This window comes from Marinobacter nanhaiticus D15-8W (assembly GCF_036511935.1).
In the GTDB taxonomy this organism is placed as follows: domain Bacteria; phylum Pseudomonadota; class Gammaproteobacteria; order Pseudomonadales; family Oleiphilaceae; genus Marinobacter_A; species Marinobacter_A nanhaiticus.
The window spans coordinates 4,198,249-5,120,994 of sequence record NZ_AP028878.1 but is presented as its reverse complement, the minus strand read 5'-3'; the positions used below and the strand labels follow the sequence as shown (position 1 = coordinate 5,120,994).

The 922,746-nt window shown below is 59.0% G+C and carries 846 protein-coding genes, 3 tRNA genes, 2 other RNA genes, 5 pseudogenes and 1 riboswitch (2 of these 857 cut by a window edge); of the genes and pseudogenes, 412 read left to right on the top strand and 444 right to left on the bottom strand.

The annotated features are described in order from the left end of the window. The 3 genes from RE428_RS23055 to RE428_RS23045 all read left to right on the top strand — a co-directional run. On the top strand, window positions 1–450 hold the 3' portion of the coding sequence (locus RE428_RS23055) for a lysophospholipid acyltransferase family protein (protein ID WP_040882360.1). Its footprint begins 267 nt before the window's first position; the window shows 450 of its 717 coding nt (coding positions 268–717); its start codon lies beyond the left edge, outside the window; it ends in the stop codon at window positions 448–450. Window positions 451–606: 156 nt separating this feature from the next. Continuing rightward, window positions 607–852 (top strand): GlsB/YeaQ/YmgE family stress response membrane protein, encoded by a 246-nt coding sequence (locus RE428_RS23050; RefSeq protein WP_004579806.1) that lies wholly within the window; start codon window positions 607–609, stop codon window positions 850–852. A gap of 70 nt (window positions 853–922) precedes the next feature. Further along, window positions 923–1,324 carry an MAPEG family protein gene (locus RE428_RS23045; protein WP_004579807.1) on the top strand — a complete coding sequence of 134 codons (402 nt, stop codon included), beginning with the start codon at window positions 923–925 and terminating at the stop codon, window positions 1,322–1,324. Here RE428_RS23045 and RE428_RS23040 read toward each other — a convergent pair. Both RE428_RS23040 and RE428_RS23035 read right to left on the bottom strand, forming a co-directional pair. After that, a complete protein-coding gene (locus RE428_RS23040) occupies window positions 1,316–1,732 on the bottom strand; it encodes a copper resistance protein NlpE (RefSeq protein WP_004579808.1) in 417 nt (138 codons plus the stop codon). The genes RE428_RS23045 and RE428_RS23040 overlap by 9 nt on opposite strands. A 146-nt stretch (window positions 1,733–1,878) precedes the next feature. After that, window positions 1,879–2,619 (bottom strand): OmpA family protein, encoded by a 741-nt coding sequence (locus RE428_RS23035; RefSeq protein WP_004579809.1) that lies wholly within the window; start codon window positions 2,617–2,619, stop codon window positions 1,879–1,881. Window positions 2,620–2,856: 237 nt separating this feature from the next. Here RE428_RS23035 and RE428_RS23030 point away from each other — a divergent pair, with 237 nt between their 5' ends. Then, window positions 2,857–4,314, top strand: coding sequence for a rhomboid family intramembrane serine protease (locus RE428_RS23030; protein ID WP_004579810.1), 1,458 nt, complete (start codon window positions 2,857–2,859; stop codon window positions 4,312–4,314). Window positions 4,315–4,632: 318 nt separating this feature from the next. Here RE428_RS23030 and RE428_RS23025 read toward each other — a convergent pair whose 3' ends face one another. Beyond that, a complete protein-coding gene (locus RE428_RS23025; protein ID WP_040883010.1) occupies window positions 4,633–6,075 on the bottom strand; it encodes a DUF4013 domain-containing protein in 1,443 nt (480 codons plus the stop codon). A 212-nt stretch (window positions 6,076–6,287) separates the two neighbouring features. Between RE428_RS23025 and RE428_RS23020 the strand changes: the two genes are divergently transcribed. The 16 genes and pseudogenes from RE428_RS23020 to RE428_RS22945 all read left to right on the top strand — a co-directional run bounded on the left by RE428_RS23020 (window position 6,288) and on the right by RE428_RS22945 (window position 25,548). Then, window positions 6,288–8,135, top strand: a complete 1,848-nt coding sequence (locus RE428_RS23020) for an ABC transporter ATP-binding protein (protein WP_040882361.1) — start codon at window positions 6,288–6,290, stop codon at window positions 8,133–8,135. Between the two features lie 441 nt (window positions 8,136–8,576). Further along, entirely contained in the window at window positions 8,577–11,351 is a 2,775-nt protein-coding gene (acnA, locus tag RE428_RS23015; RefSeq protein ID WP_004579813.1) for an aconitate hydratase AcnA, read from the top strand. Window positions 11,352–11,530: 179 nt separating this feature from the next. Then, on the top strand, window positions 11,531–13,690 hold the full coding sequence (locus tag RE428_RS23010) for a GGDEF domain-containing response regulator (RefSeq protein ID WP_004579814.1): 2,160 nt from the start codon (window positions 11,531–11,533) through the stop codon (window positions 13,688–13,690). 315 nt (window positions 13,691–14,005) lie between these two features. After that, the gene (locus RE428_RS23005) at window positions 14,006–14,566 is read left to right on the top strand and encodes a hypothetical protein (RefSeq protein ID WP_154660733.1); all 561 of its coding nucleotides are present in this window, start codon (window positions 14,006–14,008) and stop codon (window positions 14,564–14,566) included. Between the two features lie 17 nt (window positions 14,567–14,583). Beyond that, window positions 14,584–14,898: a DUF2288 domain-containing protein gene (locus RE428_RS23000; protein ID WP_004579816.1), complete on the top strand. Its 315-nt coding sequence runs from the start codon at window positions 14,584–14,586 to the stop codon at window positions 14,896–14,898. 85 nt (window positions 14,899–14,983) lie between these two features. Next, on the top strand, window positions 14,984–15,355 hold the full coding sequence (locus RE428_RS22995) for a PA4575 family protein (protein ID WP_004579817.1): 372 nt from the start codon (window positions 14,984–14,986) through the stop codon (window positions 15,353–15,355). A gap of 114 nt (window positions 15,356–15,469) precedes the next feature. Then, window positions 15,470–16,378: a LysO family transporter gene (locus RE428_RS22990; protein WP_004579818.1), complete on the top strand. Its 909-nt coding sequence runs from the start codon at window positions 15,470–15,472 to the stop codon at window positions 16,376–16,378. Window positions 16,379–16,752: 374 nt separating this feature from the next. Beyond that, window positions 16,753–17,352 (top strand): transcriptional regulator BetI, encoded by a 600-nt coding sequence (betI, locus tag RE428_RS22985; protein WP_004579819.1) that lies wholly within the window; start codon window positions 16,753–16,755, stop codon window positions 17,350–17,352. Beyond that, window positions 17,349–18,812, top strand: a complete 1,464-nt coding sequence (gene betB, locus RE428_RS22980; RefSeq protein WP_004579820.1) for a betaine-aldehyde dehydrogenase — start codon at window positions 17,349–17,351, stop codon at window positions 18,810–18,812. Before betI ends, betB begins: the two co-directional genes overlap by 4 nt. Window positions 18,813–19,011: 199 nt before the next feature. Beyond that, window positions 19,012–20,231, top strand: a pseudogene (locus RE428_RS22975) (GMC oxidoreductase). A gap of 255 nt (window positions 20,232–20,486) precedes the next feature. After that, on the top strand, window positions 20,487–21,434 hold the full coding sequence (locus RE428_RS22970) for a choline ABC transporter substrate-binding protein (protein ID WP_004579822.1): 948 nt from the start codon (window positions 20,487–20,489) through the stop codon (window positions 21,432–21,434). Window positions 21,435–21,509: 75 nt separating this feature from the next. Beyond that, window positions 21,510–22,358 (top strand): choline ABC transporter permease subunit, encoded by an 849-nt coding sequence (choW, locus tag RE428_RS22965; protein WP_004579823.1) that lies wholly within the window; start codon window positions 21,510–21,512, stop codon window positions 22,356–22,358. After that, on the top strand, window positions 22,355–23,536 hold the full coding sequence (gene choV / locus RE428_RS22960) for a choline ABC transporter ATP-binding protein (protein ID WP_004579824.1): 1,182 nt from the start codon (window positions 22,355–22,357) through the stop codon (window positions 23,534–23,536). The genes choW and choV overlap by 4 nt, the downstream gene beginning before the upstream one ends. 84 nt (window positions 23,537–23,620) lie before the next feature. Further along, a complete protein-coding gene (locus RE428_RS22955; RefSeq protein ID WP_004579825.1) occupies window positions 23,621–24,520 on the top strand; it encodes a LysR family transcriptional regulator in 900 nt (299 codons plus the stop codon). Window positions 24,521–24,619: 99 nt separating this feature from the next. Further along, complete coding sequence (locus RE428_RS22950) at window positions 24,620–24,982, top strand: DUF7352 domain-containing protein (protein ID WP_081614553.1); 363 nt, start codon at window positions 24,620–24,622, stop codon at window positions 24,980–24,982. A 68-nt stretch (window positions 24,983–25,050) separates the two neighbouring features. Beyond that, on the top strand, window positions 25,051–25,548 hold the full coding sequence (locus RE428_RS22945; RefSeq protein WP_004579827.1) for a phosphate-starvation-inducible PsiE family protein: 498 nt from the start codon (window positions 25,051–25,053) through the stop codon (window positions 25,546–25,548). 10 nt (window positions 25,549–25,558) lie between these two features. Here the strand turns inward: RE428_RS22945 and RE428_RS22940 are convergent, their stop codons facing one another. After that, a complete protein-coding gene (locus RE428_RS22940) occupies window positions 25,559–26,767 on the bottom strand; it encodes an HD-GYP domain-containing protein (protein ID WP_004579828.1) in 1,209 nt (402 codons plus the stop codon). A 157-nt stretch (window positions 26,768–26,924) separates the two neighbouring features. Then, on the bottom strand, window positions 26,925–27,749 hold the full coding sequence (locus RE428_RS22935; protein WP_004579829.1) for a TatD family hydrolase: 825 nt from the start codon (window positions 27,747–27,749) through the stop codon (window positions 26,925–26,927). A 114-nt stretch (window positions 27,750–27,863) separates the two neighbouring features. Between RE428_RS22935 and RE428_RS22930 the strand changes: the two genes are divergently transcribed. Beyond that, entirely contained in the window at window positions 27,864–28,688 is an 825-nt protein-coding gene (locus tag RE428_RS22930) for a polyphosphate kinase 2 family protein (protein ID WP_004579830.1), read from the top strand. Between the two features lie 168 nt (window positions 28,689–28,856). Beyond that, window positions 28,857–31,355, top strand: coding sequence for an ExeM/NucH family extracellular endonuclease (locus RE428_RS22925; protein WP_004579831.1), 2,499 nt, complete (start codon window positions 28,857–28,859; stop codon window positions 31,353–31,355). A gap of 54 nt (window positions 31,356–31,409) precedes the next feature. On the opposite strand, the gene RE428_RS22920 is transcribed toward RE428_RS22925, so the two are convergent. Genes RE428_RS22920 through RE428_RS22910 form a run of 3 tightly spaced genes read right to left on the bottom strand, consistent with a single transcriptional unit; the run spans window position 31,410 to window position 34,269 of the window. Beyond that, a complete protein-coding gene (locus tag RE428_RS22920; RefSeq protein ID WP_004579832.1) occupies window positions 31,410–32,174 on the bottom strand; it encodes an ABC transporter ATP-binding protein in 765 nt (254 codons plus the stop codon). After that, complete coding sequence (locus RE428_RS22915; RefSeq protein WP_004579833.1) at window positions 32,171–33,238, bottom strand: FecCD family ABC transporter permease; 1,068 nt, start codon at window positions 33,236–33,238, stop codon at window positions 32,171–32,173. Before RE428_RS22915 ends, RE428_RS22920 begins: the two co-directional genes overlap by 4 nt. Next, a complete protein-coding gene (locus tag RE428_RS22910) occupies window positions 33,238–34,269 on the bottom strand; it encodes an ABC transporter substrate-binding protein (RefSeq protein ID WP_205624592.1) in 1,032 nt (343 codons plus the stop codon). Before RE428_RS22910 ends, RE428_RS22915 begins: the two co-directional genes overlap by 1 nt. A 230-nt stretch (window positions 34,270–34,499) precedes the next feature. After that, a riboswitch (cobalamin riboswitch) is annotated at window positions 34,500–34,690 on the bottom strand. A 303-nt stretch (window positions 34,691–34,993) separates the two neighbouring features. On the opposite strand from RE428_RS22910, the gene RE428_RS22905 reads away from it, so the two are divergent. The 3 genes from RE428_RS22905 to RE428_RS22895 all read left to right on the top strand — a co-directional run bounded on the left by RE428_RS22905 (window position 34,994) and on the right by RE428_RS22895 (window position 38,518). Continuing rightward, the gene (locus RE428_RS22905; protein ID WP_004579836.1) at window positions 34,994–36,880 is read left to right on the top strand and encodes a putative bifunctional diguanylate cyclase/phosphodiesterase; all 1,887 of its coding nucleotides are present in this window, start codon (window positions 34,994–34,996) and stop codon (window positions 36,878–36,880) included. Window positions 36,881–36,962: 82 nt separating this feature from the next. Beyond that, window positions 36,963–37,286, top strand: a complete 324-nt coding sequence (locus RE428_RS22900) for an Rdx family protein (protein WP_004579837.1) — start codon at window positions 36,963–36,965, stop codon at window positions 37,284–37,286. A 26-nt stretch (window positions 37,287–37,312) separates the two neighbouring features. Further along, the gene (locus RE428_RS22895; RefSeq protein WP_004579838.1) at window positions 37,313–38,518 is read left to right on the top strand and encodes a methyltransferase; all 1,206 of its coding nucleotides are present in this window, start codon (window positions 37,313–37,315) and stop codon (window positions 38,516–38,518) included. On the opposite strand, the gene RE428_RS22890 is transcribed toward RE428_RS22895, so the two are convergent. From RE428_RS22890 to RE428_RS22880, 3 genes are all read right to left on the bottom strand, one after another. After that, window positions 38,519–39,013 carry an outer membrane protein assembly factor BamE gene (locus tag RE428_RS22890; RefSeq protein ID WP_004579839.1) on the bottom strand — a complete coding sequence of 165 codons (495 nt, stop codon included), beginning with the start codon at window positions 39,011–39,013 and terminating at the stop codon, window positions 38,519–38,521. An 87-nt stretch (window positions 39,014–39,100) separates the two neighbouring features. Continuing rightward, on the bottom strand, window positions 39,101–40,282 hold the full coding sequence (locus RE428_RS22885; RefSeq protein ID WP_004579840.1) for an OmpA family protein: 1,182 nt from the start codon (window positions 40,280–40,282) through the stop codon (window positions 39,101–39,103). A gap of 424 nt (window positions 40,283–40,706) precedes the next feature. Then, window positions 40,707–43,001: an ATP-dependent helicase gene (locus RE428_RS22880; protein WP_040882362.1), complete on the bottom strand. Its 2,295-nt coding sequence runs from the start codon at window positions 42,999–43,001 to the stop codon at window positions 40,707–40,709. 40 nt (window positions 43,002–43,041) lie between these two features. Here RE428_RS22880 and RE428_RS22875 point away from each other — a divergent pair, with 40 nt between their 5' ends. The 3 genes from RE428_RS22875 to RE428_RS22865 all read left to right on the top strand — a co-directional run bounded on the left by RE428_RS22875 (window position 43,042) and on the right by RE428_RS22865 (window position 46,330). After that, window positions 43,042–43,425, top strand: a complete 384-nt coding sequence (locus tag RE428_RS22875) for a DUF2237 family protein (RefSeq protein WP_004579842.1) — start codon at window positions 43,042–43,044, stop codon at window positions 43,423–43,425. After that, complete coding sequence (locus RE428_RS22870) at window positions 43,426–45,555, top strand: tRNA(Met) cytidine acetyltransferase TmcA (RefSeq protein WP_004579843.1); 2,130 nt, start codon at window positions 43,426–43,428, stop codon at window positions 45,553–45,555. It begins immediately after the preceding gene. Window positions 45,556–45,655: 100 nt separating this feature from the next. Further along, a complete protein-coding gene (locus RE428_RS22865; protein ID WP_004579844.1) occupies window positions 45,656–46,330 on the top strand; it encodes an ankyrin repeat domain-containing protein in 675 nt (224 codons plus the stop codon). Window positions 46,331–46,674: 344 nt separating this feature from the next. Here RE428_RS22865 and RE428_RS22860 read toward each other — a convergent pair whose 3' ends face one another. Further along, window positions 46,675–47,778: an enoyl-CoA hydratase/isomerase family protein gene (locus RE428_RS22860; protein ID WP_004579845.1), complete on the bottom strand. Its 1,104-nt coding sequence runs from the start codon at window positions 47,776–47,778 to the stop codon at window positions 46,675–46,677. A 314-nt stretch (window positions 47,779–48,092) separates the two neighbouring features. Here RE428_RS22860 and RE428_RS22855 point away from each other — a divergent pair, with 314 nt between their 5' ends. Beyond that, window positions 48,093–48,419: a c-type cytochrome gene (locus RE428_RS22855; RefSeq protein WP_004579846.1), complete on the top strand. Its 327-nt coding sequence runs from the start codon at window positions 48,093–48,095 to the stop codon at window positions 48,417–48,419. Between the two features lie 32 nt (window positions 48,420–48,451). Here the strand turns inward: RE428_RS22855 and ppnN are convergent, their stop codons facing one another. Then, entirely contained in the window at window positions 48,452–49,843 is a 1,392-nt protein-coding gene (ppnN, locus tag RE428_RS22850; protein WP_004579847.1) for a nucleotide 5'-monophosphate nucleosidase PpnN, read from the bottom strand. Between the two features lie 237 nt (window positions 49,844–50,080). Here ppnN and thiI point away from each other — a divergent pair, with 237 nt between their 5' ends. Next, window positions 50,081–51,529 carry a tRNA uracil 4-sulfurtransferase ThiI gene (gene thiI / locus RE428_RS22845; RefSeq protein ID WP_040883019.1) on the top strand — a complete coding sequence of 483 codons (1,449 nt, stop codon included), beginning with the start codon at window positions 50,081–50,083 and terminating at the stop codon, window positions 51,527–51,529. A gap of 202 nt (window positions 51,530–51,731) precedes the next feature. Here the strand turns inward: thiI and RE428_RS22840 are convergent, their stop codons facing one another. Beyond that, window positions 51,732–51,947, bottom strand: coding sequence for a PA3496 family putative envelope integrity protein (locus RE428_RS22840; RefSeq protein WP_004579849.1), 216 nt, complete (start codon window positions 51,945–51,947; stop codon window positions 51,732–51,734). A gap of 279 nt (window positions 51,948–52,226) precedes the next feature. Then, window positions 52,227–53,252 carry a histone deacetylase family protein gene (locus tag RE428_RS22835; protein ID WP_004579850.1) on the bottom strand — a complete coding sequence of 342 codons (1,026 nt, stop codon included), beginning with the start codon at window positions 53,250–53,252 and terminating at the stop codon, window positions 52,227–52,229. A 304-nt stretch (window positions 53,253–53,556) separates the two neighbouring features. On the opposite strand from RE428_RS22835, the gene RE428_RS22830 reads away from it, so the two are divergent. Then, window positions 53,557–55,014: an NAD-dependent succinate-semialdehyde dehydrogenase gene (locus RE428_RS22830; RefSeq protein WP_004579851.1), complete on the top strand. Its 1,458-nt coding sequence runs from the start codon at window positions 53,557–53,559 to the stop codon at window positions 55,012–55,014. A 96-nt stretch (window positions 55,015–55,110) separates the two neighbouring features. On the opposite strand, the gene RE428_RS22825 is transcribed toward RE428_RS22830, so the two are convergent. From RE428_RS22825 to RE428_RS22815, 3 genes are all read right to left on the bottom strand, one after another. Then, window positions 55,111–55,524 (bottom strand): type 2 periplasmic-binding domain-containing protein, encoded by a 414-nt coding sequence (locus RE428_RS22825; RefSeq protein WP_004579852.1) that lies wholly within the window; start codon window positions 55,522–55,524, stop codon window positions 55,111–55,113. Between the two features lie 9 nt (window positions 55,525–55,533). After that, window positions 55,534–56,709, bottom strand: a complete 1,176-nt coding sequence (locus RE428_RS22820) for a hypothetical protein (protein WP_004579853.1) — start codon at window positions 56,707–56,709, stop codon at window positions 55,534–55,536. Window positions 56,710–56,796: 87 nt separating this feature from the next. Continuing rightward, window positions 56,797–58,410: a methyl-accepting chemotaxis protein gene (locus RE428_RS22815; RefSeq protein ID WP_004579854.1), complete on the bottom strand. Its 1,614-nt coding sequence runs from the start codon at window positions 58,408–58,410 to the stop codon at window positions 56,797–56,799. Between the two features lie 297 nt (window positions 58,411–58,707). Between RE428_RS22815 and uvrD the strand changes: the two genes are divergently transcribed. Further along, window positions 58,708–60,873 carry a DNA helicase II gene (uvrD, locus tag RE428_RS22810; RefSeq protein WP_004579855.1) on the top strand — a complete coding sequence of 722 codons (2,166 nt, stop codon included), beginning with the start codon at window positions 58,708–58,710 and terminating at the stop codon, window positions 60,871–60,873. A gap of 227 nt (window positions 60,874–61,100) precedes the next feature. Continuing rightward, window positions 61,101–62,273: a TRAP transporter substrate-binding protein gene (locus RE428_RS22805; protein WP_004579856.1), complete on the top strand. Its 1,173-nt coding sequence runs from the start codon at window positions 61,101–61,103 to the stop codon at window positions 62,271–62,273. An 81-nt stretch (window positions 62,274–62,354) separates the two neighbouring features. On the opposite strand, the gene RE428_RS22800 is transcribed toward RE428_RS22805, so the two are convergent. The 3 genes from RE428_RS22800 to RE428_RS22790 form a co-directional block, all read right to left on the bottom strand. Continuing rightward, complete coding sequence (locus RE428_RS22800) at window positions 62,355–62,756, bottom strand: acyl-CoA thioesterase (RefSeq protein ID WP_004579857.1); 402 nt, start codon at window positions 62,754–62,756, stop codon at window positions 62,355–62,357. A gap of 79 nt (window positions 62,757–62,835) precedes the next feature. After that, window positions 62,836–64,188: a TRAP transporter large permease gene (locus RE428_RS22795; protein WP_040883020.1), complete on the bottom strand. Its 1,353-nt coding sequence runs from the start codon at window positions 64,186–64,188 to the stop codon at window positions 62,836–62,838. A 29-nt stretch (window positions 64,189–64,217) separates the two neighbouring features. Then, window positions 64,218–64,775 (bottom strand): TRAP transporter small permease subunit, encoded by a 558-nt coding sequence (locus tag RE428_RS22790; protein ID WP_004579859.1) that lies wholly within the window; start codon window positions 64,773–64,775, stop codon window positions 64,218–64,220. Between the two features lie 388 nt (window positions 64,776–65,163). Here RE428_RS22790 and RE428_RS22785 point away from each other — a divergent pair, with 388 nt between their 5' ends. The 17 genes from RE428_RS22785 to RE428_RS22705 all read left to right on the top strand — a co-directional run bounded on the left by RE428_RS22785 (window position 65,164) and on the right by RE428_RS22705 (window position 78,692). After that, on the top strand, window positions 65,164–66,216 hold the full coding sequence (locus RE428_RS22785) for a substrate-binding domain-containing protein (RefSeq protein ID WP_004579860.1): 1,053 nt from the start codon (window positions 65,164–65,166) through the stop codon (window positions 66,214–66,216). 247 nt (window positions 66,217–66,463) lie between these two features. Beyond that, window positions 66,464–67,852 (top strand): phosphate ABC transporter permease subunit PstC, encoded by a 1,389-nt coding sequence (gene pstC, locus RE428_RS22780; RefSeq protein WP_004579861.1) that lies wholly within the window; start codon window positions 66,464–66,466, stop codon window positions 67,850–67,852. Next, window positions 67,845–69,119, top strand: a complete 1,275-nt coding sequence (pstA, locus tag RE428_RS22775; RefSeq protein ID WP_004579862.1) for a phosphate ABC transporter permease PstA — start codon at window positions 67,845–67,847, stop codon at window positions 69,117–69,119. The genes pstC and pstA overlap by 8 nt, the downstream gene beginning before the upstream one ends. 13 nt (window positions 69,120–69,132) lie before the next feature. Continuing rightward, window positions 69,133–70,017, top strand: coding sequence for a phosphate ABC transporter ATP-binding protein PstB (gene pstB, locus RE428_RS22770; RefSeq protein ID WP_004579863.1), 885 nt, complete (start codon window positions 69,133–69,135; stop codon window positions 70,015–70,017). A gap of 25 nt (window positions 70,018–70,042) precedes the next feature. Continuing rightward, window positions 70,043–70,762 (top strand): phosphate signaling complex protein PhoU, encoded by a 720-nt coding sequence (gene phoU, locus RE428_RS22765; protein ID WP_004579864.1) that lies wholly within the window; start codon window positions 70,043–70,045, stop codon window positions 70,760–70,762. Window positions 70,763–70,952: 190 nt separating this feature from the next. Next, window positions 70,953–71,822 (top strand): DUF2059 domain-containing protein, encoded by an 870-nt coding sequence (locus RE428_RS22760; protein ID WP_004579865.1) that lies wholly within the window; start codon window positions 70,953–70,955, stop codon window positions 71,820–71,822. A gap of 195 nt (window positions 71,823–72,017) precedes the next feature. After that, window positions 72,018–73,100, top strand: coding sequence for a bifunctional DNA-binding transcriptional regulator/O6-methylguanine-DNA methyltransferase Ada (gene ada, locus RE428_RS22755; RefSeq protein ID WP_004579866.1), 1,083 nt, complete (start codon window positions 72,018–72,020; stop codon window positions 73,098–73,100). A 52-nt stretch (window positions 73,101–73,152) separates the two neighbouring features. Beyond that, the gene (locus RE428_RS22750) at window positions 73,153–74,067 is read left to right on the top strand and encodes a DNA-3-methyladenine glycosylase family protein (RefSeq protein WP_004579867.1); all 915 of its coding nucleotides are present in this window, start codon (window positions 73,153–73,155) and stop codon (window positions 74,065–74,067) included. A gap of 274 nt (window positions 74,068–74,341) precedes the next feature. After that, entirely contained in the window at window positions 74,342–74,713 is a 372-nt protein-coding gene (locus RE428_RS22745) for an EF-hand domain-containing protein (protein ID WP_004579868.1), read from the top strand. A gap of 195 nt (window positions 74,714–74,908) precedes the next feature. Further along, window positions 74,909–75,262, top strand: a complete 354-nt coding sequence (locus RE428_RS22740; protein WP_004579869.1) for a DUF1428 domain-containing protein — start codon at window positions 74,909–74,911, stop codon at window positions 75,260–75,262. Window positions 75,263–75,571: 309 nt separating this feature from the next. Further along, the gene (locus RE428_RS22735) at window positions 75,572–75,910 is read left to right on the top strand and encodes an EF-hand domain-containing protein (protein ID WP_004579870.1); all 339 of its coding nucleotides are present in this window, start codon (window positions 75,572–75,574) and stop codon (window positions 75,908–75,910) included. 79 nt (window positions 75,911–75,989) lie between these two features. Further along, complete coding sequence (locus RE428_RS22730) at window positions 75,990–76,418, top strand: EF-hand domain-containing protein (protein ID WP_004579871.1); 429 nt, start codon at window positions 75,990–75,992, stop codon at window positions 76,416–76,418. Between the two features lie 12 nt (window positions 76,419–76,430). Further along, window positions 76,431–76,928: a gamma-glutamylcyclotransferase family protein gene (locus RE428_RS22725; RefSeq protein ID WP_004579872.1), complete on the top strand. Its 498-nt coding sequence runs from the start codon at window positions 76,431–76,433 to the stop codon at window positions 76,926–76,928. A 126-nt stretch (window positions 76,929–77,054) separates the two neighbouring features. Next, a complete protein-coding gene (locus RE428_RS22720; RefSeq protein ID WP_004579873.1) occupies window positions 77,055–77,456 on the top strand; it encodes a YybH family protein in 402 nt (133 codons plus the stop codon). Window positions 77,457–77,523: 67 nt separating this feature from the next. Next, on the top strand, window positions 77,524–77,766 hold the full coding sequence (locus RE428_RS22715; protein WP_004579874.1) for a hypothetical protein: 243 nt from the start codon (window positions 77,524–77,526) through the stop codon (window positions 77,764–77,766). Between the two features lie 53 nt (window positions 77,767–77,819). Continuing rightward, window positions 77,820–78,446: a LysE family translocator gene (locus RE428_RS22710; RefSeq protein WP_004579875.1), complete on the top strand. Its 627-nt coding sequence runs from the start codon at window positions 77,820–77,822 to the stop codon at window positions 78,444–78,446. A 60-nt stretch (window positions 78,447–78,506) separates the two neighbouring features. After that, window positions 78,507–78,692, top strand: a complete 186-nt coding sequence (locus tag RE428_RS22705) for a hypothetical protein (protein WP_004579876.1) — start codon at window positions 78,507–78,509, stop codon at window positions 78,690–78,692. A 54-nt stretch (window positions 78,693–78,746) separates the two neighbouring features. Here the strand turns inward: RE428_RS22705 and RE428_RS22700 are convergent, their stop codons facing one another. Next, on the bottom strand, window positions 78,747–79,340 hold the full coding sequence (locus tag RE428_RS22700; RefSeq protein WP_004579877.1) for a DNA polymerase ligase N-terminal domain-containing protein: 594 nt from the start codon (window positions 79,338–79,340) through the stop codon (window positions 78,747–78,749). Between the two features lie 216 nt (window positions 79,341–79,556). Next, window positions 79,557–80,846 (bottom strand): maltoporin, encoded by a 1,290-nt coding sequence (locus tag RE428_RS22695; RefSeq protein ID WP_004579878.1) that lies wholly within the window; start codon window positions 80,844–80,846, stop codon window positions 79,557–79,559. 390 nt (window positions 80,847–81,236) lie between these two features. Here RE428_RS22695 and RE428_RS22690 point away from each other — a divergent pair, with 390 nt between their 5' ends. Both RE428_RS22690 and RE428_RS22685 read left to right on the top strand, forming a co-directional pair. Beyond that, complete coding sequence (locus tag RE428_RS22690; RefSeq protein WP_004579879.1) at window positions 81,237–82,166, top strand: 5'-nucleotidase; 930 nt, start codon at window positions 81,237–81,239, stop codon at window positions 82,164–82,166. Between the two features lie 62 nt (window positions 82,167–82,228). Continuing rightward, window positions 82,229–82,648, top strand: a complete 420-nt coding sequence (locus tag RE428_RS22685) for a GFA family protein (protein ID WP_227500190.1) — start codon at window positions 82,229–82,231, stop codon at window positions 82,646–82,648. Window positions 82,649–82,698: 50 nt separating this feature from the next. Here RE428_RS22685 and RE428_RS22680 read toward each other — a convergent pair whose 3' ends face one another. The 5 genes from RE428_RS22680 to mnmH form a co-directional block, all read right to left on the bottom strand. Then, window positions 82,699–83,064 (bottom strand): histidine triad nucleotide-binding protein, encoded by a 366-nt coding sequence (locus RE428_RS22680; RefSeq protein ID WP_004579881.1) that lies wholly within the window; start codon window positions 83,062–83,064, stop codon window positions 82,699–82,701. Window positions 83,065–83,153: 89 nt separating this feature from the next. Then, on the bottom strand, window positions 83,154–84,440 hold the full coding sequence (locus RE428_RS22675; protein WP_004579882.1) for an FAD-dependent monooxygenase: 1,287 nt from the start codon (window positions 84,438–84,440) through the stop codon (window positions 83,154–83,156). 71 nt (window positions 84,441–84,511) lie between these two features. Next, entirely contained in the window at window positions 84,512–85,018 is a 507-nt protein-coding gene (locus RE428_RS22670; RefSeq protein WP_004579883.1) for an aminoacyl-tRNA deacylase, read from the bottom strand. A 230-nt stretch (window positions 85,019–85,248) separates the two neighbouring features. Further along, the gene (locus tag RE428_RS22665) at window positions 85,249–86,109 is read right to left on the bottom strand and encodes a mechanosensitive ion channel family protein (protein WP_004579884.1); all 861 of its coding nucleotides are present in this window, start codon (window positions 86,107–86,109) and stop codon (window positions 85,249–85,251) included. Window positions 86,110–86,442: 333 nt separating this feature from the next. Next, entirely contained in the window at window positions 86,443–87,564 is a 1,122-nt protein-coding gene (mnmH, locus tag RE428_RS22660) for a tRNA 2-selenouridine(34) synthase MnmH (RefSeq protein ID WP_040883025.1), read from the bottom strand. 91 nt (window positions 87,565–87,655) lie between these two features. On the opposite strand from mnmH, the gene RE428_RS22655 reads away from it, so the two are divergent. After that, on the top strand, window positions 87,656–88,345 hold the full coding sequence (locus tag RE428_RS22655; RefSeq protein ID WP_004579886.1) for a class I SAM-dependent methyltransferase: 690 nt from the start codon (window positions 87,656–87,658) through the stop codon (window positions 88,343–88,345). 611 nt (window positions 88,346–88,956) lie between these two features. Here the strand turns inward: RE428_RS22655 and RE428_RS22650 are convergent. Continuing rightward, window positions 88,957–89,331, bottom strand: coding sequence for a VanZ family protein (locus tag RE428_RS22650; protein ID WP_004579887.1), 375 nt, complete (start codon window positions 89,329–89,331; stop codon window positions 88,957–88,959). A gap of 210 nt (window positions 89,332–89,541) precedes the next feature. Between RE428_RS22650 and cysZ the strand changes: the two genes are divergently transcribed. From cysZ to RE428_RS22620, 6 genes are all read left to right on the top strand, one after another. After that, entirely contained in the window at window positions 89,542–90,288 is a 747-nt protein-coding gene (cysZ, locus tag RE428_RS22645) for a sulfate transporter CysZ (RefSeq protein WP_004579888.1), read from the top strand. Window positions 90,289–90,352: 64 nt separating this feature from the next. Beyond that, window positions 90,353–93,220 (top strand): RNA polymerase-associated protein RapA, encoded by a 2,868-nt coding sequence (gene rapA / locus RE428_RS22640; RefSeq protein WP_040883027.1) that lies wholly within the window; start codon window positions 90,353–90,355, stop codon window positions 93,218–93,220. Window positions 93,221–93,404: 184 nt separating this feature from the next. Further along, complete coding sequence (locus RE428_RS22635; protein ID WP_040882366.1) at window positions 93,405–95,855, top strand: acyl-CoA dehydrogenase; 2,451 nt, start codon at window positions 93,405–93,407, stop codon at window positions 95,853–95,855. A 118-nt stretch (window positions 95,856–95,973) separates the two neighbouring features. Further along, window positions 95,974–96,354 carry a fluoride efflux transporter CrcB gene (gene crcB / locus RE428_RS22630; protein ID WP_004579891.1) on the top strand — a complete coding sequence of 127 codons (381 nt, stop codon included), beginning with the start codon at window positions 95,974–95,976 and terminating at the stop codon, window positions 96,352–96,354. A gap of 362 nt (window positions 96,355–96,716) precedes the next feature. Then, complete coding sequence (locus RE428_RS22625; protein WP_004579892.1) at window positions 96,717–96,923, top strand: cold-shock protein; 207 nt, start codon at window positions 96,717–96,719, stop codon at window positions 96,921–96,923. A 248-nt stretch (window positions 96,924–97,171) separates the two neighbouring features. Further along, a complete protein-coding gene (locus RE428_RS22620) occupies window positions 97,172–98,443 on the top strand; it encodes a D-amino acid dehydrogenase (protein WP_004579893.1) in 1,272 nt (423 codons plus the stop codon). Window positions 98,444–98,596: 153 nt separating this feature from the next. Here RE428_RS22620 and RE428_RS22615 read toward each other — a convergent pair whose 3' ends face one another. Then, window positions 98,597–99,925 (bottom strand): glycerophosphodiester phosphodiesterase family protein, encoded by a 1,329-nt coding sequence (locus RE428_RS22615; protein WP_004579894.1) that lies wholly within the window; start codon window positions 99,923–99,925, stop codon window positions 98,597–98,599. Between the two features lie 188 nt (window positions 99,926–100,113). Between RE428_RS22615 and RE428_RS22610 the strand changes: the two genes are divergently transcribed. Then, window positions 100,114–100,857, top strand: coding sequence for a lysophospholipid acyltransferase family protein (locus RE428_RS22610; RefSeq protein ID WP_004579895.1), 744 nt, complete (start codon window positions 100,114–100,116; stop codon window positions 100,855–100,857). On the opposite strand, the gene pelG is transcribed toward RE428_RS22610, so the two are convergent. Genes pelG through RE428_RS22575 form a run of 7 tightly spaced genes read right to left on the bottom strand, consistent with a single transcriptional unit; the run spans window position 100,838 to window position 112,817 of the window. Further along, entirely contained in the window at window positions 100,838–102,214 is a 1,377-nt protein-coding gene (pelG, locus tag RE428_RS22605; RefSeq protein ID WP_004579896.1) for an exopolysaccharide Pel transporter PelG, read from the bottom strand. The two genes, RE428_RS22610 and pelG, sit on opposite strands and share 20 nt — an antisense overlap. Then, entirely contained in the window at window positions 102,214–103,743 is a 1,530-nt protein-coding gene (pelF, locus tag RE428_RS22600) for a GT4 family glycosyltransferase PelF (RefSeq protein WP_004579897.1), read from the bottom strand. The genes pelG and pelF overlap by 1 nt, the downstream gene beginning before the upstream one ends. A 13-nt stretch (window positions 103,744–103,756) precedes the next feature. Further along, a complete protein-coding gene (locus RE428_RS22595) occupies window positions 103,757–104,743 on the bottom strand; it encodes a HEAT repeat domain-containing protein (RefSeq protein WP_004579898.1) in 987 nt (328 codons plus the stop codon). Further along, complete coding sequence (locus RE428_RS22590; protein ID WP_004579899.1) at window positions 104,733–106,061, bottom strand: PelD GGDEF domain-containing protein; 1,329 nt, start codon at window positions 106,059–106,061, stop codon at window positions 104,733–104,735. Before RE428_RS22590 ends, RE428_RS22595 begins: the two co-directional genes overlap by 11 nt. Before the next feature lie 11 nt (window positions 106,062–106,072). Beyond that, complete coding sequence (locus tag RE428_RS22585; RefSeq protein ID WP_004579900.1) at window positions 106,073–106,612, bottom strand: hypothetical protein; 540 nt, start codon at window positions 106,610–106,612, stop codon at window positions 106,073–106,075. 10 nt (window positions 106,613–106,622) lie between these two features. Next, on the bottom strand, window positions 106,623–110,048 hold the full coding sequence (locus RE428_RS22580; protein ID WP_004579901.1) for a tetratricopeptide repeat protein: 3,426 nt from the start codon (window positions 110,046–110,048) through the stop codon (window positions 106,623–106,625). A 3-nt stretch (window positions 110,049–110,051) separates the two neighbouring features. Beyond that, complete coding sequence (locus RE428_RS22575; RefSeq protein WP_004579902.1) at window positions 110,052–112,817, bottom strand: bifunctional glycoside hydrolase/polysaccharide deacetylase family protein; 2,766 nt, start codon at window positions 112,815–112,817, stop codon at window positions 110,052–110,054. Between the two features lie 170 nt (window positions 112,818–112,987). Here RE428_RS22575 and RE428_RS22570 point away from each other — a divergent pair, with 170 nt between their 5' ends. Next, window positions 112,988–113,557 carry a glutathione S-transferase family protein gene (locus tag RE428_RS22570; RefSeq protein WP_040882369.1) on the top strand — a complete coding sequence of 190 codons (570 nt, stop codon included), beginning with the start codon at window positions 112,988–112,990 and terminating at the stop codon, window positions 113,555–113,557. Between the two features lie 189 nt (window positions 113,558–113,746). Here the strand turns inward: RE428_RS22570 and RE428_RS22565 are convergent, their stop codons facing one another. After that, window positions 113,747–114,547 (bottom strand): dienelactone hydrolase family protein, encoded by an 801-nt coding sequence (locus RE428_RS22565; protein WP_004579904.1) that lies wholly within the window; start codon window positions 114,545–114,547, stop codon window positions 113,747–113,749. 248 nt (window positions 114,548–114,795) lie between these two features. Between RE428_RS22565 and RE428_RS22560 the strand changes: the two genes are divergently transcribed. Continuing rightward, complete coding sequence (locus RE428_RS22560; RefSeq protein ID WP_004579905.1) at window positions 114,796–115,404, top strand: Yip1 family protein; 609 nt, start codon at window positions 114,796–114,798, stop codon at window positions 115,402–115,404. Window positions 115,405–115,436: 32 nt separating this feature from the next. On the opposite strand, the gene RE428_RS22555 is transcribed toward RE428_RS22560, so the two are convergent. Next, the gene (locus RE428_RS22555) at window positions 115,437–116,096 is read right to left on the bottom strand and encodes a TetR/AcrR family transcriptional regulator (protein ID WP_051079761.1); all 660 of its coding nucleotides are present in this window, start codon (window positions 116,094–116,096) and stop codon (window positions 115,437–115,439) included. 114 nt (window positions 116,097–116,210) lie between these two features. Between RE428_RS22555 and RE428_RS22550 the strand changes: the two genes are divergently transcribed. The 3 genes from RE428_RS22550 to RE428_RS22540 all read left to right on the top strand — a co-directional run bounded on the left by RE428_RS22550 (window position 116,211) and on the right by RE428_RS22540 (window position 119,641). Further along, window positions 116,211–117,038 carry an SDR family NAD(P)-dependent oxidoreductase gene (locus RE428_RS22550; RefSeq protein ID WP_264673096.1) on the top strand — a complete coding sequence of 276 codons (828 nt, stop codon included), beginning with the start codon at window positions 116,211–116,213 and terminating at the stop codon, window positions 117,036–117,038. 51 nt (window positions 117,039–117,089) lie between these two features. Beyond that, window positions 117,090–118,013: a ferritin-like domain-containing protein gene (locus tag RE428_RS22545; RefSeq protein WP_004579908.1), complete on the top strand. Its 924-nt coding sequence runs from the start codon at window positions 117,090–117,092 to the stop codon at window positions 118,011–118,013. An 86-nt stretch (window positions 118,014–118,099) separates the two neighbouring features. Further along, the gene (locus RE428_RS22540) at window positions 118,100–119,641 is read left to right on the top strand and encodes a flavin-containing monooxygenase (RefSeq protein ID WP_115840225.1); all 1,542 of its coding nucleotides are present in this window, start codon (window positions 118,100–118,102) and stop codon (window positions 119,639–119,641) included. On the opposite strand, the gene RE428_RS22535 is transcribed toward RE428_RS22540, so the two are convergent. Then, a complete protein-coding gene (locus RE428_RS22535; protein ID WP_004579910.1) occupies window positions 119,605–122,166 on the bottom strand; it encodes an EAL domain-containing protein in 2,562 nt (853 codons plus the stop codon). The genes RE428_RS22540 and RE428_RS22535 overlap by 37 nt on opposite strands. 285 nt (window positions 122,167–122,451) lie before the next feature. Between RE428_RS22535 and RE428_RS22530 the strand changes: the two genes are divergently transcribed. The 5 genes from RE428_RS22530 to RE428_RS22510 all read left to right on the top strand — a co-directional run bounded on the left by RE428_RS22530 (window position 122,452) and on the right by RE428_RS22510 (window position 126,825). Then, a complete protein-coding gene (locus tag RE428_RS22530; protein ID WP_004579911.1) occupies window positions 122,452–123,048 on the top strand; it encodes a DUF938 domain-containing protein in 597 nt (198 codons plus the stop codon). 89 nt (window positions 123,049–123,137) lie between these two features. Further along, window positions 123,138–124,814 carry a dihydroxy-acid dehydratase gene (gene ilvD / locus RE428_RS22525; protein WP_004579912.1) on the top strand — a complete coding sequence of 559 codons (1,677 nt, stop codon included), beginning with the start codon at window positions 123,138–123,140 and terminating at the stop codon, window positions 124,812–124,814. 186 nt (window positions 124,815–125,000) lie between these two features. Next, the gene (locus tag RE428_RS22520) at window positions 125,001–125,627 is read left to right on the top strand and encodes a TetR/AcrR family transcriptional regulator (RefSeq protein ID WP_004579913.1); all 627 of its coding nucleotides are present in this window, start codon (window positions 125,001–125,003) and stop codon (window positions 125,625–125,627) included. Window positions 125,628–125,756: 129 nt separating this feature from the next. Then, a complete protein-coding gene (gene trxA, locus RE428_RS22515) occupies window positions 125,757–126,083 on the top strand; it encodes a thioredoxin (protein ID WP_004579914.1) in 327 nt (108 codons plus the stop codon). Window positions 126,084–126,354: 271 nt separating this feature from the next. Continuing rightward, window positions 126,355–126,825 carry a CopD family protein gene (locus RE428_RS22510; RefSeq protein ID WP_004579915.1) on the top strand — a complete coding sequence of 157 codons (471 nt, stop codon included), beginning with the start codon at window positions 126,355–126,357 and terminating at the stop codon, window positions 126,823–126,825. Window positions 126,826–126,834: 9 nt separating this feature from the next. On the opposite strand, the gene RE428_RS22505 is transcribed toward RE428_RS22510, so the two are convergent. Beyond that, entirely contained in the window at window positions 126,835–127,434 is a 600-nt protein-coding gene (locus tag RE428_RS22505; protein WP_004579916.1) for an arylesterase, read from the bottom strand. 128 nt (window positions 127,435–127,562) lie between these two features. Between RE428_RS22505 and pbpG the strand changes: the two genes are divergently transcribed. Continuing rightward, entirely contained in the window at window positions 127,563–128,501 is a 939-nt protein-coding gene (gene pbpG, locus RE428_RS22500) for a D-alanyl-D-alanine endopeptidase (protein WP_004579917.1), read from the top strand. 24 nt (window positions 128,502–128,525) lie between these two features. Then, window positions 128,526–129,050 carry an asparaginase domain-containing protein gene (locus RE428_RS22495; RefSeq protein WP_004579918.1) on the top strand — a complete coding sequence of 175 codons (525 nt, stop codon included), beginning with the start codon at window positions 128,526–128,528 and terminating at the stop codon, window positions 129,048–129,050. Window positions 129,051–129,057: 7 nt separating this feature from the next. Here the strand turns inward: RE428_RS22495 and rsuA are convergent, their stop codons facing one another. The 5 genes from rsuA to RE428_RS22470 all read right to left on the bottom strand — a co-directional run bounded on the left by rsuA (window position 129,058) and on the right by RE428_RS22470 (window position 133,836). Continuing rightward, window positions 129,058–129,753: a 16S rRNA pseudouridine(516) synthase RsuA gene (rsuA, locus tag RE428_RS22490; protein WP_004579919.1), complete on the bottom strand. Its 696-nt coding sequence runs from the start codon at window positions 129,751–129,753 to the stop codon at window positions 129,058–129,060. Continuing rightward, window positions 129,753–130,781 (bottom strand): metal-dependent hydrolase, encoded by a 1,029-nt coding sequence (locus RE428_RS22485; RefSeq protein ID WP_004579920.1) that lies wholly within the window; start codon window positions 130,779–130,781, stop codon window positions 129,753–129,755. Before RE428_RS22485 ends, rsuA begins: the two co-directional genes overlap by 1 nt. A gap of 188 nt (window positions 130,782–130,969) precedes the next feature. Beyond that, a complete protein-coding gene (locus RE428_RS22480; RefSeq protein ID WP_040882371.1) occupies window positions 130,970–131,725 on the bottom strand; it encodes a THxN family PEP-CTERM protein in 756 nt (251 codons plus the stop codon). Window positions 131,726–132,025: 300 nt separating this feature from the next. Further along, window positions 132,026–132,580 carry an ADP compounds hydrolase NudE gene (gene nudE / locus RE428_RS22475; RefSeq protein WP_004579922.1) on the bottom strand — a complete coding sequence of 185 codons (555 nt, stop codon included), beginning with the start codon at window positions 132,578–132,580 and terminating at the stop codon, window positions 132,026–132,028. Further along, the gene (locus tag RE428_RS22470; RefSeq protein ID WP_004579923.1) at window positions 132,580–133,836 is read right to left on the bottom strand and encodes a lytic murein transglycosylase; all 1,257 of its coding nucleotides are present in this window, start codon (window positions 133,834–133,836) and stop codon (window positions 132,580–132,582) included. The genes nudE and RE428_RS22470 overlap by 1 nt, the downstream gene beginning before the upstream one ends. A gap of 200 nt (window positions 133,837–134,036) precedes the next feature. Between RE428_RS22470 and RE428_RS22465 the strand changes: the two genes are divergently transcribed. After that, a complete protein-coding gene (locus RE428_RS22465) occupies window positions 134,037–134,864 on the top strand; it encodes a response regulator (protein ID WP_004579924.1) in 828 nt (275 codons plus the stop codon). 21 nt (window positions 134,865–134,885) lie between these two features. Here RE428_RS22465 and phoR read toward each other — a convergent pair whose 3' ends face one another. The 5 genes from phoR to RE428_RS22440 form a co-directional block, all read right to left on the bottom strand. Continuing rightward, a complete protein-coding gene (gene phoR, locus RE428_RS22460; protein WP_004579925.1) occupies window positions 134,886–136,199 on the bottom strand; it encodes a phosphate regulon sensor histidine kinase PhoR in 1,314 nt (437 codons plus the stop codon). Between the two features lie 86 nt (window positions 136,200–136,285). After that, a complete protein-coding gene (gene phoB, locus RE428_RS22455; protein ID WP_004579926.1) occupies window positions 136,286–136,978 on the bottom strand; it encodes a phosphate regulon transcriptional regulator PhoB in 693 nt (230 codons plus the stop codon). Between the two features lie 177 nt (window positions 136,979–137,155). Further along, a complete protein-coding gene (gene ubiA / locus RE428_RS22450) occupies window positions 137,156–138,046 on the bottom strand; it encodes a 4-hydroxybenzoate octaprenyltransferase (RefSeq protein ID WP_004579927.1) in 891 nt (296 codons plus the stop codon). A 79-nt stretch (window positions 138,047–138,125) separates the two neighbouring features. Continuing rightward, window positions 138,126–138,662 carry a chorismate lyase gene (locus tag RE428_RS22445; RefSeq protein WP_004579928.1) on the bottom strand — a complete coding sequence of 179 codons (537 nt, stop codon included), beginning with the start codon at window positions 138,660–138,662 and terminating at the stop codon, window positions 138,126–138,128. Between the two features lie 25 nt (window positions 138,663–138,687). After that, entirely contained in the window at window positions 138,688–139,245 is a 558-nt protein-coding gene (locus RE428_RS22440; protein WP_004579929.1) for a hypoxanthine-guanine phosphoribosyltransferase, read from the bottom strand. Between the two features lie 291 nt (window positions 139,246–139,536). Here RE428_RS22440 and rd point away from each other — a divergent pair, with 291 nt between their 5' ends. Next, window positions 139,537–139,704, top strand: coding sequence for a rubredoxin (gene rd, locus RE428_RS22435; protein WP_004579930.1), 168 nt, complete (start codon window positions 139,537–139,539; stop codon window positions 139,702–139,704). A 92-nt stretch (window positions 139,705–139,796) separates the two neighbouring features. Then, complete coding sequence (locus RE428_RS22430) at window positions 139,797–140,951, top strand: FAD-dependent oxidoreductase (protein WP_004579931.1); 1,155 nt, start codon at window positions 139,797–139,799, stop codon at window positions 140,949–140,951. 9 nt (window positions 140,952–140,960) lie between these two features. Here the strand turns inward: RE428_RS22430 and RE428_RS22425 are convergent, their stop codons facing one another. Continuing rightward, a complete protein-coding gene (locus RE428_RS22425; RefSeq protein ID WP_004579932.1) occupies window positions 140,961–141,422 on the bottom strand; it encodes a hypothetical protein in 462 nt (153 codons plus the stop codon). A gap of 76 nt (window positions 141,423–141,498) precedes the next feature. On the opposite strand from RE428_RS22425, the gene tesB reads away from it, so the two are divergent. Continuing rightward, complete coding sequence (gene tesB, locus RE428_RS22420; RefSeq protein WP_004579933.1) at window positions 141,499–142,368, top strand: acyl-CoA thioesterase II; 870 nt, start codon at window positions 141,499–141,501, stop codon at window positions 142,366–142,368. A 59-nt stretch (window positions 142,369–142,427) separates the two neighbouring features. On the opposite strand, the gene RE428_RS22415 is transcribed toward tesB, so the two are convergent. Then, window positions 142,428–144,998, bottom strand: coding sequence for an EAL domain-containing protein (locus RE428_RS22415; protein ID WP_004579934.1), 2,571 nt, complete (start codon window positions 144,996–144,998; stop codon window positions 142,428–142,430). A 236-nt stretch (window positions 144,999–145,234) separates the two neighbouring features. Continuing rightward, window positions 145,235–145,690, bottom strand: a complete 456-nt coding sequence (locus RE428_RS22410; protein WP_004579935.1) for a flavodoxin — start codon at window positions 145,688–145,690, stop codon at window positions 145,235–145,237. A 277-nt stretch (window positions 145,691–145,967) separates the two neighbouring features. Between RE428_RS22410 and RE428_RS22405 the strand changes: the two genes are divergently transcribed. Both RE428_RS22405 and RE428_RS22400 read left to right on the top strand, forming a co-directional pair. Beyond that, the gene (locus RE428_RS22405) at window positions 145,968–147,530 is read left to right on the top strand and encodes an inorganic phosphate transporter (protein ID WP_004579936.1); all 1,563 of its coding nucleotides are present in this window, start codon (window positions 145,968–145,970) and stop codon (window positions 147,528–147,530) included. A gap of 96 nt (window positions 147,531–147,626) precedes the next feature. Then, entirely contained in the window at window positions 147,627–147,893 is a 267-nt protein-coding gene (locus tag RE428_RS22400; protein WP_004579937.1) for a hypothetical protein, read from the top strand. A 458-nt stretch (window positions 147,894–148,351) separates the two neighbouring features. Here RE428_RS22400 and panP read toward each other — a convergent pair whose 3' ends face one another. From panP to RE428_RS22380, 4 genes are all read right to left on the bottom strand, one after another. Continuing rightward, window positions 148,352–150,025 (bottom strand): pyridoxal-dependent aspartate 1-decarboxylase PanP, encoded by a 1,674-nt coding sequence (gene panP / locus RE428_RS22395; RefSeq protein WP_004579938.1) that lies wholly within the window; start codon window positions 150,023–150,025, stop codon window positions 148,352–148,354. A gap of 285 nt (window positions 150,026–150,310) precedes the next feature. Next, complete coding sequence (locus RE428_RS22390; RefSeq protein WP_004579939.1) at window positions 150,311–150,652, bottom strand: DUF503 domain-containing protein; 342 nt, start codon at window positions 150,650–150,652, stop codon at window positions 150,311–150,313. Window positions 150,653–150,772: 120 nt separating this feature from the next. Continuing rightward, entirely contained in the window at window positions 150,773–152,509 is a 1,737-nt protein-coding gene (locus tag RE428_RS22385; protein ID WP_004579940.1) for an isovaleryl-CoA dehydrogenase, read from the bottom strand. Beyond that, window positions 152,506–153,159 carry a TetR/AcrR family transcriptional regulator gene (locus RE428_RS22380; protein WP_004579941.1) on the bottom strand — a complete coding sequence of 218 codons (654 nt, stop codon included), beginning with the start codon at window positions 153,157–153,159 and terminating at the stop codon, window positions 152,506–152,508. Before RE428_RS22380 ends, RE428_RS22385 begins: the two co-directional genes overlap by 4 nt. 326 nt (window positions 153,160–153,485) lie before the next feature. Between RE428_RS22380 and RE428_RS22375 the strand changes: the two genes are divergently transcribed. Further along, window positions 153,486–153,710: a hypothetical protein gene (locus RE428_RS22375; RefSeq protein WP_004579942.1), complete on the top strand. Its 225-nt coding sequence runs from the start codon at window positions 153,486–153,488 to the stop codon at window positions 153,708–153,710. A gap of 153 nt (window positions 153,711–153,863) precedes the next feature. Next, window positions 153,864–154,883 carry a lipase secretion chaperone gene (locus RE428_RS22370; RefSeq protein WP_004579943.1) on the top strand — a complete coding sequence of 340 codons (1,020 nt, stop codon included), beginning with the start codon at window positions 153,864–153,866 and terminating at the stop codon, window positions 154,881–154,883. A gap of 30 nt (window positions 154,884–154,913) precedes the next feature. Here the strand turns inward: RE428_RS22370 and RE428_RS22365 are convergent, their stop codons facing one another. Continuing rightward, a complete protein-coding gene (locus RE428_RS22365) occupies window positions 154,914–157,052 on the bottom strand; it encodes an FAD-dependent oxidoreductase (protein WP_004579944.1) in 2,139 nt (712 codons plus the stop codon). A 338-nt stretch (window positions 157,053–157,390) separates the two neighbouring features. On the opposite strand from RE428_RS22365, the gene hemB reads away from it, so the two are divergent. Genes hemB through RE428_RS22345 form a run of 4 tightly spaced genes read left to right on the top strand, consistent with a single transcriptional unit; the run spans window position 157,391 to window position 162,788 of the window. After that, window positions 157,391–158,407 (top strand): porphobilinogen synthase, encoded by a 1,017-nt coding sequence (hemB, locus tag RE428_RS22360; RefSeq protein WP_004579945.1) that lies wholly within the window; start codon window positions 157,391–157,393, stop codon window positions 158,405–158,407. Between the two features lie 54 nt (window positions 158,408–158,461). Further along, window positions 158,462–160,567 (top strand): polyphosphate kinase 1, encoded by a 2,106-nt coding sequence (gene ppk1, locus RE428_RS22355; protein WP_004579946.1) that lies wholly within the window; start codon window positions 158,462–158,464, stop codon window positions 160,565–160,567. Between the two features lie 4 nt (window positions 160,568–160,571). Then, a complete protein-coding gene (locus RE428_RS22350; RefSeq protein WP_004579947.1) occupies window positions 160,572–161,477 on the top strand; it encodes a cobalamin-binding protein in 906 nt (301 codons plus the stop codon). Between the two features lie 18 nt (window positions 161,478–161,495). Continuing rightward, window positions 161,496–162,788, top strand: a complete 1,293-nt coding sequence (locus RE428_RS22345) for a DUF945 family protein (RefSeq protein WP_004579948.1) — start codon at window positions 161,496–161,498, stop codon at window positions 162,786–162,788. Between the two features lie 18 nt (window positions 162,789–162,806). On the opposite strand, the gene ggt is transcribed toward RE428_RS22345, so the two are convergent. From ggt to RE428_RS22325, 4 genes are all read right to left on the bottom strand, one after another. Further along, window positions 162,807–164,513: a gamma-glutamyltransferase gene (ggt, locus tag RE428_RS22340; protein WP_004579949.1), complete on the bottom strand. Its 1,707-nt coding sequence runs from the start codon at window positions 164,511–164,513 to the stop codon at window positions 162,807–162,809. Window positions 164,514–164,517: 4 nt separating this feature from the next. Then, window positions 164,518–164,766 carry a YfhL family 4Fe-4S dicluster ferredoxin gene (locus RE428_RS22335; RefSeq protein ID WP_004579950.1) on the bottom strand — a complete coding sequence of 83 codons (249 nt, stop codon included), beginning with the start codon at window positions 164,764–164,766 and terminating at the stop codon, window positions 164,518–164,520. A 185-nt stretch (window positions 164,767–164,951) separates the two neighbouring features. After that, complete coding sequence (coaD, locus tag RE428_RS22330) at window positions 164,952–165,440, bottom strand: pantetheine-phosphate adenylyltransferase (protein WP_004579951.1); 489 nt, start codon at window positions 165,438–165,440, stop codon at window positions 164,952–164,954. 160 nt (window positions 165,441–165,600) lie between these two features. Further along, on the bottom strand, window positions 165,601–167,046 hold the full coding sequence (locus tag RE428_RS22325; protein ID WP_004579952.1) for a coniferyl aldehyde dehydrogenase: 1,446 nt from the start codon (window positions 167,044–167,046) through the stop codon (window positions 165,601–165,603). A 318-nt stretch (window positions 167,047–167,364) separates the two neighbouring features. On the opposite strand from RE428_RS22325, the gene RE428_RS22320 reads away from it, so the two are divergent. Then, entirely contained in the window at window positions 167,365–168,081 is a 717-nt protein-coding gene (locus tag RE428_RS22320; RefSeq protein ID WP_004579953.1) for a TetR/AcrR family transcriptional regulator, read from the top strand. Window positions 168,082–168,269: 188 nt separating this feature from the next. Here the strand turns inward: RE428_RS22320 and yihA are convergent, their stop codons facing one another. Beyond that, window positions 168,270–168,944, bottom strand: a complete 675-nt coding sequence (gene yihA / locus RE428_RS22315) for a ribosome biogenesis GTP-binding protein YihA/YsxC (protein WP_004579954.1) — start codon at window positions 168,942–168,944, stop codon at window positions 168,270–168,272. Between the two features lie 280 nt (window positions 168,945–169,224). Here yihA and RE428_RS22310 point away from each other — a divergent pair, with 280 nt between their 5' ends. The 3 genes from RE428_RS22310 to RE428_RS22300 all read left to right on the top strand — a co-directional run bounded on the left by RE428_RS22310 (window position 169,225) and on the right by RE428_RS22300 (window position 171,608). Beyond that, window positions 169,225–169,833, top strand: a complete 609-nt coding sequence (locus RE428_RS22310) for a c-type cytochrome (RefSeq protein ID WP_004579955.1) — start codon at window positions 169,225–169,227, stop codon at window positions 169,831–169,833. Window positions 169,834–170,077: 244 nt separating this feature from the next. Continuing rightward, window positions 170,078–170,710, top strand: a complete 633-nt coding sequence (locus RE428_RS22305; protein ID WP_004579956.1) for a thiol:disulfide interchange protein DsbA/DsbL — start codon at window positions 170,078–170,080, stop codon at window positions 170,708–170,710. A gap of 28 nt (window positions 170,711–170,738) precedes the next feature. Then, window positions 170,739–171,608: an endonuclease/exonuclease/phosphatase family protein gene (locus tag RE428_RS22300; RefSeq protein ID WP_004579957.1), complete on the top strand. Its 870-nt coding sequence runs from the start codon at window positions 170,739–170,741 to the stop codon at window positions 171,606–171,608. Between the two features lie 451 nt (window positions 171,609–172,059). Here the strand turns inward: RE428_RS22300 and rpmG are convergent, their stop codons facing one another. The 3 genes from rpmG to radC form a co-directional block, all read right to left on the bottom strand. Next, the gene (rpmG, locus tag RE428_RS22295; protein ID WP_004579958.1) at window positions 172,060–172,215 is read right to left on the bottom strand and encodes a 50S ribosomal protein L33; all 156 of its coding nucleotides are present in this window, start codon (window positions 172,213–172,215) and stop codon (window positions 172,060–172,062) included. Between the two features lie 12 nt (window positions 172,216–172,227). Continuing rightward, complete coding sequence (rpmB, locus tag RE428_RS22290) at window positions 172,228–172,464, bottom strand: 50S ribosomal protein L28 (protein ID WP_004579959.1); 237 nt, start codon at window positions 172,462–172,464, stop codon at window positions 172,228–172,230. Between the two features lie 204 nt (window positions 172,465–172,668). After that, the gene (radC, locus tag RE428_RS22285; protein ID WP_004579960.1) at window positions 172,669–173,346 is read right to left on the bottom strand and encodes a RadC family protein; all 678 of its coding nucleotides are present in this window, start codon (window positions 173,344–173,346) and stop codon (window positions 172,669–172,671) included. A gap of 170 nt (window positions 173,347–173,516) precedes the next feature. Between radC and coaBC the strand changes: the two genes are divergently transcribed. From coaBC to argB, 4 genes are all read left to right on the top strand, one after another. Next, window positions 173,517–174,731 (top strand): bifunctional phosphopantothenoylcysteine decarboxylase/phosphopantothenate--cysteine ligase CoaBC, encoded by a 1,215-nt coding sequence (coaBC, locus tag RE428_RS22280; RefSeq protein ID WP_004579961.1) that lies wholly within the window; start codon window positions 173,517–173,519, stop codon window positions 174,729–174,731. Between the two features lie 22 nt (window positions 174,732–174,753). Further along, on the top strand, window positions 174,754–175,215 hold the full coding sequence (gene dut / locus RE428_RS22275; RefSeq protein WP_004579962.1) for a dUTP diphosphatase: 462 nt from the start codon (window positions 174,754–174,756) through the stop codon (window positions 175,213–175,215). Between the two features lie 130 nt (window positions 175,216–175,345). Then, entirely contained in the window at window positions 175,346–177,985 is a 2,640-nt protein-coding gene (locus tag RE428_RS22270; RefSeq protein ID WP_040882374.1) for a phosphomannomutase/phosphoglucomutase, read from the top strand. A 182-nt stretch (window positions 177,986–178,167) separates the two neighbouring features. Then, entirely contained in the window at window positions 178,168–179,064 is an 897-nt protein-coding gene (argB, locus tag RE428_RS22265; protein WP_004579964.1) for an acetylglutamate kinase, read from the top strand. 79 nt (window positions 179,065–179,143) lie between these two features. On the opposite strand, the gene RE428_RS22260 is transcribed toward argB, so the two are convergent. Continuing rightward, window positions 179,144–179,581 (bottom strand): PilZ domain-containing protein, encoded by a 438-nt coding sequence (locus tag RE428_RS22260; protein WP_004579965.1) that lies wholly within the window; start codon window positions 179,579–179,581, stop codon window positions 179,144–179,146. A 309-nt stretch (window positions 179,582–179,890) separates the two neighbouring features. Here RE428_RS22260 and RE428_RS22255 point away from each other — a divergent pair, with 309 nt between their 5' ends. From RE428_RS22255 to argA, 3 genes are all read left to right on the top strand, one after another. Continuing rightward, complete coding sequence (locus RE428_RS22255) at window positions 179,891–181,393, top strand: LSm family protein (protein WP_004579966.1); 1,503 nt, start codon at window positions 179,891–179,893, stop codon at window positions 181,391–181,393. 123 nt (window positions 181,394–181,516) lie between these two features. Beyond that, window positions 181,517–182,698: an acetylornithine deacetylase gene (argE, locus tag RE428_RS22250; protein WP_004579967.1), complete on the top strand. Its 1,182-nt coding sequence runs from the start codon at window positions 181,517–181,519 to the stop codon at window positions 182,696–182,698. A gap of 80 nt (window positions 182,699–182,778) precedes the next feature. Then, window positions 182,779–184,089, top strand: coding sequence for an amino-acid N-acetyltransferase (argA, locus tag RE428_RS22245; protein WP_004579968.1), 1,311 nt, complete (start codon window positions 182,779–182,781; stop codon window positions 184,087–184,089). Here the strand turns inward: argA and RE428_RS22240 are convergent. Then, on the bottom strand, window positions 184,060–185,130 hold the full coding sequence (locus tag RE428_RS22240; RefSeq protein ID WP_004579969.1) for an aminopeptidase: 1,071 nt from the start codon (window positions 185,128–185,130) through the stop codon (window positions 184,060–184,062). The genes argA and RE428_RS22240 overlap by 30 nt on opposite strands. A 281-nt stretch (window positions 185,131–185,411) precedes the next feature. Between RE428_RS22240 and RE428_RS22235 the strand changes: the two genes are divergently transcribed. Together RE428_RS22235 and RE428_RS22230 are read left to right on the top strand one after the other, a co-directional pair. Next, entirely contained in the window at window positions 185,412–189,164 is a 3,753-nt protein-coding gene (locus tag RE428_RS22235; RefSeq protein WP_004579970.1) for a DUF1631 family protein, read from the top strand. A 108-nt stretch (window positions 189,165–189,272) separates the two neighbouring features. Then, window positions 189,273–190,139, top strand: a complete 867-nt coding sequence (locus RE428_RS22230; protein ID WP_004579971.1) for a phosphoribulokinase — start codon at window positions 189,273–189,275, stop codon at window positions 190,137–190,139. A 670-nt stretch (window positions 190,140–190,809) separates the two neighbouring features. On the opposite strand, the gene RE428_RS22225 is transcribed toward RE428_RS22230, so the two are convergent. The 4 genes from RE428_RS22225 to RE428_RS22210 form a co-directional block, all read right to left on the bottom strand. After that, entirely contained in the window at window positions 190,810–191,655 is an 846-nt protein-coding gene (locus RE428_RS22225; protein ID WP_004579972.1) for a pirin family protein, read from the bottom strand. Between the two features lie 51 nt (window positions 191,656–191,706). After that, the gene (locus tag RE428_RS22220; protein WP_004579973.1) at window positions 191,707–192,309 is read right to left on the bottom strand and encodes an FMN-dependent NADH-azoreductase; all 603 of its coding nucleotides are present in this window, start codon (window positions 192,307–192,309) and stop codon (window positions 191,707–191,709) included. Window positions 192,310–192,455: 146 nt separating this feature from the next. Further along, window positions 192,456–193,247, bottom strand: coding sequence for an adenosylmethionine decarboxylase (gene speD / locus RE428_RS22215; RefSeq protein WP_004579974.1), 792 nt, complete (start codon window positions 193,245–193,247; stop codon window positions 192,456–192,458). A gap of 272 nt (window positions 193,248–193,519) precedes the next feature. Beyond that, a complete protein-coding gene (locus RE428_RS22210) occupies window positions 193,520–193,942 on the bottom strand; it encodes an OsmC family protein (protein ID WP_004579975.1) in 423 nt (140 codons plus the stop codon). 448 nt (window positions 193,943–194,390) lie between these two features. Between RE428_RS22210 and crp the strand changes: the two genes are divergently transcribed. Further along, a complete protein-coding gene (gene crp, locus RE428_RS22205; protein ID WP_004579976.1) occupies window positions 194,391–195,032 on the top strand; it encodes a cAMP-activated global transcriptional regulator CRP in 642 nt (213 codons plus the stop codon). Between the two features lie 606 nt (window positions 195,033–195,638). Here crp and RE428_RS22200 read toward each other — a convergent pair. Genes RE428_RS22200 through RE428_RS22190 form a run of 3 tightly spaced genes read right to left on the bottom strand, consistent with a single transcriptional unit; the run spans window position 195,639 to window position 197,607 of the window. Beyond that, the gene (locus RE428_RS22200) at window positions 195,639–195,920 is read right to left on the bottom strand and encodes a DUF1330 domain-containing protein (protein WP_004579977.1); all 282 of its coding nucleotides are present in this window, start codon (window positions 195,918–195,920) and stop codon (window positions 195,639–195,641) included. A 20-nt stretch (window positions 195,921–195,940) separates the two neighbouring features. Then, complete coding sequence (locus RE428_RS22195; protein ID WP_004579978.1) at window positions 195,941–197,005, bottom strand: beta-N-acetylglucosaminidase domain-containing protein; 1,065 nt, start codon at window positions 197,003–197,005, stop codon at window positions 195,941–195,943. 38 nt (window positions 197,006–197,043) lie between these two features. Beyond that, complete coding sequence (locus RE428_RS22190; protein ID WP_004579979.1) at window positions 197,044–197,607, bottom strand: helix-turn-helix domain-containing protein; 564 nt, start codon at window positions 197,605–197,607, stop codon at window positions 197,044–197,046. Window positions 197,608–197,730: 123 nt separating this feature from the next. Between RE428_RS22190 and RE428_RS22185 the strand changes: the two genes are divergently transcribed. The 3 genes from RE428_RS22185 to RE428_RS22175 all read left to right on the top strand — a co-directional run bounded on the left by RE428_RS22185 (window position 197,731) and on the right by RE428_RS22175 (window position 200,476). Next, complete coding sequence (locus RE428_RS22185; RefSeq protein ID WP_004579980.1) at window positions 197,731–198,924, top strand: benzoate/H(+) symporter BenE family transporter; 1,194 nt, start codon at window positions 197,731–197,733, stop codon at window positions 198,922–198,924. A gap of 121 nt (window positions 198,925–199,045) precedes the next feature. Next, window positions 199,046–199,765 (top strand): YebC/PmpR family DNA-binding transcriptional regulator, encoded by a 720-nt coding sequence (locus RE428_RS22180; protein WP_004579981.1) that lies wholly within the window; start codon window positions 199,046–199,048, stop codon window positions 199,763–199,765. A 135-nt stretch (window positions 199,766–199,900) separates the two neighbouring features. Next, complete coding sequence (locus tag RE428_RS22175) at window positions 199,901–200,476, top strand: NnrU family protein (RefSeq protein ID WP_004579982.1); 576 nt, start codon at window positions 199,901–199,903, stop codon at window positions 200,474–200,476. Between the two features lie 69 nt (window positions 200,477–200,545). On the opposite strand, the gene RE428_RS22170 is transcribed toward RE428_RS22175, so the two are convergent. Next, window positions 200,546–202,231 (bottom strand): methyl-accepting chemotaxis protein, encoded by a 1,686-nt coding sequence (locus RE428_RS22170; protein WP_004579983.1) that lies wholly within the window; start codon window positions 202,229–202,231, stop codon window positions 200,546–200,548. Window positions 202,232–202,494: 263 nt separating this feature from the next. On the opposite strand from RE428_RS22170, the gene RE428_RS22165 reads away from it, so the two are divergent. Further along, window positions 202,495–202,650 carry a hypothetical protein gene (locus RE428_RS22165; protein ID WP_169334054.1) on the top strand — a complete coding sequence of 52 codons (156 nt, stop codon included), beginning with the start codon at window positions 202,495–202,497 and terminating at the stop codon, window positions 202,648–202,650. Between the two features lie 84 nt (window positions 202,651–202,734). On the opposite strand, the gene RE428_RS22160 is transcribed toward RE428_RS22165, so the two are convergent. Genes RE428_RS22160 through RE428_RS22150 form a run of 3 tightly spaced genes read right to left on the bottom strand, consistent with a single transcriptional unit; the run spans window position 202,735 to window position 204,619 of the window. Next, window positions 202,735–203,367 carry a nitroreductase family protein gene (locus RE428_RS22160; RefSeq protein ID WP_004579985.1) on the bottom strand — a complete coding sequence of 211 codons (633 nt, stop codon included), beginning with the start codon at window positions 203,365–203,367 and terminating at the stop codon, window positions 202,735–202,737. 47 nt (window positions 203,368–203,414) lie between these two features. Next, entirely contained in the window at window positions 203,415–203,858 is a 444-nt protein-coding gene (locus tag RE428_RS22155; RefSeq protein WP_004579986.1) for a GNAT family N-acetyltransferase, read from the bottom strand. Between the two features lie 56 nt (window positions 203,859–203,914). Then, the gene (locus tag RE428_RS22150; RefSeq protein ID WP_227500191.1) at window positions 203,915–204,619 is read right to left on the bottom strand and encodes an ArsR/SmtB family transcription factor; all 705 of its coding nucleotides are present in this window, start codon (window positions 204,617–204,619) and stop codon (window positions 203,915–203,917) included. A 117-nt stretch (window positions 204,620–204,736) separates the two neighbouring features. Between RE428_RS22150 and RE428_RS22145 the strand changes: the two genes are divergently transcribed. The 10 genes from RE428_RS22145 (at window position 204,737) to RE428_RS22100 (ending at window position 212,134) form a co-directional block, all read left to right on the top strand. Then, a complete protein-coding gene (locus RE428_RS22145) occupies window positions 204,737–205,096 on the top strand; it encodes an NIPSNAP family protein (RefSeq protein ID WP_004579988.1) in 360 nt (119 codons plus the stop codon). Further along, on the top strand, window positions 205,093–205,473 hold the full coding sequence (locus RE428_RS22140) for an antibiotic biosynthesis monooxygenase family protein (RefSeq protein ID WP_004579989.1): 381 nt from the start codon (window positions 205,093–205,095) through the stop codon (window positions 205,471–205,473). The genes RE428_RS22145 and RE428_RS22140 overlap by 4 nt, the downstream gene beginning before the upstream one ends. A gap of 85 nt (window positions 205,474–205,558) precedes the next feature. Continuing rightward, the gene (locus tag RE428_RS22135) at window positions 205,559–206,659 is read left to right on the top strand and encodes a M14 family zinc carboxypeptidase (protein ID WP_004579990.1); all 1,101 of its coding nucleotides are present in this window, start codon (window positions 205,559–205,561) and stop codon (window positions 206,657–206,659) included. A gap of 66 nt (window positions 206,660–206,725) precedes the next feature. Beyond that, the gene (locus RE428_RS22130; protein WP_004579991.1) at window positions 206,726–207,475 is read left to right on the top strand and encodes an alpha/beta fold hydrolase; all 750 of its coding nucleotides are present in this window, start codon (window positions 206,726–206,728) and stop codon (window positions 207,473–207,475) included. Between the two features lie 129 nt (window positions 207,476–207,604). Continuing rightward, window positions 207,605–208,222: a glutathione S-transferase family protein gene (locus RE428_RS22125; protein ID WP_004579992.1), complete on the top strand. Its 618-nt coding sequence runs from the start codon at window positions 207,605–207,607 to the stop codon at window positions 208,220–208,222. A gap of 11 nt (window positions 208,223–208,233) precedes the next feature. After that, window positions 208,234–208,899 (top strand): glutathione S-transferase family protein, encoded by a 666-nt coding sequence (locus tag RE428_RS22120; protein WP_004579993.1) that lies wholly within the window; start codon window positions 208,234–208,236, stop codon window positions 208,897–208,899. 684 nt (window positions 208,900–209,583) lie between these two features. After that, window positions 209,584–209,874, top strand: coding sequence for an IS66 family insertion sequence element accessory protein TnpA (tnpA, locus tag RE428_RS22115; protein ID WP_004578761.1), 291 nt, complete (start codon window positions 209,584–209,586; stop codon window positions 209,872–209,874). Next, window positions 209,871–210,215, top strand: a complete 345-nt coding sequence (gene tnpB / locus RE428_RS22110; protein WP_004578760.1) for an IS66 family insertion sequence element accessory protein TnpB — start codon at window positions 209,871–209,873, stop codon at window positions 210,213–210,215. Before tnpA (RE428_RS22115) ends, tnpB (RE428_RS22110) begins: the two co-directional genes overlap by 4 nt. Before the next feature lie 28 nt (window positions 210,216–210,243). After that, on the top strand, window positions 210,244–211,875 hold the full coding sequence (tnpC, locus tag RE428_RS22105) for an IS66 family transposase (RefSeq protein ID WP_004578759.1): 1,632 nt from the start codon (window positions 210,244–210,246) through the stop codon (window positions 211,873–211,875). Next, window positions 211,865–212,134: a hypothetical protein gene (locus tag RE428_RS22100; RefSeq protein ID WP_004578758.1), complete on the top strand. Its 270-nt coding sequence runs from the start codon at window positions 211,865–211,867 to the stop codon at window positions 212,132–212,134. The genes tnpC (RE428_RS22105) and RE428_RS22100 overlap by 11 nt, the downstream gene beginning before the upstream one ends. Here the strand turns inward: RE428_RS22100 and RE428_RS22095 are convergent. The 15 genes and pseudogenes from RE428_RS22095 to rpe form a co-directional block, all read right to left on the bottom strand. Next, the gene (locus RE428_RS22095) at window positions 212,108–212,335 is read right to left on the bottom strand and encodes a hypothetical protein (protein ID WP_154660734.1); all 228 of its coding nucleotides are present in this window, start codon (window positions 212,333–212,335) and stop codon (window positions 212,108–212,110) included. The genes RE428_RS22100 and RE428_RS22095 overlap by 27 nt on opposite strands. 54 nt (window positions 212,336–212,389) lie before the next feature. Next, window positions 212,390–212,740, bottom strand: coding sequence for a hypothetical protein (locus RE428_RS22090; RefSeq protein WP_004579994.1), 351 nt, complete (start codon window positions 212,738–212,740; stop codon window positions 212,390–212,392). A 14-nt stretch (window positions 212,741–212,754) separates the two neighbouring features. Further along, window positions 212,755–213,081: pseudogene (locus tag RE428_RS24500) on the bottom strand (EndoU domain-containing protein); the annotation flags it as partial. Window positions 213,082–213,180: 99 nt separating this feature from the next. Then, a pseudogene (locus tag RE428_RS24495) lies at window positions 213,181–213,796 on the bottom strand (RHS repeat domain-containing protein); the annotation flags it as partial. Window positions 213,797–213,952: 156 nt separating this feature from the next. Next, on the bottom strand, window positions 213,953–214,378 hold the full coding sequence (locus tag RE428_RS22075) for a hypothetical protein (RefSeq protein WP_004579995.1): 426 nt from the start codon (window positions 214,376–214,378) through the stop codon (window positions 213,953–213,955). Continuing rightward, window positions 214,375–219,183, bottom strand: a complete 4,809-nt coding sequence (locus RE428_RS22070; RefSeq protein ID WP_004579996.1) for an RHS repeat-associated core domain-containing protein — start codon at window positions 219,181–219,183, stop codon at window positions 214,375–214,377. Before RE428_RS22070 ends, RE428_RS22075 begins: the two co-directional genes overlap by 4 nt. 14 nt (window positions 219,184–219,197) lie before the next feature. Next, window positions 219,198–219,974, bottom strand: a complete 777-nt coding sequence (locus RE428_RS22065) for a DUF4123 domain-containing protein (RefSeq protein WP_004579997.1) — start codon at window positions 219,972–219,974, stop codon at window positions 219,198–219,200. Then, entirely contained in the window at window positions 219,967–222,024 is a 2,058-nt protein-coding gene (locus tag RE428_RS22060; RefSeq protein ID WP_004579998.1) for a type VI secretion system Vgr family protein, read from the bottom strand. The genes RE428_RS22065 and RE428_RS22060 overlap by 8 nt, the downstream gene beginning before the upstream one ends. A 223-nt stretch (window positions 222,025–222,247) precedes the next feature. Further along, on the bottom strand, window positions 222,248–222,766 hold the full coding sequence (locus RE428_RS22055) for an Hcp family type VI secretion system effector (RefSeq protein WP_004578655.1): 519 nt from the start codon (window positions 222,764–222,766) through the stop codon (window positions 222,248–222,250). Window positions 222,767–223,208: 442 nt separating this feature from the next. Continuing rightward, the gene (trpC, locus tag RE428_RS22050; RefSeq protein WP_004579999.1) at window positions 223,209–224,021 is read right to left on the bottom strand and encodes an indole-3-glycerol phosphate synthase TrpC; all 813 of its coding nucleotides are present in this window, start codon (window positions 224,019–224,021) and stop codon (window positions 223,209–223,211) included. A 304-nt stretch (window positions 224,022–224,325) separates the two neighbouring features. Further along, window positions 224,326–225,354, bottom strand: a complete 1,029-nt coding sequence (trpD, locus tag RE428_RS22045; protein WP_004580000.1) for an anthranilate phosphoribosyltransferase — start codon at window positions 225,352–225,354, stop codon at window positions 224,326–224,328. A gap of 45 nt (window positions 225,355–225,399) precedes the next feature. Beyond that, window positions 225,400–226,005: an aminodeoxychorismate/anthranilate synthase component II gene (locus tag RE428_RS22040; RefSeq protein ID WP_004580001.1), complete on the bottom strand. Its 606-nt coding sequence runs from the start codon at window positions 226,003–226,005 to the stop codon at window positions 225,400–225,402. A 10-nt stretch (window positions 226,006–226,015) separates the two neighbouring features. Then, window positions 226,016–227,503, bottom strand: a complete 1,488-nt coding sequence (gene trpE, locus RE428_RS22035) for an anthranilate synthase component I (protein ID WP_004580002.1) — start codon at window positions 227,501–227,503, stop codon at window positions 226,016–226,018. A gap of 238 nt (window positions 227,504–227,741) precedes the next feature. Continuing rightward, the gene (locus RE428_RS22030) at window positions 227,742–228,425 is read right to left on the bottom strand and encodes a phosphoglycolate phosphatase (protein WP_004580003.1); all 684 of its coding nucleotides are present in this window, start codon (window positions 228,423–228,425) and stop codon (window positions 227,742–227,744) included. Further along, window positions 228,422–229,099: a ribulose-phosphate 3-epimerase gene (rpe, locus tag RE428_RS22025; RefSeq protein ID WP_004580004.1), complete on the bottom strand. Its 678-nt coding sequence runs from the start codon at window positions 229,097–229,099 to the stop codon at window positions 228,422–228,424. Before rpe ends, RE428_RS22030 begins: the two co-directional genes overlap by 4 nt. 115 nt (window positions 229,100–229,214) lie before the next feature. On the opposite strand from rpe, the gene RE428_RS22020 reads away from it, so the two are divergent. Further along, complete coding sequence (locus RE428_RS22020; protein ID WP_004580005.1) at window positions 229,215–230,234, top strand: DUF3530 family protein; 1,020 nt, start codon at window positions 229,215–229,217, stop codon at window positions 230,232–230,234. A gap of 30 nt (window positions 230,235–230,264) precedes the next feature. On the opposite strand, the gene RE428_RS22015 is transcribed toward RE428_RS22020, so the two are convergent. The 3 genes from RE428_RS22015 to RE428_RS22005 are packed head-to-tail and all read right to left on the bottom strand — an operon-like array spanning window position 230,265 to window position 232,776. Then, window positions 230,265–231,026 (bottom strand): co-chaperone DjlA, encoded by a 762-nt coding sequence (locus RE428_RS22015; RefSeq protein ID WP_004580006.1) that lies wholly within the window; start codon window positions 231,024–231,026, stop codon window positions 230,265–230,267. Beyond that, window positions 231,023–231,775, bottom strand: a complete 753-nt coding sequence (murU, locus tag RE428_RS22010; protein WP_004580007.1) for an N-acetylmuramate alpha-1-phosphate uridylyltransferase MurU — start codon at window positions 231,773–231,775, stop codon at window positions 231,023–231,025. Before murU ends, RE428_RS22015 begins: the two co-directional genes overlap by 4 nt. Before the next feature lie 2 nt (window positions 231,776–231,777). Then, window positions 231,778–232,776 (bottom strand): aminoglycoside phosphotransferase family protein, encoded by a 999-nt coding sequence (locus tag RE428_RS22005; RefSeq protein ID WP_004580008.1) that lies wholly within the window; start codon window positions 232,774–232,776, stop codon window positions 231,778–231,780. A 420-nt stretch (window positions 232,777–233,196) separates the two neighbouring features. Here RE428_RS22005 and RE428_RS22000 point away from each other — a divergent pair, with 420 nt between their 5' ends. From RE428_RS22000 to RE428_RS21955, 10 genes are all read left to right on the top strand, one after another. Next, window positions 233,197–235,485 carry an LPS-assembly protein LptD gene (locus RE428_RS22000; RefSeq protein ID WP_040883057.1) on the top strand — a complete coding sequence of 763 codons (2,289 nt, stop codon included), beginning with the start codon at window positions 233,197–233,199 and terminating at the stop codon, window positions 235,483–235,485. A 33-nt stretch (window positions 235,486–235,518) separates the two neighbouring features. Next, the gene (locus RE428_RS21995) at window positions 235,519–236,886 is read left to right on the top strand and encodes a peptidylprolyl isomerase (protein ID WP_004580010.1); all 1,368 of its coding nucleotides are present in this window, start codon (window positions 235,519–235,521) and stop codon (window positions 236,884–236,886) included. Beyond that, a complete protein-coding gene (gene pdxA / locus RE428_RS21990) occupies window positions 236,883–237,884 on the top strand; it encodes a 4-hydroxythreonine-4-phosphate dehydrogenase PdxA (protein ID WP_004580011.1) in 1,002 nt (333 codons plus the stop codon). The genes RE428_RS21995 and pdxA overlap by 4 nt, the downstream gene beginning before the upstream one ends. Next, window positions 237,877–238,749 (top strand): 16S rRNA (adenine(1518)-N(6)/adenine(1519)-N(6))-dimethyltransferase RsmA, encoded by an 873-nt coding sequence (rsmA, locus tag RE428_RS21985; protein WP_004580012.1) that lies wholly within the window; start codon window positions 237,877–237,879, stop codon window positions 238,747–238,749. Before pdxA ends, rsmA begins: the two co-directional genes overlap by 8 nt. After that, window positions 238,746–239,549, top strand: a complete 804-nt coding sequence (locus RE428_RS21980; protein ID WP_004580013.1) for a symmetrical bis(5'-nucleosyl)-tetraphosphatase — start codon at window positions 238,746–238,748, stop codon at window positions 239,547–239,549. The genes rsmA and RE428_RS21980 overlap by 4 nt, the downstream gene beginning before the upstream one ends. Before the next feature lie 55 nt (window positions 239,550–239,604). Next, window positions 239,605–239,940 carry a DUF423 domain-containing protein gene (locus RE428_RS21975; protein WP_081614639.1) on the top strand — a complete coding sequence of 112 codons (336 nt, stop codon included), beginning with the start codon at window positions 239,605–239,607 and terminating at the stop codon, window positions 239,938–239,940. Between the two features lies 1 nt (window position 239,941). Then, complete coding sequence (gene thiS, locus RE428_RS21970; RefSeq protein ID WP_004580015.1) at window positions 239,942–240,142, top strand: sulfur carrier protein ThiS; 201 nt, start codon at window positions 239,942–239,944, stop codon at window positions 240,140–240,142. Window positions 240,143–240,581: 439 nt separating this feature from the next. After that, window positions 240,582–241,376, top strand: coding sequence for a thiazole synthase (locus RE428_RS21965; protein WP_004580016.1), 795 nt, complete (start codon window positions 240,582–240,584; stop codon window positions 241,374–241,376). Window positions 241,377–241,783: 407 nt separating this feature from the next. After that, window positions 241,784–242,380 carry a nucleoid occlusion factor SlmA gene (gene slmA, locus RE428_RS21960; RefSeq protein ID WP_004580017.1) on the top strand — a complete coding sequence of 199 codons (597 nt, stop codon included), beginning with the start codon at window positions 241,784–241,786 and terminating at the stop codon, window positions 242,378–242,380. Window positions 242,381–242,693: 313 nt separating this feature from the next. After that, a complete protein-coding gene (locus RE428_RS21955) occupies window positions 242,694–243,524 on the top strand; it encodes a substrate-binding periplasmic protein (protein WP_004580018.1) in 831 nt (276 codons plus the stop codon). Here the strand turns inward: RE428_RS21955 and RE428_RS21950 are convergent. The 5 genes from RE428_RS21950 to RE428_RS21930 form a co-directional block, all read right to left on the bottom strand. Next, entirely contained in the window at window positions 243,507–244,364 is an 858-nt protein-coding gene (locus tag RE428_RS21950; RefSeq protein ID WP_004580019.1) for an inositol monophosphatase family protein, read from the bottom strand. The genes RE428_RS21955 and RE428_RS21950 overlap by 18 nt on opposite strands. Window positions 244,365–244,432: 68 nt before the next feature. Further along, entirely contained in the window at window positions 244,433–245,728 is a 1,296-nt protein-coding gene (locus RE428_RS21945; protein WP_004580020.1) for a pyridoxal phosphate-dependent aminotransferase, read from the bottom strand. 148 nt (window positions 245,729–245,876) lie between these two features. Next, on the bottom strand, window positions 245,877–247,541 hold the full coding sequence (locus tag RE428_RS21940) for an acetolactate synthase large subunit (protein WP_004580021.1): 1,665 nt from the start codon (window positions 247,539–247,541) through the stop codon (window positions 245,877–245,879). 331 nt (window positions 247,542–247,872) lie between these two features. After that, on the bottom strand, window positions 247,873–248,202 hold the full coding sequence (locus RE428_RS21935; RefSeq protein WP_004580022.1) for a DUF3301 domain-containing protein: 330 nt from the start codon (window positions 248,200–248,202) through the stop codon (window positions 247,873–247,875). A gap of 3 nt (window positions 248,203–248,205) precedes the next feature. Beyond that, entirely contained in the window at window positions 248,206–249,078 is an 873-nt protein-coding gene (locus RE428_RS21930) for a prephenate dehydratase (protein ID WP_004580023.1), read from the bottom strand. 142 nt (window positions 249,079–249,220) lie between these two features. On the opposite strand from RE428_RS21930, the gene RE428_RS21925 reads away from it, so the two are divergent. Then, window positions 249,221–249,754 carry a DnaJ domain-containing protein gene (locus RE428_RS21925; protein ID WP_004580024.1) on the top strand — a complete coding sequence of 178 codons (534 nt, stop codon included), beginning with the start codon at window positions 249,221–249,223 and terminating at the stop codon, window positions 249,752–249,754. Window positions 249,755–249,763: 9 nt separating this feature from the next. Here the strand turns inward: RE428_RS21925 and RE428_RS21920 are convergent, their stop codons facing one another. Continuing rightward, on the bottom strand, window positions 249,764–250,561 hold the full coding sequence (locus RE428_RS21920) for a secretin N-terminal domain-containing protein (protein ID WP_004580025.1): 798 nt from the start codon (window positions 250,559–250,561) through the stop codon (window positions 249,764–249,766). A gap of 516 nt (window positions 250,562–251,077) precedes the next feature. Here RE428_RS21920 and RE428_RS21915 point away from each other — a divergent pair. Beyond that, window positions 251,078–252,166, top strand: coding sequence for a 3-deoxy-7-phosphoheptulonate synthase (locus tag RE428_RS21915; RefSeq protein WP_004580026.1), 1,089 nt, complete (start codon window positions 251,078–251,080; stop codon window positions 252,164–252,166). A gap of 379 nt (window positions 252,167–252,545) precedes the next feature. Here the strand turns inward: RE428_RS21915 and RE428_RS21910 are convergent, their stop codons facing one another. Both RE428_RS21910 and RE428_RS21905 read right to left on the bottom strand, forming a co-directional pair. Beyond that, window positions 252,546–254,483, bottom strand: coding sequence for a methyl-accepting chemotaxis protein (locus RE428_RS21910; protein WP_004580027.1), 1,938 nt, complete (start codon window positions 254,481–254,483; stop codon window positions 252,546–252,548). Window positions 254,484–254,720: 237 nt separating this feature from the next. Beyond that, the gene (locus RE428_RS21905) at window positions 254,721–255,365 is read right to left on the bottom strand and encodes a LysE family translocator (protein ID WP_004580028.1); all 645 of its coding nucleotides are present in this window, start codon (window positions 255,363–255,365) and stop codon (window positions 254,721–254,723) included. A 275-nt stretch (window positions 255,366–255,640) separates the two neighbouring features. Here RE428_RS21905 and RE428_RS21900 point away from each other — a divergent pair, with 275 nt between their 5' ends. Further along, the gene (locus RE428_RS21900) at window positions 255,641–257,083 is read left to right on the top strand and encodes a dihydrolipoyl dehydrogenase (RefSeq protein ID WP_004580029.1); all 1,443 of its coding nucleotides are present in this window, start codon (window positions 255,641–255,643) and stop codon (window positions 257,081–257,083) included. A 9-nt stretch (window positions 257,084–257,092) separates the two neighbouring features. On the opposite strand, the gene RE428_RS21895 is transcribed toward RE428_RS21900, so the two are convergent. From RE428_RS21895 to RE428_RS21860, 8 genes and pseudogenes are all read right to left on the bottom strand, one after another. After that, window positions 257,093–257,869, bottom strand: a complete 777-nt coding sequence (locus RE428_RS21895; RefSeq protein ID WP_040883062.1) for a heme ABC transporter ATP-binding protein — start codon at window positions 257,867–257,869, stop codon at window positions 257,093–257,095. 52 nt (window positions 257,870–257,921) lie between these two features. After that, window positions 257,922–258,959 carry a FecCD family ABC transporter permease gene (locus RE428_RS21890; RefSeq protein ID WP_115840226.1) on the bottom strand — a complete coding sequence of 346 codons (1,038 nt, stop codon included), beginning with the start codon at window positions 258,957–258,959 and terminating at the stop codon, window positions 257,922–257,924. After that, entirely contained in the window at window positions 258,949–259,812 is an 864-nt protein-coding gene (locus tag RE428_RS21885) for a heme/hemin ABC transporter substrate-binding protein (RefSeq protein ID WP_004580032.1), read from the bottom strand. Before RE428_RS21885 ends, RE428_RS21890 begins: the two co-directional genes overlap by 11 nt. Then, window positions 259,803–260,897 (bottom strand): hemin-degrading factor, encoded by a 1,095-nt coding sequence (locus RE428_RS21880; RefSeq protein WP_004580033.1) that lies wholly within the window; start codon window positions 260,895–260,897, stop codon window positions 259,803–259,805. The genes RE428_RS21885 and RE428_RS21880 overlap by 10 nt, the downstream gene beginning before the upstream one ends. A 17-nt stretch (window positions 260,898–260,914) precedes the next feature. Beyond that, a complete protein-coding gene (locus RE428_RS21875) occupies window positions 260,915–262,060 on the bottom strand; it encodes an HmuY family protein (RefSeq protein ID WP_004580034.1) in 1,146 nt (381 codons plus the stop codon). Between the two features lie 67 nt (window positions 262,061–262,127). Then, window positions 262,128–262,475: a TonB-dependent receptor domain-containing protein gene (locus RE428_RS21870; protein ID WP_264673106.1), complete on the bottom strand. Its 348-nt coding sequence runs from the start codon at window positions 262,473–262,475 to the stop codon at window positions 262,128–262,130. Between the two features lie 76 nt (window positions 262,476–262,551). Then, window positions 262,552–264,078 (bottom strand): annotated as a pseudogene (locus RE428_RS21865) (TonB-dependent receptor plug domain-containing protein); the annotation flags it as partial. A gap of 328 nt (window positions 264,079–264,406) precedes the next feature. Then, window positions 264,407–264,700: a DUF2061 domain-containing protein gene (locus RE428_RS21860; RefSeq protein ID WP_051079764.1), complete on the bottom strand. Its 294-nt coding sequence runs from the start codon at window positions 264,698–264,700 to the stop codon at window positions 264,407–264,409. A 281-nt stretch (window positions 264,701–264,981) separates the two neighbouring features. Here RE428_RS21860 and RE428_RS21855 point away from each other — a divergent pair, with 281 nt between their 5' ends. Both RE428_RS21855 and RE428_RS21850 read left to right on the top strand, forming a co-directional pair. Next, window positions 264,982–265,455, top strand: a complete 474-nt coding sequence (locus tag RE428_RS21855) for a Dps family protein (RefSeq protein WP_004580037.1) — start codon at window positions 264,982–264,984, stop codon at window positions 265,453–265,455. Window positions 265,456–265,671: 216 nt separating this feature from the next. After that, window positions 265,672–267,396 (top strand): choice-of-anchor I family protein, encoded by a 1,725-nt coding sequence (locus RE428_RS21850; protein WP_004580038.1) that lies wholly within the window; start codon window positions 265,672–265,674, stop codon window positions 267,394–267,396. A 234-nt stretch (window positions 267,397–267,630) separates the two neighbouring features. Here the strand turns inward: RE428_RS21850 and RE428_RS21845 are convergent, their stop codons facing one another. Beyond that, window positions 267,631–268,758 carry an NAD(P)/FAD-dependent oxidoreductase gene (locus tag RE428_RS21845; RefSeq protein ID WP_004580039.1) on the bottom strand — a complete coding sequence of 376 codons (1,128 nt, stop codon included), beginning with the start codon at window positions 268,756–268,758 and terminating at the stop codon, window positions 267,631–267,633. 2 nt (window positions 268,759–268,760) lie between these two features. Beyond that, window positions 268,761–270,089: an SAM-dependent methyltransferase gene (locus tag RE428_RS21840; RefSeq protein ID WP_004580040.1), complete on the bottom strand. Its 1,329-nt coding sequence runs from the start codon at window positions 270,087–270,089 to the stop codon at window positions 268,761–268,763. Between the two features lie 249 nt (window positions 270,090–270,338). Between RE428_RS21840 and RE428_RS21835 the strand changes: the two genes are divergently transcribed. The 4 genes from RE428_RS21835 to RE428_RS21820 all read left to right on the top strand — a co-directional run bounded on the left by RE428_RS21835 (window position 270,339) and on the right by RE428_RS21820 (window position 272,632). Beyond that, window positions 270,339–270,935: an NADPH-dependent FMN reductase gene (locus RE428_RS21835; protein ID WP_004580041.1), complete on the top strand. Its 597-nt coding sequence runs from the start codon at window positions 270,339–270,341 to the stop codon at window positions 270,933–270,935. A 209-nt stretch (window positions 270,936–271,144) separates the two neighbouring features. Continuing rightward, the gene (locus tag RE428_RS21830; protein ID WP_004580042.1) at window positions 271,145–271,690 is read left to right on the top strand and encodes a hypothetical protein; all 546 of its coding nucleotides are present in this window, start codon (window positions 271,145–271,147) and stop codon (window positions 271,688–271,690) included. Between the two features lie 85 nt (window positions 271,691–271,775). Then, the gene (locus RE428_RS21825; protein ID WP_004580043.1) at window positions 271,776–272,186 is read left to right on the top strand and encodes a hypothetical protein; all 411 of its coding nucleotides are present in this window, start codon (window positions 271,776–271,778) and stop codon (window positions 272,184–272,186) included. Then, complete coding sequence (locus RE428_RS21820) at window positions 272,183–272,632, top strand: hypothetical protein (RefSeq protein ID WP_004580044.1); 450 nt, start codon at window positions 272,183–272,185, stop codon at window positions 272,630–272,632. The genes RE428_RS21825 and RE428_RS21820 overlap by 4 nt, the downstream gene beginning before the upstream one ends. Before the next feature lie 326 nt (window positions 272,633–272,958). On the opposite strand, the gene RE428_RS21815 is transcribed toward RE428_RS21820, so the two are convergent. Continuing rightward, the gene (locus tag RE428_RS21815) at window positions 272,959–273,633 is read right to left on the bottom strand and encodes a type 1 glutamine amidotransferase domain-containing protein (RefSeq protein WP_004580045.1); all 675 of its coding nucleotides are present in this window, start codon (window positions 273,631–273,633) and stop codon (window positions 272,959–272,961) included. A gap of 129 nt (window positions 273,634–273,762) precedes the next feature. On the opposite strand from RE428_RS21815, the gene RE428_RS21810 reads away from it, so the two are divergent. The 10 genes from RE428_RS21810 to RE428_RS21765 all read left to right on the top strand — a co-directional run bounded on the left by RE428_RS21810 (window position 273,763) and on the right by RE428_RS21765 (window position 281,919). Beyond that, window positions 273,763–274,644, top strand: a complete 882-nt coding sequence (locus RE428_RS21810) for a LysR family transcriptional regulator (protein ID WP_040882385.1) — start codon at window positions 273,763–273,765, stop codon at window positions 274,642–274,644. Window positions 274,645–274,763: 119 nt separating this feature from the next. After that, window positions 274,764–275,675, top strand: coding sequence for a hypothetical protein (locus tag RE428_RS21805; protein WP_040882387.1), 912 nt, complete (start codon window positions 274,764–274,766; stop codon window positions 275,673–275,675). A gap of 176 nt (window positions 275,676–275,851) precedes the next feature. Beyond that, window positions 275,852–276,289, top strand: a complete 438-nt coding sequence (locus RE428_RS21800; RefSeq protein ID WP_040882389.1) for a DUF695 domain-containing protein — start codon at window positions 275,852–275,854, stop codon at window positions 276,287–276,289. Window positions 276,290–276,357: 68 nt separating this feature from the next. Next, window positions 276,358–276,810: a hypothetical protein gene (locus RE428_RS21795; RefSeq protein ID WP_004580049.1), complete on the top strand. Its 453-nt coding sequence runs from the start codon at window positions 276,358–276,360 to the stop codon at window positions 276,808–276,810. A gap of 134 nt (window positions 276,811–276,944) precedes the next feature. Continuing rightward, window positions 276,945–277,589, top strand: a complete 645-nt coding sequence (locus RE428_RS21790; protein WP_004580050.1) for a metallophosphatase domain-containing protein — start codon at window positions 276,945–276,947, stop codon at window positions 277,587–277,589. Between the two features lie 23 nt (window positions 277,590–277,612). Then, window positions 277,613–278,227, top strand: coding sequence for a LysE family translocator (locus tag RE428_RS21785; protein ID WP_004580051.1), 615 nt, complete (start codon window positions 277,613–277,615; stop codon window positions 278,225–278,227). Between the two features lie 78 nt (window positions 278,228–278,305). Next, complete coding sequence (locus tag RE428_RS21780; RefSeq protein ID WP_040882391.1) at window positions 278,306–278,767, top strand: GNAT family N-acetyltransferase; 462 nt, start codon at window positions 278,306–278,308, stop codon at window positions 278,765–278,767. Between the two features lie 285 nt (window positions 278,768–279,052). Continuing rightward, window positions 279,053–280,624 (top strand): IS1182 family transposase, encoded by a 1,572-nt coding sequence (locus tag RE428_RS21775; RefSeq protein WP_004579270.1) that lies wholly within the window; start codon window positions 279,053–279,055, stop codon window positions 280,622–280,624. A gap of 275 nt (window positions 280,625–280,899) precedes the next feature. Beyond that, entirely contained in the window at window positions 280,900–281,496 is a 597-nt protein-coding gene (locus RE428_RS21770) for a CPBP family intramembrane glutamic endopeptidase (RefSeq protein WP_004580053.1), read from the top strand. Window positions 281,497–281,523: 27 nt separating this feature from the next. Further along, the gene (locus tag RE428_RS21765) at window positions 281,524–281,919 is read left to right on the top strand and encodes a VOC family protein (RefSeq protein WP_004580054.1); all 396 of its coding nucleotides are present in this window, start codon (window positions 281,524–281,526) and stop codon (window positions 281,917–281,919) included. Window positions 281,920–282,059: 140 nt separating this feature from the next. On the opposite strand, the gene RE428_RS21760 is transcribed toward RE428_RS21765, so the two are convergent. Beyond that, entirely contained in the window at window positions 282,060–282,956 is an 897-nt protein-coding gene (locus RE428_RS21760) for a LysR substrate-binding domain-containing protein (RefSeq protein WP_004580055.1), read from the bottom strand. Between the two features lie 101 nt (window positions 282,957–283,057). Here RE428_RS21760 and RE428_RS21755 point away from each other — a divergent pair, with 101 nt between their 5' ends. Further along, window positions 283,058–283,684 (top strand): LysE family transporter, encoded by a 627-nt coding sequence (locus tag RE428_RS21755; protein ID WP_004580056.1) that lies wholly within the window; start codon window positions 283,058–283,060, stop codon window positions 283,682–283,684. A gap of 321 nt (window positions 283,685–284,005) precedes the next feature. On the opposite strand, the gene RE428_RS21750 is transcribed toward RE428_RS21755, so the two are convergent. The 4 genes from RE428_RS21750 to RE428_RS21735 form a co-directional block, all read right to left on the bottom strand. Then, window positions 284,006–286,282 (bottom strand): phosphatase PAP2 family protein, encoded by a 2,277-nt coding sequence (locus tag RE428_RS21750; protein ID WP_004580057.1) that lies wholly within the window; start codon window positions 286,280–286,282, stop codon window positions 284,006–284,008. A 370-nt stretch (window positions 286,283–286,652) separates the two neighbouring features. Next, the gene (locus tag RE428_RS21745; RefSeq protein ID WP_004580058.1) at window positions 286,653–288,122 is read right to left on the bottom strand and encodes a sensor histidine kinase; all 1,470 of its coding nucleotides are present in this window, start codon (window positions 288,120–288,122) and stop codon (window positions 286,653–286,655) included. A 54-nt stretch (window positions 288,123–288,176) separates the two neighbouring features. Then, window positions 288,177–288,860, bottom strand: a complete 684-nt coding sequence (locus RE428_RS21740; protein ID WP_004580059.1) for a response regulator transcription factor — start codon at window positions 288,858–288,860, stop codon at window positions 288,177–288,179. Window positions 288,861–288,920: 60 nt separating this feature from the next. Further along, window positions 288,921–289,916 carry an endo alpha-1,4 polygalactosaminidase gene (locus RE428_RS21735; protein ID WP_227500193.1) on the bottom strand — a complete coding sequence of 332 codons (996 nt, stop codon included), beginning with the start codon at window positions 289,914–289,916 and terminating at the stop codon, window positions 288,921–288,923. A 231-nt stretch (window positions 289,917–290,147) separates the two neighbouring features. On the opposite strand from RE428_RS21735, the gene RE428_RS21730 reads away from it, so the two are divergent. Continuing rightward, complete coding sequence (locus RE428_RS21730) at window positions 290,148–290,378, top strand: DUF6429 family protein (protein ID WP_004580061.1); 231 nt, start codon at window positions 290,148–290,150, stop codon at window positions 290,376–290,378. A 170-nt stretch (window positions 290,379–290,548) separates the two neighbouring features. Here the strand turns inward: RE428_RS21730 and RE428_RS21725 are convergent, their stop codons facing one another. Both RE428_RS21725 and RE428_RS21720 read right to left on the bottom strand, forming a co-directional pair. Continuing rightward, a complete protein-coding gene (locus tag RE428_RS21725) occupies window positions 290,549–291,427 on the bottom strand; it encodes a carbon-nitrogen hydrolase family protein (RefSeq protein WP_004580062.1) in 879 nt (292 codons plus the stop codon). A gap of 18 nt (window positions 291,428–291,445) precedes the next feature. Beyond that, a complete protein-coding gene (locus RE428_RS21720; protein WP_004580063.1) occupies window positions 291,446–292,819 on the bottom strand; it encodes an APC family permease in 1,374 nt (457 codons plus the stop codon). A gap of 280 nt (window positions 292,820–293,099) precedes the next feature. On the opposite strand from RE428_RS21720, the gene RE428_RS21715 reads away from it, so the two are divergent. Further along, window positions 293,100–293,909 carry a helix-turn-helix transcriptional regulator gene (locus RE428_RS21715; protein ID WP_004580064.1) on the top strand — a complete coding sequence of 270 codons (810 nt, stop codon included), beginning with the start codon at window positions 293,100–293,102 and terminating at the stop codon, window positions 293,907–293,909. Window positions 293,910–294,047: 138 nt separating this feature from the next. On the opposite strand, the gene RE428_RS21710 is transcribed toward RE428_RS21715, so the two are convergent. The 5 genes from RE428_RS21710 to RE428_RS21690 form a co-directional block, all read right to left on the bottom strand. Beyond that, complete coding sequence (locus RE428_RS21710) at window positions 294,048–295,001, bottom strand: hypothetical protein (RefSeq protein ID WP_004580065.1); 954 nt, start codon at window positions 294,999–295,001, stop codon at window positions 294,048–294,050. 459 nt (window positions 295,002–295,460) lie between these two features. Beyond that, window positions 295,461–296,291, bottom strand: coding sequence for an alpha/beta fold hydrolase (locus RE428_RS21705; protein WP_004580066.1), 831 nt, complete (start codon window positions 296,289–296,291; stop codon window positions 295,461–295,463). Further along, window positions 296,285–298,069, bottom strand: coding sequence for a putative bifunctional diguanylate cyclase/phosphodiesterase (locus RE428_RS21700; protein WP_004580067.1), 1,785 nt, complete (start codon window positions 298,067–298,069; stop codon window positions 296,285–296,287). The genes RE428_RS21705 and RE428_RS21700 overlap by 7 nt, the downstream gene beginning before the upstream one ends. 149 nt (window positions 298,070–298,218) lie before the next feature. Next, a complete protein-coding gene (locus RE428_RS21695; RefSeq protein ID WP_004580068.1) occupies window positions 298,219–299,358 on the bottom strand; it encodes an MFS transporter in 1,140 nt (379 codons plus the stop codon). After that, window positions 299,355–299,882 (bottom strand): TetR/AcrR family transcriptional regulator, encoded by a 528-nt coding sequence (locus RE428_RS21690; protein WP_004580069.1) that lies wholly within the window; start codon window positions 299,880–299,882, stop codon window positions 299,355–299,357. Before RE428_RS21690 ends, RE428_RS21695 begins: the two co-directional genes overlap by 4 nt. Window positions 299,883–300,010: 128 nt before the next feature. On the opposite strand from RE428_RS21690, the gene RE428_RS21685 reads away from it, so the two are divergent. Further along, window positions 300,011–300,703 (top strand): class I SAM-dependent methyltransferase, encoded by a 693-nt coding sequence (locus tag RE428_RS21685; protein ID WP_004580070.1) that lies wholly within the window; start codon window positions 300,011–300,013, stop codon window positions 300,701–300,703. Window positions 300,704–300,707: 4 nt separating this feature from the next. Here RE428_RS21685 and RE428_RS21680 read toward each other — a convergent pair whose 3' ends face one another. Then, the gene (locus RE428_RS21680) at window positions 300,708–302,132 is read right to left on the bottom strand and encodes a sodium/glutamate symporter (protein WP_004580071.1); all 1,425 of its coding nucleotides are present in this window, start codon (window positions 302,130–302,132) and stop codon (window positions 300,708–300,710) included. A 392-nt stretch (window positions 302,133–302,524) separates the two neighbouring features. On the opposite strand from RE428_RS21680, the gene RE428_RS21675 reads away from it, so the two are divergent. The 5 genes from RE428_RS21675 (at window position 302,525) to RE428_RS21655 (ending at window position 307,460) form a co-directional block, all read left to right on the top strand. Then, on the top strand, window positions 302,525–303,613 hold the full coding sequence (locus tag RE428_RS21675; RefSeq protein ID WP_004580072.1) for a Solitary outer membrane autotransporter beta-barrel domain: 1,089 nt from the start codon (window positions 302,525–302,527) through the stop codon (window positions 303,611–303,613). A 91-nt stretch (window positions 303,614–303,704) separates the two neighbouring features. Further along, window positions 303,705–304,343 carry a glutathione S-transferase family protein gene (locus tag RE428_RS21670; protein WP_004580073.1) on the top strand — a complete coding sequence of 213 codons (639 nt, stop codon included), beginning with the start codon at window positions 303,705–303,707 and terminating at the stop codon, window positions 304,341–304,343. Window positions 304,344–304,551: 208 nt separating this feature from the next. After that, a complete protein-coding gene (locus RE428_RS21665; RefSeq protein WP_004580074.1) occupies window positions 304,552–304,965 on the top strand; it encodes a VOC family protein in 414 nt (137 codons plus the stop codon). Between the two features lie 190 nt (window positions 304,966–305,155). Beyond that, complete coding sequence (bla, locus tag RE428_RS21660) at window positions 305,156–306,052, top strand: class A beta-lactamase (protein ID WP_004580075.1); 897 nt, start codon at window positions 305,156–305,158, stop codon at window positions 306,050–306,052. A 283-nt stretch (window positions 306,053–306,335) separates the two neighbouring features. Continuing rightward, window positions 306,336–307,460, top strand: a complete 1,125-nt coding sequence (locus tag RE428_RS21655; RefSeq protein WP_004580076.1) for a fatty acid desaturase — start codon at window positions 306,336–306,338, stop codon at window positions 307,458–307,460. On the opposite strand, the gene RE428_RS21650 is transcribed toward RE428_RS21655, so the two are convergent. From RE428_RS21650 to RE428_RS21635, 4 genes are all read right to left on the bottom strand, one after another. Beyond that, window positions 307,457–307,993 carry a DUF5615 family PIN-like protein gene (locus tag RE428_RS21650; RefSeq protein ID WP_169334055.1) on the bottom strand — a complete coding sequence of 179 codons (537 nt, stop codon included), beginning with the start codon at window positions 307,991–307,993 and terminating at the stop codon, window positions 307,457–307,459. The two genes, RE428_RS21655 and RE428_RS21650, sit on opposite strands and share 4 nt — an antisense overlap. Before the next feature lie 99 nt (window positions 307,994–308,092). Then, a complete protein-coding gene (locus tag RE428_RS21645; protein ID WP_004580078.1) occupies window positions 308,093–308,899 on the bottom strand; it encodes a DUF1338 domain-containing protein in 807 nt (268 codons plus the stop codon). Continuing rightward, window positions 308,889–310,025 carry an arginine N-succinyltransferase gene (gene astA, locus RE428_RS21640; protein WP_004580079.1) on the bottom strand — a complete coding sequence of 379 codons (1,137 nt, stop codon included), beginning with the start codon at window positions 310,023–310,025 and terminating at the stop codon, window positions 308,889–308,891. Before astA (RE428_RS21640) ends, RE428_RS21645 begins: the two co-directional genes overlap by 11 nt. Window positions 310,026–310,081: 56 nt before the next feature. Then, window positions 310,082–311,293, bottom strand: coding sequence for an aspartate aminotransferase family protein (locus tag RE428_RS21635; protein WP_004580080.1), 1,212 nt, complete (start codon window positions 311,291–311,293; stop codon window positions 310,082–310,084). A gap of 176 nt (window positions 311,294–311,469) precedes the next feature. Between RE428_RS21635 and RE428_RS21630 the strand changes: the two genes are divergently transcribed. The 5 genes from RE428_RS21630 (at window position 311,470) to RE428_RS21610 (ending at window position 314,577) form a co-directional block, all read left to right on the top strand. Then, a complete protein-coding gene (locus tag RE428_RS21630; protein WP_004580081.1) occupies window positions 311,470–311,898 on the top strand; it encodes an Lrp/AsnC family transcriptional regulator in 429 nt (142 codons plus the stop codon). Between the two features lie 48 nt (window positions 311,899–311,946). Beyond that, a complete protein-coding gene (locus RE428_RS21625; RefSeq protein WP_004580082.1) occupies window positions 311,947–312,618 on the top strand; it encodes a YoaK family protein in 672 nt (223 codons plus the stop codon). Window positions 312,619–312,684: 66 nt separating this feature from the next. Next, entirely contained in the window at window positions 312,685–313,164 is a 480-nt protein-coding gene (locus tag RE428_RS21620) for a protein tyrosine phosphatase family protein (protein WP_004580083.1), read from the top strand. After that, complete coding sequence (locus tag RE428_RS21615) at window positions 313,161–313,691, top strand: HAD family hydrolase (protein ID WP_004580084.1); 531 nt, start codon at window positions 313,161–313,163, stop codon at window positions 313,689–313,691. The genes RE428_RS21620 and RE428_RS21615 overlap by 4 nt, the downstream gene beginning before the upstream one ends. A 109-nt stretch (window positions 313,692–313,800) precedes the next feature. Continuing rightward, window positions 313,801–314,577 carry a substrate-binding periplasmic protein gene (locus RE428_RS21610; protein WP_004580085.1) on the top strand — a complete coding sequence of 259 codons (777 nt, stop codon included), beginning with the start codon at window positions 313,801–313,803 and terminating at the stop codon, window positions 314,575–314,577. Between the two features lie 36 nt (window positions 314,578–314,613). On the opposite strand, the gene RE428_RS21605 is transcribed toward RE428_RS21610, so the two are convergent. The 9 genes from RE428_RS21605 to RE428_RS21565 all read right to left on the bottom strand — a co-directional run bounded on the left by RE428_RS21605 (window position 314,614) and on the right by RE428_RS21565 (window position 325,120). Beyond that, window positions 314,614–315,648: a threonine aldolase family protein gene (locus RE428_RS21605; RefSeq protein ID WP_004580086.1), complete on the bottom strand. Its 1,035-nt coding sequence runs from the start codon at window positions 315,646–315,648 to the stop codon at window positions 314,614–314,616. Window positions 315,649–315,671: 23 nt separating this feature from the next. After that, complete coding sequence (gene pepQ, locus RE428_RS21600; protein ID WP_004580087.1) at window positions 315,672–316,967, bottom strand: Xaa-Pro dipeptidase; 1,296 nt, start codon at window positions 316,965–316,967, stop codon at window positions 315,672–315,674. Then, window positions 316,960–317,874 (bottom strand): LysR family transcriptional regulator, encoded by a 915-nt coding sequence (locus tag RE428_RS21595; RefSeq protein WP_004580088.1) that lies wholly within the window; start codon window positions 317,872–317,874, stop codon window positions 316,960–316,962. Before RE428_RS21595 ends, pepQ begins: the two co-directional genes overlap by 8 nt. Before the next feature lie 70 nt (window positions 317,875–317,944). Further along, window positions 317,945–318,958 (bottom strand): ABC transporter ATP-binding protein, encoded by a 1,014-nt coding sequence (locus RE428_RS21590; protein WP_004580089.1) that lies wholly within the window; start codon window positions 318,956–318,958, stop codon window positions 317,945–317,947. After that, the gene (locus RE428_RS21585) at window positions 318,955–319,953 is read right to left on the bottom strand and encodes an ABC transporter ATP-binding protein (protein WP_004580090.1); all 999 of its coding nucleotides are present in this window, start codon (window positions 319,951–319,953) and stop codon (window positions 318,955–318,957) included. Before RE428_RS21585 ends, RE428_RS21590 begins: the two co-directional genes overlap by 4 nt. Window positions 319,954–319,956: 3 nt before the next feature. Beyond that, entirely contained in the window at window positions 319,957–320,895 is a 939-nt protein-coding gene (locus RE428_RS21580; protein ID WP_004580091.1) for an ABC transporter permease, read from the bottom strand. After that, window positions 320,892–321,941: an ABC transporter permease gene (locus RE428_RS21575; RefSeq protein ID WP_004580092.1), complete on the bottom strand. Its 1,050-nt coding sequence runs from the start codon at window positions 321,939–321,941 to the stop codon at window positions 320,892–320,894. Before RE428_RS21575 ends, RE428_RS21580 begins: the two co-directional genes overlap by 4 nt. Before the next feature lie 148 nt (window positions 321,942–322,089). Further along, window positions 322,090–323,655 (bottom strand): ABC transporter substrate-binding protein, encoded by a 1,566-nt coding sequence (locus RE428_RS21570; RefSeq protein ID WP_004580093.1) that lies wholly within the window; start codon window positions 323,653–323,655, stop codon window positions 322,090–322,092. Window positions 323,656–324,043: 388 nt separating this feature from the next. Continuing rightward, window positions 324,044–325,120 (bottom strand): PA0069 family radical SAM protein, encoded by a 1,077-nt coding sequence (locus tag RE428_RS21565; RefSeq protein ID WP_004580094.1) that lies wholly within the window; start codon window positions 325,118–325,120, stop codon window positions 324,044–324,046. Window positions 325,121–325,496: 376 nt separating this feature from the next. On the opposite strand from RE428_RS21565, the gene RE428_RS21560 reads away from it, so the two are divergent. From RE428_RS21560 to RE428_RS21540, 5 genes are all read left to right on the top strand, one after another. After that, entirely contained in the window at window positions 325,497–327,092 is a 1,596-nt protein-coding gene (locus tag RE428_RS21560; RefSeq protein WP_004580095.1) for an isocitrate lyase, read from the top strand. A 434-nt stretch (window positions 327,093–327,526) separates the two neighbouring features. After that, entirely contained in the window at window positions 327,527–328,396 is an 870-nt protein-coding gene (locus tag RE428_RS21555) for a hypothetical protein (RefSeq protein ID WP_004580096.1), read from the top strand. A gap of 55 nt (window positions 328,397–328,451) precedes the next feature. After that, window positions 328,452–328,820, top strand: coding sequence for a hypothetical protein (locus RE428_RS21550; RefSeq protein ID WP_004580097.1), 369 nt, complete (start codon window positions 328,452–328,454; stop codon window positions 328,818–328,820). 16 nt (window positions 328,821–328,836) lie between these two features. Then, entirely contained in the window at window positions 328,837–329,532 is a 696-nt protein-coding gene (locus tag RE428_RS21545; RefSeq protein ID WP_004580098.1) for a C39 family peptidase, read from the top strand. 5 nt (window positions 329,533–329,537) lie between these two features. Beyond that, on the top strand, window positions 329,538–330,101 hold the full coding sequence (locus RE428_RS21540; RefSeq protein WP_154660735.1) for a hypothetical protein: 564 nt from the start codon (window positions 329,538–329,540) through the stop codon (window positions 330,099–330,101). 32 nt (window positions 330,102–330,133) lie between these two features. Here RE428_RS21540 and RE428_RS21535 read toward each other — a convergent pair whose 3' ends face one another. After that, the gene (locus RE428_RS21535) at window positions 330,134–331,204 is read right to left on the bottom strand and encodes a transporter (protein WP_004580100.1); all 1,071 of its coding nucleotides are present in this window, start codon (window positions 331,202–331,204) and stop codon (window positions 330,134–330,136) included. Continuing rightward, complete coding sequence (locus RE428_RS21530; RefSeq protein ID WP_004580101.1) at window positions 331,201–332,601, bottom strand: sigma-54 dependent transcriptional regulator; 1,401 nt, start codon at window positions 332,599–332,601, stop codon at window positions 331,201–331,203. The genes RE428_RS21535 and RE428_RS21530 overlap by 4 nt, the downstream gene beginning before the upstream one ends. Window positions 332,602–333,090: 489 nt before the next feature. On the opposite strand from RE428_RS21530, the gene RE428_RS21525 reads away from it, so the two are divergent. The 3 genes from RE428_RS21525 to cadR are packed head-to-tail and all read left to right on the top strand — an operon-like array spanning window position 333,091 to window position 336,032. Then, window positions 333,091–335,052 (top strand): CASTOR/POLLUX-related putative ion channel, encoded by a 1,962-nt coding sequence (locus tag RE428_RS21525; protein WP_004580102.1) that lies wholly within the window; start codon window positions 333,091–333,093, stop codon window positions 335,050–335,052. An 18-nt stretch (window positions 335,053–335,070) separates the two neighbouring features. Next, the gene (ybaK, locus tag RE428_RS21520) at window positions 335,071–335,541 is read left to right on the top strand and encodes a Cys-tRNA(Pro) deacylase (RefSeq protein ID WP_004580103.1); all 471 of its coding nucleotides are present in this window, start codon (window positions 335,071–335,073) and stop codon (window positions 335,539–335,541) included. 38 nt (window positions 335,542–335,579) lie between these two features. Next, complete coding sequence (cadR, locus tag RE428_RS21515; RefSeq protein WP_004580104.1) at window positions 335,580–336,032, top strand: Cd(II)/Pb(II)-responsive transcriptional regulator; 453 nt, start codon at window positions 335,580–335,582, stop codon at window positions 336,030–336,032. Window positions 336,033–336,056: 24 nt separating this feature from the next. Here the strand turns inward: cadR and RE428_RS21510 are convergent, their stop codons facing one another. From RE428_RS21510 to RE428_RS21450, 13 genes are all read right to left on the bottom strand, one after another. Then, window positions 336,057–337,628: a cation:proton antiporter domain-containing protein gene (locus RE428_RS21510; protein WP_004580105.1), complete on the bottom strand. Its 1,572-nt coding sequence runs from the start codon at window positions 337,626–337,628 to the stop codon at window positions 336,057–336,059. Between the two features lie 108 nt (window positions 337,629–337,736). Beyond that, the gene (locus RE428_RS21505; RefSeq protein ID WP_004580106.1) at window positions 337,737–338,531 is read right to left on the bottom strand and encodes a substrate-binding periplasmic protein; all 795 of its coding nucleotides are present in this window, start codon (window positions 338,529–338,531) and stop codon (window positions 337,737–337,739) included. Window positions 338,532–338,757: 226 nt separating this feature from the next. Further along, window positions 338,758–339,717, bottom strand: coding sequence for an alpha/beta fold hydrolase (locus RE428_RS21500; protein ID WP_004580107.1), 960 nt, complete (start codon window positions 339,715–339,717; stop codon window positions 338,758–338,760). A gap of 85 nt (window positions 339,718–339,802) precedes the next feature. Continuing rightward, window positions 339,803–341,095, bottom strand: a complete 1,293-nt coding sequence (gene purD, locus RE428_RS21495; protein WP_004580108.1) for a phosphoribosylamine--glycine ligase — start codon at window positions 341,093–341,095, stop codon at window positions 339,803–339,805. Between the two features lie 139 nt (window positions 341,096–341,234). Continuing rightward, window positions 341,235–342,815, bottom strand: coding sequence for a bifunctional phosphoribosylaminoimidazolecarboxamide formyltransferase/IMP cyclohydrolase (gene purH / locus RE428_RS21490; protein ID WP_004580109.1), 1,581 nt, complete (start codon window positions 342,813–342,815; stop codon window positions 341,235–341,237). An 83-nt stretch (window positions 342,816–342,898) separates the two neighbouring features. After that, entirely contained in the window at window positions 342,899–343,216 is a 318-nt protein-coding gene (fis, locus tag RE428_RS21485) for a DNA-binding transcriptional regulator Fis (protein ID WP_004580110.1), read from the bottom strand. Then, window positions 343,213–344,211 carry a tRNA dihydrouridine synthase DusB gene (gene dusB, locus RE428_RS21480; RefSeq protein ID WP_004580111.1) on the bottom strand — a complete coding sequence of 333 codons (999 nt, stop codon included), beginning with the start codon at window positions 344,209–344,211 and terminating at the stop codon, window positions 343,213–343,215. Before dusB ends, fis begins: the two co-directional genes overlap by 4 nt. Before the next feature lie 258 nt (window positions 344,212–344,469). After that, on the bottom strand, window positions 344,470–345,741 hold the full coding sequence (locus RE428_RS21475; RefSeq protein WP_004580112.1) for a DUF3426 domain-containing protein: 1,272 nt from the start codon (window positions 345,739–345,741) through the stop codon (window positions 344,470–344,472). Between the two features lie 121 nt (window positions 345,742–345,862). Continuing rightward, window positions 345,863–346,759 (bottom strand): 50S ribosomal protein L11 methyltransferase, encoded by an 897-nt coding sequence (prmA, locus tag RE428_RS21470; RefSeq protein WP_004580113.1) that lies wholly within the window; start codon window positions 346,757–346,759, stop codon window positions 345,863–345,865. 178 nt (window positions 346,760–346,937) lie between these two features. Then, window positions 346,938–348,284: an acetyl-CoA carboxylase biotin carboxylase subunit gene (accC, locus tag RE428_RS21465; protein WP_040882396.1), complete on the bottom strand. Its 1,347-nt coding sequence runs from the start codon at window positions 348,282–348,284 to the stop codon at window positions 346,938–346,940. 17 nt (window positions 348,285–348,301) lie between these two features. Continuing rightward, window positions 348,302–348,766 carry an acetyl-CoA carboxylase biotin carboxyl carrier protein gene (gene accB, locus RE428_RS21460; protein WP_004580115.1) on the bottom strand — a complete coding sequence of 155 codons (465 nt, stop codon included), beginning with the start codon at window positions 348,764–348,766 and terminating at the stop codon, window positions 348,302–348,304. A 96-nt stretch (window positions 348,767–348,862) separates the two neighbouring features. Further along, the gene (aroQ, locus tag RE428_RS21455; protein ID WP_004580116.1) at window positions 348,863–349,303 is read right to left on the bottom strand and encodes a type II 3-dehydroquinate dehydratase; all 441 of its coding nucleotides are present in this window, start codon (window positions 349,301–349,303) and stop codon (window positions 348,863–348,865) included. A 376-nt stretch (window positions 349,304–349,679) separates the two neighbouring features. Then, window positions 349,680–351,293, bottom strand: a complete 1,614-nt coding sequence (locus RE428_RS21450; protein WP_004580117.1) for a diguanylate cyclase — start codon at window positions 351,291–351,293, stop codon at window positions 349,680–349,682. A 362-nt stretch (window positions 351,294–351,655) separates the two neighbouring features. Between RE428_RS21450 and RE428_RS21445 the strand changes: the two genes are divergently transcribed. Both RE428_RS21445 and RE428_RS21440 read left to right on the top strand, forming a co-directional pair. Continuing rightward, window positions 351,656–353,626, top strand: coding sequence for a bifunctional diguanylate cyclase/phosphodiesterase (locus RE428_RS21445; protein WP_004580118.1), 1,971 nt, complete (start codon window positions 351,656–351,658; stop codon window positions 353,624–353,626). A gap of 216 nt (window positions 353,627–353,842) precedes the next feature. Continuing rightward, a complete protein-coding gene (locus RE428_RS21440; protein WP_406564732.1) occupies window positions 353,843–354,814 on the top strand; it encodes a DUF2333 family protein in 972 nt (323 codons plus the stop codon). Between the two features lie 137 nt (window positions 354,815–354,951). On the opposite strand, the gene ppa is transcribed toward RE428_RS21440, so the two are convergent. Further along, a complete protein-coding gene (gene ppa, locus RE428_RS21435) occupies window positions 354,952–355,482 on the bottom strand; it encodes an inorganic diphosphatase (RefSeq protein ID WP_004580120.1) in 531 nt (176 codons plus the stop codon). Window positions 355,483–355,854: 372 nt separating this feature from the next. Here ppa and RE428_RS21430 point away from each other — a divergent pair, with 372 nt between their 5' ends. Both RE428_RS21430 and RE428_RS21425 read left to right on the top strand, forming a co-directional pair. Beyond that, a complete protein-coding gene (locus tag RE428_RS21430) occupies window positions 355,855–356,178 on the top strand; it encodes an ElaB/YgaM/YqjD family protein (protein ID WP_004580121.1) in 324 nt (107 codons plus the stop codon). A 2-nt stretch (window positions 356,179–356,180) separates the two neighbouring features. Continuing rightward, window positions 356,181–356,702 carry a hypothetical protein gene (locus RE428_RS21425; RefSeq protein ID WP_004580122.1) on the top strand — a complete coding sequence of 174 codons (522 nt, stop codon included), beginning with the start codon at window positions 356,181–356,183 and terminating at the stop codon, window positions 356,700–356,702. Window positions 356,703–356,821: 119 nt separating this feature from the next. Here the strand turns inward: RE428_RS21425 and RE428_RS21420 are convergent, their stop codons facing one another. After that, complete coding sequence (locus RE428_RS21420) at window positions 356,822–357,961, bottom strand: acyl-CoA dehydrogenase family protein (RefSeq protein ID WP_081614642.1); 1,140 nt, start codon at window positions 357,959–357,961, stop codon at window positions 356,822–356,824. A 400-nt stretch (window positions 357,962–358,361) separates the two neighbouring features. Between RE428_RS21420 and RE428_RS21415 the strand changes: the two genes are divergently transcribed. Together RE428_RS21415 and oadA are read left to right on the top strand one after the other, a co-directional pair. Then, entirely contained in the window at window positions 358,362–359,783 is a 1,422-nt protein-coding gene (locus RE428_RS21415) for an acetyl-CoA carboxylase biotin carboxylase subunit (RefSeq protein ID WP_004580124.1), read from the top strand. A gap of 13 nt (window positions 359,784–359,796) precedes the next feature. Next, complete coding sequence (gene oadA / locus RE428_RS21410; protein ID WP_004580125.1) at window positions 359,797–361,605, top strand: sodium-extruding oxaloacetate decarboxylase subunit alpha; 1,809 nt, start codon at window positions 359,797–359,799, stop codon at window positions 361,603–361,605. Between the two features lie 358 nt (window positions 361,606–361,963). Here oadA and rpiA read toward each other — a convergent pair whose 3' ends face one another. Beyond that, entirely contained in the window at window positions 361,964–362,635 is a 672-nt protein-coding gene (gene rpiA, locus RE428_RS21405; RefSeq protein ID WP_004580126.1) for a ribose-5-phosphate isomerase RpiA, read from the bottom strand. Between the two features lie 217 nt (window positions 362,636–362,852). Between rpiA and ilvA the strand changes: the two genes are divergently transcribed. Next, window positions 362,853–364,382 carry a threonine ammonia-lyase, biosynthetic gene (ilvA, locus tag RE428_RS21400; protein ID WP_004580127.1) on the top strand — a complete coding sequence of 510 codons (1,530 nt, stop codon included), beginning with the start codon at window positions 362,853–362,855 and terminating at the stop codon, window positions 364,380–364,382. 366 nt (window positions 364,383–364,748) lie between these two features. Beyond that, window positions 364,749–364,904, top strand: coding sequence for a hypothetical protein (locus tag RE428_RS21395; protein ID WP_004580128.1), 156 nt, complete (start codon window positions 364,749–364,751; stop codon window positions 364,902–364,904). 88 nt (window positions 364,905–364,992) lie between these two features. Here the strand turns inward: RE428_RS21395 and RE428_RS21390 are convergent, their stop codons facing one another. The 6 genes from RE428_RS21390 to RE428_RS21365 all read right to left on the bottom strand — a co-directional run bounded on the left by RE428_RS21390 (window position 364,993) and on the right by RE428_RS21365 (window position 368,757). Next, entirely contained in the window at window positions 364,993–365,715 is a 723-nt protein-coding gene (locus RE428_RS21390; RefSeq protein ID WP_004580129.1) for a 5-formyltetrahydrofolate cyclo-ligase, read from the bottom strand. 44 nt (window positions 365,716–365,759) lie between these two features. Next, window positions 365,760–365,941: non-coding RNA, 6S RNA (ssrS, locus tag RE428_RS21385), on the bottom strand. A 142-nt stretch (window positions 365,942–366,083) separates the two neighbouring features. Then, the gene (locus RE428_RS21380) at window positions 366,084–366,383 is read right to left on the bottom strand and encodes a cell division protein ZapA (protein ID WP_004580130.1); all 300 of its coding nucleotides are present in this window, start codon (window positions 366,381–366,383) and stop codon (window positions 366,084–366,086) included. Then, window positions 366,383–366,589: a TIGR02449 family protein gene (locus RE428_RS21375; RefSeq protein WP_004580131.1), complete on the bottom strand. Its 207-nt coding sequence runs from the start codon at window positions 366,587–366,589 to the stop codon at window positions 366,383–366,385. Before RE428_RS21375 ends, RE428_RS21380 begins: the two co-directional genes overlap by 1 nt. Window positions 366,590–366,787: 198 nt before the next feature. Beyond that, window positions 366,788–368,056, bottom strand: a complete 1,269-nt coding sequence (locus RE428_RS21370) for an ABC transporter permease (RefSeq protein ID WP_004580132.1) — start codon at window positions 368,054–368,056, stop codon at window positions 366,788–366,790. Continuing rightward, on the bottom strand, window positions 368,053–368,757 hold the full coding sequence (locus tag RE428_RS21365) for an ATP-binding cassette domain-containing protein (protein WP_004580133.1): 705 nt from the start codon (window positions 368,755–368,757) through the stop codon (window positions 368,053–368,055). The genes RE428_RS21370 and RE428_RS21365 overlap by 4 nt, the downstream gene beginning before the upstream one ends. A gap of 77 nt (window positions 368,758–368,834) precedes the next feature. On the opposite strand from RE428_RS21365, the gene RE428_RS21360 reads away from it, so the two are divergent. Then, complete coding sequence (locus RE428_RS21360) at window positions 368,835–369,338, top strand: DUF3299 domain-containing protein (protein ID WP_004580134.1); 504 nt, start codon at window positions 368,835–368,837, stop codon at window positions 369,336–369,338. A 9-nt stretch (window positions 369,339–369,347) separates the two neighbouring features. Here the strand turns inward: RE428_RS21360 and RE428_RS21355 are convergent, their stop codons facing one another. Continuing rightward, on the bottom strand, window positions 369,348–369,980 hold the full coding sequence (locus tag RE428_RS21355) for a ZrgA family zinc uptake protein (protein WP_338381155.1): 633 nt from the start codon (window positions 369,978–369,980) through the stop codon (window positions 369,348–369,350). A 138-nt stretch (window positions 369,981–370,118) separates the two neighbouring features. On the opposite strand from RE428_RS21355, the gene RE428_RS21350 reads away from it, so the two are divergent. From RE428_RS21350 to RE428_RS21335, 4 genes are all read left to right on the top strand, one after another. Then, entirely contained in the window at window positions 370,119–370,709 is a 591-nt protein-coding gene (locus RE428_RS21350) for a UPF0149 family protein (protein ID WP_004580136.1), read from the top strand. Window positions 370,710–370,794: 85 nt separating this feature from the next. Continuing rightward, on the top strand, window positions 370,795–372,111 hold the full coding sequence (pepP, locus tag RE428_RS21345) for a Xaa-Pro aminopeptidase (protein WP_004580137.1): 1,317 nt from the start codon (window positions 370,795–370,797) through the stop codon (window positions 372,109–372,111). Window positions 372,112–372,127: 16 nt separating this feature from the next. Next, window positions 372,128–373,390, top strand: coding sequence for a 2-octaprenyl-6-methoxyphenyl hydroxylase (gene ubiH, locus RE428_RS21340; RefSeq protein WP_004580138.1), 1,263 nt, complete (start codon window positions 372,128–372,130; stop codon window positions 373,388–373,390). Further along, window positions 373,387–374,607 (top strand): UbiH/UbiF/VisC/COQ6 family ubiquinone biosynthesis hydroxylase, encoded by a 1,221-nt coding sequence (locus tag RE428_RS21335; protein ID WP_004580139.1) that lies wholly within the window; start codon window positions 373,387–373,389, stop codon window positions 374,605–374,607. The genes ubiH and RE428_RS21335 overlap by 4 nt, the downstream gene beginning before the upstream one ends. A 242-nt stretch (window positions 374,608–374,849) precedes the next feature. Here RE428_RS21335 and RE428_RS21330 read toward each other — a convergent pair whose 3' ends face one another. From RE428_RS21330 to ubiE, 9 genes are all read right to left on the bottom strand, one after another. Then, a complete protein-coding gene (locus RE428_RS21330) occupies window positions 374,850–375,572 on the bottom strand; it encodes a 16S rRNA (uracil(1498)-N(3))-methyltransferase (protein ID WP_004580140.1) in 723 nt (240 codons plus the stop codon). Next, window positions 375,569–376,297 (bottom strand): twin-arginine translocase subunit TatC, encoded by a 729-nt coding sequence (gene tatC, locus RE428_RS21325; RefSeq protein ID WP_051079834.1) that lies wholly within the window; start codon window positions 376,295–376,297, stop codon window positions 375,569–375,571. Before tatC (RE428_RS21325) ends, RE428_RS21330 begins: the two co-directional genes overlap by 4 nt. A 104-nt stretch (window positions 376,298–376,401) precedes the next feature. After that, on the bottom strand, window positions 376,402–376,890 hold the full coding sequence (gene tatB / locus RE428_RS21320) for a Sec-independent protein translocase protein TatB (protein ID WP_338381154.1): 489 nt from the start codon (window positions 376,888–376,890) through the stop codon (window positions 376,402–376,404). A gap of 11 nt (window positions 376,891–376,901) precedes the next feature. After that, a complete protein-coding gene (gene tatA, locus RE428_RS21315; protein WP_004580143.1) occupies window positions 376,902–377,141 on the bottom strand; it encodes a Sec-independent protein translocase subunit TatA in 240 nt (79 codons plus the stop codon). Window positions 377,142–377,342: 201 nt separating this feature from the next. Beyond that, window positions 377,343–377,696: a phosphoribosyl-ATP diphosphatase gene (locus RE428_RS21310; RefSeq protein ID WP_004580144.1), complete on the bottom strand. Its 354-nt coding sequence runs from the start codon at window positions 377,694–377,696 to the stop codon at window positions 377,343–377,345. Beyond that, window positions 377,693–378,139 (bottom strand): phosphoribosyl-AMP cyclohydrolase, encoded by a 447-nt coding sequence (hisI, locus tag RE428_RS21305; protein WP_004580145.1) that lies wholly within the window; start codon window positions 378,137–378,139, stop codon window positions 377,693–377,695. The genes RE428_RS21310 and hisI overlap by 4 nt, the downstream gene beginning before the upstream one ends. Before the next feature lie 12 nt (window positions 378,140–378,151). Further along, window positions 378,152–379,807, bottom strand: coding sequence for a ubiquinone biosynthesis regulatory protein kinase UbiB (gene ubiB / locus RE428_RS21300; protein WP_004580146.1), 1,656 nt, complete (start codon window positions 379,805–379,807; stop codon window positions 378,152–378,154). Next, window positions 379,804–380,451, bottom strand: coding sequence for a ubiquinone biosynthesis accessory factor UbiJ (locus tag RE428_RS21295; RefSeq protein ID WP_004580147.1), 648 nt, complete (start codon window positions 380,449–380,451; stop codon window positions 379,804–379,806). The genes ubiB and RE428_RS21295 overlap by 4 nt, the downstream gene beginning before the upstream one ends. Then, complete coding sequence (gene ubiE / locus RE428_RS21290; protein WP_004580148.1) at window positions 380,451–381,242, bottom strand: bifunctional demethylmenaquinone methyltransferase/2-methoxy-6-polyprenyl-1,4-benzoquinol methylase UbiE; 792 nt, start codon at window positions 381,240–381,242, stop codon at window positions 380,451–380,453. The genes RE428_RS21295 and ubiE overlap by 1 nt, the downstream gene beginning before the upstream one ends. 265 nt (window positions 381,243–381,507) lie before the next feature. On the opposite strand from ubiE, the gene RE428_RS21285 reads away from it, so the two are divergent. Further along, window positions 381,508–381,789: a polyhydroxyalkanoic acid system family protein gene (locus RE428_RS21285; protein WP_040882398.1), complete on the top strand. Its 282-nt coding sequence runs from the start codon at window positions 381,508–381,510 to the stop codon at window positions 381,787–381,789. A 43-nt stretch (window positions 381,790–381,832) separates the two neighbouring features. Here the strand turns inward: RE428_RS21285 and RE428_RS21280 are convergent, their stop codons facing one another. Continuing rightward, entirely contained in the window at window positions 381,833–382,759 is a 927-nt protein-coding gene (locus RE428_RS21280; protein WP_004580150.1) for an alpha/beta fold hydrolase, read from the bottom strand. A 458-nt stretch (window positions 382,760–383,217) separates the two neighbouring features. On the opposite strand from RE428_RS21280, the gene RE428_RS21275 reads away from it, so the two are divergent. From RE428_RS21275 to RE428_RS21260, 4 genes are all read left to right on the top strand, one after another. After that, the gene (locus tag RE428_RS21275; protein WP_004580151.1) at window positions 383,218–384,612 is read left to right on the top strand and encodes a WS/DGAT domain-containing protein; all 1,395 of its coding nucleotides are present in this window, start codon (window positions 383,218–383,220) and stop codon (window positions 384,610–384,612) included. Window positions 384,613–384,801: 189 nt separating this feature from the next. Further along, entirely contained in the window at window positions 384,802–385,893 is a 1,092-nt protein-coding gene (locus RE428_RS21270) for a porin (protein ID WP_004580152.1), read from the top strand. Window positions 385,894–386,116: 223 nt separating this feature from the next. Continuing rightward, window positions 386,117–387,280, top strand: coding sequence for a nitric oxide-sensing protein NosP (nosP, locus tag RE428_RS21265; protein WP_040883083.1), 1,164 nt, complete (start codon window positions 386,117–386,119; stop codon window positions 387,278–387,280). After that, entirely contained in the window at window positions 387,213–389,840 is a 2,628-nt protein-coding gene (locus RE428_RS21260) for a hybrid sensor histidine kinase/response regulator (RefSeq protein WP_081614562.1), read from the top strand. The genes nosP and RE428_RS21260 overlap by 68 nt, the downstream gene beginning before the upstream one ends. Window positions 389,841–389,886: 46 nt before the next feature. On the opposite strand, the gene RE428_RS21255 is transcribed toward RE428_RS21260, so the two are convergent. The 10 genes from RE428_RS21255 to RE428_RS21210 all read right to left on the bottom strand — a co-directional run bounded on the left by RE428_RS21255 (window position 389,887) and on the right by RE428_RS21210 (window position 400,713). Further along, entirely contained in the window at window positions 389,887–390,561 is a 675-nt protein-coding gene (locus tag RE428_RS21255) for a response regulator (protein WP_040883085.1), read from the bottom strand. A 118-nt stretch (window positions 390,562–390,679) separates the two neighbouring features. Beyond that, complete coding sequence (locus RE428_RS21250) at window positions 390,680–391,261, bottom strand: rhodanese-like domain-containing protein (RefSeq protein WP_004580156.1); 582 nt, start codon at window positions 391,259–391,261, stop codon at window positions 390,680–390,682. A 215-nt stretch (window positions 391,262–391,476) separates the two neighbouring features. Beyond that, the gene (locus RE428_RS21245) at window positions 391,477–391,821 is read right to left on the bottom strand and encodes a YdbL family probable chaperone protein (protein ID WP_004580157.1); all 345 of its coding nucleotides are present in this window, start codon (window positions 391,819–391,821) and stop codon (window positions 391,477–391,479) included. A 22-nt stretch (window positions 391,822–391,843) separates the two neighbouring features. Further along, on the bottom strand, window positions 391,844–392,065 hold the full coding sequence (locus tag RE428_RS21240; protein WP_004580158.1) for a YnbE family lipoprotein: 222 nt from the start codon (window positions 392,063–392,065) through the stop codon (window positions 391,844–391,846). Window positions 392,066–392,127: 62 nt separating this feature from the next. Continuing rightward, window positions 392,128–394,752, bottom strand: a complete 2,625-nt coding sequence (locus RE428_RS21235; RefSeq protein WP_004580159.1) for an intermembrane phospholipid transport YdbH family protein — start codon at window positions 394,750–394,752, stop codon at window positions 392,128–392,130. A gap of 144 nt (window positions 394,753–394,896) precedes the next feature. Then, window positions 394,897–395,865: a substrate-binding domain-containing protein gene (locus tag RE428_RS21230; protein ID WP_004580160.1), complete on the bottom strand. Its 969-nt coding sequence runs from the start codon at window positions 395,863–395,865 to the stop codon at window positions 394,897–394,899. A 104-nt stretch (window positions 395,866–395,969) separates the two neighbouring features. After that, the gene (locus RE428_RS21225) at window positions 395,970–396,956 is read right to left on the bottom strand and encodes an ABC transporter permease (protein ID WP_004580161.1); all 987 of its coding nucleotides are present in this window, start codon (window positions 396,954–396,956) and stop codon (window positions 395,970–395,972) included. Continuing rightward, window positions 396,953–398,479, bottom strand: a complete 1,527-nt coding sequence (locus RE428_RS21220; RefSeq protein ID WP_004580162.1) for a sugar ABC transporter ATP-binding protein — start codon at window positions 398,477–398,479, stop codon at window positions 396,953–396,955. The genes RE428_RS21225 and RE428_RS21220 overlap by 4 nt, the downstream gene beginning before the upstream one ends. Continuing rightward, window positions 398,476–399,642 (bottom strand): Gfo/Idh/MocA family protein, encoded by a 1,167-nt coding sequence (locus RE428_RS21215; RefSeq protein WP_004580163.1) that lies wholly within the window; start codon window positions 399,640–399,642, stop codon window positions 398,476–398,478. Before RE428_RS21215 ends, RE428_RS21220 begins: the two co-directional genes overlap by 4 nt. 12 nt (window positions 399,643–399,654) lie before the next feature. After that, window positions 399,655–400,713 carry a sugar phosphate isomerase/epimerase family protein gene (locus tag RE428_RS21210; RefSeq protein WP_004580164.1) on the bottom strand — a complete coding sequence of 353 codons (1,059 nt, stop codon included), beginning with the start codon at window positions 400,711–400,713 and terminating at the stop codon, window positions 399,655–399,657. 320 nt (window positions 400,714–401,033) lie between these two features. Here RE428_RS21210 and RE428_RS21205 point away from each other — a divergent pair, with 320 nt between their 5' ends. Beyond that, entirely contained in the window at window positions 401,034–402,044 is a 1,011-nt protein-coding gene (locus RE428_RS21205; RefSeq protein ID WP_004580165.1) for a LacI family DNA-binding transcriptional regulator, read from the top strand. Window positions 402,045–402,132: 88 nt separating this feature from the next. Here the strand turns inward: RE428_RS21205 and RE428_RS21200 are convergent, their stop codons facing one another. Further along, window positions 402,133–406,695: an EAL domain-containing protein gene (locus RE428_RS21200; RefSeq protein WP_004580166.1), complete on the bottom strand. Its 4,563-nt coding sequence runs from the start codon at window positions 406,693–406,695 to the stop codon at window positions 402,133–402,135. 353 nt (window positions 406,696–407,048) lie between these two features. On the opposite strand from RE428_RS21200, the gene RE428_RS21195 reads away from it, so the two are divergent. Both RE428_RS21195 and RE428_RS21190 read left to right on the top strand, forming a co-directional pair. Then, window positions 407,049–407,828, top strand: a complete 780-nt coding sequence (locus RE428_RS21195; RefSeq protein ID WP_004580167.1) for a Gfo/Idh/MocA family protein — start codon at window positions 407,049–407,051, stop codon at window positions 407,826–407,828. Between the two features lie 18 nt (window positions 407,829–407,846). After that, complete coding sequence (locus RE428_RS21190) at window positions 407,847–408,050, top strand: histidine phosphatase family protein (protein ID WP_004580168.1); 204 nt, start codon at window positions 407,847–407,849, stop codon at window positions 408,048–408,050. An 84-nt stretch (window positions 408,051–408,134) separates the two neighbouring features. Here the strand turns inward: RE428_RS21190 and RE428_RS21185 are convergent, their stop codons facing one another. Together RE428_RS21185 and RE428_RS21180 are read right to left on the bottom strand one after the other, a co-directional pair. Next, window positions 408,135–408,647, bottom strand: a complete 513-nt coding sequence (locus RE428_RS21185) for a hypothetical protein (protein ID WP_004580169.1) — start codon at window positions 408,645–408,647, stop codon at window positions 408,135–408,137. A gap of 504 nt (window positions 408,648–409,151) precedes the next feature. Next, window positions 409,152–410,105: a choline sulfate utilization transcriptional regulator gene (locus RE428_RS21180; RefSeq protein WP_115840227.1), complete on the bottom strand. Its 954-nt coding sequence runs from the start codon at window positions 410,103–410,105 to the stop codon at window positions 409,152–409,154. A 134-nt stretch (window positions 410,106–410,239) separates the two neighbouring features. Here RE428_RS21180 and betC point away from each other — a divergent pair, with 134 nt between their 5' ends. Both betC and RE428_RS21170 read left to right on the top strand, forming a co-directional pair. After that, a complete protein-coding gene (betC, locus tag RE428_RS21175) occupies window positions 410,240–411,787 on the top strand; it encodes a choline-sulfatase (RefSeq protein ID WP_004580171.1) in 1,548 nt (515 codons plus the stop codon). A 52-nt stretch (window positions 411,788–411,839) separates the two neighbouring features. Beyond that, window positions 411,840–412,775, top strand: a complete 936-nt coding sequence (locus RE428_RS21170; protein WP_040883092.1) for a choline ABC transporter substrate-binding protein — start codon at window positions 411,840–411,842, stop codon at window positions 412,773–412,775. Window positions 412,776–412,834: 59 nt separating this feature from the next. On the opposite strand, the gene RE428_RS21165 is transcribed toward RE428_RS21170, so the two are convergent. Beyond that, window positions 412,835–414,757 (bottom strand): methyl-accepting chemotaxis protein, encoded by a 1,923-nt coding sequence (locus tag RE428_RS21165; RefSeq protein ID WP_004580173.1) that lies wholly within the window; start codon window positions 414,755–414,757, stop codon window positions 412,835–412,837. 158 nt (window positions 414,758–414,915) lie between these two features. Beyond that, window positions 414,916–415,674, bottom strand: a complete 759-nt coding sequence (locus tag RE428_RS21160) for a hypothetical protein (RefSeq protein ID WP_004580174.1) — start codon at window positions 415,672–415,674, stop codon at window positions 414,916–414,918. 234 nt (window positions 415,675–415,908) lie between these two features. Here RE428_RS21160 and RE428_RS21155 point away from each other — a divergent pair, with 234 nt between their 5' ends. Together RE428_RS21155 and RE428_RS21150 are read left to right on the top strand one after the other, a co-directional pair. Next, window positions 415,909–417,804 carry a methyl-accepting chemotaxis protein gene (locus RE428_RS21155; protein ID WP_004580175.1) on the top strand — a complete coding sequence of 632 codons (1,896 nt, stop codon included), beginning with the start codon at window positions 415,909–415,911 and terminating at the stop codon, window positions 417,802–417,804. Window positions 417,805–417,966: 162 nt separating this feature from the next. Next, window positions 417,967–419,835 (top strand): LamG-like jellyroll fold domain-containing protein, encoded by a 1,869-nt coding sequence (locus tag RE428_RS21150; protein WP_004580176.1) that lies wholly within the window; start codon window positions 417,967–417,969, stop codon window positions 419,833–419,835. A gap of 96 nt (window positions 419,836–419,931) precedes the next feature. Here the strand turns inward: RE428_RS21150 and RE428_RS21145 are convergent, their stop codons facing one another. The 9 genes from RE428_RS21145 to RE428_RS21105 all read right to left on the bottom strand — a co-directional run bounded on the left by RE428_RS21145 (window position 419,932) and on the right by RE428_RS21105 (window position 428,286). Next, window positions 419,932–420,297: a hypothetical protein gene (locus RE428_RS21145; protein ID WP_004580177.1), complete on the bottom strand. Its 366-nt coding sequence runs from the start codon at window positions 420,295–420,297 to the stop codon at window positions 419,932–419,934. Between the two features lie 32 nt (window positions 420,298–420,329). Next, window positions 420,330–420,608 carry a hypothetical protein gene (locus tag RE428_RS21140; protein WP_004580178.1) on the bottom strand — a complete coding sequence of 93 codons (279 nt, stop codon included), beginning with the start codon at window positions 420,606–420,608 and terminating at the stop codon, window positions 420,330–420,332. 52 nt (window positions 420,609–420,660) lie between these two features. After that, a complete protein-coding gene (locus RE428_RS21135) occupies window positions 420,661–421,932 on the bottom strand; it encodes an FAD-dependent oxidoreductase (protein WP_004580179.1) in 1,272 nt (423 codons plus the stop codon). A gap of 86 nt (window positions 421,933–422,018) precedes the next feature. Continuing rightward, window positions 422,019–423,605, bottom strand: coding sequence for a gamma-glutamyltransferase family protein (locus tag RE428_RS21130; protein WP_004580180.1), 1,587 nt, complete (start codon window positions 423,603–423,605; stop codon window positions 422,019–422,021). Between the two features lie 35 nt (window positions 423,606–423,640). Beyond that, the gene (locus RE428_RS21125; protein WP_004580181.1) at window positions 423,641–424,477 is read right to left on the bottom strand and encodes a sulfite exporter TauE/SafE family protein; all 837 of its coding nucleotides are present in this window, start codon (window positions 424,475–424,477) and stop codon (window positions 423,641–423,643) included. Between the two features lie 22 nt (window positions 424,478–424,499). Continuing rightward, window positions 424,500–425,825, bottom strand: coding sequence for a TRAP transporter large permease (locus tag RE428_RS21120; protein ID WP_004580182.1), 1,326 nt, complete (start codon window positions 425,823–425,825; stop codon window positions 424,500–424,502). Next, window positions 425,822–426,364, bottom strand: a complete 543-nt coding sequence (locus RE428_RS21115) for a TRAP transporter small permease subunit (RefSeq protein ID WP_004580183.1) — start codon at window positions 426,362–426,364, stop codon at window positions 425,822–425,824. Before RE428_RS21115 ends, RE428_RS21120 begins: the two co-directional genes overlap by 4 nt. Window positions 426,365–426,375: 11 nt before the next feature. Beyond that, window positions 426,376–427,467 (bottom strand): TRAP transporter substrate-binding protein, encoded by a 1,092-nt coding sequence (locus tag RE428_RS21110; protein ID WP_004580184.1) that lies wholly within the window; start codon window positions 427,465–427,467, stop codon window positions 426,376–426,378. Between the two features lie 372 nt (window positions 427,468–427,839). Then, on the bottom strand, window positions 427,840–428,286 hold the full coding sequence (locus tag RE428_RS21105; RefSeq protein ID WP_004580185.1) for an Lrp/AsnC family transcriptional regulator: 447 nt from the start codon (window positions 428,284–428,286) through the stop codon (window positions 427,840–427,842). A gap of 193 nt (window positions 428,287–428,479) precedes the next feature. Here RE428_RS21105 and RE428_RS21100 point away from each other — a divergent pair, with 193 nt between their 5' ends. After that, window positions 428,480–429,184 carry a dienelactone hydrolase family protein gene (locus RE428_RS21100; protein WP_004580186.1) on the top strand — a complete coding sequence of 235 codons (705 nt, stop codon included), beginning with the start codon at window positions 428,480–428,482 and terminating at the stop codon, window positions 429,182–429,184. Between the two features lie 42 nt (window positions 429,185–429,226). On the opposite strand, the gene RE428_RS21095 is transcribed toward RE428_RS21100, so the two are convergent. Further along, the gene (locus RE428_RS21095; RefSeq protein ID WP_004580187.1) at window positions 429,227–430,420 is read right to left on the bottom strand and encodes an AGE family epimerase/isomerase; all 1,194 of its coding nucleotides are present in this window, start codon (window positions 430,418–430,420) and stop codon (window positions 429,227–429,229) included. A gap of 517 nt (window positions 430,421–430,937) precedes the next feature. Next, window positions 430,938–431,891 carry a bile acid:sodium symporter family protein gene (locus RE428_RS21090; protein ID WP_004580188.1) on the bottom strand — a complete coding sequence of 318 codons (954 nt, stop codon included), beginning with the start codon at window positions 431,889–431,891 and terminating at the stop codon, window positions 430,938–430,940. Window positions 431,892–432,104: 213 nt separating this feature from the next. On the opposite strand from RE428_RS21090, the gene RE428_RS21085 reads away from it, so the two are divergent. Then, window positions 432,105–432,314, top strand: coding sequence for a hypothetical protein (locus tag RE428_RS21085; RefSeq protein ID WP_004580189.1), 210 nt, complete (start codon window positions 432,105–432,107; stop codon window positions 432,312–432,314). A 17-nt stretch (window positions 432,315–432,331) separates the two neighbouring features. Here RE428_RS21085 and RE428_RS21080 read toward each other — a convergent pair whose 3' ends face one another. Beyond that, on the bottom strand, window positions 432,332–433,120 hold the full coding sequence (locus RE428_RS21080; protein WP_004580190.1) for a type 2 periplasmic-binding domain-containing protein: 789 nt from the start codon (window positions 433,118–433,120) through the stop codon (window positions 432,332–432,334). A 217-nt stretch (window positions 433,121–433,337) separates the two neighbouring features. On the opposite strand from RE428_RS21080, the gene RE428_RS21075 reads away from it, so the two are divergent. Beyond that, on the top strand, window positions 433,338–434,105 hold the full coding sequence (locus RE428_RS21075) for an SDR family oxidoreductase (RefSeq protein WP_004580191.1): 768 nt from the start codon (window positions 433,338–433,340) through the stop codon (window positions 434,103–434,105). Window positions 434,106–434,295: 190 nt separating this feature from the next. Further along, on the top strand, window positions 434,296–435,147 hold the full coding sequence (locus tag RE428_RS21070) for a nidogen-like domain-containing protein (RefSeq protein ID WP_004580192.1): 852 nt from the start codon (window positions 434,296–434,298) through the stop codon (window positions 435,145–435,147). 121 nt (window positions 435,148–435,268) lie between these two features. Here the strand turns inward: RE428_RS21070 and RE428_RS21065 are convergent, their stop codons facing one another. Both RE428_RS21065 and RE428_RS21060 read right to left on the bottom strand, forming a co-directional pair. After that, on the bottom strand, window positions 435,269–437,011 hold the full coding sequence (locus tag RE428_RS21065; RefSeq protein ID WP_227500195.1) for a methyl-accepting chemotaxis protein: 1,743 nt from the start codon (window positions 437,009–437,011) through the stop codon (window positions 435,269–435,271). A gap of 288 nt (window positions 437,012–437,299) precedes the next feature. Continuing rightward, a complete protein-coding gene (locus RE428_RS21060) occupies window positions 437,300–437,644 on the bottom strand; it encodes a winged helix-turn-helix transcriptional regulator (RefSeq protein WP_004580194.1) in 345 nt (114 codons plus the stop codon). A 91-nt stretch (window positions 437,645–437,735) separates the two neighbouring features. On the opposite strand from RE428_RS21060, the gene RE428_RS21055 reads away from it, so the two are divergent. Beyond that, window positions 437,736–438,065, top strand: coding sequence for a hypothetical protein (locus RE428_RS21055; RefSeq protein ID WP_004580195.1), 330 nt, complete (start codon window positions 437,736–437,738; stop codon window positions 438,063–438,065). A 2-nt stretch (window positions 438,066–438,067) separates the two neighbouring features. Beyond that, window positions 438,068–438,841, top strand: a complete 774-nt coding sequence (locus RE428_RS21050; protein WP_004580196.1) for an SDR family oxidoreductase — start codon at window positions 438,068–438,070, stop codon at window positions 438,839–438,841. Between the two features lie 81 nt (window positions 438,842–438,922). Here the strand turns inward: RE428_RS21050 and RE428_RS21045 are convergent, their stop codons facing one another. After that, window positions 438,923–439,393 (bottom strand): MarR family winged helix-turn-helix transcriptional regulator, encoded by a 471-nt coding sequence (locus RE428_RS21045; protein ID WP_004580197.1) that lies wholly within the window; start codon window positions 439,391–439,393, stop codon window positions 438,923–438,925. A 138-nt stretch (window positions 439,394–439,531) separates the two neighbouring features. Here RE428_RS21045 and RE428_RS21040 point away from each other — a divergent pair, with 138 nt between their 5' ends. From RE428_RS21040 to RE428_RS21030, 3 genes are all read left to right on the top strand, one after another. Then, a complete protein-coding gene (locus RE428_RS21040) occupies window positions 439,532–440,314 on the top strand; it encodes an alpha/beta fold hydrolase (protein WP_004580198.1) in 783 nt (260 codons plus the stop codon). A 90-nt stretch (window positions 440,315–440,404) separates the two neighbouring features. Further along, window positions 440,405–442,036: a GMC family oxidoreductase gene (locus RE428_RS21035; RefSeq protein WP_081614565.1), complete on the top strand. Its 1,632-nt coding sequence runs from the start codon at window positions 440,405–440,407 to the stop codon at window positions 442,034–442,036. A gap of 76 nt (window positions 442,037–442,112) precedes the next feature. Beyond that, window positions 442,113–443,306, top strand: coding sequence for an FAD-dependent monooxygenase (locus RE428_RS21030; protein WP_004580200.1), 1,194 nt, complete (start codon window positions 442,113–442,115; stop codon window positions 443,304–443,306). 151 nt (window positions 443,307–443,457) lie between these two features. Here the strand turns inward: RE428_RS21030 and RE428_RS21025 are convergent, their stop codons facing one another. The 5 genes from RE428_RS21025 to RE428_RS21005 all read right to left on the bottom strand — a co-directional run bounded on the left by RE428_RS21025 (window position 443,458) and on the right by RE428_RS21005 (window position 449,094). Beyond that, the gene (locus RE428_RS21025) at window positions 443,458–443,808 is read right to left on the bottom strand and encodes a hypothetical protein (RefSeq protein ID WP_004580201.1); all 351 of its coding nucleotides are present in this window, start codon (window positions 443,806–443,808) and stop codon (window positions 443,458–443,460) included. Between the two features lie 341 nt (window positions 443,809–444,149). Beyond that, window positions 444,150–445,499, bottom strand: a complete 1,350-nt coding sequence (locus RE428_RS21020; protein WP_004580202.1) for a dicarboxylate/amino acid:cation symporter — start codon at window positions 445,497–445,499, stop codon at window positions 444,150–444,152. Window positions 445,500–445,632: 133 nt separating this feature from the next. Beyond that, the gene (locus RE428_RS21015) at window positions 445,633–447,480 is read right to left on the bottom strand and encodes a sensor domain-containing diguanylate cyclase (RefSeq protein WP_004580203.1); all 1,848 of its coding nucleotides are present in this window, start codon (window positions 447,478–447,480) and stop codon (window positions 445,633–445,635) included. Between the two features lie 198 nt (window positions 447,481–447,678). Next, window positions 447,679–447,897: a hypothetical protein gene (locus RE428_RS21010; protein WP_004580204.1), complete on the bottom strand. Its 219-nt coding sequence runs from the start codon at window positions 447,895–447,897 to the stop codon at window positions 447,679–447,681. Between the two features lie 297 nt (window positions 447,898–448,194). Next, the gene (locus RE428_RS21005) at window positions 448,195–449,094 is read right to left on the bottom strand and encodes an NAD(P)/FAD-dependent oxidoreductase (RefSeq protein ID WP_004580205.1); all 900 of its coding nucleotides are present in this window, start codon (window positions 449,092–449,094) and stop codon (window positions 448,195–448,197) included. 150 nt (window positions 449,095–449,244) lie between these two features. On the opposite strand from RE428_RS21005, the gene RE428_RS21000 reads away from it, so the two are divergent. Continuing rightward, complete coding sequence (locus tag RE428_RS21000; protein ID WP_004580206.1) at window positions 449,245–449,661, top strand: Rrf2 family transcriptional regulator; 417 nt, start codon at window positions 449,245–449,247, stop codon at window positions 449,659–449,661. 198 nt (window positions 449,662–449,859) lie between these two features. Here RE428_RS21000 and gcvA read toward each other — a convergent pair whose 3' ends face one another. After that, window positions 449,860–450,807: a transcriptional regulator GcvA gene (gene gcvA / locus RE428_RS20995; protein ID WP_004580207.1), complete on the bottom strand. Its 948-nt coding sequence runs from the start codon at window positions 450,805–450,807 to the stop codon at window positions 449,860–449,862. A 126-nt stretch (window positions 450,808–450,933) separates the two neighbouring features. On the opposite strand from gcvA, the gene RE428_RS20990 reads away from it, so the two are divergent. Beyond that, window positions 450,934–451,107 carry an RSP_7527 family protein gene (locus RE428_RS20990; protein WP_154660736.1) on the top strand — a complete coding sequence of 58 codons (174 nt, stop codon included), beginning with the start codon at window positions 450,934–450,936 and terminating at the stop codon, window positions 451,105–451,107. A 318-nt stretch (window positions 451,108–451,425) separates the two neighbouring features. Next, window positions 451,426–451,501: transfer RNA gene (locus RE428_RS20985), tRNA-Thr, on the top strand. Window positions 451,502–451,583: 82 nt separating this feature from the next. On the opposite strand, the gene RE428_RS20980 is transcribed toward RE428_RS20985, so the two are convergent. Next, a complete protein-coding gene (locus RE428_RS20980; RefSeq protein ID WP_004580208.1) occupies window positions 451,584–451,913 on the bottom strand; it encodes a hypothetical protein in 330 nt (109 codons plus the stop codon). Between the two features lie 177 nt (window positions 451,914–452,090). On the opposite strand from RE428_RS20980, the gene RE428_RS20975 reads away from it, so the two are divergent. From RE428_RS20975 to RE428_RS20945, 7 genes are all read left to right on the top strand, one after another. Beyond that, window positions 452,091–452,930 (top strand): cation efflux transmembrane domain-containing protein, encoded by an 840-nt coding sequence (locus RE428_RS20975; protein WP_004580209.1) that lies wholly within the window; start codon window positions 452,091–452,093, stop codon window positions 452,928–452,930. Next, window positions 452,923–453,264, top strand: a complete 342-nt coding sequence (locus RE428_RS20970; RefSeq protein ID WP_004580210.1) for a DUF3703 domain-containing protein — start codon at window positions 452,923–452,925, stop codon at window positions 453,262–453,264. Before RE428_RS20975 ends, RE428_RS20970 begins: the two co-directional genes overlap by 8 nt. Before the next feature lie 88 nt (window positions 453,265–453,352). Beyond that, entirely contained in the window at window positions 453,353–453,523 is a 171-nt protein-coding gene (locus RE428_RS20965; RefSeq protein ID WP_004580211.1) for a DUF2897 family protein, read from the top strand. Between the two features lie 79 nt (window positions 453,524–453,602). After that, window positions 453,603–454,250 carry a nucleotidyltransferase domain-containing protein gene (locus RE428_RS20960; protein WP_004580212.1) on the top strand — a complete coding sequence of 216 codons (648 nt, stop codon included), beginning with the start codon at window positions 453,603–453,605 and terminating at the stop codon, window positions 454,248–454,250. Further along, the gene (locus RE428_RS20955; RefSeq protein WP_040882407.1) at window positions 454,198–454,623 is read left to right on the top strand and encodes a hypothetical protein; all 426 of its coding nucleotides are present in this window, start codon (window positions 454,198–454,200) and stop codon (window positions 454,621–454,623) included. Before RE428_RS20960 ends, RE428_RS20955 begins: the two co-directional genes overlap by 53 nt. A gap of 87 nt (window positions 454,624–454,710) precedes the next feature. Continuing rightward, entirely contained in the window at window positions 454,711–455,289 is a 579-nt protein-coding gene (locus RE428_RS20950; protein WP_004580214.1) for an MSMEG_1061 family FMN-dependent PPOX-type flavoprotein, read from the top strand. Between the two features lie 53 nt (window positions 455,290–455,342). After that, complete coding sequence (locus tag RE428_RS20945; protein WP_004580215.1) at window positions 455,343–456,071, top strand: SDR family oxidoreductase; 729 nt, start codon at window positions 455,343–455,345, stop codon at window positions 456,069–456,071. 66 nt (window positions 456,072–456,137) lie between these two features. Here the strand turns inward: RE428_RS20945 and RE428_RS20940 are convergent, their stop codons facing one another. The 3 genes from RE428_RS20940 to RE428_RS20930 form a co-directional block, all read right to left on the bottom strand. Next, window positions 456,138–457,103, bottom strand: coding sequence for a zinc-binding metallopeptidase family protein (locus RE428_RS20940; RefSeq protein WP_004580216.1), 966 nt, complete (start codon window positions 457,101–457,103; stop codon window positions 456,138–456,140). Between the two features lie 112 nt (window positions 457,104–457,215). Beyond that, a complete protein-coding gene (locus tag RE428_RS20935) occupies window positions 457,216–458,886 on the bottom strand; it encodes an ATP-binding protein (RefSeq protein ID WP_004580217.1) in 1,671 nt (556 codons plus the stop codon). Window positions 458,887–458,915: 29 nt separating this feature from the next. Then, the gene (locus RE428_RS20930; RefSeq protein WP_004580218.1) at window positions 458,916–459,713 is read right to left on the bottom strand and encodes a response regulator transcription factor; all 798 of its coding nucleotides are present in this window, start codon (window positions 459,711–459,713) and stop codon (window positions 458,916–458,918) included. A gap of 232 nt (window positions 459,714–459,945) precedes the next feature. On the opposite strand from RE428_RS20930, the gene RE428_RS20925 reads away from it, so the two are divergent. The 3 genes from RE428_RS20925 (at window position 459,946) to RE428_RS20915 (ending at window position 462,636) form a co-directional block, all read left to right on the top strand. Then, window positions 459,946–461,514: a hypothetical protein gene (locus tag RE428_RS20925; protein WP_004580219.1), complete on the top strand. Its 1,569-nt coding sequence runs from the start codon at window positions 459,946–459,948 to the stop codon at window positions 461,512–461,514. 3 nt (window positions 461,515–461,517) lie between these two features. Next, window positions 461,518–462,192 carry a hypothetical protein gene (locus tag RE428_RS20920; protein ID WP_004580220.1) on the top strand — a complete coding sequence of 225 codons (675 nt, stop codon included), beginning with the start codon at window positions 461,518–461,520 and terminating at the stop codon, window positions 462,190–462,192. Between the two features lie 255 nt (window positions 462,193–462,447). Beyond that, window positions 462,448–462,636, top strand: coding sequence for a hypothetical protein (locus tag RE428_RS20915; RefSeq protein WP_154660737.1), 189 nt, complete (start codon window positions 462,448–462,450; stop codon window positions 462,634–462,636). A 46-nt stretch (window positions 462,637–462,682) separates the two neighbouring features. On the opposite strand, the gene RE428_RS20910 is transcribed toward RE428_RS20915, so the two are convergent. Both RE428_RS20910 and RE428_RS20905 read right to left on the bottom strand, forming a co-directional pair. Continuing rightward, window positions 462,683–463,384, bottom strand: coding sequence for a porin family protein (locus tag RE428_RS20910; protein WP_051079765.1), 702 nt, complete (start codon window positions 463,382–463,384; stop codon window positions 462,683–462,685). Window positions 463,385–463,650: 266 nt separating this feature from the next. Continuing rightward, on the bottom strand, window positions 463,651–464,334 hold the full coding sequence (locus tag RE428_RS20905) for a hypothetical protein (protein WP_154660738.1): 684 nt from the start codon (window positions 464,332–464,334) through the stop codon (window positions 463,651–463,653). A 553-nt stretch (window positions 464,335–464,887) separates the two neighbouring features. Here RE428_RS20905 and RE428_RS20900 point away from each other — a divergent pair. Next, complete coding sequence (locus RE428_RS20900; protein WP_004580225.1) at window positions 464,888–465,883, top strand: DctP family TRAP transporter solute-binding subunit; 996 nt, start codon at window positions 464,888–464,890, stop codon at window positions 465,881–465,883. 90 nt (window positions 465,884–465,973) lie between these two features. Here RE428_RS20900 and RE428_RS20895 read toward each other — a convergent pair whose 3' ends face one another. The 4 genes from RE428_RS20895 to pdxR form a co-directional block, all read right to left on the bottom strand. Then, window positions 465,974–467,353 (bottom strand): aminotransferase family protein, encoded by a 1,380-nt coding sequence (locus RE428_RS20895; RefSeq protein ID WP_004580226.1) that lies wholly within the window; start codon window positions 467,351–467,353, stop codon window positions 465,974–465,976. Between the two features lie 11 nt (window positions 467,354–467,364). Then, entirely contained in the window at window positions 467,365–468,132 is a 768-nt protein-coding gene (locus RE428_RS20890) for an SDR family NAD(P)-dependent oxidoreductase (protein WP_004580227.1), read from the bottom strand. Window positions 468,133–468,184: 52 nt separating this feature from the next. After that, the gene (locus RE428_RS20885) at window positions 468,185–468,952 is read right to left on the bottom strand and encodes a sulfite exporter TauE/SafE family protein (protein ID WP_004580228.1); all 768 of its coding nucleotides are present in this window, start codon (window positions 468,950–468,952) and stop codon (window positions 468,185–468,187) included. 135 nt (window positions 468,953–469,087) lie between these two features. Beyond that, window positions 469,088–470,590 (bottom strand): MocR-like pyridoxine biosynthesis transcription factor PdxR, encoded by a 1,503-nt coding sequence (gene pdxR / locus RE428_RS20880; protein ID WP_004580229.1) that lies wholly within the window; start codon window positions 470,588–470,590, stop codon window positions 469,088–469,090. Between the two features lie 262 nt (window positions 470,591–470,852). On the opposite strand from pdxR, the gene RE428_RS20875 reads away from it, so the two are divergent. The 4 genes from RE428_RS20875 to RE428_RS20860 are packed head-to-tail and all read left to right on the top strand — an operon-like array spanning window position 470,853 to window position 473,867. Beyond that, complete coding sequence (locus tag RE428_RS20875; RefSeq protein ID WP_004580230.1) at window positions 470,853–471,746, top strand: transporter substrate-binding domain-containing protein; 894 nt, start codon at window positions 470,853–470,855, stop codon at window positions 471,744–471,746. A 41-nt stretch (window positions 471,747–471,787) separates the two neighbouring features. After that, a complete protein-coding gene (locus RE428_RS20870) occupies window positions 471,788–472,429 on the top strand; it encodes an amino acid ABC transporter permease (RefSeq protein ID WP_004580231.1) in 642 nt (213 codons plus the stop codon). Between the two features lie 12 nt (window positions 472,430–472,441). Beyond that, window positions 472,442–473,107 carry an amino acid ABC transporter permease gene (locus RE428_RS20865; RefSeq protein ID WP_004580232.1) on the top strand — a complete coding sequence of 222 codons (666 nt, stop codon included), beginning with the start codon at window positions 472,442–472,444 and terminating at the stop codon, window positions 473,105–473,107. Then, complete coding sequence (locus RE428_RS20860; protein ID WP_004580233.1) at window positions 473,100–473,867, top strand: amino acid ABC transporter ATP-binding protein; 768 nt, start codon at window positions 473,100–473,102, stop codon at window positions 473,865–473,867. The genes RE428_RS20865 and RE428_RS20860 overlap by 8 nt, the downstream gene beginning before the upstream one ends. An 11-nt stretch (window positions 473,868–473,878) precedes the next feature. Here the strand turns inward: RE428_RS20860 and RE428_RS20855 are convergent, their stop codons facing one another. Next, window positions 473,879–474,424 (bottom strand): GNAT family N-acetyltransferase, encoded by a 546-nt coding sequence (locus tag RE428_RS20855; RefSeq protein WP_004580234.1) that lies wholly within the window; start codon window positions 474,422–474,424, stop codon window positions 473,879–473,881. A gap of 86 nt (window positions 474,425–474,510) precedes the next feature. After that, the gene (locus tag RE428_RS20850) at window positions 474,511–475,494 is read right to left on the bottom strand and encodes a GlxA family transcriptional regulator (RefSeq protein WP_004580235.1); all 984 of its coding nucleotides are present in this window, start codon (window positions 475,492–475,494) and stop codon (window positions 474,511–474,513) included. Window positions 475,495–475,664: 170 nt separating this feature from the next. On the opposite strand from RE428_RS20850, the gene RE428_RS20845 reads away from it, so the two are divergent. After that, the gene (locus tag RE428_RS20845) at window positions 475,665–476,774 is read left to right on the top strand and encodes an S-(hydroxymethyl)glutathione dehydrogenase/class III alcohol dehydrogenase (protein ID WP_004580236.1); all 1,110 of its coding nucleotides are present in this window, start codon (window positions 475,665–475,667) and stop codon (window positions 476,772–476,774) included. Between the two features lie 37 nt (window positions 476,775–476,811). Here the strand turns inward: RE428_RS20845 and RE428_RS20840 are convergent, their stop codons facing one another. After that, window positions 476,812–477,036: a hypervirulence associated TUDOR domain-containing protein gene (locus tag RE428_RS20840; protein WP_004580237.1), complete on the bottom strand. Its 225-nt coding sequence runs from the start codon at window positions 477,034–477,036 to the stop codon at window positions 476,812–476,814. Between the two features lie 173 nt (window positions 477,037–477,209). Between RE428_RS20840 and RE428_RS20835 the strand changes: the two genes are divergently transcribed. Continuing rightward, on the top strand, window positions 477,210–478,256 hold the full coding sequence (locus tag RE428_RS20835; protein ID WP_004580238.1) for an SDR family oxidoreductase: 1,047 nt from the start codon (window positions 477,210–477,212) through the stop codon (window positions 478,254–478,256). Window positions 478,257–478,318: 62 nt separating this feature from the next. On the opposite strand, the gene RE428_RS20830 is transcribed toward RE428_RS20835, so the two are convergent. From RE428_RS20830 to RE428_RS20815, 4 genes are all read right to left on the bottom strand, one after another. Beyond that, window positions 478,319–479,620 carry an Nramp family divalent metal transporter gene (locus RE428_RS20830; RefSeq protein WP_004580239.1) on the bottom strand — a complete coding sequence of 434 codons (1,302 nt, stop codon included), beginning with the start codon at window positions 479,618–479,620 and terminating at the stop codon, window positions 478,319–478,321. Between the two features lie 204 nt (window positions 479,621–479,824). Then, the gene (locus tag RE428_RS20825) at window positions 479,825–480,175 is read right to left on the bottom strand and encodes a hypothetical protein (protein WP_004580240.1); all 351 of its coding nucleotides are present in this window, start codon (window positions 480,173–480,175) and stop codon (window positions 479,825–479,827) included. Between the two features lie 90 nt (window positions 480,176–480,265). Further along, the gene (locus tag RE428_RS20820; RefSeq protein WP_004580241.1) at window positions 480,266–480,607 is read right to left on the bottom strand and encodes a hypothetical protein; all 342 of its coding nucleotides are present in this window, start codon (window positions 480,605–480,607) and stop codon (window positions 480,266–480,268) included. 115 nt (window positions 480,608–480,722) lie between these two features. After that, entirely contained in the window at window positions 480,723–481,271 is a 549-nt protein-coding gene (locus RE428_RS20815) for a zf-TFIIB domain-containing protein (RefSeq protein ID WP_004580242.1), read from the bottom strand. Between the two features lie 457 nt (window positions 481,272–481,728). On the opposite strand from RE428_RS20815, the gene RE428_RS20810 reads away from it, so the two are divergent. Then, complete coding sequence (locus RE428_RS20810) at window positions 481,729–483,399, top strand: methyl-accepting chemotaxis protein (RefSeq protein WP_004580243.1); 1,671 nt, start codon at window positions 481,729–481,731, stop codon at window positions 483,397–483,399. A gap of 42 nt (window positions 483,400–483,441) precedes the next feature. Here the strand turns inward: RE428_RS20810 and RE428_RS20805 are convergent, their stop codons facing one another. The 6 genes from RE428_RS20805 to RE428_RS20780 all read right to left on the bottom strand — a co-directional run bounded on the left by RE428_RS20805 (window position 483,442) and on the right by RE428_RS20780 (window position 488,801). Then, on the bottom strand, window positions 483,442–484,233 hold the full coding sequence (locus RE428_RS20805) for a dioxygenase family protein (protein ID WP_004580244.1): 792 nt from the start codon (window positions 484,231–484,233) through the stop codon (window positions 483,442–483,444). 22 nt (window positions 484,234–484,255) lie between these two features. Further along, window positions 484,256–485,002, bottom strand: a complete 747-nt coding sequence (locus RE428_RS20800) for a carbon-nitrogen hydrolase family protein (RefSeq protein ID WP_004580245.1) — start codon at window positions 485,000–485,002, stop codon at window positions 484,256–484,258. Between the two features lie 131 nt (window positions 485,003–485,133). Then, window positions 485,134–486,438 carry a TRAP transporter large permease gene (locus RE428_RS20795; protein WP_004580246.1) on the bottom strand — a complete coding sequence of 435 codons (1,305 nt, stop codon included), beginning with the start codon at window positions 486,436–486,438 and terminating at the stop codon, window positions 485,134–485,136. Then, a complete protein-coding gene (locus tag RE428_RS20790) occupies window positions 486,428–486,922 on the bottom strand; it encodes a TRAP transporter small permease (protein WP_004580247.1) in 495 nt (164 codons plus the stop codon). The genes RE428_RS20795 and RE428_RS20790 overlap by 11 nt, the downstream gene beginning before the upstream one ends. Before the next feature lie 61 nt (window positions 486,923–486,983). Next, a complete protein-coding gene (locus RE428_RS20785) occupies window positions 486,984–487,991 on the bottom strand; it encodes a DctP family TRAP transporter solute-binding subunit (RefSeq protein WP_004580248.1) in 1,008 nt (335 codons plus the stop codon). A 213-nt stretch (window positions 487,992–488,204) separates the two neighbouring features. After that, a complete protein-coding gene (locus tag RE428_RS20780; protein ID WP_004580249.1) occupies window positions 488,205–488,801 on the bottom strand; it encodes a hypothetical protein in 597 nt (198 codons plus the stop codon). A gap of 224 nt (window positions 488,802–489,025) precedes the next feature. On the opposite strand from RE428_RS20780, the gene groES reads away from it, so the two are divergent. From groES to RE428_RS20755, 5 genes are all read left to right on the top strand, one after another. After that, entirely contained in the window at window positions 489,026–489,340 is a 315-nt protein-coding gene (gene groES, locus RE428_RS20775; RefSeq protein WP_004580250.1) for a co-chaperone GroES, read from the top strand. Continuing rightward, window positions 489,337–490,968, top strand: coding sequence for a chaperonin GroEL (gene groL / locus RE428_RS20770; RefSeq protein ID WP_004580251.1), 1,632 nt, complete (start codon window positions 489,337–489,339; stop codon window positions 490,966–490,968). The genes groES and groL overlap by 4 nt, the downstream gene beginning before the upstream one ends. 189 nt (window positions 490,969–491,157) lie before the next feature. Next, window positions 491,158–491,901, top strand: a complete 744-nt coding sequence (locus RE428_RS20765) for a substrate-binding periplasmic protein (protein WP_004580252.1) — start codon at window positions 491,158–491,160, stop codon at window positions 491,899–491,901. A gap of 237 nt (window positions 491,902–492,138) precedes the next feature. Beyond that, entirely contained in the window at window positions 492,139–493,257 is a 1,119-nt protein-coding gene (locus RE428_RS20760) for a hypothetical protein (RefSeq protein ID WP_004580253.1), read from the top strand. 88 nt (window positions 493,258–493,345) lie between these two features. Continuing rightward, a complete protein-coding gene (locus RE428_RS20755) occupies window positions 493,346–495,127 on the top strand; it encodes a DUF4153 domain-containing protein (protein ID WP_169334056.1) in 1,782 nt (593 codons plus the stop codon). 155 nt (window positions 495,128–495,282) lie between these two features. Here RE428_RS20755 and RE428_RS20750 read toward each other — a convergent pair whose 3' ends face one another. Beyond that, window positions 495,283–496,110 (bottom strand): helix-turn-helix transcriptional regulator, encoded by an 828-nt coding sequence (locus RE428_RS20750; RefSeq protein ID WP_004580255.1) that lies wholly within the window; start codon window positions 496,108–496,110, stop codon window positions 495,283–495,285. 118 nt (window positions 496,111–496,228) lie between these two features. On the opposite strand from RE428_RS20750, the gene RE428_RS20745 reads away from it, so the two are divergent. From RE428_RS20745 to map, 3 genes are all read left to right on the top strand, one after another. Further along, window positions 496,229–497,158, top strand: a complete 930-nt coding sequence (locus RE428_RS20745; protein WP_004580256.1) for an alpha/beta fold hydrolase — start codon at window positions 496,229–496,231, stop codon at window positions 497,156–497,158. A 162-nt stretch (window positions 497,159–497,320) separates the two neighbouring features. Further along, window positions 497,321–497,566, top strand: coding sequence for a ParD-like family protein (locus tag RE428_RS20740; RefSeq protein ID WP_004580257.1), 246 nt, complete (start codon window positions 497,321–497,323; stop codon window positions 497,564–497,566). Next, window positions 497,563–498,360, top strand: a complete 798-nt coding sequence (map, locus tag RE428_RS20735; protein ID WP_004580258.1) for a type I methionyl aminopeptidase — start codon at window positions 497,563–497,565, stop codon at window positions 498,358–498,360. The genes RE428_RS20740 and map overlap by 4 nt, the downstream gene beginning before the upstream one ends. 97 nt (window positions 498,361–498,457) lie before the next feature. On the opposite strand, the gene RE428_RS20730 is transcribed toward map, so the two are convergent. The 3 genes from RE428_RS20730 to RE428_RS20720 all read right to left on the bottom strand — a co-directional run bounded on the left by RE428_RS20730 (window position 498,458) and on the right by RE428_RS20720 (window position 500,170). After that, on the bottom strand, window positions 498,458–498,997 hold the full coding sequence (locus tag RE428_RS20730; protein ID WP_004580259.1) for a nuclear transport factor 2 family protein: 540 nt from the start codon (window positions 498,995–498,997) through the stop codon (window positions 498,458–498,460). Continuing rightward, window positions 498,994–499,242 carry an Atu4866 domain-containing protein gene (locus RE428_RS20725; RefSeq protein ID WP_040882411.1) on the bottom strand — a complete coding sequence of 83 codons (249 nt, stop codon included), beginning with the start codon at window positions 499,240–499,242 and terminating at the stop codon, window positions 498,994–498,996. Before RE428_RS20725 ends, RE428_RS20730 begins: the two co-directional genes overlap by 4 nt. A gap of 196 nt (window positions 499,243–499,438) precedes the next feature. Continuing rightward, window positions 499,439–500,170 carry an SDR family oxidoreductase gene (locus RE428_RS20720; RefSeq protein WP_004580261.1) on the bottom strand — a complete coding sequence of 244 codons (732 nt, stop codon included), beginning with the start codon at window positions 500,168–500,170 and terminating at the stop codon, window positions 499,439–499,441. Between the two features lie 142 nt (window positions 500,171–500,312). Here RE428_RS20720 and RE428_RS20715 point away from each other — a divergent pair, with 142 nt between their 5' ends. Continuing rightward, a complete protein-coding gene (locus RE428_RS20715; protein ID WP_004580262.1) occupies window positions 500,313–501,215 on the top strand; it encodes a LysR family transcriptional regulator in 903 nt (300 codons plus the stop codon). 313 nt (window positions 501,216–501,528) lie between these two features. On the opposite strand, the gene RE428_RS20710 is transcribed toward RE428_RS20715, so the two are convergent. Next, on the bottom strand, window positions 501,529–502,458 hold the full coding sequence (locus RE428_RS20710; protein ID WP_004580264.1) for an AEC family transporter: 930 nt from the start codon (window positions 502,456–502,458) through the stop codon (window positions 501,529–501,531). 107 nt (window positions 502,459–502,565) lie between these two features. On the opposite strand from RE428_RS20710, the gene RE428_RS20705 reads away from it, so the two are divergent. Further along, window positions 502,566–503,453, top strand: a complete 888-nt coding sequence (locus RE428_RS20705; protein ID WP_004580265.1) for a LysR family transcriptional regulator — start codon at window positions 502,566–502,568, stop codon at window positions 503,451–503,453. Window positions 503,454–503,490: 37 nt separating this feature from the next. Here RE428_RS20705 and RE428_RS20700 read toward each other — a convergent pair whose 3' ends face one another. From RE428_RS20700 to RE428_RS20690, 3 genes are all read right to left on the bottom strand, one after another. Continuing rightward, the gene (locus RE428_RS20700) at window positions 503,491–504,435 is read right to left on the bottom strand and encodes a homocysteine S-methyltransferase family protein (RefSeq protein WP_004580266.1); all 945 of its coding nucleotides are present in this window, start codon (window positions 504,433–504,435) and stop codon (window positions 503,491–503,493) included. Between the two features lie 211 nt (window positions 504,436–504,646). Beyond that, a complete protein-coding gene (locus RE428_RS20695; protein ID WP_004580267.1) occupies window positions 504,647–505,315 on the bottom strand; it encodes an HAD-IA family hydrolase in 669 nt (222 codons plus the stop codon). 138 nt (window positions 505,316–505,453) lie between these two features. Beyond that, window positions 505,454–506,476, bottom strand: coding sequence for an AraC family transcriptional regulator (locus tag RE428_RS20690; RefSeq protein WP_004580268.1), 1,023 nt, complete (start codon window positions 506,474–506,476; stop codon window positions 505,454–505,456). Window positions 506,477–506,680: 204 nt separating this feature from the next. Between RE428_RS20690 and RE428_RS20685 the strand changes: the two genes are divergently transcribed. After that, window positions 506,681–508,873 carry a TonB-dependent siderophore receptor gene (locus RE428_RS20685; protein ID WP_004580269.1) on the top strand — a complete coding sequence of 731 codons (2,193 nt, stop codon included), beginning with the start codon at window positions 506,681–506,683 and terminating at the stop codon, window positions 508,871–508,873. A 107-nt stretch (window positions 508,874–508,980) separates the two neighbouring features. After that, on the top strand, window positions 508,981–509,868 hold the full coding sequence (locus RE428_RS20680) for an alpha/beta hydrolase (RefSeq protein WP_004580270.1): 888 nt from the start codon (window positions 508,981–508,983) through the stop codon (window positions 509,866–509,868). A gap of 22 nt (window positions 509,869–509,890) precedes the next feature. Here the strand turns inward: RE428_RS20680 and RE428_RS20675 are convergent, their stop codons facing one another. Further along, window positions 509,891–510,274: a DUF2750 domain-containing protein gene (locus RE428_RS20675; RefSeq protein ID WP_004580271.1), complete on the bottom strand. Its 384-nt coding sequence runs from the start codon at window positions 510,272–510,274 to the stop codon at window positions 509,891–509,893. A gap of 256 nt (window positions 510,275–510,530) precedes the next feature. Between RE428_RS20675 and RE428_RS20670 the strand changes: the two genes are divergently transcribed. Then, complete coding sequence (locus RE428_RS20670; protein ID WP_004580272.1) at window positions 510,531–511,283, top strand: Crp/Fnr family transcriptional regulator; 753 nt, start codon at window positions 510,531–510,533, stop codon at window positions 511,281–511,283. Between the two features lie 70 nt (window positions 511,284–511,353). On the opposite strand, the gene RE428_RS20665 is transcribed toward RE428_RS20670, so the two are convergent. Next, a complete protein-coding gene (locus RE428_RS20665) occupies window positions 511,354–511,554 on the bottom strand; it encodes a CsbD family protein (protein WP_004580273.1) in 201 nt (66 codons plus the stop codon). A gap of 416 nt (window positions 511,555–511,970) precedes the next feature. On the opposite strand from RE428_RS20665, the gene RE428_RS20660 reads away from it, so the two are divergent. Then, window positions 511,971–513,611: a BCCT family transporter gene (locus RE428_RS20660; protein WP_004580274.1), complete on the top strand. Its 1,641-nt coding sequence runs from the start codon at window positions 511,971–511,973 to the stop codon at window positions 513,609–513,611. A gap of 67 nt (window positions 513,612–513,678) precedes the next feature. On the opposite strand, the gene RE428_RS20655 is transcribed toward RE428_RS20660, so the two are convergent. Continuing rightward, window positions 513,679–514,731, bottom strand: coding sequence for an NAD(P)-dependent alcohol dehydrogenase (locus RE428_RS20655; RefSeq protein WP_004580275.1), 1,053 nt, complete (start codon window positions 514,729–514,731; stop codon window positions 513,679–513,681). 353 nt (window positions 514,732–515,084) lie between these two features. Here RE428_RS20655 and RE428_RS20650 point away from each other — a divergent pair, with 353 nt between their 5' ends. Further along, complete coding sequence (locus RE428_RS20650; RefSeq protein ID WP_004580276.1) at window positions 515,085–515,675, top strand: DUF502 domain-containing protein; 591 nt, start codon at window positions 515,085–515,087, stop codon at window positions 515,673–515,675. 148 nt (window positions 515,676–515,823) lie between these two features. On the opposite strand, the gene RE428_RS20645 is transcribed toward RE428_RS20650, so the two are convergent. From RE428_RS20645 to RE428_RS20635, 3 genes are all read right to left on the bottom strand, one after another. Continuing rightward, the gene (locus tag RE428_RS20645; RefSeq protein ID WP_154660739.1) at window positions 515,824–515,973 is read right to left on the bottom strand and encodes a hypothetical protein; all 150 of its coding nucleotides are present in this window, start codon (window positions 515,971–515,973) and stop codon (window positions 515,824–515,826) included. Window positions 515,974–516,172: 199 nt separating this feature from the next. After that, window positions 516,173–516,574, bottom strand: a complete 402-nt coding sequence (locus tag RE428_RS20640; RefSeq protein ID WP_004580277.1) for a VOC family protein — start codon at window positions 516,572–516,574, stop codon at window positions 516,173–516,175. A gap of 173 nt (window positions 516,575–516,747) precedes the next feature. Continuing rightward, the gene (locus tag RE428_RS20635; RefSeq protein WP_004580278.1) at window positions 516,748–517,581 is read right to left on the bottom strand and encodes an oxidoreductase; all 834 of its coding nucleotides are present in this window, start codon (window positions 517,579–517,581) and stop codon (window positions 516,748–516,750) included. Window positions 517,582–517,764: 183 nt separating this feature from the next. Here RE428_RS20635 and RE428_RS20630 point away from each other — a divergent pair, with 183 nt between their 5' ends. Next, on the top strand, window positions 517,765–518,715 hold the full coding sequence (locus tag RE428_RS20630; protein ID WP_004580279.1) for an AraC family transcriptional regulator: 951 nt from the start codon (window positions 517,765–517,767) through the stop codon (window positions 518,713–518,715). A gap of 65 nt (window positions 518,716–518,780) precedes the next feature. Here the strand turns inward: RE428_RS20630 and RE428_RS20625 are convergent, their stop codons facing one another. Next, the gene (locus RE428_RS20625; protein ID WP_004580280.1) at window positions 518,781–519,866 is read right to left on the bottom strand and encodes an aldo/keto reductase; all 1,086 of its coding nucleotides are present in this window, start codon (window positions 519,864–519,866) and stop codon (window positions 518,781–518,783) included. 186 nt (window positions 519,867–520,052) lie between these two features. On the opposite strand from RE428_RS20625, the gene RE428_RS20620 reads away from it, so the two are divergent. The 3 genes from RE428_RS20620 (at window position 520,053) to RE428_RS20610 (ending at window position 524,959) form a co-directional block, all read left to right on the top strand. Further along, complete coding sequence (locus tag RE428_RS20620) at window positions 520,053–520,985, top strand: AraC family transcriptional regulator (RefSeq protein ID WP_004580281.1); 933 nt, start codon at window positions 520,053–520,055, stop codon at window positions 520,983–520,985. A 238-nt stretch (window positions 520,986–521,223) separates the two neighbouring features. Then, window positions 521,224–523,509, top strand: a complete 2,286-nt coding sequence (locus tag RE428_RS20615; protein WP_004580282.1) for an FdhF/YdeP family oxidoreductase — start codon at window positions 521,224–521,226, stop codon at window positions 523,507–523,509. Window positions 523,510–523,684: 175 nt separating this feature from the next. Beyond that, a complete protein-coding gene (locus tag RE428_RS20610; protein WP_004580283.1) occupies window positions 523,685–524,959 on the top strand; it encodes a DUF2254 domain-containing protein in 1,275 nt (424 codons plus the stop codon). A 120-nt stretch (window positions 524,960–525,079) separates the two neighbouring features. On the opposite strand, the gene RE428_RS20605 is transcribed toward RE428_RS20610, so the two are convergent. The 4 genes from RE428_RS20605 to RE428_RS20590 all read right to left on the bottom strand — a co-directional run bounded on the left by RE428_RS20605 (window position 525,080) and on the right by RE428_RS20590 (window position 527,811). Beyond that, entirely contained in the window at window positions 525,080–525,256 is a 177-nt protein-coding gene (locus RE428_RS20605; protein WP_004580284.1) for a DUF1289 domain-containing protein, read from the bottom strand. Continuing rightward, the gene (locus RE428_RS20600; RefSeq protein ID WP_004580285.1) at window positions 525,257–525,622 is read right to left on the bottom strand and encodes a hypothetical protein; all 366 of its coding nucleotides are present in this window, start codon (window positions 525,620–525,622) and stop codon (window positions 525,257–525,259) included. Between the two features lie 173 nt (window positions 525,623–525,795). Then, window positions 525,796–526,743 carry a 2-hydroxyacid dehydrogenase gene (locus RE428_RS20595; RefSeq protein ID WP_004580286.1) on the bottom strand — a complete coding sequence of 316 codons (948 nt, stop codon included), beginning with the start codon at window positions 526,741–526,743 and terminating at the stop codon, window positions 525,796–525,798. A 165-nt stretch (window positions 526,744–526,908) separates the two neighbouring features. Continuing rightward, on the bottom strand, window positions 526,909–527,811 hold the full coding sequence (locus RE428_RS20590) for an alpha/beta fold hydrolase (RefSeq protein ID WP_004580287.1): 903 nt from the start codon (window positions 527,809–527,811) through the stop codon (window positions 526,909–526,911). 34 nt (window positions 527,812–527,845) lie between these two features. Here RE428_RS20590 and RE428_RS20585 point away from each other — a divergent pair, with 34 nt between their 5' ends. Together RE428_RS20585 and RE428_RS20580 are read left to right on the top strand one after the other, a co-directional pair. Then, the gene (locus tag RE428_RS20585; protein ID WP_205624594.1) at window positions 527,846–528,475 is read left to right on the top strand and encodes a CGNR zinc finger domain-containing protein; all 630 of its coding nucleotides are present in this window, start codon (window positions 527,846–527,848) and stop codon (window positions 528,473–528,475) included. 165 nt (window positions 528,476–528,640) lie between these two features. Continuing rightward, on the top strand, window positions 528,641–530,089 hold the full coding sequence (locus tag RE428_RS20580) for a helicase HerA-like domain-containing protein (protein ID WP_004580289.1): 1,449 nt from the start codon (window positions 528,641–528,643) through the stop codon (window positions 530,087–530,089). A 66-nt stretch (window positions 530,090–530,155) separates the two neighbouring features. On the opposite strand, the gene RE428_RS20575 is transcribed toward RE428_RS20580, so the two are convergent. From RE428_RS20575 to RE428_RS20560, 4 genes are all read right to left on the bottom strand, one after another. Then, window positions 530,156–530,908 (bottom strand): NAD(P)H-dependent oxidoreductase, encoded by a 753-nt coding sequence (locus RE428_RS20575; protein ID WP_004580290.1) that lies wholly within the window; start codon window positions 530,906–530,908, stop codon window positions 530,156–530,158. 148 nt (window positions 530,909–531,056) lie between these two features. After that, complete coding sequence (locus RE428_RS20570) at window positions 531,057–531,986, bottom strand: LysR family transcriptional regulator (RefSeq protein WP_004580291.1); 930 nt, start codon at window positions 531,984–531,986, stop codon at window positions 531,057–531,059. Between the two features lie 471 nt (window positions 531,987–532,457). Further along, window positions 532,458–532,946 carry a GNAT family N-acetyltransferase gene (locus tag RE428_RS20565; protein ID WP_004580293.1) on the bottom strand — a complete coding sequence of 163 codons (489 nt, stop codon included), beginning with the start codon at window positions 532,944–532,946 and terminating at the stop codon, window positions 532,458–532,460. Window positions 532,947–533,007: 61 nt separating this feature from the next. Beyond that, window positions 533,008–534,666, bottom strand: coding sequence for a diguanylate cyclase (locus RE428_RS20560; RefSeq protein ID WP_169334057.1), 1,659 nt, complete (start codon window positions 534,664–534,666; stop codon window positions 533,008–533,010). A 381-nt stretch (window positions 534,667–535,047) separates the two neighbouring features. On the opposite strand from RE428_RS20560, the gene RE428_RS20555 reads away from it, so the two are divergent. The 5 genes from RE428_RS20555 to RE428_RS20535 all read left to right on the top strand — a co-directional run bounded on the left by RE428_RS20555 (window position 535,048) and on the right by RE428_RS20535 (window position 537,686). Further along, window positions 535,048–535,644 carry a Crp/Fnr family transcriptional regulator gene (locus RE428_RS20555; protein WP_004580295.1) on the top strand — a complete coding sequence of 199 codons (597 nt, stop codon included), beginning with the start codon at window positions 535,048–535,050 and terminating at the stop codon, window positions 535,642–535,644. Between the two features lie 105 nt (window positions 535,645–535,749). Continuing rightward, a complete protein-coding gene (locus RE428_RS20550; protein ID WP_004580296.1) occupies window positions 535,750–535,944 on the top strand; it encodes a YgaP family membrane protein in 195 nt (64 codons plus the stop codon). Window positions 535,945–535,952: 8 nt separating this feature from the next. Next, window positions 535,953–536,513: a YeeE/YedE thiosulfate transporter family protein gene (locus RE428_RS20545; RefSeq protein WP_004580297.1), complete on the top strand. Its 561-nt coding sequence runs from the start codon at window positions 535,953–535,955 to the stop codon at window positions 536,511–536,513. Next, entirely contained in the window at window positions 536,510–537,085 is a 576-nt protein-coding gene (locus tag RE428_RS20540) for a YeeE/YedE thiosulfate transporter family protein (protein WP_004580298.1), read from the top strand. Before RE428_RS20545 ends, RE428_RS20540 begins: the two co-directional genes overlap by 4 nt. A 181-nt stretch (window positions 537,086–537,266) precedes the next feature. Continuing rightward, window positions 537,267–537,686 carry a PaaI family thioesterase gene (locus tag RE428_RS20535; RefSeq protein WP_004580299.1) on the top strand — a complete coding sequence of 140 codons (420 nt, stop codon included), beginning with the start codon at window positions 537,267–537,269 and terminating at the stop codon, window positions 537,684–537,686. A 77-nt stretch (window positions 537,687–537,763) separates the two neighbouring features. Here RE428_RS20535 and RE428_RS20530 read toward each other — a convergent pair whose 3' ends face one another. Then, the gene (locus RE428_RS20530) at window positions 537,764–538,693 is read right to left on the bottom strand and encodes a LysR family transcriptional regulator (RefSeq protein ID WP_004580300.1); all 930 of its coding nucleotides are present in this window, start codon (window positions 538,691–538,693) and stop codon (window positions 537,764–537,766) included. Between the two features lie 119 nt (window positions 538,694–538,812). On the opposite strand from RE428_RS20530, the gene RE428_RS20525 reads away from it, so the two are divergent. Together RE428_RS20525 and RE428_RS20520 are read left to right on the top strand one after the other, a co-directional pair. Then, the gene (locus RE428_RS20525; protein ID WP_004580301.1) at window positions 538,813–539,850 is read left to right on the top strand and encodes a zinc-binding alcohol dehydrogenase family protein; all 1,038 of its coding nucleotides are present in this window, start codon (window positions 538,813–538,815) and stop codon (window positions 539,848–539,850) included. A gap of 423 nt (window positions 539,851–540,273) precedes the next feature. Continuing rightward, a complete protein-coding gene (locus RE428_RS20520; protein WP_004580302.1) occupies window positions 540,274–541,359 on the top strand; it encodes a YheT family hydrolase in 1,086 nt (361 codons plus the stop codon). 95 nt (window positions 541,360–541,454) lie between these two features. Here the strand turns inward: RE428_RS20520 and RE428_RS20515 are convergent, their stop codons facing one another. Both RE428_RS20515 and RE428_RS20510 read right to left on the bottom strand, forming a co-directional pair. Then, entirely contained in the window at window positions 541,455–542,150 is a 696-nt protein-coding gene (locus tag RE428_RS20515; protein ID WP_004580303.1) for an SDR family NAD(P)-dependent oxidoreductase, read from the bottom strand. A 203-nt stretch (window positions 542,151–542,353) separates the two neighbouring features. Further along, window positions 542,354–542,713: a MerR family transcriptional regulator gene (locus tag RE428_RS20510; RefSeq protein WP_040883136.1), complete on the bottom strand. Its 360-nt coding sequence runs from the start codon at window positions 542,711–542,713 to the stop codon at window positions 542,354–542,356. 107 nt (window positions 542,714–542,820) lie between these two features. On the opposite strand from RE428_RS20510, the gene RE428_RS20505 reads away from it, so the two are divergent. Further along, window positions 542,821–543,723: an alpha/beta fold hydrolase gene (locus tag RE428_RS20505; RefSeq protein WP_004580305.1), complete on the top strand. Its 903-nt coding sequence runs from the start codon at window positions 542,821–542,823 to the stop codon at window positions 543,721–543,723. Window positions 543,724–543,754: 31 nt separating this feature from the next. Here the strand turns inward: RE428_RS20505 and RE428_RS20500 are convergent, their stop codons facing one another. From RE428_RS20500 to RE428_RS20455, 10 genes are all read right to left on the bottom strand, one after another. Then, window positions 543,755–544,156 carry a DUF7352 domain-containing protein gene (locus RE428_RS20500; RefSeq protein ID WP_004580306.1) on the bottom strand — a complete coding sequence of 134 codons (402 nt, stop codon included), beginning with the start codon at window positions 544,154–544,156 and terminating at the stop codon, window positions 543,755–543,757. A 98-nt stretch (window positions 544,157–544,254) separates the two neighbouring features. Next, window positions 544,255–544,572 carry a 2OG-Fe(II) oxygenase gene (locus RE428_RS20495; RefSeq protein WP_004580307.1) on the bottom strand — a complete coding sequence of 106 codons (318 nt, stop codon included), beginning with the start codon at window positions 544,570–544,572 and terminating at the stop codon, window positions 544,255–544,257. 185 nt (window positions 544,573–544,757) lie between these two features. Further along, complete coding sequence (locus RE428_RS20490; protein WP_004580308.1) at window positions 544,758–545,063, bottom strand: AzlD domain-containing protein; 306 nt, start codon at window positions 545,061–545,063, stop codon at window positions 544,758–544,760. After that, on the bottom strand, window positions 545,056–545,787 hold the full coding sequence (locus tag RE428_RS20485) for an AzlC family ABC transporter permease (protein WP_004580309.1): 732 nt from the start codon (window positions 545,785–545,787) through the stop codon (window positions 545,056–545,058). The genes RE428_RS20490 and RE428_RS20485 overlap by 8 nt, the downstream gene beginning before the upstream one ends. A 3-nt stretch (window positions 545,788–545,790) precedes the next feature. After that, on the bottom strand, window positions 545,791–546,519 hold the full coding sequence (locus tag RE428_RS20480; RefSeq protein ID WP_004580310.1) for a 2OG-Fe dioxygenase family protein: 729 nt from the start codon (window positions 546,517–546,519) through the stop codon (window positions 545,791–545,793). Between the two features lie 11 nt (window positions 546,520–546,530). Next, complete coding sequence (locus RE428_RS20475; protein WP_169334058.1) at window positions 546,531–548,033, bottom strand: radical SAM/SPASM domain-containing protein; 1,503 nt, start codon at window positions 548,031–548,033, stop codon at window positions 546,531–546,533. Window positions 548,034–548,092: 59 nt separating this feature from the next. Then, entirely contained in the window at window positions 548,093–548,284 is a 192-nt protein-coding gene (locus RE428_RS20470) for a hypothetical protein (protein WP_040882417.1), read from the bottom strand. Window positions 548,285–548,470: 186 nt separating this feature from the next. Beyond that, window positions 548,471–549,274 (bottom strand): helix-turn-helix domain-containing protein, encoded by an 804-nt coding sequence (locus RE428_RS20465; RefSeq protein ID WP_004580312.1) that lies wholly within the window; start codon window positions 549,272–549,274, stop codon window positions 548,471–548,473. Window positions 549,275–549,497: 223 nt separating this feature from the next. Continuing rightward, a complete protein-coding gene (locus RE428_RS20460) occupies window positions 549,498–550,145 on the bottom strand; it encodes a DUF2268 domain-containing putative Zn-dependent protease (protein WP_004580313.1) in 648 nt (215 codons plus the stop codon). A 534-nt stretch (window positions 550,146–550,679) separates the two neighbouring features. Further along, the gene (locus RE428_RS20455) at window positions 550,680–551,420 is read right to left on the bottom strand and encodes an SDR family oxidoreductase (protein WP_040882418.1); all 741 of its coding nucleotides are present in this window, start codon (window positions 551,418–551,420) and stop codon (window positions 550,680–550,682) included. Between the two features lie 101 nt (window positions 551,421–551,521). Between RE428_RS20455 and RE428_RS20450 the strand changes: the two genes are divergently transcribed. Together RE428_RS20450 and RE428_RS20445 are read left to right on the top strand one after the other, a co-directional pair. Further along, window positions 551,522–552,451 (top strand): AraC family transcriptional regulator, encoded by a 930-nt coding sequence (locus RE428_RS20450; protein WP_004580315.1) that lies wholly within the window; start codon window positions 551,522–551,524, stop codon window positions 552,449–552,451. Between the two features lie 154 nt (window positions 552,452–552,605). After that, the gene (locus tag RE428_RS20445; protein WP_004580316.1) at window positions 552,606–554,498 is read left to right on the top strand and encodes a sensor domain-containing diguanylate cyclase; all 1,893 of its coding nucleotides are present in this window, start codon (window positions 552,606–552,608) and stop codon (window positions 554,496–554,498) included. A gap of 87 nt (window positions 554,499–554,585) precedes the next feature. Here the strand turns inward: RE428_RS20445 and RE428_RS20440 are convergent, their stop codons facing one another. Then, window positions 554,586–555,647, bottom strand: coding sequence for a serine hydrolase (locus RE428_RS20440; protein ID WP_004580317.1), 1,062 nt, complete (start codon window positions 555,645–555,647; stop codon window positions 554,586–554,588). Window positions 555,648–555,837: 190 nt separating this feature from the next. Here RE428_RS20440 and RE428_RS20435 point away from each other — a divergent pair, with 190 nt between their 5' ends. Then, window positions 555,838–557,004: a DUF418 domain-containing protein gene (locus tag RE428_RS20435; protein WP_004580318.1), complete on the top strand. Its 1,167-nt coding sequence runs from the start codon at window positions 555,838–555,840 to the stop codon at window positions 557,002–557,004. 230 nt (window positions 557,005–557,234) lie between these two features. Here the strand turns inward: RE428_RS20435 and RE428_RS20430 are convergent, their stop codons facing one another. Then, entirely contained in the window at window positions 557,235–558,191 is a 957-nt protein-coding gene (locus tag RE428_RS20430) for a permease (protein WP_004580319.1), read from the bottom strand. Window positions 558,192–558,288: 97 nt separating this feature from the next. Here RE428_RS20430 and RE428_RS20425 point away from each other — a divergent pair, with 97 nt between their 5' ends. The 5 genes from RE428_RS20425 (at window position 558,289) to RE428_RS20405 (ending at window position 563,239) form a co-directional block, all read left to right on the top strand. Next, window positions 558,289–559,140, top strand: a complete 852-nt coding sequence (locus RE428_RS20425) for a LysR family transcriptional regulator (protein ID WP_004580320.1) — start codon at window positions 558,289–558,291, stop codon at window positions 559,138–559,140. Between the two features lie 169 nt (window positions 559,141–559,309). Beyond that, window positions 559,310–560,692 carry a ribonuclease J gene (locus tag RE428_RS20420; protein ID WP_004580321.1) on the top strand — a complete coding sequence of 461 codons (1,383 nt, stop codon included), beginning with the start codon at window positions 559,310–559,312 and terminating at the stop codon, window positions 560,690–560,692. A gap of 267 nt (window positions 560,693–560,959) precedes the next feature. Next, a complete protein-coding gene (abiEi, locus tag RE428_RS20415) occupies window positions 560,960–561,511 on the top strand; it encodes a type IV toxin-antitoxin system AbiEi family antitoxin (protein WP_004580322.1) in 552 nt (183 codons plus the stop codon). Then, complete coding sequence (locus RE428_RS20410; protein ID WP_004580323.1) at window positions 561,498–562,406, top strand: nucleotidyl transferase AbiEii/AbiGii toxin family protein; 909 nt, start codon at window positions 561,498–561,500, stop codon at window positions 562,404–562,406. The genes abiEi and RE428_RS20410 overlap by 14 nt, the downstream gene beginning before the upstream one ends. A 269-nt stretch (window positions 562,407–562,675) precedes the next feature. Next, window positions 562,676–563,239 carry a hypothetical protein gene (locus RE428_RS20405; RefSeq protein WP_004580324.1) on the top strand — a complete coding sequence of 188 codons (564 nt, stop codon included), beginning with the start codon at window positions 562,676–562,678 and terminating at the stop codon, window positions 563,237–563,239. A gap of 354 nt (window positions 563,240–563,593) precedes the next feature. Here RE428_RS20405 and RE428_RS20400 read toward each other — a convergent pair whose 3' ends face one another. From RE428_RS20400 to RE428_RS20365, 8 genes are all read right to left on the bottom strand, one after another. Continuing rightward, window positions 563,594–563,881, bottom strand: a complete 288-nt coding sequence (locus RE428_RS20400) for a hypothetical protein (RefSeq protein WP_004580326.1) — start codon at window positions 563,879–563,881, stop codon at window positions 563,594–563,596. Between the two features lie 79 nt (window positions 563,882–563,960). After that, a complete protein-coding gene (locus tag RE428_RS20395) occupies window positions 563,961–566,183 on the bottom strand; it encodes a P-loop ATPase, Sll1717 family (RefSeq protein ID WP_004580327.1) in 2,223 nt (740 codons plus the stop codon). A 129-nt stretch (window positions 566,184–566,312) separates the two neighbouring features. Further along, window positions 566,313–566,690 (bottom strand): hypothetical protein, encoded by a 378-nt coding sequence (locus tag RE428_RS20390; protein ID WP_154660740.1) that lies wholly within the window; start codon window positions 566,688–566,690, stop codon window positions 566,313–566,315. A gap of 101 nt (window positions 566,691–566,791) precedes the next feature. Further along, complete coding sequence (locus RE428_RS20385; protein WP_004580329.1) at window positions 566,792–567,688, bottom strand: hypothetical protein; 897 nt, start codon at window positions 567,686–567,688, stop codon at window positions 566,792–566,794. 494 nt (window positions 567,689–568,182) lie between these two features. Then, a complete protein-coding gene (locus RE428_RS20380) occupies window positions 568,183–568,986 on the bottom strand; it encodes an ABC transporter permease (protein ID WP_004580330.1) in 804 nt (267 codons plus the stop codon). A gap of 12 nt (window positions 568,987–568,998) precedes the next feature. Next, window positions 568,999–569,751, bottom strand: coding sequence for an ABC transporter ATP-binding protein (locus RE428_RS20375; protein ID WP_004580331.1), 753 nt, complete (start codon window positions 569,749–569,751; stop codon window positions 568,999–569,001). After that, the gene (locus RE428_RS20370) at window positions 569,748–570,743 is read right to left on the bottom strand and encodes a YVTN family beta-propeller repeat protein (RefSeq protein ID WP_004580332.1); all 996 of its coding nucleotides are present in this window, start codon (window positions 570,741–570,743) and stop codon (window positions 569,748–569,750) included. Before RE428_RS20370 ends, RE428_RS20375 begins: the two co-directional genes overlap by 4 nt. A 35-nt stretch (window positions 570,744–570,778) precedes the next feature. After that, window positions 570,779–571,951: an ABC transporter substrate-binding protein gene (locus RE428_RS20365; protein WP_004580333.1), complete on the bottom strand. Its 1,173-nt coding sequence runs from the start codon at window positions 571,949–571,951 to the stop codon at window positions 570,779–570,781. A 284-nt stretch (window positions 571,952–572,235) separates the two neighbouring features. Here RE428_RS20365 and pedF point away from each other — a divergent pair, with 284 nt between their 5' ends. The 6 genes from pedF (at window position 572,236) to exaC (ending at window position 579,631) form a co-directional block, all read left to right on the top strand. Further along, window positions 572,236–572,664: a cytochrome c-550 PedF gene (pedF, locus tag RE428_RS20360; protein WP_004580334.1), complete on the top strand. Its 429-nt coding sequence runs from the start codon at window positions 572,236–572,238 to the stop codon at window positions 572,662–572,664. A 53-nt stretch (window positions 572,665–572,717) separates the two neighbouring features. Then, window positions 572,718–573,653, top strand: a complete 936-nt coding sequence (locus tag RE428_RS20355; protein ID WP_004580335.1) for a substrate-binding periplasmic protein — start codon at window positions 572,718–572,720, stop codon at window positions 573,651–573,653. A gap of 38 nt (window positions 573,654–573,691) precedes the next feature. Beyond that, window positions 573,692–574,468, top strand: a complete 777-nt coding sequence (locus RE428_RS20350) for a quinoprotein dehydrogenase-associated SoxYZ-like carrier (protein ID WP_004580336.1) — start codon at window positions 573,692–573,694, stop codon at window positions 574,466–574,468. Beyond that, window positions 574,465–575,400, top strand: coding sequence for a quinoprotein relay system zinc metallohydrolase 1 (locus RE428_RS20345; protein WP_004580337.1), 936 nt, complete (start codon window positions 574,465–574,467; stop codon window positions 575,398–575,400). Before RE428_RS20350 ends, RE428_RS20345 begins: the two co-directional genes overlap by 4 nt. A 683-nt stretch (window positions 575,401–576,083) precedes the next feature. After that, window positions 576,084–577,853 carry a PQQ-dependent methanol/ethanol family dehydrogenase gene (locus RE428_RS20340; RefSeq protein ID WP_004580338.1) on the top strand — a complete coding sequence of 590 codons (1,770 nt, stop codon included), beginning with the start codon at window positions 576,084–576,086 and terminating at the stop codon, window positions 577,851–577,853. A gap of 257 nt (window positions 577,854–578,110) precedes the next feature. After that, the gene (gene exaC, locus RE428_RS20335) at window positions 578,111–579,631 is read left to right on the top strand and encodes an acetaldehyde dehydrogenase ExaC (protein WP_004580339.1); all 1,521 of its coding nucleotides are present in this window, start codon (window positions 578,111–578,113) and stop codon (window positions 579,629–579,631) included. A 580-nt stretch (window positions 579,632–580,211) separates the two neighbouring features. Here exaC and RE428_RS20330 read toward each other — a convergent pair. The 12 genes from RE428_RS20330 to kdgD form a co-directional block, all read right to left on the bottom strand. Continuing rightward, a complete protein-coding gene (locus RE428_RS20330; protein WP_004580340.1) occupies window positions 580,212–580,967 on the bottom strand; it encodes a FadR/GntR family transcriptional regulator in 756 nt (251 codons plus the stop codon). 93 nt (window positions 580,968–581,060) lie between these two features. Continuing rightward, entirely contained in the window at window positions 581,061–582,080 is a 1,020-nt protein-coding gene (locus tag RE428_RS20325) for an Ldh family oxidoreductase (RefSeq protein ID WP_004580341.1), read from the bottom strand. Between the two features lie 29 nt (window positions 582,081–582,109). Beyond that, window positions 582,110–582,910 carry an NAD-dependent epimerase/dehydratase family protein gene (locus RE428_RS20320; protein WP_004580342.1) on the bottom strand — a complete coding sequence of 267 codons (801 nt, stop codon included), beginning with the start codon at window positions 582,908–582,910 and terminating at the stop codon, window positions 582,110–582,112. A 112-nt stretch (window positions 582,911–583,022) separates the two neighbouring features. Beyond that, window positions 583,023–583,901: an amidohydrolase family protein gene (locus RE428_RS20315; RefSeq protein ID WP_004580343.1), complete on the bottom strand. Its 879-nt coding sequence runs from the start codon at window positions 583,899–583,901 to the stop codon at window positions 583,023–583,025. 2 nt (window positions 583,902–583,903) lie between these two features. Continuing rightward, window positions 583,904–584,971, bottom strand: a complete 1,068-nt coding sequence (locus RE428_RS20310; protein ID WP_319802690.1) for a mandelate racemase/muconate lactonizing enzyme family protein — start codon at window positions 584,969–584,971, stop codon at window positions 583,904–583,906. Between the two features lie 100 nt (window positions 584,972–585,071). After that, window positions 585,072–586,355, bottom strand: coding sequence for a TRAP transporter large permease (locus RE428_RS20305; protein WP_004580345.1), 1,284 nt, complete (start codon window positions 586,353–586,355; stop codon window positions 585,072–585,074). Between the two features lie 4 nt (window positions 586,356–586,359). Further along, a complete protein-coding gene (locus tag RE428_RS20300) occupies window positions 586,360–586,908 on the bottom strand; it encodes a TRAP transporter small permease (protein WP_004580346.1) in 549 nt (182 codons plus the stop codon). Window positions 586,909–586,974: 66 nt separating this feature from the next. After that, window positions 586,975–587,976, bottom strand: coding sequence for a TRAP transporter substrate-binding protein (locus RE428_RS20295; RefSeq protein WP_004580347.1), 1,002 nt, complete (start codon window positions 587,974–587,976; stop codon window positions 586,975–586,977). A gap of 117 nt (window positions 587,977–588,093) precedes the next feature. Then, entirely contained in the window at window positions 588,094–589,623 is a 1,530-nt protein-coding gene (locus RE428_RS20290; RefSeq protein WP_004580348.1) for a tripartite tricarboxylate transporter permease, read from the bottom strand. After that, window positions 589,623–590,198 carry a tripartite tricarboxylate transporter TctB family protein gene (locus RE428_RS20285; protein WP_154660741.1) on the bottom strand — a complete coding sequence of 192 codons (576 nt, stop codon included), beginning with the start codon at window positions 590,196–590,198 and terminating at the stop codon, window positions 589,623–589,625. The genes RE428_RS20290 and RE428_RS20285 overlap by 1 nt, the downstream gene beginning before the upstream one ends. A gap of 18 nt (window positions 590,199–590,216) precedes the next feature. Further along, window positions 590,217–591,197 carry a Bug family tripartite tricarboxylate transporter substrate binding protein gene (locus RE428_RS20280; protein ID WP_004580350.1) on the bottom strand — a complete coding sequence of 327 codons (981 nt, stop codon included), beginning with the start codon at window positions 591,195–591,197 and terminating at the stop codon, window positions 590,217–590,219. Window positions 591,198–591,346: 149 nt separating this feature from the next. Next, a complete protein-coding gene (gene kdgD, locus RE428_RS20275; protein WP_004580351.1) occupies window positions 591,347–592,264 on the bottom strand; it encodes a 5-dehydro-4-deoxyglucarate dehydratase in 918 nt (305 codons plus the stop codon). 611 nt (window positions 592,265–592,875) lie between these two features. Between kdgD and pqqA the strand changes: the two genes are divergently transcribed. From pqqA to RE428_RS20220, 11 genes are all read left to right on the top strand, one after another. Then, the gene (pqqA, locus tag RE428_RS20270; protein WP_004580352.1) at window positions 592,876–592,947 is read left to right on the top strand and encodes a pyrroloquinoline quinone precursor peptide PqqA; all 72 of its coding nucleotides are present in this window, start codon (window positions 592,876–592,878) and stop codon (window positions 592,945–592,947) included. 108 nt (window positions 592,948–593,055) lie between these two features. Then, complete coding sequence (pqqB, locus tag RE428_RS20265; protein ID WP_004580353.1) at window positions 593,056–593,988, top strand: pyrroloquinoline quinone biosynthesis protein PqqB; 933 nt, start codon at window positions 593,056–593,058, stop codon at window positions 593,986–593,988. Then, window positions 593,985–594,743 carry a pyrroloquinoline-quinone synthase PqqC gene (gene pqqC / locus RE428_RS20260; protein WP_004580354.1) on the top strand — a complete coding sequence of 253 codons (759 nt, stop codon included), beginning with the start codon at window positions 593,985–593,987 and terminating at the stop codon, window positions 594,741–594,743. The genes pqqB and pqqC overlap by 4 nt, the downstream gene beginning before the upstream one ends. Then, window positions 594,740–595,006, top strand: a complete 267-nt coding sequence (gene pqqD / locus RE428_RS20255; protein WP_004580355.1) for a pyrroloquinoline quinone biosynthesis peptide chaperone PqqD — start codon at window positions 594,740–594,742, stop codon at window positions 595,004–595,006. The genes pqqC and pqqD overlap by 4 nt, the downstream gene beginning before the upstream one ends. Further along, window positions 594,978–596,126 carry a pyrroloquinoline quinone biosynthesis protein PqqE gene (gene pqqE / locus RE428_RS20250; protein WP_004580356.1) on the top strand — a complete coding sequence of 383 codons (1,149 nt, stop codon included), beginning with the start codon at window positions 594,978–594,980 and terminating at the stop codon, window positions 596,124–596,126. Before pqqD ends, pqqE begins: the two co-directional genes overlap by 29 nt. 1 nt (window position 596,127) lies before the next feature. After that, the gene (locus RE428_RS20245) at window positions 596,128–597,978 is read left to right on the top strand and encodes an alpha/beta hydrolase family protein (protein WP_004580357.1); all 1,851 of its coding nucleotides are present in this window, start codon (window positions 596,128–596,130) and stop codon (window positions 597,976–597,978) included. Window positions 597,979–598,113: 135 nt separating this feature from the next. Next, entirely contained in the window at window positions 598,114–599,277 is a 1,164-nt protein-coding gene (gene ercA, locus RE428_RS20240; protein ID WP_004580358.1) for an alcohol dehydrogenase-like regulatory protein ErcA, read from the top strand. Between the two features lie 23 nt (window positions 599,278–599,300). After that, window positions 599,301–601,046 carry a PAS domain-containing hybrid sensor histidine kinase/response regulator gene (locus tag RE428_RS20235; protein WP_004580359.1) on the top strand — a complete coding sequence of 582 codons (1,746 nt, stop codon included), beginning with the start codon at window positions 599,301–599,303 and terminating at the stop codon, window positions 601,044–601,046. Window positions 601,047–601,252: 206 nt separating this feature from the next. Next, the gene (locus RE428_RS20230) at window positions 601,253–601,534 is read left to right on the top strand and encodes a hypothetical protein (RefSeq protein ID WP_004580360.1); all 282 of its coding nucleotides are present in this window, start codon (window positions 601,253–601,255) and stop codon (window positions 601,532–601,534) included. Window positions 601,535–601,758: 224 nt separating this feature from the next. Next, window positions 601,759–603,138 carry a class II fumarate hydratase gene (locus RE428_RS20225; RefSeq protein WP_004580361.1) on the top strand — a complete coding sequence of 460 codons (1,380 nt, stop codon included), beginning with the start codon at window positions 601,759–601,761 and terminating at the stop codon, window positions 603,136–603,138. A 10-nt stretch (window positions 603,139–603,148) separates the two neighbouring features. After that, complete coding sequence (locus RE428_RS20220) at window positions 603,149–603,628, top strand: CDP-archaeol synthase (protein ID WP_004580362.1); 480 nt, start codon at window positions 603,149–603,151, stop codon at window positions 603,626–603,628. Window positions 603,629–604,062: 434 nt separating this feature from the next. Here RE428_RS20220 and RE428_RS20215 read toward each other — a convergent pair whose 3' ends face one another. Next, complete coding sequence (locus tag RE428_RS20215) at window positions 604,063–605,037, bottom strand: metallophosphoesterase (RefSeq protein ID WP_004580363.1); 975 nt, start codon at window positions 605,035–605,037, stop codon at window positions 604,063–604,065. A gap of 320 nt (window positions 605,038–605,357) precedes the next feature. Between RE428_RS20215 and msrA the strand changes: the two genes are divergently transcribed. Together msrA and msrB are read left to right on the top strand one after the other, a co-directional pair. Further along, window positions 605,358–606,005, top strand: a complete 648-nt coding sequence (gene msrA, locus RE428_RS20210; protein WP_004580364.1) for a peptide-methionine (S)-S-oxide reductase MsrA — start codon at window positions 605,358–605,360, stop codon at window positions 606,003–606,005. 43 nt (window positions 606,006–606,048) lie between these two features. Further along, window positions 606,049–606,477: a peptide-methionine (R)-S-oxide reductase MsrB gene (gene msrB, locus RE428_RS20205; RefSeq protein ID WP_004580365.1), complete on the top strand. Its 429-nt coding sequence runs from the start codon at window positions 606,049–606,051 to the stop codon at window positions 606,475–606,477. A gap of 17 nt (window positions 606,478–606,494) precedes the next feature. On the opposite strand, the gene RE428_RS20200 is transcribed toward msrB, so the two are convergent. Together RE428_RS20200 and nhaD are read right to left on the bottom strand one after the other, a co-directional pair. Further along, the gene (locus tag RE428_RS20200; protein ID WP_004580366.1) at window positions 606,495–607,118 is read right to left on the bottom strand and encodes a Rossmann-fold NAD(P)-binding domain-containing protein; all 624 of its coding nucleotides are present in this window, start codon (window positions 607,116–607,118) and stop codon (window positions 606,495–606,497) included. Between the two features lie 477 nt (window positions 607,119–607,595). After that, window positions 607,596–608,843: a sodium:proton antiporter NhaD gene (gene nhaD, locus RE428_RS20195; protein ID WP_004580367.1), complete on the bottom strand. Its 1,248-nt coding sequence runs from the start codon at window positions 608,841–608,843 to the stop codon at window positions 607,596–607,598. Between the two features lie 306 nt (window positions 608,844–609,149). Here nhaD and mqo point away from each other — a divergent pair, with 306 nt between their 5' ends. Both mqo and RE428_RS20185 read left to right on the top strand, forming a co-directional pair. Then, window positions 609,150–610,652, top strand: a complete 1,503-nt coding sequence (mqo, locus tag RE428_RS20190; protein WP_004580368.1) for a malate dehydrogenase (quinone) — start codon at window positions 609,150–609,152, stop codon at window positions 610,650–610,652. 297 nt (window positions 610,653–610,949) lie between these two features. Beyond that, window positions 610,950–612,677 (top strand): carbohydrate-binding module family 20 domain-containing protein, encoded by a 1,728-nt coding sequence (locus RE428_RS20185; protein ID WP_004580369.1) that lies wholly within the window; start codon window positions 610,950–610,952, stop codon window positions 612,675–612,677. Window positions 612,678–613,248: 571 nt separating this feature from the next. Here RE428_RS20185 and RE428_RS20180 read toward each other — a convergent pair. Together RE428_RS20180 and RE428_RS20175 are read right to left on the bottom strand one after the other, a co-directional pair. After that, the gene (locus tag RE428_RS20180; protein ID WP_004580370.1) at window positions 613,249–616,323 is read right to left on the bottom strand and encodes an efflux RND transporter permease subunit; all 3,075 of its coding nucleotides are present in this window, start codon (window positions 616,321–616,323) and stop codon (window positions 613,249–613,251) included. After that, window positions 616,323–617,465 carry an efflux RND transporter periplasmic adaptor subunit gene (locus RE428_RS20175; RefSeq protein WP_004580371.1) on the bottom strand — a complete coding sequence of 381 codons (1,143 nt, stop codon included), beginning with the start codon at window positions 617,463–617,465 and terminating at the stop codon, window positions 616,323–616,325. Before RE428_RS20175 ends, RE428_RS20180 begins: the two co-directional genes overlap by 1 nt. Window positions 617,466–617,897: 432 nt before the next feature. Between RE428_RS20175 and RE428_RS20170 the strand changes: the two genes are divergently transcribed. Beyond that, a complete protein-coding gene (locus RE428_RS20170; RefSeq protein ID WP_004580372.1) occupies window positions 617,898–619,250 on the top strand; it encodes a DUF4397 domain-containing protein in 1,353 nt (450 codons plus the stop codon). Between the two features lie 84 nt (window positions 619,251–619,334). Here RE428_RS20170 and RE428_RS20165 read toward each other — a convergent pair whose 3' ends face one another. Beyond that, window positions 619,335–620,147: an ATP-grasp domain-containing protein gene (locus RE428_RS20165; protein ID WP_004580373.1), complete on the bottom strand. Its 813-nt coding sequence runs from the start codon at window positions 620,145–620,147 to the stop codon at window positions 619,335–619,337. 262 nt (window positions 620,148–620,409) lie between these two features. Here RE428_RS20165 and RE428_RS20160 point away from each other — a divergent pair, with 262 nt between their 5' ends. Continuing rightward, entirely contained in the window at window positions 620,410–620,781 is a 372-nt protein-coding gene (locus RE428_RS20160; RefSeq protein ID WP_004580374.1) for a VOC family protein, read from the top strand. 44 nt (window positions 620,782–620,825) lie between these two features. Here RE428_RS20160 and RE428_RS20155 read toward each other — a convergent pair whose 3' ends face one another. Further along, a complete protein-coding gene (locus tag RE428_RS20155; protein ID WP_004580375.1) occupies window positions 620,826–621,371 on the bottom strand; it encodes a DinB family protein in 546 nt (181 codons plus the stop codon). A 259-nt stretch (window positions 621,372–621,630) separates the two neighbouring features. Between RE428_RS20155 and RE428_RS20150 the strand changes: the two genes are divergently transcribed. The 4 genes from RE428_RS20150 to RE428_RS20135 all read left to right on the top strand — a co-directional run bounded on the left by RE428_RS20150 (window position 621,631) and on the right by RE428_RS20135 (window position 624,808). Further along, window positions 621,631–622,131, top strand: a complete 501-nt coding sequence (locus RE428_RS20150; protein WP_051079768.1) for a copper chaperone PCu(A)C — start codon at window positions 621,631–621,633, stop codon at window positions 622,129–622,131. A 352-nt stretch (window positions 622,132–622,483) separates the two neighbouring features. Beyond that, a complete protein-coding gene (gene chrA / locus RE428_RS20145; RefSeq protein WP_004580377.1) occupies window positions 622,484–623,653 on the top strand; it encodes a chromate efflux transporter in 1,170 nt (389 codons plus the stop codon). A gap of 161 nt (window positions 623,654–623,814) precedes the next feature. Next, complete coding sequence (locus tag RE428_RS20140) at window positions 623,815–624,072, top strand: hypothetical protein (protein ID WP_004580378.1); 258 nt, start codon at window positions 623,815–623,817, stop codon at window positions 624,070–624,072. Window positions 624,073–624,541: 469 nt separating this feature from the next. Beyond that, window positions 624,542–624,808: a hypothetical protein gene (locus tag RE428_RS20135; protein ID WP_004580379.1), complete on the top strand. Its 267-nt coding sequence runs from the start codon at window positions 624,542–624,544 to the stop codon at window positions 624,806–624,808. A gap of 293 nt (window positions 624,809–625,101) precedes the next feature. Here RE428_RS20135 and RE428_RS20130 read toward each other — a convergent pair whose 3' ends face one another. Beyond that, entirely contained in the window at window positions 625,102–626,679 is a 1,578-nt protein-coding gene (locus tag RE428_RS20130) for a UvrD-helicase domain-containing protein (RefSeq protein ID WP_051079769.1), read from the bottom strand. A 65-nt stretch (window positions 626,680–626,744) separates the two neighbouring features. On the opposite strand from RE428_RS20130, the gene RE428_RS20125 reads away from it, so the two are divergent. Then, window positions 626,745–627,856, top strand: a protein-coding gene (locus RE428_RS20125) for an IS3 family transposase (protein ID WP_085988666.1) whose coding sequence is annotated in 2 segments (ribosomal slippage) — window positions 626,745–627,006 and window positions 627,006–627,856 — 1,113 coding nt in all. Because the reading frame shifts where the segments join, the coding sequence is not laid out codon by codon here. 11 nt (window positions 627,857–627,867) lie between these two features. Here the strand turns inward: RE428_RS20125 and RE428_RS20120 are convergent. After that, entirely contained in the window at window positions 627,868–628,287 is a 420-nt protein-coding gene (locus RE428_RS20120) for a UvrD-helicase domain-containing protein (RefSeq protein WP_040882431.1), read from the bottom strand. A 2-nt stretch (window positions 628,288–628,289) separates the two neighbouring features. Continuing rightward, complete coding sequence (locus tag RE428_RS20115; protein ID WP_081614573.1) at window positions 628,290–629,849, bottom strand: ATP-dependent nuclease; 1,560 nt, start codon at window positions 629,847–629,849, stop codon at window positions 628,290–628,292. Window positions 629,850–629,922: 73 nt separating this feature from the next. Here RE428_RS20115 and tnpA (RE428_RS20110) point away from each other — a divergent pair, with 73 nt between their 5' ends. Genes tnpA (RE428_RS20110) through RE428_RS20095 form a run of 4 tightly spaced genes read left to right on the top strand, consistent with a single transcriptional unit; the run spans window position 629,923 to window position 632,473 of the window. Beyond that, the gene (tnpA, locus tag RE428_RS20110) at window positions 629,923–630,213 is read left to right on the top strand and encodes an IS66 family insertion sequence element accessory protein TnpA (RefSeq protein ID WP_004578761.1); all 291 of its coding nucleotides are present in this window, start codon (window positions 629,923–629,925) and stop codon (window positions 630,211–630,213) included. Next, window positions 630,210–630,554: an IS66 family insertion sequence element accessory protein TnpB gene (tnpB, locus tag RE428_RS20105; RefSeq protein ID WP_004578760.1), complete on the top strand. Its 345-nt coding sequence runs from the start codon at window positions 630,210–630,212 to the stop codon at window positions 630,552–630,554. The genes tnpA (RE428_RS20110) and tnpB (RE428_RS20105) overlap by 4 nt, the downstream gene beginning before the upstream one ends. 28 nt (window positions 630,555–630,582) lie before the next feature. After that, a complete protein-coding gene (tnpC, locus tag RE428_RS20100) occupies window positions 630,583–632,214 on the top strand; it encodes an IS66 family transposase (protein ID WP_004578759.1) in 1,632 nt (543 codons plus the stop codon). After that, a complete protein-coding gene (locus tag RE428_RS20095; protein WP_004578758.1) occupies window positions 632,204–632,473 on the top strand; it encodes a hypothetical protein in 270 nt (89 codons plus the stop codon). Before tnpC (RE428_RS20100) ends, RE428_RS20095 begins: the two co-directional genes overlap by 11 nt. A gap of 25 nt (window positions 632,474–632,498) precedes the next feature. Here RE428_RS20095 and RE428_RS20090 read toward each other — a convergent pair whose 3' ends face one another. Next, window positions 632,499–633,215, bottom strand: a complete 717-nt coding sequence (locus RE428_RS20090; RefSeq protein WP_004580385.1) for an AAA family ATPase — start codon at window positions 633,213–633,215, stop codon at window positions 632,499–632,501. Between the two features lie 339 nt (window positions 633,216–633,554). Here RE428_RS20090 and RE428_RS20085 point away from each other — a divergent pair, with 339 nt between their 5' ends. The 6 genes from RE428_RS20085 (at window position 633,555) to RE428_RS20060 (ending at window position 639,330) form a co-directional block, all read left to right on the top strand. Continuing rightward, complete coding sequence (locus tag RE428_RS20085) at window positions 633,555–633,905, top strand: hypothetical protein (protein ID WP_004580386.1); 351 nt, start codon at window positions 633,555–633,557, stop codon at window positions 633,903–633,905. A 31-nt stretch (window positions 633,906–633,936) separates the two neighbouring features. After that, on the top strand, window positions 633,937–634,899 hold the full coding sequence (locus RE428_RS20080; protein WP_004580387.1) for a DUF932 domain-containing protein: 963 nt from the start codon (window positions 633,937–633,939) through the stop codon (window positions 634,897–634,899). Between the two features lie 86 nt (window positions 634,900–634,985). Beyond that, the gene (locus tag RE428_RS20075) at window positions 634,986–635,987 is read left to right on the top strand and encodes a YqaJ viral recombinase family nuclease (RefSeq protein ID WP_205624595.1); all 1,002 of its coding nucleotides are present in this window, start codon (window positions 634,986–634,988) and stop codon (window positions 635,985–635,987) included. 63 nt (window positions 635,988–636,050) lie between these two features. Next, complete coding sequence (locus RE428_RS20070; protein WP_004580389.1) at window positions 636,051–636,941, top strand: recombination directionality factor; 891 nt, start codon at window positions 636,051–636,053, stop codon at window positions 636,939–636,941. A 317-nt stretch (window positions 636,942–637,258) separates the two neighbouring features. Then, window positions 637,259–637,825, top strand: coding sequence for a hypothetical protein (locus tag RE428_RS20065; RefSeq protein WP_004580390.1), 567 nt, complete (start codon window positions 637,259–637,261; stop codon window positions 637,823–637,825). Beyond that, window positions 637,822–639,330: a retron St85 family RNA-directed DNA polymerase gene (locus RE428_RS20060; RefSeq protein ID WP_115840231.1), complete on the top strand. Its 1,509-nt coding sequence runs from the start codon at window positions 637,822–637,824 to the stop codon at window positions 639,328–639,330. The genes RE428_RS20065 and RE428_RS20060 overlap by 4 nt, the downstream gene beginning before the upstream one ends. 399 nt (window positions 639,331–639,729) lie before the next feature. Here the strand turns inward: RE428_RS20060 and RE428_RS20055 are convergent, their stop codons facing one another. Both RE428_RS20055 and RE428_RS20050 read right to left on the bottom strand, forming a co-directional pair. Continuing rightward, entirely contained in the window at window positions 639,730–640,428 is a 699-nt protein-coding gene (locus RE428_RS20055; RefSeq protein ID WP_004580392.1) for a M48 family metallopeptidase, read from the bottom strand. After that, complete coding sequence (locus tag RE428_RS20050; protein WP_004580393.1) at window positions 640,425–643,757, bottom strand: type I restriction endonuclease subunit R; 3,333 nt, start codon at window positions 643,755–643,757, stop codon at window positions 640,425–640,427. Before RE428_RS20050 ends, RE428_RS20055 begins: the two co-directional genes overlap by 4 nt. Window positions 643,758–643,914: 157 nt before the next feature. On the opposite strand from RE428_RS20050, the gene RE428_RS20045 reads away from it, so the two are divergent. Further along, window positions 643,915–645,087 (top strand): XRE family transcriptional regulator, encoded by a 1,173-nt coding sequence (locus RE428_RS20045; RefSeq protein WP_004580394.1) that lies wholly within the window; start codon window positions 643,915–643,917, stop codon window positions 645,085–645,087. Further along, a complete protein-coding gene (locus tag RE428_RS20040) occupies window positions 645,074–645,559 on the top strand; it encodes a DUF4411 family protein (protein WP_004580395.1) in 486 nt (161 codons plus the stop codon). The genes RE428_RS20045 and RE428_RS20040 overlap by 14 nt, the downstream gene beginning before the upstream one ends. Window positions 645,560–645,597: 38 nt before the next feature. Here RE428_RS20040 and RE428_RS20035 read toward each other — a convergent pair whose 3' ends face one another. The 11 genes from RE428_RS20035 to smpB all read right to left on the bottom strand — a co-directional run bounded on the left by RE428_RS20035 (window position 645,598) and on the right by smpB (window position 658,114). After that, entirely contained in the window at window positions 645,598–646,050 is a 453-nt protein-coding gene (locus RE428_RS20035) for a macro domain-containing protein (RefSeq protein WP_040883158.1), read from the bottom strand. A gap of 110 nt (window positions 646,051–646,160) precedes the next feature. Next, window positions 646,161–647,453 carry a restriction endonuclease subunit S gene (locus RE428_RS20030; RefSeq protein ID WP_004580397.1) on the bottom strand — a complete coding sequence of 431 codons (1,293 nt, stop codon included), beginning with the start codon at window positions 647,451–647,453 and terminating at the stop codon, window positions 646,161–646,163. Then, window positions 647,446–649,851, bottom strand: a complete 2,406-nt coding sequence (locus tag RE428_RS20025; protein ID WP_004580398.1) for a type I restriction-modification system subunit M — start codon at window positions 649,849–649,851, stop codon at window positions 647,446–647,448. Before RE428_RS20025 ends, RE428_RS20030 begins: the two co-directional genes overlap by 8 nt. Before the next feature lie 173 nt (window positions 649,852–650,024). Next, window positions 650,025–650,939 (bottom strand): hypothetical protein, encoded by a 915-nt coding sequence (locus RE428_RS20020; RefSeq protein ID WP_040882435.1) that lies wholly within the window; start codon window positions 650,937–650,939, stop codon window positions 650,025–650,027. Between the two features lie 65 nt (window positions 650,940–651,004). After that, window positions 651,005–651,694 carry an inovirus Gp2 family protein gene (locus RE428_RS20015; RefSeq protein WP_004580400.1) on the bottom strand — a complete coding sequence of 230 codons (690 nt, stop codon included), beginning with the start codon at window positions 651,692–651,694 and terminating at the stop codon, window positions 651,005–651,007. 290 nt (window positions 651,695–651,984) lie between these two features. Next, window positions 651,985–652,200 carry an AlpA family transcriptional regulator gene (locus RE428_RS20010; RefSeq protein WP_040882437.1) on the bottom strand — a complete coding sequence of 72 codons (216 nt, stop codon included), beginning with the start codon at window positions 652,198–652,200 and terminating at the stop codon, window positions 651,985–651,987. A 349-nt stretch (window positions 652,201–652,549) separates the two neighbouring features. After that, a complete protein-coding gene (locus RE428_RS20005) occupies window positions 652,550–654,145 on the bottom strand; it encodes an ATP-binding protein (protein WP_081614574.1) in 1,596 nt (531 codons plus the stop codon). A gap of 24 nt (window positions 654,146–654,169) precedes the next feature. After that, window positions 654,170–655,381 carry a tyrosine-type recombinase/integrase gene (locus RE428_RS20000; RefSeq protein ID WP_004580403.1) on the bottom strand — a complete coding sequence of 404 codons (1,212 nt, stop codon included), beginning with the start codon at window positions 655,379–655,381 and terminating at the stop codon, window positions 654,170–654,172. Window positions 655,382–655,556: 175 nt separating this feature from the next. After that, window positions 655,557–655,921: a transfer-messenger RNA gene (gene ssrA, locus RE428_RS19995) on the bottom strand. Window positions 655,922–656,014: 93 nt separating this feature from the next. Next, a complete protein-coding gene (locus tag RE428_RS19990; RefSeq protein ID WP_227500196.1) occupies window positions 656,015–657,427 on the bottom strand; it encodes a wax ester/triacylglycerol synthase family O-acyltransferase in 1,413 nt (470 codons plus the stop codon). 204 nt (window positions 657,428–657,631) lie between these two features. Next, window positions 657,632–658,114 carry an SsrA-binding protein SmpB gene (smpB, locus tag RE428_RS19985; RefSeq protein WP_004580405.1) on the bottom strand — a complete coding sequence of 161 codons (483 nt, stop codon included), beginning with the start codon at window positions 658,112–658,114 and terminating at the stop codon, window positions 657,632–657,634. Between the two features lie 441 nt (window positions 658,115–658,555). Between smpB and RE428_RS19980 the strand changes: the two genes are divergently transcribed. Genes RE428_RS19980 through RE428_RS19970 form a run of 3 tightly spaced genes read left to right on the top strand, consistent with a single transcriptional unit; the run spans window position 658,556 to window position 661,023 of the window. After that, the gene (locus RE428_RS19980; RefSeq protein WP_004580406.1) at window positions 658,556–660,235 is read left to right on the top strand and encodes a sodium-dependent transporter; all 1,680 of its coding nucleotides are present in this window, start codon (window positions 658,556–658,558) and stop codon (window positions 660,233–660,235) included. Between the two features lie 57 nt (window positions 660,236–660,292). Continuing rightward, window positions 660,293–660,736 carry a type II toxin-antitoxin system RatA family toxin gene (locus RE428_RS19975; protein ID WP_004580407.1) on the top strand — a complete coding sequence of 148 codons (444 nt, stop codon included), beginning with the start codon at window positions 660,293–660,295 and terminating at the stop codon, window positions 660,734–660,736. Further along, window positions 660,733–661,023, top strand: a complete 291-nt coding sequence (locus RE428_RS19970; RefSeq protein ID WP_004580408.1) for an RnfH family protein — start codon at window positions 660,733–660,735, stop codon at window positions 661,021–661,023. Before RE428_RS19975 ends, RE428_RS19970 begins: the two co-directional genes overlap by 4 nt. 37 nt (window positions 661,024–661,060) lie before the next feature. Here the strand turns inward: RE428_RS19970 and RE428_RS19965 are convergent, their stop codons facing one another. Next, window positions 661,061–661,402 carry an outer membrane protein assembly factor BamE gene (locus RE428_RS19965; protein ID WP_004580409.1) on the bottom strand — a complete coding sequence of 114 codons (342 nt, stop codon included), beginning with the start codon at window positions 661,400–661,402 and terminating at the stop codon, window positions 661,061–661,063. Between the two features lie 121 nt (window positions 661,403–661,523). On the opposite strand from RE428_RS19965, the gene fur reads away from it, so the two are divergent. Continuing rightward, window positions 661,524–661,937 (top strand): ferric iron uptake transcriptional regulator, encoded by a 414-nt coding sequence (fur, locus tag RE428_RS19960; protein ID WP_004580410.1) that lies wholly within the window; start codon window positions 661,524–661,526, stop codon window positions 661,935–661,937. A 320-nt stretch (window positions 661,938–662,257) separates the two neighbouring features. Here the strand turns inward: fur and recN are convergent, their stop codons facing one another. Then, complete coding sequence (recN, locus tag RE428_RS19955) at window positions 662,258–663,937, bottom strand: DNA repair protein RecN (RefSeq protein WP_004580411.1); 1,680 nt, start codon at window positions 663,935–663,937, stop codon at window positions 662,258–662,260. A gap of 265 nt (window positions 663,938–664,202) precedes the next feature. On the opposite strand from recN, the gene grpE reads away from it, so the two are divergent. The 7 genes from grpE (at window position 664,203) to greA (ending at window position 674,474) form a co-directional block, all read left to right on the top strand. Next, complete coding sequence (gene grpE / locus RE428_RS19950; RefSeq protein ID WP_004580412.1) at window positions 664,203–664,913, top strand: nucleotide exchange factor GrpE; 711 nt, start codon at window positions 664,203–664,205, stop codon at window positions 664,911–664,913. A gap of 111 nt (window positions 664,914–665,024) precedes the next feature. Continuing rightward, window positions 665,025–666,950, top strand: a complete 1,926-nt coding sequence (dnaK, locus tag RE428_RS19945; protein WP_004580413.1) for a molecular chaperone DnaK — start codon at window positions 665,025–665,027, stop codon at window positions 666,948–666,950. 161 nt (window positions 666,951–667,111) lie between these two features. Further along, window positions 667,112–668,236, top strand: a complete 1,125-nt coding sequence (dnaJ, locus tag RE428_RS19940; RefSeq protein WP_004580414.1) for a molecular chaperone DnaJ — start codon at window positions 667,112–667,114, stop codon at window positions 668,234–668,236. Between the two features lie 113 nt (window positions 668,237–668,349). Further along, the gene (dapB, locus tag RE428_RS19935; RefSeq protein ID WP_004580415.1) at window positions 668,350–669,159 is read left to right on the top strand and encodes a 4-hydroxy-tetrahydrodipicolinate reductase; all 810 of its coding nucleotides are present in this window, start codon (window positions 668,350–668,352) and stop codon (window positions 669,157–669,159) included. A gap of 399 nt (window positions 669,160–669,558) precedes the next feature. Further along, the gene (gene carA, locus RE428_RS19930; protein ID WP_004580416.1) at window positions 669,559–670,701 is read left to right on the top strand and encodes a glutamine-hydrolyzing carbamoyl-phosphate synthase small subunit; all 1,143 of its coding nucleotides are present in this window, start codon (window positions 669,559–669,561) and stop codon (window positions 670,699–670,701) included. Window positions 670,702–670,773: 72 nt separating this feature from the next. Next, window positions 670,774–673,989: a carbamoyl-phosphate synthase large subunit gene (gene carB, locus RE428_RS19925; RefSeq protein ID WP_004580417.1), complete on the top strand. Its 3,216-nt coding sequence runs from the start codon at window positions 670,774–670,776 to the stop codon at window positions 673,987–673,989. A gap of 5 nt (window positions 673,990–673,994) precedes the next feature. After that, window positions 673,995–674,474 (top strand): transcription elongation factor GreA, encoded by a 480-nt coding sequence (gene greA / locus RE428_RS19920; RefSeq protein ID WP_081614575.1) that lies wholly within the window; start codon window positions 673,995–673,997, stop codon window positions 674,472–674,474. Between the two features lie 83 nt (window positions 674,475–674,557). On the opposite strand, the gene yhbY is transcribed toward greA, so the two are convergent. Continuing rightward, window positions 674,558–674,869 (bottom strand): ribosome assembly RNA-binding protein YhbY, encoded by a 312-nt coding sequence (gene yhbY / locus RE428_RS19915; RefSeq protein ID WP_004580419.1) that lies wholly within the window; start codon window positions 674,867–674,869, stop codon window positions 674,558–674,560. A gap of 204 nt (window positions 674,870–675,073) precedes the next feature. Here yhbY and rlmE point away from each other — a divergent pair, with 204 nt between their 5' ends. The 14 genes from rlmE to pnp all read left to right on the top strand — a co-directional run bounded on the left by rlmE (window position 675,074) and on the right by pnp (window position 691,038). Then, window positions 675,074–675,706 (top strand): 23S rRNA (uridine(2552)-2'-O)-methyltransferase RlmE, encoded by a 633-nt coding sequence (gene rlmE / locus RE428_RS19910; protein ID WP_264673109.1) that lies wholly within the window; start codon window positions 675,074–675,076, stop codon window positions 675,704–675,706. Window positions 675,707–675,900: 194 nt separating this feature from the next. Further along, a complete protein-coding gene (gene ftsH, locus RE428_RS19905) occupies window positions 675,901–677,844 on the top strand; it encodes an ATP-dependent zinc metalloprotease FtsH (RefSeq protein WP_004580421.1) in 1,944 nt (647 codons plus the stop codon). A gap of 137 nt (window positions 677,845–677,981) precedes the next feature. After that, window positions 677,982–678,809 carry a dihydropteroate synthase gene (gene folP, locus RE428_RS19900; protein WP_004580422.1) on the top strand — a complete coding sequence of 276 codons (828 nt, stop codon included), beginning with the start codon at window positions 677,982–677,984 and terminating at the stop codon, window positions 678,807–678,809. Beyond that, on the top strand, window positions 678,806–680,152 hold the full coding sequence (gene glmM, locus RE428_RS19895; protein ID WP_004580423.1) for a phosphoglucosamine mutase: 1,347 nt from the start codon (window positions 678,806–678,808) through the stop codon (window positions 680,150–680,152). Before folP ends, glmM begins: the two co-directional genes overlap by 4 nt. A 124-nt stretch (window positions 680,153–680,276) precedes the next feature. Then, on the top strand, window positions 680,277–681,023 hold the full coding sequence (gene tpiA / locus RE428_RS19890) for a triose-phosphate isomerase (RefSeq protein WP_004580424.1): 747 nt from the start codon (window positions 680,277–680,279) through the stop codon (window positions 681,021–681,023). Window positions 681,024–681,034: 11 nt separating this feature from the next. Beyond that, on the top strand, window positions 681,035–681,451 hold the full coding sequence (secG, locus tag RE428_RS19885) for a preprotein translocase subunit SecG (protein ID WP_004580425.1): 417 nt from the start codon (window positions 681,035–681,037) through the stop codon (window positions 681,449–681,451). A 7-nt stretch (window positions 681,452–681,458) separates the two neighbouring features. Beyond that, a tRNA-Leu gene (locus tag RE428_RS19880) sits at window positions 681,459–681,543 on the top strand. A gap of 381 nt (window positions 681,544–681,924) precedes the next feature. Beyond that, on the top strand, window positions 681,925–682,386 hold the full coding sequence (gene rimP / locus RE428_RS19875) for a ribosome maturation factor RimP (protein ID WP_004580426.1): 462 nt from the start codon (window positions 681,925–681,927) through the stop codon (window positions 682,384–682,386). A 43-nt stretch (window positions 682,387–682,429) separates the two neighbouring features. After that, on the top strand, window positions 682,430–683,923 hold the full coding sequence (gene nusA, locus RE428_RS19870; RefSeq protein WP_004580427.1) for a transcription termination factor NusA: 1,494 nt from the start codon (window positions 682,430–682,432) through the stop codon (window positions 683,921–683,923). An 18-nt stretch (window positions 683,924–683,941) separates the two neighbouring features. After that, window positions 683,942–686,491, top strand: a complete 2,550-nt coding sequence (gene infB / locus RE428_RS19865) for a translation initiation factor IF-2 (RefSeq protein WP_004580428.1) — start codon at window positions 683,942–683,944, stop codon at window positions 686,489–686,491. 143 nt (window positions 686,492–686,634) lie between these two features. Further along, window positions 686,635–687,069 (top strand): 30S ribosome-binding factor RbfA, encoded by a 435-nt coding sequence (gene rbfA, locus RE428_RS19860; protein ID WP_004580429.1) that lies wholly within the window; start codon window positions 686,635–686,637, stop codon window positions 687,067–687,069. After that, window positions 687,066–687,974: a tRNA pseudouridine(55) synthase TruB gene (gene truB, locus RE428_RS19855; protein ID WP_004580430.1), complete on the top strand. Its 909-nt coding sequence runs from the start codon at window positions 687,066–687,068 to the stop codon at window positions 687,972–687,974. Before rbfA ends, truB begins: the two co-directional genes overlap by 4 nt. Before the next feature lie 107 nt (window positions 687,975–688,081). Next, on the top strand, window positions 688,082–688,351 hold the full coding sequence (gene rpsO / locus RE428_RS19850; protein WP_004580431.1) for a 30S ribosomal protein S15: 270 nt from the start codon (window positions 688,082–688,084) through the stop codon (window positions 688,349–688,351). A 572-nt stretch (window positions 688,352–688,923) separates the two neighbouring features. Further along, window positions 688,924–691,038 (top strand): polyribonucleotide nucleotidyltransferase, encoded by a 2,115-nt coding sequence (gene pnp / locus RE428_RS19845; RefSeq protein ID WP_004580432.1) that lies wholly within the window; start codon window positions 688,924–688,926, stop codon window positions 691,036–691,038. Window positions 691,039–691,425: 387 nt separating this feature from the next. Here pnp and RE428_RS19840 read toward each other — a convergent pair whose 3' ends face one another. The 3 genes from RE428_RS19840 to RE428_RS19830 all read right to left on the bottom strand — a co-directional run bounded on the left by RE428_RS19840 (window position 691,426) and on the right by RE428_RS19830 (window position 694,699). After that, window positions 691,426–692,286 carry an alpha/beta hydrolase gene (locus RE428_RS19840; protein WP_004580433.1) on the bottom strand — a complete coding sequence of 287 codons (861 nt, stop codon included), beginning with the start codon at window positions 692,284–692,286 and terminating at the stop codon, window positions 691,426–691,428. Next, window positions 692,256–694,151: an Lnb N-terminal periplasmic domain-containing protein gene (locus tag RE428_RS19835; protein WP_051079771.1), complete on the bottom strand. Its 1,896-nt coding sequence runs from the start codon at window positions 694,149–694,151 to the stop codon at window positions 692,256–692,258. The genes RE428_RS19840 and RE428_RS19835 overlap by 31 nt, the downstream gene beginning before the upstream one ends. A gap of 86 nt (window positions 694,152–694,237) precedes the next feature. After that, window positions 694,238–694,699: a DUF3015 domain-containing protein gene (locus RE428_RS19830; protein WP_004580435.1), complete on the bottom strand. Its 462-nt coding sequence runs from the start codon at window positions 694,697–694,699 to the stop codon at window positions 694,238–694,240. A 311-nt stretch (window positions 694,700–695,010) separates the two neighbouring features. On the opposite strand from RE428_RS19830, the gene RE428_RS19825 reads away from it, so the two are divergent. After that, entirely contained in the window at window positions 695,011–695,442 is a 432-nt protein-coding gene (locus tag RE428_RS19825; RefSeq protein WP_004580436.1) for a hypothetical protein, read from the top strand. Window positions 695,443–695,542: 100 nt separating this feature from the next. Here RE428_RS19825 and RE428_RS19820 read toward each other — a convergent pair whose 3' ends face one another. The 6 genes from RE428_RS19820 to RE428_RS19795 form a co-directional block, all read right to left on the bottom strand. Then, window positions 695,543–696,244, bottom strand: a complete 702-nt coding sequence (locus RE428_RS19820; protein ID WP_004580437.1) for an ABC transporter ATP-binding protein — start codon at window positions 696,242–696,244, stop codon at window positions 695,543–695,545. Between the two features lie 11 nt (window positions 696,245–696,255). Then, complete coding sequence (gene livG, locus RE428_RS19815; protein ID WP_004580438.1) at window positions 696,256–697,011, bottom strand: high-affinity branched-chain amino acid ABC transporter ATP-binding protein LivG; 756 nt, start codon at window positions 697,009–697,011, stop codon at window positions 696,256–696,258. A gap of 6 nt (window positions 697,012–697,017) precedes the next feature. Then, the gene (locus RE428_RS19810; protein WP_004580439.1) at window positions 697,018–698,289 is read right to left on the bottom strand and encodes a high-affinity branched-chain amino acid ABC transporter permease LivM; all 1,272 of its coding nucleotides are present in this window, start codon (window positions 698,287–698,289) and stop codon (window positions 697,018–697,020) included. After that, window positions 698,289–699,215: a high-affinity branched-chain amino acid ABC transporter permease LivH gene (gene livH / locus RE428_RS19805; RefSeq protein WP_004580440.1), complete on the bottom strand. Its 927-nt coding sequence runs from the start codon at window positions 699,213–699,215 to the stop codon at window positions 698,289–698,291. Before livH ends, RE428_RS19810 begins: the two co-directional genes overlap by 1 nt. 203 nt (window positions 699,216–699,418) lie before the next feature. Then, on the bottom strand, window positions 699,419–700,531 hold the full coding sequence (locus RE428_RS19800; protein ID WP_004580441.1) for a branched-chain amino acid ABC transporter substrate-binding protein: 1,113 nt from the start codon (window positions 700,529–700,531) through the stop codon (window positions 699,419–699,421). Window positions 700,532–700,733: 202 nt separating this feature from the next. Next, window positions 700,734–701,741 (bottom strand): tetratricopeptide repeat protein, encoded by a 1,008-nt coding sequence (locus RE428_RS19795; RefSeq protein WP_004580442.1) that lies wholly within the window; start codon window positions 701,739–701,741, stop codon window positions 700,734–700,736. Window positions 701,742–702,154: 413 nt separating this feature from the next. On the opposite strand from RE428_RS19795, the gene RE428_RS19790 reads away from it, so the two are divergent. Both RE428_RS19790 and RE428_RS19785 read left to right on the top strand, forming a co-directional pair. Continuing rightward, on the top strand, window positions 702,155–702,664 hold the full coding sequence (locus tag RE428_RS19790; protein WP_004580443.1) for a MarR family winged helix-turn-helix transcriptional regulator: 510 nt from the start codon (window positions 702,155–702,157) through the stop codon (window positions 702,662–702,664). A 199-nt stretch (window positions 702,665–702,863) separates the two neighbouring features. Continuing rightward, entirely contained in the window at window positions 702,864–704,435 is a 1,572-nt protein-coding gene (locus RE428_RS19785; RefSeq protein WP_004580444.1) for a methyl-accepting chemotaxis protein, read from the top strand. A gap of 257 nt (window positions 704,436–704,692) precedes the next feature. On the opposite strand, the gene lon is transcribed toward RE428_RS19785, so the two are convergent. After that, window positions 704,693–707,122: an endopeptidase La gene (gene lon / locus RE428_RS19780; RefSeq protein WP_004580445.1), complete on the bottom strand. Its 2,430-nt coding sequence runs from the start codon at window positions 707,120–707,122 to the stop codon at window positions 704,693–704,695. A 173-nt stretch (window positions 707,123–707,295) separates the two neighbouring features. On the opposite strand from lon, the gene RE428_RS19775 reads away from it, so the two are divergent. Together RE428_RS19775 and RE428_RS19770 are read left to right on the top strand one after the other, a co-directional pair. Continuing rightward, window positions 707,296–708,159 (top strand): thioredoxin family protein, encoded by an 864-nt coding sequence (locus RE428_RS19775; RefSeq protein ID WP_004580446.1) that lies wholly within the window; start codon window positions 707,296–707,298, stop codon window positions 708,157–708,159. A gap of 33 nt (window positions 708,160–708,192) precedes the next feature. Beyond that, a complete protein-coding gene (locus tag RE428_RS19770; protein ID WP_205624638.1) occupies window positions 708,193–708,519 on the top strand; it encodes a hypothetical protein in 327 nt (108 codons plus the stop codon). A 220-nt stretch (window positions 708,520–708,739) separates the two neighbouring features. Here the strand turns inward: RE428_RS19770 and RE428_RS19765 are convergent, their stop codons facing one another. The 4 genes from RE428_RS19765 to RE428_RS19750 all read right to left on the bottom strand — a co-directional run bounded on the left by RE428_RS19765 (window position 708,740) and on the right by RE428_RS19750 (window position 713,357). Then, window positions 708,740–710,116, bottom strand: coding sequence for a KamA family radical SAM protein (locus tag RE428_RS19765; RefSeq protein WP_004580448.1), 1,377 nt, complete (start codon window positions 710,114–710,116; stop codon window positions 708,740–708,742). A 411-nt stretch (window positions 710,117–710,527) separates the two neighbouring features. Then, complete coding sequence (locus RE428_RS19760) at window positions 710,528–711,169, bottom strand: LutC/YkgG family protein (RefSeq protein ID WP_004580450.1); 642 nt, start codon at window positions 711,167–711,169, stop codon at window positions 710,528–710,530. Beyond that, window positions 711,166–712,608 carry a LutB/LldF family L-lactate oxidation iron-sulfur protein gene (locus tag RE428_RS19755; RefSeq protein WP_004580451.1) on the bottom strand — a complete coding sequence of 481 codons (1,443 nt, stop codon included), beginning with the start codon at window positions 712,606–712,608 and terminating at the stop codon, window positions 711,166–711,168. The genes RE428_RS19760 and RE428_RS19755 overlap by 4 nt, the downstream gene beginning before the upstream one ends. Beyond that, on the bottom strand, window positions 712,605–713,357 hold the full coding sequence (locus RE428_RS19750) for a (Fe-S)-binding protein (RefSeq protein ID WP_004580452.1): 753 nt from the start codon (window positions 713,355–713,357) through the stop codon (window positions 712,605–712,607). The genes RE428_RS19755 and RE428_RS19750 overlap by 4 nt, the downstream gene beginning before the upstream one ends. Before the next feature lie 678 nt (window positions 713,358–714,035). On the opposite strand from RE428_RS19750, the gene aceE reads away from it, so the two are divergent. Then, a complete protein-coding gene (gene aceE, locus RE428_RS19745) occupies window positions 714,036–716,696 on the top strand; it encodes a pyruvate dehydrogenase (acetyl-transferring), homodimeric type (protein WP_004580453.1) in 2,661 nt (886 codons plus the stop codon). 10 nt (window positions 716,697–716,706) lie between these two features. Beyond that, on the top strand, window positions 716,707–718,743 hold the full coding sequence (gene aceF, locus RE428_RS19740; RefSeq protein ID WP_004580454.1) for a dihydrolipoyllysine-residue acetyltransferase: 2,037 nt from the start codon (window positions 716,707–716,709) through the stop codon (window positions 718,741–718,743). Window positions 718,744–719,038: 295 nt separating this feature from the next. On the opposite strand, the gene RE428_RS19735 is transcribed toward aceF, so the two are convergent. Together RE428_RS19735 and RE428_RS19730 are read right to left on the bottom strand one after the other, a co-directional pair. Next, window positions 719,039–719,338: an ArsR/SmtB family transcription factor gene (locus RE428_RS19735; protein ID WP_004580455.1), complete on the bottom strand. Its 300-nt coding sequence runs from the start codon at window positions 719,336–719,338 to the stop codon at window positions 719,039–719,041. A 585-nt stretch (window positions 719,339–719,923) separates the two neighbouring features. Next, the gene (locus RE428_RS19730) at window positions 719,924–721,084 is read right to left on the bottom strand and encodes a DcaP family trimeric outer membrane transporter (protein ID WP_004580456.1); all 1,161 of its coding nucleotides are present in this window, start codon (window positions 721,082–721,084) and stop codon (window positions 719,924–719,926) included. A gap of 192 nt (window positions 721,085–721,276) precedes the next feature. On the opposite strand from RE428_RS19730, the gene RE428_RS19725 reads away from it, so the two are divergent. The 7 genes from RE428_RS19725 (at window position 721,277) to astB (ending at window position 730,653) form a co-directional block, all read left to right on the top strand. Beyond that, window positions 721,277–722,749 carry an exonuclease domain-containing protein gene (locus RE428_RS19725; RefSeq protein WP_004580457.1) on the top strand — a complete coding sequence of 491 codons (1,473 nt, stop codon included), beginning with the start codon at window positions 721,277–721,279 and terminating at the stop codon, window positions 722,747–722,749. Between the two features lie 67 nt (window positions 722,750–722,816). Next, complete coding sequence (locus tag RE428_RS19720) at window positions 722,817–723,746, top strand: GlxA family transcriptional regulator (RefSeq protein ID WP_040882444.1); 930 nt, start codon at window positions 722,817–722,819, stop codon at window positions 723,744–723,746. A 221-nt stretch (window positions 723,747–723,967) separates the two neighbouring features. Continuing rightward, window positions 723,968–725,179, top strand: coding sequence for an aspartate aminotransferase family protein (locus RE428_RS19715; RefSeq protein ID WP_004580459.1), 1,212 nt, complete (start codon window positions 723,968–723,970; stop codon window positions 725,177–725,179). 128 nt (window positions 725,180–725,307) lie between these two features. Further along, window positions 725,308–726,321 carry an arginine N-succinyltransferase gene (locus tag RE428_RS19710; protein WP_004580460.1) on the top strand — a complete coding sequence of 338 codons (1,014 nt, stop codon included), beginning with the start codon at window positions 725,308–725,310 and terminating at the stop codon, window positions 726,319–726,321. Window positions 726,322–726,333: 12 nt separating this feature from the next. Continuing rightward, entirely contained in the window at window positions 726,334–727,392 is a 1,059-nt protein-coding gene (gene astA, locus RE428_RS19705; protein WP_040882446.1) for an arginine N-succinyltransferase, read from the top strand. A gap of 18 nt (window positions 727,393–727,410) precedes the next feature. Beyond that, the gene (gene astD / locus RE428_RS19700) at window positions 727,411–728,892 is read left to right on the top strand and encodes a succinylglutamate-semialdehyde dehydrogenase (protein ID WP_004580462.1); all 1,482 of its coding nucleotides are present in this window, start codon (window positions 727,411–727,413) and stop codon (window positions 728,890–728,892) included. 417 nt (window positions 728,893–729,309) lie between these two features. After that, on the top strand, window positions 729,310–730,653 hold the full coding sequence (gene astB, locus RE428_RS19695; RefSeq protein WP_004580463.1) for an N-succinylarginine dihydrolase: 1,344 nt from the start codon (window positions 729,310–729,312) through the stop codon (window positions 730,651–730,653). 219 nt (window positions 730,654–730,872) lie between these two features. Here astB and RE428_RS19690 read toward each other — a convergent pair whose 3' ends face one another. Further along, entirely contained in the window at window positions 730,873–731,511 is a 639-nt protein-coding gene (locus RE428_RS19690) for a TetR/AcrR family transcriptional regulator (RefSeq protein ID WP_004580464.1), read from the bottom strand. Between the two features lie 245 nt (window positions 731,512–731,756). On the opposite strand from RE428_RS19690, the gene RE428_RS19685 reads away from it, so the two are divergent. From RE428_RS19685 to RE428_RS19675, 3 genes are all read left to right on the top strand, one after another. Further along, window positions 731,757–732,872, top strand: coding sequence for an efflux RND transporter periplasmic adaptor subunit (locus RE428_RS19685; RefSeq protein WP_004580465.1), 1,116 nt, complete (start codon window positions 731,757–731,759; stop codon window positions 732,870–732,872). Continuing rightward, the gene (locus RE428_RS19680; RefSeq protein ID WP_004580466.1) at window positions 732,869–735,895 is read left to right on the top strand and encodes an efflux RND transporter permease subunit; all 3,027 of its coding nucleotides are present in this window, start codon (window positions 732,869–732,871) and stop codon (window positions 735,893–735,895) included. The genes RE428_RS19685 and RE428_RS19680 overlap by 4 nt, the downstream gene beginning before the upstream one ends. Before the next feature lie 194 nt (window positions 735,896–736,089). Next, window positions 736,090–737,307, top strand: coding sequence for an integrase core domain-containing protein (locus tag RE428_RS19675; RefSeq protein WP_338381153.1), 1,218 nt, complete (start codon window positions 736,090–736,092; stop codon window positions 737,305–737,307). A gap of 384 nt (window positions 737,308–737,691) precedes the next feature. On the opposite strand, the gene astE is transcribed toward RE428_RS19675, so the two are convergent. The 5 genes from astE to RE428_RS19650 all read right to left on the bottom strand — a co-directional run bounded on the left by astE (window position 737,692) and on the right by RE428_RS19650 (window position 741,843). Continuing rightward, window positions 737,692–738,711 carry a succinylglutamate desuccinylase gene (astE, locus tag RE428_RS19670; protein WP_004580468.1) on the bottom strand — a complete coding sequence of 340 codons (1,020 nt, stop codon included), beginning with the start codon at window positions 738,709–738,711 and terminating at the stop codon, window positions 737,692–737,694. Window position 738,712: 1 nt separating this feature from the next. Beyond that, window positions 738,713–739,432, bottom strand: a complete 720-nt coding sequence (locus tag RE428_RS19665; protein ID WP_004580469.1) for an ABC transporter permease — start codon at window positions 739,430–739,432, stop codon at window positions 738,713–738,715. Window positions 739,433–739,436: 4 nt separating this feature from the next. Beyond that, a complete protein-coding gene (locus tag RE428_RS19660) occupies window positions 739,437–740,141 on the bottom strand; it encodes an ABC transporter permease (protein ID WP_004580470.1) in 705 nt (234 codons plus the stop codon). 54 nt (window positions 740,142–740,195) lie between these two features. After that, window positions 740,196–740,951 (bottom strand): transporter substrate-binding domain-containing protein, encoded by a 756-nt coding sequence (locus tag RE428_RS19655; RefSeq protein WP_004580471.1) that lies wholly within the window; start codon window positions 740,949–740,951, stop codon window positions 740,196–740,198. A gap of 121 nt (window positions 740,952–741,072) precedes the next feature. Further along, entirely contained in the window at window positions 741,073–741,843 is a 771-nt protein-coding gene (locus tag RE428_RS19650; protein ID WP_004580472.1) for an ABC transporter ATP-binding protein, read from the bottom strand. A gap of 809 nt (window positions 741,844–742,652) precedes the next feature. Between RE428_RS19650 and RE428_RS19645 the strand changes: the two genes are divergently transcribed. Continuing rightward, window positions 742,653–742,850 carry a hypothetical protein gene (locus tag RE428_RS19645; protein ID WP_004580473.1) on the top strand — a complete coding sequence of 66 codons (198 nt, stop codon included), beginning with the start codon at window positions 742,653–742,655 and terminating at the stop codon, window positions 742,848–742,850. A 20-nt stretch (window positions 742,851–742,870) separates the two neighbouring features. On the opposite strand, the gene RE428_RS19640 is transcribed toward RE428_RS19645, so the two are convergent. Continuing rightward, window positions 742,871–743,110 carry a TIGR02647 family protein gene (locus tag RE428_RS19640; RefSeq protein ID WP_004580474.1) on the bottom strand — a complete coding sequence of 80 codons (240 nt, stop codon included), beginning with the start codon at window positions 743,108–743,110 and terminating at the stop codon, window positions 742,871–742,873. 272 nt (window positions 743,111–743,382) lie between these two features. Here RE428_RS19640 and RE428_RS19635 point away from each other — a divergent pair, with 272 nt between their 5' ends. Further along, the gene (locus RE428_RS19635; RefSeq protein WP_004580475.1) at window positions 743,383–744,063 is read left to right on the top strand and encodes a DUF2959 domain-containing protein; all 681 of its coding nucleotides are present in this window, start codon (window positions 743,383–743,385) and stop codon (window positions 744,061–744,063) included. A 34-nt stretch (window positions 744,064–744,097) separates the two neighbouring features. Here RE428_RS19635 and RE428_RS19630 read toward each other — a convergent pair whose 3' ends face one another. Next, a complete protein-coding gene (locus RE428_RS19630; RefSeq protein ID WP_004580476.1) occupies window positions 744,098–744,859 on the bottom strand; it encodes a hypothetical protein in 762 nt (253 codons plus the stop codon). Window positions 744,860–744,865: 6 nt separating this feature from the next. Continuing rightward, a complete protein-coding gene (locus RE428_RS19625) occupies window positions 744,866–745,069 on the bottom strand; it encodes a hypothetical protein (RefSeq protein ID WP_004580477.1) in 204 nt (67 codons plus the stop codon). 347 nt (window positions 745,070–745,416) lie between these two features. On the opposite strand from RE428_RS19625, the gene RE428_RS19620 reads away from it, so the two are divergent. Further along, complete coding sequence (locus tag RE428_RS19620; RefSeq protein WP_004580478.1) at window positions 745,417–745,662, top strand: hypothetical protein; 246 nt, start codon at window positions 745,417–745,419, stop codon at window positions 745,660–745,662. Between the two features lie 262 nt (window positions 745,663–745,924). Here the strand turns inward: RE428_RS19620 and RE428_RS19615 are convergent, their stop codons facing one another. Both RE428_RS19615 and RE428_RS19610 read right to left on the bottom strand, forming a co-directional pair. Continuing rightward, window positions 745,925–746,722 carry a Crp/Fnr family transcriptional regulator gene (locus tag RE428_RS19615; protein WP_004580479.1) on the bottom strand — a complete coding sequence of 266 codons (798 nt, stop codon included), beginning with the start codon at window positions 746,720–746,722 and terminating at the stop codon, window positions 745,925–745,927. Between the two features lie 291 nt (window positions 746,723–747,013). Then, complete coding sequence (locus RE428_RS19610; RefSeq protein ID WP_004580480.1) at window positions 747,014–747,814, bottom strand: Crp/Fnr family transcriptional regulator; 801 nt, start codon at window positions 747,812–747,814, stop codon at window positions 747,014–747,016. A gap of 497 nt (window positions 747,815–748,311) precedes the next feature. On the opposite strand from RE428_RS19610, the gene RE428_RS19605 reads away from it, so the two are divergent. Continuing rightward, on the top strand, window positions 748,312–748,569 hold the full coding sequence (locus tag RE428_RS19605) for a hypothetical protein (protein ID WP_004580481.1): 258 nt from the start codon (window positions 748,312–748,314) through the stop codon (window positions 748,567–748,569). A gap of 458 nt (window positions 748,570–749,027) precedes the next feature. Here the strand turns inward: RE428_RS19605 and RE428_RS19600 are convergent, their stop codons facing one another. After that, on the bottom strand, window positions 749,028–749,765 hold the full coding sequence (locus tag RE428_RS19600; protein ID WP_004580482.1) for a hypothetical protein: 738 nt from the start codon (window positions 749,763–749,765) through the stop codon (window positions 749,028–749,030). A 480-nt stretch (window positions 749,766–750,245) separates the two neighbouring features. Here RE428_RS19600 and RE428_RS19595 point away from each other — a divergent pair, with 480 nt between their 5' ends. Further along, window positions 750,246–751,016, top strand: a complete 771-nt coding sequence (locus tag RE428_RS19595) for an NYN domain-containing protein (RefSeq protein ID WP_004580484.1) — start codon at window positions 750,246–750,248, stop codon at window positions 751,014–751,016. 67 nt (window positions 751,017–751,083) lie between these two features. Here RE428_RS19595 and RE428_RS19590 read toward each other — a convergent pair. From RE428_RS19590 to RE428_RS19575, 4 genes are all read right to left on the bottom strand, one after another. Then, window positions 751,084–751,159: transfer RNA gene (locus RE428_RS19590), tRNA-Phe, on the bottom strand. 137 nt (window positions 751,160–751,296) lie between these two features. Beyond that, window positions 751,297–751,572, bottom strand: a complete 276-nt coding sequence (locus RE428_RS19585) for an oxidative damage protection protein (protein WP_004580485.1) — start codon at window positions 751,570–751,572, stop codon at window positions 751,297–751,299. Window positions 751,573–751,616: 44 nt separating this feature from the next. Next, window positions 751,617–752,681 (bottom strand): A/G-specific adenine glycosylase, encoded by a 1,065-nt coding sequence (gene mutY / locus RE428_RS19580; protein WP_004580486.1) that lies wholly within the window; start codon window positions 752,679–752,681, stop codon window positions 751,617–751,619. After that, a complete protein-coding gene (locus RE428_RS19575) occupies window positions 752,678–754,897 on the bottom strand; it encodes an AsmA family protein (RefSeq protein WP_004580487.1) in 2,220 nt (739 codons plus the stop codon). The genes mutY and RE428_RS19575 overlap by 4 nt, the downstream gene beginning before the upstream one ends. 348 nt (window positions 754,898–755,245) lie before the next feature. On the opposite strand from RE428_RS19575, the gene RE428_RS19570 reads away from it, so the two are divergent. The 5 genes from RE428_RS19570 to hisF all read left to right on the top strand — a co-directional run bounded on the left by RE428_RS19570 (window position 755,246) and on the right by hisF (window position 758,733). Beyond that, entirely contained in the window at window positions 755,246–755,707 is a 462-nt protein-coding gene (locus RE428_RS19570) for an SRPBCC family protein (RefSeq protein WP_004580488.1), read from the top strand. 116 nt (window positions 755,708–755,823) lie between these two features. Continuing rightward, complete coding sequence (gene hisB, locus RE428_RS19565) at window positions 755,824–756,417, top strand: imidazoleglycerol-phosphate dehydratase HisB (RefSeq protein ID WP_004580489.1); 594 nt, start codon at window positions 755,824–755,826, stop codon at window positions 756,415–756,417. Between the two features lie 117 nt (window positions 756,418–756,534). Continuing rightward, on the top strand, window positions 756,535–757,179 hold the full coding sequence (hisH, locus tag RE428_RS19560; protein WP_004580490.1) for an imidazole glycerol phosphate synthase subunit HisH: 645 nt from the start codon (window positions 756,535–756,537) through the stop codon (window positions 757,177–757,179). 37 nt (window positions 757,180–757,216) lie between these two features. Then, the gene (gene hisA, locus RE428_RS19555; protein ID WP_004580491.1) at window positions 757,217–757,957 is read left to right on the top strand and encodes a 1-(5-phosphoribosyl)-5-[(5-phosphoribosylamino)methylideneamino]imidazole-4-carboxamide isomerase; all 741 of its coding nucleotides are present in this window, start codon (window positions 757,217–757,219) and stop codon (window positions 757,955–757,957) included. Between the two features lie 2 nt (window positions 757,958–757,959). Further along, window positions 757,960–758,733: an imidazole glycerol phosphate synthase subunit HisF gene (hisF, locus tag RE428_RS19550; protein WP_004580492.1), complete on the top strand. Its 774-nt coding sequence runs from the start codon at window positions 757,960–757,962 to the stop codon at window positions 758,731–758,733. 200 nt (window positions 758,734–758,933) lie between these two features. Here hisF and RE428_RS19545 read toward each other — a convergent pair whose 3' ends face one another. From RE428_RS19545 to gpmI, 4 genes are all read right to left on the bottom strand, one after another. Further along, on the bottom strand, window positions 758,934–759,779 hold the full coding sequence (locus tag RE428_RS19545) for a divergent polysaccharide deacetylase family protein (protein WP_004580493.1): 846 nt from the start codon (window positions 759,777–759,779) through the stop codon (window positions 758,934–758,936). Further along, on the bottom strand, window positions 759,776–761,236 hold the full coding sequence (locus RE428_RS19540; RefSeq protein WP_004580494.1) for a S41 family peptidase: 1,461 nt from the start codon (window positions 761,234–761,236) through the stop codon (window positions 759,776–759,778). The genes RE428_RS19545 and RE428_RS19540 overlap by 4 nt, the downstream gene beginning before the upstream one ends. Before the next feature lie 179 nt (window positions 761,237–761,415). Then, a complete protein-coding gene (locus tag RE428_RS19535) occupies window positions 761,416–762,618 on the bottom strand; it encodes a murein hydrolase activator EnvC family protein (RefSeq protein WP_004580495.1) in 1,203 nt (400 codons plus the stop codon). A gap of 28 nt (window positions 762,619–762,646) precedes the next feature. Beyond that, entirely contained in the window at window positions 762,647–764,194 is a 1,548-nt protein-coding gene (gene gpmI / locus RE428_RS19530) for a 2,3-bisphosphoglycerate-independent phosphoglycerate mutase (protein WP_004580496.1), read from the bottom strand. 319 nt (window positions 764,195–764,513) lie between these two features. Between gpmI and RE428_RS19525 the strand changes: the two genes are divergently transcribed. The 3 genes from RE428_RS19525 to RE428_RS19515 all read left to right on the top strand — a co-directional run bounded on the left by RE428_RS19525 (window position 764,514) and on the right by RE428_RS19515 (window position 766,179). Beyond that, a complete protein-coding gene (locus RE428_RS19525; protein WP_004580497.1) occupies window positions 764,514–764,930 on the top strand; it encodes a rhodanese-like domain-containing protein in 417 nt (138 codons plus the stop codon). 190 nt (window positions 764,931–765,120) lie between these two features. After that, window positions 765,121–765,621 carry a protein-export chaperone SecB gene (secB, locus tag RE428_RS19520; protein WP_004580498.1) on the top strand — a complete coding sequence of 167 codons (501 nt, stop codon included), beginning with the start codon at window positions 765,121–765,123 and terminating at the stop codon, window positions 765,619–765,621. Window positions 765,622–765,714: 93 nt separating this feature from the next. After that, window positions 765,715–766,179, top strand: coding sequence for a tRNA (cytidine(34)-2'-O)-methyltransferase (locus RE428_RS19515; protein ID WP_004580499.1), 465 nt, complete (start codon window positions 765,715–765,717; stop codon window positions 766,177–766,179). Between the two features lie 22 nt (window positions 766,180–766,201). Here RE428_RS19515 and pntB read toward each other — a convergent pair whose 3' ends face one another. The 6 genes from pntB to RE428_RS19485 all read right to left on the bottom strand — a co-directional run bounded on the left by pntB (window position 766,202) and on the right by RE428_RS19485 (window position 773,967). Further along, window positions 766,202–767,596 carry a Re/Si-specific NAD(P)(+) transhydrogenase subunit beta gene (gene pntB, locus RE428_RS19510; protein WP_004580500.1) on the bottom strand — a complete coding sequence of 465 codons (1,395 nt, stop codon included), beginning with the start codon at window positions 767,594–767,596 and terminating at the stop codon, window positions 766,202–766,204. 11 nt (window positions 767,597–767,607) lie between these two features. After that, window positions 767,608–769,173 carry a Re/Si-specific NAD(P)(+) transhydrogenase subunit alpha gene (locus RE428_RS19505; protein WP_004580501.1) on the bottom strand — a complete coding sequence of 522 codons (1,566 nt, stop codon included), beginning with the start codon at window positions 769,171–769,173 and terminating at the stop codon, window positions 767,608–767,610. Window positions 769,174–769,313: 140 nt separating this feature from the next. Beyond that, window positions 769,314–770,492 carry an acetyl-CoA C-acetyltransferase gene (locus tag RE428_RS19500; protein ID WP_004580502.1) on the bottom strand — a complete coding sequence of 393 codons (1,179 nt, stop codon included), beginning with the start codon at window positions 770,490–770,492 and terminating at the stop codon, window positions 769,314–769,316. 103 nt (window positions 770,493–770,595) lie between these two features. Beyond that, the gene (locus RE428_RS19495; protein ID WP_004580503.1) at window positions 770,596–771,342 is read right to left on the bottom strand and encodes a pteridine reductase; all 747 of its coding nucleotides are present in this window, start codon (window positions 771,340–771,342) and stop codon (window positions 770,596–770,598) included. Beyond that, entirely contained in the window at window positions 771,335–772,480 is a 1,146-nt protein-coding gene (locus tag RE428_RS19490; RefSeq protein ID WP_004580504.1) for a tRNA nucleotidyltransferase/poly(A) polymerase-related protein, read from the bottom strand. Before RE428_RS19490 ends, RE428_RS19495 begins: the two co-directional genes overlap by 8 nt. Before the next feature lie 254 nt (window positions 772,481–772,734). Further along, window positions 772,735–773,967, bottom strand: a complete 1,233-nt coding sequence (locus RE428_RS19485) for a conjugal transfer protein TraF (protein ID WP_004580505.1) — start codon at window positions 773,965–773,967, stop codon at window positions 772,735–772,737. Between the two features lie 322 nt (window positions 773,968–774,289). Between RE428_RS19485 and RE428_RS19480 the strand changes: the two genes are divergently transcribed. Both RE428_RS19480 and RE428_RS19475 read left to right on the top strand, forming a co-directional pair. Next, window positions 774,290–774,823 carry an LPP20 family lipoprotein gene (locus tag RE428_RS19480; protein WP_004580506.1) on the top strand — a complete coding sequence of 178 codons (534 nt, stop codon included), beginning with the start codon at window positions 774,290–774,292 and terminating at the stop codon, window positions 774,821–774,823. A 61-nt stretch (window positions 774,824–774,884) separates the two neighbouring features. Then, on the top strand, window positions 774,885–776,081 hold the full coding sequence (locus tag RE428_RS19475; protein WP_004580507.1) for a flagellar assembly protein T N-terminal domain-containing protein: 1,197 nt from the start codon (window positions 774,885–774,887) through the stop codon (window positions 776,079–776,081). 152 nt (window positions 776,082–776,233) lie between these two features. Here the strand turns inward: RE428_RS19475 and RE428_RS19470 are convergent, their stop codons facing one another. The 8 genes from RE428_RS19470 to RE428_RS19435 all read right to left on the bottom strand — a co-directional run bounded on the left by RE428_RS19470 (window position 776,234) and on the right by RE428_RS19435 (window position 783,443). Continuing rightward, window positions 776,234–776,692, bottom strand: a complete 459-nt coding sequence (locus tag RE428_RS19470; protein WP_004580508.1) for a SufE family protein — start codon at window positions 776,690–776,692, stop codon at window positions 776,234–776,236. Window positions 776,693–776,796: 104 nt separating this feature from the next. Then, window positions 776,797–777,339: a putative Fe-S cluster assembly protein SufT gene (gene sufT / locus RE428_RS19465; RefSeq protein WP_004580509.1), complete on the bottom strand. Its 543-nt coding sequence runs from the start codon at window positions 777,337–777,339 to the stop codon at window positions 776,797–776,799. A 29-nt stretch (window positions 777,340–777,368) separates the two neighbouring features. Further along, window positions 777,369–777,722 (bottom strand): HesB/IscA family protein, encoded by a 354-nt coding sequence (locus RE428_RS19460; RefSeq protein WP_004580510.1) that lies wholly within the window; start codon window positions 777,720–777,722, stop codon window positions 777,369–777,371. 51 nt (window positions 777,723–777,773) lie between these two features. Then, window positions 777,774–779,018, bottom strand: a complete 1,245-nt coding sequence (locus RE428_RS19455) for an aminotransferase class V-fold PLP-dependent enzyme (protein ID WP_040883172.1) — start codon at window positions 779,016–779,018, stop codon at window positions 777,774–777,776. 5 nt (window positions 779,019–779,023) lie between these two features. Next, window positions 779,024–780,310, bottom strand: a complete 1,287-nt coding sequence (sufD, locus tag RE428_RS19450; protein WP_040883173.1) for a Fe-S cluster assembly protein SufD — start codon at window positions 780,308–780,310, stop codon at window positions 779,024–779,026. Window positions 780,311–780,323: 13 nt separating this feature from the next. Continuing rightward, entirely contained in the window at window positions 780,324–781,091 is a 768-nt protein-coding gene (sufC, locus tag RE428_RS19445; RefSeq protein WP_004580513.1) for a Fe-S cluster assembly ATPase SufC, read from the bottom strand. 60 nt (window positions 781,092–781,151) lie between these two features. Next, on the bottom strand, window positions 781,152–782,600 hold the full coding sequence (gene sufB / locus RE428_RS19440; protein ID WP_004580514.1) for a Fe-S cluster assembly protein SufB: 1,449 nt from the start codon (window positions 782,598–782,600) through the stop codon (window positions 781,152–781,154). A 393-nt stretch (window positions 782,601–782,993) separates the two neighbouring features. After that, window positions 782,994–783,443, bottom strand: a complete 450-nt coding sequence (locus tag RE428_RS19435; protein ID WP_004580515.1) for a hypothetical protein — start codon at window positions 783,441–783,443, stop codon at window positions 782,994–782,996. Between the two features lie 110 nt (window positions 783,444–783,553). Between RE428_RS19435 and RE428_RS19430 the strand changes: the two genes are divergently transcribed. Beyond that, a complete protein-coding gene (locus RE428_RS19430) occupies window positions 783,554–784,474 on the top strand; it encodes an AEC family transporter (RefSeq protein ID WP_004580516.1) in 921 nt (306 codons plus the stop codon). On the opposite strand, the gene RE428_RS19425 is transcribed toward RE428_RS19430, so the two are convergent. Next, window positions 784,471–785,994 carry an FAD-binding domain-containing protein gene (locus tag RE428_RS19425; RefSeq protein WP_004580517.1) on the bottom strand — a complete coding sequence of 508 codons (1,524 nt, stop codon included), beginning with the start codon at window positions 785,992–785,994 and terminating at the stop codon, window positions 784,471–784,473. The genes RE428_RS19430 and RE428_RS19425 overlap by 4 nt on opposite strands. Then, window positions 785,991–786,152 (bottom strand): DUF2256 domain-containing protein, encoded by a 162-nt coding sequence (locus tag RE428_RS19420; protein WP_004580518.1) that lies wholly within the window; start codon window positions 786,150–786,152, stop codon window positions 785,991–785,993. The genes RE428_RS19425 and RE428_RS19420 overlap by 4 nt, the downstream gene beginning before the upstream one ends. Before the next feature lie 148 nt (window positions 786,153–786,300). On the opposite strand from RE428_RS19420, the gene RE428_RS19415 reads away from it, so the two are divergent. The 3 genes from RE428_RS19415 (at window position 786,301) to RE428_RS19405 (ending at window position 790,354) form a co-directional block, all read left to right on the top strand. After that, window positions 786,301–786,867, top strand: a complete 567-nt coding sequence (locus RE428_RS19415; protein WP_004580519.1) for a DUF2845 domain-containing protein — start codon at window positions 786,301–786,303, stop codon at window positions 786,865–786,867. A 109-nt stretch (window positions 786,868–786,976) separates the two neighbouring features. Further along, the gene (locus RE428_RS19410; protein ID WP_051079839.1) at window positions 786,977–788,617 is read left to right on the top strand and encodes an HAD family hydrolase; all 1,641 of its coding nucleotides are present in this window, start codon (window positions 786,977–786,979) and stop codon (window positions 788,615–788,617) included. Window positions 788,618–788,956: 339 nt separating this feature from the next. Beyond that, a complete protein-coding gene (locus RE428_RS19405) occupies window positions 788,957–790,354 on the top strand; it encodes a pectin acetylesterase-family hydrolase (protein WP_004580521.1) in 1,398 nt (465 codons plus the stop codon). 39 nt (window positions 790,355–790,393) lie between these two features. Here the strand turns inward: RE428_RS19405 and RE428_RS19400 are convergent, their stop codons facing one another. From RE428_RS19400 to RE428_RS19390, 3 genes are all read right to left on the bottom strand, one after another. Continuing rightward, window positions 790,394–791,071, bottom strand: a complete 678-nt coding sequence (locus RE428_RS19400; protein WP_004580522.1) for a hypothetical protein — start codon at window positions 791,069–791,071, stop codon at window positions 790,394–790,396. 22 nt (window positions 791,072–791,093) lie between these two features. Continuing rightward, a complete protein-coding gene (locus tag RE428_RS19395) occupies window positions 791,094–792,308 on the bottom strand; it encodes a transporter substrate-binding domain-containing protein (protein ID WP_004580523.1) in 1,215 nt (404 codons plus the stop codon). A 148-nt stretch (window positions 792,309–792,456) separates the two neighbouring features. Then, a complete protein-coding gene (locus tag RE428_RS19390) occupies window positions 792,457–793,989 on the bottom strand; it encodes a cryptochrome/photolyase family protein (protein ID WP_004580524.1) in 1,533 nt (510 codons plus the stop codon). Window positions 793,990–794,117: 128 nt separating this feature from the next. Between RE428_RS19390 and hemN the strand changes: the two genes are divergently transcribed. Beyond that, the gene (hemN, locus tag RE428_RS19385) at window positions 794,118–795,545 is read left to right on the top strand and encodes an oxygen-independent coproporphyrinogen III oxidase (protein ID WP_004580525.1); all 1,428 of its coding nucleotides are present in this window, start codon (window positions 794,118–794,120) and stop codon (window positions 795,543–795,545) included. Between the two features lie 279 nt (window positions 795,546–795,824). On the opposite strand, the gene RE428_RS19380 is transcribed toward hemN, so the two are convergent. Both RE428_RS19380 and RE428_RS19375 read right to left on the bottom strand, forming a co-directional pair. Then, window positions 795,825–796,907, bottom strand: a complete 1,083-nt coding sequence (locus RE428_RS19380) for a fatty acid desaturase family protein (RefSeq protein ID WP_004580526.1) — start codon at window positions 796,905–796,907, stop codon at window positions 795,825–795,827. A gap of 71 nt (window positions 796,908–796,978) precedes the next feature. Beyond that, window positions 796,979–798,082, bottom strand: a complete 1,104-nt coding sequence (locus RE428_RS19375; protein ID WP_004580527.1) for a ferredoxin reductase — start codon at window positions 798,080–798,082, stop codon at window positions 796,979–796,981. A 292-nt stretch (window positions 798,083–798,374) separates the two neighbouring features. Between RE428_RS19375 and RE428_RS19370 the strand changes: the two genes are divergently transcribed. Both RE428_RS19370 and RE428_RS19365 read left to right on the top strand, forming a co-directional pair. Continuing rightward, entirely contained in the window at window positions 798,375–799,034 is a 660-nt protein-coding gene (locus tag RE428_RS19370) for a TetR family transcriptional regulator (RefSeq protein WP_004580528.1), read from the top strand. After that, entirely contained in the window at window positions 799,031–799,498 is a 468-nt protein-coding gene (locus RE428_RS19365; protein ID WP_004580529.1) for a hypothetical protein, read from the top strand. Before RE428_RS19370 ends, RE428_RS19365 begins: the two co-directional genes overlap by 4 nt. Window positions 799,499–799,712: 214 nt before the next feature. Here the strand turns inward: RE428_RS19365 and RE428_RS19360 are convergent, their stop codons facing one another. The 3 genes from RE428_RS19360 to RE428_RS19350 form a co-directional block, all read right to left on the bottom strand. Next, entirely contained in the window at window positions 799,713–801,176 is a 1,464-nt protein-coding gene (locus RE428_RS19360; protein ID WP_004580530.1) for a WS/DGAT/MGAT family O-acyltransferase, read from the bottom strand. A 532-nt stretch (window positions 801,177–801,708) separates the two neighbouring features. Next, window positions 801,709–802,305 carry an HD domain-containing protein gene (locus RE428_RS19355; RefSeq protein WP_004580531.1) on the bottom strand — a complete coding sequence of 199 codons (597 nt, stop codon included), beginning with the start codon at window positions 802,303–802,305 and terminating at the stop codon, window positions 801,709–801,711. 14 nt (window positions 802,306–802,319) lie between these two features. Next, window positions 802,320–803,105: a class II aldolase/adducin family protein gene (locus RE428_RS19350; RefSeq protein WP_004580532.1), complete on the bottom strand. Its 786-nt coding sequence runs from the start codon at window positions 803,103–803,105 to the stop codon at window positions 802,320–802,322. Window positions 803,106–803,204: 99 nt separating this feature from the next. Between RE428_RS19350 and RE428_RS19345 the strand changes: the two genes are divergently transcribed. Continuing rightward, window positions 803,205–803,897, top strand: coding sequence for a Crp/Fnr family transcriptional regulator (locus RE428_RS19345; protein WP_004580533.1), 693 nt, complete (start codon window positions 803,205–803,207; stop codon window positions 803,895–803,897). A 122-nt stretch (window positions 803,898–804,019) separates the two neighbouring features. After that, complete coding sequence (locus RE428_RS19340; protein WP_004580534.1) at window positions 804,020–804,952, top strand: DMT family transporter; 933 nt, start codon at window positions 804,020–804,022, stop codon at window positions 804,950–804,952. A 40-nt stretch (window positions 804,953–804,992) separates the two neighbouring features. Here the strand turns inward: RE428_RS19340 and RE428_RS19335 are convergent, their stop codons facing one another. Then, a complete protein-coding gene (locus RE428_RS19335; RefSeq protein ID WP_040883181.1) occupies window positions 804,993–805,703 on the bottom strand; it encodes an SIMPL domain-containing protein in 711 nt (236 codons plus the stop codon). Window positions 805,704–805,887: 184 nt separating this feature from the next. Here RE428_RS19335 and RE428_RS19330 point away from each other — a divergent pair, with 184 nt between their 5' ends. The 4 genes and pseudogenes from RE428_RS19330 (at window position 805,888) to RE428_RS19315 (ending at window position 812,131) form a co-directional block, all read left to right on the top strand. Further along, window positions 805,888–806,805: a GGDEF domain-containing response regulator gene (locus RE428_RS19330; RefSeq protein WP_004580536.1), complete on the top strand. Its 918-nt coding sequence runs from the start codon at window positions 805,888–805,890 to the stop codon at window positions 806,803–806,805. 38 nt (window positions 806,806–806,843) lie between these two features. Continuing rightward, window positions 806,844–809,423, top strand: a pseudogene (locus tag RE428_RS19325) (CHASE domain-containing protein); the annotation flags it as partial. A gap of 15 nt (window positions 809,424–809,438) precedes the next feature. Next, entirely contained in the window at window positions 809,439–811,436 is a 1,998-nt protein-coding gene (locus RE428_RS19320) for a response regulator (protein WP_338381170.1), read from the top strand. Continuing rightward, window positions 811,433–812,131, top strand: a complete 699-nt coding sequence (locus RE428_RS19315) for an aspartate/glutamate racemase family protein (protein ID WP_004580539.1) — start codon at window positions 811,433–811,435, stop codon at window positions 812,129–812,131. Before RE428_RS19320 ends, RE428_RS19315 begins: the two co-directional genes overlap by 4 nt. A gap of 79 nt (window positions 812,132–812,210) precedes the next feature. Here the strand turns inward: RE428_RS19315 and tal are convergent, their stop codons facing one another. The 10 genes from tal to RE428_RS19265 all read right to left on the bottom strand — a co-directional run bounded on the left by tal (window position 812,211) and on the right by RE428_RS19265 (window position 823,084). Beyond that, the gene (gene tal, locus RE428_RS19310; RefSeq protein WP_004580540.1) at window positions 812,211–813,161 is read right to left on the bottom strand and encodes a transaldolase; all 951 of its coding nucleotides are present in this window, start codon (window positions 813,159–813,161) and stop codon (window positions 812,211–812,213) included. Between the two features lie 51 nt (window positions 813,162–813,212). Further along, window positions 813,213–814,709: a xylulokinase gene (xylB, locus tag RE428_RS19305; RefSeq protein WP_004580541.1), complete on the bottom strand. Its 1,497-nt coding sequence runs from the start codon at window positions 814,707–814,709 to the stop codon at window positions 813,213–813,215. A gap of 68 nt (window positions 814,710–814,777) precedes the next feature. Beyond that, window positions 814,778–816,253: a mannitol dehydrogenase family protein gene (locus tag RE428_RS19300; protein ID WP_004580542.1), complete on the bottom strand. Its 1,476-nt coding sequence runs from the start codon at window positions 816,251–816,253 to the stop codon at window positions 814,778–814,780. A gap of 53 nt (window positions 816,254–816,306) precedes the next feature. Next, on the bottom strand, window positions 816,307–816,945 hold the full coding sequence (locus tag RE428_RS19295; RefSeq protein ID WP_004580543.1) for a nucleoside triphosphate hydrolase: 639 nt from the start codon (window positions 816,943–816,945) through the stop codon (window positions 816,307–816,309). Then, window positions 816,942–817,637: an HAD family hydrolase gene (locus RE428_RS19290; protein WP_004580544.1), complete on the bottom strand. Its 696-nt coding sequence runs from the start codon at window positions 817,635–817,637 to the stop codon at window positions 816,942–816,944. Before RE428_RS19290 ends, RE428_RS19295 begins: the two co-directional genes overlap by 4 nt. Window positions 817,638–817,644: 7 nt before the next feature. Then, window positions 817,645–818,790: an ABC transporter ATP-binding protein gene (locus RE428_RS19285; protein ID WP_004580545.1), complete on the bottom strand. Its 1,146-nt coding sequence runs from the start codon at window positions 818,788–818,790 to the stop codon at window positions 817,645–817,647. A 40-nt stretch (window positions 818,791–818,830) separates the two neighbouring features. Beyond that, window positions 818,831–819,649 carry a carbohydrate ABC transporter permease gene (locus RE428_RS19280; RefSeq protein ID WP_004580546.1) on the bottom strand — a complete coding sequence of 273 codons (819 nt, stop codon included), beginning with the start codon at window positions 819,647–819,649 and terminating at the stop codon, window positions 818,831–818,833. 12 nt (window positions 819,650–819,661) lie between these two features. Further along, on the bottom strand, window positions 819,662–820,552 hold the full coding sequence (locus tag RE428_RS19275; protein ID WP_004580547.1) for a carbohydrate ABC transporter permease: 891 nt from the start codon (window positions 820,550–820,552) through the stop codon (window positions 819,662–819,664). 97 nt (window positions 820,553–820,649) lie between these two features. Next, on the bottom strand, window positions 820,650–821,972 hold the full coding sequence (locus tag RE428_RS19270; protein WP_004580548.1) for an ABC transporter substrate-binding protein: 1,323 nt from the start codon (window positions 821,970–821,972) through the stop codon (window positions 820,650–820,652). A gap of 152 nt (window positions 821,973–822,124) precedes the next feature. Then, window positions 822,125–823,084, bottom strand: a complete 960-nt coding sequence (locus tag RE428_RS19265) for a sugar-binding transcriptional regulator (RefSeq protein ID WP_004580549.1) — start codon at window positions 823,082–823,084, stop codon at window positions 822,125–822,127. Between the two features lie 275 nt (window positions 823,085–823,359). On the opposite strand from RE428_RS19265, the gene RE428_RS19260 reads away from it, so the two are divergent. Beyond that, window positions 823,360–824,946 carry an ABC-F family ATPase gene (locus tag RE428_RS19260; protein ID WP_004580550.1) on the top strand — a complete coding sequence of 529 codons (1,587 nt, stop codon included), beginning with the start codon at window positions 823,360–823,362 and terminating at the stop codon, window positions 824,944–824,946. A gap of 43 nt (window positions 824,947–824,989) precedes the next feature. On the opposite strand, the gene RE428_RS19255 is transcribed toward RE428_RS19260, so the two are convergent. After that, complete coding sequence (locus tag RE428_RS19255; RefSeq protein WP_227500199.1) at window positions 824,990–826,756, bottom strand: class I adenylate-forming enzyme family protein; 1,767 nt, start codon at window positions 826,754–826,756, stop codon at window positions 824,990–824,992. A 174-nt stretch (window positions 826,757–826,930) separates the two neighbouring features. Here RE428_RS19255 and sodC point away from each other — a divergent pair, with 174 nt between their 5' ends. Genes sodC through RE428_RS19240 form a run of 3 tightly spaced genes read left to right on the top strand, consistent with a single transcriptional unit; the run spans window position 826,931 to window position 829,815 of the window. Next, the gene (sodC, locus tag RE428_RS19250; protein WP_004580552.1) at window positions 826,931–827,467 is read left to right on the top strand and encodes a superoxide dismutase family protein; all 537 of its coding nucleotides are present in this window, start codon (window positions 826,931–826,933) and stop codon (window positions 827,465–827,467) included. Window positions 827,468–827,513: 46 nt separating this feature from the next. Continuing rightward, entirely contained in the window at window positions 827,514–828,110 is a 597-nt protein-coding gene (locus RE428_RS19245) for a superoxide dismutase family protein (protein WP_004580553.1), read from the top strand. Between the two features lie 52 nt (window positions 828,111–828,162). Continuing rightward, window positions 828,163–829,815: an FMN-binding glutamate synthase family protein gene (locus RE428_RS19240; protein ID WP_004580554.1), complete on the top strand. Its 1,653-nt coding sequence runs from the start codon at window positions 828,163–828,165 to the stop codon at window positions 829,813–829,815. Window position 829,816: 1 nt separating this feature from the next. Here RE428_RS19240 and gntR read toward each other — a convergent pair whose 3' ends face one another. The 17 genes from gntR to RE428_RS19155 all read right to left on the bottom strand — a co-directional run bounded on the left by gntR (window position 829,817) and on the right by RE428_RS19155 (window position 848,236). Next, window positions 829,817–830,815: a gluconate operon transcriptional repressor GntR gene (gntR, locus tag RE428_RS19235; protein WP_004580555.1), complete on the bottom strand. Its 999-nt coding sequence runs from the start codon at window positions 830,813–830,815 to the stop codon at window positions 829,817–829,819. A gap of 253 nt (window positions 830,816–831,068) precedes the next feature. After that, window positions 831,069–831,584: a gluconokinase gene (locus tag RE428_RS19230; RefSeq protein WP_004580556.1), complete on the bottom strand. Its 516-nt coding sequence runs from the start codon at window positions 831,582–831,584 to the stop codon at window positions 831,069–831,071. A 1-nt stretch (window position 831,585) separates the two neighbouring features. After that, complete coding sequence (locus RE428_RS19225; protein WP_004580557.1) at window positions 831,586–832,902, bottom strand: TRAP transporter large permease; 1,317 nt, start codon at window positions 832,900–832,902, stop codon at window positions 831,586–831,588. Next, a complete protein-coding gene (locus RE428_RS19220; RefSeq protein WP_004580558.1) occupies window positions 832,902–833,477 on the bottom strand; it encodes a TRAP transporter small permease subunit in 576 nt (191 codons plus the stop codon). Before RE428_RS19220 ends, RE428_RS19225 begins: the two co-directional genes overlap by 1 nt. Window positions 833,478–833,568: 91 nt before the next feature. Next, window positions 833,569–834,582 (bottom strand): TRAP transporter substrate-binding protein, encoded by a 1,014-nt coding sequence (locus RE428_RS19215; protein WP_004580559.1) that lies wholly within the window; start codon window positions 834,580–834,582, stop codon window positions 833,569–833,571. A 206-nt stretch (window positions 834,583–834,788) separates the two neighbouring features. After that, window positions 834,789–836,183 carry a PepSY-associated TM helix domain-containing protein gene (locus RE428_RS19210; protein WP_004580560.1) on the bottom strand — a complete coding sequence of 465 codons (1,395 nt, stop codon included), beginning with the start codon at window positions 836,181–836,183 and terminating at the stop codon, window positions 834,789–834,791. Between the two features lie 122 nt (window positions 836,184–836,305). Continuing rightward, the gene (locus RE428_RS19205; RefSeq protein WP_004580561.1) at window positions 836,306–836,698 is read right to left on the bottom strand and encodes a DUF2946 domain-containing protein; all 393 of its coding nucleotides are present in this window, start codon (window positions 836,696–836,698) and stop codon (window positions 836,306–836,308) included. A 73-nt stretch (window positions 836,699–836,771) separates the two neighbouring features. Beyond that, the gene (locus RE428_RS19200) at window positions 836,772–837,704 is read right to left on the bottom strand and encodes a cation diffusion facilitator family transporter (protein ID WP_004580562.1); all 933 of its coding nucleotides are present in this window, start codon (window positions 837,702–837,704) and stop codon (window positions 836,772–836,774) included. Between the two features lie 71 nt (window positions 837,705–837,775). Continuing rightward, a complete protein-coding gene (locus RE428_RS19195) occupies window positions 837,776–839,536 on the bottom strand; it encodes an ABC transporter transmembrane domain-containing protein (RefSeq protein ID WP_004580563.1) in 1,761 nt (586 codons plus the stop codon). Between the two features lie 74 nt (window positions 839,537–839,610). Beyond that, window positions 839,611–841,143, bottom strand: coding sequence for a DHA2 family efflux MFS transporter permease subunit (locus RE428_RS19190; protein ID WP_051079774.1), 1,533 nt, complete (start codon window positions 841,141–841,143; stop codon window positions 839,611–839,613). Continuing rightward, the gene (locus tag RE428_RS19185; RefSeq protein ID WP_004580565.1) at window positions 841,143–842,255 is read right to left on the bottom strand and encodes an HlyD family secretion protein; all 1,113 of its coding nucleotides are present in this window, start codon (window positions 842,253–842,255) and stop codon (window positions 841,143–841,145) included. Before RE428_RS19185 ends, RE428_RS19190 begins: the two co-directional genes overlap by 1 nt. A 159-nt stretch (window positions 842,256–842,414) precedes the next feature. Then, a complete protein-coding gene (locus RE428_RS19180; RefSeq protein WP_004580566.1) occupies window positions 842,415–843,281 on the bottom strand; it encodes an NAD(P)-dependent oxidoreductase in 867 nt (288 codons plus the stop codon). Window positions 843,282–843,451: 170 nt separating this feature from the next. Beyond that, window positions 843,452–844,366 carry a branched-chain amino acid ABC transporter permease gene (locus tag RE428_RS19175; protein WP_004580567.1) on the bottom strand — a complete coding sequence of 305 codons (915 nt, stop codon included), beginning with the start codon at window positions 844,364–844,366 and terminating at the stop codon, window positions 843,452–843,454. Window positions 844,367–844,373: 7 nt separating this feature from the next. Beyond that, on the bottom strand, window positions 844,374–845,252 hold the full coding sequence (locus RE428_RS19170) for a branched-chain amino acid ABC transporter permease (protein ID WP_040883185.1): 879 nt from the start codon (window positions 845,250–845,252) through the stop codon (window positions 844,374–844,376). A 78-nt stretch (window positions 845,253–845,330) separates the two neighbouring features. After that, complete coding sequence (locus RE428_RS19165; protein WP_004580569.1) at window positions 845,331–846,611, bottom strand: ABC transporter substrate-binding protein; 1,281 nt, start codon at window positions 846,609–846,611, stop codon at window positions 845,331–845,333. A 127-nt stretch (window positions 846,612–846,738) separates the two neighbouring features. Then, window positions 846,739–847,458 carry an ABC transporter ATP-binding protein gene (locus RE428_RS19160; RefSeq protein ID WP_004580570.1) on the bottom strand — a complete coding sequence of 240 codons (720 nt, stop codon included), beginning with the start codon at window positions 847,456–847,458 and terminating at the stop codon, window positions 846,739–846,741. Continuing rightward, window positions 847,448–848,236, bottom strand: a complete 789-nt coding sequence (locus RE428_RS19155; RefSeq protein ID WP_051079775.1) for an ABC transporter ATP-binding protein — start codon at window positions 848,234–848,236, stop codon at window positions 847,448–847,450. Before RE428_RS19155 ends, RE428_RS19160 begins: the two co-directional genes overlap by 11 nt. 268 nt (window positions 848,237–848,504) lie before the next feature. On the opposite strand from RE428_RS19155, the gene RE428_RS19150 reads away from it, so the two are divergent. Genes RE428_RS19150 through RE428_RS19140 form a run of 3 tightly spaced genes read left to right on the top strand, consistent with a single transcriptional unit; the run spans window position 848,505 to window position 849,924 of the window. After that, window positions 848,505–849,110 carry a DJ-1/PfpI family protein gene (locus RE428_RS19150; RefSeq protein WP_004580572.1) on the top strand — a complete coding sequence of 202 codons (606 nt, stop codon included), beginning with the start codon at window positions 848,505–848,507 and terminating at the stop codon, window positions 849,108–849,110. Continuing rightward, window positions 849,103–849,435, top strand: a complete 333-nt coding sequence (locus tag RE428_RS19145; protein ID WP_004580573.1) for an antibiotic biosynthesis monooxygenase family protein — start codon at window positions 849,103–849,105, stop codon at window positions 849,433–849,435. Before RE428_RS19150 ends, RE428_RS19145 begins: the two co-directional genes overlap by 8 nt. Window positions 849,436–849,462: 27 nt before the next feature. Continuing rightward, complete coding sequence (locus tag RE428_RS19140; protein WP_004580574.1) at window positions 849,463–849,924, top strand: EVE domain-containing protein; 462 nt, start codon at window positions 849,463–849,465, stop codon at window positions 849,922–849,924. Between the two features lie 14 nt (window positions 849,925–849,938). Here the strand turns inward: RE428_RS19140 and RE428_RS19135 are convergent, their stop codons facing one another. From RE428_RS19135 to RE428_RS19120, 4 genes are all read right to left on the bottom strand, one after another. Next, window positions 849,939–851,300 (bottom strand): flavin-containing monooxygenase, encoded by a 1,362-nt coding sequence (locus RE428_RS19135; protein WP_004580575.1) that lies wholly within the window; start codon window positions 851,298–851,300, stop codon window positions 849,939–849,941. A gap of 190 nt (window positions 851,301–851,490) precedes the next feature. Next, complete coding sequence (locus tag RE428_RS19130; RefSeq protein WP_004580576.1) at window positions 851,491–852,237, bottom strand: LrgB family protein; 747 nt, start codon at window positions 852,235–852,237, stop codon at window positions 851,491–851,493. Further along, complete coding sequence (locus RE428_RS19125; RefSeq protein ID WP_004580577.1) at window positions 852,230–852,598, bottom strand: CidA/LrgA family protein; 369 nt, start codon at window positions 852,596–852,598, stop codon at window positions 852,230–852,232. The genes RE428_RS19130 and RE428_RS19125 overlap by 8 nt, the downstream gene beginning before the upstream one ends. A gap of 217 nt (window positions 852,599–852,815) precedes the next feature. Then, the gene (locus RE428_RS19120; RefSeq protein WP_004580578.1) at window positions 852,816–853,277 is read right to left on the bottom strand and encodes a PepSY domain-containing protein; all 462 of its coding nucleotides are present in this window, start codon (window positions 853,275–853,277) and stop codon (window positions 852,816–852,818) included. A 179-nt stretch (window positions 853,278–853,456) separates the two neighbouring features. On the opposite strand from RE428_RS19120, the gene RE428_RS19115 reads away from it, so the two are divergent. Genes RE428_RS19115 through RE428_RS19105 form a run of 3 tightly spaced genes read left to right on the top strand, consistent with a single transcriptional unit; the run spans window position 853,457 to window position 855,818 of the window. Next, window positions 853,457–853,804: a PepSY domain-containing protein gene (locus tag RE428_RS19115; RefSeq protein ID WP_004580579.1), complete on the top strand. Its 348-nt coding sequence runs from the start codon at window positions 853,457–853,459 to the stop codon at window positions 853,802–853,804. Continuing rightward, window positions 853,801–854,469, top strand: coding sequence for a response regulator (locus RE428_RS19110; RefSeq protein ID WP_004580580.1), 669 nt, complete (start codon window positions 853,801–853,803; stop codon window positions 854,467–854,469). The genes RE428_RS19115 and RE428_RS19110 overlap by 4 nt, the downstream gene beginning before the upstream one ends. Further along, window positions 854,469–855,818 (top strand): sensor histidine kinase, encoded by a 1,350-nt coding sequence (locus tag RE428_RS19105; RefSeq protein ID WP_004580581.1) that lies wholly within the window; start codon window positions 854,469–854,471, stop codon window positions 855,816–855,818. Before RE428_RS19110 ends, RE428_RS19105 begins: the two co-directional genes overlap by 1 nt. Window positions 855,819–855,844: 26 nt before the next feature. Here RE428_RS19105 and RE428_RS19100 read toward each other — a convergent pair whose 3' ends face one another. The 3 genes from RE428_RS19100 to RE428_RS19090 form a co-directional block, all read right to left on the bottom strand. Beyond that, the gene (locus tag RE428_RS19100) at window positions 855,845–857,389 is read right to left on the bottom strand and encodes a SpoVR family protein (protein ID WP_004580582.1); all 1,545 of its coding nucleotides are present in this window, start codon (window positions 857,387–857,389) and stop codon (window positions 855,845–855,847) included. Next, window positions 857,386–858,678: a YeaH/YhbH family protein gene (locus RE428_RS19095; protein WP_040882463.1), complete on the bottom strand. Its 1,293-nt coding sequence runs from the start codon at window positions 858,676–858,678 to the stop codon at window positions 857,386–857,388. Before RE428_RS19095 ends, RE428_RS19100 begins: the two co-directional genes overlap by 4 nt. 248 nt (window positions 858,679–858,926) lie before the next feature. Continuing rightward, the gene (locus RE428_RS19090) at window positions 858,927–860,849 is read right to left on the bottom strand and encodes a PrkA family serine protein kinase (RefSeq protein WP_004580584.1); all 1,923 of its coding nucleotides are present in this window, start codon (window positions 860,847–860,849) and stop codon (window positions 858,927–858,929) included. 599 nt (window positions 860,850–861,448) lie between these two features. On the opposite strand from RE428_RS19090, the gene RE428_RS19085 reads away from it, so the two are divergent. The 6 genes from RE428_RS19085 to RE428_RS19060 all read left to right on the top strand — a co-directional run bounded on the left by RE428_RS19085 (window position 861,449) and on the right by RE428_RS19060 (window position 866,743). Further along, a complete protein-coding gene (locus RE428_RS19085; RefSeq protein ID WP_004580585.1) occupies window positions 861,449–862,171 on the top strand; it encodes a nitroreductase in 723 nt (240 codons plus the stop codon). A gap of 149 nt (window positions 862,172–862,320) precedes the next feature. Continuing rightward, window positions 862,321–863,244: a glycine betaine ABC transporter substrate-binding protein OsmF gene (gene osmF, locus RE428_RS19080; RefSeq protein WP_004580586.1), complete on the top strand. Its 924-nt coding sequence runs from the start codon at window positions 862,321–862,323 to the stop codon at window positions 863,242–863,244. 4 nt (window positions 863,245–863,248) lie between these two features. Next, on the top strand, window positions 863,249–864,436 hold the full coding sequence (locus RE428_RS19075) for an ABC transporter permease (RefSeq protein WP_004580587.1): 1,188 nt from the start codon (window positions 863,249–863,251) through the stop codon (window positions 864,434–864,436). 95 nt (window positions 864,437–864,531) lie between these two features. Continuing rightward, window positions 864,532–865,479, top strand: coding sequence for an ABC transporter ATP-binding protein (locus RE428_RS19070; protein WP_004580588.1), 948 nt, complete (start codon window positions 864,532–864,534; stop codon window positions 865,477–865,479). Beyond that, window positions 865,479–866,222, top strand: a complete 744-nt coding sequence (locus tag RE428_RS19065; protein WP_004580589.1) for an ABC transporter permease — start codon at window positions 865,479–865,481, stop codon at window positions 866,220–866,222. The genes RE428_RS19070 and RE428_RS19065 overlap by 1 nt, the downstream gene beginning before the upstream one ends. Next, window positions 866,219–866,743 carry a GNAT family N-acetyltransferase gene (locus RE428_RS19060; protein ID WP_004580590.1) on the top strand — a complete coding sequence of 175 codons (525 nt, stop codon included), beginning with the start codon at window positions 866,219–866,221 and terminating at the stop codon, window positions 866,741–866,743. The genes RE428_RS19065 and RE428_RS19060 overlap by 4 nt, the downstream gene beginning before the upstream one ends. A gap of 59 nt (window positions 866,744–866,802) precedes the next feature. Here RE428_RS19060 and RE428_RS19055 read toward each other — a convergent pair whose 3' ends face one another. Next, window positions 866,803–867,099, bottom strand: a complete 297-nt coding sequence (locus tag RE428_RS19055; RefSeq protein WP_115840303.1) for a site-specific integrase — start codon at window positions 867,097–867,099, stop codon at window positions 866,803–866,805. A gap of 411 nt (window positions 867,100–867,510) precedes the next feature. On the opposite strand from RE428_RS19055, the gene RE428_RS19050 reads away from it, so the two are divergent. The 5 genes from RE428_RS19050 to RE428_RS19030 all read left to right on the top strand — a co-directional run bounded on the left by RE428_RS19050 (window position 867,511) and on the right by RE428_RS19030 (window position 872,528). Further along, entirely contained in the window at window positions 867,511–867,741 is a 231-nt protein-coding gene (locus RE428_RS19050; protein WP_004580592.1) for a hypothetical protein, read from the top strand. A gap of 143 nt (window positions 867,742–867,884) precedes the next feature. After that, on the top strand, window positions 867,885–869,456 hold the full coding sequence (locus tag RE428_RS19045; protein WP_004579270.1) for an IS1182 family transposase: 1,572 nt from the start codon (window positions 867,885–867,887) through the stop codon (window positions 869,454–869,456). 209 nt (window positions 869,457–869,665) lie between these two features. Further along, a complete protein-coding gene (locus RE428_RS19040) occupies window positions 869,666–870,313 on the top strand; it encodes a hypothetical protein (RefSeq protein ID WP_004580593.1) in 648 nt (215 codons plus the stop codon). Between the two features lie 146 nt (window positions 870,314–870,459). Continuing rightward, window positions 870,460–871,833: an AAA family ATPase gene (locus tag RE428_RS19035; protein ID WP_169334059.1), complete on the top strand. Its 1,374-nt coding sequence runs from the start codon at window positions 870,460–870,462 to the stop codon at window positions 871,831–871,833. Next, on the top strand, window positions 871,833–872,528 hold the full coding sequence (locus RE428_RS19030; protein ID WP_004580595.1) for an HNH endonuclease: 696 nt from the start codon (window positions 871,833–871,835) through the stop codon (window positions 872,526–872,528). Before RE428_RS19035 ends, RE428_RS19030 begins: the two co-directional genes overlap by 1 nt. 718 nt (window positions 872,529–873,246) lie before the next feature. On the opposite strand, the gene RE428_RS19025 is transcribed toward RE428_RS19030, so the two are convergent. Then, entirely contained in the window at window positions 873,247–874,227 is a 981-nt protein-coding gene (locus tag RE428_RS19025; protein ID WP_004580596.1) for a transposase, read from the bottom strand. A gap of 193 nt (window positions 874,228–874,420) precedes the next feature. On the opposite strand from RE428_RS19025, the gene RE428_RS19020 reads away from it, so the two are divergent. The 3 genes from RE428_RS19020 to RE428_RS19010 all read left to right on the top strand — a co-directional run bounded on the left by RE428_RS19020 (window position 874,421) and on the right by RE428_RS19010 (window position 877,610). Further along, window positions 874,421–874,765 carry a hypothetical protein gene (locus RE428_RS19020; protein ID WP_154660743.1) on the top strand — a complete coding sequence of 115 codons (345 nt, stop codon included), beginning with the start codon at window positions 874,421–874,423 and terminating at the stop codon, window positions 874,763–874,765. Between the two features lie 399 nt (window positions 874,766–875,164). After that, window positions 875,165–876,031 carry a hypothetical protein gene (locus RE428_RS19015; protein WP_004580598.1) on the top strand — a complete coding sequence of 289 codons (867 nt, stop codon included), beginning with the start codon at window positions 875,165–875,167 and terminating at the stop codon, window positions 876,029–876,031. A gap of 229 nt (window positions 876,032–876,260) precedes the next feature. Beyond that, window positions 876,261–877,610: a S41 family peptidase gene (locus tag RE428_RS19010; RefSeq protein ID WP_004580599.1), complete on the top strand. Its 1,350-nt coding sequence runs from the start codon at window positions 876,261–876,263 to the stop codon at window positions 877,608–877,610. 56 nt (window positions 877,611–877,666) lie between these two features. On the opposite strand, the gene RE428_RS19005 is transcribed toward RE428_RS19010, so the two are convergent. Further along, window positions 877,667–878,569 carry an alpha/beta fold hydrolase gene (locus RE428_RS19005; RefSeq protein WP_004580600.1) on the bottom strand — a complete coding sequence of 301 codons (903 nt, stop codon included), beginning with the start codon at window positions 878,567–878,569 and terminating at the stop codon, window positions 877,667–877,669. A 120-nt stretch (window positions 878,570–878,689) separates the two neighbouring features. On the opposite strand from RE428_RS19005, the gene RE428_RS19000 reads away from it, so the two are divergent. The 3 genes from RE428_RS19000 (at window position 878,690) to RE428_RS18990 (ending at window position 882,305) form a co-directional block, all read left to right on the top strand. Then, window positions 878,690–879,718 (top strand): GlxA family transcriptional regulator, encoded by a 1,029-nt coding sequence (locus RE428_RS19000; RefSeq protein WP_004580601.1) that lies wholly within the window; start codon window positions 878,690–878,692, stop codon window positions 879,716–879,718. 248 nt (window positions 879,719–879,966) lie between these two features. After that, on the top strand, window positions 879,967–880,317 hold the full coding sequence (locus RE428_RS18995) for a hypothetical protein (protein ID WP_004580602.1): 351 nt from the start codon (window positions 879,967–879,969) through the stop codon (window positions 880,315–880,317). Continuing rightward, a complete protein-coding gene (locus tag RE428_RS18990) occupies window positions 880,314–882,305 on the top strand; it encodes a pyrroloquinoline quinone-dependent dehydrogenase (protein WP_004580603.1) in 1,992 nt (663 codons plus the stop codon). Before RE428_RS18995 ends, RE428_RS18990 begins: the two co-directional genes overlap by 4 nt. Before the next feature lie 100 nt (window positions 882,306–882,405). Here RE428_RS18990 and RE428_RS18985 read toward each other — a convergent pair whose 3' ends face one another. Further along, window positions 882,406–882,636 carry a ChaB family protein gene (locus RE428_RS18985; RefSeq protein ID WP_004580604.1) on the bottom strand — a complete coding sequence of 77 codons (231 nt, stop codon included), beginning with the start codon at window positions 882,634–882,636 and terminating at the stop codon, window positions 882,406–882,408. A gap of 238 nt (window positions 882,637–882,874) precedes the next feature. Between RE428_RS18985 and RE428_RS18980 the strand changes: the two genes are divergently transcribed. Next, window positions 882,875–884,272, top strand: coding sequence for a sensor domain-containing diguanylate cyclase (locus RE428_RS18980; protein WP_004580605.1), 1,398 nt, complete (start codon window positions 882,875–882,877; stop codon window positions 884,270–884,272). A gap of 109 nt (window positions 884,273–884,381) precedes the next feature. After that, the gene (locus RE428_RS18975; RefSeq protein WP_004580606.1) at window positions 884,382–884,693 is read left to right on the top strand and encodes an antibiotic biosynthesis monooxygenase family protein; all 312 of its coding nucleotides are present in this window, start codon (window positions 884,382–884,384) and stop codon (window positions 884,691–884,693) included. A gap of 249 nt (window positions 884,694–884,942) precedes the next feature. Here RE428_RS18975 and RE428_RS18970 read toward each other — a convergent pair whose 3' ends face one another. After that, entirely contained in the window at window positions 884,943–885,278 is a 336-nt protein-coding gene (locus tag RE428_RS18970; RefSeq protein ID WP_004580607.1) for a hypothetical protein, read from the bottom strand. A 187-nt stretch (window positions 885,279–885,465) separates the two neighbouring features. Between RE428_RS18970 and RE428_RS18965 the strand changes: the two genes are divergently transcribed. The 5 genes from RE428_RS18965 (at window position 885,466) to RE428_RS18945 (ending at window position 890,992) form a co-directional block, all read left to right on the top strand. Then, the gene (locus RE428_RS18965) at window positions 885,466–885,789 is read left to right on the top strand and encodes an antibiotic biosynthesis monooxygenase family protein (protein ID WP_004580608.1); all 324 of its coding nucleotides are present in this window, start codon (window positions 885,466–885,468) and stop codon (window positions 885,787–885,789) included. Window positions 885,790–885,805: 16 nt separating this feature from the next. After that, the gene (locus tag RE428_RS18960) at window positions 885,806–886,108 is read left to right on the top strand and encodes a hypothetical protein (protein ID WP_004580609.1); all 303 of its coding nucleotides are present in this window, start codon (window positions 885,806–885,808) and stop codon (window positions 886,106–886,108) included. A gap of 109 nt (window positions 886,109–886,217) precedes the next feature. Further along, window positions 886,218–886,676, top strand: coding sequence for a hypothetical protein (locus RE428_RS18955; RefSeq protein ID WP_004580610.1), 459 nt, complete (start codon window positions 886,218–886,220; stop codon window positions 886,674–886,676). 153 nt (window positions 886,677–886,829) lie between these two features. After that, window positions 886,830–887,948, top strand: a complete 1,119-nt coding sequence (locus tag RE428_RS18950) for an App1 family protein (protein WP_004580611.1) — start codon at window positions 886,830–886,832, stop codon at window positions 887,946–887,948. 161 nt (window positions 887,949–888,109) lie between these two features. Continuing rightward, window positions 888,110–890,992 (top strand): FAD-binding and (Fe-S)-binding domain-containing protein, encoded by a 2,883-nt coding sequence (locus tag RE428_RS18945; protein ID WP_004580612.1) that lies wholly within the window; start codon window positions 888,110–888,112, stop codon window positions 890,990–890,992. A gap of 4 nt (window positions 890,993–890,996) precedes the next feature. Here RE428_RS18945 and tmpT read toward each other — a convergent pair whose 3' ends face one another. Further along, complete coding sequence (gene tmpT / locus RE428_RS18940; RefSeq protein WP_004580613.1) at window positions 890,997–891,656, bottom strand: thiopurine S-methyltransferase; 660 nt, start codon at window positions 891,654–891,656, stop codon at window positions 890,997–890,999. 173 nt (window positions 891,657–891,829) lie between these two features. On the opposite strand from tmpT, the gene RE428_RS18935 reads away from it, so the two are divergent. The 3 genes from RE428_RS18935 to RE428_RS18925 all read left to right on the top strand — a co-directional run bounded on the left by RE428_RS18935 (window position 891,830) and on the right by RE428_RS18925 (window position 896,099). Further along, entirely contained in the window at window positions 891,830–892,792 is a 963-nt protein-coding gene (locus RE428_RS18935; protein WP_004580614.1) for a D-2-hydroxyacid dehydrogenase, read from the top strand. Window positions 892,793–893,058: 266 nt separating this feature from the next. After that, window positions 893,059–894,288, top strand: a complete 1,230-nt coding sequence (malE, locus tag RE428_RS18930; RefSeq protein WP_004580615.1) for a maltose/maltodextrin ABC transporter substrate-binding protein MalE — start codon at window positions 893,059–893,061, stop codon at window positions 894,286–894,288. Window positions 894,289–894,344: 56 nt separating this feature from the next. Continuing rightward, the gene (locus RE428_RS18925) at window positions 894,345–896,099 is read left to right on the top strand and encodes a methyl-accepting chemotaxis protein (protein ID WP_004580616.1); all 1,755 of its coding nucleotides are present in this window, start codon (window positions 894,345–894,347) and stop codon (window positions 896,097–896,099) included. A gap of 499 nt (window positions 896,100–896,598) precedes the next feature. Here the strand turns inward: RE428_RS18925 and RE428_RS18920 are convergent, their stop codons facing one another. Then, entirely contained in the window at window positions 896,599–896,877 is a 279-nt protein-coding gene (locus RE428_RS18920) for a peptidylprolyl isomerase (RefSeq protein ID WP_004580617.1), read from the bottom strand. A 176-nt stretch (window positions 896,878–897,053) separates the two neighbouring features. Here RE428_RS18920 and RE428_RS18915 point away from each other — a divergent pair, with 176 nt between their 5' ends. From RE428_RS18915 to lpoB, 3 genes are read left to right on the top strand one after another with little or no spacing between them, the layout of a single operon-like run. Beyond that, window positions 897,054–898,568 (top strand): COG3014 family protein, encoded by a 1,515-nt coding sequence (locus RE428_RS18915; RefSeq protein WP_205624597.1) that lies wholly within the window; start codon window positions 897,054–897,056, stop codon window positions 898,566–898,568. Between the two features lie 11 nt (window positions 898,569–898,579). Continuing rightward, a complete protein-coding gene (locus RE428_RS18910) occupies window positions 898,580–898,984 on the top strand; it encodes a DUF1425 domain-containing protein (RefSeq protein WP_004580619.1) in 405 nt (134 codons plus the stop codon). Further along, window positions 898,981–899,580: a penicillin-binding protein activator LpoB gene (gene lpoB / locus RE428_RS18905; protein WP_004580620.1), complete on the top strand. Its 600-nt coding sequence runs from the start codon at window positions 898,981–898,983 to the stop codon at window positions 899,578–899,580. The genes RE428_RS18910 and lpoB overlap by 4 nt, the downstream gene beginning before the upstream one ends. Before the next feature lie 12 nt (window positions 899,581–899,592). Here the strand turns inward: lpoB and RE428_RS18900 are convergent, their stop codons facing one another. Next, complete coding sequence (locus RE428_RS18900) at window positions 899,593–900,501, bottom strand: glutathione S-transferase family protein (RefSeq protein ID WP_004580621.1); 909 nt, start codon at window positions 900,499–900,501, stop codon at window positions 899,593–899,595. A 228-nt stretch (window positions 900,502–900,729) separates the two neighbouring features. Here RE428_RS18900 and hmuQ point away from each other — a divergent pair, with 228 nt between their 5' ends. Next, window positions 900,730–901,032, top strand: a complete 303-nt coding sequence (hmuQ, locus tag RE428_RS18895) for a heme-degrading protein HmuQ (RefSeq protein WP_004580622.1) — start codon at window positions 900,730–900,732, stop codon at window positions 901,030–901,032. A gap of 5 nt (window positions 901,033–901,037) precedes the next feature. On the opposite strand, the gene RE428_RS18890 is transcribed toward hmuQ, so the two are convergent. The 13 genes from RE428_RS18890 to RE428_RS18830 all read right to left on the bottom strand — a co-directional run bounded on the left by RE428_RS18890 (window position 901,038) and on the right by RE428_RS18830 (window position 913,698). Then, entirely contained in the window at window positions 901,038–902,183 is a 1,146-nt protein-coding gene (locus RE428_RS18890) for a mechanosensitive ion channel family protein (protein WP_004580623.1), read from the bottom strand. Window positions 902,184–902,351: 168 nt separating this feature from the next. Next, window positions 902,352–902,912, bottom strand: coding sequence for a PEP-CTERM sorting domain-containing protein (locus RE428_RS18885; RefSeq protein ID WP_004580624.1), 561 nt, complete (start codon window positions 902,910–902,912; stop codon window positions 902,352–902,354). A gap of 138 nt (window positions 902,913–903,050) precedes the next feature. Continuing rightward, entirely contained in the window at window positions 903,051–904,505 is a 1,455-nt protein-coding gene (locus RE428_RS18880; RefSeq protein WP_004580625.1) for an alkaline phosphatase PhoX, read from the bottom strand. Window positions 904,506–904,672: 167 nt separating this feature from the next. After that, window positions 904,673–905,464, bottom strand: coding sequence for a twin-arginine translocase subunit TatC (gene tatC, locus RE428_RS18875; RefSeq protein WP_004580626.1), 792 nt, complete (start codon window positions 905,462–905,464; stop codon window positions 904,673–904,675). Between the two features lie 6 nt (window positions 905,465–905,470). Continuing rightward, entirely contained in the window at window positions 905,471–905,884 is a 414-nt protein-coding gene (locus RE428_RS18870; RefSeq protein WP_004580627.1) for a Sec-independent protein translocase subunit TatA/TatB, read from the bottom strand. 18 nt (window positions 905,885–905,902) lie between these two features. Further along, entirely contained in the window at window positions 905,903–906,121 is a 219-nt protein-coding gene (gene tatA, locus RE428_RS18865) for a twin-arginine translocase TatA/TatE family subunit (protein ID WP_004580628.1), read from the bottom strand. A gap of 149 nt (window positions 906,122–906,270) precedes the next feature. Then, complete coding sequence (locus RE428_RS18860; RefSeq protein WP_004580629.1) at window positions 906,271–906,882, bottom strand: FMN-binding negative transcriptional regulator; 612 nt, start codon at window positions 906,880–906,882, stop codon at window positions 906,271–906,273. A 35-nt stretch (window positions 906,883–906,917) separates the two neighbouring features. Further along, window positions 906,918–907,268, bottom strand: a complete 351-nt coding sequence (locus tag RE428_RS18855) for a DMT family protein (protein WP_004580630.1) — start codon at window positions 907,266–907,268, stop codon at window positions 906,918–906,920. A 105-nt stretch (window positions 907,269–907,373) separates the two neighbouring features. After that, entirely contained in the window at window positions 907,374–907,871 is a 498-nt protein-coding gene (locus RE428_RS18850; protein WP_004580631.1) for a DUF3291 domain-containing protein, read from the bottom strand. Window positions 907,872–907,970: 99 nt separating this feature from the next. Next, entirely contained in the window at window positions 907,971–908,471 is a 501-nt protein-coding gene (locus RE428_RS18845; protein ID WP_205624598.1) for a TolC family protein, read from the bottom strand. Continuing rightward, window positions 908,452–909,240 (bottom strand): TolC family protein, encoded by a 789-nt coding sequence (locus RE428_RS18840; protein WP_205624599.1) that lies wholly within the window; start codon window positions 909,238–909,240, stop codon window positions 908,452–908,454. The genes RE428_RS18845 and RE428_RS18840 overlap by 20 nt, the downstream gene beginning before the upstream one ends. Then, window positions 909,233–912,412, bottom strand: a complete 3,180-nt coding sequence (locus RE428_RS18835) for an efflux RND transporter permease subunit (RefSeq protein WP_004580632.1) — start codon at window positions 912,410–912,412, stop codon at window positions 909,233–909,235. The genes RE428_RS18840 and RE428_RS18835 overlap by 8 nt, the downstream gene beginning before the upstream one ends. 95 nt (window positions 912,413–912,507) lie before the next feature. Continuing rightward, window positions 912,508–913,698, bottom strand: a complete 1,191-nt coding sequence (locus tag RE428_RS18830; RefSeq protein WP_004580633.1) for an efflux RND transporter periplasmic adaptor subunit — start codon at window positions 913,696–913,698, stop codon at window positions 912,508–912,510. Window positions 913,699–914,304: 606 nt separating this feature from the next. Here RE428_RS18830 and RE428_RS18825 point away from each other — a divergent pair. Beyond that, the gene (locus RE428_RS18825; RefSeq protein ID WP_004580634.1) at window positions 914,305–915,285 is read left to right on the top strand and encodes an AraC family transcriptional regulator; all 981 of its coding nucleotides are present in this window, start codon (window positions 914,305–914,307) and stop codon (window positions 915,283–915,285) included. A 127-nt stretch (window positions 915,286–915,412) separates the two neighbouring features. Here the strand turns inward: RE428_RS18825 and RE428_RS18820 are convergent, their stop codons facing one another. Then, window positions 915,413–916,075 carry a DsbA family oxidoreductase gene (locus tag RE428_RS18820; protein WP_004580635.1) on the bottom strand — a complete coding sequence of 221 codons (663 nt, stop codon included), beginning with the start codon at window positions 916,073–916,075 and terminating at the stop codon, window positions 915,413–915,415. A gap of 113 nt (window positions 916,076–916,188) precedes the next feature. Further along, window positions 916,189–916,656 carry a redox-sensitive transcriptional activator SoxR gene (soxR, locus tag RE428_RS18815; RefSeq protein WP_004580636.1) on the bottom strand — a complete coding sequence of 156 codons (468 nt, stop codon included), beginning with the start codon at window positions 916,654–916,656 and terminating at the stop codon, window positions 916,189–916,191. 101 nt (window positions 916,657–916,757) lie between these two features. Between soxR and RE428_RS18810 the strand changes: the two genes are divergently transcribed. After that, the gene (locus tag RE428_RS18810; protein WP_004580637.1) at window positions 916,758–917,327 is read left to right on the top strand and encodes an NADPH-dependent FMN reductase; all 570 of its coding nucleotides are present in this window, start codon (window positions 916,758–916,760) and stop codon (window positions 917,325–917,327) included. A gap of 61 nt (window positions 917,328–917,388) precedes the next feature. Then, a complete protein-coding gene (locus RE428_RS18805; protein WP_004580638.1) occupies window positions 917,389–917,769 on the top strand; it encodes a DUF952 domain-containing protein in 381 nt (126 codons plus the stop codon). Between the two features lie 50 nt (window positions 917,770–917,819). Here RE428_RS18805 and RE428_RS18800 read toward each other — a convergent pair whose 3' ends face one another. Further along, complete coding sequence (locus RE428_RS18800) at window positions 917,820–918,167, bottom strand: GFA family protein (RefSeq protein WP_004580639.1); 348 nt, start codon at window positions 918,165–918,167, stop codon at window positions 917,820–917,822. 317 nt (window positions 918,168–918,484) lie between these two features. Here RE428_RS18800 and RE428_RS18795 point away from each other — a divergent pair, with 317 nt between their 5' ends. Together RE428_RS18795 and RE428_RS18790 are read left to right on the top strand one after the other, a co-directional pair. Further along, entirely contained in the window at window positions 918,485–920,881 is a 2,397-nt protein-coding gene (locus RE428_RS18795) for a fatty acid cis/trans isomerase (RefSeq protein WP_004580640.1), read from the top strand. A gap of 174 nt (window positions 920,882–921,055) precedes the next feature. Beyond that, window positions 921,056–922,111, top strand: coding sequence for an NAD(P)-dependent alcohol dehydrogenase (locus RE428_RS18790; RefSeq protein WP_004580641.1), 1,056 nt, complete (start codon window positions 921,056–921,058; stop codon window positions 922,109–922,111). 44 nt (window positions 922,112–922,155) lie between these two features. On the opposite strand, the gene RE428_RS18785 is transcribed toward RE428_RS18790, so the two are convergent. Both RE428_RS18785 and RE428_RS18780 read right to left on the bottom strand, forming a co-directional pair. Continuing rightward, on the bottom strand, window positions 922,156–922,593 hold the full coding sequence (locus RE428_RS18785) for an Rrf2 family transcriptional regulator (protein WP_004580642.1): 438 nt from the start codon (window positions 922,591–922,593) through the stop codon (window positions 922,156–922,158). Between the two features lie 30 nt (window positions 922,594–922,623). Then, window positions 922,624–922,746, bottom strand: the 3' portion of a protein-coding gene (locus tag RE428_RS18780) for a YbaN family protein (RefSeq protein WP_227500201.1). The gene runs 264 nt beyond the window's last position; only the last 123 of its 387 coding nucleotides appear in the window; the start codon falls outside the window, past its right edge — the gene reads right to left on this strand; it ends in the stop codon at window positions 922,624–922,626.

Sequence of the window (922,746 nt, the reverse complement as noted above, 5' to 3'; positions counted from 1 at the left end):
ACGGTTGCTATCGGCAAGGCCTCCCTGCGCTGGATTCCCTTCTTCGGCCAGGTGTTCTGGCTGGGTGGCAACGTGCTGATCAATCGCAGCCGTTCAACCCGGGCAGTCGCCGTCATCCAGACCGCCGCCGCAGCCATGACCCGGGAGCGCAAGAGCCTGTGGATCTTCCCCGAAGGCACCCGGAGCCATGGCAAGGACCTGCAGCCCTTCAAGAAGGGAGCCTTCCACGCCGCGGTTGCTGCCGGGGTACCGGTCACCATGGTCTGCGCAGCGCCTTACCAATCCGAGACCGACGGGCCCCTGGGTCGCAGGCGACCGGTGCGCTTACGAGTGCTGCCACCTATCGAAACGGCGAACCTCACCCCTGACGACATTCCCGACCTCATGACGCGCTGCCACAATCAAATGAGGGAAGCTATCGGCGAGTTGAGCGAACCGCCAGCGGACTGACCTGGATCTCCAGTAAGACGCGTCCGAGTGCTTGACTTTACAGTGGAATTCCTTCGGTATTGCTATCGGGATGGCCGGATCCATGACCGGCCATCGGCAATGCATGGTAGCTCGTCTTTGGTAGCTCTTTTTTGGTAGCGCAAAGGAGGTGTAGCGATGAACCTGATTCTGTTCCTGATCATTGGTGGTGTAGCGGGATGGCTGGCCGGCCTGATCATGAAAGGGCGAGGCTTTGGCGTACTGGCCAATATCGGTATTGGTGTCGTCGGTTCTTTGTTGGGTGGTTTTATGTTCAGTCTGCTGGGGCTGTCATCCCACGGGACCATCGGTGCACTGGTAACGGCGACAGTGGGCGCCGTGGTCCTGTTGTGGGTTGTGGGTGTGATAAAGAAAAAGGCCTAGGGGCTGCTTGATTCCATCTGCAGCGCAAACGCCTCGCCGGCTTTACGAGAATCCTGGAGCTGTTTGATTCATGATCATTCCGGTAACTGCAGTCTTTGCTGCCGTCACGTCATTCCTGATGCTGTTCCTGGCCTGGCGGGTCACCACGTTCCGCCGCAAATACAAGACAGCGCTGGGGGATGACGGTCAGCGCGACTTCCAGGTGGCGATCCGTGCCCATGCCAACCTGGTGGAATATGCGCCGATTGCCTTGATCCTCATGGCGATCGGCGAATTGAACGGTGTCGCCGCCATGCACATCTATGGGGTGGGGATGCTGTTCATCATCGGACGTCTGCTACACGCCTGGGGGGTTATCCAGAGCCGTGGTGGTTACGCCCTTAGCCGGATGATCGGGGTGCTTTTCACCTGGCTTTCCATCCTGGTCATGGCGCTGCTGATGCTGGTTAACGTGGCGCGGGTTTCAATCTGAAACCCGCTTGCGCTCCAGGGTGTAATCGATAGTCGAACGAATCGGCTGGCCGTCCTGGTCCAGCATTTTCAGGTTGCCGCCCGGCAACCGCTGGAGTTGTTTCAGGGGCGTCTCGCCCTCTCCCTTCAGGCTGATCCTGCCCAGGTCCATGTTGTCTACGGGCGGTAGCAGAACCCATTCCCCTTCCCGAATTACGGGTTCATTGTCCCGTGCCAGGTAAGTCTGCTCCAGGCGGTAGGTATAAGGATCCTTGTAGAGCGCCAGCCGGGTCTCGATACCCGGGCAGTCGGCGCAGGGTAGTGTGCCCTCCCACACGCCGTAGGGTTCAAGGTCGCGATCACTCAGGGTACTCGCGCAGCCGGCCAACAGCACGGCGCTGAGCAGGGTGAGAAAACTCGCTGGGCGCATAGGGTCCATCTCCTTGGGCTTTTGTTCTTGCTGGAAGCGTATTCGGACCGTACAGAGAATCGCAGTATAGGGCGACAGGTGCAATCCGGCGTGCCTTGCGACACGCCGAATTGCGGGCGGGGTAACAGTAGGGGAAAAGCTGCGGATTACTGGACCTTGGCCATCTGCTCGCTCAGGTATTCCAGCTCCAGGCGGCGGTTGGCGGCGCTGTCCTCTTTGTTGGTCAGCGGCTTGCTGTTGCCCCAGCCGACCACTTCAATTCGCTTGGCATCGACACCTTCAGCCTTCAGCAATTTCGCCGCCGTGTTGGCGCGCAGGCGTGAGAGGAAGGCGTTGTACTCGTCGGTACCGTGACTGTCCGTATGACCATTGATACGTACCGTGACTTCCGGATGCGCCCGCAGGTATTCCGCGTGCTGCTTGAGGATGGCCTGATCTTCGTCGTTTAGACGGTGCTTGTCGAAACCGAAGTGGAACTTCATGCGGTGGGGCTTGCGTGGACTGTCGCCGGGATTGCCGCTCATAGTATCTACCTGCGTGCTGTTAGCTTGTGCCTGGGCCGCGCGGGCCATCAGTTCCGGGTTATCCAGGACTAACACAGTCATATCTTCATCCTCAGGCGCATTGGCGATGCGATCGTCCGTTTGGGGTTCACTATTATCGTCAGTGGCTTTCGCGGCAATTGGCGAATGGTCGACACTGGGCCGGGTTTCCATGGTCTTTTCGGGGGCTGTGGCGGTCAGATCGGTTTTTGCAGCATCCGTGCCACCGCTGGATGCGCAGCCGGTGAGCAGGCCCAGTACGACAGCGCCTGCGATCAGCCGCCATCGTCCCGCATCCGATTGAATGCCTTGACTGTTAAGGGGGTGTGACAGTGGTAACTTCATTGATCCATCTCCTGCGCTTTGCGCCGTTGAAATTTCCCGGGGAGCGCCGCTAACGCTGCGGCGGCGGTTCGCGTCTGGCTCAGGATCTATTTCAACGCGATAATCTGGCACCGCTGTGGTAAAAAGCAGACCGGATCGGATCAAATGTGATGAAATCGGGCAAAGGGCTTTGGCAGGCCCAGCGCTGGTGCGCCCGAGTGCATTTGCCCGGCAGTACCGTGAAATAATGGACGTAGTATGCTGATAATCCCCGTCGAACGCTCCGTAGACTGGCGGCGCCCGCCCTGGGCCACCCTCGGTCTGATGCTCGCCTGTCTGCTTGTCTTCCTGTTCTACCAGGGCGATGACGAGCGATTGACCCGCCTGGCGATCGAAAACTACCTGGAAGCCGACCTCGACCAGCTTGAAGCCCCAGCCTACGAGACCTACCTGCAACGCCAGATCAACCTGGAAGGCGAGACCGATCGTGCCGAATCGCTAAACGCCATGCGCGAAGCGATGGCGCAGGACGACCGTCTGTGGCTGGCGTTGCAACTTATTTCCGATCCCGGCTTCTACGATTATCTGCAGCAGAACCAGGACGTGCTCTGGGCTCCGGAACAGCGCCAGTACTGGCAGCAACACCGGACACCGATCCAGCAGGAGCTGATCAGCCGCATCTCCGCCTTCGCAGCGGGTCTGGTGCCGGCGCACCTGGAAGTCTCGGACCTGGTCTCCTACCAGTTCCTGCACGGCGGCTGGGGCCACCTGATCGGCAACATGGTCATCCTGTTCATGCTGGGCTTTACCGTCGAACGTGCGCTGGGTGGCGGCCGTTTCCTGATCGCCTACCTGCTGTGCGGCATGTTCTCGGGGCTGGTCTGGGCCGGCTTCAATTGGGGCGAGCCATTCCCACTGGTGGGCGCATCCGGCTCCATTTCGGGGCTGATGGGCATGTACGTGGCCATCTTTGGCATGCAGCGCATCCGATTCTTCTATTTCCTCGGCGTCTACTTCGATTACTTCAAGGCACCGGCGCTCGTCATGCTACCCGTCTGGCTTGTCAAGGAGGTCTACGATCACTTCTTCGCCGGCGCCACCGGGGTTGCCTATCTGGCTCACGCCGGTGGTCTGGCGGCTGGTGCCGGTATGGTCTGGTTGCTTGGAAAGAGTTGGCTGCAGGTGCAGGAGAGCTTCTTCGAGCCGGAAGACGACGAGGTAGATGAGCGTTTTCGGTCCGCCTATGCGCAGGCGATGTCACGCATCGGCGAGCTTGATTTCGAACAGGCCCGGCTGCAATTCGAAGCCTTGTGGCAACGTCACCCGGACCGGCCGATGCTGCTGGAGCACCTCTACCAGTTGGCAAAGTTGCGGCCGGACAGCGAAGCCTACCGTAATCGCGCCCGCGAGCTGATGCAGGTGACCATGGCTGGCCACCAGACCGAACGGATGCTGGAAATCTGGCAGGAATACCAAGGCAAGGGGCAGCCTCATCATCCGCTGTCGCCGGAAGATCATAACCGGGTGTTCTTTGCCAGCCTACGCAGTGGCGAGCTCAAGGTGGCGGAAAAGGTGTTCGAACGGCTACGCGCCTGTGGTAACGAGTTACTGACGCTGGAGGCTTGCCGGTTACTGGCGGAAGAATTCGAGAAGCGGGAAATGGGGCCCAAGGCGCGGCATTATCGGCAGTTGATGGATGCGCCGGCTGGGCCGTAGGAGGTTATGCGGGAGCATGTAGCGGATGCTTCAGCTTCCGAGCAGTCCACAGGCCTGCCGATAGACCCGGGGCCCTGGAGGGCCCTCCGAAGCTAAAGAGGGTATTGCAAAACTACTGCGCTCGACCATGCGGCGTTGGAAATCCGCTCGTGCGCGAGTCCGATCAAAATGCTCATTTACTACTAGTAAACTGCGCTTTTTCGCGAATTTCCGCCTTGCCTGGCCTTCGCTCGCTACGTTTTGCAACACCCTCTAAAGCGTCGGCTACATTAGAGACAAAACCTGCAATTGGGTCACGCCCTCAATTTCCGCGTCCTCTCACTCCGGCACCGAAAAACTCGCCGCCGGACCCCGCAACGGCTGCTGGTTCTGCGCCTGCTCGATGTAGGTGTCGATATTCTGGTGCAGCGGATGCTGGGCGCAGCGCTTCTTGATGAAATTCAGGAACGCCATGGCCTTTTCCCACTGTCCAAGTTGGGCCAGCGACTGGGCCACCAACAAATAGGCTGGCGCCAGGTGTTCGCTGTCCGGGAAGCGTTTATGGAAATCCTGTAGCAGCTTCAGCACGACGCGGTGTTCGCCCTGCATATTCAGGGTCCGTGCGCAGCTGACGGCCAAGGCCGGATCGTCCAGGCGAAAACCGGGTTCGAGTTTTTCCAGTAACTGGAGCATCTCCGTCAGTTCCCCGGCATCTCTCCGGTCAGCCAACCATTGCAGCAGGCGCGGATGACTCTTGTAGAGTTCGCTCTGATCGTCCATTGCCCGCAGCAGGCGATAAAGCTGCTCGAGTCGCTGGGGGTTGGTCGGCTCACGCTTCAGCGCACCCTTGATCAGCGTCAGCGCCCGCTCGTAGTTGCCGTCCTTCAGGTTCATGTCGATATCGGCATCGAGGCGACGAGTGCGGTCCGGCGCCGGCGGTGCTTCCTGATCCTGCAGGTCGCTGGCGAAGCCCAGTTCTTCCTGATACTGGAACAGCAGGTAACCCATCATGTGGAAGAAGATCAGCATGAAGGTACTGCCGATAAACCCGGATAGTGGCTGCGCCACCATCGGCGAAAAGTGGTTGAAGGCAAATTCCTGGATGGCGCCGCTGGCGAACATCAGCAACACCAGGTGACCGTAGAGCACGAAGTATGGCCAGCCAATGCGAGAGATTAGTGACATCAGGTTGGCCGGATTGACCGCCGCGCCCACCTGGTGCTCCATCGCCAGGATCATTACGCTGGCCGGCATCACCAGGATCACGAAGGCCAGGGCGGCCATCGCCAGCAGACCTCCACCGACCAAACCGGCGGACCAGACCAGTCCACCCATCAGCACGAACACCAGGAATTGCAGGATCACGATGTGGAACCCGGACCCCGTGAAAGCGGTGGCCAACGGTGGCGGCGACATGTGGCCTTCAGCGGTGTGGTTGATGACCGCGTAGGTGTATTTGAACAGAGCCAATACGAGCAGGAGGCTGACTACCAGGCCGATGAGGTCCGGGTTGAGCAGCAACGGCACAAAAGTGCAGATGCCGACCACCATCAGCGGATCGGTATGGAACGGGTAGCGGAAGAATGCCGGGATCCGGTTCCAGAAAGGCACGACCTCCGTTGCGGCGCCCAGGTAACGCATCGTCTGACCGCAATGGGGGCAAGCGCCCTGCCGCCTGCGTGTATCCGCATCGGGCATACAGGTGGTGCAGTAGTGCAATTGGCAATGGGTGCAGTGCCACTTGGCGGCAGTGCCGGGATGGTAATGACAGTGGTGTTTCACGACGAACCGCAGAATCAGTCTATGAGAGCGGTAATGATGGCAGATGGGGCGATTGGCGGCCAGCGCACAACGCACAGATCATGCGGCGAAGGCTCACCGCCAAGCACTGTAGAGTGCGACTGCGTTAGAATAAAGGGCTGACCCGCATAACCCTGCCTGCCGTATCCACGGTAGGCTAGAGTCGTTTTGAGATACCGGTGTTTGTCATCCGGATGCCGAACCGCCCTGGAGGACTTTTGACCCAGCAGCCCGAACTCCATTCCATCAGGACATCCGACAAACCCGCAGAGCAATACACCTGGCGGCAGATCCTCGCGTTTGCGTTGGAGCACAAGCCCCGGCTGGTGCGCGCCAATATCATCGCCATCCTGGCGACCTTGGTGAGCGTGCCCTTGCCGTTGTTGCTGCCGGTGCTGGTGGATGAGGTGCTGCTGGATGAGCCGGGCCCTGTGGTGCCGGTAATGAATTCGGTCCTTCCCGAAGCCTGGCAGGTGCCCGTGGCGTATATCGGGGTCATGGTCGTGGTCGCCTTCCTGATGCGTTTCATGGCGCTGGGCTTCAACGTCGCCCAATCACGTGAGTTTTCGGTGATTTCCAAAGATGTGGTCTTCCGTATCCGCGAGCGTCTGCTTGGGCGGCTGCAACGGATTGCCATGTCCGAATACGAAACTTTGGGTGCCGGCGCGGTGACCAGCCACTTCATCACCGATCTGGACACCATCGATCAGTTCTTGGGGACCACCATCAGCCGCTTCCTGGTGGCCAGCCTCACAGTGATTGGTACTGCCGGTGTCCTGCTGTGGGTGCACTGGCAACTGGGCTTGCTGATTCTGCTGCTGAACCCAGTGGTGATTTTCTGCACGATCCTGATCGGTAAGCGGGTGAAGGATCTCAAGCGCAAGGAAAACAAGGCGTACGAGGACTTCCAGGGCGACCTGACCGAGACGCTCGATGCCATTCACCAGCTCCGCGCCGCCAACCGGGAGAGCCACTACCTCAAGCATCTGGTCAACCGCGCCCGCGGGGTGCGTGATCATGCGGTGCAGTTCGAGTGGCGCAGCGACGCGGCCAATCGCGCCAGCTTCTCCCTGTTCCAGTTCGGTGTGGACAGTTTCCGGGCGGCGGCAATGGTGGCGGTGCTGCTCAGCGACCTGAGCATCGGCATGATGTTCGCCGTTTTCGGCTATTTGTGGTTCATGCTCACGCCGGTACAGGAAATGCTGAACATGCAGTACGCCTTCTATGCGGCGAATGCCGCCCTCGGGCGCATCAACCGGCTATTGCAGCTGAAAGAGGAGCCGCGCTATCCGGCACTGGAAAATCCCTTTCAGGATCGCCACACCGTCAGCCTCACCCTCAAGGATGTGCACTTTCGCTACGGCGAGGAAGATGTCCTGCGCGGCATCAACTTCCATGTGGATCCGGGCGAGAAGGTCGCGATCGTGGGCGCCAGTGGTGGCGGCAAGTCGACGCTGGTGCAGGTGATCCTCGGGATGTATACGCCCACCAGCGGCGAGATCCTGATCGACGATGTTCCGGTGCAGCGCATCGGCCTGGAGAGCCTACGCGAACATGTTGCCACCGTGCTGCAGCACCCGGCCCTGTTCAACGATACGGTACGCCAGAACCTGACCCTTGGCCGCGACCATAGCGAGGAGCGTCTTTGGGACGCGCTGAAGATTGCCCAGCTCGACCATACGGTCCGTGCGATGGAAAAAGGCCTCGACACCTTGATAGGCCGCCAGGGAGTACGTCTTTCCGGCGGTCAGCGCCAACGACTCGCCATCGCCCGCATGGTGCTGTCGGATCCCTCCGTGGTGATCCTCGACGAAGCCACCTCCGCACTGGATGCGGAAACCGAATACCAGCTGCACCAGGCGCTGGAATCCTTCCTCGAGCAGCGCACCACGCTGATCATCGCCCACCGGCTCAGCGCCGTGAAACAGGCCGACCGGGCCTATGTCTTCGAGGACGGCCAGATCATCGAAGAAGGGCACCACGACGAACTGATTGCCCGTCAGGGACTTTATGCCCAACTCTATGGGGATCGTCAGCATTAACATGGTTGGGGTGAGCCGGCCGTTCAGGCTGCTAGACTGGGGATAATGCGCCTAACCGGGGTAGTGCTCCTATCCGGTCCGGCATGATGTGGGTCAACCGGATGCACCACGGTGCCATTCACCAGCGCATGGGCTGAACTACCCGGCATGCGCCTTTGGGCTAGCGATGGTGAATACTGTTTGCCGACAGCATTCACGCAGGTTATTCAGAACATTCATGGCACCGTGGTTGAAGTCACTCCAATTGGTGCAATAGTAAGTATGGAATTCTACTTGCGGGTGGTCCGAAGCAATCTGAACTCATGATGAGAGAGTAAGGACTGGAACCTTTTGCCGTGTTTGGCGAACAAAACAGGATGATGCTGAATACTGCAGTTAGATCCAAAGGCTCCTGATTACGCCCTTTTAAATTTCGATACCGATAAGGAAAGGAGGCGTCACATGTCAAAAGAAGGTATCAGTAACGACAGTCTGAATACCCTGGCCAGCCTCGATGTGGCCGGCAACACCTTCCATTATTACAGCCTGCCGGAAGCGGGCAAGACGCTGGGCGATGTGTCCCGGCTGCCCTTCTCCCTGAAAGTGCTGCTCGAAAATCTGCTGCGCAACGAGGACGGAGAGACCGTCACCGAGGATCATCTCAAGGCCATGTACAAGTGGCTGGATGAGCGCAACTCGGATACCGAGATCCAGTACCGCCCGGCGCGGGTACTGATGCAGGACTTCACCGGGGTCCCGGCCGTGGTCGACCTGGCGGCCATGCGTGACGCCATGAACGCGGCGGGCAAGGACCCGGCGCGCATCAATCCCCTTTCCGCGGTAGACCTGGTAATCGACCACTCGGTCATGGTCGATCACTTCGCCGATGCCTCGGCGTTCAAGGACAACGTGGCCATCGAGATGGAGCGTAACGCCGAACGCTACGAATTCCTGCGTTGGGGCCAGCAGGCGTTCGACAACTTCCGTGTAGTGCCGCCGGGCACCGGTATCTGCCACCAGGTCAACCTGGAATACCTAGGCCAGACGGTCTGGACCAAGGAGCAGGACGGCAAGCACTACGCCTTCCCCGATACGCTCGTGGGCACCGATTCCCATACCACCATGATCAATGGTCTCGGCATCCTGGGTTGGGGTGTTGGTGGTATCGAGGCGGAAGCCGCGATGCTGGGTCAGCCGGTCTCCATGCTCATTCCCGAAGTGGTGGGCTTCAAGATTACCGGCAAGCTACGTGAAGGCATCACGGCGACCGACCTGGTGCTGACCGTGACCCAGATGCTGCGCGAGCGCGGCGTGGTGGGCAAGTTCGTGGAATTCTACGGCGATGGTTTGAAGGATATGCCGGTCGCCGATCGGGCCACCATTGCCAACATGGCCCCGGAATACGGTGCGACCTGCGGCTTCTTCCCGGTGGACGAACAGACCCTGAAGTACATGCAACTGACGGGGCGTGACGACAAGCAGATCGAATTGGTCGAAGCCTACGCCAAGGCACAGGGGCTGTGGCGTGAGCCCGGTCACGAGCCGGTCTACACGGATACACTGGAGCTGGATATGGGCGACGTCGAGGCTAGCCTGGCCGGCCCGAAACGTCCCCAGGACCGAGTGGCCCTCAAGAACATGAAGTCCTCGTTCGAACTGCTGATGCAGACTTCGGACAAGGACCCCGCGTCGGATACCGAGCGTGGCAAGATGCAATCCGAGGGCGGACAGATGCCGGTCGACCCGGGCGATGTGGAAGACAGCTTCGAGCACGCCTTGAGCCAGCACACCGAGTTCAATGGGGAGAAATTCCGTCTCGATCCGGGCGCCGTCGTGATCGCAGCCATCACGTCCTGCACCAATACGTCCAACCCCAGCGTGATGATGGCGGCCGGTCTTCTGGCCCGGAAAGCGCTGGAGAAGGGCCTGATGACCAAACCCTGGGTGAAGACCTCCCTGGCGCCGGGTTCGAAGGTGGTGACCGAGTACTTCGAAGCGGGCGGCTTCCAGGAAGATCTGGACAAGCTGGGTTTCAACCTGGTGGGTTACGGTTGCACCACCTGCATCGGTAACTCAGGTCCGTTGCCCGAGCCGATCGAAAAAGCCGTCGAAAACGGCGACCTGACAGTGGCGTCGGTCCTGTCCGGCAACCGAAACTTCGAAGGACGGGTGCATCCGCTGGTCAAGACCAACTGGCTGGCCTCGCCGCCGCTGGTTGTGGCCTATGCCCTGGCCGGGAACGTCCGCGTCGACCTGACCAAGGACCCCTTGGGCAAGGACAAGGACGGCAATCCGGTCTACCTGCAGGATATCTGGCCGAGCCAGGCGGAAATCGCCGAGGCGGTCGAGAAGGTCAAGACCGATATGTTCCGCAAGGAATACGCCGCCGTCTTCGACGGCGACGCCACTTGGCAATCGATCAAGGTGCCCGAGAGCAAGGTCTACGAGTGGTCCGACAAGTCCACCTACATCCAGCATCCGCCGTTCTTCGAGGGCATGGATACCGAGCCGGAGCCGGTGGAAGACGTCAAGGACGCCCGCGTCCTGGCACTTCTGGGCGATTCGGTGACCACGGACCATATCTCGCCGGCCGGTTCCATCAAGGCCGACAGCCCTGCCGGACGTTACCTGCAGGAGCATGGCGTGGAGCCGAAAGACTTCAACTCCTACGGCTCGCGCCGGGGTAACCACGAAGTCATGATGCGGGGCACCTTCGCCAACGTGCGGATCAAGAACGAAATGCTCGACGGTGTGGAAGGGGGGTATACCCGCCATGTGCCCTCGGGCGAAGAGATGGCAATCTACGACGCTGCAATGAAGTACCAGGAAGACGACACACCGCTGGTGGTCATTGCGGGCAAAGAGTATGGTACCGGCTCCAGTCGTGACTGGGCTGCCAAGGGTACGCGGCTGTTGGGCGTGAAGGCGGTGGTCGCAGAATCCTTCGAGCGGATCCACCGTTCAAACCTGATCGGTATGGGCGTGATGCCCCTGCAGTTCCCGGAAGGGGTGGACCGCAAGTCGCTGAAGCTGACGGGTGAGGAAACCATCAGCCTGTCCGGTATGGCCGGCGAACCCAAGCCCGGCCAGAAAGTCACCATGACAGTGGCCTACCCGGACGGCAAGGAAGAGACGGTCGAGCTGATCTCTCGCATCGATACGGTCAATGAAGCCAAGTACTTCATTAATGGCGGTATCCTGCATTATGTGCTGCGGGAGATGATCAAGGCGGCCTGATCGCCACGGTGAACCTGAAAGCCCCATACTGCCTGTACTGGCGGGATGGGGCTTTTTTTGTTGCTGTACTGTAATTGATCAGCCGTCCCGATGCGGATGGCGTTTGTGTACCATGAAACCGTCTATCTTCCCCATGATTTTCGCTCCCAGGCTTGTCGTTCCCAGAGAGGTGAATTGAAGTGAACGCTCCCGATGTCCATCTTCAGATCCAGGCATTGAGAGACAGCTTTGCCGAACGTGTACGGCTCGAGCTGATGGAACTGGATGACCTGTTGGCAACGCCGATGGTAGGTGTGGCAGGTTTGCAGCGTGCCCGGTCGGTACTACAGACGCTTCACAATATCGCCGGTGACTCGCGAACGTTGGGACTTTACCGCTTGCGGCAGGAGGCCCGGGTGCTGGAACAGGCGTTGCAGCCGGTCGTGGATGCCGGAAAGATCGGCGACGAAACATTCCGGGCGCAGCTCGGAAGCACCTTTGCCGAGCATGTTCGGGCGCTGGGTGGCCTGCTCGAAACCGATTTGCTCTCCCGCGTACCCAATTCCGTGCTTGAGGCCTATCACACGCCCAAAACGGTCTATCGCAGACCTCAGTCTGTTGAGCCGGAGCGCCTTGATCAACCGGAGCAACCTGAGCAAGAACCCGAAACGCCGCCCAGAGAGCGAGCTGAACCGGAAACGCTCGAAACAGACTTTAGCGAAGCAGGAACGGTCGATTCGGAGATGCTTGAGTCGGAAGCACCGGAAGCACCGGAAGCATCAGAACCCACCAGGCCTGAACCTGGAAATCCGGAGCCAGCAGAGACCGAGCCCGAAATCCTGAAGTATGACGTGTCGGACTATGATCTGGCGGCTGACCAGTTGGAAGCGGATCTTTCAGCGAATGACCTGGCGGACCATGACCAGGTAAGCCATGACTTCGCAAACCCGGACTTGCCAGATGTTGACCTGGCGGATTACGAATTACTGGCGCCCGGCATATGGGATACGGAAATGCAGGAGCTTCAGGAGCCTCAAGTATCGCCGAGCGATGAAGAATCCCGTGCGCCGGTCAGCGAGGAAAAACGGTCCCAGCCGACCATTCCGCTGGTTGAACCTTCCTGGGTGGTCTTGCTGGAGCCCGATGTTGAAACCGCGGAGCACCTGATGGCGGGTCTTCAGCGAAACGGCTATGAAGTGCTCTGGGTAACCGATATGAGTGGTCTGGAAGCGTTCGCCAACCAGGCGGGCACCGAGACGCCAGTTTCCGTCGTCGCAGATATTGTTTTTTCGCAGGCGCTGGCGGATGCACCGTTCATGCGGACGAACGCCTTCCTGCCAGTGATCTACCTGTCTGACGTGGATACCTTCCAACTGCGCTACAAATTGGCCAAGAGCCGTGCCGGCGGTTTTTTTGTACGCCCGATCGAGGTCCCGCAACTGGTTGAGCGTATCGAACGGCAGATGGCCGAAGTCGACGAGGTCCAGCACGGGCGCGTGTTGGTGATCGCAGACGAGCCGGAAGGGGCGGAGCACTGCCGGGCCGTGCTTGGGGCATCGGGTTTCCATGTCTCGGCGATCAACGACCCGGAGGAATGTTTCGCTGCGCTGGCGCAATTTCGGCCGGACCTCGTGGTCATGGATACCGATGCCGGACCCTACGCCGGCGAGATCCTGACGCGCACCCTCCGTCAGCAGCGGGAGTGGCAGGATCTACCCATTATTCAACTGGTTTCCAGCCAGACCCGCGACAATCGCCTGACGGCGCCATTGGACGGCCTCGACGAATTAGTGGCCAAGCCGGTGTCCGACCGCCAACTGGTCAATAGCGTGCGGGCGCAGTGCGCGCGAACCCGCCGCATGAATCGACTCCTTTCGCGGGACAGCCTGACCGGTGTGATGAACCATCAGTCGATCAAACAGGCGCTGAACGACGAATTGGCGCGAGTCCGCCGCAAAAGCCACAACGCCGTGGCGGCTCTTGTCGACCTCGATGACCTACAGGAGGTCAATGCCACCTATGGTCATCCCCAGGGCGATAGGGTCATACGTACGCTCGCCAACACGTTATCCCGACGACTGCGTCGTACGGATCGGGTAGGGCGCTATAACGGTCAGGAGTTTGTCGTGGTCCTGCCCGACTGCGATGAACTGGACGCCTGGAGTGTGCTAGACGATGTCCGCCGGCACTTCTCCAACCTGGTGTTCCGGTGCGATGGTGGCAGCTTCCGAGTCACGCTCAGTGTCGGTTTGGTGCAGCTGGGCGACTTCCCGTCGGCCGATGCCGTGCTGCTATCGGCGGACCGTGCGCTTCACAGCCGCAAGGCCGCAGGCAAGGACGGTGTTGCTGTCTTCAACTAGGGAGCCTCTGAATAACTCCAAATGGCCTGTGCGTGCTCTGAAGGCTGCATCCACAGCGTTATGGCTCTTGGCAAGGCCCGGTGGGCGCCTCCGGCCAGACGCCGGTTGGCTTGGCGAAACCGCCAGCATGTCTGAAGCAATCTAACGGTTCCTGTAGCCTCGTCTTGTCCACCCTTGCGATTCATGCCACGCTGATGACGCCGGAGACAGCACGGCTGTGCAGGATCCAGCAAATACGGAGTGGCCGGTTCTCGTCGGCGACTCCACACGACCGGGCTGGACGTTCCGGGTTAGTTGAATGATAAGGAGAGCAAGATGAAACGATTAATGGGTCGTTGGCTGGCCGGTCTGGGCCTCGCCATGATGGCGGTGCTGGCACAGGCTGATGCGCCTCTGACCGATGAGCGGCTGGAAAACCTGCTGGGTGCCATGGACGAACTGCAGCCGGTAATGGAACAGGTTGGCCAGCGACTGGCGACACTGCCGCCCGAGGAACAGCCGCCGCGTCTGGATCCCCGCGCAGAGGATTTTGATCCCGAAGCGATGGCCGAGGGCATGTCGGAAGCGCTGGATGAGGTCGATGCCTATGCCGACGTGCAGCGTGTGGCAGAGAATAACGGCTTCGATAGCGTGGAAGAGCTCCTCGAAGTGCAGGCCCGCGTCATGATGGGGTTTATGGCCGCCACCCAGGAAGCCATGATGAAAAATCCCAACGTTCCCGAGCAGGCCCGGGAGAAGATGAACCAGCAATTCGGTAACATTGCCGAAAAGGTGTCTGAAAACGACCGCGAAGTGCTGCAACGCAACCAGCAGAAGATCATGGAATTCATGCAGGCGCAGCAGCAGAAACAGATGCAGGCACCCGGTTCCAATTAATCGAGAATGGAGAGCCCATGTCCGCAGCCGTACCTCCGGATGACACGCGCGCCAAGTTGAACCTGGAAACCGCCTTGGTTCCCTGGTGCGACCTGCAGACCTTTTTCGCCCGTGGACAGGTGGTCTTCGTGAGCGACAAACTGGACCTGCTGGAGGTCGGCGAGGCCCTGGCTGCGGACGATAAGGCTCGCTTCGAGCAATGGATGGCCGATGGTCAGGTAGGCGAGGTTCCGCCCGAGCGGGCGCAGGCCTGGTATGACGCCGAAGCCGATCTCTGGGCCGTCGTCATTGCGCCCTGGGTGTTGGTGCAGGATCGAAATACCCGTAACTAGAGAGTTGGTTTCCCTAACTTGGGCAGGTGCAACCCTTGGCTTGAAGGTGTAACGTCCGAAGATGTAGTCGCCAGGTGCAACATTGATGAAGCTGCATTATTTCAGTGGTCGAAGTCCCCTCCGCGCGCTCGTGATGAAGCGCGACGAGCGGCGCATTGAGCTTCATGTGAAACCGGTCGGCGAGGAGGCCTGGGCCCTGGTTGCCCTCAGTGGACCGGACAACGGCCAGCCGGAACGCCATAAATGCCAGGGGCCGTACAAAAGTGCCTCCCAGGCCGAAGCCGCCTTGCGCGGTGTCGCAGGCTCCCTGCTGGCGCAGAGTTACGAACCGGCGCCCAAGGTGCACGCAGTTTGGACCGTCAGCGCCCAGCGCCATGCCCGCACCATTCGCCGCGGTCGCGACGCCAATGCCGGGGTCTACGTCTTTGACCCTGACCAGCACGAGCCGCTCTGGTAAACTACCGCTCCTCTTTTACACGGTAATAGTCTCAGCGACTGTCGCGGTCCACCGGCGCAGTCGACATATCATACTGTCACCCGTTCCACCGCTCACTGTTCCCCTAGGACCGTCATGCTTGCCAGCGCCCTCTTGATCCTTGTGCCGCTTTTCGTCGGCTTTGCCATCCACCTGCAAAACCGTCGAATGCTCACCTGGATCAACCACGGTGTGGAGGGAATGGTCTATCTCATCCTGGGTTTGCTGGGCATCAGCCTGGGGCAACTGGATGGCCTCGCTGAGCAGCTCAGCCGAATGACGGGGCAGGTGCTGCTCCTGGTGGGCGCGCTCCTGGTGGCCAATCTGTTTGGACTCTGGTTGTGGCATCGCTGGCAACCCATGAGGCTGGACGCCGACGATCAGCCGGAAGGCAGTCTCGGCTATCGCCGTCTGTTCCTGGGAGCCGTGCGACCCCTCGGCGCGGTGATTGCCGGCACGCTGCTGGGTTACGCGCTGCTGCCGGAGCTAATCTGGATTGAGGATCTGGCTAGCGCTGCGTTGATGCTGCTGCTGTTCCTGATCGGTCTGCAGCTGCGCAATGCCGGTCTTTCCCTACGCCGGCTCCTCATGAACCGACAGGGACTCGGCATTGCGCTGACCCTGGCCGGCACGTCGTTGTTGGCTGGCCTGGTGATTGCCCCGTTTTACGATCTGCCGCTGATGGACGTACTGGCGCTGGCCTCTGGCTTTGGTTGGTATTCCCTATCCGGCATCGTCGTGGGCGATGCGCTGGGCCCGGCCTGGGGCGGTGTGGCTTTCCTCAACGACGTGTTGCGCGAGATCATCGCCCTGGTAATCATCCCGCTGGTGATTGGCCAACGTCCGGCGGTGGCCATCGGCTACGGCGGCGCAACGGCCATGGATTTCACTCTACCGATCATCCGGCGCAGCGGCGGCCTGGCCTGTGTACCGGTGGCTATCGCGTCCGGCTTTGTCCTTTCGTTTATCTCGCCTGTTCTGATGGGGCTCTTCCTCGCGGGTTGAGCACGGTTTTCTCCGCATTATGTAGGTCGGGTTAGCAACGCGTAACCCAACAAATTTGCGGGTATCCCCGGATCCTTAGAGCTACTTTGACCTCAATGTCGGGTTACGCGTTGCTAGCCCGACCTACATCCATATCCCGCCTCTTTCTTCATATTTTCATTTGACCACTAATAGAAAGTTTTCGGTGCCTATATTGAGGTAATGCACTGTTCTGGAAGCGATTGCGCGAATTTGGCTGGTGCTGGCCGGAAGTCGAGGGCGCGTTCGATGTCTTGAGCCGGTTTGATATTTAGCCCTCAAATGATTAATCTGATCATATTGAATGATCGTTCAATATATTGAATATGTATTCAAAGCCTGTTCCCGAGGGTCGTATGGCAAGGGTGGATGTGGAATCGATCCGGCGTCAGCAATTGATTGACGCCACGCTGAAGGTCATCGAAGACAATGGTTTCCAGGGGGCGACCATTGGCAAGATTGCCCAGGCCTCCGGTATGTCCGTGGGGATCGTGAGTCATTATTTCGGCGGTAAGCAGGGTTTGCTGGAAGCGGCGATGCGCCACCTGTTGGCGACCCTGGGCGGCGACGTGCTCCGCAGTATGGAAGCGCGCCGAGATACCCCGCGTGATCGGTTGATGGCCATTGTCGATGCCAACTTCTCCAGCGTGCAGACCGACCCCCAATCAGCCAAGACCTGGCTGGCGTTCTGGACCCAGGCCATGCATAGCCCTGAGCTGATGCGCCTGCAGCGAGTCAATGAGCGGCGCCTGCTGTCCAACCTGCAGTACTACCTCAAGGCCCTGATACCCGCGGACCGGGTAAAGGGGATTGCTCAAACCATTGCCGCACTGATCGACGGTTTCTGGTTGCGCGCCGCCATGAGCGAAGGGCGCATCGAACCGGATGAGGCCATCGCGTTGTGTAAGACCTATATCGATCAGGCGATCCAGGCCAATAATGGAGTTCAACGATGACTCTTCCCGTATATCAATCCTTTATCGACGGTCGCTACCTGTCAAACCAGGACGGTGAAACTTTTGATGTCGTCAATCCGGCCACCGGCGCTGTGATCTACCAGGTGGAGCAGGCGGACGACTCGGTCATGGCCGCAGCGGTGCAAAGCGCCGAACGCGGTTTCCGTGAATGGGCCGCGCTGACCGGACTGGAGCGCAGCCGCATCCTCAATAAAGCGGCGCTGCTGCTGCGCGAACGCAATGACGAGCTGGCGGAAATCGAAGTGCTGGACACCGGTAAGCCCTGGCAGGAAGCCAGCGTCGTCGATGTCGTGACTGGCGCCGACGCGGTGGAGTATTTCGCCGGCCAGGCCTCCAGCATCGAGGGCATCAGCCAGCCCGTAGGGCCGGACTTCTTCTACACCCGCCGCGAGCCGCTGGGTGTCTGTGCCGGTATCGGCGCCTGGAACTACCCGCTGCAGATCGCCTGCTGGAAATCCGCGCCCGCCCTGGCCTGTGGCAACAGCATGATCTACAAGCCGTCGGAGGAAACGCCGTTGGGCGCGCTCAAGCTGGCGGAAATCTTTATCGAGGCCGGCGTTCCGGCGGGCGTCTTCAACGTCGTGCAGGGCGACTACCGTGTGGGCCAGATGCTGACGGGGCATCCGCGCATTGCCAAGGTGTCCTTCACCGGCGAGGCCCAGACGGGTCGTACGGTCATGGGTGACGCGTCGAAGACCCTCAAGTCCGTCACCATGGAGCTGGGCGGCAAGTCGCCGATGGTGATCTTCGATGACGCGGACATCGACCAGGCGGTATCCGGCGCCATGATGGGCAACTTCTACACCCAGGGCGAAGTCTGCACCAACGGCACCCGGGTGTTCGTCCAGCGCGGTGTGTACGACCAGTTCCTCGAGAAATTGGTCAACCGTACCGAGAACAACATTGTTGCCGGCGATCCCATGAATCCCGACACCAACCTTGGCGCACTGATCAGCGCCGACCACCGCGACAAAGTGATGCAGTACGTCGAAACCGGCGAACAGGAAGGTGCGCGCCTGGTGACGGGTGGCGTGGGTCTGCGTCCGGCGGGCGTCGAGAACGGCTACTTCGTCGCGCCCACGGTGTTCGCCGACTGTCGTGATGACATGACAATCGTGCGCGAGGAAATCTTCGGCCCGGTGATGGCGGTACTGCCGTTCGACGATGAGGACGAAGTGATCAAACGTGCCAACGATACCGAATACGGCCTCGCTGCCGGCGTCTTTACCCGTGACCTGTTGAAGGCCCACCGGGTCATCCATCGGCTCGAGGCTGGGATTTGCTGGATCAACAGCTGGGGCGCGTCGCCGGCGGAGATGCCGGTGGGTGGCTACAAGCTGTCCGGCTTGGGCCGGGAAAACGGCCGGGAGGCGATCGAGCATTACACCCAGACCAAGTCGGTCTATGTCGGGATGGTGCCCATCGAAGCGCCGTTCTGATTGATCAACAGGCACTGTTCTAACGGATTTCGCGTTCAGCACGCTGTTGAATAGCGAGCGGGTAAGCCGGGCCGGGGCCCTCTGAGGCCAGGGATGGCCTCAGCGGAGCGTACAGGGACGTATTCACAGCGCGTCCCGGCCCGGCTTACCCGCGAAGCCCGGCACCGTATCCAGATCTCGAACAGCAGGAGAGACTGTTTTGAAGTTTGATCGTGAGTTTGACTATGTGGTGGTAGGCACCGGCTCGGCCGGTTGCGTGCTGGCGAACCGGCTGACCGAAGACGGCCAGGATCAGATATTGGTATTGGAAGCCGGCCGCCGGGACGATACCTGGAAAATCCATATGCCCGCCGCCCTGATGTACAACCTCATGGACGACAAGTACAACTGGTACTACCACACCGAGCCGCAGAAGTTCATGGACAACCGTCGGCTCTACTGGCCGCGGGCGTGGAATATGTGCAGGATGGCAAGACGCTACGCGTTGCTGCACGCAAAGAGGTCATCGTCAGCAGCGGTGCCATCAACTCGCCTCAGCTGCTCATGCTCTCCGGTATCGGTCCAGCGGCGGATCTGGAGAAGCTCGGTATCGAGGTCAAGGCCGATCGCCCCGGCGTGGGCCAGAACTTGCAGGATCACCTGGAACTCTACGTCCAGCACGAATGCAAGGAGCCGGTCACGCTCTACAAGTACACCACCCAGCCGGGCAAGACGATTGCCGGCGTGAAGTGGTTCCTCAACCACGACTGGGGCGCTTGCCGCACCGCACACCTCGAAGCCGGCGGTTTTATCCGCACCGAGGCGGGCGTGCGTCATCCGGATATCCAGTTCCACTTCCTGCCATCCCAGGTATTGGACCACGGCCGCAAGGATGCCGAGTGCCACGGCTTCCAGGTCCATGTTGGTCCGATGCGGCCGACGAGTCGCGGCTACCTGAAACTGAAATCCGACAAGCCTGGCGACCACCCGATCATCGAACCCAACCTGCTCAGCACCGAGCGGGACCGCTGGGAAATGCGCGAGAGCGTTAAGCTGACCCGTGAGATCTTCGCCCAGAAGGCGTTCGATCCGTATCGGGGCAAGGAACTGCGGCCAGGAGAGGAGATGAACTCCGACGCGGCTATCGACGCCTTCGTCCGCCAGTACTCGGACAGCGCCTACCATCCGTCCTGCACCTGCAAGATGGGCAACGCCAACGATCCGATGGCGGTGGTGGACGAACAGGCCCGGGTCTACGGCGTGCAGAACCTGCGCGTGGTGGACGCGTCGATCATGCCCAGCGTGGTCAGCGGCAATCTAAACGGGCCGACCATCATGCTGGCGGAAAAGTGCGCGGACCATATCCGCGGACGGGAGCTGCTAAGCCCTACGCCGGTCGATGTCTGGGAGCATCCGGATTGGCAGAACAGCCAGAGGTAACCGCAGGCATTACGCCGGTAGCCGGTGTTGTAAGGGTAAAGATGATAAGCGTCGAAACAGGCGCGTTTGAACGACAACAATGATGTTTTTCCCATAACGCTTTTGCTGAGCGTTCGTTTACAGACGAAGCGATCTTTCACAAAAGAAACGGGGAGCGTCTGACAGACACTCGATGTGGCTTTCGGGTCGATGATTCCTTCTGACCCAGGCCGGGTGTTTCTCACAGGCTCCTCCAGCTGGAGAAAGGAGAAAACGATGAAGAAGTTCTTTTTGGCTCTTAATGGTCTGATGATAACGGGTGGTTTGATGTTAAGCGGTGCGGTATTGGCTGCTCCAAACCAGGAATGCAAGCCCGTACGTTTTGCCGATGTGGGCTGGACCGATATCACCGCAACTACCGCACTGACCTCCGAAGTACTGGAGGGCATGGGTTACCAGCCGGAAGCCAAGGTGTTGTCCGTGCCGGTCACCTACCGCTCCCTGAAGAATGACGATATCGACGTTTTCCTGGGCAACTGGATGCCCACGATGGAAGCCGATATCCGCCCGTACCTGGAAAGCGGCGAAGTCGAAGACGTCCGCACCAATCTCACCGGTGCGAAGTATACGCTGGCCGTCCCCCAGTATGTTTACGATGCCGGTGTTACCAGCTTTGAGGATATTGCCAAGAACGCCGATAAGTTCGATAACCGCATCTACGGTATCGAGCCGGGTAACGACGGCAACCGCCTGATCCAGGACATGATCGACCAGGACGCTTTCGGCCTGAGTGATTTCCGCGTGGTCGAATCCAGCGAAGCCGGCATGTTGTCCCAGGTGGGCCGCGCCGTGCGCCGTGACGAGTGGATTGTTTTCCTGGCGTGGGAACCGCATCCGATGAACGCCAACCACGACCTGGAATACCTGTCCGGTGGCGATGAGTTCTTCGGCCCGAACTTCGGTGGCGCCACCGTCCACACCAACGTCCGTGAAGGCTACCTGGACGAGTGCCCGAACGTGGGTCAACTGCTGGAGAACCTCGAATTCTCGCTGCAGATGGAGAACGAGGTTATGGGCGCCATCCTCAATGACGGCGAGGAGCCCCGCGACGCGGCCCACGCATGGCTCGCCAATAACCCGTCCGTTCTGGACAAGTGGCTCGAAGGCGTGACCACGATCGACGGCGAGCCTGCGCTGCCGGCGGTCAAGGCCAGCCTTAAGTAAGCCCGTCGTATCTGTGCGCCGGTCTCTGCGGGACCGGCGCCAGAATCCTTTCTGAACCTGAAAAGACACAACACCATGAGCTGGATAACCGAGCATCAATTGCCATTCGGCGACTTCATGGAAGAGGTTGTCAATTTTCTCATCGACAACGGTAGCGGGTTCTTCGATGCCATATCGGAAAACCTCGGTGGCCTGATCCACGGTCTCACCGACGGCCTGCTCTGGGTACCGCCAGGTGTGATGGTGGCGCTGTTCACTGTCGCCGCCCATCTGCGCCACCGTCGCTGGGGACTCACTGCTTTCACGTTGATCAGCTTCCTGCTGATCTGGAACCTGGGATACTGGGAAGACACCATGGCGACCCTGTCGCTGGTGCTCTACGCCACGGTCCTTTGTATTGTCATCGGGATACCGCTGGGGATTTATGCGGCGCATCACCAATGGCTGTACAAGGGTATCCAGCCGATCCTGGACCTAATGCAGACCATCCCGCCCTTCGTCTATCTGATTCCGACGCTGACCCTGTTTGGTCTCGGCGTCGTGCCGGGCGTTATTTCCACCGTGATCTTCGCGATTGCGGCGCCTGTGCGCCTGACCTACCTGGGTATTTCCCAGGTGCCCACCGAACTGGTGGAAGCGGGCAAGGCGTTCGGATGTACCGATCGCCAACTGTTGTTCAAGATCGAACTGCCCGCGGCCATGAGCTCCATCGGCGCGGGTATTACCCAGTGCATCATGCTGTCGCTGTCCATGGTGGTCATCGCCGCATTGGTCGGCGCCGATGGCCTGGGCGTACCGGTCGTACGTGCGCTGAACACGGTGGACATCGGTAAGGGCTTCGAGGCCGGTCTGGCTATCGTCCTGCTGGCGATCTGGATGGACCGTTTCTTCCGTCAGAAAAATCCCGGGGAGGCTTCCGCATGATTGAGCTGGAAAACGTCAATGTGGTGTTTGGTCGGCAACCCCGGCGAGCTCTGCCGATGATCGAGCAGGGCCTGGACCGCGAGGCCATCCGTGAAAAGACCGGCTTGGTGGTCGGTGTCCAGGGTGCCAACCTGTCCATCAAGAAAGGCGAAATCTGCGTCCTGATGGGCCTGTCCGGGTCGGGCAAGTCCAGCCTGTTGCGCTGTATCAACGGCCTGAACAACGTCACCAGCGGCGCCATTCGCATTGAACATGACGGCCAGTCGGTGGACTTCACCCAGGCCAGCGACAAGGTGCAGCGGGATATCCGCACCCGACGCGTGTCCATGGTGTTCCAGAGCTTCGCGCTGATGCCCTGGCTTACCGTCGAAGAGAACGTTGGGTTCGGACTGGAACTGCAGGGGCTCGGCAAGTCCGAGCGGCAGGAGAAGGTCCAGCGCCAACTGGAGCTGGTTGGGCTGCAGGATTGGGCCAAGTGTCGACCCGACGAGCTTTCCGGCGGCATGCGCCAGCGCGTGGGTCTGGCCCGCGCCCTGGCCACCGAGTCTGAAATCCTGTTGATGGACGAACCGTTCTCGGCGCTGGATCCGCTAATCCGCCACCAGTTGCAGGACGAGCTCCTGAGCCTGCAGGCGGAGCTGCAAAAGACCATTGTCTTCGTCAGCCACGATCTGGACGAGGCTCTCAAGTTGGGCTCTCACATAGCCATCATGAAGGACGGCCAGATTGTCCAGCACGGCAAGCCGGAATCTATCGTGCTCAAGCCGGAGAACGATTACGTCAAGAGCTTCGTGGCCAGTACCAATCCTTTGAACGTACTGGCGGCGCGCTCGCTGATGCTGCCGATCGACCAGGTGCCGGAAGACGCCGAGGGCAACCGCTGCCTCAACAAGCGCTACGATACCTGGCTGCATACACCGGAAAGCGCCGAGAAAGCGGTCGTTACCAGTCAGGGCCAGACCTACCAGACCCAACACTGGCAGGAAGGGCAGGCCATCGACAGTCTGGCAAAGCGGCCCACCTGTATCGCTCCGTCCACGCCCCTGCGTGATGCAGTGGAGATCCGCTACTTCACCGGCCACAGCCTGTTAGTGGAGGAAAACGGTGCGATTATCGGCGCCATCGGTGACCGGGAACTGTATCACGCCATGCTGGGTAAGCATCTGGACGATAGCTGAGCTGCTCGGGTCCAACGGTCCATGGCTGGAGCGTCGGCGTAAATCCCTCTAGGATGATGCCGACGCCTGCCACAGGATTCCAGGATGCTCGATACCCTGAATTTCCGTCACCTCTACTATTTTTGGGTCATCGCCCACGAGGGGTCGCTGGCTCAGGCCAGCGAACGCCTCGATCTGGCGCCCCAGACGCTTAGCGGCCAACTTGCCAGCCTGGAACAGGCGGTCGGTGGTCTGTTATTTCGACGGGAAAGCCGGCGCCTGTTCCTGACTGATCTCGGGCGCACGGTTCTGGGCTACGCCGATGAGATGTTTTCGGTTGCCGATGAATTGTGCCAGGTGGTCCAAAGTGCCCCTGAGGACCGGCCATTGAAGCTGGTGGTTGGCGTCTCTGCCTCTATCCACAAGCTGATTGCCTACCATCTGATTGAACCCGCCCTGACGTTGGATCGGGACGTGCAGCTTACATGTCGCACGGCGCGTATCGAGGACCTGCTGAGGGATCTCGCACGTCAGCAGCTGGATGTCCTGCTGACTGACCGTGTGCCGCTGACCGATGCCGGCGCACGCTGGCATCTTCACGAGCTGGGCCAGTCCGGTATCAGCCTGTTCGCGGCACCGGCATTGGCGCAGCGTCTGACGCCGGGCTATCCGGCCAGTCTCAATGGCCAGCCATTCCTGGCCAACGCCCTCGACGCGCCCTACCTGCACCAGCTGACCCGCTGGTTCAGTGAGCAGGGTGTGCGTCTCAAGGTGCGGGCGGAAATCGACGACAGCGCGCTGATCAAGGTATTCGGGCGGCAGGGACAGGGCGTATTCGCCGCGCCGACGCTCATCGCCGACGAAGTCTGCCGGCAGTATGAGGTGGCCTGTCTGGGGCATGTGGAGGGAGTGACCGACCACCTCTACGCCATCACCCGAACGCGACAAAGCACCCACCCGGCGGTGGAAGCCATCTGCCGCCAACGCATCACGGCGCGGCGTTAACCTTCGAATAAACCGAACGATAATGCTCAAATAATCTGTTTTATCCCGATCCATCCGCACCGATGATAGAGCTGTTACTCACGGTCAGAGGGCTGAACCATGAAGACTGTTCATAAGTATCGTCTTGATATATCGGGAGAACCGAAGGCATTGAACCTGCGCGAGGGTTATCGCGTCGTGCGGTGCGAATACCTGCTCGCGGAAAAGGCCGTGTACCTCTGGGTGGAAGTACCGCTGAATGTCGATATTCCGGTCCGGCAGCGCCAGTTCCGAGTGGTGTATTCCGGCGAGCCGGTGCCAGAGACCTATGAGCATGTGGACACGGCGCTGGACCCGTTCGGGCCCGAGGCCTATCACGTCTATGCACTGCCCGAACAGACAGGACACCAGCGCTACGTACCGGTAGATGCCGATTACATTCAGGCGCGTCCGTCTCCGGCACCGAGGCACCAAGCCGCCTGACAGAGCGATATCCAGCGAAGGGGCCTGAGGGCCCCTTTTTTTATGTCCCTAGTGGAAGGAAACGAGCCATGGCCGAATCGAGCACATCAGACAAAACGCCGAGCGAGTCAGAGAAGAGCGGATTGCGCAAGGGCTTCGACCCGCTTCTCCTGGACAAGCTGAACATGCTGATCCGGGGTGCATTGCGGGTACTGGCTCTGCTCATGGTTTTCGTGATCCTGATGGGCGTGGTGGACGTGGCCTGGACGCTTTACCAGAAGCTGGTTACACCGCCTCGGTATATCCTCACGATTTCGGACATGCTGGCCACTTTCGGAGCCTTCATGGCGGTACTGATCGCGATAGAGATCTTCGTCAATATCACCATCTACCTGAGGGATAATGTCTTCCACGTGAAAATTGTGATCGCGACCGCGCTCATGGCCATCTCGCGGAAGGTCATCATCCTCGACCTGGAAACGGTGGAGCCGGCCTACCTGTGGGGTATCGCGATGATCGTGATTGCCGTTGGCATCACCTACTGGATCGTCAGCCAGATCGGGGATGACGGGGCTGTCTCGCACTGAGCAAGGGAATTCAGGCCAGGAAGCGCCTGATGTCGATCTTGTAGGTCGCCGGATCGACGGCACGCACGATTCGATCCTGGGCATTGGGCTTGGTCAGGTCCAGGGTCTCCACCTTGATCGGCATACGGAATCGGGTGTGGTACATGATTCGGATGACCGGCAGGCGCTGGTCATCTTCGTTGCCCTCGATAACCACGCCAAGACGACCACTCTCCAACAACACCAATGAACCCACAGGGTAAATGCCGATGCACCGGATAAACTGGCGCACCAGTTCGGGATCGAGGTGGTCGCCGCTCCATTCCAGCAGCTTTTTCAGTCCCTGGGTCGGGGTCATGCCCACGTGGTAGACCCGGTTGGAGGTAATGGCATCGTAGACATCGGCAATAGCCACCATGCGACCGTAGACCGAAATGTCCTCGCCTTTCAGCCCGCAAGGATAGCCGCTGCCGTCCATGCGTTCGTGGTGCTGGGCGGCGGTGAGCAGGGTCAGCTCGCCAATGCCTTCCGTGCTGGCCAGGATGTCATGGGAGTGGACCGCGTGCTTTTTCATGACCGCGAACTCTTCCGGGGTCAGACGGCCGGGTTTATGCAGGATTTCGTCCGGGGTGAGGATCTTGCCGATATCGTGCAGCAGGGCACCGACCACCGTTTGGTGGAGCACATCCGGCGGGTGCGTCATGGCCTTACCAAAGATCGACATCAACACGCTCAGGTTGACTGAGTGCTCCAGCAGGTAATTGTCCTTTTCACGAATACGTCCCAGGCAGGCCATGGCGTTGGGATTGCGGAACACGGATTCCTGGATGTTGCCTGCCAGTTCGTGTACCGGCGCCAAGTCAATGGCTTTGCCCAGCTTCACGTCCTGCATCAGGTTACCGACGAGGCTCTGGGTTTCGCTATGGATGCGCCTGGCGATGATCATCTCTTCGTCGAGCGCCGCATGGGGAGCCAGGTGGGGGGCAAGCCCTCCCGCCTGCTGCAATAACGTTTCGTTCTGTTTGTCGACTTCGTGAACGGGTTCTCCGTCGATGCTATCCAAGCCCTTCGAGGGATCGATATAGATCTGGGTTACACCCAGGCGTTTGATCTTTTCGATGGTTTCGTCTGTGCGAACAATCCCCCGTCGCTTGTCATTGTTATGGGGGATCCAGTCGTTGTTCAGGTCGGTAACGTACATACCGACCTTGAGAGAACGGATAGGAATGCGCTTGATCATAGTGCACGCGGTGCCGGTTACAGATAACGAATCGTCCCGCCAAAAGCGTCATGTCGACGTGTCCCTTTGCTGTACGAAGTCTAGACGATTTCAGAGCAACCGCATGTGAAAACCGTGTGAAAAGATATCCGTTTCTTCGCACGACCGACCACAGCGGTTAGGCGGGGGCACCGTTCAAGTGATCAAAGAAGAGTTTCAGACTATTGGCGTAGGTCTGGGTGAGCACATGCTCTAGGGGCAGATCCTTGACCTCGGCGACCTTCTCGGCAACGAACGGGATGTAGAATGGCGCGTTTTCCCGACCACGGTAGGGCACCGGCGTCAGGAACGGGGAATCGGTTTCCAGCAAGAGTTGCTCGATAGGCGTCATGCGGATGATATCCCGCACGTTTTCCGCCTTGTTGAAGGTGGAGATGCCGTTGAAGCCCAGGCACCACCCTTGTTCCAGGGCGTAGCGCGCCAGTCCGGGGCCGGAGGTGAAGCTGTGGATCACGCCCCGGCGCTTGAGGGTAGCTTCGAATTCCCTGAGGATTTCTATAGTGTCCTCGTCCGCCTCGCGGCTGTGGATCACCACCGGACGATCGGTATCGCAGGCGATCTGCAGCTGGCGGCGGAACACCTCCCGCTGGATGTTGCGGTCGGCATTGTCATAGAAATAATCCAGCCCTATTTCGCCAACGGCCACCATCTTGTCACCACCGACGTGGGCGCGGATTTCTTGTTCGGCGGCGTCGGTGTAGGCCTCCGCATCGTGCGGGTGAACACCCTGGGTGCCGTAGACGAAGTCGGCCTGGCCGGTAAGATCGCGCACGGTGGCCAGGTTGTCCGGCGACACGGCAATGGTGACGATGCGCTCGATATTCACGCGCTGGGCCTCTGCGAGCGTTTCTTCCAATGGTCTATCCTTGAGATAGTCCAGGTGGCAGTGGGTCTCGATAATTGGCTGGTCGAATACCGGGATTTCGCGACGCTTCTTGCTCATGGTTCGTGTCTTGAATCGGGAAAAGAATGAAGTAGCTCGAAGTTTACCATTGCCGAACACCCAGACCCCAATCCGTGAAGTTACGGTCAATTTGCGGCGATCATCGGGAGGAACATGATCACTACACCTTTCAACGAGTCCTGGCTTTTCGATCCCGGGCGTCCGCGCATCGAGGATTATGCCCCGGACATGGAGGATACGAGTGCGCTACCGCATCTCGAGACCAGCCTGGAGCAGATCGGCGAGTACCAGCGCCGCCTATGGGCCAATCGCAAGCGCGCCGTGCTGCTGATGGTCCACGGCCTGGATGCCAGCGGCAAGGACAGTCTGATCCGCACTCTCGCCACCTATATGGACCCGGCTGGCTTTCATGCCTGGTCTTTCAGCCGGCCTCAGGGCGCGGAAGTACGGCACGACTTCCTCTGGCGCGTGGTGCCGTTGTTACCGGCTTATGGTGAGCTGGTGGCGTTCAATCGTAGTCACCATGAGGCCGTTATTGCTGAGCGGTTGTGGCCTGTCCATTCGAAGGCCCACTACGACTGGGAGGCCCGCTATAGCGCCATCCGCGCCTTCGAAACCCACCTGAGCCGGGAAGGCACCACGGTCATCAAGTGCTGGCTGCGAACGTCCGATGAAGAGCACCGCCGGCGATTGCTCAAGCGCCTGGACAAACCCCGCAAGCGCTGGAAGTTCGACCCGTCCGACGTCGAGGGCTGGCGTTTGCGCGACGAATACCAGGCCTATGCGGAGGAAGCTATCGCCGCCACGCACACCGACGATGGCCCCTGGCTGATGATCCCCGGCGATCGCAAGCCGGTGGCACGATCCATCATCGCCGCGGTGTTGGCGGAGCAGCTGCAGAAACTGGCGCCAGACTATCCGGCTGAGGACGAAGCAACCCTTAAGGCCTATCGCAAGCTGCTGGAATCCGGCGACTAGGCGGTCGGCGACTCGTTTTGGAGCAGATCAGAGAGGCTGTCTTAAAAACGCCACATACCGGTCATCTTTCCCACACTTCGACGTCATATTCCCTCGCCAGACTCGGTGATGCCCTGAAAAACCCACTCGTAATCCGAAAAATCCAGAACAACGCAAAGGGAAGGCATCATGAAAATGCGACATCTGGCGCTGGCGTCCGCCATTGCCGGCCTGTTGGCCGGACAGGCGCAGGCTGACCTGGTTATCAGCGAATACATCGAAGGCTCCAGCAACAACAAGGCGATCGAGCTGCTCAATACGGGTTCCGGGAGCGTCGACCTGACGGCCTGGGAACTGCAGGTCTATTTCAACGGCAGCAGCTCACCGGGCCTGACCCTGGACCTGCAGGGCAACGTTGCCCCGGGTGCCAATCATGTCTATGGCCACAGCTTGGCCGACCCTGCGATCCTGGCGGTTGCCGATCAGACGACCGGTGCGGGCATGTACAACGGTGACGATGCGGTCGTGTTGCTCAATGGCGGCGCTATCGTCGATAGCATCGGCCAGGTGGGCGTCGACCCGGGTAGTTACTGGGGCAACGACGATACCAGGACCCAGAACCAGACCTTGCGTCGTCGCACTGGCACGAGCCCCGATGCCGACCCGTTCAACGCGTTTGACCCGGCGGCGAATTACGACGCCTTCCCCCAGGACAGTTTCGACGACCTGGGGGCGGCCGGCGGTAACGACGACGGCGATCCCACGGATCCAGACCCGACCGCGCCGGATATGACCTGTGGCGCACCGGCGACCCTGATCTCGGCTATACAGGGCTCCGGCAACGTCAGCCCGATGGTCGATTCCAACGTAGTGGTTGAAGCCACGGTGTCCGCTTATGCTGCCGGCGACGATGGCCTGGGTGGGTTCTACATTCAGGAAGAAGCGGGCGATCAGGATGGCAACGCGGCTACATCCGAAGCGCTCTTCGTCTACGAGCCGGGTGCCGCGGCCAACGTAGGTGACCAGGTTCGCGTCGCCGGTACCGTGGTTGAATACAATGGTCTGACTGAGTTGACGTCGGTGAGTGCGCTGACCGTCTGCGGGTCCGGCCCAGCTATACAGCCTACCGTCATCAGCCTGCCCTGGACCGATGAAAGCGCACCGGAAGCCTGGGAAAATATGCTGGTTACCCTCGAACAGCCGCTCACGGTCACCGATAACTACGACCTGGGCCGCTACGGCAGTCTGACCCTGGGCAGCGGCCGTCATTTCATCCCCACCAACGTAGCTGCACCGGGTGCCGAAGCCCAACTGGTGGCGGAAATGAACGCCTTGGATAGCCTGATTCTCGACGACGGCTCCAACGCGCAAAATCCGGCCGTGGTGCCATATCCCGCCCCGCAACTGAGTGCGGTCAATACCGTTCGCGCCGGCGATGAGGTGCAGTATGTGGTGGGTGTTCTGGACTACCGGTTCGACGCCTGGCGCCTGCAGCCGACACAGCAACCGTCCTTCAACGCTGTCAACGAGCGTACCGATGCACCGGCACTCGATGCCCGCGGCAATCTGGTGGTGGCGTCTTTCAACGTACTCAACTTCTTCAATGGCGACGGCATGGGCGGCGGCTTCCCCACAGCACGGGGCGCCAATGATCCGAGTGAACTGCAGCGCCAGACCGACAAGCTGGTCAGCGCCATTCGCGCCCTGGATGCGGATATCGTTGGCCTGATGGAAATCGAGAACGACGGTTACGGTGACGAGAGTGCTGTAGCCGAGTTGGCGGATGCCCTGGGCGACGAGTGGGATTATGTCGATCCGGGCCTTGAGCAGTTGGGAGGCGACGCCATTGCCGTGGCCATCATCTACCGTAGCGACCGCGTAGAAACCGTAGGCGAGGCGGCCACGTTGACCGGGCCGAGCTTCCAGGACCTGAACCGTCAGCCCCTGGCCCAGACCTTCAGGCTGCTCGACAGCGAGGATGGCCTGACCGTCGTGGTCAACCACCTCAAGTCCAAGGGCTGCGGCGACGCCGACGGCGCCAATGCGGACCAGGGCGACGGGCAGGGTTGCTGGAACGCCGCCCGTACCCAGGCGGCCCGGGCGCTGTCGACCTGGCTGGCGAACGACGCCACCGGTTCCGGCGAAGAGGATGTCCTTATTATCGGCGACCTGAACGCCTATGCCATGGAAGACCCGATTTCAGCGCTTAAGTCATCGGGCTACGCCAACCTGGTGGATCGCTTCATCGGCGGTCAGGCATACTCCTACGTGTTCTATGGCGACGCCGGCTATCTCGATCATGCCCTGGCCAATAGCGCGCTGGCGGACAAGGTCATCGACACCACGATCTGGCATATCAATGCCGACGAACCGCGGATCCTGGACTACAACCTGGAGTACCAGACCCCGGAGCAGCAGGCCAGCTTGTACGCGCCGGATGCGTACCGCGCCTCCGATCATGATCCGGTGATCATCGCTTTGGAGATGGGCACGGCTCCTCCCAGTGCTTCACCGGACATCAACGGCGACGGCCGTATCGACGGCCGTGACCTGGCCCGCCTGACCCTGGCGCTGCTTTTCGGTCGCGGCGATGTGGAACGTTACGACATCGATGGCGACGGCAGGGTTAATGTGCGCGACCTTTTCGCGCTGCTGCAGGCGAAGCATGACGCCCGTCGTACTGTCTAGAACCTGGCTTGTTCAGGTTTCTAAAACGCCCGCAATCGCGGGCGTTTTTTTGGACTAGAGCGGATGCCGAAAACGCATGATTCGGCTGCCGTCTACCGGGTCGTCGATAATATCGGCCTGTACGCCGAAGGTGCGGCGCAGACGTTCGGTGGTAAGCACCTCCGACGGCGTTCCCAACGCTACCAGGCGCCCGCCTTCCATGGCGGCGAGCCGGTCGCAGTCCATAGCCTGGTTGAGGTCGTGCAGCGCGATCACTACCGTCATGGGCAACTGTCGGACCAGGGTCAGGATGGAGAGCTGATGGTGGACATCCAGGTGATTGGTGGGCTCGTCCAGCAGCAGGATTTTCGGTTGCTGGGCCAGGGCCCGGGCGATATGCACCCGTTGGCGTTCTCCGCCGGACAGGGTATGCCACAGCCGGTCGGCGAAGTGGAGCATGTCCACATCGGTCAGGGCCTGGGAGACGATCGATTCATCGCGATCCGACCACTGGCGTAGCGCGGACAGGAAGGGGGTGCGTCCCAACTCCACAGCCTGGCGCACGGTCAGTCGTTCGGTGGTTTCCGCCTGTTGCTCGACCAGGGCGATGGACTGGGCAATCTCGCGCTGGTGCATACCGATGAGCGATCGATCATTGAGCAGCACGCGGCCCTGCCTGGGTTTACGCAATCCGGCCAGCAACCTCAGCAGGGTGGTCTTGCCCGATCCGTTGGGGCCGATCAGGCCAAAGGTTTCCCCCGGTTCGATTGCCAGGCTGACGTCCGCCAGGAGTTTTCGGCCGTGGACGCTCCAATGCAGATGTTCGCCGACCAGTTTCATCGTGCCCCCGTACCGCGAATCAGGATCAGCGCGAAGGCCGGTGCGCCGATTAACGAGGTGATCACACCGATAGGCAGAACCTGACCGGGCACGAGGATACGCGAGAGGATGTCCGAGCCGATCAGGAACACCGCGCCCGCCAGGGCCGAGGCGGGTACCAGCCGGGCATGGCGGCTGCCGACGATAAAGCGCATGGCGTGGGGGATCACCAGTCCGACAAAGCCGATAGCACCTACCATCGACACCATGACGGCCGTGACCAGTGCCGTCGTCGCAATCAGGATGCCCCGGACCGGCCGCACCGCGATACCCAGGGACGCTGCGCTGTCGGCGCCAAAGGTGAACGCGTCCAGCGCGCGCATGTGCCATAGGCAGACCAGCAGGCCGCCCACAGCCGCTGGAACCGCAAGTACGACATCCTCCCAACGTACGCCGGAGAGATTCCCGAGCAGCCAGAACATAATGCCTCGTGCCTGCTCGGCATTGGCCGATTTGGCAATGATGAAGGCGGTCAGGGCATTGAACAGTTGCGAGCCGGCAATACCGGAGAGGATGATGGCCCCGGCCGCCTGCAGTCCCCGACCGCCACCTGCACCCCCGGTAGCGGCGTGGGCGAGCATGACCACCAGACCGAACGCCAGCGTCGCGCCGGCGAAGGCGCCCATCGACAGGGTGATCGCCCCGGCGCCGATGCCCGCCACCGTCACCGCAACGGCGCCCGTGGAAGCGCCGGCGGAAATACCCATCAGGAACGGCTCGGCCAGGGGGTTACGTAGCAGCGCCTGGAGTACCACGCCGGCGAGGGCCAGCCCGGCGCCGCAGGAGGCCGCCACGATGGCCCGACTGAGCCGGTAGCTCCAGACGATCCCCTCGTCGATACGATCCACCGGATACCCCGCACCCCAGAGCCGGTTGGCCAGCACCTTGAGCACGGTCTCGACGGGAATCCGCGTCTCGCCGATGGCCGTCCCCGCGATGAGGGCGCTAAGCAGCACCAGCGGCGTCAACCAGAGCCAGCGTAGCCTGGGGCTTGTCACGGCTTGCAGGACCAGCGCGGATTGCATCAGTCGAAGGACATCTCGCCAAGGGTCTCGGACAGTTCCTCAAGGCCGAAGATAGTACGCATGGTGGCGCTCATGGCGTGGGCGTCCATCTGCACGATACGGCCTTCCTGTACCGCGGTCATCTGGCTGGTCACTGGATCCTTGCGAAGGAACGCCAGCTTCTTCTCCACGTCGTCCGCTGGGAAGCGGCGGCGGTCCATACGAGCCACTACAATCACGTCCGGGTCCGCCTTGGCGATGGATTCCCAGCCAACGGTGGGCCATTCCTCGTTCGATTCGATCACGTTCTCGATGCCCAGCTTGTCCATCATGTAGCCTGGTGCGCCCAGGCGGCCGGCCACATAGGGATCGATTTCCAGATCGGCGGATGAGAACCAGAACACCGCTGACAGGTCGTCCGGAAGGTCGAGACTCTCGGCACGCTCGACAGCATCTGCTTCACGCGCCTTGAGGCTGTCGACCAGGTCTGCCCCGGCATTCTTTACATCATAGATGGCGGCCAGCTCGGTGATTCCCTTATAGATAGAGTCTGTAGAGAACGCGGTGACGCGGGTGCCGTCGCCGCCCGTGGAATTGTCCTTCGTGTCGCAGTCCGCCGGCATGATGTAGGTGGGAATACCCAGCTCGTGGAACTGGCCACGGGTCGCGACGCTACCAGTGGCGCCCACATGCCATTCATACTGCACGGCCACAAGGTCGGGCTTCTTGTTAACCACCGCTTCGAAGCTCGGGTCGTTGTCGGCGATCCGCTCGATGCCGGCATTGAGCGCCTTGAATTCGGGCAATGTCGGGTTGAACCATACGGAAGTACCGGAGACGGTCTCGCCTACGCCGAGGGAATAGATGATCTCGGTAGCGGACTGGCCTATCGTCACGGTGTTGTCCGGGGCGGCATCGAAGCTGACGTCTAGCCCGCAGTTCCTAATCGTCAGCGGGTAGTCTGTCGTCTCTGCTGCTACGAGTAAGGCGGGAAGTGCAGCTAGCGCAAATGCCAGCAAGCGTATGGGAGCCGTCGTGGGGGTATTTCCCACGGACTCCCGTTTGAATAACCGGGCCCGGGAGTGATGTTTATCACTGTGTCTGGAGCTGCAAAACATGGTTCAACCTCCTTGCATCGCTTCTGCGCGCGTCGACTATAAGTAAAATGTTATAACATAACAATAAGCGATCGCGACGGACGGAGAGAGGGTTCGGGAGGTTGTCTGCTGAACAGTACGGATGGGACTGTTTCCTTCCTTTCCCCGGGTCACCCCGCCCGGTGTCGTGAATGGGATTGTCGGCAGGTCTCCTGACTGACGGGTCGTCGCTCGCCCGGCCTTCCCGGGATAACATCCCAGTGGCGCGGAGGGCGTGGCTCACCGTCTACAGTTGCGGGGGCAGTTTCGGTTCGCAGCCAAGCTGCGGCGAATTCCCTATTAATTCCCGAAGGAAACCGACCGGGCGAGCATATACAGCTTCCCGGGATCGGGCAAGCTATGGGCTTAAGTGGCTCATTCACCGCAGCCGATGGCGACGTAACTGATGGTGGTATAGGTGTTTTCGTTGGGCGCCGGAGCCCCCACAATGGTCGCCATGGGACGTATGCCAGCCCATGTTCTAGACTGCAAAAAGACGCGGCTGCCTTTCCCGTTGTTCCGCGCCTGGAGGTTCCAGCTTTTATGATCGGTTTGATCCAGAGAGTCCTGATCGACCTCGTCCGTCAGCATGGTGGCGACGACGCGGTCTGTACCTTCCGTCTGCGAACGGAGTCCGCCGGTGACTGATTCGGAAAAGCGTCTGCGGCGAGAGATCAATGAGATCGCCGACCAGCTCTGCCAGGCGATCGACGGCCGTTTCGACTTCCAGGTCAATGCCGAATCTGACGACATGGATGTGCAGAAGCTGTCGGTGCTCGCGAACTTAGTACTCGAGTCCGTGCGGCGAAATATCGAGGAGCTGGAACAGGTCAAGACCGAGCTGGAAGAGCGGGTGGCGGAGCGGACGCGCCGTCTCGACCTGGTGATCGACGGTACCAATGACGGCGTCTGGGAATGGGATCCTGCGTCAGATCGACTCCAGGTGTCCCAACGCTGGCTTGATATGATTGGACGTTCGGCGCTGGAAAGGACATTGCGGCTGGATGACTGGCTGACGATGCTGTTTCCGCCGGATCGGGAGGGTTTCCGGCGCCAACTGGAAGACCACCTCGAGGGAAAGATCGATCGCTTCCGGGCGGAGTGCCGGGTATCCGATGGCGCGGGAGGCTATCGCTGGGTCGTCGCACGGGGGATCTGCGATCATGATCCGGAGACGGGCCATGTGCGTCTGGTCTCCGGCACCCAGGCGGATGTCACTCACCAACGTTTCGTGAACCCGGTGACCGGGTTGCCCAACGCGCGCTACCTCGAACTGGTCCTCAGTGAACGGCTGGAAGGGGCGCCGGTGGAGCCGATCAATCTGGTCGTTGTTTCCATGCCGAATGTAACCATGATCGGCGAGACCCTGAGCACTCACGAGACGTCATTGTTGTCACAGCAACTCCGTGAGCGGGTGGAAGCCTGCATTCATCCCGGGGAGCTGATGGCCAGTCTGGCGGATACCACACTCGCGATCCTGATCGACGCCCACGATCCCAAAGCGATTCACGCCCGCGCACGGGAAATCCAGAGTCAGTTCGACAGGATGTTCGAGATCGACGGCCGTAGCCTCTGGATCTCGGCGGTAGTGGGTGCCATTCCGGTTAACGAGACTGGCCTGGGTTCCGCCGAGGCCGTGCTTCAGGCGGCCCGAATGCTGATCCGCAAGGCACGCCAGCGCGGCAGTGGCAGTTATCTTGTCTACCAGCGGGAGATGCGGGAAGAAAACCTGAGCCGCCTGGAGACCGAGCAGCTATTGCGCAGCGCCTTGCGCGAGGGTTGGGTTGAGCCCTTCCTGCAACCGCTGGTGGACTTGCACCAAGGTTGCGTGACGGGTTTCGAGGTGCTCGCCAGGATACGTCACCCCCAACAGGGGCTGATATCCCCGGCCCTGTTTATTCCGGTGGCTGAGGAGACCGGCCTGATCCGCGAACTCAGCACACGCATTCTCGAGCTCACGATACCCCTGTTCCACGATCCGGGCCTGGTGGAGCGTTTCGGGCCTGACTTCACCTTGAGCATCAACCTGTCGCCGGTTCAACTGCATGATCCCAAGTTGGCCGTGGACCTGTTGCAGCGCCTGGAACAGGCCAACGTACCGCCGCAGCGCCTGAAGATCGAGTTGACCGAAACCGCGGTCATGGCCGATTCCCGGGTGGCGGTCAATCTCATGACGGAATTGCGTGAGCGGGGTGTCGCCGTGGCCCTGGACGACTTCGGGGCCGGCTATTCCTCGCTGGGCTATATTCGCAGCTTGCCCCTGGACCAGCTCAAAATCGACCGTTCACTCGTGTCCGGTGTGGATACTGATGGGGAGAAGCGGGTCATTCTTGAAATGATCATTACCCTTTGCGAACGGCTGGATCTGGTCGTGGTGGTGGAGGGCATCGAAAACGAACTGGAACTGAGTTGCCTGCTGGGTATGGGCGCCGTCGTCGGACAGGGCTTCCTGTTCAGCCGGCCGCTGCCTGTTGCGGAACTGTTGCAGAAGGTACCCCACCATGGGCTGCTGCAGGCTGCGCAATAGGCCTGGCCAGTGCGCCGCGGAGACTGGACAATATGCGCTGAATCCTCTGCCCGCTGAATGCCCTACCCGCAAGGAGCCCGCCATGGCTAGCCGTGTCGAAATCCATTACTGCACCCAGTGCCGTTGGCTGCTCCGCTCGGCCTGGATGGCGCAGGAGCTGTTGACCACCTTCGAGGACGAAATCGGCGAACTGACGTTGAGGCCGGGGACCGGCGGTATCTTCGAAGTCCACGCCGACGGCCGGCGGGTCTGGTCGCGCAAGGAGCAAGGGCGCTTTCCGGATATTACCGAGCTGAAACAGGTCGTGCGGGATGTGATTGCGCCGGATCGTAGCCTGGGCCATATCGACCGCGCCAGCCGCTCCGAAAATAGTGGTGGCAGGGAAAAGAAGGACCGGTCGGAGTAATCGCGACGTTGAAGACGACTGAATCCATGACCCAGCCCACTGATGGCTTCCTGCGCTGGAAGGCCTTGGACCAATGGCTCGCGGTCCACGGTGACATCTGGCGTCCGGCGCCGTTCGCCTCGCCGGAGCCCGCATGGGCCGCACGCTACCCCGAAATGGCCGATTTCCTGATGGCACTCGACGACGAGGCTGTCGCCCGATTCGAGTCGAACTCGATGGCACTGGTGAATGAACTGGCGCGCTGGCTACCTGACCTGGCTGTCCGTGATGATCTCGTGGACCTGCCGTCGTTGGGTGGCGAGCCACACCCGCTCCCTGAAACCAGAGCGGTGGATATGCCCGGGCGCAAACGGGAACAGGCGGGAGCTTTTGCCTCCGCCATCCGGCCACTGAAATACCCTGTGCTGGACTGGTGCTGTGGCAAGGGGCACCTGGCCCGCACGTTGGCACCGTTCGCCAGGTCGGCATTGGAAGGCTACGAGTGGAACCCCGAGCTGGTAGCGGATGGCAACGCGCTTGCTGAGCACTACGGTGATCCGGTAAGACTTCACACCCAGGATGTGCTCGACAAAGACTTGATCTGGCCCGTTCGGCGTCATGGTGTGGCATTGCATGCCTGCGGTGACCTGCATCGCCGGTTAATCGTCGGAGCGGCGCAGCGGCGCTGGCCACGGGTCAGTCTGTCGCCCTGTTGCTTTCATCTGACCGCAAGCACCGACTATCGGCCGCTCTCTTTGCAGGCGAAGGAGTGGAGTAGCAACGCGGGGCTATCCCGTCAGGATATCCGGCTGGCGGTGAGGGAGACGGTCACCGCACCCGCCCGGGTACGTCGGCAAACCGGGCTGAACCAGGTGTGGCGCCTGGGCTTCGATGGCTTGCAGCGCCAGGTTCGAGGCGTAAACGATTATCTGCCGGTGCCGCCGCATCCGCCGGCATTGAACCATCAAGGCTTTGAAGCTTTCTGTCGCTGGGCGGCGGCCAAGAAGCAGATTGAATTGCCCGCCGATTTGGATTTCAGTCGTTGGCTCGCTTTCGGCGAGCAACGCCAGCGGCAAGTCCGTCGTCATGAGCTGCTGCGCCATCTGTTCAGGCGCCCATTGGAAGTCTGGATGGTGCTGGACTATGTGCTCTATCTGGAGGAGCAGGGCTATGACGTTCGTCTGGGGACTTTCTGTGATCGTAAGCTGACACCGCGCAACCTGCTGCTCGATGCAATCGTGGCCAGCGACTGATCAGGGCTTGCGGTAAACCACATTTTCCACGCAGCCGTCCCGGAAGTAGACGTAGGTCAGTTCGTACATCATGCCGTAGTAATCGGTGGTGTAGACCCAGGTTTCCTGGGGGACGGGGTAGGTTTCCGGCGGACGACCGAAGGCTTTGATGACGTTTTCCCTGGTCATGCCTTTGACCACCTGTTCGCGAATGATGTAGCGGCGCAGGTCGGTGGAGGGAATGTAACGACAGGCACTGCTCTCGACAGGCGGTGTCGCGGTCCGGGATTGCTCGGGTTCGGATTCCTGCTGTTTCGGTAGGTCCGGGAGGTTACTATCGAAGCTACCGCCGATGCGGTTATCCGGGACGTTAATGCGTTCGGCAGTTTCTCCGCAGGGCGTATCTGAATAGCTGACACCGTCGGCTCCGGTACAGCGGAAGACGTCTGAACTTACCGAACGGTCTGCGCCAATCAGCATGCAGATACCGATAAGGATCAAGGCGGTACTGCGCATATCCACCTCCTCGCTTACGTACTCAGGCCTCTAAAAGAACGCCCGGCGCGAAGCCGGGCGTTGTTGGCTGGCTTGACCCACCCCGTTTTAGCGTTCGAGTTGAATGCGAGCCTCGACTCGGCGGTTGTCCGCGCGTCCGGCTTCGGTTGAGTTGTCAGCGACCGGCTCGCTTTCCCCATAGCCCATCGCACTGACCCGATCAGGATCCACGCCCAGCATGTCCGTCAGACGGTCAGCCACGGACTGGGCCCGGCGCTGCGATAGTTCCTGGTTATACGATGCAGGACCCACACTGTCGGTGTGACCGGCGACCTCGACGGTGGTTCCAGGATTCTCCTTGAGGAAGTCGGCGACACGGCGCAGCTCGCTATCGTACTTGTCACCGATGTCATCGCTATTGAACGGGAATTGTACCTCCAGCGTGAACGTCTGGACGCGCTCGGTAACACCTTCACAACCACGCTCATCGACTTCGACACCGGCCTGGGTTCCCGGGCACTGATCCTTACTGTTCACCACGCCGTCGTTGTCGCTGTCCAGCTCACAGCCGCGGCTGTTGACCTCAGCCCCGGACGGGGTGTTCGGACAGTCATCGCGGCTGTCGGCGACACCATCGTTATCGCTGTCGAGTTCGCAGCCATTGGCGTCCACCTGGGCGCCGGCTGACGTGTTCGGACACTGATCCCGCTCATCGTTGACGCCATCGTTGTCAGAATCCTGTGGCGCGGCGGGCTCGGGTTCACCGCCGCCAAAGCCGAAGGCGAAGCTGATGCCCACCGTCGCCAGGGTGTCGAAGTGCTCTTTGTCGAGACTGTAGTACTCGCGCACGTCGCCCCGGAGGGAAACGACATCACTGACGTTGTAGCGGATACCGCCGCCGAAATTCAGCCGGGTTTCGCCGTCGGTGCCACCGCCGATTTCGTCAAAGTCCGTGTGGCCGGCACCGGTGGCGACGTATGGGTTCCAGTCTTCGTCCGGGTCGGCGAAGTAGTAGAGGCCATCCAGGCGGTAGTCCTCGAAGTCGCTGTCGCCGGGTAAGTGTTGGCGATCAGCATCGCCCCGGGAGAAAACGCCCTCCACCGCCCAGCGGGGCAGGAACCGGTACTCCAGGCCCACGCCAAAAGTGGCGGTTTCACTGAGATCACAATCTTCATCGAACCACTGGAATCCCATGAAAGGATTGACGTATACCTTTTGTTCGTCCGCCAGGGCTGGCGTTGCTATGGCTGCTGCAAGCGTGGCGACAGCCAGTGAGCGGGGTAGGGTCATGTGAACCTCCTGTTCGTTTCATGTCGGTTTTTCTGCTTTCGGTTCTTGTTGTTCGGTTATGTAAGGGAAGAAGCCGTACTGCAGAGCCCAACCGGCTAAAGAGGTATCCGATAACACTTGAGATGTCGGAAGGATTAAGTGGTTTTCAGGCCCTCTCTAAGCAACCCATTACGTGCAATTTAAGTGATGAGATTCATGTTGCACAGGTTTGAGGGGGTTTATTGCAGGATTGAAATGTTTTCTTGGCTTTTGGGGACGGGGGCTGAAGCGGGTGGGAGCCGTCGCTTACGCCGTCTTGGATGGCCGTCCCTGGCCAGCCAAGACTACCGGGGACGTCCTTGTCCCCCGCTTCAGCGACAGCACCCACCCGCTTCGTTCGAGCTCTCGGCCGCCTCATTCATCAACGATCTGCTCAGTAGAGGATTTAAGACGCATCCGGCAGACGGAAGTAAAGATGGGCGCTCTTCTTGCTGAACGTCAGGGTTTCGCCGGTGTCGAAGCGGACATCGAAAGCCCCCTCCGATTCGTCGGTGACCTGACCGGGACCGAGGATCGCGTGAACCAGGCGGCTTTGGTGCCAAAGCGGTCCCCCCTGATCAGGTTCAGCGCTGGTTTCCGGAGCAATCAGTTTAACGCCGGCCCTGTCGGCGTAGCGTTGACTGATGGTTGTCAGCGGATGGTTGAGCGAGAGTTCGGAGCCGGGCTCCGGTTGGTCATCCAGTTGTTCGCCAAAGTGAGCGGAGACCGGAAAACACAGTTCATGCAGGAAGCGACTGCGGCCTTGGTCACCGTCCAGGTGAGGGGTACCGGTGTCGGGGCGGGTGATGAGGTGGAGCGCCTGTTTCGTGCGGGTGAGGGCGACGTAGAGCAGCCGACGCTCACTCTCGACCAGCGCCTTGATGTCGTCGGATTGCCGGGCGGTGTAGGGCAGGTATTTTTCCTGCAGGCCGGGAATGATCACCACTGGCCACTCCAGCCCCTTGGTGCGGTGCATCGTCGACAGCTGTATGCCACCACGACCCGGCTGGCGGGCCTGTTGGCGCAGGGTATCCAGGTGGGCCAGGGTTTCGCCGACACCCGCGTCAAGGCCGTCGATATAGGCCTGGAAACCGCGCACCGTCTCGATTCGCTCGTCGGCGGACTCGTGGGTCATAGCCAGGCTGCGGATGCCTTCGAACAGCTCGGTGTCATCGGCATAGCGCTCGATCAGGTCGCTGGCTGAGCCTGGGAAATTGTCCAGTTCCAGCAGGCAGCGGCCCAGTTTCTTGAGCTTGCGCGACGGCATCGGCCCGATGGCATCGAAATCCAGGTCAAGTAGTCTGGCGCCCCAATCCCGTTCGAAGCGGGCCAGAAACTGTGCCAGGTTCTGCAGTTCCGCTTCCTTGAGCCCCACGTGGGGAAATCGCAGCAGGCTGCGGGCGGTGTCCAGGCGGGCTTCTTCCGGCAATATCGGTAGTTGGCCGCCACAGACCCGTAACAGGTGGGTAATGGCTTCTACTTCGCGGGTGAACAGCGCGCCCTTATTGCTGTCGATGCGGTAGGGAATCTGCCGTGCCAGCAAGCGCAGTTCGATCGGCACGCTCTGACTCCAGACCCTGAACAGCACGGCGACCGATTCCAGCGGATCACCTCTATCGCGGAGGGCCTCCACCAGCCGTAGGACCACGTCGCTGTCCTGCCCGGACTCATGGAGTTCGACATGCGTGGCCGGTGTGGTCGGATGGGAATGGCAGAGGACATCCTTACGCCCGGTGTTGTGGCTGATGAGGTGGTTAGCCAACAGTGCCACCCGATGGCCGTAGCGGAAGGTGTAGCTCAGGGTCTGCTCCAGCGGGCTCTCGAACTCTTCACTGAAGCGGTTGAGGATGAATTCCGGCTGGGCACCGCGGAATTCATAGATGGTCTGGTCCGGATCACCTACCACCGTGACCCGCGCCCGTTCGCCGGCGATGTAGCGCAGCAGCAGGTGCTGGATCTCGTTGGTGTCCTGGTATTCGTCCACCATCACCAGGTCCATCTTGTTGGCCACCAGCCGTTGCAGCGGAGGGTTCTGGTGGATGGCCATCACCGGTTCATAGAGCATGTCGGCATAGCTGATGCGGGCGTTGCGCTTGCGCCATTGCTCGAAGCCGTGGAACAGGTCGATGAGGTAGCGGTGCTTGGCACCGTAGCCCATCTGCTCCCAGACGATGTCCACCGGGGAGAGGGTGGTCTTCACCATGTCGATGAAGTGGGATGCGGTTTCGACGTAGTCCTTCTTGCTGCGCTTGATTTCGTCCTGCAGGGACTCCGGCGCGAGCTGACGGGTCAGCAGCCAGACCTGGAAGTTGATTTCCTGGTCGCTGAGGATGTCGTCGACGAAATCCGGCAGGTAGCCCTCGCGCACGAAGCGTTTGTAGAGGCGAAAACCCATGGCGTGGTAGGTGCGGGTTTCCGGTAGCCCGAGGCCGGTGTCGCGCGCCACCGTTTGCAGTTTCTTTTGGAAATCGTCCCGGGCGCTGCGGTTGAACATCAGCACCAGCATGCGGTTGGGATCGTGCCCCTGTTCCAGCAGGTAGCGAATGCGCCAGGCCAGGGTGGTAGTCTTGCCACTGCCCGCAACGGCGGTGATCAGCGCATGCTCGTAGCCGGCGGTGATGATGGCGTGCTGTTCGTCGGTCAGGTGCGGGGGGAGGGCTGTCGGCATGGGCGCTATTCTGGCACGGTCGCCGGGTGTCATCCATAATGGATGCCTTCATTTCATGATCCGGAGATGCCTTGTGGCACAAGAGAAACCCGAATCCCTGAACGTACTCGGCGAAACGCTCGAAACCTGTGGCCTCGATCCCAAAACCGGCTTCTATCGCGACGGCTGTTGCAATGTTGGGCCCGATGACTACGGCGTCCATGCTGTCTGTGCCGTGGTTACCGACGAGTTCCTGGAATTCTCGAAGGCAAAGGGCAATGACCTGTCCACACCGCGGCCGGAGTTTGGCTTCGAAGGCCTGCGTGACGGCGATGCCTGGTGCCTGTGCGCCAGTCGCTGGCAGGAGGCCTTCGATGCCGGCAAGGCGCCCCGCGTGCGCTTGCGGGCGACCCATCAGGCGGCCCTGCTGCACTGCAATCTTGATGACCTGAAAAGCCGCAACGCCGATCTGAGCTAGATGGCGGAAACCTCTTTCCCAACATCCTGGCCCACGCCTGAGGCCCTGAAACGCTGGCAACAGGAGCTGCATCGTGCCGGCGAGCGTCGGCTGGTGCTCGTTGAGGCGGCGGCCGATCAGGGCCGTCGCTATGCCTCCGAAATCTTTGCCTCTCGCCCGGATGCTCGTCGGCTCTGGGTGGGGGAGCCGGACCTAAGCCCATCCGTAAAACCTCAGCGGGCGCCGGAATGGCTGGGCCGCGAACTGGATGTTGTGGTGTGGGACGGCTGGCGGGGTAATCCGCCGGACGGCATCGCCGCACTGCTTGGAACACTGGGTGCGGGCGGGCTTTTTGTCTGGTTGATGCCGCCGCTGGACGAATGGCCGGATTATCGCGATCCGGATTACCGGCGGACCGGTCTGGTCGATATCCCCGGGCACGCCTTTGCCCGGCGGCTGGCCGGCATCCTCCAGAATGATCCCCAGGTCGTGCGACTGGGATCGGACGGGCTGCGGGCTGGAACCCTGAAGTTGTCGGCTTCCGCGCCGGCGTTCACGCCGGGTGATACCGAGGATCAGCTGGCGGCCATCGATGCCATCTGCCGCACCGGACTGGGTCGGCGCCGTCGCCCACTGATCCTGCGCGCCGACCGGGGCCGCGGCAAGTCTACGGCTTTGGGGCGGGCAGCGGCTCAACTACTGCAGGATAAACGTGAGCGCATTGTGGTTACCGCGCCTTCCGCAGATGCTGTCGAACAGGTATTCACCGCGGCGCAGGCCGTATGGCCCGAGGCCGTTCGATCGGGGATGACGCTCGCTGATAACGACCATTCCCTGAAATTTGTTCCTCCAGATGTGCTGCTCCGGGAAAAACCGGAAGCGGGTCTGGTGTTGGTGGACGAGGCGGCGGGGCTGCCGTCGCCCATGCTGGAGTCGATCCTGACCGGCTGGCCGCGGGTGGTGTTTTCAACCACCGTCCACGGTTATGAGGGGAGCGGTCGCGGCTTTGACGTGCGCTTCCGGGAAGTGCTCGATCGAGTTACGCCACGTTGGCAGGGGTTGCACCTGCGGCAGCCTATCCGCTGGAGCGAGGGCGATCCGTTGGAACAGCTGACCAATCGCCTGTTCCTGCTGGATGCGGAAAGTACTTCGGACATCGACGCCAGCGCAGACGTCCGTCTTGAACACTGGCAACCTGCCGAAGCCAGTGAAGCGGAGCTATCGGAAGCCTTCGGTCTGCTGACCGATGCTCACTATCGCACTACGCCGGGGGACTTGCGCCAGTGGCTGGACGACCCAAATGCGGAAACCTGGCTGGCGCGGTCGGGCGGGGCTGTTGTCGGCGTGCTCTGGATCAGTCATGAAGGCGGTCTGCCAGCACCGTTGGCGGAGCAGGTGATGCGTGGCGAGCGTCGCATCCGCGGCCACCTCCTCGCCCAGGGCTTGGCCAGCCATGGCGGAATGGCGGAAGCAGCGAGTCTGTCTATTGCGCGGGTGGTGCGTATTGCGGTGCATCCGGACCTGCGCCGGCGTCGGGTGGGTCGCGAGCTCCTGGAGGCGGGCCGTGTGTGGGCGGTCGAGGCCGGCTGCGATCTGTTCGGTACCAGCTTCGGTGCCACGCCCGGGCTGCTCTCCTTTTGGCGTAACGCCGGTTTGAAGCCGCTCAGGCTGGGGCTTCATCAATCAGCCAGCAGTGGCGAGCACACGCTGCAGATGGCTGTTGGCTGTTCCGAGGCGGGTAGCCGGGTAGTGCATGTCCTCAAGCAGCGGTTTGCTGAACACTGGCCGCTGCTGCTTGCCGCCAATTTCCCGGACCTCGATCCTGACCTGGCTCTGGGTCTGACTGAAGATTGGTTGCGCCCGGAGCCCCTTGCACCGATGGATCATACGGAGCTCGCGGCTTTTGCAGACAGCCATCGGCTGTTCGAGCTTTCTCGGCTGCCATTGCAGAGGCTGAGTCGAATGGCGGGCGTGGCCCGCCTGATCAATGCCGTGCCTGATGGTCAGCTCTGGTGTCGCGCGGTACTGCAGGGATGGAGTTGGGCAGCGCTGCAATCCGCGGGGCTGTGTGTCGGACGACGGGATGGTGAAACCCGCTTGCGACGCCTGACCCGGAAAATTCTTGAAACAGTCGACATCTTCGGCGTTTGAGCGAATAGCGGCGTCATCTGTGATCCACTCGATTTAATCCTGGCGTGACCTTTGGGCAGAATGAGCGTTCACTGACTTCACGCCATTCGGAACCCACTTCATGCTCCTGCGTGCCGCTACCTGCCTACTTGTTTTCTCAGTCCTCTCCGCCTGCGTCAGTCCGCCGAAAAGTGCCAACATCGATACCGTGCGTAGCCAGGCGCAATCCACTCCCCTCTTGGATGCGGCTGCGGCGGGCAATATGGACCAAGTACAGGCGCTGGTGGAGGCCGACGCACCGATCAATACGGTAGCCGGGCAGGGCACGCCCCTGGTGGTTGCTGCGGCCCGGGGCCATGACCGCGTGGCCTGGTATCTTCTCAGCGAAGGCGCCGACCCCAACCTGGCGGCTCCGGATGGCCGTACACCGCTGATTGCTGCTTCTGCCGAAGGCAGTCAACGGCTGGTCAAGCTCCTGCTCTCTGCCGGGGCTCGAGTGAATATCAGTGGTGCCGGGGGCGAAACGCCGGTATCGGCCGCGGCGGAGGCGGGCAACCTTTCGGTGGTCAAGACGCTGCTGGCCGCTGGCGGTAACGTCAACATCGCGCCGGGGGGCGAATCCCTCTTGATGCGGGTGGTGCGCAACGGCGATCTGCTGATGGCCGAGGTATTGATTGCCGCCGGTGCCGATACGAATTTCCGGGCGCAGGATGGTACCACGGCCCTTTCGATCGCCCGTGAGAAGCGGCATCGGGATATTGAGATGTTGTTGGTGCAGGCGGGGGCAGGTCGATGAGGCCGCCGATCCAGGGCATGGGCGTCCTCCTGGCCCATACAGTAACTTGTGTAACCCATGCTCCCGGTTTGAGGTTGCCGGTTTGCACACATAAACTCCCTCTCCCCTCGCGGGAGAAGGCCGGGGAGAGGGGGTAGCGCCGTTAGGCGCTCATCGTCGCCGAGCCGACTTCGAGCGAGGCTCTCGCCTCGTCCCCCTATCTCCAAACCTCTCTACCGCGAGGGGAGAGGCTTAAATCCGCAAACTTTTGCGACACCCTCATCAGGTCCGGAGCAGTCCGCAGGGCTGCCCTACCGCTCAGAGTCCTCAAATTCGGTTTGCTCGTTGAAGTCGATAAACCTAGATTAGAGGTCTGCCAACGGATCGTCCGCCGGCATCCACGGCGGTATGAAGTGCATTTCCACGTGGGATTCGCCAACTTCTTCTACCGACGCAAACTGCCATTTGGGCGCATTATCCCTATCGATCAGCAGCGCCCGGATCCCTTCTCGCAGATCTGGTCCGGCACAGCAGCGCACGGCCATGACCAGTTCCATACGGAAGATCTCCTTCAGCGAGAGCTGGCGGGCCTTGCGCATCTGCTCCCACACCAGCCATGCGGTGGTCGGGCAGCCATTGCGGAGGTTATCGATCGCGCCTCGCCACCATGGATCGTCGTTGACCTCGTTGAGCAACTGATCCACCACCACCGGCAGGGATTCGCCACGGCATAGCGACGGGATGCGCTGTTCATGGGCGGCCAGGTTGCTCTCCGGCAGCGTTACGTCCTGCTCCTGGGCGAACTGGTTCAGAAGACGGTAAAGCCGGTTGTCGTCGCTGGCCACTTCTCCGGTCCAGCGGGTATCGATAATCCGGTCCAGCAACCCGTCGGGCTTTTCATCGGCGACCGCCAGGTCCGCCAGGCCAATGCGCATGCTGTCCGCCTGGTTGAGACGGGCGCCGGTCAGCCCCAGGAACAAGCCGATGCCTTCGGGCAAGCGATTGAGGAAATAGCCTGCGCCCACGTCCGGAAACAGCCCGATACTGATCTCCGGCATGGCTAACTGGATGGATGGTGTAACCAGCCGATAGCGGCTGCCGGCGAGCAGCCCCAGGCCGCCGCCCATCGTAGCGCCATGCGCCCAACACACGACCGGCTTGGGATAGGTGTGGAGGGTGTAATCGAGGCGGTATTCGGCGGAGAAATAATGGATCGCCTTGAGGTCGCCTTCTTCCCCGGTGATGGCCTGGTGCAGCTCGCGAATATCACCGCCGGCGCAGAATCCGCGATCGCCGCGGCCCCACAGCAGGATCAGGCAGATATCCGGGTCCTGGGCCCATTCGTCCAGGGCGGCCTGCATGCCGGTGATCATGTGCTCGGACAGGGCGTTGAGATTGCGGGGCGATTGGAGGGTAATCAGGCCGACCTTGCCTTCGCGGCAGGTCCGGGTTTCGGTGCGGATGGACATGAAGTTGATTTGGCTCCAGAACATTGCTGCAAAGCGACCAGCGGTGCGCTTTTCGGGGCGCGTGAACGCTTTGACGGCACGCGCTCAGTAGATCAGCGGATTAACCAGACGGGTCAATAGACTCGCATGGATACCGATGGCCGTCCATATAAGACAAACGTCGCAAGGCGACGCAAGACTTTCGGTATACGTCTGGACGAGGTTCCAGGGACGCATTTTTGACGTATGTTCCCTATGGTATAAGCAAGATAGTGGAATGGCCCACGAGTTTGGCCTCCGACAACAAAGCGAGAGAGACCATGAGGAAGACCACCATGAGAGCATTGAGCACTTTGGTACTGGCACTTGTAGCAAGCACGCCCCTGTCGGTTTCCGCCGAGGGCGATGTCGACGCCGGCAAACAGAAGTCTGCGGTCTGTGCCGCTTGTCACGGCCAGAATGGCGTGGCTCAGATTCCAACGTACCCCAACCTGGCGGGGCAGAACGAGCAGTACCTGGTCATGGCGATGAAAGCCTACAAGGGCGGGCAACGTCAGGGCGGCCAGGCTGCCATCATGCAAGGCCAGGCTGCGGCGCTGACGGATCAGGACATCGCCAACCTGGCTGCCTATTACGCCAGTCTGCCGGCCAAGGGCAAGTAGGGCCTGGCCCTACTTCAAGCGTCTTGTGAACCCTACTTCACCACCTCGGTGGGTTCGTTGACGATCCGGTAGCTGGGCTTGTAGGCGGCGCCTGGCAGCTTCATGCGATTTTGCTGGACGAATGCGGTCAGCAGGTCTTCCAGGGGGTTCAGCAGTACCGGGTCGCCGGCGATTTCGAAGGGGCCGTGCTCCTGCACCTGCTTGATACCCTGGGCCTTCACATTACCCGCGACGATGCCGCTGAATGCCTTGCGCAGGTTGGCGGCCACCAGGTGTGGTGCCTGGTTTCGGTGGAGCGCCAGGTTGCGCATGCTGGCATGGGTCGGCTCGAACGGCAGCTGGAACACCGGGTCGATCTTCAGCATCCAGTTGAAGTAATAGGCATCCTGGTTCGTGCGGCGGAACGCTTGCACTTCTTCCATGCCGTGTTTCATGGCCTGGGCCACTTTGACCGGATCATCGATGATGATCTGGTAGCGGGCGGTCGCTTCGTCCCCCAGGGCGTTGCGGATGAACTGGTCGATCATCTCGAAGTATTCCGCGTTCTCCGGCAGGCCGGTAAACACGATGGGGAAGGGTAGGTCGCGGTTCTCAGGGTGTAGCAGTACGCCAAGCAGATAGAGTATCTCCTCCGCAGTCCCGACACCGCCGGGGAAGACGATGATGCCGTGGCCGGTGCGAACGAAAGCCTCCAGGCGCTTCTCGATATCCGGCATGATCACCAGTTCGTTGACGATGGGGTTTGGGGCTTCGGCGCCGATGATGCCGGGCTCGGTGATGCCGATATAGCGACCGTTCTTGACCCGTTGCTTGGCGTGGCCGATGGTGGCGCCCTTCATCGGTCCTTTCATGGCGCCAGGGCCGCAGCCGGTGCAGATGCTCAGGCCGCGCAGGCCCAGTTCATGCCCCACTTCCTTGCTGTAGACATATTCCTCGCGGCTGATGGAATGGCCGCCCCAGCACACGACCAGATCCGGATGCCGGCCAGCCTGCATGACCCGCGCGTTGCGCAGGATGTGAAAGATCAGGTTGGTTACCGTTTCCGGATCGTCCCGCCTGAGACCTGGCGTTGTCGCCAGTACGGAATGGGCATAGATGATATCGCGCAGGACTGAAAACAGGTGTTCGCGGATACCTCGCAGCATCTGGCCATCGACGAACGCCTGGGCCGGCGCGTTGATCAACTCCAGTTTCAGGCCCCGGGGCTGGGGCACGAGTCGAATATCGAAGTCGGCGTGGATTTCCAGCAGGTCCTTACAGTCGTCGATGTCCGCGCCGATGTTCATCACCGCCAGGGCGCATTGGCGGAACAGGCTGTAAAGGCCGCCTTCGCTCTTGTCCTTGAGCCGGTTGACTTCGTGACTGGAGAGAATTTCCAGGCTGCCCTCGGGCGAGACCAGGGCGTTGACGGTTTCCTGCGTCATGGAGTGTTGGTTCCTGCTTTGGATTGGGTTTGTTGCGAGATTCATACTCTCGACACGCTGACGTATACCTTACGCATTTACTAGCCAGTGTAGCGGTTTTAGCGGCTGCTGATCAGTGACGGGTGTTGGCACCGTGGCCTTGTCCTTTTGCAACGCGTTTTTCAGCCGGATTTTTAAGTCAGGCTGTGAAGCGGTAGAATGCGTGCTTTCCCGTCAGCGTCCGATTACACCTTTACCATGAATTTCCTGATCCGTCCCAGTGCGGAAGTGGCTATCAAGAGCAAGCCCGTCCGCCGTCAGCAAATCCGTCAGCTTCGCCAGAACGTCAGCAAGATCCTGCGCCGCGTCAACCGTGACATCGTTGTCGAGGGCAGTTGGGACCGTGTCGACGTGCGCGTGCCCGACGATGTCGACAACGAAAGGTTGATTGCCCTGCTCAAGTGTATTCCCGGCATCAGCAATTTCCTGGAAGTACGCGACTATCCACTGACCGATCTGGACGATATTGCCGAGCGTGCCCTGGCGGTGTTCAAGCCGCACCTGGAGGGCAAGACCTTCGCCGTACGCGGACGACGAACCGGCGAGCACAGCTTCTCGTCGGCGGATCTTGAGCGCAAGGTGGGTGCCGTGCTCTTGTCCCAGACCGGCGCTACCGGGGTCAACCTCAAGCAACCGCACGAGCAGGTCCGTATCGAGGTGATCCATGACCGCTACCATTTAGTTGAACGTCGTTTCGAGGGGCTGGGTGGTTACCCGCTGGGCAGCGTCGAGTCGGCAGTAACGCTGATTTCCGGGGGTTACGACTCCTCTGTTGCCACCTACCTCACCATGCGCCGCGGTATCCGCACTCATTTCCTGTTCTTCAACCTGGGCGGCGCGGCCCATGAAGTGGGTGTCAAACAGGTCGCGCATCACCTGTGGGCCCGCTACGGCGCTTCGCATTCGGTGAAATTCATTTCCGTGCCTTTCGAGGGTGTGGTGGCAGAGATCATGCGCGCGGTGGACCATCGCCATATGGGCGTGATCCTCAAGCGCATGATGCTTAAGGCAGCTGCGCGCATTGCCGAGACCACGAGCGCTCGCGCCCTGGTCACCGGCGATGCGGTAGCCCAGGTCTCCAGCCAGACCCTGGCCAACCTCAATGTGGTTGACCGGGCGAGTGACGAGGTCGTGCTAAGGCCGCTGATCACCATGGACAAGGTGGAGATTATCCGTCTGGCGGGCGAGATTGGCACCGAGAGTTATGCCCGCAATATGCCTGAGTATTGTGGCGTGATTTCCCAGAAGCCGGTCACCCGCGCCAAACTCCACCGGGTGGAGGAGGAAGAGGCCAAGATGGACACGGCGGTGCTGGATCAAGCGGTCGAAGACCGTGTGGAAACACCGATCCAGAAGATCCTGGATACCATCACCACGCCGGAGGATGTGGAGTTGGTACAGACGCCGGCGGTGGGCGATGTGATCATCGATGTACGTCACCCCAGCGAAGAGGAGCGTGCGCCGCTACACCTGACCAACAACGAGATCCTGCATATTCCGTTCTACGAACTGAACCAGCGGGTCGGGGACTTGGCGCCGGATTGCCGTTACCTGCTCTATTGCGACCGGGGCACCATGAGCCGCATGCACGCAGGACATCTCAAGGCGGCGGGTCGCGAAAACATACTCGTCTACTCCCCCGCCTGATCGCGCCGGGAAGTTTCAGCGCCCTTTAATGCTCGCACATGGGGCAGTCCTGCGGACTGCTCCGAAGCTGAAGCGTCGGCTACATCCTCCGGGTAACTCGAGCATGTAGCAGAAGCTTCAGCTTCTGAGGCGCCAAAGGTGCCTTCAGTTTCGATGGCGCCTTCCGGCGCCATTCCATTCCGCTTAACCGCCGAGCAACTACCTAGTCGTCTAACCAGCCATCGCGAATGGAATCCTCCAAAGCCTTACGCTCGAAATGCTGCTCGATGGCGCGGCGCGCGGCCAGTTTGCGCTTGGCAGCGGCGCGTTCGCGATCGCGCGTTTCATCCCGCTGGAGATGGTCGAAGATGGAGAGAATTTCGGCCTGAACGGATTCAACCTGTTGCTCTGCCGGATGGGTATGGGCTGAAGATCGCACGTGTCACATCCTCCTTTGGAAAACTCAGGAGCCCAAGCACTTTCGCAGGCTCCCTGACCTCAATGCGCTGGGGGAGCTGCCCCCAGGACGAAAGCGTAATCCAAGTCTGTGACAGGACAGTGACCAGTGTATGGCGCTGTCCCGTTTGTGTGCCCGAAACCGGGCACGGACAAATCACGTTTGATCAAGCAAGCCTCATGCCGGTGAGGCGCGACCGTCATTCGAAAACAACAAACATATGCGCGATGCGCAACAGCGCCTGCCCGTGCCGCTGACTGTCTAGAGCGAGCGACCTTCCAGCCCGCTGAAGAACTGACGTACGTTCTGGGATAGCGCTTCCAGATCGTAACCGCCTTCCTGAACTACGAGGGTAGGCAGGTTTACGTCAGCGATGCGTTTGCCCAGGGTGCAAAAACCCTCGGACGAAACGGACACCTTGGCTTGCGGGTCATTCTTGTAGATGTCGAAACCCAGCGCCAACACCAGCGCATCCGGCTGGAACAGACGGATGGCCTTCACTGCTTCGTCCACCTTAGTGAAGAAATCCTCTTCGGATGAACCGTGCTGCATGGGCAGGTTGATGTTGTATCCGTAACCGCGACCTTCGCCGCGTTCGTTCTCGAAACCGCTCACGACCGGATAGAAGTTAGTGGTATCGCCATGGATCGAGATATAGAGCACATCGTCCCGGTCATAGAATATTTCCTGGATACCCTGGCCGTGGTGCATATCCGTATCCAGGATGACGATGCGCTCGAAGCGACGCTTGAGGGATTCGGCGGCGATGGCCGCGTTGTTGAGGTAGCAGAAGCCGCCGGCGGCGTCACGACGGGCGTGATGACCGGGGGGGCGGCATACGGCGTAGGCGGTGCGATCGCCGGCCATGAGTGCATCGGCGCCACCCAGGGCCGTCTGCGCCGACCAGTAGGCCGCATGCCAGGTGTTCTCGCCGATAGGACAGCTCCCATCGGCTTGATAGCGCGCGGCCTGGGCCAGCACACCTTGCAAGTGATTGGGTGAACGAACATAGATGTTGGACATGACTTCGTCGCCCCAGTCGTCTCCCATCGCGGTCCAGTCCCGATGGGCGGACTCCAGGAAACGCAGATAGCCCAGGTCATGCACCTTGGCGATTGCACCAGGCCCCTGGTCGGCTGGCTCGAGCACCGAAAAGTCCATCGAACGCAAACCTTCGAGCAACTCACCGGTACGTGCCGGAATCTCCTGGGGCTCGCGCATCTGGCCCCGGGTAAAGTAGGTTTTCGGGATGTGCAGATCCTGTGCAGGGTGGAAAAACGCTTTCATAGCAGGGCTCCGAAAGGTCTTGTCAAACCGTCAGTCGTTGGCGAATAAGCCGGGTGCATCCGGGACGTCCATCCTGCGAGTATAGGCACCCTTTCCTGCGAGGCTCAAGCGCCGACTGGTTACTGGCGGGGAGCCGTAACCTGTGTACTTGTCCATCGCCGGAACATCGGCCACTATGGTTCGGCAACTCTGATGAATGAAACAGGAGCCTACTGGACGTCCGTTTCTTCAGCCTGCCACGCTTGACGGCCGAGAGAGGGAATGGATATCCACGGGCTCGTGAGCCCAATCACAAGGAGCCGACATGATTCAGTCACCGTTACTGAAGCATTTTGATGGTTATATCGGAGGGCAGTGGGTCACGTCGTCCGGAGACACGTTCGATGTCTACAACCCGGCGACCGGTGAGGTGCTGGCCCAGGTCGCGTCGATGTCCGAAGACGATGTACAGCGCTCCATCAGCGAAGCCAAGAAGGCGCTCAAACTGACCGAGCCCTATGACCTGGAAACACGTCGCGAATGGCTTATCGGTATCCGCGATGCCCTGCTGGATAACAAGGAGGAGGTTGGTCGCATCCTGTGCCTGGAGCACGGCAAGCCGCTTAAGGAAGCACAGGGTGAAGTCGAATATGCGGCCGGTTTCTTCGACTATTGCGCCAAGAAGATCGATCACCTCAAATCCCACACTATTGAGGAAGAGCCCAAGAATTGCACCTGGACGGTGCATTATCGGCCGATCGGCGTGGCCGGTCTGATCACGCCCTGGAACTTCCCCATCGGCATGATCGCCAAGAAGCTATCCGCCTCGTTGGCAGGCGGCTGCCCGTCCGTGATCAAACCGGCCAGCGAAACGCCGCTGACCATGATCGCGTTGTTTTCCCTAATGCACGATGTGGTCAAGATGCCGCCGGGTATGGTGAGCCTGGTGATGGGCAAGTCCAGCATGATCGGCAAGGTCTTCTGCGAATCCCCGGACATGCCAATGCTCAGCTTCACGGGCTCTACCGAAGTTGGCCGCACGCTGATGGAAAACAGTACCGGCTGGGTGAAGAAGCTGGCCCTGGAATTGGGCGGCAATGCGCCGTTCATCGTCTTCGAGGACGCTGATCTGGAGTCGGCGGCGGATAACCTGATCGCCAACAAGTTCCGCGGCAGCGGTCAGACCTGTGTCTGCGCCAACCGTATCTACGTTCAGGAGAGCATCGTCGAGAGCTTCAGCGAAAAGGTCGCCGAGCGGGTGAACAAGATGACCGTAGGCGATGGTATGAAAGAGGGGGTCGACATCGGGCCGCTGATTAACAAGGCGGGGTTCGACAAGGTGCGCACGCATGTCGAGGACGCGCTGGAGAAGGGCGGCAAACTGGTCGCCGGCAAAGAGCCTTCAGCTCTCAGCGGCAACGACCTGTTCTATCCGCCGACCGTCGTCAGTGGCATCAATCGGAACATGCTGTGCACCCAGGAAGAGACCTTTGGCCCGCTGGTGCCCATGGTAACCTTCCGGGATGACGACGAGGTGATCGAGGCCGGTAACGACACCGAATTCGGTCTGGCCGCCTATGTCTTCACCGGCGACGAAGCCCGTGCCAGCCGAGTGATCAGCGGTCTGCGCTTCGGCCATGTTGGCTGGAACACCGGTACCGGTCCCACACCGGAAGCCCCGTTCGGCGGCATGAAAGCCTCCGGCGTCGGCCGCGAGGGTGGTATCGAAGGCCTGTTCGAGTTCGTCGAACCGCAGACGGTGCCGCGCGGAGATCGGCACTGACTGCGTTGCGCCTGATACCGAAAATCTGCACGTTCTCCCCAAGAAAGAGAAACGCCCGAGGTTTTGGCCTCGGGCGTTTTTCCGTCAATGCACAGTTCAGGGCTTAAGGATTACCTTGACGGAGTCATCGACCTGGGCAGCATCGATATAGCCGATGCTGCCTGGGGTAGAAGCCACAGAAGACTTCATCGCGGCTTCGGTCCCCACTTCCTGGGGCGGCTGCCCCTTACCGGTGAAGACCTGTTGTGACCAGAATGCTTTCAATTGCGCATTGGAGCGTCCAGTCACCGCTTCGTGAAAGGCATCACGCGTTGCGTTGCCTTCCGCAAGCTCGTAGGGAACTGCTCGCTGGCCACCGGGCAGCGCTTTACTTCGGTTCAGGAAAATGTCACGGACCTGATCCAGGGAGATAGTATCCGGGCCTGCCGGGTTACCGATGACTACCACTTCAGCCTGGGCCAATGAAGTTCCCAGCATCAGGGCGACAAGAAGAATACGGAAACGCTTCATGATGGCTCCTTAGAACGCTGAATCGATTTTGATGGTGTAGACGTTGGTGCTATCGATGTCTTCGGCAAATACACTTGCTGCATCCAAACCACCCGGCTCGTCGCCAAAGCCGCGGGCGTGGGTCCAGTCGAGCTTCAAGGCGACACCTGAAAGCACATCCCAACGCACACCGAGGCTGTACTCGTCACGTCGCCGGTCCAGAACGGCTGACAGGGGGCCAGCGCGTTCGTCGTCGTCCTTGGTTTCGATCCAGCCCACGGTGGCGTACGGCATGATGTTGTCGAACCGTCGACCGACGGTGAGGTAGGCGGAGTCGGTGTCATAGAACGGGCCATCGACGGCAATACGTGTCACTTCCGAGACGATCTGCCAGGTGCCATCGTCATAACCGAAACCCAAGCCATAGAAGTTGCCACGTTCTCCATCTGCAAGCGTATAGGTGTTCTGCCCGAAGAGCTGACCGAGCAGGCGGCTGTCAACGGAAACTTCGGCCGTTGCTGCAACGGCACGGACCTTCCATACGTAGTCCGTCCACTCGGTATTGATACCCACCGTGTTGCGGAATTCGACCTCATTACCACTTGTTGCGCTGGATTCATCGGTGAAGCCGGTGAACAACTGGGTGTTGATGGAAGAACCGCTCAGGTTATAGGTGTAGGTGGCGTCAGCGCCCACGTAACTGGTTACCGTGACTGGGCCGTATACAGCCTGTGGCGGGCGGGCCCAAGGCTGGGCGTAGCCCAACTCCAGGGAGTCCGAGTACATGAAGAACGGGATGCGCATCTTGCCGGCACGGAGTTGCAGTTCGTTCGTAGCCTGGTGGCTTAGATAGGCCCATTCCAGCTCGGTATCCCAGTCCTCCTCACCCCGGGAGACCAACTGCATGATCGCCTGGGTATCATCGGTCAGAGTGAAGGTGCCTTGCAGCGCCATCAGGCTGAGATCCTTGACTTCGGATTGCTCGCCAATGCCGGCGAAGCCTGCATCATTGTTCGCGGTGGCATAGCCGGTGCTGAAGAAGCCGTTGAAGCGTACGCGGTCGGCCGCCGCGGAAGTCAGCTGCTGTTGCAGTGACGAGACTTGCTGTTCCAATTGGTCCAGCCGCTCTGCGTCGGATTGGGCCAGGGCTGGGGCAGCGGCAACGCCCAGGACCAGAGGTGCGATTCTCAGTATTTTGCGTGTCATTGGTTTCTCCAGTTACGCGTGCGTGAGCCTCCCCCGGTCCCGGGGAAGGCGCAGATGTGTGAAAAGGTGATTTAGGCGCTGATCGATCTAGACTTTGAACTGGCCGGCTACTGTGCTCAGTCCGTCGCTGATCTGATGAATGTCGTTGCTGACATTGTCCAGTTCGCGGGTGCTGGCGCTGACCTGTTCAGCATTGTTGTGAATATCGGTAATGTGCTGGGTTACCGAGTTGAAGGTCGTGCTTTGCTCGTATGTTGCCGCGGCAATCTGCTCATTGATGCTGCTGATGGACTCTACGCTCTCCAGGATGCGTTTAAGCATTTCACCGGACTCGGTAGTTGCATCAACACCTTCATGGGCGCGCTGCACACTCTGCTGCATCGATTTAACCGCCGACCCTGAGGTATGGGTAAGATCGTTGATAACGGTGTGGATTTCCTCGGTGGCGCTGCGGGTTCGTACGGCGAGGCCCCTGACTTCATCGGCAACCACGGCAAAACCGCGGCCATGCTCGCCAGCCCGCGCGGCTTCAATAGCGGCATTGAGTGCCAACAGATTCGTTTGTTCTGCGACGGCCTGGATCGTATCGAGTAAGCCGCTCACCTTGTTTGAGAATTCCTCGAACCGGTTGACCAGACCAGCGGTTGCCTCGACATCGTCTGCCAGTGAACGGATCGTGTCGATGTTGGTGCTGACTGTTGCATAACCTTTCTGCGCGAAGCTTGCTGCGTCCTGGGTCTGGTCAGATGCATTGCTGGCAAAACCTGCAACTTCTTCGACACTTTTAACCAGTTCCGCAACCGCATGCCGGGCCGCTGAAATGGCTTCCGACTGATCCTGAATGCGCTCGAGGTTCTGGTTGCTGGCGACGGTCAGTTGCTGGGAAACCGAGTTGAGCCCGTCGACGTCGCGACTGATGGTGGCAAACGAACGGTGAAGTTTCTCGACGAATGCGTTGAAGTTGGTGACCACTTCTCGAAGTTCGTCCTTGCCGTCATATTCGAGGCGCGACGTCAGATCGCCTTCGCCAGAGGCCATGCTCTTCAGCGAGTTGATGATCTGGCCCAGGCTGCGGCTGATCGAGCGACCGATGACAAGGCTCAGGCCGATCAGCACGACGGTGGCGATAATCATAATGATGACGCTCAGGGTCGATGCTTCCTGCGAGGCGTCGAGGGTTTCGCTGATGGATCGGGTGAACCGATCTCGCGTCATGCTGCGCATTTCGGTCATGGCGGCCCGCAGACGCTCCAGCCGCTCTGCATTTGCAGCGGCTTCATCGCCGATACGGCTAAAGTCCGCCGTACCGTCGATAAAACTGGCAGCAATTCGCGTGGCATTGGAGTAGTAGGCTTCCACCTGTGCTGAGAGAGCTTCGGCTTCCTTCCTAATGGCAGGGTTGAGACGGCCGATTTCTTTCAGGTTATCGCGAATGGACTGATAGTCCGCCCGGGTTGCCTCCAGCTGGGTTTCGTCGCCAGTCGCGACGGCACTGTTTATCTGCAGCTCGATGAGCGACAACTGCCCGAGGTTGACGGTAGAAAGTTCGAGAGTCGGGTAGAGTTTCTGCTCTACTTCTCCCAGACGACCAGAATTCTCCCTTTCGGCCAAGATGGTCAGAGTTTCAGCAACCACGAAGGAGAGGATGGCAACAAAGACCATCAATGCCAGTTTGTGGGAGATTTTCAGGGACGAAAGCATCACAGATGACTCATGAAGGATGTGTTGCGAACCAAAGCGGTGCAATCCTACAGGGAGGCCGCGCAATATCTACTACGAAATGTGGCGAAAGGTATGAATCGCGTTTCATTTCACCAGAGTTGACAAATCGCGGTGCTTGAAGGCGTTTAAATTGAGCTCGACGATGTGGCCGAAGCCTGTCGTGAGATCGTTTGGTTCAAGAGTCCGGAATCGTGATACTCGATCAATGGTTGGGTCGCTTGCCTTGACCGGCTTGTTATAATCCCGTCTCCATTTCCCGCGAATGTATGGTTGTCCATGGACGTCTCCCCGATTATCGATTCCCTGAACGACGCCCAGCGTGAGGCGGTGACGGCGCAGAACGATCACCTGCTGGTGCTGGCCGGTGCCGGTTCGGGCAAGACCCGCGTGCTGGTGCACCGCATGGCGTGGCTCATGCAGGTGGACCAGGTGCCGGCCACTGGTCTCCTTGCCGTCACGTTTACCAACAAGGCCGCGCGGGAGATGCGCCACCGTATCGGGGAGTTGATGAACCTGCATGGCCATGGCATGTGGTTCGGTACCTTCCACAGCATTGCCCATCGCCTCTTGCGTGCTCACTACCAGGACGCCGGGCTGCCGGAGAACTTCCAGGTGCTGGATAGCGACGACCAGGTGCGGTTGATCAAGCGGGTCATGCGCGAACAGCAGATCGATGAGAGCCGCTGGCCGCCGAAACAGGTGCAGTGGTTCATCAATGGGCAGAAGGATGAGGGGCTGCGGGCGGACCATATCCAGGAGAACCCTGACGATCACTTCACCTCGGTGATGCTGAAGATCTATCGCCAGTACGAAAAGCAGTGTCAGCTTTCCGGCCTGGTGGATTTTGGCGAGCTGCTGTTGCGCTCCCATGAGCTCTGGCTACACCGGCCCGAGCTGCTGGCCCATTACCAGCGTCGCTTCCAGCACATCCTGGTGGATGAGTTCCAGGACACCAACACCATCCAGTACGCCTGGCTGCAGGTGCTGGCGGGTAACCGGGTGCCGTTGACCATCGTCGGGGACGACGACCAGTCCATCTACGGTTGGCGCGGCGCCAAGATCGAGAACATCCAGAAATTCCAGCAGGATTTTCCCAATGCCCGGATGGTGCGGCTGGAGCAGAATTATCGTTCCACCCAGACCATCCTCAAGGCGGCTAATGCGGTTATCGCCAACAACCAGGGTCGCCTGGGCAAGGAACTCTGGACCGATGGTGTCGAGGGCGAGCCGATCAGTCTCTACGCCGCCTTCAACGAGCAGGACGAAGCCAACTACATCGCCGATACCATCAGTGCCTGGGTCAATGACGGCAACCTGCGCAGCGAAGCAGCCATTCTTTATCGCTCCAATGCGCAATCCCGGGTCTTGGAAGAATCCTTGTTGCGCCAGGGTATTCCATATCGGGTCTATGGCGGGCTGCGTTTCTACGACCGTCAGGAAATCCGCAACGCCCTGGGGTATCTACGGCTGGTGCACTACCGGCACGACGATGCAGCCTTCGAACGCGTGGTTAATACGCCGCCCCGGGGTATCGGCGCCAAGAGCCTGGCGGATCTGCGGGAAATGGCCACCGGGCAGGGGATTTCCCTCTGGCAGGCGACCGAACGACTGCTTGAAGCCGGGGCCATGAAAGGTCGCGCCAAGACCGGTTTGCAGCAATTCGTTTCCATTATCGAAGGGTTGGCTGCCGACCAGGACGAACTGGATCTCAAGCAACTGACTCAACGCGCTATCCAGGACAGCGGCCTGCGCGACCACCACGCCAATGAAAAAGGCGAGAAGGCGCAGGCCCGGGTGGAAAACCTGGAAGAGCTTGTCAGCGCCATGGCGGATTTCGAGGTGGAAGACGGTATAGATCCGCTATCGGAATTTATCGCCCAGGCGGCGCTGGACGCGGGTGAATCCCAGGCGGACGACAACCAGGACAGCGTGCAGCTGATGACGCTGCACTCCGCCAAGGGCCTGGAGTTCCCGCTGGTTTTCCTGGCCGGTGTAGAGGAAGGGCTGTTCCCACACAGTATGTCCCTGGAGGAACCAGGACGCATGGAGGAGGAGCGGCGCCTGGCCTATGTCGGTATCACCCGGGCGATGAAGCGGTTGATACTGACCTACGCCGAGTCCCGTCGGCTGTATGGTCAGGAGAAGTTCCATGCCTTATCACGCTTCGTGCGTGAGATTCCTGGCGACTGCATCCAGGAAGTGCGGCTGCGCAATACGGTGACGCGACCGGCGATGGTTCAGCGGCCGAATGAGGGGCTGTTCGATTCCTCCCCGATGGAACAGGCCGGGCTGCAACTGGGCCAGCGGGTACGCCATCCCAAGTTCGGCGAGGGCGTGGTAATGAATTGCGAGGGTTCCGGCCACCATACCCGGGTCCAGGTCAACTTCGACGACGGGGCAAAATGGCTGGTTCTGGCCTATGCTCCTCTGGAGCAACTTTGATCAGCCGCGACTAGCGACAGGTTGGGATCAATGGCAAAGTTGCAATTCCTAACCTATGAAATAAAAAACTTTCATCGGTTCAGACTTTCGAATAAGAGCAAGATGAAAGAATATAAGTCACGCTAGGATCCCTTGATAGTCCCTTAGTATAGGTGTCAGCAGGATCTCCGGCGCCCTGGCTACGGCCGGGCCCGGAAGCAAACAACAATGATAAAGAAGGAGAAAACATGAAACGTCGCAACCTATTGGCGGCCCTCGTGGCCGGTGCGATGGGCCTCGGCCTGGCTGGATGCTCCCAGGAGCAGGAAAGCGCCTCGACTGAAACCGACGCCAACAACCAGGCCAACAGTGCCGAACAGGCAGCCGCTCCCGCCGAAGAAAAACAGACTTACAAGTGGAAGATGGTTACCACCTGGCCCAAGAATTTCCCGGGTCTGGGTACCGGCCCAGAGCGCTTGGCCGATAACGTTCGCGAAATGACCGATGGGCAGATCGATATCACTGTCTATGGCGCGGGCGACCTGGTGCCGGCTCTGGAAGTCTTCTCGGCGGTATCCCAGGGTACGGCTGAAATGGGCCATGGGGCCGGTTACTACTGGAAGGGCAAGATCCCGGCGGCCCAGTTTTTCTCCACGGTTCCTTTTGGTTTGACCGCGCAGGAGTACAACGGCTGGATTTTCCATGGTGGTGGCCTGGAACTCTACCGCGAGGCTTATGAACCGTTCGGCGTTATCCCCTGGCCCGGTGGCAACACCGGCGTGCAGATGGGTGGCTGGTTTAACAAGGAAATCAACAGCGTCGAGGACCTGAAGGGATTGAAGATGCGTATCCCGGGTATCGGCGGCGATGTGCTGGAAAAAGCCGGTGGCACACCGGTGAACATGCCGGGCGGTGAACTCTTCACCGCGCTGCAGACCGGTACCATCGATGCTACCGAGTGGGTCGGTCCGTATAACGATCTGGCCTTCGGTCTGCACCAGATTGCCGATTACTACTACTATCCGGGCTGGCACGAGCCGGGCACCGCGCTGGAGATGATCGTCAACGCCGATGCCTACAACAAGCTGCCCAAGCATTTGCAGGCCATTCTCGATGTCGCGATCCGAGAAATGAACGCCGATATGCTGGCGGAGTTCACCGCCCGTAACAACGAGGCACTGCGTGAACTGGTGGAAGAGAAGAACGTCGAATTACGGCGGTTCCCGGACGACGTTATCAACCGCCTGCGCGAAATGTCGGATGAAACGGTCAAGCAGTTGGCCGAGCAGGACGAGATGGCCGGCAAGGCCTACGAGTCCTACAAGTCCTTCCGTGACAAGGTGGTACCGTATACGGAAATCTCCGAGCAGACTTACGTGGAAATTCGTGAGCCTGAAGGCGAGGCGGCTCCGGCCCAGTAAATATGCGGTATAGCAAAAGCCCCGGCATGGCGACATGGCGGGGCTTTTTTGTAGCAGGTTTGTGGCAGGCAGGTCTGGTTCCTAACGCTGCTGCGGTACTTCCCGGATACGCCCGTGTTCGTCGATAGCAACGAATACGAACAAGGATTCGGTGACCTTGCGCATCCGTTCCTTGTCGCGGTCCAGGGTCCAGACCTCTACGTTGATCTTCATGGAGCTGCGGCCGATGTCCACCAGTTCGGTGTAGCAGGCCACCTGGGAACCGACCCGCAGCGGCGAGAGGAATTCCATACGGTCGATGGCGACCGTGGCGTTGCGGCCCTTGGAGATGCGTCCGGCGGTGGTCGCGGCCGCCATATCCATCTGCTTGACCAGCCAGCCGGCGAAGACATCGCCGTTGGCGTTGGTGTCCGAGGGCAGGGGTACTACCTGCAGGGCCAGCTGGCCCCGGGGGTTGGGTTTGTCGTCGTCCGTCAGGTTCATGGTTGTTTCGCCAATACTGTCTTTTTATTGAATGCTCTGTGCGAGGGGCCGTTTTACAGCGTGTCATGCGCTATGGCAGCTATCCATAGAGATAATCCGGTAGCCCGGTGGCCAGTTCTGGCCAGAAAGACAGCAACACCAGCATGAACAGCTGAATGATAATGAAAGGAATCACCCCGCGATAGATCTGTGAGGTACGAATCTCGGGCGGCGCGACCCCTCGCAGGTAGAACAGGGAGAAGCCGAACGGTGGCGTCAGGAAGGAGGTCTGCAGGTTCAGGGCAATCATGATGCCCAGCCAGACCGGGTCCAGGCCCATCTTCAGCAGCACCGGCGCGACGATCGGCACCACGACGAAGGTGATCTCGATGAAGTCCAGGATAAAACCGAGCAGGAAGATGACCACCATGACCACGATCATCGCTCCGACCACGCCACCGGGCATGCCCTCGAATAGGCCGTGGATCAGGTCGTCGCCACCGTAGCCGCGGAACACCAGCGAGAAGATCGCTGCCCCGATCAGGATCAGGAACACCATACAGGTGACCCGGGTGGTCTGCTGGCAGACGTCACGCAATACCCTGATACCCAGTTGACGGCGCAGACCGGCGAGAATCGTTGCGCCCAGGGCGCCGACACCCGCCGCTTCGGTAGGGGTGGCGATACCGGCAAGGATCGAACCAAGGACCGCAACGATCAGGATCAGCGGTGGCGTCAGGTCGTGCCACAGCCTTACTTCGCGCCGCTGCTCGTCGCCTTCGAGGCTGCCATGGGCCGGAGCGGCGGACGGTTTGATGAAGGCGACTGCTACGACGTAGATAATGTAGAGCAGCACCAGGATCAGCCCTGGAATCAGCGCACCGACAAACAGGTCGCCCACCGAAACCGTATCCGGACTGAAAATCCCCTGCATGCGCTGGGCCTGCTGGTAGGCGCTGGACATGACATCCCCCAGCAGGACCAGCGCGATCGAGGGCGGGATAATCTGACCCAGGGTGCCGGTGGCACAGATGGTCCCGGTAGCCAGTGATGGGCTATAGCCGCGCTTGAGCATGGTGGGCAGCGAGATCAGCCCCATGGTAACGACCGTGGCACCGACGATACCGGTACTTGCGGCAAGCAGCATGCCTACCAACGCGACAGAAACGCCCAGGCCACCGCGAAGCCCCTTGAATAGCTCTGCCATGCTTTCGAGCAGGTTTTCAGCGATTTTCGACTGCTGCAGCATGCAGCCCATAAAGATGAACAACGGCACGGCGATCAGGGTCTCGTTGGTCATCAGGCCATAAAGGCGGTTGGGCGTGGCCCCGAGAAAGCCGGCATCGAAGACGCCGAAGGCCATACCGCCCAATGCGAAGGCGAGGGCCGTGCCGGCCAGTGAGAAAGCCACGGGATAGCCTGCCATCAGGACCAGGCAGACGACCGCGAACATGATCAGGGGGAGAAACTCGACAACGACGTTCAAAGCTTTTCCTCCGAGGGAAGGGCGGCGGGTTCCTTGGGCAGTGCGCCACCCAGCACGGCAACGTTGCGCAACACTTCGGCAACGCCCTGGATAATCATAAGCACACACATAACCGGGATGAGCGTCTTGAGCAGGAACACCGCAGGAATTCCGCTGGTTTCCGGAGAGGTTTCGAAAATCCGCCAGGAGCGCATCACATAGTCCCAGCTCGTTACGAGGATAAAGATCACCACCGGCAGCAACAGGAACAGGGTGCCGAGCAGATCAACAAGTGCCTTACCCTTACCGGACATGCGTTGGTAGAGAATATCCACACGGACGTGTTCGTTATGTTTAAGGGTGTAGGCGCTGGCCAGCAGGAATACCGTCGCATGGGTGTAGATAACGGTTTCCTGCATAAAAATGGAGGCCTGGTCGAACACATACCGCATGACCACCACAGTAAACGTCAGCAAGACCATGGCGATATTGAGCCAGGCCAGGGTTCGGCCCGTGTTTTCGGTAAAGCGGTCGAGGATTCCGGTGAGCCGGACGAGGGGGGAATGCTGATCCATGATTTCTTATTTTGTTGGTTGGCAATAAAGGAACATGTTAGTGGCTGAGCCAGGCCCTGCAAGAAAAATGATGCAATTGCCGACGAATGGCTAAGTCTATCTGTTCACTCAATTTTACATTGGCACCTAGGTTAGCAGCCGCAAACCTGTCGTCGAAAATTGCATGCAACTCGCAACTTACCGCAGTTAAAAACGTTTTGCTTGGATTTGTAAAATCCCGGGTGTGTCATATAAGTGTCATAACGCCTGTCATCTAAGTGTAATAAATAGTGCTTAGGCTTCACACATCGGCTCACCACTGCCGGTTTCGCATACGGGCCCGACTGCCAAAAAAATCCGTTGCAGTCGGGGATTGCCCGTCAGATAAATCGCATTATGGAGGCTCAACGTGAAAAACCTGAAAGCAGCTGTCGCAAGCGTAGCGGTAGCCGGCGCCCTGGCCGCCGTATCCACCCCGACCCTGGCGCGCGACACCATCAACATCGTCGGTTCTTCCACTGTTTATCCGTTCGCGACGGTTGTGGCCGAGCGCTTTGGTCGTAACACTGATTTTCCGACTCCGAAGCTGGAATCCACCGGTTCCGGCGGCGGACTGAAGCTGTTCTGTGAAGGTGTTGGCACCGAGCATCCTGACATCACCAACGCATCTCGCCGTATGAAGCCGAGCGAGTTCGAGCGCTGCCAGAGCAACGGCGTTGAAGAGATCACCGAAGTCAAGATCGGTAGCGACGGCATCGTCATCGCCAGCTCCAACAAAGCTGAAAACCTGGACGTGACCCTCAAGCAGCTTTATATGGCACTGGCCAAAGAGGTTCCGGATCCGAAGGGCGGTGACAAACTGGTCGCCAACCCGTACAAGAACTGGAGTGACGTCGACTCCAGCCTGCCGAACAAGCCGATCCGTGTCATGGGCCCCCCGCCGACGTCCGGTACTCGCGACGCTTTCAACGAGCTGGTTATGGAAGGCGGCTGTGCCGAATTCCCGATGATCGAGGAAATGGAAGGCGACAAGAAGGACCAGGCGTGCATGAGCATGCGTGAAGACGGTGCCTTCATCGAAGCTGGCGAGAACGACAACCTTATCGTCCAGAAGCTGACCAGCGATACATCCTCCTACGGTATCTTTGGCTACAGCTTCCTGGAAGAGAATGCGGGTACCCTGCAGGCGGCAACGATCAATGGTAAAGAGCCGACCATGGAAAACATTTCCAGCGACGCTTACCCGATTGCGCGTTCACTGTGGTTCTATGTGAAGAAAGCCCACGTCGGTGTTGTACCGGGTATCCCAGAGTACGTAACCGAGTTCACCAGCGAGCAAACCTGGGGACCGAATGGCTACCTGGCAGATGTTGGCCTGATCCCGCTCGACGAGGCCTCACGCGAGCAGTGGGCCGAGCAAGCGCAAAATCTTAAGCCAATGACCGGTGACGAGCTGAAATAATACAGCTTCGGTCACTTAGGTGATTGAAAGTGCGGGGTCCTTTGGGCTCCGCACTTTTCGCGTCTCGAGGACGCATAACGTGAGCAGAAGTTGTAGTTCGAAAACGAATACTGGTTTTGAAACCGAGTTCTGTTCTGGTTTGAAGGTAAGGTCTGGCCAAGCTGTGACCTGTTTGGGGTGAAATTGTAGACTGTGCCCCGCCTGGACAGCTTCTCAGCACCAGAAAATAGACTCAAAGAGAGAAAACATGCAACCGGCCAATCTATTTCCGCTGCTTGTGGTTCTGGTGGGTATCGCGTTTGCACTGGGTTATGCCCGGTCCCGCGCGATCGCATCGCCGCTGGGCGGGATTCGTCACCTCAAGTCCCTGCCATTCTACTACGCGGCCCGCGCGGCCCTTTGGTGCGGCTTGCCCGCCCTGATTATCTTCGCTTTCTGGTTGGGTTTCGAAGATAAGGTGATTCAGACACTGGTTGTGGCCTCCTTGCCCGAGGACCTGAGGCCGGAATCGGCCGGCAGGGCGAGCCTTGTCCTCTCGCAAATCAGCAACGTGGCGTCTGGCGCGCTGAACCCTAAGTATGCGCCAGAGGGGATCGTTGAGGCTGCGAAGTTGCTCACCACACTACGCGAAGAAAGCAAGTTCATGATGACCATTCTGGTCGTTTGCGTAGCTGTTCTTGGCGCCTTTATAGCGTGGTTGCGGATTGCGCCGCACATCAATGCTCGCGAGAAGGTGGAATCCATGCTGCGCAAGATCTTCTTCATGTGCGCGGCTTTGGCGATCCTGACCACCATGGGCATCGTCTTTTCCGTCATTTTTGAGACGGTCCGCTTTTTCCAGAAGATCTCTTTCATTGAATTCTTCTTTGGTACTAACTGGAGCCCCCAGACCGCCATCCGTGCCGACCAGGTCGGCGCCGAAGGGGCTTTCGGTATGATCCCGCTGTTCGTGGGTACGCTGCTGATTTCCGGCATTGCCATGTTGGTGGCCGTACCCGTGGGACTGATGTCCGCTATCTACCTTTCGGAATATGCGTCCAAACGCATGCGCGGGATCGTCAAGCCACTGCTGGAAATGCTGGCCGGTGTTCCCACCGTGGTATACGGCTTTTTTGCAGCGTTGACGGTGGCGCCCTTTATCGCCGATGCCGCACACGCCATCGGGCTCGATGCCTCTACCGAGAGCGCCCTGGCTGCAGGTCTGGTCATGGGGATCATGATCATCCCGTTTGTGTCGTCGCTCTCTGACGACGTGATCAATGCGGTGCCCCAAACTATGCGTGACGGCTCCCTGGCTCTCGGCGCAACCCAGGCCGAGACCATGACTAAGGTAATCTTTCCGGCGGCACTGCCGGGCATCATGGGCGGTATCCTGCTAGCCGTTTCCAGGGCGATCGGCGAAACCATGATCGTCGTCATGGCAGCCGGTCTTGCCGCAAACCTGACGGCCAATCCGCTGGACGCGGTCACGACCGTCACGGTCCAGATCGTGACCCTTTTGACCGGCGACCAGGAATTCGACAGTGCCAAAACCCTGTCCGCCTTTGCCCTCGGCATGATGCTCTTCGTCGTCACCCTGGTGCTGAATATCGTTGCCCTTCACGTGGTTCGCAAATATCGGGAACAGTATGAGTAATTCACACGAACAGGCGGAGCTCGTCCGCAAATCGCTCAAGCGCCGGTATCGCAAGGAGCGGCGCTTCAGACTCTACGGCATTCTCGCAATAGCCTTGGCGATCTCGGCCCTGGTGATCCTGTTTGCCGATATTATCGGCAAGGGATATTCCGGCTTCATCAAGACAACGATGACCCTGGAGGTACGTCTGGATCCGGATACCATGGAAATCGAAGACCCCTCCGACCCGGAATCCCTGCGACGTGGGAACTATGGCAAACCGATTGTCGAAGCATTGAAACGGGCGGTGCCTAGCGCCGGCGAGGGCGACGAAAAGTCGTTGGGGCGCCTCATTAATCCGTATGCCTCCAACACCTTACGCGAGGCTGTTATCGATAGGCCGGAAATTCTGGGTTCGCCCCAGAAGATGACATTCCTGGCGAGCGATGACACCAGTGTCTACGTCAAGCATGCGGACGATCCCAATTACTCCATCAAGCTCTCCGACGAACAGCAGCGTTGGGTGGATGAGCTGGTCGAGGCTGGCGTTATCGAAGGGGCGTTCAACGACGTGTTCTTCTCCCACGGTGATAGCCGGGAACCCACAAGTGCCGGTGTTTTAGGAGCTATGGTGGGTTCTCTGCTGACGATGGCTGTCACCCTCGTGCTGTCATTTCCGATAGGCGTGGCTGCAGCCATTTATCTCGAAGAGTTTGCGCCCCAGAACAGGCTGACGGATTTTATCGAGGTCAACATCAACAACCTGGCGGCGGTACCATCCATTATCTTTGGTCTGTTGGGCCTGGCGGTATTCATCAACCTGTTCGGTCTGCCACGTTCGGTGCCGCTGGTGGGTGGTCTGGTGTTAACGCTGATGACCTTGCCAACGATCATCATTTCCAGTCGCGCGGCCATCAAGAGCGTACCGCCGTCGATCCGTGAGGCTGCCGAAGGCATTGGCGCCTCGAAAATGCAGGTCGTGCTCCATCACGTCCTGCCGCTGGCGATGCCCGGTATGTTAACCGGCTCGATCATCGGTATGGCCCAGGCGCTGGGGGAAACGGCGCCGCTGCTGTTGATCGGCATGGTCGCGTTTATCGTCGACGTACCCGACGGTTTCACCGACGCAGCGACTGTTTTGCCGGTACAGATTTTCCTTTGGGCAGGGAGCCCGGAACTCGCATTTATTGAACGGGCGTCCGCTGCCATCATGGTCCTGCTGACGTTCCTGATCGGTATGAACGCACTAGCCATCTGGATGCGCCGTCGCCTCGAGCGTCGGTGGTAACAGGAGATTTCCCATGAACACCATGAACCCCAGTCTCACAAACACCCTGGAGACACCTGAGGAAGAACAGGTTCCGCAGGCCGAGGCGACCTTTGACGATTCCAAGCTCGAGGGCAAGACAGTCGGTTCGCCGTTCGTATCCGATCCGAAATTCAGCCTGCGCAATGTTGAAGTCTTCTACGGCCAGAACCGGGCGATCAAGGGCATCAGCCTGGACATCGCCAAGAACGAGGTGATCTCCTTCATCGGTCCGTCCGGTTGCGGTAAGTCGACCTTCCTGCGTTGCCTCAACCGCATGAACGACAGCATCGATATCTGTCGCGTCAAAGGCGAACTGACACTGGATGGCAACGATATCTACGATCCCAAGCGCGATGTGGTGGAGCTGCGTGCCCGGGTAGGCATGGTTTTCCAGAAGCCGAACCCGTTTCCCAAGTCGATCTACGACAACGTGGCCTATGGCCCGCGTATCCATGGTCTGGCCAACCGGAAATCCGACCTCGACGATATCGTGGAGAAAAGCCTGCGTGGCGCCGGGCTGTGGAACGAAGTGAAGGACCGGCTCGATACCACGGGTACCGGCCTATCCGGTGGTCAGCAACAGCGCTTGTGTATCGCTCGTGCGATTGCCGTCAGCCCGGAAGTCGTATTGATGGACGAGCCGTGTTCGGCGCTCGACCCGATTGCGACAGCTCGAATCGAGGAGTTGATCTCGGAGCTGTCCGAGAGTTATACGATTATTATCGTAACCCACTCCATGCAACAGGCGGCCCGGGTGTCTCATCGCACGGCCTATTTCCACCTGGGTCATCTGGTCGAGGTCAACGAGACCAACAAGGTCTTTACCTCGCCCGAGCACGAGCTGACCGAATCCTATATCACCGGTCGTTTCGGTTAATGCCGACCGGAAACGGAGATTGAGTATGAAAAAGAAGGAAGATGTCTACGGCGACCACATTTCCCATCAGTTCAACGAGGATCTGGCGGGACTCAAGGAAGATTTCCTGCGCATGGGGGGTATGGTCGAGCAGCAGGTCGTCGATGCCATCGATGCCCTGATCGATGGTGATGGCCACCGAGCCGATGAGATCCGCGGCCGCGACAAGCAGGTGGACCGCCTGGAGCTGGAAATCGATGAGGAAGCTACCCGTATCATCGCCCGTCGTCAGCCGGCCGCCCGGGACCTGCGCCTGGTCATTTCCGTCATCAAGATGGTGTCGGATCTCGAGCGTATCGGTGACGAGGCGAAGAAAATCGCCAAGTTTGCCCTTAGCCTCTCTGAAGAAGGCAAGGCGCCCCGTGGCTACGTGGAGGTGCGTCATATCGGCAACCATGTAGGGCAGATGCTGCGCGATGCCCTGGATGCCTTTGCCCGCCTGGATTCAGAGCTGGCGCTGCGCATCATGAAGGAAGACAAGCGTGTCGACGAGGAATACCAGGCCGCCACCCGTACCCTGATTACCTTCATGATGGAAGATCCACGTAACATCTCGCGCTGCATGTCGATCATGTGGGTACTGCGCGCCCTGGAACGCATCGGCGATCATTCCTGCAACCTGGCCGAGCATGTGATTTTCATGGCCAAGGGCGAGGACGTGCGTCACACGCCCATGGAAGAGGCCGAGAAAGTCGTCGGCAACTGAACCCGTGCGGTCCCGTCACCAGGCGGGACCGCTTCTCCTTTCCCGCCGCTATCGCCTGTTTTAGCAGGCTCGCCTTTCCCATAGCGCTGCATTCTCAATAAATCGTCATCTTGTCCCGTGGCTTCGCGCTTGCTGCGACAGGTCCGGCATGGCATAACGAAGCCAACCTAACGGAGGAGCGAAAACCGCGATGCGAGTATCCCCCAAGACGAATTCGAGTTGCCTGATCCAGTTGCAGTCCCTGGGTGCGCTGCTGGTGTTCATGTTCGCGAGCCTGGCGCAGGCTCAGTCACAATCCAGCACACTCTCCGAGTCCGTGGTCCGTGTCTCGCCCCTGGGCGAGATCATCGCGCAGTATCCGGCGATGATGAGCCAGGGCATCCGTGAGGGCCTGAAACAGACCGGTCAGGTGGACCCGCTGATTGCCGATACCATTGGCGGTATTGTCGGTCGCGCCTTTAGCAGTGCGGACATTCGTCGTCAGGTGATCGTAGACCTTGACGAAGGTCTGAACGAATCGCAGTTACAGTCGGTGCTGGACTGGTACGAAACCCCGCTAGGTGAGCGCATCACCCAGGCCGAAGTGGCGGCATCCAGTCCGGCCGCCTGGCAGGAGATCGAGTCCAAGGCTTCGTCCCTGATGGAGAAGTACAAGGGTACCCAGCGGGCGGACCTGTTCGCCCATTTCGACCGCGTGTCCCGTGCCACCGAGAGCACCGTAGATACGGCGGTCGCGGTCCAGCTCGGTCTGGCGTCCGCCATGTCTGCCTTTAACAGCCAGGGGCCGACCTACGAGCAAATGAAGGCAGAGATCGAGAACCAGCGTTTCATGCTGCGAGGTGTGGTGGAGCAACAGGTGTACGCGGCTTACCTCTACACCTATGAGCAGTTCAGCATCCAGGAGTTGCAGCAGTATATCGACTTCCTGGAAACGGACGCCGGCTCGGACTACAACTGCGTGGTCACCAATAGTATCCAGCAGGCCATCCTGGAGCCGGTCGACAGCATCGGTTCGCAACTGGTGCGCTTGCTCAATCCGGGCGGTAGCAGGGCGCAGTAAACGTCGAGCCGCCCCCTCCAATCCGAAGTCCCACCCGGCGCCTCAGGCACGAATGGCGCCGGGCTATCAATACCGGGGCTGCTGACCAGCCATCAGAACCGGCTATCGAATTCAAGCGCAAGAGCCGGAGTGCGGGATCCCCACCGTCAGGTTAATTTGGCGTAGCATTGGTATGACTGAGGAGCTCGTGCCGTGATGACCCATGACGAGAAAACCTGGACCCTGAAAGACCCGCGCTGGGCTGCGTTGCAGACCCGCGATCCCGCGGCTGGCGACCGTTTTGTCTACGCCGTGCGCACCACCGGCATCTACTGCCGGCCAGATTGTCCATCCCGTCTGGCCAAGCCGGAGCATGTGGAATTTCATGATACGGCCGACGAGGCCGAGCAGGCCGGCTATCGCCCCTGCAAGCGCTGCCGCCCAAACGAGCCGCGTGCAGTGCCAGAGCGCACGCGGATCGTCATCGACCTGTGCCGCTACATCGAATGCGCCGAATCCTCGCCCAGCCTGGCTCAATTGGCCCGGCGCGCCGGCTGGAGCCCCTATCACCTGCAGCGCACCTTCAAGGCGGTGACCGGAGTCACGCCCAAGGGCTACGCAGAGGCCCACCGGACCCGTCGGGTACAGGACGGGCTGAAAGCAGGGGCAACGGTGACTGATACGCTGTATGACGCGGGATTTAACTCCAACGGCCGCTTCTACGACCAGTCCACTCGCATGCTGGGCATGACACCCAGCCAATATCGCGCGGGCGGTAGCGATACCGACATTCGCTTCGCCGTGGGTGAATGCGACCTGGGCGCTATCCTGGTGGCTCAGAGTGACAAGGGGGTTTGTGCGATCCTGATCGGCGACGATGCGGAAATCCTGGTCCAGGAACTACAGGACCAGTTCCCAGCCGCCAACCTCCTCGCTGGGGATGGTGGCTACGAAGACCTCGTTGCTCGGGTGGTGGGCTTTATCGAGGCGCCGCACACCGGTCTGGACCTGCCCCTGGATATCCGCGGCACGGCATTCCAGCGTCGGGTCTGGGAGGCGTTGCAGAAGATCCCGGCAGGGCAGACCTTGAGTTATAGTGAAGTGGCCCAACGCATCGGCTCGCCTCAGGCGGTGCGTGCGGTGGCCCGGGCCTGCGCTGCCAATCGGCTTGCGGTGGCCATTCCCTGTCACCGGGTGGTCCGTACCGATGGTGGTGTTTCAGGGTATCGTTGGGGGGTCGACCGCAAGCGTGCGCTGCTGCAACGTGAAGCCAACGATCGACCGATTCCTTCCATCTGACGGTCGTTATCATTGGTCACGACGTCACGCGTGACTATTAGGGGAGTATACCGTGCCGAAACCGGATCCGAACGCGCTGATCTGTAGTATCCCGCTGCCTGCCAATTTTCGCGCCGACGATGTCCTGGCCTTTCACCAGCGGGATACGGAGCAGATTGCCGAGCAGGTGACCGAGAGCCAACTGCACAAAGGTATCCTCTGGGACGGCAAGCCCGCCCGTTTAAGCATCGAGTTCCATGCGAACAAAGCCATCGCGTTCCTTGCTGAGGACGGGGGTACCCGCTCAGCCCAATCCTCTGAACTGGAGCAAATGGTCCGGCGCATGCTCGGCCTGACCCAGCCGGTGGAGTTATTCGAGCAAACCCTGCGCGATCATCCGCAGTTGGGACCGGTGATCGCGCGCAACGCCGGTCTGCGGGTACCCCAGACTGCTACGCCGTTCGAAGCCCTGTGTTGGGCGATTATCGGGCAGCAAATCAGCGTCGGTGCCGCAGTATCGATCCGGCGCCGTTTTATCCAGGCGGTCGGGCGCCAGCACAGCAGCGGGTTGTGGTGCTTTCCCGATGCCAGCGCAGTTGTCGACGTGGACCTGGAAATTTTGCGGGCCACGGGGCTGTCACGCACCAAGGCCGGAACCATCCTGGCCATTAGCGAACAGATCGAGCAACGATCATTGCCGCTGGACAGTTGGCTCCACGACACACCGGCCGAAACCATTGAAGAGCAGTTGCGCCAGGTTCGCGGTATCGGTCCCTGGACCATCAGCTACGCGCTGCTGCGTGGATTCGGCTGGATGGACGGTTCCCTGCATGGCGACGTGGCGGTCAGGCGTAACCTCCAGTCGCTGTTGGGGCGGGAGGAGAAGCTGACGGAGAAAGAGGCCCGGATCTGGCTGGAGGGCTTCTCCCCTTGGCGCGCGCTGGTCGCTGCTCATCTGTGGGCTCTTCAATCCGCGGGCGGTTACTGAAGCCTTGGTGTCCAGATAGCGCCCGTAGGTAAGACTTACGGCTTCCTCATAAATTTTACCGACGGTACGGTCTCTCTCCGCCTACCAGATTCCCTTTCGTGCACGCGCAAGCACGAAAAGAGCGCCGCCGAGGGAGGCTGCCGCCCGATGAGGGTGGTGTCGGCATATCACTTGCACTCTCTCGGATGTACTGCCTCATAAGGCGTACGAAAAGCGATTAAGTGCTACTGCCAGATCAGGCAGAGAATGGAATCGAGATAAAAGGAGAAGCACGATGATCAGGAAGTTGTTTGTTGTAATGACCGTTACCTCGGCACTCGCCGCCTCACCAGCGTTCGCAGGCGAGGGCAATCAAGCCCGGCACTCGGGTAATGCTGGCAATGCTGGCCAGAACCAGCAGATGGATCAGGCTGGTACCCAAAGCGGGCAAGGCAGGTCTTTTGACCAATTGGACCAGGATAATGATGGCCAGCTCAGCGAGTCCGAACTGAATGCTTACGGCGCCACGGCTGCCGGGCAGCAGACAAGTGCGAAGAACCGCGGTGAGCAGGCTATGCAACGTCTCGATGAAGATCGAAACGGCTCGGTGAGCCGGGAAGAGCTGCAGCAGGCTCAAGAGAGCCAAACCGGAGAAAGTAACTGGTAATTGCAGCTCATGCCAATGGGTCTCGCGCCTACCGGCGAGACCCTCCATTTTGAAGACGCGGTTCCTGCCGATCTCCCCTCTTATTGCTTGTCACTTTTTGAGCGCGACAGAAGATCAAATGTCGATTTCTTCCACCGCCGTTCGACTAACGAGTGAATACCGATAGTCGAAATGTTGCTGATGGGGAGAAATACCATGTCCTACGTTGATGGTTTTATAGTCGTTGTTCCCGCTGAAAAGAAGAACGCCTACATCGAGGTCGCCAAGCTCGCCGCCGGCATTTTCAAGGACCACGGCGCGCTCCAGGTCGTGGAATGCTGGGAGGACGACGTACCTGAAGGCAAAGTGACGTCCTTTCCCATGGCAGTCCAACGTCGGGAGGGGGAGAAGATCGTCTTCGCCTGGATCCTCTGGCCTTCCCGTAGTGCCCGGGATGAGGGGATGAAGAAGTCCATGGAGGACGACCGCATGCAGATGGATATGAGCCAGATGCCGTTCGATGGTAAACGGATGATCTTCGGCGGCTTTGAGATCGTCGTGGAAACGTAACCCGAACGGCCTATACGCCGGTGCCATTACGATTCCTCCATGTCTCGTTCGTCGATTTCGGTAAATTTTACCGGCGCCGCGGGCTGTGCTCTGCGGCGCCCGCATCGGGCAGTCGGTGCTACCACGTCAGCGATATGCCTAATCTGTGGTCTCCCGGGGATATAGCGTTCGCGGGATCGATTTGGCCGTTGCCCCACGTTCCGAATGGGCACTCCGGTTGTCCTTCACGCCTGCATTGCCGTCAGTACATCAAGCATCAGCATGCCGAACTGCTGCGCTATGCTAAGGGAAAGCGAACAGGAGACCGCTATGAAACGTTTATGGATGACGCTTGGCGTAACCGGTTCGATCATGGTGGCAATACCGCTATCGGCCCAGCAAACGAGTCCGGGTGGTGAGGACAGTGAGCCGATGGGTGAAGTAGGCGATTTGGAACGCCACAAGACATTCAAGCAGTTGGACCGCGACAATAACGGCTTGCTTGACCAGTCCGAACTGGATGCTTATGGGTCGCCAGCCGCAGGTGCAGCGCAGGACCGGGGTGAGAAGATCCTACGGGTGCTGGACGAGAACGATGACGGCAAGGTCGACATACGCGAATTACAGGAAGGTGGGGAAGCAGCCGGCAAGGACCAGAACTGGTGGTAGGCCTCAGCCGGAAGTGTTGCTTGCCTGAAGCACGTATCGCGGTACACCTACGACAAAAGTACGACAAAGGAGAGTCGACATGTTCAAAACGATCGCAACAGCGCTACTGATCACTGGGTTTTACGCGCCCATCGCTTGGTCACAGGACAGTTCGAGTCATCAGGTGGCCCAGGCGGACACCGCCCCCCTGCTATTGGCACAGAGCGACAATGCCTCGTCGCCGCGGGATAGCTTCCAGCATCTCGACAAGGACGGTGATGGCGAACTCAATGAGGACGAGTTGAGCGCCTTTGGCGCTCCCGCTGCAGGGTCCCAGGGTGGCGTCGAAGGAGAGGAGAGTGATCGCGGCATGCGAGTCCTCAACATGTATGACAATAACGGTGATGGCGTGGTGACGCCGGACGAATTCGATGATCCCCGGGAGGGCCAGCGTCAGTGGAAATGCACGGATTGCCCGACGGGCGTCGAAAAGCGTGAGAAAGTTCGGGAACAGACCGAAGGCTCTTAAAGTGGAGCGTGCATGCTTTGCTTTTCCTACGGTTCCAATATGTCCTTTCGCCGCCTCGCTGCCCGGGTTGAATCGGCCCGGTTTGTGGCTGTGGCGGCGTTACACGAGCACTCGTTACGATTTCACAAGGTAAGCCTCAAGGACCGTTCCGCCAAATGCGATGCAGTCCTGACCGGTGATGCCAATGACCGGGTATTCGGTGTCGTTTTCGAAATCTCGGCGGAGGATAAACGGAGACTGGACCGTATAGAAGGTCTGGGCTTTGGCTACCGTGAAAAACAGGCTGAAGTGGTCGCCGCCGACGGTGAGCGTTTCAGCGTCTGTCTTTACGTCGCACGCCATATTGATCCTTCCTGGAAACCCTACAGCTGGTATAAGCACCACGTGCTGGCCGGCGCGCGGGAAAACGGCCTGCCCGCCGACTACATTGCCTATATCGATGCCATCGAGTCGGTCCAGGACCGGAACAGGAAGCGCCGAGAACGGGAGTTGTCCATCTACCGGGAATGAGTGACCGGTCGTTGTTTTGACGGGTCACGACGATCGGGAGGACCCGTTTCCGCTGCTGGAGTAACGGAAGCTGATCGTATAGTGTTGAACCCGTTGGCGACATAGAGTGAATCACGGAGCGTGGCAATGGCCGATGACGAGCAGGCGATTCGACAATTGGTGCGGACCTGGATCGACGCGACCCGGGAGGGGGACATCGACGCCGTGCTGAGCCTGATGGCGGACGATGTGGTCTTCCTGGTCGCGGGCCAGCCGCCAATGGTTGGTAAGGAAACGTTCGCCAAGGCGGCTCGGGAACAATCCGAGGAAGGCTTGCCGGACTTCGATGGTACCAGCGAAATCGAAGAAATCCAGGTGATTGGCGATTGGGCCTACATGTGGACGACGCTCTCAGTCACTGTTACGCCGCCGGGCGATGCGCCCACCATGAAACGCGCTGGCAATACCCTGTCTGTACTGCGAAAAGAGAACGGTCGCTGGCTGCTGGCGCGGGATGCCAACATGTTGGTGCCGATCGAAGAAGACTAGACCAAAGTCACGCACGAGCGGATCCTGAACAGAAAAACGTGTACCAACGGGTAGGGGGGAACAGCTGATGAGTGATTCAAGGCAGGAGCGTGTAGGTCGTACCTTCCTGATTAGCGGCGCGTTTGGGCTGATCGCCGCGTTGGTCACCAACCTGGTCGCCGTGATGATCTTCCACAAGCCTTCCGCGGCCTTCTTCTCGCCAGACTGGTGGTCGCAATGGTTTCCTGCCTACTGTGTCTGGCCAACATTCCTCATTATCGGGTTTGCCCTTTCTTCCCGGCGAGATCCGCGAGCTGACAACCGGCGCTGAATGTCGAAAGCTCGGGCTTAGAACATGATGACATGGTTCCTCTAGGAGAGAGCATGACCCTGGAAACCTGGCTGGCCTTCGTCGCCGCATCAACCATACTCCTGGTGATCCCGGGACCAACCATACTTGCGGTGATCAGTTATGCCGTCAGTCATGGCGCACGGGCAACTCTTGCACTGGTCAGCGCGGTGGCGCTTGGTGACGCTACCGCAGTGTTCGCATCGATGGTGGGTCTGGGGGCACTGATGGCTGCCTCGGCCTTCTGGTTTACCGTGGTCAAGGTCATCGGCGGACTCTATCTGCTTTACCTCGGGGTCAAATTGCTGCGCTCGGGCGTCTCCCCGGTGACCGTTGCGGCGACATCGCAGCCAACCTCCCTCAGGCGGCTGTTCACCAGCACCTACGTGGTGACTGCTCTCAATCCCAAGGGCATCGTTTTCTTTATTGCCTTCCTGCCGCAGTTCGTTACCCCGGGGCCGGGTAGTACGGGGCAGCTCTGGCTGTTGGGGACCACATTCGTTGTATTGGGCGCCCTGAACGCGGCAGTCTACGCCCTTTTCGCGTCCTCGGCCCGGCGACTGCTCACCTCGGGCCGCGCCCAGCGGTGGTTCAATGTGACCGGCGGTTCGTTATTGACATCCGCTGGCATATGGGCCCTGTTGGCCCGTCGACCCGTATGATCTCGCGACATCTTTGCGGACTCGCGTAAGGCCCGAGTCGTTCCGCAGGCCAATGCCCAGTTGTTTCTGCGCGGCGTACTGTTCATCGCCGTCGCAGCGGTCGTCGGACCGCTCATTGTCCTGGTCGGCGCAAGACTGATCGGCGGCCTGCACAAGAGTCGCCTGCTGGCCCTGTGGATGGACCGCGGACTCGGTGCGCTCTTTATCACACTGGGCGTACGGTTGGCGATGAGTGAGCGGGGTTAGGCGCTGGCATAGAGTTGCCTATACCTTGAGAGCTTGCCCCGCCCACGATACGGGTCAGGCCTTTTCTTCATTCGCGATCGCTTTCATCTCCCGCCCGGTCTTCACCGACTTGTTCTCCGTCGACGTAGGGTTGCGGCGGGCATCGGCGCCTTCGTCGTCCATCTTGATCAGGAGCCACTGGGGTTTCTTCCCTTCGCGGAAACGCTTGAGCACATAGCCGCCATTTAACTTCTCGCCGTCCAGCCAGACTTCGATCAGCCCTTTCTCGAATGCCTGCTGCATGGTAGTGGACTTGTCACCTTCCTCACGCAGATTCCTATAGGTGCCTTGGTCCCAGACCATGACGGTGCCTCCGCCATATTCGCCTTCGGGGATAACACCCTCGAAATCAGCGTAGTCGAGGGGATGGTCTTCGACCTCGACCGCCAGACGTTTTTCCGATGGATCTAACGAAGGGCCCTTCGGCACGGCCCAGGATTTTAGGACACCGTCCATTTCCAGACGGAAGTCGTAATGGAGTTGGCTGGCGTCGTGTTTCTGGATCACGAACGTGTGTTTTCCGGACTTGCTGGCAGATTTCCCCTTGGGCTCGCCGGATTGCTTCACGTCGCGCTTGTCGCGGTATTCCTTGAGGTTGTCTCGGGCCATGTCATCACCTCCCTAGTGAAAGGCTCACAACCCCTATGATAAGGCTCTATATCGTGGGGAAAACCGTTGAAAAATTACCATCTGAAAAGGGAGGGGGTCAGTAGGGTGAGGTTATGAAAACAGGCGCAGGCTGGCTCCGATCCTTTCAGCCTGCGCCGTACTGCTCTTGCCGGTGACAGCCCCGCGGCTAGTGGCGGCTGTCACGCAGCGTGGTGTTTACCACCAGACTTCCGCCTGGGCACCGAAGGTCAGGCCGTCGCCTTCGTTATCGTCAAGTTCATTGGTGCCTCCTATCTCTTCGGCGTCATAGACGTCTTCGTCCCAGTTCGCATACGTAACGAACAGACGCAACTGCGGCCGGGCGAAGAATTGAGCGCCGGGTTGCCATTGTTGGGCAATGGTGATCTTTTGCAGGTCACGGTCGTCCTCACCGGACGCTTCTGGCGAGACCCGGTCAAAGCCCAGTTCGACAGCGGTGCTCATCAGCTCACTCCAGTAATAGGTCGGACGGACGCCCGCGGAGAGCCATCTGGCACCGGTATCATCGTCGAAGCTCGTGTCTTCATAGATACCTACGTAGAAGAGATCCAGGTTGTCGCTGAGTGGAACCAGGCCATGATCGATAACGCGGATCATGTCGCCATCGTGGAACGCGTTACTGTTAGGACGGCCCTGTCGGCTGGCGATCATCGAATCGGTGGCGTATTGGAACGTCAGTTTGTTGAGACCACCGAAGAACTCAGTTTGGTGGTGCTCAGTCGTGAACATGAAACCGTCTTGGTCGCTGAAGCCCGCGGCGTCCTGGGCGTCATTCAAGTTGGCTTGCCCATAGTCCACGCCGAATTCAAGCAGCCCACCCGGATTGACTGGGATGTCCGTCCATCGTACGTCGATGATATCGTTGGTGACGGTGGCTAGCGCGTCGTCGTCGATCTCAACGTCATCCCCTTCCTCATCGTTTGACGAGCGGGTCCAGGCCACATGCAGCAGACCAGTCCCTACATCAATATCTTCAAGCCCGGCGCCGGGACCGGAGACATCCCAGTAGTAGAAGTCGTTGATGTGCACGTCATGACGCTGATAAAAGCGCTTACCGATCCAAAGCGTGGACCCAGGTAGGGACTTGATAACGTTCTTGCCCTGGACATTGAATTGTCGGACGGCGATCTCATTATCTTCGTCACCGACTTCTTCATAATCGTTCTTCTGTTTGGTGACGTAGGCGATCATCGAATCCACGTAGAAGCTGGTGTCGCCTTCCTTGAACACCTCTTGGCCAAACTGGAGTTCTGCATAGGTTTCGCACTCGTTGCCGAGGCGATATTTGGCTCCAGCACCTTCAGCCTTGAAACAGGCCTGATCGCCACCCCCTGCAGTGGAGCCGATGCCGGATCGGAAGTAGCCTTTGAAATCGACCGCCAGTGTGGGCGTCGCGACGAGCATGGCTGCGACGGCGGCTGCGAGGTGTGTACGACGGGGAATAAACATCTTGTTGTTATCGCTCATGTTGTTCGTCCTGATTTTATTGTTGGTCAGACTTGGAGCGCCTCGGCATACCCGTACTCACCGATGGAATTCAACTACGTTGAGTCCCCGTTCAACGAGCCAATCCCGGGGCCGCTCCTCATTCTTTTACGGATCGCCTGGGGCGTACCCCGCAGGCGTACTTTTTTGCAAAAGTGGTAGTAAAACTACATACAAAATCGGTACAAATAAAGCGGTCTCGTTCAAAAAACATACTTAATTTGTAATTAAGACAACCATTTTGTCGGGCGCAGTGGGGTTGGAAACCGTTAAGCCCAGTCTTGACGGGGCCTGGCGACGAGTTCCACATAGTGGATTTATCGACCAGCTTGCTGGAAAAGTGGATCCCTTACGCATCCAGAAAGGACAACTATGCCGTTTCCGATCGACCAGAAACTCGTTATTGCGGTCTCCTCCAGCGCCCTTTTCGATCTGAGTGAATCGGACAGGGTGTTCCGTGAGCAGGGCTCCAAAGCCTATCGCCAGTACCAGGAATCGCATCTGAACGAACCCCTGGGCAAGGGCGTTGCCTTCCCCTTCGTGCGCCGGTTCCTGAGCATCAACGCTCGCTTCCCGGACGAACGCCCGGTTGAAGTCGTGCTCCTGTCCCGCAATTCCGCCATAACCGGCAAGCGGGTCTTCCGCTCCATCGATCACCATGGTCTGGATATCACCCGTGCCGCGTTCCTGGAGGGTAAGTCCCCGTATGCCTACATCCCCGCGTTCAATGCTTCGCTGTTCCTCTCGGCCAACGGTTCAGACGTGCTGGATGCCATCCGGTTCGGCTTTCCGGCCGGGAAGGTATTGCCTTCCGCCGTCGTGGACGACGAGGCGGACGCGGAGCTGCGCATCGCATTCGACTTTGATGGCGTGATTGCCGACGATGCCTCGGAGCGGATCTTTAAGGGTGGGGAGCTGGAAGCTTTTCACCGGCATGAGCGCGAGAAGTCCCATATTCCCCTGGACCCCGGACTATTGGCGAGCCTGTTTCGTAAACTGTCGTCGCTGCAGACGTTGGAGGACGAGGCGGAGGAAGCGAACCCGGACTACCGGCGCGTGCTTCGCACTGCGATCGTTACCGCGCGCAACGCGCCGGCACATGAGCGGGTTATCACGACGCTTGAGCATTGGGGCGTAAACGCCAACGAGACCTTCTTCCTGGGAGGGATGACCAAGGAACGCATCCTGACGGTGCTCAAGCCGCACATGTTCTTCGACGACCAATTGGGGCACCTGGAGTCTGCCGGCGGAGGCATACCTATGGTGCACATTCCCTTCGGCATCGCTAACGAGTCCGGTTGAGCGGCGCTTCGGCTAGCTGGCGCTATAATCCTCAGCAGGGCTCACATAAGGAGGTTTTGGACGTGGAACCACTGGATCGGATGGAAGGACAGTGCCTGTGCGGCGCTGTCAGCATACAGACGGGGCGCCGGGACCGGCTCGACGTCTGTCATTGTGGTATGTGCCGACGATGGGGCGGCGGGCCGATGTTGGCCGTACATTGCGGTAAGGATTCGCAGATCACCGGCCTGGAGCACGTCAAGGTCTATATCTCGTCGGACTGGGCGGAGCGAGGTTTCTGCGATACCTGCGGCACCCACCTGTTCTACAAACTCAAGGGTTCGGACGAGTACGTCTTTACCGCCGGGCTCTTCCAGCAAGGCGCGGACTTTGTCATGGGCAGCCAGATCTTTATCGATAAGAAACCCGAGTACTACACGTTTGCCGAGCAGACGCCGGTCATGACCGAGGCGGAGGTGTTCGAGAAGTATGGGCCGCCGTAATAGCCTATGAGATATGAAACGGGCCCGACGCTGATCGGGCCTTTTTACGTTTAGGCCTGTTTCATCTTATCGGTGTACGGCGGCCAGCCGAGGGGTTTGCCGGCCAGCAGGTGCAGGTGGATGTGGAATACAGATTGCCCGGCCTGCTCCCCGCAGTTCATCACCACCCGGTAGCCGGTTTCGTCGAAGCCCATTTCCTTTGCAAGGTCCCGTGCTACGGTGAACAGGTGACCCAGTAATTCCTTCTGGTCATCCTGGATATCGTTGATGGTGGCAATCTGTTGTTTCGGGATGATTAGCAGGTGGACCGGGGCCTGGGGATTGATGTCCTTGAATGCCAGGCTGATGTCGTCCTCGTAGACGACATCGGCGGGAATCTCGCGATTGATGATCTTGTCGAAGATGGTTTCGGCCATGTTTGGCTCCTTCAGGTGTGCTGTCGATTAAAATCCCTGATCGCTATTTCAACGTGCTTTCACTCAAGCGCCTTTCACTTAAGCGTCCTTCATTTAAGAAAGGCGGGCCGTGGTGCCCGGTCGACCAGTTGTTTGAGCAACGGCGGCAGCTGGTCGTCGATTCCCATGGCGTAGCGGGCCACCTGGTTCTTGGCAAACGGCAAATGATTGGCCAGGGCCAGTCCGGCATTGCGCGCCAGGTGCAATGGCGGGAGGCGGTTACTGAATGTGTAATAGAACAGGTCCATAGCCAGCGTCATGCGGCGGTTGGCCGGTCGACGCCGGGCTTCGTAGCGTTGCAGCCGTTCCGGCGCGGCCAGCGGCTGACCGGCACGACGGGCTTCCACCAGTTCCTCCTGCAATGCCTGGGCGTCCTGGAAGCCCAGGTTGACACCCTGACCTGCCAGCGGATTGATGGTATGGGCCGCATCCCCTACCAATACCACGCGGCCACTGGCATAGGTTTTCGCGTGTTGCCGGGCTAGCGGGAAACTGGCGCGGCCAGGAACCCGGTCTATCAAAGGCAGCTCGGCGGGAAATGCCTTCACCAGGGAGGCGATAAAATCCGCCTCGGACTGGTTCTTGAGTTCGCTGATCCGTGCTGGGTCGTCGTACCAGACCAGCGACGCCCAACTGAATTCACCATCCCGGTGTAGGGGAAGGAAGGCTCTCGGTCCGCTGGGATGGAAGGCCTGCCAGGTAATATCATGTGGCGTGCCGCGATAGCGCACGCTGGCCACCAGCGCCTGCTGGGCGTACTGGTCCCGGGTAACCCCGATGCCAGCAAGCTGGCGGATACGGGATTGGGCGCCGTCGGCACCGACCAGTAATTCAGCTGACAGGTGGCGGTCATCAGTTAGCGACACTGTGACAACGTTTTCAGCGGAGACCACATCGCGAATCTCGATGTCGGTGATTCGGGTGATGCCTTCGCATTCCCCGGCACGATCCCATAACGCGCGTTGGGTCACCCGATTCTCGACGATATGTCCGAGGTGTTCGCAACCCAGGTCGTGGGCTTCGAAGGTGGTGCGGGCCAGGTTGGGCGACACCAGCCGACTGAATGGGTGTGGCGTGGCGTCCCAGACGGAAAGCCGCCGATAGGGCGTGAGACGCATGGCACGCATGCCTGCCCAGGCGCCAAGACGCTCCAGGTAGCTCTCACTGCCAGCGCTAATGGCTGAGACCCGCAGATCCGGCTCGGCTGCGGGTTCGAAGACTGCCGGTGTTTCACGATCCAGCAGCGCTACAGATAGTCCGGCCCGGCCGAGTCCATTGGCCAGTGCGGCGCCCACCATGCCGGCGCCGACGATGATTACGTCGAAAGTTTGCGTCATATCCGCTTCCCGATTCGAATGGCCTCATATTAGAGCCCGTCACGAAGCGCCGCAAACTTGGTGCGAATACCCTACGAAACCTTACGGAGCCATGCGGGTCTGGGCGCGTCCGGTCGGCGGAAGCCCTGGCTGATCACCATCGGACTGGCCAGCTTAATAAAGTCGTCCGTCGAAATCCGGATCGACTCCTCATGGCTGCCGGATGCGAACACCAGCTGGTCCTGCTTGGTTAGCGCTTCGCAGCAATAGACGGTCATACCGTACAGGTTGCCAAAAGGTGGCATGGCCCCGACCTCGCAACTGGGGAAGCGATCCTTGAATTCTTCCTCGTCGGCGAGCTGGACAAAGTCCGTGTCGAGGATATGGGACAGACGGTCCCAACGGATGCGCCAGGTTGCGGGCATCACCAGCATGGCCATCTTGCCGTCGAGTTCGACGATGACGGTCTTGGCCACTTCGTCGCCACGAACCTGCGCATGATGGGCAAGCTCCTGGGCCGTAAAGGCAGGTGGATGGGAGAGGCAGTGGTAGGTCACGGCCTTCGCTTCGAGAAATTCCTTTAATTGCTGAACCGGCATTATCGACAACCTCCAACCAGCAACGACAGCACGCACTCCAGGAGTTGTTGAGAAGCTCCCGAAGCCACCTGTTTCACTGGCAAGCATAGACGAGGCTGTGCAGATCGCGAAAGTTGGAGAAATCGATTGAGACGGACGTCTTGATTAGAGAGGGTGGATTTGGGGCGTTTTACATACCCTGAAACAGCGAAGCCCGGCACTAACCGGGCTTCGCATGGAGCGGCTGACCGCTAGCCCGCGTTTCGGGTTTCCTGCGGGCTCTTGGTCTCGTACAGGTGCACATCCCGCTGCGGGAAGGGGATGGTGACGCCCTCTGCATCGAAGGCCTTCTTTACCTTCTCCTGCATATCCCAGATAAACGGCCACACGTCCGGCGTCTTGGTCCAGACGCGGCAGCTGATATCCACGGAGCTTTCGCCCAGGGAGCCGACGAAGATGTTCGGCGCAGGATCGGACATGGCCCGTTCATCTTCTTCCACCAGGCGCTTCAGGATCGCCTTGGCCTTATCGATGTCGTCGCCATAGCCGATGTTGAACACCATGTCTGCGCGGCGGTTCTCGTAGGCGTTCACGTTGATCATGCTGGAGTTCGAAAGTTCGCCGTTCGGGATAATGATACGGCGATTGTCGAACGTATTGATAATGGTATAGAGGATCTGAATTTCGGCGACACTGCCGAAGAAGCCTTGGGCCTCGATCACGTCGCCCACTCGAAAGGGTTTGAAGATGAGGATCAGTACGCCGCCGGCGAAGTTGGCCAGGCTGCCCTGCAGCGCCAGACCGATGGCGAGGCCGGCTGCACCGATGACCGCGATGAATGATGTGGTCGCGATACCGATCATCGAGGCCGCAGAGATCACCAGCAGAATCTTCAGGATGGCGCTAATCAAACCGCAAAGGAACTTGTTAAGCGTGGGGTCCTTCGCGCCCAGTTTCTTGTCCAGAACGTTTATAACCCGGTTGATCAGCCAGAGGCCGACCACGAGAGTGACGATCGCCAGCAGCACTTTCGGTGCATAGGCGATGACCATGCCATAGGCCATTTGCACCAGTTCAGCGACCTGTCCGTCGCCCTGAAAGAGGTTTTCCATGAGGACTCCTTGTTGCTTCTTTGTTTCCAATAATCACTTGTTGTAGAGAACCGTCTAAAGCTGGCGGCGGACAGCGCACACCCTGACGACCTGTGACGTGCTCCTGCGTCCGACTCCGACCTGGGCGCATCGGGTCTTTGCTTTCTAGCCGATAAACATTAAGGATATGCGCGGCTGGATCAAGTCACCACGACTGTCACATTGCGCCTCGTTATCCTTCTGTCTCGAACTCGATCCAATATCTGTAGAAAATCGCGTCGGTGGTGGATCATGTCGAACAAACGGTTCCGTGACGGTATACGTGTCAGCCCCGGCTTGGATGCGGCGTCTTAATTAAGATTGTGCAACGCGGTTGGCATCCGGTACTTGGGCTGCCGCCCAGTGCCGCAAGGCGGTGACGTCCCCCCGGGCAGCGATACGGCTAGCCTTCTGGCTCAACTGGTAGTCGTACATCGGGTCGTAGTAGTCCGTTAGCAACACCTCGATCCACTCGGCGTGTCGATCCGCGTTCCCGGTGCGCTGCTGTTCGTCGAGGGCCTCGGTCATGATCGCACGCAGGGTCTGGTGGCGCCCGCCCCCGAGGCGTTTACGGATGCGATCCAGGGCGCTCAGCAGGTGGTCACGGAAGTTGATCCAGCCGGCCGTCTCGCCGTCCCGGGAGAGGAAGGCGGCGAGCATGTCGGTCACGTAATCCTGGCGAATGATGTCGATACGTTCTTCGAGCGTGTTTTCCAGGATCAGCAACGGCGCTTCGGCCATGCGATCGCGCAGGTTGTGGGGCAGCGCGCAGCGGCCCACCAGGCGACTTTCATCTTCGAGGAACGCGGGTCCACCGATCTTGTGGTGAGCCTTGAGCAACGCCACGGCGATCCGGTTCTCGAAATCGATCTGGCTGGGCTGCGGGGTGAGCGTGCGACCGAAACTGGAGCCGCGGTGGTGGGCCATGCCCTCCAGGTCCACCGGGTTAGGGGTTTCCAGCAGCAACCTCGTCTTACCGGACCCGGTGCGGCCGCTGATGATGTAGATCGGCAGTTCTTTGAGAACCGCCTCCTGGCTGTCGATTAGGAAACGCCGGAGTGCCTTATAGCCGCCTTTGACCAACGGATAGTCGACACCGGCCTCGTGCATCCAGCGCTGGGTCAGTTGGGAACGAAGGCCGCCGCGGAAGCAGAACAGGTACCCCTGCGGATTGAGGCTGGCAAAGCGGACCCAGTCTTCGACGCGCCCGCGCTTGATATCGTCGCGCACCAACTGGTGGCCCAGTTCGATTGCTGCCTGTTGCCCTTTCTCCTTGTAGCAGATGCCGACCCGATGGCGCTCCTCATCGTTCATCAAAGGCGCGTTGATTGCGTTCGGGAAGGAGCCTTTCTGGAATTCCACCGGGGCGCGAACGTCCATCAGGGGGGCGTCATTGAGGAAGATGTCCAGGTAGTCTGTGGTGTCGGCTCGGGTCATACGGGTCAGGATCAACGTCGAATGGTTGGCCGCAGTATAACGGATGACCGCCGGTACTTCAGTCGGGGGTCGCCGCCAGATAGAATGCCCCATGCTCCAGACCGACGATACATCCAACCAGGCCCTCGACGAACGCATGCGACGCACCCTAAGCCGGGGCCGTGTGGCGCTGACACATCCCGCGGGCTGCCCCGCAGTACCGTTGTACCTGTTCGACCCGTTGGTGCTCGAAGGTCCGCTGACCCATGATGAGGCCCAGGCGGTGGTCGCCGAGCCGGCGTATTGGTCGTTCTGCTGGGCCAGCGGCCAGGTGCTCGCCCAATACATCCTCGACCACCCTGCGCTCGTCGCTGGCAAACGGGTGATCGATTTCGGCGCCGGTTCGGGGATCGTTGCCATCGCCGCAGCCAAAGCAGGTGCCCGTGAGGTGGTCGCTTGTGATATCGATCCTGACGCATTGGCAGCCGTTGCAGCCAATGCCCGGGTGAATGGAGTGGCGGTGAGCCTGTGCGACGACTGGACCACCCGCGGCGGCGACTTCGACCTGATTACGGCGGCCGACGTGCTGTACGATCCAGAGAACCGACCGCTGCTCGGCCATTTCAGGGAGGTAGCACCTCAGGTTCTGCTGGCAGATTCCCGGGTGCGGGATCTCGGCGACGCGCGGTATATATTGCAAACAGTTCGGGAAGGCCGAACCTGGCCCGACCTGCACGAATTCGAGGAGTTCAATCGCGTGCGAATTTATCTCGCCGGCGAAACGGCGGTGGGCCCGCAATAGACATCATTTTGAGGTAACGGCGGCGCAGCGGAAGCTGCCGTTCTTTTGACGGCGCACGGAAAAATACGCATAAAAAAAGGGCAACAAGTGTGTTGCCCTTTGTCGGAACGGGTATCGCATCCCTGTGCTTTCGACATCCTGTCGCTTTCTGATCCCTGGCCAGCTCCGTGGCGCCGGCATCCGAGCCGGCGATCCAAATAAATATCCCTTAAGCGTAAAATCCCTTTGCTCCTTGCTTCCCCTCACATCCTGTGAGGAACGACTCCCTGTGTCGTCCTTTCCTTGTCATCCTGACGAGATTCACTATACCAAGCTGCTAATGACTTTCGTGTGACAACTATCGCGCTTCAGCCTGGGCGAAAAACGAGCTCTATTTAAATTCCTTTACTTACATGAACATACGCGCCTCAAAAATTGCGATGTCAGCGACTCGCACAGTACGAATTCGCCATCTCGCACAATCCTGTAGGAAATATCTCACAATGTTGTTGGCGAATGTCCTAGGCGAAGTCCGCAAACGTCGTGTACATGGCGGAGCACGGCAAAAAAGAGATCATCTCGGGGGGCGTTTTGTCCCCAAGCGGGTCGGATAGGGCACCGGCCACGAATTTTCAGGCCGGCTGCTGTAGCTTTCTCAGGGTCAGCCACCAGATACCCAGGCCCAGGGCAATGCCGGCAGCATCGGCAACCAGGTCGAGCAGGGACGCGGAGCGGTAGGGGATCGGCGCCTGCACAATCTCGATCAGGGCGCCGAAGCCCAGGACGATCAGTGCGCTATGGATAACCGGCATGCGTGGCCACCCCAGGCGCGCCAACAGGATCAGCTCGATGAAGGCGATGGCGTGATTGGCCTTGTCCCAGGTGGATGTAGCCACCGGGTGTTCGAGCTTGCTGGTGGAGAGCCAGAGTATCAGGGCCATGGACGCGACAAGTGCGAAGCGCCAGGCGGACGTCCATTGGGTGAGGCGGCGTAGCAGGTCTGTCATGGTTTGCGGGGAGCCTTCCTTTGTCCTTTTTCGACTTATACCAAACCGAGTGACCAATCAGGTCGTTTCCGGGGGCATCCGAGGTATGGTCCGGTGGCCGGTCATGGTATGCTCTGCGCCCGAATTCTGCCAGCGGCCCGTCAGCGACGTCAGTCAGGCGTCTTCACGCGGCTCCTGCAGGCGTGCGCCAGGAAACCAGAGGATGCGGACATGCTTAAGGGCAATTTCTTTCATGGCCTGGGCTATCTTGGAGAAGGGTTCCGGTTGATCCGGCAACCGGGGCTGCGCCTGTTCGTGGTTATTCCCCTGGTCATCAACATCCTCCTGTTTGGCGTCCTGTTCTATTTCCTCGCCGAAGCCTTCAGCCTCCTGATCGCCACCGCCATGGGCTGGTTGCCGGACTGGCAGTGGTTGCAGGCCCTCGATTGGGTGTTCTGGATCCTCTATGGCGTGGTCATTCTCTTGATGCTGGCCTACGGTTTCGTGATCGTCGCCAACCTGATCGGCTCTCCCTTTTACGGCTACCTGTCCGAACTGACGGAGAAACACCTGACCGGCCAAGAGGTAGATACCGGCGGCGGGTGGGGCCAGATCCTCAAGGACATTCCCCGGGCCTTGCTGCGGGAAGTCCAGAAAATACTCTATTACCTACCTCGTGCCCTGCTGCTGCTGATCATCGGTCTGATCCCGGTAGTCAACCTGGTGGCTGCGGTACTATGGTTTCTGTTCAACAGTTGGATGATGGCCCTGCAATACGTGGATTATCCGGCGGACAACCACCGCGTCAGCTTTGGCGACCTGCGCCGTTCCCTGGGGGCAAAACGGCTGTCGGCTTTTGGTTTTGGTCTTCCTGTAGCCCTGGCGGCCATGGTGCCGGTGCTCAACCTTTTCGTGGTGCCGGCGGCGGTGTGCGGCGCCACGGCCTACTGGGTACGCGAGCGATCGTCCCAGGCGTGATCGTGGCGCGCCTCTCATCCGGTTTGTCCCGGTAACTCCCTTTCAAGTCTTAGCGTTCAAGGTGATTCGAAGCATGGAATTTGTCATTGGTCAGCGATGGGTCAGTCACAGCGATGCCAACCTCGGTTTGGGTATTGTGACTGACGTCTCCGGTCGGCGGGTTACGCTGGGATTTCCCGCAATCGATGAGGAACGCACCTACGCCACCGACAATGCGCCGCTCGCCCGTGTCCAGTATCAATTGGGCGATAAGATCGAGACCTACGATGGCGAGTCGCTTACCGTGCGCGCGGTGGAGGACATCGACGGGGTGCTGATGTACCACGCCGAAGATGAGAACGGGGAGCTGCAGCAGGTTTCCGAAGTGAAGCTGGGCAGTCACGTGCGTTTCACCGATCCACGCCAGCGCCTGTTTGCCGGCCGTTTTGATCGCAATGGCGCCTTCCGCCTGCGAATGGCAACCGTCGAGCATCAGGAACGACTGCGTCAGTCACCGGCGCGGGGGCTGATCGGTGCGCGCACCAGTCACCTACCGCACCAGATCTATATCGCCGGTGAGGTCGCCCGTCGTTACGCGCCGCGAGTGCTGCTGGCGGATGAAGTGGGGCTTGGTAAGACGATAGAGGCCGGGCTGATACTGCACTCGCAACTGCAGACCGGCCTGGCGCGCCGGGTGCTGATCGTGGTGCCGGACTCCCTGGTGCATCAATGGCTGGTGGAGATGCTGCGTCGCTTCAACTTGCGCTTCTCCATTATCGACGACAGCCATTACGAGCTTGATAACGCGGCCGACCAGATCCTGGCCATGCTCGGTGAGGAGATTGGGGGCGCGAGTGAAGAGAACCCCTTCGAGCAATCGCAGTTGGTCATCTGCAGCCTGGACTTCCTCAAGTCCAGCGACAAGGCCGGCAACGATGCGGTCAGCGCCGGCTGGGACCTGGTGGTGGTCGACGAGGCTCACCACCTGGAATGGTCGCCGGAAGCAGCCAGCCCGGAATACCAGGTCGTTGAGCGTCTTGCGGAACAGACCCGCGGCCTGTTGCTGCTGACAGCGACGCCGGAACAAATGGGCATAGCCGGTCACTTCGCTCGTCTGCGCTTGCTGGACCCGGCCCGTTACCATGACCTTGCGGCGTTCGAGCAGGAAGAAAGCCGCTACGCCGAGGTCAATACCCTGATGCAGCAGTTACAGGAGCAGGGCGGCAAGCCCGACAGCGCCCAACAGCAGCAGCTGCAAACCTGGTTAGGCGATGAGGTATCCGACTTGGTGGCCAGGGATGACAACGGCCACGCGCTGATCGATACCCTGCTGGATCGTCATGGCACCGGTCGGGTGCTATTCCGTAACACCCGTGCGGCGGTCCAGGGCTTTCCCGAACGGCGGGTGCAGCCGGCGCCATTGCCCTGCCCTCAACTCTACACGGAAGCGGGCGTGACGGCGGGCAGCGCCGGGTTGACGCCTGAAGTCGGAATGGATGAGGAAACCTGGCTGGCGGAAGATCCACGGGTGACCTGGCTGGAAAAGAAACTCTCCGCGCTGAAGCCCGCCAAGGTCGTGGTCATCTGTGCCAAGGCCGAGACCGCTACGGCACTCGAACATTACCTGCAGCTGCGTGCCGGTATTCGTAGCACCGCGTTCCACGAGGGTCTGAGCCTGCTGGAGCGCGACCGTGCCGCCGCTTATTTCACCGAAACCGAGCAGGGCGCCCAGGCGTTGATCTGCTCCGAGATCGGCAGTGAGGGGCGCAACTTCCAGTTTGCCCATCACCTGGTACTGTTCGACCTGCCGGCCAACCCGGATTTGCTGGAGCAGCGCATCGGCCGTCTCGATCGCATCGGTCAGGGCGACGTCATCGATATCCATGTGCCCTACCTTGAGAATACCGCGCAGTCGGTACTCTTCCGCTGGTATCACGAAGGGCTCGAAGCATTCGCCCAGAGCTGTGCGGTAGGTGTGGGCGTCAAGGCGGCGGTCGAGAGCGAACTGCAGAGTCGACTGGATAGTCCAACGGAATCTGCCGACGACCTTGTGGCGGCTACCCGCGCGCAGGCCCAGCAACTGCGGCAGCGCCTGCAGGAGGGGCGCGACGCGCTGATCGAAATGAACTCCTGCCGGCCGGAAGAGGCACGGGCGCTGATCGATGCGATCGAATCGGAGGAACAGTCCTCCGGCCTGGTGGACTACATGACCGAGGCCTTCGATATCTTTGGTGTCGAGACCGAAGGGCATACGGAGACCTCGGATGTCCTCAAACCGTCCGACCACATGCTGACCGGGCATTTCCCGGGGCTGTCCGAAGAGGGGCTGACCGTCACCTTCGACCGGCAACAGGCGCTGGAACGGGAAGATCTGGCCTTCCTCAGCTGGGAACACCCGATGGTGGCCGGGGTGATGGAGCTGATGACCGAGTCCGAGCTGGGCAACGCCGCCCTGGCCAGTCTCTCGGTCAAGGGGCTGCCGCCGGGCACTCTGCTGCTGGAAGCCCTATTTACATTGCATTGCCCCGCGCCTGACAGCCTGCAGTTGGCCCGCTGCCTGCCGCTGGCGCCTCTGCGCCTGCTGGTGGACGTCAACGGCAAGGACCTGTCCGCCGCATTGCCTCACGACCGACTGAACGAACTCTGTTCCAATATCCGCCGGCGTACGGCCCAGGCTGTCGTGCCACAGATCCGGGCCGAAGTGGAAACCATGATCGACCACGCAGAGGGCTTCGCCGCGGAACGGCTCGGTGAGCTACAGCAGCAGGCGGCCGAGCGGCTACGCGGTCTCATTCAGCCGGAAATCGACCGCCTCAAGGCCCTGCGTAAGGTCAATCCGGCGATCAGGAGCGAGGAAGTCGCGTTCTTTGAAAACCAGTTATCCGCTGGCGAGGATGTGATCGGCAAAGCCCGCATGGCGCTCAGCGGACTGAGGGTTATCGTGTCTTCTTAAAGGTTTTCTCACGAAAGACAGTAAGTTAGCCCAAAGACTTGTTGACAGATGGCGACTGTGTCACTGGTTTGAGACCATCCAATCAGGTAGTTTAAGCGTAACGGTTTGTTACCGCAGGGCCGGTAAAATCGAAAAAAATGATGGCCCGCTTACTTTCACACCACACGGAAGACAGAGAACGCCTATGACGACTTTGATCATTCTCTTGCTCGCAATTGCGGGCCTGTTGATAGTGTTGCGCCGGGAGGCTGGGGCCATGCCAGCCATCGGGGTGATGGCCGGTTTCGGTGTTGTATCCATGTTCTTCGGCTCCGGCTGGCTGGCGCTGGTCCTGTTTATCGGTGCTGCGCTGACCGCCATATGCGGCCTGCCGGGTATGCGTCGCTCCTGGTTGACGCCTCGGGTCTTCGACATGTTCAAGAAGGTGGCGCCCAAGGTGTCCGATACCGAGCGGGTCGCCCTGGACGCCGGTACCGTAGGCTGGGACGGTGAGATTTTCACTGGTCGCCCGGACTGGCACAAACTGCTGGTCAACCGCAACAACGGCCTGACGGACGAAGAACAGGCTTTCATCGACAACCAGTGCACCTGGGCCATTAGCCAGTGTAATTCGTGGGACGTTGCTGTCGAGCGCGCCGACCTGCCGCCCCAAGTCTGGGAATTTCTCAAGAAAGAAAAATTCTTCGGCATGATCATTCCGAAGGAATACGGCGGCCTGGGCTTCTCTGCCAAGGCCCAATCTGCAGTGCTCCAGCGGCTGGCCTCCAATGAGACCCTGATGGTGTCCGTGGGCGTTCCCAACTCGTTGGGGCCGGGTGAACTGCTGCTCAAGTACGGTACTGACGAACAGAAAAATCACTATTTGCCACGTCTGGCCGACGGCCGGGATATTCCCTGTTTTGGCCTGACCGGACCTCGCGCCGGTTCCGACGCCACCTCGCTCCCGGATACCGGTATCGTCTGCAAGGGCGAGTTCGAAGGTAAGGAAGTTCTGGGCCTGCGCCTGAACTTCGAGAAGCGCTGGATCACCCTGGCGCCGATTGCCACGGTTGTCGGTCTCGCCTTCCGCATGTTCGACCCGGATAACCTGCTGGGCGAGGAAAAAGACCTGGGCATCACCTGCGCCCTGATCCCGCGGGATACCAAGGGTATGGAGATCGGTCGTCGCCATTGTCCGATCGGTTCGCCGTTCATGAACGGTCCGATCAAGGGTAAGGACGTGTTTATCCCGCTGGACTACATCATCGGTGGTCCGGAAATGGCTGGTGAGGGCTGGCGTATGCTGGTCGAGTGCCTGTCCGTCGGTCGCTGCATCACCTTGCCCTCCGGTGCGGCTGGCGCGGCTGCGTCCGCTCTGGGTACCGCGGGCGGTTTCACTCGCGTGCGGCGTCAGTTCAATACACCCGTGGCCGAAATGGAAGGCGTTCAGGGACCGCTGGCGCGGATTGCCGGCCTGACGTACATCGCCCAGTCTTCGGTATACCAGACCGCCAACATGGTCGATAACGGCGAGAAACCAGCCGTACCGTCGGCCATACTCAAGTACCAGCTTACCGAGATGCAGCGCACCGCCTTGACCGACGCTATGGATGTCCATGGTGGCAAGACGGTTACCTTGGGGCCGCGCAACTACCTCGGTATCGGTTATAGCGGTTCAGCCGTGTCCATCACGGTCGAGGGTGCCAATATCATGACCCGGAGCCTGATGATCTTCGGTCAGGGCGCGATCCGGTGCCATCCCTACGTGCTCGAGGAGCTGGCTGCGAAGGACAAGGACGATATCGATGCGTTCGATACGGCTTTCTTCAACCACGCCGGCCTGATTTTCGGCAATGCCGCACGCGCCTTCACCCAGGCCTTGGGTATTGGCCACGCCGATGTTCCCTTCGACGCAGTGACTCGCCGCTATGCCCAGGCGGTGGCACGGTTCAGCGCAGCCTTCGGCCTGTGTTCCGACGCTGCCATGACCACGCTCGGTTCCCAGCTCAAGATGCGCGAGCTGATCTCCGCGCGTCTGGGCGACATGCTGGCCAATCTGTATATGGCGTCCATGGTGCTCAAGAATTGGAACGAGACCCAGCCGGTGGAGGGCGAGAAGGTGCTCGTGCAGTACAGTCTGCAATACCTGTTGCACCGCATCGAACATGCCCTGGATGAGCTGCTGCACAACCTGCCGAACCGGCCGGTCGCCTGGGCCTTGCGAGCCATCACCATGCCGCTGGGCCGCAAGTGGGATATGCCGCACGACGACGTCACCCGTGGCATCGCCAGGGCGATCAGTACCTCGACGCCACTGCGTGAGAAGCTCCTACGTCCGGTCTGGACGACTCACGCCGAAGACGGCGTCGCTAACCCGGTCGCCCAGTACAACGACCTGCTGGTGGACTACGAACGTGCCGAGAAGCTCTATCGTGCTGCTGGCAAGGCCTTTGCCAAGGGCGATTTGCCCATGGACGTGCTGCATCCGGAAGACCGGTTCGAAGCAGCCTACAAGGCCGGGATCTTCTCCGACGAAGATATCGAGTTCATGCGCGAATACGAGGCGAAGGTACTTGAGATGCTTACGGTCGACGATTTCCCGTTCGACGCTTTTGCCCAGCAGAAGGAAACGGTCATCCAGCACAACGCGGCATGATCGCAACCGACCCGGTCATTATTGCCCGGGTCTGGTAGACTCTGACCCGTTATGCTCCGGCATAGCGGGTTTTTTATGCCTGCTCCATTGGGTCAGCCTGGAGGGAAAGAAGTTGCCTGTGGCGTATTCCATTCTTGCGGTCAGTCTTGGGGCCGTTGTCGGCGCCAACCTGCGCTGGATGCTCAGTCTGTGGCTCAACACCGCCGGCCATGCCATTCCGATTGGCACATTGGTTGCCAACCTCTGCGGCGGCTGGCTGATTGGCTGGTTGATCAGCTACTTCAGCCAGGCGCCACACCTGGGGCCTGAATGGCGGCTGTTCGCCATTACCGGTTTATGCGGCGCGTTGACGACCTTCTCCACCTTTTCCATCGAGATGTATGGCGCGATCCAGGCTGGCAAATGGGTGGCCGCCTTCGGCGGAATCGCACTCCATGTCATAGGATCCTTGTCAATGACCGCCTTGGGGATATATTGTTTCCATACGTTACGTGGCTAAGCCCCCCGCCGATGCAGGGGGCCAAGTTTGCAGGAGAGCAGGCGGGTGGCTGTGTACGTGCGGAAACGGAAAGCGCTTGTGAACGCTGCAGTATGCTGCCGGAGCCCACGGATGGTGCTTGGGAGAGCATTCACAGGTGTTGAACCCACGTAAATGTACCTATCCCGTAAAATTTTGTTGGCAAAGGGCAACATCAGGGGTAGAGTGGGTGGCGTAGGAAAGGTTCAGCAAAGCGTTTCATAAATAAGACGGATCCCTCTGTAGTCAGGTAGTGCATCGTCCTGTTTTTGATAAAGCGAATTGCGTTTCCGAATACCGCCTTCGGGCATTTAATGATTTATTGAATACAGGAAAATAGAGTTATGTCTACAGAGACTGGCACCGTTAAGTTCTTCAATGAAACCAAGGGCTTCGGCTTTATCACCCGCGAAAACGGCCCGGACGTTTTCGTTCACTACAGCGCTATTCAGGGTTCTGGCTTCAAGACCCTGGCTGAAGGCCAGCAGGTCGAGTTCACTGTAACTCAAGGCCAGAAAGGTCCGCAGGCTGAGAACGTTAACCCGCTCTAAGCCAGTGACCGAATAGGCCGCGATCCTTCTGATCGCAGGCCATTCAAAGAAAGGCAGCCCGATCGGCTGCCTTTTTTATTGCCTGAAATATTGTCGTTTAATCGTCTCTCCGTGGCCGCGCTTTGTTGGTGCTTGATGGGGGAAACGCAACCGCTTCTGCACAAGTTCTTCGGCAATCACCCATATCGTCTTGCTTGACGTATGGCCCCCCAGCCTCTGTGATAGGGACTTAAAAGGAGGAGAGCGATATGCACATAGTGGTTATCGGTGCCGGCGTGGTCGGCGTTACGACGGCTTGGTCACTGCATAAACGGGGTCATCAGGTAACGGTGATCGAGCGCCTGGAAGGCGCCGGATTGGAAACCAGCAAGGGCAATGCCGGCCAACGGTCTTATGGGGTGGTCTCTCCCTGGGCTTCGGCTGCCATGGCGCGCAAGGCTCTAACTTACCTGATGGATCGCGACGGTCCCCTGAAGATGCGCATGCCTCCCTCTCTCGATACTCTGCGCTTTCTCGTTTCCACCTTGCGTTTTGCCTACGCCCCGGGTGTTTTCGGGCTGAACCGGCGCGCCATGCTTCGCCTGGGCATCCACAGCCGTGAAAGCTTCCTTGCGTTGGAGGATGAACTCAATCTTGTATTCGACGGCGACCACGCGGGCCTGATGCACCTGGCCAGCTCGCCCCATATGATGACCGAATATGTGGATACGGCCGAGGTACTCGATGAACTGGGTATCGAAAACCAGTTGCTGAGCCCGCAAGAGGTGCGCGAATACGAGCCCGGCATGCGCGGCAACGGACCGCTGCATGGCGGTCTGCGCTACGCGACTGATGGCACGGGCGACTGCCACCTATTCTCACGTAGCCTGGCCGAGGCCTGTGAAAAGGCAGGGATCGAATTTCGCTACAACACGCGGGTCAACCGCCTCGTGGCTGATCATCGCCGAGTTCACGGCGTCGAACTGGAGGGCAGCAACGGCATGCACGAACGTCTCGAGGCCGACGCCGTAGTGCTGTCTGCAGGCTTTGCCTCACCGTTACTGGCCAAAGAAGTCGGGTTACATCTGCCGATCTATCCGGTCAAGGGCTACTCCCTCACCGCGCCGCTACTGGATGCTGAAAAGGCGCCACGATCCACCATCCACGACGACAACTTCAAGGTGGTCTCCACGCGCCTGGGCGACCGGCTGCGAGCAACCGGTTTCGTGGAGTTGAGTGGTTTCGATCGCCAGATTCCCGAAACTCGGTTACAGACCATCCGCAAATCGGTGAATTCGCGCTTCCCGGGTGCCGCCGATCTATCGGCCGCCACGACTTGGACCGGTTTCCGCCCGATGACGCCGGATGGTCCGCCCATCATCGGTCGCGGCACGCGAGAGAATCTGTTCCTGAATACCGGGCACGGGACGTTCGGTTGGACGCTGTCCGCCGGCAGCGCAGAGTTGATTGCCCAGGTGATCGATGGCGAGACCCCGGCGCTGTCGCTGGATGCGTTCAGGCCGGGGCGGTTTGCGGAGTGAGGCCTCGGGCAACGGCCTGAGGCCAGGCAGCCCTGCGGGCTGCTCCGAAGCTGAAGCGTCGGCTACATTTACATCCGACTCAAGTGTGTAGCAGAAGCTTCAGCTCCTGAGACACCGAAAGGTGCCCACGCGCCTTGCAGGATCAACCAATCTTCAGCGCCGTCCGTTCAACATGCAGCTCGCATAGTAGGTGGTCGTTGCCGGCCAGTCCGAGAATACGCCGATCACGCCCACGTCACGGGCCAGCACATCGAGCACCGTGAACATATCGCCGTCGTTGTTAATCGCGTCAGTCACGGATTGGTAGTACCAGCCACCGCCGGTGGATAGTGGACCACTGCGTTCGAGGCTCCAGGCAATCATGTCCAGACCGGCGCGGCGGGCGTTCTCCGCGTAGTCAGACGGAACGATCTCGCCGCGGGGGCCCAGGGTCAGCATCTTCCAGATCGCCGGGGCGATGATGTTGACGCCCTGGCGCTTCAGCGAGCGCATGTACTCCAGCGAGCTGACATCCTGATCGTTGGGGCGTTCGTCCAGGAAGACCGCCTGGCGGCCATAGGCCGGGGTGTTCTTGATCCAGAACAGGACGTCGTCAAGCAGGAAGGACTGAGGCCATACATCCGATGGATCGATACCGGCTTCCTCATATTCGGCAATCAGCTGGCGCGCATAGTCCTCCTGGGTGTACTCGCCCTCATAGGGCATATCCACGACCGGGGTCTTCAGTTCCGGTGTGAATTTGACGCCCAGTTCCTGGAACAGCTCGATGCTTTCCTTGTGGGTCATCAGTGTGCCGCTGGTTTCGGTGGCGTACAGGTCGGTGCGCCAGTCAGCCGTACCCTGGACATACTCTTCCGGCGTCGTCGCCTGCGGATTGAAGGCGTCCATCTTGCCGCGCAATTGCTTGAACTCCGCCAACGTGATGTCACTGGTGCGGCACTCGGCCTGGGCTGGGGTGCCGGTGGCCGGATCGGCCGGCACGAACGGCTGGTTGCACTTGGCGTTCAGCTCGGGGATGGTGACGATATTGGTGGTGGTGTGCAGGTCGTTCTGGGCGTGACGGCAGACCAGTTCGCGATCCTTGGTGAAGGCAACATCACACTCGACGATGCCTGCGCCCATACGCGCAGCGGCAACGTAGGACTCGCGGGTGTGCTCGGGGAACTGCAATGGCGCGCCGCGATGGCCGATGGAGAATTCGGTGCGTTTGAGCGGCTTGCCTTCGCAGGACGCCAGCTTTCGCTTCAGGCGGCCATCATCCATATCATTGACCAGGTAGAACGGGCGTGGCCCCACCTGGATGGCGAAGGGGTTGCGGTCATGCTTGTGACGGTCGTGCCAGTCGCGATCGTCATGCCATCCACGGTCTTTACCATCGCGGTCCCGATTATCGTTGTTCAAGGATTCCGCAAAGAGGGGAGCGCTGCCAAAGCTGGCCACTATAAGCGTGAGGACCAGCCAACGAATTGACCCATATTTCATAGTAAGATCCTTTTACGTTCTGGTTGTTGGAAACTTCTTCGGGCGTTTCTTGAAGCGACTTCAGCCTGCCAATGATCCGTGACACCGCGGTGACGGTATGATGAAGCGTAGCGAATACAAGACGATCATGCTGCGGATACTGGTAAACAACGGTTGGACGGTGTGCGACGAGGTATGTGGTTTCATCCATGAAAGTATTGAAGTCGGTCTGGATCATTTTTTGGGCAATCGCCCTGACGCTCCTGCTTTTCCTGCCCATCGTCCTTGCTGCGTTGCTCGGCAGGCGCGGTGACGTCGCTTTCCACGGTACGCAGGTCTATGCCTGGATATTGCTGAAGGTGACGGGTATCCGCCTGACGGTGGTTGGGCTGGAGCACATCGAGCCGGGCCAGCGCTATATGATCCTGTCCAACCACGCCTCCTACCTGGATCCCCCGGCGCTGGTGCTGGCATTGGGTCTGCAATATCGCTGGGTGATCAAGAAGGAGCTGCGGCGGATTCCGCTGTTTGGCCTCGCCCTGGAAGCCTCACGCAACCTGTTTATCGACCGCTCCAAGGGCAGCGATGCGATGCGTAGCATCCGTGAAAACGTCGACCGGTTGCCGGACGGTACCGGCGTGCTGATTTTTCCCGAGGGGACCCGCAGTTGGGACGGACAACTGCTGCCCTTCAAGAAGGGCGGTTTCATCATTGCCAAGGACGGCGGTCTGCCGATCCTGCCGGTGACCATTCGCGGCTCCCACGACCGCCTGCCCAAGGGCAGCGGTGCGTTTACCTCGGGACGTATCGAAGTGGTGGTGCATCCACCGATTCCTACCGAGGACCTCACCATCGAGGAACTGATCGACGAAACGCGCGCCGAAATTGCCAGTGCCCTGCCGCTGAAGAGCCGCACGGCGTCAGTCCTTCAGTTCAGCGACCCTGCAGCATAAAGGTTTCGTACTCCAGCCGTTCGAACTTACGTGACAGCAGGAATAGCCCGGTGAGAGCGGATACCAACGTGGCGCCGGCGAATCCGTAACCGTAGAACGACGCCCCCAGCTGAAGCGTGATCAGCGTAAACACGATATTGCTGATGAAGAAAAGAAGGCACAGGGTGACGTTGATGCGCCGCGCGTCCAGGTAGAACAGCACGTTCTGGATCGCCAGCAGCAGGAGCTGCGTGCCCACCGCCACCAGGTCGATCTGGAACAGTGGCAGATAGAGTGGAGAGATGCCGATGGCCCGTAGGATGTCCTCGGCCCAGACGAACAGCAGGATGATCGTCAGCCCCTGCACCTTGAAGATCTCGTAGATACCATTTCGCGCGATCACCACCATCTCGTCGCGGAACCGGTTTATGCGTTCCAGGGTATCCCCCTCGCGTACTGCCGTGTAGAAGCGGTCATAGGCTTCGGCGAAATCCGCCTCCATCCGTACCAGGAACACGGCCATGCCCGGGATAATCGATAGGTAGGCGAGGAAGATCGGCAGGTCGTAGATGACCGACGCCCTCAGGCCGTCGATCACGCCCTGTGAGGTGTCCGGGTGGAACCAGAATATCAGCTTGTCTGCCCAGACCGCCGCGTTGAACAGCAGCCCGGTAAAGATCAGCGCCGGGAAGATCTGCTTGCGCTGCATGAAGTCGAAGCGAATAAAGCTGTTGCCCGGATACTGCCGGATAATCGTGTAGAAGAAGCTGAAAAACAGCAGGCTGTGGCCCAACAGGATACCGGTCAACAGGCCCTCTAACCCCCAGTCGGCCAGGCGCAGGGACGCGATGACCGCGGTGGTGTAGCCGAGGGCGAACAGGATCACGATGCGCCGGTAGGATTTCATACTCGACAGGAAGATGGTCACCAGCCACAGATTGCACAGCACCACAAAGTTGGCCAGCATCAACAGCCGGTAGAGCACCGAGGTATCCCAGAGCAGGAACGCAATGCCGACCCCGCCCACCAGTAGCGCCAGTACCGTTGCGACCCAGATCAAACCCATCAGGTTGGGCAGGATCAGACCATTCTCCCGGGCGTAGAGTTTGTCCGCCACCCAACGGGTGAAGACATGCTGGAAAATGCCCGACAGGATCAGCGAGAACGCCATCAGGTAGGTCACCGATACCAGGAATTGCACCACTTCCACATCGGATACCGCCAGAGTGAGGCTGAAGATACCGATCATCATTACGCCGAGCACCGACAGTACCCAGGGTCCAGAGCTGATGATACCGGCAAGGCCGTAGGCCTCGATCAGGTTGAGGAAGCTCTCGCGCCGCAGGATACGGCGAATCTCGAAACCGATACCGGCCATCAGTCCTCCAGCGCCTCGCGGTAGATGTCACGGTAGGCACCGAACATGCTGTCCAGGGTGTAGAAGGCCTCCACCCGGGCCAGCCCGGACTTCTGCGCGGCATACCAGATGTCCTCATCTTCAAGCAGACGGGTCGCCTCCCGGGCGGTGGCCTCAGGGTCGGCAATGGGGACGATCGCGCCGCTCGCCCCCAACGCGCGGTCCTCTTCGCTGGCGCCCTCCAGCAGTTCCCTGCAGGCGCCCACATCGGTGGCGAGGCAGGGAAGGCCGGCGGCGTGGGCCTCCAGGATGACCAGCGGTAGCGCCTCGGAAATCGACGTCAGCACCATCAGTCCCAGTTTGGGCAGGATGTCGTTGATGTTCTGGAAGCCGAGGAATTTCACCTTGTCCTTCAAGTCGAGACTTACCACCAGCTCCTTGCACTCGGTGACGTAGTCCACGTCCTCGTCCTCGGGGCCGACGATCCAGCCCTCGGCCTCCGGCATCTCGTCGCAGACCGTGCGCATGGCGCGGATAAAGGTCTTGATGTCCTTGATCGGCACCACCCGGCCCACCAGTCCCAGCACCCTGGGAATGTGGTCGGGGCGGGCTTCGCGCACCGCATGGAAACGGGCCGGATCGATACCGTTGGGAATGATGCTGGTGCGCTCCCGGGGGGCGCCATCCTGCCACTGGCGCTGCTGGTTGCCGCGGTAGAGTGCGACGATGGGATCGGCCTGCTGGTAGGTCAGCCGGCCCAACGCTTCGAAGAAGCGGATCCACATGCGGCGGATATAGCCGACCTCCTCGTTGAGCGTGCCGCTCACCTGGTCCGTGGGGTCATGGATCCACTGGGCCTGGGACAGGTCGATCTTGCGCTCCTTGGTATAGATACCGTGTTCCGACAAGGCAAAAGGGAGATTGCGCTGGTCGGCCGCGATGGCTCCGAGCAGGCCGGCATAGCCGGTGGAGATCGAGTGCAGCATGCGCACCCGCGGCATCTTGCGGGCAATCTCCGCGAGTTGGAACAGCGGCGCATGCATAATCCGCACGGACCAGAAGTAGTCCACGAACGACGGTTCGGTGCAGTAACGTCGGTAGTTGTCGTCGATCATCTCCCAACTGGGTTCGCTGAACAGGAAATCCTCACGGCTGATTCCACCGCGGCGGCCCAGGTCCGAGAACACCTGATGCAGGATCTCCGGCGCCACCGGCTCGCCGGACTTGAAACCCTCATGCAGCTCGTGCTGGGCGGTGAACGCGGCCCGGTTACCGCGGCGCGAGCGGGGCTGGCCGCGGGTATCGCTGTCCATCAGGTAATGGACTTCGAGGTGTTTGACGTTGTCCGGCAGGGTGTATTGCTGCTTGCCGTAGTGGCTACGTTCGCCGCCGAGGAATACCAGGGCGAAGGTGAACTCCGGCAGTCCGGTGATAATCTGGTGAACCCATGAGGAGACACCGCCGCGGATAAACGGATAGGTACCCTCGAGCAACAGCGCGATATCGGCGATGACGGGGTGCTCGGGTGACTTTTTCAGTTTCGGGCTCATCGTGTCCTCAAGTTCACAGCCAGGCTTCGACCAGCGACCGGATGCCGGGGTTTTGGGTGCTGGGCGAGCAAGCCGCCAGCTCGGTACGCACCTGCTCGAAGTTGCGCTCGTGGAATGCCACTTCCGCCAGGTATGGGCGGATCAAATCTTCCGGAGCGCCGTTCTCCAGTGCGGCTGTAAACGCATCACGGGCGGCGTCCATGTTGCCTAGCTCCAGCTCCACACGGCCCAGCAAGCGCCAGTCGTTATGCTGGGGGCGACGGGCAACCAGCCGCTGCAGCATGTCTTCGGCGTTCTTCAGGTAGTGGATACGCAGACCGCCCTGGGCCAGTCCGAGGTAGCCCATTTCCCACCAGATCTGGGCCAGGCGGCGTTGCAGGGGCATGGTCTGTTCTTCCGAAGCCTCGGTCAGGGACTGCTGGAGGCGATTGGCGCGGTGGGTCAACGTCTTTTCCTTCTGCTCCAGCATGGAGTAGGCCAGCAGGCGCACGTCATCCACCTTGTCCGTCAAGGCTTCGCGGAGAATTTCCACTGCGTCGCGGTCCTGCATCTGGCGGGTAGCCAGCAGGGCCTTCAGGCGTTTGTCGGGATCGCCTGCCTCGCGCAGGATCTGGCGCAGGCCGCCCTGGCTGTAGACCATCTGCAAGCCCATATCGATAGGCCGGTAGGGCAGTTCGGGGATGGCGATCTCCTGCCAGGGCACTTCCCGTTCCGACCGCGGCAGGTACAGCGCCAGCAGTACCCCAACGGCAACACCAATGCTGCCGATGAACGGAATCCCGAATTGCAGGCTGAACAGGAATAACGCCGCGCGCCGGGGCGAGTCGCGGTAACGCTTTGGCAACAGTCGCAACAGGACCAGCGAAAGCAGCGCGCAGGCGAGGGCATGGCCGGCGAGGTACGCCAGCAACTGTGCCTCGCCGGGCAGGGGCGACATCAGGCCCACGATGGCCGCTGTTTCCAGCGCTACAGCCTGTACAATCAGCCAGTTACCGCCCATGATCGAGCGCCTCCTGCAACCAGGTTTCGGCGGCCTGCTTTTGGGCAACCTGGAGAACCTGGAGCTCGCCTTCCGCGTCGTGCAGCGAGATGCCCAACTGTTCGCGGATACCATCTTCGAGGCGCTGGATGTAGCCGGCCCGACCCAGCTCGTCGGTAAGCGGCATCAACACGATGACCGTATGTCGGTCGTCGTCGTGGACCTCATGGATCAGGTCCAGTCCCCGACGGACACGTTTGATATGCTCAGCCACCTGCTGTGCGCGCAGTCCTGCCGGCATGTGCAGGGCGACTAGCGCTGCCGGCAGCTCGAAGTCTTCGGCGTCCCGGCCCACGCGGGCCAACTGGTGGCGCAGGTGCCGCAACTCCGGCGTGTCGGTCGGGGAGGTATCTTCCTGCTCGACCACCAGGTCCGCCATATGCCCCGCCAGGATCGCCAGGAACCGCAGGGTCTGTGGCTCGAAGCTGAAGAACGGCATCGCCTCGATGGCGCACAGGGCGTTGATGTGACCGTTGGCATCGATAAATGGGATTACCGCCAGGAATCGGGTATCCATGTCCGGCTGGCGCTGGCGGTATTCGCTCTGGATTGAAATAAGTTTGGCTTCGGCCAGGGCATGTTGGATCAATGGGTCGTTGCCGGGCAGCGGCTTGACGTTACCCACGGTCGCCAGGGGTTCGTTGCCCGCCTGGCCGTCAATAACCGGGAAGACCCCGGCAATCTGGATCTGACCGTAACGGGCCAGTAACTGCAGCATGGCGCTGGCCCGCCCTCGGGTGAGGCCGGCGGCGGTATCCTGCCCCAGCTCGCCGTAAAGGCGGCGCAGGGCCTCGCGCAGGCTGCGGGAACTGCCTGCCAGTTGTTGCTCCAGCCGATCATGGGAGACTTTCAGTAGGTAGTAGTTGCGGGTGAATTCTTCCAACCGCGCCTCGCGATAGTCGTTGGAAGCTTCGAGCTTGGCCCGCCGTCGTTCCCAGTAATCGCGGAATTCCCCCGCCAGCAGGCTGACCGCCAGGATGCCTACGGCCCAGATAAAGGGATAAGGCTCGCTGGTCGGCGCCAGGTAGCGCTGATAGACCCCCAGCCCAGCGACGATCAGGATCGAAGCCACCAGCGACAGGAAGAAGCCGTAACGCAGGCCCACCAGTAGCGGACCGAGGACGGGCCAGGGAAAGTTGCCACTGAGGTAGAAAGGGTCCTCCGGCCGGTTCCATGCGCCCAGGGCAAAGCAGATGCCGGTAATGACCAGCATCTCGAACCAGCGCAGGGTCTGGCCGACCTGGCGCGCGCGTTCGGCGGTATGCTCGAGACTATCCATGCGCGTCCGGTCTACTCCCCACCACTGACCAGCGGCATCGCGTCGGCCAGTTCATCGATCACCTTGTGGGCCGCCACGCTCAGGCTTTCCCGGCCCCAGCCGGTGCGCGCGGCGGTGCCGGACCAGACAATCCGCTGGTCGTCCGCGCTGCGGATTTCGAGGGTCACGCCCACAGCGGGCTCACCGTCCAGGCCGCTCTTGTAGCGCCATTCCTCCACGGTGCCGGAGACCAGGTAGTCGTTGTTGCCACTGCGGGCCTGGGTGATGGCCTCCTGACGCTGCTCGCTATTGTCGAACAGTAACGGGTCGCGCACCTGCGGCAGGTACAGGGTGACGTTGCCGCTGCCCTTGGCGCGCAGGATCGCTGCCAGCACGCTGGCTGCCTGTTCGCCAGCCTGGGGCGTTTGCGACAGGTTCACCAGTGGCACCACGGCGAAGGTGCTATCGTCGGGAATCGGGTTGCCCTCCTCGCTCTGCATGACGGCACAGCCGCTGAATAATGCCAGGGCCATGGCGGCGAGCAGCCAGGCGTGTCGAAATTGTCGTTTCATCGATGTCTCCTTAACGACCAGGGAAAATCGTGTAGGTCAGGTTCAGGTCCGCCCTGCCGCTGCCATCCAGACCTTCGGAGGTCCAGCGGCCGGACAGGGCCAGTTCGTCATCACCGAACAGCGTCCAGCCCACGCCAGCACCGATTCCGATTTCCGGTGTTTCCGTGGATAGCACATAACCGCCCCCGATTTCCAAGAAGGCCCGGGGCGAAGGTGCGGTACGGTATCGAGCGTGCGGCTCGCCGTGATTCCAGCGGGCAGCAATGCCGAGGCGCTCGTAGTCTTCGGTCAACAGGCTGGCAGGCTCCAGCGGCGTGTCCAGGTCGGCCTGGACACTGGCTGGCAACTGCGTGGTCAGGTCCAGGGATTGGCGTTGGTAGCCGGCGCTTAACGTGAAGGCCGGGTCTTCGCGCCACAGGGTGTAGCTGCTAGTCAGGCTGGCGCTGTGGCCGTCGCCGAGGTTATCGCCGTCTTCGCTGTGGTGGTGCAGGGCAGCCACCTCAGCGTACAGGCTCAGGCGTGACCATGGACTGTAGCTGGCCCCGAGGTACTCCCGATCGCGGCCGACCAGCCACCAGGATTCGGCGCTGTCCGGTGCGCGTTCGTTGCGGCCCAGCCCGAGACTGACCGACCAGCGATCCGCCGGTTGCCAGCGGGTCTCCAGTTGCCACGCCGTGTCGTAGCCATCTGGGCGGGCCAATTGTTCCGCGCCCACGGTTACGTCCAAACCGTTGCCGGGAATCGTGATTGCGACGCCCGCCTCGGTTGCGTGCTCGGGTTTCTGCAGCAAACGACCGGAGCCACTGGCATCCAGTGATCGGAGCTCACCCTCAAGTGTAAAATGTTCTACTGCGTAAAGACCGTTGGCGCTTGCACGATGCACGCGGAAATTGCCGAGGTCCTGCCAGTCGCTGCCCAATTGGATACTGCGGGGAAACTGCTGGTGGAGGTATACGGTATCTCTCAGTCGTTGTCGCGCGGCCTCCCCTGTCTGCGGTGATTCGAGTGTATCGAGCTGTCGGTTCAATCGCGTGGCCTGTTCCTCGCGGCTCTCCGGCGTTGCGTAGAGTGGGCTTGCATCCGTTAAGCCGGATCGCGCATACCAGGTTTCGGCCAGCAGCGCGTTGTCGTCGGTTTGCGCCTGGTTGCCGAGGGCGCGCCTTAGTTGTGCTGGATTGTCGGCATCCGCCGTAATGGGGCGAAGCAATAGCTGACGGGCCTGGCGGTCCAGGCCACGGCTGCGATAGACCGCCGCGCGGGTGTCCGGATTGCTGAAATCCTGTGGATCCAGCTCCGCCAGGAGCGCCATCGCAGCACTTGGGTTACCGGTTTGTTCGAGGATATTGGCGGTGGACCAGATCCAATCCGGCTCGTCCCGATGCCGGGGCAGGCCGCGCAGGAACCACTGGCGGGCTTGCCAGGCCTCACCCAGGGCGCTGTAACCATAGGCCAGTACCGGATAGGTTTCCGTGTCCGGCTCCTGGGACAGATGTGCCAGTAGGTGGGGAAGCGTGTCGCGGAATTGGTCTACATCGCTCATTTGTAGCCAGGCCCAACCGGTGAGCACATCGCGGTCCTCCGGCTGGAGCCGGTAGGCGCGACGATAGGCCTGGTTGGCTGCAATAATCTCGCCCTGCTGGTGATGGGCCAAGGCCCGCAGCATCCAATAGCGTGGTGACCGTTCTGTGGTTGGTTCTACCGCCAGCCACTGGTCCAGGGTATCTTCCAGCGCCGCCCAATTTTCCATGGCCGCCTGGTACTCGGCCCTATAGGCGAGGTAACGGGGCACGCCGGTTGTTTCATAGCGTAGCGTACTGAGGCGGCTGGCGGTCGCGAAATCCTCGAACACCACGGCCAGACTGAGCAATTGCTCCTGAAGTTCCGGCGAGGCGTTGTCCACATCCGCCATAAGGGCCTGGTAGTCAGCCCGAATCTGATCCACACGACCGAGATAGGTGCCTAAACGCAGGCGTAGGGCGCGCCGTTCGGCATCAATCGCGGGGTCCTCCGCATCGAAATCCAGCCGCTCAAAGGCCTGTTCCGGCCGTCGTGTGCGCCAGTAGAGGTTGGCCAGTTCCAGTTGCTGGCCGCCGCTCAAGCGTTCGCGGGCTTCGAGCACGTCTATGGCGCCCTGGAAATCACGGGTGTTGAGTAGCAGGTCCAGTTGCCGGGTCTGCAGTCGTTCCGAGTCGGGATGTTGCTGGAGGCCGCGTTCCAGGACTGCCAGGGCGTCGTCAGTGCGGCCATCCCGAATACGGGTATTGGCCAGGGTTTCATAATCCGCAGGGCTCAGCTGGCCGCGCTGTTCGGATAGGCGCAGCAGGGTTTCCGTCGCCTGGGTGTCGAACAGCGCTTGGGCCAGGGCGCGGGCACGCTCGAAAGCGAGCGCATCATCGGTTTCGCGGTAGAGCTCCAGCCAGACCGGCAGGGCCTCCTCCGGCCGGTTGTTCCATTCCAGTACCTGGGCGATGCGCTGGTGGTCCTCCCGGCTAAGCTGTCCGGGATGTCGCTGGAGTCGGCGAATCGTGGTCAACGCCTGGTCTACCCTATTGTTGGCAAGTTGTGAGGTCAGGAGTTCGCGCTGCAGTTTGAGATCGTCCGGGCGTTTTGCCGCCAGTCGCCCGAGCCAGCGGCGGCCGTCATCCGGTGCACCGGCGAATCGGGATAGACGGATGCCCTGTTCCAGCTCAGCCTCGGTCATCTCCTGGTCGGCGATGTACTTGCGGAAGGTGTCGAGGGCCTTGGCCGGATGACCGCTGGCCAGTTCCAGGCGCAAGACCTCATCCACCAGTTCACCGAGTTGTTTGTCGGAGGCAAGCGGAAGCTGCGCTTCAAGGGCCTCGGCTGCCTGGGCCGGCGCACCCTGGGCTTCGCGAAGGGTGGCCAACTGCCGGGCCAGGGCCAGCTTCTGGCGTGGCTGTTCGGCTTCGCCCTGCAACATCTGCAGGACATGGTCGGATTGTGTCGGACGCAGGGCATCCAGCAGGGGACCCAGCAGCGATATTTGGCGGTCGAAGCTGTAGGCCTGCCCAGGCACCTTGATGGCCTGGGCGAACAATGTACGCCGAGCCTCGTCCCGGGCTTCGTCAGAAGTGGCGGCGTGGACGCGTTGTTCCAGCAGCTTCAGGTACTCCTCCATGGCCAGTGAGGGAACGTCCTCCTGACCAAGCAGCGGCTCCAGGGCTTGCAAGGCCGCCTGCGGCTGGCTAGTGCGGCGAAGCATGCGGGCGAGGTTGATGCGCAACGCGGCATTGTCCGGATCGGCACGCACCAGCACGCGCAGGTAGGCAATGGAGAGGGCATCGGGATTCTCCAGATAGTTGATATCTTCAAAGGCTGCCTGACGCGGGAACAGGATGTACAGCGCCAGGCTCACCAGTACGCCAATGACCAGCAACGAGGGCAGGTTGAAGAACTTCTCCCGTTTGCGCGCCATAGCCTATCGACACTCCAGGACCATTGAGTCCACGCGTTGCGCTGCCAGCTCTACCTTCACCGAGCCCGTCTCGACCTTGAACCGAGGCTTCGGGCCAGCCAGCGAGCGACAGTTCGTAGTGCCGACCAGGGCGAACGCCACAGGCTGGTGCCCGGCAAACCCAAGTTCGATCCGCCAGCGCCCGTTTTCCAGGCGACGCGTCCAGCGGGTAATGACCGCATTGGCCTCGCGCAGGTAGGGGCCCTGGGGCGCTGTCCCGGTCAGGGCCAGCGCTGGCTGATCGCCGGCAAGGTGGACGAAACGTTTGCCGGCGGCATCGATGTAGCCGGCCACACCCTGGCTGTTCTCCAGGTCCGGATACTGGCTTTGTGGATCGACCCGCACGGTGTGGGGCTGGCCTACGCCGCGCCAGCTATAGCGTCCGGTACCGTCCTGCAGCAGCGCGGAACGATAGGCCGTGCGGCCACGTTGCGCGTACTCGCTCAGGTAGAGGGGGGTCGTGGGTTGGCTAACGGCGTAGTCGTAGACAGTTCGCAGGGCGTTGAGCGCCGCCGGTTTGGAGCCGGAATAGAAATGATAGTAGATGCTGATGGGTTTGAGCCGGCCACGCTCTTCCAGCAGCTTGAAGGTATCCACCACCGCGCGGAAACCGTAGTAGGGACCCTGCCAGAGATTGGTGTAGACGTTCTCGTTCATGACCGGCGCGTAGATCTGCAGCTCGTCTCCTACGGGCCGGGCGATAGGCCAGACGCCCGCCAGTTCCGAGTCGAAGGGCAGGGGATGGGTGTCGCCGCCATTGACGTTGGCCAGTCCCGCTTCCCGGACCTTGCGTAGGGCGGCTTCCGTAGGCAGGGCATCCCCGGACCAGAGGAACACCTCGACCGACTTGCCCGGCGGCATGAGTTTCCGATCGATATAACGCACCGAGCCGGCGATTTCCCTGTCCAGTACGGGCGTGTAGTCGGGCACACTCAAGGCGTAGCCGTACTCGGCGAAGACCGGCAGTTTCTTGCTGCTGTCTTCACCGATGATCTGCCAGAAGAAAGGATGACTGAAGGTGTGGGAGGCGCCTTCCACGTTGTCCAACCGGAAAATCTGCCGCGCCAGGTTTTCGGCCTCGGCGCTGGTCTTGGGATAGATACCTTCCGGTGAGGTTTCCGCTTCGATAACCGATACGGTGTGGGGCAGCGGATAGGGCTTGAGGATCTCGTCCATGACGACCTTTGCAGCCAGCGGCGCCCCGGCCATCTCGGCCCGGGACACGAAGCCGTCGCCGTCGATATGGGACGTCACGATACGGCGGCCGGACTCGGTAGTGACGTCGATGGCGGGAAACTCCTGGTGCGCCAACGCTTCGTCCAGGAACGCCATGGGGTTGAACAGCCAGTACTGCTGGTCGTCCGGGCCGGGCTCGAACAGGTAGGGCGCCAGTGCCACACCACCCGCGGCATGGGTATAGACCGGGTGAAAGCGATTTCCGCCGTTGTCGGTTACCGTCAGCCAGAAATTTCCTTGCTCAGGTTGCGGTAGCGCGGCTTCGGACGTTATCGGCAGGCGACGGCCTTCGAACTGGGTGACGGACGGGCGCATCTCGCTGGTGCTCAACGGCGGCGTTGGCACGGCCAGGGCGGGGGCCCGGGTGAGCGTCTGGCAGGCGCGGTCAGAAGGCAATAGGCCCATGACGACCACAGCCACGCCCTTATCCTGCTGCTGTGCCAGCCAGCGGCACAGTTTCGAGGCGCGGGCGCCGACTTCCCACCAGACCAGAAGGCCCGCATAGCGGTCGTTGACGGGTTCGTCAGGTAGAGGGTCATCCACGTGGCGATAGACCGGCACGTACCCGAGTTCCTCCAGCGGAACCGCCGCGTAGCGATGGGCGGAGCTCTGACTCATCAGACCCGGTGCATCGTGGAAGACGAGGATTTCGCGCTTGACCCGTGCCGGCTGGGTCGGGCCTAGTCGGGTCAGCTCCGGGTTACTGACGTAGGGAATAAAGCCGTCGGCCCGGAGCTGGCGGGCCACTGCCTCCGCCGTGTCTGCCCGTTCGACATAGTCAATGGCAATCAGGGGCTTGTCGGAATGTTGCTGGCGCCAGTGCTCGAGCTGCTGGTCGAGCCATTGGCGGTCCGTTTCCGGTACCTGGCGATAGCGCTTGCGGGCTGGATCGAAACCGGCGCGGTAGGACTCGAAGGCCAGAGCGTCGACAACCGAAAGGGTGCTCTCAGGGAGTTCGAACCCGCGGTTGATGACGATCCGCGCGTTAGGGTGGCGTTCGCGTATGGTCTGGATCAACTGTGCCTGTGCGGCGAGGAAGGCGTCCGGGTCCGTTCGCCCGGCTTCGGTCAACTGATAGCTGTCCAGAGTATCCAGGAAAACGCCTTGGAAGCCGGCGCCGAAGGCTGGCTCGATCAATCGATCCAGCAGAAAGCGGCGGATGTCCTCCCGGCGCAGATCCAGTACTCGGCTTTCCCAGGCCGGGTTTTCCGCCATCAGTCCTGCGCTCGGAGCGTCCCGGAAATACCGGTGACTGCGCGCAATTTCACCGATACTGACGTAGGCTAGGGTTTCGACGCCGGCATCGTGCAGCGTGGCCAGCCGCGATGCACTGACCTGTGGTGGCTGCAGGACCAGCCAGTCATAGGCCATCAGGGCGTTGACCGGCGCTTCGCTACCGTAATAGAAGCCGATATTTCGCAGTGCTCCGGCAGAGTGACTGGCGAAAAAAAGCAGCAATGTCAGGATGACCCAGTGAGGCGATCGATATCCCATCAGGCTTGTTGGACGCTTGGCGAATTGTAAGACTGGCGAACGACGAGGGCAGGAAATTTGACTGGCCCCGACTACTTTGGCTGTGGTTAACCAGAGCCAATACGGTACGGTTTACCAACCAGTTTAGATGCAATTTCAGAAACTTGGATGTCTAGAAAGGATACATGATCATGAAGCTGATTGGCTCCACGACTTCCCCCTATGTCCGTCGCATTCGTTTACTGCTTGGCGACGACGACTACGAATTCGTAAACCTGGACATCTACGGTAAGGATCGCGACGAACTGCGCCGCAGCAATCCCGCCCTGAAGATACCGATGATCCAGGACGGCGACCAGGATGTTTACGACTCCCGGGTGATTTCCCGCTATATCGCTAGCAAGCGGGGCGACGCGCCGCTGGATTGGGATCAGGAAAACCAGCTGACCCTGATCGACGCGGTCAATGATTCCTGTGTGACCCTGGTGCTGTCAAAGAAGTCGGGCATCGACGTGGATCAGGACATCACCTTCTATAACCTCCAGCGCGAGCGCATCATGATGTCCCTGCGTACCCTGGCGGCCATGGTGGACGGTGGCGAGTTCGCCGAGTGGGATTATCCCTCTATCTGCCTCTACAGCCTGGTGGATTGGCTGCAGTTCCGGGATGTGGTGGATTTTCCCGGCGTGGAGAGCCTGGTGCAGTTCAGGGATAGCAACAAGGATCGGCCAAAGGTGGCGGAGACGGATCCGCGGCAGTGATCGACAGTTACAGTTGTTACGGCGTCCAGAACCACGTCAGAGAGAAGTTGATGGATGTCGTCGCTGGAGGAGGGGCATGGACGCCCCGGACGTCCTGGCTGGCTAGAGGAGGCCAGCCAGGACAGCGGAAGCGATGATGTCCCTGCGCTTACCGCGTAAGGTGCCAGTCCTGTACTGGAACCCGCGTTGCTACTCTGCAAATATCGCCTCGTAGAACGCTTTCATGCTCTCCCAGGATTCCTTTGCAGCCTTTTCATCGTAGCCCAGTGGCATATTGAACCTCTCAGCCAGTTCATCGGCTTCGGGACTGGTAAATGAGTGCTTCACGCCGGGATAGCTGAAGAAATCCAGGTCTACTTCCGCCACCTGCATTTCCTTGACGAAGCCGGCAACCTGATCCGGAGGCACGAAGCTATCGGCGCCGCCGGTATGTACCTGAACTGCTGCTTTGATGCTACCTGGCTCGGCGGTGATGTCGCTGCCCAATGAGCCGTGGAAACTCACTACCCCGTCCAGGTCCAGCCCCAACCGGGCCATGTTCAGCACCACCCCACCGCCAAAGCAGTAACCCTGGGCTGCAATGTGGTTCCCATCGACGGTTTCGCGCGCCTTCAACAGATCCATGGCTTTGGTAAAACGGGCCCGGATCGCCCCTTCCTGCCCGGTGGCGGCCTGCATGAACTTCTTGGCGTCCTCGGGGTGTTCGGCGACTTTGCCGGCGCCATACATATCCAGGGCAAAGGCGGTGTAGCCGAGCCCAGCGAGGCGCTCCGCCTGTTTGCGTGCAAAGTCGTTGTGGCCCCACCACTCGTGGACGACGAGGATGCCTGGCCGCTCGCCCTCGAAGCTGTCGTCCCAGGCCATGTAGCCGGTAAACGGCTCGCCGTCGACGTCGTAGTTGATAGTTTCGGTCTTGAGCGCGGCTTGGGCCGCGCCGACGAGTAGCACGAACACTGCGGTCAAGGCGATCCGGAATGATTTGGTGCTCATCGATAACCCTCCATAGTCGTGTTTTTTGATCGGTTCTGACGTAAGAATCTTTCCCTCTATCAATACGACAGATCAAGACAAATCACCCATCTTTGGGGGTTCGCTATCCCGTGATAGCCCAGCTTGCAGTGATTTTACAGCCCGCCAGGCTGAAATCACGCTTATGAACTATGCTCAAAGTCAGGCCGTAACTCCGATTACGGGTAGCAAGGTATAGGTCGAAAGACACAACAAGAAAGGAGAACGCGATGCTTCTCAAACATGCCTTCGGTCTGTTCACCCATCCCGATGCCGAGTGGGCGGAAATCCGCCGAGAGCACGAGACGCCCTGGCACGTCTATGTGGCGTATGTGCTGATCCTGGCGGCCATCGGTCCGGTTTGTGCGTATATATCCACCACCTATTTCGGCTGGACGGTCGGCAGTGAACGACTTATCAAACTGTCGAATATCAGTGCGATCCAACTGAGCATTCTCACCTACATCGCTATCCTGGTGGGGGTATTTGCCCTGGGCTGGATGATCGACTGGATGGCCAGCACCTACGGCGCCAAGAGCGAGGTCGACAAGTCCAACGGGATCGCCCTGGCAGCCTACGCGGCGACGCCGCTGTTCCTCGCCGGTTTTGCACTGCTTTATCCGGTGCCCTGGTTCAACGCGCTGGTATTCCTGGCGGCAGCGGCCTACGCCGGCTATCTGGTGTACGACGGGCTGCCCATCGTCATGGGTATCCCCAAGGAACAGGCGATTGTCTATGCCGGTGCCGTCCTCACCGTGGCGCTGGTGATTTTGGTCACCACCCGGGTCGGTTCGGTGCTGATCTGGAACTACGGCTTCGCGCCCCAGTTCGTCGGTTAGGAAGGTTCAGGGGCAGCGGTTCTGCTGCCCCATTAGTCGTTGTCGACGTCCTGCCTCTCCGCTGACAACTTATCGCGGGTCATCCTGGCGATCTGGATTTCCTGCTCGGTGTAGTGCCCGACCATGCGCGCCAGCCCGTCCGCCAAGTCGTCGAAACTGATCGGCGGGTTGGGGTCGGTCAGGTGCCGCACCACCGCAAAGATACCGCCATGGATCATGATGTAGCTCATGGTCGGAATGCTACGGATCTGCAGGGTTTCCGGGTGATGCATCAGGTATTGGGTGACCAGTTCCGACAGGGTTTTCTGCAGCGGCTCCAGGTACATCTCGAAGTCCAGGGTCATGGCGTACTGGACGCAGTTCAGGTAGCGCCGATCGTTTTCCTGCAGGAATTGGCGGAAGTGATTGAGCAACTCCCTGACGGCATCGGCAATGGGCATCCGAACAAGCTCGGGGACCAGCGGCTGGATCATCGCCACCGTGTCGGCCACGAAACGTTCGGACATGACGCTGAAGATCGCTTCCTTGTTGTCGAAGTACTCGTACAGCGACCCCACGCCAACCCCTGCAATTTCAGCAATATGCCGCGTGGTCGTTGCCGCCGGTCCGCGCTCGGCCATGGCAATGAAACCGGCCTCGACGATGGCGTTGACGGTGGCCTTGGCCCGTTCCTGTTGGGGTTTTCTCGTCATATTTTTTCCGAATTGAATCCGAACAAGCATTCGCTTTAGCTTTTTATTAAGCCTCGGAGCGGTTCCGAGGCTCTTGATTACATTCAGCTTAGGTGTCTCATGTTCGGAAGTCGTTTGCCCCAGAAACCCGCAGGCGCTGTTTCTGCGGTCGTAACCGGTGCCGGCAGTGGAATCGGGCGTGCATTCGCCCTGGAAATTGCCCGTCGCGGTGGCGCGGTCCTGTGTTCGGATATCGATGAAACGTCAGCCCAGGCTACGGCGGACGAAATCACCGCATCCGGCGGCCGGGCCTGGGCCACGGCGTGTGATGTCAGCAAGCTGTCTGCCGTGCAGAAGCTCGCGACCCAGGCCGAATCGCTTCTACCTGAACCTGTCGATCTGGTGATCAACAATGCCGGTATCGGTGTCGGGGGCACGCCGGTGGGGGAGACGCCCATCACCGACTGGAAATGGACCCTGGGCATCAACCTCTGGGGCGTGATCCATGGTTGCCACGTGTTTGCCCCGCTGCTCAAAAAACAGGGTTACGGCGGGATCATCAACGTGGCCTCCACCGCCAGCTATTCGGCGGCGCCGCTCATGGGGCCCTACAACGTCAGCAAGGCGGGCGCCCTGGCCCTGAGCGAGACCCTGGCCGCCGAGTTGGCCGGTACCGGTGTGCACGTCACCGCCCTGTGCCCAACCCTGGTGAAAACCAACATCAACGCCAACGGCAGGATCGTCGGCAAATCCTCGAAACTCTTCGACCGCCTGATGGACCGCTTCGGCATGGCGCCGGAGAACGTTGTGCGCATGACTCTCGACGCCCACCAGCGCGGTGACCTGTATGTGATGCCGCAATTCGATGCACGCATGATCTGGCGCACCAAGCGTCTGTTTCCCCGCACCTACGCGCTGGGCACCGGAATGATCAATCGGTTCGCCGCCGCGCGTCTTCAATAAACGACCTGTCTTTACGACCTGTCTTGAATAAACAAATAGGAGGAATCGGCCATGGCTCAAATCGACCTCGACAAGATGCTTGCCAAGATCAAGGACAGCCAGTGGGCACTGGCGGATATCGACTGGGAAAAACCCGGGGCCGAACAGATTACGCCGGAGCAGTGGCCCAAGCTCAAGGCGTTCATGTCGGACCTGATGTGGATCGAACATGTCGGCGCCCGTGGCTTTGCCGCCATGGCCAGGAAAGCACCCAACGATACCCTTAAGGAGATCTACACTTATTTCCATGCCGAGGAGCAGCGTCACGCGAATGCGGAAATGGCCCTGATGCGCCGCTGGGGCATGCTCGACGGCGAAGAGCTGCCTGAGCCCAACATCAACCTGCGCCTGACCATCGAGTGGCTCGACCGTTACAGCGACGATATGCCGCTGGAAGTCCTCGGATCGGTGATCCCCATGCTGGAAATTGCCCTGGACGGGGCACTGCTCAAGTTCCTGCTGGACGAGGTGAATGATCCGCTCTGTCACGAGGTGTTCGAGAAGATCAACGCCGACGAGGCGCGGCATCTTGGGGTCGATTTCCACGTCATGGAAATGCTCGGCCACGGGCGGATACACCAGTTGGCAATCAAGACCGTGGGAACCGTGGCCAATCCCAAACTGATCCTTGGCGTGCTCGCCTATGCGCCCCTGCTGAACCGCATGCGCGACAATATCGTTGCCATGGGCCTGAAAGAGGAACGGCTGTACGAGGCCATGGGCAAGTACCGGCGCATCGGCGGCCGCACAAAGGAGGGGCGTCGCAACCCCTGGTACCAGATCATCAGCCAACACGGGCAGATGGTGGTCAATCGGGATCACATCTACCACAAGCCGGTGGACGCACTGGTGAAGCTGAGCAATTACATCCCGAAGCGAGCGCTGGGCCCCGTACCTACCTGGGTCAAGCAGCTGACCTGGCGCCCCACCGCCTGATCTGAAACATTTACCAAGGCTGAAGCTTGTCCGCCGTGTTACGCGCGGCGACGGCTTCGCCTGCCTGGAAATAACCTCGAGAGCGCATGATGAGTAAGGCAACCGCCCAAACCAAGAACTCCAAGGCTCCTGCTGGCGCAACGCAGCGTCGCAGGACAAGGCCGCACACTGTGTTGATCGTCGGGGCCGGCTTTGCCGGTCTAGGCGCTGCCCTGAGACTGCAGCAGGAAGGCATCCGCGACGTGGTGATCCTCGAACGGGCCGCGGATATCGGCGGAACCTGGCGGGACAATACCTATCCGGGGGCCGCCTGTGATATACCGTCCAACCTCTACTCGTTCTCTTTCGCACCGAACCCGGACTGGTCGCGCAGCTTCGCCGGTAGCCGGGAAATTCTGCGGTACATCCACCACCTTGCAGACAGCCACAAGCTGCGACAGAAGGTTCGCTTCAACCAGGATGTCAGCGAGCTGGTGTATCACGAGAAAGCCGGTGTGTGGACGGCGACCACACAGAGCGGCGAGTCCTATCAGGCCCATTCAGCGATTATGGCCCAGGGCCCGCTATCGAAATGCAGCTTTCCGGATATTCCCGGTATCGATAGCTTCAAGGGCCACAAGGTCCACAGTGCCCGCTGGGATCACGACTATGACTTTCGCGGCAAGCGGGTGGCGGTGATCGGTACTGGCGCCAGCGGCGTGCAGATCGTCCCCGAACTGGTCGGGCGGGTGGACAGGCTCAAGGTTTTCCAGCGCACACCGGGCTGGGTGCTGCCGCGGCCGGATTTCGCCACACCAGAGTGGAACAAGTTGTTGTTTCGCAAACTACCCGGCGCCCAGTCGGCCATGCGCCGCGCCCTTTACGTTACCCATGAATCCATGGCCCTGGGCATCATCTGGAATTCACCGCTGACCGGCGTGATGGAGCGGGTGGCCAAGGCCCACTTGAACCATCAGGTCAAGGATGCCTGGATGCGCCGTCAGCTTAAACCGGACTTCCGCATCGGCTGCAAACGGGTGCTGATGTCCAGCGACTACTATCCCGCGCTGCAACGGGATAACTGCGAGCTGATCACCTGGCCCATTGCGCGCATCAGCGAGGAGGGTATCCGCACCGCCGAAGGGATCGAGCATCAGTTCGACTGCATCGTGTTCGCCACCGGTTTCGACGTGTCCCACAGTGGTACACCGTTCAGGGTCGTGGGACGAAAGGGCCGGGAACTGGCGGAAGACTGGCGGTGTGGCGCCCATGCCTACAAGAGCATCAACGTTTCCGGCTATCCGAACCTGTTCATGACCTTCGGACCCAATTCCGGCCCGGGCCACAACTCGGCGTTGGTCTATATGGAATCGCAGATCGAGTACCTTGTGCGGGCGATCCGCTTGATAGAAGGGCAAAACCTCAAGAGCCTGGAGGTGCGCAAGGATGTGCAGAAACGGCACAATCGTGCGATCCAGAAGCGTCTGGCCAGGACCAACTGGAATTCCGGCTGCAAGAGCTGGTACCTCACCGAAGATGGTTTCAACGCCACCATGTTCCCGGGGTTTGCCACCCAGTATGCGCGCCAGATGAAAGGGCTAAACCTGAAAGACTACAGGATCGAGAGAGGTTCGGGCCGGCCCCAATAGTAGCCCTGCCCACAGAGGCCCGGGTAGCGTTGCAGCCAGTCGGCGACGGCCGCGGTCTCCACACCTTCCACCACGATGCGTAGGTCCAGCGCCTCGCCCAGTTCCACCGCGGTATGGAATATACGTTGGCGGATAGCGTCGGTGGGGATATCGGTCAGGAAACTGCGGTCGATCTTCAATTCGTCGAGGCTGAAGGAGGCCAGGGCGCTCAGGGAGGAATAGCCGGTGCCGAAATCGTCCAGGGCAATGCGGAAGCCTGCGCGGCTTAGCTTTTCCAGCATTTGCCGGGCCTGATCAGCGTTACGCATTACGGCGGTTTCGGTGATTTCCAGCATCACGTTATTGGGTGTCACGCCATAGCGGGACAGGATGGCCTGGGCTTCGCTATGAAAATCGCTGCGTGCCAGATCCCTGGCCGAAATGTTCACCGCCACCATAACCGGCCGTCCGGCCTTTTGCTCCAGCCTGGGCAAATCCTGCACCGCGCGCTCGATGGCCCAAAGAGTCACCCCGTGGATCGCGCCCACCTGCTCGGCGAACGGGATCCACTGATCGGGCCGGATGAGGCCATAGTCCGGGTGATTCCAGCGGATTAGCGCCTCGTAGGCGATCACCCGGTTGTCCCGCAGGCAGATCTTGGGCTGGTACGCCAGGTGAATGCCCCCGGTGCGCAGGGCGCGATCCAGATCCAGGATCAGGAAATGCTGCAGGTTCTGCTCTTCTTCCGAGCGCGGATCATAGACGTTGATGGTGGTGTCCGTGGCCAGCGAGGCAAAACCCGCCCGGGAAATCAGTTGCGAACCACTGCTGCCATGTTCAGGCGCATACGCCAAGCCAAGTCGGGACAGCCAACTGAAGGCGTAGTGGTCCTCACTGAAGGACTGCTCGAGCCACTGGCGGATGGCGTTCCAGGGAATGCTGCCGTTGTCCGTACGCAGGGCGATGACATGGTTTGCCGTATCTACAGTCCCCAACGGATGACCCTGGAACAGCACCAGTTGATCGGGGAACTGGCCCTCCAGGTAACGACAGAAGCGCGCGAGATAGACCCGTAGCAGGTTTTCCGCCTCCTGGTAACCCAGCGCGCGCTCGATCTCCCCATAGCGCTCCAGCCGCAGCAGGCCGACCACGAACGAATGCCCGGATTGGATTAGTCGGTCCAGTGCCTGCTCCATGATGGGACGGTTGGGGCGCCGGGTGATGCGATGAGACGCCATCAGTCGGTCGTAATCCTGTTCCAGGCGGGTGCGTAGGCGGCGTTCTTCGGCTACACGCTGGGTGGCGTTCATGCGTCGACGTCGTTCCTCCACCAATCGATAGCCCACCACAAGCGTCAGGAAGACCGCCGCGGACGCAGCGCCGATGTAGAAGCCGGAGGTAGTCACTGCGTTCACCGGCATCCAGCCGATGGTGCGCAGCATCGCCGTCGCGGCGCCGATGAACAGCATGACCAATGCGATGGCCAGGTAACGGGCTTCTGGATTTTCCCGAATATGAAGGATGGCGACGATAAGGACGAGCAGCAGCGCAGCGGTTGAGGCGACAAGCGTCGTTGCCTGTCCAATCCCCACTATGTGCAGGGGTGCCAGCACTGCCAGTAGCACTAGAGGGATTGAAGCGGCTCGAAAGGTCAACTGCGTTCGTCCGACCAGTCCCAGGAAGTGACGGGAAAAACCCAGCAACGCTACTGCGCTGAGCGGGATCATGGGTGTCAGCAGGTTATTTACCCCGGGCCAATGCGGCCAGAGTAGCCAGAGACCGAAGCCGTCCACGCACAGTTGGGTTAACAGGATGGTGGCCACCAGGCAGGTGAGCCAGGCGGCGGCCATGCTGCGTAGGGTCAGCAGCAGTGCCAGGTCAAACACCAAGGCAAACAGCAAGATGCCGTAGAGACCCGCCTTCCAGGCGATTTCCGTGCCTGCCTCGCTAAGCAACTGCTCGGGCCGGCTGACGGAGAACGGGAACAAGGTAGGGCCGGAATTGACCACCTCGAACAGGAAGGTGGTATAGGACGTCGGGGGCAGCACTACGGGCCAGATCAGCTCGGGCAGCTCCACCATGCGCTCACTGAAGGGAAAGCTGTCGCCCAGCACCGGCAGGCGATTGGTTTCTCCGGTTTCCAGGATGGCGACGGCGCGCACCTGGTCCAGCGATGGGGCCTGGATGCGTAGCAATAGAGACAGGGGATGAACCGATGGATTGCTGAGTTCCACCCGGAATGTAGCCGGGCCATCCAGGTAGCCCAGACCGGCGTGGGTCGTATCGAGCGGTTGCCAGTCACGGTTGTCGATCCAGCTCTGGTCCTTGAGGACCTGGTCCAGGCTGGCCGTGCGAAAGCGAATGTCCGACTGCAGGGTATCGACCCAGGCGTTGGAAACCAGGGGGGAGAGGGGTACGGGGTTGGCGGAGCCATAGGCCGGCGTCAGGTTGAGTCCCAGGCTGTACCCGCCGATGGCGAAGAACAGGGCCAGCGGCAACCAGACCCGGTAACGCAGACGCAGGACGCAACGGGGAAATTTACCCATGGCGGCCTCGCTGCGTCGATACCTGATTCCGTTCCGGCATGCTGGTCGTCCTGGTAGCCTATAGTCGGCAGTTAAAATGACGTCAGTGGTTACATTTCATTTACACGTGGAAATGTTATGTAACATATTGAATTCACGGATATTTTAGATTATTTGAAACTCTTTTGCATTTTGTTTGTGCGAAAGTTGTGCAATCCCTTGCATCGGCTGGCGACGTTGTAAGGGTCAGGATGCTAACCTGAAAGGTGGTCCTGAAATTACACCTCAACATTCAGAGAGCGCATCTTGAAACCCGTTGCCGAAGCCTGCCTGCGAAACCAACAGCCCATCGCCGAAGCCCTTGCCCCGTTACTCGAACAACCCGGCCACTGGCTTGAACTGGGCAGCGGGACCGGCCAGCATGGGGTCTTCCTGGCCCAGCGCCACCCGCACATCACCTGGCAATTGACGGATGTGGCCGAAGCCCAGCCGGGGCTGCGTGCTTGGCAAGAGGACGTCGGCCTGCCCAACCTGCCGCCGCCGCAGGAACTGGATGTCATGCAACACCGCCCGCCGGGCGAGCGTTACGACGGCGTGTTTACCGCCAACACCGTGCATTTTGTCGGCTGGCCGGTTGTTGAGGCCTTGCTGACCTGTGCGTCGAACGTGCTGGAAACCGGTGGATGGTTTGTCGTGTATGGACCATTCAATCGCGACGGCCAGTTTACCAGCGAGGGCAACGAAGCTTTGGATGCCTGGCTCAGGTCGCGGGATCCATCCAGTGGGATCAAGGATGACGCTGCGGTGATCGAGCTGGCTGCAAGCTACGGTTTGACCTTCGATAAGGATCAAGCGATGCCGGCCAACAACCGCATGCTGTTTTTTCGCAAGCAAGGAACTTGAGAGAACGCGGGATCCGCAACAGCAACGAGCCCAGATCAGCGTGAAACACAGACAAGCAAGGAACCTGAATAAGACAGTCGGGAGAGATCATGAGCGAAGACAAGCGCCGTCGCTATTCCAGCCCCGTGGTCGATGGCCTCGGGAAATCAGCCAGCCGCGCGATGCTGCGTGCCGTCGGCTTCACGGACGAGGATTTCAAGAAACCCCAGGTGGGTATCGCCTCCACCTGGAGCAACCTGACGCCCTGTAACATGCACATCAACGGCCTGGCCGAGGAAGCCAGCCGCGGTGCCGATGAGGCCGGTGGCAAGAGCCTGATTTTCAATACCATCACCGTATCCGATGGCATCGCCAACGGCACCGAAGGCATGAAATATTCCCTGGTCTCACGGGAAGTGATTGCCGACTCCATCGAAACCACCGCCGGCTGCGAGGGCTTTGACGGCCTGGTCGCCATCGGTGGTTGCGACAAGAACATGCCCGGCTGCCTGATCGGGCTGGCGCGACTGAACCGACCGGCGGTCTTCGTCTACGGCGGTACCATCCAACCCGGTGCGAACCATACTGACCTGATTTCCGTGTTCGAGGCGGTCGGTGCCCACGCCAAGGGCGACATGGACCTGATCGAAGTAAAACAGATCGAGGAAACTGCGGTGCCGGGGCCGGGATCCTGTGGCGGTATGTACACCGCCAACACCATGGCGTCCGCCATCGAGGCCATGGGCATGAGCCTGCCGGGCAGTTCGGCACAGAATGCGGTTTCCGACACCAAGCTGGCGGATTGCCGTGCGGCCGGTGCGGCAGTGCTGAACCTGCTGGAAAAGGACATCAAGCCCCGCGACATCATGACCCGCAAGGCCTTCGAGAACGCCATTACGGTGGTCATCGCCCTCGGTGGTTCCACCAACGCGGTGCTACATCTGATCGCCATGGCCAATACCGCTGGCGTCGAGCTGACCATCGATGACTTCACCGAAATAGGCAAAAGGGTCCCGGTGTTGGCGGACCTGCGGCCAAGCGGCCACTACATGATGTCGGAACTGGTAGCCATCGGCGGTATCCAGCCACTGATGAAGACGTTGGTGGAGGCGGGCCTGTTACACGGCGACTGCCTGACGGTCACCGGTCTGACCCTCGGCGAGAACCTCGCGGACGTGGCGCCCTATCCGGAAAGTCAGAAGATCGTCCATGCCCTCAAGGATCCCATCAAGAAAGACAGCCACCTGCGCATCCTGCGCGGCAACCTGGCGCCGGATGGGGCGGTGGCCAAGATCACCGGCAAGGAAGGCACCTACTTCACGGGTAAGGCGCGTGTTTTCCATTCCGAAGAGGAGGCTCAGGAACGCATCATGGACGGCACGGTGGTGGCTGGTGACGTTCTCGTCATCCGCTACGAAGGCCCAAAGGGCGGCCCTGGTATGCGAGAGATGCTCACGCCGACCTCCGCCATCATGGGGAAAGGGTTGGGCAAGGATGTGGCCCTGATTACCGACGGACGCTTCTCCGGCGGCAGCCACGGCTTCGTGGTTGGCCACATTACACCGGAAGCGGCCGAGGGCGGTCCCATTGCACTGGTTGAGACGGGCGACACGATCACCATTGACGCCGAGGCCAACACCATCAGCCTCGATGTATCCGACGATATCCTGAGCAGTCGCCGCGCGCGCTGGCAGCCCCCGAAACCGCGGTATACGCGCGGGGTCCTGGCCAAGTATGCACGTACGGTAAGCTCGGCCTCGAAAGGTGCCGTAACCGACGATTTCTAGCGTGAAGTCGAACGCGGTATCGTAGACTGCGGAAGCAGGGCAAGGCCTGGGTTGCCGGCCTTGTCCGCGTCAAATGATAGAGAACATGTAGAACTTATCGTTTCCAAATCCAGCGACTGAATGATCAAATATCGTTAGGATTGATCAATTTGACGCCAACTAGACGACTGGTCTATTATAAAAACCATGATAACCACAGCAACAAAGGCCCAGGCCAAGCCCGGCAATGAAACCCGAGCGCAGTTGATTCGCGTGGGCGGCGACATCATCGCCCATCGGGGTTTCAACAGCACCGGTATCAACGCGGTGCTGAAAGAGGCAGGCGTACCAAAGGGCTCGTTCTACTACTACTTCGCCAGCAAGGAGGATTTCGGGCTGGCGGTGATCGACGGCTTTGCTGCGGAATACAACGCCCAGCTCGACCGTACCCTGGGTAACCGCGCACTGCCCCCGCTGGAGCGGATACGCGAATACATGGATATGGGCATTGCTGACATGCAGTCCTGTGACTATTGCCGCGGTTGCCTGATCGGCAACCTGGGCCAGGAACTGGCGGGGCAGAACGAGAGTTTCCGCCTGCGGCTGGACAGCATCTTTTCCGACTGGCAGGTGCGCTTCGCGCAATGTCTCGAAGAGGCCCAGGAGCGAGGGGATATCGATGCCGGCGCCGACCCCCGGGCGCTCGCCCAGCTCCTGCAGATGGGATGGCAGGGGGCGACCCTGCGGGCAAAGGTTAGCAAGTCGGTTGAGCCGATGGCCCAGTTCGCAACCATGTATTTTGAGCAAATCCTGGGACGAGCGCCGGCCACATAGCAATAGGCGTCGATCCCCTGCAGGCGGTCCCGGGCAACCGGACCGCCAAAAAATGGCCTTGAAAACTAGTAGACCGGTCTAAATAGATTTGAATGTACCCATTTGCTTTGCGTGCCGAGGAGGTTCCGTATGAGCCAGCAACCGATCAACGTTACCGTCGACACTTTCGAGCAGGAAGTGCTCCAGTCCGACAAACCCGTCCTGGTGGATTTCTGGGCGGACTGGTGCGGCCCCTGCAAATCCATCGCACCACTGCTCGAAGATGTCGCAGACGATCAGTCCGACCGTCTGAAAGTGGCGAAAGTGGATGTGGATAACTACGGCGAACTGGCCGTTAAGTTCGGCATTCGCTCCATTCCCACGCTGATGATGTTCAAGGGTGGTGAACCGGTTGGCACCCAGATCGGTGCGGTAGGCGCCCGCGAATTGAATGGCTTTATCGAATCCCACGCTTGAGTTGCTCGTTGAGAGAGACCTATTGGCTGCCTTAGGGCGGCCTTTTTTGTGAATACGAATATCTTCCAAACCGTTCGCCACATTTGAAAGCCCGCCCAACAGCGACTTCAGGGCGTTAACTCCACCATTGCCTTCTCGCACGAACTTGCATGCTGGGGAGAATGGCCTGAAAAGCTGTCGTTGATTCGCTCGCAGCAGAGTACCCGTTGCGGGAAGTTAGCCTCAAACTGCTATAGTGCCGCTGGTTATTCGAACGGTGAGAGGGACAACGATGGGCTTTTTTGTGGCATTGCACACACTGGCAGCGGTGATCTGGGTAGGCGGCATGTTCTTCGCCTACATGGCCTTACGCCCCGCAGCGGGAGCGGTTCTGGAGCCGGCCCAGCGGGCGCCGCTATGGAGTCATACCCTGTCGATTTTCTTTCGCTGGGTCTGGGGTTCGATCATCGCTCTCTTGCTGACCGGATTCGGTATCCTGGGTATGTACTTCGACGGCTTGGGCTCGGCCGGCTGGCACGTTCACGCCATGTTGACGCTGGGCGTCGTCATGATGTTGCTGTTCGCCCATGTCTGGTTTGCGCCGTTCCGCCGCCTGAAGAAGGCGGTAGCCGACAACGATATCCCCGAAGCGGGCCGCAACATTGGTCAGATCCGTAAGTTCGTACTGATCAACCTGATCCTTGGTCTTATCGTGGTTGTAGTCGGCTCCGGCGGGCGCTACCTGGTGTTGATAAATATGTAAGTGGCGAGATCAGAGCGCCCCTTCGTCCTGCAGGCGCTGGTATAGACGCTCCGCCAGGCGCTGGTAGCCCTCGGCGTTGAAGTGGACCGAATCGGACTTCATGTTGGGATCGCGCAGTAGACTGGCGACCACGTCATCGTCAAAGGCCAGTTCGTAGCGTTCGGCCAGCTCGGCATAGAGCGGGGCAGTGTCCGAGAACAGCTTCTTCTCCGGCACGCCCACCAGCAGGACATCGATATCCCGCGACTGGGCCATTTCGACCATTCGCGCCAGGTTGTCCCGGGTGGCGGTGAGATCATGGTTGCGCAGGATGTCGTTGCCGCCTTCGAGCAGGATCATCAGGTCGGGTTGAGTGCGATCGAGGACGCTTGGCAGGCGCGCCAGGCCCTCGGCTGTGGTTTCTCCCGAGAGGCCTGCGTTGATTATCCGTACGCCTGACAGTCCAGCCAATACGGATGGGTAGCTCTCTTCCTCGGCCACGCCAACACCTTCGGTAAGGCTGTCGCCGAAGGCGAGTATGACACCGTCCTCGAATACCGGATCGAATCGGGGTTCGGTACAGGCGATCAGGAAAAGGCTTAAGAAGATCGGGATGATGCTATGCTTCATCGATAAGGTATCTCTTGCCGGTTACGCAACGGGGCTGAATTCTGCGGCTCATAAGTGTATAAAGCAGACCAATAAGCAAGTGCTTACTTGCGGCGCGTCAGTCACTGTTTTGTTGGGGTAGCTTCAGTATGCAATGGGGTCAGCGGATTCCGCTGTTTCTTTTCGTTATCTGTCTGTCCATTGGCGCCGGCCGAACCTGGGCCGCGCCGGACCCGGCCGGACTCAATCTTGCCTCGGTCAACGCGGCGGTGGCCTACCTCGACGGCGGCGACCCGATCTATGGCAAACACCTCGACCGCTCGGTTCCCATCGCTTCGGTGACCAAGCTAATGACCGCACTGGTGGTGATGGAAGCCGGCCAACCGCTCGATCAATGGCTGGAAGTCTACGAGCGTCATCGTGAAGCGGCGAATAACGCTTATTCGCGCATCCGCATCGGCTCCACCCTCAAGCGGGGTGACATGCTGCGCATCGCTTTGATGTCTTCGGAAAACCTGGCGGCGTATACGCTTGCCCGGCATTATCCGGGCGGTTTCGATGCCTTCGTCAATGCCATGAACGAGAAGGCCCGCGAGCTGGGTATGATCCAAAGCCGTTTCGTGGAACCGACCGGGCTCTCGCCCGATAATTATTCCTCCGCCGGCGATCTGGTAACGCTGGTACGCGCTGCGTTCGCCCATCCGGAACTGCGTGAATACAGCACCACCGGTTATTTCCGCGCACACTTCCGTCAGCCGCGCTACTCACTGTCATTCGGTAATACCAATGTGCTGGTGCATCGGGACAGCTGGGGCGTGGGCTTGAGCAAGACCGGCTATCTCACCGAGGCAGGGCGTTGCCTGGTTATGGTGACCGAGATCGAAGGTCGCGAGGTGGTTACCGTGCTGCTCGATTCATTCGGTACGCGTACCCCGCTTGGCGATGCCGGGCGCATCAAGCGCTGGCTTACGACCGGTGACGGCGGTTCCATTGCCAAAGCGGCCCGGGAATACGAAAATCGCCGCAACGCGTTCTATGCCGAGCGGGACGCCAGGAAAACCACCACCACTGCCGAGTTGACGCAGTAATTCGATAGTTCCGGAGATTGACTCATGGCTGAACGTTTCGTTGCAGAACAAGGGATTGAAAGCGGTATCCTGCTGCTGACCACCGGTGGAACGATCGATAAGATCTACTTCGACGCCAAGAGCGAATTCAGCATCGGCGACAGTGAGTTCCCGGCGATCGCCGAAGTGGCGCACATGCAGATCCCGTATCGGGTGCAAGGCGTCATGCGCAAGGACAGCCTCGACATGACGGATGAGGACCGGCTGGCCATCCGTGCGGCGGTGGAAGCGTCGAAGGAATCCCGGGTCCTGATTACCCATGGTACCGACACCATGGTAGATACCGCCCGCGTCCTGATGGACCTGGCCGACCGCACCATTGTCCTCACTGGTGCCATGCAGCCCTCCCGTATGCGTATCACCGACGCACCGTTCAACCTGGGCTTTGCCATTGGTGCGTTGATGAGTCTGCCGAAAGGCGTCTATATCGCCATGAGCGGCCAGATCCTCGATCCCCGCACAGCACGCAAGAATCGCGAGGCCGGGCGTTTCGAGGCGTCTTCTGATTAAAAAAGTATCAATTCCTGAAGCTATCGATCTCGGCCTGGGTTAGCTCACGGAACTCGCCCGGGGCCAGGTCGGGATCAAGCTCCACGCTTCCGATACGCTCCCTATGCAGCATCATGACACGGTTACCCACCGCAGCCAGCATGCGTTTGACCTGATGATAGCGCCCTTCTGATATTGTCAGCCGTATATGCTCACCATCGATGCGCTCCACTCGGGCGGGAGCGGTTGGTCTGGATTCGCTGCGAAGCTCAACGCCTGTTTCCAATTGCGCCAACCGTTCATCCGGGAGGGGCTCTGCAAGGCTGACTACGTAGGTTTTCGGGCAGTCGGCGCGAGGTGATGTCACGCGATGCGACCACTGTCCATCGGTCGACAGTAGCAGCAGTCCGGTGGTGTCCTTATCCAGTCGACCGGCGATGTGCAGGTTGCGACGCCAGTCCGGCGGAAGCAGTTCCAGGGCGGTAGGGTTCTCGTTGTCGGAGGTGGCGCTCACAACGCCTTCAGGTTTGTGCAGCATCAGGTAGCGCTCGCCGGGCAGGGTCACCGGTTCGTCATCGAGACAGACATGCTCGGTGCCCGACATCTGGGTGGCGGCCTTCTTGCAGATGTCGCCTTCCACACTCACCCGTGAAGCCAGGATCAGGCGGCGCGCCTCCTTGCGGGATACATTGGCACTGTTCGCAATAAAGAAATCGAGACGCACTAGCACTCTCCGGTCGAGGTTTGGGTATCCAGGCGGGCGAGGCACAGGACGGAGACATCGCCGGTTATCCTGCGCCATAGGGTGGACAGCATATCATCCTGAATCGACGGCCGTGGCGTGCGTTCACTTCGTAGTGGTTGCCACTCGCCGTTTTGCTGGCGGGCGAGCACAAAGGTAAAGGGGTGAGCGCCGGGCAATCCCAGGCGAATGTCTGTGGCGCGGAGTTCGTCGCTGGCGTTGTGGTAGGCAAGGAAGTCCCGGGTGAACCAGGCCAGTCGCTGGCCCTCCGGCAATTGGTGAGCGGCCCTGGCCAGGGTCTGGTCGCGATCGAACACTTCGACACGCGGCGCTTGGTCACCATCGAGAAAGCCTGTGACGATCTCCAGGCGCTCGTTCGGACCCAGCACCGTTACCCGCCAAAGCAACGTAGAAAAGGGCATTGGTTGGACCAGTTTAGGCGCCTCGTTAACGTTACGTTCAGCCAGGATGGGCTCGACCCGCTCCGCAACCATCTGCTGGGCGGCTACGCTCCAACCGATATAAGCGGTAGATAGAACGGCCGAAATGGCCAGCGGACGGAGGCGCGTGGGTCGCCAGAGAAAGACCAAAACCCCGATCAGCAACGGCAGCGTATAGGCCGGATCGATAATGAACAGGCTGCTGATGGCGACCGGCCCGCCAAATGGCCAGAAAATCTGGGTGCCATAGGTTGTGAAGACATCGAGCAGCGGATGGGTAACCAGGGCCAGGCCGGTGAACAGTTGCCAGCGAGTAAAGCTGATCTCCGGTCGCCATCGATGTAAGGCATACGCAAGTAGCACGGCCAGGGGGATCAGAACGAAAAGGGAGTGACTGAACCCCCGGTGCTGGGTGAAGTTGGCCACGGCGCTACCGTAATCGATCACCACATCCATGTCCGGCAGGGTGCCCAGCACGGCGCCGCCAATCAGGGCTGTGCGGCCGAGGCGTGAGCCCAGTACCAGGCCTCCAAGTGTGGCGCCGAGGGCGGCTTGGGTTATGGAATCCATACGTGTCGTGTTCCTGGTATATCGTGCTGCTACTACGCCTCGCTGTTCGTTTAGATACGAAGGACATGGCGAGAGGTTTTTCGGTTGTTGGAGGAATATGACCGCGCGGGGTTCGAGACACAATACGTGGGGCCGATCTTAAATGAAAAAGCCCCGCCTGCGCGGGGCTTATCGTATCCCGGGAAGGGTCAGGCTTTGCTGCGCCGGCGAACCAGTCCCATTCCCAGTAGGCCCATTCCCAGCAGGGCAACCGTGCCTGGCTCAGGTACGGAACGAACGTTGAGGCTTGCGATCAGGTTAATTGACGTCATTTCGTTTTCAGCGGTGTCAAGTTCATTCGCGTTGCCTTCGAAACCGAGGAGGCTTAGCGAATATATACTGTTGCCCAGCGTAAATTCTGAGCTTTCGACGGAGGTGTCGAATATAACCTTTACAATATCGTCTACCGGACCGTCATGCGTGGTATAGCTGCCCTTGTTGCCATATAACGCGGACAGAAAATAGCAGATAAAGTCCCAGTTACCACAGTGCTGTGTGACCGCTGCATTGTTCTCCGTTTCGTTATGGTCGAAAAGGAACGTGAAAGGGCCGGTGGCAACACTGCCGTCATCGTTTGAGAAACTGGCATAGATATCCAGTTCGACGCTGTCGATCGCCGAGTATTCCCCAATCGGATGGTTGCGATGGGTGAATTCCCCGAGAATGAAGGGTGAAGAATCGGTAATGCTCTGGGGCAGGCTTGAGTTGCCCACGAAGTCATAACCGCTCTGCTTTTGACCCGCCCCCCAACGGATCTGGTTGGTGCCCTCCCCACTAACGTACATGCCGCCGGAGGCATTGATCCACTGACCGCTTACCGAATCCAGATCGACTGGAAACGCTAAAGCACCTACCGAAAATATTGATGCTGCAACAGCGCTAACACATGATTTTATGATTTTCATTTTAGCTCCCTTGATTACATTCGGTTCATGTCGAGAATGAACGCGTAGCGCTAAGCTATTTCTATGCCACCGGGAAAAGATCTTATGGAACATGGAGTTAATGTGTTGCCTTGGGTATGTATGTATAAAAATCTGACACAAAGGGGCGAGAGAAAAAGTGCAGGTAGGTGCGCCAAGCCGCTTGTAACTATCTGGGCTTGGCCAAGATAAAGGAGGGTTTCGGATTACAATGGATTTCCAGATCTTGGGCTAACCTGATCTGGTACATGTTTGAAAGGGACTGCCGTGGTGGCGATGGCGTTAGGGCACACCCCGCTGCTGTAACACAGCACGCGCCATATACAGCGCCGCAATCACCCTCGCTTCGTTCATATCGTCACGCTGCACCAGCATCTCAAGTTCCGATAGCTTCCAGGTCAGCACTTCAAGCGGTTCAGGTTCGTCGCCAGGCAAACGTTCCTCGTAGAGGTCTTCAGCCAATGCAACATGGATACGGCTGCCCATATAGCCTGGGGATAGGGTCATATCCTTGAGGAGGGTCAGGTTGCGGGCACCGTAGCCGGCTTCTTCCTTGAGTTCGCGGTTAGCGGCCTCGCGCCAGTCCTCGCCGTGTTCGTAGGCGCCTTTGGGTAAGGTAAGCACGTAATCTTCCAGGCCGACACCATATTCGCGGATCAGCACCACGGTGTCGTCATCCAGCATCGGAACGCACATGACCGCGGCGATGGGCGGCGTGCGCAAGCGCTCGAATTCGCGCTCCTCGCCGTTGCTGAAGCGCAGGTGAACAGACTCGATGCCGAACAGGCGACTGCGAGCCACCAGGCGGGTGTTGAGGATTTCCGGCTTCTTTTCCATCACGTGTTACTCGCTTCGGCTTCCTTGAGCTTGATCTGCAGGGCTTCAAACAGGCCCGGGTCCGGATAGCCATCGGCAATGCGGTTCTGGTCTTTCTGGAAATCGCGGATGGCGCCACGGGTCGCCGGTCCCAGGATGCCGTCCGGTGTTCCACTTTCGTAGCCGCGTTGGTTCAGCGCGGATTGCAGGGCTTCGATATCTTCGCGGGACAGGCGGGGCAGATCCTCGGGCGGCGGATTCTGCAGACCACCCGCACCGGCAATGCGATCGGCGAGATGGCCCACCGCGATGGCGTAGAACTCGGAGCGATTCCACCCCATGATCACGTGGAAGTTGTGATAGACGAGGAAAGCCGGACCTTCGTGACCGGCCGGTACCAGCAGCGAAGCCTCGATGTCGGCGTTGGGCAGCTTGTTGCCGAAGGCATCCTTGATGTTGAGTTTGCGCCACTCCGATAGAGCCTGTTCGTTTTTCAGACCGGCGAGGCTGTAGTCGAAATTCTCAGGCAGCAGCACTTCTCGGCCCCAGCGGTAATCGCCGTTCCAGCCCAGGTTTTGCAGGAAATTGCCGGCGGACATCATGGCGTCCGGAATGCTGTGCCAGAGATCGCGCTTGCCGTCATTGTCGGCGTCGACGGCATAGCGCAGGAAGACAGAAGGCATGAACTGGACATGTCCCATGGCGCCGGCCCAGGAACCTTCCATCTGCTCCGGCGGAATGGCGCCCTCGTCGATGATGCGCAGGGCGGAGATCAGTTCGCCGGAAAAATAATCGCTGCGCCGCGGGTCGCAGGCCAGGGTGGCCAGGGCGCTGGGTACGGACATCTTGCCGAAATAACTGCCGAAGTTGGTTTCCAGACCCCAGAAAGCCACCAGGTAAGGCGCCGGGACGCCGGTTTCCCGGGTGACTTTGGCCAGCAGGTCCGCATGTTCGTCGAGAAGCTCCCGACCCTTCTCGATGCGGGCATCGTTGACCCGACGGTTCAGATAGTCGGCAAAGGTCGTGGTGAATTCGGGCTGGCGACGATCCAGTTCGATGACACGGTCAAGGAAGGTCACCTGATCCAGGACGTTCTGGGCAACCTCCGGCGTTACGCCTGCTTCCATGGCGCGGCCTTTGAGCTTGCCGATACATTGGCCGAATTCCGCCTGTGAAAGGGTTTGCGGGGTTTCCTGGGCGAGGGTGAAGGGCGAGACCAGACTGGCGGCGACGAGCCAGGGGCTCAAACGGCGAATGGCGGTAGTGCCTCTTTTCACGCTGCTTTTCCTCTTTTCACGTTATGTTCCTCGTGCAGAAGATCCCGGAGAACCGCATGGTAGCCTGTTTTTGGGGCGGGAAAACACCGCCGTTGGCGACAAGCGGTGACAATTTTTTAAGGAATAGACACAACACCTTAAGAGCGCTAACACAGGTCTGAGCTATAGTAGTGTTCAGAATTTGCTGAAAGGGCCGCAGTATGGCAACACTGAAGGCGCTGGTGGTCGATGACGCCAGCTTTGTGAGGGACCTGATCAAGCGCACCGTGCGCAATCGTTTCCCGGTGATCGAGATCACCGAAGCGCCCAATGGCAAGAAGGCCCAATTCCTGATGACCAAGACGTCGTTCGACCTTGTCTTGTGCGACTGGGAAATGCCGGAAATGTCTGGTCTCGAATTGCTGCGCTGGATGCGCCAGCAGGAGCGCTTGAAGAAGTGCCCGTTCATCATGATCACCAGCCGGGGAGATAAAACCCACGTCATCGAGGCGGTACAGGAAGGTGTTTCGGAGTACCTGGGTAAGCCGTTCAGTCCGGACGGCCTGAGCAAGAAGATCATCAAGGTCATGGGCCGCAAGCTGAATGCGGCCATGACGTCGTCCGGAAAATCCATGGACGGTCCGGCAGATGCGTTCAAGGAATCCGCTGCATTGCTGACCCAGCAACGCCCCGCCGCGGCCGACAAACCGGTGGAGAAGGACAGTGCTGCATCCCGCGTCAGGGCGGTTGCGGCGGTGCGCTTTGCCGATGCCACCCTGCGCAGCGTGGTCAAGGACATCACGCTGAACGAGATTCGCGTCATCGCCAAACGCGATCAGGATTTTCCCGGTATCCTGGATCAGGCAGTGGTGGATATCGAGGTGAGTGACGGCGAAGTGGCCCGGCTGAACGGCTATGTCCATCAGCTCCAGGCGGTGGACAAGCGCCAGGACACCGACTTCGTCAGTCTGGTCGTGCGCTTCGTCGATGAAGACCCCCAGAAGATGGAAGACCTCTCTCGCTTTATCGCCCGTTTTCGTGCCGGTTAGAGCATTGGCCACACCGGGGCGCTAGGCGGTTTCGATCGGCGCTTCCGTGATCCGCGAACGGGGGAAGTGGCAGATGAATTCGCTACCGTCCCCCGGATGGCTGTTAATCTCCAGCGTACCATCATGGTTTAGCAGCACGTGCTTGACGATGGCCAGACCGAGGCCGGTGCCGCCGGTCTGCTGGTGACGGCTGGGGTCGGCGCGGTAGAAACGTTCCGTCAGTCGCGGGATGTGGATCGGATCGATGCCGATACCGCTGTCTTTCACTGACATGTGAGCGCCTTCCCGGTCCGTGTACCACCTTACCCTGATATTGCCGCCGGCCGGCGTATACTTCACCGCATTGAAGATAATGTTGGAGAAGGCGCTGCGGAGTTGGTTCTCATCGCCGAACAGATGGTGCCGTTCGCCGATGTCCGTTTCGATCACATGCTGATTCTCGCCGCTTACGGCTCTGGCGTCGCTGCAGATCTGGCGGATCAGGGCACCGACATCCGTGACCCGGTCGTCGATGTGCTGCTCGCCGGTTTCGAGCTTGGCCAGCAGGATGAGGTCGGTGATCAGTGCCTCCATCCGCTCTGCCTGCTGGCTCATGGTGCCGATGGCGCGGCGCCATCGGGGCGGGGCATCGTCCATGTTATCCGATAGCGTTTCCAGGTAGCCGCTGATCACCGTCAGCGGTGTGCGCATTTCGTGGGACACGTTGGACACGAAATCCCGGCGCATCTGCTCGAGCTGGAACAGGCGAGTCACATCCTTGGCGACGATCAGCCGGTCGTCATCGCCGAACAGGCTGATCTGGATCTGCAGGTGAATGTGGGGCTTGGCCGGGGATTTCAGGTCCATTGGATCGCGGTAGTCCCTGGCATCGAAATAGGCCTTGAAGGCGGGACTGCGTATCAGGTTGTGAATCGGCTGACCGCGGTCGGTATCGCGGCGGAACCCCAGCAGGTATTCCGCCGACCAGTTCCACCATTCCATATTTCCCTCGGCGTCGGTCATGATGACGCCGTCCCGCATGGCATTGGTGGATTCCTGGACGCGGTTGATCCGCGTCTGTAGCAGGTCGCGCGAATGCTGATGCGCCTGATGCATCCGGTGCAGGCCATCGAAGATTTCCCCCCAGAGACCGATGCTGCCGGGAGCATCGTCATCATCATCGGGGTGCTGTAGCCAATGGTGAAGTCTACGCGCCTGGACCAGCGTCCAAACCAGGTAGACCGAGAGGCCGAGCGTCAAACCGACCAGGGGATAGCCGAACCAGAGGCCGACTAAAAAAAATCCGAGCAGGAGAGCAATAATCAGGCGCAGGTAACGCGACCAGCTGTGCTGCATGGAATCTTCCTTAAGGGTGCTGGAACGCGCCCCAGCACCGAATCAAACGTCAGAGTCTCCCATTACGCGACGCTTATTATAGGGGTTCAGGCTGCGCGCGTGGAGAAACGGTAGCCGGTACCCCGGACCGTCTGGATCAGGTGATCGTACTTCTCACCCAGCGCCTTACGCAGGCGGCGGATGTGGACGTCGACGGTACGCTCTTCCACATAGACATTGCCACCCCAGACTTGATCCAGAAGTTGCGCCCGGGTGTAGACCCGCTCCTGGTGCGTCATGAAGAACTGGAGCAGTTTATACTCCGTGGGACCCATGTCCACCGCGCCGGTTGGCGTCGTGACCCGGTGACTGGTGGGATCCAGGTGCAGGCCGTTTACTTCCACCGGGGTTTCAACCCCCGCAGGTGTGGTCCGCCGCAGTACCGCCTTGAGACGTGCAACGAGCTCCCGTGGGGAGAACGGCTTGGTGATGTAATCGTCGGCGCCGGACTCGAGGCCCTGCACCTTGTTGTCCTCTTCGACCTTTGCGGTCAGCATGATGATCGGGATTTCCGCCGTGGTTTCGTCTCTCTTCAGGCGGCGGGCCAGTTCGATGCCGCTGGTGCCGGGAAGCATCCAGTCCAGCAGGATCAGGTCCGGTTTCTTGTCCACGATCATGGCGTGCGCATCCAGCGCGTCGGCAGCCTCGAGGTAGTCGTAGTCCGCCATTTCCAGCGCTACGGCGATCATCTCGCGGATCGATGCTTCGTCATCGACTATGAGTACTGTTTTTCCCGTCATGACATCCCACCTTGTCATCACCAGCGATTCGGGTGCCCCGGTCGGATCCTGAAAGGCGTTGCAGGCTCAGGATGTCCACTAGGGCGCCGTAGTATTGCTGGGACATTACAACCTTCAATTGTTACAAGTATATGACAAGGATTCAGGTGGCCCGGAAACCTCCTTGGAGTGGGCTTCCTAGCGGACCAGCATGTCCAGGAACAAACCCAGGAATACGCTGGCGCCCGCCCATTGGTTATTAAGGAAGGCCTTGAAGCAGGCGTCACGCTGGCGGAAGCGAATCAGGTACTGCTGGTAGCCAAACAGCGAGGCCATACCCAGCAGCCCCAAGTAATAGAAAACACCCAGTTCCGCCTGGGGGCCCACCAAAACCAGGATCAGTACCGTCAGGACCTGCAGGATGCCAACGATAGCCTTGTCGGCTTCGCCGAAGAGAATGGCGGTGGATTTCACGCCGATCTTAAGGTCGTCGTCACGATCGACCATCGCATAGAGCGTGTCGTAGGCCACGGTCCAGAGCACGTTGGCCGTAAATAGTAGCCAGGCGATGCGCGTGACCTCGTTGGCCTCCGCCGCCCAGGCCATGGGGATCGCCCAGGAGAAGGCTGCGCCGAGAAAGAGTTGGGGCAGGTGGGTAAAGCGCTTCATGAATGGGTAGATGAACGCCAGTACCAGCCCGCCAAAGGACAGGTAGAGCGTCAGGGTATTGGTGAAGAACACCACCATCACGAACGAGAGCAGTGCCAGCACCAGGAACAGTATCACCGCTTCTGCTGCGCTAATCCGTCCGGTGGCGAGCGGACGCGCCCTGGTGCGCTTGACGTGGCCGTCCACCTTGCGGTCGGCGAAATCGTTAATCGCGCAGCCGGCGGCCCGCATCATGAAAACGCCCAGGGTAAAGATGATCACATTGGCCAGGCTTGGCATGCCGTCGCCTGCGGCGAGCCACAAGGCCCAGTATGTGGGCCAGAGCAGCAACAGGGTGCCGATGGGGCGGTCCAGCCGTAGCAGTTGCACGTAGGCGGTGAGTTTCGTCTGCAGCGATTCGGGCAGGAAATCGAGGGTCATGGGTGCTCGGCTCATCGGCTGAATGGCTAACTCGCTGGATTATAGCGACGGAACTGTGTCCGTTTGAAGCGGCCGGAAATTAGGGCGTGCGCGCCAATAAGTTCGGCAGGAAGTACTCGCCCACTAACAACGCATCCTTACCCCTAAAGAAACGGGAGCGTCGACCAATAGTCGGCTGACCTGGGGCGGTAGCGCGGGCGATGCCAATCTGGAAGGGCCCGCGGTGCCAGCGGCGCTGGCTGAACAGGAAGTGGCCCAGGGGACGGCGGCCCAGGTGGCGCAGGCGCCGGCCGTTGCCTTTTAGCGTATCCAGTGGAATGACGGTACGGGCCATCACCCAGGGCTGGCCGTCGCCGCACAGCTGGACTTCGCGGATCCAAGCCAGTTGGCGTGACGGGATACCAAGCGTAAGGGCTTCCTCTACGGAAGGGCGGGAATAGCCTTCCCGGAGGACGTCGACGTGGAAGCTTTCCATGCAACGCAGTTGCAACGCGCGGGTGAGGGAGCCTTCCAGCGTCAGCCAGTAGAGTTCATGAGTTAGCGGACGGCCCAGCATCAACCGGACGGCGGGCACGCCGGGGAGCCAGCGAGCCTCGGGAGCGCGGGGCAGGTCCATCGCCCCCTGGGTCAAGGCGGAAATGTCAGAGTCCCTTGACGGCATAGATGCCGGGGGCGTTGCGCCAGTACCCCTTGTAATCCATGCCGTAGCCGAACAGGAATCGGTCTTCCACGTCCAGGCCGGTGAAATCGGCCTTCAGGTCGGGACGGCATTTGCGGTCGTGCTGCTTGTCCACCAGAACGGCGGTCTGCACTTCGGCGGCGCCCTGGGCTTTGCAGTAGTCGGCAATGGCGTTGAGTGTGGTGCCCTCGTCGAGAATGTCGTCGACGATCAGGACGGTGCGCCCACGCATGTCCGCTTCCGGGCGCAGCTTCCATTCCAGGATGCCCCCGGTGGTTTCCTGCCGGTAACGGGTGGCGTGCAGGTATTCTGCCTGCAGCGGGAACTTAAGTTTCGGCAGCAACTGGCCCATCAGGATCAATCCCCCATTCATCACGCAGAACAGGAGGGGGTCGCGACCCTTGAGCTGATCGGTGATGGCGCTCGCCATCCGCTCGATGGCCTGCTGGACTTCCTGCTCGGTGCAGATGCAGTCGGCTTCGTCGAAAACCTTCTGGAGTTCGTCGTGGGACGTTGTCATGGGTGCAGATCCTGTTTCAGGGAGGCAAACCCGCAGGCGTGCTTCCAAAAGCCGGGCATTATACCGAAGCCGGGCCGGTCCGGGGAGGGGCTGGAGTAACGGTCGCGTCAATCCAGTATAGCCCCCTGGCGGTAGGGATTGGGCAACGGGCTGTCCCTGCCGGCATTGGTCATGGGGCGTACAAAGCGTATCATGACGGGCCCGATGTCTATCCGCGATTCGACCTCACTTGCATGTCGGATTGTAGAACAAATACTATTCCCGCCTTTAATGGGATCCTGGAGGAGAGTGATGAAGAAGTGGCAGTGTGTCGTCTGTGGCTTGATCTATGACGAGGCCGAAGGCTGGCCGGAAGACGGAATCGAGCCGGGCACCGCCTGGGAAGATGTGCCCGAGGACTGGGTCTGCCCGGACTGCGGCGTGGGTAAGGAAGATTTCGAGATGATCGAGATTGGCTAATCCCCCCGGCGGCGCGGGCCTTGTGACCAGGATCATGGGCCTGGTGCATGAATAGCATTTTGCATTAACCCCGTACACAGGAGAGCAGTGGCATGAGTCAGGATGCCCCCATCGTCATTATCGGCACCGGCCTTTCGGGCTATTCGCTGGTCCGGGAAATCCGCAAGCAGGACAAGGAGGTGCCTGTCCTGATGATCACTGCGGATGACGGGCATAGCTATTCGAAGCCCATGCTCTCCACCGGGTTTACCAAAGGCAAGAGCGCCGACGAGCTGGCCCAGGCGGACGCCGCCGGCATGACCGAGCAGCTCAACGTCGAATTGCGTACCCACACCACCGTGACCGGCATCGACCCCGAAGCCCATTGCGTATTGATCGGCGATGAGCGCCTGCGCTATAGCAAGCTGGTACTGGCTTGGGGCGCGGACGTGATCCGCATTCCGCTGGAGGGCGACGGCCAGGAGTTCGTCTATTCCATCAACGACCTGATGGACTACCGGGCGTTCCGAAAGGCCCTGGAGGGCCAGTCACGAGTGGCCATCATGGGCGCAGGGTTGATCGGTTGTGAGTTTGCCAACGACCTGCGCAACGGTGGTTATGAGGTGGATGTCATTGCGCCCTCCGACACCGCTATGCCGGGGCTGGTGCCGCCGGCCGCCGGTGACGCGGTGGTCGAGGCATTGACCGAGGAAGGGGTGCGCTTCCACCTGGACACCGTCGTCGACCGCATCGACCACGCCGGTGATGGCGTAAAACTGACCCTGGCCAATGGCGAAACGGTCGAGGCGGGCCGGGTTATCTCCGCCGTCGGTTTGCGCCCCCGTGTGGAGCTGGCGAGGAGCGCCGGGCTCGAGGTAGCTCGTGGCATCGTTGTCGATCGGACCCTCAAGACCAGCGCCGACGACATCTACGCCCTCGGTGACTGTGCCGAAGTGGACGGCCATGTGCTGCTCTACGTGTTGCCGCTGATGGCCTGCTCCCGGGCGCTGGCCAAGACGCTCACGGGAACGCCGACCGATGTGGCCTACGGCGTTATGCCGGTCATGGTGAAGACACCCTGCTGTCCCACCGCCGTTTGTCCGCCGCCGCCTAACGCCGAGGGTGAATGGCAGATCGAGCGCGACGGGCGCAATGTCCGGGCCTTGTTCAAGGATGCCCAAGGCAGCGTGCTCGGCTTTGCCGTCACCGGCGACTACGCGATGGAGAAGCAGGCGTTGTCCAAGGAAGTGCCGCCCATTCACGGATGACCGGCGGGTTCAAAAGCGATATTCGATACCGAATTCCACCCGGTAGTCCAACCCGCTCAAGGCATCAGGAAGATCGCCGAGGTCGCTTAGCGGCCTCGGGCTCTGAGACCTGTCTGTTTCATACTGCTGGGCTTCTGCAATGCGGGTAGCCTCTCGGTTGGGTTGGTAGGCATCGGCCCGTCCGGTGCCGAATTGCGGGTCGGTCCACTGCCACCCCCGGTCCGAATCTTCCTCATAATCTTCTGGCCACTCCGGTTGGGGAAGCACGACCGGATTGACGTCATCTCCAGACCTGGCGCATTCCGCCTGGGGCGGCGTCGGGTTGACCATCAAGCTGTCGCGCCGGGCATCATAGCGCCAGTCCAGCCCGCAGGCCTGGCACGGCAGTGCGCTCAGGCTTGCAAGCAGTGCCACCAGAATCGGTTTGTAGCAGAATGTCCGGAGATTCCCCGAGCGTTGTTGCCAGTTCATAGTGACAATATTGCCATTGCGTCGACCTGGCGGCTGGGGTAGAACAACCGGTTTTAATAGAGCAACAGGAGCAGGCATGCTTGAGGTCACACGCAAATTGGTCGAATTACTGGATCTGGCGCCCATCGGCGACGATCATTTCCAGGGCGAGAGCGAAGACCTTGGCTTTCCCGCCGTGTTCGGCGGCCAGGTGCTCGGCCAGGCGCTGATGGCGGCAAGCCGCACGGTCGAAGACCGGGCTGCGCATTCCCTGCACGCCTATTTTCTGCGGCCGGGCGACCATCGCCTGCCCATCGATTACGAAGTTCATCGTGTCCGCGATGGCGGCAGCTTTTCCGTACGCCGGGTCATCGCTCGCCAAGAGGGCAAGGAAATCCTGACCGGGTCCATGTCCTTCCAGGTCGAGGAATCCGGCTTCGAGCACCAGGACGTGATGCCGTCAGCACCGGATTTCAATACCTTGAAGTCCGAGCATACCCTCGCCCTGATGATGAAACAGTACATTCCCGAGCACATGCGCGAAAAATTTACGCGTGACCGTCCCATCGAGATTCGTCCGGTGGATCCGATGAATCCGCTCAAACCGGAACAGCGTGATCCCCACAAACAGGCCTGGTTCCGTGCCCAGGGCGACCTCCCGGACGACCCGGTACTGCACCGTTGCCTGCTGGCCTACTCGTCGGATTTCGGTTTCCTCGGGACGTCGCTCAATCCCCATGGCGTTACGTTCATGAACCGTGAGATGCAGGTGGCGAGCCTGGATCATGCTATCTGGTTCCACCGTGACTTCCGTATGGACGACTGGCTGCTATACGACACCGACAGTCCCAGCGCCTCCGCTGGCCGCGGCTTCAATCGCGGAAATATCTTCAATCGCGAGGGGGTGCTGGTCGCCTCCACCGCCCAGGAAGCCCTGATCCGCCGACGCGAGCCTAGCAGCAGCTAAAGGTTGAGCCTTCAACGGTACGTCGTTTGTTAGCCTGAGTCGGCGTTACCGCAGCCGGCTCAGGCGCGCCGCTTTTCCTGCATGACGTGGTTCGTCAGCCAGCGCATGAACTCATCCATCGGTTGCGGCGGCGTAAGTACGAAACCCTGGATCATGTCGCAGCCCATCTCCTCGAGCAATTGCAACGTTTCCCTGTCCTCTACACCTTCGGCGACCACCTTGTAGCCCAGGTCGTGGCACATGTTGATAGTGGTCTGCACAATGACCCGGTCCTCGGCCTGGAACGACAGGTCGACGATCAGTGAACGGTCGATCTTGATCTCGCTGGCCGGCAGCCGCTTGATGTAGGACAGCGACGAATAACCGGAGCCAAAATCGTCTATCGACAGTGGAATGCCGGCGAAATGCAGGGAGCGAAGGGCGCGCAGTGAATTGGCCGGATCCTGCATCATGGAGGTTTCGGTGACTTCCAGGATGATTTTGCCGGCGTGTTGGGGGTGGCCGGCCATCAGTCGCTGCACGAACAATGGGAACTCTTGCTCTCGCAGGTTATTGGGCGAAATGTTAACCGAAACACTCAGTTCTTCCTGGCCGGCTTCGATCAGTTCGTCGCGTGCTCTCAGGGCCTGCTGTAACACCCAGCGCGTGAGGGGCTTGATCAGGCCGGTCTGCTCTGCCACGGCGATGATTTCGTCGGCACCCACTGCCCGAGTGCGCCCGGGCCAGCGAATCAGCGCCTCGACCCCCACCACCCGTTCATCTGCCAGGTTGAGTTTGGGCTGGAAGAACAGTGCCAGTTCATCCAGGCGAATGGCCTCCCGGAGTTCCGAGGCCAGTGTCAGGCGATCTGCGCTGTAGGAGTCGTGTTCAGGTCGGTAGTAAGCCATTCCGCGATCGCGGGCGTCATCACTTTCCAGCGCGACATAGGCTTGCCGAATCAGTGTATTGGGATCGCTTGAGTGACTGGGATAGGTGGCCACGCCGGCCAGTGGATCCAACGGCAGCTGCATGCCCAGGTACTCCAGCGGTGACCGTAGCGACTCGAGACATTCCAGGATGCGTCGGGGCTGGCTCCGGGCTGTGTCGGCATCGATGACAAAACCGAAGGTACCGGATTCCAGCGAGGCTGCGTGATAACAACGTACATCGTTCTGTTCGATGGGGCGCACCCCCGGCAGGTTGCTACATACCTGGTTGAAACGCCTGGCGGCCAGTTCCAGCACCCGGTCGGCATTCTGGTGGCCGAGGGTCCTGGTGATAGCGGCGAGGTTGGTGAGCTGGATCACACCCACCGCATGGCGTCGATCCGGTTCGCGGATCAGCAGGTCCTGCAGGTGCAGCTCGAACGAGGTGCGATTGGGCAGCTTGGTCAACGGGTGATGGAGCGCCTGGTCCATCATCCGCAATTCCGCCTTGCGCCGGGCGGCGAGGGCGCGCAACTGAGACTCCCGGGCTTTCAATTTGTCCTGCCGCTCCTGGTAGAGCCGGGTCGCGAGCCCGATGGAGAGGAGGATGGCTTCCAGTGCCGAGCCGATCTCCATGCCGAATTCGGTGATGAAATTGGTCGGCACCCAGCCGTACTTATTGGCAGCTGTCAGTGCGCTGCCGACGGTCAATACACCCCAGGCGATAGTATATAGGATGGCCTGGCGGTTGCCGCGAGCCCACTCGACGGGGCCCAAAGCCGTCAGCAGTAAACAGCAGGGGATGGCCAGTGCCACCGACAGCCGCATGGAGGTGTTGTAGTCCAGCAGGAAGGTGCCCAGCACGGCCAGCAGGTTAACGATGACGGCAGCGCGAACGATACGGTCCCAGCCGCGGCTCCGGCTGCGCAGGTCGAGAAAGGCGCGGGCGAACAGCAACGAGAACAGCATGGCGATGGGCACCGACATCATCATCGACTGGTTCTGGAGCCATGGACTGTCCGGCCACAGCAGCGGATAGGTAATGCCGCGAAGGGAACCTAACAGGAACAGGTAGCCAAGGGTGGACAGCGCGTAGTAGAGGTAGGTGGCCTCGCGCATGGCCGCGAATACGAACAGGTTGAAGAAGACAACCGTGATCAGGATGCCGTAGTAGACGGCGTGGGCCTGATCCACCCGGGAAATGTGGTCGAAGAAGGCGTCCCGCTGCCAGATGCGAACCGGCACCTGCAGGGCACCGTTGGTCTGTACCCGCACCAGGAAGTGGTAGTCGCTACCGGGGGCGACGGTGTAGGGCAGCAGGAAGTGTGGATGCTGCATGGGCCGGGTGGACATAGGCAGCCGGTCACCCGTGGTGAGCTGCTTGACTGGTCGACCGTTCTCGAACAGGAAGATCTGCACCGAATCCAGCTGCGGGTAGCGGATTTCCAGCATCTGCTCCCGCACCCCGGATGGGGCGGGTACGTCGAACCGCAGCCACACAATGTCACGCACATAGCCGAAGTTGGGCACTTCGCCGGACAGGCTTTGCCAGCGCTCCAGTGCGTTGACCTCGACCGGGCCGGCGGAGTCGGTCTGGCCGTACGGAAAACGGATGTACTCGATGCGAGGCTCGATATACCCGTCTTCGACGAGGTCGGCCTGCACACTCGACATAGCCGTCAGCAATACGCCCAGCAGGACGAAAAACAGAACGGGTTGACGCACGGATCTGGATCTTTGTTGTGTTTATTTTGTGCGAGACTGGCAGCCTCACAAAGGCTGGCAGGCTCTGGGTCTTATGGCGTCCGCTCTGACGCGTTCTGTTTCAGTATGGTCAGAATTGATGAGGGGCTCAAGTTGAATGAAGGGGCGTTCACTTATTATTGCAATTGACCGGGCGAGCCTCTTGCCCGGTTCCCAGTGCTATTTCCGAGCACTCATTCCAAGCACTTATTCCAAGACTAGTCCCGATGCAGCGAGGCCGCCCACTCCCGGGCCCAGGGCAGTGCCACCTCTTCAGGGTTGACGGTTTCCAGGGCGTCGATGCGCAGGGTGTTGCCGACCTTTTGTCCGGCGATTTCGGCCAGGGCTTCTTCCATCAGGTCGCCCGCGCCGCAGAAGGTATCGCCGTAGGAGCTGTCGCCCAGCACGATAATGCCGAACGGGCGGCCCTGCTGTAGTGGCAGCTTGTCGCGGAGTTCCAGATAGAACGGTAGCAGGGTCTCGGGCAGCTCGCCCTGACCTGTGGTTGAGGTGCAGACCAGCAGTGCGTCGTCGTTGCCCGTGATGTCGTCCAGCGCGGGTTTTTCCGCGACCACGACCTGGTGGCCGTTCTGTTCCAGGTCCTTGCGGAGTTCACGGGCGGTGAGCAGGGCGCCGCCGAAGACGCTGCCGACCAGGATTCGGATTCGGGCCATGGATGCTTCTCTCGGTGAATGGGCTCTAAGGCCTCACGTTGTGCCGAATTGGTTGTCGAAAACGCCAACCGGAGGCTGTGTAACGGCGGGCTATAGTAGCCCGCCCGACTTCGGCGACTCAAGCTTGGGTCGTTCGCGGGCGGGATATCAACCCCATGCACGGTGGGGGCACTTCTTCAGGGCCAAGTAACTCGCATTTGTTCCGGTTGTATTTCAATTTCGTGACGAACTGCCTATAGTGGCGCCACCAAAGATTGAGCGACTGTGGTGATTCGTCATGGCCCAGAACGTGTCCTTCATGGATAGCGCCTTAACCAGTAAACGAACCGAGCGATTCCGGCTCGGCATCAGCCTCGTCTTCCTTGTAGTTGTCTGGCTCTTCGTCGGTCAACTTGGTGATGGATTACCCGGAAGTACGCTACTTATGGCCGCCGCTGTGATTGGCGGCTATATGGCCCTCAACATCGGCGCCAACGACGTGGCCAACAACGTCGGTCCGGCGGTGGGCTCCGGCGCCCTTACCCTGGGGGCCGCCATCGTGATTGCCGCGGTGTTCGAGGCTGGCGGCGCCTTGATTGCCGGTGGTGACGTGGTCTCCACTATCAAGAAAGGTATTATCAACCCCGCGAGCCTTACGGACGTCCAGGCCTTCGTTTGGCTAATGACGGCGGCCCTGCTGGCGGGCGCCTTATGGCTTAACCTGGCGACCTGGATGGGCGCGCCGGTATCGACGACGCATTCGATCGTCGGCGGTGTCCTCGGTGCCGGCATTGCTGCCGGGGGTTGGGGGATTGCAGACTGGGGTGTGATGGGCGCCATTGCGGCCAGCTGGGTGATTTCGCCGGTCCTGGGCGGGCTGATCGCTGCCTTCTTCCTCTACGTTATCAAGAAAACCGTACTCTACGAATCCAACATGATTGCCGCCGCACGCAAGGTGGTGCCATTGATCGTGGCGCTGATGGCGTGGGCGTTCGGCACCTACCTGATGCTCAAGGGCGTCAAGCATCTCATGAAGGTGGATTTTATGACGGCGGCGCTCGTGGGTGTTGCTGTTGCTGCCGCCGTATTCTTCCTTATGCGGACGCTTGTGGGGCGCAAGGCTGCGACCATGAGCAACGGTCAGGATGGGGTGAACGGCCTGTTCACCTGGCCGCTTATTTTCGCCGCTGCACTGCTCAGCTTTGCCCATGGCGCTAACGACGTCGCCAATGCCATCGGTCCGCTCGCCGCGATCAACGAGGCGCTTTCCAAAGGCGCTGTGGCCACTGCGGCTGCTATTCCGCTCTGGGTCATGATGGTCGGTGCCGTCGGCATCGCGTTGGGACTGACCCTTTTCGGGCCGCGGCTGATCAAGACGGTTGGCAGCGAGATTACCGAGCTCGACAAGACGCGGGCCTTCTGTGTCGCCTTGTCAGCAGCGATCACAGTCATCATCGCCTCACAGCTAGGGCTGCCTGTCAGCTCCACCCATATTGCCCTGGGCGGCGTATTCGGTGTGGGTTTCCTGCGCGAATACCTCAAACGCAGCTATGCCTCCCAACTTCACCGCATCGTTGAGAATCACGAGCCGGCGGAGCGTGAGCGGCTGGAAGCGTTCCTGGATAGCTTCCGCGACGCCAGCGTCGAAGAAATGGAAGCCATGCTGAAGCGGGCTAAAAAGAACAAGGTTGACGTGCCCCTGTCCAAGAAAGAGCGCAAGCGGCTGAAGAAGATCTACCAGGAAGAGCTGGTCAAGCGCTCACAACTGATCCGGATTGCGGCCGCGTGGATCATCACGGTGCCGGCATCGGCGCTGATGGCCGCGTTGCTGTTCTTTACCTTGCGTGGGCTGATGCTCTAGCCGTTCAGGTAGGGTGGCATTGCCGCTATTCCGTACTTGCCCTACGGCAAGGGCTTGGTTAGCTTATCGGGATACATCTGAGACTGGAGACACCGAATGAGCACAGCATCCGAAAGCCGTCAGGCGCGCATCATCGATGAGCTGCGTGTCTTCATCAAGAAGGTTTTGAGTGACCCGACGGTTGCGGTCAAGTGTGTGGAAATAGCCCGCCGCTACCGGGACGATCCCAATGCCAACCAGAAGATTGCCGAGGAAATCAGTGCCAATACCACGGTACGGATTCCGGAGCAGTGGAGCGAGGCAGACCGCATGTTCCTGGACATCCTGCGGGATGTGCTGGACGATGAGGCTGCGCTCTACTAAGTGCTTCGGCAACGCGAATGAATAAAAAACGGCGCCATGAATGGGCGCCGTTTTTTTTTGGAGGGGCCAGGGGAAATTTATGGTGCATCGCGCTTTAGCGGGAATCCGTGTAACGGACAGTATTCCGGGATGGCAGCCCGCCGGGCTGCTCCGAAGCTGAAGAGGGTGTTGCAAAACTACTGCGCTCGGCCATGCGGCGTTGGAAATCCGCTCGCGCGCGAGTCCGATCAAAATGCTCATTTACTACTAGTAAACTGCGCTTTTTCGCGAATTTCCGCCTTGCCTGACCTTCGCTCGCTACGTTTTGCAACACCCTCTGAAGCGTCGGCTGCATTTCCCAGGTAACACGAGCATGTAGCAGATACTTCAGCTTCTGAGGCGCCGAAGGTGTCCACAGTCTTGCGACACGTGCGGAGGACGCCCGGCTCCCTATCACGCTAACCCGCGATGAACCAAATTTATAGGGCCTCGCGGGTGTGGGTCAGCGGCGGGACCGACTGCGTCAGGTTCTCCAGCATTTCGATCTCGTCCTGCAGTTCACTTTCCTTTGCCAATTGAGTCTGCTCGTCGAGGATGTCGCGCAGGATTTCCGGCGTGGTCAGAGGGTTGGCCAGCACGACCCGGAACACCACGCAGGGGAAGTGATGATGTTTGGCGGGCTCAAGTCGGGTGCGCGAGACGAAGGCCTTACCATGCTCCCGCTGGGTTTTCTGGATGTACTTGGTGATGCGGTTCAGGGACGCATTGATGCGCTCCGACTGCAGCGTGTCGGCCCGCGACAGGGCGTCCTGGGTGGCCGCGGGGCAGTATCGATAGGTCAGGATATTCAGCTCGGGCCGCGTGACCAGCTCGAAATCCTCACGCCGGTCGATCATCTCGGCAAACAGCTTCGCCTTCTCGATACCCTGGTCGATCAACAGTTCATAACCTTCCCGCGCCAGGATCTTCAAGCCGGAATGAATCAGCATGGCCATGCCGGGGCGCGAGCCCTCCAGCGTGGTGCTGCCCAGGTCGCGGGAGCCCTTCCGGATGATGTACTGGGCGTGATGTTCGATGGCCCCCACCAGTTCCGGGTTGCGGAACACGACCAAGCCTGCCCCCATCGGTACGTAGAGCTGCTTGTGGGCATCGAAGGTCACCGAATCGGCCTGCTCGATACCTTTCAGTAATGGACCGTAGGTGCGGGAGAAGAGCGTCGGTCCGCCCCAGGCGGCATCCACATGGAAATGGGCGCCGAACTCACGTGCGATGTCCGCCATGGCATCCAGCGGGTCCACATTACCGGTCTCGGTGGTGCCGGCGATGCCGCAGATGGCGAGAATCTTGACCTTCTGTTTCTGCAGCTCCAGGCACTTGTCGCGCAGGGCGTCGGTCTGGATACGGTTTTCGTCGTCGGTATCGATAGGAATCAGCGCGTTGCGGCCCAGACCCAGTACGTCTGCAGCTTTCCGCAGGGAGTAATGCCCGCGACGGGATACCAGGATGGCTGCGCCTTCATAGCCGTAATAGCGCAGGGCTCTGAATAACCCTTCTTCGTGCAGCCCGCGGAAGCTGCCCTCGGCGGGAAATGCCTGGTTGCGCGCCACCCACAGGGCTGTCAGGTTGGCGATGGTTCCGCCCGAACACATCGCGCCCAGAGCGTAACGCGGGTCGTGCATCCACTTGCGGTAGTAGGCACTGTCCTCGTTGTACACCAGCCGGTGGATCATGCCGAGCACCTGACGCTCCAGCGGCGTGAACGCTTTGGAGGTCTCGGTCTTCACCAGGTTCTGGTTGAGGGCGATCATGATCTTGGACAGCGGCAGCATGAAGTACGGCAGCGCCGAGGTCATATGGCCGACGAAACTGGGAGACGCGGTGTGGACTGAGTTGGCAACCAGCTTGTCCAGCAGGAACTGGGTCTGCTCGGAGACGAAGATGGGTTTCTCGGGCACGGCAGATTCATTGAAGTCCCTAACGACTTCACCCAAATCCCGCTCGATGGCCACGATATGTTCCTGCAGGAACCCGGCCAGGTTGCGGGAGATGTCCTGATCGATCCGGCTCAGGGTGGAATCCGGCGCCTCTGGCACCGTGAACACTCTGTACATGGCCTCCAGGGAGGCGTGAGCGGTCTTTTTCTTACCGGTCATACGCGCCACACATCTTCTGGGAACCCTGGTTTCATGAGCGGTTCCTTAGTGGTTGATGCCATCCGGCCATCGTCCCAAGGCCGGATGCATCGGAATTCGGGGGCAAAGCCCTTCATACATACGCCAGTCTGACATATCTGCCAGCGACGTGCTTTCGCGTCCCTGAATGCGATGTTTCCCCGGTCGTGCTGGGTCGAGGCGGCACCTATCTGCAGCCCGCGCCGGGGAGATCAAGGCCGCGTAGTATAAGTTCTTGTCAAAAATGACACCAGAGAACGAAATGTCTCAAAGCATCTCTCTTTGGATATCGAGAATCGGCGCATCGATGCGCTGTTCGATGGCTTTCTCGACCTGGTCCAGGCGCTGCTGGATCAGCTGGGTCGAGGTGCCGAGGGCGGCAATCGACCAGGTGGCCCGATCCAGGGCCTCGATATCGCCGGTTTCGGCCACGGCCAGGTCAGGCTCCTTACCCCAGACAGCTTTTAGCGGTGCCATGGCCCGTCTTTTGGCCTTGATGTCCTCGCACCCGTAGAGCTGGAAGTGAAGGGTCATGACCCCCATATGCGGTGTAATGACGGGCTGATCGCCCGCCGCTTCGAGCAGCAGCCGACGCATGGCTTCAGACATAGAAAACTCCACATGGATAGTGAGCGGATGCAGGTTGCGTACAAGAGGAACCGGCAACCACTAGGCTGATAACTGCCCGGCGAGCGCCAGGCAGTCGAAACACTCGGTTTGCTGGACGCTTCAGTCTACTACAGGCGTGGCGCGTTCAATAATGCCGGCGGCATCGGTACCCGGGGGAAGGTTGCCGATGTTGAGTCCGCCGTGGCTTTCCAGTCGGCTGGCGCAGAAGGCGTCGGCAACCGCCGTTGGCGAATGACGAACCAGCAGCGATGCCTGTAGTGCGAGTGCCAGACGGTCGACCAGATTGCGGGCGCGGTACTGGATGTCCTCGGTGCGGGTGAAATCGTTCTGCAGTTGGGTCACGAACCGGTCAAGACGGGGGTCGGAGCCCCGTGCTTCGCCCACTTCGTCGAAGTAGGCTTGCAGGCTGTCCGGCGATTTTTGCAGGGCGCGTAGGGTATCCAGGCATTGCACATTGCCGGAACCCTCCCAGATGGCATTCACCGGTGATTCCCGCAGCAGACGGGGCATGATGCAGTCTTCCATGACGCCGCTGCCGCCGATACATTCCATGGCTTCGTAGGCGTGGTTTGGCGTGCGCTTGCAAATCCAGTACTTGCCTACTGGCGTCGCGAGGCGGGTGAACAGGCGCTCCTGTTGCTGGTCCTGGTTGTCCAGGGCGCGGGCAACACGCAACGTCATGGCCAGCGCGGCTTCGCTTTCCAGCGCCAGGTCCGCCAGCACATTCTGCATCAGCGGCTGCTGGTTCAGGCGGGCGCCAAAGGCTTCCCGGTGGCGGCAGTGGTGCAGGGCCTGGGCGGCGGCCTGACGCATGCCGGCTGAGCTACCGATCATGCAGTCGAAGCGGGTCATTGCGACCATCTCGATAATGGTCGGCACGCCGCGACCTTCGTCGCCCACCATCCATGCCAGGGCGCCTCGCAGCTCAGCCTCGGATGATGCGTTGGCGACGTTGCCCATCTTGTTCTTCAGGCGTTGGACTTGCCAAGGGTTCTTGCTGCCGTCCGGGCGCCAACGAGGCATCAGGAAGCAGGACAGACCGCCTGGGGCTTGGGCCAGCACCAGGAACGCATCGCACATGGGCGCAGACACGAACCATTTGTGGCCGACCAGTTCATAGGCCTCACCCGGGCCGCCCTTTCCGAGCGGATAAGCGCGGGTGCTGTTGGCGCGTACGTCAGAGCCGCCCTGTTTCTCGGTCATGGCCATGCCGATGGTAACCGCTGTTTTCTGGCTGTCCGGTACGTTGCGCGGGTCATAGGCGCGAGCCGTGATCTTCGGCGCCCAGATCTTTGCCAGTTCCGGCTGCTTCTGGATCGACGGCATGGCGGCGAAGGTCATGGTCACCGGGCAGCAGTGAGCCGCTTCCACCTGCGAGTGCATGTAGTACTTGGCCGCCCGGGCGACATGGGCGCCCTGTCCGGGGTCGGACCAGGGGCTGCTATGCAGACCATGGGTCAGGGCCATGTCCATCAACTGGTGATAGGCAGGATGGAACTTCACCAGGTCCTGGCGGTGACCAAAGCGGTCATGGGTATGGAACGCCGGCTTGTTTTCGTTAGCCAGGAAGCCCAGCTCGATAATATCGGCCCGCCCCGTCAATTCGCCGTAGGCCGTAAGCTCGCCCTGCGCCCATTCGGCACCCTCGCGGGCCGTGCCCTCGCGCAGGGCCTGGTCCTGTTCGAACAGGTTGTAGTTCTCCAGCACGGGTGGCTGGTTGAACACCTCATGGGTGGTGGCGAGGTAACGCTCTACCCCCTGGGAGGCGGTGTTGGATTGAGCGTCGTCCTGCTGGCCATCGTTCCGCGTCTGAAAGGACGGGTTTGCTGCGTTCATGACAGTTTTCTCCGTTGGCCGGTCACCCCCTGCAGACAGAAGTCGATGATCGGCTCGACCAGGGCTTTGATCTGCCTGTCGTCAAAGGCGTCGGGCCTGTCTTGTTGTGGTGTCTGTTGTGTCGGGGACAACGGGCCCACCAAACTTTCCGCAATTGCCCCGACCAGGCAGGTGGCGCTCAGGCGTGCATCCTGGGCCGGTAGCGAGCCTTCCCCGATACCTTCGCCAATAGCCTGCTCGAAATATTCGGCATAGGCTCGGCGGTAAGTCAGGCGCTCGCCTTCCACCTGCGGGTCCACCGGCTCGGCAATCAGCGCCCACGCCATCACCGGCCCATGCAGGGCGCGCTCGGCAAACTGGCGTAACGCCCGTTCCAGGCGCTCCGGGGCCGATCCATCGCCGGCAAGGGCCTCGCCCACCTTGTCCACCTCACGCTGGGTCGCGATGCGGAAGACTTCGGCAAACAGTTCTGCTTTCGACTCGAAATGCCGATAGACAGTTCCTGTGGCGACCCCGGCCATCTCGGCCACCTGATTGATCTGGGCATTGCGGAAACCGCCTTCAGCGACGCATTGGTGGGCGCAACTGAGAATACGTTGGCGCACTTCGGCTTTCCGTAGCCGCATTTTCTCCGTTTCGCGGTAGGCCATTCGTTCTCCTGTTAAGAAGTGAATCACTATTCATTTCTTGTGTCAATTTGCCGCCAGTCCATGTCGGGACCGGCCTTCCCTGCATTTTCAACACCCTGGCTTTGATGCGAACAAGCCGGTTACAAAAAGATACAAAAAGTTTCCAAAAAGTTCTTTTGCGTTAATGGTGTTTGCATCGAATCGGGATTATATAGTGCGCAAGGCACGGCAGTGACTGGCTCCCGACGCCGAGACTGGTTCGATTTTTCCCTTGAGGGACGCCGCCCATGGGCAGCGCCTCAATAAGAGCGAACCGCAGCCCTGTTTTCGCTGATGGAGGTTGGACCATGAGTGAATTCGACGAAAGCAACCTGGAAAGCTCTAGTAGTAGTTGGAGCTCTGACACAGAGGATACCCATAGCATTGCCGGCCGTGCCCGTGTGAGGGCAAAACTTGAGGCTGACATTGAAGCGTTCCTCAGTCAGGGTGGCCAGATTACAGAGCTGGATACGACGCTGCGCTCGGACGCACCCAGACGGGCAGAGCCTGGATTCAACAATCGCTCTGTCTGAAACCCCGCATCACGGCGCTCGGAATTGCACGTGGGTGCATCCAGCTGCGTGGTGCGTTGCAGGCCGGTAACGCGTTTTGTGCGGTGACCGGCCTCGCATATCCGCTGTGACTGCTAAGATGGTGCGAAGCCAGCTACAGGACCAGCGGTATCCATGCCTCCTATCCTTCGCTATCTTCTCGTTTTCGCTGCCATTATAGCTGTTATCTCCGGCGCTGCCTGGTTGCTGGATCCCGAGGTGCCCGCCGAGTCGCCGGTAGCCCCCGAGTCTTCAACTGCCAAGCTGCCAGCGAAGCGTTCTACACAGGCACCGTCTCAGCTTCTCGGCACGGTCGACAAGACCCGTCTGCCCGAGCAACTGCCGGGTTCGTTGCAAGGTACCCAAGCGCCGTCCGGATGGCTGAAGGTAGACCGGGACAATCGCCTGATGGTCACCCCGGCTCTGCGAGGAATGTTCGAGTACTACCTGGCAGCGTTGGGGGAGGAATCCCTGCCGCAACTGGTGGCTCGGATAGACCGGGCCCTCGAGGCGCTGCCGGAGCCCGCCCGCAGCGAAGCAAACGAACTACTGGGCCAATACCTGGACTACAAGCTGGCAGTGGGTGAGCTGGAAACGCGGGCCGGCGAGGCTGGGAGCTTGCAGAGCGCAGAGCAGCAACTTCAGGCCATCCGCGACCTGCGCCGCGAGTACCTGGGCGAAGTGGCTGCCGAGGCCTTCTTTGCGCGAGAGGAAGCGATCGACAGGTTCCAGGTACGCCGCAGGGAAATTATGGACAACCGGAGCTTGAGCGATGCCGAGCGTAAGGCCCAGTTGGCTGCCGCCGAGAGCGAGCTGCCGGAGTCCCTGCAAGAGGCCCGGGCCGAAAGCCGTAAATTCATGACCTACCAGGCACGCCTCGAAGCGTTGCAGGATGATCCCAATGCGACCGAAGCGGATATCAGCCGCCTGCGGGAATCGACATTCGGGGCAGAGATCGCCCAACGGCTGGAAGATGTGGAGCAGGCGCGGGAAGACTGGCAGCGCCGCTGGGCGGCGTATCGCTCTGACCTTGCAGCGCTTGAGAGCGCCGGGCTGGCGGAGCCCGAGCGCAAGGCAGAAGTTCAGCGCCTGCGCGACCAGTATTTCAGCGAGCAGGAGCAGGTTCGCGTCCAGGCGCTGGATTCCGTCAATTGAGGCTATAAACGACGGCTCACATATCTGCAGCTAGGCCCGGCGCCAAGCGTGAAACCGCTCAAGCCACCGCAGGGCACTCTCCGGCGCATGGGCCTTCTTCCAGTTGCCCGCCGCAAACTTGTTGGCTTCCGACAGGGTCGGATAGACGTGGATGGTGCCAAGGATCTTGTTCAGTCCGTAGCCATGTTTCATCGCACTGATGAATTCGGTAATCAACTCGCCCGCATGGTTGCCGACAACGGTGGCGCCAAGGATGCGATCTTTACCCGGCGGCGTCAGCACCTTCACGAAACCCTCGGTTTCGCCCTCGGCAATGGCGCGATCGAGTTCATCCAGCGAGTAGGTGGTGACTTCGAAAGCCACACCCTGTTCCTTCGCCTCCTGTTCGTTGAGTCCGACGCGCGCGACTTCTGGATCGGTAAATGTCGTCCAGGGAAGCACTCGATAATCCACCTTGAATGTCTTGAAGCTGCCGAACAGGCTGTTGACCGACGCATACCAGGCCTGATGGGCCGCGGCATGGGTGAACTGGTAGGGCCCCGCGACGTCGCCACAGGCATAGATGCCGGGAATCCGGGTCTGCAGCGTTTCATCCACCTGGAGCGTGCCATTGTCGTTGGTTTCGATACCCAACGCCTCCAGGCCAAGGCTCTCGGTATTAGCCTTGCGGCCTACGGCCAGCAGCAGGGTGTCGAACTCCACCTGTTTTTCCTCGCCATCCTGCTGGTAGATCAGGCGATAGCTATCGCCGTCCTTCTCAAAACGCTCTGCACGGGCGCCGGTCCGTAGATCGACTCCGTCGGCGACCAGGCTACCGGTCACCAGCTGCGCGGCATCGTCGTCTTCACGGGACAGGATGCGTGGCGCCTGGTCTATCTGCACCACGGGTACATCCAGTCGGGCGAAGGCCTGGGCCAGCTCGCAGCCGATCGGCCCGCCGCCGAGGATCAGCAGGTTTTTCGGTGCCTGGCGAAGTTCCCATACGGTGTCGGACGTGTAGTAGGGCACCAGGTCAATGCCCGGGATCGGCGGCACGAACGGCCGAGCGCCGGTGGCGATCACGATATTGCGGGTGGTCAGGGTTTTGCCGTCAACCTCCACTCGCCAAGGGTCCACGATGCGCGCTTCCCCGGTCACGCAGTCCACGCCAAGACTGGTGTAACGCTCGATGGAATCGTGGGGCTCGATGGTCTTGATGACCGACTGCACGCGCTCCATCACCGCGGGGAAGTCCACGTTTACCCCCAAGGTCTCAACACCGAATTGCCCGCCCCGTCGGGCGTCATGGGCAATGCGTGCGCTCTTGATCAGCGTCTTGCTGGGCACGCAGCCGGTATTCAGGCAGTCGCCGCCCATCTTGTGCTTCTCGATCAGGGTGACGCTCGCCTTGGTTGCTGCGGCGATATAGGCGGTGACCAATCCCGCGGACCCGGCACCGATAACGATCAGGTTGCGGTCGAATGCGTCGGGCCGACTATAGTTTTTCAGTAGGCGCCGACGTTTGATCAGGTTCATGATCGAGCGTGCGATAATCGGGAAAATCGCCAACAGCACGAAAGAGCCGATCAGTTGGGGTGAGAGGATACCGCCCAGACTGTCCACCTGGCCCAGCTGGGTGCCGGCGTTCACATAGACGATAGTGCCCGGGAGCATCCCGAGCTGGCTCACCCAATAGAACCGCAGCGTCTTCATGGGTGTCAGGCCCATGACCAGGTTGATCACGAAGAACGGGAAGAGGGGTACCAGCCGCAGTCCGAACAGATAGAAACTGCCATCCTGCTCCACACCCTTGTTCACGGTCCGCAGGGAGTCGCCGAAGCGTCGCTGGACCGTGTCCCGGAACAATACCCGTGAGGCAAGGAAGGCCAGCGTTGCGCCGATCGCGCTTGCAAAGGACACCAGCACGAGTCCGAAAAACAGCCCGAACAACGCGCCCCCAAGCACAGTCATTACCGCCGCTCCGGGTAGAGACAAGCCGGTGACCGCGACGTAGATCAGGAAGAAGATGATGCCGCTGATCCCAGGGTGCTGGTCCACCTCCTGCTGAAGGACGTCACGTTGCTCGACGATGTAATCGAGACTGAAGAAACGGCCCAGGTCGAAAGCGAAGAACAGGACGACCAGGAGGATAATGGCGACCAGGAGGATGACTTTCCGGGAAGCTTTCATGCGGGCGTTATTCCTTGCGCGGGTTGAGTGAGTAGTAAATCCGGGTGACGGCCGTGTTTCGGTCGTTCGTCACAGAGCTTCCGGTCCGTTATGGGACCTTTCGGCCTTAGCGTACTGACGTGGGCTGTGGGCAAAGGTTACAGTCCAGTTGTCACATTTCCATCCGGAAAACCGAAAATTGCCATCCGGATCGCCGGTTCCTGAGCGGTTGTTCATAGACTGTCACAATTCCCGGGTACGCTCGCTATAATGCGTTGAAACAGTGCGGGATACGACAGTGTTGCTTAACAGGATTCGTACCGTCTCCACTGTATCCCGCATTCTAAGGAGGTCTTGCTTTGTTTTCGTCGAGCCAACGTGTGTTCCCCGCTTCCCGTCCCCGCCGCAACCGGAAAGACGATTTCACCCGCCGCATGGTGCGCGAGAACCGCCTGACCACGGATAACCTGATCTACCCGGTGTTCGTTATCGAGGGGGAAAACGCGCGCGAGGCCGTGCCCTCGATGCCGGGCGTGGAGCGCCTGACCATCGATTTGCTGGTCGAGGAGGCTCGCGAACTGGTGCGCCTGGGTATTCCCGCCATCGCCCTGTTCCCTGTGACGCCGCCGGAAATCAAGAATCTGGACGGCTCCGCGGCCTGGGATCGTGATGGTCTGGCCCAGCGCGCCGTGAGAGCTATCAAACAGGCTTGCCCGGAACTGGGCGTGATTACCGACGTCGCATTGGATCCGTTCACTACCCACGGGCAGGACGGCATCATCGACGACGATGGCTATGTGCTCAACGACATTACCGTCGAGGCACTGGTTCGCCAGGCCCTGTCCCATGCCGATGCCGGCGCGGACATGGTGGCGCCGTCGGACATGATGGATGGCCGTGTCGGCGCCATCCGCGAGGCGCTCGAGGAGGCCGGTCACCACAATACCCGCATCCTGGCGTATTCCGCCAAATATGCCTCCAGCTATTACGGTCCCTTCCGCGATGCGGTGGGTTCGGCCGCTAACCTGGGTAAGGGCAACAAGGCGACCTACCAGATGGACCCGGGCAACAGCGACGAGGCCCTGCATGAGGTGGCCATCGACCTGGCTGAAGGCGCTGACATGGTGATGATCAAGCCCGGCATGCCGTACCTGGACATCGTTCACAGGGTCAAGCACGAACTCAAGGTGCCCACCTTTGTCTATCAGGTCAGTGGGGAGTACGCGATGCACATGGCTGCGGCCCAGAATGGCTGGCTGGACGGCGATGCCGTGATGATGGAAAGCCTGTTATGTCTGCGCCGGGCCGGTGCGGATGCCATCCTGACCTATTTTGCCAAGCGCGCCGCGCAAATCCTGGGTGGCGATCCCAGTTGAGCTGGCCCAACTGAGCGGGCGCCAAGACATCGAATCCAATAAAAGCGACAAACTATGACGACTGAAACGGAAGCCGCCACCGAAGCCCAACTGCCTATCGAGCAGCTGCCGGATATCAACGCCAGCGAGAATTACTTCAACCGCGAGCTGAGCCATCTGCAGTTCAACTACCGGGTGCTGCAGCAGGCGATGGACGAGACCCATCCGTTGATCAACCGGCTGATCTTCTGCTGCATCTTCAGTAGCAACATGGATGAGTTCTTCGAGATCCGCGTCGCCGGCCTGCGCCAGCAGATGAAGTACGGCCGCGAAAGCGTCGGGCCGGATGGCTTGCTACCGGAGCAGTTGCTCAATGAAATCAGCCGGGTCGCCCACGACTATATCTACGAACAGTACGACATCCTCAACAACGTGCTGATTCCGGCGATGGAAACGGAGAATATCCACTTCGTCCGCCGCCGCGACTGGACCGAGGCCCAGGCGGACTGGGTTCGCCGGTACTTCGAAGACGAGATCCTGCCGGTGGTCAATCCGATCGGTCTGGATCCCTCGCACCCGTTTCCACGTCTGGTCAACAAGAGCCTGAACTTTATCGTTGAGCTGGATGGCAAGGATGCGTTTGGGCGTGAAACCGGTATGGCCATCGTGCCGGCGCCGCGCTCCCTGCCGCGCCTGGTGCGCCTGCCGGACGATATCTGCAACGGCGGCGACAACCTGGTGTTCCTGTCATCGATGATCCACGCCCATGCAGACGAGCTGTTCCCGGGCATGGAGGTGAAGGGGTGCTACCAGTTCCGCCTGACCCGGAATGCCGACCTGGAGCTGGAAGACGATCTGGAAGACCTGGCCTCCGCCCTGCGCGGCGAGCTGTTGAGCCGCCGTTTCGGCGATGGCGTGCGGCTGGAAGTGGCTGACAATTGCCCACCGGACCTGATCGACTTCCTGCTGAAGGAATTCGGCCTCACCGAACGGGAACTGTACCGGGTGCACGGCCCGGTCAACCTGACGCGCCTGATGGCCGTCGGCGCCCTGGTGAACCGGCCGGACCTGATGTACAGCGGCTTCTCGCCAGCAGTACCCAAGCAGATCCGTAACAAGGAAATCATCTTCGATGCCATCCGTCAGCAGCCCATCCTGCTGCTGCACCCCTACGAGAGCTTCACGCCGGTCATCGACTTCCTGCGCCAGGCCGCCAAGGACCCGCAGGTACTGGCCATCCGCCAGACCCTGTACCGTACCGGCGCCGACTCGGAGATCGTCGAAGCCCTGATGGACGCCGCCCGGCGCGGCAAGGAAGTCACGGCGGTTATCGAGCTGCGCGCGCGCTTCGACGAAGCGGAAAACCTCGAGCTGGCCAGCCGTCTGCAGGAGGCCGGTGTGGTGGTGGTCTACGGCGTGGTGGGCTACAAGACCCACGCCAAGATGATCCTGATCGTGCGTCGCGAAGAAGGGCGGCTCAAGCGTTATGTCCACCTGGGGACGGGCAACTACCACGCCGGCAATGCGCGGCTCTATACCGACTACAGCCTGCTGTCCTGTGACGATGCCCTGGGCGACGACGTCAACAAGCTGTTCCAACAGCTCACAGGGATGGGCAAGGCACTCAAGATCAAGAAACTGTTCCATGCGCCCTTTACCCTACACAAGCGCCTGATCGAGCTGATAGACCGCGAGGCGTTGTTGGGTGAGCAGGGCCATATCATCATGAAGATCAACGCACTGACCGAGCCTGATGTGATCAAGGCGCTTTACCGGGCGTCCCGCGCCGGGGTTCGGGTGGAACTGATCATCCGCGGTATCTGTTGCCTGCGTCCCGGCGTACCCGGGCTATCGGAGAATATTCAGGTGCGATCGATTGTCGGACGCTTCCTGGAGCACACCCGGGTGTACTACTTCGGCCACGGCGGTAAGTTTGAGGTTTACTGCTCCAGTGCCGATGCCATGGTGCGCAACCTGCTTAACCGGGTGGAGGTGGCTTTTCCCGTGGAGGACCGCGAGTTGGCTGAACGCCTTCGCTCTGACCTGGAAACCTACCTGGCGGACAATTGCCAGAGTTGGGTGCTGCAGCCGGACGGCAGCTATATCCAGAACTCGCCAGCAGAAGGCGAAGACCGGCTGGCGTCCCAGTTGCTGCTGCTGGATCGGTTGACCAGCAAATAGCCGGATGCCGTTTCGATTCAGACAGGGGGTCTTTTTACTGGTGTTCTGGGGATGGGCGTCGCTGTGTGCGGCGCTCACCGTTACCGACGACACCGGCGTACAGGTCACCCTCGACCACCCGCCCCAGCGCATTGTGAGTCTTGCGCCCCATGCCACCGAGCTCCTGTTCTCCCTCGGGTTGGGTTCGCACGTGGTCGGCGTCAGCGAATACAGCGACTATCCACCACCTGCCCTCGATATCCCCCGGGTCGGTCGGCACAACAATTTCAACCTGGAAAAGATCCTCGCCCTTAAACCCGACCTGATCCTCGCATGGGCCAGCGGCAATGGACCCGATGTTATCAAGCGCCTCAGGGACTTCGGTTTTGTCGTCTTCGCGCTTGAGCCGGAGACACTGACGGCAGTGCCTGATGCGTTGGTCCGGTTGGGTCATTTGACGGGGAAGGAATTCATCGCGCGCAAGAAGGCCGCCGCCTACCGTAACCGGCTCGAACAAATAACCGAGCGCTATGCCGATCATGCTACCGTGAGGGTGTTCTATCAGGTCTGGGACGCCCCTTTGATGACGCTTGCCGGTGAGCAGTACGTCACTGATGCCATCGCCCGTTGCGGTGGGCAGAATATTTTCGCAGATATGCCCGGGAAGACCGCCACTGTGGGCGAAGAGGCGGTGCTGGCCCGGGCGCCCGAGTTGATACTCGCGGCCGGCGATAGTGGGAGCAAGTCGACTTTCAATCGATGGCGCGCCCTTGGCGGCATACCGGCAGTAGAGTACGATCAGCTCGTCCTGCTTCCGCCCGATCTCCTTGCCCGTCCAACCCTACGCCTGGTGGACGGCCTGCAGCATCTTTGCCAGGCGATCGAAGGGGCGCGCAGAGGCGGTGCAAGGGTTAACTCAGAGACTCCCTAATTCAGGAGAATGCAGTACATGAAAAAATGGATTTTGGCCGGTGCCGTGGTGCTGGTTGTCGTTGTTGCCGCGCCCTACGGTGTTGGTGTGCTGACGGAACAGTACTGGAGCCAGGCCACTCAGCAGCTCAATAGCGAGCAGCCATTCCTCCAGGTCGTCACCGAGGAATACGACCGTGGTTTCTTCGGGGGCGACATTGCCGGCGAGATCCGGGTGACGGACCCGGAGACGGGCGACACCTGGCCGATTGGGTTTGACGGTGAAGTCTCCCACGGCGTCCTTGGGAGCGAGGTCACATTGACTCCGGTTGTGGAGGACGACGAGGGCTTGCAGCGCCTGTTCCCTGAAGAGTCGCCGAAGCTCACGCTCAGTACCTGGCTTTGGGGTACCCTTGAGGCCGACCTGAATGTACCGGCGATCAATGTCGAGGACGACGACACCGGCGAAACCCTCAACGCGGCGGAAGCCTACGGTTGGGCGAAGATTAGCGACGCCGGCGATCACGTCGAGCTGCAACTGAACTGGCCGGGCGCCGTGGTACGCAGCGAAACGGTCAAGATGAGTTTCGACAACCTGCAGCTGGCACAGGAAGCGGACCGTATTTCCGGCAATCTCTGGTCCGGCGAGGGTGAAATGACCCTGGACAGCGCCGAGTTCTTGGAAACAGACCAGACCGCCGTCACCCTCGAAAACCTCAAGTTAACCGGGCAGACGACGCCCGACGACGACAGCACGCATTTGTCCTCCCACTCCGAGCTGACCCTCGACAACGTCAAGGTCAACGACGAGACCTACGGTCCCCATCGCATCGTTATGGATATTGGCAACCTGGACGTGGCGGCCTGGACGGAGTTCCAGGAAGTGGCGGCGGACATCCAGGCGATGAAGACGCAGATGGATCCGACGCTATCCGGGCAGGAAATGTACCAGCAGCAGATGATCATGATGCAGCGCTTCAGCCAGGCGGCCAAGAACGTCGCGGCGGCGGGGCTGACCATCGGTATGCCGGAGATCGACATGCAGGCGCCCAGTGGAGGGATCACCGGTCACTGGGAGCTGTCCCATCCGACCGTGCCTGAGAACGAACGGGCGCAAATGCCGCTGATCGTGCAGCAGCTCAGGGGTGAACTGGCGCTGGCGGTACCGGTGGCGTTGTTCGAAAGCCGCCCGGGCCTGGCGCAGGATATGGAAGGGCTGGTGCAGCAAGGCTTCCTGGTGCGGGATGGCGACGTCTACCGCATCGACGCCAAGCTGGCCGACATGACCCTGAAGGTGAACGAGCAGGCGTTTCCCGTTCCACCACTCATCTAATGGCTCCCGGCCCAGTCCTTAACGGGCTGAGTTAACCACAGCCTGGCCGATCCCTCGCGGATCGGCCGCAGCTGTGGTCTCTCCCGAAGCATGATCCCGCAGGATCAGTTGCATATTGCCGTACTCGCGACCCACGTTTTTCAGGCTATGGCCCATAGCCTCCAGCGCCGCCTGTTGCTCGGCGGTGAAGGTATCCGGTTCATGCTGGATCGCATCCGGCAGGTACTGGTGATGGAAGCGGGGGTCGGCTACCGTTTGTCCGGCGGATTTGCCGTTCATCACATCCAGCAGCCCCAAGTACACCATGGTAATGATCCGGCTGCCACCCGGGGTGCCGATGATGGCCATATGGTCGTCGGAGTCCATGATCGTGGGCGTCATACTCGATAGCGGCCGCTTGCCCGGTTCGACACTGTTGGCTTCGCCGCCGACCAGACCATAGGCGTTGGGTACGCCGGGTTTGATGGCGAAGTCGTCCATCTCGTTGTTCAGCAGTACCCCGGTTTGTTCCGACAGGAAGGCAGAGCCAAAGGGCAGGTTGATGCTCAGCGTCGCACTGACCTTCCGGCCCTGGGCGTCCAGTACAGACAGGTGCGTGGTATGGGTGCCGCCGCTCAGATCGCCCTCCAGACTTTGGCTGGTCGTAGCCTGGTCCGGTTCCACGGTGCTCATGCGTGTGGCCAAATACGCCGGATCGAGCAGGTGGTCGACCGGAATTTCGGTAAAGTCGGGATCGCCCAGGTGGATGGCGCGGTCACGGTAGGCGCGGCGCATGACTTCAGTAAGGTAGTGGGTGCGTGCCACTACGTCGTCTGCCGCCTTCTCGGGATAGATCTCGGTATAGGGCCGCTCGCGCATCATGCCGAACATCTGGGCTAGGGCTATGCCGCCGGAGGAGGGTGGTGGCGTGGTCCAGATGGTGGTGCCCTCGTAGTCGATGACCACCGGCTCTCGCTCTACCACGGTGTACGCCTCAAGATCCTCCAGTTGCCAGATGCCGCCGCCGGCCTGCACGTCTTCCACAATGTTGCGGGCCACCTCGCCGCCGTAGAAACCGTCCCAGCCTTCGTCAGCCAGTGTTTCCAGGGTATCTGCCAACGCTGGCTGGCGGATCAGGGCGCCTACAGCGGGGACGTTGCCATCGTCGAGAAAAGTCTGGCTCGTGGCTGGATAACGACGCATTACATCCAGGCGCCACTCGGCCCGCTCGCGATAGTGCTCGTCGACCCGGAATCCGTCGCGAGCCAGACGAATGGCGTCTTCCAGATTGGCGCGCAGCGGCCGCTCGGCGAAATGCTGGTTGATATGCACGAAGGCGCCGGGCTGGCCGGGAATACCTGCAGCAAGGGGGCCGTTGATAGAGAGCTTATCCGGATGGACTTCGCCGCTTTCGTCGAGATACATGGTTCGCGTGCTGGCGAGCGGTGCTTTTTCCCGCGCATCGACCAGGACAGTCGAATGATCCGGCTGTTGCAGGAGCCAGAAGCCGCCACCGCCCATACCGGCGCTGTAGGGTTCGACGACGGCTAACACCGCCGCGGTGGCGATGGCTGCGTCGAAAGCGTTGCCGCCTTCCTGGAGGGCTTTCAGGCCGGCCTGGGTCGCGAGGGGATGGGCGCTGGCAACGGCATGGACGCCGGTATCAGTAGACGGGGTCGCGGCACAGCCACCCAGAATAATCAGAATCGAAAGAATCAGGCTTATTCCGGGCGTCCGTGCCAGCATGTGATCAGCTCCCAGTTAAACGGTGGTATTTATCCATTAACTGAGCTTCGGTCTCTTTGTGTTCCGGGTCAAGTGGAATGCAGTCGACCGGGCATACCTGTTGGCACTGGGGCTCGTCGTAGTGACCCACGCACTCTGTGCACTTGTTGGGATCGATAATATAGATGTCGTCACCCGGCGAGATCGCCTCGTTCGGGCATTCCGGCTCACAGACGTCGCAGTTGATGCACTCGTCCGTAATCATCAAGGCCATGCAGCTAGTCCTCTGGGAGGAGATAAAAACGGGTATTCGGACCCCTGGACGAACAGGACAGCATCGTGCCGTCGGGGTTCCGCCATTCTAACGGATTTGCCTGACGACCGTCAGAGGCTGGTTGACCGCAAAAGTCCCTATATGCGGGGCCTTCCGGGGTTACAGGCCCCTGGTCCTAACGACTTCTAACTGTCGGCAGCCGTGAACTTCTTCTTCAGGGCTGCAGCCACGGGGGGCGGAACGAATTCGGTGATGTCCCCGCCCAGGGAGGCAATTTCCCGGATCAGGCTGGAGGAAATATAGGACAGGTGGTTGGCGGGCGTCAGGAAGATGCTTTCCACGCCCGGCGCCAGGCGACGGTTCATGTCGGCGAGCTGGAATTCATACTCGAAGTCGGATACGGCACGTAGGCCGCGGATCAGCGCATTGGCGCCCTGTTCCTGCACGAACTCGGCCAGCAGTTTGCTGAAGCCGACCACTTTGATGTTGGGCAGGTGACTGGCGGATTCCTCGATCAGCTGGACGCGCTCATCCAGGGTCAGCAGGGGATTCTTCTTGGTGCTGGCGGCGACCGCCACGATAACGTTGTCGAACAGGCGTGATGCCCGCGACATCAGGTCAAGGTGACCGTTGGTGACGGGATCGAAAGTGCCGGGATAGACGACGGAGTTCATTTTCTGCCCTCGCTGACGATGATGCAGCGCGATAGTAGCCTGTCTCTACAGGAGTATTCAAATCAGAAACACGAGGGTTCAAAGTTGTAGTCTTGCCCTTGCAGGTTTTTCCAGGGCGTCCCTGCCCCGGGGGAGAAGTCCTCTTCGCCTCAAAATCGATTCAACGGATAAACATCCGGTAGACCATTTTGTGGAACGGCGTCTTGTAGGGAGGATAGACGAACCGTCCACTGTTGACCTTCTGTCGTGCATAGATCCCCTTGGCATGGGAGAACGTCAAAAAGCCTTCCTTGCCGTGGTAATGGCCCATGCCGGAGGCGCCGATGCCGCCGAACGGCAGGTCATCCTGGGCGACGTGCATCAGCGTATCGTTGATACACATACCCCCCGAATGGGTGTTGTTGACCACGTAGTCCTGGGCGTCCTTATCGTAGCCGAAGTAATACAGTGCCAGGGGGCGTGGCCGGTCGTTGATGAAATCGATGGCTTCGTCCAGGTTGCCGTAGGTCACTATCGGCAGTATCGGGCCGAAGATCTCCTCCTGCATCACCAGCATGTCATCGTTGGGGTTGAGCACCAGATGCAGGGGCATCTTGCGGGTGCCGTCGTTAAGGTTCTCGGCGGCCGGGTTGATCTCGATGATTTTCGCGCCCTTGGCGCGTGCATCTTCCAGGATACGTTGCAGGCGATCGTACTGGCGTTCGTTGATGATGGCCGTGTAATCGTTATTGTCGCGCAGTGTCGGATACATCTCGGAAACCTTGCTGCGGAACTCGTCGACGAAGGTTTGCAAGCGGTCGACGGGGCATAACACGTAGTCCGGCGCTACGCAGGTTTGGCCCACGTTGACGGCCTTGCCGAAGGCCAGGCGTTCGGCGGCATCGCGCATGGGGACGTCAGAGGAAATGATGGCCGGTGACTTGCCGCCCAACTCCAGTGTGACCGGGGTCAGGTTCTCGGCGGCGGCCTTCATGACATGATGACCAACGGCGGTGGAACCGGTGAACAGCAGATGGTCGAAAGGCCGGCTGGAGAAGTCCGCTGCTACGTCCGCCTCGCCGGTTATCACGCTGACCAGGTCCTGGGGAAAGTTGTCTTCGATCAGTTCCTTGATCAGGGCGGAGAAGTGCGGAGTGAATTCGGTCATCTTGATCATCACCCGGTTGCCGGCGGCCAGGGCACCGGTCAGCGGCCCCATTGCAAGCAGCAGTGGATAGTTCCAGGGCACGATGATGCCGACCACGCCTACCGGCTGGTAGTGCACTCGGTTGCTGGCAGGCTGGAACAGCATGGACACGCCGCGTTTATCCGGCTTCATCCAGTCCCCCAGGTGTTTGAGGGTATGGTTGATGCCCTGGACGCTGGGCATCAGCTCGGCAATCTTGGTCTCGTCTGCGGAACGGCAGCTGAAATCCTTGTCGATGGCGTCGATCAGTTTGTCCTGATTCGCGAGCAGCATGCGTTTCAGGCGCTTGAGATTCTCCCGGCGCTCGGTGTAGGTGGGCGCCGGGTTGCGGCGGAACGCGCGCCGCTGTTCCTCGAAGATGCGCGACGTATGCTGGATTTGCTTCTTGCTCTCTGTCAGGTGAACCACGCTTGCAGACATGATGACTCTCCTAGCCTATAGCCCCGGATATCCCGTATGCATGCACTGCTGTCGATGCTGGCTGTTCCACGGGTCCTGTCCGTCGTGTTCGGGCAGGAAGGGGTGTCTGTTGGGTGATCAGGAGTGATCAAAAACTGTTCGATTTGTAATTTCAGCTATTATTAGAGTATATACTCTAGAGAGTCAAGGGCGCGGGCCGTGCAGCTCGGGCCAAGCGTTCCCGTTGAGAAGGCTGCCGAAGATCCGGCCTGGGGCGCTGGTTTTTCAGGCCCGGGAAGCGCCTGAGGACAACCAAATTTCCTACAACAAGCCTGCTTCATGAAAACACGCGACAAGATTCTGCTGTGCAGCCTGGAACTGTTCAACGAGCGGGGCGAACGCAACGTCACGACCAACCACATCGCAGCCCACCTGGGTATTTCGCCGGGGAACCTGTATTACCATTTCCGCAACAAGTCGGACATCATCTACGAGGTTTTCCAGGAGTACGAAAAGCTGGTGAGCTATTACCTGGAAATACCCGACGACCGGCCCCTGGGGCTGGACGATATGATGTTCTACCTGGAGTCGGTGTTCGACGGGCTCTGGAGCTACCGTTTCTTCCATCGTGACCTGGAGTTTCTGCTGGATAACGATGAACGCCTACGGGATGACTACCGCCGTTTCACGTCCCGCTGCCTGACGGCCATCAAACAGATTTTTTCGGGGCTGACCGAGGGCGGCCTGTTCCAGTACCAGCCGGATGAGCTCAAGGATGCCATGTCGCTCAATGTCTGGCTGGTGATTACCAACTGGATGGCGTTCCTTAAAACCGCACATGCCAGTCATCCCTACGACAGTATCACTCGCGACCAGCTCAAGCAGGGCATCTTCCAGGTACTGACTCTGGAAATGCCCTACCTCCAGGCGGGATACCGGGATGAGGTGATGGCAATCCGGGAGCGCTATAGGCCAGAATTGATCGGTTCGACGCCGGATTCGGTTTATGTCCCGGAGCGCCGTATGAGGCGTGACATTAAAAGCCGCATGAAATAGCGAGAATCACCTACCCAATGAAGGAACTTTTTGCAGATGTGAACGTCTTAACTAACGGACGCAGGCAGAACGGATTACTGGTTGCGTCTTCCTGAGCTTAACGGCTCAGGTTTTAGCTGAAAGCAAAACCCTGACGTTCTCCCGGCTCCTGCAAGCCGGGAGCTTTTTGTAAGGGGCTGCAGAATCCTTCAGCTCTGCATTGGACTCCCCGGAGGGCCGCTTTCCAGGCCCGCTTCGAGCCACCCTTCCAGCGCATCCCGCGCCTGCTCCAAACCCTGTTTTTTCAAGGCTGAAAACTGGATGAGATGCTCCAGGCAGCTCACGTCTTTCAGCGCCTGCCTGATCTTGGTCATGGCTTGCTTGGCCTGGCCTGATTTCAATTTGTCCGCCTTGGTGGCGAGGATCATCAGTGGCATCTGACTATGCTCGCACCACTCGATCATCATGCGGTCGAAGTCCTGAAGCGGATGACGAATGTCCATCACCAGCACCAATCCATGCAGGCATTCGCGCCGTGAAAGGTAGTCGTCCAGATGTTTCTGCCAGTCTTCCTGCATGTCCTTGGCGACCTTGGCATAGCCGTAACCGGGCAGGTCTACCAGCCGACAGCCGGGCCGGTTTAGTGAGAAGAAGTTGATCAGCCGCGTCCGGCCTGGCGTCTTGCTGGTGCGTGCCAGCTTGCTGTTTACCGTGATGGCATTGATGGCGCTGGATTTGCCGGCATTGGAGCGACCGGCAAAGGCTACTTCGCTGCCTTCATCCGGCGGACACTCCTTCACTTTTGAAGCGCTGACAAGGAAGCGCGCGCTGTTGAAGGCAATGGGTTTGGGTAGCGCGGATTCTGATTCGGGCAAATCGTGCACGATGGAGCTGTTCCTGTTGATTTTCCGCTGGTGGATCCGGGTAGGTATCAGAGTAAGGTTTGACAGGTCTGGGAAGCCTGCGTCTACTCCTGGCGCCACCCGGTTGCACCGTACCTTGATTCCGCGAGCGACGCACGCCAGAATTGCCGGGGAGTGGGGCAGCGCATCCCCGATAATTATGTATAATACCACACCAAATCAAAGGCGGGCGCCCACGACAAAGGCCCGCGGCAGCGTTAGCTGAAAAGAAAGACTTCTGATAAGAGAGAGCGGGGCGAGCATGAAGAAATTGATCGCAGGTGCAGTGTTGGGGTTTTGCCTGGCGACAACGGCGTATGGCGATGGGGATCCGGAAGCCGGTAAGGCTAACGCGACGGTTTGTGCCGGATGTCATGGCCAGGGGGGCGCCCAGCCGATCCAGCCTGTGTATCCGAAACTCTCCGGTCTCGGCGAAGCTTACCTGTTTACCCAGTTGCGCCATATCAAATCGGGGGACCGCCAGATTCCTGAAATGACCGGTCTGCTGGATAATATGTCCGAGCAGGATCTGCAGGATCTCGCTGCTTACTTTAATCAGCAGCAGATGCCTATCGGCCAGGCAAATCCAGAGTTGGTCGAGCAGGGCAAGGAGCTGTTTCGTGGCGGCAGCCTCGCCAAGGGCATTCCGGCCTGCTCCGGCTGTCATAACCCTCAGGGCATGGGCAATGAGCCGGCCGCCTTCCCCCGGTTGAGTGGCCAGCATGCGGATTACGTCGTCAAACAGCTCAAGGCCTATCGTGATGGGGAGCGCAGCACGGGTGCCATGAGTCAAATTATGATCGACATTGCCGCCAAGCTCTCCGACGACGAGATGGAAGCGGTTGCCAGTTACGTGTCTGGCCTTCACTGAGCTGGATCGCAAGACAGGAACCCTCGCCCATGGCGGGGGTTTTTTGTTTCTGTTGAAAAAGGGGTGGCGTTGCGTGGTCGAACCAGACTCGCAATAATGCCGCAACAGTCTTGGAAGGGCATGTGCGGTTTCGGGAATTTTCTGCCGGAGCCGGGGTCACAAGGCCTTGCGCTTTTGGTTTACGGGCGATAACGGTTTACCAACGGCTATCGTTTACCGAGAAAACGGATTACAGGAGTCAATAATGTCGAAGTTCTTGAAGGTCTGGGTGTGTGCTTTGATGATGTTGCCGTTGGCGATGGTAGCCCAGGCTGCCCAGTGGGAAGAAGGGACGCACTACGAAAAACTGGGCACGCCGTTGCCGACGGGCAATCCCGATAAAATCGAGGTCACTGAGGTTTTCTGGTATGGCTGCCCGCATTGCTATGATTTCAAGCCGCTGATCGAGGAATGGGAAAAGAATAAGGCGGATGATGTCGAGTTCATCCTGCTGCCCGCCGCTCTCGGCAGCTCCTGGGAAACCCATGCCCGTGCTTTCTACACCATGCAGGCCCTGGGTGTCCTGGACAAGACTCATTCCCCGATGTTCGATGCTCTCGCGCGGGACCGTAAGCCGCTCAACACACCCGAGCGCATCGCGGACTTCCTCACGGAGTACGGTGTCGATAAGGAAAAGTTCCTCAAGACCTTTGACAGTTTCGGCGTGAATGCGAAGATGCAACAGGCCCAGTCCAAAGTTCGGGCTGCGCGCATCACCGGCGTCCCGACTATTATTGTTGATGGGAAGTACAAGGTGAGTGCATCCATGGCCGGTAACCACGAGAATATGATTGAGGTTATCGACTATCTGGTTGAGAAGGAGCGGAGCGCCAAGTAAGCGTCTCCGAAGACCGGGTCGGCAGGGCATGTACGAGCGAATCCGCAAACAGCTCTCGGAAATGGTCAGCTCCCCGCAGCAGCAGGGGAGAATCAGGGGTGCGAACTCGGGGACGGAGCATGTTCCGGAGTTTGAGCCCCAGCGCCATATTCGGCTGCTGACCTATAACATCCAGGTCGGTATCAATACCTCGTCATACCACCATTACTTCACCCGCAGTTGGCAGCACGTGCTGCCTCACCGAAAGCGCATCGAGAATCTGGACAAGATTTCGGTGTTGCTGCGCAATTACGACGTTGTCGCCTTGCAGGAATGTGATGGCGGCAGTCTACGCAGTGGCTTCATCAACCAGGTGCAGTACCTGGCCGAGGCCAGCGGGATTCCCTATTGGTACCAGCAGCTCAATCGCAACCTGGGTCGTCTTGCGCAGCACAGCAACGGCCTGCTGAGCCGCTACCGGCCGCTCGATGTCACAGAGCACAAACTGCCCGCCCTGATTCCCGGCCGCGGGGCTATCGTTGCCCGCTATGGCGATCCCGAAGATCCTTTGGTGCTTGTGATGATGCACTTGTCGCTGAGCGCCCAGGCACAGAACCGGCAGCTCGGCTTTATCCGCGACCTCGTCAGCGAATACCAGCATGTGGTCCTGATGGGGGATATGAACAACCACGCCGAGCAGTTGCTAACCCGCACGCCGCTGAGTGAAACCGATCTGGTGCCCTTGCCGGACACCGCCCATAGTTTTCCCAGTTGGCGCCCGGAACGGGCGTTGGACCATATTCTCGTCAGCCCTTCCCTTGAGATTCGCAAGGCTGAGGTGGTCAATCACCCGGTTTCGGATCATCTGCCGATTGCAATGGATATCTCGTTGCCGTCGGGCTATGTGGAGAAGTTCTGAGGCGTATCTGGAGATGCTTCGCGGATTGGCGTGGTGCCAAATGTAGCGCCGAGGAGGTCGCTGAGACGCCATCGCTTTTAAGTGGCACCTTCGGCGCCTCAGAAGCTGAAGCTTCTGCTACATACTCGAGTCAGGCGCAAAATGTAGCCGACGCCTCAGAGGGTGTTGCAAAACGTAGCGAGCGAAGGTCAGGCAAGGCGGAAATTCGCGAAAAAGCGCAGTTTACTAGTAGTAAATGAGCATTTTGATCGGACTCGCGCACGAGCGGATTTCCAACGCCGCATGACCGAGCGCAGTAGTTTTGCAACACCCTCTTCAGCTTCGGAGCAGCCCGCAGGGCCGCCCTTCCTATCACTGAGTCTGGCAATCGAAATAGTCAGGCGCAAAAAAACCAGATACAAAAAAGCCGGCAACCACAAAGTGGTGCCGGCTTTTTTCGAAAGCAGACCAATTACTTGATCTTGGCTTCCTTGTAGGCAACATGCTTACGAACAACGGGATCGTACTTGCTGATCTCGATCTTCTCGGGCGTGTTACGCTTGTTCTTGTAGGTCGTGTAGAAGTGACCTGTACCTGCTGATGAAACCAATCTGATTTTCTCGCGCATGATAGCGGCTCCTTAAACTTTCTCGCCGCGGGCACGAAGGTCGGCCAGCACAGCGTCAATGCCTTTTTTGTCGATGATACGCATACCCTTGGTAGAAACGCGCAGTTTAACGAAGCGCTTTTCAGTTTCTACCCAGAAGCGGTGGTTCTGCAGGTTCGGCAGAAAACGACGCTTGGTGTGGTTCATCGCATGAGAAACGTTATTACCGGTGACCGGCCGCTTACCGGTAACCTGACAGACTCTGGACATGTTTGCCTCCGACCTGAGCTTTTAAGTCCTGAAATACGGAATTCTTTATTTCGCGCCTCTGGGTGCTCGCCAGACGCCGCCAGAAAGGGACGCTTTTATACCAGAATGACTCAGCCAACGCAAAAAATTGTTGGGAATTTGTCCAATTCTTCGGTCGATCCTTATATAAGGAAGGATAAAGCGCCGACGTAGGCGCCACATCCATCACATCAGACCCCGTTCGGCTAGCGAGGTCACCTCGCCGTGGCCCACTACCATATGATCCAGCACCCGGATATCCACCAGCTTGAGCGCTTCGGTGAGGCGCTGGGTCAGGCTGATATCCGCCTGACTGGGTTCGGCGACGCCCGAAGGGTGGTTGTGGGCGAAGATGACCGCGGCGGCATTATGTTCCAGGGCGTGGCGCACCACCTCCCGGGGGTAGACCGCTGCACCGTCGATGGTGCCGCGGAACAGTTCCTCGTAGCGAATGATGCGGTGACGGTTGTCCAGCAGCAAAGCCGCAAAGACCTCGTGTGGATAGTGCCCCAGTCGGCTGCTCAGGTAGCGTCGGGTGTCTTCCGGTGAACGGAGCGGGTCGCCCTGATTCAGCGGTTGGTCGAGGACGCGCTTGGCCATCTCCATCGCTGCCTGCAGTTGGGCGTACTTGGCGGTACCGAGTCCGTGTACCTTGCAGAAGCGTCGCGCCGAGGCGGTCATCAGTTCCCGCAGGCTGCCGAACTCCTCGATAAGATGGCGGGACAGCGCCATCACCGGTTGGCCGGCGGTGCCGGTGCGCAGGAAAATGGCGAGGAGTTCGGCATCGCTGAGGCTTTCGGCGCCATGCTTGAGCAGGCGTTCCCGGGGCCGTTCGTCCGTCGGCCAGGGGTGGGTGTGAGTCATTCCTTGTCCCTCCTTGGTATCTCGGATGGTGCGTCCTGCACCGGCGGGCAGCTTACCACAGGTCGCCCGGACTGTTGGTGGAAAGGCTGCAATGCTATCTTACAGGCCTTATCTATGATGGACGTTGCGATCGCCGCGTCCTGCCATACGCGTATGACGATGGAGCAACCATGGCGCAGAAAAACATTCTGCTGGGCGTGACCGGTGGCATCGCGGCCTACAAGAGCGCCGAACTGGTCCGTTTGCTGAAGAAGGCCGGACATCGGGTCCAGGTGGTCATGACCTCCGGGGCCGAAACCTTCATGACGGCCATGACCTTCCAGGCCCTGAGCGGCGAGCCGGTGCGGACCTCCCTGCTTGATCCCGAAGCCGAGGCGGGTATGGGGCATATCGAGCTGGCCCGCTGGGCGGATGTGATCATGGTGGCGCCGGCATCGGCGAACTTCATGGCCCGCCTGGCTAATGGCATGACGGATGACCTGCTCACCACGGTCTGTTGCGCCACGACAGCGCCGATTATCCTGGCGCCGGCCATGAACCAGGCCATGTGGGGCAATGCCCGCACCCAGCGTAACGCCCGCCTGTTGGAAGAAGACAGCCAGATCGAGCTGTGGGGCCCCGACGCCGGTGACCAGGCCTGCGGCGACGTGGGTCCCGGTCGCATGTTGGAAGCCCAAGCGCTGGCAGAGCGCCTTCTGGGGCGTCTCCAGGGCCCGCGCCTACTCGCAGGCAAGCGTGTGGTGATCACCGCGGGTCCGACGCGGGAGCCTATCGATCCGGTACGCTACATTTCCAATCATAGCTCGGGCAAGATGGGCTACGCCCTGGCCACGGCGGCCAAGGATGCCGGCGCCGAGGTGGTGCTGGTAAGCGGGCCGGTCAGCCTGGAGTCTCCCCGGGGTGTAGAGCGCTTGTCCGTGGTCACCGCCGAGGACATGCTCAAGGCGACCGAAGAGGCCGTTGGTCAGGGCTGCGATCTCTTTATAGCTACTGCTGCCGTCGCTGATTACCGTCCCGGCTCACTCGCCAGCGAGAAGATCAAGAAATCCGATGAGACCATGAACCTCTCCCTGGTGCGCAACCCCGACACCCTTGCCACGATTGCGTCACGTCCTGACAAACCATTTACCGTCGGTTTCGCCGCTGAAACCCAGGATGTCGAGCATTATGCCCGCGACAAGATGGCGCGTAAGAATCTCGACATGATCGTGGCGAATGATGTCTCCCAGCCTGGGCTGGGTTTTAACAGCGACCAGAACGCCGTGACCGTATTCTGGAAAACCGACAGCCGGACGTTCCCTCCTGCCGATAAGCGCGGACTGGCACGCGAACTGCTTAAACTGATCGCTGAACAGGCTTTCCCTGCTCCCTCATCCACTGACTGAATGACAGATTAAGGCGTACTGCATGACTCGACAGACCTTCCAGGTACGAATCCTCGATCCGCGGATCGGCCGTGAAATTCCCATGCCTACCTATGCTACCGAGGGTTCCGCTGGCCTGGACCTGCGGGCCTGCCTGGATGTGCCGCTCACCCTGAAGCCTGGCGATACTCAATTGCTCCGCACCGGTCTGTCGCTGCATATCGCCGATCCCAAACTGGCGGCGATGATCCTGCCGCGGTCCGGGCTCGGGCATAAGCATGGCATCGTGCTGGGTAACCTGGTGGGGCTGATCGATTCGGACTACCAGGGGGAGCTTATGGTGTCCTGCTGGAACCGGGGGCAGACTGCCTTCACCGTCGAGCCGGGGGAGCGAATCGCGCAGCTGGTGCTTGTGCCGGTAGTGCAGGCCGACTTCGAAATCGTTGATGCTTTCGATGCGAGCCTGCGGGGCGAAGGTGGATTTGGTTCGACGGGAAGCGCCTAATTCGATGGGGAGAGCCCAGGGAGTTGCGCAGACTCCCAAGTTTCCGGTGGCAATCTATACTGGCAAAAGTGCTCGATAAGAAGAACTGGATTCATGAAGTACGGAATTCAATAAGAATAGCGGGATATCTATGAAACTCGGCAAAAAGAAAGCGTCCGGCTCGGAGAAGCCTCAACCGGATGCCAAGGTAAAGAAGCAGCAGCGTGGCGAGACGAAGTCGAAGGGTAATGGCACCAAACTGAAAAGCCTGGCCGGTGTCGCCACGCAACAGGCGGTGGTTGTACTACTGGCGGGGCTGGCCGCTGCGGCTCTCCTTTATTACCTGGTGCTGATGCCGGCCCAGGCCCAGCGAGAGGCTGCGCGGGTTGCCCTGGTAGCTGATAGCGCCAAGGCCCGCCTGGAACAGCGGCTGACCCTGATTCGCGACGTGGTCGAGGGCTACAGCCGGCAGACGCACGTTCGCGACGCTATCGAAGAACCGACGAGTCGGGCACAATTGGTGACCGAGTTGGAAGCCATGTTGCCAGGCACACGCGCTGTGTTCGTGTTTCCCTATGGCCAGGTGGGGCGACAATCCGGACGTAACTTCGAACTGAGTTTCGTCAACCTCGATCTTGCCAAGAAAGCGGAGTCTGGCCGACAGCTGCACCCGGATGCCTTTCCCCGGGACAATGCCTGGTTCGTACAGTTTGCCGCGCCCGTGACCGACCCCGCCAGCCGGGCCGTGAAGGGCACCTTGCTGGTCGTGTTCGAACCGTCGGTGATTGCGCCTGCCTTGACCCTTGATGATACGGCCCTCGGCGGACGCCTGGCGCTGGTACAGACCGTCGCCAGCAGCAGCCAGACCGTGGTCGCATCCGGTTCCGGCAGCGGGGAGGCTGTAAACCGTAACCTGTCGGCGCCTAACTGGACCGTACAATACCAGCCCCAGCACTCCCTCGGGCCGCTGGTCAATCCCATCATGGCCTTGATTGTCGTGGTGATGCCAGCGCTGGTGGCGATGATCCTGGTGTGGATGCTCCTGAGCCGGGCACAGTCGGACCTGCGGCGCGACGTGGCCGGTCTGATTCAGTGGGCGCATAAGTCTTTTGCAGGAGAACGCCTGAAAACACCGGCCTACGCGTGGGATATGGTAGCGTCGATTGGCGAGGTTCTTCAGCGCCTGGCCCAGGCGGTGGAAAAACGAATTGCCAAGGCGGAAGACGCCACCAAGGCTGCGGCAAAGAGTGCCAAGCCGGCGGCGAAGGACAAGCGTGGGGCTCCGGCGGAGGAGCCGCTGTTCCAGGAAAACGATATGCTGGATATCGATATGCTGGACAGCGATGAGGATGTGCTCGGCTTTGGCAGCTCCGCTGGCGATGATTCCTTTGCCATGGTCGAAGAAGCGCCGCCGGCACCCTCGGTTTCTCCATCGATCTTCCGCGCCTATGACATTCGCGGCGTCGTGGGCGAGACCTTGACCGCCGAAGTGGTCCACGAAATCGGTCGGGCATTTGGTAGCGAGGCCCAAGGCAGGAATCTTACCGATATCTGTGTAGGTTACGACGGCCGCCACTCCAGTCCGGAGTTGGCCGATGCCCTGACTCGCGGCCTGATCAGCAGCGGATGCAACGTCATCAACGTCGGCGCGGTACCCACGCCGGTACTCTATTTCGCCACCCAGCATCTGGGCACCGGTTCCGGGGTCATGGTGACTGGCAGCCACAACCCGTCAAACTATAACGGGCTTAAAATGATGCTGGGCGAGGACACCCTGTCCGGCGACGCCATCCAGAAACTGCTGAGCCGCATCCAGACCGGCGACTTCACCCAGGGGCAGGGCGAATATTCCGAGCAGGATGTACGCCGGGCCTACCTGGATCGCATTATCGGTGACATTGCCGTAGCGGCACCGCTTAAGGTGGTTCTGGATGCGGGCAACGGCATCGCCGGCGAGCTTGCACCCATCCTGGTGGAAGAGCTGGGTTGCGAAGTGATCCCCTTGTTCTGCGAAGTGGACGGCAGCTTCCCCAACCATCACCCGGACCCGGGCAAACCGGAGAATCTGGCGCCGCTGATCGAGAAGGTAAAAGCAGAAAAAGCGGATATTGGCCTGGCCTTCGATGGCGACGGCGACCGCCTGGGCGTGGTCACCAACACCGGCAAGATCATCTGGCCCGATCGTCTGCTGATGCTGTTTGCCCGTGACGTGGTGTCCCGCAACCCTGGCTCCGACATTATCTATGATGTGAAGTGCAGCCGTCGTCTGGCCAATGTCGTTAACGAGGCGGGCGGCCGGCCGATCATGTGGAAGACCGGCCACTCGCTGATGAAAGCCAAGATGCGCGAAACCGGCGCGCTGCTGGCGGGCGAGATGTCCGGCCATATCTTCTTCAAGGAACGCTGGTACGGCTTCGACGACGGCCTGTATTCAGCCGCGCGTCTGCTGGAAATCCTGGGCATCGAGGATCGCGACAGTCAGGATGTATTTGCCGAGTTCCCGGAAGATATCAGCACGCCTGAACTGAATGTCGCGGTTACCGACGACAATAAGTTTGAGATCGTCGAAAAACTCAGTGCGCAGGGCGATTTTGGCGACGGCAACGTCACGACCATTGATGGCGTGCGGGTGGACTATCCTGATGGCTGGGGCCTGTGTCGTGCCTCTAACACGACGCCGGTTCTGGTGTTGCGCTTCGAGGCGGAATCCGAAGAAGCCCTGGAGCGAATCAAGGACGTTTTCCGGACTCAGCTCAGGCAGGTGGTGCCGGACATAGAACCCGGTTTCTGACAGTTGCTCCAGTGACCGTATCGGGGCCTTTCCGATCAGTGTAAATCCGTATCGGTTAAGGCCCGTTTGCAGCCCCGCGAACATTGCGTCCCGGTGGGGCTGCATTACAATGCGCCCAACGTGAACTCCTCTGTGCGGGCTGGGTATCCGGTCCACACATCTGATCTAGAAGGTTGATTTCCATGGCATTGGATCGTGAAACCGCTATGCAGGTGGCCTCAGTACTGAGCAAGGGCCTGCCTTACATCCAGCGTTTTACCGGCAAGACGGTGGTCGTGAAGTACGGCGGCAATGCCATGGAGAACGACGACCTCAAGAGCAGCTTTGCCCGGGACATGGTGCTGATGAAAACCGTCGGCCTGAACCCGATCGTCGTCCACGGCGGTGGTCCGCAGATCGGCGAGCTATTGGAGCGTCTGAATATCAACTCCCACTTCGTCAACGGTATGCGTGTCACCGATAGCGAAACCATGGACGTGGTGGAAATGGTGCTCGGCGGGCAGGTCAACAAGGAAATCGTCTCCTTGATCAACCATCATGGCGGCACGGCGATCGGCCTGACCGGTAAGGACGCGAACCTCATTCGCGCCCGCAAACTGGAAGTCGTCAACCGTTCACCGGAACTGACCCGGCCGGAGATCATCGATATCGGCCATGTGGGCGAAGTGGAAAGCGTCAATACCGAAGTGATCAACATGCTGACCCGCAGCAACGTGATCCCGGTGATCGCGCCGATCGGCGTCGGCAGGGATGGCGCGTCCTACAACATCAATGCCGATCTCGTGGCAGGCAAGGTGGCCGAGGCGCTGAATGCCGAGAAGCTGATCCTGCTGACCAACGTCTCCGGGCTGAAGAGCAAGGAAGGTAACGTGCTGACTGGCCTTAAGGCCAAGCGCGTTAACGAGTTGATCGAGGATGGCACCATTCACGGCGGCATGTTGCCCAAGATTCGCTGCGCCCTCAGTGCGGTGGAAAACGGCGTGCGGACGGCCCATATCATCGACGGTCGCGTGGCCCATGCTACCCTGCTGGAAATCTTCACCGACGAAGGTGTGGGTACGCTGATTTCCCGCGACTGAATTTCAGTCTCGCAGGATTGATCGAACGGCTGCTACGGCAGCCGTTTTTGCATCTGGTGCCGAGCCTGGGTCAGACGCTTCAATCCGACCAGCCGATCTGGGCAAACCGATCCGCGTAGCGGCTGATCCACTCCTTCGCCGCTTCTTCCTGTGAAAGCTGCCTTCGCTCCTTGCGCCACACATCCTGGCGGTACTGCTCGATCTGGCAGATCTGTTCCACCATCCGGACCTGGTACGCTTCGGCGGGCGTGTAGAAGGCAATGCCCAGCTCGTAGCCTTCCTCGCGGGCTTCACACCAGACGACCTGGCCCCGCACTTCCAGTGCGTTGGGGCAGCAGTTGATCATCAGCTTGACGTCGCTGCCGATCGGATAGGCCTGCTGTGCAGTAAAGGCGAGGCCACCGCGGCTGAGGTTACGCAGCTCGCCGGGGCAGGAAGGTTGTTGCGATTCAGGGCGGACCTCCAGCGGGATGTCGGCTGGATGTCGAATATAGGCACGTTCGTGATGAGCAATCATGCTGCCGCGCTCGTAGCCGTTGGATTTAGGGACACTGTTGGATTTAGGGACACCACAGGAGCTCCAAAATGCGAGCGTGTTGCCTCTCAGGACTGCTGCAACCTGCTAAAGTATAGGTGCTCGACATGGACGTAGGTAAGTGCAACCGATAACGTCTTGTTGAGAACGTTGTTTACCGAAAAACGTCACAGTGAGTACTAACTGCATAACGCCTGTCATTTGTCGTATCGAAACGCCGGGCCAGGACGGCACCGGACAAGATCCCAACAATAACAGGATGACCTCTTAACGGAGCAAAGAGTAGTCGGCATGAAAAAGCTGTTTTTGTCCCTGATCGGTTTCCTGCTGCTGGGTTACCTGGGCTTCAAGGGCGCCGCCTGGTACCAGGTGAATGCGGCCCTGGAAAAGGCACAGGAAGTAGTAGAGGGTGAGGGTGTCCTGAGTTGGGGCGGGATTGGCTCCAGCCTTTCGGGTCAGGTCTCGGTCTATGATCTCCAGTATCAGCATTTCTCCCTGACGCAGCCTGTGCGGGCCTCGCGTCTCACGTTCTCCACCAGCGCCCTCCCAGAGTTGCTCGATGCCCTGAGCGGTGGTGCGCTGCCGGGCGAGTGGCAGCTCGATGTGGAAAACCTGCGTATGGATCTGGCCACGCCGCTGATCCGCGACTGGGTGGCGCCGCAAAATTCGGCGGTTGAGGCAGGGCTGGTCAATATCCCTTGTGGTGATGGTCCCCTGGACCTGACGGGTCTGATGCAGATGGGCGTTACCCAAGTGGCGATGGATCTGCAGCTCGAACAGGCCGCCATGCTCGACGATACGGGCGGCCTGGGTCTTGATATCAACGCCGGTAAGCTCGGCAGCCTGGAATTGCGTGCTCCGGGCCTGCGCCTGACCAGTACGGGCGACGAGCAGGGTGAGCTTGCGGACTATGGTGGCCCAGTCGTGCTTTCGATGCGTGACGGTGGCTTTATGCGGCGGATAGCCGCATTCTGTGCCCGGGAATCCGGTGTTGAGATAGAGGACTGGGCTGCCCAGGCGACCAAGGGTTTCAGCGACCGTCTGGTCGCCCAGGGGTTGAGCCCCAGCGACCAGCTGCGGGCCCTGTACAAGGTGTGGCTGCGCGACGGCGGCGAACTCAAGGCAACCCTGGCCGCGGGCGATCCGCTTTTCGGTCTGCCCCAGCGCGACGTGCCAGGGGACGTGGGACCGCTGGATCCGGGCGTGGGCAGTTTCGATGTGTTCTACAACGGCGCCCGGGTCCAGGATCTGTTCGTGCGTTACCTGCCACGACCCGAGCCGGCGCCGGCCCTTGCCGGTACCGCGCCAGCGCCGACGACCGGGACCTCTGACGGCCTGGCCTATCGAAAAGCCGCTTCGGACCAGGCCGGGCGCTGGTTGGGCAAGGATGTCCGCATTGCCTTGAGTAGTGGTCGCGTGGTCGAGGGCCGACTCTCCGGCGTAACCGACCAGCGCCTGGAAGTCACGCGCATCGTGGATGGTGGCGAGGTGGCCTATCCACTGGCCAAATCAGCCATTACACTGTTTGAAGTGTGGCGTCGGTCCAACGATACGGGCGTCGAACCGCTGCCAGCACCGACGGTCGAACCTGAGCGGAGCCTGGCTCCGGAGGGCAGGCCGATCTCGCCAACGGATAGTGGTCCGGTGTTGGATAGCGCTCCCGAGGCGGATAGGGCTTCCGAAGAGCAGGATCGATTTGGCGATACCGGAATGGAAACCGAGGCACCTGGAACAGACGCGGTGTCGGAATCGGAGTTCCTGATGGAGCAGGCGCCAGACGAGCCCCGTCCATAGCTATTCGCCGGAGTATGTTCCGGATAGTGATCGTTGGCCGTTTACCGTGCGGCTAACGGTTTGCTCGTTCCACGAGCCGATGGCCCCACAAATTTGTCCCGAAGTCTTATCTGAGGCTTTTCCATGACGCAACAGAGCGCCGATACCCGCAGCACCCCCGACATTCGGGCGATGCTGGAGCGTTTGATCTCCCAACCGTCCATCAGCAGCGCGTCGCCGGAGTGGGACCACAGCAATGAAACCGTGGTGAATACCCTGGCCGAGTGGCTCGAGCCGATGGGGTTCGCTGTCGAGATCATGCCAGTGCCGGGCATGCCCGGCAAATTCAACCTGATTGCCACCCTCGGCAGCGGCCCTGGCGGGCTGGTCCTTTCCGGCCACACCGATACGGTGCCGTTCGACGACCAGCGCTGGCAGAGCGATCCCTTCAAGCTCACCGAACGGGACGATCGCTGGTATGGTCTGGGCACCTGCGATATGAAAGGCTTCTTCCCGCTCGCTATCGAAGCGGCGCGGGCCCACCTCGACAAGCCCTTCCAGCAACCCCTGATCATCCTTGCCACGGCGGATGAGGAAAGCTCCATGAATGGCGCGCGTGCGCTGGCGGAAGCCGGCCGCCCCAAGGGGCGCTATGCGGTAATTGGCGAACCCACGGGCCTCAAGCCGGTACGCATGCACAAGGGCATCATGATGGAGCGGCTGGTGTTCGAGGGACAGTCCGGTCATTCCTCCGACCCGTCCCTGGGTAGAAATGCGATGGAAGGCATGCATGCGGCGATCAGCGAACTGCTGAGCCTTCGCGAATACTGGCAGTCGAAGTATCACAATGACAATTTCCAGGTGCAGGTCCCGACGATGAACCTGGGCTGCATCCACGGCGGCGATAATCCAAACCGGATCTGCGCCAATTGCGAACTGCATTTCGACCTGCGTCCGCTGCCGGGTATGGACATGGAGGCACTGCGTCAGGCCATCCTCGACAAGGTCCAGCCGGTCGCCGAAAGCCGCGAGCTGGGTCTGCGGTTCGAGCCCCTGTTCGACGGCGTGCCGCCGTTCGAGACTGCCGCAGACTCGGAGCTGGTGAAGGTCTGCGAGCGCCTGACCGGCCATACTGGCCAGGCGGTGGCCTTTGCCACCGAAGCGCCCTGGCTGCAGAAGCTGGGCATGGAAACCCTGGTCATGGGGCCGGGCCATATCGACCAGGCGCACCAGCCGGACGAGTACCTGGACCTGTCCCAGGTAAAGCCGGCCGTGGACATCCTGAGCCGGTTGATCCAACATTTCTGTATCGAATCAAAGCCCTGAGAAAGCGAACCCAGCGTAAGCGAGCGCAGGGAAAAGCACCGAGACCGGCCAACCATCTTCAGCATGAGGAGACAACGCGTTTGAAATCGAATGACTGGCTGCACGGATTCCGCCATTCATCCCCGTACATCAATGCCCATCGCGGCCGAACCGTTGTCCTGACCTTGGGCGGGGAAGCGCTCGCCCACGAAAACCTGATCAATATCATCCATGACATCACGCTACTCAGCAGCCTGGGTGTGAAGCTCGTCGTGGCATTCGGGGCGCGGCCGCAGATCCAGCAGCGCTTTGACCAGGCCGGGTTGGATGCGCATTTTCATGAAGGCCTGCGCGTCACGCCCGAAGATCAGTTGCCGCTGGTCATCGAAGCCGTCGGCGCGTTGCGGGCCCACCTTGAAAGCCGTCTCTCCATGGGGTTGATCAATTCGCCCATGCACGGGGCCCGGATTCGGGTCAGCAGCGGCAATCTGGTGGCTGCACGCCCGGAGGGCGTGCTCAACGGTGTGGATTTCGGCTATACCGGTCGGGTGCGTCGCGTCGATGTGGAAGGTATCGAATCGCTTCTGAAGATGAATCACATCGTGTTGCTGCCACCGCTGGGTTACTCGCCCACCGGTGACGTGTTCAACCTGTCCTATGAAGATGTCGGTAGCCAGGTGGCCTCGGCGCTCAAGGCTGAGAAGCTGATCATCTTTACCGGCGAGGACGGTGTACTGGATGAGGACGGCCAACTGATCCGTGAGATGACCGTCCGCCAGGCAAGGGACCGCCTGGCCGACGCACCGCTGGAAAGCCACGCCGCCGACTTGCTGCGGGCGGCCTGCGAAGCCTGCGTGCGGGGTGTCCGACGTAGCCAGATCATCAGCTACATGCGCGACGGCGCCCTGCTCGAGGAACTGTTCACACGGGACGGGTCCGGTACCCTGGTCAGCGACGACAACTACGAGCAGATCCGCGGCGCGCGGGTCGAGGATATCGGCGGTATCCTGGAATTGATCCAGCCGTTGGAAGAGCAGGGCATCCTGGTGAGGCGTTCGCGGGAGCTGCTTGAAACCGAAGTGGACCGCTTCACGGTGGTGGAACGGGATGGCACGATCGTCGGGTGCGCAGCGCTCTACGAGTATCCCAGCGAGAAATCCGGCGAGTTGTCCTGTTTTGCCGTGGATCCGTCCTATCGTCGCGCCGGTCGGGGTGACGAGATCCTGGCCATGGTGGAACGTCTGGCGAGGGGCCGCGGACTGGAGAATTTGTTCGTGCTCACGACCCAGACTGAGCACTGGTTCCGCGAGCGCGGTTTCGAACCATCCACGGTACAGTCGCTGCCGGGGCCCAAGCTGGCCAGTTATAACACCCAGCGCAACTCAAAGGTCTTCGTTAAACGACTCGCCTAGCGCTTCGAGACGGCGCCGGCGCACGTCGGCCGGCGCCCGCGCAAGTTCCTTTACCTCGTCGTAGAAACGGGCAAAATCGCCATCGGTATCGGCCAGCATCTGGCGGAAGCCGGGAACATCGGCGTTGTACTGGCGGAAAAGGCCCAGCACCGCATTATTGATCTCGGCGATCACGCCGGATAGCGGTCCGGGCTGGCCCCAGGCCTCCTCCAACTGCGCATAGTCTGACTGTAGTTGGAGCAGGATGTCCGTCTTGCGTTCCCGAAGGACGCTAGCGTCCAATGCTGCCCGCTGGCCATACAGCTCGCTGAGACGATGGGCCGTCTGTTCGATCAGCTCAAGGGTGGCACCCCAGCGTTCAAGTCTCATCAGCGTCACTTGATACTTGTCGGGCTGATCGGTGAGTTCCAACCACAGCTTCAGCCCCTCGAGTTCCACCGCAGTGGCAAAGCTCTCGTTAAAACGAGTATCGTCGGCGACGTAGATCACTTTGTGCGCCAGTTCGTGGAGCATCAGCGCCACCATTTGCTCGTCTGGCAGGGTGGTGAATCCCGACTGCAGCGGGTCATCGAACCAGCCCAGTGTCGAGTAGGCGGTGACGCCACCGATAAAGGTGTCCATGTCTTCCCGGGCGTAGCACTCACGGGCCGCCCGGGCATCGTCCAGATGGAAGTAGCCGCGATAGGACTGGCAGCCGACGATGGGGTAGCACCAGGCCAGGGGTTCCAGGGAGAATTCCGGTGCAACCATGAGGTTATAGACTACGTAGGGTTGATCCAGGGCCACGAAGTCAGAGAAGGTATCGTCCACAGGTAGGGCAAGCTGTTCAGCGGCAAAGTCGCGCGCCTCCATGGCCAGCGTCAGCTTCTCGCGAAGCGCGTCGGGTGTCGTTGGATCAGCAAGTACGTCGTCGATCGGCTTTCTGTTCCAAAGCAGTGAAAGTTGTCCGTTGGCGGCCTGCTGGTAGTAATGCAGTGACTGACAACCGGTTAGACCAAAGATCAGTAGCAGTAATAGATAGATCTGGCTAAGCTGTCGCATGGAGTGCGTCCTGTCCGTAAAACGATTGACCGGCAGCGGCGAATTTGTAAAAGCTTGTCAACGGTCCGACAAGCTGGGTGCCAGCCACTATACTGGAGCGAATTAACCGAGCAGTACATTAGGTGTCGCGCCGATCATGGTCGCTGCCTGTCTCCAGATTCAATGCAAGCGAATGTTGCTGTGGCGATCGAGCAAGGTGCTATGAGTCGAATCGACAGACGCCTTGCCGATCATGGCTGCCAGGACGCCTTACGGATTTATCTTCCGAGTCAAGGGTATCGATGGAACGACGTGCCAGTCCTCGCCGACCGATAAAACTCGCTGCGCAGCTTCAACTGGGTCGAGACCAGCAGTGGCCGTGCCAGATTGCCGATTTCTGCGCGGAAGGGCTGTTTCTCCGTTTTTCCGGTGACACTGCCCGCCGCGTACGTCAGACCCTGTCCGAACAGCATCCCGAGGAGCTGGTGGTGCGCTTTCGGGGACCTGACGGCCACACGCAGCACGAGCTCTTCGTCCAGGTGGCGCGACTGATCGAAGGGGCCATGGGCGTGTCCTTTACCCGCGCCAATCCAGCGGCCCTCGACGCCATGCTGGCAGAATACGGTGCCAGCGCCCCCCAGGAACGTGCCCATCTAAAGCCGCCTACCGAGCGGGTCCAATTCGTGCTGCGCCAGTGCGCCAAAGCGGTGGTCCAGCACATAGAGCCGCTAATGGCCGAATGCCTGGCTGGTATGGTCGAAGCTTTGAAAACGTCGGCCCAGAAAGCCGGCTCCGACCAGGTGGCCAACGAAATGATCGATGCTTCGACGCAGATCAAGGCGCGCCAGCGTGCCATCTGGCATCAGATGAGTCTATTTTTGGAGTCACCGCTAAAGCCCGAACGCCAGGGCGCGCCAGGCAGCGAATTGTCGCTGGTGGACAAGAGCGAGTTCGAGGACTGGCTGACCCTCAAGGTGATGGTCACCAAGGCCGATACCCTTTACCGGGGCGAGTTGCTCCAGTTGCGGATGCGTTTGGACAAGTTAGGCGTCAGCAACGCGACTGGCCACCAGAATCCCTTGGGACCGGCGCTGGTCTGCGAGTCGTTCCATGGCAGCCTGCAGCATCTCAAGGCCAGCCGCGAGGTGGAGAAGGTCTGCCTCAAGGTGTTCGAGCAGTCGGTACTGCAGCAACTCGAACCACTCTATAAGGAACTCAACCAGATCCTGATCCGCCATGGCATCCTGCCGGACCTGGATCTGAGCCGCTACCTCAGCGATCGAGCCCCCCGGGGGGAAAGTTCCAAGCCAATGCCACCACCGGAGCCGCTGCAACCAACGGCTGCTGCGCCACAGCGCGAGGCTCAGCCCGGTTATACCGGTGTCAAATCAGGCCGGACGACGCCGGACAGCTTCCGCGGCTATTCCGAAAGTGCCCAGACCGCATTCGCCACCGTGCGCAACCTTTTGGCCACCCTGAGTGCCAGCCGGACAGAACGGGGCACCCTCAAACCGGTGGACTTTCCCGCCAATGCCCGGCCCCTCTCTGCCGGTGAATTCCAGCGGGAGCTCCAGTCGTTGCAGAGAGCCCAGGCTGAAACCACGGAAAGCGCCTCGCAGGAAGCCCTGCGCGACCGTGTAGTGGACAAGGTCAAGGCCGTAGGCGAGGTCGGACTCAACAACGCCCAACAGGAAGCGGTGGATGTCGTCGACGAATTCTTCCGCAGCGTAATCGATAGCCCGCGGCTCAACGATGTGGCTCGCCAACAGTTGCGTCGACTGGAAGTGCCGGTGCTCAAGGTGGTACTGCGCGATCGGGCATTTTTCGACGACCTTCGGAGCCCGGTCCGCGGTGTTATGAATCGTCTTGCGCTGTTGGGCGTCAAGGGCGGTCGCATCAACCCGGTGATCCAACGCCGCGTGGACGAAATGGTTCAGCGGGTAATGATCGAGTTCGAGCAGGACACCCGGGTTTTCGAGAGCGTCCAGGGCGAACTGGACAGTCTGATCGAGCGCCAGAATCTGGTGTACCGGCGCAACGTGGAGCGCGTCACCGCCGCGGCGGAGGGCGCCCAGAAAGTGGCCGATGCCAAGAAGGCTGTCGGCGACCTGCTGGACGAGCGCCTGGGCGGGCGGCGCGTGCCCCAGGCGGTTATCAGCCTGCTCAACGGCGGCTGGCGTGATCTGCTATCGTTGACGTGGATTCGCCAGGGTCCAGAGAGCCAGCTCTGGAAGGACTACCTTTCAGTCATCGATTCCCTGCTGGCCTACGGTGAGGACCCGGACGCCAGCGTTAACCTGCCCGAATTGCTGCGAGTGATCCAGGACGGGCTCGCTTCGATTTCCAGCAATCACATGCCTTCCGCCCCGATCCGGGACGAGCTCAAGGGCTTTTTGGTCAAGCGTGATCCCGCCAATACCGACTGGGTGGACGTGCCCCAGCCGGAGGCTCCGCCAAAACCACCTGCGGATACAGCCAGCGAACGTCAGAAGCGCAGCCTGCAACGCTGGATCGCCCGGGCGCAACGGCTACGGACCGGCGACTGGCTGCGTAACCAGGAAAACCCGAAAGAGCCTTACTACATGCGGTTGGTCTGGATCGCGCGGGAATTCAGCCGCTTCGTATTCGTCAACCACCAGGGCATGCGGGTGGTGGAGCAGGAGCTTGAGCCCCTGGCGCTCCAACTCCAGCAGGGTATCCTGACCCCGGATAACCAGTACGAGCGACCATTGGTGGACGAGAGCATCGACCGTATGGTGAAGCAAGTCTACGACCAGCTGTCCTGGGTCTCCACCCATGACGAGCTGACCGGCCTGCTGGCGCGTCGTGAGTTCGAGCGGGTGCTGGAGCAACACTTGACCCGGCTTGAAGAGGAAACGCTCAGCCTGGTCAAGATCGACCTGCGCCAGTTCCGTCTGCTGAAAGATACGGCAGGCCATAACGCCGGCGACGATACCCTGGCCCGCGTCGCCGAGTGCCTGCGCAAGCACATGGAGCCTGGGCGGCCGCTTTCACGTCTCGAAGGCAACGAGTTTGCCTTCCTGTGTGCGACCGAGGGCGCGGAACAGCGGGCCCAGGCGATTGTCCAGGCCATTGAGGCATTGGACCTGGATTTCGGCGGACGTCGATACTCCATCAGTGCCTGTGCCGGCATTGCGCCCGTCTTGCCGGCCCTGGTAACGGCCGACCGCTGGCTGCGGGCCGCGGACGAGGCCTGCAAGCGCGCCAAGAAGCTAGGTAATGGGCATGTTTCGACGCATATCCTCGACCCACGGATCCAGGCTCAGCAGGAGCAGGTTGCCGCCAAGGTTGCGAGCCTCGACGACCTGGATGAAGACCAGGTGCTGCTGCGCTGTCAGAAGATGATCCCGCTGCATCATGAGGCCCGAATGGGCACCCAGTATGAAATCCTGATCAGCATGTACGACGATGCCGGCCACCTGATTACCGCTGCCGAGTTCGTCCGTATGGCCGAACGTTACAACCGGATGCAGGCGGTGGACCGCTGGGTGGTGGGCCGCATGCTCGATGCCATGCGCGATACCACATCTGGCGCGAGCAAGCTGGGTGGTGTGTGCATTAACCTGTCCGGCTACTCCCTGAATGACGAGTCCCTGCTGGAATTCATCTACGAGAAGCTGAGTGAGAAGGATGCGCCTATCGAACGCCTCTGGTTCGAGATCACCGAGGCGGCGGCGATCCACAACCTGCAGGACGTCGCGGATTTCATGGCTGAGATGAAGGAATTGGGTTGTCGCTTCTGCCTGGGCAATTTCGGCAGTGGGCCGACCTCCTACGAATACATGCGCATGCTACCTGTGGACCTGATCAAGCTGGACGGCGCCTTCACCCGCCACGTCAACAAAAGCGAAGCCGACCGGGCGATGGTGCGCTCCATGGTCGACATGGCCCATTACACCAGCCGGGAAGTCATCGCCGGCCAGGTCGAAGACCGGCAAACCCTCGACACACTGCGTAGCCTGGGCGTGGACTATGCCCAGGGTTATGTGATCGAGAAGCCGCAACTGCTCAACAACATCGTGTTGAATCTCTGATTCCAAGCTGACAGATTCTCGCATCCCCGCTATGCTGCCCCCTTGCAGGTTTGATCGAGGCGAATTACCGGCGGTTGAAAGCCTCTGATATTTCAGGATTTTCCGATTATGTCCAAGCGCCACCCGATTATTGCGGTGACCGGTTCTTCCGGTGCCGGCACCACAACGACCGGTCGCATCTTCAACCAGATCTTTGCGAGCGAGCGTATCCATGCGGCGATGGTGAGCGGGGACAGCTTCCACCGCTACACCCGGGCGCAAATGGCTGTGCTCGCCGAAAAAGGCCGTTACGGACAACGCAACCATTTCGCCCTGGACGCCAACCATATCGATCGCCTCGAAGGCCTTTTCTACGACTACGGCATCAACGGCAGTGGCCAGTTCCGGGAATATGTCCACGAGGAAGACCTCGATCTTATCCGCGAGGGCTACGAGCCTGGTACCTTTACCCGTTGGGCACCGCTACCGGCGGATACCGGCTTGCTGTTCTATGAAGGGCTGCACGGTGGGGTGATCAGCGAACAGTACAATATTGCCCAGTACGTGGACCTGCTCATCGGCGTGGTTCCGATCGTCAACCTGGAATGGATGCAGAAGATCTACCGCGACACCAATGAGCGCGGCTATTCCCAGGAAGCGGTGGTCAAGACCATCATCAACCGCATGGACGACTACGTCACCGACATCGTCCCCCAGTTCGCCCACACTCACGTGAACTTCCAGCGCGTGCCCATGGTGGACACCTCCAATCCCTTCAACGTTCGGGAAGTGCCAACCGATGACGAGAGCCTGATCGTCATCCGCTTTCGGGAGCACCGGGATATCGATTTCCCGTACCTGCTGACCATGATCCCCGACAGCCACATGTCCCGGCACGACACGCTGGTAATTCCGGGGACCAAGCTGCCGCTGGCGATGGATCTGATCGTTCGCCCGATGGTGCTGGAGCTCATGGCCCATAAGCAGTTTGCGTAGCTTGTCTGCCGGTTTCCACGAGGCACATTTGGACTCGGAAATGTAGCCGACGCTTTAGCTTCGGAGTAGCCCGCAGGGCTACCCATAACATCCCGGGACCCTGACGGGTCCTCCGAAGCTAAAGAGGGTGTTGCAAAACTACTGCGCTCGACCATGCGGCGTTGGAAATCGACTCAAAATGCTCATTTACTATCTGTAAACTGCGCTTTTTCGCCGATTTCCGCCTTGCCTGGCCTTCGCTCGCTACGTTTTGCAACACCCTCTAAAGCGTCGGCTACATGGGTTGGTGGATCTGGCCTGCTCCCTGCCTTGGTTTGGGCTCAAGGCTAATACACCAACCGTATCAATATCTTCCGGTACCCGATGCCAATTGATGCGCATCGGCTTCGCCTCAGCACATCCTGCAAAGCCAAAAGTAAGCCGGTTTCCAAGAGGTAAGTTTGGGTACGGGAAATGTAGCCGACGCTTCAGCTTCGGAGTAGCCCGGAGGGCTACCGAAAATACCCGGGGACCCTGACGGGTCCTCCGAAGCTAAAGCGTCGGCTACATGGATTGGTGGAATTCGTCTGCTCTGCCTAATGTCGATAATCCAGCGCCCAAAACAAAAAAAGCGCACAGGCTCTCACCGGTGCGCAATGGGGTCACTCAAAACTCGGACGCAATCGTCCGTTCAGGCCGTCAAGCGCCCATCCCGGTAATCCTGCAGCGCCTGCTCGATTTCCTCGCGGCTGTTCATCACGAACGGGCCATACTGCACGATCGGTTCGCCGATGGGTTTGCCGGCAATGAGCAACACACGGGCCCCGGTGGGACCGGCGGAAACCATGACATGGTCGCCGTCGTCCAGAACGCTGGCGGCACTGCGCTCAAGCGGCTTCTGACGCACACTGGCGTCGCCGTCATACAAGTAAAGCAGGGCGTTGTGACCTTCCGGTACCGGCAGTTTGATGCGGGTTGCCGGCTCCAGCGCGATATCCGCATAAATCGGTTGGGTACTGCCACCCGTTACGGCACCGCGATGGGTTGTACCGTTCAATTCCAGTTCACCAGCGATTAGCTTGATAGAACCGCCGTCGATGGTGACCTCCGGAATGTCTTCCGGCTGGATATCCCGATAACCCGCATCCTTCATCTTTTCCGCCGCCGGCAGGTTCAGCCAGAGCTGGAAGCCGCGCATCATGCCTTCTTCCTGCTGAGGCATTTCCGAGTGAATGATGCCGCGCCCGGCGGTCATCCACTGCACGCCGCCGTTGCGCAGGTCCCCCCGGTTGCCCAGGTGATCCTCATGCAGCATGTGGCCTTCGATCATATAGGTGACGGTCTCGAAGCCCCGGTGCGGATGGGACGGAAAGCCGGCGATGTAGTCCGACGCCTGGGCGGACCCGAACTCATCCAGCATCAGGAAGGGATCGAGACGTACCGACGGTTGCTGGCCCAGCGTGCGCTTGATACGCACACCCGCACCATCGGATGTCTCTGCACCCGGGATCACCTGTTTGATGTTGCGTGCGGTCATATCGACCTCCTTCCCGTCTTGGGAAAAGACATGGACAAGATGACTGTCTGGTCAGGCAGTCAGGGTTTCAATGTTCTTACCGGCTTCCTCGAGTGAAGACGTCTTCTTATCCTCACCCATGTTCAGGCCTTCGGCATAGACAAAATGCACGTCCTTGAGGCCGATGAAGCCCAGGAAGGACCGGATATACGGTGTCTGCGAGTCGTTCGGGGTCCCCGCGTAAATACCGCCGCGAGCGGCGAGCACATAGACCGGACGATCCTCCAACAGACCTACCGGGCCGTTCTCGGTGTAGCGGAAGGTCACGCCTGCACGGGCGATATGGTCGAAGTAGGCCTTCAGCGCTGAGGGGATGCCGAAGTTGTACATCGGTACGCCCAACACGATTACGTCAGCGTTCTGGATCTCCTGGATCAGGGAATCTGAATAAGCGATCACGCGCTTTTGTTCATCGTCGCGTTCCTCAGAACTGGTCAGGAAGGCGCTGAAACGGGCGGCGTCCAGATGGGGAACTGGATCTGAGGCCAGATCACGGGTGACAACGTTAACGTCTCCGTGGGCCTGGTGAAGCTGGTCCAGCATGCGTTTGACCAGTTGGGATGACTGGCCGTCCTGTCCGAAAATGCTGGCGGTGATAACGAGGATGTTGGTCATGTTCAAAGCCTCCAGTGCTTGAATGAGCTGATGAGACTATTGAACTGCGGGAGGGGAAAAGATGAAAACGGAGAATTCTGGAAGGTTCGATCAGTTAATTTGAATAAGCAACGCCCCCGTGTCGGGGCGTTACTTCGAAGACCGGTTTACTCGACGTTGCGGGAGTAGAAGATCTCCAGCATTTCCCGTTGCAGACGCTCGGAAATGCCCTTGGCTTCAGCCGGGTCCAGATCACTGGCATTGACGCCGAAGACGTAGTTGTCGAGGTTGAAGTTCTTGAGCTTCATCTTCGTGTGGAACAGGTTTTCCTGATACACGTTGACGTCGATCATCTGGTACGCGTTCTGGGTATCTTCGCTCAGGTAGTTCTGGATCGAATTGATATCGTGGTCGATGTAGTGCTTCTTGCCGTCCACGTCGCGAGTGAAACCACGTACCCGGTAGTCTACCGTGACTACATCGGAATCGAAGCTGTGAATCAGGTAGTTCAACGCCTTAAGCGGCGAGATGAGGCCGCAGGTGGAGACGTCGATGTCCGCGCGGAAGGTGCTGATACCCTCGTAAGGATGGCTTTCCGGATACGTATGGACAGTGACGTGGCTCTTGTCCAGGTGAGCAACGATAGCGTCGGGTAGCGGGCCTGGTGACTCTTCGTTATCGGTGGACGGATCCCCGATCTCATGCTCGGCGATGAGCATGGTGACGGACGCGCCGTGCGGTTCGTAATCCTGGCGAGCGATGTTGAGAATGTTGGCACCGATGATCTTGACCACGTCGGACAGGATTTGGGTCAGGCGCTCGGCATTGTACATCTCGTCGATATAGTCGATGTACGCCTTGCGCTGTTCCTCGGTCCGCGCGTAACAAATGTCGTAGATATTAAAGCTCAACGACTTGGTCAGGTTATTGAAACCATGAAGCTCGAGTTTGGTTTCCATCACAGCCCCCCCGGTTAAGGAGATGAATGACAGCGGGCACAAAGCGCAACTTGTGCCGCCCAGGCCGCCACCGGTAACTGACCAGGATTGCTCACCTTTTGCGCAGACCGGCGGAGAGGGGGCGTATTATGCCTATCCACCTCAGCGTTGAATAGATAGCCCGCCCCGAATTTTGTAGCGGTTTCCCGCAGTCCAGACGCTGCCGAGGGCACGTCCTGGAAAAACTTAGCATAAATACACGTACATACTGCTCATGCCCGAGTTCACCGGGCTTATTCGGCCTCGCGGATTTCATAATCGTGGGTGATGTCCACACCGCCCTTTTCGAGCATGATCGACGCCGAGCAATACTTTTCCGCTGACAGGGCAACCGCACGTTTGACAAGATTTTCCTTCAGGTCGCGGCCGGTCACGATAAAGTGAAGGTGGATCTTGGTGAATACTGAAGGCACGGCATCGGCACGCTCGGCATCGAGTTCGCAACGACAGTCAGTCACATCCTGGCGGGACTTCTGCAGGATGCTCATGACGTCGAATGAGGAGCAGCCGCCGAGGCCCATGAGCACCATTTCCATCGGCCGGGGACCCTGGTCCTTGCCGCCGTGATCCGGTGGCCCGTCCAGTTGGACGCTGTGGCCGGAGCCGCTGGTGGCCTTGAAACTGGCATCGCCGGTCCAGTCGATGGTTGCTTTCATGGACGTCTCCTTTGTGCAAAGGCTGCATGCTACCACAAGGGGCTTTCAGGGGAACGTTCGCGCGCGGGAGTAGGCTGGGATTGGCGGGGCTTAACGCAAGTTGCGGAAAATCGGGACATTTGTTCTATACTCGAAAAGCATGGCCGCGGTTTCTCCTGATGCCGGGACCCGTACACGTCGGGTCAAGCCGTGTTGCCGGTGTCCAGGCTTCCTGATATAAGTGGCTCGCCACACGTGACAGAGTGGCCGACTGGCCGGATCGACGGAGTACTTCATTCCGATAGGGGGATCTGGGCAGCCGGTGCTCGGCGATTGAACCGCCGAGTCAGAAAAGTGTTATGCAAAAAAACGTTGAGCGGTATTCAACACTATAAAAAACAGCCCACACGGAAGCTGGGTGATTACAACAACACCGGGATTCGCCATTGAAGGAGGCACAACGAGTATTATGGCAACGATTCTCAGACCGGTTGAGCAAAAGACCAAGCACCTCGACTATTTCCTCTCACAGTGCCATCGTCGGCGCTATCCGGCCAAGAGCACCATCATCTACGCCGGCGATAAGAGTGACTCCCTGTTCTACATCGTCAAGGGTTCGGTCACTGTCATTATTGAAGACGACGACGGTCGCGAAATGATCATGGCCTACCTCAATGCCGGGGATTTCTTCGGCGAGATGGGGCTGTTCGACAACATGGATTCCCGCAGCGCCTGGGTCAAGGCCAAAACCGAGTGTGAAGTGGCGGAGATCAGCTACACCAAGTTCCGCGAGATCGCCCAGCAGGACCCGCGGGTGCTCTACTTCATTGGCGAGCAGATGGCCACGCGCCTGCGCCAGACCACCCGTAAGGTGGGCGACCTGGCGTTCCTCGACGTGACCGGCCGTGTCGCCCGCACCCTGCTGGACCTGTGCAAGGAGCCGGATGCAATGACCCATCCGGACGGCATGCAGATCAAGATCACCCGCCAGGAGATCGGCCGCATCGTGGGGTGCTCCCGCGAGATGGTCGGCCGGGTGCTCAAAACCCTGGAGGATCAGGGCCTGGTGCAGGTGAAAGGCAAGACCATGGTGGTTTACGGGACGCGGTGACAGGCGGCTTGCATCCAAACCAAAAAACGGGCTTCGGCCCGTTTTTTATTGCTCATCAGTATGTGACCGACGTCCGATTGATGCGCATCGGCTCCGCCTCAGCACATCCTACGCTATGGTCGGAGGTGCGCCGGTTGCCGCAAGACGCAGTTAGGCACGGGAAAATGTAGCCGACGCTTCAGCTTCGGAGTAGCCCGAAGGGCTACCAATAACTCTCCGGGACCCTGGCGGGTCCACCGAAGCTGAAGCGTCGGCTACATGGACGTTGCTAATGTCGGCCTCTCGAATATAACGGTAACTGGTGATCACCACATGAGCCGCCAGGACCCTGAGCCGCGTAGGATGTGGTGGGCATCGCGAACCACATCAATCCTTCAGGTATCTTCCAGCGCCAAATTGATGCGCATCGGCTTCGCCTCAGCACATCCTACGAACGCACAAATGTATGCCGGTTTGCGCGGGGTAAGTTTGGGCACGGGAAAATGTAGCCGACGCTTTAGCTTCGGAGTAGCCCGAAGGGCTACCGATAACCCTCCGGGACCCTGGCGGGTCCTCCGCAGCTAAAGCGTCGGCTACATGGACGTTGCCAATCTGGACCCTGCGAATTTATCTATAATGGGTAATCACCACATCCGCCGCCCGATCCCTGAGTGGTATCAGCTTTTGATAGCTTTCGGAGTTAAACCAGCGATCCAGTTCATTGGCATTGGCGAACTCGATAACCACGGCCCGATCGCGAGGATTCGTTCCCGCCAGGTCGCCTTGCTTCTCACCGCGAAAGAGTATGCGCGCATCGATCGATACCATGGACGCGGCCACGCCTTCCACGTACTGCTTCCACAGATCCTCGTCATGAACCTGTATTTGCCCGATCAGGTAAGCTGCCATACCACAAACCTCCGTCCCGATTATTGCGTCTGGACCTCGTCGTCCGTTGTGCGGTAGTGCCCGTCGAGCCAGGCGATGATCTCCTGCGCCACGGGGTGGGGATTCCCACCATAATGCCGGCGCAGTCGGCCTTCCCGTTCGCCCAGCCTATCGAGGCCGATATCCTGCAGCGCCATGATGTCGGCTTCCAGCAGCGTTGCCAGTTCTTCGCCCGCCACTTCCCGGGCCGCTTTGCGGAAGGCGGCCACATAGCTATAGCTGTCCTGCTGACGATAGCTGGCGGCGAGAGTGAGCGCCGGAATGCAGGTCAACGTCGGCTGCAGGGCAGGATTGATGGCATGCCCCGCCAGATATTCCCCAATGGTCGCATGCCGGCCGGTGAAGCCACGCAGGTGCAGGTGCTGGGACATACGGGGGCCGTCATTCACCGGATAGTTGTCCCACAGCAGGGGCTTGCGCTTGAGTTGCGCCGCAACATGCCTGAGATGTCCCGGCGAGATTTCTTTCGAGCAGACTTCCTCGCCGGTCCAGAAGATGTCCACGTCATCGGGCAGCGATTCGCCCAGGGTTTCCAGGTAGTCCGCTGGGCGCTGGCCGAATACCCGGTCGAGCACGGGATCGTCGGAATAGTAGGTTGGGCAAATGATCAGTCGGTCGGCGCCGGTGCGATGGCGAATCCAATCGATAATCTCAAGCTGGCGTTGGGCCAGGTCCGGTGTATCGCCGCTCATGTCGTCGAACAGGATCGCGAGATCGTCGATATCCAGGCTGTCGAGAAACGCCAGTTTTTCGGTCAGCGCCTGACGCGCCTTCTCGTCGAAGTTGCGATAGATCTCGAACGGGCTCAGCCCTACGCCGAAGCGCATGCCCTGGATCTTGCAATGCCGGGCGAAGCGGCGCAGGGCGTCGGCGGTTTCGGTGGGGTGTGGTTCATCCCAGCGTCGCCGCAGGAAGGGATCGGACTTGGGCGCATAGAGATAGAAGCTATAACCGTGATGGGCCAGCAACGAAACGAGGTGGGTCCTTGCCTCCCAACTCCAGGGCCGACCAAAGAAACCTTCAATAATACCGAGCGGGGTCTTCATGAAATGGGTCTGTTCCTGAGCTTGGTATACCTAATAGATTAGCGCGTACCTGCAGGATAGTGGATCAGGTTGTGGAATGTCGCCGGGTTGTCGCCGGTATTGCGGTACCCATGGGGCGCATCGGCGGAAAAACGGACTGCTTCGCCTGTGTCGAGCCTATGCCATCGACCCTCGATCTTCACTTCCATCCGACCTCGTGTCACCGTTACATGCTCGATCACGCCCGCCTCATGGGGCTCTGACAGGTGCTCAGTATGGGGCGGCAGTGTGAGCTCCATGAGCTCGAAGCCCAAGTGGCCATCAAAAGGAAACAGCGGGCGCACCTGCAGACGGTCATCCGGCAGGTCTGTGCCGATGGTGTTCCGCGCAAATAACGGCAGTTCCAGCGCCTGGGGTGGAGGCGTGATCAATCCGGAGAAGGCGGTGCTGAAGCCCGTGGCGATCTTCCAGAGGGTCGCCACCGTTGGGCTGGACTCGCCGCGCTCGATCTGCCCCAGCATCGCCTTGCTTACGCCCGTGGCTTCGGCGGCCCGGTCCAGGCTCCAGCCTCGCTGTTTGCGAAGTTGGCGCAGGGTCTGGGCGAGATGGGTGGTGATTTCCATGTGAGCGGGCGTCTTTTGGTGAACGGGGCTGGAAGCATTCTAGAACTTGTGCGCCATAACGCACAAATGCTAACGTTCCTGCGAATGTGCGTTATAGCGCACAAATACCCAAAGGACGATCCCGTGGCCATTCCCGATTCGATTAAAGACCTTTCGCTGTCACATGTGACCGCTGGCTTCGTGGCGGTTTTGGTGGGTTTCAGCAGTTCCGTGGTGATTATCCTCCAGGCGGCGGAGAGCGCGGGTGCCAACGCAGCGCAGGTCAGTTCGTGGATCTGGGCCTTGGGGTTGGGTATGGGGCTGACCAGTGCTGGCCTCTCGCTGTATTTCAAGGAGCCGGTATTGACCGCCTGGTCGACGCCAGGTGCGGCGCTGCTGGTAACCAGTCTGTCGGGATTCTCTCTGGAACAAGCAACCGCCGCTTTCATCTTTGCTGCGCTACTGACGATTGTCGTCGGCTGGACAGGCTGGTTCGAACGCATCCTCAAACATCTGCCCCAATCCCTCGCGGCAGCCATGCTCGCGGGCATCCTGTTCCAGTTCGGGCTCGATGCGTTCGTGGCTCTGGAGGGGAGCTTTCTGCTGGTGGGCCTGATGCTGGTGACCTATGTGATCAGCCGGCAACTGCTGCCTCGATACGCGATCCTGCTGGTGCTGGCTGTGGGAATGCTGGTTGCGGGACTGCAGGGGCGACTGCACTGGGACGGACTTGAGCTGGCGTTCGCGGAGCCGCAGTTCGTCTGGCCGGATTTCTCGCTACCGGTGCTGATCAGCGTCGGCGTACCGCTGTTCATCGTCACCATGACCTCCCAGAATGTTCCGGGCCTGGCTGTGCTGCGAGCCAACGGCTTCCGCACGCCGCTGTCGCCTGTATTGACAGTGACCGGTGTGGCCACCTTGCTCCTAGCGCCATTTGGTGGCTATGCCTTCAACCTTGCCGCAATCACCGCGGCCATCTGCATGGGCGAAGAGGCCGGGGAGAAAAAATCAGCCCGCTACCTGGCGGCCGTTTGCGCCGGTGTGGTCTATATCCTCGTAGGTTTGTTTGGCGCGACGGTCGTGGCGCTCTTTGCCGCGTTCCCGAAAGCGTTTGTCGTGGCCCTCGCCGGGCTGGCGTTGCTGGGTACTATCGGAAACAGCCTGCATGCCGCCCTGGACGATACCGAGGGGCGGGAAGCGGCACTGATTACCTTCCTCGTTACCGTGTCCGGAGTCACGCTGTGGGGCGTAGGGGCTGCTTTCTGGGGTCTGGTCGCCGGTTTACTGGTACGGCTTGTCATGAACCTCGGGTTACAGAAAACGGCCATTAAAAAATAGAACTGGCTAGCGCTCTATGTGTAAAATCGCTGCTCTTTTGAGCAGCATCGGCTGTTCCCGCAAATTCCTTGCGAATTCTTTTTTCAAGCAAGTCCTGCGTTAACAAAATCGAGGCACGGGTATGGGCAGAGCCTACCAAAACCGCAAAGATTCCATGGCCAAGACGGCCAACGCCAAAACCAAGGTCTACAGTAAGTACGGGCGTGAGATCTACGTCAGCGCCAAGCAGGGCGGTCCCGATCCGGATGGCAACCTGTCACTGCGCAGCCTGATCGACCGGGCCAAGAAAGACCAGGTGCCGACCCACGTGATCGAACGCGCGATTGAAAAGGCCAAGGGCGGCGGTGGCGAGGATTATTCCGCGGCGCGCTACGAGGGCTTCGGTCCCGGCAACTGCATGGTCATCGTCGACTGCCTGACCGACAACCCCAACCGTACCTTCGGTGATGTGCGCGTCTGCTTTACCAAGACCAAGAGCAAGATCGGCACCCCGGGTAGCGTCAGCCACATGTTTGATCACTGCGCCATCCTGGCCTTTGCCGGCGATGATGAAGAGGCTGTGCTTGAGGCGTTGATGGAATCCGATGTGGACGTGACCGACATCGAGAACGAAGAAGGCCGGATTACGGTGTTCGCCCCCAATACAGAATACGCCAAGGCCAAGCAGGCGCTGACCGAGGCCTTCGGCGACATCGATTTCGACGTGGACGAGATCCAGTTCCTGCCTCAGACCACCACGCCGGTCACCGGTGAAGACGTGGAGATGTTCGACAAGTTCCTGGACATGCTCAACGACCTCGACGACGTCCAGAACGTCTACCACAACGCCGAGGTCCAGTAAGTCCGAGCTGCCGTAAGCAAATCACCGGGCAAGCCTCTCCCGCTTGCCCGACTTCCTCCTCTCCTTGCCATTTGTCTTTGCGACGTCAAACTTCTCCGCTAAGCTCCTGAGAAAAAACGATGAGGGAGCACCGCAATGACCGTACTGATCCTGGGACTGATCATTTTCCTCGGCGTACATTCGCTGTCGATTTTCGCTGAGCCCTGGCGCGATCGCATGGTTACACGTTTGGGTGAGGGACCCTTCAAGGGCCTTTATTCATTGGTCGCGTTGGTTGGACTGGTGATGGTGATCTGGGGCTACGGTCTCGCGAGGCTGGAGCCCAGTGTGCTCTACACACCCCCCATGTGGTTGCGCCATTTGGCGATGGTGCTGCTGATCCCCGTATTCCCGTTGCTGTTTGCCACTTATTTGCCAGGCCGGATCCAGCGGGCGACGAAGCATCCGATGCTGATTGCCGTGAAACTGTGGGCGCTGGCTCATCTTCTGGCCAACGGCATGCTCGCCGATGTGTTGCTGTTTGGTGGTTTCCTGGTCTGGGCTGTCGCCGACCGGATATCGCTGAAACGGCGCGTGCCGCGCGACAAGCCAGAGCTGCCGCACAAGTCCATGAACGACATCGTCGCGATTGCGGGGGGACTGGTGGTTTACGCGTTATTCGTGGTGTGGCTACATCAGGCACTGATCGGGGTGGCGCCTGTGGCGATGTAAGAGGCCACCGACAGGGTTGGAGAAGGGGCCGCTGGCTAGGCTGCGCAGCGGCCGAACGCGCTCGAACGGTCAGACCTTGAACTGGCTGACGAGTGCCCGCAGCTGTTCACTGAGCTGGGCCAGCTCATGGCTCGCTTCGTTGGTTTGGGTTACACCCTCATCGCTGTGTTGGGCAGCCTCGACTATCCGAATGACGTTCTGGTTGATCTCCTCTGCAACCTGACTTTGCTGCTCTGCCGCAGTAGCGATCTGGGTGACCTGGTCGTGGATTTCATCCACCGAGCGTTCAATCGTATTCAGTGCGGTTGTCGCGTGGTCAATGCGCTCCACGGTGCCGTCAGACAAATCCTGTGACGCACGCATCGTTTCGACCGCACTGCGGGATTCTGCGATGAAGCCGTCAATCATCGTCCTGATTTGGCCGGCAGACTCACCGCTACGTCTTGCAAGCTGACGGACTTCATCGGCAACGACCGCAAATCCGCGACCGTGTTCGCCGGCTCGGGCGGCTTCGATCGCTGCGTTCAATGCAAGCAAATTGGTCTGGTCGGTCACTTCGTGAATGACATCGAGTACGGACTGAATCTCGTCACTACGGGCCGCCAACGCTTCGATGGCTTCGGCGCTTTTCACAATGTTTTCAGAGAGGTCGCGAACCGAACGCTGGGAGGCTGACATGGTCTGGCCGCCTTCTTTGGCCAACCTGTCTGCATCAGCGCCCGCGGACTGGACTTCATTGGCGTTCTTCGAAATCTGATGGATGGTGGCGGCCATTTCGTTGATGGCCGAGGCGATCTGGTCGGTTTCCGAACCCTGCACCTGCACCGAACGGCGCGTTTCTTCCGCAACACGGCTGAGCTCTTCGGCAGCCGATGCGACTTGGTGGGTGGTATCGCCGACGTCACGGATCGTTTTCTGGATTTTGGTGACAAAGGCGTTGAACCGTCGGCCCAGTTCAGCCAGTTCATCGTGGCCGTTGTCCGGCAGACGCTGGGTGAGGTCGCCTTCACCCTCGGCGATCTCCTGCATGGTGCGACTTACCGTTGCCAGTGGTTGGGTCACAGTACGACCGACCAATATCCCGAACACGATGGCAATGAGAACGACGATGCCGGTCACCGCGAGAATCGAGGCCAGTGCGGCATTAATATTTTTCGAAATCTGGGCTTCGGCCGCTGCGACCGTCTTATCGACACTGGTGACGTAAACACCGGTACCAATGACCCAGTTCCACTTGTCCAGGACCAGTGAATAGGAAATCTTGGGTTCGACTTCCCCTGTGGCGGGGTTCTTGCGCTCGTAAGCGTAGAAGCCGCCACCGTTACGGCCCGCGTCGAACAAGGCCTTGAGCAGGGCCTTTGTTTGCGGCGTACTGTCTTTCACATAGCCTTCGGCGCTGGGTTTAGGGCGGAAGGCGAGGTTATAGGAGTCATCCGTGTAGGCGAAGATATAGTTCTTGTCGCCGAACCCCATGGAGCGAATGGTATCGCGCACGCGGGTTTTGGCGTCCTGTTCGTCAAGCGAGGTACTGCTGTAGTCGGCATCGATCGCCGTGCGTGCGGCTTCGACGATGTGCTTGAGTCCGGTCTTGTGGGTCTCGATCAGATTTTCCCGCAGTCTCTGGATTTCAGCCTCGCCGTTGGTTTTCAATTGAATGGTAGTGATCCATGCCACCACGGCCGCCGTTAACAATACGGGAACCAGGATGGCGATGAGCAGGCGTGAACGGATACGCAATCGTTGAAAGAAACCCATGGCAGGACTCCGGTGTAAATTGAGCTTCTAAGAGCCCTGCCAGTATCCTGAAAAGAAGAAGTTTTTCCGTTCAGTTATGTAATTTAAGTTTGCAAAAGGAAATTAGGTTTCGCTTGGCGAAATAACACGGTTTTAGGTATCTATCTTGTGTTTCTTGGACGGATTCGGGCGACGGGCTTGAAGATCGGCTCCGTAGCTCTGCGGATTGCGAGCTACGCTGGATGCACCTTATCATGCGGGCTCAGACCATTGAGGAGCCCATTATGGCTAGAAAGAAGCGAACACCCACCCAACATAGTCAGGTCCAGCGCGATCTGCGCTCACCCCTTTACCGTATGCAGGTCGTCAAGGACAAAACCCGCTACAACCGCAAGCGCGACAAGACGGTCCGGTCCGAGGACTTTCGCAAGGCAGCCTGAAGGCTGTTTTACGAAAGTCCTCGACTAGGCGCCGGCCACGCAAACTCCGTGGCCACTTCTTCCGAACGAATCGGTCGAACGGTCCTAGCCGTGAGGATAGCCCAAACAGACCAGCCCAACGGGAAGATGTCCTCCCGGTAGCATGAGCGCTTCTGCAACGGCCCCGTCATCAAACGCCCCCGCCAGCACCGAACCCATTTCCAGCGCGCAGGCCTGGAGCTGGATATTCTGCGCTACTGCTCCCGCTTCGATGTAGGCGTACCGAGCGCCCCGTCCCAGCGGCGGTTGTTCGGCGAACGCCGCATCCATCCCATCGATATCCGCACTGACCGCAATCATTAGCGGCGCTTCGCCGAGCCAGGGCTGGTCTTCCAGCACGTATCCCTGCAAGGTGGAACGTAAGTCGCCCAATCCGGTGGGCGACAAACTGTGATTGCCCGGGTTGTAGCGATAGACGTCAATGGAGAGTTTGCTGACGTGGTGAGCGACGGCATGCAGCGTTAGGGGGTAGTGCTGCTTCGCCGAGGGCGCTGGGCGTTTGCGGGTCTGCGTATCGATACCCTGGCCCGCCCAAAGCAGCTGGGATAGGGCCTGAAGCGGAACGATACGCCGGTCGAACGCCCGGCAGCTGCGTCGGGAGGCCAGCGCGGTTTCCAGCGGTACCTGGCTGTCATGGGTAGGGTGGGGCAGTTTCAGGAAACGTTCCTTCGTATCCATCGTTCGATTCTCCGATCGCCACTCGTGTTAAACCTTACGGGCCAGACTCAGTGATCGGTTGGCTTGAGGGATTTGAGATAGACGTGCTGGGTCTTGCGGCGTTCGTAGCCCTGGGCCTCGTAAAAGGGGTGAGCCGCGTTGCGTTCGGTGTTCGAGCGGACCGCGATAAGATCGAGCCCCCGGCTGGCTGCCCATTTCTCCGCTGCCTTGAGCAGCGCGGCGCCCACGCCCTGGCGTGCACTCTGCTCGGTGACGATCAGCCCGACGATCTCGGCTTTCTCGCCGGATTCCAGCAGCAGACGTTTTTCCACCGCGATCCAGCCCAGTATCTTTTCATCCCCGGCATCCGCAACAGCGATGTAGCGGTCTGCGCGGCCCATCAACAGGTCCAGTCGTTCGTTGATGTCCACAGCGGTGGAACGGTAGCCCAGTTCAGTGGCCAAACGTGCGATCTGGGGGGCGTCGTGCAGCGAGGCTTTGCGGATGCGCATGGGAACACTCGTTGATTCAGGAATGAGGTCTTGATTTCATCCTGACCAATCTATGATCAATCGGCAAGCAGATAGTGGTTTCTGAAGCGCGCCAGACCCGAGGCGCTGAAGCGGACGATACGGGAATCCAGATCTTTTCGGGCCCAACCGCGGGACAGGATATCGTCCAGCAACCATTGACCGAGTGCGCCGGCCAGATGATGGCGGCGTTCGCTCCAGTCCAGACAAGCGCGACATATGGGCCGCCGATGTCGGTGCAGTTGATCGATATTGGCGCCCCTATCCCTGAAAAAAGTAGCCCCCTTTTCAGTCAGTACCGCGGTGCCATGCGCTTCAACCAGTAGTTTCTCCGAGTGCAGGGTATCGTATAGCGCAACGCTCCAGCGCCCGGCCAGGTGGTCATAGCAGATGCGCGCCTCCCGAAGCTGCGGGTCACTGGGTCCGGGGGTGATGCGCTGTGGCCCTGCACGAACAGACAGGTTGAGCAGGGATTCGAGGAGTTCCGCGACCGCTGGCCGGCTGATCTGGAAGTAGCGGTGGCGTCCCTGTTTGCGAACGTTGAGCAAGTGGCCCTCGACCAGTCTGGCCAGATGGCTGCTGGCGGTCTGCGCCGTGATATCGGCTTCCACGGCCAGCTCGCTCGCTGTCAGCGCCTGGCCGCCCATCAGGGCCATCATCATGCGGGCACGTGCCGGTTCGCCAACCAGCGCGGCGACGTCGGTGATATCCGGCTCCGGTGCCAGGGTGGGTTTCATCGTCATGCTGTTCATCATCTGGCTATCTATCTCACATCATCCCTCGTCACACTTCGGTCTCCGTCGAAGCATGCCTGGGATAAAGCCATAGACTGGCCCAGAAACCCCAGGGAGACAATGGCCATGGCTATAACCTGCTTTATCGAATACCGCCTCGATCCTTTCAAGCTGAACGACTTCCTCGCCTATGCCCAACGCTGGGGCGAGATCATTCCCGCCTGTGGAGGTGAGCTGGTGGGTTACTTCATGCCGTACGAGGGCACCAATAACATCGCCTATGGTCTGATCAGCTTTGCGTCGCTGGCCGCATATGAAGCCTATCGGGCTCGTTTGAAGACGGACGAGGCCGGTCGCGAGAATTTTCTCTTTGCCCAGGAGCAAATGTTCATTCTCGAGGAACGGCGTACCTTCCTGACACCCGTGCCCGGTACGCTGCACAAGCTGCCGGTCGGGTCCGATGTCCATCTGGAGGCGGGACAATGATTGCCGTCATCTTCGAACTGGAACCACGGGCAGGGTATGAGGACCGGTATTTCTCACTGGCAGCCGATCTGAAACCGGTGCTGGAAACCGTTGAGGGCTTTATCTCCGTCGAACGCTTCCAGAGTCTCAATGCACCTGGCCGCTACCTGTCGTTGTCGTTCTGGGAGGACGAAGCTGCCGTTCAGCGCTGGCGAAATCAGGAGGCGCACCGCGGCGCCCAACGGGCCGGCCGCGAGTCTATCTTCGCGCATTATCGGCTACGCGTAGCGCACGTGATGCGCGATTACGGTTTGACGGAGCGCGAACAGGCGCCGTCCGATAGCCGGAGCTTCCATGTCATGCCCTTTCATGCCATGAAGAGGCAGGCGAAGACCTGACGCCGCGTCGGGTTTCATCAATCTGTAGCAACGGGCCGCTAGAATGAAAGGTTGACGTCATCCGGGAGATCGGGAGAAAAGTGCAATGACAGAACTGCGGGACCTCACGCCTCACGCGGCCATTCCGTTGGAGCAATCGACCCGTGACCGTCGCCAGCGTCGGTTGTTGCGCGACTACCTGCCGGAAATGGTTTCCCTCGAGCGCATGCTGGCCGAAGCATCCGAGCGGGTACAGGCTCGGGTGATAGAGCGTGTCGCCCTGAAAGAGGTGACGTTGCCTCTTTACCGGGTGGACATCGGCAGCGAGGCGCCGGACGTGCCGGTCCTGCTACTGGTGGGTGGCGTCCATGGCCTTGAGCGTATCGGTGCCCAAGTCACCTTGGCGTGGCTGCAAAGCCTGCTCAATCGACTGACCTGGGATCGTGAGATGCAGGACCTGCTCTCGCGTATCCGCATCACCCTGCTGCCGATCCTCAATCCCGGTGGCATGTTCCTCAACCAGCGCAGTAATCCCAATGGTGTGGACCTCATGCGCAACGCGCCGATCGAGGCTCAAGGCGCCAGCACCTTCCTGCTCGGTGGGCAGCGGGTTTCGCGTCGTTTGCCCTGGTACACCGGCACGCCGGAGAAGGGGATGGAGCCGGAAAACGTCGCGCTTGAAGCGGTGATCCGTGAACTCTTGCCTGGCCGGCCGTTCAGTGTGGCGCTCGACTGCCACTCGGGATTCGGCTGGCAGGACCAGATTTGGTTTCCCTACGCCTACCGGCGCCGGCCCATGCGCCGCATCGCGTCGGTGATGGCGCTAAAGCTGCTTTGGGAGCAGGCTTACCCCAATCATACCTATGCCTTCGAGCCGCAATCCCGCCATTACCTGACCCACGGCGACCTCTGGGACTACTTCTACAAAGAGGTCAATCGCAAGGGTGAGGGCGCCTTTATCCCGCTGACGCTGGAGATGGGGTCCTGGCGCTGGATCCGCAAACGGCCGCGCCAGCTCCTGCGGTTGGAGGGGCTGTTCAACCCGATGGTCCCCCATCGTCATCAGCGGGTGCTACGCTCTCATCTGAGCTTTATCGACTTCCTGATGCGGGCGGCGGCCAATCATGAAAACTGGTTGCCAGCCAAGGCTCAGGAGCCCATGCTCAGGGAGGCGGCTATCATGCACTGGTATCGCGAACAGGGATGACGATAGGCCGTTGGTGGTCCCGGTGAATTGGAGCCGGGATGGAAGTGATGCTTTAAGGAACGCCGGATGCATTGGATCTTGTTGCGTGGCCTGACCCGCGAGCATGCGCATTGGGGTGTCTTGCCCGAACGCCTGCGCGATGCCTTTCCTCAACATAAGTTTCACGCTGTCGACCTGCCAGGTACGGGCACCCGCTTTCGGGAAACAAGTCCCTGGACCGTGCCGGCCATTCGCGAAGCGGTGCAAAAGCAGGTGGGCCACATCCCCGGTCCATTTGGTCTGATTGCCCTGTCCATGGGCGCGATGATTGCGGTGGACTGGGCTCAGCACGCCCGCTCCGGTGAAATCCAGCACCTCATCCTTATCAATACCAGCAGTGGATTCAACCGCCCCTGGCATCGCCTCAAGCCCAGGACCTGGCCCACCCTGCTGCGGCTGCTGACCCTGCGTGACCTGCGGGAGCGCGAAGCCCAGGTGGTGGCGCTCACATCGAATCGCCAACTCAATCCGGCGACGGTGCAACGCTGGTATAGCATCCAGGCCCAGCGCCCGGTTTCCGCTTCGAATGCAATGCGTCAACTCACGGCAGCCGCACGCTATCGGCCGATGAAGGAACGGCCCATGCCGGAGGCCTTGCTGTTGGCCAGCAAGGGCGACCGTATTGTCGACTGGCGCTGCAGCGAAGCGCTGGCAGAACGGTGGCAATGGACAATGCGCCTGCACCCCGACGCGGGCCATGACTTACCCCTGGACGACCCCGATTGGCTCATCGGAGAGATCACCCGTTATATCAACGGCACGCAAGTCGCCGCTTGACCGGGAACCGCCCGAGCGGCAAGCTCTGGTTTCTGAGCCTGCTAACGAACCCTTGTTCTGCAGAGTGATACGGAGTAGTAGGGCAAGGTCTGTAATAACAACAAACGACAGTTGCCAACAGGAGAGTCCATGAAGATCTACGAAACCAAGACTGCCCCGAATCCCCGTCGCGTACGCATGTTCCTGGCCGAGAAAGGACTGCTGGACGAGGTCGAGTTCGTCCAGATCGACCTGCAGAAAGGCGAGAACCTCACCCCCGAATACGCCGCCATGAACCCCATGAAGAAAGTTCCGGTGCTTCAGCTCGACGACGGCACTAGCATCGCCGAGACCATGGCCATCTGCCGCTATTTCGAGGAACTGCACCCGGATACGACACCGCTGCTGGGTGAAGACGCTATCGGCAAAGCCCACGTCGAGCAATGGCTGCGCTGGATCGAGTTCTATCTGTTCCTGCCCACGGGCATGTGCTTTCAGCACACCACCGGCTATTTCAAGGATCGCATGAATCCGATCAAGGAATGGGGTGAGGAGTGCGGCAAGAATGTCGAGAAGTTCTTCCACTTCCTGGACAAGCATCTGGCAGACCATGAATATATCTGCGGCGACACCTTCACCGCGGCGGATATCAACGCCTTCACCACGGTTGCCTTCAACAAGGTCAACGACATCCGTATCAAGCCGGAACAGACGCACTTGCAGGCCTGGTTTGACCGCATCAAAGCCCGCCCGTCCGCCCAGGTGTAAGGAGTTTCGGGATGATCGATGTTTATACCTCCCCCACGCCCAACGGGCATAAGGTAACGGTGGCGCTCGATGAAATGGGCGTCGAGTACAACCTCATTCCGGTGGACCTTTCCAAGGGCGAGCAGAAGACGCCGGACTTCCTCCGAATGAATCCCAATGGCCGCATCCCCGTCATCGTTGATCGCGACAACGACGACTTCGTGGTCTTCGAGTCCGGCGCCATCCTGATCTACCTGGGCGAGAAGTACGGCAAGCTCTACCCCAGCGATCCGAAAGTACGCTCCCGAGTGCTGCAATGGCTCATGTTCCAGATGGGCGGCGTTGGCCCCATGATGGGCCAGGCCAATGTCTTCTACCGCTACTTTCCGGAAAAGATCCAACCCGCCATCGACCGCTACCAGAACGAATGCCGCCGCCTGTTCGAAGTACTCGATTCACGGCTGGCCGAGTCCCCCTACCTCGCCTGCGACGAGTTCACCATCGCCGACATCGCCAACTGGACCTGGGTGAGAACCCATAAATGGTCGGGCGCTTCGGTGGAAGGATTGGTCCACCTGAACCGTTGGTTGGACGAGTTGGGGCAGCGGCCTGGCTGTCAGAGTGGGGTTGAGAAACCGAAGTTAGAGCGGGATAAGGAGAAGTTTATTCAGGGGGCGAGGACGATGGTGCAGCGTTAAGTTATTAATAGAAGCCTTCTAGGCTCGCAGTGGAAGTGTTGGTGACCGCTGCGAGCGTAGGAGATACGGTGGCGACTCTTCGTCATCATTTTTAGGCGTGTCTATTCTTCGAACCGCCCGCCTACATACTCTAACCAGCCCATGTTCTCTATCATTTTTAATGAAGGCATTTCCGTTTCAAAAGATTCTAAAAGGGTCAAAAAGCCTTTTCCTGCGTTCTCCGCCTCAGCTGGATCAAGCCACCCACGCTCGCATTCCTCGCAGTGAAGATAGAGTCTTAGGTTTGTTACGTCGTAGACGATTATCAACCGCCCTTGATGGCAAAATGAGCACTCTTTGAACCAATAGATAGTCATTGTTCAATGGGGTTCGCCGGCATTTAGCCAATTACTCTACCTGCACTATCAATGCTAGGAGCTCGATTCTGTCTCTTGGTTACTACTAAACCGATTAGTTCTTCAGTTACATCATCTGAATAGATTTTTGCCGAGTATTCGGACGCTTTGAAGGCGACAAATTTTACAAAGTCACCCGCTTCTGCGAGCTTTTCGCTACCCTGTTTGAAACCCCAGTTTTCGATGTTGGATTGCTCCACGGTTGTAAGCGTTCATTCCGCGACGTTCTGCCACCCCGCTGAGATTCGCTCTACAGTAACCTCACATTTCCCGATACGAGGTTACCCCCATGAGAAAGCACCGTACTCCAGAACAGTGGCAGACCCTGGTTGATCAGCAGCGCGCCAGCGGCTTGTCAGCACCGCAGTTTTGTAAACAGGAGAAGATCGGTTACGCCAGCTTCTGTAACTGGCGCAAGCGCCTGTCCGACCCGTCGACTGATGAGTCGTCAGGTCCCGGTGAAGCCGATTTTCTGGATCTCTCGTCGTTGATGGGCAACTCTCCATCCTCCGGCCCCGGCTGGAACATTGTGCTCAGCCTGGGCAACGGCGTGGAACTGCGGCTGAGCCAGAACGGATGATCGGGCTCGATAGTCAGGCCCGGATCTGGCTGTGCACTGAGCCCACCGATATGCGCAAATCGTTCCGGGGCCTGAGCGCCCTGGTCCGGAATCAGTTGAAGCACGACCCGCTCAGCGGCCAGTATTTCGTCTTCGTCAATCGCCGTAAAACTCAGATGAAGATGCTGTATTTTACGACCACTGGTTACTGCCTGTGGGCCAAACGCCTGGAGCAGGGACAGTTCCGGGTGCCTTTATCTGCCTCCGGTCAGCGAGCCCTGACGCTGACGGATCTGCAACTGCTGATCGATGGCATTGAGGTGCAGAAATACCGCCAGTTCAAGCGTTTTCGAGGGGTATAGAAGGCCGGGTTCCGGTATAATATCGGTCATGAATTCAACGGCTTCTGCTCCTTCTCCCAATGCATCGTCCTCCTCGGCTCTGGCCGAGGAGAATGCACTGCTGCGTGAGCAGGTCCAGACCCTTCAGCGCCAGCTGGACTGGTTCAAGAAGCAGCTGTTCGGCCCCAAATCCGAGAAGCAGGCATTTGACCTGCCGGGCCAGAACAGCCTGTTCCAGGAAGGCGATGCACCGGTTCCGGAGAACCCACCGGAAGAGAAAAAGCGCACGGTTAAAGCCTATCAGCGTGGTACCGGTAAGAAGCAGCGGGACGACGACTGCCTGAACGACACCGGCCTGCGCTTCACCGCCGATGTGCCGGTGGAGGTCATTGAACACCTGCCACCGGAACTGACCGGGCCGGAGGCTGACCAGTACGAAGTGATCGGCAGCAAGACCACCTACCGGCTGGCCCAGCGGGCCTCCAGCTATGTGGTGCTTAAGTGCGAACGCCCGGTGTTCCGGCGCAAGGGCACCGAGAAGCTCATCACGACACCGGCTCCGTTCAACGTGCTGGACAACAGCCTGGCCGATGTCAGCCTGCTGGCCGGGTTGCTGGTGGACAAATTCCAGTTCCATCTGCCGCTGTATCGCCAGCACCAGCGTATCCAACAGGCCGGTATCACCGTCAGTCGCAGCACTCTGACCAATCTGGTCAAGCGTGCCATCGACCTGCTGCGCCCCATTGTGGATGCCCAGACCGACAACGTACTGCGCAGTCGGGTACTGGCCATGGACGAAACGCCCATCAAGGCCGGTCATCAGGGCCGGGCCGGCCCGCAAAAGGGCAAGATGAAATCCGGCTGGTTCTGGCCGCTGTATGGCGATGCCGACGAGGTGGTGTTCACTTACTCTAACAGCCGTGGGCGTGCCCATATCGAAGAAGTACTCAGCGAATCGTTCAGCGGCACCCTGATCAGTGACGGCTACGCGGCCTATGCCCGTTATGCCGCCGCCCAGGAAAACGTCACCCATGCCCAATGCTGGGTGCACAGTCGCCGTTACTTTATCGAGGCGCAGAAGGATCATCCGGAGATAGTCACCGACGCGCTGCAACAGATCGCCACGGTGTACCGGAATGAAGAGGCCATCAAAACCCAGGGGCTGACTGGCGAGAAGAAACGCCAGTACCGGTTGGATCACTCGAAACCGGTGGTCAGCGACTTCTTCCAGTGGTGCCGGGATCAGTTGGCGCAAGGCGGCCTCGTGCCCAGCGATTCGCTGACCAAAGCCCTGAACTACGTGCTCAGCCGTGAAGCGAGCCTGACCGTGTTCCTGGAAGACCCGGATGTGCAGCCAGACACCAACCACCTGGAACGAGCACTACGCCCCATTCCAATGGGCAAGAAAAACTGGATGTTCTGCTGGACCGAACTGGGCGCGGAACACCTGGGCGTCATCCAGAGCCTGATCAGCACCTGCAAGCTGCACGATATTACCCCGTACACGTATCTGGTGGACGTGCTGCAACGTATCAGCCAGCACCCGGCCCGTGAAGTCAGCGACCTGACGCCCCGACTCTGGAAACCCCGGTTCGCCGACAATCCGCTACGGGCGCTGATCGACCCACGCCACCCTGACCGACAGAACAAACAGCCGGAGGCCAACGTCCGTGCGCATTGAGGACATGACCATCGACCAGTTGCTGGAACTGAACCAGACCATCTGCCAGCGAATTGATGAACTGCAAGAACAAGAAACCCTGCATGCCTTGAGTCAATTGCGGGTTGGCCTGAAAGTGACCTTCGAAGGCCGGGAAGGACCGGTGTTGGGGATCGTCACCAAAATCAATCGCAAGAGTGTGATCGTGCTGGGTGAGGATGGCAGGAAACAGTACAAGGTCTCGCCGGAGTTATTAAGGCCTCTCCGTGACGTGAAGTAGGTCAACTACGTCGTGGAATGAACGCTTACCCACGGTTTCACTATGGATATTGAGGTGCATGAGCTCTGTGCTGGTATCGACTCGAACTGGTTGCTCAATTACCCACTTATAATCCTTTGCTTCCACAAGGTCTTGAATTTTAGGTATTTTCTTCACGATTTGCAGTTCGGCGAGCAAAGATAAAATTTGCTCTTTGGTCATGATAATACGTTTCCGACCGAGGTTCGGCAGTGCGTGAAGAAAACCTCCATTCGATCAGGAAACCGTACCACTCGGGTTTCGCCTCCATTCATGCTCCAGGAAATTGACCCAATCGTTGAATAGGCTCCGAAAATCGGCGAGTGAAGTTATTTCGCTTCCTCCCTCGTTATCGCCTTCGAAGAAATCTAGTTCTACCATTTTATCTGGTCTAAAAGTTAAAACAGCATCGGTCCGTTCAACTTCCAATTCTTCTTTAAGCCCAACTTGCGTCCTTTTAATGGCCGATTCAAGCTCTTCTAGTCTGCGAGGCACGAATTCGAAAGATAAAAAATGACCAAATGCTTTGGCGTCGTCAACCACACATACAGGATAATTTGATTGGTTGACAAAGAATCGATAGTTCATGGATCTAATAGCCTTTACTCGAGTACGGGCCAAGCCGTACGTATTTCAAATGGACGGTTCGAGTCATCAGCGTAGCCCTCTATATTTAGTCCGGAAGAAGATTGGCCAACCCACTTTCCAGATGGCGGTGCCCCTGCCTGTTGATAAGCCTGCTGAATCTCGCTAACGATACGATCCTCGTTCCAATCATCTGGGAACATGGTTGATTTTCCCGAATTCCCTTTCGGGTTTAACTTTGGCACCCAATTTTGTGACTTTGGATCGAAAACTTCGACCCTAGCTTCATAAACGCCAGCGGGGTTTCGGGGGGTGAGTTCCTCTAAAATTCGTAGGTTAGGGTTCTTATAATGGCCACCTGTCGCGCTGGGCATTCGGGTTTTTAGTTTGGGAATCCATTTAGATGGATTGATTTCGCCACGTATGTGGTCGAGATCAACCCTTGGCAGTGGTGGCCGCTTTCCTCCAGGACAATTCCCCTTCTCACAAGCCAACCCCAAAGGATCCACCCACCCGGTCGGATTCGGCACGTACTGATAGTTGTTCAAACCACCCGCCAACCCAATGGGGTCCGGCGTTATAAACCGTCCCGTAGCCGGATTGTAGTACCGATGGCGGTTGTAGTGGAGGCCGGTTTCGGGGTCGTAGTACTGGCCCTGGAATCGTAGTGGATTCTGGACCTCGGCTATCTCTTTTTTGACCACGCTGCCATAGGCGCGGTAGGTGGCGGACCAGACGATGTGTCCGGTAGCGTCCGTCATTTCCTGGGGGGGTGCCCAGGTGGTCCAGATGGTAATAGTAGACGCGGCTGTTTTCTGCGCCATAGCCATCGGCCAGGGCAAGCGGGCGGAAGCTGTCCGGCTCGTAGAGGTAGGTGCGGTAGTCGTCGCCGCTTTCCTCGGCGATCAGGCGGTCGCCCTGCCAGATAAATTCGGTGCGTTGGTGGTCGTCTTCCTTGGCGATGCGTCGGCCAAAGGCATCGTAGGCGTAGCGGAAGCTGCGGCCGTCGGGGCGGATCACTTCCACCAGGCGGTGTTCGCAGTCGTAGCGATAGGTGGTGCGGCGCCGCAGGTCTAGACGAACGTCAGCGGCCGTTGTGGACGGAAGATAGGCTGCTTCGTTTGCTATGCAGGCTCTTCACTTTGGGTCACATAAGACTCAGCTGTATTTTATTAAGCACTTTCCGTTTCCCTTTAGTTGCAAAACAATAAGCTACTATATGGCTAATATCCCGATTGAGTAAGTGGATATAGATTGATCTGGGTGGTGTTGAAGTCGAAGTGCCATTTTTTTTGCCAGCTCAGGAAAATGTAGTGCTGCTTGCTCTAATGCTGTTGAAAGCACACTTTCACTCGCATCTGTTGAAGCAATATATAGGATGGTTTTTTTGAGTTTGTTATCGCTAGATATTTCGCAAAGCGCTGATAGGGCGGCTTCGCGGATTTCTTCATCTTCATTTGAAATCGTAGTCTTGGCGAGGGCGGCCAGAGCTTCATCGTTTTCTTCTCTTGCTGCTTTCAAGTTTTCGATAGCCGCTAATCGCGCATAGTGCTCCTCAAGGTATACTGGAACCACGTTCGCCTTTCCTTCTGATGGGGGCTCTATACCCAAAAGGATATTAATGTCGTTTTGAGTCGTCATTCAAAGTGTGCCCGTCGTAACAAATCGATTTGATGCTCGGTGGCATTGCCATTTCGCCAAGCGCGAGTGGCATCGCGAAATTCGCGCTCTGGGATCCAAAATTGCGTGCCATTGTCTCCCTGTGCCAGCTCGAAGACCTCTTTGCGCATTCGCCCATCAGGTGTTCCGGACAGCGTTTTAGTGACACGCCAGTTTGGTAACGTCCCCTCTGGTGCGTTGGGTGTGGGCTCATGCCATCGAACCTCGAAGCGATTTATCCTACCTTCAACTTCTTCAGTCCACTTGTAAGAGACTTGTCTGTAGCCCGCACTTTTCGCCACCGGTCCGTTTACAGTAGCGTTTTTAGGTATTTGAATGGGAGACTCATTCGCAAGTTCCCAAGGATTTTCTGGATTGTTTCCTTTACCAGGGCAACAGTTTGAGCCAGCAATCAACCCCAATGGATCCACCCACCCGGTCGGATTCGGCACATACTGGTAGTTGTTCAAACCACCCGCCAAGCCAATTGGATCAGGCGTTATAAACCGTCCCGTAGCCGGATTGTAGTACCGATGGCGGTTATAGTGGAGGCCGGTTTCGGGGTCGTAGTACTGGCCCTGGAATCTCAGCGGATTCTGGACCTGGGCGATTTCCTTTTTGACCACGCTGCCATAGGCGCGGTAGGTGGCGGACCAGACGATGTGTCCGGTAGCGTCCGTCATTTCCTGGGGAGTGCCCAGATGGTCCAGATGGTAATAGTAGACGCGGCTGTTTTCTGCACCATAGCCGTCCGCTAAGGCAAGCGGGCGGAAGCTGTCAGGCTCGTAAAGGTAGGTGCGATAGTCGTCGCCGCTTTCCTCCGCGATCAGGCGGTCGCCCTGCCAGATAAATTCGATGCGTTGGTGTTCGTCTTCCTTGGCGATGCGGCGGCCAAAGGCATCGTAGGCGTAGCGGAAGCTTCGGCCGTCGGGGCGGGTAACTTCCACCAGGCGGTGTTCGCAGTCGTAGCGGTAGGTGGTGACCAGTTTCTGGTCCTTGCCACGCCGCTCGGCGACCAGGTTACCGAAGTCGTCGTACTCGTAATGACAGTCACCATGCAGGGTCAGGCGGTTGCCCTGGACGTTGGCATTGATCGTGGGCGACGCGTTTTGCGCCTGCTCCAGCAGGTTGCCGGCGGGATCGTGGATCAGTTGTTCGTAGACGTCGCCCCGTACGCCCACCAGACGGTCACGCGGATCGTAGACGTATTCCCGTAGACCTTTGCGGCTGTCGTTGACGGACCTGAGGTTGCCTGTGGTGTCGTACTGGTAGTCGCGCTGGTAGAAGATGTCCTTGACGCGTTGCTGGTGCAGGCGATGCTGGGTAAGCCGCCCTTCGTCGTCGTAGACGTAGGCGCTCAGGAGATCGCCCTGGGTGCGCTCCAGCTCCTCGCCGGTTGCCGCCATGCGGTGGCGGGTCAGCGCGCTTCCGTTGAGATCGATGCCTGCCAGTAGGCCGGAAGCATCGCGTTGGTAGTCGATGCGCTGGCTGTCGGGCAGGGTCATGCCGTTAAGGCGATCAAACGCATCATAGTGATAGTGCAATGACGCCCAGCCTTGGTGCTCCGTGCGCAGCAAACCCTGCTCGTCATAGTGGAACGCGAGCGGCCAATGGCCATCGTCGACGGCGACCAACTGGCCATCACGGTTGTAGCGATACTGGACTTCACGACCATCCGGCAGAACCTTTTTGGTCAACTGGCCGACGACATCGCGTTCGTATTGGGTGACCTGAAGCGCGTCCTCGCCGGTGCCGTACTCGGTCTTCTCCAGCAGGCGACCGTTGAGGTCGTAGCTGTAGCCTGTACGCCGTCCATCGAAGGCGGTTTCCTCGCGAACCAGACCGTTCGGGTAGTAGTCGATGCGGTAGCTTTCGCCACGCTCGTTCTCGATCTGGGTCAGGAGGAAGCGGTGGTGATCGTAGCGGTACTTGAGCTCGCTGCCATCCGGATTGATGCGGCGGCTGAGCAGGTGCAGGTTGCGGTCGTACTCGTAGCGAGTTTCACGGCCCTGTTCGTCGGTGAAGCGGGTGACCTTGCCAAAACTGTTGTAGGCGTAGCGGCGCGAGCGATTGCCGGACAGACGTTCCTCGATCACCCGCCCCAGCGGATCGTGCACGTATTGGGTGATCGCACCCCGGGCGTCCTTGCGGGCGAGCAATCGGCCGAAGGCATCGTAGCGGTATTTCTCGATGGCGCCGGTGGGGGCGCGCTCTTCCAGCAACTGGCCCTTGTCGTTCCACTGCCAGGTATGGCGACGGCCGTCGGGCAGATCCGCCCGCGTGAGTTGGCCCTGCCTGTTGTAGCTGTAGGCTGTAACGCGGCCTTTGGGGTCGATTTCCCGGGCGAGGTCGCCGTGAGCGGTATAGGCAAAGGTCCAGACCTGGCCGCTGCGGTGAATCTCCGCAATGCGACCCTGACGGTAGGTGAAGAGAATGGGCTTTTCGTCAGGCCCCACTTTGCTGACCAGCCGGCCCGTCTCGTCGTAGCTGTAGGTTGTTTTGGCACCGAGGGGATCGACGCTGGTGACTAACCGGCCCTGGTCGTCATACTCGTTAATATGTTTGGCGCCGTCCGGATCGATCTTGGTCTGGAGCTGGGCGGCGCCGTCGTATTGCCAGTGTTCCTCGCTGCCATCGACATAGGTGATGGTGCAGGTGTGTTTCTCGTCGTCCCAGGCGAAGTGGGTGTCGGTTTCCGGGCTATCGCCCCACTGGCGGATACAGCGGCCTTGCGGCGCGGCTTCGTCCCAGGCCAGGTAGAAGCTATAGCCACTGGCCAGTGTGCGTTGGACCAGCATGTGGTTATCGAACGCATAGCGCTCGGTTTCACCGGCGGCATTGGTGGCTTCGACCAGATCACCGCCGTCGTAATTGTAGGTGTGGGCGGTTTGCAGTTGTTCCCAGGTGGGGCCGTTGTCGGTCAGCCGGCGGTGAAGAAGTGTGACTGCGACAAGACGATCGTCACGGTATTCGAAAGCCAGGGCCCGGTTAGCGTCGTTGACGAGACGATGCATACGCCCGTGCAGGTCGTAACCGAGATGCAGTTCGTTGCCATAGCGATCGCTGATGCGGACCAGCCGGCCTTCATTGCCGTGGCGTTCGAAATGGTAGCGAGGTTGTTTTTCACCAGCGCAGGTGACGATCTGAGTGCCGTCCCGCCAGGCGGCCATGCCGGACTGTGAATTGCGACCGAAAGGCGCGCTGTCGAGTGAAGGCAGACGCGTGTTCTTGCCCTCGTGGTCGTGCCAGGTGATGCCGTCTTCAGTAAAAGCCAGGCTGTGATTCAGGCTATGACGCCAGCCATAACCCATATCCAGTTGACGGTCACTGGAGCCAGAACGGTAGATCCGTCTGAATTCGAACGGTAGGGGGCCCTCCAGACGGGCATCCACCAGTTCCAGAATTTCCTCGCCGGTAACCGTGCTAACCGGATCGCCGCAGGTTTCTGTGGATGCATTGTCCTGGGTTGCGCGGCCCTGGTCAGTGGTGGAGGGTGACGGTTCGTCCGGCCCGTCGCTGCGGGCACGCTCGCTGACTGCTGCGCTGTCGTGTCGCTGGGCCTGCAGGGGTAACGCTTTTTCGTCGGCTCCCAAGGCGTTGTACGCCGGATGCTGGGTCTGCATGTCCGCGCCGCGTGCGGCCGAGGAAGGAGACAGGTTGCTTTCGCCTGCGGTCTGGATCCTTCGGTGATTGGTGCCGATATCGTCCATGTAATGCTGGAAGCCGTCGGATAGTTTCACCAGGAACGGCCCCAGGTCCACACCATCGTGAACGTCATCACCTGCCCGGCCGACGGCCTTGGCCACCGCCTTGGTGCCGATCCGGGCGCCGTACTTGGCGGCCAGTCCCGCGCCGCCGGTAATAATCAGACCCACGACCACATCGAACAGCACCTGGCCGAGGAGCTCACCGGCCATATCCGCAAGCTGGGTGGGCGACTGCATGCGGAAGTACTGCCGCAGCGTGTACATCACGATGAAAAGGAAGATTTCGTCGTTGGCCACCAGACAGGCTTTCAGGTAGGCGTCGTCCGCTTCCTTGAGTTTCTCCATCTGCTCGGCCATGTCTTCCGGCATGTCGGAGAAGTCGTAGTCCAGCAGCCCGCAGATGATGTCGTAGATGCGTTTGAGGTCGTCGAGGATGCCGGTGAAGCCATCGGCAAGTCCGCTGATGGCGCTGGCGTAGACGGCATCGTCGCGTCGATCGGCGGGCAGGGCGAGGTAGCTGTCCCATTGCTGGCTGGCCCCGTTGTTCCAGGCCTCGTCGAGAACACTGCAGCAGGATTCGATGAAGCCAACGTAGCTGGCGTAGAGTGCATCCATATCGGCTTTGGAGATATCCGGCGCCAGGATAACGCGGTATTCCTTGCCCGGCGTTACGGTCACTTCGGCCAGCCCGTTGGCATCGGTGATGCCGCTGGTCACGGTTTCCCAATCGTCACCAAGCCAGCCGCCCTTGTTTTCCTGCACCTCGAACGGCGTTTCAGGAATAGGCGTCTTTTTGATGTTCTCGTGGAAGTGGGCGATCTTGAGCTTGCGCAGTTCCTCACACGGGGCGACGGTAGATGAGACCACTTCGTCTTCGTCGGCTCCGCTGCTAGTGCTGGCGCCATTCACCTCGAGGACCTGTTCGTGGCCCAGGAATACGGACTTGAACCAGTCGTCCTTCCATTCGTCGTAGTTCTTGACGACCGCTTCCCTCAACTCGCGGGTGAGGGCAGTGATGTCCGGCTTGAACGTGTCTTCCTGGGTGGAAGCGCTTTGTCCCATCGTTGGCGCAATGGTCATGGGTGATCCTTACCTCAAATTGAACGCCCAGCGTCCTGCTGGAGGCGATACTGCAATGCGTGGAATGTGGTGGCATCGAGCTCGGTAACGGGTGTTGGCCCGATCAGTTTGCGCAGGTGGCGCTGAACTTTCTGCCGTGCAACCGGGGCCGGGTAGAAGCCGATCGGTGAAGGCTCCAGTTGGTGGAGGGCCGCTAGGGTGTTGTCGACCAGTTGGTCCCAGCAGACCGATGCCAGCGCGTCCTCAACGGAACGTGGCAGTGAGAACCACGGGAAAGGCTTCTCTTCGCTATCGATGGCTGGCCGGGGATTGGTTCGCAAGCTTTGGTCGGGAGCAATCCAACGTTCAATAGGGCCCAGCAGTCGCGCTTGCTGGTCTGAGTCCAGCGAGTCGTGGATTACGCCGAGAAAGCGGGCATCCCAATGACGAAAGAAGACGGTTTTGCCGTTGCTCAGTGTGATCTGTGTGAGGCTGCGCAAATGTGCGAACACGGTATCCATAGGTGCGCTGGAAACGGCCGCCCAGCCCCAGTCTGGAGCAGAAGTCTCGTCAATCCAATCCAGAAAGCCGCTCTCAGGTGATACGGCGGCGAGGTAGGGCATAACCTCCTGCCAGCCGGCGTAGGCTGTACCCATGTAAAGTGGTTGCGCGCTCAGCCCATCTCGGTCGAAGAAGTGACGTACGGGTTGGCTGTCGCTAGTGCCGCTCAGCACAAGGTAGATGTTTGGTGTTTGTGGACACTCATCGGCAGCTTGCTTGAGGCGTTGCCGAAATGAAGTCTGGTCAGACATCGCAGACGCCCTCACGGCATTTCACGCACTCCTCGCAGAAAGGCGCGGCAGATTTGAGGTTGTTCGCCTGGGGGCGGGTCAGTGGGACTTCCGCAAGCTGTGCCGGCTCGATGGCCTGGTGCAGGTTCTTTTCCATATCTTGTGGAAGGGCAGGCCCCAAGGCGCCTTGTCCTGAACCGCTGCCCGGCGCCCCGCCGGAATTGATCTTGAGTGTCGGGCCGGAAAGGGTCACGCCACTGGCGTCCAGTTTCAGGAAGCTGCCGCCTGCGGCAATGGTCAACTCGGCACCAGCGTCCAGCACCACTTTGGCACCGGCTTTGTAATGGGCTTCGCTACCCGCTTCGGTGAGGGTGGAGGTGGCGGATTTCTGATGCAGCGTGCCACCGACCGACAGGCTCATGTCCTTGCCCACCTTCTCTCGCTTCTCCCCATCCACGGTGCTGTGGTCGTTGGCCTTGATGTGGCTGTAGCGGTCATTGTCGACGGTCAGGTGGCTGTTGTTGCGGATGACCTCGGTGCGGTCGTTCTCGGTCAGCAGGTCCAGGTCCTTCTGGGCATGGACGTAGATCTGTTCCTGGTTGGCTTCGTCCTCGAAGCGCAGTTCGTTGGAACCTTCACCCTTGTGGGTCTGGGTCTTCAGGGTGGTCCGGGTCTTGTGCTCTGGCAGCGCATAGGGCGGCGTGTTGGTGGCATGGTAGGTCTGCCCGGTGATGATCGGCTGGTCCGGGTCGCCATCGAGGAAGGAGACGATGACTTCATGGCCGATTCTGGGGATGGCCATAAACCCGTAACTGCCCCCGGCCCAGCCCTGGGAGACCCTTAGCCAGGCACTGCTGTGTTCGTTATTTTCCGAGTAACGATCCCAGGGAAATCTTACTTTGACGCGTCCATGGGCATCGCAGTGGATCTCTTCACCCTCCGGCCCAGTGACGATCGCCATCTGCGGGCCGTCCATGGTCAGGCGCTTGGGCGGTTTCGGGCGCCAGGTCTTGTCCCCGGGAATGGCCTGGAAGGTGTTGCTGTAGGTGGTGGCGCCACTGCCCCCTTCCTCTTCCAACGCCTGGGGCTGTTTGCCGGTGTGGGTCAGTTCGGTCAGCAGCCAGTCGCGGTTGAGGCTGTCGCTGGTGTGGCCTTCAAGGATGAACCGGGCCCCGGCGGTGAAGTCCGCCCGGTTGCTTGCCCCGTGGCCGACACTGGCGTCCCGTCTGAGGCTGTCCAGCCGTGCCTCGGTATACGGCTGACCGGCGGCATCGGCCTTGAACCGGCCGGGGTAGTCGTAGTGTTCGTAGTCGGTGCGTTGGTTTTCTTCAATACCGGCGGCCTGGGCCTGGTGCATCAACGCATAGGCGGGGTTCCTGAAGGTGTAGTCCTTCAGCGCCACCCCGGCCACCGAGACGGTCTCGGTGTACTGGAGCTTGAACACGCAGGGGCTCTTATGGCTGCCCCCGGCGGTGGCGTTGTAGCTCGCCTGCGGCAGTTCCGGGGCATCCCGGTGGTGATCGGCGATCACGATGGGCTGACCGGCGGTGGCGGTATCAAAGCGGTAGTGCCAGCCCTCTTCGGCGGCCAGGCGCTGGAGGAAGGCCAGGTCCGTCTCCCGGTGCTGGACACAGTATTCCCGTTCGGCCGGTGTGCGCTTGAGGTCGAAAGTCTTGTCCACCAGGCCCCGCTCGTCCAGCAGGGTGCCGAGGATGGTCTCCGGGGTCTGCTGCTGGAAGATGCGGCTGTTGTGCATCAGGCCCAACCGCCACAGGGCCGGTTGGACCTGCACCCAGTAGCGGGTGCGCCGGTGGCCGGTATCGCCCCGGCTGAAGGCGCTGACCACCCCCTGCACGGTACGGATCGCCTGGCCGTCCTGCCAGATCACCAGTTCCGCCCCCTGGTCCAGCACATCGGCCACCGCCAGGTCGGCAAAGGTGCTGGCGAGGTTCAACTTCAAATCAAAGGGCCGGGACAGGCCTTCGGTCAGCTCGAAATCCACCACCGCGAAGGTGTCGTCGGGCAAACTGCCAAGGCGGGCCGTGAACTGCAGGCCGGTGGGCTGGGACATGGGGTCTCTCTTCCTTGAGTCGTCACTGCTTCCTGCCACGGGCATACCCTGCCCGCGGACGCGTCAGAGTCTAACCGCTCTGGGCCCGCAACGCTGTAGGCGATCTCGCAGGGCCACAGCGGTTATCTCTCACGACGGCAAAACGGCCAGCAAAGGCTGGCCGTTCTGGAACACGCGGTCCAGGCTTCCATCACGACAGAAGCCCTGAACCCAACGCGAAGCCTTAGGCTTCGACCGGCGAACGCCAGTCGTCAGAGCCGGAGGTACCGGCGACGCCGTGCTCCCAGGTGACCTTGCGGTACGCCACAGACACTTCCACCAGCTGGGTGAACTCGGCCTTGGCCGGGTCCTGGCAGTGGGGCATCTTGCAGTCGATGTTGATGATGGTGGCGTCTTCCAGGATGGTGGAGAAGAAGTGCTCCTGCTTGCCTTCAACGGAGGTGCGGTACCACTTCAGCTCGACCTTGGGCAGCATCTCGCCGGAGGCCAGGGCGTTGTACATCAGCGGGGTGGACTTGTTCAGGGCCGCGGTGAACTTGAACGGCTTGTGAACGCGCTGGCCGGACGGCTGACCGGATTGGGGGTCGGTCGGTACGGTAACGATGTGGCTGAATTCCTGCACCAGCATCTCGTCTTCGTGACCTTCGACGTAGATGTTACCGACGGAGTCGGCGGTGAAGGCGCCGGCGGTGATGTTGCCCTGGGTCTTGCCTTCGATACTGATATAACACGGCGTTGGCATAGTCTGCTCCTTGACGGAAAAATGAGGAGCCAAAAAGGGGCTCCGGTTGAGTCCATTCAGTGTGAGGACGCCAAAGAGAGAACAAGTCTTGTGCCAGGAATGGGAAAGGCAATAAAAACAGACGACTAGCTAAAAATCACACGTCGCCCTCCAAGCCCGCCAAGCAAACTCTTGCGCTGACTGAGCCAGATCTTGCTGGGTGGGCGAAATATTGCCTGCGACTTCCAGAGGAAAGTGAAAGGACGGAAAAGCAGACGAGTCAGACTGGATACTCGAGCGGGAAGCGAAGGCTGACCTTCGCCTGCGCCGCCCTGTAGGGCCGTCCCTGGCCCCCCAAGACGGATCGGGGCGTCCGTGCCCCTACTTCGGCGAAGGTCAGCCTCCGCTTCGTTTGGACTCGCGATATCGTGTCGCTAAGAGGTTGCGGCTGGGGTTTACGGTTTTAAAAGAAAAGCTCTTGCAGCTTTTCTCCCGGATCTGGTGCGCGCATGAACGATTCGCCTACCAGGAAGCCGTAGATACCCTGCTCGGTCATGGCCGTTACGTCGTCGCGGGTGAGGATGCCGCTTTCGGTGATGGTCAGGCGATCCTCGGGAATACGGCGATGGAGTTCGAAGGTGGTATCCAGGGACACCTCGAAGGTATGCAGGTCGCGGTTGTTGATGCCTACCAGCGGTGTTTCGAGGGTCAGGGCATCGTCCATCTCTTCGCCGTTGTGGACCTCCACCAAGACATCCAGTCCGATTTCTCCGGCGATGCCGGCCAGTTCCTGCATCTGGTCGCGGGTCAGGCAGGCGGCGATCAGCAGAATGCAGTCCGCCTCAATCATCTTGCTTTCGTAGATCTGGTAAGGCGCGACCATGAAGTCCTTCCGGATCACCGGCAGACCGCAGGCTTTGCGCGCTGCGGCAAGGTAGTCTTCGTGTCCCTGGAAGAAATCCTTGTCGGTGAGTACGGACAGACAAGCTGCGCCACCGGCCTCGTAACTTTCGGCGATCTCGGCCGGTTCGAACGGATCGCGCAGAACGCCCTTGCTGGGCGACGCTTTCTTCACTTCCGCGATCACCGCCGGGGACTGTTTCTCGATGCGCGTCCGCAGCGCATTGGCAAAGCCCCGTGCCGCCAGCGTATCCGTTGCCCGGGCGCGGACATCGGCCAATGGCTGGCGACGCTGGCGATAGTCGATTTCCTCCCACTTGCGTTCGACGATGCGGCGCAGGATGGTCGGGGTACGGTCGGGGCCGGAGCGGGTCATCGGTTTAATCCTATGGAATTCGGTTCAGGTGCTGTTCGTAAAATGTAGCCGATGCTTCAGAGGGCGTTGCAAAAGTACCCGTATCTCAAAATACCGGCATAAACTCCCTCTCCCCTCGCGGGAGAGGGCCGGGGAGAGGGGGATAGCGCCGTCAGGCGCTCATTGTTGCCAGAGCCGACTTCGAGCGAGGCTTTCGCCTCGTCCCCCTCTCTTCAAACCTCTCTCCCGCAAGGGGAGAGAGACTTAAAGGGTGCAAACTTTTGCAACACCCTCTGAAGCATCGGCTACATTTGCACATCGCGATTCAGAAACAGTGGGAGAAGTCGGCCAGCTCGGTCATCTTGCCCATGGCCAAACCGCTGCCGATGGCATCATGTGCCCGTTCAACGCCTTCGCCAATGGAGTTGGCGAGGCCCGCAACATAGATAGCTGCACCCGCATTCAGGGCAATCAGGTCCCGCGCCTTATCGACGTTCTCGGTATGCCCGCGACCCAGGGCGGCCTTGATCAGTTCCAGGGATTCCTCGGAGCTGTCGACGGTCAAGCCCACCAGGCTTTGGCTCTTGATGCCGAAATCTTCCGGTGCGATATCGTACTCGGTGATCTGCCCGTCTTTCAGTTCGGCCACGTGCGTCTTGTTGGCCAGACTGATTTCATCCAGCCCGTCCTTGGAATGCACCACCATGATGTGCTCGCTGCCCAGACGTTGTAGTACTTCCGCCATGGGGCGACACAGCCGCTCCGTGAACACACCGATCAGCTGGCGCTTAACGTCTGCCGGATTGGTCATCGGGCCAAGGATATTGAAGAGGGTGCGCATGCCCAGTTCCTTGCGTGGGCCGATGGCGTACTTCATGGCACCGTGATGGGACGGGGCGAACATGAAGCCGACGCCGATTTCCTCGATGCAGCGGGCAACCTGTTCCGGCGTCATGTTGAGGTTGATACCTGCTTGTTCGAGCAGGTCAGCGCTACCGCTCTTTGATGAGACAGAGCGATTGCCGTGCTTGGCGACCGCGCCGCCTGCGGCGGCCACGACGAAGGAGGCTGCGGAGGAGACGTTGAACAGGTTAGCGCCATCACCCCCAGTGCCTACGATATCCACCAGGTTGTCGGCCTTGACGGTCACGCCTGTGACCAGCTCGCGCATGACTTCCGTGGCGCCGGTGATCTCGTCGATGGTCTCGCTCTTCATGCGCAGGCCCATCAGCAGGGCGCCGATCTGGGCATCGGTGGCCTCGCCGTTCATCACCAGGCGCATGACCGCCTTCATCTCTTCCGTCGATAGGTCCAGGTTTTCGACGATACGGTTCAGTGCAGCTTTGATATCCATTGCAATCTCTCTATGTCCGTGATGCCTGATTCTGTTGAACAGGAATTAGGCAGCCTGATCCGGGGCGGAGGACGGCATGCGCAGGAAGTTGCGCAGCAGCTCGTGGCCCTGTTCGGTCATGATGGATTCCGGGTGGAACTGGACGCCTTCGATCGGCAACGTCTTGTGACGAACCCCCATGATTTCCTCGACAGAGCCGTCGCTGTTGCGGGTCCAGGCGGTGACTTCCAGGCAGTCCGGCAAGTGGTCCTTGTCGATCACCAGGCTATGGTAACGGGTGGCTTCCAGCGGATTGTTCAGTCCGCGGAACACGCCTTTATCGGCGTGGAACACCGGAGATGTCTTGCCGTGCATTACCTGGCCGGCGCGAATGACCTTGCCGCCGTAGACCTGACCAATGGCCTGGTGGCCCAGGCAGACGCCGAGAATGGGCAGGCGGCCGGCGAAATGGCGGATGGCTTCCATCGAAATGCCAGCTTCGTTAGGCGTGCACGGGCCGGGAGAGATGACCAGGCGTTCGGGGTTGAGCGCCTCGATCTGCTCGACGGTGATCTCGTCGTTGCGATTAACCTGAACATCGGCGCCCAGTTCGGCAAGGTACTGGACCACGTTGTAGGTAAACGAATCGTAGTTGTCGATCATCAGTAACATGGTGGTTCCCCTATCGATCAAACGCGTTCAGTGCCATGGCCACCGCGCGGAAAATCGCTCGGCCCTTGTTCATCGTCTCCTTCCACTCGAGACGGGGCACCGAGTCGGCGACGATGCCAGCGCCGGCCTGGATGTGCAGGGTGTCGTCCTTGATGACGGCCGTACGGATGGCGATCGCCGTATCCATATTACCGTTCCACGACAGGTAGCCGACAGCACCGCCGTAGACGCCGCGTTTGACCGGTTCGAGCTCGTCGATGATCTCCATGGCGCGGATTTTGGGCGCGCCACTCAAGGTGCCGGCGGGTAAGGTGGCGCGTAGGACATCGATACAGGAGGTGCCAGGCTTCAGGCGGCCGGTGACGTTGGAGACGATGTGCATGACGTGGGAGTAGCGCTCCACCGCCATCTTCTCAGTCAACCTTATAGTGCCAGTCTCGGAGACTCGGCCAGCGTCGTTGCGGCCCAGGTCGATCAGCATCAGGTGTTCGGCGATTTCCTTCGGGTCTGCGACCAGTTCCGCCTCCAACGCCCGGTCCTCGGCTTCGGTGGCGCCGCGTTTGCGGGTTCCGGCGATGGGGCGAACCGTGACCTGTTCGTCTTCTACGCGCGCGAGGATTTCCGGCGACGAGCCGACAATATGGAAATCCTCGAGATCGAGGAAATACATGTACGGCGACGGATTCAGCACCCGCAGCGAGCGGTACAGGTTCAGCGGCGGCGCGGCGAATGGAATCGACATGCGCTGTGAAATCACCGTCTGCATGACGTCGCCGTCGAGCACGTAGTTCTTGATGGTATCGACGGCCTCTTTGAACTTGTCTTCGGTAAAGCCGGAGACGAAATCGGTCTCGTCCACCTGGGTGCCGCGCAGGCCTTCCGGCGTGACCGGGGCATCGGCGGTCTGGCGGTGGAGCCGATCTTCCAACGCATCGAGGCGGCTTTCGGCATCGGCCAGGGCGTTATCATCCGCAGGATTGACGTGCACGATCAGGTGTAGCTTGCCGCGCAGGTTGTCGAACACCACCACCTCATCGGACACCATCAACAGGATATCCGGCGTGCCCAGCTTGTCCGGCGGGCAGGTGTTGGCCAGGCGCTTTTCGATAAAGCGCACGGTGTCATAGCCGAAATAGCCCACCAGACCGCCGTTGAACAGCGGCAGGTCCGGTAGATCCGGTGACTTGAAGCGCGCCTGGTATTCCTCGACGAAGTCCAGCGGATCACTACTGGTGTGGGTTTCGATGACGTCGCCGTCGCGGGTAAGGGTAATCTGGTCGCCCTGGACGCGCAGGATTTCGCGGCAGGGTAGGCCGATGATCGAGTAGCGGCCCCACTTCTCGCCGCCGGTGACGGATTCAAACAGGTAGGTGTAGGGGCCATTCGCCAGCTTGAGGTAGGTGCTCAGCGGCGTGTCCAGGTCGGCCAGTACTTCACGTTGGACAGGAATGCGGTTATAGCCGGCGTCAGTCAGCTCGGCGAACTGTTCGGGAGTCATGAATCGGTTTCCTGAAATCTGATCTGCTCAAGCCACACAGCGGTCCACACGGACGGGCACTGCAGGGCCGGTTTCAGGCAAGTGCAGAACGGGACGCACTCGCCGGGCTGTCAATCAGCCGGTGCGCCATCGCCACCATCGGGTTGCGCGTGAGGTCAGCACGCTACGCGCGTTTGCAGTCAGTTTCAGTCCCCGCACGAGGATACTCCGAGAAAGGTCGTTCAAATCAGCAATGAGGTTACAAAAGCTCCACGAGCGAATCAACCACAATATCGGCCCCGGCTTCATCGATGTTGCCGCCGTAGTTGTAGCCATAGCGTACGGCAACCACAGGTACACCTGCGCGTTGGGCGGCCTGGATGTCGTTGACCGAGTCGCCCACCATTAGCGTGCGGGCCATGTCTCCGCCCAATTCTTCGACGGCGTAATAGAGCTGTTCGGGGTCGGGTTTTTTGACGGGCAGGGTATCGCCACAGACGGAAATCCTGAACCAGTGCGCGAGTCCCATTTTTTCCAGCAGCGGGCCGGTAAAGGCCGTGGGTTTGTTGGTCACCACGCCGAGCCGCACGTTTTCTGCGGCTAGTGCGCGCAGGAAAGGTTCCACGCCGTCATAAACGGTGGCGAGTCGACCATTGAGATCGCCGTAGGTGTCGAAGAACAGGTCCAGGGCGTGCTTGAAGTCGCTCTCGCTAAACGGCTCCCCGGCTTCGTAATCGAATCCACCCGCGAGGGCACGTTTCACCAGGACCTGGGCGCCGTTGCCGACCCATTCCCGCACACGATCGATGCCGGCGGGCTGTTGGCCGATGGTCTCAAGCATGGCGTCGATGGCAGCCGCCAGGTCCGGCGCGCTGTCTACCAACGTGCCGTCCAGGTCGAAGAGTACGGTGCCAGGCCACTGGCCGTCGAATAGCTGCCTCATACCGAGCGGCTCAGCGCAATCTGTTCACGCAGGGCGGCGATGGTGGCGGCGTAATCTTCGGTATTGAAGATAGCCGATCCAGCGACGAAGGTGTCGGCGCCTGCAGCAGCGATTTCGCGGATGTTGTCGACTTTCACGCCGCCATCGATTTCCAGGCGGATCGTCCGTTTGCTGGCCTCGATGCGGCGGCGGGCTTCACGCAGCTTGTCGAGGGTGCCGGGGATGAATTTCTGACCGCCAAAGCCCGGGTTAACTGACATCAGCAGGATCATGTCGATGCGATCCATGACGTAGTCCAAATGGTGCAATGGCGTCGCCGGATTGAAGACCAGCCCCGCCTGGCAGCCGCCGTCCTTGATCAGTTGCAGGGAACGATCGATGTGCTCCGAGGCTTCCGGGTGGAAGGTAATGTAGGTGGCTCCCGCGTCGATGAACATGCGGATCAGGTCGTCCACCGGCTTGACCATCAGATGGACGTCGATCGGCGCGGTGACACCATGCTTGCGCAGGGCCTCGCATACCATGGGCCCGATGGTCAGGTTGGGCACATAGTGGTTGTCCATGACGTCGAAGTGGACGACATCGGCGCCCGCGGCCAGTACGTTGTCCACTTCCTCCCCCAGTCGGGCAAAATCGGCGGACAGGATCGAGGGCGCGATCAGGTCGGGCAACATGACGGGTTCTCTCTCATTAGGCTCGGTAGAGTCCGAAATCCTGCCGGCTGGGCAGGTTCGGGTTTCGATAATGGCCTGCTAGTCTAACAGTTTGGTCAACGATGTAAGAGGGTGGATGGTGCAGCGGATCAAGACGGCGGTGCGGGTTATCTGGATCATTTTGTCGATGGGAGCCGCCTCTGGCTTGGTCGCCCAGCCCAGTAACGTCTCGAACGCTTCAGGCGAAGCGTCCGACCAAAGCGCGCCGGATGGAGAAGCAGCCGCTGAATCGAAGGATCGCCCCTTTATCTCCACCGGGCTCAACAGTGAGGCGCTGGCAGCTCAGCGGCCTGAGCAGGCTGTTTGGCTGGACACAGGCAGCCATGGCCGCGCGCTCGGTCTGCTGGAGCGGGAGACGGTGGCGCCGGCCAAGGGTGCGGTGCTGATCCTGGCTGGTGAGGGGCAGAGCGCCGATGCCGAGCTGGCCGGTGCCTTGCGACAGCCGCTTGCGGCTGCAGGCTGGGCGACCATGTCCCTGGGGCTGGAATTGCCGCCTTATCCCATCGTTCGCGCGCGCAGTCTGCCGCCGGAATCCGACGCTCCCGAACCACCTGAGGAAGCGCCCGCCAGCGGTAACGACGACGATCCCGAAGAGCCCCCTGCCGACTCAGGGTCGATCATGATCGACGTAATGGATAAGGTCGATCTCGACCAGTTGCGGCAGGACTACCGTGAAAAGCTCGATACGCAGGTGGGTGAGGCGGTGTCCCATTTGCGCGGGCAAGGTTACCAGCGGGTGGCTTTGGTTGGGATCGGCCGGGGTGCGGCGCCGATGGCCCGGCTCGCCATGAACGGTATCGGCAAGGCTCAGGGCGAGCCCCAGGCGCTCATTTGGGTAGCACCTATTCTGGAGAGCGCGGCCCTGGAAACCCTGGGTGGAGCCGGAGCCGCCGACCTTCGTATCCTGGACCTGGAGTCCGGCCGCGTCTCCAATGCCCTGGCGGGCACGCGGCAATCGACATTGCGGCGTGCCGGGTTCCGTGGCTATGACCGGCAGCAGGTCGCCATGGCGCCGAGGCCTACGTCAATGGATGCCCGACAGGTCGCCAGCCGGATTTCCGCTTGGTTGCAGCGGCAGTTCTTCCCGGAGCCTTAGGGTTTCAGTTCGCTGCTGAGGTCAGGTGTCCTAGCTGGATCGCACTTTCTCCCGGCGCTTGATCAACTCCCAGGCCAACTGGTAGCGATGCAGGCGTTCCTTGGCCAGGGCATATTCCTTCTCGGAAAGACCGCTACCCAGTTTGTCCGGATGGCTTTCGGAGACCCGGCGCCGATAAGCCCGTTTCAGCTCGTCGAAGGGCGCACTTCGATCGACGCCGAGGAGCTTGCAGGCCTGCTCGTACGAGGTGGGTGCCGGTTTGAGCTCCGGCTGCGTGATCCAGACCTTCTGCGCATAGCTGTCGAGGATAATGTCCATCAGCTCCACGGGCAGACCGGTTCGGTCGATGGCATCTTCGCAGCGATAGCGCCGGTTCTTGCTGGGAGCGCCGTGAAGCTGCGCAGCGTGGCACAGGCAGAGCACGATCTGGATCGCGGGTCGAGGCACGGCGCGTTGGGTCATGCGCAGGCGCATTCCGCGACGACGTGAGATCGACTCGGCCTGCTTACCTTCGCGGAAGTGCTCGATGGCCAGACGGCGCTGGCGCTGAGACAGCCGCAGGGCCTTCATCAGGCTCTCAGCAAAGCGGATGTCGGTTTCGGTGACCCGACCTTCGGCCTTTGCAACGTAGCCGAGAAAGTAGAACAGGCTGCGCCTGCTCCACCCGGGTAGGCTCGTCCGCTCGAGCAGGGTAGCCGCCTGGTGGCCGCAGGCATTCAGTTCGCCCAGCAGCTCATAGAATACGCTCTCCAGGCGCGCCGGCATGGGAGTCGATGCGGCGGATGAGCTCATTGCTGTGCTCCTCTTCCTGAGACACCTTGCCCTGGGACGCCTGTTTCTGAGCTGCGTTCGGCCTGCGCCTGACCACTTGGCGACTGGCGCAGTTGCTGGTCCAACTGGGCCAGACGTTGCGGTGTGCCGATGTCTTCCCACTCCCCGCCATGATAGATCCCGGCGACGGTGTCCTTCGCCATGGCCTCGCGCAGGATCGGCGCCAGTTTGCGATGCCCCGGTTCCAGGTGTTCGAACAGGCTGCGGTGCAGCAGGCTGATACCGGTGAACGTTAGCCTGGGCTGGTCCTCGGCCCTTACCCGGTTGTGGCTGTCGAGGTGAAAGTCGCCTGCGGGGTGTTGTGCGGGATTGTCGGTCAGCACCAGTACGGCTTGGTCGTCGGTTGAAGGTTCCAGGCGAGCGAAATCGAAATCCGTCCAGATATCGCCGTTCACCACCAGGAACCAGTCACCCCCATCGACAAGCATGGGCAGGGCCTGGCGGATACCACCGGCGGTCTCCAGGGCTTCCGGTTCCGGAGAATAGCTAATGTTGACCCCATAGCGCCGACCATCGCCAAGGGCGCTTTGCAGTTTGTCGCCCAGCCAGGACGGATTGACCACCAGGTCGCGGAACCCGGCGCGTGCCAGTTTCTCGATCTGATGGACGATCAGCGGCTTGCCCCCGGCTTCGAGCAGGGGTTTGGGCGTTTCCAGGGTGAGCGGGCGCATACGCTCTCCCTTGCCGGCGGCGAGGATCATGGCCTTCACGTTCAGGATGCCTTCTTGTCCAGGGCCGGGATAATGCGGGCCTCGAGCCATTCGTTGAAATGCCGCAGGGCCGGCTGGCGTGCGCTGGCTTCGGCCAGGTAGCCAACGGTGCGCGGAATGTCCTCCAGATAGCGGCTCTTGCCGTCACGGATGGCCAGTCGGGCGAAGATGCCGGCCGCCTTGAGGTGGCGTTGCATGCCCATTAACTCGGTCCACTGGCGGAAGGTCTCCGCATCGGCTCGGTGGATGCCGGCATCCAGGGTCATCTGGCGGAAATTCTCGATCCAGCCGCTGATACGGGCTTCCGGCCAGCGGATATAGCAATCCTTGACCAGCGAAACCAGGTCGTAGGTCACCGGTCCGCGTACAGCATCCTGGAAGTCGATGATGCCGAGGTCGTCGTTCACCACCAGCAGGTTACGGGAATGGTAATCCCGGTGAACGGGCACCTCCGGCTGGGCCAGGGCGGCTTCCTTGAGCAGGGCGAAGGTGGTGTCCAGCAGGCAGTGCTCCTGGTCGCTGAGTGTCAGCCCCAACTGTTGCTCGACCAGCCAGTCACGGAACAGGGCCATCTCGCGGTCGAGAAGGGCGGCGTCGTAAGACGGTAGGGGATAGTCGTTGGGCTCGCTCGTCTGCTGGATGCCAGACAGGGCGTTCAACGCTTTGCCGTAGTAGCTGTCGACGTTGTCGTCGTTGAGTTCGCCCAGTAAAAGGGTATCGCCGAAATCATCCAGCAGAAGGAACCCCTGTTCCAGCTCCCGGGCATGAACGGCGGGCACGTTGACGCCTTCTTCACGCCAGTGTTCGGCAACGGCGATGAATGGACGTACGTCTTCCTTCTCCGGCGGCGCATCCATCACGATAAACGGCCGGCCATCGGGCCGGGTAACGCGGAAATAACGGCGGAAGCTGGCATCGCCTGAAACGGCGACCGGTTGAGCGCTTTCCAATCCCGGCTGCTGGGCGACCCAGGCCGTCAATGCTGCAAGTCTGCTATCCATGAAAGTTATCTGTATTGTGTCCTGGCTAGGCGGGCGGGGTGCTGGTCAGCTGATGTAAAGAAGATCCAGAGTCGGATGGCTTCCAGAATGTGTCGCCCCATTCACCGGAAAATATCAGAAGCCCGGTGTTGCGGCAAAAGGTCTACGGTGTAAAGCAGATGAGGGTGTTGTAACAAAACGTCCCCGACACCGTCGTAAGGCCTTGGTCGGGAAGGCGGCACTTCGATCAATAGCCGGGTTGCAAGCGCATTAACAAGGTCGGTCCGGGCGTGTAAACTACCGGCGGCCTCATCGTCAGAACGGGATTCCTCATTCGTGCCATTGCGATCTCCAATAAAAACCATCCGGACTGGAAGCAGTGGCCACTGGTGGGCCGGTGTGCTCGCCTCGACATTTTTCGCTCCGCTTACCAGCGCGCAAATGGCACCGACCGCTGCAGAAATAGATTGGCGCCCCCGGGACCAGCTGCCGGCTGAGCAGCAGGCTATGCTGCCCGCCTACTGTGACGGCGGCTACTTGCAACCGGATTTCAGCGACCGGCAATCGCCTCTCTTTGAAAGCGGCTCGGGTGGTAACACGCAGATGCCCATCGAGGCCAGCGGCCTCAATGCCCGCTATGAGGTGGACACCCAGCTAATCCTCGAAGGCGATGTTCGCCTGAGCCAGGGGACGTTCAGCGCGCAGGGCAGTCGCGCTCTCTACGACCAGGCCACAGGACAGATGTCCCTGAGCGGACCCATCGTCAGCCGTGGTCAGGGTTTCCTGTTGACCGGCGATTCGGCCGAGTACGATGCCAACACGGGCGAAATGGAAGTGAACACCGCAACCTTCCTGATCCACGCCGCCGAGATGCGTGGCCAGGCGGGTTACCTCTCCCGGCCCAGTGAGAACATCGTCAACATCGAAGACGGCCGTCTGACGACCTGCTCACCCGACAGCAACGCCTGGGCCATCGTTGCCGCCGATATCGAACTGGATCGGGCCGAAGGCTTCGGGACCGCGACCCACGTGCGGCTGGAGGTCCAGGATATCCCTGTCTTCTACTGGCCCTACGCCACCTTTCCGATCGACGATCGCCGCAAGACCGGCTTCCTCTACCCGTCGTTCGGTACATCGGATACCGGCAGTGGTCTTTTCATTTCCACGCCCTACTACCTGAATCTGGCGCCCAACTACGATGCCACTATCACGCCGCAATATATTCATGGGCGTGGGTTGTTCAACGAAGTCGAGGGGCGTCACCTCAGCGACTATGGCGAATCCGTATTGCAGCTGGGCTATATCAACGACGACCAGGCTTTTTCCGACGAATTTCCGGGCGAGGATGGTGAGCGCTGGGGGCTGGACTTTGCCAGTCGGGCGAACTTCGGCTACAACTGGACCGGCTATGCGGACTACTCGGTGGTGTCCGATGACGAGTACCTGAGCGACTTGAACCGCTCCCTGGACATCAACGAAGTCACACATCTACAGCGTCGGGGCGGGATCCGTTACGACAGCCGTCATCAATATTTCGAAGCCTATCTCAGTGGCTACCAGACGCTGAGCGATACGATTACCGATAGCCAGAAGCCCTATTCCCAACTGCCAGAGATCCTCTATGGCGCCGATTACGAATGGGGTGTGGTGGAAACGCTGGTGGAGTCCCAGTACACCTATTTCCATCGGGACAATACCGACCTCACTGGCCTGGAACGTGCCAACGGTCACCGTCTGCGGTTGGCTCCGGAGCTGGCACTCGATTTCCGTGCCATCTGGGGTTATTCCAGACCTTCGGTGACCATGGATTTTACCCAGTACCAGCTTGAGGACTACACGGTCCGCGAGGACGACACCTTCAGTCGTAGCATCCCCATCTATGAATGGGATAACGGTCTCTATTTCGACCGGCGTGATTCGATGTTCGGCATTCCCTACAACCAGACCCTCGAGCCGCGGCTCTACTACGTCTATTCGGAATTCGAGGACCAGAGCTATATCCCGGACTTCGATACCGCCCTGAAAGATTTCAGCTTCGACCAACTGTTCTCGCCCCAGCGCTTCAGTGGCGGTGACCGGATTTCCGACAACAACCGACTGACCGCAGCCGTCACCACCCGCTTCAACGATCTCAACACCGGTATCGAGCGGGCGCGCCTGAGTATCGGCCAGGTCTACTACTATGACGATCGCGAAGTGAGCCTGAACGGCCAGGGCGCCGACGACCGCAGCGACTCACCGCTGGCGGGCGAGGCCTCGTTCCGGCCGTTGGATACGATGGATATCCGCGTGTCCGGACTCTGGGACCCGCGTGACATGAAGACCGAGGAAGGGCGTAGCCAGTTGGTCTTCCATTCCGAGGACTACCGCTACCTGGCCACGCTCGGTCACACCTACGACCGGGATGATTTCGAGCAGATGGATATCGGCGCGGTTTTTCCTGTCTCAGACCACATCAGTCTGATCGGCCGCTGGCTTTACGACTCCCAGGCAGACCGGACCGCTGGCTCGCTGGCCGGTATCGAGTACACCGATTGCTGTTGGAGCCTGCAACTGGTCAGCCAGAACTACCTCACGGATGATCGCAAACTGGAGAATCGCATCCTGTTCCAGGTCCAGCTCAAGGGGCTGGGCGGCAGTGGCGGCTCCGGAGACCGTATTTCCGATGCGATCTACGGCTACGACGAACGTGAACAAAGACGATTCGGCCGGACCAATGTGCGTTACTGACGTCCGGCCCGCAATTCCTGAAATGAGGTATCTATGAAGGCATCCCTGCGCCTGTGCGCACGTGTCATGGCCCTGCTGATGTTTGCGGTGGCTGCCCAATACGCATTCGCAGAACGCAAGCCCCTGGACAGCGTGATCGCCATTGTCGACGACAGCGTGATCCTGGAGTCCGAGCTGGACAGCCGGGTACGTACCGTCAAGGCCCGACTCAATGCCCAGGGCACGCCGCTGCCGTCGGATCAGGTGCTGGAAGAACGTGTTCTGGACCAGTTGATCTCCGACGCCATCCAACTGCAGATGGCCGACAAGATGGGGATGCGGATCAGCGATAACGAGCTGAACGACACCATGCAGAACATTGCCAGTCGCAACGGCTATAACCTCGAGCAGTTCGAGCAGGCGCTGGCGAGCGAGGGCCTGTCCTACCGAGAGGCGCGGGAGCAGATTCGCCGGGAAATGCTGATCAGCCGGGTGCAGCAGCGCCGGGTCGACAACCGCGTGCGCATCACCGACCGGGAAGTACAGAACTTCCTCCAGGCCCAGGCCGGGCGTGAAGCCTCGAACGTGGAATACCAGTTGGGCCACATCCTGGTGTCCGTCGATGATTTCAACGACACCGACGAGGTCGAAGCGGCCCGCACCAAAGCGGAGAACCTGCGCCAGCGAATTCTCGATGGTTCCGATTTCCAGCAGGTGGCGGTCGCCGAGTCCGATGGTGCCAATGCCCTGGAAGGTGGTGTGCTCGGCTGGCGAACCGAGAACCAGTTGCCTTCACTGGTGGTCGACGTGGCCCCGGAACTGGAGGTTGGGGCACCGTCCGAAGTCCTCCGTAGCGGCAGCGGTTTCCACATTATTTCGGTACTGGACAAGCGTGGCGGCGACACCGGCAAGGTGATACAGCAGTCCAAGGTGCGCCATATCCTGATCCGGCCGACGGACGCCCGTCCGGATGCCGAGGCAGAAGCGCTGATCAACGACCTGGCCGATCGTCTCGAGAGCGGTGCCGATTTTGCACAACTGGCGCGGGAATATTCGGACGACAAGGTCTCCGGTTCCGACGGTGGCAACCTGGGCTGGGTCAGTCCCGGCGAGATGGTGCCGGCGTTCGAGCAGGCTATGCAGGAGGCGCAGGTGGGCGAAATCAAGGGCCCGTTCCGTTCCCGTTTCGGGTGGCACGTGCTGGAGGTGGAAGATCGCCGGCAGAAGGATATCGGCGACCAGTTAAAAGAGAACGAGGCGCGCCAGGTGCTCTACCGTCGCAAGTTCGAGGTTGAATTGCAGAACTGGCTGCGCGAAATTCGTGAAGAAGCCTATGTCGATATCAAGCTGGCCGGCATGGGTGATGAAGAAGATACTGAAAACGCCCAGGATGAAGACGAGGAGACCTCCGACGCATCATGACCCAACCGCTGACCCTGGCCCTGACCGTCGGTGAACCCGCTGGCATCGGACCCGATCTCTGTCTCCAACTGGCCGGACATGAGCGACCGGCGGGCATCGTTGTGGTGGCCGATATCGACCTGCTGGCCGAGCGCGCCCGACAACTGGGCCTGTCGGTCCGGCTGGTCGCCTGGTCGCCGGGCGATACGGCAGCGACGGCTGCAGGTGAACTGTCGGTACTCAAGGTCGACGGTATCAATAGCCGTATGGCGGGCCAACTGGATCCGGACAACAGCCGCTATGTGCTCGCCACGCTGGAAACCGCCGCTCGTGGCTGTCTCGACGGCACCTTTGACGGCATGGTCACGGCGCCGGTCCATAAGGGCGTGATCAACGAGGCCGGCATCGTCTTCAGTGGTCACACCGAATTCCTGCAGGCGCTTTGCGGTGTCGACCGGGTAGTGATGATGCTGGCGACCCAGGGTCTGCGCGTCGCGCTGGTCACCACCCACCTGCCGCTCAAGGACGTTTCCGCCGCGATTACCGAGACCCGGCTGATACAGGTTGCGCGCATCCTCAATAATGATTTGAAAGCCTTCTTTGGCATCGATGCGCCGCGCATCCTCGTGGCTGGTCTTAACCCGCACGCCGGAGAAGGGGGGCATCTCGGGATGGAGGAAATCGAGGTTATCGAGCCCGCGCTGGCGACGTTGCGCGACGAGGGTATGAACCTGACCGGCCCGCTGCCGGCAGATACGCTGTTTACGCCGCACCTGCTCGAAAAGGCTGATGCCGTGCTGGCGATGTACCACGACCAGGGCTTGCCGGTGCTCAAATACAAGGGTTTCGGCAACGCGGTGAACGTGACGCTCGGACTGCCGATCGTACGCACCTCAGTCGATCACGGCACGGCGCTGGACCTGGCGGGCAAGGGTACGGCGGATGCCGGCAGCCTGCACACGGCGATCGAAACCGCAATCCAGATGGCGCGCTGCCGCCGGGAAACGACTCATGGCTAAACCAGCCGGCCACCAGGCGCGCAAGCGCTTTGGCCAGAACTTCCTGCACGATCCGGGTGTGATCGAACGTATCGTTCGTGCGATCAATCCCAAGCCCGATGACGCGTTGGTGGAAATCGGCCCCGGGCTGGGTGCACTCACCGAAGAATTGCTGTCGGTAACGCCGTCGCTGCAGGTAATCGAGTTGGATCGCGACCTGATCCCGGTGTTGCGGACCAAGTTCTTCAACTATCCGGATTTTCGCATTCACGAAGCCGACGCCCTGCGCTTCGATTTTGCCGAACTGGCGGCCGAAAAGCCTCTGAGGATCGTCGGCAACCTGCCATACAACATCTCCACACCGCTGATCTTCCACCTGCTCGAGCAGGCTGGCGTGGTGCAGGACATGCATTTCATGCTGCAAAAGGAAGTGGTTCAGCGTTTGGCGGCTATGCCGGGTGACAACAACTACGGACGGCTCGGCATCATGGCGCAATACCATTGCCAGGTTCAGCCGTTGTTCGAGGTGGGGCCCGGGGCCTTCCGGCCGGCGCCCAAGGTGGATTCGGCGATTGTCCGTCTGGTGCCGCATAAGACGTTGCCGCACCCGGCAAGGGATCTCGGCATGCTGCAAGCAGTGGTGCGCACCGCCTTCAACGCCCGGCGCAAGACCTTGCGCAAGGCATTGGGTAGCCTGGTGAGTGTGTCGCAGTTGCGGGAACTGGGTATCGACGATGGCCTGCGCCCGGAAAACCTCACCCTGGAAGATTACGTCAGGATCGCCGACACTTTGGTTTCCCAAGATGGGAACGCTGTATCTTCAAACGGTACCGATGCGTCCCAAAGCGGGGCCGAACAGACTCAAGACAAGCACGGGGACCCATGACTGATTACGCCGTAGGCGACATCCAGGGTTGTTACGACCGCCTGCTGGATGTTCTGGAAAAAGTCGACTTTTCGCCCTCCCGCGACCGGCTATGGGTGGCGGGCGACCTGATCAACCGTGGTCCATCCTCACTGGCCACCTTGCGTTACATTGAAAGCCTGGGCGCCTCGGCCACTGTGGTACTGGGCAATCATGACCTGCATCTGCTGGCGGTAGTGCTGGGTGGTCACACGATCAAGCCCAAAGACACGCTGAACGACATCCTCGAAGCGGAAGATCGTCGCTACCTGATTGGCTGGCTGCGACAACAGCATCTTGCGGTCTACGACCCGACCCGTGACATCTTCATGAGTCATGCCGGCCTGCCGCATATCTGGAGTGTCGACGAAGCCATGTTGCACGGGAAGGATCTGGAAAACGTCCTGCAGGGCGATGACGCCGGCGCCTACTTTCAGCAGATGTACGGCAACGAACCGGCCGGCTGGGACCCGTCCCTCACGGGCATGGATCGTTGGCGGGTGATCACCAATTACTTCACCCGGATGCGCTTCATCGCCGAGGATGGCCGACTGGAGCTCGCCGCAAAAGAGTCCGCAGCCGGCGCCCCGGACGGCTTTGCACCCTGGTTCAGTTTCCCCCGGGACGATCAGGCCCGTGTGATCTTCGGCCACTGGGCGGCCCTGGAAGGTAAGACCGGTATTGACCGCTACATTGCGCTGGATACCGGCTGCGTCTGGGGTGGCGCCCTGACCCTGATGAACCTGGATACCGGAGAGCGCATTCACTGTGACTGCGCCTAGAACCCTCTTGCGCTGGGCCCTCGTGGCTGGCGCGTTGGCTGCACTTACCGGCGTCATGGCTGGCGCCTTCGGTGCCCATGGTCTGCGCCAGATCGTATCGCCCCGAGGGCTTGAAGTTTTCCAGACCGGCGTCACCTATCAGATATACCATGCGTTAGCGTTATTGGCTGTGGCGGTCCTCGCTGGCTTCGGGTTGGCCCGACGCTGGTTGATTGCCAGCGCCGTGCTCTTCGTCGTCGGCATCCTGTTGTTCAGCGGCAGCCTCTACGGACTGGTATTGATGGATCTCACGGTGCTTGGACCTGTCACACCCGTAGGCGGCCTGTGCTTTATGGCCGGTTGGGTTTGCCTGATTATTGCTGCATTCAAACGAATTCCGGAGAGTGGTTAGCGTGCACATCCAACTTAACGGCGAACGGCATGAGCTGCCCCCTGCAGCCACTGTCGCCACCCTGATCGAAGACCTTGGGCTTACCGGACGACGTCTTGCGGTCGAAGTCAACGAAGATATCGTGCCGCGCAGTCTGCACAGCGAGCACCAGCTAAATGACGGTGACCGCGTTGAGGTCGTCCACGCTATTGGGGGTGGTTGACCACCCTAGTTCCAAATCTTCACGGGTTATTGGAACGACGGCGCGTAAGATGCCTAGGCCCGGGCACCTTCGGCGCCTCAGAAGCTAAAGCATCTGCTACATGCCCGAGTTACCCGAAGAATATAGCCGACGCTTTAGAGGGTGTTGCAAAAGCTTGCGGTATTAAGCCTCTCTCCCCTGGCGGGAGAGAGGTTTGGAGAGAGGGGGACGAGGCGAAAGCCTCGCAGGAATCCGCATCTGACAAGGTTGAGCGCCTGACGGCGCTTCCCCCTCTCCCAGACCCTCTCCCGCGAGGGGAGAGGGAGTTTATGTGTGCAAACCGGCATTTTTGCAACACCCTCTTTAGCTTCGGAGCAGCCCGCAGGGCTGCCTATTTTGTATTCCATGCCATCGAATGATTGACCGGGCGGCCACTGTTGCCCGTTACAAGGATTGCGCCATGACTGAACCGAAACAGGACAAGCCGTTAATTATTGCCGGACGAACCTACCAGTCACGTTTATTGGTGGGCACGGGCAAGTACCGCGACCTGCAGCAAACCGGCGAGGCGATCGACGCCAGCGGCGCCGAGATCGTCACAGTAGCCGTGCGTCGGACCAATATCGGCCAGAATCCGGACGAGCCGAACCTGCTGGACGTCGTCTCGCCGGATCGCTACACCATCCTGCCTAACACCGCAGGCTGTTTTAACGCCAAGGATGCGGTACGCACCTGCAAATTAGCGCGGGAGCTGCTGGATGGCCACAACCTGGTCAAGCTGGAAGTGCTGGGGGAGGAGAAAACGCTCTACCCCAATATGCCCGAAACCCTGGATGCGGCGGAAACCCTCATCAACGACGGTTTCCAGGTGATGGTCTACACCAGTGACGATCCGCTGATGGCCAAACGCCTCGAGGAGATGGGCTGTATTGCGGTGATGCCCCTGGGCGCACCGATCGGGTCCGGCCTGGGTATCCAGAACCGCTACAATATCCGCATGATCGTCGAGAATGCCGAAGTGCCGATCCTGGTAGACGCCGGTGTGGGCACTGCCTCCGACGCCACCATCGCGATGGAGCTGGGCTGCGACGGGGTGTTGATGAATACCGCGATCGCCCAGGCCGGCGATCCGATCCGTATGGCGCGGGCCATGCGCCTGGCCATCGAATCCGGCCGCGAAGCCTGGCTGGCAGGCCGGATGCCGCGCAAGGCCTATGCCAGCGCTTCTTCGCCCATCGACGGGACGTTTTTCTAGCCTGCCAAGGGGCTCTCGTCGCCGGGCGGCCCCTTGTCCTGACCTCACAGAAATGCTGCCGGTGACCAGTTGAAGCCTATTGTCACCGGCCCATCCTGCCTTACTACCTGATTTATCCATTCGCTGACACTTGTGGGGCTCTGCAACACCCTTGCAAGTGTCTGAAACGAAATGGAACACACTTTTTCCCCAATATAGGGGAGACTATCCTCCCAGATAGGCTCGCTACCGCCGTGTAGTGAGTCCCCAAAGCCACGGTATAAGTGGACATAGAAGAACAGGCGGGCGTGATGGACGTGGTCACCATGGCAACGCGGTGGCCAAAGTAACGCGACCACCAAAGAACAGGGACAGCGCTGGTCCCCGAAGAGAAGAATCAAAAATCTTTCGGAGCTGGAATTACCGGAATGACAGACAAAACGCCGAGCCGCCGCGAGCGGATTCTGCATGCCCTGGCCGAAATGCTTGAGCAGGCACCTGATGCACGCATAACCACCGCGGCCCTGGCGCGCTCGGTGGGAGTGACCGAAGCCGCCCTCTATCGCCATTTCCCCAGCAAGAAGAAGATGTTCGAGGGGCTGATCGACTTCGTCGAGGAGGCGGTATTCAGCCGTTGCCAGCTTATCCTGCAGGATGAAGAGGACGCCCAGGCCCGGCTGCGCAAGCAGGCGCAACTCGTGCTGGTCTTTGCCCAGCGCAACCCCGGTCTTTGCCGGGTGCTTACCGGCGATGCCCTGGTAGGTGAAGACAAGGCTCTGCGCCAGCGCGTTTCCCACGTGTTTGAGCGTCTGGAAACCCAGGCCCGCCAGGTGATCAAGGAAGGCGAGATCCGCCAGGGATTGCGTCCCCGAACCAGCTCCTCGCGCACCGCAGAATGGTACATGAGCCTGATCGAAGGCCGTATCCAGCGTTTCACCCGATCGTCATTCCAGCATGCGCCGGACGCCCATTTCGACGAATTCTGGTCATCGCTTGCGCTTGGTATCTGGCGTACAGCAGAATAGCGCCCACAAAAAGAGATTCCATGAAACCGGAACCCGCGCCAGGACAGGGTGGGAATTTGCGTCTAGGCTTGTCTTAGGGGTTATCTGGTCAACCAATCGACCAGGCACCCAAAAGTACGCGTTTCGGCTTCAGGGACTCTGAATAAATGGGCAGACCGTTCTGTGCGGCGGAATTGTCCTTCAGGCGTGACCCAGTAGTCCGGGAAGTAGTCACCGTGTCCCTGTGCCCGAAAGCAGGACCGGTGCCGGTGAGATCGCGTGGTAGCGTAAATCAGGGAGTGATTCAGAGACTCCACTGCTCGGCGATATCAGGATGTCCTGCTACAAAACGGTTTGCTCCAGTCTGCTGGTGGCCCTGGCCAGTCTGTGCTTATCAACCCACGCCCTTGCGGAGCCCCCGACCGCAAGCACCTCGATCGTGCGAATTGCCACCGGTGATTGGCAGCCCTACGTCGATTCCTCCAAACCCGATTTCGGCCCCCTGGGGCATGTCATAAAGACGGTATTCGAGCGCGCCGGCTATAGCGTCGAGTTCAACGTCTATCCCTGGACCCGCAATGCGCAGTTCGTGGCTACCGGCGACCAGGACGCCATGATGCCGTACTACTGTTCAGAGGCCCGCTCCCTGCGATATCTCTGTAGTACGCCCATCGTCGATGGGGAGCAGGTGTTCTTCCATCGCCGGGGCCTGGACTTTTCCTGGGATGATATGACCGATCTCAAGCCCTTCACCATCGGCGCGACACTGGGCTATTTTTACGGCCAGTCGTTCGAGATGGCCGAGCAGTCCGGCAGGATCAGCGTCAAGCGTATTGCTGAGGATCGGGGCAATCTGAAACTGCTGATGCACGGCCGTATCGATCTCTACCCCCAGGACCGTGCGGTTGGCTACGGTATGGTGCGAGCGGTACTGCCTCGCAACCAGTGGCGTGAGATTACCCATCACCCGCGACCGCTGCACAGCAAGGCGCTTCATCTGCTGTTCAGCCGTGCCACCGGCCGGGGTGAAGAGTTGCTGCAGGTGTTCGATCGCGAACTGACCTCCATGCGGGAAAGCGGCGAGCTTGAGGAGTTGCTCCGTCCGATCTACGCCGACCAGCGCGCGGTGCGCGGCGAAGGTGGCGCCTCAGGCGCGATGGAGTAACTCGCGCAGTCGGTCGAACAGGGCCGGCGCACAGATCAGGATATCCTGACCCCAAAGGTCTTCCGGGTAGCCTTCCGGTACTGGGTTGAAATGCCCGCAACGGGCGCCGGCTTCCAGGGCAATCACCCGGGCCGCCGCAAAATCCCAGGGGCTGACACTCTCGTAGTACGCGTCCAGCCGGCCAGCGGCGACCCAGCAGATATCCAGCGCGGCCGAGCCGATCCTGCGTAAGTCGCGGCAAGTGTGGATCATCGCGTTGAGACGCCGCATCAGCGGTTCCAGCTTGTCCTTGGTATAGGGGAACCCGGTGGCGAACAGCGACTGGCGCAGGTCTTCCGCGCCGCTGTTCATAATGGGCTGGCCATTCAGCGTGGCCCCCTTACCGAGTATCCCTCGAAAGGTTTCCCCCGAAAATGGCGCATGCACGACACCCACCTGCACCCGGCCCTGGTCGGCGTACGCGATGGATACCGCCACTTGCGGATGGCCGTAGGCGTAATTCACCGTGCCGTCGATAGGGTCGATAATCCACAGCGGCGTATCCAGGTCCTCCGCCTGGCTGCGGTCCGGCGCCGCTTCCTCCGACAGTAGCCGATGCTCCGGGAACCTCTCGCGGATGGCCTTGGCGATATAGTCATCTGCCATGATGTCCGCATGGGTGACCAGTTCGGTCTGGTCCTTGTAATCCGTGCGCAGGGTATTTTCGTTGCGCTCGCGTACGATCAGTTCGCCGGCCTCTCGGGCCAGTTTCTCGGCAAAATCGGCAATTTCAGCGGCGGTGGCTCGGGGCACAGGCAATCCTTTGGAGGTTATGGTGGAGGGGGGTCGAATGAACAGCATGCCGGTTTGTCCGGCAATCCTCAACGCGGAAAGGCGGGCCCCGCAAGCGCGTGGGCCCGTCGGCTGGGCTAGAGGCTTTTCAGCCAATTCTCCAGTTTATCCATCGCGAGTTTCAGGCGGGGAGCGGCCTGGTCTATAAAGGCGTCGTCCAGCGGGCGATCGGCGAAGTCGCTGGCGGCCAGGGCAATGGCTTCGCCGCCATCGAAGTCGACGAAGGCCAGGCGGGCGCTGAGCTTGTCTGGGACGAAGCCGAAGTCACTTGCCGGCAGGATGGCGATGCCGGTGTCTTCCAGCAGCGCCCTGCACAGGGCCGGGCTGGTCTTGATGTCGCGTTTGGCGAGCGCTTCCTGGTAATCGCAGAAATCCGGGAACAGGTAGAAACCGCCCTGGGGGCGCTGGCTCCAGATGCTCATCGCTTCCAGTCGACGATGCAGGTATTCGCCCAGCACCTTGAGGACGCGGCGTGACTGGTGCAGATACTCATCGATATCTTCGCCCCCTTCGAAGGCCGTCACCGCAGCATGCTGGATCGGCGCACTGGTCGCCGTGAAGGTCTCGCTGGCGATGATGGCCATGGCGTCCTGCAGTGGGCGCAGCTCTTGCGGGAAGATGAAGCAGCCCAGCCGCCAGCCCCCGGCGCCGGCCCACTTGCTCAGGCCGGTGCTGATGATCGTTCCTTCCGGGTAGTAGCGGGCAATGGACTTATGCTGGCCCTCGAAGTGCACTTCACCGTAGATCTCGTCGGACAGCAGGATCAGGTTGTACTTGCGGGCCACGTTGGCGATGGCCAGCAGTTGATCGTCCGTATAGGTGCAGCCGGTTGGATTGGACGGGTAGTTCAGGATCAGGATGCGCGGACGGGTAGGGTCGTCGCGGCAAATGATGTCCAGTTCTTCGGCGGTAAGCTGCCAGTTGTTCTCCGCATGGGTCGGTAGCCAGTGTACCGAGCGTCCGATGATGCGAGCCTGGGGCGCGTAGGACACCCAGCTTGGGCGCGGGATCAGCAAGTCGCCGTAGTAGGCCAGTTGCAGGATGAACAACAGCTCCTTCGAGCCGGGACCGATCAGTACGTCTTCCCAGGTCGTGCGGGTACGCTGGGTACGATTCATATACGCGGAAATGGACTCGCGCAGCACCTTGAGCCCTTTGACCGGCAGGTAATCCTTCTGGTGGGCATGCTGCCGAAGGGCTTCGGTGACCCGCTCCGGAACCGGGAAGGGGGACTGGCCCAGGCCCAGCTTGATGATGTCTTGGCCTTCCTGGCGTAGCTGGTTGCTCAGTTCGTTGATACGGAGGGTGGCGGATGGCTGGATGCCGCGTACGTTCAGGTTAATCGCATAACGGTGGTCGGTTTGTATGTCCATGGCTCCGGTCTTTGTTGGATGGTTCCTGACGCCGCCCCGGCGAAATCGCGAGGCTGCGTCAGTCAGTATAGGAAATCGACCCTCGTGATTAAGCGGGCCACGGGTAGGTGATTGCCGAAGGCGTTGCCTGCCAGCCGGTGGCTCGCCTTTATATACTGCAGGTTATATCCCGCAGCTCCCTGTTGAAGACACGCTCGTTCTCACTGTAATCCACGGGCACGTGGACCAGGTGCACGCCGCCAGCATCCAGGGCGCTGGCCAGGGTCGGCGCAAGGTTCGCAGCAGAGGTCACGTCGTGCCCGGTCGCCCCATAGGACTCCGCATAACGCACGAAATCCGGGTTGCCATAGTCCAGGCCGAAGCTCTCGAAACCATCCAGGTTCTGTTTCCACTTGATCATCCCGTAGCCATTGTCGTTGATGATCACGACCACCAGATTCAACTTGAGGCGCACGGCCGTCTCCAGCTCCTGGCTATTCATCATGAAGCCGCCATCGCCACAGATCGCCATGATCTTCTGGTCCGGATAGAGCATGGCTGCGGCCATGGCGCTTGGTAGACCTGCGCCCATGGAGGCCAGGGCGTTGTCCAGGAGGACGGTGTTGTTGTCGTAGGCCTTGTAGTTGCGGGCGAACCAGATCTTGTACATGCCGTTATCCAGGGCGATGATCCCGTTCTCCGGCATGACCGAGCGCACATCCCCGACGATACGCTGTGGAATAATGGGAAAACGATCATCATCGACCCGCTCGGTGAGGTGCTTCTCGACCGCTTTCTTGACCCGCGAGAATTCGTCGAAGTCATGAACTTCGCAAGTTCCGCAGTGATCGGCCAGCCACTCCACGCTATTGGCGATGTCGCCCACCACTTCCAGTTGCGGGAAATACACCGGGTCGACGTCCGCCGGGCTGAAATTCACGTGAATGACCTGTTTGCCGCCAGGCTTCATGAAGAACGGGGGTTTTTCCACCACGTCGTGCCCAACGTTGACCACCAGGTCCGCGTGGTCGATGGCACAGTGCACAAAGTCGCCATCGGAGAGCGCTGCGCTGCCCAGGTAACGGGGATGGCGTTCATCCACCACGCCCTTGCCCATCTGCGTGGTAAAGAAGGGGATGCCGGTGGACTCGACGAAACGGATCAGTGCCTTGGAGATGCGCTTACGGTTCGCCCCTGCGCCGATCATGATCAGCGGATGCTTGGCCTCACGAATCAGTTGGCAGGCCTGCTCGAGGCTTTTGGTGCTGGCAGAGGGGCGACGGGCGTCGCTCGGTTTGAAGATGTGGGTATCCGCGTCCGCCATCTCGATGGCGATGTCCTCCGGTAGTTCCAGATGTACGGCACCCGGTCTTTCCTCGCTGGCTAGCCGCATCGCTTCGCGCAGTTTTGCCGGAATGGTATTGGCGTTGTTGATTTGCCGGGTGTACTTGGTCAGCGGGCGCATGAGATCGACGGTATCGATGATCTGGAACAGACCCTGCTTCGACGACTTGATCGGCTTCTGGCCCGAGATCATCAGCATCGGCATGGCCCCGAGCTGGGCATAGGCTGCTGCCGTCATCAGGTTGGTCGCTCCGGGGCCGAGCGTCGAGAGGCAAACGCCCACCTTACCGGTCAGCCGGCCGTAGGTGGCCGCCATAAAGCCGGAGGCTTGCTCGTGGCGATTGATGATCAGCGTGATACTCGATTTGCGGATGGACTCGAGTAGGTCCAGGTTTTCCTCGCCGGGTACGGCGAAAATGTATTCGACCCCTTCCTGTTCCAAAGCCTTGATGAACAGATCCGAACCCTTGATCGGTGCTTTGTCGCTCATGCGTGCTCCCTGTGTCGTCGTGTCACGTCGGGCAGGCGGGTGGCGGTGATCCGGGCCTGTCGTCGTCCGTTGCAGGCGGCGGGCCAGAATACCGGCGGTGATCGGCGTTCCCTAACTATGCTGCATCCTCAGCCTGTGGAGCAAGGGAGCCCGACGTTCTCTCTGGATCTACGCTGCGATGGGCCGAACGGACGCTTGAGACATCTGAAACACACGGCGTGTGCTGATCACATTTTGCGCGCCAGGTAATACGTAGCCCGATGATCGACGTGCCGCGACCTGACTGCTCTTAGAACGGGAGGCAGGAAGCGGAAATTCGTGTGGACAGGCACTAGTGCAGATTTGAGGGCGGCATCCGGTGCGCATCCAACTGGATATGCTCGATACGTTTGCCCAGCAGAATGGCCCGGCCGGTATAGCGCTCCTCACCGGTCGCGGTGAATTCAAACAGGAACCGGCGCCATACGCGCACGCGGCCCTCGGAATCACGCTTGAACCAGAGCCCCCGCAGATAGATGGCGTCGTCGAGCAGCAGCACGTCCATGGTCTTGCAGTATTGCTTGGCGGCCTGCAGCACCAGGTCCTTGATCTCCTTGGCGCGCCACCAGTACCAGGCGCCGAAGATAACCAGGAATAGCAGGAAGAGTTGGCCCAGCGTCACGATTCAGTCCCTGAACTGGCGGCTGGCACGGAACGGATGGGCCTCGTAGGTGCCCAAAATGCGCAGGTCCTCGGCGAAGAACTGAAGTTCCTCCAAGGCCAGTTGGAGGGGGCGCTGGTCCACATGGCCTTCGATATCCACATGGAACTGGCTGGCACTCAGGCTGCTCCCCAAAATGTAACTTTCTAGCTTTACCATGTTGACCCCGTTGGTGGCGAAGCCGCCCAGGGCCTTGTAGAGCGCGGCGGGAATGTTGCGCACGCGGAATACGATGGAGGTGATATAAGCCTGGTCAGCACGGAACTCCGGCAGGATCTCGGTGCCAGACAGGATGATGAAACGGGTGGTGTTACCCTTCACATCCTGGAACTGGTCGTCGAGGATCTCCAGCCCGTAGAGTTCGGCCGCCAGTCGCGAGGCGATGGCGCCGCGGGTTGGATCGGTGCCTTCACTCACCGCCAGGGCCGCGCCAGCGGTATCCAGCATGGCTTCCGCGTTAAGTCCCAGGGATTCGATGTGTCGGGCGCATTGAGCCAGGGCCTGGGGATGCGAGGCCACGGTCTTCAGGTCGTCGATGCGCGTGCCGGGCCGAGCCATCAGGCAATGGTCCACGGGTTCGAAATGTTCACCGACAAGGTGCAATTTGAGTTCCGGGATCAGCCGGTAGATTTCCTCGACCCGGCCCGCCGTGGAGTTCTCCAGGGGAATCATCGCCCGCGCCGCCATGCCGTTTTCCACCGCCCGCATGGCATCGATAAAGCTGGTGCAGGGTTGAACGGCGTGGTCGGGAAAGACCTTCTGGCAAGCCAGGTGGGAGTAGGCGCCTCGATGCCCCTGGAAGGCAATCGCAGCGTCGGCGGGAAGACTGTGACTCATATGAACGATCCTGGTCCGGGAAAGCCCGGCAAGCATAGCAAAGCCGAACGCACGCTGCAGACGTATTGCAGCGTCTACTCGTGGCATCATACTGCATTGATGTTATTACTGAACTGAAGTTGTTGCTGGAGATGATCGATCCATGCACTGGATCCTAGGAATTGGCCTCACCATTGCGCTGTTCTACGCCTTGCGTGCCTGGTCGCAGTTGCCCGAACCCAAGAAGAAGGCCTATCTGTTCCGTGGTCTGGCGGGTGGATTCCTGCTAATGATCCTGTTGCTCGTGCTGACCGGACGCATCCACATCCTCGTGGCCGCAGGCGCGGCCTTGTTACCGCTACTGCGGAAGCTACCGGCGCTGTTGCGCTACCTACCCCTGATCAACCGGCTTTACCGGGACTACAAAGGCCAGGGCCCGGGGCAACAGCGTCAGCAGGACGGGAGCGGTGCACAGGATGGTAACCGGCAGCACACCGGTTCCGGTGTGAGCCGGATGAGCCCGGAAGAGGCGCGCAACATCCTGGGTGTCAGTGCCCAGGCCAGCCGTGACGAGATCGTTGCCGCCCATCGCAGGCTCATGCAGAAGGTACATCCGGATCGTGGCGGCAACGACTTCCTGGCGGCCCAGATCAACGAGGCCAAAACCACGTTGTTGGGCAATCGTCGCCAGGGATAGCCAGGTCCCCTACATCACCTCGACCTTCACGTCGAAGCTCTGTGAGCGCTGACGGTTGCTGCCGATCTCGTAGGTGATGCCGGACTGGCTGCTGGCGTTCCGGGTCTCGGTAGCGCCCAGCGTGACCCATTCGCCCGGTTGCACGCGGCGAAGCGTCATCACAGCCTCCGTCTCGTAACCCGCGGGCATATTGTCCTGGGGTACGTTATCGAAAGCCATGATCTGTAATTCCACCTGTTGGTCGGAGATGACCTGCGGCGTGATCACGAAGCCGCCGCTGATATCCACCTGCTCCACGATCGCTGCCGGGTTCAGTCCGCCCTGGATGGCAATGGGCAGGGCCCGTACCTGACCGGACTTGATATGCGCGGACTGGCCGTCCTGCACCACCAGTGTCTGCAACTGGTTGCGTCGGGTGGTTGTTACCTTGCTTTCGCCCTGGATACTGACGGTGCCATTGTTGATCGATACGCCGCCGCCCTGGCGATTGACGGACCCGTTGCCGCCGCTGCGCACCGTGATCTGCAATTGTGCCGGGGCCACATCCATGGTGCCGATCAGTTCCTCGACCTCGGTCAGTATCCGGGGTTCGGCGCGCACTGTCAGGCGCTGGCCCTGGGTTGTAATCCTGAGTTCATCGTTCGGATAGAGCTGCTGTAGCTGGGCGGCAACATCCTGGGCCGGCCGCTGGCTCAGGGCAAAGGTGCGAACCTCGCTGGCGGCGAGCGCCACCTGGGCCATCAGGAGAAAAGCCAGGGTGAGCAAACCATGTGAGATCGCTCCGCTTTTGAGCCCTTTTCTGAACATCCATTCGTCTCCGGTGGTTGCAATGCAGTCTGACTGCGCTATGATCTGAGCATGAATATTTCACACGACGCCTGTCAATTTAACTCTGTAGCTGCTTCCAGCGTGCTGGTTCGCGGCGTTGCGTCTGTGTTTTCTTGGTGGTTTGCCTATGGCTTTTATTTTAGCCAGAGGTCGGGCCACGCGTAGACACCTTCACCAGATTCAGAAGGCGGCCCGGCGGAAACCCAGGCTGCCACCGGACTTGAAAAGCCCCGATCGGCAGCCAGCCATCGGGGCTTTTCGTTTTCTGAGATAAAAAAATCGGTACTGAAAAGAGTGAAAGGACACAACCATGAGTAGCGAAGCTCAACGGGACCAACAAAAGCTTCCATCCAGCCTCCGGCTCTCCGGCCTGAACGGTTGGCGATTTATCAGCGGCTGGCGTTATTGAGCGTCAGCCCCTGCGGTCACTTCGATTTCCTGTTTTCGAATTTTTGACTATCGCCATCACGTTTTCACATTTCCGGAGTACTCATGATGAACATGAACCTGACATCAGCAACAGATATCAACACCGACGAACGATCGACCGTCGTCTCGGAAAGCGCAGCCAGCACCGTCGTCAAACTGCCCACCCCGACGCAACTGCGCCAGGAACTTCCAATCAGCGCCGACCTTGCCCGCCAGATTGCCCAACACCGTGAAACCGTACGCCGCGTCCTGAACGGCACCGATCCGCGTATGCTGCTGGTGATCGGCCCCTGTTCCGTGCATGACGAGGTGGCGGCGCTGGAATACGGTGAACGCCTGGCCCGGCTGGCAGACGAGATCAGCGACCAGTGTGTTGTGGTCATGCGTGCCTACGTGGAAAAGCCGCGTACCACGGTGGGCTGGAAAGGACTGCTCTATGATCCGGAGCGCACCGGCGAAGGTGATCTGGCCCAGGGACTGGTCCGTTCCCGCCGGCTGATGTTGAACCTGGCGAAGCTGGGCCTGCCGATCGCCACCGAAGCGCTTAACCCGGTCGCCTTCAGCTACCTGGATGACTTGGTGAGCTGGACCGCCATCGGCGCCCGCACCACCGAATCACAGGTCCACCGGGAAATGGCCAGCGGCCTGGACATGCCGGTCGGCTTCAAGAACAGCACTGACGGCAGCGTCGGCATGGCCATCAACGCCATGAAATCCGCTGCCCACGGTCACCATCGTCTGGGTACCGATGCCGAAGGCTCGCCCGCGATGATCTGTACGCCAGGCAATGCGGACGTGCACCTGGTCCTTCGCGGCGGCCGTGGTATCACCAATTACGATCCCAAGAGTATTGCCGAGGCCACCAACGCTCTACGCTACGCGGGCATGAACGCTGCGGTCATGGTGGATTGCAGCCACGACAATGCCTGCAAACAGGCTGAGCGCCAATTGGATATTGCTCACCATGTGATGGCCCAGCGATGTGCGGGCAACGCGGATATCCGCGCGATCATGCTGGAGAGCTTCCTGGAAGAAGGGCGCCAGAACGATGGCGATGAGCTGGTCTACGGCCAGTCGATCACCGATCCGTGCCTGGGGTGGAAACAGACGGCGGTGTTGTTGCGCTCACTGGCGGCGACGGGGCGGAATCCTTAGTCATTACGGCGGATACGAGATGTGGTGTGTTGTTCCCGATGTGATGTAGCAGACGCTTCAGCTTCTGAGGCGCCAAAGGCGCCCGGTGCGTCCCGGAAAGGGGCAGGCCTCTGCGGCCTGCTCGGAAGCTAAAGAGGGTCTTGCAAAAGTAGCCGTATCTCGAAATTACGGCATAAACTCCCTCTCCCCTCGCGGGAGAGGGCCGGGGAGAGGGGGTAGCGCCGTCAGGTGCTCATCGTTGCCAAAGCCGACTTCTAGCGAGGCTTTGCCTCGTCCCCCTCTCTCCAAACCTCTCTCCCGCGAGGGGAGAGAGGCTTAAAGCCGCAAGTTTTTGCAACACCCTCTAAAGCGTCCGCTACATTTTGGGTGCAGCTCCGGCCTAAACCCTAAACCGCCCCACCGTCTCCGCCAATCGCTGCATCGCACTATCCAACGACCGAGCCACATCCGACGCCTGACCGACTGCCGCGCTGGCATGCTCGGCGGCCTCGCTGATATTCACCGCATTGCGGTTCACTTCGTCGGACACGGAGCTCTGCTCTTCGGCCATCGACGCGACTTCCGTGCTCATATCGAATAGCTGACCGGTAGCGGTATCGATGTTGCCCATGAGCGCATCGGATTCGGCAAAGCGCTGCTGGCCTTCCTGAGCCAGGGTCGAGGCGCTCTGGATGGCCGTGACCGCGCTCTTACTGCCTTTTTGCAGCGCCTCGATGTTATTACGGATTACTTCGGTGGATTCCTGGGTCCGGCTGGCCAGGCTGCGGACTTCGTCGGCGACAACCGCGAACCCGCGGCCACTCTCGCCGGCGCGGGCTGCCTCGATCGCGGCATTGAGCGCCAGCAGGTTGGTCTGTTCGGCGATGCCGGCGATCACGTCCAGCACGGTGCCGATCTCCTGACTCTTGCTATCCAGGTTATGGATGACTTCAGACGTGTCGGCCACTTTCTCCAGCAGGGCATTGAGCTGGGCGTTCACCTGCTGGGTGATCTCGCGGTTACGGCTCATGTCACCCTTGATGGTATCCACGTGACTATTCGAAAGCTGGATGCTTTCCGCCACCTGCTGGATCGAGGCGCCCATTTCCTGCATCGCGGAAGTCAGTTGTTCCAGCTCCGCGCGCTGACTGGAAGAGGAGCTGTCCGCATTGGACGCCGCCGTGTTCAGCTCCGTGACCCGGGAGCGGGTTTCGGCCACCGCACCATTCACTTCACGGATGGTGTCCTGCGTACGCCCGATAAAGCGGTTCAGGGCACGGGCCATATCCGTCATCTCATCCTTGCCCTGTTCCGGTACCCGGCGCGTGAGGTCACCTTCGCCATCGGCGACATTGGCGGCGGCCTCTTTGAGCAGGTTGAGGCGTCGAATCACCCGGGCGCCGATGAGCAGACCAATCACCAGGATCAGCACCAGCGCGCTGACGATAAGCACCGCCAATATGGTATTGATCAGGACCAGGGACTCTTCATGAGTCGTGTTGCGCAGGCGTTCGGTAGCCTGGGCAAACTCGGCGCTGACCGTTTCTAGGGCCGCTTCCAGCGGTTGGCTCATTTCCGACGAGGCCGAGCGGATCGCTTCTTCCGTCGCGCCGGTCGCGGATTGGGTCAATGCGGCAAAGCGGTCGGTCAGGGCCTGGGTTTCCTCGTTGATAGCGGCGTTGCTCACGCCCATCACCAGCTTGCCGATCTCCACATCCTGGGAAGTGACTGGCGCGGTGATCACCCGAGTCCCTTCGTCGTTCGGCGCGGCATCCAGGACGCTGCGCACCGAACTGCGGATCGGGCTGGCGTCGATAAGCCGCTGCACGTCGGGATCGGTGCGGTCCACATAACGGGTCAGCGGGTTGCCCTCGCGGTCAAGGTAGATGGCGAAGATCACGTTAGGATTTTCGTGGACCATCTCAACGAATCGGGTCAAGGTGGGAATGTCGTTATCCCAGATAGAGGGCGCGGCAATCTGGGCGAGGATCTGTGCCACGGTTTCGCTGGACTGCACCAGGGTGTCCTCGAAACGCTCCACCACTCGAGTCTGCTCTGATTTCAGTGCATCGGTCAGGGTTTGCCCCAATTCGGTCTGGACGTTTGACGCCATATCCGCCACCACGGTATCGATACTGGCGCGATTGTCGTCCAGGCGGTTGCTCACCACACGCTGGGTCTGGGACAGCTCATCGGTGATGGCTCCATCCAGGCTGCTGACACTCCATTGGGTGATGCCGGCAACCAGCGCTACCTGGGCAACAGCGGCCATGACAAGGGCGATAAAGATGGGCCGCGCGAGGCGGCTGTGAAGCGCATTCCTGAAGAATCCGAGCATCGATCGACAGCCTCTACTACTGACTTGATCAGAACCGCCGGCCTTAGGAGGGATTCCGGCCGGTCGAATGATTGCGAATGGCCATTGCGCGTATAGAGAGCACAATAATGCCGTATTGCGCCACTCCGTTGGCATCGACGTTCCCGGCGATCAGTACTAGATTTTAGCGTAGCTCATCGAGCCAAACAGGGCGTCGCCAGGAACCGGCAAGCAAACTCCGGTTTTGCTCCGGTACCTCTAATCAGCAGTTTCCGTGCCAGCAGCAGAGAGCATCAGGCGTCCGGCGAGAGCAATCAGTACGCCGCCCATCAGTCGGTCCAGCCAGTGGCCGAAACGGGCAAACGCTCGCCGCACCTGCGGCAGGGTGAAGAAGAGCGCCACCATCGCGAACCATCCGCCGGTGGCAACGGCCATGTAGACACCATAGAACACCTGCACGTCCACCGGCGTACCGGGGCTGATAACGACGGAGAAGAGTGACACGAAGAAGAGCGTCGCCTTGGGGTTGAGGGTGTTGGTCAAAAAGCCGAGCCTGAAGGCCTTGCCGGGCGTTTGCGCGGGGCCGTTGCTGGCGGCCACCTGAATGCCGCCCGGTTTGGCGCGCAGGCACTGGATTGCGATCCAGGTCAGGTAGAGGGCGCCCACCACTTTGAGAACGTTGAACAGCATGACCGATTGCTGGATCAACAGGCCGATACCGAGCAGCGAGTAGGTGACATGTACCAGAATGCCCAGCCCCACCCCAACGGAAGTCAGCATCGCATTGCGCCGGCTCTGGGTGATGGCTTGGCGCAGCACCACGGCAAAGTCCGGCCCTGGGCTGGCTACGGCGAGGAAATGGACAAGGGCAACGGTCAGGAATTCGGGCCAGTACTGGAGCATGAGGGGAGCCTTGGGCGGGGTTGAAAAGAGCCAGCATCGGGAAAAGGCGATATCGAGTCAAGCTACAGTTTTTGCCCTGGTTTGGTGCAAGTAATTTACTGTGCATCTTTTATGGCTTCATGGATTGGGAGTAGTTGCCGCGCGCAGGAGGTTGCATCGTTAAGTAGGTCGGCGAGGCTTGCGTCCCATCAAGTGCAAGGACGAAAAGGAAGGCATAATCTTTCACGTGACAATGATCGAAAGCTAACCGCATCGGATAGATGGAGAACGTCAGCATGGAAAAACGCAAAGTCGATGTCGCTGTAATCGGCACCGGTACGGCGGGCATGGTGGCCTACAAGGCCGCCCGCAAGCACACCGAAAACCTGGTGGTCATCGAGGGCGATCAGTATGGCACCACCTGTGCCCGGGTGGGCTGCATGCCGAGCAAGTTGCTGATTGCCGCCGCAGAAGCCGCACATAACGTGACTGGCGCGGACCTGTTCGGTATCCATGCCGAAGGTGTGAAGATTGACGGCAAGGCCGTTATGGAGCGCGTGCGCCGCGAGCGGGACCTATTCGTCGGTGGTGTGCTTGAAACCGTAGAGAGTTTTCCCCCAGAACATCGCCTGAAGGGCATGGCGCGTTTCATCGACGACCACCGACTGGTGGTGGGCGGCCAGGTCGAAATCGAGGCTCGCAGCTTCGTGATCGCCACCGGCTCGCGGTCGAATATTCCCGAATTCCTGCAGGCCGCCGGTGATCGGCTTCTGGTCAACGATACGGTGTTCGAACTCGAGGACCTGCCCGAGTCAGTGGCGGTATTCGGTCCCGGCATCATTGGTCTCGAGCTTGGTCAGGCCCTGAGCCGCCTGGGCGTGCGCATTCGCATGTTCGGGGTCAGCGGCAGCATCGGCGCGATCCGCGACGAAGCCCTTCGCGACTATGCGCAGGAGACGTTCAACCGGGAGTTTCCGTTGGATCCGTCGGCCAACGTCAGTGCTGTCGAACGCACAGCGAAGGGTGTCCGTGTGACGTTCGAGGACGAAATGAAGGGCGAAGTGAGCGAGGAGTTTGATTATCTGCTGGCGGCCACTGGACGACGCCCCAATGTGGATCGCCTGGACCTGCAAAATACCGGACTCGAGCTGGACGATCGAGGCGTGCCCATTTTCGATCACTACACCTTGCGTTGCAGCAAGAGCCATATCTTCATTGCCGGAGATGCCGATAACGAGGCCCCCGTGCTGCATGAAGCCACCGATGAGGGTCGCATAGCCGGGGATAACGCCGGGCGCTATCCGGATATGCGTGCCGGTCTGCGCCGGGTACCTCTGTCGATCGTTTTCACCGACCCGCAGATTGCTACCGTCGGGCTGACACTTGATCAGGTGCAGGAACGCTGTCGCGACAGCTATGCCACGGGTGAGCTGTCTTTCGAAGATCAGGGCCGGAGCCGAGTGATCGGTAAGGACCGTGGGATCTTGAAGGTTTACGGTGAGCATGGCAGTGGCCTGTTCCTCGGCGCCGAGATATTCGGCCCGGCAGCGGAGCACATCGGTCACCTGCTGGCCTGGGCAGCACAGAAGCACATGACGGTGAGTGAAATGCTGGACATGCCGTTCTACCATCCCGTCATCGAGGAAGGTGTGCGCTCAGCCCTGCGGGACCTCAACCGCAAACTCAATATTGGTCCGGAACTGGTCGATCGGTGCCTTGAGTGCGGTCCCGGCGCGTAATCCCGGGTATCAGGGACACTGGTCGGCGCTTGTCGGGATTACCAACGGATAGCCTTCCGGTAGCATCGTCACCCGGGCTGATAGGCCGTAGACCGCTTTCAGGATATCCGGTGTCAGCACGCTGGTGGGGGAGTCATCCGCGACAATCCGGCCGCCCTTCATCAGGACCAGCCGGTCGGCATACTGCGCCGCCAGGTTGAGGTCGTGCACAGCGACCAGTAAGCCATAGCCTGCCGATGCCAGCTGCCGCAATTGGCCGAATACCACTTGCTGGTGCGCCGGATCCAGGGCGGATGTGCATTCATCAAGCAGGAGCAGGCGAGGATCGGGCTGATCCCAGACCTGCGCCAGCACCCGCGCCAATTGGACACGTTGCTGCTCGCCGCCGGATAGCGTCGGCACCAGCCGCGTCTTCAGGTGCTCGATATCCAGTCGTTCAAGCAATGCATCGATCACCCGCCCGCGCTGCTCCGGTTTTTCCCGCGGACGGCCCAGCGCGATGACTTCTTCGACCGTCATGGGGAACTGCAGGTCGACCTTTTGCGGCATCACGGCCCGATGTCGGGCGATGGTGGACCGGCGCCACTGGCCGAGTGGCTGGTCGGCAAAGTGGATGCTATTGGCAGGCGCATGCAGCTCGCCGGCCAACGTTCGCACCAACGTGGATTTACCCGCACCGTTGGGGCCGAGCAGGGCCACCAGTTCGCCCGGATGCAGGCGTAGGTTAACGTCGGCAAGGATCGGGCGGCCCGAGAGGCGAATGTTAAGCTGATCGACCTTGAGCATGGGTTCCGAGGTCATGGCGCCAGGTTGTGAAGACAGATCGTTCATGAGTCACTCAGGCAAATCGATTACGCATCAACAGCATCAGGAAGAAAGGGCCACCCAACAGCGCCATCATCAGGCCGATGGGTAATTCCGCCGGAGCAACCACGACACGCGCCAGGCAGTCGGCCAGCACCAGCAAGGCGCCACCGCCCAGGGCGCAAGCCGGCAGCAACAGGCGATGTCCGGCACCGAAGATCTGTCGGAGCAAGTGAGGAATCACTAACCCGACAAAGCCTATCAGCCCTGTCACCGCGACTGCCGCGCCGACGCCCAGGGCCGCCAGGGCAATAGCGCCGCGCTTCACCCAGGCGGTCGAATACCCCATATGACCGGCCACTGGCTCTCCCAACAAGAAAGCATCAAGCGGGCGGGCCAGTAGCGGCGCGATGATCAGCGTGATGAGCATCCAGGGACCCGCCAGCCAGAGGTCTTCCCACCGGGCATGGGCCAGGCTGCCCATGGTCCAAAAGGTCAGGGAGCGCAGGGCGTTGTCATCCGCATAGAAGGTGAGCAGGCCCGTCCCGGCGCCGGCAATGGCGTTGATGGCGATACCGGCCAGCAGCAACAGCGCGACGCTGGTCTGGCCCTGACGGCTGGCGATGCGCCAGGCCAGCAACGTGGTGACGCTGCCGCCGATAAACGCCGCCAGGGGCAGGGACCAGCGACCGGCCAACGCCGTCCAACTCGCCAAACCACTGCCGCCCAATACAATGACCGCAACGGCAGCCAATGCGGCTCCGCTGGAAACACCGATCAAACCGGGATCGGCCAGGGGGTTACGGAACAGACCCTGCAGCAGCGCGCCGGACACCGCCAAAACGGCGCCCGTCAGTAGTCCCAACAGCAGCCGGGGCATGCGAATATCCCACAGCACCAGCTCCGCCGTTGGGTCATTCGGCGTGATGCCGGCCATCATCTTCAGCAGGTCTTCGATGGCTACGGGGTAGGCGCCGCTGGAGAGGGCCAACACAGCAGCGACCAGCAGGATGGCCAGCAACACCGCATAGCTGACCGGTGTCGGCATTCGCCGGACGTCCTCAGTGTGCATGGGCCGTATCGTTTGCCGCAGTGGATTCGGGCACGATAGCAGCGATGGTCTGCATGGCCTCGGGCAGGCGCGGACCAAAGCCTAGCAGAAGCATCGCGTTGGCGGTGACCCGATGGCCGTCCTCCCAGGCCTTGAGATGGATCAGGGCAGGCCAGTCCGCAGGCTGGAACTGGCCGGGCCGCGCCTCCGCGATGACAATGGCATCCGGATCGGCAACCAACAAGGCTTCACGGCTGGCGGGTTTGTAACCGCTCACGTCATCCAGTGCGTTGCGCAGACCCAGGGTCTCGAGCAGCGCGTCCGCGGCAGTTTCCTTGCCCGCAAGCATAACGCCATGGTCGCCGGCCGCAAGCAGGACCAGTACACGTGCGTCCGTCTTATTGGCCATAGACGTCTGGACCTTGTCGATAGCCGCCGCCATCCGGTTCGCCAGCTCATTGGCCTGGTCCTGCTGGTCGACCAAGTCACCCACGCGGCGAATGCGCTCCAGAGCGGCATCAACATCCCAGGCAACGGGCAGCTCGACTACGTCGACCCCGGCCTCGCCGAGGCCGTCCAGCGTTACATCCGGACCGGCTTCCTCCGTGGTGATCAGCCGGGTGGGCTTGAGCGAGAGTACGCCTTCCAACGGTAGGGCCCGCAGGTAGCCGATTTTGGGCAACCCGGCGATGACCTGCGGTGGATACTGGCTGGTGGTGTCCACACCGACCAGAAGGTCGGTAGCGTGCAGCGCAACAATGGTTTCCGTAATGGCGCCGTCGGCACTTACGATGCGGGGTTCGGCGGCCGCTTTGGCACCCGCCCACCCCAGTATGAGTATCGCGGCCAGGCCGATGATCTTCCTCAATTGCATACTAACGTGCTCTCCAGTGTCTGAACTTCCTGTTGCCATCGCTCGTCTTCCCGCTGGCCGGGTTTGCGCTCGCCAAACAGCGTCAGCACCAGCTCACCTTCGGCGTCGTAGCCTTCCACGGAGGTTACCACGCCATCGGTCGTCGGACGGCGCACGCGCCACCATTGGCTGATCGAACGGACGTTGGCGTGGAGGTTGAATCCCGGGTCGAGCACATTGACCCAGGGGCCGGTGGGCACGATCCTGGAAACCGGACCGGTGAAAATCTGCACGATACCCGGATTGCCGACGAACACCATAATCGGACACTGGCTGGCGCTGACCTGGCGCAGCAGCCGTTCGAGCACAGAATACCCGCTCTCGTCCGCAGCGTCTGCGTCCGGCGTGTCCAGGCGCAAGGCCTGGTCGGTACCGATCAATTCCAACGCAGTGAGGCGGTCCGTATTATGTCGCTTGAGCATGGCGTTGAAGTGGTGGGTATCCTTCAGGGCCAACCAGTCCCGCCGCAGGGCTTCGGCATCCACCGATTCGCGGTCCACCCGGTTCAGGGGAGGTCTTGGGGGTTCGAGGGACGGGGTCACGGGGGTTGCTTCCAGGAATCGGGTCAGCAGCGCCTGCCAGCCCGCGGTGTCGGTCCTGTCCGTTCGGTAGATCTTCTGCACCCCCTGGCCATGGGCGTCGAAGAACTGCAGGCTTTCCCGGTTACCCGAGCGTACCTGTTCCATTACCCGGAAACCGTGCGCCCAGTTGCGGAAGAACACCCGGACGTCAATCTGGCCGACGGCCAATCCCATCGCGCCGGAACTGGAGGTGCGGAATTCTGCGAAGACGCCGGTGACCTCATGTACCACCGACTCATTGCGGGCGAGGATCATCACTTCGCCCACCGTTTTCATCGTTTCCAGCATTGCCGGGAATTCAGGCTTGAGCGGCTGGACCTCACCGGGCTCCCGGCATAGCAGGAGTTCCAGTTCGCTAACGTTCAGTTCGCTGGCAGCCTGCCGGATGCGTAGACCTGGATTGTCGGCCCGGAGTGCAGCCCAGCGTTCGGCCAGGGGGTCCGGCATCGTTGCTTCGATTTGCATGTTCTCAGTCTCCGCGATCAGTTTGCCGGGGTCAGTTCGACGGTTTTCCAGCGAATTCGCGGGTAGCCGCTGGTTCCCGCGTCGTTGTAGTAGCCAATGACCTGAAGGCCGTAGATGGGTGAGGTATCGTCGGTGCTGTCGGTGTCGATCAGGTAGACGCGGTAGTTGGGCCAGAGTTTGTGTGTGCCCTGCAGGTTGTAGGCATACCAGGAACTGTCCACGAAGATGCCTCCAGTTGCGTCCGCATTGTATAACCGTGCGATTGACTCCCCGGCAGGCGTGAGGGTTGCACTGGTGTAGGTGTCGAGTTCAGCCCATTCGAAGGCTCCGAAGACGCCGCCATCACCGTTACCGGATGGGCCGCTGTTGCTGCGCAGGTAAAGGGTTCGGGCACCGTAGCCCAGCTTGAGGTCCCACGCTGTTGTGCTGCAGTCCGCCATTGCATTTGCATCAAAGTCAAAACAGAGTTCGCCGGAGCCACTCGGGAGCGTGCCCGTAAAGGTGGCCGATGTCGTGAACGTTGACTGGGCTGCTGGCTGGACGTCGAACTCAATCGTGTAAGTGTCCATATCGAAGGCCGTAACCTGCATTCGTGCATAGCTATCACCCTCACCTGAGCGCACCAGCCAGCCATTATTGCTATTCGCGGAGACGGTATGGGTGGCGAAATCATAGACGTACCAGTCGTCGGCGAATTGACTGGTCACCGCTTCGTCGGTCCAGTTTGAGGGTTGGGTCATCTCGGCCAGCAGATGTTCCAGCTCACTGTCAGCCGTCGCATTCAGGAAGACACTGGTGTTTGGGTTACCCTCGTCGTCATAGAAATCCGCCTGCTCCGCGCCGACAGCGCCAACCACATGCCCGAGGCCCGACGCGCCACTGTTCAACTGGATGCCCATGCGTAGAAACGCCAAGTGCCAATCCGTTGATGCCGCAGCTTCCTGGGGCGTCAGCGCCACCGTTTCGCCGGTGTCGAGATTCAGGTAAACGGGTGTGGAAGCATCGCTGGCATCGAGCTGCCGGGTGGTCACGCCGGCCTGCTGGTCATCGCCGCCCGAATTGCCGCCGTCGTCGGAGATGTCATTACTGCTGCTGCCTCCGCCACAACCTGCGAGCAGAAGGGCCGTAGCCGCCAGCGAAAGAATGGAACGTGAGTGGATCATGATGTCTTTCCTTTATGAGTGAAGGTTGTCTTGTTGTTGCACGTGGTCGGTTGGAAACTGTCTGGCGTCACAGCGGTTTGCCGAAGCCCAGGGTCACGCCGGCGTAGATGTAGCGTCCGGAGACTGGGCCGAAATCGCTGGCGTTATCGAAGTTGCGTTGTTTATCCGTGAGGTTGTTGACCCCGCCGAACAGACGCAGGCTGTCGCCGAGGTCCTGGTTCAGCTTCAGGTCGATCGTCGTGAAACCGGGGGATTCCAGATCGTTCTGGACGTCGACGAGCTCGTCGCTCTGGCTGCGAACACGGATCAGCCAGGCCAGGCCCGGTAAGGGTGTCAGGCCATCCAGCGAAAATGTGCCTTGGTGCTCGGGCCGTCGGGTGAGGGGCTCGCCGGTGTCGCGATCTTCGGCATCCAGGTAGGTGTAACCTGTAACCGGCAGAGAGCTTCCAGCCCGGGTGGAACTGCCAGCCCGCAGTCACCTCGAAACCCTGGGTCCGGGCACGTTCCACGTTGGTGTAGCGGTATACCTGCACGCTATCGGCCCGTTCCGCGGTCGCATCCCAATCCACCTCGGTCTGGATCAGTTGATCGATGTTATTGAGGTAGGCATTGACCTCGAACCAGGCGGTGTTCCGGTAGGACATACCCCAACCGAGCTGGTAACTGTCGGATTCTTCCGGTTCCAGGTCCGGATTGCCGTTGACGATGTAGCCCAGTTGGCTGTGGTCAAACAGGTAGTAGCGTTCCTTGAGGTTGGGCACGCGATACCCGACACCCCAGCCGCCCCGCAGGTACATGTTGACGTTGTCGCTTTCGAAGAGGTCATAGCGGGCATTGAGCTTGGGTGCGAAGTGATCGCCGAAATCGGAATCATGCTGGAAGCGCAGGCCAGGAACCCATTCCCATCGGGGGCCGGCAAACCAGGTATCCTGCAGCCAGAGTTCCTTGCTGTTCTGCGTGAATTCGCCCTCGTCAATCAGTTCAGATACGCCGTCCTTGTATTGTTCGAGGCTGGTGTGGCGAAGATCCGTACCCAACTGCAACTGATGATTGTCCAGCGGTTCGAATTGCGTCCAGCCAGACGCTTGGGAGCGGGTATGGGTCGCGTCCCGATTGTCGAAGCTCGCGTCGGCCGTGTACTTGTTGGTGTCGTCCTCGAGATTTTCATGCAGCAGGCTCCAGTGCCACTCGGGACCGCTCAAGGGGGTATGCTGGCCGACAAGGGCTCCGCGCCAGCGTTCGGCGAGCTCGTCCTTGGCAGCGTTGTCCGGGGCATTTCCTGGGCTTATGAGTAGATAGCGCGAGCGGGCATCTTCGCGAAAGTAGCTTACCTGGCCGTAAATGCGATGACCTTCGGCGGGCAGCCATTCCAGCCGGTTGGCGACGTAGGTTCGCTCCACGGCATCGCCGGGCTGCTCCCAGGTGTCCGGTTCGGGATCGATACCATCGGTTTCCTGCCGGGAAACCGACATCCGGTAGCGCAACTGTTCGCCGCCCAGATCGATGGTGGCCTGCCCATTGCGGCGGGCGAAGTCCCATTCCTCTCCGCTGGGGTTCTGGTCCCCATAAGTACCGCCATCGAGGATCACCTTGCCAGAAACCCCCTCGTCGATCGGCCGGGTGATGATGTTCACCACACCGCCCATGGCCGAACTGCCGTATTGGGCGGAAACAGCGCCTTTAACGATCTCGATGCGTTCGATGTCCAGGGTGTCGATTTGAGTGACGTCGACTGAGGAACCGGTGGTCGCAGTCAGGGGCAGGCCGTCGATCAGGATGCTGACGCGGTCCGCATTGAAGCCCTGCATCCAGACTTCATAGCCTGCCTTACCATGGATCTGCCGCAAGAGCACGCCGGGCGCGTAGTCCAACGCTTCCTTGATGGTATGGGCGTGCGTATTGCGGATCTCCTCTTCGGAAACAACCTCCGTGCGCACCGGCGTGTCGCTCACCTTGCGTGGTGTGCGGGTACCGGTCACGACCAGTTCGTCCAGGTAGAGGCTGCTGTCCGCGACCATTGGCGCCGACGCTTCGGCGGCAAGAACGGGGGACCCGGTGAACAACAGGCATAACAAGGCACTCCCCGCCGCCGGATGGTGCAGGCGATTCCCTCGGCACAACATGGCTTACTCCGTTATAAATAATACGAATGCAAACGATTATCATTAGAATTAATTAACGAGTCAATAAACCTGTCGTTGATCGGGACGTTTGCGGTGAACGCCGGCGAGCGTTCTCACAGGTAGGTGGGGCCGTAGGCCTTTGCAGCGAGATATAAAAAAGCCCGCTCGAAGGCGGGCAGCAGGGGAAAATTTCGGAGAAAGTGCTCAGGAATGGTCGGCCAGATTATGCCGCAGTGACCTTCGGCGTCTGCTCCACGGAGCTACCTTGGTTATGGTCCCCGGGGGTGCGACGACCTTGAGTCCGACGATTCCACAGCTTCTCGTGAAAGAAGTAGGCCACCGTATTGATCGCTGGCTCGACCATGGCGATCAGGCTGCCGATGATGATGTCGCCCGTCAGCAGATAGGCCACGGTGAAGGCGACAGTGAAGTGAGTACACGCGAAGGTGATCGTCTTGGTCAGCGAGTGATCGCCCTCCGCTCCGTGGTTATGGAAAAACAGCTTGAGTACACTCATGATCAACTCCGCTATGAACAACGTCCTGTGCTCAATTAAAACGAAACTGAGAATCATTGGTAAGTAAATTGAATTTCTTGTTTTAATAGCAGGCGACTATCAATTGGCCTTGATCTCGATCAAGGTCCTGTATCAGCTGAAATGTGAAATTTCAGTTATATAGCTTGAAAAGGCATAGCGCGACCCTATTGAAATAATACGGTCAATAAACTTTTTATCCGGCTGCGACGTAATAAGCTGTAAGCAAGCTCAAATCCAAACTGACTAGAAGGAGCTACCTGATGAGTACGAATCTGCTTGGTCTTGATACGGGAAAAACGGAACAGCTCGCCAACGACCTGAACGATCTGCTGTCCAACTACCAGATCTTCTATATGAACGTTCGTGGCTACCACTGGAACATCAAGGGCGACAACTTCTTCGAACTGCACGCCAAGTTCGAGGAGCTGTACGACGACCTGCTACTGAAGATCGACGAAGTGGCCGAGCGCATCCTGACCCTGGGCCATCGTCCGGCACACGCCTATAGCACCTACATCGAGCGTTCAGATGTTGAAGAGCGCAAGGACGTCAGTGATGGCAAGCAGGCGGTTGGCTTTATTGTGGAAAGCTTTGCCAAGCTGATCCGCAAGCAGCGCGATATCCTCAATACTGCCGGCGAAGCGGATGATGAGGGCACTGTCGCCCTGATGAGCGATTACATCTCCCAGCAAGAGAAGACAGTCTGGATGTATCGCTCCTATCTGGGCGAGTAACCCAGCTGCCTGAATAATGAGGCCGTCTGTTCGACCCCCGCACCTCGCGGGGGTTTTTGTTTTTGCTTTCCCTCGTCTTCCCGTATAGATCCGCGGGGTCCTGTCACGGAAACGTCATCGTCCTGACTTGCACCAGTCATGCAATTGTCATGTGTCGCGCATAGCGTCGGGTGGGATTTTCGTTTGCTTGCTCACTTCCCGGACGAGGCGTTTACGATGACGAATGAATGGATCACAAAAAAGAACCTGCTGGCTTGCGCAATCCTCGCGGCTACTTTGGGCCTGACAGCCTGTAGCGACGACGATGACGATGATGAGCCCTCCAATGGCAATGATGACCAGGTCACGCAGGTTTCCCTCGAACTGGAAGTAGCGGGTACCTACAATACCGGAATCTTCGATGGGGGAGCTGCAGAGATCGTTGCATACGATGCGGCCAATAAACGCCTGTTCGTCGTGAACTCCGCAGACGTCACCGTAGACGTACTGGATGCCAACGATCCCGCAATGCCCTCATTGCTCGATACCATCGACGCCTCCGCTGAGGGGGCCAGTGCCAATAGCGTAGCGGTCCATGAGGGGCTGGTTGCTGTCGCTATCGAGGCTGTCGTGAAACAGGATCCGGGCAAAGTCGTTTTCTACAACACGACAGACCTGAATAAGGTAGGAGAAGTCACTGTTGGCGCTTTGCCGGACATGCTCACCTTCACGCCTGACGGGTCGAAGATCCTTGTAGCCAACGAGGGCGAGCCGAGCGATGACTACGCCAACGATCCCGAGGGCTCTGTCAGTATTATCGACCTGACCAATGGGGTTGCTTCTGCCACGGTGGCTACCGCTGATTTCCGGGCTTATGACGGGAAGGAAGCCGAACTTCGTGAACAAGGTATCCGTATTTTTGGCCCTGGCGCATCGGCTTCACAGGACTTTGAGCCTGAGTACATCGCAGTAGCGCCCAACGGCGCGAAAGCCTGGGTGACCTTGCAGGAGAACAACGCGGTTGCGGAGGTTGACCTTGCGACCCAATCTATAAGTGCGGTTCTCCCGCTCGGATACAAGGACCACAGCGTGACGGGCAACGAGCTCGACCCCAGCAACCGGGATCTCAACGAGATCGATGACGATGGGGCCATCCGTATCGCCAACTGGCCGGTTCTGGGCATGTATCAGCCTGACTCGATCGCCAGTTATAGCGTAGGCGGGGCTGCCTATTACGTGACGGCCAATGAGGGGGATTCGCGCGACTACGGCGGATTCAGCGAAGAGGTCCGGATCAAGGATCTGACGTTGGCAGCGGGCGCCTTCGATGAGCTGCCGGATCTCCAGGAGGACCACCAACTGGGCCGGCTCAATACGAGCTGGACCATGGGCATCAGCAACAACTGTGACCCCTATTCCGCCGGCGCCGGAAACTACAAGGATGACGCGCTTGCCAACTGCGAGTTCGATACGCTTTATGCCTACGGTACGCGCTCGTTCTCCATCTGGGCGGAGGATGGCACCCTGGTTTACGACAGCGGCAGCGACTTCGAAACCATTACGGCGGAACAGCTACCGGAGTTTTTCAACGGCAATAACGACGAGAACAGCTTCGACAATCGCTCCGACGACAAGGGGCCTGAACCTGAAGGGCTGGCACTGGGCAAAATCAATGACCAGACCTTTGCGTTTATCGGCCTGGAGCGCGTTGGCGGCATCGTGGTGTACGACATCACGGACCCGCAATCTCCGAAGTTTGTACAGTACCTGAACAACCGTGATTTCTCTGTTTCGCAAACGGATCTCGAGGCTGGCATGGCAGGAGACCTGGGGCCGGAAGGACTGGTATTCATTCCTTCGGACAACAGCCCCACGGGTCAGCCTTTGTTGGCGGTCGGCAACGAAGTCAGCGGCACGACTACGCTCTATACGATCAACGTGAGTGAAGTTGCGGTGGAGTGATTGGGTGGCTGCTATAGCCTGAAAGGAGAAGAGGCCCCGCGGGGCCTCTTTATTATTTACCCCTCTCCCTAACCCTCTCCCGCAAGGGGAGAGGGGATTAACTTGAGTTCTCGACCTAAGCTCTCTTTCCAGACCCTTTCGCGAGGGAGGAGATTAACTCGAGTTCGGTCCATAAGCTCCCCTCGCCCCTTGCGGGAGAGGGGAGAGGGGGAGGCGGCAATTCCAAAGCTATTGCTAAACCGCCGCCTTAAAAACCGGCACATCCTGATGCAGGAACCACTTCTCAGTCACCACCTTCCGCGTAAACCAATGGGACCGCATTAGCCCACTGGCGACGGAGGTCTTTACCCACCCCGGTAACTGCCAGCCACCATTATCCGGCATGGCACGGCGACCAAAGCGGTCGGCGATGGCATCGCCATAGCGCTGGAGGCTCTGGGCACTCATATCCGGAGCGCGGCGGATGGTTTCGGCGGCCATCAGGGCGGATTCGATGGCCGGGCGAATGCCCTCGCCACTCTGGGTATAGGCCAGCCCCGCGGCGTCGCCGATCAGCAGGATACCGTCATCCACCAGCGGGCGTTCGGCGTGGGCATAGAGCAGGTAGGCGTGGCCCTTGAAGCGGCTGGGCAGGTCGGACGGGATGCGGCCCTGGGCCTTCATTTCATTGACGAAAGCTTCCAGGTGCTCGGTCAGCTTGTGGTTGTCTTCCCGTCCCAGGCCAATATTGAGGAAGTTCCCCTTGCGGAAGACCCACGCATAGCCTTTCAGGTCCTTGCAGAACCAGAGCTCCGGCTGCTCTCCCCGCGCGGCGCAGACTTTCTCCTGCTCTGGTGTCATCTCGAATTCCACTTCCTTGGCGGCGACGACGGTTTCATGCTTGCCGGGCCCGTCGCCCAATTCCCGGGCCACCGGGCAGAAATGACCGCCGGCGCCAACCAGCAGGGGCGCCTGCCAGCGGTCATTGATAATCCAGTTGCCTTCCTCGCGGACGATGGACTTCACCGCCGTCTTCATCTGTTTGTCGGCCGTCACGCGGTCCAGCAGGTAGGTGTCGAACTCGCACCGTCGGATACCGTAGCTCACCGGCTCGTCGCCATGATCATTGTCCACCGGCGGCTGGCCCATCATGCCGATACGGAATTCGGTGATCGGTTGCAACACGCGGGACTGGCGGTAGTCCTCCAGATCGATCCCGAGGCTATCGATAACCGCCGGAGTCACCCAGCCGGCACAGGTCTTGTCCCGCGGGAAGTCGGCCTTGTCGATCAGCAGGACCTGCTTGCCGTTGTTACGCAGGGCCCAGGCCAGGGTGGAGCCGGCCGGGCCGCCGCCGACGATAATGACGTCATAATGTTCCATGATCAGACGGACTCCGGTGCAGCCGGTGTTTCATACAGGTGCTTGCGGTTGCGCGGCACCTGGTTGTTCTCGCCGTGGGTCAGCACTACCTGGAACAGCTGCAGGGAGCTGGCCTTGAACGCAGCGATCGAGCCGGCCAGGTACATGCGCCAGGCGCGCGTGAAGTGCTCGTCGTACATTGTCGTCACTTCGTCCGCATGGGCCTCGAACCGTTCCTTCCAATGCTCCAGGGTGCGCGCGTAGTGCAGGCGCAGGTTCTCCACATCCAGCACCGAGAAACCGCCATCCTCGCATAGCCCCATGAACTCGCCGATGCTCGGGGGATAGGCGCCTGGGAAGATACGTTTCTCGATCCAGGCATTCATCTTCATGGGCCGGTTGCGACCGATACTGTGTAGCAGCGCCAAACCCTCCGGTTTGAGGGAGCGCTGGATTACCCCGCTCATATCGCCGTAATGGCTCTTGCCCACGTGTTCCAGCATACCCACGGATACGAAGGCATCATACTGGCCGCTGATGTTGCGGTAGTCGTCCTCGATATAGTCGATCAGGTGATCCAGTTCCTGGCGCTTGGCCTCTTCCCGGGCGTAGGCCAGCTGTTCCCTGGAAATGTTGTAGGCGTGTACCTTCACCCCGTAGTTCTTCGCCATGTAGCGGGCCAGACCACCCCAGCCGCAGCCGGCTTCCACCACGGTCTGGCCGGGCTTAAGTTGCAGCTTGCGGCACACGTGTTCAAGCTTGGCGAGCTGGGCCTGTTCGAGGGTCAGGTCCTCGCTCTCGTAGTAGGCACAGGTGTATTGCATCTGCGCCTTATCCAGCCAGAGGCGGTAAAAGGCGTTGCCCAGGTCGTAGTGGTGGTTGATGTTCTGCCGGGCTTCGCTGACGCCAGTGGACCGGGGCGCGTGATTGGCCCAGACTTTCTCCAGCCAGTAGGGCCATTCCTTACGGGCGCGGTTAAGTGAGCGGTAGAGCAGGGTGAGGAGTTCGGCCAGGTCTCCCTCGACTTGAAGGCGACCCGTACTGTAGAGATCGCCGAAGGCGAGGTTGGGATTGCCAAGGAGTTGGTAGAGGGCTTTCGGATCGGTCAGACCCAGAGTGAATCGGGGCGACGTCCCATCGAGCCGGATCAGCGTGTCATCCCAGAGTTCAAACTGCACAGGTGGGCCGCCGGCAAGCTTTAACAGTTTCTGCAGTAACTTGCGTTCCCAGATGTAGGGCGAACGGCGGGTCTCATACTGGGCAAGAGGAATGGAAAGGGCATTGCCCTGTCGTGAACCCGAGAGGGGTGTTTCTGCGGCCTCGTCCCGGGAACGGGTGTCCTGATAAGCCATAGTGCTCTCCCTGAACTCTAGAATCACTCAACCAGTCTAGTCACCATGCACTTTCACCATAAAGTGCAATCCTTAATCGTTAGTCAGTGTTAGTCACCTGGATCAAAAATGCACCTCTTAGTATATAAATTAGCCATTTAAAGTCACATCCCGGTGGTCGTTCTTGCAACTCTATCGTAATCATAGACAGTGCCAATAAACCCGATTTCACTGCTCAAGTAAGGGCTTACACACGCAGGAGGTAACATCATGTCTGGTTCTCTCAGAATTCTCTTTATCGCCGGAAGCACCCGCACCGGGTCCTTTAACGCCCAATTGGCGGAGCGCGCCGCCCACACCGCCGAGCAACGTGGCGACGTCACCGTTACCCTCATCAACCTCGCCGACTACGATATGCCCCTCTACAACGGCGACCTCGAAAAGGAAAAAGGCCTGCCCGAAGCGGCCAAAAAACTGAAGCAACAATTCCGCACCCACCACGGCTTCTGCCTGGCCTCCCCGGAATACAACAGCACCATCAGTCCGTTGCTGATTAACGCGCTCCACTGGATCAGTCGACCGGAAACCCAGGACGAACCTGGCCTCGTGGCGTTCAAAGGCAAAGTGGCTGGGCTGCTGGCGGCATCGCCGGGTGGCTTTGGCGGCATGCGTGGACTGGTGCCACTAAGGATGATGCTCGGGAATATTGGGGTGCATGTGATTCCGACGCAGCTGGCGGTGCCTCAGGCGAATAACGCATTTGATGAGAGCGGGGCATTTAAAGAAGAGAGCTGGCAGCAGCGGCTGGAGGTTTTGGTGGATGAGTTGGTGGCTACGGCTGAGGTTGTGGGGACGGCCGAGGGGTAGGTGCTGGAACTAGTGACATTGTTGTGAAGAAGGAAGGCTGTGTGGGGTGCTGCATGGCCTTTTCGTGGCGCTGCGTTCTTTATGTCGCAAACGTTGACGTGCTGAGGCTCTGGGGCTAGTTTGAAGCTAAATTTGGGAATGAGATATCGGTCGCCGGGGTATCGGTCTTGGGGGCTCATATACAACTGTTATGGTCTAAAGGAGTGGATTTGGAAAGCTTTAATATCTTCAATGTATTAGCAGGTATCGCTTCCATTATGGGAGCTGTAGCTGTCTATCAGTTCAAAATGTCTCAGAGCAAGAAAGCTAGGGCCGATCTTTTGGCTCAGCTGGATGAGTCAATTGCGCAGAATAAGAAGCACTCTGCTGGGGAGCTGTTTTATCTGCTACACAGATTGAGGATGAACTTTGAAGATATTGAAGCAATCTGTGGTGATAGTAGGAGTTCCAAGATTGTGTATGCACTAAGAAAAACGCCAGGAGTGGTAACTCACGTAGATGGGCGATTCAGATATAACGGTATCTTTGAGAAAGAATGGGTTCGGAAGGCCAACAAGGTTCTTATGAAAGCGCTTGCCTATGCCATGGCTGCGATTGCTCTTACCTCGATTATTTTGATGGGATTTCTGGAAGGCACACAGGCTTTGGCTCTTTTGATCGTCGTCGCGCCCCTGGCCGCTTTTTTCGGTATGCAGGTAAAAGATATCCAGCATGACAATATGGTAGAAGGCCTAGTGGGATCGGATGAACCATAACCAGTTGTTGTAGTTCGTTCCGGCCGGAGGCCTCCACCGGACGCCCCTAAACGAAAGTGTAAGAGCTCAATCACGGATTTGATGCATGAACGATAGAATCAATGAAGAAATACATCAGCCCGTGATTGTCAGCGGGTTGATTTCAGGTATGAGTATCGGGACGTGGCAGGAAGATTACCATCTCACCGGTCGAGACTATGAACATCTAAAGAATGGAAAGCCTGTCACTTTCAATTGGGCGAACTCGATTCTGTTAACCTCCATTGGTATAGGGCTGACTCTGCTCGGTAAATATATATCCCAGCAAACAAATCCATCGGTAGTAATCTATAAAGGAGAGTGGATAGGCCTTGGTGTTGGTATCGCCATTTCAATCATCTTATACGTTATTGGGCTCTGTTTGCCCGATGATAGAAAAAAGTTAATGAGAAAGCTCAAAGACCATTTCGATAACTCCCCCAAAATGCGTCAAATGATGAAGGAGGGAGAAAAATGATTACGCGAGAAAATTTGCCAAAAAGCTATGTCCCCTATGAGAGCCTTGTGATTTGTAGTAACACAATGAAAGGCGGCGGCCATATTGTCGCAGTTGGAGATGAATTGCCGTTGGTTATTGGCAGTGGAGAAAAGCCACAAATCTGGCTTCAAGCTATAAGGAATCCAGAAACCAAGGAATTTGTTTCCATAGTCGAAGCTTCAGTATCAAAGCACCCTGCAGTGGAGCTGCTTGAAAAGCACGGAAGTATAGAAATCACAATAGAAAACAAGATAGTGCTTGTGGTGCGACAGGAATCGCCAGAAAAAGGCGTGGTGACCCAGATGGATCTCAGGCCCATTGGGCTAAACCTATATGGAGATGAGTCAAGCCTGAAAGTTGGTGGGTCTAATTTTGCGAATAATACAATGTCTGGCGGCGGAGTTCTAATTGGCTTTGGTGGTTGAAAGCTCTAACAATCGCAGTCAGTCCGACGGCGTTTTCGTTCCGTTTGCGGCTCCACTACAAATCCGCGGTTGCTGCGGCCGTTATGTGTTTAAATAATGGATATAGTAGTTAGTACAATAAAGATAGTAGGGCTGATCGGCCTGCTACTGTGGTATGTGCTTTTCGCACCTAGCTGGATCCGCGAATGGTCAGAAAATGCCCTGCTATCCATTCAGACAGCTGTGTTTTGGTGTATTTACCAAAAACCGGGACGGATTTATTTTTAACGCTGTCTACCCCTCCGCAATACAAAGCTCCGACCCACAATGGGCCGGAGCCGCAGTGCTTAAACGCCAAGTTGCTTGACGATGGCTTTGCCAACGGCTTGAGCGCTGGTTGGGTTTTGGCCGGTGATCATCCGACCATCTTCAATAACGAACTCTTGCCAGGGCTTCACCTTGCTATATTGCGCAGCGTTACGGGCCAGCGACTCCTCGAGAAGGAAAGGAATGTCCTCAATAGTGCCGTAATCGATCTCTTCTTCCCGTGTAAATGCCGTCACTGTTTTTGTCGCCAGCAAAGGGTCGCCGGAGCTCAATACAATGGGGAGAAAGCCGGCTGGACCGTGACATACCGCACCCAGAATGCCGCCATTCTCGTAATGCGAGGCACTCAGCTGGGCGAACGCCTCATTCGTGGCTAAGTCTGATAGCAGCCCGAATCCGCCCGGGTAAAAGACGGCGTCGTAATCCTCGATATTGAGTTGCGACACTGGAATCGTGTTTTTGATGCGATTCTGGAACTCTTCATTACCCAGAATCAGATTGTTTATCTCATCGTCTTCGATATCTGTACCGTAGATCGGTGCCTTGCCACCTTTAATAGAGGCGATGTCGTAATCGACACCATGCTCCATAAATACATGGATGGCATGTGTCAGTTCGGGTGAATAGGTGCCATTGGCCTGATCGGTATCGCCCAGTGTGGCGTGGTTGGTTACGGGGATAAGTACCTTTTTCATGATCGCTCCTCTGTAGTCGCTGGTTCACGTCATTGACGATGGAGCTACTGTAGAGCGTTTCTTTAATGGTGATAATGCGCTATTTTCGGGAAACACTATTGCTGTTCAGCAACAATTGAGAGGTCGTGGGTGGATAGCTTTGAAGGCATCATCGAATTTATAGCTGTCGCTGAAAGTGGGGGATTTTCTACGGCGGCCAGGCAATTAGGGTGCAGCACGAGCCATGTCAGCCGGCAGGTGGCCCGCCTGGAAGAACGTTTGGGCTGTGCTTTACTGGCGCGCTCCACCCGACAGGTGAGTTTGACCGAGAATGGCACCGCTTATTATCAGCATGGCAAAGAGTTGATCATCGGTTTACAGCAGGCCAACGAGCAGGTGAGCCAGCAACAGTTTCGCTTGAATGGAACGTTGAGAGTTAGCGCCGCCGGTGGGTTTGCAGAGCACCATATCGCCCCAGCATTGATGACTTTCGCTAAGGATCATCCCGAACTGACCGTTGAGGTCGATTTCAACAGTCAGATGGCTAACTTTGTCGAAGACGGTATTGATTTCGCCATCCGCTATGGTGAATTGACGGATTCCAGCTTGGTTGCCCGTAAGTTGGTCAGCCGACCAATGATGGCTGTAGCAAGTCCAGAGTACCTGAAGCAATACGGGACCCCGAATCATCCGAGGCAACTGAAAAATCACAGCTGCATTATCTCCAATAACGACTACTGGCTTTTCAATGTTGATGGGGTTCAAGAGAGCCTCAAGGTCAGCGGACGATGGCGCAGCAACAACTCCAATGTGGTTGTTGACGCCTGTGAGCGAGGGCTTGGTGTAGCCTATATGCCTGGAAGTACCTTTAAAGATGCCGTTGAGCGGGGGCGCCTGGTTGCTGTCCTGGAGCCTTTTTGGAGCAAGGGGGCGAGCAGTTGGATCGTTTATCAGAACCGTAAATTCCTACCCTTGCGCGCGCGACAGGCAATCGATTACTTAATGGAGCACTTCGCCGATTGGGATGGTTAATCCGAGAAACCGGGACAGATCTATTTTTACTGCTTTACCTGGCGCTTCGCGGCAAGCGAAAGCCGGGTGTAAGTCGTGCCGATCTTGAGTATTAAGCGAGTTACTCAAAGGAACCTCTCTTGAAAAGACCACACCATCGTCTATCCATCATTCTTTTGATGACCTGCTCGCTCCTGGCCTGCACCGACGCCTTGCCCGAAAAGTCCACGTCAGAGAATGATCCGTTCGCTTCGTTGCCGAATAGCCCGCCTGCTGAAGGTAGATGCGGAGGTTGGCGTAGGAGCCTCGCCCAGGGGCGTCATGTTAGTGAAGTAGAAGCCTGCCTGCGCGAGAAAGCGCTGGCTGACCGGCCTCGGGCGATCGAAGAGGCCAAGGTCATGGCTGACTGGTCCGTTCTCGAGAAGGGTGACTCGGAACTCAAGGCCTTGATTATGGCTTTAGCGAAGTATCCGGAGCCTGGCAGTCTCGAACGCTATCTGGTGTCCCGGTCGCTGCTGCCCAATGAGCCCGATCAATACAACCGGCTGGACCGGGCGTTGACGGCGGCTGACTATCTGAGGGAAAGGGGCAACATCCACTGGTTCGATGTCGAAACGGGCATGTTCCCGAACTATCACGATGATCTGCTGGCAGATATTGCCGAGCTGAGCGACTTTGGTGAGGTTGCCTTTTCCGAGATTCCGCCATCGAATTTTGACGCGGATGAGGAGCCCTACCTGCTAAAGGCCTTGGTCGCCGGGAAGGCCTATCAGCAGGAAGCCGAGAACTACGGCGACTGGTATGACCTTGGCGCAGTACTGAAGCTGATGAACAGGATTGCGTTGGATCAGGATCTCGAAAGTCGCTTTGTGACCTTGGCTACCGGCGATCAGACAGCAATTGTCTGGGTGGTCGATGACCGGGAACTGACCCTGTTGGTTGATGAGGGCTTGGTGACGCTGGGGGCTGATGAGCTCGCGATGCAGAACGGAAAAGCTTTCGAGGCGGAAGTTCGGTCTTCATTCGCGCCGGAGAGCGCGTTGATCGAGTAAAGCTCGGGCAAGTTTTGCTGAGGGTATTTCACTGTGGGCAGGCAGTTATATAGGGGAAAGGCAGGACCTCGCCCTGACGTCCCACATTGTATGTAAATAGCCGGTTCACTCTATGTTGGCGGCCAAAAACGATGCGCTTCTTTTCAATACTAATTATATTGCTCGGGGTATCTTGTATGGCTTCTGCCGAAGGGACATGGTCGATTGGCCAGGCGAGAATTCAAGGCAATCCGGTCGTGTACAAATACACGAACGATCTTCCTGCTGCAGACATTCGACAAAAAATGCCTTGGCTTACCGTTGTGTCCTGGAAGTATGACGGCTCGACGAGGAATGGGATGCCGCCAACGAGTATTAATGACGCAATGATCAGGCTCGAAGACGGGCTCGAAACCATCGAAGGGCGTGAGAGCGATTATTTCGATGTCTACACGGCCACAGGTAACCATCTAAAAGAGTTCGTGTTTTATATCGCTGACCGGGAACGATTTATGGCTAGCTTCAACGATACGCTGCGTGGACATCCCGCTTACCCAATCGAAATAAACTTCTATGAAGATAAAGAATGGAGTGAGCTGATTAAGCTCCAGCGGAATTTTAGTACCGGCCGCTAAACATGGGGCACAGAGCCGCCCTTTGTTGAGGTCTCCGGGTTCATTCCTCAAACGCCAAAAAATAAAACATGAAGAAAAACTTTCACTGCACACTCGTCCTGTTCCTTCTCGTTTTGGGAGGTTGCTCTCCAACCACAGACTTCCCCGCAACTGTCTCAGGCTCGGAGCTAGAACAGCTTTTCCGTGATAAGGCTGTGGAGCTTCGTGATACACCTTTCGCGAATGGTGTGCGCTCATTTGGTCTCTTCTTTGAGCGCGAGGACGGCACCGTGCCCACGGAAAAAGGGCGCGTGCTTATATTTCAAGAGGATAACGACGCTTATGTGCTGGCCTATTACATGCCCGCTGGTGAAGATCAGTTTGAGCGCATCGACGAGCCGGTGAAAGTGACGGGCACACGCATACCTCGAGCCGGCAGTCCTAGAGGTTCAGCCAGCTGTCTGCGAGCGCCGCTGCTAGCGGGCTCTGGCGAATGGTATGGCTGTATTGAACGAGGACGTGTGGTTACAGGAATCGAGTGAGTTTGTTGGAAGGCGGCGCGACGAAGAAAGATGCATAGATCTCGCGTCTGTCCTCCGCTAAAAAGGAGCTGAACTACCCGCTATTCTGTCGGGCAGAAGGGACAGTCCAACCGACCTTGGCAAGGGCAGCCACCATGCGCATCGTAAGCATCTCAGACACACACAGTATGCATCGGCAGATCACAGACATACCTGAAGGTGATGTCCTGGTGCACGCCGGAGACTGCCTGGGGCGGGGCGCCCTGTCGGAGCTCGAAGACCTGAACGACTGGTTGGGGTCGATGCCGCACACCCACAAGTTGTTGATTGCAGGCAACCATGACTGGTGTTTCCAGACAGAACCGGAACTCGCAAGACAAGTGCTGACGAATGCCACGTACCTCGAGGGGGAGGGCATTACCCTGGAGGGTGTCAAGTTTTGGGGCAGCCCTTACACGCCGCGATTTCAGAACTGGGCGTTCCAATTGGATCGAGGGCCTGAACTCGAACGTCACTGGCAGCAAATTCCGGGCGACACCGACGTTCTGATTACCCATGGCCCGCCAGGGGGTGTCTTTGATGCCGTGATGGGTTACGGGGGCATCGAACGCGTAGGGTGTTTCGATCTGATCGAGCGAATCGAGCAGTTGTCTTTGAGAGCCCATATCTTTGGCCATATTCATGAGGGATACGGTTCGCAAACCCGGCCAAGGGATAATGTGTCCTTTGTGAACGCGAGTATTTGTGATGAGCGTTATCGACCCATCAACAGGCCGATAACTATCGATCTACCGTCTTAGTATCAAATCAGGGACTATCGATCATGTTCACCGCCGAATTCTTACTAACCTCGCTGATCGTTGTGCTGATTCCCGGTACAGGCGTCGTATTTACCGTATCCACTGGGTTGATGCATGGGCGTAAGGCCAGCTTCTATGCCTCGCTTGGTTGCACGCTTGGCATCGTGCCGCACCTGTTGGCCACCGTTCTCGGTCTAGCGGCGATCATGCATACGAGTGCGGTAGCGTTCCAGTTGCTCAAGTATGCGGGGGTTGCTTACCTGCTCTACCTGGCTGTGGCCACGTGGCGTGATCGGGGTGCTTTTTCCGTTCAAGAGATCAATCGCAAGGGCGGCGCCGTTTCGTTGGTGATCAAGGCCTTCCTGTTGAATATTCTCAATCCCAAGCTGACCATCTTTTTCCTGGCCTTCCTGCCGCAGTTCATTGCGCCCGGTGCCCAGTCTCCGATAGGCCAGTTGCTGGGCTTGAGTGGCATCTTCATGGCGATGACATTCGTAGTCTTCGTGATTTATGGACAGCTTGCCCATGCCTTTCGATCGGCTGTTATTGAGTCGCCTACTGTTCAGGGGTGGTTACGGCGTAGCTTTGCGGCTGCATTCGCGGGTCTCGGAGTGCAACTTGCGCTTTCGGAGCGGTGAGGCTTAAGGCGAGGAACACGGTGTCAGAGTAAATATCTGGTCGTCGAATTTATTGCGTTTATTTGGATATGGTAATTGATGAAACTGAATTTCAGGTGGTCTCGCTTAGAAGATATGTCGTCCCTCGAATTATTCGAAATCATTAAAGCTAGGGAAGCTGTTTTTGTGGTCGAGCAGCAGTGCGCTTACCAGGAAACGGATGATATGGATCTGCAGTCCTGGCATCTCTCTGCATCTGTCGATGGTCAGTTAGCCGCTTACGTACGAGTTGTCGATCCCGGCATTAAATACGAGCAGCCTTCAATTGGTCGGGTCATGACCGTTTCAAAATTCAGAAATTTAAGAATTGGTCGTTCGTTAATGGATGAGGCTATTCGTTTTACTGAAGAAAAATATCCCTCAACGGGTATAAAAATTGGGGCTCAGGTTTACCTGCGAAAATTTTATGAGTCGCTTGGTTTTGAGCCTGCAAGCGAATCGTACGACGAAGATGGCATTCCACATATTGATATGATCAGATCGGCTTCAAGTGCAGGTTAATGCCAGGAAAATTAAGGCAAAAAGGTGAGGCAGAAGGTGTAAGAGCAAATGCTTGGAGCAATTATTCTTAAACGGTAGATAAAGTCCACAAACGCGTGATTGCGAGCGTCGGACTGCTCGGCAAGTTTCATGGGGTATGGAGTGCTCAAAAATCACAACCTTCGCCTAGGCGCAACGCTGTGGCTCGCCGCAATGACCGGCGTTGAGGCTGTAGAAAAAGTCCCGGAATCGCCGCTCGTGCTTTGGTAGCATCGAGTCATCGCTGGCCGACAAGGACCGTCTTTCATGCCCCGCTTCAAGCACTACAACTACGACCAGGACGCGATGGTCGTTATCAACTACCAGGATCAGCTCCAGCCCGGCACCTTCGAACATGCGATCCACTACCTGATCGAACACAGGCTGGACCTATCGGTGTTTCACCCCAAGTACCGCAACGAAGACACCGGTCGGCTGGCCTACGATCCCGCCATCCTGCTGAAGATCATCCTGTTCGCCTACTCCAAGGGCATCACCTCCAGCCGCGAGATGCAGTGGTGCTGCGAGACCAACATCATCTTCAAGGCACTGTCCTGCGATACGGTGCCGCACTTCACCACACTGGCAAAGTTCGTCAGCGGCCATGCCGATGAGATCGAGGATTTGTTCGAGCAAGTGCTGCTGGTGTGTCACGAGCAGGGCCTGTTGGGCAACGAACTCTTTGCCATCGACGGTTGCAAGATGTCCTCCAACGCCAGCAAGGAGTGGTCCGGCACCTTCAAGGAGCTCGGCGAGAAGCGGGAGAAGCTGCGGCGCCTGATCCGCCACCACCTGCGTGAACACTACGCGCGGGACGAAGCGGAGACCGAAGCCGAACTGGACCGGGATATCCGCCGGGCCAAAACCATTCTCTCGCTGGATGAGGCCATGACCAAAGTGGACCGCTTCCTAAAGACGAACCGCCCACGGAGGGGCCGGGGGAAGCGGAACAAGGAAGTGAAGAGCAACCTGACCGATAAGGAGAGTGCCAAGATGACCACGGGCAAGGGCACGATCCAGGGCTACAATGGTGTCGCCACGGTGGATAAGAAACACCAGGTCATCATCGACGCCCAGGCCTTCGGCGAAGGCCAGGAGCATCACACGCTGCAACCGGTCCTGGAAACCGTCGAAGCTCGCTATAAGAAGCTGGGTATTGCCGACAGCATCTATCAACACGGTACGGTCATCACCGCCGATACCGGCTTCGCCAACGAAGCCAATATGCAGTACCTGCATGAGCGTCAGATCAACGGCTATATCCCGGACAACCAGTTCCGCAGCCGGGACCCGAAGTTCCAGCACCAGAAAGCCAAGTACGGCAAGCGCCATCAAGACCGACCGGCCACAGGGTGGAAGAAGACCATCCCCGCGAGCGAATTCCAGTTCGACCCGGTGGACCTCACCTGTATCTGTCCCGCCGGCGAATCCCTCCAATACCACGGAACCAAGGTCGATCAGAACGGCCAGCGCCGAACCTACTTCCAGGGCCGTTTACTGCAGTGCCGACACTGCCCGAAGAAGCACCGCTGCATGCAGAACCCGGAGGCGGCCAACGATCGGAAAGGCAAAGGAAGACAGGTCTCGTTCACCATCGAGACCCAGCGCCGACCGAACTACACCGACTGGATGAAGCACCGGGTGGATAGCCCCCAAGGCAAAGAAATTTACAGCCATCGAATGTCGGTGGTGGAGCCGGTGTTCGGCAATATCGGCACCACCAAACGGCTGAACCGCTTCAGTCTGCGGGGTAAACGGAAAGTGCAAGGCCAGTGGCAGCTTTACTGTCTGGTTCATAATATTGAGAAGTTGGCCAATTACGGGCAGTTGGCAGCCTGACCGAAGGGCAGGTGGGAGAGCCATGCTATAGCGCCGCTGAATGCGCTATAGCTGACTAAGCGGCAAAAAACTTGGAGTGCGCGGCTATTGTCGGAAATAAAACAACGCATCCGCCAATGGCGGGTAAACAAAAGAACAACTGAAACAGCGGGTGGAAACGACTCAGAATTGGGTTTTTCTACAGCCTCGTTGTTGTCCTCTCACTGACAGTTATTCCGAAGCTTCTGGCAACGGCGCCGCAATCCGTTCCGCTTGGCGTTGCGGTTGCTGCAAGCGTGGCACAGAGCGGTGCCCTGCTTGCGTTGGCTGTTTGGGTCGGCGTAGTGCTCTCGCGGCCTTTGGGGCTGGGGGCACCGGTTATTGAGGCGGCGCTGTCTGGCTCGGAAGCCTGGCCAGCTTTAAGGCGCCAGCTTGTTCCTGCGGGGATTGCGGGGGTCTTCGTTGGCGGCCTGCTTGTACTTTATGGGCGTGTAGCCCCTCCCGAGCTTCTCACGCTTGGTCAAACTATGGGTATCCCTGTTGCCGTGAAGCTACTCTACGGAGGCATTACGGAAGAAGTACTCATGCGCTGGGGGCTCATGACCGCGCTAGTCTGGCTGCCGTGGCGCTTCATCCAAAAGCGGGTTGGTCCTCCACGTACGTCCTGCGTCGTGGGTGCAATCGTTGTCGCCGCCCTTCTATTCGGTCTCCTGCACCTACCAGCCGCAGCGGCAATGGGTGCAAGTCTCAATCCTTCAGTCGTCGCCTATGTTATTGGCGGCAATACTGTCCCCGGAATCTTGTTCGGTGTCCTGTACTGGCGCTACGGGCTTGAGGCAGCAGTCATCGCCCATGCTCTTGGGCACGCCGTTAGCGTTCTGGTCGCGGTTTAACTCAGTCGTTAAGCACAAGGAAAGTTCATGCACGCGAATATAGCCCGCTACGGAATCATTCTGAACTCCGAAAATTTTGACGAATGCGTAGCGTTCTATCGGGATCTCTTCGGGTTGCGAGAGTTATTCAAGCGGGACGAGGATGGATTTAGACTCACCTGCCTTGAATACGGAGACGGCTACTTGATGATTGAGCAAGGAGGTAAAGCGAAGAGCGGCATCAAGTCACCTGAAGAGGGTAGCTTCAAGCTTCGTTTCAACGTTGAAGACATGGCGGAGGCCTTGGCAAAAATTAGGGCCTGGGGCATCGACGCTGTCATTACCAAGAATGCTTGGGGTAGAACTATCAATATCAGCGATCCCGACGGCAACCGAGTAGGTGTTAGAGATGAAGCCGGCTTTGCTCTGCAGATCAATGCTTAGCAATGTGGTCAACTGGACGGCAAATTCGCCGGTGCCCATTGCCATCGGCGTTGTGAGAGGCTGGCTACATGATCTTCAGAGCAAACGTTCAAATTTAATCAGCATCACGAATATTAGTGGCTTGTTTAGCCGGAAAGACTCTAGACGGTATCGAATTGCTCTAGCGGTGACGCTTGGGTGCTGAGCCAATCCATTATGCGTCGTGTCTGCCCGACTTGGTCTTGACGTCGTGGCGTCAGCAGTACGTAGTCCACGCCGGTCTGCGACATGCCTAAAGGCGCGATCAGTCGGCCAGCTTGGAGGTCATCGTACACCAACGGCAAAGGGCCAATGGCGGTACCCAGTTGGTCCAGGGCGGCCTGCAGGGTGAAATAGAAGTGGTCGAAGCTTTGCTCGCCGGCGGGGCAGTAGGGTTTATTGGCCGCTGTGCACCAATCGCTCCAAGCGGATGGACGGGTTCGGGTATGCAGCCAACGGGCCCGGCTCAGATCCTGGCCGAGTACGCCGTTCCAGCACTCCGGATGGCACACCGGTCCGGCCAGTTCCGGGCACAGCATTTCGATTGCTGCATCTTTAGGCGTCGCAAAGTCGAGTCGGCGGATAGCCAGATCGCAGCCGGTTGCGTCCAGGTCGATGGGGCCGCCGGCGGTACTTAGTTCTATCTGCAGCTCGGGGTGACTCTGCCGCAGACGACCCAGACGCGGCATCAGCCAGCGCATGGACAGCGACGGTTCACAGGAAATATGTAGCACTTGGTCGAGGCTGCCGTTTCCGCTGGTCTCTTCTACCGCGCGATCCAACTCGGCAAAGGCATTGCGCGTGGCCTCCATGAGCCGGTAACCGGCAGGCGTCAAGCTCACCCGTCTGGCGTGACGTACGAACAGTGTCGTACCGAGGTGTTCCTCCAACTGCGCTATGGCTCGGCTGATGGCGCCGTGGGTTAGGTGCAACTCCTCCGCTGCTCGTGTGAAGTTATTCAGACGCGCGGCGGCCTCGAAAGCGGGCAGACCGGGTAGAAGTCGGCGTCGGTCGCTCATCGGTGAGTTTGCCTCACAGTTCAGGTTAGAAAGTTTCGATTCTGCGCTATTCCCCGATCTCTCACAATGCTCCTTTTCAATATGAGGGGGGGAAGTCTGACATGTCATCTGTGTCGGTTGAGTTGGTTGCGGTTGCAACCGTTACCCTGCTCGCGGTTATGAGCCCGGGGCCGGATTTCGCTTTCGTAGTGCGCCAGTGTCTTACGCGCGGCCCTCGGGCTGGATATCTCGGTGCGGTGGGGATCGGGCTTGGAATCGCGGTGCACGTGAGTTACACCTTGCTGGGTTTCGGCTTGCTAATGGCACAGCACGCCTGGTTGGTGGAGGTGATTCGCTATTTGGGCGCAGCCTACCTTATCTGGCTGGGGATTGGCGCGCTCTTGCCTTCGTGCCAAAAGGCTAATTCCAGCCCCGCCGATCAGCCGCGACGGTCGAGTGACACCTGGTTGCTTTGGCAAGGCGTGCTTTGCAACGCTTTAAATCCCAAGGCGATGCTGTTTGTCGTCGCGCTTTTCAGCCAAGTGGTTTCGTCGAACACGGCGGTGTCAGTGCAGGTGGGATACGGGCTGTTCATTGCGCTGGCGCATGTCGCTTGGTTTTCGTTACTCAGCCGGCTGGTGGCGACCCAGGGAATGCAGCGTCGCTTAAAGTCATTCGGGCGTTTACTTGATAAGGTCGTCGGCGCCTGTCTTGTTGGTCTTGGGATACACATGGTCGCCAGCAATTGATTCGCTCGGAGAGCACATCGTAGCGCTCGGGCAACAGGCAAGACCTGAACCCGCACTAAGTGGGGATCTCGCGAGTACCTCTCAGCAAGCGAAAACGCACGTTTGAGGTCTCACGTCATATCGTGTGCTGATCGGTCTTTTCCTAGCGCGACCAGGCGGAGGGATTATTAAGGTAAAACGTTGGTGGGGATGCGGGTGTTTATCACTATGAAGCCATCTTTTGGTAAGCGGTGCCGGTAGCCCCCTTCGTCAGACATGTCCTGATGTCTCTTCTCAACGCGATGGCCCCAGTGGATAGGGGCCATCGTGCCCGTCGAACAATCAGGGGTTGAGTGTCGCGACAATCTTATTGTCGTCGTATTGCAATGACACGGCGTAGGCTCTTCCCTCGTTGTCCGTAGCAGCTGCGGTGCCGAATTCGCCTTCGACATGATCAGCAGCGATAACGGTGTAGCGGGTTTCACCGGACAGTCTCGGAACGGTCAGTTTCAGCGCGCCGCCATTGAGGAAGACGCTGCCTGCCGCCTGCACTTGTGCACCCCTGCCAAGATCCAGCGATAGCGTTCCCGCTTTCTGTACGTAGTCAGATACGGTCAGCGCGCCTTTTGAGCCCTTGTCCTCGATAGATACGTCGACGGTGCCTCCCTCCTGGTACAGGGTATGGTCACCGAAGGCCGTCGAAGAGCCAGCCACCAGGGTGCCACCGACCAGCAATGTTCCGCCGGTGTAGGTGTTGTCGCCCGTCAGGTGCAGTGTACCGGTGCCGTCCTTGCGTAAACGGCCCTTGCCGGAAATGTCGTTCCGCCAGTAATCGTTCGCGTTGAAGCCGTCGTTGTCGAGCCCATCCATATAGATGTCGACATCGCCGTCGAATGCACTATAGCCGTCGGCGGCGGCGACCAGATCAAGTCGTCCCCAGCCATGGGATTCAGAGATGACGGGATAATTCGATGCGATCTCGGTTGTCGCAAGGACGGCCCGGCGCTGTTGCCCGTCAAGATACGGGAAGCGGGACTTCAGCAATATTTCGGCACCCTTGGGGACTTCAGGCTCCCTGGCGGGTTCGTCGAGCTTGCTTAAGCCGTAGGTCAGGAATGCCCTGTAGCGTGCTTTCATCGCGTCGTGGGATTCGGCGTCGAAATCGCTTTGGGCCCACGCGTAGACGGAGTCGTAACCCGCCGCTTTAGCCTGCTCGGACAAGTAGGCCTCAGCTTGCGAAACGGCCGCGTCGGCGCCCTCACGATTTTCCGGGTCGTAGATCGCTGCTGCGGTTACGGCTTCAGCCATAATGCGCCCACCGATGACGTCCAGAGGGGAGTGCATGCCTGCGACGATCCGGTTGTGCCCAAGCTCTGCCGCCCGCGCAACCATCTCCGCGAATCGCTGCGGCATGGCATAGGCCATGCCCAGGCCCCGGTCATAAGCTTCAGTGGTATGGCCGCTGGGGAAGGCGCCATCCTTGGCTCGGCTGGAGACCCAAGTGCCGGTGCCATCGAAATCGCCTGAGTAGGTACCGTCGCCGTTGTCGGTGTAGGTGGCCCGGCGCACGCACTTGAGGCCGGTAATGGGCTCGACCAGGGGGTTGACGGGGTTTTCGTAGTACTTGGTTTGGGTGCTGCCGTCGGGGTTGTAGCAGGTATGTTCCTGCAGGTTGCTCTTGTCCTGTCCATTGAATGAGGCCACGGAGTAATCGTCGGCTTCGATACGCCAGGGGCGGGGAGACTGGAAGTGGTACTTGGGGGCTTCCGTGGATGCGCCGTAACCGGCGATGACGTGCAGCAGGGAGACCACGGCATCGAGGTCGTGACCCGTTTGGCCGTAGTTTGTTCCCCCTGAACCACCGTCGCTGATGGTGTTGATCAGCCGGCTCTCGTCCATGATCGAAAAGGAGGTCGAGGTGCCTGAGGCTGGGTCGTACATAATCTGGTTCACGTTGTCGCTGTCCCTCGACAACGTGGTGACCGCATTGGCGCCCTTACGGTAGGCGCTGGCCAGTGGCCCCAGGCCGGAAGTGATGCTGTAGCCTTTTTCCCGCTGGTCGTCCAGGTAGGCGAAGCGCTGGATATCCGCCTCGGCGCGGATGGTGTCTGGCGTATCCTGCCCCTGGCGGGTCAACGTTTTGACGTAATCGAAGTTTTCCTTCCAGATCTTCATGTCGAGGATTCGAGCGTTTTCGAAGGTGACCGTGCTCAGCACCTCATTGGTCTTTTTAGTGGCCCCGCCATTGACGCCGGTGTAGCTGAACGTGCCTTCCGAGCTATTGGCCTCCAGGTTCTCGGAGCCGTAGGTTGACCATGTGTCGTCCCCCAGTGTGTAGATCTTGTCGAACCCCTTCAGGATCTGAAGCATGGGGGCGTAGGTTGGACTGTAGGCGATGGCGTAATTGTTGTTATTCGTTTCGGCGAGGTAGCTATCTACAACGGCCTGTTCGCCCGCACCAAGCTGCGGTTCGCCGATCGATTGGCTGTAACCCAGGCCTTGCGGAAGGCTCGGTTCGGCGCTGGCGTCGTCATGGTGACTATCGCTGTTACAGGCTGACAATGACACCGCCAGGGCGATCACGGTGACGTTCCAGAGTTTCGCTTTACAGGGCAACATCTTCGTTCCTTTTTAAGAACGCTCAAAAGCGTGTCGGGATGGGCGGGGACTGGAGCCGATGCATAGCGAGTGGCTTTGACGTACCAGGCGAAGCCTTTGGTGGTCCGAAAGCGAGAACCGAGCGCTCCAATCTGGAGGCGAGCTTGCACGAGGAATATGACAACCGAGTTAAAAGAAAAAGTTATCTATAAACATATTTTGATAATTTAAAAGTATAACTATTTGGAAAGCGAAGTAGAAAGGCGTTCAAACAGCAGGGAGTGTCAGCGTAGGGTTTGGCCGGTCGTGATTGGAAGACGACTTGTAACGGCCGAAGGTCGATGGCCGCCTTGCAAAGGAGATCGAGCGAGATCGCCGCGCGCCGAAGGCCTTATCCCGATGACAGCGTGATGGTAAGCGTGTGCCTGTTATCCAGGTCCGCTTTCAGTGACAGGTCGAGGCTCAGGCAGGCTTCCCGTGTAATGGCGAGTCCGAGTCCATAGTGGTCGCGTTCGGAGCGCGATGCGCCTTTACGCCAGAACGGTTCGAAGAGTTGGGCCAGGTCCGCCTGCTCGAGGGACGGCGCCGGGTTGGTCAGCGTCAGGTCAAAGCTGGTCCCCGCAGGCCTCAGGCAAAGCGCGACACTCGAATACGGTGGCGCATGCGCCACTGCGTTGCCGATCAGGTTAGCCAGGATAATCGTGAGCAGCCCCTGGTCGGTCTCGGTCGTGATCTCTTCAGGTATCGTGGTGTCCAGTCGGAGACTGCGTTGTTCGGCGCGGGTGCGGAGGCTTTCGATGTGCTGTGCGACGAGCCTGTCCACTCTTACCGGTTTTCTTTCTGGCACGCTTTGCCCTGACTGGAAGCGGGCCAGCAGTAGCATGGCGTTGACCAGATCCGCCATGGAGTGGGATAGCTGGTTGGCCTGCTTAACGGCGTTGAGCAGGCGCTCGGCGCGCTGGGCGTCGATATCGTCCCACGTACTGTCCGGAAGTTGAGCCGCTCGAATGTACAGGGCGATATCTGTCGCGGTACGTAACTCGGCCAGGGGAGTCCTGAGTTCGTGGGCCACATCGGCGGTGAACCGGCGCTCCCGCTTCAAGTGCTGCTCCAGCCGATCCAGCAGGGCGTTCAGGGTCTCGACAACCGGTGAGATTTCCCGTGGCCAGGTTGCGGGCGGCGAAAGTTGTTCGCTACTGGTGCGTATCGCATCGACCTCGCCCGCCAATTGTCCCAGCGGCTGGATGCCTCGCCCAACCGTTGACCTGACCACCAGGAAGCACAAGGCAGGTAGCAAGCCGGCAATCGCCAGGCTCCAGCGCTGGAGCAGGCTCAGCGCGCTGTCCAGGGATTTGCGTTCGCGGACGACCAGCAGCTGTACTGCCGTCCTCTCCACCGAATCGTCTACGACAAGATCAGGCTGTTTCTCGACCCAGCCCCATTGGGCATCGATGCGTTGGAATACGGCTCGGGCGGGCGTTCCGTCCGGAAGGTTGAGGTTGTAGAAGTAGGGATCATGGCCGGGAGGTTTGGGCGGGTAGGAGAGCCGCTGGTTTACTTCCTCCAGCAGGGGGGACTGGTCGATGACCTTGTCTCCCGTTTCGTTCCACACCTGAAAGAGGCGAGTACCGCCGTGGTTATATTGGGTGGCGACGTCGAAATCCAGGTCAACGTAGAAGTCGCCATCCGGCCAGACCCGCGAGACGCTTGCGAGGCTCTGGAATTCCAGGCTCAGGTCCTGGTCGAACTGCTCGAGCAGGGCCTCCCGGGCAATCCAGTAGGTGGACCCGCAAAGCGCGAAGCCAAGCAGGCTGACCCCGAAGAAGGTGAGCCAGGTGGTTGTGGCGCGAATGGATTTCAATGGACGGCCTCTAAGCGAGTCGGTGGCACAGGCATATGGTCAACGGGTGTGGTCTCAGGATTGGCGGATCTGGTAGCCCCGGCCCCGCCGGGTGGTGATGAGTGACGGTCCTTCGTCATGATCGATGAGCTTGCGTAAGTTGGAGATAGCGGAGTCCACCACATTGCTCATCGGTTCAATACGCTCGTCGTAAATCTTCTGTTCGATTTCCTGGCGGGATACGATTCGGTGGCGGTTGAGCGCCAGGCACTCCAACAGCGCATATTCCCGGGGCGGCAAATTGATGGCACGTTCCCCCAGGTAAACCTGTTTCCTATGCAGGTCGATGCTGAGTTCGCCCAGTTGGAGCAGGTTGCTGGCCGTGCCGCCACGGCGACGTATCAAAGCCTCGATGCGGGCGAGTAGCTCGTCAAAGTCAAACGGTTTGGGTAGGTAGTCATCAGCGCCATTTCTCAGACCCTGAATGCGGTCGCTGGTCTCATCCCTTGCGCTGAGCATCAATACCAGTGTGTCGTTGCCGGAGGCTCGCAGGCGTTGTAACAGTTCGAAGCCGTTGAGCCCTGGCAACATGATATCGAGGATGATCAGGTCGTAGGGCTGGTTATCGGGCGAGCCTTCGGCCAGCCACAGGCCTTCCTTGCCGTCGGCGGTTGCGTCAACGACGTAGCCGCAGTCCGTGAGGCCTGTGACCAGGCTCTGGCGCAGGATATCGGCATCTTCAATAACAAGTAATCGCATGGTCTGTTTGTCCTAATCGCCAATCCAAGGCACGTCCCTGTGCCATGGCGTCATTGCTGTCTAGTTACTGCAGGCGAGGGCGCTCGTCCCGTCAAGATCGTAGCCCCGGCTCCAAAGCCCCGAGATGCCCGCATTCAGGAAGTAGGGGCAGGCGTTATTCAGGAACTCGGTGCGGGTGAGCTCGCCCTCCGAACCCTCTTCATAGTACTCCTGGTTGAACACGGCTTTGCCGGCGGCCAGGAAGGTATCTTCATAGAGTACGCACTCGTTGCCGTAGGCGTAGCATTGTTCGTTCACGGCGAAGTCGAAGTGTTCCGCCAGTGCATCCAATTGGTCGAGATCGTTCTTGAGCCCAACGCTCAATCCGCGGTCATGGGCGGCACCGGCTAGCCATGTGTTGTAGGCCAGTTGGTCGGCGGCGCTAATCAGCCCACGGGTTTCATCGTCATTCAGGTAGGCATCGACGTTATCGGGTTCAACGGCGTCGCAACCGGCGTCACGCGCCCGATCGAGTCGGGCGGCCATAATGGGCTTGATCGTCTGCTCCAATGCGCGGGCGTTGCTGATATCCAGCCAGGTTTCACCGGGCCACTGCTGCATGTCGCCGTCGGCGATGACGGAACCCTCGGCAAACTGCTCTGCGTCAGGCCGCCAATCCTCTAGGGTCCCCGCACTAAAATAGCAGATGACTTTCTTGCCGTTGTCTTTTAGTTGCCGGATCAGACTATCGGAACCACCCTCACTGCCTTCGAACAGATCGATATCGAAGGCGGTTACGTCCTGGTTGATGTCCAGGTTGTCGTAGTTCTGGAGCTGCCAGGCCCAGGTTGTACCAGGTGCCGGGAGCCAGCGACTGTCCTTTACCGGAACGGTTCCGATGTCCTCGGGTGTATCGGCTGGGCCTCCGGTTGCATCGTCCTGTGTTTTCGCCTCTGAATCGCAGGCGGATAGCCCCAGGGTAGTGACGACCACCAGGGCGCGTAGGACAGGCGAGAACGCCGGGTTTGGACGCAGCTTGGCGTCAGCGGCAACAAGGTTGGACATTCTTCTGGCCACGGTCTATCTCCAGCATGGCAAATGAGGAACCGCCATCCTATGCGGGCAAAGCTTACGGAAACATTATGCTCTGGAAGGTGGTGGCGGCGTTCTTACTTTGGTCCGAGCAAACTGGGTTGGGCGCCCGGTCTGGGACTTTGCAACAGCTGTGGGTGCGTTACCCTAGCGGTGGCGCAGCGACGGAAAAACCACGCTGTGAACATTCATACCTGATCCTGTGAGGTGACACTGGTGGAAATCGACGAGAACAAGATCGACGAAGCCGTGCTGGCTTTGTTGTACCTGACGTTGCATGACGATGCCCGGGCCTGGAAATCGTTCGACTGGGATGCCATGGGTCGGCTTCATGATAAAGGTTTTATTCATAATCCCGTCGGTAAGGCCAAGTCGGTACTGTTTACCGACGAAGGTCTCCAGGAGTCTGAGCGTCTGTTCCAGAAGCTGTTTGCCAAAGAGTCTTGATGAGGCGGGCGCGCTGATCGAGCGATAACTGCCGATGCGGGCACCGTAGCTTCGAATTGGGGAAACGTGTCTATTAAGCGGTGTGGGAATTCCAGGAAGGTGTGGGAGCAAATCAGGTCTTGGCTTTTGTCCGGCGCGAGCAGTCACCCAGCAGCCAAGACCCGAACACACTAGCTCATCTTCTTCGGATCCAACCGTCCCTCATACATCGGCAGCTCCAGCACCGGATCGTCCGCCCGGAACTGCGACCACATGCGGTTCAACCCGGCGGTGCCGAAAGTACGCACCCGCTCGACCTCTGAGAGATTCAGTACATCGGTGAGAATGCCAGCCGTCGCGCCGGGCATGGCAGTGCGCACGTGGCCTTCAGGATCGACGATGAGGCTTTGCCCCATCCCGGCTGGCTCCGCCATATTGGCGCTGACGACATAGACCTGGTTGAAGATCGAGGTCGCCCGCACCAGCACCTGCTCCTGCGTCCGGTCGCAGGTGGTGGTGGCAGCCTGGTTGATGATCACCTCGGCACCCATCCAGGCGAGCTGGCGGGATACTTCCGGGAACCAGATGTCGTAGCAGACCGCCAGGCCCACCCGCGCCACGCCGGGTACGTCGAAGACCACAAACTCGCTGCCCGGGCGGTATGGCTCGAATGGGCGCCAGGGGAAGCACTTGCGGTAAGCGGCCACTAACTCACCTTCCGGCGAGAACACCGGGGCGGTGTTGTAGAGATGGCCATCCTCTCCGCGTTCGCACACGGTGCCCGGTAGCAGCCAGATGCCCAGTTTCCTGGCGATGTACCCCAATCGCTGGATGCGCGGACCCGACATGGGTTCCGCTGCGGCCTCAAGCTGGGCGGTCCGTTCTTCCGGCGTGCCTTCGGCGCTGCACAGGTGCAGCTCCGGGTAGACCACCATCCGGGCCTGGCTGAAATCCGGGCCGAAATCGCTCAGATAGGTGGCGATCTCGTGCTCGAATCCATCCAACGCGGCGGCGTCTCCAGGCTGTCGGGCGGGGGCCTGGACCAGCAAAAGGGGCAGAAATCTGGACATGGTATTCCTCGTCAATCGTTAGACCGGCTCGGCCGCGCGGGTGTTGGTGTCGGTGTCGTCTTCACTGAAATCCACCTCCGGCGGCTGGCGTGTGAAGAAACGGGTCAGGTAGGCGAGGTGGGCCAGGCCGATGGCCAGCCAGATGAGGCCCAGCACGACGGCATGGATATCTAGCTTGGTCATGAGCCAGAGATTCACCGCCGCACCGATGGCCGGCACGACCACGGCTTTCAGTGCACTGTAGTCGGCCCGTGTCTGCGCGTTCCTGAAGTACATGACGATCACCGACACATTGACCATGGTGAAGGCGATAAACGCGCCGAAGTTGATGAACGATGCAGCGGACAACACATCGAGGAAGAGCGCCACTATACCAATCACGCCGGTAAGGACGATGCTGAAGACCGGTGTGTGGTAGCGGGGATGCAGCGAGCCGAACAGCCGGCGGGGCAGGACGGCATCACGGCCCATGGCGAACAGCAGTCTCGATGCACTGGCCTGCGCCGCAATACCGGAGGTGAACTGCGCCAGGACCATGCCGGCGAGGAAGATCGCGCCAAACAGGTCCGCGCCGATCATCGTCGCAATCTCGAAGGCGGCGGAGTCCGCATCGTTGAAGGTCGCGCCCGGATGCACGAGCTGTGTGGTATAGCCGACCAGCACATAGATGCCGCCGCCGATCAGGGCGGTCAGGATGATCGCCCGCGGAATATTGCGGCGGGGATTGATGGTCTCTTCGGTGAGTGTGGTCACGGCATCAAAACCGAGGAATGAATAGGCGGCAACGGCCGCGCCAGCCGCGATGGTGGTGAAACTGGATTCGGCATTGAAGAACGGCGTCAGGCTGAACAGGGCATCGGTACCGCCGTCGGCGAACACATGGCGCAGGGACAAGACCACGAAGAATACGATGACCAGCACCTGGAACACCATCAGCAGCGAGTTGACCTTGGCCGCCAACTTGATGCCATAGACATTAAGGATCGTGGTGATGCCGATAAAGCCCAGCAGGAAGGCCCAGCTTGGCACCTCCGGGAAGCGCGCGTTGAGGTAGGCCGCGCCGATCAGCCAGATCACCATGGGCAGGAAGAAGTAATCCAGCAGCACGCCCCAACCGACCATGAAGCCGACCTTCGAATCGATCGTCTTGCGCACGTAGGTGTAGGCCGAGCCCGAAACCGGGAAGGCACGGGACATGATGCCGTAGCTATAGGCCGTGAACAGCATGGCGATGGTGGTGATGATGTAGGCGGTGGGTACCGAACCGTTGGTCGTACTGGCCACCACGCCGAAGGTACCGAGGACGATCAGCGGCGTCATATACGCGAGGCCGAACAGCACAACGGCCCGTAACGATAAGGTTCTCTCCAGTTTTACTCTGTCTTCTGACATAACCCGTCTCCACAATAAATCGTGGCGCGCCACTGGACAGAAACCACGGCCCGGTCTTGCGCCCGTTATAGGGATGCCGTACCGGCAGGGTGGGTCCTGTCGAGAGCCACCAGCGGCACGCCTTTTCTCGTTATCGTTGACCGCAGGCCGTTTTATTGCCGGCCATGCGGCGACACAGCTAGACTGCAATACGTAGTAATCACAGTGTCTTTAAACGGTAACGAGACGACGTGGGGGCGCATATAACCCCAGTGTGGTATGTTTTTGCGAGCGGTACCCCGTGAAAGATAGCGATAACGACAGACTCCTGGCCCAGGCCATCCAATCCCTGGGAACGCCGGACTTCGCGCAGGCCTATGCGTCGCTGCTGCGAATCCATGCCGCCTTCGACAACCTCATCATCATTGCCTACAACGGCGAAAAGCGCCCCACCGTGCTGTATCGGGAATTCACCGACCCCATCGTCTACCAGCCGATGGACGACGAATACCTGGGCAGCGCCTACCTGCTGGACCCGTTCTACCACCAGCACCGCAAGGGCGATACGCACGGCATCATCCGCCTGCGGGACATCGCGCCCGACCACTTTCGCCGCACCCAGTACTATAAGACCTACTACAAGCAAACCACCCTGCTGGACGAGATTGCCGTGTTTGCCACGCTATCCGATGCCGTCACCATCACCACCTGCCTGGGCCGGGACCGCTCAAGCGGTGCTCCGTTCAGCAAGAAAGAGATCCAGACATTGCAGGGTCACGCCCGCGCCCTCAGCGTGTTGGCCGAGAAGAACTGGCAGGACTTCCAGCCCGAGGACAATCGCTCCCACGAACCGGCTCCGCTGGGTGATCGACTGAGGGAGGTGTTCAAGCGTCAGCATGACATCAAACTGAGTCCGCGGCAGGCTGAGGTGGCGCTGTTTATCCTGAGGGGACATTCATCCCTGTCGATCGGGCTGAACCTGGGCGTGAGCCCGCAAACCGTCAAAGTGTTCCGTCGTCAGCTGTATGCCAAGTGTGGGATTTCGTCCCAGGCCGAGTTGTTTTCGTTGCTGATGCCGCTGTTTGCGAGGCTGACGAACGAGGGGGAGTAACCGGGAAAAATGTGCGGCGGAATGCGTGTCGTGCCGTAGCGTCGAACTGCTCCAGGCGAGTTCTGAAGAGGGTAACGGTCAAAGCCGTGTGGAAAAGCGTGGCAATCCAAGCTGGGATTGCCACGCGCCTGATACGAGTTACTCTGCGGGAGAGAACTCGATGTCGTCACAGCTGTCGTAGCTGGCCACGAGCTGGTCGTTGAGCCAGATCGCCATCGCTTGTGCGGTACCGCTGGCGCTGGGGCCGTAGCGGAACTCGGCAACACCATCGCTCTCAAATCGCATGACCCCGTCGGTTGGACAAGTGAAGTCATCGTTTAGATAGGTGATTGGCGTCGGCGTTGATACTAGGACGTAGCCGCCGATAGCCGACCCAACCCAGCGACTTGAAACATCAACAGTGATGTCATACTCGTCGCCGTCCTGTTCACTCTTCTGGTCGACAAGGGCTACATACCGGTCGCCTAGTTGGAACTCAAAGGGCGCAATCCCGAGGACGACATGATAGCGGGCATCGGTGGCATCGGAGCTGTAGGACTCGTCCCGCTCAAACCGGCCTTTTAACGCGAAGGTTTCCCCGGTGTTCTTCACCTCGCCCGTAATGTCGTAGAGTTGATAGCCTACCCACGCGCGGTTGATGGCCTTCTCGTCTTTCAGGTTTTTGACTTCACGATAACTGCCACTGAACAGAAGCGGGCCATAACCTGCTACGTCAACAACGCAGTTGTCGAATGTAAAACTGTCATCGACGTTAGGCGTAGACGCGTTTTCAACCAGCGTCGTCGTGCCGCCTCCAGGGCATGCTCTGGTGTACGGGGCTTCGAAAATCGCATCGATTGCCTTGTCCTCAATGATGTCCATCACCTCAAAGGCTTCGTTCAGGTCGGTATTCAGTTGCGCGATGCTATCGATGTCGGTATCTGTCGAAATAGTCACGGTCTTGGACGCGTAGCCCTTGGTATCCAGGGAAAGCTTTGTACCCGGTGAGGTCTCCTCACCACCGCTATCGCTACTCCCGCTGCCTCCGCCGCCACAAGCAACCAACAACAACGTACCTGCAACGACGGCCCCTGAACGAAACAACCCTTTCATGTTTTTCTCCTGATGGGATCGGTTAAAGACCGACCGACTTCTTAACGGGGATATCCCCAGGAACAAGGCCCAAACAACCCCCTATGGAGGTGTAGAGCGAGCAACTTTTGAATCCAGACTGAACAATCTGTAGGACGGGCTTGAGGCGGGTAGTGGTGTTTCAGTTAACTGAGGGAAGTCCTTTCCCTGGCGTTATCCGTCATCCCTGACCGCTTGGTCGTGCAGATTACCGATCTGTAATGGTCGGCAACTTTATTCCAATTCCGATAATAAAAAAGACGCTTTGCGAACTATATCCGGCGGTTTAACGTTGTTTTTTGTAATGAGGTCAGGCCCAGCGATATTTCGTTGCCGGATAGCAGGGTCAGGAACTCTGTCAGGTGCATTCGCTCAACGGGTCGCGCGAATGCTTAGGCCCCTCTCCCAAAGACGCTAGGGGACGGTTGGTCCTTTTCGCCTTTACGGTTTGGGTATGGGCGAGGAGCCATCCAGATAGGCATGGATCGCGTCCAGCACGAGCGAAGGGTGCGTCATGTGGATACAGTGGCCCTGGGTGTCGAGCACGTTCAGGGTGCTGTGCGGCATTTGGGCATGCATATAGTGGCCGACGCTCTCGTTGGCCAGGGCATCGTCCTTGCTCTGCAGGATCAGCGCTGGCTTCTGGTTTTCTGCAAGCCGGTGTCGGTAATCGGAAAAGAAGGTCGCTTCGGCGAAGGTCCTGGCCACTAGCGGATCGGTGGAGCAGAAGCTGTCTGCCAGTTCGCCGATCAATTCGTCTGATGCGTCCATGCCCATCACAAGAGGCGCCAGGTAACTGGCCCAGCCGATGTAGTTCTTGTCCATGAGATCGATGAGTTCTTCCAGGTCCGAGCGTTCGAAACCGCCGTGATAGCCGGGCGGGTCGTTGAGGAAGCACGGCGACGGGCACACCATGATCTGACGGGCGAAATGTTCAGGCTCCGCGAGCGAGGCCAGTAGGCCGATGGTGCCACTGACGGAATGCCCGACGAAAGTGACGTCGGCGAGCTCAAGGACCTGGCAGATTTCGTTGACGTCCCGGGCATAACCTTCCAGCGTCCGGTAACGTGACTTCTTGAACGCCGATAGCTGTGATCGCCCGGAACCGACGTAATCGAACAGTACGAGGGTATAGCGGTCGCTGAGTCCACGGGTAATATCGCGCCACATTCGCTGGTCACAGCCAAACCCGTGGGCGAGCATCAATGTCTGGGGGCCGGACCCGATGATGTTGACGTAATTTCGGGTGACAAGCTGTTCTTTGGTCAGCAAGGTGAAGGGTCTCCGTGATGGTTTGTATCGGCATCCTGGCTGTCTGATATACCAAGCTTGTCCTGGAATGCATATCCGTACCAGGTGCGGATCCAGGGCTCGAGATCCATGGCCGGCATTGGGCGGGCGATGTAGTATCCCTGTCCCCACTCACAGCCCAGTGCAATGAGTTCAACGGCATGTTGGCGGGTTTCGACGCCTTCGGCGATCACGTTGCACTGGAAGGCCTGCGCAAGGCCAATCACGTCCTTGAGAATGGCCATGTCGCCCTCGTTCTTTGCCATATCCTTCACGAAGCTGCGATCGATCTTGAGAGTGTCGACAGACAGGTCCCGCAGATGCCCCAGCGTCGAATAGCCCGTGCCGAAGTCATCCAGGGACACCTTGATCCCCATCTGCTTACAGGCCAACAGCACGGAAGAGACGTGGTGAATATCCTCGATGGTGCTGGTTTCCAGTATTTCCAGCTCGAGGTGGTGCTTGAGTGCTGGTGGGAATGTCGAGAGTAGTTGTCCCAGGTTTCGGAGGAAATCAGGGTGCTGCAGATGGTAACCCGCGATATTGACGCTGATATCCAGTTCCAGGCCCTGCTGCAGCCATGCCTGGAGTTGCTTGAGCGCGGTGGCAAGGACCCATTCCCCCAGGCGGACGCCCACCGACGTGTCGTTGACGACGGGGAGAAAGGTGCCAGGGGCTAGCCGGCCACGGTCCGGGTGTAGCCATTGCAGGAGAGCTTCGGCACCCAGCATCTGGCCGGTCCGCATATTGACCTTGGGCTGGTAGAAGAGTTCGAACTGGTTTGCGTCGATGCCGGCCCGGATAGCAGCCAGTTCGTCATTGTGGTTACGCAGATGCCTTTCACGATCGACATTGAACAGGTGCATCTGGTTGCGGCCGCCGATCTTGGCCTGATACATCGCATGATCGGCCTGGCGGACCAACTGGTCCGGGGCCACCTCTTCCGCCTGGGGATAAAAGGTAACGCCAATGCTGGCGGAAATACCGACCGTTATAGCGTCGATCTCGAAGGGTTCGGCAAGCTTGGCGATGAGTCGAGTCAACAACGACTCGCTGGCGCGGTTTGTGAAATCGCCGTCCATAAGGAGAACGAACTCGTCACCGCCGAAGCGTGCTATCAGGTCGTCGCTGCGGAGGTTCTCGGACATCCGTCTGGCCACCTGGCGGAGGAGCTTGTCGCCCGTTGCATGACCGTAACGGTCGTTGACGTTCTTGAATCCGTCCAGGTCCAGGAAGGCCAGCGCGAATACTGCCTGCGAGGCTCTCCCGTTCTTGATTTTCTGGTCGAGATGGCGGGTCAGCGCGGCACGATTGGGCAACCCCGTCAGCTTGTCCGTGAACGACAGGGTTTGCAGCATGGCGACCTTTTCCTGCAACTGCTGCCGGGTCCGTGTGAGTTCCTGGAGCATGCTGTCCCGTTGGCTGGCGTCGGCGATGCTCCAGTAGATGGTATTTTCGGTCTTGGTGTCGAGTCGGGCGTTCACCACAACCGGTCGGTTGTCTCCGTCCGCCGTAACAAGGCCAAGCTGTATTTCGTCGCAGCGTCCCTCGCGCATCAGCAGTGGCAGCACGTAGCTTTCGTAGATGATCTGGGATGCTTTGCTTAACAGACTGAACAGATCTTTGCCGACAAGATTCGACGCGCGGTGGCCGTAGTACGCCTTAACATAGGCGTTAGCACACACAATCTTCCTTTCGAGGTTAGAGACCAGACAGCCCGCAGGAAAATCGTCGAGGGAGAAGGGTATCGGCCTGTTCATTGGGGCTCCGGACTTCACAACACGGATACCAGTTTCCAGAATGAAAGGAAATGGCAGGCGGCACCATTATGTCTATAAACACTGGGTCATGCGAGATTATCACTGTAAAGAATTATTCTGAATGTACCAATATACGCCGTGATGCGCGATTAACGCAGCTGGGCTACGACTCGGTTGGCCCGCGCAAGCCCAGCGACGAGACCCAGGCAGGCAAAGCTCACAACAGCGTAGTCTGGACCAAATTGCTCCAGGAGAAAGCCGAAGACGGGTGCTCCGACCGTCTGCCCGATAGCAATGGTCAGGAATGCGACCATCAGCCCTGTCGCCGGGCGATGGGGTAAGGCGGTCACGCCCCAGACCAGGTAGACGCCGGTCAACATGACGTAAGCCGCACCGAACAGCGCGCCTCCCCCAAGGGTTGTTACCGGTGTGGCGAAGCTGGCACCCGCCTCGAGGATGCCGGCCGCCATGGTCGCGAGGAAAACCCAATGCACCCGGTCGATTCCGAAGCGCGATACGAGTGCGCCCGCCCCGCCGCCAGTAATACCGGCGGCGCCGATGGCGACCCAGAGTGCGCCGATGCCTGTCGCTTCCCAACCCAGCCGTAAGGTGGCGAGCTTGCCCCCAAAGGACCAGAGCGCGGTGCTTGCAGCGCCCATAAGGAAGGCGGCGCCAATCAGGCGGGCGACGTTGCTGTCGATAGGCGGTATTACGCCTGCCGCTGCGCCCGATCGACCGGGTGCTGCAGGAATGCTGCGCGCGGCGGCGACAGCCAGACCCAGGGCGACGACCGCAAAGGCGACGAATGCCAGGCGCCACTGTCCACCAATGAGCAGTGCAATCGGTCCCGATAGCGCCACGCCGGCGCTGGTGCCTGCGTTGATGACGGTATTGGTGGCGTCCTGGCGGTCTCGCCGGACGGCAGCGGCAACGGCGACGGCCATGGGGGGCGAGGCAAGCCCGGTGCTCGATCCCGCAAGCATGACAGCCCCGGCGAGCGACAGCGCATCCGGTGCCAGTGCAATGCCGGCCATACCCGCTGCCGCAACCAGCGCCGCGCCCACCGAGACAGCCCGTGGGCCGACCCGTTCGGTGAGGTAGGCCGAGGCGACGATGGCGATGCAATAGCTGAGGAATGAACCCCCGGCAATCACGCCGGCAAGCGTCGACCCGAGTGCGAGATCCGAATCGATTTGCGGCAGGAACAGACCGAAGGCGAAGCGTGCGAAACCATAGCAGACCGCAATCAGGCCGAAGCCGACGGCGCCGAGCCGCAGGGCGGGACTCATCGTCGCGCCTGCTCGATGAGGATAGCTGCGGCCTCCCGCGCTGCTGTCACCGCTGAGGACCCCCGATAAACTGCGGCCGACGTTGCGCCTTCGAAGAGAACCAGGATCTGTTCGATCAGCGCCTCATCGGCGGCATGCCCAAGATCCAGGGCCAGGATGGCAGCGATACGCTCACGAAACATCGACTTGTGCGTCGTAAGGGCCGCCTTGATCTCAGGGGTGTCACCGCCGGTCTCGCCGTGGGCGCGCAGGAACAGGCAGCCCCGGGCGCCTTCAACCCGCACCCAATCTTCCAGTGCCACGAAGAGCCCGTCCACGCTCGGTACGTCGAGGCATTGCATGAAACGGCGATCACGCTCGGAGAGCACAGTCGCTATAAGCGCGGTCTTACTCCCGACGTGCTTGTATACCGTGCGGCTCGACAGGCCCGCTTCCCGCGTGAGCCGGTCCATCCCGGTGGCGGTGAAGCCGTGACGGTCGAACAGCCGCTCGGCAGCGCTGATGAGCTTTGTTCTGATATCCATGGTCGCGAGTGTAAAGTGATCGTTTTACATGGTCAATGCTCGAAAACTATACAGCCGCCACGTAAAAAGGGTTTGGGCATGGGTATCTTTCAACGTAATGTCTTCAGAGAAGCGGAGGAGAGAGCAGCGTGGATCCGTTCAGCGACGAGAAGGTCATCGATGCCTGGTCCAGGAATGCATCCCAGTGGACGGATGCTGTTCGTGGCCGGCATATAGAGAGCCGCGAGCGGGTCACCAATCGGGCGATCGTCGATGCGGTTCTGGGGTATTCACCGCAATCCGTCCTTGATGTCGGCTGCGGCGAGGGGTGGCTGGTCCGCGCCCTGTCAGAGCGCGTGAACACCGTGGTCGGGGTGGATGCCATTCCCAGCCTGATCGAACGCGCGCGGGCCGCCGGCGCGGGTGATTACCGGCAGGCCACATACGAAGAGATCGCCTTGGGGGCAGTCGATGGCACGTTTGACGTCGTCGTCTGCAACTTCTCCCTGATTGGCAGGACATCGGTTGAGCAGCTTTTCAGCGCGATACCCTCGCTGCTGTCTCCGCAGGGCGTCTTGATCGTCCAGACACTGCATCCAGCATCGTCCTGTGGCGATCTACCGTATCAGGACGGTTGGCGGGAAGGTTCGTGGGCGGGTTTTGGTGCAGGGTTTACCGACCCAGCGCCCTGGTACTTCAGGACGCTGGGCAGTTGGGTGGCCCTCTTCCGGGAAAGCAGGTTTCAGCTGTTCGACATGCGCGAACCGATCCACCCAACGACCTGCAAGCCTGCCTCGGTAATTTTCATTGCTGGGCTGGCGAGGACGTCCTTGCCTGGCTGACGCGCTACTCCTTGAGCCTGCCGAAGTAGAGTAGCCCCGATCCAATCCCCACAATCACCAGGGCCAGCATCACGCCGAACAGGGGCCAGGGCCCGAAGTTGTAGATAACGGGTAGCGCGATACCGGTAATCAAACCGCCACCGAAGAAAGGTTCGAATACCATCTGCTTGTAGCCGAACGCCTCGTAGGCCGGGGTCTTGTTGTCCGGATCGGCGATCTTCATCAGGATCAGGCCGGTAGCGGTCACACCCATGGACTGGCCGATGTCGCCGATACCGCGTTCGAACCAGTATCTCGGGATGACGCGCGGTGCAAGGAACAGGAACAGGCAGACGTTCCAGGCGATGCCCGCGACACCCAGCAGGATGAAAGGCATCAGGTTGGAGGCGATGACTGCCAGGGACAGGCTGGCGATTGCTGCGGCGATGAGGATATCGAGTGCGATGCCCTGTATCCGGACCATCGTCTGGCGATCCAGCAGATCGTTCCTGTCGATGCGTGTGAGCACTTGCTGAACGATTAGTCCGCCAATCATGGCCAAGGGGAAGAGTGGTACGGCGCCCAGCAATTCAATGCCGTCTTCGCCGGCACCCCAGGTGTGTTCCTCGATCCAGATCAACCCTTCGAGAATGCCGACGCCCACCAAAATCGCCATGGCGACGAACGCGAAATGCAGTGTCAGTGGTTCGATCGATTCCGAGCGTACGGTCATGCCGCCGGCAGACACAGGGCGTTCATCCTTGTGGATCAGGCCCCGCTGCTGGCTGTGGGGGATTTCGCCGACGTCTTTGTCCAGGACGGCGCTCTTGCCGTTACGCACCCCCCAGTTGATAAGGATGATGCCGCCGACAATGCCGGATATGACACCCACGGTCGCCATGCCGACGGCGAGGTCAGCCCCTTCGGGGAAGTCGAGGTCCGCGAACACCTCTTGCAGACCGGCGGCCGTCCCATGACCGCCCTCGAAACCGATCTCGATCAGTGCGCCGGCCATGAGCGGTAGACCGAAAACCGGTGCCAGGACCAGCGCGGCAATCAGGATACCGATGACGTACTGACCCGCGCCGAGTGTTACACCAAACGCGAGCTGGGGCCCCGCGAGGTTCCAGACGTGTTTCCATTTCGGTAGCGGGACCCCCAACAGTAAGGTGGCAAAGACCACGTTGATCAGTAGTCCCGGCAAGTCGCTCCAGATTTCGAGCATTGATTCGGGAATCGCGCCCTGGGCGAGGGGGGCTTCGGGGCCAACGGTCGTGCGCACCAGAAGGCCAAGGACGCCGGGACCGAGAATGAGCCCAATAGCGCCGGCAAGGATCGAGGCGGGGAGGAAGAGCTTCTGGGCGGGACGCCAGTTCATGCGTACCCATTTGCCGAGGAACAGCAGTACGGCAAGGATTAACAGGGCAAAACCAATCTGATCGGCGCTCATTGCCTGTCCTTTTTCGTTTTATCTGGATTCCGATTCCGCGGGCGAAAACGTAGGCGCTCGGGGTATCTCCTCTGGTGTGGTATCGGTGTTGCACTGTGCGAAGGGTCGATCGGCAATACCGCGACGGACTCATCCAGAGTCTGAACATGCCGTTAAACCCGTTACCCCCAACCTATATAAGAGCGGTTTGAAAAACTCAAGGAAGAACCGGATTCGTAAAGAAATGGCAATGTGTTCGTTTTTTCTGTTGTGTTCTGGGCGAGTCTTTAGCTCTGTTTATCGACAGTTCGCCTTCTTCTGCACTAGCCTCAGAGATGTAGGCCTCTCCCCAATTGAGGTTTCAGACTCCTTGCACCAAGTCGCTGTCTGGTGCCTACCCAGGTGACGGAACGATGGCTACGCAAGAACGCATGGAAACGCGGAATGAAGCGACCGACCGGGCCCTGTCTTCCTTTTGGGGCAGGGCGGCCCTTCGGGTCCAGGTACCGCTCATTGTATTCACTACGCTGCCAATGGCAGTGCCTGCCGCTGAATCGGGCGCCGTATCCCGGTCCGCGGGGCAGCAAATCGAGTCCGTAATCGAGACCTCCCTGATCCTGACCGATAAGGATGCCGTCAGTCTCGGCGCGTTGCAGTTCGATCCGGGATCTTTCGTGGGGCTGGACAGCGAGCAGTTCGGCTCATCGGAATCGGTGAACCGTCGGCGCAAGGTCAGGACGTTCGTGTTGCCCTGGCATTGGAAAACGGAGGAGGTCGAGCAGGGTTTCTCGAAGTACATTCGCGCCAGGCTGATGTACTTCCAGGCCGAGCAGGACGTTGTCTACCGGCCGCAAACACCACCGGAACAGTCCTCGAACGAGGCCAGTGATACCAGCAAGAGCCGTGTTTATGGCGGTTTTCTGGGTGGTGGCGTCAATTACAAATTCTCCGAGCACTGGAAAGCCTCATTCGGTGTCGGCGCGCATCTGGTGCGCTACCAGAACGATCACGACTACAACAGCATCTATTCCCAGGCTGCTGCAGCGGACGTGGACGGCCTCTTGTTCAACAGTAGCGTTACTGCACTGGTGGGTTCGGTCCGCACCGACCTGACTTACAAGAGCCAGGCGGAGTCGTTTCCCTGGCACGTGAGCAGCACCTACACCTACTACGCCGGCGATGCGGTGAGCTCGGGCCGCGCGGCAGACGAGGTTGAACCGGAGACCTGGAGCTGGGTTAACGCGGCATACATCCATGCGGACCTGCCGCAAATCTCGGATGTGGACAACCGGCTGCGCTTCTCCGCCAAGCGTATCGACGTGGGCGGTGAAGTCGCACGCACGTTGGCCACGGACAACTATTACGAGTTTGGCATTGGCTGGCTGTTCGATATGTCTGGCGGGTCGTCGTGGGTAGACAATATTGGCGCATCGGCGTCGGTCAATGTGGGCAGTGCGCTCAGCGGGGGGAGCGTGTCGATTCTGTATAACGAGGAGTGGTGACGGCGGCACGTCGAGGAATACCGTCCAATTCGGTACATCTCGTCTATGCTCTAGTTTCCGTTCCCACAGATCACGTCACAAGGAGACTCCCATGGCGCTGACTGAATCCCCCGGCTGCGACCTTGTGTTCTACACCCACCCCATGTCCCGCGGGCGAATCGTTCGCTGGATGCTGGAGGAAACCGGAGCGGATTATCGCCAGGTGCTGCTGGGCTACGACACTTCGATGAAAGAAAACGATTATCTGGCCATCAACCCGATGGGTAAGGTGCCGGCCATTACCCATAAAGGACACGTGGTGACCGAGTGCGCGGCAATTTGCGCCTACCTGGCCGATGTGTTTCCCGGGACGGGACTGGCGCCGGCATTGAACGAGCGCGCGGCCTATTATCGCTGGCTGTTCTTCGCCGCCGGTCCACTGGAGGCAGCCGTCGTTAACCAGACATTGAACGTGAGTATTAGCGAGGAACAGCAACGAATGGTCGGGTATGGCCACTACGATCTGGTGGTCGATACGCTCGCTACGGGCCTCTCCGGAACGCCCTATATTGCCGGCGACAGCTTTACCGCTGCGGACGTTTATGTGGGCGCCCACGTAATGTGGGGAATGCAGTTTGGTTCCCTTCCCAAGCGCCCCGAATTCGAAGCCTATGCGGCCCTGCTTGCCGATCGCCCGGCCTTGAAGGCGGCCCAGGCTATCGATGACCAGCTGGCGCAGACCGAAGAATGAGGGGCTGCGCTCTCCCTCTCGGATATACGTTGACGACAGCCCCTGGATAAATCAGTGAGGCGTTGAGTCGCCCATTTAACCACTACCGGCTTCGGGCGGCAGGGTCCAGAATGAAATACGCCCGCTTCGGTGCGGGTGTCTGGTGCTTCCAGGAGGACGCGGTTCCTGGGCTGTCGCGGTTCAATCCATGTTTATAGGGAGATAAGACATGAACGAACTTGTTCCGATTCCCCACCTTGTGGTTAACGATGGTGAAGCGGCCATCGCGTTCTACGCGTCGGCGTTTGGCGCCAAGCTGGAGGAAAAATACCCCGCCGAGGACGGTCGGCGGCTGATGCATGCCCACCTGAAATTCGGCACCAACGGCGACCTGTACCTGCATGATGAATTTCCGGAATATGGCGATTTCGGTGGTGCCAAGGCCCCGACGTTACTCGGGGGAGTGAGTTGTACCGTCCATTTGAACGTGCCTGACGCCGACGCCATCTGGAAGCAGGCGGTCGATGCCGGGGCCGAGATCATCATGCCGCTGGACAACCAGTTCTGGGGCGACCGCTACGGCCAATTAAAGGATCCCTTCGGGCACGTCTGGTCGATTGGCGGGCCGGTGACGGAGGAGTGACGGCCTGGCGAGTCAGCCCCTTTTAACGTACCTGTTGCTGCGCCTCCGCTGTGGAGGCGCAGGTCTTGCCACATTTGATCCATAATTCATCCCGATTCCATCCCCACTTCAGTCTGCCGTTGGGTTAACCTGCCGCTCCGATCCCGTCCGCTCATGGCCGAGACCTGCATTGGTTAAGGAGAAACCCAGCATGCAAACCCGACCGGCTCTCACTTTGGCGTCGTTTCTGGTCTTTCTTTTCGTGACCACCATGGCGGTGGCACAAACCGAGCTCTCCCGGGCTGAAGCCTTCACTCATGCCGTGGCCGACCTCGAATCAGCCAAGGGCGGCCGGCTTGGTGTGGCGGTGTGGGACACCGAGACCGGGGACCGCTTTGGCCATCGCGCCGACGAACGCTTCGCCATGACCAGTACCTTCAAGTGGGTGTTGGTGGCGGCTGTCCTGTCCCGTGTGGATGCAGGTGAAGAAACGCTGGATCGCCAGGTTCGGTATGACGACAGCGATATCCTCTCCTACGCGCCTATCGCCAAGCAGCACCTGCCGGAGGGCGAAATGACGGTTGCAGAGCTGAGCGATGCGGCCATTCGCTACAGTGACAACACCGCCGCGAATCTGCTGCTGGAAACCTTGGGTGGCCCTGAGGGCCTGACCGATTACATGCGAACATTGGGGGATGAGGTCTCCCGCCTGGACCGGTACGAGCCAGAGCTGAATGCCAACCTGCCCGGCGACGAGCGCGATACGACTACGCCGTCCGCAATGCTGAATGCCATGCAGGCGGCCCTGGTAGGTGATGCGTTGTCCCCGGCATCGAAGAAACGCTTGCACGACTGGCTGATCCGCAATACCACCGGCGACGCCAAGCTGCGTGCGGGACTTGATCCCGATTGGACGGTGGGCGACAAGACGGGTTCCGGAGCGCGGGGTGCGAGCAACGATGTGGCTATCGTCTGGCACTCGGACGGTGGGCCTATCCTGATTGCCGTGTACTACTCCGATTCTGCTCTATCCAACGAGGCCCAGAGTGCTGTCCATGCCGAAGTCGGACGGCTGGTAACCGCAACAGTGCGGCATGGAAATGACTGACGGAGCCTCGTGTCTGTCACAAATTGTTTCCCAAAACTCCAGGACTTTCGTACCAATCTGGTGCAGGGCGTGTTAGTTTGGCCTCGCGATTACCTGATAATGCAAACCGATTTCAATATCAAATGAGTGCTTGGCGACACATTTACAAAAGCATTTATTTCGTCTTTGAGCTCCGAGTGGGGTGCAGTCAGGATCCGCAGGGCTTTCGCAGGAACGGGGGCCTCGGCGTTTAGCGCCGTAAAGGAGGGATAAAAACAACAACGACGCTATGAGATGTTAGCGCATGGGTTCTATTCAAACGCTCGCCAAGGAAAAGAAGATCGTCGCCGAATTTTCCGGGAAGAGCGACGCCATCGCCCTGGGCCAGATGGCCTCCACTGTCGTTCCCTACCTTGCCGTTTGGTACCTGACGATCCAAAGCCTGTCGATATCCTATTGGCTCACCGCCGCCTGCGTTGCCGTGCTTTGCCTGTTCCTGCTGCGGGTGTTCGTGCTGATGCACGAGGCTGGGCACAATTCCCTGTTCGCTACCCGTAAATACAACCAGGTTGCGGGGTTCGTCCTTGGGGTGATCTGCGGCATGCCGCAATACGTTTGGTCCAAGAACCATGCGTTTCACCACGCCACGAATGGCAACTGGGACCAGTACCGTGGCCCGCTCGCAACCCTTTCCGTCGATGAATACAACGCCCTGTCGCCCAAGCAACAACGGATGTATCGGGCTACCCGCAACATCTTCGTGGCGCCGGTCGGCGGCTTTCTCTACCTGATCTTCAACCCCCGTTTCACCTGGATCAAAGGCAGCCTGATGCTGCTCAGCCATATCGTCAAAACCAAGTTGAAGCAGCCGACCACGCCGATCCGGACCATCGCCGGCAATTTCGAGTGCCGCTACTGGAAGACTTGGAAAGACTATCGTCACATGAGCGGCAACAATGTGGTGCTGCTGTCGATCTGGTTGATCATGTGCCTGGCGGTCGGCCAGGCCGCCTTCTTCACCATCTACCTGATCAGCCTGTCGCTGTCAGGCGCTGGCGGCATCATCCTGTTCACCGTGCAGCACAATTTCGAGGATGCCTGGGCGGCCGACGAGGCGCATTGGGACTACAACCGCGCCGCTGTGGACGGTACCAGTTTCCTGGTGGTGCCAAAGTGGCTGAACTGGTTTACCGCCAATATCGCCTACCATCACATCCACCACCTGTCCGCATCGATTCCCAACTACCGGCTGGCGGCCTGCCACGAGGCTTATAGCCACCTGTTCGAGGACGTGAGGCGCGTTTCCCTGAAAGATATCCCGGCCGCTCTGAAGAACAACCTGTGGGACGTCCGCAACCAGCGTATTACCTCCGTTGCCGCGGTCAGTGGTGTGGCGCAGCGCGGCATCGTCTCAGAGCCCTCCATCTAGGCGGACGTCGGTGTGGCATCAGGGAACCGACGCCAGCGGCCGAAACGCTGGAGCTTCTCCCGCATACGTTTCACATGACTGCCTTCCCAATAGGTTTGCTCACAGTAGGGGCAATGACAGAACACCTTTTGCCAGGCATAGGGCGGATGTTCACGGCCGGGCAGGTTGCCTGGTTCCAGTGGTGTATTGCAGCGTTTACAGCGTGAGAAGGGCGCGTGGTGCCAGTCCAGGTTGAGACGGCGGGTCAGTTCCCTGAGGTTGGCTTCCAGTCCATCGCTGGCAAGGTAGATAACGTGCTGTGGGGCGTCCCGGTGTTCGAGCAGTTCGCGGTCCCGGGTAATGAGCCACCGGTTCTCGGCGATGGCGGCGGCGAGGATATCCCGGTCCTGCGTGCCGCTGGCGGGTAAGGTGGTGTCATAACCGGCCACGCGCAGCCACTGGCCAAAGCCACGCAGCATCTCGTCGCAAAGGAATTTTGGCGTGTGCAGAGGGCATAGGGCGCCCTCTATCCACTCATTATGCGCTTGGGCCATGACAGGGTCAGCCGTTGCTGTAGACCGCATACTGGAGCCGGGAGCTCGTGCACCGGCTGTTACTTCTGACCCTAGCACAGTTCTCCGCACACGGCGGCGTTACATCCCGGCGTCGGTGCTCTCGAAGATCTTGTCCGCGGAGGCGGCGACAAAGCCTGAGTACAGATGACCGTCCGCCTTCGGATAGCGCAGGGCGAACTCATAGAAACAGCTCGGAATCGTTGCAGTCTGGTCACTGAAGCGGACTTCGACCTTGTCCGCCATGGTGGAGGACTGCTCCAGCAGTTCTTCCGGCGAGCCCTTGATCTCACCACCGGAACTGTTGAGGGTGTAGCCCTCGTCCTTCAGCAACTGGTTCACTTCTTCCAGCGTCTTGAAATTCTTTAGTTGGTTCACGCTGACAGTGAAATGGTTGGCGCGATAGCCCCAGGCTGCCATCCAGGCCGCGTATTCGCTTTCATCCAGTAATTTCTTGTAGGTGTCGTAGTCCACCTTCCAATGGGTACCGGAGTAGAGGAAGTTGTCGGCGGTGACCGCCTCCTCGCTGACCTGGTCCACCATCTCGTGAACGATCTTCTGCAGCTCCGGCGAAAATTTCTCGGTCAACAGTTCGGAAATAAAAACCTTCGGTGCGGTCGGATCTTCATGCTCGAAGTGCTTGGCGTAGAGCTTCTTGGCTTCGAAGTGGTATTCGCCGCCTTCTGTGTAGCCTAATTGGATGAAATGCTCGGCCAGCTTGCTCAGGCTGACCTTGTCGAGGTTGAAGGTGCGCAGGGCAATATGGTCGTTAACGATCTCGCTGCCCTGGGTGCCGCCGAGAATACGGTGGATCTCTTCGGCCTTGGGTGTCACCTCGCGGTAATTGTCCCAGAGGTTCTGGAAAAGGGTATCGCGATCAGAGTGCATACTTGAGCTCCTGTTGCTGACGGGGCTGCGGAACGGGTTGGGCGGCAGCGGACTCGGGCAGGCCGCTGGTCTTGGCGGTCGCCATCGGGATAAAGCGCGCGCTGGCGCCGTCGCGCAGGCCGAGGGATTCGGCTAACGATGAAGGTAGTTGTAGCAGACTGTGCTGGGCGAGGTAGGTTGCCTGATCTGTCACCGTAGCGCGAAAACCCTCCACCTCGGTGTTGGCCACCATGATCGCTTGCCCGGCACCGTCAGGCTTTGGCTTGAAGGCGGACGTGCCGTCCTTGATCACCTGCACCGTGCACTCGATGGAATCGGCGATGCTGCGGATCTGCTCCAGTTCGGCTTCCACGGTGGGGCCGGCATCAAACAGGTCCACGTAGCCCTTGTGGCGGAAACCTTCGGCCTCCAGCATGCGCAGGGCCGGGCGGGTTTTCTCGTGGACCTCACCGATCACGCCCTGGGCATCACCGCTCATAAGATGGGTATAGAGCGGGTACTTAGGCATCAGCTCGGCAATAAAGCCGTTGTTGCCGGCGCCAACCAGCTGGGTCACGGTGGCAAAATCCAGGTCGACAAAGTTGGTGCGCAGCCAGTCCCAGAACGGGGATACGCCGTCGTCACTGGAAACGCCGCGCATCTCGGCAATCACCGTGCTGGCAAAGCGCTGCGCGTTCTGCGCCATGAACAGGAAGCGCACCTTGGATAGCAGCTTGCCGGCGTTGGGCCGACGGAACTGCGGGCGCAGGAACAGTGTGCAGATCTCGCTGCAGCCAGTGTAGTGGTTACACATGTTGAGCACGTCCACCCGCTTGAACAGACCCAGCTCACGGGAGTGATGCACAACCTGACTCTTGTGGTAGTGGTAAAGCGGACTCGCCAGGCCCACGGAGGCCTCGATACCGGTGGTGCCGATCACCTCGCCGGTCTCCGGGTCTTCCAGGACGAACAGGTAGCCCTCGTCTCCGGGCTGTTCGGCGCGGCTGGCAAAGCTGTCGATTGAGTGCTGGATCTTGTTGACCAGGAATTCCCGGTCATCCACCAGTGAGGTAAAGCCCGGACCGGACTCCACGGCGATCGCCTGCAGGGCGGGCAGGTCCTTATGCGCAATCGGTCGAATGATCATGGCGCATCCTCTCTCTCGTGACATCTCTTACGTGACACTACAGCGGCGAACCGCAATTAGTCTTGGGTGCCGAACAGCTCGGCAATAGCCTTCTCGAATCGGGTCAGGCCTTCGTCGATGTCGTCGTTGGGGATGATCAGCGACGGCGTGAAGCGCACCACGTTCGGGCCGGCCACCAGGCAGAGCAGGCCCTGCCGGGTAGCGGCCTGGAGGATTTCCTTGGCGCGGCCGGCATGTTCGTCTTTCAGCTCGGCACCCACCAGCAGGCCCTTGCCGCGGATGTCCTTGAAGATCCCGTAGCGGGCGTTGATCGCGTTCAGGCCTTCGGCAAAATGCTGGTGACGCTGACGCACGCCGGCAAGCAGTTCGTCGTCGTTGACCGTATCGAATGCCGCTTCGCCGACAGCGCAGGCCATCGGGTTGCCGCCGTAGGTGGAACCATGGGTGCCCGGCGTGAAGTGCTTGGCGATTTCAGTGGTGGTCAGCATGGCGCCGATAGGGAAACCGCCGCCCAGGGCCTTGGCGCTGGTCAGGATGTCCGGTGTCACGCCGCTGTCCATGTAGGCATAGAGATGGCCGGTGCGGCCGACGCCGGTCTGGACTTCGTCGAAGATCAGCAGGGCATTGTGCTTGTTGCACAGGTCGCGTACGCCTTTAATGAACGCCGGGTCCGCATCGATAATTCCGCCTTCGCCCTGTAGGGGTTCCATGATCACCGCGCACGTGTTCTCTGAGATCAGGGCTTCGACACTGGCCAGGTCGTTGTAGATGGCGTGGTGGATCGCACCGGGCTTGGGGCCGAAACCATCGGAGTAGGCTTTCTGCCCGCCAACGGTCACGGCAAACAGGGTGCGGCCGTGGAAGCTGCGCTCGAAGGAGATGATTTCGTTCTTCTGTTCGCCATACTCGTTGAAGGCCCAGCGGCGCGCCAGCTTGAGGGCGGCTTCGTTGGCTTCGGTACCGGAGTTGGCGAAGTAGACGCGTTCGGCAAAGGTGGCGTCGGTCAGTTTCCTGGCCAGACGCAGGGCCGGCTCGTTGGTCATCACATTGGCCAGGTGCCAGACTTTTTGGCTCTGTTCCTGCACGGCCTTCACCAGAGCGGGATGGCAATGGCCCAGACAGTTCACGGCGATACCGCCGGCGAAGTCGATGTATTCGCGACCCTCTTGATCCCAGACCCGCGAACCTTCGCCGCGTACGGGTATGACCGCGGGCGGAGCATAGTTGGGGACCATGACTTCATCGAACAGGGCGCGTGTGACTTCCATACAAATGACCTTCTTTCAGAAATTTACGGACCGGCTTTCAGATGGTTAGGTATCAAAGCTCGACGGTCTTACACCTTTAATTGGGCCCATTATGCGGTTTGGTTATGTCAGATTGCAGTTTCGAAATGGCAGAAATAATGTCAAAATCTGGCGAAATGACGATTTAGACGGGCGATATGGTAACTCCACAGGACCAGAAGCTGCTTTTCCTGCTGCGCCGCAATGCCCGCACCAGTGTCTCTGACCTGGCCCGCGCCCTGGATCTTTCGCGTTCGACGGTCCAGAACCGCATTGCCCGCCTTGAGGCCAATGGGGTGATCAAAGGCTATTCGCTGGAAGTGGGCGGCGAATACACCGCGCAGCAGGTGGAAGCCCACGTATCGATCAAGGTGCACCAGAAGCTCACCGCCAAGACCAATACCGCGTTGGAACAGATCAGCCATGTGGCCCAGCTCTATTCGGTGAGTGGCGAGTACGATCTGCTTGCGATCGTGCAGGCCCAGTCGCTTGAAGAGTTGAGCGCAGTGCTGGATGAGATCGGTAACCTGGAGGGGGTGGAGCGCACCAACTCGGCGGTGGTGCTGGAGACCAAGTTCAAGCGCTGATGAGCGTTGTTTGTCGGGGCGCGGATTGCGTTCCTTGGGAGTAAAACCGTGATCACGAAACTGCCGCGCTGGGTTGAATCCGGGGCTTTCCTGCTGTCGTTCCTGGCCGGCAGCGTCAATGCCGTGGGGTTTCTCGGCTTCCAGCACCAGGCCATTTCCCACCTCTCCGGCACGGCCACGTTACTGGGGATCGAGCTGACGACGCTGAATGTCTCGTCTCTCCATCTGCTGGGTATCCTCGCGAGCTTCCTGCTCGGTGCCGCGCTCAGTGGCTGGCTGATCGAAAACACGGCATTGCGACTGGGGCGCCATTACAGCTTGGCGTTGGTGATCGAGGGTGGACTGCTCCTGGCCGCCATGGCGTCGCTTGGGAATAGCGGCATGGTGGGCCATTATCTCGCGTCCGCCGCCTGCGGGCTGCAGAATGCCATGGTGACCACGTACAGCGGTGCGATCGTGCGTACCACCCATGTCACCGGTATATTCACCGACCTGGGACTGATGCTGGGCGCCCGCCTGCGCGGTATACCGCTGGACCGTCGCAAGGCGATCCTGTTCCTGTTGATCATCTCCGGCTTCGTGATCGGCGGCACCGTCGGCGCCATGCTCTTCGAGCGCTTCCGTTTCGATGCCCTCCTGCTGCCGGCGACCATCGCGTTTGTCCTGGCGATCGGCTACGGGCTCTATTTGCGTCGGATTGCCCTGCCGGGTCAACGATAAGCCCATGACAGTGCAACAGGTGTCGATTAATCTGGCAAAGGAATCAACCGTTGCCGCAGGATCGCCATGGAAACCATCAGGAATTTTGTCCAGCTGACGGACCGGATCGGCACGGCCGGCCAACCGACGCCGGAGCAGTTTAGCCTCATCGCCGAAAACGGTTATTCCTGGGTGATCAACCTGGCGATGCCGGACCATGCCGACGCGCTGGTCAATGAAGGAGAGCTTGTTACTCGCGAGGGAATGGGCTACCTCCATATTCCCGTTCCCTTCAAATCACCGGCCCCAGTTCATGTGCGTCAATTCTGCCGGCTCCTGAAAAGCCTGCTCGATGAGGAGCCGCATCAGAAGGTCTTTGTGCACTGCATTATGAATTACCGGATTTCGGCCTTTATGTTCCACTACTTCACCAAGGTTGAAGGTCGCGATCCGGCGCTGTCGCGTTCGCCCATGTTTGAAAGCTGGACTCCCGATCCGGTCTGGTCTGATCTACTGGAGTGGGACGCGGACAAGATCGGTATGGCAAAAGCCCCGTCCGCGTCATGAGCGTAAACGCCGCTGCGCCCGGGCCGGAGGTCTACCTGTTCGACTGGGGCGACACCCTGATGGTCGATTACCCGGACGCCCCCGGGAAGATGTGCGACTGGCCCCGGGTCGAGGCTGTGTCCGGCGCTGTGGAGACCCTGCGTTGCCTTTCCCGGCACGCCCGGATCTACGTTGCGACCGGTGCCCAGGATTCTACGGAATCCGATATCTGGAAAGCGTTGGTGAGAGTGGTGCTCGATCCCTGGATCGCAGGCGTTTTCTGTCAGGCTAACCTTGGCGTGGCCAAGGGCGACCCACGTTTCCTGCAGTTAATTTTGCAAAAGTTGTCTGTTGCACCGAACCAAACCGTCATGGTTGGTGATAATCTGAGCAGAGACGTGATGCCTGCGCTGGCTTCAGGCATCACGCCGATATGGCTGCGTACAGGATCTTCAGACGCTTCTATCGAAAGCCCACTGAATAATGCCAGGGGCGACAAACTGCCTGCGGGCATACGCGTTATCCGGAACCTGTCAGAACTCCTTTGAATGCGTACTGTCAGGCGACTGCGACGGATCGCCAACACCGTTTACACCGAATGGTTGCTAACCTAACGATATCGTCGAAGCCGTTATTTGATCGGAAAGAGCCGCGAGAATGTTGTCTACCTGCTGTACCAGGCGTGGTTTGCTTGTCCTTTGCATTGTCTTCCTGATGCTGTTCGCCTCCTGGTCCTCGGCACAGACGCTGAATCTGGTGACCGAGGCCTGGCCGCCGCTGATCGTCGACACACCTCAACACGAACCCCAGGGACCGCTTTGGACTATTACCCGCTCGGTTGCGCAGCGCATGGGGGTCGACGTCTATGTACGCTTCGTCCCATGGAAACGGGCTCTGGACCAGGTGGCCCGTAGCCAGAAAGATGGAGTTATCGGTGCGGCGCGTACGCGGGGCCGTGAAAAGGTGATGCGTTTTTCGGAAGAGCCGCTGCTTTACAGCGAGACGGCGGTGTTCTCTCTCCGCAGGGCTCCCGTTCGTTTTGACGACGGTTTGTCCAGCCTGACGGGTAAACGGGTTGCGGTGTCGGCCGGGTATTCCTATAACCGAGAGGTCTGGTCGGCGCCTTATTTCGAACGCGTTGAAGTCAGGGATATCCAGTCAGGGCTGCAACTGGTCATGATGGGCCGAGTCGATGCTTTTCTGGTGAACCGGGATGTAGGCTGGTACGAAGCGCGTCAGTTGGGTATTGAGGACCAACTGGTTGCATCGGCCGGGGTCGTCAGTGGCGGTCCCGTCTACCTGGCATTCTCGCCCTCCGTATCCCCGGCGTTGATCGAGGACTTCGATCGGGCGCTGCGCGCCTTTCGCGACACCGAGGAGTACCGGCGTCTGATGCTCGACTTCAGCGCGCCGGTCGATCCTTCGGTTCCTTAGGCAGTCGGTCCCCTCGACAGTCTGCCACCACTCTGGTCAGGCCGCGCTCGCGGCTGCAATATCCTTCACCAGCTCGTCGATCCGCTCTGGCGTGCTGGACCAGGAGCAGACAAAACGCGCCGCGCCGCCGATAAAGGTATAGAAGTGCCATCCCCGGGCGCGCAGCTCGGTTTGCACCGCTTCAGGCAGGTCCACGAAGACGGCATTCGCCTGCCGCGGAAAGCACAGCTCGACGCCGTCCAGCTGTCGGATGCCCTCTTCCAGGCGGGCGGCGCAGGCATTGGCGTGCTGGGCGTTCTTCAGCCATGCATCGTTCTCCAACAGCCCGCACCAGGGGGCGGAGATGAAGCGCATCTTCGAGGCCAATTGTCCGGCCTGCTTGCAGCGCCATTCGAAATCCTCCGCCAGTTGGCGGTTGAAGAACAGGATGGCCTCGCCGACCGCCAGTCCGTTCTTGGTACCGGAGAAACACAGCACATCGACGCCGGCCTTCCAGGTAATCTCCGCTGGTGAGACGTCGAGCGCCGCCACCGCGTTGGCAAACCGGGCGCCATCCATATGGATGCGAAGGCCGTAGCGGTCGGCCACTTCGCGGATCGCCTTGAGTTCCTCCACGGTATAGAGCGTACCTACCTCGGTGGATTGGGTGAGGGTAATCACCCGCGGCTTGGGGTAATGGATGTCGGTACGCCTTGTAACCAGCCGCTCGATGCTTTCCGGGGTCAGCTTGCCGTTGGGGCCATCGCCAACCAGTAGCTTCGAGCCGTTGGAGGCGTATTCCGGGCCACCGCACTCGTCCGTCTCCACATGGGCCAGTTCGTGACAGATCACGCTGTGGAAGGACTGGCACATGGCCGCCAGGCTCAGGGAATTGGCAGCGGTGCCGTTGAAGACGAAGAACACCTCGCAGTCGGACTCGAAGGTCTCGCGCAGGCGATCCGCGGCCATTTGCGTCCAGGGATCCTCACCATAGGCGCTGGCATCCTGCGTGTTGGCGCGGGCCATGAAATCCCAGGCTTCCGGACAAATGCCGGCGTAGTTGTCGCTTGCGAACTGTTCATCGTGAGGCATGGTCGGTCTGTCCTTATGGCGTGCTATTCGGGCAGGTAGGGGCGGGTAAGGTTGCGCGAACCGGTATCGGTAACGAGCACGTTATCCTCGATCCGGATGCCGCCGCAGCCCTTGAGTTCATCGATCAGCGGCTTGTTCAGGTACTGGCTGTCGGCACCGTCGAGGATGGGCTGGAGCAGGGACGGGATAAAGTACAGCCCCGGCTCGATCGTCACCACCATGCCGGGCTCCAGGCGATGGGTCAGGCGCAGCGCCGGCGCCTTCTCCGGAGATGGGCGCGGCTTGCCGGCGACATCGTGCACCTGTACCCCCAGGAAGTGGCCCAGACCGTGGGGGAAGAAAGCACGGGTGATCTGCCGCTCCACCATGTCTTCTTCGGAAAGCTCTTTGACCAGGTCCGCCGCCCTGAGCAGGGCGGCGATACCCAGGTGAGTGCGGTAGTGCAGCTCGACATAATCCACGCCCGGGGCAACGGCATCGCACAGTCGCTGCTGCAGGGATTCGACGCCGTTGATGAGCGCCTGGAAGCGGTTCTCGCCCGGAGCAGCGGTGCTCCGAGTAATGTCCGAGCAGTAACCCCGGTAGCGGCAACCGGCATCGATCAGCAGGCTGCGGGCGCGGGCGGGTGAGGCGGTTTCGTAGTGTTGATAGTGCAGGATGCCGGCGTGGTCGTTCAGCCCGATTATGCTGTGATAGGGCGAATCCACCTCCCGTTGGGCAGTGGCCTGTTGATAGGCAAGGTTGATGCCGAACTCACTGGCACCGTTGAGGAAAGCCTCACGGGCAGCGCCATGGCCGCGTGCGGCCCTGGCGTTGGCCCGCTCGATACACTCGACTTCATAGTCCGACTTGCAGATCCGCAGGTGATCCAGCGCGGCCAGCAATGCCGGCGGGTTGGCCTGACCCTTGACGGCGTTGATCTGGGCCGGGTCGCCGATCACGGCCAGGCGTTCGGGATAGGCAATCTCCGGCGCGCCCGTTCCGGCCTGCCCCTCCACCTTGATCAGTTGGGTCCACGCCTCGGTGGGGATCTCGGCGGTGGCGTGCCAGAAGTCCACCGGTGTATGCAGCCACAGACGGACATGACCTTCGCGGTCCACCAACAGCCAGCTATGCTCGATACCAGTCAGGCCGGTCCAGTGCAGGAAATGGCCGTAGCCGTGATGGTGGTGGTACTGGTCGTCGGCATAGCGTACGGGAGCTGCACCGGAACTGATCAGCACCGCATCGTAGCCCTGCTGTTGCAGGATATCGGCGTACGCGTCTTGCAAGTGCTGGATGTGAGCCTTCTGCAGGTCGTCGAGTTGCGTGTCAGGCATATTGCTTTACCAGTTCATTCCATAGGTTCAGGGTGTCTTCCGTGCGCGGCTGGCGCAGTCGGATCAGACGGATGTCGACGTGCACGTCCCAGCGCTCGTCGCCGGCCCGCTGCAGCTGTCCGAAATGCTCGCTCTTTTCGCCCATCCGGTAAGGCAGCCAGCCCATGCCGAAACCCTGTTTGATTAGGGCCTTCACACTGGCGGAGTGTGTGTTTTCGTTCAGCGGCAGCAGATGTGCCTGGGGCTGGGTACGCCCGAGCTGCGCCAGGATGGCTGAGGCGAGGAATCCGCGTGGGTGATAGGCAATCACCGGCACCGGCTGCTCCAGCGAACCTGGCAAGGTAAAGCGCGGCGCGCCCGACTCCTGGCTGATACTGAACGGCGTTACCTGTTCGTCGGCCAGGGTCAGCCAGTCATAGCGTGATTTATCGAGCCGGTATTTCCAGGGCAGGTCGTCGTGCCAGTAGCAGAGCACCATGTCCACTTCGCCGTTATCCAGGGCATCGAGGAAATCCTCGCCAATCCAGTTGGTGGACTTGAGGTTGATCTCCAGGTGCTCCCGCAGCCCGGTCTGTTCCACCCACCCGGCAAAGAAGTGGGAGAACAGCCCCTGGGTGGAACCGACACTGATCCGCGTAGCCGCGTCGGCCTCCAGCGCCGTGATATGTTCCCGGGTATCGCGCACATCCCGGGTGATGCGCTCGCACATATCCAGGAAGACTTCCCCCGCCGGCGTTAGCGACAGAGGGAGCGTCTGGCGGTTGATCAGCGTGGCTCCCATCGTATCTTCCAGCAACTTGATGCGCCGGCTGAACGTGGGCTGGCTGACATGCTGCATTTCCGCCGCACGGGAGAAATGCCGCGTTTTGGCCAGTGCCATGAAGTCTTCTAACCAGCGTACTTCCATACTGCCGTCATGCCCCGCATTGGACGCGAATTAATAAAACCCGTCTGGCAGCATAGCGTAATCGGGGCACTTACAGACGTCCTTCTTCTACCGCGTGGCAGGCCACCTGTGCGCCGCCGTCGGTAGCAATCAACTGCGGTACTTCCTGTTTGCAACGGTCGTTGGCATAGGGGCAGCGACCGTGGAAGACACAGCCTGACGGCAGGTGCACCGGGGTCGACACCTCGCCATGCAGGCGAATGTGGTTGGGCCGGTCGTCCTCAAGTCTTGGAATCGCTGACAGCAGCGCCTGGGTGTACGGGTGGCGCGGTGTGTCGAACAGGGTCTTGGTGTCCGCCAGTTCGCAGACCGTACCCAGGTACATGACCGCCACGCGGGTACCGAAGTGCTCCACCACCGACAGGTCGTGGGTGATGAACAGGTAGGTGAGGCCGCGATCTTCCTGGGCATCCATCATCAGGTTGAGCACCTGCGCCTGAATGGAGACGTCGAGGGCCGAGATCGGCTCGTCGGCGACGATGAATTCCGGATCCACCGCCAGGGCGCGGGCAATCGCGATACGCTGACGCTGGCCGCCCGAGAATTCGTGGCCAAAGCGCGTGCCCCAGTCGGGATCGATACCCACGGAGTGCATGACCTCGTGCACCTTGTCGCGAATCTCCGTCTTCGACCAGTTAGGGTGGTGGAACTTGATCGGTTCCTCCAACGTCTGCTGGATGGTCATCCGCGGATTCAGGGATGCATAGGGATTCTGGAAAATCATCTGCATCTTCTGGCGGTAAGGCAGTACGGACTTGCCTTCCATATCGTCGATGCGCTGACCCCCGTAATGGATTTCGCCCTCGGATGGGGATAGCAGACCCATCACGGTACGTGCGACGGTGGACTTGCCACAGCCGGATTCGCCGACGACACAGAGGGCTTCGCCCTTCTGTACGTCCAGGTTGACGCCGTTGATGGCGTGGACGAATTCCTGGTGGCGTACGAAGCGACCGTTGCGGAAGCGCAACTGCTCCAGGAAGTTGCCGGACAGGTCAAAGCGCTTCTTCAGGTCCCGGATCTGGACCAGGGGTTGGGCCGTCATGATGTCATCTCCCGCTGTTGTTTCTCTTCCTCGATCAGCTTGCGTACTTCATGGCAGGCCACATCGACGTTGCCGGAGGTGACGTACTCCGGCATTTCCTGCTTGCACAGATCGGTTGCGAACTGGCAGCGGGGGTGGAAAGGACAGCCGGTGGGAATCTTGGCCAGAGACGGCATGGCCCCCGGGATCTGGAACAGGCGACGCCCCGGTTCGCCCATCTGCGGCAGGGCATTGATCAGACCCTGGGTGTAGGGATGCTGGGCATCGTTGATGATTTCCTTGGTCGGACCTTGTTCGATGATGCGTCCGGCATACATGACCAGCATGCGCTGGGTCACCTGGGAAACCACGCCCAGGTCGTGGGTGATCAGCATCAGGGCGACATTGCGTTGCTCGCACAGTTCGAGCAGCAGCGCCATGATTTCCGCCTGGATGGTGACGTCCAGGGCGGTGGTGGGTTCGTCGGCAATGATGATTTCCGGATCCAGCAGCAGGGCAATGGCGATGATTACCCGCTGGCGCATACCGCCGGACAGCTCATGCGGGTATTGATCGAGCCGCTTCTCCGGGGACGGAATCTGCACCTGCTTGAGCCGGTCCAGCGCGATATCCCGCGCCGCCTTGGTACTGATGCGTCGATGGGCCTTGATGGCCTCGACCATTTGGGTGCCGATGCTCAGTACCGGGTTCAGCGTCATCATCGGGTCCTGGAAGATCATGGCGATGCGGTTGCCGCGGATCTTGCGCAGCTCGCGGTCGCTCATGGCCGCCAGGTTCTTGCCTTCGAACAGGATCTCGCCGCCGGCGATATAACCGGGGCGGGCAATCAGGTTGAGGATGGAGAAGGCGGCCACGGATTTACCCGCACCGGATTCCCCCACCAGGCCGAGCCGCTCGCCCTTGTCCAGGGAGAAGCTGATCTTGCGCAGGGCCTGGAGATCGCCGCCACGCACGGCGAAGCGGACATCGAGGTTCTTGACTTCAAGCAGTGCCATGGCTTACCCCTTGTACAATCTCGGGTTCAATACATCACGTAGCCAGTCACCCAACAGGTTGATGACCAGCACCAGGACCACCAGCACAAGGCCGGGAATCATCGTGATCCACCAGGAACCGCTCTGGATGTAATCGAAGCCGGACTTGATCAGCGAACCCAGCGAGGGCTGGGTTTCCGGCATACCCAAACCGAGGAAGGAGAGGGCCGCCTCGGAGATGATTGCGTTGGCAATCTGCACCGTGCCGATAACGAAAATAGGCGACAGGGTATTGGGCAGGATATGGCGGAACATGATGCGCTTGGAGCGGAAGCCCATGACCTTCGCTGCGTCCACATATTCCTTCTTTTTCTCCGCCAGAACCGACGCCCGTACGGTACGGGCAATCTGGGGCCATTCCGCCACACCGATAATCAGGATCAGCATATAGATAGCGATCTCGCCAAACATCAGGTTGCCGAAACTGGCCTTGAACACGGCCCCCACGATGATCGCGACCATCAGGGTGGAGAACGACAGCTGTACGTCGGCGATACGCATCAGGATGGAATCCACCTTGCCGCCGAGGTACCCGGCCAGCAGACCGAACAGGATGCCCAGCGCCGCTTGCAGGATGACCGCGCCGAAGCCGATCAGTAGCGATACGCGGGTGCCGTAGAGAATGGTCGATAGCATGTCGCGCCCTTGGGAATCGGTACCCAGCGGGAATGAGGGGTCGGCGCCGTCGACCCAGATCGGCGGCAGTTCCGAGTTCATGATGTTGATGGTGGCCAGGTCGTACGGGTCATGCGGGGCCAGCAGCGGCGCAAAGAACGCCGCAAGGGCAATCAGCACGAAGACGATAAAGCTGGCGATGGCCACCTTGTCGCGTTTGAAGCTGTACCAGAGGAAGGATTCCCGGAAACGGCTCCAGCGGGATGCGTTTGCGGTCGCTGTGGTCATGCCTTCTTACCTGTTAGTTTGACTGTGGGGTTAACCAGTCCGTAGACCAGGTCAACCACCGTATTGGTGATCACGAAGATGAGGCCCACGATCATCAGGTAAGAGACGATCAGGGGGATGTCGCTGCGGGTGATGGCCTCGAGGAACATCAGGCCGACACCGGGCCATTGGAAAACGGTTTCCGTGAGGATGGTGTAGGCCACCATGATGCCCAGCTGCACCCCGCCGACCGTGATGACCGGCAGCATGGTGTTTTTCAGGGCGTGCAGGAAGTTGATACGACCCGGCGCAATACCTTTGGCCTGGGCGTAGCGGATGTAGTCGCTCTGCAGCACTTCCATCATTTCGGCGCGGATCAGGCGGATAAACAGCGGCAACATGATCGACGCCAGGGACACCGCCGGCAGCAACAGGTGCATCAGGCCATCCCAGGAGAAGAAATTGGAATGCCAGGTGCCGAACAGGTGGGTCAGCTCACCGCCGCGACCGTAGGAGGGCATGCCGCCCTCGGTGGAGAAGAGCTCGTTGAGCCATTGCCCCCAACCGGTATCGGACGGGAACCAGGTCACCGTTACGCCGATGGAGAACAGCTGTATCAGCACGATGGCCGTGAGGAACACGGGAATCGAGATGCCCACGGTACTCACACCCATAAAGAATTTGGACAGCCACGCCCGCGGCCGGATGGCGGCATAGACCCCGATCGGGACGGACAGCAAGCCGATGATCAGGCTGGCGGCGATGACCAGCTCAAGGGTGGCGGGCAGGTGCTCCAGGATGACATCCATGGTGGGTTCGCCATAGAAGTAGGAGTTGCCCAGATCGCCCTGGATGGCATTGCCGGCAAAGCGGACGTATTGCACCAGGAAAGGATCGTTCAGGCCCAGGTCCTCGCGGAGCTGTTCCCGTTCGGCCTCGGACACGGATTGCCCGACCATCTGTCGCAGCGGATCGCCCAGACCATCCTGGATGGCGAAGCTGATCACGCTGATCACGAACATTACCAGGATCGCCTGGCCTATCCGTTGAACCAAAAACGCTAACATGGGGTCACACCGAAAACTGGCTGGGAAGCGCCGGCAGAAGCCTCGGTTTCCCGGGTTTTATTGGTTTACTGCTTGCTCGCTTGGGCGAGCGGGTACAAAAAAGCCGGGTCCAATACCGTGTCGGACCCGGCTCTCACTTCAGGTCCCGTTATTCAATGACTAGGTCACCGAGGTAGGGGAAGTTCATCACGTTCAGGATCGGCTCGATCTGTACGTTCTTCTTGGAGGCCCAGGCCAGGTCCTGCCAGTGCAGCGGCACGAACGCGGCGTCTTCATACAAGCCTTTCTCGACCTTCTGCAGCATCTCGGTACGCTTGGCGACATCGGTCTCGACGTTGGCCTTCTCAACCAGCTTGTCCAGTTCCGGGTTGCAGTAGTTGCCTGAGTTGTACTGGCCGGCACCGGTTTCAGCGTTCGGGCACATGGTCAGGAACTCGTAGAAGTTGGCGGAGTCTTCGGTGTCCGCGTGCCAGCCGATCATCATCATGTCAGCGGCGCGATTGTCGAACTCAGGCCAGTACTGGGCCTTCGGCAGGGTCTTCAGGTCGACCTTGATGTTGATGCGAGCCAGCATGGCGGCAACCGCCTGGGCGATTTTGTCATCATTCACGTAACGGTTGTTCGGCGCCATCATGGTGATAGTGAAGCCATCTTCGTAACCGGCTTCCTTCATCAGTTCTTTAGCCTTCTCGATATCGAAACGCTTTTCCAGGCTATCCACATGGCCCTGGTAGCCTTCCGGCGACAGTTGGGCAGCCGGGGTGGCGAAGCCTTTCATGATCTTGGCGGCGATACCTTCCTGGTTGATGGCATAGGCGATGGCCTGACGCACGCGCTTGTCCTTGAACGCCTCCACCCGCTTCTGGTTCATCTGGAACACGATGATGCGGGTACCGCTCATGGTGACCAGGTTGGTCTTCGGATCGTTCTTGATCCGGTCCAGATCGGTGGGCGGTACCGGAGCGATAAAGTCCACGCCGCCGGAGAGCAGGGCGGATACGCGGGTATTGTTTTCCTTGATCGGGGTCAGGATGACATGGCCCACGTTACCCGGGGAATCCTGGTCCCAGTAGTCCTCGAATCGCTCGAATTCCACCTTGACGCCCTGCTGGCGGGAGGTGACCTTGAACGGCCCGGTGCCGGACTGGTTACGGGAGGCGAAGGTGTCTACCTGCTTGCTGATGGCGCTCTTGTCGTTACCATCCTTGTCGGTACCCGTGTAGAACGCCTTGTCCATCGGGAAAATGTAGGTAGCGGTGTTCAGGACCAGCGGGTAAGGCTCTTTGGTGACCAGGTCGAAAGTATGTTCGTCGATGATCTTGAGATCGCTGAACGGCTGGAAGATGGCCTTGTAGTCCTGGCTCTTCTTCAGGCGCTCGAAGGTGAACTTGACGTCTTCACTGGTCAGGGTGTTGCCGGAGTGGAATTTGACCCCTTCGCGCAGGTGAAAGCGCATGGTCTTGTCGTCGATACGTTCCCAGCTCTTGGCGAGGCGCGGTTCGAATTCCAGGTCCTTGGTCCAGCGGATCAGCGGATCGAAATTCATGTGCGACAGCTGAAGCATGCCGCCGGAGAGCTGCTCATGGATATCCAGGCTGATGGGGTCGGCATCGTAGGCCAGCTTGAGTTCTTTGTCGGCCTCGGCAGCGGACGCGAGGGGAGCGGCCCCCGCCAGTGCCACGCAGCTCATAAAGGCTGTGAGGAGTCGTTTCATAGGGTTGCGTATCCTGTCGCTGATGATTTATTCGAAATTCTTTTAATGCGATCTGCGGTAAGTACAGATTGCAGTGGTGTTAGAAAGTAGTGACTGATTGTTCACTGAGCAATCGAAAAAACGACATGTGGTTATTCGTGGTATGAATGAACTGAATCAGGTCAGATTGGTTTTTGTCGGACAGTAAGTAGAAAAGCTATTTAAAACAGCGGGGTGGAAGGCATGCGGAGAGGTCAAAAAGACGTCGGTGTTCCATCCTGATCCGGGGGCGCACCAGATCGGCTCGGGGCACTTCGTAATGTTTTCCGGGTTTTTCTTGCGAGATCCAGGGACGTTTTTCACTTTTTGCATCGCTTGAACGGCTCGTTTGCATTCAACGCGATCATGATCAAATGGGGGTGACGGGGATCAGACTCAACTGCTCGCCGGCCGGACGTGCAAAAAGGTCGGTACGTAACGGCTCAGCCTCGTGTAGGTTCAGGCCCAGCTTCCTGGCCTTGCGATTGAAGCGCTGGCGAATAAGGTCCGCATAGATGCCCTGACCCCGCATACGGTGGCCGAAGCGGTTGTCGTAGGCCTTGCCGCCGCGCATATCGCGGATGCGGTTCATCACATGGCGTGCCCGGTCCGGGAAGTGGCGTAGTAGCCAGTCTTCGAACAGTTCGTGAATCTCCCAGGGCAGGCGCAGCATGATCCAACTGGCACGCCGGGCACCGTTTTCCGCTGCCGCCTCCAGAATCGCTTCGATTTCAGCGTCATTAATAAAAGGAATCACGGGCCCGAGGATGATGCCGGTTGGAACGCCGGCGGCAGACAGCTCGCGGAGGATTTTCAGGCGTGTCGCCGGCGCGGCGGTGCGCGGTTCCATCTGGCGCTTCAGTTCATTATCCAGGGTGGTAAGACTTACGCGTACTGAACACAGGCCGTCTTCGGCGAGGCTGGCCAGCAGATCCAGGTCGCGCAGTATCAGCGCTCCTTTGGTGATGATTGACACCGGATGGTTGTATTCGCGCAGGACCTGTAGCAACTCCCTGGTCAGGCGGCGTTTCTTCTCCAGCGGCTGGTAGGCGTCGGTATTCACGCCCAGGGCGATGGGACTGGGCACGTAGTTGGGTTTGTCGAGGGCCTCACGCAGGCGCTGCGCGCCATTGGGTTTGGCGATCAGCTGGGTCTCGAAATCCAGGCCCGGCGACAGGTCCCAGTAGGCGTGGGTAGGGCGCGCAAAACAGTAGATGCAGCCATGCTCGCAGCCCCTGTAGGGGTTGATCGACTGGTCGAAAGGCACGTCTGGCGATTGGTTGGTACTGATGATCGAGCGCACCTGTTCATCAACCACATGGGTTGCGATCGAATCCGGGCATAGCATGTCGTCAGGATCGTGATACCAGCCGTCGTCAAGGTCCCGGTCGGACGTCAAGGGCTGATAACGGTTGTGGGGGTTATTCCCCGTGCCTCGCGTGCGCATAGCGTATACCTGGCTTGGGTGGGTCCAGATGCTTCGGATACTGTTTAAATATACAGTATTTGGGCAGAATACGCCGCACGGCAAGCCTTGGCAAGCTCAACGGGTGGCGGGAAAGCGTGGCAAATAAGAAAGGGTAAGTTGGAGAAAACCGGAATGAACAATGGGCGATATGTCGCGAACCTGATTAACCAGTGATCAATCAAACGGTTGTGTGAATGCAGGCGACATTCATGCAAAAAATATCGGGAATACACAATATAAATTTTAATTATGACTAGGCCGTTCGTAGAATACCCTCCATCGCCTGCCCGTAGCTGGGGGCTTTAATAGCTGCGTGCAGGACCTTTGGCTCACTCAATTAAAAACAGGATCGACCATGTCACAGTACAACCAAGACATCGAGGCCATCAAAGCCCTTAAGGAAAAGATGAAGGGCTGGGATGCGATCAACCCTGAGCACGCCGCTCGCATGCGCGCCCAGAACAAGTTCAAGACCGGTCTGGATATCGCCAAGTACAACGCGAAGATCATGCGCGAAGACATGGCGAACTATGACAAGGACACCTCGCAGTACACCCAGTCCCTGGGCTGCTGGCACGGCTTCATCGGTCAGCAGAAGCTGATCTCCATCAAGAAGCACTTTGGTTCCACCAAGCGTCGTTACCTGTACCTCTCCGGCTGGATGGTCGCTGCCCTGCGTTCCGAGTTCGGTCCGCTGCCTGACCAGTCCATGCACGAGAAGACGTCTGTCGCCAGCCTGATCGAAGAGCTGTATACCTTCCTGCGTCAGGCAGACGCATGGGAACTGAATCACCTGTTCCGTGGCCTGGAAGAAGCCAAGAACGCCGGCGATACCGCCAAGGCTGCCGATATCCAGGAGCAGATCGACAATCACGAAACGCACGTTGTGCCGATCATTGCCGATATCGATGCAGGCTTTGGTAACGCCGAAGCGACTTACCTGCTGTCCAAGAAGATGATCGAAGCCGGCGCCTGCTGTATCCAGATCGAGAACCAGGTTTCCGACGAGAAGCAGTGTGGCCACCAGGACGGCAAGGTGACCGTTCCCCATGCTGACTTCCTGTCCAAGATCAATGCCGTGCGTCTGGCGTTCCTCGAACTGGGTGTCGATGACGGCGTTATCGTTGCGCGCACCGACTCCCTGGGCGCAGGCCTTACCCAGAAGCTGGCCGTCACCAACGAGCCAGGTGACCTGGGCGACCAGTACAACAGCTTCCTGGATGGTGACTACATCGAGAAGCCGGAAGATATCAACAATGGCGACGTTGTGATCAAGTCCGACGGCAAGCTGATGAAGCCTAAGCGTCTGGCCTCAGGCCTGTTCCAGTTCCGTCCCGGCACCGGCGAAGACCGTGTTGTCCTGGACTGCATCACCAGCCTGCAGAACGGTGCTGACCTGCTGTGGATCGAAACCGAGAAGCCGCACGTGGGCCAGATCGCTTCTATGGTTAACCGCATCCGTGAAGTGGTGCCCGATGCCAAGCTGGTCTACAACAACAGCCCGTCCTTCAACTGGACCCTGAACTTCCGTCAGCAGGTATTCGACGCGTGGAAAGAGGAAGGCAAGGATGTGTCTGCGTACGACCGCGACGCACTGATGAGCGCCGAGTACGACGACACCGAGCTGGGCAAGCTGGCTGATGAGTGGACCCGTAACTTCCAGCGCGACGCATCGCGCGAAGCGGGTATCTTCCACCACCTGATCACCCTGCCGACGTACCACACTGCGGCCCTGTCCACCGACAACCTGGCCAAGGGCTACTTCGGCGACGAAGGCATGCTGGCCTACGTCGGCGGTGTGCAGCGTAAGGAAATCCGTCAGGGTATCGCCACCGTCAAGCACCAGGATATGGCGGGTTCCAACATCGGTGACGACCACAAGGAATTCTTTGCGGGCGATGCAGCCCTGAAGGCCGGTGGTAAAGACAACACCATGAATCAGTTCGGTTAATCGACCGATCTGGTTGCCGTCGACCGGGGCCTCGCTCCGGTTCGATGCCCTGAAAACCCCGCTTTCAAGCGGGGTTTTTTAATGCGCGATGTAGCTCTCCAGTTTTTTCTCCTGCCTGTAATGCCCTGTCAATGAGGGTTACAGGTCATTCATCAGCTAACCCGCTGAATCGAAGTCACTTTTCTTTTCGCTCCTGACGTCAGTTCCGAAACCTGTTTCAAGGTTGAAACAGGTCAATGTGACGTAGAGCACACAAAAGTCGAACGTCGCGTATCGAGTCCTGCTTTATCAAGGTATTGGCGGAATATAAAGCGATTGGCACGGGAATCGCTGAGGCTGTTCCCGCCGGTTTTCGTCAAGGGTTGACCGGCACCCACTGGAGGCGGCGAACGCGGCTCCAGCGACACTGCCAACTTTATAGAGGGAACGACATCATGAAATCACAAAAGAATCTGCTGGCACTGGCTATCGCAATGAGCTTGGGGCTGTCCGGGACGGCACTGGCACAACAGGGAGGTGACGGCGATCCGAACGTGAATGCTGACAATACGTCAAATGCCAATAACGGTTATTCCGGCAATACCGACTCTGGCAATGACAACTCCAATAACTCCGATAATTCGGACAACAGTGATAGTTCGGATAACAGCGCAACCGCTACGGATTCGTTCAAGATTGCGGATAGCGGGAACGACATGTCGGATAACTCCGACAACTCGGATAACTCTGACAGCTCCGACAATAGCACGAACGTAAACGACGCCTTCAAGATTGCCGACAGTGGCAACGATATGTCTGACAACTCAGATAATTCCGACAATTCCGACAGTTCCGACAACAGCACCAATCTTGACGTTGCCGATAGTGGCAACGATATGTCCGATAACTCGGACAACTCGGACAATTCGGACAACTCAGACAACTCCGACAGCTCCGACAACAGCACCAACGTTAACGATTCGTTCAAGATCGCTGACAGCGGGAACGATATGTCTGACAACTCAGATAACTCTGACAACTCCGACAACAGCACCACAACCACCACGCTGGAACTTGATGTCTTCCTGAACAATGCTGATCTGGACGGCACTGTCTCCGGTATCACAACCACCTACGGCGATGCCAATGCAGAGGGCGCTTACACCACGGCTTCTCATCACAACGAGATTTCCGGTGGTTCAGCTAACTTCACTGGCGTTGGCGCCTTCGCCCAGAACAATGGGACAGGTGCAGTTACCCAGGCTAACGTGAGCGTGATGTCCAACCTGAGCACCAATGGCGGCGGCAGCACTGGCACACGGTGATTGGGAGCCTGCCGCGTCTCTCCTGAGGCGCGGCTGCTTCCTGGGAGGAGCGGCCATGATTGGACGGCGTTACGCCCGGTGGACACTCTGGACCTGCTTGTTGGTTCTCTCTCGTTTAGCATCGGCTGAAAGCTCGGCAACGGCTCAAGACGTGCTTTTCGAAGATGCCTCGATACTTACGCCAGGCCAACTGGAAGAATCCAATGGGCGGCAAGGGGTTCCCTTTCAGTGGCAGGTTAACGACACGGAGCAGAATGCAATTGTGTCTGACAATGTGCTCAACGGCACGGTGGTCACCGGCAATAACACGATTTCCGACCATGCCTTCGAGAACATGAGTGGTGTCGCTACGGTTATCCAGAACACCGGGAACCACGTGGTTATACAGGACAGTACGCAAATCAACGTTCTGATCAATCAGTAACGGTGGGAGTCGGGCAATGGGTCTTAAGTTGACGGCATCGATGTTGTTGGCGCTGTTCGCCTGCGGGCCCATTGTCCAGGCCGGTACGGTGGTGCTACCCGGTTTTGGGGGCGACGTGCCGGTCAATGTAACCAGCTTCCAGGAACGCCGTTTCCTGACCGTAATACAACAGCAGTACGACTTTAGCTGTGGCTCGGCCGCAATCGCTTCGCTGCTGACCTATCACTATGACCACCCGGTATCCGAACAGACCGTGTTTTCATCGATGCTCGCCCTTGCCGATGAGGAGAAAGTTCGTCGCCAGGGTTTCTCGATGCTGGATATGAAACGCTACCTCGAAGATCAAGGGTTTGTGGCAGACGGTTTCCGCATGGCACTGGAACAGCTCCGAGAGGCTGTCCGAATCCCGCTGGTGGTATTACTGGATATGGACGGATTTCGTCACTTCGTGATCGTAAAAGGTATTTCGGACCGGGAAGTCCTGATTGGTGATCCTGCCCGCGGACTGAAGGTTTTTACCTATGCAGAGTTTATGGAGCGCTGGGACGGCATCGCTTTCGTTATCCGCAGTCATTTACCGGAAGGTCGGGCAAGGTTCAATCGTAACCGTGAGTGGGAGCAGGTGGCGCGGGCGCCCATCGATGAACAGTCAGTGGGCGAGCCTTCGGTGGGGGGCGCGACCCTTTTTGCACCTTTAGGCGTGGAGTGGTGACAATCATGAAAAACAACAGCCTTTCAGCAAGGCACCCGGTTGGCCGTCACGCGGCGACTTTACTCATCGTCCTTGGAGCCGCCTTAGCCAACCCCGTATGGAGCGCTGACTGGAGCAAAACGTCGCCGCGATTGGATGAGCCGGCACTGGATCAGCAGCGCGGTGGTTTTCGCCTGGGCCATATGGAAATCGAGATTGGTCTGGAACAGGTCGTCGCAATTGATGGTCAGATCGAAATTATCAATCGCCTGCTGATTCCGAACCTGAACCGGCCCTTGAGTGAAGGCCCTGTCGAGCAGCACATCGAGCGCGTCGAGGTCGCTCGCATAGTGACGGCTCCATCCACCGGTGGAACGCCGACCGTCACCACACCGGCGGACGTGGCTGGCGCCGTAATATCGGCGACCGAATTACGCAATGGCAGTTGGGTCACACGCATCCAGAATGACATGAACGAACGCGTCATCCAGAACATCCGTTCGCTGAACATCAAGCTCGACAACGTCGGACGGGCCGGACGTCTATCAGAGCGATTCGGCGATCAGTTCCTTCAATCGCCGAGTCGCTAGTTTCTACGTCCTCAATACCCGGCAGACGGGGGTCAGAAGGCCACGGGCAGCTTCAGGGTGAGTTCAGTCGTCGGCGCATTCTCGGTAACGCCCACGCTGACTGAGAGACTCAGGCTGGTATCCCGAGTCAGTTGTTGGGACAAGCCAAAAGCCAGCGAGCCAACCTGGATCCGGTCAAACTCGGCATTGTTCAGATCGTTATCGAATTCGACATCGGTCTTTGGAATAACGGAGTGGTCATAGCCCAGGCTGAAAGACGTGCGTTCATTAAAGGCAAAGCCCATTCCGAACCCAAAGCGCACGATGTTGCCAGGGTCGATGGTGCCCCCATTCTCGATACCTTCATCCTCCTCGATGGTGTAGGTGTAGCTGACATTGCCGAACAGGACCGCAGGGTCAGAGGGGTAAATAAAGGACAGTCCGGGTTCGACTCCCCAGTAGCCCGCCCCCGTAGGACGCTCGGCGAAGGCTACCCCAATCGGATTCCCTTCACTATCCACCAGTATCCGGCGATCCACGTCGTACGGCCCTTCTCCTGTTGGCGCCTTCACCCGCAGGGTGCCCAGAATGTAGGGCCAGCCGGCAAGGCCGTCATTGAACTGATAGCGGATGGTCGCCTCGACATCCCCGAGGCCCTCGCCGGACGACTCGGTCAGCGTGTCCACCGGAGTACCCTGGAAGGCCTGGCGCTCGCGCAGGTCTTCGTGGATATCCAGATAGGGAACACGCACCGTAGTCTCCAAACGACTGGTGATGCCGTACTTCATCGTTAGGGCGCCCACAAAGATATCCCGCTGTACTTCGGAAATGTTGATCAGCCCCACGAGCAAAGCGGGTACGACCGTGTAGCCCTCAATAGCCACCACGGTGGAGTTGCTGTTGGCGTAGGAAAACGCCGGTTCGATCACGAACCGACCCGGCCGGGTCACGATCCCCCGGTCAGTGGTGATCGAAGCGATCTCGCTGGCCTTCTCCTGGATACGCTCGGCCTCTTCCTCGTTCTCGGAGGCGGTTTCCTGACCGCCTGCGGAAAAGGAGGTTAGGCTTATACTTGTGAACGCAGAGAGCAGGGCAATACGTTTCATGACAGATCCGGAATTCATGACAGACCTCTTTTCCGCTTGAACGAGTGGGGATTGGATGCCGTGAGTGCCGGCTTGGTGCCGTGCTTCTCCATAAGTCGATACAGTGAAAGCCGCGAGATCTGCAGTAGCCGGGCGGCCGCAGACACATTGTGGTTGGAGAGGTTGAGGCAGTGAGTGATCGCTTCACGCTCGGCGCGCGCCCGGAAGCGTGCCAGGGAGAGGTGAGGCAGCGAGGCGCTGGCGGTCTCCGGTCCCGCTAGACCGAGGTCTCCGGGGCTGATCGTGTCGCCTTCCCCCAATACCATCGCCCTGCGCAAGCGGTTCTCCAATTCACGCAAGTTGCCCGGCCAGTAATGCAGCAACAGGCTGCGTAAGGCCTCTTCCCCCAAGCGTTTGCCGCGTTGGTTTACCGGACTGCCCGACGACGCGAGGATGGCTTCGGCCAGCAATGGCAAGTCCTCCAGACGATCGCGAAGAGGGGGTAATTGGACCTGGAGGCTGCCAAGGCGATAGTACATGTCAGAGCGGAATTCGCCGGTGTTCACCAGTTTTTCGAGGGGACGGGAACTGGTGGCAATAACCCGCACCTGCACTTTGCGTGGCCGGTGGCTGCCGAGGCGTTCGACCTGGCCTTCCTGCAAGAAGCGCAATAACGCTGATTGCTGCTCCGGGTGGAGCTCATCGATATCCCGAAAAACCAGGCTGCCCCCGTCCGCTTGCTCGACGCGGCCCGCCCGGGCGGTCAGGGCGTGGGTGAAAGCCCCTTTTTCGTGGCCGAATAACTCGCTCTGGGTCAGTGTAGGGGGCAGCGCCGCACAGTTGACGGTGATGAACGGCCCCTGACGAACTTCGGATTGATCGTGCAGGAAGCGGGCGGCGGCATTCTTGCCGGTACCACTCTCGCCGGTAATCAATACCGGGTCCAGTGTGTGGGCATAGCGTCGTAGCAGTTCTCGGGTACGGCGGATAGCCGGCGATGCGCCCTCGAGCGTTCGATGTTTAAACGGGTTCTGGCCCCCACCATTGCGCCGCACCTGGAGTTCCGCCATCCCCCAAAGGTGCCCCAGGGCATAATCCAGTCGCAGCTGGTCGTACGGCTCGGTATGGTAATCCGCACAGAAGTCGGTAACGATCTCTGCCAGGGCGCCGGTTTGTTCGGGTTTGGCGTCTAGCAGACCGATCCACTGGGTAGGCTGTAGGTGCCCCACCCAGGCTTCCAGGTAACGATAGAGTTCTACCTCGAACCGGGTCAGGTCGATGATGCCGACCCGCACCGGCGGTAGCGAGCTACGTCGTCGCCGGGGCGGATGAAGGATGTTGATGGGTATGATGGTCCATTTGGTGGCCAGATCGTTCCCGGGCGATACCAATGTGTTGCCGGGAGCAAGCCAGAGCAGATTCTTATTTGTCTGCATAGTTTGCTACCAATAGCGTTCTTTGTTGGCAAACGCGTCCACGTGCCTGTCGTGGCACGGGACTCTGTCGAAGAAAGCCCGGCGGCTGACGATTGATGGTGCCGTCGATGATCCGGACAGGGCTTTCGGGGAGACAGCGTTATCGCCTCAATCGCGAGAAATACAGGACAGCGGAGATTGGAGGGATGCTCCCTGAGTCGTCAGGCCCTTGTCATTTTGATTACCCCGTGGCCTAAAGGTGACTCCGCCGAATCCGGAGCATTTTTGATGCCATTTGCCGAAAATTCGCATTTACAACGAGTTGCGGATGTGTGGGTTTGGAATAAACCTATGTGTGTAAATCAAATTGACGTACTAAAACATGAACAACGCGCGTCTTGGCGCCGGCCACAGGCCAGGCTTGACCACTTTACGCTTTGCTAACATGATGATTTGCCGCCGTTAAACCTGCCACGACGCCGGTACCGAACACTGGGAGAAGGAATCTGCATGCTGCCGTTGTCACTGCTTGACCGTGTTAAGTACATCGTCGAACGCCAGTTCGTGAAGGGCGCGCTGTTCCAGTTGCTGGTGGTGGGTATCGGCATTGGCCTGATATCGCTGATCGGTGGCCTGCTGGTCTGGCCCGGGGCGGATTCCTTCCAGGATCTGGGAGACGCGGTGTGGTGGGCGTTCCTGCGCTTGACCGATCCCGGTTACCTGGGGGATGACGAGGGCGACTGGCGCAGGCTGGTGTCGACGATGTTGACGGTCACCGGCTACGTCGTGTTCATGGGTACCCTGGTGGCGATCCTCACCCGTTCCCTGATCGCCAAGATGACCGATCTGGAGCGGGGACTGACGCCGGTCACCCTGCGCAACCACGTGGTGGTGCTGGGCTGGACCAGCCGGACTGTGCCTATCCTGCAGGAATTGCTGGCATCTAGCGGTCGGGTCAAACGGTTCCTTGAACGTCATGCCACCAAGCGCCTCCGTCTGGTGGTCCTGTCCGACGAAGTGACCTCGGCCCAAACGCTGAGTCTGCGCAACGAACGGGATATCGGCCGGCGCGCACGCCAGATCGTATTGCGCTCCGGTACACCGCTTCAGCCGGAGGCGTTGCACCGCGTGGCCTGTCTGGACGCGGCCGCGGTGATTGTGCCTAGCTCGTCCCATGGGCCGGACAGCCTGGTGACCTCTGACGTGGGAACCGTCAAGGCGCTGCTGTCCATGACCTCCCAGGCCCAGTATCTGCACGCCAAGCTGCCGTATGTGGTGGCGGAGATCGAGGACATCCGCAAGCAGGCCGTTGTTGAGCGCGCCTACCCTGGCCCACTCGAAGTCATTGCCAGTGATGCCATGATCAGCCGTTTACTGGTCCAGACCCTGTTGCATCCTGGCCTTTCGGAGGTGCTGAACGAGTTGCTCACGGCTCGGTTCGGCAACGATATATTCGTGCGCTCCGGCGATATCGCCTCGGGTCAGACATTGGGGGAGTTTGCCCAGAACTGTCCAGACGCCGTTGTCCTGGGTTTACTTGAACGCGCTGGAAACGGCTGGAATGTGATGCTGAATGCGCCGTCCGATACTCGCATTACCGACGAGGATCGGATCATCGTCATGGCCCGTGACTATGACGATACCCACCCGATGGAGCCGGGTGAAACCAGGGGGCGGGCCCGTCTCGAACTTGTCGAGCGCCACGCCGGTAAAAGGCTGCCCGTCAGGCAGAGCGGTCCGCGGCACCGGGTGTTGATTTTGGGCTGGAACCGCCGTGTGCCCGCGCTACTGGCCGAGATGGCGCGCTACCCGAACCATACCTACGAGGTGGATCTGGTATCGATACTCCCGGTGGAGATGCGTGAAAATGAAATCGCCCGTTACCTGCCTGCGGAATCTGAAGTCAGCCATCGCCAGCTAATGGCTGACTTCGCGGTGGAAGAGGAGCTGCGCCGGGTGGATCCGGCCGGTTACGATGCGATATTCCTGCTCAGTAGCGACCGTCTCTCCACTGGCGAAGAGGCCGACGCCCGGACCATGATGGGCTATCTGCAGCTGCAGGAGGTGCTGGCCTCGGTGGAGGATCCGCCCCAGGTCGTGATGGAATTGAGCGACCCGGACAACGAAACCCTGCTGGTCACCAACCAGAACGAAACCCTGGTGAGCTCGATGATCCTCAGTCACATCCTGGCCCAGGTCGCCTTGCGGCGGGAGCTGCGGGTGGTGCTGGACGAGCTGTTCACGCCCGGTGGGGCTGAGATCATGATGCGCAGTCCGGATGAGTTCGAGCTGCCCGCTGGGGCGGATTTTGCGGCCTTCGAAAAGACGGCCGGCGCCCGCGGCGAAACAGCGCTGGGCGTATTCCGCGCGAAACAGGACGAGGATGGGCGTTGGCTGGAAATGAACCCGGGGCGCGACACCAGACTCAACCTGCAACCGGGGGACCAGTTGGTAGTCATGGGGACGGCCTGATGACAGGAGAGGAATAGGATGACGCCCGCAATCGAGCAGGCCCGCAAGGCGAAGGTTGCCTTTGAAATTCACGCGTACGAACATGATGCCAATGCCGAGAGTTACGGTGAGGAAGCGGCCAATAAGCTTGGCCTGGCGCCGGAGCGGGTCTTCAAGACCCTGGTGGTGCAGCTCGACGGCCAGGCACTGGCCGTGGGTATCGTGCCCGTTACGGGCAAGCTGAACCTGAAACAGCTGGCCAAGGCTGCCGGCGCAAAGAAAGCGGCGATGGCGGATGCCAGGGACGTGGAGCGCTCGACCGGTTACGTTTTGGGCGGCGTGAGTCCACTGGGGCAGAAGAAGCGCCTGCGTACGGTGATCGATGCCTCCGCGCAGGACTTCGATATCGTCTACGTCAGTGCCGGCCGGCGCGGGCTCGAGATCGAGCTGGCGGCGTCGGATCTGGCGCAGCTGACCGGCGGCATCTTTGCGCCCATTTCCCAGGATTGATCGGCCCCGGGCAGATTGGACGAATTGACGGAGGAGCCATGCGAATCGGCGCGTTGGCATCGGAAACCGGCTTTACCCAGGAAACCATCCGCTATTACGAGCGTATCGGGCTCATTCCCTCACCCCAGCGCAGCGATTCCAACTACCGGGATTACGGTCCCTCCTACGTTGATCGATTACGCTTCATCGCGAACTGCCGTTCGCTCGATATGACGCTGGAGGAAGTGCGCCACCTGCTGGATCTGCGAGAAAACCCGGAGGCCCGCTGCGGCGAGGCCAACCAGTTGCTGGCGGAACATCTCGAACATGTACGCCAGCGCATCAACGAACTCAACCAGTTAGCCAATCAGTTGGAGCTCATCCAGGACCAGTGCCACGAAGAGCAGGCGGCCCGGGATTGCGGCATACTCAATGAGCTGGACCGCATGGAGGCGGCAACCGACGACAGCGATAACCACGTGCCAGGTAGTCATGGTCACCGCCCGGGTTAGCCAGGTAGTCCTTGTTAACGGGCACTAGCTCTCCGTCGGGACGCCCCTGAGTGGCAGGCTCAGTTTCTGCTGTACATGGCCGGCCAGGGCAACACCGGTCTCGTTCATGGTCAGGTAGGCGTTATCGGCCCCGGCCTCCAGGATTTGCGGCACTTCATCCACATGTAGCGTGTGGGAAGCGATAAAGCCTTTGAAGCCGCGTTCCCGCAGCTTGCGAGCGGCAATCTTCTTACCCTCGATGTCATGCAGGCACAGGATCACGGCCTCCAGGTGCGGCATGTTCAGGGTCTGCCAGAAGTTGAAGTCCTCCGCGTCGGCGAAGAACACATGGCGACCTGCCTCGCGGTGGCCTTTCAGGCGTGCCGGGTCGGAATCCAGACCCATCAGGTGAGGCTCGGTATCCCGGAGCTCGTCATAGGCGGCGGTGCCGGTACGGCCCATGCCGATGATCAGTACCCGCGTGCTGCCCAGGGAAATGGGCTGTTCGTCCGGGTGGCGCTTGCTGCTTTCCAACGGGTCTATGTAGCGGCTCATGCGGGCGTAGAGCGGGTGTGCCAGACGGTTGATAGGCGCGGAAAGGATAAACGACAGCGCGACCGTCAGGGCCAGGGGCACCAGCCATTGGGGCAGTGCCACGCTTGCCAGGATCAGGCCGAATTCGCTGTAGTTGGTCAGTAGCAGGCTGGACAGGAAACTGCTGCGGGAGCGCAGTCGGAAAGCCAGCAGCAGGAAGAAGAATAGCAGGCCCTTGAGCGGCAGTAGGCAAGCGGCGACGACTGCGAACAATAGCGCGTGGTCGTCCGGCAGACCATTCATGCCGATCTGCAGGAAAAAGCCCACCAGGAAGACCTCCTTCACACTCCAGAGGGAGTTGGACAGTTCCACCGCCCGGGGATGCTTGGCAAGAAGTGCACCCACCAACAGGGCGCCCAGTTCCGAGCTCAGTCCGACCATCTCGAAGCCGATACCACCAACCGCCAGGGCCAGCATCAGACCCAGCAATACCAACAGTTCGTCATGACCGGTGGCGTCCATCAGTCGGAACAACAACGGGCGCAACAAGGGAAGGGCGAACACCAGCAGCGCATAGATGGACGGCGTATGGCCGGCCGTCAGGCTCATCACGACCAGTGCAATCAGGTCCTGGACGATGAGGATGCCGATGGCCACCCGACCGTGAAAGGCGCGCAGCTCCTGTTTCGATTCCAGTACTTTGGCGGCCAGCACTGTACTCGAGAAGGATAGGGCGATGGCGAGCATCAGTGCTTCCATACCGCCCAGGCCGAGGAACAGGTAGAGGCCGGGTACGAACACCAGGCAGGTAATGGCAAAGTGCGCGAGGCCGCCGCCGATGACTTCGGGTCGGAAAATCGAACGGAACTTCAGCTTCAGGCCGACTGTAAAGAGCAGTAACAGGACGCCCAGGTGAGCCAGGTGATCGAGCATTTCGCTGCTCTCGGCTGGCAGGCCGAACTGACTGGCGAGGCTGTTGAGCACAAAGCCGGCGATCAGGTAGCCAACCAGCGGGGGTAAGCCGGCGGAACGGGCGAGCAGGCCAAGGGTGAAGGCAAAGAAAATCCAGATGGCTTCAGTCATGAGGTCGTATAACTGTCCACTAATGCGATATTTGTTCTGGGAATGGGAAGGTTGATTGTTGCAAGTTCCCGCACACGTTGCCAATGCGTGGGATCAATAATCGATGGATCATCGGATCGGGGATGGCTTGCGCAAGGTGATACCGTACTTCTCGGCCAGGGCCATCAACTCACCAGAATCTCTTAGCAACCGCAGGCCATCATTCAGATCCTTCGCATACTGTCGGGCGTTCGTTAATGCCGGCGAGAAGGCTATGTAGATGGGCTCGCGGTAGGCGACACCGGCTTTGCGTAACGCCCTCACCGGTTGCTGGGACTGAAGGAAGTAGGCCATGACGGCTTCCTCCTCTACGAAGGCGTCGATGCGGTTAATCTCCAGCATGTCCAGGAATCGGCCAAGGACATTCTGGCCATTGAGGATCAACAGCCGTTTACGGTCGCTGCGGTTTGGGAGAATGTAGCGGATATTCAGGTCGCCGTAGGAATAGTCGTCGATCACGCCAAGCTTGATCGAGCCCAGGGACGCGTCAGTGTCGTAAGTCCAGGTACTCTGTGGCAGCGTGAAAAAGGTATGGCGGGCCATCGCCAGGGGGCGCTGGGGAAAGACGAAGTCAGGTACTTCCTGGGTGCCGGCGCCGAGCAGGCCTCCGTACTTGCCATTGCGTACGTCGTTGATGGCGCGGCTCCAGGGAAGTGTCACGTAGATTACACGATGGCCGGCCTTGCCCAGGGCCTTCTCTGCCACTTCGACAAGATAGCCGGGGGACTCGCTGCTGGGTTCGCAGTTGAACGGGCACCAGTAGTCCGCGACAAGGGTGATCGTGTCTGCCTTGAGCGGTTGCAGGAACAGGAACAGCAGAAGGCTGATGTTTGCTGAACGAATAGCTGCAGTGATCCTGTTCAATGGCGTTTTTTCCGGCAATGTACGGGCGTCGGGCGCGGCCCGCGGCGTGGACAGCGCGGCTGTTCAGAGGCGCTTCAAGTATATGCAGTAATTACCCGGTTACCTAGTCATTGCACACGCTGGCGCTTCCCTTGTGGCCGGCTTCGCTATTTAATCTATTCGCGCTTTGATGCTGGACCATCGTCTTGTACGCGACAGCGTGATGCCCGGTAGCTTTAGAGCCGGATCAGGGATTCGAAGTCGGTGGTGAGGACTCGATCCAGTCGACGACCAGGCTGGCAGTCTTTGCCGGTACTTCGATCATGGGCGCATGGCCCACGTTCTCGAGCAGTACCTTGCGGGCGCGAGGTATGCGTTCGGCAAATACGTCGGCGTTACGATAGTTGATCACCCGATCCTCCTTGCCCCAGATCACCAGTACCGGCGCCGTAATCGAGGCCAGGGCATTGCGGAATGCCGGTTGATAACCGGAGTCGCGAATCTGCAGGAAGATGTGTTCGTTGATAGCTTTGCGGGACAGGGCCTCTTCTTCCATCACGCTATACATCGGCCACGGGACGAAGGGTTTCTGTTCCAGGGCAAAGTCCACCAGACGTTCGAAATCGCCGGGTTTGCTGACAATGAGCGGGTTGTCGCCGTCCAGTACCCGTGAGACCAGTTCGCTGTCGTACTCGAAGATACCTGCCGGGTCGAGCAGGGTCGCGGTGATGATACGGTCGGGATAGGTCGCCGCATAGAGGGCGGTGATGGCGCCTCCCATCGAGTTGCCCACCATATGCACTCGTTCCAGTACCAGTGCGTCGAGGATCGCACGCACATAACCTACTTGGGCGTCGATGGAGTAGTCGCGTTCGAGGTCCCGGTTGCTCTCGCCGTGGCCGGGCAGATCAATCGCGTAGACGTTATACGACTCGGTGAGATAGCCGGCCATCCGCAGCCAGTTCTCCTTGTTGGCGGCGAAGCCATGCAGTAACACCAGGGTATCGCCGTCCCGGGGCGTCTGGTTATGCAGGTAGGCGATGGTTCGCCCATCCACATCGACAGTCGCCTCGACCAGGCCGGCGGCGTTGCGCTCGTGAGCGATGGCGGCTTCGTAGAAATCCTGCCGGGAACAGCCCGATAGCAGCATGACGATCGCGAGCATCGCTGTACTGAAACCTGTCAGACGACGATACGAACCCTGCATGGCGCGGAACATCCTTTCCAGTCAACGAACCTGTCAGTGAACCAGGCAACCAAAAAGGCCCGGTGGGTGACCGGGCCTTATGAAATTACTGCTTATCCTGCTCGCGAGCAATGGCTCGATGGGCGATGTCCTTGCGGTAGAAAGCGCCGTCCCAGTCGATCTGGCCGGCCAGTCTGTAAGCCCGCTGTTGGGCTTCGGTCACCGTGCCGCCCAGTGCGGTGGCACATAGCACCCGGCCGCCGCTCGTCACCACGTCGTCACCGTTGAGCTTAGTGCCGGCGTGGAAGACTTTCTCGCCTTCCACTTCGTCCTGCGGCAGGCCACTGATGACCTTGCCCTTCTCGTAGCTGCCAGGATAACCGCCGGCGGCCAGCACGATGCCGACAGATGCCCGCGAATCCCACTCGGATTTGCAGGTGTCCAGTTTGCCATCTATAGCCGCATCGCAGAGCGCCGTAAGATCGGACTGCATACGCAGCATGATCGGCTGCGTTTCCGGATCGCCGAAGCGACAGTTGAATTCGATGACCTTGGGTGCGCCCTGTGGATCGATCATCAGACCCGCATAGAGGAAGCCTGTGTAGGGGTGACCTTCTTTGGCCATGCCTTCAACGGTCGGGTAGATCACTTCGTCCATGATGCGCTGGTAGACCTCGTCGGTCACCACCGGTGCCGGGGAATAGGCACCCATACCGCCGGTGTTGGGGCCTGTGTCACCATCGCCCACGCGTTTGTGGTCCTGGCTGGTCGCCATGGGCAACACATTCTTGCCGTCCACCATCACGATAAAGCTGGCTTCCTCACCTTCCAGGAATTCTTCGATGACCACGCGACTGCCCGCATCGCCGAATGCGTTGCCAGCGAGCATGTCGCGGATGGCCTCTTCGGCCTCTTGCAAGGTCATGGCGACGATCACGCCCTTTCCGGCGGCCAGGCCGTCGGCCTTGACCACGATCGGTGCGCCCTGTTCACGCACGTAATCCAGGGCTTCGTCCACATTTGTGAAGTTGGCATAGGCGGCGGTCGGAATTGCCTGGCGCGCCAGGAAATCCTTGGTGAACGCCTTCGACCCCTCCAACTGGGCCGCACCCTTATCCGGGCCAAAGACACGCAAACCGCGCTCACGGAACAGGTCGACCACACCGGCCACCAGCGGTGCCTCGGGGCCCACGATGGTTAGGCCGACATTGTTGGCCGCGGCGAAATCAGCCAGCTTGTCCAGTTCCATGACATCGATGTTGACGTTTTCCAGGCGAGGCTCCCGAGCGGTGCCCGCGTTGCCCGGTGCTACGAACACGCGATCCGCGTTGGGGGATTGGGCGGCTTTCCAGGCCAGGGCGTGCTCGCGCCCGCCGGAACCAATGACGAGAATGTTCATGGCTGTATTCCTTCTTGTCGGATTATGCCTTCGGCTAATCCGACCTGCGGTTCAAGTCCGAGGCGTTTTAAGTCGGATTAGCCGAAGGCGTAATCCGACACGGTGCCTGCTTCTAACAACAGTGGAGGTCTTGTTCCGATCAATGGCGGAAGTGGCGCATACCGGTGAAGACCATGGCAATACCATGTTCATTGGCCGCGTCGATCACTTCCTGATCGCGCATGGAGCCACCCGGCTGGATCACGGCCTTGATACCGGCCTTGGCGGCTGCGTCGATACCGTCCCGGAACGGGAAAAAGGCGTCAGATGCCATGACTGAACCAGCTACTTCCAGACTCTCGTCGGCGGCCTTGATGCCCGCGATCTTGGCGCTGTAGACACGGCTCATCTGACCCGCGCCGATGCCAATGGTGCGCCCCGCCTTGGCGTAGACGATCGCATTGGACTTGACGTACTTGGCCACTTCCCAGGCGAACAGGAGGTCGTTGAGCTCCTCCTCGCTGGGCTGACGCTCGGTGACCACCTTAACGTCGTCCATGGATACCATGCCCAGGTCCCGGTCCTGTACCAGCAGGCCGCCGGTGACGCGCTTGTAGTCCATCGCCTTCTCGCGTTCGCCGGCAAACTCGCCACAGGCCAGTAGGCGCACGTTCTTCTTGGCGGCAACGATATCCACCGCCTCTGGCGCAACGGACGGGGCTATGATGACTTCCACGAACTGGCGGTCGATGATCGCCTTGGCGGTTTCAGCATCCAGTTCCCGGTTAAAGGCGATAATGCCACCAAAGGCCGAGGTGGGATCGGTGGCGAACGCCAGGTCGTACGCTTGACGGATATCGGCGCCGATAGCCACGCCGCAGGGGTTGGCATGCTTGACGATCACGCAGGCCGGGTCGGCGAAGGGTTTGACGCACTCCAGCGCGGCATCGGTGTCGGCCACGTTGTTGTAGGACAGTTCCTTGCCCTGTAACTGCCTGGCCGTCGCGACAGAGGCTTCGCCGGGGTTGCGCTCGGTATAGAAAGCAGCGCGCTGGTGCGGATTCTCGCCGTAACGCATGTCCTGCACTTTCACGAACTGGGCATTGAAGGTGCGGGGGAAGTCGGCGTTGTCGTTATCGGCCGTGCGCCCGCCCAGATAGTTGGCGATGGCGCCGTCGTAGCCGGCGGTATGCTCGAAGGCCTTGACTGCCAGATCGAAACGGATGGCGTAGCTCAGTTTGCCATCCTCGCCGTCCAGCTCGGTCAGCACCCGGTCGTAGTCCGAGGCGTTGACCACGATCGCCACGTCATCATGGTTCTTGGCCGCGGCGCGCACCATCGTCGGTCCGCCGATGTCGATATTCTCTATCGCCGTAGGCAGGTCGCAATCCGGCTTGGCCACTGCGTCCTCGAAGGGGTAGAGGTTGACCACCACCATGTCGATGGGCTTGATGCCGTGTTCGTCCATGACGGCATCGTCGGTGCCGCGACGGCCGAGGATGCCACCGTGGATCTTCGGGTGTAGGGTCTTGACGCGACCGGCCATCATTTCCGGGAAGCCGGTGTGATCGGACACTTCGGTGACGGCGATGCCGTTATCCTTGAGCAGGCGAAAGGTGCCGCCGGTGGAGAGGATTTCAACATTGCGGCCGCTCAGGGCACGGGCGAATTCAACAATGCCGGTCTTGTCGGAGACACTGATCAGTGCGCGACGAATCGGGATGGGAGCCTGGTTTGCCATGGTTTCCGAGGTTTCTGCTGGGCTAAACGAAATGAGGGCCGCGCGGTTGTTACCGGAGGCCCTCGTCGAATCGGGTTCTGCGATTATAGCAGACCGTATTGCTTCAGCTTCTTGCGCAGGGTGCCGCGATTGAGCCCCAGCATGGTGGAAGCCTTGGTCTGGTTGTTACGGGTGTAACGCATGACCTGCTCCAGCAGAGGCGCTTCCACTTCGCTCAGGACGAGCTGGTAGACGTCGGTCACGGGGGCGCCGTCGAGTTGTTCAAAGTAGTTCTTCAGCGCCACTTCCACGCTGTCGCGCAGGGTAACGGTGCTGCCGTTCTGCCCCGGGGCTTGCAGGCTCTGGTTGCCTTCACCTTTGGGGTTGAGTTGGTTGTCGTTGGCCAGTGTCTCAGCGGTCATGCTGCGAATACCTCTCCATTTCGTAAGCCTGAAAAGTACTGTTCGATGCTGTCGAGTTGCGCCTGCGCCTCTTCAATTTGATTGAAGCGGCGGCGAAACTGTTTGTCCTCGTCGTGGGTCTGGAGATACCACCCCACGTGTTTGCGGGCGATGCGCGCGCCCATGGGCTCGCCATAGAACCCGTGAAGTGCGATCAGATGTTCCCGCAGCAGGGCCTCGACCTCGTCCAGGGTCGGTGCAGCCATGCGTGTGCCCGTGCGCAGGAAATATTCGATCTCCCGGAAAATCCAGGGGCTGCCCTGTGCGGCGCGGCCGATCAGCAGGCCGTCGGCGCCGGTGTGCTGGAGCACATGCCGTGCCTTCTCCGGCGAATCGACATCGCCATTGGCAAATACCGGGATTTCGACACTCTCCTTCACTGCAGCGATGGTGTCGTATTCCGCTTCACCCTTGTAGGCATCGGCCCGGGTCCGTCCGTGAATGGCCAGTGCCTTGATGCCCGCGTCCTGAGCCATCCGCGCAATAAGTGGCGCATTCCGATGCTCGCGGTCCCAGCCGGTCCGCATCTTCAGGGTGACCGGGACGTCCACAGCGTCGACCACGGCATGCAGGATGTCCCGCACGAGTGGTTCGTCCTTCATCAACGCCGAGCCGGCGGCCTTGTTGCAGACTTTCTTGGCCGGGCACCCCATGTTGATATCGATGATCTGGGCGCCGTTCTCCACATTCAGCCGGGCGGCGTTGGCCAGCATATCGGCATCACCGCCGGCGATCTGCACCGAGCGGGGTTCCGGCTCGCCGTCGTGATCCAGCCGCAAGCGTGACTTGCGCGTGTGCCACAGCCGGCTGTCGGCAATAACCATCTCGGAGACCGCCAGACCGGCGCCCAGGCGCCGGCATAGAAGGCGAAAGGGGCGGTCCGTCACACCGGCCATCGGCGCCACGATCAACGAGTTGGGTAGTGTGTAGGGACCGATCTTCGCTTCAGGTAACATCTGCTCACACCTCGGTAACCTGGTTAAATCTCAACCAGTTCTCAAGGGGCGACAATGATACCCCCGACCCACCCATGATTGAAGGGGTAATGTCGTGAAAAAATTGATTATTTTTCGCTCTATCTGGTTGACTTTTCAGCGGTGAGGTGTAGGGCGTGTTGACGTTTCGTATGCACCCTGTTGAGCCTTGAGGGCCAATAAATGGCGCTCTGCAAGGGTGCTACGAAACGTTCATGGGCCCACGCGCCGCCGGGGCAACTATTTGCCCCGGGCGAGGAAGGTGAGATTGTAGTTGACCGCGTCCCGGCCTGGGTCGCGGATCGAGATGGAAATGTGGATCGGCGTCTGGCTAGGCATGCTTTCCATTTGCTGGGCGTCACCGGAGAGGTATTCGTCGGGCTCGAACACGCTCTGGGCCACAACGTCACCATTGAGATTGGAGAACGTCAGTCCGATGTTGGGGAACGGTTGCTCGAAACCGGCCTGGTTCGTAATCACCGCGTCCACGATCAGCGTATCCCGCGTCTGCGGGTCGGTACGCACGACCAACTTCTGGCTCTGGATATGGTCGATCGCCACCAACGGGGGCAGTTCGCAGCCGAGGATATCGCAACCCTGCTCATAGTAGGGGCGCAACTCCGGAATGCTGGACAGCCGGTCGATCTGGAAATAGACCACCTGGGAAATCAATCCACCCAGCAGTGCGAGAATGATCAGTGTCCACAGTGTCTTGCGGACCCAGGAGCGCCGTTCACCATCGACAGCGATTGGCTCGTAGCGCAGGTTGTCGTACGGTGTGGCGCCACCCACGCGCCGAGTGGCCGCCAGCGGTTCGTCCGGCTCCTCATGATGCGTCGGTGTCGCGCTTAAGGTGTCGTCAGGTGTGTCCTGATCGGTCAGTTCGAATCGGGGGGCTTCCTCGGTCGCCCTGGATCGAGACGGAGGCGTCGGAGGTTCAGGCTCGGGTTCCGGGCGGTAGGCGGGTTTCTCCGGTACCTTGGGTTTTTCTTCCGGCCTGGCTTTTTGCGGTTCGGGTGTTGGCCTTTGCGGCTCAGTTTTGGGTGCTTGGGCCGCAGCGCTACGCTTGCGGGACAGACGTTCGTCTTCGTCGAGCATGGCTTCGGCCCAGCTTTCGTCAACGTCCGACGAGATCTCGTCATCATCGTCGTCGAAACCACCTTTCTTGGTTTCGTCGAAATTGAGGAAGCTGTCGCTGAGTTCGTCTTCGCTGAAGGAGGTCTTAGTGCCTGCGTAGTTGCCTTCGGCCGCGTCCTCTTCGGGGTCGTCCTCGAAGATGAACTCTTCTTCGACCTGGAAGCGGCCGCCGCCGGACTCGGAAGATTGGGCTGTGTCGGCTTTGGCCGGCGGCGTACCAGCGGGCGCATCGGGCTCGCTGTGTTCCAGCGCGTTGAAGACCTGCATGCAGTTGCCGCAGCGCACCTTGCCGCGCGCGATACCGAGCTGCTCTTCGGTCACCCGGAACCGGGTCTCACAATGGGGGCAACGTGTCAGCGTACTGCTCTGGCTCATCCTCTGTTCCTGTCGGGTAACGGCTCAGATTCCCTGGATTATCGCTGTTAAAGTGCACACTTGAAGCATAATACGTGAGCACGGTATGAGGTCCACAGTGTAGACCGTCACCGTGTCGGCGTCATCTGTTGCGACGCTGTCCTGTGAGGCGAATCCAGTCCTCGCGCTGCACCGGTTCGTCCATGATGAACCAGGGCTCGTACGCCTCCATCACGTCGCGTGCCTGGGACGACAGGATGCCGGACAGCACGATGGCACCGCCGTCACGGACACGGCTGGCCAGTTTGGGTGCGAGGTCCATCAGTGGCTGCGCCAGGATATTGGCCAGCATGACGTCGGCTTCGGTGGTCGGCTCCTGTTCCGGCAGATAGAGATCGAGCCTGTCGTCGTCGACTTCGTTGCGCCGGGCATTGTCCCGGCTGGCTTCCAGTGCCTGCGGGTCGGTATCCACGCCGATGACATGCCGGGCGCCCAACAGTAATGCGGCGAGACCGAGAATGCCGGAACCGCAGCCGTAGTCGATCACCTGGCTGTTGGTAACGTCCTGCCCGTCGAGCCATTCAAGACAGAGGGCCGTCGTCGGGTGGGTGCCAGTGCCGAAGGCCAGCCCCGGGTCGAGCAACAGGTTGGCCGCGTTGGGATCGGGTGCATCGTGCCAACTGGGAACGATCCAGAGGCGATCGCCAAAGGAGAGGGGCTTGAAGTCGTCCATCCAGGCCCGTTCCCAGTCCTTGTCCTCGAGCAGTTCGACATCGATCTCGCCGAGTTCCTGCTGGGTCTGCTGGTGGTAGGCGTCGGCGATCATCGCCTGGATGGCTTCGATGCCGGTGTCGGCATTGAACAGGCCGGTAACCCTGGTCTGTCCCCACAGAGGGGTGCTCCCAGGGTCCGGCTCGTAGAGCGGCTGGTCGGCCGCATCCTCCATGGTGACGGCATCGGCGCCGGCTTCCATCAGGATATCTTCCAGTAATTCCGCGTATTCCGGGTCCGTCGGCACGCGCATCTGGATCCAACGCATAGTCTAGTGCTCCGTCAGTGTGAGATCTCGAATCGAGGTGAGTTCTGAATCGGTTTGGATACTGGAACCGGTTTGAACTCTGGAATAGGAACGATCCGGAACTTCAGCGAGCCCGTCGAGCGCCCTGCGGTAGGACCCGCAGGGCTCTGAAGCCGCTATCATCACGTTGACGGAGCACCTAGTCCCTGATCAGCTTCTCAAGATAGTGGATGGTAAACTCCACATTCTTGAAGCCGCCGTCAAGGATCAATCGCCGATGCAGGGGCTGGTTGGTCTTGATGCCTTCCACTACCAGCTCGTCCAGCGCGTTCTTCATGCGCTTACGGGCGGTTTCCCGGTCCTCGCCGAAAGTGATCAGCTTGCCTACCAGGGAGTCGTAGTAGGGCGGCACGGTGTAGCCGCTGTACATGTGGGAATCGACACGTACGCCGTTGCCGCCGGGAGCGTGGTAGTGCTTCACCTGGCCGGGGCTGGGAACGAAGGTCTTGGGGTCCTCGGCGTTGATCCGGCATTCGATGGCGTGACCAGCCACGCGGATCTCATCCTGACTGAAGGTAAGCGGCAGGCCGCTGGCAACCCGGAGTTGCTCCTTGACAATATCCACACCGGTGACCATTTCCGATACCGGGTGTTCCACCTGGACCCGCGTATTCATCTCGATGAAGTAGAAGTTGCCGTCCTGATACAGGAACTCGAAGGTACCGGCTCCCACGTAGCCGATTTCCTTACAGGCATCGACGCAGGCTTTCAGGGCCTGTTCGCGTGCGGCCGGGTCGATGTTCGGCGCCGGGGCTTCTTCGATAACCTTCTGGTGACGTCGCTGCATGGAGCAGTCGCGGTCGCCCAGATGGATCACGTTGCCGTGGGTGTCGGCCAGTACCTGGACTTCCACGTGACGCGGGCGTTCCAGGTACTTCTCCAGGTAACAAGTCTCGTCACCAAAGGCGTTACGTGCTTCGGACTGGGTGATCTGGATGCTCTTGAGCAGAGATGCTTCGGAGTGCACCACCTGCATGCCGCGGCCACCGCCGCCGGACGCTGCCTTGATGATCACCGGGTAGCCGATCTTGCGGGCGACGGCGAGGGTGTGCTCGTCATCATCGGTGATCGGGCCGTCGGAGCCGGGGACCGTGGGCACGCCGGCCTTGACCATCGCGTTGATGGCGGAGACCTTGTTGCCCATCAGGCGGATGGTCTCGGCGCGTGGACCGATGAAACGGAACCCGCTCTTCTCCACCTGTTCGGCGAAATCGGCGTTCTCTGCGAGGAAGCCGTAGCCGGGGTGGATGCCCACGGCGTCGGTGACTTCCGCGGCGCTGATGATGGCGGGAATGTTGAGGTAACTTTCACTCGCGCTATTGGGTCCGATACAGACGGACTCGTCGGCGAGACGGACGTGCATCAGGTCGCGGTCGACCTGGGAGTGCACGGCAACGGTGCGGATGCCCAGCTCCTTACAGGCGCGCAGGATGCGAAGCGCAATCTCGCCCCGGTTGGCTATCAGGACTTTTTCGATCATGGCCATGGGTCAGTCGTCTTCGATCAGGCGATTACAAAGAGGGGCTGGTCAAACTCAACCGGTTGCCCGTTTTCCACGAGGATATCGACGATGGTACCGCTCTTGTCGGCCTCGATCTGGTTCATCATCTTCATCGCTTCGACGATGCAGATCACGTCGCCTGCGGCAACGGTCTGACCGACTTCGACGAAGGATTTGGCGGTCGGCGACGGTGCGCGATAGAAGGTGCCGACCATGGGGGAGCGAACTTCGTGTCCCGCGGGCTTGGTTTCGGCCGGGGCATCACCTGCCGGCTCGGAAGCCTGCTGTTGCGGTGCCTGCGGCGCTGGCGCCGGAGCCGCGTACTGGGCTGGCATCATCTGGGCGTATTCCGCCTGGCCGCGGCGACGGGTGATGCGCACTGTATCCTCGCCTTCGCGGATTTCCAGTTCTTCCACGTCGGACTCTTCAATCAGTTCGATCAGTTTCTTTACTTTGCGAATATCCATGGTTGGTTCTCTTCAAGAATGTTGTTTCTTTCCAAAAACGTTTTTTCTTTTCAAGAAAATTGTTCTTGCCGAAGTTAAGTCGAGCGTTCGCTGCTTCTAGCCAGTCAGTCGTTTCATCGCGGCTTGTAGTGCCAGGTCATACCCCTGGCTGCCGAGACCGCAGATCACGCCATCCGCTACATCCGAAAAGTAGGAATGGTGGCGAAAGGGTTCGCGGGCGTGCACATTGGACAGGTGCACTTCGATAAAGGGGATCTCCGAAGCTAGCAGGGCATCGCGCAATGCGACGCTGGTATGCGTGAAGGCCGCCGGATTGATAAGGACATAGTCCACCCCTTCCTGCCGTGCCTCATGGACACGATCGATCAGTTCGTACTCTGCATTCGACTGCAGATGCAGGAGATGATGGCCCGCCGAGCTGGCCTGCTGGTGCAGGCGCTCGTTGATATCATTCAGGGTCTCGTGGCCGTAGACGTCAGGCTCCCGAACGCCAAGCATGTTCAGGTTGGGGCCGTGCAGCACGAGAATTGTGGCCATGGAGAAAACCTTGTTATCCGGTTGTTTTTGGAAGGATCGCCGAATATAGCGACATTTTCCAATCATGATGACCAGTGTAGACCATGTCTTCAACACATTTTGACAATCCGGCGGGCCGGTCTCGCCGAGTCTGGGGTCATTGTTAACAAGGTGGGAAATCACGTCCATAAGACGTTGGTTTCATAGCGGCTAGTCTAAGAGCGCCAGAAAAAGCCGGGAAACGGCGCGTAAAGGTGCTGAAAAATTTGGAAAACCGGTGAACGAAAGGCGGGGCTGGCAAGCCAATGGCCACACAAAAGAGGTGGGTGCGATTGCTCGCCCCCACCTTCTATATATAACTGTGCTGAAATCGCCGGATCGGCGCCCGGGCAACGGGTCAGCCGGCCGCCGAAACCACGTTGTTGCGACCGAGTCGCTTGGCCTCGTACAGGGCGCGGTCGGCACGCTCGCAAAGAGCCTGGGCGTTCTCGCCATTCCAGGCGGCAACGCCGCAGCTGAAAGTCACGTTGAACTCCTGGGCGCCGGCGGGCTGAAGCAGCTCGGCAAAGCGCTCACGGATCTCGTTGATCACGTTCTTGGCGTCGCTCTCGCGGGTGCCGGGCAGTATCAGGGCAAACTCCTCGCCCCCGTAGCGACCGATGTGGTCGGTCTTGCGAAGACGCTGTTTGAGGAACATGGACAGGCTGCGCAGTACCCGGTCCCCGATCGGGTGGCCGTAGGTGTCGTTGATCTTCTTGAAGTGGTCGATATCCAGCATGGCGAAGCACAGCGGCTGGTCTCTTTGCCGGGCCTTGACGATCTCCTGGTCCAGCAGGTGCAGCGTATGGGTGTGGTTGAACAGGCCCGTCAGGCTGTCACGGATCATCAAGGCCAGTAGCGACCGTGCACGACGACCCCGGTTGTGGATGGTGGCGATCAGGTGCTTCGGATCGATCGGCTTGGTCAGGAAATCGTCGCCGCCCAGACTCATGGCATGGAGCTGCTTGGAAACGTCGTCCTCGGCCGACAGGTAGATGATGGGCACGCTGTGCAGCCGGTCCTGCTGGCGAATTACCCGGGCGATCTCCATACCGGTGCAGCCGGGCATGTACATGTCCAACACGATAATCTCAGGAGAGAATTCGTCCAGCGCCCGGATGATCTGCATGGGTTCGGTGATGATATGGGCTTTCATGCCCGCACGGGTCAGTACGTTCTCCATGAACTTGGCCTGGGCACGGGAGTCGTCCAACACCAGTACGCGGTAAGGCTCCACGGTATTGCCATGGGTATAGGTTTCGATCTTCTCGATAAGCTGGCCCGGATCCACCGATGGGTAGAAGAATTCCTCGCCGCCGGAGCGCGAGGCCCGCAGTCGGGTTTCGATGCTACCGTCTTCGTCGCTCATGAAGACGATGGGGATGGGCGTGTCGTGACGCTCCTGGAGGGCTTCCACGGTGGCGATGCCGGATAGGGGCGAGCCGCCAAAATTAACGTCCATCAGGATGGTTTCCGGCTTGTGCCGGCTGCAGGCATCCATGAGGCTCTCAGCGTCTTCGAAGGCCGCGGCGCGGAAGCCGAAGAATTCCAGTTGCTTGATCAACCGGTGGGCCATTTCCATCTCGCACAGGGCGACGTAGACAGGTGTTCTCAAGTAGGTGCGCGGCGCTTCTTCCAGATCCTGATCAGTACGGCGCAGGGTGCACTGGCTGAGCTTGTCCATGGCGTTCTGCAGGTCGTCCTGCACGTCGCTGGCAAGCGGACTCTCCGGCGCCCAGCGCTTTAGGATCTCCAGCAGGCGTTCGCCGGCGGCGGCATGCTTTTCCATCTCGAAACGCTGGGCATAGCGCACCAGTTTCTCGGTGGCACTGGAGAGATCGCGGTGCAATATTTCAGCCTGGTCGGCGGATTCCCTGGCTTTCTGCCAGGTGTCGAGAACAACGCGTGCCTGGGTGGTGACCCGTCGGGCAAAATGCTGTTTCAGCTTTTCCTTCTGATTGTCTTCAGTCATTTATTCTCTGGCCTGTCACTTCCGTCCGAAATCGCGGGTGCCCGCCGGCAGTATTTCCCGGACAGTGTTATTTTTTCTTGCCTGTCGGCTTGTTGCCCCAACTGGACCTTTTTGCCCAAACTGGAAATCGAGCCCTAAAAGGCTCGCGAAGACGCTCCGTAGCTTTGTGATTGTAGAGGCATCATCAGGTTACGGAAGAGTCTATAGTGTTTTATGTTGTCGGCGTACGTCACTCTATGTAAATGTTTGTCATATCCGGACGCTGGTGCGTCGCGCAAGGGCGCTGGAAGCCTTGATGGCGGCTGACTTTCGAGGCCAGCGCGTCTTCCGTTTTACCCATCCATGCAAAGGATCGGCCAGGGATGCAGAGAAAACGTCGTGGGATCGTTTCGCTGCGGCTATTGTTGCTGCTGTTCACCGGGAGCCTGATCCTGCTCCTGCTGGTCGTCAGTCTGCTGGCGGGGATGGTGGGGTTCCGCGGCTATATCGTCGAGCAGCTCGCCGGCCATGCCAATGATGGTGCGGTGGCGGTGGGGTTGTCCCTGTCCAACGCCATCGATGGCCGCGACCCGGTCGCGTCCTCCTCGCTGATCGACGCCACGTTCGACAGCGGCCGCTACCTCTCCGTCCGCTACAACAATGTGGCCCAGGAATTCGTGATCGAACGCCAGGATGAAGCCCAGACCTATGGTGTGCCCTCATGGTTTGTCGACATGATGCATCTGCCGCTGGAGGAGTTTCGTGCCCAGGCATCGGTGATGCGTGGCTGGCAATTCCTGGGCACGGTTGAGGTCACCAGCCACCCGGGTGCGGGTTATCTCGATCTCTGGCGCATGGCCCGTCGGCTGGCCTTGGGCACGCTGGTTATCGGTGGCGGCGCCCTGTTGATGCTCTACCTGATCCTGCGGCGCACTCTCCGCCCGCTGATTGGCCTGGAGCGTCAGGCCGAAGCGATTCGCCGGCGCGATTTCCGCTTCAAGGCGCCGGACGCCGGTACGCGGGAGCTGGCGCGCGTTACCTCGGCGATGAACCAGATGGCTAACGACCTGGGCGCTCTGTTTGAAGGGCAGGCCAAGCTGATCGCCCACTTGCGGCAAATGAATAATGAAGATCGACTCACTGGCGTGGCCAGCCGTTCGGCGTTCGACCAACGACTGAGGGTAGCGGTGGAAACCCAGGAATCCCGCCGCCAGGGGGTGTTGGTCATGATGCAGTTGGCCGGGTTCGGTGAGTTCAATAACCTGCACGGTCGATCCAAGGCGGACGACATATTACAAACTGTGGCAAAGCGGCTGAAGGCGTTCGAAAGGATGCATCCCGGCTCCTTTACAGGGCGTCGTGCGGGGGCCGAGTTTGCCTTGTTTCTGCCTGGTGCGGCGATTGTCGATGCCCGTTTCTGGATGCAGTCGCTGGTGACCGAATTGGATGGCATCTACTCGGACCGGGCCGTTGGAATGGACGTGGCGGTGCATGCCGGTCTGGCTGTGGCCACTGAGCTTAGTACTGTGGAGCGCCTGTTCGAGGCCTGCGACGAGGCCCTGCGGCAAGCCCAGGTGTCGCATGAAAGTGGTTGCAAGGTGTTCGATGCCGCCCAGTCTACGCAGCACGGTGTTGAACTCTGGCGGCAACACCTGCAGACGGCGTTGGATAACGAGGCGGTCAAGTTGCTGTTCCAGCCTCTGTTTCGCACATCCGATCACCAGGTACATTATTATCAGGTGCTATCGCGCCTGGATATCGATGGTGAATGGGTGGCGGCCGGTGTCTTCGTGCCCATGGCCGAGCGTTTCCAAATGATGGCGCAGCTGGACCTATTGGTGGTTACGCGGATTTTGGCCGTACTGCAACAGCACCCGGAAGCGGAGTTTGGCATTACCCTCGGCACTTCTTCGCTTGCCGACGAGACATTCCGTAACCGGCTCAATGAAATTCTGACCGGGGGCATGGGTCTCAGGAAGCGTTTGTGGATCTGTCTCGAAGAAGATGCGGTGCACCATCACCGTAAAGAGGTCGGTCTTTGCGTGCGCATGTTGCGGCGTCTGGGGGTTCGTGTTCTGGTCGACCATTTTGGTGTCGGCGGTGTGCCATTCAGCTATCTACGCAATCTACCTTTCCAGGCCCTGCGTATGGACCCTAGCTTCATCCACAATATCGACACCCATCCAGACAATCGCTTCTATCTGGAGTCGATAGTGCCTATTGCCCACAGTCGGGGGGTCGAGGTTTTTGTGGCCGGGGTGGAAACCGCCGCGGAATGGCATGTGGTCGCCGAGGCGGGAGTCGATGGCGGGACCGGCTATCACCTGGCCCGTCCGGATGAAAACTTGCCCTGACCCCGGGCCTCGCCTCACGCGGTGCCAATTGCGGTCGTCCCGACAATCCGGCAAGGTAATGGCCGGTGGCGTGACCCTGACCGGGCAGCATGGGTCGGAGAATGGGTAATCTTGATATCACGTGAGTTTCCGATATGACACAAACTAAGGTGCGAGGCTATGTGGAATAGAACCAAACTGTTTTTCCGGGGACGGGGGGAAGATATCCGGGGCGGTATGGTCGCCAAGATCGTTATTGCCTTGCTGGTCATCTACCTGGTTGTGGTCGCGATTCTCGGTATTTACTGGAGCAGCGAACCGGATACGTTCTCGGTCAAGGAACAGTCGCGTGAGGTTGCGCGCAACCTGGATCGGGAGATGGTGCCAGGCTTTACCACCACCGCCACCCTGATCCATATGGTCGAAACGCTGTTGAACAAGCCGGGCGGGTACATCACCAACGATATAACACCCCCAGGCGTATGGATGGATAACATGCCTCGTTGGGAGTACGGCGTTCTGGTGCAGGTCAGGGATATGACGCGGGCGTTGCGCAAGGATATCAGCCGTTCCCAAAGCCAGTCAGCGGAGGATCCGGACCTGACCGTTGCCGAACCGCAAATGCATTTCGACAATAGCAGTTGGGCGCTTCCTTCGACAGAAACCGAATATCGCAGGGGCGTTGAAGCGCTCAAGCGCTACCTGGCGCGCCTATCCGATCCGCAACAGCCCAGGGCCCAGTTTTACGCCCGGGCGGACAATCTCAACAACTGGTTGGCGGACCTGGAAACCCGGCTGGGTAGTTTGTCCCGTCGCCTGAGCGAGAGTGTGGGGAAGCAGAGTGTTGCCGAAGGCTTGGCAGAACTGCCGGAGGGCGAAACCGCCGAAGGGTACAAGTCCGTGCAAACACCCTGGACACAGATTGACGATGTCTTCTACGAAGCTCGCGGCACATCGTGGGCGCTGCTGCATATCTTCCGTGCCATCGAGGTGGATTTCCGCGATGTGCTGGTTGATAAGAATGCGTTGGTCAGCGTCCGTCAGGTCATCGTCGAGTTGGAAGGCTCGCAGCAGTCCATGTGGAGTCCGGTCGTGCTGAATGGCAGCGGTTTCGGTGTGCTCGCCAATCATTCGCTGACCATGGCGTCCTATCTGGCGCGGGCGAATTCCGCCATTACGGATTTGCGGGAGCTGTTGAGCCAGGGCTGAGTTTGGCCGGCTCCGGAATACGGCTATTAAGTTGATTGGCTGCAGGTTGGGTGAACCCGACCTGCAGCCACAAAAAAGGCAGCGCCCTCAGGTCGCTGCCTTTTTGTTTCGCGCCGGCGTTTACCCGCCGAAAGTGTTTACTTTTTATAAGCCGCAACGGCAGCTTCAACAGCCTTGCGTGCAGCGGCCGCGTCGGCCCAGTGCTCGACCTTGACCCATTTGCCTTCTTCCAGATCCTTATAGTTCTCGAAGAAGTGCTGAATTTGATCACGCAGCAGTGCGGGCAGATCATGCACGTCCTGGATGTCCTTGTACTGTGCGCAGACTTTTTCGTGGGGTACGGCTACAAGCTTGGCGTCGCCGCCCGCCTCGTCTTCCATGTTCAGCACGCCAACCGGACGGCAGCGGATCACACAGCCGGGCATGATCGGGTAGGGGGTCACCACCAGCACGTCCAGCGGGTCGCCATCATCGGCCAGTGTGTTGGGGATGAAACCGTAGTTGGCCGGATAGAACATCGGTGTTGCCATGAAACGGTCAACAACAACCGCTCCCATGTCCTTGTCCACTTCGTACTTGATAGGCGACGCGGCGTTGGCCGGGATTTCAATCAGGACGTTGATGTCCTCGGGGGGATTTTTTCCGGGAGGAATGTTGTCGATGTTCATGAAGCGTCCTTCTTGGTCGTTGGATGAGGTTGTGTGGCTAGTGGGGCCGGATTATACCCGTCGTTCCGCAGCGGATGAAATATACCTTGGCCGCAAGACGGCCCCGCGAACCGTCGTATGACAGTACGGTCATGAAGCCAACACAGCGGATTCAGTGTGCTAGAGTGGAATTGTCTGTCCCCGTGCAATCAGCCGGCTTGTTGTAGGGCCCGGTTTTGCAGGATCCCCGGGGTTGGTAGTCGGACCAGACGTACGGTTTCGACAAAGGAGTTATCGGGCGCTGGATGCTGGAGTTTCCCGATTCGCCTTTCGGCCGTACTCTTCTCAGTCTGTTTTGAATGCCAGGCATGTTCCAGAGAAAGGAGGCACACCATGGAAGCGAAGAACACCCAGGACGATTACAGACACGTAAAAGAAGACCTTCAGTTGCTGCGCGAAGACCTTGCCAAGCTGAGCAAGGCAGTAGCCGATGGCCAACGGAGTAACATCAGCAGCCTGCGCGATGAAATCCGCAAAGAGAGCCGCGAGGCGCTCAAAAACGCCCGCGAGCGCGGCGACGAGGCCCTCAATCGTGCCCGTGACGCCGGTAACAAGGCGTTCCACGACGTGGAGCACAAGATCGAGGAAAGACCATTCCTCAGCGTTGTGATCATGTTCCTGATCGGTCTGGTGATCGGCAAGCTGCTTGATCGCTAGGCATGTTTTCCTCCCAGGATATTAAAGCGCTTCTGCGCAAGGCCCTGGCCGCCGCGATTGCGGCGGTACTGGGTTTCGTCCTGCTCAGCGCGCTCCTGATCGGCGGCTTCGTGATGTTGCTGGAAGCCGCTACGCTCGCCCTCGCCCCCTGGGTTGGGGACGCTGGAGCTTACGGTATAACCGGCGGCTTCTGTCTTCTGCTGCTGGGAATATTCTTCTTCCGTATGTTTCACGGTCCGGCGAGTAAGTCCAAATCGTCGTCCGAAGGGGATAAAGAGGAAGGTCCCTCACCGCTCAACGCCTTTAGCAAATTAATCACCAAGCATCCGTGGGAAGCGGTGTTGGTTGCCTTTGCCCTGGGTATCACCGAGCAAAGTGACCCGAGAATGCGTCAAATGTTGATCCAGAGCGGATTGGCCTTTCTGAAGGTTGGCAACGCGATGGATGACGGCGAGTCCGATGGGGAGTCGGGCATGTCACAGGCTTCGAACGACGAATCCGCTGACGCGGCCCCGCCTTCCTAGAAGGAGGCCCAGCTTGGCTCGGCGAAACCCGTTCCGGCAGGATTCAGCCCATGGAGCAGGGAAGTCGAAGATCGATGCCAGCCTCGGAGCAGCAGTCCACAAGCACCTACAGTGGGCCGTTACAGGCCCATCTGCTTGCCGATCATTTCCTTCATGATTTCCGTCGTCCCGCCGCCAATAGAGAGCAGTTTGCCGTCCCGGTGCAGCCGTTCGACCGTCGCTTCGCGCATGTAACCCATGCCGCCGTGCAGCTGGATGGCCTCACGGGTGACCTTTTCGCAGACCTCCGCGGCGAAGTTCTTGGCCATCGCCACCTGTTTGACCGGATTCTTGCCCGCCTGCATAAGCGCCGCACAGCGATAGGTGTATTCCCGCGCAATATCCACCTGGGTGGCCATATCCACCAGTTTGTGGCGGGTAACCTGGAAGCCGGACAGGGAGCGACCGAAGGCCTCACGGCTACGGCAGTAGGTGATCGCGGCCTCGAGTGCGATTTCCGCGGTCATGTAGCCCATAATCGCCAGCATCAGGCGCTCGGCCAGGAAGTTGGTCATGATGGCAACGAAGCCGGCGTTTTCGGCGCCAATGAGCCGATCTGCCGGGACCCGGCAGTCCTCGAAGAAAAGCTCGGCGGTGTCGCTGGCCCACCAGCCCATTTTTTTCAACTTTCGCCCGCGGACGAAACCGGGCGTATCGCGGTCGACCAGCAGCAGGCTGATGCCGTTGTGTCCGGCCTCGCCGGTACGCACAGCCACTGTGTAGTGATCGGCCCGGTGCCCGCTGGTAATAAAGGTCTTGCTGCCATTGACGACGAAATGGTCGCCATCGCGAACGGCATGGGTTTTCAGGTTGGCGACGTCGGAGCCACCGCCCGGTTCGGAGATGGCCAAGGCCATGACTTTCTCGCCCTGCAAGACAGGCGGCACGATCTGCTCGCGAATTTCCGGCCTGGCCCAGCGCACAACCGGGGGAAGAGCGATGTCCAGCGACCCGATGCCGGCGACGAAACCGCCGGACGTGGAGCGCATCAGTTCTTCGCTGATCACGACCTTCAGGAAGATATCTCCTTCGCTGTGGCCGCCCAGCGACTCAGGGTACCCGGCGCCGAGCAGTCCCGCCTTCCCGGCAAGCGGGTAGATCTCCCGGGGGAACTCGCCCGCTTCCTCCCATTCTTCAATATGGGGCAGTACGTGGGTGCTGATGAACTTGCCGGCCGTCTGGCGGACTTGGGCATGGGTTTCGGTGAAGTAGTCGGTCAGCATATAGCCCCTGTTCCTTTGCGGAATTATTGTTGAGGGATCTGAGTGTGGCCGAACAATTATCACCAAGCAAGCGCTTGGTTCGTGACCTGATTTGGATCAAGTCGTTTCTGGCCGGGGTCAGGGGCGATGTATAGAGTGTTTGCGCTGCTCTGCGCCTCGAAAAGGCTGGCCCTTTCGTAAAGAAACGGACCACTGGATGCGTTAGAGTAGTAAAGATCCCCGGCCGTCGATGGCTCTGGAAGTAGAGAAAGCCGCTGCAGGGCTTGCTGCTTTCTTCGACGCCGGGGCGGGCATCCTGCCCAAGGGCTCTGCATGCTGTTTCCGGCAGCTGCCGGAGAGGGTATGTGGTCTGGCCCCAATAAAACAACTTCCTGACGGATGACAGGGAGCACCACAGATGACGATAAAGAAAGTGCTCATCGCCAATCGCGGTGAGATTGCGGTCCGGATAGCACGCGCCTGCCAGGAACTGGGCGTCAAGGCCGTGGCGATCTATTCCGAAGCCGACCGTTATTCCCTTCATGTAAAGAAAGCGGATGAAGCGCACTGTATCAGTGAGGATCCGCTGACGGGTTATCTCAACCCCCATCACATCGTAAACCTCGCGGTGGAAACAGGCTGCGATGCACTGCATCCAGGCTATGGTTTCCTGTCCGAGAACGCCACGCTGGCCGCGGTCTGCAAGGAGCGGGGCATTCGCTTCATCGGTCCTTCTGCGGAGGTGATCGAGTCTATGGGTGACAAGACCCATGCGCGCCAGACGGCGGTCAACGCGGGCGTGCCTGTCACACCGGGCTCGGAAGGCAACCTTGAAGACGTCGAGGATGCGGTCAAGCAGGCCGAATCCATCGGCTACCCGGTGATGCTCAAGGCCACCTCCGGTGGCGGCGGGCGTGGCATCCGGCGCTGCGATGACGAGGAGAGCCTGCGGCAGAACTACAAGCGGGTGATTTCCGAGGCCAGCAAGGCATTCGGCAGTGCCGACGTCTTCCTGGAGAAGTGCATCGTCAATCCGCGTCATATCGAGGTGCAGGTGCTGGCGGACAGCTTCGGCAACGCCATCCACCTGTACGAGCGGGACTGCTCGATCCAGCGTCGCAACCAGAAGTTGATCGAGCTGGCGCCGTCTCCCCAGCTGAGCGATGAGCAACGGGAGTACATCGGCGACCTGGCGGTCCGGGTGGCGAAGGAGACCGGTTACGAGAATGCCGGCACCGTTGAGTTCCTGCTTGACGATAAGGACGATTTCTACTTCATGGAGATGAACACCCGGGTCCAGGTGGAGCACACCATCTCCGAGCAGATTACCGGCGTCGACATCGTCAAGGAACAGATCCGTATCGCTGGTGGCGCGAAACTGCGTTTCGCCCAGGAAGATATCAGCTATCGGGGCTATGCCGCGCAGTTCCGTATCAACGCTGAGGATCCCAAGAACAACTTCCTGCCGAGCTTCGGCCAGATCACCCGGTATTACTCGCCGGGCGGGCCTGGTGTGCGGACGGACGCCGCGATCTACACCGGCTACGAAATCCCGCCGTACTACGATTCCATGTGCGCCAAGCTGATCGTCTCGGCCATGGATTGGGATGAGTTGCTCGAGCGTTCCCAGCGTGCCCTCAAGGACATGGGGATCTATGGCATCAAGACCACTATCCCCTACTATCTCGAAATCCTCAGCCATCCGGAATTCAGGGCTGCTTCGTTCAATACCGGGTTCGTCGAAGGCCACCCGGAGTTGATCAACTACAGCATCAAGAAGCGTCCGGAATCGTTTGCCGCTGCCATAGCCGCCGCGATTGCCGCCCAGGCCGGAATCTGATGGGAGTCACTGTATGACCAAACGTAAAATCGAAATCACTGATGTCATTCTCCGGGACGCCCACCAGTCCCTGATTGCTACCCGCATGCGTACCGAGGACATGCTGCCGGCCTGTGACAAGCTGGACAAAGCCGGTTACTGGTCCCTGGAATGCTGGGGTGGCGCCACTTTCGATGCTTGTGTGCGCTTCCTCAAGGAAGATCCGTGGGAGCGTCTGCGTCAACTGCGCAAGGCGCTGCCGAACACCCGTCTTCAGATGCTGCTGCGCGGCCAGAACCTGCTCGGCTATCGCCACTATGCCGATGATGTGGTGGAAGCTTTCTGTCAGAAAGCGGCGGACAACGGTATCGACGTGTTCCGTATCTTCGATGCGCTGAACGACGTACGTAACCTGGAGACCAGCATCAAGGCGGTGAAGAAGGCAGGCAAGCACGCCCAGGGCACCCTGTGCTATACCGTTAGCCCGGTTCATGGGACCGATATGTTCCTGAAGCAGGCGAAAGAAATGGCCGATATGGGGGTCGATAGCATCGCCATCAAGGATATGGCTGGCCTGCTGACGCCGACCGCGACCCATGACCTGGTCAGCGCCCTGAAGAAAGAGCTGTCGCTGCCGGTATTCCTGCACTCACACTACACCTCCGGCATGGCCACTATGTGTCAGTGGGCGGCGCTCGATGCGGGTGTCGACCATATCGATACGGCCCTGTCCGCCTTTGCCGGCGGTACCAGTCATCCACCCACCGAATCTGTCGTTGCAGCGTTACGTGACGAAGGCTACCAGGTGGACCTGGATCTGGAATTGCTGGACGATTTGACCAACCACTTCCGCGAAGTGCGCAAGAAGTATCACCAGTTCGAGAGTGAGTACAACGGTGTCGATACCGCGGTTCTGCTCTCCCAGGTACCGGGTGGCATGATGTCCAACCTGGCCAACCAGCTCAAGGAGCAGGGCGCCCTGGACAAGATCCGCGATGTCTTCGCCGAGATCCCGCGGGTCCGTGAAGACCTGGGCTACCCGCCGCTGGTCACGCCGACCTCGCAGATCGTGGGCACCCAGGCGGTGATCAACGTACTTTCCGGCAAGCGCTACGAAAACATCACCAACGAGGTGAAGAAGTATCTGCAAGGCTGGTATGGCGCCGCGCCGGGCGAGGTCAACACGGATCTGCAGAAACGCGCGGTCGGCAACGAGGAGCTCATCGACGAGCGCCCGGCCAACCTGCTCAAGCGCGAATTCCACACGCTCAAGGACCAGATTGGCGACCTCGCCGAATCCGAAGAGGACGTACTGACCTTCGCCATGTTCCCGGACCAGGCACGTCAGTTCCTGGAGCAGCGGAAGGAAGGTACGCTCAAACCCGAGCCTCTGGAGCCGAAGCCGACCGCCGGCAGCACCGGTGCGATCTCAACCGAGTTCAAGGTGACGGTCCACGGCGAAACGTTCGATATCCATGTTACCGGCGTCAGCCCGAAGGGCGAAGACGAGCGCCGCTTCTACATGACCGTCGACGGCGTTCCCGAAGAGATCAGTATGGAGTCGACCGGCGACTATGACCGCGACGGCGGTGGTGGTAGTTCCAAGCGCGGTAAAGCCTCCAAGGAAGGCCACGTCACCACCAGTATGCCGGGCAACATCGTCGATGTGCTCGTCAATGAGGGCGATTCGGTCGAAGCCGGCAAGCCGGTCCTGATCATCGAAGCGATGAAGATGGAAACCGAGGTAAAAGCCCCGATTTCCGGCAAGGTGATTGAGGTTTGCATCAACAAGGGCGACCGCGTCACCCCCTCCGAGGTGCTGATGGAAATCGAGCCGGCCTGATTGGTTCGCTCACGAAAAAGCCCGGTCGTTGACCGGGCTTTTTTGTTATTGCTGCTTGGGCCTGAACACGTTTCCGTCTTGCAGGAGCATGTAGCGGATGCTTCAGCTTCCGAGCAGGCCGCAAGGCCTGCCGATAGACCCATGGGGTCCTGGCGGACCCTCCGAAGGTAAAGCGTCGGCTACACGCTCACGATAGCTTGGTTCAAGAAGCCATCGATTTCAGGCCGGCAGGAGCATGTAGCGGATGCTTCAGCTTCCGAGCAGGCCGGAGGCCTGCCGATAGACCCATGGGGTCCTGGCGGACCCTCCGAAGCTAAAGCGTCGGCTACATGCCCACGATAGTCCGATTCGAGTCGGCTTACCGCTTCAGGGCCTCAACCCCATTTGCCGTTCCCAGCAGCAAAATATCTGCCGGCCGCTGCGCAAACAGGCCATTGGTGACGACGCCGACAATCTGGTTCAGCTTGGATTCCAGGTCGATCGGGTTGTCGATGGATAGGTTATGCACATCGATGATGATGTTGCCGTTGTCCGTTTTCACGCCTTCGCGGTAAACCGGGTCGCCGCCCAGTTTGACGATCTCGCGACCCACATGGCTGCGTGCCATGGGTATGACTTCCACCGGTAGCGGGAAGGCGCCCAGGACACCGACTTTCTTGGACTCATCGGCAATGCAGATGAAAGTCTTGGCTACCGCGGCAACGATTTTTTCCCGGGTCAGCGCGGCGCCGCCGCCCTTGATCAGTTCCAGATGCTCGTTGGTCTCGTCGGCGCCGTCGATGTAGAACTCAAGGTTGGACACCGCGTTGAGGTCATAGACCGGGATGCCATGCTGCTTCAGACGTTCGGCGGTGGCTTCGGAGCTGGCCACGGCGCCGTCGAACTCGGTCTTCATGCTGGCCAGCAGGTCGATGAAGAAATTGGCGGTGCTGCCGGTGCCGACGCCGATCACGCTGTCCGTGTCCAGTTGCGGGCGAATGGTATCGATAGCGGCCTGGGCAACGGCCTGTTTGAGTTCGTCCTGGGTCATAGCGTCCTCGGGGATATCTGCGTGCGTGTGAAAAGACGGGTTGCCAGTATACCGGGCCGAAGCCGCGCCATACAGAAGAAGCACGGATCGAGCCTGGTAAACGGAATGAGTGGACGCAGAGCCCGCAAACTACTTAGACTTGAGGGTTTTCGCACGCCGAAACCTGCAGCACGATAACTCAAATTCGGAATTTTCAAACCCAGAAGGGAAACGCTCCATGCCACAGCGCTACATCAAGAAAATACTCGATGCCCGAGTCTACGATGTGGCGATCGAATCGCCGCTGACTCATGCCCGTAACCTGTCCAAGCGGTTCAATAACCACATTATTCTCAAGCGGGAGGACCTGCAGCCGGTTTTCTCGTTCAAGTGCCGTGGTGCTTACAACGCGATTTCCCATCTGACCGAAGAGCAGAAGAACAAGGGCGTGATCTGCGCCTCGGCCGGCAATCACGCCCAGGGTGTGGCGCTGGCGGCCCAGGAACTGGGCATCAAGGCGGTGATCGTCATGCCCCAGACTACGCCCGAGATCAAGGTCAAGTCAGTGCGCGACCGGGGCGCCAGGGTCGTGCTCAAGGGCGATGCCTTCGATGAAGCCGCGACACATGCCAAGGAGCTGATGGAAAAACAGGGGCTGACCTACATTCCCCCCTATGACCATCCCGATGTCATCGCCGGGCAGGGCACTGTGGCGATGGAGTTGCTTTGGCAATTCACAAAGCCACTGCATGCAGTCTTTATACCGGTCGGCGGCGGTGGCCTGATTGCCGGCATGGCGGCCTACATCAAGTATCTGCGCCCGGAAACCCGTGTCATCGGTGTCGAGCCGGAAGATTCCAATTGCCTGCAGGCGGCGCTGGAAGCCGGCGAGCGCGTCGTGCTCGACGAGGTCGGCATCTTCGCCGACGGTGTGGCGGTAAAACAGATCGGCGAAAACACCTGGGACGTCTGCAAGGAATGTGTGGACGAAGTCGTAACGGTCAGCACCGATGAAATCTGTGCCGCGATCAAGGATGTTTTCGACGATACCCGTTCCATCTGCGAGCCCGCGGGTGCGCTGGCGGTGGCGGGCATAAAGAAGTATATCCAGCGGGAGGAAGTGGTCGGCCAGAACCTGGCGGGCATTCTCAGCGGCGCCAATATGAACTTCGATCGCCTACGCTATATTTCCGAGCGCACCGAAATCGGCGAGCAGCGTGAAGCGATCCTGGCGGTGACGATTCCCGAACGCCCGGGCAGTTTCAAGTCATTCATCAACGCGCTGCACAAGCGCAACATCACCGAGTTCAACTACCGCTTCTCCGATGGTGACGAGGCCCGGATCTTCGTAGGCATCCAGATCCAGTCCGGCGGGCTGGGCCGGGATGAACTGGTGCAGGACCTGCGCGATGGTGGCTACCCGGTGATCGACCTGACCGACAGCGACATCGCCAAGCAGCATATCCGCCATATGGTGGGTGGCCATGCGCCGAGCATCCATAACGAGAAGGTCTTCCAGTTCGAGTTTCCGGAGCGCCCGGGCGCGTTGCTGAAGTTCCTTATGTCACTCGGTACCCGCTGGAACATTTCCATGTTCCATTACCGCAACCATGGTGCTGCTTATAGCCGGGTACTTATGGGTGCGCAGGTCGAAGAGCACGAGATCGGCGCCTTCACCCAGATGCTCGACAAGGTGGGCTTCCGTTACGAAGACATGACGGATAACGAGGCTTATCGCCTGTTCCTGGGTAATGGCAACGGTAAGTAGTCGCGCCCCTATCATCGAACGTAATCGTAAGTAATCACTTCCACCTCCGCCCTCGCAAACAGCGAGCGGAGGCGATTTGCTATACGGAAAAGCACAAGCTGAAACCTTCGTTTTCCCCCCGTAGCAAAAATGAACCCCCTGTAATCGACTTAAAATTGTATTACGGGGGTTAGCTGTTATTATTTACGTCAATTCTGTGAATAAAAAATAACCATCTGATTGTGAGCGGAATTTGTGACTTGTATTCATGACGTACCTGTCACGTGAGCGCGTCACATGAAAGAGGGTCAATCGCGCCAGTAGTTTGCGTAAGCACAGAAAACAATAGGCGACATCGAAGTCGCCCGCATTGGGGGATGCAATAAAATGGAACGAAAGCCTGACGTCATACGGGCGCTCGTTTTTCTTTTTGCTATGGGTCTTGCGGTGACCGGATTTACCTCGCTCCAGGCATCCGAACCGCGGTCCAAAGCCACAGCAGAGGTCATCGACTCGCCGTTGATGCCCATGCTGGAAGAATAATCGACGTGTAGAAAACAGAACGGGCTGTATCGCAAGATCCAGCCCGTTTTTTGTTGGTATCCGTCGCCCGTTTACTTGTCGATAGCATCTAGCGCATCCAGCCGGACGTACGCTGCCGACCGTGGCGCCGGTTTGCCAAACGGTAGCGACCAAAAAATACGGCTCTCGGCTGTGTCCGCTCTATAACACCTCTGGGTTTGCAGGCGAGATGTCGGGCGGGGGTGATCACCGCATCCATGGGTACGTCCCAACTCGCCATTGGCAGGCTTTCAACCTGCTGGACCTCATGGGCCAGCCCGATCAGTGCCGGTGGTCGTTGCGGCGCCAGGCGTTTGAACGCAAACGTCCGGTCGTAGAATCCACCGCCCATCCCAAGACGCCCGCCCTGGCGATCGAATCCAACCAACGGCATCAGTACTGCATCCAGGGCCCAAGGCGGCCGTTTCGGGCCATTGCGGTCAGCGGGTTCAGAGATACCAAATCGGTTGGGGCGTAGTTTGGTGTCCACGTCGAAGCGGTAGAACCAGAGCTGATTGCCAAGGATGGGGTGCAACACCGGCAGATAGACGTGTAAGTCCCTCCGGCGGGCTTCCGCGATAAACGCACGAGGGTCGATTTCACCATCGTTTGGCAGGTACAGGCCAACGTGTCGCGCCCGGGAATGGCCGAAATGGAGGATAAGCTGGCGGGTCAGGGCTCGTGCGGCAATGCGCTGCTCTGACGGCGACAGGGCTCTGCGGCGGCGTCTCAGTTCACGTCTGAGGGACTTACGGTCGGCTCTGGCCGGAAGCGGCGGCGCGATGGACTTCACGTTCGGTCGGGTCCGCTGGCTGTCTGGAATTGGAAAGGTAAGGAAAGCTTCCCGGGATGCCGTTATCGGATGTGGCCCTTGAACCCAACAGTTCAAGGTGGTGGCCGCTGTGACATATTAGGCTTTCCCCTCAGTGGGGGACATGCTCACAATGCCCTGAAGTAGCCACCTAGGTATTGCGCATCGGCTCGAGGACGTATCCGACCAGCGAACAACCCAGGAAGTAGGAGCATTATACGGGCTTAACCGGGGCTGGATGCAAACCCCTTTTCGGGAATCCACGAGATTGTTTTTTTCAATGAGCCAACGGCTGCACGCATAGCCTGGGAAGTTGCTCCTTGCAGAAGCTTGCCAGCCAGGCCAGAAGTTTAGCCGCTGTTCTGCTGGTCCCCCAATGCCTCGTCCAAGCGGCTGTCCATGCGTTTAAGGATATTGGTGGCATCGTCGGACATGTGGCTTTGCTGAAGCAGGTCGTGCGTGATGTTCAGTGCCGCCATTACGGCGATGCGCTCGGTGCCGAAGACCTTGCCGCTGGCGCGGATTTCGCGCATCTTGGTGTCCAGGTGCTGGGCAGCCTGGATAAGTGCCTGGCGGGCGTCGTAGGGGCAGGCTACCAGGTAGTCCTTGTCGAGAATGTTGACTTCGACCGTGGTCGGTTTTTCCGGCATCAGTGTTGCTCCAGTGCTCTGAGGCGGCCAATCATCGCTTCGATCTTGTTACGGGCGAGGTCGTTCTTCTGCATGAGCTGGGCGCGCTCGCGATTCCAGTCATCCTGCAATTGCCGCAAGGCGGTATTGTCCTGCTCCAGCTTCTGACAACGAGCGATGAGGCGATCCACCTTCTCGGCGAGGGCCTGCAGTTCAGACTGATCCATGGCTTTCTACATCCCGGCGAATAGTGTCTGGATTCACTGCTGGAGTCTGCCTTGGAACCGGCCGAACGGCCTTTACGTAGCGGGGGCAAACACCAATAATCCGTAACTTACCCGACCAACTATAAATGCGGCCTCAAGAGTGGTCAATTTGTCCACCTTGCGGTCCGTTCACATTCTTGAATCTTTGTGGGTAGATGCTCAGCCCGTCGCCGACAATCCCTCGTTCAAACTGCCCCGATAAGCCCGCCAGGCAGGTGCCACGGAAACCATCAGGGCGGCCACCGGTACGGCGGCCAATAGCCCCCATTCCTGACCATCCGGCCAGCGCAGGCTGAGGGCAATGCCGTAGTGGGACAGTAGCCATGGCGCCAGCGCAGTCAGCAGAAGCGCACCCAATACGAGCGCCAGTATGCAGGCCACCAGGGACAGCAGCACACATTCCACCGCATATAGCCCGGCGATCAATCCGGGCGACGCGCCAACGGCCCGGAGAATCGCAACCTCCCTGCGTCGCTGGCTCTGGATCGCCAACAGCACGGCAATCAGTCCCACCAGGCTGGTGATCACCACAAAGCCGCTAAGGATCAGCAACACCCGTTCGAACTGGCCCATCATGCGCCAGAGTTCGCTCAGCGCGACACCGGGAAGGATGGCGCTCAGTGGCTCCAGGCCGGATTCGTTGATATCCCGCTGGACCTGGAAAGTAAGCACCTTGCGGCCGATGCCGGCATAGGCGGCGGTAATGGCACCCGGCGTCAGGTCGAGTTCGCGCACCGCCTCGGGTGACGGGGTGCGTCCGGGAATCGGTACGCCGGCCTGCCAGCCCACATGGATCGCCTCCATGCCCGCCAGGCTAATATAGACGGCGCGGTCCACCGGGGTGCCGGTTGGCGCCAGGATGCCCGAAACCCTGAATGGCATATCGTCGTGCTTCATAAAGCTGACGCTGCCCGTGCCGTGTGCGAGGGTGATGCGGTCGCCCAGCCCCTGCTCAAGTTCCCGGGCCACATCCGCGCCCAGCACCACATCGAAGAGGTCGTCGAACCAGTCACCCTGGGCAAGAGCGACGGCCTGATCCCGCCCGTAGCGGAAATGGTCGGGAAACGCTTCCGACGTCCCCACCACGCGATAGCCCTGATAGCTGTCTCCCAGGGAAATCGGCACCAGCCAGTCGATTCGTTTGTCGTCAGCCAGCGCCTGGTAAGTGCTCCAGCGGATGTTGTTGGTGGCATCGCCGATGTGGAATACGGTGTAGAGCAACAGGTTCAGCTGGCCCGCGCGGGCGCCGATGATCAGGTCGGTGCCGCTGATGGTGCGGGTGAAGGTGTCCTTCACTTCGGTACGCAGGTACTGCACGCCGAGCAGCAGCGTGACGCTCAGGGTGAGTGTCAGCGTGACCAGGCTGAGCACGCCGCGCCGGTGCCAAATGCTGGCCAGGGCAAGGCCGAGGAATCGCGAGAGACTCATGCAGTGGTCTCCGTTCTTACGGTTTCACCAAGATCCAGCGTGCGGTCGAAGGCATCGGCCAAACTGGCATCGTGGCTTACGAATACCAATGCCGCCCCGCTGGCCCGGCATTGGCTTATCAGCAACTGCAGGAAACGGTCCCGATTATCCGCGTCCAGTGCGGATGTGGGTTCGTCGGCCAATACCAGTATGGGCCGACCGATCAGGGCGCGGGCACAGGCGACCCGCTGCTGCTGGCCAACGCTAAGGCGGGTTACGGGGCGCTGCCAGAGGTCTTCGGTCACATCGAGGGCGGCCAGCAAGTGACGGGCTTCCGTCTCTGGGGACGGTGTCGCCCGGCCGGCCCGGGGTTTCGAGAGCCGGCAAGGCAGGGTGACGTTATCGATCACACTAAGGTAAGGCACCAGGTTGAACTGCTGGAAGATGACCCCGAGCCGATCGGCCCGCAGACGATCACGCGCGCGACGGCTCAGTCCGGTCAGGGCCGTATCCTGTAAGCGCAACTCGCCGCGCTCGGGCAGGCTCAGGCCGGCCAGCATCGACAGCAGGGTGCTCTTGCCGCTGCCGCTGGGGCCGCGCAGGAATAGATGCTCGTTGGCGTGGAGCCGGAGATCGGGGAAATGCAGGCAATGGTCGGCACCAGGCCATTGGAAGGCCAGATCCCGTGCCTGGACGATGATTGGATCTTGACTGGCAGTCATGGCAATGAAAGCGTCACCTTGTGGTCGTGTGCTGGCGGTGTATGATCGGCCCAGTTCGATTAGCGAGGATTCTACCCATGTTTCGTGTCTCCAGGGCCCTTTTCATATTGTGCTGCCTCATCTTCAGCCTGCCGCTCGCGGCGGAGGAAGAGTGGTACGAGGTGGACTGGCTGGAACTCATGCCGGCAGAGGACCTCGCCCTGCTGGAGAATCTTCCTGAGATCGAGCACCAGGGTAGCGGCCCGGCCACCTTGCCGGACGAAATTCTGACCGGCAGGACCGTGCCCGAGTTCGATGACCGTAAAGTGCGTATTCCCGGTTTTGTCGTACCGCTCAAGGTAGGCGACGACCAGCGTATCTACGAATTCTTCCTGGTGCCGTATTTCGGCGCCTGTATCCACGTGCCGCCACCGCCCCCCAACCAGATCATTCACGTTACCTACAAACCCGGGTTCCAGGTGGACGTGCTCTACAACCCGTTCTGGGTGAACGGCACGCTACGGATCGAAGAGACAGAGAACGAGGTGGGCGCCTCCTCGTATTCCCTCGACGCCCAGGCGGTCGAGCCCTACGAGCAGTAGGGCGCGCAATCACTCAAAGGAAAAGCGGGTCTGGTCGCCGCTCAGGGTAGTGGCGCCCTGGCCTTGATCGGTCACCCATTCCACATCCAGGCGATCCAGAGATTCGAAGCGTTCGAACATCGGCGTGCTAACCTCGACGGCCAGCGGCGACTCGTTACAGGCCAGGCGCTGGCTGACTTCAAATTCCGCATGCTCGCCTTCATGCTCTCCGTGCTCGTGCTCGTGCTCGTGCTCGTGCTCGTGCTCGTGCTCGTGCTCGTGCTCGTGCTCGTTGGCCTCGTCATGATGATGTTCGTCATGTTCTTCATGCTCGTGATCATCATGCTCATCGCTATGTTCGTCGAGTGTGTGGCTGGCGCTGGCTTCCGCAAGCGTACAGCCGGCCGCGGAGAGCAGAGGCGTGGATTCCAGCCACTGCATCGTTTCGTCCACCCGGGCCGCTTGGGCGTCGTTCTGGGGGGCGTGTTCGAAACCGACCAGATTGTAGGCGGGCGATTCGAGGATCAGGTCGATGGACTGACCTTCGATGGCGGCCTGAAGGCGCGCCTGGCCATGGACGTGAGCGCCCAGGCCTTCGGCAGCCTGAGCCGTGATTGTCAGGGATAACAATGGCAGGACCAGGGCGGTTCGGAACGGATGCATAACAATCTCTCGATAGTGGCTTGTTACGTTATAACATATTCCACATTAAACGGGTGCGTCAACGGCCACTGTCGATGTGTTTGAGCTGTCCGAGTGCTACGATAGGGGCCTTCAAATGCATTCAACGATAGCGGATCAATGACTGACCACGTATCCCAAGCACCGGCCCTTGACGACTTCGAAACCTGGGCCAATTTCTTTGCCAGCTACAAAGCCTTCAGTCACCCGGCGGAACTGCACGGCGGCCTGTGTGGTCGTCTTGCGGCGGGTGGCCGTTTGAGTAAGCAGGAATGGCGCATCCTGGCCTGTGAGCAGATGGGTATTGCGCCAGAAGCGACCGAAGGCGCCGACGAACTGACGACCTTTCTCGATACCGCCTACGACGTCACGCTGGCGGCACTCCAATCCTCCGACATGAGTTTTCGCCCCTTGCTGCCGGACGACGAGTACACCCTCGAACAGCGCCTGCAGTCGTTGTCCGCCTGGGTTCGCGGCTTCCTGGAAGGCATGGCGGTGATGGCCAGTCGCGAACTGGGCGAGGCCACCGGCGAAGTGCGCGAGGTGGTGGAAGACATGGTGGCCATCAGTCAGGTGGCCCAGGGCGAGGACGACAGCGAAGAATCCGAGCAGCAGTTCAATGAGATCATGGAATACGTCCGTGTCGGCGCGCTGACCGTATTCACCGAATTCAACCCGCCCGCCCCGCCGGCGGAGACGACTCTTCATTGAAGCATAGCAACAGGCCACTAAAACGTAGCAACAGGTCACTGAAACGCAGCAACAGGCTTTCGACAGACTAACCGGAGTTCCCAGCATGCTGATGCCGATTAAAGAATTTGCGTCACGCCGCAAGGCCCTGAGCGAGCACATGGCAGACAACAGTATCGCGATCGTGCCCGCGGCGCCTGAACGGGTACGCAACCGGGACGTGCTGCATCCCTACCGTCAGGACAGCGATTTCTACTATCTGACCGGTTTTGACGAACCCGAGGCCGTATTGGTCCTCATCCCCGGGCGGGAACACGGTGAATCGGTGCTGTTCTGCAAGGAGCGCAACCCCGAGAAAGAACTCTGGGACGGCTTCCTGACCGGCCCGGAAGGCGCCATCGAGACGTTTGGTTTTGACGATGCGTTTCCGATCTCCGATATCGACGACATCCTCCCGGGTATGATCGAAGGCCGTAGCCGCGTTTACTACCCGCTCGGCAAGGACAAGGCGTTCGACAGCCAGGTAATGGAATGGGTCAAGACGATCCGCAGCAAGGTGCGCACCGGCGCCCACCCGCCGGGCGAGTTCGTCGCCCTGGAACACAGCCTGCACGACCTGCGTCTCTACAAGAGTGCGGCGGAAATCAAGGTGATGGCCAAGGCCGGTGAGATCAGTGTCGAAGCCCATCGCCGCGCCATGAAACGGGCGAAGCAGGGCGGTTTCGAATATAACCTCGAGGCGGAGTTGATCCACACGTTCATGTCCCATGGGGCCCGGTCCACGGCTTATCCATCCATCGTGGGTAGCGGGACGAACGGCTGCATCCTGCACTACATCGAGAACAGCGCGCCACTCAAGGATGGCGACCTTGTCCTGATCGATGCCGGCTGCGAACTGGAGAACTACGCCTCTGATATTACCCGCACCTTCCCCATCAACGGCCGTTTCAGCGATCCGCAGAAAGCCCTCTACGAAGTTGTGCTGGCCGCCCAGTATGCGGCCATTGATGCAGTCAAACCCGGCAATCACTGGAATCATCCGCACGAGGCCGCACTCAGGGTGTTGACCCAGGGCCTGCTGGACCTCGGGCTACTGCAGGGCAGCCTTGACGACGCGCTGGAACAGGAAGCCTACAAACCCTTTTTCATGCACCGTACCGGCCATTGGCTGGGGCTGGACGTGCACGATGTGGGCGACTACCGGGTCGGCGACGCCTGGCGGGTACTGGAACCGGGCATGGTGCTGACGGTCGAGCCCGGCCTCTATATCGCCCCGGATAATACCAGCGTGGACGAGAAGTGGCGTGGTATCGGCATTCGCATCGAGGATGATGTGGTGGTCACCAAGGACGGCTGCCGCAACCTGACGGAAGGGGCGCCCAAGACCATCGCAGAGATCGAAGCCTACATGGCGGACGCCTGAACGGAGGTCCAGCCTGATGGAGAATGCAGCCTTCGATACGGATATCCTGATTGCGGGTGGTGGCCTTGCGGGCGCGACCCTGGCGTTGGCGCTGGCCCGTAAACTGCCGCAGCTCAGGGTGACGGTGGTTGAAGCTTTTCCGCTTGCGCCTGATGCGCGGCCGGAGGATTACCAACCCAGCTATGACGCCCGCTCTACGGCACTTGCCTGGGGTTCACGATTGGTCTACGAGGACTTGGGACTTTGGGGTGAGCTGGCTCGTCACGCGGCACCAATCAAGCATATCCATGTTTCCGACCGCGGGCGTTTCGGCGCTACCCGGCTGGCGGCGGAAGAGCATGACCAGGAAGCGCTCGGCTACGTGGTGGACAACCGCTGGCTGGGTCTGAGCCTGATGAAGGCGCTAGCCGACCTGTCCCAGATCGAGTGGCAGGCCCCGGCGAAGGTGGTCGACGTTACGCCGGCGACTGAAGGTGTCTCCGTATGTCTGGATAAGGACGGCGAGGCACTGGAACTGACCGCCCAATGCCTGGTGATCGCTGACGGCGGCCGCTCGGGCCTGCGTGAGAAACTCGGTTTCCGGATTGAGCATACCGATTACGCCCAGCACGCCCTGATCGCCAACGTTTCCACATCCAATCCTCACCAGTTTACCGCCTACGAACGTTTTACGGATGCCGGACCCATGGCGCTGCTGCCTCGCGGCAATCCGCGTCGGTCTGGGCAGGACGCGGCCCTGGTCTGGACGCTGGCTCCGGAGGCCCTCGAGGACATCCTGGCACTCACTGACGAGCAGCGCTGTGAGCGCCTACAGCAGCGATTCGGCTGGCGCCTCGGGCGCTTTACCCGGATTGGCGAATGCAGCCACTACCCGCTGACCCTGACCACGGTCCAGGAATCGGTCCGTCCCGGTATCGTGCTCGTAGGGAATGCCGCGCATACGCTGCACCCGGTCGCCGGGCAGGGTTTCAACCTCGCCTTGCGTGGGCTGGTGGCGTTGGTCGAGCAGTTCGAACGGGCAGTCCGTGAGCGTCTACCGCTGGGACGGATCGACGTGCTGAATGCCTACCAGGACCGGCACCGCCAGGACTGGCAGGACACTGTGCGTTTCTCGGACTCGCTGATCCATATATTCGGTGCCCGGGTACCGGCGCTGGCTGCCGCGCGTGATGTCGGTCTCGTAGGGCTGGACTTGGTGCCGGGCGCTCGCAAATGGTTCGCCAAGCGTGCAATGGGACTGGGCCGCCGAACCGTTTCTCAGGAGGATCCGCGTCGATGAGTGATCCGCAAACCTTCGACATTGTCGTTATTGGCGGAGGAATGACCGGCGCGGCTGCGGCGCTGGGTTTGTCGCAGCAGGGCTGGAACGTTGCTCTCGTTGAAAGTGCGTCGCGGGAGGCGGTGCAGGAAACGTTGCAGCCAGCCTCGGCCATCCATGATTTCGAACCCCGGGTCAGCGCGCTCTCCATCGCCAGTCAGAAATTGTTGGATGGACTGGGCGTCTGGTCAGGAGTCGCGGCCCAACGGCATTGCGCATACGGCCATATGGCCGTTTGGGATGCCGATGGCACCGGGCGTATCCGTTTCGACGCGGCAGAGATGGCGGTACCGGCGCTTGGCGTGATCGTCGAAAACAGGATCCTGGTCAAGGCGTTGATGGACAAGGTGGTCGCCAGCGGCACCACACTTTTCGACGGCGTAACGGTATCCGGTTGGCGGGATTTGGACGGCTGGAAGGCGAGCACGCTCGACGACGGGCAAGTCCTGCAGGCGCCTCTGGTGGTGGCCGCCGATGGCGCCAACTCGCGAGTACGCCAATGGGCGGGCTTGCCTACGCGGGAATGGGATTACGATCAGCAGGGCATCGTCTGCACCGTCGAGACCGCGAAACCCCACGGCTATACCGCCTGGCAGCGTTTTTCGCCCACCGGACCCCTGGCGTTCCTGCCGTTGCTGAACGAGGAGGGCGACACCCGGTTTTGTTCCATCGTCTGGTCCCAGGACACCGCCGAGGCCCGGCGCCTGATGGCACTCGATGACGATGTATTTACCCACGAACTGGAGCAGGCCATCGAACGGCAACTGGGTGCGATTACGGGTATCTCCAAACGTTTTTCGTTTCCTCTGCGCCAACGCCATGCCAAGGACTATGTTCGCCCCGGCGTGGCATTGATCGGCGATGCAGCGCATACCATCCACCCGCTGGCCGGACAGGGTGTCAACCTGGGCTATGGCGATGTGCGGGTCTTGCTTGAGGAACTTGAACGCCTGCGCGCGTCTGGCTTCGCTCCAAACGAGCCTGCGACGCTGGCGCGGTACCAGCGTCGGCGTAAAGGGGAAAACCTGGCTATGATGGCGGCGATGGAAGGCTTCAAGCAGTTATTTGCGCGGGACGAGTTGCCCCTACGTTGGGTGCGCAACGCCGGCATGCGTTGGTTGGATGGCGCCGGTCCGTTGAAGAACCGGTTGGCGGCGCAGGCAATGGGGTTGGATTGATGGCGTTGTCATTCGTTCCGGATCCAAGTGCCTCAAAAGGGCAGCCCTGCGGGCTGCTCCGAAGCTGAAGCGTCGGCTACATTTCCCAGGCAACTCGAGCATGTAGCAGATGCTTTAGCTTCTGAGGCGCCGCAAGGTGCCCGTCTTTTAAACCTTGAAAACCGTGCCACCGCAAAGCTGCGTATCCCAACAATGCCTTCCAGGAAGTTCCCGCCTGAACCTGATCGCCGCCTCAATTCGCCCTAATACAAACACCCATCATAAAGCCGACTCACCAACACCGGCACCGCAGTTTCCACCCGTAGAATGCGTGACCCCAGATGAACCGCTTCTGCGCCCGCCGCGATGATCTTGTCCACCTCATAGGGGATAAAACCACCCTCCGGCCCAATGCAGAGCGTGGCGGGCTCGGACAAATGCGTAGGGCAGGCGTCAGGAGTGCCCGGATGGGCGATCAGGCCGCGTCGGCCCTTGATCAATCCGGGGAGTTCATCCTCGACAAACGGCTTGAACAGCTTGCGGATGTGAACGTCGGGCATCTGCGTGTCGCAGGCCTGTTCCAGGCCGAGGGCCAGGTTTTCCCGCAATTGCTCGTCCTGTAGCCAGGGCGTCTGCCAGAAGCTCTTTTCCACCTTGTAGGCGTTGATCAGCCAGATGTCCTTTACGCCGAGTGCGGCACAGGTCTGGATCACGCGGCGGAACATCTTAGGCCGGGGCATGGCCAGCACCAAGGTCAACGGGAGGGGGTTGGGCGGCTGCGTGTCCAGACGGACGGAGAGTTCGGCGTCCCGGTCGTCAAGCCGAAGGACCGTGCCGACACCCATCAGGCCGTTAACCTTACCGACCGGTACCTGATCGCCTTCGCTCACCTTGAGCACCGTTTCCAGGTGTTGGCGCCGACGACCCCTTAGCACCACGCGGTCGTCAGCGACGAAGTCCTCGTCGAACAGCAGCCCCAGGTTCATGCGTCGGCTTCGGTGTCATCCGCCGTTTGGCGATAGGCCATGCGGCCAAACAGGATGCCGAGCTCGAACAGAATCCACATCGGCACGGCCAACAGGGTCTGGGAGATAATGTCCGGCGGGGTCAGGAGCATGCCGATGATAAAGCAGCCAACCACTACATAGGGACGCTTCGCTGCCAGATCCGCTGGCGTCGTTATGCCGGCCAGGATCATCAGGATGACGGCAATGGGAATCTCGAAGGCCACACCAAAGGCGAAGAACATCTTCAGCACGAAGGTCAGGTAGCTATTGATATCCGGCATCTCAGAGATGCCTTCCGGTCCGATGGTGGTGAAGAAGCCGAACACCAGTGGGAACACGACGAAATAGGCAAACACGGCGCCCAGGTAGAACAGCACGACCGAGGAAAACAGCAGTGGGAAAGCCAGCTTCTTCTCGTGCTTGTAAAGCCCCGGCGCGATAAAGCTCCAGATCTGGAACAGGATATAGGGAATGGCTGCGAAAACCGAGAGCGTCAGCGCCAGCTTGAGCGGCGCGAAGAACGGTGAAGTGACGTCGGTGGCGATCATCATCTGACCTTCCGGCAGCAGGTCCCGCAGGGGCTGGGACAGCCAGAGATAAAGGTCGTTGGCAAACGGGTAGATCGCTGCGAAACAGATCAGGACCGCCAGGACGACCTTCAGCAGCCGGTTGCGTAACTCCAGCAGGTGATCGATCAGGGACATCTCTTCCTGGGGTTCCTCAGGATTGGGACTGTCGTTGGCCGGGCGGGCGTTTTCCAGTTTTTCCTTGTCTGCGGCGGTCACGGATTCTCCTGCGGAGCGGGACGTCATTTGCGATCTTCCGGGACAGGTTTCTCGGGCTCCGACCGGGTCGGTTCGGCGTCAGAATCCAGTTTGGGTCGTTGGTCCGGTTCGGAGGGCAGTTCGGGCTCCCGCGCAGCATCGGCCGAGCGCATAGGTGGCACGATGCCTGCCTGCTTCGGCGTTTCCTGGTGAGAGGAGGACGTCTTTGCGGACGTGCGAGACTCATTGTCGTCCACGACAAGATGCTCGTACTTACGGGCCTGATCGAGTCCCTCGCGGATGTTCCGCTGTACGCCTTCCAAGTCGATGCCGCCTTCCTTGCGCAATTTCTCTTTGAGTTCTTCTGCCTTGATCTGACGGTCCAGTTCGGTGGTGAACTGGCTGACCAGGCGACGGCTGCGACCGATCCAGCGTTCGGCGGTGCGCGCCGCGCCCGGAAGCCGTTCCGGCCCCAGGACCAGCAGCGCGATCACACCGCAGATCAGCAGCTCAAGAAAGCCAATGTCGAACATAGAGACTGGGCTCAGCTACGTGATTTTTCGTCCGAATGCTCGGTGCTGGTGGACTCGTAGACGTTGCCTTCGCGCTTCTGCTCGATGGTTTCGTTCCGATCTTTGGCTGCTTCGTCTTCGTCATTCATGGATTTCTTGAAGCCGCGAATCGCACCGCCCAGGTCGGTGCCGATGTTACGCAGTTTCTTGGTTCCGAAAAGCAGCACGACGATGCCAAGAACGATTAGAAGTTGCCAGATACTGATACCCATTCAGGGTTCCTCATTCACGTTGAAACTGTGGTTTAAAATCTGGTTATCGCCCCGCGCGGCCCACTTTCAGTCGCCGGTGCAAATAGTGTACGCCAGTTGGCCGGGGTACCCTAACCTCCGACTGTTACGAAGGTGTTGCATACCAGCAAGGCGCAGACTGAACGAACAGCGCCGTAGTTTTGCAGCATGTTCATTACGGTTTTATGACTGCGACTTTCGTGCCGCTTTTTCTTCCAGCCCAGACAGGTCGAATCGCCGCGCCAGCTCCCGGAGCACGTCATCCGGCCCCAGTCCCATATGGGACAGGGCGACCAGGCTGTGGAACCAGAGATCCGCGGTTTCGTAAACGAGTTCGTCAGCATTGCCCGTTTGTTGTGCATCCTTGGCGGCGAGCAACATTTCGGTGCATTCCTCGCCGACTTTTTCCAGGATCTTGTTCAGGCCCTTGTGATGCAGGCTGGCAACATAGGAGCTGTCCGGATCAGCAGCCTTGCGGGCCTCAAGGACGTCGGTCAGGGCGCCGAGTACATCGCGGGTGTCGATCGCCTTGCTCATGACTGGCTGTCTCCCTCACTACCGTTCGTTCTACCGCTACCGTAAATGGCGTCCGGGTCTTTCAATACCGGTTCCACACTCACCCATTCGCCATTTTCCAGGCGACTGTAGAAGCAACTGCGACGTCCAGTATGACAGGCGATGCCGCCCAGTTGTTCCACCTTGAGCAGGATCACGTCCGCGTCGCAGTCGATGCGGATTTCCGAGACCTGCTGGACATGGCCGGAGGACTCGCCCTTGCGCCAGAGCTTGCCCCGGGACCGGGACCAGTAGATGGCCCGCTGCTCATTTGCGGTCAATTCGAGGGCTTCGCGGTTCATCCAGGCCATCATCAGGATATCGCCGGTTGAGGCATCCTGCGCGATGGCCGGTACCAGGCCCTGATCGTCCCAGCGTACGGCGTCTAGCCAATTACCATTGGTTGTCGATGTAGTCTCTTGCATGTCTATCCAAGGTTATCGTGAGATTCTGGAGCGGCGGCCGACGAGCAGCCAGCCTGCCACGGCGATCAACGCCCAGCCGGGGAGTGGGACGGCTTCTAGCGACGCCCAACTGGTCGGCTGGGTGACCATCCAGGCGCCAAAAAGACAGGCGATGCCGGCTGCAATACGGCGCATACCTCGCCGATGTTCGAGTTCCGCCCGCTGCATGGCCCGTATTGTAGCGTGATCCGTGTTCTGGGTACGATCCAGGTCACGAATTCGCAGGAGCGCGTCATGCACCAGTTGCGGCATCTCCGGCGACTGCTCGAGCCAGGCGGGCAAATGCTCGCGCAGGGATTTAAGCATGCCGGGCGGGCCAATTCGGTGGCGCATCCATGATTCCAGGAAAGGCTGGGCGGTGCTCCACAGGTCCAGGTCCGGATAGAGCTGGCGGCCCAGGCCTTCCACGTTCAACAGGGTTTTTTGCAGCAGCACCAGTTGCGGCTGTACTTCCATCTCGAAGCGGCGGGCCGTCTGGAATAAGCGCAGCAGGAAGTGACCGAAGGAAATCTCTTTCAACGGACGTTCGAAGATCGGCTCGCAGACGGTGCGGATGGCCGCCTCGAATTCATTGACCCGGGTATGGGCAGGTACCCAACCGGATTGGATATGCAGTTCGGCGACCTGGCGGTAGTTACGACGGAAGAACGCCAGCAGGTTGCGCGCGAGGTAGCTTTGATCCTCCGGCGCGAGGGTGCCGACAATGCCGAAATCGATCGCAATATAGCGTGGGTCCTGCGGGTTCGATGCATCGACAAAGATGTTGCCCGGATGCATATCGGCGTGGAAGAAACTGTCACGGAAGACCTGGGTGAAGAATATCTCCACACCTTTTTCCGCCAGGACCTTCATATTAACGCCCGCTGCGTTCAATGCTTCGGTATCGGCGACCGGAATGCCCTGGATGCGCTCCATCACCAGCACCTGCTGGCTGGTGTAATCCCAGAATACGTCCGGGATGTAGATCAGCGTCGAGCCTTCGAAGTTGCGGCGCAACTGACTGGCGTTGGCCGCCTCGCGCTGCATGTCCAGCTCGTCGTAGATGGTTTGTTCATAGTCACGTACCACTTCGACTGGCCGCAGGCGACGTCCCTCGGACCAATAGCGCTCCAGCAACCTGGCCATGACCAGCATCAGGGCGATGTCCTGACGGATCACCCGCTCGATATCCGGCCGGATCACCTTGACCACCACTGCCTGGCCGCCATGCAGGGTGGCGGCGTGCACCTGGGCGACGGAAGCCGACGCCATGGGGTTGCTGTCGAAGGTCTTGAACAGTTTAGCGACGGGCTGTCCCAACGAGCTTTCGACGATACCGCGAGCCTTTTCGCCGGGGAACGGTGGAACCCGATCCTGAAGCTGCTGCAGCGCCAGGGCCATGTCATCGGGGAGAAGATCCCGACGAGTGGAGAGGATCTGGCCGAACTTCACGAAGATCGGTCCCAGTTCCTCCAGGGCCAGTCGCAGGCGTTCACCGCGAGGCTTGTCGGAAACCGGGAAGAAATGCCAGGGCGCGAACAGCAATACGAAGCGTACGGGCCAAGGCAGGTCGGTCAGGGGTAGAAATTCATCGAGTCGGTACTTGCTGAATACCCAGCCAATGCGAAAAAGACGTTGAATGCGGGTCACGACGGCTCCGACGGTTGCGATGGATCGGCTTCGAGCCGGCTTTTCAGACGTTCGATGCGGGCTTCGAGGCGGTCGGTTTGCAGGCTGAGCCGATCGATATCCTCGAAGGTGGCTGACAGTTCGTTGCGGCCGGGCAGGGCGCCGGTCTCCTCGTGGATATACTCTTCCAGACTGGCGTTGAGCGAGGCAAACGCCTGGCGCTGCCAGCTCAGGGCGCCGCGAACTCGCTGGCCGATAAAGTGTGCCGGCACATCGCCGGTATAACGGGCCAGCGCGGCTTCCCAATCCGGCTTGAGCTGATTGATCGCCCGTTGCAGGGCATGGGCTCGCCCTACGTCGCCGTTCACATTGAGTCGCCCATCGCCGAAGACACGATCATCGCCCTGGGCCAGCGCCGCGAAAGCCAGGGGGCGGCCAGTTACGGTCAAGGTCGGCTCTTCCGGGGTGGTGCTGCCGACCCGTACCTGTTCACCGATCGCCTGCAGTGAAAGGTGCAGCTTCACGCCGTCGAAGGCGAACAGCACAGGCTGATCCAGCGCTTTCAACAGTGCCACGCGTCCGACCGGGTCCAGGGCGAGAGCCCGGTTCAGCGCCTGCTCTACCACCTGGGTAACGGCGGCCTGCAGGGTAGGGCCGGGGAACATCAGGGCTTGACCCCCGCGTGCAGGGCGACGATCCCACCGGTCATGTTGTGGTAGCGGGTATTGACGAAGCCGGCCGCGTCCATCATGCCTTTGAGGGTGTCCTGGTCCGGATGCATCCGGATGGATTCCGCGAGGTACTGATAGCTGTTGCCGTCTCCGGCGACCAGTTGCCCCATCAGCGGCAGGGCATTGAACGAATACAGGTCGTAAGCCTTGCTGAGCAGTGGGTTGGCGGGCTTGGAGAACTCCAGTACCAGCAGCTTGCCACCGGGCTTGAGCACCCGGCACATGTCACGCAGTGCCCGGTCCTTGTCAGTCACGTTCCGCAGACCGAAGGCGATGCTGACCGCATTGAAGCTGTTGTCCGGGAAAGGCAGATGTTCGGCATCCGCCTGGACGTACTCGATATTGCCCACATACCCGCGGTCGGTCAGGCGACTGCGGCCGACCTGCAGCATGGAGGCGTTGATATCGGCGAGAACCACCTGACCGTCACGGCCCACCAGGTCGGAGAATTTCATCGTCAGGTCGCCAGTGCCGCCGGCGATATCCAGCACCCTGTGGCCCGGCCGCACACCGCTCAGCTCGATAGTGAATCGCTTCCAGAGCCGGTGGATGCCCATGGACATGAGGTCGTTCATCATGTCGTACTTACCGGCCACGGAGTGGAAGACCTCGGCCACCTGGCTGGCTTTCTCCTGCTTCTTCACCTGGCGATAGCCGAAGTGGGTGGTGTCCTCTGGAGCGCCGGTAGCTTGCGGGGCGGTGTTGGAGGTCTGCGGGTCAGTCATGCGCGGTGTCCTGTCCGGAAGTAAAGGAACGGCCCACTGCCGTTCCGGGCCAATCCTGTATTCTAACGGTCAGACCACAGGCTACAAGCAGCATGTGTCGCAAGGGCGGGTTAACCCAGTTGCTTGCGCCGGCAGGGTAAACGCTTAAACTCTGGGGAAATGGCGGATGCCACTGGCATCCAGACGTTCCAAGGTCGCGACTGGAGAGCACTTAAGCGTCTCGACCGAAAAGCCACTACCATTCAACCGTTATCCTGGGGTATCCATGTCCACAATTGATATCAGCCGTAGCCACGCCCTTGATCATGACCATGCGCGAGAGGCCGCAGAGACCCTGGCCAAGGACCTCTCAGAACAGTTCGACGTGGATTACACCTGGGATGGCGACACCCTGCGCTTCAAGCGCAGCGGCGTGAAAGGCCACATGGACGTATTGCCAGCGGAACTGAAGGTTCACCTGGAACTGGGCCTGATGCTTCGCCCGTTCAAGTCACGTTTCGAATCGGAAATCCATTCCCAACTGGATAAACTGACAGGCACAGCCTGACTCCAGAGTTTTCTTCCCCCATCCCTCATAGCGATTCCAGGCTTCAGGCGATGCTTGAGGCCTGGGGCAGACTCGCCAGCGACGGGATCCATTCCTTGCTATCCAGCGTGATGAAGTGACTGAGGGCCTGGGTTTCGATGATGCGCATGGTGGTCGGGCTCTGACGGGCGCTGTCTAGCATGCTGGTGCGGTCGAGGATGCGATCCACTTGTGGGATAAGGAAGGTCCCGTGCCGGATATTTTCGTAGATATCCACGTTCGTGCGCTCGGTCCACGCCATGATGTTCTCGATATTACGCACAATGGTCAGGTGGTCCCGTGTGGCGGAGAACAGGTGGCTTAGCAACTGTTTCTTGCGTGGGTTCATCTTGCCGAAAAAGGTCTGGCCGTAAGCCGATGACGGCGCGCTGTTGATGATTCGGATTAGCCAGGGCCACATGCCGTGGCTCACCGGTTCCAGCAAGGTAGTCACCAGGGCGTGGAGCTTGGCCTGGGGCAGCACCGGCGCTTCCAGGATGATCTCCACGTTTTCGTAGAGTTCGGGACGCTGGCGCACGGCTTCCAGAATGACCGCACCTCCGCGGGAGTGCCCGTGAACCCGCACGCTGTCGGTGCTGGGCAGATTGGCCAATGCCTGGTTGAGAATGCAGGCGTCATACTCGATGGTGGCTTCGAGGTGCTTTATGGGCACCTCCCAGTCCGCGCTCTCCAGGGTCACGCCGTTGACCGGGATATGGTAGTTGCTGCAGGTGAGCAGGATCAGCTCAGTGGTTGGTGATTCGTAGGCCTGGGTGAAGTAGCAATGATTTTCCAGAAAACCATGCACTCCGATGACGGTCTGTGCCGCTTCGCCGCTGTGATTGCGCACGGAGACCGCGCCCTTACCGACCCGGTAGACCCGCCCGGAAAACATCTCCGAATAGACGCTGTCGATCGGCTTTATCAGCTTGCGTACGTGACTTGCTTTCATTGGTGGCCTCCCGAATCCGGGTTTGCTTACTTTTTGTTCTACGGAAACCTTCCGTGTTTGCAAACTCCCTATGTTTATTCCTGTTTTTTAATCCTATTGAACCCGACCTTTATTGGCGCAGATTGCACCGGCATCGCTAAGTTTCGGTCACTTCATTTCATTCTATGCGAAATCAGCGACTTATCCGGAGTTTACGACCAAAGTATGAAACGGACTTTGGCCCGTAAAGCCTATTTCAGGCAGCGAGGTTACCGTTTCGAGTATAGGGATTGGCGCTTAACAGGGTGTAATTTTTTGTGATTGTTCCGGGCCTTACTCTGGCCTTTGTGTAAGTGGAGTGGGTGGTGCATGTCTGGCACAATGCTGGGCTGTCATCGGATTGCCACACACCGATCATCCGCTGTCTGTCCCACGCTCAGCGGCCACGGATAACGAGAATACCTGTAGGGAAGTCGGACTTGAGCCACGCGGAATCCAGCTTACTGTCACCGGTCGACGCCGCCTGGCTTTCCATGGAGTCCCCCGCCAATCCCATGACGATTACCGTCATGCTCCGGGTCGATGGTTTGACCGCGCCGGTGTTCAAACAGTTCCTGGAGAACCACTGGCTCCGGATCGAGCGTTTCCGCTGCCGGCCTGTGCACAAGGGTACGGCCTGGTGGTGGGAGGAAGATGAACTCTTCCGCTTGCGACACCATTTCAAAGTCGTGCCGGAGATATTCGATGAGGGCCAGTTGCAGGACTGGCTGTCAGCCCGCCTGAACCAGCCGCTGCCGGATTACCGTCCACGTTGGTGCTTCTGGCTGCTACCCCAGGCCCGGGGTGGGGCTGCGCTGCTTCTTCGATTGCACCATTGCTATGCCGACGGTCTGTCGCTGATCGACCTGTTCAACGCGCTGACGACCACGGCGCCGGATGCGATGCCCGCGCAAACGATTGGCTCCGCCAAGGCCGCCGATGCCTCACGCTGGAGGGATGCCGGCTGGCAGTGGCTACAGTCACAGGTTAAGCTGGCTGACACGGGAACCCTGGACGATGTCGACACCGACCGGCCGGACAACCCGCTCGACGCGCGACGCAAGCAGTTGGAACGGGCGGCCTGGTCCGGCCTGCGCCTGGTCAACGAGCTCAGCGAGTATGTCCTCGAGCCGGAGGATACGGCGACCCGTTTCAAACCAGGGCTGCTGGGCCGGCGCACCTGCCGCTGGTCGGCGCCGGTGCCGCTGGCGGCCTTTCGCGATATCGCCCAAAACACCAACTGCAAGATCAACGACGTCCTGCTTGCCTGTGTCGCCCAGGCCTTGCGCAAGCAGCTGGAACAGGACGACCTCGACCTGGAAGAGGTGATGCTGCACGCTGCTGTGCCGGTGGACATTCGCGCTCTGCTACCGGACTCGGTGCGCCCGCGTCCGGGTGAATTAGGCAACCTGTTCGGCACTGTGTTCGTGCCCTTACCGGTCGATGCCCAGAGTCCGCTGGAGAGCCTGTACCGGGTTAAGCACGAGACCCGCCGCCTGAAACGGTCCTGGCAGCCAGGTATTTCCTGGGGACTGATGTGCTCGGCCGGGCTGCTGCCCAAAGGCTGGCAACAGCCCATCGCCGATCTCTTCTGCCGCAAGGCCAGCGCTGTCGTGTCCAACGTGCGTGGTACGCCGGAAACCCGTTACCTGGCCGGTTGCCGGGTGCGCGAGCAGATGTTCTGGGTACCCCAGTCCGGCGATATTGGACTGGGGCTGAGTATCGTCAGTTACAACAATCAGGTGCAGTTCGGCGTCGTTGCCGACGAGGCCGTCATGCCTGATCCCCAACCCTTTCTCGACGACTGCATCGGCGCCTTGCAAGGGTGGCAATAGCACCAACGGCCGGTGCAGTCGTAGTGCCAAAGTGTGGCGCCTGTCGCTAGTTCCAATTAACCCCCAAATCAGCTCCCTTGGCGCATAGGCCGCCATCCGGCGTTCGCCGACGATGGTTGCGGGCACATGTCCTGTGCGCCCGGAGGCACCGACGTGCCTCTTCTTCTAACAAGAATTTTGGGGGCAACCATGAACAAAAAACATCTTCTCGCGCTGGCGATCGCTGGCGGCATGTCCACGCAAACCCAAGCGGCAATTGAAGTCTATAACGAGGACGGTACACAGTTCTCTGTCGACGGCTATTTCAACGCGTTCTACGTAAACCGCGACGACAAGCTCAGCGACGTGCGCCAGTCCCGGGTCAAGATGGGCTTCCTCCCCAACACCATCGGCTTCAACTTCAGCAAGGAGATGGGGGAGCTGACCCTGGGTGGCCGTTCCTCCTTCTGGACCACCATCAACGACAGCCTGGATTCGCCCACCGATACCTCCATCGATGTGCGGCAGTTCTACGCCACCGTCGACGGCAGCTTTGGTCAGGTATTGATCGGTAAGGACTTTGGACTGTATTCCCGCAACAACATCTTCCTCGACGAGATCCTGATGGGCTTCGGCTCGCCAGGTGCGCCGGGTGGTGTTTCCTTCGGCAATATTCGCACCGGTTATGCCTACCCCACGCCATCGGCGCAGATCACTTATCGCTCGCCGGACCTGGGTGGCCTGAAGATCGCTGCTGGCGTTTTAGACCCTGCAACCACCTCCGGCGCTGACGGCTACGAAGAAGCACCGCGTTTCGAATCAGAGATTACCTACGCCATGAGTCTTGGCGAGGTCGACCTGACCACCTGGGTAAACGGTCGTTATCAAAGCTCGGAAAGCGATACGACTAACACGACCGTCGATTCCACGGCAGTGGGGTATGGCATGAAGGCCTCTGTAGCCGGCCTGACACTGGCTGCATCCGGCTATACCGCCGATGGCGATGCGCCGGTACTGATCACCAACCAGGCGGTAGCTCTGGAAGAGGAGAGCGAGGATGGCTACCTGTTGCAGGGCGCCTATACGCTCGGTGCTACCAAGCTGGTGCTTTCCTACGGTGAAACCGATTCCGACGTAGGTGACTTCGAAACCGAAAACACCACCATTGGCCTGTTCCATGACGTCAACAGCAACCTCAAGGTGGTGGCGGAATACAACATGTTCGAGCAGACCACCAAGTCCACCGGCGCCGACGCCGCCGATGCGGACACTATCGCCGTGGGTGCGATCGTCCTGTTCTGAAAGGGCGGCAGGCGACCGGCGTCGGGCCCGGTTGCCTACTACCAAAGTGCCGGTTTTCCGGTCTGATCCTCATAGCCCGTTCTTTCAGCTTTGTGTTTAAGGTTTTGAATCAATGGCCTATGTCCGTTTTCGTGGCGCGGCCAGGAGCACTGAAGTTGAATTGGACCGCTGGATGAAGCGCGTAGAATCGGAGTGGAGAATTTCCGGACGCGAGCCTTCTACCATGCTGCCTGTGACTTCTGTTGCTCCGGTTCGGATTGCCAGTTCCGACGCGCGAGACCCCCAACTGGCAGCAACCAGTCTGGCCAGCCAGCTCCACCATGCTGATCTCGCCTGTGTCCTGTTCTTCTGCTCCGCCGAATACGATCTGGCCCGGTTAGGTATCGCCCTTGAACACGTCTTCCCCGCCGTTCCGCTGACTGGCTGCACCTCCGCTGGCGAAATTACCCCGTTGGGCTACGGTCGCGGATGCATTACGGCAATTGGCTTCGACCGCCGCTATTTTTCCGTGGATTGCGCCCTGATTGGCGAGCTGGAGCAATTCAGTCTGCAGGACGCCCAGGGCCTCGTCGACAACCTGCTGGCCACGTTCCGGGAAGCGTCGCTGGCGCCGGTCAAAGGGCATACTTTCGCCATAACGTTGCTGGACGGGCTGTCCAGTCGTGAAGAACTGGTACTTGCCACGCTGAATGCGGCGTTGGGCAGCATTCCGCACTTCGGTGGTTCTGCCGGCGACGATGAGCGCCTGGCTAACACGCACGTCTATTTTCAAGGGCGATTTCACAATCGTGCGGCGATCGTGCTGATGATCAATACCTCCCTTGCTTTCCGGGTTTTCTCCACGCATCACATGCTGGCGGGCGAGGACAAGTTGGTGGTGACCCGTGCCAGCAGCGAGTCGCGCACGGTCTACGAACTCAATGCGGAGCCTGCGGCCGTCGCCTACGCCCGCGCCGCAGGCGTGACCGTGGCGGAACTGGATCGCAGGGTCTTCGCCCTGCGGCCGATGGCCGTGCGCATCGGTGACCAGTACTTCGTGCGTTCGGTCCAACGGGTCAACGACGACGGCAGCCTGACGTTCTACTGTGCCGTGGAGACCGGCATCGTCCTGACCGCCATGCGGCCGGGCCCCTTACTGGCCAACCTTAAGCAGCAGCTGGAGAACGCCGAACAGGAGGTTGGCCCGCCCCTGCTGACCATTGGTTGCGACTGTTTTTTACGACGCCTGGAAGCTGAATTTTCCGGATTTGTCGAAGAGGCGTCGGATTTCCTCGTCGACCACCGGGTGATCGGTTTCAACACCTACGGCGAGCAGTTCGATGGCATGCATATCAACCAGACATTCACAGGAGTGGTCATTGGTCAGCCCGCTCACGATCAAGACTGAGGCGGATGCGCGGGATCAGCGCATCGCCGAGCTGGAAGCCGAGAATGCCCGCCTGCGGACCATCCGCGACGCTTTGATTACCCGCGTCGAGTCCAGCGGCGCCCATAAGCCCGAGCCCTATGCCGCCTTCGAACACTCAGTGGTGCTCGCTGAGCAGGTGCGCGAACGAACCGAAGCGCTCAACCTCGCCATGTCCGAACTCAAGTCCAGCAATCGCGCGTTGATTACCGCCCGCGAAGAGGCGGAAATGGCCAGCCAGCGGTTGATCGACGCCATCGAGAGCATCGGTGACGGGTTCGTGCTGTTCGACCATTGTCATCGGTTAGTTCTGACCAATAGCCGTTTTCGCAGCTACTGGAGCAAGAATGGTGACCTGATCCGACCAGGTGTAGCGATTGCAGATATGAAACGGCTGGCGGTCGAGACCGGCCTGGTGCTGGAAGAGCATCGGGACCGCCAGGCCGGCGGGGTCGTTTACCTGCTTTCCAATGGCCGCTGGGTCCAGGTCAGCGAAAGGCCGACTCGTGAAGGCGGACTGGTGATCCTTTACTCCGATATCACCGATTTGAAGAACACCGAGGACGAACGCCGCGAACGGGCGCTGGCCGAAAAGTCACAGCTGCTGCAATCCGCCGTGGATAACCTGTCCCAGGGTGTGGTGCTGGTCAATGACCGGGGCGCTCCGGAAATCTGGAATGATCGCTTTATCGAGCTGACCGGACTTTCTCCGCATCAGGTCTCGACGGAAACCTCGTTCGAGCGGCTGATGGCCTTATCGGAGACCCCGTTGCTGACGCCCGATAGTCTGTCAAATGCCCTGGAGCATCGTCGGCAGGATGGCCGGGTACTGGAAATCCGTACGCATCCCATGGCTGACGGCCGCTACGTCAACACCTATACGGATATCACCGAACGCTATCGCTATGCAGAGACCCTGCGCGAGAGCGAGCGCTGGATTCGGGTGGTGACCGATCACGTACCGGCCCTGATTGCCTACGTCGGTGCTGATCTGACTGTGCAGTTCTGCAATAAGGTCTACGAGGCCTGGTACAGCGCCGGCAACCAGTCACTGTTGGGGCGCCGCCTGGAAGAGGTTCATAACCCGGAGCTCTATGCACGCCTGTTGCCCCACGTTAGGGATGCGCTGGCGGGGCACAGCGTGACCTTCGAATTCGAAGAGACCAACGCCCGTGGCCAGCAGCGCTATATGCTGCGTTCATACGTGCCCAACCAGGGCCAGGATGGGCAGGTTATGGGTTTCTTCGTGCTGATCCGGGATATTACCGATCGTCGTCGTACCGCACTTGCCCTGCAACAGGCCTATGACAATCTTGAGCAACGCGTCAAGGAACGCACCGCTGCGCTCACCGGGCTGAACAGCAAGCTGCGCCAGGAAATCAGCGAACGCGCGTTGATCGAGGCACGCCTGCGGGACGCCAAGATGGACGCGGAACGGGCCAACCTGTCCAAGACCAAGTTCCTCGCAGCAGTGAGTCACGACCTGTTGCAGCCGCTCAATGCCGCCCGCCTGTTTACCAGCGCATTGATGGAACAATCCTTCGGGCCACGGGCAGAGGGGCTGGTGCGTTCGGTCAGCACCTCACTGGACGATGTGGAAAACCTGCTCGGCACGTTGGTGGACATCTCAAAGCTGGATGCCGGTGTGATCCAACCTGACATCAGTGCCTTCGATCTGCGGGACCTGCTCAACAACATCGCACGGGAATTCCGCCAGATGGCAATAGGCGAAGGTATCGATCTGCGTTTCGTACCGTCGTCGGCAGTGGTGAAGTCCGATTCGCAGCTCCTGGCCCGTATCCTGCGCAATTTCCTCACCAACGCTATCCGCTACACCAGGTCGGGTTCCATTTTACTGGGCTGTCGACGCCGAAAGGGCGGCATTGAACTGCAGGTGTGGGATACGGGGCCGGGTATCCCGGCGGACAAGCTCACGGAAATTTTCCAGGAATTCAAGCGTATCCGCCCAGCGGGCGCGCCCCAGGATAAAGGGCTCGGTTTGGGTCTGGCGATCGTCGACAATATCGCCCGCATGCTTGGTCACCGGATTACGGTGAAATCGGTGGAAGGCCGAGGGTCGATGTTCTCAGTGATTGTTCCGCTTGGGCAGCTAACCGTCGATCAGTACCAACCCGAAGTGCAGGGTTTCGTAGCGCCCCAGCCCCTGGACGGCAGCCGGATCTGGGTGATCGACAACGATCGGACTATCTGCGACGGCATGCGTACGCTTTTGGAAGGGTGGGGATGTGAGGTGGTCACCGCCGTTTCCCTCGACGATCTGGAGCACCAGGTCGACCTTGCGGCAACGCCGGTGGATGTGATCCTGGCGGACTACCATTTGGACAATGACGAGAATGGCGTGGATGCGGTCGCTGGTATTCACATCCAGCGGGACGATACGGTGCCGGTGGTGATGATTACCGCCAACTACACCAACGAACTCAAGCAGCATATCCGTGATCTGGGGTACCAACTGATCAACAAACCGGTGAAGCCGCTGAAGCTACGCAGTGTGCTGCACCATTTGTTATTGGCGGGTTGAGTCGGTAGGGCGGGACGGCACCTTCGGTATCGGCTTTCCAGCACCCTCAACGTTTCAGGTATTGGTTAAAGTCGATATCGCTCGCCGACAATATCGCCTGTACCCGGTTATGAACCCCCAGCTTTCGCAGGATGGCCGATACATGTGCCTTTACGGTGGTTTCGGCGATATTCAGGTTATAGGCGATCTGTTTGTTCGACTCACCCTTGGACATCCGCTCGAGTACCAGTAGCTGCCGCCGGGTCAGCGAGTTCAGCAGTTCCGGGGAGATATTGTTGTCGTCCTGGCGATGGCGGCGGGAACTCTCCTTGCCGGTGCGGATGATGTCCGAGGGCAGGTAGACGTTGCCGGCCAGGATCTGTTCGATGGCCTGGGTCATCTGGGCGCGGGGTGACGACTTGGTGATAAACCCCACCGCGCCATAGGTAATCGCCTGAAGGACAACTTGCTTGTCCTCTTCGGCGGAGACGATCACCACCGGGATGGTTGGCGCTTCGTTGCGCAGGGTAATCAAACCGTTCAGCCCATTCATGCCAGGCATATTCAGGTCCAGCAGGATCAGGTCGAAATCGTCATGCGCCTGGGTCAGGGCCAGGGCGGTGTCCAAATCCTCCGTTTCGACCACTTCACTGCCCGGGAACCCGGCTTCGACAACGCTGGTAATGGCTTCGCGGAACAGGGGGTGGTCATCGGCAATCAGGATCTTGTACGCAGGTTCCATGCAGTCGGATACTCGTTGGTTATCGCTCTGGCAAGATGGCTTTCCCATCGTTTCAGGATAGTCCATTTCGGCGACATCTTTCTCAGTCAACATCGATGGATAGGTCATCATCCTGTCCTCATGAATGCTTGGGATCGACGGGCTCTACCGTGCGCGTGGGGAGACCGGCGGCCACCCAGCTATCGATGCCGTCCCTGTACCAGTAGACGTTGTTGTAGCCCGCTTCGGTGATGCGTTTGGCGGCGTTCCAGGACAACCAGCAATCGGATTTGCAGAAGACCACCACCGGCTGCTCAGGATCGTTTGCGGTCAGGCGGGCCAGGTTGTCCATCAAGTAGTCGTGCCAAAGGGTGTCCAGACTCCCCTTGCCTGTGTTCGGCAGCCAATACGCCTGGGGAATCGTGTGATGAGGATCGTCCTGCAGGAAACGGTCGTGGCGGTATTCGACATTGATCACGTCGATCAGCACCAGGTCGGGGTTCTGCTCCAATAGCGACTGCAGCGTTTCTGTGTCGACGGTTCGGGCGCCAGGCGCCGAAGCCGGCGTGGGACTGCGGTACCGGTCCTGGCGGAAGCCTTCACTCGTAAAGAGGGTATCTTCGGCGTTGGGAGCCTGCCTGGCGGGCTCTGGTGTCGTCTCCGCCATCGCCGGAAAGGCGAAGGTGACCAGCAGCGCCAGGTTCAGTAGGGGCCTGAACATGGCTATACCTCTTGTTATTGTGTCTTTCCTATTACACGCGATCAGCGCTAGGCAATGAATGCGACCATCGCACCAAAAAACAGGCACTAAAGTAGTATTTTGCGGTTTCGTGGAAATAGAAAAGGGAAGCGAAAAAGGGAAAAGGCAGCCAAGCGCCCTGACCGGCGTTGAGGTCGGCCAGGGGAGCAGTTACAACCATTAGGAGGCGGTACTCTTTATTTCTTCCGCCACTCCCCATCAACCTTCACATACTGCCCTGCCGGTGTCTTATCGATCGCTTTCTTGCCGGCTACGGATTCGACCTTGGTCACGGCGATACCATGTTTATCGGCGATACGGGCATATTCGTCCCGGCGCGCTTCGTTGATGGCGTCGACGATTTCCTGGGCCTGGCCCTGGTTCTTTACCACGCCGAGGTAGCCCGTTGCGGTCTCACCCACAAGACCCTGGCTCTTGGCGGTATCGAGTTGGCTCTTGGCCTGGTCCAGGCTCATGGCCAGCGCAGGCAGGCTGAGGCAGAGGGCCAGTAGCAGGGCGCTGAGTCGTGCAAATACAGTCATGTCATAGTCTCCCGGATAACGATCAGAACAGGCCTTCTTCTTCGAACAACGCTTCCACGTCCTTATCCACCTTGACGTAGATCTCGTGCTGGATCTTGACGTTCAGGTTGACCGTGATGGGCTCTTTCGGCGCGGCCATCTGCACGGTAGGCGTACAGGCGGTGCCGAACACCACGACCAGCAACGCGGCCAGTGAGAGCCGCCATCGCCCGATGGAAAAGCGTCCCGGTAAGGAACTCGCCATAAACTTACACTCCTGTCAGCGGCAGCCGTGATTGGCCGCCTCGTGTTATTGCTGTGTCCGTTTTACTCGATCCCGCGCTCGATTTCGAGGTCGGGCGCGTTGCCGGACTGTTGCTGCTCAATCAGCTTCTTGACCCGTTCGGTGACCACATCGTTCACCCGGCCGCTCAGTTGCAGGCTGGTCAGCAGGGCGGGGATATCCTCCTCCAGGTTGACGTTGAGCACAATCGGCTGGCCATCGCGCACGTCGGGGTTATTGCCCTCAATGTGCAGGTCCAGGTTCAGCGTGCCGTCCCGGGCGTAGTCGATGGTGCTGTCTAGCACCGAATAGTGAAAATTCTTCACCGCCTCGACGACGATCTGCATCGCCGCGTTATCCTGGGCGAGGCCGGCCAGGCGTTCGCCGGGTAAGCGCAGGCGGCCGCCGGGCTTCTCGGCGGCGAGGATGCCCTTTTCCATATGCACGCCATCCGGACCTATCCAGACGGGAATCTCGCCATTGAGTATGCCGGTGCCGGACAGATCCTCTGCCGGATAGAGTTCCATCAGACGTGATAGCTGCAGGCGGTGGACCTGCAGTGGAACCCGGATTGGCACATCCGCTAGGTCCCAGCGCTGGGATGTCAGGTGCACTTCGCCGCCGAGGAGTTCCGCCTCCGCTGTGTCGAGTGCCAGTGTGCCCCTTGCCGGGCGATCCAGCGGTGCATCGTAGTTTGCTTCCGCGGTAACCGGCCCGATAGGAATGCCGGGGTTGAGCTGGGCAACGCGAAGATCGACGGTATGTGCCCTGAGCTGGTTTTGGTCGATATTCAACACGACCTCGCCGTCGATACCCGTCAGCGCCATACGGTTGAAGGTCACGCCGAGCGCGTCGGCATCCAGTGTGGTATCCAACGCCATCGGGCCCCCATCGGGTAAGCTAAGTCTTGCTGAAGCTTCGATAGCCCCGTCGTCGACCGACAGGGTTTTCGGCCAGGTGGTGAGCGTTTCTGCCCAAGCGCTGCCGGCCTGTTTGCCATCGATGCGCGCATCCGCCTCCAGCGTCAGGGTGTCGCCGAACGGATAGCGTAGTGTGACGTCGGCATTTGCGCCGGCGTCACTTTCGATGCGGCCGTTGAGTGCCAAACGTTTCAGATCGACAGCGATGTCGCCGTCAAAGCCGAAGGCTTGGGGTTTGAGTTGCGGGTGCTCCAGGCGCTGCGCTTTCAATTCCACAGGACCTCGGAACCACAGGCTATCGAGGCGGGCCTCTTGGAGATCGTAGGTTGCTTGCAACGGTATGTTGGCGAGATTGGCCTGAAGCGCAGACATCGACAGCGGTGTAGCTGAGTCTGGTGCATCGATCTGTCCGATCCGCAAAACGGAGCCCTGGGCCAGTTTGAGGTCGAGTGACTGGGGATCCACTTGCCCCGTCGCGGTGATATCGAAAGCGGGTTGTTCGAGACCCCAGTCAGCAACGGTATAGCGCGGCAGGCTTCCGCGTATTCGTGTCTTCCCCAGTCGGGCCAGCCAGGGCGCTTCGGTCGCCAGTGCCAGATGGCCGTCGATATCCATGCTGGCATTGCCGCGGATCTGCGCCTTGAGGGCCAGTGGCAGCAGGGGGCGCCCGGTATTGGCTAACGATTCCGCCGGCTGGATTTGCAAGGCTAGACGCTTGGGGCGAAGTGGCTCCGGTACGCTGTAGATCCAGTTTGCCGGCTCGGTGAGCTGCATATCCGTCCGGGCGGTTTGAGCTCGCCATTTTCCCGCTTCTGCACTGAGTTCGAGTCCGAGCTGACCTTGCAACGTGCCCACACCAGGCAACGGCCAGGGCTGTGGTAGTCGGGCCTCGGCCGACAAGGAGCCGGTAGCCTGTTGCAGAAAATTCGAGTCCACCGGCCATTGTAGTTGCCATTGGGCGCTAACCTCGCCGTCGTCCGGGCTTGGGGGAAGGTCCTCCACCGGGAGCGCCTGCCATTGCCGCAGCCATTCCAGAATCCACTCGTTCCGGGGCAGGTGCGGAACGTCGATCGACCCGTTCCATCGGGTTACGTCCGAGTTGCCTCCGGGTGCGAAGTCCGTCTTGAGCGATAGCGTCTCGCGGTCGTCGACCAAGACACTGCCGTTGACGGTTAGTTTTTCGTTGGTGGCGCCGCTCACCTCGACATCGGTCAGGACGCGGTGCTCCTGATGGTGGAGTATCAATTGAGCCTGGGCGGGCAATAGATTGTCCTGCCGCGAAGCCGTCATCGAGCCTTTTAGCGGACAGCGGCCGGTCAGGCACGGCAACGTGATTTCGAAGTGGTCGACCGTGAGCTGGCGTGGTAGCCACGTCGGCGATTCCCTGGGGATCACCGACGTCGGGGCGGCGGAGTCAGTCGTGGTGTCAGGTGCGGCCTGGGTCTGCACATCAAGCTGCAACTGCTCCAATGCCATTGCGGTCACCTGCGGGACCAGCCCGTTCCAGGTCCACTGCAAATGGAGCTGCCGGCCCTCGGCGTGGATCTGCCGGGCGCTACCGGCTTGCCTTACAGTAAACGTATCGACGGAAAGCGAGGACAACGACAGGTCCAGGCCCTGCCAATCCAGTTGCTGGATATGGTTTGCCTGCAGGAAATCGTACCAGGCCTGTCGTGCCCAGAAGCCTGCGGCCAGGACGACGGCGACCAATATGAGGACAAGCCAGAACCCAATGCGACGCCGTGTCATGGCGCTCCCTGTGCTAACTTCAAAGCGTATCGTGCGGTCAGTCTGACAGCATAAAGGAATGAATATACAGGGGTTTGAGGCAGGTGTTGATGTCGGAAGTTTCAGGTGCGCAGCCCGGGAGCGGGGCCCGGGCTGCATTCTGACTCAGTAGGCCGCGTCTTCCACGTAGAAGTTGTCGGCGTTCTCTTCGGTGATCAGCTCGGCATCCAGCACGATGCGGGCCGGGACGTGGTGGTACATGTCACCCAGGTTCTTGCCGCGTACGCCGGTGTTGGCCAGTGCCATGGCGGAGGCCACCATGTTCGGCGGATAGGTGACCGTGGCTTTCACCACCGCATGGTCGTCCTTGATCATGCCGATCACATCCTTGGAACCGCCACCGCCGACAACCAGTTTGATATCGTCCCGGCCGGCTTCCTCGATCGCCTGCATGACAGCCTTGAGCACATCATCGTCGCCCGCCCAAACCGCATCCACGTCACGGTGCTTGCGCAGCAGGTTTTCCATCACCCGCAGGGCTTTCTGCGGCGACCAGTCCGACGGTTGGGAATCGAGGATCTTGATATCCGGATACTGGTCCATGACCTCGTTGAAAGCGTTCACCCGCTGGCTGTTGATGGGGATCGGCATACCTTCGATGACGATTACATTGCCGCTTTCATCCATCTGTTCGGCCATGAACTTGGCGGCCTCGCGACCCATGCCCGCGTTATCGCCGGCGATGAAGACGTCCTGCGCCGGGGACTCCAGTTCGCGGTCGACGACCACGGTGTAGATGCCGTTCTCGTAGGCCTCGGAGATCACCTGCTGCAGCGTGGCCGGGTTATGGGGCAGGATCACCAACGCATCCATCTGCTTGACCATCAGGTCCTCCACATCCGCCACCTGTTTGGTGCCGGAGTTGGCGGCCACTACGAAGAACTCGGTGTCCGGGTACTTCTTGTGCAGGTCGTCGGCGGCCTTCTGGGCCCACCACAGCAGGCCGGCGGTCCAGCCGTGGTCGGCGGCCGGTACGCTGACACCGATGCGGTAATCCGCCTGGCTGGCAGCGAACGGGGCCAACACCAGTGCCCCGACGAGCAGGGTGCCCTTGATCAGTCGTTTGAGTCCCATAGTGAAGATCCTTTCTGTCTTGTTGTTGTAGACCGACACCAATGTGTCGGGGCGATCAAATGGCTTTCGCCACGGTTTTCGGTTGCCGTTTGTTTTACTACCCGCTAGTGGTTTTGCTTGTACTGCATCAGTACCGCTACCAGGATCACGCCGCCTTTCACCAGACCTTGCAGGTAGGGCGATATCCCCAGCATGTTGAGCATGTTGTTGATCACGCCCAGGATCAGCGCGCCCATCACCGTGCCCCAAATCGAGCCGCGGCCGCCGGACAGCGCGGTGCCGCCGATGACCACCGCCGCGATCGCATCGAGTTCGTAGAACACCCCCGCGTCGCTGGGGCTGATCGAGTTCAGGCGCGATGCCAGCATGATCGATGAGATACCCACGCAGGCCCCTGCAATAACGAACGTGATGAGGATGATGCGCTGCACCCGGATACCGGAATAGCGCGCCACCTGGGCATTGGAGCCGACGGCGCACAGGTGCCGCCCGAAGGGCGTGTGGGCCAGCAGGATATGGGCCAGCACCGCGATGATGAGGAAGGTCCAGACCGGGATTGGCAGTCCCAGCGCATAGCCGCCACCGATTTCCGGGAACAGTGAGTTGGTTGAGACCATCTCCCCTGCGTCAGAGAAGTACAGCGCCAGTGAGCGGTAGATCGACATCGTGGCCAGCGTTGCGATAAACGGCGTGATTTTGCCCCAGGTCACCAGTGCGCCGTTCAGCAGGCCGAACAGCGCGCCGGCGAGCACGGCCATGGCCAGGCCAATAATGACCCCCTGTACCGGGTCGGCGAACTGGTTGACGGTGTAAATCAGTACCACGCCCACCAGGGCGACCATGGAGCCCACCGACAGGTCGATCCCGGCGGCGATAATCACGAAGGTGACCCCGATGGCGATGATGCCGGTGTAGGACACCTGGCGGGTAATGTTGGTCAGGTTGCGCAGGTCGAGGAAGTACTCACTCGCAAGGGACGAAATCACCAGCAACACGATCAGCGCAACCAGTGGCGCCAGGATGCTGAAATCGAGCCCGCTGTTACGGAGGCGGTCGGAGAGCCGGGCGCCGGCAAGTCTGGCCTGGTTCATGGGGTTATTCCTTGTTGTTCTGTCGTTCCGGCGACGGTTTCCCGGGCACCGGCGGCGTAAAGCATGATGTCTTCTTCGTTGATCTGGTCGCCGGTCAGGCGCGCGGCGATACGCCCTTCACGCACCACCAGCACCGGGTCGCACAGGCCAATGATTTCCTCCAGTTCCGAGGAGATCACGATCACTGCCTTGCCCTGTTCGGCCAGGCCACGGATCAGGAAATAGATCTCGCGCTTGGTGTTGACGTCGATGCCGCGGGTGGGCTCGTCCAGGATCAGGATGTCCGGGTCGATATCCAGCAGTTTGGCCAGGTAAACCTTCTGCTGGTTACCGCCACTGAGCAGGCCGACATGGGTCTCCAGGCTGGCGGCCTTGATGGCCAGTTTCGACTGGAAATCCTGGGCCTGCCGGCGTTCCCTGGAGCGGCTGATCAGGCCCGAGGTGTACTTGCGCAGACTCAGCAGTGTGATGTTCTCGGTGAGGCTGAAGTTCATCACCAGGCCCTTGCCCTGCCGATCCTCCGACAGGTAGGCCATGCCCGCCGCATGGGCATCGTTGGGTGAACGAATATCCGGCTCGCGGCCGTTGATGACGAGCTTGTCCCGGGTATGGCGGCGCAGGCCCATCAAGGCCTCGGCGATTTCCGTGCGGCCCGAACCCACAAGGCCTGACAAACCCAGGACCTGGCCGTGATGTAGCTTCAGGTTAACGTCGTGAACCAGTCCGGGAATATTGAGGTTCTTCAGCTCCAGGGCGATGGAGGTGGGATGGTCCTGTTTCTCCGGGAAGGTCTGGGACAGTTCCCGCCCGACCATCTTGCGGGCCATGTCGTCCTCGGTGACGTCGGCCACGTCGCACAGCTCCACCTGCTCGCCATCCCGCAGGATCATTAGGTGCTGGCAGAGGTTCTTCACTTCCTTGAGCTTGTGGGAGATGAACAGGACGGCGACGCCGCGTTCCTGCATGGCGCGAACCACATCGAACAGCACCGTGACTTCGCGGTCAGTGAGCACGGTGGTGGGCTCGTCCAGGATCACCACCCGGGCGTCGTTCACCAGCACGCGGGCCACTTCCACCATCTGCTTTTCGGCGACGCTGAGCTCGCTGATGGTGGCGTTAGGATTGAGGCGAACCTTGAGGGACTCCAGCACCTTGACGGTTTCGGCGCGCATGGCGTTCTTGTCCAGCAGGCCCCTGCGACGCCGTTCCTGACCCAGGAAGACGTTTTCGTAGACCTTGAGTGTCGGCACCAGGTTGAATTCCTGAGGGATCATGGCGATGCCCTTGTGCCGGGACAGTATCGGATCCAGTTGATTGAAGGTTTCGCCCCCGATCTCGATAGTCCCGCTGGTAGGGGTGTACACGCCGCTGATGAGCTTGAGCAGGGTGGACTTGCCTGCGCCGTTCTCGCCCAGGATGCCCAGTACCTCCCCGGGCTGGATGTCCAGGGTAATGTTCCTGAGCACGCTGACCGCGCCGAAGGATTTGCACAGGTCCCGGGTGCGGATAATCGGGTCAGTCATCGCTGGTCCCCCGATGTTCGCTCCTTGCCGACCGGTGGCGGCAGGGTCGCCCAGGCCCCGTCCGCCTGGTTGGAGCGCAGGACCGCACTGATAAAATGCAGGCCGTCGACGCCGGTGTTGGCGTCCGGCAGCCAGTCGGCAGGCGCACCGTTCAGCTGATCCGCCAGGGCCTGATAAAGGTTGGCGAAGGCTTCGATATAGCCCTCGGGATGGCCGCCGGGAATACGTACACCGCGATTGATGTCGTCGCCCAGCCAGTCGTCGCGGCGGGTGATGCGCTGGCGTGGCGCGTTGAGCGGGGCAAACCAGAGTTCGTTGGGACTTTCCTGAGCCCATTCCAGCGAGGCACGCCCACCCACCACCCGAATCCGCAAGCCGTTCTCGAAACCGGGGGCGCACTGGCTGACCCATAGCATTCCCTTGGCGCCGGAGGTATAGCGCAGCATCGCATGGACGTTGTCGTCGAGCTGGCGGCCTTCGACCATGCTGCTCAAGTCCGCGCTGACCGCATCCAACGTCAGCCCGGAAATAAACGCCGACAGCTGGTAGGCGTGGGTGCCGATATCGCCCAGGCAGCCGGCTGCGCCGGCACGCTTGGGGTCGAGCCGCCAGTCCGCCTGCTTGTTGTCCGGTCCTGGCGCTTCCGCAAGCCATTCCTGCACGTATTCCACGTTGACCATGCGCAATCGGCCTAGGTCGCCGCGTTTGACCATGGCCCGGGCCTGTTGCACCAGCGGGTAGCCGACGTACGGATGCGTCAGGAGGAGGTGGCGCTGTTTCTGTTGCGCCAGTCCGGCGAGGGTCTCCGCTTCGTCGGCGGTGAGGGTCATCGGCTTCTCGCAGATGACATGCAGACCGGCCTCGAGACAGGCCTTTGCCGCGTCGAAGTGCAGGTGATTGGGCGTGACGATCGCCACCGCCTGCACGCCATCATCGCGACCCGACTCGCCGGCAATCAGTTCTGAAACATCGTCATAGCAGCGTGACGGATCGATTCTCAGTTCACTGGCCGAGGCGCGATTGACGTCCGGCCGGGCACTGAAAACGCCGGCGATCAGTTCGTAGCGATCGTCGAGCCGGGCGGCCATGCGATGTACGCCGCCGATAAAGGCGCCCTGGCCACCGCCAATCATCCCCAGCCGAATACGGTTTGTGCTTGTCATGATCACCCGCCTTTAGCCTTTCAGACCCAGCAGCCGACGGTTACCGGCGTCGTCGACGCCAGCATCGGCGAAGTCATCGAAGGCGCGGTCGGTGACGCGGATAATGTGCTCATCGACGAAGCGGGCGCCTTCGGCCGCACCCTGCTCGGGATGCTTCAACGCGCACTCCCACTCGATCACCGCCCAGCCGTCGAAGTCGTACTGGGCCAGCCGGGAGAAGATGCCCTTGAAATCCACCTGGCCGTCGCCGAGGGAACGGAAGCGGCCGGCGCGCTCGATCCAGGATTCGTAACCGCCGTAAACGCCCTGCAGGGCGGTCGGGTTAAATTCCGCGTCCTTGACGTGGAACATGCGGATGCGGTCGCGGAAGTGGTCGAGGAAGGCCAGGTAGTCCAGTTGCTGCAGCAGGAAGTGAGACGGATCGAACAGGATGCAGCAACGCGGATGATGGTTCGTCGCCTTGAGGAAGCGCTCGAAGGTGGCGCCGTCGTGCAGGTCCTCACCCGGGTGGATCTCGTAGCAGAGGTCGATGCCGGCTTCCTCGTACACATCGAGGATCGGCAGCCAGCGTTTGGCCAGTTCTTCGAACCCAGCCTCAACCAGCCCCGCCGGGCGCTGTGGCCAGGGATAAAGGAAAGGCCAAAGCAAGGCGCCCGAGAAGGTGGCAACCGCCTTGAGCCCGAGATTCCTGCTCGCCTGGGCGGCCAGCTTGACCTGGTCCACGGCCCAGGCCTGGCGGGCGTCCGGGTTACCATGCAGGTGGGTCGGCGCAAACCCGTCGAACAGGGAATCGTAGACCGGATGCACGGCAACCAGCTGGCCCTGCAGATGAGTGGAAAGTTCGGTGATGACCAGACCGTGTTCGCCCAATGTGTCCTGGATCGATCGACAGTACGCCAGGTCCTCGGCGGCCTGCTTGAGGTCGAACAGGCGCTCGTCCCAGGTGGGAATCTGGACGCCCTTGAAACCCAGGTTGGCGGCCCATTCGGCAAGGGTCGGCAATGAATCGAAAGGCGCTTCATCGCTGACGTACTGTGCCAGGAAGAGTCCTGGCCCCTGTATGGTTTTCATGAACATTGGCCTTATTGTTGTTTTGTGCATCTTGTTTTGTAATCGATTACATTGAAGCAGGGCAAAATTTGATCGTCAACCCTCTTTCATTAGAACTTTTAGTCCGAATTTCTGGAATAAATAGGGCATATTGGAATCACGCGCTACGTGTAGTGGTTAAGTCATGTAATCGATTGCATTAAGTTGGATGGCCTGCTACATAGCATAGGTTGGAAGCGGAGAGCTGGGGTTGAAAACGGAAAGTTGGGGCTGAAAACGGAGAGCCGGGGCTCGTGAAGACTGTGGTAACATCGCGCCATTCGCACAAGAAAAGCCATTCCATGCCGACGATCAAAGACGTTGCCAGGGCGGCGAATTGCTCGACTGCCACGGTGTCCCGCGCACTCGCCAATCCCGAGAAAGTCTCCGACGCGACCCGCCAGCGAGTCGCGCAGGCGGTAGCCGAAGTGGGCTACTCGCTGAACGCCGCCGCCCGGAACCTGCGTCGCAGCGAATCGCGCACCATCGTCGTGATCCTTCCCGACATTGCCAATCCGTTCTTCTCCGAGGTGATCAGCGGCCTGGAATCGGTGGCCCACCAGGCGGGCTACCAGGTGCTGTTGGGGGATGCCGGGCACAACCCTGAACGCGTTAAGTCCTACTTCAACCTGGTGCCTTCGAACCAGGCTGACGGGATTATCCTGCTCACCACGGAAGTGCCCAAGGCCCTGGTGAAGGAGCGTCAGGCGGATTCGGGATTTCCATTGGTCGTGGCCTGCGAATATTTCGATAACCTATCCCTGCCCACAATTCATATCGACAACGAACAGGCGGCCAATCGGGCGACTGAATATCTGGTTTCGTTGGGACACCGGGCCATCGCGACGCTATCCGGTCCGGGAGGCAATCCGATCTGCAAGGATCGACTGGCTGGCTACCGTCGCGGATTGGCAGACGCCGGGATCGAAACCCGGCCTGAATGGATCCTCGAAGGCGACTTCAGTTTTCATTCCGGCTACGAACAGGGCCGTATCCTGCTCCAGGGGGGCAGCCAGCGGCCGACAGCGATTTTCTGCCAGAATGATGAGATGGCGATTGGCGTGCTCAAGGCGGCGCGGGACCTCGAGATCAGGGTACCTGAGCAGTTGTCCGTGGTCGGCTTTGACGATATCGGCTTCAGTCAATACTGCGAGCCGGAGCTGACCACCGTACACCAGCCCCGCCAGGCCATTGGCCGTACCGCCATGAAGCTGTTGCTGGATATCCTCAAGGACCGCAACGTCCCGTTCGATCAGACGCTGAAGACGCAGTTGATCGTCAGGGGTAGCACGGGGCGCGCTCCCGGCGCCTGATACGAGTGCGAGTAGAGGAAAGCGTCATCAGCCTTATCAAGGCCGCCAGTTCCCGCTGTCTACCCTGATTTTTGCCCCAGTTCTTACGTTACTCGTCAACGACCGGTTGGGTGTCGTTTGCGGTTTCCTCGATCAAGCGCCCGGCACCACCGGCATCCAGTGGCGTCGACAGGTGGAAACCCTGAACGAAGTTATGGCCGGCATCATTCAGCAGTGCCAGTTGCTGTTGGGTCTCGACGCCTTCGATGACGGTCTTGTAGCCAATCTCGTCGAGCATGCGGATGATGGCGCGCATGCGCTTGAGCTTGTCCGGATCCTTCTCGATATCCTGGATCATGCTACGGTCCAGCTTGATCTGGCGGATTGACGCGAAGTCCGTAATGTAGCCGAAGTTGGAATAGCCGTTGCCGAAGTCATCGATGGCGATGGTGGTGTTCATGTCATGCAGCGACTGCAGGCCGGTCACCAGTTCTTCGGACCGGTTGATCAGCGCATTCTCGGTGATCTCAAAGGTCAAGCGGGGACGGTTCAGGTTATTGTCGAGTTCGGCCAGCAGGGCGCTGATCTGGGAGTGATTCAGCAGCGTGCTGCTCGAGGGATCGATGTTGATCGCATACTGCAGTTTTTCCGCCGCGGGGCACTGGTGGACCCAGTCAGCGTACTGTTTGAGGAACTCGTTGAAGACCCAGGTATCCAAATCCCGGCCAAAACCCGCCGAGCGTGCCAGGGGCAGGAATTCGTCCGGCTGGAGCGAGCCGAAATTCGGGTGCTCCCAGCGGATAAGCGCCTCGAATCCGTAGAGTCGATTGCCATCGGAGGCATCGAAGATCGGCTGGTAGACCAGGTACAGTCCGATGTCCTCGCCATCGATCAGCCCCTTGCGCAGCTCACCCTCAATCTGCATCTGCTGCCACAGTTCGTTGCTGCGGCCGGGTTCAACGAAGGCCACCTGGGCCTTGCCGCTTTGCTTGGCGCGGTACATCGCCATGTCGGCATTACGCAATAGCGTTTCCGGGATATAGCCGTCGGTCGGGTAGAGCGCTACGCCAATGCTGACGGACAGCAGCAGGTCGCCATCTTCGGTCCGGTACGGATGGGAAATGGCGTCGATGATGCGCTGGGAGAAATGTTGGGCATCGGTGACATCCTCGACACCATCGAGAATCAGCACGAACTCGTCACCGCTCATGCGGGCGAAGGTATCGTTCTCCCGAGTCATTTCCCGCACGGTTTCGGTGAAGTGCAGCAGCACTTCGTCGCCGATCTTGTGGCCCAGGGTATCGTTGATACGCTTGAAGTTGTCCACGTCCATGAACAGCAGGGCGAAGGTCTTGTCGGCGCGCTCGGCCCGCGCAATGGCTTCCTTCAGGCGGGTGTTGAACAGCCTGCGGTTAGGCAGTCCGGTCAACTGGTCGTAGGTGGCCAGCTTCTGCAACTGGCGCTCCTTCTGTTTCAGCAGGCTGACGTCGGTGGCCTGCAATACATACTGGTCGCCGAGGATATCCTTGCCATTGACCCGGCTGACGGAGATCAGCAGCGAGAGATCCTTATCGTCGGTAGCGCCTTCGACTTCGCCTTGCCAATGCCCGGTTTCCTCGACCTTCTTCCAGATGGCATCGAAGTCGCCGCGCTTGCTCAGTACGCTGAAGTCGGCTTTTTCAGGCTTTCCGTCAGGTCCGATGTATTGTTTCGGGATATTGAACAGCGCGCAGGCCGCCGGGTTGGCATACTGAATCTTCTGGTCTTCGTCCATCACCAGGATACTTTCCTGGGTCTGCTCGAACACGGAGCGAGCAAAGGCGCTTTCCCTCTGGGTTTCCAGGATGTCCGTGAGATCGGTCTGGATGCCCACGAAGTGGGTCAGGGTGCCGTTCTCGAAAATGGGCGAAATGCTCAGGTTGTTGTAGAACCGCGTGCCATCCTTGCGGTAATTCATGATCTGGCAGTTGTGCGGCTGGCCTTCCTTTAACGCCTTGCGCAAGGTGGCCCGGGTTGTCTCATCGGTTTCCTCGCCCTGGAGGAAACGGCAGTTGCGGCCGAAGACCTCTTCCTTGGAATACCCGGTGATTCGGGTGAAGGCCTTGTTGGTGTAGAGGATCGGCATCGAAGGCTTGATGGCGTCAACGATGACGATACCCTGTTGTGCTGCCTCAAGTGCCTTGCCCTGGACATTGGCCTGGGACACGCTCTTGTCCAGCCGGCGGTAGGTGTCCAGTAACTCGGTGTTGTTCCAGAAAACGATCACCGCACCCTTCTGGACGCCATCGGCGTCCTTGCAGGGTGTGCAGCTCATCCAATAGGACTTTTCCCCAGCAATCTGACGGTTGATCTCGCTATCGGTATTGCGCGCTTCCTCGACGATACTGACCAGGTTGGGCAGATCCGGGTTGCCGGAAAGACTGTTCAGCCGCTGCCCGCCCAGCGAGGTTTCGTACTTGAAAATTTCCTTGCAGGCGGCGTTGTGGTGGAGGATCTGGTATTGGTCGTCCACCATCAGTAATGGATGGGGGAGGCTGTTCTGCAGGTTGGTGAGGTCGTTGTTCAGCGAGGCGATTTCGTCGGTCTTGACCTCCATTTCCTGGTTGACTGTCAGCAATTCCTCGTTGGTGCTCTGCAGCTCCTCGTTTGAGGTTTCCAGCTCTTCGTTGGTGCTCTGCAGTTCCTCGTTGGAAGATTGCAGTTCCTCGTTGACCGACTGCAACTCCTCGTTTGAAGTCTCCAGTTCTTCGATCAGGGTTTGCAGGTGCTCGCGGTTGACCGCGAGTTCGTGCTGGAGTTGCGCGACCTGTTCGTTGGATTCGTCCTGGCCGTTATTCCTGGTTTCCGTGCGTTCGAACAGCTCGAAGCGCACAAAATAGAGCTTCTCCTTGGTCTGGTCCGGTGGCACCGGAATGACTTCGAAGATCACCGAACTGTGGTCGGTATGCACTGGGTTTGAGCGGGTCAGGCCCGGATTCTTGCGCGCCTTGAAGATCAGGCTCTTGAGCTCGAACTGGAATTCCGGCGCGATCAGGTTCTGGATGTTCAGGCTCGGTTTGCCCGCTTTCACCTGGGAAATGGCGCTGATATCGCCATAGATGAAGCGGATATCCAGCAGGTCGTCGATGACGAACCCGGTATTGACCAGGTAGTCGTTGACCGAAGATTTGACGCGATCATCCAGGGACCTGGGCTGCTCGGGCTCTTCCGCGGGTGGCGGTTCGGTCTTGCGCGCGGCGAAGTCCACGCGCCCGAACTCCCGGAGCACCTTCTGGCTGGATACATCCTTGCGACGAAACAGCTTTACCGTGCCGTCCACCACGTCGAAGATCTTGCTGGTGGGCAGGGATTCGGATTTACCCAGGAACAGCGTGCCCCCGGGTTTAAGCGCATAGTGGAAGGTGCCCAGAACCCGTTGCTGGAGGCGTGTGCCGAAATAGATCATGACGTTGCGGCAGGCGATCATGTCCATGTTCAGGAACGGGGGATCGGCGCTGAGGTTGTGGCGCGCGAAGATCACCATTTCACGGATGGACTTGTTTACCAGGCAGCCGTCGCTGATGGGCTGGAAGTACTTGCGGCGTACCTCCTGTGGCAGGCTGTTCAGGCTCACGTCTTCGTAGAAGCCCTTACGCGCGATATCCAGGGCACGGTTATCGATGTCCGTGGCGAAGATCTGGATCTTGTAGTGCGCGCAGTCGCTACCCAGGATCTGGTCCAGCAGGATGGCCAGGCTATAGGCTTCCTCGCCGGTCGCACAACCGGCCACCCAGAAACGGATCTCGTCGCCCTTGTTCTTGGTTTCCAGGACGCGCTGGATGTAGGGCTTAAGGCTGTCGTAGATGTCCTGGTCGCGAAAGAACCCGGTGACCGAGATCAGCAGATCCTGATAGAGCAAGGCAAGCTCTTCCGGATGATCGTCCAGGTAGCTGCGGTATTCGGCGATGGTCGACGTGTTGGTGGCGACTATACGCCGCAGGATACGGCGGTTTACCGTGCTGGGTTTGTATTCGCCGAAATTGACGCCGTATTCGCTGCGCAGCAGATTATAGATGTCCGCCGCGCTGGCGTCGGCCAGATGAGCTGGTGAGGTTTGGCTTGGGGCATCGTTTTGACGCGCTAGGCGCTCCAGTTCGGCACCGATTTCCTCCAGCTTGAGAATGCGGTCGGCCGCACCGGTTTCTATCGCGGCGGTAGGCATGCCACCGTACTTCGCGGTTTCCGGCTCCTGCACCAATACAAAGCCGTCGCGGGCCTTGATCTCGCGACAGCCCCGGGCGCCGTCGGACCCGGTGCCGGAAAGGACGACGCCGATTCCGCGATTGCCGTACTCCTCGGCGATCGAGACGAAAAGCGCGTTGGCCGAGGGCTTGGGCACGCCGTGGGAATGGGTTTCCTCAAGCAGCAGGCAGTCGTCGGCGATTACAGCGTTGTGGCCAGGCGGGATAACCAGGATCTGGCCGGCTTCAAGACGTTGGCCGTGCTCCGCGTTTTCCACCGGCACTGATGAGTTCCGGGATAACAGTGTGGCGAGCAGACTCTCATGGTCCGGAGCCAGGTGCTGGGCGATGATGATTGTCAGCGCTTCGACATTTCGCAGTCCTTTAAGGACGCCAACCAGCGCCTCCAAGCCACCTGCTGAGGCCGCCACACCAACTACCATAGGCTCCATAGTCACAACTTCCCCATATGAATAACTTTGCGCAGCCTTATCCGGAGCACGAAAGCTCTGGAAGCTAGCGGAAAGGCTCGAGACCTGCAATTACACATGACATGCCTGAGTGGATTGTAATTTGTCGTTTAAGTTGACAGTTGTCTGGCCAAGCCGGATGTTCCTATGGGATTAGTCTTCAACAGACGGCACGGCAGCTGGTTTGTAGCGGAGGGCCGCACATTGGCCATATTCCGGCGCCTGGCCGATTTCGCACTCTGGAAATTGAATATTTAATAACCGGTGCCTGCTTGCCGGACTTCGCTTCAATCAACTGTTCAGGCGTTCTCGATACGCGCAGGAGTCTCGAGCCGATGACATACGGATCCACCTTTCGCTGGGGCATCATTGCGCCCGGCCGTATTGCGCACAACTTCGCCGAGGCACTCGGCGTGGTCGAAGGTGCACGGCTGTATGCCGTGGCCAGCCGCAACCTCGCGCGAGGCGAGGAGTTCGCCCATAAACATCACGCTAGCGGGGAGCCGCCCAGGGTTTATGGGGGCTATTTCGAACTCATCAATGATCCGGGCGTGGATGCGATCTATATCGCCAACCCGCACCGTTTTCATGCCGATTGCATCCGCCATTGTCTGGAGGCAGGGAAAGCCGTGCTGTGCGAAAAGCCGTTGACCGTCAATGCTGCCCAGGCAGAGGCTCTGTTCCGATTGGCGAAGGAACGCAACGTCTTCCTGATGGAGGCGCTATGGACCCGTTTCCTGCCGGCTTGGCAGCAGGCACGGCAGTGGATCGATGACGGCGCTATTGGCCGGATCCATTCGATCAGTGCCGACTTCTGCTTCAGGGTGCCGTTCCAGCGGGACGATCGACTTTGGGATATCGAGCAGGCCGGCGGGGTGCTGCTCGATATGGGCGTTTATCCGCTGAACCTGTCCAACTTCATCTTCGGTCGCGGTCCCGATCGCATCCAGTCGAGCGTGCTCAAGGGCGAAACGGAAGTGGACGTGTGTACTGCAGCCCTGCTGGACTATGGCGCCGGGGTTAGTACCTTCACCTGCAGCTTCCTGGCCCGTCGTGAGAACATCTTCCAGATCGAGGGTGCTGGCGGTGTCATTCAGATGGAAAAGCACTACTGAGGCGCGACCACGGCCACATTGAAACCTGTCGAGGGGGAAGAGCAGGTATTCGAGCGACCACACAGGGCGAATGGCTTTGAGTACCAGATCGAAGCCTCTATGGATGATATCCGGGCGGGGCGAATCGAGAATCGTGTGATGCCCTGGTCGGAGACCTTGGCCACGCTACGGGTCATCGACCAGATCCTGGCTGACGGCGGGGTGGTTTATCCGTTTTTGTGAGTGCTGGCTGTTTCCGCGTCGTCCTTGGCAAGGCTCCGAAACTGCCGGGAGCCTTGCCTGGCTTCTTTCTGGGGCTTGAACCGTTTAAAAGTTGAAGCCAATACCCGCGCTGTACGCCCAGGCGCCGTCGTCGAAATTGTCTTCGGCATCACTGGCGCTGTCGAAGAACACCTGATATTCGATTTGCGCCGTGATAAAGGTCTTGGGTTTGACGTAGTACTTCACGCCCCCTTCAGGACCTGCAAAGAACGTCTCGTCAGTATCGTCACCGTAGATCCCGCCAATGTTGGCGCCCACAAACGGTTGCCATTGGCCATTGTCGAAGTGGTAGTCGGCAAACACGCGAGTGGCACCACTCCAACTTGAGCCTGCCTCAGTGTCGGAGAAACCGGCGCTTTGGCGCAGGCCCAGCAACACGTTTTCCGTGTAGAACTGGCCGAGGTCAAAACTGATCGCCGCGGTGTTGTTGTCGAAATCCGTGTCGCTTGAACCGGAGCCGGTCAGCGTGAAGAGTCTGTCACCCTGTGCGGGATCGGCGGACACCAGGGCCGGCGCCAGGGACAGGCAAAGTGCTGCGAATGAAGTTTTCCATTGCATGGTAGCGTCTCCTACAGAACCGGCGGACTGGTCCTACCAAGTGCCACCGGAACGGTGAGTCCTTTCCTCCCGCCACCGGCCTTCAACCGGATGCGGGGGCCTTTCTGACTGCTACTGCGTTTCAACGGCTACTACTCACTGAGCGTAAGACAGCGTTCAGGGAAAATTAATTTCGTCGCCTAACTTGTAATGCGCGGCCTCACAGAAGCGAGAGCTGTACTTCGCGGTAAGTTGCAGGTAAGGGGGCAAGGGTGTCGCGTTTCAGAGGGGTGAGACTACCTGGTCGTATCCTGCGAGCCCGTGGGAGGTTGTTTATGCATGTTGATGAATGACGGGGAAATATTCTTGTCGCTTTAAACCGTTCTCCTGCAGGTATGTCGGCTTTTTCGTCGGTTAATATCGGGTTAGATCACTGTCCGTGAACCTGGCGTGGCCTAACTGTCATCTTTTGTTGGCGTTGTGGTGCTGACCGATCGGCTGGTTGAACCTTAAGCAAAATTAATCTTAGCGCACAGGTTTTTGCTCCCCATCGCGAGTTTTGCTCCTTTCTGCGGCAGTTTGTCGTCCCTCCTCCATCAACCAGTCGACAAATTCCAGGACCAGCGGATCCACCACCTGACTGGAGGGAAAGACGATCTGGTAGCCGTTGCTCGAACGCACCGGCTCGTCGACCAGGGAGGTGAGGGCGCCGCTCTCCAGCAACGGTTCGACGAACGGCGACCAGCCGATAGCCACACCCTGGCCGGATAGCGCTGCCTGCAACAGCAGCGTGTAGTTATTGAAGATCAGCTCGGGCTCCCGTGGCGACGCGGCAATGCCCAGGGTGGCAAACAGTTCGGGCCAATCGAACCAATGGGCATCGTAATCTGCCTCCAACTGCAGCAGGGGCAGTTGGGCGATCTGATGGATGCGGGTGAAGGCACCGTAGCGTTCCAGCAGGGCGGGGCTGCAAACGGGGATCACCGCTTCCTGGAACAGCTGCCGCGTCGGCGCAGCCATGTCATAGCCGTTACCGAACAGCAGGGCGATATCCACGTCCGCCTGGTCGGGCGTGACCGGCTGCTGACCGGTCACCAGGCGGACATCCACGTTGGGATGCGCGGCGCGAAACCGCCGTAACCGAGGCAGCATCCAGTAAGTACCCAGGGCGTAGTCGGTGGCGACGTTGATGACCTCGTTGCGGGATTGGTGGCGTGCACGGTTATAGCCGTCGGTCAATTGGTCCAGCCCGTCCGCGACGGAACGATAGAAGCTTTGTCCGGCGCGGGTCAGGCGCACGCCTCGGTGGATACGGTGGAATAATTGGCTACCCAGGTCTGCTTCCAACCGTTTGATGTGCTGACTGACCGCGGATTGAGTGCTGCCCAGCTCCCGTGCAGCGGCGGTGAACGAGTGCAGTCGGGCTGCTGCCTCGAAGGCTTGCAGCATAGGCAGGGGTGGAAGTTCTACAGTGGCCATTAGTTCAGCTAATGCAACATATAAGTGGATGCTCAGTTTACAGTCATGTGATAGCCGCGCAACATGGGTGGGTTCGAATGAAGCCTATTAACAGGCTTGATAGCAATGCACCCGCCTAAAGATTGGTCTCACTTATGTCTGCTGGCTTTCCCAACTTTCCCGACGCTCCCAACATCCTCTTCATCATGGCTGACCAGATGGCCGCGCCGGTCCTTCCGTTCTACGGAGACTCCCCCGTCAAGGCGCCGCATCTGCAGTCTTTGGCGGATACCGGCGTGGTCTTCGATTCGGCGTACTGCAATAGCCCGCTGTGCGCACCGTCGCGATTCGTGCTGATGACCGGGCGCCTGCCTTCCGAGATCGGCGCCTATGACAATGCAGCCGAGTTGCGTGCAGACGTGCCGACCTATGCCCATTACTTGCGGGATCTCGGCTATCGCACGGCGCTGTCGGGCAAGATGCACTTTTGCGGCCCGGACCAGCTCCATGGCTTCGAGGACCGCCTGACCAGCGACATCTACCCGGCGGATTTTGGCTGGGCCGTGAACTGGGACGAGCCTGAGAAACGGCCCACCTGGTACCACGACATGTCCTCGGTTACCCAGGCCGGGCCCTGCGTACGCACCAACCAGCTGGATTTCGACGACGAGGTGGTCTTCCATGCCCAACGCTACCTCTATGATCATGCGCGCGGCACCGATACCCGGCCGTTCTGCCTGACCGTATCCATGACGCATCCCCACGATCCCTACGCGATTCCGGCGGAGTACTGGGAACGCTACCGCGACGAGGACATCGAACTGCCCTCGGTCACCCTGGACGAGAATCAGCGCGATCCTCATTCCAGACGTTTGCGTGCGGCCTATCAGGCGGACACCACTGACATCAGTGAGCAACAGGTTCGCAATGCGCGCCGGGCATACTATGGCGCCATCAGCTATGTCGACGACCAGGTTGGCCGGTTGCTGAAGACCCTTAAGGACACAGGGCTGGATAAAAACACCATCGTCGTCTTCTCCGGCGATCACGGCGACATGCTGGGTGAGCGCGATCTCTGGTACAAGATGAGCTGGTTCGAATGGTCCGCGCGGGTCCCAATGATCGTCAGCGCCCCGGATCGTTTCAAACCGGGCCGGGTGAAAGAGAGTGTGTCCACCCTCGACCTGCTGCCAACCTTGGTGGAAATGGGGGCAGGGGCAGGTCGTACCCATGAAAACTACGCCACGCCCCTTGAGGGGCGCAGCCTGATGTCACACCTGATGGGCAATGGGGGCCATAACGAAGTCATCGGCGAGTACATGGGCGAGGGTACGGTGACACCGGTGATGATGATCCGGCGCGGCGACTACAAGTACGTATACTGTCCGGCAGATCCTGATCAGCTCTACAACCTCGCGCAGGACCCGCAGGAGCTGGACAACCTGGCGGAACAGGAAAGTCATGCCATTATGCTCAAGGAGTTCCAGGCCGAGGCTGCCCAGCGCTGGGACATGGACCTCATCCACCAGGACGTCCTGGAAAGTCAGCGCCGCCGCCGGCTGGTGTCCAGCGCCCTGTCGAAAGGACGCATTACGCCCTGGGATCACCAACCCTGGGTGGACGCCAGTACCCAATACATGAGAAACACCCTGGACCTGGGCGATCTTGAACGTCGGGCCCGTTTCCCGCAGGTGACGGATTAGTCATTACGCATACCAATACGAGAAAAAAGGAGAGACTCACATGCAGCATCGAATGCGCGCGCTAAAACAGGTGGCGTTGGCGGTAAGCCTGGTCACGGGCGTGGCCAGCGCACAGGCCGCCGTACCGGAAGAATGCCAGACGGTACGCTTTAGTGATCCGGGCTGGACCGATATCAATGTCACCAACGCCATTACCACCACCCTGCTCGAAGGGCTGGGGTATGACACCAGCATCGATCTGCTGTCGGTCCCCATCGGTTTCCGCTCCCTGCAGAACAACGATATCGATGTCTTCATGGGCAACTGGATGCCGGCGCAGCAGAAATTCGCCGACCAGTACGAGGGCGGCTACGAGCGTATCCGGGCCAACCTGGAAGGCGCAAAGTTCACCCTGGCCGTGCCGCAGTATGTGAACGACGCGGGTGTCTCCAGCTTCGCGGACCTCGACAAGCACGCGGAGAAGTTCGACAAGCGCATCTATGGCATTGAACCGGGCGCGCCGGCCAACAACCTGATCCAGAAGATGATCGATGCCGACGACTTCGGCCTGGGTGACTGGAAGCTGATCGAGTCCAGCGAGCAGGGCATGCTCAGTCAAGTCAACCGTGCGGCGCGTCGCGACGAATTCGTCGTCTTCCTGGCCTGGGAACCCCACCCGATGAACCTGCAGCAGGATCTGGCTTACCTTTCCGGCGGTGATGAGTATTTCGGTCCGAATTACGGCGGCGCCACGGTCTACACGCTGACCCGCAACGGCTACACCGAAACCTGCCCCAACGTTGGCGAACTGCTGGAGAACCTGGAGTTCACCCTCGACATGGAAAGCGAGATCATGGGCGCGATCCTGAACGGTGGCGAAGATGCCGACGAAGCGGCCCAGCAATGGCTCAAACAGCATCCGGGGATGCTGGAAGAGTGGCTGGCTGACGTCGAAACCGTCAATGGCGAGCCAGGCCTACCTGCTGTGAAGGATGAGCTGGGACTTTAACCGGCCATGCGGGGCGCGTGCGCACGGCATACGCCCCCGAACTTTCATCATTACGATCCTCAAACGCGGTAGTTCGCCAACTGAGCCTGTAGCCGCTCGGCCAGGCCAATCAATTCCTGGCTGGCCCCACGGGTCTGGTCTGCCTGGGCGGATGTCTCCTGGGCGTTGGCGTGGATGCGGTCGAGTGTGGTGTTGATCTCATCGGACACCTGACTCTGCTCTTCGGCCGCGCTGGCGATGTCCGTGTTCCGCTCAGAGATTCGGCTGACTGCGTCGCGCACCTGGTTGATAGCGTCGCCGGATTCCTTGGCCTTGGCCGAGACCGATTGGGACAGAGCCTGGTTGGACTCCATCTGGCGAGAGGTGTCCTTTGAGCCTTTCTGCAGCCGCTCGATCTGTGCGCGGATATCGTCGATAGAGTTCTGGGTGCGAGTGGCCAGCATACGCACCTCATCGGAAACCACTGCGAATCCACGGCCATGTTCGCCCGCCCGTGCGGCCTCAATGGCGGCATTCAGGGCCAGCAGGTTAGTCTGTTCCGCGATGCCGTGAATGACATCCAGCACCCCGCTGATCGCTTCGCTGTGTGCGTCGAGCTCTGAGACCGATTTGGCGCAGTCGGCAATACTCTCCGCCTGCTGCTCGATCATCTCGATCGTTTCGTGTAGTAGTGAATGCCCGGAACGAGCCTGGGTTTCTGCGCTCTTGGCTGCCTCCTCAGCGACGGATGCACTTTCTGCCACGTTCTGTGCCGTCAGTGACATCTCATGCATCGAGGCAGCCACATGCTCGGTATCCCGGGTCTGCTGGCTGATGGACTTACTGGAGCGCTCGGCCACGCCGACCAACTCGTGGGCCGAATTCAGCAACTCCCGGGAGGATTCGCCCACCTCGCGAATCGTTGCCTGGACTTTCGCCAGGAGCTTGTCAAAGCCGTTGGCCATTTGGCCAAACTCGTCCCGGCTGCTGGAATTGAAACGCACCGTCAGATCACCCTCACCGTCGGCGATGTCATTTACCGCGGCGATCATGCGGCTCATGGGCTTGGTGATAACCGCCTTAACCAACGCCGCCACTGCAAGGATGATCAACAGGCCAACACCGGCGATCATCAGCGCCGTCTTCACCGAGGCCGAGGTGATCATGGCCGTCAACTCGTCATCAGAGTAAGCCGTCACGACTTTGTAGCCCCAGGGTTTGAAGGGAGTTTCGAAAGTCACCCATGACCCGTCATTGCTGGCCAGGGCAGCCTCCACCGCTTCCTGGGACTGGTTCGATGAGTGCATCCGGATACGGCCCCTGTTGTCCACCAACGCGGTGAACCCGTTCTCGAAGACCTGAGCTTTGGCGATCTCTTCGGCCAACACGGACATGTCAGCGGAATAGCCGACGTACCAGATGCCGACCACCTTGCCGGCGGCGTCCTGCATGGGCGCATAGCCGGTCAGATAAGGGTTGCCAAGGATATCCACCTGACCGTAGAACGCAGTGCGGTCGCTGATTGCCTGGAAGGCGGCACCGTCCGGATTGAGGATCGTACCGGTTGCGCGCTTGCCTTCCTTCTTCACATTGGTGGATACCCTCACGTAATCCTTGCCGTCGTAGACAAACAGGGTGGCGGTGCCGCCCATGTCGGCCGTCAGTGCATCCACGAGCCCGTAGCGGTTTGACTGGGATTCCTCGCCCAGAAGCAGGTCCGGCACGGACCGTTCACCAACCTGGGTCCTGCTACCGAGCCCGGGTGTCCCGACTTCGGTGCCCCGCTTGATCAGGACCTTCATGCTGCTGCGTACCCGCTCGGACATGATTGAATCGGTCACCGACAACAGGCGGATCACCCGTTCGCTCGCACTTTGGGCCTTGGCTTCCGCATCATTTGTCAGGGCATGGTCCTGGGATACGATGGTAAAGCTGGCGCCAATCACGACGAGAAGCGAGATCATCAGTGTGACGGCAAGTAGGAACTTCTTGTTCACAGACATGGATGGGCAACTCCGGTACCAGAGTTAATCGGGAGTGCTGCCTATAGAGCAGTGCATATTCTGATTAACGGCCAGAGGAGTAGTAACTAAAGTTAAGTAGTGTGTCGGAGATATACGGGTTTGTAGTCGAAAACCTGACCAAACAGGGCGGGCGTTCATCAACCTACCTGTTGAGACTGGGCGTGTGCTTGCCGGTCCAGCCCGAGTTCCTGCCGATAGAGCATATTGCCCAGACTCAGCACCACGGTTTCGACTTCGACATCGGGCGGTTTTCCTGCGCTTTCCCGGTCCAGCATCACGCGTAGCAGGTCCATGAGGCTGACCAACAGGTCCACCACACCAAAGTCGTCGGGCGGCGAAGCCATCTGTTGCCGCACGCAGGTCTTGGCGTCCTGAACAATGACCGCCTGATGCCAGTTCAGCCCGACTATGGCGATCGTCATCGCGCTATCGAAGCGTCGCTGCCGCTCCAGGCGCAGCGCTTCCATGCAGGTTTCCTCAGCGCGTTCCCCACCCATTTGGGTTCGGACGATGCCCGCCAGCCGGAAATCCACGTTGCCTTGCTGCCGACGTTTCTCGAATTCGCTCTTCAGGCATTGTCGCGCCCGGGGCAGGAACTTGTTGATCGCCCTGCGCCGCGCCCGGACCAGATCGTCGCCAGCGGCTTCGTTGATCAGCAACTGCATGAGACGTATGCAGTGGACCAGTTCTCCCCAGATGGCCGGGTCGACCTGGAGTGGGTCGTCCGGAAGTAATTGAGCGATGGATTTGACTTCGAAGTAGAGAGAGGTGATGTCCCGCTCACCCAGGTCGGAGCGAGCGATAACCTGCTTCAACCCCAGGCGTCCGATGTCGTTCAGCAGGCTGGGGATCAGCTGGAGGATGTAATGCTGCGCGCCACGTGAAAGTGCTGCCATTGCGTCTCCTCGGCTCCAGCGCGTCCTGGTTAGATACGGACGACTGTCTTTTTAACCTAGCACGTTTTTGACGAATGGGCCTGGTGCAAATCGCGGGTTATGTAAGCCAATGTCTCTTTTGTTCGACTTCGTATTGTTTTGTTTTTGCACTCAAGTTGTCGATATTTTGGCCGATATAATCCATGTGTTTCGCGTGTCCCCTTTGGGTTTGAAAACGGCGTTAAGGCTCGAACAATGATGAAAAACTGGTCTCTCCGCTCCAAGCTTCTATTGACCTCCATGCTCTGTCTCGTAGTGCTCACGACTGCCATGTTATGGCTCAGCCTCTCAAGTCTGCGGAGCAATATCGACGAGACGCTGGACCGGGATGTCGATCTCTTTGCCACGGCTTTCGCGACCAATGTCAGCAATTGGATGGAAGACCGTCGCAATTCCCTCAAACAGGTCGCCCAAGTGATTCCGCAGAATCCTGACATCGAGCCTTACAAGTTCCTCGATCTGGTGAACCAGGGACTGGCTTTCTCCATCGTCTACTACGGCACCGAAGAAGGCGAGATGCTCCGGAGCGATCCCACCATAACCGTCGAAGGGTATGACCCGCGGGTAAGGAGCTGGTACAAAGGCGCGATGGCCAACCAGGGGAGTTTCCTGACTACGCCATTCACTTCGAAAAGTACCGGTGACTACGTGGTCACTCTTGCCGAGCCCGTGCGTCGGAATGGAGATATTATCGGCGTCGTCGGGGGTAACCTTACCCTGGATACGCTTACGCAGAACGTCAATGAACTCGATGTCCCGGGAGACGGCTACGCGGTCCTGATCGATAAGAGTGATCAGCTCGTCGCACACCCTGATCCCGATTGGCAGCGTAAGCCGGGCTCTGAATTCTCCGAACTGTTCGAGCTCCAGACACTGGAGAAACTGGTGGCGGAGGATGAGCTGCATCAGGCGAAAATCAATGGCGAAGACAGTTTGCTCTTTGCCGTCGACATCCCGGGTACGAACTGGGTGCTGGTATTGATCATGGACGAGGCCACATTGATGGCGCCCGTACGGGATCAACTGTTTATCCAGTTGGGCGCTGCGACTGTGGTCGTGATTGTGGCGATCGTCATTCTCCTGATGCTGTTCAAGGTTCTGTTCCGTGGGCTGGAGGGTATTACCCGTAGTCTCGACGAAATTGCCAGCGGCGACGGCGACCTGACCAAGCGCCTGGCAGTGGATAGTCGCGACGAAATCGGTCAGCTGGCGGGTAGTTTCAACCGCTTCGTCGAGCAGCTGCATGGCATTATCTCGCGTCTGAGCAAGGCCTCGGGAGAGTTGATGGAGCAGGCCGACCAATCCGCATCGTCGGCCAATGCGCAGCACGATCGTGTCCAGCGTCATAAGAGCGAAATCGATAAGGTGGCCACGGCCGTGACCGAGATGGCATCTGCGACCCAGGAGATCGCATCCAATGCGGAACTGACTGCCGATTCCGCCCAGCAGACCGTTACCCTGAGCGACTCGGGGCGTGCGCAGGTGGAGCAGAGCCGCCACTCTATCGAAAACCTTGCGCGGGAAGTCGGTGATGCCAGCGATATCATCTCTGAGCTGAGTCAGCATGCCCAGAATATCAACTCCATCCTGTCCACTATTACCGGTATTGCGGAGCAGACCAACCTTCTGGCGCTTAACGCTGCCATCGAAGCGGCCCGGGCTGGGGAGCACGGACGCGGGTTTGCGGTGGTGGCCGATGAGGTCCGTGTTCTTTCCCGCCGTACCCACGAATCGACGAAAGAAATAGAGAATATGATCGAGGCACTCCAAAGCGCTACCGGTCGAGCCGTAACGTCGATGGAAAAAGGCGCGAAGATAGCGTCCCAAAGCGTTACGGATGCCGAAGAGGCGAGTCGCAGCCTGGTCCAGATTTCGGATGCGATCACTCACATCAACGATATGGCGGCCCAGATTGCCGCCGCGGCGGAAGAGCAGGCGTCCGTGACGGTGGAAATCAATCGAAACACCGAGACCATTCGCGAAGTTGGCGATGAAATGGCGGCAGAGAGCGAGGTCGCAAGCCGGGCCGCCAATCGTCTGCGGGACGTGGGTGGTCGAGTACACGCGGACGTCGGGCGCTTCAGACTCTAATGCGCTTCAATAGTGTGGCAGGGACGCCGCATTATGCCTGCTTGATCTATAGGTCAGTCTTGTCATAAAAATAAAAGATAAAGTACACACTTCAGTCACCCTCCAGACACTTGGCCTCTCTAACGTGATGCTCTCGTTCGTTCATTAAGGAGCAGTAGCATCATGAGTATCGGTAAACGATCCGGGTGGTGTTCTATCTGGATGGTCCTCTGTTTGACCTTTCTTCTCGCTGCCTGTGGCAGCGATAGCGATTCAGACCCGGATGAGGCCGCGCCGCCCGAGAATCCAGGCGAGGATGCCGGCAATGTCTTGCCCACCTTTACACTGGCAATTGTGCCGGATACGCAAAAGTACGCTCGTTACTCGCCAGAACGCTATACCGTGCAGACGCAATGGATAGCTGACCACTACAAAGAGCAGAACATCAAGTTTACCGTTCACCTGGGCGATGTCGTCGATCGCGCCGGAGAACCCAACGAATGGGTGGCTGCCCGCCAGGCGATGGAAATCCTCGAAGCCAGTGCTGAAACGCCATACAGCGTCCTCGCAGGTAATCATGACGTATTGAATAGCGGTCAGGCCGACGATGAGCGGGATCTTTCCAGTGAACCCTTTCTCCAGCATTTCCCGGCCTCTTTGCAGGCGGGAAACTTTACAACGTTCAGGGGCGCCGATAGCACCGGCTTCAACAGCTACCATATTTTCCAGACTGAAGGGCAGGCGTACCTCGTACTCGCCCTGGACTGGCGTGTGTCCGAGCAAACGGTGAACTGGGCGCAGTCGGTACTGGATGCGCATCCGGAACTACCGGTAATACTGACGACCCACCAACTGCTGAATATCGCCGGTGATGGCGAGACGGCGATTTTTACTGAACACGGTGCCATGCTGTGGGAGCAGCTTATTCGGTCCAACGACCAGATCTTTCTCACGTTTAACGGCCATCACCACGGCGAGGCCATGATGGTGGCGAAGAATGATTACGGTCGCGACGTGGTCATGGTCGTGGTGGACTACCAGTCAGGATTCTGGGGCGGCAATGGCATGTTGCAGCTCGTCGATTTCGACTACGCAAACGACGAACTCGACTTCCGCTCGTTCTCACCCTGGGTTGCCGCTATTCCTGAAGACCAGCGCCAACCCCAGGATGAGCTATCCCGCTGGGTGTTCAGTGTGCCACTGGACTTCAGTGCCCGTTTCAAAAGCTTTAACGAAGCGGCTACCGGTGATGCCCCGGGTAATATCGAAGGTACCGAGGCGTACTGGATCCTGGATGATGCACACCGCATTACGAGCACATCGGGCGAAGTCCGCTTCCTTGACGCTTCGGGCAAGGGCAACGACCTGACGCTTGTGCCGCACAACTCACCTGTTGGTGACCGGTCTGCCTTCTTCCGGATCGGCAGCGAAGCGCCGCCTTTCGGTTACGCCAAAGGTGCTTCAACCTTCCTGGGAAATAACGATATCGGGGGCTATTACCTGACAACGGATGCGCCCGGACTTATCTTTGAAACCAGCGATTCCGGCAATCCCGGCTACCTGCCCCAATACACCATTGAAGCGATCGTAAGATTGCCTGGAGACTGGACCCCCGCCGAGAACCAGTGGTCCGGTATCCTGAACCATCGTCCCCAGATTACCCAGGTATGTAATTACCATTCGGTGAGTTGCGCCGGTAGTGATGCTGCGTTGGGACTGAACGTTTCGTCGCTGAAGGAGTTCCAGTGGGTTAGCACCTCCCAGAATGGCAAAGGGGAGGACAACTGGTCATGGGAAGTCGCCAGTAGCTATTGGTACCACATTGCCCTGGTCAATGACGGAGAACGGGTGCAAATGTATGTGGATGGTTCTCTGGTTATGCGTACCGGTGTTGATGAGCAGCACGGGCTCCTGGTCGAGCCGGGTCAGCCCTGGTCGATTGGTATCAACAGCTGGGAGGGAAACCCGGGGAACCTGTTCGCTGGCGATATCGCGGAGATTCGGATAAATAACAGGGTACTGGAACCCGGCGAGTGGCTTTACAACCACTAACAGGCTCCGCTTGATCCAGGCCTTTTCTCCGGCCGCAAATCAGAGCACCCGCATTCGCCTACGAGGCGATGCGGGTGTCTTCGTGCGCGCTATGCCCTAACCACAGGCTTCACCCAGGCGTTCGAGCTCCCTCCTGAACGTAGGCAGCTGGATCGCATGACTCTTGTTCTCTGCTTCGAAACGCAAGGTCTTGCCCGCCCATGAGGGATGTTTTTCGATCACGGTTTCGTAAGTTCTGCTCATGCGTCCAATAGAGGGTTTTCCGCACAGACAGTTTGCAAGCTCAAGCCCGTCCTGCCGGCAGGCTGAGGCGTCTTCCATTACGGCGTCGAGACTGTTGGAGAGCTTCACGGCGTCCGGAATGTCCGCCGAAGGTATATCCAGGAACTGGGCCTCACCGTAGCTCAATGTCGAAGCGGCGAACAACGTGCCGAAAGCAATCGTCTTCATCCGTGTATTCATGACGTGGTCTCCTTGAGTGCTTCCGGAATGACTTACTTGATCCCCCAGATCCTCGCCACCGCGCCGTCACTGCCCAGCCAGCCGATCACGCCGCAAACCACACTGACGGCAAGGAAAAACAGGATCGGGATCAGAGCCCCCACGGAGCCGACCAGCAGGGCAAAGAACAGTGACGCCGCTGACAGCGTGAAGAACAGCGCGCCCATAGCCAGCAGTATCTTGCGATGGGAGGGGCGATAACCTTGAGGGATTTCCCCGGAATCGAAGAAATCGAGCAGGGGACGAAACAGTTTTCGGCAGAAATCTTTCATCGGACCGTCATTTGGAGAGTTTTATCTAATGTCGGGGAAATGAACGGACGAATCAAGCGGGCATGGCCTTGCCGGCCTTGCCGATAAGGTCCACGACGACTTGTGCGGATCGCACCGCCGATTCGAGTAAAGGCACGCCCTCGTAGGCCCAGGAGCCGCAGAAGAACACCTTGCGATCCGGCTGGCGATGCCATTGCTGGAGCTTGTCGTGTACCTGGGCGGTGCCCGCATGGACGACGGCTCGTTGTAGCGGGACCCGCGCCAGTACTTTATCGGCTTTTGGTTCGTAAAGGGGATTCCAGGTCTGGAAGACCGGAGCCTGATGCGCCATGGTCGGTTCCACTGCATTCACCCATACGGTGAACATCGGCTTTTCCAGTGCCCGGTCCATCTGGAAATTGAGTGCCGTCCAGTCGGTACGGCTCGCCGGCATGAAGCGTTTGTCGCGATGCACCCACAGTTCGCCGGAGGCGAAATGGATATCGCTCAGCACCCGTCGCTCTTCCGCAAACCGGGTGGCGTCCAGGTACTCCAGCGCGTTGGCCTGGGTTGCGAGGATGGCCCGGTCGAACAGTCCTCCGTCGCCTCGTGCATTGTGGACCCGAACGCCCCCATCCATTTCCCGAACTTCGGTAACCGGACTGCCGGCCTTGAGCGTAAGATCTTTCGCCAGTTGTTCAACCAGGGCTGATGTCCCGCCCTTGAGGCGATAGAGGTCGGCCTGGTTGAGAATACCTCCGAGCATGGGTAGGAGCTGGGCTGCGGGCCAGGCCAGCAGATGGTCTTCATCGCAGGTGCAGATGGTGGTCAGCACGGGCAGCATCAGGCCGCGCCAGAACAGCGGATCGAGTCGGTGCTGCTTCAGCGCATCCCTCAGGGTGAGCCCGTTATCCGCATCCTGCATTTTCCGGGTGAGCCGGCTCAATTGAAACAGCCCCCGGGTGAGTCGCAGGGCGCGACCGTTGAGGTAGCGCACAGAGCCCACGGAAGGCCAATCGAGAACCGGCAGCCGGCCGCTGCGAAACCAGGTCGTCCCATCGAGCCAACTGCAGGATGTCCGCGTGCTGACCCGGAAGGTCTCGACGCCGACGCTATCGGCCAAAGAGAGCATGGCCGGCCAGAAATCCGGGCTCATCACCCGTAGCGGCACATCGACGATGCCGCCATCGACCGTCATGGAGTGGGCGTCCATGCCGTGGCCGTCCTCGGCCTCGAAGACCGTTACCTCATGGCCATTCTGCCGGCAACCGTAGGCGGCCGCCAAGCCTGCCATACCGCTACCGATTACTGCGATAGTCTGTTTGCCACTGGAAGAGAGTGCCATCCCGGATCCTTGCCTGGCATGCTGAGGCTAAGCATCGCATCGACGGGAAGACCCTGTCCTTATCATAGGCGTAAGCGGTGACTGATCTAGAGTGCGGCCGCCGTACCGTCGCTACGCGGATCGGCAGCGCCTTCGATAATACCGTTGGCGCGGCGGACCAATGCGCCCGCGTGGCCCATGGTGTCGCTGAAGGCCTCTTCCAGCTCCTCGACCTCATGCCCGGCCTTGCGGAGTTTGTCCACGAGTTCGCGAGGAAAGCGGTTTTCCAGTTTCAATGTCGTGCTGGTATCGCCCCAGGTGCGGCCCAGAAGCCAGCGTGGTGCGGTGACGGCCTGTTGCAGCGGCTGGTTGTACAAACCGTAGCGGCTGAAGATCATAGCCTGCGTCTGGGGCTGACCCTCGCCACCCATGGTGCCGTAGCTCATGGTGCGGCCGTCATCGAACAGGGCAAGCGCCGGGTTCAGGGTATGGAAGGGCTTGCGGCCGGGTTCCAGGGCTTGCAGGGCGGTTGGTTCGAGCGAGAAGCTGATACCGCGGTTTTGCCAGTTGACGCCGGTATCCTTCAGGACCACGCCAGAGCCGAATTCCCAATAGATACTCTGGATAAAGCTCACGGCCCGTCCTTCACCGTCGATACACCCCATCCAGATGGTGTCGCCGGGGCTGGCGGGGTCGGGCCAGGGCTGAGCGTTAACGGTGTCTATGTTGCCAGCCATTGCGGCAAGCGCCGCGTCCGTGAGGAAGTTCTGCGGAGATTCCGGCACACGGTCCGGGTCGGTGACGACGCGGTCACGCACGCGGAAAGCCTGCTTGGTGGATTCAACGAGACCATGAACGAAGTCGAAGTCTTCGGATGCCTCGACGCCCAGTTTTTCGAACACACCAAGAATAATTAGCGAAGCCAGGCCTTGGGTGGGCGGTGGCAGGTTATAGATCTTCACACCGGGGAGCTGGACCTGCAGTGGCTGCACCAGCATGGCGCGATGCTCGTTGAGATCGGCCGCCGTAATCGGACTGCCCAGGCGCGCCAATTCCTCCCCCATGGCCCGGGCGAGTTCCCCCCGGTAGAAGTCATCGAGTCCTGCCCGGGCCAATTGCTCCAGGGTGTTTGCCAGGGCACCCTGCCGTAGCAAGGTGCCGGGTTGGGGTACCTCGCCGGCGGGCATAAAGACATCGGCGAAGCCTGGCACAGACTCGAGCTGGTCCCGTTTTGAATGGGTAAGGTTTGCCTGGCTTTCCGTGACGACGATGCCCTCCCGGGCGTGGGCGGTCGCCGGTTCGAGCAATCTCGCCAGAGGAAGGGAATGACCCCAGGCCCGGGCGACGTCCAGGGCCTGTTGCCACCCGCTGACGGTTCCCGCGCAGGTCAGGGCAGCCATGGGGCCGCGGCTGGGGATATGTTTGTGCCCAGAGTAGAAGTCGAGAGTCGCCGCTTTGGCGGCGCGCCCGCACGCGTCGATGGCAACCGGCGCCTTGCCGGGTTCATGGATTAACCAGAATCCGTCACCGCCGATGGAGTTCATGTGAGGATATACGGTGGCGATGGTTGCAGCGGCTGCTACCATTGCCTCCACTGCGTTTCCCCCTTCTCGGAGGATATCCCGTCCAGCCTGGGCCGCCAGGTGATGTGGCGCGACCATCATGCCTTTCGCGGAATAGACGGTTTTCAGCATGGATATAGTCTCCTGGAAAGTACCGGCGACTACGGCTAACTCAATAGCCCGTAGAACATCCGTAGCGATGTGAACATGAGGAACAGGGCAAAGAGTTGGCGTAGGCGGGTAGGATTGATCGCGTGAGCCATCTGCGCGCCTCGCGGGGCCATCAGGATGGTTGCCGGAACGATCAGAGCCAGGCCGACCAGGTTGACATAACCCAGTGACAGCGGGGGGCGGCCACCCTCACCCAAGCCGTTGAACATGAATGCGGCCGCACCCGGCAGGCTTATCACCAGGCCCAATGCCGCGCCGGTACCAACCGCCGTGCGCATGGGTGTATTGAAGGCGCTGAGTATTGGAACACTCAGTGTTCCGCCACCAATGCCCATCAGGGTGGAAATACCACCGATAAAGACGCCGATGATCCCGGTGCCGGTTTTACCGGGTAGCCCCTCCCGCAGGCTGAAACCATCTTTCCTGAACGCCATGTTGAGAGCGACAAGGAATGCCACCGTTGCAAATACCGCAGTCAGCGCGGTACCGGTCGCGTAAAGGCTGATGATGGAGCCGAGCACCACGCCTGTGATAACACCCGGAATGAGTTTCTCCAGCAAGCCGGCATCAAGGCTGCCCCGCTTATGGTGGGAGCGTGCGGACATGATCGAGGTGGGAATAATGGTCGCCAGCGATGTACCCACGGCGACATGCATGCGCACGGCCTCGTCGATACCCAGCAACGTGAAGAGATGGTAGAGCACGGGAACGATGACGATCCCACCGCCCACACCCAGTAAACCCGCCATAAGGCCGGCGATGATGCCGGTCACCATCAGCGAGAGGGCGAGCCCCAGTAGCCATCCGGCGGAGTAGTCAGCAAATAGTTCCATATGGTGAAATCCCTTTCAGGTGTTACCAGCCAATGGTGTCCGGCAGCCAGGTGACCAGCGCAGGGAACTGGAACAGCACCACCAGCGCCAGGGCCTGGAGTAGGACGAAAGGTATGGCACCGAGGTAGATATCTTTAGTCGTAATTCCCGGCGGCGCTACACCTTTAAGGAAGAACAGGGCCCAGCCAAACGGCGGCGTCAGGAACGACATCTGCAGGTTCATGGCGACCATGATGGCGAGCCACACCATATCGGTGCCGTAGTTCATGAAAACCGGCAGGAACATGGGCAGTGCGATATAGGAGATTTCGATCCACTCCAGGAAGAAACCCAGCACGAAAAGCAGGGCCATCAGGAATAGGATGGCGCCGAACTCGCCTCCGGGCAGCATCTCGAACAGGGTATGCACCATCTGCTCGCCCCCAAGTCCGCGAAACGAAAGCGAGAACGGCTGGGCGCACAACAGAATGAAGAAAACCATGGCGGTGATCACGAGCGTGCCGTGCAAGGTTTCCTTCATCAGGGGCCAGTTCAGTCGACGGGTTGCCAGCGCAATGATAAGCGCGCCCAGGGCACCCATTGAGGCTGCTTCGGTTGGGGCTGCGATGCCGCCAACGATCGACCCCAGTACGGCGATCACCAGCATGAGTGGCGGGAAGACATCGGCAGCCAGCTTCTTGGCCAGGGTCGTGCCGTCGATATCATCTCTTTCGCTGGCGGGAATGGCGGGCACTGTTTCTGGTTTGATCACGCCCAGGACAAGCAGGTAGGCCATATAGATCAAGGCGAGCACCAGGCCTGGAATGAAGGCAGCCGCGAACAGCGCTCCCACCGATTCGCCAACGATATCGGATAGCAGGATCAACACCAGACTGGGTGGAATGATCTGCCCCAGGGTGCCGGACGAGCAAATCACGCCGCAGGACACGCTGTTCGAATAGCCCCTGCGCATCAGGGCGGGCAGCGTAAGCAGGCCAACGGTCACCACAGTGGCGCCAACGATGCCCGTCGATGCCCCCATCAGCACGCCAACGAGGATAATCGCCAGGCCCATGCCGCCGTTAAGTCCGCCCATCGCCTTGCCGATGGTTTCCAGCATGTTCTCGGCGACTTTGGACTTCTCCAGCATCACGCCCATAAAGACGAATAGCGGAATGGCGAGCAGGGTGTAATTGGTAACCACGCCATAGAGGCGGGCCGGCATCAGGCTGAAAAGGGTTGTGCCAAAACCCAGGTAGCCGGCGACGAAACCTGAAACGGCCAGGGAAATGGCCACGGGAATACCGATCAGCATCAGTCCCAGGAAACCGGCGATCATGCCCAGGACGATCCATTCATGCGCAATCATGCAGAGGTCTCAGTCGATAGCTTGTTTTCGGGGGCGAGGTCGGTCGCCGGGTCGTGGATCCGTGCAATGGCCCGCAGCGAATCCGCAATCCCCTGAATAACCAGCAACAGGAAGCCCAAGGGAATAAACGCCTTCAACAGGTAGCGCATCGGCAGGCCGCCCGGGTCGGGCGAGCCTTCGTTGAGGTTGTAGGCCTGGTTCACGTAGGCCAACGAAAGCCAGGCGATGATAGCGCCAACGGCGACGGTCAGGAGCGCGGCGATGAGGTCGGAGGCGGCGCACAGGCGCGCTGGAAAGCGTTCATAGAGGAAGTCGATGCGCACGTCAGCCCGATGCTTCATGGAATAGGACAGGCCCAGCAACGCGATGGGCGAGACCAGGTGCCATTCCAGTTCCTGCAATGCTACCGGCCCAATGGAGAACAGGTAGCGCAGGATGACGTTGGTGGCGACCAGCAACACCAGGGCCAGGATGCACAGGCGAGCCAGGCCCCCAAGGGATTCGACCAGCCATTCCAGGCGGTGTACCACAGACTTCATGGTGGCCACCGTCACAGGTTGAGCAGCGGCTTTTCGCTTAGGGCCGCCCAGGACGCATGTTTCTTCTTGAAGGTCATATAGGAGTCGTAGACCTTCTTCATTTGCGGGTCGGCGTTGGCCATGGATGCCAGGGTGTCGTCGGTGACTTCCTTAAGGCGCGAGACGATCGGTTCCGGCAGCGGTTGCGCGATGACGCCCTCATTCTCCACCAGGTCCTTCAGGGCATCTGCGTTGTTCGCTTCCGACCATGAGAGGCTTTCCAGCACCGACGCTTGCGCGGCCATCTGGATCATCATCTGCAGATCCTTGGGTAGGCTGTCCCAGACCTCCTTGTTGATGAGCAGTTCGGTGACGTTGGTGGGCTCGTGCCAACCGGTGGTGTAGTAATACTTGGCGGCGTTGTGCAGTCCCAGTCGGCGATCCTGGAACGGTCCGACGAACTCGGCGGCATCAATGACGCCACGCTCAAGGGCGGGGAAAATCTCACCCCCCGGAAGCAGGCGCACGGAAACGCCCAGTTCGCTGTAGACCTTGCCGGCGAGACCGGGAATACGCATCTTCAGGCCGTCGAGGTCCTTCACGCTTTCAATCGGTTCGCGGAACCAGCCGGTCATCTGCACACCGGTGTTGCCCATGGGAAATGCAATCAGTCCGTGGGGCTCATACAGTTCGTGCCAGAGCTTCAGACCGTCGCCCTGGTAGAGCCAGGCCATCATGCCCTGGGTATTCATGCCGAATGGTACGGTCGTGAAGAACTGCGCCGCAGGGATATTGCCGGCCCAAAAATAGGCGTTGGCGGCGTTCATCTCGACGGTGCCCTGGGCAACGGCATTGAAACCCTCAAGCGCCGGAATGAGCTCGCCTGCAGCGAAGTGGGAGATATTCAACCGCCCGCCGGACATCGCCTTCACCTTGTTGCAGAAGTCCGTCGGACTACCCGGCCCCTGAACATAGAATGGCGAGCCCGGTGGGTAGGCATTGGTCATCTTGAAGTTGAAGCTTTTGGATTCCTGGGCCCGAACCAGGGCCGGTGCGGCCAGCGTAGCGCCAGCGGTGGTCGAAGCCAGTGCAGCCCCCAGAAACTTACGTCGATTCATGCTCATAGCAAAGACTCCTGTAGCAGGTTGCCCGACGGTGAATGATGACCGCCATGTGTAAGGGACCCTGAGCAGGCTCTGTGCCAAGCTTGAGATGTGCCATAAGAAACTGTTTTATAATGGTATTTCTGCGGTTTGTGGAGGGGCGGCAGGAATGCGTCTGTGTCTTCAAAAGAGGCACAAATTGGAAAGGATAAGGTTCACATATGGCGTTTAGGAAGGCCGATTGCATCCAGTTGTAAGCATTTGCCTTTGCATTCGGCACGACGATTTACATTCGTTAGTAAATCGACCTTTTCCGCGTCGTTTGTTTACTGTGCACTGCAACGGCGCTCTTGCCCTTGGTTGGAGCGGGTTTGAGCGCAGAAAGAGTTCACGCTAGAGACGGGCGCCGCCCCGGCGGTGTTTGACGCGTTTTAGCAATGCCGTGGATTCCACCGAAAGAATCTCCGGACGGGAGAACAGGTAGGCGTTGGCGAAGGCATTGAAGGTATCGTAGCTGTCCGTGAGGGTGTGGATATGCAGGCTCTTCAAGTCCGTCATGATGTAGAGGCTCACCACCTCGGGCCGGGCTGCAAGATCCTCCGCAATAGCGTCAATGGCCTGTGGCGCAACCTTGAGGTCTATAAAGGTGGAGATGACCTTGCCCAGCTTCTCGGGGTTGACCACCGCGGTGAACTGTTCGATCACGCCGGCATCCACCAACGCCTGGACACGGGTGCGGGCATACGCCCGGGACACATTGAGCTGGCGCGCAATGTCAGCGAATGACGTCCTGCCATCCTTGATCAGGATATTGAGTAGTGCAGTATCCAGTTTGTTCATAGGGCTTTCCTGCAATGAAATGACGATCGGTCGCTAGCAAGTTGCGTGCAATAAGCGATCCCTTCCACGATGACCTGGAGCAGCGAAGCGGATCGTCCGTTTTCAAGCTGCTTTGTTATGCTGTTTGCTTCGCAAAATCGCAGTTCAGTCATTTCACTTGGCTGGCTACCCAACCACGGACCGGAGAAACCCCATGACCCAGCAACCAGTAACCACCCAGTGGATCGACATCACCAGCGACGACGGACAGACCTATAAGGGCTATCTCGCCCTGCCACCAGCCGGTAAAGGCCCGGGGATCGTGCTGATCCAGGAGATATTCGGCGTGAACCGCCATATCCGCGCCGTGGCTGAACAGTACGCGATGGACGGGTACGTGGTGCTGGCGCCGGATGTGTTTTGGCGCCAGGAACCGGGCGTTGAGCTGACCTATGAAGGCGCCGATATGGACAAGGCCCGAAGCTTAGTAGGGGAGATCGATTTCGCAGAGGCCATAAAGGACCTGGCAATGACCACTTCAGCCCTGCGTCAGCGGCCGGAATGCGAGGGCGACGTGGCAGCTGTCGGTTATTGCATGGGCGGCATCCTGGCATACCTGGCTGCTGTGCGAGCGGGGGTTGATCGTGCCGCCAGTTTCTACCCCGGTGGTATCGCAAAGCATCTGGATAAGGCGGGCGAATTGAAAGTGCCCGTCCAGTTCCACTTCGGCGGCAACGACTCCCACATCACTGACGAGCAGGTGGAGCAGGTGCGTCAGGCTTTCGGCGACCGTAACGATGTGGAGATCAACGTCTACGACGCCGCCGAACACGGCTTCAACTGCTGGGCGCGCGGATCCTACCAGCGGCATGCCGCGGCGTTGTCCCACGGTCGGGTTTTACAGTTTCTCGAACGTTAATCCGGCCAATCCGCAAACGATAGGCGGCTTCGGAGAAGCCTCCTATCGGGATGCTCCCAAACACCGAAGCACCTCATAACAGGCCCCCATGGTGTGATAGTCCGTCTTGCCGGCGGGGCTTTTCTCATCGGAGTACTGTTGATTGTTGCGGGTGAGGATGCGGTACCAGGCGCCGTATTTATGGTCGACGAAATGGGTCCAGGCGTAGTCCCAGATGCGGTTGTACCAGTTCCAGTATTCTGATTCGCCGGTCGCCTTTGCGAGTAGGGCGGCTGCAGCGAAGGTTTCGGCCTGGACCCAGAAGTACTTGTCGCCATCGCAGATACTGCCGTCCGGCGCGAAGCCATAGACGATACCGCCGTGCTCGTCATCCCAGGCGACAGACAGGGCGCGATCGAACAGGTCCCGAGCACGCTCGATCATCCAGGGCTCCGGACGGTGGCGATGCAGGATCAGCAACAGTTTGGTCCATTCGGTCTGGTGCCCGGGCTGGAATCCCCAGGGGCGGAACAGATGGCGCGGGTTGTCGCGGTTGTAGTTCCAGTCGATCTGCCAAAGCTCGTCGTAGTGTTCCCATATCAGGCCGTCGCCCTGGGCCGCCTGCCTTTGGCAGATGTTTTGGGCTAGCATGTAGGCGCGGTCGAGGAACTTCGAATCGCCGGTGGCTTCGTACGCGGCGAGCATGGCTTCACAGGTGTGCATGTTCGCGTTCTGGCCGCGGTAGGGTGACAGGGCCGACCAGTCGGGGCTCGCCTCGTCCGCATAAAGACCGTGCTCCGGCAGCCAGAAGCGTTTTTCCATAAGGTTAAAGGCTTTATCGATACCGTCGCGGGCCTCGTCGATGCCGCACTCGAAGGCCGTCGCATAGGCCAGCAGCACAAAGGCCATGCCGTAGCAGTGGCGCGTGCTGTCCTCGGGGTGGTGTTGGTCCAATGTCCAGGCGTAGCCCTGCTGATCGGCTTCCCAATGTACGTCGGCCAGATAGGCGAGGCCGTGGCGGGCCAGGTTCAGGTAATCGGGACGGTCGAAGAAGTGGCCTGCCTTGGCGTAGTTGAAGACGAAACGGGTGGAACTGACCAGGTGGCGGTGGTGGTCATTGTAAATGTCGCCATCATTTCGGAAGTACTGGAAAAAACCTCCGCTAGGATCTTTGCAGCGTCCGTCATAGAACCCAAGGATGTCCTTGATGTGTTGCGTCAGGAATTCCGGGTTCTGAAAATCGGGAGAGGTTGTCATAGGGGCACCGTCCAAGTCTGGGCTTCTTGTGCTTTTGGCTGAACATCATAGAGGATCGCGCGGGCGGATTCAGTGCGCTCATGGTATGACGTGGTTCCCCATCAGGCATAAGACAGACATAAAAAAGCCAGGCAAGGGCCTGGCATAAGGCAGATATAGAGCTCTCTACTCTTCCCTGTAAATTCGGGGCCCTGTTAACCAGGGGTGTCATGAACCGGAATAAAAAGGCTGGCCCGGAGGGCGGGCCAGCAAGACAGGCTCATAAAACACTTCGTCAGGATGTACCCCCCAACGCCTGAAACAGATCAACCCAGGTTAGTTTTTTGTCTTTTCTTACCGAGATTTAAAGAAGAGGCGAGGCGGGCAATAAAAAAAGCTGGCGATGTAAGCCAGCTGAATTAAGGGGTAATTATCGATACAACACGGTACAGATTAGCAGGGGGATTATTAATCGCCCTTAACATGAGTAAGTCTTCGCTTTTCCTTGGCTGACCGCTTCAGGGGGCGGGCCGCTGTGTCAGGATGCGATATCGGCCTGCCCCGTGCTCTCGTTCTCCGGTAACGGTCGACGCTTCCAGTAGCCCGCCAGTAGTGAGCCCGACACGTTGTGCCAGATGGAGAACAGGGCCCCTGGCAATGCAGTGGTCGCTGTAAAGAACTGGTTCGCCAGCGCGACAGCCAGGCCGGAGTTCTGCATGCCCACCTCAATGGCGATGGTCCGCGCCACTCGCTGGCTAAAGCCCAATAATCGCCCGATCCAGTAACCGCCCGCCAGGCCGATCATGTTGTGGAGCACCACGGCAACGATCACCAGAGGCCCCAGGGTGGCCAGGCGATCGGCATTCAGGGCCACCACGATCGCAATGATGAAAACGATGGCCGCCATAGCCAGTGTCGCCAGTGCCGGTTCGATTTGCTTGATTTGCCTGCCGAGGAAGTGGTGTATCACTACCCCTGCCGCAATCGGACCGATTACCAGTTGGGCAATCGTCATGAACATGCCCATGACCGGCACGTCGACGGTCTGGCCGACAAGCAATTGGGCCAGCAAGGGGGTGGCTGCAACGGAAATCACCGTCGAGGTGAGCGTCATCGAAACCGATAGTGCAACGTGACCGTTGGCGAGCCAGGTAATCACGTTGGATGCCGTACCGCCAGCAGTTGCGCCGACCAGTACCATACCGATGGTCAGTTCCGGCGATAGCTTCAGGAACCAGGCGACGAACAGCGCCGCCAACGGCATTACGGTAAATTGCAGGATCACGCCCACGCCCACCGGTAGCGGTGCCCGCAAGACGCCCATAAAGTCATGACGCGACAGGGTCAGACCCATGGCGAACATGATGATCATCAGCAACAGCTTGATCAGGGAGGCGTAGCCGGTGAACCAGGCTGGTTGCCAGGCCGCGATGGCCGCAAACAGGATAGCCCAGACTGGAAACAGTCGGTTGATGTTTTCGAAGGCTGGCATGAAGAGTCCCAAAAGATCGTGTTGATATTGAGCGGCCTGTGGGGGCCTGTTTCTTATGGGCCTATAGCCTACGCCAAATAACTGGGGAGGTCTCGCCGTGCGCTTGGTCTGCCTCATCCGCGGAAAGATTTCGTCAAATGCATCCTATGTTTGGGTGTTTGCAACGACGAACGCGTATGGTGTCGTGATCTGCACTCAAACGAGACAGGTCCTATGGATCAATCGATAGTTGTTCACGTCACCGAGCATGATGACGTGTTTTTCCTCGAAGGCAGGGAGCAGGCTGCAACACTGCTGGATATCGGCGGTACGCCCTACGCGGTGAACGACCGGGGCGAGCGGGTCCAGCTGGAGAAACGCGACGGTCGCATCGTCGTGATTCGGCATGAGACTCTCCGGGCCGCAGCCGAAGGCCTGGGTTAGTTGCCGGCGCGGGCCGGTTACTTCATCCGCAGATCATCGTTCGATACCTGCTGCCGCAGGGGCAGGGTCATCCCGTCTACATCCAGCCGGGCCCGGAATGCGTTGTGCCGGTCTTCCAGGTAGCCGCGGTCATGGAGCCGTTGCATGATGCCGGTGACCTTGGGCACCAGCGGCGCGTGTTTGCTGTGCAGGTAGTGATAGACGGGGATCATCTTTAGCGGCTGCGCCACAATCCGCACGTCATCATAATTGTTCGACTGCACGTAGAAGGCACCCCCCAACTCCGAGGCGATAGCCACATCGATCCTGCGGCGGGCAAGCATGGCCATCAATTGTTCCGTCGTATTCACCAGCGTCGTTTCCACCTGACCGGATGTTTCAAGACCGAAGTCGATACCCCTGAGCTGACCGATCTGTAAAGGCGGATCGAGTCCCTTTGCCAGTCTGGGCAGCTTCTCAAGGGTGGAGAAGGCCACGAGTTTGATATGCGTCAAAGGCACTGGTATGCGGATGGCTTGCGGAGCTTGAAGGCTGAAGCCGTCAACACGCCCCAGGGTGCCATCAATCATCCCCTCCTGGTAAAGGGCGACTTCCCGGGGTGGTGGTGTTTCCAACACATCGATCGTTATGCCCAATTGCCGGTAAATGTCTTCCATCAGCGGTGCGCCCACCTGGTTCAGTGGATTCGCGGGAATGGCGGCCAGCCTGAGGCGATTGGGACGGTCGTAGGCCCAGGCGGACGCAGAAGCAAGCGCAGTGAGGATGAACAGGATACGGATCAGGCAAGGTATAACCGGTGCGGTCATGGCACCTCCAGCTGTCGGTGAGTATACCTTCCGTGGAGAGCGTTCTATAAAGGTTAGTACGGTGCGCCGCCAAAAACAGCACACTATTTCAGAATAGTGACAGCGGATTCTGGTGGGCTTTGACATCGCCTGCAGAACGATTTGAAGAAGATCGGTATCGTTTACGAGAACCGATTGCTTGAACGAAACGAGCTGTCTGAACGAAAGGAGCGTTCCAATGAACCAGGAACCACGTACCGTACTCATTACCGGCGGAGCCCAGGGTATCGGCAAGGGGATCGCCGCCTATCTGCTGCATAAAGGCTGGCGGGTGGTTATCTGCGATCTGGACGCCCGGGCGGGCCAGCGTTGCCTGGAAGAACTTGAGCCGACCCATCGTCTCCTTTTTATCGAGGCTGACGTGGCCGTCGAAGACGAGGTGAAGGCCGCCATCCGCCAGGCGACAGAATGGTCGGGGCAACTTGATGCCCTGGTTAATAATGCCGGTATCGCGGACCCCGAGACCGGGCCAATTGAAGAGCTTGACCTCGCCGATTGGCAGCGCCGGCTGGATGTCAATCTCACCGGGCCTTTCCTGATGAGTAAGCACGCCGTACCGCACTTGCGCAAGACCCGGGGCAGTATCGTCAATATGGCTTCATCCCGCGCTATCCAGTCCGAACCCAACACCGAGGCCTACGCTGCGACCAAGGGCGGCATCGTGGCGCTAACCCACGCGCTCGCTATCAGTCTCGGGCCGGAGATCCGGGTCAACGCCATCAGCCCCGGCTGGATAGACGTGCGCGCCTGGCAGGTCGATGCCCCAGCCGAAGTCGAGCCACTGTCCGAAACCGATCACAACCAGCACCCCGCAGGACGCGTTGGCCAACCGGAGGATATTGCTTCAATGGTGGCCTATTTGATCTCGCCGGAGGCGGGGTTCATGACCGGGCAGAATGTGGTGATCGATGGTGGAATGACGCGGAAGATGATTTACGAGGAGTGACCCGCTCAAAGGACGTGTTGCAAAAGTGAACGGTGTGTGCGTCGGTTTATTTGCCGTATCGCTTTTTAGCTCATATTTAAATCTAGAAATATCAAAGATTTGAGGTTGTGGTACTTCCTTTGCTTGTAGCGTGCCCCGGTTCGTCGGGATAGGCGGCCGGAGACGTAATATCCAAGTAAGGGAGAAGAAGATGAAGAACACGGAAAGCGCTGTGCTGAAGTTTGCGCGATTCGCCATGGCTGGCAGCATCCTGGCTGGTGTGGGTACGGCCCACGGGGCACTGGTGACGATTCCTCAATCGGCACTGAACAGTTCGCCAGGGGTATACACGGCGGGTGGCTATTACACGAACGATCTTGGACCCAATATCGTCACAACTGGCGGCGGAAACGGGGCAAATGTAGGCGCCGCCGATGGTCGAAACGACGATGGTTTCATGGCCCTGGATCTTGGTTTCGATGTCACTTTCTTTGGGACAACTTACTCCAGCCTGTATATCAACAATAACGGCAACGTCAGTTTTGGTGCAGGGATTTCCGAGTACGAGCCCGAGGGCCCTACTGGCGCGGTTGCGCCGGTTATCTCGCCGTTCTTTGGTGACGTGGATACCCGCTCCTCTGAAGGTGTCGTTCATTACAACTTGAGCGACAGCCAGCTGGTTGTGACCTGGGATCAGGTGGGCTGGTACGACAATCAAGCGGACCCCACAAACAGCTTCCAGCTCGTACTGCGCGGCGACGACTATGGCGTCCCGACGGGCGAGGGCAGTATTGGCTTCTTCTATCAGATGATGGGGTGGGAAGAAACCGAGATGACGACTATGGCCGCCGCAGGGTTTGGGGACGGCCAAGGTAACGGTCAGGTGATTGAAGGTTCGCTGTTCACTGAGTTGAACAACGCGCTGGAAGAAACCTACCTCTGGTTTGACGCCAATCTAGAGCCGGTGCCGCCAACGCAAAGCGTTCCAGAGCCGGGTACGTTTGGTCTGATGGCGTTGGGCGTTGCTGCGTTCGGGTTGATGCGTCGTCGTAAGGTCAGCTGAGACTCACGATAGGGCTTGAGGCTTCCGCTTTGTCCAGAAGGGCGACGCTTCAAGCTGAATCGAAAAAGCCGGAGGATCACCTCCGGCTTTTTTTGTGCAATCCGTCTGGGTGGATGGGGAATCAGCCCAGCTTGAACTGCGTTACCAGCCGATCCAGAGTCTGCGACAGCTGCTGCAGCTGCCCGCTGGATTCGGTAAGCTGATCTGCGATCTCTGCCGTTTCCACGGTGAGCTGGTTGATGTCGTGGATGTTCTGGTTGATCTCGCCCACTACCGCAGACTGTTCTTCCGTCGCCGTGGCCACCTGCACGTTCATATCGCTGATCTGCCCGATATGCGATGTAATCTGCTGCAGGGCCCGGTTGGCTTCGTCGGTCTGACTGACCACTGCCTTACTCTGTTCCTGGCCCTGCTGAATTGCGGATACCGTCCGTGCCGACTGCTCCTGGAGCGTATCGATCATCTTCTGGATCTCATCGGTCGAGCTTGCTGAACGGCTGGCCAGGTTACGAACTTCGTCCGCCACCACTGCAAAGCCGCGACCCTGCTCCCCAGCACGGGCGGCCTCGATAGCCGCGTTGAGTGCCAGCAGGTTGGTCTGCTCGGAAATGCCGCGAATGGTATCGAGGATGCTACCGATGGAGTTCGTCTGCTCCGCCAGGGACGTGACGTCATGGCTGACCTTGTCGATTTCCTGCGACAGGGTGGCGACACCCTGGCGGGCACGATCGACCAGTTCTGCGCCCTGGTGCGACTGGGCATCAGCTTCCTTGGCGGCGACAGCCGCCTCGGAGGCATTACCGGCAATGCTTTCCACGGTCGATCCCATCTCATTGATCGCTGTAGCGATCTGTGTGGAGCGGTCCTGCTCGTGGATACAGTTGCGGTGGGTGGACTCGGCCTTGCTGGCGACAGCGTTGGCGGTCGCGGCCAATTGGCGTGAGTTCTCGGCCACAGCTTCGATCGCCGAGCGAATCTTGCCCACAAACTGGTTGAAGTTGGTGGCGATGTCGCTGAGTTCGTCGCGACCGCTCATTTCAAGCGATGCGCCGAGGTCGAGAGTATCGCTGGCAGTGCTGATATGTCGCTGGAGCCGGTCCACCCGGCGACTGAGCCGGCGCAGGAATAGAAGCGCCAGGATAACCGACGCAGCCAGGGCAATCACGATCAGGACAATCATCTCACTGCGGCTGCTCTGGTAGTTCACCTTGCTGGCTTCGTGGCTGGCTATGCCCTGGGCCAGCAAACGGTCGAGCAACACATTAACGGACTTGCGCATCTCGCCGTAGCTGGCGGCGTATTCGTTCTGGTAGATGCGATAGGCCGTATCCATGTCGTCGCTCTCCATAGCCTTCAGCATCGGCTGCAACTGCGTGCGCTTCACCTCGGCAAAGGTGTCGATCAGATCCTGCATCTGGGCACGGATCTCCGGATTGACCTGGGCGTCAAGCGCGTCCTGCAACGCCGCATCCATTTCCGGAATATCCTCGGAGCGGGTTTCCTTTATGCGCGTGGTTACGCCTTTCTTGTCCTGCAGCTGAGGTACGGCCTGCAGCAGGATCATATCGATACCCACCCGCATGCGTGGAATACGGGAGTTTACTTCGGCCAGGGCCCGCAGCGGGGCGCTGGTATTCTCTGCCAGGCGCTCGGTCTGGTCCTGCATGCCGGACAAACCGCTCAGTCCCGCCCAACTGACAAGCAGCAGTACCAGGCAGGGCAGTGCGACAACGGCAACGAATTGGGTTTTCAGGGTCATCTTGTCGAAGATCAACGTTCGCTTCCTCGATAAAGCCGTCCGGAATGGCCGTCCGGCGAACAGATAAGGGACGTTCCCGGTCACGCCGAGAACGATGGCTGTCATGTGAAGAGAGGTATCTGGGTGGCAGTGAAGGAAGCACGGGTTATGACCCTGCCACCCCGCCTGTTATACCTGAGGAAGGTCAGGACTATTGTTAGGAATAAGCTAACGCGTTGTTGGAAAGGAATATGTAGGGGAATTGTTAAATTGTCTTTTGTTTCATTAATGACACTGGCCAAGCTTGGCCGTGTACCAGCGCACCGGCGGAACCGGTCCTCCGTCCCACAAAACAACGAGGATGTCCGGCAAGGAACTATAAGATTTCGACCCCATTAGCGTGGCTGACTGACGTCACTTGGCAACGTTCATGAGCTCTTCCCGCCGTTCCGCCCACTTAAGGAGCGAGTCCAGCGCTGGGCATAGTGCCTGCCCCCACTCCGTAAGACGATACTCCACTTTGGGCGGCACCTGCGGGTACACCTTCCTTGAAACAATGCCGTCGGACTCGAGTTTCCGTAGCTGTTGAGCCAGCATTTTCTGGGAAATTCCAGGGATCAGCTTTTCAAAATCAGAGAAACGCTGGATCTTTCCATCAAACAGATGGAACAGAATGACAAGTTTCCAGCGCCCTTCCAGCAAACCAAGGACTTCCTGGACGCCAACCGCTGCGGTCGCCGGCGTGTAAATCTTTCCCATAAGTAAGTACCTTACTTTTTCGTGCGTTCTTGTCAAAAAGTGAGGATAGGCAGAATATTTCTCTCAGGCAACATGAGCGGAGGAATGAGCCATGACGATACAGCTACCTGAACCCATCGAGAATTATCGCGTCATCAGTAATAGTGAAGACTATTCGCTTTTGCATCAGTGCTTTACCCAGAGTGCCGTGGTGCGCGACGAAGGCCGCCAGTACAGCGGGCTATCCGCTATTCAAGGCTGGTTGGAGGAAGCCAAAAAGAAGTACGAATACAGCATTGACCCTGTCAGTCTCTCCAAAGATGGGGCGTCCGTTAAGGTCGTCTTTAAAGCGACAGGCAACTTCCCTGGAAGTCCGGCGTACCTCGAAAACAGTTTCGAACTTCTCGACGACAGAATCCAATCACTGACAATCAGGGGATAGGTATGGACCTTGAACTGGAAGGCCGACGGGTTCTGGTGACTGCCGGAACCAAAGGCATTGGCGCTGCCATTGTGAAACTTTTCCGTGAACTTGGCGCTGATGTGATGACGACGGCTCGCTCCCGGCCGGATCAAGAGCCCGAAGACAGGTTCGTAACCGCTGACCTGTCAACGGCAGAAGGCTGCGAGGCGCTGGTGCATGCGGTACGGGACCGCTTCCAGGGGCTCGACATCCTCATTCACGCTCTCGGAGGATCGACGGCGCCAAGCGGCGGTTTTAGTGCTCTGGACGAGGAGGTCTGGCGCAGTGAGTTGGACCTCAATCTTCTTTCGGCGGTTCGTTTGGATCGAGCGCTCGTTCCGCTAATGGCCGATCAGGGGGCGGGCGTCGTCATCCACATTACCTCGATTCAGAATCGACTTCCTTTGCCCGAGTCAACGACAGCTTATGCGGCGGCCAAAGCGGCACTCTCGACCTACAGCAAGAGCCTTTCCAAGGAGGTTGCTCCCAAAGGCATCCGGGTCATACGGGTGTCGCCGGGTTGGACCGAAACGGAGTCTGCCGTTGCTCTCGCCGACCGGATAGCCGAACAGGCAGGTACTGACTATGAAGGTGGGAAACAGATCATTATGGACTCGCTCGGCGGTATTCCCATCGGGCGCCCGTCCAAGCCGGTCGAAGTCGCCAACCTGGTCGCCTTTCTGGCATCGCCCAAGGCAGCATCCATCACGGGCGCTGAATATCTGATTGACGGTGGCACAGTTCCCGTCAGCTGATTCAGCCACATGAAACCTGAGAATGGGGCGACCTGAAATGAACCGAGCGCTACTCAACGTTCAATGTTCTTCCCTGCTTCATCAAGCAGGAAGGGGCCATTCGCCTGCATCGGAGTACATCGCATCACGAAGCTCCCGAATGCGCCTGTTCAGCTCGGCCAGGTCGGCCGGTGACTTCCCTGAGGCTTCAAGTAGCTTATCGCCGAGACACCCTGCCATGGAACGGAGTTCCCGGCCCTGGTCTGTCAGGGCAACAACGACTTGTCGCTCATTGAGAGGATTGCGTTTCCGTCGCAGATGTCCGGCTGTTTCGAGCCGCTTTAACAGCGGGGTAAGCGTGCTGGACTCGAGCGCCAGCTTCTCGGCGATCCCGCTCACTGTTTGGCCGTCCTCCTGCCATAGCACATTGAGGACCAGGTACTGCGGATAGGTGACACCCAGCTCATCAAGCAGTGGCTTGTAGATTCGTTGAATCGCCATGTTTGCTGAATAGATCGAATAGCAAAGTTGATCGCCTAATGGCGGCGGGGCGTTATCGGTCTTCTTGGGCACGATGGATCCTTCATTCTCTAAATAGATACTTCGCAAACTAATATTGCGATAAAAATTATCGCTTGACAAGTCTAGATAGGCGGCCATAGCATTGATTATCGCGATAACTGTTATCGCGATATAACCGAGGGAGAAACGATGAAAGTAAAAAGTCTTTTGGTAGTGATGATGGCTGCTTCGAGTTTGGGGAGCGTGGCTTCGGCATACGCCACCGATCGGATTTCCGAGGATCAGGCCGTACGTAACGTCGTGTTGGTGCACGGCGCCTTTGCCGACGGTTCAGGCTGGCGCGGGGTGTACGACGAGCTGACCGGACGTGGGTATCAGGTCTCCGTCGTTCAAAACCCGCTGACCTCACTCGCCGACGATGTCGACGCGACGAAGAGAGTGCTTGATCGTCAGGCGGGCCCAACGCTACTCGTCGGTCATTCATACGGTGGAACCGTCATTACCGAAGCGGGCGCCGACCCGAAGGTCGCGGGCCTGGTCTACGTCTCTGCGTTGGCGCCTGACGCCGGTGAGTCTACCGGCTCGCAGTTTGCCGATATCCCGCCACCGCCTGAGTTCGTCATCGAGACACAGGAGGACGGTTTCGGGTTCGTCAATTATGAGAAGTTCAAGATCGGGTTTGCCGGCGATACCGCGGACGCGGACGCGGCATTCCTGCGCGATTCCCAGGTGCCCATCAATATGTCGATCTTCGATTTGCCGGTGAGCCACGCGGCATGGAAAGACAAGCCGAGCTGGGCTGTCATCGCCAAGCAGGACAATGCAATCGATCCGGAACTGCTTCGTCATACAGCCAAGCGTATCGGTGCGGAGATCGAGGAAGTGGATGGGAGCCACGTGGTCTTCCTGACTCAGCCGAAGGCCGTGGCGGACGCAATCGATCGGGCTGCTCAACAGCTTCGTGCCGAGTAGTGCAGCCACCCCGAGGGATCGCCAAACGGGAGGGCCTTTGCTAAAAGCGCCCTCCTTTTTTTGAGGTTAGACCTGCGTAGAGACATACGAATGAACTCGCTCTCTGGAAAGGCAATTCACCTACCGGTACAAAACGTTTCAAGCGGCGCTAAAACGCGCAAACTCGGGTCCAGTTACGACTTTATCGTCTGCGGTGCTGGTCCCACAGGCTGCGTGGTCGCAGCCCGGCTTGCGGAGGCGCATGGCGCTCAAGTATTGCTTATCGAGGCCGGCGGAGACGACTCGCACCCGACTATCACGGATCCGGCCCAGTGGCCTCTGAATCTGGGTAGTGAGCGCGACTGGGCTTTCGAGAGTGAGCCTAACCCGCACCTCAATGGACGGCGTCTCCCATTGAATATGGGCAAGACGCTTGGCGGTGGTTCAAGCATCAATGTCATGGTCTGGGCTCGCGGGCATAAAACGGACTGGAACCATTTTGCGGCGGAGTCCGGCGATCCCGCCTGGGGTTACGAGTCTGTCCTTGGCTATTATCGTCGGATAGAAGATTGGTACGGGGCGCCGGATAGCGGGCGTCGGGGGCGCGGTGGTCCCGTCTATGTAGCACCTCCGGCAGCACCCCAACCTCTTGCGAGCGCTACGATCGCTGCGGCCAGTGCCCTGGGCATTCCACATTATGAGAGTCCCAATGGCGAAATGATGGAAGGGGCGGGTGGTGTCGCGCTGACCGATCTGCGTATCCGCGACGGTAAACGGGAATCGGTTTATCGGTCCTACGTCTATCCACGTCTGCATCAGGAAAACCTGACCGTACTGACCAACGCACTCGTTAGCAGGCTTCTTTTTAATGGCACCAAGGCCACTGGCGTAGAGGTCATGATCGACGGCCAACTGCATAAACTGACGGCGCGCTGTGAGGTCGTACTGTCACTTGGCGCCGTCAATACGCCGAAGGTTCTCATGCAGTCGGGCATTGGCCCCCAGTCCGAGCTCAGGGCTCATGGCATAGACGTGCTCCAGCACCTCCCGGGTGTGGGGCAGAACCACCAGGACCACATAGCCTTCGGCTGCACCTGGGAATACCTGAGTCCGCAAGGCGTCAATGCAGGAGGCTGCGAATCGACCCTTTACTGGAAAAGCAGGAGCGGTCTGGACGCGCCGGATCTCTTGCATTGCCAGCTGGAGTTCGCAGTACCCTCCCCCGCAGAAGTCGGTATCGAGCCGCCGGCGCACGGGTGGACCATGTTTGCCGGTCTTGCCCGTCCATACAGTCGTGGTCGTTTGCGGTTATCCGGCCCGGGTCCGCTTGACGTCGTCAAGATCGAACCAAACTTCCTGAGCGCACCTGAGGATATGGCTGCGGCAAGGGCGACTGTCGAGCTAAGTCGCGAGGTGGGTAACCATGCGGCCTTCGACGGGTTGATCAAACGAGAAGTTGTGCCGCAAAAACGCGATGCCCGCGCAATGGACGCCTTTATCAGAAATTCAGCCGTCACTTTTTGGCATCAATCGTGTACCGCCAAGATGGGGCGCGATTCCATGTCGGTGGTGGATAGTCAGCTGCGGGTCTATGGCATCGAGAACCTGCGCATAGCGGACGCTTCCGTTTTCCCCCGCATCCCCGTCGGCAATCTTATGGCGCCCTGTGTCGTCGTCGGTGAACGTGCAGCAGACCTGTTGCTCGCGAGACAAAGACCAGCCTCCCTGACCAGGCAGCAGTAGCGACCTTTCCTGCTTTGCCTGCCCAGCCATTCTCTTCACCTCCTGAAGAGTAATCGTGCTGTCAGTTGGACGGAGGATGATGTTCCGACTGACAGCGACACCGGGAGGGGCCAAGCCTCAGTTCAAGTCTTTTTCAGCAACCAACTTCAGGATCGAAGCCAAAATGAAAATTCTCATCGTCGGGGGAGGTATCGCAGGACTCTCCCTGGCCATTGCATTGGAGCAACGGGGGTATCAGGCAGATATCGTCGAGAAATATTCCGCTCATTCGGTGTCTGGTACGGGGCTCTTCCTGCCCGGTAACGCCACGCGGGCGATAGCGCAGCTTGGCTTGCTCGACGATACGCTTGATATCGCGGTGCCCATAAAGAGCCAGCAAATTCTCGATAGCTCTGGCAAACAGCTCTCTATCACCCACACCGAGCCGTTCTGGGGGCCGTGTGGCCCTTGCCTGTCACTTCCGCGCCGCGCGCTATATAAAATCCTGCTCGGCGCGGTCCGTCACACATCGCCGAAATTCCTGACAGAGGTGCAGGCGATCAGGCAGTTTCAAAAGCGATGCGAAGTTGATTTCTCTGATGGAAGGTCAGGTATATACGACCTGGTTGTGGGAGCCGATGGTATCAACTCCGCTGTGAGACAAATGGTATTTCCTGAGGTGGCGCCGGCATACGTCGGTAATGTGTGTTGGCGTTTTATTGCGCCGACCCTACCCGGAATAGAGGGATGGACCGTCATGCTGGGGAACGGACGTACGTTGCTGGCGATTCCTGTCAGCGATACCGAAACGTACGTCTATGCCGACCGGGCTCTGAACCACCATGAGGCGGCGAATGGAAGTATGCAGATGGGTTCGCTATTCGGTGAATTCTCTGATCCTTTATCGCCGCTCGTTGAGAATCTATCCGCTGAGACACAGATTCATTTCGGCCGTATCGAAGAGATATCCATGCCGCAGTGGCGTTGTGGCCGCGTCATACTCATCGGAGACGCTGCCCACGCGTGCTCACCGAGCATGGCGCAAGGCGCAGGGTTAGCCATGGAGGATGCGCTCGTACTCGCCGATAGCATCGCTACCAGACCGAATTTGGCTGCGGCGCTGGCCAGTTATACCGATAGGCGGAGGCCCCGGGTTGAATGGGTGCAGAAACAATGCAAGGCACGAGACAAAATGCGTTCCATGCCACGTATGGCGCGCAGCAGCATCCTGAAGTTGTTTGGTAATGCGCTCTACGAAAGGAGTTACACACCGCTATTAGCTGAGATATGAGGCGCAGGCTCTAACGCGATAATTGTGGGTGCTTGTCGAGCGGCAGGAAAGACCACGCCGCTTTTTTTCTGGTGCCGCCTGGCATCAATATCACAATATCCAGGCGGTCGAGTTCATAGAGTGATAATCGTTGTAATGCATGAAGTCCGAATCACAGCTCAGCGCTGACTTGTACGTTGCTACCTGTAAAGGTAGCGGTCACCGTCATGCCATTGGTGAAGTACGTTGCGTGACTACTGCTGATGATTCGCCCATCCGGATACACCGCAGAAAATCGCATACCCGCCTCATCGTTTACCCTGAAAGTCAGGTCTTCGCCTGGGGGGAGGCGGCCAAGAACCTTGGTGTTTTCCCGCCAGGATGCGCTGGCTTCTATTGTCGCGTCAGATTGGTTGATGACGGTAAATGTCGGCGTTGCCAGGTACCGTTCAGCGACAAACAGACCTATGCCGGCACCGACTAACATTACCCCAAAGAAGCCAAGAACCAGGCGTTTAAGCATGGAAACCTACTGATGCCGTGGTGAAATTCGAGCCCAGGCCGAACGTGGGCGACTGATCCGAATTATTGTCGATTTTATAGGTCGGTGCAGCTTGTTTCTCAATTCACCAGTCAACGTGCCCGTATATTTGATCAGGGCCATCAAACTGCTCATAAGACATCCTCGCACCACCCCGGTCCCCCTGGGTAAAAGCGTGTTTGCACGAGTGGCGGCTAGGGTAAATCCTGAGCACTTTCCCGCGCCTGGGGGCTATGCTTCGAATGGCGGTTTCGCAGCAGCGATGCGCACACCGTACAGACTGCACCTGTGCTGACGACGATCATTGGCCCAGCCGGATAATGTTACGCGGTTTCGACGGCGCTTTTCGGCGCCTCGCCGGACCAGATCTCCATCAGACGACAGGTCACCAGGTCACCGGTAACATTGATAGCCGTGCGTGACATATCGAGTATGCGATCCACTCCCATAATCAGGGCAATGCCGCCGGCGGGAATACCTACGCTCTCAAGGACCATTGCGAGTATTACGATGCCCACGCCCGGTGTTGCCGGCGAACCTATGGAGGAGCCAACAGCCATCGCAACCACCAGAGCCATGCTGGCAAATCCGAGCTCCACTCCATAAACCTGCGCAAGGAACGCAGTTGCGACAGCCTGGTAGAGTGCGGTGCCATTCATGTTGATGGTCGCCCCAAGCGGAATTACGAACTGGGATATCGAGGGCCGGACATCCAGCTTGGTTTCCGCCGTGCGAATCGACAGCGGCATAACTGCCGCTGAGCTTGAGGTGGAAAACGCCAGAAGCAGAACATCGCGCACCTTTTTCAGAAACGGCCAGGGTCGCAGGCCGCCCACGAGGCTCAGCATGAAAAGATAGATCCCCAGCATCATCACCAGCCCAAGCAGGACGGTTATGACATAGGCTGCCATGCCGGCCAGGGCACTGAAGCCAACGGTCGTCGTGAGCTGCGCCATGAGCCCAAACACCGCATAGGGCGCAAGACGCATCGCCCACTTAACGACCGTCATGCAAATCTGCTGCAGGGAATCCAGTAGGTCGAGCATCGGGCGGGCCTGGGTAGGCGCCATCGTCACCAGCGCGATGCCGATAATGATTGAGAAAATGACCACCTGCAGCATCTGGCCCTGCACCATGGCGCCAAGCGGGTTGCCCGGCAGCAGACCAAGCAGAGCCTGGGGAAGCTCGCTCATGCCGGGCAGGGATGTGGTGTCCGGAGCGGGCTGGCTTTGTTCGCCGATATCGATGAGTCCAGCCATCATCTGGCCAGGTTTGATGACGCCTCCGATCCATAAGCCAATGGATGCTGCAATAGCCGTCGTTACTACGAAAAAAGCAGTAACCCGGAGCCCCAGTGTCCGTAGCTGCTCGAGATTCTCGCTGGCGGCGAGACCGCGCACGACTGACGCAACAACCAGGGGGATGACTATCATCTGGATCGTGGCCAGGAAAAGCTTGCCGGGAAAAGCGAGCCAGTTACCCAGCATCACCCCCGTTTCCCGTTCGACGATTCCGACGGAGGGACCCAGTAAGGCGCCGGTCACCAAGCCGGCGAACATGCCAATCAGTACCTTCAGCCAAAGGCGCTCCCGAACGAGACCAGTCAGATAGATACTGAGATAGCGTAATGGTCGGGGCCGTAACGCGGGTTCGTTTTGATTGTCGAATTCCATGGCTTTCCAGCATCCTTGAGGCCGCAATGAAAGCATAGCGTGTCGAAGTCCGAGATCTCAGGGGGCGAGATCAAGTTTTTGGCTTATTGCACGTTCGGGACCAGAATGGCGGTCCTACCGGGAACGCCGTCCGTTACGATTTCGTCGAGAGCGCCATCGTCAGTTCACTGGTGTCAGCACTGGAAGCCTGCACGCAGTTTCGCCCAGCTGCTTTCGCCGCGTACAGGTTCGCATCAGCGATCTCCAGCAGATTCTGCTCGATGTGAGAATGCCGCGGTGAATGGGCGACGAGGCCAACGCTGACGGTAATACTGACGGCCTGATCGTCGTAGCGTAGTGATAGATTCTCAACCTGGCTGCGAATGTTCTCGGCCACATTGAGTCCGCCTTTCAAGTCGACTTCGGGCAGCAGGACGACGAATTCTTCCCCGCCGTAGCGCGCGACCACGTCGGTTGGCCTGTTGGCACATTGGCCCAGGGTTCTGGCAACTGCCTTTAGGCACTCGTCGCCGAAGCCGTGGCCGTAGGTGTCGTTTACAGCCTTGAAATGATCAGCGTCAATCAGCAGCAGGCATAGCGAACCCCCGTTGCGTACGGCGCGCTGACACTCAAGGGTGAATTGCTCGTCGAAATAACGGCGGTTATAGACGCCGGTGAGACCGTCCGAGATGCTTAGCCGCTTTAGCTTCTGGTTGGCATCTTCCAGTTCTTCGGTCCGGGCCTGGACCATGGATTCCAATTCCTCGTTCAGTCGTTGTTGTGCCAGCAGCATTTGGCTTTGGGCGCGCAGACGTTGGCGTTTTTCCTGGTTGAGACGATCGGCGAAACCCAGCGAGAGCAGCACGACTTCCAGGCACGAACCAATTTCGACCGCATGACGTGTCAGCAAGCTCGGTTGTACAAAACCTGCCGACTCAAGAATGAACAGGCCAAGGAAGAGCAGGTACACGAACCAGGCGGCCGCAAAGATACGCGCCGCCCTAATGCCCTTGAGCGAGTATTTGATCCCCAGGTGGAAGCCTAGTAATACCGCCACGCCGGAGAAAAAGAGTCCGGTGTGGACGACCAGTGCATAGGGCAGAAAAAGGCCGGCAAGCATGATCAGTGGATAGACCACTATCAACCCGTTGACCACGCGATTGTCGAAGGTTGAGCCTGCTTTGGGCAGATCCAGGAAGCGGCGGGCGAAAAGCACCGCCGCCATCGGCATCAGCCCGGTCGCAAAAATGACCGAATAGGCGTTAAGCGACGGGATCTCGGGCCAGAGAAAGCGGAAGGCCATACCCTTCATAACCGACAGCATGAAGACCACGCTCACCAGGTAGGCGAGGTAGTAGAGATAGGCGCGGTCGCGCACCACCAGGTAGATGATCAGGTTGTACAGGAACATCACCGCCATCACGCCAAAGAAGGCCGCCGAGGCCATCATCTCGTGCTTGTCTTCCCGGTCGAAGGCCTCTCTTGTCAGCAGGTCCAGTGGAATGATGATGGCACCCGTGGTCTCGATGCCGATGTAGAGATCGACGGTGTCGACGCCGAGGGAGTCCAGCGGGAACAGGAAGACGGTTTCGGGCAGGGGGCGATCCGCGAAGCGCCGCGCGTCACCCACGGCTGTTTGCCTCAGGACGCTGTCATCTGCAACCCAGGCCAGGCGAATCCGGTCGTGGTGGGGCAGGTTCAGTCGAAGCAGCGCACTGTCACCGATCGGTTCAATGCCAGACAGGCGGATGCGGAACCAGAAGGCGTCAGGCTGGTAGCCATAGTTACGGTTGCCGTGGGTAGGCGTCCAGGCATCGTCACCGAGGTTGATGACATCGGCAAGGGGCGTTCCTGCGGGCAACCGGGTGAACTGCAGGTGAGTATTGAGAGGGATCTTACCGGCCGAGTGAAGCGCGGACACCTCCTGCACCGGTATGGATTGAGCCAGGCTGCAAACGCTGGCCAGATAGAGGCAGAGGCCAATAAGAAGCCATCGCCGCATTGCTGTTCCCCCTGAACTCGAACCCCGACTGCTGTCGTCTGGGCGGGGGTTAGCGCAATGCCGGACAGGCGGGAAGCGGCCCCCAGCCACCACATTCCTTGGACGCGCCAGACTTTATCACAAAAGGTTAAAAAGTATTCATAATCGCTGCGGGGCTGGGGTTTGGATTGCGGTTAATACGTACTCGCAGAGTACGATCTAACCGGTCCTCACACCCAGGCGATCGAGATAGACATGCAGCTCGGCCTCGGTCAGGTTCACGTACTCCACTACGCGCCCATAGAGCATGACAGTCGGCACCGACCGGCCATTCAATTCCTTCTGGGTCTCGTTGAGCACGTGCAGGATGATCCGCTCGGTGCGGGTCAGTCCGTCGCGTACGTCAGGGATGTTCTCGAGGGTGTCGCGCTGGTCCATGTCGGTACCTAATGAGAGGTGCGGGGAAAAGTATGGGCGAGCAGCGTCTAGCCGACAAATACCTTGTCCACAAATCCAGTGGATAACTTTGTGAGCAACCCAATGATAGGTGGGTGAAAGCCGCTTGAGACGGGCGTTCCGGGAAAGTGCGTTGCAAATAACCAGTGCGAAATTTGCTCTGGTCGAAGCCTGCGCAATCGGGGTTTGTCAAGCGGTAGTCGGTGCCGTTGGCGATGGGTCGCCAACGGCCGTTTTAGACGACTATCCACCGACCACGAGCTATCCTCCAACCGTCGGTTATTCACCAAACATGAGCGCACGATGGGCCGCCACGCCAGCCATTACGCCGGAGGCAGAAGCAAAGGTCGCATTGTGCATCTTGTTGGAGATATCCCCGGCCGCGAAAATACCGGTTACGCTGGTGCGCTTGAAGTCATCCACTTTCACCGCCGGTCCCATCGGTCCTTCTTCGAGTTCACAACCCAGCTGCTCCGCCAACATGCTGGCCATACGGGCTTTGGGGCCGATGTAGAGACCTTCCAATTCGACGATGCGGCCATCGGCCAACCGCACGCCTGTAATCGACGACGCCTCGCCGAGGATCTCGACGATCGCGGAATTTTCGACAGCGACACCGCGCTGGACAAGCAGGGCAACCTGCTCCTCATCAGGCATGAATTCACCCTGGGTGAAGTACGTGGTCGGACCCCAGTCCGGAATAATCGCGGCCTGGTGCGTCGAAAGCGGGCCGGTGGCCATGACGCCCAGTTTGCGGTTACGCAGCTCGAAGCCATGGCAGTAGGGGCAGTGGATCACCGTCTTGCCCCAGCGCTCGTTCACGCCGGGGATTTTCGGCAACTCATCGCGCAGGCCCGTAGCCAATATCAGCTTTGTAGCGGTGTAGGCCTCGCCCGTTTCGAGGGTAACGGAGAAACCATCGCCGTCCTGGCCGGCGCTGATCGCTCGACCGCCCACAACCCGAGCCGTGGGGTAGCTCGCCAGTTGTTCGGCGGCCCGCCGCCGGATTTCCCCCGGCGATAGTCCGTCCAGGCAAAAGAAGCCATGGGAGGCCTCGGCGAACCGGTTCCTTGGTTCACCGGCGTCGATCACGATAACTTCCCGTTGGCCTCGCGCCAGCTGCATGGCAGCCGAAAACCCGGCAAAGCTCCCGCCCACAATAATTACATCCGCGCCCATGTTCATGCCCCCCATTTGCCGTTTAGGTAACTTCAATTGTTACTTAATAGGTGTGACAGGCGCAACACATGAAACATTAAAAGTTACGTGATAGCATCAGAGCAGCCCCGATGAACGGATGTACTTTGCCCAAGCGTCCTGAGAGAACCCATGAGAAAAGACAGTCGCCTATCCCGTGTCCTTCACGTCCTGATCCACATGGATCAACTGGACGGCCCCGCCACCTCCGACACCATCGCCGGCATGCTCAACACCAATCCGGTGGTCGTACGCCGCACCATGGCGCTACTGCGGGAGCAGGGATACGTTACATCGGTAAAGGGTCACGGTGGAGGTTGGTCCCTGGCCAAGCCGCTGGCGGACATCACGCTTTACGATATCCACAAAGCGCTAGGGGATAGTTCTGTTTTCACCATCGGCCTGACGGACGAGCACTCCAACTGCGCCATCGAGGCAGCCGTCAACACGGCTATAGACGATGTGCTCGAAGAGGCGGAAGCCCTATTGTTGGCGCGTTTCAAGGCCGTGACGCTGGACCGCCTGCAGTACAAATCGCGACGAGCATAAGCGTGACCGGTCAGGGCGAGACGTTGTCCACACAATCGGTGGATAACTCTGTGAGAAACGTCATGATAGGTGGCGCAAAGCCTTACCGGGTGGGGGATCCGGCTTTCTGGCCGGCTAATAACCAGAGCATCTTTTAACCGTACAAAACCTGCCCGAAACGTCTAAAACATGATCGCCGGCGGCGTTGTGTGCCTCGGATTACTGGCCTGTGCTCTCCGTCTCGATACGCTCCATTCCGGTACTTTCCGCCTCGGCGGCGTCCGTTGCCTGCATCTCGCTCATCAGCCATTCCTTGAACGCCTTCATTCCAGCCGTTAAAGGACGGTGCTTCTGATAGACGAGGTAGAACGCCTTGTGGGTATCGAGCCGGATATCGAACGGTACGATAAGCTGCCCGGTGTTGATTTCCCGGGACGTTAGGGTGCGGTCGGCCAGGGCGACGCCCAGATTCTCTTGCGCGGCCGCCGTCGCCAGTTGGCCGCTGGAGATCTGCAGGCTGCCCTTGGGCACGATGAACTCGACGCCCGCCTGTTGTAGCCAGTTTTCCCATTCCCACTTGCGTTTGCTGACGTAGATCAGCGTGTGGTGTTTCAGGTCTTCCGGTTTTTCCAGGGGGCGGTTGCTCTCGAACAACTTCGGGCTGCATACCGGCACCAGCATCACCTTGCGCAGGAAGTGCACCTCGATATCGTCCCACTCGCCATTGCCGTAGTAGACCGCCATATCCGTACTGGTGCGGTTGAAGTCCAGCAGGCCCATGGACGCATTGATCTGCAGTTCGATCTCCGGATAGAGCTCGCGGAAGCGCGACATGCGTGGCATCAGCCAACGGGTCAGGAAGTTCGGCGCCACGCTGATCTGCACCACATTGGGCTCGTGGCTAGCGGTCAGGCGTTGGGTGGCCATCTCGATCTCGTCCAGTGCGTGCTTGACCGAGGCAAGGTATTGCTCGCCGGCCGGGGTCAGTTCCACTTTCCGCTTGGTGCGGCTGAACAGTGAAACTCCCAAATATTCCTCAAGCGTTTTTACTTGGTGACTGACCGCTGACGCAGTCACGAAAAGTTCCTCTGCGGCAGCCGCAAAGCTACTGTTTCTGGCGGATGATTCGAAAACCCGAAGGGCATTCAGTGGTGGCAGTCGACGCATAGTGGTTTCTACTAAGCATGAAATATTTTCAGCATTCTGCTTAGAAATGATCGCTTTTTCAACAGTCGCTAGGTCCCTAACATTAGCACCGTAGACATGAAGATTTCCCAGACGAGGACACACACCATGACTGACCAAAACCTGAAATTGGACGCATACGGCAACGTCGACATCGACTACTACCTTAAACTGGCCCGTGCACAACGCGCAGAATACGTCGCTCAACTGGGCGCCGCATTCGCCGCTAAAGTAAAGGCCCTGTTCCGCGTAGCGCCGACCAAGCTGTCCCCCAGTCACTGATTAGAGACTGAATGAGTACAGCATTGCCTCGTGTGGAGATTGGTTGGCGAGGCCTCAAAGCCCCGTCAGCCCATCTGCTCCGCACGGCAAGTTCCACTCCCCCGACCTGCGACCGGCTGAACACGCCCGGCCCAGGGTTCAAGCGTTCCCCGCCTTTCTACAGTATCGATAACCTTCTATTGGCAGGCCACCACGGCCCGCAGCATCACGAAGCAGAAGGTTGTTTCCCAAGCCCTTTTTACCGCCGCAAAAATCGACTAATCTGATTGGCGTCTCCAGTCCGCAAAGGCTGTTCCGTTCGTTATGGGCAGCATCTGTGCCGGGATAGCTCAGTAGGTAGAGCAGGGCATTCGTAATGCTCAGGTCGCAGGTTCGACTCCTGTTCCCGGCACCACTTCTCTTTTCAGTGGTTCGTCCTGCTATTTACCTGGCAGCGTGGGAGTTCGGGGAGAGCAAGTTGCTACGTATAGCTCAGATTAGCCAACTGGAGCATCAGCCTGGGGCCTATCCTGGCCGGGGTTGGGAACTGCTGGCTGCATTTCGTAATCGCTCATATAGAACGTCCTGCGATCCAGCAGGTCCCCATTGGGCGCGTATTGGAAATAGCCAAAAACGACGTCCGTGCCTTCCGCCAGTAACCACGTATCGTAGATTCCCGCCACGGCATCGTTCGCTTCCCTGACTTCATACATCTGTTTCTGAAAGCAGCTTGCACAATTGTCGCTGCGGAGTTTTTCGAGCTCAACGATTCTCTGGGTCGGTTTGAGGTTAAGCTTCTGTCGCAGATAGGAAGCCAGTGGTTTCATGACTTTCCTCCTTTTGGTTCCGAAGGTCGGGGACAAGGATTTGACGGTTGCGGACCCGAAAAGTTTTACGTGCCCGCTTGGGAACCGATCGCCCGTTCCGCACAACAAATGGCTTGACCCTGTAGTAGCTACAAGCTTGATCATGGTCCGTAAATAGACCATTGAGAGGAACAGCCGTTGGATAGCTGCTGCGAAAACAAAGCTGGCGAACTGGCTCAATTGCGCGCCAAGCAGGGGCGCGTACTTTACATCGTACTTGGCATCAATGCCGTGATGTTCCTGTTCGAGTTCATCAGCGGCTGGATGGCGAACTCGACGGCATTGCTGGGCGACTCGCTCGATATGTTTGGCGATGCGTCGGTGTATGCGCTGACGTTGTATACCCTCCATCGCAGTGCCCGCGCCCGGGCCGGCGCCGCCTTGGCGAAGGGCGCGTTCATGTTGCTGTTTGGCTTGGTGGTTATCGGCGATGCCGTGCGCAAGAGCCTGCTGGGCGTAGTGCCCGAGGCCAACTGGATGGGGGCGGTCGGCCTGATTGCGCTGGCGGCCAATACGGTGTGCTTCATCTTTCTCTACAGCCATCGTAGCGATGACCTGAATATGCGCTCGACGTGGTTGTGCTCCCGCAATGATCTGGTTGCTAACTCCAGCGTCATCGTTGCCGCGGTGCTCGTGGCGGTCACCGGTACGCTCTGGCCGGACGTCATCGTGGGCCTGGCAATCGCCGGATTGTTCCTGCACTCCGCCTGGCAGGTGCTGACCGAAGCCTGGGCGCAGTGGCGCCATCCGGAGATTGAGGCCGCGCAAATGTCGCCGGAGGTTGCCGGCTCGGCCGTCAATGTAGTGCCAGACTCCTGTTGTGGTCCGGCAGAAACCAAGTCTAACGATGGCTGTTGTGATGACGGAGAGAAGACAGCAACTGACGGTTGCTGTGGCGATACGGCCAAACCCGACGACAGCTGCTGCGATTCGGGCTCCAAGGACACGGGCTTCCAGGGAGAGCGCAAACATGCGTAAGGCGCTGAAGCAGGCCTATCGGCGGGAGCTATCCCTGGCCCGGAAGGCTGAAGCGGTGGCGGATTTTCCGCAGGCGTTCTCTCACTTGGAGCGTGCCCACATCCTCAGCCAGCGTTTCGCCCTGGCCCACGCGGCAACCCACCTGCGTATGCTCTGGCTGGGTTTCCGCACCGACGATAGCAGGGAAGTGCTTGGCCAACTGACGCGGGCCTTTGCCGCCCTGCTGTTCTCCCGCATTTGGGTCCCGCCGGGCAATACCGGACGTGCCAGCGTCAGTGCCTTTGCGTCCATGCCGATCCCGCAGGACCTGGCTGAAGTGCTGGCCGACGCCTGAACGTCTGACACTGATGTTGGCTCAGGACTGACAGGAAAGCCGGCCTGGTTCATCATGGAAGAACGCATCCTCAACAGGGAACATTGTTATGCCTCTCATTGGATGGATATTCCTCATCGTCACTATCGTCCTGGTGGTCGGCGGTCTCATGATCCTGCGCGACAACGCCCGCGACATGCCCATCTCCGAAGACAAGATGAAGCGCATTCGTGAGCGTAAGAAGGAACAGGAGGCCAAGGATAAGGAAGAGGAGTGGTGAGTTCGCTGTCGGGCGATTTTGCGATTTACCCAATTTGGGTATAAAGTTGCCCAAATTGGGTAGCAATCATGGCCTTGGTATGAACGCACCGCAACTCTCCCAACGCACGAGTTTGGCTGACGCTCTATTTGCGGGCACGCGCCAGAAAGTGCTTCGCATACTCTTCCTGCATCCTGAGGAGACATTTTCCATAGCGGAGCTTATTGAGCAGGCGGGTGCTGGCTCCGGTGCAGTGCAGCGGGAAATTAGCCGTCTGGTGGACAGTGGTTTGGTTGCCGTAACCATGGATCGGCGGCAGAAAAGATATACCGCCAATCAAAAGGCGCCTGTCTATCCGGAGTTGGCTTCACTCGTCGCGAAAACGCTCGGTCCGGTGCAGCAGGTCGAGAGGGCATTGGATCCCATCGAGGATCAACTGGTGTTGGCGTTGATCTATGGTTCTGTAGCCCGTAACTCGGATCATGCGGACAGCGATATCGACCTGATGATAGTCTCGGATAGCTTGACCCTGGAAGACGTGTTCAACGTTCTTGAGCCGGTCGAGGCCAGCCTGATGCGCACGATCAATCCGACACTCTACAAGTGCGACGAATTTGAAAGGCGCCGGGCTGAGGACAACCCATTTCTAAGGAAAGTATTGGGTGGGCAGTACATTTTATTGAAGGGAATCATCGATGAACAAACAGGCATTGGACAACCTGGTCAAAATTCACAAACTCCACACTGAACCAAGGGATTCTGCTGAAGTAGACGGATTGATTCGTTCAGGGACCGTAAGATTGAAAGATGCGGCGCTGGAAACGTTAAGTATCGAGAGCCGGTTTGATTTGGCTTACAACGCCGCCCACGCGTTGTCGCTTGCCGCACTACGACAACTTGGCTACCGGTCCGATAATCGCTATCTCGTGTTCCAGTGTTTACAGCACACGCTCGAATTAGCCCCTGCAAAGTGGCGAGTTATTGATCAGGCTCATCGCAAACGAAATCTGGCTGAGTACGAGGGCATTGTCGATGTGGACGAAGCCTCGGTTGAGAGTCTTTTGCGAATAGCTGAGGAGATTAGGCTGGCGGTTCTGGATCTAACTGGCCATGACGAATAACTAGAATACCCAATTTGGGTAATAATATGCCCAAATTGGGTAAGGCGCTTCTCTGGCCCGCCCGGGCTTCTGTCCTCTGAGGAAACTATGTACATCGAAACCGAGCAGCAGTTGCGGGAGATCTACGGGTTCCCGAAAGAAAAGGCGGTGCAGAAGCAGATCGGCGCGCTGGAGAAGCACAGTATCAATTTCATCAAACACGCGCCCTTTTTGGTTATTGCCACCTATGACGAGCGCGAGGCGATGGATTGTTCACCTCGTGGCGGGGAGCCCGGCTTTGTGCAGGTGGTGGACGACAACACCCTCCTTATTCCGGACGCGGCCGGCAACAAGCGTCTCGACAGTCTGGGGAATATCCTCAAGACCGGGAATATCGGCTGCATCTTCATGATCCCCGGTATCAACGAAACCCTGCGGATTAACGGCAAGGCGCGAATTTCCGTTGCCGACGATCGCCTTGAGCGGTTTCCTGAAGTGGACGGGCCGGGCTACCCGGCGAAGGCCTGCATCGAAATCACCGTGAAGGAAGTTTTCCTGCACTGCTCCCGGGCGTTCCTGAAGTCGAAGCTGTGGGACAGCGAATCGCAGGTTGACCGGGCGCTGTTTCCGAGCATGCTGGAGATGATCAATGATCAGCTGGCGGAAAGGGCTGAAGTTAGTAGTTAAAGGCTGACCGGTATTTACCGGAAAGGGTAAGCAGGAAAAGGGAGAGCAGGGAGATGCAGAACAGCCTGGAAGGAAAGGTTGCCGCCATAACCGGAAGTGCCTCCGGCATCGGGTTGGCGAGTGCCGAGGCGATGGTGGCTGCCGGCGCACGGGTGGTGCTGGTTGACCGCGACGAAGCGGCATTAACCGCCCTGGCTGAACAACATGGCGATGCGGTCGTTCCACTGGTCGTGGATCTGCTCGACCCCCAGCAGTGTGCAACGCTGATGCCTCAGGTCCTCGATGCGGTAGGCCGGCTGGATATCTTCCATGCTAACGCGGGGCTTTATATCGGTGGGGATCTGGTAGACGCCGACACCAGTGCCATCGATCGCATGATGAATCTCAACGTCAACGTGGTGATGAAGAACGTACACGACGTGTTGCCGCACATGATCGAGCGCGGCACCGGTGACATCATGGTCACCAGCTCCCTGGCGGCGCACTATCCCACGCCTTGGGAGCCGGTTTACGCATCCTCCAAGTGGGCGATCAACTGTTTCGTCCAGACCGTGAGGCGCCAAGTGTTCAAACACGGCATTCGTGTGGGTTCGGTATCGCCGGGGCCGGTTATCAGCGCGTTACTCGATGACTGGCCGGCGGAGAAACTGGCGGAGGCCAAGGCTGCCGGCAGTCTGATCGAAGCCAGCGAAGTGGCGGATGCTGTTCTCTACATGTTGACCCGGCCCCGGCACGTGAATATCCGGGATATGGTCATCATGCCTACCCATTTTGATCTTTAGGCGTCTGCGCGGTGCGACGTTCTACCGCGCAAGCGCCTGGTTTCCTGTAGATACCGTCCAGCGACATCAACGCCCCTGGGCGCCCCGGCGTAGCCAGTCATGCACGAAAGCGAGCTTACGGCGGGCCACATCCGATAGGACAAAGGGGTAGAGGTCGGAAAGCCCCATGGATCGGTTGACGTGATTGACCCCGATGGCTACTGCTGTAGCGATATGAATCAGTCGGTCTGCGTCCGTTTCAGAATACGGATCCCAGTTTGGCCCCGGCAAGTCCGGCAATGACAGACCAGCGCCTACGAAGCTATCCGTGATATCGGTCAGATGTAATAGATGGGCGGCGGTTTCGGCCCAGTCCTCGTGGGGGTGTGCGGAAGCGTAGGTCGTCAGGAAACGATCCATCCAATCCGCTGGGGGCCCCTGGTTGTAGTGCCGCTGAAGGGCCTGGCCGTAATCTTCGCGCTCATCGCCGAACATGGCGCGGAAGGCGTCGAGAAAGTCCTCACGCAAACTTAGCCGCCACCAGAGCATATGTGAGATCTCATGACGCATGTGCCCGATCATGGTCCGGTACGGCTCCTGCAGTTCTTCGCGCCGGGTCGTACGTACGACGGGATCGGCCTCGGCCACGCTAATCGTGACTACTCCGTCTGCGTGCCCCATATAGACCGGTGTACGGCCTTCGGCCAGCATCCGGAAAACGGGACGCACGCCCGGATCCTCCGGACGGAACCAGTTCCAGCGACCGAGATTGTCGAGAACCCAGCGCTTGGCTGCCTCCGTTAGTGCCCAGTTGGGTATAGCGTTTTCGATGGAGGGGTCTGGCGCCAGTGTCGTCATGGCACAGGACCGGCAAAAGGCACCTTGTTCCGGTGCAATCCAGTTGCAGCCAATAACCTCCCGATTGATGCAGAAGGGCGGCATGGGTAGAAATGACCTTGCCTGGGGATCATAGGCTACCGGGGTCCCCTCGGCGGTGGCGAGGTTGTCGAACCAGAGTGAGCCGGGGCCCACTGGATTAGTGAAGACGCGCATGGGAGTAGGCCTTCCGTGGTGAGCTGAGAGCCAGTATATGAACGGCTGGTCTCGCCCGTCGAATTAAAACGTGTCCACTCGCATGTTAAGGCGGGCTACGCATTCCTGGTCCCTATCCTAGATCCTGAGCGTGGGCCTTGAAATGGGCATCCAGCCGTTCGACCTCGGCGTCGAATTCCTCGATGCCGTCCAGTTCACTGCTCTCCAGCCGGTGCTGCGCAGTCGGTAGTCGGACCTCGAACTCGACGCCGCTGATATCCAGGGGCTCGAAGCTGAGACTGCAGGCGTTCCGTTTGGGCTGATAGGTGAAGCGCCAGCGCGGTCGTTCCGGCTGGCCCGGGTCGAAGAACTGTTGCTTGCCCCGGCTCTCGATGCCGTCCACCCGCTGGGTTCGCTCGCGGCTATCGCCGCCGGTGGTGGTGACTTCCAGGCTGACCAGGGGAGCGGCAAAGGTCCATTCCAGGCTTCTGTCCCACTCAGCACCTGGCAGCCGGCATTGGGGCTTGTCGTCCTGCAGTTCGACATCTACTCGCTCGGTGATGATTTCGCCGTTCTCCAGTTGAATCCGCACGGTGTACTGGGTTTCGGGCGTGGAAATATTGCGCACCGCTATCTGGCCTTCGTAGCCCTTCACGATCTCATTGACGAAGTACAGGCCCAGGCCGCGGCCATGGTGCTCCTGCACCCGGCGGGTGGAAAACCCGAGTTGGAACAGGTTCTGGCGATCCTCGTCCCGCAGGTGCGGCCCTCGGTTATAGACCCGCAGGCAGGCATGGCCTTGCTGCTCATAGAGCGTCAGCGCCACCGGCGCGAACGGGCTGCTGTAGCCGCGTTTGCGGGAGAAGAACTGCGCATTCTTCAGCAGGTTCTCCAGCAGCAGCACCAGGTGATTCTCGTTGCCAAGCAACTCGTGCACCGGGTCCAGGTCGACAAACCACTGATTGTCCGCGTGCCGGTAGTCGCCCTCTTCTTCCAGGGCCGGCAAGGGTTCCGGCGAGACCTGGGCCAGTGCCCGCAGGGCGGCCCGCTGGGGTGGGTAGGCGACGGCGTAGGGGTTGCCGTTGGTTTCGTTGCTGAGCACTTGCTGGTAGTAGTGTTCCTCGCACTCGCACAGCAGGTTGCCGATATGCAGGGCGAGATTGTCTGCGGTAGAGAGATCGAGCAGGTCCCACAGGTAACGCATGGACGCGAGGGCGGCTTCCATGCTTTCACGGTCGAGCATCGATTCCTCCGCTTGCGCGGCGCGCTCGGCCTGCTGCAGGGCGGTTTGCACCTTGTCGAAGCTGATCACGCCGTTGTGGCGCACTTCCGCGGCGATACTCTTGAAGTGCAGGAACTTCTCGTCGTATTCGATGTAGTCGAGCAGTTTGTCGCTGATGAAGCGCTTGAGTTTATCGGCGTGACCGGAATAGGTGTGGGCCTTACGCTGGAGCTGCTTCTTGCTGTCCCAAATCTCCCGCACGCGATTGCGCAGGCGCTGCACGTCCTCGCGCTGACGGGTCAGTTGACGCCGGTAACGGCGCAGATCTATGAAGGCCAGCACCGCCACCCAGATCAGAACAGCGCCATTGATGGCCGGGTGGAACCATTCCTCGGGTATCCGGTAGAAACCCTGGAGCAATGGATCGACCTGAAGGGTCAGGAACGCGAGTCCAATCATCCCGCCCATAATGGCCAGCCAGGGGAAGGTAATGGTCTGCACACCGTCCTCGGGGTAGTCCATCGCGTCTTCGCGGTCTGCGGTGACCGCCGTTTCGGTGGTTTTTGTTACGGTGACTGTCATGATCTGATCCGTCTACTGCTGATCGGTTTTCAGCCGATCGACTTCCAAAAATAGGCACCTTCGTCGCCAAAAGTGACGATGCCCTGTCCCTGTTTGCATAGCGTCATGAATTGCCCGTCCCCGCCCGTGGCCTGTTCGATGGAGAGACGTAGGGTCCGGATATGCTGGCGGTAGTTGGCGTAGGAGAAGCGCTCCAGGTCGGCATCCAGCCTCTCCGCGATCTGTGCTGTGCTGAGTGGCCGGGGCGATGCCTCCAGCAGGTAGCGCAGGATCTTGCGCGGGGTCGGCGGCAGCGGGCGCCTCGCGTTGCTGGGGTTCATCAGCTTGCGGCCCTGCCAGTAGGCTTCCCACGTGGTGGTATCCAGGGTCAGTTCGCCGCTACGCAGCACGTCGCTGGCTTGTCTCTGGCCATTTTGACTCAGGCTGTTCTGGCGCAGGCGCGACTTGATGCGCCAGCACAGTACCGACTCGATATTGCGCTGGTGCTTGGCGATGAAATCCTGCGCACCGGTCATTTCAAAGGCTTCCTGTTCGATGATCGTGCCGCTGTGTTCGGACAGGTAGATCACCGGCAGGTCCGGCCATTTGCGCTGAAGGGCGCGGGAGACGGAAAAGCCCGCCGCGTCGTTGCCGTTCATGTTGGCATCGAGCAGGGCGATATCGGGAGGCGTGTGGGTATCTGCCAGGCGGATATGCTGGCATGCCGCTTCGGCGAACTGGAATACCTGCACCTGCGTCGGACGCTCGTCGAACTCGGTGGCTTCCAGTACCGGCTTGAACTTCTCGATCCAGTGAGACTGGTCTTCAACCCATAGGATGGTGGCCATGCGCTGCCCTCGTCGTTCCCTGTCGAGGCTCCTCTCTCTTATTCCGCTTTTTTTGCAAGGACTGTCACCTGAAAACTACAGCGAGCATACCAAGCCGGACGCGGCAGCTCTTCGCAGAGCTACATAAAGCTACAAAAATCCTGGAACCGGCCATTTCTACTCACAGATTTTTCACCGGGCTTTCCGAGCATGGGGTCGTCCAATCACGGAAGAACATAACGAGGTGTATCCCATGTTCAATGAAATGCTCACCATCTGGTCTGATTCGCCGGCCCTTTCGCTGGCGGTCTGGCTGGCTATCGCCATCGTGCTGCTCTATGCCGGCCGTCCCCATGCCCACCAACTGCTGCGCAGCACCGGTCGCGCGGTCTACACCAGCCTGCGGCTGGCCAGTGTCAGCCTGCATCGGCTGGAAGCGCGGGTCATCGCCCGTAACCACGATGTACTGCTGGCCGCCGGCAGGGAAGCCGCCGAGAAAACCATCGAGCGCGAGTTCAATCGCGTCAACGCCATCGTCGAGCGCGACCTGAGCCAGTACCCGGTACTGCATCGCCGACTTACCGACACGCTGGAAAAGATCCAGCAGGACTACCACGACGCTATCGACAACGCCCCTATGCCGCCGGCGTGGCAGGACGTGCTCGATACCCTGTCCACCCTGCCGCGTTCGGGTGATCCTGCGGTGGCCAGCATCCTCGAGAACATCTGCGAAGTGGTGGAGGATTCCCACGAGCAGACCCTCAGGGCCTACCAGGAGAGCACCAACGAACGCCACGGTATCCTCAAGGGGATGCAGCCGGATTGGCGCACGCTGACCAACACCATGAAGAGCGTCAGCCAGACGATCACCGGGCTGGAAGACCGGGCGCGCAAGATCGACAACCAGATGGCCGACTACGAGAGCATCCGCAAGGCCGAAGACAAGGCTGTCAACGCGCTGACCTCGTCATCGCTGACCCAGTTCTTTATCGCCAGCCTGGTGCTCGCCATTGCCGTTTTCGGTGGCATCATCAACTTCCACCTGATCTCCATGCCGATGGCGGAGATGGTGGGCGGTGCCAGCTACATCGGTTCGGTGCGCACCTCGGATGTGGCCGCGCTGGTGATCATCCTGGTGGAAATCGCGATGGGGCTGTTCCTGCTGGAATGCCTGCAGATCACGCGGCTGTTCCCGGTGATTTCGAGCCTGGACGACCGGGTACGCAAGCGTATGGCCATCGTGGCCCTGACGATCCTGGTGATTTTCGCCGGTATCGAGTCGTCCCTGGCCTACATGCGCGACCTGCTGGCTCTGGATGCCGAAGCGTTGCAGCAGACCCTGGCCGGCGCACAGCCCGGTGAGCCGAAATTCCGTTGGGTGCCTTCCATCGGGCAGATGCTGCTGGGCTTCATCCTGCCGTTCGCGTTGGCCTTCGTCGGCATCCCGCTGGAGTCGTTCGTGCACTCGCTGCGCACTGTATCCGGTCTGCTGGCGCTGGGCGTGCTGCGTACGCTGCGCGTGGCCCTGCGGATGATCGGCGGTGTCACCAATCACCTGAGCAAGGTCCTGGTCAACCTGTACGACGTGTTCATCATGGTGCCGCTGAGTATCGAACGCTTGGTCATGGCTCGCCGGGACTCCCCCACCACAAACGTCCGTGCCACAGAGGCCCAGTCAAAGGTGAGTGCCGAAAGTCCGGATTATGGAGATGGGACGCTTGAAACCCGAACCACAAAAACGCCGCGCAAGACCCGCCGCAGTAAAAAAGCGGATGAGGATACGTTTGCGGATGACCTGACACTGAACCCCGGGGAGGCCTGAGCCATGAGTGCCAAAAAGTGTACCGTTGCAATGCGCCTGGTGTCGGTGCTGATGTTGAGCCTTTCCCTGGTCGGTTGCGGGCAGGCCGCCGACCACAGCCGGGCCGCCTTCGTGCTGATCGATATCTCCCGGGACTACGCGCCGGAGTTGGAGAAGGCCCAGCGCCTGAGCCACTACCTGCTGACCCAGTTGGATAGTGGCGACTCCCTGGCGATCGCCTTTATCGACAACAGCAGCTTCACCGAGCGCAATGTGATCGCGCAGGAAACCTTCGACTATCGCTCCAGCGTGGCGAATCGCCAGAAGCGGGAATTCCAGGCCAAGGTGGTGTCCTTTATCGAGAAGTTCCACCAGCCCAGCTACCACAGCGACATTACCGGAGGCGTGCTGTTGGCGACCGACTACCTGCGTGGCATCGACGCCAGGGACAAGCAGCTGTTCATCCTCTCCGACCTGCACGAGGACTTGCCGCCGCAGCTCAAGCGCGATATGGCCATGAACCTGAAGGATGTGGAAGTGGTAGCCGTCAACGTCAAGCGCCAGCTCAGCGACAACAATAACCCCGCGGCCTATTACGACCGCCTGGAGACCTGGAAGGCCCAGGTGGAGCAGGGCGGTGGTCACTGGAAGCTGGTCAACGACATGGCCCAATTGGAGCGCACCATTGCCGTCAGGTGAGTCCGCATGCGTTCACGTCTTCAGGCATACACAGAGCGACCATATGCATGCCGGCACGACTTGAGGAAATTACGGACCCGGTTGGGGCCGGCATCTAAACACAGTTGTATGCGGAGAAGCGCGTCTTCGGGTTTACTGGCGCGCTTCTTCCAACATCAAGGTTTCTGCGGTAACTCGCATGTCGCCTGCAGTAATTCGGATGGGGCCTGCAGCAAATGGGATGTGGAAAGGAAGACCACGGCTATGGGAAAGGGAATGACGAAAATATTGCTCGACTACGGCGTACTCAAGCTTATCGCGGAATGTCCCTGTACGAGTTCACCGCGGTACAGCGTGCATCTCGAAGGCGAGGGCTCGCTGCTATCCACCCGCGATTACACCATCGCATACGACTATTTCTACATGGTCGCGGGGCCGCTGACCCAGGAGAGGGATCGCTCATAGGTCTGGACGGGAAGGGAATGGGTTGGTGCGAAGCTGTAGGTACTCGCTAACGTCCGCCAAAGCGCCAGCCAAACTCGACCCGCCAGATCCCGAAATCCGGGTCGGATCCCAGACCGCTGCCGGTCATTTCATAGTGATCGACGCCGCCCTGGATGTAGTACTGGCGATCCAGGTCGTAGCGCACGCCCAGGCCGCCGCCGTAGGAGAATCGTGTGTCATCGTAGGTGTTGTAGAACTCCGAACAGACATAGCCCCACCACGGATCCCACCAGCACACGCCGGCTGGCACATCATTGGTGACGATATTCGAGTCGATATAGGTCCAGCCCAGACCGGCCCGAACGTAAGGTGTCAGCGGCCCCTGCAGGAAGTTCCAGGCGCCGTAGAGTTGACCGTTGAAGACGTCCATTTCGGCATCGATCTTCTGCCGCATGCCGCCATCCACGCCGATAGTCGCGGTGTAGTCCGGACTCAGGAACGAGAGCTCGGCGCCCAGCTTCAAGTGTTCGTTGACGTTGTAGCCACCGTCGAAACCCAGGCCGATGGAAGAGTCGATGTTCAGTCGTGAACCGTTCTTGCCCTTGCTCGATTCATGGAAGTTGCCAAGCAGGTGGACCGACATATCCCACGAGTGGGCTCGATCTGCCAGAACCGATAACGGGAAAAGCAGTCCCGTGACAACAAACAGTCTTGTAAGCCTGAAAAGCATCCTCTCGTGGACGAATGCCCTGAGCTTCTGGAATTCCACAACGCCTCCTGTCGATCATGCGGTTATCGCTCGATCCTATTCTTATATCTCGATCTTTTTTATATAGAGAGACATCGCTGGTCCTTGAGCCGAAGAGACGCAGCCTCTCTGAAAGCTGGCAAGTCCTGGTCGCTCGAAATCCTTGGCCACTCACAAGGTGTTGACAGCTTTAAAGTCTGTAAAAGCTAAAAGTCTTCCCTTCGTACCTCATTTTCCCCCTGTTCAATCGCCAATATCCCTTAAACAGATGCGCCTCTGCACTTGCATTACTCTGGCCCATCGGGGCCTTCCACGGACAGGCTGATGGCTGCGGTTTTCTGGATGACCACCTCCTGACCGACCTGGTCCTGGTTTAATTCGACATCGTCACGCACCGGGACTTCCCGGCTGGTGCCGTCCGGGAAGAGCAGGATAGCCGTGTGACTCTCAAGGTCGACGCCAGTCACCACCGCAGTCATTTCGATGACTCCGGCGGCAAAGCCCTCGGGTTTCTGACCCTCCATCGCACGTGCCGAAACCGCGCTGACCCCGTCGTCGGGAAGGTCTTCGAGCGGGCGAAGATAAACCACAGTCTCCTCGGTGTAGACCAAGGTAACGCGGTCCCCACGGTCGATTTCATCGAAGTTGATGGCTTCGGGGCCGACATTGATGGCGACTTCCCCGCCTTCGTCGTCTTCGAGCGTAACCGAGCGGGTGTCGTAGTCGATGCTCTTGACTGTGGCGTCAATACGGGCGGTGCGGATAACCACACCGCCGGGAACGCCTTCCATGGTGGATTCCGCTTCCGAGACGTCCGCCCTCAAGGGTTTTGGCGGTTCTTCGGGTTGCTGTGTTGTGCAAGCTGTCGACAGGCTGGTGATGACTACAGCGGCCAAGAGTGTGCGGATAAGGCTTCTAGCGGTCAGCACCGGTCTGGAAGCGAACACGGGAGACAAGCGATCGGTCGTCATGGGGCTGGATCCCTCTGGCCGGGTTGTGTGGTTTACGTCCTTGATCTGCTGACAGGCAAAACGACCACACACAACCGGTTCTGGGACGCCAGCGTTTGATTATAGGCTACTCCGAAATGACCTGATGCGGAACATGCCGGAAGCTCAGGGCGAGACTGATGACTCAGCCATCGATAATTTTGAGCATGACGAACCGTGCGCATGCCATGGCAGGACAGGCCAAGTGGTGGGTGGATTGCCGCCTACCAAAGCCGGGCGCTGGCCTTCGCTGGCCGAAAGGATGCTGTTGCGCCACGCCAGGCGCGGGCTCCGTGTTTTGTGTGTGATGGGTGAAAGTCGATACTGATAATGGCGTGGATGGGTGGAAATCTACCCCTTGGCCTGTAAAGTTCCGTATTTTCTGTTACTTAGCGCATTGTTTGGGTAAGTTGGCTTTTCCCGCAGTCTTATGTACCCCGGTTTTAAGGCGGCTTGGCAACGTTGGCCTTTGTCTTGCAAACCCGCTCCTTTGCTGTCCGCCGTCCAGTGACAGCAAGCCTCAAGGAGCACGTGGATGAAACTGCAGTTCAAGACGATCTTCCTATCCATTTTCGTAGGTGTATTGCCCGTGGCTGTTTCGGCCAGTCCTGAACCCCTGGTCTTTTCCCATGTGGTTAGCCCCGACACGCCCAAGGGCAAGATGGCGACCATGTTCAAAACCCTGGTCGAACGCACTCTCGGCGATAAATACACGATCGTGATTCGGCCGAATGCCGAGATGATGGACGATGATGACGCTATTGATGCGGTTGCCCGCGGTAAGATCCATTTTGCCGTTCCTTCGGTATCCAAGTTTCAGGGTTATACGGACAAGCTGAAGATCTACGACCTGCCGTTCCTGTTCCCGGATCACGAGGCTATTGAGCGCTTCCAACAGGGTTCTGCCGGTCAATCGCTTCTGACGAGCATGGATGCAAAAGGTATCCGTGGCATCGGCTACCTCTACAACGGCATGAAGCAGCTGACCGCCAACAAACCCTTTCACGAGCCGGCAGACCTTGCCGGCCTGAGCTTCCGTATCATGGACTCGGACGTGCTCGAGCAGCAGTTCCGTACCATCGATGCCATCCCCCTGCCGATGGCATTTGCGGACGTCTACCAAGGGCTTGCCACCGGCCTGATCCAGGGGCAGGAGAACACCTGGTCCAACATCTACTCGCAGAAGTTCTATGAGCACCAGCCCTACATCATGGAGTCCAACCATGGCGTCCTCGACTATATGGTGATCACCAACGCCCGTTTCTGGGGTAACCTCAGCGAAGAGGACCTCAGGCATTTCGAATACGCACTGCAAATGGCGCTGGAGTACGGCAACTCCGTGTCAAAGGCGAAAGCCATGAACGACCGTGACGAGATCCGCCGCATGAGGGACATCGAACTGTTCAAGCCCACCCCGAGTGAGCTGAGGGTCTGGCAGGATGCAATGAAACCGGTGTGGGAAGCCTACGAGGACGAGATCGGAAAGGACCTGATCGACGCGGCGCTCGCAGCAGGTCAGACCGAGACCTGAACATCGCGCACGGAGGCTGGATCTGATCGTCGACCCAGCTTCCGTGCCCCGTTACAATCGCATGTGTTGAACGCCCCCGGCGGGTGCCCTCTACATACCCTCGGTGACGTCGTGGAACGCCCGGTCCAGGCGCTCGATCACAATGTCGACCTGTTGCTCGGTAATGGTCAGCGCCGGGCTGAAATTCAGGATGTTGTTGAATCCGGTCAGGCTACGATTGGTGCGACCGATCAATAACCCGTGTTCCTTGCACTTGGCGGCGATAGCCATGGATATCCTTTCGTCCACAGGTTGTTTGCTCTGGCGATCGGTCACCAGTTCGATACCCAGGAACAGGCCCTTGCCGCGCACGTCCCCGATCAGTGCATAACGGTCAGCGAGTTCCCGGAAACCGGCGAGCAGTCGTTCACCCTGACGGGCGCTGTTTTTGACCAGTCCCTCGCGCTCAATGATGTTCAGGTTGGCGAGTGCTGCCGCCTGGGAGGCCAGACATCCGCCGAAGGTAGAGATATCGCGGAAATAGCCGAGCGTATCGCCTTCCGCCTCCTGCAACATCTCGTAGACGCGTTCGGTGGTGACCGTGCAGGAAATCGCGGCATAACCGGAAGCGACGCCCTTGGCCATGGTGACGATATCCGGCACGACATCGTAGTGCTGGTAGCCAAACCAGGCCCCTGTCCGCCCCAGTCCGCAAACCACTTCATCCATGATTAGCAGGAGGTCGTAGCGGTCGCAGATCTCGCGAACCTGCCGCAGGTAGCTCGACGGAGGCGGGATAATGCCTCCACCCGCGGTAATGGGTTCGATGATGACCGCGCCGACGGTATCGGGACCTTCCTGCAGGATCACCTCTTCCATCGCTGCGGCAGCCCGTAGGCCGTAGTCCTCGACATCACCGAACTGGCTGCGGTACTCGCAACAGTGGGGAAACTCCACGAACCCGGGCATGAACGGGCCAAATTGTTCGCGGCGCTCTGCCTGACCGCTGGCGCTTAGCGTCGCGAGTGTGGTGCCGTGGTAATCCCGGTCACGGTAGAGAATCTTGTGTTTCTTACCATCATGGAATTTGTGGGCGATCTGACGCACCATCTTGAACGCTTTCTCGTTAGCCTCGGAGCCGGAGCTGGAGTAATACACGCGGCTCATGCCCGGCATCTTGCCGAGAAGTTTTTCCGCAAAGGCGGCCGCCGGTTTACTGGCCATCGACCCGGCGAAATAGTTGAGGTCCATGAGCTGCTGGTAGACCGCATCCGCGATTTCCTTGCGGCCGTAACCGACATTAGTCACCCACACGCCCCCGGCGGAGGCATCCAGGTACTCCTTACCGTCGCTGTCCCAGAGCGTCAGGCCTTCCCCGCGCACGAACATGGGAACGCCGGCCGATGCGGCCTGCCCGGTCGTCAGGTGATGCCATACGTGGGTTCGGTCCCAGGTTCTCAGCGTGTCGATATCCTGTTCGAACGTATTCATCGGTCCGCTCCTCAATCGGGGGTGTTGTCGCGATGGACGGAAAAGGGAGACCACGCCTGGGAAACGGGCATGATCTCCATCTGGTTGACGTTCAGGTGAGCCGGCAAGTTGGCAACCCAAAAGATCGTTTCAGCGATGTCTTCGGGTTGTATGGGGTCGGCGCCCTGATAGAGCTGATCGTAGGCGGCGCGGTCGCCGCCGGTGCGCACCAGGGTGAATTCGCTTTCGGAGAGGCCGGGAGCCAGGTTGGTCACACGCACGCCCGTGCCCTTGAGATCGCAACGCAGGGCATATGAAAACTGTTCGACGAAGGCTTTCGTTCCACAATAGACGTTCCCGCCGGGATAGGGCCAGTGGCCAGCGATGGAGCCGAGGTTGATGATGCTGCTACCGCGGCCCTGGGCGATCAGGGTGGGGAGCAGGGCGTGGGTCACTCGCGTAAGACCGCTGATGTTGGTATCGATCATACGTTGCCACTGTTCGGGATCGCTATCCTGGGCGGGCGCCGTCCCGAGCGCCAACCCGGCGTTATTGATTAATACGCTAACGGCCCGGAAAGCCTCGGGCAAGTGCGCGATGCACTCGGTTACGGCCTGGGCGTCCGTCACGTCGAGAACGCGCGTCAGCACCGGGCACTTGCCGGCCAGTCGGCGTTCCAGTTCGTCGAGACGTTCCCGGCGCCGGCCGGTCAGTACCAGCGCCCACCCGGCTTCGGCAAAACGCTCCGCAGTGGCCCGGCCAAAGCCGGACGTTGCGCCGGTTATAAAGGCAATGGTCATAACAGGACTCCTCTATGCAGTCGGTTCGAGGTGGGCCACAACAGATGTCTGGCTAGTCGGCCAGCATCCACAGCTCCTTCATAAGCAGCCACGCGGCCATGGCAATGAGTAATGGCGATACGAGTTTGCGAAATGAGGCCGGAGGGAAACGGCGAAAACACCATTGGCCCAATGCCGCTCCCCCCAAAGCGAGTGGCCAGAGGAAGAGGGCGAGCCCGATAATATTCGCGGACAACGCCCCGACGCCGGTATAGCCTGTCAGCGCGACCATGCTCGCAGCAATGAAGAAGAGAATAGCAGTGGCGCGGGCTACCTGTGCATCCAGGGTCGTTTGCGCGAGATACGCCATCAGCGGAGGCCCTCCTGCGGACGCCATACTCATCGCTAGACCTGAAACACCGCCGGCCGGTACGGCAAACCTCAGATCGTGGGCCCGCTTATCGGCAGGCGTTTGATGCGATCTGGCAGGTTTGATCAGCGTGGCCAGCGCGCCCGCCAGGCAAACGAAGGCGACCAGCAAACGAGCGGGCCCGTCCGGTAGCACGTGCATCACCAGTACGCCGATGACGGAGGCGACCAGCATGGCCGGTAGCAGGCGCCGGAGGATCGCATGGTCGGCATGTTGCCAGGCGTGTCGCAGCAGGCCGAGGGCCCCCAGGATATCCAGCATCAGTACCGTCGGTACGACCTGCACTGGCGGGAGGAACCATAGCAGGCCGAGCGCCATGGTCATGGCGAAGCCGAACCCTGTATAGCCGCGCAATGCGCCCGCCACAAAGGCGATGGCCGCACCGAAAAGCCAGTATGGAGGGATGGGCATCGTGTGCTCCGCCTGTTGTGGGCCTGACGCCCCTGCATGAAGGGCTCGTTTCAGGAGGTCTGTTTCAGGGAGACTATAGAGGCAAAGGCGAAGCGGTTTTTAGGGCCAGTTATTCAGCAACCGTGTGACATCTGGCTAGTCAGCGCTGTGCATCACTGAGGCCAAGCGTTCAATACCTGGAACGATATGGCCACGCTCGATGGCGTTGAATCCCAGTCGGAAGAAGTGACGGGGTGGCGCCGTATCCTGGAAATGCTGGAACCCGGGTTCGATGAGGACGCCGCGCTGGGCGGCCATCCAGGCCAGTTGCTGGGTATCGGTTCCGGCCGGCATTTCCAGCCAGAATGCGCTGGCCCGGTCTGCACTATGGCAGCGACTTTGCGGAAGGTAGGTGTTGATGGCGGCGAGCAGCGTTTCTCGACGGCGGTCTGTATCCTCGACATGGCTGCGCAGGTAGGTTTCGTAATAGCCCTGGGCGATCAATTGGGCCATCTGGTGCTGGAGATTCGCCGGCGGGTGCCGGTACATCAGTCGGCGCAAGGCTCGCAGTTCTTCGATCAGTTCTGCGTCCGCGACGAGATAGCCCATGCGCAGCCCCGGCGAGAGCACCTTTGAAAAGCTGCCAAGATAAATGACACGGGTGCCCGCGCGACTCGCCTTCAACGCCGGTAGCGCTTCGTGATCGTTATGCAGTTCCGCATCATAGTCATCTTCGATAATGACCTGGTCATGGGCAACGGCTTGGGCCATGAGCGCGTCGCGACGGCCACGACTCATGGTTATTCCCGTTGGAACCTGATGGCTGGGCATGACATAGAGGTAGTCGCACTGCGTCGATGCCCGGGTCAGCTCGATACCCTGGCTATCCACATTATGGGGGACGAGCGAGCCGCCGAAGAACTGGAAGACGTTGACGGCTTCACGGTAACCCGGGTTCTCCAGGCCGACCCGTGTGCCGGCTTTGAACAGAAGCTGTGCCAACAGGAAAAGCGCATTCTGTGATCCCAGGGTCACGAGGATCTCATCCGGCTGGGCCAGGATGCCGCGTCTGGGTAGCAGTCGTTTGCGGATCTGCTCGATAAGCAATGCATCATCCTGGTCAATACGGTCGCGCAGCCAGTCGCGATCTCGTTTGCCTTCCAGTCGTCGCCGTGAAATCTCGCGCCAGGCCGCAATGGGGAAGTCGTCTGTTCCCGGCTGGCCGTAGATGAACGGATAAGGGTAGTCCGTCCAGTTGCTGGGTTTGAGTACGCCCTGGTACTTGCTCGGATGCCGGGCCAGTCGGCTGCGCCATGATGGTGCAGGATCGGTCGTCCTGGCTCCGATGTTTTGCCACGCCGGTGCCGCCCTATCCACTGCTTTGTCGACCAGCGGTGAGCCTTCCTTCCGGTAGTCGGCATGCAGGTAGTAGCCACTGCGAGGCCGGCTGACCAGGAAGCCGTCGTCCACCAGCTTTTCATACACGATGGCAACGGTGTTGCGGGAAATGCCGAGCCGGCGGGACAGCTTCCTGCAACTGGGCAGAGGTGCATCCGTTGGCAGACTGCCCACGCGGATGGCTTCCAGCAAGCCCTCGCGCAACTGCTCCTGAAGGCCACGCTCCGAGCTATCCTGCAAGGCAAAGCAGAGAGTGGTCATACGTTTGCTCCCTCCTATTCCAAGACAACATCCAACCTTGACCCTGAGTTCATAAACTCGAGCACAAAACATGCCACGGCGTCTGTCACACGGTGGATCCGGAACTGGCTCTAAGCGGACGCCGCAAAAGCCCATAGGGTGAAATCGAACGGCTGTTTCGGAGCGGCCTTTTCACGATCTGGAACGACTGTGTGATCTGGTACGACGCCTTCGAGACCCCCTGTCGAGGTCTCGCACTGATTGAACGTCTTGGGAGAACAAAATGAAGCACTACCACACGTCGGCATGGCGCTTGCTAAACGTTAACCAGGCCAAGCGAATTCTGTTAGCGGCCCTGGGCAGTCTCGCCCTGGGGCTGAGTACGGGGCTGCAGGCGGGAGATCTGCCGGAGGTCAAGGAACGCGGCTATATGATCGTCGCGACCGAGGACAACTATGCACCCTTCAATTTCATGCGCGGTAGCGAGCCCGATGGCTTCATGAAGGACATGATTGCGGAGCTGAAAGACTATTCCGACTTCGAGGTTCGTCAGGAAATCCTGCCGTGGACCGGCCTGCTCGCGGCGGTCGCGAGCGGTCAGTACGATGCGGCCATTACCGGTGCCTCAGTCTCTGACGAACGTTTGCGCGTGTTCAACTATGCGCCTCCCTTCGCCTCGGCCCAGCATTTCTATATCAAACGTGCGGGTGATGACCGTATCAAGAGCGTGGCCGACCTGGACGGCATGACGGTGGGTGTGCAGGCGGGCAGCGTCCTGCTCTCAAGGCTCCCCGAACTGGAGGCCATGCTGGAAGAGACCGGTGGAGAGCTGGGCGAGGTAGTGCAATACGAGGCCTATCCGGAAATCTACGCAGATTTGGCTAACGGGCGTCTGGACTACGCAATCAATTCGGCCGTTCCGGTCAATGACCTCATCAAGGAGCGGGGAGACGTTTTCGAGGCGGGTCAGGCCGTCTCCGGCCCTGGATTTGTCGGCTGGCCGGTTCCAAAGGCCAATGCCGAACTGCTCGCCTATTTGACGGATTTCCTGAACCACATGCGTGAAACCGGGCGTCTCGCCGAGTTGCAGGAAAAATGGTTCGGGCAGGCCTTCGACGATCTGCCGAAGGTGCCGATTACCAGCGTTGACGAATTTCACCAGATGGCCGGCATGTAAGTTGTCGCAGACAGACAGGGTGCAGGGGGAGACAGGGACCGATGGATTCAACCGCATGGGCGATGTTGCTGGAAGGCGCCTGGGTGACCCTCTGGATTTCGGGCGTTTCCATCGCCCTGGGGGTAACCCTGGGGCTCATCATCGCGCTCGTGCGTTCGGCCCGTATTCCCTTCGTTCATCAGTTGCTCGGGCTTTACATCAGTATTGCCCGGGCAACGCCCCTGGTGACCCTGGTGCTTTTCATCTTTCTTACGGCGCCGACGTTGGGTCTCAATATGGATCGATCCATCGCCGGTATCATCGCCCTGACCCTGAATACCACGGCGTTCAATGCAGAAATCTGGCGCTCGGCCTTCAACAATTTTTCCAACGAACAGCGGGAGGCGGCCCTGGCCGTCGGTATGACGCCCTGGGTGTATTTCCGGCGTATCATGCTTCCCCAGATCGTGATTACCAGCCTGCCGAGCCTGGTCAACGAGATGTCGTTCCTGATCAAGGGGAGCCCCGCCATCGCCGTGATTGGGGTGGTCGACCTGACGCGGGTCACCAATCGCATCTCGGCTGTAACCTACGAACCCCTGCCGCCCATCCTCGTCGCCGGCGCGCTCTACATGGTGATTATCGGCTTCCTGGTGTGGTTTCAGCGCGTGGCCGAGCGCAAAGCCAACCGGTTGGCTGTCTGATGGAGTCTGTGGATGAGTGAATGGGACATCCTTTGGGACTCGCGCGATGTCTTCGTGGACGGGTTCTTCAATACCCTGATCCTTTTCGGTGTTTCCGCGGGACTCGGTTTCCTGCTGGGTTGCGTCATCGTGTATTGCCTCGAGTGGGCGAAGGCGCCCCTGCGGATACCGTTGCGCATCTTCATCGATGGCATGCGCCTGTTGCCGTTCCTGATCCTGGCCTACCTGTTCTATTACGGTCTCCCCTCGCTGGGGCTTCGCCTGAGTTCCTGGCAGGCCGGCGTCAGCGCCCTGGTGCTCTACCACGGCGCCTACTTTGCCGAGATCCTGCGCGGAACCCGCATCACCCTGCCGCCGGGGCAGGTGGAAGCCGCCGTGGCACAAGGCTTCTCGATGCCCACCATGTTCCTGCGACTGATCCTGCCCCAGTTGGTGATGAAGTCTCGGGGTGTGCTGGGTAACCAACTGATCATCCTGCTCAAGGACACCGCTTTCCTTGTGATTATCACGGTGCGGGAATTGACGGCGGCGGCCAATGGTTTGTCCGGTACCTATTTCATCCCCATGGAAGCGTTCATCGTCGCCATCGGCTTCTACTGGCTGATCAGCATTGCGTTGGAACAGGCGGTGAACTTGATGGGCCGTACCAGCGAAAAACGAGGATTCAAGAATGCCTGAAGTACCTGAAGTCAGTATCAAGCGACTGTCGAAACAGTTCGATGGCATCGAAGTACTTCGCGATGTCGACCTGGAGGTGCAGCGTGGTGAAGTGGTCAGCATCCTGGGATCGTCCGGCTCCGGGAAATCCACGTTATTACGCTGTATCAATTGGCTGGAGCAGCCCGACCGGGGAGAAATTCGCATTGCCGGTGAACGTATCGGCTTTAACGGCGAAACCGGAAAGCCGGCCACCCAGCGGGAGCTGGCCAAGGTGCGCTCGCAGTTGGGCATGGTGTTCCAGAGTTTCAATCTCTGGCCCCACCTGAACGTCCTGCATAACGTCACCGAGGCCCTTGTCTACGTCAAGGGCATGAAAAAGGCGGAGGCCGAAGTCGTTGCCGATGAGTTGTTGGCCAAGGTAGGCATGGCCGAAAAGCGACTGAACTACCCCTACACACTGTCCGGTGGTCAAAAGCAGCGTGTCGCAATTGCCCGGGCCCTGGCGATGCAACCGCGCGTTATGCTGTTCGACGAGCCCACCTCGGCGCTGGATCCGGAACTGGTCGGGGAGGTGCTTGCGGTGATTCGCGACCTGTCACAGGAGGGCTACACGATGATCATCGTGACCCACGAGATGGAGTTCGCCCGCAACGTCTCCGATCAGGTCGTATTCCTGGAGAAAGGCAAGATCATCGAGAAATCCGCACCGGATGAATTCTTTGTCTCGCCCAGTACGCAGCGGGTTCGGCAGTTCCTGGAACTCGAAGAAAAGGTCTGATCCAGAGCCCGTCATTCCAGATGTGGTGAGACCTCCCCACCGATACCAGATTCAATCTCGAGGATGTACCGAACGTCCTCCAGTTCAGTACCGCCAATCTCGAACGTGCCACGGCTTTCTGGGTCAGGTACGAAACCCGTGCCGGTATAGAAGCGGATCGCTCGTTCGTTGCCTGCAATGACCCAGAGGCTCACAGAAGCGTATCCGGCAGCTCGGATTTGCTTCAGTGCGGCAAGCCAAAGGCAACGACCGACGCCCGATGACCACGAGGATGGTTTGACATAGATGGACCAGATTTCGGCGCGGTCGCTGGGGGCGCCGGTGTCGCGCGACGGACCGAACGCTACGAAGCCGACGATGTGTTCCGCATCGCGGGCCACCAACAGGCGACCCGGATAACGCGTAACGAACTCTCGCCAGGTTGCCGCGCGCTTCTCGGTGGAGAGCGTGGCAAGGTAGTCAGCGGGAAGAAAGTCCCTATAGGCCACCTGCCAGGATTCGACATGCACCTTGGCGATGGCGAGGCAGTCTTCCAGCGTCGCGGGTTCAACTTGCATGCTCATGCTCCACTGATTCAGGGCATCGTGCCAGTTTAGGCCTCTTCCGCTGCGCTCGACAGATCGGGATAACTTCCGGGAGTCTGTCAGTTCGGGCTCGAGAACCGTGACCGGTAATCGTTCGGCACCACCGACAGGTACTTGCGGAAGGTGCGACGGAACTGGTCATCCGACGAAAAGCCGCAGCGGAAGGCAATGCTCTTGAGAGGCAGGTCCGTATCCTGCAGCAGACGGCGTGCCTTATCGAGTCGGGCGCGTTCGACGAATTCCATGGGCGACCTCCCCGTTTCCTTCTGGAACAGGCGCGTCAGGTGACGAATGCTCAGGGACGCCTGATCGGCCATCTCACCCAGTGTAAAAGGCGTCTCCAGGTTATCCATGGCCCACCCCTGAATGCGCCTGACCGCGGAGCTTTCCGGCATCTGGCTGGCCAGGTCCGCGCTGAACTGGGACTGGCCACCCGGCCGCTTAAGGAAGATAACCAGGTCCCGGGCCACTTCCAGGGCCAGCTTATGCCCACAATCCCGCTCCACGAAGGCCAGTGACAGGTCGATGGCGGCACTGACGCCCGCCGATGTCCACAGGTTGTCCTGCTGGATAAAGATCGCGTCCACATCCACGTCGATGGCAGGATATCGGTGCTCAAGCCGGTCCGACATGCGCCAGTGCGTGGTGGCACGACGGCCATTCAGTAAACCTGTTTCAGCAAGAAAAAAGGTACCGGTACAGAGTGTGGCAAAGCGCCGGATCGATGGCGCGCTGGCCTGAACCCAGTCAATCACGCCCTGGGCGTTTGCCATGGACGTTTCGATATCGTGGGCGCCGGCGACGAGGGCAGTATCCGGTAGATCGTCCGGGTCCAGTTGCTGCGTCGGTTGCAGCGCAATGACGGTGTCCGAGGTGACAGGGGCGAGCTCGGACGCCGCAATCCGGATATCGTAGAAGGCGGACTCGCCCTGTTCTTCCAGGTGTTTGTTGGCGTAGGTAAACACCGTCAGCGGACCAACCGCTTCGAGGGACTTGAAACCGGGGTAGATGACGAGATCGACGCGGTGTTGGCCGGCGGGCATAGGGGTTCTCTCGTTGGGCCAAATGGCGCATTGTGTCGATGGGCGGCGGAGCGGTGTCCATATCTGCGGGTTATCTGTCCCTGATCCTGAGCAGATAGGCGAGCAACCGCCAGGCGCGTGGCCTATCCTAATCGAATTCAACGAACATCGAAATCGAGGAGAACCCAGAGATGAAATCCCGTGCAGCCGTAGCTTTCGGCCCCAACAAGCCGCTGGAAATTGTTGAAGTGGATGTCGAACCACCCAAGGCGGGGGAAGTCTTGGTGCGCATCGTCGCCACGGGCGTCTGTCATACCGACGCCTACACCCTGTCCGGGGCGGATCCGGAAGGCCTGTTCCCGACAATCCTGGGTCATGAAGGTGGCGGTATCGTCGAGGCCGTCGGTGAGGGCGTCACGTCAGTAGAAGTGGGCGACCATGTGATTCCGCTTTATACCGCCGAATGCGGCGAGTGCAAGTTCTGTATGTCCGGCAAGACCAACCTGTGCGGTGCCGTCCGTGCGACCCAGGGCAAGGGTGTCATGCCTGACGGCACCTCACGCTTCAGCTATAACGGCGAGCCCCTCTACCACTACATGGGCACCTCCACTTTCTCCGAATACACCGTATTGCCGGAAGTCTCGCTGGCAAAGATCCCCAAGGAAGCGCCGCTGGACAAGGTCTGCCTGCTGGGCTGTGGCGTCACTACCGGTATCGGTGCGGTGCTCAATACCGCCAAAGTGGAAGAGGGAGCCACCGTTGCGATCTTCGGCCTGGGTGGTATCGGCTTGGCGGCCATCATTGGTGCGACTATGGCAAAGGCCAGACGCATCATCGCAGTCGACATCAACCCGTCCAAGTTCAAGATTGCCGAAGAGCTGGGCGCGACGGACTTCGTCAATCCCAACGACTACGATAAGCCGATCCAGGAGGTCATCATCGAAATGACCGACGGCGGTGTGGACTATTCCTTCGAATGCGTCGGTAACGTCAAGCTGATGCGCTCGGCGCTTGAATGTGCCCACAAGGGCTGGGGCGAATCGATCATCATTGGTGTGGCCGGTGCCGGTGAGGAAATCAGTACCCGTCCGTTCCAGTTGGTCACTGGCCGCGTCTGGAAGGGCTCAGCCTTTGGCGGCGTGAAGGGACGCACCGAACTGCCGAGCTACGTCGAAAAGGCGGAAAAGGGCGAGATCCCGCTGGACGTGTTCATTACCCATAACCTCAAGCTGGATGAGATCAACGAAGCATTCGACCTGATGCATGAAGGCAAGAGCATCCGGACGGTGATCCACTACTGATCCAGCTCGCCGGGGCTACCACGACGGCCCCGGCGTTTCACTCCCCTCGCTCGTCCACTTTGCTAAGGGCAGAATCCTTGTGCATGGCAATGTGGTCCGTCTTGTCGCTCTTGATCTCGTATTGCGGCTCTTCCTTGCTGGCACGTCGATTATGTCCCTTGTACTCGGTATCGCGAGTATGCACCCGGATGATCCTGCCGCTCACGTAACCCACTTCTGAATTCCAGGTAACGTGGTCTCCGACCTTGAAGCGATGGGCCATGGAATGCCTCCTTTAACCGGTGTTCTTTTCCCTTTCGTTAACAGCCACCATAGTGCAGCTTAAGGGTGTTATGAAGTACCGGCGCGGATCGAGCCATCGTCGACCGCAGTTCCGAGTGCCCCGTATAAGGGCCTACATTCGATCGAAAGATTATCCGGTAAGGAGGGATCCTCATGGTTAAACATATGCTTGTCGCCGGTGCCAGCGGCGTAACCGGCCGTGGTACGACCGAGGCGATGGAAGCGGCAGGATGGGATGTAACGACACTGTCCCGCTCTGACCAGGGGCCGGGCAAAGGCCGCCATATATCTGGCGACCTGCTGGACAAGAGTAGTCTCAAAAGGCACGGGAGCAGCCTGGGCAAGATAAGTCACGTCTGCTATGCAGCGCTGAAACCGAACGATGATGCGGCGCTCGAAGCGGATGAGAATGCCGCCATGTTCGAGAATCTGGTCAATACCCTTATCGACGTCGGCGCGCCGCTGGAGCGGGTAATCTTTCTCCAGGGTGCGAAGGTTTATGGCGCGCACCTGGGCGTCTACAAGACGCCGGCTCGGGAGGACGATAGTCGCCATTTCCCGCCCAATCTCTATTTTCGCCATGAGGATTTCGCCAAGACTCTACCTGAGAAGGGCATCCGTTGGACCGCCTTGCGACCGGATATCGTTTTGGGCCACTCATTGGGCTCGGCTATGAATCTTGGGAACCTGATCGGCCTCTATGGTTCTTTATGCCGCGAAATGGGTGTCGCGTTCCAGTTTCCCGGACCGGCAGAGGCCTACGAGGTACTCGTCAACGCATGTGATGCGGAGGTCGTGGGTGATGCGGTGAGATGGGCGGCAGAGGACGGAAAAGATGGCGCCTACAACATAACCAACGGCGACCAGTTCCGCTGGAAACATCTCTGGCCCAGGCTGGCCGAGTGGTTCGGACTCGATGCTGGCGAACCCCAGCCTATCAACCTGCAAACCCGGTTGAACCAGCATGCCAAGACTGTCTGGCGTAACTTGGCAGAACGCGAAAAGCTCGCCGTAGCGGATATCGATCAGATTGCCCAGGGTGGCTTCGGCGATTTCATCTTTAACGTCGAGAGAGACGCCGTGCTCGATCTGACCAAAGCTCGGCAGGCCGGTTTTCAGGCGATGTGCCGGCGTACGGAGGAAAGCCTGATCCAGCACCTGAACAGCATGGTAGAGCGGGGGCTCATCCCGCGGCCGTGACCCCATGGCGGGCGACGCCCCCTGGATAGGCTTCCGGGGGCGTCGAAGGCTTCACCTGCCAATCACTTCAGGAACAGGTACCAATATGCGAGTAGCAGATTAACGCCGCCAAAGAACAGGATGCCGATCCATCCGAGGACTTTCATGCCGGTTCCCAGCCGATATTTCGCCGGTACCGTATCCAACCCCATCAGTCGATAATTCAGCCAGGCAAAGATAAACGCACTGACAAATGCCGAGACCATGGCGAATTCAAGCATGGCCAACAGCGCACCCTTGAAGAACATCACGATCAGGGCCGCAACCGCCGCCATGACAACCATCAGCGGATAGGTGAAGTGAGCGCCATGCCCGGTCGGGCCGCTACCTGTTGGTTGACCGAACTGTACGAAGCATTCGCTCAAGGCCCGGCTATAGCCATCGAGCACGGTGACGGTCGTGGAGAACATGCAGAGGAACGCCACGACAGCGATCAGCCACCGACTCCATTCGCCGATCACGCCCGCGTAGACATCGACGAACTGATGCGCAAAGCCAATGCCCGAACTGGAAAGCTCGATACCGCTGCCATGCAGTACCAGCGCACCCAGGCCCATGAAGGCGAGCGCAAGCAGCGTGGAAGTGATGTAACCGACATTGAAGTCGATCAGCGAGTCGCGGTACTGCAATTCGTCGCCCAGTACCTTCTTTTTCTGCCTCAGCCACACACTGTTCCACGACGACAATTCGATCGGCGCAGGCATCCAGCCCATCAGCGCAACGAGGAAACCCAGTGCCGCCAGGTTCCAGGGGCTTGGCGAGATGAATTCAGGCGGAGCCACGCCGCCTTCGTCCAACGCGATCACCAGGGCTGCGACGGTGCACACCGACAGCGCGGCAATGATCCACTTGGTTACCCGGTCCAGAGTCTTGTAGTGGCCGGAAATCAGGAAGACCAGTGAACCTGCCAGCACGATCATCGTAAGTTGGGTCACGTTCAGCCGATCCCCGAGGAACAGGCCGAGGATGCTGCCGCAGAGCATGGAAACGCCAGCCGTACTGACTACCGAGGCGAAAATATTCAATGCCGTGAATAGGTAGAGGTAGCCGCGGCCGATGCGATCGTAACCCTGGATCAGCGTCTCATCCGCGGCCATGGTGTAGCGCGCACCGATCTGGAAGAACGGGTACTTCAGCAGATTGACCAGGAGCACCAAGCCCGCAAGTTGCCAGCCGTAGTGTGCTCCCGCCTGGGTCGACGCGACCAGGTGGGAGCCGCCGATGGCTGCGGCAGCCCCGAGAATGCCCGGCCCCAGAATATTGAAGTAATGGCGTATTGCGCCAATGCCGGACGGGATGACCGAGGTTTCAGCGGGGTGTGGCATGGGGACTCCTTGGAGCGCGGACGGGAAAAGTCGCAGACAGGCCCACCCAACATGCTCGTTAGGCAGCTATCTAAAAAGAGGCGCCAATTCTAACCGATATGGATGCTGGGGCAATCGGGCAACGTGCTTTCGAACCCGTACAATGTGCGGACTGGCTGAGAGGCGAGCGCGTTAGGGCCGATACGGCGCGTGATGGGGCATCACTTAGTGAATCGGGCTGTCCGGCGCCTCGTCGGAAAAGTAATCCTCCATCCAGCTAAACAGCGTTGCGACGTTTACGTCGGCCATGGCCATGCGCTGGAAATCCAGGCCAATGTCCTCATCGATGGTGGAGAACTGATACAGCAATACGCCGGGATCCTCATCGTGCAATACCAGCACGATGCGCCGCCGCGTACGCAGGCAGTCGATGGTCATGGCATCGGCCGGAATACCGATATCGCGCATGCCGCGCCGCACGCCGACCACCGGATTGATGTGCTGATGGACCTGTTGGATGCGTGTATGGGCTTCGCTGGCCAGGTCGGAGAGTTTCTTGAGCGGATCTTCGGACATGATGGCTCCCGGATGACGATGCGGTGCAGGGTAACACGATAGCAGCGCGTACTTGCCGAATCTTCCCGATCCATGCGTTAACCTACGCCCCTACTGCACTTTCTCCAGGTTCTGGACAATGCCGGAGGTGTCGACCTTCATCCTGGAAGGGCTGAACTCCAGAATTTTCACCCCGAAATCGCCCATATACAGCACGTCGTTGTCCAGCCGGAACCTATCCGGAGAAAAGGCATGACCACCGCTAACCACGGTCACCTGGCTTTCTTCGAACACCCAGAGGTCTTCGCCCAGGTCACCCATCTCTTCCGAAAGCCCGTAGTCGTCGATGATCCGCCACTTGCCTTGGAGCTGGTCTGCCGTGGGACCGGCGGCATGAACGGTTGATGCAAGTGCTGTTGCCAAGAGGAGGGGAAGTAATGTCTTCTTTGCCATCTTCGAAAACGCCTAAAGCCTGTCCGGGCCGCTATTGCTTACTCCGCAGAGGCAGAAATACTTCGACGATGATATGAGGTGATCGCGCGGCTTCAACATCCCCCTCCGCCACAGGTTAGCGATCCGCAGAGTACGGGTCCGCTGCCAGGATATAGGCGCGCAGATCGGCTCTGTTTTCGTGGTTCTGGAGCCACTCGCGAACGTCCCGGGCCCGGCGGTAGTCGTCTCCACCGAATTTTTCGCGATAGATCTCCTGGAATGTTTCCTTGGCGCTTTGCGAGCGAATGGACTTCTGCCAGTGATCGGTAAAGATCTTGTTAAGAGAGCCGGCGAGGTTGGCCAGCTTGAGGTAGGTCCACTCGCCCTTGTCCATCCAGATACCGCCGACCTGGGGGCTATAGTCCAGCTTATGGTCGCTATCGTGCGACACGTGGTATTTCTGCATGATCGAGCCGGTTTGCGGGCAGATAAGCGCGTGCTTGGTATCTTCGATCTCGAAGTCCGCATGCTCGGCAATCGTGAACTCCGGGTTGCGCTCCTTCCAGGCTACGTAGTCCTCAACCAGCAGCCAATCACCCCCACACCTATTACAGGCATGGGACCGCAATTGCGGTTCCAGGAAAGCAGGCGTTAATTCGCCTTGTTTGCAGCTGGTGCATTGCATGGAAAGTTCCTTTTTATGCAGTTGGCCGTCAGTAAACGTTCTGGCGAGTTGCTTGATTGTTTTATCTGTCAGCGTATTGCCCCATGGGCTACTCTCTTCAAATGCTATATCAATGTGGCGGCGGGCTTCCGATATTACCTGTAAATATTTGTTATAGGTCGTTCAATAATAAGGTAAATCAATGGTTGGCGTGAGCTGGGCGGTAGTAGAAATACTTAATACCTTTGTCTAAAAAGTCTTAGAAATCTAAAGGTTAGGTCATTGTGCCTTTCAAAGAATTTTTCGTTTTCTCTACAAAACATTGCACTGTTTAGCTTTCAAAACTATATGGCAGAAGGTAAGTTCCCTCCATTGCCCTCTTTCGGCCTGACTGGAGGGTCGAGGGAGTGGAAGTGCTTTACGGTTCAGGATAAGCCAAACAACCAAATGTCAGGCCCGGCTTTGGAGTATAAGGCCTGTGAACCGTATTCTTAATGCACTGTCACTCAGGACGAAAATCGTCGGCACTGCCGTCCTCATCCTTCTGATTTTCTCCATCAGTTCTGGTTACACCATCTATTCCATGGTGAGCATCGGTAAAGAGCTGACTCTGGTATCAGAGAAAGACTTGCCGCTCACCCAGGTCATTTCGGAAATAACCGTACACCAGCTCGAGCAGACTATTGCTTACGAGACTGCCTTCCGTCAGGCCTATTCGGACGGGGCTAAAAGCCCTGCAGTGGCCCGCTCCATCAGCAAATTCCGCAAGCTGTCCGCCGCCGTTGACGACGAACTCAAGCATGCTCACGAGATTGCCGTGAATGTCGACGGCATATCGGATAAACGCCTCATTGAAGAGTTTGGGCGCATCGACGCGGCGATAAAAGACATTGCCGCCGACCACAAATCGTTCGAGGCAGAGGTCGAACAGGCTTTCAGCACATTAGCTACGAACGGAATTGCAGCAGCTGAATCCCAATTGGCGACCATCGATGCCCACGCCGAAGAACTGGATCATGCTCTGGAATCGTTGCAGCGGGAGATCATGAGCTTCACCCAGCGCAGCGCCGCTGTCGCCACGAGTCATGAAAAGAAAGCTCTCACGACAATCATCGTGCTGGTTATCGTGAGCGCGGTTATCGGTCTGTTGGTAAGCTGGGTGGTGGCAAGCGCCATCATCAAGGGCATCAGGAAAGCCATTGTGACCGCCTCCGGAGACCTTACCCAAGAAATCTCGATTGATAGCCAGGACGAAGTCGGCGAACTCCTGGAAGCTATGAATGGTATGCGTCAAAAGCTGATGGCGATGATCAACCAGATTTCCAACGTTACGGCACAACTGGCTACCGCGTCTGAAGAAATGTCGGTGATCACCGAGCAGACTGCCCGGACAATCGACGAACAAGGCAACGAAACGGGGCAGCTATCAGCGGCTGTTCATGAAATGTCGGCTACCGCCCAGGAGATTGCACGCAATATCAGCGATACAGCGAATGCCGTTGCCGAGGCAAACCAGCATGCTCATGAAGGGCGTACGACGGTTGAGAAAAGCATCGACGAAATCTCCCACCTGGCCGACGATATCGAGGCATCTGCGCAGGCTATCAAGCGTCTGGAAGAAACGAGCGCCACCATTGGCACCGTGCTCCAGGTTATCCAGTCTATTGCCGAGCAAACCAACCTGCTGGCGCTGAATGCGGCGATTGAAGCTGCGAGGGCTGGAGAGCATGGCCGGGGGTTTGCCGTCGTCGCTGATGAGGTTCGTGCGTTGGCCTCCCGCACGCAAACGTCGACCCAGGAAATCGACGAAATGATCGGCCAACTGAAGTCAGTCTCCCACGATGCTGTGACCTCGATGGAAAGTAACCGTAAGCAAGTCGGAAAAACCGTGGACTTCGCTGCCGGTGCCGGCAACAAGCTCGCCACCATAACTCAGGTCATGACCTCAATTAACGATATGGCGACGCAGATTGCCAGCGCGTCGGAGCAGCAGGTGGGTGTTACGGAAGAACTCAACTCCAACATCGTCCGGCTCAACACCATGACCGAGCAGACCGCCCAGGGCGCCGAAGAAACGGCAACAGCCGGCCAGGACCTGACGCGGATGGCAAACGAGCTTCAGAGTATCGTGGTTCAATTCCGGGTTTAACGGATTTTTCCTGGACATGGACACCGAGAATTAAGCGGGCAATCAAACGCCAACGACAATAGTACTCTCGTAGCCTTCGGACGGCCCGCCAGACAGCGCAAGTAGCTGTCCGGCAATGCCGTCCCTGAACAGCCAGTCCTGGCCATTTGTCGTCTCGCGAGCGTTCTGGCTGCCCCGATAATGGCTACTAGAGGCATAGACGCGATTGTTCGCGTCATCGTCGAACGCAAACTGGGTTGTTCGGCGTGTTGTCCTGAAGCTGTCGTCACTGTAGACCCGGGCATGGAAGTGAGTTGCCCGGCCGGGGTAGCGCCCCGGGTAGATCGTGGTGAATCTGGCCTGGCCGCTGGCGTCGGTGACCTGCACGCCGCGGAGAAAGGTATGGCTGGTTTGATCGTCCTGGCCCATTCCGGAATAGGCCGAGTAGTTGCCTTCGGCGTTGCAGTGCCAGAGATAGACCGCAGCGCCTACGACCGGTGCGCAGTTGTTGGCGACATCGACCACGATCATCTTGAGGGTAAACGGCACGCCAGGCTGCACATTGCTGCCATCCAGGTTTGATCGGATATCGCTGCGGAAGACGGCGGGGTCGTCAAGCACATTGGGCCCGTTGGAACCGTCGGCTTCGAATGGACCCCCGGTTTCGCTGTTGATGAGCGAGCACGACCCAGGGCTTGCCGGTGAACTGGACTGGGCATGGCTGGCCCGGCCAGGAAGAAAGGCCGTAGCGCCGGCGGCAGCCAGATAAGCCAAGGCCTTTCGGCGTGAAACCGAAGGCCGAAGTTGTTCAGTCGGGTTGAGATCAGCCCGGCTCGTTGGGCGAGAGCTGGCCATACGCGTTGTCCTTCAAAGTTCTTTAGGAACTCTCCGCCAGTTCGAAGACATGAGTAAACGCTTCACCGCTGGCCGTATCCAGTAAGACACCACCTTCTCTTCGATCATCCATTTGCACCAACAGTTCCCCTTCGCTGCTCCAGGCAGCCGATTGCCCTGCACAGACGAAATCGTCGCAAGGGCCCAAAGCGTTGGATAAGACAACCGGCATCCCATGTTCCTTTGGTATTTGCGGGTAGTGGCTCATGGCGCGAGTCATTAATTCAGCGTCCTTGGCGACACTGGCGAGGTAAATGGTTGCGCCGAGTATGGCCGCCTGGATGGCATGCTCCGGCTGCATGGATTCGTAGCAGATCGCCGGGGCCAACCGCTCTGGACCGTGCGATAACAACAGTTGTGCCTCGCCAGCAACGAAGTAGGGCCATTCATCCCTGTGTAGCCATTGTTTGGCATAGCGCCTGACCGCTTGCTTTGGGGTGAACCAGAGCATGCCGATCTGTATCGCGTTGTCGGCCTTAAGAGGCAGACCAATGCCAATTATCATCGATAGGCGACCGCTGGCATTCTGGAACGCCGCAAGACGAGGATCGTCGACGGCCATCGCCAGTTGCTCGGCGAGTCGAGGTTCGAAGCCGGTCAGGGACAGTTCCGGAAAGAAGACGAGATCGGCCCCTTTATCGTGGGCTCCCTCAATAAACTGCAGATGTCGGGCAACGTTGGCCTGGATATCACCCGTTACGGGACGGAGCTGGGCGGCAAATAGTTTCATTGATTGAGGGCCACCATGGGCGGTATTGGCAAACGGTTGGCAGATACGAACGAGGTTTAGCCCAACCTTCTAACGCCGAGATTACGGCGAAATCGCTTTGAAATAAAAGAACCAACGGGGGATCGACTGACCTACCACGGCCCCACCAGATAACCCAGTTTCTCCGGTAACCAGAGCGCAATACCCGGCACGAGCATCACCAGCAGCAGGCTGGCGGCCATGGCGGCAATGAATACCAGTGTCCAGCCGACCGTATGCTCCAGGCGGATATTGGCGATTCGCGTAGTGACCATCAGGTTGACCGCCACCGGGGGCGTGAACTGGCCGATGGCGATATTCATGGCCAGCAGGATGCCGAACCAGATCGGGTTCCAGCCAAAATGGTTCATCAGCGGTAGCACGATCGGGATCAGGATCAGGTAGATGGAGATGGCATCCAGTAGCATGCCGGCAATCAAAACCAGGACCATGACCAGTCCCAACAGTACCCAGCCGTTTTCGGAGAGCGACAGTAATGCGTCTGCCAGATGCTGGAAGGTGCCCAGTGTGGTGCCCGCCCAGGCAAAGATACCGGCCAGTGCGATGATGAACATAACCACACCGGAGGTGACGGCCGCTTCGCTCATCAGGCTCCAGAGGTTGCGGATGCTGAGGTTACGGTAGAGGACGCAGCCGACGATCACACCATAAGCAACGGCAACCACTGCAGCTTCGGTTGGGGTGAACAGGCCCGAGCGTAGTCCCCCCAGGATAATCACGGGTGCGAATAGCGCCGGAATGGCCGCCTTGAAGCTGGGCCAGAACGGTGGTCGCTCGACGGTTTCCGGATCTTCCCAGCGGTACTTCTTAGCGAAGTAAAGCGCTGGCGCCAGCAGGGAAACACCCGCGAGAATGCCGGGGAACAGTCCCGCGGCGAACAGGGCCCGCAGATCCACGCCAGGGACGACGATGGAGTAGAGGATCAGGGCAATGGACGGCGGAATCAGGATGGCCGTGGAGGACGATGCGGCGATTAGCGATGCCGAAAATGGCTTGGGATAACCGGCCTTGTGCATGCTTGGTAGCATCACCATCGCGACGGCGGCGGCATCTGCGGGTCCGGACCCGCTCATCCCACCCATAATCAGGCATACCAATACCGCAACGACCGTCAAACCACCGTGGCGGGGGCCGATAATCGCCTGGGCAAAACGGACCAGGCTGGCGGCAACACCGGCGCGCTCGAAGATCAGGCCCGTCAGGATGAACAGGGGGATCGCAATCAGCGGGTACTTGGCCACGCTGTTGTAGGTGTTGGTGCCGAAGGTGCCCAGCATGGCCGGCGGCAGTCCCGCTACGATACCCACCAGTCCGCCCAGACCCAGGGCAATCGCCACCGGCATGCCGAGCAGCAGCGCCAGCAGGAAGCTGACGATCATCAGCACGTCAGGACTCATGGATTACCTCCGGGTCGTCCTTGCCGCGCAGGCGATCGATAAGGTTTTGCGTCATTCGGATGATGATGGCGAGGGCGAGGATGGGCAGCCAGACCACGTAGATCCAGTTCGGGAATCCGAGACCCGGCGACAGCGATTCCCATTGGTATTCCTGCAGGGCGAAGGTGCTCCCGTACCAGGCCATGGTGCCCAGGACGATGACGCCTGCCAGCCATTGCAGTACGAAAACCACCTTTTGCGCCCACGTCGGCAGATGATGCTCGATCAGTTCAATGCGGATGTGCTGGTTATGGCGCGCAGCCACCGCGGCTCCGGCAAACGTGAGCAGCACCAGGCAAAACACCGAAAACTCCTCGGTAAAGGCAAAAGAGGCATCGGTCGCATAACGCACGATCACATTGCCCAGACTGATCAGGCAGATAGCGAGCAGGGCTATCGTGGCCAGCCATGAATCAGGCCGGAACTTAGGGGGACGGGGCGGCATGGGACCTCCGGGTCAGAAAGGACGCCCGCCGGGAAGAGCGGGTGCCCGGGCAACTCGCTTTTTATTGGGCGCGGTTGGCGACCGCGTCCTGTGCCTGCTTGACCAGATCCTCGCCGATGCGTGGGGCCCATTGGTCGTAGACAGACTGGGTGGCTTCTTTGAAGGCGGCGCGTTGTTCGTCCGTCAGTTCGGTCACTTCGACACCGCGGTCCTTGATGGCCGCGAGGGTATCTTCGATTTCACTGCGGGATTTCTCGATCTCCCACTGACCGGCGTCGATGGCAGCCTGCTTGAGCAGTGCCTGATCTTCGGGGTTGAACTGATCCCAGACACGATTGCTGATGGCGAATACCAATGGGTCAGCCATGTAGTGCCAGCGGGTCAGGTACTTCTGGCCGACCTGGTCGATACGCGCCACATCGAAGACTGACAATGGATTTTCCTGGCCATCGACAGCGCCGGTAGTCAACGCCGGCTTGGCGTCAGCCCAGCTCATCTGGGTCGGGTTGGCGCCCAGTGCCGTAAAGGTGTCCTGAAACAGCGGCGAACCCACAACGCGGATTTTCAGGCCATCCAGGTCGGCCGGTTCGTCGATGGTCTGCTTGGAATTGGAGAGCTCGCGGAAGCCGTTCTCGCCCCATGCCAGAGGCGTCACACCACGCTTCTTGATAGCTGCAAAAACGGCCTCGCCGGCCTCACCCTGGGTGATGGCATCAATAGCTGCATAGTCCGGCATCAGGAAGGGCAGGGAGAACAGGTTCAGTTCGGGCACCTGCGGCGACCAGTTGATGGTAGACCCCACCGCCATATCGATCAGCCCGGAACGCATGGCCGAAAATTCCTTGGTCTGGTCGCCCGAGACCAGTTGGGAGTTACTGTAGATCTTCATGTTGATGCGCCCGTCGGAGCGCTCTTTTACCAGCTCCACCCATTTATCTGCGGCCTGGCCCCAGGGGAAGGCTGACGGCAGAACGGTGGAGACGGTGTACTCATCCTTATACTGGGCGTGGGAGACAGCGCTGAACAGCAGGGAAGCCGCAGCGGCGAGAAGAGTGCAACGTTTCAACATGGTGTTTTCCTTTTTATTGGAAGTAGACGGACCGCCACGCGTTATTGGAATTGGAAGGCCCATTTGCGGCGATCGGATGCGTCCCGAAAGGCGATTATAGGAACGGGCCCTTCATGACGCAAAAGAGGAAAAAACTAACCTGTTCTTATGTCATTAAAACGGGAGCGGCGAAATGAAGGCTCTAGATCGTTATGGTGAGCAAGGCGATGTACGTTAATGCACCTGCTCGTTCCCATCCAAACTAATACCCATCATCACCAACTGATCGGCCAACTGTTCATCACCGGTCGCACACCACTGCCGATACAGTGCCAGCACATCCTCGACATGGTTGCTGCCCCTCCGGGCGCAGGCCTGTGAAATCAGGTCGAGAAAGGACGAAAAGCGCTCAGCCAGTTCCGCAAAGACGTGGCGATGGCTGGCGGCATTGTCGGCGAGGTAATCGTAGGCGCCTCCGCCCATGCCAACAAAGTAGTCCTGCTGGAAGCCCTTGCGGGCGTATAGTTCGGGGAAGAGTGCACCGATAAACAGGGCTTGGTCGCCCAGTTGCCGGAGAATCAGGCAGCGCTCGTGGTCGGCGGAGGCTTCGTGCGCGTCCTTATAGAGCAGCGCCAGCGGACGCAATCTCAATTGGCCCTCCTCATAGCTGAACAACTGGCGGCTGTCTCCCAGCCGGGCGAGGGTGGCTCCCACGTACCACAGCGTGTCTTCTTCCGGCCGCGGTTCCAATGCGTCCGCGCAGCCGTCGAGGCGTTCCCGGAAGTAATCGCCCAATGTGCGCTCAAAGGTCTGACCCGCTCGTTCCCACATGCCGACACCTCCTACCGGTTGACTTACTTTGAATATAAAACAGCCAAGGGCCAATTCAAGGCATAAACGATGATGCGTTTATAAAAAAATATTCAAAAAAATGACGGTCACGCCCTCTTGAAAGCGTCAGAACAGTACCTATTTTCGCGATCAGTGGACGGCATCATTGCCGGTCCCTGCAACGTTGTTTTCAGTGTATTGGATTTATTCAGGAGGACATCTCAATGCAGATCAAACCGCTCTATGACCGGGTGGTTGTTCGTCGACTGGAAGCGGAAACCACCACCAAAGGCGGTATCGTCATTCCCGACAAATCCGCCGAAAAGCCCACCCAGGGCGAGGTGTTGGCGATTGGTGGCGGCGCGTTGCAGGACAACGGAGAACAGCGTCCGTTGACTGTGAAAGTGGGGGATCGCGTGCTGTTTGGCCAGTACGCCGGCACCGAAATCAAACTGGACGGCGAGACCTATCTGGTCGTTCGTGAAAACGACATTCTTGCTGTGATCGAAGAAGAGCAGGCTGAGGAGAAAGCAGCATGAGCGCAAAAGAAATCACCTTTTCCCAGAGTGCCCGTAACCGCATGCTGGCGGGCGTGAATACTCTGGCGGATGCTGTGAAGGTCACCATGGGCCCTAAAGGCCGTAACGTGATCATCGACAAGAGCTTTGGCGCGCCCCGGGTCACCAAGGATGGCGTGTCCGTCGCGAAGGAAATCCAGCTCAAGGACAAATTCGAGAACATGGGCGCCCAGATGGTGAAGGAAGTGGCGTCGAAAACCGCTGACCTCGCCGGTGATGGCACCACTACCGCGACCGTGCTGGCACAGGCCATCGTGCGCGAAGGTCATAAGGCTGTCGCTGCCGGCATGAACCCGATGGACCTCAAGCGCGGTATCGACCTGGCGGCCAGCGCTGCCGTGGACGAGCTGAAGAAACTCTCCAAACCCTGCGAGGACAACAAGTCCATCGGTCAGGTCGCTACCGTCTCTGCGAACTGGGATACCAACATCGGTGACATCCTGGCCGAGGCCATGGACAAGGTCGGCCGCGACGGCGTGATCACCGTCGAAGAGGGCAAATCCCTCGAAAACGAACTGGACGTCGTCGAAGGCATGCAGTTCGACCGCGGCTACCTCTCACCGTACTTCATCACCAATCAGGAGAAGATGCAGGTCGAGCTGGATAGCCCGTACGTCCTGCTGTTCGACAAGAAGATCAGCAACATCCGTGACCTGCTGCCGGTTCTTGAAGCGGTCGCCAAAGCGGGCAAGCCCCTGATGCTGATTGCAGAAGACATCGAAGGCGAAGCCCTGGCCACGCTGGTGGTGAACAACCTGCGCGGCATCCTCAAGGCCGCTGCCGTCAAGGCGCCGGGCTTCGGTGACCGTCGCAAGGCGATGCTCCAGGATATCGCCGTGTTGACCGGTGGTGAGGTGATTTCCGAAGAACTCGGTCTGTCCCTGGACAAGGCCAGCCTGGATCAGCTCGGCTCCGCCAAGCGTGTGGTCATCACCAAGGAAAATACCATTATCGTGGGCGGCGCCGGCGATAAGGCCGACATCGATGCCCGCGTGGCCCAGATCCGCAAGGAAATCGACGCCTCCAAGTCTGACTACGACCGCGAGAAATTGCAGGAGCGGGTCGCCAAGCTCTCCGGCGGGGTTGCCGTGATCAAGGTCGGTGCCGCCACCGAACTGGAAATGAAGGAGAAGAAGGACCTGGTAGACGATGCGCTGCACGCAACCCGCGCAGCCGTCGAAGAGGGCATTGTACCGGGCGGAGGTATTGCCCTGGTCCGTGCTGCCGATGCGGTTCGCAAGGCCGAGCTCAATGCGGTCAATGATGACCAGAAAGCCGGTATCCGCATCGCCCTGCGCGCAATGGAGGAACCCTTCCGCCAGATCGTCGCTAACGCGGGCGTCGAACCCAGCGTGGTGTTGGACAAGGTCCGCAGCGACGACAGTGCGAGCCACGGCTATAACGCCCAGACCGAGGCATACGGCGACATGATCGCCATGGGTATCATCGACCCGGCCAAGGTCGCCCGCACCGCGCTGCAGAACGCCGCGTCTGTCGCCAGCTTGATGCTCACGACGGAAGCTATGGTGAGTGACGCACCGGAGGAGAAGAAAGGCGCTGCGCCGGCTATGCCGGATTATGACTTCTGATCAGGTGAGTCTTTATCGTGATTTGAGGGGGCCGTAAAGCCCCCTTTTTTCAGTTTATATAGAAATGCTTATACCTAGACTGAGTTGTACGCCCACGCTCTTCGGCAATCCCCAACTGTCCCCCCGAATACCCCTCCAATACCATACCGCGCTATCCATCCAGTTATTCAAAATGAGCGGAGCAAGTTCATGAAAGTGAAAATCGGGCTGTTGGCCAGTCTGCTGGTTGTCGCAAGCAGTGCTATGGCTACCGAGGAGCTTAGGATCTATACCGAGCAGTACCCTCCCTACAACATGACAACGAGCGGTCAGCCGTTTGCTCATTCTGAAGACGATATTACCGGCCTTTGCACCGATATCCTGAAGGCTGTGCTGGCCAATAGCGGGCTGGAATACAGCATCAAACTCCGCGACCTCGCCTATGGACTCAACCGTACCGAGCAGCATCCGAACCACGGCATCTACTGCGTATCCAAGACCGACGACCGGGAGCCGTTTTTTAACTGGGTGGGTCCGCTGGCGAGCATCAAGTGGTCGCTGTTCGCAAAGCCGGATTCTTCGATCGAACTTGATGACCTAGACGACGCCCGTGACTACCGGATCGGTGGTTACAAAGGCGACGTCATGACGAACTACCTGATCGACCAGGGCTTCGAGGTCGAGGCGATCAGCAACAACGGCCTTAACGCCCGTCGTCTGGTCGAGGACCAGATCGATCTATGGGTCACCGACGGGCTGGCGGGGCCCTACCTCGCCGCCGATGCGTCCGATGTCACGGGTCTTGAGCGTGTCCTGGTTTTCCGTGAGACGCCGATGTACCTGGCCGTCCATAAGGAAACCGATCCGGATATCCTGCGTGCGCTGAATGAGAGCTACCAGGAGCTGGTGAAGTCTGGCGAGAAAGAGACCATTTCCCGTTCCTACGGCTTCTAAGCGATAGGTGACACCGCCCCGGGACCAGCACACGCCGGTGAGTTGGCCCGGGATCCACGGCCGTGCACCCAGTCTTACTTCCGTCCTTATCTGTGCAGGAAGTAAACATTTATCTCGATTTTTTGATATTCCGCGTTATCCTTGGCATCGATCGCGTTTGCCCGGAAACGCGATATTGTTGTGGCGGGCGTTAAGGAAACGAACGCTGAAAACGGTAGTACACAAAAGGATGCTTGTGTGAAAAAACGATCTTCTCTCCTGCCTGCGTCATTCGTTGCCGCTGCCCTGGCGGGCTGTGCAGCGCCCCAAGTCGAAGACCATACCCCTCTCGCTGAAACCAGCGTCGTGAAAGCCAAATATGTGATCGCCGGCTATATCCTGCCCGACGGGCAGGGTGAGCAGGTTACCTACACCCGGCCGGATCGCAGGACCATCATCGAAGACATCGAGTATGACTCCTGGTTTACGAGCCAATTCCTTGGCAGTACCCATACCGGAGCCATTGCGCGCTTGGACAGGAACCTGCAATGGCTTGTCGACTATGACCGTGAAAGCTACCGCGAATGCCCCCTCTCCGGTTGCGCCAACAAGAGCGTTTGGGAGCTGCTGGGAGAAGGGAATGCACCGGACGATGAAGCGAGCGATGACGAGGTTTACGACCCTTCCGGCGGGGAAAGCTGCCAGTTGGTGACCTCGGACTTCAGCTTTGGGGTGGAGCCCAAAAACGTGCAGCGTACGATTAACGGCTTTGCGGCCGAGCAGTACATTGCGACGTGGAAGCTCACTTCCGAGGACGAAGATGGGAATCAGGATAAACATCTCCTGACGATGGACTTCTGGATGAGTCAGGCCGACAGCGAAATGAAGGCTGTATGGGACATCAACGGCCAGTTCCAGGAGAACTACCTCAATGCAGTATCTGATCGGAGCAACCCGCTGGCCCGCTATTTTGGCGATAACATCTATAAGGCCGTTGCGATGGTTTCCGGCGATATCGAAAAGCAGGAGCTGGACGACGACTCCGAAGTCGTCAGGTCTCTGAAGGCGATTCCGGGTTACCCGGTTTCCATCAAGCTCGAATGGTACGCCGACAGCCAGACCTGCCCCGAGCAACAGAAGAAAGAAAGCAACAGTATGGCGGGTTTTGACGTCAAGGATCCTCTTGGCTCGCTAGGCAACATGGCTGGTGATTTCATGAAGGATAAGGCAGGGGAAGAGATCGAAAATCGCCTCAAGCATGATAAGGACAAACCTGTCTTTTCTTATATCTACGATGTGACCAGCGCAACCGTACAGATGGAGCGGGGCAGCCGTTTCGATGTTCCGCAAGGTTTCGACCTGGAAGACCGTCGCTAGTGCGTTAAGAACAGGCCGGCGCTTCGCCGCTGGCCTGTGTTACGACAAGATGAGCTCAAAGGTGCGATTCAGCCAGGAGGTCGTTCCCGTGGTAAGCGAATCTCAAGGTGGCGGTGGTCAGGGCACACTCGATACGGCTACCCGATACAGCCTGATCCTGATAGCCCTGGTTCAGGGGTGGCTCCTTTACTTCCTGCATCTCAGTCTGGACAACGAGCTTTGGCCATCCACGGACAGGCCCTGGCTACTCTCGATCTACAGTGTCGTGGTGGGTGTGCCAGCCTTTCTCTATCTTGGGATGGAGCGTTTCAGGGATTGGCGGAACGTCATTGGCGTTGGGGCTCTTTCATTGGCGCTATCTGGCCTGGGCTCGCATCTGGGATGGCTGCTGGATACGCCAGGTGGCGGCAGCTCCGAAATTTTCGAGTTCGGTTGTAGCTTCCTTTTCAGTGTTGGCACCTCGCTGTTTATCCTGGCGTTTTACTTCCGCAGTTGGTCTGCCAACGACCGGCTGAAAATTCGTTACAGCCAACTCATGGAATATTCCTGGCAGCACGCGCTGACCATCGGCATGGTGGGGCTGTTTGTCGGGGTCTTCTGGCTGTTGCTTTTCCTTTGGGCACAGTTGTTCGATGTTATCGGCATCGAGTATTTCTCGCAGCTGTTCTCGGAGCCCATGTTTATCTACCCGGTTACCGCGCTGGTGGGCAGTTTGGGGCTTCTACTCGTGCGGGAGCGTATTCGGCTTATCGCAACGACCCGCGCTGTCTGCGAAGCGCTGATCAAGGCCCTGCTGCCTCTTGCGGTGTTGATAACGGTCCTTTTCCTTGCAGCGCTCCCGGTAACGGGGATGCAGGCGATATGGGCAACGGGCAAGTCGGCCTTCCTGATGATGACCCTGACGCTGATCGTTCTGTTCTTCTTCAATGCGGTACTGTCTGACGACGCTGAAAGGCCTGCCTATCCGAACTGGCTGCGGGGGTGGGTCGTATTCGGCGTCCTGTTGCTGCCGATCAACACGGGGCTCGCGGCCTGGGCGCTGGGCCTCCGTATCGAGCAGTACGGTTTGACCGTTGACCGGTTATGGGCATGCGCGCTGCTGCTCCTTATCGGCGCATTCACTTTCAGCTACGCGCTGGTGATCTTGTGGCGTCGGCTGAATGCGCTGCCCGCCATACGTCTCGCCAATGAATGGCTGGCACTTGTCGTGGTCGCGGTCCTTTTAATGGTCAATACGCCTCTGGCCGACTTTCGCGGTTGGGCGGCGGCGAACCAGGTTGACCGACTTCTGACCGGTGCTGAAGCGCCGGAGGATTTTGACTTGCGCTATCTCAGGTTCGAGCTTGGCGCCTATGGTATGGAAGCGCTTGAAAGCCTCAAGCAATCCGACTTCGTTGCAAATCGCCCCGTTCTGGCAACGCGTATCGAGGCGGTATTGAAGCAAGAGCATCGTTGGCAGGAGACCCCCACGGTCGATGCCGGTGATCTGGCAGCTGTGCGATCTGCTATTGATGTCCTTCCCGATGGCGCCAACGTGCCGGATGCGATCTTGCGGAGATTTGTCGATGATACGTCCCGCTGCCTGACTGCGGAGGCTGGGTGTGCACTGGTTCAAGTGGATGACGGCCAGTGGTGGGGGCTCTCTCATCAAAGTGAAACCTATCTTTCAGGCCGGGTCTATGAACTGAACGAAGACGCGTGGGATGAGATAGGAACCGTCTCCAACAATGGTTGTGCTACCGGCGTTATCGAGCGCAGTGCGATGGCTCAACTACGGCCGGTCGTTGGCGCTCGGTTCGTCTATTCGGATGGAGCCTGTTTCTACCAGATCAAGCCGAACGTGAGCTATCTGGAAGGTTTAGCGCGCTAGGGTAAAAGGGTTTGATTTATATCTCGCCGCACGCTAATAAATTGGGCAGAAAGGGATTGGACAGATGCCAATCTTGCCGAGTATTTATGCACGTCGCAGACGTTTGCAAGCTCGAACTGCTCAAGCTATGGCGTTTAGCTCGCTCCTTAACGTTCTCACGTAAGCTCCGCTTTCAACCACGCCCGCGGCGACATCCCTGATTGCGCCTTGAACGCCCGCGAGAGTGATGACTCACTACCATAACCGGCCTCTTCGGCAATAAGCCTGATCGGCTGCCCCTGCCTTAACCATTTCTGCACCAGCCCGATACGCCACCGTTGCAGGTAGCTCGCAGGCGGTTCGCCGACGGTGTGGTGGAACGTATTCGAAAAGACGCTGCGGGACATGCCGGCGGTTGCGGCAAGGTCTTCCACTCGCCAGTTTTTCTCCGGTGACTCGTGCATGGCTACGATGGCGCGCCTCAATTGGGGGTGCGACAGCCCGGCCAACAAACCGACCTGTGTGCTGCCTTCTTCCATCATGTGCCGGACAAGCTGGATCAGCACGACCTCGAACAGCCGGTTGAGCACGGCCTGGCGGCCACAGTTGCAGGCTTCCGCCTCGGCAAACAGGAGGTTCAGCACGGGGAGGCTGTCTGGCAGTTCGGCGAGCGGAATGCAGACGGCGGAGGGCAGCGCGTTGGCAAGGGGAGCTGCCGCGCCACCTTCGAAGGCAATGTGTGCGCATACGAACTCGGCGCCGCGTTCGCTGTCAGTCACGAACCGGTGCGCCATAGGGCGAGGGTAGAACAGCAAACTCGGTTCCTGGATATCGAATGCCAGCGTTTGCCGGTGCCAGACTTCTACGCTGCCTGCCTTGATCAGGTGCAATTGGCCATAGGGCTCTTCACCGCTTAGCGAATTGATGCCGCACAAGGGGCCCAACTGGAATGTGCGGGCACTCACCGAGAAATGATTGAGCAGGGCTTGGAGACGGTCGACCATATCGATACGATTTGTCAAAAATAAGAGACTAAATGTAGCAAATGGTATTTTAGCTTGGAAGATAATTTTTCTCGCCATCAGGCAAAACCATCGACTGCTTGAACGAGAGGAATCCGACATGAGCACATCCAACCGCGCCATCGCTGCCGCCCTGTTAACGGCCTTGCTGCCTGTCGCCACGGAGCTGGCTGCCGAGCCGGCGATCGAACGCACGGAGAGCACCATCACCACCCAGGACGGCGTCGAGCTCTACTACAAGGACTGGGGGCCGAGAGATGGAGACGTAGTGGTGTTCAGCCACGGCTGGCCGCTGAACTCCGACAGCTGGGAATCCCAGATGCAATTCCTGGCCGATAACGGCTATCGCACGATCGCGCATGATCGCCGCGGCCACGGGCGTTCCAGTCAGCCCTGGAACGGCAACGATATGGATCATTATGCTGACGATCTGGCGGCGGTGATCGATACGCTGGACGTTAAGGATGTCACCCTAGTGGGCTTCTCGACCGGTGGCGGTGAGGTTGCCCGCTACATCGGTCGCCATGGCACTGACCGGGTGAAGAAGGCCGCCCTGGTGAGCGCGGTTCCCCCGCTCATGCTTAAAACCGAAGATAACCCGGGTGGACTCCCGATCGAAGTCTTCGACGGGCTGCGTGAAGCGTCTCTGGAAAATCGCTCGCAGCTGTACCTCGATATCGCTTCCGGCCCGTTCTTCGGTTTTAACCGTCCAGAGGCGGAGCCATCCCAGGGCCTGATCCAGTCCTTCTGGCGCCAGGGCATGATGGCGGGTGCCAAGAACACCTACGACTCGATCGAGGCGTTCTCCGCGACCGACTTCCGCGACGACCTGGCCAGGTTCGACGTGCCGACGCTGGTGATTCACGGCGATGACGACCAGATCGTGCCTATCGATGCTGCAGGCAAGGCCTCGGCGGAGTTGATCGATGACGCCGAACTGATTGTTTACGAAGGCGCGCCCCATGGACTTGCCGATACCCATAAGGATCGTCTGAACCAGGATCTGCTGAACTTCCTGCGCAAGGAATGAGCGAGAGAGCGCCAGAAGCGGCCGTGGAAACACGGCCGCTTTTTTGGGCGTGCAGGTCCCTTTTAGCAGGAAGAGCGCCTTAGCTAGAACAGCGCCGCTTGCGTTTGGCTCACTCAAAAACTAATATGCCAATCGTATATGAATCATATATGGAGCATATCAATGGGCATCGTCAAGATCTCCGACCAAATGCACGAGAATCTTCGCGTCGCCAGCGGCGCCCTATGCCGTTCGATCAATGCCCAGGCCGAGCACTGGATGCGTATCGGTATGCTGGCTGAGTTGTACCCGGATATGAATCACCGGGACCTTTGCCGGATGCTGGTCAGGGCCGAGCAGAATGGCGGGCTTGAGCTGTCAGCCTTGCTGGATCATGGACGCCTTGACGCTATCGCTGCTGGAGAATGACTGTGAGTTCGAGGATTGTTATCCATACGCCCGAGGACATCGAAAAGTCCCGCGTGGCGGCCCAACTGGCCGCCGAAGTCCTGGCCATGATTACGCCTTACGTGCAGCCAGGCGTAACGACGAATGAGCTGGACCGGATCTGCCACGACTACATCGTGAACGTGCAGAAGGCGATCCCCGGCAACGTGGGCTACCAGGGCTTTCCCAAGACGGTATGCACTTCGGTCAACCATGTGGTGTGTCATGGGATTCCATCGGATAAGCGCCTGAAGGCGGGCGATATCATCAATATCGATATCGCCGTTGTTCGGGATGGCTGGTACGGCGACACCAGCCGGATGTATTTCGTCGGCGAACCCAAGCCCCACGTTCGCCGGCTTGTCGACGTGACGTATGACGCCATGTGCGCGGGAATCCGGGCTGTGCGACCGGGCGCGACTCTGGGTGATGTCGGGCACGCGATACAGGCCGTGGCGGAAGCCGCTAAATTCAGCGTCGTGCGCGAGTTCTGCGGCCACGGTATCGGCAAGGTCTATCATGACGAGCCGCAGGTCCTGCATTACGGCACGCCGGGTAACGGCCTGGTCCTCAAACCGGGCATGATCTTCACCATAGAGCCCATGGTTAACGCCGGGCGTCGTCATGTGCGCATGTTGCGCGATGAGTGGACGGTGGTGACGCGGGATCGCTCATTGTCGGCACAATGGGAGCACATGGTGGCGGTGACCGAGAGCGGTTTTGATGTGCTGTCCCAATGGCCGGATAAGCCGGATCAGAGCCTGGTAGCAGCCTGAATAGCCGGCAACTGAGGAAAGAAAGCTGAAGAGATGCCTCTCCAGCTTGTAGTAGTGCCATACCTGATGGCGTGGCGGGTGTTGAGTCCGGCGGTCGTCACTCGCTGCGTACCGGATTGTTCTCCACAACCTGCCGATAGGCCGCAAGATCGAGAAAGGCCTCGGCCCGGGTGACGACGTCGTCCTCCATCCGGAATATCCAGACGAACTGGTTTTCGTAGCGGCCCCCCGAGGTCGTGATGGCGCTGCCGTCGAAACGCACGATCACGGTGTCGCCTTCCGCCCAGATGGCGAGAACCTCGGGCTTGACCGGTGTCCGCAGGCGGGAGACGAGCGGTCGCGCCGCCTGCTCCACGAACGTTTCGCGATCAGTGTAGGTGCCGGCGACCGGATCGGAGCCGTGGATCGTCCAGACAATATCGTCGGCCAGCAGTTGGTCGAACACGCTCTCGCCCGCGGCCCATGCCTCGAATGCGCGGCGGACGGTCTCCCGGTTGCGTTCGGCTTCCGTCGTGGCGCTTAGGGTATCCGCCCCCTGTTGAGACAGCGCCGTGGACGCGACAAACAGCGGCAGCAGGATCAAGGCGGCCCGGAAGAGTTTCCCCGCGCGCCGAGAGAGTGTGGATATGAGGTTCATTGGTCAACCTCCTGGCGATACATCACCATGCCGCCGTGATAGAGCACATCGTCGACGAACTCGCCATCGGCGGTAAAACCGGTATCGTCCCAGTACTGGATTGTATTGCCGTCAACTTCATACCGACCGGTATAGGCGTTTTCCCGATCGCCACGCGCTTCGGCATAGCGGCCGTCGGTTTTCAGCTGTTGTCGGATGCGTCCGTCCCCGGTGACCCATAGGCCGATATAAGGATTGTCCTGCATTTGGTTGTCTCCCGATTGTCTCTGTTCCTCGAGCGCGGCGTTTGTCTCGCTATTGGCGACCATTAACTCCTCGCCCGGTTCATCAAACTCTGTCTCTGCCTGGGCCAAAAGTGGACCGGCTGTGGTGGCGCAAAGGACAGCGACCGCTATTGGGTGATATGGCATGGTTCTATCCCCCTAAATGTTGCGTCGCCCCCTAATAGGGCGACCTGGTCGGACGGATGGTGATCTCGCTGGTGTCCACATCCTCGGGCGCCTCGATAATCTGGCGTACGGCACGGGCAATGGCCTCCGGCTGCAGCTTGATGCGACGGAATGCCTCCATTGCCTCGGCGGCAGTCGGGTCGGTGATGGTATCCGCAAGTTCTGAATCGACGACGCCCGGGTTAACGCAGGTCACGCGGATAACGTTGCTCTCCTGCCTCATTCCGTCCGAGATCGCCCGAACCGCGAATTTCGTTGCGCAGTAGACGGCGGCTGTCGGGGATACGGCCAGCGCGCCGATAGACGCAATATTGATGATCTGGCCGGAACCCTGCTTCTCCATCTGTGGCTGGACACCGGCGATGCCCCAAAGCACGCCCTTGATATTCACATCGACCATGCGCTCCCACTCGTCGTACTTGCCGGCGGCAAGAGGTGAAAGCGGCATCACCCCGGCGTTGTTGATCAGGACGTCGATGCGACCCCATTGGTCCAGCGCCGTCTGTGCGAATCGCGCCATGGCCATGCGGTCAGTGACATCCAGTTGCTGGACCTCGACCGTTCCACCGGCTTTACGAATGTCGGCTGCAAGCGCTTCGAGGCGATCCAGCCGTCGTGCGCCCAACAGTAGTCGCGCTCCGGCTGCTCCAAGCTCCTTTGCCATTGCGGCGCCAATACCACTGCTCGCCCCTGTGATTAGGATGACTTTCTCTGCAATATTCATCGTCTGTCTCCTCTGGTTTATGGAGCGACTTCTTGGGAAACGTACCTGGGCCGCTCCGACAGGAAACACGATAAGCGCTCGATTTGTTCAGGAGAACATGCCAATCTCTTGACTCTATGGTTAGCGAAATTTGCCAATAGCTATGGATCTCAATCTCCTCACGTTGTTCACTGCGGTGGCAGAATGCGGGAATTTCCGTGCTGCTGCGGACCGGCTGGGCGTAACGCGCTCTGCCGTCAGCCAGGGTGTCCAGCGGCTCGAAGAAACGCTGGAACAGCCGCTATTTCGACGCACCACGCGCAGCGTGCGTCTGACCGAAGAAGGGGAGCGGCTGTTGCAGGCCGTCTCGAACCCGCTCGCCGAGATCAATGCAGCGCTGGAGTCTGCGCAGAGCGCAACCGGCGCGCCCCATGGACTGCTGCGGGTAACCGCAACATCGATTGCCGAGCGATTTCTCTCAGGGCCGCTTATTACCTCGTTCGTCGAGGCGTACCCCGGGATTACGTTCGATGTGACGGTGAATGACGAGGAATTCGATATCGTCGCGGCCGGCTACGACGCGGGTGTGAGGTTGGGGGAGGTGATCGAGCGGGATATGGTCGCGGTACCGCTAACCGGGGAGCAGCGCCAGGTGGCGGTCGCCACGCCAGGCTACCTGGAGCGCCACGGCGTTCCCCGGCGTCCGCGAGACCTGGCGGAGCACCGCTGCATCGGCTGGCGCCCGGCCTTCGATACGGCTCCCTACCGCTGGGAATTCGAACGTGATGGTCGCGCCTTCGATATGGCTGTCGAACCGCAGGTGACCACCAACGACATGCTTGTCATGCTCCGCACATCGCTGGCCGGCGGCGGTATCACTTTCGGTATCGAGGAAACGTTCCAGCCCTACATCGAACGGGGTGAGCTCGTTACATTACTCGACGACTGGCTGCCGCCGTTCACCGGCTTCTACCTTTATTTCCCAAGCCGCCGCTCCGTGACGCCGAAGCTAAGGGCGCTGATTGAACATGTTCGTAAGTATCGGGATATAGGGCCCCAGGCGTAGCTGGCTATTAACGTCCAGGGCCTCAAGGCGGGTACGGAGGCGGGGGGCAACGGCCTCGCTGGCTGTCTTCGACAAGCTCTGTGATATGGGACATCGCGTCTTCCATTAGGTCACTGTCCCGGGTCAGGAAAGCTGGCTGCCCCTGGCTATTGAACGCAAGCACAGCACTCGAGTGAGTGACATCGTAGTTGCCGTTTTTGTCTGGTTCGCCGCAGCTGTAGGAAACGCGGTAGCGCATCACGCGATCGCTGCAAGGCTTGGCCGGAAGCGCGGTTGGCAATGAGGTACGCAGGCATTCCGCCGTTACCGATTCCTACCCAATCCAATACAGGCAAACCGACAAGGTCACTACCGAGCCCATGGTCGACCAGAGCACGGTCTGGGCAACAACGGCGGCTTCGCGACGGTAGAACTCAGCCAGCATGAAGGGACCGGTGCCCGTAGGTAGCGCGCTCAGCAGCAGCGCAGCCTTCGCCCAAAGCGGCGGGAGCACGAAGACGTAGCTGGCCAGAACCCAGACCAGAAGCGGATGGATGATCAGCTTGATGCCCACCAGCGCAGCGGCAGCGCTGCCGTTTTTTTGCCGTTCTCGTTGCGCCAGGAATGCGCCGAGGGAAACCAGAGCGCAGGGGGTGGTTGCTGCGCCCAGCAGATCGAGGAAGCGGCCTGCCGCTTCGGGGAGTTCCGCCCCCGACGCTGCCCAGCAGCCACCCAGGATGGGCGACACCACGAGCGGGTTCTTGGCGAGCGCGACCAATACCTTGCGGATCGCGTGATAGGCCGATCGTTCGTTTTGCAGACCAACCTCCACAAACACGATGGCGACGGAGAACAGCAGGCACACGACAATCAGCGTCGCGATCAGGGCGGGTTCCAGACCATCGTCGCCCAGGACCAATACGCAGAGGGGAATGCCGATATAGCCAGTGTTTGCATAGGCGGCACTCAGGCCGTCGATACTGGCATCCGCGAGGCGCCGTTGTCGAAACCACCGATAGCCCAGGGTCAACGCATAGACCGCCATGGTGCCGATGCTCACGACCGCAATGAAGCCGGGGCGCCAGATTTCCTCCAGGGAGGCCGTCGCCGTTGCGCTGAACAGCAGGGCGGGGAGGCATAGCCAGACCACAAAGCGATTGAGTTCCGAGGCAGCGGTTTCGCCCAGGCGCCCCGTCCTGCGACAGATGTAGCCAGCCAATATCAGACCGAAAATCGGCAACAACACATTGATGACCGCGGCCATTGGCGCCCCTATCAGACCGGTGAGCAAAGCAGCCTAGCGTAAGCAGTGGCGACCGATGCCGTCTAATGCTATATGATTGCTCTATCAATACCTTTAGCGCATAAATAATGGATCTACGTCACCTTCGCAGTTTCCTGGTCCTCGCTGAAACGCTGAATTTCAGCCGTGCGGCCGAACGCCTCAACATGACCCAACCGCCCCTGAGCCGGCAAATCGCCGCGCTGGAAAAGCGCTTGGGCACGCCCCTGTTTTGGCGGCATTCCCGTTCTGTGGTCCTGACCCCTGCCGGTGAACAGTTCCGCAACGATATCAGCCGACTATTTGCTGATCTCGATCGCGCGGTCAAGTCTGCCAGGGCTGCTGCGGAGGGCGAGCGGGGCGAATTGACGGTCGCCTTTACGATGTACGCGGCCTGGAACGTACTGCCGGAGATGGTCGCTCGTTTTTCGGACAGCTTTCCCGAGGTCGCGTTGTCACTGAACGAGACGCTTCCTCGGGACCTCCACGACGCGCTCATCCAGGGCGTCGCCGACGTCGGGATCAGTTTTCCCCTGCGGTTCGATCACACGCTGCGATATCACCCGTTGTTCCAGGAGCCCCTTTGCGCGGTTTTGCCACAAACGCATCGACTTGCAAACAGCGCGGTTGTTTCCGTTGGCGAACTCGCCGCGGATGGCTTCATCACCTTCCCCAGCGCCACGGCACCGGCCCTGCATGAGGCTGTCATGGCCTGCTGTCGAAAGTACGATTTCGAACCGACCATCAAGGTGGAGGCGCATCTCCAGCAAACCATCGTCAACCTCGTGGCCAAGGGGTTGGGCGTTGCACTGGTGCCCGACTCGATGAGACGGATGCAACTGGAAGGTGCAGCATTTCTGCCGTTAGAGGATTCGCCGTTGGTGGAGCAGGGGGTGTACTGGAATGAAAACAATCCCAATCCGTGTCTGATGCGTTTTATTGAGGACGCGATCCAGGCCGGCCTTGCTGACAGGTAGGCCCGGTCTATGCGAACACATCGGCGATAGCGGATCGTCACGCCGCCAGGACGACCTTGCAGATTGCTTCTATATGCCGCTCATCAGTACCGCAGCACCCGCCAAACACGTTGAGGTTGGGCAACAGTTGGCGTACCTCGCCGTATTGCCGAGCCAACGTTTCCGGATGACCTTCGTCCAGCTCGGTAGCCTCATCCAGTTCGGCGTGGCTCTTGGTGGATGCGTTGGCACGCAGGCCATGGATCCGGTTGCGCCAGGCACCGCCGGATTCGAGGGTCGCCATGAAATGCGTCGGGTGGGCGCAGTTGATCATGTAATACACGGGCGCTGCGTTCGTGGCAGCGTCCACCTGTTCGATCGCCTCACCCAGTGACTGGCCACTGGGTAGCTTTCCGTCTGTCTCGACGGTAAACGACAGCGCCACTGGCATGCCCACGGCCCTCGCCGCCTGGGCGATACCAATTGCTTCATCGGTATAGGTCATGGTTATCGCCGTCACCAAATCCGTCCCGGCGTCGCGAAAGGTCGTCACCTGCGGCGCGTGGTAGTGCTTGGCCTCGCCTGCAGTCATGAACGTGTCGGGGTTGTAGCCATCGCCCCGTGGACCGACGCACCCACTGATAACGATCGGCGTATGTCGGGTCTCGAAGGACTGCCGGATACCGTAGAGCAGGGCGACGGCCTGACTGTTGGCATTCGCTAGGGCTTTGGCGGAATAGCCAAGCTTGTCGCCCCAGTCCGAACTGGCTCGCCAGGTCGCACTCTCCAGAACGCAGCCGACGCCATATTGCTTGGCGAGTGAGGCATAAGTCTGGAAATACCGGCGCAGGGCCTTCTTGCCTAGCTGGGTCTGAAGCAGGTCAAACGCGGCGAAATAAGGCAGATCCAGCCCGTCGTGGAAAATCAGCGTGGTTTCGATGCCGCCATCGGTCAGGAAGATGTCCCCCGAAAGCTGGGGTAAGGCATTGAGGTACTTGGCCATTGTGATCCCCGCCTCTGTCAGAGAGTGGGTTGTGGCTGGAGCGGCGAGGGCGCCCCCATTGCAGGGGGCAATGCACGCGTCAGGTGCCGCTGAGCCGTCAAGTCACTTCTGAGAGTATTGGCGAGTTACGTGGAGGGGTGAAAGAACTTGAATGTTTAAACGCGCGCCAGGTCATCGTTATACGTTCTTATGGACGTTGGGGTGGCCGAACTCACTCCGTGACTCGCCGCACGGTAACACCGTCCCCGTCATGGGAGGCATGAAGCGCATGGTAGTTTGCTATCGACGGGTAGGGTGACTTCAACGGCTGGCGGTGCAGTGCGGAAACAACGACGAGGCTGGCACCCGCGGCTACGCCCGCATCGATGCCGGCTGGCGCGTCCTCGAATACCAGGCAATTGCTGGCGTTGACCTGGAGCCGCTCAGCCGCATGCAGGTAGCCATCCGGTGCCGGCTTGCTGCGCTCGGCATCTTCGGCGGTCACCATAACGCCAGGCAGCGGCAAGCCTGCAGCAGCCATACGCGCCTCTGCCAGTGCACGCGGTGCCGATGTCACCACCGCCCAGCGATTGGGAGGCAGGCGCTCCAGGAACGCCGCGGCACCTGCGATGGCTTCGACATCCTGTACATTCTCGATTTCGGCGCGGGTGATGCGTTCCGCTTCCACCTTTGGGTCGATGCCCGGCAGCGCCAGCCGCCGAATGGTTTCAACCGCCTGGATGCCGTGGATCGTCGGTAGGAACGTATCCACGTCGAGCCCCCTCTCTCTCGCCCACATCGCCCAGACCCGCTCCGCCGATGCGATGGAACTCAGGATCGTACCGTCCATGTCGAAGAGAAGTGCGGCATAGCGCCTTGGGGGAAAGTTCGTGTCTTCCATAGGGTCAGAGCTGTCCTTCGATGGGTGGCCGTTGAAGATCGCAGCGCACCGTAGAAAAGGCAAGCCGTGGTTCTGTAGGCGTTATATGGAAACCACGAGGATTAGCCTTCCGATAGCTTGTAATCCTGGTGGATTTTTCTAAGGGCGGGGACGCCCGGGAATAGATAACCGGGCCTGCTGCGTGGCTGCCCGGCAGTCGCTGGGGGTGATGCCGAATTCCCGGCGAAAGGCCGTCGTAAAGTTCGAGGCGCTGGTATAGCCAGCCAACTCGGCAGCAATCTCGACGCTGACCCGTTCACGGACGAGGGCCTCCCGTGCTACCCCAAGCGCATGGCGGCGCAGGTAGTGCCCCAACGCTTCGCCGCACTGATCGCGAAACCGCCTTTGCAGATTGCTCAGGCTCATGCCCAGCTGCCGTGCCAATTCCGCCTGGGTCGACTTCCGAGCCTGTCCGCTGTCGATCAATGCCATCAGCTTTGCCAGCCTGGGATCCAGCCTTCGCCTGGAGGCTGCCGGTTCATCGATCGCCGACTGCTCAATGGCCTGGGTATGTTTGAGCGCCTCGCTCGCCAGCGTCAGCGCGAAGCCACTCAGGTGCAAGTGGTACAGGGGGGCGGAACGGTCCGTCGGCGAAGGGGAAAACAGACCCTGCGCAGTGGAGAGCAGGGTGTCTGAAGGCGTCCAATGGATGAGGCGGGGCGTTCCGCGATGGCCGGGCTCCAGCAACCGCCCGAGGCCACGTTGAGCCAGCCACTGGGGTGTAAGGGAGAGGGTTATCGTGCGCTCGTGGCCGTCGATCCTTCCCTGCCTGACGAAGCGGTCCGGCGTGGGCAGGATGCTGACGAGTCCGACGCTACTACCGCTCGGCCCCAGTTCAGCGTCCTGTCTGCCGTACTTAACCCGCGCATGGCCCGAAACCACCAGCGCGATCTTGACCCCCGCCGGCAACTCTGCGCGCGTTGTCAGGCCAAAGTGGTCGTGGATGTCCGCCAAACGCAGGTGCATGCCCGGCTCCAGTTCCGTGACCCGCATGTAACCCGTGAGCAGGGAAGTCTGCGGAGGGCGTGTCGCCAGTTCAAGATGGTGATGGTTAACCAGGGGCACTGAAATCGTGCGCAGTTCATGGGCGTCTATACCGTGTGTACCTAGGAATCCCGTCACATCTCCTCCCGGCGTCTACGTCTCCCGATCCAAGTCATGGGATCTGGGGTGTTCGCAAAGCTATTCGCCGCATTTGCAAAGGTCGCGTTCATGGTGGGCTGTCATAATCTGCCGCCTCAACAGCAATTGTAACGCATTCTCATTCGCAATAGTCGCGCCGAAGCCGTGCGCGAATGAACCGATGCATGGATAACGGAGTGCACTATGTCCACCCAACCCCGCGAGACCCGGCCCATCCAACCAGTTGCGCCCCAGGGCTGGCGCCTTTCCCGCCTCGCCGCCGGAGTGGCGGTGACCCTTTTCGGTATGGGGCAGAATGCCCTGGCGCAATCGACGGAAACACCGACCCGGCTTGATGTCATTACCGTGGAGGGCAACCGGTTCTACGAGATGGAGTCGTCGGAACAGGCGGGCGGTTATGGCATCGATGCAGCGACAGTCGGTACCAAGGCACCGGCCAGCCTGCGGGACATTCCGCAATCGGTGAGCGTGGTTACCCGTGAGGCCATCGAGGACCAGGGTCTGAGCACACTGGACGAGTTGGGACGTCGCACGCCCGGTATGCGTGTGCTGACCAACGACAGCGGACGTTCGTCGATCTATGCCCGGGGTTACGAGTACGACGAATTCAACATCGATGGGTTGCCAGCGCCGATGTCCAGCATCAGTGGCTCGGTGCCCTCGCTGGCGGCGTTCGACCGGGTGGAAATCATGCGTGGCCCCTCGGGGCTGTTCAACAGCACCAGCGAGATGGGCGGTATCGTAAACCTGGTGCGCAAACGCCCCACGGACGAGTTCCAGGCGCATGTACAGGGCAGCGTGGGCACCGAGGACCAGCTGGGTACCCAGGTGGACGTGGCCGGACCTTTGAACGAATCCGGCAGCGTGCGTGGTCGGGTCGTGGCCGACTATACCGAACATGCCAGCTTCGTGGACTACAACGACAACGAGCAGGGCGATGTTTACGCGGCGCTGGATATCGATATCGGTGATGCGACCACCCTCGGTCTGGGCTTCCTTCACAACAGCAGGGACATCGTCGTTAACAACGGCCAGCCAGTGGGTAGTGACGGCGAATTACTCTACGGTTCGGTATCGGAATTCTACGGCGCGAAGTGGAACGACTTCGATAGCCGTTCGAACGACTGGATTGCTGAGTTGAAGCACAGTTTTAGCGGCGGTGGTTACGGTCGACTTGCGGCGCGCTATTCCGATCGTGAGGCTGATTTCAACTACGCTTTCGGCGGCAGCGCCCTCGATAACGACCAGACGCTCAATGTGGCGGGGATCGGGAGCCAGATCGACCAACAGGCGCTGGCGGTGGACGCCAGTTACAGCAAGCCTTTCGAAGTCTTCGGCAACGTGAGTGAATTTGTCGTGGGTGCCGACTACAAGCGTTATGAAACCGACAACGAATCCGGGCGCTCCAGGGGCCTGACCTCCGATCGCGTTACCCTTGAGGAGCTGAACGACCTGGCCTTCGTCGATGTGCTCGCAACCGCACGTGCCAGCGGTCGGGGTTACTCTTATACCGAGTCCCGGCTCGAGGAGACCGGCCTCTACGCAAAACTGACGTTGCGACCGATGGCCGCATTGGCGTTGATCGCCGGTGGCAGGGTGAGTCATTACGACGCCGAGGAGACCAACAAAGTCGCCGACAACAGCCAGGATCGCGACGACAATGCCTTTACACCTTATGCCGGACTGGTGTTTGACCTTGATGCCCATCACTCGCTTTACGCTAGCTACTCGCAGGTCTTCAAGCCCCAGGCCAGCACCGATGCAGACGGCGATCTGCTGAAACCCCGCGAAGGGGAGCAGTACGAAGCCGGTATCAAAGGTAGCTACTTCGGTGGCGACCTGAACGCCCGTGTCAGCGCCTTCCGGCTCTATGACGAGAACCGCGCGGCAACGCCCGAGAGTGCCGGCGCGAGCTATTCGGTGCCGCTCGGCAAGATGCGGATACAGGGGGGCGAGTTCGAGGTCACCGGCAGCCTGACCGACCAGTGGGACCTGATTGCCGGCTATACCTATCTTGATACCGAGGTCGAGGAAGCCTCTACAGCGCGTGACGATGGTATCTTCCTGCTCATGCCGAGAAACCAGGTCAAGGTCTGGACGCAATATGGCTTTGCCGGCGGCATACTGAATGGGCTCCGTGTAGGGGGTGGCGTGACGGCGATGAGCAATTTCTCGTCCAGCAGCGATGTTGAGGCACCTGGCTATGCCGTAGTCGATGCCATGGTAGGTTACGACTTCAACGATCACCTGAGTGCGCAGCTCAATCTCAACAACATCCTGGACCGCACTTACTACAACCGGGTCGGCGGTGTGAATACGTTCAACATAGTGGGCGCGCCCGCCAACGCCGTAGCCACCTTGCGCTACGACTTCTGATGCCCGGTTGCCTGTTGAATCGGCAGTACGCGTGCCGGCGCCTCGATCTTTCGGGGCGCCCGTCTTCTCTTCTCAAGGCGCTGCACGGAGTTGTGGCGCTCGTCCTGATGGGTTTCCTACCAACCATGGCCTACTGCACACCGCCGGGTGACGTCAGCCTGCCGGACACTCAATCCTTCACGTTGGCGTCGCCGGAAACCGGCCACGATTACCTGATCCAGGTTGCGCTGCCGGAAGCTCCACCGCCGGCTGGCGGCTATCCGGTCGTCTACCTGCTGGATGGCAATGCGTACCTGCCGCTGGTGAAGGTGGCGCGGGATACCTTGACCCGTAAGGGCCCCCGGGGCCCTGGCAGCCCGCTGATGATTGTCGCTATCGGATATCCAGGTGCAGCGCGTTTCGACTTCGATCAACGGGCGCTGGATTACACGCCGCCGCACGCTGCGCGGAACAAGTCTGAAGACGTACACGGGGGTGCCGACCGCTTCCTGGCGTTTATCAACACCCGGCTCAAGCCGGAAATCGCCCGGCGTTTCGAGGTGAATCCAGATCGCGAAGCCCTGTTCGGTCACTCCTTCGGCGGGCTTTTCGCCGTGCATGTCTTGCTGACGGCGCCTGCTAGCTTCAACCGTTATATCGCCATCAGCCCTTCGCTGTGGTGGTATGGCGATAGCCCGGTGGGAGCCATAGAGGATCTACAGCGGACGCGGCCTGATCACGACGAGAGCGCCGCGCCTTATGTCCTCCTGGGTGCAGGCGGCCTGGAGCAGACGCCGGACCCGTCTGAGCGTGGTACGCCAAAAGCGCGTCAGATACGGGCCCGGGCGGTCATCGATAACGTAGGTGCGTTTGCGGATTGGCTGGAAGGCCGTCACCCAACATGGTCAGTGCAGACCACTTTATTTCCCGGGGAGGGGCACGGCAGTGTCATGTGGCCAGCAACCCGACGCGCCATCGAGTTCCTCCACGGGCAAGCGGGTAACAAGGGGCACTGAGCCGTGCCCTCGGGACGGAACATCAGATATTCGCGAGCTCGTCCTGCAGGTCATTTTTCAGGTCCGCTGCCGGCGTGATCCACAGGGTGTCGTCGGTGCCGGGAAAGACGCCGACCTCCAGCCCGTCTTTCTGCAGGCCCGGCACCCATTTCTTGAAGAACTCCGGTAGCGAAAGGTTTCTGGGTGTCAGCCCGTCCGCGCCTTCTGCGTACTTCGCGGCAAACGCCGCACTTGGCCAAACGGGCAGATACGCGATGCCATCGTCTTCCGAAACGATCTTGAGGAAGTGATTATCCTGGTTGACCAGAATCCAGATCTCCCGCTCTTCGAGCACGTTATCCAGGAAATAGTCGAAGCGCTCTTCGCCATCCAGTTCGAGGATGGTTTCCAGTGGTTCGCTGCTCATAGAAATACTCGCTGATAGGGTGCAAAGGCCAAGTGTCGATGGACGAAAAACGACTATAGCACGGTGTGGCACATTGCGTTCCATCGGTATGCCTAAGGGGCCAAAAGGATGAACGACAGGCGGGCAGGGGAGGCAGTTCGCGTGCAGTGCTGCGCGCAAACCTGACGAACAGGTTATCGGAAATTAACGCGCCTGCGCCGGCAAGCGGGTTATAAGTGTAGTAAGCCCTATGACGTTGCCAACTGCAGGAACGCGTATGCCCAGAGCCCTTTCCCCCGAAGATAACCTGCTCATCGCGGCCCTTCCCCAGGATGTCCGGGGTCGCCTGATCCCCAATCTGGAACGGGTTGACCTGCCACTGGGTAAGGTTTTGCACGAAGCCGGTGACACCGAGTACTACGCCTACTTTCCCGTCGATTGCCTCGTTTCCCTGCTCTGCCTTGTAGACAATGGCGCTTCCACGGAAATAGCGGTCGTAGGAAGGGACGGTATCGTTGGTGTTGCGGTATTCTTGGGGGGCGAAAGCATGCCCAACCGGGCGATTGTCCAAAGCGGGGGCGCTGCATTTCGGCTGCCAAGCCGTCAGCTCAAGACGGAGTTCAACCGTTACGGCGATTTTTCGCAATTGATGCTCAGATATACCCAGGCGTTGATGACGCAGATTGCGCAGACCGCCATATGCAACCGCCACCACACCATTGATCAACGGCTGTGCCGCCGTCTGTTGCTCGCCCTGGATCGCCTGGGCGGTAATGAATTGATCATGACGCAGGAACGGATCGCCAGCATACTCGGTGTGCGACGGGAAAGTGTGACGGAAGCCGCTGGTAAGCTGGACAAGCTAGGCGTCATTCTCTACAAGCGAGGTCACATTCGAGTGCTGGACCGCAATGAACTCGAGCGCCGGAGTTGCGAATGCTATGCCGTCGTCAGGAAAGAGTGCGAAAGGTTGCTTCCTGGGGCTGGTATCAGGGCAAGGCGATTGCCTGAAGCCATCACAAGCCTTTAGAAACTTGCGATGGCTTCATATGGATTACTCAAGCACCCTTTGATTCTTTGCGCTTGATTCTCCCAATCCTTTAGCGGGACGAGTCCTCAAACTCCTTGATCTGCTGCTCGGCCTCTTCCCGACCGATGCCATAGCTCTCCTGGAGTTGCCCTGCAAGCTTCTCGCGCTTGCCATCGATGACATCGAGCTGGTCGTCGGTGAGCTTGCCCCAGCGAGTTTTGACATCACCTTTCATCTGCTTCCAGTTGCCTTCGATTTTGTCCCAGTTCATAGCGTCCATCCTTTGGTTGCGTTTGGAGGTGGTTCAGTTCTATCGGGCCAATCTCGCCCCCTTGTCTGGCACACCGAGGCGAGGGTGGCCGGCGAGTGAACCGGCTCTCCTTGCTCATTACGAGGTTTGGAGGTGTGCAATTCCATAATCGGATGTAGTGCTCCCCGCGCTCTGTGCGGTGGGACACCAAAGAGGTTACGTTATTTCAATCCATATGATGGCTTTTGCATGCCCCGAATCCATTTAGGGTTGAGGTGGCCATGAGTTATCGGATTTGCCTGCTAGGCTTATTCATACTGTCAGGAATGCGCTCTTCCCCCGCGTCTGCCTGGAGCTTATCCGTAATCATCGAAAGGCTGGTTCGGTTTAGAGAGTCCCCACTATTCCACAATTTTAACGAAAAGGACCCGTAGCCCATGCGCCAAACGGAGGAACCTGAGCACACCCATGTCGATAGCGACATGAATACCGACTACCAGATTGGTCAGGACAATATCGTAGGCAAACTCGGCCCTTTCGGTTTCGACATCCACAACCGGGTCTTCGCCATTTCGGCACTGGCTTCCATTATCTTTATCGTACTTACCCTGGTTTTTCCCGAGCAGGCGGGCAGCATCTTCCAATCCGTCGTCAACTTCTCCACGGGCACCCTCGATTGGTACTTCATGATCGTGGTGGACTTCTTCATCCTGTTCTCGCTATGGCTTGTCGTATCACCCTACGGCTCGGTCAGGCTGGGTGGGGCGGATGCCCGACCGGAATACAGCTACCTCTCCTGGTTCGCCATGCTGTTCACTGCCGGTATCGGTATCGGATTGCTCTTCTTCAGCGTGCTGGAGCCGGTCTATCACGCCAACGTTTCCTTGCCACTGAGTGTGTTGCCGCCCTTTGGCGAGGATGGCGCGTTGAATCCAGATGCCATTCCCGAAGCCAGCGCCCTGGGGTTGGCGGGTACCTTCCTGCATTGGGGTATCCACGGCTGGGCGGTCTATGTGGTTATGGCTTTGGCGTTGGCATTGTTTACCTACAACAAGGGTTTGCCGTTCTCCATCCGCTCGGTTTTCTTCCCGGTCTTTGGTGACGCTGTCTGGGGCTGGCGGGGCGATATCATCGACATCCTTGCCGTGTTCTCCACGCTGTTCGGGCTGGCCACCGCCCTCGGGCTCGGCGCCCAGCAGGCGAATGCGGGCATGAACTTCGTCTTCGATCTGGCGGTCAACACCACGACGCAGGTCATCGTAATTGTGCTGGTGACGGCTGTGGCGCTGGTTTCGGTTTGGCGCGGGCTCGATGGTGGCCTGAAAAAGCTCGCCGAAATGAACATGATCCTCGCGATGTTGTTCTTCTTCTTTGTCCTCTTCGCCGGGCCCACCCTCGTTGGTCTGGACGGGTTTTGGACCGGTCTGGTGACCTATGTGAAAGAGCTGATTCCGCTGTCCGCTCCATTCGGTCGTGAGGACGATGCCTACCGCCAGAGCTGGACCATCTTCTACTGGGCCTGGTGGGTCAGTTGGGCCCCGTTCGTGGGCATGTTTATTGCCCGGGTGTCCCGTGGGCGCACGGTCAGGGAATTCGTGCTTTGCGTGCTGCTGATTCCCAGCCTGTTCATCTTTATCTGGATGGGTGTCTTTGGCGGCATCGCGCTGGATCAGCTCTATGCCGACCCCGAGAGCAGTTTGGTGAAGGATTATGTCATCGATAACTACCGGCCGGAACTGTCGGTGTTCGGTATGCTGAACGAACTACCGTTGGCAGACGTGACATCGGTGCTGGCCATCATCCTGGCCTTGATCTTCTTCGTGACGTCATCCGATTCGGGGTCCCTGGTCATCGATACCATCACCGCTGGCGGCAAGGTCGATGCGCCCCGGCCACAGCGGATGTTCTGGGCGACTGTCGAAGGCCTGGTCGCAATCGTGCTGCTTATTGGTGGTGGGCTATCGGCACTCCAGGCGGGGGTTACAGCCACCGCTATTCCATTCTCCATCGTGATGCTGGTGATGTGCTACACGATTACGAAGGCGCTGAAGGGGGAGCTGAGGCGAATACGAGGCTGATGGTGCCAGTGAAGAGCGTAGATCAGGCCTCGCAATAGTGCGGCGACCTGATCCTTTGGTGCATCGATCAGTTATCGAGTGACAGTGCGGACATATCCATTACATAACGATGGGCGATGTCGCCTTTCGCCATAACCGCAAAGGCGTCGTTGATCTGATCCGGACGGATAGTTTCACAGATTGGATGAATGTTATGTTCGGCGCAGAAGTCCAGCACTTCCTGCGTCTCCTTGATGCCGCCAATCAGTGAACCCGCAACACGGCGGCGTCCCATGATCAGAGGGGCCGATATAAATTCATTCATAGGGCCGACCTGGCCTACGATAACCAACGTGCCATTCACATCGAGAAGCGGAGCATAGACCGTTACATCGTGCTTCACCGGAACAGTATCGATGATCAGGTCCAGGGAAGACGCTGCCTTGGCCATGGCGTCTTCATCGGTTGAGGCGAGAATGCCCTGAGCGCCGATGGCCTTGGCCTCCTCTTCCTTCTTGCTTGAGCGGCTCAGTACGGTCACATCCGCGCCCATAGCCACGGCCAGCTTGACCGCCATATGCCCCAAGCCGCCCAGGCCAATAACGCCTACCCGGCTGCCTTTACCGACATTCCAGGTGCGTAGGGGGGAGAAGGTGGTAATACCTGCACACAGGATCGGAGCAGCCTTCGACAGGTCCAGCGCTTCAGGAACCCGCAGAACGAACTCCTCACGTACCACGATATGCTTGGAGTAGCCGCCCTGGGTCGTCTCGCCGTCGATACGATCCGGCGCACCGTAGGTCGGTGTCATGCCATGCCTGCAATATTGCTCTTCATGGTGATGGCACTGATCGCATTCCTGGCAGCTGTCGACCATACAGCCAACACCGACGTGATCGCCCGGCTTGTATTGTGTAACGTCCGGGCCGACCTCCAATACCCGACCGATAATTTCATGGCCGGGCACTAGCGGGTAAGGCTGCGGGCCCCAATCACCATTTACCGTGTGCAAATCGGAATGACAGACACCGCTGAACAGAATTTCAATGGATACATCATTTGCCCGTAAGGCACGACGCTCGAAATGATAGGGAACCATCTTGGCATCGGAGGAATACGCTGCATAACCAACCGTTTTCATCGAAACTCCTTTGATAATGGATCGACTAGGAACATTGTGAAAAAACCTTGGCAATGTCTTGCTAGCACTGTTGATATTATAGGCGTATGGCGCGCTGGCGGGCGGGCACGTTCCTACGCCTTATTTGTTCGTTTCTCCGAAATTTCGGTGGTTTGGTTAACATCCCTAACCGGATTGAGCTGGCATCTCAGTCCCGGCCACCTCGTTCTCCGTTGCAGTACTGGTGATGTGCTACAAGACTGTGAAGGGATACAAGGTGAGGCGATACGACTGCGGCGGTGACGCTAATGCGCAGCCGTTGCGTGCTGCCGCTCATCGCCTCGGGCGGGTCGGGCGCTGGAGGAGGAATAATCATGATATTCATCCGCACCACCATCGTCGGCGGGTTTGTTTTTCTGTTGCCGTTGGTGGTCATTATTGTTGTGCTGGGAAAGGCCTATGGGATCATGCTGCACATGGCCAAGCCTCTTGGCCGTCTGCTACCCGTCGACTCTGTGGCGGGCATCGCCGTCGCTGAGATCCTGGCATTGCTGGCGGTCCTTATCGTTTGTTTCATTGCGGGGTTGGCGGCACGCAGCAAGCTGGCCAGGCGTGCCTATCGAAGGATAGACAGCGGTCTGCTGGCCATCCCCGGCTATGCATTCGTCAAGGGATTCGCCGATCACCTGCAGATGGAGGAGGACCAAACCCACAGCCTGCAGCCGGTATTGGTGCAATTCGACGACAACGCCCAGCTTGGGTTCGAGATCGAACGGCTCGAAGGTGGCGACGTGGTGGTTTATCTACCGGGTGCGCCGGACCCCTGGTCGGGCTCGGTGGGCTATTTTGCCGAGGGTCGTATTCGTCCCCTGGCGATGACGGTACCGCAGGCAGTGGGTCATATTCGCCGGTTGGGGCGAGGCAGCGATCTTGTAGCGAAGGCGTTGAGGGAAGCGAAGATTTGAAGGAAGAAAAGCCAGCAGGTCAGGTCAGAGCTTTCTTGGTTTTATGGGCGTTGCCTGAACTACTGGTGGTCAAGCTGAGTAATAAACGGATAGTGAGAGGTGGATCAGCGCTGTCGTCCGTAAGTTGTTTTACAGCGGTTACAGTGACTTATCGGTTGTTGGAGGCTTCGCTATCGTCGACTTGTGCTGCCTCGTCTTCAAGCGAAAGAATGCCCAGCGTGTCGGCCTGTGCAGGCAAGAACAGGCCAAACTGGGAAACAACGAAAAAGATAGGTAATACAGCTTTTCGCAAAGTCATGCTCATTTCTCCTGAAGGTTGCACTATGAAACGGCCGTATCCGCCGTCATCGTATATGCCGTGAACGCCCGCAAAGGCGCACTGGGCGGTACGTAGTGTCTCACAGGAGCAATTGTTTCCTGTAACAGAATCCTCCGGGGTTCTTGCACGATCCTCCAGACGGACGCCGTTGGCGAACGGATGGAACGATGAAGCCGTGTTAGTGATCGCCTGACGGCCGTCTTGCATAGCTGACGGTCAGGATTTCCCAGATGTGGCCGTCGGGTTCGTTCCAGTAAACGTTGCGTCCCCCATGCTGGGTGTTGACCTTCATATCCGCCCGGCCATTCGGGGTGCTTCTGTAGTCGATGCCCTGGGCGGTAATCCTGCCCAGAATGTCGTCGAATTCCTGCTCGCTGACGCGAAAGCAATAGTGCAGTACCGGATAGGAACCATCGGCTTCGTCGAAGTCGAGCGTCAGGCCCTCGTTGACGTAAACCGGTGAAAACGGACCGATGTTTCCCGAGGCTTCCCAGGGCACATCCAGAAGGTAAGCGAGCAACTCGGCGGCAGCCTCTCGATTTCGAACGGGGATGATGGTGTGATCGAGTTCGATGGTCATGGTGGGTACCCTCCCTCACGCAAGGGATGACACCTGGCGTTGACGCCGGTGCGTCTATCTGTGGACCTGGTCCTGCGGTTTGCCAAGGCAGTAGGCTGGGGCAAATCGCGGGACCAGTCCCGCGGCCTTCCGAGCGGAATTACGTTAATTATCGCCGAAAACCACGTGTTGGCCTATCCATCGGTGGATACGGTGAGGGCCTCCCAGGCGTCGATTTCCCGCGCCATTTCGGAAAGCCGATTCCGCACCAACCCGAGTGCGTCACTACCGAGCAGCAAATGTGTCGGCGGTGCATCGGATTCGATGATGTCCAACATGGCCTTTGCGGCCTTGGCTGGATTGCCGAGCTGCTTTCCGCTTTTTTCCTGGCGCGCCCGGCGGACCGGCTCGAATAGTTCGTCATAATCGGAGATCTGCCGGGGAGACCGGCGCATCGACCGGCCCGCCCAATCCGTGCGGAACGAGCCCGGGGCCACAGCAGTCACCCGTATGTTGAAGGGGGCCAACTCCTTACTGAGGGTGTCGGATATCCCTTCCAGTGCGAATTTACTGCCACAGTAATAGGCGATGCCGGGCATCGTAATGAAGCCACCCATCGAGGTTATGTTGATGATGTGTCCGGAGCGGCGTTCCCGGAAGAACGGTAACAGCACCTGGATCATTTCAACCGCCCCAAAGACGTTCACTTCGAATTGCCGGCGCATTTCCTCAGTGGGTGATTCTTCCAGAATGCCTTCATGGCCATAGCCCGCGTTATTGACTAACACATCGATCGGGCCGAGCGTCTTTTCGATATCCCTGACCACCTTCGCGATGGCTGGCGTGTCTGTCAGGTCGAGCTGCCTCGCATGGGCGTTGCCGGATTCGTGGGCCTCGAACGCCGTCGCCGTACTCGCCTGCCGTACCGTACCGATGACGCGGTGTCCGGCGGCCAGGGCCGCTTCAGCCAACGCCTGACCGAATCCGCTACTGACACCGGTGATGAGGATCGTCCTGGTCCGGTTCATATCTGTAGCCTCTATCTGGATGGTCGATTGTCCCTATGGGGGAGAGAAAACCATCGTAGGGAGCATCGATCCCGAACCGAACGCGAGATTTTCTGAATTTATTGCCTATTACTATGAGTCGGGGTTACCTGTAGTGGTGGAACGTGCAAAATGAGCGCATAAAGTTATCAGGGGTGCGCATCAATGAGCATCGATTCCGTCGATATCGAACAACGCGGGCAGCGTATGGTGTCCCTGCTGGCGCAGATGGCCCCGCGCGAGGGATATAACCTCACCGCGTTACCGGACGTGCGATTCCTGCGTTCGAATCGCCCATTGAACAAAACGCCGGTGTTATACGATCCCGGCATCGTCATCGTGTGCCAGGGCCGTAAACGGGGTTATTGGGGCAGCGAAACCTACATCTACGACGCCCAGCACTACCTCGCCGTCTCCATTCCGGTTCCCTTCACGATGGAGACAGAAGCCAGCGAGACAAAACCCTTGCTGGCTATCTACCTCCATCTGGACATACCGATGGCGGCCGAATTGCTGCTCGAACTTCAGGAGCAGGACATACCCGCACCGACAGCCCCCTGCGGGATGGTGTCTTCGGTGATGGAGCCGGCCTTGGGTGCGACTGTAGAGCGTTTCCTCGATATCATGGCCGCCCCCGACGACAGTCGGATTCTCGGGCCGGCAATGGTGCGTGAAATCTATTACCGGGTGCTGACCGGGGCGCAGGGTGGCGCGATGAGGGCGGCACTGGACATGGAGGGCAATTTCGGCCGCATCTCGCGCTCCATTCGCCGTATCCACTTGGATTATGCGAAGGCGCTCGACGTGAGCCAGTTAGCGGGGGAAGCCAGCATGAGCGTGCCAAGCTTTCATGCGCATTTCAGGCAGGTGACCCAGACGTCGCCGATGCAGTACGTGAAGGCCGTCCGTTTGCACCAAGCCAGACTCCTGATGTTCCGGAACAGCATGACGGCCGCCGCTGCATCGCTACATGTAGGCTACGAGAGCACGTCACAGTTCAGCCGGGAGTTCCGGCGCCTTTTCGGACGTTCGCCCCGGGAGGAAGTCGCCTGGATGCGTTCGTCGTTCGAATTGCCGCCGCCCGCATCACCGTCGATCTTCGTGTCGTCTCATTAAAAACCGTATCGTCTGCAAAAACGCTATACGGGCTCCAACCCGCGTGGTTGGAGCCGTATGGAACATCAGTTCTTCTTCGGAGCCCGGTACCCGCCCTGGCGCTCCAGCATCCAGCCTGGATATTCGGCCGGCAGGCGGCTCACTTCATCCAAAGCTGTCAGTTCGTCGCCGGAGAACTGAACCTGTGCCGCAAGGATATTATCCCGTAGCTGGTCTACCCGCTTGGCGCCCACGATGACACTGGTAACGGCGTTCTGGTGCAGTAGCCAGGCGAGGGCGGTTTGAGCCACGCTCACGGGCTGTCCGTCGATTTCCTTGCCTGCGGCGATCTCCCTCATGACAGCGATGATCTTGCTGCCGCGTTGCCGGTCTACCGGTGGGAAATCAAACTTGGCGCGCCGGTTTTCTTCGGACACGTCCGGTCCTTCGTACTTGCCGGAGAGGTAGCCGCCGGCCAGAGGGCTCCATACCATCAGGCCGATGTTTTCGGACGCCAGCATGGGGATAACCTCTCGCTCCAGGTCCCGGCCCACGAGGGTGTAGTACGCCTGCAACGACAGAATCGGGCACAGCTGCCGGGCCCGGGCGATACCCGCCGCCTTCATCACTTGCCAGGCGGCCCAGTTCGATAGCCCGACATAGCGAACATGGCCATGATCCACCAGGGTGTTCAGTGCCTCGAGGGTTTCCTCGATGGGCGTGGCCGGGTCAAAACCGTGGATCTGATAGAGGTCGATGTAGTCGGTCTGCAAGCGCTGCAGGCTGGCCTTGCACGCGTTCATGATATGGCCGCGGGAAGCGCCGCGGCTGTTGGGCCCTTCACCCATCGGGCCCAGCACCTTGGTGGCCAGCACGATATCTTCGCGACGGACGCCCAGGTTTTTTAGCGACTGGCCGACGATGCGCTCGCTGGCGCCGCCCCCGTATACGTTTGCGGTATCGAAGAAGTTGATGCCGGCGGCCAGGGCGGTTTGCATCAGCTCATCGGCCTGCTCTTGCTGCAGTTGTCCGATCAGCCCCCACATGTCGTCACCGCCGCCGAAAGTCATGGTGCCAAGGCACAACTCCGATACGAACAGACCCGAGTTGCCCAGCGTCCGGAGACGGAGGGGAGTGTCAGTCGCGGGTTGGGTTATGTTGGGCGTTGTCATAGTCGATCACCTCGTCGTCGTGGAAGCGCCTGCCGGAACAGGACGGTGAGTTCATGCTACGGTGAAGCCGGTCGGATCGGGCTGGCGGAAACTGTCATAGTCTTGCCTGATCCTATCAGGCTGGGGTCGGATCGGATGAAGCGCTGCGTCGGACGGCCTATGATTCGTCCAGAACAGGAGGCTTCCATGACTATCCAGCCCAACATCGTTCCGGTGCAACCGGGCCCCCCATCACTGAACTTGCTGCGTGATCTTGTCGAGCGGCAATGGCTCACCTACGGCCCGGAAACCGGTATCGACGGTTTGCGCCTGACCCGGGCGCCGGAGCCCAGCGGCACCATCCGTGCCCTCTACCAGACCTCGTTTTGTGTTGTGTTGCAGGGGGCGAAAGTCAGTGCGATTGGTGATTCGACCTTTCACTATCGTCGGGGCGAGTGTTTGTTCGCGTCCGTCAATGTGCCGGTAAACTCCCGTATTGTGGAAGCCTCCCCTGATCAGCCGTACCTGGCGTTGAGCCTGTCGATCGATCCGGCAATGATTTCCGAGCTATTGCTGGCGCATCCGGAGGTAACATACCGGGGCCCCAAACCAGCGGCACTGGTCACAGCCGGGGTGCCGGACGACATGTACGATCCTGTCATTCGCCTGCTCCGGTTGCTCGACCAGCCGCAAGATCGTGATGTGCTGGAACCGCTCGTCCGCCGGGAGATCTGCTGGCGTTTATTACGCTCGCCTCTGGGGCCGCCATTGCAGGAAGTTGGCCTCAAAGACAGCGAAACCGCCCGGATTGGCCGGGTCACCGCCTGGATACAGGCAAATTACCAGCAGCCCTTCAGGGTGGCTGACCTGGCGGGAATGGCGAGCATGAGTCCCGCCTCCTTCCATCGCCATTTCAAGACCATCACCCAACTCACGCCGGTGCAGTTCCAGAAGCTGGTGCGATTGCAGGAAGCCCGGAGGCTGTTGCTGAGCGAGCAGGAAGTGGCCAGTGTCGGCTACCAGGTCGGTTATGAAAGCGCATCCCAGTTCAGTCGCGACTACCACAGACTGTTTGGCGCACCGCCGGGTAGGGATAAGGCTGTATTGCGATCAAGTGTGGCGATCGAGAGCGGCGTTTGAGACGCACTAATTATGACTCAGCCTGTGCTCATTCGCCTTTCTGTCATCGACTGGATTTAGCTCGAATCGTCCTTGCGTCCGCGATAGAACCCTCGATGTAAGCCGCGCTTACTGCATTGTGATCGTATCCGAACGGAAAAGGATGCGGCCTTGACCCGGGCAAATTCCATATCCTGTGTTTCCCCTCTGATCTCTACAGCGGTGATAGCGTATACACCGATTCAGAGGAGGGATCCCTATGAGCAAAGACGATGACGTGGTGCAGAGCAACAAACCGGCAGGCGGCTGGGGATCGCTGAAAGGCATCGCCAGCATTTCCGTGGAGGCTTCGGCCTCGCCCACAGCCTTGGATACGCTCCGGCGGATGAACAAGCCAGGCGGCTTCATGTGCAACTCATGCGCCTGGCCAAAGCCCAAGAACTACAGTGCTTTCGAGTTCTGCGAGAACGGTGCCAAGGCGGTGCTGTGGGAGTTGACGACGGACCGGTGCACGCCTGAGTTTTGGGATAGGCACACAGTGCACGGGCTGCGTTCCTGGACGGATCACGAGCTGGAAAAGACCGGGCGCCTGACCCATCCGCTGCGCTACAACGCGGAGCACGATCGTTATGAGGCGGTGGGCTGGGCTGACGCATTTAACGATATCGCGACGGAGCTGAATGCGCTCGAGCCTGAAAGCGCCGTGTTCTACTCCTCCGGCCACGCGGGCCTTGAGGCCTCTTATCTCTACGCGTTGATGGCGCGCCTCTACGGCAACAACAATCTCCCCCAAAGTTCGAATATGTGCCATGAAACCACGTCGGTAGGCCTGAAAAAGGTCATCGGGTCGCCAGTGGGCACGATTGTCTGGGAGGACCTCGAAGAGGCCGACGCGTTTTTCTTCTTTGGCCAGAATCCCGGTACCAACAGTCCCCGTTTCCTCCATCCGCTGAAAGACGCCAAAAAGCGCGGCGCCAGCATCGTGACGTTCAATCCGATCATCGAGCAGGGGCTGGTGGCCTTTGTCGATCCTCAAAGTGCGCGCGATATGGCAACCGGGCGCGAGACCAAAATTTCCGACCAGTACCACCAGTTGAGTTCCGGTGGCGATGTGGCTGCCATCATGGGGATCTGTAAACACGTCATCGAAGCCGATCAGGCCGCCCAGCGAAACGGCGAAGAGCGGATCATCGACGTTGCATTTATTGAAAAGCATACCCAGGGATTCGATCGCTTTCTCGCATCCGTCGAGGCGGCGGCATGGGAGGATATCGAAGCCGGTAGTGGCCTGACCAGGGTTGCCCTGAAAGAGGCCGCCGATACCTATATGGCGGCAGAGCGGGTTATCGGCGTCTACGGCATGGGGCTGACCCAGCATACCCATGGCTCCGTCAATATTGGCCTGCTCGTGAACCTGCTGATGCTGCGAGGCAACATAGGGCGGCCGGGTGCCGGCGTGTGCCCGGTCCGGGGTCATTCCAACGTCCAGGGCCAGCGTACGGTGGGTATTGCCGAGAAAGCCGATCTTGTTCCCATGGACAAGCTTCGTGAACTGTTTGACTTCGATCCACCGACCGAGGACGGCGTCAACATCGTTGAAATGGTCGAGGGCTTACTCGCCGGTACGGTGAAGGCCAGCATCTGTCTGGGCGGCAACCTCTTGCGAGCCGTGCCGGACCAGCATCGCATGGAAGACACCTGGACTCGCCAGAACCTCACCGTGATGATTTCCACCAAGCTCAACCGGAGCCACCTCTACCCCGGCAAGAACGCCTACATCCTACCCTGCCTGGGGCGCGCGGAAGTCGATGAACAGGCGACCGGGCCGCAGGCCATATCCACGGAAGACAGCTTCTCGATGATCAGTGGATCGACCGGCCGTCGATCACCGGCCTCGGAGCACCTTAAAAGCGAACTCGCTATCGTCGCAGGTATCGCAAAGGCGCTGTTGCCGCCTAACCCGAAGGTAAAGTGGGATGAATGGACGGCGGACTATTCGCAGGTCCGCGACCTGATCGAGCAGACCTATCCCGATGACTTCCGGGACTTCAACCAGCGCCTGTTCGAACCGGGTGGTTTCTATCGCGGCATTGGCGCCCATGAACGTATCTGGAATACGCCGGAAAAGCACGCCCTGTTCACCACGCCGGAAAAACTGACGTCCCTGGGATTTGACCCGGGCCCCGGGCGCTACAGCCTGCTGACGATGCGTTCCAACGATCAGTTCAATACCACCGTCTATGGCTATTCGGATCGCTTTCATGGCATTGAAGGTACGCGGGATGTGCTGTTGATGCATCCGGACGATATCGAACGGGCAGGGTTTGAAAAAGGCGATGTCGTCCAGCTGATCACGGACCTGGACGACGGCGTGGACAGACGCCTGGGTGGCCTTGTTGTCACCCCCTACCGGATACCGCCGGGGACGGTTGCCTCGTACTATCCCGAGTGCAACGTGCTGGTGCCGGTCACGCATCACGACGAACTCTCGAAAACGCCGGGTTCGAAATCGGTGCCGGTGCGTATTGAGCGTGAGCGTGCTTGAGGTTTTGCGCGGCTGCCCCCAAAGCCGGGCCGGGCATACCCGGCCCACCCCATACCGGCCAAACATCTTGAATGCGCTGTTTAGGGGTTAACAAGGTAAACTCCAGATTTTCGTGGAGCTGACAGGGACTTGTGCGACTGCTCAGCCACATCATACCTCCAAGGAAAATCCCCTGATGCGAATGGGTCAACTCGCCGGTGAAATGCAGTTCTACCTTAACCGGTTTGGCGAAAAACTCTGGGTGAAACCGCTGGCGGCCTGCGTGCTGTCGATCTTTGGCGCCTTGCTGGCCCGGGCGGCCAATGAAACCGGTTTAGACCAGTATGTGCCCGACATTACGGCTGAATCGGTCGAAACACTGTTATCGATCATGGCGTCCAGCATGATGGTGATCGCCACCCTGGCCGTAGGTTCCATGGTCGCGGCGTACTCTTCCGCCAGTAACACCGCTTCGCCTCGTGCGTTCCCGTTGGTATTGGCCGACGACATTTCCCAGTTTGCCTTGTCCGCTTTTATCGGCACGTTCATCTACAGCCTGGTCGGGTTGGTCGCGGCCAAGAACAGTTATTTCGACGCGGGCGGGCGTTTTGTCCTGTTCTCCCTGACCGTACTGGTGTTCTGTATCGTTATCCTGACGTTCGTGACCTGGATCGACCGGATTGCAAGGTTGGGGCGGCTCGAGATGATCATCGGCAAGGTCGCTCGGGCAACCGGTACGGCGCTGGATGGCAGGAAGGCCAAGCCCCATATGGGCGGCATGCCTGCCCATTCGGTGAAGGACGGGCGAGCGATATACACGCGCCGTGTGGGCTACTTGCAGCATATCGATATCCACGGCCTTCAGCGATTGGCCGAGGATATGGATGGGCATATTACGGTCGCTGCAATGCCGGGGATGTGCATCGCTCCCGACACACCCCTCGCGTACGTCCAGGGTGGCTCTGGTGGCCAGGGTGCGTGGAATGCCGATGACGTGATTGCCAAGTTCCAGATCGGTAAGACCCGAACCTTTGACGAGGACCCCAGGTATGGTTTCGTGGTGTTGTCGCAGATTGCCTGTCGTGCGCTATCACCGGCGGTCAATGACCCCGGCACGGCAATCGATGTCCTTACGCACAGCCTGGACCTTTTGAATCGTTTGCAGGAACCCGTTAGCGGGGAAAAGGCTGTCGAAGCAGAGTGCACGCGGGTCATGGTCCCGGCCCTGGACGTCAACGATCTGTTTGATGATGCTTTCACGGCGATCGGCCGGGATGGCGCTGGCTCGATCGAAGTGGCGACCCATTTTCAGAAGGTCCTGTGCTCGTTGCGGGCTACCGGTGACGCTGCCACCCGGACCGCTGCGGCCCACCACGCCAGGCGTGCGTTGGCGTTGAGCGATAATGAAGCTGCCCTCTTGCCGGAAGATCGTGAACGACTGCGGGCGATTTGCGAGCGTGATGATGGTTGAGGTCTGGGTGGGATTGCCGGAAGGCTTCAGTCGGTTCGGGACAGAACCGCTTCGACGCCATATATCCTCTTGAGCGGCCAGCTCAAGGGACCGTCCTCCGGATTCATCGAGCCTCGTGGATCAGTCGACGTTCAACTTTTTCAGACGCTGCTCCGCGAGCTTCACCGTTTTCATCCTTTCCGGCCGTTTCATCGATGTCCACTGTCTTATCTCGTCCTTGGTGCGCCCGCAGCCCACACAAAGACCGCCTTTGAGTTGGCAGATCGACACACACGGATTTTCTACCTTCTTCGCCATTCAATGTGTCGCCCGACGTCTATGCAGCCGGGCTTCCCAATTACCGCCGTGGGACCGCTGACAAGCTTCTTCGCTGTCCAGGTCGACGTGGCGGGATATGTCATCAATAACCACGCCGGCATCGGCCAACGCTCGTGCGGTGAGAGCGTCGATCGTTTGTCGGGCTTCGCTCTCAAGCGCGCTGAGCATGTCGGCGTGGGTATCGAACACCCACGTGACCACCAGGCTTTCGGGAAAAGATTGATAATCGACCGTGTGCGTCAGCCAGCAAAAACCGGGCAGTGCGGGTTTCGCTTCCTCACAGGCCCACGTTAGCGAAGCAACCAGCTCTCGTTCCATCCTGCGGCGTTCGCGTTTGGCAACCATAACTCTCCTGAACACGTTAAATCGAAATGGGGGCCATCCGGCCGTCCCTGATGGTCGAGGGCCACAGAAGCTTATACTCCCTCAATGAAGAGGCTGTTATAACATAACATTGCAGGGCTAGCCTAAACCGGATCCGCGAGGCAGCGCATATTGATCGAAAACCGGCAGGCGACTCAATAACCGCGGTGACGATCGACCAGGCCCCGAGGCCCTTCACCGCGGGCTATCCGCCTGATATTACCGGCAATCTGGTCGGCAGCTTCGTCAATTCGTGTCGCTGCGGCGATATGGGGTGTCAGGCGGACTTTTGGGTGGCGCCAGAACGGATGGCTTTCAGGGAGCGGCTCCGTTGCGGCCACATCGAGGAAAGCGCCTCGGATATGACCCGTATCCAAAGCATGGAGCAAATCGGCTTCGTCGATGATCGATCCGCGTGCCGCATTGATGATGGCGGCCCCTTCCGGTAGACGGGAAAGTGTGGCGCTATCCAGCATTCGAGTCGTTTCAGCGGTGTTGGGCAGCAGGCACATCAGGATGTCGACCTCACCCAGGAACGCTTCCAGTGTGTCATGGCCGGCATAGGTCGAAACGCCGTCGATGGACTTTGAGGAACGGCTCCAGCCCGAAACGTCAAAACCCACGTCAGCCAGGGCACTGGCGACGGCAGCGCCCAGCGCGCCAAGTCCCATGACACCTACACGACAATGGGCGATCCGACTGACATCGTGGGGCGCCCATTCGCCCCGGGCCTGTTGGGCACTGTAGATATCGAAGTCCCGCATGAAATGGAGGGCGGCATAAAGATGGTACTGCACCATTTGCTCGGCCATCCCGGCATCCTCAAGACGGATGATCGGTACGTTATCCGGCAGGTTACGAGCCGCCAGGAGATGCTCCACGCCAGCGCCCAGCGAGAAAATCGCTTGAAGATTGGGTAGCGTTTCGACAAGGCCCTCAGGCTGTTTCCAGAGCAGGGCGTAATCGATGGTCTCCGGCGCATAGTCTTCGTCGGCGGTAACGATAGTCGCGCCAGGCAGGCGTTCAGCCAGGGCATCTCGCCAACGGGGTTCCGAGCCCTGGGCAGCGATAAGAATGTTGGGCGCGGCTGTCTGGCTTGGCATGGGCGATCCTGAGTCGGTTAAGACGGGTCGATAAAACAGGGGCGTCGAAAATCAAGATGTGGCGAAGGATTAACCGTAATTGAACCTGATGCCTGAGAACACCTCAACAAATAACGCCCCGACAGATGGGGCGTGATTGCTCTAACTAATTTGCTGCCTAGCTTATTAAGCTTTCGTGTGCTCATCCAGGAACGCACGAATCGCCGGAACGATCACATCGCCATGGGTTTCCAGTGCGAAATGCCCTGTGTCGTAGAAGCGAATGTCCGCCTCCGGAATATCCCGCTTCCAGGCTTCCGCACCCGGTGGTAGGAAGAATGGATCGTGTTCGCCCCACACGGCGAGCAGCGGTGGTTGATGTTCGCGGAAATAGGCCTGGAATTCAGGGTATCTCTCCACATTCGAGGCGTAGTTCAACAGCAGGTCGAGTTGGATATCCGCCATGCCGGGCTTTGAAATCTGGGCCCCTTCCAACATATAAGCGTCCGGAGCAACCATACTTGTATCGCTCACACCCTCCACGTACTGCCACTTGATGGACTCCGGCGTTGGAAAGTTGCTAAGGGCATCCCGGTTCTCCTGCGACGGGTCGTTCCAATACTTCCTGATCGGGTCCCAGCCACTTGAAAGGCCTTCTTCGTAGGCGTTGCCGTTCTGCGAAATGATGGCCGTTACTTTTTCAGGATGATCCATCGCCAGTCGCCAGCCAACAGGTGCACCGTAGTCGTGGACGCCAATCGCGTAGCGGTCGAGCTTCAGCTGCTCGGTGAATTGATCAATCGTTTTCGTGAGGTTTGCGAAGGTGTACTCATACTGGCCACGCTCCGGTGCCTCCGTAAAGCCAAATGCAGGCAGATCGGGCGCCACCACATGATAACGGTCCGCTAGCCCTTCAATAACATCGCGCCACATATAGGACGAGGCCGCGAACCCGTGTAGCAGCAAAACAGTCGGTGCTGTCGGCTCACCGGCTTCGCGATAGAAGATGTTTACGTCGCCCACTTTTTCATAGCGATAGTGGACTTTTACCGCGGTATCCCTGGAGGTATTCAGATTTGCAGCTGTCATGGGTCATCTCCTAAGTAACCTTTAAAGAGTGTTTTTGAAGGTTATCCATAATGAGAGTAACCTGTCAACATTGCTATTAGGGGTTACTAAGATGTCCTCAGGAATCACACCACCGTTTGTCGCGAGCAATCTCGCGCTCGATTTCATCAACACGCAGTTTGGCGTCGGGGCCGAGCGGAAAGAGTGCCTGGATGGTGACAGCAGTGTTGTCGCCTGGCTCCGTGAGGCTGGCGTATTGACGGAAGATCTCGAGAGCTTGCCGTCAGGCCTGGTCGGACTCGCGCGGGAACTACGTGAAAATATGAGAGCTCTGGTCAACGCCGCAAAGGAGGGTCAACCGGCAGACCCGGCTGTCGTCAACCAGGTGCTGGAGCGTGGAGCTCCCATCGAAAAACTTGTATGGGATCCGACGGCTTCTGTGTTCAGAAGGGAAGAGCACAGGTGCAACCAGGAGGCTGAGAGTTTGTTGCAGCCTGTGGCTCGGGCGTTGGTCCGGTTGCTGACCGAGGAAGATCTGGAGCTCGTGAGACAATGCGAAGCTTCGGATTGCGTCCTGCTGTTCCATGATCAAACGAAGTCACACCGCCGTCGCTGGTGCAGCATGGCTTCGTGCGGTAACCGAATGAAGGCGGCGGCGCATCGGGCGAGAAAGAATGCTAAATAGCGCATTCGATGGTTGCCTGCTCCCCCGCAGCTGAGCACGGGCACCTAGCGACTTTTTCAGGGCGAACGCGGCGATTGATTAATTCCCGCCCCTGGCCTTAAATCCAAATGTTCCCTTCTTATCAATCATCGGATGCCGGTCCTCCACCGGCCAGGGATGGTGGTCATGGATAATGTTCTGATCGGTGCAGCAGACGGCCAGCAGCAATATTTGCTGGGGACCATGGCCAATCGCCATGGTTTGGTGGCGGGTGCCACCGGGACCGGCAAGACCGTGACCCTGCAAGTACTCGCAGAGGGTTTCTCCCGGCTGGGCGTTCCGGTGTTCAGCGCGGATATCAAAGGCGACCTGAGCGGTATTTCGGCGCCGGGCAGCCACAACAAGCATGTGGATAAACGGATAGAGGCCATTGGCATTAAGGATTGGGCGCCCTCCGGCTGTCCCACACGGCTGTGGGATATCTTCGGCAAGACTGGCCAAACTGTGCGAACCACAGTGGCCGACCTGGGTCCCGCGCTATTGGCCAACCTGCTGGAATTGAACGACACCCAGAGCGGCATCCTGCAACTGGCGTTCGACTATGCAGAGAAAGAGGACCTGCCCCTGCTGGACCTCAAGGACCTGGAAGCACTCCTCAACTGGATACTGGCCAACCGGAAGACGCTTGAAGCGGACTACGGCAGTCTTTCTGTCCAGAGTCTGGGCGCGATCATGCGGCGGGTGCTGGTGCTCAAGGGCGACGGTGGAGAAACGTTCTTTGGCGAACCAGCGCTGGATATCGATGACCTGATCGCGACAGATCAGGGGCAGGGCGTCATCAACCTGCTCGATGGCCACCAGCTGATGATGCAGCCGCGGGTCTATACCACCTTCCTGCTGTGGCTATTGGCCGAACTGTTCGAGCAACTGCCGGAGCGGGGCGACCAGCCCCTGCCGTTGCTTGTCTTCTTCTTCGATGAAGCTCACCTGTTGTTCGATAAGGCCCCGCCAGCCCTGTTGGAAAAGTTGGAACAGACGGTCCGCCTGATTCGCTCCAAAGGCGTGGGTATCTACTTCGTCACCCAGTCGCCATCGGATGTGCCCGACAGCGTTCTGGGCCAATTGGGTAACCGCGTCCAGCACGCATTGCGCGCCTACACGCCCAGCGACCAGAAGGCCGTCAAGGCGGCGGCCCAGACCTTCCGTCCCAATCCAGGACTGGATACCGAGCAGGTTATTACGGAACTGGGGCTGGGTGAGGCGCTGGTGTCGACGTTGGATGATCAGGGCGTGCCGTCGGTTGTGGTAAAAACGTTGATCGCCCCTCCCCGTAGCCAGATTGGCCCGGTGGATGACGGGGCGCTCGCAATCATGCGGCAGGCTTCGCCACTGGCTGCCAAGTACGCGAAATCGATCGATCGGGACAGCGCACACGAGCGCTTGCAGGCCCGTCGAAAGGCGCAGCAACAGGTCGAGTCAACGAGGACCGAACCGGAAAAGGAAGCCAGCCTCAAGCGCAGTCGCCGCCAGACCCCGACCGAGGCGTTTACCAAGAGTTTCCTGCGAAGCCTGGCAACCCAGATCAGTCGCATACTGGCCCAACTGATCAAGCAGATGATGAGGACCAAGCGGTGACTTCCGCTCGGGTCTGGAGACAATCCGTCCCGGCTTCCTTTGCCCCTTTGACGCGTTCCCTGAAACTCAGGATAAGCGCCAACGCAAGGGGTGTTCATGCTTCAAGACGCCATCATCATCCCAATCGTCCCAGGTGCTAAACGGGATAGGGGATTCGCCCGGCAAATTGGCGAGCCGTGAGGCCCAGGTTTCTTTCATGGATACGAGCCTCGCCCGAAACGCCGCCGCATCCTGGTACTGGATACCACCGCCCTGAATGCCATAGTGTACCTGGGGAGGGAGAACGTCATACCCAACGTAATACAGCGAAGAATGGATAGGCCACAGCCATTCGACCATGTTGCCCGCGCGGCCAAAGGGCATGAACGCCTGCTCGGGCGATCCTGCCGTGACTGAGCAGATCGCCCGTTTGCCCCGGAAATGGCCGCGATCATAGCGCATGCTGCCGGAATAGAGCCCGCCGTAGACAAGCACACGGTCGAACCATCCTTTCAGGATAGCCGGCTGCGAGTGCCACCATAGCGGGAACTGGAAAATCACCAGGTCCGCCCATTCCAGGCGCGCGATTTCCCGCTTCACATCGCGCGGCAACGTACCTTGTTCGTAGTTCGCACGCTGGACGGTCAACGGCGCGAAAGAGTCGTCGATCAAGCCATCTGGATAGTTTGAGGCTCGTTCGACGGGATCGAAGCCTTCCCCATAAAGATCATCCACTTCTACTGCGTGGCCGGCCCCTTCCAGCGTCGCTTTCGCCACCTCTACCAGTGCTCCGTTGAATGAGTTGCGCTCGGGGTGGGCGAGGACGATGAGGATATTCATAAGCAGTCCCTGTTAGATCCGTTTGCCAACAGCCTATGTTGTTCGTGGAGCAACAGGTATTCCCAGAAACTGATAAATGCCTTTGCAGGAACGAACAGCCGAGACTGGACCGTCAGTCGCGTTGGTGTTGCGTTTCCACTAGGGCGAGTTAATGGGGCGGAATTTTAGCCCCCGCCAGACGCCCCTCCTGTGCCCGTATGGTCTCGGTCAGGAAATCCATAAGGGCATGGATCCTGACGACGCCTCGCAGGTCGGGGTGCATCAGGAACCACAAACCATACTCCAGCTCGGGAATCGGGTCCGTCAGCTGGACAACCTCCGCGTCGCCATCGGCGAGATAACACGGCAGCACTGCCAGCCCCATCCCGGAGCGAACGGCGCTCAATATGCTGACCAGCGTATCGACGCGATAGATACAGGCGGCTTTCAACGCATTCCTGTCCATCCATTGGTCCAGTGCTGAATCCGTCAGTCGGGGGCCGGCCCCGATCCAGGGTAGGCCGGCATAGGCATCGATAGCCTCCCCAGGGGACAGGTCGAAGTCCCGGTGCCCATATACCGCCTGGCCAATGGTTGTCAGCGGCCGGCCGATCAGGTTTTCCGGTGGCCGATTGGATGGACGGATGGCGACATCGGCCTCCCGCCGTGTCAGGTTGAATAGCTGATTGGAAACGGCAACATCCAACAGGATACCGGGGTACCTGGCCCGGAACTGCGTGAACAAGGGCGCCAACAGGCCCATGAGCAGGGAATCCGTTGTCGTGGTCCAGATTTCCCCGCTGGGTTCCAGGTCGCGGCCTGCAACCTTACGCTCGGCGGCCAGGGCTGCCTCATCCATGACCTTGGCCGTTTCGGCCAGCTCTTCACCGGCGATAGTGGGTCGGTAGCCGGTACGACTCCGGTCAAACAGCGTAACGCCCAGGCGCTGTTCGACATCGCCCAGGCGGCGGAAAACGGTCGCGTGGCTGACGCCCAGCGCGCGTGCAGCGCCTGACAGAGAGCCAGTAGAGGCAATCGCCAGGACTAACTCGAAGTCGTTCCAGGCCAGGTGATTACGCGCTTTCTGTGTCGTGGGCACAGGTTGCTTCCGATTTTTGGTTGTTCGATTTTGCAAAGTTAGCACTCGTGCTTTTGGAATGTGTTGCAGTTTAGAACAACGTTAGCATCGTACCGAGTCCACAAGATAACCAACGCGTCTGCCACGCGGTGGAGGAGGTCGGAAGAAGATGATTTCAGGTGAAGCACAGTACTTTCGCAGTGCCTACCCACTGCTACCCCGCGAGCAGGTCAGGGTTGGGCATGGATATAGCGAAGCCCCGCTCAAGGCAAGCATTCCTGCCAGGTACCGGGACGGACAGGGGGGCATTGATTTGGAACAGGTGAAGCGGGACCAGCGTCGCGCGCGGAGCGATGTAATACGCACTGTGATAGGGCGGCTGAGCCGGTTAGGGGGCTCGCGGGGATAATCGACCGGGGCGGAATGCTTCCAGGTACGTCCAAAACCATTCTGTCCGGCTTTTCCCTGCTATATCGACATGCTAAGCAGGCCTTAAAGTCTCTTCCCCATGATGCTCAGGCTGTATTCATTGCCGTCCATTTCGGCGATATCGGGCAGTCGTCCCCACTCCTCGAAACCGATCGACTGCAGCAGTCGAATGCTGGCTTCGTTGTGCGAGAACACGTAACCCACCAAAGACTTGATCCCGAGTTCAGGGGCCTGTTTCAGGGCTTCCCCGAGTAATTTCGCGCCCAGTCGGCGACGCTGGTATTCCGGTGCGACATAGATGCTCAGTTCCGCTGTATGTCGGTAGGCAGGCCGTCCGTAGAAATCCTCGAAGCTGACCCAGGCCGCGACGTGACCGGCCTCTTCCCAGACCCAGAGCGGCCGCCGGTGCGCCCGGTGCTGTCGAAACCAGTCATGGCGCGCATCGGGCGTGACCGGCTCTGTATCCGCTGTGGAGCGCCTGGAAGGAATAGCCGCGTTGTAAATCTCCACGATCCTCGCCAAATCGCTTTCCGAAGCATGCCTGATCGACATGACCGCACTCCTTTCTCGTCACAGTATTTTCCGGGTGCCTACCTGTTGGTCTTTACGCACGCTAGGCTGATGCTTTCATAGCGGACAGTGGCGCATGCGGCTCCACGCGATTGCGTCCTCCGGCCTTGGCACTGTAGAGCTGCCGGTCCGCCTCGCCGAAAAGATTATCCAGCGTCTCGTCCTTCTTTCTTGAGGCAACGCCGAAGCAGACCGTCATCGTTATCTCATGGTGACCAGCCACCATCGGCGTAGAGGCAATTTTCGTGCGCAGTCTTTCGGCGAAGAAAACAGCCTCATCAATGGTGGTTTCCGGCAGCAACAACACGATTTCCTCGCCACCCCAACGCGCGACGATGTCACCATCCCGTACGTTGTCCATCAGCAGGCGGGCAAGGTGAACCAGGGCCCGGTCGCCCGTCTGGTGGCCATAGCGATCGTTGACGGCCTTGAAGTGGTCGATGTCGATAAGCACCAGGCTCATTGGACGCTGCTTGCGCACCGCGACGTGAAGCAGTTTATTCCCCACTTCAAGGAACGAGCGTCGGTTGTGGAGGTTGGTCAACGCATCGTGGGAGGACAGGTATTGGGCGTCGATGCGCTCGGTTTCGATGGCTTTCAGTTTCTTGCCCAGGATGAGGGCCAGCAGCACAGCCTCGATAACCACGCCAAACTCGGCGGCGTGGTAACCCTGATGGGTATAGGGAATAGCGCCCCAAACCGTCAGCGCGGTGGCCAACACGCCAATCATGCTGGCCAGAACCGCCGCAAGGTAGGTGTTGGCATTCGCGATGTGTTTGCGACTGAGTACCCCCAGCACAATCATCACCAGCGTCGTAAGTGACAGATACCCAAAGGCAAAGGTCGCGGCGTACAGCTGATTCCGGGCAATGATCAAGGGCACGATGACGACAAGGCCGACGGCCATATAGGCGAGCACAGCGCGTCTTACCCTTGGCAGGTTCTCCTTGACTGAAAGGAATGCCAGCGCGAACGAGAGCCCGCAAATGCCGTGCAGCACCATGAGTAGCAGTGTGAGATAGTTCTGGATCTGGGGGCTTTCCGGATAAAGCCAGTAAGAGCCATAGCCCACGTAGCCCGTGTTAAGCATGATAAAGCTACCGATATAGATGGAATAGGCCAGCGCGCTCAGTAGCTTGAAGGTCCGGTAAAGCAGCAGGTTATAGGCAATGAGCGTGAGCAGGATTCCGTAGAGCAACCCGTAGGCCATCTGGGTCAGCATATAGTGTGTGCGTGACTCGGCAGCGGACAGGAGCGCGATCGGCAGCGTCATGGGATCGAATGTTTGCCCGCGGATGTAGATCGCGCTTTGCCCGGGAGGAACGTCTACATCGAAAACGAGGCCAACGGCTGGAAGGAGATGCCTATCCCGGGGCTTTGCATCGCCTGCCTGCCAGTGGTGCAACAGGCCACCGCTGGTGACCTGGTAAACATCGACCTGATCGATCCACGTTTCGGCAGCAGTCAGTCGTCGTCGAAGCGTGACATCCGTCGGGTTATCGAGGCCGAGCCGCACCCATACCGGTTTGGAGCCAATACCAAAGGTCAGGAAGCTGTGTGCGGCTGACTGTGCGTTGCCACTTTCAAATCGTTTTCGTGCGGCCTCCAGGGATAAGGGCGTGTCCTGGGCCTCATGCAGGAAGCCGATTTCGGAAACCAATTGGGAGGCGACGACCGGACTCTGCGGACGTTCGGATGACAAAGCGGATTGCGCGATTAGAACGATGACAGCAATACAAAGAACTCGACAGAAGGTCATTTCCTGCAACCCGAGATAAGTCAATTGCCGCCATCAGAATGCAAGCACACCGATTCGGTGAGCAACAGTGCGGGTCGAAGAGTAAGCAAACTAGCTATAGCTCAAATGTTACGGAAATTTTAGTTCACTGAAAGACCTGACTTGGCGAAATTTTTCAATATATCTTTTTGTATACTATTGAGGTTGCGATCCAGCTGGCGCGCGTCATACCGGCGACGGGAAGCGCGTGCCCAGCAAGCGCTCGTCAGAACAATGCTCACTGAGCTTCCCAGCGAGTCGCGTTATTCTCTTTCTCCGGGCAACAGGAATGGAGGCGCAAACGCTTTGTCCATCACTCACTATTTCGACGGTTACCACGATATCCGGATCTCCGCCGGCCAACCGATACTGCACCAGGGTGATGAGTGCCTGAACTACTTCCTCCTGAAGTCCGGATCGGTGCGCCTGTTCACGCGCTCGCCCAGCGGGCGCGAAGTGACCCTCTACCACGTGCAGGCGAACAACATCTGTGTGTTGACCACGAGCTGCCTGCTAGGCGACCGGCGATTTCCCGCCGAGGCCGTGGCGGAAACCGACCTCATCGTGCGGCTGATGCCCAAGGCCCGTTTCGACGACCTTATGGAGACGGCCCCCGCGTTCCGCAACAGCGTGTTCCAGAGCTTCGCCAAACGCATGGACAATCTGATCCGGACGATCGAGAAACTGGCGCTCGAACCGATCGATGTACGCATTGCCAAGTACCTCCTGTCTTTCGGCAGCGACCGGGTACGAACCACCCACCAGTTGATGGCTGCCGAAGTGGGTACGGCTCGCGAGGTGGTCACCCGACACATCAAAAAACTGTCCGCTCGCGGCTTTATCGAGTCGCAGCGGGGCGCTATCCGTATTATTGATGCGAGCGCCCTGGAAAAACTGACCTGAATCAATACATTCGCGGGTTTCGCAAACCACGGTGACTTAGTTACAGACCGCCCGCCCCCGCCCCTCCAGACTGGTTCCATTACAACGGAACGGAAGGGCAATCCCATGGTTAGAAACGAGGGCAGGATCGATCGAGTCCTGCGTGTTCTGGTTGGACTGGTGCTGTTGAGTCTTACCCTGATCGGCCCACAGAGCCTGTGGGGCCTGGTCGGTCTGGTGCCGCTGATTACCGGGCTGGTGGGCTATTGCCCGCTCTATCGGGTGCTGGGTCTGAATACCTGTCCGATGGGCAATCGGTAGGGGGCTCCATGTACTGGAACTGGAAGGTCAGTGGACTGGCACTTGCCGGCACGTTCTTGCTGGCGGTGGTACTGGTCAAACCAATCGGGGTGTCCACCCAATTCGTCATCCTTGATGGGTGGGTGGGGGCCTGGATCAATCCAGAGCTGGTTGTGGAAGACGCCACGGCATCGAGTGGCTATACCAGCTCTAACGCCTACCTGGACAAATCCGGCGGTAAATATGCCAGTGAAGTGGCTAACCTGCTCAACTACAGTTTTATCTTTGTTCTCTCCATGTTGGTGGGTGGTTTTCTCGGGCGTCGCATGCAGCGCCAGGCCAGGGAGCCGATCCCGCCCTTTCACGAGGCCCGGTTCGGACAGACGCGGGGCCTGCGTCTGAGTCTGGCGTTCGGCGGTGGCTTCCTGGTGCTCTGGGGCGCCCGGCTCGCCGGTGGTTGCACCAGCGGCCACATGATGAGCGGCATGATGCAGACAGCCATCAGTGGCTATCTGTTTGCCTTGGCCGCCTTCGCCTTTGCCGTACCTACGGCATTGTTGCTCTATCGTGATGGAGGAAGTGCATCGTGAGCCTGATCTTAGCTATTTTCCTGGGCCTGCTGTTCGGTTTTGTCCTGCAGCGGATCGGTGCTGCCGATCCGCAGAAAATCGTCGGCATGCTCACGCTCACCGACATGCACCTGGCAAAAGCGATACTGCTCGGCATTGGCGTCTCGTCAGCGTTATTGTTTGCTGGTCTGTGGCTGGGTGTGATCGATGGCGGCCATCTCTCCATCAAAAGCATGTATGTCGGCGTGCCCGTTGGCGGTGCGTTGCTGGGTATCGGCTGGGCCATAGCGGGCTACTGTCCCGGGACGGGCGTAGTCGCAGCCGGCGCCGGGCGGCTGGACGCAGTGTTCTTCGTACTTGGTGGCCTGGTAGGCGCTGGCGTCTACATGGTGGGGTTCGGGGCGATAGAGCAAAGCGTATTGTTCCAGGCCCTGTTCGGCGGCAAGGCGTCCCTGGCCAGCGCCGATAGCCGACAATGGCTCGCCATCCTGATCGGCTTTGGCTTTATCGCCCTCTCGGCTGCTCTTGGAATGAGATTGCGGCCTGTCGGCAAACGCGAGTCGACGGAATCTGCGGGCCTGCCCGGTCATTAATCGGTTTATATCGCTTTCAGGAACCGGGTCTTGTGTTTTCTGTCGAGCTTCGAAAAGCCGAGACCTGCGCCTCTTTGATTGGTCTCCCTTTGGCTTACCATTTCCCTTTTATGAGTCAGGTTTGTGAAAAAAACGGAACCGGTTTGTGGTTGAAGATAAGCATCTATGGGGAAATCGATCGATGAGTGATTTATTGGAGTTCGGGAAGACGATACTGAAGAACCAGCCTTTCAGCGCGTTGCTCGGCACCGAGCTGGATGTGTTCGAACCTGGCAACGCCGTTCTGACGCTCCAGGTGAGGGAAGAGTTAAAACAGCAACACGGATTTGTCCATGGTGGCGTCGTCAGTTACCTCGCCGACAATGCACTGACCTATGCTGGCGGCTCGGTCTTGGGCGATTCGGTGACGTCCGAATACAAGATCAATTACCTCCGACCGGCGATTGGCGAGAAGCTTGTGGCAAGAGCCACTGTCCTGTCATCGGGCAAAAACCAGGCGGTCTGCCAGTGCAGCGTTTTCGTGTTGGGAGAGGGTGGCGAACGCACTGTCGCCGTTGCCCAAGGTACGATCAATAAAGTCGAACCAAAATCCGGGAGTTGACGGCCGGGGCGTGACTGGCTTCGCGTTAATCAGAACTGACCTGATCTGAAGAACACGTAGTCAGCCTCCGATACCCGTCACCCCTGGCCGTTGATATGTCCGTGCTGTGCCAACTCGTCCAGTATCCCGACACATTTCTCCCTCAGGCGGTCTCGGAGCAGACGCATGGCTGGGGTGATCGATTGGCGGCTGGGGCAGATCAACCAGAGTTCCGTCATGCGCGTCCTGTATTCCGGCATCACGCTGATAACCCGTCCGGCCAGCAGGTCCTCTGAAATGTCGAGACATGATTTGACCGCGATGCCCAAACCCGCAACGCACCAGCGGCGCACCAGGTCGCCGTCGTTGGACGAGCGGTTGCCCCGCATCCTGACCTTGAAGTGCTGGTCGCCGTGGGTGAACGTCCACACATCGTGAGGGATATTCTGGAGCTGATAGAAAAGCCCGTTGTGAGCGCCCAGATCATGCGGATGCCTGGGTGTGCCGTGTTGGTCCAGGTAGGCTTGCGTCGCGCATAGTACCCCGTAGACATCGCAGATCTTGAACCCGAACAGGTTCGCATCGTCCGGTGAGCCATAACGCAGCGCCATATCCACTGAATCCCGATAGAAGTCGATATTGCTGTCGCTAATATTCACGCGCAGGCTGAGGTCGGGGTGCTCCGCCATGATCTCGTCCAGCCAGGGCATGACCCGATTCCGACCCAGGTCGGACGAGACCGACAGGCGCAGCTCGCCCTCCACAGCCTCATGATCGTCGCGGATATTCTGACGTGCCTGCTCCAGCATCTGGAGCGCCTGCTCGCACTGCGGCAGAAACTTTTCCCCCGCGCCAGACAGACGAAGCTGTCGCGTCGAACGCACGAAAAGCTCGATGCCCAGCGCTTTTTCCACCCGCTTGACGGCTGCGCTGGCGGTGGATGTCTGCATGTCCAGGCTGGTGGCCGCTGCCGTGATGCCGCGGAACTCCGCTACCTTGAGTACAACCTGCAAGTCTTCGAGGGTCATATTGTCCAATATTTTTTGAAAATGTTTCGATGATTAGGCTGTTTTTGGAAGTCTAATCCACCGCCACACTGACAGCCATCGATTCCATGAACGTCCACGACCCAACAGGAGGTCTTCCGATGAAAGCGATTGGCTATACCCGCGCACTTCCCATTACCGAAACCGAAGCGCTGATGGACATTGAATTGCCCCAGCCGGTAGCCGAAGGCCGGGATTTGCTGGTTAAGGTGAGTGCAATTGCCGTTAACCCGGTGGATTGCAAGATCCGCAAGAAAGCACCCGCTGAAGACGGGCAGTACAAGGTTATCGGCTGGGATGCCGTTGGCGAGGTTGTCGCCACCGGACCCGAAGTGACCGGGTTCAAACCGGGCGACAAGGTGTATTACGCCGGCGACGTGACCCGCCCGGGCTGTAATGCTGAGTACCAGCTCGTTGATGAGCGTATTGTCGGCCACAAGCCGAAGAGCCTCTCGGATGCCGACGCCGCAGCCCTGCCGCTGACCACCATTACCGCCTGGGAGCTGTTGTTCGAACACCTGGAACTGGCTCAACAGGCACCCGGTTCTTCGTCAACGTCGGGCGAGGTTCTCCTGGTCGTGGGTGCGGCCGGCGGCGTGGGATCGATCCTGATCCAGCTTGCCAAGACCCTGACCGGCGCGACGGTCATTGCCACCGCGTCGCGTGAGGCGTCCCGCAATTGGGTACAGGAACTGGGGGCGGATCACGTCGTGGACCACAGTCAGCCCCTTAAACCGCAGATCGACGCCCTCGTCGAGGCCGGCACGATCGACGCTGTGACCCACGTGGCCAGCCTCAACGCCACCGACACGTACTTTGAAAACTATGTCGATATCGTGGTCCCGTTCGGTCGGATCGCCTTTATCGATGATCCCGCTTCCGTGGACATCATGAAGGTGAAGCCCAAGAGCCTGTCGGTGCATATCGAATTCATGTTTGCCCGTTCGATGCACCAGGCTCGCGACATGCAGGCCCAGCACGAATTGCTGGAGCGGGTGGCGGAACTGGTTGATCAGGGCTTTATCCGTACGACCGCGGGCAAGCACCTCGGCACCATTAATGCGGATAACCTCAAGAAGGCACACGCGGAAATCGAGTCAGGGCGCACGGTAGGTAAGATCGTGCTCGAGGGATTCTAGGCGGCGGTCCTGTGGGATATTCGAGGCACCCAGGGTAGGGTGTATACATTAGGAACTGCCGTGGTTGCCTCTTCGTCTATGCAAGTCCAAGCGGTCCCGACCGAAAAGGCTGAGGCCGCTTGGTGTATTTGTTGGCGCCAAACGGAGCCCTCGTCTATGCGTTAAGGGTTGCCGATTGCGGGCTGACAATAATTAATGCAATCTGCTCCCGTAGTTAGCCGTCTCGGCACTGACGGCCCTAAGGTTCAGCGCAAATGGCCGCTGGCTAAGCGGCCCCTGAAATGGGAAGGGTGCCCACGCCCGCGTGATTGGAACCCTTTGCCCCAGAAGGGATAGTGCGGTTACTGCTTGGACTATACGCTCTGGCGGGCGCCATGGGGTACGTTTGCCGCACGCCGAACCTCCCAGCATAAGGTGCCCGATATGAGTAACTCCGAGGCCTTGCGTCACCCGGTGACCCAGCGCCTGCTGTCCGATAGACGGCCGCACGTGCTATTCAAGCCCACGCCGAAGAACCAACAACTCATCGCCCGCCTGTCGCAACTGCAACAGCCATTCAAGCCTACGCCGTGGTTGTCCAACACCCATGCGCAGTTGGTCTTCCATGGCCTGCGAAAGACATGGCGGAAATCAGATGTCCTGTACGACCGCATCGATCGATTGACGATGGCCGATGGTGGCATCACCGCGCTGTATTGGAGTGGCTATGCCACGCCTGCCGTCACGCCCACGATTGTGGTGATGCATACGCTCACTGGCAGCCCCGAAAGCATGGCGGAATTGGTCGCTGATCTGCGCGCCGCAACCGGTTGGCGGGTAGTGCTTTGCCTGCGCCGCGGTCATGGGAATCTGCAGCTTGCCACACCGCGCTTCAATATATTGGGCTCGACGGACGACTTGCGTGAGCAGCTGCAGGTCATTCGTGAGCACCTCCCGGAATCGCCGCTCTACGGCGTCGGCTCATCGGCCGGGTCAGGACTGATCACCCGCTACCTGGGGGAGGAGGGCGGCGATGCCGTATTCCGTGCGGCCTTCGCCTATTGCCCAGGCTATGATACCGATAAAGCCTTCGATCTCGCCCATCCCTTCTATAGCCGCATGATGGGCAAAAAACTGGTCAAGAAATTCGTCCTGCCGAACCTTGATGTGATCGGCCACCTTTCCACCATACAGCAGCTGCAGGGCGTCGAAAGCCTGGCCGATTTCTACCGGCTGGGTTATGAGCTTGCCGGGCATGCCAGTTATGCGGATTACGACGACGCCAGCAACCCGATGCGGCTTTTCGAGCGGATTGAAACGCCATTTATGGTGCTAAACGCCGAGGACGATCCGGTCTGCCAGATCGACAATCTCGCGCCCTATCGGGCAAAAATGGGCGACATGCCGAACCTGATCCTGGTTACGACGGCCGACGGCAGTCACTGCGCCTACTACGAAGGGTGGAGGGCGCGTTCGTGGTCAGCGAAGCTGATGGCGGATTATTTCGCGCAAGTGCATGCTGAAGCATAGCGAGAAACGCACTGAGGCGAGCTATCGGAGACCCCGACCATCGGATTTGCATCGTTTCAGATAAATGCAATCTGCCCCCACACCTCAGGCGGCTATCAGACCGTACTTTCCACTTCCCAGTGAATGGGCACTTCCGCAATCGCGGCGCTGGGCGGTAGCTCCAGTATCAGCCTGACGACCCGCGCGACCTCCTCGGGGCGGGTAATATGGTCGCCATCCAGTCCGCCTTCGATGGCCATATCGGTCGCGACCGGGCCCGGGCAGATGGCCGTGGCACGTACTCGCGTATCGGCACTGCAGTGGCGCAGGCCATGAACAAATGCCTGGGCGGCGAACTTGCTCATGGCGTAGAGCCCGGAAGCCGCGGATTTGACGCGCTTGCCGGACAGCGACGTGATTGTAACCACCTTGCCCTGGGGCGCTTCGATGAGGTACGGCCAGGCGTGCTGGGTCAGCAGCATCGGCGCCTTGGCGTTCACCGCCATGATGCGATCGAATTCATCACCGCCGGCTTCGAGCACGGACGAACGACTGAGAATGCCCGCGTTATTGACCACGGCATCGATCCGGCCAAAGGCAGAGATAGTTGATTCGACCCAGGCGCGGCCGCTGTCGTCATCCAGTGCGTCGTAGTGAAAGACACGGCAGTGATCGTCATCGGGCGGCGAAGCGGGAGCCGTGCGACAACCGAGGCTGATCCGCCAGCCAGCAGCGTGCAATGTTTCAGCGAAGACGGCGCCCATACCGCGGTTTGCGCCACTGATCATAACGACGGGTGCATTCGTATCCATGCAGGTCTCCGGCTAGGTAAGGAATCTCCCATCGTGGACCAGCGGTGATCGCTCGGCAAGAACGGGATAACAGGTGCGCCCTAACTCCGACGGATACTCTTGGCGTGTGCCCACGCGAGGTTTTCATAGGATTCGGTTGGCGGAAACGTCTCAAAACAAGGTAACGCCGGCGTGCTCACCCCAGGCCGTTTCGAAAACCCTCATCATTTCTCAGAGATCCGCTCGCTATCTGCGATAGAACGCGTTAGCTGTGCATGAATGGCCTGCAGATCGGCAATGCGTCTCTCCACCTCCGCCAACCGCTCATGCTGTACTGCAATGGTTTCCGGGCAGAACGTCGCGCCCTCCTTGAGGCGCATGCACTCAGGAAAAGTGGCGATTTGCTCCAGATTGAACCCGTTGTCCAGCAGCCTGCGAATTTGACGAACCTGGGTGACTGCTATCTCAGGGAATACACGGTAGCCGTTGTCTGTCCGCGACGAACTTAACAGACCGCGAGCATCGTAGTGGCGGATTGATCGGATGCTTGCACCCGTCTCCCTGGCGAGCCGACCGATTCTCATAGGTAACTTGTCCACTTTCTTCCTCTGTCCAAGCGTTTTACCGGTTGACCCTGACATCAATGTCACAGTTTACGCTGGCTCCCTTCATTCACCTAGAGGAGTCGTTGATGTCGATTTTTCCAAGCTACCGTTCGCTACAAACCTTTCTGTTAGCCGCCTTGATGGTGGTGGTTCCCATGATGTCCAACGCCGACACCCGAAATTATGAGGTGACTTCCAGTGATGGTGTCTCTATCGCCGTCCAGGAATCGGGCGCTCACGACGGCCCGGCTATCGTTTTTATCCACGGCTACCTGGGGAGCCATCTCAATTGGTTGCCCCAGGTCGAGAGTCCGCTCCTGCAAAAGTATCGGCTGATCACCTACGACCTGCGGGGCCATGGCCTCTCGGGAAAGCCGAGCAATGGCGAAGCCTATCGGGACGGCCGCCGTTGGGCCGACGATCTTGCGCGGGTCATCGCTGCCAGTGACGTCCACGACGCTATTCTCGTCGGTTGGTCCTTGGGTGGTGCAGTGATTTCCAATTACCTTGATTTCTATGGCGACGGCGATATCGGCGGGGCGATCTATGTGGACGGTGTCGTTGAGCTCAAGCCGGACCAGATCGCTGCGCATCCGGACATATACCGGGATCTGGTTTCACCGGACCTGGAGACTCATTTGCAGACGGTTCGTGACTTCCTACGCCTGTGTTTCCACCAACAGCCGGACGACGAAACCTTCCAGCTACTGTTCGCCAACGCTGCGCTGGCTTCGTGGGTCATGCAAGAGAACGTTCAATCCATAAGTGTTCCTTTGGCGGGGTTGGGCAAAGCGACGAAACCGATCCTCATGCTCTACGGCAAAAAGGATGCGCTCGTGAAGGTCAGCGAGACGATCGAGCGCGCAAAGGCGATCAATCCCGAAGTGGGCACGCTGCTTTATGACAACTCGGGGCATGCCCCTTTCATTGAAGAGGCTGAGCGGTTCAACCGGGATTTGGCCGAATTTGTGGAGGGTGCCCTGCAGTAGAGCCTCGTTCTTGCCGACCACAAGCTTTCCTTTACCCCGTTTGTGGTCGGTTCATCATGCCGGGCATGGCCATAAGAGGGCCAGGCTTCGGAATGCGGCCCAAAGGCGTTTCACTGAACACGGGATACCGTGGGCTGGCGGGTTCTACATTTTCTTCGAGGGGCAGCTGGAAAACCAGGTGGGCGCGGCAGCCATAAGGATCCACCGCTGAATCGACGTAGCCGTAGTCGTCGGGCACGCTCTGTCCCGGGCGGGCGACGAGGAAATGCCCTGTAATGGCATGGTCGGGGTCGATCGGCGACTGTTCCAGCCATAGATAAATGCCGCTGGCGCCCACCAGGTATTCGCACCACACAACGCGAAAGTCCGGCATGAGTGTCAGTTCGGTGGGCCGCTGTCCAAACGAGATCAAATGCTTTTGAGTTGTTTTCATCTGCATGGCCTCTTGGTTGTGATAGCCCCATCTTCAGGGTTCGAGAGGACAAAGAGAATCAAGGTTTTTGGAGTTTATCGTTCGCTTTTCCCGAGGTGTCAGAGACACTCGCGGGCGGAACGGTTGAAAGCGAAACTCAGCAACCAGCGGCTACCCTGTTCAATCCGCGAGACCTCGTGCTGGTGCAGATCCGGTCGAAACAGAATCAGCCGGTTGGCCAGATTGAACAGGTTCTTGTCACAGATAAATTCGCCACCGACTTTGGGTTTTACCAGAACGCAGTTGAGCTTATATAGGCAGCCTTCCGACACCATGTCCAGATGGCGCCGCACACGATGACCCTCGGGGTAGCGAACGAGGTAGATATTCAGCCGTTTCGACTGCAAGAGGATGCGGGTTTTCACTTTCACTGTCATTCAGCTGATCGTCTCACAGCAAAAAATAAATCGGAACTGAACTAACCCGAAAAGTGCTGCTCCGAAAAGTCCTAGCCCCGGAAATTGCGCGAACCCCTAAAAAGCGCGGACGATTCCTTGAGCGACCTTGGCTGATCAAAATTAATTCGATCTGACCCTCAAGGCTCTCAACAGGCTCTCAACAATCAAAAGGTCGTCAACAAGTAGTAAGTCAGACAGCCTCCCAGAACGCCCATAAAGAGTCCGCCAATACTTAAATAGGCGAGGATAGCTGTGACGCCTAGCGCCGCCGTTGTAGCCAACAGCGAGATCTGCGCTTCCTGTAAAAAAATATAGGTAATGAAGTTCAGGAAAACAGCAGAAGGAAGGATGGTTTCCATCCATTTCACGAGGCTTTCGGGAAACTGGAAGTCATAGACGACCGGAAGTACCCGGACCAGTAGGCTCGTAAAGAAAAGGGCCGCAATGGCGCCAATTATACCTTCATTCATGCTTTTTCCATTTGTCCAATACGACGGCGGTCACGGCGACGCTTGGAATCCAGAAATAGGTGGGGCCTAAAAGCCAGTAAAAGGTGGCCGCCAATAAGAAGCAGGTAACCACCATCGCCGACTTCGCATGATAAATATCGGTTATTCGCACCTTTATTTGAGAGACCGAAAGGTACACGAGCACAACGCTTGCCGGGAATCCCAGGTGTATATCGGTACTTAGCCAAGCGCTGGGAATGGCTTTAGCAACCAGGGCGCCTATCACACCCGCTATTATCCAGAATGAGAATATGGTGAGCCGGATGATGAAGGTGTCTTTGGCGGTATCATCGTTTCTCTCGGTTGCGTACGCTTCATCACCAAGCATGTGTGAAGCAAACATTCTTGGGAAAATCGTCTTCGGCAACCTTCTTGTTGTCGTGAACGCAATTGGAAAGTAACGACTATTTATAGACGCGCAGATAACCAGCATTGTCAGGAAGCTGGCATTGACCTCTGCCAAAGGCAGCAACGCGAACTGGCCGCTACCTGTGAAGCCCAGGAATCCGGCGGCCAGAATTTCGAGCATGCTCCAGTCTGCCCGGTGCGCCAGCACACCGAAAAGCATGCTCACAGGGATAATCGCTATAGCAGACGGGAGAACCCTGAGGAAAGGCCGCCTGATAGACGACACCTTTCCTCGTTCTTGATCTGCCGCTATTTCAAAAGCTGGAGAGTCGCTCATAGGTCAGGCCAGGGACGCCCGTTCATGGGCAGGTCCGTATGCCCGGTTGTGCCAGCGGTTGATTTCGATCACCCATATATCCCGGTAACCCATATCGCCTTCCTCGGGCTCGATGTTCGTTGCGTAGTGGATGTAACGTTCGTCATCAATCAGGATGGCCTGGTTTTCAGCCAAGGTGGTCCGGAATAGAATTTCCCGGGTTTTTGGATCGATAACCTGGGTCTCTCCTCCGCGAACGTTGTGCCGCTTTGCTACGGCGATAACGCTGAACTCATGGCCATCTCTATGGGGGCCCTCCGGTACCGTAATGCCCTTGTAGTCCTTGTTCGCGATGACCCGGATCTGGTTGACGTTGATCTGGAACATGTCATCAAGCTGAACGGGCAACTGATCCAATACCGCTGCAATCAGCGGTGTTGGATCGCCGATAATCTGTTCGCGATGCCTGGGTACGCCACCGGCCTCAGCCAGCCTTATATAGTCGGCAGATTGCACATACTTTCTCGGTGGGAGCGTGGCGAAAAACCACTCGCCTTCTTCCCAATAGCCGATGTATTGGGTCAAGCGGATCTCCCGGAGCCTGCCCGGGCTGTGTGTGTCTCGTGGCATATAGTCGAATGAATTCAAGAGGCTCTGGGGCATTTCGGGCATATCGATCACGCAGTATCCGTTGTCCAGGTAGTCCTTGTTGGCACTGCTTTCGAAGGAGATTCGTTCGGCGCTAGCGTTCATATCGTTATCCTTCATGTGGTGGGGTCGAGATCAAAAGTGGCCACTTCGTATGGCTGTATCGCTTCGATGTGCTTTCGGGTGATGCCTCGGTAGAAATCACAGGCCGATTCTTCTACCGCCTCTACTGAACCGAACTTCTTTTCAAGAGGACCCAGGCAAAGTCCACCGCAGAACCCTTCAATTTCACAGCCGTTGCAGAACGCTGGATTCTCCCTTCGTAACTTCGCATGTTCCAGGTAGGGTTCTTCGTTGAGGATTTTGGTTTCGTCGCGGATGTCTCCCAGCAAGGTCGAACCTGCCTTACAGGAGAAGACGGACCCGTTGGGCTCGATGCTGAACTGAGCCCCCTTGGCAGAGCAGTTTTTGAACCCGCGGTGACTGACCGTGTCGAAGCCCAGCATGACCTGGAATATCTGGTGCCAATAGCCCGTCAAAACCACGCCTTTCTCACGACCGTACTGCACGACCTGCCATAGTCGATCGACGATATTTCCAGCACCGTACTCGGAATAAAACGTGGGATCGAAGTCCACGACGACGCCAATTTCCTTGGCGCCAACCTCAACGGCCAAATCGACTATTCCCTCGTTAAAGTCGTCCCATGTGGCTGACGTCAGCGCCGCATTAAGGGCAACCCTATTGTTGTGTTGCTGGAGTTTTCTTAGTCCTTTCATGACGACTGGCATGCTGTCATCGCCATTTTTAAGCGGGCGGCTAGGGCTATTCGGCGAGTCCACGCTGACGCAGACGGCTACTTCGTAGTAGCCGAAAGTCTTGGCGACCTCATCGGTGATCAAGGAACCATTGGTTACCGTCGAGTAGTGGATGACCATGTCGTCCTTTTCACCGCGGCCGAAATGCTCCAAAACCGCATTGATGGTGCGCCAGTTCAGCAAGGGTTCACCCCCAAAAAACTGGATCATGACCTCGCGGACACCTTCCGAACGCGCAACTTTTAAAGCCGATCTCACGTAAGCAATACCGTCTTCCGGTTTCATTGAACGATTCTGGGGGCTGTACTGGTGTTCGAATCGCTCTTTGGAGGCATACATCGAGTCTTCGATGTTTACCTTGATACTGTCCTTCGCGATGATTCGAGACTCTTCGACCTTATTGAACTCGTCCTCAACCGACATCTCTTTGCCCTGGACGCCTTCAAAGCAGTACGTGCAGCCAAAGTTGCAGGCGTTGGCCAAAACGAGCTGGATGATATTTACTTTTTTCTCTATTTCCGGCGTTGAGCGCTGTACTCCTGGCGTCGGGCTTTCTACCAATACGCGCCTCGCAATAAATTGCTGGATCAGCTCTTCTTTTCGATCTTTAGCCTGGCCCTGCAAAACAGAGTCCGGCACATCCCTATCCTGCTTGAAGGTTTGCAGAACCTCTTGGCCAGCATCATCCAGGAAGAACAGGCCACCCAAAAGGCGGTGGTAGGTTGCTGTTCGCGTCCCAACCCGCTGTTGGATAATGTCTTTCGATAAAGTGAACGTTCTTTTTTCTACCGCACCTATCACAAAGCAGCCCTCGTTCTTTCGGTGTATCAACGGCCACCCTTTTGGGGTGGCCGGGCAAGCTACTTGGTCAAACGAGTGGCTAACTGCACACCTTCCAGACCGAGTGTGCCGCCAACGGTCCCGCCGACTGTACCGCCCACGGTTCCACCGACCGTGCCGCCAACAGTCCCGCCAACAGTGCCACCAACGGTCCCTCCGACAGTTCCGCCAACGGTTCCAGCAACCGGCTTGATTTTGCTGTCAACTTTCATAACACGTCCTTATAGAGTGCTTTTGAGTAGGGAGCCTTCGCCTCATTGAAAAGACAGAAAGCCTCGTCATGACTCTTCTAGATTCAACCGGGTGAGCAACAATACACTCGGGCTCTTTTCCGGAGTCCCGAGTCATTTTATTGATGGAGGCAGAAGGGGGTCTTGTATGATCGTGCAGGTTTGGGGCTAGTTGCGAAGCATGAGATCCACCCACTTTCCGGGGGGCAGCCCATAAGCTTTAGAGAAATGGCGCGTCATGTGACTCTGATCGGTAAACCCGCAGGCGGCGGCGACGTCCGCCAACGTCATTCCCGCATTGATCAAATTCTTGGCTCTATCCAGGCGCCGGAGGGTCAGATAGCGATAGGGACTTGTTCCAAACAAGGCACGGAAGTCCCGGGAGAGACTCCAGCGATCTGTTTCGGAGATTTGTTCCAGACGATCCATGGTAACCACCTCGTTTGAGGCGTCCAGCAAGAACTGTCGAGCGGTTTCGGCGGCTTTGTAGTTGAGTTTTTTACGTTGTTTCTTGTTCCCGGCTACATCGTTGAGAGCCTGCGCGATATCGAAGATGCCATCATCCTCTTCCAGGCTGTCCAACTGACACTCAAGGTTGGTCAGCATATTGGATATAGCGGAGACGATGCGCTGATCGGAGGATATTCCACCCGGGATAAACGGTAGCGGCTTGCCACCCAGTATTTGCTGAATGAGCTCTGGTGGAATGTAGAGGATCTTGTAGTGAAATCCCTCGTCAGTGCCGGCTTCTCCGTCGTGCAATTCATCTGGATGTATGATGACCGCATTGCCCGGCATGCTATGACGCATGGATTTCTGGTAGCTAAAACTATGCACACCATGGAGGGTAATTCCCAGGGCGTACGTGTCATGTCTGTGGGGCGAAAACCCATAACCGGAAAAGAAAGCCTCCATTCTTTCAGTCTTTGTGGTTGGGTATGAAACCTTGGTCCAGTCCTTCTTGTACTTCATTTGATCGTTCCGGTTTCAAATCAAATCCGTAGCTTCTTCGTTTCCAGAAGAAGGTTTAACGTCCCACGTTGCGTTATAAGACGTGCCTTCCTCTGTCTGGCTATCGCATAGACCTAGAATAACTCTGCCTGTGACCGGATCAACGTTAATGTGTTCCGAGTTCTTGATTCTCTGCTGGCCGTTTCAAAATAGCTCTCGCCGCTCAGCAACTGCCCCCGACAAGTCAATCCGGTAAATGGACGTAAAAACTTGCAGCGGGCTCATGCACCAGGGATGCCGCATCTTCTCCTGTATGTTGCTTTAGGTGCCGCTCGACGAGGGCGTACCCAAGGCTATAGCCGGCCCAACGTGGGAGAGGGCCTTGGCCAAAGAACCATTCCCCGTGCCGGTAGGCGTGCTCGGACCACCGTTCTTTCGCCCGCATTGCACAATCGATCAGTTCGTTCCCGCTTAAGGCCGATTCCCATGGTTCAGGCGCTGAGCCATAGAGAAGTCTGCAAAAATGGCCCGCCAATCCCTCGGATACCAAGGCCTCACCTAAGGTTTGCCCGTATCCCGGACCTCGCCAGCGCATTACATGGTGGAGTTCATGTGCCACCATGCGTTCGAACGGTTCGCCCATGTTGCTATCGAAGTTAGCGTTACCGGGGTCGAGCGTGAGCTGCATCATGGTGCCCGTTGGCGCATATCCCACGAAGCCCATGCAATCGATGACCTGCCCAGGCCAGACCTGGACTACCACATCCAGGCTAATTGGAGCCAATACCTGCTCCGCGCGATAACGCGCTTCCGATATGGCTTCACTTACGCGTTCGGTCCAGCCATCCAGCTGCCCACAGGCGTTCGCGTAATGCACCACCCACTGCGGCATATGGGTTCCTGTTCTAGGGATAGAGGGATCCATGGTTTTTTCTCTCGCTCCTGCCGGTGATACTTCCAGGCAGCGGCTTAGCCCGCCACCGGACTAATATACACGCCTCGGTCGGTTCCCTGCGTCTACCCGAACTTGTGCACTTCGACTAGAGGTGTGAAAACTAGTTCGATCTGACCCGGTTTTTCATGCTCCCGCATAGGACTACGCACGCTTGGAAAGCCAAGCTCGGAAAGTGCGATAACTTTGCTAACAGAAACAGGGCCAAGTTTGTCGACAGCCTTGATGCCGGCTGGCTAATGGGGCCCGGTTTTCTGTGCTTAGCGCAGCGACGAGGCTGGCGCTAGTGCCTGCGGGGTAGGGGATTGGCGGCTGCGGACTGGTCAACATAAAATAACAGGGTCAGGTCTTGCCTTTTGCTATCTGAACATAAAATAACAGGGTCAGGTCTTGCCTTTTGCTATCTGTGTGGCAGGGGCAAAACGCAAGACCTGACCCCGGGCTTCGCAAGACCTGACCCCGGGCTTCGCGTTTTTAACCCGCGTCAGCCATCATAATCGCATCCTCGCCGGCGGGAATCTCAAGCTGTGACGATGGGTCGGTTGCCGCAAGCCAGACCGCTTCGGCGACGTTGGTGGCATAAGTCACCGGTCCCGAGGCTTCCCTCATGCCGGCGAGTGTATGCTGTGCGAAGTCCGCGTAGGCTTCATGATCCATTCCCGCGAAATGCGCATTGGCACCAAACTGCGTCTCTGGCGACCGACCCGGCAATACCAGGTGCGTCCGTATGCCGAACGGCGCAAGCTCCACCGCCATTGATCGTGTGAGGGCATTTACGGCCGCCTTGCTCGCACTGTACACCGAGACCAACGGCAACGCTGCCAGCGTGACGCTCGAGCTGATATTGATGATGACACCGGCTCGGCGTTCGCGGAACTGAGGCAGTACGGCCTGTGTCATCGCGATGGTTCCAAACGTGTTGGTCTCGAAGAGCGCACGTGACTGCTCCAGTGAGGTGAGCTCGAAGGGACAGGCTGCGCCGATGCCCGCATTGTTGACGAGAATGTCGATAGGGCCTGCCATTTCCAGAGCCCGGCGAATGCTGCTCGGGTCCGTAACGTCGAGAGCCATGACCCGCAGGTGATCGGATTGGGGCAGTACGTCCTCTCGCGGGACCCGCATAGTGGCGATGACCTTCCAGTTGTGGCGGAGGAAGTGACGGGCGATTGCCAGACCGAAGCCGGAGGAGCAGCCGGTGATCATTACTGTTTTCATTAGGGGACCTTGTGTCGTATGTGAGTGAGCCAACACAATAGGCGTCCTGGGCCGTACTAACGACATCTAAAAGTCCGCATTTCTTTAGCAGGAGTCCGGTTATGATCGATCCGCTTGCGGAAGTGGTCTCGCTGCTCAGACCCAACGCTCGCTTTTCCAAGGTGGTCTCCGGTGCTGGCCAGTGGCGCATAAAGCGGTCGGACCACGGGCGGCCGTTCTACTGCATCGTATTGGACGGCGGGGCCCATTTCTCGGTGAACGGGCACGAGCCTCTTGAGCTCCAGCCCGGCGATTTCGTGCTGGTGCCTGCAGCGGATCGTATCGACATGTCCAGCCTTGAATCGCCACTCCAGGACATCGAAATGCAGCCCATTGCGGTCGGTGACGGCGAATTCAGGGTTGGACTCCAGGACGCTCCGCCTGACTTGCGGATGGTGGTGGGGCACTGCGATTTCGAATCACCGGATGTGGCCTTACTGGTCTCGCTGTTACCCAAGTTTATCCATATCCGTGGCGAGCACAGGCTGGGCATGCTGGTGAAGTTGGTTGGAGATGAGTCCCGTGCACAACGGCCGGCACGGGAAGAGGTCCTCTCCCGATTGTTGGAGGTGCTGCTGATCGAAGCCCTGCGATGTACGACGGGCACCTCGGCGTCACCCGGTCTTGTCCTTGGGCTTGCCGATATCCGCATTGCCAACGCCATTCGCGCCATACATGAACGACCAGCCTATGCCTGGACTGTTGCGGAGCTTTCACAGGAAGCAGCCTTGTCCCGTTCGGCATTCTTTGAGAGGTTCGTTCGCACCGTCGGCCTCTCGCCAATGGCCTACCTGCTAGCATGGAGAATGGCTCTGGCTAAGCAGCTCTTGAAACAGAGCCAAATTCGCATAGCCGATGTGGCTGAACACGTTGGCTATAGTTCGGCCAGCACCTTCAGTGTCGCCTTCTCGCGCCATGTGGGCATGCCGCCAAGTGAATACGCACTAACGGAAGGCGGGGAACACGCCGCTGTTACTGAACCGCTTGGGTAGCGAGTGGATTCGCGCATAAGGCGTTTGTGCGCTACCTACTTTTTCACGGTGGGGCTGCGTAGATCGTTTGATGCGCGGAGGAAACGGAATTAATGTGCACGTGCTCTGACCCATTTAAGACCCTTTTAACCCCTAAACGGCCAAAGAGTAACGCATGGCAGAGTTTACTGGCTCCAAAGCTATTGTTCTTGCTTGTCTCACAGGCATCCTCTACTTCATCGGCGCCTGGGTCGGTGTCACACAAACCATCACGCCTGACGGCATCGCCATTATCTGGCCCCCCAATGCCGTCCTGTTAACGGCTCTGCTGATCACCCCCCGGAGGGAATGGTGGTTAATAGCCGTCGCCGTAATCGTTGCCGAATGCGTTGCGGATGTACCGGCCTTCCCTCTGTGGGCCGCCGTAGGGTTTGCCTTTACCAACCTGTTCGAGGCTGTGCTTGCGGCCTTTTTGATCCGCAGGTTCGCCGGTGAGGGCTTCAGTTTTCAGACGGTGCGACAGTTGTCGGTGTTTTTGGTGTCTGCGCCGCTAGTCGCATCGGCATTTGCGGCCATCATTGGCGCGGGGATTTACGTGGCGCTGGGGCGTACGGACAACTCTTTCTTCGCCCTTTGGCGGCTTTGGTGGTTCGGGGATGCTCTTGGCTTGCTTTTACTGACACCGTTGCTGCTTTCCGTGTGGCATAGCCTGAAGGGCAATTGGCGTATCGATCGGGCCAGATCCGGGGAGCTGGCGTTGGTGTGGGGCGGACTGGTCTTTACTTGTCTCTATGCCTTCAACAGCACTTCCCTGGGGGACCTCCAGTTCCATCTAACCCCGATTATCGTGCTCCCTTTCGCCATATGGATAGCCACTCGCTTTGCTACGCTGGCGACCGCCGGCACAATCGCAATCATTGCCGGGATGGCGATTGTCTATCTCGTTCGTGGCGCCCACCCTTATGCACAGGCGTCACCTCAATACGCTGTCTGGTTGACCCAGGAATACTTGGCGGTGCTCAGCACCGTTTCGATCGGGCTTTCGGTCCTCACGCAGGAGCTGAGGCGCCAGCGAAATTCCCTGCTTCTGCAGGAGCGGGCAATGCTCGCCAGTAACGACGCAATCAGTATCGCGGATATGACATCTCGCGACATGCCGCTGTCCTGGGTAAATCCGAGATTCGAAGAGCTGTTTGGCTACCGGAAAGAGGAGGTTCTTGGCCGAAATTGCCGTTTTCTCCAGGGTGGGCACCGGGATGAGGCCGCGCTCGAAACCGTCAGGTGGGCGCTGAGAGAGAGAACCGCCTGTAGAGTGCAGCTCCAGAACTATACGAAAAGCGGGCAGCCAATATGGATTGAGCTCAGCTTGGCACCGGTTCACGACGTTACCGGACAGGTCACGCATTATATTGGTATTCAGCATGACCTGACCGACCAGCGGGAAACTGAGCAACGCCTGCGGGAAGCTACGAACGCGCTGCAGCAGCAGAATGTACAGCTGGAAGAAAAAGTGGAGCAGCGCACAAGATCCGTTGAGGCGTCCAATGCAGCCTTGTGTGCCGCTAACCAGAGACTTCAGACAATGGCCTATACAGATGTGCTGACAGGCATCGCCAACCGTCGTCATTTTTACGACCTTGGGGAGCGGGAGCTGCACAGGCTGAAGCTGGATGGTCGCACCGCTGTCCTGATTTCGCTGGATCTGGACCACTTCAAGAGCATCAACGATAGCTATGGCCATGAGGCGGGGGATGAAGTGCTCCGTCAGATCGTTAAGCCGGTACTGGAAAACATGCGACCGGGCGACCTTTTCGGACGCGTTGGTGGGGAAGAGTTCCTTATATTGCTTGCAGACGTCAGCGAGAGCGAGGCTAAGTCTATCGCCGGCCGTATCCGTGCCCAGATTGCGGCAACGCCGATCGACTATGGCGGCTTGGTGCTTCACGTTACGGCGAGTTTCGGTATCGCCAAGTGGGACCAGGATTGCAGCCTCGATGCTCTGGTTCGCCGGGCGGACCTGGCGCTATACGCCGCCAAGCATGCCGGTCGGAATCGAGTCCAGACTTGATGCTACAACGATTCGATCTGACCCCGAAAACCGAGGAAGGCGAGTCGGAATTAAATCAATCAGAGCCCAAGACTCGCTCAATATTCCTCAGTCTGCATTCCCCACGAGGCCTGCCTCATCTAACGCCCTGCCGATGGCCTGGTAGGCCTTTTCCGCTTCCGACAACGCGGCGTAATTTCTCGCACAGGCGGCGACTATAACTGCTTCATCGGGCTGCTGGGAATTGAGGAGGCCGATATCACAGGAGCGAGCTACCTGGGTCCCGGTTTTGTGGGCAAAAGGGGCGCCTGAGGGCAATCCGCCTGCAATACGGCGGTCGCCAGTTGTGATTTCGGAGAGATAACCCAGTAGCCGGTCTGTGTGAGCCTCATTTAAAAGTTCACCCTGAACCAATTCTTCCAGTAAGGTCCCGAAGACTTCGAGATTGCCCGAGTTGATCCCCCGCTGGTAATAGCGTTCGAAGGCTTCGCGCACGCTACCGGCATGCGCTTCGCTGACGGAAATGTCGAGTTTTTCCAGCAGCATATCGTAACGCGCCTTGTAGGTATGGGCGGTTTTCAGATCAATAAAATCCCTATTACTCAGCCTTGAAACGCTGGGGTGAACTTCGCTGTAAGCGTCATAGCGCACCTGGAGAATGGTCGTAATCGGCCCCAGGCCTGCAGGGACCAGGCGTGCAACCTCTTCATTGAACGATTCCTCGCCAAGGAAACGGATCAACATATCCGTTGCGGTGCTGTCGCTGTCGACAATCGATCGTCTGTTGAGCTCTTCCAGACTGTAACGGGCACCGGGGTCGACCCACAGCAGGTCCCCCGTACCGTCGACATAATCAGAGGCCCGTAGCGTGAGCTTCTGCTCGAGATCCAGGTCCTCGTCCTCGGCGCGTTGCATCAATACGATGGCAAGGGGGACTTTGATGGTAGACGCCAGATACCAGTCCTGGTCGGCGTTGTGGGCAATCTCCCGACCGTTACCCAGATGTCGGATGTATACCCCTAGATCGCCAGAGAATGTCTGGTCGATGCGTTCGATCTCTTTTTGCAGAACCGGGCGCCAGTCATCGGTCTGGGCCACGGCCCCTGAGGTGAAAACCAGGAGAGCCAGCAGCGCCATACCGGTACGCGGGAAGATAGATCGCAGGTTCATGGGCCTCCCTGTTTGCATGGCTTGAGAATCCTGATGTTTATGATGCTGCTTGCTGGTTCAACCGGGTGTCAATGGAAGGACGGTTACAACATGGTAGCTATCTGGCCATCGTCGGTTAAAACAGCTAGACAGGGTATCGGGGTATAACGGTTAAGCACGGACAGAAAACCAATCGCGGGGAGCAGCGGGAATGGCGAGCGAAAGTGGACGTATTGACAGTCTGGACGCCCTTCGAGGGTTTGCCATCTTCGGGATCCTTCTCATCAACATCCAGGTATTTTCGGGTTGGGGGTTTGTCGCCTCCGAAACAAGGCAGGCGTTAGCCTGGTCAGAATGGGACGAACCCATAGCCACCTGGCTGGACATCTTGGTGCGCGCCAAGTTCTACAGCCTGTTCTCCCTGCTTTTCGGCTACAGCTTCATGATGCTGGCCGAGCGCGTGCAGCATGGGCCCGTCCGCTACCACTTGAAGCGCATGCTGGGGCTGCTGGTTATTGGCACAGCGCACTCCCTGCTATTTTCGCCGTGGGACATCCTCATGCTGTATGGGGCGATGGGGTTCTTCCTCGGCGCCTTTCTGAGCGTTCGGGCGTCCATACTGGCTGCCTGCGGTGTTGCCCTTTTGATGATAACGGGTGTGGCGCTCTGGTTTGCCCCTCGATTGGGACTAGCGGATCTGGGAGGCAGTCTGTCACTGCGCCTCCTGCAGGAGAATGTTCCTGCCTTGAGTGGGGGGAGCTACCCGGAGGTGGTCGAAGCCAATGCCTATCTGAGTGTCAGCGTGTTCCTGGACCGCATTGAACATCTGCGGCCCCTGCGGGTAATGGCCATGTTCTTATTCGGGGCTGCCGCTGCCCGCCTACACTTGGCTGAGCGCGATTCGGGCCACGTCCGGCTATTGGTTGCGGTGGCACTGGCGGGGCTGGTGTTGGGCACCGCGCTGGCCATGGCGGAGGTAAAGCTGACGGAGGATACCCTGACGAGTGAGATGGTCAAGCTTGTCGGGGAGGTAGGCGCGCCGCCAATGCTCGCCATGGGCTACGGGGCGATTCTTTTGCTGTGGTGGCGGGGGAACGGGCTATTGACCCGGGCAGTTCGCTCGGCCCTCGCCCCGACCGGCCGCATGGCTCTCACCAACTATATCCTGCAGTCGGCCATTTGCATCTGCGTGTTCTATGGCATGTGGGGCGATCGTTTCGCCTCCCTTTCCCTCGCCGCACTGATGCTGTTTTCCGGGATGTTCTTCGTCGGCCAGATGATATTCAGCGCTGTCTGGCTCCGGATATTCACCCAGGGGCCGCTGGAATGGCTCTGGCGCTGGCAGATAAAACGCAAACGTCCAAGGTTGCTTAGATAGATGAGGTGGTTGGCCCTGGAGTCTGCGGGGTAGGGGGGCTTGGCGGCTGCGGGCTGGTCAAAATTAATTCGATCTGACTCCTGCCCCTTGAATTCTCAATAGAATACTCTCAGTAGAGTTACTCCGCCTACCGGGACGAAAGCGATCTGGCTGTTTCGTCCCGGTTTACCCCTTTGAACTGAAGCAGGGTTTTTAACTCACTGATTATAGATTTATTTCTCCTCCCTCCTTTAACCAAGCCACCCCAACGAATCGATAACCCACCCAATGAACAAAGCGCCGATGAGTCCCAACGTCAGGTAGAGTGCAAAGACGACAGGTCTCACCAGGCTCCAGACTGCTATCGCAGCATAGAAGCTGATCGCCGCGCCGGAGATCAGAAACGCCATGGCTGCGCCGGGAGACAATCCGGCGTCGATGAACCCGCGGAGGAGCGGCAGCGCGGCGTAGCTCTCGATGTAGAGCGGCCCACCGACGGCAACCGCTAGAGGTACGGCCCAACGGCTGTCTGTTCCCAGCAGTGTCGCAAGCCCGGAGCCTTCCAATTGGCTTCTTAGTAGCGCCTCGATAATCAGGGCAAGGGTAAGCCATCGACTCACCAGCCAGAATGTATCCAGCGCCTCATCGAACCAACGGGTAGGTGAAGACGCTTGGCAACCGGGCCCGCTAACGGGCGATATCGTGGTGCTGCGGAGCCATCGGGTATGCGGGAAACGATTCTCGACGCATAGCGCAACAACGCCCGCGACTACTCCTAACAGGAGTGCGGCGAACAATTTCGCCACTGCAAAGCCCCACCCCAATATACCGGCGGTCAGAACGATCATCCCGGGATCGCTGATGGGCGATGATAGCCAGAAGGCCATGGCAACCCCCAAAGGAAGGCCTTGCCGCAGAAGGGCTGCAACAATGGGGGCTACGGCAATCCCGCAAACAGGTGTAATGGCGCCGATAACACTCGCGACGATGATGCCTCGCATCGGCCCTTGATCCAGCAGGGCGTTGATCTTACCGACCAACCGACCGGACGCCGCCCAGCCCGCCAGCAAGGACACGAAGAGTATCAGTGGAAGAAGCTTGATTAGCTCACTGCCGACGGCCCAGGCGAAACCCGCATCCGCCCGTGGCCAGAAAGACCCGATGAGTAGTAACAGGGCTGAGAGCAGCCAGACCCCCGACAGCCGCATGGCTCCTCCTCACGATGACTTTCGGATGGCGTCAGGATGAGGGTAGAGTGAGGATAAGAAAAACGAATTTATCTTATTCGGCGTATCAGGATATCTGATGAAAACGAACTTGCGAGGTGACTGGCTGGTGACCTTCGTTGCGGTCGTGGAGGCCGGCAGCTTCACCCTGGCGGCGCAACGCCTGCATAGAACCCAGTCAGCAGTGAGTATGCAAATCCAGCAACTCGAAACGGCGGCCAATCACCAGCTTCTGATCAGGGATCGGACGGGTGTGGTGCCGACCGCGGCTGGCGAACAGCTCCTGCGGCATGCTCGTAAGGTCAGCGAGGCCATGAGCGATGCGGCGCATGTGTTCGATAACGCTGATGTTGCCGCGGGTATCCTGCGTGTTGGTATTCCGGAAGAATACGCCGGCACCGCATTGCCGAAACTCCTCAGCCAGTTTCAGCGGCGCCAGCCGAGGGTTCAGCTACAAGTGACCTGTGCCAGCAGCGATCAACTGGCCAGGGGGCTCAAGGCCAACACGTTGGACCTGGGCGTCCTCGTTGAAGATCGTGGGTATAGGGAAGGGAAGCCGCTGCTCTATGATCCGACGCTTTGGGTCATGTCAGGCACGTTCGAATTGCCAGCCGATGGCGAGCTGCCTTTGGTGCTATTCGACCAGCAGTGTTGGTGGCGCCAGTGGGCCTTGGATCGGGTCCAGGAAACAGGTGCCCCGTGGCGTATTGCCTATACCAGTGGCAGCATTTTTGGCGTGGCTGCTGCTATCAGCGCCGGGCTGGGTATCGGCGTCTTGGGGCAGAGCACACTGCCGGGGAATGCGGTTGTTGTTCCGGCAGGCACAGGTCTCCCTACATTACCGGGATCACACCTTATTCTGCATGTCGTCAATCCGGAGGCTCCGGGTGCAAGCGAAATGGCTGATCGAATCGAAGAACATTTCAAATAGGCCCGGAAGATATTCTTACTCAGGCTTCTTTAACTTTTAATGTGCTCTGCCTCGTTTTATCTAACGCACTCCGCTCTGACCGGCTGGTTGGGTCGGCGGACCCACACGGAATCTGCGTTACACTGCACCCTTTCACCCTCCGTTCCCATCCAGCCACCCCAAGGATTCTATGACGCCCGACCACCACGACCTCTGGTTCCTGCCGCTCGGCGGCACCGGCGAAATCGGAATGAACCTCAACCTCTACGGCCACGATGGCCAGTGGCTGATGGTGGATTGCGGGGTGACCTTTCCCCGACCCGGCCGGGTGGTAGCGGACGGCACGGTACACCAGCGCGGCGAACCGCCGGTGCAGATGGCTGATCCCGCCTTTATCGCCGACCGCCGGGACCAGCTCGAGGGCCTGATCATCACCCACGCCCATGAGGACCACGTGGGCGCGGTGCCCTACCTGTGGCCGCTGTTGCAGTGCCCCGTCTACACCAGCCGCTTCACCGCCGAGATCCTGCGCCGTAAGCTGGCGGAGTTTGACCTGCTACACCGGGTGCCGATCCATGTGGTGGACGTGGAAGAGCGCCGCTCCATCGGCCCGTTCCAGGTGGAGTGGCTGGCCCTGACCCATTCCATCCCCGACCCCAACGCCCTGATGATCCGCACCCCGGCCGGCAACATCTTCCACAGCGGCGACTGGAAGCTGGACGACGAGCCCCTGGTGGGCCATGGCTACGCGCCGGGTACGTTCAAGGCGCTGGCAAAGGAGGGCGTGGCGGCTATGGTCTGCGACTCCACCAACGCCACTGTCGCCGGCCATTCCACCTCCGAATCTGCTCTGGAAAAAGGCCTGCTGGCCGCAACAAAGGACGCACCGGGCCGCGTTATCGTCGCCTGCTTCGGCAGTAACATCGCCCGCCTGCACACCCTCGCCAACGTCGCCCGGGCAACCGACCGCTACATGGGCCTGCTGGGTCGCTCCCTGGTCAACATGAGCGGCGCCGCCAAAGCCGCGGGCGTCTGGAACGCAGAGGACCACCTGATCAACCCGTCCCACCTGGGTTATCTCCCCCGGGAGGAAGTGCTGGCCGTCGCCACCGGCAGCCAGGGCGAACCCCGTACCGCCCTGCGCCGCATGGCCATGGGCACGCACCCCGACGTGGAGCTGGAACCCGGCGACCGCGTCATCTTCAGCGCCCGCGCCATACCCGGCAACGAAGAGGCCATCGACGCCCTGATCGTCAACCTCAAAGAGCTGGGCGTCGAAGTGATCACCGCCGAAGACGCCGACCTCCCCATCCACGCCTCCGGTCACCCGGCCCAGGATGAATTGCGAGCCATGTACCAGTGGGTGCAACCGGACGTGGCAATTCCGGTTCACGGCGAGGCGGAACACATGGAAGTCCATGCCAGCCTGGCGCGGGCCTGCGGCGTGCCCAAATCACTGCTGGGGCGGAATGGGGATCTGTATATGATCCGGCCTGTGCCGGGGATGCGGCGGCAAGTGGCTGAGGTTGGAAGGCTTGGATGGGAAAGAGGGGAGTTGGTGAGGGTGGTTTGAGTAAGCAGGTGATCGCCGGAATGGTGAAGCTCACGTTCCACTCGACTATCTTATTGTGGCGCACTTGCTGACCCTGATCGCGTATGAGGTCCTGCCAGAGTTGGGGAAAACTGGCTTTAGTTGTTGCTGTTTCGCCGGAAAGCTGCATGTTCTTCGGCGTAGGGTTAGTTCAATCTGCCCCTTTTTTCGCCCCTGGTATGCCTGTCCTTGATAACTTCCTGGTCAGCGTTTTGTTATACTATCCATAACAAAGCGCGGAGTAAGACCATGCAACCCCTACAACGCCTTGAGAGATGGCTCATCTCCTCCCAGTCAGAATCCGGCGGCCGGCTTTATCCTGCTGCTGCTTTCCGCTCGTTGTTTCCAGATCTGAGCCAGGGGGCGTACCGTGCACTACTCCACCGCGCCGAGCGGCGAGGACTGCTTGAAAGGGTATGCCAGGGTATCTACCAGTATCCCGGAGCCCCGGATCAAAGTGGCCTTATCCTTTTCCACGCTGCGGCCCTATTGCGTGCCCGGCATTTCAATTACATCAGCTTGGAGACGGTACTGAGCGAAGCGGGCCTCATCTCCCAGATGCCGATGTCCTGGATTACCGTGGTAAGCACCGGGCGATCGGCCAAAGTGAACTGCGGCCGGTATGGCACGATAGAGTTCATCCATACGGAGCGTCGTATGTCCGATGTGGTAGAGCACCTCCACTATGATTCCGCTCACCATCTCTACAGGGCGGATAATGAGTTGGCCCTGGACGACATGCACCGATTTAACCGCTCAACCCTCGACCTGGTACAGGATACAACCGATGGCAGTGTTTGACGCTCTGGTAGACGAAGCGCTCCGCAATCAGCAGGAGTTGAGGGCCCTACGCGCCGTAGTGGAGAAGGAAATCCTGCACCACGATATTCTCCGAGAGCTGAGCCAGGCTGATATGTTGCAGCAACTGACCTTTATTGGTGGTACCTGTCTGCGAGCCTGCTATGGCTCAAACCGACTGAGCGAAGATCTCGACTTCACCGGAGGGGCGGACTTTTCCAAGGCTGACCTGGACAAGCTCAAGGAGACCCTTGAAAGCCGTCTGCAAGAGAAGTATGAAGTACCCATTACCGTGACCGAACCCAAGGCTGAAAAGCAAGGCAACGTGGATACCTGGAAGCTCAAGGTGAACACGGCGCCGGACCGCCGGAACATGCCAGCTCAGAAAATTCACCTGGATATCTGCTCGGTGCCCAGCTACCAAGTCGAACCTCGAACGCTCCGGAACCACTATGGCATCAATCTTGGTACCGAATCCCTGATCATCAACACCCAAAGTCGTCAGGAAATCTTCGCCGATAAACTGGTGGCTTTTGCCATGCGGCCAGGGCGGCTGAAGTATCGTGACCTCTGGGATATTGCGTGGCTGACGCAAGGGGGCATTGAACCGGCGTATGAACTGATTAGGGCAAAGCTGGGCGACCACGGTGAAGATCCGCAGGCGTTCCTTCAACTGGCGGACGAACGCCTGCGCCTACTGGCTGAGGACGAGCAACAGAAAAGCGGGTTCCAGTTCGAAATGTCGCGGTTCATCCCGCCCGAACGCCTTCAAAGAACCATTCAGCAGGAGGGGTTCTGGCTCTACCTGGTCAACACCGTGACGGAAAAGGTACGCCAGGCGCAGGAGCAAGTAGAGGAAGGCCAATCTGCTGGCGCAGGTCCAGAGTTTCCGATGTAGGACGCCCCCTGTACCCCCTGGAAAGTAAGTCTGTCCCGGTCTCTTCTAGTGTCTGCGGGGTAGGAGGATTGGCGGCTGCGGCCCGGTCAAAATTAATTCAATCTGACCCCGGGCAGGAACTTGGGCCCCGGGAACTTGATGCGATTTACTTACGATTTTCTGGACGATCATCAACAAAATAGCAACTGAAGCAATGCGCGAAAAACGGCACATTCAGTGGCTACCGCTCCTCGCCTGGGGGCTTTGATCGTATTGTCGGAATCATAATAATGATAGTTGATACCAGGATTTTAAGTTTTGTTAAAAATGCGGTCCTGATTGTGGGGTCGTTCCTTGCTCTAACGAAAGCTTTTTCAGAAGAAAGTTATATTTATCGGCCGGCGCATGGCGAAACATGCTATGAGATAAAAGAGCACAAGATCGAGTGTGGCCGGTTCAATGCTTCCAGTATTATCTTGTCAAAGAAATATGGCGTTATTGCCAATGGGGCAGATGTCAGGGCGTCGTTTAGCGCTGGAACTCACCCTGGGGATTATCCTTTTCTTAGGCGGCTGGCGATAAGATTAGGCTATGTGGACTTTGTGGATTTAGATTCATACACCAATAAAACGGCCTTCTTATGGGAAGAGTATGATCTCGATTTTAAAAACAAAATAATAGATCGATATAGCATGATCGCAAATACGCCAGAAATGAAGCGTAATCTGTCAGAATATTTACGTGCATGCATTGATTACTGGGTTGACCCGAATGCTACATATAATGAGCGAAGCGAGGATCCGACGTTAGCAGAAGTTGCCGCATTATGTGTGGCGGATAGTGGCGTGTTGTGAATACCAGAAAATCTGGTAATCAGGATGGATAGGTCGAGAATGCACAGGTTCAGGTTTTGCCTCTTGCTATCTGTATGGCAGGGGCAAAACGCAAGACCTGACCCCGGGCTTGTGCACGAAAGCTTAGTGCAGGATGGAGGCGATATGATCTATGCGCTCGTATTATTGCTGCTTTTAAGAGCGGTGGATTTTCCAATATTTCGCGTCTCTACTTTTTTTGAGAAATGAGCAATGCACAGGATTGGATCTTTTCTTTGCCACGGAAGTATAGTGATGGAAAAAGGCGAGATCTGACACCAGATTTACTTCAGTCTGATCAAGATTAATGTACTCTCACCCCATTAGCTCTCAAAGTTATTGTAAAAACGCATGCACGCTGAATGTAAAAATAATAATGATTAATACCTCAAATAATATCAGATTCAGGAAGCTTCCAGATTTATCGTAAACAAAATAACCATAAGCGATCATGCTACCGCCCCAAAAATAAAAGAATACCAATTGGGTCAGGAAGCTAACGATAAAGCTTGGGACAATGTCGGGAAGCAATATATGGGAAACCAATGAGGCTACAAAAGCAACGGCAAAGCAGCCTTGAGAGACAAGCCAGTACTTTACTATCTGCTCTGATGGAGTTTTCATTCGGTTCTGTTCAGGTTTATTTTGTCTAGTGAATGGGCTATGGAGCGCGGCTGATAAAAAATGCTTCAACCTGATCCGTTTAATTCTGACCCAAGGTGAGATTGACGGGCCTAAAAATAAATCTGTCCCGGTTTTTCCGCGAAAGTTGAAAAATCTTTTTTGTAACTTCTCCTGGCTTAGACCCTTCAGCAATTAAATCTAAAACATCAGATTCATTCATCTCAGAGTTGCACCCGATAAATGAATAAAGAACATTCTCAGATTCTGGCGCAATATCCCTCAATTCGTAACCGATATCCCTGAGAAGATCCGATGCGTACGCCGACAGCCCTTTTTCAATATCAGACTCGGATATAATTTCATGATTTAAGTTAATAGCAAAGCTTTTGCAGTGATTGATCAAGTTTAACAAGAACCGCGGCCTCATTAACGATCTATCGATGAAGTACTGAGATGACTCTTCGCCTTTATAGTGACTTACGATTATCTTCAGCCAAGCTTCGACGAATTCAGTGTCCTCATCCAATCCATTAGCAATAATCCGCAATCTAACCAATTCTCTAAGCAGATCAGGATCTGTCCAATCCAACAGAACGCTTGCTTCTTTCCCTCGATCGGCCGTTTCTTTTACAAGAAGTTCATACACATCATTTCTCAAGAAAACTGCTGTTTTTATATCAAGCTCTTTTTTTCCAAATACCCTTTGAATTTTTCTTGTCGCATCAATTAAAGCCCGGATTATTAATAGATCATTATGCTCCAAACCCGACGTAGGCCATCCGTTATCGATATTGTCAAACAAAAGCCACAGTGTGCCTTTGTGCTCCATGTAACTTAGCAATTCTTTACGCAAAGCCTTTACATCATGCTTGTAAAGTAATTGCGTAAGATCAGAGGAGGAAAGGCTGACCTTTTCTTTTCCAGAGTGAATGGACTCATACTCAGAATACACCTTTTCCATAAGCTGCGACATGCGCTCAGAAAAATCACCATCTGAATCATAGTCATCCACATTATATAAATTTGCCAAAGCTCTATAACCATCATAAAGCAGATGGTCATGAATATGCCTTTTCTTATCTTTTTCCAGTATTTTGTAGCAAATCTCAAGAAGTAAGACGTACTCCCAGAAGGCTGTTATTGTATGCAGATAGGTTCCTTCTTCTAGAAACTTGAGAATTCTTTCTTTGAATTTTATTAATTTATAGCCGTCGGGCTTTAAATCTAAAACTATATTCTTGCTTCGGTTTCTATCTCTCTCAATATCTCTTATTTGCAGAAAAATCGCTGATTTTCCCGAACCCTTTCGTCCAATAACAAGATGAGCTTCCCCTCGCAATGCTTTAAGATATTGATCTGTCTCTAGATAATATGCGTTCAAATCCCGCATTTCGTTTTCGGCTGACGATGATCCTAAATTTAATTTCTTAAGAAAGGATCGTTCAGGTAGCTTTTTCTCTTCCGCTTTCTCTTGAAACGCTCTGGCGACATCGCTAGCAAAGTCAGCAATATGATCATTAACATCATCCGGATGGTAAGTTACGTTAACAAAATCCCTGTAGTCTAGGGGTACAGGTTCATCGCCATTTTGTAGTATTCGAAATGCCTTGCCCATACCCTCAGATAATCCTGCGATAAACGCGGCGCGCATATTATGAATAGCGTGTCCAGATGAGGTTTTTGATAAGAGGGGAACAACGATTCCGTAGGAAGACGAAACTTGATTAATCGCATCATACGCCGAAAGGCGTGGCTGTTCATTTGGATCAAAATTTCGGAAAATATAACCAGACTTTTTTATTCGAGAGACTATTCGCCCAGACCAATCGGTTTTATATGGCGTTTCTAGCAGGTAAACGGGTGCTTGCCGGTTGACTCGTGATGAAATCTCTAAGGGCGCTTTTTTCGAGGCTTCCAAGATAAAAGACTTCAGTTCCTGTGAGTTCTGATACTCTCTATAACCAAGAGTATCGAATATGCCAACTTTATCAGCCATTAACTCTTGGTTTTCGATACTTTTATTCTTGGTCAGCAAGACTCTCTTTGATTTTCCAATCGCATAGCCAATTTCATAAGTCACATTGAAGTTTAGCTTCGTTATATCTGCGATCAGGAAATCAGCTTCGTCAATCCCATTTAAGACTTCAGTTGAAATAAAATGACCAATTATGTCCAGTTGAACCCATGTATTGACGTGAACGTCTGACTGAGATCGATTGTACTCATCAACCGCTTTTTCGATACATTGCCCTATCTCATTTGGCTGTGATGGGTACGCATAAAATCCAGTCAATTCACTCATCTCCACTTTTCCTTATTCTGTAACGTCCACAGGCTTGGCTTGCATAGACGCTTGAAGCATGCGCGACCATGGAATGGAGCCGAAGGCGCAGTGTAATGGGCGTCGCCGTGCCTGCACTTGTTAATTTCTCTAGCAGAACTGAGGCGTAGCTCGAGAACAACCGCCATCGCTTGCGCCGCCACTAAACAAAAGACTAATAGCGCCCGCAATTAGAACAGTTACAAACGCGTATTGAGCCGCCTTGATTGCAACACCGCCGACTGTTGGTACAGCTTCGTCCTCTTTCAGCCCTTTATCCCGTGAGCCAAAAAGTATGACGAACCAGATCACATAGATAATCCCAAACCCAGGAATTGGATAGCTTGAAATCAAAATCACTGAAATCGGCACTACAAAGAGAGCTGCTATACCGATCAGGAAGCTCCACTCTTTCCATATGATCGCAGACCATAGTAGGTAAATGAGCCCCAGACCGAACACTATTTGTACAATATCCAGAAGCATCACTATCGGTACGGACCTCTTTAAAAAATTAACGCCGCCAGCATGCGCGGCTACGGAATGGAGGCGAAGCCGCAATATAGTAGACGTCGCCGTGACTGGCATTGTTAAGGATTCTTGCCGAATATCTTTGAGTACCAAGGCGGACGCTGTTGTTCCTTCTTATCAGTTTGAGTTTTGAAACCTTTTAGCCAGTCCTCATACTTTTCTTCAGCCGGGAATAGTCCTGCATCTTCGGAGCCGCTGAAATCTATGCGATAAACCTTAGGTGCCTCACCTTTGTACCGCTCCAAAAGCCTAGCCCTAATGCACTCTCCGTATTCCTGAAGGTCACGGCATAGTAACTTGCTGAAGAAAATCACATCGTCAGCGTAAAGCACAATTCCGTTCAGTGAATCTACAAATTCAGTACTCACAGAACCATCACTTAACGGATAGCCGAAGTAAAAATTTGCCTTCTCTTCTTCTGAAAACTGTTCTTGGTCTCGTACTCTCAAAATTGCCGCATCCCTGACCTCAATTGCTGCTTGCAGCGATGTCATAGCCCCATCAATGCTGGCTGCGGCAGCTATTGGCCGCCCGTTAATGTTGAGCGTCTCGTAGACTTCTCGGTTCAAAACTTCAAGCGGGGTTTTGGGCACGTATACTCTGCGGAGATCCACCACAAATTCAAAAACGTGTCCACGATTGGGGTTGGCTCGCACAGCCTTTAATTCTTCAGATTTCTCAGAAAACTGTTGATACATTCCAACAATTTGCTGTTTCTTGAGACCGAGAAAGGCATTGCAGATTAAATACGAGGCCATTATGGCCGAATTTGTGGCTCGTAATTGCTCCAAGTACGCTTCTCTTTCTTTAGCTTTTTCCGCAATCCTATGGGCTGCGGTTGCACCCGCAAAGGCTCCTGCCAACGCGCCAATCAAGGATGAAAAAAATTGAGAATTCGCAAGCGCGGCGAGCCTTTCCCATCTCAACAGTGATAAGAACGACTCAAAAACTTCCATGAGAAACTCCTTCCCTTAACAGCCAATTATACGAACGCGTTCTGATAACACCCGTCCGTATAATTCCAAGATAATTTGCAAGTAGCTCAAGTTTTCCATTAGAAAATCAAATGTTTATAGCTGCGCTCCAAAGCTCACCACGAAATTATACGCCCGCCTCCAATCCGGCGCAGGGGCGTATAACTCCGCAATCGGATATCTATACCCATTATTTGTCAGACATATACGCCAAACGGCATGGATTCTTGCGAACGCATTCGTATAACTCGGCCCTACACTCAACAAGATGAGAAGTTACGACTTCGTCCTCAGGAAGGAGAGAAAAAACAGAAAAGACCGCCACCCATCCCTCCATGAACAGCCCCAGAAGCCCAAGCAAGCTCCCAGCTACCTGCCGCCCGCAGCGTCAGATAATCAGCGCTCCCAAAAGAATAGACGACCCACCAAACCCTGCATGACGTCAATCAGAAAATTCCGTAAAACGATGTAAAAAATCAGCCCGCCTTCACCCCAATAATCCTCGTCCTCTGAGGCCGAAACCCCACCGAAGCCCCAATCGCCAGCACCCCCGTCACCCCCACCAAAACCCCAAACGCCACCGGGCTCCACTCGAGATAAAGCGCAAACCGAATCGCCTCAACAGCATGGGTAAACGGATTCACCTGGCAGATCCAATACAGCACCGGACTGGCATCCTGCATCTTCCATAGCGGATACAGCGCCGAGGAGAGGAAGAACATCGGAAAGATCACGAAGTTCATCACCCCGGCGAAGTTCTCCAGTTGCTTGATCCAGGTGGCGATGATGAGGCCGAGGGCGCCGAGCATGAGGGCGGTGAGGAGCAGGGCGGGGAAGACGGCGAGGTAGCCCATCGGCGGGGGCTCGACGTCGAAGAACCAGGCGATGAGCAGGAACACATACACCTGGGCGACGGACACCACGCCCATGGCGAGCAGTTTGGTGACCAGCAGGAAGGGGCGGGGCAGAGGGCTCATGAGCAGCACGCGCATGCTGCCCAGTTCCCGGTCGTAGACCATGGACAGTGCACCCTGCATAGAGTTGAACAGGGTGATCATGCCGCACAGGCCGGGGGCGATGTAGGTTTCGTAGGTGATGTAGGTGTCGTAGGGCGGGATGATGGACACGCCCAGTACGGCGCGGAAGCCGGCGGCGAAGACCACCAGCCAGAGCAGCGGGCGCACCAGGGCGCTGGCGAAGCGGGTGCGTTGCTGCCAGAAGCGCAGCCATTCGCGGATCTGGATGCCGACGAAGCAGTGCCAGTAGTGGGCCGGTCGCATATCAGTCTGCCCTCATGTTTGGCTGGCGGTATCCGCCCGGTGTTGGCTTTCGCCCGTGAGGGCCTGGAACGTATCCGCCAGGGTGGGCTGGCCCTGGGCCTGGCAGATGGCGTCGCCGTGGCCGTCGGCGAGGAGCTGGCCTTCGTGCAGGATGAGGATGCGGTCCTGCGGTTCCACTTCCTCGATCAGGTGGGTGGCCCAGAGCACGGTCAGGCCGTCGTCGGCGCACAGGCGGCGGACATGGGCGTTGAGGGCCTTGCGGCTGGGGACATCCAGGCCGACGGTGGGTTCGTCGAGTAACAGCAGGCTGGGGTGGTGCAGCAGGGCGCGGGCGATTTCCACCCGTCGGCGGTGGCCGCCGTTGAGCTGGCGCACGCTGTCGTTGGCCCGTTCGGTGAGGTCGAAGCGGGCCAGTTCGGCGTCGCAGCGTTGGCGGGCGGCTTTCCGGGCCATGCCGTGCAGGGCGGCGTGGTACATCAGGTTCTGACGCACGGTCAGGTCCAGGTCCAGGGCGTTCTGCTGGAACACCACGCCGATTTCCTGCATCGCGGCGGCGGGCTGTTCACGCAGGGAACGGCCCCGCAACTTGATATCGCCGGATTGCAGTGCAAGCAGCCGGGTGATGAGGCCGAACAGGGTGGACTTGCCCGCGCCGTTGGGCCCGAGCATGGCGTGGAAGGCGCCGGGGGTCAGGTCGAAACTGACCTCCCGGAGCACGGGCCGCCGCCCGTACTGGAAACTGACGCGATCGACTTCGATGGTCATGCTTCTGGGGATTTGGCCTCAGGCGTGACGACCACCCCCCAGGGGTAGCGGCCCACCTTGATGGATTTGATGACCACGAGGTCGTCCACATCGATGACGGAGACATCGCCGGTCACGCCATTGGTGGTCAGCAGCAGGGACTCATCCGCGCTGAAGTCCAGTTGCCACACGCGGCCACCCACCAGCAGGTAGTCCAGCACTTCATAGGTCTGGGCGTCCACCACCGCCACATGGTTGGCCGGGCCGAGGGCGACGAAGGCGTACTTGCCGTCCGAGGTGAGCTTGATGCCCACCGGCTGCACCTTGTCCGGGTGCACGCCGTTGATCTCGAAGGTCAGCGTCTTGAGGATCTTGCGGTCGTCCACGTTGACGATGGTGACGGTGCCGCCGATCTCGGAGGAGGCCCAGGCGATCTTGCTGTCCTTTGTGAACTCCACATGGCGCGGGCGCTGGTCGACCACGGTGTTGTCCACCAGTTCGAGGGTCTCGGTATCGATCCAGTGCAGCATGTTGGTGGTCTCGCTGGTGTTGACCGCCCACTTGCCGTCGGGGCTCACCGCCATGCCTTCGGGTTCCAGGCCCACGTCGATCTGGCCCAGTACCTCCTTGGTCTTTACATCGACGATGGTGACGATGGCGTCGTCCTCGTTGGCAATATAAAGATGGCGGTTATTGGGGTGCAGCGCAAACTGCTCCGGGTCTTCGCCGGAGGGTAGGGTGTCGACGATCCGGCGAGTGGCCAGGTCGAGCACCTGCACGGTGTCGTCGTCACTGGCGCAAATGTATAGCAGCGTATTGTCCTTCGACATCAGGATGCCCCGCGGGCGCTGGCCGACGTCGATGGTGTTCACCACCTCCAGGCTGTTCATGTCGATCACCGACAGGGTGTTGTCCTTCTCGTTGGAGACGTAGGCCAGGTCGGCGAAGGCGGGAGCCAGTAACGTGAAGGTCAGGCCGAGGGCCAGGCTGAGCGCGTGCAGGGGGTTGTTCATTGTGTTCACCTTGTTATCGGGTGCTTGTTGTCGGGTTAACCGTTGATGCGGCACTGGCTTTCCGCCGCGTCGAAGCCGAGGGTGTCCAGTTCCGTCGTTGGGTGAAGGAAGCCGTCCTGGGGGGATTGCGACACCAGAGCGCGCGGATGCACCAGGGGAATGGGCTGGCGCAGTTGCCCGTTCCAGCGGCGATAGTCGAGTTTGCGGCCCTTGAAGCCGGCGAGCTGGAAGTTGTCCGAGAAGATATAGTCGCGCAGGGTGACGTGATCGACCTGGCTGGTGCGGATGACGGCCTCGCCGATACTGCGTACCGCGGCCCAGGCGGCATAGTCGTCGCTGTTCATGGGCCGGTCGGCGAGTTCTTCGAAACGGCTTTGCAATTGTGCGGCGCCCCAGCTTTCCACCACGCGATGCCAGGCGACGGGCATCATGCCCTGGGTGCCGACCACCGGGCGCGGCAACCAGGTATTGAAGGGCACGTACTCGCCGAAATCCCCGCGCTCGTCGGCCACCACCACCGCATCGTAATCGTCGCCCTGGGTGAAGCGCGGCAACTCGCTGGAGGCGGTGCGGCGCAGGTCGCCATCGAAGGTCCAGGGCTTGTCCTCCACGATCTTTACGCCAAAGCGTTTGACCGAACGGCGGAAGGACTCGGCCCAGGCCTTGTCGCCCTCGGTACTGCCGGTAATCAGGAAGATCTCGCGCCATTGGCGTTTGGCCAGCCACTGGGCCAGGGCGTCGGTGAGCATCGCGCGGCTGGGGGCGGTGTGCAGGAGCTGGGCCTGGCAGTCGGTGGTGCGCAAGTGGTTGTCCGGCGCGCCGGCGTTGAAGACCAGGGTGTCAGGGCCGGCGGCGTCCGTCAGCTCGCGCAGCAGGTCCGCCGGCACGTTCAGCACCAACAGCTCGATACCGGCGTCGCGCATGCGTTTGAGTTCGGCTCTTGCGGCATCGGGAGACTCCGCCATGACTGCGTCGAGATGGTAGGTCTGCTTGAGAAAGCGGCCGGTGGTGTTGTTGTCCTCGATGCCCAGTTCCGCGCCGCGCAATCCGGCGTCTTCCGGTTCCGGCAGGATGTTGGAAAGGACTGGCCCTGGGTCGGGTTTCCACTGGATGTAGCCGATGCGCACGTCCAGGCTCTCAGCGGCCGGGGCGGCGATCAGGACGGTTTGCAGGATCAGGAAAGCGGCGATCCGTAAGGGTGTGCGCATGCGAATTCTCCGGCGCGTTATCGTTGTTTTCCTCCAGAGTAGAGTTCGCCTGCGTGGCCTGAAATATTCAGAAAGTACCAATCGACCGGTACGAAAGAACTAATTTCCCGCCGCTGGTCGCGCCTGCCGGGCGACGCCACTGTCAGCCTACTACCAAGGAACTAGTCCGAAGGCCCCAAAGTGGCATTCGGGCACCCCTGCCTGCTCCATACACTGGAGAAAAGTGCCGGTCACCCAATCACAATTTTTCGCCGGCACGCTGAGAGAGACAGGGGTTACACGTTATGGCATCTCGATCTTCACTGAAGGCATTCATCGCCGCGGGTCTGCTGGCCGGCTCCACGTTCGTCCTGGGCCATGGCGATGTCACGCCACAGCCTGTGGACACCGGCAAACTGCCGGATCTGGGCACGGAGCCCTTGGTGGAAAACCCGTTCCGCGAAGGTAACGAGTACGGCAATCTCAATGCCGAGGCGGTCGAGGTGGGCAAGGCCGGTTATGCCGGCAACTGCGCCGTGTGCCATGGCATCGAGGCTATGTCCGGTGGCCTGACACCGGATTTGCGCGAGCTGTCCGAGTGGGACGACGAGTACTTTATCGGCCGGGTGCTGAACGGCACCGAGCGTGGCATGCCGTCGTTCAAGCAGAACCTGGACCAGAACGCGATCTGGGCGATCAAGACCTATGTCGAGTCGGTTCCCAAGCCGGAGTGAAGGCGGGTGTTCGTGTTCGGCCGTCGGGGTGTTTCTGACAGGAGGGGCCAGGCATGCAATTGATTCGATGGGCGGTAGCTGTGCTGCTGACAGGCGTTGGCTTCGCGGCCTGGGCCGAATCGCCGCTGGACCGCCCACCCGAGCGAACCTATGACATCGTCATCGAGTCCGGCTACCTGCGGGTCGGGGTGTATGAGAACTTCCCGCCGTATTCCTTCATGAAGGACGGCGAGCCGGCCGGCGTGGATGTGGCGCTGGGCCGGAAGATTGCGGAAGGGCTTGGGGTGGACTTCCAGGTGCACTGGATCACGCCTGACGAAACCCTCGAGGACGACCTGCGCAACAATGTCTGGAAAGGTCACTACCTGGCCAAGCGCCGCATCGCCGATGTGATGATGCGCGTGCCTTACGACAAGGCCTATGCCTACATGCAGGACTCCACCGGCGAGATCATCAACGAGCAGGTGGTGATGTTCGGCCCCTACCAGGAGGAAGCCTGGCAGATCGCCTACGACCCTAACGACATCGACGACGTGCCCACCATCGCTGTATTCCAGTACAACCCTATTGGGGTGGAAATCGACAGCATGCCGGATTTCTACCTGTCCTCCACGTTCCAGGGGCGCCTGCGTGATAACACCCACCATTACCGCAACATCGGCGCGGCGTTCGACGGCATGGTGGCTAATGAGGTGGCGGCGATCATGGGGATGCGCGCGGAGGTGGACTACCTGCTGGCGACGGATCCCGACAAGCGTTTCCGGCTGGCCGGTAATGGCTTTCCGGGCATGGTGAAGCAGAGCTGGGATGTGGGCATGGCGGTCAAGCACACACACCGGCAGTTGGGCTATGCCATCGAGGCTATCGTCGACGGGCTGGTGCGTTCCGGCGGGATGGAAGCGATCTACGCGGAGTATGGGCTGCGTTACGACCGTCCGGCGTTCTATGACGCCATCCTGACGAGCCAGGAGGCGCCGGCGGCCCAGTAATCGTCCTATCCCGATAATAACAATGAGGAGACCGGCGTATGAACATGCGGCTGTGGATACTGCCGGGGCTGCTGGTGGCACCCCTGGCTTTGGCGTTCCCGAAAGACCCCTACGCCTCGCCCATGTGGGACTACAACCTCGAACGCTACCTGGGCGAGAAGGCCGAGGTGGTACTGGACGATCGCATCGACCTGCAGGTGCCGCCGTTTGCCGAGGACTCCGCCCAGGTGCCGCTGACGGTGGATCTCTCCGACTTTGACGAGCCGGTCAGGAAGGTGATGACCTGGGTCGACCTCAACCCGATTCCCCATTTGTTCACCTACGAACCCACTACCCGCGTGAGCGTGGTGTCGCTCAATTTCCGTGTGCAACAGGCAACGACGGTGCGGGCTGCGGTGCAGGACGCTAACGGTACATGGCATATCGGCAGCGCCCACGTGGATGCGGCGGGCGGGGGGTGTACCGCGCCGAGTCTGGCGTCGGCCAATCCGGATTGGGAAGACACCTTTGGCCAGATCAAGGGCGCGGCCTTCTCGCCGGCCAACCCGTCTCGGTTGAAGGTGTTCGTCCGCCACCCGATGGATTCGGGGATGGTGGGGAATATTCCCGCCTTCCACATCGAACAGCTGGAGCTGCGCGCCCGCGACGGCGAGGGTGAAGCGGTGCACAAGCTGTTGACCATGACGCTGTCCGAGTCCGCCGCTGAGAACCCCATGTTCGTGTTCGAGCTGCCCGAGGCGCCGCCGCAGTATGAAGTCTGGATGCGGGACAACAACGGCAACCAGTTCCTGCGGCATGTGGGGGAGGCGCTATGAGCCGGTTTGTCGTAGTGCTCGTCGCGCTCGTCTGGTTACCGATCATCCAGGCGGATTTGCGATACCAGCTCGAACTGGTAGAGATCGCGCCCAATACCTGGATGGTAGAGGGCAAGACCGAGAACTTCTCCACCAAGAACGGCGGCAATATCGTCAACACGGCATTTATCGTGACCGATGCCGGGGTGGTGGTGATCGATACCGGGCCGTCGCTGCGTTATGGCGATGCCTTGCATGATGCGATTCGTGGGATCACCGACCAGCCGGTGACGCTGGTGATGTTGACCCACCACCATCCGGATCATGTCTTCGGCAGCCAGGCCTTCCCGGAACAGGCGCTGGCGGCGCTGCCGGAAACCCGCGCGATGCTTGAAGCCAGTGGTGATGATTTCGCCGAGAACATGTACCGCATGGTGGGTGACTGGATGCGCGGGACCGAGGTCCGGCTGCCCACTCGGGAGCTGCAGCCCGGCCCGCTGACGGTGGGTGATCACGAATTCCAGCTTTACCGTTTCACCGGTCACACCGGGGCGGATCTGGTGGTGCTCGACAAGACCACGGGCACGTTGTTCGCCTCGGATATGGTGTTCTTCGACCGGGCGCTGACCACGCCCCAGAGTCTGGGGTTGGACGTCTGGAAAGAGGAGTTGGCGGTGTTGTCGGAGATCGAATTCGAGCGCCTGGTACCCGGGCACGGGCCGCTGGTGACCGACGGCCAGGCGTTTGCGCAGATGCGCGATTACATGACCTGGCTGGAGACGTTGTTCACCGAAAGCGCCGCGCAGGGGCTGACGCTGAACGAAGTGATGAACGCGCCGATTCCAGAGCGCTTCGCGGGTGTGGCCGAGGCGCGGTATGAGTTGATCCGGACCACGACGCACCTATATCCGCGATATGAGCGGGCGGCGTTGAGTATGTTGCCGGTGGAGTAGGGCGCGGGATGAGGTGGGTCGATGCGGTTTGCGATGTCCGCCATAGGCTGACTCACGTTGTTTTAAATGTAGCCGACGCTTTAGCTTCGGAGCCGACCGAAGGGCGGCCGAGATCCGCATCCAACAATTGGGGGCCTGGCGGCCCCTCCGAAGCTAAAGCGTCGGCTACATTCCCAGCCAACTCGAGCATGTAGCAGAAGCTTTAGCTTCTGAGGCGCCGGAGGCGCCCGTAATCCGGCACGCAGTCTCTCAACCGCGCCCACCAGGCAGCCCTGGGGGCTGCTCCGAAGCTAAAGCGTCGGCTACATTTCCCAGACAACTCGAGCATGTAGCAGAAGCTTCAGCTTCTGAGGCGCCGGAGGTGCCCATAATCCCGGACGCAATCTCTCATCCACACCCGCCAGGCAGCCCCGCGGGGGCTGCTCCGAAGCTGAAGCGACGGCTACATTCCCAGCCAACTCGAGCGTGTAGCAGAAGCTTCAGCTTCTGAGGCGCCGGAGGCGCCCCCAATCCCGGACGCAATCTCCCCCTCTAACCAACCAGGTCTTACTACCAAGTGATGAGATAACCAGCACTCGGGGTCAATTGTTGCTCTTGTCGCCAGATCCAAGAATGGCAGGAGAGGCGGGAAATCTTCCCGGTTCGCCGCTGAAACCGATAACAAGAGATTGGAGAGCGCAACCATGAGTACAAGGTTCGGTAAACAGTTTGCGGCCAGCGCCCTGGCCCTGGCTGTTTCGTTAAGCGCCCATGCGGTCACTGATGAGGACATTCTGGCTGATCAGGACACGGTGGACGACGTCGTCACTTACGGTATGGGCGTGCAGGGGCAGCGATTCAGCCCGATGAATGACCTGAACGTCGACAACGTGAAGCAGTTGCAGCCCGTCTGGGCTTTCTCGTTCGGGGGTGAAAAGCAGCGCGGCCAGGAGTCCCAGCCGCTGGTGAAGGACGGCGTGATGTACGTGACCGCCTCCTACTCCCGGGTATACGCCATCGACGCCCATACCGGCGAGGAGATCTGGCAATACGATGCACGCCTGCCGGACGGCATCATGCCCTGCTGTGACGTGATCAACCGGGGCGTGGCCATCTACGGGGACAACGTATTCTTCGGCACCCTGGACGCCAAGCTGGTCGCCCTGGACAAGAACACGGGCAAGGTGCAATGGATCAAGAAAGTAGCGGACTATCAGGAAGGCTATGCGATCACCGCCGCGCCGATCGTGGTGAAGGGGAAGCTGATTACCGGCGTCTCCGGGGGTGAGTTTGGTGTTGTCGGCAAGGTCGAGGCCTACGATCCGAACACCGGCGAGATCCTCTGGACCCGGCCGACCGTCGAAGGCCACATGGGTTACGTCTACGAGGATGGCAAGAAAGTCGAGAACGGCATCTCCGGCGGCGAAGCTGGCAAGACCTGGCCCGGCGATATGTGGAAGAACGGCGGCGCGGCGACCTGGCTGGGCGGAACTTACGATCCGGAGACCGACAGCCTGTTCTTCGGTACCGGCAACCCGGCGCCCTGGAACTCCCACCTGCGCCCCGGCGATAACCTCTTCTCGTCTTCACGCCTGGCGATCGATCCGGACGACGGCAGCATCAAGTGGCACTTCCAGACCACGCCCCACGACGGCTGGGATTACGACGGCGTCAACGAACTGATCTCCTTCGACCTCAAGGAAAACGGCAAGACGGTGAAAGCTGCCGCCACCGCCGACCGGAACGGCTTTATGTACGTTCTGAACCGCGAGGACGGTAAGTTCATCCGCGGTTTCCCGTTCGTGAACAAGATCACCTGGGCCGAAGGCCTGGACGAGAATGGCCGCCCGATCTTCGCGGAGAACGGACGCCCCGGTAACCCCGCGGAGATGGACGGCAAAAAGGGGGAAGTCGTGGTCGCCCAACCGGCGTTCCTCGGCGGCAAGAACTGGATGCCGATGGCCTATAACCCGGATACCGAACTGTTCTATGTACCGTCCAACGAGTGGTCCATGGATATCTGGAACGAGCCTGTCTCCTACAAGAAGGGCGCAGCCTTCCTCGGTGCGGGCTTCACCATCAAGCCGGCCCACGACGATTACATCGGCGTGCTGCGGGCCATGGACCCGAAGACCGGTAAGGAAGTCTGGCGCTATGAGAATACCGCGCCGCTGTGGGGTGGTGTCATGACCACCGCCGGCAACCTGGTGTTCACCGGTACGCCGGAAGGCTACCTGAAGGCGTTCGACGCCAAGACGGGTAAGGAGCTGTACAAGTTCAACACCGGTACCGGCATCGTTGGCACCCCGATCACCTGGAAGATGGGCGGCGAGCAGTATGTCTCCATCACCACCGGCTGGGGCGGCGCAGTTCCGCTTTGGGGTGGCGAAGTGGCCAAGGTGGTGAAGGACTTCAACCAGGGCGGTACGGTCTGGACCTTCAAGCTACCGGGCGAGAGTGTGGCGGCCCGGTAAGCGGCCTAAGCACGAGATGTCATGAGAAGGGTCGCGGTGCGGCCCTTTTCTTATTTGTATTCCGCGCGGATTTGGCCTACTACCAAATGACGAGATGGACGCGCCGAAGGGACCATTTTGTCGGCTGGGGGTGCTGGCTAGAGTAAAACTGTCAACGCCGTCACCGCGCCTGTCGCAGGTCGGGAACTGTTCCCGCTCACTGGTTTCAAACCCCAAGCGCGTCGATAACGCGGTTCAACAATAAAGAGGACATGGTCATGATCTACGCACAACCTGGCAAGGAAGGTTCCGTCGTCTCCTTCAAACCCCGCTATGAAAACTACATCGGCGGCGAATGGGTCGCGCCGGTGAAAGGACAGTATTTCGAGAACATCACCCCGGTGACCGGTGATGTGATCTGTGAAATTCCGCGCTCCACCGCGGAAGACATCGACGTCGCCCTGGATGCCGCCCATAAGGCTGCGCCGGCCTGGGGCAAGACCTCTGCCACCGAACGCTCCAACATCCTGCTGAAGATTGCCGATCGCATCGAGCAGAACATTGAAATGCTGGCCGTGGCTGAAACCTGGGACAACGGTAAGGCGGTCCGCGAGACCCTGAATGCCGATATCCCGCTGGCGGTGGATCACTTCCGCTACTTCGCCGGCTGTATCCGCGCCCAGGAAGGTCATCTGGGCGAGATCGATGGCAACACCATCGCCTATCACTTCCACGAGCCGCTGGGCGTTGTCGGTCAGATCATTCCCTGGAACTTCCCGATCCTGATGGCGGCGTGGAAGCTGGCGCCGTGCCTGGCGGCCGGCAACTGCACCGTACTCAAGCCAGCGGAGCAGACCCCGGCGTCCATCCTGCTGTTGATGGATCTGGTGGGCGACCTGCTGCCCCCGGGCGTGGTCAACATCGTCAACGGCTATGGCAGCGAAGCCGGCCAGGCCCTGGCCTCCAGCAAGCGGATCGCCAAGATCGCCTTCACCGGCTCCACCCCGGTCGGCTCGCACATCATGAAGTGCGCCGCCGAGAACATTATCCCGTCCACCGTCGAGCTGGGCGGCAAGTCGCCGAACATCTACTTCTCCGACATCATGCAGGCGGAGCCGGAGTTCATCGACAAGTGCGTCGAGGGCGTGGTGCTGGCGTTCTTCAACCAGGGTGAGGTCTGTACCTGCCCGTCCCGCGCGCTGGTGCAGGCGGACATCTACGACGAGTTCATGGCCAAGGTGGTCGAGCGCACCAAGAGCATCAAACGCGGCAATCCGCTGGATACCGACGTGCAGGTGGGTGCCCAGGCGAGCAAGGAACAGTTCGACAAGATCATGTCGTACCTGGAAATCGGCAAGCAGGAAGGTGCTGAAGTGCTGACCGGCGGCGGGCGCGAGGAACTGGACGTCGAGTTCAACAACGGCTTCTACATCCAGCCGACCCTGTTCAAGGGCGACAACAAGATGCGCGTGTTCCAGGAAGAAATCTTCGGCCCGGTGGTGGGTGTGACCACCTTTAAGGACGAAGAGGAAGCCCTGGCCATCGCCAACGACACCGAGTTCGGTCTCGGCGCCGGCGTGTGGACCCGCGACACCAACCGCCAGTACCGCATGGGCCGTGGCATCGAAGCCGGCCGTGTGTGGATGAACTGCTACCACGCCTACCCGGCGGGTGCGGCGTTCGGTGGCTACAAGAAGTCCGGTGTCGGCCGTGAAACCCACAAGATGGCGCTGGAGCACTACCAGCGGACCAAGAACATGCTTATCAGCTACGACACCAATCCGCTGGGCTTCTTCTGAGTCCGGACGGAAAGGAAACGAACGAGACGCTGACTTGAAAGGACTGGCTGAGAAGTCAGTAGACGAGGCGAGTAGCGACACAGGGATGTGTGACACCATCCGGGCCGCATGAGTCGGCGGCCCAGACACAGGTTGCGTCTGTGTCCTCCTGCCATTTTTCGCGGCCCCGTTTGGGGCCGCTTTTTTGTGCGTGTAGGAAAGTGCTGTAGCCGAAGGTATCCCGGAAAATGTAGCCGATGCTTCAGCTTTGGAGCAGGCGCCAGCCTGTCGGTATGCCTCGGGACTTGAGGGTGATCAGGGGCACCTGACGGCGCCTCCGAAGCTGAAGCGTCGGCTACATGCTCGAGTTGACGGCTGACTGTGCATCTCTCTGCCGGCCTTTGTGGCGCCTATGGGCCGCTTTTTATGGGTATAGGAAAGTGCCGTAGCCGAAGGTATTCCGGAAAATGTAGCCGATGCTTCAGCTTCGGAGCAGGCGCCAGCCTGCCGGCACGCCTCGGAACTTGAGGGGATCAGGGCACCTGACGGCGCCTCCGAAGCTGAAGCGTCGGCTACATGGGCGTGCCAATGTCCTCGGCCGCTACGATTCCTGATACTTTGCGTACATGTTTCTTGCCCGTTTGAGGTGCTGGTACATCGTTTCCCGGGCGGCGTCGCTGTCGCGGGCGAAGATCGCTTCGAGCACGCGGGTGTGCTCGTCTTCGACGCGGGTCAGGTATTTGTCGGTTGCGGACGTGTTGATTTCGATGCTCATCAGCTTGGCGCGCGGGATCACGCTGTGGCTGAGTTGCTCATAGAGTGACTTGAAGAAGGGGTTGTGGGTCGCTGCTGCGATGGCGCAGTGAAACTCGTAGTCTTCGGTGCGGGCCTGGGAGTGTTCCGAGCGGGCACGTATGAAGGCGTCGTGCTTTTCCTGCAGGATGCGCCGGTCATTGTCGTCATGGCGCAGGGCCGCCAGTTCGGCTGCCGCCGGCTCCAGGTTCAGGCGTAGTTCGAGCACATGCAGGATGTCCTCGACCGTGGTCGGGTTGATCTGGTTGGCGGGCATGGCCTCCAGCGCGGTATTGCGCAGTACGGTGGTGCCCACCCCCTGGCGGGTCTCCACCAGCCCCAACGACTTGAGGTGTGTCATGGCCTCACGGATGACGGTCCGGCTGACCCCGAAGGACTCGCTCAGACGATTCTCCGTGGGCAGCTTTTCGCCGACCGCAATGCCGCCGTTGCCGATCAGCGTCTCCAGCTGGTCCGCCACGTGTAGGGAGAGGCTGCCTGCCCGTTGCACCCGTTGTACGTTCAGTGTCCTCAGGTCATCCATTGCGTCACGCTTGTCTGCCATATCGGGTTCCATTGCACATCGGGTTTAAAAACGGCCCGGCGGCGCTTCGATCCTGATCAATCGAGGCTTCCGGTCGTCCTGGGTTGCATCGCCTCACGCCGCCTCCTTGAGTTTGACCAGTTCCTCGTAGAGTTCCTTCGGAATCGACACGCCTTCGGCCTGGCTGCGCGCCCTGGCTCTATGCCGACGCTGCGAGGGCAGCCGGGCACCTTGGGCCATTACGCCTTCGAACAACACCTCGGCCTGTTGCAGATGCCTGCCGGCATCGGCGCCAAGAAAGGCCTGCGGATCCAGCGCCAGGATAAATTCCCCATGCTGCGGCTTACCGTCGCCGCTGGCATTCGCCGGCTGCGTCTGGTGACCCATGCGGTCGCCGATCAGCGGGCCGGCAAGCAGTTCGATCATGAGCGAGAGGGCCGTGCCCTTATGACCCCCGAAGGGTAGCAGCGCCCCGGCCAGTGCCGCCGTCGGGTCGGTTGTCGGTTGGCCGGCATCGTCCAGAGCCCAGCCTTCGGCGAGCGAATTCCCGGCCCGGCGATGCAGTTCGATCTCGCCACGGGCGACGGCACTGGTGGCAAAATCGAACACAAACGGCAGGCCATCGGGCCTTGGCCAGGCGAAGGCGATGGGGTTGGTGCCTAGTAACGGCGAATGTCCCCCGGCCGGTGCGACATAGGCGTGGCTCGGTGTCATCGCCAGCGCCACCAGCCCTTGTTCGGCCAGGGCCTCGACTTCGGGCCACAGCGCCGAGAACTGAAAGGCATTGTTTATGGCCAGTACCGCCACGCCGTTGGCGCAGGCCTTCTCGGTCAGCGGTTGGCGTCCCTTTTCGAACGCCAGCAGCGAGTTACCGCCGCGAGCATCGACATTCACCACGCCGGGCGCCTGGTCCCTCACTTCCGGGACAGATTGGGGATCGACACCGCCAAAACGCACGGTACGCACACAATCCAGCAAGCGATACAGCCCATGTGAATGACATTCGTCACGCTGGGCGGCGACCACGCTACGGGTAATCGCCGCGGCGTGGTCGGCTGAAAAACCATGATGTTCGAGAACGTCGATGCCCAGCTGCCACGCCTCATCAAGCGACAGCCGTGTGTGTTCGGTCATGAATGCCTCCCGCTGAGTTGTGTGACGTCTCAATCGTCGTCGGGGTGCCCCGCCGCGACGAACTTGCCACCCTGGTAGACGACCTCCGGTGCCTCGGGATCGATCGTGCCGGCCTCCGCTTCGATCTCGTCACGCCAGGGTTCGGAGCTGTCCTGCGGCACCCAGCCGAGGAACGCCGATTTGCTGTTGTCCCACCACAACTCGGTGTTGGCCGAGGCGCCGTAGATCACGGTGTAACCGAGCTTGGGGGCGACGAAGGCGCGCTTCATCAGGCGCATGAAGTCCTCCACGCTCAGCCAGGTGGCCATCATCCGTGTGTCCTTCGGCTTGGGGAAACAGGAGCCGATACGCACGCTCAGGGTCTCCATGCCGAACTTGTCGTGATACAGGCTCGCCAGGTCCTCGCCGAAGCACTTGGAGACGCCATACAGCGAGTCGGGGCGGCGCGGCACTTCGGTGTCGATGCGGGTGGTGCGCGGGTAGTAGCCGATGGTGTGGTTGGAGCTGGCGAATACGATGCGCGGCTTGCCCAGGTAGCGGGCCGCTTCATACAGATTGTAGGCGCCGATGATGTTGGCCTGGAGGATGGCGTTCCAGGGTTGTTCCACCGACACGCCGCCCAAGTGGATGATGCCGTCGCAGTCCTTGACCAGCTCACGGACGGCCTGGGCGTCGCCGAGGTCGCAGGGCACGAGTTCCTCATGTCCGGCCGCCTGGCCGAGATCGGCAATATCCGACAAGCGGACCTGTTCTGCCAGGTTCTGCAGGTGTGGACGGATCGCCGTCCCCACGCCACCGGCTGCGCCGGTCACCAATAAACGTTTGAGCATGTCTGTCTCCTTACAGTGATGGTCAGCGTGCGCCGCAGACTGTTATTCGTAAATTTGGTTATTCACAAATTTTGTTATCCACGGACGTTGTTGTTGCACGGATGAAGGGCGTTTATGCCTTGACGGCTCCGAAGCCGTAGAGCTTCGCCGGGTTGTCGACCAGGATCTTCTGGCGCTGCTCCGGGGTTGCCCAGTCGAGCAGCACGTCGAGCTGTGCGGTGTCGCTGGGGTAGTCGTCCCGGGAAACGCCCACGTGGGGCCAGTTGGTGCCCCAGATGATGCGTTCGGGCGCATGGGCGATAACGCGCTTGGCAATCGCTCCGACGTCGGCGTAGTGGGGGCCGCCGGTCTGGCTGGCTTCGTAGCCGGCGCAGATCTTGAACCAGGCGTTGCCGCGATCCATCAACCGCAAGATCTCGTCGACCCGGGCATCGTCCGCCGCTACCGGCGGCATGAACTTACCGATGTGGTCGATGATGTACTCGCCTTCGATACGCTTCAGGTTGTCGAGGTACTCGTTCAGTTTGACGCCGTTGAATTGCACCATCAGGTGCCAGCCCAAGGGGCGGATGCGCTTCTCGACCGCGAGCATGTCGTCGTTGGTGACCGCGCCGAACGGCAGGTTCATGATCCGCGCCCCGCGCACGCCCTTGTCGTGCCAGACCTTCAGGTCACTGTCCGTTGTGTCCGGCGTTACTGCCGCCACGCCGCGGGCGGCGTCGGGGCCCAACTGGTCAAGCGCCACGAGCAGGGCGCTGTTGTCACGCTGGTAGGCGTTGGGTTGGGTGACCACGACACGGTCGAGCGACAGCCATTGTTGGAGCTTGCGGTAATCCTCGACCGTGGCCAGCTCGGGAATTTTGGGTCCGCCGGGCTGGGCCTCATAGCCCGGCAGGTACAGGTGAATGTGGCAGTCGGTGGCTCCGGCCGGCGTCTTGAGTCTGGGCGGCTGGCCATCGAGCGGACGGGTGTTGGCTGGAATCTCTGACACGCTTATGCCTCCTTCAAAGCGAATTGGCGCAGGGCATCGCGGTTGATCTCGATGCCCAGGCCGGGACCGTCCGGGATCTGCACCACGCCCTGGTTATGTTCGATGGGCGTTTGCACGACAGCCTGACGGAATGGATTCTTGGTGCGATCGAATTCCATGATCGGCTCGATGGGCTTGCGTCGCGGCGGGTTGGGCGGAAGTGCCGCCATGACCTGAAGACTGGCCGCGAGGCAGACCGCCGTGCCCCACACATGCGGCACCAGCCGCACCCCGAACATCGCAGCCATGTCGATGACCCGACGCATTTCCGAGAACCCGCCCACACCGCAGACATCGGGCTGGACGATATCCACCGCGCGGGTCGAGAGCGGTTCGAGCATGGCGTAGCGGCCGTGCCAGTTCTCGCCACTGGCTACCGGGATGGGCTGGCCATCGCGGACAGCGCGGTAGGTGGAAAGCTGTTCGGGCAGGACCGGCTCCTCGAACCAGTCGATGTTGTAGCGCTCGGCGCGTTTGCCCACCTCGAGCGCTTCCAGCAGGTCGTAGCCGTGATTGGCGTCGATCATCAGGCGCCGTTCGGGGCCGATAGCCTCGCGCGCGGCGGCGATCGAGCGCAGGTCTTCCTCCACGTCGAAGCCGATCTTGATCTTGACGCCGTGAAAGCCCTCGCGGGCATAACCGGCCACTTCGTCGGCGACGTCCTGGACCCGGTCGACGCCCTCGCGGCGAAACGAGCCTGTAGCGTACGCCCGGACGCTTTCGCGAAAACGTCCGCCCAACAGTTCGCTCACCGGCGCGTCATAGTACTTACCCTTGATGTCCCACAACGCGATATCGAGGCCGCTGAGGGCAGTGACGGTCAGTCCGCGCTGGCCCTGGTCGCGCAGGCGGTTGTAGAGGTCGAGCCAGAGTTTTTCGGTTTCCAGCGGATTGCGGCCGATCAGTGCGGCGGCGTAGGTATCGACGACTACCGCGTTGGCTTTCGCCGGGCCCAGGCACTCGCCCCAGCCTGTCGTGCCGTCGTCGCAGACCACTTCTACCAGGCAGTGCTGGCGCCTCTCGAAGCGCATCGACGCGCTTTCGAAGGCCTGCTCGAGTTGATAGTCGAGAATATGCGTGTGTATGCGTTCGATCTTCATGTCTGTTAGCCCATGAACGAATAGAGGAAACTCACTGCTCGAGGAAGCCGGGCAGCGTCAGCGAGATTGCCGGCACGTAGGTCACCAGCATCAGCACCGCGAACAGCGCCAGGTAGAACGGCCAGATGGTGCGTACCGCCTGCTCGATCTTGATCTTGCCGATCACGCTGCCGACGAACAGGCAGGCCCCGACCGGCGGTGTGCACAGGCCCAGCCCCAGATTCATCATCATGATGATGCCGAACTGGATCGGATCCATGCCGAACTGCGCCGCCACCGGCAGGAAGATTGGGGTACAGATCAGGATCAGCGCCGCCATGTCCATGATCATGCCCAGGGCCAGCAGTAACAGGTTGAGCATCAACAGGATGACGATGGGATTGTCGGAAATGCCCAGCAGCGCATCGGTCAGCAGTTCCGGCACGCTGTACAGCGCCAGCAGGTAGGAGAAGGCTGACGCGCAACCCACCAGGATCATCACCAGCGAGGTGGTCCGCACTGCCTGGTAGACGGCGCGCTTGAACGGCTCCCAACGTAATTCGCGGTAGACCAGTCCGGTCACGACGATGGCATAGATGGCGCCGAAGGCACCGGATTCGGTGACCGTCAGGACGCCCGAGAGTACCCCGCCGACGATGATCACCGCGGTCATCAAGCCCGGTAGCGCCGCCGCGAAGCTGATGATCAGCGCCGACCAGCCGGGGAAGGTTTCGCCTTTATAGCCCCGCTTCACCGCCACCACGTAGGCCGCTACGGCCAGTGCCAGGCACATCAGGATGCCCGGCACGATGCCGGCGATGAACAGTTGGGTGATCGAGATACCGCCCCCGGCCGCCACGGCATAGAGAATCATGTTGTGGCTGGGTGGAATCACGACGCCGGCGATGGAGGAAGTCACGGTTACGTTGACGGAGTAGTCGGCGTCGTAGCCTTTTTCCTTCATCACCGGGATGAGGATCGAACCCAGTGCCGAGGTATCGGCAACCGCTGAACCCGAGATACCCCCGAACAGCATGGACGAGCTGACGTTGACCATGCCCAGCCCTCCGCGCACGCGGCCGACTGCTGCCGAGGCCAGACGCACCAGGCGCCTGGAAATACCGCCATGCAGCATCAGTTCGCCGGCAAAAATGAAGAAGGGGATGGCCAGCAGCGAAAACACCGAAATGCCGGAAAGGATGCGCTGGAAGCCTACGAATAGCGGCAGGCCCTCGTAGAGGAATGTCCCGACCGCAGCCAGTCCGACCGCAAAGGCCACCGGCGCACCGACGACGAGGCCTAAAAAGAAGATCCCGAACAGTATGAGCAGTCCCATGGCATCAAACCTCCCTTGTCTTGAGCAGGCGCTGAACGATGTTCACGCATGAGAACAGGACCATCAGCACACCGCAGATCACCAGGAGCGCCGCGCGCCAGCTTTCGGAAAAGCCGATCATGGGGATGGGGCGGTTCAGGTTCTCCATCACCAGGTAGCCACCCTGCCACGCCATGAAGACCCCAAAGCAGGCGACGAATAGATCGGAAAGGTGGCGCATGACGGTACGCGGGAGTCGCGGCATACCTTCGCGGATGAAGTCGATGCTCAGGTGACTGTTATTGCGAACCCCGGCGGCCGCGCCGAGACAGGTGATATAGACGACGATCACCAGGGACGATTGCTCGACCCAGGTCGGCGTGTCGTTAAGGACATAACGGCCGAATACCAGCCAGCCGAAGGTGATGATCAGGAAAACCATCAGTACGCCTGCCACGATGATGCAAAGATGGGCGATACCATCCAGCGTTCTATCGAGCAGCGACTGGGGCCCGGTTTCGGACACCGGCGCCTGCGCAACCTGGTCATCGAGTTGATCGGAGTAGGAGCTCACGGTAGCTGATCCTCTCAAGAGCACCCCGGGCCATGCCGATCCGGGCGCGCTCATCGATTGACAAGGTTATTGAGCGGCCTGGATGTCCGTCACGAACGACTCCAGTTCAGGATGCTGCTTGACGAAGTCGTCGTAGATCGGCTGCATCTTTTCCTGGAAGGCCGCCTTGTCATTCACGTCGTTGATCTTTGCGCCGGCGTCGAGCACGGTCTGCTTGCTTTTCTGGACGCGTTCTTCCCAGAGTTGGCGCTGCGTCTCAGCGGCATTTTCGGCGGCTGTGCGAACGGCCTTCTGGTCTTCCTCACTGAGTTCTTCCCAGCTGGACTTGGCGATACACAGGCACTCCGGCAGGATCAGGTGCTCGGTCAGGGAGTAGTATTTGGCGACTTCGTAGTGGCCGCTGGTCTCATAGGACGGGTAGTTGTTCTCCGCACCATCGATGACGCCGGTCTTCAGCGATTGGTAGACTTCGCCGTAGGACATGGGCGTCGCATTGCCGCCCAGGTTGTCGATCATCTCCACGTACAGGTCGTTGTTCATCACCCGCACCTTGATGCCCTGGACATCAGCGGGTGTCTTGACCGGATGGTCGGTGTTGTAAAGGCTGCGCGCGCCGGAACCGAACCAGGACAATGCGATAAGGCCTTCCTCTGCCAGGGCATCGGCAAAGCGGTCGCCGATCTCGCCGTCCATGATCGTGTACATGTCATCGACGCTGTTGAAGATGAAGGGCAGCGACAATACGTTGGTGGCCGGGACGATCGGTCCCATCGGGCCCATGTTGAAGTTGGCGAAGTCCAGGGCGCCGCTGCGGGTCTGTTCGATGGCGTCCGGCTGATCCCCAAGTACCGCATTGTGATAGACCTTGGGCTCGACACGGCCGTCGGTCTTCTCGGCCACTTCCTCTGCGAAGCTTTCCAGGGCTTCGCTATTGGGGTACCCCGGCGGGTGAATGTTCCAACCACGCCATTGGTCAGCCTGGACCGGCAGGGCGGCGGCGGTCAGTGCGCCCGCCATCGCAGTGATTTTCAGACAACCGGTGACAGAAAAGCGCTTTCTTGTTTGCATGATATGGCTCCCGTTGAGTCTCTTGTGTTGTGTTTGTAGGTGGCAGTATCAATCAGTCTCTCGGGTTGGAACGCAACGATCTCTCAAGGGCCGACCGATGCGTTCTGGCTCGGTTGCTCAAGCCGGCGAAGCGCCAAGACCTCCATTTCTCGGTTTGCGAATGACCATGAAGTAGAAGAAAACACCGGTCAGTATGATAAAGAACAGACTGTCCGGGCTTGTCAGGAAAATCAGTGGATTACCATCGTTTATCGATAGCGAACGACGGCAGTACTCCTCCAGGCTGGGGCCGAGCACGAAGCCGAGCAGTAGGCAGACGGTGGGATACTTCTGCTTGCGCAGGAAATAGGCCAGCACACCGAATACAAGCGCCAGTCCCATCTGGAAAGTAGAGTAGGTGGCGACGTAGCTGCCCACGAGGGCGACCACGGCAATGCTCGAATAGAGCACGTCCCGGCGAATCGATACGATCTTCAGGAAGTACGGTCCGAGCAGATAGAGCGTCAGCGGGATCAGGATCAAAGCGCTGATGAATAGCGAGGCGAACATCGGCGCAATCATGTCGAGTTGCTGGGTCATGAACTGTGGGCCGGGCTGGAGGCCGTTGATGATGAGTACGCCGAGCACGATGGCGGTCGTTGGATCGCCGGGGATGCCAAACGTCAGCATCGGAACGAATGCACCGCCACACATGGAGTTGTTGGCGCACTCAGCGGCCGCAATGCCTTCCGGGTGGCCTTTGCCATAGCGCTCTGGCGTCTTCGAGGAGCGCATCGATTCTGCGTAGGATACGAAGGCTGCCATCGAGCCTCCGGCCCCGGGCAAAATACCGACCGAGTAGCCGATAAGCGCGCTTTTCAGGTAACGCAGGATGCCGATCTCGCGAACTTCGGAAAGCGGCGGGATGAAGTCGCGCCTCTTCACCCTGGCGCCTTGCACCTCGCTGGGATCCACAGTTCGAGTACTTCGGCTGTCGGCCTGGATCAGCAACTCACTAATGGCGAAGGTGCCAATGATCAGCGGCATCATGTCGATGCCCTGGATCAGCACGCTGGTTTCAAACGTGAAACGAGCTATGGGCTGCACCACGTCAATGCCGATCGTGGCGACCATAACCCCCAAGAGCGTGGCAATCATGCCTTTGGTGACCGATCCACGCTGGGAAATAATGATGACAATGAGTGCAAAGGCGATCAGTGAAAATTTGCCCGGGGTGCGTATCAACAGGGCAACGTCCGCGGCCAAAGGAGATATGATCATCAACAGCAGGGCACCTACTGCACCGCCGATCATCGATCCCAACGCAGCGTGACCGAGTGCCTTGGCACCTTCGCCACGTTGCTGCATCGGATAGCCTTCCATGGCGGTCATCATGGAAGAAGGCGCTCCCGGAATATTGATGGTTGTCGCCGTAATACTGCCGCTGCACATACCGGCCATGAAAATGCTGGCGCAGGCAACCAGGGCCGTGGTGACATCGAGACTGTAAGTGAGAGGTAGCAATAGGGCGATTGCGAGGACCGAAGTGAGCCCTGGAACCGCTCCAAAGAAAGTACCGATCAGGAATCCGCCCACCATATATAGCAGGGTTTCTGGATTAGCGAGGGCCGCAAAGCCGCCGAGCAGCCCATAAATCGAGTCCATCATCATTGGCTCCAAAACGTGGGCAGGCGTACCTGGAAGAAGACTTCAAATAACAGATATCCGGCGGCGGTTATAAGAAGGGTGGCAACCAATTTCATTAGCCAATTTTTCTTTATACTGCCGCTAAATAAGCCGTGTAACAGCAGCACATAAAAGAACGTAGAAACAAAATAGCCAATTAAATCAAAAGCCAATAAATACCCGGTTGTTAACAGGACAACGCCAATCGCCCCAAGCGAAATGCCTGCGTATCTTTTGCTTGTCCGGGATGCCTCAGCTGTTGCCTCCTCATCGCTACCGTTGCTAGATATACGGCCCAGCGCTTGAACCATCGCGCATACAAGGGCGATTAACATGACGACCGACGTTAGTATCGGAAAGAACGACTCGGTCATGTTGCCATCTTTCATAGGCGGGCCGAGCTGGATCGCGGAAATCAGGTAGACAACCGTGATGATGGCCAGCACTGCCGGCACATAAAACTCGCCGTCTAAAGCAAAGCGTTTGGTAGACATATGAAAACCCGTTTGAGAAGCGTTGCGCCATACGGCTTTTAATGGCGCAATCGCAATGACCACGTGAACGCGGCTAACGCTTTATTTTTTCAGCACGCCTTTTTCGACCAGAGCATCCATGGTTCCGAAAAGCCGCTGTTGGGTGTCATTCGCCCACTGCGTCACTTCGTCGGTACCTAGCCAGGCCGGCGTGACGCCGATCTGCTTCAGCCACTGCTGGAACTCGTCGCTCTCGTAGGCTTTGTGGTAGGTCGTTTCCAGCTTCTCGATGATGTCGTCCGGTGTACGTGCCGGGGCAACCATGACGATAAAGCTGCCCATTTGCAGATCGAGGCCGGTATCGGTGTCGGTCACTGGCGGGACGTCGGGGAAGCCTTCGTTCTGGGTGTCGGAGAACTCCACCAGGCCGCGGGCCTGGCCGGACTCAATCAGCGGTGCCAGGTCACCAAGACTGGTAACGACGGCGTCGACTTCACCATTGAGCAGAGCTTCCTTTTGTGAAGCTGCGCTGTTGTCGTAGGAGACGATCTTGAACTTGGCGCCCGTCTGTTCCTGGAGCTGTAGCAGTGTGAGGTGCGTCCTGGCCCCCATGTTCTGGATACCGATACGGATACTGTTGGGCTTTTCCTTTGCGGCGGCGATCAGGTCGCCCAGGGTTTGATAGGGGGCGCTTTCCGAGACGGTGATGGCGTCGGCTTCACGGGTGATGCGAGCGATCATGCGCATTTTTTCCATATTGAAACCTGGCAGCATGCCCTTCCACGGAATCGTTATGATGCTGTCATAGGTGATGGCTGCAATGGTTTGCCCGTCCGGACGGGCTTTCATGAGTTGGAGCAGGCCCGTCGCCGTCATGCCACCTTCAACGTTTTCCACATACATCGAGACTGGCAGGGACTCCTCGGCAATATTCGAGATTTTGCGCACGATCGCGTCGGTACCCCCGCCCGCGGCCGCTGGAACGATGAGGCGGACGTCGCGACTGGGGAAGTCGGCGTAAGCGACGTTGGCCGCGAGCGTGGCCACGCAAAAGAGTGTCAGGATTGTTTTTTTGAAATTCATTGTTCGCCTCTTACGAGTTGGTTATTTGTTTTTGGCCGTGTTGGAAGCGTTTTTATAACCGCCTTTTTATTTAAAGACTTTTGATTCTCAGGGACGTTTGATTTGACTGACTGAATCAGCACCCGGACCTGGCGCTGGCGTCTCTCACATCAAAGAGCCTGGGTTTTGCCGATAAGCACCTTGAGTTGTTCTACCTCGCCGGTAGTGGGCATCTGGAGCGGCGCCCTTACCGCACCCGCCGGGTGTCCGATCAGCTCGGCCCCCGCTTTGATAAGGCTGACCGCATAGCCCTTTCGGGTGTCACGCAGGTTGACGAAGGGAATGAAGAACTCGTTGGTTATCGCTTTAACGGTCTCGCTATCGCCGGCGCGTAGCGCTCGATAGAACTTGACCGCCGTCTCCGGTATGAAGTTGAAAACCGCTGAGGAGTAAGTGTTGACGCCGATCGACAGATACGCTTCGGCAAAGATTTCCGCAGTGGGGACACCGCCGATATAGGTCAGGCGGTCGCCGACCGTCTTGACGATCTTGTTGAGTAGCTGGATATCGCCCTTGCCATCCTTCAGGCCAATCAGGTTAGGGCAGGCGTCGGCGAGTTGCTCCACGGCTCCGGCTTCAAGTACGCCGTTGCCGCGGTTGTAGTAGATCACGCTGATCGATGTCGAGTCGCAGATCTGCCGGGCATAGTCCACCAGGCCGTCCTGGGGACAATCGGTCAGGTAGGGTGGCATCAGCAGGATGCCGTCTGCTCCGGCTTCTTCGGCAGCCTTGGCGAAGGCCTGCCCGGCCCGCACGCTCAGGCCGGCGCTGGCGATCACCGGCACCTTGCCGCCGACAGTCTCCACAGCGACTGAAACAACCTCGCGATACTCGTCGAGGGTCAGGTTGAAGAATTCGCCGGTTCCACCGGCCACGAATACGGCAGAGATGTCGTGACTGATGAACCATTCGAGGCGCCGACGATAGCTCTGGCTATCGAAGCTGCCGTTGGCGTCGAAGTCGGTAACCGGAAAGGACAGCAGGCCATCGCCGACGGCTTTGATTACGTCGCTTTGAGTAAAGTTCACTGGTCATCCTTGTTCAGTTTCTTGTTTTTCAAGGCTTCCACGGCATCGCTAACACGATATACATAGAAGTCAGGTCATATGCTGTATGTTGTCATACATCATACTAAGTCAGGGTAGGAGCTGGTCGCAAAATGTGCAACTCAGACAAAGGTCGAATACGGGTGGAGCTTGATTCCCTTGCAGACGGTGGCCGTTGGATCGCTCGGTTCTAGCGTATTTTTGGGGTGGAGGTGGCCTCGGGTTAGCGATGCGGTTCGCTTTGCTCACCAGCATCCTACGCGGGAATCTCAATGCCCAGAGCGTAGGATGCCGGTGAGGCTTGCCGAGCGGCATCAGTCTTGTTGCGCGAATGGCATCCCTTTGCGGAACCGCGAATCGTCACCGTTAATTGACCTGGGTTGTGTCTACCCGCATCGCCAAGACGTATATTCGGGTTAGTCTGGGAGTTACCGGTGAGGTACCGAACCGGTGAACTAATCCCGTCGTAATGCCACTAAGGAGGGTGGAACAGGAACGAAATTTGTTCCAAAGTACCATATGGATACCGTTTGGCTCCCTCTAGTATCAAAGTGTGGTTTCCATTCACCGATGCAAGACAAGAGGTAAGGGTTATGTGGACCAAGCCAGCCTACGAAGATATGCGGATCGGCTTCGAAGTCACCATGTACTTCGCCAACCGCTGAGTTGTACGTGACGGCCGGCATCTTGCCGGCCGTTGACTTTGAGAGCCTCTGAATGGGACCCGATAGCGTTGTTCTGGTCCTATCCAGAGGCTTTTTCAGGAGAACCCCATGCAGATTCATGTCCTCGGCTCGGCAGCCGGCGGGGGCTTCCCACAGTGGAACTGCAACTGTCGCAACTGCGACGGCTTGCGTAAGGGTACGCTGAACGCGACGCCCCGAACCCAATCCTCGATCGCCATCAGCGAAGATGGCGAGCGTTGGATCATTTGTAACGCATCACCGGATATCCGCGCCCAGCTGGCGGACTTCGCCCCGCTGCAACCGGCCCGCCACGTGCGCGACACTGGCATTGAGGCGGTCCTGCTGATGGACAGCCAGATCGACCATACCACCGGACTGCTGACCCTGCGCGAGGGCTGTCCACTCGATGTCTGGTGCACGGCACAGGTGCACGAGGACCTGTCCACCGGCTTTCCGCTGTTCCCCATGCTCAAGCACTGGAATGGCGGGCTGAACTGGAAGGAAATACCGGCAGCGGACAGTGAATCGTTCTGGATTCCCGCCGCGCCGTCCCTGAAGCTGACCGCGATTCCGCTGCATTCCAACGCGCCGCCTTATTCCCCGCGCCGGGGTAAGACCATCCCAGGCGACAACGTTGGCCTGTTTATCGAAGATACCCGCACCGGCACCCGTGTGCTCTACGCACCGGGGCTCGGGCAGCCAGACGACCGGCTGAAGGCCTGGATGCGCAATGCGGATGTGCTGCTGGTGGATGGCACCGTCTGGGAGGACGACGAGATGCAGCGCCAGGAAGTGGGCACCAAGACCGGTCAGGAGATGGGGCACCTCGCGCAATATGGCCCGGGGGGCATGATCGAATTGCTCGATACGATGCCGGCCAGCCGCAAGGTCCTGATCCACATCAACAATACCAACCCGATCCTCGACGAGGATTCGATGGAGCGTGCCGTCCTCAAGATCCACAACATCGAAGTGGCCTACGACGGTATGCACCTGGATTTGGGTGGAGGTGACGAATGAACGCGCCGAACCCGGCCCTTGACCGCGCTTCCTTCGAACAGGCACTACGGGACAAGGGGCGCTACTATCACATCCATCATCCCTACCATAAGGCGATGTATGCCGGGGAATGCACCCGCGAGCAGATCCAGGGCTGGGTGGCCAATCGCTACTACTACCAGGTCAATATTCCCCGCAAGGACGCGGCCATCATGGCCAACTGTCCTGATGCGGCAGTGCGCCGTCTCTGGCTGCAGCGGGTGCTGGACCACGATGGCGACGGTACAGAACCCGGCGGTATCGAAGCCTGGCTGAGCCTGGCCGAGGCCGTGGGTCTGAGCCGGGACGAGGTGATCGACCAGCGTCACGTGCTGCCCGGCGTGCGATTTGCTGTGGACGCCTATTACAACTTTGCCCGCCGGGCGAGTTGGCAGGAGGCGGCCTGCTCGTCCCTGACAGAGCTGTTCGCCCCGGAGATCCACCAATCCCGGCTGGACAGCTGGCCGCAGCACTACCCCTGGATCGAGGAATCCGGCTATAGCTACTTCCGCAAGCGCCTGGGCGAGGCCCGACGTGATGTGGAGCATGGCCTGACGATCACCCTGGATCACTTCACCACGCCGGAGCAACAGCAACGGGCGCTGGACATTTTGCAATTCAAGTTGGATATTTTATGGACAATCCTCGACGCCCTGACGATGGCCTATATGCACCGGACGCCGCCGTATCACACGGTGACCGATCAACAGGTCTGGCATCGGGGGCTCGGCCAATGATGAGCCGCATCCCGCGCCTGCGTCCCGGTTTTCGCTACCAGTGGGAGCCGGCGCAGGAAGCCCATGTGCTGCTGTATCCGGAAGGGATGGTGAAGCTGAACGCGAGCGCCGCGGCGATCCTCGGCGAGGTGGACGGTGAGACCACTGTGGGCCAGATCATCCGCAACCTGGAAGCCCGTTTCACCGAAGCCGGTGATCTTACGGACGACATTTGCCAGTTCCTGGAGGAAGCCCGTGACCAGCATTGGATCAGCCTCGAATAAGGCCCAACCGGGACCGCCCCTCTGGCTGCTGGCGGAACTGACATACCGTTGTCCGCTGCAGTGTCCCTATTGTTCGAACCCCCTCGACTTTGCCAATACCGATCAGGAGCTCGACACCGAGGCCTGGATCAATGTCCTGCGGCAGGCGCGTGAAATGGGCGCGGCCCAGTTGGGCTTTTCCGGCGGTGAGCCGCTGGTACGTCCGGATATGCCGGAGTTGATCGCCGAGGCTCGCGGCCTGGGCTACTACACCAACCTGATTACGTCGGGCATCGGCCTCACCGAAACCAAAGTCGAGCAGTTCCGAGAGGCGGGGCTGGATCATATCCAGGTCAGTTTCCAGGCATCCGATCCCGAGCTGAACAATGCGGTGGCCGGGTCGCGCAAGGCGTTCGAGAAAAAACTGGCAATGACCCGCGCAGTGCGGGAAGCCGGTTATCCGATGGTGCTTAACTTCGTTATCCACCGGCACAACATCCACCAGATGGACGACATCATCCGTTTGTGCGAGGAATTGGGGGCGGACTACGTGGAACTGGCCACCTGCCAGTACTACGGCTGGGCGTTCAAGAACCGTGAAGGGCTGATGCCGTCCAAGGCGCAGCTCGACACCGCCGAGGACCGGGTTCAGGCCCACCGCCGGCGCCTGCACGAAGCGGGGTCGGCCATGAAGCTGATCTTCGTGACGCCGGATTACTATGAGGAGCGCCCCAAGGCCTGTATGAACGGCTGGGGCAGCATCTTCCTCACCGTCGCGCCGGATGGCACGGCCCTGCCGTGCCACAGTGCGCGTATGTTGCCGATCGAATTTCCCAACGTCCGCAATCAGTCCCTGAAGTCCATCTGGTACGACAGTCCGGGATTCAATCACTACCGGGGCGATGCCTGGATGCCTGAGCCCTGTCGTTCCTGTGATGAGAAGGACAAGGATTTTGGTGGCTGCCGCTGTCAGGCATACCTGCTCACCGGCAACGCCGACAACGCCGATCCGATATGCAGCAAGTCCGACCATCACGATCGCGTCCTGGCAGCCCGTCGTGCGGCAGATCATGCCACTGCATCGTTGGCCGATCTGACTTACCGCAATGCCAGGAACTCGCGCGTGATCGCCAAGGCCTGATATGGCCGAGCCTATCGCCCCCACCCAGCCCCTGACCCCGGAAGAGGCCATTGCGGCCCACGCCCAGCGCGGCAACCTCCGGGCTGCGGATGGCCAGCTGCTATGGCTGGAAACCGAGCCCGCTACGGGTAACAACCAGTTGATCCGTTACTGCAACGGCGATACCCAGGCGCTGACGTCACCGGACGTCAGCGTGCGCAGTCAGGTCAACGGCTACGGCGGAGGCGCGTTTTGTACCCTCGGTGCGGATGTCTTCTTCGTCGACGGCACCGACCAGCACATTTATGTCCTGAACCTGGATAACGGCACCCAGCGCCAGCTCACACAGCGGGAGGAAGTCCGCTTCGGCGCGCTGGTGGCCGATCCGGTGCGTGACCGGATCCTCGCGATCTGCGAGCACCTGGACGAGGGCTATGGCGTGGGGCAGACGCTGGTGTCGATCGATGCCGAGAGTGGGGAGGAGCTGGAACTGGCCGGTGCCCGCCGCGGAGCCGTCAACCTCGGGTGTCCGACGCTGTCCTCCGACGGCCAGTGGTTGGCCTGGGTCGAATGGGAACTGCCCGCCATGCCCTGGGAAAGAACCCGGCTGCGCCGCGCAGTGGTGGACGATTGGGGTGATATCAGCGCCACGGAGGACTGCTCGACCCCGGCCCCCGCGGCGATCCAGCAACCACGCTACGTGGGCGATCAGCTCTATGCCTTGTCAGACCATGCCGGCTGGTGGCAGCCCTACCGGGTGGATGATTTCGGGCGCTGGATCGCCCAGTCACGCGATAATGCCGACTACGCCAACGCGCCCTGGCAGCTGGACGAGATCCACTATGCCTGGCTGGATTGTGAATACTGGGTGCGGGTGTGCTACTACCGTGGGCTGGCATCGCTGGTGATCATGGATGAAGGCGGGAGGCTCTCGCGCAAGCTGGCGGGAGATTACACCGGCTTCCGTTCGGTTCAGGTGATGGACCGCAAAATCTACGTGATCGCCCGGCGCACCGAGAGCCTCGACAGCATCCTGCAGATCGACCCGGATACCGGCACCCATCGGGTGTTGGCCGGTGGCGAGAGGACCGAGGCCTGTCTGCGCATGGCACCGCCGGAACCCTTTACCTTTACCGCCCGGGATAACCAGTCTGTCCATGGCTACCTGTACCGGCCAGAGAGCGCCCGGACGCTGCCCCCGGTCATCGTGCGAGTCCATGGTGGGCCTACCTCGGCGGCGTACCCGGTGTTCGATCCGCAGGTGGCCTTCTGGACCTCCAATGGATTTGCGGTGGCGGACGTAAATTACCGGGGCAGCACAGGGTACGGCCGGATCTTTCGCATGTCCCTGCAGGGGCAATGGGGGAAATTCGACTGGGAGGATGTCTGCGATTCGGTGCGCTGCCTGACGGATGAACGGCTCGTGGATGGGAAACGCGCATTCGTGATGGGACGCAGCGCTGGCGGCTTTACGGTGCTCAACGCGCTGATCAACAGTGATGTGTTCCTCGCCGGGGCCAGTCTGTTCGGGGTCAGCGACCCTGAATCCCTGCGGCACATGACCCATCGTTTCGAATCGGGCTACCTCGACTGGCTGCTGGGCGACCCCGATGCGGAACTGGAAACCTGGCAACAGCGCACCCCGCTATTCTGGGCGGACCGGATTACCTGCCCGGTGATCTTCTTCCAGGGAGGGCAGGATGCGGTGGTGGTGCCGGAGCAGACCGACAGCATGGCCCATGTGCTCGAGCGATGCGGCGTGCCGGTGGAGGTGGTGCGCTTTCCGGAGGAAGGCCATGGTTTTCGCCGGTCGGAGAACCAGGCTGCCGTGCTGCGGGATACCCTGCGTTTCTTCCGGGAACGCCTGGCCTGACCACGTACCTCAACGCCAGGCGATTGCAAACTAACGTCATCGTTGCGGCATCGGTCTACCTGATTCGCTAAAATAGCGCCATGTCCCCGAGTCTGCTGTCCGTGGGGCCAACACCACAATAATAACGAGATGACCATGGCTCACGACGTTACCAACCTGCGAAAGTTCGTCTCCCCGGAAATCGTCTTTGGCGCCGGTTCGCGCAAGGCGGTGACCAACTTCGCCAGCAACTTCGGGGCGCGCAAGGTCCTGCTGGTGTCCGACCCCGGCGTACAGGCTGCCGGCTGGGTGGCGGAAATCGAGACCCTGCTGCTCGAGGCCGGCCTGCAATACACCACGTTTACAGGCGTATCGGCGAATCCGCGGGTCGAGGAGGTGATGCAGGGCGCGGAACTCTACAAGTCCTCGAACTGCGATGTGATCGTGGCCATCGGCGGCGGCAGCCCGATGGATTGCGCCAAGGGTATCGGCATCGTCAGCGCACACGGGCGCAACATCCTGGAATTCGAGGGTGTGGACACGATTACGATTCCCTCGCCGCCGCTGATCCTGATCCCCACGACGGCGGGCACCTCGGCGGACGTCTCCCAGTTCGCAATCATTTCCGACCCCAATCGTCGCTTCAAATTCTCGATCATTTCAAAGGCGGTGGTGCCGGATGTCTCGCTGATCGATCCCGAAGTCACCCAGACCATGGATACCTACCTCACGGCGTGTACCGGTGTCGATGCCATGGTGCATGCGATCGAGGCGTTCGTCTCCACCGGCAGCGGCCCATTGACCGATGCCCATGCGCTGGAAGCTGTCAGGCTGATCAATACCCACCTGGAGCCGCTGATCGCCAACCCCAACGACGCCAACCTTCGCGAGCAGATCATGCTGGGCTCCATGCAGGCGGGGCTGGCGTTCTCCAATGCGATCCTGGGGGCGGTGCATGCCATGTCCCACAGTCTGGGCGGGTTCCTGGATCTGCCCCATGGGCTGTGCAACGCGATGCTGCTGGACCATGTGGTGGCCTATAACTACAGCGCTTGCGAAGACCGCTTCAAACGTATCGCCGAAACCATGGGTATCGACACACGGGGCATGAGCACATCGACGGTGCGGGCACGCCTGCTGGGACGAATCGGGGAACTCAAGCGCAACGTGGGGCTGGAACAGAAACTGGGGGAACTGGGCGTGCGGACCTCGGACATTCCGTCCCTGTCCGGGTTTGCGATGCAGGACCCCTGCATCCTCACCAACCCGCGCAAATCGTCCCTACGGGATGTTGAAGTGGTTTATGAAGAAGCCCTGTAAAGCTGCCGCAGGCGAACCCCGCCATGACTGATCAAACCAATGGCGATTACAACGTCGAGGACCTGCTCGGGCTGGGCAGCCACTCCGTCCGCAAGAACTATTACCCGGCACTGCTGGAGCGGCTTGCAGACATTGAGGCGGAGAAGAACCGCTACAAGTGGCTGTTCGACAACGCCCTGCACGGTATCTTCCAGGCGGACCTGCGAGGCGGGCTACTCTCCTGCAATCCGGCGATGGCTGGAATCTGCGGCTATGCGTCGGCGGACGCGTTGACCGACGCCATCATCCGGCTGCGCGAGCAGCTGTTCTGCAGCGTGAAGGACTTTGACGACATCCGGTTGCGCCTGTTGTCCGAAGGGCGGGTCCAGGCCCGGGAGACTCGTTTGATTCGACAGGGTGGAGGGGCGGTCGATGTGGCCATCACCTTGCTGCGCCGGCCGGATCTGGGGCCGGAGGTGGTCGAGGCCTTCGTGGCCGACATTACCGAACGTAAGCAGGCGCGGGAGCGGTTGGAGCGCATCAACGTCGAGCTGGAAGCCCGGGTCAACGAGCGTACCCGGGAATTGCGTAAAGCCAACGATGGCCTGCGGCGAGAGATCGGCGAGCGGGAGAAGATCGAGGCGGAGCTGGTGATCGCCATGCGCGCCGCGGAAGAGGCCAATCGCAGTAAGGACAAGTATCTCGCCGCGGCCAGTCACGACCTGCTGCAGCCGTTGAATGCGGCGCGGTTGCTGGTGTCCACCCTGCAGGACCGCGCACTCCCCCCGGATGAACATCACTTGATCGACCGGGTCCACCGTGCGCTCGAAGGCGCAGAGGATCTGCTGGCGGACTTGCTGGATATCTCCAAGCTCGACCAGCAGGCGATCCAGCCGGATTTCACCTACGTGGCTGTCGATGAGTTGATCCAGGGGCTGGCGGGGGAGTTCGAACCGGTGGCGGAGCACGCCGGCCTCAGGCTAAAAGTGCGTTCCCGGGGCGGCCAGGTGCGCACGGACGTCCGCATGATGACGCGCATCCTGCGCAACCTGCTGGCCAATGCGTTCCGCTATACCCGTGAAGGCGGGGTGTTCCTCAACGTGCGTGTGCGCGAAGGCCTGCTGCACCTGGAAGTCTGGGATAGCGGCGTCGGCATTCCCGATGACCGACTCGAGGATATCTTCCGTGAGTTCCACCAGCTCGCCGCACCCCATACTGGCGGGCGTAAGGGTGTGGGCCTGGGTCTGGCTATCGTCGACCGCATGGTACGCATGCTGGGGCACCGGATCGAGGTCAAGTCCCGGCCCGGTGTCGGCTCACGATTTTCCATCGTCCTGCCTTTGGAACAGCCGCGCCAGATGGCCAGCCCTTCGCCCGCCCGCTTTCCTGCGATGGATGCCCATGCGCTGGATGGCCGTCAGGTGCTGGTGATCGACAACGAGCCGGATATCCTGGTCAGCATGCGCGCGTTACTCGAGCAGTGGGGGTGCGAGGTGATGACCGCGGAGGGCGCGGACGAGGCGCTGGCCGAGGTGAAAGCGAGCGGCCAGTTGCCGGAAGCTATCCTCGCGGACTATCACCTGAATGACGGCCGAACAGGGTGCGAGGTCATCTACGGTCTGCGCCGGTCGCTGGGTGAGGACATTCCTGCCGCAATCATTACCGCCGATCGCAGCGATGCCTGTCGGCGTTTTCTGAAGACTCAGTATTTTCCCGTACTCAATAAGCCGGTGAAGCCGAACCGGTTGCGAGCGTTGTTGACGAGTTTATTGGGGACGGCGGTTTCCTGAGGGTGCTGTTCTTCGGGGATGAGCCGCGCGAACCGCTTGATGTGGGCGCTCGCCAAGGCCTTGGAAGACCGAAAGCGGCCCCACTTCTCCCAAGCAAACTTCCGGCCTGACGAGACCACCCAGCCCCGTCTACACTGGATGGAAACGGATCGGTCCCACCGGGTCGTTCCTGATCTGCACATCCACAACCCAAGGGGGCTGCATCCATGCAAGCCAATGAGAATGCACTGACCAACCACGAGGTGACGGTCTGTCTGAGCGGCGGGGCCGTGCTGGGCCCGTTCAATGCCACCTGGAACAAGGATTCCGGGGGCGATGTGCGTGAACTGGTCAAGGAGTACGATGCCTATCTCCAGGGCGAGTCGCAGAAGCGCTTCAAGTTCTTCCTCCACGACACCTACACCAACACGGTTCACACCCTGATCCTGAACTTTTCGCAGGTGACGGGGATCTGTGATCATGTAAGACTCAAACAGCACTCGGACTAAGCCTTGGTGTGCGTGGAAGATTCGATCCGCCCGCGCGCGACGGCTATCGGTATCGGGACTGATCCACCTCAGTATCCCGCTCGTTAGTTTGAGACAGGTCGGGTTAGGGCCAGGTTTAGTCGAGCTAGCTATTGGTTCCTGCGTCCGGGCTTGGATGCATTTCCATCTATCGGTTTTGGGCGAGAGCACCCAGGCCGGCGGCGCTTCAAGGATAGGAGGTTGAGATGAGTGATTATCGGGTCGAGAAGGACAGTCTGGGCGAAGTGAAAGTACCGGAAAACGCTCTCTGGGGCGCCCAGACCCAGCGCGCCGTCGACAATTTCCCGGTCAGCGGGCTCCCCATGCCGTCGGCGTTTATCGACGCGGTGGTCCAGATCAAACGGGCGGCGGCCCTGGCAAATTCAAAGCTGGGTTTGCTGGAAGACGGGCATCGCGATGCCATCATCAAGGCTTGCGACGACTTGCTCTGGGGCGAGCACCGCGACCAGTTCCCCATCGACATCTACCAGACCGGCTCCGGTACCAGTACCAATATGAACGTGAACGAGGTGATTGCCAGTATCGCCCGGTCCAATGGAGTTGAGGTCAATCCCAACGATCACGTCAACATGAGTCAAAGCTCCAACGATGTGATCCCTACAGCCATCCACGTCAGCGCGGTAAGCCTGATCCAGACCGATTTGCTGCCAGCGTTATCCCACCTCCAGGGCACCATCTACGAACGGGAAGGCGAGCTGGCAGAGATCGTGAAGACCGGCCGTACCCACCTGATGGACGCCATGCCGGTAACAGTTGGCCAGGAATTGCAGACGTGGCGCGAACAACTGGCGGCGATGGAGAAGCGGATCGAATGGGCCAGCGAGCAGCTACTGGCGATCCCCCAGGGCGGCACGGCGGTGGGAACGGGTGTAAACGCCCACTCGCACTTTGCCGACCGCTTTGTCACGGCGCTCAATGACAAGACCGGCTTTTTCTTCAAATCCATGGATCACAAGTTCGTGGGTCAGAGTGCGATCGATGGCCCGGTGAGTCTATCGGGGCAGTTGCGCGGTGTAGCCGTAATCCTGATGAAGATCGCCAACGACCTGCGCTGGATGAACAGCGGCCCGATCCACGGCCTGGCGGAGATTAGCCTGCCGGCTCTGCAGCCGGGCAGTTCGATCATGCCGGGCAAGGTGAACCCGGTCATCCCCGAATCCACGGCCATGGTGGCGGCCCAGGTGATGGGGTTGGACAGCGCCGTGGCCATTGCCGGTCAATCCGGCAACTTCCAGCTCAACGTGATGCTGCCGCTGGTGGGCGCCAATCTGGTGGAAATGATCAGCCTGTTGAGCAACAGCAGCCGCGTACTGGCGGACAAGGCGATCGCCGGATTCACCGTTAACGCCCAGCACCTCTCCGATGCGGTGGACAAGAACCCGGTGTTGGTCACCGCCCTGAATCCTGAGATTGGCTACAGCCGTGCCGCGGAGATTGCCAAGGAAGCCTACGCCAGCGGTCGATCGATCATCGACGTGGCGGAGGAGCGGACGGATCTATCCCGCGCCCAACTGGAGAAGATCCTTGATCCACTCAAGCTAACCCGGGGAGGCCTGGAAAGCTGAGCAGATCGCCGTGCTGATCCTCGAGCTCCTAGTCCTGTTACTCGCGGCCCATGGTTCGCCCGTGCTGGGCCGGGTGCTCTTGGGGCATCGTGGCAATAAACCGGTGGATGGCGGTCGCATCTGGCGAGATGGGGAGCGATTGCTAGGTGACAGCAAAACGTGGCGTGGTCTGATCGTTGGTGTGGCGGCGACCGCGTTATGTAGCGCATTGATGGGCATGGGCGCCTTGTTCGGCGCCCTTTTTGGTGCGCTCGGCTTACTGGGAGACCTGATCAGCAGCTTCATCAAGCGTCGCCGACATATGCGTTCCAGCGCTCGGGCCACGGGCCTCGACCAGTTGCCGGAAGCATTCCTGCCGGTGCTTTTCGGAGCCTTCTGGATTGGCTACGGGTGGGTTGTGGTCGTGGTGACCGTAGTGTCGTTCATGATCGCGAATATCGTGCTTTCGCCGTTGCTATACCGGTTGGGGATTCGGCGGCAGCCGCACTGAGTTTCCGCGGAATGCCTTGGGCACCTTCGGCGCCTCAGAAGCTGAAGCATCTGCTACATGCTCGAGTTGAATTGGGAAATGTAGCCGACGCTTTAGCTTCGGGGCAGCCTGCAAGGCTGCAGTGGTTGGGCTTGAGATTGAGGCCTGCTCCCGGAGGTTAGGGCACCTTCGGCGCCTCAGAAGCTGAAGCTTCTGCTACATGCTCGAGTTGACTGGGGAATGTAGCCGGCGCTTTAGCTTCGGGGCAGCCTGCAAGGCTGCAGTGGTTAGGCTTGAGGTTGAGGCCTGCTCCCGGAGGTTAGGGCACCTTCGGCGCCTCAGAAGCTGAAGCTTCTGCTACACGCTCGAGTTGACTGGGAAAATGTAGCCGACGCTTTAGCTTCGGAGCAGCCTGGAAGGCTGCTGATGGCGACTCCCTGGCAGCGTCGGAGCACCTAAGTCGGCCCGCGCGTCAACGTATGCATATTTACCTCGGGCGGGCAGTTCAGCCGCGCCTGAACCACCGACGTCCCCGCGCCGCAAGAGGTGTAGCCCTGCATATCCATATGCTGCCAGGGCCCTTTGCCGACGAAGCGCGGACAATCGGCATCCAGCAGGATGGGAATGCCACCCGGCAGGCAGATCTGACCGCCGTGGGTGTGGCCGCAAAGGAAAATGTCGTAACCGGTATGGGCCGCCTGGAGATAGAGCTCCGGCGTATGGCTCAATAGTACCGACGGATGGCCGGGCTCGATCCCTTCAGCCGCCCGCTGCAGGTTGTGGACCTTGTAGAAATGCCCATCATCGACACCAGCCACGTAAAGCTTCGTGCCGTTGTGATTGATTGCAGTGTTCTCGTTGACCAGCACCTTATAGCCCATATCCTCCAGACCGGGCAGCATACGAATGCTGTCGTGGTTGCCCAACACTGCGAGCGGCGTTCCCGTGATCACGTTCCGAAGGCGGCGCATGCCTTCGAGGCTGGCCTCGATCGGGCCCCAGGTGAGCTTGCGGTAATCGCCAGTGAGCACGCACAGGTCATAGTCCAGCGTGGCCACGTGATCGATGATGGCATTCAGCGCCTCCGGATCCATATCCACGTGGAGGTCGGTCAGGTGCAGGATGCGAAACCCCTCCAGCTCTTCCGGCAGGTTCTGGAGGATGAATCGGTGAGGTACGGTGCGGATACGGCGGGCGTTGTTCCGCGCCCGTCCAAGCAGCCCCATCATGCGTAGACCGCCGCGGATGATTCCGTGAATCGAATGCCATTTTTCGATATGGCAGAAGTGGCCTTCTCGATCGATCAGGCGGCCTTCGAATTCGCGCTCGATGCCCAGTCGCTGACGCGCGTGAATGGGCCCCAGTCTCAGGGACAGGCGGTATTCGAGGAGTTCGTCGTCATGTTGCGGTTCAGGGGCTACCTGCGTCATCCTCCGCTCCTTGCTTTGACTCCGGTGGCTACCGGAACCGTGACGTCGAAAAGTATCCGCTCAAGTATGAGCCTGTGCCGCGCAGCAGTAAATGTGGATGCTTGGCGTCGGCAAATTGATCCATGTGGAAGCCGTATTGGTAAATCAGGGTCATTAGGGCGAAAATGAGCGACCCGCGAGACATTAACACGTCTCATGACGGTCTGTTCACAGTCTTGAAATTCATGGTTTTCGGGTTCATTTGAGAATTCTGCAGATATCAAACCTGGAATCCAACGCAAAGGCGGCAACCCTGAAAGCCTACTCATAGTGGAGGTAGCATGAGCCAGTCCTGCGATATACCCGGCATGAATGTGCCCCGCAGCCGTTTTCCGGCACCGGACAACGACCTCGACGTACCGGCCGATGCCGGTGAACAGCGGGTCGTTTTGGGCGGCGGCTGCTTCTGGTGCACCGAGGCCGTCTACCTGGCCGTTGATGGCGTCGGTTCAGTGACGTCCGGTTACGCCGGCGGTTCGGCGGACACCGCCAATTACGAGGCCGTCTGCAGCGGAACCACCGGCCATGCCGAGGTGATCGAGGTGCGTTACGACCCGACCAAGGCCAGCTTCGGCGAACTACTGCGTATCTTCTTCTCGGTTGCCCACGATCCGACCCAGCTCAACCGGCAGGGCAACGACCGCGGCACCCAGTACCGCTCGGCGATCTTCTACGAGAACGAGCAGCAGCGTCAGGTGGCGGAAGCCTATATCCAGAAACTGAACGAATCCGGGGTCTTCGGCGACCCGGTGGTGACCACCCTGGAACCGCTGGATGCCTTCTATCCGGCTGAGGAATACCACCAGAACTTTGCGGCGCGCAATCCACATCAGCCTTATGTGATGGCGGTTGCGGCACCCAAGATGGAGAAACTGCGGGACAGTTTCGGCGACCGGCTGAAACCCGAATTCAACGACGACCAGGCATGAGCCCGGGTCCGTCATCGACAGATTTGCTTGAGGAGAGTCAGCAATGTCCACATCTGAAGCGGGTTACGATCTGACCCCGCTATCCAAGGCGGAAATCGACAAACGGGCCGCCGGCCTGAGCGAAGAGGAGCGTCGCATCCTTTTGGATCACGGCACCGAGCAGCCGTTCTGCGGCACGCTGCTGGATAACAAACAGAGCGGTGTCTACCACTGCCGGTTGTGTGAACTGCCGCTGTTCAGTTCCGAGCATAAGTTCGATTCCGGCACCGGTTGGCCGAGTTTCTTCTCGCCCTTCGATCCGGACCATATCCGCTACCTGGAAGACAACAGTATGGGGATGGCCCGCACCGAGATCCGCTGCCCCCGTTGTGACAGTCATCTGGGCCATGTCTTTCCGGATGGTCCGCCGCCCACTGGCCAGCGTTACTGTCTGAACTCCGTTGCGATGGTGTTCGAGCCAAACGCAGCTTGAGTATTGTCAGGGGGGCGTCAGATCTTTTCCGATTCGATAATCGTCAGGCCGGCGTCCCCCTGGCTGGCCTGTAGCAGGCAACTGGCGATGCGCCTTGCCGTCACCGGCCGATAGCGCGCCGGGATGAGCGGGCGCATCAAGCGGCCGGCAAAGAGACTCACCTGCTCGGCCAGGCGGCTTTCCTCACGCTGGGCGTCGATCAGTGAAGGGCGCACCAGCACCAGCCGCTCGAACCCCAACTGCTTCAATGATTCTTCGAGGTCTCCCTTGGTGCGCAAGTAGAAATTCCGGCTCTTCGGGTTGGCGCCCAGGGAGGAATTCAGCACCATCGCCGATGTGCCCTGGGACTTAGCAAGGTTGGCGCACGACAGGACCAGGTCGTGATCGATGCCGCGGAAGGCTGCACGGGTCTTGGCCTTGCCAATCGTCGTGCCCAGGCAGCTGATGAGGGCATCGGCATGCCACCAGTCCGCATCGGGCAGGCCCTTATCGAAGTCGATTATCGGGTTATGCAGTTTGTCTTGGGGGCTCAAGGCCTGCCGGGTGGGGGCGGTGATCCGCGTCACCGCCGGATCGGCCAGCGCCAGGTCCAGCACCTCGCGTCCTACGGCGCCTGTGGCGCCCAGCAGTAACAATTCCATATGTGCCTCCGCTGACATGCTTTCCGGACAGTATGCCGCGCTATATAGCGTGATGCGAAGCAAGTCGAGCGATATTCGTTGTCACAATTCTGTCACGCCGCCGGATTAACCTGTCGCTACATCGTGGTAGATACGACTGCATTGTGGCTACTCGCCAATCGCCCACAGGACGTGAACGCGCACCAGGGAAGGTGCTTTTTTCAGTTGGCTTCGCCTGGCGACGCTTGTCCTGCCTTTTTGCTGCACGTTCGAGGTTATTCTGACTAGAGGCTATTTCGACCCTTCAGGTGACTTTATTGACGTTGCCAGAGGCTTTGCCGTCAGAGTGGGCCACGGCCTCGACTTGTCCGTTCGTCAAACTCTCTCGAGGTATGAATCCCTCCAGGCCAATCAAGGTAAGCGCGCCAGCGCATAGAGCGTACGCTGGGCTGGCGCCATATCGGAAGGCCGTAGGCGCTATATGTGCCAGGGCGCTCTCTAGATGAACAGCCCCAGCACGTAAACTCCTGCGTAGCCCACGGTATAGGCCACCAGCAACCAGAGGCTGTAGCGCAGATAGCTGGCGAAGGTGAGGCCGGGGATCTTGCTCATGGCGACGATTCCGGCGGCTGAACCGATGACCAGCAAGGAGCCGCCTACACCCACCGCATAGGTCAATCCCAGCCACTCGCCTGGCGACATCTCTATGCCGGCTTTGAGAAGCGCTGCGGTCAGCGGAACGTTGTCGATGATCGCCGAGAACATCCCCATTAGGTAGTTGGCGACTAGTGGCGGCAGGACTTCGTAAATGGCAACGAAACTGCCAAGGGCCTGGATTTCCTTCAACATACCGACAATCAGCAGAATTCCGAGGAAGAACAGCAGGGTCTCGAACTCGATTGTGCGGATGTATTCGAGGATCGGGTCCAGGTCGGAATCGTGACTATAGAACCGGGAAATCAGGAACATCACCGACAGGCCGAACAGGAACATCAATACCGGCGGGACCTGGAACAGCACGTTGCAGACGATGGTGGACACAATGGTGAGCAGGAACAGGCCGGCAATGGCGATATCCACACCGCGCACTTCGTTGCGGTCGTGCACCAGCTCGACTTCGCCCTGCATGCCGCGGGACAGCAGCAGTGCCAACAGGAATACGCCGCACGCCGCGGGAACGGACAGGGCCAACAGGGTGAGGATTTCCACCTTGTCCGCCAGGAAGATCATCAGGGTGGTAACGTCGCCGGTGATCAGCGCGACCCCGCCGGAGTTTACGGCAAACACCACCAGCGTAATGAACCTGATCTGTTTTTTCCGGTCCAGATGTAAAGACAGTATCAGTGCGCAGGAGACCAGGGTGGCTGTGATATTGTCCGCCAGGGATGAGAAAATGAAACAGAACAGCCCGGTCAGCAGGAGCAGGTGGTTCTCCTTGATGCGCTTGGGCATGATCAGGTAGATCAGGTTCTCGATCATGCCCTTCTTGTTCAGGTAGGCGACGAAGGTCATCGCGGCGACCAGGAACAGCCAGAGGCCGGCAATTTCGGAAATACTCTCCGCCAGGCCCCGGGAGACGGCTTCGGTTTCAGTCGATGATCCGCTGGAGATGAACAGCAGTAACCAGGACAGGGTGCCGAAGAAGAGGGTGACCTTCGCCTTGTTGATATGGGTCACTTCCTCGAAGATAACGCCCAGCAAGGCCAGTACGGCAAAACTGATCAGGACAACATCCAACCAATGCATAAGGGACAAACCACTCAAAGGCTGTTACGAATAGGAAACGGGAGGCAGAAAAACAGCCAAGAAGTGTACTCTCGCACCTGTATTGGGGCTACAGGATTCATTGCCTCGATCACGCGAATGCCGTACCGGTTGCTCTAGATAATTTCATATTGCGTCAAAAAACCGGATAATCGGGCCCCAGCCGAGGAATCCCTGGATAAGTCCCATAATCATCGCGGTTTATCGACAGACGCGGTAATCGAATTGCAATTGGGGCGGGGATTCCCTGAACTCCGTTTTGATCACCGGATTTAAGGTAACAAGCCAATGACTGCAAGACAGGCAGATGTCGTGCTGGTCGGCGGTGGCGTCATGAGCGCCACCCTCGGCATGATGTTCAGGCAGCTTGATCCGTCGCTGGACATCGTCATGGTAGAGCGTCTCGATCACGTGGCCCATGAGAGCACAGACGGTTGGAACAATGCGGGTACCGGCCATGCCGGCTACTGTGAGCTGAACTACACCCCGGAAACCGAAGACGGCAGCATTCAGATCGACCGGGCCCTGAATATCAACGCGGCGTTTGAGATTTCGCTGCAATTCTGGTCCTACCTGGTCGAGCAGGGCATCCTGCCGGAGCCGACCAAGTTCATCAACCCCACGCCACATCAGAGCTTCGTCTGGGGCGACGACAACGTCGCGTACCTGCGCAAGCGCCATGAACTGCTGAGCAAGCATCACCTGTTCAAGGAAATGCGCTTCACGGATGAGCCTGAGACGCTTAAGGAGTGGATGCCGCTGATCATGCAGAACCGTGATCCCATGCAGGCGGTTGCGGCAACGCGCGTGGACCACGGTTCCGATGTGGATTTCGGTGCGCTGACGCGCAACATGGTCAAATGGCTGGACACCCAGCCCAACTTCGATCTGTTGCTGAGCCATTCCGTGAAGCGCCTGGCCAAGCGTGACAATGGTCGCTGGAAAGTGCGCCTGCGTGACGAGAGTACCGGCGAAACCAAGAAGATCGAGGCGGGTTTCGTGTTTATCGGTGCCGGTGGCGCTGCTCTGCCGCTGCTGCAGAAGTCTGAGATCGACGAGGCCCGAGGCTATGGCGGGTTCCCGGTCAGCGGCCAATGGCTGGTATGCCAGAACCCGGAAGTCATCAAGAAGCACTACTCCAAGGTTTATGGCAAGGCGCCGATCGGCGCGCCGCCGATGTCCGTACCCCACCTGGATACGCGCATCATTAACGGCGAGCCGGCCCTGCTGTTCGGTCCCTTCGCCGGCTTTACCACCAAGTTCCTCAAGCAGGGGTCCATCATGGACCTGTTTTCCTCGGTGAAGGGTGGCAACATCGTCCCCATGATGCAGGTGGGCAAGAGCAACATGGACCTGACCCGCTACCTGATCAAGGAAGCGTTCCAGTCCCATGAGGATCGTATGGAGGCCCTGCGCAACTTCTTCACCGATGCCAAAGCTGAAAACTGGCATCTGCGAGAAGCGGGCCAGCGGGTCCAGATCATCAAGAAATCCGCTGATGGTCGCGGCAAGCTGGAGTTCGGCACCGAGATCGTAGCGGCCAAGGATGGTTCCCTGGCGGCGCTGCTGGGCGCATCGCCGGGGGCCTCTACCGCCGTCGGTGCGATGATCAATGTCATCGAGCGCTGCTTCCCCGAGCGCATCAAGTCGCAGGAGTGGCAGGCGCGCATGCGCGAGCTGGTGCCGTCTTACGGACAGTCCCTGGTCGAAGATGCCGAGCTGCTCAACCAGGTTCGCTCCCGGACCCTGTCCACACTCCAGCTCGACAAGCTGCGCCCCCGCGAGGCGTAGTTGCTGCTGCAGCCCGTTGCACGAATCGTGTTGCGGGCTGTTTACGTTTCGTCTCCCAGCGATATCCTTCCCGGTTCGAGCACGACAATACGTGATGGTCTGTCGCGTTAGTCGCCACGCCCCCTTGCTACGCCCCTTTTAACCAAATGATGGAGGTTGTTGGTTAATCCCTGTTCAGCGCACCTTGACCGTGGACATCCAGATTCATCGGGTGATCACATTCGAGGAATCCTGCGGTTGGATGCTCCCAAAAAAATACAAGAAAGGTCTCAAGAGGAGGCCTACAAGGAGCTAACAATGAAAGCACTGAAACAGGGGCTGCCGCTGGCGGCTGCCTCCCTCCTACTGCTCGGCCCGGCTTCCCAGGCCCAGGCGGGCGCCTTCGTACATCTGTTCGAGTGGTCCTGGAATGATGTGGCCGAAGAATGCGAAAACTTCCTGGGCCCTAAGGGTTTCAGCGCGGTCCAGGTCTCGCCGCCCCAGGAGCATATCCAGGGGAGCCAGTGGTGGACCCGTTACCAGCCGGTCAGCTATCAGCTAGTCAGCCGCAGCGGCAACGCTGCCGACTTCGCCAACATGGTGTCTCGCTGTAATGCGGTGGGCGTTGATGTCTACGCCGATGCGGTGATCAATCATATGGCAGCCGGTTCCGGGACTGGTACGGCGGGCTCCGGCTACGACGCCGGCAGTCGCGCTTATCCTATCTACAGCGGCCAGGATTTTCACGGTGCCTGCGATATCAACAGTGGCGACTATGCGGGTGATGCCTGGCGGGTACGCAACTGCCAACTGGTCGGACTGCCAGACCTGAATACCGCCGACAACTACGTTCAGCAAACCATCGCCGACTACATCAACAACATGGTCAACCTGGGGGTGAAAGGCATACGCGTCGATGCTGCGAAGCACATGTCCCCGGGGGACATCGCCGGCATTCTCGGTCGCTTGAACGGAAACTTGTATACCTTCCAGGAGGTGATCGACCTGGGCGGCGAGGCGGTCAGCGCGTCGGAATACACTGGCCAGGCGGATGTCACCGAATTCCGTTACAGCGCTTCGATCGGCGACGTGTTCAAGAACCAGCAACTGAGCTACCTGAACAACTTCGGCGAAGGTTGGGGCTTCATGGGTGGAGACAGTGCCGTGGTGTTTACGGACAACCACGATAACCAGCGTGGCCACGGTGCCGGCGGCAGCAACGTGTTGACCTACAAGGACGGGGCTCTCTACAACCTGGCCAATGTCTTCATGCTGGCGTGGCCCTATGGTTATCCCAAGGTCATGTCCAGCTACGCCTTCTCCGGCGGCGATCAGGGTCCGCCTTCTACGCCGGTCTACCAGGGCGGCGAAGCCCAGTGTGGTGGCGCCTGGATCTGCGAACACCGCTGGTCCGCCATTGCCAATATGGTCGCTTTCCGCAACGAGACCGAAGGCACCGGCGTCACCCACTGGTGGGACAATGGCAACGACCAGATAGCCTTTGGGCGCGGCGACCGCGGGTTCGTGGTGATCAACCGGGAAGGTAATGCGCTGAATCGCAACTTCACCACCAGCCTGCCGGACGGCAGATACGAGAATGTGGCCGGTGACGGTTCATGTGCCACCGTGTCTGGCGGCCAGGTAAGCCTCAACGTACCCGCCATGGACGCGGCTGCGCTGCACGTCGGTGCGCCCTGCGATGGCAGCGGCGGTGACGGAGGCACGGGTGAAGATCCCGCCAGGCAGGTCACGGTGAACTTCGAATGTCAGAACGGCACTACGGTGATGGGGCAGAGCGTCTACGTGACCGGCAGTCTTGGCGAACTGGGCAACTGGGACCCCGCCTCGGCGATCCTGCTATCTGCCGACAGCTATCCGACCTGGACCGGTTCGGTCGAAGTCCCGCCGCAGACGGGAATCGAATGGAAGTGCCTTAAGCGGAGTGAGAGCGATCCCAGCCAGCAGCAGGTCTGGCAGGGCGGCGGGAACAATACGCTGGCCGGGCAGAGCGCAGGTAGCACCGTGACGGCTACGGCCAGTTTTTGAAGACCTTTGTGAATTCTACGACCCATTTGAGTGGGTCGTCGGATTTGCGGGTGCGACGCAACCGGGGCAGCCCTGTGGGCTGCTCCGAAGCTGAAGCGTCAGCTACATTTTCCAGCTAACTCGAGCATGTAGCAGAAGCTTCAGCTTCTGAGGCGCCGAAGGTGCCCGCAGTTGGTGACGGAAGCCCGTTACTGGCAACCCAGGCAGCCCTGAGGGATGCTCCGAAGCTGAAGCGTTGGCTACATTTTTCAGCCAACTCGAGCATGTAGCAGAAGCTTCAGCTTCTGAGGCGCCGAAGGTGCCGGCAGTTGGTGACGGAAGCCCGCAGTTACTGGAAACCCAGGCAGCCCTGTGGGCTGCTTCGAAGCTGAAGCGTTGGCTATATTTTTCAGCCAACTCGAGCATGTAGCAGAAGCTTCAGCTTCTGAGGCGCCGCAGGTGCCCTTAAAAGCTGCCGGTCCCGGTGCCTCGCCGTCGTAATTACCTCCATATCCTTCCGACCAACAGCAATAAAAAAGGGGCCCGCGATGGGCCCCTTTCTCGTTTAGTGGATCTTGTGCGTTCAGCGGATCTAGCTGGAAGGTTCCGGCTCCGCCGCATGGGCCTTGGCCCCTTCGTCCTTGTCGGCGTTGTGATCCTTCGCCAGCAGGACATAGAACGCCGGCAACACGAACAGCGTGAATAGCGTGCCGATGCCCAGACCTGTGGCGATCGTCAGGCCGATGGCGAAGCGGCTCTGCGCGCCCGGGCCAACCGCCATCAGCAGCGGCACCATGGCGACGATCAGCGCCAGGGAGGTCATGATGATCGGCCGCAGGCGAATCGCCGCCGCTTCGATCACCGCTTCCAGCTTATTCAGCCCCTTCTCGTGCTGGAGCTGGTTGGCGAACTCCACGATCAGGATCCCGTTCTTCGATACCACGCCGATCAGGGTGATCAGCCCCACCTGGGTGTAGATGTTCATCGTTGCCATGCCGGTCACGATAAACGCCATGGCACCCGCCACGGACATGGGCACGGATACCAGGATGATGAACGGGTCTCGCCAGCTCTCGAACTGAGCTGCCAGCACCAGGTAGATCACCAGCAGCGACAGGAAGAAGGTAACGGCCAACGCGCTGCCTTGCTGCATGAACTGGCGGGAATCCCCCTTGAAGTCATAGGTGAAGCCCTGCGGGAAGACTTCGTCTGCCACTTGGGTGACGGAGTTGATCGCCTGGCCCATAGGTACGATGGGAATGCCCTCGATGGTCAGCGAGTTCTGTTGGTTGAACTGGGTCCGCTGGGACGGCTCGACGCCCTCCTTGAAGCTGATCACGCTGGATAGCGGCACCAACTCGCCGGAGTCGGCGCGGATGTAGTACTCGTTGAGTGCATCCACATCGGCGCGGGCATAGCGCTCCACCTGTGGAATAACCTGGTAGGAACGGCCTTCCATGTTGAAGCGGTTGATATAGCCACCGCCGAGCATGCTCGACATTGCCTGACCCACATCCTGCATCGACAGCCCAAGGTCAGCGACCCGATCGCGATCCACCTTGATGGTGGTGATCGGGCGATCGATCTCGATCGACTTGCGCACGAACATGAAGTTGCCGCTCTGCATCGCCTTGCCGAGGATTTCGTCGGCTACGCTATCGAGCTGGTCGTAGCTGGCGCCGGTGGTGATAACGAACTGGAACGGCAGGCCGCCGCTCGAGCCGGGCAGGGCCGGGAGCGGAAACACCGCGGTCTGCAGCCCGACGATTCCGGCCAATGCGCCCTGCAATTGTGGCTGGACCTCGAATTGGGATACCTCGCGCTCGCTCCAGGGCTCCATCTTGAAACCGCCGAAGACCGCATTTGGACTTGTAATGCCCAGCAGCATGAAGGTCTCATCGTAGCCTGGCAGTTCTTCCATCATCTGCTGCATTTCTGCACCGTACTTCTGCAGGTAATCCAGTGTTGCCGTTTGTGGTGCAGTGCCCTGGAACAGCAGGATACCCTGGTCCTCGGTCGGCGCCAGTTCGTTCTGGCTCAGCTTGACCATGCCGTAGATGGAGACGAGTACGACCAAGGCAAAGAAGATGGTGACCGACTTGGTCTCCAGCGAGGACGACAATGCCCGGCTATAGCCGTTGGCCAGGCCGTTGAAGAAGTTCTCGACCTTGGTTTCGAACTTCGTTGGCTGCCCATGAGGCTTCAGCACCTTGCCCGACAACATAGGCGACAGGGTCAAGGCAACGATACCCGAAATGACGACCGTACCGGCCAGTGTGAAGGCGAACTCAGTGAACAGCGAACCCACCAGACCGCCCATGAAGCCTATGGGGGCGTAAACCGCAACGAGCGTGGTGGTCATGGCAATGATCGGCGTAGCCATCTCCCGCGCACCATTGATTGCGGCATCGAACTTGGGCTCGCCGGCCTCGATGTGGCGGTGAACGTTTTCCACAACGATGATCGCGTCATCCACCACCAGGCCGATGGCGAGAACCATGGACAGTAGCGTCATCAGGTTCAGCGAGTAGCCCAGCATCAGCATGATGAAGGCGCCGCCGATAATCGACAACGGTACGGCCACTGACGGTACGACGGCCGCGCGCAGTGAGCCCAGGCAGAGGAAGACCACGACGAGGACGATAACGATGGCTTCCCAAAGGGTCTGGACCACCTCATTGATCGAATCCTCGATGAACTCAGATGCGTCGTAAGGCAATTCCACGCTCAGTTCCGAGGGCAACTGGGCTTCGATCTGGGGCAACTCGTTCTTCACCAGTTCCGCCACGGTCAGCGGATTGGCGCCCGGTGAGAGCTCGATGGCGACATAGGTGGACGGTTGGCCCTTATACAGCGCCAGGTTTTCGTAGCTTTCTGAACCCAATTCCACCCGCGCGATATCCCGCAGGCGTATCAGCGAACCCTCGTATTCCTTGATAACCAGATCCTGGAATTGCTCCAGGCTGCCGACATCAGTATCGCTGGTCAGGCTGATCTGGACCAACTCGCCCTTCGTGTTACCCACGGCGGCCTGGTAGTTGTTGTTCAGCAAAACCTGGATGACTTCCGAAGAGGTCATATCCACCGCCGACAGACGCTCCGGATCCAGCCATACCCGCAGGGCAAAGGTGCGGCCCAGCAGCTCGGCCTTGCCGACACCGGAAAGGGCCTGGAGTTTGGGCTGGACCACCCGGGTCAGGTAATCGGTAATTTGCGGAACCGGCATGGTCTCGCTATAGAAGGCGATATACATCAGCGCCGTGCTGTCACCGGTGGTGGAGGTGATAACCGGGTCCTGGGCGTCCTCCGGCAGCACGTTGCGCTGACTGGCCACCTTGGCCTGGATCTCTGCCAGGGCGGCGTTGGCGTCGTAGTTCAGCTCCATATGCGCTTCGATGGTCGAAGTGCCCTGGGAACTGGTAGAGGTCAGGTAGTCGATACCACTGGCCTCGGCGATTGCCTGTTGCAAAGGCGTGGTAATAAAGCCCTTGATAAGGTCTGAGCTTGCGCCGGGATAGGCCGTCGTCACGGTGACGGTCGTGCTTTCGAGCTGCGGGTATTCGCGCACTTCCATGTCCATGGCGGCGCGGACACCCAGCAGCAGGATCAGCAGACTGACAACCGTCGACAGGACCGGACGGTGTACGAATATGTCCGTGAAACGCATTAGTTGCTGGCCTCCCCGCCACTGGATTCACCCGACTGTTGCTGGTCCGGTGAGCCGTTCTTGTTACCCTCGGACTTGATCTCCACAGGCTGTCCGGAACGCAGGCGCAGCAGACCTGTGGCGACGACTTGCTCGCCAGCTTCGAGGTTATTGGTAACCTCCACGCGGCCTGAGCGGGTGCCACCCGTTTCGACGCTGCGGCGCTCGGTGACGAGCTGGCCGTCGTCTTTCTCCTTCAGTACGTAGACGAAATCACCGTAGGTGTTAAAGGAAATCGCAGTACGCGGCAGGGTGACCACATCGCGCTCCTGCGGCCGCACGGTCTGGATCGTTGCGAACATTCCCGGGCGTAGTGCTTGCTCAGGGTTTTTTAACGTGGCGCGGATGCGCACGGTGCGCGTCTGTGGATTCACCGAGCTGTTGATGGCGCTCACTTTTCCGCGAAACTCTTCATCGGGCAGCGCTGCCACAGTGGCAACGACGTCGTGGCCCACGTCGACGTTGATCAGTTCCTTTTCGGAAATGGTGTAGTCGACATAGATCGGGTCGAGCATGTTGATTTCTACAATCGGCGTACCGACCGCCAGGTACTGGCCCTGGTCGACAAGTCTCAAACCAAGTGTGCCGTCGAACGGCGCCTTGATGATCTTCTTCTGGAGCTGCGCTTCAGCCTCATTCACCCGCGCCCGGGCCGCTTCCATATTGGCCTTGGCCTCATCGTATTGGGCTTGGGATACGGCCCGCTTGGGCAGGAGGTCGGATGTGCGGTTAAACTGCTGCACAGCCAGCTGCGCCTCGGCACGCTGCGTACGTAGTGCCGCTTCGTCGGTGGAGGTGTCCATCCTCAACAGGATGTCGCCCTTCTCGACACGGTCGCCGGAGTCGAAACCGACCGATTCCACAACGCCGGCCACTTCGTTAGCGACTTCGACACCGTTGATGGCCGTGATGCTACCGACTGCCTTGATGGCCTGTATCCAGGAGGTACGCTGGGCGGTCGTTGCTTCGATAACGGCCGGAGGCTGGGGCTGAGACATCTGCTCCTGCATTTTTCCGAACCTGTAAAAGGTGTAACCGAAAATGCCGCCGAGAACGACCACCAGTACAACGATGACAATGGCAAAGCGGGACGCGGTGCGCATGAGGGATTCCCTGTGTTTTTCTTCACTTGATGACGTATAAGCGCCAGAGTATAGCGGAAAGATTAGGCTGCTATACACCGTCGGAGGCTGTCTGGAAACGTGCGATACGTCCTGCTCTTAAGGCAGGATTTGTCCAAACTCACATCTATAGCTTTTCGATTCATTAACGTGGATACGCATAAACCCCTAGTTTGGCTGCTCTTATGAGGGGCGGGGCCGTAATCCAGGCTAATTGATGACCGTTTAAAGATGATGACCTTCGCAACGATCTCGCTTTGCGAGGACTATCTGCTGCACGGGCGGCGACCATATCACACATTCCAGTTATCAAAACGACCGGTTTAATTTCACAATAATTGACAAATTTAAGGGCCACCGACCTTTCTCCGTCGTAGCTACCCGGGCATGTCCATTCGATGGAGGAACAACAAAATGAACCATGCATTGCCGCTCTTTCTCGTCAGTCTGGCCTTCCTGGCGCTGACCGGTTGTGATGATGACGACGACTCCCCTGAAACCAGCGAACTGGTGGTGCTCCATACTTCAGCTGACGCACCGAATGTCAACGTGGTGGCGGGGAGCGATACCTTGTTTAGCGATGTGCCGTTCAAGAGCGGTGGCGAGGTCGAGCTTGAGACCGGAACCTACGCCGTTGCTGTCGACGCGCGACTACCCGGTGACCAAACCCAGACGGTTATTGGTCCTGCGGACATTATGATTGCCGATGACATTCGCTACTACGCGGCGGCTGTCGGCACCGTCGCCGGCGGCGGCCCCGAACTGTTGCTGGTGGAACAGCCAGAAAGCGATCTTGCCAGCGGCCAGGTCCGCGTCCGGGTGGCCCATCTGGCAGCGGACGCACCCGCCGTGGATGTCTATGTGACGGCGCCTGGGGCGGATCTGGTTTCTGCATCACCGATTGGTTCCTTCAGCTTCAGGGAAACACTCGATGCGGTGGATGTTCCCGCCGGCGACTACCAGATTCGTGTGACTGCCGAGGGTGGCAGTACGCCGGTATTCGACAGTGGCACTATTCAGCTTGCCGCCGACAAGTCGCTGTTTATCGGCGCTGTGGACAATACCAATTTTGGCGACTCGCCCATCAGTCTGATTGTCGAAGACGACGGCGTGGTCACTGAGATCGTCGACGCGGATGCCGGTGCTGGCATCCGTGCAGTGCACAACTCTTACGACGCACCGAATGTCGATATCTATGTCGACGGTGTCGCTGCCACCACTGACCTGGCCTTTCCCAATGCCTTCCCGGGTTCCGGGAATGATCCTGCCCTGGACTATGCATCGCTGCCAGCCGGCACTACAACAGTAGGCGTCACCGCCACAGGCAGTCCGACGGTCGTTGCCGATGCGGAACTCGATCTCGTGAACGGAAATGCATACACGGTACTGGCGTCGAATGCCGTGACAGCGCTGGAATTGCTGCCCTTCGAGGATGACAACCGCGACGTTGCCACTGCGGCAAAACTGCGGGTTATCCACGGTGCGTCCCAGGCGCCTGATGTCGACGTCTACGCCGTCGCCCAGGGTAATGCCTGCCCGGGTAATGCCGATCCGGTACTTACGGATGTGCCCTACAAGGCGAGTTCCGGATATCTGGAAGTGGAGGCTGGGGACTATACCCTGTGTGTGACTGTCGCCGGCACCGGTACGGTTGCCATCGGCCCGTTGGATGTCACTTTGGCCGCGGGCAGTGTCTACACCGTGGTCGCACGTGAGGTGGACGACGATGCCTCGCAGTTCACCGTTACCACATTGGATGAATTCTAGAGCGGGACGGAGTCACAGCGTGGCAGGGAGCGGTCCGGGATGCCGGGCCCGCTCCTTTCTTGGAGATCAAACTGTATATGGCAATCAAACCGCGATGGGAAAGATCCCCTGCGGTGGTGGTGGACCCTCTGGATCCTGGGGTGACGCTTCACGCTTGAGGTAATCGAGGATTGCATCCCGCAGGATGCCGCCCTGTAGTCCCTGGTTCCCGAAGAGCCGGTTGAACTCGAACAGGTAAGGGTGGTTGCCAACCATGGCGACGTCGAAACCGGCGTGATCCACACCCAGTTCACGCGCTACGCGCAGTGCCAGTTCGGTGGCCGCTTCAGGAATCTCGCCATACACGACGCGACCGCCGCGGGCCACGTTATTGTAGAAGCCCTGATCGGCCTGGTGACGCCAGTATGCAGTGACCACCCGATCGCCGACGATCACGATACGCAGGTCCCGGTCGATCGGCAGGTATTCCTGAGCATAGAGTACATCGGTGCACTCGCAATAACGCAGCCAGTCCCCCCGGTTCTCGATCAGCCACACGCCCTCGCCCATACTGGCACGTGGTAGCTTGGCGACGAAGGGCAGGGGCATGGCATCCCAGATCTTCTCCCGTTCCTGCGGTCCGTTGGCGTCGATCAGGGTGAAGGGCGTATTGCCGGGCACCAGCATCTGGAAGGCACGGGTCATCTCGACCTTGTTATGGCCGATCTGGTAACTGGCCAAACTCGGGAATACGCGGCACTTCAGGCCATGGACGAGGGCGTTGAGCTGCCAGTATTCCGGGAAAAGTACCCAGTCGGCACTGCGTAGCAGGTCTTTCTCGGCAAACATCTGCTCAGGCTTGAGGACGCGGGTGTCCGGGAAGCTGAGCGTACGAAAGATATCAAAGGAAATGAACATTGCAGGTACTTCTGGACCGCTGAATTGCGCGCATTTTAGCCAGTTTTGCCTGGCCGGCAAGCAAATTATTCGGCGGCTGGCCGGTTTTCGGCTGGGTGACGTATGCTGCTTGTCTGGACAGCATTCGGCCGGCCGCCTGCGTCGTCAGTCCAACTGAATTGGCTCGGGCTATTTGTACCGACACTACGGGCGTGGCAATACCCCTCACTACGCCGTTCACTTAACAACAAGTCGTTCAGTTAACAACAAAAGGAGCATTCCCATGATTGGATACGTCACCCTCGGCGTCAGCAATATGGACCGGGCGAAGTCTTTCTACAGCGACCTGCTGGGAGATATCGGAGCCAAGGTGCTAATGGACATGGGGAGGATCGCGTTCATCGGCAAGCGTATGAGTGAACCTATGTTGGCGGTGTGCACTCCGTACAACGAACAGCCCCATGAGCCCGGTAATGGCACTATGGTGGCGATCCACCCAGGGTCCAAGGAGGGGGTGGATGCCTGCTACAAGAAGGCGATCACTCTGGGCGCAACGTGCGAGGGTGAGCCCGGTCAACGCATTCCCGACCGGTTCTACGGCGCCTACATCCGTGACCTCGATGGCAACAAGGTGGCTTTCTTCCACTTTGGTTGATGGTTTGCCCCGCGTTGATGCCTTTAATCAGGGGCTCCCGGAAGTTACATCGCCTTTAGCTGATCCGGTATGCGGGGCAGCAGGTCAGTGACGCCGATGTCGACGCCCAGCTGGTTGAATAGGGCAGAAGCCTGGCCGCGATGATGGGTCTGGTGGTTGAACAGGTGCATCAGCAGGGGGCCGAAGGGTTTGGTAAACGGCATGCCCTTACTGTTGCGGTAATGTAGCGGAACGTCGTAATCCTGCTCGTCCGTTTCTTCGATGAAGCGGATGAGCAGAGCGTCCATGTTCTTGCGGCTTTCGTGCAATAACGTAAATTCGTCGAACAGCAGACGGCCGAGTGATTCCGGGTGCGGGAAGTCGGACAGGTTCTTCAGGGTGGCAAAGGCCGACGGGTGGGATTCGAAGCGCCGCAGCCAGACAATGTCGGCCACCAGGATGTGGTTCAGCGTACTTTCTATCGAGCCGAAGAATGCTCCCATATCCTGGCGCCGGGTCTCCGGGACCAGCTTGGACGCATGGGTGTAGAGCTCAATATTCATCCAGGCGTTGTAGTCCGCCATCAGGGCGAACTGCTGCTTCAGCGACATGATGCCACCCTCCTTGAATTAAACTTGAACTGGTTTGTGACGCTTCCCCATCTACTATTTCCGGCATGATAAAGCCTAAAATCCCGTTGGCCATACATGTTCAAGGGGGCTCGACCGTCACGCGCGACCGTACTGGAACGAATGAGTACTAGATCGAGTTAGCGCTAAGTCCAGATAGCGCTAATCGAATGCTACTATCTATGCAAATATTGCGAGCTATGCAGATATTGCAAGCTATGCAGATATTGCGAGGGTATTGATGAAAGCAGCAAATTGTCTTGTGCATATCGCAACGCTGGCGTGTGTCGTCTTGGCTACGTCGGCCGCGCTTGCCCAGGAATCTCCTCACCATGGGATCCAGGTCGACCATCCATGGGCCCGACCCACGCCACCGGTAAAACCGATCAACGGCGCCGCTTATTTCACGATCAAAAACCACGGCGACAAGTCGGTTGTGCTCGAAGGGGTCAGTACGCCCGTTACCGGTATGGCCAGTATCCATCGGACCCGCGAAGAGGCCGGCACCATGCGTATGGATGCGGTCGAAGGTGGCTTGGAAATTCCGGCAGGCGGGACCGTCCGGTTCGAACCCAATGGCTACCACGTCATGCTGATGGGGCTTGATGAGCCCCTGAAGGAGGGCGAGTCTTTTTCGCTGACGCTGGAATTCGTCCATCGAGACGATATCGAATTAGATGTCCAGATCGAACATGGCCCCTCCAGTGCGCCCGGGGGCGAAATGTCCGGGCATCATCGTTAGGTGATCTTTTCGTCCATTCCGAAGCCGGCTCCGTATTGTTTGGCGCGTCGCTACACGGGGCCTTTGGCTCCGTTTATTGAGCCATTCGACGCAAAGTCACTCCGACGTTGCCGGTCCGCGAGGCCGGTCTTTTTCGTGTAGTACCGTACGGCACCTGATGCGCTTCCCTGACTGTGTCACGAAACTGTCATTCCGCATTGGCTAGACTGTCCCCGTGACATCTGGAGATACGTGTCAGACTTCTGTTATCACAATGGGAAACTTCCGGCCGGCCTTTGACCGGCCATTTTTTTGCGCGATTCCATTGGGATGCTTTGCCTCAAGCCTTCCAATTGTTTTGGGGATGTGAACATTGCAGCGTTTCGCGGAAGTTTTCCGTGCCTTCCTCCTCCTGGGCCTGACATCATTTGGTGGGCCTATCGCCCATCTGGGCTACTTCCGCGCCGAATTCGTGGAACGTCGCCGCTGGCTGAGCGATGAGGCCTATGGCGACCTTGTGGCGCTATGCCAGTTCCTGCCGGGGCCGGCGAGTAGCCAAGTAGGCTTTGCATTGGGGCTCCTGCGCGGCGGCTATGCAGGCGCTGTTGCCGCTTGGCTGGCATTCACGTTGCCTTCGGCGATCCTGCTGGCTTTATTCGCCGCGATCAGCTTTGAGCTGGACAATCCCTTTGGGCAGGGTGTCCTTTCCGGTCTGAAGATTGTTGCCGTGGCGATTGTTGCCCAGGCCTTATGGGGCATGGCACGCAACCTCTGCCCGGACAGGCCCCGAGCTACGATAGCCACGCTGGCGGTACTGGTCGTCGTCGCTGTGGGCGGCCCTGGTGGGCAGGTCCTTGCAATCGTCGTTGGGGCGCTGGCGGGGTTCTGGTTCTGTCAGGATAGTGCCCCGCCGACCTCGCGGGACCTCGGGATGCGGCTAAGCCGCAACGCGGGTCTCGTTGCGTTGCTGCTGTTCTTTGCGTTGCTTTTAGGCCTGCCAATCATCGCTGCGATCGATGCAGTCCATGCGGTGACGTTGATCGATGTGTTCTACCGGGCGGGTGCCCTGGTTTTCGGTGGCGGCCATGTCGTCCTGCCGCTGTTGGAATCGGAAGTTGTGCGTTCCGGATGGATGAGCGCCGACGATTTCCTCGCGGGGTATGGCGCTGCCCAGGCTATTCCCGGTCCGTTGTTTACCTTCTCAGCATACCTGGGTGCGTTGCTGGGTGGCGTGCCCGGAGCAGCACTCGCATTGGTGGCCATCTTCCTGCCGGGCTTCCTGCTGCTGGTCGGCGTCATGCCTTTCTGGCAACAGTTGCGGCAAAACACCTGGGCACCGGCATTGATGCGCGGTACCAACGCTGCGGTCGTGGGCATTCTCGGTGCAGCGTTTTATGACCCGGTTTGGACATCAGCGATCATTGGTCCCGAGGCTTTCGTCCTCGCCCTGGTTTGTTTTGTCCTCCTCACGGTGTGGAAGGTAGCGCCTTGGCGGGTGGTGGTCGTATCGGCGTTGGGCGGCCTGTTGATGGGGCCGTTGTGAGTGGATCCTTATTTTGCAGTCCCAAAGTTGAAAAAATATGACAGTAGACAGGGAGGTTGCCGGGCTCAAAAAGTTTAATTGTTGAGCTATGGGAAATGGTTTATCGTCGCAAATCGATCAACGTTTGAGCAGAAAAACTCACGCGTTAAAAGGAGGCGATCATGATTGAGCAGCAACTCAAGAGAAGCATCCGCATCCCCGAAGGCCATCACCTGGTCCACGTCGACACCGAGTCCGATCCCGAGCGGGCCACCACCTATGACACCGAAAACTTCCAGCTCGTCGATGGCGAGGGCAATCTCGTTGCTCGTTTTAACGCCTGGGCGATGGAGGATAGCTTCTTCGGTTATTTCGAGTACGACGCTGATGGCGAACTGATCGACCGCAAGACCGTGGGCTTCTTCAGCGAAGCGCAATAGATCTTGCTGGTGCGGTACAGTTTTCCGGACGACGTCAGATTTGGTTCCCTGTACAAGCCAGGTCGGGCGAGCCGTGGCTAAATTTTTGATTTCCAAGGAGCTGGGTTTCCATACTCAGATTGACTGCCCGCATTGTAATCAACTGTAAAGCCCGTGGGCTTCTGTGTAACAGGATGTCGAGCTGCTGAGGGCGTGCCGGTCGGCATATCGATTTCCAGTGTGAACACTCCCTTACACGTCAGCTCCCACATTCGGCAATACGTCAAAATCCCTAGCCGATTATCGCCTGACGAATGAGCTCGTTGCAGGGCAAAAAGGCGGTCGATCTTTTGCGGCTTTATGTTGCGGTAAGTAGCTTTATGGCGAAATGTGAAATTCGGAAAACAATTGAATTTCAAAAGTCTACACACAGTCAGGGGGAGTGATGGCAAACTGCTAGCCTGTCAGGTCATTGATAGGGGAGCGTAGTATGCCTGCAACAGTGGTGAAGGAAATCAGCGGCTACAGGCTGATGAAGATTTCAGACGTCCGCGATAACGGGCAAGTTACACGCCAATATCACATCGTGGTCGAGCCGAACGGCGACCTCTTCCAGGTAGGTTTGACATATGCCCAGGGTCTGGCGCTGCTGGAAGTGATTACGGCTGGAATCGAGGAGGAGCTTCAGGCCCAAGGGGAGCAGGTTACCGAAGCCCCCAGTAGTGAAGACGCTTTCGCCCAGTGTGTGAATTTCTGACCGGGTGAGCTGATCCCGTTTTCTAAAGGCCGCCGATTCAGCGGCTTTTTTTGTGCCCGCGGCCTCCACCAGAGGCGACGAATAGTAGAGGGCTGAACATAAAAAAGCCCCTGAAAATCAGGGGCTTTTTAGGGAGTCTTGGTGGAGACGGCGTCATACTTATAAAGCTTCTAAGGCATTGATAGATAAAATATTAAAATTTCTTGATTTGTCTGTTACCCGCTTTGTTACCCACAAATACACATTGTGCTTTGTTTGCAAACACGTTGATCAATTTAATATGCATTTGCTATCTAATAGGTTCCTACTGGTCTCGGCAGCCAAGGCGTCGGCACCTCTTTAATTTCTTCCTCCGAAAACCAGCCGCTGTCCTTGATGCGTTTAATAGCCGCTTTGGTGTCTGAAGACCAGAGTACAAGAGCCAAGCTTTCTTGAGCTCGACTGCAAGTCACATATAAAAGCCTTAGGGTTCGATCAATCGATGTCTCTTCCTCATTTTCAATGTTTTCCAGGTCCGACTTTGACAGTTTTACGGCACCAAAGAGCCTATCGTAGGCAAATAGATTACCACCAGCCTCTAAATCATCCATGATGATCATTACATTTGGAAACTCGGAGCCTTTGACAACCTGATGTGTTGCTAAATTGGATTTCCCATGCAGATAGTTATGGTATCTGCTTAGTTCGGCCCACCTAACATCGAATAGTGCACGCCATCCCCTTTGTCTTCTTTCTTCTTTGGATTCTTTAGGACTTGCGGTTGTCGGTATGTCTTCGTTATCGCGGAACGCGTGGCGTAGTCGATCATCAACCTCGAAAAGATGGCTGCGTATCACCGGTGCTAATATTTCTTTTACAGTCGAGTCAGGATTGGACGAGACTTCGATAATTTCTTTTGCGGCTTCGTGAAATTCTTTGAGTTTATTCAGGAAATCTCGATCTGCTTTCGCAAGGTTTTCTAGGCGATTGTATCTGTTTAATAACTCGATTATAGCAAAGTCGTCTATCTCACCTTGACTGTTCTTGCATGCCGCGAGGGCGGGCAGTTCTCTTAGAAGTATTTGGACTGCAGCCGGGCCGGTATTCTCTATGTTTCCTTGGGGCCTGGTAGCTTCTTTATCGATGAGGCTCAATGCGTTATAGGCATCTAAAAAATCTCCTCGACGTGCTGCTAACTTGTGCTCAAGAGCTAGGAGCTGATAGCCATGTTGATGGTCTAGCCAACAAGAATCTCCAGAGGCTGACGACATGTCTTTTGCGCAGCTTCGCTCCATCCGTATTTTATCTTCGGCATTGATGTTCGTATCACAAACATAAATCCTGACAGTGCCCTCAGATTTTTCGGAACGCGCTTTTTGCAAAATTCCAGTTTTTGGCTGAGTTCGACCCATGATGTCAGCCTGCCAAATGTTGTTGACCAAACTAACAATTCGTTGTTGACTCCGATGATTCATCTGGAGACTTGGTGTTGCCCATCCCCCGGGCACAAGTGACGGTAGGTCTTTATGTCCGTCCAGGTAAATTCTCTGTCTATGGTCCCCAATAAGTCCCAGCGCTATCGCAGCAGAATCATCTCGGTTCAACTCCATCAACGCGCCAAGCACTCTTTTCATCGTATCTTGGGACTCGTCGATGAGAATGATTGGGTGTTTGTCCGCTAGCACTTGTCGTAACGTTGGCCGTTCGCTAAGCAGCCAAGCTGTTACCGACAGCACCTGGTCATGTTGAAGTGCGCCATCGCCATATGTATTCCGATCTGGGTTGTAAATAAAGCGAGGTATCGACTCGAGAGCCTGTGCTTTTTTTTCTAGTTCGCTGATAGTTTCATTATCTTTAGGAGTAGGCCCCCTTCTTCTTGCCTGTGTAAACACCCCCTAAAATCGGTGCATGCGTAATTAGAGTTCTCCGGCCTACAATGAGGCAAACGGAGAGCAGCATGAAGAAATCACGGTACAGCGAGTCCCAGATCGTCAAGATCCTGAAGGAGGTCGAGGGCGGTCGCCTGGTCAAGGAAGTCTGTCGGGAGTACGGCATCTCCGACGCGACCTACTACAACTGGAAAGCCAAGTACGGTGGCATGGAAGCTTCTGACGTGAAGCGCCTCAAAGAGCTTGAAGAGGAAAACCGCCGGCTCAAGCAGATGTACGCCGAGTTGAGCCTGGATCACAAACTGTTGAAGGATGTGATCGAAAAAAAGCTGTAAAGCCAGCCGTTCGACGAGAACTGGTGGATTACCTCAAGCAGGCTCACGGCATCAGCGTTCGCAGAGCCTGCCGAATCGCTGGCATCAGTGACTCTGTGTATCGGTACCAGCCCGATACCGCCCGTGATGAGCCGGTGATTGCAGCGCTTCAGAGCGCCACTGAACGCTACCCTGCCTACGGCTTCAGCAAGCTGTTCAAGGTGCTGCGTCGATGGGGGCATGCCTGGAATCACAAGCGGGTCTATCGACTGTACCGCGCGCTCAACCTGAACAAGCGACGACGAGGTAAGAAGCGGCTTCCAACCCGAAATCCCGAACCGCTGGCCGTCCCCAGCACAGCGAATCACTGCTGGTCCATGGATTTCATGAGCGACAGTCTGTTCTGTGGTCGCCGGTTCCGAACGTTCAATGTGGTGGATGACTTCAACCGGGAGATCCTTGCCATCGAGATTGACCTGAACCTGCCAGCACCGAGGGTCATCCGGGTCCTGGAGCGCATCATCGCCTGGCGAGGTTACCCGGCCAGACTACGTATGGATAACGGCCCGGAGTTCATCTCCATCGCCTTGGCAGACTGGGCAGAAAAGCACGCTATCGCGTTGGAATTTATCAAGCCCGGTAAGCCGACCCAGAACTCCTACGTGGAGCGCTTCAACCGCACTTACCGGGACGAGATCCTGAATATGTATGTCTTCCGGAATCTCACCGAAGTCCGGCAGCGGACCGAGTCGTGGATGGCCGAATACAACGATGAACGTCCCCACGATTCACTGGAAGACCTGACGCCATGGGAATATCTGGCGAGACACCAACAGACGGAAAACTCTAATCAGCGGTGCAACTAAAAGCGGGATGTTTACACCTGAGCTTTCTGTCTCGCTTTATCCAGAGCAGATTGATTAAGTGCCAGCAATGAGTCTTTTATATCCTCATCGAACCCCGCGATTAAATCCCAACAAAAACCATGGATCGTCGAGACCTTAGTGAGGGTGTTATCGCCTAATCGCCCATTGATTACAGCGGCTGCATTTCGCGTATAGGTTATTACTCGAATCGATTGACCGCGAGCAAAGAGTTGGGCTGCGAATCGAGACCCGGTTTCATGTTTCTCAATGCCCGTCAATCGGCGCAGAACTTCTACTAGTGTGCGCGTTTTGCCTGATCCAGCTCCGGCAAACAAGAAAAAACTTCGAGGAGGGTTTGAGGTAAGGTAATCGCATATTTCGTTAACTACCTTGGAGTCGCGATCATTGTCATCGGCTGGAACCAAATTCATGACTAACCCCCACCTTTTTTAGGATCTAACTCTCGTTGGAGCCAACCAAGAGCGTCAGAAATATAGGAAGGGCATGTTAAGGGCTCTCCAATACTGAGTTTTTCAAAAATAGTTGAGGCGAAGTCGCCTTTCTTGAAAGAGCCATGAAGCATTTCGTGAAGTGCTTCGTTTAGCTCATTCGGACCTTCGCACTCACGCGCTACTTCGCAGGCCTTCCCGAGCGGGCCGGTTTCGTCCATCTGCCGTTTGAACCAGTCTAAGTTTGACAGAATGAACGAATCTTCGAATGAGCTGGGCCACGGTCCGTTACTGAATATTGGCAATTGCCAGGCGAATCGCACTCTGGTTCCATTTTCGCTAACCCATGTTAGATCCTCACCTGAAAGTGCGCCAAAATCATCTAAGCAGATTTTTCTTGGGTGCCACTTCGTGAGTGTGTCGTTTCCGCATTCAAGATTTTTTGGAGAACGAATGACCGTGGCCTTTCGGACGGTTCTGTTTGCCTTTGACTTCGTAACTTCAACTGGGTCGATATCTGTGATTATGACAGTGGGTATGCCAAGCCTTTCCACAAGGGGTTTCAATCTATGGGCGTGGCTTCCCCCGATATCTAGAAATGAAAGGTATCGTCGACTCAGTTCTTCAAATTCTCCATCGATGAAAAAAGGAACTAGCATTCGTTCAGCCGTGCCCTCCACAAAAATTGCAGCGTCTGCGAATAATAAATCTGTATGCTGTACATGGAAGTATCTTTCTGCAAAAGCTAGTGTCTTAAAATCATCACCGAAGACATCTGCTAAGTTGATGACCTCAGAGTAAGGCATGGATTCAGGACTTTCCGAAGAAGCCCTTCTTACATATCGAAGGCGCGTAAAAGAGTCGGAGTGCGCCAGATGACTTGCGTGGGTGCTTAGTATCAACTGATTCGCCAGATGAGCATGATTGGAATCTGACGGTGTTATTAGTTCTAGGGCTTTTTTGGGGAAGATTCGTTGAACTTGTACGTGAAGATGGGCTTCAGGTTCCTCTAGGAGTACAAGGTGCACCGCCGCTGGTGCTCCTTCTGAGGGGTTGAGGCGAGTTTCTCGAAAGGACACTAATTGATAACTAAGTGATTGTAGGTTCTGATAACCCAGACCAATTGTGTGCTCCGGGAAATAAGTGTTGCCCTCTTGACCATCCATTCTGTACTGAACAGCAGTGTTGTGGTTGAGCAAATCTGAAGTGTGAATGCGAGTCCGAAAATCGATTTGCTGAGGGTCGTGCAGTCCTGGATAGCCAAGCTTTTCGACATCCTTTATCGTTGGAGCAAGCGCAGCACGTATTTGTGTGTCCAAGTCATTTTGCGCATTAGTGACTGCTTTAATGAGGTCGGGATGATGGCCAGGGGTAGGGGTGTCGCTGTTTAAATTTTGCCGAGCGAATTTTAGTACTTGGCTGGAAAACAGACCAATTCGGTGTGGATCTGAACCAGGACGGCCATCTGCCTCTTCTTGCCCCAACCCACGTTGTGCCGGAACAAAATCCACCCGCAATAATGGCTTTAGAGCGTAAGCGTTCATTCCGCGACGTTCTGCCACCCCGCTGAGATTCGCTCTACAGTAACCTCACATTTCCCGATACGAGGTTACCCCCATGAGAAAGCACCGTACTCCAGAACAGTGGCAGACCCTGGTTGATCAGCAGCGCGCCAGCGGCTTGTCAGCACCGCAGTTTTGTAAACAGGAGAAGATCGGTTACGCCAGCTTCTGTAACTGGCGCAAGCGCCTGTCCGACCCGTCGACTGATGAGTCGTCAGGTCCCGGTGAAGCCGATTTTCTGGATCTCTCGTCGTTGATGGGCAACTCTCCATCCTCCGGCCCCGGCTGGAACATTGTGCTCAGCCTGGGCAACGGCGTGGAACTGCGGCTGAGCCAGAACGGATGATCGGGCTCGATAGTCAGGCCCGGATCTGGCTGTGCACTGAGCCCACCGATATGCGCAAATCGTTCCGGGGCCTGAGCGCCCTGGTCCGGAATCAGTTGAAGCACGACCCGCTCAGCGGCCAGTATTTCGTCTTCGTCAATCGCCGTAAAACTCAGATGAAGATGCTGTATTTTACGACCACTGGTTACTGCCTGTGGGCCAAACGCCTGGAGCAGGGACAGTTCCGGGTGCCTTTATCTGCCTCCGGTCAGCGAGCCCTGACGCTGACGGATCTGCAACTGCTGATCGATGGCATTGAGGTGCAGAAATACCGCCAGTTCAAGCGTTTTCGAGGGGTATAGAAGGCCGGGTTCCGGTATAATATCGGTCATGAATTCAACGGCTTCTGCTCCTTCTCCCAATGCATCGTCCTCCTCGGCTCTGGCCGAGGAGAATGCACTGCTGCGTGAGCAGGTCCAGACCCTTCAGCGCCAGCTGGACTGGTTCAAGAAGCAGCTGTTCGGCCCCAAATCCGAGAAGCAGGCATTTGACCTGCCGGGCCAGAACAGCCTGTTCCAGGAAGGCGATGCACCGGTTCCGGAGAACCCACCGGAAGAGAAAAAGCGCACGGTTAAAGCCTATCAGCGTGGTACCGGTAAGAAGCAGCGGGACGACGACTGCCTGAACGACACCGGCCTGCGCTTCACCGCCGATGTGCCGGTGGAGGTCATTGAACACCTGCCACCGGAACTGACCGGGCCGGAGGCTGACCAGTACGAAGTGATCGGCAGCAAGACCACCTACCGGCTGGCCCAGCGGGCCTCCAGCTATGTGGTGCTTAAGTGCGAACGCCCGGTGTTCCGGCGCAAGGGCACCGAGAAGCTCATCACGACACCGGCTCCGTTCAACGTGCTGGACAACAGCCTGGCCGATGTCAGCCTGCTGGCCGGGTTGCTGGTGGACAAATTCCAGTTCCATCTGCCGCTGTATCGCCAGCACCAGCGTATCCAACAGGCCGGTATCACCGTCAGTCGCAGCACTCTGACCAATCTGGTCAAGCGTGCCATCGACCTGCTGCGCCCCATTGTGGATGCCCAGACCGACAACGTACTGCGCAGTCGGGTACTGGCCATGGACGAAACGCCCATCAAGGCCGGTCATCAGGGCCGGGCCGGCCCGCAAAAGGGCAAGATGAAATCCGGCTGGTTCTGGCCGCTGTATGGCGATGCCGACGAGGTGGTGTTCACTTACTCTAACAGCCGTGGGCGTGCCCATATCGAAGAAGTACTCAGCGAATCGTTCAGCGGCACCCTGATCAGTGACGGCTACGCGGCCTATGCCCGTTATGCCGCCGCCCAGGAAAACGTCACCCATGCCCAATGCTGGGTGCACAGTCGCCGTTACTTTATCGAGGCGCAGAAGGATCATCCGGAGATAGTCACCGACGCGCTGCAACAGATCGCCACGGTGTACCGGAATGAAGAGGCCATCAAAACCCAGGGGCTGACTGGCGAGAAGAAACGCCAGTACCGGTTGGATCACTCGAAACCGGTGGTCAGCGACTTCTTCCAGTGGTGCCGGGATCAGTTGGCGCAAGGCGGCCTCGTGCCCAGCGATTCGCTGACCAAAGCCCTGAACTACGTGCTCAGCCGTGAAGCGAGCCTGACCGTGTTCCTGGAAGACCCGGATGTGCAGCCAGACACCAACCACCTGGAACGAGCACTACGCCCCATTCCAATGGGCAAGAAAAACTGGATGTTCTGCTGGACCGAACTGGGCGCGGAACACCTGGGCGTCATCCAGAGCCTGATCAGCACCTGCAAGCTGCACGATATTACCCCGTACACGTATCTGGTGGACGTGCTGCAACGTATCAGCCAGCACCCGGCCCGTGAAGTCAGCGACCTGACGCCCCGACTCTGGAAACCCCGGTTCGCCGACAATCCGCTACGGGCGCTGATCGACCCACGCCACCCTGACCGACAGAACAAACAGCCGGAGGCCAACGTCCGTGCGCATTGAGGACATGACCATCGACCAGTTGCTGGAACTGAACCAGACCATCTGCCAGCGAATTGATGAACTGCAAGAACAAGAAACCCTGCATGCCTTGAGTCAATTGCGGGTTGGCCTGAAAGTGACCTTCGAAGGCCGGGAAGGACCGGTGTTGGGGATCGTCACCAAAATCAATCGCAAGAGTGTGATCGTGCTGGGTGAGGATGGCAGGAAACAGTACAAGGTCTCGCCGGAGTTATTAAGGCCTCTCCGTGACGTGAAGTAGGTCAACTACGTCGTGGAATGAACGCTTACTTTAGAGCTGAGCGATCAAGAGCTTGTGCAGTGGTCGGTAGTGCCTGAGGGCTCTCTGGCGGGTCATTTTGCAAAGGGCCCTTTTTAGGGTCGAGTTTGTATACGGAAAAGTGGCTCAGGTCTTTTGGGTATCTAAGCCAATAATCCAGCAGATCTATGGGCCAGGCTTTATTGGGCACATCTTGGTCTTTTACTGGCCGCTTAGCTTCACGGAAGCGCCATGCAATTTTTTGAAGATCATCCACCGTGGATGCGGGCTCCAGCCTGATGCGCACGCCGATGGGGCCCCCCGACCATTTAAGAGAAGGAAGAAAATGGTAAACAATGTGGAAGGCGCCGACCTGTACATCAAACCACAGGTCAAGTGTTGGCATGCAGTCGAGGAGCATTTGGAGCTGCTCATTCCAATCTGTCGAGTCAGAATTGTCTGAAGAAGGCGGTTCCTCAAGCTTCTCCCATTTTTCTCCAAGCTCCCGTAGTTTCGACCACTGATCTACACTAAGATCAAACGCACCAAAGCCGGTATTGTCTCCAAGAAACTTTCGAATAGCCGATAGAATAGAAGTTTTACCGCTATTATTTGCTCCTACAAAAATTGTAGTTCTCTCGTCTATCGTGGCTCGAATTTTTTTGAGACGCCGAAAGTGCTGAATCTCGATACACGCGAGGCGAACACGTGGGGGCGCGGGTTGCTTGTCTTTTTCGGTTGCCATTTTCGAGTTCCTTTCGTTGTTTTATTTTGCTGCCGCTGCATAAGCTTCATATTCGAAAGAGTGCGGGAGTGATCTACATGAGTTCGAGTAGAGTCTTCGGATAAACACAGAAAGCCCTCTTTGCCAGTGTCGTAATGCCATGTGTGGTTAGTTTCACTAGCGCTCAACCAAGCCTACTCATTCTTATAGTTAATGTTTAGGGGGTACACAGAACAAATCAATAGGAACCGCTATTGATTCCGCCATTACGGTATCCTGAAAAAAATTTCAAACCTATATCACCTCTGTGAACCAGGGCACTGATTGTGCCTCCCCTCCCAATTCACAGAGGTAATCCCAATGTCTGAAAAATGCCCCAACTGCCTATCTGTCCGGATCGGCAAGAACAACTACGGCAAGAAAACCGCTGGCGTGGTCGGTGCGTCTGCCGGTACCTATGGCGGTTTTGCCGCTGCAACAGCTGGTGCTAAGGCCGGTGCCGCCCTGGGAATTGTCGGCGGTCCGATAGGCGCGACTGTCGGTGGTATTGGCGGTGCTGTTATCGGTGCGTTGCTTGGCGGCGCAACCGGTGCTTCCGCTGGTGTAATCCTGGGCGACGTCCTCGATGAGCGTGTGCTCGACAACTACCGCTGCCTTGATTGCGGCTATTCCTTCAGTGTCGACTCTGACTCCCCAGACGACATCCGCTAATTCCCTTCGCGCATTTCAAAGGAGAACAACCATGGCTCATCTCATCGAGCAAATGGCCTACGTTGGCCAAACCCCCTGGCATGGTCTGGGGAATGAGCTGACTTCCAATCAACCCCTGGAGGTCTGGGCAAAGCAGGCTGGTCTGGACTGGCAGATCCAGGAAAGCCCGGTTCGCTACGTAACTAATTCCGGTGGCGCCCTTGGCGAGAATCTGTCATATCCGGATTCCAAGGTGCTTTACCGCTCGGATACGAGAGCACCGCTGTCGGTCGTCGGTAATCGCTTCAAAGTGGTCCAGCCCGAGGAGATCCTGGAGTTCTATCGGGATCTGACCGAAGTGTCTGGTTTTGAGCTGGAAACAGCCGGTGTCCTTAAAGGTGGCCGCAAGATGTGGGCTCTGGCCCGCACCGGCCAGTCGGGCATGCTCAAGGGCAACGATCAATCCAATGCCTACGTGCTGTTGGCCACCGCTTGCGACGGAACGATGGCTACGACTGCCCAGTTCACCAGCATCCGTGTGGTGTGCAACAACACCCTCGCGGTCGCCCTAAAAGGCTCCACTGCTAACGCCGTCAAGGTGAAGCACAACACGGCCTTCGATGCTGACCTGGTGAAGAAACAACTGGGCATCTCGGTATCCGCCTGGGATGACTTTATGTACCGCCTGAAGACTCTGAGTGAGCGAAAGGTGAAGACCACAGAGGCCAGGAACTACTTCCTGAAGGTATTCACCGATGACTCCGGAAGTGGTGTTGGCAAAACCAACGAGCGGTCTATGGCCAAAGCACTGTCCCTCTATGAAGGCGAGGGCATGGGGGCCACGTTGGCGTCATCGGATGGCACTGCCTACGGGTTGCTGAATGCAGTGACGGAATTCATTGATCACCAACGCCGCGCGAAAACCGTGGACCATCGACTGGATTCCGCCTGGTTCGGAACCGGTGCCGCTGTTAAGAACCGTGCATTAGAGCAGGCCATGTCACTTGTGGACTGAGCCAACCATAACAATCTCAAAACCGCCATAAAGCCCGCCGGAGCCTGATGCTCTGGCGGGCTTTTTTATGTCTGGAGGAAAACACCATGAGAATCAGTGCAAACACAATTCAGAAACAACGACCGGCATTGCGCCTGGTCTCCACCAAGGGCCTCAGCCGGGATGAATGGCTGAAAGTGCGCAAGCAGGGCATTGGCAGTAGTGATGCCGCTGCAGCCGTCGGCATGAACCCTTACCAGTCCCAACTCGAACTATGGATGGTGAAAACTGGCAGAGATGCTGGCCTACCCAAACCGGATTCGGACGATCCCGCTTCTCCGGTCTACTGGGGCCATATCCTGGAACCGATTGTAGCTGAGCAGTACAGCCAACAGACCGGCCGAAAGGTGCGCAGGGTGAATGCAGTATTGCAGCATCCAGATCCGGAGAAACACTGGATGTTGGCCAACCTGGATTACTCGGTGGTAGCTGATGACGACGTGCAGATCCTAGAGTGCAAAACAGCAGGGGAGTTCGGGTCACGTCTCTGGAAAGAGGGTGTGCCGGACTATATCCAGTGCCAGGTGCAGCACCAGTTGGCTGTCACCGGCAAACAGGCGGCGGACGTGTGCGTTCTGCTGTGTGGCCAGGAGTTGAAGATCTATCGCATTGAACGGAATGAAGAGCTCATCGACGCGCTGTACGTGTTGGAGCGCCAGTTCTGGGACTTCGTAGAAACGGACACACCACCACTGGTCGATGGAACCGATTCTGCTGAATGTGCCTTGCGCCACCTGTACCCAGTGGACAGAGGGGAGACCCTGGACTTCAGCCAAAGCAAGGAGTTGTCGGATGCGTTCGATGAGCTACTGGCAATCCGCAAGGAAATGGAAGCCCTCAGCTCTACCGAATCCCACCTGAAACAGCGAATCGAGAGCCAGATGGGCGAAGCCTCAAAGGCAACCTTTCCAAGTGGCAGCGTGAGTTGGAAACGCAGCAAGGATTCCGTTGGTCTCAACGTGAAACAGCTGCTGAAGGATCAGCCAGAGCTTCTGGAGCAGTACCCACTCACAAAGCCGGGAAGTCGGCGATTCCTCATCCAAGCATAAAAACCCCATTGGCCACGCGGGTGTGAAGAGTGCCCCGTGGTCCTTTTTCGAAGGAGAGTCATCATGATTAAAGGTTTAGCCATCACGCCTCCCGTGTTGGGGCGTATCAGCATCGGCCGGGTTGTTGAAAAGAATGGCATCCGGCTACCGCAGAAAGACGATCAATTTACCATCACCTCCCAGATCCAGGAGAAGGACACCGGGTGGGTCTTGCATCCGTTAGACGCGGAGTTAAGAAAAGAAGCTACAAACGGAAAATTGCGGACCATCCCGGTTCGCATGTTGTTCAACGAAGCGGACCTCAACCTGCGGGCTGAATACACCATGTTCGACCGCAAAAGCGGGCGGCCTATGTGTGTAGGCAATGGCGACACCTGTAAGCGTCTGACGCAGTCAGGAGTGCAGTCTTTGTCATGCCCGGGGCCAACACTCTGCGAGTTCGGCAAAGGTGGCCTGTGCAAGCCCTATGGCCGCCTGAACGTCAAGGTCGGTGACGACGATGATCTCGGCACCTTCATCTTCCGCACGACCGGTTACAACAGCATCCGGACCCTTACGGCCAGGCTGAGCTACTACCAGGCAGTCTCTGGTGGTCTATTGGCGTACATGCCGTTGGAATTGAAACTGAGAGGGAAAAGCACGACACAGAGCCATCGAGCGCCGATCTACTATGTGGATCTGGTGGTCAAGGAGGGGTTGTCACTGCAGGAAGCTGTGGCTGAAGCACGGGAAAGGTCGAGGCAGTTGAAAGAGGAGGGGGTTGACCAGACTGCGTTGGATGCGGCTGCAGCGAAGGGGTTCGGTAATGCGCTGTTTGAATACGATGAGGATGAGTTGGGCCAGGTGGTTGAAGAGTTTTATCCCTCAACAAGGGGTGAATGTTTGTCTGGCAATACCTCAATCGCTTTGAAGCTTAGAGAAGACCTGAGTCCCGCTAAGTCAGTCTCTGTGTAGCATGTGCCGGATGGCCAGGAATTGGCCATCCGGCAGGATTTAGCGTATACCCATTTTTTGGCAAAGCGTTGGCTTGGCAGCAGTGCACATCGTGGTTAAGCTTTCTTGAGAAATAGCTGTTGTCGAACACGCTACGCTGGCGCTCTGGTGCGTCGCACATCCAAGTTGATATGCGGCACAGCACAAATGTCTGTTTTCGAGAAAAAACGAACACGAATTTAAGTAAGCTGATCCCAGACTTCCGCAGTTGCAGATTTTAGACGGCATTGTGGCAGTGGCAGCCAGTTTAGAATAATTGAGTGATTTAGGACTAACTCGTGAGTGAAAAAAATAAATTAAAAAAATCAGTTGAAATATTTTCAAAAGACCTTGAAGAGGTATTTGAGAATCGGAAGTTTGTTGTCTTTCTTTGTGGGCCTACTTTAGACATTGCTGATAAGAATAATGCAGCTGCTTTGAGAAAGCGCCTAAAAGAAGAGTTAGAGGCAGAAGACTTTGATGTGGTTTTGGGTGAAGATGATGGCCTTGAGGCGTTACGTAAAAAGTTTTCAGGCATGGCCCACGAGAATGAGCTCCAATTTATTCAGGCACACGGAAATGCCGTCGTTTTAATTGCATCTAGTGTTGGGTCTTTTTGTGAGTTGGGGTTGTTTTCGCATCAGCATGTACATGCAAATGCTAGGAAGACTGACTTCATATTGATAATGGATGAAAAATTTAAAGACGATGTTTCTTATATGAATGAGGGTCCAGCAAAAGCGATTAATACTTTTGGAAAACTTATGCATTGTGACTTTTCAGATTTTGATACGTCAGCATTGATTGATCGATTAAAAACTAGGCGCCATGTGTGGTTTACAAGCGGTACTGGAGCCTTCACGTGAGCATCCAGTTCAATGATCAGTTGCTTTTATGGGGGCTGGGTGTATTACAGCCAGCGGCGCCTCAAGAGGTCTTGTCATTTTTAAAATTGGTATACCCAACCGTAGAGCAATGGCCCGATGAATTATATCTGAATGATCGTTTTTTTCATTGGGAGGAGTTGGGATATATTGTTGTTTTAAATAAGAAATATTCGATGTATTCGCTAACTGCATTGGCGAATATGCGGATGGACGTAAAGCTTCGAAGGCAGAGAGATAAGGCCAGGATTAGCTTGTTACGTGCGGCGTACGATGCTAACGTAAGTAGGCCGGGTGTAATGGATCAAGATTTGGATGGCGCTTCGCCATCTTCAGAAATTAGTTCAACATTACAAGAGGGCTCGCGACCAGTAGGTTCTGGTTCGAAGCCTTCGCGGACGGAGCCGACTCGTCTTCGAACCAGAACCTACTGGTCGCGGGTCTCAGAGCAACTTAGTGTTCAGGTTGGCCTTGATTTCCATTCACCCGGCATTCCTTCCTTCCAATATCGCTATTGTTCCTTCCCAACGTTAAAAGCAGTGCATCAAGCAAGTTTGGGTGAGTCCTCTGAAAACGATATGTCGATTAGCGAACTTGGTTTGGCGATTGGAGTATCCCCTCGTTTACTTACCTCATTCCTTCATAAGCCTGAAAATCACTATAGACATTTCAGTTTACCGAAGAAGGGCGGAGGTGAGCGTGATATTGCTGCTCCCAGATTTTTTCTTAAAACGATTCAGTATTGGATTAAGTCGTATGTTCTATGCCACTTGAAAGTTCACAATACATGTCATGCCTATACAAGTGGTAAATCAATCAATACAAATGCAAAGCCGCACGTTGGTAAGGCTTATGTGGCGAACGTAGATATCGAAAACTTTTTTGGCAACATAACCAAAGAGCATGTTTTTAGAATTCTTGAAAAGAATGGTGTCGGTCGTAAATTGGCAACAGCAGTATCAGGTATTGTCACCCTCAATAGAGTTGTTCCGCAGGGAGCGCCCACTAGTCCTGTTATTTCTAATGCCGTTCTATACGAATTTGATAAGGCGATGTCTAAAATTTCTGTGGATAAGGGTTTGGATTACAGTCGATATGCTGATGATATTACTTTTAGTGGTGAATCAAGGTCTGATATAGAATATATTGTCTCTAAATGTCGAGAGTTATTGTCGGCTGAAGGCTTTAACCTTAAGGATAAAAAAAGCCGTGTAGCTAGCAAATATGCTAGTCAGCGTGTAACCGGGTTAGTGGTCAATGAGAAAGTTCAGCCGCCAAGAGAGTATCGCCGAAAGCTTCGTGCTATTTTCAATAATGCTTTGATAAATCCACAAGAGTATGTGGATAGACTAGATGAGCTCTATGGTTATTTTGGTTACCTATCATCCTTTGACGGTGCAAGAAACGCCAGGCAGATTCGTAAAGACAGGATTGCGATCTATAGAGTTTCGAGGCTTGCTCGAATAAAAAAATCTAAAGATGAATAAGAGTTTTTGGTTGTTATACTATCGGTGCTGATTTCTGCTATATGAGGGTATTGGATAGAATTTAATAGTGAAAAGATCTTTGCGACAGTTTGATTAGTTAAATGTCCGCCATTGGACGGACGCGCACAATAGCGGATAGTAGCTGAATGCAAGGGTGATACAGCAATCGCATGTTGGTAGGCTGGCTTTCCTATCGCCTGAAACCAGCCAAAAATGTGGGTGTTGCGGTTGTAGAAAAATCTCAAGATTCCCATCCCGGCTTGGCAGGGTCAGACAAATGGACAAGGGGTTGTTGGCATGCTTCTTTTAAACACTAAGACCGCAGCGAGAACACTGTGTATGGTTTTAATTATCTACCAGTAACAGCGCCAGTTGGTTGTTGTCGTTCAGATTCAGGATTTACTCGACCCCTTCCACCTCTATCCCATTCTTAGCCAACCAGTCCTTCCTCCGCTCGTAATCCGGCATAACCCTCTCCACCCGCTTCCAAAACTGAGGAGTATGATGTGGTTCGTGCAGGTGCGTCAGCTCATGCACCACCACATACTCCACGATTTCACGCGGTAACAGGATCGTCTTCCAGTTGAAGTAAAGGCGGTTACCCCTGCCGCAGGAACCCCAGCGATAACCCAGGTCCTGAATTTTCACGCCAGCTGGTTCAACGCCCATGCGTGCAGCCAGGGCCTGAACTTTTTCGTTCAGGTAAATCTGTGCTTTGTTGCTATACCAGTGGATGAAGTGCCGTTTCGCCTCGGTTTGTAGATCTCTTCGCAGGCAGAACCGCCCAGCTATTAGTTTGAGGGGCGTTTGCTGATCATCCACCAGCTTTAGCCGGTAGCTTCGGCCTAGGTACAGGAAGCCCTCGCCATTCACATATTCTTTGCGGGGCTGGGGCTTAAGTAGCTCTGCTTTCTCGGCCAGTTTCTGGTAGATCCAGAATTTTTTTTCCTGAACAAAGTCTCTGAGCAGGTCCTCTTCAATGCCTTTAGGCGCGGCAAGCACCAGCTCGCCCTCACGATCGACGATGATCTCCAGTGTTTTGCGCCGGTTGCTTTGGCGCACCTCGAAGGTCAGGTCATCCACCTGCAGTTCTGTCACGGGTTCACCAGCTTGCTGTGGTTCGCTTTGGCCAGATCAATCAATTTGTCCAGCAGTGCATCCAGTTGATTGACTGGGAAAAGGTCCAGCTCGAACAACTCTTCAAACAGTCGGCCTCGTAGGCGCTCCTGGTCTGGCAGGTGGGAAGGCTTCCAGAAGTCCGGGATGCGCAGTTCTTCTGTGATTATCTGAACCGTGGATACGGTGGCTTGCTCCAGGTTCTCCTGCTCATCCGAGGTAAGTGCTTCGTCGCTATCCTGCTTGATCTCGGCCATCACTCTCAGGAAGGGGAGGTGGTTCGGTGGAAGGGCTGAGGGTGTCTCGTCATCCGTTGTTTCATCTTCCTGCAATTGCCTGATCAAGGCTGATAGTGCATCTACCTGCTCCTGCCAGAGCCCGTCCATCTGCTCCAGGATGTCCTTCAGGCGTTCACTGAGCTTGGTGTATTTCACTGGGTCTTCGTCCAGGTGCTTTCTGACATGGGAGCGAACTGCGTGCTCCATCTCGGACGCCTTGGCCCGGTCACTGACCTGCCGATTTATATGCTGGTCAAAGTCAGTGTCAGTCAATTGCACCGGCGGTATCTTCGGGTTGATGCCCAGCGAGATCATGTAGTCGTCAATCAGTTTGCGGACCTTACTGCCAACGTCTTTGCCCAATTCCGGGCTGTCTTTGTATCGGTTTCGAGCCAGTGCGTGAATATGGGCCAGTTGCTTGGCGTCATTCACGAATTCCAGTGCTTCCGGGCGGGGCAGGACGTCATCCAGTGTTCGGCTAAACTCTTTTAGCTTAACGATGAACTCTGCTCGCAGCCGTTCGTCACCTAGCGCTGTAACGGCTTCCTCCGTATCCGTTAGGCTATCGATGCCCTGTTTTCTCAGCACATCCACAACCCGAAGGTGGCGATCCCGTAGCAGCGGAATTTCGTCTTTCAGGCTCTGGAGTGCGCCCTCAATATCTTCATCGCTATAGGCAGCCAGAGCTTCTTTGAGGTGGTTTGCAACTCCATAGTAATCCACCACAATCCCGCAGCGTTTCCCGAACCCTGTGCGGTTTACTCGGGCAACGGCTTGCAGCAATTCTGCTTCACGAATCGGGCGGTCGAGATACATCACACCTGCAATGGGTGCGTCAAAACCAGTTAGCAGCATGGACTTCACGATCAGGAAGCTGAGTGGGTCGGCTTTCTCCGGATCTTTGTGAAAAAGGGGCTTTTTGAATCGTTTGATGTTCTGCTCAATTGCGGACCGGTCACTCCACTGTGCCCAGCCGCTGTCATCGTTGTTACTGCTGCTGAATACCACAGCAAACTCCAATTGCTGTAGTAACTCGCGATATTGCCAAGCCTTGATGGCTGCTTTGATTCTGGGTGGCCGGGAAATCAGTTCGGTCTCACCGATGTTCTTGTCTTCCGGAGGTAGCGCCATAGCCTCCTCAAGCAGCTTCGTCCGGGACTGTTTAAGCGCTTCAAGGTAGCGTATGGCGGCTCTTCGGCTATAGGCTACCAGCTGGGCTTTGAAACCATTGGGCAGGATGTTGGTGACGTAGTGACGCAGGATGTCCGCTGCCTTTTCCTCGATCAGGCGGGGTGCCTCAAAAATCTGGCCCTTGGTGGCGTATTTCTTTTTTATGAGTTCCAGTTCGTCCTTGGTGCGTTCCTTGAACAGGTCCTCGAATAGGTCATCCAGGTTGGCACCCTCTTTCACTGCACCCTCTGCCGTTCGCCCCTCGTAAAGAATTGGTACAGTGGCACCATCGTTCTCCGCTTCCTTTATGGTGTAGCGGTCGATGTAGTCGCCGAAGATCTCACTGGTCTGTTTTTTCTTGCCCATGATAATTGGGGTGCCCGTAAACCCGATTCGGGCAGCATTAGGTACCGCCTGCAAAAGGTTCGCATGCAGGTCCCCGGCCTGGGTGCGGTGAGCTTCGTCGATCATCACCAGAATGTCCGGGCTTTCATTGATCAGACCAAGGGGGCGAGAGGGAATGGGTTTCGCCGGTTTGCGCTCGGGGTTGTCTGCAGCATCCCGTCGATCAGTTTCCAGGCCGCGTGGGGGCTTGGGTGAAGGATAAGCAGGAGAGGCCGATTCATGTTCCCGGTATTTCTGGATGGTCCCAAAAATAAGCCCGGGTCCTGGCTGTCCCAGCAACAACTTGAGTTTGCCCGTGTTGCTGGCGACTTTGACGGTCTCGCCCGTGAGCTCCGCAGTATCCGACAGCTGATCCTGCAGATCCTTCCGATCTGTTATCACGACGACTTTGAAACGGCGAAGCTCCGGATCGGTTCTGAGCTTGAGCACCAGGAATACCATGGTCAGGCTTTTGCCGCTGCCCTGGGTGTGCCCGATGATTCCGCCACGGCGGTCGTGTTCGCCGTCTTCGGCTCGGGTTTTACCGGTTTTCAGGCGCTGAACGGCTCGTGTGACCGCCCGATACTGCTGATACCGGCACACCAGCTTGATGGTCTGGCCGCCCATGGTCATAAAGAGTGTGAAGTGGCGGACAATATCCAACAGGTTGGCGGGAGGCAGCATGCCCGCAATCAATCGCTGCTGTGACGAAAGCGATTGGACTCCTAGAGCGTCTGTAACGTCCGCTTCGGATCGTGGCGCCACGGTTTTCCAGTTCAGGTAATGGTTAAACCCGGCACCAATGGTTCCCACCCGGGCATCATCGAAGTTGGAGGCCACCATAAACTGGTTAGTAGAGAACAGGGCAGGGGCACCTTCATGTTGCTCAACCTCAAGATCCAGATGGCGCTGATCGTAGTATCGGCGTAGCTGATCCACGGCGTCCGAAAGGCCCTCAGGAACAGTGCGGCTTTTGCACTCGATGACCACCAGAGGAATGCCGTTCACGAACAGAACAAGATCGGGAATGACGTGACCTTTCCAGCCGTCATGGCCCGGTGGGCATTTTACCTTGAACTGATTCACCACGGTGAAGGTATTGTTCTCAGGGTTGGTCCAGTCGATAAAGTGGATGGTTTGCCCCCTGCCACCATCCCAACCTGACAATCCCTCTACTGTGATGCCGCCATGGAGCAGTCCGGTTGTCAGTTTGTTGGCTTCCATTACTTTGCTGGCGGGAAGTCGGGTAATGGCGGAGACGGCCTGATCGAGCCGCCTTTCGTCTAGCCAGGGTTTGCCATTTCGGGTGTTGATCGCCAGTAGCCGGTCACGAAGCAACGGCTCCATGATGACCTGGGCGAAGGTTTCACGATGGGTGACGGATGGGGAATCCAGGGAGCCCTCGATGTAATCCCAGCCCTCTTGCTCCAGTTGTTGAATAAAGGGGAGCTCAACTTCGGTGAATTCCGGGCCAGGCATTACTGCTCCTGCGTGTCAGTCCATTAACGTTGGATTAATTCAACCATTGTAGGGCAGTTTGGCCTGGGTCGCATTTTTCCCGGGCGGTCCGATACTTGGCGGAGTAATACCGCCCCCATTATTCCGGCCGCCGCTGATAACTTACGGATCTCCTGCTATGATTCGCGCTATGGACAAGATCAAGGGTGTTAACCCGTCTCGAATTCTTTGGTGCTGTGATGACCTGGGTGTTTCTGTTGAGGAACTGGCCCAAGAGACAGGTATTGCCTTAGCTACCCTTGAAAAGGCACTTGAGGGAAAAGAAGCCCTTTCTGTGAAACAGTTGCAGAAGCTAGCTATACACTTCAATCGGGGTTTGCTGTTTTTCCTCGAGGAAGGTCCTGTCAGCGAGGGGCGTGTTCATTCCGTACAGTTCCGGACGCTGAATAACCAGAAGCCTCAACTGAGCCGCCGTTTCCGTACGTTGGTTGAACGAACCGAGCGGCAGCGCCTGACTTACTTGAGCCTCCGCGAAGATTTGGGGGAGCCAGTTGAGCCAGGATGGTATCCGGAAGACTTAGCTATGAATGCTCCGCAACCGGAGCAGGCAGCGCAGTTAGCCCGCACCTGGCTCGGGCTCCAGCCGGGGCAGAGTTTTGCCGATATGCGCGCAGCTGTGGAGGCCAAGAACATCTTGGTCTTCCTGAGTAATGGCTACGCTGGGCAATGGCAGATTCCCAAGGAAAGTCCCATCCGGGGGTTTTCTCTGTATTTCGACAGCTTTCCAGTCATCTTCATCAAGAAGCAGCAATCCGAAGGTGCCCAAGCCTTCACCATGATGCATGAACTGGGTCATTTGCTGCTGCACCGCGAGAGCTTTGTCGACGACGAGGACGATTTCCATAGCCACAGCGCCAACGAAGTCGCAGCAAATTGGTTCGCAGGTAACCTACTTGTGCCTGAAAGGTTTCTGGAGAAGCTGGACCTAAAGAGCTTCCCAGGCGACGACGTAACGGCCTATGACCGATTCCTGGAAGATGATGCTCGGCGCTGGTGTGTCAGCCCGGAAGTCATTTTGCGCAGGATGATGGACTCTGGCTTGCTCCCACAGGAAGATTACCAGGCTTACCGCAGGTGGAAGCAATCCCTGCCTGTGATTGAGCGACAGAGCAGCGGCGGTTCCCGCTACCGCTTCAAGGAGCCGGTGAGAGTTTTTGGGAAAAGCTATGTAGGCACTGTGCTGGACGCTCTGCATGAGCAGCGCATCACCCTGGCCCGGGCCAGCTCCTACCTGGATAACCTGAAAATTGCGGATCTGCGTCAGTTGGAAGATACGCATGCCGCTATTTGACGCGTCGTCGATTATTCATGCCTGGGACAACTACCCACCGGAGTTGTTTCCGCCTTTGTGGGACTGGTTGGGGCAAGAAATCGCAGACGGAAATCTCGCCATCCCGGGTGTTGCACTGGAGGAAGTTGGAAAGAAGGCTCCGGAATGTGCTGCATGGCTGAAAGGCAACGACATAACGGTGTTCCCCTTGACCTCCGAAGTGCTGGTGGAATCGTTGCGGATAAAGCATTTGCTTGGCATCGAGGAGGACCAGTATCACACCAAGGGTGTTGGTGAGAACGACATCTTCATCATTGCCACTGCGAGCGTTAATGGCTTGACGCTCATATCTGACGAAGGGCGCCAGTTTGGTAAGCCCGATATCCTCGCCAAGTACAAGATCCCAGCGGTCTGTGAGCTGGGGGATGTAGGGGTAACTTGTATCAACTTCCTGCAGCTTATCCGTAACAGCGGCGCTGTGTTTAAGAGTTAGCGCAGTTGATGATGAATGCCCAAGATGGCGGCCCAACGCTATAAGGGCTCAAAGACCATTATCCGGGTGCCAGCAAGGCCAGCAAGCGCATATTCAATTCGTGGTTTGACCAGTTCCCACTCCAGCCCGCCAAGGCCGCACCCAAGTGGTGGTATTGCAACGGATGGGATCTGTCTCTCGGCAAGCACTTTTCTGAGATCTGCCAGCCCCTGGCTTATCCATTCCAGCTTCGATGGATCGCGCCAGTGCTGCTTGGTTGGAAAGTTGATAATCCAGCGCGGCCCAAGCAGCGTTTGTTGCTCGGTTATAAACATCTGGCCAGTCCTGACATGGCCTGATTGGCAGGCTTGCGCATAGGCACGGAAATTTTCCGGGAATGTGTTTTTGAATGCCAAGGCAAGCCCCTTGCCCATGACACCCTGAGTATTAACCGGATTCACCAGTGACTCTACGTCGGCCTCCAGCAGATTTCCTCGGCAATACTCAATCATGAACTGCATCTCAAAGTAGGTGCCATTTGCAGATCAGGCGGCTTTTGACGGCTTCTTATTCCAAACCAAGCTCCACTGAAAGCCCGATAGCTGGACCTTGTCGAAGATGGTCATACTGAACCCTTGAGTAGGGAAGCGACGCGCGTGCGGCCGGTAAGCAGGTCATCCATAAGTCCGGACTTCTGAGCCCGCAGCTTCGCCAAACTCGCACTTTCCGATTCTAAGCGGCTGGAGCTACGTTGAAGTATGCTCAGGATACGAGCCTGCTCTTCAATATCCGGAACCGCTATTCTCAGACTCCTTGCGTCTTTTAGTGTGACTTTGGGTCTGGTCACCCCTGCAGTGATTCCTCGTACTTGAGACTTTACTGCTTCCGAGTTTACACAGTGGTGAGCCCACTCAGGTGCCACGTCGGACTTCAAGCGAAGGCGCACAATGTCTGCTGTGATTATCCCTGCCGGTTCACGTTTTGGGTATACAGCAGAAATGCAAGGCGGTAAGCCCATTTTTGTCAGAAGTAAATCATCGGCTGTTACTTCGTGAGCTGAAAGGGCCTGCGCTTTTCTTGGGCTGACGAACACTTGGCTCACGCGATCGTATTGTGCACCTGCGATGTCCCTCACGAAAACTACAGGCACCCCCTCACTTTGGTAATCAGAGGCTACCAGATCGCTACCGAATGGGCCGATTACTGATGAAATTGAGGAATCTCCAAGAGTTGAAATATCCCACTCCTTCGGTGTCAACCCCAAAACCGACTCCTTATAAAGCTCCGGCGCCTGTTCCGGCGTGGGGCGAAGCTCGCCGTTCTGGTCGATGCCTCGGGTGAGTAAATCGTGGAGCAGGCCTTCCTTGATTTTTTCCAGCTTGGCGATCACGGTCTCGGTTTTCTGGATTTGGGTGTCCAGGGTATCGAGGACCTCAGTAATTACTGCTTGTTCAGCAAGCGAGGGGACATCGATCCGAAATGACAATAGCTCTCTGGGGCCATACCTTTTGTGGCTGTTTGTTGATCCGATTGCTACGCGATCAAGCCTATTGGCAAATTGTTTGTGACTAAAGAAATGACGCCAAAACGACAGATGAATCGAATTTTTCGTCGGTTCCAGGCAAACGAATTCTGTCGAGGCACAATGGTTTTGATCCTCTGGGATATTTGCTACGGCTGACACGCGTGGTTTTCTCGGGTTCAATTTAGAGACCAGAACGCAAGGAACCTTCAGTGTTGTTTTATTGCTCTCAATAAAGGCGCCTGGCTCGACCACAGGGCCCCCACACTCATCCCAAGCTGGAAGGCTGTGGTGATAAAAAAGGCTTTTGGGGAATGTGTTTGGCAGAATACCTGCGGTGTTGATTCGAAATATGTCACCAATTGCCTGCTCGCTCCAATCCAAATCAGGCATATCCTAACCCCTTCAAGAACCCTTGGAGCTCTCTGGCTGCGGCATTTCGCTCCGTCTCAATATCTACCAGCGTCACCCAGTACTTGTCCCACCAGGTCTCAAAAGCAGCAATCACTCCCTGCCTCTGTTGCCGAATGTAGGTATCCAGTATTCCTAGAATGTCGTTATGCAAAATCGTCAGCATTAGTTCAGCGGCACTGGCTTCATCCAGTGCATCCACCGCTTCATTCAGCTGCGCCTCAAAGCTGGCCTGCTTGGCTTTCAAGGTCTTAGTGGCCTTGGTGCGCTCGGCCTTCCAGGTTTTGATATCTGCCTCGGTGGGCGCGTCTTCATCCGGCTCGGCATCATCGTCTTCCTCTGGCTGGGCGGTGGCGGTTTTGATGCGGGCATCCAATTCAGCTTTGCGGCCCTGCAGGTCTTCCAGTTCGGCCACATAATCCGTCAGCAGAAAGGTCACCAGTTTGTGGTCCAGGGGGTTGGATTTGTTTTGGTCGTCTTCCAGCAAAGTGATGATGCTGGTGCGCCAGGCGTCCACCACACCTAGCACGCCACGGGCCTGAAGGGTGCGGAATTCATTTTTGTTCTGGTCCCAGAAACCGGCAATGATGCCGCGCACGGCGAATCTGTCCAGCATGCCAATGGGGTCAAGGGCGTCAGTGAAGGTGCCAATCAGTTCTTCCCGCAGGGCGCTTAGTTGCTGGCCGTTGCCGGAGAGCTGGGCAATGTGGGTGCCCCGCTGCTGCCACCAGCTTTCGAAAGTATCCTTGAGCCGGGCTTCTTTGTGCCGGATACCTTCGTTTTGTTCGATAGCCGGTTTAATGCTGCCCTTGTCGGTGAGGTTTTCCCGGAAATCCACGTAATCCTCTTCGCCCTTCTTGGTCACGAGCAGATCCATGGGGTCCAGGCCCTGGCCATCAAACAGCGATTGTTTGGCCTGAACCTCTTTCAGGGGAATGCCCCCCACCAAGTGTGCCCGAACATCCTGGGGTTCCGGTGGCGGGGCGTTGTCCGCATAGCGGCGGATATTCAGGTTGTAATCGTTTTCCCGCAATTCATCCAGGCTGACAATGCTCGAAAAGCTGTCAGCCTCGGCAAAGGCCTCGTAAGTGCTGACGATTTTTTCGATGTGCTCTGGAAGCAGGTGGTTCTGGGCGCGGCCTTCGTAGTATTCCCTGTCGGCGTTGATGAACAGTACCTTGCCTTTGCGTTCCGGTGCTTTGGCGCCTTTGTTGCGTAGCACCAGGATGCAGGCCGGAATGCCTGTACCGTAGAACAGGTTGGGTGCCAGGCCGATTATGGCTTCCACCAGGTCGTTCTCTAGCAGTCCGGCACGGATGCGTTTTTCATCACCACCTCGGAATAGCACACCGTGGGGCATAACGGTGGCCAGCATACCGTCGGACTTCAGGCTGGCGACCATATGTTGCAGGAACATTAGGTCGGCTTTCTTGGCGCCTTCCGGTACCTGGCCATACTGGAATCGTTCCGGGAACTGTGTGCTCGGCGAGAAACCGATGGAGAAGGGCGGATTGGTGAGAATGCGGTCGAAATGCATCAGCTCGCCGCCTTCAACGTGCTGGGGGTCCGTCAGGGTGTCGTCATTGAGTAGGCTGGCATTCGAAATGCCATGAAGAAGCATGTTCATCTTGGCGATGGCCCAGACGGAGCCGGAGGCCTCCTGCCCGAACAGGGATAGGCGTTTGGGGTCGCCGCCCTGTTCCTCGAGATATTCCTTCGCAAGTATTAGCATTCCGCCCGAACCACAGCAGGGATCGTATACGCTTTGGTCTTCTTGTGGATTGGCTAGTCGGACCATCATCCGGACTACAGAGCGAGGTGTGTAGAACTCGCCACCTTTTTTGCCTGCGGAATCCGCGAAATCGCTAATCAAATATTCATAAGCTGCACCCAGCAAGTCCGGGAACTCGAAGTCCTCAGTGCGAAGGCGATACTGACTGAAGTGGACGATCAGATCCCGCAGTTTCTTGTCCGGAAGGGTGGAGGAACCCACCTTGCGGGTGAAGTCGATATGCTCCAATACGCCCGCCAGGCTGGCGTTGTGTTCCTCAAGCCCAGCCAACGCTTTGTTCAGATAGTTGCCCACGCCGTGGTGGGCGTCGTTCATCAGGAAGTCCCAGCGGGACTGTTTGGGCACGTAGAACGTCGACTTGAACCAGTTTTCGTTGTCAACGATGGCTTCTGCCTCAATTTGGCCCTTGCCTTTGGCCAGCTGGTTCGCGACCACCTCCTGGTAGCGCTGCTCGAAGACATCGGAGCAGCGTTTCAGGAACAGCATGCCGAAGATGTACTCCTTGAATTCAGAGGCGTCCATCTTGCCCCGCAGAATGTCGGCAGCTTTGAACAGGTGGCGTTCGAGTTGTTCGAGCGTTAATGCCATGGGTACTTCCGTTTGGTGTTGCTGGAAAACGCTATTCGACAAGGACGACAGGGAGCGTCGGAGGGTGTCGCGAATGTCACGTTTGGTCGGGGTGATATTGCCCGCTCAGGTTGAGATGATCAACTGCTCAGGCTGTCGAAGAATAAAGCATAGCCTTCCAGCGGCGTTTGTCTTCATTTGGCTATGTGCCATGGCAGCAGCTCAAGGCCACGATTGCCGCTGGTGGACTCAGGCAAATCTTCGCCAATCCTGGAAACCGAGTACGCCTGCTCATAGCGAAGATCATCAGCCTGCGAAATGCTGAGGGGCCGGAATGGCGTCCCTTCAGGTCCATACATGGCCACTGTCTTCACACCCTTCAATTGCCCAACGATCTTCAGGAAGGTTTGTCTATTCGAGTGGGGATAGTGACTTTCGATCATCCGTGAGACCTTGTTTTGCAGGATATCCCGCTCTCGTGTTGTCGCTGTGGGGATAATGAACGAATGCGGGCCGGGCCAGCTATCGGGATTCGCAGGCTGGACCCAGTCCCGTTGAACTCGTTGAATCAGCCGTCCTTGGCTTTGTGCGTTGAGAAGATCTCGCGAGACGCTCACTAGACATGTGAATGTTGGTGTGATCTGGAGCTCCCGGCCCGCTCCCTGATTTATCTCGACGTTCAGCAGCCGGAGCGCGGTTCTGACATTTTGCCGCCAGAACGATTGGCTACTGGCGATAGATAAGTATTCTGTCAGCGTCCCGAGTTGATTTTGAAAGTCTGAAGCAACGCATGGCACGCCTGGTAATATGATGGCAATCCAGTGAGGAGCGCGTCTGGGGTCGCTTTGCGAAGCAGGCATGGATTCCCTGTCAATCACCGATCGGAGTGCCGAGGCCCAGTTTCGAGCACGCCTTCGTTGGCAATCGGGACAGAATCGGTGATGACAGGCCAGCAGATGTGAATTGGTCACGACCCGTTCGAACGGGTAGCTTTTCATTCTTTGCCCGCACTCGCGAATCATTCTCGCCTGGTAGTCCGTGCCTTCATTTCCCTGAAAATACGCCGCGACTTCCGCAGCCGTTGGCGGTTGGTTCGGTTTGTTTTTCATGGGGATTACTCTTGTAGGTCAAACGGGGAGGCGCGAGGGGCTGAGAGTGAAAGTCGGCGGTCGATTCAGTTGCCACGCGTCCTGCTTGTGCCGAAGTTGTGGCTATTCAACCCAAAACGTTTGGTAGGGAGCTTTGCAAAGTAACTGATTCGATAGAATAGTTCGCTGTAATCTCCGCCTCTTCGAATCCGGTAGATAGGACTGGAAGAATCATCCCTGCCAGGAATGCTCACAAGCCCATCAGCGAGGCCTTGTTCGAGCCCAAGAGCACTATGCCAAGCGTTATCAATCATGCTGTAGAGGCTATTAGATTGAGGGTTATACTCGCCGAGGCCCCTAAAGGTCTGTTTATTTAAAAGCAGCACACAATGGTAGTGAGGCTTGCCTTCTTCGCCAAACTCTCGGACCCAGATATAATGCACGACTGTAGAGTGGAATCGGCTACCGCCCCTTTCTGTCTTACATTTCCTTGCTTTGATTCTTGCTTTCAATGAATCGATAAAGCGGCTGAAGATGGGTCTTCCTGATTGCCTCATCCAGTCAAACTGCATCGGAAGTCTTAACTCAACCCTGACAGCCATTATGGAACTGTGTTCATTTAATGCTGCCTGAATGGTTTCATCAATTCGTTGGAGATAGTTGTAAATATACGGGCCTCTTTGCCAAATGATTGGCATTCCATTGTAATCACGCCCGTAGTATATGCACAGGTTCGGATCTTGGTGATGCCTTTCAAGATATGGGACATTAAACATGATGATATCCTTAAAGCTTGATCAATGGGCACAGCAATGCCTAGATTACTTGCTCCAAATATAGAGGTATCTATTCATTGGTAATGTAACTGTTATATTGATAATCTTATTGTTACTTGACTAAGTAGACACTGATAAATAAATATTATTATTAACCTACATCCGGTTTGCCGATATATCCAGAATTTCGGGTTCAGCTTGCTCAGGCGAGCATTAGACTTTCAGAGCAGTGTTACTCTGCATAAATATCAAGTTAATTTTGGTAAGCGCTTATTTTCCGAGGGGATCGGTTAAGCAAATGAATTGCGGTTCATCGGGTGGTTTTTAATATCGCGGTTTTCAATTCTTTCAGTAATCCACTGGTGTACCTCGGCGTCAACCCAGCCTACCGATCGGCCACCAAGAGGGATAGGTTTTGGGAAAGTGCCCGCATCAACGTATTTATAAATAGTCGAACGGGCCAGGCCGGTCTTTTCGATAACGTCCTTAAGTCTTAGTACTTTCATTTTGTCCTCCAAAGCGTATGAGTTCAGAGGATCTGGCGAGCGTGTAAACAATAATAGATGCCAGTGTATCTATGGAGAGAAAATCTAAATATAGGCCTCCTGTTATATAAGCTATTGCAGTGGAAGCCGGCCTTTGTGGCCTGCTCGATTTTATAGCCTGGGGCGCTAATCGGTAATCGTTTACCTAGCCGTGTGTTCAATTCAGGCAGCAAAATTATGGGCGTGGCTGGGTTAGCGAGTGAGAGTAGGCAGACAACGGCCTCGCCAATTCGAGACGATTTCAGGGCCTTATCCGGCCTATTCTCGGGGCTAAGCCCAAAAAAAATTAATGAATTTCAAAAAAGATGTCTTAGACGTCGTCAATGTCGTCAGAGGTTTGAGTGGTCTCAATGACTCGGATCTCCCAAACAACGTTCGATCCTTGCTTTCCTAATGATTTGCAAAAGACACCTTCTTTCTTAAGTTTAGGGGCAATCTTTTTTAGTTCGGCACCAAATCTCCGCATACTTTTCGGCCATTCATCATGATCTTCAGCTGGAAGGCTTTTTATAAGCTCTTTGTACCAGTGCTTTAGTGGCTCTTTTATTTTAATTTCTGGATTTTCTGCCGCCCATGAAAGTAATGATCTAGCTACTACTGATTCGTCGATAATGTTGTCTATTATTTCTTCGTTTAAGGATTTTGAGGTGTCTATAAACATATCTACATCAATATCGAAATAGTTGCAGACTCCTGCGCCCGTTGATGTAAATGTATCGAAATATGTGTGACCGCCGATTTCATGCGATGCAAGGATAGAGCTTTTAAGTGTATCAGCAGCAATTTTGGCTAGTTCTAATAGCGCGTGTGGTTGATTTTCTAGAAATTGCTCCTTTATAAACCGAAAACTTTTTCCTTCTTCCAGAATTGGTAAATCAATCGATATGCTTTTTTTCGCTAGAAGTGGATGTGAAAGCATTGTAGATGTACTTACAACAATTACTGGATTTCTGTAATTGAAGGTCCAGGAATAACCTGAATTGCCGTGATTAACTTGACTCTGAATACCGCTTGTTAGTAGCTCAAAAATTCGCTTCTGTGTTGACTCCGGAAGATCGTCTGCATTATCAATTGCAATGATGTGATTGGCTTGCGAAATACTGAGGAGTTCCTTGGATGATTCCGGTACTCCATTTAACGGCTTTTCCGATGGATCTATAAGGCTTTTTATAATCCATGCGGCAGTGCTTTTTCCAGAAGTCTCTTCGCCAGTTATTTCCAGCGCGATCTGATCTCTTTCCGGAAACAGCGTGCAAACCATCCAAGTTATCACTGTACTGTAGCAATGCTCTGGAATATTGGTGAGGCTTAGTAAATGATTTAAACACGGAGATTTATGTGACAGCCATTCCGTGGTTTTGGGATCACCATTCCTCGCTGGATACCTGGCATGTGAGGGGCGATTCCAGTTAGTTATAAAGTCGATGGAGGAAAGGTTTGGCGGCCTGAAGAAGTCAACATCTATCGGGGGCAGGTCCTGTGGAGCCAGGCGGATTGTTGAGGCACCTTCTTCTGAGTACTGGATATAATTGGCGCCATCACCGAAATCTAAGAAATAAGCGTGCTGTCCTGAGCCAACTCTAAGGCTTATCTGGCTCGGAGTTGCGCCAGCTTCAGACTTAAGAATGCGCTTTGCGGTTTGAATTGCTGAATTGCTGAGGACAATGTTTTTATTGCGCAGCGCTAGGTCTGTAACCGTATTAAAAATCGCTTCCTCGTCAATAAAGAAGACCTTTCTCGATCCAGGATTAACGAGGTAAACATTTCCACTTTTGTGAAGACGCTTTTGCATAAAGGAGAGCGTGATGTCGACAATCGCCTTCACCTGATCGCTCTTCGTTGGGGATGTTAGCTTAGGGGCGTGAACTAGTGGCGCATTGTTGTTTGGATTCGCTGGGTTGCTCATCTTGTTTCTGGCTCACGATGTTGATTAAGGGGTGGAGTCAGGCGGGTGCCTGAGATTGTCTAGGTAATCTGCCCAAGCTTGCATCATTGATGTGCGATCATCCAGAAACTGTGTGCGGTTGTAGGCCCTGCCATGCATATCGGCAACCCGATGTCCTAGTTGCATCTCAATGAGGTGTACTGAGTACTTGAGCTCCTCCTGCAGCAGAGTTCGCGCCATAGCCCGGAAGCCGTGGGCCGTCATCTTGCCTCCGTACCCCATCCGATCCAATGCGGCTTTGATCGCCACGTTACTCATGGGGCGTTTCGCATCCCGGGCATTGGGGAATACATACCGGCTCCGGTGCTTGGTAACTGGTTCTACTTCCTTAAGGATGGCAACTGCCTGATGCGACAGGGGAACAATCAAGGGCGCGCCGTTCTTTGTGGTGGGTAGCTCCCACTGAGCCCTGTCGAAATCGATCTGCTCCCAAAGCATCTGTCTGGTGTCACCCGGGCGCGTAAACACCAGCGGCGAGAGCCTCAAGGCGGCTGACGTTGCAAAGTGGCCTTGATAGGTGTGGATGTCTTTGAGCAGTTGTGACACTTCATCGGGGCGAACCAGCGCGTGTTGGTGCTTCACCTGTGTGTTGGGTAAATAACCGGTCAGGTCGCGGGTGACGTCGGAGTCGACTCTCGATGTTGCAACTGCATACCGGAATACCAGGCTGATAAGGGTTTTGACCCTGTGGGCGGTCTCTGTGTTGCCTTTTTTGACAATGCCATCCAGGACCTGCAGGACATCTGCGGGCTGAATGGAGCGGATAGGGCGCCTGGCCAACAGAGGAAAAGTGTAGATTTCCAGTCTTCTCCAGTTCCGGACTGCGTGCGCCTCCGTTACTTCAACGGAGTGCTTCTGCTTGTACCAGTCTTCACAGAGCGTGCGAAAGGTATTCTCGCCGTCTGATACTCGCTGTGTAGACGCCCGCTGTCGGTGAGCGCTGGGGTCGGTGTTCTGCTGGAGTAATGCCCTGGCTTCATCGCGAGCTCGGCGAGCATCGGCGAGAGACACTTGTGGGTAACTGCCCAGCGATAGAGTCTTCTCGTTACCCGCAAAACGATACCTTAGCCACCAATATTTGGACTCGCCTTTGATGATCAGTGTCAGGCCGCCACCGTCTGCCAGCTTCCGTATCTTCTCGGAACCTTTGGCATTTTTCACTTCGTTAGCGGAGAGCTTATTAAGTTGGCGGGCCATGATTGTCCGTTTTGTGGGTAACGACTTCTGAAAAAGTGCTGTTACCCACAATGTTACCCACAAGTGAGCGTGGATGCCAATGGATCAACATGGATGTAGCAGGCATAAAAAAGCCCCGTTTCCGGGGCTTTAGGGCGTTTCAGTGGATCTCGCTGGACCTCCTGAAACTCTTGGTTGGTGGAGACGGCGGGAATCGAACCCGCGTCCGCCAGTACTCTGCCTTGAGATCTACATGCTTAGTTTCCTTCTATTGATTTAACCTCAAGCGGCCCGAAGGTCAGGGCGCAAGAGGCGAGCTCTTTATATCTTAGCTATCAGCCAGTGAGCTCTGACTGATAGAGCATCCTATAAGCGATGACGTCCTGGGATGTTGCTACTGGGTTATAGGCGCCCCAGCCAGGACGACCGGCAGCTTACGCTGCCAGTGCGTAGTTTTCGTCGTTTGCGACTATTTTAAAGCAGCTTTGGATTTACGAGATTCGCTGCCATCTCGACATGCACCCAAGGGTTCGCAACCGGCGTCGAAGCCATGTCGTCCCCCTTTGCATGAAAGTATATGGGGCCGAAGCTGGCGACTTCAAGGCTTAAATTGCAGACTGGCTCCGTATTTGCCCTTAGTTTTGGTTGTTTGGCCTATAACGATGCGGCGGCGCGGCGACGTTCTACCTGGGGATAGGTGCCGGGTTTGCCGGCAGCGCTTTGCAGGTCGGCAAAGCTCTGGGAGAAGGCGTCCATCACCCGAGCTGGGTCTACTGCCAGGTTCTTGTCGACAATGATGCCGAACTGCACGGTATCGGCGTAGCTGAAGATGCTAAGTCCGATACCGATACCGCCGGTCTGGGGCACCCAGAACATGGGTTGTGAGAGCCTGGCGCCCGCCAGGTACACGTGTTTGCGCGGACCGGGCACATTGGTCAGTACGGCTGACGCCTTGCGGCTGAGCAAGTTCAGTGCACGGCGTTCGAGAATGTCCGGCCCCTTGCCGAACAAGTCCAGCAGGCTATAGGTGACCTGTGCCTGCCAGGAGCGCTTCAGGCGGTTCATGTGGTCCTGCACTTGGCGAAAGCGCATGCGCGGACATGCCACGTCCACCGGAAGCGGTACCAGGACAAGGCCGAACTGGTTGCCCAGGGTTTCCACTGGTTGGCGTAAAGGCCGCAGGTTGAAGGGCACAGCCACACGGATACCGCAGTCCGGTGGTGTTTCGTTCTGGTCGATCAGGTACTGGTGAATGGCGCCGGTGGCCGCGGTCATCAATACATCATTGACGGTGCCCTTGAGCGCCCTGGCGGTATCCTTGACCTCTTTTAACGGCAATGGATCGGCCCATGCCACCCGCTTGCGACCAGTCAGCGAGCCTCGCAGTAACGTCGGCGGATCCGAGGGTGCGAGTGCGAGCTTGGCGCATTCCATTCCGATCTGGCCGCTGGTGCGCAGGAACTTGAATGCATAGGTTGGTTTTTCCTGGACGCTCTTGCGGAAATGCCAGAGCTGCTCGAGTCCAGTGGCAGCGCTGTGGCGCAGTTCCCTGGCGGCGCGGCGCAGCCGTTCCCAGCGCGTTTCTTTGTGGTATTCGACACGGGGGACGGAGTGCAGGTGGCGGCCAGGTGCTTCGTCAGTCAGGGCCATGAGCACGCGAACGAGCGAAATGCCGTCGGCGATGCAATGGTGAATGCGTACGATGAGCGCGCAGCCGTCCTGGTAGTTGTCGACATAGTGAATCTGCCAGAGCGGGCGGTAGGGGTTGAGCGGCGAGCTATTGAGGTCGCTGGCCATGTTCTGCAGTGCGTCCTGGTCCGCCTTCCCTGGCAGCGCGATGACCTGGATGTGATTGTCGAGATCGAAGGAGGGATCGTCCTGCCAGTAGGTGCGATCACCGATTTGGGTTACGGTTTGCCGAAACCGGCGAAAATGCAGGAAGCGTTCCTCCAGTACGTGGCGCAGGCGTACGAGCGAAATAGGCTCGTCGAACACCAGCACAACGCCGATCATCATGGGACTTTCAGGGGATTCCATCCGTAACCAGGATCGGTCAACGGAGGTCATTGGTGTTCTTGAGCGTGTCATAAGCCCTCTCTTCTTCCGTGGTTGAGAGGGTGAGCTGTCGAGTTGGACTTCAGGCTCAGGCTCAGGACATGTTCCCACCCGGAGCGCACCAGTATAGTTCCAGTGTGTGGACGTTAAAAGTGATTGCGGATGCGACGGAATGTGGGATTTCCAGGGGCCTCGCACAAGGCATTCGACAGCGGATCAGCCCTGGTTGACTTCTCGCAGGATACGCTGCTTCTGGCGGTTCCAGTCGCGTTCTTTTTCGGTCTGACGCTTGTCGTACTGCTTCTTCCCTTTAACCAGCGCGATCTCGCACTTGACCTTGTTCTTCTTCCAGTAGAGAGCCAGGGGTACGCACGTGTGGCCCTGCTGCTGGGTGGAGCCGATCAGCTTGCTGATTTCCTTGGCGTGCAGCAGTAGTTTACGGGTCCGTGTCGGGTCGGCGATGACGTGGGTAGAGGCTGCTACCAGCGGCGTAACGTGCGCACCGAGCAGGAAGGCTTCGCCGTCCTTGAGCAGGACATAGGCGTCCACCAGCTGGCACTTGCCCGCACGCAGGGATTTGACCTCCCAGCCCAGCAGGGCGAGGCCCGCCTCGAAGCGTTCCTCGATGTGGTACTCGTGTTTGGCTTTCTTGTTCAGCGCTATAGTGCTGCTGCTTGTGCCTGGTTTCTTCTTGCTCATGAATGCCTGGTCTATGGATTGGAAATGCGTCGGCTGACGGGTGTCCGTCCGGCGAAACGCAGCATTGTAGCCCAGTTCCGGGAATCGGGTCACGGGTGTGTCCCCGTGCGCCCCGTTAAAGGGTTGCCTGTGCGGCCTTCAATGGGTTATTGCGGCGACAGGTTTCGGATACAATGCCGCTGAGTAAATTGCCCTGAAAAAAACCGGCGGCAGAAGACCGTGCGGTACATTGGATGGGCGTGGTAATGGACTCCCCGGAGCCTCGGGACGAACACGAGGAAGCCGCAGCAACTGCAGCGCTCGCGACGTTTTTTTTGCTGCGTCCTCGTACGGATTCGTGCCCGCAGAGAGGCTGGCAACCGCAAGAACGGAATACTGCTGGTGCCTGCTCCAGGTTGTGCCCTGAAGGTCATTGCGCACGAATTATTCAGAGGCTCCTGAATGCTTGGACGTTATCAAACCCCGGTCGGCGGCTGGACGCATCGCACGACCTATTTCTGGGCCACTACCGGCGCCACTGTCGGGTTGAGTAATCTCTGGACCTTCCCCCATCTGGCCGGTCAGAACGGCGGCGGCGTCTTTATCCTGTTCTATCTGGCCTGCCTGCTCATTCTTACTTTGCCGTTGATGCTGACCGAATCGATCATTGGCCGCGGCGCCCGCCATGGTGCAGTCCTGGCCACTGATGAACTTGCTCGCGAAGCAGGGCAGCCTACGCGTTGGATCTGGGCCGGTCGGCTCAGTGTGCTGGCGGGTTTCCTGGTGCTTTCCTTTTACGCGGTGATCGGTGGTATTTGCCTGGCCTATGTGTTCTATGCCGCGTACGGCAAACTCGATGGCGCCTCCCCGGAGCAGTTGGCCGGCCTGTTAACGGCCCTGGTGCAACAGCCCGAGAACTATCGCTCGTTCATGGGCTGGCACGTTTTCTTTCTCGCGCTGGTGCTGGTGACGTCGATGCAGGGCGTTCGCTATGGTTTGGAGCGTGCCCTGCGCTTCGTGATGCCGACCTTCATCCTGCTGCTCGTGGCATTGTTCGCCTTTGGGGTCAGGAATGGGAACGTGCAGGGCGCGGTAAACTTTATGCTGGAGATGCGCCCGGAGGAGGTGACTTTCGACAGTGTACGGATGGCTCTCACCCATGCCTTCTATACCCTATCGTTGGGCACCGGTGTGTTGATTGTCTTCGGTGCCTATTCCGCCCCGACAACACCGTTGAAACGTTCGGTGCTCGCCGTGGCGCTGATGGATACGCTGATCGCGATCCTGGCCGGGCTGGTGATCTATACCTTCGTTTTCGCGAACCTGCCGGCCGGCGCTGACCCGATGCAGGGGTTCAGCCTGGTTTTCCTCGCCCTGCCGGAGAGCCTGGCCACGTTGCCCGGTGGTCAGTTCGTCACGACGGCTTTCTTCGTCACCATCGTGCTGGCAGCCTGGAGTTCCTCCATAGCGCTGTTGGAACCTGCTGTCGGTTGGTTGCAGGAGCGCGTCGTTTCCCCCCGGGGCTGGAGTGTCCTGCTGGTTGGCGCCGCGGCCTGGTTGTTGGGGCTGGTGAGCCTGCTCTCTTTCAATGCCTGGTCGGATATCAGCGTGCTGGGTGGTACGCCTTACCGTTGGATCGAAATGGTGACCAGCACGTTCCTGATTCCTATCGTCAGTGTGCTGCTGGCCTTCTTCGTCGGTTGGGCCTTGCCGGACGAACTCGCCTACCGACTATTGGGGCGCGGTCCGGGCTTTGTGAGGCATACCTGGCATTGGGTGATCCGTCTGCTGCTTCCGGCCGTTATCCTGTATATCGGCATCCACTATGCGATACAGTCCGGCGCATCGCTGTGCAGCGACGGTGGTGGCCCGTTCTGGTGTCACCCGCCGCAAGCGGGCGAGGATCTGCCGCACAAGGATGTCCCAAAGCTGGCACCTGAAGCTGATCCCGCGCCCGAAATCGAAGTTCCCCAAGGGGCGCCTGGTCCGGGGCAGTCTGACAACTCAGCCTCGGAGGAGCTTAGCCCGGAACAGGTAGTTCCCGGACCGGAAGAATCGGGTTCTTCCCGTCAGGCCAATCCGGGCGAGGTCGAGCACGATGGCGACCCATCCGGGGACGATATGCTTTATCATAGCGTCTGATTTTGCCGGCGTACCGGCTGTCCCATTTCCCAATTTGCAGGTTGCACTTACTTCCGCATGGCCCACGTCATCGAAAAGTCAGCTTTGGTCTGGCACTCCGCAGAGCAAATGTACGATCTGGTCAACGACATCAAGCGATACCCGGATTTCCTCCCCTGGTGTGCGGGTACGGAAATTCACGAGGAAAGCGACTTGCAGATCGTTGCGTCCATCGACGTAGCCAAGTCCGGGGTGCGTCATCGACTAACAACCCGCAACCGCCTCAACGCGCCTACCGAAATTCAGATGGCCCTGGTAGACGGACCGTTCAGCGATCTGGGCGGGGCCTGGGAGTTCCTGCCGTTGGATGAGGGAGCCTGCAAGGTGATCCTCAGGCTCCATTTCGAGTTCTCCGGGTCGCTGGCCCGCATGACTTTCGGTCGGGTATTCAGTCATGCGGCGAACACCATGGTCGATGCCTTCTGCCAGCGTGCCCATGTGGTATACGGAGGGAGGGCATGACGGCCTGGATTCGCGTGGAAGTGGCTTACGCGACGCCGGAGAAGCAGGAAATCCGCAGTCTCGAGGTGCCCGAGGGAACTTCCGCATTTGACGCGATACTCAAGTCAGATATCTGCAATGTCTTTCCGGAGATAGACCCGGAAGCGTCGGATATGGGTATTTTCGGCAAGGTGATCAAGACACCGAAAAGTCATGAACTGCGGGAAGGGGATCGAGTGGAGATTTATCGGCCGCTGAAGATTGATCCGAAGCAGGCCCGGTTGAACCGGGCGCGAAAAAAGCCCTGATGGGATTGTGTTCGCCCTTGATCCCGCAAGGTATGCCTCAGTACGCGGGCGTGTCCTCTAGCAGTTGCGCTTCGTAGTGTGAATAGCTATCGGCGTCATAGTAAACGATGACGCGCTGTTCCTTTATTTCGCCGCCGGCTTTTTGATAAGTGTAAACATAGTACTCGCGAGAGTCGTCGACCGGATTGAGCATGATCGGCGTGCCGAGAATGGCGTGGACCTGGTTTCGGGGCATGCCTTCCTCGAGCTGAGCCAGTGATTCGTCGTCGACGATATTGCCTTGCTGGACGTTGATCTTATATACACCGGGAAAGACGCATCCGGCCAGGAGGGAAATGGCCAGGAAGGCAACGGAGAGTAGGGCAGCGAGCTTTTGCATCAGGGGGTGAAATCCTCTATCTTGGAATGCTTGCCCGACGGCGATCCAATTCTTGGCGCGCCGTCGCTGCGCTGGCTATCATAACGGAACCAGACAGTTCACCAAAGAGCGAAAAAGCAGCATGTCATCCGAAAACGCTGAACTACGCAAGGTCGGTCTCAAGGTAACCCTGCCCAGGGTTAAAATTTTCAACATCCTTGAGAACTCTCAAGAGCATCATCTGAGCGCAGAAGATGTGTACAAGAAACTTCTCGAAGCCGGTGATGATGTGGGCCTGGCCACTGTCTATCGCGTGCTGACCCAGTTCGAGGCCGCGGGTCTCGTATTGCGCCACAATTTCGAGGGCGGCCATGCCGTATTCGAAATGGCGCGGGACGATCATCATGACCACATGGTCTGCACCGAGACCGGAGAGGTGGTCGAGTTCGTCGATGAGGTTATCGAGGAGCGTCAGCGCAAGATTGCCGAAGAGCATGGCTACGAGATTGTCGATCACAGCCTGATCCTCTACGTGAGGCCGATGAAGAAGCGCTGAGTGTCCGCTCGCTGATTTTGGAATGCCCATGGAGCCCTGAGGCTCTATGGGCATTTTACGTTTCAATTCCCGTAAATGCTTGCCTTCAGTCGTCGCCCTATCGGGCGCCCCTCTGCTTTGCGGGTCCGCCGCCGTTCAACGTCGACACCAATAGTGTGCTTTCTGTAGGCATGTTGCGCGCATCTCGCGAAATGCGGATTGCTTGCTGAGCGGCCGTCAAAAACAAAAAAAGAGGCAGGAAAAACCTGCCTCAGAAAACGCTCGGGGTTGAGCGTGGGGGAAATGTATGGTTCCAGCGGTATGAGCTGCCGCCACAGCAATCAATGGTGGGTTGCCTGCCCCTTCTGGAACATTTCCTGGGCATGGGCCAGGGTCTGCTCCGTCATATCCACGCCGCCCAGCATCCGGGCAACTTCGCGTATACGGCCATCGTCGTTGAGAGTTTCGATGCGCGAGAAGGTGGCATCCTGTTCGCTGAACTTGCTGACGAACAGGTGCTGGTGTGCCTGTGCGGCGACCTGCGGTAAATGCGTTACGCAGAGCACCTGGCCATTCTGGCCAAGCTGTCGGAGGAGTCGACCAACCACTTCGGCCGTGCCGCCGCCGATACCCACGTCCACCTCGTCGAAAACCAGGGTGGGGATGGTCGAGGTTTGTGCCACAACCACCTGGATAGCCAGGCTGATACGTGACAACTCACCACCGGAGGCGACCTTGCTTAGTGAACGGGCAGGTTGACCCGGGTTCGCGCTGATCAGGAACTCGATTTCCTCATTGCCCAGCGGTGCCGGATCGGCTTTCTCCTGGCGGGCGAGGCGGGTTACGAATTGCACCGACGGCATGCTCAGTTCGGCCAACTCCTCGGCGATACGGCCGTCGAGTTCGACGGCGGCCTTCTCCCTTTTGGCGGTTAGCGCGTCTGCCTTGGTTTGCCAGTCACCGCGCAAGGCTTCCACATCCGCTTCCAGTTTTTCCAGGCTGCCTTCACCGCCATCCAATTCATCCAGTTCGGATTGTAGTTGGGCGTGCAGCTCGCCCAACGTTTCGGGGGCGACGCGGTGTTTGCGGGCCAGTTCATAGAGGGTGCTCAGGCGGGTTTCCACTTCTTCCAGCCGGGCCGGATCCGCTTCGTAGTCTTCCACGAAATGACGCAGGTTGTTCCCGGCCTCGTTGAGCTGGATTTGCGCTTCGTTAAGCATTTGTAGGGTGTCAGCCAGCTGCGGAAGCTCTACCGGCAGTTGCTCCAATTGTTGTAGAGCCTGCTGCACCAGTTGGGCAGCGCTGGGTTCGTCCTCGCTGCATAGCAACGATGCCTGATGGCAGTTGCGCAGCACTGCTTCGGCATGGCCCAGCTGGGCCTGTTCGTTTTCAAGCTCGGCGAGTTCGTTTTCGCCCAGGGCCAGGCGATCCAGCTCTTCTACCTGATAGCGCAGCAACTGCAGGCGCGCATCATTCTCGTCTTTGTTGGATTGCAACTCGTTCAGTCGCTGGCGGGTCTTATGCCAATGCTTCCAGGCGGCGCGCGTTTCTTCGGCCAGCTTCTCGGCGCCGGCGAATTCATCCAGTAGTTTTCGATGCGTGTCTTTCTGCAAGAGCGATTGATGCTGGTGCTGACTATGGATGTCCATCAGCATGCCGCCCAGTTCGCGCAGGTCGGTCAGCGGGCAGGGCTGGCCGTTGATGTAGGCCCGGGAGCGACCGTCCTTGCTGATCACGCGGCGCAGGATGCAGTCGTTTTCGTCGTCGAGATCGTGCGCTTCCAGCCATTGGCTGGCTTCCGGAATCCGGCTGACATCGAAGCTGGCGGTTATATCAGCGCGCTTGGCGCCATGGCGGACGGCGCCCGCATCAGCTCGGCCACCAAGAACCAGCCCCAAGGCATCAAGAACAATGGATTTGCCGGCACCGGTCTCCCCGGTCAGGGTCGTCATGCCCTGGCGGAATTGCAGTTCGACGCGCTCGGCAATGGCGTAGTTGGCGACGATCAGTTGATTCAGCATGGTGGACTCCGGTTTTCCTGGCTTCCGTTGTTCAAGGTTGCATTAACAAGTCGGTATGAGTAATCGACTGTTCAGATATACAGTAGCTGTGAATATATACAGTGATTTTCCTGTGTGCAAGGTTTTCCTCTGCAGGAAAACCGGGATATGCGCACAGTAATCGAATGGCAACGGTTGAAAGCCTGGCCGATGGTCCCCATATCGCTGGCAAGCTATTGGACGAGGGCGGTTTCGCCCGTCAGAGATGATTGATCAGGAGTGACTGATGAGCGCAGAAGACACCCGCAAAGACCATCCCGAGGACGATTTGAAGGCGGTTCCCGAGGACGCGCTGGATCCGGCTCGTAGTGGGCGCAGCTCCGGCGAGCAGAAGGCGAAGGCAGAGGCCGACGAGGCTGGCTCCGATCAGGAGCGTTCGGAACAGGCTGGCGCCGATCAGGAAAAAGCCGAGCGGCCGGAAGGCAGCGGGCAGGGCCAGGAGATGAGCGAGCTGGAAGCGCTTCAAGCTCAAGTGGCGGAGCAGAAGGAGCTCGTCCTGCGCACCCAGGCGGAAATGCAAAACGTACGTCGCCGGGCGGAAATCGATGTCGAAAAGGCGCGCAAGTTCGCCCTGGAGAAATTCGTCAAGGAGCTCCTGCCGGTGGCGGACAGCCTGGAGAAGGCGGTTGAGAGCACCGAGGGCAAGGCCTCGTCCGATGAAGTCGTCGCCTCGATCCGGGAAGGTGCGGAGATGACTCTCAGTCTGTTCATGAACAGTCTCGAGAAGTTCAACGTGAAGCCGGTCTATCCTGTGGGCGAGCCGTTCGACCCGCAGCTTCACGAAGCGATGTCGATGGTGCCGGCGCCGGATGCGGAGCCGAACAGTGTCGTTGCATGCATCCAGAAGGGCTACACCCTCAACGAGCGCCTGGTGCGCCCGGCCATGGTTGTGGTTGCCCGTCCGGACGACACCGCAAAAATTGACGAACAGGCTTGAAAACGAACGGACCGAGCCAATATAGGCTGTAAACGGTAAGCAAACCGAGCCAAACCAAGAATTTATTTGCAAGCGAAGCAGATCAGCAGCTAAAGGAACTGGAGTCATTCAATGAGCAAGATTATTGGTATCGACCTGGGGACCACCAACTCGTGTGTAGCCATCATGGATGGCGACAAGGTCAAGGTGATTGAGAACGCGGAAGGCGATCGCACTACGCCGTCCATCATTGCGTACACCGAAGAGGGTGAAACGCTGGTCGGTCAATCTGCCAAGCGTCAGGCGGTGACCAACCCGAACAATACCCTTTATGCCATCAAGCGTCTGATTGGTCGTCGCTTCGAAGATAGCGTCGTGCAGAAAGACATCAAGATGGTGCCTTACAAGATCACTAACGCGGACAACGGCGACGCCTGGGTTGAAGTAAAAGGCAAGAAGATGGCGCCGCCGCAAGTCTCTGCGGAAGTGCTGAAGAAGATGAAGAAGACCGCCGAAGACTATCTCGGCGAAAAGGTGACCGAAGCGGTCATCACCGTTCCGGCCTATTTCAACGACAGCCAGCGTCAGGCGACGAAGGACGCCGGCAAGATTGCCGGTCTCGAGGTGAAGCGCATCATCAACGAGCCGACGGCTGCGGCCCTGGCCTATGGCCTGGACAAGAAGAGCGGTGACCGCAAGGTAGCCGTTTATGACCTGGGTGGCGGTACCTTCGATATCTCGATCATCGAGATTGCCGACGTTGACGGTGAGCATCAGTTTGAAGTGCTGGCCACCAACGGCGACACCTTCCTCGGTGGTGAAGACTTCGACATGAAGATCATCGAGTACCTGGCGGACCAGTTCAAGAAAGACAGCGGTATCGACCTGCGCGGCGATTCCCTGGCGATGCAACGCCTGAAGGAAGCTGCCGAGAAGGCGAAGATCGAGCTGTCCAGCAGCCAGCAGACTGATGTGAACCTGCCGTACATCACGGCGGACCAGAGTGGTCCGAAGCACATGAACGTCAAGCTGACCCGCGCCAAGCTGGAAGCGCTGGTTGAAGACCTGGTCGACCGCAGTCTTGAGCCGTGCAAGATCGCGCTGGCAGATTCCGGTGTCGACAGCAGCGAAATCGACGAGGTTATCCTGGTCGGTGGTCAGACCCGTATGCCGCAGGTCCAGGAAAAGGTTAAGAACTTCTTCGGTAAGGAAGCGCGTAAGGACGTGAACCCGGACGAAGCGGTTGCCATGGGTGCGGCGATTCAGGCGGCGGTCCTGTCAGGCGATGTGAAAGACGTGCTTCTGCTGGACGTCACTCCGCTGACCCTGGGTATCGAAACCATGGGCGGCGTGTCCACGGCGCTGATCGAGAAGAACACGACGATTCCGACCAAGAAGTCGCAGACCTTCTCGACCGCCGATGACAACCAGACTGCGGTAACCATCCATGTGGTCCAGGGTGAGCGTAAGCAAGCAAGCCAAAACAAGTCCCTGGGTCGCTTCGACCTGGCGGATATCCCGCCGGCGCCGCGTGGTGTACCTCAGATCGAGGTCACCTTCGATATCGACGCCAACGGTATCCTGAATGTGTCTGCGAAGGACAAGGCAACCGGTAAGGAGCAGTCCATCGTGATCAAGGCCTCGTCCGGTCTGAACGAGGACGAGATCGAGAAGATGGTCGCGGACGCCGAGGCCAATGCCGAGGACGATCGCAAGTTCGAGGAGCTGGTCCAGGCACGTAACCAGGGCGATGGTATGGTTCACGCCGTGCGCAAGACCCTATCCGAGGCCGGCGACAAGGTGTCGGAGCAGGAGAAGGAGTCCATCGAAGCCTCCATCAGCGAGCTAGAAGAAGCGCTGAAAGGCGACGATAAGGACGACATCGAAGCGAAGACCCAGAAGCTGACCGAAGCGTCTTCCGAGCTGGCGCAGAAGATGTACGCCGATCAGGCCGAGCAGGCGGGAGCCCAGGCTGAAGGCGAAGAAAGCGCCAAGTCCAGCAGCGACGACGCTGTCGATGCTGAGTTCGAAGAAGTGAAAGACGAAGACAAGCGGTAAGCGCGAGGTCTTCTTGAAAGTACGCAAAACGCGGGGAGCCAGCTTCCCGCGTTTTGCGCGTTTGATGGAATCATAAATTGCGGCCGCCGAAGCGGGCGGGCGCGGTTGTAAAGCTGTCACAAGGCTCCTCTGCAAGTGGAGCCTGAAATGGGTATCAGAACATGGCCAAACGCGACTATTACGAGGTTCTCGGCGTCTCGCAGGACGCGGATGAGAAAGAAATAAAGCGCGCGTATCGCAAGCTCGCGATGAAGTATCACCCGGACCGTAATCCGGATGACAAGGAAGCTGAAAACAAGTTCAAGGAAGCCAGTGAAGCCTACGAGATCCTGGCTGACGCGAGCAAGCGCAGCGCCTATGACCAGTTCGGCCATGCCGGCGTGGACGGTCAGGCCGGCGCGGGTGGCTTCGGCGGAGGCGGTGCCAGCTTCTCTGATATCTTCGGCGACGTTTTTGGCGATATTTTTGGTGGTGGCCGTGGTCGTAGCAACCGCGGTGCCGACCTGCGTTACACTCTCGAGCTGGACCTTGAAGAAGCGGTCAAGGGCACGACGGTGCAGATCAAGGTGCCCGGCCATGTCGAGTGTGACCTCTGCCATGGTTCCGGCGCCGAAAAGGGTAGCAAGGCGGAAACGTGCGGAACCTGTGCCGGTATGGGGCAGGTCCGTATGCAGCAGGGTTTCTTTGCCGTGCAGCAGACCTGCCCGACCTGTCGTGGTTCTGGCAAGGTCATCAAGAACCCCTGCAAGAAGTGTCATGGCGCGGGCCGTGTCGAGCAGCCCAAGACGCTCTCTGTCAAAGTGCCGCCCGGTGTCGATACCGGCGACCGCATTCGTCTGTCTGGTGAAGGCGAAATGGGAATGGATGGCGGCCCGGCTGGGGACCTGTATGTCCAGGTTGCAGTTAAAGAGCACTCCATCTTTACCCGCGATGGCCGTAACCTGTACTGCGAAGTGCCGATCAGCATCGTTGATGCGACGCTGGGCGGGGAGCTCGAGGTGCCGACGCTGGATGGTCGCGTCAAGCTGAAGATTCCGGCGGAAACCCAGACCGGCAAGCTGTTCCGATTACGGAACAAGGGGGTCACGCCAGTGCGCGGCGGTCCATCCGGCGATCTGCTGTGCAGGGTTATCGTAGAGACGCCGGTGAACCTGACCAAGCGGCAGAAAGAGTTGCTGGAAGAATTCCAGAAGACGCTCGATGGTCAGAATGGCAACAACCATGCGCCCCGTAAGACCTCCTGGTTCGAAGGTGTGAAAAGCTTCTTTGACGAGATGAAGTTCTGAGGTCTGTCAGCGGTGGCCGGCGGCAATGTGGTCGTGTGGCATGTCATTGCGGTATCGGGACGGCAACCAAGTCAGAACAGTAATTTAAAAGGGTCACCAGAAGGATGGTCACCATGAAAATAGCGATCATGGGCGCTGCCGGGCGTATGGGCAAAGTATTGATCGAGGCTGTATCTGAGGCCGACGGTCTTGAGTTGGGGGCGGCGATTGTCGAGCCTGGCAGCAGTCTGGTCGGGGTCGATGCCGGCGAAATGAGCGGTGTCGGCAAGTCCGGTGTCCTTATGATCGACGGCTTGGAAAAGGCCAAGGGCGATTTCGATGTGTTGGTCGATTTCACCTTCCCGGATCTGACCCTGAAGAACGCCCGGTTTTGTAGGGAGCACGGCAAGAGAATGGTGGTCGGCACCACTGGCATGAACGAGGCCGAAAAAAATGAGTTAAGCCAGGCTGCCGAAGATGTCCCCATCATGTTCGCACCCAACATGAGTGTGGGCGTAAATGTGGTTCTGAACCTGTTGCGTACCGCTGCCCAGGCGTTGGGCGATGATTATGATGTCGAGATCATCGAGGCCCATCATCGGCATAAGAAGGACTCGCCCTCCGGCACAGCGGTGCGCATGGGTGAAGTGGTGGCTGGCGCGCTGGGACGCAACCTGCAGGAATGCGCCGTTTATGGCCGTGAGGGTTTTGTCGGTGAGCGCTCCCGCACCGAGATTGGTTTTGAGACGATTCGGGGCGGCGATGTGGTGGGTGATCATACCGTCCTGTTTGCCGGTATCGGCGAACGCGTGGAAATCACGCACAAGGCGAGCAGTCGTATGACGTTTGCCAAGGGTGCCATGCGTGCAGCACTCTGGCTTGCGGACAAGCCGGCAGGTCTCTACGACATGCAGGACGTGTTGAATCTCAAGCAGGAGAGCTGAGTTCTCGGGGGTAGCACGTATGCCGCCACTTCGGCGGCTTTTGTCGTGGACAGAATAGGTCGAATTTTTTACAATAAGGCGGTTTAACTGCACCAAGCGTAGTTTGAAAATGACTTAGTGTTCGAAGCTAAGTATCAAAAAAGCGGGACGGAGTAACAATCTCCCTCTCGCTTTTTTGCGACCTGAATTTGCGCTTAGGGAACCTCTGATTCAGTCTGCGATAATTCCGGCTCACCCTGGAAGTTGGGATTGAGGCTTGCAGAAAGGTCAATAGACTGAATCAGAGGTTCCATCCTGTTCGTGACGTTGGGGTTACCTGTTCCCGTGGGTCAATGACCGTGGGGGCAGGAGAGGCCCGATTCGGAACTAACGATACGCCACTCGATGAGGATACAAGCCTTGAGTACACCCGCAATCCTTGCACTCGCAGACGGTAGCCTGTTCAAAGGGGTCGCCATCGGCGCCGACGGCGAAACCAGTGGCGAGGTCGTGTTCAATACCGCGATGACCGGCTACCAGGAAATCCTGACCGACCCATCCTATGCCCGCCAGATCGTCACGCTGACCTATCCCCATATCGGCAACACCGGTGTCAATGAAGAGGACGTCGAGTCCGATCGTATCCAGGCCGCCGGTCTGATTATCCGCGATCTGCCTTTGCTGGCCAGCAGCTGGCGTCAGTCGCGGCCGCTGGATGTCTACCTGCGTGATAACAACGTGGTGGGAATTGCCGATATCGATACCCGACGTCTCACCCGTATCCTGCGGGATAAAGGCTCCCAGAACGGCGCCATCGTAGCGGGCGCGGATGCGACCGAAGAGCGGGCGCTGGAGCTGGCGCGGGCCTTCCCGGGGCTCAAGGGAATGGACCTGGCCAGGGAGACCGGTAGCCAGACCAGCTACAAATGGAGCCAGACTGCGTGGTCCCTGGCGGAAGGTTACGGCGAGCAGGCGGCGCCCAAGTATCGCGTTGTCGCCTACGACTACGGCATCAAGTTCAACATCCTGCGCATGCTGGCCTCCCGTGGCTGCGACATCACCGTTGTGCCGCCGCAGACCCCGGCCTCTGAGGTGCTGGCGATGAATCCGGATGGGGTTTTCCTGTCCAATGGTCCGGGCGATCCGGAGCCTTGTGACTATGCCATCAAGGCCATCGGCGAAATCCTCGAGACCGACGTGCCGGTGTTCGGCATCTGTCTCGGTCACCAGTTGCTGGCGCTCGCCAGTGGCGCCAAGACCCATAAGATGGGGCACGGGCACCACGGCGCCAACCACCCGGTGCAGGATCTTGAAGACGGCACGGTAATGATCACCAGCCAGAACCATGGTTTCGCGGTGGATGAGTCCAGCCTGCCAGAAAACCTGATCGCCACCCACAAATCCCTGTTTGACGGCACTCTCCAGGGGGTCCGCCGGAAAGACCGACCGGCATTCAGCTTCCAGGGCCATCCGGAAGCCAGTCCGGGTCCTCACGACGTGGCGCCGCTGTTCGATACCTTTATCCGCCTGATGGATGAAGGGGCAGCCTCGAAGACGGCCTGAGGGCCCAGGACCGCCGCGCCGACGCGGCACGCGCTGAAGACTGATTTAAGCTGCTGACAGGTTTACGACGAAATGCCAAAACGTACTGATATCAAGAGTATCCTGATCCTGGGCGCCGGCCCCATCGTGATCGGGCAGGCGTGTGAATTCGACTACTCCGGGGCCCAGGCCTGCAAGGCGCTGCGTGAAGAGGGTTATCGGGTGATCCTGGTGAACTCCAATCCGGCGACGATCATGACCGATCCGGCCATGGCCGATGCCACGTATATCGAGCCGATCACCTGGAAAACGGTCTCCAAGATCATCGAAAAGGAGCGTCCCGATGCGCTTCTGCCGACCATGGGCGGCCAGACGGCCCTGAACTGCGCCCTGGATCTGGAAAAGCACGGTGTTCTGAATGAGTTCGGCGTGGAAATGATCGGTGCCAACGCCGACACGATCGACAAGGCCGAAGACCGTGATCGCTTCGACAAAGCGATGAAGGCCATCGGCCTCGAGACACCGCGCGCCTCCATGGCCCACTCAATGGAAGAGGCACTGCAAGTACTCGACAGCATCGGTTTCCCCTGCATCATTCGTCCTTCCTTCACCATGGGCGGTTCCGGCGGCGGTATTGCCTATAACCGCGAAGAGTTCGAGGAAATCTGCGAGCGCGGTCTGGACCTGTCACCGACCAACGAATTGCTGATCGATGAATCGCTGATCGGCTGGAAGGAATACGAGATGGAAGTGGTCCGCGACAAGGCGGACAACTGCATCATCGTTTGTGCCATTGAGAACTTCGACGCCATGGGCGTCCATACCGGCGATTCCATCACCGTCGCGCCGGCGCAGACGCTGACCGACAAGGAATACCAGATCATGCGGAACGCCTCCCTGGCGGTCCTGCGTGAGATTGGCGTGGAAACCGGCGGCTCCAACGTGCAGTTCGGTATTCATCCGGAAACCGGCCGCATGGTCGTCATCGAGATGAACCCGCGGGTCTCCCGCTCCTCGGCACTGGCCTCCAAGGCGACCGGCTTCCCGATTGCCAAGGTCGCGGCCAAGCTGGCTGTTGGCTATACGCTGGATGAGCTGCGCAACGACATCACCGGCGGCATTACGCCGGCGTCGTTCGAGCCGAGCATCGACTACGTCGTTACCAAGATTCCCCGGTTTACCTTCGAGAAATTCCCGCAGGCGGACGCGCGCCTGACCACCCAGATGAAGTCCGTGGGTGAGGTCATGGCAATCGGTCGTACCTTCCAGGAGTCCATGCAGAAGGCCCTGCGCGGCCTGGAAGTAGGCTCCGAAGGCTTCGAAGAGATGGTTGACGTCAATACCCAGGACGGCCGCGAAACGCTGATCCAGGAGATGAACGTGCCGGGCGCCAGCCGCATCTGGTATATCGGCGACGCCTTCCGGGCGGGTATGACCGTGGACGAAGTCTATCGTCATACCCATGTCGATCCCTGGTACCTGGTGCAGATCGAGGACCTGATCAAGGAAGAGGCTGCGCTCAAGACCGCCGGCAAGACGGACATCGATCACGCGACCCTGTTCCGTCTCAAGCGTAAGGGCTTCTCCGATGCGCGCCTGGCCAAGCTGCTGAGTATCTCCGAAGCGAGCTTGCGCAAGCATCGTCATGACCTGGATATCCGGCCGGTCTACAAGCGCGTCGATACCTGTGCCGCGGAGTTCGCATCCGATACGGCCTACATGTATTCCACCTACGAGGAAGAGTGTGAGGCGGACGTTTCCGATCGCGACAAGATCGTCGTGATCGGTGGTGGCCCCAACCGGATCGGGCAGGGCATCGAGTTCGATTACTGCTGCGTCCACGCTGCCCTCGCCATGCGCGAGGACGGTTACGAGACCATCATGATCAACTGCAACCCGGAGACGGTATCGACGGACTACGACACGTCCGACCGCCTCTACTTCGAGCCGATTACCCTCGAAGACGTGCTTGAGATCGTGAATATCGAAAAGCCCAAGGGCGTGATCGTCCAGTTCGGCGGCCAGACGCCGCTGAAGTTGGCGCGCGGCCTTGAGGCGGCGGGTGTGCCCATTATCGGAACGACGCCGGATGCGATCGATCGTGCCGAAGACCGTGAGCGCTTCCAGCAGATGATCAACCGCCTGAACCTGCGCCAGCCGGACAATGCAACTGTTCGCAGTCACGAAGAGGGCGTGATGGCGGCGCGGGAAATCGGCTATCCGCTGGTTGTACGCCCATCCTACGTATTGGGTGGCCGGGCGATGGAAATCGTCTATGACGAGGTGGAGCTGGTGCGCTACATGCGTAACGCTGTCCTGGTCTCCAACGATAGCCCGGTATTGCTCGATCACTTCCTCAATGCCGCTATTGAGGTGGATATCGATGCGGTCAGCGACGGCAAGGACGTGGTGATCGGCGGTATCATGCAGCATATCGAGCAGGCTGGCGTGCACTCTGGCGACTCTGCCTGCTCGTTGCCGCCCTACACCTTGCCCAAGGCGGTTCAGGACGAGATGCGCGAGACCGTGCGCCGCATGGCGATCGAGCTGGAAGTGGTTGGTCTGATGAATGTCCAGCTTGCCTGGCAGGACGATACCATCTACGTGATCGAGGTGAATCCGCGGGCATCGCGGACCGTGCCTTTCGTATCCAAGGCGATCGGTGTTTCCCTCGCGAAGGTGGCAGCGCGCTGCATGGCGGGGCGTTCCCTCGCGGAACAGAACTTCACGGATGAGGTGGTGCCGAAGTATTATGCGGTGAAGGAGTCCGTCTTCCCGTTTAACAAGTTCCCTGCCGTCGATCCCATCCTTGGACCAGAAATGAAGTCTACAGGGGAGGTTATGGGGCTTGGGGACAGCTTCGATGAGGCCTTCGCCAAAGCCGCGCTGGCGTCCGGCGAACGATTGCCGGAAAAAGGCACCGCCTTCATCTCCGTGCGGGATGTGGACAAGGGTGGCGCTATCAAGGTGGCGCACGACCTGATTGATGCCGGATTCCGTGTGGTGGCTACCACCGGTACTGCGCAGGCATTGCGTGAAGCGGGCATCGACGTTGAGCGGGTCAACAAGGTGCGCGAGGGTCGCCCGCATATTGTGGATGCCATCAAGAACGGCCAGATCCAGCTGATTATCAACACGACAGAAGGGCGCAAGGCGATTTCCGACTCGGCCCAGATTCGCCAGTCCGCCTTGCAGCATAAAGTGACATACACCACCACGCTGGCCGGTGGCGAAGCCTTTTGTCGTGCCATTAAATTTGGACCGGAGCGGACCGTGCGCCGGCTCCAGGACTTACACGCAGGAATTTGAACGCTATGAACAATCGAGTGCCGATGACAATCAACGGCGAGGCGCGTCTGCGCGAGGAGCTGAAGAAGCTCAAGAGCGAAGACCGTCCCCGGGTTATCGAGGCCATTGCGGAAGCCCGCGAACATGGCGACCTGAAAGAGAATGCGGAATATCACGCAGCGCGTGAACAGCAGAGCTTCATCGAAGGCCGGATTCAGGAAATCGAGGGCAAACTGTCTGCCGCCCAGATCATCGATGTGACCAAGATGGAAAACACGGGCAAGGTGATCTTTGGTGTGACGGTCAAGCTGATCAATGTCGATACCGATGAGCAGGTTAGCTACCAGATTTGCGGTGAGGACGAGGCGGATGTGAAGGCGGGCAAGTTGTCCGTCACGTCGCCCATTGCCCGGGCCCTGATCGGCAAAAGCGAAGGCGATGTCGTGGCCGTACGTGTACCGTCGGGGACGGTCGAGTACGAAATCGAGGCTGTCGAACACCTCTGACGTCTCCGCCAAACGCAAGAAAGCCGGCGGAAGCCGGCTTTCTTGTTTATGGGCGCCTTAAAACTTTGCTCGGGACTGGAGCTTCAGTTTTTGTGGCGCTGCAGGTTGGACAGTTTGGGGTTAGGTTCTTTAGCGCGGCGCAGGATGATGGCTACCTTGCCGATCATTTGTACCAGCTCTGCGCCGGATTCCGCACACAGCGCTTCGATGGCTTCGCGGCGTTCTTCGCGATCCGGACTGGCAACCTTGACCTTGATGAGTTCATGGTCGTTCAGGGCTCGGTCCAGTTCCTGCTGCAGGCCTTCGCTCAGGCCTTTGTCGCCGATGATGACGACCGGCTTGAGATGGTGGGCAATAGCGCGGTACTCCCGGCGCTGTTCCGGCGACAGGCTCATAATTCAGTCTCTTTATGGATGCAATTTAAAATTCTCGGGCGGCAGGGCACGGGGCTATCCCGTATAATCTGCAGCTAATCCGTATTATCGGCGAATTGTAGCAGTTGCCCGGCGCCCGTTGAATTGCAGTCAGTACGTATCATCAGGCAGCGCCGGTGCATGATTCGCACGGTTCGCGCAGCGTTGCTACTCCCGGGGAGGAAAATTTTGGCGCGCTCCAAGTCCAGTAAACGCTGGTTGAAAGAACATTTCGACGATGAGTATGTCAAACGTTCCCAGGTTGAGGGTTATCGTTCCAGGGCCAGCTACAAACTGATCGAGCTGGATGACAAGGATCGCTTCTTCCGGGCTGGTCAGACGGTGGTCGATCTGGGCGCCGCGCCAGGCGGCTGGTCCCAAGTGGCCATGGATCGCGTCGGGCACAAGGGTCGGGTAGTCGCGAGCGATATCCTGGATATGAACCCGATCGCCGGTGTGGACTTCGTTCAGGGGGATTTTACCGAGCAGTCTGTACTCGATGCCTTGCTTGAGGTGCTCGGGGATGAGCGTGCCGACGTTGTAATCTCCGATATGGCCCCCAATATGAGTGGTATGCCGGCGGTCGATATCCCGAAGGCTATGGACCTGGTGGAGTTGGCCCTGGATATGGCCAAGCAGGTCCTGAAACCGGAAGGCGTGTTCGTCGCCAAGGTGTTTCAGGGCGAGGGTTTTGATGCCCTTTTGCAGGATATGAAGATGAATTTTCGTTCAGTGGCGAGCCGTAAGCCAGGGGCGTCCCGCTCCAGGTCCCGGGAAGTTTACCAAGTTTGCCGGGGCTTTAAGGGCGAACAGGCGTGAAAGTCGGAAGTTGACGCCAAGGCTGGCAAGTCGCTGACTGCGTATCAACCACACTGCTCCATTGCTAGTGGTCGAGCGTACAATTGATGTAAGGTTGGTAAAAAAGGGGATGTTCCGGTGGAGTCCGGGCACCTTCTTCGGGGTGGCGCCGGGCGTGTGACCCTTACATTCACAGGTGATGATCCTTGAACGATATGGCTAAAAATCTGGTTCTCTGGCTGATCATAGCAGCCGTCTTGCTGATGGTTTTTCAAAACTTCTCGCCGACGACGACGGGGCAGCAAGTTAATTATTCCCAGTTTGTGCAAATGGTGCAGCAGGGGCAAATCAAGCAGGTCACGATCGATGGGCTTGAAATTCAGGGGGTGCGTGAAGACAACACCCGTTTCGAGACCATCCGTCCGCAGGTACCGGACAACAAGCTGATGGATGATCTGCTGGCCAACAACGTTGAAATCGTTGGTAAGGAGCCGGATCGCCAGAGTATCTGGACCCAGCTGCTGGTGGCCTCGTTCCCGATCCTGATCATCATCGCGCTCTTCGTTTTCTTCATGCGACAGATGCAGGGCGGCGGTGGCGGCAAAGGCCCCATGTCGTTCGGCAAGAGCAAGGCTCGCCTGATGAGCGAGGATCAAATCAAGACAACGTTCTCCGACGTTGCCGGTGTTGATGAGGCGAAGGAGGACGTGAAGGAGCTGGTGGACTTCCTGCGGGATCCGAGCAAGTTCCAGCGCCTGGGCGGTCGCATTCCGCGCGGGGTGTTGATGGTCGGTCCTCCGGGTACCGGTAAGACGCTCCTTGCCAAGGCGATTGCCGGCGAAGCGAAAGTGCCGTTCTTCTCCATCTCCGGTTCCGATTTTGTGGAAATGTTCGTGGGTGTGGGTGCGTCCCGTGTCCGCGACATGTTTGAGCAAGCCAAGAAGCAGAGTCCTTGCATCATCTTTATCGACGAGATCGATGCGGTAGGTCGCCATCGTGGTGCCGGCCTGGGTGGTGGTCACGACGAGCGTGAGCAGACCCTGAACCAGTTGCTGGTTGAAATGGACGGCTTTGAAGGTAATGAAGGCGTTATCGTTATCGCCGCGACGAACCGTCCGGATGTTTTGGATCCTGCGTTGCTCCGTCCCGGTCGCTTTGACCGTCAGGTCGTGGTCAACCTGCCGGACATTATCGGTCGTGAGCAGATCCTGAAGGTCCATCTCAAGAAAGTGCCCTTGGCCGACGGGGTGGATCCCAAGCTGGTTGCCCGCGGAACCCCGGGTTTCTCCGGCGCGGACCTGGCCAACCTGGTGAACGAGGCGGCCCTGTTTGCGGCGCGCCGTAACCAGCGACTGGTGTCCATGGAAGAGCTTGAGCTCGCCAAGGACAAGATCATGATGGGCGCTGAGCGCAAGTCCATGGTCATGAACGAGAAAGAGAAGCTCAATACCGCGTACCACGAATCCGGTCACGCCATCATTGGGCGTCTCGTCCCGGAGCATGATCCGGTGTACAAGGTCAGTATCATTCCCCGTGGGCGGGCGTTGGGTGTCACCATGTTCCTGCCCGAGGAAGATAAGTACAGCCACTCCAAGCGCTACCTGATCAGTTCTATTTGTAGCCTGTTTGGTGGCCGTATTGCTGAAGAGTTGACTCTTGGCTTTGAGGGTGTCACGACCGGTGCATCCAACGATATCGAGCGTGCTACCAGTATTGCGCGTAACATGGTGACCCGTTGGGGGCTTTCCGAAAAGCTGGGTCCTCTGCAGTACGATACCGATAGCGAGGAACCCTTCCTGGGTCGCTCTGCCGGGCAGAGTCATACGGTCTACTCGCCTGAAACGGCACAGCGTATCGACGAGGAAGTGCGTTCGATCATCGACGACTGCTATGAAACCGCACGTCGCCTACTGGTGGAAAATCGTGACAAGCTTGAGATGATGGCCGACGCGCTGATGCGCTACGAAACCATCGACCGTTACCAGATCGATGACATTATGGCAGGCAAGACACCGCGTCCGCCTCAAGGCTGGAACGGCCCAAGTGCGGGCGGCAACGCACCCAGCGATGAGCCGGAGTCGGCACCGCGGCCTGCGGGCGATTCTGACGGTGGTCGTCGTCCTGGCGAAGGTATCGGCGGTCCTGCCGGCGAGCACTAACGGTTTGGCATTCGCTTGAAAGCCTGACGCGTAACCTGATTCATCAGGTAAGACGCCGTCCTACGGGACGGCGTTTTTGTTTGGGAAAGCGACGTCTCGTAGCTTTTAAACACGGATCGGGGGTAGACGAAGTGAAGATGAATTTTGCCGGCCGTTTGATCGATCTGTCTCGGCCCCAGGTCATGGGGGTTCTGAATGTGACGCCGGACTCCTTTTCCGATGGAGGGCGATTCAATCGCCTCGATACGGCGCTGGCTCAGGCCGAAAGGATGGTTCGTGAGGGCGCGAGCTTTATCGATGTGGGCGGGGAGTCGACGCGGCCAGGCGCGGCGGATGTGTCCGTGCAGGAAGAGCTCGATCGCGTATGTCCGGTCGTGGAGGCGATCCATCAGCGACTCGACGTCGCCATTTCCGTCGATACCGGTACGCCGGAAGTCATTGCCCAAAGTGCGACCCTTGGAGCCGGCCTGATCAACGATATTCGCGCGCTCCAGCGCCAGGGGGCTCTGGAGGCTGCGGCGGCGGCAGCAATTCCGATCTGCGTAATGCACATGCAGGGCGAGCCGGGGACGATGCAGCAGGATCCACATTACGACAACGTGAATGCTGAGGTAACGGCATTCCTGATGGATCGTGTGGCTGCGGCCAAGGATGCCGGGATCGCCGAAGATAGGCTGATCCTCGATCCTGGCTTCGGTTTCGGCAAGAACCTGGAGCACAACCTGCTGCTTCTGGAAGCGCTTGAGCAGTTGGGTGCTTTGGGTTATCCCTTGCTGGTAGGGATGTCGCGCAAGTCGATGTTGGGGCAGATTACCGGGCGCGATGTTTCCGAGCGGTTGCCCGCAAGCCTGGCAGTCGCGACAATAGCGGCAATGAAAGGTGCCGCGATAATTCGGGTACATGATGTAAGGGAAACCGTAGATGCCATTAAGGTGGTATCTGCACTGAAGGATGCCAATAAATGAGTGAACGCAAGTATTTCGGGACAGATGGTATTCGTGGGCGTGTGGGTTCTGCTCCAATTACACCGGATTTCATGCTCAAGCTTGGCTGGGCTGCGGGCCAGGTGTTCAAGCGTGACGGGCAGCGCAACCGGGTGATCATCGGCAAGGATACCCGTCTGTCAGGCTACATGTTCGAATCGGCTCTCGAAGCAGGGTTGTCAGCTGCGGGTGTGGACGTGTCGTTGCTCGGCCCCATGCCGACACCGGCGATAGCCTACCTGACCCGTACGTTCCGGGCCTCGGCCGGAATCGTTATCAGTGCATCCCACAACCCGCACTATGACAACGGCATCAAGTTCTTTTCGCCCCAGGGAACGAAGTTGAACGACGAGGTGGAGGCGGAAATCGAGTCCTGGCTTGAGCGGGATATCGAGGTCTGTGCTCCGGGCGAGCTGGGTAAGGCATCGCGCGTCGACGACGCACCGGGCCGCTACGTGGAGTTCTGCAAGAGTACCGTGCCTAACCACTTTACGCTTGAAGGCATGCGTATAGTGCTGGATTGCGCCCATGGCGCTACCTACCATGTCGCCCCCAAGGTGTTCCGCGAACTGGGGGCAAAGATCAGTGTGCTGGGTGCGTCTCCGGATGGTCTCAACATCAACCTGAATGTGGGGTCCACGCACCTGGACGCATTGCGGAACAAGGTCCTTGAAGACAAGGTGGATCTGGGGATTGCCTTTGACGGCGACGGCGACCGGGTGCTTATGATCGACAGCGATGGGTCGGTGGTCGACGGCGATGAGCTGATGTTCATCATTGCGGCCCAGCGCGAAGTCGAAGGGCGTTTGAAGGGGGGTGTCGTGGGTACCCTAATGACCAACCTTGGGGTCGAGTTGGCTTTGCAGGAGAAAAAAATTCCGTTCGAGCGAGCCAAGGTCGGTGACCGTTACGTTATGGAGCGTCTTGTGGCCAATGGCTGGCAGCTCGGCGGTGAGGGTTCCGGTCATCTGGTGGTGCGTGACTGCACTTCGACCGGAGACGGCATTATCTCAGCGTTGCAAGTGCTACTGGCGGCCTGGGCATCGGGTCGCTCGGTGAGCGAGCTGCGCCGTGAAATGACTCGCTTGCCCCAGGTATTGATCAACGTGCGCGTGGATGAGCGTTTCGATCCGCTGTCGCGTCCGGATATCGCCGAGGCTGTCGCTGTGGCAGAGAAGGAAATGGGTGCCACCGGCAGGGTGCTGCTGCGTGCCTCTGGCACCGAGCCACTGATCCGTGTCATGACCGAAGGCCAGGATGAGGCCGAAATGCGCCGTTGGGCGGAAAAGCTTGCTGAGGTGGTGAAGAGCTCACCGACAGGCTGAGGCGTGCTCAGGGCGGCGGCCATTTGGCTGGTTGTGTTGAGCAATCGAATGCCGCGCCCTGATCAGGTTGTGTCTGTCTGCGGACTACTGTATAGTTCGCCCTCCCTTGAATAGAGGGCTGCTGATGCGACGTAAGATTGTAGCTGCCAACTGGAAGATGAATGGATCGAACGACTTGGCTAAGGCCTTGATCGGAGAGGTTGGTAAAGGGCTGGCGACGCTTGATAATGGTGTGGAGGTTGTTATTATTCCTCCCGCGCTTTACGTCTCACGGGTGCGGCAGCTGGCCGGAAGTGAGGCTGGTGTTGGGGTGCAGGATATTGCGCCTTGGAGCCAGGGCGCCTACACCGGCGAAATCTCGGCTGCTATGGCTGCTGATGTGGGTTGTCAGTTTGCGATCGTTGGTCATTCCGAGCGTCGTGAATTGTTTGGCGAAACCGACGCGGTAATTGCTGATAAGGTGAGTCAGGGGCTTGCTGCAGAGCTGGATCTGATTCTATGTGTCGGCGAAACGCTTGCGCAGCGAGAGGCAGGACTGGCCGTCGATGTTGTCAGCGCCCAGTTGAAGGAAGCCTTGAAGTCGGTTTCCGGTAGTGGCTGGAAGCATATCGTTATTGCCTATGAGCCCGTCTGGGCTATAGGGACAGGCAAAACGGCAACGGCAGAAGACGCCCAAGCGGTACATCAGGCCATGCGCCGCGTGTTGGCGGATATGGGCGCTCCGGCGCAAGAGGTAAGTCTGCTATACGGCGGCAGTGTTAAGCCGGATAACGCGGCTGAGTTGTTCGCCCAGCCGGATATCGATGGCGGACTGATCGGCGGTGCTTCGTTGAAAGCATCTGATTTCCTCGCCATCTGCGAGGCGGTTTAAGAGAGTTTGTTATGGATTGGATGGAAACACTGGTTGTCGTTGCGCACGTCGTGATTGCGGTGGCGCTGGTGGGTCTCGTTCTGATTCAGCAGGGCAAAGGCGCGGATGCCGGTGCGGCATTCGGTGGTGGAGCATCCCAAACGGTGTTTGGTAGTCAGGGTAGCGGCAGCTTCCTGACGCGTGTGACCACCTTCCTTGCGGTTCTGTTTTTTGTCACAAGTTTTACCTTGGCGGTTTTTGCCAAGCAGCGCGCGGAAGTGGCCGGCGAAGCCGGTATTCCAACCGTTCAGCAGGAAAACGCTCCTGCTGAAGAGTCAACTCCAGCGCTGGAGCAGGAAACGCCGGCAGAGTCTTCTTCCAATGGGGAAGGCGCTGCGAACGAAGATTCTGAGGCTGGGAATGGTAATGCGCTTCCCGAGCTTGAGTAAGGTTGTTGCCGAAGTGGTGGAACTGGTAGACACGCTATCTTGAGGGGGTAGTGGCGTAAGCCGTGCCGGTTCGAGTCCGGCCTTCGGCACCATTATTGAAACGGCTTGGAATACCAAGCCGTTTTTTTTGGTCAGTCCTTGACCAGTCTTGTCGCCGTCCTTATACTCCGGCGATTATTGCGGTGGGTATCGGTCAAGGCCGGGCCCACTCAGACAGGCCAGGTGTCTGTCGGCAGGGGATTCGCAGTTCGGGTTTCCTGGCACGTAACGACTTCAGAAGGCCCCGCTCAACCAGGGGCCTTTTGGTTCAGGGGCCTGGCGCAAGGGCCCGATTGCATGAAAAAGGGCTGAAATACAGGCCCTTTTTTTGTTTGTGCAGAATCTATCGTTCAAACAGGACTTGCGGTTTTGTTTGTGCGGAATCTAGGGGAGCGTCTTGCATAACGCCCCAAAGCATTGGAGACGGCAATAATTTGTCAGCCAAGGTAAAGCAACTCGAAAACATCCTGATGCCGGTTATCGAAGGCATGGGTTTTGACTGCTGGGGGATTGAATTTCATGCCCAGGGCCACAAGTCCATTCTTCGGGTCTATATCGAAGATACCGAGAACGGTATCAGTGTTGAGGACTGCGAGTCCGTTAGTCGGCAGATTAGTGGTGTGCTCGATGTAGAGGATCCAATCCAGAGCGAGTACACGCTTGAAGTATCATCCCCCGGCATGGATCGGCCCCTGTTTCGTCTCGATCAATACCAGGCCTGGGCCGGCCATCGGGTTCGTATCCGCCTGCGCATGGCATTTGAAGGGCGCCGGAAGTTCGAGGGCCTCCTTAAGGGCATCGAGGGAAGTGACGTCATCGTTATCGTGGATGACCATGAGTACCTGCTTCCCATCGACAGTATCGAAAAAGCCAATATAGTTCCGGTTTTCAAGTAACACGTTTGACTGCAAGTCTAAGGGTTAAGGGCAGGGCAATCTGATGAGTAAAGAGATCTTGCTGGTAGTTGAAGCCGTCTCAAATGAGAAGGGCGTGGAAAAAGAGGTCATTTTCGAGGCCATCGAACTTGCCCTGGCTACAGCAGCCAAGAAGCGTTACGAGGAAGAGGAGGCGGATATCCGCGTCCAGATCGATCGCAAGACCGGCGACTATGAAACCTTCCGGCGCTGGCTAGTGGTCGATAACGAAGCGGTACCGGCTCTGGGAACCGAGCTTACTATGCAGGAGGCGGAAGAAATCGATACCAGTCTCCAGCCGGGCGATGTCCATGAAGAGAAGGTCGAATCCGTATCCTTCGGCCGCATCGGCGCCCAGGCCGCAAAACAGATTATCTTCCAGAAAGTTCGTGAAGCCGAGCGTACGAAGATCGTCGACAGCTACCGTGACCGTGTCGGTGAATTAATCTCCGGTACCGTCAAGAAGGTGACCCGGGACAACGTTATTGTTGATCTGGGCTCGAACGCAGAAGCGCTTTTGCCCCGTGACCAACTGATCCCGCGTGAAACCTTCCGCATGGGCGACCGCGTCCGGGCGTTGCTGCTGGAAATCCGCACCGATCACCGTGGGCCTCAACTGATCCTGAGTCGTACCAATCCGGCCATGCTGATCGAGCTGTTCCGCATCGAAGTGCCAGAAATTGCTGAAGAGCTGATAGAGATCCGCGGTGCGGCCCGTGATCCAGGTTCCCGCGCCAAGATCGCGGTGAAGACCAACGATCGTCGGATCGATCCGGTCGGTGCCTGTGTCGGTATGCGTGGTTCGCGGGTCCAGGCAGTATCCAACGAGCTGGGTGGCGAGCGTGTCGATATCGTGCTCTGGGATGATAACCCGGCGCAGTTGGTCATCAACGCCATGGCCCCGGCAGAAGTGGCATCCATCGTGATGGATGAGGATCGCCAGACCATGGAAGTGGCTGTCGCCGAAGACAACCTGGCTCAGGCCATTGGTCGTAACGGCCAGAATGTCCGCCTGGCCAGCGACCTGACGGGTTGGACGTTGAACGTGATGACCGAGGAAGAAGCCGGCGAGCGCCAGGAACAGGAGTACAACCGCCTGCTGACTCACTTCACGGAGAATCTTGATGTCGATGAGGAGTTGGCCGGTGTCCTGATCGAGGAGGGTTTTACCTCCCTGGAGGAAGTGGCCTACGTCCCGATGGACGAGATGCTGGCCATTGAAGGATTCGACGAAGAGACGGTGACGGAGTTGCGCCGTCGTGCAAAGGATCGTCTGCTGAACCAGGCTCTGGCCAGCGAGGAAGCTCTCGAAGGCAACGAGCCCGCGCAGGACCTGCTTGAAATGGACGGGATGGATCGTTCCCTGGCCTTCAAACTGGCCGGCATGGGTGTACGCACCATGGACGACCTGGCGGAGCAGTCCGTCGACGATCTGATGCAAATTGAAGATATGGATGAAGAGCGCGCGGGCCAGTTGATCATGACCGCACGTGCGCCCTGGTTCCAGGACCAGGAATAATCGGGAGAGGAGGACCAGATGGCAGAAGTAACTGTAAAACAGCTGGCCGATGATGTAGGCGCTCCCGTGGACCGCTTGCTTCGCCAGATCGTAGAGGCTGGCCTGAAAGCCCGTTCTGAGAATGATGCCGTCAGCAGCGATGAAAAGCAGCAATTGCTGGCGTTCCTGCGCAAGAACCACGGCGAATCCGATGGCGAACCGCGCAAGATCACGCTCAAGCGCAAGACCACGACGACCTTGAAGGCGGGCAGCGGTGCCGGCCGATCGAAGACGGTCAACGTGGAAGTCCGCAAGAAGCGGACCTACATCAAACGGACAGAAACGCCGCAGTCAGAGCCGGAAGAAACCCCGGTAGTCGAAGAGGCTGCGCCGGAAGAACCGGTAGAGGCGGCAGTAGCTCAGCCTACGGCGCCGGAAGAGAAAGTGCCCGCGCCTGAAGAGGCCAAAGCCGAGCCGGCACCGGCTGAAGAGCCTGCGCCTGAGCCGGAACAGCCTGCGGCGGAAGCGCCGGCAGACGATGAAGAGCCGGAATTGGCAGCGGAAGACATGCCGATTCCGCCGGCCGAAGACGACAAGTCCAAGGATCGCAAGCCCAAGAAGAAAAAGGAAAAGGTTCGCGAACGTTCGGATGAGATCGAGGATGGCAAGCCGAAGAAGAAGTCGGCCGGCCACCGTGGTCCGCGTAACCGCCCGGTTGAGCCGGTGGCCCTCTCCGAAGATGAAGAGGAAACCACCTTGCGCAAACCGCTGCGGGCCAAAAAGAAACCCAAGCAGCAGAAGAGACACGCTTTCGAAAGGCCGACTAAGCCTATGGTGCGCGAAGTAGAGATTCCGGAAACCATCACCGTGGGCGATCTGGCCCAGCGGATGGCGGTCAAGGCCGCCGACGTTATCAAGACGCTGATGGGTATGGGCGTTATGACAACGATCAACCAGCCGCTGGATCAGGAAACCGCCGTGCTGGTGACCGAGGAATTGGGCCACAAGCCCAAGACGACCAGTGAAGATGCGTTTGAGGAGGAGGTGCTCAGCGGGATTTCCTTCGAGGGCGATAAGGTCAAGCGTGCACCGGTCATCAGTGTGATGGGTCACGTTGACCACGGTAAGACGTCGCTGCTGGACTATATCCGCCGTACCAAGGTGGCAGCCGGTGAGTCCGGTGGTATTACCCAGCATATCGGCGCTTACCATGTCGAGACCGACCACGGCATGATCACCTTCCTGGATACCCCGGGTCACGCCGCCTTCACGGCGATGCGTGCGCGAGGTGCTCAAAGTACCGATATCGTTATCCTGGTCGTGGCTGCCGACGATGGTGTTATGCCGCAGACCAAGGAAGCGGTAGATCATGCTCGCTCCGCTGGCGTTCCGCTGGTCGTGGCCATCAACAAGATGGACAAGGAAGGCGCGGATCCCGATCGCATCAAGAACGAGCTATCGGGCATGGACGTGATCCCGGAAGACTGGGGTGGCGACGTGCAATTCGTGCCGGTTTCCGCACACTCGGGTCAGGGTATCGAAGATCTGCTTGAGGCCGTGTTGCTGCAGTCCGAGATTCTCGAACTCGAGGCGGTCCCGACCGCGCCGGGCGCCGGTGTTGTAGTCGAGTCCAGTCTTGAGAAGGGGCGTGGTTCGGTTGCGACGATTCTGGTCCAGAACGGCACCGTTCGTCAGGGCGATATGATCGTGGCCGGGGCCTACTTCGGTAAGGTGCGCGCGATGATGAGCGAGACAGGCGATCAAGTGAAAGAGGCTGGTCCTTCGATCCCGGTCGAGGTCCTGGGCTTGAACGGCACGCCTGACGCCGGTGACGAGTTCTTCGTTGTCGCCGACGAACGTAAGGCGAAAGAGCTGGCAGAGTTCCGCCAGGGGCGTGAACGCGAACAGCGCCTTCAGCGCCAGCAGGCCGCCAAGCTTGAGAACCTGTTCGAGAATATGGGCAAGGACGAGGTCAAGACCCTCAACGTTGTCCTCAAGACCGACGTGCGTGGTTCCCTGGAGGCGATTACCAAGGCGCTGCAGGATATCGGCAACGAGGAAGTGCAGGTCAAGATCGTGTCGTCCGGTGTGGGCGGTATCGCGGAAACCGACGTCAGCCTGGCTGTCGCTACCGGCTCCGTCATCTTCGGCTTCAACGTCCGTGCTGATGCCTCGGCCAAGCGTCTGGTGGAGCAGGAAGGTGTCGATCTGCGCTACTACAGCATCATCTACAACATGATTGATGATGTGCGTGCAGCCCTTACCGGCATGCTGGCTCCGGAATTCCGCGAGGACATCGTCGGTATTGCCGATGTGCGCGATACCTTCCGCTCGCCGAAGTTCGGCCAGGTCGCCGGCTGTATGGTGACCGAAGGTACTGTGTACCGGAACAAGCCAATTCGCGTCCTGCGCGACAACGTCGTTATCTTCGAAGGCGAGCTTGAGTCCCTGCGTCGTTTCAAAGACGACGTGCAGGAGGTCAAGAAAGGCATCGAGTGTGGTATCGGCGTCAAGGGCTACGACGTCAAGGTCGGCGATCAGATCGAGGTCTTTGACCGGGTCCGGGTCGAGCGCCAGCTCGAAGGCTGATTCGCTCGACGTTAGAGCCAGCCTGTTATGACACGCGCCCCGATTTTCGGGGCGCCGTGCATTCAGCCGCCAGATAAATATTTGTTGATCCAGGAAGGTCGTCCGCGCCTCGCGCGGCGCTTCTCTACAGACAGGGCGCAAACATGCCAAAGGAATTCAGCCGTATAGACCGGGTCGCCGACCAGATCCAGAAGGAATTGGCGTTGCTGGTACAGCGGGAGATCAAGGATCCCCGTCTAGGCATGGTGACCATCAATGCCGTTAAGGTAAGCCGCGACTTGGGCTATGCCGATGTCTACATCTCTCTGCTGACGACCGAAGAGCTCACCGAGGATGACGAACGCGTACGCGATTCACTGAAGGTACTGCGTAACGCCGCCGGCTTCTTGCGTAGCCAGCTTGGTCGCGCCATGAAGTTGCGTGTGGTGCCCCAGCTGCGTTTCCACTTCGACACCCTGGGCGGCAAGAGCCGCCACATCGACAGCCTGATCGACCAGGCGATGGGCAAGAAACCCGCAGTTGGGCCCGACAACGAAGGAGGCAGCAATGAGCACGACAGCCGGGAGGGCGAGGATTGAGTCGCCGGCGCCGGGGTCGTGATGTTAGCGGCATCCTGATCATCGACAAGCCCCAAGGCGTAACATCGAATGGGGTCCTGCAGCAGGTCAAACGCCTCTATGGCGCGGCCAAGGCCGGTCATACCGGTAGTCTCGATCCCCTCGCAACCGGGGTTCTGCCCCTGTGCTTCGGCGAGGCCACCAAGTTTTCCCAGTTGATGCTCGATAGCGACAAGTCCTATGTGGCCGAAGGCAAGCTTGGTGTCGTTACCGATAGCGGCGACAGTGATGGCCAGATTGTGGCCGAGCGAGCTGTACCGGCGGATCTGGCCAGAGGCAGGCTTGAGGCCGTGCTCGCGCAATTTCGCGGCGATATCGAGCAAGTGCCGTCGATGTACTCGGCGCTCAAGCACAAGGGGCGGCCGTTGTATGAGTATGCCCGCGAAGGCGTTGAAATCGAGCGCCCTGCGCGTCCGGTCACCATCCACGCGCTGGAGCTTATAGGTTTTGAGGCGGACCGTTTCCGAATCGCTGTGACCTGCAGCAAAGGGACGTATATCCGGTCCCTTGTCGAGGATATCGGCGAGGCGTTGGGTTGCGGGGCGCACGTGACGGCGCTGCGCCGTACCCGAGCAGCCGGTTTCGGTCTGGACCGGGCACGCGGCGTGGCTGAACTCGAGGCAATGCGGGAGCGTGGCGAGTCACTAGACCCGCTGCTGGTCCCGGTGGAGACCGCGCTTGCGGAATTTCCGAAATTAATGCTCGAGGAAGGGCAGATTGTATCGATATTGAACGGACAACCCGTTAAAATAGCGGGTCATCCACCAGGATGGGTTCGTCTCTATGGAGGCGAGCGCTTTCTCGGACTGGGTGAGCAGTTACCCGACGGCCAGGTCGCACCCCGGCGTCTGGTAAAGCAGGGCTGAAACCGCTTGGTGTATGAACGAAACACCGGGCAGTTTGGCCCATAGCCGGGCTGTAGAGATGCGCGGTTCGGCTGAACGACATGGCATCGCAACTATTGAGGTGAGTTATGGCACTGACTGCCACAGAGAAATCACAGATCGTTAAGGATTTTCAGCAGGGCGACGGCGATACCGGTTCCCCCGAGGTTCAGGTTGCTCTTCTGAGCGCCAACATCGACAAGCTGCAGAATCACTTCAAGACCAACAAGCAGGATCACCATTCCCGCCGTGGTCTGATTCGGATGGTTAACCAGCGTCGTAAGCTGCTGGACTATCTGAAGAAGAAAAACGCGGATCGTTATCTCGACCTGATCCAGCGTCTCGGTCTGCGTCGTTGATCGTCTGATCGCGACAATCTCTGCACCGGCGAGGCATTGCTGCAAGTTACTGATCCGGTCTGGATCAACTCTGGTGGTAATGTCGTCGGTGCTGTCCGGAGAGCTCACGCTCTCCTGGCAGTTCTCTCGCCTGCTGTACTGCCCAGCAGTGGAGTCCGGACCCGACTCGAAATACTGAGGGGTCTTTGGAAAGAAGCCGACACTGCCGACCTTGATCCCGTCGATTCGGCGGTTCTCAATGTGCGACAGTCCCGCCGGCGAAAACTAGGCACCGTACGTGGAATTGGCATGAGTTGCATCAGGAGCTGCGTCCGACACCCCGGTCGGTGATGAAAGCCCGAACAATAGCAGGTTGTTGAAAGCCGTGTGTCCGCCCAGCGGAACGATTTTCAACAGCCTGTTAGCTTTCAGTCCGGTAAGTCCCGCACTCCGTTCCTCTTCATGCCGCCGAACCGAATGGCGTTGCCACTCGGCCCACTCATTTGTGAATACACGTAGTGCACCGACGTTGTTGTAGATACGCAGGCGCACATACGCGGTCGCAAACACGCGAAAACGAGTAAGGAGTTACCGTGAATCCGGTAAAGAAATCATTTGAACTCGGCGGTAAGACCGTCACTTTGGAAACGGGCCGTATTGCCCGTCAAGCCACTGGTTCCGTTCTGGTCACCATTGACGACATATCCGTGCTGGGTACCGTTGTTGCAGCAAAGGAAGCCAAACCGGGCCAGCCGTTCTTCCCGCTGACCGTCAACTACTTTGAGAAGACCTACGCCGTGGGACGTATCCCCGGTGGGTTCTTCAAGCGTGAGGGTCGTCCTTCCGAAAAGGAAACCCTGACATCGCGTCTGATCGACCGTCCTATTCGTCCCCTGTTTCCGAAAGGCTTCATGAATGAAGTCCAGGTCGTTTGTACGGTCATGTCCTCCAGTAAGACTCAGGATCCGGATATCGCTGGCATGCTTGCGGCGTCTGCAGCGTTGGCCTTGTCCGGTGTGCCGTTCGACGGCCCGGTCGGCGCGTCCCGCGTTGGCTTCACCGAGGAAGACGGCTATTTCCTGAACCCAACCTTCGAGCAGCTGGAGAACTCGAAGCTGGACATGGTGGTTGCCGGTACTGAAGACGCCGTGCTGATGGTTGAGTCCGAAGCACAGGGACTTACTGAAGACCAAATGCTGGGCGGCGTCCTGTTTGCTCACCAGGAAATGCAGACTGCCATCGCTGCCATTCGTGAACTCGCCGCCGAAGCCGGTCAGCCACGCTGGGACTGGCAGGCAGAACCGGAAAATACGGCCCTCGCCGACGCCCTGAAAGCCGAGTTTATGAATGCCGTGACCGAAGCTTACGGCATCCGCGACAAGATGGAGCGTTACGGTCGTCTGAGCGAAATCCGCAACCAGGCCGTCGAGAAGCTGGCCGGTGAAGAGGAAGGTCAGCCTTCCGGGGAAGAAGTAAAGAGCTACTTCGGCAAGCTGGAGAAGGCGATCGTTCGCCGCCAGGTTATCGAAGGCAAGCCGCGTATCGACGGTCGGGATAACAAGACTGTCCGTCCGATAGAAATCGAAGTGGGCGTCCTGCCGAGCACCCATGGTTCCGCACTGTTCACCCGCGGTGAAACCCAGGCGATCGTCACTACGACGTTGGGGACTGCCCGTGATATGCAGATCATCGATGCGCTGGAAGGTGAGAAGAAGGACCCGTTCCTGTTCCACTACAACTTCCCTCCGTACAGCGTTGGCGAAACCGGTCGTGTCGGTGCGCCGGGTCGTCGTGAAATCGGTCACGGTCGTCTGGCGAAGCGCGGTGTTGCAGCCGTCATGCCGACAATCGAAGAATTCCCGTACACCATCCGTGCCGTTTCCGAGATTACAGAGTCCAACGGATCCAGTTCCATGGCGTCGGTCTGTGGTTCCAGCCTTGCCCTTATGGATGCGGGTGTACCCATCAAGGCGCCAGTCGCCGGTATTGCCATGGGTCTGGTGAAGGAAGGTGAACAGTTTGCCGTTCTGACCGATATCCTGGGTGACGAGGATCACTTGGGCGACATGGACTTCAAGGTGGCCGGGACCGCAGCGGGTATCACTGCGTTGCAGATGGACATCAAGATCAACGGTATCACCGAAGAGATCATGGAGATCGCCCTGGAGCAAGCACACCATGCGCGCCAGCATATCCTGGGTGAAATGGCCAAGGTCATCTCCGAGCCGCGCTCCAGCCTGTCCGATCGTGCGCCGAGCATCACCACCATGAAGATCCATCCGGACAAGATCCGCGACGTGATCGGCAAGGGTGGCTCGGTTATCCGTGCGATCTGCGACGACACCGGCGCATCCATTGACCTGGACGATGATGGCAACGTGAAGATCTACGCCGACAACCAGGCGTCCGCCCAGGCTGCGCAGAAGCGCGTTATGGAAATCACCGCTGAAATTGAGGTGGGTGCAATCTACCAGGGCAAGGTCGAGCGCATCGTCGACTTCGGTGCATTCGTCAACATCCTGCCGGGCAAGGACGGTCTGGTTCACATCTCCCAGATCGCCGAGCGTCGCATCGAGAACGTTACTGACGAGCTCAGCGAAGGCCAGGAAGTGCTGGTCAAGGTGCTGGATGTGGACAACCGTGGTCGTGTGAAATTGTCCATGAAGGAAGTGAAGGAAGGCGAGCAGCCGACCGACTTCGGCGCCTGATCCAGGCCCGATGTGAAGAAGCCGCCTCTTGAGGCGGCTTTTTTGTGTCCGCTGTTCGGAGCTGGAATGGTTTGTTGTTCCCAGGCAGCCCTGTGGACTGCTCCGAAGCTAAAGCGTCGGCTAGATTTTGCGGGTAACTTGAGCGTGTAGCAGAAGCTTCAGCTTCTGAGGCGCCGCAGGCGCCCTGCCTGATCCTTGAGCTCCGGCACGCCAGCCTGGACATTTGTAGAAGCCTGCAACCTCAGGCAGCCCTGTGGGCTGCTCCGAAGCTGAAGCGTCGGCTACATTTTACGGGTAACTCGGTCGTGTAGCAGAAGCTTCAGCTTCTGAGGCGCCGCAGGTGCCCTGCCTATATGGGAGATTCGGGCAAAGTTGGCAGCGCATACCCTAGCGGCGTTCGTTCGCGTCCCGCAGGAACTCCAACGTCGCCTGTCGATAGGCGGGAATAACAAACGTCCCGGCATGGGGCGTATCCGTCTGCAGGAAGCGTTTAGGTTCCTTTGCGGCATCGAATAGGGCCTGGCCGTGGTGGTAGGGGATGATGCCATCACGCACGCTATGGATGATCATGACCGGCACCGGACTGATTCCGGCAATATGATCGGTCCCCTCGTAGTTATCCGGAATGGTGCAGCTCAGGGGGATCTGGAATAACCAGGTGAGCCAGAAACTGTCCAGTTTCTCCCGCGCGATATCCCGGAAACCAGCAAAGCTGCTATCGAGGATCACCCCGATAAGCGGCGGCTGTTCGTTTCGCTGGACCCATTCGCTGGCCAGCATAATGGAGAGTCCGCCACCCAGGCTTTGGCCCAGGAGGAAGAACGGGGTCTCGTTAGCCTTGGCGTCTACCAGCCAACGCAGACCGATTTCCGAGTCATGCAATGCGCCCTCGATGTCCGGAGCCCCGGTGGATTTACCGTAGCCGCGGTAGTCGATCATGAACACGTTGTAGCCTTCCTTGGGTAACCAGGCGACGTTCAACAGGTGGCTGCTGATATTCTGGGCATTACCGTGCAGGAAGTAGACGGTGCCTTCGGCCTCTTCGGTCGCCGCCGGTATCCACCAGCCGTGCAGCCGCTCGCCGTCAGCTGTATCGAGGTAGATATCCTCATACTCGAGTTCCAACCGGTCAGGTGTGATGTACACGGTGTTGTCTGGATAGAAGAACAGGCTGGAGCACCCGCCCAGCGAGAGGAGTCCGGCCAAGAGGATGAGTCTCAGAAGTAGGCGTTGAGTCCAATCTGCCATGCGGTTTCATACCTGTCGAAGTGGTGTTGTCGTTCCCAGCCAGCGGTAAGACCGAAATCCCTCGCCAAGTGCCAGTTCAGTTCGGCATAGGCTATGTCCTCGCGATCGTTGCCTCCCACGAGCCACGCCTTGGTCTTGAGTCCCCCCATCACGCTGACCCGTTGGCCCTGGTAAAGCCAGCCGATATCCGCCCCGGGCGCCATGTCGTAGCCTTTGGCCAAATCATTGTCGATTTCCAGGTCTGCGGTTCCCAGGGCAAAGATCTGGCTTTGCGACGACGTAGACCAGCCAAAGCCGGCCCCGCCGTCGAGGTACGGTGTGAACACCCGCTTACCGGATTCGATTTCCGTGCGTCGTCCGCCAAAGCCCACCTGCCAGGATAGCGGTGAAAAGAACCGATCACGGACTGACAGCGAGCGGATCTCTACCCCGACCAGTTCCTCTACCTGGAACTCATTGTTGTCGGTGTAGAGCCGGGTATCCAGCCTCAGGAACTGGAGTTGGGCGCCCTGGCGATAGCCCTCGGGTGGATCGAGCACATCGTGGTAGGCCGGTCGCAGGGTCAACTGGGCATAATTGCGATCACCCTGGCGCCCACCCAGCAAACTCGCTCGAAATGTTGCGTGGCCCTGGTCGTCGCGTACGGCGGGCTCCGCGGGCTGTTGGAGTGGGCTGGCCTCGTCAATCTGGCTACGGGCGCGGAGCAGGTCATAGGAGAGGGGGGCTGCCTGATCCCGGGGCCAGCCTTCCTCCTGCGCCTGGTAGCGAACGTATTCATAGGTGGCGTCAAGTACTTGCGCCCGAGCCTCAGGTGGGAGCGACTCAATAGCGTCAGACTCGACACTGCGCTCACCGTAAGCGAGGTTTGCGGCGAGGTCTCGCTCCTCCTGCGACAACTGATCGATGTAATGCTCCACCACCGTCGCTGACGACGGTCGGTAGTTCACCGAAGCCACCAAGTCATGGTCAACCACCCAGCGTACCGTATCCGACGGGATGGCGTGAGTGCTTACTTCGTCCAGAAGGTTGGTGCCAGGGCGGGAAACATCGATCAAGGCCAGCAGGCGATAAGCGCAGTTCTCGTCGAAGAAGTAGTAGTCGAAATTCTTCTCCCGAATCTCCCAGGCGTGCGCCAGCAGCATGTCGGTTTCAGCTGGGGTGAGGTTGAGCTGGTACTCCCACAGGTCCCTGTTCTCGATATCGGAGTAGAGTCGGATCTTTTCGTAGTAGGGCTGAATGGTGGTGATGCCGGGATAGCCACCAAAAATTCCCCGGTAGGCGAACATGATTTCGCTGTCGTGGGCGGCGGCGTCGGCAGCATAGGATATCGTGCTCGCCAGCAGCAGATCGGCTTTCTCGTCTGTTTGTGGAGGATCCAGTCGCAGGAATGTATGGCCGAACATTGATGAGGGGCTGTTCAGGTATGAGGCGGCAAAGACGAGCGTGACGGTCTCGGTATTCAGGGTATCCCGCCATTCCTGAAAGGTCGGGCAGGAAATCTCGGCTTCCGGCAGTTCAAGCTGTTCGCGTAGCCAATGGTCCCGGGCCGGGAAGCGGCATCGGGCATGGCTGTCGCCCTTTCCCGGCTTGCGGATGGCTTCCAGGGTTGCGACAAGCTCGGCATGAGGGGAGGTCTTGCCTTCGGGGCTGATAAAGAAATCGGGATCGTCGGCCTGGGAGGTGTAGCCCGAACCCAGGGTATCCGGCCGGTAGTGGCCCAGCGTCAGCCATGCCGGGTCATGGGCCAACTCCCGGAGCCTGTTGTCTATCGGTACCTGTTCTGCCAATGCCTGTGATGTCAGCGCGAATGCCAGTAAAGCGGAGAAAAAACGGGGCACGCGCCCCGACGGTCGATGTCGGTGCATGGGTACTCGGGTCGATCAGGGTAGGAGAGGCCGAAGCCGGTCGAAGCACCATCCGTGGTGCGTGCATCATCCCTGATTGTCGCGATTTAGGCGACGTACTTGCTGAAGCTCTGGTGAGATTCCAGCAGCGCAACGATAGCGGAAACCGCCTCGTCGGATGTTGTGTCGGAAGACGGGAAGATGGTTGCAAAGTTGTCCTGCAGGAGCTTGCGGAACTCCGCACGGTCTCCCTGCTCAACGTTCAGCAACACGGCAAGAGTGTCCAGGTTTTCACCTTCACCACGGGACATGTCACGGGCGACCTTGTCGATGTTGCTGTCCATGTACATGGCCATGGATTGCACTGACTCATTGGTGTCACAGCCCAAGGTACCGGTCGTCATACCGAAGGTCTGGTTACCGAATGTGCCGTTGGTTGTCGCTGCCAGGACGTGTGGCGCGATACCGGACTGGCCCTTCCAGATCATGGCGCCGACACCGCAACCTGGTTGTGCAAAGGCAAGACTGGAAGCGCCCAGAAGCATGGCACCTGCGATCAGTTTTTTCATTATCCAACTCCTTGTCGTGTTTTTCATCGATGTAAAAACGTGACTAACGGCCCTGACGTTTTGATCGCGCAGGCATTTCTGTTCGCTGCGGATGCCTGACCGTTCCAACGAGTATAGAACAGAAATCGTTTCATGCGATGATCCGAAAGGCTCAATTTACTGATTGTATGGACAAAAAAATGAACACGGTGATCACATATATTCTTTTATGGAATATTAAAAATAATTTTATAATCTATTTGTAATAAAAAATTCACTGTTTTATAGTCGCGTCCGCCAAGATGGCCCATTTTAGATTTAGGGAGAATGTTGTGAAAAAAGCACTGATTGCATCCAGCCTCGTGCTGGCAGGCGCGCTCACCGGTTGTAGTTCCATGAACGTTAGCTCCACGCCCGTACCGCTCGCCGGCACCGTGGAGACCGATATCAAGGCCGATATCGAAGTGGGTGAGAAGATCACCGGCTCATCGTCTGCAACCAAGGTCCTTTTCTTCACGATCGGCGGTGAGACCGAGTATGCCGACGGCGTAGCTTACGGCGACGCGGGTGGCAGCTCGCCGCTGGCGGCCCTGGACAGTGTTGCGCCGGTCAAGGCGGCCGCAGCCTACAACGCAATCCAGTCCTCCGGCGCGGATGTGATCGTGGCACCGCGCTACACGGTCAAGAAGAAAGACTACTTCGTATACGGCACCATCGACGTGACCGTGGAAGGGTATAAAGGCACGATCAAGAGCGTTAAGTAAGACGCCGGGCTGGTAGCCGAAGCTGTCTTTCGAACCAGCCGCCCCGAAATAAAAAAAGCCGGGCAGAGCGCCCGGCTTTTTTGTGCCTGTCGAGTTGGCTTTAGCCGCCCAGGTAGGCCTTCTGTACATCTTCGTTGGCGAGCAGGTTCTCACCGGAATCTTCCAGACGGATACGCCCGGTCTCAAGCACATAACCGCGGTCAGCCAGCTTCAGCGCCTGCTTGGCGTTCTGTTCCACCAGGAAGACGGTTATACCTTCGTCCCGCAGGGTGCTGATGATGTCGAAGATCTGTCTGATGATGATCGGGGCGAGCCCGAGGGACGGTTCATCAAGGATGATCATCTTGGGCTTGGTCATCAGTGCGCGGCCGATGGCCAGCATTTGCTGCTCACCACCGGACATGGTGCCGGCCCGTTGGTTCTTGCGCTCCTGTAGGCGCGGGAACAGCTCGAACACGTGGGCCTGACTCTTACGGATTTCGCCCTTGGTATTGAAGAAACCGCCCATGTGAAGGTTTTCCTCGACCGTCAGGCCCGGAAAGACCCGGCGTCCCTCCGGCACGATGGCAATACCTGAGCGCATGATCTCCGCAGTCGGCTTGTGGGTGATGTCCTCTCCCTCGAACAACACGCGTCCGGAGCTGGCCTGCGGGTCACCGCAGACGGTCATCAGCAGCGTAGTCTTGCCGGCGCCATTGGCGCCTATCAGGGAGACGATCTCACCCTTCTGGACTTCAACCGAGACGCCGTGCAGCGCCTCGATCTTGCCGTAGTGGGTATGGATGTTTTCTAGTACCAGCATGGTTGCTCCCCTTACTCCTCGCCCAGGTAGGCCTTGATGACGTCATCGTTCTGCCGGATTTCCTCCGGCGTACCACTGGCCAGTGGGCGGCCCTGGTTGATGACGTTGATCCTGTCGGAGATCCCCATAACCAGGCTCATATCGTGCTCGATCAACACCACGGAGACGCAGTAGTCCTCCTTGAGGCTGATGATCAGTTCGTTGAGCTCGCGGGTCTCGTTCGGGTTCAGGCCAGCTGCCGGCTCGTCCAGCATCAGCAGCTCGGGTTCGGTCACCATGCAGCGAGCGATTTCCAGTCGGCGTTGCTGGCCATAGGCCAGATTCCCGGCGTCACGGTTGGCCAGTTCCAGCAGGCCGACACGCTCCAGCCAGTAGGCCGCGCGCTCAAGGGATTTCTCTTCCCGCTTGCGGTAGTCCGGGGTCTTGAGCAACCCTGCGAACAGGTTCGTGTTCAGGTGACGGTGCTGGGCCACCAGCAGGTTTTCCACCACGGTCATCTTGTTGAACAGGCGCACGTGCTGGAAGGTGCGGACCAGGCCCAGCCGGGAAATCTTGTAGTCCGGCTTGCCCTGGATTTCCTGTCCGCGGAACAGGATCTTGCCACCGGAGGGGCGATAGAATCCGCTCAGACAGTTGAACACGGTCGTCTTGCCGGCCCCGTTGGGGCCGATGATGGAAACGATTTCCCGCTCCTGGACGTCCAGCGAGACCTGGTCCACAGCCAGCAGGCCGCCAAATCGCATGGACAGATTGCGTACTTCAAGCATGCTCCGTCACTCCTGCTGTTTGAGTTTGATGTGGACGCGGCTCATGGGCAGCAGGCCCTGCGGACGCCAGATCATCATCAGCACCATGGCGGCGCCGAAGATCAGCATGCGGTATTCCGAGAACTCACGTGCCAGTTCGGGCAGGATCGTCACCGCAATGGCGGCTAGGATGACGCCGAGCTGCGAACCCATACCGCCCAATACCACGATCGCCAGGATGATGGCGGACTCGAGGAAGACGAAGGATTCCGGGCTGATAAAACCTTGCTTGGACGCAAAGACAGTACCGGCGAAACCGGCGAAGAAGGCGCCGATGGTGAATGCCGAAAGCTTCACGCCGGTCCGGCTCAGGCCCAGCGACCGCGCGGCGATTTCGTCCTCACGAAGCGCTTCCCAGGAACGGCCCACCGGCATGCGGACCAGGCGGCGAATGACCACCAGGGTGAACAGTGCCAGCAGCAACGTGATGAGGTAGAGGAAGATCACCTTGTCCGTACTGTCGTAGGCCAGTCCGAAGACTTCATGGAACGAGGTGTTGCCCTCTTCCTTAACCCGGCGCCCAAACTCCATGCCGAACAGGGTCGGCTCCGGGATGCCACCGATACCGTTGGGACCACCGGTGAGCCACGTCAGGTTGTTCAGCAGGATGCGGATGATTTCGCCAAAGCCCAGAGTCACGATGGCCAGGTAATCGCCCCGTAACCGCAGTACCGGGAAGCCCAGGACAAAGCCGAAGAGTGCTGCCAGCACCGCGCCGATCGGCAGGGCGAACCAGAAGGAAACACCGAAGTACTGGGACAGCAGGGCAAAGGTATAGGCGCCTACCGCGTAGAAGGCGACGTAGCCCAGGTCGAGCAGGCCCGCGAAGCCCACCACCACATTAAGGCCGAGGGCCAGGATGATGTAGATCAGCACCAGCGTCGCGAGGTCGACTGCTCCGCGAGACCCCATGAAAGGCCATATCAGGGCACCAATCACGATCACGAAGATGGCGATTTTCTCGACCAGTTGACGCTTGGCCTCCGGCATCGGCGTGCGATTGGCCAGCGGGTTGATAGCTTTGAGCGTGCCCAGGCCACCCATCACGGCGGGACGGAAAAGCTGGAACAGGAATACAACCAGCACGGCCAGGGCGATGCCGATGTAGGTGGATGTCTCTCCGCCTTCCAGTTGGATGTCGATGCCCTGGGCTACCAGGTCAAGACCCAGGATGGGATAGGAAATAATCAGCGTGATGAATGCGCAGAACAGCGCATGTCGGAAATTCTGTGCAACCATCAGATCTTCTCCACTTCCGGTTTGCCGAGAAGGCCGGTGGGCCGGAACAGGAGGATGAGGATCAGCAGCCCGAAGGACACCACATCTTTGTACTCGCTGCTCAAGTAGCCAGCGGTGAAGCTTTCAGCAACGCCAAGAACAAGTCCGCCCAGCATGGCGCCCGGGATACTGCCGATGCCGCCCAATACGGCCGCAGTAAATGCCTTGAGGCCGGCAATGAAACCGAACAGCGGGTCGATGGAGCCGTAGTACATGCCCAGCAACAGGCCAGCGACCGCGGCAAGGGCTGCGCCGATGACAAAAGTGGCGGCGATGATGCGATCAGTGTCGATACCCAGCAGGCTGGACATCTTGCGGTCCTGGGAAACGGCACGGCAGGCGCGGCCAATACGGGAACGGGAGATAAACAGGGACAGGGCGGTCATGCAGATCAGCGTGGTCACAAAAATTGTAATCTGCATGTACGACAATGACGTCTGGAATCCATCCTCAGAGCCGCCCAGGGAGATGCCACCTTCGATCAGCAGCGGGAAGCCGATATTGCGCGAACCCTGTGCCAGGTGAACATAGTTCTGCAGGAAGATGGACATGCCGATGGCGGAAATCAGCGGAATCAGCCGGTGCTGTCCGCGAACGGGACGGTAGGCGACACGCTCAACGGCCCAGCCCATGGAGCTGGACACGATTATCGCGCAGATCAAGGCCACAAGCAGGACCAGCGGGAGCCAGGCGGGGCTCATCACGGCCAGGCCGGTGATCACGATCAGCGAGACATAGGCGCCGATCATGTAGATTTCACCGTGGGCAAAGTTGATCATGCCGATAATGCCGTAGACCATCGTGTAGCCGATGGCGATCAGGGCATAAGCGCTTCCTACCGTCAGCCCATTGATGAGCTGCTGGAGAAAGTACAGTACGTCGTGCATTGTTGTGGAACTCCGATATAGAAAAACCCTGTTTGCATCAACACGGATAGAAAGCTGCTTGTGGCGCAGTGCTCAAACGCTTACTTCCATGAAATGCAACCAGGGTTCCAAAAAAACACCTTCCCCTTATGAGGGAAGGTGTTGGCTGAGAGCCCGGGCGATAGGCCACGACTCTCGCATCCATTACCGATTTTTAACGGCGCTTAGTTTACCGGAGTTTTGCTGCCATCTGAATGCCATTCGTACACAACGAACTCGAATGACTCGAGGTCGCCGGCTTCGTCATATTCCACGGTGCCGATCGGGGTTTCGAAGGAGCCTTCACGCAGCGCCGCAGCGACGTCGAACGGGTCCTTGGAGTCTGCCTTCTCGATGCCGTCGGCAATGAGCTGGACCGCAGCGTAGGAGGTCAGTACGAACGGGCCGGAGGGATCTTCGCCTTTCTCTTCGAAGGCCTGTACCAGCTCCTGGTTCTCGGCTTTCTGGTCGAAGCTCGGCGGCAGGGTGACCAGCAGGCCTTCAGAGGCGTCGCCGGCAATAGTGTTGATGTCCTTGTTACCCACGCCTTCAGGACCCATGAACTGGGCGTCGAGACCCGCCTGGTCGGCCTGGCGCAGGATCAGACCCAGCTCCGGGTGGTAGCCGCCGTAGTAGACGAAGTCCACGTTGGCCTGCTTCAGCTTGGTCACCAGGGAAGAGAAGTCTTTCTGACCGGCGGTGATACCTTCGTACATCACCACGTTGATGTCTTTGTCTTCCAAAGTGGACTTAACGGCGCTGGCGATACCTTCACCGTACTGCTGCTTGTCGTGAATGACGGCGACGCGCTCGGGCTTCTGGCTGGCAATGTAGTTGCCGGCGACCGGCCCCTGCATGCTATCCAGGCCGATGGTGCGGAAGACCAGCTCATAGCCGCGTTCGGTGATAGCCGGGCTGGTGGAGGCTGGAGTCACCATCAGGATGCCTTCGTCCTCGTAGATATCGGATGCCGGCTGGGTGGAGCTGGAGCACAGGTGACCAACGACGAAGCGAACGCCCTCGTTGACCATATTGTTGGCGACAGTGACGGCCTGCTTCGGATCACAGACGTCGTCCTGCTCGACAGCGACCAGCTGCTCGCCCATGACGCCGCCGTTTTCGTTGATCTGTTCGATCGCCATGCGGGCACCGGAGAACTGCATGTCACCGTACTGGGCCACGGCGCCGGTCATCGGACCGGCGATACCGATCTTGATTTCGGCGTTCGCGGCACCTGCCGCCATAACCGCCAGGGAAGCGCCGACCCCGACAACAAGCTTGTTCAGTTTGGTTTTCATTTTGGTGTGTCCTGCCTTGAATATCTCTGAGAACTTTCTTGGTGTTTTTTGCAGTCACGAGGGGCGACCCTTGCGTGACGATGCAACAAACAAACACCACCCGTTCTTCGTTGTCAAGAAACGACTCAAGAAGATGCGGCTGAAACGTCCAGCATCCTCTCAAGTCGCGATGTTCGAGAAACAGGCAGGGTTCGTGCCAGTATCAGGTTGATGGCGGTGTGAGGTCGACGTCGTCAATCTCGTCAGGGCTGACCAGTTGCTTGAACTGCTCGAAATCCCGCAGGCGGTCGAAGCTTGGATCCACTGACGCGTCGTCGCGGTAGGCTTCGGACATCTCGATGGCGCTGGCGAGAGACTTGATAGCGTCTTCCCAGCGGCCGATCTCGGCATAGGCGCAAGCCAGTTGGTAATGCGCGTGACCGTTGTCCGGCGCCAACTTGAGAGCGCGCAGGCATAGGCTGATGGCCCACAGCGGTTCGTTCAGTTCCAGTACGGCATCGGCCTTGTAGCTCAACGCTTCCACGTCATCCGGACGCAGGTCGAGGATCTGGTCGTAGACGGAAATCTTGTTCTGTTGGGATGTTTCCTGACTGGCCTTGAGCCAGAGGGAGTGCACTTCATTGGTGCGCTCGATCTCTTCCTGGTTCCGGTTGATGATGTCAGATTTCTGCTGCAGTTGCTCCTCGATGAACTTGAGGCGCTTTTCGTATTCCACCACCAGTTCATTCACGCGTTTCTCGGCCACACTGTGCAACTGGTTGCGCATATCGCGGATGGAGTTCCAGCCAATCACGACCAGGATCGAGGTGGCGCCCGCAATCAGGTAGAAGAAGTAGGTCACCGTGTCGGTGGCGTAGGACATGGTCTTGTCCGCCACCGTGAGCTCCTTGTCTACCACCTTTTCGATGAGTTCGGCGCGAGTGTTCTGCATTTCACTGCGCAGGCTCTTGACCTCGTCCAGCAGGTAGCGTTCGACGAATGGGTTGTAAAGCGGTTCGTCCAGGCTCTCCACCCGTTCGCGTACATCTTCGGCATCGGCGCCATCTGGCGCTGCAGCTTCCGGGCCCTCAACCACCGTTTGGGCGTTGGCCAGGGGTAGAGCGGCGAGCGTCAATAGCAGGGCGGTTACGCTGGCTCGGATGGCCTGGCCAGGTTTAATCACTGTGAGAGATGGGCAGATTTGGGGGAACCATCCTCTGAATGTCGTCATGGCAATCCTGCGGTTGTCTTAAAGCACAAACGTGTTTGGGCGCATGAATGTATTTTGAAGCATAAACGTTCAATGGGGCGCCAGCGCAGTCCTTTGAAGGCGCGTTGGGCGCAAGACTCCAGCATAGTGCCTCAGCCGACGGTATGAGGCAAAGGCCTGTTAAAGCTTCTGATTAGACTTTAAGCGAATAAATAGTTAGAGTTATAAATAATGTTTCGTGACCCCGCCTGCATACCCGGGGCGATCTGCGCTGAAGTATAGTGCTGAAAAGACTGGCAACCTCCATGCCGGCCTTTCCCCAAGCGTCTTACGGGTCAAACAGGGTAGTAATATTTGACGAGAAAGTTTTGTACTCAAAAAAGATGGGGCTTTATAATCGCGAACTTGCCGATCCGGCAGAGTGGAATACAGTCATGAATAATTATGAGCAGGTGCTTGTCGCTCTCAGGCGTGTCATTCGCGCGACTGATCTTCATTCGAAGCGACTCAGTAAAAATGCCGGACTTACGGCGCCGCAATTGTTGATCATGCGCACCATTCGCGACCTGGGCCAAGTCACGATCGGCACCATTGCCGACAAGGTGAGCTTGAGTCAGGCGACGGTGACCACGATCCTTGACCGCCTTGAGCATCGCAAGCTGGTTTATCGAGTACGCAGTACCTCGGACAAGCGCAAGGTTCACGCCCACCTTACCGAAGAAGGTGCCGACCTCCTGGCGTCGGCCCCGCAGCCGCTGCAGGAAGAGTTCATCCAGAAGTTCCAGAACCTTCATGAGTGGGAGCAGAGCATGATCGTCGCCGCGCTGCAGCGGGTTGCGAACATGATGGATGCCGACGAAATCGACGCCTCGCCGCTGCTCGATGTCGGGCCCGTCAACCGTGAGGACGGCTGGAAGGCCCAGAAGAAACGTCAGTCAGGTTGATCCTTCCTCCGACATTAGTCGATTAGCAATCCTACTAATTTCGCACTTTCCCTATATTGCCGGCCCGGTTTTTCGTGTCTATTGCGCGAAATCGCCTGGGCTGCGCGATCACAATCAACGCATTCCAGAGTCTATATTTTGTAGTAAAGGTTCGAAGGATTCGGCCGATACGACGACAAATAATTGATGAGCTGCTGCTATGCGTAAAAATCTCCCCGTCACCCAGCGCGAAGTCAGGATGGCAGATGGTGGTCGTCTGATCACCACTACCAACCTCAAGGGCGTTATCACCTATTGCAACGATGAGTTCGTGGCGATCAGTGGTTTTGACCGTGAGGAACTGATCGGCCAGGCCCATAACATCATTCGCCATCCGGATATGCCACCTTCGGTGTTCAAACATATGTGGGACACGCTAAAGGCTGGCAAAGCATGGATGGGCGTGGTCAAGAATCGCTGTAAGAACGGCGACCACTATTGGGTCAGCGCCTACGTCACGCCGGTACACGAGAACGGCCAGATGGTCGGTTACGAGTCGGTGCGTACCGCTCCGACCCGTGATCAGGTTGGTCGGGCGGAGAAGCTCTACAAACAGCTTAACGGCGGCAAGAGTAGCGTTGTCCAGCTGGCCAACCTGCGTAATGTATTCTTGGTTGCGCTGCCGCTGGCGCTGTCATTGATCGCTAGCGTTGCCGCCATCCTGTGGGCATCGCCAGCAGTGGCTATTGGCGTTGTCGTGGCTGGACATATCGTCGCTGGTCTGACGCTGCGAGGGATGATCGACGGCCAGATGAAGCAGTTGGTGAGTTTGCGGGACGATGCCTTCACCGATCCCTTGATCGCGATGACCTATACCGACCAGCGCGGGCGTTTCGGCCAGTTGGCTATGCTGCTGATTAGCGAGCAGGCACGCCTGCGCACTGCCCTGGCGCGTATCGAGGATCAGGCCCATATCCTGGCGGGCCATGCCAAGACCAGTCACGATGCCATCAGCGAAGGGGCGAGTTATATCGCCAAGCAGCGTGCCGAGACTGACCAGACCGCGTCGGCGATCAACGAAATGACAGCCTCGATCCATGAGGTGGCTGAAAACGTCGGGCGTAACGCCAAGGAAGCGGAAGCCGCCAACGATCATGCCGCCCAAGGTTCCAAGCTCTCCCGGGAAGCGCTGAAGTCGATCGAGACCCTGGTCGAGCGCGTGCACGAGGTCGGCAATGCCGTCGAGGCCCTGGGTCAGTCTACCGAGAGCATTGGCGAGGCCGCCAACCTGATCTCGGATATCGCCGACCAGACGAACCTGTTGGCATTGAATGCGGCGATCGAGGCCGCTCGTGCCGGTGAACAGGGACGCGGCTTTGCCGTGGTTGCGGATGAAGTGAGGTCGCTGGCAGCCCGGACCCGGGATTCCACCAGTCGTATCCACAACGTTGTTGAGGATTTTCGCAAGCAGGTTGGATCAGCGGTCAACGCCGCTCGCGAAGGCGAGATCGTGGCAGGCTCCGGGTTGGACAAGGTGCGCGAGGCCGAGCGTACCCTGAGCGAGATCGTCGAGTCCATCAGCCGTATTACCGACCGTTTCCTGCAGATGTCGGCGGCGGTGGAGCAACAGAGTCAGGTTTCCGAAGAGATCAACCGCCAGGTGGTCAACATCGCTGAACTGGCAGACAGTAGTACTGACAGGGCTGACAAGGCGGATAAGGTCAGTAACGAGCTTAAGCAGTTCTCCCGAGGTCTGCATGACTTGGTCGCCCGTTTCATCGGCAAGCGGTAGTTTTGCGGAGATTGCCCGTACGTAATCGGCGTGCGGGCAAAAATGCGAGCATAAAAAAAGGCGCCACAAACGTGGCGCCTAATGGGCTCTTCTCAGATGACAGGAATTCGACGCGATTGCGATGAATCCAATGATTAGAAGTGTAAGGATCGCTCGGTATTCCAGCCATAGTGGATTGCGCGTACGGGTTTCCCCCGACCCTGCAGCCCTGTGATTGCAAGGGCTACAGGGGTTGTCGTAAAAATACTACACGCCGCTCAGTGTACACTCGCACCGGCCCGGGTCTTGTGGCCAAAGCAGACCGTGTAGACGTCGGAGAAATGTTTGGCGAAATGCACCTCGATCCCCTCCTTCAAGTAGGCCGGTAGTTCTTCGTAGTCCCCCCGGTTGGCTTCCGGCAGGACCAGCGTGCTGATCTTCTGGCGCCGTGCGGCGATCACCTTCTCGCGAATACCTCCGACAGGCAGCACCTGACCGGTCAACGTGAGTTCGCCGGTCATCGCAATGCCGGACTGCGGCGCTTCACCGCGGGCAATCGAGAGCAGCGCGGTGGCCATGGTGACGCCTGCACTGGGCCCGTCCTTTGGCGTCGCCCCCTCGGGTACGTGCAGGTGCACGAAGGACTTGTCGAAGAATGTCGGGTCGCCCTTGTAGCGTTTCAGGTTGGACGAAACATAGCTGTAGGCGATTTCCGCCGACTCACGCATCACGTCGCCCAACTGGCCAGTGAGCTTGAATCCCCGTTGGCTGGCGTGGATGCGTGACGCTTCAATGCTCAACGTGGCACCGCCCATGGCGGTCCAGGCCAGGCCGGTAACCACGCCGACGCCTTTGAGGGACTTCTCTTTCTTGAAGAAAGGCTGGCCGAGATAGTCAGGCAGATCGCTGACCCCCACCTTGACCGGCTTGTCCGGATCATCGAGCAGCTTGACGATGCCCTTGCGCACAATCTTGTGCAGCGTTTTCTCCAGGTTGCGAACACCGGATTCCCGGGCGTAACCCTCGATCACCTGCCGCACGGCCGCATCGGTGATATTGAGCTGCTTCTTGAGCAGGCCGGCGCGTTTGAGCAATCGCGGTAGCAGGTGATGCTTGGCAATGGCCAGCTTTTCCTCGGTGATGTAGCCGGAGAGTCGAATTACGTCCATGCGGTCGAGCAACGGCCGCGGGATAGTATCGAGGACGTTGGCGGTGCAAATGAACAGCACCTTCGACAAATCCATGCGGACATCCAAGTAATGATCGAGGAAGTCGCGGTTCTGTTCCGGGTCTAGGGTTTCCAGCAGGGCTGAGGCGGGATCGCCCTGAAACGAGGCGCCAACCTTGTCGATTTCGTCCAGCATGATTACTGGATTCGACACTTGGGAGTCCTTCAGTGCCTGCACCAACTTGCCGGGCATGGCGCCAATATAGGTACGGCGGTGGCCCTTGATTTCCGCTTCGTCGCGCATGCCGCCGAGGCTGAAACGGTAGAACTTGCGGCCCAACGCGTCGGCCACGGAGCGGCCAATGGACGTCTTGCCAACGCCGGGCGGGCCAACCAGCAGGATGATCGAACCGGAGACCTCGCCCCGGTAGGCACCTTCCGCCAGGAACTCGACAATGCGATCCTTGACGTCCTCCAGGCCATCGTGGTCCCGATCCAATACCTGGCGAGCAGCGCCGAGGTCGAAGTGGTCCTCGGAGTACCTGCCCCAGGGCACGTTGGTCAGCCAGTCCAGGTAATTTCGGGTGACGCCGTATTCCGGAGACCCCTGTTCCAGTACGGAGAGCTTCTGAACTTCATCGTCGAAGCGCTGCTGGACGTGCTCGGGCGGCTCAAGTTCTTCCATGCGGGTTTTGAACCGCTCCACGTCCGCGGTCTTGTCGTCCTTCGACATGCCCAACTCACGCTGGATGACCTTGAGTTGCTCGCGCAGGAAGAACTCCCGCTGGTGCTTCTGCACCTTGGTATTCACTTCGTCGTTGATTTCGGCCTGCAGGCGGGCGACTTCCTGCTCCTTGCGCATCAGCAGCAGGACCTTCTCCATGCGGCGCAGTAGCGGCACGGTGTTGAGCACATCCTGCAGCTCCGGTCCCTTGGCACTGGTCATGGAGGCGCCAAAGTCAGCGAGTGGCGAGCTGTCGTCCGGCCCAAAGCGGGACAGGTACTGTTTCACCTCTTCGCCGTAAAGCGGGTTGGTGCGCAACAAATCCTTGATGGCGCTGATAATGGCCAGGGTGTAGGCCTTGAGCTCGTCGGCTTCTTCCTCAGGTTCCTGCGGATAGCTGACTTCCACCAGGTAGGGAGGCTTGCGACGCAACCACTGGACAATACGGAAACGCTGCAGGCCCTGCGCGATGAACTGGATCTTGCCGCTCTCGCGCTGGGTCTGGTGGACCCTTACCGCGCAGCCCATAATCTCCAGGTCGTCGCTTTCGGGAACACTCATCTCTTCGTCCGAGTCGACAAAGCAGAGCCCGAGAATGTGATGGTCGGTTTCACCGACCCGCTTGAGCGTTTCCTGCCAGGGATCCTGGTTCACCACGACCGGCTGAACCTGGGCCGGAAAGAACGGGCGGTTTTGTACCGGCAAAACGTACATGCGTTTCGGCATGGATTGCTGGGGAAGTGCCAGGCTTTGCCGGTTCTCGTCCTTGCCGATGTATTCCATGGTTTCATCGTCGTCGTGGCGTGAGTCTGTCATTGTCACTCTGCATCCTTTTACGAAGTGAACCGATATCATCCGTATGTGACGGCGTGGCCTGGAATTTCAAGCGCAGGTGCGAAACTTGAATTTGACGCCGTTGACTCCATAGTAGACGTTCGTTAAGAGCCTTCGGATTCCATTCGTTCCCGATAACAGACAAGGTTTGCGCCATGAGTGAGACGTCCTACATCTTCGATGCCACCCTCGAGAACTTCCAGGAAAAGGTCTTGCAGGCCTCCATGCAGGCACCGGTGCTGGTGGATGTCTGGGCCGACTGGTGCGAGCCCTGCAAGCAGTTGATGCCGGTGCTGGAACGCCTCGCCAACGAGTACAAGGGGGCTTTTACCCTGGCCAAGGTCAACGCTGACCAGCAGCAGGAGCTCACCGGTCACCTGGGCGTACGGAGTCTGCCCACCGTACTTTTAATACAGAACGGCCAGGCGGTGGATGGCTTCAACGGTGCGTTGCCAGAAGGCGAAGTACGCAAAGTGCTGGATAAATACGTCGAGCCTCCCGAAGAAAACCCGCACGACAAGGCCAACCGTTTGTGGGAGGAAGGGGACCTGGATGGCGCGTTGGCTATCCTGACGACCCTTAATCAGCAGGACCCGAATGACACCGCGGTGCTGATCGACCTGGCCCAGATCAAGGCGGAACTGGGTGATGCGGAAACTGCGCAACAGATCCTCGACAGCCTGGCGCCTGAAGACAAACTTCAGCCCCACGCACGCCAATTGATCGCCCGCCTGAAGTTCATGGAGCAGGCTGGTCAACTGCCGCCGGTCGCTGAGTTGGAGAAGCGTCTGAAGGCCGACCCAAAGGATTGCGAGGCACTGCACCAATTGGCGATCCAGCACGTATTGAAGGAGAACAATGCCGAGGCGATGGAGTTGTTGATTCGCCTGATGCAGGTGGACGCCAATTACAAGGACGGCGTGGCCAAGACCACCCTGGTGGAGCTCTTCGACAAACTGGGCAACAACAATCCGGATGTACGCACCTACCGCCGCAAGCTGTATACCCTCATGCATTAACGACCTGATCGGCAGGACAGCAGCATCATGACGATGCTTAAGCTCCCGCCGCAGCCCGAGGCCTGTGAGCTTTGTCGACGCCCGGTGGCGAAGCTCACACGGCACCACCTGATTCCCCGCCGCTTACACAGCAAGAAACGCTTCCAGAAGCTGTTTACCCGCGAAGACATGATTACCCGCACCCTGTGGGTATGCCGTCCCTGCCACAACGCGATTCATGCGGCCTGCTCGGAGTATGAGTTGGGCATGACCTTCAATACCCGCGAGAAATTGTTGGAGATTGATGAGCTTCGGGCGTTCGTGGACTGGCTGAAGGACAAGCCGGAGGGGTTCATACCTAAACGTCAGCGACGAGGGTAAGGCTCGACGGTTGCCGCAAGAATGTAGCCGATGCTTTAGCTTCGGAGGGCACGCCAGTGCCCCAGTACCCGTATAGCACGCATGTCGCGACCGGGCGCCATAGGCGCCTCCGAAGCTAAAGCGTCCGCTACATTAGCTCCTGCGTCGGTTGAGGTGATGAGTCAATCGGCCAAAGAAAAGCCGGGCACGCGGCCCGGCTTTTGATCTTGCGGCGAACGCCTTAGCCGTTACCTTGGCGCATCTCCTCGTACTCATCCTCAAAGAAGAATTTCTCTTCCCCGAACGCCGGTTCCAGCTCATGCAGCCAGGTGGCGGTATCGCTGTACTTGGCAAAGAACGGACGTTGTACCCAGTCTGGGTTGCGGCCCTGGAGGAAGCGCAGGACGAAGACTTTCTCGCCCTTGATTTCGGTGATGCCCTGGACCTCCACCTTGCCCGGCCCCGCGCTCATCGATGGCCCGCGAGCAGTACGACCGAGGCCGGAGACCTGCTTCATGGCTTCGCGATAGATCTCGTAAGCTTCGGCCAGTGGCAGCTCGAAGTAGTTCTTCGCGCCGGTGTCCCGCTCGACGAACATGTAGTAGGGAATGATCCCAAGCTTGACTTGCTTCTTCCACATCTTCGACCAGGCTTCGGCGTCGTCGTTAACGTGTTTGATCAGCGGGCCCTGGGCGCGGATCTCGGCGCCGGTGGCGCGGATGCGGCGAATGGCTTCCTCGGCGATGTCGGTAGTGATTTCCTGCCAGTGGTTGTAGTGCGCCATGATCGCTACGTGCTTGCCGCCTTCGACCAGGCGCGCGAACAGGTCGATCAGCTCGTCGGCGTCCTTATCGGTGACGAAGCGGTACGGCCAGAAGGTGAGTGCCTTGGTGCCGATACGGATGGTCTGGATATGATCGAACTCCGGCTCCAGCAGCGGTTCCAGGTACTGCACCAGGTTCTTGGTCTTCATGACCATGGGGTCGCCGCCGGTAACCAGCAGATCGGTAACCTCGGTGTGCTCGTGCAGGTAACCGTGGAGCTTTTCCGCGTCGGTGCTGGCCATCTTCAGGTCCTTGTCACCGACGAACTGCGCCCAGCGGAAACAAAAGGTGCAGTAGGAATGACAGGTCTGCCCCTGGGACGGGAAGAACAGCACGGTCTCGCGATACTTGTGCTGGACGCCGTCGAGTACTTCGCCATCGAGCGTGGGCATGTTCATCTGCATCTGGCCGGCGGGATGCGGGTTCAGCTCCTCGCGAATCTCCTTGGCCACCGCCTGGATTTCCTTTTTGTCGGCGCCGCTGCGGTGCATCGCTGCCATGCGTTCGTAATGCTCGGGCTTAAGCATTTGGCGCTGGGGAAACACCAGTTGGTAGATCGGATCGTTGGGGACCTTGTTCCAGTCGATCAGTTCGTTGATGACGTATTCGTTGACCCGGAAAGGCAGAACGCTGGAGACGACCTTCATCTCGAACAGTGTATCTTCCGGCAGGGACTGGATGGCTTCGATCTTGTCGAGCTGGCGGTCGGTGAAGACCTGGAAGCGGCGTTCTTCAAATTCCACGGTGGGAATGCGATTGGAGAAATGCTCCGGGACGTTAACGATGGAATTCATGGGCCTCCCTCTTATCGATGCTTCGTCTTTTCTCTGTGCAAGTACCTTCTTTTTGGCACCGACGACGTTTTTTCTCAGGCAAAAGAGGGCGCCACGCTACCTTGTTGCGCGCTACGTGAATTCCTTCTGCATCACCCTCCTTAACCCCGGTACAAATCGGGAAGCGGAGTATAACGGAATAGGGATTTATTTTCAGGTCTAATTAAATGTCTCAGGAATATCGCGGGACAACATAGGTTTACCGCCCTTATTTCCTGAAATTTCAACATAATGGATCGCGTGGAGTGGTTTTGATGAGCCGGAAAACCAGAGAATTACCAATGGTTTATTTAGAACGGTAAGAAAATTCGGTTGAAAGGCTGTGATCTGTCCTTCCGGACGACCAATGACAACAACAAAAATGAAATTTGTTCATTTGCCTGTTTTGCAGAGATAGACGACCAATTCCCGCGGGCCGTGGGCACCATAGGCCAGGGTCTGCTGGATGTCGGCGGTCTTGGACGGTCCCGAGATAAAGATCAGGTTGGTCGGCATCTTGCCGGGGCCATACTGGGCGAGGGCGTCCCGCAGGGTCGCAACCAGGGTCGCCTCATCCAGGACCACGATGTGAACCGGCGGCACCAGGGACAAGGTGCGTGGCACTTGCGGGCTGCTTTCGACGACCAGGGTGCCGGTCTCGGTAATACCGCCCCGAGCCTGGCTCAGGGCAGCCTGGGCTTCGTCGAACAGGGCCGTTTTCTGACGCTCCCAGTTATTGAAGAGGGTGGTTTGAGGTCTGGAAGCATGGTTCTGCCAGATTCGTCCTGCTTCGTCCTGGCCGATCCACCATTGGGTCCAGCCGCGCTCGCCGGCGAGTCTGGCAAGGTGGTCTGGCCATTCCGCACTCGTGGTGCGGAATACTTCGGCATGGGCCGTTTCCAGCGCGGCAATCATCGTATCGATGTCCACCGGCGTTTCGACTTCCGCTGCACGGACGCTGACCTCGTAGGGCATCGCCGGCGAGGCGGCGCGTCCGTGGCGGAGGCGGGCGAGAATGCGTTCCCTGCTGTTCATTGTTGATCTCCGGGAGAATCGCCTCGCCGGGCCATCATCTCGCGGAAACTCTGTTCGGCGGGCTCGAGCGGGGCGCGGTGGCGGGTCCAGGCCTGGGGCAGGGGCGGTAGCAGGCGGCGGCCCCGCGTGGCGAAACGGGTTGTGAGGCTGTATAGCCACGGCGTTCGGTGAATCAGACTCCAGGCTTTCCAGATCAGTGCTTCGCCGGCTTTACGCTGGCGGCCATGGCCTTTGACGGGGCTGCCGGCCTCATGGGTCACCCCTTCGTGGCGCAGGCGGCGGATCAGGTCCGGCAGTGGGATACGTACCGGGCAGGCTTCGCCGCAGGCGCCGTTGAGGCTGCACGCCTGGGTCAGCTTGCCGGCACGGTCCAGACCGAACAGTTGCGGCATGACCACCTGGCCGATAGGGCCCGGATAGACGGTACCGTAGGCATGGCCGCCCAGGCGCTCGTAGACAGGGCAGTGGTTCATGCAGGCACCGCAGCGGATGCAGCGTAGGGTTTCGCGTAGCTGGCGGTCGGCATAGATACGGCTGCGGCCATTATCCAGAAGGACCAGGTGAACCTGGCGCGGGCCGTCGATTTCGTTGTCCTTGCGTGGTCCACTGATCAGGTTGAAGTAAGTGGTGATCGCCTGGCCGGTTGCAGAACGGGTAAGTAGTCGCAGCAGGTCGGGCAAGTCGGCAAGGCGCTCGATCACCTTTTCGATGCCCATAACGGCAATATGCATCTCCGGCACCGTCGTCGACATACGACCATTGCCTTCGTTTTCCACCAGGCACAGGGTACCGGTTTCCGCCACCGCGAAGTTGACGCCTGATATCCCCACGTCGGCTTCCGCGAATGCCCGTCGCAGCACCCGGCGGCCCGTGCCGATCAGTTCATCCACATCCTCGGTATAGGGTGTTTCGGGAATCTGCTCGTGGAACTGGCGGGCGATGCTGGCTTTGTTACGATGAATCGCCGGCATGATGATATGGGAGGGTGTTTCCTTTGCCTGCTGGACGATGTATTCGCCCATATCGGATTCCAGGCAGGTAAAGCCGGCCGCTTCGAAGGCGGTGTTCAGGCCGATTTCCTCGGTGGCCATGGATTTGCCCTTGACGATGCGCTTGCCGTCGATGGATCGCACCAGATCGGTAATCAGCGTGTTCGCTTCCTCGGCAGTGTCGGCCCAATGCACCTGGATACCATTGCGCAGACAATTTTTTTCCAGTTGTTCAAGCAGGTCAGGTAGTCGGGCGAGGGCCCGGTCGCGTATGGCAGCACCTCGGTCGCGTAGAGCTTCGAGCGCATCCAGATCCGGAAACTGGGAGCGGCGCTTGTCGCGCAGGAAATGCATGGCGCCGTGGAAGCTTTCGCGTAATTCCTCGTTGCCCAAGGCGTCGTGTACCCGCACATCGAAATCATGGTCGGGGTGGGTGCTGAAACCACTCATAGGGCGTCGCCTCCCGTGCGTTGCCAGAGAAATTCCGCCAGGTGCTCGGCGTCCAGATCCCGGGCCTGTTTTCGCAGCATGCCGTCGATGTTCATCAGGCAGCCGCAGTCGCTGCTGAGCAACTGGTCGGCGCCGGTCGCCTCGATAGCCTCGCATTTGTCTGCCGCCATGGCTGCCGAGATATCCGACATCTTGACGGCGAATGTGCCACCGAAACCGCAACAGGCTTCGGCATTCTCCGGTTCGCAGACTTCCACGTTCTTCAGCTGGCCCAGCAACGCCAGGCCGTCTTCCCGGATACCCATTTCCCGGCGTGCGGAGCAGGAGGTATGCATGACGATTTTCGTGGGTTCGCCCTTGTCTTCGAGACGGATCTTCAACACTCGGTTGAGGAACTCATGCAGCTCATAGGTGCGGGTCGCCAGGCCCCGTGCGGCATCGGCCAGGGGGTCGTCCGCGAGCAGGCTGGGGTAGTGGTGGCGCAGCATGCCGGCACAGGAACCGGACGGCACGATAACGGGTATTGGGTCGCTGAAGCGCTCTACCACCTGCCGAGCCACGTCACGGGCCTGTTCGTCGTAGCCGGAGTTATAAGGCGGCTGGCCGCAGCACGTTTGCTCCGGCGGAAAATCGACGAAGAGACCTTCACGCTCCAGCAACCGTACAGCGGCCATACCGGCTCTGGGGTGGAAGACATCGACCAGGCAGGTGCCGAAAAGGTAGACGCGTTTGATCTCGGCGGTATTCATCAGCGTGCGGATCTCTCATCGTGTTCTTATGGCTATAAAGATTAGTGTGAAGTCTCGTCAAAATCGAACCCGCTCGCCGTTAGAAAATAGTCGCAGGCTTTGGGGCGGGTGCCGGGACGATCAACAATTGATCGGGGTCGCTTAGAAATTGGTCGCAGATGACTTGAGAGTGTCACCAGAACCTTCCATTCTGGTGATCTTTACTTTCGAGTTATTCGGTAACCGGGCTCTGGCACTCGGCCGCATGGATACTCGCTGTAGCGGTAGACATCTATCGGTACGTTGATACACGTATTTCTGTGGTCGCCTAAAGCAAGTTATTGATCCTGTTCTATGCTTTAGGGGGCTAGGGTCCTTTTAACAGCATCGATGTTCTTGCATGACACCGGCGACTCGGGTTATCGGTAAAGGCAGGACTTACTCGAAGGCGCTTCGAGTCACTTTAGAACGATCCGGTTATTTCCGCTGTCCCGGTTCTGGCATTGCTGCTTCCCCTTTGTATGGCTACAGCTCTGGCGTAGGGCGGTCGTCATTCCGGCTTCATACGAAAGCCATTAGCTCCACAGGGTGGATGCAGCATCCACGCAATGCTGCGCCAAGGCTTTGCCGCAATCAGGAGCGCCCACTCAGGTGCACCCACTGACCAAGCGCATCAACTGACACCTTTAGGAGGGTCGGATGTACCAGGACGAAGATCCTATCGAAACCCAGGAATGGATGGAGGCTCTGGATTCCCTGATCGAGAACGAGGGTATAGAGCGCGCCAAGTTCATCATGGAGCGTCTTTCCGAACGCGCCAGCCGAGACGGCACCGAACTTCCCTATTCGATTACCACGCCCTTTCGCAACAGCATTCCCGTTACGCAGGAAGCACGGATGCCGGGCGATCTTTTCATGGAGCGGCGCATCCGCTCGTTGATTCGCTGGAATGCCCTGGCGATGGTCTTGCGGGCGAACAAGCGCCCGGGCGAGCTGGGCGGTCACGTTTCCTCGTTCTCGTCTGCGGCTACGCTTTATGACGTCGGGTTCAATTACTTCTTCAATGCGGGTAACGATAAGCAGGAAGCCGATTCGGTCTACTTCCAGGGGCATTCATCTCCAGGCATCTATGCCCGCTCCTACCTGGAAGGCCGGTTCGACGAGGAACACCTTGATAAGTACCGCGAGGAAGTTGACGGCAACGGTCTGTCCTCCTATCCGCACCCCTGGTTGATGCCGGATTACTGGCAGTTTCCGACCGTGTCCATGGGGCTAGGGCCAATCCAGGCGATCTACCAGGCGCACGTCATGAAGTACCTGCATAGCCGTGAGCTGGTCGACATGGGTGACCGCCACGTCTGGTGTTTCATTGGCGACGGCGAATGTGACGAGCCCGAGACCCTGGGCGCCATATCCATGGCCGGCCGCGAAAAGCTGGATAACCTGATCTTCGTCATCAACTGTAACCTCCAGCGGCTCGATGGCCCGGTGCGTGGCAACGGAAAGATCATCCAGGAAATGGAAGGTGTGTTCCGTGGCGCCAACTGGAACGTCCTCAAAGTGGTTTGGGGGCGTATGTGGGATCCGCTTTTTGAACGCGATACCGATGGCATCATGCAGCGCGCCATGGATGAAACCTGCGACGGCGAACTGCAGAACTACAAGAGCAACGGTCCGGCCTATACCCGCAAGCACTTCTTCGGAAAGTATCCCGAGTTGGCTCGCATGGTCGAAGACATGTCCGATGAGGAGATTGGTCAACTCAACCGGGGAGGGCACGATCCTTACAAGGTCTACGCGGCCTATCACAACGCGGTCCACCACAAAGGCAAGCCGACAGTCATTCTCGCGCACACCATCAAGGGTTATGGCTTCGGTGCTGCTGGTGAAGCGCAGAACACGGCTCACTCTCTGAAGAAGATGGATATCGAGGGCCTGAAGGCCTTTCGTGATCGTTTCGGTATTCCGCTTAAAGACGACGAGCTGGAAGACGTCCCTTACTATCGGCCGGCACCGGACAGCCCCGAGATGGTCTACATGAAGAAGCGCCGACAGGAACTTGGGGGCTTCTACCCGAAACGCCGTAAGGACAGTCAGCCGCTCCAGATTCCAAAGGTGGATATCTTCAGTAATCTGCTCGAAGGTTCCGGCGACCGCGAAATCTCCACCACCATGGCGTTCGTGCGCCTGCTCACCTCGCTGACCAAGGACAAGCGCATCGGCAAGCGGGTCGTACCGATCGTGCCCGATGAAGCGCGCACCTTCGGTATGGAAGGTATGTTCCGACAGCTCGGGATCTATACCTCGGAGGGGCAGAAATACACGCCCCAGGATCGCGACCAGATCATGTACTACAAGGAGGACAAGAAGGGCCAGATCCTGGAGGAAGGTATTACCGAGGATGGCTCGATGGCGGCCTGGATGGCCTGCGGTACCTCCTACAGCACCAATGATTTTCCGCTGATACCGTTCTATAGCTTCTACTCCATGTTCGGTTTCCAGCGGGTTGGAGACCTCGCCTGGGCGTCAGGGGATATCCAGGCCCGCGGCTTCCTGATGGGCGGCACTTCCGGACGTACTACGCTCAATGGCGAGGGACTTCAGCACCAGGATGGCCATAGCCATATCCTGGCCCAGACCATTCCTTCCTGCGTGTCGTACGATCCAAGTTATGCCTACGAGCTGGCTGTGATCGTCCATGACGGCATGAAGCGGATGTACGAAGACAATGAAAACGTTTTCTACTACATCACGCTCCTGAACGAGAATTACCAGCAGCCTGCCATGCCCAAGGGCGTGGAGGAAGGCATCATCAAGGGGATGTATAAGCTGGAGTCGGTCGAGACGAAGGGGCGCAAGAAGACGCCTCGCGTCCAGTTGCTCGGCTGCGGAGCAATCCTGAACGAGGTGCGCGCGGCGGCCCAGCTACTCAAGGATGACTTCAGTGTAGCCAGCGACGTATGGAGCGTTACCAGCTTCAACGAGCTGGCCCGCGACGGCCAGCATGTCGATCGCTGGAATAGGCTGCATCCGGACGATAAGGCGAAAAAATCCTACATCACCGAATGCCTTGAGAAGCAAAAAGGCCCGGTGGTTGCTTCTACTGATTACATGAAGCTTTATGCGGACCAGGTGCGTCGCTGGATTCCGACCGAATACGAAGTGCTCGGTACCGATGGTTATGGTCGCAGCGATACCCGTGAGCGGTTGCGCAGCTTCTTTGAAGTGGATCGCTATCATGTCGCGGCTGCCGCATTGATGGCTTTGGCACGGGAAGGGGACATCAAACAGGACCAGGTGCTTGAGGCGATGCGCAAGTACGGTATCGACCGAAACAAACCCAACCCGCTGAAGGTTTAAGGAGACCGCCATGAGCGAACAGGAAATCAAGGTTCCCGATCTCGGCGGTGCGGATGAAGTTGAGATCATCGAAATTACCGTCAGCGAGGGTGATACCGTTGAAGAAGAGGATTCCATCCTGACGGTGGAATCCGACAAGGCTTCCGTCGACCTGCCGTCGCCGGCTTCGGGCAAGATTACCAAGATCAGCGTCAAGGTGGGCGATACGCTCAAGGAAGGTGATGTGGTCGGTATGATCGAGACCGATGACGCGGATGACGAGGACAACGCTGACGACGAGGATGAGAAGCCCGCCAGGGACGAGGACGAAGACCAGGAAGAGGATAAAGACGAGGATCAGGATAAAGAGGAGAAGCCCAAGAAATCGGCGGAGAAATCCGGCGGCGGCTCCCGCAAGGAAACCGTCAAGGTGCCGAGCATGGATGGCGCCGAGGACGTTCCAGTTATCGAAATCAACGTCCAGGCCGGTGATGAAGTTGCCGAGGAAGACCCGCTGGTGACCGTCGAGTCGGACAAGGCGACGTTCGAGATCCCATCACCTTACGCGGGCAAGGTCGAGAAGGTCCTGGTCAAGGAAGGCGACAAGCTGTCCGAAGGCGACGACCTGCTGGAAATGACCATCGTCGGGGGTGGTGACGACGAGGCAGGCGAAGAGACCAAGGAAGAACCGAAGAAAGAAACCGAGTCCAAATCCGAGCCGAAAAAGGAAGCGCCGAAGAAGAAATCCGGCGGTGGAACCCGCAAGGAGACCGTCAAGGTGCCGAATATGGACGGTGCCGAAGACGTGCCGGTGCTCGAGATCAACGTCAAGGACGGAGACGAGGTTGCCGAGGAAGATCCGCTGGTGACCGTCGAGTCGGACAAGGCGACGTTTGAGATTCCCTCGCCCTTCGCGGGCAAGGTAACCAAGGTCCTGGTCAAGGAAGGCGACAAGCTCTCCGAGGGCGACGATCTGCTTGAGTTGACCATCACCGAAGACGGTGGCGAAGAGGAAGCGGAAACAGATACAGAAACGGAGACAGAAGAGACCACGGAGGAATCTTCGAAAGACAAAGACGGCGAGCGCGAGTCGAAGCCTAAGTCTGAAGAGAAGGGCAAGTCGGAGGAGTCCGAGCCCGTGCCTCGCACCGGTGGCGGAAAGGTCCATGCGGGCCCGGCCGTGCGCAAGCTCGCGCGGGAATATGGCGTCGATATGGGGCGGATCAAGGGCAGCGGCCCGAAAGACCGCATTCTCAAGGACGATATCCAGGCCTACGTGAAGGGCGAACTGCAGAAGACGCAGGAAGGCGGCGTCAGCGCGGCCAGCGGCGCCGGTATTCCCGGCGTGAAGCTGCCCGACTTCAGCCAGTTTGGCGAGGTCGAGCGCGAAAGCATGTCGCGCATCCAGGTGGCGACCGCCAACAATATGCAGCGCAACTGGCTCAATGTGCCCCACGTGACCCAGCATGACGATGCTGATATCACCGATATGGACGCCTTCCGCAAGGACCTTAAGGCCGAAGGCGAGAAGCGGGGCGTGAAGATGACGCCGCTGGCGTTCGTGCTCAAGGCCTGTGCCCACGCCTTGGCGGAGCTGCCTCAGTTCAACGTCTCGCTGGATATGGAGCGCAAGGAGCTGGTGCGCAAGAAATACATCCATATCGGCATTGCCGTGGATACGCCAAATGGCCTGATGGTGCCGGTGATCCGGGACGTGGACAAGAAAGGTCTTTGGGAGCTGGCAGCAGAAGCTGCCGAGCTGGCGGGCAAGGCCCGTGACAAGAAGCTCAAGCCTAACGAAATGCAGGGCGGATGCTTTTCTATCACCAGTCTGGGCGGTATCGGCGGTACGGCATTCACGCCCATCGTGAGCACGCCGGAAGTGGCGATCCTGGGGCTATCCAAGGCGTCCATGAAGCCGGTGTGGGATGGCAAGGCCTTCCAGCCACGGCTGATGATGCCGCTTTCCCTGTCCTACGACCATCGTGCGGTAAACGGTGCCGATGCGGCGCGGTTTACGACGTTGCTTAGTGATCTGCTGGGGGATGTGCGGCGGTTGCTGCTCTGACGATGCCCACTCGTGTAGGTCGGGTTAGCCTTGGCGTAACCCGACATCGAACTCGACGCGTTCTCGTAAGAGGGGAATAGCGGGGAGGGGTGTCGGGTTACGCTACGCTTTTACGCCGTTGGGTGAACCCGACCTACTTTCCTGTGGAAAATGTAGGTGATCGGGGCGCCTGCGGCGCCTCAGAAGCTAAAGCATCTGCTACATACTCGAGCAGGCTTTAAATGAAGCCGACGCTTCAGCTTCGGAGCAGCCTGAAGGGCTGTCGGCGGTTTTTTGCGACCGGTCCGGGTCTGAACTACTCATCCAAAAACGCCCGTAGCTCCCACTGCATATCCTCCTCCAGATGGCAGGTCACGAACTTGCCTTCCTTCTCGACCCGAATCAATCCAGCGTTCACCAGTTCCTTGATGTGGTGGGAGACCGTCGGCGCGCCCACCTTCAGTGAGTTGATGAAATCCACCAGCTTGCAGCCGCTATCCGTCATTTCACTGACCCGAGCCTGTTTGATCTGTTGGTAGATGCGTAAGCGGTTAGGGTTGGACAGGGCCTTGAAGGCACGGGCGAGGCGTTCGGATTGTGATGTGGTGCTGGGCATGGAGGCGTTCTCGTGGAGGTGCTTTCGGTCGGCTGATGGACTCATACTATTACAGTTCGATAAGTATCGAAATGTTTAATGATGTGATGTTTATCGAAATACCAACGGGGAAGCAGATTTCACGTTATCGCGGGTCGCTGCATGAGACCGCGTTTTCGCGCAGGGGAGTAAGGAAAGCACCGGGACCGGTGCGGATCGGCCCCGGCGGTGGAATCAGTTTGCGAAAAACATCCAGTCGAGATAGTCGTGTAACTCTTCCATCACCTGGCGTTCGTGGGGCTGGGTGATTTCAAACAGGATGCGATTGCTATTAGCACGTTTCATATGGCTTAACCTCCTTGAAGGTTCGAATGTCCGGGCATCCGCCCTGAACCTTTTACAGCATGAGTTGTGCCATCTGGGTGATGGCCCGAAAAAGTCATCGCATATCAAAAGTGTGGGGTATGGGCCCGGGCCATTTCAAGCCGTCTGCATGCGCCGGATTGGTGGATTTGGCAAGATGAGTGCACCCATGTCGTGCGCTGTGGAGAAAATAAAAAGCCCCGGCGGACCGGGGCTTTTGGGTTCATCTCTTTCGAGTAACGATCAGAAGTTGTACTGGCCGGCAAACAGGATGCGGCTGGCATCGCCGTCGTCGCCGTCGACCTCGTCCACCATGAAGTAGCCGTATTCAACGCCGAGCGTGACGTTTTCTGTCGGATCCCAGAGGTAGTTGATCATGGCGTTGCTGTTGGTTTCATGTTTATTTGCCACCGCTGCTGCGCCCAGATCGTCCTCTGCATCATCCCAGTCGTTGGTGACCCAGCCAATACCGGCGTTGACAGAGCCGGGGCCAACCTGGACGCCAAGGCCGATCGTACCGCCGTAACCGCTAATGGTCTCGAGGTCACCACCGTTCAGGTAGGCATCTTCGGCCCCGAAGTTTTCACCGGAGCGATACAGGTAGGCGTTTGCGCCATCGCTGTAGGTGATAGCGCCCTGGAGCGTCACGGTGCTGCTGAGGTCGAAGCGGGCCGCACCAAAGACCGCATAGCCCATGGCGCTATCGTCTTCCGTTCCAGTGTCGTATTCGATCTGGTGTAGAAGGGCCGCCGCTGATAAAGACAAGGCTCCGGATTTTTCTTCGAAGCGGGCGGTCAGTGTCGGCAGGCTTTGTTTGACGCCAACGCGGTCGTCTTCGACAGGGTTTGCGTCGAGAATACTCTTGTTGCCGTCCTCCAGCGAGAACGAGAGCGGCCCGGTGGTATAACGTGCCTGTGCTACCCGACCCTGCAGACCGGCGTTGCCCGCCAGGGCATCGAAGTCGAGGACCGAGGTATTGCCCACGAAACTATTGAAGTTCGACCAGGTCTGACCTAGCAAGACCCCTTTATACTCGCCGTAGCCATGACGTAAACGCAGATCCCCGCCGCCGTTGCCGCGGAAGTCGCCTTCAACAACGATCTTTGCGCCTTGCTCGGTTTCGACCTTCATGCCAATGCGGGTCTGTACCGCATCGGCATCGAAGTGACCGGTGACTTCGTTGTCTTCGTCATCCCCTGTGTTAACTTCACCAAAGGAGCCTGCTTGTGTGGATATGCCAATATCTTCATCGATGTCGTAAACGGCATTGAGGCGTGCGTAGCCGTAGAGTTCGGCATCGATAGTCCCAGGATTCAATTCAAAAGCGCCTGCCTGACTCGCTACCCCCAGAATCATGGCAGAGGTTGTTGCCCGAACTGCAATTGTTATTTTGGTGCGGTTCATCGAAGTGTTCTCCATGCATTTATTGTTGTGTTGCGTCCTCAATCAAAGTAGTTACGGTTTGGTGACAATTCAAATCGATTGGTCAGTTATTATACGAATGTCTAAGATGGCGTCAGACCGGGGCTCGTGGCGTTAATGAGTGCTTACGAGCGTCGGTCCGACGACCGGTCTGTTATGGCCCACGGAGCGTAGATGTCCAGCATGAATGACCTGCTCCCTTTCCTCGATTCCTGCACCTTGGCGTTTCTCGATCTGGAAACCACGGGCGGCAATGCAGCCCATGACCGGATTACCGAAGTGGGTATCCGCTTCTGGCGTGACGGGGAGGTCGTCGACGAATGGCAGACGCTGCTCAATCCGGAAACGCGCATATCGCCCTTTATCGAGCAATTGACCGGTATCAGCAATCAGATGGTGGCGGACGCGCCGCTGTTCGAGGATATCGCCGATACCCTGAGGGCGAAGCTCAAGGGCTGCGTGTTCGTCGCTCACAATGCCCGCTTTGACTATGGCTTCGTGAAGTCGGAGTTCCGTCGCCTGGGGCAGGCGTTCTCGGCGCGGGTGCTGTGTACGGTCAAGCTTTCGCGCAAGCTTTACCCCGCCTATCGGCGTCACAACATGGACGCCTTGATCGCCCGGCATGGGCTGCCGGTGGTCCAAAGGCATCGGGCCATGGGCGATGTCGAGGCCATGCACGCCTTCTTCGAGACGGCTATGGGCGACCATGGCGCCGGCATGGTCGAATACGCTGCCCGTGAACTGCTGAAACGGCCCAGCGTGCCGTCCCATCTGCCCACGGATGTACTCGACACCCTGCCACAGTGCCCCGGCGTCTACCGCTTTTATGGCGAAAACGACGTGCTGCTCTATGTGGGCAAGAGTACCAACATCCTCCAGCGGGTCGCCTCCCACTTTTCGGGGGATCACAATTCCCATCGTGGCATCCGTATGTCCCAGAGTCTCCGACGGGTAGAGTGGACGGAAACCGCGGGCGAACTGGGTGCGCTGCTATTGGAGCTGAAGCAGATCAAGACGCTCAGCCCGATCTACAACCGCCGTCAAAGGGCCGCCAAGAACCTGGTGAGTATCGAACTGACGCCGAACGCAGACGGCTACCTGCAGGCCCGCCTGGTGCGTGAAATCGAGCCCCATCGACTGGGCGATTACTACGGCCTGTTCCGCAGCATCCGCGATGCCGAACGAGCGCTGAAGGGTATCGCTGCCAAGAACGAACTGTGTAACCAGTTGCTTGGTCTCGAGCCGGAAAACGATGGGCCTTGCTTCCAGCGCAGTTTGGGACGCTGCAAGGGCGCGTGCGATGGCGGCGAGGATGTGACTCGCTACAACCTGCGTACCCAGATCGCCTTCCACACCCTGCGTCTGAAAACCTGGCCCTGGAAGGGGCCTATCGGCGTGATCGAACGCAACCCCAAACGTGAGCGGACGGATATCCTGGTGATCTACAACTGGATGCATGTCGCCACCCTCCACGATGAAGATGAGCTTAGCGACATCTCACTGCGCGGGCAGAGTGTCACCTTCGACGTCGATTCCTATAAACTGGTGGTCAAGGCGCTGCATCAGCGGGACGGCCATGAGCGCCGTATCGTCGAGCTGCCAGCGCTAAGCACGCCGGACGTGTTGATGCCCGAAGGCAGTGCGTAGCAATAGGTTTTTTGGAAACGTAGGGTAATCAGTCTTTTTTGGCAGCCGGGATTGTTCGGGGGATGAATTGACGCTAAATGTGGGATTGCTGCTGTTGCCAGGCGCGTCAGCGTTGACCTACGCCGCCGCGGTGGAACCCCTGCAAGCCTGCAACCGTCTGCTGGGTGAGAGCAGTTTCGCCATTCGTCACCTGGGCCCCGGCGCGGCATTCAGTTCCGGTCTGGCCCTACCTGAGACCTCGCGCGCCGAAGCTACCGAAAGTTTCGATTGGCTGCTTGCCGTCGGCAGTCACGTGCCCATCCGCGGGCTACCGGATGACCTGCTTGCGAACCTCGCCGAACACTATGCATCAATCCCCGTTTTGGGTGGGCTGGCGAGCGGTTCTCTGGTGCTGGCGGATGCCGGGTTACTCGATGGTTATCGGGCGACACTACACGGCCTGCCTGCAGCGGAACTGCGCCGGCGATATGCCGGTGTGCGCCTGGCCGATGACGTATTCTGCGTCGACCGTAACCGGCTCACCTGCCGGGGCGCGACCGCCGCGCAGGATTTGATGATCTGGACCATCGGACGTGAGCTTGGTCGCGATGTGGCCGAAGCCCTGGCGCAATGGTTCGTCCGCGAGCGGGTCGGCGAGCCCGAGTTGGGGGCAGCCACGGAACTGGATCAGCCCACCCGCGCCGAACAGCCAGCGCTGGCGGAAGCCGTGGACCTGATGTTCGCCAATATCGAAGAACCCTTATCCGGTGACGACATCGCCGGTCATGTGAATCTCTCCCGACGCCAGCTCGAGCGGCTGTTCCGCAAATACCTCGACACCGTCCCGTCCCGCTATTACCTCAAGATTCGCCTGGACAAGGCCCGGGAGCTGGTGCGTAACAGCAGCCTCAGCCTCACCGAAATCGCCATGGCCTGCGGCTTTTCCTCCGGGGCGCATTTCAGTACCACCTACCGTAATGCGTTTGGCCTGACGCCGTCTGAAGACCGGGAAGTTTGATCCTTTCTTTAGCATCCTCGTAGTCTTGGTCTGTCGGGTTAGCAAAGCGTAACCCGACAGACCCTTCCTCAACTCTCCAAGTTTTGATAACACGTCGAATGCGGTCGAAGCCCCCGGCATAGGTCGCATTCCTGTAACGCCCGGGTCGCAAACATGAAAGCGACGCCGCCTTGACCTGTCTAGACTGCGGTCAGCGTATGCCATTACAACGAGAGGATGCTATGACTACACCCGCCATTACCCGTGCCATGTTCGATGACGTGATGGTTCCCAACTATGCCCCGGGCAAGATCATCCCGGTGCGCGGCCAGGGTTCGCGCGTTTGGGACCAGGAAGGCAAGGAGTATGTCGACCTGGCTGGCGGGATAGCGGTGACTTCTCTGGGGCATGCCCATCCGGGCCTGCTGGGTGCGTTGACCTCCCAGGCGGAGAAGATCTGGCACCTGTCCAACGTGATGACCAACGAACCGGCAATCCATCTGGCCAGGACCCTGTGCGACCTGACCTTCGCCGAGCGGGTATTCTTCGCCAACTCCGGCGGTGAAGCCAATGAGGCCGCTTTCAAGCTGGCCCGTCGTCATGCCTGGACGCATTTCGGTCCGGAAAAGCACGAAATCATCGCCTTCAGGAACAGCTTCCACGGCCGTACCCTGTTTACCGTTTCCGTGGGCGGTCAGCCCAAATACCTTGAGGGCTTCGAGCCGGCGCCCCAGGGTATCCATCATGCCGATTTCAACGACCTGGCCAGTGTCGAAAAGCTGATCTCTGACAAGACCTGCGCCATCGTCGTCGAGCCGATCCAGGGCGAGGGTGGCATCATGCCGGCGGCGCCGGGTTTCCTCGAAGGGCTGCGTGAACTGTGCGACAAGCACAATGCGCTGCTGGTATTCGATGAAGTCCAGACTGGCGTCGGTCGTACCGGACACTTCTACGCCTACCAGAAATACGGCGTGACCCCGGACATTCTCTCCACCGCGAAATCCCTGGGCGGCGGCTTCCCGGTCGGTGCCATGCTGACCACCGCCAAGATCGCCGAAAGCCTGGGCGTGGGCACCCATGGCAGCACCTATGGCGGAAATCCGCTGGCCTGCGCCGTAGCCCAGCGTGTGGTCGATATCGTCAGCCAGCCAGATGTGCTCAAGGGTGTCGAAGCCCGTTCGACGCGTCTGCGTCAGGGTATGGAAGCCATCGGCGAGAAGTACGGTGTATTCGACCAGGTGCGTGGTGCCGGCTTGCTGCTCGGCGGTGTGCTATCCGAAAAATGGCAGGGCAAGGCCAAGGATTTCCTGAATGCGGGGCTGGACGAAGGCGTTATGGTCCTGATCGCAGGTCCCAACGTCGTGCGCCTTGCGCCCTCCCTGATTATTCCTGAGTCCGATATAGAAGAAGCCATGGTGCGTTTCGAACGCGCCGTCGCCAAGGTGGCCGGCTAGGCCACAGATGTCGGGGCCGGCCATAGAAGTCGGTCCCAGGCGAGCCCCTGTTTTTGCCAATAGGGGCTCGTTCCGCTTACCGCTTCTTTTGAACGTTGCTTCTTATGAACAACAGGAGTACAGGAACCATGTGGATAGTCCGTCCTGCACGCCACGAGGACCTGGCAGGCATCGAGAAACTGGCTACGGGCCACGGCGCCCGCGTGTCCACCTTGCCTCAGTCCAGGGACAAGCTGAGCGAGAAGATCGATCACTCCCTGCGCTCACTGGCAGGTGACCCGGCACTGCTGGAACGCGAGCGTTTCCTGTTCGTGCTGGAGGACGGCGAGACCGGTCGGATCCATGGCACCGCAGGTATCGATGCCAGGGCGGGTAATGGTCAGCCGTTCTACAACTACCGTCGCGATGAGTTGGTCCATGCCTCCCACGAGCTGGATGTCTCCAAGCGCGTAGCAGTGCTCTATCCGACTCACGAGCTGACAGGCAACACCTTGCTGTGCTCGTTCACTATCGATTCCGAATTGCGCGACAGCGAAGCTTTCGAACTATTATCTCGCGCTCGCCTGCTGTTTATCGATCGGCACCGGGAACGTTTCGCCAACGACCTGGTGGTGGAAATTCAGGGCGTACAGACCGAGGAGGGCGATGCGCCTTTCTGGGACAGTCTGGGGCGCCACTTCTTCCACATGGATTTTGCCACAGCCGACTACTACTCCGGCGTGAAGAGCAAGACGTTCATTGCCGAGCTGATGCCGCCGAATCCGATCTACGTCACCTTGTTGTCGGAAGCGGCCCAGGCTGCCATCAGTCAGCCCCACGAGGCGGCGGAGCGCACCTGCCAACTGCTCGAGCGCGAAGGTTTCCGCATGGGCAAACATATCGACATCTTCGACGGCGGTCCGGTGCTCGAAGCCCGCACAGACGCCCTGAATACCATGACCAGCCGCCGCATCAAGACCGTACGCCGGGGTGAAGGCAGCCGGGGCGTGCGCTACCTGGTGGCCAACGGCGAGAGCGAGGCTTTCCGCTGCACCCTGACCAACGTCAGCGACGGCCTGGGCGACGTGGTCAGGTTGAATACATCCGTTGCCGATGCGCTCCAGGTGAGCGACGGCGATGATCTGGTCCTGGTCGCGCTTTAAGGGGGAATGAAGATGCTGGTAATTCGACCCATCAATCAGGGCGATCTGGAAGACCTGCACGGTATGGCCGAGCGCGCGGGCAAGGGCCTGACGTCACTGCCGCCCAATCGCGATATCCTGACCCGCAAGATCGCGCGCTCCGAGGATACCTTCAACGAGCGCTGCGAACCGGAAGCTGGCATGTACCTGTTTGCCCTCGAAGACATGGCCACGGGCAAGTGCGTCGGTATCAGCGGTATCGAGGCCCGGGTTGGCCTGGACGAGGTCTGGTACAACTATCGCCTCAGTACCACTGTCAATGCTTCGCGGGAGCTGGGCGTTCATGTGCGCACGCCCACGCTGCACCTGACCAATGACATGACCGATACCAGCGAGATCTGCTCACTGCTGCTGTCGGACACCCATCGCCAGGGGGGCAACGGCCTGTTGCTGTCCCGCTGCCGCTTCCTGTTCATGGCGGATTTTCGCGAGCTCTTCTCGGAGAAGGTATTCGCCGAGATGCGCGGCTTTTCCGACGAAAACGGACGCAGCCCGCTATGGGACGCGCTGGGGCGCCGCTTCTTCGACATGGACTTCAGCGAGGCGGATTTCCTCTCCGGCATGGGCAACAAATCGTTCATTGCCGAGCTAATGCCGAAATACCCGATTTACCTGCCCCTGTTGCCGCCTGCCGCGCGGGAGGTGGTCAGCCAGGTTCACGAAAACACCAAGCCTGCGCTGCGGATGCTTCAGGCGGAAGGGTTCAACTTTAACGGCCTGGTGGACATTTTCGACGCCGGCCCCGTCGTCGAAGCGTTTATCCATAACGTCCGCACAGTGCGGGAAAGCTTCAAGCGCCATGTGCTGGTGACCCGGCAGTCGGTGGATCTCGACGTCCCTGCTGAACAGCGCGTCATGGTCTCCAACCGATCGTTCCGCGACTTCCGCGTGACCACCTTGCCGATCAAATGCGTCAAGCCGGATACCGTGAGCATGCCCGCCGAAGTAGCGGATGCGTTGCAGGTATCCTCGGGGGATATGGTGCGCCTCTCGCCGTTGAAAGACGCCGCCAGTACCCGTACGGCCCAGTAAACTTTTAAGGAGTGACCGATGAGTATCGAATTAAACGGAGAATTGCTGATCCAGGGAAAATGGTTGACTGGACATGGTCCTGAGATGGAGTCCATCCAGCCGGTAACCGGCGAAACCGTCTGGCAGGGTAACAGCGCCGACGTCGAGGACGTGGATGCTGCCGTTCGTGCAGCCCGTGCCGCTTTTCCGGAGTGGCGCCGCAAGTCGTTCGAGGAACGCCTGGCTATCGTAGAGGCGTTCGGTAAGGAGCTGGAAGCGCACAAGGAAGAGCTGGCCCATACCATCGGCGAAGAAACCGGCAAGCCGCTATGGGAGTCACGCACCGAAGTGGCTGCGATGATCGGCAAGATCGGTATCTCCAAGAAAGCCTACGAGAATCGTACTGGTTATTCCGAGTCCGAAGTGGCCGGCGGCCACGCTGTTCTGCGTCATCGCCCTCATGGTGTCGTTGGCGTTTTTGGTCCCTACAACTTCCCGGGCCACCTTCCCAACGGCCATATCGTGCCGGCCCTGCTGGCGGGTAACACCGTTATCTTCAAACCCAGCGAGATCGCACCGGCGGTGGCTGAATTCACCGTCCGCCTATGGCTCAAGGCAGGGCTGCCGGACTCGGTCATCAGCCTGGTCCAGGGCGAGAAGGAGACCGGTATCGCGTTGGCGGGTCACCCGGGTATCGATGGTCTGTTCTTCACCGGCAGCTCCAATGTCGGTCACCTGCTGCACCAGCAGTTCGGTGGCCAGCCGGAAAAGATCCTGGCGCTGGAAATGGGTGGCAACAACCCGCTGATCGTACAGGATATTTCCGATGTCGACGGTGCCGTGCATCACGCTATCCAGTCTGCTTTTCTGTCAGCCGGCCAGCGTTGCACCTGTGCGCGCCGCTTGCTGGTGCGCAAGGGCAAGGAAGGGGACCAGTTCATCGAACGTCTCGTCGAGGTGGCGAAGAGCATCCAGGTGGGACGTTTCGATGCCGATCCCCAACCGTTTATGGGTTCGCTGGTGTCGGCTGCCGCGGCGCAGCGGCTGGTGGACGCCCAGGCCAGTCTGCTGGAGAAAGGTGGTAAGTCACTGTTGGAACTGCGCCGGGTGGATGACGGCCCGGCCATGTTGACCCCGGGTATTATCGATATCACCGATGCCGATGAGGTAGAAGACGAGGAATTCTTCGGTCCTCTGCTGAGCGTGATCCGCTACGACGACTTCGACGAGGCTCTGGAGATTGCCAACGACACCCGCTACGGCCTGTCCGCCGGCATCCTGACTGATGACCGCAAACTCTACGAGCGGCTGACCGAGGAAGTCCGTGCCGGCATCGTCAACTGGAACCGGCCACTCACCGGCGCCAGCAGTGCCGCACCATTCGGTGGTGTGGGGGCCAGTGGCAACCATCGTCCGAGTGCCTATTATGCTGCGGACTACTGTGCGTGGCCGATGGCGTCGCTCGAATCCGACAAGAGTACGATGCCTGAGAGCCTGGCGCCTGGCTTGAGTTTCGAATAAAGAAAAGACCGGTCTAAGGCAACGGGCCACGATGCTTGATGTAGTCGACGCTTTAGCTTCGGAGGGGGCCCAAGCCCCCCGATGGTTTTCGGCAGGCTTATGCCTGCTCCGAAACTGAAGAGGGTGTTGTAAAAGCTTGCGGCTTTAAGCCTCTCTCCCCTGGCGGGAGAGAGGTTTGGAGAGTGGGGGACGAGGCGAAAGCCTCGCTTGAAGTCGGCTCTGGCAACGATGAGCGCCTGACGGCGCTACCCCCTCTCCCCGGCCCTCTCCCGCGAGGGGAGAGGGAGTTTATGCCGGTATTTTTGAGATACGGCTACTTTTGCAACACCCTCTGAAGCGTCGGCTACACGAACGGCACACTCTCCGTTCGAGTCGGAGCACGACAGATTTAACAAGACGATTTCCTGCGAGGTTTGCATGTCTCAACACGCCACTGAAGCCAATTTCGACGGTCTGGTCGGACCGACCCATAACTATGCGGGTCTGTCCTGGGGCAACGTGGCCTCAAAGTCCAATGTCAGCGCGGTGTCCAATCCCAAGGAAGCAGCGCTCCAAGGCTTGAAGAAGATGAAGACACTGGCGGACCGGGGCTTCGTCCAGGGCATCCTTCCTCCTCATGAACGGCCGCATATTCCGACCCTTCGCAAGCTCGGTTTCAGCGGCAGTGATGCGGATGTGTTGGCGGCCGCGGCCAAGAGCAATCCGGTGTTGCTGGCGGCAGTGGCTTCGGCCTCCACCATGTGGACTGCCAATGCCGCGACGGTATCGCCGAGTGCCGACACGCGTGATCACCGCGTGCATTTCACGCCGGCTAACCTGGGTGCCAAGTTCCATCGCTCTATCGAGCACGAGGTGACCGGCCGGGCGCTCGCCTCCATCTTCACCGATGAAGCCTACTTCGCCCATCACAAGGCACTACCTTCGGTCAGTCATTTCGGTGACGAGGGCGCGGCTAACCATACGCGGCTGTGCAGCGCCTACGGGGAATCCGGTGTGGAGCTATTCGTCTATGGCCAGACCGCATTCGACGAAGCGGCCCCGGCGCCCAAGCGCTTCCCGGCCCGGCAGACGCTCGAGGCGTCCCAGGCCATTGCCCGCCTGCATGGCCTGACCGATGGCCATACGGTATTTGCCCAACAGAACCCGAACGCCATCGATGCCGGTGTTTTCCACAATGATGTGATCGCGGTAGGCAACGGCAATGTGCTGTTCTACCACGACCAGGCGTTCCTGGAAGAGGAGCGGGTGCTATCGGAGATTCGCAGCAAACTCAAGGACACTGACCTCCAGCCGGTTCGCGTCAGTTCCGACGAGGTGCCCATCGCCGACGCGGTAAGCTCCTACCTGTTCAACAGCCAGCTACTGACCCAGAAGGACGGTTCCATGCTGCTGGCGGTGCCCGGGGAGTGCCGGGAGATCGATTCCGTCAGCCGTTACCTCGATAAGCTGGTGGCCCAGGGCGGTCCGATCAGTGCGGTGGAAGTCTTCGATGTGAAGCAGTCCATGCGCAACGGCGGCGGCCCGGCCTGCCTGCGCCTGCGGGTCGTGCTCACTGAAGAGGAACTCGGGGCCATGCACGACGGCGTGCTGATCAACGATGCCCTCTACGAACGTCTGACCACCTGGGTAGAAGGCCATTATCGGGACGAGCTGACCCAGGCGGACCTGGCGGACCCGATGTTGCTGGATGAATGCCGGCATGCGCTGGATGAACTGACCGGGATTCTGGGATTGGGGTCGATTTACGATTTTCAGCGGTAGAAGGCGCTGGGAGATGTAAGGGGCACCTTTGGTGCGGCTCGAAGGGTTGCGCCGTTGTCAGTTCGGTACTGGGCACCTTCGGCGCCTCAGAAGCTGAAGCTTCTACTACACGCTCGAGTTAGCCGCGAAATGTAGCCGACGCTTCAGCTTCGGAGCAGCTTGGAGGGCTGCCCTGCCTAAGGCTAGGGTGCCCGGCGGGCGTCGACTTCAGTCGTGCGGTCAAGCTCTGATCGACCGCACCAGCATCTCCATCGTGTGCTTGATCAGCGCATCGCTGGGATACTTCGCCAGTGGTCCATCCTCGCCCATTTCCTGCTGACACATCATGATCACGCCGTGCAGGGCGCCGCGCAGGTAAAGGGCCGTCTGGAACGGATCCGTCACCTGCTCGGTGCTAATGCTGCCGTCTCTTAGTCCAGCGTCCAACGCTTCCACCATCAGCTGCATGCTCTCCAGCTCACAACCAATCATGACCTTTGCTTCCTGGTCGTCTGCATCCTGCATGGCGGTGGTGGCCTTGGTCAGGGCTTCGAAATAGTCAGGCTCTTCCTCCCAGAAGCGGTAATAGGATTCGCCGATAGCCATAATCTTCTGCAGGCCCGTTTCCTCGGAGTCCAGAGCCGCCCGGAAGCGCTCCCGTAACCGCTCGGCAGCGCGCAGCATGATGCCTCGCTGGATCGCCGCCTTGTCCTTGAAATAGACGTAGAGCAGGGCGCGACTGAGGCTGGCGGTTCGGGCGATCTCGTCCATCGATGTGCGGTCGTAACCTTTCTCCCGGAACATCTTCTCTGCGGCATCCAGGATGTCATCCTGACGCTGCTGCTTTTCCCGCTCCCGCCGTTTTTGCAGGTCACTCATAGATCTTGGCCCTTTCGCTACGAGCGGCGTACCGCTTGGGGTGAAACCTTCGGTGATTCGTTTCGCGCTCTCTCGATACGCAACGCACAAGCACGTAACTCTATGCATAAACGAATCGTTGACAAAGTGTCAAAGAATGACATCATGTCTAAAAATCATCCGGTAAATGGCGCCGGAACACAAGCCCGATCAGGTCGGACTCGGTATTCGTTGCTCCACGCCAATGCTCGCTAGCAGGTGACATCATGCCCCTCATCACGCTCATAAACCCGTCGTCTCGCGCCCTCGTGCCCCTCGTTCTCTCCCTCACGGCTGGCATGCTACTGGCTGGCTGTGCCGAATCCGTTAGTGCGCCGAGCGATCCGGCGCGCGCTATCACTGTGCGTACCGCGCCGGTGGCGAGCGCTGAGTCCGTCGCCGAACCCCTGCGCTTTGCCGGTATCGTCCAGGCACGCCAGCGGGCGACTCTGACATTCCAGGTGAGCGGCACCCTGCGCGAGCGCCCGGTGGAGCTCGGCGAGCAGGTGGAACCGGAACAGGTTCTTGCGAGGCTCTATAACCCGGGGCTGGAACCGGCTCGGGATTCCGCCGAGGCGCGTCTTCGGGAGTTGCAGACCCAGCTTGACCAGGCCCGTCGGGAGTCGGACCGGTCCCGCAAATTGTTCGAACGCGGTGTGGTGTCCAAACAGACACTGGAGCAACTGGAGTCCCGCCGGGACAGTCTCGAGGCCGGTTTGGCTACGGCACGTGCGGCACTGGCTGAAGCCCGACATATGGTTGACGAGAGCACCCTGAAGGCACCGTTTGCCGGTAGGGTGGAAGCCCTCCTGGTGGAGGCAGATGAGTTCGTCAATGCCGGGCAACCGGTCGTGCGGATCTCATCGCCCGAGGGCCGGGAAGTGGAAGTGCGGGTGCCGGCCTACCTGCTGGATCAGGTCCAGCTGGGGCAGTCGTTGCCGATCTGGTCCGTACAGGAGCGTCGCCAGACGCCGGTGACGGGGGCCATTATCGAGATCGCACAGCCCAGCGCGGTACGAGGCGAACTCCACGCGGTGCTGGTCAGTCTGCCCGACGGCACGCTCGAAGCCGGTGTGCCGGTGGAAGTGGGCATCGCACCGCCATCGGAATCCATGACCACGGTGCCGCTGCTGTCGGTAATCCGCTCTGCTACGGGCACCAGCGTCTTTCGTGTCGTTGAGGATGGCGATCGTCCCACCGCTGAACGGGTCAACGTCTTCGTCGAGCGGATCGCCGGTGAGCAGGCGATTATCGGCGAGGGCGAGCTCAAACCCGGCGACCAGGTCGTCTATGCCGGTATGACGCGGGTGACACAGGGCGATGCCGTGGAGATCCTGCCGTGACCGCCCGACTGCTGCGTTGCCAGCGCCTGCTGGGCATGGTGGTCACCATGCTCTGTCTGTTGGGGATTGCGGCCTACAGCACCATGCCTCGGCAGGAAGATCCCTCCTTTCCGTATCGGGCCGGCCTGCTGACAGCCAGTTATCCGGGCGCCAACGCCGATGCCGTGGAGCGCTTGGTGATGCGCCCGTTGGCGGATGAGCTACGTCAGGTGGAGGAAGTGGATTTCGCTTCGGGCACGGCCCGTACCGGCGTCGCGGTGGTCAACATTCGCCTCAACGACGACATCTACGATACCGATGCCGCCTGGGACAGGGTGCGTCAGGCTATGGAGCGCGCCCGTCTCGAATTTCCCGATGGGGTAGGGCAAATGGCCCTGGAGGACCGGCTGATTGATATTCCCGCCATCGTGCTGGCAGTCGGTGGTTCGCCGTCGGTAACCGAACTCTCCGAACAGGCGGAACGGCTCAAGAATAACCTGCTGGATATACCCGGTGTCTCCCGTGTCGAGCTGGAAGGGGACGTGGACGAGCAGATTACCCTGGCCCTGGACGACGCGGCTCTCTATCGCCTGGGCATTTCTCCCTCCCGCGTGCTCGACACGCTGGCGCAACGCAACCAGGTCATCCCCGGTGGCTTCCTGGTGGTGGATGGTCAGCGCCTGTCGGTGCTGCCTAACAGTGAATTCGCCGATATCGATGCCATCCGCGCCACGCCAATCGAACTGCCCGACGGCTCCCAGGTGCCGCTGGCAGCCGCCGCCGATATCTGGCGTGGACCGGTAGAGCCGCGTCAGCCGGAAACCTGGTATGACGGCGAGCGAGTGGTGTTGCTGTCACTGATCATGGAGGAGGGCACCACCGACGCCATCCGTTTCGGCGAACGGGTGCGTGAACGGCTAGAGCAGATTCGGGGAGACTTCGCGCCCTATACGGTTAAGGAGATGTTCTTTCAGCCGGACAAAGTCGAGGACCGGTTAGACAGCCTGGCCTGGAGCCTGGTGCTGTCGGTGGCGATCATCATTGCGGTGGTCTTCACCGGTATGGGCATACGCATGGGGATTTTGGTGGCCACCATACTGCCGATGGTGGCGCTGATCAGTATCGGGTTGTACGACTTGGGTGGTGGCGTGCTGCATCAGATCGCGGTGATCGGGATGGTTATCTCCCTGGGCATCCTGATCGATAACGCCATCGTGATTGTCGAGAATATCCAGAGCCTGCTGGACCAAGGCGTCCGCCGGCTGGATGCGCTCAAGCAGTCGGTGCGGGAGCTGGCGGGTCCATTGGGGGCATCCACAGGGACCACGCTTGCGGCCTTCGCGCCCCTGCTTCTGTCCAAGGGCGGTACGGCGGATTTTACCCGGGGTATCCCGGTGATGATCATGCTGACCTTGTCGATCAGCTACCTGCTGGCGATTTCTGCGGTACCGCTGCTGGCCAGCCGGTTCCTGAAGCCTCGCAAGCAGGTCCGGTCGGATCGGCTGGGCGGGTTGGCCCGGTTCCTTGGTGGGCTGGTCTCGAAGGTACCCGGATTGCTGGTACTTGGCGGGGTGGTGATGGTTGTCGCCAGTGTCGCGCTGACGCCGCTTCTCAAGCAGCAGTTTTTCCCCAATGCGGATCGGCCCCAGGTGATCGTCGAGCTGTTTATGCCCGAGGGCACAGACCAGACCCGTACCGGCAGTATCGCAGCCGAACTGGAGACCGCTATTCGCAGCCGGCCGGAGACGGTGGATGTCCACCGCTTCGTCGGCTTTACCGGCCCCAGTTTCTACTACAACCTGCAACGCGCGCCCCAGGCGCCGAACCGAGGGCGCATTGTCGTCAACACGCAGACGTTGGAACAGACCACCGGCCTGGTGCATTGGATTCGCGACTACGCAGCCCAGGCCATGCCCGAACTGGACCTGACGGTCGGTATCCTCGGCCAGGGCCCGCCCCGTGCAGCACCTGTGGAAGTGCGCCTCTATCACCCCGACGATACGGTGCGTGCCGAGGCGATCGAACAGGTCTTCGCCGGACTGCGCCAGGCCCCGGGCACCGTCGACGTGCGTCATGACCTGGATCCGGGGATTCCGAGTGTGCGGATCAATGTGGACGATGCCACCGCGGCCCGTTATGGCATCACTCGTGCCGATGTGGCGCGGAGTCTTTACGGCCAGAGTTTCGGCATTGTCGCCGAGCAATTCCGTCGCGAAGACGATCCCATTCCGCTGGTGCTGCGATCGCGGGACGGCACCCAGCTTTCCCTGTCGCGGTTGCTATCCATCAACATATACACCGACCGTGGCGATGCCGTGCCGCTGTCTGCAGTTGCCACTGTGGAAACCACCTGGGAGCCCGCAGCACGCTACCTGCGTAAGGGGGTGAGGGTGAATACAGTGACATCCAACCTGGAGACCGGCTACAGCTTCAGCCAGGCTCTGGATGGACTTCAGGCGTACCTGGTCCAGCACCCGTTGCCGCCGGGCACCCGGCTGGAATACGGCGGCGACGCCGAAGGCTCCAACGACGCCAACAATGCCCTGCTGACCACGGCGCCCATCGGTGTGCTGTTGCTGCTTTTCTTCCTGTTGCTGCAGTTCAATTCGTTCAAGCGGGTAGGGATTATCCTGCTGACGGTGCCGCTGGCGACCGTGGGGATATTTCCCGGTCTGGTGCTGTCCGGTTCGCCGTTTGGTTTCCAGTCCCTGCTGGGTGTCATCGCGCTGGTGGGGATTGTAGTGAATAACGCGATCGTCCTGCTGGACGTGATGGATCGCAAACTGGAAGACGGTGAGTCGGTTCGCGATGCGGTGCGGCTGGCGGTGGAGCAGCGTACCCGACCGATCCTATTGACCACCGGTACGACTGTGGCCGGCTTGTTGCCGCTGGCGTTCTCCAGTTCGACGCTTTGGCCGCCGATGGCCTGGGCGATCATCTCGGGGCTGCTGGCTTCGACGGTGCTGACCTTGTTGGTGGTACCGTCGCTTTGCATCAAGGTGATTCGGGGGCGGGTGCCGGATATGGCAAACGCGCCGGCATAGGGCACCTTGCGGCGCCTCAGAAGCTGAAGCGTCTGCTACATGCTCGAGTCCAAGTCGAAATGTAGCCGATGCTTCAGAGGGTGTTGCAAAAGTGCCTGTGCTCCATGAGTACCGGCATAAACGCCCTCTCCCCTCGCGGGAGAGGGTCGGGGATGTGCAAACCGGCAACATAGGTAACACCTCAAGCCGGGAACATGGGTTACACAAGTTACGGTATGGGCAAGGAGGACGCGCCCATGCCCTGGAAAGAGACTTGTGTAATGGATCTGAAGATGCAGTTGATCGCGGCCTGGCTGCAGGGCGGGCACGGTGTAAGCGATCTGGCCCGCAGCTACGGCATTAGCCGCAAGACGGCTTACAAGTGGATCAGGCGCTACCAGGAGGAAGGTGCCGGTGGGCTGCAGGAGCGCTCCCGAGCGCCGCACTATTGCCCACATGCAGTGGCGGAGGACGTGGCTGAACAGATTGTGGCGATCAAGAAAGTCCATCCCAGCTTTGGCCCCAAGAAGGTTCTGGACCGCTTGCGTGAGCTAGAACCGGCGATGGCATTGCCGGCAGACAGCACGGCCGGTGAGATACTCAAAGCTGCGGGTCTGGTCAAGAAACGGCGCTACAAGCGGCCGTACCCGGCCGACCCGCAACCGTTTGAACTGGGTGATCGCACTAATGCGCTGTGGAGTGTGGACTACAAGGGGCAGTACCGGACGGCCGGTGGGCGCTGGTGTTATCCGCTCACGGTAACCGACAATGCCAGCCGTTATGTCTTGGGCTGTCATGGCGTGAGCGCAACAGACTACGTCCAGGCGAAGCCGATTATGGAATGGGTTTTCCATGAGTACGGTCTGCCGGAGGGGATCTTGTCCGACAACGGGGCGCCCTTCGCCAGTCGCTCAGCAGGAGGTCTGACGCGACTGTCGAAATGGTGGGTCGAGCTGGGCATTGGGGTGCATCGTAGCAAGCCGGGAACGCCCACACAGAATGCCCGTCACGAGCGCATGCACGGTTCACTGAATCGAGCAGTGGGTGGACGGATGCGCGGGACAAGCTTGATGCAGCAACAGACCACGCTGCAGGCATTCCGTGAGGAGTTTAACGAACAACGCAGCCATGAGGCGCTGGGCAGGCAAACACCGGCCAGCGTGTATCAGCCCTCAAGGCGTCGGTACTCGCCCGTGCTGCGCCCGATTGAATATAACGTGGACCAGGCGGTTCGCAACGTTCGTCACAACGGCGAAATCAAGTGGCAGGGCCATCTGATCTACATCAGCGGGCTGTTAGCCAGACATCGCGTAGGCCTGCAAGAGGTGGAGAATGACCGGGTCGAGGTGCGATACAGCACCCATCTGCTCGGTCATATTAACCTCAAAACCGCGCGATTGGAGCCCGCATGCGAGTGGCATGCGGGGGAATAGGTGTAACCCATGTTGCCGGTTCAAAGTGTTACCTATGTTCCGGTTGCACAGGAGAGGGGGGAGCGCCGTCAGGCGCTCATCGTTGCCAGAGCTGACTTCTAGCGAGGCTTTGCCTCGGCCACTCTATCCAAACCTCCGCTTCGCGCCCCAGCCCGCCGCCAGGGGAGAGAGGCTTAATACCGCAAGCTTTTGCAGCACCCTCTTCAATTTCGGAGCAGTCCACAGGACTGCCCGTAAAGATTCAGGAGCACTATGGATGCGTAGGTCGGGTTAGCCTTGGCGTAACCCGACATCGGAGTGTCGCCGAGGGGAGAGGTGGCGGTACTTGGGAAAGGTGTCGGGTTACGCTTTGCTTTTACGCCCTTGGGTGAAACCGCCCTACATTTATTGCTGCTTCTCTCTGACTAACAGACCCACCCGCTGGCCCACCGGGACGTTCCGGTTCGGAAAGATGATCGCCTCGGGGCTGTCGCCGACACGATAGATCGTTTCATCATCTTCCCAGATCACCGTGCCCGGCTCGTAAGCCGTGAAGTTGGCCACGTCATCCGGTACGTGGAACTGGAAGCTGTCACCGGTGTTGAGGATTTCGTGGACGACTTCGAATACGGCCAGTTCCTTCGTTCGATCGGGCTTTGGGGTCGGCTCGCCTTTGAACAGGCGACGCAGGGCTGTCTCGATACCGGTGAAGCGGCTCAGGTCGTTCTGGCCGAACGGCCGTACCTTGCCCAGTTCGATGGTGAAGCTTTCGGCCCCAAGATGACTGGACGAGAAGGACGAGAAGGTGGTGCCGCTCTTGTGCTGCAACAGTAACGTCGGAACGTCCGCTTCCAGCAGGAAATCGCATTGGCGTTGCGGCACGGCCCGGCCTTCCACGAAGGGATAGAGCGCGAATTTCTCCCGATGTGAGGGGCGAATGGCGGTATGCAGATCGTAGTGGACCAGGGAGCCGGCATTGTCCGCGAACTCATGGCATACGGCTTCAAGCCGCGCTGCGCGATCAGCCTCTGGCGTGCCCACATAGGGCGTTTTGGCGTGCGCGCCGCTGAACAGGCGGTTCATGTTGAACTCGACGAAGCGGTCGCCTTTCACCATCGAAGCCGGGTTGCCGAGGATCAGCAACGTCCGCTTGCCTAGCATCCATTCCCCGTCCAGCAGTTCGTTGAGCAGCCCATTGACCACTTCGATGGGGGCCGTCTCGTTGCCATGCACGCCGGCAGAGACGATCAGGCGTTCGCCATCGCTATTGACGGGGATCAGTTCGAGGATACCGGTATCCAGCCGCTCGATTCGGGCGCCATCGGCCAGTGTCAGGGAAACCGGCGATGCGGGCCGGTCATGGAAAGCGAGTGTATGGGCGAGCCAATCGGGCTCGCCATCGAACAGGGCGTCACGTGCAGACATATCAATTTGCCGGCTTGAGGTGCCGGAGCATGCGTTTCTCCAGGCGGCGGAAGATGAATACGATGGCGAAGGTCAGGGCCATGTAGATCAGCGCTACCATGATGAAGGCGTCGAACGGTGCATAGAAGCGCGAGTAGATATTTCGCGCCGCGCCCGTCAGGTCGACGATAGTCACCACGCTGGCAATGGCACTGGCGTGGAGCATGAAGATCACCTCGTTGGAGTAGGCCTGCAGGGCACGCCGTGCGGCACTGGGCAGGACGATCCGCCTTACCCGCATCAGCCACGACATACCATAGGCCTTGGCGGCCTCGATTTCACCATAGGGTGTTGCCATGATCGCGCCGCGGATGATTTCGGTGGTGTAGGCCGTGGTGTTGAGTACGAACGCCAGCAATGCCGGATAGAAAGGCTGCTTGAAGATTTCCCACCAGAAGGTGTCCTGGATGCCTTCGATCTGCGCAACACCGTAGTAGATGATGTAGAGCTGGATCAGCAGCGGCGTGCCGCGAAACAGGTAGGTGTAGAGCCATACCGGGCCGTTGATGAACGGGTTGCGCACCGTGCGCATCAGCGCCAGCGGAACCGACAGCACCAGACCGATGATCAGCGACAGGAAGACCAACTGAACCGTGGTCACCAGGCCATCCCAGTAATGCAGCATGGTGGTAGCGGTGAAGATGTCGTTCTGGTTCAGCCATTCGGCAATAAATTCAGGCATGAGCTCAGTCCCCCCTCGCAACACCGACACTGACTCGGGCATTGAGCCATTTGATAAACAGTTCCGAAACCGCCGTCAGGATCAGGTAAACGGCTGCCACCGGAATGAAGAACTTGAACGGCTCGTGCTCGGCCTTACTGGCCTGCTCGGCAATCCGAACCATGTCGGTCAGACCGATAATGGACACCAGGGCTGTGGTCTTGAGCAGCACCTGCCAGTTGTTGCCGATACCGGGCAGGGCATGACGCAGCATCTGCGGAAACATGATGCGCCGGAAGGTGTGCCAACGGGTGAAACCGTAGGCCTTGCCGGCTTCGATCTGGCCGGAATCCACCGCCATGAAGGCGCCACGAAAGGTCTCAGTCATGTAGGCGCCGAAGATCAGGCCAATGGTCAGGACACCGGCAATAAAGGGATCGAACTGGAAAAACCAGTCGACCTCGAATTCGTAGTAGAGGTAGTCGGAAAGCATGTTCACCAGGACCTGGCCGCCATAGTAGAACAGCAGCATCATGACCAGGTCGGGCACGCCGCGAATCACGGTCGTGTAAAAGGTCGCGCCGGCATAGAGCCCGCGGTTCCCCGAAAGCTTCGACGAGGCGCCAATCAAACCGAGTATCAAGGCGAGCGCCAGTGACGCCAGCGCGAGTTCAACGGTAACCAGGGCGCCTTTCAGCAATGAAGGGCCGTAGCCGTGCAGATCGAGCATGGATAGGTCCGAGTCAGGGACGGGCCGCCGGACTGGCCGGCGGCCACGTCAGGTTTACATCTTGATGTCGTAGCTGAAGTACTTGTTCATGATTTCGTCGTAGGTGCCGTCGTTCTTCAGTGTGTCCAGCGCCTCATTGATCTGTTTGGCCAGGTCCTCGTCACGCTTGCGCATGGCAACGGCAACGCCTTCGCCCAGCTTCACCGGCTCGCCAATTTCGTGGAAGCCTTCCCGGCCTTCCAGTACCTGCTCGCCTACCGGGTAATCAACGAAGATCATGTCCAGGCGCTCGCCTTCCAGGTCCAGGACCATGTCGTCGGCGGTGGTGTAACGCTTGATGTCGACCACGTCGCTCATGTTCTCGGTGACGTAGTTGTCCATGGTGGTGCCGCGCTGCACGCCAACCACCTTGCCCTGCATGGCATCGGTGTCGGTCGGATCGGTCGTTTCGCCGGTCTTGGCGAACCAGGCGCCGGGAGTGATGTAGTACGGCTCAGAGAACAATACCTTCGCCGCGCGCTCTTCCGTGATGGACATGGAAGACATGATGGCGTCGAACTTACGCGCCAGCAGGCCCGGGATCATGCCGTCCCATGCCTGGATAACGAAGTCGCACTGGGCGTCCATTTCCTTACACATGGCTTCGGCCAGTTCCACTTCGAAACCGGTCAGCTCGCCGTCCGGGGTCTTGTATTCGAACGGCTCGTAGGGCACGTCGAACGCGATGCGGATGTTCTTCCACTCTTTTGCCTGGACCGTGCCGGCTACGAGAGCCAGGGCACAGCTTGCTGCAACAATCAGCTTTTTCATGAGTCGCTTCTCCATTGTTTTGCCGTTTGGCTTTTTTATCAGCGGTGCGGACACCGCCTTATCTCTGAACTGCGTTTGACAGGACCATGGTGGCGCCCGTCTCGGACGGATCAGAAAATGGTCAGAAGTTGGGGGCCAGGAACTGCTTCATGCGTTCCGAATCCGGATTGTCGAAAACTTTCTCCGGGGTGCCCTGTTCTTCAATCCGCCCCTGATGCAAGAACAGGACCTGGGACGATACATCCCGCGCGAAGGCCATCTCGTGGGTCACCACGATCATGGTGCGGCCTTCCTCGGCCAGGCTTTGCATGACGCGGAGGACCTCGCCGACGAGTTCCGGATCCAGGGCGGAGGTGGGCTCGTCGAACAGCATCACCTCCGGCTCCATGGCCAGGGCCCGGGCGATCGCGGCACGCTGCTGCTGACCGCCGGACATCTGGGCCGGATAGTAGTCCTTGCGTTCATAGATACCCACCTTCTGGAGGTAGGCTTCTGCGCGCTCGATGGCTTGCTTCTTGGGCACCTTCAGCACGTGCATCGGGGCTTCGATAATGTTTTCCAGCACCGTCATGTGGGACCAGAGGTTGAAGCCCTGGAATACCATGGACAGCTTGGCACGGATAAGCTCCACCTGTTTGGTGTCCGCCGGGATGCGCACGCCCTTGCGGTTCTGCTTGAACCGAATTGGGTCACCGTGGACGATGACCTCCCCGGAAGTGGGCGTTTCCAAAAGGTTGATACAGCGTAGGAAAGTACTCTTGCCGGAACCGGAGCTGCCGATCAGCGACACCACATCGCCTTTGCGTGTTTCCAGGGAAATTCCCTTGAGAACTTCATTTTCGTTGAAGGTTTTGTGGATGTCTTTACAGATCAAGGGCGCGTTTTCCGCCATGGATGACTCCTGGTCCTGTACTGAAACAGTCGGTATCTAGATAAAGATAGACGCATTCGAGCGGCTACACTAACCCCCTGAATCACGAACTCCGCGTGATTGGTAAGGTCAGTGCATCCGTTGCAATTGGATAGGGGAGAATCTACTCGTCGAGGACTTTCGCGAGGACGAGCTTCGCCACGGGGGATTGTCCGATGAGCGCTGCAGGTTGCAGGCGCGGACGCATCGCCGCAGGAATTGTTGATGGGTCTGTCACTATCTGAAGGCTTTGCATTCTGCTTTTTCCTGCCGAGTCAGCCGGGATCGCCGGCATCGGCATTGCCTTTCTCTTTTGTGGACCGTGTCCCGCAATGTCCTGATCGCGCGTCTATTCGCGTTAGGTCGCGTTTCCGTCATGTTGCATATATACGGACGCGGAAATTGCGTATGGAACGTGGCTCGATGGCATGAAGTTTTACGGACTGTTGGGATAAAAATCAATAGGCGGATCACTTGGCGCCGACCGACCAAGTCTGTAATCTCTCCGCTTGCGAGTGAAAAAACGGCGTGGCAATAAGCGGTTACAGTAGGCTGTCGTATAACCGCGCGAACCGATGGGTGTCACAAAAAGATACCGTTTTAATCTCCCTTACGGCCTGATTCTGCTAGGTTTTATCGTCTGCTGGCTTATAGGCCCCGCCCCAGGAAGGGCCGGTGGGTGCAGTACAGCAGAAACCGGGAGCGCCGGAGCCGACGAGCACGATGAGTCCAGCGTCCTGCGCCCCGGAACAGATGCGGGCCTGCATAATAACAAGACAGGAATGCGTTAAATGGCTGTTACGCAAGACAACGTGATGCTTGAGCGCGGTCTGCTACGGGTGGTTGCCCGACCGTGCGAAGAAGTTCCGTCCCCCACTGACCTGACCTACGACGTGGAGATCGTCGGCCAGGAAGTGCTCCAGACGTTCCCCTCCTTTGATGAGGCCCGCCAGTTCGTCGATATGGTCGCTCCTGCCCAGGGTGCCTAGAGCCACGATGAATGGATTGCTCATTCGCTCCTGAGAATGCCCAAAACCCGCTGGGCATGTTCCGCCGCTTCGATACCGAGTTGCGTCAGGTAACCGCCGTCGATCTGGGTGGTCAGCCCTTTACGATGGAGGCGTTCGGCGGCGGCCACGGCGTCGGGTGTCGCGGAATGCTGATGCACCTTGATGCCTTCCTGGATCGAATGCAGGTTGAACAGGGCGAGCAGGTTGAGTTCGGCGACCAGATCGGGGGTGAAGGGCATATTGGCGTTATCCTGTGTTGGCGATGTTTTTTGTTGGCTATGTTTCTGTGTGGCCTCAACACAGTTGTATACGACGTGGTGGAATCTGCAAAGGTCGGAAATTCAGTTATGTCGTAAGAAACTTCTGTCTTGGAAAACACCGCCATGCAAACCCGCGATCCAAAAGTCGGTGTGAATTGTGTCGCGAGAAGGATGGGCGCAAGGTAGAAGTAGAAACTGGCGTTGTTCGTACAAACCCATAACTCAATGATAGAACCATCGGAGGGAGCTCGATGCTCGAACGCAATCCACAAATTCAGGGCCGTCGTTTTGCCCAAGGGCTGGGGCTTTGCCTGCTGGCCGTTGTCCTTGGCGGCTGCAGTTCCATGTATTACAACGCCATGGAAAAGCTGGGCTTTGAGAAGCGCGACATCCTGGTCGATCGGGTCGAGGAGGCTCGGGATGCCCAGGGTGAGGCCCAGGAGACCTTTCGCTCGGCACTGGAACGCTTCCAGAGCGTCGTCGGCTCCCCGAATACCGAATTACAGGAGAAGTACGATCAGATCAGCGGCGCTTACGAGGACAGCGAAGAGGTGGCCCAGGATGTACGCGAGCGCATCGAAGCGGTGGAAGACGTTTCAGAAGCCCTCTTCGAGGAATGGGAAGATGAACTGGGCCGTTACGAAAGCGCTTCGTTGCGCCGCAACAGCGAGCAGCAGCTGGAGGAAACCCGGCAGCAGTACAACCAGCTCATCGCCCGCATGCATGACGCCGAGGAGCGTATGGATCCGGTGCTGCAGGCTTTCGAGGACCAGGTGCTCTATCTCAAGCACAACCTCAATGCCCAGGCGATCGGTTCGCTGGAGAACGAGCTGGGCCGTATCCGGCAGGATGTGGACGCCCTGATCCAGGACATGGAAGCCTCCATCGCCGAGTCCGAGGCGTTTATCCAGCGCTTCCAGAACGGGCAGTAGCCCGTCGGAGCCGTCTGTTGCGGGAATGCTGTTATCAGGCAGATTCTGGAATCGTTTGGCTTTCCCGCAGGCTCTTGTAGGCGTCCAGGTCGAAGAACGATACATGGACGATATGCTTGGTGGGGATCACGATGCGGAAGTCGGACAGCGGCGCCATGGCGGAACCTTCCTCGAGCAACCCTTTCTCGTGATAGTGATGGTAATAGTTGCGCAGCAGCTTGAGCTCCAGGTCGTCGTCCGAACGGTAGCCGCTCAGGGTGGGGATGATGGAGATCGAATCCAGCAGTGCCGCTTCGGTATGCACATGGGTGACCAGGCCGATGTAGCACTTGCGCGTGTCCAATGTCAGAGAGACCCACTGGCCGGAACGCAGGGCATCCAGGAAGATGCCTTCCAGCTCGTCCCCGACACACGCCTTGCGCAACTTCCTAAGGCGCACCGCGGGGTTCTTCGTGCGAATCTTGCTCCAGCCGCCGAACAGGCCCGCCAGGGCGAAGGCGAGCAGGGCGATCAACAATTCGCGCGGTGTCAGCTGCTGGTTGGTGTAGTCGCCGATATTGGCATTCAGGGTGCCGATGGTGGTATCGAACCGGGGCAGGGCGCGGGAAGGCAGGTCGAAACCATCGATAACCAGGACAATCAGCGTAGCCAGGATAACGAACGCGAAACCGTAGAAGGCCACGGAGAAATAGCTTTCCCAGCCGGAAGAACGTTTCTGCTGATAGCGGGCGGGTAAGTGGAGGGACGTGAAGATGAAACCACAGACGAGCACGAACGCGACATAGAGGACGCCCATGCGTGTTCAGGCAGTTTTGCGATCAGGTTCGAAGTCTTTGAGGCTTTGGAGCTGGGCGCGGATTGAGCGGACCACTTCTTCGTTGTCGAAGTTGAGCTTGGCGTTGCCGTCCTTGTCCACGCGATAGCGACTTTCCGAGTCTTTCCCGGAAGTGTCTTTTCCTTTTTTCCAGAACCCGGAGTTCCAGAACCTGAAGAGTTTCTGGGCCATAGGTCTCGTCTCCTCGCTACTCAGTGGAGAATACAAAAAAGCCCTTCGGCTTGTCCATTTCCGTGTTGCCGTTTCGACGCCATCACCCGTCCTTCGGCGTAGCATGGAATGGGCCACGAGTGTGGACATTACAAAATGGTAGGGTTTAAGCGCCTTGCTTTAATGCATTCGGCATTCTGCCAGACCAACGGTGATCAGGGCTCGCCGGGGGTGCTTTCCCCAAGCGAAAAAAGCGTTCGTATTCGCACCATTAAAAGGCCGACAGGCTGGCCAAGATTAACTTGAAGCTCCACGGCGGAAGCGCTTTCTTTATAGGGCATCGTTCGAGTCCGTCAGGGAGGAAGCTTATGGCTAACCGGTATTTCGTAGACAAGATTCCCCATCCCAACGGCAGCCATGAAGTCCATGTGGAAGGCTGCAGCCTCCTGCCCGAACCCGGTGAATGTCGTTCCCTCGGCTATCATGATCGGCCCGAGACGGCATTGAGACCGGCACGCACTCTATTCAGTCGCGCGCACCTGTGTGCGTATTGCGCGGGTGACTGGCAATTCAGCCTGGTGGCGCAGGGCGACAGAGTTGAGCCACGGGCCTGACTAACCCGGTCCGGCAACACGGGCGCCAAGAGCCCGGCGCTGCAAGATCAATTGATGCAAGAAAGACTGACTGAAAACGATCAAGTAAGGACACGGCCGTCCCCGTCAATGCCGGCTTGGATGCCAGGCAGCCGCGACACCTGCCCAGTGGTGTGACTTGTCAGGGAGAGTCCTGACACCAACCTGCCCCAAGCCGTTTCCTCAACACCGATTATTTCTCCGATATCGCAGTAACATCTAAGAGCCTGAAAGGCCGGTCAGATCAACCGGCATCCTTTGGGGTCACCATCGCCAGCGACTCTTCAGGGGCCCTCTCGTACTTGACCAGGTAATCGCTCCTGAATCCGCTGTATTCCGCCAGGGCGGGCCAGTCCAGAACGGTGACGTTGCCTGAGGTTACCGCGACCAGGCCTTGCTGGCGCAACCGTTTCATAACACGGTTGACGTGCACTGCTGAGAGGCCGAGTGCGCGGCCGAGGTCCGCCTGAGTAAGCGGAACATGCAGTGGCACCTGCTCGTCGGCCCGCACATTGGTCGCCCGGAACACGAGTTCGCAAAGTAGGCTGGCGATCCGTTCTTCCGCAGGCTTCGCGGTAATATTGACCAGCAGCTCCCGGTCGATCGCTTCGCCGGTGAGCTTGACCAGTGAAAAGGCTTTGGTGAGGTTCGGATTACCCGCCAGTACTTCCTTGAAATCCTTTGCCGGGATACGGGCCGTCTTCAGCGGCGTCAGGGCCTTCACCGCGAAATCCGACTTGGGGGTCAGGGAGCTGTTGATTTCGGTCGTGTCTCCGGGCAGCAGGAATCCGATGATACAGATCTGCCCGTCTTCCAGGAGAATGTCCTGGGACGCCCAGCCTTCCTCGATAATGTGGATCTCTTCGTGGTGGGAGCCGCGCATGATGACCTCAGCCCCTTTGCGGAACTCTTCCTTGCGCACGACGAGTTGTTGGAGCTGGTGGGTTTCAACGGGAGTCAGGGAAACATGTTTATTGAGTTTACGCAGGAGTGGTGCAAGCGATGCATCAAACTTGGAAAAATCGCCCACGTCTGTATTCATGGCCTGTCCTTAGTCCGGTGGATATCGGAATGCAGTGGTTATGGAAGTCGATTGCTAATAATAGGGATTGCGCGGACCCGTGAGCACTTCGTGAAGGTTGCATCGAGCCGCTTCCCGATATTTATGTACACATAACTCGCGAAATTAGGGACTTACGGCAATAACATAGGTTAATGGCGGTAATATTTGCCCCTATTTGGTGCGAATGTGGATAGAGCCAGTCTAGTCCAGTTCGACGGGGTAGGTTTAGCCAAGTTCAGCTAACGTTTAACGTCGATGACTAAACCAGCTTCATTCGTCGCGGCGATCGAACTGGCCACGCAACCTGCTGGAGAGACCTTCCTTGGACGACGGCTGCTTTACAGGGTCGGTCTTTTCGTACCCGGAAAATGCGGCCAGTTTCTCCCAGTTGCTCAGGCGTATGCCGCCCTGTTGATGGGTGTCCACCAGGCCTTCCTTGCGCAACTTCTGCAAGACGCGATTGACATGCACCGGGGACAATCCGGTTGCGGACGCAATGTCGATCTGGGATAGCGGAACCGTCAGCGAGTTCTTGCCGTCCGGGTCGGACTGCTCGGCCCTGTGGATCAGGTCGCATAGCAGTTGCCCGATCCGCTGTTCCGCTGGCATGGCGCCGAGGTTGATCATCTGGGAGCGACTGATGAACTCGTTAGTCAGCCGGATCAGGCTGAACCCTTGGGCGAGCCGTGGATTGGATGTCTTCAGTTCGTTGAAGGATTGGGTGTCCACACGCACGACGGTGAGGTCGGTTACCGCCTCGATCGCGTGGTCGAAGGTATAGCCCATCGCGCTTGTCAGGCCCGTGCAATCGCCAGGCAGAAGGTAGCCGATGGTAAAGGCCGTGCCGTCCTTAAGCAGCTTTTTTCGGCAAGCCCATCCTTTCTGCACGAAGTGGAGATCGTTCAGGGTCTGCCCCTGCGAGACGAGTTCCTGGCCGCGTTTGAGGGTTCTGACCTCCAGGGCAAGGCTGTAGAGCTCTTCTGCATCCTCGTGGGTGACGAAGGTGCATTTTTGTAGCTTGGCGACGAGTGGGCCAAGCGGCGTTTTCAGTGGATCAGGGCGCGTGTTCATCTTCTAGCCGTCTCGAACGAAACAATCTGCCGAATACTCAGGGTCAAATCGGGTACAGATGAAAGCGTTCAGAGCGTTCTTCGCTGCTATTCGCGCTCGGCCGCCCGCTTGGCAAACCGAAATCGAGCGCCGTCCAAGCTGCTGCTCTAGCCGTTTCTCCTACGCCAATGGATGTGGCCGAGGAAAGACTCAGCCCGCTTATTGTTTAAATTTTATGTCCAAATTTCAGTTTAGGAAAGTTCGACTATACAAGTTTTGGTCAAAAAATGGGCGATTTTTGTTCTTTTTTGCGACAAAAAGCGATCATCGCAGAGTCGTCTTGTCGCTACCCCTAAGTATGTTAAGACGCTTTGAAGAAAGAGCCGAGAATCGCTATGAGGTGCCTGGAGAGAACATTGAGTGAAATCAAGGTCTGGTTGTCCGGCTTGGGAATAATAGAGAAGCCGGTATGAGATTGGGCGAGCAACCCATCTCCAACCTATTGCGTGGAGGCGGCCATGATAGAGCAACACCTCAGAGATAGTATCCATATCCCTCGCGGCTTCGATCTCGTTTCGATCGAGGCTGATATAGACCCTGAGCACATCACATCGTGTGAGACAGAGCGGTTCGAACTACGAGACCCCGAAGGTTATCGAGTGCGCTCATATAGCGCCTGGATGATGGACGACTCATTTTTCGGTTACTTCGAGTATGACGCCGACGGCGTGTTGCTGGACAGGAAAACGATGGGCTTCTATGCCGCAACCAGTTGAAGCTGGATGTCTGGTTGACGCACGCAAGTCGCGTCAGCATGTTCCACTGAAAACCTGTTCGGCGCCTCGTTCCACGGTTTGCGCCTAAGCGGAGTAGCTCTATCGTCTAGCCAGGTTATCCGCATAACCTGGCGTTTTTAGTCTCCTGGGCCAGCCCCATTTCGCCACAATTCCTCCCGAAAGCCGCCAAGATCCATCCCGTCATTACGCAGTAGCCTTAAGCAACCGAAAGGACAACCAGCAAAGGCAGGCCAACGATGTCGACGGAAAAACTTACAAGACAGTGGATGGAATTATGCGACCAGGCGAACCAGGCCGAAGCGCGCTACGCGTTCGAGCGAACGTTGCAGAACTTGCGACTACTTCGGCGAATACAGAAACAGCGGGATGAGATTGGGCGACGGTTGAGGTCGCCGAGGCTGGGCGGTTGACGCTCCCGCCCTGCGGCCTCGGTTATCTCAACTGACGGTGGGGCGACTGGGGCCCGTGGGCAAAGGTTGCCGGGGTGAAGCCGCAGTAATCAGGGAGATAGACAGCCCGCCCATCTGCTCGGAGGCGTAGCGAAGCAGGGCATAGATAAACAGCGCGATCCCCAGCATTTCCAGCAATTCTTCAGCGGTGGAAGCCAGGTCGTAAGACAAGGACGCTCTCGATGTGGCTTCGGCAATGGATGCGCCCACCATTTCCATACCAATAGCGCCGGCGACAAAGATGCTGCCGGAAACCACGAATAGCAGCGCAATGTGCCGGGGGAGACGCAGCAGGAACCGGGCATAGACCCCCAACAGGACCAGCCCAAGCAGCCCGTAAGGAATGACCCATGCATAATGGAGATAGCCACCGACATCGAGCGTTTCCCTGACTGGCACGGTCAGTCGCTCGTGTATTGAAGTGAACTCGTCCACCGCAAGGAACAGGAAAACGACAGCCAGTCCGGCCCAGTGATGCCAGGGCTGCCGGCGCCGGTGCGCGCCACGGGTGAGCAGGGCCAGCAGGCCAGCGCTCAAGAGCAGGGCGAAGGATGAATAGAAGGTAGGTACGTTGCGCTCGGCACTGATATCGAACAACGGCACCAGCCCATATACCGTTCCATGGTTAAGCGCATGCTCGAAAAACATCCCCACCACGTGGGCAAAGAGAAGAAAACCAATCACTGCCAGAAGCAGCTTGAGAACAGAGCTGGCTGAAATTTCCACGAGGCGTCCCTGAATATTGTTCGTTGTGGTTGAAACATTCCTGTCATCGTTTCTTCACACTACAGAAAAGCTACATGTTGTGTAAAGTTTTGTAACAAGTGGTGGCAGGTTAGATTTGAATGCTGGGGGGATTGGCTGGAGGAATGTGGTTGGTTAGAAACGTAAGAAATCCACTATATTATGTCGCTTTTTTGGGGCATGTTGTCGTAGGCGGAATAGGTGGCAGGCAGCGGAGCTGCATTACGGGAGGCCATTAAAAGGGCCGGTATTGATCTTCTCTGCGGCCAACTCACTCATGTTTGCCGACTTAATTTCGCTAGTCACTTTGGTGAGGAGGGGGCCATTTCTCACGCTTCAGAAGAAATTGGGGCAGTCGGATATCAAACTTACTATGCGGTATGCTCATCTTTCGACAGGACGCTTTGCGGATGGTGTCGAAGCGCCCATTATCAATGTCTAATCCACAGCACGGAAGTCTGAATGAAGGATCTAGATCAGCATAAGAAAATTGCCGTACTGATCGATGCAGATAACGCCCAGCTCTCTAAGCTTCCGCTTATCCTTGAAGAGCTGTCTTCCCACGGTCACGTTGTCACCAAGCGTGCATATGGCGACTGGTCCGTCGATTCGTTAAAGAACTGGAAGACGGCATTGAATGAGCTGGCGATCCAGCCAGTCCAGCAATTTGCATACACCAGGGGTAAGAATGCGACCGACGCCTCGATGATTATTGACGCAATGGATCTTCTTTACTCCAAGAAATTTGATGCATTTGCTCTCATTTCTAGCGATAGCGATTTCACCAAGCTGGCCTCTCGCCTTCGCGAAGATGAGATCTACGTCTTCGGTTTTGGTGAACACAAAACGCCGACGTCGTTCAGGAATGCCTGTGATGATTTTCTTCTGACAGAGAATCTTGCAGTTGACGAGTTTGAGGAGGCGCCCGCAAGGCCCAGTTCAGCCAAACCGGAAAAGGCCGTCAAGTCGCCAAAACAACAAGATGAGCTTCCTGAGATCGTGAGGTTGCTGAGGCGTGCCTACGACCATGCCCAAGATGACCAGGGATGGGCGCACTTGAGTGCAGCAGCTTCTTTCTTAAAGCGGGCAAAGTCTGATTTTGATCCCAGAACCTATGGGGCTAAAAAGTTTTCGGATTTGTTCTCGACTTTGGGCGACTATTTCGAGTTACGGAGACACACTGCGACCGATGGCATTATGGCTTATCGGCCAATTAGAGAGGGAAAGAAATAAAGGTGGACACTTCGTTGACACCAGAAACAACAAAGCCCGCACGAGGCGGGCTAAGTTATTGAATTCGTGGTGCCCGGAGGCGGAATCGAACCACCGACACGGGGATTTTCAATCCCCTGCTCTACCGACTGAGCTATCCGGGCTTTGCTTCTACACCTTGTAAGGTGCATCGGCAACGGGGCGCTATTAAACCGGTTTGGCCGGTTTGAGTCAAGGCTGTTTGGGAGAAAATTTCCCGGTTTACGGTGCCTTGCTCAATGCTTGAACAATCCAGGTTTGGTTAGCGTTTCTCCGGTGGCACAAACCCTTCCGCCTGATCAAACGGCTCGTTATCCAGAAACTTCTCCATCTGCGCCTTGAGGTACTTGCGGGCAAACGGGTCCATCATGTTCAGGTGTTTTTCGTTGATCAGCATGGTCTGTTGGTTCTGCCATTCCTGCCAAGCCTGTTTAGACACGGTTTCGTAGAGTTCCTGGCCTTTGGGGCCGGGCATGGGGGGCATGTCGAGGCCTTCCAGTTCTTTCTGGTATTTGCGACAGAATACGGTGCGGCTCATGGGCGCTCCTATGCTGGTTCTACGATTCGCAGATGGTAACAGAATCAGATGAGCGAGGGTTGCTCGGGCCTGGTCAGCAGCTTGCGGATCGGGCTGGGGACGCCGAGGGAGGGGGCGTCGGCTCTCGGGTGCCAGGCCAGGTTGTCATCGTCCATGACGCTGGATGTGCCGGCGTGGCGCAGGCGTACCGGGTGGATGTGCAGGTGGTAGTGGCTGAAGGTGTGGCGGAAGCCACTTAACGGCTGGGCGTCTTCACAGGCGATGCCCAGTTGGCGCTCGGCGATTTCCGGGAGTTCGTCCAGGGTGATCGCAGTGTCCATCTCCGGAAGGCTCCAGAGGCCACCCCAGATCCCGCTCGGTGGACGGCGTTCCATCAATAGGTTGCCTTCATCATCTTCAATCATCAGCAGCCAGGTTTCCTTCTCCGGCAAGGCCTTCTTCGGCTTGGGCTCGGGGAGGGCGGCGGTGAGGCCTTCGGCATGAGCTGTGCAGTTATTCGAGAGCGGGCAGTGGCCGCAGTCCGGTTTACGGCGGGTGCAGACCAGTGCGCCCAGGTCCATGATGGCCTGGGTGTAGTCGCGTACCCGGGCGTCCGGGGTGTGGCGTTCGGCATGGTCCCAGAGTTCGTTGAGCACGGCGGTCTTGCCGGGCCAGCCGTGCACGGCGTGGTAGCGTGCAAGGACGCGTTTGACGTTGCCGTCGAGGATGGCGGCGCGGATGCCCCGGGCCTGGGCCAGGATCGCGGCGGCGGTCGAACGGCCGATGCCGGGCAGGGCTTCCAACTCGTCCTGGGTGTCCGGGAATTCGCCGCCGTGGTCGTTCGTCACCGCCTTGGCTGCCTTTTGCAGATTGCGGGCGCGGGCGTAGTAGCCCAGGCCGGACCAGTGCTGGAGCACGTCGTCCACTGGCGCTTCCGCCAGGCTCTTCACATCCGGGAAGCGGGCCATAAAGGCCTGGTAGTAGGGGATGACGGTGGCGACCTGGGTCTGCTGCAGCATGATCTCGGACACCCACACGCGGTAGGGTGTCCGGTCCTGATGCCAGGGCAGTTCCTTGCGCCCGTGCTGGTCGTACCACTCGAGCAACCGGCTGGCGACGCTGTACGTCATTGATTGAACAGCCCCTTGAGCGCGTCCTTGATCTTGCCGGAGCTCTCCTTGTCGAGTTTTTCTTCGAGCTTCTCGCCCAACTTGTCGTCGATGGCTCTGTTCAATTCTTTCTTCGCCTTTTCGGAAGCGGCATTGGCGGCCATCGTCTTGAGGGTGTCGCGGAAGCGCGAACCGTCGAACGAGCAGAGTTTGGCCGGCTCGCCAGTGAGATCGCCGCGGCATTCTACAGGAATGACCGCACCTTTGACGTACTCAGTCACGCGGCAGGCTTCGTCCCGATGGATCTCACCAACAATGCGCAGGCCCAACTCGTAATCCAGTTCATTGCTGGCCGTGTTGACCGTGCCGTTCCCTTCCAGGCGCATGCCCGCCAGGGCGGCGGTGAGGTCGGTATTGTTGATGGTATTGCCGTCGATCTTGAGTACGCCGTGCATATCGTTGAACGGCGTGGAGTCGCTCCAGTCGGTGGCGGTCAGGTTCTCCTGGTTCGCCAGTGCGATGCCCTGGCAGGCCATGCGAGTCAGGTTCATCTTGTTGAAGCTACCTTTCTCCAGGTTGAAGCGGACTTCGCCCTGGGCATTGGATTTGAGCGCGGACATGCGATTGCCCTGGGTAGTGATGTCCGCCGTCAGGTTGGCGCCGCCGGCCAGCATGGTCATGTCCGCCAGGTCGGTCAGCAAGGACAGGGTCTGGATGTTATTGGCGCGCTCGGAGATTTTCCACGTGGGGTTATCCTTACGTGCATCCAGGGTAGCGGTAACGTTGAAGTCGCCTTCATAGAGGTTGCCGCCGAACTGCTCGACTTTCACCAGGCCGTTGTTTGCGGTGATCTTCGATTTGATGTCGGTGATCGTCAGGTTGCTGACCACCAGTTCGCCCAGCCCGAAATTGATGTCGAGGGCCAGGTCGCGCAGGGTTTCAAGCGGGAGCAGTTCGCCTTCCGACTCGGCTGCGTTCGAGGCTGTGGCGGTTCCGCCCTCGGATTCGCCGGCACTGTCCGCCGCCGGTTCTGTGGCCTGTTCGCCTTCGGCCTTAGGCGGCAGGTAACGGTCGACGTTGAGCTCGTTGCCCTGCAGGTTGAGGCTGATGGCGGTGTTCTCCAGGCCCAGGCCGAAGCGGCCGGTAAATGTGGTGTCGTCCAGTGACAGGTTCATGTTGTTCAAGGCGACCTGGCCAGGCTCACCGCCGATCTCCGTCGAAAAGGAGGCGCTTTGCAGCACGTTTTCGTCACTGGTGACGATATCGGCCTGGCCCATGGCTTTAAGTAGTTCGCGCGGCGAGAATTCCGCCACGTTCAGTTGGCCGGCCAGCTTGGGTTCGCTAAAGCCCTGGACCTCCAGATTGGTGGTCAGTTCGACATTGGCAAAGCTGGCCACGATGTCGGAGAGACTGGCCGTCTCGGCTTCCAGGTTGGCGGTGATGTTGCCGCCCAGGCCGGCGTTGACGGTCTGACCGCCAAAGGGTTCGCCGGTCATATCGAAGCTGCTGTCGAGATCCTGGATCTGGAACTGGTTGAGGGCTTCGTTGGCGGTCATCTGCGCGCTGAGTTGTGCGCTAACGGCGAACTCTGGCTGGTTGGTGGCGAAGCGGAAGCTGGCCTGCAGCGGGAAGGTCTGGCCCAGGGCGATCTCGGTGGCGGACACGCTGACGTCTTCGATGGTCACCGATTGCCCCGTGGCTTCATCGGTATAGTGCAGCGCTGCGTTGGTGATGCTGATTTCCTCCACCTCGAACTGCAGCGGCTCGCTCTCGCCGGTCTCTTCAGTCGTCGCAGTTTCCCGTGCGGGCTCCTGCGGTTGTTGCTCGGCGGGCGCCTGGCTGGGCTCGCCTTCGGGCATGATGCGCTCCCAGTTGCCCTGGCCCTGGGCGTTCTTGACCAGGTTGGCGTCGAGGCCGTCCAGGGTGAACTGATCCACCGCCGGTGACATGGTGATCAGCGACCAGAAGTCGACTTCCGCGACGAGCTGGTTCAGCTTGACGAACGGCTTGTCCTCCAGGCGCGCTTCGACATTGTTCAGTTCAAGACCGATGGGGATGAAAGACCAACTGATATCGCCTTCGAGAATCAGGTCGAGGTTGGTCTTGTCTTCGACCACTTTCTCGATCTGGGGCTTGTAGTTATTCGGATCGATCACCAACGTGGCGATGACGATGGCCGCAGCCACAAGCAGAATAACGGCAGCGACGGCGATCAGCAGGTAACGGAGCGCTTTCATAGCTGTTTCCTTACAACGGTGTTGAAAACGTTTGTAGTGACGAAAATGGGTATTGTGTCGAGCATCATTGGGCCGGGAGGCTCCCCATTAAACCCGGTATTTTTCAAAAGCCTACGTCTAGCATACGACAGGGGATGCGTTCAGCCCACCCGATACAGATCATACCGGGTCAACCTTGCATAATGTTCATTTGGGGTCCAATACCGGTAAACTTCGGGTTTGCGATGAACAATACACAATAAACGTTGAGCGGAGATGACGCGTCATCATTCTGCGAGACGGTATCCATGGGCCGGGACACGTGTTCGGCCACGATAATAAAGACAAGGTGACAGAGAGGAGTTTCCGGTGGCCATTACAATTGCCATTGAACTGAACCGTGAAATCGATATTCCCGGTGGCTACGACGAAGTGTTCGACCTGCTGGCAGATGTTCCCAAGTCCGCAAGCTATTTCCCCAAGGTCGACAAGCTGGTGGACCTGGGCGACAACGTCTATCGCTGGGAGATGGAAAAGATCGGCGTGGACAAGCATTCCATCCAGTCCGTTTATGCCAGCAAGTACTTCTCCGACAAGGATGCCGGCAAGATCACCTGGGAGCCGGTAAAAGGCGAGGGCAACGGCGTGGTGCGTGGCTCCTGGACACTGACGTCCAAGGGTGACGACGTAACCCATGCCAGCTTCCAGACGACCGCCGAGCTGACCCTGCCGCTGCCGAGCCTGCTCAAGCTGGCGATCAGTCCGGTCGTGAAGCACGAATTCAACGGGTTGGTGGACACCTACATGAATAACCTCAAGAAGGCCTTCTGAGGCTTCGTATCAATCGTGGCGATAGCGTCAATGCTGCGCCAATGACGGTGAGAATGGCGGCGTAAAGCGGTATACTCTGCGCTGTCTATTTTCCGGCACTTTTTAGTGGAGTCCCCATGGCCGAGCGCAAGGCACGGGTAGAGCGCAATACCCTTGAAACCCAGATTACGGTGTCCATCAACCTGGATGGCACCGGCAAGTCCAACTTCGATACCGGTGTGCCGTTCCTGGAGCACATGATGGACCAGATCGCCCGCCACGGCCTGGTGGATCTGGATATCGTATCCAAGGGGGATTTGCATATCGACGATCACCACACGGTGGAAGATATCGGTATTACCCTGGGCCAGGCGTTCGTGAAGGCTGTGGGCGACAAGAAGGGCATTCGTCGCTACGGTCACGCCTACGTACCGCTGGACGAGGCGCTGTCACGGGTGGTGATCGATCTATCGGGTCGTCCGGGTCTGAGCATGGACGTCCCCTATACCCGCGCCAGCGTCGGCGGTTTCGATGTGGATCTGTTCGAGGAGTTCTTTCACGGCTTCGTCAATCATTCCATGGTGACCCTGCATATCGATAACCTGAAGGGCAAGAACACCCATCACCAGATCGAGACGGTGTTCAAGGCCTTCGGCCGTGCGCTGCGTATGGCGGTTGAGTTCGACGACCGCATGGAAGGCATTATTGCCTCGACCAAAGGTTCGCTTTGATAAACGCCAGTAGTTTTAGCAACGAGTCGCGCTAACACAGAGCCAGAACCTGTTCAGTTATTCTCGGTCGGATGACGTATTCCCATCCGGCCGATCCTTTCCGGAGTTGTCCTGACTATGAAGTCCGTCGCCATTATCGATTACGGTATGGGTAACCTTCATTCGGCCAGCAAGGCGGTCGAGCACGTGGCGCCGGACATGCGTGTCCACGTCACCGACAAGGAATCCATCATCCGCGAGGCCGATCGCGTGATCTTACCGGGCGTGGGTGCGATCCGCGACTGCATGGCGGAAATCCGCAAGCAGGGTGTTGATACGCTGGTGCGCGATCTGGTGGCTGAAGGCCGCCCGCTGCTGGGCATCTGCGTTGGCATGCAGGCGCTGATGGCCCGCAGTGAAGAGAACGACGGCGTGGACGGCATTGCCCTGTTTCCTTCGGAAGTGCGTTTCTTCGGCAACGACTTGAAGGACGAGCAGGGGGGGCGTCTGAAGGTGCCGCATATGGGGTGGAACGAGGTCTGGCAGACCCAGGATCACCCGCTCTGGCACGACATCGCCGATGGCGAACGTTTCTACTTCGTCCACAGCTATTACGCCGAAGCCGAGGGCAATCCCGATATTGCCGGGCGTGCGCATTATGGCGTGGACCTGGCTGCGGCCGTGGCCCGCAACAACGTCTTCGCCACGCAATTCCACCCGGAAAAGAGCCACCGTGCCGGCCTGCAGTTGCTGAAAAACTTCGTACAATGGTCGGGTCAGTAAGCGCTGACCTGCACAACCAGACTGGATTGAAACGCCCATGCTGATTATCCCCGCCATCGATCTTAAAGACGGAAAATGCGTTCGCCTGCGCCAGGGCCGGATGGATGACTCCACCGTTTTCTCCGACAACCCGGTAGACGTGGCCGCCCGCTGGGTCGACGCCGGCGCCCGCCGCCTTCACCTGGTCGACCTGAACGGTGCCTTCGCCGGTGAGCCGGTGAACGGCGAGATCGTCAATGCCATCGCCAGGCGCTTCCCGGATCTGCCGATCCAGATCGGTGGAGGTATCCGTTCCGCTGAAACCATCGATGCCTACCTGAAGGCTGGGGTTCAGTGGGTGATCATTGGTACCAAGGCGGTGAAAGAGCCCGAGTTCGTGACCGACATGTGTCGTCAGTTCCCAGGACATATCATTGTTGGTTTGGATGCGAAGGACGGCCGTGTTGCGACCGACGGTTGGGCGGAAGTGTCCGAAGTCATGGCAACCGACCTGGCCAAACAATTCGCCAACGACGGCGTGGACAGCATCGTCTACACCGACATCAGCCGCGATGGCATGATGCAGGGCGTCAACGTCGAACAGACCGCCCACCTCGCGGAATCCTGTGGCATCCCGGTGATTGCGTCAGGCGGCGTGACCGATATGGATGATATCAAGCGCCTGTCCGCCGAAGCCCAGCGGGGCATCCTCGGTGCCATCACCGGGCGCGCCATCTACGAAGGCACGCTGGATGTCGCCGAAGCCCAGGCATGGTGTGACCAGCAGCAGGAGCAATAGCCATGGCACTGGCGAAGCGCATTATTCCCTGCCTCGATGTGGACAAGGGCCGGGTAGTGAAAGGCGTTAACTTCGTGGATATCCGTGACGCCGGCGACCCGGTGGAAGTGGCCCGCAAGTATAACGAGCAGGGCGCCGACGAGATCACCTTCCTCGATATCACCGCCAGTCATGAAAGCCGCGATACTACGTACGAAACCGTCGAGCGGATGGCCAGCCAGGTCTTCATCCCGCTGACCGTTGGTGGCGGTGTGCGTACCGTCGAGGACATCCGCAAGCTGCTCAACGCTGGCGCGGACAAGGTGAGTATCAACACCGCCGCCGTCTTCAATCCGGAGTTCGTACGCGAGGCTGCCGAGCGGTTTGGCCGTCAGTGCATCGTGGTAGCCATCGATGCCAAGCGCGTGAGCGAAGAGGGCGATGCGCCGCGTTGGGAAATCTTCACCCATGGCGGCCGGAAGCCGACCGGGCTGGAGGCCGTTGAGTGGGCCAAGAAAATGGTGGACCTGGGGGCTGGTGAATTACTGCTAACCAGTATGGACCGTGATGGCACCAAGATCGGCTTCGATTTGGGCCTGACCCGCGCCGTGAGCGACGCGGTAAGCGTGCCGGTGATCGCTTCAGGTGGTGTTGGCGAACTTCAGCATTTGGCGGATGGCGTTAGCGAGGGTGGCGCCGATGCGGTGCTTGCCGCCTCGATCTTCCACTTCGGCCAGCACACCATTCCCGAAGCGAAGCAGTTTATGCGCGAGCAGGGGATTGAGGTTCGGCTTTAGGGCCGGCTATCCGTTGGGGGGCACCTTCGGCGCCTCAGAAGCTGAAGCTTCTGCTACATACTCGAGTTGGCTGCTAAATGTAGCCGACGCTTTAGCTTCGGAGCAGCCCTCAGGGCTGCCCTGACGAGGTCAGACCCGACTGGCTGAGGATCAGCTCGTTTGCAAAAAGTCGAGCGGTTGCGGCATCCTATTTTTTCAGTCTACTCCCCGCCAACCTTCCGCTTCGCCAACGGCGCCACGACCGGCCGTTTGATATCCACAAACATCGGTGCGTTGTTATGGCGCATGGCCCACAGGCCGCTGACGGTGGCGACGGCGATGCCTTGCTCGTCCAACTGGGGCAGGTGCTTTTCCAGGTAATCCACGGTGACCTTGTGTGGGTGACCAATGCCGATGGCCGTGCCGTTGCGCCTGGCGGTTTCGATCAATAGCTTGAACTGGCGGTCGACGAATTCTTCGGTTTGTAGATGGTCGAGAAATACGTCGCGGGTCAGGTTGGGCACCCGGTGGGCTTCGGCGCTATCTGCGGCGACCGTGGCGGCGATGGTGCGGCTGTCGACGAAATACAGCGGATACTGCACCAACTCCGTCATGATCCAGTCCATGTTGCTGCGCTTCTGCGTCAGCAGGCTGCCCATGTGGTTGTTCACGCCCTGGACGTACGGGATGGATTGCAATGCGCGGCGTAGGGTGACGGTCGTGGCGTGCTCGTCCATCTCCGGCTTGAGGCCACCGGGGCCGAGGTCGTAGTGGTGGGTGTTCGCCATGGGGGCGTGGAGCATGATTTCCTTGCCCCGGCCATGGGCTTCTTCCGCCAGGGCGCGGGTATAGCGCCGGTAGGGTAGGAACGCCAGCGTCAGCGGCTGGTCCAGTTTGATCAGTCGTTCGCCCTGAACCGGGTCATGGCCCATGTCGTCGATAATGATGGCAATGGTGGGCGGCGGCTGTTCGCCCTTGCTAGCCACCTGTGCGTTTGCCGGCCCTGCGGCAACCAGACCGACAGCCAGGGCGGCAAGCACTCCCCGGATTTGACGCCCCAGACTCACTCCGATCTGGCCTCGTTCTGCTTCAGGATATGCAGGCCTTTCAGCAGGTTGAGGCCGGTGCGCAACTGGTAGTCCTGGGCCACAAGGCGGTCCCGGGGTGCTTTTTCGCCTTCCTCGGTGGTCACTTCGGGGTTTTGATTGTCTTCGGAACCACCGCTGCCGGCAGCATCGCCGTCAGAACCGCTGTCTTCGGTCGTTTCCGGCATTGATTCCTCGAGTTCGCCGTTTTCCAGGTGGCCGCTCAGATCTGCCTCGGTGAAGAAAGGCTGGTTGTCCACCTCGGTCAGGCGCCCCTGTTTGACGACGATGTCCGGATGGATGCCCTTGGCCTGGATGGACCGGCCGTTGGGTGTGTAATAGCGGGCGGTGGTCAGCTTGATGGCATGGGTCTCGTCCAGCGGCACGACCGTCTGTACCGAGCCCTTACCGAAGGATTCGGTGCCCATGACCACGGCTCGCTTCTGGTCCTGCAGGGCGCCGGCAAGGATTTCGGAGGCAGAGGCTGAACCGCCGTTGATCAGCACGACGATCGGTGCGCCGTTGCTTTCATCCCCGGGCTGGGCGCTGAAGCGCAGCTTGGAGCTCTGTATGCGGCCATCGGTATAGACGATCAGGCCTTCGTTGAGCACGGCATCCGCAGCTTCAACCGCTGCCTGTAGCACGCCACCGGGATTGTTGCGCAGGTCGATGATAAGCCCGTTGAGGGTGTCGCCGTATTTTTCTTCCAGCTTGTTGATGGCATTGACGAACTCGCGGCCGGTTTCGGCCTGGAACTGGGTCACCCTCAGGTAGCCGTAGCCGGGTTCGAGCATCCGGGATTTGACGCTGGTGACCTTGATGACGTCCCGCTCCACCGAGATTTCGATAGGGGCGGAGCCTTCGTCGCGGACGATGGTCAGGGTAATGGGCGTACCCGGTTTGCCGCGCATCAGGCTGACGGCTTCTTCCAGGGTCATGCCTTTGACCGGCTTGTCACCGAGCTTGATGATCATGTCGCCGGCCTGCACGCCGGCTTTCTGGGCCGGTGTGTCGTCGATCGGGGCGATCACCCGGACGAAGCCGTCTTCCATACCCACTTCGATGCCCAGGCCGCCGAATTCACCGCTGGTGCTTTCTTCCAGCTCTTCATAGGCTTGAGGTTCCAGGTAGGCGGAATGCGGATCGAGGCCGGAGAGCATGCCCTTGATGGCATTCTCCAGTAGGGTGCGGTCGTCGACTTCCTCGACGTAAGCCTCGCGTATGCGACCGAAGACCTCGGTGAACTTGCGCAGATCCTCAAGCGGCAACTGCTTTTCCGGGTCCGGCAGGCGTACGGTAACCTCCTGGCCATCGGCGGTACCCTTCAGCAGGGTTTCACCGGTTTCAGGGTCGGTGTCCGCCAGGCTGGCGGCGGGCCAAGCCAGAAGACATGTGGCGCATAGGAGGGCAGTGGAGGCGGTACGTCTGGCCAGTTTCATGCAGTTTTCCTGTACTCGCGGTGCTTGTCGACAGAGCGTCCTTCTCTAGTCTGACACTCTTTTTTTAACGCGTTTTTAAATTCTTTTCTCTACGAACGCTGTAAACGCCTGCGTTTTACCGCTTTCCTTACATCAGCGCTCGAGCTGCTTCGACACGTCAGTGATTGAAGCGTGTTTGCTTAGGGGGCAAGCCATTTTTCCGGATTCTGCGGCTTGCCATCATGCCGAATCTCGAAATATAGCTGAGAACGGGCGTCCCTGTTGCTCTCGCCTGCAATCGCTATGGCTTCCCCCGCGCTCACCCAGTCGCCAGGGCTCTTCAGCAGGCTCGAGTTTAGACCATAAAGACTCATGTAGCCGTTGCCGTGATCGATGATGGTCATTAGGCCGAAGCCGCGCAGCCAGTTGGCGAAGACCACCCGACCGTAGTGGACTGCCTTGACCTCGGCATCGCGCTCGGTCGCAATCAACAGGCCATGATGGCGCAGTCGGCCCTGGTGGAGGCTTTCTCCGAAACCGGTAATCACCTTACCACGGGTTGGCCACGGGAGTTTAGCGCGCAATGTAGCGAAAGGTTGTGATTCTTTTGGCGTAGGTATCTCAGCTATCGCCGCTTCCACTTCCTTGAGGAGCTTCTCCAGTCGCTCGCGGTTGGTGACCAGGTCCTCGCGTTGGGATTTTTTCTGGGAAATGTCCGATTCCAGCAGCGCCAGGGTTCGTTCGCGTTCCTTGCTCTGCTGCTCCAGTTCCGTCTGGCGGTCAGCCAGGGTGGCTTCGGTTTTCTTCAGTTCCACCTGGGCGGCCGTGGTTTCCTGGCGAGTCGCCTTGAGCTCGTCGAGGGTTCGATTGAACGCCTCCAGCTCTGCCAGCGTGTGCTGGCTAAGGTATTCGTGGTAGGTCATGACCCGCGCCAGTTTCTGCGGATCGATCTCGTTGAGCAGTACTTTCAGCGCGGGTGCATCCCCGGCCATCCAGGCCGCACGGATCTGGGCCTCCAGTGCGTTGCGTTTGGCATTGAGTTCCTGCTCCAGTTCCCTCTCACGCCGGCGCAGCTTATCGAGGGCCTGCTCCTGGTTGGCTGCCTTGCGCTGCAGTTCACGGCGGTCTTTCTTGAGTTGGCTGATCTGGCGTTCGGTGCGGGTCAGGGTCTGTTCAAGGTCGCTGCGATCTTTCTGGGCGTCGGCCAGCCAGTCGTCGATTTCGGCGATCTCTTCCTTTAACGCGCGGATCTTGGCGGGAGAAACCGAATCGGCGTCCTGCGCCTGGGCGGGAGCTGCCAGAAGATAAAGGAGGGACGACAGCAAAAGGCCGATACGCAGTGCGCGTACCAGCCTTTGCTTGCGGGTTCGGGGGCGGCACTGCCGGATAGCCGCATGGATCACGCTATATCGCCTTAGCCCGCGTTGATGGTTAAGCCAGTTCGACCAGAGTGTGGCCGGTCATTTCCCTGGGCTGGTCCAGATGCATCAGGGTCAGCAGGGAGGGGGCGACATCACTCAGCGCACCGTCGTCCTTGAGCTTGACCGAGCCCTTGCCCAGGTAAACCAGAGGCACCGGGCCGGTGGTGTGGGCGGTATGCACCTGACCCGACTCCGGGTCGGTCATCTGTTCGCAGTTACCGTGGTCGGCTGTGACCAGGGCCTGGCCATCCACGTCGTCCAGGGCCGCAGAGATCTTCGCCAGGCACTGGTCGATACATTCTGCGGCCTTTATGGCGGCCTCGTAGCTACCGGTGTGGCCGACCATGTCGCCGTTAGCATAGTTGCAGATGACCAGGTCGTACTTGCCGCTGCGGATGGCTTCGCACAGCTTGTCAGTGACTTCCGGTGCGCTCATTTCCGGCTGCAGGTCATAGGTGGCGACGTTGGGTGATGGTACCAGGATACGGTCTTCGCCTTCGTATGGCTCCTCGCGACCGCCGCTGAAGAAGAAGGTGACGTGGGCGTACTTCTCGGTCTCGGCGATCCGCAGCTGGGTCTTGCCCAGGTTAGCCATGTACTCACCCAGGCTGTTCACCAGTTGCTCGGGCGGGTAGGCGCAGGAGGTCTTGATGTCGGCCGAGTACTCGGTGAGCATCACGAAGTCTGCAAGGGCCGGGCGCTTGGTGCGCTTGAAGCCATCGAAGTCGTCTTCGACGAAGCAGCGCGTCATCTCACGGGCACGGTCGGCGCGGAAGTTCATGAAGATGACGCTGTCGCCGTCGTTGATCCTGGCGTCCGGCTCACCGCTCCCCTGAATGCGGGTGGCCTTGACGAACTCGTCGTTCTCGCCGCGCTCGTAGGCGGCATGCAGCGCTTCCACCGGGTTGTCGGAGACGAACTCCGCATCACCAGTGGTCAGCAGGTTGTAGGCGGATTCGACACGGTCCCAGCGGTTGTCCCGATCCATGGCGAAGTAGCGGCCGACGATGGAGGCGACGCGGCCCACGCCCAATTCGCGTAGCTTGGCTTCGGCCTTCTTCAGGGAGGGTTCGGCGCTGCGCGGCGGCATATCGCGGCCATCGAGGAAGGCGTGGATATAGACAGCCTTGGCGCCGCGGGCCTTGGCCATCTCAGCGGCCGCCAGTACGTGATCCTCATGACAGTGGACGCCGCCCGGCGACAGCAGACCCAGCAGGTGAACCGCCTTGTCGTTGGCGATGGCCTTGTCGATGGCCTCGCATAGAACCTTGTTATCGCTGAAGGTGCCTTCCTGAATATCTTTATCAATCCGGGTGAGGCTTTGGTAGACGATGCGTCCCGCGCCCAGGTTCATGTGACCCACCTCGGAATTGCCCATCTGGCCCTTGGGCAGGCCGACGAACATGCCGGAGGTGTTGATCAGCGTCTTCGGCTGCTCCTGCCAGATCTTGTCCCAGAACGGGGTGTTGGCATTGCTGATGGCATTGTCTTCAGATGGGTCACGGTGGCCCCAGCCGTCGAGAATAATCAGTGCAGTCGTCTTGCGCGTCGCAGTCATCGTTCAGTCCGAATTGATTTGGGAACGTCTGACACCGGTCCGAATGCCTCGCTGTGCCGGGGCTCGAACCGCCCGGGAGAGCGGCAGGATCGCCAGGACCGCGTCAGAGGCTCCATAGAAATGGGAGTCCATGAGTCTACCTGTTTTCCACTTTACAGGCTATGGACCGCGCCTTCTGTCGCTGGCAGCGGGTGTGTATAATCGCGCATCCAAAGAACGTCTGATCAAGTCTGTTGATGAGCGCCTCGAGACGGGCCGGGTCGTCAACAGACTTAATCGGGGGTTCCCAATCGTCCGCAGGCTGCACGCAGGTTGTCCAATGGAAAGAGCGTTAGAGTTTATCGTCAATCATTACATTCTGGTCTCGATCTTCGCGGTGCTGCTCATCGCTCTGATCCTGCTCGAGACCCGGCGCGGCGGCAAGAAAGTGACCCCGCAGTCCGCCATCACCCTGATCAACCGCGATGAGGCCATCGTGGTGGATATCCGGGACCGCAAGGATTTCGCCGAAGGTCATATCGTCGGTTCCATCCACATTCCCCTCAGCGCCCTCAAGGACCGTCATGGGGAATTGAAGAAGCACAAGGACAAGCAGATCATCGTCGCCGACAAGATGGGCCAGCATGCGGCAGCCGCCGTGAAGCAGCTCAACGCCGATGGCTACGAGAACGTGGTGCGCCTGTCCGGCGGGATTGCAGAGTGGAAGGGCAGCAACCTGCCGCTCAAGAAGAAGTGACCGATAGCGGCAGTCGCCGGACCAGCGATGTCTGGTTGAATTTGCCGCCCAGTTGGCGCACTGTTTCACATCGATAGAATCAGGCAGCGGGTATAGTGGCGAGCGCACAGCATCACTTGCCCAGCAGAGATAATAACGGGAACAGCGCATGGCGCTGGACTCTCATAGAATAGAACCGGAAGGATTGAAAATGGCTGAGAATCAGCAGGCCGCAGGCGGCGAGAACGCAAGCCAGCCCCAGTTTGCGCTGCAGCGCATCTATATCAAGGACCTGTCTTTCGAGTCCCCGAACTCGCCTACGGTGTTCCAGGAGCAGTGGAAGCCCCAGGTCAACCTGGACCTGAATACCTCCCACAATAAGGTCAGCGACAACCAGTACGAAGTGGTCCTGTCCATGACCATCACCGCCAAGATCGAAGAGAAGGTGGCTTACATCGTCGAGATCCAGCAGGCCGGCGTATTCATGGTCAAGGGCATCGAGGGTGCACAACTGGGCCAGATGCTCGGTGCCTACTGCCCGACGATCCTGTTCCCTTATGCCCGCGAGTCCATCGACACTATCGTTAACAAGGGTAGCTTCCCGGGTTTGATGCTGGCGCCGGTGAACTTCGACGCCATTTACGCCCAGGCGCTGAAGCGTCAGCAGGACGAAGCGGCCGGCAACGCCGCCGAAGAAAACCAGACGCACTAAGCCGACAGGCGTGCGATTGCGGACCGGCGCTGGATGCCGGTTCGCGTTCCCTCCCCATTCTCACGCCGCTCGACTGGGCTACCCCAAACAGCCATGTTCCATATCGTCCTGCATGAGCCCCAGATTGCGCCGAATACCGGCAATATAATCCGGCTAGCCGCCAATACCGGTTTCCGGTTGCACCTGATCGAACCGCTGGGTTTTGATTTCGAAGAAAGGAAGTTAAGACGGGCCGGGCTGGACTATCACGACCTGGCGAACGTCAGCCGTTATCCGGATTTCGAAGCGTTCCTTGCACAACATCCGGATCGACGGATCTTTGCCCTGACTACCAAGGCGGCAACGTCGTACAGCGACGTGCGATTCGAGGCTGGGGACATGTTGCTATTCGGAAGTGAGACGGCAGGTTTGCCGCCGGAGATAAGAGAAGGGGCCGCCGTGACCCAGGCCTTGCGCCTACCGATGTGCAATACCTCGCGGAGCCTGAACCTGTCCAACGCTGTTGCCGTGGTCTGCTATGAAGCCTGGCGCCAGCATGGGTTCGAGGGCGGCATCTAGGCCGCCCTCTCCTCCGTGTTTCCTAGTTTGACAGGCCGCTGAGGAGGCGGTCCGCACTTTCGCGGGCGTCGCCGAACAGCATGTGGGTGTTCTCCTTGAAGAACAGCGGGTTCTCAACACCCGAGTAACCTGCGGCCATACCACGCTTCATGACGACAACCTGGCGCGCCTTCCAGACTTCCAGTACCGGCATGCCTGCAATCGGGCTGCCTGGATCTTCCGCCGCGCTGGGGTTGACCGTATCGTTGGCGCCGATGACCAGTACCACGTCGGTTTCCGGGAAATCCTCGTTGATTTCGTCCATTTCCAGCACGATGTCGTACGGCACGTGAGCTTCGGCCAGCAACACGTTCATGTGGCCGGGCAGGCGACCGGCCACCGGATGGATGGCGAAACGCACGTTCACCCCCCGCTTGCGCAGGCGCTGGGTGATTTCGCTGATGGCGTTCTGCGCCTGGGCGACGGCCATGCCGTAACCGGGCGCAATAATCACCGAGTCGGCATTGCGCAACTCTTCGCACACATCGTCGATCGTCATTTCCTGGACGGTCTGATCACCGTCGGCGGCTGCAGAGCTCGAGCTGGTCTGCCCGAAACCGCCCAGAATGACGCTGATGAACGAGCGGTTCATGGCCTTGCACATGATGTAGCTCAAAATTGCGCCGCTACTACCCACCAGGGCGCCAACGACGATCAGCAAGTCATTGCCGAGCATGAAGCCGATGGCTGCGGCGGCCCACCCGGAATAGCTGTTGAGCATGGACACCACGACCGGCATATCGGCGCCGCCGATCGCCATGATCAGATGGACGCCGAGGACCGCGGCAAGGGCCGTCATCAGCACCAGCGCAATGAGGCCGAAGGCCATGCTCTCGGTCATGAGGAACCAGGCGCCCAATCCAACGCACAGGGCGATGATGCCCAGGTTCATCAGGTGGCGACCGGGCAGCGTCAGAGCCTTGCTGTCGATGCGGCCGTCGAGCTTGCCGCAGGCGACCAGCGAGCCGGTGAAGGTGACCGCACCGACAAAGATACCGATGAAGACTTCCACCAGCTTGATGGTGTGCTCAGCGGCAGTCGTCTCGACCAACGGCTCAACATAGCCGGCGAAGCCGACCAGCACGGCAGCCATCCCCACAAAGCTGTGGAGCAGGGCCACCAGTTGCGGCATCTGGGTCATCTCGACGCGGTTGGCGATAACGATGCCGATGGCTCCGCCGATGAGGATCGCCACGACGGTCGCTATCCAGCCCTGATCGAACGAGCCGGCAAGGGTCGCCAAGATGGCGATCAGGATGCCGATGACGCCGTAGACGTTCCCGCGTCGTGCGGTTTCCTGATGACTCAGGCCGCCGAGACTGAGGATGAAGAGAATGCTGGCCACCACGTAGGCCACGGTGATGATTCCTTGTGACATGGTCGCCCTCCTTACCTATGGAACATCTTGAGCATGCGGTAAGTGACCCGGAAGCCACCGCCGATGTTGATACTGGCGATCAGGACCGCGATAAAGGCAAGGATGCCGATCACCACGTTCTGTGCCTGCGCCAGGTGCAGGATCGCGCCTATGACGATGATCCCGCTGATCGCGTTGGTGACGCTCATCAACGGTGTGTGCAGCGATGCGGTCACGTTCCAGATAACCTGCCATCCAATGAAGCAGGAGAGCACGAATACCGTGAAATGCGAGAGGAATGTCTCGGGGGCGTAGGCGCCTACGCCGTACAGCGCGGCAATGGTGACGACCAGCAACGCGCCTTTCCAGAACGACTTCGCAAAGCTGCCCTGAGGCGCCTGCTCTGCGGAAGGTTCGGGTTTGGCCTTGGGTTGGGCCGGCTTGGGCGTCGGCTGTTCCGGCTGGGGTGGCGGCCAGGTGACACTGCCGTCGTAGGCGACGGTCACACCGCGGATGACCGTGTCATCCATGTTGACCTTGATCTCGCCATCCTTCTCCGGCGTCAGCTCGGTGAGCAGGTGGTAGAGGTTAGTGGAGTACAGGTCGCTGGAGACGCTCGCCATACGGCTCACCAGGTCGGTGTAGCCGACAATACTGACGTGATTGTCGACCACGACCTCGTCCGGCTGGGAGAGTTCGCAGTTACCACCCTGTTCCGCAGCGAGGTCGACCACCACGCTGCCGGGTTTCATGCTGCGTACCATCTCGGCGCTGATCAGGCGCGGCGCCGGCTTGCCGGGAATCAGCGCGGTGGTGATGATGATATCCACCTCTTTGGCCTGTTCGGCAAATAGCGCCATTTCCGCTTCGATGAACTCCTTGCTCATCTGCTTGGCGTAACCGCCACCGCCGCTGGCGTCTTCCTCGAAGTCCAGCTCGAGGAATTCGGCGCCCATACTCTCGACCTGTTCCTTGACCTCGGGCCGAGTGTCGAAGGCGCGCACGATGGCACCCATGCCTCGCGCGGTACCGATGGCAGCAAGCCCTGCCACGCCGGCACCGATGATCAGGACCTTGGCCGGTTGTACCTTGCCCGCAGCCGTCACCTGCCCGGTGAAGAAACGGCCGAAGTGCTCGGCGGCTTCCACCACGGCCCGGTATCCGGCGATGTTGCCCATAGCGCTGAGTGCGTCCATCTTCTGGGCACGGCTGATCCTCGGTAATGCATCGATGGAGAAGGCCGTGATATTGCGCTTCGCCAGGTCTTCGATCAGTTCAGGATTCTGGGCCGGCCACAGGAAGCTGAGGATGCGCGCGTTGTCCGGCAGAAGGCTGGCTTCATCGATATCCGGGTCGCTGTGGTGTTCAGGGGGGCGGACCTTGAGTATGAACTCGGCCTCGCGCCAAAGGGTATCGGGTGAGTCGACGATGTCGGCACCCGCTTCGCGGTAAGCGTCATCATCGTATCGGGCGGCCAGGCCAGCGCCGGATTCGACGCAGACCGTGTGGCCCAGTTTGATCAGTTTGCCAACCGAGGTCGGCGTTGCGGCAACCCTTTTCTCATTGGGGTGCCGCTCTTTAGGGATGCTCAGTTTCATCTGGAGCCCTCCAAATTGATCCCGTGTTTAGCGTTATCTTTGGTTTTATTGCCTGTGGTTATCTTTTTTATGGCTTGGTTTTGGCTTTTTTGCCCGTAAAAAAGGTCGGAAGCCTATCGCTCCCGACCCGAAAGCTTCGATTATCTCTCAACAGCGAGCGCAACCCCCATGCCGCCGCCGATGCACAGTGTCGCCAAGCCCTTCTTGGCATGACGGCGCTGCATTTCATGGAGCAGTGTAACCAGCACGCGGCAGCCCGATGCGCCGATCGGATGGCCCAGGGCGATGGCGCCGCCGTTGACGTTTACCTTGCCCGTGTCCCAGCCCAGCTTGCGATTGACGGAAATGGCCTGCGCCGCAAAGGCTTCGTTGGCCTCGATTAGATCCAGTTCGTCGGCACTCCAGCCGGCCCGCTCCAGGCAGCGCTGGGTCGCAGGAATCGGGCCTGTGCCCATGACGCTGGGGTCAACCCCTGCGCTGGCGTGGGCGCGAATGGTGGCAAGTGGTGTCAGGCCCAGTTCCTGTGCTTTCTCAGCAGAGCAGACGATTACCGCGGCGGCGCCGTCGTTCAGGGATGACGCGTTGCCTGCAGTTACGGTGCCGTCCGGCTTGAAGGCGGGACGCAGCTTGGCAAGGCCATCGCCGGTTACGCCATCGCGGGGGCCTTCGTCACGGTCGATCGTGATAGGGTCGCCCTTACGCTGGGGAATGGTGATCGGCACGATCTGGCTGTCGAAATAGCCGGCTTTCTGGGCGGCTACCGCTTTTTGTTGGGAGGCCGCCGCGAAATAGTCCTGCTCTTCGCGGGAAATATCGAATTCGGCGACGATGTTCTCTGCGGTCATACCCATGTGGTAGCCGTTGAAGGCATCCCATAGGCCGTCGTGGACCATGGTGTCGATCATCTTCCAGTCGCCCATGCGCTGGCCGTTACGGCTATTAGGCAGCACATGGGGCGCCTGGCTCATGCTTTCCTGGCCGCCGGCGATAATCAGCTCAGCGTCGCCGCAGCGGATCGATTGCAGGGCCATATGGACAGCCTTGAGGCCGGAGCCGCAGACCTTGTTGATGGTCATCGCGGGAACGCCGGTAGGCAGGCCGGCGTTGATGGACGCCTGGCGAGCCGGGTTTTGCCCGCAGCCCGCGGTGAGGACCTGGCCGAGAATGACCTCGTCCACCTGTTCGCCGGTAACGCCTGTTTCGTCCAGCAGGGCCTTGATGACGGCTGTACCGAGCTGATCGGCGCTGAGGCTGGCCAGCCCGCCTCCGAAGGTGCCGATCGCAGTGCGACGGGCAGCGGCAATCACGACGTCACGCATAGTGATTTCTCCCTATTTTGAGTTGGCGCACATTCAGGTAGTGGCGCATTGTATATGAAATGGCTCTATTTCGCGGGGGGCACGGTATAAAGGGCCGAACATTTTACATGTTCAGGCTGCGTCCGCCGTCTACCGGCAGGATATGGCCCGTGATATAGGGGGCGTCGCAAACCAGGTAGGCAATGGCCCCAGCGATGTCTTCGGCCGAGCCCACGCGTTTGAGGGAGGTGGCCGCCAGAATCCGGTCCCGGCGGCTGTTTTCCATGGCGTTCTCGTCTTCGGGCCAGAGAATGGCGCCGGGTGATACTCCGTTGACCCGCACGTCTGGCCCCAAGTCCTTGGCCCATGAACGGGTCAGCATCGCCAGGCCGGCCTTGCTGGCGCAGTAGATCGGGTGCCCTTCCAAGGGGCGCTCGGCATAGATGTCGATCAGGTTGATAATCGAGCCGCGTCTCGCCCGGAGGCTGTCGAGACAGGCCTGACCCAGCAGAAAAGGGGCCCGCAGGTTGGTGTCCATTATCTGCGCCCAGTCGTCTGCGCTCGCGTCGGCTGTAGGCGTGGGGTAGAACACCGAGGCGTTGTTGATCAGGGTGTCCAGGCGGCCCCAGTAGTCGCACGCCTGCTGACCCAGCTTCCGGATGCTGTCGGCGTCGGCGAGATCGGCCTGGAGTATGGCGGCAGATTCGGGGCGATCCTGGTTCAGTTCGTCCGCCAGGGTCTGTGCCTGACCCTGACGGGAGCGATAGTGGATCAGGACGCGGAAACCACGCAGGTGCAGGCGGCGGGCCGTGGCGGCGCCCAATCGGTGGGCGGCCCCGGTAATCAGGGCCACGGGGGCGAGGTCAGTCATGGTGGTTTCCTGTCTTGTTCTGCTTGAGGACTGTCGCTATACGCTGGTGCCGGGTGCGTCGGATCGCTTCCCCAAGGGCCTTACCCGTATGCCCTTCGGCCATCAGTGCCTGCGGATCGACGGCGCGGGCGGCCTCCAGTGCCTGTTTGATGCTGTGGCTGTCTAGCTCACGCAGGGTGGCCTGTCCCAGTGCGCCGATGGCGATCAACAGGTCGTCGAAGCGTTCGGGGCGGCGCCAGGCATCGCAGCGATCCAGCACCGCAAGCAGCAAATCAGGGTCCTCGGTTGCCGGTCCCAGCAGGTCGTCGGCGGAGGTTGCCACAAGGATCGCCATCGCCTGGCAGTCGTTGGGCGCGCGCAGGGACTGGGACAAATCCTCCACTGCGAGCGGTGTATCCAGTCCGCCTAACAGGGCGGCATAGCGCACGGCGGTGTGGCTGCTCAGTTGAACGGCCAGCATCAAGGCCCGGAGCGGCGCCGGGTTAGCGTTGCTGGTCAGGGCGTTGGCTAATGGCGGAATCAGCCGGGATAGTGCGTCGCAGTCCTGCATTACGCGGAAATAGACATCCGGACGATGTTCATGCAGGGCGCGCTGGGTCTCCTGCCAGATGCGTTCCGGGACCAGGTGCTCTACTTCACCGGATCTCACCATCTCGCGCATGAGCTCGTTCGTTTCCGGCGCCACGCGGAAGCCCAGTGGCTCCAGGCGGGCGGCGAAGCGAGCAACACGAAGGATGCGCAACGGGTCCTCGGAAAATGCGGGGGAGACATGGCGGAGCAGCTTGCGCTCCAGGTCATGTTGGCCGCCGAAGGGGTCGATGATCGTGCCGTCCTCCGCCTGGGCCATGGCATTGATGGTCAGATCCCGGCGGCGAAGGTCGTCCTCCAGGGTGACATCCGGAGCGCTGTGGACTTCAAAGCCGTGGTAACCATGGCCTTTCTTGCGCTCGGTGCGGGCCAGGGCGTATTCCTCCTGGGTTTCGGGATGGAGGAACACGGGGAAATCGGCGCCGACCTGGCGGAAGCCCTTGGCCAGCATTTCATCGGGCGTGGCGCCGACGACCACCCAGTCACGATCCTTGACGGCTCGACCGAGCAGGGCGTCACGGACGGCACCGCCGACGAGATAGGTCTGCATAATCCTGATCCGAAGTTCATTGATTTAGGGGATTATCGGGATCAGGGGGAGGGGAGGCAAATCGAGCTCGAGCATGTCTTCGATAGAAGACTGATTTGCAGGGTGGCTGAAGCCAAGGGCAGTCATCGCCTACGCCGAATTGGATGACCTTCCCTGTTTAGCCATTTCAGATCGGGACATCCCTGTCCCTTTCTTCGGCGATGATCGCCATTCGCTTCGATCTCAGCTCTCGTGTGGCGCTTTTCTAGCTGAGATTAAAAGGCCGCTCCAAGCTCGATAGCGCCACCCACTTCCGCATCGCTAACCAGACCGGAGATCTCAAGGTGTGCGCCGAATGGTGACAGACCGACACCGAAAGTGAGTTGGGTCTTCTCCTCGACACCGTCGTTGTCGTCGTTGCTGGACAGGTTCTGGCGAATACCGCCGCGCAGCTGTACGGCACGCAGTACATCGAACTCGGCACCCAGGGCGGCCCACTGGGTATCGTCTTCGTAACCGAAGGCCTTGTTTTCGGTCAGGTCCAGTTCGGCGGTGATCACGTGCATGTCGCCCGTGTGGGCAATACCCGCGGTGACTTTCGGGTCCAGTTCAAACGTGCGGCCGGATTTGGAGTCGAGCTCCATGGGAATGACGTTGCGGACGGCTAGCCCGGCAGTCCAACTCTGCGTTTCCCCGAAACTATAGGCGGCGCCGAGGTCAGCGTTGAAGCCGCTCTTGTCGGTTTCGTTCTCGTCGGCGTCGAAATCGTCGTCCTCGAAGTCACTCACGTTCTGGGTGTACTCGAAAGTGCGCAGTTCGACGTATTTGGGCGAGATGCCCACCGACAAGGTGTTCTCGTTGCTCAGTTCGAATGCCTTGGCCAGGCTGATACCTACTTCGGCATAGGCGGCGGCGATGACGGTCCCGTCGGAGGTGAGCTGATTTCCGATGTCGTCGACCAATGCTGCCTGGACGGGATCGTTTTCGATGGTGTCGAGCAGGGCGAGGTCGCTATCCGAAACATTGCCGCGCGCCGTCGCGCGCACACTGCCGTCGGCAAAAACACCCACGGAAATCGAATCGGTCGGGATCGCAAGGCTCAGGCCGACACCGATATCCGCGCGCATGGTATCGCGATTGAGTTCAGCCAGTTGGTCTTCCAGTACACCTGCTGAGGCCTGGACGCCGCTGGTGTCGTTGTTGGAAGCCTGTTGGTCAATGCGATCAATGGTGTCCTGGATATCGTCGATCTGGTCGACCACTTCCTCTTCATCGGCCAGGCGTGCGTTGACCGATGGCAGGATCAGACCGAAATCGTCGGCCCAGCCGTGGTGTTTCATGGCCATCATGGCCGGGTTGGCGGTGCTTGCGGACGCCGGATGGGCCGTTGCTACGCCGGTGCCTCCCATGGCGAACGAGCGGGCGGTGGTGAAACTTTGCGGTCCAGCTGTCACGTTGCTGGCTGCAGCCACCAGGCCAATGGCCAGGACAAGGCGGGATTTCATCATCGAATACATTCTCCGGTTGTTCTATTGCTGTCGAGTCCTCCAGTTGTGGAGGGCGCGCGGGTCGGCGCTTGGCCGGTAACAAGGCGCTAACCGGACTATAGTTCAGGCTAGTGTTCGTTACTGTTTGCGACCGGTTACGGCGCGTGGCCGAAATGTAGCGCTACTGTGTGCATGCGCGGGAATGCGGAGGAGAATATTTGCCGGTTTTTTGACTTGAGAGGCGGGTTATCTGGTGGGTTTTCTTTCTAAACAAGGCATTAGCCGTTCTGGCGCGATTCTTTCATGGTGAGCGGCAAACGAGCGAATCCGCCGGAGAATCTACATGAAGCGTTTTGCCATTACACTGTGCCTGCTCGCCGCGGGGCTGGCCGGCTGTGCCAGTCAGTCTGCGCAACAGTCGCAGATCGATCCCGAACGGCTCGAGCCGATCATCGTCCGGGCCAGCGGCTTTGGTACCTATGAGAATGTCACCCGTGACCGCCTGGATACCCGCAAGCGCTTGCTGGCTCGCCGTGCGTCCAAGCTGGATGCCTATCGAGCGCTGGCGGAGCGGGTCTACGGTACGGTCGTCTATGGCAGTTCGACGGTGAATGACTTCGTACTGCAGAGCGACAACTTCCGCACCTACGTGGACAGCTATATCCGTGGCGCCAAGGTGGTTGCAGTAAACGAGCACAGCGACGGTGTCGTCGAGTCGGTCATGGAGTTGAAGCTGGAGCCGCGTTTCCGTGCCTGCGTAGCCATGTCCGACGACCGCGAGGTGCGTGAGCGTTGTCCGATTCCCATGCCCACGGGTAACGACAGCAGCGGCGACCTGCGCAGTGAGAACGTCGATTCGCTCTACTATCTGGAGTGAGGGCGCTGAGTAACAGTGCCCGAGCAAACGCCCTTGAGTAACCGGTAACCGAATGTCCGCTATGAAATCAATGCGTCTGGCCCTGGTGGCCGCTCTCCTGCTGACCAGCGCGACGGCCTCCGCTGCCTGGGTTCAAGGCACCGGTATCGCGATGATCGATAACGGTAATGTCGAAGCGGCACGGGCCGAAGCGCGTAATGCGGCGTTGCGCGACGCAGCGTTGCAGTACGAAGCCCATGTAGCCAGCCAGGACACGATGGAGAATGGCGTACTCACCGATTCCCGATTGACGGTGGCGTCTCAAGCGCGAGCACGCCGGGTCAGGGTTATCGAGGAGCATCGTAGCGGAAATCTGCTCCGCCTGACGCTCGAGGCTGATATGTCCGCCAGCCAGCAGTGCGAGGCTCGGGACGCCGCCCGTTTGAGCAAGCGCGTGGCTGTTACCGGTTTCCCTATCCTCGATACCGACCATACCCGCATGGGGCGAGTCAGCGACGCCGGTGAAGTGCTGCCGCAGAAGTTGCAGGTGGAACTGAGCGAGGCGGGTGGTCTGGACATCCTCAATGCCACCCAGGTGCAGATGTTTCCGGATCTGCTCAATGCGCCGACCCAACAGCGTTTTGACAATAGCCTGACCAACGTGATCCAGGTGGCGCGGGAACTGGACGTCCAGTTTGTGGTGACCGGGGTGATTCGCGATATGCGCATGTCCGATCCGGAAGCCTGGGGCACCTCCATTCTTGACCGCATGCAGCGAGGCCTGGGAATGGCCAACCAGGAGCGGCAATTCGTCGCCGACCTGATGGTGTACGACGGATTCAGCGGTTCGCCGGTCTATCAGAAGCGTTTCGTGACCAGTGCCAAATGGGACACGGATATGACTGAGAAAACCGGCTTCGGCTCCAGTGCGTTCGACCGTACCGAATACGGCAAGGCAGTAGCGCGTACGGTTGAAGAGATGAGCCGTGCGGTGAGCCGTGCGCTCGCCTGCCAGCCGTTCATGACCCGTATTACCCGGGTTGAAGGACAGCAGGTGTATCTGGCCTCCGGGGCCACCTCAGGCCTGCGGCCGGGGGACGAGTTGCAGCTCTATCGTAGCTATCGCTTCTTCGATTCGCTGGACGCTACGCCAGAGTTGCGTGATGCGGACATCAGCATGACCGTGAATCATGTCTATCCGGATTTCAGTAGCGGGCTGATGCCCCAGGTCGGCGGGATCAATAATCTGCAGCGGGATGATATTGCGATTATTTGGTGAGCTTCGGGAGCCCGATAGGTAGAGAAACGTAGGTCGGGTTAGCAAAGCGTAATCCGACAAAACTCTCTCCTATTCCCGAAGATTCGGGGCCCTTACAAGCTCGATGTCGGGCTACGCCAAGGCTAAACCGACCTACATAGGGCAAGTAGTTCTTACGCTGCTTCCTTTGCCGCGATATCCCGGATCTTGCCCATCATCGCCCGCAGCCCGTTGCCTCGCGTCGGCGAGATATGGCGGAACAGGTCCAGCTTCTCGAACAGCTCATCCACGTCCACACTCAGAAGTTCCCGTGGTTCCTTGCCGTTCAGTGCAATCAGGATAATGGCAGCGAGGCCCCGAACGATCATGGCGTCGCTTTCGATCAGCAGGAACAGGCGGCCGCTGTCGGGATCCAGGTAGTGGATCAGCCATACCTGGCTCTGGCAGCCGTGGACGTAGTTCTCCTCGACCTTCTCCTCTTCCGGAAATGCCGGCAGTTGCTTGCCCAGGTCGATAATATAGGCGTAGCGCTCTTCCCAGTCGTCCAGGAACTCAAAGGCTTCGTGCACGTCATCCAGCGTGACGCCCTGGCCGAGGGGATTGTCGAGGAATTGTTGGGCTGCAGCAGTCATAACGATTCGGATCTGATTTTCGTAGTGTGTAGTGAACGTAGCATGTGGTGAACGCAAGTGAACCGCATCAGATCGGCTCACGCAAGCCTTCGGGAAATAGCGGCTTATAGTATCCCCAGCTCAAGCTTCGCCTCGTCGGACAACATATCGTTGTTCCAGGGCGGGTCGAAGGTCAGTTCCACCATCACCTTGTCCACGTTGGGCACGTGTTCGACCTTACGCTTCACATCATCGGTGATCACCGGGCCCATGCCGCAGCCGGCGGCGGTCAGCGTCATCTTGATGTAGACCTGGTTGCCTTCCGGCGTGTCGTTACTGACCTTGCATTCGTAGATCAGCCCCAACTCGACCACGTTTACCGGAATCTCCGGGTCGTAGCAGCTACGCATGGCTTCCCACACCTGGTTCTCATTGATGGTGCCATCTTCCGGTGTCTCGTAGCTGCTTTGGGGCGGCTCCTTGCCCAGGGCGTCGGCATCATGGCCTTCGATCCGGGCGAGGTTGCCGTTGACTGCAACGGTGAAGGTGCCGCCCAGCGACTGGGTAATGGTCACGAAAGTGTCCGACGGGATCATGATCTCGGTCCCGGAAGGCACCAGTCGTGCTTCTACTTCGCGCTTGGTCAGGACAACTTCGCGTTCAGCCATGGCTCGGGTTCGCCTCGTGTTTCAATGACTCAGGAGATGGAGAAGCTTTCGCCGCAGCCGCACTCGGCGGTGGCGTTGGGGTTGCGGAAATGGAACATGGAGTTCAGGCCTTCGCGGATGAAGTCGATCTCCGTGCCGTTGACCAGCGGCAGGTGCTGGCGTTCCACGTACACGTCCACGTTGTCTACCGTGAACACTGCGTCGTCCTCGCCCTGCTCGGTGACCCACTCGGTCTCGTACATGAAGCCGGAGCAGCCGCTCTTGCGGATGGCCAGCCGGATGCCCCGGGCATCCGGCTTCTTGGCGAGCTGCTTGCGCACATGCGCCACAGCCGCGGGTGTCATGGTGACTCCGACCGTTGGGGTAAAGGTTTCAGCGGTCATCATTCGCCTCCAGTCAGTCAACAGCGAGCAATAAGTCGGTCAGGGAGTGGTCTATTCAGCAAACAGCCGCTGGATCTTGTGCAGCGCCGCGAACAGCTGCTCCACTTCATCCAGCGTATTGTAAAACGCAAACGAGGCCCTTGCGGTGCCCGGCACGCTGAAGAAATCCATCAGCGGCATGGCGCAGTGGTGGCCGGTGCGGATTGCGATACCCTGCTGATCGAGCAGCGTCCCTATATCACTGGGGTGCAAACCATCGATTTTAAAGGACAGCACCGGCACTTTGTGCGCGGCAGTGCCGATAAGGCTCATGCCCGGCACGGTCTCGACCAGCTCGTTGGCCCGCTGCAGTAGGGCCTGCTCGGCGGTTTCCATGGCCGTGCGACCCAGGCCTTCGACATAATCGATGGCTGCGCCCAGCCCGACGGCTTCGGCGATCGGCGGGGTGCCGGCCTCGAACTTGTAGGGCAGGGTGTTCCAGGTGGTCTTCTCGAAGGTCACCCGTTCGATCATCTCGCCACCGCCCATAAACGGAGGCATTTCTTCCAGCAGCGACTCGCGGCCGTAGAGTACGCCGATACCGGTGGGGCCGAACAGCTTGTGCCCGGAGAACGCATAGAAATCGCAATCCAGCGCCTGCATGTCCGGGCGGTAATGCGGCACGGCCTGGGCGCCGTCGATCACCGTGACCAGGCCCTTCGCTTTGGCCTTGGCGATCAGGTCCTTGATCGGATTGACGGTACCCAGAACGTTGGATACGTGGGTGATTGCCAGCACCTTGGCCTTGTCGGTCAGCAGGCTCTCGAACACCTCCATATCCAGTTCACCCTGGGGAGTCACCTGGATGGGTTTCACGGTCGCCCCGGTGCGCTCGGCCACCATCTGCCAGGGCACGATGTTGGCATGGTGCTCCATCATGCTGACCAGGATCTCGTCGCCCGGCCCCAGACGTGGCGCCAGACCGTTGGCGACAGTATTGATCGCCTCGGTGGTGCCGCGGGTCCAGACGATCTCCCGGGTGCTGCGGGCATTGATGAAGTTGCGGACGGTCTCGCGGGCGCCTTCGAACGCCGCCGTGGCCCGGTCACCCAGGGTGTGGGCACCGCGGTGAACATTGGAGTGGCATTCGCGGAAGTAGCGTTCCATGGCATCCAGCACGGCCACCGGCTTCTGCGCCGACGCACCGTTGTCCAGATACACCAGGGGCTTACCGTTCACTGTCTGGGACAGAATCGGGAAGTCCTTGCGAATGGCGTTTACATCCAAAGTCTGCTTGGCTGCCGCAAGATCCGTCATCGTCATCAGGCTCCTTCGAACGTCTGTTCGATAAACCGGTTGAGTCGTGCCTGAACGGTCTCCCGTACCGCTTCGACCGGGATCTGCTCGATCAGTTCGTTGATAAAGGCCATGCTCAACAGGGTGTTGGCCTCGCGCCGGGCGATACCGCGGGATACCAGGTAGAACAGGGCGGTTTCGTCCAGTTGGCCGACGGTTGCACCGTGGGCACACTTGACGTCGTCCGCGTAGATTTCCAGCTCCGGCTTGGTGTCGATTTCAGCGCCGGTGGAGAGCAACAGGTTCTTGTTGCTCATGTTGGCGTTCGATTTCTGCGCATCCTTATGGATATGGATGCGGCCATTGAAGACGGCGTGGGACTCGTCGGCGGCGATGTTGCGATAGGTTTCCTCGCTGTCGCAGTGCGGTGCCACGTGTTCAATGGTGGTGTGGTTGTCGTAATGCTGCTTGCCCTGGGTGACGACCACGCCATTCAGGCGACAGTTGGCGCCGGATTCCTCCAGGCGCACCTGCAAATCGTGACGGCGCAACGGACCACCGAAGCCGACGCAGTGGCTGTCCAGCCGGGCGTTACCGAGCAGGCGCGCACCGGTAGCGCCAATGTGGTAAGTGTTCTCGCCTTCGAGCGACAGACGCACGCTGGTAATGTTGGCACCGTCGGCGAGGCTGAATTCGGTAACGGCATCCACCAGGGCCTGTTGCTCGCCGGTAGAAATATATTCTTCCACCAGGGTCATCTTGCTGTTGGTGGCCGCATCAACATAGATACGTGGGTACACGGAGCCGCTCGATTCAGCGTCGGTTTGGCAGATCACGAACAGTGGCCGATCCAGAACCGCGTTCTTTTCCAGGCGAATGTACAGGCCATCCTCGAAGCGCGCGGTGTTCAGGCGTGCCATCTGCACGGCGTTATTGTCCAGCGTATTGTCCAGGCGCTCTGCCAGTTGCTGCGCTGTGGTGTCATCCAGATCGGCGAAGCTGGTGATGCTGACGCCATCCACCGCCGGGAAGTCGCTGGCCTCCGGTACGACGACGCCGTTGTTGAGCACTACGTGGTAACCATCAACGGCCAGGGCGGGACCGGACTTGCGGCCCGCCGGTAGGGATGCCGCCAGTTCGTCCGTCAGCTTCAGGTAGCGGCTGGAGTACTTCCAGTTTTCGGTTTTGCGCGTCGGCAGTGGCATCTCCGCCAGTGCGCTACCGCGCTGCGCCCGAAGCGTACGTAACGGTTCGGGCAGCTTGCTGCCCGCCGACTCCAGGAAGGCGTCGGAGAGGGTCGGTGCTGCTTTCATCATAACCACCCCCTTAGCTCGCCTCGGCTTCGTCGGTGTCTTTGATGCCGAGCCAGCCGTAGCCATGCGCTTCCAGTTCCAGCGCCAGTTCACGGCCGCCGGACTTCACGATGCGGCCGCCAGCCAGTACGTGCACGTAATCCGGCACGATGTGGTCCAGCAGACGCTGGTAGTGGGTGACCATCAGTACGGCGCGTTCTGGCGAGCGCAGGGCGTTAACACCGTCCGCCACGACCTTCAGGGCATCGATATCGAGGCCGGAATCGGTCTCGTCGAGGATCGCCAGACGCGGTTCCAGCAGCAAGGCCTGAAGGATCTCGTTGCGCTTCTTCTCGCCGCCGGAGAAACCTTCGTTGACACCGCGCTTGAGGAAATCGGGGTCCAGGTCGACCTTCTTCGAAGTGGTCTTGGCCAGCTTCATGAAATCGACCGCACTGAGTTCGTCCTGACCGCGATGGGTGCGCAGTGCGTTGACGGCGGTACGCAGGAACTGCAGGTTGCTGACACCCGGAATTTCCACCGGATACTGGAACGCCAGGAAGATGCCTTCGCGGGCCCGCTCCTCGGTTTCCAGTTCGAGCAGGTCCTTGCCGTCCAGCTGGATTTCGCCTTCGGTGACTTCGAAGGCTTCATTCCCGGCCAGTACGGCAGACAGGGTGCTCTTGCCCGACCCGTTGGGCCCCATGATGGCGTGAACTTCGCCGGGCTTGATCTCCAGGTCGATCCCCTTGAGGATTTCCTTGCCTTCGACGGAGGCGTGCAGGTTACGGATGCTCAGCATGGATTGCGTTCTCTCTCGTCTTGATTCTGTATGCGTTTAAACCGTGTGCGCCACTGGGGTCTAGCCGACCGAGCCTTCGAGGCTGACTTCCAGCAATTTGCCGGCTTCCACCGCGAACTCCATCGGCAGCTCCTTGAACACTTCCTTGCAGAAGCCGTTTACGATCATGGAGACCGCCTGTTCCGGGTCGATGCCACGCTGGCGGCAGAGGAACATCTGCTCGTCGCTGACCTTGGAGGTGGTGGCCTCGTGCTCGACGATGGCGCCCTTGTTCTTGCTCTCGATGTACGGGAACGTATGGGCGGCACACTGGTCGCCGATCAGCAGGGAGTCGCACTGGGTAAAGTTGCGCGCGCCCTCGGCGCCGGGTCCGAAACGCACCAGCCCGCGATAGGCGTTGCTGGAACGGCCGGCGGAGATACCCTTGGAGATGATCGTGCTGGAGGTGTTCTTGCCCAGGTGGATCATCTTGGTGCCGGTATCGGCCTGCTGGTAGTTGTTGGTGAGTGCGACGGAATAGAACTCACCGACGCTGTTTTCACCGCGCAGGACGCAGCTCGGGTACTTCCAGGTTACGGCGGAGCCGGTTTCGACCTGGGTCCAGGAGATCTTGGAGTTCTTGCCGATGCAGGCGCCGCGCTTGGTAACGAAGTTGAAGATACCGCCCTTGCCGTGCTCGTCACCGGGATACCAGTTCTGCACGGTGGAGTACTTGATCTGGGCGTCGCCCAGCGCAACCAGCTCGACGACTGCTGCATGCAGCTGGTTCTCGTCGCGCATGGGGGCGGTGCAGCCTTCCAGGTAGCTAACGTAGCTGCCTTCGTCGGCAATGATCAGGGTGCGCTCGAACTGACCGGTGTTGGCCGCATTAATGCGGAAGTAGGTGGACAGCTCCAGCGGACAGCGTACGCCCGGCGGGATGTAGACAAAGGACCCGTCTGAGAAGACCGCGGAGTTGAGCGCGGCGAAGAAGTTGTCGCCGTGGGGCACCACGCTGCCCAGGTATTTCTCGACCAGTTCAGGATACTTCTGCACCGCCTCGGAAATCGGGCAGAAGATGACGCCGGCCTCAGCCAGTTGTTCCTTGAACGTCGTCGCCACGGAAACCGAGTCGAAGACCGCATCGACCGCAACGCCGGCAAGCTTTTCGCGCTCGTGCAACGGGATGCCCAGTTTTTCGTAGGTGCGCAGCAGTTCCGGATCGACTTCGTCCAGGCTCTGCGGCATGTCTTCTTTCTTCTTCGGCGCCGAATAATAGGAAATGCTCTGGAAATCCACCCGCGGGTAGTTGACGTGAGCCCAGTCCGGCTCCTCCATTTCCAGCCAGCGACGGTAGGCCTTCAGGCGCCAATCAAGCATGAACTGTGGTTCCTGCTTGATTCCAGACAGGCGCCGAATGACGTCTTCATCCAGGCCTGGCTCAAACGTATCCGCTTCGATTTCGGTTACGAACCCGTGTTCGTATTCCCGTTTGATCAGCTCGTTCACCTGCTTGTCGGTGTTCGCCATGATCGTCGCTCCGTCTCTCTCAAGTGCAGGTCGTTCATGTGCGAGCCATGGAGGCTCTGTTCATCTCTCTGGTCAGGGCGGAAACGGCCCGTCCAAAACATTCAGCCCAGTGTTGTGTCAGGCGTTACGAGTGGTTCCGTATTCTGGTTCCGGCTCCATCAAGCGCCCTTTGCTTCTTATGGGTGGGTCTTCTGGGGGAGGATTGTACAATATCAGAGTAAAATAGTCAGGTATTAAATGGTCGCAAAAAGCGATGGTTCGGACGGGCAGGTGGGTGGCCGGTACCGCTCGCCCGGGGTCAAGGGACCACCCCTGAAAGCCGCGTAGTATAACGTAGTTTGCCGGGATTGGTTACTCGACAACTTATAGTGATGACCTATGGCTGCGGGATTACTAATAAAGCGAATAGAGTGATTCAATGTCGGTGGTGTAGCTGATGCCGACCAGTTTCCAGCCGTCAGTGGCCTGGTAGAAGGTGAATTGCCACGCCATAGCGGCTTCAGCAAATTTTTGCAGCCAGGTTTCCCGGTAGAAGTGATCGTCGATGGCCTCACGTTTGACCCGGGCGATGTCCAGGGTTTTCCCGGCACGGTCGAATACCTTCTTGAAGTAGGTGTCGGCTTCCTTCGCAGATGCATCGAAAGGCTCCTGGGATACGCCAAGATAGGGCGCCAGGCTGCCATAAGCCTCGGTCACCTTGCCGTTCGCGACCTGCTGCATGAAGCCACGGGTCTTGGGCTCAACACTATCCGGGGCGGGGAGGGTGTCGGCGTGAGACGGGTGCGAGGCGAGGCAAAGGGCGATCAGGCACAGACTGGTGAGTAGGTAACGCATCGGCGGCATTTGGAATTCCCGGCATGGAGGATGGCTGTAGCGTCTGGATGCTCTATGCTATGCAACCTTCACGCAACGCGCTGTGATCCATTGCTGCTTCTCCAAGGTTGTATTGTCCCATGGCCATCGTTCTTTCGCTGTTCGTCAAGCTGCTGCCGTTGTATGTAACGGTAGCCCTCGGGTGGGTTGCCGGGCGTTACCTGGAGGCCAGCGGGCGGCATATCGCGGGGATCATGCTCTACATCGTGACGCCCTCAGTGATCTTCTCCGGCGTGATGGCCGCGCCGCTATCGACGGAAGTGCTGCTGATGCCGGCGATCGTCTTCGGTTTCTGTACCGGCATCAGCCTGCTGCACCTGTGGTTTGGCAAGCGGGTGCTGAGTGATGGCACCGCCAGCATTATTCCGCTGGCGGTAGGCACCGGGAATACGGGGTACTTCGGGATTCCGGTCGCGCTCCTGCTGTTCGGCGAGAAAGGGTTGGCGCTTTATATCGTCTGCATGCTGGGCACGACGCTGTTCGAGAATTCGGTGGGCTACTACCTGGCCGGTCGCGGCCGCTACAGTGCGCGGGATTGCCTCAAGCGCGTCGCCCGCCTGCCTTCCGTCTACGCGTTTTTTCTTGGCGTCATCCTCAACCTGAGTGACTTCTCCATTCCCGACGTCTTCATGCCGCTGTTCGACAACCTGCGCGGTGCCTACAGCATCCTGGGGATGATGATCGTGGGGATGAGCATCCTCAACTTCCGCGGCCTGGTCGGCAACGTACGTTTCACGGCCATCGCTTTCTTCGGCAAGTTCGTGGTCTGGCCGGTAATGGCGCTCCTGTTCTGGTGGATCGACAGCCAGTTCCTGCATTTCTACAGCGATGCGGTCTATCGTGCGATCTTCCTCGTGTCCATCACACCGATTGCCGCCAACACCGTAGTGATTGCCACCTTGTTGGATGCGTCGCCGCGACAGGCCGCTGGCACCACGTTGCTTTCCACGCTGTTTGCGCTGGCCTATATCCCGGTGATGGTGGCGATCTTTCTCCGTTAGTCGAACAGCGACAGTTGGGACGAGTCGGCCGGCTTTTCCTCCCTGACTTTGGGCCGATTCTGCTGCGGTCCGTTGCGGCTGCCGTGGCGTTCCAGCACCCGCTCGGTCTCTTCCTTCGAAACACGGGCATTACGGAACTCGCTGATCGCCTTCCGCGCGCTGCGGGCGGCGGTTTCGTGGTCGCAGATGGGCGCGATATAGTCCTCGCCGCCGTAGAGTTGGTGCTGGCGAGCATTCATCAGCCAGGGGGTATGGATGAACTCGTCAGGTACGCCGGCCAATTCGGGAATCCACTGGCGAATGAACCTTCCCTCCGGGTCCAACTTCCGTGACTGCAATTCCGGATTGTAGATCCGTAGTGCGTTAATGCCCGTCAGGCCACCCTGCATCTGCACCTGGGGGTAGTGGATGCCAGGCTCGAAGTCGGTGAACAGGCGCGCGAGATGCAGGGCAGGTTCTCGCCAGTGCAGCCAGAGCTGGTAGCTGGCGATAGCCATGAGCATCGCGCGCATGCGGAAGTTGATCCACCCAGTGTGGTACAGCGCCCGCATGCTGGCGTCGACCAGCGGCCAGCCGGTTTGGCCTTCGGTCCAGCGGTCCAGTCGTTCCCGGTCATTGGGCCCGGACTTGAGTCCTTCCAGTTCCCGGTGGATGGCGCGGAATTCCAGCTCGGGCTCATCTTCCAGCTTCTGGATGAAGTGACAGTGCCAGTGCAGTCGTGAGCGGAACGCAGTCAGACTGCGCTGGCGCCGCGGCAGGCTGGAGCGATGCTCGCTATTGGCCTTGGCGGCCTGGTAGATCCGTCGCAGGCTGACGGTGCCGTAAGCGATGTGCGGGCTTAGCCGCGAACAACCGTCGAACGCGGAATTCGGGCTGGAAATGTTGTACTGGTAGCCCAGGCAACGGCGGGCCAGGAACGAGTCCAACAATTTCTCGCCAGCGCGCATACCGCCGGGTTGGCGGCCGGGGCAGTGGCCCGGATGGGCAGGCGTAGGCGCCTCGATGACGTTGGGTGGTCCTGCGAGTTTGGGATGCGCTTTGATGGCTTCTGGTTCCGGAATAACGTTATCGCGCATGACCTCGCGCCAGGCCTTGTCCCAGATCTCCCTGTCGCGCAGTCGCCGCACGACCCCGAACGTGGACCACTCCTGAAATGCCACGCCCGCCTGTGCGCACCAGTCGATGACACGCCGGTCCCGCTGGAAGGTCCAGTCATTGCCGGTTTCCTGGTGGGCGACGATGCGTTCGAACCCTGTTTGCTCGTGCAACTGCTTCAGTACCGCTACCACATCACCACTGCGCACGATCAACGGCGCTCCGAGCCTGGCCAGTCGTTGACCCAGTTCGTCCAGGCTCTCCGCAATAAATGCCCATTGCCGTTCGCTGGTGTCAGGCTGTCGCCAGTAATCGCTTTCGACCACGTAGAGTGGAATGACCGGCTTCCCACAGCCTGCCGCATTGAATAGAGGCGCGTGGTCGACCGTGCGCAGGTCGCGCTTGAACCAGACAACGGTGGTCATGGTCGAGTGGTGTCCTCCCGCTGGCATGGGCGATGGCGCCGACAGCGCTCGCTACAGTAGCGCACCTGCGCCCAGTCACGTGCCCATTTCCGCCGCCAGGTGAAAGGGCGATTACAGGTCGCGCAGATCTTGGTCGGTAGGTGAGGTTTGCGATGCATGATAGTCCAGAACGGGTATTCGCTGAGTAGTTTACGTCCGGCTGTCCCGGGCGGATCGAGAGTGCCGGTAAAGTTTTGCTGGCGAGGAACTAACCCTATCCACATTGGACTATGCTGTCAGGATTCTTGGGATGATAGGGATCGATCAATGCGTGTACTCGCGTTGCTGGCGGTATTACTGTTATTGCCGTCCGCCGCTCAGGCCGCCTTTCGCTGTGGTACCGGGCTGGTGGATGTTGGCGACTGGCCGGTAGAGGTGAAGGAGCGCTGTGGCGAGCCCGACTATGTCGCCATCTATCCGGAAGCGGCCTTGCCGGGTATCGGTATCGTGCAAACAGTCGAGCACTGGTATTACAACCCTGGCCCCAGCAGTTTCATTCGCCGCCTGGTGTTCCGCAATGGGCGTCTCCAAAGCCAGGACAGCCTCGGCTATGGCTTCCTCCCCGGAGCCGCGGGTAACTGCAATCCACGAGTGCTCAACGACGGCATGAGTGAGTTCGAGGTGATTAAACGCTGTGGAGAACCACTGTCGAAGCGTATTACCTGGGTAGTGCCCGATGAATATTCCCGATACGCCGAACGTCGGGGTGTGCTGCAGGGTATCTACCCGGTAGAGGAATGGATGTACGAGTTCGGCAGCAACCAGTTCCGCCGTATCGTCACTTTCCGTGACGGCCGTATCACCGAGGTGGAATCGGCAGGTAAGCCGCAGTGAAACGGACGACGTTTTCGGTAACCTGATTCAACACAAACCTTTCAGCTTAAACGGTAAAGGAGGCTCGCCATTGCGGACCCGTGATGACCGACTGGCTGTACCCGCCGCCATGCTCTTCGACTGGCATGGAACCCTGGTAGATACCCATGACGCGATGTTCAGTGCCATGGAGGAGATGCTGCCACAACTGGAAGAACTCGGGCTGGTCGAACACTTGCTGCCCGAGGAGGCCTGCAACAATGCCGATGACGCCCGCCTGGTGCGTTACATCCGCATCTTCCGGCGACTGCATCCGCGCATCCTGGCAGAGCGTCGGGTGTCGCGCACCGATATCTTCAACGCTATATTCGGCGATAACCGAGAAGCGAAGTCCATCGCCCACCACGCCTACAATCAGTGCTACCGCAAGTATTTCGGCCGCGTGAAACCCTTCCAGGAAGGTGTCTATGACTACCTGCGTGCCTGCCGCGATCTCGGGATCAAGCTGGTGGTCGCCACCAACCGCAACCGCGAGTTCCTCGACACCGAGCTGAAAACCCTGGAAGACGGACGCTGGCGCGAGCTGTTCGATGCCACCGTCTGCGCTGACGACGTTACCCACTACAAGCCTGACCCGGAAGTGTTGGTCAGTGGTGCGGAAAAGGTGGGCCTAAAGCCGGGAGCGGACATCTGGTACGTGGGGGACGGCTACACCGATATGGTCACGGCCAACAACGCGGGCGTGACCCCGATCTTCTACAACGGCGCCCACTGGGAACCGCAGCGTATCCAGGGCTGGTTCCGCAAGCAGGACCGGCCGGCGCTGATTATCGAGAGCTTCGAGCAACTCATGGACGAGCTGGCGGCCTTCCCGGAAGGGACCTTCCAACGCCCCGTCGATGAAGTTCGCCCGCAGGCCTTTCCCGCACCGGCACCGCCCGAGCCGCGGCAGGAAGCCGACTGGCACCCCGCATTGGCCAAACTCATCCGCCCGGAAGTCATCCTGTTCGACTGGCATGCAACGCTGGTGGACACCCTCGATGCCATGTACCACGCCGTGGACGACATGCTGCCGGAATTCCGCGAGCTGGGCCTGATGGAGCGTATGCTCGAGCCTGAAGACAGCAAGACGCCGGAAGATGCCAAGTTGGTGGACTACGTCAGGCAATTCTCCCAACTACACCCGAAGGTGAGGGCGGATCGCAAGATTTCTCGCACCGATATCTTCGAGGTGCTGTTTGGTGACGACCAGGACGCCAAGGCTATCGCCCACCAGGCGTTCAATCGTCACTACCGCAACCACTATGGCAACGTCTCGGCGTTCGAGCCGCGGGTGAGCCAGATGCTGGATGGTTTGCGCCGGCTTGGCATCCAGGTCGGCGTCATCACCAACCGAGACCGCGAGTTCTTCGAGCACGAACTGGCGGCGGTGGAAGGCACCGGTTGGCAGCACCTGTTCGATACCGAGGTCTGCGGCGACGACACGCCCCTGCGCAAACCCCATCCCGATCAGCTCATTTTCGCCGCTGAGAACCTCAACTACCCGGTCGGACCCAGCGTCTGGTATGTAGGCGACAGCACCACCGACATCATCGCCGCCAAACGCGCCGGCATGACCGGTGTCTTCTTCAACGGCGCCTTGTGGGATCTGCCCTGGCTGCAGAACATCTTTCCCGGCACCCATCGTCATCCACACAAACCGGATGTCGTGGTGAATGATTTCTCGGAGTTCTGGGCGCTCGTCCTGGCTTGTGAAGTCGGTCCGCCGTAACTGTAGGTTGAGGGAAGGCTGTTCAAAGCTATGAACGAAGGGGAGGGATGACTGCGCCGAAGGAGGGACAGGGATGTCCCGGGCGTCATGGCTGGCCAGGGACGGCCATCCAGGACAGCGTAGGCGCAGTCATCCCTCCCCTTCAGTCCCGCCAAGAGGATATGCCCACCTTCCGTTAGGTCAAAACGGTCTACCTATCTGCGTTGATCTGACAGATTGTCACGTCTAATTTTTGATCAGGAGCCTGCCGTTTCTGACGACGTGCACTCCTGCATCCTGTGTCTCCCAGTGGTATTCAGGGATCGCCCTTGAACAAGAACAACCAAAGGAGGGGTGACTGTGAAACACAGTGCCACAACGAAGATAACGGCCTTCCTCGCAGGCCTGCTGCTCTCCGGTTCCGCCCTGGCGGAGCTGGGTGATTACGGCTTCTGGCGCACCTTGGGCAATTTGGTGTCGCCGCCGGGAGCGGACAATCCGGTCACATCGGATCAACGTCAGGGTAACTATCCGCTGCTGTCGAACCCGTCCGGCTTCAACGACGGCTTCTCACCGGGCAACTACTATGCCTGGCAGACCATACCGCTGGCCCCGGAAACCGGCGCGGTATGCGGCAACGGATCGGAGTACAAGTTCTTCATCAACCGGGTACCCAATACCAGCAACACCATCATCTACCTGGAAGGTGGCGGCGCCTGCTGGGATTACGAGAGCTGTACCGGCCAGACCGGCATTCGTGGAGCCCGGAATCCCGATGGCATTCCCGACGACTACATGAGCCTGTTGAACCCCGGCGCCAGTCTGGTCAGCCCCTTCGTCGTGCGCTTGCATCCCTGGACCCGGGTAAAGACCCAGGACTGGAATATGGTCTATATCCCATACTGCACCGGCGATATCTACTCCGGCGACAAGGTCGCGATATACGAGGATCCGGACGGTGAAGAGGAATCGCTGATCTGGCACCACAATGGCATGCGCAACATGCGCGCCGTCGTCGCCTGGCTCAAGGACAACCTCCAGCGCCCGGCGCAGATGCTGACGACAGGCTGCAGCGCTGGCGGTGTTGGCGGATTGACCAACTATCACCCGACCCGGCGCGATATGGAGCCGACCCGCGGGTTCCTGATCGACGACTCCGGGCCGGTATTCAATGCCCCGATCGGGGCCTCGCCGGAGCAGTACCCTTCTGTATTGCTGCAAACCTTCATCCGGGAAGCCTGGGGGCTGGATCGCCCGTCCGGCCCGCTCGATTATATCGCCTCCGGCCTGCCAGGCCTGTCGCTCAACGATCTGGGCACGCTCTACGCCGCGCTGTCGATGGCGCTGCCGAACGATCGCATGGGTCAGACCCATTTCTGGCAGGACCTGAACTTCTCCGCCTATTCCTACGAACGTTTCTACGACGAAATCGCCAATGCGCCTTCAGAGACTATCAAGGAAGCGGAGCTGCACGAGCGCTGGTACATAGATACCCAGCGCCTGCAGCAGAGCCTGGCGCAGTTGGACAACTTCGGCTACTACATGCCCTGGTTCCGGGATGTGAACGAGAGTCACTGCACTTCGATCATTGAGTTCGCCAATTCCGATATCCAGGAAGCGGGACTGGAACTGGATGACTTCGTGGCCAACGTCCTCGATGGGAGCGGGGCGGTAATGCAGGCCTCCGAAACCGACCAGTTGGCGGACTACAACAAGCCTTTCAATCTGCTCTACTGGACGTTGGATCAGTTGCTGTAACAGCGGCTAGGAAAAACGTCAGGGAGAAGCCGGGCGGCGTCAGTCCATGCCGTCGTTCCCGGCGGCTTCGATGCGGGCTTCCATCAGCTTCTGGCGCAGGTATTCGTTGCGATCCACATCGCCCGGGATGCGCTCCATCGCCATGACCTCATCGACGATGGCTTTCTCCTGCGCCTTGTAGGCATCGAACTCCGGCCTGGGCTGTGCCTCCCATTCGGCCTTGCGGGCTTCAGACTGTGTCTTATAGTCGTCGATCAAGTCCGTCATGGCCTGCTTTTGTACGGACTCGTCGCCGACGGTGGTCTTGATCAAGGCCAGTTGCAACATCAGGCTCTCCATGGCACTGACCTCGTCCGCCTCCTCGTATTTTTCAAGCTCTGCCTTCAGTGCCTGGGCCTGCTGCTCAAGCTGTTCTTCGCTAAGCTGATCGGCCTGGTCGAAGAAACTGCGCACATCCGCCTGGAAATCCAGCCGCCGTCCGAAGGCGAGGGTGCGGGGATCGTCGAGCATGGCCTGTTGTGCTTCAGTTATCTGGTCCGGAAGCGCGCCATTGCCTTCGGGCTTGTCGCCCTGGACCGTGCCGGAGACGGCGGATTGCCCTTGGTCCGGGGCGTCTTCCGGAATGTCCGGCGGCGCCTGCTGGAAGAGGATAAGGCCCAGGCCAACGCCCGCAAGCGCACAGAGCAGTATCGTGACGTGGATTGGCCGCATTTTCATGATGGATCACCCAGACGGCGCATTAGTGGAGCCCTGACAGCGCTTTTTCGATATCGAGTCCGATAGCGACGACGCCGATAAGTTCACCGCTGCGGTCATCGAAAATGCTCTTCGAGGCAATGACCTGAAAGTGCCTTGATGACGCATCGAAACGCACAGGACTGAGGAACAGCCCTTTGTCCACATTGGCCACCACTTCCCGGAACTTGGATTCGTCGCCCTGCCAGAAATCGCTGGTCAGTCGGCTCATCGCGACCAGGGCCCCCTGATGGTCTATCAGCATCAGCTCGGTGATACGCCCATTATGGCTGGCCTGCCAGTGCTCCAGCGCAAGTGATGTGGGGTTGGCGGTGATGGCCAACGCTTCGTCGGTAGGGTTCTTCACCGAGGCTTGTTGCCAGAGCTGATCGATCATCAGGATTTCTGCCAGGGTATAGTCATTCCTGGCACTGCGCAGGGCAGCCTCCAGGTTGACCTGTTGCTGTAAGTTGGCGAACAGTGCCCGCGCCTGTTTCAGGACCTCGCCGGCTTCCTTCTCATCCAGTTGGAAACCAGAGGTGACGCAATCATCGAGCCGGGCATTGAGCCGGGCCAGAAAGTCTGGATGGACGTTGACGAAATTGTTGCCGAGATAGAGGCCCAGTGGCGCAAACCGGATAAACTGCGCATCCAGCCCCGGTGCGGGCTGGAAGGCTTCCTGCTGCTCGAGGTAGGCCTCCATCACCCGGCTATCCACTACAAGCCCGTCGATACGCTGGCGGTCGATCAGCGCCACCAGCTGTTCCAGGGTCGCCACCTGCATGGTGACGTCGTAGCCTCGCCGCTCAAGCCACATGGCTTCGTTGCTGCCGGCTATGGCGCCCAGTCGGAGGCCGTCCAGGGATTCAACCGGTTGTTCCGAATACAGGTACCATTTTTCCAATGCCAGCGGCGCGCTGATCACTGCATGCTTGTTGAGCTCTGCCGAAGGTGCAATGCCCAGGTAACCGTCGATCACGCCTTTTTGCAGGGAATGGCTAGCCCGGCGTTGCGGGACCATCTGGATATGCGGGCGCCATGGGGTTTCGCTCAAGGCGCATCGCAGCGCATCGACTGTCGATCCCCGAATCTCACCATCCGCTCCGTACTGGTAGGGCGGGGCCGGTGAAGCAAAAAGCTGGAGTGGCTGTTCGGCAGCGACCGAAGAGCCAAAGGCAAGCAGGTACAGTGTGAAGAAGGTGCGTGTTACTACACGCATAACTCTCCCTAGTGCCTGTCCGTAGTGCACGGCCAAGACCATCATTCTTGTTATGAAAAGTGTAGCAGCTATTGGTAGATCCCGCGTTGAAGAGGTTGTCTGGATGGGCCACTGTTTCCCAAGGTTCCGTGAACTACAGTTCCTAGATTTACAGCTCCTCCACATGCTCCAGCAGCCACTCGGCCCTGGTCAGAAGGGCTTCGCGCCGATCCGGCTTCTGGCGATCCCAATTGCGGTACATCATACCCATGCGGGGATTACCCTCAAAGGCCTTGCGATGACGGTCGATGAAGTGCCAGTAAAGCGCGTTGAACGGGCAGGCATCCTCCTCAGTGGCCTTGGCCACGTTGTACTTGCACTGGCTGCAGTAGTCGGACATGCGCTGGATATACTTGCCGCTGGCGGCGTAGGGTTTGGACCCCAGGTAACCGCCATCCGCGTGCATTACCATGCCCAGGGTGTTGGGCAGTTCGACCCAGTCGTAGGCGTCGGCATAGACCGCCAGGTACCAGTCGCAGATGTCCTCCGGTTTTACGCCGGCCAACAGGGCAAAGTTGCCCGTGACCATCAGCCGCTGGATATGGTGGGCGTAGCCGTTGCGGCGGGTGGCATCGATAGCCTGGTGCATGCAGCGCATGTCGGTCTCACCGGTCCAGTAGAACCAGGGGAGTTTACGCGTGTTGCCGAGCCGGTTTTCCCTGGCATAGTCGGGCATCAGCAACCAGTAGATGCCGCGCACGAATTCGCGCCAGCCGATAATCTGGCGGACAAAGCCTTCCACCGCATTGAGCGGCGCCTGGCCGGAATAATAGTGCTGCGCGGCCGCCTCGCATACGCCGAGCGGGTTTAGCAGACCGCAATTGATATAAGGCGAGAGGATGGAGTGAAATAGCCAGTCTTCGTCGTCGGACATGGCATCCTGGAAGTCACCGAAACAGGGCAAGGCGAAATCCAGGAAATGGGCCAGGGCTTCCTCGGCGTCTTCGGGTGTCACTGCGAAGTGGAAATCATCCGTGGTGCCAAAGTGATCCTTGAATTCCTTGTCCACCAGTTCGATGACTTCTTGGGTAATCCTGTCCGGCTCCACCCGGAAAGGCGCGGGCGCAGGCGGTTTGCCGGTCCACTTGCGCCGGTTGTCGGCATCGAAATTCCAGTGGTCGCCCTCGGGGCCGCCGTCCGGCGTCATCAGCAGGCCGGTCTTCTTTCGCATCTCGCGGTAGAAGAACTCCATTCTTAGTTGCTTGCGACCCTCGGCCCAGCGCGCAAACTCGTCCTTGGTCGCGATAAAGCGATCGTCGAGGCGGATCTCCACCGGGAGTTCCAGCGACTTTTCCCACTTGCGGATATCCGCATCGAGTCGCCATTCCCCACATTCGGTAGTGACGAGCCTGTCGGGACTGAACTTTTTCACCTGCGCCTGAACCACATCGAATAGCGAGTTGTGGCGGCTTTTTGGTGAGTAACGGTAGTACTGGACCTGCCAACCTTCGTTTTCCAGGCGCTGGGCGAAATGCCGCATGGCGCTGAACAGCAGCACGATCTTCTTCTTGTGGTGGTTGGTGTAGCTGGCCTCATCCCGAACCTCTGCCATGACGATTCTGTCCCGCTTCGGATCCGCGTCCTTGAGCGCGCTGATGTCGGTGGTGAGCTGATCGCCGAGGATCAGGATGAGGTTGCGCATGATGTTCTCCCTGGGATGTCTGCCGGAATTACGCGCCAAGCCGTTTTCCGGTTCATGACTGACCCAGATCAATGCGTACTTCGCATCGACCGATAGACTGCCCTTGAACGTTCTTTCCGGTACCTGATATGTCCATCCAGCTTGCCCAGCAGCTCACGTTGTCCCATCGTACGGCCCAGCCGGCTGCCCTCTGGGATGACGATTTGATTCGTCGCTACGATCTCAGCGGCCCCCGATACACCTCTTATCCGACCGCCGTGGAATTTACCGATCGATTCACCGCTCGTGATACGGCCCGCGCCGCCGCTGCCAGTGGCAAACTGGGTGGCCCGTTGTCGCTGTATACCCACGTGCCTTTCTGCGCCCGGCTCTGCTACTACTGTGCCTGCAACAAGGTGGTTACCCGCAAGCGCGAGTTTGCATCGCCTTACGTAGAGCGCCTGCTGAAGGAGGCGCAAATGCACGCAGACCTCTACGGTTCGGATCGGTTGGTAAAGCAGCTGCATTGGGGCGGTGGCACGCCGACCTTCCTGCCGAAGGAAGACATGAGTCGGCTGATGGAAGGTTATCGGCAAATCTTCAATCTCGATGGGAGTGGCGACCGGGATTTCAGTATCGAGATCGATCCCCGCGAGCTCACCGGCGATACCCTTTTGCACCTGCATTTGCTGGGGTTCAACCGGATCAGTCTGGGTGTGCAGGACTTCAATCCGCAGGTACAGAAAGCGGTCAATCGCATCCAGCCCAAACGCATGGTGCAGGACGTGCTGGATGAGGCGAGGGCGCTGGGCTTCCGCTCCATCAACATGGACCTGATATACGGCCTGCCGTACCAGACGCCGGCGACCTTTGCCGAAACGCTCGACGAGGTGATTGCGCTACGGCCCGACCGCCTGTCCGTATTCAGCTATGCGCACCTGCCCGAACGCTTCTACCCGCAAACCCGTATCAAGGACGAGACCCTGCCGTCGCCTGCGGACAAGCTGACCATCCTCCACCAGACCATCGACCGGCTGTTGGACGCCGGCTACCAGTACATCGGCATGGACCATTTCGCCCTGCCGGACGACCCTTTGGCGATTGCTCAGCAGGAGGGGCGGCTGCACCGCAATTTCCAGGGTTACACCACCCATGGCGACTGCGATCTGGTGGCCCTGGGCGTTTCGGCGATCGGGCAGACCCGTGATGCCTATTTCCAGAATTCGCATGACCTGGCCACCTGGGAAAAGCATATTGATGCGGGCGAGCTGGCGACGATCCGTGGTGTTGAGTTGTCCGAAGATGACCAGATCCGGCGCTGGGTTATCGGTCAGCTGATTTGCCAGTTCCAACTCGATTACGATGCTTTCGAGGCCCACTGGAATCGGCCGTTCGGCCTTTACTTCGCGGAGGAGTTGCATCGCCTGCGGCGGATGGTTGTGGACGGACTGATTCGTGAGGATGAGGATGGGCTGGCTGTCGAGCCCGCAGGGCGGTTGCTGATCCGGGCGATCTGCCAGGTGTTCGATGCCTATCGCACGGGTGGGGCGGGAAGCAGGTTTTCACGGATTATTTGAAGCCGATCCAGTGCAAGACACCGTCGCCCAAGGCGGACGTTGAGGATTTATGTAGCGGATGCTTCAGCTTCCGGGGCAGGCCGTAGGGCTGCTGATCGATGGGGCCCTGGCGGGCCCTCTGAAGCGTCGGCTACACATTGACGTGTCCTCCTGACGGGCTGTGCCAATCCGTGCGGTTCGGATTTCGCCTCATCAGTATGCTGCGTTAAAAAAGTACGCTGGGGCTTGGATCGCAAGAAGGGGGCCGAAGCCCCCTGAATCGTTAGTTCCCTCGGGCCGTTACGCCACCTGAGCCGGGAGCCGCGCCCGCACCCGGTCTGGCAAAGAGAATTGCCCAATCCGCTTCAACACCGTCCAATATTGGCGCCCGAAACTCCCGGTGTTGTATTTCAACCCGTACTTGTGACAGATCGCCTCCACCCGCGGCGCAATCTCGCGATAGCGGTGGGCCGGCATGTCCGGGAACACGTGGTGTTCGATCTGGTGGCTCAGGTGGCCGCTCAGGATATGGACCCACTTGCTGCCGGTGAAATTGCTGGAGCCGGTCAACTGGCGCAGGTACCACTGGCCACGGGATTCGTTCTCGATGGACGCCTCGCTGAAGGTCTCCGCATCTTCGGTGAAATGGCCGCAGAAGATCACCGTGGATGACCACAGGTTGCGGATCAGGTTGGCGCTCACGTTACCCGCCAACACGACCGGGAAGACCGGAAAGGTCAGCAGTGGGAAGAACACATAATCCTTGAAGGCCTGACGCCCACCCTTACGGAAGAAATCCTTCAGGAATGCCTTCTTGTCGGAAAGCTTGATCTCTCGACGGCGAATGCGTTCGCTTTCCAGTTCGTGCAAGCCTACACCCCATTGGAAGAACACCGACAGCATCAGGTAGTTGGCGAACTGGAACAGGTGCAGCGGGTTCCACTTCACATCATCGCTCAGTCGCAGGACCGCATAGCCGTAGTCCCGATCCTTGCCGATGACGTTAGTGTAGGTGTGATGCTCGTAATTGTGGGTGCGGCGCCAGGAGTCCCCGGTGCACACGGTATCCCATTCGTAGGTCTGGGAATGGAGCGACGGATCGTTCATCCAGTCGTATTGCCCGTGCATCACGTTGTGGCCGATTTCCATGTTCTCGATGATCTTGGCGATACCCAGCGAGGCGACCGCGGCGGCGAAAACCGGCGGAATGAAGCCGAAGGGCATCATTACCCGGCCGCCGATTTCGAGGGTGCGGTGCAGGCGAATGATACGGCGGATGTACTTCGCATCCCGCTCGCCCACGTCCGCCATCACCTCGTCGCGGATGGCATCGAGGTCTTTCGCAAGTTCATTCAGTTGCTGTTCGTTCAGTTGCGGTTTCATGATTCGACTCCTTCGGTCGGCGTTCCGGCCGATCGTTCGAATAGGATTCAGCGCTGCATATCGATTAGAGATCAGAGGTCCACGGTGACCGGCCCCTGGGGCACGGAAATGCAGAGCTGGATGGTTTCCTCGCCCGGGCCGGAGGGCTTGCCGGTGAGGCGATTGACGACGGTGCCCGACGTCTTGCGGCAGCTGCACTGGTGACAGATGCCCATGCGGCAGCCGTAAGCCGGCTTAAGCTCGGCGGCCTCGGCGATTTCCAGCAGTGGCGCATCACCCCCGGACTCAACACTCTTGCTGCTTTTGCCGAAGGTGACTTCGCCGCCCAGCGGGGTATCCGCAGCGACTGCAGACGGCGCGCTGAAGAAGGTGCTCTGGATCTGGCTTTCCCGGATACCGAATTGGCTCAGCAGGTTGCCAGCCAGGTCCATCAGTCCCTTGGGCCCGCACAGGTAGACCTGGCGAGCACGAATCCCTGGCACTGCATCCAGGTGACGATCGTTCAGCAAGGCGCCGTCGCCGTCTTCCTCCGTCTTGAAGATCTTCAGGGTCAGGGCTGGCCAGCGCGCTGCCAGGGCATAGAGCGTCTCGGCACCAATCACGTCCGCCTGGGAACGCACGTAGTAGAGCAGCGTCACTGGAGCGCGAAAATCACGGTTCGCCAGGGTTGCCAGGTGACTCAGCACCGGTGTGATGCCACTGCCGCCGGCGATGTACAGCAGCGGTATCTCCGCCTCCGGAAGGTCGAATTCGCCAAATGCCTCGCTGACACCCACGATTTCGCCGCCGCGCAGGTTGTCGTGCATCCAGTTGGTGATGCGTCCGCCCGGCAGGCGCTTGATAGTCAGCGTGATACTGCCGTCGCGCTCCCACTGGCGCGGCGAGCTGGCAATGGTGAACGTCCGGTGGTGGCGGACGCCATTGGCTTCCACGATGATGTTGACGTGCTGGCCTGCTTCGAAGCCTTGCCAGCGGGGTGACGGGCGGAGGTGGAAGCTGCGGGTATCACGCGCCTCATCCACGACGTCCTGCAGGCGCGCTGGGACATAGCCACGGACCCACATGGGGTTGAGGGCCGCCAGCAGCGGATCGAAGAAAGCGCCCGGGTCTTCCCGGTTGAAAAGTTGTTTGCCCAGCCAGCGCAATGGTGCACGGGTGTTCATGGTCGACAGCATGGTTCGCCTCCTCATCTGTCGTTTTCACTCTGGTGTGTACGAGTGTTCACATTCTGTGTACGAATGTACACAGGGGGGGGAGATCTGTCAAACAATGGCGTTTTCAACAAAAGCTAAGTTTCAAGCTTTTGAAATAAATAGTTTTTTAGTTGATAAGGCTATGCTTGCTTGCGTCCTTAATCTTTTCCAGGGCCGTGGTTGGCCTGATTTGACTGCCCAGATTTCCGCCAGCTCTGCGTTTTGTGTACACTTGTTGTCCTTTGCGGCGGCCAGGTAGGTAAACCCGATCACCATGACGCAACGACAACGGCGTAAACCCGGCGAAACCCGGGACAAACTGCTGGAAGCGACCCTGACCCTGGTCGGTAAGGGGCGGCATTTTGCCAGCCTGGGGATCCGTGAGGTTGCGCGGCAGGCCGAGGTGGTACCGACCTCCTTCTATCGCCACTTCCGCAACATGGACGACCTGGGGCTCCAGTTGGTGGACCAGTTGGGACTGGTACTGCGCCGCATGATGCGCGAGGCCCGGGGGAATGTGCTGCATGCGGACAAGCTGATCGACGAATCGGTGGCCATTTTTATCAGCCACGTGGAAGCGAATCGCAGTTTCTTCTTTTTCATGGCCCAGGGGCTGGCGGGCGAGAGCCGGGCGGTGCAGGACGGCATCCGCAGCGAGATGCGTTTCTTCGCCAGCGAACTGGCCAACGACCTGCGCCGAATGCGCCTGGTCGATCACCTCAGCGACAGCGACCTGGAGCTGACCTGTGACCTGGTCGTACGCACCGTCGCTTTCACCCTGACCGACTTGCTTGGCGTCTCGCCGGACGATGACTACCAGATCGCCCAGATCCGTGAGCGCACTGCCCGTTTTCTCCAACTCATATTTGTGGGTGCCGCCCACTGGAACAGCCGTACACAGCAAGGACCCGGGCCGGGGAAAAGACAGGCATGAAGCATTGGCATCGATTCCTGGGAACCCTCATCGCGCTGGTGACGGCTGCGGCCTGGATGCTGTTCTACCAACCGGAGGCAGGCGACGATCAGGAACAGCAGATGGCCAGCTTCTCCAAGCTGATCGACGGCGTATCCCGGGATTGGCACCTGGAGGCCCTGAACAACCTGATGCTGCCGCCCATGCAGGATGCCGACCGTTACCGGCCGCTGCTCGTCGAAGCGAGCGAGCTGGGGCGCTTTATCGGTTGTGAACGACTCCAGTTAGGTCAGTTCGCCGAAGACAGCCTGGACCAGCCGCCGTTGGATCGACTGGAGACGGACACGGTCTATCAGGGCAATGGGCGTTGTGCTTTCGAGCACGGTGAGGCGTATGTACTGCTGGGGTATGTGCGGGAGCAAGATCAGCCGAAGCTGGTTTTGCTGGTGGTTGAGGATATCCGCTTATTCGACGGCGGTACGTGAAGTTTTTGGCTGGTGGCTAGACAGTTGTCTGGTGGAAAGGTCGGCAGCCCTGCGGGCTGCTCCGAAGCTGAAGCGTCGGCTACATTCCCAGTCAACTCGAGTATGTAGCAGAAGCTTCAGCTTCTGAGGCGCCAAAGGTGCCCTCTTTCCTGATAGGCCACATCTAATCTTTCACGCCACTGTATCTGTTGTTCGCTCTCTGCGAAGTCTCGCCTTACTTGGCAGAAGCCCCTCGTTTTGATCGGGCAGTCCCAGACTTCGATGCCTTTCTTGCTCCCGGCTTCTTCGACAACAGAATCAGCTCCAGCTCATCCAGCGCTTCACCGGTATACACCGCCAACCGCTGCATGCTGGGCAGCGTATCCCGGCAGCCGGTGTAGCCGAAATTCAGTGATCCGGCATAGCTGAGACACGTGATGTTCAGCGCGCCGCCGTGGGCGATCAGGGAGACGGGGTACATCGCCTCAAGCTTCGCTCCTTCGTAATACAACGGCTTCTCCGGCCCCGGCACATTGGAGATGGTGACGTTGAAGGCCGGCCGCATGCGCCCGCCCAATCCCGTCATCAACTGCAGGATGTAGGGGGACATCATCAGCATGGTGTACTGGTTCAGGGCACTGCGCGGCAGACTTTGCAGGTGTTCCTTGGCGCTGCAGGTGGAGGCCCTGATGGCGTCGAGCCGTTCCAGCGGTCCGGCCTCGTTGGTGGCCAGGCTGGCGATCATGAAGCTGATCGCCGTGCCGGTGCCGTGATCGTCCGCCGGGCGGATGTTGACCGGGATTCCGGCGGTCAGCGATGTGTCCGGCAGTTGGCCCTGTTCCAGCAGGAAGCGCCGCAGCGCTGTGCCGCACAGGTAGAGCACGATGTCGTTGAGCGAGGCATCTGCGTATTTGGCCAGTTGTTTGAGCCGCTCCAGTGGATAGTGCTGGGTGGCGAAGCGACGCTGACCGGTGACGCGGCCATTCAGCATCGACCGTGGTCCAACGAACGGCGCCGTGAGGTGATCCTCTTCATGCCGGGCGGAATGAACCAGGCGGGTCAGGGCGCTAACCAGCTTCGGGGTGCTGTCTACCTGGATCTTCAAGGCATGCAGCGCCTCGTTGAATGCCCAGTTCAGGGTGGCCGCATTTTCGCCGCTGGCCTTGCGTCCGCGCACCGGTTTCACTGACCAGGGCGCCATCATGTTGGTTTCGTCGGGATTGGTCGACAGGATGCGCTGCATCAAGCGTACACCGCTGATGCCGTCGATCATGGAGTGGTGCATCTTGGTGTAGAGGCCGAACCGGTTGTTCTCCAGCCCCTCGATGATGTGGCACTCCCACAGCGGCCGCGAAAAATCCAGCGGATGGGAGTGCAGACGGGAAACCAGCACGCCGAGCTCCCGCTCGCTGCCTGGGCGCGGCAGGGCGGAGTGGCGCACGTGGTAGTCCAGGTCGATGTCTTTATCCACCTTCCAGGCGGGCGCCAGCAGCCGCCCCAGGAAGCCGGCATTCGCCAGCTTGTAGTTCCAGGGGGGCGCCACGTCGCAGTCGACTTTCATGCGCGCAACCATATCCCGCAGGAAGGTATCCGGTGCATTCGGTGGGAGGGAGAATATCTGCAGGGTACCCACGTGCATGGGCGTATCTTCCGACTCCACGGCAAGCCAGGAGGCGTCCAGTGTGCTCAGGCGTTTCATAGCGTCCTACTGGGCAAGTTATGTGCACTTGCGTCGTTATTATGTGTTTCGCGCGAGTATAACCAAGCGGGACGAGAAGCACAGTTGCTTGATTGACGGAATGGGGTATCGAAGGGCAAAAAAAAGCCCGGTGACAATGTATCCGACCATCTAGGGTGGGAATGGCCAGTAGTCACCGGGCACCAGGTTGGAGACGCAACAGACTAAAAGACGGTGAGTCGAGACATGCCCTGTGCGGAGGGTGTGTCTCTGGAGCAGCGGTCCGTCCCCTGCGTTGAGGACCCTGGAATCCATGGTCGCTCCACCATCGATTCCCCACCACTGAACTCCGTCTCTCATGATTAACCGTAGTACGCGCGAGCCGGTGTGGCACGTTAAAATCCGGTAAATGACGGAGGTGTAAGGCGGCGGTAATTGCTAGGGCACCAGTTAGGGGGTCTTGCCCGGCTGAACATTAAGGAAGGCAGGTGTAAGCACGGATTGAGAGGTAGAATGGGAACCGTGTGTATCGGTCCCCATCTGCATGGGACGGTCAGGCCTCTTCGCTCATCGCCTTCTTGTAGAGCGACTTGCGCGGCTTGGCCAGCACCCTTCGCAGCATCGGTTCGAAATAAGACAAAGGCAGGGTTTCCGCCTCCGGATCGAAGGCCGGAGAGTCATACTTGCTGACGAACTCCAGGGTGCGTTTGTAGTAGGGATGGTCCTTGAAGTTCTCCCGCATGTTCGGGTCCAGGCCCAGGTAATGGAAGAAGTAGTACCCCTGGAAGATGGCATGGTGCTTGACCATCCAGTGGTTCTCCTCGCTGACGAAGGGTTCCAGCAGGACCGCGGCGACATCCGCGTGATTGTAGGTCCCCAGGGTGTCACCAATATCGTGCAATAGGGCGCACACTACGTACTCTTCGTCCTTTCCGTCCCGATGGGCCAGTGTCGCGGTCTGAAGGCAATGGGTCATACGGTCCACCTTGAACCCGCCGAAGTCGCCCTCCAGCAGTTTCAGGTGATCCATGATCCGATCGGGCAGGGACTTGGCGAAATCCCCGAATGAGGCGGCGATGGTATGCCAGTCTTCGGCGGTGCCGTCCTTCATATGGGTGAACTGGGCGCGGGTCTGGTTTTCGCTACTCATGTTCTATCCCCCAATTATTCGCGGAAACTTGGATCGATACGGTCGAGCTTGCGCAACAGGCCCGGCCACGCCAGGTTGCCGCCCATACCCTTGGTGACCTGGGCGGCCTGCTGCTTGATGGTGTCGACGATGCCGCCCGGAATCGGCGTCAGCTCGCGGTTACCGGCCAGGGCACCGATCTGGATTTCGCAGGCCCGTTGCAGGATAAACATGCCCAGGAACGCGTCCGCGATGGAGCTTCCGACGGTCAGCAGGCCATGATTGCGTAGGATCATGAAGTTCGACTCGCCGAGGTCCGCCTGCAACCGGGCTTTCTCGTCTTCGCGCAGGGCGACGCCCTCGTAATCGTGATAAGCCAGGTTGGACAGCGGAAACAGGCTCTGTTGTGACAGCGGTAGCAGGCCGTCCTTCTGCGCCGATACCGCAACCCCTGCAGTCGTATGCGTGTGCATCACGCACGCCGCGTCCTCGCGCACCGCATGGATGGCACTGTGGATGGTGAAACCGGCGGGATTGATGTCGTAGTCGTCCGGATCCAGCTTGTTGGCTTCCTGGTCCACACGCACCAGGCTCGAAGCAGTGATTTCCTCGAACATCATGCCGTAGGGGTTGATCAGGAAGTGGTGCTCATCGCCGGGAATGCGGGCGGAGATATGGGTGAAGATCAGGTCGTCCCAGCCATGCAGGGCGATCAGGCGATAGGCGGCTGCGAGGTCCACCCGCAGTTGCCATTCCTCGGCGCTGACTTTTTCCTTCTTCGACGGCAGGGTCGGCGGATAGGGATTCACGGCTGTATTCATGGTTCACCTCTCATCGGGTGTATTGTCGTTGTTTTGCGAATACATCCAGTCTAGAACCGGGACAGGTGCGAATACTGTCAATTGGTTTACACTTGCCCGATGATCGACACCCGCGCCGTTATCCGACAATGCCCCATCTTCGCCGGCTTTCCCGATGCCGCCATCGACGAAGCGGCCAGCCATGCCCGCATCCGCCACTTCGACCCGGACGAGGTCATCTACGACAAGGGCACGTTGCAATCCAGCATCTGCGTCATCGCAGAAGGAACGGTGCGGATCAGCTCGGTCAACGCCGAGGGTAGGGAGGCGGTCCTGATCATCTTCGACCACGGCACCTGGTTCGGCGACACCGTATTCTCCCCTCGGACGCCGCGCGTCTATGGAGCCCGGGCACACGAAGCCGCAACGATTGTCGACCTGCCAGGGGAATACTTCCGCACCCTGATGCAGCGCTATCCGGAGAGTTACCCGGTGGTGTTGGACCTGGTGAGCCAGCGTTTGTGGGCGGCGATGTCGATGATCGAGGACGACGCCCTGCGCGGCACCCAGACCCGGGTGGGACGGCGCCTGCTTTTCTTGGCCCAGATGCACAGCGGCGGCCACATCCGTTCCGAATCGGTGACCTTTCGCCTGACCCGGGAGCACATCGCCAACATGATGGGCATGACTCGCCAGGGCGTGCACAAGGTCCTCAAGAATTTCGAAGCCGAGGGCCATATCGCCTTCAGTTACGGCCGGGTGACGGTGAATGATCCGGTGGCTTTGGAGCAGTATTTACTCACGCTCGACTGATCGAACGTGCCCCCGCCCTTTGTCGTCGACGCCCACCATATCCATGCGCAACTTCCGGAGTGCTGAACGGTTGAGCTTCGTCTAGTCTTGGCGCCATCAACTGATTGGCTGGAGGTCCGACGATGAGTGAATCTGCCCTGCGCATGGGGCGTCTGGAGTGGACGCTGCTGATCCTGCTGTCCGTCCTTTGGGGCGGTTCCTTCTTCTTTGTCGGCGTGGCCGTCCATGAATTGCCGCCGTTCACGATCGTGGCGCTTCGGGTGGGGCTGGCGGCACTGACACTGTTCGTGGTCATACGGCTGATAGGACTGCGCATGCCGTATGCGCCGCGAATCTGGCTGGCGTTCTTCGGCATGGGGTTCATCAACAACATGGTGCCGTTCAGCCTGATTGTCTGGGGACAGACGCACATAGCTAGCGGTTTGGCCTCGATTCTCAACGCGGCAACGCCCCTGTTCACCCTGGTCGTCGCGCATCTCTTTACGGCGGACGAGAGGATGACTCCGGCCCGCGTGGCCGGTCTGGCGGTGGGCTTTGCCGGTGTAATCTTTATTATCGGGCCGGACGCGCTATCCGGTATCGGCCAGGATGTGGCGGCGCAATGTGCAATTCTAGGTGCTGGGCTGGCTTACGCCTTCAGTGGTGTCTTCGGGCGGCGTTTCCGGCGCATGAACATCCCGCCGATGGTAACGGCCACAGGGCAAGTCACGGCGTCCACCGTGCTGATCGTTCCGGTTGCCCTAATGGTGGAGCAACCCTGGCAGCTATCGGCGCCCGGCGCCGGAACCTGGGCGTCCGTGTTTGCGCTGGCGATCCTGTCGACTGCTCTGGCCTACATTATCTACTTCCGTATCCTGGCTGTTGCCGGGGCGACTAACCTGCTGCTGGTTACCTTCCTGATTCCCGTAAGTGCGATTCTGCTCGGCGTGGCATTCCTCCACGAAATGCTTGAGCCGAAGCACTTTGCGGGCATGGCGCTGATTGGACTGGGATTAATGTTGGTGGATGGGCGGCCGCTGCGTCTGCTAACGCGAACGAAGGTGCCATCCAGCTGAAGTTTGGCCGTTCAAGAAATCTGTCTATCCAGAAGCTTGGCTATTCAAGGTAATACTCGACCGTCGACACCACCCGCACGGTTTTCACCGGCTGCTGCTCTTCGGTAATCCCAGGCGCCTGGTCCCTGGGCAGGATCTGGAACACACCCTGGTTGGCACGACGCAGGCCACCCAGGTCGGTTTTCGCATCCCGGGCGAACTGCTGCGCCGCCTCACGTGCTGCTGCGGTGGCCTCGGCAATCATCTCGGGCTTGATCTCGTTGAGATTATCGAACAGGTAGGTGGGACCGCTGGGCCCGTAGTCGCTGGACAGCACCACACCGGAATCCACCAGGTCGCTCACCGCCTGGGCGGCCTGTTGCACCTTGTCGATGGCGGTGGAGCGTACCATCAGCGTCTGGTTGATAATGAAGCGTTTACCGCCGCTGTTGCTTTGGTAGGGATTGGCCTGGGTGTCGGTGACGTCCAGCCGCTGCAATTCCACCGCGTCGGTATTGATGGCCTGTAACTCCAGGAAGCCGATGATGGTCTCACGACTCTTGCGCGCCTGCTCCTGGGCTTCCGGCAGGGTGTCGCCGGTGGCGATGAATCTAATGGGCCAGAGGGCCAGGTTGGCCTGCACCTCACGCTCGGCTACGCCTTTCACGGTGACGAAGCGGTCGCCGGTCTTGATGTCGCGGAGGCCCTGAGCGGAAATGAAGGCAGCCAGTATGAGAGAAATCGAGAGGATAACGCTGGCAGTGATTTTCAATGTGCTAACCTCAAAGAAGAGTTCTTGCCTCGCCATTCATACACAAAACATCCAACGGTGGCTACCGAAGAGATCAGGGTGCGGCATGACGCGATCCATCATGGTCAGCGTACCGTAAGCAAGTGGGAAACGGCCTTTTTGCCTGTGGCCGATTGTCGAGTCTTATGATGTGAGGAGCTGTTGATTGTCAGAACTATTGGATACGGAGCCGACGCTCCTGATCATTGATGACGACCCGGATACCATTCAGATCCTGAGTTCGATTCTCGCTGACCAGGGCCGGATCCTGTTTGCAACGAGCGGCGAGCAGGGCCTGCGTATGGCTGAAAACTATTGTCCGGATGTCATTCTGCTGGACCAGAATATGCCCGGGCAGAACGGATATGAAACCTGTCTGCAACTCAAGCAGAACCCGGCGACGCAAGAGGCGTCTATCGTATTCGTGACCGCCCAGAGCGAAGTTGGCGACGAGTTAAGGGCATTCGAGGCGGGGGCGCAGGATTTCATAAGCAAGCCATTCAGCCCGGTGGTGGTAAACGCGAGGATTCGCAATCAACTGACCATCAAGAGGCAGTCGGATGTCCTGAAGCAGCTGGCTGATCTTGATGGTTTGACCGGTGTATTCAATCGCCGGTACTTCAATCGATTGGGCGAAGTGGAAGTGCGTCGTCACTATCGCCAGGGGTTCTCCCTCGCCATTGCATTGGTGGATGTCGACCACTTCAAGGCCTTCAACGATCTGCATGGCCATGTTGCAGGTGACGATACCCTTAGGGATATCGCCCAAGTTCTCAACGGTGCCGTTCGTCGTCCGGGAGAGTTTGTCGCACGGTATGGGGGAGAAGAGTTCGCGATTGTGCTGCCATACACCACATATGAGCAGGTTAGCCGGGTGGGGGAATGGCTGTGTTCCAACATGCGATCACGGGCCATCCAGCACGGTGGATCGCCTGTCTCAGACGTTGTGACGGTTAGCGTAGGACTGGCGGCGGGTACGCCAGGTCGTGACACGACGCTTACGCATTACGTCCAGCAAGCGGACACCGCCCTGTACAACGTCAAGCAGGGCGGCAGGAATGGGTTCGAGTGCGTGAGTGTTTGATTGCTCGTCGTCGAGCGCAACGCTGGGTGGACTAAGCGATGGTCGAACACGATGCCGGGCTTAACAACGACGGATCGACAGCGTCCGGCCTGCTTTACGGTCTTGTTCTTTTTGTTGTCTACGTCGCCGCTGGCTACCTGAGCCTGAGGCTCGCATTTGCTACCACTAACGTTTCTCCCGTGTGGCCGCCGACCGGGATAGCCGTCGCTGCCCTTCTGCTTGGTGGTTTGCGACTGTGGCCGGCGGTTGCCCTGGGCGCCTTTACGGTCAATCTGCTCAGTTTCCCGGGCAACGGCGAAGGGTACGTCACCGTGCTGGCCTCTATGGCGATCGCCGTTGGCAATACGCTGGAAGCGGTGGTGGCTGCCTATCTTACCAACCGTTTTGCCCGTGGCTCAGCGTTGTTCGATCAACTTGTCAACGTCTTCCGATTCGTTCTCAGCGCTGGCCTTGCCTGCGTGATCAGTGCCACGATAGGTGCACTGACGTTGCTCGTGGCCGGCTTCGTGTCGACCGGCTCGGTAGCTGGAGCGTGGCTGACCTGGTGGCTCGGTGATCTCGTTGGGCTGCTGATCCTGGTTCCGCTTTTCGTTTCTCTCCTCAGGCTGGACGAAGAGGACACCGCGCCTGACTGGGCCATGGCCAGCCTTCTGGTCATCTTCACCGCCCTCATCAGCGTCCTGGTCTTCTTGCCGGAGATCGGGTCTCGCGACGTTAAGCAATGGTTTCTTTTCCTGTATGTACCTTGCCTCGCAGTTTCCGCATACCGATTTGGCGTCCGGGGCGTTTCCTTGCTGACGACCGCGATTGCGGCGCTTTCGATCATGGCTACGCTCGATGGTAAAGGCCCCTTTGTTTTTGGGACGTCTCACGCATCGCTCATTGCATTGGATTGCTTTCTCCTGCTCTGGATCCTGACGGGCATCGTGTTGGCCACCGATCTTCGCGAGCGTGCCAGGACCTATGAGCAAAATCTCAAGGGTTTCTCGATACCCTGGGCCGTGCTGATGTTCGGGTTAATCGTAACAGCGGCGGCATGGCGCCTGACCATGGCGAATACTGAGCGCGAGGCGGACGAGCGATTCCGCTCTACTGCATCGTCGATAGAAACCCGGATTTCCGATCGTATGCGGGACTACCAACAGGTATTGCGCGGCGCCGCTGGCCTCTTCTATGGATCGAGTACGGTGACGGCGCGGGATTGGCAGCGCTATGTCGGTGGGTTGCAGCTGGAGGAGGGATACCCCGGGATACAGGGCGTCGGCTACGCGGAGTACTTGGTTGGAACGCGTCAGGTCAGGTCATTTGAGGACTTTGTGCGGTGGCAGGGGTTTCCCGATTTTACCGTTCATCCCGAGGGTCCGAGGTTGATCTATACGCCGGTGACCTACCTTGAACCGTTCGATTGGCGCAACCAGCGGGCCCACGGCTACGACATGTTTTCAGAGCCTAACCGTCGCTGGGCGCTTGTTCGCGCTCGGGATAGCGGCAGGGCATCGATTACCAGGAAGATCGTTCTGGTGCAGGAGACCGACGTGGGCGTACAGGCGGGCTTTCTCATGTACTTGCCCGTATACCATGGCGACGAGTTGCCAGAAAGCCTGGAACAGCGCAGGGAGCGGATCAAGGGCTACACGTATAGCCCCTTTCGCATGAATGACCTTGTCCAGGGGATCCTTGGCGAACAATTTCCATTAGTGGGCGTGGAAATTTTCGACAATACCCAGGCTGACGAACAACATTTACTTTATCGAAGCCATTCTGAGTTTGAAGTGACGGACAGATCCGGTGAGATTTATGCGTCGACTTCGGCGGTTCGGATTGCAGATCATACCTGGACTATCGGTGTCTATGGACTGCCCGCCTTCGTCCGGTCGATTGACTATCAAAAGGCGCAGATTGTCCTGATCAGTGGCATCCTGATTAGCCTTCTGCTTTTCGCGTTCGTGCGGGCCCTCACCGTCACCCGTTCGAAGGCCCTTTTACTCGCCAATGAAATGACAGTAGCGCTACGCGCGTCCGAGGGTAAGTTCGCCACGCTGGCCGAAAGCGCCAAGGAAGCCATCTTCATTGTTTCCAGCGATGGCGTTGTCCACTCCTGGAACCGTTCGGCATCGATCATATTCGGTTATTCGCGGCAGGATATGATCGGTCGGCTCTGAACTGTGCTGGTGCCCACCGAACAGGCCCACGACAAGATGAATGAGCTCCGTGGACTGGCGAGGCGTTCGAACGAGGATTTGTCTGAACGGACTCTTCACATCGAGTGTGTGCGTCGTGACGGCGACCGTTTTCCGGCCGAGTTCTCGCTGTCCAAGTGGACGTCTGGCGACGACACCTATTTCGGCGTCATCTTGAGGGACGTCACGGAAAACAGGCTTGCCGAACAACGGCTGGATGATGCTCGCCGGGAAGCGGAGGCCGCCAGTAAAGCCAAGACCGAGTTCGTCGCGAATATGAGTCATGAGATCAGGACGCCGATGAACGCGATGCTCGGAATGACCCAGATTCTTGCGAAGACACCATTGACCAACGACCAGCAGCGTTATGTCGGCATGGTCCAGACCGCCGGGCGCTCGTTATTGGCTATCCTCAACGACATTCTCGATTTTTCCAAGATTGAAGCGGGAAAGATGACGATCAATCGTGAGTCTTTCAGTCTCGACGACCTTGTCGCCAGTCTTGCTTCGATAATGAGCCTTGATGCGTCCGACAAGAAACTGGAATTGGCGATAGGTGTAGAGCCCGACGTGCCAAGAGGCTTGATCGGCGACGAATTGCGTATCCGCCAGGTACTTATCAATCTGATAAACAACGCAATCAAGTTTACCGAACGCGGGGGCGTATCGTTACTGATTCGTCTCGTGGAAGGGAATGCGGCGGACGTGACCGTCGAGTTCATCGTCCGCGACACGGGCATCGGTATGACGGAAGCTCAACTGGGCAACCTGTTCGAAGAGTTTACCCAGGCCGATAGCTCCATGACACGCCGCTTTGGCGGAACCGGACTGGGACTGGCCATTACCCGAAAACTGGTTTATCTGATGGGCGGCATGATCGACGTGTCCAGTCGTATTGGTGAGGGCAGCGAGTTCACTGTGAGTTTGCCGTTGGGCATAGCACCCTTCAGGACAGATTTGGCAGTGTCGCCGACGATCAATCAACTCAGTGTCTTGCTGGTCGACGACAACCCTATATCGATGGACTACCTCGCGAAAACATTGCGCACCTGGAACTGGAAGGTGGATGCACAGCTTTCTTCGAAGGAGCTCCTCGATAATCTTGAACGCCGTAGTCAGGACGCGAACTACGACATTTTCCTGATTGATTGGATAATGCCTGAGGTAGACGGGCTGGATATAGCGCGCTATCTGCGCAGCCACGCCAAGTTCAGCGAGGCCGTCATCATCTTGATGCTGGATGCCTATGCCCGCGAAAAGGTAGCCGATCCAGAGGCAACCGAGCTGGCGGATGCCGTCCTGTTAAAACCGGTGACCAGTTCAGACCTTTACGATCGCGTTCTCGAGTTGGTGGTCAGTCGCAATGGGCAGCGACTATCCTCCGGGGTATCAACGACCCGGGGCCAAGAGAGTCTTAAGGGCGCGCGCCTGCTGCTGGTCGAAGACAACAAGCTCAACCAGATGGTTGCAACAGGATTCCTCGAGTCTGCGGGGGCCGAGGTGTACGTCGTCGCCGATGGGCAGCTTGCGGTGGATAAGTTGCGGTCGTCTCCTGACGGTTACGATCTCGTCTTGATGGACGTGCAGATGCCCGTACTGGATGGCATTTCCGCCACGCGAATAATTCGTGGGCAACTTCAGATTGACGTTCCGATCCTGGCTATGTCCGCCGGTGTCCTGGATACAGAACGCCAAACCTGTCTGCGTGCCGGCATGAATGGGTTCATCGGTAAGCCTGTCGATGAGAGTGAGCTTATACATCTGGTCCGCGCCCACCTCCGCCATGACCGTCAGCGGGATCGAGTATACGCGTCGGCAGCCGAGCCAGAGAGAAACCCGAACCAAGCCCGGTTTTCGACACCATCTGATTTGAGCCGCGATCACCTCGAATCGCTTCTGGATGCGAGTCCTGAAAGCCGGGCAGCCCTCCTCAGTGTGTTTGGCTCTATGGTGGATAAAGGCAGTGCGCCTCTCGACGAGGCTTACAGAGCCTGGAAAGAAGGCGACAACGAAACGGCCGCAGCCGCGCTGCATACATTGCGTGGCGCTGTCGGTACCCTGGGAGGCCGTCGGTTTGCCGATATCGCCCTGCACCTTGAGAAGAGCCTCCATACTGACGGCGACAATACGCTGGAGCCCTTATGGGCGCACGCCCGCTCTGAACACGAAGGGGTTCTGCACGCGGTACGGAAATGGCTGGATCAGCTAGAGCACGCCGGTGAGATGCCGCCGGAAAAACCACCCGTAGCCATCACAGCTGAAGAACTCGGCGAATTGCATGAACTGCTCGCCCAGCACAACCTGCGGGCGCAGACCCTGTTCTTGAGCTACAGGGCATCGCTTGCCACCGTCCTCTCGGCGGAGACCATGGCCGAAGTGGATGATGCCATGCAACGATTGGACTACGATTGGGTAGCCTCTGTGATAACGGAACTACAAGGAGTGTCATGAAAACCATCGGCCTGCTGGGCGGAATGAGCTGGGAATCCACCGTGAGCTACTACCGGGCGCTGAACGAGGGCGTCAAGCGGGCGCTGGGAGGGCTGCATTCAGCACGTATCGTGTTGAACAGCGTGGACTTCGCCGAGATAGAGACGCTGCAAAAATCCGGTGATTGGCCGGCGACGGCGAATATCCTGTCCAGAGCGGCGCAGTCCGTCGAATCGGCCGGTGCCGATTTCCTCCTCATCGGCACCAACACCATGCACAAGGTGGCGCCGGAGATCCAGGCGGCCATCTCTATCCCCCTGCTGCATATCGCCGACGCCACGGCAGAGAAGCTCAAGGCTGACGGCGTGCGTCACGTGGGCCTGCTGGGTACCCGCTACACCATGGAACAGGATTTCTACAAGGGGCGCATGCGCGACCTCTACGAGATGGATGTGCTGGTGCCGTCGGAGGACGAACAGGCCGTCATCCATCAGATTATCTTCGAGGAGCTTTGCCTGGGCATCATCCGTGACGAGTCACGCCAGCGTTACCTGGCGATTATGGACCGACTGCACGAGCGTGGGGCCGAGGCGATCATCCTGGGATGCACGGAAATCGCGCTTCTCGTCGAGCCGGAGCACACTTCGATTCCTCTCTACGATACAACCCGGATCCATGCGGAGGAGGCCGTCAGGCTTGCTCTGATGGAGCTCTAGCTCCGCATGGAGCAACAAAGTGGATACCGGGGCCCCACGAGCAGGGGCCTGGGACCCACTCCATTAAGACCGGGCTTTCTCACCCCATGCGTTCGGCAATCCGCTTTTCCAGTTCCTCCTGATCCGCGGCAAAGCGTCGGATGCCTTCTGCCAGCTTGTCGTTAGCCATCGCGTCCTGATTGTGACCCCAGCGGAAGTCGGCCTCCGTGACGGGCGCCAGTTGTTCGCTTGCCTCACCGATATCGCTGATCCGCTTCTCCACACCGCCGTCGCTGGCGTCCAGTTCCTCCAGCAGGGCGGGAGAAATCGTCAGTCTGTTGCAGCCAGCGAGTGCGAGGATCTGGCCGGTATTGCGGAAGCTCGCGCCCATCACGACGGTGTCGTAGGCATAGGTGCTGGCGATACTGCAAACGGTGCGAACGAACTGCACACCGGGGTCATCCTCGGGCCCGTAGTCCTTGCCGGTATTGGCTTTGTACCAGTCGGTCACCCGGCCCACGAACGGCGACATCAGGTGCACGCCCGCGTCGAAGCAGGCGCGGGCCTGGGCTTCGCTGAAGAGCAGGGTGAGGTTGCACTGGATGCCTTCTTTCTCCAGTTGTTCGGCTGCGCGGATGCCTTCCCAGGTCGACGCCAGCTTGATCAGCACACGCTCGGCGCCGATGCCGCGCTGTTCGTAGAGGGAAATCAGGTCATGGGCCTTGCGGATGCTGGCCTCGGTATCGAAGGACAGCCTGGCAGCCACTTCGGTGGAGACCCGCCCCGGGATCAGTCCGGCAATCTCGCTACCGATGGCCACGGAGAGGCGATCCACGGCCTGCTCGACGCGGGCGTCGGAGTCGTCGACCTCGCGTTTCACTTCCGCCAGGGTCTCGTCGATCAGGCTTTGGTGACTCGGGAGATCGAAGGCCTTGAGAATCAGTGAAGGATTGGTCGTGGCGTCGTGGGGTTGGTAGCGGCGGATGGCGTTGACGTCGCCGGTATCCGCCACCACCAGTGAATGGCTTTTGAGGGCATCGAGCTGTGTCATTGTTACTGTCCTGTCGTCGATGGATGGCGGCGTCGCTCCGGGCCACGAGGCTCAATGGGTGACGCCGTGACGTTTCTCAAGTGCCGTGCGGTAGCGGCGATAGACTTCCTGATAGGTATCGTGGATTTCCGGGTCGGGCTGGGTGCGTGTGTCCTGGTCCAGGCTGACCAGTCGCTCGCAGATGCTGGCCAGCGTCGTGCGGCCGCCCCGGGCATGCTCGTCGCACCAGGCCGCCTGGATGGCTGCTCCCAGGGCAGCGGCTTCGTTAATGTGCGGGCAGATCACCTCCACGCCCAGTACGTCCGCGACGATCTGTCGCCAAACCGGGCTTCGCGCCCCGCCGCCGATCAGGCGGATCTGGCTGGCATCCCTGGCCAGATCGCCCAGAAGCTCCAGCCCGTAACGTAAGCCAAACGTAGCGCTCTCGACCACAGCCCGGCACAGGTTGGCCTGGGTCGCGTTAAGGCTGGTGAGGCCCAAAAAGCTGGCCGTGGCGTGGGGCAGGTTGGGCACGCGCTCGCCGTTGAAGAAGGGGAGGATGGTGATGCCCTCCGCACCGGCTGGGGCGTCGGCAACTTTCCCGCTGAAAGCATCCAGTTCCAGGCCGAACAGGTTGCGAACCAGGGTGGTCGCGGACGTCACGTTCATGGTGCAGGCCAGGGGCAGCCAGCCATCGCTACTGGCGCAGAAGTTGGCTACGGTGGCATTGTCGCTCAGCACCGGTTCACTGGAGAACGCGTAAACGGTGCCGGACGTGCCCAGGCTGACAGTCACCAGGCCAGGCTGGATATTGCCCGTCCCGATAGCGCCCATCATATTGTCGCCGCCGCCACTGGAAACCAGGACGTCCTCTGAAAGCCCTAGCTGCTGCGCCATGGCGGATGTGATTTTTCCGGCGGGCTCGTGGGATTCGATCAGTCGCGGCAGAACCTTCCCGGGATCCAGTTCCGGCGCGATCGTGGCGAAGACATCCTGTCGCCATTGCCGGGTACGCGTGTCGAAGTAGCCTGTGCCCGACGCGTCGCCAGCCTCGGCGACTTTTTCACCGGTCAGACGAAAGTTCAGGTAGTCATGGGGCAACAGTATGCTGTCGATACGTCGGTAGGCCTCGGGATGTGTCGCTCTTAGCCAAGCCAGTTTGGACGCGGTATAGCCGGTCTGCAGCACCAGGCCGAGCTTGTCCAGGCACCCGGCCTCCCCGCCGAGACGATCCACCAGGGCGGCGTTTTCTACCGCGGTCTCGGTGTCGCACCAGAGCTTGGCGGGATGCACTGGCTTACCGTCTGCATCCAGGGCGACCAGGCCATGCTGCTGGCCGGAAATGCCGATGGCCCGGATGGTCCGGCTTTCGATGCCAGCGTTCGCCAGCGCTTCGGCAAAGGCGCCGAAGAAGGCGTCCATCCAATCTTCCGGGTCCTGCTCGCGGCGACCGTTTCCGCCCTCCACCAATTGATGGGGCCGACTGGCCTCGCCCAGGATGCGGGCATTGTCCAGGTCGACCACCACCACCTTGGTACTCTGGGTTCCGCAGTCTACACCGATGTACATGGGTTGCTCCTTGACCCTTTCTGATATGGGAGCTCCAAGGATAGACATCTCTCCACCCCGCGTCGTCCTCAGTCGTTGACCAGAGCGTCCACCGTCGCCCGGGCGCCGTCGGTATGCAGGCGGTTCAGGGCGTCCAGGTAGGCATTGCGGAAGCGCTCGTTGTCCACCAGGTCGCCGAACAGCTCGCGGTTCTCGATAAAGGCCGTCGGGTTATTCTGGTTCTCGGCTGCGATGGCCATCAGGCTGTCCTTGAGGGGGTCGACCACGGCGATGGCCTCGCCGGCTTCGTCCTTGCCTTCCACGTAGCGTGCCCAACTGGCGACCACGGCCGCTGCACGGTGCATCTCGCCGCCGGATTGCAGTTGATGCCGGATCACGGGTAGCAGCCACTTGGGTATCCGGTCGGAACTCTCGGCGCAGAGCCGGGCCAGGGTGTCCTTGATTTCCGGGTTGGCGAAACGCTCGATCAGCGTACGGCGATAATCCGCCAGGTCGACTCCGGGCACCTCCGCCAGGGTCGGCGTACCTTCGTTTTCCATATAGGCCAGCAGGAAATCGACGAATAGCGCATCCTGGCAAACTTCATGGGCGTAGCGGTAGCCGCTCAGGTAACCGAAATAACACAGGGCCTGATGACTGGCGTTGAGCAGGCGCAGTTTCATCAACTCGTAGGGTTCCACATCCTCGACAACCTGTACGCCGGCGGCTTCAAACGGTGGCCGGCCATCGACGAAGCGGTCTTCCAACACCCACTGTGTGAACGGCTCGCAGACCACCGGCCAGCGGTCGTCGATACCGAAGCGTTCGTTGAGATCCTTGATATCCGAGGAGGTGGTGACCGGGGTAATCCTGTCCACCATGGAGTTGGGGAAAGCGACGTTCTGGTCCACCCATTCGCCAAGTTCGGCGTCCCTCTGCCGCGCAAAGGCGACGAACATCTTGTGGGCCACTTCGCCGTTACCCTGGATGTTGTCGCAGGACATGATGGTAAAGGGCGGTATCCCGCGCTGACGACGCCGGTTCAATGCTTCGGTGATGAGGCCGAAGGCGGTGCGGGACTTCTCCGGGTGTTCTAGGTCGTAGCGTACGTCCGTATTGGCGAAGTTGAATTCGCCGGTTACCGGATGGAAGTTGTAGCCGCCCTCGGTCACCGTCAGCGATACGATCCGGATCGCCGGGTCGGCCATGCGCTCGATGACCGTATTGGGGGCGTCCGGTGCGAACAGGTAGCCGACCAGGCTGCCGATGACGCGTGCGTCGTACTGGCCGTCAGGGTGCTTGACCACCAGCGTGTAGAGATAGTCCTGGGCGGCGAGGGCCGCGTGCATGCGGCGGTCGTTGGGCATCACGCCGACGCCGACGATACCCCAGTCCAACGCCTTGCCCTGGCTCATCAGGTCGTCCAGGTACATGGCCTGGTGGGCACGGTGGAAGCCGCCCACGCCAAAATGGACGATGCCGGCGGTTACCTTACTGCGATCGTAACCCGGGGTGGCGACGCGGCTGTCCAGGCGGTCCAGGTTGGTGGTGCTCAGGTTAATCATGAGGATGCTCCTCGGGCAAAGGTCGAGTGAACGTGTATTCCGGGTAACAGGCCCTAGTGATCGGCAGTGGCGGTCCAGTAGCGATCCGGGGTTATCGAATTCGCCTTGATCAGCTGGGCGTTCAGCATGTCCTTTCGATGGGTGCGTTCCATGGCTCCATCCGGGTCCTGGCCCATATCCAGCCAGCGCTGGAACAGGCGTCGCTCCAATGTCCTGTCCGGCACATCGAGGAACACCTTGAAGTCGAACAGGGCGTGCAAGGCGGTCCAGGGTGCCTGATCGAGCAGCAGGTAGTTCCCTTCGACGATCACGATCCGGTGTTCGGGCAGGATGAGTCGGCCGCCGGCCCGGGCGAGATCCAGGGGACGATCGAAAACCGGTACTGCGACGGGACGATCACCCTGACGGATACGTTCCAGGTCCTGGATCAAGCCGTCGGCATCGAAGGTTTCCGGTGCGCCCTTGATAAACAGGTGACCGCGAGGTTCGAGTACGGCATTGTCGTAGTGGTAGCCGTCCATGGGCACTACGGCGGCAATGCCGGGCTTATCGAGGTTGAGCGACTGGCATAGCCGTTCGGACAGCGTCGACTTGCCGGCTGCCGGCGGACCGGCTAGCGCTACCATGAAGCGAGCCCGGTTGTTGGCTGCTTCAAGGATGTGCCGTGTCAGCTCGTAGAGTTCCGGTGTCATGACCCCGCGTGCCTCGTCCTGCGTGTCCGCTCCCGGCGCCAACGCTCCACCAGCGATTGCAGGCCATGCATGCCGGACAGGATTTCCCAGGCGCCGGCTTCCCGCAGTTGCTGGTCGTGGCCGCCCTCGATGTGACTGGCGCCGATAAAGCCGATCACCGTCATTCCGGCACCCTTGGCGGCGGTGACGCCGGAAACGCTGTCCTCCACCACCAGGCAATCCTCCGGCCGGCGCCCCATTTCCTTCGCCGCCAGCAGGTAGACCGCCGGGTCGGGCTTGGGCAGGCTGGCTTGCTCGGCGGTGAATAATGGGTATTTGCCGAGCCAGGCATCCAGCCCAGTGGTTCTCAGGGAGTTGAGTACCCGGCTGCGTCGGGAATTGGATACGATGGCCAGCGGCATGTTCAGCTTCGCCACCGCTTCGGCCACGCCTTCAATGGGCTTTAGCTCCTTGGCCAGCCTGGCGTCGATGGCATCGTCGACCAACGGCAGGGCGTCTTCCGGTAGCGAATGGGCGCTGAGCTGCTCCAGGTGGATCAGGATGTTCTCGGTGGTCATGCCCAGGGCGTGGCGCAGCACGGTGTCGGACTGCAGGTCCGGAAGCCAGTCCCGTAGCTGCGCGATCAGTGTTGCCTCGGCGATCACTTCGCTGTCCACCAGCACGCCGTCACAGTCGAAGATCAGGGTTTCCATCTGAACCTCACTTGTCGGTGGAGTCAGCCGGCGCCCGGTTGGACCGGCGGTCCACATCGGACAGCGGGTGCCGCTGGAGGCTGGGTAGCGCCAGGCCGCCGCCGTCGAACAGGTGGGCTCGGAAGGGTTCGAAACCGAAACGGACGGTCTCGCCGACCTTATGGCCGATATCGCCGTCAGTCACGATCGTGACCAGGTACTGATCCATCTGCACATAGAGCGAGGTGGCGCCGCCGAGGCGTTCGATCACCTGGATCTTGCCCGCCATGGGGCCCTGGTCGTCCAGGTTCAGGTGTTCCGGGCGAATACCCAGTTCCAGCGAAGCGCCGGTGTTCAGGCCGTTGCCGTCCACGGGTACGCGGCAGCTTTCACCACCGGGCAGGATGACGCTGACACCTTCGTCGCTGGTGTCCTGGTAGCCAACGTCGAGGAAATTCATGGTGGGCGACCCGATAAAGCCCGCGACGAACCGGTTGCGCGGATGGTGATACAGCTCCATGGGCGAGCCCACCTGTTCCACCACGCCTTTCTGCAGCACGACGATCTTGTCCGCCATGGTCATGGCTTCGATCTGGTCGTGGGTGACGTAGATCATCGTGGCGTCCAGCTCTTCATGCAGGCGCGCCAGCTCGATGCGCATCTGCACCCTCAGGGCAGCGTCGAGGTTGGAGAGCGGCTCGTCGAACAGGAAGATGCTGGGGTTGCGCACGATGGCGCGGCCGATGGCCACCCGCTGGCGCTGCCCGCCGGAAAGGGCCTTGGGCTTGCGGTCCAGCAGCTCCTCCAATTGCAGGATGCGGGCAGCCGCGAGCACCTTCTCCTTGCGTTCGGACTTGGACACGCCCGCCAGTCGAAGGCTGAAGCCCATGTTGTCCTCGACCGTCATGTGCGGGTACAGCGCGTAGCTCTGGAACACCATGGCCAGGCCGCGTTCGGCGGGACCGATCTCGTTCATGCGCTTGCCGTCGATCAGGATATCCCCGTCGGTCGCGTTCTCAAGCCCGGCGATCATCCGCAGCAGGGTCGACTTGCCGCAGCCTGAGGGGCCGACGAAGACCACGAATTCCTTGTCCTGGACATCCAGGTCCACACCCTTGATCACATGGGTATCGCCGAATTCCTTGATGATGTTTTTCAGTTGAAGCGTTGCCATGTTCAAACCTGTCTTGTTTTAAGCCTTGGGTTGGCGGCGGCTACTTGACGGCACCGAAGGTGAGGCCGCGTACCATCTGTTTCTGTGTCAGCCAGCCGAACACCAGGATGGGCGCTATGGCCATGGTGGAAGCGGCTGAAAGCTTGGCCCAGAACAGTCCCTCCGGGCTGGAGAAGGACGCGATATAGGTCGTCAACGGTGCCGCCGAGGATGTGGTCAGGTTGAGGCTCCAGAAAGCCTCGTTCCAGCTCAGGATCACCGACAGCAGGCCGGTGGACGCGATACCCGGCAGCGTCAGTGGCAGCAAGAGGTGGAATACCTCCTGGAAAGTGCTGGCACCGTCCATGCGCCCGGCTTCGAGGATGTCCTTGGGCAGATCCTTGAAGAAGGTGTAGAGCATCCACACCACGATCGGCAGGTTCATCAGCGTATAGACGATCACCAGCCCCAGGGTGGTATCCAGCAGCCCGGTATCCCGGAACAGCAGGTAGATGGGCACCAGTACGCCTACCGGCGGCAGCATCTTCGTGGACAGCATCCATAACAGCGTGCCCTTGGTGCGCTTGGTAGGCAGGAACGACATGGAATAGGCCGACGGAATGGCGATCAGCAGCGCCAGGAGCGTCGAGCCGAAGGACACGATGACGCTGTTCCAGGCGAACTTGAAGTAATCCGCGCGCTGCTGCACCTCGACGTAATTCTCCACAGTGGGCGAGAAAATCAGCGTCGGGTCCGATACGGCTTCGACCTCCGTCTTGAAGCCGGTGATCACCATCCAGAAGATGGGAAAGAAAATCACGAAGGCGACGAACCAGGCGAGCAGGCCGATACAGAAGCGTTTGATGGTGGCGTTATTCATGCGGTCTGCACCTCACTCTTCCAGGTTCTTCGCCACCATCCGCACCAGGAAGATGGCCACGATGTTGGCGAGAATAATGGCGACAACGCCCCCGGCGGAGGCCATGCCCACGTCGAAGTCCAGCAGCGCCTGGATATAGATCAGGTAGGCGAGATTGGTGGTTGCCAGTCCCGGACCACCCGAGGTGGTGACGAAAATCTCGGCGAAGATGGTGAGGAGGAAAATCATCTCGATCATGACCACCACACTGATGGCACGTTTCAGGTGTGGCAGGGTGATAAAGAAGAAGATCGAGAGCGGGCCAGCGCCGTCCATCCGTGCAGCTTCCACCTGGTCTTCGTCCAGCGACTGCATGGCGGTCAGCAGGATCAGGAGGGCGAACGGGAGCCACTCCCAGGAGACGATCATGATGATCGACGTTAGCGGCAGGGACGAGAACCAGTCCACCGGCTGCATGCCGAAAAGCTGCGCCAGCCAGGCCAGAACGCCGTTGGCCGGGTGCATCATCATGTTCTTCCAGACCAGCGCGCTCACTGTGGGCATAACGAAGAACGGCGAGATGACCAGTACCCGGGCGATACCGCGTCCAAAGAATTCCTGCTGGAAGAGGACCGCCAGCAGCGTACCGCCGACCACCGTGATCACCAGTATCCAGCCGACCATCAGCAGCGTCGTACCCATCGCGGACCAGAGCGCGGGGTCGGTAAACAGGTATTCGTAGTTTTCCAGACCGGCGAATCCGGTCATGCCCGGCATGAGCAGGTTATAGCGCTGGAGCGAGAACCAGACAGTCATGCCCAGTGGCACTACCATCCATAACAGCAGCAGCGTGACGGCGGGGGCCTGCAGCATCAGCGGCCGCAATCCGCCGACGGTGCGACCGGCGGCTCGAGGTTTAGTCATGGTCGTTTCCGGCATCGAGGGTTGGGGCCGACGTCACGCCGGCCTTGTCTCAGGAGCGAGCGGCGGGAGGAAGCTCAGCGCCTCCCGCCGGGACCGGCTACTTGATGTAGCCTGCCCTTTCCATGGTGCGCTGGGTAGCGCGTTGGGAGTTGCTCAGGGCCTGGTCCACAGACATCTCGCCGGTAAGCGCGGCGGCGATCATCTGGCCAACCTGGGTGCCGATGGACTGGAACTCCGGAATACCTACGATCTGGACCCCGGTGTAGGGCGACGGCTTGAGGGTGGAGTCGGTCGGATCCGCATCCCGGATGGCGTCAAGCACGAAGTCGGCGAAAGGTGCGGCTTCCTGGTACTTCTCGTTGGTGTAGGTGGACTCGCGGGTGCCTGGCGGTACGCTGGTCCAGCCTACTTTCTCGCCGACCATCTCGACGTAGTCCTGTGATGTGGCCCAGGTAATGAATTCCTTGGCAGCGTCTTTCGAGTTGGATGAAGCCGGGATGGCCAGGGCCCAGGACCAAAGCCAATGGGACCCTTTCGGGGTTTCGGCGACCGGAGCCGGTGCGAAGCCCAGTTTGTCGGCCACATTGGACTCGCTCGGGTTATAGAGCTTGCCGGCAGCAGACGTGGCATCTACCCACATGCCGCATTTGCCCTGGGAGAACAGGGCCAGGTTCTCGTTGAAACCGTTCGAACTGGCTCCGGGAGGGCCGTAGTTGTTGAGCAGGTCAACATAGAAATTGATGGCCTCGTTCCACGATTCGGAGTCGATCTCCGGCTCCCAGTCCATGTTGAACCAGCGCCCGCCATAGGTATTCACGAGGGTTGTGACGAAGGCCATGTTCTCGCCCCAGCCAGGCTTGCCGCGCAGGCAGATGCCAGCGATGCCCTTGTCCGGGTCGTTGATCTTCCCGGCCCATTCGCGCACCTCTTTCCAGGTTGGCTGGTCGGTCATCTCGATGCCGGCCTGCTCGAACAGGTCGGTGCGGTAGTACATCATCGAGCTTTCGCCATAGAACGGCAGGGCATAGGGTTTGCCGTCATGACTCAGCCCATCCATCACCGGCTTGAGCAGATCTTTCTGGTTGTAACTCTCGGGCAGGTTTTCCAGTGGTGCCAGCCATTCCCGTTCTGCCCAGATAGGGGCTTCGTAGGTGCCGATGGTCATGACGTCGAACTGGCCGCCGTTGGTGGCGATATCCGTTGTCAGGCGCTGGCGCAGGACGTTTTCCTCCAGCACGACCCATTCCAGGTCGATATCCGGATGCGCTTCCTCGAAGGCGCTCGAGAGGCGTTGCATGATGACCATGTCGTTGTTGTTCACGGTCGCCACGGTCAGGGTTTCGGCTTGTACGGCAGAGGCACCGAGAACGGTACCGAAGGCCGCGACGCCGGCGAGGGGCAATGCGTAAGCGAGCTTCATGGCTTGCTCCTTTTGTGGGAGGTATTGGTGTTGTTGTCCGAAGCCGTGTTCGTTGTTTTGAACAATTGAATCTACGATCGAACAAATGATCAGTCAAGGGCGAAAAAAATACAAGTGGCCGAAGCCACCCTGTAATGTCCGCCGTGGCCGCATCATATCAGGCCACCGGTTTCCACCACGTAGCGTGCCGCCGTTTCGTCGGTAATCAGTCCCTTGAGCCAGCCCCCCCGTAGCGCTGCGAGGATCGCCGGGCCTTTTTCCCGTCCGCCGGCCATGGCCACCAGTAACTGGTTGTCGAAACTCTCCAGTGGCAGGCTGGTGATGCGCCGGGTGATGGAGCAGTCGATCACCTCGCCTGCCTGGTTCATCGGCCAACCCAGCAGTTCGCCGACCGCGCTGTTGGTCAGCAGTTCGTCCAGCTCCGCTTCGTTGATGAAATGGTCCTGGAACAGGGTCGCCTGGCGGTCTATGCGACCAACGCCGATAAACGCCGCCTCTGAGTCCTTGGCGACTTCGGCAATGGCGCGGAACAGCCGTTGGCTCAGCAGGGCATTGCGTTCCTCGACGGAACCGGCGACCACCGGTGCCGGCAGCAGGAAACGTTCGCTGGCGGTCTTGTCGGCCAGGGCGGTGACGCCGTCGTAGCGGTTTGAAGAACCGTCCCGGGCCACGTTGCCCACCAGGGATACGAACCGGTGTTGGGGGCGGTCCATACGGCTGACGGCTTCCACCGTCGCACGTACCGTCCGGCCGGAACCCAGGGAAAGGGTTAGCGGTTCGGGCCGTTCCAGGTAGCGCGTGATACGGTCGCTGCCGGCCACGGCGATGTAGTGGGCACCGCTGTTCTCGGCCTCCGGCTCGGCAGGCACGACATCGCAGAATTCCAGCCCGAAATGGTCCCGGATGGCCTGGGACAGGATCATGCAGTTGGAAATAGGATGGTCGATGTGCACCTTCACCAACCCTTCCTGGCGGGCGAGGGCGAGCAGGCGTTGCACGCCGGGCCGGGAGACACCGAGCTGGGCGGCGATCTCGTCCTGGGTCCGGCCGCCCACGTAGGATAGCCATGCGGCGCGGGCAGCCTGGTCGAGTTTGAGTTCGAATTTATCCATGGAGGCTCTCGTGAAAATAAAAACACATGGCGACAATGACGCTTGCGAGCTAGCGCTTGATAGCCAGGGAGCCACTGATCATCGCAAGGGGATCGTCATTTCACAATAACGCCCTGCGCCGTCGATGGCGGGCGCCAATTACCATAATGGCGCTGCCTGGTGGAAATCCACAACGGCTGGCGGTCCGTCAAATCCCCCTTTTTCGGTGCAAACCTGTACAATGCTCGCCTTTTGCGCCGGCGTCCCGCCGCGCCTTTTTGCGATAGGTTCGTGTCTTGATCTCCACCGCCAATATCACCATGCAGTTCGGGGCCAAGCCCCTGTTCGAGAATGTTTCCGTCAAGTTCGGCAATGGCAACCGCTACGGTTTGATCGGCGCCAATGGCTGCGGCAAATCCACCTTTATGAAGATCCTGGGTGGCGACCTCGAGCCCTCGGTCGGGCAGGTCATGCTAGAGCCCAATACCCGCCTGGGCAAGCTGCGCCAGGACCAGTTCGCCTACGAGAACTGCTCGGTAATGGATACCGTGATCATGGGGCACGAAGAACTGTGGCACGTGAAGGCGGAGCGGGATCGCATCTATTCCCTGGCTGAAATGAGCGAGGAAGACGGCATGGCCGTGGCGGACCTGGAAGTCCAGTTTGCTGAAATGGACGGCTACACTGCTGAGTCCCGTGCTGGCGAGCTGTTGCTGGGCCTGGATATTCCCATCGAGCAGCATAACGGACCGATGAGCGCGCTGGCACCGGGCTGGAAACTGCGCGTACTGCTCGCCCAGGCCTTGTTCTCCGATCCGGATGTACTGTTGCTGGACGAGCCCACCAATCACCTGGATATCAACACCATCCGCTGGCTGGAAAGCGTACTGGTCGCACGTAACAGCACCATGATCATTATCTCGCATGACCGCCACTTCCTGAACAGCGTCTGCACGCATATGGCGGACCTGGACTACGGCGAGCTGCGTCTGTTCCCCGGTAACTACGACGAGTACATGACCGCCGCCACCCAGGCGCGCGAGCGGATGCTGGCGGACAACGCCAAGAAGAAGGCGCAGATTGCCGAGTTGCAGCAGTTCGTCAGCCGCTTCTCCGCCAACGCCTCCAAGGCCAAGCAGGCCACCTCGCGGGCACGTCAGATCGACAAGATCCAGTTGGAGGAGGTGAAGCCGTCCAGCCGGGTGAGCCCGTTTATCCGTTTCGAACAGGAGAAGAAGCTACACCGCCAGGCGGTCACGCTGAAGGACCTGTCGAAAGGCTTTGATGGCACACCGCTGTTTTCAGGTCTGGATCTGCAGATTGAAGCCGGCGAGCGCGTGGCCATTATCGGTCCCAACGGTATCGGTAAGACCACGCTGCTCCAGTGCCTGGCGGGCAACCTGACGCCGGAGAAGGGCGAGGTGAAATGGACCGACAGTGCCCAGGTCGGCTATTTCGCCCAGGACCACACGGCCGACTTCGCCGAAGATATCAATCTCACCGAGTGGATGGCCCAGTGGACCACCGGCGGCGACCAGTTGGTGCGCGGTACGCTTGGACGCATGCTGTTTTCGGGCGACGATATCGGCAAGTCGGTAAAGGTGATTTCCGGGGGTGAACAGGGGCGTATGCTGTTCGGCAAGCTGATCCTGCAGCGGCCCAACGTGCTGCTGATGGACGAACCGACAAACCACCTCGACATGGAATCCATCGAAGCCCTGAACCTGGCGCTTGAAAACTATCCCGGCACGCTGATCTTCGTCAGCCATGACCGGGAGTTCGTCTCGTCGCTGGCTACGCGGATCGTCGAGTTGAGTGCCGACGGCGTGACCGACTTCAGCGGTACCTACGACGATTACCTGCGCAGCCAGGGTATTTACTGATCCTTTTGCCATGCGGTCCTGCCATGGGGCCGCACGGGCATCCTCATTCCAGCGAGACCTGCTCCGCCACTTCCTCACGCAGTGACTTCTTCAGGATCTTGCCCACGCCGTTGCGAGGCAATGCCTCCAGGAAAACCACCGAGCGCGGTGTCTTGTAATTTGCGAGCCGCTCCTGGCAGAAATCCAGGATGCCCGCCTCATCGACCACAGCGTCTGGTTTGCGGACAATGACCGCAACCACTTCTTCCCCCATGCGATCGGATGGCACGCCGATAACCGCAACTTCTGCGACGTCAGGGTGTTGGAGAATCAGATCTTCGAGGTCCCGCGGGTAGATATTGAAACCGCCTCGCAGAATCAGGTCCTTCTTGCGGTCGACGATATACAGGTAGCCTTCCTCGTCGAGTTTGGCCATGTCGCCGGTGTGTAGCCAGCCATCTTTCAGCGCGGCAAGGGTAGCCTCTTCGTTGCGGTAGTAGCCGGGTGTAATGTTCTCGCCCCGCACCAGCAGTTCGCCGATATCGCCCGTGGCTAGCGGGTCGCCATCGGGGCCGGCGATCCGGATCTCGACACCGGGCAGGGGGCGGCCCACCGAACCGGGCTTGATGGTTTCGCCGCGGCGATGGGCGGACACCGCCGGGGCCGCCTCCGACAGACCATAGCCCTCGTAGATATCCGCGTTGAAGCGCTTGCGGAAGGCCTCGATCAGGGTGACCGGACAGGGTGCGGAACCGGAACCGACCGACTCCAATGACGATAGGTCGTAGTCCGCCGTCGCCGGATCCGTGATCAGGGCGTAGAGCATGGCGGGTACCGCGCTGAACCGTTTGATCCGATGCTCCTGGATCGCCAGGCAGACCGCTCGCACTTCGAACTTGGGTAGCACAACCACCGAACTGCCGCGCATGAACAACGTGTTGGCCATGGTAAAGCCGTAGATATGTGCCAGGGGCAGCACGCCAAGCGTCGTGCCGGGCTCCTCGTCTTCGCCCTCTTCCTCCTCCGCCAGAGTTACGGCTGCTGCCGCATTGCTGTAGAGATTACGATGGGTGAGCATCACGCCCTTGGGCTGGCCGGTGGTGCCCGAAGTGTAGAGAATGACCGCGAGGTCGTCGGGCTTGGGCGTTATGCCTGGTTTGTCCGGCGTTGCGGCCACCATGGCGCTTTGCAGGTCTTCGACGGGAACCTTGTCGAACGCGGCGGGGTGATCCTCCAAACCCGAAACCAGGAGCAGCGGCGGCTGGTCCATCTCCTGAGCCGCCTCGACAACATTGCCCAGCAGCAACTGGCTGGTGATCACCGCGCTTGCCTCGGATGCCCGGGCGATAAAGCCTATTTCCCGCGGGTGCAGTACGAACATCACTGGCAGCACGATGGCCCCGGCGCGCATGATCGCCTGGTAGGCGATAAATACCTCGGGACAGTTGGGCATGCACACCATCACCCGGTCGCCCGCTCCGATGCCGCGTTGCTTGAGGGCTGCGGCCAGCCGGTTGGCGGCGTCCAGCAGGTCGCGGTTGCTCAACGCCTTGTCGCGATAAAACAGGAAAGGGTACTCGCCGAATTGCTCGACGTTATTCTCCAGTAGATCGGTCAGGATCATGGTCTGTCTCCTTGCCGTGCTGCGGCTGTTTTTTTGTTGTTGATGAGACGTTACATCATATTGTTTCAGTTGCACATCGGTTCTGCTGCCTGGCAGGGTCGACAGACCGCCGGCCCCGGTGCGGTTCCAGGCTGAGCGCCAGAACGGTAACAACGCGGTCAGATGACCAAATCGTAACGCAATGCGAAAGCCGTGTGGCTGTCCCATCTGGTACCAAACCCGATGATCGGCGGCTCTGATAGATTTGAAAGAGCGGAAGCCGCTGTGCTAAATCAGAATCAAGGGACTACATTCATCAGTTCACTTCCGGGTGACGGAGTGGGGAGGACTCTCATGCCGCTGCCACGTTTCTCGCAAAGATCTGCGGTTCGAACTTCGTTGATGTCTGCATTACCGTTCGTCGGTTTCCTGGCTTGGGGGCCCGCACAGGCGCTGAACCTCGAAGCCCAGAGTATGGACATCGAAATGCACAAGGTCAGCGCCGATGGCGTTGGCGAGTCGATCGGAACGATTACCGTCCGCGATCATGAAGAGGGCGTTCTTTTCGAACCCGATCTGGAAGGTCTGGATACGGGGCTGCATGGTTTTCACCTGCACCAGAACCCCGACTGCAAACCTGCCGAAAAGGATGGCGAAATGACCGCTGCCGCCAGTGCCGGTGGTCACCTGAATCCCTCAAATGGCGAGCATCATGGCCCATTCGAAGAGGGTCATCTGGGGGATTTGCCAACGCTTTACTTCGATGACTCCGGCAAAGCCACCCTGCCGGTACTGGCGCCGCGCCTGGAATACTCGGACCTCGACGGTCGAGCACTGGTGATCCACGCCGGTGGGGACAACTACGCCAGCGAACCTGAGCCGCTGGGTGGCGGTGGCGCCCGGGTCGCTTGTGGTGTGATCGACAACGGGGACGATTAACGGCCTAGCGTCAGGACTGACCTAATTTTTTAACAGGGAGGACATCATGGCCGATGCCAAACACACCGCGTTAACGCTAATGCTGGCCGTCTCGTCGGCGGCTTCAGCGGAACAGACGCCCTCGAACGAGACGGCCGAGATTACCGGCAACGAAAAACGCATAGAAATTCGGGAAGCGACCCTGAGCGAAGACGAAGAAACAATGGGCACCATCCGGGTCATCGGAATGGCTGACGGTATATTGTTCAAACCCAGTATCAAGGGTTTGGAGCCCGGCATGCATGGCTTTCATGTGCATGAGAATGCGAGTTGCGACGAGGATCGCAGCGTCGAGGACTATGATGCCCAGCCTGAGCCCGTGGCCGCTGGCGACGCCGGTTCGCATCTGGACCCCGGGTTTAAGGAAAACCATGGTGGACCCTACGGCGACGGGCATTTGGGAGATTTGCCCAATCTCTTCGTCAACGAAAAGGGGGTTGCCGAACACCCGGTATTCGCGCCGCGTTTGCGCATGCGCGATCTGGAAAACCGGTCACTGGTGATCCACGCCAACCCGGACAACTATAGTGACGAGCCGGAGCCCAATGGCGGCAGTGGCCCGCGGGTAGCCTGTGGTGTCATTTTGAGCACGACCGGCAGTTAAGACCTATCGGCAGGTCGGATAGACACTTAGACAGGGGATTGATGAAAAGACTGTGTTAGGTAGAGCCAAGGAATACCTTGCCCGTTTCGGCCTGTTCGCTGTGGTCGTCGCCTTGACCGCAACGGGCGTGGCAGCTGCGTTCGCAGGCTCTGCCTGGGCATGGTCCCTGGTTATCCTGGCGCCGTTGGCCCTGCTCGGCACCTGGAACCTGTTCCAGGCCAAACATACCTTGATGCGCAACTACCCCATCCTGGCCCACGGGCGCTGGATCTCCGAGGAGTTGCGCCCCTTCTTGCGCCAGTACATCGTCGAGGGCAACCTCACCGGGCGTCCATTCAATCGTCACCAGCGCTCAATCGTCTATGAGCGAGCCAAGAATACGGTGGATTCCCAGCCATTTGGGTCTGACCTCGATTTCTATGGTGATGAATACGAGCTGACCACCCATTCCATGGCTGCCAAGACTCTGGACGGCACGAAATTCCGGACCAGAATTGGCAATGGCCAGTGCAAGCAGCCCTACGACGCGTCGCTGCTGAACGTATCGGCCATGAGCTTCGGGTCACTCAGCGGGAAAGCCATTCGTGCTTTGAATAAGGGTGCGGAGATGGGCGGGTTTTATCACGACACCGGCGAGGGTGGGCTCAGCGAGCATCATCGTGCCTATAACGGCGACCTGGTCTGGGAATTGGGCACCGGCTACTTCGGCTGCCGCGACAGGAACGGGCGCTTCGACCCCGGTCTTTTCCGGGAAACTGCCCAGAGCGACCAGGTCAAGATGGTTGAAATCAAGCTCAGCCAGGGGGCCAAGCCCGGCCATGGCGGCGTTTTGCCCGGCGCGAAGGTCACACCCGAAATCGCCAGGGCACGGCAGATAGAGGTGGGCAAGGAGTGCGTCTCGCCGGGCTCACACCCGGAATTCGATACGCCGGTCGGGTTGATGGAGTTCGTCGCTCGCTTGCGGGACCTGTCGGATGGCAAGCCGGTCGGCCTCAAGCTCTGTGTTGGACACCCGTGGGAATTGTTAGCCGTGTGCAAAGCCAGTCTGGAGACCGGGATCCGCCCGGATTTCATCGTGGTCGACGGTGCGGAAGGTGGCACCGGCGCCGCGCCGGAAGAATTCTCGGATAATGTGGGTCTGCCATTACGGGACGGTCTGATCATGGTGCGCAATGCCCTGGTGGGCACCGGCTTGCGGGAAGATATCTCGATCGGTGCCAGTGGCAAGGTGTTCAGTGCCTTCTCCATGGCCAACAACCTGGCGCTGGGCGCGGACTGGTGCAATGCCGCGCGTGCCTTCATGTTTTCCCTGGGCTGTGTGATGACGAAGCGTTGTCATACGGATACCTGTCCGACTGGCGTTGCCACACAGAATCCCAGTCGCCAGCGCGGCCTGGTGATCGATGACAAGGCCGAGCGGGTCTACCACTTCCAGCACAATACCCTCAAGCGTTTGGGGGAACTGGTGGGGGCTGCAGGGCTTGATCATCCCAATGAATTGCGGCCCCACCATCTCTATCATCGGCAGGGCCCCAATGCGCTGACTACCATGGATCGCATTCACCACTTTCTCGAACCCAATGCCCTGATCGACGAACCCGAGTCCACACCCTATGCGGAATGGTGGGCCGCCGCCTCGCCGGATACGTTCAAGGCCTTGCGCGAGACCGGGCCGAGCCATCACCGGGTGATTGCCCGGGGTTAGGTCAGAGCGTACCTCCAGCCTCGATCTGGTACCCCAGGTCGATCACTTTGTCTGTGACAGGCCTGCCGTCTAGACGGGCCAAGAGCTCCTCTGCGGCTCGCTTGCCGAGGGCTTCGCGGGGAGTAATCACGCTGGCCAGCCGGGGTGTCATGGCCTGGCCCACATCGTGGCCGTGGAAACCGACGATGGCCATATCCTGCGGTACCGCCAGGCCCCGCCGCTGGCACTCGAAGTAGGCCCCGATCGCGACATCGTCGTTGGTACAGAAGATGCCATCGGTGTGCGGATTCTGTTCGAGGATCTGGGTCATTAACGTGGCGCCGACCGAAAATGACGAACGCTGCTCGCTGCGAAGGGTGACCGGTTTAAGTCCGTTTTCTTCCATGGCCCGGGTATAGCCTTCCTGGCGCTGCAGGGTCCGGGCATCCAGTCGCACGGCGAGATAGACCACGTGCTTGCGACCGCGGCGAATCATCTCGCTCACCATGTCGTAGGCGGCCTTGACGTTGTTGAAGCCGACCGCCTGCTGGAAGGGCGGTAGATGGGTGTCCATCAGTTCTACGGTCGGAATGCCCGCCGTTTCAAGCATGCGCAGGGTGCGCGGCGTGTGCTGGCTATCCGAAAGGATTACGCCATCCACGTTGTAGGAGAGCAGGGAAGCGAGGCTGCGTTCCTCCACTTCGGGGCTGTAGCCATAGTGGGTGAGCATCAGGTGATAGCCGGCGGGTTCGGTTACCGTTTCGACGCCCTTGATGACATCCGCAAAGACCTGGTTGGTCAGTGAGGGCAGCAGGATGCCGATGGCGCGGCTGGTGGCCTTGGACAGGATATCCGGTGCCCGGTTGGGGATGTAGCCCAGTTCTTCTGCCACCGCGAAAATGCGTTTGCGCATCTTCTCCGATACGTTGTCGCCACCGCGCAGGCAGCGGCTAACAGTCATCTTGGTGGCACCGACCTGGTCGGCGATGTCCTGTAGTGTGGGTCTGCGTTTTTTTGGCATTGTTGTAATTAGATTCCTTACGTTTACAGCGCTGCCTATGGTAAGCCATGGCTTATGGGGTGAAAGTGACCTCTTGTGACTCCTGCTTCGTCGCTAGTCTGTTTTTCTCGAGTCTGAAGCGGATGGATACCATCGCTTCCGCTGCTCATGGATCGCCTTCCCTGGCGAGCCATGACGACCGGGGCGTCCATGCCCCTCCTCCAGCGATGGTATCCATACGCTTCCGTCTGACTGAGTGCTGGCCTCGTTAAGACTACTGATCCAGATCGTCTTGCGGCTTAATGCTCAGCGCCGCAATACATTGCTTCAAAACCGCTTCGGGCGTTGCCGAGATATCGATGATGTAAGCCTCGTTTGCGTCCGGTTCTTCTAGGGAAAGGAACTGGCTCTCCAACATATCCTGCCCGGTGAAGTAGTGGTCCTGCCGCTGGGCGTGTCGTGACCAGATGGTCTCGAAGTCCCCCTTGAGGTAGAGGAACTTCAGCGACGGATCGCCGGTCCGCAGTTGGTCCCGGTAGGTTTTCTTCAACGCGGAGCAGGCGAGTACCAGGCCGGCTTCCCGGCGGATCAGGTCCGCCAGGTCCGTCAGCCAGTCGCGCCGATCCTCGTCGGTCAGCGGTATGCCGTTGGCCATTTTCTGCACGTTGGATTCGCTGTGATAGTCGTCGGCGTCGAAGAACTGCACGTCGAGCAGGTCGCCCAGACGCTCGCCAACCAGACTCTTGCCGCTGCCGGAGACGCCCATCACCACAATCTTGCGTACTGTCATATCACTGCCACCATAGCGCCAGTTGCGGGAAGGCGATCAGCAGGGCCAGTGCCACGATCTGCAGACAGATGAACGGCAGCAGTGACCGGAAGATCTCTCCCAGGGAAATATCGGGCGGCGTGACCGTCTTGAGGTAGAAGGCCGCGGGGCCGAAGGGCGGTGACAGGAAGGACACCTGCATATTCATGCAGAACACCACGCCGAACCAGATCGGGCTGTAGCCGAGTTCCGTCACGATCGGCACGAAAATCGGCATGGTCAGTAGCGCCACGCCCACCCAGTCGAGGAACATGCCCAGCACCAGCAGGATCAGCATCATGAACAGGATGGTCATCAGGCCATCGCCGCCGCTGACGGTGAACACCATCTCCCGTACGAAATCGATGCCGCCCATCAGGTTGTAGACGCCGACCAGTGCGGTGGCGCCGATACCGATCCAGATGATCATGCCGCACACGCGCAGGGTGCTGATGGTGGCTTTGCGCACCATCGGCAGGTTCAGCTCGCCGCGGATCGCGGTGGAGATCGCGATCCCCAGTACGCCCAAGGCGGAGGCTTCGGTGACCGAGGCAATACCGCCGTAGATGCTGCCGAGAACCACCACGACAGAGAGGATGGGGAAGAACAGCGCCTTGAAGAAGTTCGGCGCCGGGTGTTCCGGCTCGTCGCTGTCGGAGGGTACCGGTGCCATCTCCGGCTTGAGCCAGACCCGGACCAGCACATAGCCCATATAGAGCAATGCGAGGATCAGGGCCGGCAGGAAAGCGCCTTTGAACAGCTCGCCGATAGAGACGTTGGCGGTCAGGCCGTAGATGATCAGTACGATACTCGGAGGCAGCATGGTGCCCAGCGCACCGCCGGCACAGGTGGTGCCGATTGCCAGTTTCCGGTCATAGCCCAGGCGCAACATTTGCGGCAGGGCGAGAATACCGAGCAGCACCGTCTCGCCGCCGATAACGCCTGACATGGATGCCAGGATAATGGCGACGATCAGGGTCTGGATCGCAACGCCGCCACGTAGCTTGCGGCCGATACGGGCCATGGCGTCGAAGAGATCCTTGGCGATACCCGAGTGATCGAGTAACGAGGCCATCAATACGAACATGGGCACAGCGAGGAAGACGTAACTGCCGATGAAGCTATAGAGCCGGCTACTGACGATGGCGAGGGCGTCCGGCCCAAACCAGCCGAGTGCAAAGAACAGGGCGACCAGGCCAGTGGCGAAAGCCAGCTGCATGCCGGTCAACAACAGCAGGATCAGCAGCACCAGCATAAGCAGGCTGCCGTAACCGATACCGAGGGAGGCGAGTTCAAACATCAGGCATCTCCTCCACGGGCGACACGGCGCAAGTCACGGATCAGGTGCAGGATGAACTGGAGGGTCAGGGTGATGACCGCCACCAGGATGATGACCTTGAGTAGCGCCGGGAATGGCGGGTTCCAGGCCGAACCGGAGGTCTCCAGGCGCCACGCCCCCCAGGGCGCACGAACCGCATCCTTGGCCATGAACCAGCTGCCGTAGAGCAGCATGCTGCAGAAGGCCAGGCCCAGCAGCTGGTGCAGGACATCCAGCCAGCGGCGCACTTTCGGCGGCGCTGCATCGTAGAGCAGCACCACTCGTACATGGCGGTTGGTGGCGAAAGCATAGATTCCGCCCAGCACGAACAGCGTGGCCCCGGCGAAGGTGACCGTTTCATGCACCCACAGGGTGGGCGAGTCGAAGACATAGCGACGGACGATCTCGTAGGCGGAGACGAGGACGATCAGGGCAAACACCAGGCTCAGCTTCTTGCCGAGCCAGACGATGGCGCGGTCGAGCCAGGTGGACCCGATATCCTCGTTGTCCTCGGGCAACAGGTCCGTCTGGTCCTGTTTGGCAGCGTGATCAGACATAGGGAGACTCCAGACCCGTGGTCATGAGGGCGTCATGACGCACAGGTCGCTGGCAAATGTCAGTAAAGGATTGAACGGCCCGAGGGACCGTTTACAGAAGACCCTGGGATTCCAGGTAGCTCGTCACCGATTTGTAGACTTTCTCGGCGTTGGGCGACTGCTCGGCGTACTGCTTCCATTGGTCGCGGGCGATAGAACGGAACTTGCGACGCTCCTCGGAAGACCAGTCGTGGATGGTGATGTCCGGATCGTTACGCGCTTCCTTCACCGCCTTTTGGTCGGCCATGGCCAACTGGGTGCTGATGTCCTGCGCGAAGTCGCGGGCGGATACGGTCATGATCGCCTGGATGTCCTCAGGCAGCTCGTTCCACTCCTTCAGATTCATGGCGATTTCCAGCAACGGCAGGGAGTGGAAGCCGGGATAGACCGGATTCGGAGCAATTTCATTCAAGCCCGCTTCCTGGTTGGTGGAGAACACGGTGTAGTCGGCCGCATCGATCACGCCCTTGCTCAGGGCGGTGTAGACCTCTGAGCCCGGCAGGTTGACCGGTGAGGCGCCGGCGGCGGCGAAGACGGACTGCACCAGGCCTTCCGGAGCGCGCAGTTTCAGGCCCTTCAGGTCCTCAACGCCGTCCAGCGGCTTCTTGGAGACAAAGGATTCCAGGCCGGTTGCTGCGCCACCGATGAATTTCACGCCGTACGGCTTGTAGAGCTCGTTCATCAGCTCATAGCCGCCGCCATAGTAGATGTAGTCGATCAGTTGGTCCGGGCTGGACCAGGCGCCGACGGTGTTGCCGATCAGTCCGAAGGCGGGATCCTGACCGGAGAAGTAACCAGTGACGGACACGTGACCGTCGAGAACACCCATCTTCATGGCGCCGAGGGTTTCGGTATGGGCCACGACGCTGCCCACCGGAAGGATCTCAATATCGACCCGGCCACCGGTCATGGTCTCGACGCGGTCAGCCCATTCCTGCTGAATGGCAAAGTTCTTTACGCCGGATGGGTCGGAAGACTGGAACTTGAAGGTGTAATCCGTGGCGACGGCGTTGATGGCGAAGGTTGCCGAAAGGACACCGGCAGCCAGGTGCTTGAGCGAGGGCATAGACTTTCTCCTGCTGGGTTTTTGTTTTTTACGGTAAATGTTACCGGTAACATTTGCGGAGTCTATTGCATGATTTTTGTGCATGCAAGGGGCACGGATGATCGTAATGTCGTTCTTTGGGGCAGGGCGAGCGGTTCGTCGATCGGCAAGTGGTTGAATAGCAGGGGCTCCTCCGGCTACCAGACAGAAGCCGGAGGAGCGTTGAATCAGGCGGATGCCCGACTCACCCTGCTCGAGTAGCGAGCCATCAGGATCACATCGAGCACAAGGAAGGCTGCCAGGCTAACCCCCATCACCGGCAACGCCCAGCCAAGTGCAGCGGTTATCGCCACGATGGTCAGTCTGGCTGGTAGCGGCGCGCGCAGCCAGTGAGTGGTCAGGCGCTTCGCCTTCGCCGCTGAAGAGGCGCGCGGCAACGGCCGGCGTGTCCACCACATCCGGTAGCCCCAGACGATCATCGTGCAGAGTCCGAGGGCCAGGGCCAGCATGACCAGTTGGTTGGGCCAGCCGAATAGCGTCCCCATATGCGCATCGATACCCCAGCGGGTGAGTTTGGCGGCGATGGGGAAATCGACGAAATTGGCCTGGTCCACCACCTCAAAGGTATTCGGATCCACGGCCACTGAATCCACCTGCGTCGGCCAGCCCCGATCGATCTCACGCACCTTCCAGGCCCGTTGCGGGTCGCGATTCGCCTGGATCTCGAGCATACCCGCGTCGATACCGGCCTGGCGGGCCGCAGCCAGTACGCCATCGAACACGGTATCCGATCGACTGCCTGCCGGAGCGTCCGGTGTCGTTTCCAGCTGGGTATTCACGCCGGGTGTTCCCCAATCCAAAGCCGCGCGAAGATCGGCGATATTGCCGCCGGCCCACTTCGACCAGGTCAGGCCGGTCGCGGAGAGGAACAGGAAACCAAGCAGCAGTGTCAGTCCGAGAATCGCGTGCCGTTGGCGACGCTTACCGAACGGTGTGGAATCGGCGGATTTCAGTGCCGGCGACTGCTTACGTTTGCGGTGGCCGATGAACCAGAGGGTGAAACCGCCCAGTGCTGCGATCCATAGCCATGAGGCGGCGAGTTCGCTGTAAAGACGACCAAACTCACCCAGGTGCAGGCTGCGGTGCAGATGGTCGATCCAGCTTCTCAGGGGCAGGGCGCCGCTGGTGCCGTAGACAGCCAGGTTGCCTGTGATGTCGAGAGTCACGGGATCGACGAAGATCGCCCGATTTTCGTACCGTTCCAGCGCCGGGTCGGCGAACATGATGCGGGATGTCTTGCCCAGCGCAGGCGACGGTCGAACGGCCGCCAGTTTGAGTTCGGGTACCACTTCTCTGGCAGCGGCAATTTGCGCTGCCAGGGGCTGGGGTGTGCCTTCGGTTGTGGCGTTCAGGGACGGGGCATAGACGAGATCCTCGATCTGGGGAGAGATCGCATAGAGTCCGCCGGACAGCGCCGCAATGAAGATGAACGGACCTATCAACAGACCGATATAGAAATGCAGGCGCAGCAGCAAGGGATAGAACCAGCTCGCGCTTTCGCGCTTGCCGGATAAAGCTCGGGTATTGCTCACCTGTGTGGTGAACACGGAGTCGTTTGGCATGGAACACCTGTCTGATCAGAATGACCCGCAGTCAGTCAGGCCTGCGTACCGCCGGTGTTAACCGTGCACGCACGCGCAGGCCGTCGATGCTGCGGTTGGAGAGGGGTTGCGTGATGTTCGATTCAGACGGTGGTCGAGGGTGGCGCCCGTACCTGAGCGATGCTGTAGGGACGAAAGGTGTAGCTGGCTTGCTGGAGGGCAAGCGGTCGTTGCGGCGACCAGAACGGTGGCTCGATGAGCTGCGGCGCGGCCGGCTCCAACGCCGAAGCGTGGGTCAGGAGGACGCAGTATCCACATTCCGCGTGGTGTGCAGGTATGTCGCCAGCGTGCTGGTGGGCGGCATCGGGCGCGGTCGACGACTCCTCGCCATGAAGCATGGCCGGAGCGTGATGATTGAAACCGGGCAGCGATTTGGAGGCCGTCTGTGCTTCCAGCAGGGCCTGGCCATTGGAGTAGAGCGGCCCCACGAAAATCAGCAGCATGGAGAGCAGCGCCAGCCAGGCGGCGTGACGCATGCGTTGTCGCGTGACGCCCAGAGCTGGTTGGCGGGGCGGCTGAATGCGCGCGCGGGTCAAAACACGGATGTCCCTAGTGATGAGCGCCCTGGGCGGCGTGGACCTTCAGGGACTCGGCTTCGACAAAAATCCGCTTGGCTTGAGGATAGGACGCCTTGATCCGGTGGTCCAGGTCGGCGATCACTCGTTCCAGTTCGGCTACGGAGTTCTGGGGCGTGAATTTTACGCTGAGGTTGACCAGTATGAAATCCGGGCCCATGTGCATGGTCAATAGTTCGTTAACCTCGTCGACTTGAGGTGTTTCTGTGGCGATTTTACGGATACCGGCAATAACCGTTTTGTTGGCAGCTTCCCCGATAAGCAGGCCCTTTGTCTCATAGGCCAGCCAGATTGCAGTACCGCCCAGGATCAGGCCGATGATCACCGACGCCAGTCCGTCCAGCCAGAACATGCCCGTGGTATGCGCCAGGTAGATCCCGCCCATGGCGACCAGGAGGCCCAGCATGGCCGCAGAGTCTTCGAACAGCACAACGAACATCGTTGGGTCCTTGCCTCGCTGGACCGCTTCGATATAGCCCCACTTGCCCTTGGCCCGGGAAAATTCAGTGAACGCGAAGAACCATGCTGCCCCTTCGAACAGGATACCCAGGCCCAACACGATATAGTTGATTGTCGGATCTTCTATCGGGGTTGGGTGCAGGATGTGCCGCACACCCTCGTAAATTGAAACACCTGAACCCACGGCAAAAATCAGGATCGCGACCACGAAACTCCAGAAATAGACCTCCTTGCCATGCCCGAACGGAAAACGCTTGTCCGCCGGCCGGGCAGCACGCTTCATACCGTAGAGCAGGAGCACCTGGTTGCCGGTATCCACCAGTGAGTGAATACCTTCGGAGAACATCGCCGAGCTGCCGGTGATCACCGCCGCAACGAACTTGGTACAGGCAATCATGAAGTTGCCCGCCAGGGCAGCGTAGATCACTTTCTTACTGGAACCTGCCATGGTTTGGGGAGCGTCCTTTTTTGGGTGAGGTGGAGTCAGGTGAAGGCTAGCACATTGCTTGCGTTCAGGCGCTAGGCTCTCTCCGGCTCCCTGAACTGCAACTCCGCCAAACGCGCATAAAGCGCATCTTTCCTGATCAATTCGTGATGCGGTCCGATACCATGCAACTGACCCCTGTCCAGTACGGCAATCCGGTCGGCGTGCTTGATGGTGGCGAGGCGATGGGCAATGACCAGGGTGGTGCGGTTGGCCATGAGTTTCGGTAGCGCCTGCTGGATCAGGTGTTCACTTTGCGCATCGAGGGCGCTGGTGGCTTCGTCCAGTAACAGGATGGGCGCATCCATGATCAGTGCGCGGGCGATGGCGATGCGCTGTTGCTGGCCGCCGGAGAGTCCCAGGCCGCTGTCGCCGAGCCGGGTTTGGTAGCCGTTCGGCAGGTCGCAGATAAAATCGTGTGCATAGGCCACTTTGGCGGCGGTTTCCACCTCTGTCTGAGTGGCTTCGGGACGGCCGTAGCGAATGTTGTCGGAGACGGTGCCGTAAAATAGCGAGGGCGTTTGGGAGACCAGGGCATAACAGCGCCGCAGGTCCTTGGGATCGAGCAGGTCGATGGGTTGGCCGTCGATCAGTATCCGCCCGCCTTTGGGATCGAAGAAGCGCAGCAGCAGGTCGAATAGGGTGGATTTGCCCGCCCCGGATGGCCCTACCAGGGCGAGGGTTTCGCCGGCGCGAATATTCAGGTCGATACCGTCGATGACATCGACCTCGGGCCGGCCCGGATAGGCAAAGCGCAGGTTCTCGATATCGATCCGGCCTTCGACCTGCTCCGGTAACCGGGCAGCGCCGGACGCCGGCGGTGTGATCTCGTTTTCAGTTTGCAGTAGCTCTACGATCCGCGCCGCGGCACCGGCCGCACGCTGCAATTCGCCGATGACCTCACTCAGCGCGCCCACCGACATCCCCACGATCAGGCTGTAGAACAGGAAGGCGGCCAACTCACCGCCTGAGATGTTGCCCGCCAGCACATCCCGGCCGCCGACCCAAAGCATGATGCCCACCGCGCCCAGTATCAGCAGGATCACGATGGCAATCAGCCAGGCCCGCTGGGTCACACGCTGTTTGGCTACATCGAAGGCATGCTCCGCCACATCCGCGAAGCGTGCCTTGTCCTGTGCCTGGTGATTATAGGCCTGCACGATCTTGATCTGACCCAGGATCTCGCCCACGTAGCTGCCTACGTCGGCAATACGGTCCTGGCTCTGGCGCGACAGGCTGCGTACGCGCCGACCGAAGATCAGGATCGGTGCCACCACGAGGGGGACACCAAGCATGACGATAGAGGTGAGCTTCGGGTTGGTAATGAACAACAGGATGATGCCGCCTACCAGCATGAACAGGTTGCGCAGGGCGACGGAAATGGTGGAGCCGATCACCGCCTGTAACACCGTGGTATCGGCGGTCAGGCGAGACTGGATTTCCAGCCCACGGTTGGTCTCGAAGAAGCCCGGATGCAGCTCCACCAGATGGTTGAACACCTGCTTGCGGATATCGGCGACGACCCGTTCGCCGATCCAGGAGACCAAATAGAAACGGACGAATGTACCCATGGCCAAACAGACGATCAGCCCGAAGAAGATCAGCACCGATCGATTCAGCAGGTCTGCCGACCCGGTAACGAACCCCTGGTCCACCAACAAGCGGATACCTTGGCCCAGCGATAGCGTTATCCCGGCTGTGAATACCAGCGCAACGAACGCACCGGCGACCGCTTTGCGGTAGGGCGCGACGAAATCGACTGCAAGTTTGAGGGCTTTCCTACGGTCTGAAGCCATGGTTGCTCTTGTCAGGTTTGTGATCGAGGCTCACCAGATTACACGCATTCCGGCCCGGATGAGGAAGGTTTCAGTCAGCCCTGGCTTGCCGTGCGTTTGTTCGAGCGGAAAAGTAATAGCAACGGAATCGATGCCAGGGTGATCCAGGCCATCAGCCTGAAGTCGTTCAGGTAGCCAATGGTTGCTGCCTGCTCAGTGACCATCTGGTTGAGCATGGCCAATCCGGTGGTGCTTTGCTTTTCGATGCCGCCCGGTAGCGAGAATGCGTCGAAGGCCGGTCGAAAAGGATTGATGAACTCGCCCAGGGTGGCGTGGTTGATCTGGGTATTGCGGGCAACCAGAGTCACCATGATCGATATACCGATAGAGCTACCGATATTTCGCATGAGACTGAACATGGCGGTCGCCTCGGTTCTGTAGTGTGGCGCAAGCGTCGCAAAGGTGATCGTGCTCAGCGGCACGAAGACGAAACCCAGCCCCATCCCCTGAACGATGCCGGTCATACCGACGGTGAACGACGATACCTGGGTATTGAAGTTGGCCATCTCGAACAGGCTGATTGTCAGCAGGATCAGGCCGGTCAATATAAGCAGGCGAACATCGACCCGGTTTACCAGACGACCCACCAGCATCATGGCCACCATACTGCCCAACCCCCGCGGTGCCAGGACAAGCCCCGTCGTGATGACCGGATAGCTCATCAGGTTCTGCAGGAAAGGCGGCAGCAGTGCAAGGGTCGCCAGCAGGATAATACCGACCATGAAGATGAACATCAGGCCGATCGCCAGGTTGCGGTCACGGAACAGGCCTGGCTCGAGGAATGGCTCCCGGTGGGTATGCATGTGCACGAGGAACATCAGCAACGCCGTACCGGCGATCAAGGCTTCGATCTGGATTTCCAGCGACGAGAACCAGTCCAGGCTCTGCCCCCTATCCAGAAGGAGTTGCAGGGCACCGATGGCTAACCCCAGCAGGGCAAAGCCGAACAGATCGAAGCGGCGTTTTTCCTTCTCGGTCTCGGGCACGAAGAAGAGGATGCCCAGCAACGACAGGATGCCGAACGGCAGGTTGATGAAGAACACCCAGCGCCAGTTGATCATCTCGGTCAGGTAACCGCCCAGGGTCGGCCCGAGGATGGGACCGACCATAACGCCGACACCCCACATGGCCATGGCCGACCCGTGTTGCTCCTTGGGATAGGTGTCCAGCAACACCGCCTGGGAGAGTGGCACCAGTCCAGCCCCAAAGACGCCCTGCAGCAGGCGGAACAGCACCATTTCCTCAAGGTTGGCGGCGATACCACAGAGTAAGGAGGCGATGGTGAAACCGGTGACCGAAAGCAGGAACAGCCGTTTACGGCCGAGCTTGGCGGAAAGAAAACCCGTCAGCGGCGTGGCGATGGCGGCAGCCACGATGTAGGAGGTCAGCACCCAGGAGATCTGTTCCTCGGTCGCCGACATACTGCCTTTCATGTTGGGCAGGGCCACGTTGGCGATGGTGGTGTCCAGCGCCTGCATGATGGTGGCGAGCATGATGGATACGGTGATCCAGCCTCGCTTGGAGCTGCTTGAGCCTGACTCCGGGGCCGTTGCGACAGTACTGCTCATCAGGGTTGGTCGGCGGCGTGAGCTTCAGCCACCAGCCCCCTCAGCCAGACTACAAGCGGAAAGTCGTTGTGGGGGTAGCCGGTGTCGACGGTCACTTCGGTACTCATGCCCGCCCGTAGCGCCGCCTCGGAAGACGGTTCATCGAGGCGGATGCGCACCGGGATGCGCTGGACCACCTTGACCCAGTTACCGGAGGCGTTCTGGGCTGGAAGCACCGAAAACTCGGAACCGGTGGCCTGGGCTATGCTTTCCACATGGCCAGCGAATTCACGGTCGGGGTAAGTGTCGACTTCCACCGTCACCGCTTGCCCCGGGTGCATCCGCGTCAGTTCGGTTTCCTTGAAATTGGCTTCGATCCACAGGTCGCGATTGCCTACCAGGTTCATGACCGGTGAACCTGCACTGGCGTAGGTTCCCGGATCGGGTGTTTTGGAGGCAATGCCGGCAAACGGCGCACGGATTCGTGTGTGTTCCAGGTCCAGGCGGGCCGAGGCCATGCTGGCCTGGGCTGCCTGGTAATCGGGGTGTTGTTCCAGTGGCAGGTCGACCTTGCCGCCCAAGCTGGCGGCGATGCGCTTGAGGTCCCGGTCGGTGGTGTCCCGCTGGCGCCGGGCCGTCGCCAGGTCGTGGCGGTATTTTTCCAGTTCGGACTGGGAGGTCAGGTTGCGCTTGGCCAGGGTCTGCTGACGGGCGAATTCACGCTGGCTGTAACTCACGTTCTCCTCCGCCAAAGCCAGCTCCTCCTGACGCGTGGCGTAGCTGGCCTTGAGTGTCCGGATACTGTTTGCGGCCTGGTTGAGTTGCGCTTCGGCGCGTTCGACAGCGATCCGGTAGGGCGATGGGTCGATCTGCAGCAGCAGTTCGCCACGACTGACGGGTTGGTTTTCTTCGACCAGAACCTGGTCGATACGGCCGCTCACATCCGGCGCAATGTTCACCAGGGGCGCGTGAATATAGGCATTCTCGGTGGCGATGTAGCGACCGCTGAAGACGGTATAGAGGCCGGCAACGATAACGACCACCAGGGGGATTCCAATGAGGAGCGCCCTGCGCACCAGCCGACGGCGACCGGAGATCGGTGAGGGTGACGGGTCCTGTGGGGCTGAGTTCATGGAAGGTGTCTCCGGAAACGATAGCGAGCCAGATGGCTGCCGAGAGGCGCTCTGGTATCTTTGTAAGGTTATTTATGAGTAGTTTACTAATTAATTGGGCGAAAGCGGAATAGGGGATTGTGCTCTGGGTTAATCGTGGTCTCGATGAACGGGCCAGCGTTAACGCTGGCCCGGATCAAGGTAACTGTGGATAGCCGCGAAATCCTCTCGCCCCTTCCCGGCGGCGCTCGCGCTGCCGAACAGGGCCTTGGCCGCGTTGGCCAGGTAGAGTGGGTGGCCCTTTTCGTAGGCCGTCTGATCCAGCAGTTGCAGATCCTTATACATCAATTCGAGCGGGAACTGGGCCTCGAACTCCCCATTGCGGATCAGCTCGGCCTTGCCGCGCAGGAAAGGTGCGCTGACCGGAAGGCCAGGGAGGGTGTCCATCAACATCTCCCGGTCGAAGCCGAGTTTTTCCCCCAATAGCGCGGTTTCGGAGAAGACCACCATGGACTGCGCCAGCATGGCGTTCACCAGCATCTTGAATGCGGTGCCCTGGCCATGACCGCCCACATGCAGGATCTTGCTGCCCATATGCTCGAGCAGGGGTTTGACCCGGTCCAGATCCTTTTGATTGCCGCCTATCAGGAAACTCAGGGTGCCATCCTCGGCGGGCTGGCGGGTACCGGCCACAGGGCCGTCCATGAAGTGGACACCTGCGGTGCCGGCTTCGGCCGCGGATTGACGGGAGAATGACGGGTTTACGGTGGAGCAGTCCACCCACAGGCTGTTTTCGGCCATGGCCTTGAGAAAACCGCCCTCACCGAAAGCCAGGGTTTCCACGACCTCCGGCGAGGCCAGCATGGAGAAGACGACGTCAGCGCCACTGACCGCATCGACCGGAGAATCGGCGACCTGGGCGCCAGCTTCGCCGAGTATGCGCGCTGGCTCGGGCGACCTATTCCAGACAGTGAGATCGACATGGGGGAGCAGATTGCGGGCCATGCGCTGGCCCATGATGCCGAGACCGATAAAGGTAACCTTCATGGGATCCTCCTTGGCGTGCGGATTGCCCCTGGGTACCGCCGCGTGTCCTCGGGGTACGAGAACTTACAGGGGATTGGCCATCATACGCCCGGATTGAACGACAGATCGATCATTTGGTTCGTGGACTTGAGGTGGGTCAAGCGTCTGGTCGGGACTCAACCAGGCGCCTTTCAGCGTTTGCGTGTAAGGCGCTCCAGTTCGCCGACGATCCCCCGGCGGAAGGTGAGCACGCACACCACGAAGATCACCCCCAGGATCACCTGTACCCAGGAGCCGAACGAGCCCAGTTCGTGGCTCAGTGAGCCAACCAATAGGGCGCCGACCACCGGGCCGAACACGGTGCCGAGTCCACCCACCAGGGTCATCAGGATGACTTCGCCGGAGGTTTGCCAGTGGGCACTAGTCAGGGCCGCGAACTGGAAGACGACGGCCTTTGTCGCTCCTGCCAGACCTGCCATCGTGGCGGAAATCACGAAGGCCTGGAGCTTGAACCGGTCCACGTCGTAACCCAGCGACAGGGCCCGGGCTTCGTTCTCCCGGATGGCTTGCAGCACCTCGCCGAAGGGCGAGTGGATCGTACGGTGGATGATGCAGAAGCCGACCAGGAAAATGGCGAAGACGAAGTAGTACATCGTCAGCGAATTATTGAGGTCGATAAAACCCAGCAGGTTGCCACGGGGGATACCCTGCAACCCGTTTTCTCCACCCGTGAAGGGCAATTGCAATGCCATAAAGTAGATAATCTGCGCCAACGCCAGTGTGATCATGGCGAAGTAGATACCCTGGCGCCGGATGGCCAGGTAGCCGAAGATCGCGCCCAAAACCATGGCAAAAGCGGCGCCGGTGAGAATGCCCAGCAGCGGCGAGAACCCCCAGACTTTGATGACATGGCCGGCGATATAGGCCGCGCCGCCGAAGAAGGCCGCATGGCCGAAAGAAAGCAGGCCGACATAGCCCAGCAGCAGGTTGAACGCGCAGGCGAACAGCGCGAAGCAGAGCAAGTCCATGACGAATACGGGGTAGGCGAAGAAGGGGGCCGTCAGGCCGGCCACCAGCATGATGATCCAGAGGGCGCGATTGATCATGACAGGCTCACTTCTCCTTGCCAAAAAGGCCGGCGGGCCGGAACAGCAGCACCAGGACCATGAGGAAGAAAATGACGGTGCTGGCCGCAGGTGGGTAAATCACCTTCGTTAGCCCCTCCACCATGCCCAGCACCAGGCCGGTGACGATGGCGCCCATAATCGAGCCCATGCCACCGATCACCACCACCGCGAACACCACGATAATCAGGTCGGCACCCATCAGCGGGCTGACAGAATAGATCGGTGCCGCCAGAACACCGGCAAGACCGGCCAGGGCGCAGCCGAAACCGAAGGTCAGGGTAATCATCAGCGGCACGTTGAGGCCGAAAGCCTGGGTCAGGCTGGGGTTCTCCACGCCGGCACGCAGCCGCGAGCCCAGACGGGTATGCTCGATTACATACCAGGTGGCGAAGCAGACCACCAGCGAGAAGATGATGGCGAACAGCCTGTAGGTGGGGAAATACATGAAGCCAAGGTTGACCACGCCGGCCAGGATTTCCGGCTGGCCCGGGTAGGGCGTACCGGAGACGTTGAAATAGTTCGAGAACAGGCCCTGGAGGATCAGCGTGATGCCGAAGGTCAGCAGGAGCCCGTAGATGTGGTCAAGCTCGTAGAGCCGTTTGAGCATCGTGCGTTCCAGGATAATGCCCAATAGCCCGACCAGCGCCGGCGCCACGATAAGCGAGGCCCAGAAGCCGATCTGCAGGCTGATGCCGAACCATTGATCCAACAGGGTGTAGCCGATCAGGGCAATGAACGCACCCAGCATATACATCGCCCCGTGGGCGAAATTGATGATGTTGAGCAGCCCGAATATCACCGCCAGCCCGAGACTCAGCATGGCGTAGAACACACCCACGTTGAGCCCCAGCAATGCCTGGGCCATGATCACCTGGATCGACACACCGGGTTCTCCTTCAGGAACAGGAAGCGGGGCGGCCGCAAGACCGCCCCTCAGGTTAGATTACTTATTGACCAGCGGACACTGGGTTTCCGACAGCGGGATGTAGGCATCTTCCGCCGGGATGGTCGAAACCACCCGCAGCAGGTCCCAATCATCGCCGGACTCGTCGGGCTTCTTGACTTCCACCAGGTACATGTCGTGCAGCATCAGACCGTTGGCGAGGATCTCGCCGTCCTTGACGAACATGTCGTTCAGCTTCATCTCGCCCAGTTGCTTGCGTACGGCATCGGAGTCGTCAGTACCTACCTCTTCGATGGCCTTGAGGTAGTTGGTGACGGCGGAATAGACGCCGGCCTGAACCATGGTGGGCATGGCGCCGTGACGATCATAGAACCGCTGTGACCACTCCTGCTTTTCCTCGTCCTGGTTCCAGACGAAGGCCGTGGTGAACTGGAGGCCTTGGGCAATATCCAGTCCCATGCTCTTCACGTCGGTGATGAAGACCAGCATCCCCGCCAGCTTCTGGCCGCTCTGCACGATGCGGAACTGGTTGGCCTGCTTGATGGCATTCACCGTATCCTGTCCGGCGTTGGCCAGGCCGATGACGTCGGCGCCGGACGATTGCGCCTGCAACAGATACGAGGAGAAGTCGGTCGTGCCCAGCGGTGCATTGACGTTGCCGACCACTTCACCGTCCAGCTCTTTCACCACATCCGCCGTGTTCTGTTGCAGCGAATGACCGAACGCGTAGTCCGCAGTGATGAAGAACCAGGACTCGCCGCCGTTCTTGACCATGGCGGTCGCGGTGCCCACCGGCAGCGCGTGGGTATCGTAGACGTAGTGGATGCCGTAGGGCGTACACTGTTCCTCGGTCAATGCCGTGGTGCCCGCCCCGGTATTCATGGTGATCACTTTCTTGTCAGAGGCCAGGCCCTGTACCGCCAGCGCCACCGAGGAGTTGTCCAGCGCGGTGATCATGTCCACCTGGTCGGCGTCGATCCACTCCCGCGCGGTGCTGGCGCCGATATCCGGCTTGTTCTGGTGGTCGGCGGAGACGATCTCGATGGGCTTGTCCATGATCTTGCCGCCGAAGTCCTCCACCGCCATCTGGGCGGCGACCACGGCGCCGGGACCTTCAAGCGCCTTATAGACCCCGGACATATCACTGAGAACGCCGATTCGGACCTTGTCATCGGACAGGCCCTCCTGGGCGCTTAGCGGCCCGGTTACCAATGCGAGGCCTATAGCCGTCACCAATCCTTTCACGAGATTACGTTGGTTGGACGTTTTTTCCGGGGTGAGACTGGTAGTGGTCGTGAACTTGGCATTTTTACTGAACATAGTCCTTGCCCTCGTCGCTTTTCTTGTTTGTTTTCGAGTGCTGGCCAGTCCCGTATGGAGGACGGTTGCGTCCCTTCGTTCAGACACTCGTTCCGTCAAACACCTGTTTCGTCAAACACCGGTTTCATCAAACACTCAGGTGCCTGTTCAACTGCTCCCGTTTTTCTTCCAGTACCTCTGCGTCGATCTGCTCGACCACCCGGCCGTGCTCGATCACGTAATGCCGGTCCGCCAGGGGCGCGGCAAAATGGAAATTCTGTTCCACCAGTACGATGGTGAAACCCTGCTCCCGCAGTTGGCGGATCACCTTGTCCAGGGAGCGCAGGATGACTGGCGCCAGGCCCTCGGTGATCTCGTCCAGCAGCAACAGCTTGGCACCGGTACGCAGGATGCGGGCGATGGCCAGCATCTGCTGTTCGCCGCCGGAGAGTTTCGAGCCCTGGCTTGCGCGGCGCTCTTTCAGGTTGGGGAACATGCCGTAGATTTCGTCGACGGACAGGCCGCCCTCCGCCAGTGTCGGCGGTAAGGCCAGGTTCTCGTCCACGTTCAGACTGGCAAAGATGCCGCGCTCCTCCGGGCAGTAACCCAGGCGCCCCACATGGGCGATACGGTGTGTGGGCAGCTTGATCGTCTCCTGGTCATGCAACTTGATCGAGCCTTCGCGCTTGCCGACCAGTCCGAGAATGGCCTTGAGTGTAGTGGTACGACCCGAGCCGTTGCGCCCGAGCAGGGTGATCACCTCGCCTTCATGCACCGTCAGGTTCATGCCGTGCAGGATGTGGGACTCGCCGTACCAGGCATGAAGGTTCTCGATCTTCAGCATCTCGGCCCGATCATCAGTCGGCATGGGCGGTCCCCATATAGGCTTCCATCACCTGCGGGTTGGTCGAGACGGCTTCGTAATCGCCCTCGGCCACGATTTCGCCACGATTGAGGACGGTGATCCGGTCCGCCAGGGAAGACACCACATTGAGGTTATGCTCCACCATCACAATGGTGCGGCCTTTAACCACACGGCCGATCAGATCGGTAACGGTACCCACGTCTTCCGCGCTCATGCCTTGGGTCGGTTCGTCCAGCAGCATCAGCTTGGGTTCAAGTGCGATGGTGGTGGCGATTTCCAGGGCCCGTTTGCGGCCATACGCCAACTCCACCGCTTTAGTCTCCGCAAACTCTTTCAGGCCAACCTCCTGCAACAGGGCATCGGCTTTATCATTGAGCTGGTCCAGCATCTTGATGGGCCGCCAGAACTGGTAGGAGACCCCCAACTGGCGTTGCAGCGCGATGCGCACATTCTCGCGGGCGCTGAGATGGGGGAATACGGCGGAAATCTGGAACGAGCGGATCACGCCGCGTTGGGCAATATCCGCAGGGCGCCGGTGGGTGATGTCATGGCCATCGAAGTGGATCGTGCCGGCACTGGGGGTCAGGAACTTGGTCAGCAGGTTGAAAAAGGTCGTCTTGCCGGCGCCATTGGGGCCGATCAGGGCATGAATCGTGCCTTCGTTGACCTTGAGGTTGATATCCTTTACAGCGGTGAACCCCTTGAAGTCCTTGGTCAGACCTCGGGTTTCCAGGATACACCGGCTCGCCTTGGCTGCGTCACTCACGGGTTGCGATTCCATGTCTGACCCCGGGCCGATCGAAGCGCCCAGGTTGTTCTTGTTATTGGAGAAATAGGCGAGGGGCAGCCATCAATATCCTTGCCCTCGCGTTATTTGAGTTAAGACGGTGAAGCGCTTTGCTGTCAAGGTAGCCGGTTTAGCCCTGTGCAAGACCCGCCTCTATCCAACAGCCAAAATAGCGGACATTTTTGTTGCCGGGCATCTGGTACGCGGTCTGCGGGGCGGGTATCGTCATCAGAGAAGCGGGCTTATCCGGAGGGCGGATTGAGTGACGACGATCGTAGGTATTTTTGTCTTCGATGATGTAGAGGTCCTGGATTTTGCCGGACCCTATGAGGTCTTTACCACGGCCTCCCGTGTGCACCGGAAACGTCAACCGGTGGGGCCGGAACCCTTCTCCGTAATGACCATTTCCCAACATGAGGGACTGGTGACGACCCGCGCCGGGTTGCGGATCCAGGCTGACCATACCCTTGCCGAACATCCGGACATCGACCTGCTGATCGTCCCGGGTGGCGTGGTTGCCGAAGAACTGGAAAAGCCCCCCGTGATCCGCTGGATCGAGCAATGCGGCGAGGATATCCCCTTGGTGGCGTCGGTCTGTACCGGCGCCTTCCTGTTGGCCGCAGCTGGCCTGCTGAACGGTCGCACGGCCACGACCCACTGGGAGGATATTGAAGACCTGCGCCACAATTTCCCTGCGATCAAGGTCCTGCCAGGCCGGCGCTGGATCGACCAGGGTAACGTGGTCACCTCCGGCGGAATCTCTGCGGGCATCGATATGAGCCTGCATCTGGTGGAGCGTCTCGCCAACCGGGAATTGGCCGTCAAGACCGCACGACAGATGGAATTCGACTGGACTGAAAATGGCTGAAGCATTACCCCTGATCGCCGAAACCCCGGAGCCGCCCTACTATGCGGTCATCTTTACTTCCCTGAGGACCGAAGGCGACCATGGCTACGGCGCCATGGCTCAACGTATGGTGGAGCTGGCTTCTGAGCAACCAGGCTTCCTCGGCGTAGAGTCGGCACGTGAGGACGTGGGTATCACGGTGTCCTATTGGCGAGACCTGGACTCCATCCGCAGCTGGAAACAGCATGCGCAACATCTCGTCGCCCAACGTCGCGGCCAGGATGTCTGGTATTCCGAGTACTCGGTGCGGATCGCGCGGGTTGAACGCGCCTACGGCATGGTTTGAATCGATCAACGACTCCGGAGCTGTTTTATGGCGTACTGGCTGGTCAAGAGTGAACCCGACGAATGCGGCATCGACGACTTTGCCCGGGCGCCGGATGAACCCATTGCCTGGGATGGCGTGCGAAACTACCAGGCCCGTAATTTCCTGGCGGAGATGGACGAGGGCGATCGCGTCTTCATGTACCATTCCAGCTGCAAGCTGATCGGCATCGCGGGTGTTATCCGTGTTGTGCGGGCCGCCTATCCGGATCCCACGCAGTTTGACGAACAGTCCCCCTATTTCGATGCCAAGAGCTCGCCGGAAAAGCCGCGGTGGAAGGCGGTGGATATGGTCTTCGAGCGCAAGTTCGACGATGTGATCCCGTTACAGCGGTTAAAGGAAGAATCGGCACTGGCCGATCTGCCGCTGGTAAAGAAAGGCGCCCGGCTGTCGGTAATGCCGGTTACCGAAAGCCAGTGGAATCACATTCTCTCTATGGTCGGCTCGTAGTATCACATGCCAAGTTAAACCGCCGCCTGATGGAAATGCTTGTAACGGCTGCCTTCCGGCGCCCGACCGATATCGATCCCTGCCTGCAGCAGTTCCTCTTTCAGTTCCTGTCGGAAGAGGTGGTAATCCACTTCCGTCGAATGCCGCCCGCCCTTTTCGAACCGCAAGTGCGGGTGGCTGATCTCGTCCATGATCACCCCGTGCATGTCCGCCGGTCGCTGCCAGTGCCCAAGGATCTCCTGGCAAGCCAGTTTGGCCTGATAGTCCGCTAAGGGCCAGATACAGCCCAGAGGCTGAAATAGGCCAATGAAATACAGGTTGTCGTACTCTGCATGCATCATCTTGTGGTAGAGCGGCACACGCTCGGCCCGGCTGAAATCGATAAAGGACTGCTCGAAGAACGGGAAGGAAATCCAGAAGCCGGTGCAGGCGACGATGGTGTCGAACGCCTCCTTGCGCCCGTCCACGAATTCCACGGTATTGCCGTCGAACGACTTTATGGCCGGGCGCGGCTTGATCCGGCCGTGGCGGATAAAGTCCAGCAGGTCCGAATTGATCGTCGGGTGATGGCTCAGGACAGGCGTTTTTGGTTTGGGCAAACCGTACTTCTTCTCGTAATCTCCCTGCAGCAGTTTCAGTAGCCCGGTGAATATCCATTGCCGGACCCGTGCGGGAATCCAGGGGTTCTTGGCCCCGAGCACATCCGAAGGCATGCCGAACATGAACTTGGGCAGGAACCACTGTGGGCTGCGCATGCTCAGGCAGACCGTGTCCGCCAGGCGCGCGGTTTCCACGGCCACGTCGCAGGCGGAATTGCCTGCCCCGATCACCAGCACCCGCTTGCCGCGCCAGCTATCGTCCACGCCCTTGAAGTCGTGGGAGTGCATGAAGGTGCCATCGAAGTGGCCCGGGTAGTCGGGATACTTTGGATTCCAGTGATGGCCGTTGCAGACCATCAGGTGGCTGAACATCTGCTGTTGGGCCTGCCCATTCGCATCGGTGGTGGTGACTTCCCAGGCACCGCCGGTTGTGCGGGCAACCTTGTCGACGTTGGTGCGGAATTGAATATGCTCCTTTACGCCAAAATGCGCGGCGTAGCTGTCGAAGTAGGCTTGGAGCTGGCGGTGATTGGGGTAGTCCGGGTAATCCGGCGGCATGGGAAAGTCTTCGTATTCGGACCAGACCTTCGAGCTGATGATGTGGGTGTTTTCGTAGACGCTGGAATGGCCGGTGGCGGCATTGAAGACCCAATTGCCGCCGATCCTGTCGTTCTTCTCGAACACCGTGACCGGCAGGCCCGCTTCAAGGCAGTTCTTGGCAGCAGTGATGCCACTGGGACCGGCGCCAATCACGCAGACGTGTGTGGATAGGGTCATCGGGGCGTCCTTCTAATTTTGTTGTTTTGTCGGACAGTGTAGCTGAAAAGGGGAAACTTCAGGGCGTGATAATGTATGGCCGGTCTAGACAGCGATGCGGTTCGCTTTGCTCACCACATCCTGCGCAATGTAGTGAGTCGAGCTGTGCCCGCGTAGGGTGCTGGTGAGGCAAAGCCGAACCGCACCACCTTTACGACAACAACCCCGGAAAAACGGCCCGCACGAGATCAATCATCCCCGGCAACAACACCGCCGTGGCAAACGCAGACAACGCCATCGCGAGTCCTGAGAAGGCCCCCATCATCGGGCTCACCTGGAATGCCCGCGCAGTTCCAATTCCATGCGCGGACACACCCATAGCGATGCCTTTCACACCGTCATCGTCGATCCGCAACCATTCGAACAGCTTCGTGCCGAGCAGGGCGCCGATAATACCGGTCACGACCACCAGCACCGCCGTCAGCGAGGGCAGGCCGCCGATTTCCTCGGAAATGCCCATGGCCACCGGCGCCGTAACGGATTTGGGCGCCAGGGAGAGGATGGTTTCCGGCGATGCACCGAAGACCCAGGCGATGGCCATCGAACTTAACGCCCCGACAAGCACGCCTGCAACCAGAGCTACCAACACCGGAATCCACACCGCACGTAACCGGGGCAGTTGCTCGTAAAGCGGCACCGCCAACGCCACCGTCGCCGGCCCCAGCAGGAAGTGGATAAACTGCCCGCCCTCGAAATACTCTTCGTAGCTGGTATCGGTCAGCAGCAGGAAGACGATCAGCATGCCGATCGTGGTAATGACCGGATTGAGCAGCGGGTTATTGCCGGCCCAGACGTATAGCCGATGGGCGACGCCATAGGTCAGCAACGTCACCGTCAGCCCCAGCAACGGGGAGGTATGTAGGTACACCCAGATCTGGGCCAGGTCGGTCTCAACCATCGTCGCGGCTCCGCTTGGCCATCAATCGCTGCACGCCCACCATGGTCAACGCGGTCACGACCATGGTGACCACGGTGCTGAGCACCAGCGCCATGGCAATAGGCAGCCACTCGTTCATGATGCGGCTGAAATACACCATCATGCCTACACCCGCCGGGACGAACAGCAGTGATAGACGGCCAAGCAGTGCGCCGGTAGCGCTGTCGAGCGCTTTACCTGCACCGCCGCGGATCACCAGGGTGATGAACAGCAGGATCATGCCCAGAACGGGACCTGGAATGGTCAGGCCAAACAGGCGCACGGTGACTTCGCCCACCAGTTGGTAGACCAGCAGAATGGTGATGCCGTTGAGAAAGTGCATGGTCCTCCCAATACAGATCGAACGGGATAAGTTGGTGGCTCCGGGGATCCGGATATGAAAGCACCGCAGCCCGGCAAAGTCACGCCACCGCATTGGCTGAGCGGCCTCAACGTCGGACGGTGTCGGGTTCCAGGAGGGGTAGAGAGACTGTTACAAACTGGATAGGCCGCCATAAAAAAGCCCGCACATGGCGGGCTTGGGGCGGGGCCGGACCAGGTCAGTCGTCGTGGTCGACCTTCAGAACGGCCATGTCGGCCAGCTGAAAGGTGATTTCCAGTTCGCGGCCGCTATCGTCTTCGCCTTCGATCTTCAGGCGATCATTGCCGCGAAGGTCGATTTCCTCGATCCGGACCATGCCTTTTTCCTGTGCGGCTTTTGCGGCCTCGCGGATTTGGGATTGGGTCAGGCCAGTGGCGTTGTCGGCGTGTCGTTCACGCTGCTCGTGCAAGATACGGCCATCGTCGGCATACTCCACGTCAGCGATCCAGTTGTCCTTGAGCTGGCCCTTGATCTCGAACTCCTGGTTATCGTCGAATTCGATTTCGTGATAATGGGTAAAGCCGTATTCGCTTCCGGCCTTGAGTGCATCGTCCAACTTGCTGGTCGGCGCAGCGGCGTAGGTGGCCGGTACGATCAGTGCAGCGGTAACGGTTGCCAGCGTCAGTTGTTTCAGGTTCATGGTTCGCTCCTTCGTTTTTGCCTGTTTTAACGGTTTACGACACATCGGGCGTCGTCCAGGGCCGCAGGAACGCGGTTCACCTTTGCCCGATATGTTTTCCGTTGTACCGAAGTCCGCCTGACGCCAGGCTGAGCGTTTCGTTCATGTACCGTTCATATGCCATTTGCGAAGCTAGTGAGATGAAAATCAGACTGATGTTGCAACAACTGGTCACGATGGTCCTCGCAACGCTCCTCATACTCGGGAGCGTCTCTATCTGCGCCGCCGATGACGACGACTGGCGTAACCTGCACCGGGAAGTCCAGGCCGGCCGTATCAAGTCGCTGCCCTCCGTGTTGGGCGAGCTGGAAAAGAAATATATTGGCCAGGTCGTCGAGGTCGAGTTCGAGCGCGAGGACGGTGTGCCGGTCTACGAGATCGAGATGATGGGGCCGGATGGCCAGATCGTGGAATTTGAAGTGGATGCGGCCAGCGGCGAGCTGATTGGCATCGAGGGAAGAAACATCAAGGGAATGGAGCGCCAATGAAGGTTCTTCTGGTTGAGGACGACCAGAGTCTGGCAGAGGCCCTTGCCAGCGCCCTGAGGGATTCAGGACTGTTGGTGGAGCCGGTCGGCACCGGTGGTGAGGCGGATTTCCTGCTCAAGACCGAACGCTATGACGTGGTCATATTGGATTTAGGCTTGCCGGATGGCAACGGTACTCATTGGCTGTCCCGCTGGCGGGATGAGCAGATCGATCTCCCGGTGCTGGTGCTGACCGCCCGCGAGCGTTGGTCGGACAAGGCCGCCGGCTTTGCGGCGGGCGCTGACGACTACGTCACCAAACCGTTTGAAACCGCGGAGGTGCTCTTTCGCCTCCGGGCTCTGGTGCGCCGTAGTTACGGTCACGCCCATCCGGTCCTCAATCTCGGTGACCTGTCGTATGACACGCACGGCGGTCAGGTCACGCTCGCCGGGCTGCCGGTGTCGTTGACCGCCCAGGAAACCCGGCTGCTGGGTTATCTCATGCATGCTGCACCGCGCATCGTTAGCCGGACGGAACTATCCGAGCACGTCTATGACCGGGACCAGGAGCCGGATTCGAACGTCATTGACGTGCAGATCGGCCGCTTGCGTCGCAAACTCGGGCGCGATCGTATCGAGACGGTTCGCGGCCAGGGCTATCGAATCCTGGATGCGGGCGGCGCCTGATGCCGGCAGCGATAGGTCGCTTGTCCGTCAACGCGCGGCTGCTGATTGCCGCACTGGTCCTCGTCGGACTGATTCTGCCTCTGGCCGGGATCCTGCTGAGCTACAACTTCAAGCAATCGGTCTCCTCCGCCTTCGATGAGCGGCTTCGCTCGCTTCTGAACGTCGTCATTGCGGGCATTGAATACGATCCGAACAGCCGTTCGTTGCACATGGTGCGCAGTCTGGGAGATCCACAGTTTGAGCGGGTCTTTTCCGGTTGGTACTGGCAGGCGTCAGACGGTGGCGAACTGAGCCTGACCTCACGTTCCCTATGGGACCAACGGTTGGCGGTATCCGGTGAGCCCGGTCTGCACTTGAGCAATCAACCCGGCCCCCTTGGCGAACCGCTACGCGTGATCGAACGCGACGTCAAACTCTCCAACCTGCAGTCCACCTTGCACCTGAGCGTCGCTGCCAGTCGGGAGGAGCTGGATGCAGAGGTCGATCGTTTTAGCCGGTTGCTCTGGCTCTCGCTGGCGGGTCTTGGTGTGCTGTTGCTGGCGGGACTGGCCATCCAGATCCGTTGGGGGCTGTCGCCCCTGCGGCGCATCCACGGCAACCTGCGAGAGGTGGAAAACGGTCAGAGCCAGCGGCTCGATACCGATTTTCCCAGTGAATTAAAAGCGCTGGCCGAAGCGATCAACCTCGTGCTTGAGCGCGACGAGCAACTGATCGAACGCGGACGAGCTGCGGCCGGCAACCTGGCCCATGCACTCAAGACGCCGGTGACGGTACTCAAGACCCACTGCGAACGTTTGCCCGAGGCACAGGCCCGCCCACTCCTGAACGAACTTCAGCGCCTCGACGACGCAGTCCGACATCACCTGGCCCGAGCCGCGGCTGCCGGAGCTACGCCCTTGACGCGCACGACAGACGTTGCGGACGCATTGGGCACCGTCGTGACCGGGATCGGGCGTATGGCTGAACGCCGTGATCTGGTACTGCAGTCTCAACCTTTGCCCGATGCCAAGGTACGGATGGATGCCCAGGACCTGCAGGAAATCGTGGGCAACCTGTTGGAGAACGCAGTCAAGTGGGCCAGCACGACCGTCGTGTTTGACTGTGAGATCGCCGCGGACCGGCTTTTGCTGAGAGTTGCTGACGATGGTGACGGCTTGACCGAAGCGCAACGCGTCGAAGCACTCGAACGGGGCCGGATGCTGGACGAACGGCGCTCGGGGTCTGGGCTCGGTTTGGCTATCGTATCGGAACTGGTGGGGCTGTATGGTGGCGAGTTTGAATTGGGGCGCGCGGAGCAGGGCGGATTACTCGCGCTAGTCTCCCTGCCCGTGGCCCAGGGTGCGCCCTGAGCCCGGACAGGACGTCCTTTCCAGCTTCAGTCCTCGTCATCCAGCGATCGCGGTGGACAATGGAATTCCTCCACCATGGTGCCGTCTTCCACGCTTTCCAGGTGCACATCGAAGCCCCACAGACGATGCACGTGGCGCAGGACCTCTCCGGTGCTGTCGCCCAGCGGAATGCTGTCCGACGGTACATGCCGCAGGGTCAGTGACCGGTCGCCGCGGATATCCACGTTCCAGACCTGGATATTGGGTTCGCGGTAACTGAGGTTGTACTGGCGCGCCAGCTTTTCCCGTAGCGAGCGATAACCCATCTCGTTGTGGATCGCGGTAATGCGGTAGACGTCCTCGTCCTCGTTATCGGAAATGGCGAACAGCTTGAGGTCACGCATGACCTTGGGCGAGAGGAATTGCTGGATAAAGCTCTCGTCCTTGAAGTTGCGCATGGCAAAGTGGAGGGTTTCCACCCAGTCGGTGCCAACCAGGTCCGGGAACCATTCCCGGTCCTCATCCGTCGGGTTCTCGCAAATCCGACGCAGGTCGGTATAGATCGAGAAACCCAGCGTGTACGGATTGATGCCCGAGTACCAGGGGCTGTCGAACGGCGGCTGGTAGATCACCGCAGTGTGGCTTTGCAGGAACTCCAGCATGAAGCCGTCGGTCACCAGGCCTTTTTCGTACATCCGGTGCAGTAGGGTGTAGTGCCAGAAACTGGCCCATCCTTCGTTCATTACCTGGGTCTGGCGCTGCGGGTAGAAGTACTGGGCGATCTTGCGCACGATGCGGATGATCTCGCGCTGCCAGGTTTCCAGCAGGGGGGCATTCTTCTCAATGAAGTAGAGCAGGTTTTCCTGGGGCTCGGAAGGGTAACGCGCGCGCCGTTTCTGCGGATCTTCGTCTTCGCCGCCCAGCTTGGGAATCGTGCGCCAGAGATCATTGAGCTGACGCTGCAGGTACTCCTCCCGCTCCTTCTGGCGCCGCTGTTCCTCAGCCGCTGAAATCGGGGACGGCCGCTTGTAGCGGTCGACACCGAAGTTCATCAGCGCATGGCAGGAGTCGAGGATTTCCTCTACCGCTTCCAGCCCATGGCGCTCTTCGCATTCGGCCACATAATTACGCGCGAAGATCAGGTAATCGATGATCGCGCTGGCATCCGTCCAGGTGCGGAACAGGTAATTGCCCTTGAAGAAGGAATTGTGCCCGTAGGACGCGTGCGCGATGACCAGCGCCTGCATCGGCAGGGTATTCTCCTCCATCAGGTAGGCGATACAGGGATCGGAATTGATCACGATCTCGTACGCCAGTCCCATCTGGCCGCGTTTGTAGCCCTTCGATGTGTTGAGGAACTGCTTGCCGAAGGACCAGTGGTTATAGCCCACCGGCATGCCCACGGAGCTGTAGGCATCCATCATCTGTTCGGCGCTGATCACCTCGATCTGGTTGGGGTAGGTGTCCAGGCCGAACTCCTCGGCACACTTCTCGATTTCCTCCTGGTAGCGTTTAACCAGTTCAAAGGTCCACTCCGACGTGGTGGAAATCGGTTCGTTCTTGACGGGCGGTTTGTCGACAGTACCGGTCATGCCGCTTTCCTCTCGAACAACTGGCGGAATACCGGGTAGATGTCACCGGGGTCCGCGATCTGTTGCATGGCGAAGCTGTGCGGATCTTTCTCCATGATCTTCTCGTACTCGTACCAGAGCATCTGGTGATCCTGCGGCGTGATCTCCACATAAGCGTAGTACTGCACAAGAGGGAGGATCTGGTCCGCGAGGATCTTGCTGCAGATGGGCGAGTCGTCGTTCCAGTTATCACCGTCCGACGCCTGGGCGGCGTAGATGTTCCACTCGGACGGCGAGTAGCGCGCATCGATGATCTGCTTCATCAGCTTGAGCGCACTGGACACGATGGTGCCCCCGGTCTCCCGCGAATAGAAGAACTCTTCCTCGTCCACTTCCTTGGCGCTGGTGTGGTGGCGGATAAATACCACCTCGATGCGCTTGTAGTTCTTCTTCAGGAACAGGTACAGCAGGATAAAGAAACGCTTGGCGATATCCTTGTGGACCTGTGTCATGGAGCCCGAGACGTCCATCAGACAGAACATCACCGCGCTGGTGGCGGGCTTCGGTTTCTTGATGTGCTGGCGGTAGCGCAGGTCGATCTCGTCGATCCAGGGGATGCGGCGGAGGTTGCCTTTCAGGCGCTTGATCTCGGCTTCCAGGGCATCGATCTGGTCCTGGGGGCTGAACGCGGGATCAGGCTCTGTTGGCTTGGCCTTCAGCTCGGCCAGCTGGGCTTCCAGCTCACGCAGCTTCTTCTTGCGGGCACCCCCCAGGCCGAGACGGCGGGCATGGGCGCCGCGCAGGGAGCGGACCACGTCGAGCTTTGCAGGGATACCCTGGGAAGAGAAGCCAGCGCGCTCGTACTTGAATGCTTCGGTATCCTTGAGTTTCTTGCGGGCGAGGTTGGGCAGCTCCAGGTCGTCGAACAGGAAATCGAGGAATTCGTCCTGGGTGATCTGGAAGGCAAACTCATCCATCCCCTCGCCATCGGGACTGGCCTGCCCCTGACCCTGGCCGCCACCGCCGCCCTGGGGTTTGGGTAAGGTATCTCCGGTGACGAATTCCTTGTTGCCCGGGTGCACCATCTCGCGATTGCCGCCCCGGCCATGATGGAAGATCGGCTCCTCAATATCCCGCGAGGGGATGCTGACGTTCTCGCCCCGCTCGATATCGGTGATCGAGCGCCGCTGTACGGCCTCGGCCACTGCTTTCTTGATGTGATGACGATAGCGCCGCAGGAAGCGTTCGCGGTTGACGGCGCTCTTGTTCTTGCCGTTGAGTCGGCGGTCGACGATATGGGTCATCCCCATAACACTCTCCAGCTTTTGGGTGGAAGGCACCCCTGGATACATGAATTGCTGCGTTGCGCGGTGCTCGCGCGCTCACCTACCGGGTAGGTATGCCTCGCGCGCTGTGCTCCGTGCGCCTTGCACTCCATGCATCCAGGTGCGCCCCCTGCCTCGAGTCAGTTTCAAGGAGCCTCGCTGAGTCTCTTCTTGACTCCTAACCTGGTTAAGGGCCGCTGTTGCGTGTCTTCAGGCAGCCAGCGGCCGCTCTGTTACTGGGACTTCCTTACCCGCAGGTACCATTCGGCGAGCAGGCGGACCTGCTTCTCGGTGTATCCGCGTTCGACCATCCTTTCGACGAACTGTTTGTGTTTCTTCTGGTCTTCCTGCGACGCCTTCGGGTTGAAGGAGATGACCGGGAGCAGGTCCTCGGTGTTGGAGAACATCTTCTTCTCGATCACCGCGCGCAGTTTTTCGTAGCTGAGCCAGGATGGATTCTGGCCCTGGTTGTTGGCTCGGGCCCGCAGGACGAAGTTGACCACTTCGTTGCGGAAATCTTTCGGGTTGCTGATGCCCGCTGGTTTCTCGATCTTCTCCAGCTCGTCGTTGATGGCGGAGCGGTTGAGGATCTCGCCGGTTTCCGGGTCGCGGTATTCCTGGTCCTGGATCCAGAAGTCGGCGTAAGTCACGTAGCGGTCGAACAGGTTCTGGCCGTACTCGCTGTAGCTTTCCAGGTACGCTGTCTGGATCTCCTTGCCGATGAACTCGACATAGTGCGGGGCCAGGTATTCCTTGATGAACCGCAGGTAGCGTTCCTGCACTTCGTTGGGGAACTGTTCCTGCTCGATCTGCTTTTCCAGTACATAAAGCAGGTGCACCGGGTTGGCCGCGATCTCGGTCGTGTCGAAGTTGAATACCTTGGACAGGATCTTGAAGGCGAAACGGGTGGACAGGCCGTCCATGCCCTCGTTCACGCCGGCGGAATCGCGGTACTCCTGGATCGACTTGGCCTTGGGATCGGTGTCCTTGATGTTCTGGCCGTCGTAGACCTTCATCTTGGAATAAATGCTCGAGTTCTCAGGCTCCTTGAGTCGCGAGAGCACCGTGAACTGTGACAGCATGCTGAGGGTGTCCGGTGCGCAGGGCGCTCCGGCCAGCGAACTTTCCCGCAGCAGCTTCTTGTAGATCTCGACCTCCTCGTGGAGGCGCAAGCAGTAAGGCACCTTGACGATATAGACGCGGTCGAGGAACGCTTCGTTGTGCTTGTTGTTCCGGAAGGTCTGCCATTCGGACTCGTTGGAGTGGGCGAGAATCACGCCGTCGAACGGGACCGAACCCATCCCTTCGGTGGTGTTGTAGTTGCCTTCCTGGGTCGCGGTCAGCAACGGATGCAGCACCTTGATCGGCGCCTTGAACATCTCGACGAATTCCATCAGCCCCTGGTTGGCCTTGCTCAGACCGCCGGAGAAGCTGTAGGCATCCGGGTCGTCCTGGGAAAATTCCTCCAACATGCGGATGTTGACCTTGCCCACCAGGGCAGAGATGTCCTGGTTATTGTCGTCGCCGGGCTCGGTCTTGGAGACCCCCACCTGGTCCAACACCGATGGGTAGCGTTTGACCACGCGGAACTGACTGATATCACCCCCGTATTCATGCAGCCGCTTTACCGCCCAGGGCGACATGATCGGCTTGAGATAACGTGTGGGGATGCCGAACTCCTCTTCAAGGATCGGGCCGTCCTCCTTGGGATCGAACAGACCCAGCGGCGACTCGTTCACCGGCGATCCCTTGATCGCGTAGAACGGCACTTTTTGCATCAGTTGCTTGAGTTTTTCCGCCAGGGAAGACTTACCGCCGCCGACCGGACCGAGCAGGTAGAGGATCTGTTTCTTCTCTTCCAGGCCCTGGGCCGCGTGCTTGAAGAAGGAGACGATATTCTCCACGGCCTCTTCCATACCGTAGAACTCGGAGAACTCGGGGTAGCGTTTGATGACTTTGTTGGAAAAGATGCGTGAAAGGCGCGGATCGCGGGAGGTGTCTATCTTCTCTGGCTCGCCGATAGCCAGCAACATTCTTTCAGCTGCGGTAGCGTAAGCGGATGGATCTCTTTTGCAGATCTCCAGGTATTCCTCAAGGGAAAATTCCTCCTCCTGAGTAGATTCATACCGATCCTTGAAGTGCTGCAGAATGCTCATATAAGCCCCTCGCTCGCATAATTATCGCCAAAAACTACACTTAAAAATTCTCCGATCTAGATCGCAGAGTCGCCTCGCACCGGCGTCCCAGGTTGATGGATGAGTAAATGGAAAGTGGGAATGTCTGAACCCGAATCCGCCGGTGGTCACATTCCGGTCAGACCGCCTTGGGTTTCGATCAAGGCTAATTTCAGCTTAGTTCAGTCTCAAAAACTTGGACAGTTACAAAGCGTATTTGTTTCGAGTTCATTTCGTTTCTAAGAATATTTGGAGACAGTTTTCCAGCGGTTTTCTGTTTCCAAATATCCCTCGGGGGAGGAGCAGTGACACACGCCGGTAACCTCACGTGGCGTTTTGCGTCGAGCTGCTCTTTTCGAGCTTATCACCTGTCTTGCTAACCCGATAGTAGGGTAGACGACTGGCATTTCCTACCTGCGTGAATGGCACTTTTGATCATAGCGCGCGCTTGCGGACGCGGGCACGATAAGGCCCATCCAATCCGTTTATACCCGTTGTGCGCTTGACCTATGGTTAGCCAATTGGCCACCGAATAACAATGAAATAAAGGTTACGATCCAAACCGACCGAGAGGAGACGAGATGGAATTCCGCGAAGCCATGGCCCGGCGGCACAGCGTGCGCGATTTTGCCGACCGGCCGGTGGAGGATGAGGTGTTGCGATCAATACTCGATGTGGCGGTAACGGCGCCCAGCTGGTCCAACACCCAGCCGTATCAGTTGGCCATTGCACAAGGCGCAGTTCTGGAGGATTTACGAGCGGAACTGCCCCGGCGATTCGATCGGGCTGCCGCGCTCCAGCGCGCGCCGATGCTGACCAAGGCCAGGGCCTGGCTCTCCCGTGACGGACTGCCCGACGGCGATTTCAAACCGGTACTGAAGTATCCCCGTGATCTCCAGCCCCGCCGTGTGGCCACAGGCCGTGGTCTATACGAGCTGCTCGGCATTGGTCGCCACGACTATCAGGCCCGGCATCAACAGATGGCGGAAAACTTCCGCTTCTTCGGGGCGCCGGTGGCGATCTTCGTTTTCGTCCATGAAGGTTTGGGTGTGTACAGTGTATTGGATGCGGGCGTGTTCCTGCAGAGCCTGATGCTGGCGGCCACCGATGCCGGATTGGGAAGTTGTGCCCAGGGGGCCCTGGCGTTGTGGCGTTCGCCCCTGGACCAGCATTTCGACATCCCTGAGCGTTACAAGCTGCTGTTTGGTATCTCCATCGGCTATCCTTCCAATCACCGGGTAAACCAGTTCCAGCCGGACAAGCTGGGTGTGGATAAGCTCTTGATTCCAACACGTCCCGCCTGATGGTTCTTACCCGCGCCAGGACGGCATTGCCTGAGATGAATTCGGCCTTGCCTTCGCATGTGCGTCCAATAGACTGATAGAACGTAACGCGATTAGCACTTCGAGCGTTTCGATAACCTCAAGCAAAAATGCGTCAACGACCAAGAGGAATGGCCGTGTCCCTTATTTCCCACTTTCGCCGCGCCGCGGCACTGACCGTTATGCTGATCACCGGGCCGGCAATGGCTGCTGACCCGGTAGTGGTCTCTTCCAAGATCGATACCGAAGGCGCTGTGTTGGGCCAGATGATCATCCAGAGCCTGGAAAATGCGGGCATCCCCGCCGAAAACCGGCTCCAGCTCGGCGCTACCAATATCATCCGCAACGCCATCAAGGCCGGCGAGATCGATCTTTATCCGGAATACACCGGCAATGCGGCGTTTTTCCATGACCAGGCCGACCGGGATATCTGGAAGGATGCAGACAAGGCCTACGAGGAGGCCGCCAAGCTGGACAAGGAAGCGCACAACATCATCTGGCTGAAGCCGGCCGATGCCAACAACACCTGGGCCATGGCCGTACGCGGTGATCTTGCGAAAGAGCACGATCTCAAGACCCTCGAAGACCTGGCGCAGTACATCAATGAAGGTGGCGACTTCAAGTTCGCGGCCAGTGCCGAATTCGTCGAATCCGAGAGTGCGTTGCCCGCCTTCCAGGAGGCTTATGGCTTCAAGCTTGGCTCCGACCAGCTGCTGATCCTCTCCGGCGGCAACACGGCTGCAACCCTGCGCGCGGCGGCGCTGAACAACAACGACGTCAACGGTGCCATGACGTACGGAACGGATGGTGGACTCAACGCCCTCGACCTCAAGGTGATGGAAGACACCAAGGGCGTGCAGCCGGTCTACCAGCCCGCGCCGATCATTCGGGCCGAAGTGCTCGAAACCTATCCGAAGATCCCCGAGATACTCGCTCCCATCTTCGAATCTCTCGACCTGGAGACGCTCCAGCGTCTGAATGGCCTGGTGGCCGTTCAAGGCGTACCGGTTGAGAAAGTTGCCCGGGACTATCTGGATTCATTGCCCCAGGACTGAGGATTTGCCCTCTATCAAGCTGTTCTCGAGCCGGCTCCTGCCGAATCGTGTGATTCCAGCGCTAGGGCTACTGGCCCTGGTGCTGGTCTGGATCCTCGACTTCGGCACGATCCAGCCCAATCGCATCGTGCCGGGCACCGGCCATGGTCTCCTGTCGGCCGTCGGGTGGTGGGGTGCTGCCGTGGTTTCGCTGGTGCTGGTGGTGACCGTACTGCTCTCCATCATGCCGTTGCGCATTCGCTTTATCCTGTTGCTGGGCGTTGTTGCGCTCTCTCTGGCGATGCTGCCGGCACTGCTGGATGTGTTTGCGACCCGCCATTTGCCCGAAGGCTCGCCTTACGCCCGCTCGTCCGTGGGGCCAGGCTTCTGGAGCCTCCTCTTCTTCCTGTCGTTGATGCTGATCGAGATTCTCGGGCGCCTCAGGACGCGACGGGGTATACAGTTATTACTGCTCCTGCTGATCGCGGGGAGCTGGCTGACCCTGTTGATGAGCGATGGTCTGGAAAGCCTGTCGCTGGTGCGCGAGTTCAATGCCCGGCCGGACAAGTTCGCGCAGGCCCTGTGGACGCATCTGGCCCTGGCCTTTGGTGCCGTGGCGATCAGTGCCTGTCTGGCCTTCGCGCTGGCCCTGAAGATGATCCGCAGTGCTGCCTGGCAACGCCCGATCCTGGGCATCGTGAGTTTTCTGCAGACCATTCCCAGCCTGGCTGTCTTTGGCCTGCTGATCGCGCCGCTAAGTGCGTTATCGGCGGCTTTCCCGCTGCTGCAGGAGATGGGGATTCGCGGGATCGGCTGGGCGCCGGCGATGCTGGCACTGATCGCCTACAGCTTGCTGCCCATGGTGCGTAACACCTTCGTCGCGCTGAGTGAGGTACCGGAGTCGCTTGTGGACGCCGGTCGCGGCATGGGCATGACTGAGCGGCAACTATTCTTCCAGGTCAAGTTGCCGCTGGCGCTACCGGTGATTATCGAGGGGGTGCGCATCACCACGATCCAGGCGATCGGATTGACGGCCGTGGCGGCGCTGATCGGTGCCGGCGGTTTTGGCGGCTTCATCTTCCAGGGGTTGGGGCAGGCGGCCATGGACCTGGTGTTGCTCGGTGCATTACCCACGATCGCGTTGGCCCTGGTGGCCGACGCCCTGTTTTCCATGCTGGCCACCGCCCTCAAGCCGACACCGGCTACCGCCTGAGAAAAGGGAGGCCCCATGGCACGGCATTCATTGAAACAAGCCAACAATCGTTGAAATAAGCTAACCATCGTTGAAACAGGAAAGGAACTGTCCGGATGATCGAACTGAAGAATGTCACACGGCGTTTTGGCGATATCGTCGCCGTGGACAGGATCGACCTGACCATCGAAACCGGCGAAGTCTGTGTGCTGGTGGGCAGTTCCGGCTGCGGCAAGTCCACGACATTGCGCATGATCAACCGCCTGTTGCCCCACAGCGCCGGCGAGATCCTGGTGGATGGTGAAGATATTACCGGCATGGACCCGCAGAAGCTGCGTCTCAATATGGGCTATGTTATCCAGGGCACCGGCCTGTTTCCCCACTGGACCGTCGCGCGCAATATCGCACTGGTTCCGCAATTGTTGAAGTGGCCAAAGGAACGCATCGACGAGCGGGTCAACGAACTGCTGGCCCTGCTGGAACTGGACCCGGCCACGTACGGCAACAAGTACCCCCAGCAGCTCTCCGGCGGCCAAGCCCAGCGCGTTGGTGTGGCCCGCGCGTTGGCCGCGGACCCCAATATCCTGCTGATGGACGAGCCCTTTGGCGCGCTGGATGCGATCACCCGTGAAAACCTGCAACTGGAGATGCTGCGTATCCAGAAACAGGTGCGCAAGACGACGGTTTTCGTGACCCACGACATCGACGAAGCCCTGAAGCTGGCCACTCGCATTGCCGTCATGGACCAGGGCCGGATCATCCAGCACGACACCCCCGAGAATATCCTGCGCCGCCCGGCATCCGACTTCGTCGAAAACCTGGTTGGTAAACAGGATCGCGGCCTCAAACTCATGGGGTTGCGCCCGGTCCGCGAGCTCATGACACCCCACGCCCGGCCGAGACTCTCCGAACCCGGCGCCGATGGCCTCAAGGAAGACGACAGTATCCGCCTGGCCCTTTCAGTCATGCTCTGGCAGGACCTGCCTCAGGTATCGGTGTTCAATAGTGACGGCGAAGAAACAGGCATCATCACCCGTGAGCGCATTATCGAGGGAGGCGCCTGATGCGCACCTGGTTGCCTCCGCTTCTGCTGGCCGTACTGCTGATCGGCTTGAGCGCCGCGATGCCGGCGCTGGAACCTTTCTTCCGCTGGGTTCAGCCCGACAAGCAGAGCGTCATCTACGACCGCGAGAGCTTCCTGTTCCTGCTACAGAACCACCTCGTACTGGTGCTGATCTCCGCCACCATTGGCACGATCGCAGCGGTGGCCGGCGGCATCTTTGCCACCCGCCCCTCGGGCCGGGATTTCCTGCCCCTGGTCAGCCAGATCGCGTCCATTGGCCAGACCTTTCCGCCCGTGGCTGTGCTCGCCCTGGCGGTACCGGTGCTCGGCTTCGGCGAAGCGCCGATCCTCGTTGCCCTGATCCTCTATGGCTTGCTCCCCATCCTGCGCAACACCCTGGCGGGCCTGGAAGGCATCAATGCCGCCGTACGCGAGGCGGCACGTGGTATGGGGATGTCGCCCATGCAGGTGCTCTTCCAGGTGGAACTGCCGCTGGCGGGGCGGGTAATCCTCGCGGGCATCCGGACCTCCGTAACGATCAACATTGCTACCGCCGCCATTGGCTCGACGATCGGGGCGCGGACGTTGGGCGATCCGGTGATTTCGGGGTTGGTTAATGGGAATACGGCTTATGTCCTGCAAGGCGCCATACTCATCGGCTTACTGGCATTGACGACCGATAGTCTGTTTGAGGCGCTGGAACGGACGTGGGATCGGCGGTTTTCGCCGCAGGTTGTGGCATGAACCTCCGCCTGCTGCGGGCTTCAGATGCGGAACAACTGCTTGAATTCGAGCTGGAAAACCGCGACTGGTTTGAGCAGAGCATAAGTCCAAGGCCAGAGGTGTTCTACAGCGAGAAAGGTGTTCAAGCACACATAGCGGATTTCCTCGCTGAATACGAGCTGAATCGTCGGCTCCCTTTCCTGTTAACTTCAAATTCAGACAACATCCTTGGGCGAATCAATCTATCCGCGATTGATTTGGATAAGGGCTACGCATCCCTTGGATATCGTGTTGGACAGCAGTTTGTCGGCCAAGGCTTAGCCAAAACGGCAGTCCGTGATGCCCTTCAAATTGCCAGTAGCTTTGGTATCAGCAGGCTGACCGCGGTGGTGACGGAGTTGAACGAGGCTTCCAAAAAGGTGCTGCACTATAATGGTTTCGAAGCGGTGGGGTGGTTGAAGCAGTATGCAGTTGTTAATGGCCAGCCGTTGGACTGTGTTGAATATCGTTGGTGTCGACCTTCAGAAGACTACGTTCCATGATGGCGCTTTGCTCATCGTGCACGAAGAAGTTTCGAAACCCCCTCAACCTCCCATATCCATCAGATTCCTGCCCCGTTTACCCATAATTCCAAGTACAGGAAGACCAGCGTATTCAGCGCGACGCGCTGAGTGGCAACGCTTGCGTTGTTCTGTAATACAAGATGGGAAAGAAAGTTTTCCACCTCTACAGTTCCCATCTCGCTGGGGTGTATACGGCCATGGAACCGAATGAACCTTTTGATCCAGAACACATAGGTCTGTTCGGTCTTGTAGGCGAGGCCGCGTAGCCGAATGAAGGTGCGGAGCTGGTCGAGAAAACGCGTCGGTCGTGCGGGGACCGGGGTGGGGATATCCATATCCAAAAACATCTGATGATACTGTTTATATATACAGTATTCCGGTGGCGACAGATGTCAAGGTCCTGTGTAGAGCGGAGTTATACGAACGCGTTCGCAAAACTCGGGAAATTCCGTGAAAGAGTGGCGTAACCATTTGATACGTTTGGAAAGTGGACATACCCGGTGTGGAGTTATACGTTTTAGATTGACGGGCCGTGAGGGCACAGGAGGGACGTATAACTCCGGCTGCGTATCGGTTGGGCGCTATTAAAGCTTTGTTTTTAAAGGTTAAGTTGGTTGCTTCTGAGGGCGTTTTCTTTGGAGTTATACGAATGGGTGTTATACGAACGCGTTCGTATAATTGGCTGTTAAATATCGACGATCGTTTGGTTTTCAATTGACTTCACCGAAATAAGTACAGGAACTGCGATGGGGTTTTTCTTCCGCAAGAAAAAGGGGGCCAAGCTCGAATATCCAGCCAGCCTGATAGAAGAGGCAAAAAAGCAGCCTAATGGTTGGGTTTATGAAATAGATGCCAGATATGATCCTGATGGCCTCGTGCCTCCAGAAGGGATAAAGGGAGGCTGGAAGGTAGATGAACATGGCGAATTAACAGGAGAGTATAAGGCTAACCCGAGGTATAGATCTGAAAATATTTAACAATTGGCTGTTGGCGGACGCACCTGCGCTGGCGCTCCGGCACGCCGCAAAGCCAGGGCGTTGAGGCTGTAGAAAAAGTCCCGGAATCGCCGCTCGTGCTTTGGTAGCATCGAGTCATCGCTGGCCGACAAGGACCGTCTTTCATGCCCCGCTTCAAGCACTACAACTACGACCAGGACGCGATGGTCGTTATCAACTACCAGGATCAGCTCCAGCCCGGCACCTTCGAACATGCGATCCACTACCTGATCGAACACAGGCTGGACCTATCGGTGTTTCACCCCAAGTACCGCAACGAAGACACCGGTCGGCTGGCCTACGATCCCGCCATCCTGCTGAAGATCATCCTGTTCGCCTACTCCAAGGGCATCACCTCCAGCCGCGAGATGCAGTGGTGCTGCGAGACCAACATCATCTTCAAGGCACTGTCCTGCGATACGGTGCCGCACTTCACCACACTGGCAAAGTTCGTCAGCGGCCATGCCGATGAGATCGAGGATTTGTTCGAGCAAGTGCTGCTGGTGTGTCACGAGCAGGGCCTGTTGGGCAACGAACTCTTTGCCATCGACGGTTGCAAGATGTCCTCCAACGCCAGCAAGGAGTGGTCCGGCACCTTCAAGGAGCTCGGCGAGAAGCGGGAGAAGCTGCGGCGCCTGATCCGCCACCACCTGCGTGAACACTACGCGCGGGACGAAGCGGAGACCGAAGCCGAACTGGACCGGGATATCCGCCGGGCCAAAACCATTCTCTCGCTGGATGAGGCCATGACCAAAGTGGACCGCTTCCTAAAGACGAACCGCCCACGGAGGGGCCGGGGGAAGCGGAACAAGGAAGTGAAGAGCAACCTGACCGATAAGGAGAGTGCCAAGATGACCACGGGCAAGGGCACGATCCAGGGCTACAATGGTGTCGCCACGGTGGATAAGAAACACCAGGTCATCATCGACGCCCAGGCCTTCGGCGAAGGCCAGGAGCATCACACGCTGCAACCGGTCCTGGAAACCGTCGAAGCTCGCTATAAGAAGCTGGGTATTGCCGACAGCATCTATCAACACGGTACGGTCATCACCGCCGATACCGGCTTCGCCAACGAAGCCAATATGCAGTACCTGCATGAGCGTCAGATCAACGGCTATATCCCGGACAACCAGTTCCGCAGCCGGGACCCGAAGTTCCAGCACCAGAAAGCCAAGTACGGCAAGCGCCATCAAGACCGACCGGCCACAGGGTGGAAGAAGACCATCCCCGCGAGCGAATTCCAGTTCGACCCGGTGGACCTCACCTGTATCTGTCCCGCCGGCGAATCCCTCCAATACCACGGAACCAAGGTCGATCAGAACGGCCAGCGCCGAACCTACTTCCAGGGCCGTTTACTGCAGTGCCGACACTGCCCGAAGAAGCACCGCTGCATGCAGAACCCGGAGGCGGCCAACGATCGGAAAGGCAAAGGAAGACAGGTCTCGTTCACCATCGAGACCCAGCGCCGACCGAACTACACCGACTGGATGAAGCACCGGGTGGATAGCCCCCAAGGCAAAGAAATTTACAGCCATCGAATGTCGGTGGTGGAGCCGGTGTTCGGCAATATCGGCACCACCAAACGGCTGAACCGCTTCAGTCTGCGGGGTAAACGGAAAGTGCAAGGCCAGTGGCAGCTTTACTGTCTGGTTCATAATATTGAGAAGTTGGCCAATTACGGGCAGTTGGCAGCCTGACCGAAGGGCAGGTGGGAGAGCCATGCTATAGCGCCGCTGAATGCGCTATAGCTGACTAAGCGGCAAAAAACTTGGAGTGCGCGGCTATTGTCGGAAATAAAACAACGCATCCGCCAATGGCGGGTAAACAAAAGAACAACTGAAACAGCGGGTGGAAACGACTCAGAATTGGGTTTTTCTACAGCCTCGTTAGCTGAAGGTGAAAGCGCATGGATGCAAGACATAGTTTGATAGAGGCGTACTTCAAGCATCTCGAATCGAAGCTTGAGACGATCCGAGCTATATCGGAGATCTCAGAAGAGGAAGCTTTGATGCTGTGTTGTTGCCACCTCGAAGCTCTTGGAGCAAGGCAATATCAAGAAGTGGAGTACACCGATCCGCCACGAAAAGCGATACCGAACTATTCAAAGTCTGCTGCTTTCACAAAAGTCTTAGCTGAGCATAGCGGATATGGCTTTTGGGATAAAATTCACCCGATTGGCTTGCTTTCTTACCTTCCCAAATTGTTCGACCCTGACATGCAGGACTACACGATTGCATTGAGCGAAATAGGGTATGAATTGAGAGAAGAGGGTTTTGTGATCGAGGCTGTTTCACACCTTTTTCGCAACTCGAAACAAAGAGAGTGGTTTGAAAATCATTGCCACAAAGGAAGTCTCGGCAACATTGCGTATTCGAAGGTAAGGAGTGAGATTGTCCACAACATTACGCACCAACCAATTTCCTTCGATGCCAAGTGGCAGGGAGAAAGGCTTCCAGACATTGATTATGGCTTGATGGTTGATTGCTTGGAGAATGTGATTTCGAGCTTAAAAGCTATCTCTCTCGAGACAAGAAGGTTCTGGTGGGAGCAATGAACGCTGGCCATCTGGACTCAGCTAACCAATGCGTCAACGGGACCGGTTTTCCGCTGCCGCTCCAAACCGGCCCGTTACGCTGGCGTTAGATTTACAATTATTCAGCATCCAACTTTCATAGCGTTAGGAATATAGAGGAATGTATTTTGCTATATCAATACCACTATAAAAACAAAACATTTACTTTTTCAGATGGGCCTAGTCCACAATTGGAAAACATATTTACTGTCATTGTCGGAAAAAATGGAACTGGCAAAAGCAGACTACTGAAGTCAATAATCGAAGAGTTTGTCGGCAGAAGCAATAGAGGTGGTATTTATACAAACAGGAAAGACCTGCTAAGTGAAAGATCTGGACGATTAACAGCATATTCAGAGCCAACAAAAATTATTGCGGTATCTACTAGTCCCTTTGATAAGTTCCCAATAGATCTGCACGACAACATTCATGATGACTATAGTTACCTTGGTCTTAGAAGCCTCAGAGCTACCGATTTAGGAATGGCTTATATGGCAAAAATATTCCTATCTCTAATAACTTCTGCCCAAGAGGACATCAGTAGACCTGAAAGGATTTGTGACGTTTTGGAGTATCTAGGTTATTCGCCAATTCTTACTGCTAGGTATCACTTCGACATACCTATAATTAAGGTTAGAGAATTATTTAACTCGAACAACCCAGTTGGGCATTTTATAGATGAATTCCTTGCTGACAATGAAAGATCAAATCCTATAAGGAGGAGTAGATTTCGATCGTTCTATTCTGACAACAATGAGTTGTCTATTGAAAAAATTGAGCGTTTTTTAGATATATATAAAAGGTTGGATTTTTCAATTAACAAGCCAAGGCTTGAAGTTGTTCTTATGAGAGACGGAGTGTTTTTATCAGCAGACTCTATAACCATTCAGGATGACCTTGTTTTCCTCATAGAGAGTGGCTTGGCAAGATTGAGAAATATCAACCTAGAAAAGAGTAAAAGTCATGAGGCTTTTAGAATAGGCGATGCAAGCTCTGGCGAACAAAGTGTTGTAATGAGTATTCTAGGTATTGCGAGCCAAATAACTGATGGTGCTTTAATATGTATTGACGAGCCAGAAGTATGCCTGCACCCAGAGTGGCAAGAAAAATATATTGAGCTTTTAATTAATACATTTAGAGATTACAAACAGTGTCATTTTATAATCGCAACTCACTCACCTTTAATTGTTTCAAAATTGGAAGATGAAAATTGTTACCTAATGAAGATGGAGGATGGAGAGCTAGTTCATGGCTCTCTAGTCAATAATCAATCAGTCGATTTTCAACTAGCAAATACTTTTAAAACCCCTGGGTACAAAAATGAATACCTTAGTCGGGAGCTAATTTCAATGCTGTCGTCTTTTGGTGAAAGTGGCGAGTTAGATCCTGATATTATTAAAAACATCAAAAAAATACTTCTCCTTAAAGATATGCTAAATGACTCAGATCCTGTTAAGAAACTTATGGATATGGCGGAAGAAGTTATGGGGGAAGTTTCTTGATGACTGGGCGTTTAGTAAAATATTCTGATGATATTAAAGCAAAGATTGATGCCTATAATTCGTTAGAACCTATGGAAAAGAAAGGAAGCTACTGGGATAAAACTGATGATAGTGAGTTGACAAAAGCTAAAAAACATATCAAAGATCACTATATTTTGACTCAAGACTATACTTGCCCTTATTGTCGTCAACGCAATGAAGTCGATCATAATGCTGTTTGGGATACTGAGCACATTATTCCAAAGGATCAGTATCCGCAATTTATGTTTTCCCCATTAAATCTGTGCGTTGCATGCAAGGATTGCAATCAATCAAAAACAAATAAAAACGTATTGAAAAACCCTACAAGGAAGACTCTACCCACAAAAAGCGAAGACTATATATTTGTCCACCCGAATCTGGATGAATACAAAAATCACATAAAGATTTTAAAATCTTCCCTTTTTTTTATACCCCTAGACTCCAAGGGAAAAGAAACCATTGAGATCTGCGGGCTTCTTAGATTTCTATATAGATTCACTGACTATGGGAATATTTCATTAGAAGTAAAGAATAAAATTGGACTTCTGCATAAAGAACTGATGGATGCTAAAACGGGTATTGAGGAGCACTTCATTCTGTCTTGTATTGAAGATGTAGTGCTGCGCGGCAAGGAAATTGCCAAAACTAGCCACCTCGAGGCAATGAGTTCATGAAATTCACAGCTAACAATAAGTAAATAGGACACCCACCTCAAAATGAACCCAAGATTCGGCAGACTCACGCAACTGCCCTAATCAATACCGTCGATGCTACCTAAATGGGTTTGATCAGACAGGAAATTATTAGCGAATCGCGTTCTGCTGTAGGGCAAACCCGGCAATACGACATTTCGGACAATAGAGGACTGCTGCCACTCAAGGAGGGCAGAGGGGGATTCGGGTGGTGGTATGGTTTAGGTGGGCTATCCCAACAGTACTTGGCAACTACCCAGGCCAACGGTTCGTCGGTAACCCAGCTGCTGGCAGGCCGTCTTTAGACTGAAAGCGGTACCAACCAATCCTTTGAAGCGGCTCTCAAAACGCCGACTCATGTAGAGCCAATGCTGAGGATCGATGGCGAGACGTTGGAGTATGGGCGGCAACGCGTCGAAAAGTAAATAGGACACCCTCCTTAGTTGAGTAAATAGGACACCCACCTCAACTGATTAAATAGGACACCCACCTCAAAATGAACCCAAGATTCGGCAGACTCACGCAACTGCCCTAATCAATCCCGTCGATGCTACCTAAATGGGTTTGATCAGACAGGAAATTACTAGCGAATCGCGTTCTGCTGTAGGGCAAACCCGGCAATACGACATTTCGGACAATAGAGGGCTGCTGCCACTCAAGGAGGGCAGGGGTGATTCGGTGGTGGTATGGTTTAGGTGGGCTATCCCAACAGTACTTGGCAATTACCCAGGCCAACGGTTCGTCGGTAACCCAGCTGTTGGCAGGCAGCTTTCAAGCTGAATACTGTACCGACCAAACCTTTGAAGCGGCTCTCAAAACTCCGACTCATGTAGAGCCAATGCTGAGGATCGATGGCGAGACGTTGGAGTATGGGCGGCAACGCGTCGGGAATGTGGCCTTTCTTGTCGTCCCTCAGCTGACGGCCGGTCCAGTCCACCAGTTCCAGGTAGTCCTCCAAACGGAAGGGTAACCCTGCCGGCATGCCATTTCGCGGATTACCCGCAAACGGAAAGAGGCCGAAGGGCTGGGAGTGGGCTTCACGAAGGTGTTGCCGTACCCGGGCCCTGACCGAGGTGAACACGCTGGCCTCCGGCGTTTTTGCGATGCCCGCACGCACGGGGTTCAGATCGACGTATGCCAGGCAGGCGGCCAGGGCCTGCTCATCCAGCAACGCCTGGGACTTAAAGCGACCCTCCCAGAATCGGCCGGTACAGCCATCCTCCAGGTTGGCACGCCGGGCGATGTCCTCGTTCAGACAACGCATAAACCAGCTGATGTCCTGCAGTCGGGCCCGCCAGGTCTCGGCCTGTTCTTCCAGTTTGCGTTGTTCGATGTCCCGCAACGGCTCGCCCCGCAGGTAGCGTTGGCTGAAGAGCGTGCCTTTGAACAACTGATGCCAGCGCTCGACGGTCGTTCTCAAAGACCACTGTTCGGCTTCGGCCTGGTTGATATGCAGCACCACGTGGACATGGTTGCTCATCACGGCGTAGGCGCAGATATCCAGGGCAAAGACGGTAGCGAGCTTGAGTAGGCGGTTTTCAATCCAGGCCCTGCGATGGGAGAAATCCTGACCTGTTACATGATCCCGGCCACAGAGAAAGGCGCGGCGGACACAGCGGCTGACGCAGTGATAATAGGGGGTCGCTTCGACGGCGACCTGGGCTTTCCTTGCCCGGGGCATTGGCAGTTCCTTCTTTCGATTACTGTATGGATGAACAGTATCAGAAGATGGCGAGTGCAGCTATGGTTTCGGTGGGTGTCCACACTGGAGACTCTGGAGAGCGCACACTGGAGAGGGAGTCCCTGGAGAGGTGACACTGGTGATGCCCTCTGGGAAGCTGAATAAGACATGGATTGTGCAAGGAGCAGAGCGCGTGAAAGGTGAGATAAATGACGACAATGCAGAACGGATTGGCCGGCCATTCATCGAGAGCATAATAGAAGCTCATGCCGACGCAGATTACGACCGATTGGTTGAGCTCGTACCCGATGTGAACGGGAAACTAACCGAGGTGGAGTTCGCTGAGGCGGCGGTCGGTCTGGAGCCTTTGGGTGATGTCGTCTCCATCGAGTACCTCGCCCAATTCGAGAAGGTCAAAGAGCACCTCGTGCTCTGGCGAGTGAAATATGAACTGGCGGAGGAGGATGTGCTTTGGCACCTCTATCTGTCCGGGGAAGGTGACGATATTAAGGTAGTCGGCCTGTTTTTCGATCTATAGGGTGCAGAAGAATAGGAGAGCCTCGGGCCCCTTGGCGACGCGGGATGAGGGCGAGAACACTGTGCCGGAGTGGGACAATCCGTAGGAAGAGGCCCTGTGGTGATAGCAAATGGATTTGGAAGCCCGTTTGCGTATATCGCGGCTGGGCGACTACGGGATTACGTGGCTGGGTGTCTTCTCAAGGACGCTTCACCCGATGCGCCGCTTGAGTTCTGCAGGTGATGAACTAGAGTAACCAATAGGGCCCTGCGGCATAGGCCACCAGGGCCCGGGTGGTTGTAGGATCAACTCCGGACCGCCGCTGATTCCTTCGTTAGAGCATGTCTCATGCAATAGCGGCTCTTGCCGTCAGGGAATCCTCCGAATGCTCGGTCGCGTGCCGAAAGGAGGGTTGTCGTCATGAGTGAAGGCACCAAGATCAACACGAGCCTTGTGGTTGTGGCGGTGCTCCTGTTTGCTGCGTTTTTTACCTACATGATGCTCAGCAGTTCCGGCCCGGGCCTGTTCAAGGTGGAGACCAAGGGCGGCAATTCCATCGTTCTTGATTTCAGTGGCCGGGAGTACGAGCTATCCAAACTCCTCGATGATGTGATGGCGGACCAGGCTCAGGCCGACATCGTGCGGGCCATGCTCAGGGAACGCTACGGTCTCTATAGCATCGACAGCACCGAGTTCGTGGACTACCTGCGTCGGTTGTCGCCCCAGGACGAGCTTTCCAAAGAGATCATAGGCCTGCTGGTTGATGGCGCAGGCCCGTTCGACCACCAGTTTCACACCTATCGGAACATCCACAGTCTCAGCGCTGCCCTGGAAATTATCGAGCTCGATCATGATTCTCCGGCCGCGGTGCGTCTGCGGGAAGCCTCCAACAGGCAGGAAGGGATCTTCCAGCAGGAAGGGATACCCGTGCGTGTCACCCGGGTGCCCGCCTCGCAGATTTCAGACAGCGATGCGGCGGTCTGTTCATCGCGCAAACACCGGTTCATTGGTCACGATCTGCTGCTCACCAGTGGTGAGCAGTCTCCGAGGATGGTGTCGGTATATGCAGAGAAGCCCTTCCACTGCACATTGCCGGCCGATGAAACCGCCAAGGACGTCGTCATGATCAATACCAACACGGCTGAGAGACTGTATGGCAGCGCGGCGGGCGATCAGCTCCAGCGAGCACTGCTGTACATTGTGCCGTTGGGTTATCAGGTCAAAACGGTGATGAACGAGGAGGCGTTCGTTTCCATGGCTATTCCTGCCGAGGAAGGTGAACGGTGAGGGGCCTTATCATGTTGGCGTGCCTGTTCTTCGCGGCCGAAACCCTCGCGGACTGCACCTATAACGGCCGCTCATACCCCACGGGCACAGTGATAGGTCCGCTCGTCTGTCAACCGGATGGCACCTGGCAGAAGCGGTGATGGATATCGCGGTTGCCCCCGTACACGCCCATGCATGCGAGTGTCCTGAATAGGTTGTTTGGGTGTCATCAAGAGGACGGGCGATCGATATGGTCTTGGCCGAATCCCTCGATGAATCCGCCGGTATAGCGGATTTCAAGGCGCTTCAGGGCGTCTGGCGCTCCCGTGGCTATGGCAAGGTGTTGCTCATCGAGCCGGATGAATACACCCTTTTCGAAGAAACCGCGATCAGCTGCCAGGAGACATTCACCGGCAGTCTCGACGAGTTGGCGCTCTACTATGACGATTTGCGCGTGTCGCCCGGCGAGCAGACGTTCAGCGCGCACCGGGTCACCGGGGTGGCTCGCATCCATTTTCGTCGACTCAAGGCGCTGCCTCCGACTGCGGCTGCCACCCGGATGCATGAGGCCCGGGATCCGGTCTTCAATTTCGAGGTTTTCTGGCGGACGTTCGACGAACACTACGCCCTGTTCGACCTCAAGGGCGTGGATTGGCACGAGAGCTATCAGCGCTTTCGTCCGAAGGTCCACCGTCGTAGTTCACGGGAAGCCCTGTTTTCCAACCTGGCGGCGATGTTGCGGCCGCTCAGGGACGGCCATATTCGCCTACATTCGCCCTGGGGGCACTTCAGTGCCGGTGCTCTCCCTTCGCTGTATAACCGGCTGGAACGGGAACTGGAAGCCTCCAGCGATGGGCGGGAACTGGCCACCTACCTGGACGACCTGAAAGCCTGGCTGCGGGAAGTAATCCACGAAGAATACCTGATGAAAGGCGTCGAGCACGGGGCGGCCAGGTTGATGGAGTGGGGGCGTCTGGGCCCGTCCACGGGCTATCTCAATATCCGCGCCATGGCCGGCCTGTGCGGGCGTATCGGTCACCCGGCCGATGACATCAGGGTCACGGACCGGGTGATGCAGCAGGTGCTGGCGGATCTGGGTGGGCTACCCAACCTGGTGGTGGATATCCGAACCAATGGCGGCGGCTACGACGGTGTCGCCCTGCGCATCGCCGCTTACCTGCTCGATCGCAAGCGTCTGGCCTTCAGCAAGTATGCCCGCAAGGTCACTGGCTTTACCGGCAAGCAACCGGTCTATGTCGACCCAGCGGGCTCCGGCAGCTATCGCGGTAACCTCTATCTGCTGACCAGTGAACTCACCGCCAGTGCTGCTGAAATCTTCGTGCTGTCACTGTTGCAGCGCCCAGGTCTGACCCTCATCGGTGACCCGACCCACGGTATCCTCTCCGACACGCTGGAGCGCCACCTGCCCAACGGCTGGCACTTCACCCTCTCCAACGAGGTTTATGAAGCGTTCGACGGCCAGGTCTACGAAGATACGGGCATTCCCCCGCACATACGCCTGCCGTTCCTGGGGCGCAGGGGGCGGGAAGACGGCAAGGACCCTATGCTGGAGCGAGTCCTGAAGGAGGTATCCGCCTGAGACACCGCATCGCTTCTTTGAGACTTCCCCTTTAAGCCCTTGCCTACCTGCAGTCCTCAAGCCGGTGAGGCGACTGCACCGATCACCGCTTTCACCACGTCAGGATTCCATAACATCCGGTGATGCCCCAGGCCCCGGGTATGGAGCACATGGCCGCCCGGCCAGGCGAGATGCACCTCGTGGCTTTGGGCCGGCGGTACGTCGCGGTCGTCGCTGTCGATGACGACCAAACCACGCTGGGTGAGTTGCCCGGCGAGTCGAACCAGCGACAGCTCCGACCAAACGTCGGTGCCGAAGCGCTCCTCGATCAGGCGCTTGTGAACCTGCAGTACGTTGGCAGGAAGCTTCAGGCGCCTGCCCAGCCCATGGACAACGGTTTGCAGGTCGGAGGGCGGGGCCAGCATCACCAGGTTCCTGACGTCCAGACCGCGACTGATCGCACGTGCTGCCGCAACGCTACCCATGGAATGGGCGATGATGCCGTGAACCGGTCCATGGTTCACGCCGACTCGCTTCACCACTTCGGCGATCTCGTAGAGGTTCGTGCTCGAGCCCTGGGCCCGGCCGTGTGCAGGCGCATCGAATAGCACAGCCCGGAACCCCGCTTTCACCAGTGGTTCAATGTAGGCGCCGAACTGGATGCCAGCGCCGGACCAACCGTGAACCATGAGAATCGTCGGGCCTTCTCCCCAGCTGTAGATCGGCAGGATGTTGGTGCCGTGATGAAGCTGCGTATGGCTGTCGGCAACATCCAGCAGGCTCTCGTAACGGTAAGGCATCGGCAGCCGGCCCGGTTTGAAGAACTGGCGGTTGACCAGGCGTCCTGCGCCTTCCGGCGAAAGGCGTGCGTACCAATCCATGCCCAGGCGCATGAGTGTTTGCCTGAGATCGGGACGGCCCGGCGACCTTTGGGTTTGATCAGTAACGTTATCCGGCAGCGTTTTCACGTGGATGGTCATGATGGCCTCCTGCAGATCGAGGGTTCGATGGCGATGGATGACGCTGTCAGGTTAGGGCTTGCTGGTACCTGGCTGGAGTGTCATATTTGACATATAAGGTGCGAAAAAGGTCAGGTTGCCATGATTAGCGTCGCAATTATTGCCCAGCCGTACTGCCATGCCAGCGGTGTCCATGGTGTGATGGATTTCTTCGCGACGGCGAATTACTGCGGTCGTAAATCGTCCGGCGAGCCGCTATTCGACTGCCAGATCGTGACCGCGGACGATCGGCCCGTCCGCGGTTATAGCGGTGCGCTGGTCACACCTACTGCGGACAGGGAAGCCTTGAAGCCAGACCTGATCGTGGTTGGATCGGCTCTGGAAGCGGTGGTCGTGGATCACTACGTACAGCATTCACTCGATCAGGCGCGGCCGCTGTTTGGTTGGTTACAGTCTGCGGCGGCCCGGGGCGTGACGCTGGCGAGCGTATGCACCGGCAGCTTCGTGCTGGCGGAAGCCGGGTTGCTGGATGGTCTGGCGGCGACCACCCATTGGCGAGCGGCGGCACTGTTCCGTCAGCGTTACCCCGCCGTACGGCTGGAGGTGGACCAGTTGCTGGTCGATAACGGCCAGGTGATCTGCGCCGGCGGCGCCACGGCTTTTTCGGACCTGTGTCTCTACCTGGTGGAGCGGCTCGCATCACCGGCCATCGCCCTGGCCTGCAGCAAATTACTGGTCCTGGATAACCGGCGCCTCGAACAGACGCCCTATATGAGCCTATACGGGCATAAGACCCATCAGGACAAGGCAATCCATAAGGCCCAGGCATGGATGGAGGAGCACTATGCCGATGTTGTCGTGATCGATGCGGTTGCTGGAATAGCCGGGCTGGGGACGCGCACCTTCAAGCGGCGTTTCCGGGAGGCTACCGGCGAGTCGCCAATCCACTACCTGCAGCAACTGCGCGTCGAAGCTGCCAAACACCTGCTTGAATCCAGCATCGAGCAGACGGCTCAGATCATCTGGCGGGTGGGTTACGAGGACGCCTCGTCCTTCCGCCGCCTGTTCAAACGCACCGTCGGATGCACCATGGAGCAGTACCGCAAGCGTTTCAGTTATGTGGTGCCCGTGGCATCGGCGGGTAGCGGACGCATGACGGCGCAGGCATAGGTAGCAGCAACGGCATCCATTGGCGACTTGCTCCACATTAACATGCGCCGTTATAAACGCTTGCTACCGGTGGTAGCCTTGAAAGGCATTCTCCAAAAAGTCCTGGGCCTGGGTTTCCTCTTGCTGGTCTCGCTTCTACATTTAAACCGCCGCTTGAACCAAGTCGTATTACTTGAGGCCGGGCACATGGCGGAGCGAATATGGGCCCGGGACACTCACCCCACGCACTGAATGGACAGGAGGTCCCCTTGGCAACCCGCACAAAGCCTATCGGGCCGGTGCTGCTGCTCGTCGCATCGCTGCTCGGCATAGGTATATCGCTTTACTACTATCTCACGCCCCTCACTGGAGTAAACGGCACATTTGGTGCTCTCCTGGTCGTTGTTTCCACGTTACTTATGGCTCTTGCCGGTTTGTTACTACTGCCGTTGCGTCGCGGCTTCCTCGCTGGCCTGTTCAGGGTACTGGCTTTGTTGGCGGGTATCGGAACGCTTGCCGCCGCCTGGTTCCTTCACGAATTCTGGCTGATGGCCGCGATGGTTGTTGCACTGCTCGGCGTAATTGTTGATTTTGGTTCGGGAAAGGGAGGTTCCAGATGATAAGAACGACTGCACGCCTGTTTATGCTGGCTGCGCTCTGCCTTCCCTTAGCTGGGCACAGCCAGGAGGCGGCCGATAACGGCTCGGGTTCAGAGCCGGCGCAATCGAAGGAAGGTCAGCCGCAACCCGGGGCAACCTCGCTGGTGCCTTCCGGGCCCGTCTGGGACGGTTTTCACGGTCAACTGAATGCGCAGAAGTATTCGCCGCTGACGCAAATCAACGCTGAAAATGCGGGTCAGTTGGAACTGGCCTGGGAATATCACACCGGCGATGTGTCCGACGGGAGCGGCGACTTGCCACCGACCGTTTGGTCGGCAACGCCCATCTACGCCAACGAAACCCTCTATATTGGTACGCCGTTCTACCGCATCATCGCGCTGGATCCGGCCACGGGCGAGGAGAAGTGGACGTTCAATACCAACTCCACGCTGAAGGCGTTGACCCAGCCTGCGCTGAAGAGTCGCGGCGTGGCCTATTGGGAGGCTGACAATCCGACGGAGGGCGAGCCGTGCCAGAAGATCGTCTATCTGGGAACCATGGATGCCCGCCTCTTCGCCGTGGATGCCGACACCGGCAAGCTGTGTCAGGACTTCGCCAATGGCGGGGTGCTGGATGTCAATCGGTGGAACGACACCAACGACCGTTGGCCGCTCTCTCTGCTACAACCGCCAGCCGTCACGGGGGACCACCTCATTCTCGGTTGGGCGGGCATGGACTGGGCCTATGCCGAGGCGCCTCCAGGCTCGGTATTCTCCATCAACGCCCGTACCGGAGAACTGGAATGGACACTTAACCTCATCCCTGAAGACATTCGCCAGCGCACCGGCACAGCAAACGTGTGGACGGCGATGTCTGTGGATGAAGAGCTCGGGTTGGTCTATCTGCCCGTGTCCTCGCCATCACCCAACTACTGGGGCGGCAACCGGACGGAAGAAATTCCTCTGGCCACATCGACAACCGCTGTGGATATCGAAACCGGCGAGGTGGTCTGGTCGCGCCAGTGGGTTCACCACGATATCTGGGACTACGACATCAACTCGGCGCCGACCCTGATGGATATCACCGTCGACGGCGAAACCATTCCGGCCCTCATGCAAGCCACGAAGATGGGATTCCTGTTCGTGGTCAACCGCGAGACCGGGGAAGATGTCTGGCCCATCGAGGAGCGACCGGTACCCGCAGGTAATGTGGAGGGCGAGGTCTATGCCGACACCCAGCCGTTCCCGACCAAACCGGCGCCGCTGCTGGACCAATCCGAGAAGCCCGAGGTCTGGTGGGCTGCCGATGCCGTCGGTTTCGGCGAATGTTCCCGCCTGTTCGATAAACTCCACTATGAAGGGATGTATTCACCGCCGACGACGGACGGTGAGGGTGTCCTGGCTTATCCGGACAGCGCCGGGGGTGTCCAGTGGGGTGGGGTGGCTTTCGATCCGCAAAGCCAGTCGGCCATCGTCAACACCTCGCACATCACACAGTACATCAAGCTCTGGCCCCGCGAGGAATACCAGAAGCTCGCCGGCGGCTCAGGTAACGAGCAGGGCTTCTATCCCCAGGAGGGGGCGCCTTTCGGTATGTCTCTCAACAACGCCGTCAACTGGCTGGGCATGCCTTGCTGGGAGCCGCCATATGGCGAACTGGTATCGATCGATATGCACACCGGTGACGTGAACTGGCGCCGTCCGGTCGGGGCCTCGCAGAAGTTCGGCTTCTACATGCCGGAAAGCATGGGGTCGCCCACTATTGGCGGGCCGGCTGTGACGGCTGGCGGTGTGATCTTCATTGGTGCATCGATGGATGCCAAGGTCCGGGCCTATTCAATGGAAACCGGTGACGAGCTCTGGTCGGATATCGTCGAGGCGCCGGTGGTGGCCAATCCTGCAGTCTACGAACACGATGGTCGACAGTACGTCGCGTTCATCGCGGGCGGCAATACCATTATCAAACCGGAAGTGGGCGACCAGATCGCCGTATACGCGTTGCCGGAGTAAAAAGAATGGCGGGGCGTCCCTCGGCGCCCCGTCTCTCTGGTCTTGTCACTCTGGTCTCGCCACTCCGGTCTCGTCACTCGGAAATCGAGCTCTCAGGGTTTCACGATTTGTCCTTCACCCATTTATCGCCATCCTTGTGATACTTCTCTTTCACCGCCGCCCAGGCGACTTTGTGGGCGGTCTCTTCGCGGCTTTCGTTGCCGCGCCGGTCTTTCGGATTACTGTATTCGTCCCATGCAGAATTGAACGCATTCATGTAGATCTCCTGCGCGCCAGAGGGGAGCTTGTCGCGAACAGAATCCGGGAGGTCGGACTTGCTATCGTAGGGCATGGTTCAGTCCTCCGTTTCAGGGAAACCTTGAAGGTGGTGCGAAAAACCGGAAGACCCCGGATACGTCGAAGCCTTCCCGATAACCACGATACCGTGTTCCTGATTTCGTTGGATTAACCTGGATTTGTCGTGCCTAAGAGCCACGGGAGCGACGAGTTAACCTGATGGCAATTACTTTTCCGGCGACTCTATGTAAGATTGGGTAACCTCTACCGACTGCGAGGGAACCGTCGGTTCTATGGCGCCTTTTCCTGATAACGCCTATGTCGCCAGTCTAGTCAGTTACCGGCCAAGTACCTTGAACCGTCGCTGGGCGGCAGGCATAGCGGTACTCCTCCTGGCTCTATTCTTCGTCACGCTCTTCTATAACGATATCCAGTTCCCGGCGTTGCCTCAGTTTCTGCTGATGCATGCCACTACGGTCTTCATTCTTGAGACGCTCACGGCGCTTATTCTCATCAGCCAGTTCCACCTGACCGGGAAACCCTATTTGCTGGTCCTGGCCAGCGGTTACCTGACGGCCGGCGCCTTCGCCATCCTGCAGCCGCTTGTTTTTCCAGGAGTATTCGCCGGCGTGGAGCTGTTCGACACCGGGTTGAATGCTGCGCTCTGGATTTGGGTTTTCTGGCATTTTGCCTTCCCGCTCTACGTCCTGTCGGCGGTCGTTGTCAGCCAGAATGCCGGTTGGAAAATTCAGCGTCCCTGGCGCGCGACCATTTTCGTGTTGCTGATGACCGTGATGCTGGTCGCTATTGGCTTCTATTTGGCTGTTTTCGACGAAGAAGGCTTGCCAGTCATCATGCGGGACGCGTTCAACTTCTCCAATGTCTGGGATGCCGGTGTCGCGCAGGCGCTCATTGCCACTCATGTTACGGCGCTCCTGGGACTGTTCGTGTTGACCCGGTTACGAACCATCGTGTTCCTGTGGTTGGCGATTGCAATGCTTGCGTCCACGCTGGATACCCTGGGCAACATGCTGGTCACCGAGCGCTACACCCTGGGCTGGTTTTCGGCACGGCTGAGCTCTTTTGTGGCTTCGGCGGCCGTGCTTGGGTCCTTAATGGCAGAGCTGCACCTGCTCTATAAGGTGGGTTGGCTGGAAAAGAGCCGAATGCAGTTCCATGCCGAAATGGATGCGCTGACGCGGCTTCCCAACCGGCGGGCGTTCGACAGTTACTTCCTGGAAGAGGCAAAACGAAGCGACCGCAGCCAGACGCCGCTGGCCCTGGCGCTGGTCGACATTGACCATTTCAAACGCGTGAATGACCGGTACGGGCATGCTACGGGCGACATCGTGTTGCAGCACGTCGCTTCGATATTGCGGCGGCACCTGAATCGCCCCAGCGACTTTGTCGCACGCTGGGGTGGCGAGGAATTTGCCATCCTGATGAGCGGCAACTCGCTGGAAGGCGCCAACTACGTGCTTGAGCGTCTGCGCCATGATATCGAACGCAGTGCGTGCGAGACGGCGAAAGGCGCTGTTTCGCTAACGGTCAGTGTTGGACTGGCGAAGGCAGTCATTCACGATGATGGCGATATCGATAACCTGATGGAACATGCCGACCAGGCGCTTTACCAGGCGAAGCACTCGGGGCGGAACCGGATCTGCCTCTCGACACTGGAAACGGCGGCTTGATGTCAGGTTCCGTTAGCCTGCTGACGGGCTTTGAATCAACCTGCGTTTGTATCACCCTGTCTTCACGTATCCAGACTGACATAAAGCCGATAAAAGTAATGGGGAGGCCATGAAGTATATCTTCGAAGTCCAGATCAAAGACGGATATACCGCCGAGGACTATGCCGACGCCTGGGTCCGGGCCAGCCGGCTGATCCAGCAGGCCCCCGGCGCCCGGGGTACGGAGCTGCACCGCAAGATCGGCGATCCCACCAGGCTGATCGCCATCGCCCACTGGGACTCCAAGGCCAGTCGGGATGCAATGGAGGATCAACACAACCCCGAGGTGGCCGAGATTATCAAGAGTGCTGCACCGTTCTGTGAAATTCGCGCCCTCGGCGAGTTCGACGAGCCGGAATGGGTCGTGCTGCCGGGCAGCTAGGGAGCCTCTGAATAACTTCGAATCGCCTCTGCGTGTTCTGAAGGCTGTAGCCGCAAGGCCTGGCTCGCCGGGAATGGCCGTAGCCCTTGCCAAGAGCCCAAACGACGCGGATGCACCCTTCAGAGCACGCCCTACGGGGCCATCAGAGCGATCCACAGGCTGCGTTGCGGTTTTTTGAAAGGCAACCAGCCTTCCTGCAAAACCGCGCCTTGCCAGTGAACCGCTCTGAAGGCCAGAGGTGATCCGGAGTTATTCAGAGGCTCCCCAGTCCGTCGCTTCCTGGCTGTACCAGGCGGCATAGGGCGTATTCTTTACCAGGAACTGGTTGTAATCAGGCGCTCCGTCCGTCCACCAGACGGCGCCGCGCTCACCCAGCGCGACCTTGGCCTCATTGACCTCCGTCCTGGCCTGGATGAGTTGCCGGTCGTCCCCCTTCTTCTGCGCCTGATGCACGGCGCGTCTGGCTGACATCAACTGCCGGGTCAACTGCACGCGCTCGTGCTCCGGCAGGTTCGGGTTCGAGGCACGCCATAGGCGGCCTTTGACGACGATGTAACGCCCGTCGGGTGTTTTCAATGGGTGCATCGATCTGCGTTCCTTCCTGCGTTCTCCTTCAATACCTGTTAGACCGTGCAGCGTCTCTTAGATCACCACCAACCCTGTGGAATCCTCGACCAAAGGTTGGGCTGGGTTGGTTTGCAGCTGTCGTTAGTTCCGTTAGTTTAGTCAGGTTACCCATGGTTTTACGCCAATTACCCACGGAGGACATGTCATGATCTTGCGGATCTGGCATGGCTGGACGACGCCGGAGAACGCCGACGTCTACGAGTCGCTGCTGAAGACAACCGTGTTCCCAAGGATCGAGGCCAAAAATGTCGAGGGTTTCCGTCGTATCCGGTTGCTGCGTTCGGATCAGGAGGGAGCGGAGACGGAATTCATCACCATCATGGAATTCGATTCCCTGGAAGCGGTGAAGCGGTTTGCCGGCGAGGACTACCGTCAGTCCTACGTGCCGGAGGAAGCGCAAAAAGTGCTGGTACGCTATGACGCGCACTCGCAACACTACGAAGTCACCGAAGATCGCCATTACGACTGAGCCGCACCGGAGTGTTATGACCCGTCCGGAAAGACCGCCCGCAGAGCGTAACATTACAATCCGACAGGAAATTCTTGCCGTCCTGGAAGAGGTCGAGTCCAACGCCAGCGACCTGTCTAAGAGCGTGCGCCTGACGGAGAAAGAGATCTACGCGCACCTGGACGAACTCTGCAAGTCCGGCCGTGTGGAAACCATTCCGGCGGCCTGCAACAGCTGCGGATATCGCTTCGAGGATCGGCGTAAGGCACGCAAACCTGGCAAGTGCCCGCGGTGCAAGTCGACCCGGATTGATCCCCCGCGATTCCGGCGGAAATCCTGAACCTGGCCCTTTAAATTTCGTTCAGGTTCTTCCGTTTTTTGTTGTCTCTCGTCAGTAGGGGCTACAGTATGAGTAAAGGGATCATGCATATTCGGCGGGAGGCCAACCTATGGAAATCAAGACATTTGAAGACCTTATCGATTGGGCTCGGCAGCTCCACGCGCACCTGTCTCGCTCGCTGAAAGACTCGGCAGAGGCCAACACCAATGAGCGGGCCAGCGCATTGCTGGGCTACCTGTCCGAGCACGAATCGGAGCTGGAACGTATTACGGCGGAATTCGAGAAGCAGGCCGACCCGAAGGTGCTGCAAACGCGCCTGTACGATTTCTATAACCATCAGCCCTTCGATTCCCATCGCAAGAGCGACACCCATTACGCGCAGCTCGGCTTCGACGAGATCGCGCGGGAAATCTTCAATTTTCACGATGAATTGATGGAGCTCTACCGCTCGCTGCTGCGCAAGGCTGAACTGCGTGACGCGTCCGACCTTGTGGAGGAATTGCTGGAAATGGAGGAGAACGAATCCATGCGCCTGGCACGTCAGGTCCGCAGCATGGACGACGTTTGATCGGCGTTTTTCCCGGCCCGCACCGATTCCTGTGGTGCGGCTGGCCCTGTGATCTGAATCCGTCTACTGGCGGTACGCTTTAGACATTGAGCTTTGCAGGGTTGGCTTGCAGAATAAACACCCTTGCAACCGCAGGTTTTTACAGGGGATTCAATGTCGCTTCGCCGTCACTACGGGAAATACGTGCGTTCGCTCCGGAAGGGGCTCCATATCCTGGCGGCGCCGGTAAAAGGCGACAATGGCCGGGGCGGCCTGTTTATCCAGGCGTACCGGGGATTCGGGTCCAACAACCGGCTGTTCCTCATGGGGCGGGTTTTCCGTCAGCCTGGCTTCGGCGCGAGCCTGAGAGAGGACATGCTGCGGCGGGACATCATTGATCTGATCCGCCGGCTCTGGCGCAAGCCGATCGTCGGTGCCCAGGTACGGGTGCGCTACAAGGATGCCGATACCATCGTGCGGACGGACCGCCACGGCTTCTTTCGGGTTCACATGGACCTGTCCACCATGCCTTCGGATGTGATCTGGCACTCCATGGAACTCTCGCTGGTTCATCCCGCCGACGACCGAGCGACGACTACCGGCGAATTCTTTACTCCCACGTCCCGTGCGCGCTATGGGGTAATCAGCGATATCGACGACACGGTGGTGTACACCGGTGTAGCCAATACGACGAAAATGATGTGGCGACTGTTTGCCCAAGGGGCCGAGAGCCGAGTGGTTTTCCCGGGCGTTTCGGCGCTATATCAGGCCCTCTACAACGGTGACACTGGCTCGCAGGGTAATCCGCTGTTCTATGTATCCCGTGCGCCCTGGAGCATCTACCAGGTGCTGGTCGAGTTCTTCCGCATGCACCGTATCCCCAATGGACCGATCCTGATCCTCAGGGAGTGGGGCATGAAGCGTGGCAGTGTGCTGCCACGGCGGGCCAAGGACCACAAGCTGGATGCCATTCGGCAGATCCTGGCACTCTACGATGATTTGCCCTTTATCCTGATCGGCGATTCCGGTCAGCGTGATCCGGAAGTCTACACACGCGTCCTGCGTGAACACCCAGGGCGCATCACTGGCATCTATATTCGCGATGTCAGCAACGATCCCCGCCGGGAAGCAGCCATCGCCGAGTTAGCGCGGGAGGTCAAGGAGGCTGGCAGCGACCTGATGCTGGCATCTGATACCGTGGCCATGGCCGAGCATGCGGTGGATCAGGGATTGATCCCGATGGATGCGCTTGAAGAGGTGCGCCGCAGCCATGATGACGAAGAGGCTGAATAGTGCGCAGAACCTGATGGTCCGTCGTGACTATTCCTTTCTTTATCATTGGTACCGGCTTGCCCAAGTGCCATCAGCCTGTGTAAAACTGTTCGTATACCGTCACGACGCTACTTGCTGAACAGTCAGCTTCGTACGAAAGGCAATCACAGGAGCGCAAGGCTATGGACGCCACGATTGCAGCCCCGGAGCCTGCGGACATTGAGCAACTGGTTCAAGCCCTCGACAAGGCTGTCGATGGCGAGGTCCGCTTCGAGATAGGCAGTCGTGCGCTCTACGCCACCGATGCCTCCAATTACCGCCAGGTGCCCATCGGCGTCGTTATCCCCCAACACGAAAAGGACATTGAGCGGGCCGTTGCCGTGGCCCGCGAGTTTGATGTGCCGATCCTGATGCGCGGTGCCGGCACCAGCCTCGCCGGCCAGACGTGCAACGCCGCTGTCGTCCTCGACACCTCCAAGTACATGAACCAGGTTCTCGATGTGGATCCGGACCGCCGCACTGCGGTTATCCAGCCCGGCGTGGTTTGCGACGTGCTGCGGGATGCGGCTGAGGCGCACGGGCTGACTTTCGGTCCAGATCCCTCGACCCACACCCAGTGCACGCTGGGCGGGATGATCGGTAACAACTCCTGCGGTGCCCATTCGGTGATGGCCGGGAAGACCGACGACAATATCGAGTCGCTGGATATCCTCACCTATGACGGGGTGCGCATGACGGTCGGCCCTACATCGGAACAGGAACTGGAAGCCATCATCCAGGCCGGTGGGCGCAAGGGCGAGATATACGCTGGTCTGCGCAACCTGCGGGATCGTTACGCCGAGCACGTACGTCAGGGTTTCCCTGATATCCGGCGCCGGGTGTCCGGCTACAACCTCGATGCGCTGCTGCCGGAGAACGGCTTCAACGTGGCCCGTGCCCTGGTCGGCAGCGAAGGCACCTGTGCCATTACCCTGTCGGCCCGAACGAAGCTGGTGGACAGCCCGCCGCATCGCGTGTTGGTCGTTCTCGGCTACGAGGATATCTGTCGGGCCGGCGACGAAGCGCCTGCGGTCCTGGCAACCGGCCCTTTATCGGTAGAAGGCCTGGACGAAAGAATCGTCGAGGACATGCGCAAGAAAGGCTGGGGGCTGGAGGCGCTTGACGGATTGCCGGAAGGCAACGGCTGGATCCTGTCCGAGTTTGGCGGCGAGACGGTCGAGGAAGCCACCGATGCCGCGCAGAAGGCTATAGACAGCCAACAGGGCCGCTGCGTCGATAGTCGGCTATACACCGATCCCAAGGAGGCCAATCGGGTCTGGTCGGTACGAAAGAGCGGTTCAGCCGCGACCAACGCACTGCCCGGCGAGGACGAGAGTTACCCGGGCTGGGAAGACGCGGCTGTCGATCCGGCACGAGTCGGGGATTACCTGCGGGACTTCCGCAAGCTGTTGGATGACTACGGCTACCGCTCCTCGCTCTACGGCCACTTTGGTGACGGCTGTATCCATGGCCGCATGACCTTCGATCTCTCGAGTCGCGAAGGCGTCGCCAAGTGGCGGCGGTTTTTGGATGAGGCTGCAGATCTGGTGGTCGCATATGGCGGCTCGCTGTCAGGCGAACATGGCGATGGGCAGGCGAGGGCGGAGCTCTGGCCCAAGATGTTCGGCCCGGAATTGATGGAGGCGTTCCGGCGCTTCAAGGAAATCTGGGACCCGAGGGGGCGGCTCAATCCCCACAAACTGATTGATCCCTACCGCATCGACGAGCACCTGCGCACCGGGCCGGACCATGATCCGCTCGATCCTCAGCCGCTGCACTTCAGCTTCCGTAAGGACCAAGGCAGCTTTTCCCAGGCGGCGCACCGTTGTGTCGGGGTCGGAAAGTGCCGAAGTTACGCCAGCGGCACCATGTGCCCGAGTTACCGGGGTACGATGGAGGAGAAGCACTCGACCCGTGGCCGGGCGCGGCTGCTGTTCGAGATGCTCCAGGGCGATACGCTTGAGGGCGTGTGGAACAACAATGCCGTCCATGAAGCGCTCGACCTGTGCCTGGCCTGCAAGGCCTGCAGCCAGGAATGCCCGGTGCAGGTGGACATGGCCACCTACAAGGCTGAGTTCATGGCCCACTATTACGAGCATCACCGTCGCCCGCGCCAGGCGTGGACCCTGGGTATGATTCACGAGTGGGCCCGCCTCGCCGGGCGCGCGCCGAAACTCTTCAATGGCCTGACGAAATTGCCCGGCACCGCCGGCCTGGCACGAGGCTTGACCGGTATGACACCCGAGCGGGACTTGCCGCAGTTTTCCAGTCAACCCTTTACCCGCAGCTACCGCTCGGAACCCCCGAAAGATAACCGGCCGGCCGTAGTGCTCTGGCCGGATACCTTCAACAACTTCCTGCACTCGGACAGTCTGCGGGCCGCCGCCCGGGTGCTCGATCGCTTGGGCTTTGAGGTGCAATTGCCGGGCCGCCCAGTATGTTGCGGGCGGCCGCTCTACGACTACGGCATGCTGGAACGGGCCCGTTGGCGTTTGCGCCAGGTACTGGAAACCCTTGCACCGGCCATCGAAGCGGGTATTCCTGTGGTCGGGCTGGAACCCTCCTGCATGAGCACGTTCCGCGATGAGTTGCTGAACTTTTTCCCGCAGGATGAACGTGCCCTACGGCTGGCGCAGAACAGCTGGTTGCTACCGGATTTTCTCGTACACCAGGACGGGCTGGACCTGCCGCATCTCAAGGGTACGGCCTGGGTTCATGGCCATTGCCACCAGAAATCCGGATCCGGAATGGCGGGCACGCAAAGTCTGCTGGAGCAAATGGGCCTTGAAGCGCAACTGCCAGACAACGGCTGCTGCGGTATGGCCGGGGCGTTCGGCTTCGATGGGGAGAAGTACCCGGTATCGATGCGGATCGCCGAGTCGGCGATGCTGCCGTCACTGCGGGACGTGGCCAGCGACACCTATGTAATCTCCGATGGTTTCAGCTGCCGCGAGCAGATTCGCCACGGCAGCGGACGCACAGCACTGCATACCGCGCAGCTGCTGGATCGGGCATTTGGCGATTAGCGCACTAATCCTTACGGGTCAGCTTGAATACGCTCTCCACACCTTCCGTCAGGCCCCGCCGCTTGGCGAACGGGTGGTCCTTTTCCAGCGGGTTGGTCAGTACGTGTTCGATCTCGAAATCCTCCCCGAATAACTGGTGGACCTCCTCGTCGGCGACGTTGAACGGCGGCCCTTTGATCGCGCCCTCTTCGTAGTCCAGCGTGATTAACAGGATCCGCGCCTGGTCGGGCAGGACGGCGGTCAGGTGTTCGGCATAGTCCCGGCGCATCTTTGGGGGCAGGGCAATCAGCGCAGCGCGGTCATAGACCAGCCGGACATGCTCGACGTCGTCCGGCACCAGCTGGAAGAAGTCCCCGCACCACAGCTGCAGTTCGTCGTGGATATAGCGGATGAAGGGCTGGGCAGGTTGTACCAGGGCCTTGGTTTCAGCTTCCTCGAAGAAGTCCTTGCAGGCGATGGGGCTGAGCTCGATGCCCAGCACTGGATGCCCGCGGTCGTACAGCCACCACATGTCCTTGGCCTTGCCACATAGCGGGACGAGGACGGTTTCAGTACCGGTCTGGACCATCTCCGGCCAGTGGTCGTGAAGGTAGCGGTTGACCGTGCCCTCGTGAAAGCCAATTTCCTGATGCTTCCAGCGGGCGTGCCAGAATTCGTGTTCCATCGTCTGGACTCCTTTGCACGTCTTTTACTGCATTATGGACATAGCCGTGTTCGAGTGTAAGCGTCGCTACTGATTTAACATCCCTCGCTCATGTCATTCCCGTCACTGGGATACGGCGTCATTCAAGGTGTAAGCTACTGGAATTACTAACGCTTGCTGCAAAGGATGCCAAGATGAAAGCCGTATTCCTCGATGCCTCTACGCTGGGACATGACGTTGACCTCCAACCGATTCACGCCGCTGTCGACGAGCTGGTCCTTCACGACCGCACCAACGCCGATCAGGTCCAGGAGCGCATCGCCGGTTTCGATACGGTGATCACCAACAAGGTAGTGTTGGGCAAGGAGCATTTCGAGGCCAACCCTGACATCAAGTGCGTCGTGGTTACCGCCACCGGCACCAACAACATCGACCTGGAAGCGGCCAAAGAGACGGGTATTCGCGTCGTTAACGCTATACGCTACGGACGTGCTTCGGTGTCGCAGCACACCATGATGCTGATCCTGGCGCTGGCAACCCGCGTCATCGACTATCATCAGGACGTCAGCGCCGGTTGCTGGGAACAGAGCTCCCAGTTCTGCCTGATGGATCACCCCATCATGGAGCTGGAGGGTAAAACGCTGGGCATCGTCGGTTACGGCGACCTGGGGCAGGGACTGGCGCATCTGGCCAAGGCCTTCGGGATGAAAATTCTGATCGCCGCGCGTCCCGGGCAGGAAACAGGCGAGGTGGATGGTTACCCGCGAATCCCGTTGGATGACCTTCTTCCGCAGGTCGATGTGCTGTCCCTGCACTGCCTGCTTACCCCGGAAACCCGCAACCTCATCGACGCCGACGCTTTGTCGAAAATGCAGAAGCACGCCTTGCTGATCAATACCAGCCGCGGTGGCCTCGTCGACGAGAAAGCCCTGGCCGATGCCCTGCGCAAGGGTCGTATTGGCGGAGCTGGCTTCGACGTGCTCACCGAGGAACCTCCAGCCAACGGCAACGTGCTGCTTTCCTCCGATATCCCCAACCTGATTGTGACGCCCCATTGTGCCTGGGCCAGCAAGGAAGCGCGGCAACGCATGGTGCAACTGACGGCGCACAATCTCGAAGGCTTGAAGAATGGAACTCTAGAGCGTTGGGTGGTGTAAGTCGTCCTTTCACCGCTCTCCTCTACGCCCTTCCGCTCCACCTCAGGAAAATGCATCGGGCATGACGCGCCCCTGGTCCCCGCCGCCATAGACTGAATCTCGGCGCACTCCCGGTGCGCCCACTCGACACAATAACAATAAGGGCATGCCCGAAGCACCGCTTCGGCTTGTCTGTGGCGACTGTCTCTCGGGCTCCAGGCTCCAGCCCACCGCTGAGGTCCGTGCGCTTTCGGTGAGACGGCGCCGGTGACACGGTGGAGTCAACAATGCGGATTACCCAAACCTTCCCAGCGTTCTTTTTCGCTCTCTTTCTCATTCTTCCGGTCGGGCAGGCATTCGCCTTCGAAGCCGGTACGTTGCACATCTGGATCAATCACGACAAGGGGTTCAATGGCCTGGCCGAGGTTGGCCGGCGGTTCGAAGCAGACACCGGTACGCCGGTGGTCGTGGAGACACCAGAAAGCCTGACGACCTGGTTCGACCACTCCGGCTACACCAGCCAGGCCCCGGATATCATCATCTGGCCTCACGATCGTTTCGGGTCCTGGATCAACGAAGGCCTGCTTGAACCGGTCAAACCCTCAGCATCGGTGAAAGAAGCGCTTGCTCCCTTCGCCTGGCATGCGGTGACGGTCGGCGACAAGGTCTACGGCTATCCCATCGCAACTGAAGTCGTCAGCCTGATCTACAACCGCGATCTGGTCAGCGCACCGCCGGCCACCATGGAGGAGGTATTGGCCCTTGATCGTAAGCTGCGCAAGAACGGCAAGCATGCGCTGACCTGGGACTACAAGAATGTCTATTTTTCCTGGCCCATCCTGGCCGGAGCAGGCGGCTACAGCTTCGGCAAGACGGGCGGTGTTTACGACCTCACGGACGTGGGTGTGGCCAAGGGCGGCTCGGTGGAAGCCGTGGCCTCCATCCGCCGGATGCTTGAGGAGGATGCGCTGGCTGAAGGCGCCGATTACGGCAGCATGATGAAAGCCTTCAAGGCCGGAGACGTCGCGATGATCATCAATGGGCCCTGGGCCTGGAGTGAGCTGCGCGAGGCGGGCATCAACATTGGTATTGCCGATGTACCGGCACTCGATCCCGGGCATCCGGGAAAGCCGTTCGTGGGTGTCCTGGCGGCGGGCATCAGCTCGGCGACACCGAATAAGGCGATGGCGAAGCGCTTCCTTGAAGACTACCTGCTGACCAAAGACGGCCTGAAGAGTGTTAACGACGACAAGCCACTGGGCGCCGTGGCCCATCTGGGATTGGTCCGGGACCTCAGTAACGATCCCTTTATCGAACACACCTTCCACTCTGCGAGTGAAGGGGAAATGATGCCCAATATTCCGGAAATGAAGCGTTTCTGGGATCTCATGACCCATCGTTTCGTGGACATGCTCAGCGGCCAAAGCGCGATTCGCCCGACCCTGGACGAAGCCGCCGACCGTCTGCGGCGACTCGATGAGATGCGTGGTTGGACCCGTCGCCATTATTTGCCCTGACAGTCGACCCGATTCCCATGTCTTTCACACCGCCATTTTCACGGAGGGGCGTCACGATGTCCTCTAACAAGAAGTTGTCCAGCCGCGGTCTGTCCCTGACGATCCGGACGAAGGTTATCCTGCTCTTTGCGATCCTCACGGCCGTTGCGGTGGGCGCGTCGAGTCTGGTGATTCATCGTATCGATACGATTGGCGACAGCGTCGATCGCCAGCAGGCCAGCATAGCGGGTCAGCTCGAGGCGACACGGCGCCAGGCCGAGTTGATCCGCGAACAGCGACGGCTTGCCGAGTTCGCCCAGGGTGTCAACGACGCCCAGCGCCAGCTCGACAGCTTGCAGTACTGGTACTCCCATGCCGCCCTGAATGCCGATCCGGAATCGCTTGAGAAGGCCCAGGGTGCGTTCGACGCCTTCAGCGGCGCACTGGCACGACTGGTCGAAGAGAATCCCGACCTGGCCGAGCCGGTAGCCGAGATGCATAAGTCGTTGGACGAGTACCGCATGCTGGCGGAAAAGATGTTCACCTTCTTCGAGGATTCCATGATGTTGATGGGCCGCTCGATGGGTGAGGCGTCCCGGGAACGTGCCGTGCAGTTGGGCGCGAGACTTGATGCTATTCGTCAGGATTACCGGCAGCAGGAGCAGGTGCTGGGGGATGGTGTGCTCGAAGCTGGGGATGCGGTAGAGGCTGCAGGCGCAGACGTCGCCGAGTCGGTCACGGCGATCCGTGGCGACATCCGACAGGCCACCCGAGTCAGCTTGGGGATGATGGCCGTTATCGCGGTGCTGGCGGTGATCCTTGGTGCGGTTTTCCTGCGTTCCGTACTCGGTCCGATCCGGATGCTGGGCAAGCGTATCGAACAGATCCATGCCAATAGTGATTTAACCGCCTCGCTGGACTACCAGCGTGATGACGAACTGCAGGTTATCACCCGCGCGTTCGACAGTATGCTGTGCCGGTTCCGTGAACTGATCCATCGCCTTGGCGATTCCACCCGGGAACTGGGGCAGGTCGCGATCCAGGGTAAGCAGGGGAGCCAGCAACTGGCGGGGCAGGTCGGTCAGCAACAGGAGGAGACAGGGCTGGTTGCGACAGCCACCACCCAGATGACGGCGTCGGCAACCGGCATCCAGGCCAGCACCGAAGATGCCGCGCGCCTGGCCGATGAGGTCAGCCGCCTGACCCGGGAAGGTGGTGCCGCGGCGAGCGAGTCGGTGAAGGCCATGGATGCCCTGACCGGTAGGATCAATACCGCTAGCGGCGTTATCCACCAGTTGGCCGAGCGCAGCGACAGTATCGGAACGGTGCTGGACGTGATTCGCGGTATCGCCGAGCAGACCAACCTGTTGGCGCTTAACGCAGCCATCGAAGCGGCCAGGGCGGGAGAGTCAGGTCGAGGGTTTGCGGTGGTGGCGGATGAGGTCCGGGGTTTGGCCAGTCGCACTGGGGATTCCACCGTGGAAATCCAGAACCTGGTGGAGAACCTTCAGACCGATGCGCGTCGTGCGGTCGAGGAAATTCGCCAGAGCATGGAGGAAAGCCGTCACACTGTGGATTGCATCCGCCATTGCAGTAGCAGCCTGGAAAGTATCGAAACCAAGGCCAGCCGCATGCAGGAGCTGAACCAGCAGGTGGCCCAGGCGACCGCGGAACAGGGCGACGCGATCCAGAGTATCGACCGCAACCTCGCCAACCTGACCCAGCAGATCGACCAGATCAATCGCCATGCGTCCGATACCGGTTCACGTACGGATCGGCTGGCGAGCATGGGAGATGAATTGCAGGCGGCGGTATCGCAGTTCCGGTACTAGGCGTTCTGACCGGCAGCCCTGCGGGCTGCTCCGAAGCTGAAGCGTCGGCTACATTCTCCAGTCAACTCGAGCGTGTAGCAGATGCTTTAGCTTCTGAGTGCGCCAAAGGCGCGCCCAACGTACCCGCTGGCAAGTATGGGGGATGAACTGCGAGAGGCCGTTTAGGTAAACGTCGTTCTGATAGGCAGCCCTGCGGGCTACTCCGAAGCTGAAGCGTCGGCTACATTTTCCAGTCAACTCGAGCGTGTAGCAGATGCTTTAGCTTCTGAGGGTGCCAAAGGCGCCCCAACGTATCCGCTGACGAGTATGGGGGATGAATAGTGAGAGGCGGTCTAGGTAATCGTCGTTCTGATTGGTTACCCTGCGGGCTGCTCCGAAGCTGAGGCGTCGGCTACATTCTCCAGTCAACCCGAGCGTGTAGCAGATGCTTTAGCTTCTGAGGGCGCCAAAGGCGCCCCGGCGATCGGGAATCCCCGGGGCTTCCTGAAAACCGGTCAAATCAGGTGCGGCTAGTCACTTCCAGCAGGTGATACCCAAACTGGGTCTTGATCGGACCCTGCACCACGTTCACATCACCGTTGAACACGGCTTTGTCGAACTCCGGTACCATCTGGCCAGGGCCAAACGAACCCAGGTCGCCGCCGTTGCGGCCGGACGGGCAGGTGGAGTGCTCGCGGGCCACCTCGCCGAAGTCCTTGCCATCGGCAATTTGCTGCTTGAGCTCTTCACACTTCGCTTCGCTATCTACCAGGATGTGGCGTGCGGTTGCTTGTGCCATTGTCATGTCCTCATTCTTGATCATCGTCGTTGGTTGAGCGGGAAATGCTGCCCGCGTGGCGGTAACATGGCAAGCGTTTTTACTTTCCAGTGAACTCACCCTAACACTGAAGGTCTTGGTGCATAACACATTGTGCTGACATGATGATGTCCCATTCCCGAATCATGGATCGAGACTTGAGTTTGGATGCAGTGCGTCGATCAAGCCGGTACGGCGTTGCGCTCATGGCAGCGATGGCTCTCGCCGGTTGTTCCGTTTTCCAGCAACGGGACCAGATGGCCCAGTTCAATACCGCCTATACACAGGGCAACTATGCCATTGCGGCCAGCGCCATGCAGTTCGACCAGAAGGGCGATGACAAGGGCGGCAACCACGTGCTCGAGCTGCTGCATCAGGGCGAGGCCTATCGGCTCGAAGGGGAATTCCATGATTCGATTGCGGCTTTCGACAAGGCCGAAGCCGGTATGAAGTATCTGGATACAGAAGGCTTTGCCTCGTCTGCAACCGAAAACGTGATGTCAGTGCTGGTGAACGAGTCCACCCGCGACTACCGGGCGCTGATGTCCGAGGCGATCATGGTCAACACCTACAAAGGCCTCTCGTTCCTGGCGGAGGGCAACAGCGAATATGCTCGTGTGGAGTTCAATCGCGCCGACGACCGCACGCGCCGGGCTGTGGACTTCTTCTCGGAAGAGATTGCCGAGCAGCGGCGGGCCTTGCAGAACGATCCTCAGAATGCCCGAATGGTGCAGCGTAGTGTCCAGAGCGAAGGTATGCGCTCGGTGCTGGAAGCGCATTACGGCGATCCGTCCGGCTGGAGCGTCTACCCCAACTACATCGTGCCGGCGAGCACCTATCTGCACGGTCTCTACTTCCTGGCCAGCGGCGAGGGCGGTTCCGATATCGAACGGGCCTCCACGTCCCTCAGCCGGGTGGCGGATATGGTACCCGGCAATACCGTGGCGAAAGCCGATGCGCAATTGGCCGCCGACCTGGCTTCCGGTCGACAATCCCGCTCTGATCTTCCGCCCATGGTCTGGGTGCTGTACGAGAACGGCCTCGGACCGGTGCTGGAAGAGATCCGCTTCGACGTCCCACTGTTCATTTCCCATGGCGATCGAGCGTCGGTTATCTTCACCAGTATTGCCCTGCCGCGCTATCGGGAACGATCGGCTGTCGCCGGGAGTCTAACGGCGCAATCCGGTTCGACTGAGACAGCAAGAACGCAAAACCTGGCCCAGATGGGCAAGGTCATCAGCACGGAAATGCAGGCACGCTTTCCCAGTGTGCTGACCCGGGCGATCTCCGGTGCAGTGGTGAAGGGTATGATCCAGCACCAGGCGACTGAATCCCTGGGCGTGGCGGGCCAGCTTGGCTCGATTATCTACACCCTGGCGACCACCCAAGCCGACCTGCGGGGCTGGCAGGCCTTACCCGATCATTGGGAAATAGCCCGGCTGGGGCGCCCAGCGGACGGGGAGGTGATCCTGGGCGACACGGCACGCGGAACGCTGGGAACGGTGGATGTTCCGGATCAACCTTTTACCCTGATCTATGTGAAACGGCCTACCGCCCAGGCACCGGCTACGGTAATGTTGCTGGACCTGGAGGGACGGCGGTCCGGCCAATGCTATACCCTCGCCTCAGGTGAGGATGAGCGCCGGCCGTGTACGGTACAGGATGCGCTATAGGAGAGCTTATTATGCGTAAGAGGATTTTCATGCTGACACTGGCGCTGGCGAGCACGCTGATTGCCGCCTGCGCCCCGGTCCAGCCCAAGCGGGACTACGTGCCCCGGGACGACCTCAAGGTCGACCCCGAGATCCGCCAGTTCCTGGTGGTGGAAGATCTGCTTTCCCAGCGAATCAAGCTCGCTGACGACAGTACACTGCTGCGTATCCAGTTCTCGGTCCAGGCCTACCAGGATACCGAGATGGAATGGGCGGTGACCTGGTTCGACGACGACGGCATGGTCGTGCCCGGTGTCGGCGAGGGTTACCGGACAGCGCGTGTGTTGCAGAACCAGACCCGTTTCTTTACCGCAACGGCACCCCACGAACGTGCCGTAAGTTACCAGCTGCATTTGCGTGAGGATCGTGAACCATGAAGAAGCTGATCGTCATAACCGCCGTATCGTTGCTGTTGACGGCCTGCGCCACACCGACTCGCTACGTCGATCCCGCCGCGGATACGGGCCCTGTCACCATGACGCTGGACTACCGGGATTTCGAGCGTGCCGCTGATGTCGCCGTCCAGGACCTCCTTTCCAGCGGCGCCGTAGCCAACCCGTCGGGCGATCGCTACGTCATGGTGGTCAGCCGCGTGGTCAACGACACCATGCAGCGCATCGACACCGACCAACTCACCAAGAAAATCCGCGTGTCCCTGCTGCGCTCCGGCAAGGTGGTCACGACCACTGCCGTCGGCGTCGATGGCGCCGAAGACCAGATGAACGAACAGATCCGCGAGCTGCGTAACAACGAGGAATTCGACCAGTCCGGCGTGCAGCAGAAAGGCACCCTGCAGGCGCCGGACCTGAGCCTTTCAGGCAAGATCATCCAGCGCAATCACAAGGTCGAGGACGAGCAGCAGGTGGAGTATTACTTCCAGCTTACGCTGACGGACCTGCAGAGTGGGTTGGCGGTCTGGGAGAACGAGACCCCGATTATCAAGCGCGGTTCGAACGACGCCGTTGCTTGGTAATCGGGCCGCCTGTTACTTGAGACTGAACCCCTGCTGCGGCACGTGAATGTTGACCGTGCCAACGCGGGGGTGTTCGTGCGCGACGACCCAGCTCTCGCCGTCGTCGGCGACCAACGTTCCTTTCACCGGGATGCGGCCATAATCGTCAGGCGCAATCCGAACCGTCTGACCGATGGCGTCGTTGGCCCTGGACGAGGGTAATGGTCGGGGTAAGCGGGCATGGGCGATTTCCAGGGCCTCTTCCGCGCTGATCTGCTCGACAGTGCCGTGACCAAAACGCCTGATACGGTCCATCCATGCGCGTACTCTCGGCGCATTGCCAAGCACATCCTTTTCCGCGACATCGCAGACGAACCAGAGCCCGTGATATGTGGAGAAGTCGGCGATGCAGGGGCGGTCGCCAAACAGGAAGTCTTGGTCAAGTCGTCTTTCCAGATCTGATACGTGCTCGGCGACACGAGCTTTGGCCTGCTTCGGGCTCATGGATTTGACCCGGGATTTTTTGGCCATCTCGATCCGGTCTTTCAGGAACTTATAGGCATCGATAAGCGAGGTATTGCGGATCAGCTTGATTAGCAGGCCGCCTCCGCCGGAAGCTACGATGCAGGCCAGGAAAATTTCGAGGTCGACCTGCCGGACAAAGTCCTGCACCTCCTGCGAATTATTCTCCAGTGCCAGCTCGGGCTTGCCGGTCATGCGGGCGATTTCCCGGCTGATGGTGCGGGTATCGCAGAAGATGTCGGCACCGATCTGGGCGACCGGGATCTTGCGATAACCGTCGGCCAGCGGTACCAGGTTGGGGCGCGGCGGCATCTCGCGTACCGTGACCGCTCTCCAGCTCTGGCCTGTATAACCCAGCATGGCGCGGATTTTCTCGGAAAACGGGGACATGGCGTACTGGTGCAGGATCAGCTCGGACATGGACTACTCGTCAGCCAGAAAAAAATGAACGCATGACCATACACGGAGTCAGGCCGCTAATCACCCGTATTTGATGACTTCGCAACTTTTCGAACAAAAAAGCAGCAGTATGGCCTGTCTATCCATGACGTTTGCGTTAAGTCATGTGCGGTTGGATTCGGCGTGGGGCCCCGGCAAGCAGACTGTTATAGTGACCGCTCATGTACATTCCCAGAAAGGAGTCAGACCATGTATATCGCCATGAACCGGTTCCGGATCGCGCCGGGCAAGGAAGAAGACTTTATCGAGATCTGGCGCAATCGGGAGACCCACCTGAATGAGGTGCCCGGCTTCAAGAGCTTCAACCTGCTGCAGGGGCCAAGTTACGACGACCACACGCTGTTCTCTTCCCACAGTGTCTGGGAATCCGAGGAGGCGTTCGTGAACTGGACCAAGTCCGAAGCCTTCCGTAAGGCTCACGCCAATGCCAAGCCGGCCAAGGACATCTACCTGGGGCCGCCGCAATTCGAGGGCTTCCAGAAGGTTCTCTGACTACCTCAAGAGGCCTCGTCGGTCCTGATACTTTCGGGACCGCGGGGCGGTTGCCGTTTCTCTTCGCTATTCCGGCTCTCGAAAGCCTCCCGGACCTGCTCCTGATCCAGGTTGATCGCCCGAATGGGGTAGGGAATGGTGATACCTTCCTCGGCGAAGCGTTTGTGCAGCAGCTTCATGAACGCCGACTTCACCCAGAAACGATTGAAGTACTCCTTCGCGCGCAACATGACGGTAAAGTTGATGCTGGAGTTGTCGAAGGTGTGGAATAGCACGAAGGTGTTGTACTCAGGCACACCCCACTCATGAGTGCGCAGCACTTCCCGGGCGACTTCCAGTGCCACCCGCTCCACGTGGTCGAGGTCCGAGTCATAGTGAACACCCACCTCGACCGGCACCGAGAGCTCCTTCTGTGGATAGTAGTAATTGATGATTTTCGACTGCGACAGCGCGCTATTGGGCATGATGACCATGTTGTTCGGCAGCATGCGTATCCAGGTAGAGCGCCAGCCGATCTTCTCGACAAAGCCTTGTTCGCCGGAATCCAGTTCGATGAAATCGCCCACCCGGATGGGTTTGTCCATCACCAGCTGGACGCCCGAAAAGAAGTTCTCCAGCGTCGGCTGCAAGGCCAGTGCGACCGCGAGGGACGTAATACCCAGGGAAGCGATGATCGGTGTAATGGAAATACCCAACGTGCCCAGCAGTACCAGCAAACCGAGGCCCCAGATAATACCCCTGGAAACTCCCTTCAGGATCGTGCGGCTGCTGCGTAGCGCTTCCGAGTGCTCAGAATACTGGGTGATGGCACCAGCACAGAGACGGTCGACGAAAACCACCACGGCAGCGATGACGAGGATGTATTCAGCGATTCCGGAATAGGTCGCCAGGTAGGGCAGCGCCAATTCGTAGTGCACACTCAGGGTCTTGAGCAGGATCAGGCTGAACAGCAGTATCAGGAAAGTGAGGGGCCAGGGCAGGGCGCTAATGAACAGGGAGTCGAACTGGTAACGACTCCGGTCGGTCAATCGAAGCAAGCGCCCCAGGATGAGGCGCTTGGCAACCAGCATCACCACCAGTGCACCAAACGTGATACCCAGAACGGTGAACCAGGGGTTCAGCACTGCATCGGCCAGCGGAGTCTCGTCCATTGGCATGCCTCGTAAGGTCAGGAGTTACCTGGATCGAAGCAAGTTCCATTCCCTGGCGCTGGCAGATTGAGCCGGAGAAAGGCCGCCCGCCCGGCTGGGGGACCGGCGGACGGCAAGGAGGGACAGCCCGGTACGGATGTGGGTGGGACCGGGCTGCCGCGTGGCGGGTCAGGCGTTGCTTTTGGCGCGGCGGGCGACGAGGGCAAGACCCCCGGCCAGCATCAGGGCCAGGGTGGAGGGTTCGGGCACGGCTGCGGCGGTCACGACGTCCATGGTGTACTGGAACGAACCCGGCAGGTCGAGGCCCTCTGCACCGCCGACAGCGATGGTGAAGAATCCGGCAGATCCGAGGAACAGGTTGGACAGCATGCTGTTGCCGCCCGGAACGGCCTCTGTACCACCGATATAGGTCAGGGAGCCGTCGGTGAAGTCGCCGCTGTTGCTGAAGAACATCGTGGCAAATTCGTCCGCGACCTGGCCCATGAAGACGCTGATGCCGAACGCGATGTCCGACTCGATGGAGATGGACAATGTTGTCGGTTCGCTAACTTCGAAGGTCCAGAAGTCGACGTTGTTGCTTGAGAAGGTGTCTTCCGTCAGCCACGCATTGCTGCTGTCGACGGTGTCGGTGACCTGACCGTCAACAGGCAGTTCCATGATGCCGGCATTGGCAGCGAAAGGCATGAGGACGAGTAGCGCCAGGCCCGCAGATTGAATCAGTGAACGCATTTCCATATCTCCTTGTTTCGTCATTATGAGGTCGAATGCCGGTCTGCCGAGGTGACCGCATCCAGGATCGTTAAGGCGTCGGTTTTTGTTAGTTGGGGTGCCCACGTCCCTGTGGGCGGCCGTGAACAGTAGGTGTGCTTAGAGCGCACCTTTCTCCCATGGTCCGGTGATCGCGAAGGTGACTCCCGGCGACTGGATGTTCACGAACAGCCAGCGGCCATAGAAGGTGGCGCCGCACCATTCCACGCCGGTGAAGCTTCTGCGAGAGGAGCCATCCATGGATGGCCCCACTTCGTCCCAGAAGAACTCACGGGCGCCCGGGAACGCGGCGTCGATGGTGCTCAGGTCACCCTGGTCCAGTGCGATGCGGTTTTCCGCGAAGGGGAAGGTGATGCCTGCTTGGGTCAGACCGACCAGACGCTTGGGATTGGAGCCCCCGTCCTCGCACATCAGGATGGAGCCACGGGGACTGATGGCGATATTGTCCGGGCCGTCGACTTGGCTGTCGGAGGTGGATTCGAACAGCAGGGTGCAGGTTTCCTTGCGCGGGTCGTAGACGAAGATCTGGCCCAGGCTGGCTGCACCACCGGATGTGGATACGAAGTAGATCTTGCCGTCGTCGTACCAGCAGCCCTCGCCGCGTTCGACGATGGCCGCATCGGTCGCCTGGTCGAAGCAGGACTGGCTCATCGCATCCGGATCACCGATTTCCTGCCAGGTGACGTCCCAGGTGGTGCCGGCAGTAAGGCCGCCGCGCAGGTCAAGGCGGGTAGTGTTGTCCAGCACCATGGCGTAGAGCTTGCCGCCGGATTTCAGGTCACCCCATTTGCCTTCCGGAACGAATTTATAGAAGGCGGAAGAGCCCGCATCTTCAGTCTCGTAGACGATGCCGGTGGCCGGATCGACAGCCACCGCTTCATGGGAGAAACGGCCCATCTCGCGGATCGCTTCGCCATCTGAGAAACCGAAGGCCGGCACTTCGAAGACGTAGCCATGGTTGTAGCCCTGGTGGCCGTTGTTCCACGGATGGAACGTTTCTTCGCAGGACAGCCAGGTGCCCCACGGCGTGGCGCCGCCAGCACAGTTGCGGATGGTGCCGCCCAGGCTGTTGTAGGACGACAGGAACTTGCCTTCCATAATGTCGAACATCAGGTTAGTGGTGCCGCCGTACTGGGCCGGGTTGTAGACACCACGATTGCCACGCGGCAGGCACGGGGCACCTTCGCCTTCGGAGTTTTCGTGGTTGCGCACCAGGGCGATGATGTTGTTCTTGGCGGCCACGACAGCCATGCCGTCGTGGTCGGTCGGGGTGGGCAGCCCGTCGGTCTGGATCATGCCGGTCCAGCCGTAGGTCGTATATTCGAAGCCTTCCGGCAGGGCGAGCAGTTCCAGGCCGGTTGCCTTGTCGGCCTTGAGTGACAGCGGGCCATAGTTATCGGTGTAAGGGAGGCTGGCCGCGTTGGCCTGGCTTGCCATAGCCGCAAAGGCGGTGCTGGCTGCAACGGCCGAACTGCCTTTCATGAAGTCACGACGGTTGAAGACCGGCTGGATTTCCTTATCGCCCTCGAATTCAGGCTTGAACAGGTGAGTCATCAGGAAGCTCCTTGCTTTTGGGGTTCTTTGAGGTTGTAGACTCATCTCCCGGTCTGCCGCCGGGTACGTCCTTTGAGCCGTCCCAACACCTTGCAAGGGTCCTGTGACACTCGGAGGTAAGGGTTTTTACGGTTGGGTGAATATTTCGTGATAATCCCGACAACACACTAAACCTGACTGGCCGCCGCCCGCTCCACCGATTCTTCGTCCGACCGCGTCCAGCGAATCAGCAGGATCGACAGCTCGTACAACAGCACGATCGGCAGCCCCAGGGCGATCTGCGATATCAGGTCCGGTGGCGTGATCAGGGCTGCGACCAGGAAGGTCACGACAATCGCGTGGCGCCGATGCTTGCGTAGCGATTCGGCGGTTACGAGACCGCCCTTGGCCATCACCAGCAGCAATACCGGCAATTCGAAACTCAGCCCGAACGCCAGGATCAGCTTGATCACCAATCCCAGGTATTCACTCACCCGTGCTTCCAGTTCCACGCTGATGCCCTGTTCCACGTTAGGTCGTTCGAAGCTGATAAAGAAGTCCCACGCCAGCGGCATCACCACGTAGAACGCCAGCGACGCGCCCATCACGAACAGCACCGGTGTCATGATAAACAGCGGAGAAAGTGCCTTCTGCTCGCGCTGGTACAGCCCCGGAGCAATGAACTTCCAGACCTGGATCAACGCCAGTGGCAGGGTCACGAACATGGCCATGAAGAAGGACAGCTTGAGGTAGGTGAAGAAGGCCTCGTGCAGCCCGGTGTAGATCATGCGCCGGCCGCTTTCCGCGCCGAAGATCTGCAGCAGCGGCTGCTGCAGGAAGCTGTAGATGTGTTCCGCGAAGAGATAGGAGATCCCGAACACGACAGCAAAGAACGCCAGGCAGTAGAGCAGTCGCGTACGGAGTTCCAGCAGGTGGGTCAACAACGGGGCCTTGGAGAGATCCAGATCGTCATGGCTCATGGCGGGTTACCGCTTGTCTGTCGGCGTTGGGTTGGCGCTGCTGCCTGCCTCGATCTGCGCCTGCCGTTCGGCTTCCGCCTGGCGGGCGGCCTCGGCATCGCGCCGGGCCTGCTCGATTGCCTCGCGGCGGCGTTGATGGTCTTCTGCGGTCAGGCTGCCTGGCCGAAAATCCGCCGGCAGGTTGCGCAGGTCTTCGGGGATCAGGTTGCGCCAGTTCTCGTGCTCAGGGCCCTTGCCCGAGGCAATATCCACCTCGCGCTCAAGCTGGTGCATGCTGCCGACCACATCGCTGTAGAGGCGACGCCCCTTACTCAGCAGGCGTCCACCGGCGCGAAAGAGTTGCGGCATATCCTTGGGACCGATCACGATCAACGCCAAGGCACCGCAGAACAGGAGTTCTACCCAGCTCAGGTCAAACATGGCCGAAGCCTCACTCGATCAGGATGTGGTGCGGCTTTGCGCAGCAGGCTCGGCCGTATCGGTGACTTCAGGTTTCAGGGTGCGGGCTTCATCTTTTTCCGGCTCGTCACGCATGCCGGTCTTGAAGCTCTTGATGCCTTGCGCCAGATCCGACATCAGGGCGGGAATCTTGCCGCGGCCGAACAGGAGCAGGAACAGGATAACCACGAGAACGATTTGCCAGACACTCAGTCCCATGTGAACTCCCTCTCTCATCAATGGCTCACGACGTCCTGGCTGCGAGCTCGTTTGTAGATTCTTTGGTTGAGGGATACGGTCGCACTGGAATGTGTCGACGGTGTGAACAAACGGTGAAGATATGCGGGCATTACCTGTAACCGCCCAAGCTAAGGAACGTAGCGGCCCATGGCCCGGGCTGAGTCTGTACCCTCTGCATCGAGGCCCGTCTTGACGCCAAGGCGGTTGGCTTCCGGCTGGTTCTGGCTGGCCTTGAGCTTGCCCTCCAGGCGCTGGATGGTGATGTCGAGGCCGACGATGGCGCCGATCATTTTCTCGATATAGTCCGCAGGGGCATCGGCGACCGTCCAGGCATCGGCCCGGCGGTGTTCGTTCTGATGAGTCAGGTTTTCCAGATGCTGGCGCAACCAGACAGGATCCTCGATTGCCGAGGCGCGGCCGTGGGCATGGACGACCTGGTAGTTCCAGGTGGGCACGGCCTTGCCGGTTTCCTTCTTGGTGGCGTACCAGCTAGGGGAGATATAGGCGTCGGGCCCCTGGAAGATCACCAGCACATCCGGCGCGTTGCCGATCTGTTGCCACACCGGATTGCCGCGGGCCACATGGCATTGTAGGCGGCCCTTGTCGTCGAGAAAGAACGGCATGTGGTTAGCCTGGGGCACGCCTTTTTCCACCGTGACCAGGGTGCCGAAGCCGGGGTCGCGAATCAGCTGCTGCATGGCATTGGTGTCGGACTGGGCGAAGTGCTTGGGAATGTACATGGGTGACTCCTGGACTCGCTTCCTCTCGCGCCCGGCTAGGCGAGCTTGCTCCTGAACATGAAAAACACCGCGCCGACCAGGCACAGGCCTGCCCAGAGGTAGTCCAGCTTCAGCGGCTCTTTCATGTACAGCACCGAGAAGGGGACGAACACCGACAGGGTGATCACCTCCTGCAGCACCTTGAGCTGACCGAGGCTCAGGGTAGTGTACCCGATCCGGTTGGCGGGCACCTGGAACAGGTACTCCAGTAGCGCAATACCCCAACTCACGAGCGCGGCGATAATCCAGGGCTTGTTGTTGAGTTCCTTGAGGTGGGCATACCAGGCGAACGTCATGAATACGTTGCTGCAGAGCAACAACAGGATGGCAGTTAATGCAGCTGGCATAGAATTACCCGAAGACGAAACGGAAATGAGAAACTGCGCCCGGCGTTTAGATGCACGGGCGAAGTGTTGATTCTAGGGCGTTTCGTCAGGGCTGGACATGCTTATCTATGATGCGGGGCAAGCTTCGTCGAAGCTCTGGGTGATGACGGCATTCTGGTCGCCTGGCGCCGGATAGGCCTGCTTGAAGGTAAAGGCGTCCGGGGAGGGACCGTACTTACGCAGGTAACGCAGACGGGCATCAGCCTCGAGCAACGTGGGCAGGTGCCCTGCCGGAATCCACCACAACACCATGTGCGACTCGCGCATCTTTTCGAACCACTCTTTCTTGCGTCGCAGCACCTCAGTATGTGCCGTGCGGTAGACATAGTGATGCAGGGAATCCACGTCCTCCCAGACCGACATGTTGGCGATCACCTCGGGGCCGAAGTAGTCGATGCTGGTGGCGTCACCCTCTTCCGTCTGCAGGCGCCAGATAAAGCCGGGCGCACTGTCGGCCAGGGCGTTGATGCGGTCCAGGTTGTCCACGAAGTCAGTGAGTTGAGGTGAGTCGATCGGGGCGGAAAGGTGGGCGATGTTGAGTTGGGCGAGATGGAAAGACGACATGCGGGCTCCTCCTTGAGAGCGTGAGGCTCCATTTATAGTAGGCGCTTTTGGTGACGAATCAACCGAACCCGGTCCGGTTGATTCGCCCGGGTAATGGCGTTATTGGACGCTCGCCGTGCTCTCCGGTTCCAGGGGCGCACCCGCCAATGACCGGTAGAGATTGACCATGGACAGGACCGTGGAGGTACGGCTCCTCTCAAGCGCGTTTTCCGTATCCAGTAATTCCTGCTCCGCATCCAATACTTCGAAGTAACCGATGTAGCCGCGTTCATACCGGGTGCGGGCCAGTTCGGCGGCGTTACGAGCCGCTTGTGACGCCTCCTTCAGGAGCGCCGTACGGTCCTGGAAGCGGTGGTAGCGCACGAGCAGGTTTTCCGTTTCTTCCAGCGCTTCGAGTATGACCTGCTCATACTGCGCCAGTGCGGCACTGGCTTCGGCATCCCGGGCGTCGATACGGGCACGGACACGGCCAAAGTTGAGGAAGGTCCAGTCGATACCCAGCGCAACACGACGTGACTCCGAGGAGCTCGTGAACAGGTCGCTGCTGTCGAGCGCGACGGAACCGATCAGGGCATCCAGGCTAAAGCGGGGAAAGCGCATCGATGAGACTCCCCGGTGCCTGTCCGGTCAGCACAGCGATCCGGTGCATGCGGGTGCGTATCTCCGCCTGCAGTTCCGGGATGGCCGCCCGGGTACTCTCCAGTTGCGAACGCGCACGCATGACATCGAAGTTGGTGCTGCGCCCCGCTTCCAGGCGGGCCTCCACGATACCCAGGGAATCCCGCTGAATCTGGACATTCTGCTGGGCAACGTCCAGTTGTTGTTGCAGACCGCGCAACTCGAAGTAACTGCTGGCCACCTGACCCACCAGGGCGACCTGCAGTGCATCGAGTTCAGCGCCCGCAGCTTCGAACCGGGCGGCCTGGGCCTCAGACGCGCGACGCAGGCGGCCGAAAAGGTCCAGCTCCCAACTGGCATTCGCATTGACCTCGTACAGTTCAATGTCGTCGTCGCCGTCTATTGAGGAACGCTCGGCGGCGGCCAGGTGTTGCGAGGCCGCCGATGCGCTGGCGCCAACGGTGGGCAACTGCTCACGGCGACTACCCCGGAGCAGGGCATCGGCCCGCTCGTAGCGCGCGACGGCCACTTTCAGATCCTGGTTGGCAGAGAGGACCTGATCTATGAGGTCCGCCAGGATCGGATCATCGAAACCGCTCCAGAACCGGGCCTCCTGGGCCCGGTCGAAAGGAAGCCCGCTATGGACTTCCGTGAACTGGTCCGGCGCATCGACGGCCGGGTGCTCGTAATCCGGACCTACGGCACAGCCCGCCAGCAGGACAACGGCGAGCAGTAGACTGACTCTATGCATGGCTTTCTCCAGCAGATTCTTCCAACCGGGGCTGAGCGGATACCGACTTTCCGCGCTGCACCAGCGTGCGGAGGGCGACGTAGAACACCGGTGTCAGCAAAAGGCCGAACAGGGTGACGCCAATCATCCCGGTGAAGACGGTAATGCCCATGGCGTTACGTACTTCGCTGCCAGCGCCGGACGCCAGCACCAGAGGTACGACACCGGCGATGAAGGCGACGGAGGTCATGATGATCGGGCGCAAACGCAGCCGGCAGGCTTCGAGAGCGGCGCGGACGGTATCCATGCCTTCCATTTCCTTCTCCCGCGCAAATTCCACGATCAGGATCGCGTTCTTGCAGGCCAATCCCATCAGCACGACAAGTCCGACCTGGACGAACACGTTGTTGTCACCGCCAGTGAGCCAGACGCCGAACAGCGCAGCGAGCAGACACATCGGCACGATCAGGATGACCGCCAGCGGCAGTACCCAGCTTTCATACAGGGCGGCAAGCACCAGGAAGACCAGTAGCAGTGCCAGCGGGAACACGATCATCGCGGCATTGCCTTGGGTAATCTGCTGGTAGCTCAGGTCCGTCCACTGGATGTCCATGCCCCGGGGCAGCACTTGCTCGGCGACGCGGGCCACCGCGTCCAACGCCTCTCCGGAGGACAACACGGTCGGATCGGACTGGCCTACCAGGTCCGCCGCCGGGTAGCCGTTGTAACGGATAACCGGGTCCGGGCCGAAGCTGCGCTTGAGCCGGACCATGGTGCTCAACGGCACCATCTCGCCCTGGTCGTTGCTGACGAACAGGTGTTCGAGGTCATTCACGTCATCCCGGTAGGGCGCATCCGCCTGGGCAACCACCCGATAGGTGCGGCCGAACAGGTTGAAGTCGTTGATGTAGAGCGAACCGAAATAGAACTGCAGGGTGCCGAACAGGTCGTCCAGTCGAACGCCCTGGGCTTTGGCCTGGCGGCGATCCACTTCCGCGTCAAGTTGTGGAACATTGGCCTGGTAAGAGCTGAACGGATAGCTCAGCCCCGGCTCCTGGCTCAGCGCGCCCGCCAACTGGTTGGTGGCGTTCTGCAGGACGCCATAGCCGGCACCCGCGCGATCCTGCACGTACATCGAGTAGCCCGAGCCCGCGCCCAGACCGAAGATCGGCGGCGGCATGAAGGTCACTGCAAAGCCTTCCTTGATGCCGGCCAGTTTGCCGTTGATCTCTCCGGCGATTTCCAGGGCGGTTTTTTCCCGCACGTCGAAGTCGTCGAACAGGATGAACACGGTGCCGATGTTCGGCGTATTGGTGCCCTGCAGGGCGTTGAAGCCAACGAAAGCGGCGGCGTGTGAGACACCTTCGGTGCCCAGCGCCACCTCGCTGACCTTACGTGCAACCTCTTCCGTGCGATCCAGGGACGCACCTTCCGGCAGGCGGATGCTGCCCACCAGGTAGGTCTTGTCCTGGGTCGGGATAAAGCCGCCCGGTACCTGGTTGAACATGTACACCGTGCCGCCCAGCAATAGCACATAGATGCCAAACACCAGTCCGCGGGTACGGAGACTGCGGTGCACGAAGCCCTGGTAGCGCTCGGCGTTACGGTTGAAGAAACGGTTGAACGGACGGAACAGCCAGCCAAACAGCTTGTCGATAACGCGTGCAGGCAGGTCTGGTTTGGCGTCATGGGGCTTCAATAGCGCAGCTGCCAGCGCCGGCGACAGGGTCAGCGAGTTGATGGCCGAGATCACCGTGGCGATGGCGATGGATACCGCGAACTGGCGATAGAACTGGCCGGTAATGCCGTCCAGGAACGCCATGGGTACGAACACCGCGCAGAGTACCAGGCTGATGGCCACGATCGGTCCGCTGACCTCGCGCATCGCCTGGTGGGCCGCCTTGAGCGGCGCAAGGCCTTCCTCGATATTGCGCTCGACGTTTTCCACGACCACGATGGCGTCATCCACCACGATCCCGATTGCGAGCACCATGCCGAACAGGGTCAGGGTATTGATGGAGAATCCCAGCAGCGACAGGATCGCGAAGGTTCCGACGATGGAGACCGGCACCGCGAGCAGCGGGATCAGTGACGCGCGCCAGGTCTGCAGGAACAGGATGACCACGAGTACCACCAATGCCACCGCTTCCAGCAGCGTGGTGATCACGGCCTTGATCGAGGTGCTGACGAAAACCGTGGGGTCGTAGGCCACTTCCCATTCCAGCCCTTCCGGGAAGTTGTCGTCCAGTTCGGCCATTTTCGCGCGAACGGCGGCGGAGACCTCCAGCGCGTTCGAGCCCGGTGACTGGAAGATCGGCAGCGCTACCGCCTGCTTCCCGTTAAGCAGGGCACGCAGGGAGTCTTCCGAGGAGGCCAGTTCGGCGCGGCCGATGTCCCGCAGCCGGACGACGCGTCCGTCCTGGCCGGTCTTGATGACGATGTTCTCGAATTCCTCGGCGCTTTCCAGGCGGCCTTGCGCATTGATGGAAATCAGGAAGTCGTTGGCTTCCGGCATCGGCTGGGCGCCGATCTGACCGGCGGAGACCTGGATGTTCTGTTCGCGGATGGCATTGGCCACATCACCCGCCGTCAGACCATAGGACGCTGCACGCTGCGGATCGACCCACAGACGCATGGCATAGTCGCCGGCGCCGAACAGGCCGGCCTGGCCCACGCCGGGTATACGCGCCAATTCGTCGCGGATATGCAGTACGCCGTAGTTGCGAATGTAGGTGGCGTCGAAGGTGTTGTCCGGCGACAGCAAGTGCACCGCCATCATCAGGTTGGGCGACTGCTTCTGCGTCGTCACACCCTGGCGCCGTACGTCTTCTGGCAGGCGGGGCAGGGCTTGGGTGACGCGGTTCTGGACCTGCACCTGGGCACGGTCCGGATCGGTACCCAGCTTGAACGTTACGGTCAGCGCCAGGGTGCCGTCACTGCCGGCCACGGATTTCATGTAGATCATGTCTTCCACGCCGTTGATGGATTCCTCCAACGGAGTGGCGACGGTTTCAGAGATGGTTTTCGGGTTGGCGCCCGGGTAACGGGCAGTGACCTGAACGCTGGGCGGCACCACCTCCGGGTATTCGCTGACCGGCAAACCGGGAATGCTGATCAGCCCCACCACGAAGATGATGATGGACAGGACCGAGGCGAAGATCGGCCTGTCGACGAAGAATTTCGAGAAGTTCATGACATAACTCTCCCGGGGCGCGGTCCCGGGGACCGCGCCAGATAGGATTTAATCAATTTGGAATGCTTGGGGACTGCCTGTTGCCTGGTGACGCGCTAGTGCGTGCTGGCGACCTGGGGTTGTTCGCGTTCGCTGGGGCGCATGGCGACCAGTTCCGGCGCGACCTGCATGCCAGGCATCAGGATCTTCTGCAAACCGTTGACCACGATGCGGTCGTCGGCCTTGAGGCCCTCGTGAACCACGAGCAGGCCGTTGGACCGCTCACCGGGTTCGATATAGCGGCGATTGACCTTATTGTCGTCCTCCAACACGTAGACGTATCGACGGTCCTGGTCAGTGAGCACCGCTTGCTGGTCTACCAGTAGTGCCTGGTCCAGTTCGGCCACCGGCATCTGAACCCGGGCGAACTGGCCCGGGCGAATGATGCCTTCAGGGTTCGCCATGACCGCGCGGTACTGCAGGGTGCCGGTGCTGGCGTCCAACTGGTTGTCCACAAAATCCACCAGGGCTTCATGGCCGAAGCCATCCTCACCGGCGAGGCTGACCTTCACTGACGGTAGCTGGTCGTCACCCAGACGGTTCAAGGCTTCGGTGGCGGTCTGCTCGTCGCTTTCGAAATAGACGTAGACCGGATCCACCGAAACCACGCGAGTCAGCAGGGTCTGGTCGCTCGAGGCGAGGTTGCCCCGGGTGACGAAGGCCCGGCTCACGCGGCCGTTTATCGGTGAACGGATCTCGGTGTATTCCAGGTTTAGCTCGGCGCTGTCCAGCGCGGCTTCAGCGGCCAATACGGCAGACTGCGCGGTGGCCATCGCCGATTCACGCTGGTCGTATTCCTCCTGGGAAATCGCCCGGCTATCCAGTAACTGCTTGGCGCGGCGGGCCTCGCTCCGGGCCAGAGCATACTGGCTGCGGGCGCGGCTGAGCTCGGCTTTGGCCGCGTTCGCCGCCGCCTGGTAGGGCCGGGCGTCGATCTGGAATAGCAGGTCACCCTGCTTCACCAGCTCACCTTCCTCGAAGGCCACCTTGTCGATGTAGCCGCTGACCCGCGGGCGCAGCTCCACGGATTCCGGTGCGACAACGCGACCGGTAAAGCCATCCCAGAGGGTCACCGGCTCAGGTTTGACCCGAGCGACATCGACCGCTGGCGGTGGCGGCGGAGCCGCTGCCTCCTCGCTGTGGACATCGCAGCCTGCCAGACCAACGACCAGCAGCATTGAAAGGACCAGGGATAGATAGGGTGTTCGGGTTCTCACAAGCGCGTGTTTTTTCAGAAACAAGTCCATGAATCGCGTTCTCCTCGCGAGCGGTTAATCGAATCGTCGTGGTTGGCACTGGGAGTCCATGCAGGGGGGTGCTGCACGGTCGCACAGACGAAAGTCTCCACGCCTGCCCCTGGATGCATGAGCCAATCAGGCGGTGGGTATGGTGTGGATGATTTCCGTCGAAGACGTGAGGCTAATGTAAGGGCGCGTGCCTGATCTGCGGTAACCGGTTTCTGCGAAGAGATTGCCCATTTCTCCACAAGTTCGAAGTTTTGGTTGGCGCGCGCACTTGGCTGTTCGGCCCAGGACTGCGTAGCTCCGCCTTGGAACGTCGTTTGGAAGGAAAAAACGATAACGCCATAAAACGCTGAACAATATTGCACAGGTGTGACAGTGAGGCGTGTTAGAGACGTTTCGCCGGATAATCTCAAAAGGTGGGTTCAATGTGGTGCATGGCGGTTGCGGGATTAAAAAGAGCACTGAATAAATGCACAACCGTTGATGATTTGCCCGTTCCTGTCACGTGCTTGCCTATTCCTGCTAAATTTAATAAGCCAGCGCTGACGGTTTTTTGTCCATGCGTATACTGGAGTCCGTTTTGTCGGCCGCAAAGGCAGGAGAGAGACCGTGCTTGTGAGAGACCTCAGCTTCGATATGTACGACCGGGCAACACCAGACAAGAGTCTGGAAGCCGTCCGCCTGCGGCTGGCCCAGACCCTGCAGCGTTGGTCCGAAGACCAGAAAATCCAGGGCACGGCGGTGCCAGGCCTGGAAATCTTCCGTTCCGACTCGCCCACCAGCTGTGTGTCCGGTGTATACGACCCGTCCCTGATCTTCGTCGTACAGGGCCATAAGACAGTGAACTTTGGCGACCGTGAGTTGATGTATGGTCCGCTTTCCTATCTGGTGTCGTCGGTTCATATTCCGGTGATGGGGCGCATCGTGACAGCATCGCCAGACATGCCTTACCTGGCCATGAAGATCACGGTCGACCCTCAGGAAGTCAGTAACCTGGTGCTGGAGATGGGTAGCCAGCTCAAGTTCGACCCGGAGGCGGAAGCCTGTCCGGAAAGTGCCTGCGGCCTCTGCCTGGCGCAGATGGACAAGGGTATGCTGGATGCGGTCAGTCGTCTGACGAGTCTGCTTGAGACCCCTGACGATATCTCGATACTGGCGCCGTTGGCCCGGCGCGAGATCATCTACCGCGCCCTGATAGGCGAGATGGGCCCGCGCATGCGCAAGTTTGCCGTGGCGGATTCATCAGTCCATCGGGTTTCCCGGGTGATTGCGGTACTCAAGGATCGTTACACGGAAAGTCTGCGGGTGAAGGACCTGGCGGAAGAAGTGAACATGAGCGAGTCCGCCTTGTTCCACACATTCAAGCAAGTGACCCGCATGTCGCCGCTGCAGTTCCAGAAGAAGTTGCGGCTACTCGAGGCAAGGCGTTTGATGCTGGCGGAGGGGCTTGAGGCGGCTACCGCCAGTTACCGGGTGGGCTATGAGAGCCCGTCCCACTTCAGCCGCGAGTACAGCCGCTTGTTCGGCGCACCGCCCCGGGCCGACGTGGTTAAGTTGCGAGGGGAGCAGCGGGTGTCGGCGCCGGCGTAGGGAGAGCACCGGTTTTGTAGTTGCGTAGGTCGGGTTAGCAGAGCGTAACCCGACCTACAACGGCTTTGCCGGTTTTAATGTTGCCAACCCTGCCCGCGTAATCTCGCCATCCACTTGTTTTTTGCCATCAAACCGGCGACGTCTCGATCCGGTCCTCGGCAATTTCCCGGAACGCCTTTACCAGCGTATGAGGCTCCTGGGCACCGGAGATCAGGTAGCGCTGGTTAACGATAAAGGCGGGCACTGCGGTAACGCCGGCTTGCTGGTAGCGTTCCTCGTCGGCCCGGACGGCGACCGCGTAATCATCGGAATCCAGCACATGCTGGGCGGCGTCGCCCTCCAGTCCAATCGCCTCGACGCATTGCCTCAGCACCGCATCGTCCGAAACATTCTCCGCACGGCCGAAATAGGCTTCGAACAGGGCCAGCTTGAGTTCGGTCTGGCGGTTCTGGGTTTTCGCCCACTTCAGCAGGCGGTGGGCATCGAAGGTGTTGCGCGCATAGCGTTCCTGCAGCTTGCCGAAGTTGAGCCCGAGGCCATGGGCGATGTCCATCATCTGGGCCTGGGTCGACTCCATTTCGGCGGCGCTACGGCCATACTTGCGGCTGAGATGCTCCAGGATAGGCTCGCCGGCCAGCGGCATATCCGGGTTGAGCTCGAACGCATGCCAGTCGAGGGTAAAGCTGAATTCGTCGTTGACCTCTTCCATCGCCTGCTTCAGGCGCGCATAACCAATAGCGCACCACGGACAGGCAACATCGGAGACGATGTCTATCCGCAAGGTTTTCATGGTGATACTCCCGCTTTGAAGTTCATAGACTTCAGTGCATTAGCATACCGCGAAGTTTGGGCGTGATCATCTTTTAATCAAAGGGACAATTGTTCGCAATCCGTTGGTTCGTTTCATTGTCTGTCCGGATCCAGCAGTCTGGGGCCTGAGCCTTCATCTCCCAGGTTATCCGAGGGATTGCGTAGTTTGCAGGCGTCCATGGAAAGGCAGCCACAGCCAATACATTCGCCCAGGTGATCACGCAGGCGGGTTAGCTTTGCGATACGGTCATCCAGTTCTGTCTGCCAGCGGGCAGAGAGTCGTTGCCAGTCCTCGGCGGTGACCGTGCGTTCCTTGGGCAGCGTAGCGAGGGCGTCGGCGATTTTTGCAAGGGGTATCCCCAGCCGCTGCGCCACCTTGATTACCGCGATCCGGCGCAGCACGTCCCGGTGAAAGCGCCGCTGGTTGCCGTTGCTGCGCCAGCTGCTGATCAACCCCTTCTGCTCATAGAAATGGATGGCTGAGACGGCGACGCCGCTGCGCCGGCTGACTTCGCCCACCGTGAGCGGGTTCTGGATATTGCTGGCGTCTATGTTCGCCATGGTTTTCTCCGATGATGGTTTTGTTTGACCTCAACTTTACTTGAGGTTTTAAGCTTCCTTCCAGCTTCAGGCACCAACACAAACGAAGGTAGGAGGATGTTATGGGAGAGCGCACACGTATCGGCGTGATCATGGGCAGCGTGCGGGAAGGGCGACTTTGCGACCGGGTGACTGCCTGGGTGGTTCGGTCGCTGCAGGGTATGGAACAACTCTCCGTACAGGTCATAGATCCCGTGCAGTTCGGTATCGGTGGCGGACGACCCAAGGGGGTGTTCGCCAAGGACCTGTCGAAGCAGCTGGCCGGGATGGACGGCTTCATCGTGATCACCCCGGAGTACAACCACAGTTTTCCGGCCGCGCTCAAGGAACTGATCGATTCGGCTTACGACGAGTGGCAGACCAAGCCGGTGGGGTTTGTCAGCTACGGCGGAATATCCGGCGGTATACGGGCGGTCGAGCAACTGCGCCAGGTCTTCGCCGAACTCCATACCGTGACTCTGAGGGATTCTGTAGCGCTGCCGGATATCTGGAGCCGGTTCGACGACAGCGGCGAGTTGATCGATGCGGGGCGCACCGACTCGTCGCTAAGGAAAATGGTCCAGCGTTTGCGTTGGTGGGCCGCCGCGACACGCAGCGCGCGAAGCGTTGCGCCTTACGACGAGGCAGTGTGAGTCGGGCGTGTCACAGATGGGCGATCTATAGCGTCATTGAGGTTCAAGCCAAGGAGGAGAAATGACTCAAGATATTCTGTACCGCGTGGTTTCGGCCAGGGAGTGGAGTGACGCGCAACGAACCGGCCGTATTCGCCGCTGCAGGAACGACCGCCGGGCGGGTCGTATCCACCTCAATACGCGGGCGGCGGTGGAAACCGTAGCCGCCCGCTATTTTACCCCCGAGGAACTGCCTCTAGCCGTCGCCCTCGATACCCGTCACTTTGCGGAGGATATTGAGTGGCTGGCGCCGACCGACGAGCATCCGTGGTATTACCCGATGCTGGACCGACCTCATCTTCAGCTGGAGTGGATCACGGCGCTATATCCGCTGGAGGCTTGCAGACGCCAGCAAGGGCGGCGTTACGTCCTGGGTCCGGAGGCCTTGGTATGGGCGTTGTAACGAGGATGGGCGGCAGGCCGGCGATCTGCTCCGCCGGCTGCCAAGTCACCTCAGACGCTGCGACCGTCGAAATGATTGATTTGCAGACTGCCCAGGTCGAGGTCGGGAATGCAGCGGGCGTTGATCGCAGCGACCTCGTTGCCGCGGGGATCCTCTCCAAATCCCACAGGCGCGCAGCCGCAAGTCGGACAGAAGTTATGCTGGATCTTGTGGGTGTTGAAGGTGTAGCTGCTCATGTTGTTTTCCGGTGTCTTCAGCTTGACTGCCTCCCGGGGTACGAACCAGAGCAGGTAGCCGCGCCGACTGCAGATTGAGCAGTTGCAGGCCATCAGGCTGTCGATGTCACCTTCCACTTCGTAAGCTATATTGCCGCAGTGACAACTCCCTTCGTATCGCATGTTGCCTCCCTCGCCGAGCTTTCTTGGATTTGCCGAGATTTTTTGGTTTTGATAGGACAGAGCTGGACTCCACAACATAGACCCGTTTGCAGGTGCTGGCCACTGGCCGTCGGAGCACACAGTAATGTGATTGACAGCCGCTTGCCGTATTTTCTCCCTATAATGAGCGCTTTGCTTTGGCGGCACGTATCTAGTCTGGCTGTTCGTTCGATTCCCCGCGTCTCGGAAGGCTGATGAATTAACGACACCGTGCTCTATGCCCCGATCCGCCCCGTACCTCGGTCGATAGCGACCACCGTATTTGAAAAGGATGTCCGATGCCCCAAGTCGACCGACGTCGTCGATCCACACAGGTTGCCGTGCTGGTTCTCCTCAGTGGCCTGATCTATGCCTGTAGCCAGATTCCGACCTACGACAATCCCCAGCCGCTGGTTGCCATCAACCAGACCTATAGCTATCAGGAGGATATCCGGCCCATCTTCGAATCCAAGTGCATCGCCTGCCATGGCTGCTACGACGCGCCCTGCCAACTCAAACTCACCAGTGCCGAGGGTGTCGAACGTGGCGCCTCGCCATTACCGGTCTACGACGGGAGCCGGCTGGAGGACATGATGCCCACGCGGTTGGGCGTCGATGCGCTCAACGCGACCGATTGGCGAGGGAAGGGCTTCTTCTCCGTGCTGCATGGGGAAGCTGCTGGCGCTCTGGATGCGCGGGATACGGCGGTACTGTTCAAAATGATCGAACTGGGGCGTGGGCATCCGCTGCCCGCCAACAGCCGGGTGCCGGAGGACGTCAGGTTAGGTATTGGCCGTGCCCAGAGCTGTCCAACGCTTTCCGGCTTCGCCGATTATGCGGAGGCCAACCCCCATGGCGGGATGCCCTTCGCAACCACCGGGCTGACAGACCAGGAATATCAAACGCTGAGCACCTGGATTGCAGAGGGCGCGGTAACCGAACCCGCGCCGTATGCCCCCAGAGCCGCGGAAAGGGCTGCCGTCGAGCGGTGGGAATCCTTCTTCAACCAGTCCGGACTGCGGGAGCAGCTGGTCGCCCGTTACCTGTTCGAGCACCTGTTTGCGGCGCACCTTCATTTTCCCGATGTCGACGGTAGCCACTTCTACGAACTGGTGCGGTCCTGGACGCCTCCGGGCGAACGCATCTTGCCGGTCGCCACGGTGCGCCCGAACGACGACCCCGAAGGCCAGTTCTATTACCGATTGCAGCCCATCACCCGCACCATCGTCGAGAAGACGCACATCACCTATGCCCTTGGCGATGCACGCATGGAGCGCTACCAGTCATTGTTCCTGGAGTCCGACTGGAAAGTCAGCGAACGGCCGGGCTACGGCTATGACGAACGCTCCAACCCATTCGAGGTTTTTGCCGCGATTCCAGCAAGAGCCCGCTACCAGTTCATGCTGGACAACGCCGAATACTTCGTCCGTAACTTTATCCGTGGCCCGGTGTGCCGTGGTCAGATTGCCACTGATGTCATCCGCGACCAGTTCTGGACGGTGTTCGAGGATCCGGACCAGGAGGCCTATGTCAACGATGCTGCCTACCGCGACGAGGTCACGCCGCTGCTCGGTCTGCCCGGTCAGGACAGCGATATTCTCGCCCTCGGGCCGGAGTGGTTCGACTACAAGGGCAAGCGTAACGACTACCTCAAGCTGCGTCAGAGCCATTACGCGAAGCGAAAAACCGATGGCGCCACGGTGGACGAAATCTGGGATGGCGACGGCTGGAACCGGGACGCACTGCTGACAATCTTCCGCCACCACGACAGTGCGTCGGTGCGTCGCGGGCTCCATGGCCAGGTGCCGCGGACCATCTGGGTGATGGATTACCCGCTGCTTGAACGCACCTATTACGAGCTGGTGGTGAACTTCAATGTCTTCGGCAGCGTCTCGCACCAGGCTCAGACCCGACTTTACTTCGACCTGATCCGCAACGGTGCCGAGCACAATTTCCTGCGTTATGTGCCGGCCGACGCGCGCCAGGCCATCTACGACCACTGGTACCAGGGTTCGGGCAAGATCAAGGACGCCATTAGCTATACCGATCTCGATACCGACACTTCAGTGGCGATGGACTACGAGTCGGTGGACGATCGCCAGGACGAGTCGGTCGTTATGCATCGCTTTGCGACGTTGCTGATGGAGCGGGCGGATAAGGTGGTCGGTCCGCCAGACACCCTGAATCGATGCGGTGGTGCGACCTGTGACCGTCCGGGGTTGAGCGATAGCCAGCGCCAGGCCGAAGCGCTCCTGCGCCCACTGACCCGTGAAACCGGTGCCACGCTCCCCGCGATTACCCGTCTGCCTGAAGTGACCTTCCTGCGAGTGACGGACGGTGATGAGCGCTGGGTCTATACGCTGGTTCACAACCGCGCCCATTCCAACGTCGCTTTCATGTTCGGCGAGGACAGCCGCTTGCTGCGGGACGAAGACACGGTGACGGTGCTCAATGGCACGCTGGGCAGCTATCCCAACTTCAGTTTTGACGTGCCGCTGGCGGAACTCGACCCGTTCGTCTCGGCATTCCGGGCCATCGATACCCAGGATGACTTGCATGCCTTGGCGGCTCGTTGGGGAATTCGCCGGACGCACCCTGAGTTCTGGACACTGATGGCCGATTTCCAGGCCTATGTACGGGAAACGGAACCTACCGAAGCGGGTGTTTTTGACGTGAACCGCTACGAAAACCTCTGAGCGACCCACGGGCCTGCGTGGCAGGCCCTTCCTGTTTTCTCCTGCAACATTGACCCCAATCAAGGGTGCTATCTGCGGACCGCGTATCGTGACATAACGACGTTATAGTTGCGTTTGGCAATCACCCTACGGTCAGGATGGTTGGCGGCCGATTCACTGTTTGGAGGACAGGTCATGAATACGATGAGGGCAGCTGTATTTGTGGAACCGGGACGGATCGAACTGCAGGAGAAGCCGATCCCGGAAATCGGACCGACGGATGCGTTGTTGAAGGTCACCACGACCACCATCTGCGGTACCGATGTGCACATCCTGAAGGGCGAGTATCCGGTAGCGGCCGGCCTCACCGTGGGCCACGAGCCGGTCGGCATCATCGAGGCGCTCGGGGAGGCCGTAACCGGGTATGAGGTGGGGCAGCGGGTTATCGCCGGGGCGATCACACCCTGCGGCCAGTGCCACCCCTGCCTGGGCGGCGACAAGAGTCAGTGCGGCGGCAAGGTCATGGGTGGCTGGCAGATGGGCAACACGATCGATGGCTGTCAGGCCGAATACGTGCGCATTCCCAATGCCATGGCCAACCTGACGCTGGTGCCCGAGGGGCTCAGCGACGAACAGGTCCTGATGTGTCCGGATATCATGAGTACCGGCTTCGGCGGCGCCGAGAGTGGTCATATCCGTATCGGCGATACGGTAGCCATCTTCGCCCAGGGCCCGATAGGCCTCTGTGCTACCGCCGGTGCCAAGCTGATGGGCGCGACCCGCATCATCGTCGTCGACGGTGTCGATGAGCGGCTGGAGGTGTCCCGCAAGCTGGGCGCGGATCACGTGATCAACTTCCGCCGCGACGATCCGCAAGAAAGCATCATGGCCTTGACCGAGGGGCGAGGTGTGGACGTGGCCATTGAGGCGCTGGGCACCCAAGAGACTTTTGAGTCCTGTTTGCGGGTACTGCGGCCGGGCGGAACCCTCTCCAGCCTGGGCGTCTATTCCGGCAAGCTGACCATGCCGCTGGAAGCGATCGCTGCCGGATTGGGCGACCACAAGATCGTCACGACCCTATGCCCGGGCGGCAAGGAGCGGATGCGGCGCCTGATGGCGGTCATCGACTCCGGTCGCGTAGACCTCACGGCCATGGTGACCCATCGCTTCAAGCTTGACGATATCGTCGAGGCCTACGATCTCTTTTCCCATCAACGGGATGGGGTGCTCAAGGTGGCAATTACGCCTTGAGTGGGAAACGCAGGGAAGGCCGGCGCGTATGACGCCGGCCTTCATCAGGCGATCTGCAATAGCCGTAGCAGCTGGGGTTTCTGCCGATCCGGAAGAACGTCAGCCAACGTGTACTGGTCGAGGGTCTCCAGGAAGGCCATCAATGCTTCCGCCAGGATGTTCTTCAACCCGCACACCGGTGTGATGCAACACTTGTTCTTCGACGAGAAACATTCCACCAGGTTCAGGTCCTGCTCGGTCTCCCGTACCAGTACACCGATGTTGATGTCATCCGGCCTGCGATGCAGGCGCAGGCCGCCATTCTTGCCCCGGATGCTTTCGATATAGCCTTTCAGCGTCAATTGATGGACCACCTTCATCAGATGGTTCTTGGAGATATCGTAGCTATCGGCGATTTCCTGGATGGTGGCCAGGCGATCCTGTTGGAGGGCGAGATAGATCAATACCCGAAGGGAATAGTCAGTATATCGGGTGATGTGCATGCAATAACTCCAGCAAAAACAACGACCAGCTCAGCGAGAAGGCCGGGTGAACAGGAAGACCAGCAGGCCGCAGAAGAATACGGCCAATCCTGCCAGCAGCCATATCGAGGCGCCGGAAGCGAACAGCATACCCCAACTCAACAGCAGCATCGC

Coding starts and splice junctions, on each gene's coding strand:
- RE428_RS23050 (WP_004579806.1), top strand. CDS start 607: ATGAACCTGATTCTGTTCCTGATCATTGGTGGTGTAGCGGGATGGCTG.
- RE428_RS23045 (WP_004579807.1), top strand. CDS start 923: ATGATCATTCCGGTAACTGCAGTCTTTGCTGCCGTCACGTCATTCCTG.
- RE428_RS23040 (WP_004579808.1), bottom strand. CDS start 1,732: ATGCGCCCAGCGAGTTTTCTCACCCTGCTCAGCGCCGTGCTGTTGGCC.
- RE428_RS23035 (WP_004579809.1), bottom strand. CDS start 2,619: ATGAAGTTACCACTGTCACACCCCCTTAACAGTCAAGGCATTCAATCG.
- RE428_RS23030 (WP_004579810.1), top strand. CDS start 2,857: ATGCTGATAATCCCCGTCGAACGCTCCGTAGACTGGCGGCGCCCGCCC.
- RE428_RS23020 (WP_040882361.1), top strand. CDS start 6,288: ATGCCGAACCGCCCTGGAGGACTTTTGACCCAGCAGCCCGAACTCCAT.
- acnA (WP_004579813.1), top strand. CDS start 8,577: ATGTCAAAAGAAGGTATCAGTAACGACAGTCTGAATACCCTGGCCAGC.
- RE428_RS23005 (WP_154660733.1), top strand. CDS start 14,006: ATGAAACGATTAATGGGTCGTTGGCTGGCCGGTCTGGGCCTCGCCATG.
- RE428_RS23000 (WP_004579816.1), top strand. CDS start 14,584: ATGTCCGCAGCCGTACCTCCGGATGACACGCGCGCCAAGTTGAACCTG.
- RE428_RS22995 (WP_004579817.1), top strand. CDS start 14,984: ATGAAGCTGCATTATTTCAGTGGTCGAAGTCCCCTCCGCGCGCTCGTG.
- RE428_RS22990 (WP_004579818.1), top strand. CDS start 15,470: ATGCTTGCCAGCGCCCTCTTGATCCTTGTGCCGCTTTTCGTCGGCTTT.
- betI (WP_004579819.1), top strand. CDS start 16,753: ATGGCAAGGGTGGATGTGGAATCGATCCGGCGTCAGCAATTGATTGAC.
- betB (WP_004579820.1), top strand. CDS start 17,349: ATGACTCTTCCCGTATATCAATCCTTTATCGACGGTCGCTACCTGTCA.
- RE428_RS22970 (WP_004579822.1), top strand. CDS start 20,487: ATGAAGAAGTTCTTTTTGGCTCTTAATGGTCTGATGATAACGGGTGGT.
- choW (WP_004579823.1), top strand. CDS start 21,510: ATGAGCTGGATAACCGAGCATCAATTGCCATTCGGCGACTTCATGGAA.
- choV (WP_004579824.1), top strand. CDS start 22,355: ATGATTGAGCTGGAAAACGTCAATGTGGTGTTTGGTCGGCAACCCCGG.
- RE428_RS22955 (WP_004579825.1), top strand. CDS start 23,621: ATGCTCGATACCCTGAATTTCCGTCACCTCTACTATTTTTGGGTCATC.
- RE428_RS22950 (WP_081614553.1), top strand. CDS start 24,620: ATGAAGACTGTTCATAAGTATCGTCTTGATATATCGGGAGAACCGAAG.
- RE428_RS22945 (WP_004579827.1), top strand. CDS start 25,051: ATGGCCGAATCGAGCACATCAGACAAAACGCCGAGCGAGTCAGAGAAG.
- RE428_RS22940 (WP_004579828.1), bottom strand. CDS start 26,767: ATGATCAAGCGCATTCCTATCCGTTCTCTCAAGGTCGGTATGTACGTT.
- RE428_RS22935 (WP_004579829.1), bottom strand. CDS start 27,749: ATGAGCAAGAAGCGTCGCGAAATCCCGGTATTCGACCAGCCAATTATC.
- RE428_RS22930 (WP_004579830.1), top strand. CDS start 27,864: ATGATCACTACACCTTTCAACGAGTCCTGGCTTTTCGATCCCGGGCGT.
- RE428_RS22925 (WP_004579831.1), top strand. CDS start 28,857: ATGAAAATGCGACATCTGGCGCTGGCGTCCGCCATTGCCGGCCTGTTG.
- RE428_RS22920 (WP_004579832.1), bottom strand. CDS start 32,174: ATGAAACTGGTCGGCGAACATCTGCATTGGAGCGTCCACGGCCGAAAA.
- RE428_RS22915 (WP_004579833.1), bottom strand. CDS start 33,238: ATGCAATCCGCGCTGGTCCTGCAAGCCGTGACAAGCCCCAGGCTACGC.
- RE428_RS22900 (WP_004579837.1), top strand. CDS start 36,963: ATGGCTAGCCGTGTCGAAATCCATTACTGCACCCAGTGCCGTTGGCTG.
- RE428_RS22895 (WP_004579838.1), top strand. CDS start 37,313: ATGACCCAGCCCACTGATGGCTTCCTGCGCTGGAAGGCCTTGGACCAA.
- RE428_RS22890 (WP_004579839.1), bottom strand. CDS start 39,013: ATGCGCAGTACCGCCTTGATCCTTATCGGTATCTGCATGCTGATTGGC.
- RE428_RS22885 (WP_004579840.1), bottom strand. CDS start 40,282: ATGACCCTACCCCGCTCACTGGCTGTCGCCACGCTTGCAGCAGCCATA.
- RE428_RS22880 (WP_040882362.1), bottom strand. CDS start 43,001: ATGACACCCGGCGACCGTGCCAGAATAGCGCCCATGCCGACAGCCCTC.
- RE428_RS22870 (WP_004579843.1), top strand. CDS start 43,426: ATGGCGGAAACCTCTTTCCCAACATCCTGGCCCACGCCTGAGGCCCTG.
- RE428_RS22865 (WP_004579844.1), top strand. CDS start 45,656: ATGCTCCTGCGTGCCGCTACCTGCCTACTTGTTTTCTCAGTCCTCTCC.
- RE428_RS22860 (WP_004579845.1), bottom strand. CDS start 47,778: ATGTCCATCCGCACCGAAACCCGGACCTGCCGCGAAGGCAAGGTCGGC.
- RE428_RS22855 (WP_004579846.1), top strand. CDS start 48,093: ATGAGAGCATTGAGCACTTTGGTACTGGCACTTGTAGCAAGCACGCCC.
- ppnN (WP_004579847.1), bottom strand. CDS start 49,843: ATGACGCAGGAAACCGTCAACGCCCTGGTCTCGCCCGAGGGCAGCCTG.
- thiI (WP_040883019.1), top strand. CDS start 50,081: ATGAATTTCCTGATCCGTCCCAGTGCGGAAGTGGCTATCAAGAGCAAG.
- RE428_RS22835 (WP_004579850.1), bottom strand. CDS start 53,252: ATGAAAGCGTTTTTCCACCCTGCACAGGATCTGCACATCCCGAAAACC.
- RE428_RS22830 (WP_004579851.1), top strand. CDS start 53,557: ATGATTCAGTCACCGTTACTGAAGCATTTTGATGGTTATATCGGAGGG.
- RE428_RS22825 (WP_004579852.1), bottom strand. CDS start 55,524: ATGAAGCGTTTCCGTATTCTTCTTGTCGCCCTGATGCTGGGAACTTCA.
- RE428_RS22820 (WP_004579853.1), bottom strand. CDS start 56,709: ATGACACGCAAAATACTGAGAATCGCACCTCTGGTCCTGGGCGTTGCC.
- RE428_RS22815 (WP_004579854.1), bottom strand. CDS start 58,410: ATGCTTTCGTCCCTGAAAATCTCCCACAAACTGGCATTGATGGTCTTT.
- uvrD (WP_004579855.1), top strand. CDS start 58,708: ATGGACGTCTCCCCGATTATCGATTCCCTGAACGACGCCCAGCGTGAG.
- RE428_RS22805 (WP_004579856.1), top strand. CDS start 61,101: ATGAAACGTCGCAACCTATTGGCGGCCCTCGTGGCCGGTGCGATGGGC.
- RE428_RS22800 (WP_004579857.1), bottom strand. CDS start 62,756: ATGAACCTGACGGACGACGACAAACCCAACCCCCGGGGCCAGCTGGCC.
- RE428_RS22795 (WP_040883020.1), bottom strand. CDS start 64,188: ATGTTCGCGGTCGTCTGCCTGGTCCTGATGGCAGGCTATCCCGTGGCT.
- RE428_RS22790 (WP_004579859.1), bottom strand. CDS start 64,775: ATGGATCAGCATTCCCCCCTCGTCCGGCTCACCGGAATCCTCGACCGC.
- pstC (WP_004579861.1), top strand. CDS start 66,464: ATGCAACCGGCCAATCTATTTCCGCTGCTTGTGGTTCTGGTGGGTATC.
- pstA (WP_004579862.1), top strand. CDS start 67,845: ATGAGTAATTCACACGAACAGGCGGAGCTCGTCCGCAAATCGCTCAAG.
- pstB (WP_004579863.1), top strand. CDS start 69,133: ATGAACACCATGAACCCCAGTCTCACAAACACCCTGGAGACACCTGAG.
- phoU (WP_004579864.1), top strand. CDS start 70,043: ATGAAAAAGAAGGAAGATGTCTACGGCGACCACATTTCCCATCAGTTC.
- RE428_RS22760 (WP_004579865.1), top strand. CDS start 70,953: ATGCGAGTATCCCCCAAGACGAATTCGAGTTGCCTGATCCAGTTGCAG.
- ada (WP_004579866.1), top strand. CDS start 72,018: ATGACCCATGACGAGAAAACCTGGACCCTGAAAGACCCGCGCTGGGCT.
- RE428_RS22745 (WP_004579868.1), top strand. CDS start 74,342: ATGATCAGGAAGTTGTTTGTTGTAATGACCGTTACCTCGGCACTCGCC.
- RE428_RS22740 (WP_004579869.1), top strand. CDS start 74,909: ATGTCCTACGTTGATGGTTTTATAGTCGTTGTTCCCGCTGAAAAGAAG.
- RE428_RS22735 (WP_004579870.1), top strand. CDS start 75,572: ATGAAACGTTTATGGATGACGCTTGGCGTAACCGGTTCGATCATGGTG.
- RE428_RS22730 (WP_004579871.1), top strand. CDS start 75,990: ATGTTCAAAACGATCGCAACAGCGCTACTGATCACTGGGTTTTACGCG.
- RE428_RS22725 (WP_004579872.1), top strand. CDS start 76,431: ATGCTTTGCTTTTCCTACGGTTCCAATATGTCCTTTCGCCGCCTCGCT.
- RE428_RS22720 (WP_004579873.1), top strand. CDS start 77,055: ATGGCCGATGACGAGCAGGCGATTCGACAATTGGTGCGGACCTGGATC.
- RE428_RS22715 (WP_004579874.1), top strand. CDS start 77,524: ATGAGTGATTCAAGGCAGGAGCGTGTAGGTCGTACCTTCCTGATTAGC.
- RE428_RS22710 (WP_004579875.1), top strand. CDS start 77,820: ATGACCCTGGAAACCTGGCTGGCCTTCGTCGCCGCATCAACCATACTC.
- RE428_RS22700 (WP_004579877.1), bottom strand. CDS start 79,340: ATGGCCCGAGACAACCTCAAGGAATACCGCGACAAGCGCGACGTGAAG.
- RE428_RS22695 (WP_004579878.1), bottom strand. CDS start 80,846: ATGAGCGATAACAACAAGATGTTTATTCCCCGTCGTACACACCTCGCA.
- RE428_RS22690 (WP_004579879.1), top strand. CDS start 81,237: ATGCCGTTTCCGATCGACCAGAAACTCGTTATTGCGGTCTCCTCCAGC.
- RE428_RS22680 (WP_004579881.1), bottom strand. CDS start 83,064: ATGGCCGAAACCATCTTCGACAAGATCATCAATCGCGAGATTCCCGCC.
- RE428_RS22675 (WP_004579882.1), bottom strand. CDS start 84,440: ATGACGCAAACTTTCGACGTAATCATCGTCGGCGCCGGCATGGTGGGC.
- RE428_RS22670 (WP_004579883.1), bottom strand. CDS start 85,018: ATGCCGGTTCAGCAATTAAAGGAATTTCTCGAAGCGAAGGCCGTGACC.
- RE428_RS22665 (WP_004579884.1), bottom strand. CDS start 86,109: ATGGAAAACCTCTTTCAGGGCGACGGACAGGTCGCTGAACTGGTGCAA.
- mnmH (WP_040883025.1), bottom strand. CDS start 87,564: ATGACCCGAGCCGACACCACAGACTACCTGGACATCTTCCTCAATGAC.
- RE428_RS22655 (WP_004579886.1), top strand. CDS start 87,656: ATGCTCCAGACCGACGATACATCCAACCAGGCCCTCGACGAACGCATG.
- RE428_RS22650 (WP_004579887.1), bottom strand. CDS start 89,331: ATGACAGACCTGCTACGCCGCCTCACCCAATGGACGTCCGCCTGGCGC.
- cysZ (WP_004579888.1), top strand. CDS start 89,542: ATGCTTAAGGGCAATTTCTTTCATGGCCTGGGCTATCTTGGAGAAGGG.
- RE428_RS22635 (WP_040882366.1), top strand. CDS start 93,405: ATGACGACTTTGATCATTCTCTTGCTCGCAATTGCGGGCCTGTTGATA.
- RE428_RS22625 (WP_004579892.1), top strand. CDS start 96,717: ATGTCTACAGAGACTGGCACCGTTAAGTTCTTCAATGAAACCAAGGGC.
- RE428_RS22620 (WP_004579893.1), top strand. CDS start 97,172: ATGCACATAGTGGTTATCGGTGCCGGCGTGGTCGGCGTTACGACGGCT.
- RE428_RS22615 (WP_004579894.1), bottom strand. CDS start 99,925: ATGAAATATGGGTCAATTCGTTGGCTGGTCCTCACGCTTATAGTGGCC.
- RE428_RS22610 (WP_004579895.1), top strand. CDS start 100,114: ATGAAAGTATTGAAGTCGGTCTGGATCATTTTTTGGGCAATCGCCCTG.
- pelG (WP_004579896.1), bottom strand. CDS start 102,214: ATGGCCGGTATCGGTTTCGAGATTCGCCGTATCCTGCGGCGCGAGAGC.
- pelF (WP_004579897.1), bottom strand. CDS start 103,743: ATGAGCCCGAAACTGAAAAAGTCACCCGAGCACCCCGTCATCGCCGAT.
- RE428_RS22595 (WP_004579898.1), bottom strand. CDS start 104,743: ATGGGCGGTAACTGGCTGATTGTACAGGCTGTAGCGCTGGAAACAGCG.
- RE428_RS22590 (WP_004579899.1), bottom strand. CDS start 106,061: ATGGATAGTCTCGAGCATACCGCCGAACGCGCGCGCCAGGTCGGCCAG.
- RE428_RS22585 (WP_004579900.1), bottom strand. CDS start 106,612: ATGAAACGACAATTTCGACACGCCTGGCTGCTCGCCGCCATGGCCCTG.
- RE428_RS22580 (WP_004579901.1), bottom strand. CDS start 110,048: ATGGCGCGCAAACGGGAGAAGTTCTTCAACCTGCCCTCGTTGCTGGTC.
- RE428_RS22575 (WP_004579902.1), bottom strand. CDS start 112,817: ATGGGATATCGATCGCCTCACTGGGTCATCCTGACATTGCTGCTTTTT.
- RE428_RS22570 (WP_040882369.1), top strand. CDS start 112,988: ATGAAGCTGATTGGCTCCACGACTTCCCCCTATGTCCGTCGCATTCGT.
- RE428_RS22565 (WP_004579904.1), bottom strand. CDS start 114,547: ATGAGCACCAAATCATTCCGGATCGCCTTGACCGCAGTGTTCGTGCTA.
- RE428_RS22560 (WP_004579905.1), top strand. CDS start 114,796: ATGCTTCTCAAACATGCCTTCGGTCTGTTCACCCATCCCGATGCCGAG.
- RE428_RS22555 (WP_051079761.1), bottom strand. CDS start 116,096: ATGACGAGAAAACCCCAACAGGAACGGGCCAAGGCCACCGTCAACGCC.
- RE428_RS22545 (WP_004579908.1), top strand. CDS start 117,090: ATGGCTCAAATCGACCTCGACAAGATGCTTGCCAAGATCAAGGACAGC.
- RE428_RS22540 (WP_115840225.1), top strand. CDS start 118,100: ATGATGAGTAAGGCAACCGCCCAAACCAAGAACTCCAAGGCTCCTGCT.
- RE428_RS22535 (WP_004579910.1), bottom strand. CDS start 122,166: ATGGGTAAATTTCCCCGTTGCGTCCTGCGTCTGCGTTACCGGGTCTGG.
- ilvD (WP_004579912.1), top strand. CDS start 123,138: ATGAGCGAAGACAAGCGCCGTCGCTATTCCAGCCCCGTGGTCGATGGC.
- RE428_RS22520 (WP_004579913.1), top strand. CDS start 125,001: ATGATAACCACAGCAACAAAGGCCCAGGCCAAGCCCGGCAATGAAACC.
- trxA (WP_004579914.1), top strand. CDS start 125,757: ATGAGCCAGCAACCGATCAACGTTACCGTCGACACTTTCGAGCAGGAA.
- RE428_RS22510 (WP_004579915.1), top strand. CDS start 126,355: ATGGGCTTTTTTGTGGCATTGCACACACTGGCAGCGGTGATCTGGGTA.
- RE428_RS22505 (WP_004579916.1), bottom strand. CDS start 127,434: ATGAAGCATAGCATCATCCCGATCTTCTTAAGCCTTTTCCTGATCGCC.
- pbpG (WP_004579917.1), top strand. CDS start 127,563: ATGCAATGGGGTCAGCGGATTCCGCTGTTTCTTTTCGTTATCTGTCTG.
- RE428_RS22495 (WP_004579918.1), top strand. CDS start 128,526: ATGGCTGAACGTTTCGTTGCAGAACAAGGGATTGAAAGCGGTATCCTG.
- RE428_RS22485 (WP_004579920.1), bottom strand. CDS start 130,781: ATGGATTCCATAACCCAAGCCGCCCTCGGCGCCACACTTGGAGGCCTG.
- RE428_RS22480 (WP_040882371.1), bottom strand. CDS start 131,725: ATGAAAATCATAAAATCATGTGTTAGCGCTGTTGCAGCATCAATATTT.
- nudE (WP_004579922.1), bottom strand. CDS start 132,580: ATGGAAAAGAAGCCGGAAATCCTCAACACCCGCCTGGTGGCTCGCAGT.
- RE428_RS22465 (WP_004579924.1), top strand. CDS start 134,037: ATGGCAACACTGAAGGCGCTGGTGGTCGATGACGCCAGCTTTGTGAGG.
- phoR (WP_004579925.1), bottom strand. CDS start 136,199: ATGCAGCACAGCTGGTCGCGTTACCTGCGCCTGATTATTGCTCTCCTG.
- phoB (WP_004579926.1), bottom strand. CDS start 136,978: ATGACGGGAAAAACAGTACTCATAGTCGATGACGAAGCATCGATCCGC.
- ubiA (WP_004579927.1), bottom strand. CDS start 138,046: ATGACCCTCGATTTCCTGCCCGAATCGCTGCAGACGAAACTCACCGCC.
- RE428_RS22445 (WP_004579928.1), bottom strand. CDS start 138,662: ATGGACCTGCCCCGCGCTCCCGAGGCTCGCTGGCTCCCCGGCGTGCCC.
- RE428_RS22440 (WP_004579929.1), bottom strand. CDS start 139,245: ATGACAACGTCCCACGACGAACTCCAGAAGGTTTTCGACGAAGCCGAC.
- rd (WP_004579930.1), top strand. CDS start 139,537: ATGAAGAAGTGGCAGTGTGTCGTCTGTGGCTTGATCTATGACGAGGCC.
- RE428_RS22430 (WP_004579931.1), top strand. CDS start 139,797: ATGAGTCAGGATGCCCCCATCGTCATTATCGGCACCGGCCTTTCGGGC.
- RE428_RS22425 (WP_004579932.1), bottom strand. CDS start 141,422: ATGAACTGGCAACAACGCTCGGGGAATCTCCGGACATTCTGCTACAAA.
- tesB (WP_004579933.1), top strand. CDS start 141,499: ATGCTTGAGGTCACACGCAAATTGGTCGAATTACTGGATCTGGCGCCC.
- RE428_RS22410 (WP_004579935.1), bottom strand. CDS start 145,690: ATGGCCCGAATCCGAATCCTGGTCGGCAGCGTCTTCGGCGGCGCCCTG.
- RE428_RS22405 (WP_004579936.1), top strand. CDS start 145,968: ATGGCCCAGAACGTGTCCTTCATGGATAGCGCCTTAACCAGTAAACGA.
- RE428_RS22400 (WP_004579937.1), top strand. CDS start 147,627: ATGAGCACAGCATCCGAAAGCCGTCAGGCGCGCATCATCGATGAGCTG.
- panP (WP_004579938.1), bottom strand. CDS start 150,025: ATGACCGGTAAGAAAAAGACCGCTCACGCCTCCCTGGAGGCCATGTAC.
- RE428_RS22390 (WP_004579939.1), bottom strand. CDS start 150,652: ATGTCTGAAGCCATGCGTCGGCTGCTGCTCGAAGCGGCGGGCGATCAG.
- RE428_RS22385 (WP_004579940.1), bottom strand. CDS start 152,509: ATGAACGCAGCAAACCCGTCCTTTCAGACGCGGAACGATGGCCAGCAG.
- RE428_RS22380 (WP_004579941.1), bottom strand. CDS start 153,159: ATGGCCTACCGCGAAACGGAGAAAATGCGGCTACGGAAAGCCGAAGTG.
- RE428_RS22375 (WP_004579942.1), top strand. CDS start 153,486: ATGAGTGAATTCGACGAAAGCAACCTGGAAAGCTCTAGTAGTAGTTGG.
- RE428_RS22370 (WP_004579943.1), top strand. CDS start 153,864: ATGCCTCCTATCCTTCGCTATCTTCTCGTTTTCGCTGCCATTATAGCT.
- RE428_RS22365 (WP_004579944.1), bottom strand. CDS start 157,052: ATGAAAGCTTCCCGGAAAGTCATCCTCCTGGTCGCCATTATCCTCCTG.
- ppk1 (WP_004579946.1), top strand. CDS start 158,462: ATGACGACTGAAACGGAAGCCGCCACCGAAGCCCAACTGCCTATCGAG.
- RE428_RS22350 (WP_004579947.1), top strand. CDS start 160,572: ATGCCGTTTCGATTCAGACAGGGGGTCTTTTTACTGGTGTTCTGGGGA.
- RE428_RS22345 (WP_004579948.1), top strand. CDS start 161,496: ATGAAAAAATGGATTTTGGCCGGTGCCGTGGTGCTGGTTGTCGTTGTT.
- ggt (WP_004579949.1), bottom strand. CDS start 164,513: ATGCTGGCACGGACGCCCGGAATAAGCCTGATTCTTTCGATTCTGATT.
- RE428_RS22335 (WP_004579950.1), bottom strand. CDS start 164,766: ATGGCCTTGATGATTACGGACGAGTGCATCAACTGCGACGTCTGTGAG.
- coaD (WP_004579951.1), bottom strand. CDS start 165,440: ATGAACTCCGTCGTCTATCCCGGCACTTTCGATCCCGTCACCAACGGT.
- RE428_RS22325 (WP_004579952.1), bottom strand. CDS start 167,046: ATGTCTGCAAGCGTGGTTCACCTGACAGAGAGCAAGAAGCAAATCCAG.
- RE428_RS22320 (WP_004579953.1), top strand. CDS start 167,365: ATGAAAACACGCGACAAGATTCTGCTGTGCAGCCTGGAACTGTTCAAC.
- RE428_RS22310 (WP_004579955.1), top strand. CDS start 169,225: ATGAAGAAATTGATCGCAGGTGCAGTGTTGGGGTTTTGCCTGGCGACA.
- RE428_RS22305 (WP_004579956.1), top strand. CDS start 170,078: ATGTCGAAGTTCTTGAAGGTCTGGGTGTGTGCTTTGATGATGTTGCCG.
- RE428_RS22300 (WP_004579957.1), top strand. CDS start 170,739: ATGTACGAGCGAATCCGCAAACAGCTCTCGGAAATGGTCAGCTCCCCG.
- rpmG (WP_004579958.1), bottom strand. CDS start 172,215: ATGCGCGAGAAAATCAGATTGGTTTCATCAGCAGGTACAGGTCACTTC.
- rpmB (WP_004579959.1), bottom strand. CDS start 172,464: ATGTCCAGAGTCTGTCAGGTTACCGGTAAGCGGCCGGTCACCGGTAAT.
- radC (WP_004579960.1), bottom strand. CDS start 173,346: ATGACTCACACCCACCCCTGGCCGACGGACGAACGGCCCCGGGAACGC.
- coaBC (WP_004579961.1), top strand. CDS start 173,517: ATGGCGCAGAAAAACATTCTGCTGGGCGTGACCGGTGGCATCGCGGCC.
- dut (WP_004579962.1), top strand. CDS start 174,754: ATGACTCGACAGACCTTCCAGGTACGAATCCTCGATCCGCGGATCGGC.
- RE428_RS22270 (WP_040882374.1), top strand. CDS start 175,346: ATGAAACTCGGCAAAAAGAAAGCGTCCGGCTCGGAGAAGCCTCAACCG.
- argB (WP_004579964.1), top strand. CDS start 178,168: ATGGCATTGGATCGTGAAACCGCTATGCAGGTGGCCTCAGTACTGAGC.
- RE428_RS22260 (WP_004579965.1), bottom strand. CDS start 179,581: ATGATTGCTCATCACGAACGTGCCTATATTCGACATCCAGCCGACATC.
- RE428_RS22255 (WP_004579966.1), top strand. CDS start 179,891: ATGAAAAAGCTGTTTTTGTCCCTGATCGGTTTCCTGCTGCTGGGTTAC.
- argE (WP_004579967.1), top strand. CDS start 181,517: ATGACGCAACAGAGCGCCGATACCCGCAGCACCCCCGACATTCGGGCG.
- RE428_RS22240 (WP_004579969.1), bottom strand. CDS start 185,130: ATGCGACAGCTTAGCCAGATCTATCTATTACTGCTACTGATCTTTGGT.
- RE428_RS22235 (WP_004579970.1), top strand. CDS start 185,412: ATGGAACGACGTGCCAGTCCTCGCCGACCGATAAAACTCGCTGCGCAG.
- RE428_RS22230 (WP_004579971.1), top strand. CDS start 189,273: ATGTCCAAGCGCCACCCGATTATTGCGGTGACCGGTTCTTCCGGTGCC.
- RE428_RS22225 (WP_004579972.1), bottom strand. CDS start 191,655: ATGACCGCACGCAACATCAAACAGGTGATCCCGGGTGCAGAGACATCC.
- RE428_RS22220 (WP_004579973.1), bottom strand. CDS start 192,309: ATGACCAACATCCTCGTTATCACCGCCAGCATTTTCGGACAGGACGGC.
- speD (WP_004579974.1), bottom strand. CDS start 193,247: ATGGAAACCAAACTCGAGCTTCATGGTTTCAATAACCTGACCAAGTCG.
- RE428_RS22210 (WP_004579975.1), bottom strand. CDS start 193,942: ATGAAAGCAACCATCGACTGGACCGGCGATGCCAGTTTCAAGGCCACC.
- crp (WP_004579976.1), top strand. CDS start 194,391: ATGGCAACGATTCTCAGACCGGTTGAGCAAAAGACCAAGCACCTCGAC.
- RE428_RS22200 (WP_004579977.1), bottom strand. CDS start 195,920: ATGGCAGCTTACCTGATCGGGCAAATACAGGTTCATGACGAGGATCTG.
- RE428_RS22195 (WP_004579978.1), bottom strand. CDS start 197,005: ATGAAGACCCCGCTCGGTATTATTGAAGGTTTCTTTGGTCGGCCCTGG.
- RE428_RS22190 (WP_004579979.1), bottom strand. CDS start 197,607: ATGGAAATCACCACCCATCTCGCCCAGACCCTGCGCCAACTTCGCAAA.
- RE428_RS22180 (WP_004579981.1), top strand. CDS start 199,046: ATGGGCAGAGCCTACCAAAACCGCAAAGATTCCATGGCCAAGACGGCC.
- RE428_RS22175 (WP_004579982.1), top strand. CDS start 199,901: ATGACCGTACTGATCCTGGGACTGATCATTTTCCTCGGCGTACATTCG.
- RE428_RS22170 (WP_004579983.1), bottom strand. CDS start 202,231: ATGGGTTTCTTTCAACGATTGCGTATCCGTTCACGCCTGCTCATCGCC.
- RE428_RS22165 (WP_169334054.1), top strand. CDS start 202,495: ATGGCTAGAAAGAAGCGAACACCCACCCAACATAGTCAGGTCCAGCGC.
- RE428_RS22160 (WP_004579985.1), bottom strand. CDS start 203,367: ATGGATACGAAGGAACGTTTCCTGAAACTGCCCCACCCTACCCATGAC.
- RE428_RS22155 (WP_004579986.1), bottom strand. CDS start 203,858: ATGCGCATCCGCAAAGCCTCGCTGCACGACGCCCCCCAGATCGCACGT.
- RE428_RS22150 (WP_227500191.1), bottom strand. CDS start 204,619: ATGACGATGAAACCCACCCTGGCACCGGAGCCGGATATCACCGACGTC.
- RE428_RS22145 (WP_004579988.1), top strand. CDS start 204,737: ATGGCTATAACCTGCTTTATCGAATACCGCCTCGATCCTTTCAAGCTG.
- RE428_RS22140 (WP_004579989.1), top strand. CDS start 205,093: ATGATTGCCGTCATCTTCGAACTGGAACCACGGGCAGGGTATGAGGAC.
- RE428_RS22135 (WP_004579990.1), top strand. CDS start 205,559: ATGACAGAACTGCGGGACCTCACGCCTCACGCGGCCATTCCGTTGGAG.
- RE428_RS22130 (WP_004579991.1), top strand. CDS start 206,726: ATGCATTGGATCTTGTTGCGTGGCCTGACCCGCGAGCATGCGCATTGG.
- RE428_RS22125 (WP_004579992.1), top strand. CDS start 207,605: ATGAAGATCTACGAAACCAAGACTGCCCCGAATCCCCGTCGCGTACGC.
- RE428_RS22120 (WP_004579993.1), top strand. CDS start 208,234: ATGATCGATGTTTATACCTCCCCCACGCCCAACGGGCATAAGGTAACG.
- tnpA (WP_004578761.1), top strand. CDS start 209,584: ATGAGAAAGCACCGTACTCCAGAACAGTGGCAGACCCTGGTTGATCAG.
- tnpB (WP_004578760.1), top strand. CDS start 209,871: ATGATCGGGCTCGATAGTCAGGCCCGGATCTGGCTGTGCACTGAGCCC.
- tnpC (WP_004578759.1), top strand. CDS start 210,244: ATGAATTCAACGGCTTCTGCTCCTTCTCCCAATGCATCGTCCTCCTCG.
- RE428_RS22095 (WP_154660734.1), bottom strand. CDS start 212,335: ATGACCAAAGAGCAAATTTTATCTTTGCTCGCCGAACTGCAAATCGTG.
- RE428_RS22090 (WP_004579994.1), bottom strand. CDS start 212,740: ATGAACTATCGATTCTTTGTCAACCAATCAAATTATCCTGTATGTGTG.
- RE428_RS22075 (WP_004579995.1), bottom strand. CDS start 214,378: ATGACGACTCAAAACGACATTAATATCCTTTTGGGTATAGAGCCCCCA.
- RE428_RS22070 (WP_004579996.1), bottom strand. CDS start 219,183: ATGACCATTGCGCCAACGATGGGACAAAGCGCTTCCACCCAGGAAGAC.
- RE428_RS22065 (WP_004579997.1), bottom strand. CDS start 219,974: ATGTCTGACCAGACTTCATTTCGGCAACGCCTCAAGCAAGCTGCCGAT.
- RE428_RS22060 (WP_004579998.1), bottom strand. CDS start 222,024: ATGTCCCAGCCCACCGGCCTGCAGTTCACGGCCCGCCTTGGCAGTTTG.
- RE428_RS22055 (WP_004578655.1), bottom strand. CDS start 222,766: ATGCCAACGCCGTGTTATATCAGTATCGAAGGCAAGACCCAGGGCAAC.
- trpC (WP_004579999.1), bottom strand. CDS start 224,021: ATGACCCGCTCCGGCCCCGACCGTACCCCGACCATCCTGCGCCGCATC.
- trpD (WP_004580000.1), bottom strand. CDS start 225,354: ATGGATATCAAAGCTGCACTGAACCGTATCGTCGAAAACCTGGACCTA.
- RE428_RS22040 (WP_004580001.1), bottom strand. CDS start 226,005: ATGTTACTGATGATCGACAACTACGATTCGTTTACCTACAACGTGGTC.
- trpE (WP_004580002.1), bottom strand. CDS start 227,503: ATGACTCCCGAACAGTTCGCCGAGCTGACTGACGCCGGCTATAACCGC.
- RE428_RS22030 (WP_004580003.1), bottom strand. CDS start 228,425: ATGAGGCAGCTATTCGACGGCCAGTGGCCTGGCACCGTACTCTTCGAC.
- rpe (WP_004580004.1), bottom strand. CDS start 229,099: ATGTTGCCCGACCTGATCGCGCCCTCGATCCTGTCCGCCGATTTTGCC.
- RE428_RS22020 (WP_004580005.1), top strand. CDS start 229,215: ATGGTGCAGCGGATCAAGACGGCGGTGCGGGTTATCTGGATCATTTTG.
- RE428_RS22015 (WP_004580006.1), bottom strand. CDS start 231,026: ATGAGCTCATCCGCCGCATCGACTCCCATGCCGGCGCGCCTGGAGAGC.
- RE428_RS22005 (WP_004580008.1), bottom strand. CDS start 232,776: ATGGATAGCAGACTTGCAGCATTGACGGCCTGGGTCGCCCAGCAGCCG.
- RE428_RS22000 (WP_040883057.1), top strand. CDS start 233,197: ATGGCACCGACCGCTGCAGAAATAGATTGGCGCCCCCGGGACCAGCTG.
- RE428_RS21995 (WP_004580010.1), top strand. CDS start 235,519: ATGAAGGCATCCCTGCGCCTGTGCGCACGTGTCATGGCCCTGCTGATG.
- pdxA (WP_004580011.1), top strand. CDS start 236,883: ATGACCCAACCGCTGACCCTGGCCCTGACCGTCGGTGAACCCGCTGGC.
- rsmA (WP_004580012.1), top strand. CDS start 237,877: ATGGCTAAACCAGCCGGCCACCAGGCGCGCAAGCGCTTTGGCCAGAAC.
- RE428_RS21980 (WP_004580013.1), top strand. CDS start 238,746: ATGACTGATTACGCCGTAGGCGACATCCAGGGTTGTTACGACCGCCTG.
- RE428_RS21975 (WP_081614639.1), top strand. CDS start 239,605: ATGGCTGGCGCCTTCGGTGCCCATGGTCTGCGCCAGATCGTATCGCCC.
- RE428_RS21965 (WP_004580016.1), top strand. CDS start 240,582: ATGACTGAACCGAAACAGGACAAGCCGTTAATTATTGCCGGACGAACC.
- slmA (WP_004580017.1), top strand. CDS start 241,784: ATGACAGACAAAACGCCGAGCCGCCGCGAGCGGATTCTGCATGCCCTG.
- RE428_RS21955 (WP_004580018.1), top strand. CDS start 242,694: ATGTCCTGCTACAAAACGGTTTGCTCCAGTCTGCTGGTGGCCCTGGCC.
- RE428_RS21950 (WP_004580019.1), bottom strand. CDS start 244,364: ATGCTGTTCATTCGACCCCCCTCCACCATAACCTCCAAAGGATTGCCT.
- RE428_RS21945 (WP_004580020.1), bottom strand. CDS start 245,728: ATGGACATACAAACCGACCACCGTTATGCGATTAACCTGAACGTACGC.
- RE428_RS21940 (WP_004580021.1), bottom strand. CDS start 247,541: ATGAGCGACAAAGCACCGATCAAGGGTTCGGATCTGTTCATCAAGGCT.
- RE428_RS21930 (WP_004580023.1), bottom strand. CDS start 249,078: ATGAGTCACAGTCTTCCCGCCGACGCTGCGATTGCCTTCCAGGGGCAT.
- RE428_RS21925 (WP_004580024.1), top strand. CDS start 249,221: ATGCACTGGATCCTAGGAATTGGCCTCACCATTGCGCTGTTCTACGCC.
- RE428_RS21920 (WP_004580025.1), bottom strand. CDS start 250,561: ATGTTCAGAAAAGGGCTCAAAAGCGGAGCGATCTCACATGGTTTGCTC.
- RE428_RS21915 (WP_004580026.1), top strand. CDS start 251,078: ATGAACATGAACCTGACATCAGCAACAGATATCAACACCGACGAACGA.
- RE428_RS21910 (WP_004580027.1), bottom strand. CDS start 254,483: ATGCTCGGATTCTTCAGGAATGCGCTTCACAGCCGCCTCGCGCGGCCC.
- RE428_RS21905 (WP_004580028.1), bottom strand. CDS start 255,365: ATGCTCCAGTACTGGCCCGAATTCCTGACCGTTGCCCTTGTCCATTTC.
- RE428_RS21900 (WP_004580029.1), top strand. CDS start 255,641: ATGGAAAAACGCAAAGTCGATGTCGCTGTAATCGGCACCGGTACGGCG.
- RE428_RS21895 (WP_040883062.1), bottom strand. CDS start 257,869: ATGCTCAAGGTCGATCAGCTTAACATTCGCCTCTCGGGCCGCCCGATC.
- RE428_RS21890 (WP_115840226.1), bottom strand. CDS start 258,959: ATGCACACTGAGGACGTCCGGCGAATGCCGACACCGGTCAGCTATGCG.
- RE428_RS21885 (WP_004580032.1), bottom strand. CDS start 259,812: ATGCAATTGAGGAAGATCATCGGCCTGGCCGCGATACTCATACTGGGG.
- RE428_RS21880 (WP_004580033.1), bottom strand. CDS start 260,897: ATGCAAATCGAAGCAACGATGCCGGACCCCCTGGCCGAACGCTGGGCT.
- RE428_RS21875 (WP_004580034.1), bottom strand. CDS start 262,060: ATGATCCACTCACGTTCCATTCTTTCGCTGGCGGCTACGGCCCTTCTG.
- RE428_RS21860 (WP_051079764.1), bottom strand. CDS start 264,700: ATGAGTGTACTCAAGCTGTTTTTCCATAACCACGGAGCGGAGGGCGAT.
- RE428_RS21855 (WP_004580037.1), top strand. CDS start 264,982: ATGAGTACGAATCTGCTTGGTCTTGATACGGGAAAAACGGAACAGCTC.
- RE428_RS21850 (WP_004580038.1), top strand. CDS start 265,672: ATGACGAATGAATGGATCACAAAAAAGAACCTGCTGGCTTGCGCAATC.
- RE428_RS21845 (WP_004580039.1), bottom strand. CDS start 268,758: ATGGAACATTATGACGTCATTATCGTCGGCGGCGGCCCGGCCGGCTCC.
- RE428_RS21840 (WP_004580040.1), bottom strand. CDS start 270,089: ATGGCTTATCAGGACACCCGTTCCCGGGACGAGGCCGCAGAAACACCC.
- RE428_RS21835 (WP_004580041.1), top strand. CDS start 270,339: ATGTCTGGTTCTCTCAGAATTCTCTTTATCGCCGGAAGCACCCGCACC.
- RE428_RS21825 (WP_004580043.1), top strand. CDS start 271,776: ATGAACGATAGAATCAATGAAGAAATACATCAGCCCGTGATTGTCAGC.
- RE428_RS21820 (WP_004580044.1), top strand. CDS start 272,183: ATGATTACGCGAGAAAATTTGCCAAAAAGCTATGTCCCCTATGAGAGC.
- RE428_RS21815 (WP_004580045.1), bottom strand. CDS start 273,633: ATGAAAAAGGTACTTATCCCCGTAACCAACCACGCCACACTGGGCGAT.
- RE428_RS21800 (WP_040882389.1), top strand. CDS start 275,852: ATGGCTTCTGCCGAAGGGACATGGTCGATTGGCCAGGCGAGAATTCAA.
- RE428_RS21795 (WP_004580049.1), top strand. CDS start 276,358: ATGAAGAAAAACTTTCACTGCACACTCGTCCTGTTCCTTCTCGTTTTG.
- RE428_RS21790 (WP_004580050.1), top strand. CDS start 276,945: ATGCGCATCGTAAGCATCTCAGACACACACAGTATGCATCGGCAGATC.
- RE428_RS21785 (WP_004580051.1), top strand. CDS start 277,613: ATGTTCACCGCCGAATTCTTACTAACCTCGCTGATCGTTGTGCTGATT.
- RE428_RS21780 (WP_040882391.1), top strand. CDS start 278,306: ATGAAACTGAATTTCAGGTGGTCTCGCTTAGAAGATATGTCGTCCCTC.
- RE428_RS21775 (WP_004579270.1), top strand. CDS start 279,053: ATGCCCCGCTTCAAGCACTACAACTACGACCAGGACGCGATGGTCGTT.
- RE428_RS21765 (WP_004580054.1), top strand. CDS start 281,524: ATGCACGCGAATATAGCCCGCTACGGAATCATTCTGAACTCCGAAAAT.
- RE428_RS21760 (WP_004580055.1), bottom strand. CDS start 282,956: ATGAGCGACCGACGCCGACTTCTACCCGGTCTGCCCGCTTTCGAGGCC.
- RE428_RS21755 (WP_004580056.1), top strand. CDS start 283,058: ATGTCATCTGTGTCGGTTGAGTTGGTTGCGGTTGCAACCGTTACCCTG.
- RE428_RS21750 (WP_004580057.1), bottom strand. CDS start 286,282: ATGTTGCCCTGTAAAGCGAAACTCTGGAACGTCACCGTGATCGCCCTG.
- RE428_RS21740 (WP_004580059.1), bottom strand. CDS start 288,860: ATGCGATTACTTGTTATTGAAGATGCCGATATCCTGCGCCAGAGCCTG.
- RE428_RS21725 (WP_004580062.1), bottom strand. CDS start 291,427: ATGTCCAGATTTCTGCCCCTTTTGCTGGTCCAGGCCCCCGCCCGACAG.
- RE428_RS21720 (WP_004580063.1), bottom strand. CDS start 292,819: ATGTCAGAAGACAGAGTAAAACTGGAGAGAACCTTATCGTTACGGGCC.
- RE428_RS21710 (WP_004580065.1), bottom strand. CDS start 295,001: ATGAAAGGGTTGTTTCGTTCAGGGGCCGTCGTTGCAGGTACGTTGTTG.
- RE428_RS21700 (WP_004580067.1), bottom strand. CDS start 298,069: ATGAACAGGCCGATACCCTTCTCCCTCGACGATTTTCCTGCGGGCTGT.
- RE428_RS21695 (WP_004580068.1), bottom strand. CDS start 299,358: ATGAGTCCCGCCCTGCGGCTCGGCGCCGTCGGCTTCGGCCTGATTGCG.
- RE428_RS21690 (WP_004580069.1), bottom strand. CDS start 299,882: ATGGATATCAGAACAAAGCTCATCAGCGCTGCCGAGCGGCTGTTCGAC.
- RE428_RS21680 (WP_004580071.1), bottom strand. CDS start 302,132: ATGAGCGCCGATCAGATTGGTTTTGCCCTGTTAATCCTTGCCGTACTG.
- RE428_RS21675 (WP_004580072.1), top strand. CDS start 302,525: ATGGCTACGCAAGAACGCATGGAAACGCGGAATGAAGCGACCGACCGG.
- RE428_RS21670 (WP_004580073.1), top strand. CDS start 303,705: ATGGCGCTGACTGAATCCCCCGGCTGCGACCTTGTGTTCTACACCCAC.
- RE428_RS21665 (WP_004580074.1), top strand. CDS start 304,552: ATGAACGAACTTGTTCCGATTCCCCACCTTGTGGTTAACGATGGTGAA.
- bla (WP_004580075.1), top strand. CDS start 305,156: ATGCAAACCCGACCGGCTCTCACTTTGGCGTCGTTTCTGGTCTTTCTT.
- RE428_RS21655 (WP_004580076.1), top strand. CDS start 306,336: ATGGGTTCTATTCAAACGCTCGCCAAGGAAAAGAAGATCGTCGCCGAA.
- RE428_RS21650 (WP_169334055.1), bottom strand. CDS start 307,993: ATGGCCCAAGCGCATAATGAGTGGATAGAGGGCGCCCTATGCCCTCTG.
- RE428_RS21645 (WP_004580078.1), bottom strand. CDS start 308,899: ATGCACTCTGATCGCGATACCCTTTTCCAGAACCTCTGGGACAATTAC.
- astA (WP_004580079.1), bottom strand. CDS start 310,025: ATGATCATTCGACCGATTGCGCATAAGGACCTGCCCGCCCTGCAGGCG.
- RE428_RS21635 (WP_004580080.1), bottom strand. CDS start 311,293: ATGGAAGTCACACGCGCCCTGTTCGATGAAGTCATGGTCCCCAACTAT.
- RE428_RS21630 (WP_004580081.1), top strand. CDS start 311,470: ATGGTAACTCCACAGGACCAGAAGCTGCTTTTCCTGCTGCGCCGCAAT.
- RE428_RS21620 (WP_004580083.1), top strand. CDS start 312,685: ATGGAAACCATCAGGAATTTTGTCCAGCTGACGGACCGGATCGGCACG.
- RE428_RS21615 (WP_004580084.1), top strand. CDS start 313,161: ATGAGCGTAAACGCCGCTGCGCCCGGGCCGGAGGTCTACCTGTTCGAC.
- RE428_RS21610 (WP_004580085.1), top strand. CDS start 313,801: ATGTTGTCTACCTGCTGTACCAGGCGTGGTTTGCTTGTCCTTTGCATT.
- RE428_RS21605 (WP_004580086.1), bottom strand. CDS start 315,648: ATGCCTCACGATGAACAGTTCGCAAGCGACAACTACGCCGGCATTTGT.
- pepQ (WP_004580087.1), bottom strand. CDS start 316,967: ATGCCTGACACGCAACTCGACGACCTGCAGAAGGCTCACATCCAGCAC.
- RE428_RS21595 (WP_004580088.1), bottom strand. CDS start 317,874: ATGGAAGTACGCTGGTTAGAAGACTTCATGGCACTGGCCAAAACGCGG.
- RE428_RS21590 (WP_004580089.1), bottom strand. CDS start 318,958: ATGACGGCCCAACCCCTGGTCCAGATCCGGGACCTGAAGAAGCGCTTT.
- RE428_RS21585 (WP_004580090.1), bottom strand. CDS start 319,953: ATGGCACTGCTTGAAGTCAAGAACCTCGATGTCCGCTTCGCCGTGCGT.
- RE428_RS21580 (WP_004580091.1), bottom strand. CDS start 320,895: ATGACCACAGCGACCGCAAACGCATCCCGCTGGAGCCGTTTCCGGGAA.
- RE428_RS21575 (WP_004580092.1), bottom strand. CDS start 321,941: ATGTTAGCGTTTTTGGTTCAACGGATAGGCCAGGCGATCCTGGTAATG.
- RE428_RS21570 (WP_004580093.1), bottom strand. CDS start 323,655: ATGAAACGACTCCTCACAGCCTTTATGAGCTGCGTGGCACTGGCGGGG.
- RE428_RS21565 (WP_004580094.1), bottom strand. CDS start 325,120: ATGCGCACGCGAGGCACGGGGAATAACCCCCACAACCGTTATCAGCCC.
- RE428_RS21560 (WP_004580095.1), top strand. CDS start 325,497: ATGTCACAGTACAACCAAGACATCGAGGCCATCAAAGCCCTTAAGGAA.
- RE428_RS21555 (WP_004580096.1), top strand. CDS start 327,527: ATGAAATCACAAAAGAATCTGCTGGCACTGGCTATCGCAATGAGCTTG.
- RE428_RS21550 (WP_004580097.1), top strand. CDS start 328,452: ATGATTGGACGGCGTTACGCCCGGTGGACACTCTGGACCTGCTTGTTG.
- RE428_RS21545 (WP_004580098.1), top strand. CDS start 328,837: ATGGGTCTTAAGTTGACGGCATCGATGTTGTTGGCGCTGTTCGCCTGC.
- RE428_RS21540 (WP_154660735.1), top strand. CDS start 329,538: ATGAAAAACAACAGCCTTTCAGCAAGGCACCCGGTTGGCCGTCACGCG.
- RE428_RS21535 (WP_004580100.1), bottom strand. CDS start 331,204: ATGAATTCCGGATCTGTCATGAAACGTATTGCCCTGCTCTCTGCGTTC.
- RE428_RS21530 (WP_004580101.1), bottom strand. CDS start 332,601: ATGCAGACAAATAAGAATCTGCTCTGGCTTGCTCCCGGCAACACATTG.
- RE428_RS21525 (WP_004580102.1), top strand. CDS start 333,091: ATGCTGCCGTTGTCACTGCTTGACCGTGTTAAGTACATCGTCGAACGC.
- ybaK (WP_004580103.1), top strand. CDS start 335,071: ATGACGCCCGCAATCGAGCAGGCCCGCAAGGCGAAGGTTGCCTTTGAA.
- cadR (WP_004580104.1), top strand. CDS start 335,580: ATGCGAATCGGCGCGTTGGCATCGGAAACCGGCTTTACCCAGGAAACC.
- RE428_RS21510 (WP_004580105.1), bottom strand. CDS start 337,628: ATGACTGAAGCCATCTGGATTTTCTTTGCCTTCACCCTTGGCCTGCTC.
- RE428_RS21500 (WP_004580107.1), bottom strand. CDS start 339,717: ATGCAGGGTTCGTATCGTCGTCTGACAGGTTTCAGTACAGCGATGCTC.
- purD (WP_004580108.1), bottom strand. CDS start 341,095: ATGAACATTCTCGTCATTGGTTCCGGCGGGCGCGAGCACGCCCTGGCC.
- purH (WP_004580109.1), bottom strand. CDS start 342,815: ATGGCAAACCAGGCTCCCATCCCGATTCGTCGCGCACTGATCAGTGTC.
- fis (WP_004580110.1), bottom strand. CDS start 343,216: ATGACCGCTGAGACACTGGCCAACGACAACCAACTCAACCCCAAAGGT.
- dusB (WP_004580111.1), bottom strand. CDS start 344,211: ATGTTACCTGAAGCGAAGATCGGTCCCTACACACTACCCAACTCGTTG.
- RE428_RS21475 (WP_004580112.1), bottom strand. CDS start 345,741: ATGAGCCAGAGCAGTACGCTGACACGTTGCCCCCATTGTGAGACCCGG.
- prmA (WP_004580113.1), bottom strand. CDS start 346,759: ATGCGTTGGATCCAGATGCGCGTGCCGACGGACCCGGAATACGCGGAA.
- accC (WP_040882396.1), bottom strand. CDS start 348,284: ATGGCCATGATCGAAAAAGTCCTGATAGCCAACCGGGGCGAGATTGCG.
- accB (WP_004580115.1), bottom strand. CDS start 348,766: ATGGATATTCGCAAAGTAAAGAAACTGATCGAACTGATTGAAGAGTCC.
- aroQ (WP_004580116.1), bottom strand. CDS start 349,303: ATGGCCACAATTCTCGTGCTGCACGGCCCCAACCTGAACATGCTTGGC.
- RE428_RS21450 (WP_004580117.1), bottom strand. CDS start 351,293: ATGACTGAAGACAATCAGAAGGAAAAGCTGAAACAGCATTTTGCCCGA.
- RE428_RS21445 (WP_004580118.1), top strand. CDS start 351,656: ATGCAGAGAAAACGTCGTGGGATCGTTTCGCTGCGGCTATTGTTGCTG.
- RE428_RS21440 (WP_406564732.1), top strand. CDS start 353,843: ATGGTCGCCAAGATCGTTATTGCCTTGCTGGTCATCTACCTGGTTGTG.
- ppa (WP_004580120.1), bottom strand. CDS start 355,482: ATGAACATCGACAACATTCCTCCCGGAAAAAATCCCCCCGAGGACATC.
- RE428_RS21430 (WP_004580121.1), top strand. CDS start 355,855: ATGGAAGCGAAGAACACCCAGGACGATTACAGACACGTAAAAGAAGAC.
- RE428_RS21425 (WP_004580122.1), top strand. CDS start 356,181: ATGTTTTCCTCCCAGGATATTAAAGCGCTTCTGCGCAAGGCCCTGGCC.
- RE428_RS21415 (WP_004580124.1), top strand. CDS start 358,362: ATGACGATAAAGAAAGTGCTCATCGCCAATCGCGGTGAGATTGCGGTC.
- oadA (WP_004580125.1), top strand. CDS start 359,797: ATGACCAAACGTAAAATCGAAATCACTGATGTCATTCTCCGGGACGCC.
- rpiA (WP_004580126.1), bottom strand. CDS start 362,635: ATGACCCAGGACGAACTCAAACAGGCCGTTGCCCAGGCCGCTATCGAT.
- ilvA (WP_004580127.1), top strand. CDS start 362,853: ATGCCACAGCGCTACATCAAGAAAATACTCGATGCCCGAGTCTACGAT.
- RE428_RS21395 (WP_004580128.1), top strand. CDS start 364,749: ATGGAACGAAAGCCTGACGTCATACGGGCGCTCGTTTTTCTTTTTGCT.
- RE428_RS21380 (WP_004580130.1), bottom strand. CDS start 366,383: ATGCCGGAAAAACCGACCACGGTCGAAGTCAACATTCTCGACAAGGAC.
- RE428_RS21375 (WP_004580131.1), bottom strand. CDS start 366,589: ATGGATCAGTCTGAACTGCAGGCCCTCGCCGAGAAGGTGGATCGCCTC.
- RE428_RS21370 (WP_004580132.1), bottom strand. CDS start 368,056: ATGAGTCTCTCGCGATTCCTCGGCCTTGCCCTGGCCAGCATTTGGCAC.
- RE428_RS21365 (WP_004580133.1), bottom strand. CDS start 368,757: ATGACTGCCAGTCAAGATCCAATCATCGTCCAGGCACGGGATCTGGCC.
- RE428_RS21360 (WP_004580134.1), top strand. CDS start 368,835: ATGTTTCGTGTCTCCAGGGCCCTTTTCATATTGTGCTGCCTCATCTTC.
- RE428_RS21355 (WP_338381155.1), bottom strand. CDS start 369,980: ATGCATCCGTTCCGAACCGCCCTGGTCCTGCCATTGTTATCCCTGACA.
- RE428_RS21350 (WP_004580136.1), top strand. CDS start 370,119: ATGACTGACCACGTATCCCAAGCACCGGCCCTTGACGACTTCGAAACC.
- pepP (WP_004580137.1), top strand. CDS start 370,795: ATGCTGATGCCGATTAAAGAATTTGCGTCACGCCGCAAGGCCCTGAGC.
- ubiH (WP_004580138.1), top strand. CDS start 372,128: ATGGAGAATGCAGCCTTCGATACGGATATCCTGATTGCGGGTGGTGGC.
- RE428_RS21335 (WP_004580139.1), top strand. CDS start 373,387: ATGAGTGATCCGCAAACCTTCGACATTGTCGTTATTGGCGGAGGAATG.
- RE428_RS21330 (WP_004580140.1), bottom strand. CDS start 375,572: ATGAACCTGGGGCTGCTGTTCGACGAGGACTTCGTCGCTGACGACCGC.
- tatC (WP_051079834.1), bottom strand. CDS start 376,297: ATGTCCCTGATCGATCACCTGCTGGAGTTACGCAACCGGCTGCTGAAG.
- tatB (WP_338381154.1), bottom strand. CDS start 376,890: ATGTTCGACATTGGCTTTCTTGAGCTGCTGATCTGCGGTGTGATCGCG.
- tatA (WP_004580143.1), bottom strand. CDS start 377,141: ATGGGTATCAGTATCTGGCAACTTCTAATCGTTCTTGGCATCGTCGTG.
- RE428_RS21310 (WP_004580144.1), bottom strand. CDS start 377,696: ATGAGCAAGGCGATCGACACCCGCGATGTACTCGGCGCCCTGACCGAC.
- hisI (WP_004580145.1), bottom strand. CDS start 378,139: ATGCAAGAGACTACATCGACAACCAATGGTAATTGGCTAGACGCCGTA.
- RE428_RS21295 (WP_004580147.1), bottom strand. CDS start 380,451: ATGTTCCCCGGCCCTACCCTGCAGGCCGCCGTTACCCAGGTGGTAGAG.
- ubiE (WP_004580148.1), bottom strand. CDS start 381,242: ATGACTGACCCGCAGACCTCCAACACCGCCCCGCAAGCTACCGGCGCT.
- RE428_RS21285 (WP_040882398.1), top strand. CDS start 381,508: ATGTCCACAATTGATATCAGCCGTAGCCACGCCCTTGATCATGACCAT.
- RE428_RS21280 (WP_004580150.1), bottom strand. CDS start 382,759: ATGAAAGCAAGTCACGTACGCAAGCTGATAAAGCCGATCGACAGCGTC.
- RE428_RS21270 (WP_004580152.1), top strand. CDS start 384,802: ATGAACAAAAAACATCTTCTCGCGCTGGCGATCGCTGGCGGCATGTCC.
- nosP (WP_040883083.1), top strand. CDS start 386,117: ATGCTGCCTGTGACTTCTGTTGCTCCGGTTCGGATTGCCAGTTCCGAC.
- RE428_RS21260 (WP_081614562.1), top strand. CDS start 387,213: ATGGCATGCATATCAACCAGACATTCACAGGAGTGGTCATTGGTCAGC.
- RE428_RS21255 (WP_040883085.1), bottom strand. CDS start 390,561: ATGGAACCTGCGTACAAGATCCTGATTGCCGATGACCACCCCCTGTTC.
- RE428_RS21250 (WP_004580156.1), bottom strand. CDS start 391,261: ATGTTCAGGCCCCTACTGAACCTGGCGCTGCTGGTCACCTTCGCCTTT.
- RE428_RS21245 (WP_004580157.1), bottom strand. CDS start 391,821: ATGACTGTATTTGCACGACTCAGCGCCCTGCTACTGGCCCTCTGCCTC.
- RE428_RS21240 (WP_004580158.1), bottom strand. CDS start 392,065: ATGGCGAGTTCCTTACCGGGACGCTTTTCCATCGGGCGATGGCGGCTC.
- RE428_RS21235 (WP_004580159.1), bottom strand. CDS start 394,752: ATGACACGGCGTCGCATTGGGTTCTGGCTTGTCCTCATATTGGTCGCC.
- RE428_RS21230 (WP_004580160.1), bottom strand. CDS start 395,865: ATGGGACTCAAACGACTGATCAAGGGCACCCTGCTCGTCGGGGCACTG.
- RE428_RS21225 (WP_004580161.1), bottom strand. CDS start 396,956: ATGAACCAGGCCAGACTTGCCGGCGCCCGGCTCTCCGACCGCCTCCGT.
- RE428_RS21220 (WP_004580162.1), bottom strand. CDS start 398,479: ATGACTGACCCGATTATCCGCACCCGGGACCTGTGCAAATCCTTCGGC.
- RE428_RS21215 (WP_004580163.1), bottom strand. CDS start 399,642: ATGACAAGCACAAACCGTATTCGGCTGGGGATGATTGGCGGTGGCCAG.
- RE428_RS21210 (WP_004580164.1), bottom strand. CDS start 400,713: ATGAAAACCATACAGGGGCCAGGACTCTTCCTGGCACAGTACGTCAGC.
- RE428_RS21205 (WP_004580165.1), top strand. CDS start 401,034: ATGCCGACGATCAAAGACGTTGCCAGGGCGGCGAATTGCTCGACTGCC.
- RE428_RS21200 (WP_004580166.1), bottom strand. CDS start 406,695: ATGGAGCCTATGGTAGTTGGTGTGGCGGCCTCAGCAGGTGGCTTGGAG.
- RE428_RS21195 (WP_004580167.1), top strand. CDS start 407,049: ATGACATACGGATCCACCTTTCGCTGGGGCATCATTGCGCCCGGCCGT.
- RE428_RS21185 (WP_004580169.1), bottom strand. CDS start 408,647: ATGCAATGGAAAACTTCATTCGCAGCACTTTGCCTGTCCCTGGCGCCG.
- RE428_RS21180 (WP_115840227.1), bottom strand. CDS start 410,105: ATGGCCACTGTAGAACTTCCACCCCTGCCTATGCTGCAAGCCTTCGAG.
- betC (WP_004580171.1), top strand. CDS start 410,240: ATGTCTGCTGGCTTTCCCAACTTTCCCGACGCTCCCAACATCCTCTTC.
- RE428_RS21170 (WP_040883092.1), top strand. CDS start 411,840: ATGCGCGCGCTAAAACAGGTGGCGTTGGCGGTAAGCCTGGTCACGGGC.
- RE428_RS21165 (WP_004580173.1), bottom strand. CDS start 414,757: ATGTCTGTGAACAAGAAGTTCCTACTTGCCGTCACACTGATGATCTCG.
- RE428_RS21160 (WP_004580174.1), bottom strand. CDS start 415,674: ATGGCAGCACTTTCACGTGGCGCGCAGCATTACATCCTCCAGCTGATC.
- RE428_RS21155 (WP_004580175.1), top strand. CDS start 415,909: ATGATGAAAAACTGGTCTCTCCGCTCCAAGCTTCTATTGACCTCCATG.
- RE428_RS21150 (WP_004580176.1), top strand. CDS start 417,967: ATGAGTATCGGTAAACGATCCGGGTGGTGTTCTATCTGGATGGTCCTC.
- RE428_RS21145 (WP_004580177.1), bottom strand. CDS start 420,297: ATGAATACACGGATGAAGACGATTGCTTTCGGCACGTTGTTCGCCGCT.
- RE428_RS21140 (WP_004580178.1), bottom strand. CDS start 420,608: ATGAAAGATTTCTGCCGAAAACTGTTTCGTCCCCTGCTCGATTTCTTC.
- RE428_RS21135 (WP_004580179.1), bottom strand. CDS start 421,932: ATGGCACTCTCTTCCAGTGGCAAACAGACTATCGCAGTAATCGGTAGC.
- RE428_RS21130 (WP_004580180.1), bottom strand. CDS start 423,605: ATGCTGAAAACCGTCTATTCCGCGAAAGGCATGATGGTCGCGCCACAT.
- RE428_RS21125 (WP_004580181.1), bottom strand. CDS start 424,477: ATGGAACTATTTGCTGACTACTCCGCCGGATGGCTACTGGGGCTCGCC.
- RE428_RS21120 (WP_004580182.1), bottom strand. CDS start 425,825: ATGATTGCGCATGAATGGATCGTCCTGGGCATGATCGCCGGTTTCCTG.
- RE428_RS21115 (WP_004580183.1), bottom strand. CDS start 426,364: ATGAAGTCTGTGGTACACCGCCTGGAATGGCTGGTCGAATCCCTTGGG.
- RE428_RS21110 (WP_004580184.1), bottom strand. CDS start 427,467: ATGAGCATGAATCGACGTAAGTTTCTGGGGGCTGCACTGGCTTCGACC.
- RE428_RS21105 (WP_004580185.1), bottom strand. CDS start 428,286: ATGAACAAACTGGATACTGCACTACTCAATATCCTGATCAAGGATGGC.
- RE428_RS21100 (WP_004580186.1), top strand. CDS start 428,480: ATGACCCAGCAACCAGTAACCACCCAGTGGATCGACATCACCAGCGAC.
- RE428_RS21095 (WP_004580187.1), bottom strand. CDS start 430,420: ATGACAACCTCTCCCGATTTTCAGAACCCGGAATTCCTGACGCAACAC.
- RE428_RS21090 (WP_004580188.1), bottom strand. CDS start 431,891: ATGCCAGCCTTCGAAAACATCAACCGACTGTTTCCAGTCTGGGCTATC.
- RE428_RS21085 (WP_004580189.1), top strand. CDS start 432,105: ATGGATCAATCGATAGTTGTTCACGTCACCGAGCATGATGACGTGTTT.
- RE428_RS21080 (WP_004580190.1), bottom strand. CDS start 433,120: ATGACCGCACCGGTTATACCTTGCCTGATCCGTATCCTGTTCATCCTC.
- RE428_RS21075 (WP_004580191.1), top strand. CDS start 433,338: ATGAACCAGGAACCACGTACCGTACTCATTACCGGCGGAGCCCAGGGT.
- RE428_RS21070 (WP_004580192.1), top strand. CDS start 434,296: ATGAAGAACACGGAAAGCGCTGTGCTGAAGTTTGCGCGATTCGCCATG.
- RE428_RS21065 (WP_227500195.1), bottom strand. CDS start 437,011: ATGACAGCCATCGTTCTCGGCGTGACCGGGAACGTCCCTTATCTGTTC.
- RE428_RS21060 (WP_004580194.1), bottom strand. CDS start 437,644: ATGGGAAAGATTTACACGCCGGCGACCGCAGCGGTTGGCGTCCAGGAA.
- RE428_RS21055 (WP_004580195.1), top strand. CDS start 437,736: ATGACGATACAGCTACCTGAACCCATCGAGAATTATCGCGTCATCAGT.
- RE428_RS21050 (WP_004580196.1), top strand. CDS start 438,068: ATGGACCTTGAACTGGAAGGCCGACGGGTTCTGGTGACTGCCGGAACC.
- RE428_RS21040 (WP_004580198.1), top strand. CDS start 439,532: ATGAAAGTAAAAAGTCTTTTGGTAGTGATGATGGCTGCTTCGAGTTTG.
- RE428_RS21035 (WP_081614565.1), top strand. CDS start 440,405: ATGAACTCGCTCTCTGGAAAGGCAATTCACCTACCGGTACAAAACGTT.
- RE428_RS21030 (WP_004580200.1), top strand. CDS start 442,113: ATGATGTTCCGACTGACAGCGACACCGGGAGGGGCCAAGCCTCAGTTC.
- RE428_RS21025 (WP_004580201.1), bottom strand. CDS start 443,808: ATGCTTAAACGCCTGGTTCTTGGCTTCTTTGGGGTAATGTTAGTCGGT.
- RE428_RS21020 (WP_004580202.1), bottom strand. CDS start 445,499: ATGGAATTCGACAATCAAAACGAACCCGCGTTACGGCCCCGACCATTA.
- RE428_RS21015 (WP_004580203.1), bottom strand. CDS start 447,480: ATGCGGCGATGGCTTCTTATTGGCCTCTGCCTCTATCTGGCCAGCGTT.
- RE428_RS21010 (WP_004580204.1), bottom strand. CDS start 447,897: ATGGACCAGCGCGACACCCTCGAGAACATCCCTGACGTACGCGACGGA.
- RE428_RS21005 (WP_004580205.1), bottom strand. CDS start 449,094: ATGGGCGCGGATGTAATTATTGTGGGCGGGAGCTTTGCCGGGTTTTCG.
- RE428_RS21000 (WP_004580206.1), top strand. CDS start 449,245: ATGAGAAAAGACAGTCGCCTATCCCGTGTCCTTCACGTCCTGATCCAC.
- gcvA (WP_004580207.1), bottom strand. CDS start 450,807: ATGCGTCGACTGCCACCACTGAATGCCCTTCGGGTTTTCGAATCATCC.
- RE428_RS20990 (WP_154660736.1), top strand. CDS start 450,934: ATGACTGACCAAAACCTGAAATTGGACGCATACGGCAACGTCGACATC.
- RE428_RS20980 (WP_004580208.1), bottom strand. CDS start 451,913: ATGAAACCACTGGCTTCCTATCTGCGACAGAAGCTTAACCTCAAACCG.
- RE428_RS20970 (WP_004580210.1), top strand. CDS start 452,923: ATGCGTAAGGCGCTGAAGCAGGCCTATCGGCGGGAGCTATCCCTGGCC.
- RE428_RS20965 (WP_004580211.1), top strand. CDS start 453,353: ATGCCTCTCATTGGATGGATATTCCTCATCGTCACTATCGTCCTGGTG.
- RE428_RS20960 (WP_004580212.1), top strand. CDS start 453,603: ATGAACGCACCGCAACTCTCCCAACGCACGAGTTTGGCTGACGCTCTA.
- RE428_RS20955 (WP_040882407.1), top strand. CDS start 454,198: ATGAACAAACAGGCATTGGACAACCTGGTCAAAATTCACAAACTCCAC.
- RE428_RS20950 (WP_004580214.1), top strand. CDS start 454,711: ATGTACATCGAAACCGAGCAGCAGTTGCGGGAGATCTACGGGTTCCCG.
- RE428_RS20945 (WP_004580215.1), top strand. CDS start 455,343: ATGCAGAACAGCCTGGAAGGAAAGGTTGCCGCCATAACCGGAAGTGCC.
- RE428_RS20940 (WP_004580216.1), bottom strand. CDS start 457,103: ATGCGCGTCTTCACTAATCCAGTGGGCCCCGGCTCACTCTGGTTCGAC.
- RE428_RS20935 (WP_004580217.1), bottom strand. CDS start 458,886: ATGACAGTCACCGTAACAAAAACCACCGAAACGGCGGTCACCGCAGAC.
- RE428_RS20930 (WP_004580218.1), bottom strand. CDS start 459,713: ATGGCCACCATCCTATGGGTTGAAGACCAGTCTCACTGGATCGAGAAG.
- RE428_RS20925 (WP_004580219.1), top strand. CDS start 459,946: ATGTTCAATGAAATGCTCACCATCTGGTCTGATTCGCCGGCCCTTTCG.
- RE428_RS20920 (WP_004580220.1), top strand. CDS start 461,518: ATGAGTGCCAAAAAGTGTACCGTTGCAATGCGCCTGGTGTCGGTGCTG.
- RE428_RS20915 (WP_154660737.1), top strand. CDS start 462,448: ATGACGAAAATATTGCTCGACTACGGCGTACTCAAGCTTATCGCGGAA.
- RE428_RS20905 (WP_154660738.1), bottom strand. CDS start 464,334: ATGACGACCGATCGCTTGTCTCCCGTGTTCGCTTCCAGACCGGTGCTG.
- RE428_RS20900 (WP_004580225.1), top strand. CDS start 464,888: ATGAAACTGCAGTTCAAGACGATCTTCCTATCCATTTTCGTAGGTGTA.
- RE428_RS20895 (WP_004580226.1), bottom strand. CDS start 467,353: ATGAATACGTTCGAACAGGATATCGACACGCTGAGAACCTGGGACCGA.
- RE428_RS20890 (WP_004580227.1), bottom strand. CDS start 468,132: ATGACCATTGCCTTTATAACCGGCGCAACGTCCGGCTTTGGCCGGGCC.
- RE428_RS20885 (WP_004580228.1), bottom strand. CDS start 468,952: ATGCCCATCCCTCCATACTGGCTTTTCGGTGCGGCCATCGCCTTTGTG.
- pdxR (WP_004580229.1), bottom strand. CDS start 470,590: ATGACCACTCTCTGCTTTGCCTTGCAGGATAGCTCGGAGCGTGGCCTT.
- RE428_RS20875 (WP_004580230.1), top strand. CDS start 470,853: ATGAAGCACTACCACACGTCGGCATGGCGCTTGCTAAACGTTAACCAG.
- RE428_RS20870 (WP_004580231.1), top strand. CDS start 471,788: ATGGATTCAACCGCATGGGCGATGTTGCTGGAAGGCGCCTGGGTGACC.
- RE428_RS20865 (WP_004580232.1), top strand. CDS start 472,442: ATGAGTGAATGGGACATCCTTTGGGACTCGCGCGATGTCTTCGTGGAC.
- RE428_RS20860 (WP_004580233.1), top strand. CDS start 473,100: ATGCCTGAAGTACCTGAAGTCAGTATCAAGCGACTGTCGAAACAGTTC.
- RE428_RS20855 (WP_004580234.1), bottom strand. CDS start 474,424: ATGCAAGTTGAACCCGCGACGCTGGAAGACTGCCTCGCCATCGCCAAG.
- RE428_RS20850 (WP_004580235.1), bottom strand. CDS start 475,494: ATGCCCGCCGGCCAACACCGCGTCGATCTCGTCATCTACCCCGGTTTC.
- RE428_RS20845 (WP_004580236.1), top strand. CDS start 475,665: ATGAAATCCCGTGCAGCCGTAGCTTTCGGCCCCAACAAGCCGCTGGAA.
- RE428_RS20840 (WP_004580237.1), bottom strand. CDS start 477,036: ATGGCCCATCGCTTCAAGGTCGGAGACCACGTTACCTGGAATTCAGAA.
- RE428_RS20835 (WP_004580238.1), top strand. CDS start 477,210: ATGGTTAAACATATGCTTGTCGCCGGTGCCAGCGGCGTAACCGGCCGT.
- RE428_RS20830 (WP_004580239.1), bottom strand. CDS start 479,620: ATGCCACACCCCGCTGAAACCTCGGTCATCCCGTCCGGCATTGGCGCA.
- RE428_RS20825 (WP_004580240.1), bottom strand. CDS start 480,175: ATGTCCGAAGATCCGCTCAAGAAACTCTCCGACCTGGCCAGCGAAGCC.
- RE428_RS20820 (WP_004580241.1), bottom strand. CDS start 480,607: ATGGCAAAGAAGACATTACTTCCCCTCCTCTTGGCAACAGCACTTGCA.
- RE428_RS20815 (WP_004580242.1), bottom strand. CDS start 481,271: ATGCAATGCACCAGCTGCAAACAAGGCGAATTAACGCCTGCTTTCCTG.
- RE428_RS20805 (WP_004580244.1), bottom strand. CDS start 484,233: ATGGCCAGCTCTCGCCCAACGAGCCGGGCTGATCTCAACCCGACTGAA.
- RE428_RS20800 (WP_004580245.1), bottom strand. CDS start 485,002: ATGAAACTATTTGCCGCCCAGCTCCGTCCCGTAACGGGTGATATCCAG.
- RE428_RS20795 (WP_004580246.1), bottom strand. CDS start 486,438: ATGAGTCCTGACGTGCTGATGATCGTCAGCTTCCTGCTGGCGCTGCTG.
- RE428_RS20790 (WP_004580247.1), bottom strand. CDS start 486,922: ATGCCGCCCCGTCCCCCTAAGTTCCGGCCTGATTCATGGCTGGCCACG.
- RE428_RS20785 (WP_004580248.1), bottom strand. CDS start 487,991: ATGTTGAAACGTTGCACTCTTCTCGCCGCTGCGGCTTCCCTGCTGTTC.
- RE428_RS20780 (WP_004580249.1), bottom strand. CDS start 488,801: ATGTGGGAACGAGCGGGTCAGACCTTTGAGCGCACATTGGGCGATTAC.
- groES (WP_004580250.1), top strand. CDS start 489,026: ATGCAGATCAAACCGCTCTATGACCGGGTGGTTGTTCGTCGACTGGAA.
- groL (WP_004580251.1), top strand. CDS start 489,337: ATGAGCGCAAAAGAAATCACCTTTTCCCAGAGTGCCCGTAACCGCATG.
- RE428_RS20765 (WP_004580252.1), top strand. CDS start 491,158: ATGAAAGTGAAAATCGGGCTGTTGGCCAGTCTGCTGGTTGTCGCAAGC.
- RE428_RS20750 (WP_004580255.1), bottom strand. CDS start 496,110: ATGGTCGACCGTCTCCAAGCCCTGCTCAATCATTTCTCGGTGAGTGCC.
- RE428_RS20745 (WP_004580256.1), top strand. CDS start 496,229: ATGAGCACATCCAACCGCGCCATCGCTGCCGCCCTGTTAACGGCCTTG.
- RE428_RS20740 (WP_004580257.1), top strand. CDS start 497,321: ATGGGCATCGTCAAGATCTCCGACCAAATGCACGAGAATCTTCGCGTC.
- map (WP_004580258.1), top strand. CDS start 497,563: ATGACTGTGAGTTCGAGGATTGTTATCCATACGCCCGAGGACATCGAA.
- RE428_RS20730 (WP_004580259.1), bottom strand. CDS start 498,997: ATGAACCTCATATCCACACTCTCTCGGCGCGCGGGGAAACTCTTCCGG.
- RE428_RS20725 (WP_040882411.1), bottom strand. CDS start 499,242: ATGCAGGACAATCCTTATATCGGCCTATGGGTCACCGGGGACGGACGC.
- RE428_RS20720 (WP_004580261.1), bottom strand. CDS start 500,170: ATGAATATTGCAGAGAAAGTCATCCTAATCACAGGGGCGAGCAGTGGT.
- RE428_RS20715 (WP_004580262.1), top strand. CDS start 500,313: ATGGATCTCAATCTCCTCACGTTGTTCACTGCGGTGGCAGAATGCGGG.
- RE428_RS20710 (WP_004580264.1), bottom strand. CDS start 502,458: ATGGCCGCGGTCATCAATGTGTTGTTGCCGATTTTCGGTCTGATATTG.
- RE428_RS20705 (WP_004580265.1), top strand. CDS start 502,566: ATGGATCTACGTCACCTTCGCAGTTTCCTGGTCCTCGCTGAAACGCTG.
- RE428_RS20700 (WP_004580266.1), bottom strand. CDS start 504,435: ATGGCCAAGTACCTCAATGCCTTACCCCAGCTTTCGGGGGACATCTTC.
- RE428_RS20695 (WP_004580267.1), bottom strand. CDS start 505,315: ATGGAAGACACGAACTTTCCCCCAAGGCGCTATGCCGCACTTCTCTTC.
- RE428_RS20685 (WP_004580269.1), top strand. CDS start 506,681: ATGTCCACCCAACCCCGCGAGACCCGGCCCATCCAACCAGTTGCGCCC.
- RE428_RS20680 (WP_004580270.1), top strand. CDS start 508,981: ATGGGTTTCCTACCAACCATGGCCTACTGCACACCGCCGGGTGACGTC.
- RE428_RS20675 (WP_004580271.1), bottom strand. CDS start 510,274: ATGAGCAGCGAACCACTGGAAACCATCCTCGAACTGGATGGCGAAGAG.
- RE428_RS20670 (WP_004580272.1), top strand. CDS start 510,531: ATGCCCAGAGCCCTTTCCCCCGAAGATAACCTGCTCATCGCGGCCCTT.
- RE428_RS20665 (WP_004580273.1), bottom strand. CDS start 511,554: ATGAACTGGGACAAAATCGAAGGCAACTGGAAGCAGATGAAAGGTGAT.
- RE428_RS20660 (WP_004580274.1), top strand. CDS start 511,971: ATGCGCCAAACGGAGGAACCTGAGCACACCCATGTCGATAGCGACATG.
- RE428_RS20655 (WP_004580275.1), bottom strand. CDS start 514,731: ATGAAAACGGTTGGTTATGCAGCGTATTCCTCCGATGCCAAGATGGTT.
- RE428_RS20650 (WP_004580276.1), top strand. CDS start 515,085: ATGATATTCATCCGCACCACCATCGTCGGCGGGTTTGTTTTTCTGTTG.
- RE428_RS20645 (WP_154660739.1), bottom strand. CDS start 515,973: ATGACTTTGCGAAAAGCTGTATTACCTATCTTTTTCGTTGTTTCCCAG.
- RE428_RS20640 (WP_004580277.1), bottom strand. CDS start 516,574: ATGACCATCGAACTCGATCACACCATCATCCCCGTTCGAAATCGAGAG.
- RE428_RS20635 (WP_004580278.1), bottom strand. CDS start 517,581: ATGAACCGGACCAGGACGATCCTCATCACCGGTGTCAGTAGCGGATTC.
- RE428_RS20630 (WP_004580279.1), top strand. CDS start 517,765: ATGAGCATCGATTCCGTCGATATCGAACAACGCGGGCAGCGTATGGTG.
- RE428_RS20625 (WP_004580280.1), bottom strand. CDS start 519,866: ATGACAACGCCCAACATAACCCAACCCGCGACTGACACTCCCCTCCGT.
- RE428_RS20620 (WP_004580281.1), top strand. CDS start 520,053: ATGACTATCCAGCCCAACATCGTTCCGGTGCAACCGGGCCCCCCATCA.
- RE428_RS20615 (WP_004580282.1), top strand. CDS start 521,224: ATGAGCAAAGACGATGACGTGGTGCAGAGCAACAAACCGGCAGGCGGC.
- RE428_RS20610 (WP_004580283.1), top strand. CDS start 523,685: ATGCGAATGGGTCAACTCGCCGGTGAAATGCAGTTCTACCTTAACCGG.
- RE428_RS20605 (WP_004580284.1), bottom strand. CDS start 525,256: ATGGCGAAGAAGGTAGAAAATCCGTGTGTGTCGATCTGCCAACTCAAA.
- RE428_RS20600 (WP_004580285.1), bottom strand. CDS start 525,622: ATGGTTGCCAAACGCGAACGCCGCAGGATGGAACGAGAGCTGGTTGCT.
- RE428_RS20595 (WP_004580286.1), bottom strand. CDS start 526,743: ATGCCAAGCCAGACAGCCGCGCCCAACATTCTTATCGCTGCCCAGGGC.
- RE428_RS20590 (WP_004580287.1), bottom strand. CDS start 527,811: ATGACAGCTGCAAATCTGAATACCTCCAGGGATACCGCGGTAAAAGTC.
- RE428_RS20580 (WP_004580289.1), top strand. CDS start 528,641: ATGGATAATGTTCTGATCGGTGCAGCAGACGGCCAGCAGCAATATTTG.
- RE428_RS20575 (WP_004580290.1), bottom strand. CDS start 530,908: ATGAATATCCTCATCGTCCTCGCCCACCCCGAGCGCAACTCATTCAAC.
- RE428_RS20565 (WP_004580293.1), bottom strand. CDS start 532,946: ATGTCGATCAGGCATGCTTCGGAAAGCGATTTGGCGAGGATCGTGGAG.
- RE428_RS20550 (WP_004580296.1), top strand. CDS start 535,750: ATGGTTAGAAACGAGGGCAGGATCGATCGAGTCCTGCGTGTTCTGGTT.
- RE428_RS20545 (WP_004580297.1), top strand. CDS start 535,953: ATGTACTGGAACTGGAAGGTCAGTGGACTGGCACTTGCCGGCACGTTC.
- RE428_RS20535 (WP_004580299.1), top strand. CDS start 537,267: ATGAGTGATTTATTGGAGTTCGGGAAGACGATACTGAAGAACCAGCCT.
- RE428_RS20530 (WP_004580300.1), bottom strand. CDS start 538,693: ATGACCCTCGAAGACTTGCAGGTTGTACTCAAGGTAGCGGAGTTCCGC.
- RE428_RS20525 (WP_004580301.1), top strand. CDS start 538,813: ATGAAAGCGATTGGCTATACCCGCGCACTTCCCATTACCGAAACCGAA.
- RE428_RS20520 (WP_004580302.1), top strand. CDS start 540,274: ATGAGTAACTCCGAGGCCTTGCGTCACCCGGTGACCCAGCGCCTGCTG.
- RE428_RS20515 (WP_004580303.1), bottom strand. CDS start 542,150: ATGGATACGAATGCACCCGTCGTTATGATCAGTGGCGCAAACCGCGGT.
- RE428_RS20510 (WP_040883136.1), bottom strand. CDS start 542,713: ATGAGAATCGGTCGGCTCGCCAGGGAGACGGGTGCAAGCATCCGATCA.
- RE428_RS20505 (WP_004580305.1), top strand. CDS start 542,821: ATGTCGATTTTTCCAAGCTACCGTTCGCTACAAACCTTTCTGTTAGCC.
- RE428_RS20500 (WP_004580306.1), bottom strand. CDS start 544,156: ATGAAAACAACTCAAAAGCATTTGATCTCGTTTGGACAGCGGCCCACC.
- RE428_RS20495 (WP_004580307.1), bottom strand. CDS start 544,572: ATGACAGTGAAAGTGAAAACCCGCATCCTCTTGCAGTCGAAACGGCTG.
- RE428_RS20490 (WP_004580308.1), bottom strand. CDS start 545,063: ATGAATGAAGGTATAATTGGCGCCATTGCGGCCCTTTTCTTTACGAGC.
- RE428_RS20485 (WP_004580309.1), bottom strand. CDS start 545,787: ATGAGCGACTCTCCAGCTTTTGAAATAGCGGCAGATCAAGAACGAGGA.
- RE428_RS20480 (WP_004580310.1), bottom strand. CDS start 546,519: ATGAACGCTAGCGCCGAACGAATCTCCTTCGAAAGCAGTGCCAACAAG.
- RE428_RS20470 (WP_040882417.1), bottom strand. CDS start 548,284: ATGAAAGTTGACAGCAAAATCAAGCCGGTTGCTGGAACCGTTGGCGGA.
- RE428_RS20465 (WP_004580312.1), bottom strand. CDS start 549,274: ATGAAGTACAAGAAGGACTGGACCAAGGTTTCATACCCAACCACAAAG.
- RE428_RS20460 (WP_004580313.1), bottom strand. CDS start 550,145: ATGCCGCAGTGGGTGGTGCATTACGCGAACGCCTGTGGGCAGCTGGAT.
- RE428_RS20455 (WP_040882418.1), bottom strand. CDS start 551,420: ATGAAAACAGTAATGATCACCGGCTGCTCCTCCGGCTTCGGTCTGGCA.
- RE428_RS20450 (WP_004580315.1), top strand. CDS start 551,522: ATGATCGATCCGCTTGCGGAAGTGGTCTCGCTGCTCAGACCCAACGCT.
- RE428_RS20445 (WP_004580316.1), top strand. CDS start 552,606: ATGGCAGAGTTTACTGGCTCCAAAGCTATTGTTCTTGCTTGTCTCACA.
- RE428_RS20440 (WP_004580317.1), bottom strand. CDS start 555,647: ATGAACCTGCGATCTATCTTCCCGCGTACCGGTATGGCGCTGCTGGCT.
- RE428_RS20435 (WP_004580318.1), top strand. CDS start 555,838: ATGGCGAGCGAAAGTGGACGTATTGACAGTCTGGACGCCCTTCGAGGG.
- RE428_RS20430 (WP_004580319.1), bottom strand. CDS start 558,191: ATGCGGCTGTCGGGGGTCTGGCTGCTCTCAGCCCTGTTACTACTCATC.
- RE428_RS20425 (WP_004580320.1), top strand. CDS start 558,289: ATGAAAACGAACTTGCGAGGTGACTGGCTGGTGACCTTCGTTGCGGTC.
- RE428_RS20420 (WP_004580321.1), top strand. CDS start 559,310: ATGACGCCCGACCACCACGACCTCTGGTTCCTGCCGCTCGGCGGCACC.
- abiEi (WP_004580322.1), top strand. CDS start 560,960: ATGCAACCCCTACAACGCCTTGAGAGATGGCTCATCTCCTCCCAGTCA.
- RE428_RS20410 (WP_004580323.1), top strand. CDS start 561,498: ATGGCAGTGTTTGACGCTCTGGTAGACGAAGCGCTCCGCAATCAGCAG.
- RE428_RS20405 (WP_004580324.1), top strand. CDS start 562,676: ATGATAGTTGATACCAGGATTTTAAGTTTTGTTAAAAATGCGGTCCTG.
- RE428_RS20400 (WP_004580326.1), bottom strand. CDS start 563,881: ATGAAAACTCCATCAGAGCAGATAGTAAAGTACTGGCTTGTCTCTCAA.
- RE428_RS20395 (WP_004580327.1), bottom strand. CDS start 566,183: ATGAGTGAATTGACTGGATTTTATGCGTACCCATCACAGCCAAATGAG.
- RE428_RS20385 (WP_004580329.1), bottom strand. CDS start 567,688: ATGGAAGTTTTTGAGTCGTTCTTATCACTGTTGAGATGGGAAAGGCTC.
- RE428_RS20380 (WP_004580330.1), bottom strand. CDS start 568,986: ATGCGACCGGCCCACTACTGGCACTGCTTCGTCGGCATCCAGATCCGC.
- RE428_RS20375 (WP_004580331.1), bottom strand. CDS start 569,751: ATGACCATCGAAGTCGATCGCGTCAGTTTCCAGTACGGGCGGCGGCCC.
- RE428_RS20370 (WP_004580332.1), bottom strand. CDS start 570,743: ATGAACAACCCCCTGCACGCGCTCAGCCTGGCCCTCGGCCTGACCTTC.
- RE428_RS20365 (WP_004580333.1), bottom strand. CDS start 571,951: ATGCGCACACCCTTACGGATCGCCGCTTTCCTGATCCTGCAAACCGTC.
- pedF (WP_004580334.1), top strand. CDS start 572,236: ATGGCATCTCGATCTTCACTGAAGGCATTCATCGCCGCGGGTCTGCTG.
- RE428_RS20355 (WP_004580335.1), top strand. CDS start 572,718: ATGCAATTGATTCGATGGGCGGTAGCTGTGCTGCTGACAGGCGTTGGC.
- RE428_RS20350 (WP_004580336.1), top strand. CDS start 573,692: ATGAACATGCGGCTGTGGATACTGCCGGGGCTGCTGGTGGCACCCCTG.
- RE428_RS20345 (WP_004580337.1), top strand. CDS start 574,465: ATGAGCCGGTTTGTCGTAGTGCTCGTCGCGCTCGTCTGGTTACCGATC.
- RE428_RS20340 (WP_004580338.1), top strand. CDS start 576,084: ATGAGTACAAGGTTCGGTAAACAGTTTGCGGCCAGCGCCCTGGCCCTG.
- exaC (WP_004580339.1), top strand. CDS start 578,111: ATGATCTACGCACAACCTGGCAAGGAAGGTTCCGTCGTCTCCTTCAAA.
- RE428_RS20330 (WP_004580340.1), bottom strand. CDS start 580,967: ATGGCAGACAAGCGTGACGCAATGGATGACCTGAGGACACTGAACGTA.
- RE428_RS20325 (WP_004580341.1), bottom strand. CDS start 582,080: ATGACCGAACACACACGGCTGTCGCTTGATGAGGCGTGGCAGCTGGGC.
- RE428_RS20320 (WP_004580342.1), bottom strand. CDS start 582,910: ATGCTCAAACGTTTATTGGTGACCGGCGCAGCCGGTGGCGTGGGGACG.
- RE428_RS20310 (WP_319802690.1), bottom strand. CDS start 584,971: ATGCGCTTCGAGAGGCGCCAGCACTGCCTGGTAGAAGTGGTCTGCGAC.
- RE428_RS20305 (WP_004580345.1), bottom strand. CDS start 586,355: ATGGGACTGCTCATACTGTTCGGGATCTTCTTTTTAGGCCTCGTCGTC.
- RE428_RS20295 (WP_004580347.1), bottom strand. CDS start 587,976: ATGCAAACAAGAAAGCGCTTTTCTGTCACCGGTTGTCTGAAAATCACT.
- RE428_RS20290 (WP_004580348.1), bottom strand. CDS start 589,623: ATGATGGACTCGATTTATGGGCTGCTCGGCGGCTTTGCGGCCCTCGCT.
- RE428_RS20280 (WP_004580350.1), bottom strand. CDS start 591,197: ATGAATTTCAAAAAAACAATCCTGACACTCTTTTGCGTGGCCACGCTC.
- pqqB (WP_004580353.1), top strand. CDS start 593,056: ATGCAGATTCATGTCCTCGGCTCGGCAGCCGGCGGGGGCTTCCCACAG.
- pqqC (WP_004580354.1), top strand. CDS start 593,985: ATGAACGCGCCGAACCCGGCCCTTGACCGCGCTTCCTTCGAACAGGCA.
- pqqD (WP_004580355.1), top strand. CDS start 594,740: ATGATGAGCCGCATCCCGCGCCTGCGTCCCGGTTTTCGCTACCAGTGG.
- RE428_RS20245 (WP_004580357.1), top strand. CDS start 596,128: ATGGCCGAGCCTATCGCCCCCACCCAGCCCCTGACCCCGGAAGAGGCC.
- ercA (WP_004580358.1), top strand. CDS start 598,114: ATGGCTCACGACGTTACCAACCTGCGAAAGTTCGTCTCCCCGGAAATC.
- RE428_RS20235 (WP_004580359.1), top strand. CDS start 599,301: ATGACTGATCAAACCAATGGCGATTACAACGTCGAGGACCTGCTCGGG.
- RE428_RS20230 (WP_004580360.1), top strand. CDS start 601,253: ATGCAAGCCAATGAGAATGCACTGACCAACCACGAGGTGACGGTCTGT.
- RE428_RS20225 (WP_004580361.1), top strand. CDS start 601,759: ATGAGTGATTATCGGGTCGAGAAGGACAGTCTGGGCGAAGTGAAAGTA.
- RE428_RS20215 (WP_004580363.1), bottom strand. CDS start 605,037: ATGACGCAGGTAGCCCCTGAACCGCAACATGACGACGAACTCCTCGAA.
- msrA (WP_004580364.1), top strand. CDS start 605,358: ATGAGCCAGTCCTGCGATATACCCGGCATGAATGTGCCCCGCAGCCGT.
- msrB (WP_004580365.1), top strand. CDS start 606,049: ATGTCCACATCTGAAGCGGGTTACGATCTGACCCCGCTATCCAAGGCG.
- RE428_RS20200 (WP_004580366.1), bottom strand. CDS start 607,118: ATGGAATTGTTACTGCTGGGCGCCACAGGCGCCGTAGGACGCGAGGTG.
- nhaD (WP_004580367.1), bottom strand. CDS start 608,843: ATGCATTGGTTGGATGTTGTCCTGATCAGTTTTGCCGTACTGGCCTTG.
- mqo (WP_004580368.1), top strand. CDS start 609,150: ATGACTGCAAGACAGGCAGATGTCGTGCTGGTCGGCGGTGGCGTCATG.
- RE428_RS20185 (WP_004580369.1), top strand. CDS start 610,950: ATGAAAGCACTGAAACAGGGGCTGCCGCTGGCGGCTGCCTCCCTCCTA.
- RE428_RS20180 (WP_004580370.1), bottom strand. CDS start 616,323: ATGCGTTTCACGGACATATTCGTACACCGTCCGGTCCTGTCGACGGTT.
- RE428_RS20175 (WP_004580371.1), bottom strand. CDS start 617,465: ATGCGCACCGCGTCCCGCTTTGCCATTGTCATCGTTGTACTGGTGGTC.
- RE428_RS20170 (WP_004580372.1), top strand. CDS start 617,898: ATGAACCATGCATTGCCGCTCTTTCTCGTCAGTCTGGCCTTCCTGGCG.
- RE428_RS20165 (WP_004580373.1), bottom strand. CDS start 620,147: ATGTTCATTTCCTTTGATATCTTTCGTACGCTCAGCTTCCCGGACACC.
- RE428_RS20160 (WP_004580374.1), top strand. CDS start 620,410: ATGATTGGATACGTCACCCTCGGCGTCAGCAATATGGACCGGGCGAAG.
- RE428_RS20155 (WP_004580375.1), bottom strand. CDS start 621,371: ATGTCGCTGAAGCAGCAGTTCGCCCTGATGGCGGACTACAACGCCTGG.
- RE428_RS20150 (WP_051079768.1), top strand. CDS start 621,631: ATGAAAGCAGCAAATTGTCTTGTGCATATCGCAACGCTGGCGTGTGTC.
- RE428_RS20140 (WP_004580378.1), top strand. CDS start 623,815: ATGATTGAGCAGCAACTCAAGAGAAGCATCCGCATCCCCGAAGGCCAT.
- RE428_RS20135 (WP_004580379.1), top strand. CDS start 624,542: ATGCCTGCAACAGTGGTGAAGGAAATCAGCGGCTACAGGCTGATGAAG.
- RE428_RS20120 (WP_040882431.1), bottom strand. CDS start 628,287: ATGAATTTGGTTCCAGCCGATGACAATGATCGCGACTCCAAGGTAGTT.
- RE428_RS20115 (WP_081614573.1), bottom strand. CDS start 629,849: ATGAACGCTTACGCTCTAAAGCCATTATTGCGGGTGGATTTTGTTCCG.
- tnpA (WP_004578761.1), top strand. CDS start 629,923: ATGAGAAAGCACCGTACTCCAGAACAGTGGCAGACCCTGGTTGATCAG.
- tnpB (WP_004578760.1), top strand. CDS start 630,210: ATGATCGGGCTCGATAGTCAGGCCCGGATCTGGCTGTGCACTGAGCCC.
- tnpC (WP_004578759.1), top strand. CDS start 630,583: ATGAATTCAACGGCTTCTGCTCCTTCTCCCAATGCATCGTCCTCCTCG.
- RE428_RS20090 (WP_004580385.1), bottom strand. CDS start 633,215: ATGGCAACCGAAAAAGACAAGCAACCCGCGCCCCCACGTGTTCGCCTC.
- RE428_RS20085 (WP_004580386.1), top strand. CDS start 633,555: ATGTCTGAAAAATGCCCCAACTGCCTATCTGTCCGGATCGGCAAGAAC.
- RE428_RS20080 (WP_004580387.1), top strand. CDS start 633,937: ATGGCTCATCTCATCGAGCAAATGGCCTACGTTGGCCAAACCCCCTGG.
- RE428_RS20075 (WP_205624595.1), top strand. CDS start 634,986: ATGAGAATCAGTGCAAACACAATTCAGAAACAACGACCGGCATTGCGC.
- RE428_RS20070 (WP_004580389.1), top strand. CDS start 636,051: ATGATTAAAGGTTTAGCCATCACGCCTCCCGTGTTGGGGCGTATCAGC.
- RE428_RS20050 (WP_004580393.1), bottom strand. CDS start 643,757: ATGCCTGGCCCGGAATTCACCGAAGTTGAGCTCCCCTTTATTCAACAA.
- RE428_RS20045 (WP_004580394.1), top strand. CDS start 643,915: ATGATTCGCGCTATGGACAAGATCAAGGGTGTTAACCCGTCTCGAATT.
- RE428_RS20040 (WP_004580395.1), top strand. CDS start 645,074: ATGCCGCTATTTGACGCGTCGTCGATTATTCATGCCTGGGACAACTAC.
- RE428_RS20035 (WP_040883158.1), bottom strand. CDS start 646,050: ATGATTGAGTATTGCCGAGGAAATCTGCTGGAGGCCGACGTAGAGTCA.
- RE428_RS20030 (WP_004580397.1), bottom strand. CDS start 647,453: ATGCCTGATTTGGATTGGAGCGAGCAGGCAATTGGTGACATATTTCGA.
- RE428_RS20025 (WP_004580398.1), bottom strand. CDS start 649,851: ATGGCATTAACGCTCGAACAACTCGAACGCCACCTGTTCAAAGCTGCC.
- RE428_RS20020 (WP_040882435.1), bottom strand. CDS start 650,939: ATGAAAAACAAACCGAACCAACCGCCAACGGCTGCGGAAGTCGCGGCG.
- RE428_RS20015 (WP_004580400.1), bottom strand. CDS start 651,694: ATGTTTAATGTCCCATATCTTGAAAGGCATCACCAAGATCCGAACCTG.
- RE428_RS20010 (WP_040882437.1), bottom strand. CDS start 652,200: ATGAAAGTACTAAGACTTAAGGACGTTATCGAAAAGACCGGCCTGGCC.
- RE428_RS20005 (WP_081614574.1), bottom strand. CDS start 654,145: ATGAGCAACCCAGCGAATCCAAACAACAATGCGCCACTAGTTCACGCC.
- RE428_RS20000 (WP_004580403.1), bottom strand. CDS start 655,381: ATGGCCCGCCAACTTAATAAGCTCTCCGCTAACGAAGTGAAAAATGCC.
- RE428_RS19990 (WP_227500196.1), bottom strand. CDS start 657,427: ATGACCTCCGTTGACCGATCCTGGTTACGGATGGAATCCCCTGAAAGT.
- smpB (WP_004580405.1), bottom strand. CDS start 658,114: ATGAGCAAGAAGAAACCAGGCACAAGCAGCAGCACTATAGCGCTGAAC.
- RE428_RS19980 (WP_004580406.1), top strand. CDS start 658,556: ATGCTTGGACGTTATCAAACCCCGGTCGGCGGCTGGACGCATCGCACG.
- RE428_RS19975 (WP_004580407.1), top strand. CDS start 660,293: ATGGCCCACGTCATCGAAAAGTCAGCTTTGGTCTGGCACTCCGCAGAG.
- RE428_RS19970 (WP_004580408.1), top strand. CDS start 660,733: ATGACGGCCTGGATTCGCGTGGAAGTGGCTTACGCGACGCCGGAGAAG.
- RE428_RS19965 (WP_004580409.1), bottom strand. CDS start 661,402: ATGCAAAAGCTCGCTGCCCTACTCTCCGTTGCCTTCCTGGCCATTTCC.
- fur (WP_004580410.1), top strand. CDS start 661,524: ATGTCATCCGAAAACGCTGAACTACGCAAGGTCGGTCTCAAGGTAACC.
- recN (WP_004580411.1), bottom strand. CDS start 663,937: ATGCTGAATCAACTGATCGTCGCCAACTACGCCATTGCCGAGCGCGTC.
- grpE (WP_004580412.1), top strand. CDS start 664,203: ATGAGCGCAGAAGACACCCGCAAAGACCATCCCGAGGACGATTTGAAG.
- dnaK (WP_004580413.1), top strand. CDS start 665,025: ATGAGCAAGATTATTGGTATCGACCTGGGGACCACCAACTCGTGTGTA.
- dnaJ (WP_004580414.1), top strand. CDS start 667,112: ATGGCCAAACGCGACTATTACGAGGTTCTCGGCGTCTCGCAGGACGCG.
- dapB (WP_004580415.1), top strand. CDS start 668,350: ATGAAAATAGCGATCATGGGCGCTGCCGGGCGTATGGGCAAAGTATTG.
- carB (WP_004580417.1), top strand. CDS start 670,774: ATGCCAAAACGTACTGATATCAAGAGTATCCTGATCCTGGGCGCCGGC.
- greA (WP_081614575.1), top strand. CDS start 673,995: ATGAACAATCGAGTGCCGATGACAATCAACGGCGAGGCGCGTCTGCGC.
- yhbY (WP_004580419.1), bottom strand. CDS start 674,869: ATGAGCCTGTCGCCGGAACAGCGCCGGGAGTACCGCGCTATTGCCCAC.
- ftsH (WP_004580421.1), top strand. CDS start 675,901: ATGGCTAAAAATCTGGTTCTCTGGCTGATCATAGCAGCCGTCTTGCTG.
- folP (WP_004580422.1), top strand. CDS start 677,982: ATGAATTTTGCCGGCCGTTTGATCGATCTGTCTCGGCCCCAGGTCATG.
- glmM (WP_004580423.1), top strand. CDS start 678,806: ATGAGTGAACGCAAGTATTTCGGGACAGATGGTATTCGTGGGCGTGTG.
- tpiA (WP_004580424.1), top strand. CDS start 680,277: ATGCGACGTAAGATTGTAGCTGCCAACTGGAAGATGAATGGATCGAAC.
- secG (WP_004580425.1), top strand. CDS start 681,035: ATGGATTGGATGGAAACACTGGTTGTCGTTGCGCACGTCGTGATTGCG.
- nusA (WP_004580427.1), top strand. CDS start 682,430: ATGAGTAAAGAGATCTTGCTGGTAGTTGAAGCCGTCTCAAATGAGAAG.
- infB (WP_004580428.1), top strand. CDS start 683,942: ATGGCAGAAGTAACTGTAAAACAGCTGGCCGATGATGTAGGCGCTCCC.
- rbfA (WP_004580429.1), top strand. CDS start 686,635: ATGCCAAAGGAATTCAGCCGTATAGACCGGGTCGCCGACCAGATCCAG.
- rpsO (WP_004580431.1), top strand. CDS start 688,082: ATGGCACTGACTGCCACAGAGAAATCACAGATCGTTAAGGATTTTCAG.
- RE428_RS19840 (WP_004580433.1), bottom strand. CDS start 692,286: ATGGCAGATTGGACTCAACGCCTACTTCTGAGACTCATCCTCTTGGCC.
- RE428_RS19835 (WP_051079771.1), bottom strand. CDS start 694,151: ATGCACCGACATCGACCGTCGGGGCGCGTGCCCCGTTTTTTCTCCGCT.
- RE428_RS19830 (WP_004580435.1), bottom strand. CDS start 694,699: ATGAAAAAACTGATCGCAGGTGCCATGCTTCTGGGCGCTTCCAGTCTT.
- RE428_RS19820 (WP_004580437.1), bottom strand. CDS start 696,244: ATGCTGGTACTAGAAAACATCCATACCCACTACGGCAAGATCGAGGCG.
- livG (WP_004580438.1), bottom strand. CDS start 697,011: ATGCTTGAAGTACGCAATCTGTCCATGCGATTTGGCGGCCTGCTGGCT.
- RE428_RS19810 (WP_004580439.1), bottom strand. CDS start 698,289: ATGGTTGCACAGAATTTCCGACATGCGCTGTTCTGCGCATTCATCACG.
- livH (WP_004580440.1), bottom strand. CDS start 699,215: ATGCACGACGTACTGTACTTTCTCCAGCAGCTCATCAATGGGCTGACG.
- RE428_RS19800 (WP_004580441.1), bottom strand. CDS start 700,531: ATGAAAACCAAACTGAACAAGCTTGTTGTCGGGGTCGGCGCTTCCCTG.
- RE428_RS19795 (WP_004580442.1), bottom strand. CDS start 701,741: ATGACGACATTCAGAGGATGGTTCCCCCAAATCTGCCCATCTCTCACA.
- RE428_RS19790 (WP_004580443.1), top strand. CDS start 702,155: ATGAATAATTATGAGCAGGTGCTTGTCGCTCTCAGGCGTGTCATTCGC.
- RE428_RS19785 (WP_004580444.1), top strand. CDS start 702,864: ATGCGTAAAAATCTCCCCGTCACCCAGCGCGAAGTCAGGATGGCAGAT.
- lon (WP_004580445.1), bottom strand. CDS start 707,122: ATGACAGACTCACGCCACGACGACGATGAAACCATGGAATACATCGGC.
- RE428_RS19775 (WP_004580446.1), top strand. CDS start 707,296: ATGAGTGAGACGTCCTACATCTTCGATGCCACCCTCGAGAACTTCCAG.
- RE428_RS19770 (WP_205624638.1), top strand. CDS start 708,193: ATGCTTAAGCTCCCGCCGCAGCCCGAGGCCTGTGAGCTTTGTCGACGC.
- RE428_RS19765 (WP_004580448.1), bottom strand. CDS start 710,116: ATGAATTCCATCGTTAACGTCCCGGAGCATTTCTCCAATCGCATTCCC.
- RE428_RS19760 (WP_004580450.1), bottom strand. CDS start 711,169: ATGAACAGCAGGGAACGCATTCTCGCCCGCCTCCGCCACGGACGCGCC.
- RE428_RS19755 (WP_004580451.1), bottom strand. CDS start 712,608: ATGAGTGGTTTCAGCACCCACCCCGACCATGATTTCGATGTGCGGGTA.
- RE428_RS19750 (WP_004580452.1), bottom strand. CDS start 713,357: ATGAATACCGCCGAGATCAAACGCGTCTACCTTTTCGGCACCTGCCTG.
- aceE (WP_004580453.1), top strand. CDS start 714,036: ATGTACCAGGACGAAGATCCTATCGAAACCCAGGAATGGATGGAGGCT.
- aceF (WP_004580454.1), top strand. CDS start 716,707: ATGAGCGAACAGGAAATCAAGGTTCCCGATCTCGGCGGTGCGGATGAA.
- RE428_RS19735 (WP_004580455.1), bottom strand. CDS start 719,338: ATGCCCAGCACCACATCACAATCCGAACGCCTCGCCCGTGCCTTCAAG.
- RE428_RS19730 (WP_004580456.1), bottom strand. CDS start 721,084: ATGAACCGCACCAAAATAACAATTGCAGTTCGGGCAACAACCTCTGCC.
- RE428_RS19725 (WP_004580457.1), top strand. CDS start 721,277: ATGTCCAGCATGAATGACCTGCTCCCTTTCCTCGATTCCTGCACCTTG.
- RE428_RS19715 (WP_004580459.1), top strand. CDS start 723,968: ATGACTACACCCGCCATTACCCGTGCCATGTTCGATGACGTGATGGTT.
- RE428_RS19710 (WP_004580460.1), top strand. CDS start 725,308: ATGTGGATAGTCCGTCCTGCACGCCACGAGGACCTGGCAGGCATCGAG.
- astA (WP_040882446.1), top strand. CDS start 726,334: ATGCTGGTAATTCGACCCATCAATCAGGGCGATCTGGAAGACCTGCAC.
- astD (WP_004580462.1), top strand. CDS start 727,411: ATGAGTATCGAATTAAACGGAGAATTGCTGATCCAGGGAAAATGGTTG.
- astB (WP_004580463.1), top strand. CDS start 729,310: ATGTCTCAACACGCCACTGAAGCCAATTTCGACGGTCTGGTCGGACCG.
- RE428_RS19690 (WP_004580464.1), bottom strand. CDS start 731,511: ATGAGTGACCTGCAAAAACGGCGGGAGCGGGAAAAGCAGCAGCGTCAG.
- RE428_RS19685 (WP_004580465.1), top strand. CDS start 731,757: ATGCCCCTCATCACGCTCATAAACCCGTCGTCTCGCGCCCTCGTGCCC.
- RE428_RS19675 (WP_338381153.1), top strand. CDS start 736,090: ATGGGTTACACAAGTTACGGTATGGGCAAGGAGGACGCGCCCATGCCC.
- astE (WP_004580468.1), bottom strand. CDS start 738,711: ATGTCTGCACGTGACGCCCTGTTCGATGGCGAGCCCGATTGGCTCGCC.
- RE428_RS19665 (WP_004580469.1), bottom strand. CDS start 739,432: ATGCCTGAATTTATTGCCGAATGGCTGAACCAGAACGACATCTTCACC.
- RE428_RS19660 (WP_004580470.1), bottom strand. CDS start 740,141: ATGCTCGATCTGCACGGCTACGGCCCTTCATTGCTGAAAGGCGCCCTG.
- RE428_RS19655 (WP_004580471.1), bottom strand. CDS start 740,951: ATGAAAAAGCTGATTGTTGCAGCAAGCTGTGCCCTGGCTCTCGTAGCC.
- RE428_RS19650 (WP_004580472.1), bottom strand. CDS start 741,843: ATGGCGGAAAACGCGCCCTTGATCTGTAAAGACATCCACAAAACCTTC.
- RE428_RS19645 (WP_004580473.1), top strand. CDS start 742,653: ATGGCTGTTACGCAAGACAACGTGATGCTTGAGCGCGGTCTGCTACGG.
- RE428_RS19640 (WP_004580474.1), bottom strand. CDS start 743,110: ATGCCCTTCACCCCCGATCTGGTCGCCGAACTCAACCTGCTCGCCCTG.
- RE428_RS19635 (WP_004580475.1), top strand. CDS start 743,383: ATGCTCGAACGCAATCCACAAATTCAGGGCCGTCGTTTTGCCCAAGGG.
- RE428_RS19630 (WP_004580476.1), bottom strand. CDS start 744,859: ATGGGCGTCCTCTATGTCGCGTTCGTGCTCGTCTGTGGTTTCATCTTC.
- RE428_RS19625 (WP_004580477.1), bottom strand. CDS start 745,069: ATGGCCCAGAAACTCTTCAGGTTCTGGAACTCCGGGTTCTGGAAAAAA.
- RE428_RS19620 (WP_004580478.1), top strand. CDS start 745,417: ATGGCTAACCGGTATTTCGTAGACAAGATTCCCCATCCCAACGGCAGC.
- RE428_RS19615 (WP_004580479.1), bottom strand. CDS start 746,722: ATGAATACAGACGTGGGCGATTTTTCCAAGTTTGATGCATCGCTTGCA.
- RE428_RS19610 (WP_004580480.1), bottom strand. CDS start 747,814: ATGAACACGCGCCCTGATCCACTGAAAACGCCGCTTGGCCCACTCGTC.
- RE428_RS19605 (WP_004580481.1), top strand. CDS start 748,312: ATGATAGAGCAACACCTCAGAGATAGTATCCATATCCCTCGCGGCTTC.
- RE428_RS19595 (WP_004580484.1), top strand. CDS start 750,246: ATGAAGGATCTAGATCAGCATAAGAAAATTGCCGTACTGATCGATGCA.
- RE428_RS19585 (WP_004580485.1), bottom strand. CDS start 751,572: ATGAGCCGCACCGTATTCTGTCGCAAATACCAGAAAGAACTGGAAGGC.
- mutY (WP_004580486.1), bottom strand. CDS start 752,681: ATGACGTACAGCGTCGCCAGCCGGTTGCTCGAGTGGTACGACCAGCAC.
- RE428_RS19575 (WP_004580487.1), bottom strand. CDS start 754,897: ATGAAAGCGCTCCGTTACCTGCTGATCGCCGTCGCTGCCGTTATTCTG.
- hisB (WP_004580489.1), top strand. CDS start 755,824: ATGGCCGAGCGCAAGGCACGGGTAGAGCGCAATACCCTTGAAACCCAG.
- hisH (WP_004580490.1), top strand. CDS start 756,535: ATGAAGTCCGTCGCCATTATCGATTACGGTATGGGTAACCTTCATTCG.
- hisA (WP_004580491.1), top strand. CDS start 757,217: ATGCTGATTATCCCCGCCATCGATCTTAAAGACGGAAAATGCGTTCGC.
- hisF (WP_004580492.1), top strand. CDS start 757,960: ATGGCACTGGCGAAGCGCATTATTCCCTGCCTCGATGTGGACAAGGGC.
- RE428_RS19540 (WP_004580494.1), bottom strand. CDS start 761,236: ATGAAACTGGCCAGACGTACCGCCTCCACTGCCCTCCTATGCGCCACA.
- gpmI (WP_004580496.1), bottom strand. CDS start 764,194: ATGACTGCGACGCGCAAGACGACTGCACTGATTATTCTCGACGGCTGG.
- RE428_RS19525 (WP_004580497.1), top strand. CDS start 764,514: ATGGAAAGAGCGTTAGAGTTTATCGTCAATCATTACATTCTGGTCTCG.
- secB (WP_004580498.1), top strand. CDS start 765,121: ATGGCTGAGAATCAGCAGGCCGCAGGCGGCGAGAACGCAAGCCAGCCC.
- RE428_RS19515 (WP_004580499.1), top strand. CDS start 765,715: ATGTTCCATATCGTCCTGCATGAGCCCCAGATTGCGCCGAATACCGGC.
- pntB (WP_004580500.1), bottom strand. CDS start 767,596: ATGTCACAAGGAATCATCACCGTGGCCTACGTGGTGGCCAGCATTCTC.
- RE428_RS19505 (WP_004580501.1), bottom strand. CDS start 769,173: ATGAAACTGAGCATCCCTAAAGAGCGGCACCCCAATGAGAAAAGGGTT.
- RE428_RS19500 (WP_004580502.1), bottom strand. CDS start 770,492: ATGCGTGACGTCGTGATTGCCGCTGCCCGTCGCACTGCGATCGGCACC.
- RE428_RS19495 (WP_004580503.1), bottom strand. CDS start 771,342: ATGACTGACCTCGCCCCCGTGGCCCTGATTACCGGGGCCGCCCACCGA.
- RE428_RS19490 (WP_004580504.1), bottom strand. CDS start 772,480: ATGCAGACCTATCTCGTCGGCGGTGCCGTCCGTGACGCCCTGCTCGGT.
- RE428_RS19485 (WP_004580505.1), bottom strand. CDS start 773,967: ATGATGAAATCCCGCCTTGTCCTGGCCATTGGCCTGGTGGCTGCAGCC.
- RE428_RS19480 (WP_004580506.1), top strand. CDS start 774,290: ATGAAGCGTTTTGCCATTACACTGTGCCTGCTCGCCGCGGGGCTGGCC.
- RE428_RS19475 (WP_004580507.1), top strand. CDS start 774,885: ATGAAATCAATGCGTCTGGCCCTGGTGGCCGCTCTCCTGCTGACCAGC.
- RE428_RS19470 (WP_004580508.1), bottom strand. CDS start 776,692: ATGACTGCTGCAGCCCAACAATTCCTCGACAATCCCCTCGGCCAGGGC.
- sufT (WP_004580509.1), bottom strand. CDS start 777,339: ATGGCTGAACGCGAAGTTGTCCTGACCAAGCGCGAAGTAGAAGCACGA.
- RE428_RS19460 (WP_004580510.1), bottom strand. CDS start 777,722: ATGACCGCTGAAACCTTTACCCCAACGGTCGGAGTCACCATGACACCC.
- RE428_RS19455 (WP_040883172.1), bottom strand. CDS start 779,018: ATGACGGATCTTGCGGCAGCCAAGCAGACTTTGGATGTAAACGCCATT.
- sufD (WP_040883173.1), bottom strand. CDS start 780,310: ATGAAAGCAGCACCGACCCTCTCCGACGCCTTCCTGGAGTCGGCGGGC.
- sufC (WP_004580513.1), bottom strand. CDS start 781,091: ATGCTGAGCATCCGTAACCTGCACGCCTCCGTCGAAGGCAAGGAAATC.
- sufB (WP_004580514.1), bottom strand. CDS start 782,600: ATGGCGAACACCGACAAGCAGGTGAACGAGCTGATCAAACGGGAATAC.
- RE428_RS19435 (WP_004580515.1), bottom strand. CDS start 783,443: ATGCCGCCGATGCGTTACCTACTCACCAGTCTGTGCCTGATCGCCCTT.
- RE428_RS19430 (WP_004580516.1), top strand. CDS start 783,554: ATGGCCATCGTTCTTTCGCTGTTCGTCAAGCTGCTGCCGTTGTATGTA.
- RE428_RS19425 (WP_004580517.1), bottom strand. CDS start 785,994: ATGACCACCGTTGTCTGGTTCAAGCGCGACCTGCGCACGGTCGACCAC.
- RE428_RS19420 (WP_004580518.1), bottom strand. CDS start 786,152: ATGCATCGCAAACCTCACCTACCGACCAAGATCTGCGCGACCTGTAAT.
- RE428_RS19415 (WP_004580519.1), top strand. CDS start 786,301: ATGCGTGTACTCGCGTTGCTGGCGGTATTACTGTTATTGCCGTCCGCC.
- RE428_RS19410 (WP_051079839.1), top strand. CDS start 786,977: ATGCTCTTCGACTGGCATGGAACCCTGGTAGATACCCATGACGCGATG.
- RE428_RS19400 (WP_004580522.1), bottom strand. CDS start 791,071: ATGAAAATGCGGCCAATCCACGTCACGATACTGCTCTGTGCGCTTGCG.
- RE428_RS19395 (WP_004580523.1), bottom strand. CDS start 792,308: ATGCGTGTAGTAACACGCACCTTCTTCACACTGTACCTGCTTGCCTTT.
- RE428_RS19390 (WP_004580524.1), bottom strand. CDS start 793,989: ATGCGCAACCTCATCCTGATCCTCGGCGATCAGCTCACCACCGACATC.
- hemN (WP_004580525.1), top strand. CDS start 794,118: ATGTCCATCCAGCTTGCCCAGCAGCTCACGTTGTCCCATCGTACGGCC.
- RE428_RS19380 (WP_004580526.1), bottom strand. CDS start 796,907: ATGAAACCGCAACTGAACGAACAGCAACTGAATGAACTTGCGAAAGAC.
- RE428_RS19375 (WP_004580527.1), bottom strand. CDS start 798,082: ATGCTGTCGACCATGAACACCCGTGCACCATTGCGCTGGCTGGGCAAA.
- RE428_RS19370 (WP_004580528.1), top strand. CDS start 798,375: ATGACGCAACGACAACGGCGTAAACCCGGCGAAACCCGGGACAAACTG.
- RE428_RS19365 (WP_004580529.1), top strand. CDS start 799,031: ATGAAGCATTGGCATCGATTCCTGGGAACCCTCATCGCGCTGGTGACG.
- RE428_RS19360 (WP_004580530.1), bottom strand. CDS start 801,176: ATGAAACGCCTGAGCACACTGGACGCCTCCTGGCTTGCCGTGGAGTCG.
- RE428_RS19355 (WP_004580531.1), bottom strand. CDS start 802,305: ATGAGTAGCGAAAACCAGACCCGCGCCCAGTTCACCCATATGAAGGAC.
- RE428_RS19350 (WP_004580532.1), bottom strand. CDS start 803,105: ATGAATACAGCCGTGAATCCCTATCCGCCGACCCTGCCGTCGAAGAAG.
- RE428_RS19345 (WP_004580533.1), top strand. CDS start 803,205: ATGATCGACACCCGCGCCGTTATCCGACAATGCCCCATCTTCGCCGGC.
- RE428_RS19340 (WP_004580534.1), top strand. CDS start 804,020: ATGAGTGAATCTGCCCTGCGCATGGGGCGTCTGGAGTGGACGCTGCTG.
- RE428_RS19320 (WP_338381170.1), top strand. CDS start 809,439: ATGACGATCAATCGTGAGTCTTTCAGTCTCGACGACCTTGTCGCCAGT.
- RE428_RS19315 (WP_004580539.1), top strand. CDS start 811,433: ATGAAAACCATCGGCCTGCTGGGCGGAATGAGCTGGGAATCCACCGTG.
- tal (WP_004580540.1), bottom strand. CDS start 813,161: ATGACACAGCTCGATGCCCTCAAAAGCCATTCACTGGTGGTGGCGGAT.
- xylB (WP_004580541.1), bottom strand. CDS start 814,709: ATGTACATCGGTGTAGACTGCGGAACCCAGAGTACCAAGGTGGTGGTG.
- RE428_RS19300 (WP_004580542.1), bottom strand. CDS start 816,253: ATGATTAACCTGAGCACCACCAACCTGGACCGCCTGGACAGCCGCGTC.
- RE428_RS19295 (WP_004580543.1), bottom strand. CDS start 816,945: ATGACACCGGAACTCTACGAGCTGACACGGCACATCCTTGAAGCAGCC.
- RE428_RS19290 (WP_004580544.1), bottom strand. CDS start 817,637: ATGGAAACCCTGATCTTCGACTGTGACGGCGTGCTGGTGGACAGCGAA.
- RE428_RS19285 (WP_004580545.1), bottom strand. CDS start 818,790: ATGGCAACGCTTCAACTGAAAAACATCATCAAGGAATTCGGCGATACC.
- RE428_RS19280 (WP_004580546.1), bottom strand. CDS start 819,649: ATGAATAACGCCACCATCAAACGCTTCTGTATCGGCCTGCTCGCCTGG.
- RE428_RS19275 (WP_004580547.1), bottom strand. CDS start 820,552: ATGACTAAACCTCGAGCCGCCGGTCGCACCGTCGGCGGATTGCGGCCG.
- RE428_RS19270 (WP_004580548.1), bottom strand. CDS start 821,972: ATGAAGCTCGCTTACGCATTGCCCCTCGCCGGCGTCGCGGCCTTCGGT.
- RE428_RS19265 (WP_004580549.1), bottom strand. CDS start 823,084: ATGGATAAATTCGAACTCAAACTCGACCAGGCTGCCCGCGCCGCATGG.
- RE428_RS19255 (WP_227500199.1), bottom strand. CDS start 826,756: ATGGGACAGCCACACGGCTTTCGCATTGCGTTACGATTTGGTCATCTG.
- sodC (WP_004580552.1), top strand. CDS start 826,931: ATGTCTGCATTACCGTTCGTCGGTTTCCTGGCTTGGGGGCCCGCACAG.
- RE428_RS19245 (WP_004580553.1), top strand. CDS start 827,514: ATGGCCGATGCCAAACACACCGCGTTAACGCTAATGCTGGCCGTCTCG.
- gntR (WP_004580555.1), bottom strand. CDS start 830,815: ATGCCAAAAAAACGCAGACCCACACTACAGGACATCGCCGACCAGGTC.
- RE428_RS19230 (WP_004580556.1), bottom strand. CDS start 831,584: ATGACAGTACGCAAGATTGTGGTGATGGGCGTCTCCGGCAGCGGCAAG.
- RE428_RS19225 (WP_004580557.1), bottom strand. CDS start 832,902: ATGTTTGAACTCGCCTCCCTCGGTATCGGTTACGGCAGCCTGCTTATG.
- RE428_RS19220 (WP_004580558.1), bottom strand. CDS start 833,477: ATGTCTGATCACGCTGCCAAACAGGACCAGACGGACCTGTTGCCCGAG.
- RE428_RS19215 (WP_004580559.1), bottom strand. CDS start 834,582: ATGCCCTCGCTCAAGCACCTGGCTGCCGGTGTCCTTTCGGCAACCTTC.
- RE428_RS19210 (WP_004580560.1), bottom strand. CDS start 836,183: ATGCCAAACGACTCCGTGTTCACCACACAGGTGAGCAATACCCGAGCT.
- RE428_RS19205 (WP_004580561.1), bottom strand. CDS start 836,698: ATGCGTCACGCCGCCTGGCTGGCGCTGCTCTCCATGCTGCTGATTTTC.
- RE428_RS19200 (WP_004580562.1), bottom strand. CDS start 837,704: ATGGCAGGTTCCAGTAAGAAAGTGATCTACGCTGCCCTGGCGGGCAAC.
- RE428_RS19195 (WP_004580563.1), bottom strand. CDS start 839,536: ATGGCTTCAGACCGTAGGAAAGCCCTCAAACTTGCAGTCGATTTCGTC.
- RE428_RS19190 (WP_051079774.1), bottom strand. CDS start 841,143: ATGAGCAGTACTGTCGCAACGGCCCCGGAGTCAGGCTCAAGCAGCTCC.
- RE428_RS19185 (WP_004580565.1), bottom strand. CDS start 842,255: ATGAACTCAGCCCCACAGGACCCGTCACCCTCACCGATCTCCGGTCGC.
- RE428_RS19180 (WP_004580566.1), bottom strand. CDS start 843,281: ATGAAGGTTACCTTTATCGGTCTCGGCATCATGGGCCAGCGCATGGCC.
- RE428_RS19175 (WP_004580567.1), bottom strand. CDS start 844,366: ATGATCAATCGCGCCCTCTGGATCATCATGCTGGTGGCCGGCCTGACG.
- RE428_RS19170 (WP_040883185.1), bottom strand. CDS start 845,252: ATGGCCCAGGCATTGCTGGGGCTCAACGTGGGTGTGTTCTACGCCATG.
- RE428_RS19165 (WP_004580569.1), bottom strand. CDS start 846,611: ATGTTCAGTAAAAATGCCAAGTTCACGACCACTACCAGTCTCACCCCG.
- RE428_RS19160 (WP_004580570.1), bottom strand. CDS start 847,458: ATGCCGACTGATGATCGGGCCGAGATGCTGAAGATCGAGAACCTTCAT.
- RE428_RS19155 (WP_051079775.1), bottom strand. CDS start 848,236: ATGGAATCGCAACCCGTGAGTGACGCAGCCAAGGCGAGCCGGTGTATC.
- RE428_RS19145 (WP_004580573.1), top strand. CDS start 849,103: ATGGCTGAAGCATTACCCCTGATCGCCGAAACCCCGGAGCCGCCCTAC.
- RE428_RS19140 (WP_004580574.1), top strand. CDS start 849,463: ATGGCGTACTGGCTGGTCAAGAGTGAACCCGACGAATGCGGCATCGAC.
- RE428_RS19135 (WP_004580575.1), bottom strand. CDS start 851,300: ATGACCCTATCCACACACGTCTGCGTGATTGGCGCCGGTCCCAGTGGC.
- RE428_RS19130 (WP_004580576.1), bottom strand. CDS start 852,237: ATGGTTGAGACCGACCTGGCCCAGATCTGGGTGTACCTACATACCTCC.
- RE428_RS19125 (WP_004580577.1), bottom strand. CDS start 852,598: ATGCACTTTCTCAACGGCATCACCATTCTGCTGGTCTACCAACTGGTG.
- RE428_RS19120 (WP_004580578.1), bottom strand. CDS start 853,277: ATGAACCTGAAACAACTGACGCTGGCAACCGTTACCGCTGCACTGATC.
- RE428_RS19115 (WP_004580579.1), top strand. CDS start 853,457: ATGAAAATCAGACTGATGTTGCAACAACTGGTCACGATGGTCCTCGCA.
- RE428_RS19110 (WP_004580580.1), top strand. CDS start 853,801: ATGAAGGTTCTTCTGGTTGAGGACGACCAGAGTCTGGCAGAGGCCCTT.
- RE428_RS19105 (WP_004580581.1), top strand. CDS start 854,469: ATGCCGGCAGCGATAGGTCGCTTGTCCGTCAACGCGCGGCTGCTGATT.
- RE428_RS19100 (WP_004580582.1), bottom strand. CDS start 857,389: ATGACCGGTACTGTCGACAAACCGCCCGTCAAGAACGAACCGATTTCC.
- RE428_RS19095 (WP_040882463.1), bottom strand. CDS start 858,678: ATGGGGATGACCCATATCGTCGACCGCCGACTCAACGGCAAGAACAAG.
- RE428_RS19090 (WP_004580584.1), bottom strand. CDS start 860,849: ATGAGCATTCTGCAGCACTTCAAGGATCGGTATGAATCTACTCAGGAG.
- RE428_RS19085 (WP_004580585.1), top strand. CDS start 861,449: ATGGAATTCCGCGAAGCCATGGCCCGGCGGCACAGCGTGCGCGATTTT.
- osmF (WP_004580586.1), top strand. CDS start 862,321: ATGGCCGTGTCCCTTATTTCCCACTTTCGCCGCGCCGCGGCACTGACC.
- RE428_RS19070 (WP_004580588.1), top strand. CDS start 864,532: ATGATCGAACTGAAGAATGTCACACGGCGTTTTGGCGATATCGTCGCC.
- RE428_RS19065 (WP_004580589.1), top strand. CDS start 865,479: ATGCGCACCTGGTTGCCTCCGCTTCTGCTGGCCGTACTGCTGATCGGC.
- RE428_RS19060 (WP_004580590.1), top strand. CDS start 866,219: ATGAACCTCCGCCTGCTGCGGGCTTCAGATGCGGAACAACTGCTTGAA.
- RE428_RS19055 (WP_115840303.1), bottom strand. CDS start 867,099: ATGGATATCCCCACCCCGGTCCCCGCACGACCGACGCGTTTTCTCGAC.
- RE428_RS19050 (WP_004580592.1), top strand. CDS start 867,511: ATGGGGTTTTTCTTCCGCAAGAAAAAGGGGGCCAAGCTCGAATATCCA.
- RE428_RS19045 (WP_004579270.1), top strand. CDS start 867,885: ATGCCCCGCTTCAAGCACTACAACTACGACCAGGACGCGATGGTCGTT.
- RE428_RS19040 (WP_004580593.1), top strand. CDS start 869,666: ATGGATGCAAGACATAGTTTGATAGAGGCGTACTTCAAGCATCTCGAA.
- RE428_RS19030 (WP_004580595.1), top strand. CDS start 871,833: ATGACTGGGCGTTTAGTAAAATATTCTGATGATATTAAAGCAAAGATT.
- RE428_RS19025 (WP_004580596.1), bottom strand. CDS start 874,227: ATGCCCCGGGCAAGGAAAGCCCAGGTCGCCGTCGAAGCGACCCCCTAT.
- RE428_RS19015 (WP_004580598.1), top strand. CDS start 875,165: ATGAGTGAAGGCACCAAGATCAACACGAGCCTTGTGGTTGTGGCGGTG.
- RE428_RS19010 (WP_004580599.1), top strand. CDS start 876,261: ATGGTCTTGGCCGAATCCCTCGATGAATCCGCCGGTATAGCGGATTTC.
- RE428_RS19005 (WP_004580600.1), bottom strand. CDS start 878,569: ATGACCATCCACGTGAAAACGCTGCCGGATAACGTTACTGATCAAACC.
- RE428_RS19000 (WP_004580601.1), top strand. CDS start 878,690: ATGATTAGCGTCGCAATTATTGCCCAGCCGTACTGCCATGCCAGCGGT.
- RE428_RS18990 (WP_004580603.1), top strand. CDS start 880,314: ATGATAAGAACGACTGCACGCCTGTTTATGCTGGCTGCGCTCTGCCTT.
- RE428_RS18985 (WP_004580604.1), bottom strand. CDS start 882,636: ATGCCCTACGATAGCAAGTCCGACCTCCCGGATTCTGTTCGCGACAAG.
- RE428_RS18980 (WP_004580605.1), top strand. CDS start 882,875: ATGGCGCCTTTTCCTGATAACGCCTATGTCGCCAGTCTAGTCAGTTAC.
- RE428_RS18975 (WP_004580606.1), top strand. CDS start 884,382: ATGAAGTATATCTTCGAAGTCCAGATCAAAGACGGATATACCGCCGAG.
- RE428_RS18970 (WP_004580607.1), bottom strand. CDS start 885,278: ATGCACCCATTGAAAACACCCGACGGGCGTTACATCGTCGTCAAAGGC.
- RE428_RS18965 (WP_004580608.1), top strand. CDS start 885,466: ATGATCTTGCGGATCTGGCATGGCTGGACGACGCCGGAGAACGCCGAC.
- RE428_RS18960 (WP_004580609.1), top strand. CDS start 885,806: ATGACCCGTCCGGAAAGACCGCCCGCAGAGCGTAACATTACAATCCGA.
- RE428_RS18955 (WP_004580610.1), top strand. CDS start 886,218: ATGGAAATCAAGACATTTGAAGACCTTATCGATTGGGCTCGGCAGCTC.
- RE428_RS18950 (WP_004580611.1), top strand. CDS start 886,830: ATGTCGCTTCGCCGTCACTACGGGAAATACGTGCGTTCGCTCCGGAAG.
- RE428_RS18945 (WP_004580612.1), top strand. CDS start 888,110: ATGGACGCCACGATTGCAGCCCCGGAGCCTGCGGACATTGAGCAACTG.
- tmpT (WP_004580613.1), bottom strand. CDS start 891,656: ATGGAACACGAATTCTGGCACGCCCGCTGGAAGCATCAGGAAATTGGC.
- RE428_RS18935 (WP_004580614.1), top strand. CDS start 891,830: ATGAAAGCCGTATTCCTCGATGCCTCTACGCTGGGACATGACGTTGAC.
- malE (WP_004580615.1), top strand. CDS start 893,059: ATGCGGATTACCCAAACCTTCCCAGCGTTCTTTTTCGCTCTCTTTCTC.
- RE428_RS18925 (WP_004580616.1), top strand. CDS start 894,345: ATGTCCTCTAACAAGAAGTTGTCCAGCCGCGGTCTGTCCCTGACGATC.
- RE428_RS18920 (WP_004580617.1), bottom strand. CDS start 896,877: ATGGCACAAGCAACCGCACGCCACATCCTGGTAGATAGCGAAGCGAAG.
- RE428_RS18910 (WP_004580619.1), top strand. CDS start 898,580: ATGCGTAAGAGGATTTTCATGCTGACACTGGCGCTGGCGAGCACGCTG.
- lpoB (WP_004580620.1), top strand. CDS start 898,981: ATGAAGAAGCTGATCGTCATAACCGCCGTATCGTTGCTGTTGACGGCC.
- RE428_RS18900 (WP_004580621.1), bottom strand. CDS start 900,501: ATGTCCGAGCTGATCCTGCACCAGTACGCCATGTCCCCGTTTTCCGAG.
- hmuQ (WP_004580622.1), top strand. CDS start 900,730: ATGTATATCGCCATGAACCGGTTCCGGATCGCGCCGGGCAAGGAAGAA.
- RE428_RS18890 (WP_004580623.1), bottom strand. CDS start 902,183: ATGGACGAGACTCCGCTGGCCGATGCAGTGCTGAACCCCTGGTTCACC.
- RE428_RS18885 (WP_004580624.1), bottom strand. CDS start 902,912: ATGCGTTCACTGATTCAATCTGCGGGCCTGGCGCTACTCGTCCTCATG.
- RE428_RS18880 (WP_004580625.1), bottom strand. CDS start 904,505: ATGACTCACCTGTTCAAGCCTGAATTCGAGGGCGATAAGGAAATCCAG.
- tatC (WP_004580626.1), bottom strand. CDS start 905,464: ATGAGCCATGACGATCTGGATCTCTCCAAGGCCCCGTTGTTGACCCAC.
- RE428_RS18870 (WP_004580627.1), bottom strand. CDS start 905,884: ATGTTTGACCTGAGCTGGGTAGAACTCCTGTTCTGCGGTGCCTTGGCG.
- tatA (WP_004580628.1), bottom strand. CDS start 906,121: ATGGGACTGAGTGTCTGGCAAATCGTTCTCGTGGTTATCCTGTTCCTG.
- RE428_RS18860 (WP_004580629.1), bottom strand. CDS start 906,882: ATGTACATTCCCAAGCACTTCGCCCAGTCCGACACCAATGCCATGCAG.
- RE428_RS18855 (WP_004580630.1), bottom strand. CDS start 907,268: ATGCCAGCTGCATTAACTGCCATCCTGTTGTTGCTCTGCAGCAACGTA.
- RE428_RS18850 (WP_004580631.1), bottom strand. CDS start 907,871: ATGTCGTCTTTCCATCTCGCCCAACTCAACATCGCCCACCTTTCCGCC.
- RE428_RS18845 (WP_205624598.1), bottom strand. CDS start 908,471: ATGCGCTTTCCCCGCTTTAGCCTGGATGCCCTGATCGGTTCCGTCGCG.
- RE428_RS18840 (WP_205624599.1), bottom strand. CDS start 909,240: ATGCATAGAGTCAGTCTACTGCTCGCCGTTGTCCTGCTGGCGGGCTGT.
- RE428_RS18835 (WP_004580632.1), bottom strand. CDS start 912,412: ATGAACTTCTCGAAATTCTTCGTCGACAGGCCGATCTTCGCCTCGGTC.
- RE428_RS18830 (WP_004580633.1), bottom strand. CDS start 913,698: ATGGACTTGTTTCTGAAAAAACACGCGCTTGTGAGAACCCGAACACCC.
- RE428_RS18820 (WP_004580635.1), bottom strand. CDS start 916,075: ATGAAAACCTTGCGGATAGACATCGTCTCCGATGTTGCCTGTCCGTGG.
- soxR (WP_004580636.1), bottom strand. CDS start 916,656: ATGGCGAACATAGACGCCAGCAATATCCAGAACCCGCTCACGGTGGGC.
- RE428_RS18810 (WP_004580637.1), top strand. CDS start 916,758: ATGGGAGAGCGCACACGTATCGGCGTGATCATGGGCAGCGTGCGGGAA.
- RE428_RS18805 (WP_004580638.1), top strand. CDS start 917,389: ATGACTCAAGATATTCTGTACCGCGTGGTTTCGGCCAGGGAGTGGAGT.
- RE428_RS18800 (WP_004580639.1), bottom strand. CDS start 918,167: ATGCGATACGAAGGGAGTTGTCACTGCGGCAATATAGCTTACGAAGTG.
- RE428_RS18795 (WP_004580640.1), top strand. CDS start 918,485: ATGCCCCAAGTCGACCGACGTCGTCGATCCACACAGGTTGCCGTGCTG.
- RE428_RS18790 (WP_004580641.1), top strand. CDS start 921,056: ATGAATACGATGAGGGCAGCTGTATTTGTGGAACCGGGACGGATCGAA.
- RE428_RS18785 (WP_004580642.1), bottom strand. CDS start 922,593: ATGCACATCACCCGATATACTGACTATTCCCTTCGGGTATTGATCTAT.